Source organism: Stutzerimonas kunmingensis, assembly GCF_021432085.1.
In the GTDB taxonomy this organism is placed as follows: domain Bacteria; phylum Pseudomonadota; class Gammaproteobacteria; order Pseudomonadales; family Pseudomonadaceae; genus Stutzerimonas.
Genome location: NZ_CP090366.1, coordinates 3,295,291 through 4,205,879 on the forward strand (window position 1 = coordinate 3,295,291; position 910,589 = coordinate 4,205,879).

A 910,589-nucleotide genomic window follows, 5' to 3' on the forward strand; every position below is an offset into this window, starting at 1 on the left:
ATGCGACCTTGGTCGCAACCCTGCACACGGGGTGACCATTGCTGCGAAACTTCACGAACTCAGCATATTAACGAGTCACCAGGGCTGATTGAATTCGGCACCGTTACCGGCCCGCCGAGGCCTGCCTGGCACTCACCTTTCGTTTTCTGGAGTTTGCATGACGCTGTCAGGCGGGCTGATCGCCGCGGTCGCCCTCGTTTATATGGCCATTCTGTTCGCCATCGCTTTCTACGGCGACCGCAACAGCGCTTCCATGTCGCCGCGTCTGCGGCCTTGGGTCTATAGCCTTTCACTGGCGGTGTACTGCACCAGCTGGACCTTCTTCGGTGCCGTTGGCCAATCCGCCGAGCAGCTCTGGGCGTTCCTCCCTATCTATCTGGGCCCGATCCTGCTGATGCTGTTCGCACCGCATGTGATCCAGAAGATGATCATGATCAGCAAGCAGGAGAACATCACCTCCATTGCCGACTTCATCGCCGCCCGCTATGGCAAATCTCAGCTGCTGGCAGTGGTTGTTACGCTGATCTGCCTGGTTGGCGTACTGCCGTACATCGCGCTGCAGCTCAAGGGCATCGTACTCGGCGTCAACCTGCTAAGCGGCATCAACATCGAGGCAGCCGGCACCGGCACGCGCGACACCGCGCTGATCGTCTCGATCGTGCTGGCGCTGTTCACCATCCTCTTCGGCACGCGCAACCTCGATGTGACCGAGCATCACCGCGGCATGGTCCTGGCGATCGCTTTCGAATCACTGATCAAGCTGCTGGCATTCCTGGCGGTGGGCGCCTTCGTCACCTTCGGCCTGTTCGACGGCTTTGGCGATCTGTTCAATCAGGCCTATGACTCGCCGGACCTTGCCGGATTCTGGAGCGAAGGTGTCAACTGGTCAGCCATGCTGGTCCAGACCACCGTCGCGATGATGGCGATCGTCTGTCTGCCGCGGCAGTTTCACGTTTCTGTGGTGGAAAACATCGAGCCGCGCGACTTCCGTATGGCCCGCTGGGTGTTTCCGCTCTATCTGGTACTCGCCGCGGTGTTCGTCATCCCGATCGCGCTGGCGGGACAGATGCTGTTGCCCGCAGGCGTAACGCCGGATTCCTTCGTCATCAGCCTGCCGTTGGCCGAACTGCATCCCTGGCTCGCCCTGCTCGCCTTCATCGGCGGCGCCTCGGCGGCAACCGGCATGGTAATCGTCGCCAGCGTCGCGCTTTCGACCATGGTTTCCAACGACATGCTGCTGCCCTGGCTGCTGCGCCGCCAGGAAGCCGAGCGCCCGTTCGAAGCATTTCGCCACTGGATGCTCTCGGTACGTCGCATCAGCATCGTCGTGATCCTGCTGCTCGCCTATGTCAGCTACCGCCTGCTCGGCTCCACGGCATCGCTGGCTACAATCGGCCAGATCGCCTTCGCCGCCATCACTCAGCTGGCCCCGGCGATGGTTGGTGCGCTGTATTGGAAGCAGGCCAACCGTCGCGGCGTGTTCGCCGGCCTGACCGCCGGCGCGGCAATCTGGTTCTATACGCTGATTGTTCCTCTGCTGGGCTGGCCGCTGGAAATGTTCCCGGGCCTGAGCTGGATGTACAACGGCGGCCTCGGTTTCGGCCTCAGCGGACTGACCCTGGGCGTGACCCTGTCGCTGATCGGTAACGCAACGCTGTTTTTCTGGGTATCCATCCTCACCCAGACCCACGTGGCCGAGCATTGGCAGGCCAGCCGCTTTATCGGTCAGGAGATCGCCTCCCCGACCGGCGCCCGCCGCCTGCTCGCCGTGCGCGTCGAAGACCTGCTGGCCCTGGCGTCTCGCTTCGTCGGCGCCGAGCGTGCCGAGCAAAGCTTCCAGCGCTTCGCCCGCCGCCACGGCCAGGACTTCTCGCCCAAATTGCAAGCTGACGGCCAGTGGATCGCACATACCGAACGCCTGCTGGCGGGCGTGCTCGGCGCGTCGTCAACCCGCGCGGTGGTCAAGGCGGCGCTGGAAGGCCGCGACATGCAGGTCGACGACGTGGTGCGCATCGTCGGTGAAGCCTCGGAAGTGCTGCAGTTCAACCGCGCACTGCTGCAAGGCGCGATCGAGAACATCACCCAGGGCATCAGCGTGGTCGACCAGTCGCTGCGCCTGGTGGCATGGAACCATCGCTATCTCGAGCTCTTCGAGTACCCGGACGGGCTGGTCTACATCGGCCGCCCGATCGCCGACATCATCCGCTACAACGCCGAACGCGGCCTGTGCGGTCCAGGCGATCCAGACACCCACGTGGCCAAGCGCCTGTACTGGATGCGCCAGGGTCGCGCGCATACGTCCGAGCGGCTGTTCCCCAACGGCCGCGTCGTCGAGCTGATCGGCAACCCGATGCCAGGCGGCGGCTTCGTCATGAGCTTCAGTGACATCACCGCCTACCGCGAAGCCGAACGTGCCTTGAAAGATGCCAACGAAGGTCTCGAACAGCGCGTCAGCGAGCGGACCCAGGAACTGTCGCAGCTCAACCAGGCGCTGATCGAAGCCAAGAGCACCGCGGAAGCGGCCAACCAGTCGAAGACCCGCTTCCTCGCCGCCGTCAGCCACGACCTGATGCAGCCGCTCAACGCCGCACGGCTGTTCTCCGCCGCACTGTCACACCAGCAGAGCGCCCTGCCCAGCGAGGCCCAGGAACTGGTGCAGCATCTGGACAGTTCGTTGCGTTCGGCTGAAGACCTGATCACCGACCTGTTGGATATCTCGCGCCTGGAAAGCGGTCGAGTGACTCCAGATCGCAACCCCTTCCCACTCGCCACGCTGTTCGACACGCTGGGCACGGAGTTCACCGCACTGGCCCGCGAACAGGGAGTCAACTTCCGCGTGCACGGCAGCAAGCTGCGCGTCGACAGTGACATACGTCTGCTCCGTCGCGTGCTGCAGAACTTCCTCACCAATGCCTTCCGTTACGCCAAGGGCCGCGTGGTGCTCGGCGTGCGCCGGCAAGGCGCATCACTACGGCTCGAAGTCTGGGACCGCGGCCCGGGCATTCCGCATGACAAGCTGAAGGTGATCTTCGAGGAGTTTAAACGCCTGGACAGCCACCAGACCCGCGCGGAGAAGGGTCTGGGCCTGGGCCTGGCCATCGCCGACGGTCTCTGCCACGTACTCGAACACCCACTGGAAGTGCGCTCCTGGCCGGGCAAGGGCAGCGTGTTCAGCGTCACCGTGCCGGTCGCCCGTGCATTGAGCCAGCCGCGCCCGGCAGCCAAGCGTGGCGAGCCGCAGCACACCGCGTTGACCGGCACTCAGGTGCTTTGCATCGATAACGAGGACAGCATTCTGGTCGGCATGAACAGCCTGCTCACCCGCTGGGGTTGCCAGGTATGGACCGCCAGCAACCGCGCCGAATGCGAAGCGCTGCTGGCCGAGGACATTCGCCCGCAACTGGTGCTGGTCGACTATCACCTCGACGAGGGCCAGACCGGCACCGAGCTGATGGCCTGGTTGCGCACCCGGCTGGGCGAGCCGGTGCCCGGCGTGGTGATCAGTGCCGATGGCCGCCCGGAACTGGTGGCCGCGATTCACGCAAGCGGCCTGGATTTCCTCGCCAAGCCGGTCAAGCCTGCGGCGTTGCGCGCTCTGATGAGCCGGCACCTGACGCTTCAGTAGACAGGCGACCTCGGCCAGCGGGTGAAACAATCGCGGCCGAGGCCGGTTACACTGCTGGCAATTTGCACACTTGGCGGCAAGGTGGCCGATGACGCTCGAGCTTTTTCTCAACCTCGCCACGGCGCTTGCCGTCGGGCTACTGATCGGCACCGAACGTAGCTGGAGCGGCAGAGACGGCCCCGGCCAGGAGCTGGTCGCCGGGGTCCGCACCTTCGGCCTGTCGGGCCTGTTCGGCGGGCTCGCGGCGGTTAGCGTCAGCCATCTCGGCGGCTCTGCCTGGGTGGCCATGTTCGCCATGCTCGCGCTGCTGGTCATTGCCGGCTATCTGATCGATGCGCGTCGCAGCGGCGACCATGGCATGACCACCGAGGTCGCCATGCTGCTGACCTTTGTTCTCGGCAGCCTGGCGGTCGCGGAGAGCCGGCAACTCGCCGCCGCATGCGCCATCGTCGTGGCGCTGCTGCTGAGCCTGAAAGCCCCGCTGCATCAGGCGCTGAAGCGGCTCAGCGAGGCGGAACTGGGCGGCGCGCTGAAGATGCTGTTCATCTCCGTGGTGCTGCTGCCCACGCTGCCGAACCAGGGCTATGGCCCCTGGCAGGCACTCAATCCCTACACGACCTGGATGATGGTGGTACTGATCGCCGGAATCGGTTTCGCCGCATACGTGGCGATCCGTATTCTCGGCCCCCGTCACGGCCTCTTCGTCACGGCACTGCTTGGCGGCATCGTCTCCTCCACTGCGATGACCATCACGCTGGCGCGGCTGAACGCGCCGAAGCTGCGTGCCGCGCTCGCAGCTGGCCTGCTGGCGACGTCGGCGCTCATGTTTCCTCGCGTTCTACTGGAGGTGGGGCTGGTCAATCCGGCGCTGCTTCCCGGCCTGATCCTGCCTCTGGCGTGCGCCGGCGCCATCTATACAGCAGGTGCAATCTTCTATTACCTGCTGGCAGCCAAAACGCCCACAGACACTGCCGAGCCCCTGCTGAAGAACCCGTTCGAGCTGGGACCGGCGCTACGCTTCGCCGCCTTGCTGGTGTTGATCCTGCTACTGGTCGAGGGTGCACGGCGCTGGCTGGGCGATGCCGGCATCTACATGGTGTCGCTGGTCGCAGGTCTGACCGATGTGGATGCGATCACCCTCTCGCTGGCCAACAATGCCCGCGACGGGCTCAGTCATGAGGTCGCGTCGCGCGGCATCGTATTCGCCGCGCTGAGCAACAGCCTGGTCAAGGCCATGCTGATCGCCTTCATCGGTGGCCGTGAACTGGCTATCCGTACCCTGCCGATCATGTTCGCCGGGCTGCTGACTGCGCTCGCCGTGCTGCTGTTGCGTTAGCGCCGTGATCTAGTCGCCCGCCTCGCTGAGTTCCTCGGCACCGGCACGCTCCAGCCAGTCGCCCGGCAAGCGCTTGCTGGCCCGTGCACCGAGCGACTTCAATTGCTCGGCTCGACCAACAAGGTTGCCGCGACCATCGCTAAGCTTGTTGCGCGCCGCCAGGTAAGCACGATCCACCTGCTGCAATCGGCTGCCGATCTCATCGAGATCCTGGATGAAGGCGACGAACTTGTCGTAAAGCCCGCCGGCTTTCTCGGCGATCTCCCGGGCGTTCTGGCTTTGCCGTTCCTGCCGCCAGAGGCTGTCGATGACCCGCAGGGTGGCGAGCAAGGTCGTCGGACTGACGATCACGATGTGCCGCCCATAGGCTTCCTGGAACAGATCGGGATCTGCCTGCAGGGCGGCCGCGAAAGCCGCCTCGATCGGCACGAACAGCAGCACGAAGTCGAGGCTCTGCAAGCCATCGAGGCGCTGGTAGTCCTTCAGCGAGAGCCCCTTGAGGTGGCTGCGCAGCGATTGCACATGCTGCTTGAGCGCCAGCGCCCGGCTGCCTTCATCCTCGGCGCAGGTCAGCGCCTGATAGGCGGTCAGACTGACTTTGGCATCAACCACGACCTGTTTGTCCCCGGGCAGATGGATCAGCACATCCGGCTGAAAACGCTCCCCGTCCGGGCTCTTCAGGCTGACCTGCGTATGGTACTCGCGGCCCTTCTCCAACCCGGCGTGCTCCAGCACCTTTTCCAGAACCAGCTCGCCCCAGTTGCCCTGCGTCTTCTGCCCTTGCAGCGCACGGGTCAGGTTGGTCGCTTCATCACCAAGGCGTTGGTTCAGCTGCTGCAGGCGCTCCAGCTCGCGAGCCAGGGAGAAGCGCTCGCGCGCTTCGTTCTGGTAGCTCTCCTCGACTCGCTTCTCGAACGACTGGATGCGTTCCTTCAGCGGTTCGAGCAGCTGCCCCAGGCGCTCATGGCTGGACTCGCTGAAACGCTGCTCACGCTCGTCGAAGATCTTGCCGGCCAGCTCGGCGAACTGTGCCCGCAGGTCGTCACGCGCTGCCTGCAGGTCTGCCAGCCTTTGCTGATGGGCGTTGTGCTGTTCGCGCAGTTCGGCTTCGAGTGCGGCATGGGTCGAGCTCAACCGGCGCAGTTCACCTTGCTGGGCGTCGCGCTCGGCTTGCAGGTCGGCAATGGTTTCATCATTACCGTCACGCTGCGTGCGCAACAGTTCGGCCTCGCGGCGCAGCGCAGCCAGCTCGGCCTGCTGCGCTGATTTGATGCCACTCAACTCGGCCAGCTCGATCCGACAGCTCTCCAGCTGCGCCGTCAGCCCCTCCTGCGCCAGGGTGGCCTGTCGGAGCCGCTCATCGAGCAACGCCTGTTCGGACTCGCTGACGGACAGGCGGCGCTGCAGATAAAGGCTCAGCCCAGCCAGGGCAGCCAGGCCGAGCGCCAGACCGGCCAATAGATGAAGAGGATCAAAGGACATGAAGGGCTCCGGCAAAAGTGCCGGGCAGTATAGCGAGCCGCAGGTGGGTGGTCAGGCGGGTGCCGTCAGCCCTTGATCCGCTGAAGGAAGCTCGCAGCCTCCTGGGAACCCTGTGCGGCGGCTTGCTCGAGCCACAGACGCGCCTTCGCAGGTTCGCTGTGGTCGGGCTGGCAATAAAGGCGCCCCAGCTCCAGCTGTGCCTGGCAGTCGCCTGCACGGGCCGCCTGACGCAGCAGCTCGAAACCGATACGGCGGTCGCGCTGACCATCGCACTCGCAGCACAGCAGACGCCCCAGACGACTCTGCGCTTCCACCACGCCCTCACGCGCCGGCTGCTTGAGCAGGCGCCCTGCAATCCGTTTGACACCCTGATTTCTGCCCAGGTGCTGGCTATCGAGCAACCACAGCGCCATGCGCAGCGGCAACCGTGCCGTAGGGGCGGTAGTGGCGAAGGAGGCGGAGGAGGCTGTACGCGTTCTCATGCACATCTGGGGGCTGGATGAATAAGGTCGCGCACTCTACTCCTTTTTTCCGAGAGTTAAAGTCTTGTCAAAAGCGAAAAAATTAGATCCGGATCACACCAAAAATTAATCCACAGAAGCTGTGGATAAGTCAGTGGACAAACAGAAGACAAATCTATGAATGCCACGTCTCATGGGGGCTGCGCTTAAACTGACGTTTTTTTCGCCAATGAAAAAAGTGCTTATTTTTCAATTGGTTATTAACGATCTATGAGCTCAGGCGATTTGCGACAGTTTGTCATAAGGCCTTGACAGGCGTGCTGCGCAAATGTGCACAAGTTCAGCGCATCAGGCGCAAAGCGGCTTGCCACAAGGGTTGCAGCGGCACAAGAGCGAACTTTCAGACAAAGCTGTTGTCGCCCTGCGCACCTTGCCGGAGCACGGTAGCTACGCTTGTCTGCGGCTATGCTGTACGCCTCGCATTCTGGAACTGGAAATGACGAAACCGTCGAGAATACTGCGCTGGCTGCTGGCTGGCCTGCTGCTACTGCTGCTACTTGCCGGCGGTTTCGCCTGGTATCAATGGACAGCATTCAAGCGCGAACAAGGCATCGTCGAACTCGACTGGCAGGGGCTGCGTGTCTCTTCCAGAAGCATATCGATCCGCCAGCTTGACTATGCACAGCTGACCGAGAACGGCCTCAACCTGACCGTCCGGGCTGAAAATATCGCACTGCAAGTTCCCAGCCTTTTTCAGCCATTTCCACCACAATCGCTTCAAATAGATCGTCTCAGCACGACCCTACTCTCGCTACCGCATGCCGGGAACGGGAGCTCGCCTCCGCGCGACGCCGAGCAATATGCACGCTGGGTGGCGTGGCTGCCGCAGCGAATGACCATAGCTGATCTGAGGATGGACCTCCCCTGCGCGAAAGGTCAGTGCGACGAACGGGGTAGCCTGTGGCTGGAACACGCCGGCGAAACACTGCTGCCTGTCGATGCCCGGCTGGACCTGCGCCGCAACGAACACCGTGTTTCGCTGATCGTCAGTGCACAGGGACCAGACCCCATGCACAGCCTGATCGAGGCCAGACTGCTGATCGACGAGCAGTCGCGCCTGGAAGGCCGTAACCGGCTCAACCTCCTCGGCAACACCCTGCGGTCCGATGCCACCTTTGCCATGGGCAGCTTGCCGGAAGCGCCCTGGCTGTTGAGCTGGCTAAGCGATTGGACCGGCTACGAACCTACCCCGCTGAACATGCCAGCTGACATGCGGCTTGGCGCAGGTTGGGCGCTTAGCGTGCCTCGCTCGACAGACGGCACGCTCGAATGGCGCCGTGCCGGCGGGGATCTGCGTCTCTCCGGCCACCTGCCGGCGCCATGGCCGATCATCGGGCTTGGCGAGCTGCAAGGCGATATCGACCTCGCGGCTAATGGACAGGATGGCCAGTGGCTGCCTCCCGAGCTGAAAGCCAATGTACAGCTACGCCCCGAACCGGCACTCGTCGCCGACCTTCCCGAGAATCTGCGACCTGAGCGACTGGGCATCCAGATCGAGCCCTTGGATGCCGAAACCGAACGAGACGAACTGCCGCTACAGGTCAAGCTGGACGCCCAAGGCGCCACACCGGCGACCCTGCAGGCACGGGTGCGACTGAATACCGCACCGCCATATGTACTGCAGATCGAGCAGGCGCAACTGCAACTGCGCAGTAGCAAGCTGAAGCTGGATGCACTTTCGCTAGGAGGTCTGGAGGCCACGCTGGACTTCTCCGGTCGTGCGAGCCTCGAGCAGATCGATGTACAGCTGCATAAAAGCTCACGGGCCACCCTCACCGACCTGACCAGCGGAGAACTCACTGCCCGCCAACTGCAGGCCCTGCTCTCCCAACCGCTCAGCCTGCATCTCGACCGCCGCAACTCAGAGCCGCCTAGCTGGCGCGTACAGGGGCCGCTGGACCTGCGCGTCAGCCGACTGGATCACCCGAGACTGATCTCCCAGGGCTGGCACTGGAGCGGGCAGTTGGAAGCTGATGCCACAAAACTGGCAGCGACCGGCCCATTGAGCAACGATGTCGGGCTGATACTGGCAGCAAACCTGAACAAGCGCTGGAACGGCCCACTACAGGCAAGCGGCAAGCTACAGGAGATCTTTCTGCGCGCCGGCAACCCGCTTGCCCGCAGCTTCACAGCCTGGCCGGAGATGCTCGAACTGAACAGCGGTCGCCTGCTGGCTGATGGCACGCTTTCTGTGCCAGCTGGCAGCACACCGCCATCCGCCAGGCTCACGCTGGAGGCCCGCGGACTGGCCGGCATCATCGACCGCGCCGAGATATCCGGGCTCGACGCAAGAATCGCAGCAAGCCTCGAGCGCAACCGCCTGGAGCTGGATATAACCGAGCTGCGCCTCGCTCAGCTCAACCCCGGATTCACTTTTGGCCCGCTGCTGCTGCGCGGAAACTACCGCACCGATCTCGATCATCCAGTGCAAGGCCAGCTGCGCTGGGCAACCGCGGAAACCCAAATCTTCGGCGGCAGGTTCTGGCTCGCCCCCGCCACGCTCGACCTGGCTGCACCGCAGCAACAATTAAGCGCCAAGCTGCAAGGACTGCAACTGAGCGACATGCTCGCCGCCTACCCTACCGAAGGGCTCGATGGCAGCGGCCTGATTGATGGCAGCTTCGACATTCGCCGCAGCGCACTCGGGTTCAGCGTCGACCAGGGCGAGCTGTCCGCGCGCACACCCGGCGGTGTACTGCGCTTTCGTTCGCCGAAGATAGAAGCCCTTGGCCAGTCGAACCCGGCCATGAAGATCGTCACCGAAGCCCTGCACGATTTTCATTATGATCGGCTGAGCAGTGACGTCCGCTATGATGAGAGCGGCAAACTGAACCTCGCGCTGCGCCTGAACGGCCGCAACCCAGCCCTGGAAGGAGGCCGCCCGATCAATTTTTCGATCAATCTGGAAGAGGACATTCCGGCGCTGCTGACCAGCTTGCAACTGAGCGACCGGGTAAGCGAAACAATTCAACGACGGGTGCAGGAACATCTTCAACGCCTTCAATGAGGCCCTGCAGCCCTAGCCGACACAGGAGAGAGACCGCCATGCGGTTGCGCCAATCGCTGACCATTCTGCTGCTGGCCGTGCTCGCCAGCGCCTGTACGCCGCGGGTGGAACTGGCCGTACCGAACGAGCCGATCAACATCAACCTGAACGTAAAGATCGAGCATGAGATTTACATCCGGGTGGACAAGCAGCTCGACTCGATCATTAACGAAGACAGCGGACTGTTCTGAGGACGACGATGAAAACCTATCTGAAATTGGCAAGCCTGCTGTTGGCACTCATGATCGCTCTGCCAGCGGCAGCCATGACACTCAACGAAGCCATGTCCGCCCTGGGTGACGCCAAGGCCAGCGGCTTGCTTGGCGAGAAGCCCGACGGCTATCTCGGCGTGGTGCGGTCCAGCCAGAACGCCGAGGACATCGCAAGCCAGATTAATCAGGCGCGCCGAGCCGAGTACCACCGCGTCGCCAAGCAGAACGGCATCAGCGTCAGCGACGTGGAAGCCATCGCCGGCAAGAAAGCCATCGAGAAGACGCCCTCGGGCCAGATCATTCAGCTCAACGGCAACTGGGTTCGCAAGTAACCAACGATGATGGCCGGGTCCGCCGGCCATCGCTCTTCGCGGCAGCGCCTACAGCAGCGTCAGAGCGTGTGCCCGGATCACCAGGCTCTCCTGCCGAAACCGGCGCTCCAGCTCGGCGCGATAATCTGCCCACCAACCCCTGTCCAGATCATTGACCATGACTTCGTAGACCACCGAGTCGTCATGAACCGCGTTGTCGCCCTCTTCCAGCCAATAGCCACTCGCCGGGACTCGCGAATAGGTGGTCAGGCCACCGAAACGCTCGATGAGCTCATCACGCACAGCACGGAAAGACGACTTCGGCAGCGCCTGCTGATCGTTGTCGTAAAGCGGTAGCAGCAACTGAATCAGGTACATGTCGGAGCTCCAGTGAATGTTGCTCGACATATGACCGGCCCGGCACCAGATAGATGCCGCGAGCCGGTGAACTCAGAACAAGCCGAGCTGCCCGTCGACGAGCGACGCGAAGTCATCGCCCACGAAGGGCAGAATCGCATCCGCCACGGGCTGCAGTTGCCGCGTTACATAGTGGTCGTAGTCGACAGCCGATGACCGTGTTTCCAGCGGCTCGGGCCCGGCGACCGTCATCAGGTAGCTGATCCAGCCACCGTTCTGATACTGCCGAGGCCGCCCCTGACGGTCGTTGTAGTCATCCGCCAAACGCGCGGCACGCACATGGGGTGGCACATTGCGCTGGTAGTCATCGAGCCTGCGGCGCAAGCGCTTGCGATAGATCAGCAGCTCATCCAGCTCACCGGCCAGCGTGCGCCGTACGTAGTCGCGCACGTACTCCCCGTGCGGCTGGCGGTGAAAGATGCGTTGGTAGAGCTCTTGCTGGAAGCGTTGAGCCAGCGGCGACCAGTCGGTACGCACGGTTTCCAGCCCCTTGAAGACCATGTCGTCGCTGCCATCGGGCCGGGTGATCAGTCCGGCATAACGCTTTTTGCTGCCCTCCTCCGCACCACGAATGGTGGGCATCAGAAAGCGTCGAAAATGGGTTTCGTATTGCAGCTCCAGAGCGCTGACCAGCCCGTACTCGGCCTGCAGATGCACTCGCCACCAATCATTGACGTGCTGCACCAGCTGACGGCCGATCAGCGCTGCCTCGTCATCTGAATGAGCTTTGCGCAGCCAGACGAACGTGGAATCGGTATCGCCATAGATGACGGCATGCCCCTGCGCCTCGATCAGCTCCCGGGTGCGCCGCATGATTTCGTGACCGCGCAGGGTGATGGACGAGGCCAGCCGCGTATCGAAGAAGCGGCAGCCACTGGAACCGAGCACGCCATAGAAGGCATTCATGATGATTTTCAGCGCCTGTGACAACGGCTTGTTGTGCTCGCGTTTCGCCGTCTCGCGCCCCTCCCAAACACGCTCCACGATTGCCGGCAGACAGTGCCTAGTCCGCGAGAAGCGCGCACCGCGGAAGCCGGGGATCGACTGTTCGTCATCCGGCTGGCGCAGCCCGTCGATCAACCCCACCGGGTCGATGAGAAAGGTTCGTATGATCGACGGATAGAGGCTCTTGTAATCGAGCACCAGTACTGATTCGTAAAGCCCCGGCTGCGAATTCATCACGAAACCACCCGGGCTGGCCTCCGGCTGCCGCTCGCCAAGATTCGGCGCGACGAAGCCCTGGCGATGCATCAGCGGCAGGTACAGATGCTCGAAGGCCGCGACCGAACCGCCACTGCGATCGGCAGCCAGCCCGGTTACCGTGGCGCGCTCGAGAAGGAAGGTCAGCAGTTCGGTGCGGGCGAAGATGCGTGTTACCAGCTCGCAATCCTTGAGGTTGTAGCGCGCCAGAGCCGGTTTGTCCTCGGCGAACATGCGATCGATTTCCGCCATGCGCTGGTAGGGATTGTCGATGGCCTTGCCTTCACCCAGAAGGGTCTGGGCGACATTCTCCAGGCTAAAGGAGGGGAAGCTCCAGGTCGCCGAGCGAAGCGCCTCGATGCCATCGATAATCAAGCGCCCAGCGGCCGCGGCGAAATAATGATTGCCGCGACCGCCGTGCTCGCGCCACTCCATCTCCGCACCACCGCGCCCCAGACGCAATGGCACTTGCAGGCGCTGCGAATGATCGCGCAGCACGCGCAGATCGAACTGCAGCAGATTCCAGCCGATGATCGCATCCGGGTCATGCTCGGCAAACCAGTCGTTCAGCCGCTCGAGCAACTCGCGTCGGCTATCGCAATACTGCAGAGAAAAATCGACGGTCGTGCCCTGCCCGTTTTCCGGTCCGAGCATGTAGACCTGGCGCTGGCTACAGCCCTCCAGGGCAATGGAATAGAGATCGCCACGGGAGGTGGTTTCGATATCCAGCGAAACCAGCTTGAGCGTCGGGCGATAGTCAGGCGCCGGTTTGAGCTGCGCATCGATCGACGCACCGTCGCCGCCAGACGCATCTGAAAAGGACACCGGCGCGGTGATGAAACGCTCCATCAGGTAGCGCTCGGGGGGACGGATATCGGACTCATAGACGTCCACCCCGGCCTCACGCAGCAACCGCGCGCAATCCAGCAAGCGACGGTACGAACGGCTGTACAACCCCATCACTGGCCGATGGCGGAAGTCGCACAAGGCCAGCGGTCGCAATTCCACGTCGCGCTCGCGACGTAGCAGCGCTTCAGCAAGAGGACGCTGCTCTTCGGGGATGAAAGCGACGGAATCTTGATGCGAGACACGTAGCTGCCGTGCGCCAGCGTCGGTTGCCAGCCAGAAACTGACCTCCGTACCCTCCGGCGCATCCCGCCAGTGCCGAGTCAGGATAAAGCCCCGCCGTAGCTGCGACATCACCCTCCCCTCGCTTCGCACAACACTGTGATGGCCATGCAGCAGACTGCACCTGCCGTTGAAGCATAGCCATCATCAGACAAACCCGGCCGCCGCATACCGAGGCCACAAAAAGCAAAAACCCCCGGACTCTGTCGAGTTCAGGGGCTTAGGCTATATGTAGTGGCGGAGAGATAGGGATTTGAACCCTAGGTACCCGCGAGGGTACAACGGATTTCGAATCCGTCCCGTTCGGCCACTCCGGCATCTCTCCAGCGGCGCGCATCATAGCAGCTGGAGCAGGTTTGTCGAACCCCAACTGCATAGATTTTTTACCGTTTTCAGTCTCTTGCGGCCCACCATGAGCGGACGCAGGGCGAGCCTGGTCATGCAGTTCAGTCAGGCCGTCAGACGGGTCAGCGCCTCGCGGTACTTGTCGGCAGTTCGCTGTGCAACGTCGGCCGGAACAGCTGGAGCCGGCGGCTGCTTGTTCCAGCCGGTGGATTCGAGCCAGTCACGGACGAACTGCTTGTCGAAGCTCGGCGGGTTCTTGCCTTCCTCGTAGCTATCGGCTGGCCAGAAGCGGCTCGAGTCGGGTGTGAGCACTTCGTCCATCAGCGTCAGCGTGCCGTCGTCGTCGAGCCCGAACTCGAACTTGGTGTCGGCGATGATGATGCCGCGCGTGGCTGCGTACTCGACTGCCGCGCTATAGAGCGCGATGGACACGTCGCGCACCTGGGCAGCAAGCTCCTTGCCGATGATAGCCTCGCACTGCTCGAACGAGATGTTCTCGTCGTGATCGCCCACTGCCGCCTTGGTCGAAGGTGTGAAGATTGGCTGCGGCAGCTTGGCAGCTTCTTTCAAGCCGGCTGGCAGCTGGATGCCGCAAACCGTGCCGCTCTTTTGGTATTCCTTCCAGCCGGAGCCGACGATATAGCCACGCACAATCGCCTCCACTGCTACCGGCTTTAGACGCTTGGCGACCACGGCACGGCCTTCTACCAGCGGCAACTCGGTTGCCGGCACAACGTCTTCGACCTTGTCACCGGTGAAGTGGTTGGGGATCAGGCCGTTGAGCTTGTCGAACCAGAAGTTGGAGATCGCGGTGAGTATCTTGCCTTTCTCCGGAATCGGTTCGGCAAGAATCACGTCGAACGCCGATAGACGATCGGTGGCGACCATGAGCATGCGTTTGTCGTCGATCTCGTAGAGATCACGAACCTTGCCCGAATAGATCTTCTTCAGGCTGAGGGCGGTGGGAGTGGTCATACGAAACTTCCGCGGTTGGCAGGTCGGCAGAAACGAAACAGGCGAAACCGAGGGTTTCGCCTATCCGTGTCGTGTTGCAAGGGCAGCTCTCGCTTAGCCCAGGTTGTCCTTGAGCAGACTGAGCACCCGGCGTGCGACATCGGCCGGTGCGACGGTGTCGACGCTCTTGTCGAGCGAGACCTGAACGCCATTGCCGACACGAGTCAGACGTACCTGATAACGCTCAGCCCGCGCCTCGATCTCGTCCTTGTCCGGTGCACCACCGAACAGACGGCTGAAGAAGCCGGGCTTGTCATCCGGATCGTCGGCACGCTCGCTCAGATTCACGTAATACACGCCAAGGCTGCGGTCCAGATCGTCCACGCGTACGTCCGCCGCCTGAAGGGCTCGACCGATACTGGACCAGGCGCGATCGAAATCGCTATCCAGCTGCAGCAGAGGATTGCCGCTGCCGTCCTCGGTCAGATTCACCCGACTCGGCGCATCGAAATCACGCTCTGCCAGCAGCGACACCGAGCCGCCTTGCTTGGCGCTCTGGGTAAGGCTGGCTTGCAACTCGTCGAGCAGTACCCGATCGAGTTCCTTGTTGCTGGAAATCTCCGGCCAGGCCACGTCGGCGGTGCTGCCGGCTGGACGCTTGACGCTGACCACGAAGATCTCGCTGGTATTGCGCTGTACACCCGGCTCGACGCGAACACGTACCCGCGTTTCGCCATCCTGAATGCCCAGATTGCGTACCAACGCGTCGTTCAGCCCCGCGGCGCCTTGCCAGGCCGTGGTGAACTCGCCGGTCTGGCGGCGCTCTTCAGCAATGCTGAAGCCGTTGTCGGTGAAGAACTGCCGCGCGGCGGTCCAGACCTGTGACGGTGTGTACTGTGCCACAAGCCAGCGAGAATCCTCGGACGACTGCACGCTGAAATCACTGAGCTCTGCCGCCACTTGCAAACGCTGGGGGCGCGGCACTTCGTACTTGCCAGGAACGCCAGTGCTGTCAGCAACCTGCTGCGGAATCGGCAGCAGCGGGTCGAGCGGGCGGGTCTCGCCATCGACTGCAACCTGCATCGGTGCGGTCTGACGCGCCGAAAGGTAGTCACTACCGCGGTCACGGAAATATCCATCATCGCCCCACAGCCAGCCGCAGCCACTGGTTGCAGAGATCATCAGGGCAAGGGTCGAAAGTCCGGCCAGTCGCTTCATGCGTATTCCTTTGTTATTAAGCCAGTACGCCGGTTTGGCGCATTGCCTGGCGTAGCGGTTCCTGGAAGCTCTGACTCAGCCAGGTCAGCGGCAGACGGATGCCATTACCCATCAGGCTCATCTCGTGCAGTGCCCACTTGACTGGGATCGGGTTGGCTTCCAGAAACAGAGCGCGATGCAGCGGCATCAAACGCTCGTTGATTGCCCGAGCAGTGGTGGCATCACCGGCCATCGCAGCGGCGCAGAGATCACTCATGGCGCGTGGCGCCACGTTTGCGGTCACGGAGATATTGCCCTTGCCGCCCATCAGCATCAGCTCGACGGCAGTGGGGTCATCACCGGAGTACACGAGGAAATCCTTGCTGACACGATCCAGCACTTCCTGGCCGCGCTTGAGGTCGCCCGTGGCCTCCTTGATCCCGATGATGTTGGATATCTTGGACAACCGCTCGACGGTATCCGGCAGCATGTCGCAAACGGTACGACCGGGCACGTTGTAGAGAATCTGCGGAATCGCCACGGCCTCGGCGATGTGTTTGAAGTGCAGGTAGAGGCCTTCCTGGGTCGGCTTGTTGTAGTACGGGGTCACCAGCAGGCAGGCATCGGCGCCTGCGGACTTGGCGTTCTCGGTCAGCTCGACGGCTTCGCTGGTGGAGTTGGCGCCCGTACCGGCGATGACCGGAATCCGGCCATTGACCTGGTCGACGACGCGCCGGATCACTTCGATGTGCTCGGCGACGCTAAGCGTGGCCGACTCACCGGTAGTCCCGACAGCAACGATTGCATTGGTGCCTTCCTGCAAGTGGAAGTCCACCAGTTTGCTCAGGCTGTCCCAGTCCAGACCGCCCTGCGCATCCATGGGCGTGACCAGCGCCACCATACTGCCCGCAATCATGCAACCACTCCTGCCGGAATAATAAAAAAGAGGCGTAATGGTACAAGGCTCCCCAGCGCTTTGCGAGTAGCCTGAAGCACGCTGCACAAAGCCGATGGGGACCAGGCGCCGAGCCCTCGCCACGGGGGCCATTTGGCAGTGCGCATTCCCTCTGCCCTCGGTTTTCGCTACCCTTAGCCGTTTTCGGCTTGGCTGGCCGACCGATTCACCACCGCCAGGAATGCTGCATGTCCACCCCCCCTCTACCCCGCGAACAATTTCTCGTCATCAGCGCGCTCGGCGCCAACCCGATGGAGCTGACCAACGTGCTCTGCCGGGCCGCCAACGAGAATCGCTGCGCGGTTGTCAGCACGCGGCTGACCCGCCACGGCGAATGCAGTGCACTGGTTCTGGAAGTCACTGGCAGCTGGGACGCATTGGCCCGGATGGAAACGACCCTGCCGGGGCTTGCGAAGAAGCACTCCTTCACCGCCAACGTGGTGCGCAGCGAGGCGCTGGAAAACCGCCCGCAGGCACTGCCCTACGTCGCTTATGTGAGCGCCGCCTTTCGTCCCGACATCCTCAATGAGCTGTGCCAGTTCTTCATCGACCATCGCGTCGAACTGGAAAGCCTGACCTGCGACACCTACCAGGCCCCACAGACCGGCGGAACCATGCTCAACGCCACACTGACCGTCACGCTCCCGGCGGGTACGCAGATCAGCTGGCTGCGCGACCAGTTCCTCGATTTCGCCGACGCACTGAACCTCGACGCACTGATCGAGCCCTGGCGTCCGCAGAACCCTTGAGATCAGTAACCAGGAGCCCACAATGGCCGTTGAAATCGACCGCCCCGTCCCGCCCTTTCAGGCTCAGGCCACCAGTGGTCAGCTGATCAAACTCGAGTCGCTGGCAGGCAAGCAGGTCGTGTTGTACTTCTACCCGAAGGACAACACACCCGGCTGTACAACCGAAGGCCAGGGCTTTCGCGATCACCACCAGGCTTTTATGGCGGCGAACACCCTGGTATTCGGCGTTTCCCGTGACAGCCTGAAGACCCATGAGAACTTTCGCGCCAAGCAGGGCTTCCCGTTCGAGCTGATCAGTGACAAAGAAGAGCAGCTCTGCCAGCTGTTCGACGTGATCAAACTGAAAAAGCTCTACGGCAAGGAATACCTCGGCGTGGATCGCAGCACCTTTCTCATCGACCGCAACGGCGTGTTGCGACAGGAGTGGCGTACGGTCAAGGTGCCGGGCCACGTAGAGGCGGTCCTTCAAGCCGCGCAAGCACTGAACGCCGAATGAAAAAGGCTGGCCACAGCGCCAGCCCTTCCCGCGTCATTCAGCCACTTCGACCAAACCCGCCTTAGGCTCGCCTGGCCACGCATTGAGAACGGCCTTGAACAAGGTCGCCAACGGAATGGCAAAGAACACGCCCCAGAAGCCCCACAACCCTCCAAACAGCAGTACCGCGCAGATGATCGCCACCGGGTGCAGATTCACCGCCTCGGAGAACAGCAGGGGCACCAGCACGTTGCCATCCAGCGTCTGGATGATCGCGTAAGCCACCATCAGGTAGAAGAACTGGTCGCCCAGCCCCCATTGGAATATTCCGATCAGCGCGATCGGAATGGTCACGACCGTCGCGCCGATATAGGGCACCACGACCGAGACGCCGACCAGCATCGCCATCAGCGCGGCATAGTTAAGCCCCAGCGCGGCGAAGACTGCATACGACACCACGGCACAGATCAGGATCTCGATCGCCTTGCCACGGATGTAGTTGGCGATCTGCAGATTCATTTCCTGCGAGACCTGAGTGATCAGCCCGCGCTCGCGCGGCAGATAGCTCTTGATCCAATCGCTGATCTGCTGCCGGTCCTTGAGGAAAAAGAACACCAGGATCGGCACCAGGACCAGATAAATCATCAGTCCGATCAGCAGCGGCAGGCTGGACAGCGACGATGTCAGCACCAATTGGCCATAACGGCCGATCTCGCTTCGAATAAAGTCGATACCGCGCAGCACCTGCTCCTCGGTCACCAGCTGCGGGTAGCGCTCCGGCAGCAATAGCAGCAACGACTGCCACTCGACCAGCATGCGCGGCAGTTCGTTGAACAGGGTCAGAACCTGCTGCCAGAGCAAGGGCACGATGAACAGCGTGCAGACCACCATCACACCGATGAACATCAGAAATACCAGCCACACCGCGAGCAGATGCGGCACCCGCAGCCGTTCCAGCGCGCCCACCAACCCCTGCATCAGGAACGCCAGCACCAATCCCGCCAGTACCGGCGCCAGCATCCGACCAAAAATCAGGACGGCGGCGAAAGCCAGAAACAATAAGACTGCAAGAACCACTGCCTCCTCATGGGAGAAGTAACGCTGCATCCAGCCGCGTAATACCTTGAGCATTTCATTCCTCGAAGCGAATCGTCAGGCCTTGCGCAGCCAGTAGCGATAAAGACCACCTTCGACCTCTTCATGCAGCAATGCATGACCGGCCAGTTTGGCGAAGCTGCGGAAGTCCCTTTGCGAACCCGGATCGCTGGCAATGACCTTGAGCACTGCACCGCTGGACATACGGTTCAGCTCCAGCTTGGCCTTGAGCAGAGGCATCGGGCAGTCAAGCCCAACAGCATCCAGTTCGGCATCGCATTCAAGCGATTGCGGTCGCGCTTCGGTCATGGTTCGCCTCCACAGAAAAGCCTCGCAGCATACCTAGCACAGCGGGCCTCTGGCCAGCCGGCCAAGGTCAAGGCTACAGTAGCCGCTCTCAACTCAACGAGCCTGTCTGGATGAAATTGCTGCGCCCCGCCCTGCTCACGCTCGCCTGCCTGACTGCACTGCCAGCATTGGCCAACGACCTGCCTTCGCTCGGCGATGCCAGCTCCTCCATCGTTTCTCCTGAACAGGAGCACCAGCTCGGCCGGGCATGGCTCAGCCTGCTGCGCGGGCAGGTTAGCCAGCTCTCGGACCCACAGCTCAAGGACTATGTAGAAAGCAGTGTCTATCGCCTGGCAGAAACCAGTCAGCTGCAGGATCGTCGCCTTGAATTCGTCCTGTTGGACAGCCCGCAACTGAATGCCTTCGCAGCTCCAGGCGGGATCATTGGTGTCAACGGGGGCCTGTTCATTTATGCCCAGACCGAAGCCGAATATGCATCGGTGATGGCTCACGAACTGGCGCACCTTTCCCAGCGCCATTTCGCCCGCGGACTGGAAGCGCAACAGCGCATGCAACTGCCTCTGATGGCCGCCATGCTGGCTGGCGTCGTCGCCGCCGCAGCCGGCGCAGGTGATGCCGGCATCGCCGCCATCGTGTCTACCCAGGCCGCTGCCATCCAGGCCCAGCGCCGCTTTTCCCGGCAGAACGAACAGGAGGCCGACCGCATCGGCATCGTCAACCTCGAGCGGGCCGGTTACGACCCGCGTGCGATGCCCTCAATGTTCGGTCGCCTCATGCGCCAGTATCGTTACGATCAGAAGCCACCGGAATTCCTGCTGACGCACCCGGTCAGTGAATCACGCATCGCCGATACCACAAACCGAGCGGAACAGTATCCACAGGGTGGAGCACAGGACAGCCTGCGCTACCAGCTGATGCGCGCTCGAACGCAATTGAAGTTCGAAAGAACACCGGGCGTCGAGGCCAAGCGATTCCGCGCGATGCTCAGCGAAAATCCAGAGATGGATGCCGCACGCTATGGCCTTGCGCTCGCGCAAGTCAAAGCAGGGCAACTCGACGAAGCGAACAGCAGCCTTGCACCGCTGCTAACCAAGGCACCGGACGACATCACCTACAACCTCGCGCAGATCGAACTCGACATCACCGCCAACCGCCTGCAACAGGCGCAGACCCGTTTACAGCGGTTGCTGCAGCTATATCCGGGCAACTACCCGGTGCGCCAGATGCACATTGACCTTCTGATGGAGAAGGGCGAGACACAGCAAGCCGAGCGCGAGCTGGACAAGCTGGTGGAGCAGCGCCGCCAGGATCCCGATATCTGGTATCAGGTCGCCGAAGTGCGCGGGCTCAGCGGCAACATCGTTGGCCTGCATCAAGCACGCGCGGAGTACTTCGCCCTGGTAGGCGACTATGACCAGGGCATCGAGCAACTCGACCTCGCCAAGCGTCGTGCCAGCAACTTCCAGATCGCATCACGGATCGACGCGCGCCAGAAACAGCTGATCGAAGAAAAGCGAATGGTCGAGGAAATGCTGCGCTGAGTTGAAAACGGCGCTGAACATTCAGCGCCGATGCAAAGGCTCAGGCGTTGCCGGCCTGTTTCAGCCGCGCGGCCTGGGTGAAATCGAGCATCCGCTTGAGGGGCTTGACCGCACGCGGAATGATCGCCGGATCGACGAAGATTTCATTGCTGCCAGCGCGCAGGCATTCCAGGGTCCGCTCCAGCGTGTTCATCGCCATCCAGGGGCAATGCGCACAGCTTCGGCAGGCTGCACCCTGGCCGGCGGTCGGCGCTTCGATGAACGTTTTTTCAGGGCACAACTGCTGCATCTTGTAAAAGATGCCCCGATCCGTCGCAACGATCAGCGTCTGCTGCGGCAAGGTCTGCGCAGCCTTGATCAGCTGACTGGTCGAACCTACCGCATCGGCGAGTTCGACCACCGCCTGCGGGGACTCCGGATGCACCAGAATCGCGGCATCCGGGTAAAGAGCCTTCATGTCAGCCAATTGCTTGGCCTTGAACTCTTCGTGGACGATACAGGCGCCATCCCAGAGCAGGATGTCGGCACCGGTCTCGCGCTGTACGTAGTTGCCCAGATGCTTGTCCGGCGCCCAGATGATCTTTTCGCCGTTATCCATCAGGCTTTCGACGATTTCCAGCGCACAACTGGATGTCACCACCCAGTCAGCCCGTGCCTTTACCGCCGCCGAAGTGTTGGCATAGACGACCACGGTGCGCTCCGGATGCTGATCGCAGAAGGCCGAAAACTCATCGACAGGACAGCCCAGATCGAGGGAACAGGTCGCCTCGAGCGTGGGCATGAGCACGCGCTTCTCAGGATTGAGTATCTTCGCCGTTTCGCCCATGAACTTGACGCCGGCTACCAGCACGGTCTGGGCCGGGTGCTCGTTGCCGAAGCGCGCCATTTCCAGGGAGTCCGAGACGCAGCCGCCGGTTTCCTCGGCCAATGCCTGGATCACCGGATCGGTGTAGTAATGCGCCACCAGCACCGCATTCTGGCGCTTCAACTCGGCGGCTATCTCACTGCGCAGCCGCGCTTCCTGCTCAGGCGTAAGCGGCTTGGGCTGCTTGGCTGCCAGGTGAGCCTGCACGAGAATGCGTTCGGGTATCTGCGTCATGGACGGGTCCTGCCAGCACGGGATTGCACGAAGCGCCGAGTATAACGGCCCAGGCCGGGAATTCGGGCTTGTCGGTAGAGACGAGGCGCGCAGGATTCAGACACGCCTCCTGCCTTTCAACGGGGCAGGAATACTAGCCGAAGCCTCTATAAAAGGGAAAGCACGGTAAAAAAGCGTGAAAAGCCGGGCATTGCGCCCTGTCAAACGAAAACCGCCGGCATCAGCCGGCGGTTCTTTTCTTCTGGATCACTCGCCCTTGAGCATGTGTCCACGTTCCTCCAGGTTGATGTGCCACTGCATCGCTTCGCCCAGCAGGTGCGGCGTCTGGCCGCCCTTCTTGCAGGCGTCGTCGAAGTACTGGTTCAGCGCATCGCGGTAGGAAGGGTGCACGCAGTTGTCGATGATGGCGCGGGCGCGCTCGCGCGGAGCGAGGCCACGCAGGTCAGCCAGGCCTTGCTCGGTAACCAGAATCTCGACGTCATGCTCGGTGTGGTCAACGTGAGCAACCATCGGCACGACGCTGGAGATGTTGCCACCCTTGGCGATCGACTTGGTCACGAAGATGGCCATGTGAGCGTTACGCGCGAAATCGCCCGAACCGCCAATGCCGTTCATCATCTTGGTGCCGCCCACGTGAGTGGAGTTGACGTTGCCATAGATGTCGAACTCGAGCGCGGTGTTGATACCGATGATGCCAAGACGGCGCACAAGCTCAGGATGGTTGGAGATTTCCTGAGGACGCAGGATCAGCTTGTCCTTGTACTTCTCCAGGTTGCCGAACACGCGATCATTGCAACGCTCGGACAGGGTGATGGAGCAACCGGAAGCAAAGGTCATCTTGCCCGCATCGATCAGCTCGAAGGTGCAGTCCTGCAGTACTTCGGAGTACATCACCAGGTCTTCGAACGGCGAATCGATCAGACCGCACATCACTGCGTTGGCGATGTTGCCGATACCTACCTGCATCGGGCCGAGGTTCTTCGCCATACGGCCGGCTTCGACTTCGCTCTTGAAGAACTCGACCAGATGGTTGGCGATGGCCTGGGTTTCTTCGTCCGGCGGAGTGACCGTGGAGTAGGAATCCGGCTGATTGGTGATGACGATGGCGGCAATCTTGGCCGGATCGACCGGGATCGAAGTCGCGCCAAGACGATCATCGACCTTGGTCAGCGGGATCGGACCGCGGTTCGGGCGCTCACCCGGGAAGTAGATGTCGTGCAGACCTTCCAGGTTCAGGTTGTGTGCCAGGTTCAGCTCGATGATCACCTGGTCGGCGAACATGGCCAGGTTGGCCGAGTTGCCTACTGAAGTGGTCGGTACGATGTGGCCCTGCTCAGTGATGCACAACGCTTCGACGATGGTGACGTCGGGACGCTTGATCTGATGATTGCGCATCTGCTCGACGGTATGCGACAGGTGCTGGTCGATGAACATGACCTCACCGGCGTTAATCGCCTTGCGCAGTACCGGATCGGCCTGGAACGGCATGCGACGGGCCAGTAGACCCGCGGAAGCCATCTTGCCATCGAGATCGTTACCCAGGCTGGCGCCAGTGACCAGGCTGATCTGCAGCTTCTCGTCCTTGGCACGGTCGATCAGCGCGAGGGGCACGGCCTTGGCTTCGCCCGCACGGGTGAAGCCGCTCATGCCAACGGTCATGCCGTCGCGAATAAGGGCAGCTGCCTCGTGGGCACTCATGACCTTGTTCTGCAGAGAGGACAAGCGGATACGATCAGAATACATTTGAGCCTCGAACCAACGGTAATCGGAAGGGGCCGCAGTCTATTACGTTAAAAACGCTTGAGCCACCTACTAAGGTCGTAGAGAAAAACGCTTCTTATGACCGAACGTAGCAGCCTGCAGCAACGCAAAAACGCGGCCATTAAAAAAGCCGGATAACCCTGACAGGTCTCCGGCTTTTTGTGCTCCCTCGAGAGCGATATGGTGGGTCGTGTAGGATTCGAACCTACGACCAATTGGTTAAAAGCCAACTGCTCTACCAACTGAGCTAACGACCCAATGCGGGGCGCATGATACTGATTTGATTGATGAAAACAAACTTTTTTTTGAAAAAGTTCGCGATCGCCTTCATTTGACGGCACCCCTCCAGTACTGGCGCAGGCCGCTCAGAAATAGCGAGTGGGGTCAGCCAGCCCCGCTTCGGCAAAACCGGCGGCGCGCAATCGACAGCTGTCGCACTTGCCACAGGCACGCCCATCCGTGTCGGCCTGATAGCAGGAAACCGTCGCCGCATAGTCCACGCCCAGACGAGTCCCCTCCTGCACGATCCGCACCTTGCTCATCTCCTGCAGTGGTGCCTGGATGCGAAACCCCAGCCCTTCTACGCCTGCCTTGGTGGCCAGATTGGCCATTCGCTCGAATGCCGCAACGAACTCCGGCCGACAATCCGGGTAGCCCGAGTAGTCGACCGCATTGACGCCGATAAAGATGTCACGGGCACCCAGCACCTCAGCCCAGCCAAGGGCCAACGAGAGAAACACCGTATTGCGCGCCGGGACGTATGTGACCGGAATACCCTCACCAGGCACCTCGGGCACATCGATGCTGTCGTCGGTCAATGCCGAGCCGCCGATGCCGTTGAGGTCCAGGCCGATCACCTTGTGTTCGACCACTCCCAGTTGTTGAGCAACACGTTCGGCCGCCTGCAGTTCGGCGCGATGACGCTGGCCGTAGTCAAAGCTCATGGTGTAGCAGGCGTAGCCCTGAGCACGGGCCATGGCGACCACCGTAGCCGAATCAAGACCGCCGGACAGCAGGATGACTGCTTTCTTCTCGTTCATTTCGCGATACCTTCAAAACGGATGAGCACGACCAGCCGGGGACGAGCCGCTAATGCCAGCGACTCAGTGGCCGGGCGCGTCGTTCCAGATAATCTTGTGCAACTGAAGCTGCAAGCGCACCGGCAGATTGTCGGCAACGATCCAGTCCGCAAGGGCACGAACATCGACCTGACCGTGACTCGGCGAGAACAACACCTCTCCGGCACGTCGGTCCAGCCCGTACTCGATCAGCTTGCTGACAGCCCAGTCATAATCCTCGCGGGAGCAGATGACGAACTTGACCTGATCGTTGCGCGTTATGCAGGCGATGTTCTCGTAGCGGTTACGCGCGACCTCGGCGGAACCCGGTGTTTTCAGGTCCACTACACGACTGACACGCTCATCCACCACGGAGATATCGAGTGCACCACTGGTCTCCAGTGAAACCTCATATCCCGCATCGCACAATCGCTGCAGCAAAGGCACGCAGTTGGGCTGCGCCAGCGGCTCTCCCCCGGTCACGCAGACGTAACGGGGATTGTAGGAGGCAACCCGCTCGACGATCGCGTCGAGCGTCATCAACTCTCCGCCGCTGAATGCGTAGGCGGTATCGCAATATTGACAGCGCAGGGGACAGCCGGTCAGGCGGACGAACACAGTAGGCAATCCACTGGTCCGCGTCTCCCCCTGCAGCGAGTAGAAAATCTCGGTAATTCGCAGGGTCATATCAGCCACGGGCGTGACGGCTAAACAGGCCATCCGCCTCCGTTGCGGGAAATAGGGGCGGCGATTCTAACGAAAAAACCCGCGCGATGGGCGGGTTTCGTTCGTCTCGCCAGTGTGCCTCAGCGATTGAGCTGACGCTGAGCCAATTGTGCAGCCGATGTATTCGGATACTGGGCAATGACCTCACGCAGAATGCCCTGCGCCTTGTCCCGATTACCCAGACGGATCTCAACATCTGCCAGCTTGTAGAGGGAATCCGGCACCTTGTTGTGCTGCGGATACGCCTGGCTCACTCGAGCGAACGCCTGACCGGCCCCTTGCAGGTCGCCCTTTGCCAGGTTGACCTCGCCAAGCCAGTACTGGGCGTTGCCAGCGTACTGACTGTCAGGGTACTTGCGCAGGAATGCAGCGAAAGCCTGGCTGGCCTTGTCGAAATCCTTCGCCTTGATCAGGTCGAAAGCAGCGTCGTAATAGAGCTTCTCCTTTGCAGGATCGCCCGATGCGCTTTGCGACTGGCCCTGGCTGGCAGCGGCGGGTGCCGAATTTCCAGCTGACGCCGCCGTATTACTGGACGGAGCAGGCTGATTGCCTGCCGCGGATCCACTGGACAGACGGCGATCCAGGTCCTGATAGCGTTCCAGCCCCTCTTGTTGCAGGCGCTGGATCTGATTCTGTTGTTCCTCAAGCATGCCGCGCAGTTGCGCGATCTCTTCCTGCATCTGCTGTAGCTGCATGAAGAGCATGCCCTGTGCCGAAGATGGAGCGGTGGCTCCACCTCCGGCATAGGCACCGTCACCGCTCGGCGCAGCGGTGGAGTAACCCGAGTTGCCACTAGCGGCACCTTCTTCGTAATCCACCACCGGCACTTGAGCCACCGCCATCAGCGGCAGCGCGAGCACTGTAAGAGTCAGAGCATGACGGTACTTACGCATGACGAATTACTTGCGCAGTTCGACGCGACGGTTCTGGGCCCAGGACTGCTCGTCGTTACCCATGGCAACCGGACGCTCTTCGCCGTAGGAAACCAGCTCCAGCTGAGCCGGGGAAACGCCCTGCAGTACCAGGTAACGCTGTACGGCCTTGGAGCGACGCTCGCCCAGAGCCATGTTGTACTCACGGGTACCACGCTCGTCGGTGTGGCCTTCCAGAACGACGCGAGCGCCGTTGCCTTTCAGGTCCTTGGCGTGAACGTCCAGAGCGCGCATGGCTTCCGGCTTCAGGTCGGAGCTGTCGTACTCGAAGTAGAAGGTAGTGATGGCGCGCAGAGCGGCTTCTTCGCTCATGCTGCTATCGACGGAACCGGAATCAGCACCGTAACCAGCATTCGGATCGATCGCGCCCGAACCTTCGCCCGAATCGTCGCCGCCTTTGGAGGAACAACCGACAGCAACAGCCATGGCCAGAGCCAGAGCGGTGAACTTACCGAATTTCAGCATTTCCATTTGTAACAACCCCAGGTGTGTTTTGGTTAAAAGCGTTGATACCGCATCAGTTCAGGTAAGGGGACCAGGACGGCTCTCGGACTTCGCCTTGAGCTGTAGGAAGCGGGAGCCTAACGCGTCCATTGATGGACACGAGCATCAAGACTCCCCGGCCCTGCTGGCGGGTGGCGTAGATTAGCATGGTGCCATTAGGCGCAACAGTGGGCGATTCATCCAGACTGGTATCCGAGAGTATTCGCAAATTGCCACGCTGCAGATCCTGCGCAGCAACCTTGAAGTTTGTGTAACCGTCCTGGCGATGGATCATGACCAGCGTCTTCTCGTCGGCCGACAGCTTCGGGTTGGCGTTGTAGTTGCCAACGAACGTCACACGCTCAGCCGAATTGCTGCCCAACCGCTGCTTGTAGACCTGAGGCTTGCCAGCACGGTCAGAGGTGTAATAAATGGTCTGACCATCAGCACCCCAGAAGGGTTCGGTATCGATCGCGTAGTGATTGGTCAGGCGCTGCAACTGCCGCGAGCCGAGGTCCATCACATAGATTTCCGGATTGCCATCTTTCGACAGTACGAACGCCAGGCGATTGCCATCTGGCGAGAATGCCGGCGCACCGTTCAAACCTTCGAAGTTGGTGACCTGTTCGCGGCGACCCGTGTCGATGTGCTGAATGAAAATACGTGGACGCTTCTGCTCGAAGGACACATAGGCAATACGGCGTCCGTCCGGTGAATAACGCGGGGAGAGGATGGGCTCGCGCGATTGCAGCAGAGTCACCGCCCGAGCGCCGTCATAATCCGAACGCTGCAGCGTGTAGCGCGTGTTGGCGCCACCCAGCCGCTCAACCGTCACATACAGCAGACGCGTGGAAAACGCGCCCTTGATGCCGGTGAGTTTCTCGAAGGACTTATCCGCCGCATGGTGCGCCATGTCGCGCAACTGATCCGGGGAACCACCAACGGTTCCAGTCATCACCTGCTGTTCGGTCGTTACGTTGAACACTTCGTAGCGGACCTGAAGGCGGCCACCGGCCGGCTCGATATTGCCGACCATCACGTACTGGGCGCCCAGAGCCTTCCAGTCGCGATAGATGATCTCGCTGCCGCGGGTCGGCATGCTGATCATGTTCTGCCGCGGAATGGGCTGGAAAATACCGGAATTGCGCAGGTCGTTGCCGACGATTTCCGCCATGTCCTCAGGCAGTACGGTGCCGCCCTGCCAACCGAATGGAACGACCGCGATCGGGATCGCACGGTCGGCACCACTGGTGACGACGATGTTTTTTTCCTGCGCCACCGCCATTCCCGCCAGGCAGCAGAGCAGGACAAGTAGACCTCGAAGGGAGTTGATCACAACGCAAGATCCTCAGGCGTAAATGTCATTTTGAAGGACCGGTAAGGCTGGAAGTCCTGCGGGCTCAAGCCCTGCATTTCGGTCAGCCGACCGATGTTCTTTACTGCGGCAACCGCAGAATTGTCGAATGGCACATCTCCACTCGATCTGGAGACGCTGACGTTGGTGATGGTGCCATCCGGAAGCATGTTTACCTGGAGCTGCACGGTCATGTTATTGCGCGCCGACGGCGGTCGAGTCCAGCCTTCTGCTGCACGCAGCCGGATCAGATCATCGAAGTTGCCGGCAACCTGATCACCATGGGTATCAGCCAGTGCCTGCTGGCGCTCGGTAGTGTCAGAGAGCAGCTCGGCAAGCGCCTGCGCCTTCTTGTCTTCTGCCGCTTTGCGCGCGGCTTCCGCCGCAGCCTTCTTCTTGGCATCTTCAGCAGCTTTCTTCTTCGCGGCTTCCGCCGCAGCCTTCTTCTTCGCTTCTTCCGCCGCCTTGCGCTTGGCTTCTTCGGCGGCCTTCTTCTTGGCCTCCTCGGCTGCCTTCTTCTTGGCCAGTTCTTCAGCAGTCTTTTTCTTGGCGATGTCAGCCTGCTTCTGCTGTTCGACCTTCTTGGCTTCCTCGGCCTTTTTCGCCGCGGCCGCTTTATCGGCTGCAGCTCTCGCCGCATCGGCCTTTCGAACCTCTTCCGCCTTCTTTTGTTCCGCAGCACGGGCGGCAGCGGCCTGTTTCTCCTGCTCGACCTTGCGCTGTTCCATCTGCTCGCTTTCGAACTGCTTGGCAGCAGTCTTCTTCGCTTCGCCGGCAATCTTCTGATTGGTCTGAGTCGTCGCCTGGCTCTGCGACTTCAACTGATACAAGGTGGCCTGCACGATCGGCTTGGACGGCGGCAGCTCGGGCGTCATCGAAAAGCTGACGAACAGCATGCCGAAAATAATGACGTGCAGAGCGACCGCCAGCACGGTCGGCCAGAAGTAGCTCTGCGAAGGCGATGACTCACGCTGCTGCATCAAGGCGCCTCGGTGATCAGACCGACATTACCCACGCCGGCTTCCTGCAGACCGCCCATGGCCTCCATCACCGAACCATAATCAACCGCGCGATCGCCACGGATGAACACCTGGGTATCCGGACGCTGGCGCATAATGGCAACGACAGCCTGCGTCATGTCTGCCAATGCGACGGCCTCGTTGCCCTTGCTGTCGGTATCGACCTCGCTACCGACGTTCCAGTAATAGGTTTTGTCAGCCTTGATGGAAATGGTCAGCACCTGCTTGTCGTTATCCTGCGGCAAGGCTTCGCTGCTGACCTTGGGCAGATCGACCTTGACGCCCTGATTGAGCATCGGCGCCGTGACCATGAAGATAACCAGCAGCACCAGCATCACATCGATGTAAGGCACCACGTTCATCTCGGCGACGGGCTTGCGTCTGTTGCGGATTCTGGCCATGGCCGTGGGCCTCAGTCTTCGGTGGTGTGAACTTTGCGGTGGAGAATGGCCTGGAACTCATCGGCAAAGGTGTAGTAACGACCGATGAGCATCTCGCCCCGCGCGGCGAAACGGTTGTAGGCGATCACCGCAGGAATCGCGGCGAACAAACCGATCGCCGTAGCAATCAGCGCTTCGGCGATGCCTGGCGCCACAGTCGCTAGAGTTGCCTGCTGAACCTGAGCCAGGCCGCGAAAGGAGTTCATGATCCCCCAGACAGTACCGAACAGGCCGATGTAAGGGCTGGTGGAACCAACGGTGGCCAGGAATGGCAAGCTCTGCTCGAGCTTTTCCTCTTCACGGGAAATCGCCACGCGCATGGCGCGATTGACCCCATCCATTACTGCATCGGGATCGACACCCTGCTGCTGACGCAGACGGGAAAATTCCTTGAAGCCGGCGCGAAAGATCTGCTCGACGCCAGAATCCGGATCCGGGTTGCTGCCTGCCTGGCGATACAGCTTGGACAGGTCGATACCGGACCAGAAGCGCTCTTCGAAGGTATCGAGTGCTCGCTTCGCGGCACGCAGCATACTGCCGCGCTGAAAAATCAGAATCCATGATGCGACCGAAGCGGCCACCAGAATCAGCATGACCAGCTGCACCACGAAGCTGGCGTTGCTGATCAGGCTCCACATGGACATGTGATCGACGTTGGCTTCCACGCTTACTCTCCTGCAGGGGATAGACCCGAGCCAGCGAAGGCGACACGCAACGCTTCGGGAATGGCTCGGGGTTTCAAACTTTCGGCACGCACGCAGGCAACCAGCACCTGCCCCTCACAAAGCAGAACATCATCTAGTGCACGCCGGACCTGCTGTCGAAACCGCAGACTGGCGCGATTCACCTCAACCACCTCGGCCGTCACCAGCAATTCATCGTCCAGGCGAGCCGGTGCTCGGTAGCGGGCTTCGACCGAATGCACGACGAACAGCAAGTCCTCACCGGCCAGCTGCGACTGGGCGAATCCCAGGCTGCGCAACCGCTCGGTACGAGCTCGCTCCATGAATTTGAGGTAATTGACGTAGTAGACAATGCCGCCCGCGTCGGTGTCCTCGTAATAGACTCGACAGCGGTGGGTAAAGATTTCAGCTCCGGCTTGCGCGCGCATACTAGTGCTCGGCCCTGTAAATGCCAATCGGGTAACAGAACAATATTTTCTTCAAACTATGTCGCCATCGAACAGATCCGGCGTTGGAGCATCGCTCATGCGCTTGGGCAGGTTGAGACCGAAATGGAGATAGGCGTGACGCGTCACGACCCGACCGCGCGGCGTGCGCATGATGTAGCCCTGCTGGATGAGGTACGGCTCGAGCACATCCTCGATGGTATGCCGCTCTTCACTGATCGCAGCGGCCAGGCTGTCGATCCCCACCGGTCCGCCGTCGAACTTCTCGATCAGCGTCAGTAGCAGCCGGCGATCCTGATGATCGAAGCCTCGCTCATCGACGTCGAGCATGTTCAAGGCAAGGTCGGCAATCTGCCGGGTGATCTCGCCACGACCCCGCACTTCTGCGAAATCTCGCACACGACGTAGCAAGCGGTTAGCGATACGCGGCGTCCCTCGCGCTCGACGGGCAATCTCGAATGCACCCTCCGGCTCGGTCGGCAGACCGAGGATACCGGCGGAACGGCTGACGATGGTCGCCAGGTCCTCGGTGGAATAGAACTCCAGACGCTGGACGATACCGAATCGGTCTCGCAATGGATTGGTCAGCATACCGGCCCGCGTGGTGGCGCCCACAAGGGTGAACGGCGGCAGATCCAGCTTGATCGAGCGAGCCGCAGGCCCCTCGCCGATCATGATATCCAGCTGGAAATCTTCCATCGCCGGGTACAAAACCTCCTCGACAATGGGCGAAAGGCGATGGATCTCGTCGACGAACAGAACGTCGCCCGCCTCCAGATTGGTCAGCAATGCGGCCAGGTCACCCGGTCGCTCAAGCACCGGGCCTGACGTGCTCTTGATCGACACGCCCATCTCTTCGGCGATGATGTTCGCCAAGGTAGTCTTGCCCAGCCCCGGCGGACCGAAGATGAGCGTGTGATCGAGCGCTTCCTGACGGCCCTTGGCGGCGCGGATGAACAGATCCATCTGCTCGCGCACGACCGGCTGACCAATGTACTCGGCCAGCTTGAGTGGCCGAATGGCACGATCCAGTTGCTCGTCGCGATCGAGACTGCCTGCCGTGACGATACGATCCGCTTCGATCATGGCTTACACCATGCCCTTGAGGGCGCGACGGATCATTTCTTCACTGCTCAAATCATCTTCCTGTATGGCGGACACTGCACGGCTGGCTTCCTGTGGCTTGAAGCCCAGGGAGATCAACGCGCTGACCGCATCATTCTCGGCGCTTGTGACTGCCATTTTGCTCCCGGGTTCAACCACGAAGGTCGCGATGGCGGGCATGCTCTCCCACGCCTTGAAGCGGTCCTTCAACTCCACCAGAAGCCGCTCGGCGGTCTTCTTGCCAACGCCTGGGATGCGCACCAGGACCGACGTATCCTGCGCCTGCACACAACGCACCAGCTCATCGACTTCCAGTCCGGACATCAACGCCAACGCCAGCTTCGGTCCCACACCGTTCAAACGGATCAGCTCACGGAACAGCTCGCGCTCGCGCTTCTCGGCGAAGCCATAAAGAAGTTGTGCGTCTTCACGCACGACGAGGTGCGTATGCAGCGTCACCGGCTCGCCGACCGCCGGCAGGCGATACAGCGTCGTCATCGGCACTTCGACCTCATAGCCGATACCGTTGACATCGAGAATCAGATGTGGCGGTTGCTTTTCCACCAGCGTGCCACGCAAACGTCCGATCAAGCTGTTTCCTCCATGGCCATAGCATCCGCTGACGACCACCCGATTATTCGTTCAACCAAGAGAGTTTGCGCCGACTAAAGACGCAACCGCCCGCCTCGTCGCTTGGCGCCGGCCAGGCCGTGCGGAATGAGGCTCTGCCGGTGATGCGCATGACATAACGCAATGGCCAGCGCGTCCGAAGCATCGATCTGGGGTTTTTCCAGAAGCTTGAGCAGGTGCATGACCATCATCTGCACCTGCTGCTTATCGGCCCCGCCCGTTCCGGCGATGGCCTGTTTGACCTGCGTCGCGGTGTACTCTGCGATCTGCAGACCTGCCTCCGCGCCAGCAACGATGGCTGCCCCCCGAGCCTGGCCGAGCTTGAGCGCGGAATCGGCATTACGCGCCATGAATACTTGCTCGATGCCCATCGTTACCGGGGCATAGGTCCGAATGACCTCGCTCACACCACTGAAAACGGCACGCAAGCGATCAGGCAGCTCGCCGGTGCCGGTACGAATGCAACCAGAGGCGACGTATTCACAACCGCGGCCGGTGTCCCGTACGACGCCGTAGCCGGTGATTCGAGAGCCGGGATCGATACCCAAAATCAGCGTCATGCCGTGCCGTGCTGTCTATTTATCCAGTGGCGAGTATACGGAGGCGCTGCCGTCTCCGCCACCGACAACAATATGCGCCCAGCTAGTCACTACGTAGCCTGCGATGCGCGCCTATAAAAAAGCCGGGAGCCCAGCAATGCGGCTCCCGGCTGCGGACACCACGAGATTCAGCCCAGCTGCTGCATGATCTCGTCGGAGATTTCCGCGTTGTGGTAGACGTTCTGCACGTCATCCAGATCTTCCAGCGCATCGATGAGACGCAGAACCTTCTGCGCCGTCTCGACGTCGGTGATGGGCGTCATGATGGAGGGAATCATCGCCACTTCTGCTTCGTCACCGCGGAATCCGGCTTCTGTCAGCGCTTCGTTGACCGAGAGGAACTCGGCGAAGCTGGTATAGACCTCGACCGACCCATCCTCCTGACTGACGACATCGTCGGCGCCCGCCTCCAGCGCCGCTTCCATCAGCGCGTCTTCATCGACGCCGGGCGCATAGCTGATCTGGCCTTTACGATCAAACATGTAGGCGACCGAGCCGTCAGTACCGAGGTTGCCACCGTTCTTGCTGAAGGCGTGACGCACTTCGGCCGCGGTACGGTTGCGGTTGTCGGTCATGGCCTCGATGATGATCGCCACCCCGCTTGGCGCGTAACCCTCATAGCTCAGCTCGGTCATGTTGTCCGCTTCGCTGGAGCCTGCGCCCCGGGCGATGGCGCGATCGATGACGTCACGCGACATGTTGGCTGTCAGCGCCTTGTCCACGGCCAATCGCAGACGCGGATTGTCCGCCGGCACGCCGCCGCCGTGCTTGGCCGCCACGGTCAGCTCACGGATCAGCTTGGTGAAGATCTTGCCCCGCTTGGCGTCCTGACGCTCTTTGCGGTGCTTGATATTGGCCCATTTGGAATGACCAGCCATAACTCACTCCATTCTTCGACTGAATCAGAAAATCTCGATAACCGGATCCGTCTGTCACCACTCGATAAAGACAGCGGCCGGCTATCGCCGTAATGTCTCGCACTCAGAGCTGCAAGACGAAGAAGCCTGGCAGAACCAGGCTTCGGGTAGCGCTTACTCCGCCTTCGGTTGCTCGCGCAGACGGATATGCAGGTCGCGTAGCGCCTTGCTGTCCACCGCACCCGGCGCCTGGGTCATGACGTCCGCCGCACTCTGGGTTTTCGGGAAGGCAATCACTTCACGAATCGACTGCGCACCGGTCATCAGCATCACCAGGCGATCCAGACCGAAGGCCAGACCACCATGTGGCGGAGCGCCGAATTTCAACGCATCGAGGAGGAAGCCGAACTTCTCTTCCTGCTCGGCCTCATCAATGCCGAGAATGCGGAACACAGTCTGCTGCATTTCCTTGCGATGGATACGGATCGAACCGCCACCCAGCTCGGTACCGTTGAGCACCATGTCGTAGGCACGCGACAGCGCCGCAGCCGGATTGGCCTCGAGCTCCTGAGGCGAGCACTTCGGCGCGGTGAACGGGTGGTGCAGCGCGCTCAGCGAGCCGTCATCGTTCTGTTCGAACATCGGGAAGTCGACCACCCATAGCGGCGCCCAGTCGCAGGTCAACAGCTTGAGGTCGTGACCGATCTTGATGCGCAGCGCACCCAGGGCCTCGGAAACGATCTTCGCCTTGTCTGCACCGAAGAACACGATGTCGCCATCGACCGCGCCGACGCGATCGAGAATCACATTGAGGTTGTCTTCCGGGATGAACTTGACGATCGGTGACTGCAGGCCTTCAACGCCCTTGGCGCGTTCATTGACCTTGATATAGGCCAGGCCCTTGGCCCCATAGATGCCAACGAACTTGGTGTAATCGTCGATCTGGCTGCGCGGCATGCTCGCCGCACCCGGGACGCGCAGCGCGGCAACGCGGCCTTTCGGGTCATTGGCCGGACCGGAGAACACCTTGAACTCGACGGCGTTGAGCTGATCGGCAACATCCACCAGTTCCAGCGGGATGCGCAGGTCGGGCTTATCCGAACCGTACCGGCGCATGGCCTCTTCGAACGGCATGTGCGGGAATTCGCCAAACTCCAGATCCAGCACTTCCTTGAACAACTTGCGGATCATGCCTTCGGTGATACCGATGATGTCTGCTTCATCGAGGAAGCTGGTCTCGATGTCGATCTGGGTGAACTCGGGCTGGCGATCAGCGCGCAGGTCTTCGTCGCGGAAGCACTTGGCGATCTGATAGTAGCGGTCGAAACCGGCAACCATCAGCAGCTGTTTGAACAGCTGCGGCGACTGCGGCAGGGCAAAGAAATTACCGGCATGGGTGCGGCTCGGCACCAAATAGTCACGCGCGCCTTCAGGTGTCGGACGCCCCAGGATCGGGGTTTCCACATCGAGGAAGCCGTTGTCATCCAGGTACCGACGAATGCTCGCGGTGATACGCGAGCGCAGCTTGAGCTTCTCGGCCATTTCTGGGCGACGAAGGTCGATGAAGCGATAGCGCAGTCGCGTCTCCTCGCCCACATCGCTGTATTCGTTGAGAGGGAACGGCGGGGTTTCGGCGTCGTTCAACACCTCCAGCTCGTAGCCCAGCACCTCGATGGCACCGGAAGCCATATTCGGGTTCACCGCACCAGCTGGGCGCAGGCGGACCTTGCCGGTGATCTTCACTACATACTCGCTACGCACCTTGTCGGCGGTCGCAAAGGTTTCGGCGCGATCCGGATCGAAGACCACCTGAGCCAGGCCCTCACGATCACGCACATCGAGGAAGATCACCCCGCCGTGATCACGACGGCGATGTACCCAGCCGCAAAGAGTGATTTCCTGGCCGTCCAGGCTTTCGTTCAATTGGCCGCAATAGTGGCTGCGCATCATGGTGAAGTTCGCTTCTCGTATCTTGAATTCGATGGGGCGCCAGAGCCGCGACAGACTGACAAGACCGTGACTGCTCTGCGCAAGCGGCATGTACCGTACGCGATACCGCATTGACGCCGGGCGCCGCAGCACGCACTGGGACCGCCAGGCACAAGCGCGGGATTATATCGACATAATCACCGCGGCGCAGCCGTTGCCCTCGCCAACTCTAAATCGAGCCGTTGATGGAACCCTGAATCGATCAGAGCCTTCCAACGGTGAGCATTCGACCAGAAACGTATCGCTTCACAACACTACGCATTTTTCTGGCATAACTAACGGCTGAACCATCCACCAGGAGAAAAACATGGAAATCAACATTGGCATCGCCGAACAGGACCGGGCAGCCATCGCCGAAGGCCTGTCGCGCCTGCTCGCCGACACCTACACCCTGTATCTGAAGACCCATAACTTCCACTGGAACGTCACGGGGCCGATGTTCAACACGCTGCACACCATGTTCGAAACCCAGTACACCGAACTCGCCATCGCCGTGGACGACATTGCCGAACGCATCCGCACGCTGGGATTCCCGGCGCCGGGCACCTACGCGGCATACGCCCGCCTGAGCTCGATCAAGGAAGAGGAAGGCGTCCCCTCCGCCGAAGAGATGATCAAGCTGTTGGTCGAAGGCCAGGAAGCCGTTGTACGAACCGCCCGCGGCATCTTCCCACTACTGGACAAGGTCAACGACGAGCCGACCGCCGACCTCCTGACTCAACGCATGCAGAGCCACGAAAAAACTGCATGGATGCTGCGCAGCCTGCTTTCGGCCTAAGTTTCGCTACTGGGCGGAGCGCCACATGCGCTCTGCCCAGATCGCAACGCATCTGCTACGAAACAGCCCGTCTTCGAGCATTCTCCGCACCCGAAGCCACGACGGCGAACACGCTCATTTGAGCCCCCTCCTCCTTTCCTGTTAAATACGCCGCGCTGCAGCCCGGACCCGCGCGGTTTCTCGACCAGTGTTCAGCCCTGACCGACGAACGTTTTCCACGAACTCCAGGCCTGCGGCTTCTCTGTCGTGTTATCAACCGTGAGCCATACAAGAATGTTAAAGATCGTCCATGTCCTGGCGGGTGTCATTGCCCTGCTGCTGTCCTTTGTTCCAAGCCTGCGCGGCGCAATGCCACTACTGCTGCAACCCGACGCCTTGTGCCTGCTGATGCTTGGCCTGCTGAACGTTCAATTCGCCCCATCTGCCCAGTTGATCGACAGCCGCACTCGGCCAGTCATAATCGCTGCGTCAGCGCTGCTACTCCTGTCTATCGCACTGCAGGCCGTCATCGTACTTGTAGCTTTGCCACAGATCGCCGGCCAGCCCGCAACACTCGCCAGCCTGCTGCTCGCCCTTGTGGCCGTGCTGCTGCACCTCGCCACGCCACGCGGCCTGAGCAAGCAGGCAAAACCGGCTCGCACAAACACCCGCGCGCCATCGGCAGTAGGGCGCGAGGCAGGCACCGTGAAATGGTTCAACACATCCAAGGGGTTCGGATTCATTTCCCGGGACAGCGGAGATGACGTATTCGTCCACTTTCGCGCCATCCGCGGCGAAGGGCACCGCATCCTGGTCGAGGGCCAGCGCGTGGAGTTCACCATCATGATGCGGGACAAGGGACTGCAGGCCGAAGACGTCGTCCCGATCGAGTAGGACGACCGAGCAAGCTGCCACGGGGCGAAGTCACCACGCCGCCCCGTTTCACAATTCAATAATGCGGTGGAGGCGCCTCGTCCTCACCAGCGTCCATTGGAACCTGCATTTCCTCCTGACGTTTTGCCAGTGCGCGCAGCTGAAGCTGCAGACGCTCCATGATCCTCTGTTGCTCGACGAGCACATCGTTCAGCGTCTGGATCGTATCGTCCTGAAACGCCAGACGCGTTTCCAGATCCATCACTCTCGATTCAAGGTCCATAGTCATACTCCAAAACGAAAGTGATCGGTCAGCACCAACTTTAGCTTGTCCCTGATGGCTGCCACCTGCTCGTCACTGTAAGGCTTCGCCGGATGCCTGCCCCACACCGGCGCTGGCCAGGCAGCATCATCGCGTCGCCGCGCAATGACATGCATATGCAGCTGCCCGACGACATTACCAAGCGTGGCGACATTCATCTTGTCGGCGCCGAAGGTGTCCTTGACGGTCTCGGCCAGCGCAGTGGCCTCCTTCCACAGCGCCAGCTGATCAGCCGCATCCAGCTGAAACAACTCACTAATCTCATCGCGACGCGGCACCAGAATGAACCAGGGATACTGGGCGTCGTTCATCAACAGCAACCGGCAGAGCGGGAAGTCACCAAGCAGCAACGTGTCCTGCTCCAGACGTGAATCAAGTACAAACATAAGACTCCCCTTGCGAAGCAAACCCCGCGCGAATGCGCCGTAGGAAACAGGTAAAAAGGATACCTCAGACATCCCAGACGACAACCTGGCAAGCGCGCACAAGATTGGTGCCTGACCTGAGAAAACGCGCCGCCTTTCAGTGCAATGCGGCCCCAATATTTCTCCGCAACGCCCGATTAGCTCGATCATGAATTCTGAGTACGATTCTTGCTAGACGAACTATGCGAACGCTAGGGGCGGCTTCAAAACACCGCAATCAGCGTCACACAGCATGCTCTAGCGCTGCACTAGAGCTAAACAGTACATTCTCTGGATGGCTTTTCGCGAGAGCAGCCAAAATTGGCTTAAGCCTGATGCGGGACTAAGAAGTTGCACCCTTTCCGCCCATGCGCGGCAAGGTAAGCACCATTTTTAAACCAAAGGAGCAATCACAATGAAAGTGATGAAGTGGAGCATAATCGCCCTGGCCGTATCGGCGGGCACCTCCCAGATGGCGTTGGCCAGCCAGCAGTCGGAGTCCAAGGGATTCGTCGAAGATGCGAGCCTAGATCTGTTGCTGCGCAACACTTACTACAACCGTGATTACAAGGATGGTGCCGACGACGTACGGAGCTGGGGCCAGGGCTTTATCACTACCTTCGAGTCCGGTTTCACCCAAGGCACCATCGGAGTAGGCGTCGACGCCTATGGCCTGCTGGGCGTTCGCCTTGATGGCGGCCAGGGCTATAGTTATACCGCCATGTTCGAGCGTGACTCCAACAACGAGCCGGAACGCGACCTTTCCCAGGCCGGCGCAGCTATCAAAGCCCAGTTCTCCAACACCGTGATCAAGTACGGCAACCAGATGCCGATGATGCCGGTGCTCGCCTATGACGACTCGCGCCTGCTGCCAGAGTCGTTTACTGGCACCTTGATCACCAGCAATGAGATCGAAGGCCTCGAGCTGAATGCCGGTCGCTTCACCGCAGATAGCTCCATGCCATCTTCCAGCCGCGATGACGTAGGCCTGAAGAGCATTGATGTCGTAGGCGGTACCTATGCATTCAACGAGAACCTGAGCGCGTCGCTTTACTACGCAGACAACGAAGATGTTGCCAAGAAGAAGTACGCTAACGTCAATTACGTTATGCCCTTTAGTGACGACCAGTCGCTGAGCTTTGACTTCAATATCTACCGTTCCGATTATGACAAGGACTATGTCCAAGCTGCGGACACCACTTTCAACAACGACGGTTCGGTTGATGAGCTTGGCGCACGCGAGTCACACGACAACACCATTTGGAGCCTTGCAGCCAAGTATTCTGTCGGTGCGCATGCGTTTATCCTCGCTCACCAGCGCGTTAGTGGTGACCGCGGTTACGACTACGACATCGGCGACGGCGGCAGCTCCATTTGGGTAGCTAACTCCTACTACTCCGACTTCAACTCCAAGGACGAGCGTTCCTGGCAGGCGAGCTATGAGCTGGACTTCGGCGGTTACGGCGTTCCCGGCCTGTTCTGGAAATCGCTTATGTCTACGGCGACAACGTAGACACCGGCACTGGCGAAGGTAAGGAACGCGAGTTCTTCAACCAGGTCCAGTACGTCGTACAGAGCGGCCCGGCAAAAGATCTGTCGCTGAAGCTACGCAACTCGATCTACCGTTCCAACAGCGACATGCGTGACTACTACAGCCCGGACCTGAACGAGATCCGTGCATTCATCGAATACCCGCTGAGCATCCTGTAACCCAGGCGCTCGGACCATTCGATGCAAACGGAGCCCGGCGAAAGCCGGGCTCTTTCGTTTCGCCGCACATCCAGCGCGGCGCCCCGTCCTGTACGCCGCAATGCGCGCGCCGTACAATGCCGAGCCAAATTCCAGCCTCTTCTGCAAGGACACAACGGCCACATGCGCACCAGTCAGTTCCTGCTCTCGACCCTCAAAGAAACCCCATCCGATGCAGTGGTCATCAGTCACCAACTGATGCTGCGTGCCGGGATGATTCGCAAGCTGGCGTCCGGTCTCTACACCTGGATGCCGATGGGGCTGCGTGCGCTGCGAAAGGCCGAGGCCATCGTTCGCGAGGAAATGAACAAGGCAGGCGCCCTGGAAGTACTGATGCCGGCCATTCAGCCAGCCGAGCTCTGGCAGGAGTCCGGCCGCTGGGAGCAGTACGGCCCGGAGCTGCTGCGTCTGAAGGACCGCCACGATCGCGAATTCTGTGTCGGCCCGACCCACGAAGAGGTCATCACCGACCTGGCACGCAACGAGCTTCACAGCTACAAGCAGCTGCCGATCAACTTCTATCAGATCCAGACCAAGTTCCGCGACGAAATCCGTCCGCGCTTCGGCCTCATGCGCGGCCGCGAGTTCCTGATGAAGGACGCCTACTCCTTCCACCTGTCCCAGGAATCGCTGCAGGAAACCTACGACCGCATGCACGAGGCGTACTGCAATGTTTTCACTCGCCTCGGGCTCGACTTCCGTCCGGTGCAAGCCGACACCGGCTCCATCGGCGGAACCGGCTCGCACGAGTTCCACGTACTGGCCGAGTCTGGCGAAGACGACATCGCGTTCAGCGACACCTCCGACTACGCCGCCAACATCGAGAAGGCCGAAGCCATTCCGCGCGAAACCGATCGTGCGGCACCAAGCGAAGAAATGCGCCTGGTAGACACACCGAATGCCAAGACGATCATCGAACTCGTCGAGCAGTTCGGCCTCGCCATCGAGAGAACGGTAAAAACGCTGGTCGTTCATGGCGTCGAAGAAGGCCAACTGATCGCCCTCATCGTACGCGGCGACCACGAACTCAACGAGATCAAGGCCGCCAACCTGAAGCAGGTTGCCAGCCCGCTGGTATTCGCCTCGGAAGCGGAAATCCGTACTGCCATTGGCGCGGGTCCCGGCTCGCTGGGCCCACTGAACCTGACGATTCCCTGTGTGATCGACCGTTCTGTCGCGCTGATGAGCGATTTTGGTGCCGGCGCCAACGTCGACGACAAGCACTACTTCGGCCTGAACTGGGAGCGGGACCTGCCGCTACCGCAGATCGCCGATCTGCGTAATGTGGTTGCCGGTGATCCGAGCCCGGACGGACAGGGGAATCTGGTAATCAAACGCGGTATCGAGGTCGGCCATATCTTCCAGCTGGGCACCAAGTACAGCGAGGCTATGAATTGCCGGGTGATGGGTGAGAACGGCAAACCGGCCACTCTGATCATGGGCTGCTACGGCATCGGCGTATCCCGCGTGGTTGCCGCGGCGATCGAGCAGAACTACGACGACCGCGGCATTCTCTGGCCAGACGCGCTCGCGCCTTTCCAGATCGCCCTGGTACCGATGAAGTACGAAAATGAAGCGGTTCGCGAGGCTACCGACCGACTCTACGCCGAACTCACGGCAGCAGGTTACGAAGTGCTGCTCGATGACCGTGACAAAAAGACCAGCCCCGGCGTCAAATTCGCCGACATGGAGCTGATCGGCATCCCGCACCGCATTGTCATCAGTGATCGCGGGCTGGCCGACGGCACCCTGGAGTACAAGCACCGCCGCGACGCGCAGCCTCAGCCAGTCGCGACTGCTGACATCCTGTCCTTCATCAACTTGCGTGCTCATCGCTGATCGGAAATCATGCTCAACCGACGTTTTGTCGTTTCAACCAGCGCCGCGCTTTGCGCGGCGTTGCTCCTTGGCGGCTGCGCCAATCACTTGCCGCAGCGCAGCGAGCACGAGGCGCGTGTCGAGCGCAAACTGCTCGACCACAGCCTGCGCATCGAACTCGGTGAACCCCAGGTGCTCGAACTGCCGCAGCGGCGTATCCGAGTGCAAGAGCAGATGACATTCGAAGTCACCGATTTCGAAGTAACCCGCCGTTACGATCGCTATACGCCTTACCAGCCCTGGCGAGAGCTGTACGAGATTCCGCTGGGCGTCGTCGCAGTGGTCGCCGGCGTAGGCGCAAACGTGCTCAACGTGGTGATGCTAGGCAACATGCCAGAGAGCGCGACTCGCGACTGGATCAGCTACGGCTTCGCCGGCATCAACCCGTTCATGAACGCCGAGTCCAATGGCCGCTCGCAGCAGAACCTGGCCAGCCTCGACGAGCAACGCCGGGATGCGCGGCTCGAGTACACCAGCCTGCCTTGGGCGGAGCGTCCGGTGCTCGTCAGCGCCGGTCCGCACACTCACGAGCTGTCGACCGATCGTCACGGCGTCTTGCGCCTGAATCTTCTCGACGGGCCGTTCGCTGATCAGGACGTCACGCAGATCGGCAAGTTGCAGCTGTCGGTTGAGGATGAACAGGATGGCACCCGGGCAGAGGCCACGCTGCTTGTAAGCCACAAGCTGCGCGGCAAGCTGCAAGAAGCTCACGACCTGATCTTCGATGACCTGGAAGGCGACGACGTCGCGCAATGGGTGCATCGCGTCCGGCGCCTGTCCGAACTTGGTCTGGAAGAAGAAGCCAGCGAACTGGAGCAGAGCCTGATAGAGCTGACGCGCAACGACCCCGAGCTGCAACAGCACTTTCTGCAAAGTCTGATCGAAGGCAGCAACGGAAACTGAAACCGATGAAGACGCCTGCTCTTCTTCTCGCATTGCTGCTGGTGAGCGCCCTGCCGGCAGCAGCCAATATCCGTCAAGCGCCCGAACCCGAACTCCGCGACCTCATGCAGAGGACAGTCGCTGAGGCGGACAGCTTTCAGGATCGCTTCGATGCAGAGGTCTGGCTGGTCGACATGTCCGGCCGACTCAAGCGCTACATCCCCGATGCCGAAGAGCGGCTGTCGCTGCTCCGACTGGTGCATCGCGAGGCGAGCAAGGCGGGCCTGAAGCCGGAACTGGTGCTGGCGCTGATCCATGCCGAAAGCCTATTCGACCGATTTGCAATCTCCAGCGTTGGCGCGCAGGGCATGATGCAGGTGATGCCATTCTGGAAAGCGGAACTGGGTCGACCACAAGACAACCTCACCGACAACGCCACCAATCTTCGCTATGGCTGCACCATCCTCAGCTATTACCTGAACAAGGAAAATGGCGACATCAACCGGGCGCTCGCGCGCTACAACGGCAGCCTCGGGCAGAATCGCTATCCGGTCAAGGTGATCGGCTTCTGGCAGGATTTCTGGTACGTCAAACCCTGAGTCACCAGGCGGGCTACTCGCCCTTCAGCCGCGCCAGATGCACAAGGATGCCCTCGGCAGTCTGTTCGCCAACCAGGCGCTCGCGCACCTTCCCCTGGTCGTCAACCAGATAGGTCACCGGCAGCACCTCGCTACGCGGCAATTGCAGACGCTCGGCGGGATCATCACTGAGCACACGGAAGTCGATACCCAGCGCCTTGGCGGCCTGAGCGAGCTCTTCGCCGCGCAACTCGTCGAAATTCACACCCAACACTGCCAGTCCCTGCTCGGTTTCGGCCAAGGCGTTCAGCTCCGGAATCTCGGTGCGGCAGGGACCGCACCATTCGGCCCAGTAATTGATCAGCAGCCACTGCCCCTGCAGCTGTGCCGCAGTCACTTCACGCCCGTGCTGGTCGATCCCCCAATCCTTTTCGCAGGCAGACAGGAACAGGCAGCTCAGCAGGAGCAGCAACGAGGCGATCGGTTTGGTCATGGTGCTCATTCCTTAACGTATACGGCCGAGGATACCGCTGCGTTGCAGTCAAGGCACGCCTGGGACGACCCGATCCTGACGCAGACCGTGGCGGCGCCAAGTAACCGTCGCGCTTTTCGCCGTTATGCGAGTCCGATCACGCGCGGCGGCGCTCAAGTGCACAGTTTTGTCGGACCTGCACTGCCTATAATTCCGCACCCACCACCGTATGCCAGTAGCGAAGCCATGTCCCAACTCCACGACAAACTGATCGGCACCGTACCCTCACGCATCGTCGAGCAAGCCGCCATCGCCCTCACTACCTATGACGGGCGCGTAGCTGAATTCAATGTCGCCAGCTGGTTGCAGCTGCAGGGACACGCAGGGCTCATGGTGTCTCTCGTCGCCAAATATCGCGATGGACAGCAGCAGCGAGAAGCGATCATTGATCACGGACGCACCGATGGCGCAGGCAAGATTCTGCTGTCCGGCGTCGCGCGGCTACCGGTCCGACACAAGATCGAGGAGCTGCAGATTCACCTGCGTCCTGCCGCCACGGTAGCTGCAATCACCGTCGAAGAGCTGTTCGCTCACCCGGTCGAGCCCGTAGCCGCCGAAATGAAAGCCGTCCAGGCCTGATTCAGCCGCTGACCTTTTTCGGCTCCAACTGCTTGCTTGCCAAAGCGGCGTGCGGCGCGTCGGTTGGAGCATCATCCCTGACGACCAGCGATTCCGGCCATTGCCTAAAGCGAAGACCGGTAAGGCGGTTCAATGCCTCGAGCGCCGCGTCTGGCGCCCTCTGGTGCAAATACAGAATGGTGCTGCGCTTGCCGTCCATTACGTCTTCCCCTCAACTACTCCGAGCCATAGCCAGAAGCGTGCCATCACCTCGAAAACGCCGTCATGGCCTGTACGTACGCATCTGATCGCTCGAACAACCTGCCACCGAGCGCAGCGCCTCCACGTAAACACTCCCTTACTGACGATTTTTGTCACCGCCCGATTGCAACCAGTCGGCCAGGCTGCCACTGAACAGGCTGGCCTGTTCCTGCTGCAGTAGCTCCAGTGACTGGCGCAAAGTCGGATACCAGGGTTCGTTCAGCTGCTCGGGCAACGTTACGCGCGCTGACAGTGGCCACGGGTTGCAGCGCAATAGTTTATCCAGACTGTAGTGATTCAGATCTCGACAAAGCACCCAGCCCCCGGAACCCGTCCGACAGACCAGCTGTTCCTGTTCGAAGAAGCCGAGTATGTCGTCCCACTCATCCTCGGGAAGGCGCAGGCCGGCCCTGTGCAGATCACGCAGGCGCAGCTCCCGCCCCTCCTGCTGACGCTGGTGCAGGTTGCGCAGCAGCATCAGCATGACCAGCAGGCGTGGCAGCGGCCGACGGCGCCATTGCTGCGACGACGACAGGCCGCAGACCAGCTCGGCGCCGAACAGCACGATCATCCAGGACAGATAGACCCATAACAGAAACAGCGGGACAGCCGCGAAAGCGCCGTAGATCAGCTGATAGCTCGGGAAATAGCTGACGTACAGGCCGAACAGTTGCTTGGCCGCCTCGAACAACACTGCGGTGAATACACCGCCCACCAACGCATGCCGTAACGGGACACGGGTATTGGGCACCGCGGCGTAGATCAGAGTGAAGGCCGCCACGCTGAGCAGCAATGGCATGACCTTGATCAGCGTGCCGACGCCAATGAGCGCGTACGGCCCCGAGATCAGCGAAAGCGAGGCGATGTAGGTACTGGTGGCAAACCCTGCGCCGAGCAGCAGCGGCCCGAGGCTGAGAATCGCCCAATACAGCAGAAAACTGGACACCCCCCGTCGTGGCTGTCGTACGCGCCAAATGGTATTGAAGGCCTTCTCGATGGTCAGCAGCATCATCAACGCGGTAGCCATGAGAAACCCGACCCCGAACCAGGTGAGTTGCCGCGCCTGGCTGGTGAACGCGAGCAGATATTCCTGGATGGTCGCGCCGGTGGACGGGATGAAATTGTTGAATATGTAGAACTGGATCTGCTCGCCAACACCTTTGAAAGCGGGAATCGCCGACAGCATGGCGAACGTGACGGTCATCATCGGCACCACGGCGAACAGGGTGGTGTAGGTCAAGGCCGCCGCGCTATGCGGACCTTGATCGGACAAAAAGCGCCGAACCAGGAAGCGACCGAACTCGAGGGCATTGTCGATGCGCTGATGCATCCCTTCTCCTTGTTACAGCTGCCTGGAGCCGTTGGCTCGACAGTGCTCATCGTCAAAAGACCCGGACAGACCGACAGCCCGCCCGGATCACACGCGCTGCACATTTCGGCGAGCGCCACGTTGGGGGTTAGAATGGCCACCTCATCCGGCGAGACGCAACCACAAATGACCGAACTCACGCTGTATCACAACCCTCGCTGCTCCAAATCGCGCGGTGCCCTGGAGCTGCTTGAAGCCCGCGGTCTGACGCCCGAAATCGTGCGCTACCTGGAAACGCCCCCCACCGCAGCCCAACTCTGTGCTCTGCTGGACAAGCTGGGGCTCACCGCCCGGCAACTGCTGCGTACAGGCGAAGAAGAGTACAAAAGCCTCGACCTGGCCAATCCTAAACTCAGCGAAGCAGAACTGATCGACGCCATGATCGAGCACCCTCGCCTGATCGAACGCCCGATCCTGGTCGCGGGCAATAAGGCGATCATCGGCCGCCCGCCGGAAAAAGTGCTGGAGATCTTGCCGTGAGCACGCCCTACATTCTGGTGCTGTACTACAGCCGCCACGGCGCTACAGCCGAAATGGCCAGACAAATTGCTCGCGGCGTGGAAATGGCCGGGTTGGAAGCGCGTCTGCGCACCGTACCTGCCGTGTCCACCGAGTGCGAAGCGGTCGCGCCCACCATTCCCGACGCCGGTGCACTGTATGCGACCCTCGAAGACCTGAAGAATTGCGCCGGCCTTGCGCTAGGTAGCCCCACTCGCTTCGGCAATATGGCGGCCCCCCTGAAATACTTCCTCGACGGCACCAGCGGCCTGTGGCTGACCGGCGAGTTGGTCGGCAAGCCAGCCGGCGTGTTCACCTCAACCTCCAGCTTGCACGGCGGACAGGAAAGCACGCTGCTGTCGATGCTGCTGCCGCTGCTGCACCACGGAATGCTGGTGCTCGGCCTGCCTTACAGCGAGAACGGGCTGCTGGAAACCCGCGGTGGTGGCACGCCTTACGGCCCTAGTCACCATGCCGGTGCGGACGGCAAGCGTTTGCTCGACGAACATGAAATCGCCCTCTGTCGCGCCCTCGGACAGCGCCTGGCACACACGGCACAGCGGCTGGAGATGTCCCTTGGCTAAGAAGCGTAAACCGCTGCCATCACTGGAGTGGCTGACCCCGCGGGTCAAATCCAGCCGAGCGATAAGCCTTGCCAGCTTCATCGGCCTCGCAGTGCTACTGGTCGTCTGGAACCTGGCCTTTGCCGACTTGCACGGAGCCAGAACCTGGGTTGTCGTCAGCATCCAGCTCATTCCACTATTGCTGGTTGCACCAGGGATGATCGCTGGCAGCCCGAGGGCGCACGCCTGGCTCTGCTTTATCGTCAACCTGTACTTCATTCAGGGCGTGCTCGCGGCGATCGACCCGGCGCGGATGATCTACGGCCTGCTGGAGGCCGGACTGAGCCTGACATTGTTCGTCGCGGCGCTGCTCTACACCCGCTGGAGCTATCAGTACGAACGCAAGGCCGCGGGCGAGGCGTGAGGGCAGCTGATCACGGCGAAAACTGCTTCAATGTTTTCGCCGACGTCGCCTAGTGGCCTGTGCGGTGAGTTGGTTGAGGCAAGTTCGGATGAGCGTGGCTGCGAGACAAGACGCTGCGACGAGCCATAGCGGGGCTATGGTAAGGAACAGCAACGCAGTATCGGGGCCATGGGCGCCGAAATTGACCAGCGGAACTTACCAAGCAGGCCACAAGCTACCAGCCGAGCGTTTCCTTGAGGAAAGGGATGGTCAGTTTGCGTTGCGCCTGCAGCGAGGCCTGATCCAGCTGATCGAGCAACTCGAACAGCGCGTTCATGCTGCGTGAGCCACGGGTCAGGATGAAGCGACCAACGTCATCCGGCAGATTCAGCCCACGACGCGAGGCTCGCAGCTGCAGGGCGCGTAGCTTGTCCTCGTCGGACAGCTGTTGCAGCTGGAAAACCAGCGCCAGACTCAAACGAGATTTGAGGTCGGGCAGCGCGATCGACAACTCGCGCGGCGAGGCGTCCGCCGCCAGCAATAACCGTCGGCCGGCGTCACGCAGGCGGTTGAACAGATGGAACAACGCCTCCTCCCATACCGCGTCCCCGGCCACCGCATCGAGATCGTCCAGGCAGACCAGCTCGCTCTGCTCGAGGTTGTCGAGCAAGGCCGGACCATATTCGGCCACTTCCGCCAACGGCAGATAGACAGCCAACTCTCCGCGCTCCTCCACCCGCAGGCAGGCAGCTTGCAGCAGATGACTACGACCGACACCGGCCTGCCCCCAGAGATAGATCAACTCATCGGACCAGCCCGCAGCAGGCGAACACAGCCGCTCGACATAGCCGAGTGCGGCTGCATTGGCGCCAGGGTAGAAGTTGGCGAAGGTGGCGTCGTCGCGCAGACGGACGCCCAGGGGGAGCTGGATGGGTTTCATGGCTGGCTGGGTGGTTCGGCCGGTGCACCGGCGGGCTCGGCGTAAAGGTCCGAGAGTTTATAGAGATCGTGCACGTGGCGCAGCAGAACCATGATCACCGCCGCCACCGGCAGTGCCAGCAGCACACCGGTAAAACCGAACAGCTGACCACCGGCGAGCACCGCAAAAATCACCGCCACCGGATGCAACCCAATGCGGTCGCCGACCAGTAACGGCGTCAGCAGCATCCCCTCGAGCATCTGCCCTACCGTGAATACCGCCGCCACGCCCAGCAGGGGATAAGGTGCCAGCCCAAACTGAAAGAGCACAGCGACCACCGCCGCGCCGATGCCGACGACGAAGCCCATATAGGGCACGATACTGGCGAGGCCGGCAAGAACGCCTATCAACAGCCCCAGTTCGAGCCCGACCAGCATGAGGCCGGACGCATAGATGATTGCCAATGCCAGCATGACCAGCAACTGGCCGCGGAGGAATGCGCCGATCACCTCATGGCACTCGCTCATCAGACGCACCACCATGCCCTCACCGCGGCGCGGCAGCAGGCTGCGCAGCTTGAGCATGATCAAATCCCAGTCACGCATCAGATAAAAGCTCACCACCGGTATGAGCAGCAGGTTGCCAATCCATGCCAGCAGGGCCAGCCCCGACGCGGTGGCTCGGCTCAACACCATGCCGAGGACGTCGGTGGTGCTGCCCAGGTGTTCAGCGAATGCGGCCTTCAGCTGATCGAGACGCCAGAAGTTGTCTTCCAGCCCGAACTGCGCCTGCACCCAGGGCAACGCCTGATGCTGCAACCAGTCCAGCGCCAGCGGCGCCAGCTGGTAGAGCTTCACCAGCTGCTTGCCGAGCATAGGCAGCAACACCAGCAACATCAGCAACATCAGCAGACTGAACAGGGCGAATACGACGATCACCCCCCAGGTACGCGACAGCCCCCAGCGCTCCAGGCGATCGACCAGCGGATCTCCGAGATAGGCCAGCAGGATGCCGATGAGAAAAGGGGTGAGGATCGGCGTCAGCAGATATACCAGCCAGGCGCACAAGAGCACGCCTGCCAGCCAGAGCCAGCGGTTCGAATCGTTCATGGTCACTCTATGCCTTCCGTGCAGGACAGTCGCCGATATAGGAATTGCGTCATCACCAGCGGTAACGCATCACCGTGCCGCTCTCGGGCGACGCAGGCGCATTGTCGGGCTCGCCAACCACACCGCCCTCATCCATCGGCTGCCGTGCATCCAGTGGCGCCTCGTCTTCGGCGACTTCCTGCAAACGCGCCAGCGCCAGCTGAGCGCGCAACTGCTCCGGACTGGCGTTGACGCGATAGACCAGGCGATCACTTTCCACCCGCAGCAGGTTGCCACCAAAGGGTTCGAGCAAGCGATCCAGCTCCGCGAATCTCGCGACATCGGCCCCCAGGATCTCCAGGGTGATGTCCGACGCGGCGCCTGGCGCAACCACATAGCGTGGTGCCAGGTACTCACTGACGGACAGCATTACCGCATCCGCCAGTCCCTCGAGGGTTTCCGCCTCAGCCTTGCCGTCGCGCTGCTCGTCGTCGAGCCAGACGTTCCACTGCGCCTGCCAGCGGGAATCGGCTTCTCGCGCATGGACCGCCAGCAGTACGTCGGCATCGTAGCGCTCGGACGCCTCGCCCAGCGTCTCCCGGCTGTTCGCGCCGAATGCGTCCGGCGTCGCCAGCAGCTGTTCGGACAGATCCGCCAGCGGCAGGCGCAACGGCAGGCCACGGTGCTGCGCGGCGGCACGCACTGGCGCAGCGCTGCGCTGATCGTCGCCAAGCAACTGGGTGCCCTCGACCCGCTCGTTCAGCCACCAGACCAGAAGCGTCGGCCGGTTCGCACCCCACAGCGACAAGCCGGCACTACGCAGGCTGCGCTCCGTGGTGCCTGGATCGAAGTCGACGACGATATGGTCATGCTCGTAACCATACTTGCTGATCAGTTGCTGCGGGTCCTTGCGCAGCTCAGCGACGGCCTCGCGCTTGCTTGCCTGCGCATCGCCGGTCAGGCGCAACAGCAAGGTATCGAAAGCCCGCTGCAACGCAGCTGCGCGCTCCTCGCTCTGCTCGCCGGAAACAGGCTCACGCACCTGATACAGACCCTTGAGCTGTTCGGCCTGACCGGGCAATGACGCCCCCAGCGCAAGGCACAGAATGAGTAAGCGGTAGACAAGGCGCATGATTGATTCTCGCAGGCCGCCGGACCCCGGGGCAGGAAGTAGAGGAAACAGGACGCTACACCTTAAACAGCCGGCCCAGAGCCGGCAACCGCCTACCTCACAGATGCCCGACTCAAAATGCGCCCCCCGCGCCATCGCAGCTGCCGGGATGGCCGCTGCGCGGCAAGCCTGATAAAATCGCGCGCTTTCCGCAGACCGGTTCCGGCGCTTGTACGAGCCCGGCATTCAGTACCCAGGCAAACGCGACGCAGGTGGATTCAGCCCCGGCGTCAACCGGCCACTCTGGTGACAACACCAGTCGCCGGAAACGGTTAGCCCTGGCGTGGATGCAGCACCCGACCGGTCGACACCCGCACTCCTTTCACAGGTCCGGATTCTATGAGCAAGCAACCCTCCCTCAGCTACAAGGACGCTGGCGTCGATATCGATGCAGGCGAAGCGCTGGTCGAACGCATCAAAGGCGTGGCCAAGCGCACCGCACGACCTGAGGTAATGGGCGGCCTGGGCGGCTTCGGCGCCCTGTGCGAAATCCCGGCAGGCTACAAGCAGCCGGTGCTGGTCTCCGGGACCGACGGCGTAGGCACCAAGCTGCGCCTGGCACTGAACCTGAACAAGCACGACAGCATCGGCCAGGATCTGGTCGCCATGTGCGTCAACGACCTGGTGGTCTGTGGCGCCGAGCCGCTGTTCTTCCTCGACTACTACGCCACCGGCAAGCTCAACGTCGACGTGGCCGCCACCGTGGTGACCGGCATCGGCGCCGGCTGCGAACTGGCCGGCTGTTCGCTGGTAGGCGGCGAAACCGCCGAGATGCCTGGCATGTACGAGGGTGAAGACTACGACCTGGCCGGCTTCTGCGTCGGCGTAGTGGAAAAGAGCGAGATCATCGACGGCTCGAAAGTCGCAGCGGGCGACGCGCTGATCGCCCTGCCCTCCTCGGGCCCGCACTCCAACGGCTACTCACTGATTCGCAAGATCCTCGAAGTGTCCGCCACCGACATCGAGAACACCCAGCTGGACGGCAAGCCGCTGGCCGACCTGCTGATGGCGCCGACGCGCATCTACGTCAAGCCGCTGCTCAAGCTGATCAAGGACACCGGTGCGGTCAAGGCCATGGCCCACATCACCGGCGGCGGCCTGCTCGACAACATCCCACGGGTATTGCCTGACAACGCCCAGGCGATCATCGACGTCGCCAGCTGGCAGCGCCCGGCAGTGTTCGACTTCCTGCAGGAAAAAGGCAACGTCGACGAACACGAAATGCACCGCGTGCTCAACTGTGGCGTCGGCATGGTCATCTGCGTCGCCCAGGATCAGGTTGAGCCGGCCCTGGCCAATCTGCGCGCATCCGGCGAATCGCCCTGGGTGATCGGTACGATCACCACCGCGGCGCAAGATGCCGAACGAGTCCAGCTGAACAACCTGAAACAGCACTGATGACCGCAAGCTGCAATGTGGTGGTGCTGATTTCAGGGTCCGGCAGCAATCTGCAGGCGCTGATCGACAGCCAGGCCGAAGACAATCCGGCGCGTATCCGCGCCGTGATTTCCAACCGGGCCGATGCATTCGGCCTGACGCGGGCGCAAGACGCCGACATCCCCACAGCAGTGCTCGATCACAAGGCCTTCGATGGCCGTGATTCGTTCGACGCCGCACTGATGGAAGTAATCGACGAACATGCGCCGGATCTGGTGATCCTCGCCGGGTTCATGCGCATTCTCACGCCAGGCTTCGTCCGCCACTACCAGGGCCGCCTGCTGAACATCCATCCTTCGCTACTGCCCAAGTACAAGGGCCTCGATACCCATCGAAGAGCGCTGGAAGCAGGCGACAGCGAACACGGCTGCAGCGTGCATTTTGTCACCAAGGAGCTGGACGGCGGCCCGGTGGCCATCCAGGCGGCGCTGGCGGTGGAGCCTGGTGAAAACATCGAGCAGCTGACGCGGCGCGTGCATTCGGCCGAGCACCAGATCTACCCGCTGGCCATGCGCTGGTTCGCCGAAGGGCGCTTGCGCCTCGCCGAACAAGGCGCGATGCTGGACGACGTCAACCTGCCGGCCTCCGGCTATCAGATCAGAATCTAGGAGATACCATGCGTCGCGCTTTGCTGCTCGCTCTCGCCGTGCTGACCCTGCCGGTCCAAGCCCTGGAGCTCAAGCCCTTCTCCGCTAGCTACACCGCCGACTGGAAGCAGGTTCCGGTCAGTGGCACAGCTCAGCGCAGCCTCGAGCAGCTGGACGATGGCAACTGGAGGCTCGATTTCGAGGCCTCCATGCTGGTCGCCAGTCTCAACGAGCGCAGCACGTTCCGCACCGAAGGCGATACCTTCCTGCCACAGACCTATCGCCTCAAGCGCAGCGGCCTGGGCAAGGGCAAGCGTGTCGAGCACCGCTTCGACTGGGACAACAAGCAGGTCGAAGGCAGTGACCGGGGTGATCCGGTCAAGCTTCCGCTGCATCGCGGCTTGCTGGACAAATCCACCTACCAGCTGGCGCTGCAGCAGGAAGTCGCGGCCGGCAAGCAGAGCATGAGCTATCAGGTGGTGGATGGCGACGAGATCGAAACCTACGATTTCCGCGTACTGGGCGAAGACAAGGTCAGCACCAAAGCCGGCCAGGTCGATGCCATCAAGGTCGAGCGCGTGCGCGACCCAACGCAGAGCAAGCGTGAAACCATCCTCTGGTTCGCCAAGGACTGGGACTACCTGCTGGTCCGCCTGCATCAGGTCGAGACGGACGGCAAGGAATACCAGATCATGCTCGAAGAAGGCCGTGTCGGCGGCAAGACCGTCAAAGGCAACTGAGTCATCGCGGCGGGCCTTCGCGACCGCCGCCTCCCACCCGCTTCGAGTTTTCCGATGACCTCTTCACGCCCCCTGCTGATTGCACTGCTCCTGTCCCTGGCCGGTTGCCAGTCATTCTTCGCCGAGCGCCCTCCGGCCAAGGCAGCAACCGAACGCCTGCAGGGTGAAGTTCGACAAGTCGACGGCCAGCTTCAGTTGCAGAGCTGCCAGGGGCAACGGACGTTGAAACTGCTGAGCAAGGACACCGGGTTGCAGGACGACGTGCAGGTGCTGCTGACCGATGATCAGGATGCACTGTTCGCCGACCTGCGTGGCACCCTCAGTCAGGCCGAACCGGACGGTACTGGCCAACTCGCGTTGACCCGCATCTATCGCCTGCAGCGCGAAGGCCACGGCTGTGGCGAGGAGAACTTCAAGCAGATGATCCTGCGCGCCAGCGGTCATGAACCAGGCTGGATGCTGACCGTGACCACCCGCGGCATGCTGCTCGTTCGGCCGGGGCAATCACCGATCGCCCTGCCTTATCTGGAAGAGCAGCTTCCCGGTGGCCAGTTCAGTTTCACCAGCGAGGCCAACCAGCAGCGCCTTGACCTGTGGGTTGCACCGCAGCGCTGTGTCGACAGTGCCAGCGGCACGGTCAGCCACCTCACTGCAGAGCTCCGTCTGGACGGCCAGACATTGCGCGGTTGCGCCTACTACGGTGGCGCACGCGACGACTGATCTCACGAATGCGGGGCGTTCGCCGCGCTCATCCTGAAAGAACTGCATCCATGAACAACGCCCTGAATCTGCTGCACCCATACCCCTTCGAGAAGCTGCGTGGCCTGCTCGCTGGCGCACAGCCGCCTGCCGACAAGCGTGCCATCGCGCTGTCGATTGGCGAGCCGAAGCATCGCTCGCCGGACTTCGTTGCCCAGGCACTGGCGGACAACCTTGATCAGCTGGCGGTCTATCCGACCACACTCGGCATTCCGGCGCTGCGCGAAGCCATCGCGCGCTGGTGCGAGCGGCGCTTCGGCCTCGCCGCAGATGCACTGGACCCGGCGCAGCACGTGTTGCCGGTCAACGGTACGCGCGAGGCACTGTTCGCCTTCACCCAGGCCGTGGTGGATCGCTCAGCGGACGGTCTGGTGGTCAGCCCGAACCCGTTCTATCAGATCTACGAAGGCGCAGCCCTGCTCGCCGGCGCCACGCCTCATTACCTGCCATGCCTCGAGCAGAACGGCTTCAACCCGGACTTCGATGCCGTGCCGGCGGATGTCTGGCAGCGCTGCCAGATTCTCTTCCTCTGTTCACCGGGCAACCCGACCGGTGCGCTGGTGCCGCTGGAGACGCTAAAAAAGCTGATCGCGCTGGCCGACCAGTACGACTTCGTCATTGCCGCCGACGAGTGCTACAGCGAGCTGTACTTCGACGAGGCTAGTCCACCTGCAGGGCTGCTCACCGCCTGTGCAGCACTGGGTCGCACCGATTACAAGCGCTGCGTGGTGTTCCATAGCCTGTCGAAGCGCTCGAACCTGCCGGGGCTGCGTTCGGGCTTCGTCGCCGGTGATGCCGATATCCTCAAGTCCTTCCTGCTCTACCGCACCTATCATGGCTGCGCCATGCCCGTGCAGACCCAGCTGGCGAGCATCGCTGCCTGGAACGACGAGATTCACGTGCGCGCCAACCGCGAGCTGTATCGCGCCAAGTTCGATGCCGTGCTGGAAATACTCGCGCCGGTCATGGACGTGCAACGCCCCGATGGTGGCTTTTATCTATGGCCGAAAACGCCGATGGACGATCAACAGTTCACCCGCGAGCTGTTCGCCCGCGAGCATGTCACCGTGGTGCCGGGTTCCTACCTGTCGCGCGAAGTGGACGGCATGTCCCCAGGCGTCGGCCGCGTGCGTATGGCACTGGTTGCGCCGCTGGCCGAATGCATCGAGGCGGCGCAACGCATTCGCCACTTCATTGAAACGTTCTGACAACGCACCGGGCGGTCCGGCCGCCCGGTTGTCCGAGGCTTCAAGCCACGCCTGGCGGGATCATGTCCTTGCCGTAATCGCGCAGCTTTTCCAGATTTTCCGGTTTCATGTGTTCTGGAATATCTGCCCGCGGATGCTCCTCATGCCGGTTGGAATCCACTGGCTCAGGCGCATGCTCAGTATGCTCGTCGTGATCATTCATACAACGCCTCCTGTTCAGATGGCGTGTTCTTCCCAGATCAGCTCGCCTTCGTCGCTGACCTCTATAACTTTAGTCAAAGCTGCCTCGGCAATCGCGTCGGCTTCGGAGGCCAGGTCGTAGCGACGGCCATCTGCGATCTTGAATACGTGTACATGCTCGTCGCTGTCGCGCCGTTTGATGGCGATAACCGCTTCGAACGCATCCTCGGCAGGCACCGCCGAAGAAATCGCTTCGAAATTCTCGAAATGCTTGCGTGCCATTACTCGTCACCTCACCGTTGCGATTGTCATCAATGGACAACACCATCGGTGTAAAAGGTCGAGAGCCCTCGCCGAACGACGGCCCGGCGGCAAGTTCGAACGTTGGAAGGCACACGGAGAACCTGCCATGAACATGACTGAACACTACGTACAAAACGAGCCCAGCCGTACAGAGGTCGACGCCATGCAGAGGCCGCTGCTGCTGGAGTTCGGCACCGCCTGGTGCGGCCACTGCCGAGCAGCTCAGCCACTACTGGCAAAGGCCCTGGCTGAGCGCAGCGGCATTTGTCATCTGAAGATCGAGGACGGCCCGGGCCGCCCGCTGGGACGCTCGTTTCGGGTCAAGCTCTGGCCGACCCTGATCCTGCTGGAGAATGGCCAGGAACTCGCGCGCGTCGTGCGCCCGCTGAACGAGCAGGCGATCGAGCAGGCGCTAGGCGAGACGGGAAAGGGATGAGAGAGACAGTTCGCGAGCCATCTGCCGCGCCGCGCTCTTCGAGGCGAGAAGGCATGCTCGCCTCCATAGCCCGGCGAGGCGTGGCATAATCCGCCGTCCAGTTTTGCAGGAGCCTTGGAGAGTCGTTTATGTCCGAATCAGATCAGCGGTTGTGCCTATACGGAATCAAAGCCTGCGACACGATGAAAAAGGCCCGTACCTGGCTCGACGAACACGGACTGGACTACGACTTCCACGACTACAAGAGCGTCGGCATCGACCGCGCCCACCTGGAAGCCTGGTGCAATGAACACGGCTGGCAGACCGTTCTCAACCGTGCAGGCACCACCTTCCGCAAGCTGGAAGACGCTGCAAAGGCCGATCTTGACCAGGCCCGGGCCATCGAGCTGATGTTGGCCCAACCGTCGATGATCAAACGCCCTGTACTCGACTTGCGCGGTAAGACCCTGATTGGCTTCAAGCCCGATCTTTACGCTGCCGAAGTGGCAGCGCCGAACTGATAGCCGCCCAACAGACGGCGCGGCCGACAAAAAGGAAATTCTATGTCCGCAACCCTATTTAGCCTCGCCTTTGGCGTTGGCACCCAGAACCGCCAAGGCGACTGGCTGGAAGTCTTCTACGCACAACCGCTGCTGCAACCTGCCGGCGAGCTGGTAGCTGCCGTCGCCCCGCTGCTCGGCTATGCCGGCGGCAATCAGGCAATCAGCATCACCACTACCCAGGCTGCACAGCTGGCCGATGCCCTGAAGCCGCTCGACGCTACCCAGTACGCGCTGCTGACCCGCCTGGCCGAAAGCCAGCGCCCACTGGTCGCCACTCTGCTCGCCGAAGACGCGCCGCTTACCTCGACCCCCGAGGCCTACCTCAAGCTGCACCTGCTTTCGCACCGGCTGGCCAAGCCGCATGGTCTGAACCTGACCGGCATCTTCCCGCTGCTGCCCAACGTTGCCTGGACCAACCAGGGCGCGGTGGACCTGAGCGAACTGGCCGAGCGCCAGCTGGAAGCACGCCTGAAGGGCGATCTGCTGGAAGTCTTCTCGGTGGACAAGTTCCCGAAGATGACCGATTACGTGGTCCCTGCCGGCGTGCGTATCGCCGACAGCGCGCGCATTCGCCTCGGTGCCTATGTGGGTGAAGGCACAACCGTGATGCACGAAGGCTTCATCAACTTCAACGCCGGTACCGCCGGCCCGGGCATGATCGAAGGCCGCGTCTCCGCTGGCGTGTTCGTCGGCAAGGGTTCGGACCTCGGCGGCGGCTGCTCGACCATGGGCACCCTGTCCGGTGGCGGCAACATTGTCATCTCCGTCGGCGAAGGCTGCCTGATCGGCGCGAATGCCGGCATCGGCATCCCGCTGGGCGACCGCAACACCGTGGAGTCGGGCCTGTACATCACCGCCGGCACCAAGGTCAGCCTGCTCGACGACGGCGATAAACTGGTCAAAGTGGTCAAGGCGCGCGAGCTGGCCGGTCAGAGCGACCTGCTGTTCCGTCGCAACTCGCAGACCGGCGCGGTCGAGTGCAAGACCCACAAGTCGGCCATCGAGCTGAACGAGGCGCTGCACGCGCATAACTGAGCAGGAGCAGCGGCAAGCTGCGAGCCATGAGCGCCTGCCTTGCCGCATCCCCTGCAGCTGGAGGTTTGCCGCTTATGGCCCTGTTTTCTCCCTGGCGCGCCGACTTCCCTGCTCTGGCGATACTCGAAGCGCAAGGCCAGACCTATCTCGACAGCGCCGCCACGGCACAGAAGCCGCAGGCACTGATCGATGCTCTCAGCGGCTACTACACCTGCGGCGCCGCCAATGTGCACCGCGCCCAGCACCAGCCCGCCGAACGCGCGACTCGCGCTTACGAAGACTCCCGCATCAAGGTGGCGAAATGGCTGAACGCGGCTTCGCCCACTGAAATCCTCTTCACCCGCGGCGCGACGGAAGCGCTGAATCTGCTCGCCTATGGACTGGAACATCTGATCGGAGCCGGTGACGAGATCGTCATCAGCGCCCTCGAACATCACGCCAACCTGCTGCCCTGGCAACAGCTGGCCAAACGGCGCAACGCCAGACTGCAGGTGCTACCGATCGATACCGCCGGGCGCATCGACCTGGCCGCAGCTGCCGCGCTGGTCGGGCCGCGTACCCGACTGCTGGCGGTGAGTCAGCTGTCCAACGTGCTGGGTGGCTGGCAACCGCTGGACGACCTGCTGCACCTGGCCAAGACCCAAGGTGCGCTGACCATCGTCGACGGCGCGCAGGGCGTGGTGCACGGCCGTCACGACATGACCACGCTGGGTTGCGATTTCTACGTGCTCTCCAGCCATAAGCTCTACGGGCCGGATGGCGTCGGCGTACTGTACGGCCGCGGCGAATCGCTGCTGCAGCTGCGTCACTGGCAGTTCGGCGGCGAGATGGTGCGCATCGCCGATTATCAACACGCCGAGTTCCATGCGGCGCCCCTGGGCTTCGAGGCCGGCACGCCGCCGATCTCCGGCGTCATCGGTCTCGGCGCCACGCTGAACTATCTGGCTGGACTCGACGTTGCCGCGGTCGAGCGTCACGAGCGGGCATTGCACGACCAGCTGCTCGCCGGGCTTGCCGCACGCAACGGCGTTCGCCTGCTCGGCTCGCCGCAGGTTGCGCTGGCCAGCTTCGTTGTCGAAGGCGTGCATCATTCCGACCTGGGGCATCTGCTCACCGAACAGGGCATCGCGGTACGCAGCGGCAATCACTGCGCCATGCCGCTGATGAAACACCTTGGTCTGGATGGCGCGACACGCGTCTCGCTCGGGCTGTACAACGACAGTGCCGACCTCGAGCGCTTCTTTAGCGCCCTCGATCAGGCCCTGGAGTTACTGCGATGAGCGACTTGCCGCAAGCCGCTGGCGAAGCGCTGGAGGCATTCAGCCAGGCGCCCGGCTGGGAGCAGCGCGCACGTTTGCTGATGCAATGGGGTGAGCGGCTGGCACCGTTGGATGAAGATGAACGCAGCGAAACGAATCAGGTATCGGGCTGCGAAAGTCGCGTGTGGCTGGTCGGCGAACGACAGGACGGCTGCTGGCATTTTCGCGCCGCCAGTGATGCCCGGCTCATCCGCGGCCTGCTGGCGGTACTGCTGGCAAGAGTCAACGGCCTGGAAGCTGCCGATCTGGCCGAAGTGGACATGGCCGACTGGTTCGCCCGTCTTGGCCTTTCGCGGCAATTGTCGCCTTCGCGCAGCAATGGCATGAATGCCGTGCTGCAGCGAATGTGTGAGCTGACCGGCTGACCCGGCCAGGGCGAATCAGCGCTTGCGCAGGATCACGCTGCCGATCGAGTAGCCCGCACCGAACGAGCTGAGCACACCGAGGCTGCCGCTGGGCAGGTCGTCCTGGTGCTTGTGGAAGGCGATCACCGAGCCGGCCGAACTGGTATTGGCGTAGGTATCGAGGATCACCGGCGCCTCTTTCTCGGTGGCGTCGCGGCCCAGCAGGCGGCGCACGATCAGGTGGTTCATGTTCAGGTTGGCCTGATGCAGCCAGAAACGCTTCACCGATTCCACAACGATGTCGTTCTCAGCCAGGTGCTCACCGATCAGCTCCGCCACCATCGGGCAGACTTCCTTGAACACCTTGCGACCTTCCTGGATGAACAGCTTGTCCGGATCGTTCATGTGTTCTTCGGCAGCACGGTTGAGAAAGCCGAAGTTGTTGCGGATGTTGTTGGAAAACTCGGTCACCAGCTTGGTACTGATGACGTCCCACTGCTGCGCCGAGGTCGCCAGATCTTCGCGCTCGATGATTACCGCGGTGCAGGCGTCGCCGAAGATGAAATGGCTGTCGCGGTCGCGGAAGTTCATATGCCCGGTACAGATCTCGGGGTTGACCATCAGGATCGCGCGCGCCTGGCCCAGCTTGATGCTGTTGACCGCGTTCTGGATGCCGAACGTGGCCGACGAGCACGCCACGTTCATGTCGAAGCCGAAACCCTTGATCCCCAGTGCCGCCTGCACTTCGATGGCGACTGCCGGATAGGCGCGCTGCAGGTTGGAGCAGGCAACGATCACGCCGTCGATGTCCGCAGCGGTCTTGCCGGCGCGGGCCAGCGCTTCTTCGGCTGCCTTGACCGACATCTCGCAGAGAATCGACCACTCGTCATTGCTGCGCTCGGGAATGCGCGGAACCATGCGCTCGGGATCGAGGATGCCGGCCTTGTCGGTAACGTAGCGGCTCTTGATGCCGGAAGCCTTTTCGATGAAGGCGGAGCTGGACTCGGGCAGCGGCTGGATCTCGCCGGCCTCGATGGCAGCGGCATTCTCGCTGTTGAAGCGATGAACGTAGGTGTTGAAGGACTCCACTAGCTCATCGTTGGAAATGCTGTTGGCAGGGGTATAAAGGCCGGTACCGCTGATGACGACGTTATACACGGTCGTTCCTCTCGAATGGCTTGGATCGTTTTCTGACGTTGGGACGGCAGCAACAGGACTCGGCCAGTCACGATCATTCCAGCGCCTCTTATGGCGGCTATTGTGCATGAAAATCTGAAAGAATCCGTAACATTGCGCTTATAACGGGTAGGTAATTAAGTCTTTTGTCACATCCGAATGTGACCGCTCAGTCCGAAAATGAAGAGAGCGCCGAATGGCGCCCTCTTCTGTCCTCAATGATGTACTTAAGTCCCTATTTGATGCCCTGTCCAAGTACGACGCCATCCACCTCCTGTCCATAGAGATTCACGCCGTCGTTGGCGTGGTAGCGAACTCGCGTCTTTTCTACCGAGCCTTCGACCAGACGCGGGTCCTGCGGCCGCTCATGGCTGTTCATGTATGCGGCCACGTGCCAAGCATCCTCGTCGCTGAGCGAACCACCCTTGCCCAGCGGCATGCTCTCCTTGATGAAGGCCGCGGCGGTGTTGATCCGGTGCATGCCGGCACCCCAGTTGAACGAGTCCTTACCCCATAACGGTGGGAACACATACGCGCCACCCGCCTGCTGGCCCTGGCCGTTGTCGCTGTGACAGACCGCGCACTGCTCGGCATAGATCTGCTTGCCCTTGGCAATATCGAAACCACCTTTGGGCTGTGGGACTTCAGGATAGGCCCGCCCCGGCAGCTCCTGGCCTGTCGGAGCACCAGTGGAAAGCCAGTAGGAATAGGCCGTCAGGGCATTGATCACATGGCTATCGGCTGCCGGCGGCTTGCCGTTCATGCTGAACTGGAAACAGCCCTGTATCCGCTCGGCGTAGCTGTTGACCTTGTCATTCTTCTTCCGGTAAGCCGGATACATCGGATACGCGCCCCACAGCGGCGCTGAGTTGGCCTTGCGCCCCTGATCAAGATGGCAGTTGGTGCAATTCATGCCGTTGCCGACGTATTCGGCGGCGTACTTCTGAGTGTCGACGAAGATCGCCCGGCCGTGCTGCACCAGCTCGCCATAGGCGTTGGCCGGCAGATCCTTTTCCTGCGGTGGCTGGAAGAAGTTCTCACCTGCGTCCTTGGCAGCTTTCTGTGTCAGCTGGGACTGGTCGTCCATCTTGATCTCGGCCGCCAGCGACGCACCGCTGACCGCCATGGCCAGCATCGTTAACCAGTAGGTTCTCATTGGCTGCCCCCCTTGTGCTCCAGGCCGGCAAAGTACTCGGCGACGGCCTGCACTTCGTCGTCGGTCATCGCGCGGGCGATATGACCCATCAGATCGTTCGGATCGTTCGGATCGTTCTTGCGCGTACCCTGACGCCAGGCATTGAGCTGCGCGCTGAGGTATTGCATCGACTGCCCGGCCAGCGGCGGGAAGCTCTCACCGACCCCAATGCCAGCGGGGCCATGGCAGGCCACGCACTCGGGAATGTTGCGTTCCCAGGCACCACGAAGGGCAAGGCGCGGCCCCACACCTTCCGCCTTTTCCGCCCGACCGATACTGGCGAAAACCGGCGCTGGCCTGGCTTCGAGCATGGCCGCCACGGCATCCATCTCTTCGTCGCTCAAGGCCGCAGCAATTGGCTGCATGACCGGATTGCTTCTGGCACCGGAGCGGAAGTCCTCGAGCTGCTTGCGCGTGTATCCGGCGGATATCCCGGCGAGGCGTGGAAAGCCGGCCGCCGCCATCCCCATCGCATCGGCACCGTGGCACGTGCCACACGCCATCGCCGCAGGGTTGGCGCCGCCCTGCGCGTAGATTTTTTGCCCATCGGCAGCCTGTGCCTGCATCGTCAGTAACAACGCAGCCACACCGGCCAGGGGCCAGTGAGTGAGTTTCATGAAAGGGCCTCATCAGCGGTTGTAGTTATGCTTGCCGCCACCGGCGTGGTCTTCGCCAACGCTCGGGTTCTATCGATGGTGTGCGGCAGCTTGTCGCAGAAGCGACGCTACCACATCGCCACGGCGGCCCTCCAGAAACAGAATAAGCTTAGAACTGCTTTGCATATACCAGACACAGCGGCCCGCTGCGCAACCAGCGGTGCACACGAGACAACGACCTTGGTTATCCTTGCGTGCTCACTCGCGCAGGAACACACATGAAAGACCAACTTGCCGCACTGATCAGCCTTATCAGCTCCGGCTGCATGACCGACGACGAAATTGGCCGCGTCGCGGCAGAAGCCGCGGAGGCGTACGCCGATCCGCAGGCATTTCTACAGGCCAACCCGGACATCAATTACGACGACAGCTTTCCCATTCCTCTCGGCGAATGGGTAGTGGTCGGCAGCCTGCCGGAGACGGTCTTGTTCCAGGCTGATGATTATCAGGAGCTGTTCACACAGATCGTCGCGTCCTTCGGCGACAGCGTGACCTTCGTCCTCAAGCCCAAGCAGCTCGCCAAGACCGAGCCGCTGACAGCGCTGAACCGCATTCAGGTGCAGCTGAGCAGCCTGTATCCGGAGAAAGGTGGCTACGTGCTGGTGGACTTCAGCGAGCCGCTGGACGATGAGCTGCAGGCGGTGCTGGTCTACACCTGCGATGTGCCACGACTGATGGAGCTGGCGGTGGAAGTAGGCATCTATGCCGCGCCGGCCCTGGAGGTGTTGCGCGAGCAAACCGAGCAACCGTGACGGTAGGCACTTCGCCGGCGATCAGCCGCGCGAGGCGTTGCGGCGGCGCAAGGGTTCCAACAGCGCTGAAAGCCCGTTGTGGTCGATCTCGTGCATCAGCTCCAGCAGCTGGCCGAGGCTGCCAGGCGGAAAGCCGACGCGGGCGAACCAGTTGAGGTAATTACCCGGCAGGTCGGCTATCAACCGGCCCTTGTACTTACCGTAGGGCATCGTCTGGGTCACCAGGCGTTCGAGATCTTCAGGCTTCATCGCTTCGGGCATCGGAGTGTCGGGCCGTCGAATACTGCCACAACCGCACCGGCTTCTGACACGCGAGCCTGATCCGATGGCGTTCCGATATTCCTTCGGGCTGGCCATCGCTTGGGACTGGGCGCACATACAGAGCGCCTATCCGCAGGATAGAAAGCCTTGGTTGGCGCATCGCCAGCCCGATAACCACAATGGCTCTCGATACGGCAGGCGAACTGCTGACAGCCATGGAGAACCGCGATGCAAACGCCCAGACAACTGCCAGAACTGGATGACGCCACCCTCGCCTTCGCCGAGCAGGTGTTCGACAGCGCTCGCAACGGCGACAGCTCGCGCCTTGGTGAACTGCTCAGGCAGGGTATGCCAGCCGATCTTCGCAATCACGCCGGCGACAGCCTACTGATGCTCGCCAGCTACCACGGCCACCTCGAAGCCAGTCGTGTGCTGCTCGAGCATGGCGCCGATCCGCAGCTGCGCAATATTCGCGGTCATACGCCGCTGGCGGGCGCAGCCTTCAAGGGCGACCTGAACATGATCGAGTTGCTGCTGGCGCACGGCGCCGATGTCGAGAGCCCCTGCGAGGACGGCAAAACCGCTCTGATGATGGCAGCCATGTTCAACCGTACCGAAATCATCGAACACCTGATCGCCCGGGGTGCCAACCCGCAAGCCGTCGACGCCAATGGCGCCACAGCACTGGTCGCCGCAGCCATGATGGGTGCTCAGGACGCCCAGGCGTTGTTGCGAAGCCTGGTCTCCAGCTGACGCACCGATGTTTCGGCGCATTGCAAATTTTCACCTCGCTTGACCGGACCCTCGCAGCTATCAGCTATCAGCCGCGCCCGATCGACGCAAAAACAGCCTTGCTGTGCTCAGCCAGCACGGCGGGGGACAGCTCGACTTCCAGCCCGCGACGACCAGCGCTCACGTAGATGCTCGCCTGCGCCTGCGCAGAACTGTCGATAAAGGTACGCAGACGCTTCTTCTGCCCCAGCGGACTGATACCACCGACCAGGTAACCGGTGGCCCGCTGGGCTGCCATCGGATCGGCCATCTCCACCTTCTTCACGCCGGCCGCCTGGGCCAGCGCCTTGAGATCGAGGGTGCCGGCGACGGGCACCACGGCGACCAGCAGCTCGTTCTTCTCGCTACAGGCGAGCAGCGTCTTGAATACCCGCGCGGGCTCCAGCCCAAGCTTTTCCGCCGCCTCCAGTCCATAGGACGCAGACTTGGGATCGTGCTCGTAGCTGTGTACGGAGTGTTCGGCTCGGGCTTTTTTCAACAGGTCGATGGCAGGTGTCATGGCTTTGTAGTGCTAATGATTGATGAATGGCGGTAACGTAACGCAACAGAGAATCGGTAGTTATAAGCGCCCATGAATCATCCTCTTCTTGCACCGCTCGCGGAAGTCTACGACCTGGCCGTGGTGGGCGGCGGCATCAATGGCGCGGGTATCGCCGCCGATGCGGCCGGGCGCGGCCTGTCGGTGTTTCTCTGCGAGCAGGGCGACCTGGGCGAACACACCTCCTCAGCCAGCAGCAAGCTGGTGCATGGTGGGCTGCGCTACCTCGAGCATTACGAACTGCGCCTGGTCCGCGAGGCCTTGGCCGAGCGCGAAGTGTTGCTGGCCAAGGCGCCGCACATCATCACCCCGCTACGCTTCGTGCTGCCCTACCGCCCGCATCTGCGGCCGTCGTGGATGATCCGCACCGGGCTGTTTCTTTACGATCACCTCGGCAAGCGCGAGAAGCTCGGCGGTTCGCGCAGTCTGCGTTTCGGTGCCGACAGCCCGCTCAAGGACGAAATCACCCATGGTTTCGAGTACGCCGATTGCTGGGTCGATGACGCCCGGCTGGTGGTTCTCAATGCCATGGCGGCACGCGAGCTGGGGGCCCATATCCACACCCGCACTCGCTGCGTCAGTGCGCGCAGCAGCAAAGCGCTCTGGCACCTGCATCTGGAACGTGAGGATGGCAGCCGCTTTTCGATCCGCGCGCGCGCCCTGGTCAACGCCACCGGCCCGTGGGTGGCCTCGTTCATCGAAGAGCAACTCCGGCAGACATCCCCGCACGGCATGCGCCTGATCCAGGGCAGCCATATCATCGTGCCGAAACTCTATGAAGGTGAGCACGCCTACATCCTGCAGAACGAGGACCGGCGCATCGTGTTCATCACGCCGTACCTCGGCCAGTTCAGCCTGATCGGCACCACCGACCATGAGTACCACGGCGACCCGGCGCGGGTGCAAATCACCGACGAAGAAATCGACTACCTGCTGGCCATCGTCAACGCGCACTTCAAGCATCAACTGAGTCGCACCGATATCCGCTACAGCTATGCTGGGGTCAGACCGCTTTGCGATGACGAGTCCGACCAGCCCTCGGCGATCACCCGCGACTACACGCTGACGCTCAGCAATAGCGCTGGTGAGGGACCGTTGCTCTCGGTATTCGGCGGCAAACTGACCACCTATCGCAAGCTCGCCGAAGCGGCACTGGCACAGCTGGCGCCGCTGTTTCCCGAAATGAAACAGCCCTGGACACACGACGCCGCCCTGCCTGGCGGTGAGCATCTGGACGAGCCATCGGCGCTGGCCCACGCGCTCTGCGCCAGTTATCCATGGCTGCCCGGTCCGATCGCCCGGCGCTGGGCACGCACCTACGGCAGCCGCAGCTGGCTGCTGCTCAAGGGCACCGATTCGCTGCAGGACCTTGGCGAGTGTTTTGGCGCCGGCCTGCACGCGCGCGAGGTGGACTACCTGATGGTCGAGGAATGGGCGCAGACGGCAGAAGACATCCTCTGGCGCCGCACCAAGCTCGGCCTGTTCATGCAGCCCGCGGAGGTCGCACTGCTGCAGCGTTATCTGGACAGCCGGACAGCCGAGCGCCTGACCCACTTCGACCACGTCGCCCAGGGCTGACGCACCACGGCGCAGCGCCCGCACTGGAGCGCTGCGCCCGCGTCGACCTCAGGCTACCTTGGCGTTGCGCGAGGCACGCAGCTGACGGGCAGCCGCCACCATGTTCACCAGCGCCGCTTCGGTCTCCGGCCAGGCGCGGGTCTTCAGCCCGCAATCCGGATTGACCCACAGCCGCTCGGCCGGGATGCGCTCGGCGGCCTTCTCCAGCAGCTGCACCATTTCGGCAGTATCCGGAACGCGTGGCGAGTGGATGTCGTAGACCCCCGGGCCGATATCGTTGGGATAGTCGAAGGCGCGGAAGGCTTCGAGCAGCTCCATCTGCGAACGCGAGGTCTCGATGGTGATGACATCGGCATCCATCGCCGCGATGGACTCGATGACGTCGTTGAACTCGCTGTAGCACATGTGCGTGTGGATCTGCGTCTCGTCGCGCACGCCGCTGGCACACAGACGGAACGCCTCGACCGCCCAGTCCAGATAGTGCTGCCACTGCGCGCGACGCAACGGCAAGCCCTCGCGGAACGCCGCTTCGTCGATCTGGATGATGCGGATGCCGGCGGCTTCCAGGTCGCAGACCTCGTCGCGGATCGCCAGCGCCAGCTGCCGTGCCTGAACCTCCCGCGACACATCCTCACGAGCGAACGACCACATCAGCATGGTCACCGGCCCGGTGAGCATGCCCTTCATCACCCGGTGGGTCTGCTGCTGGGCGTAGCGAATCCAGTCGACGGTCATCGGCTGCGGGCGGCTGAGGTCGCCGTAGATCACCGCCGGTTTCACGCAGCGCGAGCCGTAACTCTGTACCCAGCCGAACCGGGTAAAGGCATAGCCATCGAGCTGCTCGGCGAAATACTCGACCATGTCGTTGCGCTCCGCTTCGCCATGCACCAGCACGTCCAGGCCGATCTGCTCCTGCACCGCCACCGCATGGCGGATCTCGGCCTGCATCGCCTCGGTGTAATCGCCGAGCGACAACCGGCCCTGCTTGTAGGCTTGCCGCGCCAGGCGGATAGCCGACGTCTGCGGGAACGAGCCGATGGTCGTGGTCGGGAACGCCGGCAGGTCGAGCCGCGCGCGCTGCTGTTCGATTCGCGCAGCGAACACCGACATGCGCCGGCTGTCTTGTGGCTGGATGGCATTCAGGCGTGCCTGAACCTGCGGCTTGTGGATGCGTGGCGAGTGCTGACGTGCCGCCTGCACCGCACGGCTGCGCGCCAGCTCGACCGCGACATCCTCGTTCGTCGGCTCGTTGATGGCTCGGGCCAGGGTCGCCACTTCGGCGCATTTCTGTACGGCAAAGGCCAACCAGCCTTTCAGCTCATGATCGAGCCGATCTTCCCGCTCGAGGTCCACCGGGCTGTGCAGCAGGGAGCAGGACGGCGCCAGCCAGAGACGATCACCCAGCCGCTCGGCGGCATGCCGCGCCACCTCCAGAGCCTTCTCCAGGTCGCAGCGCCAGACGTTGCGCCCATTGACCAACCCCAACGACAGCACCTTGTAGGTCGGCAACCAATCGAGAATCAGCGGGTACTGCTCCGGCGCACGCACCAGATCGATGTGCAGGCCGTCCACCGGCAGCGCCGCCGCCAGGCTGAGGTTGTCCTCCAGTCCGCCAAAGTAGGTGGCGACCAGCTTCTTCAGCGGGGCGCGCTGCAGCAGGTTGTAGGCGCGCTCGAAGGCGTTCTTCCAGTCCTGCGGCAGGTCGAGGGCGAGGATCGGCTCGTCGATCTGCACCCACTCCACGCCCTGCGCCGCCAGCCGGTCGAGCACCTCGCCGTAGACCGGCAAGAGTCGTTCGAGCAGCTCGAGCTTGTCGAAACGCTCGGCAGCCTCGCCCTTGAGCTTGCCCAGCCAGAGATAGGTCAGCGGGCCGATCAGCACCGGCTTGACCGCATGGCCTAGCGCCAGCGCTTCTTCGACTTCCTCGAACAGTTGCGACCAGGACAGCTGGAACTGCTGATCGGCGCTGAACTCCGGCACCAGGTAGTGATAGTTGGTATCGAACCACTTGGTCATCTCCTGGGCCTGGGCGCCACCGCAGCAGCTGTTCGTCACGCCACGGGCCATGGCGAACAGCGTGTCCAGCGTCGGTTGGCCATCGGCCGGGCGGAAGCGCTGCGGCACCACGCCGAACATCAGCGAGTGCGTCAGAACCTGGTCGTACCAGGCGAAGTCGCCCACCGGCAGCAACTGGATACCGGCATCGGCCTGGGCTTGCCAGTGTTGTGCACGCAGCTGACGACCAACCAGGCGCAACCCCTGCTGGTCCAGCTCGCCCTTCCAATATGCCTCCAGAGCTTTCTTCAGCTCGCGGTCCGCACCAATGCGTGGAAAACCGAGGTTGTGCGCTACAGCCATTTCTCACTCCAAATGTCGTTCTGCATGAATGGGCTGATTGTCCGCGCCATGACTGCGTGAAACAAACTCATGTAATTACATTTGAAATATAGAAATATTCATGCAGGAGCATTTCGGGGCCTCAGGGCTCTAAAAGAAACCTCCCCTACCAGGCGTATTCATGAACCCGGATCAGCCACCGCAGAATCTCGAAAGCCTGCTGCAGCGTCTCGAACAGGCCGGCGAAGCCGACCAGCCGGTGACCATCGAGTGCATGCTGCAGGCCACCGATGAGCGCAGCTTCGGTGCCCTGTTGCTGGTGCCAGGCTTGCTGGTGTTCTCGCCGCTGTCGGGAATTCCCGGATTGCCCAGCGTGTTCGCGGTGATGGTTTCGTTGATCGCGCTTCAGCTGCTGATCGGCCGGAAGCACTTCTGGCTGCCCAAATGGCTGCTGCGGCGTAGCGCCTCGCGCAGCAAGTACGACAAGGCCATAGCCTTCCTGCATCGCATTGCCGGCTTCGTCGACCGGCTGCTCAAGCGGCGGCTGACCTTCCTTACCAACGGCCTGGCGAATCGGCTGAATGCCGTGCTGTGTCTGGCAATCGCGGCCACCATGCCGCCGCTGGAGCTGATCCCGTTCGGCAACTCCACTGCCGGCGCGGCGTTGAGCGTGCTGGGGCTGGGCATGATGGCCCGCGACGGCGCGATGATCCTTGCCGCGCTGCTGTTCTTCTTTGGTCTGGCCTACATGGTTTCGCGGCTCTGGTTCTGAATGGCCCGGCCGATTGCGTAGCGGCCACTCGACAGCATCCAGATGCTGGGACACACTTGCGACGGATGAGCGTTGCTCATCTGCTTATTCATTCAGGGAACATCAGGCCTGCTGCTCGAGCTCGTGCTGATCCCGCTTCGCAAGGTAGTTCGGCATGCTGGAAATTCGTCACCTGAAGACGCTTCATGCACTTCGGGAAACCGACAGTCTCGTCGAAGCCGCCGAGCGCCTGCACCTGACGCAGTCGGCGCTTTCCCATCAGTTCAAGGAACTGGAAGAACGCCTCGGCCTGCAGCTGTTCGTGCGCAAGACCCGCCCGGTGCGCTTTACCAGCGCCGGCCTGCGTCTGCTGCAATTGGCGGATCTGATGCTGCCTCAACTGCGCAGTGCCGAACGTGACCTCGCCCGCCTGGCCGGCGGAACCGCCGGGCGGCTGCACATGGCCATCGAATGCCACAGCTGCTTCCAGTGGCTGATGCCGACCATCGACCAGTTCCGCGATGCCTGGCCCGAGGTCGAGCTGGATCTGGCCTCGGGCTTCTCCTTCGCCCCGCTACCGGCCTTGGCGCGCGGTGATCTCGATCTGGTGGTCACCTCCGACCCGCTGGAGCTGCCCGGCATCACCTACGTGCCGCTGTTCACCTACGAGGCCCTGCTGGCGGTGGCGAACCAGCATGCACTGGCCGCGCGGCCGTACATCCGACCGGAAGACCTGGCCAGCGAGACGCTGATCACCTACCCCATCGAACGCGACCGCCTGGATATCTTCACCCGCTTCCTCGAACCGGCCGACATCGAACCGGCGCAGGTACGCACCTCGGAACTCACTGTGATGATGATGCAGCTGGTGGCGTCGGGGCGCGGCGTCTGTTCACTGCCGAACTGGGCACTGCACGAATACAGTTCACGCGGCTACGTCACCGCCAAACGGCTGGGCGACAAAGGTCTGTTCGCCACGCTTTATGCGGGCATCCGCGCCGACATGCTCGACTCACCCTTCATGCGCGACTTCCTGCTGACCGCCAAGGACACCTCCTTCGCCACGCTCGAAGGCGTCAGTGCCGCGCCGAAGGTGCGCTGACAGCGGGTCAGCGCCGCCGCGCCAGGCATACGCCAAGACCGATCAACCCGGTTGCCACGCCGCCGATCAACAGCCAGCGCTTGTCATCATCCGGCGACGAGCGCCAGCCGCCATCGATGCGCCGTTGGCCCAGCGGCGGATGAAAGAGATTGCCTGACGAGGGCGCCACTCGCTGCGCGCGGCCAAGCGCGAAGCCGGTCAGCAGCCCATTGAGTCGATCGAAGCCCGGGGTGAGGAAATGCGCCAGGCGCAGCAATGTGGCGGTCGCGCCGACCGACGTGGTGTGGCGCGGATGCAGGGCCAGACTGACCATGGCATCGGCCACCTGACGCGGATCGAGCAGCGGTGGCGGCGGCTGCAACGAGCGCCCGGCGTAGTTGCCGCCGTCGCGAAAGCCGGGGGTATCGACAATGCCGGGATACACGTCGCAGATGTGAATCCCCGGCCAGGCTCCCAGTTCGCCGCGCAGCGCCTGGGACAGGCCGCGCAGGCCGAACTTGCTGGCCGAATAGGCCGCCGCGAACGGTTGCGCCACCCAGCTGCCGACCGACAGCGTATTGATCAGCACACCGCTCTTTTGCTGCTTGAAGTACGGCAGCACCACATGGGCGCCACGCAGATAGCCGAGCAGATCGGTCTGCACCACTTGTTCATGGGCATCCAGTGGCGTCTCGTCGAACGCGCCGACCGCGCCGATGCCGGCATTGTTGATCCACACATCGATGCGCCCCTGGCCGAACTCCGCCGCAGCGCTGGCCAGTGCTTCGACCTCGTCGCTGTGGGTGACGTCAGTGGGCACCACCAGGACTTCGCCACCGAGCGCGCGGCATTCATCGGCGGTTTCCGTCAGCGCTTCGGCGTCGCGCGCGGCAAGCACCAGCCGCGCGCCCTGGCGGGCGAAAGCCTGGGCAGCGGCGCGACCGATGCCGCTGGACGCACCGGTCAGCACCACCAGGGCGCCGTAGAGTTTTCCGTAGGCCATCGTCGTTCCTCCGCAGTCTGCTGTCGTAGTTAAGCTGACAGCGACGCTGCGCCGAACATTCCCCCCGATGGTCGGCGCGATGCCCCGCGCGCAGGAACGTACTCAAGCCTGGGCGACGCTTCCCGCCGCTTCGTCCGCCCAGGGGTCGTAGGTGCCGAAGCTCCACAGATGCCCTTCGATATCGCGGCAGGTGAAGCCGCGACCGCCGTAATCCTCGTCCTTGAGCTCGACGACGATCTGCGCCCCGGCCGCCTTGGCCTGGGCGTAGAGCGCATCGGCGCTGTTGACGATCACGTAGATGCCCTGGGTCGATGCGCCGCCAATCTCGTCGGGCTGGCGCAGTTGCTGGCCGTACTCGGAGTCCACTACCGGCCCGACCATCAGCATGCCGTTGCCGAAAGCCAGTTGTGCATGAGTGATGCCGACCTGTTCGTCGCGGTACTGGCGCTGGCATTCGAAACCGAAGGCCCGACTCAGCCAGTCGATGGCGATGGCCACATCGCGATAGCGCAGGCAGGGGATCAGGCTGGCCGAGGTGTTCTTGCTCTGCTGAGACATACACAGCTCCCATCATGGGCTGCCGAAGGGCTGCCCTTCTTCATGAGAGCCACACCGTGACGATCAATTCCCTTTCAGAGGCGTTCGCTCAAGCCCAGGCGAATACCCAGGGCGATGAGCATCGAGCCCAGCGCCCGGTCCAGCCACTGGCTTATGGCCGGATTGTCGCGCAGCGCCTGGGTGGCGCGGGCCGCCAGCAGCACCACAGCGCACTCGATGATGATCGCCACGACAACCACCAGCACGCCGAGAACCAGCAGCTGCAGCGGTACGGAGCCATGCTCGGGGCGGACGAACTGAGGCAGGAAAGCCATGAAGAAAATCGCCGCCTTGGGATTCAGCAGATCGACCAGCACGCCCTGGCGGTAGGCCTTCCAAGCAGACGCATGCGGCGCTGCCTTGAGGGCCAGCACGGTTCCGCCGCCGGCCGAGCGCAGTGCCTGATAGCCGAGATAAAGCAGATAGGCAGCACCGACGTACTTGACCACCGTAAACGCCAGCGCCGAAGTGGCGAGGATCGCCGAGATGCCCAGCGCGGCGAACGCCACATGCACCAGCGCACCGCTGCAAACGCCACAGGCTGAAATCATGCCGATGCGACGGCCGCCACTCAGGGTGCGTGAAATCACGTAGAGCAGATCCGGCCCGGGCGACAGATTCAGTGCCAGCGCCGCCGAGAAGAACACCAGCCAGAACACGGGATCAACCATCGCTCCATCTCCATCTACGTGGCCAGACCGAGGCCATCCATCCAAGAGATCAGACTCTAGGACGGAAGCATTCCGAGTTCCAGCAGATTCTCTGAACACCCTTTTCGTCGGGATGCTGACGCAAAATTTAACTTTTGACTTTTTTTTGTCGCAAAGCTGAACTACTTTCAATTGCCAGACGGGACCGCTCTCTGCGCGTCACGCAATCAAGGACTGCCCATCAACATTCAGCAAAGGACATGCGAATGAAAGACGACGTCGCGCCGGCTTTCCAGCCAGCCCAATTCCGCATAACGCTTCTCTCTGCCAGCAAGCTGCTCGACAGCACGCTGCGCCAGCACCTGTACGACTGCCCCAGCTGCACACTGGTGCATATGGTCACGCCGCGATCCGAACAGATTGATTCCGCGCTGGTGCTGCTCGATGTCGCCAGCTACGACCGCAACGATTGCGTGCACCTGCTCCGCCAGTTCGGCGACACACCGCTAGCATTGATCAACGCCCAGCCCGATCAGGCGCGCAGACTGGTTGAAACGCACCCCTGGATCCGCGGGGTCTTCTACCGCGCGACGCCACGCGCCATGTTTGTCCGCGGTATCCAGACCATGCTCGCCGGGGGCGACTGGCTACCTAGGGAGCTGATGGAAACGCTGCTCTGTCGCTACCGGCAGCTCAGCAACGCACATCAGGTCATCGACGAGCTGACCCTGCGCGAAAAGCAGATCCTCGCGCTCGCCGGCCAGGGCCTGTCCAACGCGGCCATCGGTGAAAGGCTGCACCTGAGCATCCACACCATCAAGAGCCATGTGCACAACGCCCTGCGCAAGCTCGGCGCCAGCAATCGCGCCCAGGGTGCCTCACTGGTGCTGGCGCACGTTGGTGAGGCGGTGTCGTGAAACGCACCGCCGCGTTGCTTCTGCTGCTGTTGAGCCTGACCGCTCAGGCCGACGAAGCCGAGCTGCAAGGATTCATCACCAACAACACGGTTTCCCGCTCCGGTCACGAGTTCTACCTGCGCTTCTGCGAGCGCCTGAACGACATCAGCGCCCTGGACTTCAACCTTGCCATCAAGGAAAGGCCCTCGGCGCGCTGGGGCGTTCTGGTCTGGGTGGAGCACGAGAACCAGACCCTGTATCGCCGCTTCCTGCAGCCCAACGTGGCGGACATGAAGGAACCGGCCTACGAGGCTGCCGATTACGTGGTGCAGGAAATCAACCGGCGCAAGATCGAAGCGCTGTTCGAAGACAACATTGACATGGCCAAGGACGAACTATGAAACAGCACATTCATAAGGCGCTCGGCGCGCTGCTCGCCAGCCTGCTGCTCAGCACTGGCGCCAGCGCCACCGAGCTGGTGTACACCCCCGTAAACCCATCCTTCGGCGGTAGCCCGCTCAACGGTGCCTGGCTGCTCGGCAACGCGCAGGCGCAGAACAGCAAGAAGGACCCGGATGCCATCGATCGCTCCTCGCTGCTGGAAAACCAGTCTGCCCTGGACCGTTTCACCAGCCAGCTGGAGTCGCGCCTGCTGGGCGATCTGCTCAGCGGCGTGACCGATGGCAAGACCGGCACCGTGACCACCGACGATTTCATCGTGCGCGTCTACAACGGCGACGCCGGCATGCTGATCGTGGAAATCACCGACCGACTCACCGGCGAAATGTCCGAAATCATAGTCGGTCAAAACTGACCCCCAAGGAGAAACAAAGGCCATGAGAAGCCTATTCGTAGCCATAGGGATGATGGCTGTACTGCAGGGTTGCGCCGTTCGCGAGCCCATGTCTGCCGACCAGCATCCGCCAACCCTGACCCCACGCACCTCGACCTACCAGGATCTGCTGGCTCTACCGCGCCCGAAAGGTCCGCTGGTGGCTGCGGTGTACGGCTTTCGCGACCAGACCGGCCAGTACAAGCCCACTCCGGCCAGTTCCTTCTCCACCGCGGTGACCCAGGGCGCGGCCAGCATGCTGGTCGATGCCATGCAGGCCAGTGGCTGGTTCGTGGTGCTCGAGCGTGAAGGCCTGCAGAACGTGCTGACCGAGCGCAAGATCATCCGCGCCTCGCAGGCCAAGCCGGATGTCGCACCCAATATCCAGTCCGAGCTGCCGTCGCTGCTGGCGGCCAACATCATCATGGAAGGTGCCATCGTCGCCTACGAAACCAACGTGCGCAGTGGCGGCCAGGGTGCGCGCTATCTGGGCATCGGACTGTCGCAGGAATACCGCGTCGATCAGGTCACGGTGAATCTGCGGGCCATCGACGTGCGCAGCGGCAGGGTACTGTCGAACGTGATGACCACCAAGACGATCTTCTCCGTCGGCCGTAGCGCCAACGTCTACAAGTTCATCGAGTTTAAGGAACTGCTCGAAGCGGAGGCGGGTTACACCACCAACGAGCCGGCGCAGCTCTGCGTACTCTCGGCGATCGAGGCTGCCGTGGCGCACCTGATCGCCCAGGGCGTCGACCGGCGCCTCTGGCAGACCGCCGAAGGCAGCGGTGGCGAGCATCCGGCGCTGAGCAAGTACCTGAGCAAACTGGACTGAGATCCAAGTAGTCGGCGCAACGCCGACGACGCTTCCGCCTTCCCCCACTCCCATCCCGGCTGACGGCACGCCTCATGGCGGTGCCGTCCGCACGGCCGTGCGCCATCAATTACCGGGGAGTGCGCCGGCCGCAGCTAGGTAACTCGCCAATCGCCGCCCGTTACGCACCGGATCGCAACATTTTCAATCATTGGATGGATGTTCGCCGCCCCGATTAAGGGCAAGTATGTCGACATCAGAGCCCATCAGGACAGGACGCCATGACACGCTCGCAACGGATTGCGCATGACCTGCTGCTACCCGCAGTTCTGCTACTGGCGACCGCCAGCCACGCCGACATGCCCGCCTCACTCGATCTCGCCCCCAACGAATTGGCCTTTGTCTCGGCCGATCCGGCCGCACACGCCGCCGCCGGCGGCCAGGGCTCCACGGCGCTGATCCAGCAAAACGGCGACAGCATGACCGGCCGCATCGCCCAGGCGGGCTCCGAGCTGGAGGCCTACATCATCCAGAGCGGTTACGCCAACGGCGCCAGCATCGAGCAGATCGGCCAGGGCAACGCGGCGCTGATCAGCCAGAACGGCTTCGACAACGACGCCCACATCGAACAGACCGGCTCGGACAACCGCGCCGCCATCGCACAGCAGGGTTCGAGCAATCGAGCCCTTATCGAACAGACCGGCAGCGGGCATAGCAGCAATGTCAGCCAGAGCGGCCAAGGTCTGACGGTAGTGGTTCGCCAGTACCGCTAATCCCAAGGAAATACCGCTGTACTTAAAACATCCATGGAGTGACAAAAATGTTTAAGTTCAAACCTCTTGTAGCAGCCATTCTGACCGTCGCCACTGCCCAGGCTTTTGCCGCCGAGAACACCTCGGAGCAGAACCAGCACGGCATCAACAACAACGCAGAAGTGCTGCAAAGCGGCGGTTCGGGCAACTTCGCCACACAAAACCAGAGCGGCTTCAGCAACGACGCAATGGTCGAGCAGATCAGCTCGGAAGCCACTACCGTCACCCAGACCCAGACCGGCAACTTCAACAATGCCGAATCCCGCCAGAGCGGCACGTTGATGACCGGCTCGACCCAGACCCAGAGCGGCTGGGGCAACGATGCACTGGTAGAGCAGACCGGCACCTACAAGACTGGCGCCACGCAGAACCAGAAAGGCGTCAACAACGTTGCCGAGACGTTCCAGTCCGGCGCGACCATGACCAACGCCACCACCAACCAGGACGGCAAGGACAACTACGGCCTGATCTCCCAGACCGCCACCTATGGCAGCCAGGCGGTGGTTAACCAGAACGGCGACCTGAATAGCGCCAGCATCACCCAGTTCCTCAGCAACCACGACCGCGCAACCATCGCCCAGCAGGGCGTCGACAACGATGCGCAAGTGATGCAGGTCTTCAGCAGCGGTTCCATTGCCGAAGTCGAGCAGAGCGGCTGGCGCAACGACGCGATGGTTTCGCAGACCGGCCTGCAGCACGAGGCGTATGTCGATTCCGTCGGCAGCCACAACAGCGTCAATGTGGACCAGAGCGGTAATGCACAGAACGCCTTCGTCGTGCAGTACGGCGAACGTAACGACTCGAGCATCACGCAGACCAACGGCTGGTTCGGCGGCAACAACACCGCTACAACTGAGCAGGCTGGTACAGATAACCGAGCTGACGTTTACCAGGACGGCCGCAACCAGACTGCCAAGACCATCCAGGAAGGCGCTTTCAACGTCGCTTCTGTAGAGCAGCAGGGCCGCGGCAATGATCTGCACTTCCACCAGGACGGCGTCGCTAATGAGCTCAATGCCGTACAACACGGTGTCGACAACGAGATCGTCGGTGTCAGCTATGGCGCGAACAACACAGCCGACATCGAGCAGGACGGCCGCGGCAACCTGGCCACCGTTCGCCAGGAAGGCTACTTCAACGACGTAATGCTGAGCCAGAGCGGCGCCGAACACCTGGTCAAGGTGACTCAGAACGGCTTCGGCAACGACGCCATCGCCAGCCAGGCCGGCTACGGCAATGCGGCCTACATCAACCAGAGCGGCTGGAACAACACCGCCCTGGTCACCCAGCAGTAAGTTCGTTCGCTACAACCGACTGCCGGCGCCTTGCCGGCAGTTGCGTTTCATCCCTCCGCGAATCCCACCTCACTTTGCCTTGACAGACGACGCACCGTTTCGGTGGCGAGCCTGGCGATCGGCCATCGCAGCGCCCCAAACTGAAGCAAGCTGACGCATCGGTCAGGTCACACCAACGCGCTCACCTCCCATCCGGCAACCCTGCCATCAGTCAAAACGTTTCGTCTTCGAAAAATAAATCTTTTTCTATCAATTACTTATCAAGAACCTCAATGGGATCTTCGGTATTGGCGCGACGCTTGCTTTGAGACCAAAGCCTGACCGCTTGGACAACTTACAAGCTCATTCAAATGCCAATACGGAGACACACTCAATGAAGCGCAGCCTGACCACCGCAGCCCTCGCGGCCGGGTTCATCCTCAGCAGCCAAGCCATGGCCAGCCCAATGCTCTGGCAGAACAACAGCCTGACCTACCTGTACGGCAAGGATTACAAGGTGGATGCCGGCGACATCCAGCAGACCATCACCTTCGAACACGCCAGCGGCTGGACGTGGGGCGACGTGTTCCTGTTCGTCGACAACAAGTGGTACAACGGCATCTCCGGCAGCGACGGTCACACCTACTACGGTGAGTTCAGCCCGCGCCTTTCGCTGGGCAAGATCACGGGTACCGACCTGTCCTTCGGTCCGATCAAGGACGTGCTCATCTCGGCAACCTACGAGCGCGGAGAAAGCCAGGACGACGGTACGCCCAACCAGAACTACCTGCTCGGCCCGGCAGTCGATCTCGCCATTCCCGGTTTCGACCGCTTCTCGCTGAACACTTACTACCGTAAGCCCGACGGCACCACCGGCAAGCCGGGCGGTCAGTGGCAGATTACTCCGACCTGGGCCATGACCTTCCCGGTGGGCAAATCGGACATTCTCTTCGACGGCTATATCGACTGGGTCGTCAACGACAAGAAGAACAGCAACACCGAGCTGAAGAAGAACTTCCACTTCAACCCGCAGATCAAGTACGACCTCGGCAAGGCGCTGGACTACACGCCCGGCAAGCTCTATGTCGGTATCGAATACGACTACTGGTCGAACAAGTACGGCATCGAAGACGGTGGCTTCGTCAGCGAGAACTTCGTTGGCCCGACCGACCAGAACACCTTCAGCGCCATCGTCAAAGCGCATTTCTGACGCGCTCGCCGCCCGAATGCCCGGGCGGCGCTTGCCTGCAAGGGCGACTGTTGATCCTGACAAGCGCAACGGCTGCTCATGCAACAAAACTCGTGCAGAATCCGCCTGACTCGGTTCACCGCCTCTTACTCTGGGGTTCGTGGCCTGAACCGTAGGGTGGGCTTCAGCCCACCGAAACCGATGACGGCCTCCAATGCCGGGCTAACGCTCATAACTGAAGGCCGGCCGCCAGCGCGCTCACGGACAGGGACCATGGACAAGAACAACGCACCGCAGCCGCTCTACACCGCCCACGGCAAACCCGCAGGTCGTATTCGCCAGAAGAACGAGGAGTCGATTCTCGCAGCCGCCGCCGAAGAGTTCGCCCGCTATGGCTTCAAGGGCACCAGCATGAACGCCATCGCCACCCGTGCCGGGTTGCCCAAGGCGAACGTGCACTACTACTTCAACAGCAAGCTGGGGCTGTACGTCGAAGTCATGCGGCATATTCTCGAGCTCTGGGACACTGCCTTCGACGACCTCACCGTCGACGATGACCCGGCCACCGCCCTGGCCGAATACATCCGCATCAAGATGGAGTTCTCGCGGCGCCATCCCGAGGCCTCGAAGATCTTCGCCATGGAAGTCATCAGCGGCTGTGAATGCCTGTCCGAACATTTCAACAAGGACTACCGCAACTGGTTTCGTGGCCGTGCCGCCGTATTCGACGCATGGATCGCTGCCGGCAAGATGGACCCAGTGGACCCGATGCACCTGATCTTCATGATCTGGAGCAGCACTCAGCACTACGCCGACTTTTCCGATCAGATCCGTCGCATCAACGGCAAGCGCATGACCCGCGCAGACTTCGCTCGCGCCAGCGACAACCTGATCGCCGTCATCCTCAAAGGCTGCGGGCTTACGCCGCCGCCAACACCGGAGCGCTGACAGAGCGTGGCGCGCAAGCTGCGCATCCACTCGCCGGCCATCCATTACTTCGACATGGTGCGGCGCTGCCAGTCGATTCGCGAAGCCTCGCGGCGGCTGAACGTGGCCTCATCGGCGGTAAACCGACAGATTCTCAAGCTCGAGGACGAGATCGGCACGCCGCTGTTCGAACGACTGCCCGGCGGCCTGCGCCTGACCGCTGCGGGCGAGATCTTCGCCCGCCACGTCATCGTCGTGCTGCAGGACACCGAGCGTGTGCGCTCCGAACTGGACGCGCTGCAGGGCCTGCGCACCGGCCACGTGGAAATCGCCACGGTATCCGGCGTCACCACCGATCTGCTGCCCGGCGTGCTGGAGCAGCTGCGCGAGCGCTATCCGCGCGTCACCGTCGGCGTGACCAGCCTCGGTTCGCAGGCCATTCCCGATGCGGTGACCAGCGGCCAGGCCGATATCGGCCTGGCGTTCGCGCTGCCGCGTACCGCCGACCTGCAGCAGCTGGGCGTCGGTCATTTCCGCCTGGGCGCCATCGTCAACCCGGCGCATCCATTGGCCGAACGCGCGGACGTCAGCTTCGCCACCTGCGCCGAGTATCCGCTGATCCTGGCCAAGAGTGACCTTTCCATCCATCACCTGCTGGCGCCGCTGCTGGCGCGTACCCGCCCGCGACACAAGGCGCCACTGGAAACCAGTTCGGTGGAGCTGGCCCTGCAGATGGCCAAGCGCGGTGCCGGGGTCGCCTTCCAGACGCGCATCGGCATCGAAGCCGAGCTGGCCGGCGGCACGCTCGTGCACGTACCGCTGAACGATGGCGGCGCGGTATTCAGCGACCTCGGTGTGTACGTGCGCAGCTCGCGTTACCTGCCGGTCGCGGTGGATGCCTTCGTCCGGGCGCTGAGCGAACAGATCGGCGAACGCGAAGCGGCTCAGAGGAGCAAATCCTCGGCTGGGCACGTCGGCGAAACCACGGCGAGCTGAACATCCTCGGCAGATTTCGCTCTATTGAGCGAAGCCACTATCTCCGGAGTTGCCATTGAAATCGTCACGGCTACTGGCCATACCCGCCGCTGTGCTGCTGTCCCTGCATACCCTCCCTTCCCTCGCCGCCGGCGGCACACCACTCGGCTGGGTGGAGCGTGGCATGGTGCTTCCCGAGGAAGTCACGGTGAAGTTCAAGCTCGACACCGGCGCGCTGACTTCGTCGATGCATGCCGAAGACATCGAGTATTTCGAGCGGGACGGTGACGAGTGGGTCCGCTTTGATCTGGACCTCAAGGACATCGAAAGGGACAAGCTGGTCAAGTCACGTATCGAACGCAAACTGCACCGCGAACTGACCGTCCGCGGCGCCGGCGGCAAAGAGGATCGTCCGGTGGTGCTGATGAAGGTGTGCATCGGCGATCGCCTCCTCGAGGAGCAGTTCTCGCTCAGGGATCGCGATGAAATGCACTACCCCGTACTGCTTGGCCGCCGCACCCTGGAGAAGCTCGGCCCGGTCGACTCGGCGCGCACGTTCACCATCGAGCCCAGCTGCGAAGAGCTGGCCACTCGCTGAGCCGCGGCGCCTCGCAGGTCCGTAACGGCGATTAGGGCCGGCTGCGCATTGCGCTGCGGTCAGCGCGGCGAGGCCATCGCAGTCGGCCAGTGCGTGCCGCTGGCATGGCCGAGAAACGTGAACGGCACCGACCGAGGGCTGTCGAGATGACCAAATGGGCTGGCGATTTGCCGCCCCACCAGTCATAGCGAGAGGAGAGCACGCCTATGCAGCCCTACGTCAAATTCGGCGCAATGATTGCCACCTCGACGCTGGTCATGTTCGGCCTGATGTACCTGAACGTGTTCCAGACCAACCACATCCTGTTCAGCGAAACCCGCGCCTACATGGCGCTGATCATGGGCGCGGCCATGGCGATCGTCATGCTGGCATTCATGCTGAAGATGTATCCGCGGCGTGGGGTGAACATCGCCATTTTCGCCGGCAGCGCGCTGGTGTTCGTCGTGTCCTTGTGGCTGGTGCGCAGCCAGGCGACGGTGGATCAGGTGTCGTGGATGAAGGCGATGATTCCTCACCATTCCATCGCCATCCTCACCAGTGAGCGAGCGGATATTCAGGACCCGAGGGTGCGCGAGCTGGCGGACAGCATCATCGAGGCGCAACGCCGTGAGATCGACGAGATGAAGGCGCTGATCAAGGACCTCGAGGCACGCGACTGAACCAGGGCAGGTCGTACAGCACGGATCGCTGGCGCCGCCTGCTCAGGCGGCGCAGCCGACCTCCGATATAAGTTCATCTCGGGAGCTTTCGCGCGGTCTTATGGTATCGAAGCCCCGCGCGCCATCTCCGCTATTCCGCCCAATAGCGCGCCGCCATCCAATGGAATCTCTCGCATCGCAATCAAACAATAACGATTTGCATTTGAATTCGCGTTTATAGCTGCATAAGATGCACCGCCTCACCCAGCGGCGTTATGTACATGGATGCAGATCGACAAACGAAAACGGCTGTTCAGCTGGCCACACTGATTAGCATGCTATCGATCGGCAGCCTGATGATGATCTGCCGCTCGGCCCGGATTTCGTCCGCGAACTGGACATGCCCGCCGACCGCATAGGGTATCTGGCTGGCGCCGCGACCTTGGCAGCCGCCCTCGGCTCGGCGCTCAGTGCAGCCTGGCTGGACCGCTTCGAGCGCAAGCCGGTGCTGCTCGCCCTGCTCGTCCTGCGCTTCGCCCTGCTCGGTGCCTGCGCAGGTGCCTCCGACGCGCACCAGTTGACCTGGCTCTTCGTGCTCAGTGCGTTCATCGTCGGCCCCCTGGGCGCGGTGCTGATGGCGAGCCTGCTCGATCTGATCCCTCCAGCCGAACGGGGCCGGCAGCTCGCCCGCCTAGCGATGGGTTTCTCCCTCGCCGCCATCGTCGTCACGCCTCTGGCGCTGGAACTGGCGCGCTGGCTGGGCTGGCGCGCGCCGATGCTGGGCGTTGCCGCGGTTGGCCTGGCGCTCGCGTTTGGCTGCCACATCCTCTTCCCCAATCCGCAACCACACCCACGCCCGCCAGGAGCGCTGCGCCCGCTGTTGCGCTCACCGCTGTGCCTGGGGGCACTGGCGCTTGTCGCATTGCAGATGTTCAGCCACTTCCTGCTGGTGCCGCACTTTTCCGCATTCTTCCAGTTCAATCTCGGCTTCGCCCGCGAACACATCGGCGTGCTCTACCTGTGCGGTGGGCTGGCCAGCCTGGCCGCCGTGCGTCTGGGCGGCAGCTGGATCGATCGCGGCCACGCCCGCCGGCTGGTCCTGAGCAGCAGCGGTCTGCTGGCACTGATCACGCTGCTCGGCTTCGCCCTGCTGGTTCCACTGCCGCTGTTGCTGGTGTTCAGCCTGTTCATGGCACTCAGCACACTGCGCACCAGCAGCACCACGACGGTCGCCGCGAGCATTCCGGCGCCCAATCAACGCGCCGCGTTCATGGCGCTGCACGGGTCCGTCAGCAACGTTGCCGCCGGCCTCGGCAGCCTGGCCTCCGCCGCCTACCTGGGTACGGCTGCCGATGGCGAGCTGACGGGTTTCGAACACCTCGCAGGTTTCCACGTGGTTCTCACCCTGACCGCAGGTGCAGCGCTGCTGTTACTGCTCGCTGCCCTGCGACGCCATGGACACCTGCCAACACCTACAACCACAAGCAGGGCCTGAACCTGCAGCCGCACGCCTGATGAGACTTACATCCCGCATCGATCAAACCGCAATGGAGCCTGCAATGCCTTCTGTAAGAACCATCAGTCGTCCCCGTCACCTGCCGCTCACGCTGCTCGGCGCACTCCTTCCGATGCTCGCCATCGCCAGCGAGCCGGTCACGCTGCAGAACGAAGTCATCACCGCCACCCAGACCGCCCACAGCGAACTCAGCGCGCCGGCGAGCGTGTCGGTGGTCACCCGTGACGACCTCGACAAGCTGCCGGCGTACAACCTCGCCGATGCGGTGAAATACCTGCCGGGGGTGTACATCAGCCCGTCTTCGACCTACGGCCGCAAGGAAATCAAACTGCGCGGGATGGATTCGGACTACACCCTGCTGTTGGTCAACGGCCGCCGCATCAACTCGCGTGAAGCCCTGGTCTCCAACTACGCCAACGACTTCGATCTGTCCTCGATCCCGATGGCCGCCATCGAGCGCATCGAGGTGATCCGCGGGCCGATGTCCTCGCTCTACGGCGCCGATGCCATCGGTGGCGTGGTCAACGTGATCCTGCATAAACCGACCGCCGACACCAGGGCCGGCATCGCCTACGGCTACGAGCACCCGACCGAGGGTGATTCCGGTGACAGCCACAAGACCAACGGCTACATCAGCGGCGCGCTGATCGAGGACAAGCTGCTCGGCAACCTGATCGTCGAGGGCACCGACCAGGCTGCCTGGGGTTCAGACCAGACTACGTCGCCCCTGATCGATGCCGCCGAAAAACGCCAGAACGCCAGCGCCTACGGCAGCCTGAGCTGGCTGCTAGACGAGCGCCAGAGCATCGACCTCGACCTGAGCTATCGTGAGGACGACCGCAAGGGCACCTGGAGCAACTCGGGCTTCGCCTTTCCGACCAACGTTCAGGAAATGGAACGCAGCGCCTTCGGCCTGACCCACAACGGCAGCTGGGACGGCTTCAACTCGCGGGTCCGCTACTACTACGAAGACGTCGACCTGATGGACGACTCCGAGGTCATGACCGACCTGCGCGGCGGCCGCTTCAGCAACGTCAACCAGACCAACCATACGGTCGACGGCCAGGTGACCGCGTTCCTCGGCAACCACCTGCTGACCCTGGGCAGCGAACTGCGCCGCACCGAACTCAGCCACAGCAACAACCTCGGTTCGGAGATCGAGGTCGATCAGCAAGCGCTCTACCTGCAGGACGAGTTCTCACTGGGACAGCTGGATATCACCCTCGGCGCCCGCTGGGATGATCACGAAAGCTACGGCAGCGAATTCAGCCCGCGGGCCTACGGCGTGTACAACCTCAGCGACAGCTGGGTAATAAAGGGCGGCGTGGGCAAGTCGTTCAAGGCGCCGAGCATTGCCCAATCCGATCCCACCTACGTGGAAATCGCCTGCCGTGGCTACTGCGTGACGGTCGGCAACGAGGATCTCAAGCCGGAAACCGCCACCAGTTACGAGCTCGGCACCTTCTACCAGAACAACCGCCTGCAGGCCGGCATCATGTTCTTCCAGACCGACATCGAAGACATGATCAGCACCGAAACGACGCGGCTGATTCGGGTGAACGGCCAGATCGTCGCCGCCGACCCGGTGCTGACCACCTACAACCAGCCCCATGTGCGGATCAAGGGTTACGAGCTGCAGGGCAACTACCTGCTGAGCGACCGCATCGGCCTGCGCGCGAACTACACCTACTCCGACGCCAAGGATCGCGACACCGACGAGCCGATCCGCAACTCGCCGCAGCATATCGCCAACCTGGGTGCCGACTGGCAGGCGCTGCCAAAGCTCGGCCTGAACCTGGATTACCAGTACACCGGCAGCCAGTACCTGTACGACGTGGCGCGCTCCGGGGCGTTCGAGACAGGTGCCTTCCACACCCTGAGCCTCGGTGCCCGCTACCAGGCCACCAAGCAGCTGTCACTCAACGGCGGGCTCAACAACCTGACCAACGAGAAGCGCGACGAGGTGGCTCAGGCCGTCGACAACATCCTCATGGGTCGCACGCTGTTCGTCGGTTTCGCCTACGACATCTGACGCCCCGCCCGGCGGCGCGAGCCGCCGGGTTCACCTGGAGACGCGAAGTGAACCATGCCGACTGATCCAACGATGCCAGCGTTGCAGAAGGCGACGCTGATTGCCGGCGGCGGGCTTCTGCTCGTGCTGCTGACTCTGTCCCTGGCCACCGGTGCCGGCGTGTATGGTGCCGACGCCGTGTTCGGCTATCTGCTCGGCCAGCCCGAGTATCTGGCCGACGACAAGCTGGCCATGGTCGTCGATACCCTGCGGCTGCCGCGCACCCTCGCCGCGCTGGTGGTGGGCGCCAGCCTCGCAATCGCCGCCTCGCTGCTGCAGAGCGCGACACGCAATCCCCTGGCCGAACCCGGCCTGCTCGGTGTCAATGCCGGCGCGGTGCTCGGGCTGGTGATCGGCCTGATCTATTTCGGCGTCGAGTCGACCCGGGGCTACCTGCTCTGGTCCGGCGCCGGCGCCCTGCTGGGCAATCTGCTGGTGCTGGGCGTCGGCCTGATGCTGGGTCAGGCCAGCCCGCTGAAGCTGATCCTTGCCGGGGTGGCGCTCGGCGCGATCTTCGGCGGTCTGGCGAATTTCCTGCTGCTCTCCACTCGGGTGGCGCTGGAGCAATTCCGCTTCTGGAACCTCGGCTCGCTATCGGCCTCCAGCCTCGATGCGGTCGGCACGGTCAGCCCACTGGCCGTGCTCGGGCTGGTGCTGGCGACGCTGCTCTGCCGTCAGCTGACCCTGATGCAGATGGGCGACAGCCAGGCCCGCGCGCTGGGCATCCATACCGGTTGGGTGCGCCTCGGCGTGCTGGCGGCATCCACCCTGCTCACCGCCTGCGCCATCTCGCTGGCCGGGCCGATCGGCTTTCTCGGTTTTCTCGCCGCCTATTGCGCGCGCCGCATCGAGCCGGTGGCACTGCTGCGGCAACTGCTGTTTTCCACGCTGTTCGGCATGCTCTTCCTGCTCGCCGCCGACGTGCTCTCGCGCTGGCTGCTGCAGCCGTACGAACTGCCGGTCGGCACCCTGCTGGCCGCGCTCGGCGCGCCGGCGCTGATCGCCATCGTGTTGCGCGGCGGCTTTCGTTCCCTGTTGACGGTGAGGTAGCCATGACCTCCCTGCCCACACCTACCGGCGTCTGGACGCTGCGCCTCGGTGGCATCAGCCTGCTGCTGCATCGGCGCAGTTGGTTGATGTTCACCCTGCTCGTGCTGGTGCTGCTGGGCTTGACCGTCCTGGCGACCAGCCTCGGCAGCGGCCATCTCGGCGTGCGCGACGTCATCGCCACCCTCACCGGAAATGGCAGCAGGCTGCAGGAAATCATGATCTTCAAGATTCGCCTGCCGCGGGTCGCCGCCGCGATCATCGCCGGGCTGGCCATGGGCATGGCCGGCTGCCTGATCCAGACCCTGGTACGCAACCGCCTAGCTACACCGGACATGATCGGTGTGAACGAGGGCGCCTCGCTGGCTGTGGTCGTCTTCGCCCTCTACCTGACCCTCGGCAACTGGCCATGGTGGGCGTCGCCACTCGGAGCCGCGCTGGCGGCCGCCGCATTGTTCGCCCTGTGCCGACGCCCCGGCGAGCAGGGCTACCTGTTCATCGTCATCGGCATTGCGCTGTCGGAACTGCTCGGCGCCCTCGGCGACTTCGCCATGTCGACGCAACCCCTCGCTCACTTGGGCAGCATCTACCTGTGGACCATGGGCCACTTCGCCGGTGTCAGCTATCAGACGGTCAAGCCCGTCGCACTGCTGCTGTTGCTGCTCTGCCCGCTGATGGCGCTGGTCAATCGGCCGCTGGCGCTGCTGCGCTTTGGCGACGCCACGGCGCAGAACCTCGGGGTGAAGGTGCCGCTGGTCCAGCTCGGCGTGCTCGCCATGGCAATCGTGGTGGCCGCGCTGGGAACGGCGATCGGTGGGCCGGTGGTGTTCATCGCCATGGCCGCACCGATCCTCGCCTCCTGGCTGGCCCGCGACAACCTCGCCCCGCTGTGGCTGTCGGCGCTGTGCGGCGCGGTATTGCTGCTCGGCAGCGACATCCTGGTGCGGGTGCTCGCCCAGCCCGAGGAAATCCCCACCGGCATCATGACGCGGCTGCTCGGTGGCATCCTGCTGCTCGGCCTGCTGCTCAAGGACAGACGAGGAGCTGACTGATGACTGCCCTGCGCGCGGAAAACCTGCACTTCGCCTATCAGGACAAGGTCGTGCTCGACGACGTCTCCTTCAGCCTGCCCCGAGGCAAGCTGATCGGCATCGTCGGCCCCAATGGCAGCGGCAAATCCACGCTGCTCAAACTGCTCGCGCGCCAGCTGCCGCTGCAACGCGGCACCGTGGAGATCCACGGCAAGCCGCTGCTGGGCTACTCGCTCAAGGCGCTGGCGCGAGAGCTGGCCTTTCTGCCGCAACGGCCGATGCTGGCCCAGACCGTGTAAAAACGCAGCAAGCGATGGTAATCAACTGCCGGTGGATTTTCTCAGCGCCCAGAAGGCCTCCGGATGCACAATCAGGCGCATTCGGTGATTCTGGTTGCTATGGCACTTTAGGCTTCGGCATGACTGATGGAGGACGGTAGGACTCGTAAAACAGGCCTCAGGCCTTCATCGCTGCCATCAGGGCACCGCTGCCCAGCAAGTTCAACACGCGTTTGAAGTTGTAGGCGAGCACATGCAGGCTCATCTCGGTGCTCACCCGGTCGAGCGTTCGGGTGAGGAAATGAGTAGCGCCCATCCAGGCCTTCAACGTGCCGAACGGATGCTCCACCGTCTGACGGCGGATGCGCATCATCTCCGGTGCCTGATCCAGGCGAGTCTGCATCGCATCGAGCACCGACTCATGCTCCCAGCGACTCACCCGGCGCTGTGCGCTCGGTGTGCACTGATCTTTCAACGCACACCTTTGGCAGTTCGAACTCCAGTAACGGTGCAGCTTTAGTCCTTTCTCGACGTGTGAGAAGCGCCAGATCAGGCTTTGCCCTGCTGGGCAACGGTACTCGTTCCTTGCTGCGTCATAGATGAAGTCACCTTTGCCAAAGCGGCCAGCCGCTGTCGCTCCCGACGTCAGCGTCTTGGGCACGAAAGCGGTGATGCCAGCTTCGTGGCAGGCGAGGATTTCCTCACTCTTGAAATAGCCTCGGTCAGCGACCACCGAGAGCGCTTCCACGCCCATCGCTTCCCGCGCCTGCATGGCCACGTTACTCAATTGGTCACGGTCGACACCGTCGTTGGTGACTTCGTGCGTCACGATCAGGTGATGCTTCGCATCGACCGCAGCTTGGACGTTGTAACCGACCATCCCGGTGCCGCGCGTCATCATCGAGCGTGCATCAGGATCGGTCAGTGAGATCTGCTTGTCTGGGGCGGTTTGGAGCTGGGTCTCGATGGCCTGGAGTTCCTGCATCTTCACTTTCAACGCCGCGATCTTGCTGTGCAGTCGCTCGACCTTGGCTTGTGCCACGGCAGGCTCCTGCCGATCGGCAGTGTCCAGAGCGGTAAGGTAGCGGCTGATGCTGGATTCGATTTCCTCCATCCGCCGTTGCAACTTAGCACTGGTGAAGTTGCGATCACGATTGTTGACCGCCTTGAACTTGCTGCCGTCGATAGCCACTAGCGCTTCGGCGAACAGACCGAGCTGCTGGCACAGCACGACGAACTGCCGACAAACGCCGCGGATGGCCTTACCGTTGTCCTTACGGAAGTTGGCGATGGTCTTGAAGTCCGGCATCAGGCGCCCGGTCAACCACATCAGCTCAACGTTGCGCTGGGTCTCTCGCTCAAGGCGGCGACTGGACTGGATGCGATTGAGGTAGCCGTAGATGTAGATCTTCAGCAGGACGGCAGGATGGTAAGCAGGCCTACCAGTTTCTGCGGGGACAACACCCTCGAAACCGAGTCGACCAAGGTCGAGTTCATCGACGAACACATCGACCACACGCACCGGGTTGGTGTCCGCCACGTAGTCATCCAGGCTCTCGGGAAGCAACACACTTTGGCCTCGATGCTCTCCCTGGATAAAACGCTTCATCGGCATTCCCCACTGATTTGAATCCATCAAATCACAGCAAGGTCGATGCCAGCGTTTTTACACAGCCTGGGCCGAAGGCATCCGCGTGGAACAGCTGGTGCAGTACGGCCGCCATCCGCATCAGGGCTGGTTCAACCAGTGGAGCGCGGAAGACGCCCGCCAGGTTGCACGCGCCCGCGAGGTGATGCAGCTCGATGCGATCTGGCAACGCAGCGCCGCCTCGCTCTCGGGTGGCCAGGCGCAACGGGCCTGGCTCGGCATGATCCTGGCGCAGAACACCGACCTGATCCTGCTTGACGAACCCACCAGCGCGCTGGACATCGGCCACCAGGCCGAGGTGATGGAAGCCGTGCACCAGATCGCCGCGGCCGGGCGCACGGTGCTGATCGTGATCCATGACCTCGGCGTGGCCGCCCGTTACTGCGATGAGCTGATCGCCCTGGCCGACGGCCGGGTGCAGGCCATCGGCCCGGCGCGGCAGGTGATGACCAAGGCCCTGGTCGACCGCCTTTACGACACCGACGTCGACATCCTTCCGGCCCCCGGCGACGGCGCGCCGGTGATCGTGCCGCGCCGCCGTACCCGTGCCCTCCAGCAAACCACTCTCCGAGAACACCCCGAAACGGAAGGTATGCAATGACCCTCAAGACCCCACGTAACATGGCCGCCGCTCTGCTGGCCAGTCTGCTCGCCCTACCCGCCCTGGCCGATACGCGCCAGGTGAGCGATGCCATGGGCAACACCGTCACCGTGCCGGAAGCGCCGAAGCGGGTAATCACCCTCAGCGAAATCGATCTGGATACCGCACTCGCACTTGGCGTCACCCCGGTCGGCACCATCAACGGCCGCGGCCAGGCCGCACCGCCGCGCTACCTAGAAGGCAAGCTGACGGCCGACGTCCCGGTGGTCGGCGATCTGGACAATCCGAATCTGGAAACCCTGCTCGAACTGGAGCCCGATCTGATCCTCACCGGCCCGGTAAAGCCGGAGCAGCTGGCGATCCTCAACGAGATCGCACCGACCGTGATCACCTACAGTTGGGGTCGCCCCTGGCAGGAAACCATGCAGCGCACCGCGCAGATCCTGAACAAGAACGCCGAAGCCAACGCCGTGCTGGACCGCTACCGCGCTCGCGTCGAACAGGCGCGCGAGCGGCTGAGCACGCATCAGGGCGAAACCCTCAGCATCGTGCGCTGGAATCCCAAGGGCCCCTCGTACATGTTCAAGGACGCCTTCGCCAGCACGGTCATCGAAGACATCGGCCTCACCCGCCCCGCCCATCAGCAGGACCCCGGCCACACCCACTCGATGGCACTGAGTCTGGAGTCACTGGAACTGCTGGATGCCGACTGGCTGGTGATCGGCACCCTGGCTACCAGCGGCGAGGCGGTCGAGGCCATGCGTCAGGCCGAACAGACCCCGGCGTTCGGCCAGCTCTCGGCGCTGCAGAGCAAACGCTTCGGCGCTGTCGACGGCTCGCTGTGGACGTCCGTCGGCGGTCCGCTGGCGGCACTGCAGGTGATCGAGGACGTCGAGCGCTTGCTCGGCAAGGCCGATGCAGAGCCGGTCACAAGGGACTGACTCGACCCAGCGTCAGGCCGAAAACAGCAGCGCCTTGAGCCCGCTCTCGGGGCTGATGTCGGGAAACTCCGACGGGTTCTCCAGGCGCTGCTCGAAGCGCAGCTGCGGCGCCTCGGCAGCCATGCCCTGGATCAGGAAGTCCGCGCCGATATCCGGGTCATTCACGCAGGCCAGCACCTGACCGCCGCCGTTCAGCAACTCCGGCAGCTTGCGCAGGATCTTCTGGTAATCGCGCGTCAGGGCGAAGCTGCCCTTCTGGAAGGACGGCGGGTCGATGATGATCAGGTCATAGGGCCCGAGCCTGCGCACCTTGCCCCAGGATTTGAACAGCTCGTGGCCGAGAAAGCTGACGCGGCTGAGATCATGACCATTGAGGCGATGGTTCTCCCGCCCACGGGTCAACGCCGCGCTAGCCATGTCCAGGTTGACCACATGCTCGGCGCCACCAGCGATCGCCGCGACGGAGAAGCCGCAGGTGTAGGCGAACAGGTTGAGCACCCGCTTGCCCTGCGCCTGTTCCTGCACCCAGCGTCGGCCGTAGCGCATGTCGAGAAACAGACCGTTGTTCTGCTTTCGCCCGAGATCGAGCTTGTAGTGCAGGCCGTTCTCGCTGATCTGCCACTCGGCGGGCACATCGCCCAGCAACGCCTCGGTCGGTGCATCCGGCAGATAGCGATGCTGCAGCAGCAAACGCTGCGCCTGACTCTGCTGCCAGGCCGGGGATTCGGTCAGCGCCATGAGCATCTGCCCTAGCGCCGCCCGTTCCGCCTCGCCGGGATCACGGAACAGCGCCACCAGCACCACACCCTGCAGCCAGTCGACGGTGAGTTGTTCGAGCCCCGGATAGCAGCGGCCGCGGCCATGAAACAACCGCCGCGTCTCGTCGGGCACGTTGGTCAGCGCGTCGAGCAGGTGATCTTGCAGGGTGGATAGGTGTTCGGGCGTCATGGGCGGGCATCGTCGGCAGCGTGGCCGCGCATTCTAAACGCAGCCGCCGCCGACGCCAGGCTTCAGATATCCAGGCAGATCTTGCCGAAGTGCTGGTTGGTTTCCTGGTAGCGGAACGCCTCGACGATATCGTCCACGGCGAAGTGCTTGTCGATCACCGGGCGGATGCCGTTGGCGTCGATGGCGCGGATCATGTCCTGCTGCTGAGCGCGACTGCCGACCAGCACACCCTGCAGACGCAGCTGGCGCACCAGCGCCGGTACCAGCGGCAGCTCGCCGGCAACGCCAGTGAGAATGCCGATCACCGAGATATGCCCGCCGATGCGCGCCGCGACCATCGATTGCTCCAGCGTTGCCGGCCCACCGACTTCGATCACGTGGTCGACGCCGCGGCCATCGGTGAGCTGATGCACCGTCTCACCCCAGGCTGGCGTGCTGCGGTAGTTGATCAGGTGATCGGCGCCCATCTCGCGCAGGCGCTCAAGCTTGGCGTCGCTGGACGAGGTGGCGATAACCGTGGCACCGGCCATCTTGGCGAACTGCAGGGCAAAGATGGAAACGCCGCCGGTGCCCTGGATCAGCACGCTGTCGCCGGGCTTGAGCTTGCCGTCGGCCATCAGCGCACGCCAGGCAGTGAGGCCGGCGGTGGTCAGGGTCGACGCCTCGGCATGGCTGTAACCCTTGGGTGCATGGGTGAACGAGGTGGCGCGGGCGGTGACCATTTCCCGTGCGTAACCGTCGACGCCATCGCCCGGCACCGTGGCGAAACCTTCGATCAGCGGCTCACCGGCCAGCCAGTCGGGGAAGAAGGTACTGACCACCGCATCGCCGACCGCAAATTCGGTCACGCCTGCACCCACCGCCACCACTTCACCGGCACCATCGGCCATGGGAATGCGTGGCTCGCTCGGTCCCCACATGCCGCTGACCACCGCGAAGTCGTGATAGTTGAGCGAGTTCGCGCGCAGGCGCACGCTGATCTCGCCGGCGCCGGGCGTGGCGGCCTCGCTGGTGCCGACGACGACCCGGTCGTAGCCGCCACCGGGCTGCACGAATATGGCTTTATGGCTCATGGCGTTCTCCTCTGCTAATGGAATGACCTGCATGGGAGCGGACGGCAACGACATCGTTCTACCTGCCAAAGCCTGCTGCGCATCGCTGCACGAGCGCCGCTCGAATGCGCCACAGCATAGCCAATCCGCCATCGACGTGGCTGCCGCGAACTTACGTCCTTTAGTACCGTCGAAAGCGCGTCCGCCAATACCTACGGCTCGCCTGCAACCTGCCGTACACGATGATCCAGTGCCGTCCCGGAACCGCAATCTCATGCTCGAGCTTCGCCATCGCCCCCAACAGCTGACTACTCCATGTCTGCGCACGGCCATCGCCGTAGCCCTGCTGACCATCACCGCGCCTGCCCTGGCCGCCCTGTCGGACAGCGAAATGGCTGCCCGCGACGCCGAGAACAAGCGCCTGACCACTGAGCTCATGGCCAAGCCGAACGAGCTGACGCAGCCGCTGGAGAGCAAGTACAACCACGTCATCACCTATGGCCAGTCGCTGGCATCGGCGGCCGAAGGCTGGCCGGCGCTGTCTGTCGCGCCGCGTTACGACAACCTGATGCTCGGCGATTCGCCGCGATCGGCCGCCTTCAGCGGTGCAACGTTCAAACCGGTCGGTGACGCCGCGTTCACACCGCTGCGCGCCGTGGTGCAGCAGAAGAGCAATGCGGCGGTGCTGCTCGATACGGAAAAGGTCGCGAAACTCGACCCGAAGGCGCAGGAAGAAGGTGAATCTGTGGAAGTCGGCGCGCTGAACATGGCGCGGCGGCTGTATCTGCATCACTTGGGCCGTGACACCGACCCCGATCACCTGCTCGTCGCCAGCAACGCGTCGACCTCCGGCCGCTCCGTCGCACAGCTGTCGAAAAGCGGCGGCACCAACGAGTATCGCCGTGTGACCCAGGCCGTCGACCAGGCCAAGGCACTGGCCGACGCGCAGCAGGCCAGTTACAGCATCAGCGCGTTCTTCTGGCTGCAGGGCGAGTTCGACTATTCCCACACCAACGGCGGCAAGAACGACAAGGATTACTACAAGGCCAAACTGCGCCAGCTGCGTGACGACCTCTACGCCGACACCGCCAAGGCCATCGCCGGGCAGGAAAAGATGCCCGCCTTCTTCAGCTACCAGACCGACGCCAAGTCCTCGGTCAAGGACGGCTCGCTGGCCATCGGCATGGCGCAGTGGGAACTGGCCCAGGAAGAACCCGGCTGGTACCTGGTCGGGCCGGTCTATCCCTACACCGACAAGGGCGTGCACCTGTCGGCGAACGGCTATCGCTGGTTCGGCCAGATGCTCGGCAAGGTCTACCACCACGTCGTCGTCGAGCGTAAAGGCTGGACCCCACTCGCACCGCGCCAGGCCACGCTGAACGGCCGCGATGTACTGATCGACTTCTACGTGCCGCACCCGCCCCTGGCGTTCGACCAGCCCTACATCGGCCACCAGGCCCGCGATGTGAAGGACAAGGGTTTCGTGCTGCGTGACGACCAGGGCGAAGTGCCCATCGACGCTGTCGACATCGTCGCCGATACCATCGTGCGCCTGCGCGCCGGTCGCGACCTCAGCGGCCAGCCACGCATCAGCTACGCCAGCCACCAGGTCGGCGGCGCCGGCCAGCTACGCGACAGCGACCCGATGCGCGCCGACGCCACCTACGAATACCTGCCCGACCTCATGCCTGCCGAAGCCAACATCAAGGCACTGGTGCACCAGCCCTACCCGCTGCACAACTGGAGCATCGCCTTCGATATCGCCGCTGAAAAAGGCACGCCGGCACAACAGCCGGTCAGCGAGTAACACCACGGCGCCGGTCACACCGGCGCTTCGATCCCCAGCACGCGCATGCGCCGGTACACCGTCGGGCGCGACACGCCAAGCTCCCGCGCGACGGCGCTGACGTTCCAGCGATGACGGCGCAGCTGCTCGCGCAGAGCCGTCGCCGACTCGGGTTCGGCCGCGGCGGCCGACTGACGACAGCGCGCCAGAATCGGTGGCAGGCATTCGTCCGGCAGATCCTGCACGGTGATCTCGTCACCCTCACAGGTCGCCAGCGCGTACTGCAGTACGTTGCGCAGCTCGCGGATGTTGCCCGGCCAGGGATAGGCCAGCAGCGCACTCATGGCATCGCCACGCAGGTGCGGATTGCCCGGCCGGCCCTCGGCGAGTTCGGCGAACACCCGCTCGATGAGAAAGCCCTTGTCGGCGCGCTCGCGCAGCGGCGGCAGCTTCAGCGAGGCGCCGTTCAGGCGGTAGAACAGGTCCTCGCGAAACGCACCGCTTTCGACCATCTGCCGCAGGTCGCGGTGGCTGGCGGCCACCACGCGGATATCCACCTTCACCGGTTTCTCGGCACCCAGCGGCATCACTTCCTGCTCGGCCAGCACCCGTAACAGCCGGGTCTGCAAGTGCAGCGGCATGTCGCCGATTTCATCGAGGAACAGCGTGCCGCCGTCGGCCTGCTGGATCAGTCCGCGCATTCCCTTGCTACGGGCGCCGGTAAAGGTGCCAGGGGCGTAGCCGAACAGCTCGCTTTCGATCAGCGACTCGGGCATGGCCCCGCAGTTGATCGCCACGAAAGGTTTGCTGCGCCGGCAACCGCTTTCGTGCAGCGCCTTGGCCAGGCGTTCCTTGCCGGTGCCGGTCTCGCCATTGAGCAGAACGTTCAGCGGCTCGCTGCATAGACGTTTGGCGCGGGCCAGCATCTTGCGCATCACCGGGTCATCGTCGGCCAGGGCATCAAGCGCGGCATGCCCACCGGGCGCGCTGCGTTCGGCCGGCTCCGGTGCACGGCGACGCGGCTCCATCAAGGCGGCGAAGAACAGCTGGTGGCGATGGGTGCGAAAGGCGCGGACCTGGTCGTGACTGGCGTAGGGAATGCTCAGCACATCGCCCAGCTCGCAATCGAACAGCTGATCGATGCGCGCCTGCGCCGGGGTACCAAAGGGGCCCGGCATCATCAGCCCGTGTTCGGCCAGCAGACCCCGAGCGGCGGTGTTGCCGGCGAGCAGCTCGCCATCATCACCCAACGCCAGCAGATAGCGGCGGTTGATCAGGACGAACTCGCGGGAGCCGTCGAAACAGAGAATCGGCCGCTCGCGGTAAACGCGCATGAAATAGGCATCCTCGATCATCCGCGCGTACTGCTTGACCAGCTGCAGGGCAAAGGTCTGGGAATCCTTGGTCGGTGGCGAATGCAGCGCGGAGATATCCAGCACCGCCAGCAGCTGGCCGTGCGGGTTGAACATGGGCACCGCGGTGCAGGTGAGGTTGGTATGCCAGACGCTGAAGTGATCGTGCTGATGACAGGTGAGCGCCTGCTGTTCCTTGATGCAGGTGCCGACTGCACAGGTGCCGGCGTGGTCTTCGCCCCAGTCCGAACCGAGGAACAGGCCGGTCTTGCGGTGCGCCTTTTCGTCTGCCGGGTCGCCGAGAAACTGCACGGCGATGCCGCGGTTGTCGGTCAGCAGGATCACGTAACCCAGCTCGGCGATCTGCCGGTACAGCTGCTCGACCCCGGCGCGGGCGACATTGATCAGCTCGTCGGCCTGATCCTGGTGCTCGCGCAGCACCTGCCGCGGGACGAAACGGGCCTCGGCAGGTCGCGCCGGGTCCAGGCCGTAGTCGTGCACACAGCGGTGCCAGGAGCGCGCGATGATCGGATCACGATCACCGGGCAGGTGCGGCGCATTGGCCAGCGATAGCACCGCGTCGATATGGCTGACCGGACCGGATAGCAGATTCATGCCTCCTCCTCGAAGTGCTCGCGCCAGACCGAGCGCAGGCGACTCCAGTGAAACGCTTTATTGTTTTGCAATAAACGAAGGATAAACCATTGACCCGGACAGACCAGCCTGAACTTTAGAAGCACTTTGTCTATTCATATTGTTTGTCGCCGTACTGTAAAACGCTTTACAGCGCTTTACAGGTGTAACGCCTAAAGCGCTTTACACATTAAATACACAAGCACCGCAAAGTTAACAAACAACCATACTTATCAACCACTTACCAAAATCATAGGCTCTTACTACAAGTTGGCATGACAACTGCTCCTACTGTTTTGCGGAACAAACTCTTCGCATAACAAGATCGCCAGCATTCCGAGCACCACGGAACTGCCGGTAATAATCAGGAGCTATGTCATGCACGATTCAGCTCGCCCGCACGGCACGCTAAACCGGCGACGTTTTCTTTCCATTTCCGGCCAGTCCTTGCTGGCATTCAGCCTGTCGCAACTGATCCCGGTGAACCTGCTCGCCGAGGAACGCCTGCCAAACCTGCCCGATGGCCTTCTGCGCATGGGCCGTGACGTCTTTCCCCACGAGTTCATCAGCGACCACCACTACGTGCAGCCCCTGCTCGGTCTGGTGGACGAGCAGCCAGCGCTGGTCGCTAGCGGCCTGGACGACCTGCAACAGCAGGCGCGCCAGGCCTATGGCTCGCCATTCGAACAGCTCGACGAGGCCGAGCGCGTGGCCCTGCTGACCGAGATCGAAAACACCCCCTTCTTCAAGGCCGTGCGCAGCAGCCTGATGTTCGGCCTGTACGACAACAAGGCGCTGTTCCCGCTGTTCGGCTACGAGGGTTCGTCTTGGGAGTACGGCGGCTACGTCAACCGCGGCTTCAACGATCTGAACTGGCTCTGACCACTCCGTGCACACGGGACAACAACAAGAACAAGACGAGGAATACCCCATGGCAACTTTTGCCCAGGATGACGATGGCGTCGTGGTGATCATCGGCTCCGGTGCCGGCGGCGGGACGCTCGCCAACGCGCTGGCCAAACAGAAGATTCGCAGCGTGGTGCTGGAAGCCGGCAAGCGCCACACGCTGGAGGACATCGAGAACGACGAGTGGGCGATGTTCAAGAAGATCTCCTGGCTCGACAAACGCCAGGCCGCCGGTGGCTGGCACCTAACCGAGAACAACCCGACCCTGCCCGCCTGGATCGTCAAGGGCGTCGGCGGCAGCACGGTGCACTGGGCCGGCATCGCCCTGCGCTTTCGCGACTTCGAATTCAAGATGCAAAGCATCAATGGCGACATCGCCGGCGCCAACTTGCTCGACTGGCCGGTGACGCTGGACGAGATGGCGCCCTGGTACGAGAAGGCCGAGAAGCACATGGGCGTGACCGGGCCGAGCACCGGCATGGCCTATCACCCGTGGCACAACTCCTTCAAGGTGCTGGCCACCGGCGCCAAGCGGGTCGGCTACAAGGAGATCCTCTCCGGGCCGATGGCGATCAACACCGAGCCCTACGACGACCGCGCCGCCTGCCAGCAGCTCGGCTTCTGCATGCAGGGCTGCAAGATGGGCGCGAAGTGGTCGACGCTCTACACCGACATTCCCCGCGCCGAAGCCAGCGGTTATTGCGAAGTGCGGCCGCAGTCGATGGTGCTGCGCATCGAGCATGACGCCAAGGGCCGCGCCAATGCCGTGGTCTACGCCGATGCCGACGGCAACATCCAAAGGCAGAAGGCCCGGGTGGTCTGCGTGGCGGGCAACTCCATCGAGTCGCCGCGGCTGTTGCTCAACTCCGCCTCGTCGATGTTCCCCGACGGGCTGGCCAACTCCTCCGGCCAGGTCGGACGCAACTACATGACCCACACCACCGCCGGCATCTTCGCGGTGATGCCCAAGCCGGTGAACATGCACCGCGGCACCACCTGCGCCGGGGTCATCTCCGACGAGTCCTACAACGACCCGTCGCGCGGCTTCGTCGGCGGTTACCGGCTGGAAATCCTTGCCCTCGGCCTGCCCTTCCTCTCCGCCTTCCTTGACCCGACGCCCAAGGGCTGGGGCAAGCAGTTCACCTCGCGGATGGAAAAGTACAACCACATGTCCGGCGTCTGGCTGTGCGGAGAAGACCTGCCGCTGGAGAACAACCGCATCACCCTGCATGACAGCGAAAAGGACCAGTACGGCCTGCCGATCCCGGTAGTGACCAAGAGCGATCACCCGATGGATGCCGCCATGCGCAAGCACGGCGTTGCCGCCACCGCCAGGTGCTACGAGGCTGCCGGCGCCACCGACATCATCGAGCTGCCGCCCTACCCCGCCAGCCACAACATGGGCACCAACCGCATGAGCGCCAAGGCCCGTGACGGCGTGGTGAACAAGTGGGGCCAGAGCCATGACATCCCCAACCTGTTCGTCTCCGATGGCAGCCAGTTCACCACCAGCGGCGGCCAGAACCCCACCCTCACCATCGTCGCGCTGGCCCTGCGCCAGGCCGAGCAGATCGGCCGTCTGCTCAACGAACGCGCGATCTGACCCGCAACTACAAGGGAGTCCACCCATGACCCAGCCAAACAACTCGCAGCGCCTGTGGATGTATGAGCAGATGCTGACCAGCCGCTACATGGAGGAATCCATCGAGCGCATCTACATGGAAGGCAAGACGCCGGTGTTCAACATGGCCAAGGGGCCGATCCCCGGCGAGATGCACCTTTCCAACGGCCAGGAGCCCTGCGCCGTGGGTGTCTGCGCGCACCTCGAGGCTGCGGACATCGTCACCGCCACCCACCGCCCGCACCACATCGCCGTGGCCAAGGGCGTGGACCTCAACGAGATGATGGCCGAGATCTTCGGCAAGGCCACCGGGCTGTCTGGCGGGCGCGGCGGGCATATGCACCTGTTCGATGGCCGGGTGAATTTCTCCTGCTCGGGGATTATCGCCGAGGGCATGGGCCCAGCGGTCGGCGCGGCGCTGTCGCGGCAGATGCAGGGCAAGCCCGGCGTGGCCGTGTCCTTCATCGGCGAGGGCGCGGCCAACCAGGGCGCCTTCCACGAAACGCTGAACCTCGCGGCGCTGTGGAAGCTGCCGGTGGTGTTCGTCATCGAGGACAACGCCTGGGGCATTTCGGTGGCCAAGGCCAGCGCCACCTGCATCGCGCAGCACCACGTGCGCGCCGCGGCCTACGGCATGCCCGGTGTGTTCGTCGAGAACAACGACCCGGACGGCGTGTTCCGCGCCGCCGGTGAAGCCATCGAGCGCGCCCGTGCCGGTGGCGGCCCGACCCTGATCGAGATCGAGACCTATCGCCTGGCCGGCCACTTCATGGGCGACGGCGAAACCTACCGCCCCGAAGGCGAGAAGGACGGCCTGATGAAGAAGGATCCGATCCCCGGTTACCGCCAACGCCTGATCGACGAAGGCGTGATGAGCGAAGCGCAGGCCGAAGACATCGCCGCACGCGCCCGCGGACGCATCGATGAAGCGGTGCAGTTCGCCCGCGAGAGCCCTTATCCGCGTCCCGAAGAGGCGCTGGAGAAGGTCTTCGTGTAGCGCAGGTCAGTCCCGAAGACCGCAGAAGCGAGCCTGCTCGCGAAACGCGGACACAGCAGAACAACAAGAGGAACACCACCATGAACAGCCAAGCCACCATGACCGCCGCCGTCTGGCACGGTCGCAAGGACATCCGCCTGGAACAGGTGCCGCTGCCCGGCGCGCCGCAACCGGGCTGGGTGCAGATCCGCGTGCACTGGTGCGGCATCTGCGGTTCCGATCTGCACGAATACCTCGCCGGCCCGGTGTTCATTCCGGTGGATGCGCCGCACCCGCTCACCGGCATCAAGGGCCAGTGCATCCTCGGCCACGAGTTCTGCGGCGAGATCGTCGCCACCGGTGAAGGTGTCGAAGGCTACGCACCGGGCGACAAGGTCGCCGCCGATGCCTGCCAGCATTGCGGTCAGTGCCGTTTCTGCAAGACCGGCCAATACAACCTCTGCGAACAGCTGGCCTTCACCGGGCTGATGAACAACGGCGCCTTCGCCGAGTTCGTCAACGTACCCGCCGAGCTGCTCTACCGCCTGCCGGAAGGCTTTCCGCTGGAGGCCGGCGCGCTGATCGAACCGTTGGCAGTCGGCATGCACGCGGTGAAGAAGGCCGGCAGCCTGCTCGGCGAAACGGTTGTGGTGGTCGGCGCCGGCACCATCGGCCTGTGCACCATCATGTGCGCCAAGGCTGCTGGCGCCGGCCAGGTGATCGCGCTGGAGATGTCCGCCGCGCGCAAGGCCAAGGCGCTGGAAGTCGGTGCCAGCCGGGTCATCGACCCCAGCGAGTGCGACGCCATCGCCGAAATCAAGGCGCTCACCGGCGGTTACGGCGCCGGCGTCTCCTTCGAGTGCATCGGCCATAAGGCCACCGCAAAGCTCGCCATCGACGTGATCCGCAAGGCCGGTCGTTGCGTGATGGTGGGCATCTTCGAGGAGCCCTCGGAATTCAACTTCTTCGAGATCGTCGCCACCGAGAAACAGGTGATCGGCTCGCTCGCCTACGCCGGTGAATTCGCCGATGTCATCGCCCTGATCACCGACGGCCGCATGGACGTCACCCCGCTGATCACCGGTCGCATCGGCCTGGACAACATCCTCGAGCAGGGCTTCGAGGAGCTGGCCAACCACAAGGACCGCAACGTCAAGATCATCGTCAGCCCCGCCGCATTGGCCGGCTGAGCAGGAGAACCCCATGACCACAGCAGTAAAGGAAAGAAAACTCACCGTCGCCCGCGCCATGGCCGAAGCCGTGGCCCAGGAGATGCGCCTGGACCCGAAGGTGTTCGTGATGGGCGAGGACATCGGCCAGCTCGGCGGCGTATTCGGCAACACCCGTGGGCTGTATGACGAGTTCGGCAAGACGCGCATCCGCGATACGCCGATCTCCGAAACCGCCTTTATCGGTGCCGCCGTGGGCGCCGCCTCGGACGGCATGCGGCCGATCGTCGAGCTGATGTTCGTCGACTTCTTCGGCGTCTGCATGGACGCCATCTACAACCTGATGGCGAAGAACACCTACTTCTCCGGCGGCAAGATACCGGTGCCGATGGTGCTGATGGCCTCCACCGGCGCCGGTTATTCGGACGCCGCCCAGCACTCGCAGTGCCTGTACGGCACCTTCGCCCACCTGCCGGGCATGAAGGTCGTGGTACCGAGCAACGCCTACGACGCCAAGGGCCTGATGACCGCGGCGATTCGCGACGACAACCCGGTGGTGTACCTCTTCCACAAGTCACTGCAGGGCATGGGCTGGTTGGGCACCGAGAAAGGCGCCACGGTGCCGGTGCCGGAAGAGCCCTACATCGTCGAGATCGGCAGGGCCAAAACCGTGCGCGAAGGCCGCGACGTCAGCCTGGTCAGCCTCGGCGCCGGTGTGCACCACGCCCTGCGCGCCGCCACGCAGCTGGAAAAGGACGGCGTCAGCGCCGAGGTCATCGACCTGCGCAGCCTGGTGCCGCTGGACCGCGAACACGTCATCGCCTCGGTACGCAAGACCGGCCGGCTGATCGTGATCGACGAGGACTACCACAGCTTCGGCGTCAGCGGCGAAATCATCGCCAGCGTCGTCGAGCACGACATCGACATGCTCAAGGCGCGCCCGCAGCGGGTGGCCTTCCCCGATATCCCCATCCCCTTCACCCCGGTCATGGAGCAATGGGCCCTGCCCAACGCGGACAAGATCGTGGCCGCCTACCACGCCATGCATAAGGAATGACGTTTATGAGTACCCCCATCGTGATTGCAGACGACCTCTGGGAAGGCGACGCCGAAGCGGTGATCACCTCCTGGCTGGTCAGCGACGGCGCCGAAGTGGCCGCCGGTGACCTGGTCGCCGAGGTCATGTCGGAAAAGGCCCAGTTCGAGATCGAAGCGCCGGCTGCCGGCGTGCTGAAGATCATCGAAGAAGAAGACGCGGTGATCGCCAAGGGTGCGGTCATCGGCCAGGTGGAATAGCCATGACTCGACTGGAAATCCTGCCCGAGCGCGCGCCCGAACGGGTGCCGCTCAAGGGCATGCGCAAGATGATCGCGGCGAAGATGCACGAAAGCCTGCAGACCACCGCGCAGCTCACTCACCACAGCGAATGCCGGCTGGATGCGCTGAAAACCCGCCGCGCCGAGCTGAAGGCGGCCGGCAGCGCGGTGTCCGTGCAGGACCTGTTGCTGCTCAAGGTGATCGAGACGCTGCAGGCCCATCCCGGCCTCAATGCCACGCTGGAAGACGAGGTGATCCACCAGCACGCGGCGGTGCATCTGGGCCTCGCCATCCCGCTGCCGGGCGATCTATTGGTCGCCCCGGCGCTGTTCGACGCCGAACAGCTGGACGGCGAAAGCCTGTGCCTGGCGCGCAAGGCGTTGGTGGACAAGGCCCTGGCCGGCAAGCTGTCGGTCAAGGAGCTGACCGGCGCCACCTTCACCGTCTCCAACCTGGGGCTGTCGCGGGTGCACCACTTCACGCCGATCCTCAATCCGCCGCAGGTGGCCATTCTGGGGGTCGGCGGCATTCAGCGGCGGCTGGAACTCGGGCCGAGCGGCGAACTGGTGGAAGTCGAGTGGATGGGCCTGTCGCTAACCTTTGACCATCGCGCTGTCAACGGCTCGCCCGCCGCAGAGTTTCTCGATGATCTCTGCCGGCGTATCGAGGAGTACGCGGCATGAACGGCATCGCCCGGTTCAGCGTGGGCGCCGGCCTGAATGCCGAGCGGGCCTTGCTGCAGCGCGTCTGCGACGGGTTGTTCGACTGCCAACTGCTGCTCTGGCGCCCCACCGGCCAGGCGCTGGTGATGCCCGGCAGCTTCGAGCGACGACCCGGTTTCGCCCTGGCCAGCCAACGCTGCGCGGCGCAGGGCTGGCCGATCCTGCTGCGCGACACCGGCGGCGAGCCGGTGCCGCAATCCTCTGCCGTGCTCAACATTGCCCTGGCCTGTGCGCTGCCTAGCGGCGACGAGGTCGGCAAGCGCATCGACATCGCCTATGAACGGCTGCTCGAACCCCTGGCGCTGTGGCTGGCGGAGAACGGCCTCAAGGCCGGTGTGGGCGCAGTGCCGGGTGCATTCTGCGACGGCCGCTTCAACCTCACGCTGGAGGGCCGCAAGCTGGCTGGCACCGCCCAGCGCTGGCGGCGCAGCCGTGACGGTCGCCCGGTGGTGCTGGCGCATGCCGCGCTGCTGATCGAAGACTGGCGTGAGCCAATGGCCGACGTGGTGAACCGCTTCTACCACGCCTGCGCCAGCGACCTGCGCTGCCAGGCCGAAAGCCATCTGGCGCTCGCCGAGCGACTGGCCGATGCCTGGGCCACCGCCACATCCCTGCCCGAATGCTATCAGCGCGTCCTCGCCTGGCAGGGCCTGGAACTCGGCGCCCGCGCCAGCACTTATCCGCCCGAAGGCCTCGCCGCCGGACGGCACTCCCCCTTGCTTTGAATAAAAACAACACGGCAGGCCATCCGGGCCGGCCATGCATCGGAGGAAACACCATGAGCCATCCCACCCCTTACCCGCTCCAACGCAGCAACACCCTGTTAGGACGATGTACTGCGACTCTCTGCGGAGCGTTACCGCAGCGACGCTACCGTCATTATCGCTGGCAACCCAAACGCAACCAAACCGGATTTCTAGTTATAGAAGGGCGGTTGCAGGAGCTGAGTGCAACACGGTTATTGAATTGAAGCAGGCGCATCATGCCGCATAGCCATGGCTTCCTGCATCACTTTGCCCATAACTTCAATTGGGCATTTGAAGTCGAAGCGCTTACGTGGGCGCATGTTCAGTTGCAGTGCGATGGCATCCAGTTCTTCCTGGCTGTGTACCGACAGGTCTGTGCCTTTGGGCAGGTACTGGCGGATCAAGCCATTGATGTTTTCGTTGCTGCCGCGCTGCCAAGGGCTGTGCGGGTCGCAGAAGTAAATGGCCACCCCGGTCTGCTGAGTGATTTCAGCATGCCGCGCCATTTCTCGGCCCTGGTCGTAGGTCATGCTCTTGCGCATCGCCAGCGGCATGCCATTGAGCGCTGCACTGAAGCCTTCCATCGCCGAGGTCGCCGTCGCGTCGTTCATCTTCACCAGCATCAGGTAGCCACTGGTGCGCTCCACCAGCGTACCTACAGACGAGGCGTTGGCCTTGCCCTTGATCAGGTCGCCTTCCCAATGCCCTGGCATCAGCCGGTCTTCGATCTCCGGCGGACGTACATGAATACTGACCATCTCAGGGATCTGACCGCGCCGATCCACACCGCCAGAGCGCGGCCTGCGCGTCGTCTTGCTTTGGCGCAGGCAGATGATCAGCTCCTTGCGCAGTTCACCGACCGGCAGGGCATAGATCGCGTTATAGATCGTCTCACGACAGACGTAGGCCTCTCTGAGGCTGGGAATGTTCATGCTGCGCAGCTTGCCGGCAATCTGCTCGGGAGACAAACGCTCACGCAGCATATGAACCACCAGCTCAAAGCGCTCGCTACCCGGCAACAGCTTTCGCATCGGTCGACACACCTGGCGGCGGGCTTGCATCTGCTGTTGGGCTACACGGGCCGAGTAGCCACCACAGGCATCTCGATTGCGGCGCAGCTCCCGGCTGATGGTCGAAGGGGATCGGTTGATCAAGCAGGCAATCCCACGCAGGCTGAAACCTTGGGCATGACCGATTTGAATGGTGGCGCGCTCTTCAACGCTGAGTTCGGTATAAGACATGGGGGCAGCACCGTACCGGAAAGGTCAGGTGTTGCACTCAGTTTTTGCCGCCGCCAAGTTTAAATAACCAATCCAAAAGCAGTGATATACGCACACCCATGTTGCTCGCCATTAAAGCGCGCAGCAGTGGAAGCCGCTTTGCCAATAAAAAAAATATCAGAAGAGTTCAAGCAGCGGACGCTCGTTTAAGGAATTCCTGAAACGAGAAACAACCCCATACAAGGAAATAATAAAAATGAAATTCAAACAGTCGAGTTTAAGGGTACAGATAATCATGGCAGCCTCGCTTCTTGCGATCACGCCACTGCACGCATCAGACAGAGTCATTACCGACAAGGAACTGTCTGACGAATCGAACACCAGCGATTGGCTGGCTTACGGGCGGACACACTCTGAACAGCGATTCAGCCCGCTCAAAGACATCAATGTAAACAATGTCAGCGGGCTCAAGCCTGAATGGTACGCGCCGCTGCCGGATCGCTCCGATATCGTCGGAACACCTTTGGTCGTCGATGGGGTCATGTACTACGTTGGTGAAATGAACAGAACACGTGCATTCGATGCACGCACGGGCAAGATGCTTTGGGAATATGACCCTCAAGTTTCCAAGGAGATCATCGACAACAACATGAAGAAGGTCTTCTGGAAGCACAGCCGAGGCCTCTCAACATACGGAGACAAGTTATTCATCGCCACATGGGATGGCCGCCTGATTGCAATCAACAGAAAGGACGGCAAGGAAGTCTGGCAGACCCGGACCTTCGATCACGACCAGCCGTTGAATATCACAGGTCATCCGAAGGCTTTCGATGGCAAGGTATTTGTAGGCAATGGCGGAACGGAACTTGGGCCGATGCGCGGTTATGTGACCGCCTATGACACTGAAACGGGCAAACAGGTTTGGCGCTTCTATATCGTCCCTGGCAATCCCGCAGATGGATTCGAAGACGCCGCTCAGGAAATGGCCGCCAAAACCTGGACTGGCCGGTGGTGGGAAAACGGCGGCGGCGGTAATGCTTGGCATGGCTGGACGTACGACGAGAAATACAACCAGCTCATCTTCGGGACAGGCAACGGTGGGCCATGGAATATCAAGGTGCGCAGCCCGGACGGCGGCGACAACCTGTTCCTCTGTTCTGTCGTAGCTGTAGATGCGGATACGGGCGAATACAAATGGCACGTCCAGACTGCACCAGGCGACACCTGGGACTACAACTCGAACATGGACATCGTGCTTGCCGATCTGAAAATCGATGGCAAGGATGTTGATGCCGTATTGCATGCGCCGAAGAACGGCTTCTTCTATACGATTGACCGCTCGAACGGCAAGGTACTGTCTGCCGAGAAATTTACCGACGCCAACTGGTCAACCAAGTACGACCTGAAAGAGCAGCGCCATATTGTTGCGGACGATGCCAGGTATCCCGATGGCGAGAAGAATATCTATCCGTCGGCATTCGGCGCTCACTCGTGGCATGCAATGTCCTATAACCCCGAGTTGAATCTTGCCTTTATCCCCACCAACCATCTGGGCAACACCTTCAAGGACGACGGCAAGAACACGAAGCCTGGCCACAAGATGGCGAACCACAAACTTTACCTGGGGCTGACCGGTTGGGAACTGACCAAGGACCCACACGAGTCACGCGGTTCCCTACAGGCCTGGGACCCGGTCAGGAACAAGCGTGTGTGGCAAGTAAATCAGAAGAGCCCATGGGGTGGCGGAACCTTGACCACAGCCGGAAACCTGGTTTTCCAGGGCCAGCCTGATGGAATGCTCAAAGCCTACGATGCCCGCACTGGTGATGAACTTTGGTCCTATGACGTAGGCCTCGGTATCTCTGCGCCACCGATTACCTACAAGCTGGATGGCAAGCAGATGGTTTCCCTGCTCGTGGGTCCTGGTGGTGCACTGGCCTCCAACTTCGGCGGCTCCGGTGAACTGGGATTTGAAAGCCACGGCTGGAAATATGGTGTGCACGAACGCCGCATCATGACCTTTTCGCTAGATGGAAAAGCGGTTGTTCCTGAACAGCCTGCACCGCAACTTGCCAAGCCAATTATCGATGAGAAGTTCGAGGTCGACGCCAAAAAGGCCGAGGCAGGCGCGGGTGTCTTTGCGGAGAACCTCTGTGTTGGCTGTCATGGCGCCGGAGCTGTTGCGGGTATGAAAGCACCCGATCTGCGGGAGTCGCCAATCTTGCTCAAAGGCAGTGAAAAGGCGTTCGAGAGTGTTGTGCGTGGTGGCGCGTTACTCGCCAACGGCATGCCCAAATTTCCAGATTTGACAGATGCAGAGCTGGAAAGCATTCGTCACTTCGTTCGTCGGCAAGCGCGCGATGGTGTGAAGTCTGGCGGCGGACATTAGGCCGGCCAGGTCCAATCGCCAACTAAACACTTGAACCAATAACGCCTACATAGCCAGGCGTTACCACTGAGCAGAAACGCACGCGAATACCGTGAATGCCCACACGCATTGCGGCCGACGGTATTCGCTGCACCCCGCACAGTTACATCCGAAGGATCAGAACAATGACAACAAGCCTGCGCTTCGGCAGCGGCGTTCTCGCCGCCTGCCTGTTCACTTCTGCCCACGCGGCCGAGTATTCACCCGATCAGTTCCTCTTCGGCGACTGGAACGGCAACCGCACCCGCCTGCACGAGGCCGGCGTCGATCTGCAGATCACCTACGTCAACGAGCTGGCCTGGAATAACCAGGGCGGCGATGACCACACCGGCACCTACTCCGACCAGCTGATGTTCGATGCCGCGCTGGATCTGGAGAAATTACTGGGCTGGTCCGGCGCCGGTTTCCGCTTCACGGTGGTCAACCGCAACGGCGAGAACCTCAACGCCGAGGCCGACCTCGGCGTACTGCTGCAACCCCAGGAAATTCACGGCTACGGCAGCGTCACCCGACTGGTGCAGTTCTATTACCAGCAGGCGCTGCTGGACGACCGCCTGCTGGTCAAGCTGGGCCGTTTGCCCATGAGCGGCGAGATCTACCCCTTCGCCTGCCCGTTCCAGAACCTCGGCTTCTGCGGCACGGTGCCCGGCTATGTCACGCCGAACTGGTTCACTTGGCCGATCAGCCAGTGGGGCGCCACCGCGCGTTACCAGCTGAACGCAGAGTGGTCGCTGCAGACTGCGCTTTATCAGGTCAATCCGCGTTTCACCGAGCGCGAGCAGGGCCTGAATTTCGGCAGCCCGTCCGGCACCACCGGCTACCACGCCGTTGCCGAACTGGGCTGGACGCCGACCTTCGCCGGCCAACCCGCGCCTACCGTCTGGGCCTCTGGCGCAATACCGGCGACTTCGAGGACATCTACCGTGATGCTGCCGGCCGGCCGATGGCGCTTTCCGGCGCGCCAGCCGCCGAACACGACAAGGCCACCGGCGGCTATCTGATGGCCGAACAGCAGCTCTGGCAGAGCAGCGCGGTGGCCGAACGACGCTTGAAGCTGTTCGCCAACTTCATCCAGTCCGACCCGGACGTGACCTATATCGAGCGCATCTGGCAGGTTGGCGGGATCCTCTCCGCCCCCTTCGCCTCGCGCCCGAACGACGAGCTCGGCTTGGGCCTCGGCCGCCTGGAAATCAACGACGACGCCCGCAAGCACCTGCGCGAACAGGGCGAGCCGGTGCCGGACGTGGAATACCCCGCCGAACTCTACTACCGCGTCGCCCTGACGCCGGCCATCTCGCTGACGCCGAACATCCAGTACTTCCACCGCCCCGGCGGCTTCGACGAGGCGGAGGACGTGGTGGTCGTAGGGCTGAAGACGGTGGTCAGCTTCTGACCGGCGCATGAAGCGCGGCGACCGGGCGCAAAGCCGGTCGCCGCCTGCGCTTCGCTCAAGCCTTACCCCCCACAGCTCCTCAATCTTCACCTTTGCGTACCCCCGTGGGTGTGCCAAATCAGCGTGCTGCCGCATGAATATGGTCGTACCCGATCGATTGTTCCGATCCTTTGCAGCAAGACCAGCTGGCGTAGGGATTAACCGCAGGCAATTTGAAACCGGCAGGCGGGTCGCCTCCTTTCACTGACTTGTTCCACTTGTTCTAACCGCGGCATTACCGACTGCGCCGCGTTGGGACGGCGTGACCCGGTGCGCACCATCGACGGGCGCCGAAGGGCTGGGCAGCCGCCTGATCGAGCGGTCAGTTGCAGGCCAAAATCCATTCTCAAAACAGCAACATAGTCCCGATCCGCGGCGTTCTGGCACAGCCGGTGCACCTTCAAAAGCAGGCGTCATGCCCTGTTAGTACAAGTTGCTCAACCGCCAATGGTGAAGACAAATGGACAACCGGAATAGCCTGCTTGCGACCTCGTTACTCGGATCGGTACTGCTGTTCAGCGGCCCGCTGGCAGCGGAAACCATACGCATCGGAATCGGCCATCAAAGCATGGTCACCAACACCGTCTCCGGCGGCATTGTGCTGGAGAAACTCGACCTGATGAACAAGCACCTGCCGCGAACCGGCAAGTATGCGGACGCCGACTACCGGATCGAGTTTCGCGACTACGATTCCGGCCCGCCGATCACCAATCAGATGCTCGCCGGCAAGCTCGACTTCGGTGTCATGGGCGATTACCCGCTGATCGTCAATGGCGCCAAGTTCCAGGCCACCGGCAAGCAGCAAACGCGCTTCATTGCCGTGACCGGCTACAACCTCAAGGGCACCGGCAACGGCATCGTAGTGCCCAAGGACTCACCCGTGCAGTCGCTTGCCGACCTCGCCGGCAAGAGCCTGTCCACGCCGGTCGGCAGTGCGGCCTGGGGCATGACGCTGAAGGTGCTGCGCGACGCAGGGCTGTCCGACAAGGTGACGCTGGTCAACCAGAGCCCACCGGTGGGCGCGGCGAACATTGCCGCCGGCAAGATCGACGCGCATGCCGACTTCTGCCCCTGGTCCGAGATCATGGAATTCCGCGGCACCGCGAGGAAGATCTACGACGGCAGCGAGGCCGGCATCCCCACCTTCCACGGCATCGTGGTGCGCGATGACTTTGCCAAGCAGTACCCCGAGGTGGTCGAGGGCGTGCTCAAGGCCACCCTGGCCGCGCAGCAATGGATCAGCGAGGACCCACGGCGCGCCGCGGAAAAGGTCGCCGATTGGACCGGTGTTGAGAAGGAGGTGCTCTACCTCTACTTCAGCCAGGGCGGCATTTCGACCATGGAGGCGAGCATCAAACCGCAGTGGGTTGAGGCGATGAAATACGACCACGCCCTGCTGCAGCAGGAAATGCAGATCCCCGATCTGGATTTCGCCGCCTGGATCGACGACAGCTACCTGAAGAAGGCCTACGCCGACATGGGCCTGGACTACGCCGCCGCGGTCGCCAGCGTGGTCAGCCCGATCGCCCGCGCACCAGGACGCAAACCGGCGGAGATCTGGTTCCAGGACCAGGGCATCGTCGCCTACGACAGCACCGCCGCCATGCTCGCCGCCGAAGCCGATGCCGAGGCATCCGGCAAAGCCATCAACGCCACCTACGTCTACGACAACCTCACCGGCCTGAAGCTGTTCGGCAAGGCGGCCTACCTGGTCCAGGACGCCAACGGTGAGGTGCTGGCCTTCATGAAGAAAAGCGACTCGGAGCAGCACATCGCCCAGCACGGTGACAGCGCCCTGCTGACCGATGCGCCCGTGGCGATGCTGGACTGAGCCCCTGCGCGGCCCGTGCCACGGGCCCGCCTCAAGCCGAGGAGTGACCGCATGAGCGTCAAACCGACCCCCCTGTTCGATAGCGAACCAGCAACGCCAGAAGCCGACCGGCCGCTGCTGACCGCTGCGCCGGCTCCCCAGCCAACGGCGGTTGCCAGCACTTTCGCGACGCGTCGCCTGCCGCCGATGGCCGGGCGTTACCTGGTGCGCGTGCTGGCGCTGCTGGGAGCCGTGCTGATCTGGCACCTGGCGACCGCCACGGGCTTCAACCTGTTCATCAATTTCGAGAACGTGCCGGCACCGCTGCTGGTGGGCCAGACGCTGATCCAGCAGCTTGGCAGCAGCGAGTTCTACCTGCACATCGTCCACAGCCTGGAGCGCATCGCGCTGGCCTATGCCTACGCTGTGGTGCTCGGCGTCCTTTGCGGCGTGCTGATCGGCCGTTCGCGCTGGGCCGAGGACATCCTGCTGCCCTACATCGAGCTGTTCCGGCCGATACCGGCGGTGGCCTGGATTCCGTTGGCGATCCTGATGCTGCCGACCGAGCAGTCGAGCATCGTCTTCATCACCTTTCTCGGCGCCTTCTTCCCCATCGTGCTGAACACCGTTCACGGCGTGGAGCAGACGCCGGACGTGCTGGTGCGTGCCGCCCGCAGTCTGGGCGCCAGCGACCGGGCGATCCTCTGGCACGTGGTGATTCCCGGCGCGATGCCGAGCATCGTCGCCGGCCTGGCGATCGGCATGGGGGTGGCCTGGTTCTCGCTGCTGGCCGGCGAAATCATCAGCGGCCAATACGGCATCGGCTACTTCACCTGGACCAGCTACACCCTGGTCAAGTACCCGGAAATCATCATCGGCATGCTCACGATCGGCGGGCTCGGCACGCTCTGCACGCTGCTCGTGCGCAAGGCCTGCGTGCCGCTGCTGCGCTGGCAGCAGCAGGGGGGCCGGTCATGAATGCGATCGTCTCCGACAACCGCCTCGCCGTGCTCGATCACAGCCGGCTGCGCGCCAAGGCCGCGGCCAAGGGCGACGGGCGTGGTCATGTCAGCGTGCGTGCGCTGTCCATCGAATTCGACCACGCCGGCGGCAAGCGCGCCGCGGTGCAACAGGCCAGCCTGGAGATTCGCCCCGGCGAGTTCGTCTGCCTGCTCGGCCCCTCGGGTTGCGGCAAGTCGACCCTAATGAACGCCATCGCCGGCTTCGTCAAACCCTCCCGTGGCGAGCTGACCGTCGATGGCAAGCCCATCGCCGGGCCCGGCCCGGACCGCGGCATGGTGTTCCAGCAGCACTCGCTGTTCCCCTGGAAGACGGTGCGCGAGAACGTCGCCTTCGGCCCGCTGATGGCCGGTGCCTCGCGTAACGAGGCCACCGGCGTGGCGCGCACCTTTCTTTCGCTGGTGGGGCTCACCGCCTTCGAGGATGCCTACCCCGGCACCCTGTCGGGCGGCATGCAGCAGCGCGTCGGCATCGCCCGCGCGCTGGCCAACTACCCCAGCGTGCTGCTGATGGACGAACCGTTCGGCGCACTGGACGCGCAGACCCGGATCATGATGCAGGAGAACCTGCTGGAGATCTGGCGGGAGTTCAGGAACACCGTGGTGTTCGTCACCCACGACATCGACGAGGCGGTGTTCCTCTCCGACCGCATCGTGGTGATGAGCGCCAGTCCCGGACGGATCATCGCCGACATCCGCGTCGAGCTGCCGCGACCGCGCGAGCAGAGCCTGCTCACCGACCCGGCCTTCATCGACTACAAGCGCCAGTGCCTGGACCTGATCCGCCAGGAAACCCTGCGCGCCTTTCAGCAGCAGAACGGAGGCTGAGCCATGCATATCCGTCCTTTGCCTGCGCCCACGCTCGACATGACCTGTCATGACAGGCTGGAGCCACGCCCATGAGCCGCCTAGAACCGCTCGCCCCGGGTCAGTCGCCACTGCCGCTGTATGTGCAGATCCGCGACACCCTCAGACGCAAGATTCTCGAAGGCGACTATGCCGTGCATGAACGGCTGCCCTCGGAAAACGAGCTGATGACCGCCTTCGGCGTCAGCCGCATCACCATCCGCCAGGCGCTGCGCGACCTGCACAACGAAGGGTTGGTGTTCAGCGCCCAGGGCAAGGGCACCTACGTCAGCAAGCCCAAGGCGGTGCAGAACGTGCAACGCCTGCAGGGCTTCGGTGAGGCCATGGCCGCCCAGGGCTACGAAGCGACCGCGCGGCTGCTGTCGATTCAGGAGCGCAAGCCACCCAAGCCGGCGGCTGCCGCGCTGAACCTCGCGCCCGGCGCGGATGTGGTCGAGGTCAAGCGCGTGCGCTTTCTCAATCGCGCACCGGTGTGCCTGGAGCACAGCTACTTCCCGCTGGACATCGGCCAGCGGCTGTTCGGCCTGGACCTGTCCGGTGACATCTTCCCGCTGCTGGAGAACCGCTTCGGCATCGGCCTCGGCCATGCCGCCATCGGCCTCGACGCCACCCTGGCCGACGACGAGCACCAGCCCTACCTCGGCCTCAAGGCCGGTGAACCCATCCTGCGCGTCGAGCGGCTGACCCATGACCGCAGCGGTCGGCCGATCGATTTCGAATACCTGTGCTACCGCGGCGACGCCTTCAAGTACCAGTTCCGGGTCGACCGGAAATAGAGGAGACCACCATGACCACGATTCACGACATTCCCGTCATCGAAACCGACGTGCTGGTGATCGGCGGTGGCACCGCCGGCCCGATGGCCGCCGTCACCGTCAAGGAGCAGGACCCGACGCTCAAGGTGCTGCTGCTGGAGAAGGCCAACGTCAAGCGCTCCGGGGCGATCTCCATGGGCATGGACGGCCTGAACAACGCGGTCGTGCCCGGCCACGCCACGCCCGAGCAGTACGTCAAGGAAATCACCATCGCCAACGACGGCATCGTTCACCAGCCGGCGCTGATGGCCTACGCCACCCGCTCGTTCTCGATGATCGAGCAGCTCGACGCCTGGGGCGTGCATTTCCAGAAGGACGAGACCGGCGACTACGACATGAAGAAGGTTCACCACCTCGGTACCTACGTGCTGCCGATGCCGGAGGGCCACAACGTCAAGAAGATTCTCTACCGCCGCCTGCGCCGGGTCCGCGTGGACATCGAGAACCGCTTCATCGCCACCCGCCTGCTGAAGGACCCCGACGGCAACATTGCCGGCATGATCGGGGTGAACACCCGCACCGCCGAGCCGATCATCATCCGTGCCAAGGCGGTGATCATGGCCACCGGTGCCGCCGGGCGCATCGGCCTGCCGAACTCGGGTTATCTCTTCGGCACCTACGAGAACCCGGCCAACTGCGGCGATGGCCACGCCATGGCCTACCACGCCGGTGCGGACCTGGCCAACCTTGAGTGCTTCCAGGTCAACCCGCTGCTCAAGGACTACAACGGCCCGGCCTGTGCCTATGTCACCGGCCCGCTCGGCGGCTTCACGGCCAACGCCTACGGCGAGCGCTTCATCGAGTGCGACTACTGGTCCGGGCAGATGATGCTGGAGTTCTTCAAGGAGCTCGAATCCGGCACCGGCCCGGTGTTCCTCAAGCTCGACCACCTGGCCGAGGAAACGATTCAAGAGATCGAGACCGTCCTGCACACCAACGAGCGGCCCTCACGCGGGCGCTTTCACGAAGGCCGGCACATCGACTATCGCCAGCGCATGGTGGAAATGCACATCTCCGAGATCGGCTTCTGCTCGGGCCACTCGGCTTCGGGCGTGTGGACCGACGAGACCGGCGCGACCACCGTGCCCGGGCTGTTCTGCGCTGGCGACATGGCTTCGGTGCCGCACAACTACATGCTCGGCGCCTTCGTCTACGGGCAGATCTGCGGCGAGAGCGCAGCGGCCTTCGTCAAGGACCGCGCCGAACCCCAGCTGGACGAAGCCTTCATCGCTGCCGAACTCGCACGCATTCAGGCACCGCTGAAAGTCACCGACGGCATCCCGCCGGAACAGATGGAATACAAGGTCCGCCGCCTGGTGAACGACTATCTGCAGCCGCCGAAGGTGACCAAGAAGATGGAGATCGGCCTGGAACGCATCCTCGCCGTGCGCGAGGACGTCCCGCGGCTGGCCGCTGCAGACCCGCACGAACTGCTCCGTGCACTGGAAGTGCAGTCGATTATCGACTGTGCCGAGATGGCCGCCCGCGCCTCGCTGTACCGCACCGAGTCGCGCTGGGGGCTGTACCACTACCGCGTCGACCACCCCGAGCAGAACAGCGCCGAGTGGTTCTGCCATACCCGCCTGTTCAAGGACGCCAACGGCCAGATGGCCCATGGTAAGCGGCCCATCGCCGACTACATCGTGCCACTCGGCGAGGAGAAGGATGCCTACAACCGCCTGCGTATGAAGAAGGCCGCCAATGCCTGACCAGTGGGCGACCCCATTCGCCATCGAACCCGACCGGGGCGATGAATACGCCCCGACAACAGCAGCCATCGTGGGCTGCTGACCGAACCCGAGGAGATCAACCATGCCCGTCGCCACCCACCGTTCCGCCGTTCCGGTCATCGTGGACGAAGAAAAATGCATCGCCGAAAAGGGTTGCCGTGTCTGCATCGACGTCTGCCCGCTGGACGTCCTGTGGATCAACCCGGACACCGGCAAGGCGCACATGAAGTACGACGAATGCTGGTACTGCATGCCCTGCGAGGCGGACTGCCCGACCGATGCGGTGAAAGTGAACATTCCCTATCTGCTGAGCTGAGGGCCGACCGATGAAAACCTACGACGACCCACTGCTGCAGGACATCGCCACCAACCTGACCTCGAGCGACCCCGGCATCCGCCGCGTGGCCGTGCTCGAGCTGGTCGACAGCGGCGAACCGGAAGCCGCCGAACTGCTGATCCTGGCGCTGAACGACCCGGACCCGTCGGTGCGCCAGGAGGCGGCCAAGGTGGTCGACGAGTTCGACGCCGCCGACATCGCCGACGCTCTGATCGCCGCACTGCAGGACAGCGACGAGGTGGTGCGCAACGCCGCCGCCCACGCGCTGGCGGACCTCAAGGACCCCGCCGCCGCGCTGCCGCTGCTCGAAGCCTTGGCCGGCAGCGACGATCCCTTCGTCGTCGCCGGCATCCTCCGAGCGCTCAAGCCGCTGCGCCATCCACAGGCGCAGGCGCCGGCCCTGGCGCGGATGCAACATCCCGACCCGGGCGTGCGCCGCGAAGCGGTGGCGGTGATCGGCTGGCTCAAGCAGCCGGCGAATCTGCCGGCGCTGATCGAGCGGGCGCAGCACGACGACGATGCCGACGTCCGCCGCGCCGCCACTGGCGCGCTGGTCTATGCCGCGCCCGAGCAGGTCGGCCCGGCGCTGATCGGCATCCTGCGCGACGAACACTGGCAGGTGCGCGTCGAGGCCGCGGTGAGCATCGGCAAGCTCGACTACCAGGCCGCACTGCAGCCCCTGGTCGAGGCCACGCACGACAGTTTCTGGCAGGTCCGGGAAAAGGCCGTCGATGCGCTCGGCAAGCTCGGTGCGGTGGGCGCGATCCCGGCGCTCGGCGTCTGCGCCCGCGATCCGATGAGCAACCTGCGCAAGGCGGCCATCGGCGCGCTGGGCGCCATCGCTCACAACGATGGCCGCCCCTTCGTCGAACTGGCCATGGACGACCCCGATCCGGACGTCCGCAAGCTCGCCCGCTGGGCCATGTCGAAACTCGACGCCGCGGCCTGATTTTTACGCGCTTCTTGCTGCACAGCACTTGAAGCCGAAACGTCACGCGCGCAACGGGGCGGGTACGCCCAGCCAAGGCGAAGGTGGCGCGCGGGAGCGGAGTTTACAGGCCGTCAATGAGCATCCCGCGCGCCACCTTCAACGCGGCATCCGCAAGCGCAGTAGTTTCGAGGAGAACGAAATGACCTATGTCGTCACAGAGAACTGCATCCGCTGCAAATACACCGACTGCGTGGAAGTCTGCCCGGCCGACTGTTTTCACGAAGGCCCCAACTTCCTCGTCATCAACCCCGAGACCTGCATCGACTGCAGCCTCTGCGCGCCGGAATGCCCGGCCGATGCGATCTTCGCCGACAACGCCCTGCCCGAAGGTCAACAGCACTTTCTCGAACTCAACGCCGAGCTGGCCGAAGTCTGGCCGGTGATCACCCAGAGCGCCTCGCCGCTGGCCGAGGCCGAAACCTGGGTCGACCAGGGCGGCAAGCTAGCCTTTCTGGAGCGCTGACGCATGCCCCGACTTGTCATGACGAGTGGGTTGCGCCACGGGGTGCTGGCACTGGTGACAGTCTGTGCCGCCACGCTCGGCAGCGCCCGCCCGGTGGACACGCCGGAACGCTTCGTGCGCAGCCCCGAAGCGCCCACGCTGCTCGTCAGCGGCGGCCCGGCGCCCATGCCGCGCGGCCTCGTCATGCCGTTCATTCGCTAGAGGCCGCAGGCCCGGAGAGATTCATGAACGCCTTCACCGCATCGAATCACGACACCAACCCCCATATCGCACAGCCCCAGCGGCTGATCGACCCACCGCTCGAGATCCGCCTGCGCAAGGTGCAGCGCGTGCTGGAACTGACCTGGCCGGATGGCGCGCAGAGCCGCATCAGCTGCCTGACGCTGCGGCGGGCCTGCGCCTGCTCCAATTGCCAACGCCTTCAGCAGACCGGCGCGCTGACGCTGATCGACGCCGAGGTCGGAGTGAACCGCCTGGAACTGTCCGGCATCAGCGGTCTGCAGCTGTATTTCAGCGACGGTCATTTCCGCGGCCTGTACCCCTGGGCCTATCTACGTGATCTTGGCGATCCGGCATGAATGCCCGGCTCGAGGCCCTCGCCCCGCCCGTCGCGCTGTGCCGCAAGCACTACCCGGGCCTGGCCCTGTGTGCGGTGCTGGCGCTGGCCGGCAGCTTTCTCGCCGATCACTACGGCGCGCCCGCGCTGCTGATGGTGTTGCTGCTCGGTCTGGGTTTCGCCAGCCAGGGCAGCGAGGCACGCATGCAGCCGGGCGTCGCGTTGTGCAGCCGGCAACTGCTGCGCATCGGCGTGGCGCTGCTCGGCGCGCGCATTGGCGTTGCACAGCTGGAAGCGGTTGGTGCGCGGCCCTTGTTGCTGGTGCTCGTGACGGTGCCACTGGTGCTCGGCCTGGCGCTGCTGCTCGGCCGGCTGCTGCGACTGCCGACTCTGCACAGCCTGGTGGCGGGCGCGGCAGTGGCGATCTGCGGCGTATCGGCGGCAATTGCCGTGGCGGCGGTGATCCCTGCCGGGCGCCTGGAAGAGCGCCGGCTGCTCGCCGTGGTGGTCGGTGTGACGGCCCTCGGCACGCTGTCGATGCTGCTCTACCCGCCGCTGACCGGCCTGCTCGGGCTGGATGCGCTCGACAGCGGCCTGCTGCTCGGCGCCAGCATCCATGACGTCGCCCAGGCGGCCGGCGCCGGGTACCTCGTCTCGGATACCGCCGGCGACGTCGCGGCCCTGACCAAGCTGCTGCGCGTCGCCCTGCTCGCGCCGCTGGTGCTGGTGATCGGCCTGCTGCTGCGCCGGCAGGGACCGGGCAGCCCGGACTTTCCGCTGTTTCTGCTCGGCTTTCTCGGCCTGTTCACGCTGAACAGCCTCGGCTGGCTGCCGGCCTGGCTGCGCGAGGCGCTGGTCGCTGGCTCGCACGCCTGCCTGCTGCTGACCATGGCCGCGCTCGGCATGCGCACCCGTGTCGGCGACCTGTTTGCCCAGGGCTGGCAGCCCTTCGCCCACCTGGCCCTGCTCAGCGCCGCGCTGCTGCTGGCGACGAGCCTGCTGCTGACCCTGTTCTGATCGACTCAAACCACGAGAGAGGAAGGCCCCATGTCTACACTCGGCACCGAAAACGTTCTATCCGTGCATCACTGGAACGACACCCTGTTCAGCTTTCGCACCACCCGCGACCCGGCGCTGCGGTTCGAGAATGGCCACTTCGTGATGATCGGCCTGGAAGTCGACAGCAAGCCGCTGATGCGCGCCTACAGCATCGTCAGCGCCAATCACGACGAGCACCTGGAATTCCTCAGCATCAAGGTGCCAGACGGGCCGCTGACCTCGCGCCTGCAACACCTGAAGGTCGGCGACTCGCTCATCGTCAGCCGTAAGCCGGTCGGCACCTTGGTGATGCATGACCTGAGGCCCGGCAAGCACCTCTACCTGCTCGGCACCGGCACGGGGCTGGCGCCCTTCATGAGCATCGTGCGTGATCCCGAAGCCTACGAGCGTTTCGACAAGATCGTGCTGGTGCACGGGGTGCGCGAGGTCAGCGAGCTGGCCTACCACGACTACCTCACCGAGGAACTGCCGGCACACGAATTCCTTGGTGAAGAGGTGCGGGCCAAGCTGCTCTATTACCCGACAGTGACGCGCGAGGCGTTCCGCAACACAGGCCGCATCAATACGCTGATCGAGACAGGCAAGCTCACCGACGATCTCGGCCTGCCGCCGCTAAACCCCGAGACCGACCGCGTGATGCTCTGTGGCAGCCCGGCGATGCTCGACACCCTCACCGGCCAGCTCGACGCCTTGGGGTTCCAGGCCTCACCCAGCCAAGGCGTGCCGGGCGACTACGTCATCGAACGCGCTTTCGTTGAAAAGTAAGCATATCTGGAACAGGCGAGCCGGCTAGCGCCGCATCGAAGTACTCACTAGCCGGCTCGCCTGTCTGGACATGACGCCAGTCCCTAGTTCGCGATGCGCTTTCGCACGCCGCCGTCTCAACAGGTGGCTTCTACCACTCCAGCCACCTCCGTTCGCCTGTCCGCCTGCTTGCCGAGCTGCCAGCCGAGATAGCCCCATAGCAGCGCGCAGATTGCGCCGGCCACGGCGACCAGGCCGGCACCCTGACCGAACATGTCCAGTGCAGTCTTCCCCCAACCGCTGACGGCATCACCGGCGCGGTAGACGACCGTGTCGATGACGTTCTTCGCCTTGTATTTGCTTTCCGCATCCAGGGGCGCGAAGAGCATCTCCCGCCCGGGCCGGACGAAAGCGTATTCGCCGATTCGACGCACGATCATCAGCGCCGCAAGCAAGGCGAAGCTGGGCATCAGCGCCAGACCGACAAAGCCGACGCAGACAAGCAGCGGCACGATCGCCAGCAACACGCGCACGCCCAGCTTCTGCGCCAGCCGTCCGGTGATGAACAGCTGAGACAGCAGTGCTCCGGCCTGGACGACCACATCAATAGCGCCGAACACCCGAATCTGCGCCGCCCGGTCGGGGAACAGTTCGGCCACCAGACGCGCCTGCTCGAAATAGAGAAAGGTCGTCACGGTGGCCAGCAGCACCACGAAGCCGGCGATGCCGAGCAGATAAGGCGACTGCAGCACCCGCATCATCCCGCTGAACGGGTTGCCCGGCACCGGCTTGCGCGTGCTCTCCGCCGGGGTCGCGCCAGGCCGCCCTGCTCCGCCGACTTCACGCCAGCGCATCAGCGAGAACTTGAGTGCCAGCGCGCCGCCCAGCAGCAGCGCGGCGAGCAGCATCAACCCCGCCTCTCCCAGACTGCCGATCAGCAATGCGCTGAGCGCTGGCCCGACCAGTCCGCCGACGCTCGCCCCGGCAGCGATAAAGGCGAATAGCCGCTTGGCCTGGGCGCTGTCGAATACGTCCGCCATCAGGCTCCAGGCCACGGACACGACAAACAGGTTGTAGACCGAGATCCACACGTAGAACACCCGCGCCAGCCAGGGGTTTTCGCCCTGCAGCATAAACAGCACGGAGAACAGCAGCAGGTTCAGGCAGAAGAAGCCGTACACCCAGTCGACGAAATGTAGCCGCGGTACGCGCGAGCTGAGCCAGGCGAACAACGGAACGGCCACCAGCATGACGACGAAGGTCGCGGTAAACAGCCATTGCAGGTTCTCCACCCCCGCCGCAATCCCCATCGACTCGCGGATCGGGCGCAGCATGAAGTAACCGGCGAACAGGCAGAAAAACAGTAGGAAACCACTCAGCGCCGGGCGCAGCTCGTGTTCCTCGGCATTGATCGCGGTGCTCAGGCGATGCACAACGGATGGCGTGCTCATGGGCGCGCTCCTGAAAAAGGAAGAGAGGTAACAGGGCGCGAGCGCAAAGCCGCGCCCGAGGGTTCAGGGATAGCGCACGCCGGTCAGGCGTTCCGACAGCTGCCACAGTTCGGCGGCATCGGCCTGTTTCGCGGCAGCCTCGGGAACCCTGGCAAAGCCCAGCGGGCCGCGTTTCTCCTCCTCGCCGGTCGGCCCGTAATAGGCGCCGCCGACCGCTTCCGGCGCGGTCGCCGCATACAAGGTCGGCAGTGCACCCTGGGCGGCGGAGTGGTATTTGTCGCGGTCCTTGGCCCAGTTGGCGGCGAACTCACTGTCCAGCCCTGGGCCGCGCTCGACCAGTTCGGTGACCGCGACTCCAGGGTGCGCGGCAATGCTACGAATGCCCCAGCCGGCAGTATCGCTGTAACGCTGCAGCTCCATCGCCCACATCAGCACCGCCAGCTTGGATTGCGCGTAGGTGGCGTAGGGGTTGTAGTCCTGCTCGGCCTGCAGGTCCGCGAAGTTCAAGCGACCTCGACCCGCCGCAATGCTGGACAGGCTGACCACCCGGGCATCGTCGCTTTCCAGCAGCAGCGGCATCAGCAATGCGGTCAGGGCGAACGGGCCCAGGTAGTTGGTCGCCAGCTGCAGCTCGTGGCCATCAGCCGAGGTGCCCCGCTCAGGCGGCGCCATGATCGCGGCATTGTTGATCAGCACGTCCAGACGCGGCAGGCGTTGTTGAAGACGCTCGGCGAGGCTGCGCACCGAGGCCAGGTTGGCCAGATCAACAGCCTCGAACTGCACGCGGGCATCCGGAACCTGCTCACGTATCCGCTCGATCGTCTCCTGCCCGCGCTCGGCGTTGCGCGCGGCAATGATGACCTCCGCGCCAGCGCGCGACAGCGCCAGTGCATCCTCGTAACCCATACCGCTGGTGCCGCCGGTGACCAGCACGATGCGGCCGGTCTGAGCCGGCATGTCGGCCAGGCTCCAATCGGGTTTTGGCGATGGCCGGTTGGCGGCTTCGACGGCCAGTGTCCCAGCCAGCGCCACCCCTGCTATTAGCGTTCTGGCCAGCTTCATCAATGGCCGGGCATGGCCGCCCGGCTCGGTTGCGTTTCTCTGCGCCATGATCGTTTCCTCTTCATCGTGAATGGCCTACCTCAGGCAGAGGCGGCCGACGGACGAAGTATCAGCGTACGATCAGATGCTGATAATCCAGGCAAACATGGACGGGCTGTTCGCCCAATCGTACAGTCGACGAATTCAAGGAGGCTCCATGCGTCAACCCAACCTGAGTGATGTCGCGCTGTTTGCCACCGTGGTCGAAGCCGGAGGGTTTCGTGCCGCGGCTCAGAAACGCGGTATGTCGGCATCTTCGCTGAGCGATTGCATACGCCGCCTGGAAAGCGATCTGGGCCTGCGCCTGCTCAACCGCACCACCCGCAGCATCACCCCGACCAGTGCAGGCGAACGCCTGCTGGAACGCCTGCGACCGGCGCTCGAAGAAATTAGCGCCGCGTTCAATGATCTGGACGATGACTCCCACAGGCCGGTCGGCACCCTCAAGCTCAACGTACCGGTGCCGGTGGCTCGCTTCCTGTTGCCGGACCTGTTGAGCCGCTTCCTCAAGCTCTACCCGGCGGTGAACGTCGAAGTCGTGATGGAGAACACCTTCATCGACGTCATCGCGGCGGGCTACGACGCAGGGGTGCGCTACGAGGAAAGCCTGGCCAAGGACATGATCGCCATTCCCGTCGGCCCGCGCCGGCAACGCTTCGTCGCAGCCGCCGCGCCTGCCTACCTCGCCGCCCACGGCACGCCGCGGCACCCATCCGAGCTGACCGAGCATCAGCTGCTCGGCCATCGTTTCGAGAGCGGCAAGGTGGGTATTTTCGAATTCGAGAAGGACGGCCGAACCTTGCGCGTACCGCCACAAGGCCAGCTCGTGACCTCCTCCCATGACCTGAAAACCAGTGCGGCGATCAACGGCCTGGGCGTCATTTATACCTTCGAAGACTTCATCCGCGAGCCGCTGGCCGATGGGCGCCTGACGCCCATCCTCGAAGACTGGTGGCAGTCTTTCGACGGCCCCTACCTCTACTACCACGGCCGCCGCCACATGCCCTCGCCGCTCAGGGCCTTCGTCGATTTTCTCAAGGCCGAGGGGCAAGAGCGGGCCTGACTCGACGCAGGTCAGGGCTTGGGCAGATAACCCGGCAACGCTTCCAGCCGCTTCATCCAGCGGGCGACGTGACTGTACGGCGTGAGATCCACATCCCCTTCCGGCGCCAGCACCACGTAGGGGTAGACCGCGCAATCGGCGATGGTCGGTCGGTCGATCGCCAGCCAATCGTGGCGCTGTAGATGATCATCCAGCAGCTTGAGCACCGCTGGTGACTTTTCCAGCGCCGCGGCCTTGTCCAGCGGATAACCGAACTTCTGTACCAGCCGCGCCGCATTCAGGCTCTGCTGGATCTCGTTGGCGGTGAAGGACAGCCACTGCACGATCTCCGCCTGCCCACGCGGGTTGTCCGGCCACCACGCCAGGCCGCCGTACGTACCAGCGAGGTAAACCAGAATGGCCTGCGAGTCGCGGACGATATGCCCGCCATCATCCAGAACCGGCAACTGCCCGAGCGGGTTCAGCTCGGACAGCGGCGGCTTCTTGTGTGCGCCATTGGCGAAATCCACGGCTACCCGTTCAAGGTCGATGTTTGCCAGCGCAGCGAACAGCCGCACCTTGTAGCAGTTGCCGGATGGGCCCAGATCATACAGTTTCATTGCGCACCTCCTCTGATGAGCTGATTGAATTCGAGAACGTTGCCGTCCGGGTCGCGGATGAACAGCGCGATCCGCCGCGGACCGATGGGATGCGGTCCCTCGGTAATGACGATGCCGTGCGCCTCGAGCCAGTGCTGGAGCGCCGCGAGGTCATCGACGATAAACGCCGGATGGGTCATGCCAGGCCGCTTGACCGGCGCATCCAGCAGCACGTTGTGCGCATCAGCGGCACGCGCACCGTTGAAGATCAGGTTGATGCGCACGCCATCCGGGCTGAGCATTTCGTTCGCTTCGAACAGCGGAAAGCTCGCGCTCTCGACGAAGCCCAGCGCCTGGTAGAAGGCCATCGCGCGCGGCCGGTCGCTGACACGAATACCGATGTGGTCGTAGGCGAGAATGCGAGCGGGACTGGCTGATTGATTCATGTGCGAAACTCCAAAAGACCTCAGTCCCTGCAGTGTCAGCCGCCACACGGGTTTCACCTATGCCGCGGGCCTGACAACATCTATGCAGCAATCGCACAAATCCCGGGGTGGCAATGGACAAGCTCAAGGCAATGGCCAACTTCGTTCGCATCGTCGACAACGGCAGCCTGAGCTCGGCCGCCGATGCCACCGGGCAATCCGTGGCATCGCTGGTGCGCTCACTGGCCGCGCTGGAGCGGCACCTCGGCGTGCGCCTGCTTAACCGCAGCACCCGGCGCATGGCACTGACCGACGAGGGCGCGGAATACCTGGCTTGGAGCCGGCGCATGCTGGCGGACTTCGCCGACATGGAACAGCGCCTGGAAGCCAGCGACGGCGCCGTCCGCGGCCTGCTGCGCATCACCGCGCCGGTGGAGTTCGGCCAGCGTTACGTTGCGCCGCTGGTGAACGAATTTCTCAAGAAGCATGCGGATATCAGAGTCGAGCTGAACCTGAGCGACCAGATCGTCCCGCTGCTCGACGAACGCCTCGACCTCGCCCTGCGCATCGGCCACCTCCCCGACTCGGCCATGGTCGCCCGACAGATCGGCAGCACCCGGCTGATCACCTGCGCCAGCCCCGACTACCTGAGCACCGCCCCCGCCATCGACACCCCGGCGGCACTGGAGGACCACGCCTGCATCCTCTTCGCCGCCCAGGGCCGCCACTGGTACTACCGCCACGGCGAAAAGGAACAGGCCGAAGAAATCACCCCACGCCTGACCTGCAACCAGATCCGCACCACCAGCCTTGCCTGCGTGCAAGGCCTCGGCATCACCCGGCTGATGCACTATCAGGTCGCCGATGAACTGGCTGATGGTCGTCTGGTAAGGGTGCTCAGGGATTACGAGCCGAAGGACCTGCCGATCCAACTGGTCTACCCGCACGCCTTGCAGCTATCACCAAGGGTGCGGGCATTTGTGGAGTGGGTTTGTCTTAGGTTGGAGAGGGGGTTGCCGGGGTTGGGTTAGGGTCGCGGCTGACTGCTATCGGCCGATTCTGTTGAAAAAGTAGGTTTAGCGGCGGCCTGCCGATCAGGTGTGCCTGCTGTCGAAGTGACTGCAAGCCACTTCAGGTTGCCTTTCGGCGTTTCGCTGAGCGTCCTTGCTCAGGCCTGAGGGTTAATTTGAAGGTTTCTGCTCTCAGCAGGCGTACCTATCCCGTGAGCGGTGGCCCTTGAGGCAAAAGCTTGGCCATGCGTCGCAGGTTCTGCACCGCCGCCGCCAAAGTGAATTCGTCAGTGGCACCTGTCAGGCCGCGCAGTCGTAAACGATCGAGTTTCATGATCCGTTTGAGGTGGGCGAACAGCATCTCCACCTTCTTTCGTTCGCAGCGAGAGACGAGGTATTCCGGTGTCTTGGCGATGCGCCTGGCCACATCGCGGGCAGCCTCATGGATACTGCGGACGATCTTCCGATTCGGCGTGTTGGGGCAGCATTTCGCTTTCAGCGGACAGGTAGTGCAGTCGGTTTGGCTGGAGCGATAAATGATGGTGTTGGCCTTGGTCACCCGCGATCTTTTCTGGGTGAAGGCGCGCCACTCACTGCGTAGTGGTTTGCCGGCTGGGCAGCGGTATTCATTGGCCTCCTGGTTCCAGTGGAAGTCGTTACTGGAGAGGCTGTCGTCCTTGCGCTCAGTCTTGTCCCACACCGGCACATGCGGCTCGATGTCCTTTTCTTCGACCATCCAGGCCAGCATCGGGGCGGTGCCATAAGCGGTATCGCCGATAAGGCGTTCCGGTGTGAGATCGAACTGAGCTTTGACACGCTCGACCATCGTCCTAGTCGAATCGACTTCGGCGGTACGGTGCGCCGGGGTAGCTTCCACGTCCATGATCACACCGTGCTCAGTGTCGATCAGGTAATTCGTGGAGTAGGCAAAAAAGGCCGGCCCACCTGGCGCTGCTGTCCAACGGGACTGAGGATCTGTGAGCGAAATTTTCTTGGGAAGAGCCTCAGCCAGCGCCTCTTCATCAAGGGCTTCGAGGTACTCGCGCACTGCGCGGCTGCTGAGCTTTGGATCGTTCCAATCGACCTCATCTCCCGCTACCCCACGTTGCCGGCTGGCATCCGCCTTGATGATGCTAGCGTCGACGGCAAAACCTTCGCCCTTGACTAGGCCGGCTGCCATGCAACGCCGCAGCACCTCATTGAACAACCAGCGGAACAGATCGCTGTCACGAAAACGCCCATGGCGATTCTTCGAGAAGGTCGAGTGATTGGGGACTTCGTCTTCCAGACCCAGCCGGCAGAACCAGCGATAGGCCAGGTTCAGGTGCACCTCTTCGCACAATCGCCGCTCGGAACGAATGCCATAGCAGTAGCCGACGACCAGCATGCGCACCATCAATTCCGGGTCAATCGAGGGGCGTCCGATGGGACTATAGAAGTCCGCCAGGTAGGCGCGCAGATCACTAAGATCCAGGCACTGGTCGATGCTGCGCAGGAGGTGTTGAGCCGGGACGTGATCTTCTAGGTTGAACGAGTAGAACAGGCGCTGCTGTCCTCCCGGTAACTGCCCCATCATGCTGTTCGCCCCCACGCTCGCTGACAGAGCAATTTTGCCAACGGCATGGAGAGGCCGCTACTTTTTCAACAGAATCGGCCGGAAGCTGTCGCTGGGCCAGGCATTGCAGATGGAGTACGCGCTAAGCCTGAATTGCTGTCGCCACCCAGAGTTCGCCGAAGGCGTCCGTGCCCGCCTGATCGACAAGGACAATAGGCCAGGCTGGCATTGGCCGGACGCCCTCCACGTTCCGCCAGCGGTGGTCGAGGCGCACTTCGAGCCGACCTGGGAAGGGGATCATCCACTGACCGGCCTGGCCTGAATGCCCTCTCATCACCGATAGTAGTGCTGACGGCCGCCCCTATCGTAATGAGGCCGTAGCCGATGATCGCGCCCATCCCTGATCAGCGGCGGACGCTGCTGGCGATGTTCCTGGCGCCAGTAGCCACGTCGCTCGAAGCCGCGATGGCGGTCGTAGTATTGCGGCGGAAGCTGACTCTGATAACGCGGCGGCAGGTTGCGCGGGTACTGCGGATAGTGGGAATAAGGGCTTCGCGGGTCGTATTGATGCGGACGGTTATGCTGACGATAGTCCCGGTCATAGTGTCGCGGCCCCGGGTTGTAGTAGCGCGGACTCTCCGCCTGGAAGACCCAGACGCCGTCTCGCCGCTCCGCATGGGCCTGCAGGCTCATGCCCAGGCCGACACAGAGCAGAATAAGCAGTGAAGAACGAATGCTCATGGAAACCACCTCCGATGGCGTCACAGGCTTCGATTCATCAGACCACAACCGTGAGACAGCTGCAGAAACAGCGGACAACCGGCAGCTCTGACACGACGTCATGCGTCGCGCGAGGACCGCGACGGGCCGCCGCACCTTGTATGGCTGCCGCTGCTTCCCGATAATAGCGGCCCTTTAGCCCCACGGCTCTCGCAGAGCGGACGGAACGGGAATAGACCCTAGATGACCGAACTCGCCCTGATCATGGTTAGCGCCATCCTGGTCAACAATTTCGTGCTGGTGCAGTTCCTCGGTCTGTGCCCGTTCATGGGCGTCTCGAAGAAGATCGAGACCGCCATCGGCCTGTCGCTGGCCACCACCTTCGTGCTGACGCTTGCTGCCATGTGCAGCTACCTCGTCCAGCAGTATGTGCTCAAGCCGCTGGACCTCGAGTTTCTACGCACCATCAGCTTCATTCTGGTGATCGCGGTGACCGTTCAGTTCACCGAGATGGTGGTGAACAAGACCAGTCCGTTGCTGTACCGCGTACTCGGCATCTTTCTGCCGCTGATCACCACCAACTGCATCGTGCTCGGCGTGGCGCTGCTCAATGCCAACAAGGCCGAATTCACCTTTCTTACCGCCACCGTCAACGGCTTCGCCGCAGGGCTGGGCTTTTCCCTGGTGCTCGTACTGTTCGCCGCCATGCGCGAGCGCATCGCCATTGCAGACGTGCCGAAGTCGTTCCAGGGCGCGGCGATCGGCATGGTCACCGCCGGCCTGATGTCGCTGGCATTCATGGGCTTCACCGGGCTGATCAAGCTATGAGCGCAGTCGTCATCGCGATCCTCGCCCTGCTCGCGCTGTGCTTGCTCGGCGGCGCCATCCTCGGTTTCGCCGCTGTGCGCTTTCGTGTCGAAGGCGATCCGATCGCCGAGCAGATCAATGCCCTGCTACCCCAGACCCAATGTGGCCAGTGCGGCTATCCGGGCTGCAAACCCTACGCCGAAGCCATTGCCGGCGGCGACAAGATCAACAAGTGCCCACCGGGCGGCGAAGCGACCATCCAGGCCCTGGCCGATCTGCTCGATGTCGAGGCGGAGCCGCTGGATGCCGAGGGTGGCGAAAAGCCGCAGATGGTCGCCTACATCCGTGAAGCCGAGTGCATCGGCTGCACCAAGTGCATCCAGGCCTGCCCGGTTGACGCCATCGTCGGTGCCGCGCGGCAGATGCACACCGTGATCATTTCCGAGTGCACCGGCTGCGACCTGTGTGTCGAACCCTGCCCGGTGGACTGCATCGACATGATCGAAGTCGGCAGCAACCTGCAGAGCTGGAAATGGAACCGGCCGCTGGCGCCCGGCCAGCTGATCGCAACTGATCGGGAGCAGGCCGCATGACCGCACTGAAGATCTGGGACATCCACGGCGGCATTCATCCGCCGGAACACAAGGATCTGTCCAACCGCACCCCGATCCAGCCGGCCCCGCTGCCCAAGCGCCTGGTCCTGCCACTGACGCAGCACCTCGGAGCGCCGGCCGAGCCCTGCGTCACTCTTGGCGAACGGGTACTCAAAGGTCAGCAGATCGCTGTCGCCAGCGGGTTTGTCAGCGCGCCGCTGCATGCTCCTACCTCCGGACTGGTCAGCTTCATCGGCCCGCAGCCCTACCCGCATGTATCAGGCATGCTCGCCAACGCGATCGTCATCGACAGCGATGGCGAAGACAAATGGATCGACCTGCATCCGCAGCCGGATTACCGTGAACTCGAGCGCCCTGCCCTGCTCGAGCTGATTCGCCAGGCCGGCATCAGCGGCCTCGGCGGCGCCGGCTTCCCCACCGCCGTGAAGCTCAGCCCCCCGCCGACCCAGACGATCCGCACGCTGATCATCAATGGCACCGAGTGCGAGCCCTACATCACCGCCGATGACCTGCTGATGCGTGAAAAGGCGGCCGAGCTGGTCGCGGGGATCGAGATACTCGCGCACCTGATTCAGCCGCAAGAGGTACTGATCGGCATCGAGGACAACAAGCCCGAAGCGATCGCCGCAGTGCGGGCTGCCATCGGCGAGCGCCCCTTCACGTTGAAGGTCTTCCCAACCAAGTATCCGTCCGGCGGCGAAAAGCAGCTGATCCAGATTCTCACCGGAGAAGAGGTTCCCAGTGGCGGCTTGCCGGCGGATATCGGCATGCTCTGCCAGAACGTCGGAACCTGCGTCGCCATCCACGACGCCGTGCTCCTCGGCAAGCCGTTGATCTCGCGCATCACCACTCTGACCGGCGAGGCGCTGGCGCGGCCGATGAACGTCGAGGTGCTGATCGGCACCCCCGTGGATGAACTGCTGGCCTTCGCCGGTCTCGATCAGCACAGGCTCAACCGTCTGATTATGGGCGGCCCGATGATGGGCTTCAGCCTGCCATCCCTTGAGGTGCCGGTGGTCAAGACCACCAACTGCCTGCTGGCGAGCACGCTGGAAGAGCTGCCGCCACCGCCGCCCGCTCTGCCGTGCATCCGTTGCGGAGAGTGCGCCGAGGCCTGCCCGGTCAGCCTGCTACCGCAGCAGCTGCATTTCTTTGCCCTCGGCCAGGAGCATGAGCAACTCAAGGCCCATAACCTGTTCGACTGCATCGAGTGCGGCGCCTGCGCCTACGTCTGCCCCTCCAACATCCCCCTGGTGCAGTATTACCGCGCTGCCAAGGGTGAGATCCGCGAGCTGGAGCAGAAGCAGCAGAAGGCCGAGCACTCCAAACAGCGCTTCGAGCTTCGCCAGGAACGTCTACGGCGCGCCGAAGAACAGAAGGAAGCCGAACGCAAGGCCCGTGCCGAACGTGCGGCACGCGCCAAGGCGGCGCAAAGCGAGAGCGGCCCGACCGCGACCACAGCCGAGACGGCGGCCCCGGCACAGAAGACCAGCCTTTCCGAAACGCAGAAGAAACTTAAGATCGAGGCCAGCATGGCCCAGGTCGCCCTGAAGAAAGCCGAGAAGCAGCTGGCCACCCATGCCACTGCCGAGCTGGAAGCCCAGGTTGCCGATCTGCGCAACGCCGCCGAGGCCGCGCAGCGTGCGTTGGATGCCGCCATGCAGACGGACTCCGCTCCGCCCGCCACTGCGCCAGGGCCAGACGATGCCGTTGCGAAAAAAGCCAAGATCGAAGCCGCCATGCTCAAGGCACAGATTCGCAAACTGGAGAAGGTCGAAACGCCGGACGACGACCAGCAAGCCGAACTCGCCCGTCTACGTCAGCAGCTGAACGACGCCGAACAGGCGCTGACCGCCGCGCAGAGTGCAGCGCCCGCTCCCGCCGCCAAGCCGGCCGATGACGAAGCACTGAAAAAAGCCAAGATCGAAGCTGCCATGCTCAAGGCGCAGATTCGCAAGCTGGAGAAGATCGAAGCACCGGACGACGCCCAACAAGCCGAACTCGGCCGCCTGCGCCAGCAGCTGCACGACGCCGAACAGACGCTGGCCGCCGCGCAGAGTGCAGCGCCCGCCCCCGCCGCCAAGCCGGCCGATGACGAAGCCCTGAAGAAGGCGAAGATCGAAGCCGCCATGCTCAAGGCGCAGATCCGCAAGCTGGAGAAGGTCGAAACGCCGGACGACGACCAGCAAGCCGAACTCGCCAGCCTGCGCCAGCAGCTGCACGACGCCGAACAGGCGCTGACCGCCGCGCAGAGTGCAGCGCCCGCTCCCGCCGCCAAGCCAGCCGATGACGAAGCACTGAAAAAAGCCAAGATCGAAGCTGCCATGCTCAAGGCGCAGATCCGCAAGCTGGAGAAGGTCGAAACGCCGGACGACGACCAGCAAGCCGAACTCGCGCGCCTGCGCCAGCAGCTGCATGAAGCAGAGCAGGGCCTCAGTGCCGCGCAGAATTCGGCGCCAACACCGGATGCGAAGCCAGCCGCTGACGATGCACTGAAGAAAGCCAAGATCGAACTGGCGATGAAGCGCGCCGAACTCAAGAAAGCCGAGAAAGCCGGCGCCGAAGAACCGGAGCTCAGCCGTCTGCGTGATGCGCTGAGCGCAGCGGAGCAAGCGCTGCACGCTGCCGAGGATGCTTCGCAGAAACCCGCGCCCGAGCTGGTACGGACCAGCAAGCCGGGAGTCGATGATCGCCAGCGAGCGCTCAAGACCGAGCTCGCCTTTGCCCGAGCCGATCTGCGCAAGCTTGAGCGCGACGAGAACGCAGAGTCCGCTGCAATAGACGCTGCCCGCGCACGGTTGAGCGAGGCGGAACGCCAGATGGCGGAATATCAGGACTCATGAACCCACGGCTCGAGACGGCAGCAACCTTCGTCGCCTGGGTGAAACACCAACACATAGAACGGACACAAGGCGTAGGCTCCCCAGCCTGCACCCAGTCAACGCGTTAGAACCGGAGAGCCAATGGCCCTGCCCCGCATCACTTCGCCCCATGCCAAGGGCCCCAGCCGTACCCAGCGCGTCATGCTGCTGGTGCTCGCGGCTACCCTGCCCGGCGTGATCGTGCTGACCTGGCTTTACGGCGCCGGTACGTTGATCAACATGGCCTGGGCCTGCGCGGCCGCTCTTGGTTTCGAAGCAGCGATTCTGAAGCTGCGCCAGCGTCCGGTAGGCTTCTTTCTCCGCGATGGCAGCGTGCTGGTTACCGCTGTGTTGCTGGCCCTCGCGCTGCCGCCCTACTCACCCTGGTGGCTGACACTGATTGCCACTGGTTGCGCGGTGGTCTTCGGCAAACAGCTGTATGGCGGCCTTGGCCAGAACCCCTTCAACCCGGCGATGATCGGCTACGTGGTGGTGCTGATTTCCTTCCCGGTCGAAATGACAACCTGGCCTGTGCCGCACAGCGTCGGGCTAGGTGCCGGCCTGCAGCACATCCTCGGCATCGCCTCGCTGCCCGATGGCTGGACCCAGGCCACGGCCCTCGACGTACTGAAGGTGAACAAAAGCCTGACCATCGACGAGCTGTGGAGCAATCCGGCGTTCGGCCACTTTGGCGGCATCGGTTCGGAGGTGGTGAACCTGGCTTTCCTGGCCGGCGGCCTGTTCCTACTGCACAAAAGGCTGTTCAGCTGGCATGCGCCAGTGGGCATGCTCGCCGCGCTGGTGGTGATGAGCCTGGTGTTCTGGAATGGCTCGGGCTCTGATAGCAACGGCTCGCCGCTGTTCCATCTGCTCAGCGGCGCCACCATGCTAGGCGCGTTCTTCATCGTCACCGATCCGGTCAGCAGCGCCACCAGCCCGCTCGGGCGTCTCATCTTCGGTGTTGGCGTCGGCATTCTGGTCTACGTCATCCGCGCCTGGGGCGGCTATCCGGATGGCGTGGCCTTCGGCGTGCTGCTGATGAACCTGGCGGCACCCACTATCGATTACTACACCCGCCCGCGCACCTACGGCCACCGCAAGGCCGAGCGCGGCTTCAAGCTGGGCGAATGACATGATGCTTCCGGAAATCAGCCGTTCCATGCTGAAGAACGCCGCGGTGCTGGGCCTGTTCGCAATTGTCACCGTAGGCGCGGTGACGCTGCTTCAGCAGGGAACCGCCGAACGCATTCAGGCCGCCGAACGCGCCGCACAGGTTCGCGCACTGGGTGAAATTTTGCCCGCAGGCAGTTATGACAATCACCTGCTCGACGACAGCGTGCTGATCCAGGACCGCTTGCTCGGCAACAAGAGCCCTCTGCCCGCTTATGTCGCAATCAAGGATGGCCGGCCAAGCGCCGTGATCCTCCAGGCCATCGCGCCGGATGGCTACAGCGGCGCGATTCACCTGCTGGTGGGCATCCACGCCGACGGCCGGGTCGCCGGTGTCCGCGTCATCGGCCATCGTGAAACGCCAGGACTGGGCGACAAGATCGAACTGGCGAAAAGTCCTTGGATTCGCAGCTTCGAAGGCAAGTCGCTGAGCAGCCCCGAGGCCGACGGCTGGGCGGTGAAGAAGGATCGCGGCGAGTTCGACCAGTTCGCCGGCGCCACCATCACCCCCCGCGCCGTGGTCGGCGCCGTGCACCGCGCCTTGCAGTACTTCGATGCGCACAAGGCCGAGCTGCTGGCAACCGGCGGCGAGACGACCGGGGCCGTCGGCGACGCCTTGGAAAGCCGCATCGAGCCCGCCGGAGCCACCGTCCACTCACGCGCCGGAAGTGCCGCCACCCGCGACGAGCTGCAAACCAACGAGCCTGAAGCCGAGCCGCAAGGGGATCAGCCATGAGCGCACCCAGCTATCGCGAACTGACCGTCAACGGACTGTGGAAGAACAACCCGGCGCTGGTCCAGCTGCTCGGGCTCTGTCCGCTGCTCGGCGTCAGCAACTCGGCGGTCAACGCACTCGGACTCGGCCTGGCGACGATGCTGGTGCTGACCTGTTCGAACATCGGCGTATCGCTGGTGCGCGGCGTGGTCAACACCGCGGTGCGTCTGCCGGCATTCGTGATGATCATCGCCGCGCTGACCACCTGCATTGAGCTACTGATGCAGGCCTTCACCTACGAGCTGTACCAGATCCTCGGCATCTTCATCCCGCTGATCACCACCAACTGCGTCATCCTTGGACGCGCCGACGGGTTCGCCGCCAAACACAATCCGCTGATCGCAGGCTTCGACGGCCTGGTCATGGGCATCGGCTTCTGTCTGGTTCTGGTGGTGCTCGGCGGCCTGCGCGAACTGTTCGGCACCGGTGCGCTGTTCGCCAACATGCACCTGCTGTTCGGCCCGATCGCCGCTGACTGGCAGATCACTCTGTTCAGCAACTACAAGGGCTTCCTGTTGGCGATTCTGCCGCCTGGCGCCTTCATCGTGCTCGGCCTGCTGATTGCGCTGAAGAACCGGATCGACCAGCAGCTTGCCGAACGTGCCCGCGCCACCCAGCCCGCTGCGCCGGCCACCAGCCGCCGCGTACGCGTAACCGGTGTGATCGAGTGAGCCCGTTCCGATGAATGCCGAAAAACGTCGGGAAATCTTCCGGCGCTTGCATGAAGACAACCCCGAGCCGAAGACCGAGCTGGCCTACAGCACGCCCTTCGAGCTGCTGATCGCCGTGATCCTCTCGGCCCAGGCCACCGATGTCGGCGTGAACAAGGCCACTGCCAGGCTCTACCCCGTGGCCAACACCCCGGAGGCGATCTACGCCCTCGGCTACGACGGCCTGTGCGAGTACATCCGCACCATCGGGTTGTATCCGAGCAAGGCGAAGAACGTCATCGAGACCTGTCGCATCCTGATCGAGAAGCATGGCGGCCAGGTGCCGGACAATCGCGAGGATCTGGAAGCCCTCCCCGGGGTGGGCCGCAAGACCGCCAACGTGGTACTGAACACGGCATTCCGCCAATTCACCATGGCGGTGGACACGCACATCTTCCGGGTCAGCAACCGCACCGGCATCGCCCCAGGCAAGAACGTTCTGGAGGTCGAACGCAAGCTGATTCGTTTCGTACCGAAGGATTATCTGCTCGATGCACACCACTGGCTGATCCTGCACGGCCGCTATGTCTGCAAGGCGCGCAAACCATTATGCGGCAGCTGTCGGATCGAGGATCTCTGCGAATACAGGCACAAGACTTCGGACGATTGAGTGCGCTAGCGAAAAGCTTGCATCGCGATTGAAAAAAACTTTTTTACCGGCTCCCGATTTGCGGCTATAAGGTGCGCCAAGAGCGCCCCGTAGCCTTGGAGTGAACAAGTGGCCGAGAAAGAAGACATTCAGATCGAAGACGATTTCATCGCCGAAGATGACGATGAGAGCAGCGAAGCTCCCGTCGAGGTCGCCAAGACCAATCTGACCAAGCGCCGAATCATCGACAACCTGCTGGAGGAACGCCGCCTGCAGAAACAGTTGAACGACTTCGACTTCGATCTATAAAAGAAAAAGCCCCGAAAGGGGCTTTTTCATATCTATCTATCAGTCAGCGCGCTTCGGCGATAACATTTCTATCTTGTAGCCATCCGGGTCTTCAACGAAGGCCAGAATGCTCGAACCGTGCATCATCGGCCCCGGCTCCCGGGTGATCTTGCCGCCACGGGCGCGGATGTCCTCGCAGGCCTTGTAGACATCTTCCACTTCCAGGGCGATGTGGCCGTAGCCATTACCCAGCTCGTAGGTCTCGACACCCCAGTTGTGGGTCAGCTCGATGACGCTGTTGTGCGCCTCGTCGCCGTAACCGACGAAGGCGAGCGTGAATTTGCCGTCCGGATAGTCTTTGCGGCGCAGCAGGGTCATGCCCAGCACTTCGGTGTAGAAGGCGATGGACTTTTCCATATCGCCGACACGCAGCATGGTATGCAGCAGTCTCATGATTCAGGTCTCCTCGTTCGGCAGCGCTTGTGGCAGTGCAGAAAGTACAACCCCGGCACATGGCCGGGGTCGGTTGGCTCAGGCGCGCCAGCTTATCAGAACTGGGTGCGGCCCTTGCCGGCAGCGATGCGCATGCGCAGGGCGTTGAGCTTGATGAAGCCGCCGGCGTCCGCCTGGTTGTAGGCGCCGCCATCCTCTTCGAAGGTCGCAATGTTGGCATCGAACAGCGAATCGTCGGACTTGCGGCCGACGACGATGACGTTGCCCTTGTACAGCTTCAGGCGCACGACGCCGTTCACGTTGACCTGGGAAGCGTCGATCATCTGCTGCAGCATGCTGCGCTCGGGACTCCACCAGTAGCCGTTGTAGATCAGGCTGGCGTACTTGGGCATCAGCTCGTCTTTCAGGTGCGCGACCTCGCGGTCGAGGGTGATCGACTCGATTGCGCGGTGGGCCTTGAGCATGATGGTGCCGCCGGGCGTCTCATAGCAGCCGCGGGACTTCATGCCGACATAGCGGTTCTCGACGATGTCGAGGCGGCCGATGCCATTTTCGCCGCCGATGCGGTTCAGCTCGGCCAGGACCTGAGCTGGAGTCATGTCCTTGCCATCGATGGCGACGATGTCGCCCTTGCGGTAGGTCAGTTCGATGTAGGTGGGGGTGTCCGGCGCCGCTTCCGGCGACTTGGTCCAGCGCCACATGTCTTCTTCGTGCTCGGTCCAGGTGTCTTCCAGCACACCGCCCTCGTAGGAGATGTGCAGCAGGTTGGCATCCATGGAGTAAGGCGACTTCTTCTTGCCGTGGCGCTCGATCGGGATGGCATGCTTCTCGGCGTAGTCCATCAGCTTCTCGCGCGACAGCAGATCCCACTCGCGCCAGGGAGCGATCACCTTGACGCCAGGCTTGAGCGCATAGGCGCCCAGCTCGAAGCGCACCTGGTCGTTACCCTTGCCGGTGGCACCGTGGGAGATGGCATCGGCACCAGTCTCGTTGGCGATCTCGATCAGGCGCTTGGCGATCAGCGGACGGGCGATGGAGGTACCCAGCAGGTACTCGCCTTCGTAAACGGTGTTGGCACGGAACATGGGGAAGACGAAGTCGCGCACGAACTCTTCGCGCAGGTCGTCGATGTAGATTTCCTTGACGCCCAGAGCCTGCGCCTTGGTGCGCGCTGGCTCGACTTCTTCGCCCTGGCCGAGGTCGGCGGTGAAGGTCACCACTTCACAGTTATAGGTGTCTTGCAGCCACTTCAGAATCACCGAGGTGTCCAGGCCACCGGAATAGGCCAGAACTACCTTCTTAACGTCCGCCATGCCATCAGCTCCACGGGTTGTACGGAAAGCCTGCGATTCTACCGGTCATGGGCTGGCTTTTACAGGGGCGCGCCGCTGCGGCGGCAATCAAGACGACGGGACGGCGGGAGCCGAGGGCGCAGGAGGCGCCGCTTCTCGCGCCAGGCGCAAGGTGACACGCCGATTCTTCGCGCGATTGGCCTCGCTGCTGTTGGCCACCAGCGGATAGCGCTCGCCATGGAAGCGCAGGGTGATCTGCTCCAGTGCTATGCCGTTGGCGACCAGGTACTCCTGAACCGCCAGTGCGCGACGGCGCGACAGATCACGATTGAGCAGGCGATTGCCGCTGTTGTCCGAGTGGCCATCAAGTTCGATGCGATTCACATTGGGATCGGCGCGCATGTACTGCAGAACGACATCGAGCCTGGCGCGCCCCTGAGCGTCCAGCACCACATCGCTGCTCGGGAAACCGATCTGCGACTGGCGCACCTGATCGAAATTGACTGGCAGCAGCTTGGCCGTACAGGCGCGGTAGTCCTCGTAAGCCTTGCCGAAGCGCGCCGGCAACAGGCGAATCTCCAGGGTATCGCCGCCGTGCATGGTGCGATGCCGAACCACCGGGCTACGCCCTTCGAGCAGGCCGCTGAGCAGGCGCCCGGCCTGTAGCTGGGTGCTGTTGAACGGAATATCGCCACCACTCACGGTGACCACGCCGAGATTGATATCGCTGCGTGACGGTTGCCAAGGCGCCGCTGCGGCAAGCAGTGTCGCCGAGCCGGCGCGAAGCCAGCGCTCCGGCGAGTGCAGACGAAAGACCGCCTGTTCGCCGGCACGCCTGACGAACTCGCCGCTGCCGAAACCGGCGATGGGCTGGGTCAGTCGACACTCGAACTGATCGCCCTCCACCTGCCATTGCACCCGTTCCAGCCGCGTCTGGAATGTCAGGGCGTTGGCCGGTGAAGCGAGCAGGCACAACAGTACGAGGGGGCGCAGGCGCACGATGAACTCCGAGAGGATGCGTATTCCTTCTAGGTATCGGTGCCCGACCGGCAAACTTGAGTGTGTCACGGTCAGTGCCCAAGCCTGGCAGACGAAGGCAAGATGCCGTCTCCGGGCTTTTCCGGTAGCATTCGCGCACGTTTCACCCGCCTGGAAACCCCTGCATGTCCGACCGACTCACCCTGTTGCGCCCCGACGACTGGCACATCCACCTGCGCGACGGCGCCGCCCTGCCTCACACCGTCGCGGATGCTGCTCGCCAGTTCGCCCGCGCCATCATCATGCCGAACCTGGTGCCACCGGTACGCAATGCCGACGAGGCCGAAGCCTATCGCCAGCGCATCCTGGCGGCTCGGCCGGCCGGCAGTGATTTCACGCCATTGATGGTGCTCTATCTCACCGACAGCACCAGTTCTGACGATATCCGCCAGGCCAAGGCCAGCGGCTTCGTGCATGCCGCCAAGCTATATCCGGCAGGCGCGACCACCAACTCCGCTTCCGGCGTGTCCGCGATCGACAACATCTTCGGTGTGCTGGAAACCATGGCCGAGGTCGGCCTGCCTTTGCTGGTCCACGGCGAGGTCACGCGCAGCGAGATCGATATCTTCGATCGCGAGAAGCATTTCATCGACGAGCAGTTGAGTCGCGTCACCGCGCGCTTCCCAACCCTGAAAGTAGTGTTCGAGCACATCACCACCCGTGACGCCGTGCAGTTCGTCCAGGCGGCAGGCACCAACGTCGGCGCCACCATCACCGCGCACCACCTGCTGTACAACCGCAACCACATGCTGGTCGGCGGCATTCGTCCGCACCTTTTCTGCCTGCCGGTGCTCAAGCGCAACGTTCACCAGGAAGCCCTGCTGGATGCCGCCACCAGCGGCAACCCGAAGTTCTTCCTCGGCACCGACTCGGCCCCCCACGCACAGCACGCCAAGGAAGCTGCCTGCGGTTGTGCTGGGTGCTATACCGCGCATGCGGCCATCGAGCTGTACGCCGAAGCCTTCGAGCAGCGGCAGGCGCTGGACAAACTGGAACCCTTTGCCAGTCACTTCGGTCCGGATTTCTACGGTCTGCCGCGCAACACCACGCAGATCACCCTGGTGCGCGAGGAGTGGAACGTGCCGGCCAATCTGCCATTCGGTGAGCAGGTCGTCGTGCCGCTGCGTGCCGGGGAACGACTGCACTGGCGTCTGGAGACGAACGCATGAGCGAAGAACACTTCGAAGACGAGCTCGAAGAGCACCTGCCGGGCAAACCCCGCTCGCCGATGGCGCGGCGTTTCCGTGGTTTCCTGCCAGTGGTGATCGATGTCGAGTGCGGCGGCTTCAACAGCGCAACGGATGCGCTGCTGGAAATTGCGGCCGTGACCATCGGCATGGACGAGCAAGGCCTGCTGTACCCGCAGGACACCTTGTTCTACCGCGTGGAGCCTTTCGCTGGCGCCAACATCGAGGCAGCCGCGCTGGAGTTCACCGGCATCAAGCTCGACCATCCGCTGCGCATGGCCGTGCCCGAATCGCAGGCCCTGACCGATATCTTTCGCAGCGTGCGCAAGGCGGTGAAATCCGCCGGCTGCAAGCGCGCGATTCTGGTCGGTCATAACAGCAGCTTCGACCTGGGATTTCTCAACGCAGCGATCGCTCGTTGCGAGATCAAGCGCAACCCGTTCCACCCCTTCTCCAGCTTCGACACCGCCACCCTCGCTGGCCTTGCCTACGGCCAGACTGTGCTGGCCAAGGCCTGCCAGGCCGCCGGGATCGACTTCGACGGCCGCGAGGCGCACTCGGCCCGGTACGACACCGAGAAGACCGCCGAGCTGTTCTGCGGCATCGTCAATCGTTGGCGAGAAATGGGCGGTTGGGAAGAGTTCGACGAGTAACGTCCGGGATACGGAGCATCGGGGCGAAGGCCCGCTTTGCAATGCCAGCAGTCGAGATCGACGCTGTAAACGAAAAAAGGCCAGTCATGCGACTGGCCTTTTTTGTATTACCGCAGCGTTACAGCGGCTTACCCCGGTTGCCGTGCTGGCCAACGAAGGCCTGAACGGCCTTCAGTTCGTTCGGCAGCACCGTGCAACGCTCGCTGCGTTCGAACAAATCAGCCAGATGCGCCGGCAGGGCAAGTGCCTGGCCAATACCCGCCTTCTCCACCGCATCCGGGAATTTCACCGGGTGCGCGGTGCCCAGTGTCACCATCGGGATGCTCAGGCTGCGACGGCATTCGCGCGCGGCATGCACACCGATAGCCGTATGCGGATCGAGCACCTCGCCGGTTTCCTTGAAAACCTGGGCGATGGTGGCGCAGGTCTGCTCGTCATCCACAGCCAGCGAATCGAACAGCTTGCGCGCTTCGGCCCAGCGTTCCTCTTCCACCGACAGCTTGCCGCTGGCACGGAAACCATCCAGCAATTCGGCCACGGCCTTGCCGTTGCGACCATGCAGGTCGAACAGCAGACGCTCGAAGTTCGACGACACCATGATGTCCATCGACGGCGACAGCGACGCGTGCAGGGTGTCCTTGTCGTAGCGGTTGCCGGACATGAAGCGATGCAGGATATCGTTGCGGTTGGTGGCAACGATCAGCTGGTTGATCGGCAGGCCCATGTTGCGCGCCAGATAGCCGGCAAAGATGTCGCCGAAATTGCCGGTCGGCACTGAGAACGCCACGGAGCGCGCCGGACCGCCGAGCTGCAGCGCAGCGTGGAAGTAGTAGACGATCTGGGCCATGATCCGCGCCCAGTTGATCGAGTTGACTGCCACCAGACGGGTGCCCTTGAGGAAACCCTGGTCGGCAAAGCTGGCCTTGACCATCTCCTGGCAGTCGTCGAAGTTGCCTTCGATGGCGATGTTGTGAATGTTGTCGCCGAGGATGGTGGTCATCTGCCGGCGCTGCACCTCGGATACGCGGTTGTGCGGGTGCATGATGAAGATGTCGACGTTGTCGCAGGCCTTGCAGCCTTCGATGGCCGCCGAACCGGTATCACCGGAGGTGGCGCCCATGATCACCACGCGCTCGCCACGCTTGGCCAGCACGTGATCGAGCAGACGACCGAGCAGCTGCAAGGCGAAATCCTTGAACGCCAGGGTTGGGCCGTGAAACAGCTCCAGCACCCACTCGTTGCCGTTTAGCTGACGCAGCGGGGCGATGGCGCTATGGGCGAAGACGCCATAGGTTTCTTCGAGGATTCGCTTGAAGTCGGCGTCCGGAATGCTGCCGGCAACGAACGGGCGCATGACCCGAAAGGCCAGCTCGTGATACGGCAGGCCGGCCCAGGAGGCAATTTCTTCCACGGTGAACCGCGGCAGGTTCTCCGGCACGTACAGGCCGCCATCGCTGGCCAGGCCGGCCAGCAGGACGTCTTCGAAGTTCAGGGCCGGCGCCTGGCCGCGAGTGCTGATGTAGCGCATTTGTTCAAACCTTCGGTTCGAGCGGCAGGCTGGCGCTGCAGGTATCAGGCTGTTCCGTCCTGCAGCTGCGGCCTGCGGCTTGGTTAGTTGAGCTGTTCGACGCGAATGCGCACGACCTTGTCCGCCACATCATCGAGGGCTTCCAACGCAGCGATAGCATCGTCGATACGCTGCTCGACCACTCGATGGGTCACCAGAATCACAGGAACCAGACCGTCCTGGACTTCGGCCTCCTTCTGCATGATCGACTCGATGTTGATGCCACGCTCGGAGAGAATGGTTGCCACCTGAGCCAGCACGCCCGGATGGTCCTTGGCCTGGATGCGCAGGTAGTAGGCGCTCTCGCAGGCACTGATCGGCAGAATTGGATGATCGGACAGCGAGTCGGGCTGGAACGCCAGATGCGGCACGCGATTGTTCGGATCGGTGGTCAGGGCCCGGGTCACATCCACGAGGTCGGCTACGACTGCCGAAGCGGTCGGCTCCATGCCTGCACCGGCGCCGTAGTAAAGCGTGCTGCCGACGGCATCGCCATTGACCATGACCGCATTCATCACGCCATTGACGTTGGCGATCAGGCGGTCGGCCGGAATCAGTGTCGGATGAACGCGCAGTTCGATGCCAGCATCGGTGCGGCGGGCGACGCCCAGATGCTTGATGCGATAGCCCAGCGCTTCGGCGTAATTCACATCAGCCGTGGTCAGGCGCGCGATGCCCTCGGTGTAAGCCTTGTCGAACTGCAGCGGGATCCCGAAAGCGATGGACGCCAGGATCGTAAGCTTGTGCGCGGCATCAATGCCCTCGACGTCGAAGGTCGGGTCGGCCTCGGCGTAGCCGAGCTCCTGGGCTTCCTTGAGAACGTCCTCGAAGGTCCGCCCCTTTTCACGCATCTCGGTGAGGATGAAGTTGCCGGTGCCGTTGATGATTCCCGCCAGCCAGTTGATGCGGTTACCGGCCAACCCTTCACGAATCGCCTTGATGACCGGAATACCACCCGCGACCGAGGCTTCGAAGGCGACGATTACGCCCTTCTCGCACGCCTTGGCGAAGATTTCGTTGCCATGCACGGCGATCAGCGCCTTGTTGGCGGTGACCACATGCTTGCCATTCTCGATGGCCTTGAGGACGAGCTCCTTGGCCAGGGTATAACCGCCGATCAGCTCGACAACGATGTCGATTTCGGGGTTGTTCACGACATCGAAGATGTCCGCCGTGATGGCTGTCGTACCGGTATCGCACTTGGGATTCGGGTGCCGGGTGGCAATCTGCGCAACCTCGATTCCGCGCCCGGCACGGCGGGCAATCTCCTCGGCGTTGCGTTTGAGCACATTGAAGGTACCGCCACCGACGGTTCCCAGCCCACAGATGCCAACTTTCACCGGTTTCAAGCTGAACTCCCCATTCACAGCGAGACGACCGGACCTGCCGGTCGACAAAAGAGTCGCACATTACGAAGGGAGCAGCTTTTAGTCAATCAGCCTCGCCTTGCGGCGGGCGCGCCCCGTCGTCAAGTTCCAACCGCTGATGCCATTGCGCGAGCGACTCATCCGGGTATTCGGCAAAACAGCGATCATGTCCCTGTACCTGCGGCTCTACCCAACTGGCCTTGGAGTCGAGCATCAGATGCGTGTGCTCCGGCGGGATGGGCAGATCGGTGTCGATCGCCGATGCAAAGGGATGCACGAGCTCGGGCCAGTTCGGATCCCACAACCACAACGCACTGGCGCAGTGTCGACAGAAGTGGCGGCGACCATCACTGATCTTCACCTCGCCAGTCTCGGCATCGGTGATATGCGCCTGGTAGACGCCAAGATGCTCCCGCCCCTCGACCTGCAGGCTTCGATAGTCACCACCAAGATTGATCGCGTAGCCGCCGCCACCCGCAGTCTTGCTACAGATCGAGCAGTAGCAGCGCATGAAAGGATACGGCTGCGCGGATTCTAGGCTGAACCGCACAGCCTGACAGTGACAGGAACCTTCGAGCTTCATCACGACCCTCCTCATTCAGACCCTTAGGGTTTTGAACGCATCAGGCCAGCCAGTTCCACTATCGGCAATCAGCCCGAATGAATCGGACCAATGGCCTCAACGCATTACTCGGCAGCGAGCGCAACTTCCGCTAGCTGGGCCGCCGGCTGATAGCCAGGAATCATCTGACCGTTGGCGAGAATGATGGCAGGCGTGCCCTGTACGCCGATCATCTGGCCAAGCTGATATTGCTTTTCGATAGGCGTCTCGCAGCTGGCTGTGGGCAGATCTTCACGCGCCTTGGCCTTGTTCATGGCGTCCTGGCGATCCTTGGCGCACCACACGCTGGTCAGGGTATTGGCCCCGTGGCTACCCATGCCCTGCCGCGGAAACGCGACATAGCGAACCTCAACTCCGAGGCGGTTCAACTGCGAAACCTCGCTGTGCAGCTTCTGGCAGTAGCCACAGTCAGTATCGGTAAATACGGTGATATGGGTCTTGGGTTCCTTGGGCGCGAACACCACCATCTCGCTGGCCGGGATCGAGTTGATCTGCTTGGCCACCGACTTGCTTTGAGCTTGCTCGGTCAGGTTGACGGCCTGACCATCCTTGAACTGGTAGAGATAGCCCTGAATGACGAACTGCCCATCAGCGCTGGCATACAGCTGCCGCCCACCCTCCAGCTGAACCTGATAAACCCCGGGCATCGGGCTCTCGGCAATAGCCTCGATGGGCATGTCCGGCTGGATCTTCTGCAAAGACTGGCGAATCGCCTGATCCGGATCGGCAGCCATTACAACAACGCTGGCCAGACCTGCAACGACGGCAGCGAACAAACGAATCACGCCCATGGAAACTCCTGGCAGCGACAATCGGGGAAAGGCGCAAAGCCTATCATAGCCGTGCCGTACAAACTGCTAGCTGCTTCTCTGGGCCACCGCCGAGACCACGGCCTACCAGCGCCTGCGCTCTGCCCTAGCCGCGTGGATGGTGCGCCGCATGCAACTCCTGCAACCGCGCTCGCGCAATATGGGTGTAGATCTGAGTGGTCGACAGGTCGCTGTGACCAAGCAACATCTGCACGGTGCGCAGATCCGCGCCATGGTTGAGCAAGTGCGTGGCGAAAGCGTGGCGCAAGGTATGCGGTGAAATCGATGCGGCGACACCAGCGACCTTCGCGTACAGCTTGATCCGGTGCCAGAAGGTCTGGCGTGTCATCTGGCCACCGCGCTGACTGGGAAACAGCACATCACTGGCCTTGCCCGAGAGCAAGAGATCACGACCATCGCGCTGATAACGCTCCAGCCAGTGCAAAGCTTCATCGCCAAGCGGCACAAGACGCTCTTTATTGCCTTTGCCGAACGTTCGCACGACGCCCTGGCGCGTGCTGACCTGCTCGAGCGTCAGGCTGATCAACTCGGTAACCCGCAACCCGCAGGCATAAAGCACCTCGAGCATGGCGCGGTCACGCAGACCTAACGGCTCTCCAATATCTGGCGCCGCCAGCAATGCCTCTACATCGGCTTCGGACAGCGCTTTCGGCAAGGGACGTCCAAGCCGTGGCAGATCCACGCGCAAGGTCGGATCGACGGCGATCTCGCCCTCGCGTAACAGGTAGCGATAAAAGCCCCGTAAGCCTGACAGAAAGCGCGCCGTGGAGCGCGCCTTGTAACCATTGTTCAGACGCCATGCGAGGTGATCGAGAATGATCTGGCGCCCGGCGGTGGCAAGTCGAACGCCTCGCTCCTCCAGCCAGCCGTTGAACAATGCGAGGTCGCTGCGGTAGGCCTCGCGGCTATTGTCCGCCAGCCCTTTTTCCAGCCAGAGCGCATCGAGGTAACGGTCGATGATGGGGTCGTCGAGTGCAGGCATGACAGCTTCAATCAGAAGGGGTGCAACAGTTTTCCACAGGCGTCCCGATGCGGCCAGAGCGCAAACGAATCGGAATCTCTTCATCCGATCGCCGCCCCAATCGCAGGCACAAGTCTCGCTCCGCCGGAATCAGCAGGCCCTAGAAACGAAAAAAGCAGCCCGAGGGCTGCTTTTTTGCGGAACCGCGGTCTTAGACCAGCTTTTCCTTGATGCGGGCGGCCTTGCCGGACAGCGCGCGGAGGTAGTACAGCTTGGCCTTGCGCACGTCACCGCGACGCTTGACGCTGATGCTGTCGACCATCGGGCTGTAGCTCTGGAAAGTACGCTCGACGCCTACACCATTGGAGATCTTGCGAACGGTGAAAGCACTGTTCAGACCGCGGTTGCGCTTGCCAATCACGACGCCTTCGAAGGCCTGCAGACGCTGACGCTCGCCTTCCTTCACCTTCACCTGAACGATAACGGTGTCGCCCGGTGCGAACGGCGGGATTTCTTTGTTCATCTGCTCGGCTTCGAGCTGCTGAATGATCTTGTTGGTCATGCTGTGCTCCTAAGGTCAACCCTGTGGGTTGCCATCGATACGTTAACTATCGTCCTGCTGGCGGATGTATTCCGCCAGCAGCTTCTGTTCTTCTCCAGAAAGCGAGCGGCTATCCAGAAGATCGGCGCGTCGCTCCCAGGTCCTTCCAAGGGACTGCTGCAAGCGCCAGCGTCGGATGTGTTCGTGGTTGCCGCTGAGCAGCACATCAGGAACACATTTACCCGCATACACCTCAGGACGCGTGTAGTGCGGACAGTCGAGCAGGCCGTCGGTGAACGAATCCTCCTCGGCGGAACCAGCATGACCCAGGGCGCCCGGAAGCAGCCTCGTCACGGCGTCGATCAGCACCATTGCCGGCAACTCGCCACCGGACAACACGTAATCACCAATCGACCATTCCTCATCGACATGCGCTTCGATGAAGCGCTCATCAATACCTTCGTAGCGACCGGCAATCAGGATAAGCGCATCCTCTTTTGCCATCTCGCGGACATCAGCCTGTTTCAGCTGGCGCCCCTGCGGCGAGAGGTAGATCACCTTCGCCGTCCCACCCGCAGCCTGTTTGGCGTCAGCCAAGGCAAGCTCGAGCGGCTTGATCTTCATCACCATGCCGGGGCCACCGCCGAATGGGCGGTCGTCCACTGTTTGGTGGCGGTCTTCGGTGTAGCTTCTGGGGTTCCAGCAGGTCAACTGCAACAACCCCTGCTTCACGGCACGACTGGTAATCCCGTAGTCACATATCGCTGCGAACATATCCGGGAAAAGGCTGATGACCTCGACGCGCAAAGCGGACATGCCGTTCAGAAATCCGCGTCCCAATCGACCTGCATCTCGCCCGCTACCAGATCGATCTTCAACACGCATTGATCGGTGTAAGGCAGCAGACGCTCGCGATCGTCCAGGCTTTCAGCACAAGGCTTCACGACCATCACGTCGTTGGCTCCGGTTTCAAGCAGGTGATCGATCTGACCAAGCAACTGCTCAGCCTGATTGATGACCTTCAAGCCCTGAAGCTGATACCAGTAGTACTCACCGTCGTCCAAGGCGGGCAGTTCGCTACGCGGGATGCATATCTCGAAATCGGCGTAGGTACGCGCAACTTCGCGATCATCCAACCCACTCAGCGTTGCCACCAGGATCTTCCCCTGGAGGCGCCCCTTGACCAACTCGACCTGCTTCACCTCGTCGCCTCGCCTCAGCGTCCAGCGTCGATAGTCCAGCAGGTTGTCGATCGGATCAGTAAAGGAATAGACCTTTACGTCACCGCGCACGCCATGCACCGAAACGATCTTGCCGATGACAACTAGGTCATCGACCGGAGCAGACGTTGCGTTCATGAGATTCAGGCAGCGGCCTTGGCAGCTTCCTTCAGCAGCTGAGCAACGCGCTCAGACGGCTGTGCGCCCTGGCTCAGCCAGTAAGTAGCGCGCTCCTGGTTTACAGAAAGCTTCACTTCCGCACCAGTGGCGATCGGGTTGAAGAAACCGATGCGCTCGACGAAGCGACCATCACGCGGGTTGCGGCTGTTGGTCACGGTCAGGTGGTAGAAAGGGCGCTTCTTGGAGCCGCCACGGGCGAGACGAATAGTTACCATGTGAACATCGTTCCTGTAGTCGGTGCTAACTTACTTAAGGCACACACTTAAAATGGGCCTAGGCCCGAAAGGCCGCACATTTTAAGGAATGCCGGGGATTTTGCAAACTCTTTTACTAAAGGTCTCAGCCGGAGCTAGGCGATACCCGGCATCAGGCTGCAGACCGCATTACGTCGCGGCTCAGCGCCGCGACAAGACACTCTCTAGAACTTCGGCATGCCGCCGCCTGGGAACATGCCGCCCATGCCGCGCATCATCTTGGTCATGCCACCCTTGCCGGTGACCTTTTTCATCATCTTCTGCATCTGCTTGTGCTGCTTGATCAGCCGGCCGATATCCTGCACCTGGGTACCTGACCCCATGGCGATACGGCGCTTGCGCGATCCACTGATGATGTCAGGATTGCGTCGCTCGGCAGGCGTCATCGAGTTGATGATTGCCTCCATCTGCATGAACTGCTTCTCCGCTGCGCCCTGAGCATGCCCCATCTGCGACAGGTTGACGCCACCGATCGATGGCAGCTTGTCCATCAAGCCACCAAGGCCGCCCATGTTCTTCATCTGCTGCAGCTGATCGCGGAAGTCCTCGAGATCGAACCCTTTGCCCTTCTTGAGCTTCTTGGTGAGCTTCTCGGCCTTCTCGCGATCAAGGGTCTGCTCGGCCTGCTCGATAAGGCTGAGCACATCGCCCATGCCGAGGATGCGCGAGGCGATACGATCCGGATGGAAAGGTTCAAGGGCGTCACTCTTCTCGCCCATGCCGAGGAACTTGATCGGCTTCCCGGTCACGTGCCGCACCGAAAGCGCGGCACCACCACGCGCATCGCCATCCACCTTGGTCAACACCACACCGGTCAGCGGCAGCGCTTCGCCGAACGCCTTGGCGGTGTTTGCCGCGTCCTGGCCCGTCATGGCATCGACCACAAACAGCGTTTCGGCAGGATTGATCGCGGCGTGTACAGCCTGGATTTCGGCCATCATCTCGGCATCAACGGCCAGACGACCGGCAGTATCCACCAGTACCACGTCAATGAACTTGAGCTTGGCTTCACGGATGGCCGCCTGGGCGATCTCCACCGGCTTCTGGCTGATATCGGAAGGGAAGAAGGTCACACCCACTTCGCCGGCCAGGGTTTCGAGCTGCTTGATCGCAGCCGGACGATAGACGTCAGCCGAAACCACCAGCACGCTCTTCTTCTTGCGCTCCTTGAGGAAGCGCGCCAGCTTCCCCACGGTGGTGGTCTTGCCCGCCCCCTGCAGGCCGGCCATCAGCACCACGGCCGGCGGAGTGACCTGAAGCGCCAGGTCCTCGTTGGCCGCGCCCATCAACTCTTCCAGCTCTGCGCGAACGATCTTCACGAACGCCTGACCCGGAGTCAGGCTCTTCGAGACCTCGGTGCCAACAGCGCGCTCCTTGACCCGATTGACGAACTCCTTGACCACCGGCAGTGCGACGTCGGCCTCGAGCAGCGCCATCCGCACTTCACGCAGCGTGTCCTTGATGTTGTCCTCGGTCAGCTTCGCCTTGCCGGTGACGTGGCGAAGCGTTTGTGAGAGGCGGTCGGTTAGGTTTTCGAACATGAGCCATTCCACGCTGGGGTGCTGAAGGGCGAGATTATAGAAGGTGCGGGCGTCCGGCCGGTACCCCGACTGCACGGCTTTTCGTATTTACCTGGCCGCGCCAGCCGCCGCGCGACCCGAAGCCAGGGATGGATGGCGCAGCATGCGGCGCATCGCACGCCGTGACGATCCGTAACCCGGCCACCGCTTTTGCGCCTCGGGTCTTTGTGCCACACTCACGACCTTTCGAGCCCGTTACCGGAACTTATGCACCCTCTGCTACCCAGCCTTGCCGCCGCGGCTCTGTATGCCGGCGCCACGGGTTATCAAAGTTTGCGTCTGGCGCAACGCGCCGTGCCGGACAGACGTCTACTGCTGACAGTCGGACTGCTCGCTCTGCTTGCCCATGGGATCAGCCTTTTCATCCAGCTGATATCACCAAGCGGCCTGCACTTGGACTTCTTCACCGCCTCAAGCCTGATTGCCGCCGCTGTCATTCTGCTGATACTACTGGCGCTGTATCGGATGCCAGTGGAAAACCTGCTGCTGCTGCTCTTTCCACTGGGCTGCCTGACGGTACTCTTCGCCCAGTTCGCCCCATCCGGCACTGCACCTGCGATTGCCGAGGAGCCGGGCATACTCGCGCATATCCTGCTGTCGATCCTGGCCTACGGCATGCTGACCATTGCGGTCTTCCAGGCCTTGTTGCTGCTGCTGCAGGATCATCACCTCAAGCACAAGCATCCCTCGGGCCTGATCCGCAACTTCCCGCCTCTGCAGACGATGGAAAGCCTGTTGTTCGGCTTTCTCTGGGCAGGTTGGCTGCTTCTGTCCGCCTCACTGCTTTCCGGCTGGCTGTTTCTTGATGACCTTTTTGCGCAGCACCTGGTCCACAAGACACTCCTTTCGGTGGTTGCCTGGATCGTCTTCGGCCTGCTGCTGTGGGGGCGCCACCAGCTTGGCTGGCGCGGCTACAAGGCTATCCGCTGGACACTGGTCGGTTTCTGCCTGCTGATGCTGGCGTATTTCGGCAGCAAGCTCGTCCGCGAATTCATCCTGCACATCTGACGCAAACAGGCTAACCCGTGGAAAATCTACACCCCGGCTTTCTGGTCGGACTGCTGGTCTTTCTGCTGCTGTGCTCGGCATTCTTCTCCAGCTCCGAAACCGGCATGCTCAGCCTCAACCGCTACCGCCTCAGGCATCAGGCCAAGGAAGGGCATCGAGGCGCGCAGCGCGCCAGCGAACTGCTGGCCCATCCTGACCGCCTGCTGGGCACCATTCTGGTTGGCAACAACTTCGTCAACATCCTGGCCTCATCCATCGCCACCGTGCTCGCGATGCAGCTATGGGGCGAAGCAGGGATCGCGATTGCCACCATCGGCCTGACCATCATCTTGCTGATCTTCGGCGAAATCACGCCGAAAACCCTGGCCGCACTACGCCCGGAGATTGTCGCCTACCCGGTCAGCCTGCCGCTGAAGCTGTTGCAGAAGGTGCTTTATCCTCTGGTTGCCATGCTCGGCTGGGTAAGCAACGGACTGCTCAAGCTGCTTGGCGTCGACCTGTCCAACAAGGGCAACGACAGCCTGTCCACCGAGGAGCTACGCAGCGTCGTACGCGAATCCGGCACCGACCTGCCGCTGAATCGCCAGAGCATGCTGCTCGGCATTCTCGACCTGGAGCGGGTCACTGTCGACGACATCATGATTCCGCGCAACGAGGTTACCGGGATCGATCTCGATGACGATCTGGAATCAATCATCGGTCAGCTGCGCACCACGCCACATACTCGCCTGCCGGTGTTTCGCAACGACATCAACCAGATCGAAGGCATTGTCCATATGCGACAGATTGCCCGCCTGCTCAGTCATGACCAGCTAACCAAGGAAAGCCTACTCGAAGCCTGTAACGAACCCTATTTCGTACCGGAAAATACTCCGCTTTCCACCCAGCTGCTGAACTTCCAGAAGCAGAAGCGACGGATCGGCATCGTGGTCGACGAATACGGCGACGTCCGCGGCATCGTCACGCTTGAGGACATCCTCGAAGAGATCGTCGGCGAGTTCAGCAATCAGGACGTACTGCGCAGCCCGGATATTCACCCGCAGGACGACGGCACGCTGGTGATCGATGGCGCCGCCTACATTCGTGAGGTAAACCGGGCCCTCGGGTGGAAGTTGCCTTGCGACGGCCCCAAGACGCTCAACGGCCTCATCACCGAGGCCCTTGAGCACATGCCGGATAGCGGCATCTGCTTGCAGATCGGCAACTACCGGCTGGAAATCCTGCAAGCGGCCGATAACCGCGTGAAAAGCGTACGCGCCTGGACCATCGACGACACATCCTCGGACGAGCAGCAACCCGAGTAATCGGGCCGGCAGCAAGCCAGCCCGCCACCCTCACAGCTCCACTTTCACCGCAGCTGCTGCACGCAACGCCTTTTCTCTCGCCGCATCGATGGATACGTCCCGCGCCAGCGCGACACCCATGCGCCGTTGGCCGCTTACACCGGGCTTGCCGAACAGACGCAGCGCGGTATCCGGTTCTGCAAGCGCAGCAGCGAGATTGCCGAAGCTCACTTCGGTGGATTCACCTTCTACCAGAATCACCGCGGAAGCCGCAGAGCCCATCTGGCGGATGCACGGAATCGGCAGGCCGAGAATGGCCCGCGCATGCAGCGCGAACTCGGACAGGTCCTGCGAAACCAGTGTCACAAGGCCGGTATCGTGAGGACGCGGGGAGATTTCGCAGAACCAGACCTGATCGCCTTTGACGAACAACTCGACGCCAAAGATGCCCCGCCCACCAAGCGCCTCAGTGACCGCCAGTGCAATGCGCTTCGCCTCAACCATCGCGGTCGGCGCCATCGGCTGCGGCTGCCACGACTCCTGATAGTCGCCCTTCTCCTGGCGATGGCCGACCGGCTCGCAGAAGCTCGTGCCACCCGCGTGGCGCACCGTCAGCAAGGTGATTTCGTAATCGAAGTCGATAAAGCCTTCGACGATGACCCGCCCGCGACCTGCGCGACCACCGGCCTGCGCATAATCCCAGGCCGCATCGATATCGGCTTCGCTGCGCAACACCGACTGCCCCTTGCCGGACGAGCTCATCACCGGCTTGACTAGACAGGGAAAGCCCAGCGCCATCGCCGCCGAGCGACACTCTTCCAGCGAATCCGCGAAGCGATAGGGTGAAGTCGGCAAGCCCAACTCCTCTGCGGCCAGGCGGCGAATGCCCTCGCGATTCATCGTCAGCTGCGCGGCCCGGGCCGTGGGTATCACGGTGTAGCCTTCGCCCTCCAGCTCGACCAGGGTAGCGGTGGCGATGGCCTCAATCTCCGGCACGATGTAATGCGGTCGCTCCTGCTCGATCACCGCTCGCAGCGCAGCACCGTCGAGCATGTCGACCACGTGGCTGCGGTGCGCCACCTGCATGGCTGGTGCATTGGCGTAGCGGTCGACCGCTATGACTTCCACGCCAAGCCGCTGCAGCTCAATAACCAACTCCTTGCCAAGCTCGCCGCAGCCACAGAGCAGGACGCGCGTAGCGCTGGAAGACAATGGTGTACCTATTCTTGGCATGGAATCCTCGCGACTCTGGAAATACAATCGAACCCGGCACGCGCCTACATCAGCTGGCCACTGAGGCGAAGTCGCTCGCTGCAGCGTTGAAGCACCTCGCGCCGCTCCTCGTTGCTCATCAACCCCCAGCGCCGGATCTCATCCGCGCTGCGCTGGCAACCGACGCACAGGTCATCCTCATCCAGAGCGCAGAGACTGACGCAGGGCGAGGCGACCGGCTTTTCCTGCGCGTTCACTCATCGCGCTCCAGCTCACGCGCGTAGCGCTGAGCGTTATGCACGTAGTGAGCGGCGCTGGCTTCGAGCATCTTCTTCTGCTCATCGCTCAGCTCACGCACCACTTTGCCCGGCGAGCCGACCACCAGTGAGCCATCGGGAATTTGCTTGCCCTCGGCAATCAGGGTGTTGGCGCCAATGATGCAGTGCTTGCCGATCTTCGCCCCGTTGAGCACCACCGCATTGATGCCGATCAGGCTGTAATCACCGACCGTGCAACCGTGCAACATGGCGTTGTGGCCGACCGTGACGCCGGTACCCAGGGTCAACGGATGCCCCATATCGGTGTGCATCACGCTGCCGTCTTGCACGTTGCTGTTCTCACCGATGTGGATCAACTCGTTGTCACCACGCAGAACGGCGCCAAACCAGACGCTTGCACCCGCATCCAGCCTGATCTTGCCGACCAGCGTGGCATTGGGGGCTACCCAGCTTTGCGGATGCGCTTCGACCCGCGACTCTCCCAGACGGTATTTCACGACACACCTCTTCTTGTCAGTTGTACTCAGGCCACAGGAATGCCGCTCGACCCTGCGACGTTGCAGCTCAGGGCTCGCGCCGCCCGGACAGATCAATGAATGCGGCAGGCGCGCGGCGCATTTCGATGCCGGCGTCGTATATGACATTGACCAGCTCGACGATCATGATCGCGGTCAGGCCCCAAATCTGGTATTCGCCATAGCGGTAGGACGGGATGTACCAGCTCTGTCCCTGGTAATCGATGCGGTGCGTGACCTCGCGCGGATCCTCGCAGAAGAATTCCAGCGGCACAGAAAACACGGAGGCGATTTCGGCATCGTTGGCGCGGTACTCGACATAGTCCGGAACCAGACCGACGTAAGGCGTGACGTGGATGCCATGCACCGACACCAGGCTGCTGAGCGGGCCGACGACCTCGACCATGCCTGGCGCCAGGCCTACCTCTTCCTCGGCCTCACGCAGCGCGGTGTGCAGTAGATCGCGGTCTTCCGGATCGCGTCGACCGCCGGGGAACGCCACTTCTCCACCATGGGTGGAAAGACCGGCGGCGCGGAGCGTCAGCACCAGCTCCGGCGACTCGCTGCGGGTGATTGGCATCAACACGGCCGCCTCGGGCAGGCGGCCTTCCGGCTCCAGAAGATGCGGGGAATGAGCGCGCACCCGGTGGAGTATTGTGTCCAGCATGTATTTTCTCGTTTCGTCTTTGATCGGCATCATGGCATGAAAGGCGGAGCCGCCCAAGGCCCGGAGAGCGCCAAACGAGAAGCTCCAACGCCTCGATGCGATATCAATGTTACAACTGCGAACCAGGCGGGTCAGAGCCACCCCGAATGGCGCAGAGGCTGCCTTGCCGAATCCGTGTGAACGGCCCAATATTTCCCGGAGCAATCAGGAAGGCGCCCATGAAATACTGCAACCAGTGCGGCGATCCGGTGCTGGTCCGCGTACCGGACGGCGACAACCGGCCGCGCTTCGTCTGCGACAGCTGCCAAACGGTGCACTATCAGAACCCGAGGATCGTCGCCGGCTGCGTACCCGTCTGGGATGATCGCGTGCTGCTCTGTCGACGTGCTATCGAACCTCGCCGGGGCTATTGGACCCTGCCGGCCGGCTTCATGGAGAACGGCGAAACCATGCAGCAGGCCGCAGAGCGCGAAACACTCGAAGAGGCCTGCGCCAGAGTGCGTGACCTGCAGCTGTATACCCTGTTCGACCTGCCACATATCAATCAGGTCTACATGTTCTTCCGCGCTGAGCTCGTCGATCTGGACTTCTGTGCCGGAGACGAAAGCCTGGAAGTGAAGCTCTTTCATCAGCAAGACATCCCTTGGTCCGAGCTGGCTTTTCCGACCATCGGCCGTACCCTAGAATGCTTCTTCGCCGACCGGGTGCAGCAGACCTTCCCGGTGCGCAACGAGGCCGTGACAAGCTATCGCAACCGCCAGCAGGGCCACGCCCGCGCAGACTGAAGTGTCTGCCGGACCGGCTGGCACATACAGGTCTGATGAAGTTCGAAGGAAAGCCTCGATGCGCTGGCTGCTCGCCCTGCTCTGCCTCACCTTTACCGCATTTTCCCACGCCAATGCGACGCCCAGCCTGGGCGGTTCACCCATCGACAAAGTCCTGGTAATCAAGTCGGAACGCAAACTCCATCTGGTCAGCGCTGGCCAGACACTCAAGAGCTATCGCGTTTCGCTGGGCAAACAACCCGACGGCGCAAAGCTGCGCGAAGGCGACAAGCGCACGCCGGAAGGCTTCTACTGGATCGACTGGCGCAAGACCAGCGACAAGTACAACCTGTCGATGCACATCTCCTACCCCAACGCGCGTGACCTGGCCCGCGCACAGCAGGAAGGCGTAGCTCCTGGAAGCATGATCATGCTGCACGGCACACCACTGGATGAGGAGTATCCGGAGTGGTTCTTCCACACCCTGGACTGGACCGAGGGCTGCATCGCGCTGAGCAACAGCGACATGCGCGAGATCTGGGCGCTGGTCAAGGATGGCACGCTGATCGAGATTCGCCCGTAACGTCAGGAATTAATGCCGGGGGCGCCGCAACCGCCAGGACTGCCCCGACCCGTTAGGCTAGAACTGCATGTCGGACAAACGCCAGACGTCGAACGCAGGCGTTTCATACGGATGGGCCTTCTTCATTGCCTTCACGCTGTCGTGAATCAGCTCGTCCGCCACAACCAATTCGACCTTCCACTCGGGAACGTGCTGCACCTGCCCCGTCTGCCCGATAAAAGGCTGACTACCCTCCAACGGGCGGTATTGCCCTTGCCCCAGCACCTGCCAGCAGCAACTGTCATATGCGCCTATGCGGCCAGCGCCGGCGGCGAATACTGCTTTCTTGACCGCCTCCAGATGACTGTCTGGAACATAGAAACACAGCTTGTACATCGACCTCTCCGTGCAGATGAGCCCGACCTCCACCGGCCGAGCGAACTGGCATTCTGCCATCCGTGTGCGCACCGAATAGTGCGGCGCGTCATAGCTCAGACGACGCTTTGCGCTGCCGGTTCATAGACCTTTGTCACAAATGAAAAAGCCCGCCGATATGCTATCGACGGGCTCCCCGGGATTGGCCAGATTGACCCGGTCGGTCAGTCGACCCAGACCCGCGCATTGCGGAACATTCGCATCCAGCCGCCGTCTTCCTGCCACTCGTCAGGGCGCCAGGAGTTGGTCACGGCGCGGAACACCCGCTCCGGATGCGGCATCATGATGGTCACGCGGCCATCGCGGCTGCTGAGACCGGTGATACCGCGCGGCGAGCCGTTCGGGTTGGCCGGGTAACGCTCGGTGACCTTGCCGTGGTTATCCACGAAGCGCAACGCCACGGTGCCGGAAAGATCTGCCTGCAGCATGGCCTCTTCGCTCTCGAACTCCGCATGGCCTTCGCCGTGGGCGATGGCGATCGGCAGACGGGAGCCGGCCATGCCCTGCAGGAAGATCGATGGCGAATCCTGAATCTGAACCATCGCCACCCGCGCCTCAAACTGCTCCGAGCGGTTACGCACGAAGTGCGGCCAATTCTCGGTGCCCGGGATCAGCTCGTGCAGGTTGCTCATCATCTGGCAACCATTGCACACGCCGAGAGCGAAGCTGTCCTTGCGCTCGAAGAAGGCCTGGAAGCCATCCCGTGCACGCGCATTGAACAGGATCGACTTGGCCCAGCCTTCACCGGCGCCGAGCACGTCGCCGTAGGAGAAGCCACCGCAGGCCACCAGGCCCTTGAACTCCTCAAGGCTGACACGCCCGGAAAGGATATCGCTCATGTGCACGTCGACCGCGGCGAAACCGGCGCGGTCGAACGCCGCCGCCATCTCCACCTGGCCATTGACGCCCTGCTCGCGCAGCACCGCAATCTGTGGACGAACGCCACGCTTGATGTAGGGCGCCGCGATGTCCTCGTTCACGTCGAAGCTGAGCTTGGCACTGAGACCCAGGTTGTCCTCTTCGAGCAGCGCGTCGAACTCCTGATCGGCGCACTCGGCGTTATCGCGCAGACGCTGGATCTGGTAACTGGTTTCTGCCCACTGGCGCTGCAGCAAGCGGCGCTCACCGGCGAAGACTTCGTTTTCGCCGTGCTTGATCGACACATGGCCATTGTTGACCGGCTGACCGATGACCGCGACACAGTCACCCAGACCGGCTGCGCTGAACTGTGCCAGCACGATCTCGGTGTCGTCCTGACGCACCTGAATCACCGCACCAAGCTCCTCGTTGAAGAGCATCGGTGCGACATCTGCGGCACTCTCCAGCAGGCCATCGAGATTCAGACTCAGGCCACAGTGACCGGCAAACGCCATTTCCAGCACAGTGGTCAGCAGACCACCGTCGGACCGGTCGTGGTAGGCCAGTAGCAGACCATCGGCGTTCAGCCCCTGGACCACGGCGAAGAACGCCTGCAGGTCTTCGGCATCATCGACGTCGGGCGCCTGGCGACCAAGCTGACCATACACCTGCGCAAGGATCGAAGCGCCCATGCGGTTCTGGCCGCGTCCCAGATCGATCAGGATCAGGTCCGTTGCGCCCTTGTCCAGGCGCAGCTGCGGGGTCAGGGTCTGGCGGATATCAGTGACCGGGGCGAAGCCGGAAACGATCAGCGACATCGGCGAGGTCACGCTTTTCTCGGCGCCCTCCTCCGACCAACGGGTCTTCATTGACATCGAGTCCTTGCCCACCGGGATGGTCAGGCCCAGCTGCGGGCACAGCTCCATGCCGACGGCGCGCACGGTGTCGTACAGCCGCGCGTCTTCGCCGGGGTGGCCGGCGGCGGCCATCCAGTTGGCGGACAGCTTGATGTCGGAGATTTTCTCGATGCGTGCCGCTGCCAGGTTGGTCAGCGTTTCGCCGATGGCCATGCGACCCGACGCCGGAGCGTCCAGCAGCGCCAGCGGCGTACGCTCGCCCATTGCCATGGCCTCGCCGGTGTAAACGTCGTAGCTGGTAGCCGTGACGGCGCAGTCGGCGACCGGCACCTGCCAAGGACCGACCATCTGATCGCGCGCTACCTGGCCGGTGATACTGCGGTCGCCGATGGTGATCAGGAAGCTCTTGCTGGCGACCGCTGGGTGGCGCAGCACCCGGGTGACCGCCTCATTCAGATCGACAGTAGCCGCATCGAAGTCATCGCCCAGCTCCGCTTCGCGGCTGGCGCTGCGGTGCATGCGCGGTGGCTTGCCGAGTAGCACTTCGAGCGGCATGTCCACCGGGGTGTTGCCGAAATGGCTGTCGGTGACGGTCAGCTGTGGCTCTGCGGTCGCCTCGCCGACAACCGCGAACGGGCAGCGCTCACGTTCGCAGATAGCCTGGAAACGCTCGAAATCGGCGGCACTGACGGCCAGCACGTAACGCTCCTGGGACTCGTTGCTCCAGATCTCGTGCGGGGCCATGCCCGGCTCGTCGTTAGGCACGTTGCGCAGTTCGAAGCGGCCACCGCGGCCACCGTCGTTGACCAGCTCCGGGAAGGCATTGGAAATGCCACCGGCACCGACGTCATGGATGAAGGCGATGGGGTTCTCGTCGCCCAGCTGCCAGCAGCGGTCGATGACTTCCTGGCAGCGGCGTTCCATTTCCGGGTTCTCGCGCTGTACCGAGGCGAAATCCAGATCGGCCGAGCTGGCACCGGTCGCGACCGAGGAGGCGGCGCCGCCGCCCAGGCCGATCAGCATGGCCGGCCCGCCGAGCACGATCAGCTTGGCGCCAACGGTGATCTCGGCCTTCTGCACGTGATCTTCACGGATATTGCCCATGCCGCCAGCGAGCATGATCGGCTTGTGATAACCACGCACCTCGTCGCCGCGCGGCGTGTTGATCGACTGCTCGAAGGTACGGAAGTAACCAGTCAGCGCCGGGCGGCCGAACTCGTTGTTGAACGCGGCGCCGCCCAGAGGGCCTTCAATCATGATGTCCAGCGGCGTGACGATGCGTTCCGGCTTGCCGTAGGCCTGTTCCCACGGCTGTTCGAAGCCGGGGATGTTCAGGTTGGAGACGGTGAAACCGGTCAGACCGGCCTTTGGCTTGGCGCCGCGGCCGGTGGCGCCCTCGTCGCGAATCTCGCCACCGGAACCGGTGGAAGCACCCGAGAACGGCGAGATCGCGGTCGGGTGGTTGTGGGTTTCCACCTTCATCAGGATGTGCACCGGCTCCTGCACCGCGCCGTATTGGCGGGTTTCAGCATTGGGGAAGAAACGCCCTGCGGTGTGGCCGACGATGACCGACGCGTTGTCCTTGTAAGCGGACAGCACGTTCTCGCTGTGCATCTGGTAGGTGTTCTTGATCATGCCGAACAGCGACTTGTCCTGGCTCTCGCCGTCGATGTCCCAGCTGGCGTTGAAGATCTTGTGGCGGCAGTGCTCGGAGTTGGCCTGCGCGAACATCATCAGTTCGATGTCGTGCGGGTTGCGCTTGAGGCCCTGGAAGGCACTGACCAGATAATCGATTTCGTCTTCGGCCAGGGCCAGGCCCAGGTCGGTGTTGGCCTTTTCCAGCGCGGCGCGACCGCCACCGAGGATGTCCACGGCAGTCAGCGGCTTGGGCTCGGCATGGCTGAACAGGTTGGCGGCTGCTTCGAAACGATCGAGCACCATTTGCGTCATGCGGTCGTGAAGCGCTGCGGCAATCAGCTGTGCATCGCTATCGGAAAACTCGCCCTGCACGTAATAGGCGATACCCCGCTCCAGCCGCTGGACCTTCTCCAGCCCGCAGTTGTGGGCGATATCGCTGGCCTTGCTCGACCACGGCGAAATGGTGCCGAAGCGAGGCACCACGAGGAACAGCCGCCCGGCAGGTTCCTGCACCGGCACACTGGGGCCGTACTTCAGCAGGCGGGTCAGTACGTTCTGCTCATCCGCGCCGAGCGTGCCGGAAACCTCGGCGAAATGGGCGAACTCGGCATACAGCCCGCTGACGGCGGGGACCTTATCGGACAGTTGTGCCAGGAGCTTGCCATGACGGAAGGCGGAAAGAGCGGGAGCGCCGCGCAGGATCAACATCGTCGGAACAGCCTCGGAGGGGGGAGCAGTCGGGGCGCGTATTCTAGCCCATGACGGCGGCCGAGGCTAAGGCTGAACACAGCCAGGCGCCGCGTGTTCCGACGGCACGCCAGGCCCGGCTTGGATCAGTGCAGGATCTGGCTGAGGAACAGCTTGGTCCTGTCGTTGACCGGGTTTGTGAAGAACACCTCTGGCTCGGCCTGTTCGACGATCTCGCCCTTGTCCATGAAGATCACCCGATCCGCCACGGTGCGGGCGAAGCCCATCTCATGGGTCACGCAGAGCATGGTCATGCCGCTTTCGGCGAGGCTGACCATGGTGTCGAGCACCTCCTTCACCATTTCCGGGTCGAGGGCCGAAGTCGGCTCATCGAACAGCATGATCTTCGGCTTCATGCACAGCGCACGGGCGATCGCCACGCGCTGCTGCTGACCGCCGGAGAGCTGGCCGGGAAACTTGTTGGCCTGCTCCGGGATGCGCACGCGCTCCAGATAATGCATGGCGATTTCCTCGGCCTGCCGTCGCGGCAGCTTGCGCACCCACATTGGCGCCAGGGTGCAGTTCTGCAACACGGTCAGGTGCGGGAACAGGTTGAAGTGCTGGAACACCATGCCGACTTCGCTGCGGATCGCCTCGATCTGCTTGAGGTCGCTGGTCAGCTCCACGCCGTTGATGACGATGCGCCCCTGCTGGTGTTCCTCCAGGCGATTGAGGCAGCGAATGGTGGTGGACTTGCCGGAGCCGGAAGGCCCGCACAGCACGATGCGCTCGCCCTGGCGCACGGAGAGGTTGATGTCCTTGAGTACATGGAACTGGCCGAACCATTTGTGCACGCCCTGCATGCGGATGACCGGCTCGCTGCTCTGCTCGGCCTGCGCGTTTGAATCACTCATATATCACTCCTAATGCTTGTGGCCGGTGTCCAGCTTGCGCTCCAGGCGCATCGAATAGCGGGACATGCCGAAACAGAACATCCAGTACACCAGCGCGGCGAACACGTAACCCTCGGTGGACATGCCTAGCCAGGCCGGATCCGCAGTGGCGCGCTTGATGCTGTTGAGGAAGTCGAACAGGCCGATGATGATCACCAGGCTGGTGTCCTTGAACAGGGCAATGAAGGTGTTGACGATGCCTGGGATTACCAGCTTCAGCGCCTGCGGCAGGATCACCAGCAGCGTGCTGCGCCAGTACCCCAGGCCCATGGCCGCCGCCGCCTCGTACTGCCCCTTGGGGATCGCCTGCAGACCGCCACGTACCACCTCGGCGATGTAGGCGGCCTCGAAGAACACCACCATCAGCATTGCCCGCAGCAGCTTGTCGAGGCTCATGCCTTCGGGCAGGAACAGCGGCAGCATCACCGAGGACATGAACAGCACGGTGATCAACGGCACGCCGCGCCAGAACTCGATGAAGGTCACGCAGAGCACGCGAATAGCCGGCATGTCCGAGCGCCGTCCCAATGCCAGCAGAATGCCCAGCGGCAAAGCACCGGCAATGCCCACGGCAGCGATCACTACGGTCAGCATGAGCCCGCCCCACTGACTGGTAGGCACCGTCTGCAGGCCGAGAAAGCCACCATGCAGCAGCCAGTAGGCTAGCAGCGGGTAAACCAGCAGATAGCCCAACCCGTAGCGCAACTTGTGTGGCATCTGCCGCAGGAACAGCGGCGCCGCACCGATGATCGCCAGCCAGGCTGCCGCATCGACTCGCCAGCGCAGCTCCGTCGGATAGAAGCCGTACATGAACTGGCCGAACCGGGTCTGAATGAACACCCAGCAGGCGCCTTCGCGGCTGCAGTCGGCGCGGGTTTCACCGGTCCAGTCGGCCTTGAAGATGGCCCATTCGAGTACCGGCGGCACAATCAGCCAGAGCAGGTATAGCCCTACCAGCGTCAGCAGGGTATTGATCCAGCTGGAAAACAGATTGGCCCGTAGCCAGCCGAGCGCACCGATGCTGATCGTCGGTGGCGGCAGGTCGGGCTTGAAGGTATGGATGGTCATGCGCTCACCGCTCGATCAGCGCAATGCGCTTGTTGTACCAGTTCATCAGCAGCGAGATGCTGATGCTGATGGCCAGATAGACACTCATGGTGATGGCCATGGTTTCGATGGCCTGCCCGGTCTGATTGAGCACCGTGCCGGCGAATAGCGACACCATGTCCGGATAACCGATAGCAGCAGCGAGCGACGAGTTCTTTGCCAGGTTCAGGTATTGGCTGGTCAGCGGCGGCACGATCACCCGCAACGCTTGCGGCACGATCACCAGCCGCAATACCTGGCCTGGGCGCAACCCAAGCGAAGCGGCGGCTTCGGTCTGGCCATAGCTGACCGACTGAATGCCTGAACGCACGGTTTCGCCGATGAACGCCGCGGTATACACCGACAACGCCACCACGATCGAAACCAGCTCCGGGATCACCACCCAACCACCGCGAATGTTGAAGCGCTGCAACTCCGGCACTTCCCAAGTGAAAGGTACGCCTGCAATGAAGGTCATCAGCCACGGGATCGCCAGAAACAACCCAAGGCTGGTCCAGAACACCGGAAACATCTGCCCGGTGGCATGCCGACGCGCCCGAGCCCAGCGATTGAGCAAGACCACGGCCACCAGCGCCACGAGCAACGCCAGCCAGAATGCCCAGAAGCCATCGGCGGCGCTGGGTGCCGGCATCTGCACGCCACGGTTGTTGACGAACACCGCATCCCATAGGCTCAGGCTGTTGCGCGGCCCAGGCAACGGGCTGATCACAGCGAAGTAGACGAAGAAGATCAGCAGCAACGGCGGGATATTGCGGAATATCTCGATGTAGAGCGTCGCCAATTGACGGATCAGCCAGTTGCTCGAGAGGCGTCCCACACCGAGGATGAACCCCATCACCGTTGCGAGAAATATCCCGATGACGCTGACCAACAGCGTATTGAGCAGCCCGACCCAGAAGACGCGACCGTAAGTGTCGCTCTCGCTGTAGTCGATCAGGTGCTGGGATATGCCGAAGCCGGCGGCGTTCTCGAGGAAACCGAAGCCGGAGGTAATGCCGCGATGGGCAAGGTTGGTCTGGGTATTGTGAAAAAGGTACCAGCCGAATGCTACGACGGTGATTACAGCCAGAATCTGAAACAGCCAGGCGCGTGCCCGAGGGTCGGTCAATAGCGACCCGCCAGCCGGCCTAGGATTGTCGATGGTTCGCATCGAATGTCCTCATACCGCACCGCCGGCGCGTTGTGCGCGCCGGCGGCACTTCTCCCTTTGGAAAACGGGGCCGGTGTAGCCGGCCCCGCTTGGTCAACGTACCGGCGGGGCGTACTGCACGCCGCCGTTGTTCCACAGGGCATTGAGGCCACGTTCGATCTTCAGCTCGCTGCCGGCGCCGACGTTTCGATCGAAGATCTCGCCATAGTTACCGACCTGCTTGACGATCTGCACCGCCCAGTCCTTCGGCAGCTTCAGATCCTTGCCATATTCCCCCTCCACACCCAGCAGGCGGGCGACGTCAGGGTTCTTGGTGCTCTTGGCCTTTTCTTCGACGTTTGCCGAAGTGATGCCCAATTCCTCGGCGTTGAGCATGGCGAACAAGGTCCAACGCACGATATCGAACCATTCCTCATCGCCTTGGCGGACCGCCGGGCCGAGGGGCTCCTTGGATATCACTTCGGGTAGCACTACGTAGTCATCAGGCTTTGCCAGCTTGATGCGCTGGGCGTAGAGCTGCGACTGGTCGGAAGTGAGCACGTCGCAGCGGCCCGACTCCAGTGACTTGGCGCTTTCATCCGAGGTGTCGTATGTGATGGGGGTGTACTTCAGGTTGTTGGCGCGGAAATAATCGGAGAGATTGAGTTCGGTAGTCGTGCCTGCCTGAATGCAGACAGTCGCGCCATCCAGCTCCTTGGCACTTTTGACACCCAGCTCCTTGTTCACCAGAAAGCCTTGACCGTCGTAATAGGTCACGCCGGTGAAATTCAGGCCCATCGCCGCATCACGCGAGCTGGTCCAGGTGGTGTTGCGCGACAGCATGTCCACTTCACCGGATTGCAGCGCGGTGAAGCGCTCCTTGGCGGTCAACGGACTGTACTTGACCTTGCTGGCGTCACCGAACACGGCGGCGGCCACCGCGCGACAGACATCCACGTCGATCCCCAGGTATTGCCCCTTTGCATCGGCGTAGGAAAAGCCCGGAAGGCCATCACTGATACCGCACTGCACGAATCCTTTCTTCTGCACTGCATCGAGGGTCGCCCCCGCTTGCGCCAGCCCGCTGATTCCCAGCAGTGACGCTGCACCCAGCGCAGCCAGTGTGGATTTCACCCTAATCATCGAAACCTCCAGTTTGCTTTCTTATTCTCGGGTTCGGGCCTGTTGCCCCTCGATGCGTAACCGGCAGCAGCGAAGCGGCGCAGCCTGACCTGAGTCTAGTCGTCCGTGGATGATCGGCAATGTTCTTTGTGCCATTACCTCGACTCGCTCATGCGAGCCGTTCCCTTCTGAGTCGAACTGAACTTAGCAAGGCGCGTACCAGCTCATCCGGCAATGATGATGGATACGCCAGGTTGCGGGTTCTATCGAAGTGCGCGAGCGGGTAACCTCGCGCCACTCCCTCGCCGGCGGCACGTAATGCCCCAAGACGAGGCAACTTGCCCCCAACTGGAGCCGATCTATGAGCGAACCGTTGATCCTCGAACCCAATGGCATTGCCGATGCGTGCATCATCTGGCTGCATGGCCTGGGCGCTGATCGCTATGACTTCCTACCTGTGGCCGAAGCGCTGCAGCAGAAGCTTCATAGCGCTCGCTTCGTTCTGCCGCAGGCACCGACGCGTCCGGTAACCATCAACGGTGGCTGGAGCATGCCCAGCTGGTACGACATCCTGGCCATGAGCCCAGCCCGCGCGATCGATCGCGAGCAACTCGAGGCATCAGCGCAACAGGTCATCGGTCTGATCGAAGCACAGCGTGACGCGGGCATCGATCCGGCACGCATCTTTCTCGCCGGCTTCTCCCAAGGCGGCGCGGTGGTGCTGCATACGGCATTTCTGCGCTGGCAGGGCCCGCTGGGCGGCGTCATCGCACTGTCCACCTATGCCCCGACATTTGCCGAGCGCCTCGAGCTTTCCGATGATGTCCGGCGCTATCCGGCGCTATGCCTGCATGGCAGCCGCGATGATGTAGTGCCGCCTGCGATGGGCCGTGCCGCCTATCAGTGCCTGCACGACGCCGGCGTCAACGTCAGCTGGCGCGAGTACCCGATGAGCCACGAGGTGCTCCCGGAGGAAATCCGCGACATCGGCAACTGGCTCGCACCTTTGCTTGGCGAAAATGCCGCCTCCTGAGCACCAGCTCCGGTTGCCTATTCATCAAAGGAAGGATGAGCGGTGCGCTTGACCGTCCGCCACCTGGCAGGCTCAAGCGCGGTCGGCATCCTGCCACGCTTGAACCTGGCATCAGACACAGCCATGCCCCAAGGCCCTGACCAGGCCCGCGCGGTATCACACAACAGTACGTCAGGCGCGAGTGCGCCCGCTGGAAGCCAAGCCTTCCCGTGCGCGAGGCTTCGCCATGCATGCGTCTTGCATTACACTGGCGCGCGACACTTTCCTAATAAATGACGAGAAGACCGTGCTCAAAGCACTCAAGAAAATCTTTGGCAAGGCACCGGATGTACGGGCCAGCGCAGCCGATGACGTGCTCGCCGCCGACCACGAGGGCCAACACAGCGCCCCTCAGCAAGCAACGACGCCTGATTCTCAACCCAAGTCGCAGACCGCTGAGCGCGCCGCCGAAAAGCCGCGCCGTCAACGCAGCAGCAAGCCGCCAAAACCCGCCGCTCCGGCGTGGAAGCTGGAGGACTTCGAGGTCGAAGCGGCCGAAGGCAAGACCCGCTTCCACGACTTCAAGCTCGCACCCGAGCTGATGCACGCAATTCATGACCTGGGTTTTCCGTACTGCACGCCGATCCAGGCCCAGGTGCTCGGCTATACCCTCGCCGGCAGAGACGCCATTGGCCGCGCCCAGACCGGCACCGGCAAGACGGCTGCGTTTCTCATCTCCACCATCACACAGCTGCTCGACACTCCACCGCCGCGGGACCGCTATATGGGCGAACCGCGCGCACTGATCATCGCGCCGACCCGTGAACTCGTGGTGCAGATCGCCAATGACGCGCTGGACCTGACCAAATACACCAACCTGAACGTGATGAGCTTCGTCGGCGGCATGGACTTCGACAAGCAGCTCAAGCTGCTGGAATCGAAATTCTGCGACATCCTGGTTGCCACACCCGGGCGCCTGCTGGATTTCAACCAGCGCGGCGAGGTGCATCTGGACATGGTCGAGGTGATGGTGCTGGATGAAGCCGATCGCATGCTCGACATGGGCTTCATTCCGCAGGTCCGCCAGATCATCCGGCAGACGCCGCCCAAGAGCGAACGCCAGACCCTGCTGTTCTCAGCCACGTTCACCGATGACGTGATGAACCTGGCGCAGCAGTGGACGACCAACCCCGCCGTGGTCGAGATCGAGCCGGAAAACGTCGCCAGCGACACCGTCGAGCAACACGTATTCGCCGTGGCTGGCAGCGACAAGTACAAGCTGCTGTACAACCTGATCACCCAGAATGACTGGACGCGGGTGATGGTCTTCGCCAACCGCAAGGATGAAGTGCGGCGCATCGAGGAACGCCTGACCCGGGACGGCATCAGCGCCGCGCAGATGTCCGGCGACGTGCCGCAGCACAAGCGCATCCGCACGCTGGAAGGTTTCCGCGAGGGCAAGATTCGGGTACTGGTGGCGACCGATGTCGCCGGTCGAGGCATCCATGTCGACGGCATCAGCCACGTGATCAACTTTACGCTGCCGGAAGATCCGGATGACTACGTGCACCGCATCGGCCGCACCGGCCGTGCCGGCACCAGCGGCACGTCGATCAGCTTCGCCGGCGAGGACGACTCCTTCGCCCTGCCGCCGATCGAAGCGCTGATTGGCCGCAAGATTCAGTGCGAAATGCCGCCGGCGGAACTGCTCGCCCCGGTCCCTCATTCGCGCTGAGCCTATTGGGCGCGGCATTCGCCGCGCTCCTGCGACCGTCACTCGCCTCCTCCATCAATGACCTGAATCAGGCCTCAACAGAGGTCAAGCGGCTAGAGTGGTAGCTAGATCGGAAATCGAGGAGACATCGATGGACAGCATGCACTGGCTACTGTCGCTAATCGTCACCGGCTTCATCCTGCTCTGCGTAGGTTTCAACTACCGGGACCGGGACTGGGGCGTGGGCCTTCTTGGCCTGGGCGTGCTCACCATGTTCTCGACGCTGGCCTTCAAGATGTACATCACCTTCTATTGACGGCTCAGTCGTTCTCGCTCCAACGCTCAGCCGCGACCTGATCACTCGCGCGGCCCTCCACCCAGCGTGGCCCGGACGGCGTGGTTTCCTTCTTCCAGAACGGCGCCCGCGTCTTCAGGTAGTCCATCACAAAGCGACAGGCGTCGAAGGCAGCGTCGCGATGGGCGCTCGCCGCGCCGACGAAGACGATCGGCTCACCTGGCTCCAGGGGCCCGACGCGATGCAGCACGTCGAGCCGCAATAATGGCCAGCGCTGCTCCGCCTCGATAATGATTTTCTCCAGTGCCTTTTCGGTCATCCCCGGCGCATGTTCGAGGAACATTCCGGCGACATCCTGCCCATCATTGAAATCCCTTACGTAACCGACGAACCCGGCGACCGCGCCAATCCCCAGGTTGGCCGCATGCAGCGCATTGAGTTCGGCCCCCGGATCGAACGCTGCCGTCTGTACACGAACCGCCATGCTCAGCCTCCGGTCACGGTGGGAAAGAAAGCGACTTCATCGTCATCGGTGATCGGCTCATCGAGACCACAGAGCTCCTGATTACGGGCACACATCAGGTTCTGCTCGGCAAGCACCTCCCAGACACCGCCCCGCGCAAGCAGCTGCTGGCGCACGTCATCCACGTTGGCGAGCGAAGCATCCCACTGCAGGCGCTCGCCATCAGTGCCCAGGGTTTCGCGATAACGGGCAAAGAACTGGACGGTAATCATGCCGGCACCTGCCAGTGACCGCTCTTGCCGCCGAGTTTTTCCAGCAGGCGCACGCCTTCGATGACCATGCCGCGATCCACGGCCTTGCACATGTCGTAGATGGTCAGCGCAGCGACGCTGGCAGCGGTCAACGCTTCCATCTCGACACCTGTCTGCCCGGCCAGCTTGCAGGCAGCGCGAATCAGTACGCAGTCTTCACCATCCGCCTGCAGCTCGACCTTGATGCTGGTGAGCAGCAGCGGATGACACAGCGGAATCAGTTCGTAGGTCTTCTTTGCCGCCTGGATGCCGGCGATGCGCGCCACGGCGAAGACATCGCCCTTGGGATGACCACCCTGCTGGATCATTTGCAGGGTCTGCGGCAGCATGCGCACGCGGGCCTCGGCCACGGCTTCACGCGCGGTCACGGCCTTGTCGGTGACGTCGACCATGCTGGCCCGGCCTTGGGAATCGAGATGGGTGAGCATTCGGCGCTCCTGATCGGAAAATCACGAGTCTACCGCAGCCGCCGGCGATGAACCCGCCCCCGTAAGAGGTACTACCGGGCCATCGCCGCACGCGTCTCGGCTACATGTGCGCTTCGGCGTACTCGGCCAGCACCGAACGCGGCACGCCCTGCAAGGTGATGTGCACACCGTGGGAGAAATCCTTGAAGCGCTCGGTCAGGTAAGTAAGCCCCGAACTGGTCGCGGACAGATAAGGCGTGTCGATCTGCGCCAGATTGCCCAGACAGACCACCTTCGAGCCGTTGCCCGCGCGGGTGATGATGGTCTTCATCTGATGCGGCGTGAGGTTCTGGCATTCGTCGATCAGGATCAGGCTCTGCTGGAAGCTGCGACCGCGGATGTAGTTCAGCGATTTAAACTGCAGCGGCACCTTTTGCAGGATGTAGTCGATGCTGCCGTGGGTGTTCTCGTCCTCCATGTGCAGCGCTTCGAGGTTATCGGTGATTGCACCCAGCCACGGCTCCATCTTCTCGGCCTCGGTGCCGGGCAGAAAGCCGATGTCCTCGTCCAGCCCCTGTACGCTGCGGGTGGCGATGATGCGCCGGTAGCGCTTGCTGACCACGGTCTGCTCGATGGCCGCAGCCAGCGCGAGGATGGTCTTGCCCGAACCGGCGGCACCGGACAGGTTGACCAGATGGATATCCGGGTCGAGCAAGGCGAACAGCGCCAATGCCTGATGGATGTCCCGCGGGCGCAGGCCCCAGGCCTCCTGATGCAGCAGCGGCTCCTGATGCAGGTCGAGCAGCAGCAGCTCATCGGCCTTGATGCCCTTGATCCAGCCGACAAAGCCCTGTTCGTCGATGATGAACTCGTTGATGTGTACCGCGGGAAGGTTGTCGGTCAGCTGCACGCGGTGCCAGGTGCGCCCATGCCCCTGATGGGTCTCGACCTTGCTCACGCGATCCCAGAACGAGCCGCTGACGCTGTGATAGCCGGGGGAAAGCTGGCCGACGTCATCGACCAGCTGATCGGTATGGTAATCCTCCGCCGCTACGCCACAGGCACGCGCCTTCAGGCGCATGTTGATGTCCTTGGTCACCAGCACCACAGGCAAGCCTGGACGCCGTCTGCTCAGCTCGACCACCTGATTGATGATCTTGTTGTCGTTCAGATCCTCCGGCAACGCGCTGGACTCGCCACGCTTGCTCATGAGGATCGAAAGACTGCCGGAAGGCCCGCCCTTGCCGCGCTGGATCGGCACGCCGAGCTCGACCTCTTCCGGCGTGGCGTCACCGAGCAGCTTGTCGATCAAGCGGATTGCCTGACGACACTCGGCTGCGACGCTGTGCTTGCCAGCCTTGAGCTGGTCGAGTTCCTCCAGCACGGTCATCGGGATGGCGACCTGATGTTCCTGGAAGTTCAGCAAAGCGTTGGGATCGTGGATCAGTACATTCGTGTCGAGGACGTAGAGCGTGGGCTGGGTCGCGCGAGGTCTGCCGTAGTCATCCATACCGATCACCTTCTTCTGGGGCCAGAAACGAAGAGCCAAAAGCGCTTCGCTGCACAGTAACCGCCATGCGATTCAGGTGAGCGGACGAGGGTAGCCGGTGGATTCGGGGCTGCCCAGGAGCCGCCACCTGTGTCGCAGGGTTCGGCGGTCTGAATTCGGTAATACCGTAAAAGTTATGACAGACAAAAGACTTTTCCGTTGAACTCGGCTTTTTTTCACGAATCGACCAAACGGCCTTGGCGCGCGTATTTCAGCCGCGCTATTGTCGATGATCAAGGTGCGCGCTTTCGTCGCAGCGATTCACTTCCACGGTGATGTGCACCAGCTGTGGGAAGCCCTGCAACGCAGCCTTGTAGTGGTCGGCGGTGTGCGCCTGATGCGTCACCAGGCTCAGGATGCAGCTGTATTGCGACCGCCCTACCCGCCACAGATGCAGATCGGCGACCTCGGTATCCGGCACCTCCTGCAGCGCTTCCCGAACCCTGTGCACCAGCGGATCATCCATCTCCCGATCGAGCAGCACCTTGGCGGTATCGCGCAACAGGCCGCGCGCCCATACAAGGATCACCAGCGCGCCGACGATACCCATCACCGGGTCCAGCCAGCTCCAGCCGAAGAACTTGCCGCCCAGCAGCGCGATGATCGCAGCCACCGACGTCAGCGCATCGGTCAGCACATGGATGAAGGCGGCGTGCCGATTCAGGTCCTTGCCACCCGAAGCGTGTTCATGCTCATGCGCATGCTCGTCGTGACCGTGACCGTGACCGTGACCGTGACCGTGACCGTGGTCATGCTGATCCCGCAGCAACCAGGCGGACAGCAGATTCACCAGCAAGCCGATCACGGCGACCATCAAAGCTGCATCGAAACCGATCGCGACCGGCGACCAGAGCCGCGACAGCGATTCGCCGATCATGAACAGCGCCACGACGACCAGCAGCAAGGCGCTGGTGAAACCGGCCAGCACCTCGATCTTCCAGGTTCCGAACGCGAAACGCTGGTCCGCCGCGTAGCGCCGAGCCAGCAGATACGCCAACGCCGCCAGGCCGATGGCTACCATGTGCGAGGCCATATGCCAGCCGTCCGCCAGCAACGCCATGGAGTTGAACCAGTAACCGGCGATGATCTCCACCAACATGGTCAAGCCGGTCAGAATGACCACCGCCCAGGTCTGACGCTCGGAGTTGCGCTCCAGCGGACGGTAGTCGTGAGGTGGTTGCCATTGCGCATGATTGCAGCCAGACATACGAACTCCTTGATTGACGCCTTCCAGCTTGTGCCTTGCCACGCGGGGAAGGTCAACCGTTGCCTATGGCCGCCATAGCTGGAGCCGCTCCGCTCGTACCCCTACAATCGCGCCATCAGACAGGAGACCCGTACATGCTGATGGTGATTTCCCCCGCCAAGACGCTCGACTATGAAACACCCCCGATAACCGAACGCTTCACTCAGCCTCAGTACCTGGAGCACTCGCAACTGCTGATCGACCTGTTGCGCGATTACTCGCCAGCGCAGATCAGCGAACTCATGCACCTTTCCGACAAGCTGGCCGCCCTGAACGTCGCGCGCTACGGCAGTTGGTCGGCTGAATTCACGCCGGAGAATGCCAAGCAGGCACTGCTCGCCTTCAAGGGCGATGTCTACACCGGTCTGAGCGTCGAGGATTTCACCGAGAGCGACCTGCTGTTCGCACAGGAGCATCTGCGCATGCTGTCGGGGCTTTACGGCCTGTTGCGCCCGCTGGACCTGATGCAGCCGTATCGGCTGGAAATGGGCACCAAACTGGCCAATCCGCGCGGCAAGGATCTGTACGCATTCTGGGGCGAGCGCATCACTGGCTGGCTGAACGAGGCGCTTGTCGAGCAGGGTGACGATGTCCTGCTGAATCTGGCCTCCAACGAGTACTTCAGCGCGGTCAAACGCAAGGCGCTGAACGCACGAGTCATCAACGTCGACTTCAAGGACATGAAGAACGGCCAGTACAAAATCATCTCGTTCTACGCGAAAAAGGCACGAGGCCTGATGGCCCGCTGGGTGATCAAGGAACGCATCGGCAACCCTGATCAGCTGCCAGAGTTCGACTACCAGGGCTACCGCTACAGTCGGGATGACTCGACCCGCGACCGCTTGGTATTCCTGCGCGACGCCGCCGACCAGTAAAACGCAATGCCGGCGGCAGAGCCCGTACGGGCTCTACCGCTGCCCTCAGCGACTCCATTAGCGGGTCCGCCCAGCACGTCCCACTGCCTCTACCAAGACCTCCCGATCAACCGTCCGCATTGCCCTGGGCAGATGAGCGCACCTTGAATCCGTTCGCAAAAACTGGCCGATCAACGGTTGCCGAGGCGGGAACTATCCAGCGTGGCTCGCAATCATAAGCGCGTACCGACAATTCCAGGTGGAAAGGGAAGTCGCACATGAACGTGCATTGGGTCATCAATTTCGCAGATCGCTCCGTTCGAGATCGTCAGTCGATCTTGGCGGTAGCGCAACTTCAGACGGCGATACGGCTGATTATCCAGCCCACAGCCGCGGCGTCGAGCAGAGCCTACGCGGCATCTGACACGGCAAACGCCGAGCAAGGCACGAACAGAGGGTTACGGCCATGCAAGCGCATCACTCCCGCTCGACCGACAGGTGCCACACACCGCGCGCGACGATGGCGCTCCTCAGTAGCGCGCCAAACGCCGACCACGAGCGCCCGGTGCAGATGACCATGATCGACATCTCGCCCGATACACATGCGGCCTGAACGGCCACGGTGCGACATCCAGGCGATTAACCAGACAGCAGATTTCAATCTCGAGGCATGCCTTGGGACAGAGTGGATTTCGTCCAGCCAACTGGCGATTCCTCCGACAAAGAACAGTAACAACCCAGGCGCGGCCAAGAGGCCGGCGTCACCGGACAAGTAGAACGACCTTCGAAACGATTCAGGAGAAGCAATATGATCCCGGTTATTCTTTCAGGCGGTAGCGGCTCCCGACTGTGGCCCCTTTCCCGCAAGTCGTTCCCCAAGCAGTTTCTTGCCCTGACCGGCGAGCAGACGTTGTTCCAGCAGACCGTCGAACGCCTGGCGTTCGATGGCATGCAGCAACCGCTGCTGGTCTGCAACAAGGACCACCGTTTCATCGTCAAGGAGCAGCTGGCCGCGCGCAAGCTCGGCGTTCAAGGCCTTCTGCTCGAGCCTTTCGGTCGTAACACCGCACCGGCCATTGGGATCGCGGCGATGAAGCTGGTTGAAGAGGGGCGCGACGAGCTGCTGCTAGTCCTGCCGGCCGACCATGTCATCGAAGACCAGAAGGCCTTCCAGCGCTCCCTGGCACTGGCGACCAATGCCGCGGAAAACGGCGAGATGGTTCTTTTCGGTGTTCCCCCAACCCGTCCTGAAACCGGTTTCGGTTATATCAAAGCCAGCCAGGACGCCAATCATGGTCTGCCCGATGGCATCAAGCGCGTGGCGCAGTTCGTCGAGAAGCCGGATGAGGCTCGCGCCCAGAGCTATCTGGAGTCAGGTGACTATTTCTGGAACAGCGGCATGTTCCTGTTCCGCGCCAGCGTGTTCCTGGAAGAACTGAAGAAGCACGATCCGGACATCTACGATACCTGCTCGCTCGCCCTGGAGCGCAGCGTGAAGAACGGCGAAGAAGTGCTGATCGACCCCGCCACCTTCGCCTGTTGCCCGGACAACTCCATCGACTATGCAGTGATGGAAAAGACTCAACTGGCTTGCGTAGTGCCCATGTCGGCTGGCTGGAGCGATGTCGGCTCCTGGTCTTCGATCTGGGATGTGCACGAGAAGGACGAGAACGGTAACGTCCTCAAGGGCGACGTGATCGCCGAAGACTCGCGCAACTGCCTGGTACACGGCAACGGCAAACTGGTCACCGTGCTCGGCCTGGAAAACATCGTGGTGGTGGAGACCAAGGACGCCATGATGGTTGCCCACAAGGACAAGGTGCAGGACGTCAAGAAGCTGGTCAGCAAGCTCGACACTCAGGACCGCAGCGAAACCAAGAACCACTGCGCCGTGTACCGCCCTTGGGGCTGGTATGACTCGGTGGACATGGGTGGCCGCTTCCAGGTCAAGCGTATCTGCGTGAACCCAGGGGCCAGCCTCTCCCTGCAGATGCACCACCATCGCGCCGAGCATTGGATCGTTGTTTCCGGTACCGCTCAGGTCACCTGCAACGACAAGACTTTCCTGCTCACCGAAAATCAGTCGACTTATATCCCGATCACGTCAGTGCATCGCCTGGCCAACCCCGGGAAAATTCCGCTGGAGATCATCGAAGTCCAGTCCGGCAGCTATCTGGGTGAAGACGACATCGAGCGCTTTGATGACGTTTACGGCCGCGCCGAACAGAGCAACGAAGCCAAAGTTGCCCGTTAATGTTCGCCAAGTAACGAGAGGAAAGCCCGCTTCGGCGGGTTTTTCTTTGCTCGATTTCTGGCTCTGTGCGTACCTGAAAGCGCATACTTGCGGAAATCCGTGTAGCGCCTTGCCGCAAACGTAGTGTCAATGCCGCAGATAACCTGGTTTTTTTGAACTACTGCTCGAATCTGCCGCCTGCCACGTAATTGCTTAAACCTTTTCAGTTGACCTCCAGTCTCACGCACATAAGCTCGACTCTGTTGCAACTGAAAACTTCGGTTACAACCAAAGACGCGTCATTCATTTTCAGAGGCGTCTTAATTCAAACTAGAAAAACAGGATCCTTACGTGACGAAAGACGAACTGCGCGCCGAACTTGAGCGCCAGGCGCAGCGCTTTACCAATGTCTATGGTGGTGAAATTACGACTTACGCGGCTGAACGCGAACCCGAGCGCAAGCCGTGGCGCAAGAAACCCACTGTGCTTGATCAAGTGTTTCAGCGGGAACTGCAGAAGCTCGAACAGGAAAAACATGCCGATTGTGAAAGCGCGGCAACTGGGCAAGCCTGATCCTGACCTCCGTGCAGGTCAGGAAGTCAACTAGCGCAGCCAATACAAACAGCAGTAGTGAACTGAAGAGCGCCGATAAGTCAGCGCTTACCGCCGAGTAACGAGCCGAGCAACCCTCTGGCCAACTGACGCCCCAACTGACTGGCAGCCTGGCTCAACGCACTTTTGACGACTCGTCCGGCCAGATCCCCCAGATCGCTGCCTGCACTGCTCTTGCCTCGCGCAGGCTTCTCGACCGGACGCTCAGCCTCCTCGACTGCCTGCATGGCCCGAGCACTCAGTATTTCGTAGGCCGACTCACGGTCGACGGGCTTGTCATAACGGCCACGCAAGCTGGACCTCGCGATAAGCTGCATGCGCTCAGCTTCACTCAGCGGCCCCACTCGCGACTGTGGCGGCGCGATCGAGACTCGCTGCACCATCGCCGGCGTGCCTTTCGCCTCGAGCCCACCGACCAGGGCCTCGCCGATGCCCAACTGGGTCAGCACATCCAGCGTCGCAAAGTTCGGGTTCGCACGAAATCCGTCAGCCACCGAGCGCAGTGCTTTCTGCTCCTTGACGGTGTATGCCCGCAAACCATGCTGGATTCGCAGCCCCAGCTGCGCCAGTACCTGGTCAGGCAGATCGGCTGGGGACTGAGTGACGAAATAGACGCCAACACCTTTCGAACGAATCAGCCGCACCACCTGCACCAGCCGCTCCTGCAACGCCTTGGGCGTATCGCCAAACAGAAGGTGCGCCTCATCGAAGAACAGGACCAGCAAAGGCCTGTCGGCATCGCCCCGCTCCGGAAGCTGCTCGAAGAGTTCGGCAAGCAGCCATAGCAGGAAGGTCGCATAAACCTTGGGCGCCTCATGCACCAGTACGCTGGCATCGAGCAGATGGATGGGACCTCGGCCGTCCGCCGCGGGGTGCAACAGATCCTCGAGTTGCAGCGCTGGCTCACCGAACAGCGCCTCGGCGCCCTGCTGTTCGAGCGTTGCCAGGCGCCGCAGCAGGGCCTGTGACGATGCACCGGTGAACAATGCACTGTCGTCGCCGAGCAACTGCGGCTCAGCCTTGAGGTGCGCCAACAGCGCCTTGAGGTCCTTCAGATCGAGTAACAGCAGGCCTTCGCGGTCTGCCACCTTGAACGCCGCGTACAAAGCGGCCTGCTGGCTGTCGGTGAGCTGCAGCAGGCTTCCCAGCAGCAGCGGCCCCATCTCGCTCAACGTAGTACGCAGCGGATGGCCGCTACGACCATGCACGTCCCACAGGGTTACCGGGTACGCCTGCGGCTGATGGTCCAGCCAGGGCATGCTGGCGATCCGCTCGGCGATCTTGCCCTGCGGTGCACCGGCAGCACCCAGGCCACAGAGATCGCCCTTGATGTCGGCAGCGAACACGGCAACTCCGGCATCGCTGAACTGCTCGGCCAGACGTTGCAAGGTCACTGTCTTACCGGTGCCGGTGGCTCCGGCAATCAACCCGTGCCGATTGGCCAGGCGCAGGGATTGGCTGTTCGGTTCACCCGTCGCATCAGCGCCGAGTACCAGACGATCGATTGCAGCCTTCATCAACCCGCCTCCTTGTCGTGCTCGCGCGCTCCGGATGGGGCGCTCTCGTCGGCCGTCGATGCACTCGATTGCCGACCTGCATTGCCCTGCTCAGCCTGAAGCTCGGCCCATAGCGCTGCGGCATCGGCGAACTCGGCGCCCTGCTCGGGCGACAGCGCCTCAGGATCGTATCGCTGTGTACAACCACTGCCGATGATGGGCGGCGCCTTGGCCGCGGCACGCTCGAGGGGATCGGTCACAGATGCTCCCGGATGTCAGTTGAACACCATCGTCTTGTTGCTGTGTACCAGCACACGGTCTTCCAAGTGATAGCGCAGGCCGCGAGAAAGCACCATCTTCTCTACGTCCTTGCCGAGCCGGACCATGTCCTCGATGCTGTCGCGATGGCTCACGCGCACCACGTCCTGTTCGATGATCGGGCCGGCGTCGAGCTCCTCGGTTACATAGTGACAGGTGGCGCCGATCAGCTTCACGCCGCGCAGCGAGGCCTGGTGATAGGGCTTGGCGCCGACGAAGGACGGCAGAAAGCTGTGATGGATGTTGATCACGCGCTGGGCGAACTCGTCGCACAGCTCGGACGGCAAGATCTGCATGTACCGCGCGAGCACAATCACATCGGCGCGCTGCTCGCGGACCAGGCGGGTGACTTCGGCGAACGCCTCCTGCTTATTGGCGGGGTCGACCGGCACGTGAATGTAGGGAATGCCATGCCATTCGACCATGCTGCGCAGGTCGTCATGGTTGGAAATCACGCAGGGAATGTCGCAGTCCAGCTCGCCGCTGTGCCAACGGTGCAGCAGATCGGCCAGGCAGTGGGATTCGCGACTGGCCATCAGCACCACGCGTTTGCGTTGCTCGGAGTCGGTGACTCGCCACTCCATTGAAAACTCACGAGCGATCGGAGCGAACGCCTGACGGAAACCGTCCAGATCGAAAGGCAGTGAGTCCGCGCGAATCTCGTGACGCATGAAGAACCAACCGCTCTGGTGATCCGAATGATGGTTGGCTTCAGTGATCCAGCCGTTGTAAGTGGCAAGAAAGTTACTGACCTTGGCAACAATGCCAACGCCATCGGGACAGGCAATGACCAGCCTGAAAGTGCGCATCAACGGTTACTCCGACTCAATGGGAAATGCGGCATTCTAGCCCAGCAGACAAAAGCACAGCCATCGCCATTAAGATCGAGGCGCAGCGCCAACTATGCGCGATGACGCAAACGGCGCGGCTCGCAGTCATCGGTTTGTTATGCAAAGCATAAAAACCAATCGAAAAAACTTGTCCGATAAAACAGGCTTTCCGCTTGATTTAAGCCTGCGCATAGCTGCAATAGCAGCTCTTAGCCTGCGTCACATATCCTTTCAAATAGTAGTGTGGCTTTTTTACAAGGCTATATTTACTTGCGGATTACGCAGGACTATGATTGCTGCCACTTGCGTTCAAACCTATCCCAAGGAAGTCATATGTCACTTATCAATGAGTATCGCGCTACTGAAGAAGCCATCAAGGAACTTCAAGAGCGCCTGAAGTCGCTGTCCGAAGACGACAAGCTGAAAAAGGAACTGGAATTCGAAGGCAAGCTGCGCGAACTCATGGGTGAATACCAGAAGTCCCTGCGCGACATCATTGCCCTGCTCGATCCGGAAGCCTCTCGCAACAGCAAGAGCCCTCGCGCTGCAAAAGCTCCCGCGACCAGCAAGCGCGCCCGCCGCGTGAAGCAATATAAAAACCCACACAGCGGTGAAGTGATTGAAACCAAAGGCGGCAATCACAAGACCCTGAAAGAATGGAAAGCCCAGTGGGGCTCCGACACCGTGGAAAGCTGGGCCACCCTTCTCGGCTAAGCGGCTACGGTTTATAACGAACGCCGTTTCTCGACATTAATCATTGATGTCGGGAAACGGCGTTTTTATTTGTGCTGCACTCTTCCTTCCCCGCTCGATTCAGGCGTGGCGCACAAACATACGCCCTCCCCAAGAGTTAATTGCTCAAGCGGTAACGCTCACGCAACCCCTGACCGTACTCGCGCCATTGCTGCAACAGTTGCCGTTGTGCCGGCGTGGCGCCGATCATGAATTGCTCGATATCCGACTCGAACTGCACGAGGGTGTTGGGCGCGCCACATGCCCCATCACTCAGCCGCTGTTGGCAGAACTGACGCCATTGCGCTTGCTCGTCGACGGATAACGCTTCAGGAAAGTTACGCGCGCGGTAACGAAACAACAGCTCGTCGAGGCGCGCATCATCGAATCGGAATGGCTGTTTCGCCAGCTCCGCAGGTGACAGGCTACGGACCTGGTCGCACAGCCGCCGGTCGCGGTCCCCGAGAAAACCGTCATACAGCTGCTGCTCCGGATCATCAGTGCCAGCGAAGCGGTCTTCGCGATAGATGTCTTCGAGCTTGGTGCTCCAGATCTGCCGCTGCTCTCGAAGCATCGCTGCACGCTCATGGCAAACCGGCATATCCAGACCAAGGCGCTGGATGTCTTGCGTGCGCAAAACCTTGAGCGGCGCCACCACGGGACACTTGTTGACGTGCACCAGCTTCAAGGGCACCGGCAACTCGCCATCGGCGAGCTGGTCACGTCGGGTATACAGGCGCTGACGCAGCGTTTCAGCCGTTTCCTGCAAGAGCGGCTCCGGTCCGGCCTGCAGATCGCAGACGATCAGCGCATTGCGATTGCGCGGGTGCCAGCCCAGCGGCAGGACCACCGAGAGAAAATGCCGTGCAGCGGAGAAGCGGCCGGACACGTGCACCATGGGTTCCAGCAACCGGATCTGCTCAAGCACCGCCTGCTTGCGGCGCAGGTTGTAGAGATAGTCGTACAGCCGCGGCTGCCGATCACGAACGAGTCTGGCCAGGGCGATGGTCGCGCGCACATCGGATAGCGCATCGTGCGCGTTCAGATGTTCCAGCCCGTTGGCCACACTCAGTCGTTCGAGCTTGAGCGTTACCCGCCCCTCCTCTTCAGGCCAGACCAGGCCTTCCGGGCGCAGAGCATAAGCCGTGCGTACCAGATCGATCAGATCCCAGCGGCTGTTGCCGCCCTGCCATTCACGGGCATAGGGATCGTAGAAGTTGCGGTACAGGCTGTAGCGCGTCACCTCGTCGTCGAACCGCAGGCTGTTGTAACCGGCGCCGCAGGTGCCAGGCAACGACAGCTGTTGATGCAGACGATGAATGAATTCGGCCTCGCACAAGCCCTTCTGTTCGAGGGTCGCGGGGGTGATCCCAGTGACCAGGCAGGCCGCCGGATGCGGAAGGATGTCGTCGGAGGGACGGCAATAGATGTTCAGCGGCTCGCCGACTTCCTCGAGCGCCTCGTTGGTGCGGATACCCGCCACCTGCAACGGACGGTCGCGGCTGGGCGAGATTCCTGTGGTTTCGAAGTCGTACCAGAAGATGCTTGAATTCACGGGAGAGTCCTTCTCGATCAGCGCGGCAGTCTATCAGCCAGGGCGGCACATCGTCGTGTGCGTCGCCCGATCTGCCCACGCAGCATTGGGTATGCGAACGACATCCTGCAAAGGAGCAGGCACTTCGCCATAATCACACCCCTCCGGCTTGCCCTCCGCTCAGACGACTCAGGCGCATTGCCGCAGCGGCACTTGCCGCATAGCATCGACCTTTGCCTGCCTCAGACGACTTTACCCTTGCCTTCAGCTCTCGACCGACCATCGCTGCTCGACAATAGCCATCGCGTGGAGACGCCCGAAGGCATCGATCTACTCCTGCGTCCGGCCGGGCTCGTACCGCGCGCGCTGGCCTTTGCCATCGACCTGGCGATCCGTGCCGCCATCCTGCTAGCCCTCTTCATCATCCTGGGGATGCTGGGCAATTTTGGTATCGGTCTTGGGACGCTGCTGCTGTTCCTCGTGCAATGGTGGTACATGGTGCTCTTCGAAGTACTGAACCAGGGACGTACGCCTGGCAAGTACTGGCTGGGTCTGCGAGTAGTGCATGACGATGGCACGCCGGTCGGCTGGACCTCCTCGCTGACGCGCAACCTGCTGCGCTTCGTCGATATGCTGCCGTTCGGCTATTTTCTCGGCGCACTGAGCTGCCTGGGCCACCCTGCCTTCAAGCGTCTCGGCGATCTCGCCGCAGGGACGTTGGTGGTCTACCGGGAAAGACCACAAGCGCGCCCGACGCTGCCGGAGGTGGAAGCTGCCAAACCGCCTTTTGCGTTAAGTCTCGATGAGCAACGCGCTCTTATTGCCTTCTCCGAGCGTCATGCCAGTCTTTCTGCCGAACGGCGTCTGGAGCTGGCTTCGATCCTTGCCGAACCGCTGGCGGTTACCGGTGAGAACGCCGAGGCAAAGATCCATGGCATCGCCCGCTCACTGGTAGGCGCGCCATGAAGCAGGCCACCTTCGAACGCCAGCATCACGCCGACTGGCATGACTTCATCAGCCAGCTGGACGCGCTGGAGCGTGGCAAGCCAAGTCCCAGCCAGGCCAGCGACTTCCCCGCCGCCTACCGCCGTCTTTGCCAACACCTGGCGCTGGCCGAATCGCGCGGCTACAGCAGCCAGCTGATCGATCAGTTGCGCCAGCTCGCCCTGCGCGGCCATCAGCAGCTCTATCGGCACCGCAGTCCATTGCTGGGGCGACTGCTCGGGTTCATCACCGGTGGCTTCGCCCGCGCGGTCCGTGAGCAGTGGCGTTACGTACTGGCAGCAAGCCTGCTGTTCTACGGCAGCCTGCTCGGCATGGCCGCTTTGGTCTTCGCCTTCCCGGAGCTGGTGTTCAGCATCCTGCCGCCGGACCAGGTCACACAGATGGAGCAGATGTACGACCCGGACGCCAGCCGCCTGGGTCGCTTCGCCGAGCGGGGCTCGGGCGACGACTGGCTGATGTTCGGCTATTACGTGATGAACAATATCGGCATCGCATTCCAGACGTTCGCCAGCGGGCTGCTGTTCGGCCTGGGTACGCTGTTCTTCCTGCTGTTCAATGGCCTGACGATCGGCGCCGTCGCGGGCCACCTGAGCGCCATCGGCTACCACCAGCCGTTCTGGTCGTTCGTTATCGGCCATGGCGCGTTCGAGCTGACCGCCATCACCCTTGCCGGCGCCGCGGGGCTGCAGCTCGGCGTATCGCTAGTGGCGCCGGGGCGCCTGACCCGCGCAGAGGCGCTGCGTCAGGCCGCCAAGCGAGGCATCCAGCTGGTCTGCGGGGCCACCCTGTTCTTGCTGATCGCTGCCTTTGTCGAGGCCTACTGGTCATCCATGACCCTGACCTCGCCCATGATCAAGTACATCGTCGGCGCGCTGCTCTGGCTGATCGTGGCCGCTTACTTCGCCTTTGCCGGGAGGGCGCAGCATGCAGCTGAGTGATGCCAGCGTCTCGATCCGCCCGCGCAGTCCATGGGAGGCGCTGGACCTCGGCACCCTGCTCGCCAGGCGCCACGCGAAGCTGCTGATGACGACCTGGGCGACCGTGACGCTGCCGCTTTTCGGCCTGATCAGTCTGCTGCTGTGGCAGCACCCAAGTCTGGCGCTGCTGCTGTTCTGGTGGCTCAAGCCCCTGTACGAGCGCTTGCCGCTGCATATCCTGTCCAAAGCACTGTTCGGTGAAACACCAGATTTCCGAGAGAGCCTGCGGGCCTTCCCCGGCCTGCTGCGGCCACAGCTGTTGGCCAGTCTCACCTGGCGTCGCCTGAGCACGACGCGCAGCTTCGATCTACCAGTGCAGCAGCTCGAGGGGCTCGACGGCAAAGCACGCAAGCAACGCCTGCTCACGCTCAGTCTGTGCAGCGGCCGCGCGCCCAGCTGGCTGACCGTGGTCGGCGTGCATCTGGAAGGCGCGCTCTGGCTCGGCCTGCTCGGCGTGCTGTATTTCCTGCTGCCGGCGCAGCTGGTACAGCGCTGGAACTGGGAGGATGTGCTCGGGCTGAGCGCCGAATGGCTCTGGCTGGAACACCTGTCCAATCTGCTCTATGCGCTGGTGCTCATCGTCTGGGAGCCTATCTATGTCGCCTGTGGCTTCAGCCTCTATCTCAATCGACGCACTCATCTGGAGGCGTGGGACATAGAGCTGGCCTTCCGTCGACTGCGCCAGCGCCTGCTCAGCGCTGCACCAGCGGTGCTGCTTGCCTGTGGCCTGTTGTTTTGGCCGGCAGCGCACGATGCCTGGGCAGCGGCGCCAACGGCCGACACAGCGCAACAGGGCCCGGAAACCGAGCGTCTGCTGAATCAGCCACTGACCAGCGAGACGGCCCGCGAACGAATCGACGCGCTGCTCGACCAACCGCCCTTTCAGCACCGGGAGACGGTCACCCGTTGGCGCTTTGGTGCGCAAGACAGCCCGCAGGAGCCCGGTGCTCTGGCACGCCTGCTCGAACGCCTGCTGCAGGGTGGCTCGCTGTGGGAAAGCCTGGAAAGTCTGGCGCAGGCACTCGAAGTGCTACTCTGGACCGCACTGGCCTTGCTGGTCGCGCTTCTGCTGTGGCGCTACCGCGACTGGCTGCAGACTTTCGGCAGCCGCATACAGCTGCCGGCCAGGCGCCGCCAACCTGCACCCGCGCAGCTGTTCGGCCTCGTCGTCGCGCCCGAAAGCCTGCCAAACGACGTTGCCAGCGAGGCCGAACGACTCTGGCAGCAGGATCCGCGCGCATCTCTGGCACTTCTCTATCGCGGTTTGCTCAGCCGCCTGCTGCATGATTTCCAGCTGCCGTTGAAGGCGGCGCATACCGAGGGCGAGGTGCTGGCGCGCGTGCGACAGCTTCAGCGCGAACCGCTGTCGCGCTTTGCCGAGCAACTTACGCAGCATTGGCAGCACCAGGCCTACGGGCACCGGAACGCCGAAGACGTGGTCCGCGACGAACTGTGTGCCGGCTGGCGCGCGCTGTTTGCCGAGGAGCCGAGGCCATGAACCGACTCCGCCCTCGCCTGCTCGCCGCGGCCGCGGTCCTGCTGATCGGGCTGCTGGTCATCTGGTTGGCCGGCAAGCTGCAATCCTATGAGGACGTCGTCGAGCACGGCCCGACCCCGGAGGCGCGCAGCAACACATACCTGGCCGCCGAACTGTTCCTGCGCGGCCTCGGCCTGCAGGTCGTGCATCAGGAAGGCATCGCCGGACTTGAGACACTGCCCACCTCTGGCCAGACGCTGCTCCTGCTAGGTGACCGCGGCAACCTGACCCCGCGGCAGACCGAGCGTCTGCTGGACTGGGCAAACGCCGGCGGCCATCTGGTCGTGGTTGCAGAGCGACTGTGGGATGAAGAGACCGGCAAAAGCGGCGACCTGCTGTTCGACCGGCTCAATCTGCAGCAGTACGCAGCTGACGATCTGGACGATGATGCGCAGACACCGCAGTCATCCACCGCCGAACAGCATCCGCAGCTGACCAAGCTGTATCTGGAGAATGAAAGTGCGCCGGCCTATCTGGCCTTCGATACCGACTTTCACCTCTATGATGCCGACAATCGCGCCCACGCCTGGGCCAACAGCGCAGGCGCCACGCACATGCTGCAACTGCAGCACGGTGACGGGCTGATCACCGCCCTGACCGATAGCTGGATCTGGCAGAACCGCAACATCGATCAGTACGACCATGCCTGGCTGCTCTGGTATCTGACTCAAGACAGCGCGGTGACTCTGGTGCACCGCAGCGAACACGACGGCTTGCTCGCACAGCTGCGCCGCCATTTCCCCGAACTTCTCACCGTGCTGGGCCTACTTGTGGCGTTCGCGCTCTGGCATGCCGGCCAACGCTTCGGCCCACTGCAGGCTCCGCTCAACCCGGCGCGTCGCCAGCTGCAGGAACACCTGCGTGGGTCGGCGGAGTTCCTGCTGCGCCATGGTCGCCAGCACAGTCTGCTGCAGCCGCTGCAACAGGACATCCAGCGCCGAGCGGGGCAACGTCATCCGGGCTTCGAGCAGCTTCCGCCGAATGCCCAGCTGCCACTGCTCGCCCGTCTCTCCAGCCTGCCGATCGCCAGCATCGAGCTGGCCATGCGCCCACTGCCGCAGCAACGTCTGTCGGCCACCGAATTCACCCGACAGGTCGCCCACCTGCAAACCCTCAGGAACGCGCTATGAGCGAACACATCCCAGATTCCGGCAACCCTGCTCCGGCCTCCAACCCGGTGAGCCAGCGCCTGCGAGCCAGCCAGCTCGCCCAGGCGCTGCGCGACGAGCTGCACAAGGCGGTGATCGGCCAGGACGACGTCATCGATGGCGTTCTGACCGCGTTGATCGCCGGCGGCCACGTGCTCATCGAAGGCGTGCCGGGACTGGGCAAGACACTGCTGGTACGGGCGCTGGCGCGCTGCTTCGGCGGCGAGTTCTCGCGCATCCAGTTCACCCCCGACCTGATGCCCAGCGACGTCACCGGCCATGCCGTCTACGACATGCAGAGCGAGCAGTTCAAGCTGCGCAAGGGGCCGGTGTTCACCAACCTTCTACTGGCCGATGAAATCAACCGTGCGCCAGCCAAGACTCAGGCCGCGCTGCTCGAGGTGATGCAGGAACGCCAGGTCACCCTGGAAGGCAAGGCCCTGGCGGTTCCGCAACCGTTTCTGGTCATGGCCACGCAGAACCCGATCGAACAGGAAGGCACCTACCCACTGCCGGAAGCCGAGCTCGACCGCTTCATGCTGATGTTGCGCATGGACTACCCGCAGGCGAACGAAGAGCTGGAGCTGGTACGCCAGGTCACCCGCTCGGCACGCGCCGACATGCTCGACGTCAGCGCCCTGCGCCAGCTGGTACAGGCCCGGGATGTGCTGGCCCTGCAGAAGATTGCCAGCGAACTGCCGCTGGACGATCAGGTACTGGACTATGCCGTGCGCCTTGCCCGCACCACTCGCAGCTGGCCGGGGCTGGCGCTGGGTGCCGGCCCCCGCGCATCGATCGCGCTGGTTCGTGGTGGTCGCGCCAGAGCGCTGCTGCGCGGCGGCGAGTTCGTCACGCCTGATGACATCAAGGGTTGCGCGCTGGCGGTACTGCGTCACCGGGTGCGCCTGTCGGCAGAGCTGGACATCGAGGGACTGTCGGTGGACCAGGTGCTGCAGCAGCTACTCGATCAGGTCGCGGCGCCACGCGCATGACGCCATCCCGTCGCCTGCTCGTTGCGCTGGCCGCGCTGGTGCTCGTGGCCGTTCCTCTTGGCGTTCTCGCCGCGTTCGGCGTCGAAGCCGGGCACTGGCAGTCCGCCTGGTGGGGCCTGTTGCTGGCGCTGGGTACGGTGACATCGCTCGACGCCTTCGCCCTGAGGCGACTGCCGTCGCCTGCGCTGCAACGCAGCCTGTCGGGAAATCTGCCACTGGGCCACTGGAGCAACGTGCAACTGCTGGTGCGCAACGCACATTCCCGCGCTATCGAGCTGGAGCTGTTCGACCACGTGCCTGAGGGCATGAGCTTCGAACAGCTGCCGCAACGCATGCGCCTGCAGCCCGCCGAACATTGCCAACTCGACTACCGTCTGCGCCCGACCCGCCGCGGCCAGTTCGTCTTCCAGCACTGCGATCTTCGCCTGGCCAGCCCGTTGGGCCTCTGGCGCAGCAGACGCCTGCTTGAGCTTGTCGACGGAACCCGGGTGTATCCCGACTTCGCTCGGTTGCACGGAGCCAGCCTGCAGGCGATCGACGTCTGGTTGAATCGCCTCGGCGTCCGCCAGCAACCGCGCCGCGGGCTGGGGCTGGAATTTCACCAGCTACGCGAGTTCCGCGAGGGCGACACCCTGCGGCAGATCGACTGGAAAGCCACGGCGCGGGCACGCATGCCGATTGCCCGCGAATATCAGGACGAGCGCGACCAGCAGATCGTGCTGATGCTCGACTGCGGTCGGCGTATGCGCAGCCAAGACGCCGAACTCACGCACTTCGACCATGCCCTCAACGCTGCCCTGCTGCTGGCCTATGCCGCGTTGCGCCAGGGCGATGCCGTGGGCGCCTGCACCTTCGCCAGCGCACAGCCGCGTCACGTCACCCCAGCCAAGGGCCAACAGCAACTTCACGTGTTACTGAACGGTCTTTACGACCTGCAGCCCACCCAGCAGCCCGCAGACTACGGCGCAGCGGTCGATCGGTTGCTGGCCCGGCAACAGCGCCAGGCACTGGTTATCGTTCTGAGCAACCTGCGCGATGAGGACGATGCCGAGCTGCACGGGGCGCTGAAGCGGCTCTCACGCAGACATCGGGTGTTGCTGGTGAGCCTGCGCGAAGAAGTCCTGGACCAGCTGCGCCTGCGGCCGGTGCAGAGCCTGGACGACGCGCTCGACTACTGCGGCGCCCAGGACTACCTGAACGCCCGCCAGGCGCTGCACAAGCGCCTGGCGGCCCATGGCATGCCGGTACTCGACGTCCAGCCTTGCGATCTGGGGCCGGCACTTATCGGGCGTTATCTGGCGTGGAAGAAAACCGGGACGCTGTGAGCGCGGCTCACAGACCGTGGCAGCAGTCCTTGTCAGTAAATCGATCCGATGCCGGGCTGGCATGATGCGCCAGAGGGATGTGCAACATCGGCTGGAAACTGAAGTAGTGATGCAGGGCAGCGATCATTTCGCGGATATCCCCAGGCGGGTCGATCAGGGAAAAACCGGTGTCGTAGCTGCCCGGCGTCACATCCTCGCTTGACCACAAACTGAACGCACTGAAATCCACTTGCCGCAGTTGACCGCTCTGGCCCGGAATCTTCAGGCGCATCTCGAAACGAACACCAAGCATCATCGGATAGGGGCTGATCAGCATCAGCCCGCCCTCGGACAGGTTGCCGATGAAGCCCAGCGGCTTCTCGGTGAACCGATTGAATACGTTGAGGTAGTACGGCAATTGATGCCGCTGGATACGACGCTGGTTCGCCATGTTCATGTCGTCGGAGCCTTCAGCCTTAACCCTGCAATTCGAGTCCTGTCGGCTCAACTGCATTCCTGGCTGATACGCGTCGCCAGGCGCTGTCGAGCCGCCTCTACTTCACTTTCACTGTAGTAGACGCGCTCTCCCGCTGCATCGTTACGAAAAAAACGTCCGCCAAGCTGCAGTCGCGACAACTGGCTGCGCAAGCCCTGGCATTCCTCCTCTCGTGCAGCCCGCGCCTTGCTGGCCTGCTCCCTCGCTGCCTGCTGCTCCTGCCGCCGCGCATCGAAGAATCGTTCGCTGCGCGCCTCACGCTCACGGGTCTGGTCGTCGCGTTCGACGACCTGGGGCCGAACCTCGACCTGCTCGGCTCCGGCTGCCGGGCGCTGACCGAAGTGAACCTGTCCGTTGGCATCGGTCCAGCGATAGATCTGCGCATCTGCCAGTGCAGGCAGCAGCATGGCGGTCATCAGCAAAGCTCGCATGATCCCTCACATGGCTTTCATGAAATCAACGTTTGGCCGGCTGAACCACCGGCGGTGCCTCGGCATGATAGTGGCCCAGCTGCCTCAGCGTCTCCAGGCGCGCGCGGGCGCGATAGGCGTACTCGCTGGAAGGGTATCGCTCGACGATGAAACGATAGGTTTCGCCAGCGTCGACGAACAGGCCCTGGCGCTCCAGACACTGGCCGCGCAACAGTGAAATCTCCGGCTGGACCTGGCTGCGCGGCTTGCTACGGCGTTCTGCCTGCGAGAGTGATTGCATCACCCGCTCGCAGTTGTCGGCCTCGTAGTACTGGTAAGCCGCATCCAGGTGGCGATCGAAAGCATGGCGACTGCTGCAGCCGACGGTCAGAAGACTCAGGAAAACGATGATCAGGGTGCGCATGGGTTCCTCCGTATGCCCCTGTATCGACCGAGCTGGAAAAAGCTGCAGACAGCCCGTCAGCCGGACGCAAAGAGTAGTGGTCGCCGAGCGATGACTACAACCGGCGAGCATAGTAGCCTCGGGGCCAGCCAGAAAAAGGAGCAATTGAATGATTCCGCGTCGCACCAAGATCGTCGCCACCCTGGGCCCAGCAAGCAGCTCGCCGGAGGTGTTGGAAAAGATGATCGTCGCCGGGCTGGATGTAGCCCGCCTGAATTTCTCCCACGGCAGCCCCGACGAGCATCGTGCCCGGGCCGAGCTGGTGCGTGAAATCGCCGCGCGCCACGGCCGCTTCGTCGCGCTGCTCGGAGACCTGCAGGGACCGAAGATCCGCATTGCCAAGTTCACCGACAAGCGCATTGAGCTGAAGGAAGGAGACCAGTTCCGCTTCTCCGTGACCCATCCGCGCGACGCCGGTAATCAGGAAGTGGTCGGCATCGATTACCCGGACCTGGTCAAGGATTGCGGCATCGGCGATGAGCTTCTGCTCGACGACGGCCGCGTGGTGATGCGCGTCGACAACGCCACCGCGGACGAACTGCACTGCACCGTGCTGATCGGTGGCCCGCTGTCGGACAACAAGGGCATCAACCGCCGTGGCGGCGGCCTGACGGCGCCGGCGCTGACCAACAAGGACAAGGCCGACATCAAGTTGGCCGCCGACCTGCAGCTGGACTACCTGGCAGTTTCCTTCCCTCGTGATGCCGCTGACATGGACCTGGCCCGCCGCCTGCGCGACGAAGCTGGCTCCGACGCCTGGCTGATCGCAAAGATCGAGCGGGCCGAAGCGGTCGCCGACGATGAGGCGCTGGATGGCCTGATCCGCGCCAGCGACGGCGTGATGGTGGCGCGCGGCGATCTCGGCGTGGAAGTTGGCGATGCCGAGCTGGTCGGCATTCAGAAGAAGATCATTCTGCACGCCCGCCGCCACAACAAGGTGGTGATCACCGCGACGCAGATGATGGAGTCGATGATCCACAGCCCGATGCCGACCCGCGCCGAGGTATCCGATGTAGCCAACGCCGTGCTGGACTACACCGATGCGGTGATGCTCTCGGCCGAAAGCGCCGCTGGCGAATACCCGATCGAAGCGATCAAGGCCATGGCCCGTGTGTGCTGCGGCGCGGAGAAGCACCCGACCAGCACCAAGTCCGGACACCGCCTCGGCCAGCAGTTCGAGCGCTGCGACGAGAGTGCGGCGCTGGCTGCGATGTACACCGCCAACCACTTCCCGGGGGTCAAGGCCATCATCGCCCTGACCGAAAGCGGCTACACACCGCTGATCATGTCGCGCATCCGGTCTTCGGTACCGATCTTCGCCTTCTCGCCGCACCGCGAAACCCAGGCACGGGTCGCGCTGTTCCGCGGCGTGCAGACCATCCCGTTCGATCCGGCTGCGCTACCTGCAGAAAAGGTCAGCCAGATGGCAGTCGAGGAACTGCTCAAGCGCAACATCGTGCAGCCCGGTGACTGGGTGATCCTGACCAAGGGCGACAGCTACCACGACAGCACAGGCGGTACCAACACGATGAAGATCCTGCGCGTCGGCGATCAGTAAGGTTGGCAGGGAATCACACGAGGCCGGCTCTTTAGCCGGCCTCGTGCTGTCTGCAAGATCGAACGGGAGCCAACTACCGCGGCTGAGTCGCGCTGACGAACGCGTCGCTGAATATCTGTCCACGCGGCAGGCCCGCGAGAAACAGGCGCCTGGCGCAGGCGTCGACGAACGCCGAGCCGCCGCAGAGCAGCGCGATGTCCCGCCGCGACGTTGGTCGTAGCGTCGAAAGCATGCTGTCACGCTGTTGCGCATCGACCCATTGCAGCTCCAGGTTCTCGTGCCTATCCGCCAACTCCTGCAACGGCCCGCGCAGGTAGTGCTCGTCGCGGCAAAAATGCACCAGCCTGATCGTCCCGGCATGGCCCTGGCGCAGGCTCTCGCGCAACAGGCTGAATAGAGGGGCCAACCCGGTTCCCGAAGCCAGCAGCAATAAAGAGCGCTCAGACCACTCCGGCTCGTAATGCAATGCACCACCGTGCAGGTCGCCCAGCCGCAGCGTGTCGCCCGCGCGCAGCTGCCGCGCGGCATCGCAGAACGCCCCCGGCCTGGAGCAATCGAGATGAAACTCCAGCCAGAGATCGTCGCCGGGAACACTGGCCAGCGAATACGGCCTAGCGATGCCGGCACCAGTCCACAGCAACAGGTGCTGACCTGCACGATAGCGCAGCGGCCGCTCCGGCAGCAGACGCAGGCGCAGCACGCTGCCGCTCAGCCACTCGGCGCTTTGCACCTGAGCGGGCTGCCCGTCGCGACGCGGGTCGAAAACTTCTACGCCGATTTCCTCCTCGACAAGGCACTGACAGGCCAGTCGCCAGCCGGCCGCATGCTGCTCGGGCCGCAGCAGGTCGGGTTGCAGATCGCGCGGTGCTCCGTCGACACAGCGCACCAGGCAGGCGTGGCAGCTGCCGGCGCGGCAACTGTAGGGTACGGGCAAGCCGGCAGCGATCAGGGCGTCGAGCAGGTTGGTAGCGGGCGCGACCGACCAGCGCTTGCCGGCGCAATGCAACTCAGGCATCGGCGGTGACCCAGGCGGGTTCGCAACGATTGCGACCACCGCGCTTGGCTCGATAAAGCGCTTCGTCGGCACGCTGCAGCGCTGCATCCAGGTCATCTCCGGCGTTCAGCAGGGTCAGGCCGATCGACAGGCTGAGATGTCCGGCTTCGATATTGGCGTCTTCCGGCTCGGCGATGGCGAAAGCCTCTCGCAGGCGCTCACAGCACGCGGTGAACTGCTCGGCGTCGGTATTGGGCAGCAGTAGCACGAACTCCTCGCCGCCATAACGGGCCAGCACGTCGTCATCACGCAGACAGGACCGCGCCACGCTGGCAAAGGCCTGCAGCACGCGGTCTCCGGTGGCATGGCCGTGGATATCGTTGATGCGTTTGAAGTGGTCCAGATCGATGAGCGCCAGCCCCGATTGATGCCCCTTGCGCAAGCGGTTCAGGTCGCCCTCGGCGATGCGCAGGAAACGCCGCCGGTTGTATAGGCCCGTCAACTCGTCGGTGGAAGCCAGATCCTCCAGTTGACGCATCATTCCGCGCAGGGTGTCCTGATGTGCCTGCAACGCGAAACGCCGCTGGCGCATGCGCTGGCGCAAGCGATACACGTGGCCGGCGAACAGACACATCCAGATCAGCGTCACCAGCAGCACGCTGGCCTGCAGCAAGAACACATCGGTCTCGATCGGCCGCTGCAGATAGTAATCCAGCGCAGCCATGCTGACGAAGCTGACGAAAGCCAGTGCGGCGTAGCGAATGAACACCTTCGGCGGCAGAAAGACTGCAAACATCAGCACCAGCAGATAGAGCACCAGCAGTGAGCCACGAGCGCTGCCGAGGTTGAACAGAAAGGTCGTCAGCCACAGCAGCCCCACCAGGACCTGCGGCTCAGTCAGGCTGGGATCCTTCGAGCGCAGGTTGACACCTCGGTGAAACAGCCAGAAGAACAGCAGCTGACTCACCACAATCAATGCTGACTGCGCCACGGCGCTGGCCACCGAGGCCTGATAGAAGCCCCCCGCCACCGCCACCCAGGTCAGCACCAGGCCCAGACCATAGGTCACGGAGGCCAGTGCGAATCGCCGCGTAACCAATTGCTGCAATGTACGCAGATCGGTCTCGTCACGCATCGCACTCATAGGGATCCTTCCCGCTGTGGCAATTTGCCGCACTCTACGCTTACCGAAAACAAAATCCTAGCCAGCATTCCCATCGCTCCTGGTCCATCCGTGTACCGCGCAGCCTGACGCGTTATACTGCGCCGCATTTTTTCGCGGCGCGTCGACTGCCACCCCCGACGCGCCTCTTATCGCCCCGTATGAGGACGCGCTGCATGACCGTGATCAAGCAAGACGACCTGATTCAAAGCGTCGCTGACGCTTTGCAGTTCATTTCTTACTACCACCCCGTGGATTTCATCCAGGCGATGCACGAAGCCTACCTGCGTGAAGAATCCCCGGCTGCCCGCGACTCCATGGCGCAGATCCTGATCAACTCGCGCATGTGCGCCACCGGTCATCGCCCGATCTGTCAGGACACCGGTATCGTCACCGTGTTCATCCGCGTCGGTATGGACGTGCGCTGGGACGGCGCGACCATGAGCCTGGACGACATGATCAATGAGGGTGTGCGCCGCGCCTACAACCTGCCGGAAAACGTCCTGCGTGCTTCGATCCTGGCCGACCCGGCAGGTTCCCGCAAGAACACTAAGGACAATACGCCAGCTGTCATTCATTACTCCATCGTCCCAGGTGACAAAGTCGAGGTGGATGTGGCCGCCAAAGGCGGTGGCTCGGAAAACAAGTCGAAGATGGCCATGCTCAACCCGTCCGACTCGATCGTCGACTGGGTACTGAAGACCGTGCCGACCATGGGCGCCGGCTGGTGCCCGCCGGGTATGCTCGGCATCGGCATCGGCGGCACCGCCGAGAAAGCCGCGGTGATGGCCAAGGAAGTCCTGATGGAATCCATCGACATCCATGAGCTGAAGGCCCGTGGCCCGCAGAACCGCATCGAAGAGCTGCGTCTTGAGCTGTTCGAGAAGGTCAACCAGCTGGGCATCGGCGCCCAGGGCCTCGGCGGCCTGACCACCGTGCTCGACGTGAAGATCATGGATTACCCGACCCACGCCGCCTCGCTGCCGGTTTGCATGATCCCCAACTGCGCCGCCACCCGCCACGCACACTTCGTGCTCGACGGTTCCGGCCCGGCCGAACTGACCCCGCCGCCGCTGGATGCCTACCCCGAGATCGTCTGGGAAGCCGGCCCGAGCGCGCGCCGCGTCAACCTCGACACCATCACCCCGGAAGAAGTGCAGAGCTGGAAGCCGGGCGAAACCGTCCTGCTCAACGGCAAGATGCTCACCGGCCGCGACGCCGCGCACAAGCGCATGGTCGACATGCTGAACAAGGGCGAAGAGCTGCCGGTCGACCTCAAGGGCCGTTTCATCTACTACGTCGGCCCCGTCGATCCGGTCGGTGACGAAGTGGTTGGCCCGGCTGGCCCGACCACCGCGACGCGCATGGACAAGTTCACCCGTCAGATTCTCGAGAGCACTGGTCTGCTGGGCATGATCGGCAAGTCCGAGCGTGGCCCGATCGCCATCGAAGCGATCAAGGACAACAAGGCGGTCTACCTGATGGCGGTTGGCGGCGCGGCTTACCTAGTCGCCCAGGCGATCAAGAAGTCCAAGGTGCTGGCCTTCGCCGAGCTGGGCATGGAAGCGATCTACGAGTTCGAAGTGAAGGACATGCCGGTGACCGTCGCCGTCGACACCAACGGCGAGTCGGTGCACATCACCGGCCCGGCGATCTGGCAGCAGAAGATCGCCGACAGCCTGGCGGTCGAAGTGCAGTAAGCGACACGCCAATAAAATAAAAAGCCCGGCTCGATGCCGGGCTTTTTATTGCCCGGCAATCAGCGGTTGAAGCGTTCGACCAGTACCCGCAGCCCGTACGCTGCGCATTCCAGGTCGCGACCGCGCTGCATGGTCAGGTCCGCCTTGCTGACATTGCTGTCGGTCGTGACGGCAATACGGGTGACCTGACGAGCAATGTCTTCGGCCACATGCGCCTGCTCTTCGGCAGCGGCAGCCATCTGCTGGCTCATCCCGGCAATGCGGCCGACCGCGTCGCGAATGCCCTGCAACGCCTGCTGCGCCTCGACGACCTGGGCCAACCCCTGTACCGCCTCCTTGTCACCCACCTGTGCGATTGTCACGGCCTCACCCGCCTTGCTGGTGAGCGACTGGATGATGCCCTGGATCTGCTGCGTCGACTCCCGCGTCTTGCCCGCCAACCCACGCACCTCGTCGGCGACCACGGCAAAGCCCCTGCCCTGCTCGCCAGCACGTGCGGCCTCGATGGCAGCATTCAGCGCCAGCAGGTTGGTCTGGTCGGCGATGCTCTGGATCATGCCGGCGGCGGATACGATCTGCTGGGTTTCGCCAGCCAGCTCGTTGACCACGTTGCCGATGCTGGTGACGGTCGCCGCCAGCATTTCCATCGCCTCGCGGGAACTCGCTGCGACCCGGTCACCATCGTCTGCCAGCGCGTTCGCCGTCCTCGCCTCCTCTGCCGTGTGCTGGACGTGCCCGGCGACCTCACTGATCGATGCGGTCATCTGCGTCACCGCGGTGGCCGTCATGTCCGTCTCGCCGCGCTGCTGGCGCAGCTCGCTTTCGGTCTGGCTGGCCAGCGAATAGGTTTCTGCCGATGCGCCGGCGACCTGCACGGCCAGATCGGACAGCCGCGTCAACGCCGTACGCAACCGCGCGTCTTCACTGACCAGGGCCATCTCCAGCCGCGCCGCATTGCCATGCTGCTGGGTATAGGTCAGGGCGACCACCGGATCGGTGAAGGCTTCGGGTACGCGCTGCAGGATACGCAACAACTGGCGTTCCGCAGCGAAGTGACAGCTGATTCCGAGCACGAAGAACAGACCGAGCACGACGAGCGCTTCCACTGCCGGCGGCAGCCAGAAGATTCCACCGGCCGCCAGCACCGCGGCGCCCATCGGCATCGCCAGCGCACGCGCCCAGCCCTGCGCGCGCCGGCTCAACGAAACCGCCGGTCGGCCGGTACGCAGACGCTCGTACAGTGCCGACGCCTGGGCGACCTGCTCGGCTGTCGGCTTGACTCGCACCGACTCGAAGCCGGTCAGCTTGCCATCGTCGAAAACAGGCGTGACGTAGGCGCTGACCCAGTAGAAATCGCCGTTCTTGCAGCGGTTCTTGACCACTCCCATCCAGCTTTTGCCGGCCTTCAGGTAGCGCCACATCACCTCGAACACGGCGGGTGGCATGTCCGGGTGGCGGACCAGATTGTGGTCACTGCCGATCAGCTCGGCTCGTGAGTAGCCACTGATGGCGACAAATTCGTCATTGCAATAAAGGATTTTGCCCTGGTTATCCGTCGCCGAAATCAGCCGCTGATGCGCCGGAAAGGTCCGTTCGGTGTTGCTTACCGGTCCGTTGTTTCTCATCGCCCGAACTCCCTGCCAGCGATTTGCTGAAAAATGCGACTCATCGGTCACGACGAATCAATCTGTTACAAGAGTCGGGCGGCGCAAAGCGAACTTGAGAGGGGACGGAAAGTATTTGCCGAACGGCATCGGCAGGTAGTGCCGCTCGTGAGCGGACTAGCGACCGGCGTTCTGTTCTGCGATGTACAGCGCTTCGACTTTCGCCCTGGCCCAGGGCGTCTTGCGCAGGAATTTCAGGCTGGACTTGATGCTCGGCTCATTGCTGAAACAGCGGACATCGACGCGCTCGGCAAGGCCGTCCCAGCCGAAGCGAGCATGCAGCTGGACCAGGATGGCCTCCAGCGTCACGCCATGAAGGGGGTCTTTTGCTTGAGTCATGGGGCACTCACGAACACGAGGGCATAGCCTCACGGATGAAAAAACCCGCCGCGCGGTCTGCGGGGCGGGCTTGGGTGACGGTCTGCATCTTACAGGCTGATGCGAGTTCCGAGCACCTCGAGGAATGCCGCCAGCCACGCCGGATGGGCGGGCCATGCCGGAGCGCTGACCAGGTTGCCATCGGTATGCGCCTGATCCACGGCAATGTCCACGTACTCGCCACCGGCCAGCTTCACCTCGGGTGCACAGGCGGGATAGGCACTGCAGGCACGCCCCTTGAGCACGCCCGCGGCGGCCAGCAGCTGGGCGCCGTGACAAACGGCGGCGATTGGCTTCCTGGCCTCATCGAACGCACGCACCAGCGCCAGCACCTGCTCGTTCAGGCGCAGATATTCCGGCGCCCGGCCACCGGGAATGACCAGGGCATCGTAGTCTTCGGCCCGCACGTCGGCGAAGTCGAAGTTCAGCGCAAAGTTGTGCCCCGGCTTCTCGCTATAGGTCTGGTCGCCCTCGAAATCGTGAATCGCGGTGCGCACGCTGTCGCCGGCCTTCTTGTCCGGGCACACGGCATGCACGCGATGGCCAACCATCTGCAGGGCCTGGAAAGGCACCATGGTTTCGTAGTCTTCGGCGTAATCACCCACCAGCATCAAAATGTTCTTCGCCGCCATTGGATCGTCCTCTTCGCGCGGGTTTGGAGCATTGCTCCGTGACGCGGCGGCTTCAGCCACCGCGGTTGAAGATGTTTACCAGCAGCCGGTCCAGCCAGCCCCACATGCGCTGGTAGAGGCGCAGGTGCAGCGGTCTGGCGTACCAGCTTTTAATGTCGATTTCGATACTGTCCTGAAAATCGCGCTCGAAGCATGCCTGCACCTGGGCACTCAACGCAGCGTCCATGGCCTCGAGATTGGCTTCCAGATTCCAGCGCAGGTTCCAGTGATCGAAGTTGCAAGAGCCGACGCTGACCCAGTCGTCAACCAGCACCATTTTCAGGTGGGAAAAGTGTGGCTGATATTCATGGATTCGCACGCCGGCACGCAGCAGCCGTGGATAGAAACGCTGCCCGGCGTAGCGCACCGGCGGGTGATCGGTATTGCGACTGGTCAGCAGCAGGCGCACGTCCACCCCGCGACGCGCCGCCCGGATCAGTGCCCGGCGCACCTTGCCGGTAGGCAGGAAATACGGTGTCGCCAGCCAGATGCGCGTCTGCGCGCGCCGCAGGTTGCGCAACAGGCTGTGCAGTATGTCGCGGTGCTGACGCGCCGCCGCATAGGCGACGCGCCCTAGCCCCGAGCCACTGGGCAGCACTGGAATGCGCGGCGCACCGCTGGGCAGGGGCAGCTGCCAGATGCGCCGCTTCAGGCAATGCACCCACTGGGTGTCGAACAGGTCCTGCCAGTCCTGCAGCAGCGGGCCGGTCATCTCGACCATCACCTCATGCCAATGCACGTCGGGCTCGTCAGGACGCCAGAATTCGTCGGTGACACCGGTGCCGCCGACATAACCGATGCAGCCGTCGACCAGCAGCAGCTTGCGGTGGTCACGATGCAGATTGCGCAGCCTCAGGCGGAGCGAAAGCGGGTTATAGAGACGCAGCTCGACGCCGGCGGCGGTCATCCGATCACGATTGGCCTGGCTCATCTTCAGGCAGCCGAAACCATCGAACAGGCAACGTACCCGAACGCCGCGTGCCGCCGCACGCAGCAGCGGCTCCAGCAGGCGGTCGAGACAAGCGCCGTCCTCCACCAGATAGAGCTCGAGATCGACCCGGCGCTCGGCGCGCTCGATGGCGTCGAGCATGGGCGGAAAGAACCCCGGCCCGTCTATCAGCAGGCGGAACTGATTGTCGCTGCGCCAGGGGAACACCGCTCCAGCCAGCATCACAGGGCGGCACCCCGCGTAGAGCCAGATGACGTCAGGCACAGCGACGAAGCGGATGAGCAACGAAATGACATGAAATCCCTTTTTCCGGACGGCATCCAAGGGCAGCGGCCTCGATACCGCCGCTCTGCACTGGCGGTGCTGAACGAGCAGTTGGCTAGCTTACCCGGGCGTTCGAGCAAGGCAAGGCAGCAGGTCAGACCGCCGCAGCGGAAGAGCCGCCGTGAAATACGATCTTCTATAGGCCCGACTCGCCTGGGCAGAGTTCCCAGCTGTTCGCCGGCGCCCGCCCTGCCTTCAACTGCCTACTGAAGATTCGAGCCCGAGGGCGACAAGCGCCTGTTCCAGACGGCGCGCCTGGGCATCGCGCGCCAAGCCCAGCACTGCGCGATCACGCCGCCACAATGCGCCCCGGGGGCCCTGCGAATCCGCCAACGCCCTATCCACCTCAGGTTGCAGCGCAGCGAACTGCTCGAGCAACGCGGCCAGCAGCAAATGAGTAGCAGGCTCATGGGCTGACCGCCGCGCGACCTCTGCCGCAGCCGCAAGAACGCCGAGCAGACGCAGTACCAGCGCGCGCGGCCACTGCTCAAGCAGCGCCACACCGTAGAGCCACGCAGTCAGCGCCGCCAGCACATATAGATCCTCGTGGCTGCGGAACGGTTTGACGTACTCGCTCCAGCCGTCACCAGGCAAGCGTTTCCCAGCAGCCCGCTCAAGGCTCAATCTGCCATGTGTAATATCCGGCACGATCGGCAGATCCGGCCCAGCCACCAGTGACACGCCGGCACCAGACGGCTCCACGACAAACAGTCCGAGGCGCGGCGACTCGCCGGCGCCCTCCTCCCGGGCCGAAACGAGCAGCCATTGCGCCGCGCCGCCCGCCGTCACGAAATCCTTGCTGCCAATGAGCTGGCCGTTCTCGCAACGCGTTGTCATGTCGGCCGGCCGCAACTTGCGCCGCTCCGTCGTGCATAACGCACCGAGCCCGGGCGGCGCATCCGACCAGAGCGCCCGCAGGGCTGCCTGGTATCCCGCGAGAAACGCCAACCCCGGGGTGGTCGCCAGTCGGCCGCCGTAGACCGCCTGACTGAAGGAGTCCGTACTTCCGGCACCGTCACACACGGCCTGGTACCAGTCGCGCAGCCCTGAGGTTGCAGCAACCGGCTGCAGCGGGCCGATCAATCGTTTCCAGGGCATCTTCATCTCCAAAGGTTCTGCCATTACCGGCCACTGGCTCGCGCCGTCATCCAACCATCATCCGAACGTCACAGTGGCGACACGCCCTGCTCCTAGCCTGATCACGCCAAACCAGCGAGCCCAACGATAACAACCAGACGCTCGCGTTGCATCGCCAACCCGCCACTACCCCGGCGGACAAGGAGACAGAGCATGAATGCCATCGTCGATCCACGCAGCACGCGTCAACTTCGAGCCGAACGCCTGCAAGGCGAACGGGCCCTCCGCGAAGCCCAGTCCTTGCGCTATCGGGTGTTCAGCAGTGAGTTCGACGCCCAACTCAATGGCGCCGAGCTCGGGCTGGACATGGACGATTTCGACATTCACTGCCGGCATATCGGTGTACGCGATCTGGCAAGTGGAGAGCTGGTCGCCACCACCCGCCTGCTCGATCACCTCACCGCCAAGCAGCTCGGGCGCTTCTACAGCGAAGGAGAATTTGCCCTGCATGGCCTGGCGGACATCAACGAACCGGTGCTGGAGATCGGCCGTACCTGCGTGGCGCCGGCTTATCGCAATGGTGCGACCATTGCGGTGCTGTGGAGCGAACTGGCCGAGGTGCTCAACCAAGGTGGCTATCGCTACCTTATGGGGTGCGCGAGCATCCCGATGCGCGACGGTGGCATCCAGGCCCGAGCGATCATGCAGCGACTGCGCGACAGCCACCTGAGCACTGAACTGCTGCACGCCGAGCCGCGAACACCACTTCCCGAACTGGAACTGCCGGACAACCTCACTGCCCAGCTGCCGCCGCTGCTCAAGGCCTATATGCGCCTCGGCGCGAAGATCTGTGGAGAACCCTGCTGGGACCCGGATTTTCAGGTTGCCGACATATTCATCCTGCTCAAGCGCGAGGAGCTGTGCCCGCGCTACGCTCGCCACTTCAAGGCGGCGGTATAGATGCCGCGGCTGCGCCTGTACTGGCGTCTGCTGCGGGTTGCCGCGGTGCTCCTGCTGGGGTTGCTGTTGGCGGCCGCACTAGGTCTCGGCGACCGCCTCGCGCTACGCACATCGCTGCAACACAGACAACAGCTGACCCGCTGGTTCATGGTTCGCCTGGCCGCCGCGCTGCCCTATCGCGTACGCATCATCGGTCAGCTACCAGCTCAGCCGATGCTGTGGGTCGCCAACCATGTTTCCTGGTGCGATATCCCGCTGCTGGGAATGCTGCGGCCGCTGTCGTTCCTGGCCAAGGCCGAAGTCGCACGCTGGCCCGTGCTTGGCTGGCTGGCACGCCAGGCTGGCACGCTGTTCATCCGCCGCGGCGCCGGCGATGCCGCGCAGATCAACCAGCAACTGAACAGCCACCTCATCCAGGGCCGCCACCTGCTTATCTTCCCTGAGGGCACCTCGACCGACGGCAACAGCGTGCGCACCTTCCACCCCCGGCTGTTCGCCTGTGCGATAGAGGCCGGCTGCGCCGTTCAACCCGTAGCGATCCGCTATACGCGCAACGGCAAGCCCGACACCGTCGCTCCCTTCATTGGCGACGACGAACTGCCAGCGCACCTGCGCAGGCTATTGGCCAGCGACGTGGCAGAAGTAGAAATCCATCTGCTGGCGCCGATCCCCATTGCCTCCCTCAGTCGCAGGGCGCTCGCCGAGCAAGCACAGCTGGCCATCGAGCGAGCACTGTCTGGGCAGCTGTGGGTGACCACGAGAGAGGCTGCATAGCGACCTCCCTATCGAGGCTGCGCCAAGCTTCGCCGATGAACTATCTCGCTCATCTTCATCTTGGCGGCCCCGGCCCGGCTGACATGCTCGGCAGCCTTTACGGGGACTTCGTCAAAGGCCCGCTGCAGGGTCGCCTGCCGGCGCAGATCGAAGCAGGCATCCGTCTGCATCGGCAGATCGATGCCTTCACCGACAGCCATCCGCTGGTGCTGCAGGCCAAAGCGCGCTTTCCCAGCGAGCGTCGCCGCTACGCCGGGATACTGCTGGACCTGTTCTTCGATCATTGCCTGGCTGCGAACTGGGCGGACTACTCCGGCGAGCCGCTGGACCAGTTCACCCGGCGCGCCTACCGAGCGCTGGCCGATGAGCCCGCGCTGCCTGGCAAGCTCGCCGTGATCGCACCGCACATGGCGGCACACGACTGGCTCGGCAGTTACCGTGAATTCGAGGTACTGGGCAGGGTGCTGGCGAACATGGGCCGTCGCCTGAGCCGGCCGGAAGGCCTGGCCGGCGGGCTGGAAGAGCTGGAGCAGCTGTACGACCCGCTGCTCGAGGACTTCCGCCACTTCTACCCGCAGCTGCAGCAGTTCGCCAAGGCAGCGATGTAGCGCGATCGCCCCGTACTACTGCGCATAGCCCGGGCTTTGCGCATCCAGCTTGCGCAACAGACCGGGCCATGCCAGCGCGCCGCCCATGCCCGAGCGAGTGCGGGTCACGCCCGCTGCCATGGCCTTCGCACCGGCCAGAATCTGCTCCGGAATGGCGATCAGCTCGCTGCCACCGGCCTGCGCCATGACCTGGATTTCACAAGCGCGCTGGAAGATGAACATCATCAGAAAGGTATCAGCGATGCTGCTGCCGCAGGTCAGCAGACCGTGGTTGTGCAGCAGCATGAAAGCGGTTTCGCCGAGATCGGCCTGCAGGCGCGCCTTCTCGTCGTGATTCAGCGCCACACCCTCATAGCCATGGGTCGAAAGACTCGCCAAAACGAACAGTGACTGCTGGCTGATCGGTAGCACGCCCTGACGCTGGGCCGAGACCGCCACCCCGGCGGCGGTATGTGTGTGCATGACGCAGGCGACGTCGTGGCGAACCTCATGCACGGCGCTGTGAATGGTGTACCCAGCGGGATTGATCTCGTACGGACTGTCCGTCACTTTGTTGCCGGCCAGATCGACTTTCACCAGGCTGGACGCGGTGATTTCGTGAAACATCAGCCCGTATGGGTTGATCAGAAAGTGATCGGTTTCGGGAATCTTGGCCGAGATGTGCGTGAAGATCAGGTCATCCCAGCCATGCAGCGCGACCAGTCGGTAACAGGCCGCCAGATCGACCCGCGCCTGCCATTCGGCGGGGCTCACTTGGGTTTCCAAAGAAGGCAAAGCGTGCAGCGCAGTCATCGAGGGCACCTCTTGTTATTGTCGTGAAGATGCCCTGGATTCTAGCCAACCGCTATTGGCCCGGCAGTTGCCCTTGCAGCCAGGCCGTTGACCCGACGAGCCACTCAGGCACGCAAGGCCGCCGCGAAGGTTTCCAGCCACGGTTCGGCGTCGCTTTCCGGCGTGACCGTCTCGCTGGCATCGAGGCGCAGCATCGCCACGACTTCTCGCACGCCGAGCTCGGCATAGAGCTCACGAATCAGCTCGCCGCCAGCACAGAAGGTGTCGCCGTAGCTGGCATCGCCAAGGGCGATGACGCCTCCGGGCAGGCCACTCCACGCGGGAAACTGATCACGGATTGTCGAGTACAACGGAATGAAGCTGTCCGGCAGCTCACCCATGCCGGTGGTCGAGGTCACGACCAGCAGCGCTTCGGGGGCGAAATCGAGAATCTGTGGCAGCTGGGCGCGGGGATCGTGCCAGGTTTCGAAACCGGCGGCTTTCAGCTGGTGTTCGGCGTGACGGGCGACATCTTCGGCGGTGCCGTAGACGCTCCCGGAAAGAATGGCGACTTTCATGTGCGCTCCGAGGCAATCAAAGCTGCGCATTATGCCGCAATCGCCAAGTCTGGTCGGCACACCCTCCCAGGACGAAGCCGTCCATCCAGAAAACGTGCAGTCAGCGGAACCACTGTCGAGCCCATTTGTCATAGGGCCGATTGCCCCATCGCGACCATACCGGTTGCAGGCGTGTAGTGACCCCACCGCGCGACGCCAAACGTGGAGGGCACTGTCCCTCCGAGGGTATCCGCATGGCGGAAGAGACGATTCTCAGCAAAGACGAACTGACCTTCATCCGCAAGTTGATGCAGCGCAACGGCAGCACCAGCGCTGAGCGCACGACAGGCTTTCGGATCGACGGCGGCGCGCAATCCAACGAACTGCTGCTGCAGCTGGCCGCTCGCGCCAACCTGTCGCTGCAGGCGGAATTCGAGGATTTCCGCATGTCCTTCCCGCTACAGCTCAGGGAAGACGAACTTCACAGCCTCGACCTGCAGCTGGCACCTCCGGTGATCTACGAGCGCGGGCCAACCACGCGTGCCTGGCGCCTGCATCTGGACCAGCCGCTGCCTTTGCTGGAAAACGATGGTGGTGAAAGTTCGCTCAGCGTGCACGAGCTGTCTCCGCACGGCCTGCTGGTGGATGCCGGCGGACACCGCAAGCCACCCAAGCACTTCCACCTGCGCCTGGCGCTGCCCGACGACGGCCCGCTGGAAATCGATGCCCATCGCGTTCGCGAGCTGACCGGCGGGCGGGCCGCCTACGAAGTCGAATTCACCCAGGAAAAGGACGCCGAGCGGATCCGCTCTTTCCTCTATCGCCAGCATCAGCGCCTGCACCCAGATTTGCAGCCAGAGCTGCCGGCCGATCTGGTGTAAGCTGCCACGCCTGTAGCGACCGCCTCAACCTGTGGGCGGTCCGCCCATTACAGGCAGTGGATTTTCATGCATCAGGCCCCGATTCTCATCACCGGAGCCAGCCAGCGGATCGGGCTGCATTGTGCCGAGCGACTGCTGGAAGACGGCTTCCCGGTCATCCTTACCTACCGCCGCGAACGCGACAGCATCGACCGGCTTCGCGCCCTTGGCGCACAGGCGCTGCAGGCGGACTTCAGCGATGAAACCGGCATCACCACCTTTATCAGCGCTCTCAAGCAGCAGACCGACTGCCTGCGGGCCATCGTGCACAACGCCTCCGAATGGCGCCCGGATACCCCCGGGCAGGAAGTCGAGGCGTTCCGCCAGCTGTTCCAGGTGCATATGCTCGCGCCCTACCTGATCAACCTGCACTGCGCCGAACTGCTGCGCCACGGCGGGCCGGCGGACATCGTGCACATCAGCGACGACGTGACCCGCAAGGGCAGCAAGAAGCACATCGCCTATGCTGCGAGCAAAGCGGGCCTGGACAACCTGACACTATCTTTCGCCGCCAGCCTGGCGCCGGCGATCAAGGTCAATGGCATCGCCCCGGCGCTGATCCAGTTCAACCCGGAGGACGACGCCGAATATCGCCGCAAGGCACTGGCCAAGTCCGCGCTGGGCATCGAACCCGGTGCCGAGGTGATCTACCAGAGCCTGTGCTACCTGTTCGACAACCCTTATGTCACCGGCACCACACTGACCGTGAACGGCGGCCGCCACCTGATCTGAAGACTGCAAGGAGTCCCCATGCCCCGACTGGAACCCGCGATGGCCCGCATCCGCGTCAAGGACCTGCGGCTGCGCACCTACATCGGCATCAAGGAAGAGGAAATCCTCAATCGCCAGGACGTGCTGATCAACCTGACGATGCTCTACCCCGCTGCGGAAGCGGTGCGCGAGAACGACATCGAACAGGCGTTGAACTACCGCACCATCACCAAGGCGATCATCCAGCACGTCGAAGACAACCGCTTCGCCCTGCTCGAGCGGCTGACCCAGGAAATTCTCGACCTGGTCATGCGCTACCCGCAGGTGCGCTACGCCGAAGTGGAAGTCGACAAACCCCACGCGCTGCGCTTCGCCGAGTCCGTATCGATCACCCTGGCTGCGCATCGGGATTGACCCTGCGCAAGGCTGGCCGGCTCACTGACGCAAGGTTATGATCCGGCCGACCTCAGCCAACGCCGAGACCCAAGAGATGAACGATCAAGAACGCACCGAACTGGAAGCCGCCGCCTTCCGCCGCCTGGTCCAGCACCTGCGTACCCGTCCCGATGCACAGAACATCGATCTGATGAACCTGGCCGGTTTCTGCCGCAACTGCCTGTCGAAATGGTACAAGGCCGCCGCGGACGATCTGGACGTCGAACTCAGCATCGACCAGGCCCGCGAAGAGGTGTACGGAATGCCGTACAGCGAGTGGAAAAAACGCTATCAGAAGGAAGCGTCTGCCGAGCAGCAGGCTGCTTTCGACAAGGCCCAGCAAGAATGAACGACCTGAAGGACTTCCGCGCCAGCCTGCGCAATCGCAACCACGCATTCAGCGAAACGCTTGCCTTCATCGAGGGCGCTTACGACTACCAGCCGAGCCGCTTCGTCAACGGTACACTGGAGAACGCTGCCGGCGAGAACGAAGGTTCCTGCAAGACGCTAGGCCTCGCATTGCTTGAAGACTTCACGACGGAAGAAGCGCTGCTTGCGTTCGGCGAGCACTATCAGGAGGTCCTGGCCAACCCGAACGGCAGCGACCACCGCAACATCCGCGCGCTCATGGAAACCGGCCTGCCGGGCGTGCGTTTCGACACCCAACCGCTCAAGCGTAAGTAACGCGCATCCATTCGACGGATCGAGCCGGCTATGCCGGCTCAATGGGAATAAAAAGGGTCATCCCAAGCACTTGGGGAAGGCTGAAGGAGCGGATGACCCGAAAACCGTTGAGCGCCACCTTAGCTATCCGCCGAGGCCGCGGATAATTCAGGTTCTGCATACAACCCATAGTCATCGACTATCCCGCTGCGCTACACCCCTCTCGACGAAACACTGCCCTTTTTCAGGAGACGCCAATGCCCGTATCCGCCCTCTCCGGCCCGCAATACCTGCGAGAAGGCCTGCGCCTGGTGCTCAGCCCGGGGCTGCGTCTGTTCGTGATCCTGCCGCTGACGGTGAACGTGCTGCTGTTCTTCGGCCTGATCTGGTTCGCGGTCGGCCAGTTCAGCAGCTGGGTCGACACCTTCATGCCCAACCTGCCGACCTGGCTCGCCTTTCTCGAATACATCCTCTGGCCGCTGTTCGTCGTGCTGGTGGTACTGATGGTGTTCTTCAGCTTCACCATGCTGGCCAACATCATCGCCGCACCGTTCAACGGCTTTCTGGCGGAAAAGGTCGAGGTGGTGGTGCGCGGCGAAGACGCAGCGCCGCCTTTCAGCTGGGCCGAGCTGCTGGCCATGCTGCCCCGCACGATTGGCCGCGAGCTGCGCAAGCTGGGCTATTTCGCACCGCGCGCGCTGGCGTTGCTGGTGCTTTCATTCATCCCCGTACTGAACCTTGTTGCCGCGCCTTTATGGCTGCTGTTCGGCGTGTGGATGATGGCAGTGCAATACATCGACTACCCGGCGGACAACAACAAGCTGAGCTGGGCGGACATGATGGGCTGGTTGCGCCAGCGACGCTGGCAGAGCCTGAGCTTTGGTGCGGTGACTTATGCGGCGTTGCTGGTGCCGGTCCTGAACCTGCTGATCATGCCGGCGGCCGTGGCGGGAGCGACGCTGTTCTGGGTAAGGGAAGGCGGGCCAAATCGGCAGCTGGACCGACCAACGTAGACGTCAGGTGTCGCACTCGGCGGTCAGGGTTCTAGCGCCGCAAGGTGTGAGAGTTCGAGTCTCTCCGTCCGCACCTACGTCACATGCTGACAGCTCAGCGCGAAGGCCTGGCGAGATCGGATGCTGCCGGGTCAGGGGAAATCGGCAGCCAGATCACCCTGGCTGCCGCCCTCACTCACGCCAGCGTCTTCAACGCCTCACGACTGAACGGCAGAATCTCTTCCATCCGCCCTTCACGCACCTTAACCGCCCAGTCCGGATCGCAGATCAGCGCACGCCCCACCGCCACCAGATCGAACTCCTGCTTGTTCAGACGCTCCAGCAATCCCTCGATGTTGGCCGGCTGCGCCACCTTGTCGGTCTTGACCATGAACTGCAGGAATTCGCCATCCAAGCCGACACTGCCAACGGTGATGGTCGGCTTGCCGGTCAGTTGGCGGGTCCAACCGGCCAGGTTGAGATCGGAGCCTTCGAACTCCGGTTCCCAGAAACGGCGCGTCGAGCAATGGAAGATGTCCACGCCGGCCGCCGACAAAGGTGCCAGGAACTCGCCGAGCTCTTCGGGCGACTGCACCAGGCGCGCCGTGTAGTCCTGCTGCTTCCACTGCGAGAAGCGGAAGATGATCGGGAAACCAGGGCCGACCGCTGCACGTACGGCCTGCACCAGCTCGATAGCGAAGCGCGAGCGATTGGCCAGGCTGCCGCCGTACTCATCGGTGCGCTGATTGCTGCCTTCCCAGAAGAACTGGTCAATGAGGTAGCCGTGGGCACCGTGGATTTCCACGCCGTCCATGCCGATCGCCTGAGCATCGCGGGCAGCCTGAGCGAATGCTTCGATCACATCCTGGATGTCCTGCTTGGTCATGCCATGAACGACGACCTGGCCGTCCTTCTGCTTCTCCATCGGGCCGTAACCGACGACCTCCGGCTCCGGCTCGGTGCCCTTGCGGCGCACGTTACCGACGTGCCAGAGCTGCGGGACGATCTTGCCGCCAGCGGCGTGCACCGCATCGACCACAGCCTTCCAGCCAGCCAGCGCATCTTCACCGTAGAAACGCGGCACATGGGGATAACCGTTCGCCGCGGCGTGGCCGACCGTGGTGCCCTCGGTGATGATCAGCCCGACCCCGGAGGCGGCACGACGGCGGTAGTACTCGACCACATCGGCAGTGGGTACGCCGTTAGGCGAGAACGAACGGGTCATCGGCGCCATGACCACACGGGTCGGCAAACGGAGAGCACCCAACTCAAAGGGCTGAAACAAGGCTTGTACGCTGGCGGTCATCGATCGACTCCTGTGGCATTGGTCAAGGCAGCCGGGCGCTCATGCCCCGGCGAAGTTATTGCAGCCGGCGCCAACAGGCGTTCGAGCTGCTGGAAAAACACCTGCAAAGGCGCAACGCTGCCGCTCACTTTCATGCGCAGCAGCGCACCTTCCCAGGCGTTGCTTATGAATTCCGCCTGCACTGCACAATCGCAATCGGCCGCGATCTCTCCACCGACACGCGCCTGTTCGAGGCAGGCCGTAAGCAACTCGACCGATTGCGTCAGTATCGCGCTGAGCCGTTTGGCGATGGCCGGGCACAGCTCGGCCATCTCGAAGCTGAGGCTGCCGATGAAGCAGTGATATTCGGGCTTTTCCTGACGGGCGAAGTGCGCAACGAGATCGGCGTAGTAGTCGAGGATGCGCTGCCGGGGCGAGACTGCTGAGTTGCTCAGCGCCGCCTGATAGCGCTCCAGCCGGGGCGCATAGATATAGTCCAGCGCCTGCAGGGCGAAGTCTTCCTTGCTGGCGAAGTAGTGATAGAACGAGCCCTTGGGAATACCGGCCGCCTGGACGATTTCCTGGACACCGGTGCCGTGATAGCCGCGGCGGGTCATCACCCGGGCACCCTTGGACAGGATCAGGTCGCGCTTGTCGTTGCGTGCTGGATTGGTCATGCAGCGAGAATATGACCGGTCGTCTCGCCGGCACAGCATCATCCATGACACTTATTCAGCGGCAACCACGGCAAGCATGGCCGGTATATCCAGTCCTCAAGAAAGAGAACGCGACCGCGCGTACGGTCGCAGAACTGCAGATCAGGCCAGGGCTGTTTCGATCGCCTGGATCAGGGCGGGGTCGTCGGGCGTGGTGCGCGGTGAGAAACGGGCCAGCACACGGCCGTCCTTGCCCACCAGGAACTTCTCGAAGTTCCAGGTGATGTCTCCCGGAAAATCGGCACCTTCGCCAGCCAGCAAACGATACAGCGGATGGCGCTGCGGACCGTTCACCTCGAGCTTGCCGCTCAGAGGAAAGCTCACACCATAGTTGAGTGTGCAGAACGAGCGGATTTCCTCATCGCTGCCCGGCTCCTGCGCAGCGAACTGATTGCATGGCACGCCCAGCACGCTGAAGCCGCGGGCAGCGTATTGCTGCTGCAGCCGCTCCAGGCCGGCGTACTGCGGGGTCAGCCCGCACTGCGAAGCGACGTTGACCACCAGCGTGATCCGATCGCCGAACTGCGCCAACGGCAGCTCCTCGCTGCCCAGGCCTGGCAACACCAATTGGTGGAATGCGCTCATCTCATCTCTCCTAACGAAAAAACGCCCCGGCAACGACCGGAGCGCTCTTCTTTTCGATCCGCACGACAGCGGTTCCTGCCGCCGTGCCTGCGGGCGCCTATGCGGCGACCCGGATCAGTGGTGGTGGCCACCTTCGCCGTGGACGTGGCCGTGGGCAACTTCTTCTTCGCTGGCGTCACGCACGCTGACGACCTTGACGTCGAAGTTCAGGCGCTGGCCGGCCAGCGGGTGGTTGCCGTCGACGATCACGTCGTCGCCTTCCACGTCACGAATGGTGACGATCTGCATGCCGCCGTCCGGACCGGAAGCGTGGAACTGCATGCCCACTTCCAGCTCGTCGACGCCTTCGAACATGGCGCGATTGAGGGTAGCGACCAGCTCCGCGCTGTACTCGCCGTAAGCGTCCTGCGGCTCGATGGCGACCTGGATCTGGTCACCGCCCTGCTTGCCCTCGAGGGCCTTCTCCAGGCCCGGAATGATGTTGCCTGCGCCGTGCAGGTAGACCAGCGGCGCGCCGCCGGCGGAGCTGTCGATCACCTCACCGGCGTCGTTGGTGAGGGTGTAGTCGATAGAGACAGCCTTGTTAGCGGCAATCAGCATGGGGCAGGACCTTTGCTTTAGAGAATGGATGTCGAAGTTTAACCATCCACCGCGCCGATTGCGAACCGACCTTGGATGAACGGGCCAATGCCGTTCGTCGCCCTCGCCCCGCATGTAGTGCCATTGAACATGGGACTACAACCTTTGGATGGCATCGCTTTCATGGACGATGTGCAAGAATCGGCGGAAAGTATCTTTGGCACCCATATCAATAACATTAGAGAACCAAGGAGCACCGATGTCGGCTCGTAACATCCTGGTGATTAACTGTGGCAGCTCGTCGATCAAGTTCGCCCTGGTCAACGAAGCGCAAGCGACCTTCCCGCTACAAGGCCTTGCCGAATGCATCGGCAGCCCGGAAGCCGTCATCCACTTCGAGAGCGCAGCCGGCAAGGAAAGCGTCAAGGTGCCGAATGCCGATCATCAGGCTGCTCTGGCCCAGATCCTGCCGCGCGTGGAGGACGCCGCTGGCGGCCATCTGGATGGCATCGGCCACCGCGTAGTGCACGGCGGCGAAAAGTTCTTCGCCTCCTCGCTGCTCACCGATGAAACCCTGGCCGGCATCGAAGCCAACATTCAGCTGGCGCCGCTGCACAACCCGGCCAACTTGAGCGGCATCCGCGCCGCCATCAATCTGTTCCCCGAGCTGCCGCAGGTTGGCGTGTTCGACACCGCTTTCCACCAGACCATGCCCGAGCATGCTTACCGCTATGCCGTGCCGGATGTGCTGTACAAGGATCATGGTGTACGCCGCTACGGCTTCCATGGCACCAGCCACCGCTACGTCAGCAAGCGCGCCGCCGAACTGGCCGGCGTACCGGTCGAGAACAGCAGCTGGCTGGTCGCTCACCTGGGCAACGGCTGCTCCACCTGCGCGGTAGTCAACGGTGAAAGCCGCGACACCAGCATGGGCCTGACGCCGCTCGAAGGCCTGGTGATGGGCACCCGCAGCGGTGACGTCGATCCGAGCCTGCACAACTTCCTGAGCAAGACGCTGGGCTGGGACCTGGCCAAGATCGACAACATGCTCAACAAGGAAAGCGGCCTGAAGGGCCTCTCCGGCCTGTCCAACGACATGCGCACCCTGGCCGATGCCCGCAACGCCGGTCATCCAGGCGCGGTGCTGGCCTTCGAGGTATTCTGCTACCGCCTGGCCAAGTCGCTGGCCGCCATGTCCTGCGCCCTGCCGCAGCTGGACGGCCTGGTATTCACCGGTGGTATCGGCGAGAACTCCTCGGCAGTGCGCGAGCGGACACTGGAACACCTCAAGCTGTTCGGCTTCAAGCTCGACGCCGAAGCCAACGCCCGCTGCACCCGCGGCGTTGCCGGCGAAATCCAGGCTGAAGGCAGCCCGCGCGTCATGGTCGTCCCGACCAACGAGGAGCGCCAGATTGCCCTCGATACGCTGGCCCTGCTGGACGCCTGAGCGCAGTAGGCATGTAGCGATTCCGAGACCCGACAGCCCCTGGCGGTCGGGTCTTTGCACATCAGCGCCGCGGCAATCCGGCAGTTTCCGTCCCGTGGCAACTGCCCTAGCCTTGCCGGCGCCCAGCACCGTTACCCCGAGCACCCTGCCCTCAAGGAGATGCCATGCACACAATCTTTCTAGCCCCTACCGGTTTCGGCGGCGGCCTCAATTCCATCAGCCTCGGCCTGATTCGCGCCCTGGAAAACGCCGGACTGAAGGTCGGTTTCTTCAAGCCGATCGCCCAGCCCTTTCCGGTCGATCAGGGCCGTGAGCGCTCCTGCATCCTGGTCGAGCGCACCCTTAATCTGACCTCGCCCGAGCCGCTGCCGCTGGAGCAGGTAGAGCGTCAGCTCGCCGATGGCGAGATCGACCTGCTGCTCGAAGATGTCATCAGCCGCTACCAGGAAGTCGCTGCCGGCAAGGACGTGGTCATCGTCGAAGGCATGGTGCCCACCCGCGAGTCCAACTACACCCAGCGCATCAACACCCAGCTGGCCAAGAGCCTGGACGCCGAGGTTATCCTGATCGGCGCCCAGGGCAGCGACAGCCTCAAGCGCCTGGCCGAACGCATCGAGATCCAGGCGCAGCTGTACGGCGGCGCGAAGGACCCCAAGGTGCTTGGCGTCATCCTCAACAAGGTCAAGACCGAAGAAGGCCTGCCGGCTTTCGTAGACAGCCTCAAACAGCACCTGCCGCTGCTGGGCAGCGCCGACTTCCAGCTGCTGGGCGCGATCCCCTTCTCCGAAGAGCTCAACGCACTGCGCACCCGAGACATCGCCGAGCTGCTCGGCGCTCAGGTACTGAACGCCGGTGAAGCCGACCAGCGTCGCGTCAACAAGATCGTGCTGTGCGCGCGCGCCGTTCCGAACACCGTACAGCTGCTGCGGTCCGGCGTGCTGGTAGTGACGCCAGGCGACCGCGACGACATCATCCTGGCCGCCAGCCTGGCCTCGCTCAACGGCGAAAAACTCGCCGGCCTGTTGCTGTGCAGCGACTTCGCCCCGGACCCGCGCATTCTCGAGCTGTGCAAGGCCGCACTGGACGGCGGCCTGCCGGTGATGACCGTGGAAACCAACTCCTACGACACGGCGAACAACCTGTTCGGCCTGAACAAGGAGACCCCGTCGGACGACATCGAACGTGCCACACGGGTCACCGATTTCATCGCCAAGCACCTGCACCCCGAGTTCCTGCACACCCGCTACAGCGTGCCGCGCGGCGAGCTGCGCATGTCGCCGGCAGCCTTCCGCTACCAGCTGGTCAAGCGCGCGCAGGATGCCAACAAGCGCATCGTGCTGCCCGAAGGTAACGAGCCACGCACCATCCGCGCCGCCGCCATCTGCCAGGAGCGTGGCATCGCCCGCTGCGTGCTGCTGGCCAAGCCGGAAGAAGTCCAGCAGGTCGCTCGCGAGCAAGGCATCACCCTGCCCGCCAGCCTGGAGATTCTCGATCCGGACAACATCGCCAACCGCTACGTCGAGCCGATGTGCGAAATGCGCAAGGCCAAGGGCCTGACCCCGGACGACGCCCGCGAGCAGCTGAAGGACACCGTGGTCCTCGGCACCATGATGCTGGCGCTGGACGAAGTGGACGGCCTGGTTTCCGGCGCCGTGCACACCACCGCCAACACCATCCGCCCTGCCCTGCAGCTGATCAAGACCGCACCGGGCTACAGCCTGGTGTCCTCGGTGTTCTTCATGCTGCTGCCGGATCAGGTTCTGGTCTACGGCGATTGCGCGGTCAACCCGAACCCGAGCGCCACCGAACTGGCGGAGATCGCCCTGCAGAGCGCCGAGTCCGCCGTGGCCCTGGGCGTCAACCCGCGCGTCGCGATGATCAGCTACTCGACCGGCAGCTCCGGCAGCGGTGCAGAAGTCGAGAAGGTCGCTGAAGCCACCCGCATCGCCCAGGGTCGTGCGCCCGAGCTGCCGATCGACGGCCCACTGCAGTACGACGCCGCCTCCGTGCTCAGCGTCGGCAAGCAGAAGGCCCCTAACAGCAAGGTCGCCGGCCAAGCCACGGTGTTCATCTTCCCCGACCTGAACACCGGCAACACCACCTACAAAGCGGTTCAGCGCAACGCCAACTGCCTCAGCGTCGGCCCGATGCTGCAAGGCCTGGCCAAGCCGGTCAATGACCTGTCCCGCGGCGCCCTGGTGGATGACATCGTCTTCACCATCGCCCTGACCGCTCTGCAGGCTGCCAACCAGAAGGCCTGACGGCCGCTTCTGACTGGCGCCGCCTCGCCCTCCGGCAGGCGGCGCCAGTGCTTCACCCCTCTCGATAGTTGCAGTTCAGCGCGTAATCGCTACTCTTGGCGCCTCGAATCAGCCGTATCGACAAGAACTTCATGCTGAGCTTTCTCCCCGCTCCACTCCGCGGCACGCTCGCCGCCCTGCTGCTTGCGCTCAATACCCTGTTCTGGTGCTGGCCGCTGTTTGCGCTCTCGCTGCTCAAGCTGCTGTTTCCAATCCCTGCGATACAACGCAGCCTGCGCTTCGGCATGCACTGGATCGCCGAGTCATGGATCGCGATGAACAGCTTCTGGATGGATCTGGTTCGCCCGATCCGCTGGGACGTGCAGGGTCTGGATCAGGTTGACATGCATCACTCCTACCTGGTCACCAGCAACCACCAGAGCTGGGCGGATATTCTCGTGCTGCAGTACCAGCTCAACCGGCGCATGCCGTTCCTCAAGTTCTTTCTCAAGCAGGAGCTGATCTGGGTCCCGGTGATCGGCCTGTGCTGGTGGGCGCTGGAGTTTCCCTTCATGAAGCGCTTCAGCAAGGAGTATCTGGCCAAGTACCCGGAGAAGCGTGGCGAGGACCTGGCGACCACACGCAAAGCCTGCGAGCGCTATCGGACCAATCCGGTGTCGGTGTTCAACTTCCTCGAAGGCACACGCTTCACCGAGGACAAGCACACCGAACAAGCCTCACCCTATCGCTATCTGCTCAAGCCAAGGGCTGGCGGCATCGCCTTCGTCATCGACGCCATGGGCGAGCAACTGACGGCGCTGATCAACATCACCATCCATTACCCCGACGGTCGTCCGAGTTTCTGGGACTTGCTTGCCGGCAATATCCATCAGGTCGTCGTGCGCCTCCAGGCACAGCCGATACCCGCCGAATTCCTCCGCTGCAACTACGACCAGGACGAGTCGTATCGGCTGGCATTCCAGCAGTGGGTCAACGGGCTCTGGAGTGAAAAGGATCTGCAACTGGAGCAACTGCACCAGCAGTTTCCGGTGCAGCCCTGACCAGCTCGCTCAGAGCGCGTCCCAGGCGACCTGAGTGGGAAAGGCCCGCGCCTGCTCGGCGCTCAATGCCGGTGAGACGAGAAAGCCCTGCATGACGTCGCAGCCGTTCTCCACCAGCCAGTCAAGCTGCGCCCGGGTTTCCACGCCCTCGGCCACCACTTCCAGGTTGAGGTTGCGGCCCAGATCAATGATGGTGCTGACCACCGCCGCATCGCGGGGGGAATCCAGCATGTTGGCGATGAAAAGCCGGTCGATCTTAAGCGTATCCAGCTCGAAGTGCCGCAGATAAGCCAGCGACGAATAACCGGTGCCGAAATCGTCGATGGCCACGCGCACGCCGAGCTTGCGCAATTGCCGTAGTTTCTCGCAGCTCTGCTCGAGATCCTGCATCAGCGTGCCTTCGGTGACCTCCAGCTCCAGTTGCGCAGGGTGGAGCTGATATTCATCCAGCAGACGGCGAAGCGAATCGAACAGCCCAGCCCGGCTGAACTGCACCGGGCTGACGTTCAGGCTGAGAATCAGATCGCTGCCGAATGACGGCAGCCACTGACAGTACTGATTCATGCCTTCGCGCAGCACCCAGTCGCCGACCCGCTCGATCAACCGGGTTTCTTCCAGCAATGGGATGAAGTTGCCCGGCTGGTTTTCCTCTGCATCACCCTGGGGCCAGCGCAATAACCCCTCGAACCCCCTCAGCTTACCGGTCGCCAGCATGATCTGCGGTTGGTACAGCAGCTCGAAGTCGTTGCGCTCGGTGGCGCTGCGCAGGTTTTCCTCCATCATCAGCCGCGCATGCGCGCGTTCGTTCATGTCGCTGGAGAAGAATCGGTATTGGCGGCGACCGGCACGCTTGGCCTCGTACATCGCCATGTCTGCCGAGCGCAGCAGCTGATCGACGCTGACCCCGCAGTCGGGAAAGTGAGCGATGCCGATACTGGCACCAAGGGTCACCTCGGTACCGTCGATCCTGTGCCGTACCGAGATCAGCTCGATCAGCTTCTCCGCTACCCGTGCGGCATCCTCCGGGTGATCGAGGGAATCCAGCAGCGCCGTGAACTCGTCGCCGCCCATGCGCGCGATGATGTCGTAGGGACGCATGCAGGTCTCCAGCAGGCGCGCCACCTTGCACAGAATTTCGTCGCCGGCATCGTGGCCGAGCGAATCGTTGATGCGCTTGAAGCCGTCCAGATCGATATAAAGGATCGCCATGCGCTTGCCGTTGCGATCGACCCGCGCCAGCGACGATTCCAGCGCCTGATGGAAGCCACGCCGGTTCAGCAGCCCGGTCAGCGAGTCGGTGACCGCCTGGGTCTCCAGCTGAACGTGAAGGTTGCGCACCACCGACATGTCCAACGCGATGACCACCATGGAGCGCTGCTGGCGCGGCAGCGGCGAGCTGGACAACGCGACGGGCAACGGCGTACCGGTGGCGGTGTGCAGCTGCGCCTCGTGCAGACGATAGGTCGAGCCGCTGCGCCAGTAACGGTAGAAGTCCGACTCCTGCCAGTTGGCCGGCATCTCCGGCGCCGCCAGATGCGAGAGCAGCGGCGTGCCCTGCAGGTCCTCGACGCGGGTATGCAACATGCCGGCGATCGCCGGATTGGCGAAGCTGATATAGCCGTCCTCGGCGACCACCAGAATGCCCTCGGCCGCGTTGCTCAGGACCGAGGCATTGAATGCACGGGCGCTGTCCAGTTGCTGTGTGAGCAGTTGCAGATCACGGCGGTTGTGTTCGTGGGCCAGCAAGGTGTTGATCTTGTGCTTGAGCACCTGTGGATCGAACGGCTTAAGGATGAAGTCCACCGCGCCAGTGGCGTAACCGCGCAGCACGGAGTCGCGGGTATGCGCGATGGCCGAAACGAAGATGATCGGCGTGTAGCGGGTATGCGGGCTGCCACGCATCAGCCGGGCGACCTCGAAGCCATCCATGCCGGGCATCTGCACATCCAGCAACACCAGCTCGACGTCCAGTTCCAGCAGTGCCCGCAGCGCAGCCTCGCCGGAATTGACCGTGTGCACCTGCCAGTCACCATCGCCCAGCAACGCCTCCATGGCCACCAGGTTCGCTTCCCGGTCGTCCACCACCAGCAGCGTACGACTGCGTGGCTTGGCCTTAAGCTGCGTCTGCGTCATCGCCAACCTCCGAGCAATCCGTTGCCAAACTGCCGACAACAAGCGTCCCACGGAGAATTCGCGCACCAGGTGTCATATCGTTCGATCAACGCATCACCACAGGCATGTTCAACACGCACGACTTGCTTACTCCTCTTCAGCCCCGGCCGCACCGCTCTCCAGACCCAGCCATTGCTGCAACAGTGCCGCCAGCGCCGTGGCCTCGACGGGTTTGAGCAGAACGTCGTCGGCGCCAGCCGCCATGCAACGCTCGCGCTCACCCCCACCCGTCGTTGTCACCAGCGCAACGATGGGGGCCTGACAGTCATGCGCCTGCTTAAGCCGCTGCGCCAAATCAGGACCTTCCGCCCCAGGCTGGCTCATGTCCAGCAGTACCAGATCGAAGGCATCCTCATCGAAACGCTCGACCGCTTCGTCGGCACTTGTGGCCGGGACCACCAGCAGCCCGAGCTCATCGAGCTGGGCGGTCAGCGAATAGATCAGCCGTACATCCTCATCCACCAGCAGCACGCGCCGGCCCGATGCCGCCACCTGCAGCGAAGCTGCCGCGCTTGGCGACGCCACCGTTGGCCCTCGGCGCACCAGTTCTCCCATACGTTTCACATCATCCTCCTTGGACAGTGCTGAAGCCGAATAACGGCGCAAGTGTTGCAGGTCTGTATCCGACAGCTTTTCACGGCTGTTTACCAACACCGTGACGCCGCGAAGCGAACGCAGGCGCTCCAGCGCATCCAGCAGATCCAGCCCGCTGCCGTCTGCCAGTTCCTGTTCGACCACCACCACGGTGAAATTCTGTTCGGCATACGCCAGCCGGGCCGCTTCGGCGCCCCCCGCCAGCGTGACGCTATAGCCGAGCCGCTCGAAGTACTCACGGATCAGTTCGCGGCGACGGGGATCGGTCTCCACCAGCAGCAGGCGCAGCGAATTCTGTTCGTGGCGCGCCAGTTCGATGAAGATGCGCTCGAGTTCGGCCTGCGCTACCGGCTTGACCAGATAGCGCGAACCATCGTCATGCCAGTCGTGAGGCTGCGGCACGCAGGAAATGATCAGCACCGGCATGCCCTGATGACGCTCGTCGCCACGCAATTCCCGGTGCACCTGCCAACCACTGATGTCCGGCAGCAGGATGTCAAGGATCACTGCGGCAAAGTGCTCGCGCCGCAGGGCTTCCAGCCCCTGCTGGCCGGTGCTGCAGATCAGGCTGGTAAAGCCGTGGCTCTGCCCGACCTCCGCCACTACCGATGCGAAATCGGCATCGTCCTCGATGATCAGCAGCCCCGGACCACGCCCACGGCGCTGCGGTTGGCGCGGCAACAGCGGCTGCGCTGATGCGCCCGACGTCGACTCCACCGGCAATCGCACAGTGAAGGTGGCGCCGTTGCCGAGTTCGCTATCAACCGTGACGTACCCCCCGAGCACCTCCACCAGCTGCCGAGTGATCGCCAGGCCCAGACCGGTGCCGCCGTAGTGACGGCTGATCGAACCATCGATCTGCTGGAACGCCTGGAAGATCCGCTCCTGCTGGTCCTTGGCAATACCGATGCCACTGTCACGTACCTGCAGCTGCAGGATTTGTCCGTCAGCGTCCTCCGGCGGGTAGCTCGCCAGCAACTCCACCTGCCCCTGCTCGGTGAACTTCAAGGCGTTGGTCAACAGGTTGCGCAGAATCTGCTGCAGCCGGGCCCGGTCCGAATTCAGCGCAGGCGGTACGTCGGCGTCGACCACCACCTTCAGCGCCAAGCCCTTCTGCTCGGCCATCGGCGTCAGCGAGGTTTCCAGTTCGGTCAGCAACTCACGCAGGTTCAGCGGCTCCAGCTTGAGTTGCATATGGCCGGACTCGATCTTGGCGAGATCCAGCACATCGTTGATCAACTGCAGCAGCTCATGACCGGCGCGATGAATGATGTCGGCATGCCGGACCTGCTTGTCGTTGAGGTTGCCCGAGCCGTTCTGACGCAGCTGATCGCTGAGGATGAGAATGCTGTTGAGCGGCGTGCGCAGCTCGTGGGACATATTGGCGAGGAACTCGGATTTGTAGCGATTGGCTACTGCCAGCTGGTCGGCCTGCTCGCGCAAGCGACGCTCGGCCGCCTTGCGGTGACTGATATCGATGATCACCGCCTGCACCAGCTGCTCGTCGCCACTGCGCAAGGGCGACAGGCCGATTTCCACAGGCAACGCGCTACCGTCGCGGTGGCGGCCGAACAGCTCGCGGTTGCCGCCCATGCGACGTGGTTCCGGATTCTCGGCATAACCCTGGCGCAGACCGCGATGCGCTTCACGCAAGGCTTCGGGCAACAGCAGTTCCACGGGCTGCCCGACCAGCTCCTGGCGCTCATAGCCGAACAGCAGCTCGGTCTGGCGATTGACCATGACGATGTCGCCGCGGGTATCCACCAGCACGAAGGCATTGGGCGAGGCCTCGACGACATTACGGAAGCGCTCCTCGTCGCGCTTGCGCGCCTGCAGATCGAGCAGATTCAGGACGTAATACAAGACATCGTCATGTCTGAAGCTGGTCAGGCTGACGGCAACCGGGATCGCCTTGCCGTCCTCGCGCTGCGCCTGCAGTTCGAGCTGACTGGTTTCGCGCAGTTGCCCGAGCACCTGCTCGCCGAGCACGCTGGGCACGTAACGACTCACACGCTCGCCGGCCAGCAGCTCCGTCGAGCTGCCGAACAGCTGCCCGGCGCTCTGGTTGGCCAGTTCGATGCGCCCACCGGCGTTGCATAGCAGGGTCGCCACGGGCAATTGTTCGATCAGCTGACGGAAGCGCGCCTCGCGCTCCTGCAATTGCAGGCTCAATACCTGACTGTTGCGCAGCGCACGTTCGCGCAGATACAAATAGCCGCCCACCAGCAACGAGAACAATGCCGCCGCCATAAGCGCCGCCGCGAGGCTGAAGGCCCGATTGTTGTCACGCAGCACCGCCTCGTATTCCGGCGTGCTGGCCACCTGCAGCTGCCAGCTGCGGCCGTACATGTAAATATTCCGAATGCGCTGGAACTTGGCGTCGGCGCTGACCGGCGCACGCCCTGTGAGCAGTGGCGACTCCGGATTGGCGGCATCGAACAGCTGCAGTTGCAGCATTCGGCTGCGCGAGCCGAGGATGCCTTCCATCAGGTCGGTCAGACGGAAGGCGCCGTGCAGGGTGCCGACAAAGGCGCGCTGACGCTCCTCCTCGGTAGTAACCGGCGCCGTCGCCGCATAGATCGGAAAGAACAACAGAACACCCACCTGGACGTTCTGCTCGGTTTCCTGCTTGAGGCGCAACGGCCCCGTGAGCACCGGATTGCCACTGTTGCGCGTACTGATGATCGCCTCGCGGCGGGTCGCCTCACTGAACAGATCGAAGCCGAGCACCCGCCGATTGCGCCAGTCGGTCGGATGGATGTAGTCGGTCACCACGTACTCTTCGCGGTCGCCCGGCGGATACATGCGAAAGCGCTCGCGGCCGGAGGCGCGGATCTGGTCGATCAGGGTGGTGAGGGTTTCCGGCGTCGCATGCCGCGCCAGCGCGACAGCCTGGATGCCCGGATAGAAGTCCTGCAGCTGCAACTGATCCACGGCCCGCGCCCAGTCATCGATGCGGACCTCGTCGCTGCCGGCAACGACGCCAGCAAGCCCGCGCAAGACCATCTCGTAGGCGCGCATCCGCTCGCGTAGCGTGTGTTCGATGTCATCCACAGCGAAGGTGAAGCGCTGCTCCTGCTCGACCTTGCTGCGCTGTTCCTGGACATACCACTGCCAGCCGATCCATCCACCCAGGCCCGCCATCAGGGCCAGAGCGACCAATAATGGCAACCAGGACCTGCGGGAATGGAGAGCGGTACGATCATCCATTCGACCTCCTCTGTGCCACAACTGGCGTGCTATCGAATGTCAGATACGAATAGCGCAGAGAGGTTCAATGGGAGCAGAGATAAACGGAATTATGGCGTCTGGATTTCGACGTCCGCGAGGCCATTGCAGCCCCGCGGCCTATGAATGCTTACAACGGACGCAGGTTGATCTCGACGCGGCGGTTCTGCGCGCGACCGGCAGCTGTATCGTTGCTGGCGATCGGCTGGCTGGGGCCGGCACCGTAGGAAGAAATCCGCGAAGCGGCCACACCATTGCCGACCAGGTAGGAAGCAACACTCTGGGCGCGGCGGTTGGACAGGTCCTGGTTCAGCTGCAGGGAGCCGGTGCTGTCGGTGTGACCGACGATATCGACGCCGTTCTTGTTGAACTCCTTGAACACCTGCACCAGGGAATTCAGGGTCGGGTAGAAGCTGCTGGAGATATCCGCCGAGTTGCTGGCGAAGGTGATGTTGCCGGGCATGATCAGCGTCAGGTTGTCACCATTGCGCTGAACCTGAACACCGGTGCCCTGCAGCGTCTGGCGCAGCTTGGCCTCCTGGGTGTCGACGTAGTAGCCATAGCCACCGGCCGCCGCACCACCGACCGCTGCACCGATCAACGCGCCCTTGGTGCGATCCTTCTTGCTAGAGGTCGCCGCACCGATGACGGCGCCACTGACGGCGCCGATACCACCGTAAACGCCGGCCTTGCCGGCTTGCTGCTCGCCAGTGTAGGGATTGGTGGTGCATCCCACCAGCAGAGCGACGCTCGCTGCGAGGGCGGTCATGTTCAGCATTTTCATAGTTACTTCCTTCTCTCGTCGGTTACCAGGGCAGTCCCCAGCCCTTGCGAGCGCGGCCCTGAATGCGGCACTAGAGTACCATCGGTCACCGCCAGGGATAGGAACCGTGCAGCAGAACCCGGCCAACGGCACCCCGGTTCAGGCCCGGACGAAAGGATTCTCGCGCATTTCGTCCCCCAGCCGCGTATCCGGGCCGTGGCCGGTCACCACGGTTGCTTCTTCATCCAGCGAGTAGAGCCGCTGCTTGATGGAGCGCTCGATGGTGGCGTAGTCACCACCCCACAGATCGGTGCGCCCGATGCCGCGGCGGAACAGGGTGTCGCCCGCGATCAGCAATTTGGCGTCGGCGAACCAGAAGCTCATGGATCCCGGCGTATGCCCCGGCGTGTGCAATGCCACGCCACAGCCACAGGCCAGCTCCTCATCGTCGCTCAGCCACTGATCGGGCGCTGGCACCGGACGGTAAGGCACGCCGAACATGCGGCACTGCATCTCCAGGCTGTCCCAGAGCACCTGATCGGCCTTGTGCAGATGGAGCGTGGCGCCGGTCTTCTCCTTCATCGAGCCGGATGCGAGGAAGTGGTCCAGGTGCGCATGGGTATGGATGATGCTCACCACCTTCAGGCCATGGGCGTCGAGTCGCGCCATGATCAGTTCAGGATCGCCACCCGGATCGACCAAGATGGCTTTCTTGCTGACAGGATCGCCAATGATCGTGCAGTTGCACTGCAAAGGGCCGACGGGGAAGGTTTCGCGAATCAGCATCGGTTGGGTGGCAGCCATGACGTCCTCGGGTGCTTGGCAATCTCTCGCTGCGCGGGCGCGCAGGAAGGGCAGCTTGCCGAGTGGGCAGGCTTCAGGCAACTGCCGGGATCGACATCGATGAATGCCCGCCGCGATGGTTCAGGCCGATCGCGACGGTGATCACCTGGTATCAGGGCGCCCGGCAAATCCGTGGACGGCCCCTACCGGGCGTTGAGCCGATACGCGACCTCGGTTCAGCTGAGCGAGGTCTGCTCGGCGCTCCCCTCTTTCTGCCAACGCGCGATTTCGCTGCGGATGCGCTTCTTGTCCAGCTTGCCGACGCTGGTCTTGGGAATCTCGCTGACCACCGCGATCTGCTGCGGGATCGCCCACTTGTTGATGTGCCCCTCGGCCACCGCCGGCTCAAGGAAGGTCTGCAAGTCGGCAGCGCTCAGTTCGCGGCCTTCGCCCAGCACCACCAGGGCAAAGGGTCGCTCACCCCAGCGCTCGTCCGGCACACCAACCACGGCGACATCGCGCACCGCCTCATGACGGCTGATCAGCCCTTCAAGGGTGAGGGAGGACAGCCACTCACCACCGGTCTTGATCACATCCTTGATGCGGTCGCGGATCTCGATATTGGCCATCTCGTCGATCACCGCGACGTCGCCGGTGTGCAGCCAGCCATCAGCCCACAGCTCTTCGCTCTTCTCCGGCTCGTTGTAATAGCCTTGGGTCAGCCAGGGTGCACGCAGCACCAGCTCGCCCTGGGAGCTCCCATCCGCCGGCAGGAAGCTGCCGTCCGCCGCCTGAATCGCCGCATCGACCAGCACCACCGGGACGCCGGCCTTGAGGTGGAAGGTACTGCGGGTGTCTTCGTCGGCCTCGAGCAGCTCGTCGTTGATGTGCGCGCCGGAAATCAGCGGGCAGGTCTCGGACATGCCGTAGGCAGCGATCAGGTTCATGCCACGGGCCTTGGCCTGGTCATACAGGCCGCGGGTCAGCGCACTGCCGCCAATGGTGATCTTCCAGCCCTTGAAATCGGTGCCCTGCGCCGCCTTGGCGTTGAGCAGCATCTGCACGATGGTCGGCACGCAATGGGAGAAAGTCACCTGCTCACGGCGCCACAGGTCGATCAGGTACTCGGGATCGTAACGCCCGGGATAGACCTGCTTGAGGCCGAGCATGGTGGCGACGTAGGGCAAACCCCAGGCATGCACATGGAACATCGGCGTGATCGGCATGTAGACGTCGTCCGAGCCCATCAGCCGAGGATTCTCCCGGCAGCCGACCGTCACTGCCGCAGCCAGGGTGTGCAGCACCAGCTGGCGATGGGTGAAGTAGACGCCCTTGGGGTTTCCGGTGGTGCCGGTGGTGTAGAAGGTCGTGGCGACCGAGTCCTCGTCGAAATCGGGAAAGTCGTAGCTCGGCTCGGCGGCAGCCAGCAGGCTTTCGTACTCGCCGACGCAATCCGGCAGGCCGGCGTCGTGCACGTCGCCATCGGTGAGCAGCAGCGTCTTCTGCACGGTGGTCAGCTGCCCGGCAATCGCCTGGTACAGCGGCACGAACTCGCTGTTGACCAGCACGAAGCGGTCATCGGCGTGATTCATGGTGTAAAGGATCTGGTCCGGCGAGAGCCGCACGTTGATGGTATGCACCACGGCGCCAATCATAGGAATGGCGAACATGCATTCCAGATAGCGGTGGCTGTCCCAGTCCATCACCGCCACGGTGTCACCTGCCTTCACGCCGGCTGCAGTCAGCACGTTGGCCAACCGCGCGACACGTTGATTCAGGGTGCGGTAGTCGTAACGCAGCTGGTCACGGTAGACGATCTCGCGGGTGCGCTCGTAGCGCACGCCGGACAACAGCAGGCGCTTGATCAGCAGAGGGTACTGGTAAGCGTTCGCCGCGGGCTTGATGACACGGGTCTGCAGCATGAGGGGCATCCTGTTCTTGTTGGAGTTGTAAACAGCACTCTAGAGCGTCCGCCCCCAGGCAAAATCAGTCCAAAGGATTATTTTCCGCGCACCTCGTTTCAGCGTGTTAACCGATCTCGCTTACCGCCAGGCGTACACCAAGGCCGATCAGCACGGCGCCGGTCAGCCTGTCGAACCAGTGGCCCATTCGCGCAAACCCAGCACGCACGCGGCCTCGGCTGAACAGCCAGGCCACCAGCAGAAACCACAGCGCGGTGGCACCGGCGAGGTAGACGCCGTAACCGGCCTGCACCCACAGTGGCGTATCGGCGCTGATCACGACCGTGAATAGCGAGAGGAAGAACAGCGTGGCCTTGGGATTCAGGCCATTGGTGACGAAGCCGACGACGAACGCCTGCCAGGGTGAGCGATCCGACGTGGTGTCGACCTCGTCTGCCGTATCCAGGCTCATGGGTCGTGCACGCAGCGCGCGCCAGCCGAGATAGAGCAGATAGCCTGCAGCCAGCCACTTGAAGAGGTTGAACAGCACAATCGACTGCGAGACGATCAGGCCGATACCGAGCAGGGAATAGGCGACGTGGACGAATATCCCGCAGCCGACGCCCAGCGCCGTCCAGCTTCCGACACGGCGTCCCTGGGTCACGCTTTCGCGGACCACCACCGCGAAATCCGGTCCCGGGCTGGCCACCGCGAGCAGATGCACCAGCGCCACGGTCATAAATTCCATCCAGTACACAATCCAGTCTCCACGCAATGCCGGGCTTCATTGTCGATCAGCCCCGGCTTCTTCGAAAGGTACAGTTGATGTCCAGTCGCGCCGTTTTCCTCGATCTTTCCCCACTCGAACAAGGCGACCTCGATCTGACCCCGCTGCAGGACGCGTTCAGCGAACTCGTGTGTCATGAGCAAAGCACAGCGGATCAGATTGTCGAGCGTCTGCGCGGCGCGCAGGTGGCCATCGTCAACAAGGTCGCGCTGAGTGCAGACACCCTGGCGGCCTGCCCCGATCTCAAGCTGATCCTGGTGTCTGCCACCGGAGTCAACAACATCGACCTGCAGGCCGCTGGCGAGCGCGGCATCGTGGTCTGCAACTGCCAGGCCTACGGCACCCCGACCGTGGCCCAGCACACCCTGATGTTGCTGCTGGCACTGGCCACGCGCCTGCCCGACTACCAAGCGGCCGTCGCCCGCGGCCGCTGGCAGGAAAGCGGTCAGTTCTGCCTGCTGGACTTTCCCATCGTCGAGCTGGAAGGCAAGACCCTCGGCCTGCTCGGCCACGGCGAACTCGGCAGCGCGGTGTCTCGATTGGCCGAGGCGCTTGGTATGCGCGTGCTGGTCGGCAACCTGCCGGGACGGCCGAAGCGCCCGGAACGCGTGGATCTGGACGAACTGCTGCCGCAGGTGGATGCAGTGACACTGCACTGCCCGCTGACGGAGCAGACGCGCAATCTGATCGGTGCGCGCGAGCTGCAACTGATGAAGCCGAGCGCCTTCCTGATCAACGCCGCCCGTGGTGGTCTGGTCGATGAGCAGGCATTGGCCGATGCCCTGCGCCGCGGTCACCTGGGTGGTGCCGCCACCGACGTTCTGACCAGCGAGCCGCCGAGCGACGACAACCCGCTGCTGGACCCGAGCCTGCCCCGCCTGATCATCACCCCACACAGCGCCTGGGGCAGCCGCGAGGCGCGCCAGCGCATCGTCGGCCAGCTCGCAGAGAACGCAACGGCCTTCTTTGCCGGCGCACCAATTCGGCAGGTGAACTGAGCACCGGCCCAGGGGCTGGGCGTCCCGGCTTGCGAGAAAACGCCGATAGCCCCTAAGCTCCCCGACTTTTTCCGGGAGACGCCAATGGACCCTCGAAGCGAAGTGCTGCTGCGTCAGGCCGAGCTGTTTCAAGGCCGGCTACTGCTGGCCGGGCCGCCCGCCGACGACCTGCTGGGTCAGCTTCCCGCCGCGGTTGGCTGGAGCTGGCATGCAGGCGAGCAGCAATTGCTGGACCGTCGCTTCGGCGGGCGTTGCAGCTTTGGCGTCGCACCGGTACCGGGCGAGTTCGACGCCGCCGTGCTGTTCCTGCCGAAATCCCGCGAACTCACCGACTATCTGCTGCAAACGCTGGCGGCGCGCCTCAACGGACGGCCGCTGTATCTGGTCGGCGAGAAACGTGCCGGCGTCGAGCGCGCCGCCAGGCAACTGGCCGGGTTAGGCCGCGCACGCAAGCTCGACAGCGCCCGCCATTGCCAGCTCTGGCAGGTAATGGTCGAGCAGGCACCTGCTGCTCCCGAACTGGACGCCCTGGCACACCATTTCACCCTCGAACTGGCGGACGGCCCGTTGCAGGTCATCAGCCTGCCCGGCGTGTTCAGCCATGGTCGCCTGGATGTCGGCAGCGCCCTGCTGCTCGAGCATCTCGATGACCTCCCAAGTGGGCGCGTGCTCGACTTCGGCTGTGGGGCCGGCATTCTCGGCGCCACGCTCAAGCGTCGCTATCCGCAAAGCAATCTGCTGCTGCTGGATGTGGACGCCTTCGCCATCGAGAGCAGCCGCAGGACGCTCGCCGCGAACGGACTCGAAGCTGAAGTGATTGCCGGGGATGGCATCGACGCCGCGCCACGACACCTGGCGGCGATCGTCAGCAACCCGCCGTTCCACCAAGGCGTGCACACCAGCTACCGGGCCAGCGAGGCGCTGATCGAGCGCGCCGCCGAGCACCTGGTCAGCGGTGGCGAGCTGCGCCTGGTAGCCAACGCGTTCCTCAGGTATCCCCCCTTGGTCGAGCAGCATCTTGGCCCCTGTCACACGCTTGCCGAGCGCGACGGCTTCCGTATCTACCGCGCCGTGCGCCCCTGATGCCAGCGACCGGCGGTTGCACCGACCGGCCGGTTGCGGCAAACTCGCCGCCGTCCTTGGGGGAGTAGTCTCCGACGAGCGCCCTGCTCGTCCGGCATGCGTCAACATACTTGGTCCGCAGACCATGGCGCATGCGACCGGCCAGCGCGTAACGATACGCCAGGCCAGGTTTGACAAGACCCATGACATGTACACCTGACCCGGGCGGGCAGGCTGCGCATGTCATGGTGAATCTGTCGACCCGCCCTAAAGGAATGCCGCTTGGAATCGTTTTTCGTCCCCACCCTGATCGTTGCGCTCGCCGAAATCGGCGACAAGACGCAGTTGCTCGCGCTGCTGCTGGCGGCGCGTTATCGGCGACCGTGGCCGATAATCTGGGGCATCGTCGTCGCTACACTGGCCAACCATGCCGCCGCCGGCGCGGTCGGCAGCTGGGTATCGAGCCTGCTTTCGCCGGTGGCGCTGAGCTGGATACTGGCGGCAAGCTTCGCCGCGGTCGCGCTGTGGACGCTGGTGCCGGACAAACTGGATGACGACGATGCCAAGCTGGGCCGCGCCTACGGCCCCTTCGTCGCGACAACGATCGCCTTCTTCATTGCCGAGATGGGCGACAAGACCCAGGTCGCGACGGTGATGCTCGCCGCACAGTATCCGGAATTCATTCTGGTCATCCTCGGCACCACGGTCGGCATGCTGCTGGCCAATGTTCCGGTGGTGCTGATCAGCCACTTCGCCGCCGACCGCCTGCCGTTGACGCTGATCCGCCGGGTCGCCGCGGCCGGCTTTGCCGCACTCGCGCTGTACGCCGGCTATCAGGCGCTGTCCATGAGCACGATTGTCTCAGGCTGATACCCAGCGCAAATCTGCGCCACCGGGGAGCTGATAGAGTGCGCTACCGCAGCGCACATCAGCGCCCCCGAGGAGATCAGGCTGCATGTCAGCGGATGGACGCAAGAAACGAGTCTGCAACCATATCGATCTGAGCTGGAACAAGGGCCGCCTGGCCCTTTCCGAACAGATGCAGAGCAAGTATTTCGCCTACAAGGGTTCATTCATCGGCCAGCCGCTGAACAGCGCAGGTTTCGCCGAGCTCGTGCGCAATGTGCGTACAGCCATGCCGGATCTGGAAGTGGTGGTGGATGAGTGCATATGCGAGGGCCACAAGGTGGTCACCTCAAGCACTGTGATGGGAACGCTGGCGACGCCGCTGTTCGGGTACTCGGTCGCCGACAAGATTCTCGCCATTGCCGTGATGAGCGTCTGGACGCTGAACCCGGCTGGCGATATCGAGGAAATCCACACGCTCATCGACCTCGAAGGCGTGCATCAGCAACTGGGTATCGAGACACCCCTTTCGATGCTGCTGTCGCCGGCCTGAACGGCCGGCGACAGGTCATCGCTCAACGGCCGCTGCGGGCCTGTTCGTAGAGCGGCATCACTTTCGGAATATTCGTCTTCAACGCCGCGGTGCGGGTGGTGGACGACGGGTGCGTGCTCATGAACTCGGGCGGTGCCGAACCACCGGCCGAAGCCATCTTCTCCCACAGCGTGATCGCTGCATTCGGGTTGTAGCCCGCGCGCGCCGCGAGCTCCAGGCCGATCAGATCCGCTTCGTTCTCGTTGCCGCGGCTGTTGGGCAGCGTCATCAGATATTCCACACCCATGTTCGCCAGTTGCAGGCCGCCGGTACCGACGCCCATGGCCGACCCCAGCTGCGTCGCCATCTGCACGCCATAGGCCTTGGACATGGCTTCGCGACCGTGCTCGCGCAATGCGTGGGCGATCTCGTGGCCCATCACGGCCGCGATCTCGTCGTCGGTGAGCTTCAGCTTCTCGATCAGGCCGGTGTAGAAGATGATCTTGCCGCCCGGGCCGCAGTTGGCGTTAAGCTCCGGGCTGTCGATGACGTTGACCTCCCAGTTCCATTGCGCGGCATCGGGGCGGAACACCGGCACCTTGGCGATCAGCCGCTGGGCAATACCGTTGACCCGCTTGGTGATTGCGCTGTTTTTCTCCAGCACACCCTTGCTTGACGCCGCACTGAGCGTCTCTTGATAAGACTGGGCGTACATCTGGTTGACCTGCTCGGTCGACAGCATGCTGAACATGTACTGCTTGCGGTCGACGCCTACGGCGCCGCCGCTGGTGGTGTTGACGGCCTGACAGCCCGCCAGCACGGCAGCGGCGACCAACAGCGACAATCTGTGCGGCTTGAACATCGAGTCTCTCCGGAAAACCTGCGCCGTATCCTAGGGTCTGTTCCCGTTTCGTCGCAAGCCACGTTGCTGCGCCAAATGGCGCCATGGCCGGGCGGCGTTCCGCAGGCGCGGGACGCAGGTAATGGTGGTTCCCTTGCCAAGTCCCGCAACGCCGCATGGCGCCATTTGCCGCGCAACCCGCAGGGCCGGGCGGCGCGGCCGCGTACGAAACGGGAACAAACCCTATCGCGGACCCACCTGTCAGGCAACCGAACGTACCGCTGCAGTTGTCGCAAAACCTGCCGATAGCCTCCTTATCCGCTGCGCAATTGGAGTTCCGCACATGTTCAGATCCATCCAGACCGCCTTCGCCGCATTGGCCGGCGCCTGCACCCTGGCCGTGATCGCCGCACTTCTGCTGTATGCGATGGTTTCCGGAATGCGCAGCCAGGCGCTGGTCGAGGAGCGGACCCGTTCGCTGATCGACGGCATGGTCGAGCAGCGCGTCACTGCCCTCGCCCAGACCCAGGTCAGCCGCATCCAGGCACAACTCCAGGCCCCCCTGCAGATCGCCACCGGCCTCGCTCGAGTACACACCCTGACCGGCCTCAGCGATAACGAAGGGATGCCGATGGCCAACCTGACGCGCGAAGAGCTGATCAATCTGGCGCGACAGACCCTGCTCGAGAACCCCAATCTGACCAGCACCTACATCGCCTGGGAGCCCAACGGCGTGGACGTCAACGACGTCATGTACCGCGGCGACGCCCCGGGCATGGTCGACGGCCGCTTCGCCAGCTGGATCTACCGCGACGCCAGCGGCCAGATGGTGGTCGACAAGCTCACCGACATCGAGGACACCCGCCTGCTGGAAACCGGCGTGCGCGCCGGCGAGTACTACCTCTGCCCGCGCGAGCAGCTCAAGCCCTGCGTAGGCGATCCAGCACCCTACGAGATGAATGGCAAGACGTCGCTGCTGTCGTCGTTCAATGCGCCGATCATAATCGAGGGCAAGTTCCACGGTATCGTCGGCGCGGACATCAGCGTCGACTTCATCCAACAGCTGCTGAGCGAGGCCAACGCCCAGCTCTACGGTGGCGTCGGCCAGATCGCGCTGATCTCCAACAACGGCCGCCTTGCCGCCTACAGCCGCGACACCAGCCTTATCGGCAAGCCCGCCGCACAGATACTCGACGCCGAGGAGCAGGCACTGGTCAAGCAGTTGCCGGCCGGTCAGACCCACTATCGAATCGATCAGGCCCGTGGCCGCGTAGCGCTGTTCCTGCCGTTTTCCTTTGCCGGCACCGAGGCCCGCTGGGTGCTGATGCTGGAGCTGCCGACCGCCGAGGTGATGAAGGAGTTGGACCAGTTGATGGTCGCCCTCGCCGACGAAAGCCGCAGCAGCCTTGCCACCATGCTGGTCATCGGTGTGCTGATCGGCCTCGCCGGTCTGCTGGCGATCTGGCTGATCAGCCGCCGCATCACCCGCCCGCTGCGCGAAATGGTGGTCATGCTGGACAACATCGGCCAGGGCGAAGGCGACCTGACCCAGCGCCTGAACATCGACAGTCGCAACGAGCTAGGCCAGATCGCTGCCGGCTTCAACGCCTTCCTCGCGCGCCTGCAGGGCATGATCGGCGAGGTCGTCAGCTCGGTGCAGAAAGTGAGCGATGCCTCCGAGCACACCGCCGACATCGCCATCCGCACCGACAAGGGCGTGCAGACCCAGCTGGCGGAAATCGAGCTGGTGGCCACTGCCGTGCACGAAATGACCGCCACCGCCCAGGACGTGGCGCGCAACGCGACCCAGGCCGCCGAAGCCGCCAACAATGCCGATCGCGCGGCCAATCAGGGCCGGCACATCGTGCAGGACACCGGCTCGACCATCACCGAACTGGCCGACGAGATCGGCCGCGCGGTGGAGGTGGTGCAGACGCTGGCCCGCGACAGCGAGAACATCGACGCCATCCTGGTGACCATTCGCAGCATTGCCGAGCAAACCAACCTGCTCGCCCTCAACGCGGCAATCGAGGCGGCCCGCGCCGGCGAGCAGGGACGCGGCTTCGCCGTCGTGGCCGACGAGGTCCGCAACCTGGCGCAGAAGACGCAGCAGGCGACCGGCGAGATCCAGCAGATGATCCAGCAGCTGCAGAACGGCACGCGGGATGTGGTGCAGGTGATGGAGCAGAGTCAGAGCCGCACCCAACGCAGCGTCGAGCAGGCGGATGCCGCCGCCGAGGCGCTGCAGGCGATCACCCAGGCGGTCTCGCTGATCAACGACATGAACAACCAGATCGCCAGTGCCGCCGAGGAGCAGAGCGCGGTGGCCGAAGACATCAACCGCAACGTCACCAACATCGGTCAGGTCGCGCAGGAAGTTGCCGGTGGCGCCGAGGAAGCCAGCCAGGCCAGTGCCGGGTTGACGCGCCTGGCCGAACAGCAGCGTCGCCTGATCAACCAGTTCAGGGTGTGACGACGACGTAGCCGCGCCGGTTCATGCCGGCGTGAGGCACTCCGGCCCGTCGATACGCGGGTCATTCACCACGGTTGCCAGTGGGCGCTCACGCAAGGCTGGCTGAGGCTGGGCCAGCAGCGCCTGCAATGTCTCGAGCGGTGTTTCGGGATCAAGCCAGGCGGCCTGCCCGGCTTCATCAAGCATCAGTGGCCGACGCAGCGTAGCCGCGGGCAGCGTCACCACGGCGGCGCTCAGATACGTATGACCCTGTACCGGATAGGCTTCCCAGAGTGCGGCGAAATAGCCGAGCGAGCCTTCGCTGGTCATCCAGTACGGGCGCTTGCGCGCCGCGCCACGCCACTCGTAGAAGCCGTTGGCCGGCAGCAACCCGCGGCGCAGGCGAAACGCCTCGCGAAACATAGGCTGTTCGCTGATGGTTTCTGCCCGAGCCTGGGCAGGGGTGCGCGTCAGATCGGTAAGCCAGGCCGGGGTCAGCCCCCAGCGCACGCGGCTGAGCTGCAACTGCGCATCGACCTGACGCAGCAGCAGCACCGAAGCGCCAGGCGCGAGGCTCCAGTGCGGTTGCTGATCAGAGGGGAAGCCGGGCAAGGCAGCGAAGTCCTGGCTCCAGCGGAAAAGGGCGTAGCGACCGCACATAAAAAGACTCGTCAGCAGATCAGTTCGCCGGGGTAACTCTCCGGTTCATCGCCCGGCAACGGCTCGGCGCCATTGTACGCAGCGATCAGCTGACGTGCCCGCTCGGCATCCGCATCCGCAACCATCAGTCCGAGCAGCCCGGCCGCCGGCAGCTCGCCCATGGCGCCGATCAGATGACTACCCGCCAGGAATGCCTCAATGCCCTCGGCAATCAACATGCCGCTGAGCATCTCCGCCTCCAGCAGATCGCGCGGCTCGTAGATACGCCGCATCATTCGTCCTCCCCGCGGGTTTCCAGCTGCCACTGCTCACCGTCCGTACGCAGATCGAAGACGATCGGCCGGCAGCACACGGCGCAGTCCTCGATGTACTGCTGATCGCCCGCGCTGAGATCGAGGACGGCCTCGACCGGCTCGCCGCAATAAGGGCAATGAAAGAGCTGTGTTTCCAGCATCGGTCCTCCGCGTGACTTGTCGCTATAATCGCCGTCTTTAAAGGTCGCTGATTCGAACCTTTAGAAGACCGACTCGGTGTGTCCCGCAATTGGGCACCCTGGGCCGCAAGCAGGATTTCACAGGCATGAGGCGAAACGGCCGTTTACTCGATGAGTATGAGCCAGCCGGCTCCGGTCCGTTCCGCAAATTGCCTGCCCATCCGTTGCAGGCCCGTTCCTCGTTTCCTTTACAGAGAGCATGATGGACGAATTCGAAGCCATCCGACCCTACGCCGACGCCGAAGTACCGCTGGTCATGGCGCGCCTGTTCGCCGATCGCGAGTTTCTCGACATTCTGGCGCACTTCCGTTTCCCGCGACTGGCCGACAGCATGGGCTGGCTGATCAAGCCAGTCATTTCGCGGAGGTTGCGCAAGCAGTTCGCCAGTATCCGCACGGTAGACGCACTGCAGCACAAGATCGAGGCCTACATCGACCGCACGATCGAACGCGCTACCGACGGCGTGACCTTTTCCGGCCTGGAGCAGCTCCAGCAGGGACGAGCCTATCTATTCCTGGCCAACCACCGCGACATCGTCATGGACCCGGCGTTCGTCAACTATGCGGTCTATCAGGCCGGCATCCGCACGCCGCGCATCGCCATCGGCGACAACCTGCTGCAGCGCCCCTTCGTCAGCGACCTGATGCGTCTGAACAAGAGCTTCATCGTGCGCCGCTCCATCAGCGGGCGGCGCGAGAAGCTGGCGGCTTACCAGGTGCTGTCGGCGTACATCAACCATTCGATCCGCAACGATGGCGAGTCGGTGTGGATAGCCCAGGCCGAAGGGCGCGCGAAGGATGGGGACGACCGCACCGATTCGGCGATCCTCAAGATGCTGCACATGAGCCGCAAGGACGAGGCGTTCGCGGACGCACTGGCGGCACTGCGCCCGGTGCCGGTGGCGATCAGCTATGAATACGACCCATGCGACCAGGCCAAGGCCCGCGAGCTATACATCCGCGCCACCACCGGCACCTATACCAAGGCACCGGGCGAGGACGACGCGAGCATTGCCCTGGGCATCACCGGCTACAAGGGACGCGTGCACATCGCCTTCGGCACGCCCATGGAGCGCGCGCCCGAAGATTCCAAGCAGATGGCCCTGGCGCTGGACCGCCAGATTCTCGGCAGCTATCGACTGTTCCCGGTGCACTACCTCGCGTACCGCCTCTGGGACAACCGTGATCCGGATATCCAGGTGCCCAGTGCCGCCGAGCTGTTCAGTCGCGAGGAAGTGGAGCGCGCCGAAGCCGAATGGAGCAAGCGTCTGGCCGCCTGCCCGAGCGTGCAGCAGCCCTATCTGATTCAGCAGTACGCCATGCCGGTGCGCAATCAGTACCGGCTCAACGCCGGTCTGGAACCCTGAACCCATAAGGCCCGCAGTACCTGATCTGCGGACCCTTCAGCGAACCGAAAACACGTTCAGAGTAGCCGTGAGGCCATCGACAGCCCCAGACCGAGCAGCAGTCCAGCCCCGCCTACCCTGTTGAACAGCTGATTGACGCGCTGAGTCGCGCCATCTCTCGTCGACGCAGTTTCCAGTGCGGAAGCGACCAACGGCCGCCGCAGGGCGCGTGTCTCTCGCCACTGCGTCGCCAGTAGCAACCAGCCGCCGCACAGCGCGCACAGCAGCGCCAGCCCGTTGAGAAGCAATGCTGGGGCGATCACCAGCCCCGACTGCGCATGTAACACCATCCAGATTTTCCTCTCTTCGAAGTCGCCCAGGCAGCCGCGTAGTGTATCCAGACGCCCGCCAGGATTCCGAATTCCCCGACGGAGCGATGTCAGCCCTGCACCATTATCAGGCCAGCTTATGACGCGCTCTTCACCGGTCGGCCTTGACTAAAGGTCGGGCGCGCCGTCACCCTCGGCATACCTCGAAACGGCGAAATAGAGCCTGTGCGGGGGCGGCAGCCAAATGCGATAACGGTCGATGGACAAGCATCCCTTTCCATCGAGCGGTTATCCGCAACCCAGGCGCTGCAGGCACAGCTCTTCAGGCCGAATCACATGGCGCAGCGGCAGCGAGCGCCACGGGGAATCAGCTATTCAGAAATGACAGGACGAGATAATGAAAATAACAATGTTCACAACCGGAGCGCTCACGCTTTCACTGCTGGCCAGTAACGTCATGGCTGCGGTGTCCGAAACCGAGGCGGCCCGCCTCGGCAACGAACTGACGCCGATCGGCGCGGAGAAGTCCGGCAACGCTGCAGGTACCATTCCGGCCTGGACCGGCGGACTGGCTCAGGACGCTGCGGCGGTGACGCCAGACGGTTTCGTCGGCGATCCTTACTCCAGCGACAAGCCGAAGTTCACCATCACGGCGCAGAACTTCGAGCAGTACAAGGACAACCTGACGCCTGGGCAGATCGCCATGCTCAAGCGCTATCCGGACAGCTACCGCCTGCCGGTCTACGAGACACGCCGCAGCGCAGCCATGCCGCAGCATGTCTATGACGCCGCAGCGCGCAATGCCACGCAGACCAACATGGTGCGCGGCGGCAACGGCCTGGAAAACTTCGAGAAGGCCGTCGCCTTCCCGATCCCCAAGGACGGCCTGGAAGTCGCCTGGAACCACATTACCCGCTACCGCGGGGGCTCGGCGCGGCGCGTCGTCGCCCAGGCCACGCCACAGGTGAACGGCAGCTTCAGCCTGGTTAAGTTCGTCGACGAGGTGGTCTATACCGACACCCTGACCGACTACAACCCCGAGAAGCACGGCAACGTGCTGTTCTACTTCAAGCAGCAGGTCACCGAGCCGTCCCGCCTGGCCGGCAATGTGCTGCTGGTACACGAGACCCTGGACCAGGTGAAGGAACCGCGCATGGCGTGGATCTACAACGCCGGCCAGCGGCGCGTACGCCGCGCCCCGCAGGTCGCCTATGACGGCCCGGGCACTGCAGCCGACGGTCTGCGCACATCCGACAACCTGGACATGTTCAACGGTGCGCCGGACCGCTACGACTGGAAGCTGATCGGCAAGAAAGAGCTGTACATCCCCTACAACTCCTACCGCCTGGATTCGCCCGAGCTGAAGTACGAAGACATCGTCAAGGCCGGCCATATCAATCAGGATCTGACCCGCTACGAGCTGCACCGCGTATGGGAAGTGGAAGCCACGCTCAAGTCGGGTGAGCGCCACATCTATGCCAAGCGCCACTTCTTCATCGACGAAGACACCTGGCAGGCTGCGGTGATCGACCATTACGACGGCCGCAACCAGCTGTGGCGCGTAGCCGAGGCGCACAGTCTGTACTTCTACAACGTGCAGGTTCCGCTGTACTCGATGGAGACCCTGTACGACCTCATCTCTGGCCGCTACCTGGTCATGGGCATGAAGAACGAAGAGAAGAACCCCTACACCTACAACTACAAGGCCAACTCCAACCAGTACACCCCGGCTGCCCTGCGCAACTCCGGCGTTCGCTGATTCGGCTGGCTGCACTCGACGCCCCGCTGATCGCGGGGCGTTTTCGTTTTCCGCCCCGTGAAAACGAAGAAACCCTGCCAGGCTGGGCCATGGCAGGGTTTCGGATCGGCAGGACCGGCGAGTCGTGCGTATCGCTGGCGACTTACTCGGCTAGCAGGCGACCGATGTTGTCGTCGCGGAAGACGCGGGTCAGCGCATCGCTCAACACATCGGTGACCAGCTTGGTGTTGGTCTGCTCGTTCGGCGCCATGCCGAAACGCTGGTTCAGCGAGGCACCATAGCGGCCGTTGTAGCGTTTACCGGCGTTCTGCACTTCGATCTTCAGCGTCGCGCCAATATTGGCCTCGGTCACGTACAGGCCTTCTTTCGGCGACTGGTACTTCAGCTCCGCGAGGGTCAAGGTCAGCTGCGGCGCGTTGTAGGCGTTGGGCGACGGGGTGAAGCCGAGCAGGCGCACCGCGGCTTCGGTCTGGGCCTGCAGCTTGGGTATGACCTTGGCACTCGGCACGATCACCGCGCTGGTTTCCGGGTAAAGGCCGCCGCGGGTGCCCAGCGTCGGCGAGGGGCGCGCATCGACCACGCGCACGACGACCGGCTGGCCCTGGCCGACAGGATTGATGGTGCCATTGAGTTTGGGGTTCGGATCGAGCTGCTGGGGGCTGTGGGCACAGCCTACGAGACTCATTCCAAGAACGGTGACAAAACCGAACAACAGGCGTTGCAGCATGCTGTTTTCTCCAGGTTAGGGGCGACGAGTGCGGCGCAGTATACCCAGCGGTACGACGCACCGACAGTGATGCGATTCAGACCGATGGCAGTGCTGCGCCGTTCATTTCACGCGGCTGTCATAGAGCCCTGCGATAAGGGAGCATCTCTTCGCCAGGAGTGAAACCCATGCGCCAGATCCTTTCGCTGCTGCGCCGCCGCAAGCCCCGTCATTTCGCCCTGCTCGACGAACAGGGTCGCTGCCGCATGCTGCTGAGCAGTGCCGGCCGGCCCGATGGCGCGAACTGGGTGGAGGTCGAGGAAGCGCGTCTGAGCTGGATTGGCCGGCATCTTCCCACCGACTGCGAACGCGCGGCCTGAGCGGCAACAGGCGCTTTGTTCAGGGCACAAAAAAGCCCCGTAGGTTCGTACGGGGCTTTTCGTTCGAGCCGGGACTGGCCTGCTGGTCAGTACTCCAGGCCCAGGCGCTTGTCGGCCATTTCGCTGATTTCGCGGTAGGCTGCTGCGTCGTTCTGCAGCGTGGTTTCGCGAGCCGGGAACATTTCCTGTAGCTTGCTGGACCAGGCCTGCGAACGGTACTGCTCGGGGAAGCAGCGCTCGAGCAGGTCGAGCATGATCGAGACGGTCACCGAAGCGCCCGGCGAAGCGCCGAGCAGCGCGGCGATGGTGCCGTCTTTCGCCGCGACCAGTTCGGTGCCGAACTGCAGGATGCCACCCTTCTTCGGGTCCTTCTTGATGATCTGCACGCGCTGGCCGGCGATCTCCAGACGCCAGTCCTCGGCCTTGGCCTCGGGATAGAAACCACGCAGGGTTTCCAGGCGGTCCTCCATGGACTGCATCACTTCCTTGATCAGGTAGCGGGTCAGGTCCATGTTGTCGCGTGCCACGGCCATCATCGGGCCGATATTGCTCGGCCGAATCGACAGCGGCAGGTCCATGAACGAACCGCGCTTGAGGAACTTGGTGGTGAAGCCGGCGTAGGGCCCGAACAGCAGGGACTTCTTGCCGTCGACGACACGGGTGTCCAGGTGCGGTACGGACATCGGCGGCGCGCCGACTGCTGCCAGGCTGTAGACCTTGGCCTGGTGCTGCTTGACGATTTCCGGGTTGTCGCAGCGCAGCCACTGGCCGCTGACCGGGAAGCCGCCGAAGCCCTTGCCTTCGTCGATACCGGACATCTGCAGCAGCGGCAGCGCAGCGCCACCGGCGCCGAGGAAGACGAAGCCGGACTGCACCTGGCGCGATTCGCCGGTGCGAGTGTTCTTGATGTCGACTTTCCAGCCGCTGGCCGTACGGTCGAGACCGGTGACCTTCTGGTTGTAGGACACCTTGACCCCAGCACTGCGCGACAGATAGCCGAGCAGTTGGCTGGTCACCGCACCGAAATTGACGTCGGTACCGTTCATGGCGCGAGTTGCAGCGATAGGCTCGTCGGCGGCGCGGCCCGGCATCATCAGCGGCATCCACTCGGCCAGAGTCGCGCGATCCTCGCTGTACTCCATGTCAGCGAAGGCGTGATGGGTCTTCAGCGCATCGAAGCGACGCTTGAGATAGTCGATGTTCTTACTGCCGCGCACGAAGCTCAGGTGCGGAACAGCATTGATGAAATCACGCGGGGAACCGAAACCTTCACGGTCAGCGAGGTAGGCCCAGAACTGCTTGGAGACCTCGAACTGGGTGTTGATCAGCACGGCCTTCTTGATGTCGATCGCGCCATCTTTGCTGTCGGGCGTGTAGTTCAGCTCGCAGAGCCCGGCGTGACCGGTACCGGCATTGTTCCAAGGGTTGGAGCTTTCGATGGCTCCGGATTCCTGCAGCTCGACGATTTCCAGCTTGATATTGGGATCGAGTTCCTTGAGCAGTACCGCGAGGGTCGCACTCATGATGCCGGCTCCCACCAGCACCATATCCACTGCTTCGCTATCGTGTTGCGTCATCAACGCGTTCTCCAGAATCACAGCATTAAACTGTCGAGACCGCAGTACGCGGCCCCGTAAAACCCACCAGCCAGACGGTCAGGAACGGAGCATGTGCCTGGACCGCTGCTCGGGAACATGTGCCCGAGAACAGGAAGCCAGAGGCTGCCTGCCAGCTGTCGGAAGGGCGGCTTTTGGCCTCCTTCCTCTCGCTGCGATCCATCCGGAGCGGGCCTGGCCCAGTGCTCGACGGTGGACGCTGCGAGGAAAACGATTGCGAATCATGTTGCCGAAGCCAGCCGCAGCCTTCGCCGCTGGCAGCAGACTATGCCGATGCGTTCGATACGAAACGGCGGCCCTCAGTTCAGCCGCGCATGGCCTCGATCAGTTCGATATAAGGTCTGGCCTGACGCTGGTTGGCGACCAGATCGATAAAGCTCTGCCCTTTGCTGTCCCGGGCATCGAGGTCGTAGCCGGCGGCCACGAAGAAGCCGAGAAAGCGCTCGAAATCATCAATGCGCAGGCCGCGATAGGCCTTGATCAGCTTGTGCAGCGAAGGGGGGGTATCGTCAGCCGGTTCAGGCTGAAGAAACAGCTTGATCGACTCATCCGCGATCTCGTCGCCAATCACCTGCTTCTTGTCTTTACGCATGCCGCCTCCGGTCCACGGGGTCTCACGGGGGCGGCAGTTTACTCCTCGCAGGCGACGCACTCAACGCGCCAGGCCGGCTTGCGACCAAGGTCGTACATCGCCGCCTCGGTATACCGGGCGATCTTTCAGCACAAAGAACAAGAGCTGCCCGCGCCTATAATGGCGCCTTCGCCTACAAGGAGCGTCCCAGGCATGAAGCTTCCCCCACTGTTTGCTGCCTGGCACCAGGTCCTGCGTCTGGGCTACGGTGCCCGCGCGCTGCGCGGCGATATCAGCGCCGGCCTGACGGTCGGCATCATCGCCATCCCGCTGGCCATGGCTCTGGCGATCGCCGTTGGCGTGGCGCCACAGCACGGCCTCTACACCGTACTGGTCGCCGCGCCACTGATCGCGCTGACCGGGGGATCGCGCTTCAACGTCTCCGGGCCGACAGCGGCTTTCGTGGTGATCCTGTTGCCGATCACCCAGCAGTTCGGCCTTGGCGGCCTGCTGCTGTGCACCATGCTCGCCGGTCTGATCCTGATCGCACTGGGCCTGCTGCGCGCTGGACGCCTGATCGCATTCATCCCCTACCCTGTCACCCTCGGATTCACCGCGGGCATCGGCATCGTCATCGCCACTCTGCAGATCAAGGACCTGTTCGGCCTGACGCTGACCGAACAGCCACAGCACTACGTCGAGCAGGTCGGCCTGCTGCTGCGCTCGCTGCCGGGCGCCCGGCTCGGCGACGCGCTGGTAGCGGCGATCTGTCTCGCGGTGCTGATCATCTGGCCGCGCTGGGTACCGAAAGTACCCGGGCACCTGGTGGCACTGACCGTCGGTGCGCTGGCAGGTTTGCTGCTGGAATCGTCCGGATTGTCCGTGGCGACCCTTGGCGAGCGGTTCAGCTACACCGTGGACGGGATCACCCATCCGGGTATTCCACCGTTTCTCCCAGATTTCGCCTGGCCCTGGCTGCTACCCGGTCCGGATGGCCAGCCGCTGCAGCTGAGTTACGAGCTGTTCCGCGAATTGCTCGCGCCGGCGTTTGCCATCGCCATGCTCGGCGCCATCGAGTCGCTGCTTTGCGCCGTGGTCGCCGACGGCATGACCGGCAGCAACCACGAGCCCAACGGCGAGCTGATCGGCCAGGGGCTGGGCAATCTGGTCGCCCCGCTGTTCGGCGGCATCACCGCGACCGCAGCGATCGCCCGCAGCGCCACGAATGTCCGGGCCGGGGCGTTCTCGCCGCTGGCAGCAATGATTCATGCGGGTGTGGTGCTGGTCGCAGTGCTCTGGCTGGCGCCGCTATTCAGTTACCTGCCCATGGCGGCACTGGCGGCGTTGCTGGTGATGGTGGCGTGGAACATGAGCGAAGCGCCGCACGTGCTGCACGTATTGCGCATTGCACCGCGCAGCGATGTGCTGGTGCTGCTGACCTGCCTGACACTCACCGTGCTGTTCGACATGGTGCTGGCCGTCGGGGTCGGGCTGCTGCTGGCAGCCGGGCTGTTCATAAAGCGCATGAGCGAGCTGACCGACACCACCGCTCTCTCGCGCGAGCAACGGCACATCCTCCAGGACATGCCTGAGCACGTGGCGACCTACGCGATCCGTGGGCCGCTGTTCTTCGGCGCGGCGGAAAAGGCGCTGGGCGCCCTGCGGCGCTTCAATCCCGAGGTGAAGGTGGTGATCGTCGACATCAGCGCGGTGCCGATGCTGGACATGACCGCGCTGGCATCGCTGGAAAACGTGCTGGTGGATTACCGCCGACTGGGGGTCACGCTGATCCTGAGCGGCAGCAATGCGCGCGTCCGCCTGAAATTGCGCCGCGCCGGCATTCACCGCCTGCAGGGGCATCTGCTGTATGTGCGCAACCTGAGTCAGGCCCGCGAGAAAGCACTGCGCCTGTTGCGCCCGGAGCCGGGCGAGGCCCCCGCCTGAATGCGCTGCCGGATTGCCCGGCAGCGCAAGTCATAGGTCAGCCTGCGTATTTTTGCAGGTTGGCCATCATCTCCTTCAACGCTTCCATGTTGTCGGCCGGGTGCGCGGCATTCTCGAAATTGCAGATCTGCTGCCACTGAGCCGCGACGTCCTCGGCATCGAAGCCGGCCTGCGGGTCGAAGCCGACGCCAAGGCTGCGTTCCCAGCGCACCTTGCCCATCCAGCCGCCCCCCACCTCGAACAGGCCGGAGGTTTCCTGGCACTGCTCGCTAGCCAGATACACCACCAACGGACTCACCAGTTCGGGTTTGAGCTGCTCGAACACCTGCGGCGGAATCAGCCCCTCGGTCATCCGCGTGCCGCCGGTGGGCGCGATGGCGTTGACCAGCACATTGTTCTTGCGCCCTTCCAGCGCCAGCGTACGGGTCAGGCCGTACAGACCGAGCTTGGCCATGCCGTAGTTCGACTGCCCGAAGTTGCCATAGATGCCGGAGGTCGAAGCGGTGAAGATCACCCGCCCGTAGTTCTGTTCGCGCATGTGTGGCCAGGCGGCACGGGTGACCTTGTAGGCACCCTCTACATGCACCCGATAGACCAGATCCCAGTCGGCGTCTTCCATCTTGTGGAAGGTCTTGTCGCGCAGGATGCCGGCGTTGTTCACCACCACATCGATGCGGCCGAAGGAATCGAGGGCCTGCTGCACGATGCGATCGCCATCGGTTACTGAATCATGATTGGCGACAGCGGTACCGCCCGCCTGGCGAATTTCCTCCACCACCCGGTCGGCGGCGGAGCTGTTGGCTCCATCGCCCTGAGTGCTGCCGCCCAGATCGTTAACCACGACCTTCGCACCGTGGCGGGCGAACAGCAGCGCGTGCGCCCGCCCGAGCCCGCCGCCGGCTCCGGTCACGATCACTACCTTGTCTTCGAAGCGGATGGCATCAGTCATGCGTACTCCCTCAGCGGTCTTGGATGAATTCAGGAGCGCCGAGTGTCGATCAGGCGCCGGGACCCGACAACCAACCGCCCGGAAATGAATGCCAGTGCATAAGAGTCGAGGATGGGCTGCTCCGACGCCAATGTTCTGGACGTTTTTTATTCATACCGCCGACAGCCGTGCCATCACTGGCCCGGCGGCGTATTTGCCCAAACAACTCACAGCGTTATCCACAGCCATCGTGGATAACTGATGCGATCACTACCATCGTGAAACGGCACCGCACACATTGCCTATTAACGTGCGAGGCCTTCTGTTATGCGGCCTGTGGTCGCATCAAGCGGGACTGAGCAAAAAACGCACATACTGCTGGAAGTCCCGCACCGCTTCGCCTAGAGCAGACCTTCCCAAGGTTATCCACAGAACCGCACACACATATCGGGGATAAATGAAGCGGCAAATAGCGCAAGTGCTATCACGGCAATGTCGAGAATCTAAGAGCGCTGGGAGCGCCCTGTTCTTAGCATGAGTGCATCAACCGACGGAGAGATCGTCCATGTCCAGTCGCAATCTGCTCGAGAGCCTGTTTGCCAATTACGCGTGCGCCAGTGGAGGTGCATTGAACGGCCGCTGACATCGCCGAGCACGCTTGGCCGTTCGTCCATGCCCGCGTACCCTTCCGCCAGCCCTAAGAGCGGAGTAAACGATGACCTTGCGTTCCATTTGCGTTTTCTGCGGCGCCAGCCGTGGTTCGAATCCCATCTATGAACAAGCAGCCCAGGATCTCGGCCGCACCCTTGCGGCCAACGGCATCCGGCTGATCTACGGCGGCGGCGCCGTCGGCCTGATGGGGGTGGTGGCAGACGCCACCATGGCTGCCGGCGGCGAGGTGATCGGCATCATTCCGCAGAGCCTGAAAGATGCCGAGGTCGGCCACACCGGCCTCACTCGGTTGGAAGTGGTCGACGGCATGCACGCCCGCAAGGCGCGGATGGCAGAGCTCGCGGATGCCTTCATCGCTTTACCTGGCGGGCTGGGTACGCTGGAGGAGCTTTTCGAGGTCTGGACCTGGGGTCAGCTTGGCTATCACCCCAAACCGCTCGGGTTGCTGGACGTCAACCACTTCTACAGCAAGCTCAGTCATTTCCTCGATCACCTCGTCGAAGAGGGATTCGTCCGCTCCCAGCACCGCGAGATGTTGCAACGTAGTGACGAGTCGCAGGCGCTCATAGAGTTGCTGGATGCCTGGCAACCGCCTACTCATAGTCGCTGGGCCAAAAATTCGCCGCTGTGATCTGGCTGAATCCAGCTGATCAAATTTCACCCTCCGAGCTGTAGCCCACGCATCAAGCGGGCCGCAGCTCTGCCTCCCCATGTTATCCACATGCGCATCCACAGCAAAAGTGGATAAGCGCTCGCTTCGACCTGTTGTGTTACGCATGTGCGGGCAATACGACGTTTTAGAAGCCTTGAACCTGCGAACGTACAATTTTCGATCAATAGGCTCGATCGCTAGTGCCGCTAGGGCTGTAGCAAGCAGCTAAATGGTTATCCACAACTCGGCCCACAGCTGTAGTGGATAAGGTAGCCGAACGAATCGAACGCGCTGGACTCAACAAAAGCATCGCTCGTCTAATTCCTAGGCTTACACCATGGGTGCATCAACAAGGCTTCAATCGCTGCATCAGGGCAGACGTCCATGAGCGGGCTGGCCCTGACAATGGTGGCGTTCGTCATCTTCGTGCTGGTTTTCTTCGTCAAGAACCGGCAGCTCAACCATCCCGCGCTGCAATATCCCTATCGCCTCAAGGCGTCACTGTTCTCGCCAGCGGAACGCGAGCTGCTGGAAATGCTGCAACGCACGGTCGGCGAGCGCTATCTGATCTTCCCCAAGGTAAGCGTCGCCGACGTTGTGGAAGTCACCGCCATCGCTCGACGGGCGTACTGGTACCGCGCCACCAACCGCATCGCGGCCACGCGCTTCGATTTCGTGCTGTGCGACAGGGCCGATCTGCAGCCGGTCTGCGTCATGAACCTGCACGACCCTGACACCGATGAGGAATTCATGGATCGACTGTGCGAGACGGTCGGGTTGCCGCAGGTCCGCCTGCCAGCGGATGCAGCGCGCTCCTATAGCGATGTCCGGGAAGCCATCGAGTCGGCGCTGCAGCCCTGATCGACCGCTGGCGGGAATGAGCGCAGCAGCGGACGGTCACAAGTCTGCATGACGTACCCATGCTGCGCAGTACCGCTGCGGAGACATCCGCAATCGACCACCGGCTACGAGTGACACTATGAAATACGCCCTCCCCCTGCTGCTTTCCCTCGCCCCGCAGGCTGCGCTGGCGGACGACCCGACCTGTCATGGCACCAACGAAGCGCAGGTCGCCGCGCTTTTCGATCGCTGGAACGAAGATGTGCAATCAGGCGATCCAAAACGCGTGGTGGAAAACTACGCACCTGACTCGATGCTGCTGCCTACCGTGTCCAACACGCCGCGGCAGACGGCGGAAGCCAAGCTCGACTACTTCGAGCACTTTCTGGCGCTGAAACCGAAGGGCGAAGTTGTCTCGCGAATGATCATGATCGACTGCAACAGCGCGCTCGATACCGGGCTCTACAGCTTCAAGCTGGGCGACGGCAAGACGGTGCCGGCGCGTTATACCTTTACCTACAAGTGGTTCGCCGACGCCGGACAGTGGCTGATCACCAGTCACCACTCATCGGCGATGCCAGAGCAGCCCGAGGCGGTACAGCAGGTGATCGAAGAGAGCGACTGATCGTCCTGCGAAATACGCCAAACAGGGGCGCCTTGCCACACCAGCGGGGCGCGCCCGCTGTACCATCCGCCCTCGACAAGCGAAGGGTCTCGACCGCGGGCTTGCACCAGCCCGCCTGTGCTCGATACTTCTGATAAGCACGCCGTATCCGGACCCGAACCATCATGCAACTCAAGCCGCTGTTATCACGCCTGTTCGACCTGGCCAGCCGCCTGATTCGGCGCTATCCAGGTACGGTTGCGCTGTTCGGATTCGTTTCCGGGGTGGCGAGTTTCGTTCTGGTGGAACGCCACGCCGGCCTGGCCAAGGTGGTCGCCCTGGTGATGCTGGTGAGCTGGCTCTGGCTGGTGCTGGAGTCGAGCCTACGGCGCAGCCTGCAGCGCTGGTTCGGCTGGCAGGTGCCACGACCGCTGCTGCGCTATGCCACCCAGATGGTGCATCAGGAAAGCCTGTTCTTCATCATTCCGTTCTTTGCCATCACCACCACCTGGAACAGCGGACAAGCCCTGTTCACCGGCCTGCTTGGCGCCGCCGCGCTCGTTTCGCTGATCGATCCGCTGTACTACAAATGGCTGGCACCGCGGCGCTGGGTCTACCTGGGGTTTCACGCGCTGACGCTGTTCGCCGTCCTGCTGACCGCGTTGCCGATCATCCTTCATCTGTCCACCCCGCAGAGTTATCAACTGGCGCTGGGCGTCGCAGTAATGCTGGCCCTGCCGAGCCTCAGCGGACTGTTTCCCCGCTCGAACTGGCGCACGTGGCCCGGCATCCTGTTGCTGGCGGTGGCGCTGGGTGCCGCAGGTTGGCTGGGACGGACCTGGGTACCGCCGGCAACCCTGTGGCTGACCGATGTCGCCGTGACCATGAGCCTCGATGATCGGCAACGCAAACCCGGTAAGGGGCTGCGCGAAATCACCAGCGCAGAACTGCACGCAAATGGCCTCTACGCCTATACCGCCATCAACGCACCGCGCGGCCTGAAGGAGCGCATCTTCCACGAGTGGACCCACAACGGCCGGCGCGTCGACCGTATCGCCCTGGAGATCAGCGGCGGCCGCGAAGCCGGTTACCGCGCCTGGACCCACAAGCGCAACTTCCCGGAGAAATCATCGGGCCGCTGGCGAGTACGTGTCGTTACCGAAGCAGGCCAGATGATCGGCATGCTGCGTTTCCAGGTCACCGATTAGCGAACCCCCCGCCGCCTCGCGTATCCAAATCAGAACCAGCCTGGCTTGGAGAAGGACATGGAGTGGTGGGCGAGCATCTCCTACACCATCGCGTCGGAGTTCTCCGACATCACCGACCTGGAGGACGCGACCCGCGTCAGTAGCCGTCTGCTGATCGCGTCGATTCTCGGCGGCCTGCTCGGCTATGAACGCGAGCGCCGACGCAAGGCCGCCGGCTTGCGCACCCATATGCTGGTTGCGCTTGGGGCAGCGTTGTTCGTACTGGTGCCGGTGCAGGCGGGCATGAGCCTCGAGGACATTTCCCGAGTGATTCAGGGCCTGGTTACCGGTATTGGCTTTCTCGGAGCCGGGACTATCCTCAAGGGCGACTCCGCGGAAGACGTCAAGGGCTTGACCACCGCCGCGGGCATCTGGCTTACGGCCGCGATCGGTGTCGCCGTCGGCCTCGGGCATGAAGCAACGGCCGTAATGAGCACGCTGTTGGCGCTGGCGATCTTTGCTTTGATGCCACGGCTGGAGCGGCATACTGCCCTGCGTGCCGCGCGCAAGCGTCGCCACCCGGACCAGCCGCGCTAACAAACGCCACTCCACTGCCCAAGGATTTCGCCATGTCCAACTTCCGTATTCTTCTGACCGGCGCCGTTCTAGCTGCTCTGGCAGGTTGCAGCGAAACGGCCAAGCTTCCGGTGGAATCCGGATACGGCCCGACACCGGCGCTGCCGGAGCCAAACAAGACAGTCCTGCCCACGGTGCACATCGCCCCCGCCAAAGGCTGGCCGCAAGATGGCAAACCGCAGGCGGCGGCCGGTCTGCGCGTGGCGGCGTTCGCCCGTGACCTGGACCATCCCCGCTGGCTCCATGTGCTGCCCAATGGCGATGTGCTGGTGGCGGAATCGGACGCACCGCCGAAGCAACAGAGCCAGGGACTGCGCGGCTGGATTGCCAGCAAGATCATGGCCCGCGCTGGCTCCGGAGGCCCCAGCGCCAACCGCATCACCCTGCTGCGCGATCGTGACGGCGATGGCGTGGCGGAACAGCGCACGGTGTTTCTGGAAAACCTTAACTCCCCGTTCGGTATGGCGTTGGTAGGCAACCACTTCTACGTCGCCAACACGGACGCGCTGCTGCGCTTTCCCTATACGCCCGGCACCACCCGTATCACTGCGAACGGCGAGAAGGTCGTGGACCTACCCGCTGGGCCGATCAATCACCACTGGACCAAGAACGTCATTGCCAGCCAGGACGGCAGCCGCCTCTATGTCACCAGCGGCTCCAACAGCAACGTGGCGGAGAACGGCATGCAGGCCGAAGAGAACCGCGCAGCGATTCTCGAGGTGGATCCGCAAGCCAGGAGCATGCGTCTGTTCGCTTCAGGCCTGCGCAACCCCAATGGCCTAGCCTGGCAACCGAACAGCGGAGCGCTATGGACCACCGTCAACGAGCGCGACGAGATCGGCAGCGACCTGGTGCCGGACTACATGACCTCGGTGAAGGACGGCGGATTCTACGGGTGGCCCTACAGCTACTTCGGCCAGCACATCGACGAGCGCGTGCAGCCCCAGCGCCCGGATCTGGTCGAGCGTGCCATTGTCCCGGACTATGCACTGGGCGCGCATACTGCCTCGCTCGGCCTGGCCTTCTACGAAGGCACGCTGCTGCCGCAGCACTACCGCCACGGCGCGTTCGTTGGTCAGCACGGCTCCTGGAACCGCAAGCCGCGCAGTGGCTATAAGGTGGTTTTCATCCCCTTCCGCGACGGCATGCCGGCTGGGCAGGCAGAGGATGTGCTGACCGGCTTCGTCAACGAGGCAGGAGAGGCAATGGGTCGCCCGGTAGGCGTCGCCGTGGACAAGACCGGGGCCGTGCTGGTGGCCGACGATGTCGGCAACGTGGTCTGGCGCGTCACCCCTGATGACCGTTGATACCGTCGCCCGCTGATCCGTTGAACCTTGCCGGACGCCGTATGGCCATAAAGGTAACGTCCATACGCAACGAGGCACTCCCATGATCAAGCGCGCCATCTACATCTTCGCCCCTGTCGTGCTGCTCGCCGGCTGTTCCGGCAATGTGCAGAACCCGGTAGACCGCATCACCTTCCGTGACGAGCCACTGGTACGCGATGTGGAGACCGGCATGTCTCAGGAGCAGGTACTGGCCATCGGTGGGGAGCCCTCGAAGGCCGCAGCTCGCACTGTAGTGCCAGGCGTCTGCCACGATTACATCCTCAATCGCGATGGCCATCAGCAACCTTATTACGTCAGTTTCGATGGCTCCGGCCGCGTGGACGGCCAGGGCTTCCTGACCTGCGATCAGCTTGAGGAAAACCAGCGCAAACTGCATCGCTGACAGCCGGGCACAGGCGCGAGCACGCTTCGGGCCTGTGCATTCAACGCTCCCCTTGAAGGAGACCAGCATGCCTCGTGGAGAAAAAACCAAGTACACCGACAAGCAGCAACGCAAGGCCGAACACATTGAGGAAGGCTACGAGAAGCGTGGCGTCCCCGAGGACGAGGCCGAAGCGCGCGCATGGGCGACGGTCAACAAGCAATCCGGCGGCGGAGAACGCAAAGGGGGCTCGGGCAGGAGCAAGGGCGAGACCGCCAAGCGGGCTGAGCGCAAGGACTCGGCCCACCGCGCAGCCGATGCCCGCCAGGGCAAATCACCAAACAAGGGTTCGGCACGAAGCTCGACATCGACCAGCACGGCGCTTGCCGACATGACCCGCGACCAGCTCATGGAAAAGGCCCGCGAGCGGGACATTCGTGGCCGCTCGAAGATGCGCAAGAACGAACTGCTACGGGCGCTGAGCTGAGGACTGAGGGCATGCCGATGATTGACCAAACCGCTCCGAAAGAGGGCAATCCCAAGCGCGAGGACCCAGGCGATCCTGTGCCGATTGATGAGCCGGGTGAGCCTGAGCCGGCGCCCTCACCGCCGGACGAGCCCCACCGCTAAACTTTTCGCCAGCATCCTGTTCTCAAACTGGGAACCGTGAATCACCGCGTCCGCGGTGAACCAGACCAGGAGATGGCGATGAGCTACGTACAATTGAGCGATAAACAGAGCCTGCGCGAGCGGGCTCGTCAACATGTCGAGAATGGCGCCGTCACCGAGAGTTACTCGGCCGATCGAGAAGTCGTGATCAATCTGCTGAACGAAGCGCTGGCGACCGAACTGGTTTGCTATCTGCGCTACAAGCGCCACTACTACATGGCCACAGGGCTGAAATCCAGCGCCGCCGCGGACGAGTTCCTCGAGCACGCTAATGAGGAGCAGGAGCACGCAGATCGGCTGGCCGAGCGCATCGTCCAACTGGGTGGCGCGCCGGACTTCAACCCCGACGGCCTGACGGAGCGCGCCCACGCGCAGTACGCCGAAGGCAACGGCCTGCGCGACATGGTTTTCGAGAACCTGGTGGCCGAACGCATCGCCATCGACAGCTACCGCGAGATCGTGCAGTACATCGGTGACAAGGATCCGACCACCCGCCGCATCTTCGAGGACATCCTCGCTCAGGAAGAAGAGCACGCCGATGATCTGGCTGGCCTGCTGGACGGCATGAACTAGCCCAGGACCTGCCGGCGCCTCGCTGAAGCAGGCGGCACGCCATTCCCGTCAGCTTTTCAGCGAAACATAAAAAAAGGCCACCCTAGGGTGGCCTTAAATTTTAGGAAGAGAGGTACAGCTTAGCCGGCTGCCACCGGACGCATGTAGGAGATCGGTGCGGTCTGCGGGTCATCGAAGGTCACCAGTTCCCACGCATCCTTTTGTTCCATCAGGGTGCGTAGCAAACGGTTGTTCAACGCGTGGCCGGATTTATAGCCGCGGAATTCGCCGATCAGACTGGTGCCCAGCAAGTACAGATCACCAATGGCATCGAGAATCTTGTGCTTCACGAATTCGTCCTCGTAACGCAGGCCGTCTTCGTTGAGCACACTGGTTTCGTCCACCACGATTGCGTTCTCAACGCTGCCACCAAGCGCCAGGTTGTGCGAGCGCAGGAACTCGATGTCGCGCATGAACCCGAAGGTACGTGCACGGCTGACTTCCTTGACGAAGGAAGTGCTCGAGAAATCCACACTGGCAGTCTGGGTACGGCCCTTGAAAACCGGATGGTCGAAATCAATCTCGAAACTCACCTTGAAGCCGTCGAAAGGCAGGAAAGTAGCGCGCTTGTCACCTTCCTCGACTGTCACTTCACGCTTGATGCGGATGAACTTCTTGTGGGCGTCCTGCTCCTGCAGGCCGGCGGATTGAATCAGGAATACGAAAGGTCCAGCGCTACCATCCATGATCGGCACTTCCGACGCTGAGAGTTCGACGTAGGCGTTGTCGATCCCCAGGCCAGCCATTGCCGACAGCAAATGCTCCACTGTGTCGACCTTGACGTCACCGTTGACCAATGTCGTGGACATGGTGGTTTCGCCAACGTTCTCGGCCCGCGCAGGAATTTCCACAGGCGGGTTGAGGTCGGTGCGACAGAACACGATTCCGGTATCCACCGGTGCCGGTTTCAGGGTGAGATAAACCTTCTCTCCCGAATGCAAGCCGACGCCGGTGGCGCGAATGATGTTCTTCAGGGTGCGTTGTCTGATCATGGCCTTTTGCTTCGCTTTAGCGCTAGTTGCGAATAGTTTTCAACAATTGGCGGCGATAATAGCAGAAGCCAACTTTGCTGAACACCAATCACAACGATACCCCTGATAAATTCAATCAATCGGCCTGACGACGCAGAAACGCGGGAATGTCCAGATAATCCAGATCTTCCTGCGGATTCAGCTTGGCTGCGGTGGCAGCTGCATGCGCCTGATTACGCATCACGGTCGGACGCTCGAGGTCACGATAATTGACCGCGGCCTGCTCATGCTGACGCGGTGCCGGAGCGGCGGAAGCGGCAACAGAGGTCTGCACGGTGTTGTCGACGACCTTGACCGGCTTTTCATTGCGCGGACCGAGCCCGGTAGCGACCACGGTGACATGCAGCTCATCTGCCATATCCGGATCGATCACGGCGCCAACCTTGACGGTGGCCTCATCGGACGCGAAGGCCTCGATGATTTCGCCCACGGCAGCGTACTCGCCGAGCGAAAGGTCCAGGCCAGCAGTGATGTTGACCAGAATGCCACGTGCGCCTTGCAGGTTGACGTCTTCCAGCAGCGGGTTGCGAATGGCAGCCTCGGTGGCTTCGCGAGCACGGTTCGGACCGGTGGCGCAACCAGTGCCCATCATCGCCATACCCATCTCGCCCATAACGGTCTTGACGTCGGCGAAGTCGACGTTCATCAGGCCCGGACGCTGCATGATGTCGGAGATGCCACGGACCGCACCGGCCAGTACGTCATCAGCCTTGGCGAAAGCGGCCAGCAGGCTGGCGTCCTTGCCGAGGATGGTCAGCAACTTCTCGTTGGGGATAGTGATCAGCGAATCGACGCAATCGGACAGCGCACGGATACCTTCGTCGGCCACCTGCATGCGACGACGACCCTCGAAGGGGAACGGACGGGTGACCACGGCGACGGTAAGGATGCCCATTTCCTTGGCTACCGAAGCGATGATCGGCGCAGCGCCGGTACCGGTGCCGCCGCCCATGCCGGTGGTGATGAACACCATGTCCGCACCTTCCAGTACTTCGGCGATGCGCTCACGATCTTCCATCGCCGCCTGGCGACCGATGTCCGGATTGGTACCGGCACCCAGACCTTTGGTGATGGCCGAGCCGAGCTGCAGCACGGTGCGTGCTTCAACTTTCTTCAGCGCCTGGGCGTCAGTGTTGGCGCAGATGAATTCGACGCCTTCGACGTTATTGCGAACCATGTGGTTCACGGCATTGCCGCCACCGCCACCGACACCGATGACCTTGATGACTGCACTTTGCGGGGTATGATCTACGAGTTCGAACATTTCCCTCTCTCCTTCCAGCTTTCTAGTTTTGGTTGTTACAGCGCACTGCTTAAAAATTGCCCTGGATCCAGCCCTTGAGCCGGTCCAGAACAGACGTCTTTGGTTCGTCGGCGAAACTGCCGATGCCAGACACGGGAATGCCGTCGGCCTGCTTTTGCAGTCCGTACAGCAACAGGCCCACGCCCGTTGAATAGATGGGGTTACGTACTACGTCGCTCAGTCCCTTGACGCTGTGCGGCACGCCCAGGCGCACCGGCATGTGAAAGATTTCCTCGGCCAGGTCGACGGCTCCTTCCATCTTCGCTGTACCGCCTGTGAGAACGATCCCGGCCGGGACCAGATCCTCGTATCCGCTACGACGCAGCTCGGCCTGGATCAGAGTGAACAGCTCGTCATAGCGCGGCTCGACCACCTCTGCCAGAGCCTGCCGCGAGAGTTCGCGCGGTGGGCGATCGCCGACGCTGGGAACCTTGATGGTCTCGCCTGCACCGGCCAGCTTGGCCAACGCGCAAGCATAACGAATCTTGATCTCTTCGGCATACTGGGTCGGCGTGCGCAATGCCATGGCGATGTCGTTGGTGACCTGATCGCCGGCGATCGGGATGACCGCGGTATGACGAATCGCGCCTTCGGTGAAAATGCAGATGTCGGTAGTGCCGCCGCCGATGTCCACCAGGCAGACGCCCAGCTCTTTTTCATCGTCGGTCAGTACCGCGTGTGCAGAGGCCAGTTGCTCCAGGATGATGTCATCCACTTCCAGGCCGCAGCGACGCACGCACTTCTCGACATTCTGCGCCGCATTCACCGCGCAGGTGACCACATGGACCTTGGCCTCGAGGCGCACGCCGGACATGCCCAGCGGTTCGCGCACACCTTCCTGGTTGTCGATCACGTAATCCTGCGGCAGCGTATGCAGCACGCGCTGGTCCGCTGGAATGGCCACAGCCTGGGCGGCGTCAAGTACCCGCTCCAGGTCCGCGGCGCTGACTTCACGGTCGCGGATCGCGACGATGCCATGGGAGTTCAGGCTGCGAATGTGGTTGCCCGCCAGGCCGACGAAGGCCGAATGGATGCGGCAGCCAGCCATCAGCTGAGCTTCTTCGATAGCGCGCTGAACCGACTGCACGGTGGATTCGATATTGACCACCACGCCCTTCTTCAACCCGCGCGAAGGATGGGTACCGATTCCCACGATTTCCAGCTCACCATCGGCAGTCACCTCACCCACCAGCGCCACCACCTTGGAGGTGCCGATGTCCAGGCCGACGATCATCTTGCCGCTTTGCACGCTCGACATGTGTTTCATTCCTCAATTCTTCGCAGCGACGGTCGTATCCGTCACAGTCGGGACCGGCTCATGCCAGGCGACGGCCAGGCCGTTCGCATAGCGCAGATCGATCCGTGCGATCTTCTCGCTTTCCTGCTCCAGCGCCTTTTGATAGATGGCGGTGAAGCGACGCATTTTTTCTACAACCTGGTCCCGCCCCAGCAGCAACTCGACGCCCTGGTTGGTGGTCAGGAACCAGCTTCCACGCTCGCGCAGCTCCAGACGGGAAATGGAGAATCCCAGTGGGCGCAGCATCTGGCTGAGCATCTGGTATTGCTGCATGACACGCTGTTGGGCCCGCTTCGGACCATATAAATGTGGCAAGTGTTCATATCGGGTCAGGTCATCCGGCGAGAAAGCCTGCCCTTTATTGTTAAGCAATGCTTCGCCCCCCCAGCGGGCAATCGGCAATTGCTCATCCAGCCGCACCATCACCTGGTCCGGCCAGACGCGGCGGACTTCGACATGAGCGATCCACGGCATCTGTTCCAGTTGGTGGCGCATGCCGTTCAGATCAACCTTGAAGAAGCTCTGCTCGACGAAAGGCGCTATGCGCTGCTGGACCGCCTCGCGACTCACATAGCCCAGTTCGCCCTGCACACTGACCTTGGCGATCGGCCGATCGGCATAGGGCAGCAGCCGCTCGCCCAGCTCGTAAAGCCCGACCGCCAACCCGACCAGTAGCACCGGCCAGACGAAACGCTTCAGCCCGACGAGGCTCGGCTTCGGCAGGCGCTGCGACAGCGGCTGCGGTTGCACCAGGCGGCTCGCACCCCGTTGCGCGGGCTTGCGCGAGGCGCGGCCGCTTCCGGGTTGCGAATGGCGCAGCGTGGCGATCATGGCTAGCTCCCCGCCTCGAGGCTGTCATCGAGAATGCTCAGGACCAGTTGCTGGAAATCCAGACCGGCAGCACGCGCCGCCATGGGCACCAGGCTGTGATCGGTCATTCCCGGCACGGTGTTCACTTCAAGCAGCCAGAAATCGCCGTTACCGTCCTGCATCACGTCAACCCGGGCCCAGCCGCGGATACCCACCGCTTCGCAGGCACGTGCCGACAGCGTCTTCAGTTCCTGTTCGCGCACCGCGTCGAGGCCACAAGGAATGCGGTACTGGGTATCGGAAGCCAGGTACTTGGCGTCGTAGTCGTAGAAGGTGTGTGGCGTGCCCAGGCCAATCGGTGGCAGTACCTGGCCGTGCAGCACCGCCACGGTGAATTCCGGGCCTTGTATCCACTGCTCGACGAGTACTTGCGAGTCGTAGCTGCTGGCGGCACGCCAGGCTTCGATCAGCTCGGTGAGCCCGCCGACCTTGGCCATGCCGATGCTAGAGCCTTCGTGGGCCGGTTTGACGATCAGCGGAAAACCCAGGGTTTCCGCTGCAGCCTTGCAATCGGCCTCCGTAGCCAGCACGGCATGCTGCGGCGTCGGCAAGCCAAGGCTCTGCCACACCTGCTTGGTGCGCAGTTTGTCCATGGCCAGGGCCGAAGCCAGAATGCCGCTGCCGGTGTAGGGGATACCGGCGCATTCCAACAGGCCCTGCATGCTGCCGTCTTCGCCACCACGACCATGCAGGACGATGAAGGCACGATTGATGCGCTCGTTGCTCAGGCGTTGCAGCAGGTCATCGCCGGCATCGATGCCGAACGCATCCACACCGGCCTCCTGCAACGCGGCGAGTACCGCCGCGCCGGATTTCAGGGACACTTCGCGTTCGGCACTCTTGCCACCGAAGAGCACGGCGACACGACCAAACGCCTTGGGGTCGCGAGTCGAATGCAGGGTCGTCATTTGGATTTCCTCGCGGCGCCATCGCCACCGAACAGCGGACTCTTGAGCAATTGCGGCGCCAGGCCACCGATGTCACCGGCTCCTTGGCAAAGCAGAATGTCGCCGGCACGCAGCAGCGGCTTGACCAACGGAGCGAGGTCGACGCCACGCTCGACGTAGATCGGGTCCAGCTGGCCGCGCTGGCGGATGCTGTGGCACAACTGGCGGCTGTCGGCGCCAGGTATCGGCTCTTCGCCGGCCGGATAGACTTCCATCAGCAGCAACACGTTGGACTCGCCGAGCACCTGCACGAAGTCGTCGTAGAGGTCGCGGGTGCGGCTGTAGCGATGGGGCTGATAGACCATGACCAGGCGCCGCTCCGGCCAGCCACCGCGGACTGCCTTGATCACTGCGGCGACTTCGCGCGGGTGATGACCGTAGTCGTCGACCAGCATCACGCTGCCGTCCTCGACCGGTAGATCGCCATAGACCTGAAAGCGGCGGCCGACGCCTGCGAACTCCGCGAGGCCCTGGACGATGGCTTCGTCGTCGATACCTTCATCGGTAGCAATGGCGATGGTGGCCAGGGCGTTCAGCACGTTGTGGTTGCCCGGCATGTTCACTGACACATCCAGCGGCTCACAGCCATCGCGCAGCACCGTGAAGAAGGTACGCATGCCTTCCTGACGGACATTGGTGGCGCGCACGTCGGCGTCTTCGCTGAAACCGTAGGTCGTGATCGGCCGGCCGATCTGCGGAATGATCTCGCGAACGAACGGGTCGTCGACGCAGAGCACTGCCAGGCCGTAGAACGGCAGGTTGTGCAGGAACTCGACGAAGGTTTTCTTCAGCTTGCCGAAGTCGCCGCCATAGGTGCTCATGTGGTCGGCATCGATATTGGTGACCACCGCGACCATCGGCTGCAGGTGCAGGAAGCTGGCATCGCTTTCGTCGGCCTCGGCGATCAGATAACGGCTGCTGCCGAGCTGCGCGTTGGTACCGGCCGCAGTGAGTCGGCCACCGATGACGAAAGTCGGATCGAGCCCGCCGGCGGCAAAAACCGAAGCCAGCAGACTGGTAGTAGTGGTCTTGCCATGGGTGCCGGCGACAGCAATACCGTGCCGGTAGCGCATCAGCTCGGCAAGCATCTCGGCACGTGGAACCACTGGAATACGCTGTTCGAGCGCCAGGGCGACCTCCGGGTTGGCCGAATTGACCGCGCTGGACACCACCAGCACGTCGGCGCCGGCAACATTACCGGCCTGATGACCGATGAAAATCTGCGCACCGAAGCTCTGCAGCCGATCGGTACTGGCGGATTCCTTGAGGTCCGAGCCCGACACCTCGTAGCCGAGATTGAGCAGCACCTCGGCGATGCCGCACATGCCGACCCCGCCGATACCGACGAAGTGAATGCGACGAATGCGCCGCATACGGCGGACTTCGGCTTTTACCGCGGCGGGAGATTTAGCCACGGGCCACCTCCAGACAGATATCGACCACGCTGCGGGTGGCGTCGGGCCGGGCCAGACGGCGCGCGATAGCGCCCATGGCCTTGAGTTTTTCCGGCTGCATCATTACCTCGGTCAGCTGAGCGGCAAGCACGGCCGCATCAGTCTTGGCTTGCGGCAGAAGGACGGCAGCGCCCTCCTTCGCCAGATATTCGGCATTGCGTGTCTGGTGGTCGTCGATCGCATGGGGCAGCGGCACCAGAAAAGATGGCAACCCAGCGGCGGCAAGCTCGCAAACGGTGAGCGCTCCGGCACGACAGATGACCAGATCGGCCCAGGCGTAGGCCCGCGCCATGTCCTTGATGAAGGGCGCGACTTCCGCCTCGACGCCGACCTCGGCATAACGCTGCGTGGTGATATCGGCGTGCTGCTTGCCGGCCTGATGAAACACCTGCGGCCGCGCATCCGCCGGTACCTGGGCGAGCGCGGCGGGCAGCAGTTTGTTCAGCGGTTCGGCACCGAGACTGCCGCCCAGTACCAGGAGGCGCGGGCGACGATGCGCAAGGGCATCGCGGGGCGTCTCGAGGAACAGCTCCTCACGCACCGGATTGCCGGTGGTGCGGCGCTTGGCGCTGGCCTTGAAGGTTTCCGGGAAGGCTTCGCAGACGCGACTGGAAAGCGGCGCGAGGCAACGATTGGCGGTCCCAGCGACGGCGTTCTGTTCGTGAATCACCAGGGGTACCCCGGCCAGCTTGGCAGCCAGTCCGCCCGGACCGGTAACGTAGCCGCCCATCCCCAGCACGCAGACCGGTTGCAGCTCGCGCACGATGCGACGCGCCTGGAACAGCGAGCGAATCAACTGCAGCGGTGCCTTGATCAGCGAAACGATGCCCTTGCCGCGCAATCCGCTGACCTGAATCAGATGCAGCGGCAGGCCAGCGGCGGGTACCAGTTCGTTCTCGATGCCGCGCGGCGTGCCGAGCCAGTGCACGGAGTAGCCGCGGGCCTGGAACTCACGAGCACAGGCGAGCGCCGGGAAAACGTGGCCACCGGTGCCGCCGGCCATGATCAGTACATTAGCGGCCATGGGCGACCTCCTTGGCCGGCGGCTCGGCGAAATCGGCCTCGTCGAACTCGGTGTCCTCGCTGCCCAGCACGGTGCGGCTTTCCCATTCGATGCGCAGCAGCAGCGCCATGCTTGCGCAGGTCACCACCAGCGAGCTGCCGCCATAACTGAGGAACGGCAGCGTCAGGCCCTTGGTTGGCAGCAGACCTACGTTTACTCCCACGTTGATCAGGAACTGTCCCAGCCAGAGGAACGCCATCCCCCAGGCCACATACGCCGCGAAGAACTGCCGGGCCTTCTCTGCCCACAGACCGATATACAGTGCGCGAACGCCGACGAAGGCGAACAGCGCGATGGTCGCCAGTGCGCCGACCATGCCCAGCTCTTCGGCCAGTACGGAGAATACGAAGTCGGTATGCGCCTCGGGCAGGTAGAACTGCTTTTGCACGCTATTACCCAGGCCGACGCCGAACCATTCCCCGCGGCCGAAGGCGATGAGCGCCTGGGTCAGCTGGTAGCCGGCGCCGTACTGATCAGCCCAGGGGTCGGTGAAAGTGATCAGGCGCTGCAGACGGTATTCCTGGGTCTGCACCAACACCACCACGGCACCCACCGCGGCGATCACCAGCAGACTGAAGCGGATCATGCCAACACCACCGAGGAACAACATCGCCACTGCGGCGCCCATCATGACCACGGTCGCACCGAAATCGGGCTCCAGCAGCAACAGGAATGCCATGGGCAGCAGGACCAGGAAGGGTTTGGCAAAGCCCCACATGCTTTCGCGAACTTCCTCTTGCCGGCGCACCAGATAGCCGGCCAGGTAGATCACCACGAAGACTTTCGCCAGCTCGGACGGCTGCACGTTGAAGGCGCCGAAACCGATCCAGCGCATCGAACCGTTCACTTCCCGGCCGATTCCCGGCAGCAGGACCAGGATCAGCAGGCCGAACGCCGCCAGCAGCAGCATCCAGTCCAGGCGTTGCCAGACCGACAGCGGTACCAGCAGCATCGCAATTCCCGCGCCGAGGCCCAGCGCCACATAAACCAGATGGCGACTCATGTGATACAGCGGATTGCCGGCATTGACCGCCGCGACTTCGGACGACGCCGAAGTGATCATCACCAGACCCAGGCCAAGCAAAGCCAGACAGCCGGCGAGCATGGGGAAGTCAAGATCCAGACCGCGGCGGCCGAACAAGGGCGAAGGAGCATGGCGCAGGAAGGCGAGCATCAGTCGAGCGCCTCCACCGCAGCGGCGAACAGGCGACCGCGCTCTTCGAAATTCTTGAACATGTCCAGACTGGCACAGGCCGGCGACAGCAATACCGCATCGCCTGCTTCGGCACACTCGGCGGCGCGCTGCACGGCTTCGCCCAGTGTTGCAACATGAACCAGGGTGGTGGCATCGGCCAGCGCGGCCGCAAGACGTTGCGCATCACGACCGAGCAGCACCACGGCACGGCAATAGCGTGCAATCGGCGCGCGCAGCGCGGAGAAGTCTGCGCCCTTGCCATCGCCACCGGCGATCAGTACCAGCTTGCCGTCGATATCCGCACCCAGGCCTTCGATCGCAGCCAGCGCGGCACCGACATTGGTGGCCTTGGAATCGTCGTAATAGCTGACGTCGCCACGCTGGCCAACCCACTGGCAGCGATGCGGCAAACCTACGAACTGGCGCAACGCCTCCAGCATCGGCTCGAACGGCAGACCCACCGCGTGCCCCAGCGCCAGCGCTGCCAGAGCATTGGACTGATTGTGCGCACCACGCATCTTCAGCTCGCGAACCGGCATCAGCGCATCGAACTGGAACGCCAGGTACTTCTCGCCTTTTTCCTCGAACAGCCCAAAGCCCTTGAAGTCCGGCTTGCCGAGGCCAAAGGTCCAGGTCGGCAGGTCATCCGCGACCAGCGGACGGCTGAGCCGGTCATCGCGATTGACCACCACCTGACGCGCGCCGCGGAAAATTCGGTGTTTGGCCTGATGATAGGCTGGCAGGCCGCTGTAGCGGTCCATATGGTCTTCGCTGATGTTCAGGCAGGTCGCCACTTCGGCATTTAGCTGCTCGGTGGTCTCCAGCTGAAAGCTGGACAGCTCCAACACATAAAGCTCGACGTCGTCTGCCAACAGATCGAGCGCCGGCGTGCCCAGGTTGCCACCAACCGCCACGGTGCGCCCTGCCGCCACGGCCATCTCGCCGACCAGCGTGGTCACAGTGCTCTTGGCGTTGGAGCCGGTGATCGCAATGATCGGCGCCTTGGCTTCGCGGGCGAACAGCTCGATATCACCGGACAGCTTGACCCCACGCGCCGCGGCTTCCTGCAGCGCTGGCGTACTGACCGCCAGGCCCGGGCTCACCAGCAGCTCGCTGGCGGTGCAGAGAAACTCGACGTCCAGCTCGCCACAGCGCACTTGCACGTCTGGATACTCGGCCTTGAGCGTCGCCAGCTCCGGCGGGTTCACACGGGTATCAGCGACGGCAAACGGCAGGCCCCGGCGCGCCAGATGGCGAACCAGGGACATGCCGCTCTTGCCGAGGCCGACAACGATGCGGAACTGGTCGGAAGCGATGAGCACTCTTGATTACCTCAGTTTCAGGGTGGCAAGGCCGACGAGCACCAGGATCACAGTGATGATCCAGAAGCGCACGATCACCCGGGGTTCGGGCCAGCCCTTGAGTTCGAAATGGTGATGGATCGGCGCCATGCGAAACACGCGCTTGCCAGTCAGCTTGAAGCTCGCCACCTGGATCATCACCGAGAGGGTTTCCATCACGAACACGCCGCCCATGATGAACAGCACCACTTCCTGGCGAACGATCACGGCGATGGTGCCCAGCGCCGCGCCGAGCGCCAGCGCACCGACATCGCCCATGAAGACCTGGGCCGGGTAGGTGTTGAACCAGAGAAAGCCGAGGCCGGCCCCGATCAGCGCGCCGCAGAAGACGATCAGCTCACCTGCACCCGGCACATAAGGAATGAGCAGGTACTCGGCAAAGTTCACGTTGCCCGAGAGGTAGCAGAAGATGCCCAGGCCGCCGCCGACCATGACCGTTGGCATGATCGCCAGACCGTCGAGGCCGTCGGTCAGGTTGACCGCGTTGCTCGAGCCGACGATGACGAAGTAGCTCAACACGACAAAACCAATCCCGAGTGGAATCTCGATGTTCTTCAGGAGCGGCAGAATCAGCGTGGTTTCGACCGGTGTCTGCGCAGTCATATAAAGGAAGACCGCGGCGCCGAGGCCAAAGACCGATTGCCAGAAATACTTCCAGCGGCTTGGCAAGCCCCGCGAGTTCTTCTCGATCACCTTGCGGTAGTCATCGACCCAACCGATCGCGCCGAACAGCAAGGTCACCGCCAGCACCACCCAGACGTAGCGATTGGACAGATCGGCCCAGAGCAAGGTGCTGATGCTGATGGCGCTGAGGATCAGCGCACCACCCATGGTCGGCGTGCCGGATTTGGACAGGTGCGACTGCGGACCGTCGGTACGCACGGACTGGCCAATCTGGCGCATCTGCAACGTACGGATCAGCCAAGGCCCCATCCACAGCGACAACACCAGCGCGGTGAGGACGCCGAGAATTCCACGCAGCGACAGGTACTGAAAGACCGCGAAGCCTTTGTGGAACTGTTGCAGATACTCGGCGAGCAGCAGCAGCATCAGTGTTTCTCCATGGATGGCCCAGCGAGCGCATCGACGACTTTGTCCATCGCCGCGCTGCGTGAGCCCTTGATCAGAATGGTGGTACCGCTGCCCTGTTCGGCTCGCAGGCTGTCGATAAGGCTGGCCTGGTCGGCGAAGTGCCGAGCGCCTGAACCGAATGCCTGAATTGCGTGGGCCATCAGAGGCCCGACGGCATAAAGCGTGTCGATCTTGCCAGCGGCATAGGCGCCGACGTCGCGATGGCCCTGCGCGGCCCACTCGCCCAGCTCGCCCATATCGCCAAGCACAAGGATGGTGCGACCGGCAAAGCTGGCCAGCACGTCGATGGCGGCACAGATCGATGCCGGATTGGCGTTGTAGCTGTCGTCGATCAGGCGCACACCGTTGGCCAGCATTTGCGCCACGGCTCGGCCTTTGACCGGTTGCAGGCTCTCGAGCCCCGCCACTACGGCCTCGGCCTCGATACCCAGCGCATAGGCTGCCGCGGCTGCCGCCAAGGCGTTGGCCACGTTATGCCGGCCCAGCAGATTGAGCTGGGTGCGAAGATTGCCCAGCGGGCCAGTCAGCACGAAATTCGGGCAGCCACGCTGGTCGTAGGCGATCGACCCGGCGGAGAAATCCACGAGGGGGTCGTCCAGGCCGAACGATACGATGCGCTTGCCCGCAGCGCGCTCAGCCCAGATCGAATAGGCTTTGTCGTCACGGTTGAGCACGGCAGTGCCGGATGCGTCCAGGCCATCGAGAATCTCGCCCTTGGCCTCGACGATCTTGTCTGGGCCACCGAACTCGCCGACGTGGGCGGTGCCCGCATTGGTAATTACGCTGACATCCGGGCGCACCAGATCGACGGTGTAGGCAATATCGCCGGGCCGCGAAGCGCCGAGTTCGATGACGGCGCTGCGATGACTGGTGCTCAACTCCAACAGCGTCAGTGGCGCTCCCAAGTCATTGTTGAGGTTGCCGCGAGTGGCCAGTACGGCGTCCTGGCCATGAGCGCTGCGTAGAATGCTGGCGAGCATTTCCTTCACGCTGGTCTTGCCGCTGGAGCCGGTGATCGCTGCGACCGGACCGTTGAATGCGGCGCGATTGAGCGCGCCGAGCTGCCCAAGCGCCAACCGGGTATCGGCAACGACAAGCTGCGGCAGGCCTGCATCTGCAATTTCACGCTCGACCAGTGCTGCAACGGCGCCTTTGGCGGCGACGTCCGCCAGATAGGCATGACCATCGAAGCGTGGCCCGGTCAGCGCAATGAACAGCTGGCCAGGTTCGATGGCCCGGCTGTCTGTGCTGACGGCAGTGAAGCTGGCATCCGCTCCGACCAGGCGGCCAGACAGCGGTAGCTGCAATTCGCTCAGGCGCATCGACTCAAGCATTGGCCTTCTCCCAGACGGACAGCGCCCTGCAGGCTTCCTCGAGATCGGAGAACGGCAAGCGTTCGCCGCGAACTTCCTGATAGTCCTCGTGACCTTTGCCGGCCAGCACGACCACATCTTCCGCTCGCGCGGCCGCGATCAGACTGGCGATTGCCTGCGCGCGGCCATGGCTGAAAGTGACCGCCGCAGGATTGCTGAACCCCGAACGGATACCCTCGAGAATCTGTTCCGGGGCCTCATTGCGCGGATTGTCATCGGTGACCACGACGCCGTCGGCCAGCCGCTCCGCGACTTCAGCCATCAGCGGGCGCTTGCCGGTATCACGATCACCGCCGCAACCGAACAGACAAAGCAGCCTGCCGCGCGCGTGTGGACGCAGCGCGGTGAGGACTTTCTCCAGCGCATCAGGGGTGTGTGCGTAGTCGACCACGATCAGCGGATGGTCGCCGCCACCCAGCCGCTGCATGCGGCCGGCGGGGCCTTGCAGTTCAGGCAGCACGGCCAGGATTTCGTCCAGCGGATAGTCCATGCCAAGCAGGGCCCCGACGGCGGCCAATACATTGCTGACGTTGAAACGCCCGAGCAGCGGACTGCGCAACGAGCGCTCGCCCTGCGGCGTGATCAGCCGAGCATGAATGCCGTCGTCGTCGAGACGCGCTTCAGCGCAGAACAGGTAGGCCGTGGGGTCTTCCAGGCTGTAGGTGATCAGGCGCGATTCGTGCTCCTCGCCGGCCAGCACGCGGCCAAAGGCATCGTCGAGGTTGATTACCCGACAGTTCAGCCCGGGCACCTCGAACAGGCGCGCCTTGGCAGCACCATAAGCATCCATGCTGCCGTGATAATCGAGGTGGTCACGCGACAGATTGGTGAACACGGCGACATCGAAATCCAGGGCCGCGACGCGCCCCTGATCGAGACCATGCGAGGACACTTCCATCGCTACCGCGCGAGCGCCCTCTTGTTTGAGGTTCGCCAGTGTCGCCTGCACGCCGATGGCGTCCGGCGTGGTATGGCGTCCCAGTTCCAGCTGTCCGTGGAATCCGGTGCCAAGCGTGCCGATGATTCCGCAGGGTTCGCCGAGCCGATCGAGCGCCTGGGCAATCAGCTGGCTGACACTGGTCTTGCCGTTGGTTCCGGTCACACCGACCACACGCAGGCTGCGGCTGGGCTCGCCGTAGAAGCGGCCGGCAATCGCCGACAGCTGTTCTGCCAGATGCAGCACCGGAACCATGACTGCGTTGCCGGTCAGTGACTGGTCGAGGCCTTCTGCCTCATAAGCGACCGCGGCCGCGCCACGGGCGACGGCATCCTGTATGTGATCGCGACCATCGAACTGCAGACCCGGTACAGCGAGGAACAGGTCTCCGCCGCGAACCTTGCGACTGTCGAGTGTCAGCTCACGGATCAGCACGTCGCTGCCGGCCTGAGGCAGCAGGTGATTCAATGGCATCGGCATCAGATACGCCCTCCCTTGCCCTTTGCCGCTTCGGCGGTCTGCAGCTCGGCAGGCGGCGGCAGATTGTCCGGTGCGACGTTCATCAGCCGCAGGGCGCGCGCCATGACCTTTCCGAACACCGGTGCCGCGACCAGTCCGCCGTAGTACTGTCCTTTGCTCGGCTCGTCCACGACGATCACCGCAGCGATGCGCGGATTGGAAAGTGGCGCAACCCCGGCGAAGAACGAGCGATAGGCGTCTTTGGTGTAGCCGCCGGTGCCGGAAATCTTCTTCGCGGTACCGCTCTTGCCGCCTACGTGATAGCCCGGCACCTTGGCACGAGCGCCGCCGCCACCCTCGTCTTCCACGACCGCGCGCAGCATCTGCAGAACGATGCCGGAAATCTCTTTGTCAATGACCTGCACGCCGTCCTGGGTGCGATCCAGACGCAACAGAGAGAGCGGCACGTTGCTGCCCTGGTTACCCAGCACGGCATACGCATGCGCCAACTGTACGGCGGTCACCGACAGGCCATAGCCGTAGGCAAGCGAAGCCGTCTCAGCGTCTCGCCACTTGCGATGATTGGGCAGATTGCCGACGCGCTCGCCGGGGAAACCCAGCCCGGTATCCTGGCCGAAACCGGCCTGTTGCATCACCGCGTATACCGGCTCGGCGCCGATATCCAGGGCGATCTTGCTGATGCCGACGTTGCTCGACTTCATCAGAATCCCGGTCAGCGTCAGCATGCCGCCACGGGAGACATCACGAATCGTGTAGCGGCCGATACGCATCCATCCGGGCAAGGTATTGACGACCGAATCCGGCTGATATTTGCCGGTACCCAGCGCCGCCGCGATGCTGAAAGGTTTGACGGTGGAACCGGGCTCGAAGACGTCGATCATGGCGCGATTGCGCATTGCCGCGGGCTGCAGATTGCGCCGATTGTTCGGGTTATAGGTAGGCTGGTTGGCCATGGCGAGGATCTCGCCGGTCTTGACGTCGACCATCACCAAGCTGGCGGCTTTGGCACCGTATTCCTGCACAACGTTGCGCAGCTCGCTGTGCGCGAGGTACTGCAGGCGCAGATCGATCGACAATGCCATCGCCTTGCCGGCCTTGGCGTTCTTTACGACCTGAACGTCCTTGATCAACCGCCCGCGACGATCCTTGAGAACCTGACGCTTGCCTGGCACACCAGCCAGCCACTCGTCATACGCGAGTTCCATGCCCTCACGGCCACGATCATCGATATCGGTGAAGCCGACCACATGGGCAGCCACTTCGCCAGCCGGATAGAACCGACGGAACTCTTCTTGCGCATAAACTCCGGGGATCTTCAGGTCGAGGACTTCCTGCCCCTGCTCCGGGGTAAGTCCGCGCACCAGATAGATGAACTCGCGCGACGCCTGCGACCTGAGACGCTCGCTCAGCGTGGCAGCATCCTGACCCAGCGCCTTGGCCAAGTCCGGCCAACGCGACTTTGCTGCCTGCAGCTCTTTGGGATTGCCCCACAACGTGGTAACCGGCGTGCTCACCGCGAGCGGTTCACCGTTGCGATCGGTGATCAGACCACGATGCGCAGGAATCGGGATATGCCGAACGCTGCGCGCATCACCCTGCCCCTTGAGGAAGCCCTGATCCATCACCTGAAGATCGACGATACGCCAGACAATTGCACCGACCAGCAGCGCCAGCAGCGTGAGCACGATACGAAACCGCCACGGATACAGCGCACCTTGAAGGGTCATGGCTTCACCAGCCTGACGTCTGCCGCTTCGGGGATATGCATGTGCAACTGCTCGGTCGCCAGCGTCTCGATGCGGCTGTGCGCAGTCCAGGTGCTCTGCTCGAGGATCAACCGCCCCCACTCGGCCTGGGCCTTGTCACGCACGCTAAGCTCACCGTAGAGCTCGTTGAGCAACTGACGATTCCAATGCGCCGAGTAGGCAACTGCGATCGCCGACAGCAGGACACTGACGAACAGCACCAGCATCAACAGGCTGCCGCTGGGCATGGAGCGCATTACCTTGGTCACCGCAGCTTCTCCGCCACGCGCATTACCGCACTGCGCGAACGCGGGTTGCCCTTGACCTCGGCATCGGAAGCGTACTGCGGCTTGCCGAGCAGCTTAAGGCGCGGCTCGAATGCCTTCGGAATGATGGGCAGGTCGCGTGGCAGCTTGTCCGCCTCGCCCTTGGCGTGGCGGCGCATGAACTGTTTGACGATGCGGTCTTCCAGCGAATGAAAGCTGATGACCACCAGCCGGCCGCCCACTTCCAGTGCCTCCAGGGCTGCATCAAGGCCATGCTCCAGGTCGCCAAGCTCATTGTTGATGTAGATGCGCAGTCCCTGAAACGCACGAGTCGCCGGATTCTTGCCCTTCTCCCAAGCGGGGTTGGCCTCAGTCAGGACCTTGGCGAGGTCGGCGGTACGTTCGAAAGGCGCCGCTTCGCGGCGCTGCACCACCGCACGAGCCATGCGCTTGGCGAAGCGCTCTTCGCCATAATCCTTGAACACCCGTGCGATCTCATCTTCGTCGGCGTGCGCTATCCAATCGGCCGCACTGACGCCTCGGCTAGGATCCATGCGCATGTCCAGAGGACCGTCGTTAAGAAAACTGAAGCCGCGCTCGGGGTCGTCCAGCTGCGGTGACGAAACGCCCAGATCCAGCAAAACGCCACTGACGGTTCCGCTCCAGCCGCGCTGCGCCACTTCTTCGCCAAGTTCGGCAAAACTTCTCTGCACAACGACAAAGCGGCCGTCCTCGGCCGCCAGTGCTTGCCCCGTAGCGATGGCTAACGGATCCTTGTCGAATCCCAGCAATAGGCCATCAGGCCCAAGCTGCTGAAGCAGTAGCCGGCTGTGACCACCCCGCCCAAAGGTGCCATCCAGATAGCGTCCGTCGGGGCGCACGCTCAGCGCCGCGACGGCTTCGTCGAGCAACACGGTGATATGTCGCAAGCTGCTGATCTGGTTCACAGGATTAGGTCACGTAGTTCTTCCGGCAGACCGCCGGGTTGCTTGATGGCCGCCAGGTCCGCGTCAGAAACCGCGTTCCAGTCGTCCTCGTTCCATAGTTGAAACTTGTTCAGTTGCCCTACCAACATCGCGCGCTTGTCCAGCCGAGCGTACTCACGAAGACGCGGCGGCACCACGACGCGCCCACTGCCATCCATCTCCAGATCGACAGCATTACCAATCAGCAGGCGTTGCAGGCGACGGGCCTCTTCACGCAAGGAGGGCAATTCGCGGAGCTTGGCTTCGATCAGCTCCCACTCGGGCAAGGGGTAAATGCACAAACAACGGTCCACGGCGTCGATCGTGATGATCAGCTGGCCATCGCCACGGGAATTCAGCTCGTCGCGATACCGGCTGGGCATGGCTAGCCGGCCTTTGGCGTCGAGACTGATGGCGTTAGCTCCGCGAAACACGGCTGCGCTTCCCCTGAATTAGCTATCCATGCCCATATTTACCCACTTTCTGCCACTTCCTACCACTTGTGCGCACTATAGAAACGCAGCCGCCCCACCGTCAAGGCGAGCCAGACGGGAAAAAGCCTTACGGAGCGGCAATTTAGCGACGTTGAGAGATAATTCGAGCGGAGAATGCGAAGAGGACTGGAAGCATCTTCAGAGACAACAGCGAGTTGCTCAACAAAGTTAAAGTACTTTGTTAAGAGCAAGAATGTTTCGGAATTAAAAATGGGGTATTGCTAAGGAAGAAAGGAGGAGAGTCGATCTGTAAGCCGGGTTCTGTCGAGGACAGCCATTCCTCTCCGACAGCCATCGCTGACTGCCTCTAGCAACCTACCCGGATCCAGCGCGGGCCACGCCGATGGATCCCTATTTGGTCTTGCTCCAAGTGGGGTTTACCTAGCCACGGACTGTTGCCAGCCGCGCGGTGCGCTCTTACCGCACCTTTTCACCCTTACCGGCACCGAAGTGCTTAGGCGGTTATTTTCTGTGGCACTTTCCGTAGGCTCGCGCCTCCCAGGCGTTACCTGGCACTTCGCCCTATGGAGCCCGGACTTTCCTCCCTCCCTTTTTGCGGAACAAAAAGAGACAGCGACTGTCCGATCGACTCTCCAGGCGCCAGAGTATCGCCGCAACGCTCTGCCTGCAAGCTCACCAGGCGGCACGAGGCCCAGGCCCACCTCCTATTTGCGTTCCAGCGCCGCCTGGTACAACAGATTCTTGCGCACACCGGTAATATCGGCTGCGATTGCGGCCGCCCGCTTGAGCGGCATTTCTGCCAACAGCAGATCGAGCACCCGGAGCGCCTCTGCGCTCACCGCGCTCTCGTCTAGCGGAGCATGCCAACCCTCTACAAGCACCACGCACTCGCCGCGCTGCTGATTGCTGTCGGCCTCGACCCACGCGTGCAACTCGCTCAGCGGCAGCCCTTTCAGCGTTTCGAACGTCTTGGTCAACTCTCGGCCGAGCACGGCAATTCGATCGCCACCGAACACATCTCGAAAGTCGCCAAGCGATTCCAGTATGCGGTGCGGAGCTTCGTAGAAGATCAGCGTGCGCGGCTCTTCTTTCAGCGCTTCGAGTCGTGCACATCGTGCAGCAGCCTTGGCAGGCAGAAAGCCTTCGAAGATGAATCGATCCGAGGGCAACCCAGCCGCCGACAGTGCGGCGATCAGCGCACAAGCACCCGGCACCGGCACCACTGCAACCCCAGCGGCACGCGCCTGGCGCACCAGGTGATATCCCGGATCGGAAATCAATGGCGTACCCGCATCGGAGATCAGCGCGACATCCTCTCCACCTTGCAACCGCCCGATGAATCGCCCCCCCTCTTCACGCTCGTTATGCTCGTGGCAAGCTGCCAGCGGCGTCTGAATACCGAAGTGCGCGAGCAACCGAGACGAGTGACGGGTATCCTCCGCGGCTATCAGCGACACCTCTCGCAGCACCCGCAGCGCTCGGGCACTGATGTCCTCCAGATTGCCGATCGGCGTGGCGACGACATAAAGCGTCCCCATTCCGGAATTCGCACCACCACTGGCAGTCACAAGGGCTTACCTCTGTCACGGAAATGCGCATTGTAGCCCGATTCACCGCCGCAACATCGCCGCCACTCCAGCGCTTGGGTACAATCCGCCAACACTCGCCAGTGCTTTCAGGAACGATCAAACAATGGCTTGCTTACGCCCCCTTCTACTCCTGTGCGTCGCAATCATGCTCGCAGCTTGCGCCAGCTCTCCCTCTTCGACATTGGGCGAACTGCCTCGCACACCACAGGCCTCCACCCAGCAACTGCTGGAGAAAGCCGACCAAAGCGACCCCGAACAAGCCGTACAGCTGCGCCTGGCCGCCGCCGACCAGAGCATCCAACAGGGTAACCATGCCCAGGCTCGCAGCATTCTGGAAAAGGTTCAGCTGGATACACTGAAACCAGCGCAGCAGATCTTCGCATTGACACTGCAGGCCGAAATCGCACTAGCCGATGGCAAACCGGAACAAGCCGAGCAAGCACTGCAGCACCCTGCGTTTGAACGCCTGGGCGAGCTACCAGTGGCGCAGCAGGTTCGTAGCCAGCTGGCGCGGGCGGAAGCGCTGGAGGCGACCGACAAGCCCCTCGCCGCTGCGCGCGAACGGGTTTTCACTGCTCCACTCCTGAGCGGCGAGCAAGCCAGAACCAACCACGAAGCCATCTGGAAACTCATATCCGCACTTCCCGAGCAGCAACTGCAAGGCGCGGCAGATGACGATCTCGCCGGCTGGCAGTCGCTGGCGCTGTCACTGAAACGCGCCGGCACCGTTGCCCAGCAACAGCGCGCCATTGACGACTGGATTGCACAAAACCCCCAGCACCCTGCCGCAGAACAGCTCCCTGAGCCGCTGCAGAAACTTCGTGAGCTGGCCGATCAGCCCCTGAACAACATTGCACTGCTGCTCCCCATGGACGGCCAGCTGGCAAGCGTCGCTCGCGCCCTGCGTGACGGCTTCCTCGCGGCACACCTGCACGCGCAGCAATCCGGCCAGGCGCTGCGCATCGAGCTTTATGACAGCACCCGCATGACCTCCATCGACGAGTTCTACCGACAAGCCCAGGCTGCCGGCGTACAGCTGGTCGTGGGCCCGCTGGAAAAGGATCTGGTGCGCCAACTGGCCGAGAGGGATCAGCTGCCGATCACGACACTCGCCCTGAACTACAGTGACGCCGGTCAGAGCACCCCACCCCAGCTGTTCCAGTTCGGCCTGGCTGCCGAGGACGAAGCCCGCGAGGTCGCGCGCCGCGCATGGGCGGACGGCCATCGCCGCGCCATCGCACTGGCTCCTCGCGGAGACTGGGGCGGGCGGATTCTGGATGCCTTCCGCCAGAGCTGGGAAGAAGCCGGCGGAACACTGGTTGCAGCCGAGCCATTGGCCGAGCCCGTGCAACTCGCCAACCAGATCGCCGATCTGCTGCAACTGCGCAATAGCGAGAGTCGTGGCGGACGGGTCAGCAGCATCACTGACGCCTCGACGAGCAACCAGCCCACTCGCCGGCAGGACGTCGACTTCCTGTTCCTGGCAGCCACTCCGCAGCAGGCCCAGCAAGTCCGACCCACCCTGATCTTCCAATATGCGGGCGACCTTCCGGTATACGCCACCTCTCACCTGCATGCAGCCAGCCATGATCGCACCCAATACCTCGACCTCGAAGGCATTCGTTTCGCAGAAACCCCTTGGCTATTGAACGACCAACTCCCATTGCGCCAGGAAGTCGAGCAGAAATGGCCGCAGGCGGGCGGCAGTCTGGGTCGACTGTACGCAATGGGTGCGGACGCCTACCTTCTCGCGCCGCGGCTGAATCAACTGCTGGCACTTCCGGATACTCAACTCGACGGCCTCTCCGGCACGCTCAGCTTGAACCCGCAGCAGCGCATCGAGCGTCAGCTTCCATGGGCCGAGTTCCGCGACGGCGAGGTCCAGCGCCTGGACAACATGCAGTAATGAGCGACAGCCAGAGCAGCGGACGCTCTGCCGAAGCACTCGCGCTGCGTCACCTGTGCGATCAGGGCCTGCGCCTGCTGACGCGCAACTGGTCCTGTCGCAGCGGCGAGCTTGATCTGGTCATGCTCGACGGCGATACAGTAGTATTCGTCGAGGTCCGCTACAGGCGCTACGCCGCCTGGGGTGGCGCCCTTGAAAGCATCGATGCGCGCAAGCAGCAGAAGCTGATCAAGGCTGCCCAGCTCTTCCTGCAGAAGGAAAGCCGATGGGCCCGGAGCCCTTGTCGCTTCGACGTCGTTGCGATCACATCAGCCGGGCAGACCGAGAATCTGAACTGGATCCGCAACGCATTTGATAGCTGAACGATTCATTACGCAGCGACTGCTGCACGATGCCGCCCAGCCCTAGCGAACCGCAAGCGCATACCGGCGCGATAGCCGGAGGCGCTTGCAACCTTTAAGGTCGAACACAATGGACATGCAAACCCGAATCCGCCAACTGTTCCAGGCCAGCATCGAAACCAAGCAGCAGGCCATGGAAGTCCTGGCCCCAAGCATCGAGCAGGCCGGCCAGGCGATGGTCAATGCCCTTCTTAGCGAAGGCAAGATTCTTACCTGTGGCAACGGCGGCTCCGCCGGCGACGCGCAGCATTTCTCCTCCGAACTGCTCAACCGCTTTGAGCGTGAGCGGCCGAGCCTTCCCGCCATCGCTCTGACCACCGACAGCTCGACGATCACCTCGATCGCCAACGATTACAGCTACAACGAAGTATTCTCCAAGCAGATCCGCGCCCTGGGTCAGCCAGGCGACGTATTGCTTGCGATCTCTACAAGCGGCAATTCCGCCAACGTGATCCAGGCCATCCAGGCAGCTCATGACCGGGAGATGCTGGTAGTGGCACTGACTGGCCGAGACGGCGGCGGCATGGCGTCTCTGCTGCTGCCAGAAGACGTCGAAATCCGCGTACCAGCCAAGGTAACCGCCCGCATCCAGGAGGTGCATCTGCTGGCTATCCACTGCTTGTGCGACCTGATCGACAACCAATTGTTCGGAAGTGAGGAATGAACGTGCCCCGCCTGCCTGTTATCGCCCTAGGTCTGTGTCTGGCCGTCAGCGGCTGTAGTTCGGTACTGACCGCAACCCGCGACGACCCAATTGCCGATAACCGCGGCACCCGCACCATCGGCAGCAAGATCGACGACTCGCTGATCGAGACAAAGGCTGCGGTCAATATCGCCAAGGCCCATCCCGACCTTGATCAGGGCTCGCACATAGTCGTAGCGAGCTACAACGGCGTCGTACTGCTGGCCGGACAGACTCCGCGCGCAGAACTCAAGGAAACGGCCGAACGAGCTGCAGGCAGCGTGCAGCGCGTCAAGCGCGTCCACAATGAACTGCAGATCCTGCAGCCCTCCTCTGCACTGGCACGCAGCAACGACTCTTGGCTGACCACCAAGATCAAGACCCAGATGCTCGCAGATAACAGCGTGCCGGGCTCGCGGATCAAGGTGATCACCGAAAACGGCATTGTCTATCTGCTGGGCCTGGTTACCCGCCAGGAAGGCAACCGCGCAACCAACCTCGTGCAGAGCGTCAGTGGCGTGCAGCGTATCGTCAAACTGTTCGAATACATCGACTGACCGACTTTGGCGCCCGATAGGCCCGGGCGCCGCGCTCGTCTACTTGACCACCTTCAAACTCGGACGTCCGCCCGGCCGCGGCGCGTCGTCACCACCGCTCTCGCTTGGCGCATCGTCGTCCGGCGGCGTCGGCTCGATCTCGAACACCATGCCCTGCCCATTTTCCCTGGCATAGATGGCCATCACAGCAGCGGACGGCACGTTCAACGAGTGAGCAACGCCACCGAAACGCCCCTCGAAGCTGATCGCCTCATTATCCATGTGCAGGTGGCGTATGGCGCTTGGCGCAACGTTCAGCACGATCTGCCCGTCACTGGCGAACCCGGCAGGGACCTGCACGCCGGGATAATCGACGTTGACCAGCAAGTGCGGCGTGCAATCATTGTCCACGATCCACTCGTAGAGCGCCCTGACTAGATAGGGGCGACTTGAATTCATGGGAACCCTCTCTCAGCGCATGTTGCGCTCGACGGCGGAAAGACTGGCCTGAAAGGCCTCGCGGGCGAAACTGCGCTCCATATAGTCAAGCAACGGCTTGGCAGCTCGAGGCAACTCGATACCGAGTCTGGGCAAACGCCAGAGGATAGGCAACAGGCAGCAGTCGACGAGACTGATCTCGTCACTCATGAAGTACGGCTTTTCCGCGAATATCGGCGACACGCCGGTCAAGCTTTCACGAAGCTCTTTGCGCGCCTGCGCGCGTTGCGGCTCAGCGGTACGCTGGTCAAGGATACGGTCGGCCAGCGAACACCAATCTCGCTGAATGCGATGAACCAGCAGGCGAGTATTCGCCCGCGCAACCGGATAGACCGGCAATAAAGGGGGATGGGGGTAACGCTCTTCCAGATATTCCAGAATCACACCCGGCTCATACAGTGCCAGATCGCGATCCACCAGCGTCGGAACACTGGCATACGGGTTCACCTCGGCCAGCTTGGCCGGACACTGCCCCGCCTCGACGTCAAGTATGTCCACACTGACGCCTTTCTCTGCGAGCACGAGACGAACGCGATGGGAATAGTGGTCGGCGGGATCGGAGTAGCAGCCCAACCGATTGGTTGCAGCCATAGGTCCTTCCTCACTCTTTTATCTTGAAGCAGAAAAAACACGCGCGCCCAGAGGGCGCGCGCAGGGTACAGCAGTTGCGGCTTGCAGCTTAGTGAACGTCTTTCCAGTACTCACGCTTGAGCAGGTAAGCGAACACGAAGAACACCGCCAGGAACAGCAACACATAGGTACCGATACGCTGGCTCTCCAGCTTGACCGGGTTTGCCGAATAGGCAAGGAAGGTCACCAGGTTCTTGATCTTCTCGTCGTACTCGGCCTCGGAGAGTGTGCCGGTACCAGGCTCGACGACCATCTGATCGCATGCCTCCTCGGTGATCGGTGTGCCGGTCAGAGGATCGAACTGCTTGCGACCGTCTTCGACCACCTGCACCTGCTTGCAGCCCACGACGCGACGCCCCTGAAGCGGAGCCAGCACGTGCGGCATACCCACGTTCGGGAAGACCGTGTTGTTGACGCCATAAGGGCGGGCCGGATCTTCGTAGAAACTGCGCATGTAGGTGTACAGCCAGTCGTTGCCGCGAACGCGAGCAACCAGGGTCAGGTCCGGCGGAGCGGCACCAAACCAGACTTTGGCGTCATCAGCCTTCATGCCGATCTTCATGTGATCGCCAAACTTGGCATCAGCAAAGACGATGTTGTCCATCATGACCTCTTCGGGAATACCGAGGTCAGTGGCAACACGCTCATAACGCTGGTACTGCGCGCTATGACAACCCATGCAGTAGTTGGCGAAAGTCTTCAGACCGTCCTGCATGGCCGCTTTGTCAGTCAGGTCGATATCGACCTTATCCAAGTGCACCTCGGTCCCTGCAGCGGAGGCAAAGACCGGCAGGATTGCAAGAATCAATGCAGCAAATTGCTTTTTCATCAGCCAGCCACCCTTTGCGGAACCACTTTGGTCTTCTCGAGCTTGGTATAGAACGGCATCAGGATGAAGTAGCCGAAGTAGATAGCAGTACATATCCGCGCGAGCAGAGTGCGCTCGGGAGTCGGTGCAAGTACGCCAAGCACGCCGAGAATGATGAAGGATACACAGAACGCCAACAGCGTTACTTTGCTCATCCAACCCTTGTACTTCATGGATTTGACCGGGCTTCGATCCAACCAGGGCAACACGAAGAGCACTGCGATCGCCGCCCCCATGGCAATAACGCCAAGCAGCTTATCCGGCACCGCGCGCAGAATCGCGTAGAACGGAGTGAAGTACCAAACAGGAGCAATGTGTGCCGGAGTCTTGAACGCGTTCGCCACTTCGAAGTTCGGCTTCTCAAGGAAATAGCCGCCCATCTCAGGGAAGAAGAACACGACCGCACAGAAGACGAAGAGGAATACTACGACACCGACAATGTCTTTAACGGTGTAGTAAGGGTGGAACGGGATGCCATCGAGCGGCACGCCATTCTCATCCTTGGTCTTCTTGATATCGACACCCATCGGGTTGTTCGAGCCAACCTCGTGCAGCGCCAGGATGTGCAGAACGACCAGGCCAAGAATGACGATTGGCAGCGCGATCACGTGCAGCGCGAAGAAGCGGTTCAGCGTGATGCCTGAGATGAGGTAGTCACCGCGAATCCACTGGGTCAGGTCACCACCGATGACCGGAATGGCACCAAACAGCGAGATGATTACCTGGGCACCCCAGTAGGACATCTGTCCCCAAGGCAGCAGATAGCCCATGAAGGCCTCAGCCATGAGCGCCAGATAGATCATCATGCCGAAGATCCACACCAGCTCGCGCGGCTTCTGATAGGAGCCGTAGAGGATCCCACGAAACATATGCAGATAGACCACCACGAAGAACGCAGACGCGCCCGTGGAGTGCAGGTAACGGATGATCCAGCCGTACTCAACGTCGCGCATGATGTATTCGACGGAGGCGAAGGCGCCCTCAGCCGAAGGCTCGAAGCTCATGGTCAGCCAGATACCGGTAAGTATCTGATTGACCAGTACGAGCAGCGCCAGCGAACCGAAGAAATACAAGAAGTTGAAGTTCTTGGGGGCGTAGTACTTCGAAAGATGGTCTTCCCACATCTTGGTCGCGGGGAAGCGGGCGTCGACCCATTCCATGAACTTGCTCATCAGGCGTTCTCCTGGTCCACACCGATGATGATTACATTATCGGTCTCGTACGAGTGCGGGGGCACCGGCAGGTTCAAGGGAGCTGGCTGCGACTTATAGACGCGACCGGCCATATCGTATTTGGAACCATGGCAAGGACAGAAATACCCACCAAGCCAATCGGCACCGAGATCGGCCGCAGCCACCTCAGGACGGAAGGACGGCGCACAGCCGAGGTGAGTACACAGACCGACCACCACGAGCAACTCGGGCTTGATCGACCGGTTCTTCGGATCGACATAAGCAGGCTGCTCGGAAGCCTTGGACTCAGGATCGGCTACCTGGCCGGCAACCTTCTCCAGATTTCCGAGGACCTCGTCGGTCCGACGCACGATAAATACCGGCTGACCGCGCCACTCGGCGACCATCTGCTGCCCCGGCTCGATCTTGCTGATATTTACCCTTACCGGCGCACCGGCCGCCTTGGCCTTGGCACTCGGGAACCACGATCCCACAAACGGGACCGCAGCACCCACCGCTCCTGCAGCGCCCACCACCGAAGTGGCGGCCACAAGGAAGCGACGCCGGCCTGCATTCACGCCGTCATTGCTCATTCAGTCGTCTCCCATCAGCTTCTTATGGCCTGCTTGACGCAGGCATGTACCACGTAAAATTGGGCCGCGAAAAATTCGCCAAATGGTAAAGAAAAGGCCTTCTTCTGACAAGGTAATAGCCTGTCACATAAGCCCTAATGCCCGGCCTTCAGGCTTTCCAGCGCGCGACACACTGTCGCACCGCCATATAAAAACGCACCCCCAAAAAAAACGCCCAGCTCCGAACGAAACTGGGCGTTTCTTTTGAAAGCGCGAATTAGCGCTTGGAGTACTGCGGACGCTTGCGCGCTTTGCGCAGACCGACCTTCTTACGTTCCACTTCACGAGCGTCGCGAGTGACGAAGCCAGCCTTACGCAGCGGGCTGCGCAGAGTTTCGTCATACGAGATCAGAGCACGAGTGATACCGTGACGAATGGCACCGGCTTGACCGCTGACACCACCACCGAGAACGGTGACGTAGATATCGAACTTCTCGACAGTCTCAGTCAGCTCCAGCGGCTGACGAACGACCATGCGGGCAGTTTCGCGACCGAAGAAGTTATCCAGCTCACGGTTGTTGATGGAGATCTTGCCAGTACCCGGGCGCAGAAAGACGCGCGCGGTTGCAGTCTTGCGACGGCCAGTGCCGTAATTTTGAGTCGCCGACATAATGAACTATTCCGTTAAATCTTCAGTTCTTGGGGCTGCTGAGCGGTGTGCGGGTGGCTGGCACCCTTGTACACCTTCAGCTTACGATACATGTCGCGACCCAGCGGGTTCTTCGGCAGCATGCCTTTGACCGCGGTCTCGATCACACGCTCGGGCGCCTTGGCGATCAGCTTCTCGAAGCTGATCGACTTGATGCCACCCGGGAAACCGGAGTGAGAGTAGTACACCTTGTCTGTGGTCTTGGCACCAGTCACACGCACTTGCTCAGCGTTGATCACGACGATGTAATCGCCAGTATCCACGTGAGGGGTGTATTCCGGCTTGTGCTTGCCACGCAGGCGGCTAGCGATTTCGGTTGCCAGACGACCCAGGGTCTGGCCGGCAGCGTCGACGACGAACCAGTCGCGCTTGACGGTTTCCGGTTTAGCAGTAAATGTCTTCATTCGTTATAGCCTCAGGGGCCGCCCTGAAAATAAGACGGCGAATCTTACTGAATGGTGCTCGCCCTGGCAAGGCCAGGGCAGCCGGAAACAGACGCTATCGGGGGCTCGGGTCAGCGCGTCCGCCACGGCAGTGGTTCGGTAGGCTAGACATCCCCTACCTTTGGCTTGCGTCGACAGGCTAGGCATCCCCGGCGACAGGCTGCGGAATTATCCTGATTACCAGCAAAATAGCAACCGACATTTATATTTATCGAATTCCGCTACACCCGCTCTCAAGCAGGCACAGCCCACCAAACAGGGAGCCTCACTCCCTAGATCTGCCAGCGTGACATCCAGGGCACTTCGGATACGTCGAACGCTCTCATGAGCACAAGCCGTCCCGTCTTCGTTAAGCTCTTCGGCACTCAGTCTCAGATCACGCGAGGTATTGCATGGAATATCGCTCACTCGGCCGCACAAATCTGAAAGTCAGTTCACTTTGCCTCGGCACCATGACATGGGGAGAACAGAACGACCAGGCCCAGGCATTCGCCCAGATCGACCGGGCGAAGACTGCCGGCATCAACTTCATAGATACGGCCGAGATGTACCCGGTGCCGCCGCGCCCGGAAACCTACGCAACCACTGAGCAATACATAGGAAATTACTTCCAGAGCCGGGGCGACAGAGCCGACTGGATCATAGCCACGAAGATCGCGGGACCCGGCAACGGCATTACCCACATTCGCGACGGTCAACCCAAATTCAATCGCGAACAGATCCGCACCGCGCTCGATAACAGCCTTCGGCGCCTGCAAACCGACTGGATCGACCTGTACCAGCTACATTGGCCGGAACGCAGCACCAACTTTTTCGGGCAGCTGGGCTACCGACATCAAGATGGCGACTTCACTCCACTGGAAGAAACTCTCGAAGCGCTCGATGCCGAAGTCAAAGCGGGCAAAATCCGCCACATCGGCCTGTCCAACGAAACACCTTGGGGCGCGATGAAATACCTGCAATTAGCCGAAGCTCGCGGCTTGCCGCGTTCGGTTTCGATACAGAACCCTTATAACCTGCTCAATCGCAGTTTCGAGGTTGGCCTGGCGGAAATCAGCATCCGCGAACAATGCGGCCTACTCGCGTACTCGCCACTGGCATTCGGCATGCTCAGCGGCAAATACGAGAACGGTGCTCGCCCTGCCAGCGCGCGCCTCACGCTCTTTGAACGCTTCGCACGTTATAACAACCCCCAGGCCAAAGCCGCATGCTCTCGGTACGTTAAACTGGCTCGCGAGCATGGACTGGATCCAGCACAGATGGCGCTTGCGTATGTCACAGCGCAACCCTTCGTCACCAGCAATATCATCGGCGCGACATCACTAGAGCAACTTGAGTCGAATATCCGTAGCGCCGAAATTACGCTCTCGAGTGAAGTGCTAGCCGCAATTGAAGCGATCCACACAGAACAGCCGAATCCAGCCCCCTAAGCCCCTTCACGAAGCACCGACTACTGCGCACCGGCAACAACGAGCACAAAGGAATCACTAGCATGATCGCCGCCCACCTGCTTGCTCCATCCAGCCTGCTGGCAGGCTGGATAATCTATGTGATCGCACTGTTATGGGCGACCTGGCGAGCTCCCTGGGTCGAGCTCTTCAGTGATACTCGCCGTCAGCACTTGCTGTTCGGCGCAATGCTTTCGATCTTTCTGCTCTGGCTGGTGCGAAGGGACTTCGATTCGGGCCTTTCATTCCACTTCATCGGGCTGACAGCCGTCACCTTGCTACTGGACTGGCCACTGGCAATCATCGCCGCCCTCATCGCCCAGGTCGGCCTGACACTGACAGGTCATCAACAAGTTGCAGCCCTGGGCATGAACGGCATCCTGCTGGTACTGATCCCAGTGCTGGTCACGGTTGTATGCGCGCGACTCGTAGAACGCGCCCAACCCCGCAACCTGTTCGTCTTCATTTTCTTCGCTGGATTCTTTCCAGCGGCGCTCGCAGCATTGGCGTGCATCCTGGCATCGCTCGGCGTACTGCTACTAGATGGTCGCTACCCGATGCCGCCTTGGCTGGCGGATTTTGCCGGCTACCTATGGCTGGTCATGTTCCCCGAAGCCTTCATCAACGGCACAGCGATTACCGCCCTGGTGGTTTTCTACCCGGACTGGATGGAAAGTTTCAATCAAAGCCGCTATCTGCAGGCGCCATGGAAAGAAGACAAGTAGCGTCAAAGCGCTAGTGCTCGCGCGGAGGCATGTCACCGGAGAACAGATCATCCTCGAGCTCATTGCCAGGAATCGCGTGCGCTTCCGACGCCCAGGCACCAAGATCGATAAGCTTGCAACGATCGGAACAGAACGGCCGGCTTGGGCTTTGCGGCCCCCACTCTACCGGCGCTCCACACGTCGGACACTCAACTATCGCAGCGGTCATACCTGCCCTCCTCGTAACTTCAAATAAAAGCGGTGCAATCGCTCGACCTCCGACCCTAGCCACGACAGATCTCGATCATTTACCAGCACATCATCGGCATGTTGCAGGCGCGCTTCACGACTGGCCTGCGCCTTGAGAATCGCCCGCACCTGCTCCTCACTGACTTGATCACGTGCCATCGTGCGCGCAACCTGGAGTGACACAGGGACGTCTACAACCAGCACACGATTGACCTGACGGTACTGCCCTGACTCGATCAGCAGCGGAGAAGCCATGATGGCGTAAGGCGACTCAGCCAAGGCGAGATGCCTGGCGATCTCAGCTCGAATCAGAGGATGCAGCAGCTGTTCCAGCCACTGCCTGTCGGCCGGGTTATCGAATATACGCTCACGCAGCCCTTTTCGATCCAGAGCGCCGTCCGCGAGCAAGATGCCTGAGCCGAAGCGCTCGGCAATCTGCAGCAACGCTGGCCGCCCGGGCTCGACCACCCAGCGCGCCGCCTGATCGGCATCGACGACATGTACACCCAGACTGGCGAAGCGATCCAGCACCGCGGTCTTGCCACTACCAATGCCGCCAGTCAACCCGAGAATCCAGGGCTCCATCGCAACCACACCCAGACTAAAAACAGGACGCGCAGTAGTAACTACTCAGCCTGCGAAGCGCAAGCCCAGAACGTCTTTCGTTAAGAGTACAAGTCGGCGGAACGACTTTCGGCTCAGCAATGGTGTCCGACTTAGAAGCGCGCGAACTGGAGATAGCTCTCGGTAATCCGGTCACCCCAAAGCAACGCGATCCAGCCGGCGATTGCCAAGTAGGGACCGAAAGGGATGGGCGTGCTGCTCTCGGCGCGCTGCACCCGCAACAGGATTGTGCCAAGAACAGCCCCAACCACCGACGACAAGAGAATGGTAAGTGGTAACACCTGCCAACCACCCCAAGCTCCTAACATCGCAAGCAGTTTGAAATCGCCATAGCCCATACCTTCTTTGCCGGTGACCAGCTTGAACAGCCAATAAACCGACCACAGGCTCAGATATCCCGCTACCGCTCCCCACAGTGCACTTTCAAGCGATACGAACAAACCGAAGTTGTTCAGGATGAGGCCAAGCCACAACAGCGGCAGAACCAGCGAATCGGGCAGCAACTGATGATCGATATCGATCATGCTCATCGCCACCAATCCCCAGGTCAGCAACAGCATTGCTCCTGCCTCCCAGGTGAAACCGAAATGCCAAGCGACATAGCCAGAAAGCAGCCCGCACACCAACTCCACAAGGGGATAGCGACTGCTGATCGGCGCCCGGCAGGACGAGCACTTGCCACGCAGGGCCAGCCAGCTGACCAAGGGGATATTTTCCCATGAGCGAATCTGGTGGTCACAGTGCGGACACCGTGAGTTTGGTAGCAGCAGATTGAAGCGCTCACCAACCGGCTCCGGTGGGCACTCGAGATACTCAAGCGCCTGCGCACGCCATTCACGTTGCATCATGATCGGCAAGCGATAGATCACGACGTTGAGAAAGCTGCCGACCAGCAAGCCGAGCAGAGCAGCAGATAAAACAAAGGCCAGCACGTGGCTGGCCAGATAATCGATCAGGATCATATTTAAACGACGGCACCCAACTGGAAAATCGGGAGATACATGGCAATGATCAAACCGCCGACCAGCACGCCCAGCACCGCCATGATCATTGGTTCCATCAGGGCAGTCAGCCCGTCAACCATGTTGTCGACTTCGTCTTCATAGAATGTCGCCACCTTCGCCAGCATTTCATCAAGGGCGCCGGACTCCTCGCCGATGGCGGTCATTTGGATCGCCATACTGGGAAAGGTGTCGGTCGTACGCATGGAGAAGTTGAGCTGCATACCACTCGAAACATCGCTCTTCACTTTCATCGTCGCATTGCGGAACACCACATTGCCCGTTGCTCCAGCGACCGAATCCAACGCATCTACCAATGGCACACCCGCAGCAAACGTAGTTGACAGGGTGCGAGCGAAACGCGCCACGGCGGATTTATAAAGAATGTCGCCGACCACAGGAACCTTGAGCAGAAAACGGTCAAATCCATTGCGAAAACGCTCCGATCTGCTATGGGCTGTTTTGAAGGCGTAAGCCGCCCCGAACATGACGAGCAGCACCATATGCCACCAGGCCTGAAGCGCTTCGGATAAACCAATCACCATCAATGTAAACGCCGGGAGCTCCGCTCCGAAGTTTGCGAAAACATCCTGAAACTGCGGAACCACCTTGATCAGCAAGATCGCCGAAACGATGATCGCAACCAGCACCACGGCAATAGGATAATTCATCGCCTTCTTGATCTTGGCTTTCAAGGCTTCGGTCTTTTCCTTATAGGTCGCCACCCGGTCCAGCAGAGTTTCCAGCGAGCCGGATTGCTCACCGGAATCTACCAAGTTGCAATAGAGATCATCGAAGTACTGAGGCTTCTGGCGCAGTGCGGTTGCGAAACTATTACCCGCTGCGACCTCCTGCTTCAGATCATCCACCAGCTTTCGCATATTTGGGTTGTCAAAGCCTTCCCCGATAATATCGAAGGACTGCAGAAGCGGCACGCCCGCCTTCATCATGGTTGCCATCTGGCGAGTGAACAAGGCGATGTCCATCGGCTTGATCTTCTTGCCAGCACTGAACAATGAAACCGACTTCTTGCGCACCTTCTGCGGATTGACACCCTGCTTACGCAGCTGCGCCTTGACCAGCGCGGGGCTGACGCCGCTCAGCTCGCCCTTTATCTTCGCGCCCTGCTTGTTGGTGCCTTCCCAGGTGAACACACTGGTTTTAATCGCTTTCTGCGCCATGTTAGTCCTTGGTCACCCGGTTCACTTCTTCCAGGCTTGTCACGCCCTGCATGGCCTTCACTAGGGCCGATGTACGCAGGTCGTTGAAGCCGTCTTTACGCATCTGGGTGGAAATGTCGATGGAGTTGCCGTCTTCCATGATAATCCTGGCCAGTGCCGGCGTGTTTTTAACCACTTCATAAATACCGACACGACCTTTGTAACCGCCTTTGCAATTATCGCAGCCGACCGGGCCGTAGATCTTGAACGTCCCAATTTTATCGGCAGGGAAACCTTCGCCCAGCAGCGCCTCGCGCGGCAGCTCCACCTCTTTCTTGCAACTGTTGCAAAGCTTGCGTGCCAGTCGCTGCGCGATGATCAGATTGACCGATGTCGCGATATTGAACGCGGCCACCCCCATATTGCGAAGACGGGTCAGGGTTTCCGCGGCGCTGTTGGTGTGTAGCGTCGACATGACCATGTGCCCCGTCTGCGCCGCCTTGATGGCGATCTCGGCGGTTTCCAGATCGCGAATCTCACCTACCATGATGATGTCCGGATCCTGACGCAGAAACGCGCGCAGCGCCTGGGAGAAATCCATCCCCTGGCGTGGATTGACGTTGACCTGGTTGATGCCTTCCAGGTTGATCTCTACAGGATCTTCTGCGGTCGAAATATTCACATCGACCGTATTCAGGATGTTCAGCCCGGTGTAGAGGGACACAGTCTTACCAGAGCCGGTCGGGCCGGTGACCAAGATCATGCCCTGCGGTTGCTTCAGGGCATTCATATAGAGCTCTTTCTGGTCTTCTTCATAGCCCAATGCATCGATACCCATTTGTGCACTGGACGGATCAAGGATTCGCATCACGATCTTCTCGCCCCAAAGCGTGGGCAGCGTATTGACGCGAAAATCAATTGCCTTGCTCTTGGACAGTTTCATCTTGATACGGCCGTCCTGAGGCTTGCGACGCTCGGAAATATCCAGCCCCGCCATCACCTTTAGGCGCGCAGAAATGCGCGGCGCCAGTTGAATCGGCGGCCGCGCGACCTCATGCAGAATGCCATCGGTACGGAGCCGTACGCGAAACGCCTTTTCATAAGGCTCGAAATGCAAGTCAGAAGAGCCGCCGCGAATAGCGTCAAGCAACATCTTATTGACAAAGCGAACAACCGGGGCATCGTCTGCCGCCTCACCTGCCTCATCATTTTTTACATCGTCCGACACGGTCTCGACGTCAACACCGTCCAGATCGACGTCGCCCAAGCCCTCCAGCCCCGTCGAACCGCCCTCGAAGAACTTGTCGATTGCATCACCAAGCTTGTCGTCCTCCACCAGGATCGCTTCTGTGTTTAGCCCCGTGCTGAACTGTATGTCAGTAACCGCCTGATGGTTAGCCGGATCAGAAACAGCCACATAAAGCTTATTGCCTCGCTTTGCAAGCGGTAGCGCTCGATGCTGGCGCGCCAACTTTTCGCTGACCAGATCCTTAGGCAGCGAGTCCTTGTCCAACGCAGATAGATCCAGCAGCGCTAAACCAAACTGCTCGGAAGCAAGCTCGGCAACTACCCCCCCCTTCGCAAGCCTGTTCTGCACCAGATAGGTAACTAGCGGCAGCTTGCTGCGCAACGCTTGCACCTGCGCCTGCTGAGCGGCCTTCTCATCCAGCACGCCTGCCAACACCATCTGCCGGGCCAAGCCGGATAGGGGAATAGTTTCGCTCATGACGGTCTCGTTCCAATCTGTGCCCGCCTTATAGCGCAGTTGTCAACGACTGGAAACAACGCCGGCAACAAGTGACGCTACTGGTCACATATTGACGCGCGGATAGCGAATCGGCCCCCTCTAATAACGTGGGTGATAACCAGCAGCTACCTTAACGACCCAAAGCCATGAACCGGGCACACGGCAGCTCGTGCTCGCTCCGACGAGAGTTCCGGCATAAATAGTTGCGGTGCTTCACATTAGCAACCGCGCCATTCGTCCCTTCCGAAAACTGGCACGCCAGATGCTTTGCCATTTCCAGGCACACAGCCTCAACACCCAAGGAGATTCAAATGAAAGCTCAAATGCAGAAAGGCTTCACCCTGATTGAATTAATGATCGTCGTTGCGATCATCGGGATTTTGGCTGCAGTAGCATTGCCGGCCTACCAAGACTACACAGTGCGTGCCAAGGTCTCGGAAGGCATGATCGCCGCTAGCTCACTTAAAATCGGCGTAACTGATGTGTTTGCCGACAACGGAATCGCTGGTGTTACCGCCTACTCTGCAGTAGTTGCTGCAGATCAACCCAACCTCGTCACCGATCTAATTACCGCCGTTGCTGTTGATGCTGGCAATGGCACCATCTCAATTACCATGGGTGGGATTCCGCAACTTGGCGGAACCAACGTCCTAGCCTTCGTACCGGAGATCAACGGCGCCGCAATTGCAGATAACAACTCGACCGGTTCGATTACTTGGGATTGTGGTAGCGCCACAACCACCATCATTGATAAGTTCCTGCCAGCCAACTGCCGCTAATCAAAGAAGCGTAGTCCTGCCGGTTCGACTAGAACTTCAGGGCCCACTTCCGCTTCCGCCAGCAAACCCCGCCCTCATCGGTGGGGTTTTTTTACCATACCAGTAATACCCAATGCTCGCTGCGCGCAGTTTGCAACAGTCCCCGCCTCGTCATAACGCACTCAGATTGCGACCCGCAATCCTACAACACGATTATGTCACTGGAGTTCAGCATGCCCACGCGCATTGTGGCTTTCTTGATTCATCTGACCGTCTCGGCCGTTATCGCGCTGATAGCCGCACTGCTCGTATACCGACTCTGGTATCCAGCCCCACTACATGAAGCACTAGGCGTCACCCGTATATTCCTATTATTGCTGCTGGTCGATATAACCCTCGGCCCAATTTTTACATTAGTGATATTTAAAGTCGGCAAGAAGACTCTCGTGACGGACATATTAGCAATCGGGTGCCTGCAATTGAGCGCGCTAGGCTATGGCCTCTGGACCGTCGCGGAAGGACGCCCAGTTTGGATTGTTTACAACTCCGATCGCTTCGATGTGGTAACGGTGGTGGATATCGACATCCGTCAACTGGACAAAGCACTCGCTCAATATCGAAGTATTCCCTGGTCCGGCCCCAAATGGGTCGGAGCAGTAAAGCCTGATGATCCCGAACAACGGAACCATATCCTCTTCGAAGCCCTACAGGGCGGTAGCGACATAGCACAACGCCCCCACCTCTACCGACCGCTGACCGAAATGGCCGAAGCCATACGAAAGCGCGCACTACCGCTGGAGAAACTCATCGATGTAAACGACAGAACAACAGTTCGCAGTGCACTTCAAAACTGGCCAAGAGCTTCATCCTGGGTACCGCTGATGGCACGTGACAAACCAATGGTGGTGTTGCTCGGCGAAGATAAGAATGAGGTGATAGCCATCATCGATCTAAAACCGTGGAGATAACCCTCCAACATGGTTTTGAGAACTGGCTAGTGCCCCCCCCCCGCACGAGCATTTTGGCTGAGCTTTGCGGTTAAGAAAGTCCCAGCAGGTTTCAATCCGCTGGCAGATTGAAACTCGCCACTTCAGATCAACCCACGCTCACGCAGCAGCTGGATCACCTGCCTAACCCCCTCTTCAAGGCTCGACATCTCGCTATCCACGATGATATCCGCTCCCAGCGGCACATCGTACGGGAAAGACTCTCCCGGAATGTTATCCCCGCCCGCCGCATACAACCCCTGCGGATCGCGCTGGCGGCAGGCTTGCGGGGATGCCTGGACGTAGACGGTGATCAGGCGCTCAGCGCCGATCAGTGCCTTGGCCTGTTCGCGCCCTTCGGCATCAGGGGCTACGAATGCGGCCAGGGTGATCAGGCCCGCTTCGTTGAATTGACGTGCGACGTGGGCGGCGCGGCGCCAGTTCTCGGTACGGCCGGCGCGATCCTGCGGTAGGCCTTTGTTGAGGTCGTGGCGCAGGTTCTGGCCATCGAGCACGTAAACCGCGCGGCCCATATCGAACAGCTTGCGCTCCACCGCATAAGCCAGCGTGCTCTTGCCGGCGCCGGAAAGGCCGGTAAACAGCACGGTCGCCGGTTGTTGGCCGAAGCGAGTGGCGCGTTCCTCGGTAGACACGTGCGCCAGCGCACCGTGATGACCGCCCGATCCATGGGCAACCGGTTCGGCGATGATCATGCCGGCGCCGACGGTGCCATTGGTGAGACGATCAATGACGATGAAAGCGCCGGTCGTGCGGTTCTGCGCGTAACCATCGAGCGCGATAGGCGCATCCAGGCTGATTTTGACCTTGCCGATCTCGTTGAGCTGCAGGCTGCTCGCGGCACCCTGCTCCAAGGTGTTCACATCAATCTTGTGGGCGATGCTGGCAATCGAGCCCGGCACGTAGCTGGTGGCACGCTTGATGTCGTACTTTTTGCCCGGCAGCATCGGCTCTTCGCCCATCCACACCAGCATGGCCTCGAAGCTGTCGGCGATACGTGGGCGACTGTCCGCATGTACCAGCATGTCGCCGCGCGAGACATCGATTTCGTCTTCCAGCGTCAGGGTGACGGCTTCACCCGGCGTCGCCTGCTCGAGCTCGCCATCGAAGGTGACGATGGACTTCACCCGGCTGGTCTTGCCGGACGGTAGCACAGCAATTTCGTCACCCTTGCGCACGATACCGCTGGCCAGGGTGCCGGCGAAGCCACGGAAGTTCAGATTCGGGCGGTTGACGTACTGCACCGGGAAGCGCAGGTCATCGAAGTTACGGTCACCGGCGATCTCGACACTCTCCAGAATCTCCATCAGCGACTGCCCCTCGTACCAAGGCGCACGCTCGCTGCGATTGACCACATTGTCGCCCTTCAGCGCCGACATCGGCACGAAGTGCAGGGACGATGGCTTGAGCTCGATGCGATCGGCGAATGCCAGGTAGTCGGCCTTGATCTTCTCGAACACGTCCTGATCGAAGTTCATCAGGTCCATCTTGTTGATGGCGACGACGATATGCTTGATGCCCAACAACGAGGTAATGAAGCTGTGACGCTTGGTCTGGGTCTGCACGCCGTAGCGGGCATCGACCAGAATGATCGCCAGGTCGCAGGTCGACGCACCGGTCGCCATGTTGCGCGTGTACTGCTCATGGCCAGGAGTATCGGCAATGATGAACTTGCGCTTGGCGGTACTGAAATAACGGTAGGCAACGTCGATGGTGATGCCTTGCTCGCGCTCGGCCTGCAGACCGTCAACCAGAAGCGCCAGATCGACGTCTTCGCCGGTGGTACCGACCTTCTTGGAGTCGCGGGTGATCGCTTCGAGATGGTCCTCGTAGATCATCTTCGAATCATGCAGCAGACGGCCGATCAGCGTGCTCTTGCCGTCATCGACGTTGCCGCAGGTCAGGAAACGCAGGAGTTCCTTGCGCTCGTGTTGCGCCAGGTAGGCGAGGATGTCCTCGCTGATCAGTTCGGATTGATGACTCATGATGCGCTTCCTTAGAAATAACCCTGGCGTTTCTTTTCTTCCATCGAGCCGGTGGCGTCATGGTCGATGACGCGCCCCTGGCGCTCGGAAGTGCGGGTCAGGAGCATCTCCTGGATGATTTCCGGCAGGCTGGTCGCGGTCGACTCGACCGCACCGGTGAGCGGGTAGCAGCCGAGGGTGCGGAAGCGGACCATGCGTTTTTCGATGCGCCCTTTTTCCTCATCGGTGAGGTGCTCGAGAATCCGCTCATCGTCGATCATGATCAGCGTGCCGTTCTTCTCGATGACTTCCCGCTCGGCAGCGAAGTACAGCGGCACGATCGGGATCTGCTCAAGGTAGATGTATTGCCAGATGTCCAATTCAGTCCAGTTGGAGAGCGGGAACACGCGGATCGACTCGCCCTTCTTGACCTTGCCGTTGTAGAGATTCCACAGCTCAGGGCGCTGGTTCTTCGGATCCCAGCGGTGCTTGCTGTCACGGAAGGAGTAGACACGCTCCTTGGCGCGGGATTTTTCCTCGTCGCGACGGGCACCACCGAAGGCAGCGTCGAAGCCGTACTTGTCCAGCGCCTGCTTGAGTCCTTCGGTCTTCATGACGTCGGTGTGCTTGGCACTGCCATACGTGAAGGGATTCATGTCCTGCGCCACACCCTCGGGGTTGATGTGGGTGATCAGCTCAAGGCCCATCTCCTCGACCATCTTGGTGCGGAAGCTGTACATCTCCTGGAACTTCCAGCGGGTGTCGACATGCAGCACCGGGAACGGCAGCTTGCCAGGGAAGAAGGCCTTGCGCGCCAGGTGCAGCATTACGGCCGAATCTTTGCCGATGGAATACAGCATCACCGGGTTGCCGAACTCTGCAGCGACCTCACGAATGATATGGATGCTTTCCGCCTCCAGCTGTTTCAGATGCGTCAGTTTGTCGACCATGGCTACTCACGATTTGGCAGATGGACGGCCGGCCGGCCGTGGAATGGTCGCAACTCTAACACGACCTTCAATTCTAATCAGGCCGCCTTTTAGACCTAAAAGCTATAGATTTATATCGACTCTCCGCCGTGCCACGGGACCGTGAGATGAGGGCTCCACGACTCACTGCGCTTGTAGAACAAGCTTTACGCGGGGTTTGGGCAATCAATGAATTGGTGCTCGATGCCGAAGCGTCTTGCTAGGTACTCACCCAGCGCGCGGACCCCATAGCGCTCTGTCGCGTGATGGCCGGCAGCGAAGAAGCTCAGGCCATTTTCACGAGCGATATGTGCCGTGGGTTCGGAGATTTCACCGGTGATATAGGCGTCTACTCCGGCCGCCACAGCCTGATCGATATAGCCTTGGGCACCACCGGTACACCAGGCGACACGTCGAATCGGGCGGTCGCCGGCGACCATCAGCGGCTCCCGACCAAGCACGTCATGGATCCGACGCATGAACTCAGCCGGCGCCAGCGGTTTCTCAAGGGAGCCCACCAGCCCCACCGAGCGCGGATTGCCCGGCTCCAGCGGACCGTCGGAGCGAAGACCGAGCAGTACGCCCAATCGGGCGTTGTTGCCAACCTCGGGGTGGACATCGAGTGGCAGGTGGTACGCCAGCAGGCTGATATCGTTGCTCAGCAAGGTTTTCAGGCGGCGCTGCTTCATGCCGACGACGCGGGCATCTTCGTTTTTCCAGAAATACCCATGGTGGACCAGGACCACATCGGCGCCCGCCTCGACTGCCGCATCCAGTAATGCCTGGCTGGCCGTCACACCGCTGACGATCCGCGCCACCTGAGGACGCCCTTCGACCTGCAGACCATTGGGGCAGTAATCGGCAATCCTCGCGGCATCCAGATACCGGTCTGCTTCCTGAACCAGGGCAGTGAGCGCAACAGTCATGGCAACCTCTTGGTAGATGAGACACGGCTCGATAGATTTCTCGTCGAACCGCCGCGGCAAATCATGCACACATGAAGCTGCATTTCAGTTAGAGCTTCGTATAATGCCGCCACCTTAAGGGGCGCTCCACGCGCCCGCAACTCTGTCCGGACCCCTGCGCGATGTTCAATGCCCTACGTTTTCTCGGCTGGCCGTTGCTGGTCGGCCTGCTCGTAGCACTGCTGATCATCCAGCGCTATCCGCAGCTGGTGGGTATAAAGGAGCACGACATCGGGCTACAGCAGGCACCGCTGGTTGCCAGCGCACCGCAGCAGGGCCCTTATTCGTACGCCAACGCGGTGGCGGCCGCTGCGCCAGCAGTTGCCAACCTCTACACCACCAAGGTCATCGAGAAGACCGAGCAGCAACCGCTGTCCAAGGACCCGCTGTTTCAACGCTTCTTCAGTGACAACCTGCCGAGGCAACGGCGCATGGAGTCGAGCCTCGGTTCTGCGGTAATCATGAGCTCCGAAGGATACTTGCTCACCAACAACCATGTGACCGCCAACGCCGAGCAGATCGTCGTGGCCCTCAAGGATGGCCGGGAAACGCTGGCCCGGGTGATTGGCAGCGATCCGGAGACCGACCTTGCCGTGCTGAAGATCGACCTCGCAGACCTACCGGCCATCACGCTCGGCCATTCCGATCGCATACGCGTCGGCGACGTCACCCTGGCGATCGGCAACCCCTTCGGCGTCGGCCAGACCGTCACCATGGGCATCATCAGCGCCACCGGCCGCAATCAGCTGGGCCTGAATACCTATGAGGATTTCATCCAGACAGACGCTGCAATCAACCGCGGCAACTCGGGCGGCGCGCTGGTGGATGCCGGCGGCAACCTGATCGGCATCAATACCGCCATCATTTCCGAGTCTGGCGGTTCGCAGGGCATCGGCTTCGCGATACCGGTAAAGCTGGCGCTGGAAGTGATGAAGTCGATCATCGAGCACGGCCAGGTCATTCGTGGCTGGCTGGGCGTGGAGGTGCAGTCGCTGACTCAGGAGCTCGCGGAGTCCTTCGGTCAGGAAGGACGACCGGGAATCGTGGTGGCCGGTGTCTACCGCGACGGCCCGGCGGCACGCGCCGGGCTTCAGCCAGGCGACCTGATCCTGAGCATCGACGGGGTGCAGTCGGCCGACGGACGCAGCTCGATGAATCAGGTCGCCCGCGCGCGCCCAGGCGAGAACATCGACATCGACATCCTGCGCAATGGCAAGCCGCTGACCCTCACCGCCGAAGTTGGCATGCGACCACCGGTTAACGCTGCGCCGAAATAGCGATGACGCTCCTGCCAAAAGAGGGAAATGCCGCAACATGCTGCGCCCCTTCCACCGCCAGGTCGGCAAGGGCATGCAGTAAGCCTGCCCGAACCAGACTCAGCGTCAGCCGAGCGCAGCCAACAGCGCGTGATTCTGCTCCGGCGTACCGATGGTGATACGCAAGAACTGCTCGATACGTGGCTGCTTGAAATGCCGCACGATCACGCCCTGCTCGCGCAGGCTCGCGGCTACCGCGGCCGCATCGCGCTGCGGATGGCGTGCGAAAATGAAGTTCGCCGCCGATGGCAGAACCTCGAACCCCAGCCCCTGCATCGCCGTGACTACCGCCTCGCGACTGTCGATGACCTGCTGACAGGTCTGCTGGAAATGGGCGCGATCCTCGAACGCCGCCGCGGCGCCGGCGATGGCGATACGGTCCAGCGGGTAGGAATTGAAGCTGTTCTTGATCCGCTCCAGCGCCTCGATCAGATCCGGATGGCCGACCGCCAGCCCCACCCGAAGACCGGCCAGCGAACGCGACTTGGACAGCGTCTGCGTCACCAGCAGATTCGGATAACGGTCCACCAATGCGATGGCAGACTCACCGCCGAAATCCACATAGGCCTCATCGATCAGCACCACGGATTCAGTGTTCGCCTGCAATAGCTGCTCGATCGCCTGAAGTGGAAGCAGGCAGCCAGTCGGCGCATTCGGGTTAGGGAAGATGATGCCGCCGTTCGGCCGGTTGTAATCGGCCACATCGATCTGGAACTGTTCATCGAGCGCGACGGTTTCGTAGGCGATGCCATACAGCCCACAGTACACCGGGTAGAAGCTGTAGCTGATATCAGGAAACAGCAGCGGGCGGTCATGCTGGAACAAACCATGAAAGGCATGGGCTAGCACTTCGTCCGAGCCATTGCCGACGAAGACCTGAGCTGGGCACACACCGTAATATTCGGCCACGGCGTGCTTCAGCCGCTCGCCGTTCGGGTCCGGATACAGCCGCAGACCGTCGTTGAGCTCGGCCTGCATCGCGGTGATCGCACGTGGCGATGGGCCATAGGGGTTCTCGTTGGTGTTGAGCTTGACCAGCTTGCTCAGCTTGGGCTGCTCACCCGGCACATAGGGCACCAGGTCCTTGACGAAGGGGCTCCAGAATTTGCTCATCTGCCCTTCTCTCCTCGAAAGTGATCGGTTGGTCGTGAGGCGATAGTTCAAAACGCGTTGCCGAGTGGCGACGGCGAACGGGCATGAGCCAGTCCGTGCCGGCCGCCCAGCGTCAGCTCTTGATGCGGTACTCGGCGCTGCGCGCATGCGCCGTCAGCGATTCGCCGCGCGCCAGCACCGACGCCACCTTGCCCAACGTCGAGGCACCCTCGGCCGAGCAATTGATGATCGACGAGCGCTTCTGGAAGTCATACACACCCAGCGGCGAGGAGAAGCGCGCCGTGCCCGAGGTCGGCAGCACATGGTTCGGGCCAGCGCAGTAATCGCCCAGCGCCTCGGCGGTGTAACGCCCCATGAAGATCGCGCCGGCATGCCGAATCTGCGGCAGCCATTGCTCCGGCTCGGCGACCGAAAGCTCCAGGTGCTCAGGCGCGATACGGTTGGCGACATCGATCGCCTCCTGCATGTCGGCCACCTGAATCAGCGCACCACGGCCTTCGATGGAGGTACGGGCAATATCGGCACGCTCCAGCGTCGGCAGCAGGCGGGCGATGCTTTCGGCGACGCGATCAAGGAAAGCGGCATCCGGGCTGACCAGAATCGACTGGGCATCCTCGTCATGCTCGGCCTGGGAGAACAGGTCCATGGCGATCCAGTCCGGGTCGGTCTGGCCGTCGCAGACCACCAGGATTTCCGACGGGCCTGCAATCATGTCGATACCAACCTTGCCGAATACGTGACGCTTAGCAGTAGCAACATAGATGTTGCCCGGGCCGACGATCTTGTCCACCGGCGGCACGCTCTCGGTACCGTAGGCCAGCGCCGCGACCGCCTGCGCACCACCGATGGTAAAGACCCGATCCACGCCGGCAATGCAGGCCGCCGCGAGCACCAACTCATTGAGCTCGCCACGCGGGGTAGGCACGACCATGACCACTTCCGGCACACCAGCAACCTTGGCCGGAATGGCGTTCATCAGCACCGACGATGGATAGGATGCCTTGCCGCCCGGCACGTAGAGACCGGCGCGGTCCAGCGGGGTGACTTTCTGCCCCAGCACCGTGCCGTCGGCTTCGGTATAGGTCCAGGAGTCCTGTTTCTGCCGCTCGTGATAGCTGCGCACCCGCTCGGCAGCAATTTCGAGGGCCTCGCGCTGTTCTGGGGTAATCCGCTCGAGGGCCTGCTCCAGACGTGCGCGCGGCAGGATCAGATCAGCCATGGAGGCGACCTGTAATCCATCGAAGCGCTGGGTCAGCTCTACCAGCGCAGCATCGCCGCGCTCGCGCACAGCCTTGATGATCTCCAGCACTCGCTCGTTTACGCCATCGTCGGAAACGCTTTCCCAGCTCAACAGATGATCCAGATGACGTGCGAAGTCGGCATCGGCAGCGTTGAGTCGACGAATGGCGGAGGGAGCGGTCATAGCGGGCCTCATGGTTGGCTAGGCATCGGAAGCGGCCTGCTTCATTGCAATGGCACGAAGCGCAGGCCGGGCTCTCAGGCGCCGCTAGAATATCAAGCCCACCGTGCGGGCACCTGAGAATTTCAGCTATGGCACGGATAGGCAGGCGCGGTGGCGACCGCGAAACGCATCAATGCTGATGCTGCTGAACCGCCGTATGCAGGGTATCGATCAGCGCTTGGATACGCGCGTGCTGCATCTTCATCGAAGCCTTGTTCACCACCAGCCGCGAACTGATGTGTGCGATCAGTTCCTGGGGCTCCAGGCCATTGGCACGCAGGGTGTTGCCGGTGTCGACGACGTCGATGATCTTATCCGCCAGCCCCACCAGCGGCGCCAGCTCCATCGAGCCGTACAGCTTGATGATGTCGACCTGGCGGCCCTGCTCGGCGTAGTAGCGCTTGGCGACATTGACGAACTTGGTCGCCACGCGCAGGCGGCCCTTGGGCTCCGGCGCACCGACCTTGCCGGCGGTCATCAACTTGCAGTTGGCGATGCGCAGATCGAGTGGCTCGTAAAGCCCCTGGCCGCCGTACTCCATCAGCACATCCTTGCCGGCGACGCCGAGATCGGCCGCACCATGCTCGACGTAGGTGGGCACGTCGGTAGCGCGGACGATCAGCAGACGCACATCATCCTGAGTGGTCGGGATGATCAGCTTGCGGCTCTTGTCCGGGTTCTCGGTGGGCACGATGCCGGCTGCGGCGAGCAGCGGCAGGGTATCGTCGAGGATGCGGCCTTTGGACAGGGCGATGGTAAGCATGGAGCATATTTCCTTTGGAACCTCGGGTGGGCCCTCGCTAGTCAAGGGCCCGCTAGCCATCCGTCTTGCGAAAACCTAGCCCGGCACGCGGCGAATCTTCGCGCCCAGCAGCTGCAGCTTCTCTTCGATGCACTCGTAGCCACGATCAATGTGGTAGATGCGATCGATCAGCGTATCGCCCTCGGCAACCAGGCCGGCGATGACCAGGCTTGCCGACGCGCGCAGATCGGTCGCCATGACCGGCGCACCTTTGAGACGCTCGACGCCGGTGACAATGGCGGTATTGCCTTCGACCAGAATCTGCGAGCCCATGCGGTTCATCTCGTAGACGTGCATGAAGCGATTCTCGAAAACGGTCTCGATCACCGTGCCGGTGCCTTCGGCAATGGCGTTCAGCGCAATGAACTGCGCCTGCATGTCGGTCGGAAACGCGGGGTATGGCGCAGTCCGCACGTTGACTGCCTTTGGCCGCTTGCCCTTCATGTCCAACTCGATCCAGTCGCTACCGGTGTCGATATGCGCGCCAGCCTCAACCAGCTTGTGCAGCACAGCTTCGAGCAGCGTTGCGTCGGTATCCTTCAAGCGAACACGGCCACCAGTGGCAGCCGCCGCGACCAGATAGGTCCCGGTTTCTATACGGTCGGGCATCACGCTGTAACGACCACCGCCAAGACGTTTGACCCCATCGATGGTGATGGTGTCGGTGCCGGCACCGGAAACCTTAGCACCCATGGAGTTGAGGAAGTTGGCCAGGTCAACCACCTCGGGCTCACGCGCGGCGTTTTCCAGCACGCTGCGGCCGTTGGCCAGCGCGGCGGCCATCATGATGTTTTCGGTACCGGTCACACTTACCGTATCGAAGAAGAAATGCGCACCACGCAATCCACCGGCAGGCGCCTTGGCCTTGATGTAGCCACCTTCGACGTCAATGTGCGCGCCCATGGCTTCGAGACCACGGATGTGCAGATCGACCGGCCGCGAGCCAATGGCGCAACCGCCGGGCAAGGCAACTTCGGCTTCGCCAAAACGCGCGACCATCGGGCCGAGCACCAGGATCGAGGCGCGCATGGTCTTCACCAGCTCATAGGGCGCAACCAGCGTCTTGATGCTGCTGGCGTCCACTTCGACACTGAGCTTTTCGTCGATGACCGGCTGCACGCCCATGCGACCGAACAGCTCGATCATCGTGGTGATGTCGTGCAGGTGCGGCAGGTTGCATACCGTGACAGGGGTGTCGGCCAACAAAGTGGCGGCCAGAATCGGCAGGGCGGAGTTCTTCGCACCGGAAATGCGAATCTCGCCATCGAGGCGAATACCGCCGGTAATGATCAGTTTGTCCATGAGTATTCCCGTAAGCCGCAGGCTGTAAGCACTGCCGAAGGGGGCGGCGCAGTCAATTCGACGCGCTCTGCCTGGAATGAGTGGAGGTGCTGGCCGCCAGCGATCAGGCGCGCCCGGCCCAGTCGACGCGACTGAAGAACTTCATGGTGACGGCGTGAATGCTGCCGTCGGCGATCCAGGGGTTGAGGTGGGCGTATATCTGCTGCTGGCGTTTGACCGGGCTCAGACCGGCCAGCTCGTCACTGATCACGTTGAGCTGGAAGTTGCAGCCTTCGCCTTCCACTTCTACCTGGGCACCTGGAATCTTCTGTTCCAGGAAATTCTTCACTTCTTGGGCCTGCATGTTCAACCTCGATCGGCGCAGGACGCGCACGGGCCGATCATCATACAAAAAAGCCCGAAGGCTGCGAACCCCGAACCTCGCCGAACCAACGGAGATGTCTCAATCGAGCGTCTCGGCGCCCTGGTCACGGCTACGCGAATGGCGTGGCCGACCGCTATCGCTTTGCACGGCGGGAAAGCGTGAGGAGGCGAAGCGCACCACCAGAATCGCCAACGCCAGAAGCAGGATCGCACCGGATACGTAGACCACGCCCATGTCAGGACGATGGTGGTGGGAAACATCGGAGATCAACAGGCGGGTCAGCGCGGTAATCGCCACGTAGATCAGGAATCGCACCGGCATGTGGTTGGTCTTGAAATAGATCCCGACCATCGCACCCAGCTCTAGGTAGATGAACAGCAGCAGGATGTCATCGACCGTGATATGGCCCTTCTCGACCATGCCGAGAAAGGCCATGACCGCCGCCCAGGCCGTCACCGCGCCGATCGCAAACAGCGCCAGGTAGTGGAACGTCTCGACCAGCAGATTGCCCAGCGATTCGGCCAGCTCATGCACGCTATCGCGCAGCCCTTCCGCCCAGCGCAGTTTCATACGGCTATTCCTTTCAGACCCGGGATGCTTCCAGCGGCAGGATATCCAGCAAGCCGGACACCTTGGCAATCTTTTCCATATCGTCAGGTAACGCAGTGACGCGCAGTTCGACGCCGGCGGCCTTGGCATCGCGCATGAACGCCAGCAGGAGAGAAAGCCCGACACTGCTGGACCGCTCGATCGCCGAGCAATCCAGCATCAGTGCCGAGCGGCTGTCCGCGATCAGCGCTCGCCCGGCCTCGCGCAGCGCAGGCCCGCTGCTATAGTCAAGCACGCCGATCATGCGCAGTTCGCCTTCGGCACCACGCTCGATACGCGCCTCACTCATCGCCTGCGGCCTGCTGACCGGCCTCGGTGTCCTTGGTTCGCGCCACCACCTCGGCCCAACCATCGATGGTCTTGTCCAGATCGCCGCCGTTACGCTGCATGGAATCGGCGAACTGATCGCGGAACAGCTTGCCAATGTTAATGCCATTGATGATCACATTGCGCACCCGCCACTCGCCAGCGTTGACCATGGTGTAGGACACTGGATAGATCTCGCCCTGGCGCCCTACCACCTCCATGCCGACGCTGGTGCGCTTGTCATCAGCCTTGCCGCTCGACGGCAGCACGCGGATCTGCTGGTTGTTGTATTCCAGCAGGGCGTTGCCATAGAACTGCATCAGGCTGCGCTTGAAATTCTCCTGGAAGCGCGTCATCTGCTCAGGCGAGGCGTTGCGCGAATATTTGACGGTCATGATGCTGCGCGAGATGCCTTCGGCATCGACGACCGGGCCAAGAATCTCGTTCAGCGAGTCATAGAAAGCCGCCGGATCGTTGCGGTACTGCTCCTTGTTGGCCTTCAGATCGGCCAGCAACTCATCGGTGGTCTGCTGAATGACCTGGTGGGCTGTCAGCGCAGCGTGGGAGAACATGGGCAGAACGGCCAACAGAATCAGCAGGCCGCGGCGCAAGGCAGTCATCATGTGCATCTCCTTCAATCTTTGTTAACCGAGTTGAGCAGGAATTTGCCGATCAGATCCTCGAGCACCAGCGAGGACTGGGTGTCCTGAATGGTGTCGCCATCCGCGAGCAACTCCTCCTCACCGCCGACGCTGATGCCGATGTACTTCTCACCCAGCAGCCCTGCGGTAAGGATCGAAGCCGTCGAGTCGGCCGGCAGGATGTCGACATCCTGCTGGATTTCCAGCGTGACTCGTCCGGTGTAGCTGTCACGATCCAGGTCGATCGCGGTGACCTTGCCGATGGTCACGCCAGCCATGGTCACCTTGGATCGGACAGTCAATCCGGCAATATTGTCGAAATAGGCATACAGCTTGTAAGTGTCGGCATCAGTAACGCTCAGCCCGCTGACACGCAGTGACAGCAGCAGCAAGGCCAGCAGCCCGGCAAGCAGGAACAGCCCGACACCCATTTCCAGTGTGCGGATACGCATCAGAAATCTCCAAACATCAACGCGGTCAAAATGAAATCGAGGCCGAGCACTGCCAGCGAGGCGTAAACCACAGTCCGGGTGGTGGCACGGCTGATACCTTCGGAGGTCGGGTCGCAATCGTAGCCCTGGAACACGGCGATCCAGGTCACTACCAGCGCAAAGACGACGCTCTTGATAACGCCGTTGAGCACATCGGAACTGAAGTCGACGCTGTTCTGCATGTTGGCCCAAAACGAGCCTTCGTAGACACCGAGCCACTCCACCGCCACCATCGCTCCGCCCCAGATTCCGACCACGTTGAAGATCAGCGTCAGCAGCGGCAGCGAGATGAAACCGGCCCAGAGGCGCGGCGCGATGATGTACTTGAGCGGATCGACTCCGATCATTTCCAGGCTCGAGAGCTGCTCGGTCGACTTCATGTTGCCGATCTCGGCCGCCAGAGCCGAGCCGGCACGCCCGGCGAACAGCAGCGCAGTAACCACCGGACCGAGCTCGCGCAACAGGGTCAGTGCGACCATCTGCCCAACCGCCTGCTCGGAGCCGTAGCTGCTGAGAATGTTGTAGCCCTGCAGCGCCAACACCATGCCGATGAAGATGCCGGAGACAACTACAATGGCCAGTGACAGCACACCAACCGAATAGAGCTGCTTGACCAACAGCGAAAAACCGTTACGCAGCCCGCTTCGCCCGAACAGCGCATGCACGAGAAATATCGTCGAGCGCCCCAGGGCTGCCAGCACATCCAGTCCGGCGCGACCGAGCAGGGCAATCCGATCCAACAACGAACGCTTACGCATCGGTGCCTCTCAGTAGATCGTCGGCATAGGCCGGTGCAGGAAAATGGAATGGCACCGGCCCGTCGGCTGCGCCCGTCATGAATTGCCTGATGCGCGGATTGTTCGACTCCATCAGCTCCGCCGGCGTGCCCTGGCCAAGCACCTGGGCATCGCCAACCACGTAGATGTAGTCGGCAATGGACGCGGTTTCGGCCAGATCGTGGGAGACCACGATACTGGTGATGCCCAGCGCGTCGTTGAGCAGGCGAATCAGCCGCACGAGAACGCCCATCGCAATCGGATCCTGTCCGGCGAAGGGTTCGTCATACATCAGAATCTGCGGATCCAGGGCAATCGCCCGCGCCAGCGCGACACGCCGCTTCATGCCACCGGACAGCTCGTCGGGCATCAGCTCGATGGCGCCACGTAGCCCTACCGCTTCGAGCTTCATCAGCACGATGTCGCGGATCATCTCGTCTGGGAGCTTGGTATGCACCCGCAGCGGAAACGCAACGTTCTCGAACACGTCGAGATCGGTGAACAGTGCCCCGCTCTGGAACAGCACACCCATCTGCTTGCGCATGTCGAACAGCTCGCTGCGCGAGAGGCTCGGCAGATTGTTGCCCGCCACCCAGACTTCACCACGCGACGGCATCAGCTGCGCAGCGATCAGGCGCAGCAGCGTCGTCTTGCCACAACCGGACGGCCCCATGATGGCCGTAACCTTCCCTCGCGGTATGGCGATATCGACATCGTTGAAAATACTGCGCTCGCCTCGCTTGAAGGTCACTCCCTTCAGCTCGACGGCGAAGTCATTGCAGGCGCTCATCTGGTCTCCTTGCATGCAGTCTGCGAAACAGACGGCTCCCGATGACGCTGGGATACTTTCTGCCCTGACCGTTTTCGGCGGCGCACTATAGCATCGCGCCAGAGGCCGCCCAACCGATGAGCGTTTCGGCAGATGACGAGCGACGCCCCGTTCAGCTTCGGTTCAGCTCAGGCTGATCAAATTGATTGTGCCGACCCACAGTGATGGGCCGACATTTTCCATGAGTCCGCAACGGATTCTCGCTATAATCCCCGCCTTTTAATCGGACGACCTCGCCAGCCATGAGCCAGAGCAGCCAATTGATCGAAACCGCGCAACGCACCATCCGCCTGGAAATAGAAGCGGTTGAGCAGTTGAACGCACGTATCGATGCCGATTTCGTGCAGGCTTGCGAGCTGATCCTTGGCTGCAAGGGCCGAGTGGTCGTGGTTGGCATGGGCAAATCCGGGCACGTCGGCCGCAAGATCGCCGCCACATTGGCCAGCACCGGCACCGCTGCCTTCTTCGTGCACCCCGCCGAGGCCAGCCATGGCGACATGGGCATGATCACTCAGGACGACGTGGTCCTCGCCCTTTCCAACTCCGGCACCACCAGCGAGATCGTCACCCTGTTACCGCTGATCAAGCGGCTCGGCATCACCCTGATCAGCATGACCGGCAACCCCAACTCGGTACTGGCCAAGGCCGCTGCGGTGAATCTGGACGCTAGCGTCGCCATCGAAGCCTGCCCGCTGAACCTCGCGCCGACCTCCTCCACCACTGCCAGCCTGGTGCTCGGCGATGCCCTGGCTATCGCGCTGCTCGAGGCTCGTGGGTTCACTGCTGAAGATTTCGCCTTCTCTCACCCGGGCGGCGCGCTGGGCCGCCGCCTGCTGTTGAAAGTCGAGCACGTCATGCATACCGGCGAGCGCTTGCCGAGGGTTCCGCGCGGCACATCGCTGCGCGACGCCCTGCTGGAAATGACGCAAAAGGGCCTGGGCATGACCGTCATCGTCGAAGCGGACGGACGACTCGCCGGCATCTTCACCGACGGCGATCTGCGCCGTGCGCTGGACAAGGGAGTCGACGTTCGCCAGACGCGCATCGACGAGATCATGACCGTGCACGGCAAGACCGCCCATGCTGAGATGCTCGCCGCCGAGGCTCTGAAGATCATGGAAGACCACAAGATCAGTTCGCTGGTAGTCGTCGATGACCAGGAGTTGCCGATTGGTGCGCTGAACATGCACGACCTCCTGCGCGCGGGGGTGATGTAATGCACGAACACCTGCTGCAACGCGCCCGCGACATTCGCCTGGCGATCTTCGACGTCGATGGTGTGCTCACCGATGGCCGCCTTTATTTCCTGACCGACGGCAGCGAGTTCAAGACGTTCAACACACTGGACGGCCACGGCATCAAGATGCTGATCAACTCCGGCGTGCGCACCGCGATCATCAGCGGGCGCAAGACGCCCGTGGTAGAGCGTCGAGCGCAGAACCTCGGTATCCAGCACCTTTATCAGGGGCGCGAGGACAAGCTGGTCGTGCTCGACGAACTGCTGACCGAACTTGGCCTGAGCTACTCTGAAGTAGCCTATCTCGGTGACGACCTGCCTGATCTGCCGGTGATACGCCGCGTAGGCCTCGGCATGGCCGTGGCCAGCGCCGACACCTTCGTTCGTGAACATGCCCACGGCGTTACCCTGGCCCGCGGTGGCGAGGGTGCGGCACGCGAGTTCTGCGAACTGATCATGCGCGCGCAGGGCACCCTCGCCGCCGCGCAAAACGCATATCTGTAGGGGTCTGCATGCTTCGCAAAATGCGCTTCGCTGTCCTGCTTACGCTGATCGCCGCCCTGCTGGTGGCGGTCGGCTACTGGAACATCCGCCCGGAAAGTTTCATGCAGGAGCCATCCGTCGCCAGCGGCGCAACGCCTGATGTCGACTTCTACGTGATCAATTCCCGCACGGTGCAATATCAGCCCGACGGCAAGCGTAACTACGAACTGACCGCAGACAAGCTCGAGCACATCAGGGCGAGCGACATCAGTCTGCTGACCAAGCCGGATCTGCTGTCCTATCGCGGCACAGAACTGCCGTGGCACGTGCGTAGTGAGCGCGGCGAAGTATCGGCCGAAGGCGACGAAGTGCTGCTGATCGATCAGGTCAAGGTCGAGCGCACCGACGCCAAGGGCCGCCCGACGATCCTTACCACCAGCCGCCTGACGGTGTGGCCGGAGAAGGATTATGCCGAGACAAAGCAAGCCGTTAGAATCGAGGCCGCCAATGGCGTGACCACGGCAACCGGCATGAAAGCGTACATGGATGACGGCAGGATGCTCCTGCTGTCCAACGTAAGAGGCCAGCATGAGCTGCGTTAAGACTCTCCCCCTCCTGCTCGGTTTGAGCGCATTCTGGCTTGGCGCCAGCGCGTGGGCGCTTCCCGAGGACCGTGAACAGCCAATCCGCGTTCAAGCCGACACCGCCGAGCTGGACGACCGACAGGGCGTGGCGGTCTACCGCGGCGACGTGGTCATCACCCAGGGCACGATGAAGATCACCGGCGACACGGTGACCATCACTCAGGACGAGAACGGCGACGTCGAAGTCTTCACCTCCATCGGCAAACCGGCCTACTACGAGCAGAAGCCTGCGGCGGACAAGGAAATCGTCAAAGCCTACGGCCTGACCATCCAGTACTTCGCCGCCAACGAGCGGATCGTGCTCATCGATCAGGCCAAGGTCGTTCAGGAAGGCAACACCTTCGAAGGCGAGAAGATCGTCTATGACACCCGTCGCCAGATCGTCAATGCTGGCCGCGCCACCAACGCCGATGTGACCACGCCGCGCCCACGTGTGGACATGGTCATCCAGCCGCGCAAGAACGGGCAGGCAGCGGAGCAGGCGGAGTAATGGCCGTCCTCAAAGCCCAGCATCTGGCCAAGAGCTACAAGAGCCGCCAGGTCGTCCGTGATGTCAGCCTGTCCATCGAAAGTGGGCAGATCGTCGGCCTGCTCGGCCCCAACGGGGCTGGCAAGACCACCTGCTTCTACATGATCGTCGGCCTGGTGAATGCCGACCAGGGTCGAGTACTGATCGATCAGAACGACGTGACCCATCTGCCGATGCACGGTCGCGCGCGCGCCGGGATCGGCTATCTGCCGCAGGAGGCCTCGATCTTTCGCAAGCTCTCGGTCGCCGATAACATCATGGCCATTCTCGAGACCCGTAAGGATCTGGACCGCAACGGCCGTCAGCAGGCGCTGGAAGGCCTACTGCAGGAATTCCATATAAACCATATCCGCGACAGCCTCGGTATGAGCCTCTCTGGTGGTGAAAGACGCCGCGTGGAGATTGCCCGCGCACTGGCCACCGCACCGAAGTTCATCCTGCTTGATGAACCCTTTGCCGGTGTGGACCCGATTTCGGTGGGCGATATCAAGCAGATCATCCATCACCTCAAGGCCAAGGGCATCGGCGTGCTGATCACCGATCACAACGTCCGCGAGACCCTGGATATCTGCGAGACGGCCTACATCGTCAACGACGGGCAACTGATTGCCGAGGGCGATGCGCAGACCATCCTGAGCAATCAGCTGGTCAAGGAAGTCTATCTGGGCCACGAATTCCGTCTGTAAGGCGGATTTTTTGCTCGGCTCGGCAAATCGGCTCTAGGCAAAGGCTTCATCGGCAGGCATATAATTTGCTTTCTGCCTGCGCCCCGCGCACGGCATGTCAGAATAGGCGCGGTTGCGCCGGCATAAAAGGTTCGAAGTCCTCTGCCATGAAACCATCGCTAGTCCTGAAGATGGGCCAGCAGCTGACGATGACACCGCAGCTGCAACAGGCCATACGGCTCCTCCAGCTATCCACCCTCGATCTGCAACAGGAGATCCAGGAGGCGCTGGACTCCAATCCCATGCTCGAGCGCGAAGAAGACGGAGACGACTTCGACAGCTCCGACCCTATGGCCGAGGCCGCTGAACGGCCAGGCGACACCGTCACCGAGAAGAGCAGCAGCCAGGAAAGCACCTACGAGGAGCCCTCTCATAGCAGTGACAGCCTGGACGACAGCGACGGCGACTGGGGCGAGCGTATTCCCAGCGAGCTTCCGGTCGACACCGCCTGGGAAGACATCTACCAGACCAGCGCCAGCAGCCTGCCCAGCAACGATGACGACGAGTGGGATTTCACCAGCCGGACATCGAGCGGCATAAGCCTGCAGAGCCATCTGCTGTGGCAGCTCAACCTCGCGCCAATGAGCGACACCGACCGGCTGATCGCGACCACCCTCATCGACTGCATCAATGAACAGGGTTATCTCGAAGAGACGCTGCAGGAAATCGTTGACTCGTTCGATCCCGAGCTGGAAATCGAGCTCGACGAGGTCGAGGTCGTTCTGCGTCGTATCCAGCAATTCGAACCGGCCGGCATCGGCGCACGTGACCTGCGTGAGTGTCTGCTGTTGCAGCTGCGCCAACTGCCCGACCGCACACCATGGCTGAGCGAAGCGAAGCGTCTGGTCAGCGACTATCTGGACATCCTCGGCAGCCGGGATTACAGCCTTCTGATGCGGCGAATGAAGATCAAGGAAGACGATCTGCGCCAGGTCATCGAACTGATCCAGAGCCTGAACCCGCGCCCGGGGTCGCAGATCGAGGCGAGCGAACCGGAATATGTGGTGCCCGACGTGATCGTGCGCAAGCACAATGATCGCTGGCTGGTCGAGCTGAATCAGGAAGCCATGCCGCGCCTTCGCGTCAACGCGCAATACGCCGGCTTCGTCAAACGCGCCGACTCCAGCGCGGACAACACCTTCATGCGCAACCAGCTGCAGGAAGCGCGCTGGTTCATCAAGAGCCTGCTCAGCCGCAACGAGACCCTGATGAAGGTCGCGACTCAGATCGTCGAACACCAGCGCGCCTTCCTCGAGCATGGTGACGAGGCTATGAAGCCTCTGGTACTGCACGACATCGCCGAGGCGGTGGGCATGCATGAGTCGACCATCTCCCGCGTGACCACGCAGAAATACATGCACACGCCACGCGGCATCTACGAACTCAAATACTTCTTCTCCAGCCACGTCAGCACGGCGGAAGGCGGCGAATGTTCGTCCACCGCGATCCGCGCGATCATCAAGAAACTGGTCGCCGCGGAAAACCAGAAAAAGCCGTTGAGCGACAGCAAGATCGCTGGTTTACTGGAAGCGCAGGGCATCCAGGTGGCCCGCCGCACAGTTGCGAAGTACCGCGAGTCGCTCGGTATCGCACCATCCAGCGAGCGCAAACGTCTACTGTGATCGGCCCCTGGTCGAACTGTCCCGGCGCAGGCCTACCAACCTGCTCTTCGTACAAGGCAAAGGAGATAGCAGTATGCAAGTCAATATCAGCGGTGTTCATCTGGAAGTAACCGATGCCCTGCGTGACTACATCGAGGAGAAATTCGATCGGCTTGCTCGCCACTTCGACCGCATCATCAGCGTTCAGGTGATCCTCCAGGTCGAGAAACTCAAGCAGAAAGCCGAAGCAACCTTGCACGTCGCAGGCCGCGAAGTCGTGGCCATCGCCGATCACGAAGACATGTACGCTGCCGTCGACCTGTTGGTCGACAAGCTCGATCGCCAGTTGATCAAGCACAAGGAGAAGCAGCTCGACCACACACAGGGCGCTGTCACCCGCTGACTCCAATATGATCCGACTCGAAAACATCCTCACCCCCGGGCGTTCCTTGGTGAACGTCCCGGGCGGTAGCAAGAAGCGCGTCCTGGAACAGATCGCCAAGGTGATCGCCCAGGACCTTATCGATCTCGATTCCCAAACCATCTTCGAAAGCCTGATCGCGCGCGAGAAGCTCGGCTCGACCGGCTTCGGCAACGGCATCGCCATCCCGCACTGCCGCATGGTTGGCTGCAACGCGCCGCTGAGCGCCGTTCTGCGCCTGCAGACGCCAGTGGATTTCGACGCCATCGACGGCGCGCCGGTGGACCTGCTGTTCGTCCTGCTGGTACCGGAGGCCGCCACCGACGAGCATCTCGAACTGCTGCGCCAGATCGCCAGCATGCTCGACCGCGAAGACGTACGCCAACGACTGCGCCAGGCGCCGAGCAACGAAAGCCTCTACCAGGTAGTGGTCGACGTGCAGAACGGGGCATAGATGCGGCTGATCATCGTCAGTGGACGCTCGGGTTCGGGCAAGAGCACTGCACTGAACGTGCTCGAGGACAACGGTTTCTATTGCATCGACAACCTGCCTGCCGGACTGTTGCCTGAGCTTGCCGAGCGCGCCCTACTGCACACTGAGCTGCTGCATCCGCAGGTCGCCGTGTCGATCGACGCGCGCAACCTGCCCAGCCAGCTCAAGCGCTTCCCCGAGCTACTCGAAGAAGTCCGCGCCAGGCACATCCAGTGCGATGTGCTCTACCTGGATGCCGACGATGAGACCCTGCTCAAGCGCTTCTCGGAAACCCGCCGCCGCCATCCGCTGACCAACGAAAATCGCTCTCTGGCCGAAGCGATCCATGATGAGGAGTTGCTGCTCGCAGCGATCATCGATCACGCCGACCTGAAGATCGACACCACCCATCTCAATCTCTATCAGCTGCGCGACGTGCTCAAGTTGCGCTTGCTCAACAAGCCTGAGCCGGGCACCGCTTTTCTGGTCGAGTCATTCGGCTTCAAGCGCGGGATGCCGGTCGATGCCGATCTCGTGTTCGACGTACGTTGCCTGCCCAACCCTTACTGGAAAGCCGAGCTTCGCGACTTTTCCGGGCTAGACCAGCCGGTGATCGACTACCTCAGCGCCCAGGCCGACGTGGAGGAAATGTTCCAGGATATCCACGGCTATCTGAGCAAATGGCTGCCGCGCTTTGCAGCCAGCAACCGCGCATATGTCACCATCGCCATCGGCTGCACCGGCGGCCATCATCGCTCGGTCTACCTGGCCGAACGGCTAGGCCAGGCATTGAGAGAACCGCTGAAGAACCTGCAGGTCCGTCATCGGGACCTCGCCTAGGAATACCTGCACCATGCCCGCCCGCGAAGTCACCATCATCAACAAACTCGGCCTGCACGCGCGCGCTGCCGCCAAGTTCGTCGCCGTTGCCAATCGCTACCCCTGCAAGATTCGCGTTGGCCGCTGTCCGGCCACGCTGGTCGACGGCAAGAGCATCATGGCGGTCATGATGCTCGCCGCCAGCAAAGGCACCACCGTGCACCTGAACACCGAAGGTGAACAGGAAGAGGACGCACTGAACGCGCTGACCGCGCTGATCGACGACTATTTCGAAGAAGGCGAGTAGACACCTTGCCACGGCGGCGCGAATCGTTGCCGACCGCGCCGCACCTACCTCACTTACCAGCGACCATCATTCGCTCGATCAACACCGAGCCGGTCCGCACGTTGCCGCGCGTTTCCACATCGCAACCGACCGCCACGATCTGGCGGAACATGTCGCGCAGATTTCCGGCAATCGTTACTTCCTGTACCGGGAACTGGATCTCGCCATTCTCGACCCAGTAGCCGCCGGCGCCGCGAGAATAGTCGCCGGTCACCAGATTCAGGCCCTGTCCCATCAGCTCCGTCACCAGCAGGCCTCGGCCCATGCGCCGGATCAACGCCGTCTGATCCTCGTCCCCATGGCTGACGAACAGGTTGTGCACACCCCCGGCGTTGGCCGTACTGGGCATACCGAGCTTGCGTCCGGAATAGGTCGAAAGCACATAGGACAGCAGGCGGCCGTTCTCCACGAACGGCTTGGCATAGGTCGCCAGGCCATCGCCATCGTAGCCGGCACTACCGAGGGCTCGTGGGATGTGCGGACGCTCATCAAGGCTCAGCCACTCGGGAAACAGCGCCTGTCCCAGGGCATCCTCGAGATAAGAGGCTTTGCGGTAGAGATTTCCGCCGGAAATCGCTGCAATGAAGTGGCCAAACAGACCGGTCGCCAGCTCGGGGGCGAAAAGTACCGGCACTTCGCAAGTAGGAACCGGGCGCGCGCCCAGACGTCGCACGGCACGCTCGGCTGCGCGCCGGCCGATGGTCTGCGGGTCGAGCAGCGCCTCGCCGATGCGGTTGACGTCGTAGAAATAGTCACGCTGCATCTGCCCTTCGCTCTCGGCGATCATCACGCAACTCAGGCTGTGACGGCTGCTGCAATAGCCCCCGATGAAGCCGTTGCTGTTGCCATAGGCGCGGCAGCCCTGATGGGTATTTAGCGTAGTGCCGTCTGCGTTGCGGATACGCTGATCGAAGGCGAACGCGGCGTCTTCACAACTGAGCGCCTGCTCGATGGCCTGTTCGGGGGTGACCGCCCACGGATGGTAAAGATCGAGATCGGGAAGCTCGCGCGCCATCAGCGTAGCGTCAGCGAGGCCAGCAAATTCGTCCTCCGAGGCATGCCTGGCGATGGCCAGCGCGGCGGCTACGGTTTCACGGATGGCGTCGTCACCACTGCCGGTGGTGCTCGCAGTGCCTTTGCTCTGGCCGACATAGAGCGTGATGCCGAAGCCCTGGTCGCGATTGAACTCGACCGTCTCCACCTCGCGCTGACGCACTGTGGTCGACAGCCCCTGCTCCATGGAGACCGAGACCTCGCTGGCGCTGGCGCCCTGCCGACGCGCTTCCTCGATGATGCGCTCGACCTTCTCGCGCAAACCGGGCAGCGCGTGCGGGTCGATGCCCTCTACTTCACTCATAAGCACTCCCAAACCACTGCAATCGAATCAAGTTGCAACCTGGCGCCGCTCCTCTGAAGCCTGCTGCCAGGGCTGCTGTTATCATGGCGGCATTTCCTAGTGGACCATCCCCATGTCTGAACACTCCGACGCCGAAGATTTCGACGAAAAAAGCAAGTCCCAGGTCAAACGCGAGCTGCTTGCCCTGCAGGAGCTTGGCGAGCGGCTAACTACCCTCAAGCCCGACCTCATCGCTCGCCTGCCGCTGAGCGACGCGTTGCAGAAGGCGCTGGCCGAGGCGCCGAAACACAAGGCGCATATCGCGCGCAAACGGCACATCCAGTACATCGGTAAGCTGATGCGCGACCAGGATGTCGATGCCATTCTCGCGCTGGTCGATCAACTGGACGCCTCGACGCGCCAATACAACGAGCGCTTCCATGCGCTGGAGCGCTGGCGCGACCGTCTGATCGGCGGTGACGACGCCACCCTGGAAGCGTTTGTAACCGAATACCCCGAGACCGACCGCCAGCATCTGCGCGGGCTGATCCGCCACGCCCAGCACGAGGCGGCGCGCGACAAGCCGCCGGCCGCCAGCCGCAAGATATTCAAGTACATCCGCGAACTGGACGAAGCCAAACGCGGCTTGCGCTGACGGCAATCTCAACCCGTACCTCAACCTCTACCCTTGAAGCTCGCGGCTGGCACTCGCCGCGGCTTCACGCACCCGTTCCGCCTACGGTTATCTCGTCGATCTTCAGGGTCGGCTGGCCGACGCCCACCGGCACCGACTGCCCATCCTTGCCACAGGTGCCGACACCGCTGTCGAGCGCCAGGTCGTTACCGACCATCGACACCCGGTTCATCACCTCGGGGCCATTGCCTATCAGCGTCGCGCCCTTCACCGGCGCGGTGATCCTGCCGTCCTCAATCAGATAGGCCTCACTGGTGGAGAAGACGAACTTGCCGCTGGTGATGTCGACCTGACCGCCGCCGAGGCTGGCGCAGTAGATGCCCTTCTTCACCGAGCGAATGATTTCCTGAGGATCGCTTTCGCCGGCCAGCATGTAGGTGTTGGTCATGCGCGGCATCGGTAGATGCGCGTAAGACTCGCGGCGGCCGTTACCGGTCGGCGCGACGCCCATAAGGCGGGCGTTTAACTTGTCCTGGATATAACCCTTGAGAATGCCGTACTCGATCAGCGTGGTGCATTGGGTCGGCGTGCCTTCGTCATCGACGCTGAGCGAACCTCGGCGATCCGCCAAGGTACCGTCATCGACGATGGTGCACAGGCTGGACGCCACCTTCTGCCCGATCCGGCCACTGTAGGCAGAGCTGCCCTTGCGATTGAAATCACCCTCCAGGCCATGGCCGACGGCCTCGTGCAACAGCACGCCGGACCAGCCAGGCCCAAGCACGACCGGCAAGGAACCGGCCGGTGCCGGCACCGCTTCGAGGTTGACCAGCGCCTGACGCAATGCCTCGCGGGCGTAACCCATGGCGCGATCCTCGGTGAGGAAGTACTGGTAACCGGTACGCCCGCCGCCACCCTGGCCACCGCGCTCGCGGCGGCCGTTCTGCTCGACGATCACGCTGACGTTGAAACGCACCAGAGGGCGGATATCGGCCGCCATACCACCGTCCATTCCGGCCACCAGGATATGCTCCCAGACGCCCGCCAGGCTTACAGTCACCTGCTTGATGCGAGGGTCCAGCGCCCTGGTCGCGACGTCGATGCGCTTGAGCAGCTCGACCTTCTCGGCACGGCCGAGCCCGTCGAGCGGATTGTCCTGCGCGTACAACGGCGCGAATGCCGCCCTGGACAGCACCTTGACCTGGCCTTGCTGGCCGCTGCGCGCGATGGAGCGTGCAGCCTGAGCCGCCTGACGCAATGCATCGGCAGTGATCGCGTTGCTGTAGGCGAAACCGGTTTTCTCGCCGGACAGTGCGCGCACGCCGACGCCCTGCTCCAGATGGAAGCCGCCCTCTTTGACGATGCCATCCTCGAGCACCCAGGACTCGGAAACCTGATCCTGAAAGTACAGGTCCGCCGCATCCACGCCGGGCCCGGCGAGTTCACCGAGCAAGCCTGGCAGGTCATCGATACCCAGGCCGCCAGGTGTCAGCAGTCGCTCGGTGACAGGTAACAGCAGTTCACTCATATTCACTCCAAACTGTCCGTGGCCAGGCACGGTACGGAAAATCGGCGGTGGCGCTGCAGCGGCATTCGCTGGCGGATGGCAGCCTGTTCGGACGCATCCCGAGCGGCAACCAAAGCCGCCTCGCCAGTCGCCTGCTCGCACAGCAGACGGCCCCATGGGTCCACGATAGACGAATGCCCATGGGTGAGGCGACCACCAGGATGCTCTCCACCCTGTGCGGCAGCCAGGATATAGCACTGAGTCTCGATGGCACGGGCACGAATCAACGTCGCCCAGTGCGCTTCACCGGTCACCGTGGTGAACGCCGACGGCACGCTGATCAACTCGGCACCTGCCGCCCTCAGCGCACCATACAGCTCGGCGAAACGCAGGTCATAACACACGCTCAGCCCCAAGCGTCCAACCGGTGTGTCGGCGATCACCAGCCTTTGCCCCGCCGCATAGTCGTCCGATTCACGGTAGTGGCCACGGTTATCTGCAACCTCCGCATCGAACAGATGCAGCTTGTCGTAGCGCGCCACCCGCTGCCCCTGATCATCGAACAGCAGCGAGCAGGCATTCGGCTTGCCCTGCGGGTCGTCGTCGGGCGGTAACGGCAAGGTGCCAGCCACGATCCACAACCTGAGGTCACGGGCGACCTGCTTCAACCAGGGCAGGATCGGCCCGTCGCCAGCGGCTTCGGCGCGACCCAGTCGCGGTAGATCGCTGCGGCCCATTGCGGCGAAGTTCTCCGGTAGCACCGCCAGCCGCGCGCCCGCTTCGGCCGCCTGCTTGAGCAACTCGCGCGCGCGGGCCAGATTGAGCGTTACATCCGCCTGGCTGGCCATCTGAATCACGGCTAAGGACATGCTTTCCCCGATGCTGAAAGACCCGGCCCGATGCGGATCAGTTGGGCTTTTCGAATGGTTTGTCGAAGCTGATCTTAGGCGCCTGCCAAGGCCCCTTGACGTCGTACTGTACGCTGGCGAAACGCGCCACGCGGTCGCCGAGCAGCTTGTCCACCACGAACAGCGCCCCGCCGATCGCCGGTGCGCCGACAATCAGCGCCGCCAGCGGCAGGTTGTTGCTGATCGGCAAGGTGACCAGCAACTTGGCGTCGATCTCGTCACGCGCCATATCCAGCCTGCCATCCAGCTCGAGGTTGGTCGACGGACCGCTGACGGTGATGGGCTCGCGGGTATTGAACACACCCTCCTCGGCCAGCAACCGCCCATCCAGCCGGTCGTAACTGAGCCCCTTGCTGAACAGATCGGAGAAATCCAGCCGCAGGCGGCGCCCTATCGAATTGAAGTTGAGCACACCGAACACGCGCAGCGCCTGGGCACTGCCGTCGATCTCGACAAACTGCCCCTTGCGCAGCCGAGGTCGCATGCTGCCGGAATAGCGCGCCATGGCGAACCATGCGGGCGAACCAGGCCACTGCCCATCCACATCCAGGCGAAAACTGTCACTGGTCACCGAAGGCGCAAAGCCCCACGCAAGCAATACGTCAGCGAGATTGCGCCCTTCGAGGCGGCCCTTGTACCAGGTCTGCGCACTGCCCCAGCCGCCGTTCCCGGTAATCTTCAGGCCCTTGAGGTCGAGAGCGATATCGCGGAACTCGATCCCGCCGCTGACCGGGCGCAGCTTCAACGCCCAGGCGCCGAGCACATTGTCGCCCAGGGAAACCCGTTCGATCGCGACATCCATTGCCGGCAGGCTTTGCGGGTCGACATCAGCCAGCGGATCGGGTCGCTCCTTGACCGCCTCGTCGGATTGCGCGGCAGCCGGCAGACGCAGGCGCTGGAGATCCGCAACGATGATTCCGCCCTCGGCATCTGGCAGGCGAACCGAGCCGCTGATGATCGAACTGCGAAGGCCAAGGTCCCAGGCTTCCCTCATTCGCCGCAGGTCCAGCCCAAGATTGTCGATCCGGGTGCCAAAACCTTCGAAACGATCGATATCGACCTGCGCCCGGCGCAGCAGCGAGCCGGTGGTCTGCTGCGCTTGCGCCTTGCCGTGCTGTTCGAGCACCGCCTGCCAGGCTTTCAAGTCGAGCTGCGGCAGGCGTCCCCTGACATAAAGCCCGGCACTGGCCGGAAGATTGGCCGCCCCAGGCCCGAGACGCAGCTCGCCGCGCCCCTGCGTCCAGGCACCCGGCGGCGCAGCGAACGTCAGTGCGGCGAGTGACCCGTGCCGGACACCGTAGCGACGCTCGGCCCCTTGCAGGGACATCCGCAACGAGGTGTCACGGCGCTCGCGTGCAGGCTTGCCGAACGGCGCTGGCAGATCGATGCGCAGCCCCTGTAGCGAAGAGTCGATCTGCAACTGACTGTCCTCACCTGCCAGGTCCAGTCGCAACTGATAGGGCAACTCACCGCTGGCGGGCAGCGACTGCCCGATAGCGAGCCACTCAGCCAGACGCTTCAACCCCACGGCGCCCTGCGCCTCCACACGAGAGGCTGGCTTGCCGGGCGCTCCTGTCGCTACCGCCTTGCCCTTGACCGGAGCGCCGAACAGACGCGCCTGGATGGCCTCCGCACTCAAGCCTCGCGCGGTGTCGTAGCGGAAACTGCCGCTGAGCTGCTCGAAGGCAAGCTCCGGCTCTGGAATCTTCAGCGTCGCATCGTCGCTGGCAAAATCCACGATGACCCGCGGGGTGCCCTTGCCCAGCGGGATCTGCAGGTCGAGCGCGCCGCTGAGCGCACCCTGCCCCTGCCAGCCTGCGAAGATCTCACCGGTTCCGATCGGCGCCTCCTGAAGCAGCTTCAAGGCATCCGCCAGGCTGCTGGCGACCTGCCCCTTCACGGCCAACTGCGGCACGTTGCCGGCGCCGACGCGAGGAATGTCCGCTGTCGCATCACGCACGTGACTGTCGAGAATCCGCCCTTCCGCGAGCCGGACGCGAACCCCGCTGTCTTCGATCAGCACCTCGCCACGGCCCTGCTGCAGCACGGGCCAGCCGGGCTGAAACGCCAGCTCGGCATCGCGCACCTTGAAGTACAGGCTCAGGCTGCGCGCGCTGTCGGAAGCTCCCTTGCTCAATGCGCCCTGGTACTGGAAATAACCTTGCTCGACCGTACCGCTGCGAATCGCTTCCTTGAGCCAGCTGACCAGCGCCGGGCTTAACGCCTGTGAGCGTGTCGGCAAGTATTTTTCGGTAAAGCGCGCGTCGCCTTCGCTCAAGCCAACCCGCAGGTCCATGTAATCCTCTGCCGCGGGATCCCTGGCCAGGCGGATCAGGAAGTCACCGGCGATCTTGCCTTCCTCGCCGTCGATACGCAGATAGGGCGCAGCCAGCGTGAAGGCCTGCTCGTCCAGCGCCCAGGTCAGACGCCCGCCGGCGTGTCGGTAGCGCCAGGGCTCGGGATACAGTGGCGCAAGCTGCAGGCTGAAGTCGTCGCTGTCCACGCGCAGTTCTCCGCCGCCCAGGTCACCGCGTATGCTGCCACTCGCATTGCCCACCGCCGGTATCCAGTTCTGTGCGGCGAAACTGATGCGGTCCAGATTGGCAGCGAATTGCAGCCGCTGCGACGGTTCCATCTGGGGGCGGTAGTCGAGCTGCAGATTGCGCAGTGTTCCGCTGGGCTGCAGCGCGGTCAGCGTCTCGGTTGCGGCCGGTGGTAGCGGCGCCAGTGCACGGACGAGTGTGGCGATCGGCGCGATACCCAACCGATCAGCCTGCAGCTGCCAATGCTGCTGAGTCTGATCCTGCTGAACCTGGATTCGCGCATCGCCCCAGCGCTCGCCTTCGAGATCGAACGCCAGCCGGTCCAGCAGCAGCCGGTAGCCCTGCTCGTTGCGATCGATATAAGCCTCGCCCCCAAGGTCCTCGAGCTGAACAGGCTCACGATCGGCAAAGGACGTGATCAGTTGCGGCGCGTTAATCCGTAGAACAGCACGCTCCAGCGCCTTTTCGCGCCAGGTTGCCCACAGCTCACCTCCCATCTTCAACGTCTGCAGATGCCAGTCGGCAGTCAGTCGGCGCGGCAACCAGGCGGCCCAGTCGCTTTGTGGCAGGCTAAGATAAACCTGCGCCTCGGCGTGCTGCCAGCGCTGCGGCTGCACCCGCCCCTCAATGCTCAAGGCCAGGGGCTGGCCATCCGGCAGGATGCTGCGCCCGTCCAACCGGAGCCGCACACCGTCGACGAGCAGGCCCAGATCGGTGTAGTTCAGGGTCAGCGGCGGTTCTCCGAATGGCTCCAGCGTGATCTGGCTGTTGCGCACCGCCAGCCCACGCACCCGCTGCAACGACTCGAGAATCTTCTGCGGTTCGGGCGGTTTCTGCTCGGTACGGGCCGGCAAGCCCTCCACTCGCCACTTGCCCTCGGCATCTTCAGCGACAGACAGCTGCACGCCGCTAAACTCCAGCCGGCTCAGCCGCCACTCTCGCGCCCAGAGGCTGGCCGCCAGGTCTGGAACGATGGCAATACGGTCCAGGCGCATCGCGCTGTCACCCTCGCCGAGCAATACATCATGCGCCAGCAAACGGGGAGCGAAACCCTCCCAGCGGCCTTCGAGCCTGCCCAGCGCGATTGGCATGCCCAGCGCCGCCTGCGCCTTCTCCTGCACCTCGGCCCGGTACTCGGCGATTACAGGCACCAGCTGCCGCCCCAGGCTCACGTAGAGCGCGGCCAGAATCAGCCCGAACGCGATTACCCAGAACAGCTGGCGCGACAGTGTCACGAGGAAGGCAGCGAGGCGGTTCATCTGGATGCGCTCCGGTCATCCTGGCCCTTGCGGGCCGGTCTACCATTGTTCAGAGCAACACCACGTCGTACTGTTCCTGGGAGTACATGCTTTCCACCTGGAACTTGATCGAGCGACCGATAAAGGCCTCCAGGTCGGCGACATTGCCCGACTCCTCGTCGAGCAGACGATCGATCACCTTCTGATTGGCCAGCACCCGGTAGCCTTCCGCCTGGTAGGCCCGCGCCTCACGCAGGATCTCGCGGAATATCTCGTAGCAGACGGTCTCCGGCGTCTTCAGCTTGCCGCGCCCCTGACAGCACATGCAGGGTTCGCACAGCACCTGTTCGAGGCTTTCGCGGGTGCGCTTGCGGGTCATCTGCACCAGGCCGAGTTCGGTGATGCCGATGATGTTGGTCTTGGCGTGATCGCGCTCGAGCTGCTTCTCCAGCGTGCGCAGGACCTGGCGACGATGCTCCTCGTCCTCCATGTCGATGAAGTCGATGATGATGATGCCACCCAGATTGCGCAGCCTGAGCTGGCGGGCAATGGCAGTGGCCGACTCGAGATTGGTCTTGAAAATGGTTTCTTCCAGCGTGCGATGACCGACGAATGCACCGGTGTTGACGTCGATGGTGGTCATCGCCTCGGCCGGATCGATGATCAGGTAACCGCCGGACTTGAGCATGACCTTGCGCTCCAGCGCCTTCTGGATCTCGTCCTCGACGCCATAGAGATCGAAGATCGGCCGCTCGCCCGGATAGTGTTCGAGGCGGTCGCCCAGCTCGGGCATCAGCTCGCCGACGAACTGGGTGACCTTCTGGAAATTCTCCCGCGAATCGATACGGATCTTCTCGATCCGCGGATTGACCAGATCACGCAGGGTGCGCATGGCCAGAGAGAGGTCTTCGTAGATCACCGTGGGCGCTTCGACGGTCTTGATCTGACTGGCGATCTGCTCCCACAGACGGCGCAGATAGCGGATATCCATGAGTATCTCGTCGCTGCCGGCCCCTTCAGCCGCGGTACGCAGGATGAAGCCACCGGCTTCCTGGATGCCCTCTGCCTCAACGCATTCGGCAACGACCTGCTTCAGCCGCTCGCGCTCGGCTTCATCTTCGATACGCAGGGAAATGCCGACATGGCTGGTGCGCGGCATGTACACCAGGTAGCGCGATGGGATCGACAGCTGCGTGGTCAGGCGCGCGCCCTTGGTGCCAATGGGGTCCTTGGTGACCTGCACCACCAGACTCTGGCCTTCGTGAACCAGGGCGTTGATCGGCTCGACCGCATTACCCTCGCGGGCGGAAATCTCGGAAGCATGGATGAACGCGGCCCGATCCAGCCCTATGTCGACGAACGCCGCCTGCATACCCGGCAGGACGCGCACCACCTTGCCTTTGTAGATGTTGCCGACGATGCCGCGGCGCTGGGTGCGCTCGACATGCACCTCCTGCAGGACACCGTTCTCCACCACCGCCACCCGCGACTCCATGGGGGTGATGTTCATCAGGATTTCTTCGCTCATTGTTGTTCTCGGCGGTGGCTTGATGTGCAGCGCTAGCTGGTGGTTGAGTCGATTCTAACCGGCCTGCGCGCCGAAGCCACAGGCTCTAGCTTGAGCCTTTGGTCCAACGTGGAAGCCCGAAGGCGTCGATCAGCTGCGCCGTTTCACATAACGGCAGGCCAACCACCGCCGAATAGCTGCCGTGCAACTGGCTGACGAACACCGCGCCCCAGCCCTGGATGGCGTAACCGCCCGCCTTGTCCGCCGGCTCTCCGCTATCCCAATAGCGTTCGGCTTCGGCTTCGTCGATGGTACGGAAGGTCACCTCGCTGATGACCACACGCACCTCGCAGGCACTTCGACTGGCCAGCGCGACGGCGGTCATGACCCGGTGCGTACGCCCGGATAACGCCGCCAGCATGGCGAGCCCGTCGGCACGGTCGGCAGGCTTGCCGAGAATATGCTGATCGAGCACCACGCTGGTGTCGGCACCCAGCACGCAGCCGTCGCGATCCCCCAGACTGACGAGCCCGGCGAGCGCCTTGTCGCGCGCAACGCGCTCGACATACGCCTCGGGCGACTCGGTTGGCGATGGCGTTTCATCGACGGACACGCCGACGAGAGAAAACGGCACGCCGATCTGCGCGAGCAATTCGCGGCGGCGGGGTGATGCCGAGGCAAGAAACAGAGCGCCCATGGCAGTTCCTCAGACGGTAAAGCGACAGCGTCGCATATCCGGGGTGCGTCGAGGAAGGCGCAGAGGACCGGCGTAAGGACTACGCCGGGCATGCATCAGAACTTGAAGTTGACCACCTGATCACCCTTGAGCGACAGCGTGCGCTTCTGGGTAATGCCACCGGAGGTGACCTGAATGTCATAGACACCGCTGTCGAGCACCAGCGAAACCGGCGTGGCGCCATGCTCCTTGTCGTTGATGCGGACCCGATCATCGTACTTGTTGCTACGCACGATCAGCGAGTGGGTCTTGCTGTCGCATTGCTCGTAGGGCACATTGAGGATCGCGCACGGCATCATCTTCTTCGCCGTGATGGTCGCCTCGACGTTCATCTGCGCGTTGACGGTGCCGTCCAGGCTCATGCTTGCCTGGGCGAAGTCGGTACGTGTGCGGTAGCGGTACCAGGCGGTATCCAGTTCGACATCGGCAACCTGCTCGCGGATATCCTCGGCCAGCACACGCTGGTAGTTTTCCAGCACCCATTGCGACATCTGACCATCGTTGCGGTGCTCGGCCAGGCAGGCCGCGAGGCTCTTGCTGGCGGAACAGCGGAACGAAACCGACTGCTCGAAGCGGATGGTCTTGTCCAGCTTGCGGGCAATGGCCTGAATCTTCTTGCTGTTGCGCTCGCGAACCTCGGCCGCCAGCTGGGTCTTGAGACGATCGACGTCACGCGCGGCAAGCGAGAACTTCAGGTGCTGGCTGCCGAGATCCTTCTCCAGAGCTTCGACGCGTTCGCCAATGGCTTTCTCGGCTTCGGCACTACGTTTGTGCTCGTCCAGCAGCTCATCGAGACGCTTGCGCTCGGCGCTCTGACCGAGGAAGTCGTCGACCTCCAGGCGAATCAGCTTCTTGCTGTTGGCCAGCTGCAATTGCACGGCAGCGAGCTCGCTCTTCTCGGCTCGCAGCGCATCTTCAAGCTTCTGCTTTTCAAGGAGAATGGCGTCGAGCTCTGCAATCTTGCCGGCCAGCTGCTCGGCGCGAGGCGAATCGGCAGCGGACTCAGAGGGAGCGGTAACGGTGGAGAGCGTACCTGGGGCCGACAGCTTGGCCAACTGAGGGGCCTGCGGGGCGCTATCGGCCTGAGAGTAACCAGTGCTCATGACCAGCGTCATCAGCAGCGACCCTACCGCGCCGGCAGCCAGCACCGCACGGGCGCCACGAGAGCCTTGCGGCCTGGAAAAAATCGAACTGCCAGCTTCCATACTCATCGCCCGTGCTGTTGTGCTTATCGTCTTCTGAAGCAGAAACCAGTAATGGCGGAACGCCATAGCGGCAGCATGATTTCAGAATTGCTTTGGAGCAGCAAGGCGTAAGCCGTGCCCGGCGGCACAAACCCACACAAAAGATCAGATTTTTTCAGCGCAGAGTACGACGGACGAAATCGACCGGGCGTTGGTCAATACACCGCAAATCGCTGACGCAGCCCCTGCAACGCGACATAAACCCAAGGCCAGAGCAATGCGCTGACCGGCACAGGCACGAGGAACAGCAGCGTCGGCGGCCGATTACCGGTCAGCGTGTTCAGCCAGAGCTGCACCAACTGGGCGAGGCCGAGCACAACCAGCAGCACCATGCTCTGTTGCCACAGCGGAAACATGCGCAGGCGTTGTTGCAGGCTCAGCACCAGAAAAGCGATCAGAATCAGCGGCAAGGCGCTCTGGCCGAACAGCGTGCCGGCCAGCACGTCCTGCGCGAGCCCGAAACAGAACGCGGCGCCCAGCCCACCGCGATGCGGCAGAACCAACGACCAGAAGGCGATGACCAACCCCAGCCATAGCGGCCGTGCGATCTCCGCGCTGCCGGGCATGGGCGCGACGCTGAGCAGCAGCGCGATCGTCAGGCTGAACCAGATGACCCATCCATTATTTGGCCGCCCGCTGATCATTGCGCCTCCTCCGATACCGTTGTCGACGACGAAGCGGCGGGCGCCTGCTCGGAATCGCTCGTTTCAGCCCCCGCCTCAGCAGCGGGTGCGGGCGCAGGTGCGGCTGCCTCCGCGCCTTCGGCAGCGGCTTTCTGATCGGCATCGGCCTGGGCCTCGGCAGCGTCGGCGGCCCGCTCTTCCGGCGTCCGCGAATCGCTGAAGACCAGCATCAGATAGCGGCTGCGATTGAGCATGGCGGTCGGCACCGCACGTACGATGGCGAACGGCTGGCCGGAGCCGTGCACCACCTCGGTCACCTGCGCCACCGGATAGCCGCTAGGGAATCGCTGACCGAGCCCGGAACTGACCAGCAAATCTCCTGCTTTGACATCAGCCGTTTCGGCCACATGGCGCAGCTCGAGATAGTCCGGATTGCCGGTGCCCACGGCGATCGCACGCAGTCCGTTGCGGTTGACCTGCACCGGAATGCTATGGGTGACATCGGTCAGCAGCAGCACGCGCGCGGCATACGGCAGCACCTCGACGACCTGCCCCATCAGGCCGCTGGCATCGAGCACCGGCTGCCCCATGAAGACGCCGTCCTTCTCGCCCTTGTCGATCAGGATGCGATGGGTGAACGGGTTTGGGTCCAGTCCGATCAGCTCGGCGACGATGACCTTGTCATCCACCAGCGCCGCCGAGTTGAGCAACTCGCGCAGGCGCACGTTCTGCTCGGTGAGCATCGCCAGCTTCTGCAGGCGCCGCTGCATCAGCAGCGCCTCGGCCTTGAGCTTCTCGTTCTCGGCCATCAGGCTGCTGCTACTGGCGATCTGCTCGGTCGCACCTCTCCAGATCCGCACCGGCATGTCGGCGACCCAGTAGAACGGCGTCAGTACCAGCCCCATCTGGCTGCGTACCGTCTTCAGCGCGTCGAAGCGTGCATCCACCACCATCAGCACGACACAAAGCACGACGAACACCAGCAGGCGCACACCGAGCAAAGGTCCCTTGGCAAATAGCGGCTTGATTGCAACTACCTCACGAGTAAAAGCTTGAGACTAAACGCGACAAGCCGAAAGCCGGTGCGACCGGATCTTTCGGCTTGTCGTGAGCACAGCGGCGCAGGCTCACTCCGTGGACAGCAGGTCCATGGCGTGACGATCCATCATCTCCAGCGCGCGACCACCGCCACGGGCGACGCAGGTCAGCGGCTCCTCGGCGACGATCACCGGCAGACCGGTTTCCTGGGCGAGCAGCTTGTCCAGATCACGCAGCAGCGCGCCGCCGCCTGTCAACACCAGGCCGCGCTCGGCGATGTCGGAGGCCAGCTCCGGCGGAGATTGCTCCAGCGCGCTCTTGACCGCTTGAACGATGGTCGCCAGCGATTCCTGCAGGGCTTCGAGCACTTCGTTGGAATTCAGGGTGAAGCTGCGCGGCACGCCTTCGGCCAGGTTGCGGCCACGGACGTCCACTTCGCGGACCTCGCCGCCCGGGAAGGCGGTACCGATTTCCTGCTTGATGCGCTCGGCAGTGGATTCGCCGATCAGGCTGCCGTAGTTGCGACGCACGTAGGTCACGATGGATTCGTCGAAACGATCACCGCCGACTCGCACGGATTCGGCGTAGACCACGCCGTTGAGGGAAATCAGCGCGATCTCGGTGGTACCTCCACCGATGTCCACGACCATGGAGCCGCGGGCCTCGTCCACCGGCAGACCGGCACCGATCGCAGCGGCCATCGGTTCCTCGATCAGGAACACTTCGCGAGCACCGGCGCCGAGTGCGGACTCACGAATGGCACGACGCTCGACCTGGGTCGACTTGCAGGGCACGCAGATCAGCACGCGCGGGCTGGGCTGCAGGAAGCTGTTCTCGTGCACCTTGTTGATGAAGTACTGCAGCATCTTCTCGCAGACGCTGAAGTCGGCGATCACACCGTCCTTCATCGGACGGATCGCGTTGATGTTGCCCGGGGTACGGCCCAGCATGCGCTTGGCCTCGGTGCCGACGGCGACAACGCTCTTCTGGTTGCCGTGGCTACGAATGGCGACTACAGAGGGTTCGTCGAGAACAATGCCGCGATCGCGCACATAAATAAGGGTATTGGCAGTGCCCAGGTCGATCGACAGATCACTGGAAAACATGCCACGCAGTTTCTTGAACATGGGAAAAGGGCCCTGGGGCAAACGCGTGGGGAAAAAAAGTGCCGCAAACTCTAACAATGGTGCGAAGTTAGGGCAAGGCGAGAGTCCGCCCGCGTGGCGCCAGAAATGAGGCATTGCGTGCCAGGTCGCATGACGATGGTCGCAACTCATCCTAAGGCCGCGCACCGCGTCCACGCTACCGATAACCGCCTCGGGCATGTAAGATTGACGGCTTTTCCGGGCCAGAAAGCCCATTGCCGCGGCTCGTCCCGTGCTGCCATGCACCCCGTCCAGTCGACGGAAGGTGCAGTCCCGATTCGCTTTCCGCTGGAGATACCCGATGGCGCTTGAACGCACCGAGGTGGAGAAGATCGCTCATCTGGCCCGCCTGGGCCTGTCTGAAGCCGACCTGCCCCGCACCACCGAGACCCTCAACAATATCCTCGGCCTGATCGACCGCATGCAGGCGGTCGACACCACTGGTATCGAGCCGCTGGCCCACCCGCTGGAAACCACCCAGCGCCTGCGTGCCGATGCAGTTACCGAGAGCAACCAGCGTGATGCCTACCAGGCCATCGCACCCGCCGTGGAAGAAGGCCTCTATCTGGTTCCGCGAGTGATCGAGTGATGATGAAGGATTCCGACATGCACAACCTGACGCTTGCCGAGATCGCCCGGAACCTCGCCGAGAAGCACTTCTCCGCCGAGGAACTGACGCGCACCCTGCTGGCCCGCATCGAGCAGCTCGACCCGCAGCTCAACGCGTTCATCAGCGTGACCGACGAGCTTGCCATCGCACAGGCCAAGGCCGCCGACGCGCGTCGCGCCGCCGGCGAGAACGGCGCCCTGCTCGGCGCACCGATCGGCCACAAGGACCTGTTCTGCACCCAGGGCATCCGCACCAGCTGCGGCTCGAAGATTCTCGACAACTTCAATGCGCCCTACGATGCCACCGTGGTGGAACGGCTCGCAGCTGCCGGCACGGTTACCCTCGGCAAGCTGAACATGGACGAATTCGCCATGGGCTCTGCCAACGAGTCGAGCTATTACGGCGCGGTGAAGAACCCCTGGGACCTGACCCGGGTACCCGGCGGCTCCTCCGGCGGTTCCGCCGCGGCCATCGCCGCACGACTGTTGCCCGCTGCGACCGGCACCGACACCGGCGGTTCGATCCGCCAGCCGGCTGCGCTGACCAACCTCACCGGCCTCAAGCCGACCTACGGCCGGGTATCGCGCTGGGGCATGGTCGCCTATGCATCGAGTCTCGATCAGGGCGGCCCGATGGCACGCACGGCCGAAGACTGCGCGCTGCTGTTGTCGGCAATGGCCGGCTTCGACGCCAAGGACTCCACCAGCGTCGACCAGCCGCTGGACGATTACCTCGCCGCGCTGAGCCAGCCGCTCGCCGGTCTGCGCATCGGCCTGCCGAAGGAGTACTTCGGCGCCGGCCTCGATCCGAAGATCGCTGACGCCGTCATGGCATCCGTCGAGGAACTGAAGAAGCTCGGCGCCACGGTCAAGGAAATCAGCCTGCCGAACATGCAGCATGCGATTCCTTCCTACTACGTGATCGCGCCAGCCGAGGCCTCTTCCAACCTCTCGCGTTTCGATGGCGTACGCTTCGGCTATCGCTGCGAAAACCCGGTCGACCTCACCGACCTCTACAAGCGCTCGCGCGCCGAAGGCTTCGGTGACGAAGTCAAGCGGCGCATCATGGTCGGCACCTACGCGCTGTCCGCCGGTTACTACGATGCCTACTACCTCAAGGCGCAGAAAATCCGCCGCCTGATCAAGCAGGACTTCGTCGCTGCCTTCGAGCAGGTCGACGTGATCCTCGGCCCGACCACGCCGAACCTGGCCTGGAAGCTGGGCGAGAAGAACGCCGATCCGGTTTCGGCCTATCTGGAAGACATCTACACCATCACCGCCAACCTGGCGGGCATTCCGGGCCTGTCGATGCCGGCCGGCTTCATCGATGGCCTGCCGGTGGGTGTGCAACTGCTGGCGCCGTACTTCGAGGAAGCGCGCCTGCTCAATGTGGCGCACCAGTATCAACAAGTCACCGATTGGCACATGCGCGCCCCGACCGGATTCTGAGGAGATTGAAGATGCAATGGGAAACCGTGATCGGGCTGGAGATCCACGCACAGCTCGCGACCCAGTCGAAGATCTTTTCCGGCAGCGCCACCACCTTCGGCGCCGAGCCCAACACCCAGGCCAGCCTGGTCGACCTCGGCATGCCCGGCACCCTGCCGGTGCTCAATGCCGAAGCCGTGCGCATGGCCTGCAAGTTCGGCCTGGCGATCGATGCCGAGATCGCGCCGAAGAACGTCTTCGCGCGCAAGAACTACTTCTACCCTGACCTGCCCAAGGGCTACCAGACCAGCCAGATGGATCACCCCATCGTCGGCAAGGGTTATCTGGACATCACCCTGGAAGACGGCAGCACGCGGCGCATCGGCATCACCCGCGCGCACCTGGAAGAGGACGCCGGCAAGAGCCTGCACGAAGACTTCCACGGCATGAGCGGCATCGACCTCAACCGCGCCGGCACGCCGCTACTTGAAATCGTCTCCGAGCCGGACATCCGTTCGGCCAAGGAAGCGGTCGCCTACGTCAAGGCGATCCACGCCCTGGTGCGCTACCTCGGCATCTGCGACGGCAACATGGCCGAAGGTTCGCTGCGCTGCGACTGCAACGTCTCGGTGCGGCCGAAAGGCCAGGCCGAGTTCGGCACCCGCGCCGAGATCAAGAACGTCAACTCCTTCCGCTTCATCGAGAAGGCGATCAACCACGAGGTGCAGCGGCAGATCGAGCTGATCGAGGACGGCGGCAAGGTGGTGCAGGAAACCCGCCTGTACGACCCGAACAAGGACGAGACGCGCTCCATGCGCAGCAAGGAAGAAGCCAACGATTACCGCTACTTCCCCTGCCCCGACCTGCTGCCGGTGGTGATCGAGCAGAGCTTCCTCGACGAAGTACGCGCCAGCCTGCCGGAACTGCCGGTGCAGAAGCGCGAGCGCTTCGAGCGCGAGTTCGGCCTGTCCGCCTACGACGCCAGCGTACTCTCTGCCAGCCGCGAACTGGCCGACTACTTCGAACAGGTCAACAGCACCTGCGGCGACGCCAAGCTGGCCGCCAACTGGGTGATGGGCGAGCTGTCCAGCCTGCTCAACAAGGAAGGCCTGGAGATCGAGCAGTCACCGGTTAGCGCCGAGCAGCTGGGCGGCATGATCCTGCGCATCAAGGACGACACCATCAGCGGCAAGATCGCCAAGATGGTCTTCGAGGCCATGGCCACCGGCGAAGGCTCGGCTGACGAGATCATCGAGAAGAAGGGCCTCAAGCAGGTCACTGATTCCGGCGCCATCGAGTCGATGCTGGACGAAGTGCTGGCAGCGAATGCCGAGCAGGTCGAACAGTACCGCGCCAGCGACGAAGCCAAGCGCGGCAAGATGTTCGGCTTCTTCGTCGGCCAGGCGATGAAAGCTTCCAAGGGCAAGGCCAACCCTGGCCAGGTGAACCAACTGCTGAAGAAAAAACTCGAAGGCTAAGCTGAGCGATGGCCCTCCGCGGTTGCCCCTGCTGCAACCGCGGACATCGCTGCATCACCGCTCCCGGCATCGCCACAACGTCACGACACCTGCCGCGGGCCATCGCCGACTCAGCGATCGACCCAACGGAAGGATTGTTCATGCGCCTGACACGCTTCACCGCCCTATTGTTGCTGGCCTTGCTGGTCAGCGGCTGCGCAGATCGCCAGCCGGCTCAACCCGCCAAGGCGCCACCGACCACGCAAGAGCGCTTCAGCCAGAGCGGCAAGGCCTCCTATTACGCGCGGATGCATCACGGCCAGCGTACCGCCAACGGCGAAACCCATGATCAGAACGCGCTGGTGGCCGCTCATCGCAGCCTGCCTTTCGGCACGCGGGTGCGGGTCACCAACGAGCAGAACGGCAAGCAGGTGGTGGTACGTATCAACGATCGCGGACCATTTCGCCGCGGCCGCATCATCGACCTTTCCCGCGCCGCCGCGGCACAACTGGACATGCTCAAGACCGGCGTGATCCGCGTGCGTATCGAAACCCTCCCATGAAGGAACAGGCACCTGCAGTGATGTCACAGAGCACAGACTGCGCTACCTCAGCCACGGGAGCGCCCGCATGTCGCTGATTACCTTTGGCTACCTCATCAGCGGCCTGGTACTGCTCGTCGTCGGTGCCGAAGCGCTGGTACGCGGCGCGGCCAAACTGGCCAGCCGCTTCGGCATTCCGCCCCTGATCATCGGATTGACGGTGGTGGCCTTCGGCACCAGCGCCCCGGAAACAGCCGTCAGCGTGCAGGCGTCGCTGAATGGCAGCGGTGACATCGCAGTAGGCAACGTGATCGGCAGCAACATCGCGAACATCCTGCTGATTCTCGGCATTTCCGCACTGATCGCACCGCTGGTGGTATCCCGGCAACTGATCCGCCTCGATGTGCCAGTGATGATCGGCGCCGGCCTGCTCTGCTATGGACTGGCCTGGAACGGCAGCATCAGCCGACTGGACGGTATCCTGCTGCTCGTTGCCCTGATTGGTTACACGCTGTTTCTGGTCCTCGCCAGCAAGCGGGACAAGCCGGGACCAGGCGTCGATGAATTCGACACCGAGTTCGGCCCGGACGCTGGCGACAAGCCTTATGCCTGGGTGCTCCAGCTGCTGCTGATCCTGCTCGGCCTGGGGCTGCTGGTGGGAGGCTCGAATCTGCTGATCGAAGGTGCCGTTGGCCTTGCGCGCGCGCTCGGTCTTTCCGAGCTGGTCATCGGCCTGACGGTGGTTGCGGTCGGCACCTCGATGCCGGAGCTGGCGACCTCGGTGCTGGCGGTCATCAAGGGGGAGCGCGACATTGCTGTCGGCAATGTGGTGGGCAGCTGCATCTTCAACCTGCTGCTGGTACTCGGCGCCGGCGCCGCGGTGGCCGCGGAAGGCCTGTCCATTTCCCCCAATGCGCAGTCCTTCGACTTCCCGGTAATGCTGGCCGTGTTCGTCGCCTGCCTGCCGATTTTCTTTTCCGGGTATTGCATACGGCGCTGGGAAGGTCTGATGTTTTTCGCCTATTACCTGGCCTACACCCTGTACCTGGTGATGTTCGCCACCGGCCTGGGTGCCATCGAGCTGCTGCGCGACGCGATGCTCTGGTTCGCGTTCCCCTTGACGGCCGTCACGCTTTTGGTGATCTTCCTGCGCGCCTGGCAACACCAGCGCTGAAACACCCACTTTCTGGATTTTTTGCGGAGCGCCCCATCGTGACCCTGATGACCTTTGTCTACCTCATAGCCGGCCTGGTGCTGCTCGTTGCCGGCGCGGAGGTCCTGGTGCGAGGTGCAGCCAAACTCGCCGCCCAGTTCGGCATCTCCCCACTGGTCATTGGCCTCACCGTGGTCGCCTTCGGCACCAGCGCGCCGGAGACGGCCGTCAGCGTGCAGGCCGCACTCAATGGCAGCGGTGACATCGCGATCGGTAACGTCGTGGGCAGCAACATCGCCAACGTGCTGCTGATTCTCGGCATGACCGCACTGGTCGCACCACTGGTGGTATCGCGTCAACTGATCCGTCTGGACGTGCCGATCATGATCGGCGCCAGCCTCGTGACCTTCGGCCTAGCCTGGGACGGAGAACTCAGCCGTATCGACGGTGCACTGCTGTTCACCGCGGTGGTGGTCTACACGCTGTTCCTGATCATAAGCAGTCGCCGCGAAAAAGCTGCGGAAGTCGACGACGAGTTTGCCAAGGAGTTCGGCCTGGATGAGCCGGCCAAGCCGCATGCTGGGCTGATCAACGCTGGCCTGGTGATCGCAGGCCTGGTGTTGCTGGTGGTGGGCTCCAATTTCCTCGTCGAGGGCGCCGTGGCCCTGGCCCGGGCGCTCGGCCTATCGGAGTTGGTCATTGGCCTGACCGTGATCGCCATCGGCACCTCACTGCCAGAACTGGCCACCTCGATCATGGCGGCCTTTCGCGGCGAGCGCGATATCGCCGTCGGCAACATCGTTGGCAGCAACATCTTCAACCTGCTCTGCGTACTCGGCCTGGCCTCGCTGGTGTCGCCGCAGGCGATCGGTGTGTCTTCGAACGCGCTAGCCTTTGATTTCCCGGTGATGATCGCGGTAGCGGTAGCCTGCCTGCCGATTTTCTTCGCCGGCTACTGCATCAAGCGCTGGGAAGGCGCCCTGTTCGTCGCCTATTACGTGGCTTACACCCTGTACCTGGTGCTGACCAGTACCGGCCGCCCGTTCGCGGAAACCTTTGGCGACGCCATGCTGGGCTATGCACTGCCGCTGACCGCGATCACGCTGCTGGTCATCGCCGGCCGCGCCTGGAAAACCCAGCGCTGACAACAGGACAAACCACCGGCGGGCCTGGCTGGCCCGCCTTCACTCAGCCCTCACGCACCTGAGGCCGCGGCAACTCGAACACCTGGGCACTCTCCTCTTCGTCACCCATGCGGTTGAGGGTCCCGTCGACCACCGCGCCGTTCTCCATGCTCAACTGGCGATAGCGGATGTTCCCGCGCACGCGCGCGTTGGAATGCAGTTCGAGCAGATGCTCGACCACCAGATCGCCGACGATGGTGCCGTCGATCAGCGCATCGTAACTGCTCACGTTGCCCTCAATTCTTCCCTCGGCGCTCAGGGCCAGCAGGCTGTGTGTGCCCGGCTTGTGGCAGACATCGCCGCGCACTTCACCGCTAACCTTCAATCCTTCCTCGAAGGTCACATCCCCGATCAGGGACAGGTTGTCGGAGATCAGGCTGGAAAATTGATCGATGGTGACGCGGGGTACCGGCTTCTTCTTGTTGAACATCATCTACTCCAAAAAAGTTAACGGGCCTTCTTCTGCTGACGGAAGAACGCCAGATCGGTCTGCAGCCGCTCGACCTGCGCTGAGAGAGTGGCTATACGCCTTAGCAATTGCTCTTCGGTGGCCTGGATTTCCTGGCGCTTCAACCGGCTCTGCCCAAGCGCGGCCCTGAGTGCCTGGCTGTCCTGCGTCAGCGCCTCGACCTGTCGTGCATGAGCCACCTGCTCGTGGTTGCGCAGGTACAGCAGCGCGCCGATCACACAGAGCAGTCCAAAGATCAGCCAACGTCCGCTGCGAGCGCTGCGCGCGGCTTGCAGTCGGTGCTCGGCGCGTAGCAACTCGCGCGTGGAAGGGCGTTTAGTCCTCAGCCAGGCCATCGCTGTCACGCTCCAGATCACCCAGGGCCAGGAACCGCTGCGGGTCGACGAAGCGCCCCTTGTGCAACACTTCGAAATGCAGATGAGGACCAGTGGATCGGCCTGTCGAACCCACCGCACCGATACGCTGTGCCGGCGTGACGACCTCACCCTGGCGAACATCCAGTCGCGACAGGTGGGCATAGCGCGTGACCAGGCGATTGCCATGGTCGATCTCCACCAGTTTGCCGTAGGCACCTCGGTAGCCGGCGAAGCGCACCCGACCTCCCGCCGCAGCGACCACGTCGGAGCCGCTGCGCAATGCGAAGTCCACCCCGGAATGGAACGCCAGTTTCTTGCGGAAGGGGTCGACGCGATTGCCGAATGCCGAGCCCAGCCGTGCCTCGCCTACCGGTCGCCGTGACGGAATCGCCATGAGCGCCGCGTTGCGCTCGGCCACTTGTTGCATCAGCCCGTCCAGCATCACCCGCATGCAGCGTGCCGAGGTCTCGCTGTGCTGCAGGTCGGCAAGGCCCAGCCGCTCGGCATCGACCTGCAGGTCCCCCGAACAACCCCGAGGCGGCAACAGCGCGCCGCCCTGCCCTGCGCCGTCCGCGCGAGCCGGCACCAGCACGGGCAGCAGCGCCGGGTCCAACGCCGACAGCTGGCCATGCAGAACACGCTGTTGATCCATCATCTGCTGCAGGGCGAGCAGATCGGATTCGAGAGTTTTCAACCGGCCGACCACCTCGCCGACGCGGGCGATGGCAAAGCGGTCCTCATCCTCGACGGGTACATCACCCTGATGCGTGGCCAGGTTCGGCGTGCGCAGATCGCTGCCAAGCCAGACACCGCCGGCAAAGCTTCCCAGACTCAGCACCAGCAACAGCGCAAAACCCGGAACCGCAAGGCGCCGCAGGTTCACCACGCGTATGTCGTCACGCGTCAGCGAGCGGCTCGAAGGTGTGAAAAATGCCATGAGAGATTCCCTAGAACACGGAGCGGCCGCCTCGCCAGGCAAGCCGTTGAACGTCCAGGGCAATTTGACGCAAACGCACTTTTTTTTCTGAGGCCTGATGACCGATTACGACCATCGCGCCGCGATTCTTAAGCTGAGAGCCGCATTGGCGACGAACGGCGCGGCGAATCGCAGCCAAGGTCTCGACTAGATCCAGCCCAGCCAGCCCAGCAGAAACAGCCCGGCGTTGATGCTCAGCGCTGCCATCAGCGTCGTGATGACAATGATGGTCGCGGCCAGCTGATGATTAGAATTGACCGCGCGCGCCATGACGAAACTCGCTGCCGCCGTTGGGCTGGCAAAGTAGAGAAACAGGATACCCAGCTCCGCATCGCGAAAGCCGTAGGCCCAAGCACCCAGGGTCGCGAGTGCCGGCAGCCAGACCATCTTCATCAGACTCGAACTGAGCGCACTGCCGCTGCTCTTGCGCAACGCATCCAATGACAGCGTGGCGCCGATGCAGATGAGCGCCAGTGGCAAGGTCATCTGCGCAAAGTACTGGCCCGAGGTCATCAGCCAGCCCGGCAAGTCAATCTGCCAATAGGCAAAGGGCACGGCCGCGACCACACCAATGATCAGCGGATTACGCAGGATGCTGAGCAAAATTTCTTTCGGGCCGACCTGTCCATCCGGGCTGTAGATGGCGAGCACCATCGCCGAGAGGCTGTTGTAGACCAGAATCACCACCCCGGCGAGCACACCGCCAACCGACAGGCCGTAGTCACCGTAGAGGCTGCTGGCCAGCGCCAGACCGACGATGCCGTTGTTGCCACGAAAAGCGCCCTGCACGTACACGCCGCGATCGGATGCCGGGCAACGCCACAAGGCCCAGACCCAGGCCACGGTGAATGTCGCAATTGTGGCGAGCACGAAATAGAGCAGCAGTGCCGGCTGCAGCGCCGCTGTCAGATCGGCCTTGATGATGGAGATGAACAGCAGCGTCGGCATGGTGCCCCTGAACACCAGCGCCGAAGCCGTATACACGAACGCAGCGTCGATCCAGCCGAGGCGCTTGAGCGCGACACCGAGAAACAACATGGCAAACACCGGCGCAGTGACGCTCAGGGTTTGCAGTACGAGGGGGAGCATGGAAGACGCCTGCAACTACAAAGCTCGCAAGCATAAAGCATGCGTTACGCGAGGGCTCGGGCGTCGTGTGATGACAACGCCGCCCCCGCGAGACGATGACGCCGGTTAGCGTCGCACCGGACGTTTCTGTAGCTTGCGCTGCAAGGTCCGTCGATGCATGCCCAGGGCACGGGCGGTAGCGGAGATATTGCCGTCGTGCTCACTGAGCACCCGCTGGATATGCTCCCACTGCAGGCGATCGACCGACATGGGATTTTCCGGCACCAGGCTGTCGAGATCGGCATGCTGCGACAACAATGCCGCCAGCACGTCGTCGGCATCGGCAGGCTTGCATAGGTAATTGCAGGCGCCGCGCTTGATCGCTTCCACCGCTGTGGCGATGCTCGAGTAACCGGTCAGGATCAACACCCGCATCTCGGGGTCCAGCTCGAGCAACTTGGGCAGCAGCACCAGGCCCGAATCGCCTTCCATCTTAAGGTCGAGCACTGCGTAGTCAGGAATATCCTGCTTGGCCAGGGCCAGGCCCTCCTCGGCAGAACCAGCAATGCTGACCTGCAGGCCCCGGCGACTCATGGCGCGCGCCATTACCCGGGTGAACGTCGGATCGTCATCCACCAACAGCAGGTGAGGTTGTTCTTCACCCTCTTGCTGCAACTCGTCGGTCATCTGTGCATTCCTCGCATTGGTCACGATCAGGATCAGGCGCGTACCGAACCATGCGGTAGGCGCAGTTCGGTCAGTGTGCCACCTTCTTCGTGATTGTAGAGCTTCACCGTGCCACCGGCGCGCGTGACGCTGGCCTGACTGAGAAATAGACCAAGGCCGAAACCCTTGCCCTTGGTCGTGATGAAGGGTCTGCCGATCTGCTCGGCGATGGCCAGCGGAACACCGGCGCCGTGGTCACGAATGGTCAGTTTGATCCACTGCGGATCCCAGTCCAGGCGTATTTCCAGATCCTCGGGACTGGCATCGGTGGCGTTGTTCAACAGGTTGAGCAGCGACTGGCTGAGGTCCGCCGGCGGCATCAGCTTCGGCGCACTGCCAAGACCGACGCACTGGAAGCGGAATGTTGCCTCTGGACGCATCAGGTGCCAGCGCTGCAGGACCGAGTCGACCCATTCGCGTGCGGTCTGCTCGACGACCGCCTGGCGCCTGTCCGCCTCGGCGGCGCGGACCAGCTGACGCAGGCTCTCCTTGCACAGCTGGACCTGCGACTGCAGCAGGCCGAGATCCTCGCTCAGCTGCGGGTCCTTGTATTCCTGGCGCAACTCCTTGAGCAGCACGCTCATGGTTGCCAGCGGCGTGCCCAGTTCATGAGCGGCGCCAGCGGCCTGGGTGGCCACGGCGAGCAGTTGCTGGTCACGCATGCTCTCCTCGCGGCGCTGGGCCTGCTGCTGTTCCTGTCGGCGCAGCTGTTCGGCCATGCGCGCGACGAAGAAAGTGATCAGCGCGGCCGCCAGCGCGAAACTCAGCCACATGCCGTAAACCTGCAGCGTCGCCCGCTCGAAGGGTGGCAGGGTGAGCGGGTCGTACCAGACCAGCATCAGCGTGTAACCCAGCAGCGCCAGGCCGGAAAGCACGATGGAATAAAGCCACGGCAGGGTTGCCGCAGCGATGGTCAGCGGCACCAGGTAGTAGGACACGAACGGATTGGTCGAGCCGCCGGAGTAGTACAGCAGCGCGCTGTGGATCATCAGGTCGCAGCCCAGATGCACGGCGTATTCCAGCTCGGTGACGGGCCAGGGGCCGCGCAAACGCAGTGCCGTACCCAGACAGAGCACCGCCGACACGGCCAGCGTGATGCCCAGCGCCAGCCAAGGCAGCGTCAGCATCTGCGTCGCGTAAGCCACGCCCACGGCGCCGGACTGTGCAGCCAGCACCACGATGCGAATAAGGGTCAGAAGCCGAAGGTTCTGCCGGCTGGCAGATAGCAGCGGGACGGATGTGTACATGGAGTCTCCAAGAATTCGGCGGAGTATAACCAAGCCGTCTGGCGGCCAAACCGAAATGCGGCAACTCGACGCACGGGCAGCTGCATACATTCACCGGCGCAGGTAGAGTCTTGCGCTATCGCACCGGCAGGTGCACATGCCAAGGATCCGTTATGCAGCCAACTCTCTTCCGCAGTGCAGCCCTCATGGCGCTGATCACCAGCCTCGTCAGCCTGCCCGCCATGGCCGAGGAACCACGCTACAACCAGGTCGCCCTGCGCGCCGAGGTCAGCAGCGAAGTGGCCCATGACCGCATGCACGTCACGCTCTACAGCGAAGCACAACACAACGACCCCGCCCAGCTCGCGGCAGAGACCACCCGCGCGCTGAACCAGGCGCTGCAGACCGCTCGGCAGAGCAAGGATGTGATCGTCAGCCAGGGCAGCCGCAACAGCTATCCAATCTATGACGACAAGGGCCAGCAGATCTCCGGCTGGCGGGAGCGTGCCGAGCTGCGCCTGGAGAGCGGCAACTTTGCCAGCCTGTCGAAGCTGACCGCCGAGCTGATGAAGAGCCTGAAGATGAGCAGCATGCATTTCAGTGTCTCCGACCCGATCCGCAAGCAGAACGAGGATGCCCTGCTCAAGGAGGCGGTCGCCGCGTTCCAGGCGCGCGCCCAACTCGCGACCGAAGCGCTCGGCGGCAGCGGTTACAAGCTGGTGAGCCTCAACCTCAACGGCGGCGGATTTCAACCTGTCATGCGCAGCAGCGCGATGAAGATGGACATGATGGAGTCGGCACCCATCCCTGAAATCGAAGCGGGCACTCGCCAGGTCACGATCAACGCCGACGGCGTCATCGAAGTTCAGATGCCGTGACCGAAACTGACCGTTCGGACCACTTCTAAATATTCGCTTACAAATAGCCAGCCCGCGCTGTGCAAGGGCTGGCAACCGATTTGACGACCCAGATGAGAAATAAGCGCAGTAGATTCTAAATTCTCGTTTACGAATGATTATCATGCGGGCGCCAACGAGACGGCTACAAGGAGCCCGCATGTCTACCCCCTTCGCACGTACCGCCCTGTCCTGCGCCATGATCGGCTGCAGCTGGACGGCTCTCGCCCAGAACGCGCCTGTCACGCTCAACGACACGGTCGTCAGCGCCTCCGGCTTCGAACAGAAGATCACCGAAGCACCGGCCAGCATCAGCGTCATCAGCCGTGAAGACCTGCAGCAGAAGCGCTACAACAACCTGGCGCAGGCACTGGGCGACGTGGAAGGCATCGATATCGGCCAGGGCACCGGCAAGACCGGCGGGCTCAACATCAGCATTCGCGGCATGCCCAGCCAGTACACCCTGATCCTCATCGACGGCCGTCGACAGAACGCCGCAGGCAATGTCACGCCAAACGGCTTCAACGAAACCTCCACCAGCTTCATGCCGCCGCTGTCGGCCATCGAGCGCATCGAAGTGATCCGTGGCCCGATGTCGACGCTCTACGGCTCCGACGCCATGGGCGGGGTAATCAACATCATCACCCGCAAGGTGGGCAAGGAATGGACCGGCTCGGTGACACAGGATTACACCTATCAGCAAGATCGCGACTTTGGCGACACCCGCAACACCAGTGTCTACGCCAGTGGTCCGCTGATCGACGGTCTGCTCGGCCTGCAGGTCCGCGGCAGCCTGTTCGATCGCCAGGAGTCGGATCTGAGTTACGGCAATGGCATTGATGTCAGCAAGCGCGGCCCCTCGCCCGTCGATGGTCGCAACCAGAACATCGGCGCCCGCCTGGCTCTGACCCCGCACCAGGACCACGACTTCGCGCTGGATATCGAGCGTGGACGGCAGGCATACAACAACGACGAATGCCAGCTCGGCACCCTCGATGGCTTGAACAGGGCTTGTACCGCACCGGACACCGCCGCGAACGGCTATGACGACGAGCTTCGCTTCGAGCGCGAACAGATCGCCCTCACCCACACCGGTCGCCTCGGCTTCGGCACGCTGGATTCCAGCCTGATGCACAACACCACCGAAACCATCGGCCGAACCATTCCCGGCACCATCGGCGCGCCGACCGCCGTGCCCGGCGCGGTCGGCGGGGACGATCGCGAGCTGGAGACCACCAATCTGGTCTTCGATACCAAACTCGTTGCCCCCATCGGCGACTCACACGTCGCTACCGTAGGCGGCCAATGGTGGAAGGCCGAAATGACCGATGGCATCGCCCAGACGGAATTCGAGCAGAAAACCTGGGCACTGTTTGCCGAGGATGAGTGGCGCCTGCGCGATGATCTGGCCCTGACCCTGGGCGCCCGCTATGACGACCACGAGTCCTTTGGTGGACATGTCAGCCCGCGGGCTTACCTGGTCTGGAACACCACCGACAACTGGACCCTCAAGGGTGGTATCAGCAAGGGCTACAAGACGCCGGACCTGAACGACCTGCATGGCGGCATCAATGGCGTAACCGGCCAGGGCACCATCATCACCATCGGTAACCCGGACCTAGACCCCGAAACGACCACCAGTACCGAGATCGGTGCCTATTTCGACAGTCTGACCGGCTTCAGCGCCAACGCCACGCTGTTCCACAACAAGTTCAAGGACAAGATCGCCAGCGGCGACCCGATCACCGACCCACTGTGCGCGGGCAACAACAATGGCACTTGCTCGCAGCAGATCAACGTCGACGAAGCGGTAACCCGTGGCCTGGAGCTGGCTGGCAGCTGGCAGTTCGCACCAGCCTGGAAACTGAGCGCCAACTACACCTACACCGATAGCGAGCAGAAGAGTGGCGATAACCAGGGAGAGCCGCTGACCAACACGCCCGAACACCTGGCCAACGCCAAACTCGACTGGCAGACCACCGACCGCCTGGGCCTGTGGCTGAAGAGCGAGTACCGCGGCGAGCGCGCGCGCTTCACCTCCAGCTACGAGAATCTCGCTAACGCCAACGGCAGCTACTCCACCAGCCAGTCGATCTACGACACGCTGGGCAAGAACGCCAAGGCATACACACTGTTTCACCTGGGCGGGTCGTATCGGGCTACGGAGAACCTGACGCTCAACGCGACGATCTACAACCTCTTCGACAAGGACTTCGTCGACGGCAAGGCCTACACCACCTACTCCAATGGCGGGAGCGCAAACGGCACGGCCTACGGCACCGACTACAGCCACTCCGGCGCCGCCACCACCGGTATCGTGGAAGAAGGCCGCCGCCTGTGGCTGTCAGCCAACCTGACCTTCTGACCTGAAGGCGACAAAACAGAGCCGGGATCATCCCGGCTCTGTTGTTTCTCGCCCATACGGATCATGAAAAACGCGAATGTATGCTGTTTGTAAATCTTTAGCATCGCCGCGTCAGTCGCCCTAGAATTCGCCCACCCTCCCTTACGCCAAGGACCACCATGCATATCTGGCTCGGCACTCTGCGCCAATGGCACTGGATCAGCTCCGCGCTGTGCCTGATTGGCATGCTGCTGTTCGCGGTCACCGGCATCACCCTCAACCATGCCGGCCAAATCGAAAGCAAACCGCAGGTGCAAAGCCGCGCCGCGCAGCTCCCCGAGCCGGTGCTCGCCAAACTGCAAGCCGAAGTGCCCGAGTCGGGTCTGCCCGTCGAGCTGCGCGAGTGGCTGGAGCAGACGCTGGACATTCGCCTGGCCGGGCGTGAGGCCGAGTGGAGCGATGGCGAACTCTACGTCGCCCTGCCCCGTCCTGGCGGCGATGCCTGGCTGAGTCTGAGCCTGGAAAGCGGCGAGCTGGAATACGAGTCGACCGATCGCGGCTGGATCGCCTACTTCAACGACCTGCACAAGGGTCGCCACAGCGGCGAAGCCTGGAGCTGGTTCATCGATCTGTTTGCCGTTGCCTGTGTGGTGTTCAGCCTCACCGGCCTGCTGCTCCTGCAACGCCATGCCGGCAATCGCCCCGGCACCTGGCCACTGGTTGGCCTGGGGCTGGTGATTCCGCTGCTACTGGCGCTGCTCTTCATTCATTAAGGACTGCTCATGCGTAAACGCCTGTTGTTCCCCCTCGCCCTGCTTAGCGCCCCGCTACACGCGGCGGACCTGCAGCTGGACGTGGAAATCCCCCGCCTGGATGTCGCCGAGTACCACCGCCCCTATGTCGCCATCTGGCTCGAGCGCCCGGACCAGAGCCACGTTGCCAATCTGGCGGTGTGGTACGACACCAAGCTCAAGGACAAGGAAGGTGAAAAGTGGCTCAAGGACCTGCGTCAGTGGTGGCGCCGTAGCGGCCGCAGCCTGGAAATGCCGGTTGATGGCGTCAGCGGCGCCACCCGTGCCGTGGGCAGCCACAGCCTGAAGTTTTCTGACAAGCAGGCGCCGTTCAAAACGCTGGAGGCCGGCGAGTACCGCGTGGTGGTCGAAGCCGCCCGTGAGGTCGGTGGCCGCGAGCTGCTGCGCGTCCCATTCAGCTGGCCGCCCCAGCAGAACGCCGAACATCAAGCCCAGGGCAAGAGTGAGCTGGGCGCCATCAATCTCACGCTGACCCCATGAACAGGAAGCACGCCATGAAACCCGTCATCAAATGGACCGCCCTGGCCCTCGCCGTCTGCCTGCCGCTTTCGGCCCAGGCCCACCGCGCCTGGATGCTACCTTCGGCCACCGTGCTCTCGGGTGAAGAGCCTTGGATCACCGTCGACGCCGCGGTTTCCAACGACCTGTTCTATTTCGAACACGTGCCGATGCGCCTCAAGGGTATCGGCGAGGCAGCCCAGGCGCCGGCAGGTGGCCCGCCCGGCATGCGCGGTCGGCCGGTTCCGGAGCTGCAGGTCATCGCCCCGGATGGCTCCAAGGTCGCGGTACAGAACGGCGCCATCGGCCGCTACCGCAGTACCTTCGATGTGCAGCTGAGCCAGAAGGGCACCTACAAGCTGGCGGTCGCCAACAACGGCCTGTTCGCCAGCTGGAAGGAGAACGGCCAGATGCGCCGCTGGATGGGCACCCCGGAAAGCTTCGCCAAGGACGTCCCGGCCAAGGCCGAAGGTCTCAAGGTCAGCCAGACCAGCAACCGCATGGAAGTGTTCGTGACCTCCGGTGCGCCAAGCACTGACGTACTCGCGCCCAGCGGCCAGGGCCTGGAACTCAAGCCCGTCACCCACCCCAACGACCTGTTCGCCGGCGAAGCGGCGGAGTTCGTCTTTCTGCTCGATGGCAAGCCGGCCGCGGATGTCGAGATCAGCGTGATCCCGGGCGGCAACCGCTACCGCGACCAACTGGGGGAGATCAGGACGAAAACCGACAAGGCCGGTAAGGCCAGCATCACCTGGCCGGAAGCTGGCATGTACTGGCTGGAAGCCGAGCTCACTACCGACAAGGGCGTCAGCAAGCCGGCCACCGAGCGCCGCGCCAGCTACAGCGCAACCCTGGAAGTGCTGGCGCCCTGACGCCAGCCCGCTGCCTGAGCACTGACGCTCAGGCAGCGCGCTACCGCATTCCCCGCAACGAGTCCGCTTCTTGCCCAGACCTTTCCAATCCGTCCGGCGCTTGTCGCCGCTGCTCGGCTGTCTCGCGGTCGCTGCGCTGCTGCTGTGGTGGCAGCCGCCGCGAGCGATCAGCGCTGCCGTGGTCGTCCTCATCTATCTGGCCATGTCGCTGTATTGCTGGCATGGCCAGTTACCCCGCAAAGCAGCATCTACCGACGCGACCTCGGCGCTTGTGGTGACCTATGCCAGCCAGGGCGGGCAAGCCCGGCTCTATGCCGAGCGCAGTGCTGAGCAGCTTCGCGAAGCTGGCCTGAACGTGCAGCTGCTGCCGCTGAATGCGCTGGAGCCGAGCCAGCTGCCAGCGCTGCGCATCCTGTTCGTCGTCAGCACCTATGGCGAAGGCGAGGCGCCGGACGACGGCGCGCGTTTCGAGCGGCGCCTGAGCACGGCAAACCTGCAGCTGCAGGACCTCGAGTATGCCGTGCTGGCCTTTGGTGATCGCCAGTACCGCCATTTCTGTGCGTTCGGCCAGCGTCTGGATGAACGAATGCGCCAATGCGGCGCCACGCCACTGTTCGATCGCCTGGAGGCTGACCGAGCCGATCCCGGCGTGCTGCGTCACTGGCAACAGCAGCTGGCCCATTTAAGTGGCAACAGCGATTTCAGCGACTGGCTGCCGGCGCCCTATCGGCACTGGCAGCTCACCGAGCGCCGCTGCCTCAACCCCGGCAGTGCCGGCGCGCCAGTGCAGCATCTGACGCTCGTGCCAGTCGACGATCAGCAATGCTGGCGCGCCGGCGATATCGTCGAGGTCGGCCCGCAGCACGAACTGGCCCGCATGGAACGCTTGCTGCAGCAGCTGGGTCTCGACCCGCAGCAGCGGCTCGATGGCCAGCGTCTGGCAAGCCAGCTGGCCGGACTACGCCTGCCGGACCTCGACGTGTTGCGCACGCTCGACCTGCCCGCCTTGCTGGCCCTGCCGCCCTTGCCGCACCGCGAATACTCCATCGCCTCGATACCCTCGGACGGCGCCGTGCAGCTGGTGGTGCGCGAAGCTCGTCATCCGGACGGCACGCTCGGCCTCGGCTCCGGCTGGCTGTGCCGTCACGCGGCGATTGGCGAGCGGATCGCCCTGCGCATCCGCAGCAACCCCGGTTTTCATGGGCCCTCGGTCGATACACCGCTGATCCTGATCGGCAACGGCACCGGGATCGCCGGATTGCGCGCGCACCTGCGCGAACGCGCAGCCGCTCCCCAAGGCTCACGCAGCTGGCTGCTGTTCGGCGAACGCAACGCCGCCCACGACTTCTTCTTTCGAGACGAACTGCAGCATTGGCTCGACAGCGGCCTGCTGGAGCGGCTGGACCTGGCGTTCTCTCGTGACCAGCCGGAGAAGCGCTATGTGCAGCAAGTCCTGCGGGACGCGGCCGACGACCTGCGCCGCTGGATCGACCAGGGCGCCGCGATCTACGTTTGCGGCAGCCTGGAAGGCATGGGGCAGGAAGTGCAGCAGATCCTGCTCGGTCTGCTCGGCCAGGCGCGGCTGGAACAGCTGAGCGAGCAGGGACGCTATCGCCGCGACCTGTATTGATGTCCGCCATAACGACAAAGGCCGCTTCGAAGAGCGGCCTTTGTCATTTTCACAGCGGGATCAGAAGTGGAAGTTGGTGCTCAGTAACGCAGTACGACCGGCCGCGACGTGGGCATAGTGGCTGCCGTAGACCTGATCGAAATAGCGCTTGTCGGTCAGATTCTGCACGTTCAGCTGCAGGTCCAGATTCTTGCTCACGCGATAGGCGGCCATCGCATCGTAGCGCCAGTGTTCCGGTACCTCGATGTTGTTGGTCGTGTCGCCGAAGCGGGAGTCGACGTAGGTCGCACCGCCACCGATGGTCAGGTCCTGGGTGAGGTTGTAGGTGTTCCAGAAGCTGAAGCTGTGCTTCGGCGTGCTCGGCACCTCGTTACCGTCGTACAGCCCTTCCACGTACACCGGCGCCGCGCGGGTGCCCACGTTGGCGGCACCGGACTTGACCAGTTCGGCGTCCAGGTAGGTATAGCTGGCGAACACCTGCCAGTTACGGGTGATCTGGCCGGTCGCGCCCAGTTCCAGGCCGTCGACCTGGGTTTCACCGATGCTTTCCTGGAAACCGCTGGCGTTGGTCACCCGCGCGTTGGTCTTCTCGGTGCGGAACAGCGCGGCGGTCAGGCCGAGACGCTCGTCGAAGAAGTCCCACTTGGTGCCGATCTCGTAGTTGCGGTTGCGCTCCGGATCGAGGACCTGGTTATTCACGTTGAGTGCATCGGAACCTTCGCCACCGGTCTCGCCGGACGGGTTGCTGGAGGTCGACCACGCCGCGTAGATGCTGCCATTGGGCAGCGGATTGAAGACCAGACCCAACTGGTAGTTCCAGAAGTGGCTCTTGTTCTCCGGCCGGGTGACGACACCGGCGGTGGAGACGGCCTTTTGCTCCGTTTCGTAGTCGTCGTAGCGCAGGCCCATGTTCAGCGACCACTGCTCGTTGAACTTCAGCGTATCGAAGACGTAGGCCGCCAGCGTTTCGGTGTCGGTATCGGTCGTCGCCGCGCTGCGCGCGATGCTGCCGGTCCAGGCATCCTTGGAGCTCGGGTTGGACAGGCTAGTGCAGTCGCCCGAAGCCAGGTGCGCCGACGAACAGGTGTTGCCGCTGGTGCCCGGAGTGACCACGTAGGGTCGGTTGTGCACGCCGACATCGCTGATTTCCACGCCGGTCACCAGGGTGTGCTCGATGCTGCCGGTGTCGAATCGCGCCGTCAGATCGGTCTGGTTGACCCAGCTCTGGGTACCGGAATTGCGGCTCTTGGCAGAGCGCGAAACCAGTCCATTGGGCACGTTGCCACGCGAGTCGTCCGGGTTGGTGACGATGTAGTCCAGGGTGGTGCGGGCGATACGCGTGGTGTTGGAGACGGTCAGGTTCTCGTTCAGGTCGTGCTCGAGCCGAATGGTGCCGGCATCCGTGGTGCTCTCGCGGAAGTCGCGGCTTTCAAGGCCGTAGAAGTTGTCGCGATCCACGCTCACTGGCTCGCGACCTGGATTGCCTGGCTTAGCCACGGTCAGCGGAATGCCGTAGTCCGGCATGTCGTCTGTTTCCAGGTGGTAGTAAGACAGCGTCGCCCGAGTCGGCGTATCGAAGCCGAAGGTGATGGTCGGTGCCACGCCCCAACGACTGACATCCACACCATCGCGGCCGGCAACGTTGGCCTCGTGCTTCATCAGGTTCAGACGGCCGGCGACGCTGTCACCGAGCACGCGGTTGACGTCCAGCGTATAGCGGCGCGTCTGGTCCGAACCGAGGGTGACGCTGGCATCGCCGAAGTCGCGTTGCTTGGCGGTCTTGCTGATCAGGTTGAGGCTGCCGCCCGTAGAGCCGGCACCGGTGTAGGCTGAGCCCGGCCCCTTGCTCACTTCGATGCTCTCGACGTTGAAGATCTCGCGGGTTTGCGAGCCAACGTCACGCAGGCCGTCGATGAAGGTGTCGCTCTCGGCGTTGAAGCCGCGGATGATCGGCCGGTCGCCCGCCGGATTTCCGCCCTCGCCCGCACCGAAGGTGATACCGGAAGTGGTGCGCAACGCATCGACCAACGTCAGCGAACCGGTGTCGCGAATCACCTGGTCGGTGATCACGGTGACCGACTTCGGTGTTTCGCGCAGCGGTGCCGTGTATTTCTTCGAGGCGGATGTATCGGCCTTGTAGGCCTGTTCCTGCTCACCGATTACCGTCACTTCATCGAGCGCAACCGGCGCTTCGCTGGGCGATGACGCTGCAGGCACGACCTGAGCCATGGAGGGAGCGGAGAAAGCGGTAAGGGCGACACCGATAGCCGAAGCCAACACGCGAGGTGGCTGGGCCAGTTCTAGAGACTGACGCGACATGTAATGCGGATCCTTGGAAGTTGATGCAACTGCGAATTGCTATTATTAGCAGGTGGCATTCTGATACATTCTGTCGCATTCTGAAACACCTAAATGCAAACTAATATCATTCGCCAATTCCACATCCTGTCGGTGATCCATGCTCCTACGCATTGCCAATGTGTTTTCCCGTGAAGAAACCGACCGTATTCGCTCCGCGCTGGAACAGGCCGACTGGCAGGATGGTCGGGTCACGGCCGGCTATCAGTCGGCCAAGGCCAAATACAATCTGCAGCTGGCGGAGGACGACCCACTCGCCCGCGAGATTGCCGAAGCCATGCTGCAACGGCTCTGGCAGCATCCGCAGTTCATGTCTGCCGCGCTGCCGAGCAAGGTCTTTCCGCCCCTGTTCAACTGCTACACGGCCGGCGGCGAGTTTGGCTATCACATCGACAATGCGGTGCGTCAGGTACGCAACAGCGCCGAACGCGTGCGCACCGACCTGTCCGCCACGCTGTTCTTCAGCGATTCCGAGGAGTACGACGGCGGCGAGCTGGTGATACACGACACCTACGGCACGCAGCGGGTGAAGTTCGCTGCCGGCGACATGGTGCTCTACCCCAGCACCAGCCTGCACAAGGTCGAGCCGGTCACCCGCGGCGCACGGCTGGCTTCGTTCTTCTGGATTCAGAGCCTGGTTCGCGAGGATGCGCAGCGCACGCTGCTCTACGAGATGGACCAGGCCATCCAGCAGCTGACCGCCGATGTGCCGGAGCACCCATCCCTGGTGCAACTGACCGGCACCTATCACAACCTGCTGCGCCGCTGGGTCGAGGTCTGATGCCTTATCTTCTGCGGCGCGAGGAGACGCTCGGCACCGAACAGCTCGGGCACCTCGCTGAACAACCCCAGCGTGCGGCACGGCTGGTACTGGCTGCTGCCGCAGCCGGAGAGCTGGAAGCGCAAGCCCTGCTCGGCCAGATCCTCCTGGATGGCCGTGGCATTGAGGCAGATCCTGCGCTCGCGCTGATCTGGTTCAGCATCGCTGCCGATCGCGGCCACGCCATGGCCTGCAACATGGCCGGACGCTGCCACGAACATGGCTGGGGCGCCCCTGCCAATCCTGCACGAGCGGCCGATTTCTACCGACGTGCAGCAGAAATGGGCCTGGACTGGGGCATGTACAACCTGGCCAACCTGCTCGCCACCGGCCGCGGCATTTCGCAGGATGAAGCTGCGGCCTATCGCCTATATCGCCAGGCCGCCGAACTCGGCCATGCCAAATCGATGAACCTCACCGGCCGCTGCCTGGAGGAAGGCCTCGGCGTATCGCTCGATGTGTCAGCGGCCCACTCTTGGTATCGACGTTCCGCCGAGGCCGGCGACTTTCGCGGCCAGTTCAGCCATGCCGCCGTGCTGCTCACCCAGCAGCAATGGGATGCGGCGCGGCATTGGCTGAGTCGCGCGCTGGAGCTTGGCCATCTCAAGTTCATCGAGACTGCGCTCGCCAGCCTGCAAGCTGCTGCGCTGCCGCAGATTGCCGATATCGTCGAGGCCTACGCGCGGCGACGCAACGAGCTACGCGCCGGGGTTCGGTGAACGAAGCACAGAAACGAAAACGCCCCGCAATGCGGGGCGTTCGTTCATCGTCTACGGCTTAGATGTAGTAAGCCTTCAGCGGCGGGAAGCCGTTGAATTCGACGGCGCTGTAGCTGGTGGTGTAGGCGCCGGTGGAGAGCCAGTACAGGCGGTCACCAATGGCCAGGTTCAGCGGCAGGCCGTACTTGTAGTTCTCGTACATGATGTCGGCGCTGTCGCAGGTCGGACCGGCGATCACTACTTCCTCGACCTCACCCTTCTTCTCGGCGTAGATCGGAAACTTGATGGACTCGTCCATGGTTTCGATCAGGCCGCTGAACTTGCCCACATCGACATACACCCAACGCTCGACTGCGGTACGCGACTTGCGTGCCACCAGCACCACTTCACTGACGAGGATGCCGGCGTTGGCGATCAGCGAGCGACCCGGCTCGAGGATGATTTCCGGCAACTCGTCGCCGAAGTCTTCCTTGAGGAAGCGGATGATTTCCTCGGCGTAGGTTTCAAGGCTGTTGGTGCGGGTGATGTAGTTGGCGGGGAAACCGCCACCCATGTTGATCATCTTCAGCTCGATGCCGTCTTCTTCCTTCAGACGCTCGAAGATCACCTTGACCTTGGCGATGGCGGCGTCCCATACGGAAATGTCGCGCTGCTGCGAACCGACATGGAAGGAAATGCCGTAGGGCTCCAGCTTCAGCTGACGCGCGAGGATCAAGAGATCCATCGCCATGTCGGTCTGGCAGCCGAACTTGCGCGACAGCGGCCAGTCCGCAGTGGTGGAGCCTTCGGTGAGGATGCGTACATAGACTTTCGAACCCGGCGCGGCCTTGGCGATGTTGCGCAGGTCGGCTTCCGAGTCGGTGGCGAACATGCGCACACCCTTGTCGTAGAAGTAGCGGATGTCCTTGGCTTTCTTGATGGTGTTGCCGTAGCTGATGCGCTCCGGGCCAACGCCGCGGGACATTACTTTGTCCAGCTCATAGATCGAGGCGATATCGAAGCTCGAACCCTTGTCGCGCAGCAGATCGATGATCTCGACCGCCGGGTTGGCCTTGACGGCGTAGTACACGCTGGCGAATTCGAAACCGGCGCGCAGGTCGTCATAGGCCTTGCTGATGGTTTCGGTGTCGATCACCACGAAGGGGGTTTCGTGCTGGTCGGCAAATGCCTTCATCTTCTGGAAGGTGGCGCGAGGGTAATAGTCTTCGATCTTGACCGTCATGCGTGGGACTCCAAAAAACGGGAAACAAAAGTCGGATGAGGGATGGAGGGCATCAGCCCTGACAAGAACGCCTGATCAGTTTCCCCACTTTGGTTCGCCTACTTCCCAAGGCATGTCGCCGAGTATCACGGAGGATCTCTCGTCGTCAGTACTTGAGCCGGATGGATCGTTGCCAGCATGGACGTTCGGGCGCGAACCATAAGACCAAGCGCCACAGGGGTCAAGAGTCGATTTCCACCTGTTTACCACAGATGGAAGGCATCGATGTTTCAGCGGGGCTGCGCGCTCCCTTCGGGAATTATTCCCGGCCTTTTTCGGGAAAAATTCCCGCGGGCATTCACCAACGAAGCCCAACAAAAGTATTAAGTCAACGGAGCCATCGGTCAGTTCCCGGCCCTAGCCGGCTGATCGACCATGGGTCGCGAAAAGCTGCCCACCAAGGACATAACAATTATGAGCTCCCGCCCTTACCCGACGCTTCTTCAGCTCTCTCTGATGATGTGCATGCCTGCCATTGCACTGGCCCAACAGGACCCTGTCCCCCTGGAACTGCCCAGCCTGGACGTGCGCAGCATGGTTCCGGAAAGCATTCAGGGAACACCCGGCGCGGCCAACCTGCTGTCAAGGGAAACCGTCGACACCTACAAGCCCTATACCCTGCATGACGCCTTCGACTTCGTCCCCGGCGTGCGCACCATCGATGACGATGTGCTCGGCCTGCGCTCGGGCATCGGCGTGCGCGGCGCGCCACCGCGGCGCTCACGCAAGGTGCTGCTGCTGGAGGACGGCACCCCCATCAACAACAGCGCCTATCTCGATTCCGGCGCCCACTACACACCGCCGCTGCAACGCCTGGAACAGGTCGAGGTGCTCAAGGGCGCCGGGCAGATCATTCATGGTCCGCTGAACAATCACGGCATCATCAACTTCCGCAACCTGCGGCCAACTGCCGAGCCACAGACCCGTGTTGAACTGGCCGCCGGCAACCAGAGTACGCGCCAGAGCCACATCAGTCACCGCCGCACGGAAGGCCCGCTGGGCATGGTCTTCAGCTACACCGGCAAAGAGGCCGACGGCACCTTCGACGTGGAAGAACACGAATTCGACGACTTTTACGGCGGCTTCGAGCTGCAGCTCAACGACAGCCACCAGCTCGCCGCCTCGGCCACCTATTTTCGCGAACGCAGCCAGGGCTACGATGAAAGCAACCTCTCGCTGCAGCAGTACCGCGAAGACCCACGCGGCAAGAAACGCCTGGACGAAGGCCGCGAGTACAACAACATCTCGGTGGACTACTACAAGCTTGACCTGACCCACAACTACCAGATCAGCGACGACGTTCGCCTGTCTTCGAAAGTCTTCGCCACCGAACTGGATCGCCCGCGCTTCCAGACCCGCGGCACCGCACCGGACGAAGGCGGCGTGATGGAAGGTCGTGATCGCCGTTACCACACCCTTGGCCTGGACAGCCGGCTGGATATCGGCGGCATTTCCGCCCTTGGCCTTGATCATCGCATCCAGACCGGCATTCGCTACGAGAAGCACCGCTTCGCCGACCGCCGTCCGGTAGGCCGTCCTGGCGAAGCACTCAAGGAAGGCAATCGTGGCGAGGTCTATGCCCGTGCCGGCGAAAACGGCTACACCCGCGATGGCCGCCTGATGACCTACGATGCCGAAGCCATTTCCGCCTTCGCACAGAACACCATCAGCCGCGGCGACTGGGCCATCACCCCCGGCCTGCGCTTCGAGACGTTCAACCAGTACAACAAGACCAATTTCCGCCCTGGTGACGATGACGAAGGCGTGACCAAGAAGGACAGCAACAGCCTGCTGCTGCCCGGCATCAGCCTGCTTTACAGCGGCTTCGACAACAGCGAGGTCTACGCCGGCATCCACCGCGGCTATGCCCCGGCCTCGGCTCGCAGTGATGAATTCCCGCTGACTCCGGAAACCGGCATCAACAGCCAGATCGGCCTGCGCAGCAGCGCCCTCAAGGGTGTCAGCCTCGACATGGCGCTGTTCTACAACCGCATCGAAGACACCCTGATCCGCAAAGAGGTCGATGAATTCGGTGATGCGCGCTTCGTCAATGCCGCCGACTCACGGGTCTACGGTCTGGATCTTGGCGCGCGAATCGACTCCTGGGCCTGGTACGACTCACCGCTCAATGCCTTTGCCGAAGTCGCGATGAACTACACCAATGCGAAATTCAGCAACGGCCCACTCAAGGGCAACGATGTCCCGGAAGTGCCGCGCTACAACGGCAGCCTGACCCTGGGCCTGGAGCACACCGCCGGTTGGCATCTGAGCACCACCCTCAGCCACTTTGGCGCTTTTTATACCGATATCGAAAACACCCGACCGATCACCGCCAGCGGCGACGAGGACGATGCCGGGCGCGTGCCCAGCCACACCCTGCTCTCGGCACGCGCCAGCTACAAGCTGCCGACACGCCTGGACACCACCCTCTGGATCCAGGGCCGCAACCTGACCGACAAGCTGTACATCGCCGATATCCAGGAAGGCATCCGTCCCGGCGCGCCGCGCTCGATTCTGGCGGGCGTGACCTTCAACTTCTGACGGCTCATCGGAAAGCGCCTGTCAGATCACCACATGGCTTGCCGACAAGCACGCCATGTGGTGAGAAACAGGGGCCTTTTGTAGGAGCGAATTTATTCGCGAGCCTTTAGCGAAAACTCCGTGCCGCAAAGCAACACTCGCGAACGAGTTCGCTCCTACAGGTAGATGAGGCAGCGTTTTCACCTTCTCTTGTACCCCGCTCATGCGATTGCCCTGAGCTTCCCCCTACAGTTCGCGACCTGCAAATACGACTCGCGTATAATCGACGACTTTTCCGTTTTGCCAAAAGCAGGTTTTGCCGTTCATGACCACCCAGGCCGCTGAAGTCGCGAAGCGCCGTACGTTCGCGATCATCTCCCACCCCGATGCGGGCAAGACCACCATTACCGAACGCCTGCTGCTGATGGGCAAGGCCATCGAGGTTGCCGGCACGGTGAAGTCGCGTAAATCCGACCGCCACGCCACGTCCGACTGGATGGAAATGGAAAAGCAGCGCGGTATCTCCATCACCACCTCGGTGATGCAGTTCCCCTACCGCGAACACATGATCAACCTGCTCGACACCCCAGGCCACGAAGACTTCTCCGAAGACACCTACCGCACCCTGACTGCGGTGGACAGCGCCTTGATGGTGCTCGACGGCGGCAAGGGCGTAGAGCCGCGCACCATCGCGCTGATGGACGTCTGCCGCCTGCGCGACACGCCCATCGTCAGTTTCATCAACAAGCTGGACCGCGACATTCGCGACCCGATCGAACTGCTCGACGAGATCGAAGCGGTGCTGAAGATCAAGGCCGCGCCCATCACCTGGCCCATCGGCTGCTACCGTGACTTCAAGGGCGTGTATCACCTCGCGGACGACTACATCATCGTCTACACCCCTGGCCACGGCCATGAGCGGACCGAGGTGAAAATCATCGAGAAGCTCGACTCCGACGAAGCGCGCAAACACATCGGCGACGAGTACGAGCGTTTCATCGAACAACTGGAACTGGTGCAGGGCGCCTGCCACGAATTCAACAGTGAGGAATTCCTCGCCGGACAGCTGACGCCGGTGTTCTTCGGCACTGCGCTGGGCAACTTCGGCGTCGATCATGTGCTGGACGCCATCGTCGACTGGGCACCCAAGCCGCTGGCGCGCGCTGCCAACGAGCGGGTGGTCGAGCCGGTCGAAGAAAAATTCAGCGGCTTCGTGTTCAAGATCCAGGCAAACATGGACCCCAAGCACCGCGACCGCATCGCCTTCATGCGCATCTGCTCGGGCCATTACGAAAAGGGCATGAAGATGCGCCATGCGCGTCTGGGCAAGGATGTGCGCATCGCCGATGCCCTGACCTTTTTCTCCAGCGAACGCGAAATGCTCGAAGAAGCCTGGGCCGGCGACATCATCGGCCTGCACAACCACGGCACCATCCAGATCGGCGACACCTTCACCGAAGGCGAGAACCTGAGCTTTACCGGCATCCCGCACTTCGCGCCGGAACTGTTCCGCCGCGTGCGCCTGAAAGACCCGCTGAAATCCAAGCAACTGCGTCAGGGCCTGCAGGAGCTGGCAGAGGAAGGCGCGACCCAGGTGTTCTTCCCCGAGCGCAACAACGACATCATCCTCGGTGCGGTCGGTGTGCTGCAGTTCGACGTCGTCGCCAGCCGGCTGAAGGAGGAATACAAGGTCGAATGCGCCTACGAGGCGATCAACGTTTGGTCGGCCCGCTGGATCGAGTGCGATGACAAGAAGAAGCTCGAAGACTTCAAGAACAAGGCCTACGAGAACCTCGCCATTGACGGCGGCGGCCACCTCACCTACCTAGCGCCGACGCGGGTGAATCTGAGCCTGATGGAAGAGCGCTGGCCGGATGTGAAGTTCAGGGCGACACGCGAGCATCACTGACCCAAGAATGCGCCTGCTGCGGGGTACAGCAGGCGTAGTTGATTCTGCGCATTACTGCCGCTGCGCTCATTTAGATGCGCTCTCGCATGGAAGCGAGAGGCTGCCTTTTCACAAGGACTGTGAATGCCCACCGAACGCGCCTCCCCCGAACAACGCCAGTTCGCCAGACACCTGCGATACCAACTCACCGATTGCGAGCGTCTGCTGTGGCGCCAGTTGCGCAATCGCGGCTTAGCCGGATTCAAATTTCGCCGACAGCATCCGTGCCCGCCCTATGTCCTGGATTTCTACTGTGCAGAGTTGCGACTTGTAGTTGAACTCGATGGCGGTCAGCACTTCGACGAAGCTGGTCTGGCGAAAGATCGTTTGCGCACGGCCTACCTGCAGCACCACGGGCTGGAGGTTCTACGCTTCAGCAATCTGGATGTGATACGGAATCTAGAGGGTGTTCTGACTGAAATCTTGAGCTGGATTGAGACCCGTACCCCTCACCCCAACCCTCTCCCCAATGGGGAGAGGGAGCTGGATTGAGGCAGCCGGATCACTTGTGCTCATGCCGTGCAGAGCAAGCGAGGGGAGTGAGCGTGGGCTGTGCCCATCAAGCAGTTGCAACCACCACCAGCACGCTCTCACCCCAGCACCCAATCCGCGCATTACCGATACACCGGCCTGAATCCGAGTCCTGACTGAAATCTTGCAACGGATCGAGGCCCGCGCCCCTCACCCCAACCCTCTCCCCAACGGGGAGAGGGAGCTGGATTGAGGGAGCCGGATCGCTTGTGCTCATGCAGACCGTGCAGAGCGAGCGAGGGGGAGTGAGCGCGGGCTGTGCCCATCAAGCAGTTGCAACCACCACCAGCACGCTCTCACCCCAGCACCCAATCCGCGCATTACCGATAAACCGGCCTGAATCCGAGTCCTGACTGAAATCTTGCACCGGATCGGGGCCCGCGCCCCTCACCCCAACCCTCTCCCCAACGGGGAGAGGGGGCCTGAAGCCACCGAACCCTTTGTGATCGGCCCGACACGCATTAAAGCGCATCGCCCTACACCTGGAACGAAAAACCGCGCGGTCTAGTCCCATCTCCCCTCCGGGGGAGAGGGCTAGGGTGAGGGGCTGGCGGCCACGACCAGTGTCGCAACTAAAACCCACACAGCCCCGTTTCACCTACTCCTCAAGGGTCCACGCGATCAATAAACCGCCCAGCTTGGTACCGAGCAAGCCATGCCGGCCTGGGTCGAAGACCGCCCTCTCCCCATCCTCTTCACAACGACGAGAGAGGGCCTGATTGAAGCCACCGAACCAACCGCAACTAGCGGGTACATCATGCGTTTCGCCCTGCACCGGATCGGCAACCCAACCCGGCCCAGTCCCCTCTCCCCTCCGGGGAGAGGGCTAGGGTGAGGGGCTGGTGGCTATGTCGAGCGCCGCAGTCGACGTCGCCACCTGCCCCCACTTCACCTACTCCTCAAGGGTCCACGCGATCAAGGAATCCCCCAGCTTGGTGCCGAACGAGCCATGCCCGCCGGCCATCTGCACCACGTACTGCTTGCCGGTCTTCTCGGACACGTAGGTCATTGGAGTCGCCTGGCCACCAGCAGGCAGGCGGTCCTTCCACAATTCCTTGCCGTTCTGCAGATCGTAGGCGCGCAGGTAGTAATCCAGCGTTCCGCTCATAAAGGCCACTCCGCCGGCGGTGACGATCGGCCCGCCCAGTGCTGGCGTACCCACCGGGAAGGGAATGCCCAAGGGCGCACTGTCGCGGCTGGTGCCGTTCTTGTGCATCCAGACCTTCTTCATGCTGCGCAGGTCCAGCGCGGTGACGAAGCCCCATGGCGGCGTCTGGCACGGCAGGCCGATGACCGACATGAAAGGCTCCAGCCGCACCATGTACGGCGCACCCAGGTTGGGCTGCAGGCCGGTCTCGCCGCCGCCGGTACGTTCATCGGGGTCGACCTCGCTGCGCTTGACCATGGTCGAGATGAAGGCCAGGTAATTCGGCGCGCCGAACAACAGCTGCCGGCTCGGATCGACCGCCACCGATGGCCAGTTGAAAGTACCCACGTTACCCGGATAGATCAGCGAGCCATGCTCCGACGGCGGCGTGAAGTCGCCGTCGTAACGCAGCTTGCGGAACTGGATGCGGCACATCATCTGGTCCAGCGGCGTGCCGCCCCACATGTCGCGCTCGCGCAGCGGCTCTTGCGGGGCGTAGCTGACGGCCGATGCGGGTTGGGTCGGCGCGGTGAACTCGCCGTAGTCAGTGCCTTGGGGCACGGGCATCTCTTCCACCGGCACGATCGGCTCGCCGGTACGGCGGTCGAGGATGTACAGATCGCCACGCTTGGTCGGCTGGATGATGGCCGGCACCTGGCCTTGTGGCCCTTCGATATCCACCAGCGTCGGCTGCGATGGCAGGTCGCGGTCCCAGAGGTCATGATGCACGGTCTGGAATTCCCAGCGCACCTGGCCGGTCGCCAGGTCCAGCGCCACCAGGGTGTCGGTGAAACGCTCGGACTCCGGCGTGCGCGGCTGCGCCCACTGGTCCGGGGTCTGGTTGCCGGTGGGGATGTAGACCAGCCCCAGCGACTCGTCGGCAGTGGCGATGGTCCAGGAGTTTGGCGTGCTGCGCACGTAGGTTTCGCCGGGTGGCAAGGGCTCTGTGGCGTCCGGGTTACCCGGGTCGAAATTCCATACCAGCTCGCCGCTGCTCACGTCGTAGGCGCGAATCACGCCGCCGGGTGAATCCACCGCGCCGTTGTCGGTGATCGAGCCGCCGACGATGACCAGCTTCTCGGTCACCACCGGTGGTGAAGTCGGCAGGTAAACGCCCAAAGCGTCCTCACCGAGTCCAGCCTTCAGATCCACCACGCCGGCATTGCCGAAGTCCTCGCAGGGCTTGCCGTCCTCGACATCCAGCGCGACCAGAGTGCCGTCGTTGGTCGGCAAAAACAGCCTCCGCGCGCAACGCGCTACGGGCTGGTCGGACGGCGCCGTCGCTGCGGGCCCGTAGGCGTTGGCGTCATGGAAGGCCAGGCCACGGCAGGTCATGTGCTGGTAGTACTCGGCATCGCGGTTGATGCTCGGGTCGAAGCGCCAGCGCTCCTCACCGCTGTCGGCATCGACGGCGATGGCGATGCTGTGCGGCGTGCAGATGAACAGATTGTCGCCAACCTTCAACGGCGTCACCTGATAGGTGATCTCGCCGGGGTCACCCTCGCCGGAAAGGTCACCGGTGTGGAACTCCCAGGCCTTTTTCAACTTGCCGACGTTGTCCGGCGTGATCAGATCGGCCGTCGAGTAACGATCGCCGCGGTCGGAGCCGCCGTAGGCTTTCCATTCGCTGGCAACCCGACCGGCCTGCCCTTCGGGATTCGAGCCCTGCATCTGCGCGTCGCTGAATTCACCCGTGATCGAGTGGTAATCCTGGGTCAGCGAGTACCCCGCGATCAGCGCGCCGGCCAGCAGCCCCAAGCCGAGCAACCCACTGGCGCCATCACGCCAGACCAGTCGGCCGCCCACGTAACGATTGATGAACGGCAGAATCAGCCAGAGCCCGAGGATGCACCAGAGGTCGATTCGCGGCGCCAGCTGCCACCAGTCGAAGCTGACTTCGTACAGCGTCCACGCCAGCGTCGCCAGCAGTAGCACCGCGTAGAGCCAGATCGCGGCGCGGCGTCGAGCGAACAACAGCCCGGCCACGCCCAGCAGTCCGGTGCCGGCCAGCAGGTAGTACCAGGAGCCACCCAGCATTGCGAGGTAGCCGCCACCGACCGCCATCAGCGCTCCCAGCAGCAGAACCACCACGGCGGTCAGGGTGATGCGCATGGGCCGCGGCCCGTAATCGATACTCATGCAACGCTCTCCAGCCAATTCATCTTCAAAACAAAAAGCAAAAAGCTGGCGAAACTTTCTGACACAAAGTCTCGCCAGCTTGTAGTGGATACGATAGGCGGGGCTTTAGTTCAGCCGTTTTGCGACCGCTTACGCCGTCGCGCCGACGCTGAGCGGCTGCGTTTCAGGCCGCTTGATTACTGCGTAGATCACCCCGGTTACCAAGCTGCCGGCGAGGATTGCAGCCAGATACAACAGCGCGTGATTGATGGCGTTTGGGATCAGCAGCACGAACAGCCCGCCATGGGGCGCCAGCAGCTTCGCGCTGAAGGCCATGGACAGCGCGCCGGTCAGCGCACCACCGGCGATGCTGGCCGGAATCACCCGCAACGGGTCTTTCGCAGCGAAAGGAATCGCGCCTTCGGAAATGAAGCAGCAGCCCAGCACCAGCGCGGCCTTGCCAGCTTCGCGCTCGGTCTGGGCGAACTTGCGCCGGGCGATCAGGGTGGCGATGCCCATGCCGATTGGCGGCACCATCCCCGCCGCCATGGTGGCGGCCATCGGCGCGTAACTCTGGGACGCGAGTAGCCCGACGGAGAAGGCATAAGCGGCCTTGTTCACCGGTCCGCCGAGGTCGACGCACATCATGGTGCCGAGCAACAGACCGAGCAGGATGGCGTTGGAGGTGCCCATGGTGTCGAGGAATTCGGTCAGCCCGGCGAGCATCTTCGCCACCGGCGTGCCGACCACGTAAATCATCACCAGGCCGGTAACCAGGCTCGCCAACAACGGAATGATCAGGATCGGCTTGAGCGATTCGATACTGGCCGGCAATGGAATCCAGCGGCTGACCGCCTTGGCCGCGTAACCGGCGACGAAGCCGGCAATGATGCCGCCGATAAAGCCCGCCCCCAGCGTGCCAGCCAGCAGCCCACCGATCATCCCCGGCGCCAGTCCTGGGCGATCAGCGATGGAATAAGCGATGTATCCCGCCAGCAGCGGCACCATCAACTGAAAGGCCGTTTCGCCACCTATCTTCATTAGCGCGGCGGCCAGCGTGCCCTCCTCCTTGAACGCTTCGATGCCAAATACAAACGACAGCGCGATCAGCAGACCGCCCGCCACCACCATCGGCAGCATGTAGGACACGCCGGTCAGCAGGTGCTTGTAGACGCCAGCCTTCTCGCCCTTCTGTTCACCACTTGCGCTGGCAGCGGCGCCTCCAGCGAGCACCGCGCCTTCTTCCAGCGCGCGATCCAGGGTCGCATCGGGTTGCTTGAGGGCGACGCCAGTACCGCAGCGAAATACGCGCTTGCCGGCGAAACGGGTGACATCCACCTCGATATCCGCAGCCAGCAGCACCACGTCGGCCTCTTCGATGGCCTGGGCTTCGAGCACATTGCGCGCCCCCACCGAGCCGCGGGTTTCAACCTGCAGGTCGTAACCCTTGCGGATCGCCGCCTGCTGCAGGGCTTCAGCCGCCATGAAGGTGTGTGCCACGCCGGTCGGACAGGCGGTGATGGCCACCAGTTTGGGCTTGCCGCTGGTATGCGCCGCATCCGCTTCGTCGGCCTGCTGCAGCTCGCTGGCGGTGTCTGCGGCACTGCGCAGGAAGGCTTCCGGGTCGAGCAGCGCCTCGGATGGCGTGGACTGGGCGACGCGCTTGCCAACGAAGCGCTGCAATGACAACGGCCCGGTTTTCACCACCACCACCAGATCGGCATTGGCGATCTGCGCGGGCGTCAGCGGCGAGCCAATGGCCTTGGGATCGCGGACTTCCACGGCGGTCGACCAGCCCAGACGATGGGCGGCCGCTTCGAGCAAGCGTGAAGTCAGCACGCTGGTGACCATTCCGTTGGGGCAGGCCGTGACGATGAGAAGATTCATTCCTTCACCTCTTGTTCGATTTATTGGCTGAGCGACTGCAGGCGCACCGCAGCTTCAAGCTCCGCAAGTTCAGCCGTGTCGGTGAGGCCGAACCCAACCTGCCCGACCGCCTGCGCGGCGATGGCCGTGGCCTGTGTGAGGGTGCGCTCTGCCGGCCAGCCTTCCAGCAAACCGTGAAGCATCCCGGCGAGCAGCGAGTCGCCGGCACCGACGGTGCTGACGACCCGAACCCTGGGCGGATTGGCGTGCAGGGCCGCGCTCGGCGAGAACCAGCTGACGCCATTGGCGCCCTGCGAAACCACCACGTGTTCGATGCCTTCGGCTTGCAGTCGTCGTGCTTCGGATGCCAACGCTGAGGACTCGGAAAGATCGACGCCGCACGCTTCGCCCAGCTCTTCCTCATTAGGTTTGATAAGCCAGGGCCTGGTCGCCAGCCCGTCACGCAGCGCAGGTCCACTGCTATCCAATGCCACCCGCGCGCAGCGCGCCTTCAGCGTCTGCAGCAGCTGCACGAACCACTGGCTGTCGATGCCACGCGGCAAGCTGCCGGCGACCACCACGAGGTCATGGGCGGGTGCCAGTCGCTCTAGTCGAGTCAGCAGCTCCTTGCAGTGCGTCTCGCTCACCAGCAGGCCGGGCCCGTTGATATCGGTAACCCGCCCATCCGCCTCAGCCAGTTTGATATTGCTGCGGGTATCGCCCGGAACGCGGACGAACTCATCGGCAAAGCCACGCGCAGCAAACAACTGATCGAAGGCTTGCGGATTGCCCTCGCCAAGAAAGCCGGTGACGGTCAGCTGATGACCGAGGTCGGCCAGCACCTGCGCGACGTTGAGCCCCTTTCCGGCGGCATGCATCTGCAGGCTTTCGCTGCGATTGACGTGGCCCAGGCGCAGCGCGGACAGCTGCACGGTCAGGTCCAGGGCCGGGTTGAGAGTGACGGTCAGCACGCGAGCCATCAGCAGTGCTCCCCGACGAAGGCGCGGACTTCATGGGCGCCGGGCAGCATCAGGGCTTGCTGGGCCAGCCTCTGGCAGGCCGCGAAATCCAGCTCGCGAACGCGCGCCTTCACCAAGGCGATGCTGCGCGCCGACACGCTCAGTTCGTCCACGCCCAGGCCCACCAGCATCGGCACCGCCAATGCATCAGCGGCCAACTCGCCACAAACGCCAACCCACTTGCCGTGGGCATGGGCGGCCTCGACCGTCATGCCGATCAGACGCAAAACAGCCGGATGCAGCCCGTCGGCCTGGCCGGAGAGCGTCGGATGGCCGCGGTCGATGGCCAGGGTGTATTGCGTCAGGTCATTGGTGCCGATGCTGAAGAAGTCGACTTCCTGCGCCAGCACTGGCGCGATCAGGGCCGCAGAGGGAATCTCGATCATGATGCCGACCTGCAGATCGGCCACTGGCAGCTCCACGCGCAGGCGGTCGACCATGGCCTTGGCGGTGCGCCACTCGTCGATATTGCCGACCATGGGGAACATGATCCGCAGCGGGCGGCCATCGGCCGATGCGAGCAAGGCACGCAGCTGGGTCTCGAGGATGTCCGGGCGTTGCAAACTCAGGCGAATGCCGCGCACGCCCAGAAACGGGTTTTCCTCGGCCGGCATCGGCCAGTACGGCAGCGGCTTGTCCCCGCCGACATCCAGCGTACGCACCACCAATGGACGCCCTTCGAGGGCTTCCAGCACACGGCGGTACTCGGCTTCCTGAGTCGCCTGATCCGGCGCCTGGGAATGGTTCATGAACACCAGCTCGGTACGCAGCAGGCCGATGCCTTCGGCGCCCATCGCCACCGCTTCCGGGGTTTCGCCGGCAGCGCCGATGTTGGCAGCAATCTCTACCGGATGGCCGTCACGGGTGATGGCCGGCTCCAGGCGACGCTCATTTGCCAGGCGCTTGCGTTCTTCGCGACTGGTGCGTTCGCTGCGGGCCTGTTCCAGCTGCGCCTCGGTCGGCGCGACCAGCAGTTCACCGCGCTCGCCGTCTAGCAGCAACAGTGTGTTTGGCGCCAGCCCAAGCACACCCGGCCCTGCACCGACGATGGCTGGAATGCCCAGCGCGCGGGCGATGATGGCGCTGTGCGAAGTGGCGCCGCCGCCAGCGGTAAGAATGCCTGCGACGCGCTGGGCGTTGAGCGTGGCGACGTCCGACGGCGCCACCTCGTCCATCACCAGGATGTAGGGCTCATCTGGGGCCTGCTCGGCTTCCACACCAGTCAGGCAGGCCAGCACGCGACGCCCGACGTCACGCAAATCGGCCGCACGTTCGGCCAGCAGCTTGTCGTGGAGCGCCTCCTGCTGCTGCGCCGCAGTTTCGATTTCCTCCATCCAGGCCGCTTCGGCGCTCAGTCCCTTTTGCAGCCGAACCTGCACTTCCTCGCGCAACGCCGGGTCCTTGAGCATGGCCTGATGGGTGGTGAAGATGTCGCGGATGCTGGCGACCTGACTCTCATCAATCAGCGTGCCGATCTCCGCATGGACCTTGTCCAGCGCCGCATCCAGCCGCTGCAGTTCGATCACCGGAGACTCGCCGCGCTTGGGGTAGTCGATCACCTGCGGCTTGCGTACCAAGACCGGACCGATGGCGATGCCTGGCGCGGCGGCGATGCCGATGACCTGCTCGCCGGCCCGCAAGACGGGCACGTCCTGGGCTGCCTCATTCAGTTGCACGGCCCCCTGCTCCGCCGGCGCCCCGCCGGTCGGCAGCGGCTCGATTTCCTCGCCCAGCCCTTCTTCCACGGCGCGGACCAGCGCCGGCAACGCATCGTCGGCGATCGAGGGCTCGGCGATGAACTCCAGCACCTGGCCGCGATGCGAGCCCATCGCCAGCAGCTTGCTCAGGCTCTTGGCCGAAACACCCGCGCTCTGGCTACCAGCCAGACGCACTCGGATCTCGCCGGCGAAGGCCTGTGCGACCTCGGTCAGCACCTTGGCTGGGCGGGCATGCAAGCCATGGGCGTTAGCCAGTGGCACCTGGGCACTCGGCCAGTCTGCCGGCACTTCGCCGCCCAGGGCTTCGAGCACTGTGCGACTGGACGTCGCCTGGCTCAGCTCCTGCCCGCGGCCTTCGATCAGCAGATTGCACAGGCGCTCAAGCATCGCCCGATGCGCTTCGCCCAGGCTGGCCAGCACGAAAAGACCATTGAGCGGCTGCCCCTGATGCTCGAGATGGGAAGCTGGCGTGACGAAGGCGAGACCAGGACGCTGCACCGCCTGCTCGCTACTCAGCCACCAGAGGCCATCCCCCAGCGGCAGCGCCTGGCCAAGCGGCAGACTGGCGTTGAAACCCGGCTCCACGCACTGCGCGCGCTTGAGCAGCTTGACGCCCTGCCAGGCCAGCTCGTCGAAATCATCCGCAGCGACACCCAGCGAGACCAGCTCGCCATCCAGCGCTAGCGCCTGTGGCGCACCCTGCAGCAGGTCGATGATGGCTTCCGGGCTTTCGGCTTTCTGCAGCGCCTCGCTCAGATCGCCTTCACCCAATGCTCGGGTCAGCAGCTGTAGCAGGCGCAGGTGTTCGTCGGAACGCGCAGCGATACCGATGGCCAGATACACCAGCTGGCCGTTGCCCCAGTCGACGCCGGCCGGAAAATGCAGCAGCCGCACGCCGGTGGTGAACACCTGATCACGGGTTTCCGGCGTGCCATGGGGAATCGCAAGGCCCTGACCGAGAAAGGTCGAGCCCTGCGCTTCACGCGCACGCAGCCCGTCCAGATAACCCGGCGCGACCAGCCCGTCGGCGACCAGAACTTCACCCAGCAGGGCCAGCGCCGCTGGCTTGTCCGCCGCGGCCTGATGCATGTGGATGTGCTGTGCATTCAACTCAAGCATGGAGAACTCCTGCGGGGCTCGCGATTGTTGTGGCCGACGGTCGCGCCGGCTTTGCCCGAATCCTGGGCTGGCGCTTCAGACCGAAACACTGCTGAAACGTTTCACCTAAGGCTGGCACATTACGCAATATTGGGTAATTCTAGAAGCCCGAGTTCATACCACCCGTCTCAGGACCCTCTGTTGAAACTGACCGACATCGCCCGCCTCGCCAACGTTTCGGTAACCACCGCCAGCTATGTGCTCAATGGCAAGGCCGCGCAGCGCCGTATCAGCGCGGCCACGGTCGAGCGGGTGATGGCCGTGGCCGAACAGCAGGGCTTTCAGCTCGATCAGCAGGCGGCGGGTCTGCGTCGCGGGCAATCGCGCACCCTCGGCTTCATCGTTCCGGATCTGGAAAACCCCAGCTACGCACGTCTGGCCAAACTGCTCGAGCAGCGCGCGCGGCAGCGCGGCTACCAGCTGCTGATCGCCGGCACCGACGACGAGCCGGACACCGAGCGCCAGGTCATCCAGCTGCTGCGCTCGCGCCGCTGCGATGCGCTGATCGTCGCCAGCTGCCTACCAGCCGACGACCAGAGCTATCGCAAGGTGCAGGCGGCTGGCACGCCGGTGATCGCCCTCGACCGTGCGCTGGACGCCGAGCATTTCTGCTCGGTGGTCAGCGATGATTGCGAAGCGGCCGCCCTGCTCACCCGCTCGCTGGCAGTTCCGGCCGCCGCCCATATCGCCCTGATCAGCGCACGCCCGGCATTGCCCATCAGCCAGCAGCGCGAGGAAGGTTTTCGCCAGGCACTCGCGCAGCACACGGGGCAGGTCAGCATCCTGCGTGCTGACCAGTTCAGCCGAGCCTGCGGACGCGAGCAGATGCTCGCCCTGCTCGAGCGCGGCCCGCTGTCCGATGCGCTGATCACTACCGCGTACGTCTTGCTCGAAGGCGTCTTCGATGCGCTGCGCGAGCGCGATCTGCTCTGGCCGGAGCAGCTGCGGCTGGCGACCTTTGGTGACGCGCAGTTGCTGGATTTCCTGCCGATCCGGGTCAATGCGATTTCCCAGCAGCACGAGCAGATCGCCGAGCAAACCCTGGAACAGGCAATCCGCGCCATAGAGCAGGGCGATTACCGTCCCGGCGTGACCGCCATCGAACGTGAGCTGAAAGTGCGCCGCGGCTGACGCCCCTTGCGGGCGCTGCCGCACTGGCGGAAGCTTGTCGTCTTTTCGAACACACCCGCCTTCCTGATGAACATCGACCAGATCACCCAACGCCTGCACGCCATCCGCGATCAGAACGACTGGCAGCGCTTTCACAGCCCGAAAAACCTCGCCATGGCCGCCAGCGTGGAAATGGCCGAGCTGGTAGAAATATTCCAGTGGCAGACCGAGGACGAGTCGCGCCAGCTTTCGGCCGACAAACTTGAGCATGCCGGGCAGGAAGTCGGCGACATCCTCATGTACCTGCTCTTGATGTGCAGCGAACTGGGCATCGACATGGAGCAGGCGCTGCTGGCCAAGCTGGCCGATAACGAGCGGCGGTTCACTCGATGAGCGATCGGCATTTCGACGAGCTGGCGACGCGCTTTGCCGAGAAAATCTATGGCGGCGCCAAGGGCGCGATTCGCCTCGCCGTACTGCAGGCGGACTTGTCCGAGGTTCTGCCGCAGCGGCCGTTGCGGGTTCTCGACGTCGGTGCCGGCCTCGGCCATATGAGCCTGTGGCTGGCGCGCCAGGGCCATGAAGTAACCCTCGCCGAGCCCGCCGAACCCATGCTCGAAGGCGCCCGCGTGCAGTTCGCCGACGCGGGCCAGAACGCCACATTTATTCAAACGCCTTGGCAGGAGATCGAGAGCCAGGTCGAGGGCCGCTTCGATCTGGTCATCTGCCACGCCGTGCTGGAATGGCTGGCCGAGCCTGAAGCGATCCTGCCGGTGCTGCATCGCCTGACATCGGCCGATGGCTGGCTATCGCTGGCCTTCTACAACCGCGACGCGCTGATCTACCGCAACCTGCTCAAGGGCCATTTCAAGAAGCTGCGCAGCCAGACCTATGCCGGCGAGCGCCAGAGCCTGACCCCGCAGCAGCCGCTGGACCCACGCGAGCTGGCGGCGCAACTCGCACCGCACTGGCAGGTCGAAACAACCAGTGGCGTGCGCGTATTCCATGACTACATGCCCGCCGATTTCCAGGCCCGCACCGAGCCGGCCGAACTGATCGAGATGGAGCTGGCCTACCGCCGCCATCCACAATTTGCCGGTCTCGGGCGCTACCTGCACTGGATGTGTCGGCCGCTCTGAGCCGACCGGGAGGTACCGATGTCGATCCGCGCCATGCTGCCGGTGCTCTGCCTGGGCCTTGCAGCCTGCCAGAGCCAGAACCCCTATACCGACGAATCCGCGCCGATTCCTCCGGCGCCACCTATCGAGCAGATCCAGTCACCGGTCTATCCGGCGGCACCACGGGACTTCTCCAGCTACCAGAACTGGAGCTGGCAAGCCCCACCGGCCGGCACCGCGTCGATCACCGGTGAGGAGCTGCAGGAAATGGTCGCCGGCGCGCTCGATCAACTCGGCTTGCGCCCTGCGCAGGCCGAGCGCAAGGGCGAGCTGTTGATCAGCGCCCGCGCCAGCAAGGAGACCCGCATTCGGCAGACTTACGATGATTACGGCCCGCATGTCGGCGTAGGCCGCTACGGTGGCGGCTACGGGTACGGCTCAGGTTATGGCGTGGGGACGAGCGTACCCATCGTGCGTAACTACGAGGAAGAGGTGCTCTCGGTGCGTATCGAGATGTTCGACGCGGCTTCCGGCCAATCGATCTGGAGCAATCGCGCCGAAGCACGTAGCGGCGGTAGCCGCGCCAAGCAGCAGGATGCGCTGCGCGAGGCGGTGCAGCGGGCGCTGGCGGACTACCCGCCGCGCTGAGCGTGACAGCGATGCAGACTCAGCCCCGCGCCGAGGCCTAGACTGAACAGATTCCACCCTCCGGAGAACGATCATGTTGCGCTGCCTGTTGCTGATACCTCTGCTCTTCGCGCTCGCCGCCTGCCAGGGCCCGCAGGTGCAGCGCGATTTCGATCCGACGCGGGATTTCTCGGCCTATCGGGCCTGGGGCTGGCAGGAACCGGCGCTGCAGTATCGGCCTGATGATCCAAGAATCAAAAGCGACCTCACCGAACAACGCATTCGCACGGCGATCGCCGAACAGCTCGATCAGCAGGGAATGCGTCCCGCGACGGCCGGCAAAGCGGCGGACCTCAAGGTGCAGGCCTGGTACATCGTCGACCAGCGCACCCAGCAGTACACGACCACCTCCGGCGCCTGGGGCAATCCCTGGTACGGCTACTGGGGCGGCCCGATGTTCACCGACACCCGCACCATCGACTATCAGGTCGGCACGCTACAGATCGACCTGTATGACGCCGCTGACGGCAAACTGGTCTGGCGCGGCAGCGCCGAGCAGACCCTGAGCAACCGCCAGGGCACCCCCGAGCAACGCGCCGGCAGCATGCGCGAGCTGGTGACACGGGTGCTGTCGCAATACCCGCCGCGCTGAGCCAAGCGCAGCGAACCGCTGTCCCGCTATGGCGAGTCGTATCCCGGCTCGCCATACTGTCGCGCCCTGATTCCGGAGATCCGAAATGCCTGCCGTTGCCTGGTGGTTACTCACCCTTCCGTTCATTGCCGGCGCGATGCTGCCCCTGCAGGCCGGAATCAACGGCCAGGTCGCGCGTCACCTCGGCAACGTGATGGGCGCGGCACTGCTTTCGTTTACCGTGGGAACACTGGCGCTGTTCGTCATCGTGGCAGTCCAGCGCGATATCCCGGCGTTGCAGACGCTGAAGGGCCTGCACTGGTGGCACTGGTGTGGTGGGCTGCTGGGGGCCTTTTTCATCGCCACGGCCGCCTTCGCCGCACCGCGCACGGGAGCGTTGCTGTTTATGGCGCTATTGCTGGCCGGCCAGCTGTTCGTCGCCTTGCTGCTGGATCATTTCGGCTGGGCCGGCTTTCGCCAGTCCAGCATCAGCTTCGGTAAAGTCTCCGGTCTGCTGCTGATCTTCGCCGGCGTCTGGCTGATCCAGCGCGGCTAGCAGATGCGCGGCGGGCGTCACTCGTGCTCGAAGGCGTAGAACAGGTTGGGCTCGCTGACCAGGTATAGATTGCCCTGTGCATCGAAGGTCATCCCTTCGGCCTGCGGCACGCTGCGCTCCAGTCCGGCAAACCCGCTCCAGAGCGAGCGGAAGCTGACCAGCTCGCCCTCGGCATCGAGTTCCAGCATCATCTTTGCTCGTCGCTGAGCAGCACCAGATGGCCGGTACGCTCGTCGAAGTGCACCGAGGACAGATCACTGGCCATGTCCAGCTTCTCGATCCAGGCCTCGCGGTCGATGATCTTGATGTTCATGTCACCTGCCAGACTGCGCTTGATGCCCTGGATCTCGTAGAGTTTGCGCGGTGAATGCTCCTTGACCACGAACAGCCGATCACCGGCGCGGTCGTACCCGACGCCCTCGAAACCGGTATTGTCCGCGTCGTTCAGGGCCAGGGTAATGGAGCGGGCGTCGGTACGCTGCAGCGGCCCGGCAATCCTGGGAACCTGCACGATCACCAGCGACTGCTTGCGCTCCTCGGTCAACACCAGCAGGTCATCACCCAGATAGGTCACGCCCTCGACGTCCTGGAACCCGCGCAGCGGGTAGCGCGCGAGGAAGCCGCCATCCTTGTCCAGCGCCAGCAGCTCTTCGGGGTTATTGACGACGCCCCAGAGATGATCGCGGCGTTCGTCATAGGTCAGCCCGGAAAGATTGTCTTCCACCGTGGCCACCGGCAGCGCGTCGATCTTCACCCGGTATTCGGGTAGCCAGAGGCTGTGCCTTTCCCAGCTGCTTTCATGCCAGGTGGTTTTCAGCGTATAGAACAGCCGCTCATCCAGATGAGTGGCGGTGACAACGTAGAGCAGGCCGAAAAAGACGCAGCCATAGGCCCAGGCCGGGCGCAGTGTCGTGATTCGTTCCAGGCGCGCTCTGGCAATGGCCAGCATCGTTGGTCTTCTCGCTCAGGGAATGGTAGGCAGGCTGCCTGGCGCTTGTTGCAGTTGCATGAAGGTCGGGAACGCATGATGCGCTAAGGACTCACAGCGACATTCCGACCGCCTCCTGCCCTGGTGGTTCCAGTGCAGCGGCGACCGTTCGGAACTCTCGGGCGCACTCGAGAGCCCAATGCCCAGAGCCGTGCTTGGGCACCGCAATCGAACGTTCAGGAGAGTGATACATGCGGGTAGAAGGATTCTTCGAATGGCTGGGACAGGCGCTGGGCGCGGTCATACGTTTCATCGTCGAGGCGCTGGGCGACTTCTTCGGCCTGTTTGCCAGGGCCGGACACAATTTCCTCGAAGGGTTGTCGCGTACGCTGGGCATGGACCGCTCGCTGATCAGCCTGGTAGCACTGGCGATCGGCCTGCTGTTGCTGGTTGCGGCGGTCCGCGCGTTCTTTCGCGGCTCGATCATCGGCGGGCTGATCTGGCTGTTCCTCGGGCTGTGGCTGCTGAGCTGGTTGATTCACTGACGCGCAGCCTAAAGCTCGGACTTTCCCTCTTTCATTGCATGCCACGTATAGTGCCGGGCCGTCCCGGAGGCCCGTAATGTCCAGCATGCTTGCCGCCTGGCGCCACGCCCCAACCCACAGCAAGGTGTGGGCGCTGGCGGCGCCGATGATCCTGTCGAACCTATCCGTTCCGCTGGTCGCACTGGTGGACAGCAGCGTGATCGGCCATCTGCCGCACGCGCATCAGCTGGGCGCAGTGGCGGTCGGCGGTAGCCTGTATACGCTGCTGGTGTGGGTGATGGGCTTTCTGCGCATGGGCACGACAGGCTTCGCCGCGCAGGCCGCTGGTCGCAACGACGGCGGCGCCCTGCGCCAGATCCTCCTGCAGGGGCTGCTGCTGGCCCTGGGTTTCGCGCTGTTGCTCGGGGTGCTCGGTGTGCCGCTGAAAGGCGCGGCACTGCAGCTCATGCAGCCCTCGGCCGAACTGGACGAACTCACCCGTGATTATTTCCACACGCGACTGTTCGGCCTGCCCGCGGCGCTGGCCAGCTATGCGCTGATCGGCTGGTTCCTCGGCACGCAGAACGCTCGCGCGCCGCTGGCCATTCTGCTGACCACCAATTTGATCAACGTGGCGCTGGACCTGTGGTTCGTGCTCGGCCTCGACTGGGGCGTGGCCGGCGCCGCCCGCGCTTCAGTGATCGCCGAGTGGAGCGGCGCGCTGCTCGGCCTGGCGCTCACCCGCAAGGCGCTGGCACGCTATCCCGGTCGAGTCGATACCCGCGCGCTGCGCCGCTGGTTGAGCTGGCGGCCGCTGATGGCGGTCAACCGCGACATCTTCCTGCGCTCGCTGGCGCTGCAACTGGTGTTCTTCCTGGTGACTGTCCAGGGCACCCGCCTGAGTGATGCGACGGTCGCCGCCAACGCCCTGCTGCTCAATGGCCTGCTGCTGACCGCGCACGCCCTCGACGGACTGGCGCATGCCGTGGAAGCCTTGAGCGGGCATGCCATCGGTGCCCGCGACCGCAACGCGCTGCAGCGGGTGATGGTGGTCGCCGGGGGCTGGTCGCTGCTGGCCAGCGTCGCCTTCGGCTTGTTCTTCCTGCTTGGCGGCCATCTATTTATCCAGCTGCAGACCGACATTCCCGAGGTACGCCAGACCGCGCTGACCTACCTGCCCTATCTGGCGGCATTGCCGCTGATCGCGGTCTGGAGCTATCTGCTTGACGGGTTGTTTATCGGTGCAACCCGCGCGCGGGAGATGCGCAACAGCATGCTCCTAGCGGTAAGCCTGACGCTGCCACTGGGCTGGCTGCTGCAAGGCCTTGGCAATCACGGCTTGTGGCTGGCGTTTCTGAGCTTCATGCTGATGCGCGGCGTCTGCCTGGGCGTGCTCGCTCAGCGCCTGCAGCGCCGCGGAGCCTGGTTTAACATGGGCGCGCCGAGCACCACACACTCCGAAGGACACTGAACATGGCCTACGCCATCGCCGCCTACCTGCATTTTCTGGCGATATTCCTGCTCTTTGCCCTGCTGCTGCTGGAGCACCAGCTGTTCCGTCAGCCGCTGACGCTGGAGCGAGCGCGCAGCCTGTTCCGTATCGACATCGCCTTCGGTATCACCGCGGCGGCGGTACTGGCCAGCGGAGCGGCCCGGGCCATCCTCTATGGCAAAGGCCTGGACTACTACCTGAAGAACAGCCTTTTCCACGCCAAGATCGGCCTGTTCGTGGTGGTCGCGGTGCTCTCCATCTATCCGACCCTGACGTTCCTGCGCTGGCGCCCGGCCTTGTCCGCAGGCCAGGCACCGATCATCTCGGACAGCAGCGCCAGATGGGTCAAGCTGACCATCCGCCTGGAGCTGCTGCTACTCCTGCTGATCCCCTTGCTGGCGTCGCTGATGGCACGGGGCTTTGGCGTAATGCCCGGCTGACGCCGGGCTCACGGCTCAAGGCGTCAGATAGGACGAGCGCGTCAGCCCCAGACGCAACGCGTCGATGTACTGGGTGCGCTCCTTGGCACTCAGCTTGGCGCTAGCGACCTTGTCGCGGTAATAGGTCATCAGCTCCTCGGGCGACAGATGCACGTAGCGCAGCATGTCCTCGATGGTGTCGTGGGTCTCGATGCCCGCGTGGTAGTAGCTGCCGTCCTCACGCTGATAGACGTTCACCGAGTCGGTATCGCCGAACAGGTTGTGCATGTCACCGAGAATCTCCTGATAGGCACCGACCAAGAACACGCCGAGGAAGTACTCCTCGCCAGGCGCGACCTCGTGCACCGGCATGCTGCTTTCGATGCTCTGCTCGTCGACGTAGTGCTTGATCTTGCCATCCGAGTCGCAGGTCAGGTCCTGCAGCACAGCGCGCCGCACCGGCTCCTCACTCAGCCGCTGCAGCGGCACGATCGGCATGATCTGGTCGATCGCCCAGGTATCCGGAAGGCTCTGGAATACCGAGAAGTTGCAGATGTACTTGTCCGCCAGCTTGTCGTTGAGCTCGTCGAGCACCGCCCGATGCGAGCGCTGACGGGCCTTGAGCTGGTTGTACAGGCGTCGGCAGATGGCGAAGTAGCTCTGCTCGGCCAGTGCCTTCTGCGCCAGCGTCAGCTTGCCGGAGGCGTACTGCGCGCTGGACTCGCTCATGTAGTGGGTAGCGCGCCAGTAGGTCTCGGTGACCATTTCCGGGTCGGTCGGTCCGAGCAGGTCGGCCAGCGACTGCACGATCTCCGGCAGTTCGTCGTAGTTGTCGATCACCGGCAGCTCATCGTTGTGCCGCTCGACGTCGGTGACCTGCATGACCAACACCGCATGATGCGCCGTCATGGCACGCCCGCTTTCGGAGAAGATGTTCGGGTGCGGCAGCCCCTGTGCCTCGCAGAACTCCTTGAGCATGCCGACCACGGTACCGGCGTATTCGTCGATGTCGTAGTTGATCGAGCTGGCATTGCGCGAGTGGGTGCCGTCGTAGTCGACCCCCAGTCCGCCTCCCACATCGATGTAATCCACCGGCAGATTCAACGCCCGTAGCTCGGCGTAGTAACGAATCGCCTCACGGAAGCCCTGACGATAGTCGGCCAGATTGGCGATCTGCGAACCCATGTGGAAGTGCAGCAAGCGAATGCCCTGGTCCATTTCTGCGGCGCGGAAGCGTTCGATCACCGAGAGCAGCTGCGCCGCGGACAGGCCGAACTTCGACCGCTCGCCACCGGTATCGGCCCACTTCGACGATGCCAGCGACGACAGGCGCACACGCAGGCCGACCTGCGGGGTCAGCTTGAGCTCGTTGGCCTCCTCGATCACCAGTCCGACCTCGGACTCCTTCTCGATGACGATGAACACCTTGTGGCCGAGCTTCTGGCCCATCAGTGCCAGACGGATAAACTCGCGGTCCTTGTAGCCGTTGCAGACGATGGTGCCACCCTTCGGCGCCAACGCCAGCACAGCCATCAGCTCTGGCTTGGAGCCCGCCTCCAGACCGATGGAGACGTTCTGCGTGGCGATGATGTTCTCTACCACCGCTTCCTGCTGGTTGACCTTGATCGGGTACAACGCGGTGTACTTGCCGGCGTACTCCATGCGCTCGATGTTGGCATCGAAGGCACCGGTCAGGCGCCGCACGCGGTCCTGCAGGATGCCGGGGAAACGCACCAGCAACGGCAGCGACAGCCCCGCCTCGCGTAATTGCTCGATCAGACCGTTGAACTCGATCGGCTCGCCGCTCGGCCCTTGCGGGCGCACTTCGACATTGCCCTGGTCGTTGATTGCGAAATACCCAGCGCCCCAGTGGCGGATACCGTAGATGCTGCGGCTGTCGGCAGCGGTCCACTGGCTACCGTCGTCTTTACGTGTGCGTCGTACAGGCATCAAGGCCTCCCGGAAGAAATTGAGTGTTTCGCAGCGAGCAGAACCGCGCGGCGAAGGCTATGCGGCTTCGACAGCCGATATGCGGAAAATGGTGAAAATTGGTGAAGGTGTCACAGCGGCGCTCAGCCACCGGACTTCTTGGCCTTGAAGCCACGCTTGCTCAGCTCGTCAATCAGCAGATGAACGTGATCGCCCTGAATCTCGATGACGCCATCCTTCAGCGCACCACCTGTGCCGCAGCGACGTTTCAGCGCGCTGGCGAGCTCCTTAAGCTCGGTCTCGGGCAAGGGAACGCCACTGATGGTCGTCACCGTCTTGCCGCCTCGGCCCTTGCTCTCGCGGCGCACCCGCGCAATGCCGTCGCCTTCGGGCAGAACGCTCTGTTTGCAGATGCAACTGCCCAGCGGTTGACTGCACTCGGGACAATGCCGACCGGCATCGGTGGAATAGACCAGCCCGCTCAGGCCGGTCAGGGAAGTGGTTTTCTTCGCCACACAAACCTCACTCGCCAATCTGGCTCTGCCTGGCAGAGCCGAAGTGCCGGCTAATTTACCAGCAATGCGAGTTGGTAGCAGAACAGAGTCCGGGCGACGCATATGAAACCCGGACTGCTCGTGAAACCGAAGTACCGCGAAGGGCCGATCAGCTCTTCTGATCGGCGACACGCCCGGCCGGTGCATAGGGCGATGGATCCACGATCGGCGCCTGCCCAAGCATCAGATCGACCAGCAGCTGACAGGACGCCGGTGCCAGCACCAACCCGTTGCGGAAGTGCCCGCAGTTCAGCCACAGTCCGTCGAAACCGCTCACCGGTCCTATATAAGGCACGCCGTCCGGCGAACCGGGTCGCAGACCTGCCCAGTGCTTGACCACTTGCGCATCGGCCAGCGCGGGCAACAGCTCGATCGCTGTTGCCCTCAGGCTTTCCAGCGCGTCTTCGGTCGGCGTCTTGTCGAAGCCGACATCTTCCAGCGTGCTGCCAACCAGGATATGGCCGTCGCGCCGCGGAATCGCATAGCGCCGCTTGGCCAGCACCATGCTCGGCAGGAAGTCCTCGGCGCACTTGAATAGAATCATCTGCCCCTTCATCGGCTTGACCGGAATCTCCAGCCCCAGCGTCGCCAGCAACTGTGCGCTCCAGGCGCCCGCAGCCACTACAACCTGATCCGCTCGCATCTCGCCCTGCGCCGTCTGCACGCCCACGATACGCGTACCGTCGCGGAGGAAACCCTCGACCGGGCACTGCTCGATCACAGTCACATTCGGCAGCTGCCGCAGCGCTTCGCGCAAGGCGCGCAACAGACGGGGATTGCGAATGTTGGCGACACCCTCCATATAGACGGCGCGCTCGTAACCCTCACCCAGCGAAGGCACTGCCTGGCGCACGGTCTCCATCGACACCGACGTCAGCGGCCGGCCATAACGCTCAGCCCAATTCAGCGCCTCCGCCTCGTCATGCAGATCCAGCCAGTAAAGGCCGGTGACATGCACCTCGGGGTCCACCCCCGTCTCTTCCAGAAGCCGTTCGCCAAGCTGCGGATAGAAATCCTGCGACCAATGCGCCAGCGCCGTGACCGCCGGGCTGTAGCGCCACGGATAAAGCGGCGAAACGATCCCGCCGCCAGCCCACGAGGCTTCGCGACCAACATCGCCCGACTCCAGCAGCAACACCGACGTGCCTGCCTGAGCCAGGCGATAGGCGGACAACAACCCGATGACACCGCCACCGACAACGATCACTTCTTGATTCACATGCCTCTCCAACCATCTGGTTCACATTTCTGCCCGTCCTGACTTGGACTGGCGAACAGGCTGCTTTAAAAGAGCATCTGCGCATTCGCGTACGCGAATGAACAAACTGCAGCCAGGACGGCTGTGCATCATACGTGCAAAGGAACCGCACTATGGCTAATCGAGGTCAAGGCTTCACCTTAATAGACTTGGTGGTCACTCTGTCGATATTAAGTGTCGTCGCTGCAATAGCTATACCAGCGCTCGGCAACATGATTGAAAGGAGTCGCCAGGAAGCACTGAAAGATGAGGTCGAAAGCACGCTGCACAATGCTCGCACGCAAGCGGTTCTGCGACGCCACACCATAGAGATATGTGGAAGCGGAGACGGCGAGACATGTTCGGCAAACTGGACGGATGGTTGGCTTGTACGCACTTCGGCGGGGCAAATACTGCAACTGACCCAACTTCCACATCACAGTGAGCTCAGCTGGACCGGCTTTAACGAAAGCATTCGCTTTCGCGATAACGGGGCGTCGCCCGCCAGCAATGGGCGATTCTACCAATGCCATGGCGGGCAGGTTGCGTGGCAAGTCGTCGTCAGTCGTCAGGGACGAATACGCCAGGCCTCCGAGACAGAAAACGCCGCCCAAGCGGACCTATGCCAGTGAGGCTGAACCACGGACTTCAGCTGCAAACATCGACTCCATCACAGCTCAAACTGAAGCCTCGACCGTTCATCCATACAATCGTACCAACGATCTTCCCCATGCGGACAACGCATCAACGCATTTGCATCATCCACTCACGATTCCCTTGGAGTACATCATGTCAAGCAGAACCGACATGCACGGATTCACCCTGGTCGAGCTGATGATCACTCTGGCGCTGCTTGGTATTTTCGCAGCCATCGCGGTCCCCAGCTTCAACAGCCTGATCCGTAATAACCAAGTGCAAAGCAAGGCAGAGGAACTGGTTATCTTCCTCCAGCATGCACGCGGTCAAGCGGTCCTTAACCGACAGGCATACGAAGTACAGATCAAGAGCAATGCGCCCTGGGAAATCAGCAACGCGGGAAGCGGGGAAGTGGAGCGAATCTTGGAGCATAACCCCGCACACGCGGAGATCCTCAGCTCAGCCCTGAGCGACGACAAGCTGGTCTACCGGGCCAACGGCACCGCTACAACGGCCAAGTTCACCATATGCCGCGACTCAGACCCGACCACGGGCTATCTGCTCGAAGTGCAAGCTAGCGGCGGCCTCGTTCTCTACCCGCGAGGCAAGAAAGACGGAGCTGCCTTGGACAGCTGCACACCATGAGGAACTCAATGAAAACCAATAAAGGCTTCAGCCTGATCGAGGTGTTGGTGGCCCTACTGCTAACCACCATCGGCGTACTCGGCATGGTGGCTTTGCAGGGACGCAGTATCCAATACACGCAGGACTCGGCACAGCGCAACACTGCCATCGTCTTGGCCGGAGACCTCATCGAAATTGTAAGAGCGCACCCGAAAGAACTGTTCAACACCTCGCCGCCGCAATTTCCTATGAATAGCGGGTTAAAAGGCAGTTCCATTTTCTATAAAGACGCCGGCGATGACTTCGCCGACCGCGAGAGCTGCGTGGCGAGTCCGACCCGAATTGCAAAAACGGCAAAAGAATTGCGCGACTGCTGGGCGGACAAGGTTGAAGCATTATTACCAGGCGGCAGCGAGCTATTCGATAGCGACGTATACGTTTGCCGCAGCTCTATTGCAGGTGATTGCGATAACAAGGGTTCAATGCTTGAAATTCGCCTGGCCTGGCGAGTTCGTGAATGCCTCGATGCAAGCAATTCCGATGTCTGCAGCTATACAGTTCGGGTAGAACCATGAATCACTCTAGATATCAATTTGGCTTATCAATGGTAGAGCTGCTTATCGCACTAGCGATCAGTAGCTTTCTAATCCTCGGTATTACGCAAGTCTATATCGACAACAAGCGTAACTATGTCTTCCAACAGAATCAGGCCGGAAACGTAGAAAATAGTCGTTTCGCCGCTTTAGTCATTAACGACTACCTAGGTAAGGCCGGTTATCGCCGTACGCCTTCAGCGCTGCTGGACATCGTTTTCCCCAGCCGCCCGGCTTCCGGTGGATGCCTTGCGTTCAATGCAGGACATGCCGCGACCGGCCTGAATCCCAGTGAAGGTGTCGGCTTCTGTATTCGCTATCAGCCACAGACCGGCAACGAACTGGACTGTCAGGGCGCTGCTAGTGCTGTTACATACGATGAGGCCTTCCCTTCGTCCCCGCCTGATGCTGGTGACTTGACCGTTCTAGCGTTCAAGTACGAACCCAGCAGCGACGACCAGCTGCAAGACGGCCGCCTATTGTGCAAAAGCCTCAACGCAACCAGCCCGCAGTACGGCGAGGTACTCCGCGGCATTGCGGACCTGCGTTTGGACTTCGGTGTAGGTAAGACTGACATGCTCGAAAAGGAAGTCACCACCTTCATCCAGCAAGCAGATTGGACACCCGCCAGTGGAGCAATTCGTAGTGTGCGCTATGCCCTGCTACTCGCCAGCCGTGCAGGGCAACGCGACGGCGATGATTCGAAGGTTCTCGACGACTGGATGTTAGAGGCCTCAACGGAAGCGAAGGCCCGACTGGAAGAAGCAGATAACAAGCGCATCTACCAGGTAGCAGGCGCCACGCAAACCATCAGGAATCTCATGCCATGACGTTCAATTCCCGCAAATCTCAGAGCGGAGCGGTGCTCCTCGTTTCCCTCGTCATGCTACTGGTATTGACCGTGCTGGCCGTCAGCAGCATGCGCGGCGTGACGCTCGAGTCCCGCATTACGGCAAACCGCCAACACGACATGAAAAGCCAGAACATTGCAGACGCGGCATTGCGCGAAGCTGAATTTCGTTTTTACGGTCCCGGCAATCTGGCCGACAAGCTTGAAGCCAAAGCAGCGAACTGTTTGGCGGCGAACACGCTGAAGACCAATGGAATCAACAGTCCCTGCCTGCTTGAAGTCAAGACGGATCGCCTGTTGGCATTCGTGGACCAGCCGCAAAAGGCCGGCGGGGATGATTTGCTAACCGCCTCGAACGTCTGGATGCCTTATCGCGGCACGGACCCTAAGGCCGATACCGACGCCAACGCCAACGCCAACGCCCACTTCAACAGCATCCTGGCGGCTGAAACAGGTAATGCGGCCGTCAATGCCGAGTACGGCGGGCGCGGCGAGGGAAGCGGCACCTATTTCTATCTCAACAATGGCAAAACCGACGACGCCCTCTATCTGCAGTCGACCCACGCCAACATCTACCTTGGCCTTAACAATTGAGAGCCGACATCATGCACCCTTTTCGCCTCTACTCCCACATCAAGACTCTCTCCTACGCTGCCTTTGGCATCATCTTGCTAAGCTCTGCAGATGCGTATGCCGCGGTATCTCAAAGTCCGCTCAGCCTGACCATTGGAGTTCCACCCAATATCATCCTGACTCTAGATGAGTCGGGCAGTATGTCTTGGGGCTACGTTCCAGACTCTGTTGAAAGCAGCGTAATCAGCGGCTCCTTCATTACACGCCTTTACGCAGCGAATGCATTCAACCCGATGTATTACACCCCTGGCACAAAGTACGTTATTCCACCTTTTTTCGATGAAAGCGGCAGCGAAGTCCAGCTCTCGACCTCGTTCACCAGTGCCCCCATCAATGGTTTCAGGCCGGGAGACGGGACGCTTGATCTGTCCAATTATTACCGCCCAACGGGTAAAGAGTACCGCATGCCTAGCGGCACACATAATCGGCTCAACGGCCCGAGCAGCGACTTCCGCGTAACCATAGAGTTCACATCAAATACAACAAAAACAGAAACCAGCGCGGCGGGCATAAAGTTTGAAGTCACCCGCTCCGGAACTAGCAGCAATCGTAACTACACCTGCAAAATCCTTCAATCCGGTCCGGTTTTGAACGCTAGCGGCTTCTCCTGCACAAGAAACAGCAATGAATACACAGCCAGAACACCTGCCTACTACTACTCCTTTGACAACACCCTAGAAAACTGCAATAACTCAAACTCAAATACCAACTGCTACAAGCTCGTTTTTGTAGAAGAAGACGAAAAAGAAAATTTTGCTATTTGGTACTCTTTCTACAGAACCCGTGCCCTGGCGACTCTATCCGCCACCAGCATGGCATTCTCTCAACTATCACCCGCCGTTCGCCTAGGCTGGCAGGATCTTGCACGCTGCACAGAAATTAATGGCGGCACTACTTCGCTCTGTAAAGACAACAAATTCCGACAGTACGATGCCTTGCATAAGGGTCAATTCTACAGCTGGCTCAAAGATATATACTTCAATAGCGGAACGCCTCTTCCTGCAGCCATGAAAAGGGCTGGAGAGTTTTTCAAGGAAGATGTTGCCTGGCATAAATATCCCAACAGCCGCAATGCGTCCGACAGAAACACTGACGACAACACCTATGCCTGCAGGGCGAGCTATCACATCCTGATGACTGACGGCATGTGGAACTCAACAACCAACAACCCCAGCTCATTCCGCCATGATAATGCCAATTTCACCTTACCTGACGGCAAAAACTATACCAGCCAAAATCCCTACCGGGATGCTAAAGACAGCACGCTTGCCGACTTGGCAATGCATTATTGGGCGACAGATCTAAAGCCAAATATGGATAACGAGCTCCCCTCCTATATTCCATTCAAAAGTGGCGACAGCGCCACAGACTACTGGGATCCGCGCAACGACCCTGCTACTTGGCAACATATGACCAACTTCATTATGGGGCTTGGTCTCACCAGCACCCTGAACAGCGCAGGTATTCCTTGGTCAGGCAGCACCCACCAAGGCACAGGCTATGAAGCTTTGGCAGCAGGAACCCAAGACTGGCCGGAAGCTTCTAGTGGCAGCAACAACAATGTCTACGACCTGTGGCACGCCGCAATCAACTCACGGGGCGAGTTCTTCAGCGCTGACAGTCCTGAGTCCATGGTTCAAGCCTTCGATGACATCCTGTCCCGCATTGCTGATCGGAAATCCACAGCAGCCAAGCCTGCCATCAACTCCGGCCAGGTCAGTACTGATGAAAACAACAACGGCACCGTCAAGACCGTCTCTTATCAGACATCCTATGCCAGCGACGATAATTGGTCTGGCGATGTAAAGCGCTTCGAAAAAGCCTGGAACGCCCAAAGCAACGCCTTTGAAACTTCCGAAATTTGGAGTGCCAAGAGTCAAGTACCCGGCTGGCAAAGCCGTAGCATCAAGATGGCCGGCAATACGAACAGCGGTTTGGTGGAATTCACCTGGAACAACGCCGGCTCTGCCAGTAATGCCGGCACGTTGGCAAATTTGCTTAGCCGCGACCCGGAGAATAGTAATTTACCGGACGCGAAGGGAGAGCAGCGCTTACAGTACCTTCGCGGCAACCGCGCTGGCGAAGGCTCAACCTTCCGTCAACGCAGCAGCGTCCTAGGCGACTTCTATTCATCTAGCCCTGCAGTGGTATCTGGGCCCCGCTACCTCGTTAACTTTAGCAATCGCTTGGAAGGCAACACCGCTTATTCGACGTTTGCAACCAATATCGCTGGGCGGACGCCTCGCGTATATGTGGGCGGTAATGACGGTATGCTTCATGGCTTTAACGCGCTTACCGGCGTCGAGGAATTTGCCTTCGTCCCTAGCGCCGTGTTCGCCAAGCTCAACAAGCTGACCGGCGCCAATTACAGCCATGAGTTTTATGTCGATGGCAGCCCGGTCGTAGCAGACGTATTCAACGGTACAGAATGGCGCACGATCTTGGTCGGCACTTTGAAAGCCGGAGGCAAATCAATATTTGCGTTGGACATTACGACGCCCGGAAGCGAGAAACTTCTTTGGGAGTTCGACGACAGCAGCTTACCGGACGATGCCGCAGCGAAGATGGGCTACAGCTTCTCGCAACCCACCATCGCACGCCTGCACACAGGCACCTGGGGCGTGGTGTTCGGCAACGGCTACGAAAGCACTAACAACACCAATGGCAAGGCGGCCCTGTTCATAGTAGATGCAATGGAGGGCACCCTCCTTACCAGTCTGGAAGTAGAGGGTGTGGATGGCGCTGCGAATGGTCTTTCGACCCCCAAACTTGCCGATTACAACGCTGACGGCGTGGCGGACTATGCCTATGCTGGAGACCTTCAGGGCAATCTCTGGCGTTTCGACCTGCTGCGTAACGGTCGTAGTGATACGGCGCCCTTCACCACCGAAGATGATAGTGAAAATGCCATTGATGACTTCGAGGTGGCCTTTGGTGGCCAACCACTGTTCAGCGCCGTGGCAAACACCGGGACCGAAGGTCGTCAGCCCATTACATCAGCACCAAGCCTAGTGCTCCACCCTACTGGCTTCGGCTATCTGGTCGTATTCGGTACCGGCAAATTCTTCGAAACCGGCGACAAGGAAGGCGACAAGAGTTTCGCCCAAACGGTATATGGCATCTGGGACAAACAGACGCTGGGCGAGGAAGCAAGTGACCCGAATATCGCTCGCAGTAGCTTGCAGGAACAGACGATCACAACCCAAACCACCGTCGAGGCCAACGGCACCACGCGCCAAGGTCTCGTACTGAGCAATAACAACGTCAGCTGGCAGGGCAGCGACACCCAGGCGGCACAAAACGGCTGGTTTGTGAACCTGCGCCAGAGCCAGGGGGAGATGGTGGTGGAAAACATGTCGCAGCTGGGCCGCACGATATTCTTCCAGTCGCTGATTCCGAATGACGACCCTTGCGGTGATGGCGCGAACAACTGGACCTACGCCATCAATCCCTTCACTGGCGGCAGAACCTCTCACAATGCCTTTGACTACGTACCAACCACGGATATCGGTACGACCAATGTCTCAGCGGTTCGTCAGGATGGCGAGGGCGGGGGTACGCTTTCCCAGGATTCCGACGGGACATACCAATACTGCACAGGTCAGGAGTGCATCAACGTCTACCCGGACCCCGCAAGCCTAGGCCGCCAAAGCTGGCGTCGTATCGAACAGGAATAACGAGATGAATCCAGTATTGACGGAGCAGTCCATGAAGCGTACCGAGCGTGGTTTCACTCTGATTGAGCTCATGATCGTGGTCGCCATCATCGGTATCCTGGCAGCGATTGCCTATCCAAGCTATGACGAGTACGTCAAGCGCGGTAACCGCACCGAAGGCCAAGCCCTGCTGAGCGATGCATCCGCTCGGCAGGAGCGTTACTTCGGCCAGAACAATGCCTATATCACTTCAGACGCCGACATAGCAAAGCTTGGGTTGAAGAACGGTAATACCTCGGAAACTGGTAAGTACGAGCTAGCTGTAGAGGTCATCACTGACGGAGGAAGCCCTCCTCGGCCCATTGACGGCGGATATACGCTGACCGCAAAGCAAAAATTCGGCGACACCAAGTGCGGCAACCTAACCCTGAACGCCCTTGGCGCTAAAGACAGGACCGGCAGCGGGAAGACCGCTGCGGAGTGTTGGCGCTAAGCCTTCATCAGCAAGGCGCGCGGTCATTCAGCCGATACAGAAAACGGGGCCTGTCAAAGGCCCCATTTGTTAGAAAATCGATGGAGCAAGTTCAGACAGCCTTGAGCCTCAACTCCTTCGGCATGGAGAACGTCACGTTCTCCGGTCGCCCTTCCAGCTCGTCCATGCCTGTGGCACCCCACTCTCGGAGCTGCTCGATCACCCCACGCACCAACACTTCGGGCGCTGAAGCGCCCGCGGTGATGCCGATGCGCTCGATGTTCTCGAACCATTCCCGCTTGAGGTCTTCGGCGCCGTCTATGAGATAGGCAGGTGTGCTCATGCGCTCCGCCAGCTCGCGCAGGCGGTTAGAGTTGGAGCTATTGGGGCTGCCCACCACAAGCACCACGTCGCATTCGTCAGCGAGCTGCTTCACCGCATCCTGGCGGTTCTGAGTGGCGTAGCAGATGTCATCCTTGCGCGGGCCGCCAATGCTTGGAAACTTGCTGCGCAATGCGTCGATGACACGACTGGTATCATCCATAGAGAGCGTGGTCTGGGTGACGAAGGCTAGCGCCTCGGGGTTACGTACCTGCAGCTTCGCGACGTCTTCCTCGTCCTCCACCAGGTAGATCGAACCGCCGTTACGCGAATCGTATTGCCCCATGGTGCCTTCAACTTCCGGGTGGCCCTGATGCCCAATCAGGATACATTCGCGCCCATCACGGCTGTACTTGGCGACTTCCAGATGCACCTTGGTCACCAGCGGACAGGTGGCATCGAAGACCTTCAATCCGCGCTTCTCCGCTTCGAGCCGCACAGCCTGGGAAACGCCGTGGGCACTGAAGATGACGATTACGTCGTCCGGCACCTGATCGAGCTCTTCGACAAAGATCGCCCCACGCGCACGCAGGTCTTCCACCACGAACTTGTTGTGCACCACTTCATGCCGTACATAGATCGGCGGGCCGAAGACTTCCAGAGCACGGTTGACGATTTCGATGGCGCGATCGACACCAGCGCAGAAGCCGCGGGGATTGGCGAGTTTGATTTGCATGATTGATCTCGGCACGCGGAAACTTGAAGACGAAGGAGTGTAACGCGATACAGGCTACAGCGCAGATAGCGCCCAAAGGCCAGCGGTATTCGCTGGCCTACAGCCGAACTAGGCGGGTTTGACGTCGATGATCTCGACTTCGAAGGTAAGGGTCTTGCCAGCCAATGGATGATTGAAATCGACGGTGACCTGACTATCGTCGAACGCCTTCACCACACCCGGCAGCTCGGTGCGCGCAGCATCCTGAAAACTGACCATCAGCCCTTCGGAAAGCTCCATTCCGGCGAACTGACTGCGTGGCATGACCTGCACATTCTGCTGGTTGACCTGACCGAAGCCCTGCTCCGGCGCAATCTGCAGGGTGCGCTTGTCACCTGCCTTGAGTCCGTAGAGTTGCTGCTCGAAGCCTGGCAGCAGGTTGCCATCGCCCACCTTGAAGGTGGCTGGCTTCTTGTCGAACGTGCTGTCGACCAGCTCACCCGTTTCCAGGCCAAGCGCGAAATGCAGGGTGACTTCCTTGTCCGGCCCAATGCGCTGTTCAGTCATGTGCAGCTTCTCCGGTCTTGTTGCTCTTGAACATGTCCAGCGCCAGCATCACGGCACCGACGGTGATGGCGCTATCGGCGATATTGAACGCGGGGAAGTACCAGCGGTTCTGCCAATGCACCAGGATGAAATCGACCACATGGCCCAGCACCACGCGGTCGTAGAGATTGCCAATCGCACCGCCCAGAACCAGCGCCAGCGCGACGGCCAGCCAGGTTTCGTTCGGTTTTAGACGCTTAAGCCAGACCACCAGCACAGCGCTTACGCCAATCGCGATCACGGCAAACAGCCAGCGCTGCCAGCCACCGTGATCGGCGAGGAAGCTGAACGCCGCACCGGTGTTGTAAGCCAGCGTCCAGGCGAAGTAGCCGGGAACTACGTCGACCTTTTGATACAGGCTGAAATTGGCCTCGAAGTAGTGTTTTGTCGCCTGATCGAAGGCGATCACCAGCACACTGAGCCAAAGCCAGGGGAGCCTGCCGAAACGTGCACTCATACCGTAGCCTCCGCTAGCACACCGCGCGGCAAGGTGGTGGTGGTCCTTTCCCCACCGAAACGGAAGGCCACGTCGTAATGGGGGGCTGAAGCCCACCCTACGGCAGTAAGCACAGAGTCACGCATAGTGGCGAACCTCACCACCACCTTCGATGTTCTCGATGCAGCGCCCGCAGATTTCCGGATGCTCGGCATGAGCACCAACATCTGGAAGGTGATGCCAGCAACGCCCGCACTTGCTGTGCTCGGTCTTCTTGACCACCAGCTTGAGGCCGACCAATTCGCTCTCCACGGCTTCGGCTGGCGCCTGGGTCAGTGGTGCGATATCGACAGCAGAGGTGATCAGTACGAAGCGCAGCTCGTTGCCGAGCTTGGCCAACTCTGCAACCAGGGCATCTTCGGCATACAGCGTGACTTCCGCCTGCAGGTTGCCGCCAATGGTCTTGGCCGCACGCTGGTTTTCCAGCTCCTTGTTCACCGCGGTCTTGACTGCCATGACCTTGTCCCAGAAGGCGCGATCAAGCTCGGTGCCTTGCGGCAGTTCGGTCAGGCCGGTGTACCAGGTGTTGAGCATCACCGACTCGTTACGCTCACCCGGCAGGTACTGCCAGATTTCCTCGGCGGTGAAGGCCAGGATCGGCGCGATCCAGCGCACCAGCGCCTCGGCGATGTGATACAGCGCGGTCTGGCAGGAGCGACGCGGCAGGCTGTCCGCACCGGTGGTGTACTGGCGGTCCTTGATGATGTCCAGATAGAAGCCGCCCAGCTCCTGCACGCAGAAGTTGTGCACCTTCTGGTAGACGTTCCAGAAGCGATAGGTGGTGTAGGCCTCCTCGATCTCCTGCTGCAGCAGCAGTGCGCGGTCGATGGCCCAGCGGTCCAGGGCGATCAGCTGATCATTCGGCACCATGTGCTGCGCGGGATCGAAGCCGTCGAGATTCGAGAGCAGGAAGCGTGCGGTGTTGCGGATACGACGGTAGGCATCGGCGCTGCGCTGCAGGATCTGCTTGGATACCGCCATCTCGCCGGAATAGTCGGTGGCCGAGACCCACAGACGCAGGATGTCGGCGCCCATGCTGTCGGTGATTTCCTGCGGCGCGATGACGTTGCCGAGGGACTTGGACATCTTGCGGCCGTTCTCATCCACGGTGAAACCGTGGGTCAGCAGGCCCTTGTACGGCGCATGACCGTCGATGGCCGCGCCGGTCAGCAGCGATGAATGGAACCATCCGCGATGCTGGTCGGAGCCCTCCAGATAGAGATCGGCACGCGGGCCGCTTTCGTGACCCATGGGGTGCGAGCCGCGCATCACATGCCAGTGGGTGGTGCCGGAATCGAACCAGACATCGAGGGTGTCGGTGATCTTCTCATACTGCGCCGCTTCGTCGCCGAGCAACTCGGCTGCGTCGAGCTTCGACCAGGCCTCGATACCGCCCTGCTCCACACGCTGCGCCACGGCTTCCATCAGCTCGACGGTACGCGGGTGCAGCTCGCCGCTTTCCTTGTGCAGGAAGAACGGAATCGGCACACCCCAGGTGCGCTGACGCGAGATACACCAGTCTGGGCGCCCGGCGATCATGCCGTGCAGGCGCGCCTGACCCCAGGCCGGGACGAATTCGGTCTGCTCGATGGCATCCAGCGCACGGCGGCGCAGCGAGCTGCCGTCATGGGCAACCTTGTCCATGCCGACAAACCACTGCGCCGTGGCGCGGTAGATCAGCGGGGTCTTGTGCCGCCAGCAGTGCATGTAGCTGTGCTGGATCGACTCGTGCTTGAGCAGCGCGCCAACCTCGGCGAGCTTCTCGACGATGGCCGGGTTGGCCTTCCAGATGAACTGGCCGCCGAAGAACGGCAGATCCGATACGTAGACGCCGTTGCTCTGCACCGGGCCGAGAATATCGTCATTCTCCATGCCGTAGTGCTTGCAGGAGCGGAAGTCGTCCTCGCCGTATGCGGGCGCCGAATGGACGATACCGGTACCGGCACCGGTTTCCACGTAGTCGGCCAGATAGACCGGAGCGAAGCGCTCGTAGAACGGATGACGGAAGCGGATCAGCTCCAGCGCTTTGCCTTCGCAACGGGCGATGATTTCACCAGCCAGGCCGTAGCGCTGCAGACAGGACTCCACCAGCTCCTCGGCCAGCACCAGCAGACGCTCGCCGGTGTCGACCAGCGCATAGACGAACTCGGGATGCACGTTCAGCGCCTGGTTGGCCGGAATGGTCCAGGGCGTGGTGGTCCAGATCACGATGCTGGCGGGCTTGGCCAAATTGGGCAGACCGAACGCGGCAGCCAGCTTGTCGGCATCCTCGACCGCGAAGGCGACGTCGATGGCATCGGATTTCTTGTCCTGATATTCGGCTTCCGCCTCGGCCAACGCCGAACCGCAGTCGAAGCACCAATTCACCGGCTTCAGGCCTTTGAAGACGAAGCCACCTTCGACCAGCTTGGCCAAGGCGCGGATCTCACCAGCCTCGTTGGCGAAGTCCATGGTCTTGTATGGGTTGTCCCAGTCGCCCAGGACGCCGAGGCGGATGAAGTCGGCTTTCTGCCCTTCGATCTGTTCGGCCGCGTAGGCACGGCAGCGCTCGCGGGTCAGATCGGCCGGCTGGTTCTTGCCGAAGGTGGTCTCGACCTTGTGCTCGATCGGCAGACCGTGGCAATCCCAGCCCGGCACATAAGGCGCGTCGAAGCCGGCCAGGGTGCGCGAGCGGACGATCATGTCCTTGATCACCTTGTTCACCGCGTGACCAATGTGAATATTGCCGTTGGCATACGGCGGGCCATCGTGCAGGACGAACTTCGGGCGACCTTCGCCGATCTGCCGCAGCTTCCGGTACAGGTCAATGCTGTTCCAGCGCTGCAGAATCTCCGGCTCGCGCTGTGGCAGACCGGCCTTCATCGGAAATGCCGTGGACGGCAGATTGAGGGTCGCTTTGTAATCGGTCATTTCAGTCCTGACTCGTCATAAGGGGTGAAGCCCGCCAGTAATCACGGGCAGCGGCGATGTCGGCTTCGATCGCCGTCTTGAGCGCCTCCAGCGAGGCGAAACGCTGCTCGTCGCGCAGCTTGCGATGGAAGGTGACCTGCACCAGACGCCCATACAGGTCGCCCTGATAATCGAGCAGATGCACTTCCAAGTGTGGTTTACCGTCACTCTCGACCGTGGGTCGCATGCCGATGTTGGCGACACCGGCAAGCGACTTGTCGTCCAGCTCGAGACTGACCAGAAACACGCCACTCAGCGGCGTGTTGCGGCGTTTGAGCTGCACATTGGCAGTTGGCGCACCGAGCTGGCGGCCCAGTTTCTGCCCGTGCATGACCCGGCCGGTGATACCGAACGGTCTACCGAGCAGTGCTTCGGCGCAGGCCAGGTCACCCTCCGCCAGCACCTGACGCAGCCGCGTGCTACTGACCCGCTCGCCGTCCACCTCAATGGTGGTGGCGGCCTCGACCGAGAAGCCTTCGGCCGCGCCGGCCTTGAGCAGGAAGTCGAAATCGCCGGCGCGGTCGCAACCGAAACGGAAATCGTCACCGACTTCCAAATGCCGTACACCCAACCCTTCCACCAGCGTGGCGTGGACGAATTCAGCGGCACTCAGCTCTCGCAGGCGGCGATTGAAGGCCAGACACAACACCAGATCGACGCCCTGCTCGCTCAACAGCTGCAGTTTTTCACGCAAGCGGGTGAGCCGCGCCGGCGCCTTGTCCGGCGAAAAGAACTCACGCGGTTGCGGCTCGAAGATCACTACACAGCTGGGCAGCCCCAATTCGGCCGCACGCTCGCGCAGCCGCGCCAGGATGGCCTGATGCCCCCGGTGCACGCCGTCGAAATTGCCGATAGTGGCGACGCAGCCCCGATGCCGGGGTCGCAGATTGTGAAGGCCTCGAACCAGCTGCATACCGCACTTCTTGCTTGAAAAGTGGCCGATTATACGCACGTGCTGCGCATCCCGGACAGGTTTGCTCCGCCCGTGAATCGTCGATCAATGCCGCAAATGCCGCGGTCGCAGCCCGGTCAGCAACAACCCGGCGGCGAATGCCGCGAGCCCTGCGCAAACGAGAATCCCCAACCGCAGCGCTCGCTGCTGCCAGCCCCAGACGAACCACTCCTGCGCCGGCACGTTAAGCCACCAGACCGTCGCCACCATCGCCGCACAGGCAGCTGCCAGGCGTAACCCGAACAGCCACCAGCCCGGTGCAGGACGGTAGACGCCAACCTTGTACAGCCCCCAGAACAGCAGCACAGCGTTGAGCATCGACGACAACGAAGTCGCCAGCGCCAGCCCGACATGCTGTAACGGCCAGATCAGGATCAGGTTCATTACCATGTTCGCGACCATGCAAATGACCGCGACGCGTACCGGCGTCTTCAGATCCTGACGAGCGAAGAAACCCGGCGCCAGCACCTTGATCAGCATGAACGCCAGCACGCCGAGAGAATAGGCCTGCAGCGCCCTGGCCGATTGCACCACCGCCTCTTCGCTCATGGCGCCGTAATAGAACAGGCTGGCGATCATTGGCTCGGCGAGAATACCCAGCGCCAGCGCAGCGGGAACGCCTACCAGCAGCACCATGCGCAATGCCCAATCGACCGTTGCGGAGAACGCCTTTGGATCGTCTCCGGCATGCTGGCGCGACAAGCTCGGCAAGATCACCGTACCAATCGCGATGCCAAACGCCCCCAACGGCAGCTCTGACAGGCGATCGGCGTAATACAACCAGGACACGCTGCCGGTCTGCAGAAAGGAAGCCAGCACTGTATCCAGCAACAGATTGATCTGACTGACCGAGACACCGAACAGCGCCGGCACCATCAGCAGCATGATGCGTCGAACGCCCTCGTCACCCCGCTTTACCTTTGGCCGCGGCAGCAGGCCAAGCTTGGCGACATACGGCAGCTGGAAGGCCAGCTGGGCGAAACCGGCAATGAACACGCCCCAGGCCAGCGCCATGATCGGCTGATCGAAATACGGGGTCAGGAACACCGCCGACATGATCATGCAGACATTGAGCAGCACAGGCGTGAATCCGGGCACCGCGAAATAGCCGTAGCTGTTCAGCACCCCCGAGGTGAAAGCCGTCAGCGAGATCAGCATCAGGTAGGGAAAGGTGATGCGCAGCAGCTCGCCAGCCAGCTGCATCTTCCCCGGATCATCATGAAAGCCGGGCGCGAAGACCATTACCACATAGGGCGCAAACAGCACGCCCAGCGCAGTCAGCCCGGCAAGGATGAGCCCGAGCATACCGGCGGTGCGATCCACCAACTGCTTGACGTCCTGCAGCGTGCGCTTGGTGCGATATTCCGAAAGCACCGGCACGAACGCCTGAGCGAATGCACCCTCGGCAAACAGCCGGCGCAGAAAGTTGGGAATCTTGAACGCAATGAAGAACGCGTCGGCCGCAGCCCCCGAACCGAAGTAGCTGGCGACGACCATATCGCGTACCATGCCCAACACGCGTGACAGCAGGGTCATGACACTGACCACGGCGCTGGAGCGCAACAATCCGCCCTTGCCGGTTTTTTCGGACATTTGTCTTCCTAGAATTGCAGCGAGATTGATCGACCGAACGCTCAGCGCCGGCCGGATCGATGGCCAGTTACGACACGAAAAGAGGCGGCGAGTTTAGCCGCAGCCCTTCTGTCCGACCAGCTTCTCAAGCCATTCGACCGGGCTTGACAAGCGCCCTTCGCGTCGGCATGATTCGCGGCCTTATTTGCTTTGCAATCCCCCAAGTTTTCGAGGAGTTCGACGGTGGCCAACAGCCCTTCCGCCAAAAAACGCGCAATTCAGGCTGAGAAGCGTCGCAGCCACAATGCCAGCTTGCGCTCCATGGTTCGTACCTACATCAAGAATGTGGTCAAGGCCATCGACGCCAAAGACCTGGACAAGGCTCGCACAGCCTACACTGCTGCTGTGCCGGTCATTGACCGCATGGCCGACAAAGGCATCATCCACAAGAACAAAGCTGCTCGTCACAAGAGCCGCCTGAACGGCCACATCAAGGCCCTCGGCGAAGCTGCTGCAGCCTAACTGCAGGTTCTTGAAAAAACCGGCCTAGCGCCGGTTTTTTTATTCCCAAATTTTGCCCCACTCGCGAAGGATGGGCCGATGCGCAAGTTACGGCGCAACCGGCCAAGGCAGAATCGGAATCGCCGTCACCGCATTCTGCGGACTACCCTCGATGACGCGATCGCTGTAGACCAGATAAACCAAGGTATTACGCGACTCATCAAAGAAGCGCACCACCTGCATGGTCTTGAACACCAGCGAGGTGCGCTCCTTGAACACTACATCGCCATCTTTGAGCTTGCCGTTGATGCGAATCGGCCCCACCTGGCGACAGGCGATCGACGCCTCGGCACGATCCTCCGCGAGCCCCAGCCCGCCCTTGATTCCACCGGTCTTGGCGCGAGACAGATAGCAGGTCACACCATCGACCAAGGGATCGTCGAACGCCTCCACGACGATCTTGTGATTCGGCCCGAGCCACTTGAAGACCGTATCCACCTCACCGACCTGCTCGGCCAACGCCAGCGAAGGGATGAGCAACCCAAAAACCAGCGAAAAATTGGCTAAACGCATCCTCACCTCAGACCAGAATCATGTTGTCGCGATGGATAAGCTCCGGCTCGTCGACATACCCGAGCAGCTTTTCAATTTCATCTGATGGCCGCCCAAGGATGCGCTGCGCCTCGGCTGCACTGTAGTTCACCAGACCGCGCGCGACCTCCGAACCCTGCGGGCCGACACAGACGACCATCTCGCCACGACGAAACGCCCCCTGCACAGCCCTGACCCCAACCGGCAGCAGGCTGCGGTTACCCTGGCGCAGCGCGTGCACAGCACCGTCGTCCAGCGTCAGCGTGCCACGCGTTTGCAGGTGCCCGGCCAACCATTGCTTGCGCGCCGCATGCCGACTGCACTCCGGCGCCAGCAGCGTCCCCAGGCGATCACCCGCCTTGAGCCGCGCCAGCACCAGCTCGATGCGCCCACCAACGATCACCGTATGCGCGCCAGAGCGCGCTGCCAGGCGCGCCGCACGAAGCTTGGTCTGCATGCCGCCACGCCCCAGCGCCCCTCCCGTGCCGCCAGCCACTGCATCCAACGCAGGATCGTCGGCGCGCGCCTCACTGATGAGATTGGCTTGAGGATTGAAACGCGGGTCGGCGTCGAACATGCCGTCCCGGTCGGTCAGGATGACCAGCAGATCGGCCTCGACCAGGTTGGCGACCAGTGCAGCAAGCGTGTCGTTGTCGCCAAAGCGGATTTCGTCAGTGACCACCGTGTCGTTCTCGTTGATGACCGGCACCACACCGAGATCGATGAGCGTACGCAGCGTGCTGCGCGCATTGAGGTAGCGCTTGCGATCCGAGAGATCGTCGTGAGTGACGAGAATTTGCGCCGTCTGCTGATCGCAGCGAGCGAAGCTGGATTCCCAGGCGCGAATCAAGCCCATCTGTCCGACAGCGGCGGCCGCCTGCAACTCATGCACAGCCTTCGGTCGAGAACTCCAACCAAGACGACTCATGCCCGCAGCAACCGCACCCGACGACACCAGCACGAGCTCCACACCTGCCTCGCGCAAGGCCACCATCTGATCGACCCAGACCGCCATCGCAGCCTGATCGAGCCCGCGGCCGTCGGCGGTCAGCAGCGCACTGCCGATCTTGACCACCCAGCGCCGCGCACCGCTCACCTTGTCCCGCATCGTTCCCGCCTTCTATACGGCCAAAACACTTTCGGATCGGACTGCGCACGAGGCAGCCCACCGACCACTCGCCTGACCAGGCCGCGCAGCGGCCCGGGGTTCGACTTAGCGCACGTAGATGATCTCGGCACCACCCTCGTCATCATCATCGTCATCGAAGTCGTCGTCTTCGACCTCATCGGCCGCCTTGACGCCAGCGCGGCGCAACGCACGCTGATCATCCAGCTCCTGCAAGCGGGCCCGCGCCTCATCTTCGATCTGGCGATCGAGCTCGGCCAGGGCCTCGGCGTAGTCAGGCTCTTCGGCGATGCGCACAGTGCGCTCATCCAGATAACGCATGATCGCCTGACTCAGCGCTTCGGTACCCTCGCTCTCCAGCGCGGAGATGACGAATACAGGACCCTGCCAGTCCAAGCGCTCGACCACCTGCCGGACACGTTGCTCACGCTCGTCTTCCAGCAGCTGATCAGCCTTGTTCAGCACCAACCAGCGATCGCGCTGCGTCAGCGCCGGGCTGAACTTCTCCAGCTCATGCAGGATCACCTCCGCCGCATCAGCCGGGTCGCTACCATCTAACGGAGCCATATCCACCAGGTGCAGCAGCAGGCGAGTACGCGCCAAGTGCTTGAGGAAGCGAATCCCCAGCCCCGCGCCTTCGGCCGCCCCCTCGATGAGCCCCGGAATGTCGGCAATCACGAAGCTCTTGTAGCGTCCGACACTGACAACACCGAGGTTCGGCACCAGCGTGGTGAACGGGTAGTCAGCGACCTTGGGCTTGGCCGCCGACACCGAGCGAATGAAGGTGCTCTTACCGGCATTCGGCAAGCCCAGCAGACCGACATCCGCCAACACCTTCAGCTCGAGCTTGAGATCACGAGCATCACCCGGCTTGCCCGGCGTGGTTTGCCGCGGCGCGCGATTGGTGCTGGACTTGAAGCGCGTATTGCCCAGCCCATGCCAGCCGCCTTGAGCCACCAGCAGGCGCTGCCCCGGCTTGGTGAGGTCGCCCATGATCTCCTGGGTAGCCGCATCGATGATGGTGGTACCAACCGGCACCGGCAGGACAAGATCCTCACCCTTGGCGCCTGTACAGTCGGTACTACCGCCCTTCTGCCCGTTCTGCGCATTGAAGCGACGGGTGTAGCGGTAGTCCACCAGCGTGTTGAGGTTCTCGTCGGCCTCCAGATACACCGAGCCGCCGTCACCGCCATCGCCGCCGTTGGGGCCACCCTTTTCGATGAACTTCTCACGACGAAAACTCATCATGCCGTTGCCGCCGTCGCCGGCCTTTACAAAAATCGATACTTCATCGACGAATTTCATGGGAACGCCTCCCGTCGCAGGACGGGCTTAGGAAACAAGAAACGTAAGGGTCTTGCAAAAAACCCAGCGAAAACTGAATGAGCACCGAGCAGTTCTTTGCAAGAGCCTCACAGGATACAGAAACAAAAAAGCCCCGTCGCATGACAGGGCTTTTCCAGCAACGACGCAGTTAGGCTGCGACGACGCTCACGTAGCGACGGCCAAAAGCGCCCTTCACTTCGAACTTGATCACGCCTTCCACTTTTGCGAACAGGGTGTGATCCTTGCCCATGCCAACGCCGTAACCGGCATGGAACTGGGTGCCGCGCTGACGCACGATGATGTTGCCGGCCTTGATGGCCTGGCCGCCGTACATCTTCACGCCAAGGCGTTTGGCTTCTGAGTCGCGACCGTTGCGGGTAGAACCGCCAGCTTTTTTGTGTGCCATGAGTTCAATACTCCTATAAGGGGATTCAGGCCCGATTAGCCCTGAATACCGGTGATTTTGACCTCAGTGAACCACTGACGGTGGCCCTGACGCTTCATGTGGTGCTTACGACGGCGGAATTTGATGATGGTGACCTTGTCGTGACGGCCTTGGGCGATCACTTCAGCGGTAACCTTGGCACCATCGACCACCGGAGCGCCGATCTTTACATCATCGCCGTTGCCGATCAGCAGAACGCGGTCAAAAGTGACAGCTTCGCCAGTCGCAACTTCGAGTTTTTCAATCTTGAGGTATTCGCCTTCGGCGACCTTGTATTGCTTGCCGCCGGTTACGATAACTGCGTACATCTGTGTATCTCCGTTGATCCTGCTCACCCAGCGCTTTGAAAGAATGATTAGTGGCTGGCATGGCTGCATGGGGCCGGAAGGTGACGCCCGTGCAATTGCGTAAGGCAGGGAAATGCCCAGGGGGAAGTTCAGGGTCCGCGATTGTACGCATGCGATACACCCCGCGCAATAGCCAACTGGAGTTGCCTTGACAGTGCCAGACCCGCCCCCTAGCATGCCGCGCAATCTGCGAGGAGTCCCCGATGCAACCCCAGCCTTTCTATCAAGTTGTGGCGGACGATTTTGCCGCTGTCGACGGCATCATCCGCAAGCAACTGACTTCGCGCGTTCCTCTGGTGGAAAAGATCGGGGATTACATCACGTCGGCCGGCGGCAAGCGCCTGCGCCCACTGTTGGTGCTGCTCAGCGGCAGCGCGCTCGGCCATCAGGGCGATCAGCTGCGCCTGTTGGCCGCCATCATCGAATTCCTGCACACGTCCACACTGCTGCATGACGACGTCGTCGACATGTCCGGCATGCGCCGCGGCCGCTCCACCGCCAACGCTTTGTGGGGCAACGCCCCCAGCGTACTGGTTGGCGACTTTTTATATGCACGCTCGTTCGAAATGATGGTGGAACTGGACTCCATGCCGGTGATGCGCATCATCTCCCAGGCAACGCGCGTCATCGCCGAAGGCGAAGTGCTGCAGCTGTCGAAAGTTCGCGACGCCAGCACCACCGAAGAAATCTACATGGAAGTCATCCGCGGCAAGACCGCCATGCTCTTCGAGGCTTCGACTCACAGCGCGGCCACCCTGGCCGGCGCCAGCGAGGAGCAACGTGAAGCGCTGCGTACTTTCGGAGATCACCTCGGCATCGCCTTCCAGCTGGTCGACGACCTACTCGATTATCAGGGCGACGCGGAAACTCTCGGCAAGAACGTCGGCGACGACCTTGCCGAAGGCAAGCCTACCCTTCCGCTGATCTACACCATGCGCGAAGGAACTGCCGAACAGGCAGCTCTGGTCCGCAAGGCTATCCAGAAAGGCGGCCTGGATGATCTGGAAAGCATCCGCGCCGCCGTCGAGGCAGCAGGTGCACTGGACTACACCGCCAGACTTGCGCGCGACTATGCCGAACGCGCCATCGCCTGCCTGGAAGTCATTCCCGCCAACCAGTACCGCGATGCCCTGGTCGAACTCTGCCGCTTCGCCGTAGCGCGCACACACTGACAACACCCTGCGGTATCGACGCTGCGCCGCGTGCGCAGCTACCCCACGAAGAAGTCATCCTCCCTCCCCGCTCAACGGGTACACATTTGAGCTTGCATATTTGCAAATAACAATTATTCTCATTGCGAGAATCAATTGGAGGTGCCGCATGACTTACCTGATAGATGCCTGGCTGGATCGACCGCAACCCTACCTGCGCATACTTGATCGCAACACCGGTGCCATATGCGTTTCGCTCGAGGGGGAGGCGCTGGAGGAGCTGCGCGAGCAGGGCGATCTCGATGTGCAGGAGCTGAGCACGAGCGAACCCTGCGTGCTCAAGGAGCAGGTCCGCAACCTGTTCCTCTTCAGCTATGCCCGCGCGCTGCGGCCCTGACCAGTACGCAATACCGAGATCGAGAGCCGCACACGGGCAAGGCGGTCAGGGCTCACCAGCAGCTTGTCGGTAACCGATTAGCAGCCGACCACAGACGCTACGCCCCAGCAGCCGGACTCAGAGCACGTCCAGCAGTTCGACGTCGAATACCAGCGTGCTGTGCGGCGGGATACTGCCAACGCCCTGAGCACCATAGGCCAGCTCGCTCGGTACATACAGGCGCCACTTGCTGCCGGCATTCATCAGCTGTAGTGCTTCGGTCCAGCCGGCGATCACGCCGCCTACCGGGAACTCGGCAGGCTGGCCACGCTGGTAGGAGCTGTCGAACACACTGCCGTCGATCAGCGTGCCGTGGTAATGCGTGCGTACACTGTCCTCGCGGGACGGTTTGGCGCCCTCACCGGTCGTCAGCACTTCGTATTGCAGACCCGACTCCAGCACCACAACGCCTTCGCGCTTGGCATTCTCGACAAGGAAGGCGCGACCTTCGGCGGCGGCGGCTTCAGCCTTCTGCTGCGCTTCACCCTGCATCCGCTCACGGATGACCGCGAAGCTGGCGTTCAGCGCTTCCGGGCTGACCTGGCTGGCAACACCGGCAAACGCATCACGAATACCGGCGATCACCGCATCGAGACTGACGCCCGGCGGGGGATTGTCACGCAGCTGGTCGCCCAGCTGGCGGCCGATGCCGTAGCTCACACGGGTTTCGTCAGTGGATAGATTGAGGTCGGTCATGCCGGGCTCCGAGAGGAAAAAAGGTCGGCCAGCCTAGCACAGCTGAAGCGAGCGGACGCAGCCACCCACACCGCATTGCCGCCGGCAGTGCCTCCATTACCTGCCCTGCCGATTGCGCCGACAGCGTTCGGAGCAATAACGCACCTCATCCCAGCAGCGCGACCACTTCTTTCGCCAGGCAAACGGCAAGTTGCAGGCGGCACAGCACTTGAATGGCAGGTCCGCTTTCCTTCTCACAGCGCGTCCTCGGCATCCAGCCGCGCCAGCAGCGACTCGCCACGGTCCCACAGCGCCTGCTGCTTGCTGCCTTCCATCCGCGCGAGGTTGCGATAGACCATGCTCATCCGCGGATTACCCTGCAACTGCTCGCGGTGGCGCATGAGAAAGTGCCAGTACAACGCGTTGAACGGGCAGGCATCGTCTGTCGTACTCTCGCGCACCTTGTAAGAGCAATCCTGACAATAGTTGGACATGCGTTTGATGTACTGGCCACTGGCACAGTAGGGCTTGGAGCCCAGGTAGCCGCCGTCGGCGTGCAGCACCATGCCCAGCACGTTGGGCAGTTCCACCCAGTCGAACGCATCCATATAGACCGCCAGGTACCAATCGCACAGCGCGGGCGGCGCGATACCGGCGAGCAGCGCGAAATTACCGGTCACCATCAGCCGCTGGATATGGTGAGCGTAAGCATGCTCCAGCGTCTGCCCGATCACCTGGCGCATGCAGTTCATGCGCGTCTGCCCGGTCCAGTAGAACCCCGGCAGCGGCCTGGAATTGCCGAGGGCATTGCGTTGCGCATAGTCAGGCATCTGCAACCAATAGATACCGCGCACATACTCACGCCAGCCAATCAACTGGCGAATGAAGCCCTCGGCAGCGTTCAGCCCGACTCGCCCCTGCCGGTAGGCCGCGTCCACGTCATCACACAGGCGGCGCAGGTCAAGCAGGCCGACGTTGAGCGCGGCGCCGATGCGCGCATGGAACAGGAACGGTTCGCCGCTGGCCATGGCGTCCTGGTAGTCACCGAAAGCGGCCAAGCCGAAATCGAGAAAATGCAGCCAGAGCTGTTCGGCCTCGGCGTGGGTGACGGGGTAATCGAAGCCATCCAGACGGCCGTAGTGATGCGCGAAATGCGCGCTCACCAACGCCTGCACAGCGCGCGTGGTTTCGTCAGCGGCGAAGCGCAAGGTGATCGGGCCGTGCAATCCGCGTGGCAGCGGCTTGCGGTTGTCCGTATCGAGATTCCATACACCGCCCTCCGGTGTGCCATCCTGATTCAGCAGAAGGCCCGTTTGGCGACGCGTCTCGCGATAGAAGAACTCCATGCGCAGCTGTCGCTTGCCACTGGCCCAACCGGCGAACCCGGTCCGCGAGCAGAGGAAGCGGCGGTCGGCATGCCAGGTGATCGAAAGTCCACTGCTCTTGAGCGCCTGTTCGACCCGCCAGTCACCGGCCTCGGTGACGTGGATTTCGTCAGGTCGATACCATGCGGCGAAGCGCGCCAGCTCCCCGGCCAGCGAACCGCTGTTGGCAGGATCGTCGAGTGTCACGTAATCCACCGTGATTCCGCGTTTGCGCAATGCCTCAGCGAAGTGCCGCATGGCGCTGAACAGAAAGATGATCTTCTGCGGGTGATGCGGAACGTGTCCGGCTTCTTCAGCGACCTCAGCGAGCAGCACTCGGTCACGCGTCGGATCGAGTCCATCCAGGGCGGAGAGCTCGAAGCTCAACTGGTCGCCGAGCACCAGGCGCAGTGCGGCGACGCTCACGACAAGTTCTCTTGATGCTTACCGAACAGGGCGCTACCGACGCGCCTGCCGCCGGCCGTCACCACTGGGACCGCATGCCGACCGGCACGCGCAACGGCTCGCGGACGCCCTCCGCAAGACCGCACATCTCGTCGTACGGTGATTGCTGCACCAGATAAAAGGGCAGCTCCGGTAGCTCGCGTAACAGATCACGAGCGTGCTCGACGGACCGCAGACGCCACACATCGCCGCGCGCGTCGATCAGACTATGGCGCTGACCCTGCAGGTAGATGTCGAGAAGATAGATGCCGCCCTCGAGCGAAATCAGCTCGAGGGCGTCGATACGCCCAGCGTGGGCATGAGTGGCGAGATTCTGAAGGTTCATGGCGCTTGCCCATTTGAAAAGCAGTACAGAATATTTAACAAAAAACCAATTCTGTACAGCTTTTCAGGTTTAGCACCTGCGGAGGGACGATCAGTGCTTGGTGAGCTTGTCGAGATAGCCCATGGCGAACGCCGAGACCACGAAGGTCAGGTGGATGATCACGTACCACATCAGCTTTTCGCTATCGAGCTGCTGGGCATCCATGAACATGCGTAGCAGGTGAATCGACGAGATTGCGACGATGGAGGCAGCGACCTTCATCTTCAGCGATCCGGAATCCATCTTGCCGAGCCAGTCGAGCTTTTCCTTGCCTTCCTCGATATCGAGCTGAGAAACGAAGTTCTCGTAGCCGGAGATCATCACCATCACCAGCAGCCCGCCAACCAGCGCCATGTCGATCAGCGACAGGAGCTTGAGAATCAGCTCGGCCTCACTGAGCGCGAGAATCGCCGGGAGGATATGGAAGATTTCCTGAAAGAACTTGATCGCCAGCGCCAGCAGCGCGAACGCCAGACCGAAATAGATGGGCGCCAGCAGCCAGCGGGCAGCGTACATGGCATTTTCGAGGATGCGCTCCATGAGGTCTCACAGCAGAAAATGAGGAAGGCGCGAGTATACGCAGCCGCGCCGAGCGCACCAAGGCAGGCCAAGGTGCGTTTGGCGCATGTGGATAAGAAATTCATCGGCTCCGGTGAGGCGCCGCTGCAGCCAGCCAGAAACGCGAACGGTTTGCAATGAGGCACGCTTAGGGGCGCGACTCCCAGCCACCGAGAAAGCGCGCCTGGTTGGCGTTCACTCGACGCAGCTCAGCCTGCATGTGCAACTGCCAGATGGACGGGTCATCGGATTCGCAGTAGCCCTGCCCCATCAGGTTGTCGGCGATCGCCGCCAGGACCGATTCGGCCATCGCAGGCCCATGGAATGGGCCCTGGACCTTGATTGCCGTGGGCTGCCCGTCTGCAAGTCCAGCCGCACAGAGCAATGTCCACAGCCCATTGCCGCCGGCAAGCGGGCGTATGACGCATTCGATTCGGGTAACCAGGCCCAGGCACTGGCGGTTCAGACAAAGATTGTGTGGCATGACGGCAGTCCTCGCGTCGGGCCGACGCGGGAACATCCTGTGCGGATGTAGCGCGAGAGCCTGTTTATCCCCTGAAGCTGTGGATAATCCTGTGGATGGAGGGTGGATGCCCTCCTCCACTGCAGACCCGCCGCGCGCGCTATCGTTCCGTTCAAAAACCGCACAATGGCGAGCGTTACTTGCTCCCCTCGGACTCGGACGCTCCTTGCTCCGCTTGTGCCGGCTCGCTCTTGCCTTCTTCCTCAAGCTCGATCTCGGCAATGTCGCGCAACCGCTCGACCACCCGGGCATTCACGCTGCCCTTGGGGAAATGGCCCTGCTCGTTGGTTGTACCCACATCTTCACCGACCAGCAGCGACAACGCTTCGTCCACCTGCCTGACAGCATAGACGTGGAACTGCTGCTGGCGTACGGCCTCCAGCACGCGTTCGTCGAGCATCAGCGTGGTGACATTGGCGAAGGGAATGATTACCCCCTGCTCGCCGGTCAGCCCGCGTGCCTCGCACAGGCGGAAAAAGCCCTCGATCTTCTCGTTGACCCCGCCGACCGCCTGCACTTCACCGAACTGGTTGATCGAGCCGGTGATGGCGAAGCATTGCTTGAGCGGCGTGCGTGAGAGCGCCGAGATCAGCGCGCAGCACTCACCCAGCGAGGCACTGTCACCGTCGACGTAGCCGTAGGACTGCTCGAGCGCGATGCTTGCCGAGATTTCCAGCGGAAACTCTTGGGCGTAGCGGCTGCCGAGGTAGCCGGTGAGGATCATCACGCCCTTGGAGTGAATCGGTTGACCGAGATTGACCTCGCGCTCGATGTCGACGATCCCCGAACCACCGGGATAGACGGTGGCAGAGATGCGCGCCGGCATGCCGAATGCCGAGTCGCCGACTTCCAGTACGGTCAGCCCGTTGCACTTGCCGATCGCCGCACCTTCGCTGTCGATCAGAATCACTCCGGCCAGGATGTCTTCGAGAATCCTCGCCGAGACGCGACCGGTGCGCGTGGCCTTGGCCTTCAGTGCACGCTCGATATGGCCGACATCGGTAACCTCATCCTTGGCCAGCTGGCGGATGAAATCAGCCTCGCTGACCAGCTGGAACAGATCGCCGATACGCGCCGACAGCCGCCCCTGATGCTCGGCCAGGCGTGCACTGTAGGTCGCCAGACGGGCGACGGCCGCGGCAGTAAGCGGTGCCATGCCCTCTTCCGAGGTACGGGTCTTCATCAGTTGGGCGAACTGCTCGAGGCTATCCTCGGCCAGCGGGATGTCCTCGTCGAAATCGACCAGCACGCGGAACATCTCCTGGAAGTCCGGATCCAGATCCTGCAGCGTGTAATAGAGCTGGCGCGAACCGATGATGATGACCTTCACGTGCAGCGGAATGACCTGCGGCGTCAGCGTCACGGTGGCCAGGCGGCCGAGCTCGGCGAGTGGCGATTCCATCTTCAGCTTGCGCGATTGCAGGGCGCGCTTGAGCGCTTCCCAGACGAAGGGCTCGCTGAGCAGCTTTTCCGCCTCCAGCATCAGGAAGCCGCCGTTGGCGCGGTGCAGCGCACCTGGACGCAACTGGCGATAGCTGGTGTAGAGTGCGCCCTGATCGGTGTTGTACTCGATGCGACCGAACAGATTGTCGTAGGTCGGGTGCGGCTCGAACACCACCGGCGCGCCACCATCAACCGGGTGACCGACCACTAGGCTCGGGCTGTATTGCTCTTCCAGCAATACACGGTTCTGCGCTTCCGGACGGTTTTCGTCCACCAGCTGCTCGACCACAGTCTTCAGCAGATTGACCTGCACGGCCTGCAGGTACGCTTCGATACCGGCGTTCTCCGCATACTTCTCCGACAACGGTGCCAGCAGCGGCTGCAGTGCCTGGCTGATGGTCTCGTCATTGAGCTGGCGCAGCTGGTTGGTCGACTCGCGCTTCCACTGCGGCAAGCTGGCGAGCTCCTCGTTCAGACGCACTTCCAGCCCGGAAATGTCTTCGTGATAACGCTCGCGCTCGGCTTCGGGCAGCTGGGCGAACTCGGTTTCGTCCAGCGCCTTGCCTTCCTTCATGGGCGTGAAGGCGATATTGGTGCTGTCGCGATAGAGAGCGATCTCCTTTTCCAGGGCGAGCTTCTCGATCACATCCAGCGCCTTGTCGTAGCGCTGATTGAAGCCGCGGTCGATGGCGCTCTTCTTCTGCTGGAAACTCGGATGCTCGAATACCGCCGGAAAGGTCGCCAGCAGGTTGTCGATCAACTGATTGATATCGGCGATGAACGCCGTTGCGCCGCCGTGAGGCAACTCCAGCACACGCGGCTCGCGAGGCTCGTCGAAGTTGTTCACGTAAACCCAGTCCGACGGCGTATCCAGACGCTTGCCTTCGGCCTTGAGGTAGCGCCGTACGAACGAGAAGCGTCCGGTGCCCGGCTCTCCCATCACGTAGACGTTGTATCCCGGACGCGGCATGGCCACGCCGAACTGCAGCGCCTCGACCGCGCGCTCCTGGCCGAGCACACCGAGAAACGGCTCCAGTTCAGAGGTGTCGTTGAAGTTGAATTGGCTGGGCTCGAAGGGACGGGTCAGCGCATCGGGTGCCAGGCGCAAGCCGGCAGCGACAGTTTCAGGCATCGGGAATCCTTGCTGGGGTGGCTCGTTGGCCACGATTGATGCCGTCATTCTGGCGCTGCGCCGGTCGCGCCGCAAGGCTGATACCCGGCTAACCCAGCCTCGCCACGACGCTGCATAGCCGAGGCACATGGATGGAAATCGCGAGCCGACTGCGAATCGACACAAGCAGAAACATTTCGTCGCGCCCACTACGCCCGACCGCCTTGATGCAGGTCAAGCGGTCGCTTGACGAAAAGGCGCCTCCTAGAGCCAGCCAACACAAAAGGAGCTTCCGTGATGCGCCCCTCTATTCCGCTATTGCTTAGCAGCCTACTAATGACCAGCGCAGCGAACGCAGATGAGCTGCGTGAGCGCGCCAACGCGATGTTCAAACCGATTCCCGACAAGGTCACCGAGGTCCGCGGTCAGAAGGTCAGCGAAGATCAGGCAATGCTCGGTCACAAGCTCTGGTTCGACCCGCGCCTGTCCAGCAGTCACGTCATCAGCTGCAACACCTGCCACAACCTGAGCATCGGCGGCAGCGACAACGTGCCAACCTCGATCGGTCACGGCTGGCAGAAGGGCCCGCGCAACTCGCCCACCGTGCTGAACGCCGTATTCAACGCCGCGCAGTTCTGGGACGGACGCGCCAAGGATCTGCAGGAACAGGCCAAGGGCCCGGTCCAGGCAAGCGTGGAAATGAACAGTACGCCCGAGCGTGTCGTCTCGACGCTGCAGAGCATTCCGGAGTACGCCGCCGAGTTCAAGAAGGCCTTCCCCAACGACAAGGAGCCGGTCAGTTTCGACAACATGGCCTACGCCCTGGAAGCCTTCGAAGTCAGCCTGACCACGCCGAACTCGCCGTTCGACCGCTTCCTCAAGGGTGAGGACGGGGCGCTGGACGACAAGCAGAAGCAGGGTCTCGCCCTGTTCATGGACGCCGGCTGCTCTTCCTGCCACAACGGCGTCAACCTTGGTGGCCAGGGTTACTTTCCCTTCGGCGTGATCAAGAAGCCCGGAGCCGAAGTGCTGCCGACCGGCGACAAGGGTCGCTTCGCGGTGACCAATACCGCCAGCGACGAGTACGTCTTCCGTGCCGCGCCGCTGCGCAATGTCGCGTTGACCCCGCCTTACTTCCACAGCGGTGAGGTCTGGGAGCTCGAACAGGCCGTTGCCATCATGGGTGACAGCCAACTGGGCCGTAAACTGGACAAGGACGAAGTCAGCGCGATAACCGCGTTCCTGCACAGCGTGACCGGCGAGCAGCCGCAAGTCGCCTATCCGGTACTTCCCGCCAGCACCGCGAACACTCCGAAGCCAGAGTGATCGCTCCCCGTTACCCGGCGCCAGCCGCCGGGTAACGGCCCCCGTTTCAGCTTCCCCTCTGCTCCTTGAGCAGGTCGCGTATCTCGGTCAGCAACAACTCTTCCTTGGAGGGCGCTGGCGGCGCAGATGGCGCCTCGGCTTCCTTGCGCTTGAGATGGTTGATCGCCTTGATCGCCATGAAGATGGCGAAGGCGATGATCACGAAATCCACCACGGTCTGAATGAATGCACCGTACCGCAACACCACCGCTGGGGCCTCGCCGACGGCGTCCTTGAGCACTATCGCCAGATCCGAGAAGTCCACCCCGCCGATCAGCAGCCCCAGCGGCGGCATGATCACCCCGTCGACGAACGACGACACAATCTTGCCGAACGCAGCGCCGATGACGATACCCACGGCCATGTCGACGACATTTCCCCGCACGGCAAACGCCTTGAATTCGTTGATCAGACTCATACGTAGATTTTCCTTTAGTGGATGACCGGGCCGCCCGCCATGCCCCCGCGGACATGGCGGTGAACGCCGTGGTAGAGCATAGGCGAGCTTGCCGGCGCAGGCCACGACAGAACGCCTTTCATCGACCGGTTATTGCGAATGAGGTTCGCTTGATCGCCGTCAACCGGTTCTCGGAGGAAGGAGACTAAGGTGAACGCCTTCCTGACAAACCGGAGCGGTTTCCATGCACGTCGAACATCACCCACTGATCAAGGATTTCCCTGAGAAACGCGAGCAGTTGCAGAAACTGCGTCAGGAAGATCCGGCCTTCGCCCGCAAAGCGGATGAATACGAAGCGCTGGACAAGCGCATCTGCCGCGTCGAAGACGGTGTCGAAACTCTAGACGACAGCGCGCTCAATGCCCTCAAGCAGGAGCGCGTGGCGATGAAGGACGACATCGCCCGCGACATCAAGCGCGCCTCGGGCAGCTGCTGCGGCGGTTGCTGCGGCTGATAGCGCCTACCCGTGAAGGGAAGCCCGCCATGTGCGGGCTTCTTGCTGTCTGGCCCGCTAGAACAATCCACCGAAGCGGAACCCGGAGCCGACCCAGACGAAGGCAACCGCAGTCAAGGTGATCAGCACGATGTGTAGCCCCAGTTGCGGCAGGCGCTGCGCATCCAGCTTGGGAATCAATGCCAGCCGCGCATGCACGCCGAGCAGCGCGGTAAATCCGAGCAGTACCAGCTTGGCTTGCACCAGATGCGCCATGGGCGACGAATCGAACCATTGCCCATGGGGCAGCCAGAGGCTGGCCAGCCAGAGCCCGCTGACGATCTGCACCAGCAGCGCAGGTATCCCGACGCGCTCGTAGAGTTGTTCGAACTGGCGTACCGGTTGCACATCGCGGCGACGCAGGGCACCCGGCAGCACACTGAACAGCAGTACCAGATGCCCGCCAACCCAGACACTGGCGCCCAGTAGATGCAGAAACAACAGATGTCGCATGGCGCTCACTCCTGTTCGATTTGTTTACAGTCTGGCCGCTGCCTCGCCGCTTGTGGCTGATCGCGATCAAGTCAGCCGTTATCATGCGACACCACCAAGCAGACCCGGAGTTTCCCATGGCCAAGGCCAAGCGCATGTATGGCTGCACCGAATGCGGCTCGACCTTCCCGAAATGGGCCGGCCAGTGCGGTGACTGTGGCGCCTGGAATACGCTGGTGGAAACGATCATCGAGGGTGCGGCACCGCCATCCGGCCGCGCAGGCTGGGCCGGGGAGCAGGCCAACATCAGGACGCTCGCCGAGGTCAGCGTCGAGGAAGTACCGCGCTTTTCCACCGCTTCCGGCGAGCTGGATCGCGTACTCGGAGGGGGGCTGGTGGACGGCTCGGTAGTGCTGATCGGCGGTGATCCGGGTATCGGCAAGTCGACGATCCTGCTGCAGACCCTCTGCGCCATCGCCCAGCAGTACCCGGCGCTCTACGTCACCGGTGAGGAATCCCAGCAGCAGGTCGCCATGCGTGCGCGTCGTCTGGACCTGCCGCAGGACCGGCTCAAGGTGATGACCGAGACCTGCATCGAATCAATCATCGCCACCGCGCGGCTGGAAAAGCCCAAGGTGATGGTGATCGACTCGATCCAGACCATCTTCACCGAGCAGCTGCAGTCCGCGCCGGGCGGTGTGGCTCAGGTGCGCGAGAGCGCGGCGCTGCTGGTCCGCTTCGCCAAGCAGAGCGGCACGGCGATCTTCCTCGTCGGCCACGTGACCAAGGAAGGCGCCCTCGCCGGGCCGCGTGTGCTCGAGCACATGGTCGATACGGTGCTGTATTTCGAGGGCGAGTCCGACGGTCGCCTGCGCCTCTTGCGCGCAGTGAAGAACCGCTTCGGCGCGGTCAACGAGCTCGGTGTGTTCGGCATGACCGACAAGGGTCTGAAAGAAGTCACCAACCCGTCGGCGATCTTCCTCACCCGCGCCCAGGAAGCGGTGCCGGGCAGCGTGGTGATGGCTACCTGGGAAGGCACCCGGCCGATGCTGGTGGAGGTGCAGGCGCTGGTCGATACCAGCCACCTGGCCAACCCGCGCCGCGTCACCCTGGGCCTCGACCAGAACCGCCTGGCCATGCTGCTGGCCGTGCTGCATCGGCATGGCAGCATTCCCACCTACGATCAGGACGTGTTCATCAACGTGGTCGGCGGCGTGAAGGTGCTGGAGACCGCGGCGGATCTGGCGCTGATGGCCGCGGTGATCTCCAGCCTGCGCAACCGGCCGCTGAATACCGATCTGCTGGTGTTCGGTGAAGTGGGCCTGTCGGGCGAGATCCGCCCGGTGCCAAGTGGTCAGGAGCGTCTGAAGGAGGCCGCCAAGCACGGCTTCAAGCGCGCCATCGTGCCCAAGGGCAATGCGCCGAAGGAAGCCCCCGCCGGTTTGCAGATCATCGCCGTGACCCGCCTGGAGCAGGCGCTCGACGCGCTGTTCGAGTGATCGTTACTGGCCGCCAAGTGCGGCCAGCTCGCGTTCCAGCAGTGCCTCGTCGCCGAGGTTGAGTTCGACCAGGCGCCGCAGGTGGGCGATCGAGTCGAGATCGATATGCTGGCAGACGAAGCCGATCAGATCGCCCTCTTCATGGGTCATCGCCACCTCCATGCGCACCTCGGCATCATCGGCCAGGCGCACCCGCGCTTCGAACGGCTGTTCAGCATCGGCATCCCAGCCTTCCGGGCGGCGAACCAGCAGGCCTTTCAGGGACAGGTCATGCAGCTCGACCGGCCAGCGCCGGTCGCCCTGCACCAACTCAGTGGCGGCATCGAACTCGATACGCTGGAAGCGCCGGCGATCACTGGGGGAATCAGTCATGAACATCACTCCGCGGTGTCTGAATTCACTATAGGACAACAACTCTCGACATCGCCGTTACAACCAGCGGCGCACCCGTCCACAGTACGCCAGATAGTCGTCGCCAAACAGCTGGGTCAGCAAGCGCTCCTCGTGCACGATCACGGCGCGCTGCATGGTGAAGATCAGGGCGGGCAGCAACAGCCAGGGCCACAGCGTGCCCCAGAGCAACGCGATGCCACAGTAGATCAGGCTGTCGGCCAGATAGATCGGGTTGCGCGAGAAACCGAACGGCCCCTCTTCCAGCAGCTTCGCGGGCTTGCCATAGGGATTGACCGTGGTCCTGCGCCAGAGCATCAGCAAGCCGGCCCAGAGCATCAGCAACACGCCCGCGTCGATCAGCCCCCAGCCCAGGTAGTGAGTCCAGAGATTGCGCGGCAAGGCGATCGGCAACACCGACTCCAGCAGCCAGGCTGCCGCGAGAAACAGCAGATAGATGACCGGTGGCGGCAGGATCACACCCGTGGCGCGCTTGAACATGAGTCGGACTCCGGAGGAACAGGACACGGCAGTCTAGCGCGCCGCAATCGCCAGGGATCAGGAAGATGTGTCGCGACAACCGCCAGACAGCAAAAAACCCGCTTTCGCGGGCTTTCGATGCAGCGATGTAACGTCTTAGTTGCCGTATACCGGGAACTTGGCGCAGACCGCTTCGACCTTGCCACGAACCGCTTCGATCACCGACTCGTCGCCCATGTTGTCGAGGATGTCGCAGATCCAGCCCGCCAGATCACGGCACTCGGTCTCGCCGAAGCCACGGGTAGTGACGGCCGGAGTACCGATACGCAGACCGGACGTCACGAACGGCGAACGCGGGTCGTTCGGCACGCTGTTCTTGTTCACGGTGATGTGCGCGTTGCCCAGGGCAGCATCCGCATCCTTACCGGTGATGTCCTGCTTGATCAGGCTGAGCAGGAACAGGTGGTTCTGAGTACCACCGGACACCACGTCGAAGCCGCGCTGGATGAACACCTCGGCCATGGCCTGAGCGTTTTTCACCACCTGCTGCTGATAGGCCTTGAACTCAGGCTGCAGCGCTTCCTTGAAGCACACGGCCTTGGCCGCGATGACGTGCTCCAGCGGGCCGCCCTGGGCACCCGGGAAGACAGCAGAGTTCAGCTTCTTCTCGATCTCGGCGTTGGCACGCGCCAGGATCAGGCCGCCACGCGGTCCGCGCAGGGTCTTGTGCGTAGTAGTTGTGACGACGTCAGCGAACGGAACCGGGTTCGGGTAGACGCCAGCAGCGACCAGACCGGCCACGTGAGCCATGTCGACGAACAGGTAAGCACCGACCTTGTCGGCGATGGCGCGGAAACGGGCGAAATCCAGCACCTGCGAATAGGCGGAAAAACCGGCGACGATCATCTTCGGCTTGTGCTCGACGGCCAGGCGCTCGACTTCGTCATAGTCGATCAGGCCCTGGTCGTTGATGCCGTACTGCACGGCGTTGTACAGCTTGCCGGAGGAGGAAACGCTGGCGCCGTGGGTGAGGTGGCCGCCGTGGGCCAGGCTCATGCCGAGGATGGTGTCACCAGCGCTGAGCAGCGCCAGGTAGACGGCAGCATTGGCCTGGGAACCAGCATGCGGCTGGACGTTGGCGTAGTCGGCGCCGAACAGTTCCTTGGCGCGATCGATGGCCAGCTGCTCGACCACGTCGACGTACTCGCAACCGCCGTAGTAGCGCTTGCCCGGATAGCCTTCGGCGTACTTGTTGGTGAGCACCGAACCCTGGGCTTCCATCACCGCCGGGCTGGTGTAGTTCTCCGAGGCGATCAGCTCGATGTGGTCTTCCTGACGCTTGGCTTCCTGCTCCATGGCAGCGAAGAGATCGGCGTCGAAACGGGCGAGGGTCAAATCACGGCTGAACATGGCAGTCCTCTGAGATCAGCTGGCGGTATAAAAGAGAGGCGCGGATTCTACCTCATCCGACCGGTTGCGGGTATGAGCGATAGTCATGCACAAGATGAACAGCTGCCGCTTCCGAAGCCGCGACGGCGCACTGTCGCGGTTTGCCCTGACCGGTGCATTCGGGTAGCTTTGCGCCCTTTCCATGCCACCCCATTTTCGGCCCCCCACGGCCTGGGTCAGGCATCATTCACCACTGTCACGGGCATTCGTTTCCATGGCTCAATAAGATCATCTGCCCTATTAATTTTTAGTAATGTTTTGCGCTTCGCAGCCGAGCCCTCATAGCCACTGATCTCCAGCGTCACCAGCATTTCTTTTTTTCTCAATCCTGTGTCCGAGCAGAACTTTTAGTTAGCTTTTGCCTGTTTGGGTCAAATTCAGTCTCCAAAACTTAACTTTTGTATGTGTTCCTGCGACCGCTTCTTGCTAGGTATCGCCAGCCGATTTCCCGTTATGAGGCAGCAAATAAAGCTCTTCTTTACAGCAAGAGACACCTTACTTCTCAGGGCATCCACAAGCCTGGCTTCCGCGACCCCATTGGGGAACCTCTAGCTGTGCAGGTGAAGTGATGAGGGACGTCTAGGTTAGACTCGCGCTTTTGCATGCTTTTCTAGGAGCAGTAGCGTGAACACGGAAAACCATTCCCAGACGGCCGCCTTTCTCTGGTCCATTGCCGATCTGCTGCGCGGTGATTTCAAGCAGTCGCAGTACGGTCGCATCATCCTGCCGTTCACTCTGCTGCGGCGTATGGAGTGTGTGCTGGAGCCGACGAAGGAAGCGGTGATCCGTGAGTCCTATGCGCAGGAAGGCCGGCCTGATCTGGTACGGGAGCGCCTGCTGCTGCGCGCATCCGGTCAGCAGTTCTTCAATGCCTCCAAGCTGACCCTGGGCACGCTGTCCGATACCCAGACCGCTGCCGACCTCATGAGCTACGTGCAGTCCTTCAGCAAGGATGCCCGCGAGATCTTCGAGCACTTCCACTTTGAGGACTTCGTACAGCAGCTCGCCGCCGCCAACCTGCTGTATCAGGTGGTGCAGCGCTTTGCCGCCACCGACCTGAGCCCCGAGCGCATCAGCAACTTCGGCATGGGCATCATCTTCGAAGAGCTGATCCGCAAGTTCGCGGAAAGCTCCAACGAAACCGCCGGGGAGCACTTCACCCCGCGCGATATCGTGCACCTGACCACCTCGCTGGTGATCACCGGGCAGGACGACAAGCTCAAGCCCAACAGCATCGTGACCATCTACGACCCGACGGCCGGCACCGGCGGCTTCCTCTCCGAGGGCGACGAGTACATCCAGTCCATCAGCCAGCAGGTCACCGTGTCGCTGCATGGCCAGGAGCTGAACCCCGAGTCCTACGCCATCTGCAAGGCGGACATGCTGATCAAGGGCCAGGACGTCACCAACATCAAGCTGGGCAACACCCTGTCCGACGACCAACTGGCCAACAACCGCTTTGACTTCATGCTCAGCAACCCGCCGTTCGGCGTGGAGTGGAAGAAGGTTCAGAAGCAGATCACCGACGAGCACAGCGAAAAGGGCTTCAACGGCCGCTTCGGCCCCGGCCTGCCGCGTGTGTCCGATGGCTCGCTGCTGTTCCTGCTGCACCTGGTCAGCAAGATGCGTGACCCGCGTGAAGGTGGCTCGCGCATCGGCATCATCCTCAACGGCTCGCCGCTGTTTACCGGCGGCGCCGGTTCGGGTGAGTCGGAGATTCGCCGCTACCTGCTGCAGAACGATCTGGTCGAAGCCATCATCGCCCTGCCCACCGACATGTTCTACAACACCGGCATCGCCACCTATGTGTGGGTGCTGAGCAACCACAAGGCCGCCGTGCGCCAGGGCAAGGTGCAGTTGATCGATGGCAGCCAGCACTTTGCCAAGATGCGCAAGTCGCTGGGCAGCAAGCGCCAGTACATTACCGAGGAGCAGATCAGTGATCTGGTGCGCCTGTATGGCCGCTTCGAGGAAACCCCGCAGAGCAAAATCTTCCCCGTCGAAGCCTTCGGCTACCGGCGCATCACCGTCGAGCGTCCGCTGCGCCTGAACTTCCAGGTAAGCCCGGAGCGCATCGAAAAGGTGCAGGAAGAAAAGGCCATCGAGAAGATGGAAGCGCCGGCCCGCCAGCGCCTGGTCGGAGCCTTGCAGTCCATGGACGCCAGCGTGCTGCACCGCAACCGCGAGCAATTCAGCAAGCTGCTGAAAAAGACGCTCAACGCCCACGACGTATTCCCCAGCACGCCCGAGCTGAAGGCCATCCTCAACGCCCTGAGCGAGCGCGACCCCGAGGCGGATATCTGCACCGCCAAGGGCCAGCCCGAGGCCGACACTGGCCTGCGCGACAACGAGAACGTGCCATTGGGCGAGTCGGTGTATGGCTACTTCGAGCGCGAAGTAAAACCCCACGTGCCGGATGCCTGGATCGACGAGAGCAAAACGGATGCGCAGGACGGCGAAGTGGGCATCGTCGGCTTCGAGATTCCCTTCAATCGTCATTTCTACGTGTTCCAGCCGCCGCGCCCGCTGGAAGAGATCGACCGCGACCTGAAAGCCTGTACCGACCGCATCAAGCAGATGATCGAGGGGCTGTCGGCATGACAAATTTGTCGGGAGCAAATTTGAACAACGGCGCAGCCGTTAGCCCGCAGGGCGAGGGCATGGATAGCCCGAGTACGTTTCCGAAGTATCCGGCGTACAAGGATTCAAGGGTGCCTTGGATCGGTGAAGTCCCAGTAACCTGGGAGGTAAAACCGTTCAAGTGGTTGCTCGACAATAACGACGGCGGTGTTTGGGGAGATGACCCCACGGGCGAAGGTGACACTTTAGTTTTGCGTTCTACGGATCAAACCGTAGACGGAAACTGGAAGCTTACCGACCCCGCTCCACGGAAGCTTAGCGCCAAGGAAAAAACTAGTGCGCTTCTTATTGAGGGCGATTTGGTAGTAACGAAGTCCAGCGGAAGCTCCTTGCACATTGGCAAAACGACTCTGGTAACGGCTGATATCGCTAAACAGGGCTGCTGCTTTGGAAATTTCATGCAGAGGTTGAGGGTCAATTCAAGCTTCACCCCGAAACTAGCTTGGTATGTCATGAACAATGAACTGGCTAGAGCTCAACTGGACTTGCTTTCAAACTCGACAACTGGGCTTGCCAACTTAAACGGAACCTTGATTGGCGAAATCCTTTTACCTGTTTCAACTGTTGCCGAACAAGCCCAAATCACCCGTTTCCTCGACCACGAAACCGCCCGCATCGACGCGCTGATCGAAGAGCAGCAGCGCCTGATCGACCTCCTCAATGAAAAGCGCCAGGCCGTGATCTCCCATGCCGTTACCAAAGGCCTTGATCCGACGGTGCCGATGAAAGACTCGGGCGTGGAGTGGCTGGGCGAGGTGCCGGCGCATTGGGATGTATGCCAAGTGCGACACTTGATGGTAGGTGACACTCGTAATGGCCTATATAAGCCTGAAGGAGAAAAAGACCCTGACGGGGTGGGTTTTGTCCAGATGGGCGAGGCTTTTAGAGATCGTATTTTTCAAGGTGGAGTTAAAGATCGCGTACAAGCCTCCAATACGGAATTAAAGAATTGGGGCTTGGAAGAGGGGGACTTACTTTTCGCACGACGCTCAATTGTTCTCGAAGGCTCAGGCCGCTGTACCAGGGTAGGCTCGCTCAATGAGCCGCATCTTTTCGAGTCGTCAATGATCAGGATTAGATTGGATTTAAATAGAGTCAGCCCTGAGTATCTCCACCTCATGTTCGACTCGATTGGCATGCGTGCGCAAGTTCTATCCACAACTAAGACAGTCACAATAAGCGGCATAGACAGCGGTCAACTCAAAGGGCTTCGCTTGGCTGTTCCAGCGAAATCCGAGCAGGAAAATATTGCTGCCTATCTGTTATCCCGGATTGAAGCGTTTGATGATGCTGAACGGGCTGCCATGGAAACGACCTTACTCCTCCAAGAGCGCCGCTCCGCCCTAATCTCCGCCGCCGTCACCGGCAAAATCGACGTGCGCGACTGGCAGCCAACGGCCAGCACCCAAGCCCCCGAATTAGCAGTAGCAGAGGCCGTATAAATGGCGGACAGCAAGGAAGCCCAGTTCCAGCAGGACATCATCACCGCCATGGTCGCCCAGGGTTGGCTCACTGGCCCTGCCAGCGGCTATGACCGGCGCACGGCGCTGTATACCGAGGACTTTCTCGGTTACTTCAAGGAGGCCTGGCCGGAGCGTTGGGACAAGTTCGCCAAGGCCAACCCGAACAACCCGGACGAGGTGCTAGTACAGAAGCTGGTGCGCGAGCTGGAGCAGAGCGGCACGCTGGACGTGCTGCGCCACGGCTTCAAGCTGCCGGCGGTGAAGGTCGAGCTGTGCAGCTTCAAGCCCGACCACGGCATGAACCCGGACACCCTCAAGCGCTACGGGTGCAACCGCCTGCGCGTGGTGCCGGAGGTGTCCTACTCGCCCCATGCGCGTGAGGCCGGCAGCAGCGGGCAGAGCTACAACCCACGGCTGGATCTGGTGCTGTTCGTCAACGGCATCCCTACCGCCACGCTGGAGCTGAAAAGCGAGTTCAAGCAGTCGGTCGAAAACGCCAAGCGCCAGTATCGCTACGACCGCCCGGTGAAAGACCCGCTTACACGCAAGCCCGAGCCGCTGCTGACCTTCAAGCGCGGCGCGCTGGTGCATTTCGCGGTGGGCCAGGGCGAGGTGGCGATGACCACGCAACTGGCCGGCAAGGACACCTTTTTCCTGCCGTTCAACCTCGGCAGCCTCGACGGCGGCGCCGGCAACCCGCCGGCGCCGAATGACAGCCAGTACGCCACCAGCTACCTGTGGCAGCAGCTGTTCCAGCCGGATGCCTGGCTGAAGGTGCTCGGGCGCTTTTTGCACCTGCAGAAGAGCGTGAAGGAGAATGCCGACGGCAAGCGCGTCAGCAAGGAAACCCTGATCTTCCCGCGTTACCATCAGTGGAATGTGGTCAATCAACTGATCGACACCACCCGCGCGGAAGGGCCGGGCAAGCGTTACCTGATCCAGCACAGCGCCGGCTCCGGCAAGTCCAACTCGATTGCCTGGACGGCGCATCAGCTGGCCTCGCTCTACGACGGCGAAGGCCAGCGGCTGTTCAACTCGGTGATCGTGATTACCGACCGCACCGTGCTGGACAAGCAGCTGCAGGACACCATCTACCAGTTCGAGCATGCCCAGGGCGTGGTCAAGTGCATCACCCGCGACATCGGCAACCAGAGCAAGTCCGAGCAGCTGGCCGAGGCGCTGGCCGAGCAGACGCGCATCATCATCGTCACCATCCAGACCTTCCCGGCGCTGTTCGATGCGCTGGACAAGTACCCCAAGCTGGCCAGCGGGCGCTATGCGGTGATCGCCGACGAGGCGCATTCCTCGCAGACCGGCTCATCGGCCAGCAAGCTCAAGCAGATTCTCGGCAGCGATGCTCCGGATGCTGAAGAGATCAGCGCCGAAGAGCTGCTGGACGCCGCCGTGGCCGCCCGCGCGCCCAACGAGCGCATCAGCTACTACGCCTTTACCGCCACGCCCAAGGCCAAGACCCTGGAGCTGTTCGGTCGGCGGGCCAATCCGGCATTGCCGGCGAGCGCCGACAACAAGCCCGAGGCGTTCCACCTGTACTCCATGCGCCAGGCCATCGAGGAGGGCTTCATCCTCGACGTGCTGCAGAACTACACCACCTACAGCACCGCCTGGAAGATCGCCCACCCGGACGGCGACGACGAGGAAGTGGACTCGAAGAAGGCGCGCATGAAGCTGGCGCGCTGGGTGCGCCTGCACCCGTACAACATCAGCCAGAAGGTGGAGGTGATCGTCGAGCACTTCCGCGCCAATATCCGCCACCTGCTGGGCGGCCAGGCTAAGGCCATGGTGGTCACCAGCAGCCGGCAGGAGGCGGTGCGCTACCAGCTGGCGGTGCAGGCCTATGTGAAGCAGATGGGTTACGGCGATGTGCACCCGCTGGTGGCCTTCTCCGGCAGTGTATTGCCCGACGGGGTGATCCCCGAAGAGGTGACCGAAAGCAGCAGCCTGCTTAACCCCGGCCTGAACGGGCGTGACCTGGCACAAGCCTTCGACACCCAGGACTTCAACGTGATGATCGCCGCCAACAAGTACCAGACCGGCTTCGATCAGCCCAAGCTGTGCGCCATGTACGTGGACAAGAAGCTGCAGGGCGTGGACTGCGTGCAAACCCTGTCGCGCCTGAACCGCACCTTCGGCGACAGCAAGCCGACCTTCATCCTCGACTTCTTCAACGACGCCCAGGACATTCTCGACGCCTTCCTGCCGTACTACACCAAGGCCGAGCTGACCGATGTGACCGACCCGCAGCTCATCTATGACCTGCAGAAGAAACTGGATGCCGAGGGCATTTACCACTGGGAGGAGGTAACCGCGTTCGCGCTGGCTTTCTTCGATCCTAAGGCGGCGGCCAGCAAGCTCAGTTACTACTGTGCGCCGGCCAAGGAACGCTTTGCCAAGCGCTACAAGCTGGCCCAGGAATCACGCCAGCATGCGCTGGACTTCAAACGTACCGCCGAACAGAACGGCGACAGCGCAGGCGTGAAGAAGGCCGAGGCGGCACTCAAGGAAGCCGGCGAGCAGGTGGATCAGCTCGACCTGTTCAAGAAGAACCTGCAGAGCTTCGTGCGCCTCTACGAGTTCCTCTCGCAGATCGTTCCCTATGAGGATCGTGAGCTGGAGCAGCTGTGCGTGTACGCCAAGCACCTGCATCCGCTGCTGCGCGTGGATCGCCTCGATCAGACAGACGTGGACGTGGGCGAGCTGCAACTGACCCACTACCGCCTGACCAAGCGAGCCGAACACCAGCTGCGCCTGAGCGAGGAGCAAGGCGACTACGGCCTCGATCCGGCTACAGGACTGGGCAGCGGCAAACCCCACGACCCGGAGAAGAAGCGGCTATCGGAAATCATCGAGGCGCTCAACGATATCTTCGGCGCCGAGGTGAGCGATGAAGACCAGTTGCAGTTCCTCACCGGCATCGCCAACCGCATCAGCCGCCAGGAGGATGTGATGGCTCAGGTCAACAACCACTCGGTCGAACAGGTGATGCATGGCCTCTTCCCCAAGCGCGTGCTCGACACCGTGCTGGATGCCATGACCGACAACGAAAAGATGTCGCTGGAAGTGCTGGATAACGAGACCAAGAGCCGTGCGTTTGCGTTGGTGATTTTGAAGATGCTGACGGCGGCTGGAGGTTTGGTGCAAGGTAATAGCGGCGCTGCTGTCTGACCTTCTTGAGCGCTGGCAATACTTGCTCTGGTTAGATTTCAGACGGCTTTGGCAGAAGGCTTGAAGGGTCGCAGGCGAGCTCGCCTGCGATGCGGTAGAGCTTCTCGACCGTGATGTTGACCTCACCACGCTCTATTCGGCCCATGTAGCTGCGGTCGATATTGCAGGCCAGCGCGAGTGCATCCTGGGAAATCCGGCAGACCTTCCTCTGCATTCGGATGCGTTCCCCTAACGCTTTCGCCAAGGTATCCATGACCGTCTCAATTCCACTTGAGGCGGCACTATCGTGCGTTTGCGGACAAGCAGGCCACGGACTATAATCCGCATTTCTTTCGCGCTAACCCTTCTGGTGCCTCAATGAAATCGGCCTCGTTCATTTTCGACAGGCGCCTGTATGAGCTGCTTCAGGAGCAAGGCCGTACAACGTTCACCACACGTGAATTGCGGGATGCCTACGCCGAGCGTCTTGGAGAGGGCTTTTCTCTCAATGATGTTCGCCGCTACGTTTATGAACAGATCCGTCGCATGCTCCGGTTGGGCTGGCTTGTGCTTGATGAAGAGCGCCGGACACGAGGGCAGGTTTACCACCTGAAAACGTTACCGGCTCGTGCTCAGCTTGAACTGATCGACGATGGGTTCGAGCTCCGTCTTATGGCGATGCGTGAAGCCGATCAGGAGCGATCACTGGTTGAGCCGGATGTTGTTGTGGACAGCCCGGTACCTGATGCAGAGCAGCATCTGGAAACGCTCCTCAAGGAGATTCGGCTGGATTTCCTTTCTGCGATGGGGGAAGCGGAGCGCTACAAGCAGCTCTTTGAAGATATGCCGCATCTGCGAGACAAGGTCGAAAGCGAATACCTGGATGCTCGGGACCGAAGTTCGCGCCTGATTGGGCATCTCCGGGCTGTCGAGAATACGCTCAGAACGCTCGCCGCTACTCGATGACCTCCTCGCTGCGAGATTGGCAACGCCGCTGTATCAATACGGCGCTGAAACACTTCCTTTCCACGTCACATTTTTTCTGCCAAGCAACACCAGGCGCTGGCAAAACGCGCATGGCAGCAGAGCTGGCTCGCAACCTGCTGGATCAGGGCAGGATTGATCTTGTGCTCTGCTTTGCGCCGTCATGCCAGGTAGTGGATGGCTTCCGCTCGACATTCATGGAAGTGCTCGGCAGGCGTCTGGATGGTCAGCTCGGTGCGGTGGGCGCTGCGTACACCTATCAAGCCATGGATTACCGTGAAGAGGCGTTCTGGCAGCTCCTCGACGACTACCGGGTCTTCGTTGTCTTTGACGAGATCCATCACTGTGCGGGTCATGATCCGCTGCTGAGCAACGCCTGGGGGCAGCAGATCCTCCAACGGGTTCAGGATCGCGCCGCATGCACGCTGGCTCTGTCCGGCACACCATGGCGCTCGGATGACCGGGCCATTGCCTTGGCTCGATACTCGTCGCCGGAAGGCCAGCTGATTTGTGACTTTCGCTATGGATTAAAAGAGGCTATCGCTGATGGAGTTTGCCGCTCGCCCCGCATAGTCCTCCTCGACAATCAGCAGGTGAAGCTCACGGAGGAGTTGCAGGCTGAAAGTACCGTCAGACTTTTTCCCAGCATCGCTAAGCTCCTGGGAGAATCCCCCGTCACCTACGAAGAACTACTGCGTCACGACGAGGTGATCGATCAGTTGCTCATCTTGGGACGTGCCAAGCTGGACGTGCTTCGCCAGATCAAGCCAGATGCGGCTGGCTTGGTGGTATCTACCGATATCGAGCACGCACGACAGATAGCCCATGCCTTGGAGGCCATGGGGGAAAGCTGTCAGATCGTCACCAACCGAACGCCGGATGCCCAGCAGCTAATCAATACGTTTAGGCACAGCGACTGCCGTTGGATCGTCGCAGTGGGGATGATCAGTGAGGGAACGGACATCCCCCGTCTGCAGGTGTGCTGCTACCTCAGTCGTATTCGTACTGAGCTGCACTATCGGCAAGTGCTGGGTCGGGTACTCAGGCGCAAGGATGGGTCAGATGATCAGGCTTGGTTATTCATGCTGGCTGAGCCGACGCTACGGCGTTTCGCCGAGCGAATTGCGGTTGATTTGCCGGACGATCTGGCGGTATTGAGTGTACAGGTGCCAGACCCTGCCTCGGGCTCTGCGATAGGGTGGTCAGGCCCTGGCTTCAATGAAAGCGAGCGAGCAGGCGGAGAACCGGATGGCGAGCAGGTTCATGATGCCAGCGTGGAAAATGTCGTATCCCTGGATGGGCTGGCAGATGGGCCGACCTATCAGGTCAGCTTTTCTCAACACTATCGGCAGCAACTATTGGCGTGCTATTAGCGCGTCTGTGGGACAAAGCATGGCCCAGCCAGGGAAAGTCAAAATGGATCAGCATGAAGAAGAGTCCGGGCGCTAGCTGAAGCCGTCAACCAGTTAGCCATCGAGGTATTCGGGAATCCAAAGGAGACAGAGCGCTGGCTCAAAGCACCAAACAAGGCCCTTAGCGGAAACTCTCCCGCATCGCTTTGCAGAACAGAGGCTGGAGCGATACAGGTTCGGCGCGTACTACACGCGGTAAAGTGGGAGGGAGCGTGTAAATGGTGTCGAGTTTTTTCTTTTTTAGAGGCTGACATGACGTTGCCCCATGAGCGGACCCGCGCAGTAGCGCAAACCTACGAGTTTCTAAGAAAACTCGCTCGTAACAGCAATCTGCCCGAGGAAGTTCGCCGCGACGCACTCGACTTGCTACGCCACTTCCCTAACCAATATGACGTGACGAAGGCCGGAGCGAATGAGGAGAGGCTGTCAGAGGTTCCGCACTTGTTCATTGACCCTGTCTTCAGCTCTTCATGCGTTTAGATAGAAAACCTGATGCTTTCATATCAGGCGTGATCCAAAGGTTTGGTTCGCCGCGTCAGCAGAAAGTCAGGAACTCGTACCGCCGCCTTCCTTGAAAAAATCATCGCGAGCTATACGCCCGAAGTCGCCAAGATTCTGATCCTCATCGCTGAACATGGTATTCACCATGCGCTCTCGTCGGAGACCGGAAATCGTCCTAAAAAAGCAGGGCTCACAAAGATGAACCTCATAGCGCTCACCGTCATGGGTTGATCCATAACCCCAACTGGCGCGGAGAGTGCCGAACTGCAAGCCATACCCTTCAATACGCGTGCTATCACCGCAAACGTCGCACAGGACATCGCTGATTGATTCGGTTTGTTCCATTGCTGTGATTTTCATTCGACAACTCCTCTCGTAGCCATATGTTCGTTTATTCAGTGCGCAGTGCTCATGGAAAGGCGTTGTTTTGTGGATTTTTCAGAAAGCTAATCCAAGCGAGATCCTCAGCAACATATCCTCGACCATGTTGGCTCCGTGCTGTGTTGTCAGCAGGTGCATGGGCGCTAGGCCGCCAAATCGCTCTTTAGACTTGGAGAGCCAGCGTTTAGCCTTGGCCGGTTCGCCAAAGATGGCATCAGCTAGTGCATGTACGTGAGCGATACGAAAAAGGCGGTCGCTTTCCTCGATTGTCAGGGGTAGATCACGCTCGATACGCGTCTTCAATGTTCTGAGGGGAATAACGAGGTCGCGCTCCACAGCGGCGACGACACCATCCTCGCTCAGCTGCATCAGGCGAGTGGCGGGGAAGCATTCCGAAATTTGCTTGTGAATCTCTAGAGCACTGGCTGAAACCGGTACGTCCAACAAGCTGAACAGGCTCGTTCGATATACCGAATAGCCGCTGTCGGTAAGTGTCTTAGCGAGCACGTGGCTCCTCCGTCTGAAATATCAACGGCTGTAATGCCCAAGCCCGATGCCGATGCCGATGCCGATGCCGATGAGGCGTGTACCACTACACCCATGACGACGCAGACGATGGGTCCCATTCCCATGATGGTTCCGCTGAGTTCGTTCCAGGATGCTCCTGCTGCAACTCTGCCACTTCCGGTGACTGCAAGTAGACCGGTGTGCCTATGATGACAGCGCTCATTCTAGAAAACAGAACAAGCAGGAATCCACCCAGCGCCATGGCTGCTCGCAGACTAGATTGTTGTCTGCGGCCACGGATAGAGCCCGGAGCGCTCAGTGGCAGCGGAATCTGCCGAACCAGCCTGCTGCGTTCGATACGCGCGTCGAATGAGCAGGCTAGCCAGCAAGTGCCAATGGCAAAACCATCGCCAACTTCCGAAAAGATAACAGCAAGGCCATCCGAGGCGTCTGCCGCCAGTTCGTTGCGCTGTGTCAGCAACTGGGGCTATTCGGAGAAAATCTGGTCGCCATCGACGGCAGCAAATTCAAGGCAGTCAACAATCGCGACCGCAACTTCACCAGCGCCAAATTGAAGCGGCGAATGGAAGAAATTGAATCGAGTATCAACCGTTACCTTACGGCGCTCGACGCCGCCGACCAGAAAGAACCATAGGGGAGCGCCTGGCATCGTTGTCGACGCCGATGAAGCAGGCCTGTCCCGATGACTGCTTCGGACCCGGACCCCGCAAAAATTCTGTCTAAGATGCTATGACTAGGTAGTGACGCCAGGAGTGGGCACAGGAAAAAGAACAATGAGTTTAGGAAACGAAGCCAAACCGCTACCGCCGATCAATCCACCACTGCAGTTATCAGCAAGGGCACCCGCGAGATTTTCGAGCCTTACACTTCGAGTAATTCGTACAGCAACTGCCCAGCGCCAACGTGCTATATCAGGTGGTGCAGCGATTCGCCGCTACCGACCTCAGCCCCGAGCGCATCAGCCACTCTAATATATAAAACTTAGGCGGTGGCGCAAAGGCAACAACCTCTGTAACTTGGGGAAACGGCAGTTATGACTGGAGCGTCCACTGTACGTCTTTGTCGACACCTGTCCCGTCAATAGGGGCCAGTTCATTAACCAGCAGCTCATGTAGCACCGGGTCGCCACAAGCCAGCACCGCCCCGCCATCTTGTGCGTCGCCGCCATCCCAGGCGGTCATCTTGCCACCCGCCCCTTCCACGATTGGAATAAGCGCCTGCACGTCGTACGGTTTGAGTGAGGCTTCGATCACGACGTCCACAAGACCGGCGGCGAGCATGCAATAGGCGTAGCAATCGCCGCCGAAGCGGACCAGTTGGACCCGTGCCGCCACATACTGGAAGGCTTCCAGCTGAAGCGGATCAGAAAATATTTCGGTACTGGTGCACATCAACCGGGCCTGCGATAGCTCGGTGCAGCGCCGAGTGCGTAGCGGACTGCCGTTCAGCCATGCGCCTTGGGGAGTCCCGACGAAACGCTCACCTGTGTACGGCTGATTCATGATGCCCAATACCGGCCTCACACCGTCGTTGAGTGCAATCAGGGTGCCCCAGAGAGGTATTCCGGTGATGAACGAGCGAGTCCCATCGATGGGGTCAAGTACCCAGGTTAGCGGCGAGTGCCCTGACACTGGAACTTCTTCCTCCCCGAGGATACCGTGCTGCGGATAGCGCTGGCCGATCAACTCTCGCATAGCGCGTTCGGCGGCCCTATCGGCGTTGGTCACCGGATCATAAACACCGCCCCCTTTGTCGGTCACCGCCAGCGGACTACGAAAGTGCGGCTCGATGGCATGCGCAGCCACCTCGGCGAGCTGCTCGGCAAAGGCTAGGTACTCGTCCAGTTCAACAGGGGTTATGGGCATCGGTTGCTCCATTAAGAATGCAATAGAAGGCTCAGGCCTTGCGCAGCCAGTGCTCCCACAGAGAATGGCGCATTACACTGCGGGCGCGCATGTGCTTCCAGAAGCCGTATTTGTAGAAGTCGAAGTCGAGCGCCGAGACTGCCAACTGCACCATCGCCCAGGTCGACCACTTGAGATCGGCCATGGCCTTATGCAGCTGGATCCGCGCCAAGTCCCGCTCGGTCACCTGGCCGAAATACGCCTCAATCATTTCGAGCTCAATCTCGTCGGAAAAGAACATCTCTCCGAACCACATGGCGAGTTCATAATGTCGATCGTTGTTGGAGGCGTACTCGAAATCCACCAGCCGCACTTCCTGCCGGTCGTTGAGCATGAAGTTGCCGGCCAGGGTGTCGTTCATGCAGGGGACCAGATCCAGCCCAGAGGCTTCCAGCGCTTGGCGCGCGCGGCGATATTGAAGCCTAAGCCAGCCGTGATCGCCTGGCGTCTGGCCACCCAGTTCGGCGACCTGACGATCATGTTCGTCGATCATGTTGAAGACGGTCTTGGTCTGGACCAGCTTTGGTTGTTCGTTGAACGCGCGCAGGGCGTGCAGCGCGTTGATGCGCACATCGCGGTCAAGGAAATTGCGATTGGTCGAGGCGCGCCAGCCGTCCATGAACTCGAAGACTTCTACACCCAGTTGTTCGATGAACGCCACTACCGTCGCACCATAGCCGGTCGCCGCCGCCTTTAGGCTAGCGTCATGAGCGGTCCGCCGATCAATGAACAATTCGGTGCCGACACCAGGTATCTTCACGAAGAACTCGGTCGGCAGGCCATCCACCCGGACCCGCCAGTTGGTATTGGAGATCCCGCCGGAGACCGGTGCATAGGCCACCCCCCGACGGGACCAGCCGGAAATCCGGGCGATCGCCTGCTCAAGCAGCCGCTCCTGTTCGCTGTCAGCCTGCCCCAGATGTTTCATTGGCGCCTCCTATACCTGGCGAAGCCAGTGTTCGAACCGGTGGTCTCGCAGCGCCTCGCGTGTGCGCAGGAGCGTCCACTGGCCAACCTTGGAAAACTCGACGCTGCGAGACGACGTCGTCCCGGCCCATAGGCCCCATAACGTCCATAACCAGTCATCGATTAGCGCGTATAGGCGACAGCGGGCATAGTCCGGCTCGGTGCAGCATCCTGCCCATATTTCCAGCCCGAGCCGCCATTCATCCTCAAGCTGATAGAGCTCGTTGAGTGTTGTGGCCACGTCATACCAAGGATCAAACGCGCCACCCCGGTCGAAATCAACCAACCTAAGCTGCCCACCGGGGCCCAACATGACGTTGCTGGCCACGCCGTCGCCGTGAATGCTGCAACTGTTCCAGCCGCTCGCGGCCAAGGCACTCCAGGCCATGTCCACGCAGGCGTTGATCCAGTCGGTGTCCAGAGGCAGCTGTACCGCATCGCGCTGGCAGAACGGATATCGTCCGCGGGCGATCGCTGGAACCCTGACACAGCGCCTTGATGTACAGCGCGCTTGAGGCTGAACAGCGCCTCCAGTCGCTCGCCTGAAAGCAGCTCATGGACTCGAGCCCAACGCCACTCGCCGGCCGGTAGCGCCTCGAACACCAGCACCCCCTGCTCGGCGTCGGCGTATAACAGTGCCGGCGCCGCCCCGGCGCGTGCTGCCTGGTCGCTGGCCTCGGCGCTACGCGCCGGATCGATCACTGGCCACATGTCCTCCTGTAGCACCTTGGCATAGCTGGGCCGGCCATCCAGGGTTAGCTCGAATCCCTGCCACTCGGTCGCTCGGCGCAGCGGTGATGCCACGGCGGCAGGGCCAGGCGCGCTGGAAACCTGTGCCGCCAGCCCGGCGCGCTCCAGGCTGTTATCAAGACGGAAACGCGCAGGCTCGTTCATCGCTCCGTTCCTGGTTGTATGTCGGACAGCACACCTTCGCCTTCGGCCGCACGTGCCAGGACGCGGGTCAGCACGGCAAGGCCCGTGTGCATCTGCTCTGCCGAGGTGAACTCGGCTTCGTGGTGGGCGATGCCGCCTTGGCTGGGAACGAACAGCAGCAGCGAAGGCGCGACACGGGCCAGGCTGATCGCGTCGTGCCCGGAGACGGTGGTGCAGTCCAAAGCGGTCGCGCCCAATTCAGCGCATGCGGCATGCGCCAGCGTCGCAAGACCCTCATGCATCGGCAGCGCTTCGCGCAGTTGTCGCTGGGGCAGATGCAGTCGCGTGCCGGTCGCGGCCGCGATCTCGGCGAGCGCTGACTCGAAACGCGTCTGGATCACCTGCAACAGCTCGGGTTCCTCGGAGCGGAATTCGACGAACGCCTGAGCCTTGGCCGGGACTACGTTGGGCGAGTTCGGATAGACCTCCAGCCGTCCGACCGAACTGTGCAGGCGTCCCGGATAGGCATCGGCCAGCTCGCGAACAAGCACGATCGCCTGCGCTGCCGCAAGCAGCGCATCACGCCGCTCAGCCATCGGTGTCGGGCCTGTGTGGGCCTGCGCGCCCTCGAACTCGACGAGGAGCTTGAGCGCCGCCCAGGTCCGCCGTACCACGCCGACGTCGGCATTGCTGCGTTCCAGGGCGACCCCTTGCTCGGCATGGATCTCCACATAGCCCGCGCAAGACAGCGTCACCGGTGCATCGCCCCGGTAGCCGATCCGATGCAAGGCTTCGCCGAGGCTGATGCCGTCTCGGTCGCGGCAGGCCCAAGCCTGCTCGGCCGTCAGGCTGCCGGTAAACACGCTGCTGCCAATCAGGCTCGGCTGAAAACGAGCGCCCTCTTCGTTGGTCCAGTTCACCAGCGCGAGGTTGAAGCGCGGCCGCGTTCCCGCCGCACACCAGGCGCGGGCCAGTCGGGCAATCGCCAGCGCACCAGCGACCACGCCGTAGGCCCCATCGAACCGCCCGGCGGTGGGCTGGCTGTCCAAGTGGGAACCACACATAGGTAAGGTGCGCCCGGCGTCAGCTCGGCCAGACCGAACAGATTGCCGACCTGGTCGATTCGCACCTCCAGGCCTTGCGAGCTCAGCCAGTCACAGAGCAGGTCACGCGCGGCCCCGTCCTCGGTCGACGCCGCCAGGCGATGCAAACCGCCCTTCGCGGTCCGGCCGATGGCCGAGGCCTGCTCGAACAGGACATCGAACGCGTCGAAGTCCTCCGCATCGAGCACTCCGATCAAAGAATGGGTCATAAAAGGCTCCTAGTGGATTGGGGGTGGCGCTCGGCCGCGTTCATCCGGAGACCAGCAGCCAGGCGCCGGCAGCGGCGGACAGCAGCCCGGCGAGTCGAACCAGCGGCGAGGCGGCGCGGGGCAACTGGCGGACCAGGGCATAGCCAACCGCGTGCAGCACGGCGGTGGCCAGCATGAACCCAGCGACGTAGCTCCATGCCGACTGCACCGGCCCCTCCAGGCCATGCGCCAGACCGTGGGCGAAGGCAAACAGCGCGGTTATCGCCAGCGCCTTGGACAGCCGGACCCGGGCAGCGACGGCCACCAGCAACCCGAGCCCCAATACCGAACCGGCAATGCCGGTTTCCAGATACGGCAACCGCAGCCCGGCCAGGCCCAGGCCACCACCGAGCAGCATGCTGGCGAGGAAGGTCAGCGGCACCAGATAGCGCGCGGAGCCTTGCTGCTGCGCGGCCCATAGCCCGACCGCGAGCATGGTCAGCAGGTGGTCGAGCCCGCCCAGCGGGTGAGCGATGCCAGACACTAGCCCGGAAGGCGCATGGCCCGGATGGGCAAAGGCGAGCGACGGCATAAACACCAGGGCAGCAGCCCCGAGCGAGGGCAGTAACGGGGGGAAACGCATGATCGAGGTCCTCACGGGTCGGAGCGCAGAACAAGGGGAGCCACCGGCAGGCCGAGGCCCGACGGCGGCAGGCGTGCCGGATGCCCGGCAATCAGGCATGTGGCGGCTTTGGAAATTCGCCACGTACCGTCTCGTAGGCGCGGGCTACGCGTAGCGCAAGGGCATCCTTCATGCGTGGCGCGACGATCATCATCCCGACCGGCAGCCCTGCGGCGAACCCAGCCGGAATGGTAGTCGCGGGATGGCCGGTGATATCGAACGGCGCAGTGTTGGTGAGCATGTTCAGGGCCGTGCGCACGTACTCCTCGATCGGAGCGTCCGGCACAGTCAGCAGCGTGGCGACGAAGGGCATCGTCGGCATGATCAGCACGTCGAACTGCTCGAGCGCCGCGTCGTACTGACGGGTCAGTTCCGGCACCAGCATTCGCGCCTTGCCGTAATAGGCCCCGTGCAACTTCTTCAGGCTGTAGTGGCCGGTCAGCGCGACCGCGCGGACGCTATGCGACAGCGCGTCGGCATGCTCCCTGCGCTTGGCGCCGAAATAGCTCATGATCTCCGGGTCGTAATAGCCGCTGACATTCATTCCGTAACCGTTGCCCTGGAGCATCTGGTAAGCCGCCCCATCGGTGGCGATTACATTCCACATGTCCATGGCGACGGCACCGTGCCAAGGCGCGGAGGCCATGCCGACCGTTGCGCCGAGGGCTTCGAGCTCGGCCACGGCGGCCTTGACCTTGGCATCCACTTCCGCCTCGGACACCCCGTCGATGGCGAAGCCTTCCCGCAACAGACCAATTTTCAAGCCCGCCACACCATCATCGAGGCCGGCCAGGCACTGGGTAGGTGCCGGCTGGTCCTTCTGCCGCGAATCCAGCCCATCGGCGCCGGAGATGACGTCGAGCATCATTGCCACGTCGCGTACATGCCGGCCCATCGGGCCCACATGGTCGATGGTGCGCTCGATGGGAAACGCACCAGTGTAAGGAACCAGGCCATAAGTCGGCTTGTGCCCGACGATGCCGCTCCAGGCCGAGGGCATACGGATCGAACCGCCTTGGTCGCCGCCCAGAGCAATGTCGACCTCCTCCACCGCGACGAGCACTGCACTGCCACTCGACGAGCCGCCGGCATTACGCGATGAATCCCAGGGATTGGTTACCGGCCCGCTCGCCGCTGTGAAGCTGGCGCCGGAGAAGCACAGGTCTTCGCATACCGACTTGCCGACGATGGTGGCGCCGGCCGCCAGCAGCCGCTTGACCACGGTGGCATCCTCGGACGGCACGTAGCCGTCCAGACTCAGCGACCCGTTGGCCATCGGCACCCCGGCGACGGACACGTTGTCCTTGATCACCACCGTCTTGCCGGCGAGCGGTCCCTGCCCGGCCCCTTCGATCGAGGTCTTCAGGTACCAGGCGCCATAGGGGTTGGCGTCGCCCTGGGGCTTGGTGAAATGCCGCACCGGTGGTTGCTTCGCGACCTCCGTCTGATACAGCCGGTCGATCGTTTCGTAGGATGACAGGGTGGTGTCGGCAAGGCCGAGGTAGGCCTCCATCTGCGTGTCGTCGAGCGTGTAGCCATGGTCGTGCGCGGCGTCGAGGAAATCGACCTTGCTGGGACGTGGTAGTGACATGAGGTTCTCCATTGGTGATATTCGGCACCCTTTTGGGGGCGCCGCCTGTCATGAGCGCCGCGCCACAGGCGCGCGGTCCCTTTGCTGTGTTCTAAAGTAGGGCCACCTCATCGCCAACCCGGATCGAACCACCTTCGAGCACTTCGATGTAGACGCCCATGTCCGGATGCCCATAGCGCGACATCAACGCCTTGGGTATCGACAGGTCGCGCCGTGCCGTCACCGGGTCCACGTTGACTGCCGGACAGCGCCGGGTCCGCAGAACCACCTCGACGCGCGCCTGCCCGATACGCAACTGACGCCCTACCCAGTCGAGCTCTTCCCAGGCCGTCGCCGTGCGGAAGTAAAGATTGGCCCGGAACCGCAGCGGGTTGACCGGCTGGCCCAGGTCGGCCTCCAGTGCATCGACGGAGGCCAGGTTTACCAGTGAGATGGCGTTCATCATTGGCATCGAAATCACGCTGACATCAGTGAAGCGGACGCCCTGCGCCCGGACCAGCCGGGGCACCCCCTGCAACTCGCCGGCAAAGCGCTCGGCGAACAGGCGTGACAGGCTGTCCTGATCCTCGGGGTCGTCAAGGTCGAAGCGGGTAATCCGGCCGCCCGGGTCGAGAAGGGACAGCTGGTTGCGGCTGTCGTCATAGTGCGTGCGGTACTCGGCGAGTTGCTCGCGGTTCACCTGGACCAGAAAATCGGTCTTCGGCCGCGGGGCGTAATTGTCCGGTTCGAATACCCAGGAGCCATCAGTGATTGCGAAGATCCGATCCAGAGGCAGAGCCTGCCCGGCAGTCAATTGAACGGACGCCAGGGGCTCGGCCGACAGGCCTTTGACGGGATAGCGATACAGCTGCTCGATGGCACTCATGGCGGTCAGTCCTTTGCGTTGGCGTTAACAGGCGTCTGCGGTCCTGGATTCGGTACGGTCGGTAACGGCACCACCTGCAGGCGATGGTTATCCATCCCGACCTCGAACGCCCCAATATCCGGCTGGGCGAGGATCTTTTCTGCCAGCGCCGGCTCCAGCCGGGTGCGCACGCGGCGTGCCAGATCGCGAGCACCAAAGCGGGCATCTTGGTCTGCGCAGAGGTACCGGCGAGCGCCGTCGGTCAAGGTCAGCGTCCGGCCCTGTTTTGCCAGCCGCCCGTTGAGCTTGTCCAGCTCAATGTCCAGCAGCGCCTGCATCCATTGTCCCTCGATGCGCTCGAAGGTAAGGATTCGGTCGATGCGGTTGAGAAACTCCAGGTCGAAGTGCTTGTGCAGCGCGGCCTCGACCACCTTGTTCTCGTGCTGCGGGGCGAGCCCCAACATCCGACGCCAGCTCCCCTCGAAGCGCGAGCGGTAATGCCAGGCGTCCTGAGCACCGATGTTGCTGGTCATAAAGACCAAGGTATTGCGAAAGTCGATCTTCTTGCTGCCGGATGAGAGGGTCAGTTGGCCAGTCTCCAGCACGTTGAGCAGGCTGCGCACGACTTCCCGGCTGGCCTTTTCCAACTCATCGAAGAGCACAATACCGGGACGGCTGAAACTGCCCTGGATGGCCTCGATATCGAACAGCGTGGTGCCTTCCTTGCTGCCCACGTAGCCCGGCGGCGCGCCGGTCAGCGCGGCAGCGTAGTGCTCCTGGGCCAGGGTGTTCATGTCGACGCGGCAAAAGGCGTCCGGCTTGCCGTGGATGGCCTGGGCCAGCAGACGGACAATCTCCGTCTTGCCAACCCCGGTCGGCCCCATAAACAGGTTCACCGCCAATGGCCGGTTCGGATCGCCGATGCCGGCCTTGACCACCTTGAGCATGGCCTCCATGGCATCCAACGCCTCGGCTTGGCCAACGATACGGCTGCGTAGCAAGCGCATCGCGTCGTCCACTTCGAACAGAAAGCGCGACGTCTTCGACGCCTTGGCCCGAGTGGTTTCCACGTCGCTCTGGATCGCAGCGCGGTTGTGATCGATCAGATCATTTACGAACGGCATAAGGTCTCTCGAATCATGCAGGGCGCCTAGCGGGCGAGAGGGGCTTCGAACATGGCCAGTGGTGGGCAACTCGCTTTGCGTTTCACCCACCACGAAACCACGGAGCTGAAGCCCACCCTACGCCGCCCTATCCCGCGGACTTTTCCTTGCCGCCATGGGGCAGGTCATACACCGGGCAATCGGCCACACCAACGGTGCTGCGGGTCATGGCTTCCACGTCGTCGCGGGCCTTTTCGGCGTCCATCACCCAGGTGCGGTAGAACTCGAACGGGCAGTCAGCCACGCCACGGTCGCCGTCGCCGGAGTTGTGCATGCCTGTATAGCCGCGGTGCAACAGCTTGAACAGGTGGTTCTGCGACTGGTCGTTGGCACGCGCGTCGCGAATCTGCGAGATCGATAGCTGGGCGTACTGGATGCCCATTTCCTCCTCCCCGCATTCGCCGAGGGTTCGGCCGTCGAAGCCGATGAGCGCCGAGCGCCCGAAGTAGCTGTACACCCCGTCGAAGCCGGCCGCGTTGGCCACGGCCACATAGCAGTTGTTAGCCCAGGCCATGGTTTTGGACATCAGTACCTGCTGCTCCTTGGCCGGGTACATGTAGCCCTGACAGCGGACGATCAGCTCGGCCCCCTTCATGGCGCAGTCACGCCAGATTTCCGGGTAGTTGCCGTCATCGCAGATTATCAGGCTGATCTTCATGCCCTTCGGGCCTTCGGTGACGTAGGTGCGGTCGCCGGGATACCAGCCCTCGATGGGGCACCAGGGGATGCACTTGCGATACCGCTGGACGATCTCGCCCTGGTCGTTGATCAGGATCAGCGTGTTGTACGGCGCCTTGGCAGGATCTTCGTTGCGCTCGCCCGTGAGGGAAAAGATGCCCCAGGTCTTCGCCTCGCGGCAGGCGGCGGAAAAGATGGCGGTCTCCTCGCCAGGAATGGTGGCGGCGGTCGCCATCATCTCGTCCGGGTCATACATGATGCCCATGGTGCTGTATTCGGGAAACACGACGAGATCCATCCCAGGAAGGCCGAGCTTCATGCCCTTGAGCATTTCCGCAATCTTGCGGGCGTTATCGAGCACTTCGGCCTTGGTATGCAGGCGCGGCATCTTGTAGTTGACGACGGCGACGCCGACGGTATCGGGGCTGCTGGAAATGTCTCCGTGACGCATGGTGTTCACCTCTTAAAACGAAGGCAGGTCAGGCCTGCGGTCGAATAGCCAGGGAGGGGCACAGTCCCCCACAGGCTGCCGGCGTGCTAGCAGGCAGCTATTTTTTCGGTGCGCCCGCCAACCATCGGGTCGGCGCAAAAAAGGAAGACGCATAAGGCATCTGGGCCCGGCTGGCTGCACGGCGCGGTGGCCAGGCCAAAGCGCTCTTGAAAGAAGGCGAAGACGCTTTCGGCAGCACGCGCGCTGAGCGTAGGTTTCCACAGCCAGATGTCCTGCTCACGGTCCACCGCCTGGCTGGCGAACAGGGCCTGTTCGGCATCGCCGCACACGCCGACGAACCATTGCGGCTGGGCCCCTTCGAGCTCCTTGATGTAGCTGAGGAACTCAAATTTGATTTGCTGGACGCTGTAGGCCATTGCAGTTACCCCGGTATCGGTTGAAGGCGCGCAGAAGAACCGGCATCTCCGAGCCGCTGGCGCCGCTGCTCGACCAGCTCCATGCCGCACTGCTTTTCTTCGGTAGACATCAGCTCGATAACCCGCTCAAGCTGGACCAGCGCAGTGCCGACGCCGTGCTGCGCGGCCATCGACAGCCAGGCGAAGGCCTCGACGCGATCCTTCGACACGCCCTGCCCCTGCAGGTACAGGTAGCCCAGCCGCGCCTGGGACGGGTAATGCCCTTGCTCGGCCGCACGCCTGTACCAGTAGGCAGCCTTGGCGTGGTCCTGCTCGACTTGCTCGCCTTTGGAATACAGCGCCGCCAGGTTGAACTGAGCACCGCAGTCGGCGGCGGCGGCCCGTTCCAGCCAATCCAGGCCGGTGGCGACATCTACCTCGCAGCCCTGCCCCATCAGCAACATGGCGCCGACATTGGTCTGCGCCTGGGAGTGCCCACCGTGCGCCGCCTGGAGATACCACTCGAAGGCCTGACTGAGCGATGCCGGGGCGCCCTGTCCTCCGGCGAGGCAGGCCCCGACCCACATCTGCGCGGTGCTGTCACCGCCCTCGGCAAGTTGACGGAAGAGATGCAGCGCCTGCGGATAATCCCCGGCTTTGTAGCGCGCTTCGGCGATCGCCAGTGTGGGCTGGCCGCCGAGAGGCGTATCGCATGGGATGTTCATAACAAGTAATTCCTCACGTTGCCGTAGAGTTTCAAGTCACCTTCGTAGCGCGCCTCAGCCGTGATCCGGCGCACCAGGCAGGCTTGAGCCCAGCGGCCGGCGGGATCGGTTTGGGGGGTTGTTTCGTTGATGCTCGCCGGAATCGGCCGATCCAGTTGAGCGCAGAAGGCGACAGCGCGCATGCCACGCTGGTTAATCAGTCCCAGCCAGCGATCGCTCATGCCCTGCTCATCGCCGCCTGCCACCGCAGCGGTGGAGAACAGATGTATGCGACACAGTGTCTTGCCCAGTGCGGTGGGCTGCAGCAGCACCAGGCAGGTCTCGTTGCCCTGCGCCAGCATCAGCAGGTTGGGAAAACCCCAGAAGGCCAGCATGGCATCGGATCGCACCTCGAAAATATCGTCACCGCGGATCATCGAGCGCCCCGGCCCGGCCTCCAGCAGGTGCTGGCCGAGCAACTTCCAGTCGGCGTCATACTCGCGCCAATGCACGACGCGGGTGGCCGCGGCCTCCAGCACGGCCGAGCGCGCCCCCAGGTCGGTCGTGGCGAGCGGCGGCGCCTCAGGATCGAGGTTGACGAAGATCAGCTCGCCTAGAATCTGCACCCGCACCGGCAACAGGCGCTCGGGGCGTAGGCCGAGGTACTGGTGCATCGCCGAAGCGCCATCGCCCAGCTCATCGGCTGAAATCGGACCGCGGTCGCGGCTGTAGCCACAGGAAGTGAAGGAACAGCTGGTCTTGCGGCCACCCTGGCACTGCAGCGGCACGACGCGACAGCCACCATGCTGCGCCTTGTTGAAGGCACCACGCAGCGAGCCGTCTTCCTGACGCTGGACATGGATGCCGTGGTTGCCCAGCGTGTAAGGCAGCAGGTCGCCCGGGTGCGGAACGTCCCGCTGGGTGCCAATGCAGACCCAGTCGCGGGTCCAGATCCGCTCGTCCTCAAGGTAGGCGAAACTCAACGAACGGTAGGCAGCCAGCGGTAACAGCCTCGCAGGCCCCGTTTGGGCGATGCAGTCGGCGTAGGTTTCCGAGGCGCACAGATCCACTCCGCCCTCGAAATAGCCAAGTTCTGGTCGACGCGACATGTCGTTACTCCCGTTTTCGTGAAAGCCGGAGGGGGATCGACCCCTCCGGGTACGCTCAGCTGCGCCGACGATGCCGGTCTTCCGGTGCATCGTAGTCCGCGCGGCCACGGTACTGAATCGCGTCCGAGGGCGGCGACGGCAGCGGTCCGTCCATCGAGAAGCGGTCCAGTACGTTCTTCACCAGTCGGGAGATGTTGTTGTCGCAATTGTTCCAGGGCAGCGAGCCGCAGAAGGCAATCGAGCTGAAGGCGAAGCAGGCGCCGCCGTTGGGCGTCTCGTGATAGGCGATATCCGAGCGCACACGCGGGTGCACGGTGCCATCGAGGCCCTGCTGGTTGAAGCCGAAGTCCTCCATGACCAGCAGGTAGGCCTCGGTGTGACGCCCGGCCGATGTCGCCACCGTCAGGGTGTGCGGCGGCGAGCCGAGCATGGTGTCGACGATGTCCAGTTCGAGCCCCGCCGCTCCTCCGCCGACCAGACCGAAATTGCCGAGCTTCTCGTCGTAGTCGATGCCCTCGAACGCCCAGCTGACCCGCGGGTCATTGCTGTCCGGCGTACGCGAATAGTAGGAGGAGATGTCGAAGCCTTCGGATGACATGCCGGTACCTGCTACCGAGTGCAGGTAGCGGCCGCGGTAACGCCACATGCCGCCGAGCTCGCCGGTACCCTGGTGGTAGTACTCGCCCGGGTCCGCACGCCAGGTGCGGATGCCCGACTCGCATCGGCGCATCTCGGTGATCACGCCACGGCCGGTGCCCTCGTAGGCGGGGTGGTACGAATGCACCCAGTACCAGGCGTCGGCCCCCATGTACATCAGTCGGCCGCCGCGCTGGGTGTAGTTGTGCAACGCATCGAGCTGGGTGCCGCTGTTATGTTCGGGGTGCGACCCGGTGATGATGACGTTGTAGTTCTCCAGCCGGGCGAGCCCTTCGTAGGTCACGTCCTCGTCGGTGAACACGTCGTATTCATAGCCCATCGTCTCCAGCCAGTAGACCAGGTGCAGGTCGGCCGGGTATTGCCAGGGCGCCTGGGCCAGAAAGTGATCGTACTTGGGGCGGATGCTGAGGATCGGGCGCAGCCGCGACGACATGCAGATACCGCTGCCGTCGGTATGGGTGTCGTATATCGACCCGCCGTACTCGCGGTGCTCGGCCAGGTACATGTTCTGGTGCTGCATGATCGGCACTCGGTAGACGAACAGCTCCGCGCCACCGGCGTTGCAGGCCACGTGTTCGTTGGCATAGGCCATATAGCTGATGGTCGGCACCATCACCGCGATCTTCGACTGCTCCTTGCCGATTTCCGGCACAACCCAGAACGGGATGTAGTCTTCGTCGCCGTCGGCGGTGGTCAGTTTAGCGGCGTAGAAACGGCTCTTGACGTCGGCCGGCACCTGCCACTCGAAGTCGACCTCCCAGCGCGCGTCATCGACGTCGTCGTCATGAAAGTGGATCGCGCCGTATTCCTTGGGCGACTGCTTCCAGTCGAATACGGTGCCGGACCAGTTGTGGCCGGTCAGTGCACGCGTCGGACAGTTCACCAGGCGTGCATTGAGGTGATACGGACCGTTGTCCTTGGCCACGATGGTGTTGATGCCTTCGGAGAAGTCCCATGCTGCCACGATGCATTCGGACAGCTCGGCGGTCGGGCCGGTGCTGCGTCGCTCGGTCATGCCCAGCTGGGCGCCTTGCTTCATTGCCTCGATCTCGAAGCGGCTCAATGCGCGGTTGCACAGACGGGGCGAATCGATCTTGCCGTTGTACTTGCCAGCAAACACCACGCCGGAAGGAAGCGAAGACCTGGCCAGCGGGCCGCCATCGGCCGCCTCTACATAGGCCGCAATTGCCAGCGGAATCGGCTTGTGCACGATCCGGGTGGAAATCGTTTCGCGGACCGGCTCGATGACCGGGTCCAGCGCATACATGATCTGCGGTTCGTGGTAGAGGATCGCCTCTCCCGTGGCGGCATCAAAGGTCGCGGCCAGGAAGTGCCAGGCATGGTCCCGCAGCGGCAACGACGTGCTGATCTTGTGATCATTGATGCGCAACTCGGCGCAACCGTCTTCGTTGATGAACAGACCGAAGCCTTCTCCACCGGACCACTTGGTCACCAGTCCCTGGGGTCCATGCTTCCAGTAGCGCGGGTGGGTCTTTGGCGCGGTCGGCCAGACCCAGCATTGAAGCGTAAAGCTTTCGACCTGCAACGGCTTGGCATCGGCGACAAAGCCATAGGAACCGCCATGTATGATCTGCTTGCGACCCTGCACCTCGCCCTTAAAAGCGCCGGGTACCGCCTTCTCGATAAATCCCGGGCCTCGTGGATTGGTGTCCCCATGGATCATCTGGACGATTTCGGCTTGAAAACTCTCAGGACCATCGCAGTTGATATAGAACTTGATAGCTTCACCGGGATGCACACTAAATTTATCGGCATATCCGGTCAATCTCATTGCAGTCATTCTAATGGCTCCATTATTTTTGCACGCAGCTGCCCGGGCGGCTCAACTTATGAGCCGCGTCGGCAACGGTTTCAGTTAACTTATCGAAGCGGGCTTACATGAACTGAAATATATCAGTGTCAGGTAATCGGCCAGTTGTCATCCTTGCGCTTCCAGCCTTCGTGATAATGCTCTGGCATACCGGCATCCTTGGGCAGCTCATCAAGTCGCATGAGAAAGATGTCATGCTGAATTTCCTGCTCGTCGTCGTAGACCTTGTCATTGACGAATACCGGGGGCACTCCACGAATGCCCGAGAGCCGCGCGATACGCCACTCCTTTTCGATCTTTGTGCAAACGATGATCAGCTTCCCGGCCACGCTTTCGCCACGCATGCGCAACAGTACCCGCCGCAGATCGGGGTGGTCGATCCAGCCCCCGCTGATATCGGTAGTATCACCCGGCGTCGCGCAGCGTACGACGGAGAACCCCGCCACGCCTTTCATGGAGTCAACACACCGGCGATGCTCTTCAATCATGGCGTCGCGTTCCGGTGTGCCCTTGTCAGGTATCGATATCATCTTTCCTCTCCTCTTGTGATCAAGACTAAATCCGAACAGCTTTCTAAACAGTCAGATGCTTTTCCACCAACTCATCGGTCAGTTGGTCGATAGAGCCGTTGGCGACGATCCTTCCGTTATCCATCATCAGAAAATCGTCACCCAAGGAACGCGCAACTTTTATATGCTGCTCGGAGAGAATCAAGGTAATGCCGTGTTCCTTGTTCAACATCCGTAGCTTATTGCCGATTTCTGCAACGATGTTGGGCTGAATTCCTTCGGTAGGTTCGTCCAGCAAAAGCATTTTCGGATTGACGGCGAGCGCCCGGGCAATAGCCAATTGTTGCTGCTGGCCGCCGGAAAGGAGCCCGGCGCGGCGATCGAGGTTGTCTGCCAGATAGGGAAACAGTTCCAGGCACAAGTCGGGCACTTCGGTCTTGCCATCGGGGCGCGCGAACGACCCCAGCAGGATGTTTTCCCGCACCGTGAACTTGCCGAAGATCTGCCGCCCCTGGGGGATGTAACCGATGCCATGGCGGCTACGTGCGTGGGTCGGTATGTAGCCCACCTCCTCCCCAAGCATCTTGATGCTCCCGGTGGTGCGATCGGCCAGCCCCATGATGGTTCGCATCAAGGTAGTCTTGCCCACCCCGTTGCGCCCCAGCACGCACAGGCACGAGCCCTGTTTCAGGTCGAAGGAGATATCCCGGAGGATCTGCGTCTTGCCATAGAAGGAAGACACCCTGTCGAGGTTCATCAGCATCAGGCAACCTCCTCTTCTTCGGTCCCCAAGTAGACGTCACGAACCTTGGGGTCAGCCTCGATCTCGTCGATGCGCCCCTGCGCCAGCAGACTACCCATGTGCATGACGGTAACCACGTCGGCGATCTGCCGGACGAAGCCCATGTCATGCTCGACCACGATCAGCGTGGCACTCTTGCGGATCTCCCGGAGCAGACGCGCCGTTTTCTCCACTTCGACTTCCGTCATGCCCGCAATCGGCTCGTCGAGCAGGAGCAACTGCGGCTCTTGCATCAACACCATGCCAATCTCCAGCCACTGGGTTTCGCCATGGGAAAGCAGCCCGGCCTCGATGTGCAGCCGATCCTGCAGGCCGACCAGCGAACAGACTTCGTCCAGGCGCCGCTTCATGGCCTCATCGCTGAACCGGAACATGTTGCGGATCGGGTTGGTCACGTGGCTGTAGGCCACTTCCAGGTTGTCCTCCACCGACAGGCTCTTGAACACCGCCGGCACCTGGAATTTGCGCCCCACGCCACACTTGGCGATCTGGTTCTCACTCATGCCCGTGAGCTCAAAGCCGCGAAAATTCACGCTTCCACTAGTGGGTTTCAAACGTCCGCTGATCAGGTCCATCAGCGTGGTCTTGCCGGCGCCGTTGGGACCAACGAGGCAGGACAAGGTGCCTTCCACCACATCCAGGCTGAAGCCGCGGATTACATGGTGTGTGTCAAACTTTTTGTGCAGTTCGCGAATTTCCAATACACCCGGCATGTCAACCTCCTACCTTGAGCGACCGCGACTTAACCGATTCGCGGGTTTTCGAACGTGCGGGTGAAACCCGGGCGAGGGTCATCTCGAGCAAGCCTGCCAGCCCGCTCGGCAAAAAGCGCACGACCAGGATGAAAAAGAAGCCGAGGATCAGAATCCAGCTGTTGAGGAAGGAGTCGCCCAGATAGCTCTGCCCGCCTTGGATCAAGAAGGCACCAATGATCGCGCCCAAGAGCGACAGGCGCCCCCCAATACCCGCCCAGATCACTATCGTGATACTGAAGGCTACGTCGAATTGCGCGGGCGACACGTACTGCACCAGCAAGGCGAAACAGCAGCCGGCCACCGCCGCGATGAAGCCCGAGACGGTGTAGATCAGCGTCTCGTACAGCGCAACGCTGTAGCCGAGGAAGCGCACCCGCTCCGGATCGCTTTTCAACGCCTTGACGACCTGCCCGAACTTGCTCTGCGTCAGCAACTTGGCCAGCAAGGTCAGCCCGGCCAGCAGGACGAACACCAGCCAGAATGCAGTCGAAGAATAGGGATCGAGCATGGTCCCGAAGACTTCCAGGGGCATGGGCGGGCTGATCCCGTTGACGCCGTTGGTATAGGGCTGTACGTCGATGATCAGGGTGTAGATCGCACTGAGCATGGCCAGCGACATGATCGCGAAGAACGGCCCGGAGACGCGGGCCTGGAACATCAGCCCACCGAACAACAGGCAGAACGCCGTCGGTACCGCCAGTGCCAGGAAAAGCCCCCCGCCCGTGCTCCAGAACGGCTCCCAGAACCATGGCAGCTGCTCCAGACCATTGTTCAGCATGAACGGCGGGACCGGGTTCATGTCCGGATCTTGGGACTGCATCTGCATCGTCATGGCCGTGCAATAAGCCGCGAGCCCGAAGGACACACCCTGGCCCAGATTCAGGATGCCGCCGATGCCCCAGCACAGGCTGATCGACATCGCTAGCAGGCCATAGACCCCGTAGACCGCGAACTGGTTGAGCAGAAACGCGTCTTCGACGGTAGACATGACCAGTGCGAGCACACCGAAAAAGGCTAGGTAGAGTGCCCATTGGGCACGCTTGTCGTGGTAGAGATTGCGGATTGGCATTGACTTCGCCTCCATTGCAGCAGGTAGGGTTGGGCGGTATGCGCTCATCGGCGTGTGGCTCCGGCAGCGAACAGTCCCTGCGGACGGAATCGGAGGAAAACCACAATAAGAATGAACAGCAGGAAGCGGGCAAAGGTGGAATTGAAGATGAAGGCGAACACGGACTGTATCTCGCCCATCAGCGCCGCTGCCGCCACGCTGCCGGCCAACGCACCGCCTCCGGTGACCACCACCAGGAACGACTCGACCACATAGCCGGCGCCCATGGTCGGCAGGACGATGTTCAATGCCGCAAACAGCGCTCCGGCCAGGCCCGCCAGCCCCGAGCCCAGGGCAAAGGTGTACATGTAGATCCGGCTCGAATTGATGCCGAACGAGGCGGCCATCTCCTTGTTCTGGGTGACCGCGCGAATCTTGATGCCGAAATGGGTACGGTAGAACAGGTACCAGATCGCACCGACCAGCAACACCGCGCCAAACACCAGAAAGATGCGGAAGGCCGAGAGGCTCAGCGGTCCCAACATCACATTGCTGGAAAGAAACTCTGGCATGTTGATGTACTTGGGCTCGCTGCCGAAAATAATGCGTATGCCCTGCATCAGTACCAGCGAGACTCCCCAGGTCGCCAGCAGCGTGTCCAGCGGACGCGCATAGAGGTATCGAATCAGTACCCTCTCGATTACCAGACCGATCAGCCCGACGATCACAAAGGACAGTGGCAGGCATAAAAGGAACGGCACGCCCAGAAACGCCTGCAGGCAGTAGGCGCTGTAGGCCCCGAGCATGATGAACTCGCCATGGGCCATGTTGATTACGCCCGCCGTGCCATAAATGATGGTCAGGCCCAACGCGGCGATCAGCCATATGCTGCCGATGCTCAACCCCAGCACCAGCGAATTTGCGAAGGAAACCCACGCGAAGTCCATGCTTCTTCCTCTTTCAGTACGGAAGGGCCGGCAAACCGGCCCGTGTGAAGATCGTCAGATCACGTTCTTTCGAACCGAGCCGTTCGGCAACTTCAGGCCTTCGGCCGTGCAGATGCCAGAATCCGGGTAGATCGAAAAAGGCTCGGGCGCGACGTGCTCGCTGGCGTGCTTGACGATCTTGAAGCTGCCGTCGGACTGGCACTGGCCGATCTTCGGGACCAGCCACGCGTTGAAGTTCTGCTCGTCGATCCAGATAGGGCCTTCCGGAGAGATGTCTGCTTCCAGGCGCACTCCCGCAGCGGCATCGCGAATCAACCTGGGCGTTACGTCTTCCAGGCCGTGCTGCGCAATCGCCTTTTCCAGCGCGGCCTTGAACACATACGCCGAGGTGTAGGTTTCCTCCATGTTGTAGTGCGTGGTGCCGTTCTTGCCGTATTTACTGCTGAGGAAGTTTTCGACGAAACGCTGGTTGGTCGGATTGTCTAGCGCTTGGAAATAGGGCGCCGAGAGAAAGTGACCCGCGCCATACTCGTTGCCCATTGCACGGGTTTCGATCTCGCCGGTGGTCAGCGAGGCGATCGGCATCGAGTCCGCACTGAAGCCGGCTTGGCGGAACTGGCGATGGAATGCAATATCGGAGGAGCCGACTACCGTAGAGAAGATGAAATCGGGCTTGGCTGCACGGATCTTGTTCAGAACCGGGCCGAATTCGGAGCTACCCAGCGGGATGTATTCCTCGCCCAGCAGCTCGCCACCCGCCTGCTCCAGCGAGATCCGCGCGTTCTTGTTCGATTCCTTCGGCCAAACGTAGTTGGAGCCGACGAAGAACACCCGCTTGCCAAAGTTTTGCACCATGTAAGGGATCAGATCCTTGGAATGCTGGTTGGCCAGCGGCCCGGTGCAGACCGTGTTCTGCGTGCACTCCGCTCCCTCGTAGCAGGTCGGGTAGAACAGCAGGTTGTTCTGGCTCATCACAGTAGGCAGCACGGCCTTGCGGCTCGCCGAGGTATAGCAGCCGAACACCGAGATCACCTTGTGCCGCAGAATCAGCTCACGCATTTTCTCCGAGTAGACGTTCATGTCCGATTTGGCGTCGATGATGATCGGCTCGATTGGCGACCCATTGATGCCCCCCGCCGCGTTGATCTCGTCGATGGCGTATTGCATGACCAGGGCCGAGTCTTCCTCCGGCACCGCCAGACCGCCGGTGAGCGAGAACAGAATGCCGACCTTGATCGGCTTGCCGGGATCAAGCGTTGCCCCCCACGCCTCGCGCGCGGAGGGAATAAGGATGCTCGGCGCGGCAACCGCTGCCGCCGCAGTAAGTGAGGCATTACGGAGAAATCGGCGTCTTGTAGTGCTCATGAATATCGCTCCCTTGATCCTCTGACGAGTCTTTAATATGAGGCGTTAGTTACACTGAAACCAACTGCAGCAGCCGTGCCAAAAACCAAGAACCCCACAATAATTTATTTTCTCTAATGTTTTTGCACCTTTATCCCAACTTACAAGCGCTTAGAAAGATCATTACGCAGCTTTTTCCCAGCTTGCCCGCGCCCCAAATAAGTGCGGCATGCACCAATTGCTTACAAGTATTAAATATAATAAAAATTAGCAAAGAAAGACTTGCTCTTCGAGAGCCTGCTCGAAAAGTTTACTCTTTAAAACCCCTGATAAAACAAGGAGCTATTATTTTAACGAAAGCCCCAACCGCTTCTTTGAAAGCGAAGCTAACCCAAAAACATTTTGGGTTAATAAATCGATGGCCTTCATCGGCGGATGATTATGGCGAGCAGCTAACTTTCATGTTAATACTCTCTTGCTAGACGATCCTCTTCCAAAGGTTTCATCAGCAAAGGACGGATCGAGGATCGGATATCGTTTAGTTGTCGCGTCATGGCCACAGCGCTTTTAGCTATGACACGGACCCATATGCCACAACTTCCAGGTAACTCGCTTGTGCCGACATAGATTTCGTCATCACTGAATGAAACCTGGCGGACGTATTCGGTTAATAAAGCTGCATTTACCTTTCGAGTGAAAATGAAAAATGTGCCCAGCGTGCCGAACCCTCCGTTTATCCCAACCCGAGGTTCGCTTAGGTCAGCGCCTTCGATGCGCATTCGATCGAGAACCCGAAGGCGCCCATCTGAATCACGGACCCGTGTCACGCTGTGGTAATGACCGAAGCGCTCAACATTGCCGCCCGGCCCATGGGCTAGGCAGACATCCCAAAGAAGCAAGCTCGCCTGGGGGTTCAGGCTTACGTCGACCTCGTTCAGTAATTGCGCACCGGGAAACAGGACTGTCGGTTTGGGCAGGTATTCGAGAAGGGCATTCGCGCCGACCTCCAGGCAGATGCGCTGGCGGGCCGAGCCACCCTGCATACCATGAACGATTGTCGAAGCGCCGGTGGACAGATGCACCATCGCACCCGATCCGACCGAGACGGCAAGCCCCAAGTCTTCACCTTCGAAAATTCCGCCTGAGCAGGACTGCAGCAGAACCGTTGCCATCGGCGCGGGGTCGGCCGGCAGTCGCAGCACCCGCCCGACGTGGTAGGGATAACCCACCTGCTGGCGGGCAAGGAAGGTCACGTCATCGGGGGAGCGGGTAAATGCCAGGCGCGCCTGCACCGGCAGCAAGGAAGCAACTCCTGGCATTGGCGCGTTCATGCGGCGTGAAACAGCACAGCGGAGCAGATCGCGTCGACCACAGCATCGACGCCTTCGCCCGTCGCGCAGTTGGTGAACAGCACCGGCTTGTCACCACGCGCTTCACCAGCCTCCCGGCGCATGCGCTCCAAGTCCACACCGACATATGGCGCAAGGTCCTGCTTGTTGATCACCAGCAGGTCGCAACCCAGCACACCAGGCCCGCGCTTGCGCGGAATATCATCGCCGCCCGAGACGTCGATGACGAAGATCCAGAAATCCACCAGATCCAGCGAAAAGGTCGAAGCGAGGTTATCTCCACCCGACTCGATCAGTACCAACTCAAGCCCCGGAAAGGCGAGTTCCAGCTCGTCAGCCATCTGCTGGTTGACCGTCGGGTCCTCCCGTATTGCGGTGTGCGGGCAGGCGCCCGTTTCCACCGCACACACCCGTTGCGGGTCGATCAGCCCGCTGCGCTGGATACGCTCGGCATCCTCGCGGGTCACCAGGTCATTGGTGATGACGGCGAGCTTCACATTGCGCTCAAGCAAGCGCGGGATCAGTCGCTCGAGCAGGCGCGTCTTGCCGGAACCGACCGGGCCGCCGATGCCGACACGGGCAGCGCCCAAGTGGCCCCCGGCCGGATCGGCCGAGAGAATGGAGGGGTGATCGGGCAGTGGCATGGTCACTTGGCTCTCCTTTATCACTATCGCAGCATGTAACGCTGGGTGAGTGGCAGTTCGCTGGCTGGGTCGCATGTCAGCAATTGGCCGTCAGCGAAGACCTCGAACGTCTGCGCATTGACCGTGATCGCCGGGCAGGCATCGTTATGTAGCATGTCCGACTTGCGCAGAGTCCGGGTGCCGGAGCAGGGAAGCAGCTGCTTGCGCAGCCCGAGCCGTGACCGGGCATCGTGGTCGATGGCCAATTGGGTGACGAAGTTGACCGACAACCCCTTCTGCGCCTCCCCGAAGGCGCCCCACTGCGGGCGCATGGCAAGCGGCTCGCAGGTGTACAGCGAGGCCGCTGAGTCGCCCATTGCTGCATGGACGATGAAACCGCCCTTGATCACTACCTCCGGCTTGATGCCGAAGAATTCTGGCCGCCACAGCACCAGGTCTGCCAGCTTGCCGGGCTCGATCGACCCCACGTAGCGGTCGATGCCAAACACCTTCGCGGCGTTGAGCGTGTACTTGGCGATGTACCGCTTGATCCGCTCGTTGTCGCCGATCCGCGTCTTTTCCTCCGGCAACCGACCGCGCTGATCTTTCATCTTCGAGGCGAGCTGCCATGTCCGACTGATGACCTCATTTATACGGCCCATGCCCTGGCTGTCCGAGCCGAGCATCGAAATCGCGCCGAGGTCGTGCAGCACGTCCTCAGCCGCGATGGTCTGAGCGCGGACCCGCGACTCGGCGAAGGCGACATCCTCCGGGACATTCGGATTCAGGTGATGGCACACCATGATCATGTCCAGGTGTTCGTCGAAAGTATTCACCGTGTAGGGGTTGGTCGGATTGGTCGACGACGGCAGGCAGTTGTCCCGCCCGGCCACCGCGATGATATCTGGCGCATGCCCGCCGCCCGCCCCTTCGGTGTGGTACATATGAATGGTGCGGTCGCCAATGGCGGCCAAGGTGTCTTCGAGAAAGCCGGACTCGTTCAGCGTGTCGGTATGCAGCTGCACCTGGAAGTCGTACTGGTCGGCCACGCTCAGGCAGGTATCGATCACCGCAGGCATCGCACCCCAATCCTCGTGGATCTTCAGACCCAGGCAGCCGCCACGCAGCTGGCCGAGCAGCGATTCGGGCTTGCTCGAATTGCCGCGGCCGAGGAAGCCGAAGTTGATCGGCCAGGCTTCCGAGGCCTGCAGCATCTTGCCGACGTTCCATTCGCCGCCGCAGTCGATGCCGACGGTGATCGGTCCCAGCGAGCCCCCGATCAGTGTGGTCAGCCCCGAGGCCAACGCGTGCTCGCACAGCTGCGCCGAGTCGAAATGCACATGAACGTCGATTCCGCCCGGCGTGACGATCATTCCTTCCGCATCACGCACGGTGGTCGATACGCCACAGATCAGACTGGGCGTGACGCCATCCATCACCTGCGGGTTGCCGGCCTTGCCGACAGCCACGATCAGCCCTTCCTTTATGCCGATGTCACCCTTTACCACACCCAGCACCGGGTCGATGATGGTGGCGTTGCAGAGCAGCATGTCCAGCGCGCCGTCGGCGCTGTCGTGCCCCGGCATCAAGCCCATGCCATCGCGCAGGGTCTTGCCACCGCCATGCAGACATTCGTCGCCCGGCACCGCATGGTCGAATTCGACTTCCGCTAGCAGCGAGGTGTCGCCTAGCCGCAGCGCATCGCCGGTCGTGGGGCCGAACATTTCCGCATAGGCCTTGTGGCTCATTCTGGTCATCTCAAGCTCCCGAAAAGTTTTTATCGCGGGCTCGCTGCAACGCGGCCGCCTTGCAGGCCGGATCGGCGATCGATCCATTGGTGAGGCCGCTGAAGCCGTACACCTCGCCGGTGCCGCCGAAGGCCACCAGCTCGATCTCGCGCTCCTCGCCAGGTTCGAAGCGCACCGCGGTGCCGGCCGGAATGTCCAGATGCATGCCGAACGCGGCCTCACGATCGAAGTGAAGGTTCCGGTTCACCTCGAAAAAGTGGTAATGGCTGCCAACCTGGATGGGCCGATCCCCCCCATTAAGGGCATTCAATCGGCAGCGGCGACGCCCGGGACTCAGCTCGATGTCACCATCAGCGGGGATCAGCTCCCCAGGCCGGCGATAGTCGCCCTGCGCCAGCCGCCCCGGCCGAATCGGCTGATGCACCGTGACCAGCTTGGTACCGTCCGGGAAAGTCGCCTCGACCTGCAAAACCGGCATCAGCTCGGCCACCCCGGACATCACCGCGTCGGTGTCGAGCAGGGTGGCGCCAAAGCCGATCAGCTCCGCCACGCTTCGTCCTTCGCGGGCGCCCTCGATGATTTCATCCGCGATCAGCGCGGTTGCTTCGGGATGGTTGAGGCGTAGCCCTTTGGCGCGTCGCTTTCGGGCGATTTCGGCTGCTGTGTAAAGCGTCAGGCGTTCGAGTTCAGTAGGTGTCAGCAGCATGAACGGCTCCGGTCAGTTGAAGAACAGGCGAAGGGCCTGATGCTCATGGCGCATCACGGCGATTTCAGTAATGGGAACGAAGCTGTGGGCATCCGCCACATCCAGCGGCGGCTTGTCGAGCAAGGTCAGCAGATCACCGCGCACCTCGGCCAGCACCCGCTGGGCTTCGACGTGGCCGAATAGCCCCAGCCGCAACGCGGCACTCGCGAGCGTGGTGCAGAAACCGTGGACGGACGCGACTTCAGCGTCACCCCAGGCGAGACCGAGATGGCGCCAAAGCGCGCCCTGCACGATCGGCAGGTGTCCCTGTAACGAGCCATCTCCGACGCACTGCTGCAGGCGCCCCGCCCCAGGCGTGCCGAGCTCGGCATGCACTCGGAGCAAAGATCCGCCATTGCGCCGGGACCCTTCACGCATTTCCTTCGCCAAGGACATCGCTTCGATCTGACCATCCAGCTCGATCAGCTCCGCCTCATCATTGGCGCCCTGCCAGGCCGCGAACAGGAAGGGACGATCGAAGCTATTCCAGCGGTGGCTAAGCTGGTAACGAATAAAAGCCGCGACCACATCGCCCCGCTCGTGGCGCTGCACGCGGCGGCTGCGCCGCAGCCCGGTCGGTTCGACGGCAGGTAGCCATTGGTCGGCGAGCAACGCCTCAAGGCCCCACGAACAGCCGAGCGTTCCCGCCGGGAAGAAGCTATCGGCCTGCTGGAGCGCGGCCAGGCGACTGGCCAGGGCGCTCACGGCTCAACCACCTGGGCGCGACCGTCCGCCAGAATCGGCTCGAGACGGGCAAGATAATCGGCGCGCGACCCGCTCTGCGCGATCAGCAAGTGGCCGTCTTCGAAGCGGACGGCCCAGTGCATGTTGCCGGCAAAGTAACCCAGTTCCAGCGCCGCTTCGGCATCGAGCGGAGCAATACGAAGCCATTGCTGGTCCTGGGTGCGTACCACGATCGCCCGCTGCGCGTCGATCAGCAACACAGCGCCGTTGAACAGGTGCAAGCGGCGATCGAGGGCAATCGCACAGTCAGTGCCTTGGTCGCTCAGCAGGCGCAGCCGATGCCGCTGCGTGTCCTCCGGTGCCAGCCAAAGGCTCTCGACGCGGCCCTCATGTTCGAGCTGATGCAACTGATCGCCGATATCCGGATCGACCGCCGATCCAAGAATCCGAGTGAGCGTAAGCATGCCAACCCTCCACTGCTCTGTCGCCGCCCAAGGTCGCCGCTCACGGCGCCCCTGATGGGCCAAAAAAAAAAGCCTGACGCCCGGACTCTGCGAACGCAGGTCGGGTGTCAGGCTTTCTGTGCCTGAGCTGGGGAGACGTCTTTGTCTGACCCAGTTCGTGCATCACCGGTCCCATACATGCCGAAGGGCGTATGGCCAAGCGGTGGTGCTAGCGGCAAGGGTCTATCAAGAAATGGGCCAACCGCCGAAATCGGCATTGCTACTGGGAAAGGATCATTCTATACAGGAAAACTCGCACCATGAGCGTGCCTACTGGAGTCGGCGCGCACCATCGACGGACAGCAATCAGGTGGGAGCCAGGCCACCGCCAATATCCTTAAAGAAGCAGGTGCGCCCCGAATCCATCGATGGCACTGCTCTTGCAACACTAACTACAGCTGGACTGACTATTCGCCCGCAACTCAAGGTCGCACAATGTCGAATAACCCCATTTTACTGGGCGGATTGTTTTCTGAATCGGGCCCTCTCATGGACATTGAGGTCTCTATGCGGCGAGGCACCGAACTTGCCATCGCCGAAGTCAACGAGCAAGGCGGAATCAATGGCCGCCCGTTTCAGCTTTGCCAGCGCGACCCCAAGTCGAAAACTGCACTTTACGTCGAGCACGCCGAGTCGTTAATCCGCGACCAGGGGATCAACTTTTTGCTCGGCTGCTATATGTCCAGAATGCGTAAGATGCTGCTTCCTATCGTCGAACGCTATAACGCCCTTCTTTTCTATCCAGTATTCTACGAAGGCTTTGAATATTCCGAGAATATCATCTATACCGGTTCCACGTCGCATCTTAACAATGTGCCACTGGCGAACTATATGTTCGAGCATTACGGCAAGCGCGTCTTGATGATTGGCACCGACTATATCTACCCTTATGAGTCCAATCGCATCATGAGCGATCTTATTTACGAGGAGGAAGGAGAAAAGCTTGGAGAATATTATGTACCACTGGATGCGTGTCGCGAAGATTATTCGAAGCTGTTAAGCCACATCGAAAAGGATCCGCCCTCTTTCATTTTCTGCACCGTGGTAGGCGAAAGCCTCAGCTATTTATACGAAGGGTATCGCCAACTTGGCCTAACTCCTGAAGAACTGCCGATCGCCAGTTTGACAACTAGCGAAACGGAGATCAGGCGAATTGGCGCACAAGAGGTTGCCGGGCATATCACCGCAGCCAGTTACTTTCAGTCCGTAGACACCGAAGTCAATCGCAGGGCGGTGGAACGCCACAAGCAAATGTTTGGCGAGGACCAAGTGACCGACATGTGCTGGGAAGCGGCCTATTTCCAAGTCCACCTGCTTGCGATGGCCATGAGCAAGGCGCGTAGTGAACGCGTCGACATGATCCGCGAGATCCTTCCCTCGCTGGAACACCAGGCTCCCCAGGGAACAATTCGGGTCAACGGCAACAACCACCATACTTACTTGCACGCCCGCATCGGACGAGCCCGGCCGGATGGGCAGTTCGATATCCTGTTTCAAACCACACACAACGTGGCGCCTGACCCCTACCTCATCTCGCCGAAGCTCGGCTCCTGGGCAACGAGAAGAAGGCGAGGCTGATGACTTTGCGCGCAGGCAAGAAGCGGCGTTTCGCTCAGGGGTCGGAACCGACGCCCCTGAATACATTGCGCGAACTGACGGTACTGGCCATTCATCCGGACAACGAAGACGGCCAGAACCTTACCGAGCAACTTCAACGCATCGGTTGTCAAGTACGTACTCAGTGGCCGATTCCGGACCGAGCGCCGGCGGAAACGGACCTCATCATTCTAGCGGTCACGCCGGAAACGCTATCGATCAATGCACCCTGGCTATTTAAGCGCACGATTCCCATCCTTCCGGTTATCCGATTCGAGAATCCAATCATAATCGAAGCACTACAGCAGTTGGGTGCCTTTGCAGTCATCCCCGCGCCGGTGAGATCGTTCGGTGTGCTAGCTTCAATCGTCCTGACACTCAACCAGGCCCAAAATGCGCGAGACCGGGAGAAGCATGTCAAGCGCCTGGAAGCTCGACTGGCGGTCAACCGGACCATCCAAAATGCGAAAAACATCCTTATCGAGACGCAGGGACTGAGCGAACGCGAGGCTTATAATGCTCTACGGGACCAGGCTATGGCCAAACGCGAGCCAGTGGAAAAGATCGCCGAGGCCCTGATCAAAGCCCGCAGTTTTTTCATCAAATAACCGTTATATAAAAGAAAAATACCCGGGCTTTTTGAATGGCCCCGTCAAGCCAGCTCTCCGACAACTCGGCAAGTATAGCAAACCAATTAAAGACCGTAGCCATGGGCGCGACCATGTATGGCGGTGCGGTGCTCGCGAGGAAACGGTTGCCGTATTTACGTTTTCCCGTTCCGAACTGGATATTAAGCCTGCCGAGCTGCTTGATGCCTGCCGGCTTCCGTTTTCTAGTCGGCGCCAACTGCTTGGGGAAATGGCGTCACGCTGCTCGCGACACCATATCCTCTGCTAACCAACCAGGTCCAGCACCGCCTCTATTCCCACCGGCTTGCCGCCCCATTCATCCATGGCATCGAGCAAGGTGCCCCAGAGGTAATGGGCCGATGCGCGATCACAGAGAATATGGAAGACGGGCAAGCCTGGTGTGGTCGCGTTGACAACGATGGCGCTCAGGCGAGCCACGGAGGTTTGCGCCACAGCCCCAGCCGGGAACGCCTCGGCGCGCAGGTCGACACCGCATATCTTCGCCATCAGCTGCGGCAGATACGCACCCGTCAGAGCCAGCCACGCGTGACTGTCCTGACGCGGCAACAGGTAGCAGGCCTGTTCGCCGAGCGCCCAGTCTGATTCTTCCGTGGCGATGCGCTCACCGCCATCAGTGAGGCTTCCAAGCAGGAAGTACTCGGTTTCCGACAGCCGCAGTACGGTTTCCCCGCTCGGCTGGCTCGTGCCTCGGTTGGGCTTCTCTGGCAGCTGATAGCCCCTGGCTTGCAGAAAGGCTGCGCTGTCCGCTCCACGAAAACCGACCCGCGGCAGATTGCTAAGGTCGACCAACCCGCAGCGCCGCAACTGCTCGCTTTCATCGCCAGTGGCGTACCGGGCAACGAACGGGCGATTACCCAACTGCGTAAGCGCAGCATTGCCATAGAGGTCATAGATTGGGCTGCGCTCTGCGCAGTCTTGAATGGTAACGGTCATGATCACAGCTCCTGGCGCTGGGTGTCTGGGTCATAGAACGGCATTTTCACGACTGTGGCCTGCACGACCTGGCCGCCTTCCACGCGGATCGGTATCTGCGAACCCGGCTCAGCCTGGTCGACGCTCGCATAAGCCATACCGATGATGAGGGCCAACGTTTGCGAGTACTCGCAGGAGGTAACGTTGCCGCTGATGTCCGCGCCCTTGAGTACCAGGTGCCCTTCCAGGGGCTTGGCGCTGTCCTTGGGCAGGGTGAAACCGACCAGCTTGCGGGTGAGCGGCTGGGCTTCGAGGATCTCGATGGTGCGCTTGCCGACGAAGAATGGCTTCTTGCGGCCGATGGCCCAGCCCATGTCCAGCTCCGCCGGATGAGTCATACCGTCGGTGTCCTGACTGATGATGACATGACCCTTTTCCAGGCGTAGCAACCGCTGGGTTTCAACACCGAACGGTCGGATACCCTCGGGCTTGCCGGCTTTCATGAGGGCATCCCACAGGTATTCGCCGAAACGCGCCGGCACGTGGATCTCATACCCCAGCTCACCGACGAACCCGACTCGCAGCAAGCGCGCCTGGACACCTGCGACCGTGCCTTCGCGAACGCCGAGATAGGGAAATGCCTCGGCGGACAGCTCCACGTCGCTGCAAAGCTTCTGCAGTACCTGCCGCGACAGCGGTCCCGCCAGGTTGACTGCTGCAAACGCGGCGCTGACGTTGGTGATATCGACGTTCAGCCGCCACTGCGCATTCCACTTGAGCATGCTGCGGTAAACGCGATCCACGCCGCTGGTGGTGGCAGATACATAGAAATGCTGCTCGCCCAGCCGACAGGCAACGCCGTCATCGATCACTACGCCGTCTTCGCCTGTCATCAACGCATAGCGCGTGCGGCCTACGGCGAGCTTCTTGAAGCCGAATGTGTACATACGTTCCAGCAATTCGGCAGCATCCGGGCCACGCACTTCCAGCCCGCCTAGCGTCGACACGTCGATCAGGCCGACCTTCTCGCGCACATGCCGCGCCTCGGCCTGCATGCAGGCCTCACGCTCATCGGAATTGCCGTAGTACGCCGGACGCCGCCAGACGCCGGCCGGCGTCATCTTCGCACCCAGCTCGAGGTGCCGCTTATGCATCGCGGTTTGCCGGTAAGGGTCGAACGAGCGACCCGCGATATGCGCAAGCTTTTCCGCGGTGAACGGCGGGCGTGCGGTGGTCACTCCAGTTTCACTGACGGTGCGGCTGGTCGAGTCGGCCACCAGCCGCGCGGTCGGCAGCGCGGAGTGCCGCCCTTGCGACGGTCCCATGCCGACCGTGGAGAAGCGCTTGACCAGCTGTATGTCGCGATAGCCATGGCGGGTGGCGTTGATGATGTCGTTGATCTGCAGATCTTCATCGAAGTCGACGAACTCCTTGCCCTCCGGGTGGGGGAAGATCGGCCAAGGAAAGTTGACCCGGCGATCATCCTTCTCGGTGCTCTCCTCCATCGTGGTTCGCAATCCAAGCTCGGTAAGCACCTCGGCGGCGGCCCGTTGCCCGTCTGCCAGCACACGATGCAGATCGTGACGACCATTCACCGAGCCGGCGATACGCAGCACCTTCGGCAGGTTCCTGATGGTGAAGGCGGCATACTCGTCGGCATAGCTCAGGTTCCCGCCAGCCTGGCAGAGCAGTTGGTAGACCGGCATGTAGCCGGCTGACATGCACAGCAGATCGCAGTCGATGCGCATGCTGGCGTCGGCCACCTTGCCCTGCTTGACGATGCGTCGAACGTCCACACCCGCCAGGTGGCGGCCGCTCTTGTCAGCCAAGGCTTCGTAGACGGTATGTCCCGCGTGGCAGGCGATGCCGCATGCCTGCACGGCGTTGGCCAGGGCCGCACTTTCAGCGCGCAGCCGCATATCGATCAATGCGGCGACTTCCACACCCTGTTCGTGCAGGTCCAGCGCCGACAGGTAGCCGTCATCGTTACCGGTCAGCACGACCGCCCGTTTGCCGGGCTTGACCGCATACAGCCGCATCAGGCGTTGGGCGGCGCTGGTCAACATGACGCCGGGAATGTCGTTGTTGCGGAAAATCACCGGCTGATCGAAGGAACCACTGGCGACGATGCATTGTTTGGCGCGCACCTTATACAGCCGGCTGCCCTGGATGACAGGTAGGTAGTTGTCGGTAAACCAGGCGTTGCACACCGCCGATTGCAGCACCTGAATGTTGGGCTCATCGCGTACCGCGCCCAGCAGCTCTTCCCGCAAACTGAGCGCCGCGTTGCCCTCGACATCGAAGCGGGCATAGTTGAGCGAGCCGCCAAGTACCGGGTCTTGCTCGATCAGCAGTACCTTGGCACCACCCCTTGCCGCATGCAGGGCGGCGCTCAGCCCGGCGGGGCCGGAACCGACAATTGCCAAGTCGCAGAACAGATAGGCCTTGTCGTGGTAAGTCGGCTGGAATGTCAAATCGAGCACGCCGAGTCCGGCCTTTTTCCGTATCAGGGGCTCCCAGCGCTTCCACATGCCCTTCGGCTTATAAAAGGCGCGGTAGTAAAACCCCACCGGCATGAACTTTGAGAATTTGCCGAGATAGGCGTCGCGATCCGCATCCAGGCTGCCGTTGACGTTCTGCGCAGCAACCTCCATGCCGGCAACAGCAGCCTGCACATCTGCAAGGACGTTGGGCTCGTCCGGTAGTTGGACAAGGGTGTTGGCGTCTTGACCGGCCATGGTCAGCGGGCCGCGAGGCCGGTGATATTTGAACGAGCGCGACAGCAGCCAGCGACCATTGGCCGCCAGCGCACTAGCGATCGTGTCGCCGGCGAAGCCATGGTACGTGTTGCCGTTGAAGCTGAAGGAAAGCGGTTTGTTACGGTCGATCAGCAACCCCATCGGGGCAGGCAGTCTGCTCATTGGGTAGCCTCCGGAGCGGCGAAGTCGACGCGCTTGTCGAACAGTACACTGGGGTCGAAGGTGCGCAGGATCTCGTCGCTACCGGTGTGGCGCTCGACCAGAAACCAGTAGCTGGAGGGCGTGTGCATCCACCATTCGGTCACCACGCCCAGGGCGTTGTCGCTGTTGAATACGTAGCTGGCCCATTCGGCGACGCTGCAGGTCGTGGGGTCTGGCATGAGCTTGAGTTCGCCGCCATAGGTGAACTCGCTGATATTGCGTGGCCCATTGAGCGGGCAGTTCATGATCTTCATTGGCTGTTCCCTCAGTGGCTGGCCGCCGTGGCGCCCATTTCGTTGACCTGTTGGAATCGGCTGAAGCGATCCAGGCCGAACGGTGCAATGAGTTGCGGCACCCTGCCCTCGTAGGCGACCAGTTCGGCCATGGTCTTGCCGCAAATCGGCGTGGCCTTGAAGCCCCAAGTGCCCCAGCCGGCGTCCAAGTAATAACCCTTGATCGGCGACAGGCCCATGATCGGGCTGTAATCGGGCGTCATGTCAGTTATGCCGGCCCATTGGCGCATCAACTTGGCATTGGCCATAAAGGGGAACATCTCGATGGCGCTGGCCAGCAGGCTTTCCTTCAGGTCCAGCGTCGAGCGCGAGTTGTACAGCGGATACGGGTCGGAGCCGCCACCGAAGACGATCTCGCCGCGGCCGGTCTGTTGCACATAGCAGTGCAGCGCCGACGAGCTCACCAGCGGGTCGAGAAAGGGCTTGAACGGCTGGGTGACCATCGCCTGCAACGGATAGGTATGGATGGGCGCCTTGATGCCGAGCTTGTTCATCAGCAGCGAACTGGAGCCCGCTACCGCTTGCACTACGCAACCGCACTGGATGGTGCCGCGGTTGGTTTTGACCGCACGGATGCGCTCGTTCTCGACGACGAAATCCTGAACTTCGGTCAGCTGATGAATTTCCACGCCGCGCTTGGCCGCACCCTTGGCATAGCCCCAGGCCACCGCATCGTGACGGGCCGTGGCACCGTCGATGTGCCAGAGCCCGGCAAGCACAGGCAGGTGGCCGGGGTCGAGATTGAGGCTCGGCACCAGCTCGCGGATCTGCTGGCGGTCGATCATCTCGGTGCGCCCACCGAAGTGCTTGTTCACTTCCGCGCGTTGGCGGAACGCCCTCACGGTGGCGTCCGTATGCGCCAGCGTGAGCTGGCCGCGCTCGGAATACATGATGTTGAAGTCGAATTCGTTGGATAGCTCTTTGAACATCCGCACCGATTCGATATAGAACTTCACGCCCTCGCTGGTGAGGTAGTTGGAGCGGATGACCGCCGTGTTGCGCGCGGTGTTTCCGCCGCCCAGATAAGCCTTTTCCAGCACTGCGACATTGGTGATGCCGTGATACTTGGCCAGGTAGTAAGCGATGGCGACGCCATGGCCACCGCCACCAATAATGACGACGTCATAGGAGGCTTTCAGCTCCTTGGGTGCGGGCAGATCGACCTCAATCGGGTAGTCAGAGGACAAGCCGTATTTGAGCAAGGTAAAAGGCATCAGCAAGGCTCCTGCGCGGCCAGCCCAAGGCTCTGGCGGGCTGCGGTGACAGTGTTTTGCATGAGCATGGCGATGGTCATCGGACCGACACCGCCTGGAACAGGCGTGATGGCCGACGCCACAGGCAGCACGGCGTCGAAATCGACGTCTCCGATCAGGCGGCTCTTTTCGCGCTCCACGAGTCGGTTGATCCCCACGTCGATGACCACAGCGCCGGGCTTGATCCAGTCAGCGCCGATCATGCGCGGCCGCCCCACCGCTGCCACGACGATGTCCGCCTGGGCGCTGAGCTTTTCTGGCTGAACGCTGCGCGAATGCAGCACGGTCACGCTGCAATTAGCCGCCAGCAGTAGCGCGGCCATCGGCTTGCCAACGATATTCGAGCGCCCAATGACCACCGCATGCTTGCCGGACAGATCGCCCAGGGTTTCATGTAGCAAACGCATGCAACCCGCGGGGGTACAAGGCAGCAGAACCGGAAGTCCCTGGCTCAGGCCGCCCACGTTTTCTCGGTGGAAGCCGTCGACATCCTTGGCCGGGTTGACGGCCTGCAGCACCTTTGCTTCATCGATCTGGCCCGGCAGCGGTAGCTGGACCAGGATGCCATGCACCGTACTGTCGGCATTGAGCTGCGTGATGACTTCTAGCACCGCCTCGACGCTAGCGTCGGCTGTTAACCGATACTCCAATGAGCGAATCCCCACCTCCTCGGCGCGCTGGATCTTGTTGCGCACGTAGACGTGGCTCGCCGGGTCATCACCGACCAGCACCACGGCCAGCGCCGGCTGGACTCCGTCGGCCTTCAAGGCGATCACCTCGGTTGCCACTTCGGCCAGTACCCGGGCGGATGCGGCCTTTCCATCGATCAACTTGGCGTTCATTTGAAGATCACCGTTTTGTCGTTGTTGAGGAACACGCGGTGCTCGAGGTGGTACTTCACTGCTCGGGAAAGCGCGACGGTTTCGGTATCCCGCCCGACCGCCACCAACGCCTCTGGCTTGTAGTAATGGTCGACACGCTGAACTTCCTGCTCGATGATCGGCCCCTCATCCAGGTCCGAAGTGACGTAGTGCGCCGTGGCGCCTATCAGCTTTACGCCGCGTTCATACGCCTGGTGGTAGGGCTTGGCGCCCTTGAAACCGGGGAGAAACGAGTGATGGATATTGATGGCTCGCCCGGCCAGCTGCTTGCACAGGTCATCGGAGAGAATCTGCATGTAGCGCGCGAGCACCACCAGCTCGGTCCCGGTCTCGTCGATGATCCGCATCAGCTCAGCTTCCTGCTGCGCCTTGGTGTCTTTGGTGACCGGCAGATAGACGAAACGAATTCCCTCGCGCTCGGCCATGGGACGCAGACCGATGTGGTTGGAGACGACGGCGGTGATCTGCATATTCAGCTCACCCTTTTGGTGCCGGTACAGCAGATCGGCCAGGCAATGATCGAACTTGCTGACCATAAACAGCACACGCATGGGTTGCTCGGCGTTATGCAGCTGCCAGGTCATATCGAACTCGGCTGCCACGTCGCCGAAGCCGGCGCGCAAGGCCGAAAGGTCCGCGTCTGCGCCGTCGTTGAAGCGAAAAACGGCACGCATGAAGAAGCGGCCCTGAACTTCATCATCAAACTGTGCGCACTCGCCTATATAGCAGCCATTCTTGGCAAGGAAGGTGGTAACGGCCGCAACGATTCCCGAGGCTGCAGGGCAACTAACGGTCAAAATAAACATTCTCACCTCTGAAAATAGTTTCTATGTAATTGGCTAACTAACTAAACGAGAGATATGTGAACCGAGATTTATTGATGAAGTTATTCATCAACTTGATCGGCGATATTCAGCGAGTACTTGGCTTCAAATGTCGTAGCTAAATATTTTCCAACTGGCGGGTTATGAGGTGTAAGCCCTCTCGTTGTGACTGGCCAGATCCAAGCCCTCCATTTCCTGCTCGGCTGTTACGCGCAGGCCGCGGGTTATCAGCCCCGTAAGTTTCAACAACAGCCATGTAACAACCGCCGCATACACCACGGTGAACAGCACCGATTTGGTCTGGATCCAGAGTTGTTGGCCGATCTCAATCTCTTCGAAACCACCGAACCGGGTCGAGGCGAACACACCTGTCAGCACGGAGCCTACGATGCCGCCAATACCATGAAGACCAAAGGCGTCGAGCGAGTCGTCGTAACCCAGCGTGCGCTTCATACGCGCAACGGCGAGATAGCAGATCACCCCGGAGGCAAGGCCCATGAGTACCGCGCCACCTGGACCGACGAAACCACAAGCCGGCGTGATGGCCACCAGCCCGGCAAGCGCCCCGGACGCCGCGCCCAGCCCACTCGGCTTGCGGTGACCCAGCAGCTCCATCGCCAGCCAGCCGACGATGCCGGCACACGCAGCCACTTGCGTGGTGAGCATGGCCATACCGGCGTTACCGTTGGCAGCAACTGCCGATCCAACGTTGAACCCGAACCAGCCCACCCAGAGCAGTGCGGCGCCGGTCAACACGAAGCCCATGTTGTGAGGCGGTGTGAGCGAGCCCGGAAAGCCTTTTCGCGGTCCGAGTACCAAGCAGGTGATCAGCCCAGCCACACCGGCATTGATGTGCACGACCGTGCCGCCGGCGAACTCAAGGATTCCCCAGTCCCACAACAGGCCGCCTGGCCCACTCCAGGCCATATGCGCCAGCGGCAGGTAGCAGAAGGTGAACCAAAGCACCGCGAACAGGACGACGGCGGAGAACTTCATCCGCTCGGCGAACGAGCCTGCGATGATCACAGGCGTGATCAGTGCAAAGGTCATCTGGAAGGTGGCGAATACGCTTTCAGGAATGCTCCCGACGAGCGACTCGCGTGTCAGCCCTGAGAGCAAGGCGCGGTCGAAGCCGCCGACCAAGGAGTGCAGATTGACGGTGCCCTCGACCATCCCCGTGGTATCGACGAACAGGCTGTAACCGTAGATGACCCACAGCACGCCGAGCACACCGGCGATGGTGAATGCCTGAGTGAACACCGACAGCAGGTTCTTGCTGCGCACCATTCCCCCATAGAACAAGGCAAGCCCCGGTACCAGCATCATCAGAACCAGAACGGTCGATACCATCATCCACGCCGTATCACCGCTATCGAGTGACGCTTCCTGAGCTACAGCGATTCCCGGCAGGCTGGCCAACAGAATCAGCAACAAACGCATGGCACTAAATTCACCTTTCATCTAGCACTCCTTACTCGGTACGAAAGAGCCCATCCGCAGGCAAGCCGACGGCGCCGCTCCAGGTTTGAAGAGAAAGAGGGAGCCCTTGCGGGCCCCTGGTCAGCCGGTCAGAACGAAGCGCCTGGCACCCACTGGGTCCCAGCCAACGGCACCCGCGCCATGGCTGCGGCTTCTACGCTAAGCGCGACCAGATCCTCCGGGTCCAGGTTATGCAGATGCGACTTGCCGCAGGCGCGCGCCATGGTCTGGGCTTCAAGCACCAGTACACGCAGGTAGTTGGCCAGGCGACGCCCGCCTTCCACCGGGTCGAGGCGCTTGGAGAGTTCGGGGTCCTGGGTGGTGATGCCCGCAGGATCGCGGCCGTTCTGCCAGTCGTCGTAGTAACCGGCGGCCGAACCGAGCTTCTTCAATTCCGCATCCAGACGTGGGTGGTTGTCCCCCAGTGCAATCAATGCGGCGGTGCCAATGGCCACGGCATCGGCACCCATCGCCATGGCCTTGGCCACGTCGGCGCCGGTGCGGATGCCGCCGGAAACGATCAGCTGCACTTCACGGTGCATGCCCATTTCTTGCAACGCCTGCACGGCTTGCGGAATGGCGCAGAGAATCGGAATACCGACGTGTTCGATGAACACTTCCTGAGTCGCCGCGGTGCCTCCTTGCATGCCGTCCAGCACGATCACGTCTGCCCCGGCCTTCACTGCCAGCTTGACGTCGTAGTACGGGCGGCTGGCGCCGATCTTGACGTAGATTGGCTTCTCCCAATCGGTGATCTCACGGAGCTCCGCAATCTTGATCGCCAGGTCGTCAGGGCCGGTCCAGTCAGGGTGGCGGCAAGCCGAACGCTGATCCACGCCGATCGGCAGCGTGCGCATCCCGGCGACGCGTTCGGTCACCTTCATGCCCAGCAGCATGCCGCCGCCGCCCGGCTTGGCACCCTGCCCCAGCACGATCTCGATGGCATCGGCCTTTCGCAGATCGTCCGGGTTCATCCCATAACGCGACGGCAGGTACTGGTAGACCAGGTGCCGCGACTGGCCGCGCTCTTCCGGCGTCATGCCCCCGTCGCCGGTCGTGGTGCTGGTACCGGCGATACTGGCACCGCGGCCCAGCGCTTCCTTGGCCTGGGCCGACAGCGCGCCAAAGCTCATGCCCGCGATGGTTACCGGAATCTGCAGGTGAATCGGCTTCTTGGCGAAACGCGTACCGAGCACCACGTCGGTGCCGCACTTCTCGCGGTAGCCTTCAAGCGGATAGCGGGACATGGACGCGCCCAGCAGCAACAGATCATCGAAATGCGGGACCTTGCGCTTGGTGCCACCGCCGCGGATGTCATAAATGCCGGTTTCGGCGGCACGCTGGATTTCCTGGATGGTCAGGCGATCGAAGGTGGCGGACTCGCGCAGCACCGGTGGGGTTTGTTCGCTCATTGAGAAGACTCCTGAAACAGGAAGCGGTCGGCCAGCAGCCGGGTCGCTTCCCTGAAAACGATGGGGTTCAGTACGCCGCGGCGTTGTCGACCTTGAAGTTGTAAAGCTGGCGAGCAGAGCCGTAACGCTTGAACGCCGTGGGGTCTTCGTCGAAGCCGGCACGGTTGAGCAGCTCCTTGAGTTCCTCGATGTGCTCGTCGCGCATGTCCTTCTCGATGCAGTCCGAGCCGAGCGACTTCACAGTTCCCTTCACGTAGATGCGGGTTTCGTAGAGCGAATCTCCCAGCGCATCGCCGGCATCGCCACACACGACCAGGCGGCCCGCCTGCCCCATGAAGCAGCTCATGTGCCCGATGCTGCCGCCCACCACAATGTCGACTCCCTTCATGGAGATGCCGCAGCGCGCGCCGGCGTCGCCCTCGATTACCAGCAGGCCGCCATGCGCAGTCGCGCCCGCGCTTTGCGACGCGCTGCCTTTCACGCGGACCATGCCCGACATCATGTTTTCAGCAACGCCGACGCCGACATTGCCATGCACGGTGATGCTGGCCTTCTGGTTCATCCCGGCGCAGTAATAGCCGGCATGCCCCTCGATTTCGACGGTGAGGGCTTCGTTCAGACCCACCGCCAGGTTGTGCTTGCCGTCCGCGTGGGTAACGACCCACTCACGCTCGGTAAGGCTGCGCGCCTGATCGTGCAGTGCCTGATTGAAATCGCGCACGGTGGACTCATTGAGATTGATGGTTTTCATGGGTGCGCTCCTCAGACTGCCTCTTTTTCCCAGATATACAGGGTGGCCGGCTCCGGCTCCCAGACCTTGGCTTTCTCGATCCCGGGAAGTGACGCCAGCGCCTGATATTCGGACGCCATGGCCACGTAGTCCTCGGTTTCGGCGAGGATGGCCGGCTTGCAAGAGATCGGATCGCGGATCACCGCGAAGCCATTTCGCGTGCCGATGGCGAAGGTGTAGAAGCCGTCCAGATCGTCCAGGGCATGGTCCAATGCGGTCTTGAGGTCGTCGCCCTCGCGCAGTCGCCAGGTCAGGTAGCCGGCGGCCACCTCGGTGTCGTTACCAGTTTCGAAGGTGATACCGTGGCGCTTCAATTCCTGGCGCATGCGGAAGTGGTTGGACAGTGAGCCGTTGTGCACGAGGCATAGATCAGCCCCGGTGGAAAATGGATGGCTGCCTTCCATGGTGACGGCCGATTCGGTCGCCATGCGGGTATGGCCGATGATGTGGCTGCCCTTCATTTTGGAAAGGCCGAAGCGCTCCGCGATTTCCTGCGGCAGCCCCATGCCCTTGAGAATTTCAATGCTTTGCCCGGCACTCATGATGCGGACGGTAGGCGCCAGTTCGTGCAATGCAGTGCGCAGGCTCGCCTCGTCCGCGTTGGTCTTGAGCACCGCAGCACTGGCGTTCTGGAACCAGTCCAGGGAACAGCCGAGTCGTCCTTCCAGCTGCCCCATCAAGGCGACGTAATCGAACCCGGCTTCCGTTGCCTGCAAGGTCAGCTTGGTCCAGCCCTCGCTCACTTCGTCGCCGTATATGGCGAATCCCGCGCTGTCCGGGCCGCGATCGGTCATGGCCTGCAGCATCGGTTCGAACAGCTCACCGAGCCGGGGCTCCAGCGCGGGGTTTTTCAGGTAAAGACCCACTATTCCACACATATTCAAACGTCCTCATTGCGTTCAGGGGGCGTGCTGCAAACCGCTGTTGGCCAATCAGGCGCGGCGGCGCAGGCAGCGAATCAGAAAAATTCGGTGTAGCGCTGGACTTCCCAGTCGCTCACATGGCGGCTGTACTCGACCCATTCCATGCGCTTGAGCTTGATGAACTCATCGACGATCTGCTGACCCAGCACTTCGCGGAATAACGGGTCCGCTTCGAGCGCATCGCAAGCCTCTTTCAGCGATTGCGGCAGGGTGCCGATGCCCCGCCCGGCAATGTCCTCCAGGCTCAGCGTGTAGAGGTTCTCGTTGCAGGGCTTGCCGGGCTCGAGCTGACGGTCGATGCCATCGAGGCCCGCCGCGATAATCGCAGCGGTGACCAGATAGGGATTGCAACCGGCATCGGGCAGCCGAAACTCGATGCGTCCATAAGGGATGCGCACCATGGCCGAGCGGTTGTTGTTGCCGTAGGTGATGAAGGCCGGCGCCCAGGTCGCGCCGGACAGCGATCGCCCCACCACCAGCCGCTTGTAGGAGTTAACCGTTGGCGCGGCGAAAGCACACAGCGCCGGGCCGTGTGCCAGCAAGCCCCCTATGAAGTGGTAGGCCAGCTTCGACAGCCCCATTCCGCTGGGGTCGCTGTCATCCTGAAACAGGTTTTTGCTGTCGGCACTGCCGATGGACAGGTGAAAGTGCATGCCATTGCCGGCCCGCTTGGGGTCAGGCTTGGGCATGAACGAGCAGACCATCCCCATGTCATGAGCGATCTCTCCCGCCGCCATGCGGAAGAAGGTGAAGCGATCCGCCGAGGTCAGCGCATCGCTGTAGGTGTAGTTGATTTCGAACTGCCCGGGTGCGTCCTCGTGGTCGATCTGATAGATATCGAAATCGACCTTTTGCAGTGCTTCGGTCAGGCGCTCGAGAAAATCGCGGGAGCGCGACAGGCCCTTGTAGTCGTAGCACGGCTTTTCCAGACAATCGCTTTCATCCATCGGCAGCAGCTTGCCGTCTTCGCCGCGCTTGAACAGGCTGAACTCAGGCTCTAGCCCGGTGTTGAGCGTCCAGCCACGCTGCTTGAGGCGCTCCACCTGCTGCATGCAGACGTAGCGGCTGTCATAGGGATGTGGCTCGCCATTGACATGACCGATGCAGAGCACACGCCCGTAACCCGGCTGCCATGGCACTGGCGTAAGGGTCGCAAGGTCGCCTACGGCCATGAAGTCCGGGCCGTGGGGCTCCATCCCCATGCCCCACAATGCGAAGCCGGCAAAACCGGCACCGTTCTCGGCTACGGCTTCAAGCCCGGCGACAGGCACCGACTTGGTCTTGGCCGCGCCATGGATGTCGACAAACTGGGCTAGCACGTATCTGATACCGTGCTGGTCGATAAGTTTTTGGGTTTCAGCAGGCAACATGGAGGGACTCCTCGTCCGATTCAGCGCATTCTGGAGCGGAAACTAAGTTTCCCGACAGGAATGCAAGCTGCTTGCCAAAACGTCGAATGCAACGCTAAATCTTTCCAGGCTTGATGATCACTGGGGCTGCGTTAGTCGTAACTCCTGTTTCACATATCTCTACTCACGAAAAAACAGGAACACCAATATCTTTCCTGGTGCGAAAATATTATTACAAGGCAGAAAACAGTGCAGGACCGAATGACCAAGCCGACCGATACCCCGCCTCGCCTCAAGCTGGAACACCACCTGGGCGTGCAGATAAAACGGCAGCGTCAGGCTCTCGAACTCAAGATCGCTGATGTGGCTCGGATTGCTGGTATCAGCCAGGGGATGCTCAGCAAGATCGAAAACGCTCAGGTTTCGACGAGCCTGGATACCCTTAGTCGGCTGTGCGATGTGCTTGGCCTGCCGATGTCGAAGCTATTCGCGCAATACGACCAGCAGGGCAGCAGCGCCTTGCTCGTAAAAGCAGATGAAGGGCTGGAGGTGGTGCGACGTGGCACCGAAAAGGGCCACAACTATCGGCTTTTGAACCACGTTCGCGGCCCCAAGAAGAGCTTCGAGGCGTACATGATCACCATGGACGATGCCAGTGAGGAATTTCCGACCTTCTCTCACCCGGGCACAGAATTTCTGCACCTGCTCGAAGGCGAAATGATCTATCGCCACGGCAATCAGCTGTTCCGCCTGGAAGCTGGCGACAGCCTGACCTTCGACGGTGAGGTGCCGCACGGGCCGGAGCAGCTGGTGGAGGTGCCGATCCGCCTGTTGTCGGTTATGAACTACGGCGAATGAACCCCGGATCAGGGATGCAGTGGGCTTCGTTTATGTGGGCTTCGCCATAAAAGTGTATGGCCCACGAATCGTTAGCTGGCGGATCTCGCCAGCCCGAACCGACTTTGTGATAGGCTTGGAGTAGGCCCTGTCTGCTCGCCGACGACTTTTCGCCTTTTATCGCTAACACGGTCTAAGCAGCGAGACGGCAGTTGTAGCACAAATAAGACATGACCAAATGGCCGTGCGGGTCACGGGGCAACAAGATCATCCATGCAACCTGCTAGGCTGGCAATGATAGGTGCGCCGCATGTTCGAGAAAGATGTGTTGTTTTTCATCGGCACGATACCAGTTGATGACGTAATGAAAGGGCACATAACAGAAGTGACGGACGCCCCGCTTGCCCGCAGATTGAACCGCCATTCCTCGGGCTGCATGGAGCTGCTGTTCCCAGCCAAGGGGCGCATATAGCGTTGATCATGCAGCGTCATAGGGAGGTGGACTCGTTCTATGAGGCCGCCATGGCAGCTGGCGGACGCGATAATGGAGCACCCGTCAGACCCCATTACCACCCCAACTATTACGCGGCTTATACATTGGCCCCTGACGCCTGGAAGCCGTTTGCCAGCTACCGGCTTAAGCGCCGAGGTTTGTACCCGCCCCAACTGGACCACTGCTAGGGCAACCTTTATCAATATGCTGTCCTTTTTTTCAGTGGGACAAGTAGAAAAGGCACGGGACTGATTGAGAAAACCTCAGTAGCCAATTCATAGCGCGTCTAAGGCCACTTTGCCCGGGTGCCGCCTACGGTGACTGACCGATTGGGTTCCAAGTATCCGTCAGGCTTGAATGCCCGCTCTCAGCCCAAAACGGAGTTAGGGCCAGCCGAGAAATAAATCTGTCTCCATTTTCTCCGCCGGGCATGTTCCACCAAATAGTCGACGAAAGCGCGGTTTTTTGGCCGGCAGTAGCCTCTGGCAAGTAGAGAGATGGCCTGATTCAAATGCCACGCCGGCAGCAGCTTCCCAGGGCACCGCTCTCCAAGTCCGGTACGGCTATCAGCGCCACGCTCAGGCCAAGCAGCGCGCTAATACAGAGCACCTGCGGGTCGCTGACCAGCATGCTGCGGACGCAGCTCCAGCGGCACATGCTCGTCCTTTGCCCAGCGCCATCGACCTCGCGGCCTCGTCGAGGCACCCTGGTACAGTTTTTCTTGGCGGGCCGTTCGCAGCTCTCGATCTGGTCCTGCATCGCTAGAGCCTAGATGACGGACGCCCCGGCTCAGGTTAAGACCGGCCGCAAGGCGCGCTGATGACCGAGACCAGACGACACTTTCCGCGAGCACCATCGCGGCCCATCTAATCTCCCATCTGCTCACCAACGGTGCGCAGTGATCTTCGTTCGAGCCCATTTTTCCCATCCGGCAACCTGTCCGCAGGCTGGCACGATTCATGCTCTTGTACATCTATTCAAGTTGCTTGAATAAATATCCATCTCTTCAAGAAGAGGTCTTGCCATGCAACGCCGTGCCGTGAAAAACCTGACATTTGCCCTGGCCACTCTGCTCGCCAGCTCCCTGGCCCACGCCGACGACCTGCTGCAACGCGTCCAGCAGAGAAAGCAAATCACCATTGCCACCGAAGCCCGCTTCGCACCGTTCGAATCGGTGGAGAACGGCAAGATCGTCGGCTATGGCGCTGATCTGATGACCTACGTGCTCAAGGATCTGCCGGAGGTCAAGGTCAAGCAACTCGACCTACCCTTCCAAGGCATTTTGCCGGGCCTGGATACAGGCAAGTTCGATTTCGTGGTGACCTCTGTGACCGTCAACAAGGCGCGCTTCGAACAATTCGCCTTCACCGTGCCGATCGCCGAGTCCACCGTTGCACTGCTCAAGCGTGGCAATGACGACTCGATCAGCAGCCTGAACGATCTCAACGGCAAAGTGGTCGGTTCGCAGAGCGGCTCCGGCCAACTGCAGGTTCTGCAGGCCTATGACCAGAAACTCAAGGACGCCGGCCAGCCTGGCCTCAAGGCCATTCGTCAATACGTCAGCTTCGACGAGGCGTACGCCGATCTAGCGCTGGGCCGCCTGGATGGCGTTGCCCAGTCGCTGTCCAACCTCGGCCCGCTGATCAAGTCGCGTCCTGGCGTGTTCAGCACGCTCAGCGACATGCTCGGCCCGCAGACCTATTACGGTTGGGTCGGCCGCAAGGATGCGGACAGCGCCAGCCTGGTCAAACTGTTCAGCGACGGTATCGCCCGTGCTAACCGTGACGGCACCATGAAGGCTCTGCAGGAAAAATGGTTCGGCTTCACCATGGATGTGCCGGCCGACGCCATGCCCGAGCCGAGCATCTGAGTCGCTGACCATGGATGACTTCGGCGATCGCTTCGCACTCTATTGGCCTGCTCTGCTCGACGGTGCGCTCACCACACTGTGGCTGTGCCTGGCCGGGATGCTGCTGGGCTTCGTTCTCGGCGTGCTGATCTATCTGCTGGGCAGCAGTCGCAGCCGAGGTTGCGTAGCGTTCGCCAGGGTTTATGTGAGTTTCTTCCGTGGCACGCCGATGCTGGCGCAGTTGCTGCTCCTCTTCTATTTGCCTGCCGGGCTGGGCATGGACGTGCCGGCGCTGGTCGCCGCCGGTCTGGCATTGGCCCTGAATACTGCGGCCTACCAGTCGCAAATCCTGCGTAGCGGTTTCGCTGCTATCCCGGCAGGGCAGCTGGAGGCCGCTGCGGTGTTCAGCATCGGTCGCTGGCGCACGCTGCTGCACATCCAGTTGCCGCAAGTGGTACGCCTGACCCTGCCGGCGCTGATTTCCGAGCTGATCGATGTCATCAAGGTGTCGGCAGTGGTCTCGGTGATCTCCATCACCGACCTGATGCGGGTCAGCCAGCAACTGGTTTCGCAGACTTACCGCCCGTTGGAGGTCTATCTCGTCGCCGCACTGTTCTACCTGGCGCTGACCAGCCTGCTGGCTCTGCTCGGGCGCCAGCTGGAGCGTCGCTGGCAGGCGCGCAGCTGATGGAGAACTGGATGAATCACCTTCCCGATTTCGGCCGTGCGCTCCTGGTCACCCTGGGCATCAGTTTTTCCGGTGCGGCGCTGGGCCTGCTGCTGGGCTTTACCCTCAACGCGTTGCGCCTGGCGGTACCTGGTTTCATTGCTGTGTATCGGTTGTATGTCTGGCTGGTGCGCGGCACACCGTTCCTCGCGCAACTGTTGCTGATCTACTTCGGTCTGCCAGTGCTTGGTGTGACCCTGGACGCCATCGAGGCCAGCATTCTTGCCCTGTGCCTCTACAGCGCGGCCTATTTTGCCGAGTTGCTGCGTTCAGCCTGGGCCAGCGTGCCGATTGGTCAGCTAGAGGCCGCGCAGGTGCATGGTCTGAGCGGCATCCAGACCTTCTGGCACATTCAGACGCCCCAGGCGCTGGCGTTCGCGCTGCCGCTTTTGGGCAACCAGGTGATCCTGACCATCAAGGAAAGCGCGGTGGCGTCGATCATTACCGTGCCGGAGCTGACCATGACCGCCGGACAGATCGTGTCCAACACCTTTTCCTATGTCGTGCCCTACGTGCTGCTGGTGCTTTCGTACTGGCTGCTGACGCTGCTGGTGGGTTTCGCCGCCGCTGCGCTCGGCCGTCGCGCAACGCGTTACCTGCGAGGATGACCCGATGAGCAACCTGCCCCTTCTTGAACTGCGCGGCGTGGGCAAGTCCTACGGCGCCAATACCGTACTGCAGCGCTTCGACCTCAGTGTGCGGGCTGGTGAGATCGTCTCGCTCATCGGCCCCTCCGGCTCCGGCAAGACCACTGCCCTGCGCTGCATGAATTTCCTCGAAGCCTATGACCAGGGCGAGGTATGGATCGATGGCCAGCTGCTTGGTTACAGCGGCCCCGGACGGCGCCCAACCGACCAAGACAGCGCCGCCATCATCGCCGAGGTACGTCGACCGCTGGCCATGGTGTTTCAGCAATTCAATCTCTGGCCGCACATGACGGTGCTCGAAAACGTCATGGCGCCGTTGCTGCTGGGCAAGCGTCTGAACCGAACCGACGCGCGCTCGCTGGCCGAGGCCGCTCTGCAAAGGGTTGGCCTGGCAGCCAAGATTGGCGCCTATCCGGCACGACTGTCCGGTGGGCAGCAACAGCGCGTCGGCATCGCCCGGGCGCTGGCGGTCAAGCCTCGCCTAATGCTGCTCGACGAGCCGACGTCGGCGCTTGATCCGGAACTGGTAGAAGAGGTACTGCAGGTGATTCGCGGCCTGGCCAGCGACGGCATGACCATGGTCATGGTAACCCACGAGATGAGTTTCGCCGCACAGATATCCAGCCAGGTGGTGTTCATGGAAGCTGGGCAGATCGTCGAAACCGGTGCGCCGGCGACGATGTTCCAGGCACCCGCCACCGACCGCCTGAGGCAGTTCCTCAAACCCTGGTTCAACCGCAGCCTGACGCCACGCCAGGAGATGTGCCAATGAATGCCGAACGGGTGATGGCGGCGGTGCGTGCCGAGCGCCTGCATGGCCTGCTCGATACCCTGGCCGGATTCGGCGCGTTACAGGCCGGCGGGATGAATCGCCAAGCGCTTTCTGCAGAAGATTTCGAGGCGCGTGCCTGGCTGATCGGCGAGGCGCAGCGTATCGGTTGCCGCGTATGGACGGATGCCTGCGCCAATCTGTTCATCCGCCTCGACGGCCTGGAGGATCTCCCGCCGGTGATGACCGGCAGCCATATCGATACCCAGCCCAGCGGTGGTCATCTGGACGGCTGCTACGGCGTGATGGCCGGTCTGGAGTGCCTGCTGGCGCTGCACGATCAGGGCTTGCGCACGCGCCGCCCCATCGAATTGGTGGTGTGGACGAACGAAGAGGGAAGTCGTTTCAGCCCCGGAGCCATGGGCTCCAGCGCCTTCGTCGAACCGACCCGCATGGCTGCCTATCGAGACAGCCTGGATGCTTCGGGCGTCAGTGTCGGTGAGGCTCTGGACGAGCATGCCCGACGTTTCGCCGGGCTACCGCTGCGCGACAGGATCGCCGCGCATGCTTTCGTCGAACTGCATATCGAACAGGGACCGGTGCTGGAACGCGCGGGTGTGCCGCTTGGCGTGGTATCCGGCATTCAAGGTGTGCGCTGGTACCAGGTGCGCTGCCATGGTGCCTCCGCCCATGCCGGCACTACGCCGATGGACATGCGTCAGGATGCGATGCTGCTGGCTACCGGCTGCCTGCCAGCCATCGACGCCCTGGCCGAGCGCCTGGCGGGCACCGACAAGCGCCTGACCTTCGGACGCTGGCACGTGCTGCCCAACTCGATCAACACAATAGCCGGAGAGGTGACTTTCAGCATCGACTTCCGGCACGCCGACAGTGCCGTGCTGGACGCCTTCGACGCGGCGCTGGCCGATTGCCTGCCCGCGCAGGCCGAACTGCAGATGCTCTTCAGCCATCCGCCAGTGGCGTTCGATGCAGCTGTCGTCGACGTGCTTCAGCAGGCCGTCGACGCCACTGGCGAAGCATCCCTGAGCCTGCGCTCGGGCGCCTTTCACGATGCCATGTACCTGGCGACGCATTGCCCGACCGGCATGCTATTCGTGCCGAGCCGCGACGGCATCAGCCACAACCCCAAGGAATACACCGAACCTTCCCAGCTCGAAGTCGGCGCCCGTGCGCTGGCCTGGAGCCTCGTCCAACTGGCCGAACAAGCCTGACCTGTCCTTGCCCACCTAGGAGCGACCATGAGCCATTCGAACCACGCCCACGATTACCCCGCCTGCTGCCAGCTCGACAACGGCGCCTCGCTGGGCACCAACGCCACCCTCAATGAGCCGCTGTCGGCCGACGGTACGCCGGAACTCGGCAAGACCTACACCGTGCCGGCACGCTGCGGCCGTGCCGTGCGCTTGAAGGCGGGTGAGGTCATCAAGATCATCAACACCCACGGCACCCAGGTGTGCGACACCTGGCTGTTCAATGCCAAAGACCTCAGCGAATTCCTCTCCATGGAACATGCCCGCGCGCATATCGACCGAATCATTCCGAAGGCGGGTGACGAGCTGTTCAGCAACCGCCGCCGGACCATCGGCACGCTGCTCACCGACACCTCGCCAGGCGTGCACGACACCCTGATCGCCGCCTGCGATCTGCATCGCTACACCAACCTCGGTGTTGAGGGTTACCACGATAGCTGCGCCGACAATATGCGCCTGGCCTTGCAGGCCATCGGTCTGCGTGCCCGCGAAGTTCCTCAGCCGTTCAACCTGTGGATGAACATTCCGGTCAATTCGGACTACAGCATCGAGTGGCTGCCTCCGGTATCCAAGGCCGGTGACTACGTGGAGATCCAGGCAGCCATGGACTGCGTGGTGGTGATGTCGGCCTGCCCACAGGACATCGTGCCGATCAACGACCTGAATCCGGTGGAAGTGCACTTTGTGGTCAGTGCCGGCTAATCGGCTGGCAGGTTTAAGCCCTCTGGCACGGGCTTGGCTTGACGGCTAGCAGTGGCGGTGAGGTGGGCACGGCTTAAACTCCGCGCCCGCCTTGGACGATACTGCGCCGCTCATAGCTGCTCCCCTTTGTCACTCATTGATTGAGATGCGCATGCGTAAACCCAGTCCTACCCCTTCTTCCAAGGCTCACCACACCGACGGTCTGCCCAGCCTGGGCATGCGCCTGCGCCATGCACGCAAGGTTGCCGGGCTGACCCTCAAGCAGGTGGCCGTCGCCGCCAGCTGCTCGGAGAGTCTGATCTCCAAGCTGGAGAACGATGCGGCGTCACCTTCGCTGGCGATGCTTCACCGCCTGGCAGGGGCCCTGGGTAGCAACGTGTCGACACTCACATCGGAGGAGTGGGTATCCGATGAGCCGGTGCTGCGTGCTGGAGACAGGCCGGTGAAGCGTTTCGTCAAACGCAACAAGGATGGCGAGATCGGTCTGGAGCGCATCACCCATCTGCAGAAGGGCGGCCTGCTGCAGGGCAATATCCACATTGTGGCTCCAGGGGTGGCCAGCGATGGTCTGATTGAGCATCCCGGCGAGGAAATGGGTTACGTACTCACGGGCAGTATCGAGCTTACTATCGGTGAGCACACCTACAGCCTGACGGCGGGCGATGCTTTTCATTTTCCCAGCAGCCTACCCCATGGTTACCGAAACGGTGGCGACAGCGAAGCGCGTATTCTCTGGGTCAATACCCCAGTTACCTTCTGATCGTGTGTCCCTCTGCCTGCCAGGAAATGGCGCAACGAGCTGCCAGCCAGGTGCTACTCGCCAAGAGGCCGCGACAGATGCCCTCTCTAGCGTCCAGTCAGCGCCCTCCGAGACAACGGGAACCGTTGCCGTCCAGCCATATCCGGTCGAATCAGTTGATGCATTGGTAGCCGCAGCTAACACCGTAGCGAACCTTGACAGTCCAAGTGGGACTGCCATCTAAAGCCCGCTTTTGGCCGGTTAGCGACGGCCTGGCTTCAACCGTCGCTATGCATGGTCAAACCTCGGTCTGTTCCGCCATCTCTAGGGCATCATCGACCTCAATCCCCAGATATCGAACGGTGCTCTCCAGGCCGCGAGAGCAGACCGTGTTTGCTCAGTGATCTCGAACTGCACCGGCCGCTGCGTTTTCTGCTGCATAACCATGGCTCGTGATGACACGTGCTCACCATGAGCAACGTCGCGCACACGAAGTTTGGTTAAGTCGCAGGCTCGAAGCTTGCTGTCGAGGGCCAGATCGAAGAGAGCCAGATCCCGGGTTCTTTCTGCAATTTGCAGCCTTACTCGGATGGCCCAGATATCTCTAAGCCGGAGCGGGGCTTTCTGCCCGACCAGTTTTCCTTCGCTCCAGGGCTGACGGCTGCAGGTAGCGATAAGGATGGCCAGCCAGAGCAGTGGTCGCTAACGGCCCAGACCGTGTAAAAACGCAGCAAGCGATGGTAATCAACTGCCGGTGGATTTTCTCAGCGCCCAGAAGGCCTCCGGATGCACAATCAGGCGCATTCGGTGATTCTGGTTGCTATGGCACTTTAGGCTTCGGCATGACTGATGGAGGACGGTAGGACTCGTAAAACAGGCCTCAGGCCTTCATCGCTGCCATCAGGGCACCGCTGCCCAGCAAGTTCAACACGCGTTTGAAGTTGTAGGCGAGCACATGCAGGCTCATCTCGGTGCTCACCCGGTCGAGCGTTCGGGTGAGGAAATGAGTAGCGCCCATCCAGGCCTTCAACGTGCCGAACGGATGCTCCACCGTCTGACGGCGGATGCGCATCATCTCCGGTGCCTGATCCAGGCGAGTCTGCATCGCATCGAGCACCGACTCATGCTCCCAGCGACTCACCCGGCGCTGTGCGCTCGGTGTGCACTGATCTTTCAACGCACACCTTTGGCAGTTCGAACTCCAGTAACGGTGCAGCTTTAGTCCTTTCTCGACGTGTGAGAAGCGCCAGATCAGGCTTTGCCCTGCTGGGCAACGGTACTCGTTCCTTGCTGCGTCATAGATGAAGTCACCTTTGCCAAAGCGGCCAGCCGCTGTCGCTCCCGACGTCAGCGTCTTGGGCACGAAAGCGGTGATGCCAGCTTCGTGGCAGGCGAGGATTTCCTCACTCTTGAAATAGCCTCGGTCAGCGACCACCGAGAGCGCTTCCACGCCCATCGCTTCCCGCGCCTGCATGGCCACGTTACTCAATTGGTCACGGTCGACACCGTCGTTGGTGACTTCGTGCGTCACGATCAGGTGATGCTTCGCATCGACCGCAGCTTGGACGTTGTAACCGACCATCCCGGTGCCGCGCGTCATCATCGAGCGTGCATCAGGATCGGTCAGTGAGATCTGCTTGTCTGGGGCGGTTTGGAGCTGGGTCTCGATGGCCTGGAGTTCCTGCATCTTCACTTTCAACGCCGCGATCTTGCTGTGCAGTCGCTCGACCTTGGCTTGTGCCACGGCAGGCTCCTGCCGATCGGCAGTGTCCAGAGCGGTAAGGTAGCGGCTGATGCTGGATTCGATTTCCTCCATCCGCCGTTGCAACTTAGCACTGGTGAAGTTGCGATCACGATTGTTGACCGCCTTGAACTTGCTGCCGTCGATAGCCACTAGCGCTTCGGCGAACAGACCGAGCTGCTGGCACAGCACGACGAACTGCCGACAAACGCCGCGGATGGCCTTACCGTTGTCCTTACGGAAGTTGGCGATGGTCTTGAAGTCCGGCATCAGGCGCCCGGTCAACCACATCAGCTCAACGTTGCGCTGGGTCTCTCGCTCAAGGCGGCGACTGGACTGGATGCGATTGAGGTAGCCGTAGATGTAGATCTTCAGCAGGACGGCAGGATGGTAAGCAGGCCTACCAGTTTCTGCGGGGACAACACCCTCGAAACCGAGTCGACCAAGGTCGAGTTCATCGACGAACACATCGACCACACGCACCGGGTTGGTGTCCGCCACGTAGTCATCCAGGCTCTCGGGAAGCAACACACTTTGGCCTCGATGCTCTCCCTGGATAAAACGCTTCATCGGCATTCCCCACTGATTTGAATCCATCAAATCACAGCAAGGTCGATGCCAGCGTTTTTACACAGCCTGGGCCAAAAGCGGACATCGAGGACACGATGTTTAGCCAATCCGTCGTTTTGGCTCTACCTCGTTACTCGCAACGCTTCGAGTACGAGCGCGAATGCAGGCGATGGTTGTCTACGACTTGGATAGTAGAGGTGATAGCCGGAAAACGGCTCGCACCAGTCCTCCAGCACACGAATCAGCCGGCCCTCCTCAAGGTGAGGGGCGAACTCGTCTTCGGGTAGATAGGCGATTCCCAAGCCGCCGACGGCGGCGTCCGCAATATGGGTCGTGGTGTTGAACACCAGTTGCCCTTCGACCCTCACCCTCAGCTTTTTGCCTTTGCGCTCGAACTCCCAGGCATCCACTCCACCATAGGTTGGGAAGCGGATATCGATGCAGCGATGCGCAGCCAGATCATTAGGGTGCGTGGGGATGGGGTGTTCGACGAAATAGCTGGGGGCTGCTACTGCTGCCATGCGCAGATCGCCGCCGATGGGCACCGCGATCATGTCCTGAGCCACCGTCCCGCTGAAGCGCACGCCAGCATCGAAACGCTCAGCCACGATGTCACGGAAGCCGTAGTTGATATCGAATTCGAGCTTGATATCCGGAAAGGCCTCCAGGACGGGTATCAGCTTGGGCAGCAAGGTCGTCTTGATGATGTTGTCACCACAGGTGATACGCACCGTGCCGGCCGGTTTGTCGCGTAGCTCGGTCAAGGCATCCAGCTCGGCTTCGATTTCATCGAAGCGGTGGCCGATAGCCTCCATTAATCGTTCACCAGCGTCCGTCAGCGAAACACTGCGGGTGGTGCGTGTGAGCAGGCGAATCTGTAGCCGTGCCTCCAGCCCAGACACCACCTGACTGACCGCCGACTGGGTGACGCCCAGGTGCGCTGCCGCGCGCGTGAAGCTGCCTTCACGAGCCACTGTCACGAAGGCCTGGAGGTCGTTGAAGTTATGCCGAGGCATGTGCCTATCCTCTGATTGAGTAGAAGAGCTTATAGCGGCTTTAAGCATTCATTAGCTAATCAAAGACTAATTCTTTCACGACAATGTTCTCTCTCCCCCTTGCGTCTTCATACGCGAGCGGGCCCACGCAATCGCCAGAGCCAGCTCGACGATTGTCTTCAACCCGTGAGAGGACGATCCCATGAACAGACTTTTTTTGGCGCTGGGCCTTCTGCTCAGCTCATTCACGGCTCTCGGAGCCGACATGTCCAACGGTGCAGACAATTTCTTCAAGAGCGACAAGGTGACCATGGAGAAGGTCAGCTTCAACAACCAGTACCAGCTGAAGGTGGTGGGCAATCTGTTCATCCCCAAGAGCGTAAGTAAGTCCGCACGCAGCCCGGCTATCATCGTTGGCCATCCCATGGGGGCAGTGAAGGAGCAGAGTTCCAACCTGTATGCCCAAAAACTGGCGGAGCAAGGCTTCGTTACCTTGGCGTTGGACTTGTCGTTCTGGGGCGAGAGCGAGGGTAGCCCGCGCAACGCCGTTCTCCCCGACATGTACGCGGAAGATTTCAGTGCAGCCGTCGATTATCTCGGCACCCAGGCGTTCGTGGATCGGCAGCGCATCGGTGTGCTGGGCATCTGCGGGAGCGGCAGCTTCGTCATCAGTGCGGCCAAGATCGACCCGCGCATGAAGGCGATTGCAACTGTCAGTATGTATGACATGGGGGCGGCCAATCGCGACGGCCTCAAGCATTCGCAAACGCTGGAGCAGCGCAAGCTGGCAATCGCCGCAGCAGCTGAGCAGCGTTACGTGGAGTTCACCGACGGCAAGACTCAGTACACCAGCGGCACCGTGCATGAGCTGTCGGACGATACCCACCCAATCCAGCGTGAGTTCTTCGATTTCTATCGCACTGTGCGAGGCGAGTTCAGCCCGGCGGGCTCCAGCCCAGAGCTGACTACCCACCCGACGTTGACCAGCAATATCAAGTTCATGAACTTCTACCCGTTCGCGGATATCGAGACAATCTCCCCGCGGCCGATGCTCTTTATTGCCGGCGAGAGCGCTCACTCGCGCGAGTTCAGCGAAGAAGCCTTCCGCTTGGCCGGCGAATCCAAGGAGCTTTTCATCGTCCCCAACGCCGGGCATGTCGACCTGTATGACCGGGTGAATCTGATTCCTTTCGACAAGCTCACCCAGTTCTTCCAGAACGCCCTGAAGTGATCGGCCAGGCAGGCACCATGACTAGCCAACTTGCCGACCATCCAGGCGCCATCGCCATAGCCACCGACCAGCCGCTTTCCCGCCCCAGTCACTGGGGTGGGGTCTTGGCAATGACGCTCTGCGTCTTTGCCCTGATCGCCTCGGAGTTCATGCCCGTCAGTCTGCTGACGCCACTGGCAACGGATCTTCAGGTCAGCGAAGGCGTTGCAGGGCAAGGTATCGCCATCTCCGGTGCGTTCGCCGTGCTGACCAGCCTGTCGATTACCTGGCTGGCCGGGAGCATGGATCGCAAGATGCTTCTGCTCATCCTGACGGGCCTGATGGCGATCTCCGGCGTGGTGATAGCGCTCGCGCCGAGCTTCACCCTCTACATGGTGGGACGAGCATTGCTAGGAGTGGTCATCGGTGGCTTCTGGTCAATGTCGGCAGCCACGGCCATGCGCCTGGTGCCCGATGATCAGGTGCCCAAGGCGCTGGCCATCTTCAACGGTGGCAACGCCTTGGCCACGGTGATCGCGGCGCCGCTGGGCAGCTACCTGGGCTCGGTAATCGGTTGGCGTGGGGCGTTCCTCTGCCTGGTGCCGGTAGCGCTCATCGCACTAGTCTGGCAGTGGCTCAGCCTTCCGAGTATGAGGGCCCAGGTGCGAAAGAGTCCTGCACCCACTGTTTTCAGGCTGCTTGGGACTCGCTCGGCGGCGTTCGGCATGGCGGCTTGCGGAGCCTTCTTCATGGGGCAGTTTGCTCTGTTCACCTACCTCCGGCCCTTCCTCGAAACGGTGACCTTGGTCGATGCTACTTCGCTGTCATTGATCCTCCTGGTTATTGGCGTAACCGGTTTGGGTGGAACGCTGTTCATCGGCTCACTACTGAAAAAGGGCCTGTATCGCACGTTGTTTACTATTCCAGTGCTGATGGCGGTTATTGCCCTCGCGCTGATCCCTGCCGGTAGCTGGGTCGTTCCGGTGGCGATATTGCTGGGCCTGTGGGGGCTGATGGCCACGGCAGCGCCTGTTGGCTGGTGGAGCTGGATTGCACAAGTGCTGCCTAATGATGCCGAGGCAGGTGGTGGGCTGATGGTGGCAGTGGTGCAGTTAGCCATTGCATCGGGCTCAACACTGGGCGGCTGGTTGTTCGACAACAGCGGCTACCAGAGCACCTTTACTGCAAGTGCAGCCATTCTGCTGCTTGGCGCAGCCCTTACCGTTTTGGCCATGCGTGCGCAGACGGGCCAGCCAGGTTGAGGGGGGGGAGTCTTCGATATGAATAAGCTCAGCCAACATTTCTGCCTCTCGGGCGTCCGGCTCTGCCTGTTGTTAATGCTCAGTGGCTGCGCATTCGCGGAGACAACTCTGAAGGAGGATCGTATGTGGATGACCGTTGGCGAACACCGCTTCGCAATCACCCTGGACGATAGCGAGACCTCACGGGCACTTGCACAGCTATTACCCCTTACCCTGGACATGAGCGAACTCAACGCCAACGAGAAATATGCAAGCCTGCCGCAGCGGCTGCCAGCCAGCGCAGTAAGGCCCGGCACGATCCGCAATGGTGATCTGATGCTGTATGGCACGGATACGCTGGTGATTTTCTACCGGACGTTTGAGTCGACCTACTCCTACACCCGGATTGGTCGTGTCGATAGCCCCAATGAGCTAGCCGAAGCTCTAGGCCGGGTCGATGTGACTATTCACTTCTCTGTGAACTAGGAGCGGCGCGAAGCCAGCTGAGTGAATGTCCGCTTCTGGCCCAGGCTGTGTAAAAACGCTGGCATCGACCTTGCTGTGATTTGATGGATTCAAATCAGTGGGGAATGCCGATGAAGCGTTTTATCCAGGGAGAGCATCGAGGCCAAAGTGTGTTGCTTCCCGAGAGCCTGGATGACTACGTGGCGGACACCAACCCGGTGCGTGTGGTCGATGTGTTCGTCGATGAACTCGACCTTGGTCGACTCGGTTTCGAGGGTGTTGTCCCCGCAGAAACTGGTAGGCCTGCTTACCATCCTGCCGTCCTGCTGAAGATCTACATCTACGGCTACCTCAATCGCATCCAGTCCAGTCGCCGCCTTGAGCGAGAGACCCAGCGCAACGTTGAGCTGATGTGGTTGACCGGGCGCCTGATGCCGGACTTCAAGACCATCGCCAACTTCCGTAAGGACAACGGTAAGGCCATCCGCGGCGTTTGTCGGCAGTTCGTCGTGCTGTGCCAGCAGCTCGGTCTGTTCGCCGAAGCGCTAGTGGCTATCGACGGCAGCAAGTTCAAGGCGGTCAACAATCGTGATCGCAACTTCACCAGTGCTAAGTTGCAACGGCGGATGGAGGAAATCGAATCCAGCATCAGCCGCTACCTTACCGCTCTGGACACTGCCGATCGGCAGGAGCCTGCCGTGGCACAAGCCAAGGTCGAGCGACTGCACAGCAAGATCGCGGCGTTGAAAGTGAAGATGCAGGAACTCCAGGCCATCGAGACCCAGCTCCAAACCGCCCCAGACAAGCAGATCTCACTGACCGATCCTGATGCACGCTCGATGATGACGCGCGGCACCGGGATGGTCGGTTACAACGTCCAAGCTGCGGTCGATGCGAAGCATCACCTGATCGTGACGCACGAAGTCACCAACGACGGTGTCGACCGTGACCAATTGAGTAACGTGGCCATGCAGGCGCGGGAAGCGATGGGCGTGGAAGCGCTCTCGGTGGTCGCTGACCGAGGCTATTTCAAGAGTGAGGAAATCCTCGCCTGCCACGAAGCTGGCATCACCGCTTTCGTGCCCAAGACGCTGACGTCGGGAGCGACAGCGGCTGGCCGCTTTGGCAAAGGTGACTTCATCTATGACGCAGCAAGGAACGAGTACCGTTGCCCAGCAGGGCAAAGCCTGATCTGGCGCTTCTCACACGTCGAGAAAGGACTAAAGCTGCACCGTTACTGGAGTTCGAACTGCCAAAGGTGTGCGTTGAAAGATCAGTGCACACCGAGCGCACAGCGCCGGGTGAGTCGCTGGGAGCATGAGTCGGTGCTCGATGCGATGCAGACTCGCCTGGATCAGGCACCGGAGATGATGCGCATCCGCCGTCAGACGGTGGAGCATCCGTTCGGCACGTTGAAGGCCTGGATGGGCGCTACTCATTTCCTCACCCGAACGCTCGACCGGGTGAGCACCGAGATGAGCCTGCATGTGCTCGCCTACAACTTCAAACGCGTGTTGAACTTGCTGGGCAGCGGTGCCCTGATGGCAGCGATGAAGGCCTGAGGCCTGTTTTACGAGTCCTACCGTCCTCCATCAGTCATGCCGAAGCCTAAAGTGCCATAGCAACCAGAATCACCGAATGCGCCTGATTGTGCATCCGGAGGCCTTCTGGGCGCTGAGAAAATCCACCGGCAGTTGATTACCATCGCTTGCTGCGTTTTTACACGGTCTGGGCCGATTTCTGCCTGTCGGCACTTGCCGAGATCGCCAGAAGCGGACAGTCAGCACTGACTACGTATCTGGGTTGATTCAATGGTGGTCAGGCCTCGTCGTCTACCTCGATCGGCTGGATCAATTCCGGCCCATGGTTGCGTACGTTCCCTTCCGCCTTACTCACACGGTACCACTCAAATTCCTCGGCCGGCCTTGGTGCAGCAGCATCTGTTCTGCCCGGTGGTTGGTAGTGGTGGGGGCTATCCATTCCCCTTCCAGAACGTAGCGCGGAGTATGGTCCGAATGCTCGGATTTCAGGTCGTAGCTGAGTCTTTTCCAGGTAAATTTCTGACACCGGATCAGGTCTTTTTTCGAAGCTGTGAAACCGGCCGCTCCAACATCGATTGCGTTAGCCCGTGCATATCCGCATTGGCTTGCCAGATCAAAAACCGGCTATGCATATCTCGAACAGCAGCTAGCAGCTTCTGATTGCTTGCTGTCAGCTTCTCAATGTGCTCGTTGGCTACCTGAATATCGCTAATCCAGCCCGACTTCAACTTCTGAGCCTTCAATGCCGCCTTGCAATTCTTCATCGCTAAATCCACGGCAGGTAGTTTCATCAGGGACTGGCGAGCACGACTGATACCCAGTTTTTCTTTGCAGGCCTCAACTAGCAAAGGCCAAGTCAGCTTCGGCTCTGACCATTCTTCAATCAGCTTAATGATGCGTTTCTCATCCTTTGGCGTTAAATGCCCCATCGTTAACCCTCGATCTCATCCAGCAAAGCCAGGACGTCATCCAAAGATGGCAACGCCTCTTGCGCTTGGTCCTCTTCAATGGCGTTGACTTCGATCAGCCCCGACATTGCGGCGGCGTTCCTGGCCAGTGTCCAGCCGTTATCAGCGTTCCACACGATGGCACCATTTTCGAGTTCGGGGTTTTCCAGCGTTTGGATGAACGCCTCGCATTTATAAAGCTTCTCACCCAGTTTTTTAGCTGACTCCGACGCCCCAAAAACACCCCGAGACTGCGCATCCAGGGCTTTATCGAGGCGGAGTTTCAGGTCGTCGCGTTCTCCCTTGAGGTTGCCAAGCTTCACGTCATCCCCTTTGACGCAACCGAGCAGCCCGCAGTCCAAACAGGCTCCCATTTTCGGGCAGGGCTCGGAAGCAAAGTTGTGCACACAGACGCCGAGATGGGTTTGATGAATAATGCGGTCTTGCTCACCCTCACTCAGCTCCCTCACATCAACCAGGCTCAGCGGCTGATTGGTTTTGACCTTGTCCAAACGCTGAGCAGCGTTGCTGTGCTTCGTTTTAGGGTGGTAAGCCGCAACCCCTTGGGTTCGTTCCTCGATGGTTTCATGGTTGTAGACCGATCCCATCGTCGTGCGCCCGGAGAAGGCGTCAATCAGGAGTTGCGACAGACCGGCCTGGTGCATCCGCGTGTTCAATTCGTGCCGAAACGCATGCGTGTTGACCTTGACACCGGGGTAGCCATAGCGCTCGAACAGGCTTTGCTTTCTCTGTTTGTTCGTACAGCCTAATTGCACGTTCAGTCGGACAGCGCTCGCCGCGATGTCCACGCCAAACCCGTGTTTCACAGCGTTAGCTGAGTCTTCAACCAGTGCTCCTGTGCGCACGGTGAACAACGCATCACGGTACTTCACCCGAGCTTTACCCTCCGTGTACGGCGTGGTGTACGGAAAATCCTTTGGAAGATACTTTTCACGCAACAGCAAATTGAGCTTGCGCAGCGTGAGCACACACCGGTCGTCATACGCATAACCCTGGATTCCTAGCTTGCCCTTAACATATACGCGTTTCCCTACGCTATCCCACCCGCCACGGATCTCGGCCAAGAGGGCTCTGGCGGCGGGGCTGAGCGCCTTTTTCTCCATGCTTTTCAGGAACACTTTTTTGAATGTGCTTCGCCATTCGGTGCAATCACTAACGGCGATTTTCAGCGCGGCGCAGGCTTCGGCGTATGTGAGCGGTTCATCAGGCCCCTTGGGTGGCAGTCCTTGATGGGGCGGAAACTCATCGGGATGATCTTCCAGCCAGGCGGCGTAAGCCCGCGCCTCATCGGTGATCTGTTTCAGTAACGTGATAGCACGCTCGACGACCGGCTCCATCTCAGGCTTAACGACGGGCTTCAGCGTCACCTGGTTTATCTTTTCCGCATACCAGCGCAGGAACATGCGCCGATTGCCCTGGGTATCCTCTTTGAATACCAGGCAATCCAACTCAACATCCGCCAATTCACCCACGCGACTGGGTGCGCTCAGCAACAGCACACAGGCGGATGTCACAACGGTATCGAGGGGGCGGGTCAATTCGTTAGTGAACACTTCCCCGAGTGCTCTGATCGCGTCAGGGTTGGGCAGCTTCTGTTCCCGATCCGCTTTTTGCTGCTTGAGCGTGCCACGGCGCATCTGTGTCAGCGGAGAGGTCCACCGGAAATCCAACTTGAGCAGTTTGGATGCCCGCATCAGGGTGATGAGGGCCTCCAATGACTTACTGCAAAGGTATGCGGTGTTACCTTTTGTCCAGTGACGGGTCATGTGCTCGCACGCTATATTACAGACAGCGGCGGACACCCGCGTCACATCGCGCGTGCCGGTCAATTCGAACAAGGCGACTTCCAGCGCGCTCAAGGCTCCCTGCCAGCCTCTCATCGCCTTTTTCTGCAAATACACCTTTCGGTACACCATTATGGCTTTGGCAAACTCCATGAAGGGTGCCTGCATCGCCTTTGGGGCAACTTTGGTCGATCCGAGCGCCGTGAAGCTACAGCCTTCAAAGCCATGCAAGTGCCAACTGCCGTCTTCCCAGCGAATACTCGCGTGCACTCGTTTGGGAATGCCTTTGGGCAGGGTCTGTTTTGCCCAATCGATAAACGCTGCGAGCTGAGCCTCCGCAGCGAGCTGGCTCCTGGGCTTAAAAACGACAATGTTGTTCGTCGGTTCAGAATAAACCGCATCGGTCATTCGACTTTCCTCCCTAATCGGAGCATGGCCTCACAATCCAGAATCACCTTGCGGCACGCCAGAATGACCCGATCCCAGAGCACACCGGTCGTTTTATCTGTGGCAATGGTTTGCGCCCGACGACGTTCCAATCGCTCAAGGACCGAGCGGTGATCGGCATGCAGAAGGGGTTGGAATTTTCCGCATGCGTAACAGGTGTCCGGCGCATCGAGATGGCAGGCGGCAGTGGCACCGCATACTGCCACATCCTCAAGTTGTCGATCCGCTCGATCCCCATTTTTCGCTGAGGTACGATCCGTGACGATGATCCCGGTGAACGCATTCACAACCAAGGCCAGATGGTCGCTCATCTTCGCGTCGATCAACGCCAGCAACTCCGACGACACAGCTCGGTACCTTCGCACTGTCTTAGTATTTTTGTGCATCAATGCACGGGCCATCGTCCACTCATCCAGTCCCGCATTGGAAAGATCCGTGCCCAAGGTGTGCTTGAACCGGTGCCCCCGCGTCACTTTCAGCGACTGATGGGTGCGAGGCGAAATCGGAAAGCCCTCCATCCGCTCGATGCGACTAAGCCAACGCCTGATCGTGCCTGATCCGACATGAAAGTTCGGCTGCGGCGCGTCTTCGAGGCCTTTTTGAAGGGGGCTATCGATTAAGACAGGGAGATTCATCCGCTCCCAAGGCCCTGCTTCATCATCCAGCTTCCGACGAAAGAGGGGCACATTTGCAATGGCTGAATTCCAGTCGGCACCGTCTGGATACGTTTGCCAGAGTTGCGCCAGAACCATTGCCTTGTAGGCCTGCACGGTGTTGTAGAGGTCCTCGTCCAGACTGAATATTTCGGACTTTACTCGCCAACCCGCCTCGTCGCCTTTTTGCTTTGCCCAGTGAAACCTGACCTTGCAGCCCTGATCGATCTTCGTGAAATCACCAAAGACCATCATTCGCACCTGAGCGCCACGTTGCCCATAAATCATCATCAGGCGCAGGTATAGGTAGCGCTCGCAATTTAACTGCCCGTGACAAAACTGCTCATGCATCCATTGATGCAGCGCGTCCTGCTCCACCTGCGTGAACGGACCTTGTTCGGGGTCCAGGCTGAGGATCACATCGTTGCTGGAACACTTTTTCCTGGGCAGTGCCTGGTAGGCATCGATCAGGGGTTGCGACGGGCGCTGTTTGAGGGATTCGCAGTCGTGCCAAAAGGCCATGAAAGAGGAAATACCACTGAACTCATTGGCGCTAAAGCGCTCCCGCAGAGCGATCAGGTGATCCTCGTTGAGCGGATCAATCCCGGCCTGAGCAGCCCGCGACAACCCACTGGCGGCGGTAGCAACCGTGCTCGCTGCCATATCAACCATTCGGTACGCTAGGGCGGCGTGCAACCAGGGCTGCCAATCCGGCGAGACGCAAGCAATAGCGGCTCTCCAGTTGACTGGATTACTAGCCGATTTATCCGGTTTCCACATCGGTTCGGCTGGTGTGAACACCTCCCCGCACTTGGCCAGGCGAGGCGTGTTCAGCCATGCATCGAGGCTGTCCTTCGTGGGTGCCTGAAGTGCTCCGACGGCGATGTTCACTCTGAACCTCCTTATGTCGTGCCGGCCTTCTGACGGTTGGCCGTAAACCGCTCGGCCCGTTTCTGTATCGCTTTGTCTGCCTCTTCCTTCCAAAATTTCGCGCCGTAGTGGCCGGGCATGGTCGATTCGGAACTCCAGCCGAACATCCATGTAAGGGTCTTTTGAACCTGCGTGGTGCGATCCTCCGGCGTGAGGGCTGCCAGTTCCTCTCGCATACTTTCCAGCATCGTGTAGACCGCGTCATGCCTCAGAATATGTGGGTGCACATGAGCCAGTTCCGGTGCTATTTGTCGGACTCTGGACAAAACGCCATCCACTCCCTTGATGGTCAGAGGTCCGCCCTCATTTCGCTTGTGTGCCACGAGCAAAAACGGATGCCTTCTCGCTTGCGCTGTGCCGCTACGGGGCTTTCTATGGCGATATTTCGATTCGTACTCAGTGATTGCGTCATACAGGTCATCGGTCATCACCATCATGCGCTCGTGGGTTTTGAATTGCGGGGCCATGGTTCGTGGATCGAGGCTCTCATCCTCCAGGTTGACCACCGCTAGTTGACGACTGTGCCAGTGAATATCGCTGGTCTTGATCAGCAGCATCTCGGAGCGTCGCAGCCCCATGTCGATACCCAGCAGCAAAATGATGTAGTTACGCAGTCTGATGGCTTCATCTGAAAAGGGGTTCTCGGCGCTATCCGGATGCATGATTTCCAGCAATCGAATTCGCTCCTGACTCGTAAGCCCTTTCATTTCGTCCATTCGCGTTTTTTTCCACGCAGGGCTGGCTGCTTTGATCTTGCGGTTGATGCGCTTCTTAAGATCGTCAACCGCCTCATATCGTGTTGAGTGATCACCCAACTTGTCATAGAGGAAGGCCAGATAGTCGCGTACCGCCTCGATTCGCTGCTGCGCATGAACTTTGCCGACGGGTTTGTAGGCAGTCGAATGCAAACGCCCCCCCGCATACTTCGTTGCCAAGGTTTCCTTGCTAAACCCCGCATCCGACACAAACCTAGAAAGCTCACTGTCTGTCAGGTATTGGCTGTGAGGGCGCAGTTCGAGGTGAGCAATCAGATCGATGGAGGAAAAAGCCAAAAACTCCTCAAACACAGCCAGATGCTCTAGGTACTTCTTGGTCGTTTCGAGGGCTCTGCCCGAGTGCTCCATGGTGATGTATAGGTTGGGGTAGTAGACCGGGATGTAGTCTTGCACCAGCAGCTTTCTTCGAGCAGCATTCACCACCTGCTCTATGATCTGGAAACCCATATTGCCCCCTCATAAAACATAACTTTTTCTAAGCATAGTCAGGGCATCGGATGGTCAGCGCAAAACCTAACGTTTTACTTTTCCGATTTTAGGTGTCTATCCCTATCCTTAAGGCACTGAAAATATAGGATTAAAGGCGAATTAAACATGTCCAAAAGTGACAAATCAGGAAAAACAGGCTCTTACGTCTACACCATGCACCGGCTGAGCAAGGTCGTTCCGCCGAAGCGTGAGATCCTCAAGAACATCTCCCTGTCGTTCTTCCCCGGCGCCAAGATTGGCGTGCTCGGCCTGAACGGCGCCGGTAAATCCACCCTGCTGCGCATCATGGCCGGCGTCGACACCGAGTTTGACGGCGAGGCCCGTGCCATGCCGGGGATCAATGTCGGCTACCTGCCGCAGGAACCGCAGCTCGATCCCGAGAAGACCGTGCGCGAAATCGTCGAGGAGGCGGTTGGTGTGATCAAGGACGCCCAGGCCCGCCTGGATGCCGTCTACGCCGCCTACGCCGAGCCGGACGCCGATTTCGATGCCCTGGCTGCCGAGCAGGCCAAGCTCGAAGCGATCCTGCAGGCATCCGACGGCCATAATCTGGAGCGCCAGCTGGAAGTCGCCGCCGACGCACTGCGTCTGCCGGCCTGGGATGCCAAGGTCGCGCACCTGTCCGGCGGCGAGAAGCGCCGCGTCGCCCTGTGCCGCCTGCTGCTGTCGGCCCCGGACATGCTGCTGCTGGACGAACCGACCAACCACCTGGACGCCGACTCGGTGGCCTGGCTGGAGCGCTTCCTCCATGACTTCCCGGGCACCGTGGTGGCGATCACCCACGACCGCTATTTCCTCGACAACGTCGCCGGCTGGATCCTCGAACTCGACCGCGGCGCGGGCATCCCGTACGAAGGCAACTACTCCGGCTGGCTGGAAGCCAAATCGGCGCGTCTGGCGCAGGAATCCAAGCAGCAGTCGGCCCATGAAAAGGCCATGAAGGAAGAACTGGAGTGGGTGCGCAAAGGCGCCAAAGCCCGCCAGTCCAAATCCAAGGCTCGCCTGCAGCGCTTCGAGGAAATGCAGTCGCAGGAATTCCAGAAACGCGCCGAGACCAACGAGATCTACATCCCGGCCGGCCCGCGCCTGGGCGACAAGGTCATCGAATTCAAGAACGTCACCAAGGGCTATGGCGACCGCGTACTGATCGACAACCTCTCCTTCAGCGTGCCGAAAGGCGCCATCGTTGGCGTGATCGGTGGCAACGGTGCCGGTAAGTCGACCCTATTCCGCATGCTGATGGGCAAGGAAACCCCGGATTCCGGCAGCATCGAGATCGGCGATACCGTGCAGTTGGCCTGCGTGGACCAGAGCCGCGACGACCTGGACGGTGGCAAGACCGTATGGGAAGCGGTCTCCGATGGCTTGGACCAGATTCGCATCGGCAACTACGAGGTGCCATCGCGCGGTTACGTTGGCCGCTTCAACTTCAAGGGCGCCGACCAGCAGAAGTTCGTCAAGGATCTCTCCGGCGGTGAGCGCGGTCGTCTGCACTTGGCGCTGACCCTCAAGCAGGGCGCCAACGTGCTGCTGCTCGACGAACCGTCCAACGACCTCGACGTGGAAACCCTGCGCTCGCTGGAAGAGGCACTGCTGGACTTCCCCGGCTCAGCCATCGTGATCTCCCACGATCGCTGGTTCCTCGACCGTGTCGCCACCCACATCCTCTCCTACGAGGACGATGGCGGTGTCGTGTTCTTCGAAGGCAACTACACCGAGTACGAAGCCGATCGCAAGAAGCGCCTCGGTGACGCTGCCTCCCAGCCGCACCGCGTCAGGTACAAGAAGCTGGCGCAGTAAGCGGTAGATGACCACAACGGAGCCGAACAGGCTCCGTTGTCGTGTCTAGAGAAAGCACCCACAAATAGTGGCACAATGCCGCCAACCTGAATGACTGAACGCCCGGCAGGCGCGGCAATCGCACCACGCTGGCCCCCGCGACCGACAAAGGACAATTCGCATGGCGGCACTTGGACTGCGCGGCAAATCACTGCTGGCATTGTTGCTCAGTTGCCTGCTTGCTTTCGTCTTTGCCGGTTTCATTGGCCGAGAGGCGTTGCTCGGCGTGCAGAGTCGCTTCGGCGAGGCCTATGCGCGCAATGTGGTCCAACTCAACCGCGAACGGCTGTTCGCACCGGTTTCACGCGAACTGGCACTGGCTCAACGGCTGGCGGCTTCGCAACTGACGCTGGCCTGGTTGAACGACGAGCAGGACCCGGCCAGGCGCAAGATCTTTTTCCAGGAAGCGGCCGGCTACCAGCAGGCCTTCGGCGACCACGCCTACTTCGCCGCCTCGGCGAGCAGCAACGGCTACTACTCGAACGGACCCGACCAGCCACCCAGCGATGCGCCTCGCTATGTGATGGCCCCAGACGCCCCGCGCGACGAATGGTTCTTCCAGACACTGCAGGCCGATACCCCCTACGCCATCAACGTCGACCGCTCGGTGGTCACCGAGGAGCTCAAGGTGTGGTTCAACGTGCAGGTGCGTGACGGCGATCGACGCCTGGGCCTGGTCGGTTCCGGCATCAGCCTGCAAGCATTTCTGGATGACTTCATCGAGGCGAACAAGGTCGGCGTCGAGTCGATGGTGCTCGATGCCTACGGCTCCATCCTCGTTCATCCTAATCAGAATCTGGTCACGCTCAACGCCGAAACCGCGCGTGGACGCTCCTTGTCGACGAGTATCCTCGGCCAGCTCGACGACCTCGGCGCGGCCTCGGCAGTGCGTCAGGCCATGGCGGAAAGCCGCGAGAACCCCGACACCGTGGCGACGTTGCGCGTCACCCTGGATGGCGCGCCCCGCTTGCTGGCGCTGAGCTGGATTCCCGAGCTGCAGTGGTTCGTCGCCAGCGCCGTGGACCTGGGCACCGCACAGGTCGTCGAGGTGCGTCCGCTGCTGCCGGCCATCGCCCTGTTTCTGGTGCTGTTCCTGCTGCTGATCGGTGGTGGTGCCTGGCTGGTCGAGAAGCGTGTGCTCAAACCGCTGCGCCAGCTGAGACGCAGCGCCCAGGCCCTGGCGGCGGGACAGTACGATGCCCCCCTGCCCCTGCACCGGCAGGACGAGATCGGCGAACTCAGCGCAGCCTTCGGTGCCATGGCGCAGCAGGTTCGCAGCCACACCAGCGAGCTGGAGAATCGCGTGCGTGAGCGCACCCGCGACCTGGAACAGGCCAACCTGGAGATGGCCGCCGCGCACAAGAAGATCGACGACTCGATCGACTACGCCAGCCTTATCCAGCGCTCGATCCTGCCCAACCGGCAGCTGGTCACCGCCATGGGTGATCGCCATGCGGTGCTCTGGCGGCCACGTGATGTCGTCGGCGGCGACTTCTATGTATATCGCGCCGACGAACATGGCTGCCTGTTCGGAATCGTCGACTGCGCGGGTCACGGCGTGCCCGGCGCGTTGATGACGATGCTGGCCCACGCCGCCATCGATCAGGCGCTCGGCACGACCGGCCTGGACGACCCCGCCGCCGCGCTCGCGCGTACCGATGCGATCGTGCGCAACATGCTGCGCGAAGAGCAGGATTCCCATGCCCTGGCGACCAACATGGATATCGGCCTCGCCTATGTCGATTTGCGCCAGCGCAAGGTGCATTATTCCGGCGCGAAGATTGCGTTGTACTACTGTGATGGCGAAGAGGTGCACGAGATCAAGGCAGCGCGGCGCGCCATCGGCGATAAACGCATCGGCGACTACCGCAACACCAGCGTCGACCTGCAACCGGGGCGGACCTTCTACATGACTACCGACGGTTTCCTCGACCAGGCCGGCGGCGACGACGGGTTCGGCTTTGGCAACAGCCGCTTCGCCAGCATGATCCGCGAGCATGCACGGCTTCCCCTGGCCGAACAGGGCGAAGCCTTCAGCCTCGCACTGGCGCGCTATCAGGGTGAATTCCCACAGCGCGATGACATCACGATGTTATGTTTCCGCTTCGATTGAGACAGGGAGTTGGCCATGGCCCCCATTGACATGTTCGCGATGCGCGAATGCTACAACCAGCAACAGATCATGCTGTGCTTCAACGGCCCCATCTCCCGCAGCCTGATCGAAGAGATCGGCAATGCCCTGCGCAACTACATGAGCGAAGAGCAGGCGCACCCGTCCTCGGCCATGGACGTGTTCGCCGTGTACATCGAGATGACGCAGAACATTCGCCACTACACCCGCGAAAAGAACTGGTCCGATCAGCAGGCCGGCGCCACAGTCGTGGTCGCACGCGATGACCAGGGCCGCTACGTGGTTTCGGCCGGCAACCTGATCGAAACCGCCGACGGCCAGCAACTGCTTGCCGCCGTCGCGGAACTGGCAAAAAAGGACAAGGCCGGCCTCAAGGCCCTGTACAAGGAACAATTGCGCAAGCCGCGTGACGAACACGTGGCAACCGGCGCCGGACTCGGCCTGATCGATATTGCCCGCAAGTCCAGCGAGCCGCTCAAGGCTTCGTTGCAGCCGGTCTCCGACGAGCTTTCCTTCATCAGCCTGAGCGCCGTCATCTGAAACTCAAGAGCATCCCCATGAACGATTTTTCAATCCCCGGCAGTCAGTCCACTCCCGCCATCCAGTCCGACTGGGAAAAAGGCATCGTCTCGATGCAGGGCGACTCGTACCCGGAAAATTCCTACGAGCTGTTCCACCAGGTCTACGAATGGATCGAGCGCTTCCTCGGCGAATCCGCACATCCGCTCAACCTCGAGCTGCGCCTGCTGTACCTGAACACCAGCAGCATCAAGGCGATGATGGACATCTTCGACCTGCTCGAAGCCGCCTATCAGGAAGGCCGGCAGGTCGCGGTCAACTGGTACTACGACATCCGCAACGAGCGCGTCGTGGAGTTGGCCGAAGAGTTCAAGGAAGACTGCACCTTCCCCTTTTTCATCCAGAGTCACGACTGACAGAAGGTCGATATGCGTGGGCCATCGCCGCTAGAGCAAGAGGTCATCAATCTCCTCGCCGATCCGCAGTTCGAGGGGCACCCGCTGAAGGAAGCGCTGAGCCAGCTGTGGGGAGCGCACCATGACCTGCTTGGCCGGATCGAGCGCATCGCCCGCGTATCGGACGGCTACCAGAGCATCGCCCGCGAGCGCGAACTGAGCCTGGCCGCCCGCTTCGACAAGCAGTTGCGCCAGCTGGAAAAGGTCGCACGCATCTCCGACCGCTATCAGATGATGATGCAGGACCTGAATGCCTCGCTGCGCGAAGCCTCGACTCTCGACACCCTGACCGGCATCGCCAACCGCCGCCTGCTGACCGAGCGCCTGCGTGAGGAAAGCGAGCGCGCCAAACGCTACGGCCGCCCGCTGGTCGTGGTCATGCTGGACATCGACCGTTTCAAGGTCATCAACGACGAGTACGGCCACGAAGTCGGCGACCGCGTGCTCATCGAAGTGGTGCGCGTCATGGAATCGGAGATTCGCGAGCACGACCTCTGCGGTCGCTGGGGCGGCGAGGAGTTCCTCATCCTGATGCCGGAAAGCAGCGCCAAAATGGCCTGCACGGTGATACGCCGTCTTGGCGACAGCATTGCCGCGCTCGGCGTGCGGGTAAACGATGACCTGCTCGGGGTAACCGCCAGCATGGGTATCGCCGAGCTGCGCGCCGACGAAACCTACTCGAGCACCATCAACCGCGCCGACATCGCGCTGCTGAGAGCCAAGCGCAGTGGTCGCAATCGCTGTGAGCTGGCCGACTAGCCATCACCCCACCAGGCACAAGAATGACGCACCCAGCGCTCCAATTCCGTGCAAATCGAGCAACGCCTCCGCCCTGTGAAGTCTGAAGCATCGGGAAACATAGAAACCAGACGCCACGCGCGGAGCCGAGACCTTCAGCACCACTACCCCTCAAACGCACCATTTGGCGGCATGCCAGACTCATGTCGCACTTCCGCGGTGCAAATCAGGTTTGCTACAGTCTCCGGCCAAAATTATTAATGACTGCCGACACGCGGTCGCCGAGGGCCTACCTGATGATCGAAACCGTTGATGCCTTTCTCGCGCGGTTGAAGCAACGCGACCCCCACCAACCCGAGTTCCACCAGGCGGTGGAAGAAGTGGTTCGCAGCCTCTGGCCCTTCCTTGAAGCCAATCCGCATTACATGCAGGCCGGCATCATCGAACGTATGGTCGAGCCGGAGCGCTCGATCATCTTCCGCGTACCCTGGGTCGACGACCAGGGCCGTGTGCAGGTCAATCGCGGCTTCCGCATCCAGATGAACAGCGCCATCGGCCCATACAAAGGTGGCCTGCGCTTCCATCCGTCGGTGAACATCGGCGTCCTCAAGTTCCTCGCCTTTGAACAGGTCTTCAAGAACTCCCTGACTTCGCTGCCCATGGGCGGCGGCAAGGGTGGCTCGGACTTCAACCCCAAGGGCAAGAGTGACAACGAAGTGATGCGCTTCTGCCAGTCGTTCATGACCGAGCTGTACCGCCATATCGGCGCAGACCTCGACGTTCCGGCCGGTGACATCGGCGTCGGCGGCCGCGAGATCGGCTTCCTCTTCGGCCAGTACAAGCGCCTGTCCAACCAGTTCACCTCCGTCCTGACCGGCAAGGGCCTGGCCTATGGCGGCAGCCTGATCCGCCCGGAAGCCACCGGCTACGGCTGCGTGTACTTCGCCGAGGAAATGCTCAAGAGCAGCCACAGCAGCTTCGACGGCAAGCGCGTGGCGATCTCCGGTTCCGGCAACGTTGCGCAGTACGCGGCGCAGAAAGTCATGGAACTGGGTGGCCGGGTCGTCTCGCTGTCCGACTCGGGCGGCACCCTGCACTTCGCGGACGGCATGACCGCCGAGCAGTGGACATACCTGATGGACCTGAAGAACGTCCGTCGTGGTCGCCTCGAGGAGATGGGCACGCACTTCGGCGTCACCTACCTGGCCGATCAGCGTCCGTGGAGCCTGCCGTGCGATATCGCCCTGCCCTGCGCCACGCAGAACGAACTGGATGGCGAAGACGCCCGCGCACTGCTGAAGAACGGCTGCATCTGCGTGGCCGAAGGCGCGAACATGCCCTCGACCCTGGAAGCCGTCGACCTGTTCCTCGAGGCCGGCATCCTCTACGCGCCGGGCAAGGCATCCAACGCCGGTGGTGTGGCCTGTAGCGGACTGGAGATGAGCCAGAACGCCATGCGCCTGCACTGGACCGCCGGTGAGGTGGACACCAAGCTGCACGGCATCATGCAGTCGATCCACCACGCCTGCGTCGCCCACGGCGAGGAAAACGGTCGGATCAACTACGTGAAGGGCGCCAACATCGCCGGCTTCGTCAAGGTTGCCGATGCCATGCTGGCCCAGGGCGTCGTGTAACGGCTGCGCCCGCCGCCAAGCCTCAGCCAGAAAGACAAAGCCCCCGTCGGATCGTCCGGCGGGGGCTTTTGTTTCGCGAGACTCCGCGCGGCAATCGCCTACCAGTAGTTCTCCACCGCCACCTGGCCGGGCCTGCGCGTCATCGCCAGGTTCAGATCACGCGCTTTCAGCACTGCTCGGGTGTCCTCGATCATCTGCGGGTTGCCGCAGAGCATGATCCGCGAATGCTCGGGCGCCAGCTGCAGATCGGCGGCGCGCTCCAGCTCGCCGTTCTCGATCAGCGTGGTGATGCGCCCGTGCAGCGCACCGGGTATCTGTTCGCGCGTTACCACCGGCATGTACAGCAGCTTCGAGCCCAGACCTTCCAGGTAGTCGCGTTGCGGCAGTTCGGCGATCAGCTGCTGATAGGCCAGTTCGCGGGCTTCGCGCACGCTGTAGACCAGAATGATGCGCTCGAAGCGCTGCCAGGCCTCGAAGTCCTGCAGGATCGACAGAAACGGGGCGATCCCGGTGCCGGTGGCCAGCAGCCAGAGATCACGGCCATCGGGAAAGCGATCGAGGGTGAGAAAGCCGAAGGCCTGCTTGTCCACCAGCAGCTCGTCGCCGACTGCCAACCGGCTCAGCTCGCTGGTGAATTCGCCGTCCGGCACGACGATGGAGAAGAAATCGAGAAACTCGTCGTGCGGCGCCGAGACCATGGAATAGGCGCGCCAGACGATGCAGCCGCTTGGCTTGCGCACACCGAGGCGGGCGAACTGCCCGGCGGTGAAGCGAAAACCGGGATCGCGGCTGGTACGCAGGGTGAACAGGTTAGGCGTCAGCGTCTGCACCTCTAGCAGGCGCTGGCGGGTGAACTTCTCTTCGCTGGCGGTCATACTTCGCTCCCTCCGAGCATCTTCGGGCCCACTGCACGCGGCGCCCGCATGGGTCCTTGATACTCCTTTACGCAGCCGACAAACACCGCCAGTTCTCATGCCTATTCTCGATACCCCCTATGCAAGCCTCGATCTGATCCGCCAGCCGGAGCAGCCCAACGAGCCGTTGCAGGCCTTCGATGCCGCCGACGAATACCTGCTGGCCCAGCTGCATGAGCAGGGATTGCCAGCGGCCACGCGAGTACTGATCCTCAATGACAGCTTCGGCGCCCTGGCTTGCTCGCTGGCCGCACACGTCGCGGTCACCAGCAGCGGCGACTCGCACCTCGGCCACCTGGCATTGCAAAAGAACCTGGCACGTAACGAGCTGCCGGCCGAGCGCGTGCGCTTCGTACCTGCCAGCGAGGTCGCCCGGGGCCCGTTCGACCGGGTGCTGATTCGCGTACCGAAAACCCTTGCCCTGCTGGAAGAACAGCTGATCCGCCTTCACGGCCAGCTGGCGCCCGGCGCGCAGGTGATCGCTGCGGCGATGATCAAGCATCTGCCGCGCGCCGCCGGTGATCTGCTGGAGCAGTACATCGGCCCGGTGCAGGCCTCGCTGGCGGTGAAGAAGGCACGTCTGCTCAGCGCAACGCCGAGCGCGAAACCGGCGCCGCAGTCACCCTACCCGACCCGCTACCAGCTCGATCAGCCGAAGCTCGAACTGCTCAACCACGCCAACCTGTTCTGCCGCGAAGGCCTCGATATCGGCACCCGCGCCTTCCTGCCACATCTGCCGCAGGCACTCGGTGCACTGCGCGTCGCCGATCTCGGCTGCGGCAACGGCGTGCTCGGCATCGTCTACGCGCTGGGCAATCCGCAGGCGCAACTGACATTGGTGGACGAGAGCTACATGGCTGTGCAGTCGGCACGGGAGAACTGGCAGGCAATCCATGGCCAGCGTCCGGTCGAGATTCGCGCCGGCGACGGCCTGGCCGAGCAACCGCCGGCCTCGCTGGATCTGGTGCTGTGCAATCCACCGTTCCACCAGCAGCAGGTGGTCGGCGATTTCCTCGCCTGGCGCATGTTCACCCAGGCCAACGCAGCGCTGGCCAAGGGCGGCGAGCTGTGGATCGTCGGCAATCGCCACCTCGGCTATCACCTCAAGCTCAAGCGCCTGTTCGGCAATGCCGAGCAGGTCGCCGCCACACCGAAGTTCGTCATTCTGCGGTCGATCAGGGCATGAGCGAGGCGCCGGTCCGCCTCAGCATCCGGCAGTTCGCAGCGCGCTGCGGCCTGTCCGCCGATACGCTGCGCTATTACGAAAAGATCGGCCTGCTACGGCAGGTCGCTCGGGACGCCAGCGGTTTTCGCGTCTATGGCCCACGCGACCTGGAGTGGATCGGCTTCATCCTGCGCCTGAAAGACACCGGCATGGCGTTGGACGACATCATCCGCTATGCCGATCTGCGCGAATGTGGAGATACCACCCTGGCAGCGCGCCAGGCGTTGCTTGAGCAGCATGCTGCCGGGCTGCACGAACGCATCCAGCGCGACCATCAGCATCTCGACGCGCTGCAGGCGAAGATCGCGCTGTATCGGCAGCAAACTTCCGCTTGACCTGGAGTCTACTCCAACCCGCAGGCTTTCCTCTGACCTATTGAGAGGAACGCTCCATGTCTGTATCAGCCCGCTACACCGAAGGCCTGGCCAAGCTCGACGAGATCGACGGCGAGGCCGGGCGCAAGGTCATCGACAGCCTGCAAGCCATTGCGCCGGACTTGGCGCGCTACGTGATCGAATTTCCCTTCGGCGACATCTACCAGCGCCCCGGCCTCGACCTGGCCCAGCGTGAGCTGGCGACCGTGGCGGCGCTCACCGCACTCGGCCATTGCCAACCACAGCTGGCCGTGCACGTTCATGGCGCGCTGAACGTCGGCTGCGCGCCGGAGCAGATAGTCGAGGTGGTCATTCAGATGGCGGTGTACGCCGGTTTCCCGGCCGCGCTCAACGGCATGCACACGGTCAAGGCGGTGTTTGCCGAACGGGGCCTTTTGCCGGATGCGTGATCGGCAAACCAGCACACCACGTGGCTAAGCCGGCCGACAACAGGTTCTGTGCCCTGGCGCAGTGGCGGTTGGAGGGCTAGCCCACCAACCGTACGGACATCGCAGCCGCCGTCGAAGGCGCGTTACAGCACCTTGTCCAGGGTGATCGGCAGATCCCGCACGCGCTTGCCCGTCGCGTTGTAGATCGCATTGGCCACCGCCGCCGCCACGCCGACAATGCCGATCTCGCCCACGCCTTTGGACCCCAGGTCGTTGACGATCTCGTCGTGTTCCTCGACGAAGATCACGTCGATCTCGGGAATGTCCGCGTTCACCGGGATGTGGTACTCGGCAAGGTTGTGGTTCATGTAGCGGCCGAGCCTGTGATCGATCAGCGTCTCCTCGTGCAGCGCCTGGCCGATGCCCCAGACCACGCCACCGACGATCTGGTTGCCGGCGGTCTTCGGGTTGACGATGCGGCCCGCGGCAATCGCGCTGACCACACGGCTGACCTTGATGGTGCCGAGGTCCTCGTCGACGCGCACCTCGACGAACACCGCCGAATGGGTTCCCGTCGCCCAGGCGTCGCGCTTCTCATCAGGCTTGACGCTGGCTTCGGCCTCCAATGCGCCGCTGACCTGGACGATGTCGCGCAGCGGCACGGCATGCTCGCCGGATTTCAGCCGCAGTTGGCCATCGACAAACTCCACCGTCTCCAGATTCGCTCCGGTAAAGGGTGAAGCCGGCGACTGCTGTACGGCGTCCAGCAGCTTCTGCCGCAGGCCGGCGCATGCGCGTTGCACCGCACTACCGACCGAGGACACGGTGGCCGAGCCACCCTCCAGCGGTGCCTGCGGCAGACTGGAATCGCCCAGGCGGAACTCCACCTCGGCCATCGACAGGCCCATCGCATCGGCGGCGATCTGGGTCATCGCGGTGTAGGTGCCGGTGCCGATGTCGGCGGTGGCGCTGGTCACCAGCAGCCGGCCGTCGGCATCGAGGCAGGCGCGCGCACTGGCCGGCATCTGCATCGCCTCCCAGACGCCGGTGGCCATGCCCATTCCGACCAGCTGATGACCGTCGCGCAGGCTGCGCGGTTGCGCTGGACGCCGCGACCAGCCGAAGCGCTCCGCACCCTGCTGGTAGCAGGCACGCAGCTCCTTGCTGGAATAGCGCTTGCCCTCGTTACCGTTGATGTCGGTGTAGTTGCGCAGGCGCAGCTCCAGCGGATCGATACCGACTTCATGGGCCAGCTCGTCCATCGCGCACTCAAGCGCATAGACACCGATGGTCGCGCCCGGGGCGCGCATGTCCAGCGGGGTATAGACGTCCAGCGGCGCCAGGCGGTAGCCGAGGCGCACGTTGTCGCAGGCGTAGAGCATGCCGGACCACTCCACCTCGTGCTCGGTGAAGTCCTCGAAGCGCGAGGTCTGGCCGATGGCCCTGTGCTCAATGGCCCGCAACCGTCCTTCGCCATCTGCCGCGAGCTTCAGCTGCTGGAAGGTGCGCGGGCGATAGCCGAAGGTGAACATCTGCTGGCGGGTCAGTTCGACGCGCACCGAGGCCTTCAGCTTGAGTGCGGCCATCACCGCCAGCGGCAGCTGGTACTGCGGCCGCAGGCCGGAGCCGAAGGCACCGCCGACGAAGGGCGCAAGCACGCGAATCTTGCCCTGCATGTCGAAGACCTGCTCCAGGTAGCGCTGGCAATTCTGCACGCCCTGGGTCTTGTCATGGATCAGCAGCTCACCGCCTGGCTGGTACTGGACGATGGATGCGTGCGGCTCCATCGGGTTGTGATGCTCGACCGGGGTGCTGTATTCGCTGTCGATGCGATTATCGGCAGCCGTGAACGCCGAATCGAAATCACCGCGCGGCTCTGGCAGCTCGGCCGGTGCGTCATGGGCCTGTTCGCGCGCGGCCTGCAGATCGGTCTGGTGCGCTTCGACCTCGTATTCGACGTGCACCAGGCTCGCCCCGTGCCGCGCCAGCGCCTGCGTTTCAGCAACGACCAACGCCAGTGGCTGGCCGCTGTAGAGCACGCGGTCGTTGTACAGCGGGCGGAACGGCGAGCCGTCGGCGGCATCGTCGTCCTCGTAAGGCTCGTCGTAGCTGGCCACCGGCGGGCGGTTCTGGTGGGTCAGCACCAGTCGCACGCCGGACAGTGCCTCGGCGGCGACGGCATCGATACGCATGATCCGGCCGCGGGCGATGCTGCTCGACACCACGGCGCCATACAGCAGCCCCGGCACATCGGCTTCGGCAGCGTAGCAGGCCTTACCGGTGACCTTGAGCGGACCGTCGACACGGTCCAGCGGCTTGCCCAGTGGAGAGTTGGCGCTGTTCATCGGACGGTTCCTCCGGCGGCTTCGGTCAGTGCACGCACGATGGCGCGCCGGGCCAGGTCGATCTTGAAAGCGTTGTCGGCGAGCGGTTGCGCGCCTTGCAGCAGGCGATCAGCCGCCGCGGCGAAACATTCGGGTTCGGCACGCTTGCCGCTGAGCAGTTCTTCAGCCTCCTCCAGGCGCCAGGGTTTGTGCGCCACGCCCCCGAGCGCGATACGCCCGCGGCGGATGATGTCGCCATCCATCTCCAGCGCCGCCGCGACGGACACCAGGGCGAATGCGTAGGAGGCGCGGTCACGCACCTTGAGATAGGCGCAGTGGCTGGCAAAACCTTCCACCGGTAGCTCGACGGCGGTGATCAGCTCGCCCTCGACGAGTACGTTGTCCTGCTGCGGCTGGTCGCCGGGCAGCCGGTGGAAGTCCACCAGCTCCAGGCGTCGCTTGCCGTGCGGCCCCTCCACATGCACCCGGGCATCCAGCGCCGCCAGCGCCACGCACATGTCCGACGGATGCACGGCGACGCAGTGTTCGCTGGCACCGAGAATCGCGTGGATGCGATTGCGCCCGTCACGCGCGCTGCAACCGGAGCCCGGCTCGCGCTTGTTGCAGGGCGTGGCGGTGTCGTAGAAGTAGTAGCAACGGGTGCGCTGCAGCAGGTTGCCGCCGGTGCTGGCCATGTTGCGCAGCTGCGGCGATGCCCCGGCAAGAATCGCCTTGCTCAGCAGCGGATAGCGCTGTTCGATCTGCGGGTGCCAGGCCAGGTCGGCGTTGCTCACCAGCGCACCGATGCGCAGGCCGCCCTCGGCGGTCTGCTCGATCTCGCGCAGCGGCAGGCCGTTGATGTCGATGAGCTGGCCGGGTTGCAGCACATTTTCTTTCATCAGGTCGAGCAGGTTGGTGCCGCCGGCGATGTAGCGGCTCTGCGGCCCGTGCAGGGCGATGGCCTGGTCAATACGTTCGGGGCGCTGATAGCTGAACGGCGTCATTGGGTACGCTCCTGGCCGCGCAGCGTCGGCAGCGCGTCTTCGATGGCGGCGAGGATGTTGGGATAGGCGCCGCAGCGGCAGAGGTTGCCGCTCATGTGTTCGCGAATCTCGTCGCGGCTGCTGGCGCGGTTCTCCGCCGCGAGCCCGGCGCCCGAGCAGATCTGCCCCGGCGTGCAGTAGCCGCACTGGAAGGCATCGTGCTTGACGAACGCAGCCTGCAGCGGATGCAGCGTCGCATCGCTGGCCAGGCCTTCGATGGTGGTCAGGCTGGCGCCGTCGTGCATCACCGCCAGGGTCAGGCAGCTGTTGATGCGCCGGCCGTCGAGCAGCACCGTGCAGGCGCCGCACTGGCCGTGATCGCAGCCTTTCTTGGTGCCGGTCAGGCCGAGCTGGTCGCGCAGCAGGTCGAGCAAGGTGGTCCAGGGTTGCACCTGGAGCTCACGGCGTTCGCCGTTCAGCTCCAGGCTGATGGTGCAGGTCTGGCCTGCGGCTGAAGAATTTTCGCTCATGGCGGCCTCACGGTTTGGGCGTTGGTATGCGCTGTCCGTGCGTCTTGGGGTACGACTGACGTGGCGCGAAAATCGTTCAGCCCTGCTGGTCGAGTGGCTGCGGCTGACTGAGGGTCATCTCGCCGCGAACGGCGTGGCGCTGCGCTCACCGGCCAATTGATTTGTGCTGGTTTTGGTAGTCGCTACGGCGATGGTCTTCAGGCCTGCCGGCGATCATCGGGATGGTCGATGTCCTGCAGTACACCGGGATCGTTCAGGGCGAGCTCCAGTACCGGGTGCGCCGCGAAAAGCACCTGAGCACCGCGATCACCATCCAGCTGCAGCAGCGCATCGCGATGGGCGCTGCCGATGCCGCGCGGATGGCCGGGGCGGCCGTCATAGGTCGGCACGACCAGGTTGTCTTCGCGGATTGCCGCCGCGATCTCGCGCAGGGTCCGCGGCTGCACATAGGGCATATCGGCCAGCGCCACCAGCCAGCCGTGCACTGCCGGCGCGTGGGCCACGGCCTGCGCAAGGCTGTGGCCGAGCCCGCGGGTTTCCAGCGCAAGCACCTCGCAGTCGGCAGCGTTGGCGCTAAGCCAGTCGCGCAGAGGCAGATTGTCTGCACGGGTCACCACCAGCAGCCGTTCGGCGACACCACGAAGGTTGGCCAGCGTGGTCGCCAGCACCGGCGGCGAAGACGCAGCAGCCAGGCTGGCCGCCAGCAACTTGTCCGCCCCACCGGCCGCGCGATAACGGCTGCCCTGCCCCGCGGCGAGAACGATGGCGCAGACGCCCGCTTCAGGCACAGCGCTGTTGTTCCGGCAACGCCTGGCTGACCAGAGCGCCGTTTTTCAGCGCAACCACTTCGGCCATCAAGGACAGTGCGATTTCCGCCGGTGTACGGCTGCCGATAGGCAAGCCGATGGGGCCGTGCAACCGCTGCACCTGGCGCTCGCCGAGGCCCAGCGACAGCAGGCGCGCCTTGCGCTTTTTGCTGTTGGCCCGCGAACCCAGCGCGCCGACGTAGAAGGCTTCGGACTGCAGCGCGGTAAGCAGCGCCATGTCGTCCAGTCGTGGATCGTGGGTCAACGCGACGATGGCGGTGTGCGCATCCGGTTCGATGGCCAGCACGGCATCGTCCGGCATGCCGGGGACGAAGCGCACCGCCGCCGCATCCCAGTCGTGGGCATAGCCTTCGCGCGGGTCGCAGATCAGTACTTCGAAGCCGAGGCCGTGGGCAAGATCGGCGACATAACGCGACAGCTGCCCGGCGCCGATCATCAGCAGGCGCCAGGCCGGGCCGAATGGTGCGCGCAGGGTATGGCCATCGAACTGCAGCGCAGCGTCGCGGTCGGCGGCTTGCAGCGTTACATCACCACTAGCGATATCCACGCAGCGCAGCAGCCGCTCGTGTGCGGCGCAGCGCCGCAGCAGCTCATCAATCCAGCCGGCATCGCACAGCGGCTCCTGCAGCAGGCGCAGGGTACCGCCGCAGGGCAGACCGAAACGTGCGGACTCTTCCTTGCTCACGCCGTAGGTGATCAGCTGGCAAGCCTGCGGTGGCTCGTCGGCCATGACCCGCGCAAGTAGATCGTCCTCGACGCAGCCACCGGACACCGAGCCTTCTACCCGGCCATCACCGCGCAGCGCCAGCAGCGAGCCAACCGGGCGCGGCGCGCTGCCCCAGGTTTCCAGCACCGTGTAGAGCACCACGGGATGGCCGTCACGCAACCATTCGCGGGCACGCCGCAGTACCGCCAGATCGACACTGTCCATTGATCTCCTCGGATTCAGCCCATTGCTGCCAGGACTCCCGGCAATGCAAGGAGTGACCGATCCGAGGCGAAGTTAGTTCGTCGTTACCGGCACCAGCATGGCGTCGGCTACTTCGCGGCGCTTGCCGCGGCCGGCCAGACGCTCCACCAGGGTCAGGGCGAACTCCACGGCAGTCGCCGGGCCCTGGCTGGTGATGCAGTTGCCGTCCACCACCACCGGCTGGTCAAGGAAATGCGTGCCGGTGAGGTTGTCGCTCATGCCCGGGTAGCAGGTCACCTGACGGCCTTTGAGCACGCCGTAGGGATGCAGCGCCACTGCCGGCGCGGCGCAAATCGCGGCGAAATCGAGACCGGCACGGGCCTGCTGGCGAACACGCTCGGCCAGCGGCTCCAGCTCGCCGAGGGTCTTCGCGCCGGGCATGCCACCGGGCAGCACGATGAGGTCGAAGTCCTGCGCCAGCACGTCGAGCAGCATGGCGTCGGCGGTGATCCGTGTACCGCGCGCGCAGGTCAGCATGCGTCGCTCTTCGGCACTGGCCACCAGCACCTCGAACTCGGCACGCCGTAGCACGTCGATCAGGGTGACGGCTTCCAGATCTTCGGAACCGTCGGCAATCGGAATCAGGACTCGTTTGCTCATGGCGTTCACCTGCTCAATGGAAATTCAACCGCGCTGCCGCCCGGTGTAAGATGCGCGGCTTTTGCGATGACACGCGAATCGCCCGCCAGAGGCGACAGCCCTCACACTGACCGGCACATAGAGGATCGACCATGCTGGAAAAGCTATTTCAACTCAAGGCGCACAACACCACGCTGCGCACCGAGGTCCTGGCCGGTATCACTACCTTCCTGACGATGGCCTACATCCTCTTCGTCAACCCGAGCATCCTCGCCGAAACCGGCATGGATCACGGCGCGGTGTTCGTTGCCACCTGCCTGGCCGCGGCCATCGGCTCGGCGATCATGGGCCTGGTTGCCAACTACCCGATCGCGCTGGCGCCGGGCATGGGCCTGAACGCCTTCTTCACCTACACCGTCGTGCTGACCATGGGTTACACCTGGCAGACCGCGCTGGGTGCGGTGTTCCTCTCCGGCGTGATCTTCTTCGGCCTGTCGATCTTCAAGATTCGCGAGTGGATCATCCACAGCATTCCGCTGGCCCTGCGTGCCGGCATCGCTGCGGGTATCGGCCTGTTCCTGGCGATCATCGCGCTGAAGAACGCCGGCATCGTCGTCGACAACCCGGCCACTCTGGTCGGCCTCGGTGACCTCAGCGCCGGCGGCCCGCTGCTGGCCTGCCTGGGCTTTTTCCTGATCGCCGCGCTGGCCTATCGCCAGGTCACCGGTGCGGTGATGATCGGCATTCTGGTGGTAACCGGCCTGTCGATCCTGCTCGGCCTGTCGCAGCTCAACGGCGTGATGTCGATGCCGCCGTCGCTGGCGCCGACCCTTATGCAGCTGGACATCATGGGCGCGCTGGATATCGGCCTGATCAGCGTGATCTTCGCCTTTCTCTTCGTCGACCTGTTCGACACCTCCGGCACCCTGATCGGCGTGGCGCAGAAGGCCGACCTGCTGGACAAGGACGGCAAGATGCCGCGCCTGGGCCGCGCCCTGCTGGCCGACAGCACCGCAACCATGGCCGGCGCCGCGCTGGGCACCTCGACCACCACCAGCTACATCGAATCCGCCGCCGGTACCGCCGCCGGTGGCCGCACCGGCCTGACCGCCTGCGTGGTCGCCCTGCTGTTCCTGCTCAGCCTGTTCTTCGCCCCGCTGGCCGGTGCCGTGCCGGCCTACGCCACCGCGCCGGCGCTGCTGTTCGTAGCCGTGCTGATGATGAGCAGCCTGGCCAGCATCGACTGGGACGACCTCACCGTCGCCGCGCCGGTCGTGGTTGCCGCGCTGGCCATGCCGCTGACCTTCTCCATCGCCAACGGCATCGCCTTCGGCTTCATCGCCTGGACGGCGATCAAGCTGCTGGCCGGCCGCTGGCGCGAGCTGAGCCCGGCGATGTGGATTCTCTCGGCGCTGTTCGTGGTCAAGCTGGGCTGGTTCGCCGGCTGATCGCAGCGTAGGGTGGATGACGCTTTTCTCATCCACCTTCCGTGCGGTAACGGTGGATGGATGAAGCGTCAGCTGCGCGCCCCGATCCACCCTACGATTTACCTACCTTTCCAAGAGTCTTCATGAGCGCTCCGCAATTCGCCCCCGCCACCTACGACGCCCAGCTCGCCGAGAAAACCGCCCGGCTGGTGGAACTGCTGGCGCCGTTCGATGCACCGGCACCGGAAGTCTTCGACTCGCCCCGCGAGCATTACCGCCTGCGCACCGAATTCCGCCTGTGGCGCGAAGAGGGCCAGCGCCACTACGCGATGTTCGAGCAGGGCGACAAGCACAAAGCCATTCTGATCGACGACTTCCCCATCGCCAGTCGCCGCATCAACGAGCTGATGCCGCAGCTGAAGGCTGCCTGGCAGGCGTCGGAAGTGCTCAGCTTCAAACTGTTCCAGGTCGAATTCCTCACCACCCTGACCGGCGATGCGCTAATCACCCTTGCCTACCACCGACCTCTGGACGATGCCTGGCAGCAGGGGGCAGAAAAGCTAGCCGAAGCGCTGGGCGTCAGCATCGTCGGCCGCTCCAAGGGCAAGCGCATCGTCATCGGTCGCGATTACGTTGAAGAAGCGCTGTTCGTCGCCGGCCGCACCTTTCGCTATCGCCAGCCGGAAGGGGCCTTCACCCAACCCAACGGCGAGGTCTGCCAGAAGATGCTGAACTGGGCCTTCGAGGCGCTCGGTGAGCGCGACGACGACCTGCTCGAGCTGTACTGCGGCAACGGCAACTTCACCCTGCCGCTGGCCACTCGCGTGCGCCGCGTGCTGGCCACGGAGATCAGCAAGACTTCGGTCAACGCCGCGCTGGCCAATATCGCCGACAACGGCATCGACAACATCGAGCTGGTGCGTCTTTCCGCCGAGGAGCTGACCCAGGCGCTGAACGAGGTGCGCCCGTTCCGCCGCCTGGCCCATATCGACCTGAAGAGCTACGACTTCGGCAGCATCTTTGTCGACCCACCGCGCGCCGGCATGGACCCGGACACGTGCGAACTGGCCCGTCGCTTCGAGCGCATCCTCTACATCTCCTGCAACCCGGAAACCCTGGCGCAGAACATCGCCCAGCTCGCCGACACCCATCGCATCGAGCGCTGTGCGCTGTTCGACCAGTTCCCATACACCCACCACATGGAATCCGGGGTGCTGCTGGTCCGCAAGTGATCGGCCCGACTGAACGCCGGCCGCCTGGCGGCGTTCCACATCCATAACCACTGACACGTTATGGATGTGACAGCATGCTGGTTTTCGAGCCGTTCTATACCGATGGCCTGGCGCAGATTTCCTACATGGTGGGCGACAGCAATGCCGCGGTCGCCGCGGTGATCGACCCGCGGCGCGACGTCGATATCTACCTCGACCTGGCCCGCGAAAAAGGCCTGCGCATCGCCTACGCCATCGAAACCCACATCCATGCCGACTTCGTCTCCGGTGCCCAGGCGCTGGCCGAACGCAGCGGCGCAGAGATCATCGGCGGCTGCTCAGCGGACTACGGTTTCGAGCTGCGCCAGGCTGCCGATGGCGAGGTGCTGGAGCTCGGCCAGGTCAGCCTGGAAATCATCTACTCGCCCGGTCACACGCCGGAACACATCTCCCTGCTGCTGCGCGACAGCCAGCAGGGCAAACAGCCGTTCGCTCTCTTCACCGGCGACACCCTGTTCAACCTCGACGTCGGCCGGCCGGACCTGCTCGGCGAAGACAGCACCCGACAACTGGCCGCGCAGCTTTACGGCACGCTGTTCACCCGCTACCTGCCGCTGGGCGAACGCATCGAGATTTACCCGTGTCACGGCGCCGGCTCGGCCTGCGGCAAGTCCATCGGCGACCGCCACCACTCCACGCTCGGCAACGAGCTGCTGTTCAATCCGGCACTTAACCAGCAACGCAGCGAGCGTGAATTCGTCGACTGGCTACTAACCGACATGCCCGAGCCGCCGCGCCACTATGCGCGGCTGAAGAAGCTCAACACCCGTCCAGCGATGAATACCGGCGGTCCAGCGCTGCCGCCGCCGCTGGCACCGGAGGAGTTCCGCCAGCGCACCGCCGACCACAGCGCCGTGCAGCTGGTGGACCTGCGCTCGATCCTCGCCTTCGGCGGCGGCCATGTGCCCGGCGCGCTGAATATCGCGCTGCGCAACGAGTTCGTCAGCTGGGCCGGCTGGATGCTCGACGACCAGCGACCGATCTACCTGATCGGCGAAGACAGTCACGAAATCCACCAGGCGACGCTGCAGCTGTACCGCATCGGCCTCGACCACGTGGCGGGTTACCTGCGCAACGGCATGAGCGACTGGCAGAACGCCGGCCTGCCACTGGAGTGCGTCGGCGAATGGACGGTGCACGAGCTCGATCGTCGCCGCGACGATCCCCAGGTACAGGTACTCGACGTGCGTGCCCCCGAGGAGGTCGAGCAAGGGCGCGTGCCCGGCGCCCGCCACGCCTTCGTCGCCCATCTGCCCGAAGGACTGGAGCAACTGGACAAGGACAGGACCGTGGCGACCTATTGCGGCAGCGGTTACCGCGCCTCGATCGCAGCCAGCATCCTCAAGCGCGAGGGTTTCCGCGACGTGGTAAACGTGCCCGGCTCGTGGCTCGCCTGGCAGAAGCACGATCTGCCGGTGGCGGAGCGCTAAGCCCGCCGCGGGGTAACCCGCCAAGGGTGGAAAACGGCCGACGGCCTTTTCGACTGCCCGGGCGCTTCCGCCCGCCGGATAAAGGCTATGCCGTTATCCGGCGAACGCTGCGTCAAATCATGCAAACCAGGGCCTTTTGCATCTCAGTACTCCACCTGCAATTCGGCGCTGCGCGGTTCGGCCTGGCAGGCCAGCGTCCAGCCCTGGCGCACCTCGCTTTCGCTCAGCACCTGATTGCTGCGCATGCTCACGCTGCCCTCCACCACCCGGCACTTGCAGGCGGCGCAGACACCCGAGCGGCAGGCGCTCGGTGGTTGCAGGCCGGCGTGCTCCATAGCCTCCAGCAGCACCTCTCCACGCGGCACGTCCAATTCGTGACGGCGACCGTCGAGCGCGACCCGCAGGCGACTGCGGCGCCCGCCCGGTGCGACCGTCGGCACTGCGGCGGCAAAGCGCTCCAGATGGATGCGCGCCGTATCCACACCCAGCTCGCCCAGCGCGGCACCGGCAGCATCCATGAACGGTTGCGGCCCGCAGATGAAGGCGTCGGCCACCGTCCAGTCAGCGATCTTCGCGGCAATCGCCGAGCCGCTCGGCACACCCTGTTCGGCATCAAGCCAGATGCGCAGCTGCAGACGCTCGGGGTAACGCGCAGACCACTCGGCCAGCTCCTCAGCAAAGATCAGCGAGGCAGCATCGCGGCTGGCATAGAACAGCCGTACCTGCCCGCTGCCCTCGACCAGCGCGGCCTGCAGGATCGCCATCAGCGGCGTGATACCGCTGCCGGCGCCGAGCAGCAGCAGATCGTCATCCAGGTTGCGCGGCACGAACACGCCGGCCGGCGGCAGCGCCTCGATGCAATCGCCCGCCTGCAGATTGTCCAGCAGCCAGTTCGACGCGCGGCCGCCGGGCACCCGCTTGATGGTGATGCGCAGCGCGCCATCCGCCTGCGGCCGCTGCGACAGCGAGTAGCAGCGCAGCAGCGCCGGCTCGGCGCCGGGCACCTTCAGCGTGAGGAACTGCCCCGGCTGCGCGGTAAAGCGGGCGCGCTGGGCGGCCGGTACCTGCAGGGTGAACGAGCAGCTGTCGGCGGTTTCGGCCTGGCGTGAGGCAATGCGCAGACGGGTGAATTCACCGGCAACCGGCGTCGGCGACGATGCGAGCGAGGTCGCCACCGCAGTTGCAGCCGGCGCCGCGGCCGAAGCCGAAGCCGAAGCCGAAGGTGCAGTCGAAGCCGGCCCCGACTTGGGCACGCCACGCAGCATCGGCCACACCGACTTGCGGCGGAACAGCAGCACATAGCCGACATGCAGGCCGATCAGCCACAGCCCCAGATTGGCGAAGAACTCGTGCACTTCCTCGGCATCGCCCATCCAGCCGATGAAATCGATGTCGCTGGCGGCGCCGAAGACATCCGGCCCCACGCCCGGCAGGGCGGCCAGCACATCGCCGTTGTCGACCATACCCAGGCCGACCACGCTGGCAATGGCGAAACTGCCCAGCGCGCCGACCGTCAGCCACTTGCCGACGCTCGACAGGCCCGGCTTGCTCCGCTGGCCCTTCGGCGGCAGCAGCTGTGGGAAGCCGCGCAGGCGCAGCGGCACGATCAGCAGGCGCCACACCAACAGCGCCACCAGGCCGTAGCCCAGCCAGATATGCAGCGTCTCGGCGTCGTCACCGCTGAGGTAGGCGCCAAGAAAGAAACCGGCCAGCAGCCAGTGGAACAGACGGAAACGATTGAAAGCAGCCACGACGGCGATCCTCATTGAATGGATGCCGCCTTTGTATTCCTGCGAGCTGAAACGAAACTGAACGCCGCCAGCCGCTGCGGTTCAGCTTGGCGTAAGGCGGCGCGCCTAGGCTGCACTCATTCCCAACCGGAGAGCGCACCATGAAAGCCCGCTGGATCATCCTCCTGTCCTGCTGCCTGAGCCTGCCCGCCCTGGCCGAAACCGAACACCCACTGCTGCCCGGCTACGCCGCCCAGGCGCGTCAGGAGAATCCGAACTTCGCCGGTTTCTCCGCCGAGCGCGGCAAGGCGCTGTACTTCGCCGAGGAGCAGCGCAATGGCAAGACCATGAGCTGCACCACCTGCCACACCGCCGACCCGCGTCAGCCCGGCAAGACGCCGGCGCATCGCAAGGTCGATCCGCTGGCGCCGGCAGCCAACCCCGAGCGCTTCACCGACCTGAAGAAGGTCGAGAAATGGTTCCGCCGCAACTGCGACGACGTCTACGCCCGTGAATGCACCGCGCAGGAAAAAGGTGACTTCATCAGCTGGATCGACAGCATCAAATAAGGAGCCTGCCATGAAGATCGCACCCCTCGCTGCCGTCGCCGGGCTGGGCCTGACCCTGGTACTGGCCGGCCTCAGCTTCGCCGATGACGACGACCATCGAGAGCGCAAGGGCTACAAGCGGCCCAAGCGCCTGACGGTACCCAGCGACGCACCGCTGGTGTGGAAGGAAGAATGCGCGGCCTGCCACATGCTCTATTCTCCCGGCCTGCTGCCTGCCGATGCCTGGCGCGAGCAGATGCGCACCCTGGGCGATCACTACGGCAGCAACGCGTCGCTGGACCCGGTGCAGGAAAAGGAAATCCTCGACTTCCTGGTCCGCGCCTCGGCCGCCAACCGCCTACCGGTGGAGCCGTCACCCACCGCCGGCGAGCCGCCACGCATCAGCCAGACGCGCTGGTTCGAGCACAAACACGACGAGCTCAGCGAAGCCAAGTTCGCCCGCGAGTCGGTCGGCGGCCGCTTCAACTGCGTGGCCTGCCATCGCGACGCGGAAAAAGGCGACTTCGACGAGGACCGGGTGAAGATTCCGCGCTGAGACAAAAATAGCCGGAACATTTCGCCAACCGTTGCGTTATATCCCTGCGGCAACCCGGCCGGCAGCGCACGGGCACCGGTAAAAACCGAGGCGTTGGCAACGCAGCAGGTTTTAGCGGCGCCCTGCGCGGTCAACCCAGACGAGCGCTTAATGAACGACAGCGAACAGGACCTCATCCAGCAGGCCGCGCGTGGTGATCGCCAGGCGTTCGGCACGCTAGTGCGCGTCCATCAGGCGCGGGTCTTCCACTTCCTCCGTCGCCTGCTCGGCAGCGCCGACGAGGCCGCTGACCTGACTCAGGAAACGTTCATCCGCGCCTTCCAGGCGCTGCCCAGATGGCGCCCGGAAGCACGCTTGCAGACCTGGTTGCTGCAGATCGCACGCAATGCCGCGCTGGATACGCTGCGCCAGCGGCAACGCTACGTCGACGTGGCGCCGGAGGAACTGGCCGAGCCGGTCGATCCAGCGCCATCGCCGCTGAGCCGACTGCAGGCCGGTCGCGATCTGGCATTGCTGGAACGCTTGCTAGCCCGCCTGCCCCACGAACAGCGCGAGATCCTGCTGCTGCGCGAGGTGGAGGGGCTGGCCTACGACGAACTGGCCGCCACGCTGCAGCTCGCCGCCGGCACCGTCAAGTCGCGCCTGGCACGCGCCCGCGAGGCGCTGCTGCACGGCTATCGCCAGGCCAACGGAGGCACCCTCGATGACTGAGCATCTGGACATGGCGATCCTGTCCGCCTACCTCGACAACGAACTCGACGCCGCCGCACAGCGCCACGCCGCCGCCCACCTGGCGGGTTGTCCGCAGTGTCGCGCCACCCTGGCCGAACTCGACGGGCTCGGCCAGGGCTTGCGTGCGCTGGCCTGCCCGGAGTTGCCGGCCGAGTTGCAGGCGCGTCTGCAGCGGCCCTTCGCGCCGCCGCCCGTGCGCAGCTGGTGGGCCCGGCACTGGGCGCAGGGTATCGGCGCCGCGGCGTCGGTCCTGCTCGGCCTGCTGCTCGGCTATGCCCTGCCCGGCCAGCCGCCGGGCAGCTCACCCAGCCACGACCTGCTCGCCGTCCTCGGCAGCACCCCACCCGGCGCGCTCTGCGCGCGCCCCGAATTCTGCTACCTGAAGGTAAACCTGAAATGAGCAACACCACCCTGCGCAATGCCCTGGTCCTGTCCGTGCTGGTCAACGTCGGCGTGCTCGCCGGCCTTGGCTGGCAGAAACTCAGTCGCGATGGCCTGCCGATGCCCTCCGGCGCACCGACCGAGCTGTCGCGCGAGCTGCAACTGAGCGCCAGCCAGCTGCAGCGCTGGCACGATGCCGAGGCGCCGTTCCTGGCCTACCTGCGCGCCTCCAACGCCAGCCTCGGCGAACACCGCAACCGGCTGATCGAGGCGATCTTCGCCGAACAGGTGGACCGCACGGTGATCGACGCCGAGCAGGCGAAGATCGCCGAACTGCAGAACGAACAGCAGCGCCTGCTCATCGACCAGCTGCTGCAGGAGCGCGAGATCCTCGAACCGCAGCAGCGCGCGCGGCTCGCCCAGGTGCTCACGCAGCAGTCGTTCGGCGCCGACAGCATCGAGCAATTGCACCGCAAATGACGGATTGCACGGCGCGATGGAACAAAACCGTCGCGCCTGCGTTAGAACATCAGGAGCCGCACTTCGCCGGCTCGCTCAATGGAGTTCTATCGATGATCCGCAAACCCCACGCTCTCGCCCTCGCCATCATCCTCGCCGGCACCCTCGGCCACGCCGGCACCAGCCTCGCCGCCACCAGCCATGACCACGGCCACGGCGAAGGCGCGCCGGCGCTGCAACTCGATGCCGGCAAGCGCTGGGCCACCGACGCGCCGCTGCGCCAGGCAATGGGCACCATCAACAACGATATGCGCCAGGCGCTGCCGGCGATCCACGAAGACCGTCTGCCCGCCGCCCGCTACGGCGAACTGGCCGAGACGGTGCGCGGCCAGGTCGCCTACATGGTGGAGAACTGCAAGCTGAGCGCCGAGGCCGACGCGCAGCTGCACCTGATCATCGCCCAGCTGCTCGCCGGTGCCGACGCCATGAGCGGCGCCCCGGCCGGTCAGCGCGACGGCGCGGTGACGGTGGTCGGCGCGCTGGGCGACTACGCCACTTACTTCGCCGACGACAGCTTCAAGCCGCTGGAACACTGATCGACCGCCGCGCTCAACCCTTGTCCGGCCGTGCCGGCGGGGCCGCTTTCACCGCGAGCGGCACCTCGGCGGCCACCGCTTCCGACTCGCCCTCGCCGCTGCGATCTCCGCTGGTGTTGGCCAGCAGGCTGGCGGTGGCGGTCTGCAGGTAGGCGTGCAGCTGGCGCAGCAGCTGCGGCTGATCCTCGGCAGCGGCGATCCGCTCGCCAGCCGGTTCACCGCCCAGGCGATAGCGATACAGCCGCGCCGGCTGCTCCTTGGGCTGTACCAGCACCCGATCACCGCGGATCAGCGCCACGGTCTGGTCGCTGCCCGACGGCTTGACGATGCCGAAACCCGGATCGTCCGCCGGCAGGCTGAGCAAATCGCGGCCCCAGCATTGATGACGCACCTCGCCACCGAGGCGGCCCATGATGGTCGGCACCACGTCCACCTGCGTACCGACCACCTCGCGACGGCTGCCGAAACGCTCGGTGACGCCCGGGGCGATCAGCAGCAGCGGCACGTGGAAGCGCAGCAAGTCCATCTCGGTGACTTCCTCCGGCGCGCCGAAACCGTGGTCGCCGACCACCACGAACAAGGTCTGCTTGAACCAAGGCTGGTTACGCACCTTGTCGAAGAACTGCCCCAGCGCCCAGTCCGAATAACGCATCGCCGTCAGATGCTGATCCAGCGCGCCATGCCCCTCGACAGCAGCGACCGGCAACTGCTCGGGCAGCGCATACGGCGTGTGGTTGGACAGCGTCTGCAGCAGCGCATAGAACGGCGCGCCGTTATCCAGCTTGCCCAGCTCCTCGGCGGCGCGGGTGAACATGTCCTGGTCGGAAACGCCCCAGGTCGGGTCGGAAACCACCGGATTCACGTAGTCGTTGCGGCCGACGAAGCGCTTCATGCCCTGGTTGCCGAAGAACCCCGCCTGGTTGTCCCAGGCGAAATCGCCGTTGTAGACGTAAACGTCGTCGAACGCCCGCGCACCGAGCAGCTGCGGCAGGCCGGAGAAGCGATGGCCGCCTTCGGGCGTCTGCATCAGGTACTCGAAGCCCGGCAGGTTGGGAAAGCAGGCCATGCTGGCGAACATGCCCTGGTGGGTGTGGGTGCCGTTGGCGAAGAAGCGCTCGAACAACAGCCCCTCGCCGGCCAGGCGGTCGAAGTTCGGCGTGATGCCGTCGGCACTGCCGAGCGCGCCGACATAGCGGCCGGCGAAGCTCTCCATGAGGATCACCACCACGTTGCGCACCGCCAGCTGGCCGTCCGCCGGCGGCTGGAAGTCACGGCGCACCGGCGCCAGCTCGGCGTCCACCAACCGGTCGTTGGCGGTCAGCAGCAGCTCGCGGGTGATAGCCTGCGCATCCGCCACCGGCAGTGTCGCCTTCCAGCTATTGTCGCGGTGGCTGGAAAAGCGGTTCTTCGCCGCGTCATACAGCGACAGTGTCGCGTTCAGGCCGAGGTGATTGGCGAACATCGACTCGGTGGTAAAGGCATCGCCCCAACGCAGCGGCGGTCCCTGGCGCAGCGTGCCGCGGGCAGCCACCACGCAGACCAGTATCAGCACGCCGAATACCGCCGCGCGGGTATACCAGGCCGAGCCGCGGCGGCTCGCGCCGGTCTCGCGCACAGCCGGCGCGCCACGGGTCAGCCGCTCCAGCCAGCCGAACAGGGCGTACATCGCCGCGCTCGCCACACCCCAGCTCGCCAGCAGTTGCAGTACCGGGAAGCCGTGCCAGAGCATGCTCAGCACCGTCGCCGGGTCTTCCTGCAGATACTGGAACACCAGACTGTTCAGGCGCTGATGGAACTCGCGATAGAAGTTCAGCTCGATCAGCCCGAGCAGGATCGTCAGGCTGGCACACACACTCAACCACAGCCGCAGCAGGCCCCGGGCGGCCATCATGCGCATGCTCAGCACGCCGAGCAGCAGTGGCAGCAGGATGTACACCGTTACCCGCAGGTCGAAGCGCAGGCCGTTGCCGAACGCCTCGACGAAGCTGGCAAGCGGCGTGCTGCCGATCAGTTCGCGGTTGAACAGCAGCAAGCCCAGCCGCAGCAGCGCAAACAGCGCCAGCAGGGCCAGCGCACTGGCGAACGTGAAGCGCAGGTGCGCGGCCAGGCAATTGAAGCCGGACGCCGGGCGCTCTCGAGCAGGGCGTCGCAAAGAGGAAAGCATGGGTACGTCCTTCAGGGGATGAGGATCACCGCCCAGACCAGACCGATCAGGCACAGCGCCAGCAATTGCGCGGCGCTTCCCATGTCCTTGGCCTGTTTGGCGAGCGGATGCAGTTCGAAAGAGATGCGGTCGACCGTCGCCTCGATGGCCGAGTTGAGCAGTTCGACGATCAGGCCGAGAAACACCACGGCAATCAGCACGGCGCGCTCGACGCGGCTGACGTCGAACAGAAACGCCAAGGGAATCAGCAGCAGATTCAGCAGCACCAGCTGGCGAAACGCCGCTTCGCCTCTATAAGCGGCCTTGAGACCTGCAGCCGAATAGCCGGACGCGTACCAGATGCGCGCCAGTCCGCTGCGCCCCTTCAGCGCCGCACCGTCGGCCGGCACGTCGACGCTGGCCACGGTATCGGTAGCCGCGCAGGTCGGCTCAGATGACATCGCAGCGCAACTCGCTGAAGGTGCGGTGGGCGGCCAGCAATCGTTGCCAGTCCTGTTCCGGCATGGCCTGGCGATGACGCTTGAGCTGGCGCAGGTCATGCCGTGCCGCGGCGCTGCGCCGCAAACGGCGACGACTCTTTTCCAGATCGAGCAGCGCGACTTCGACGCTGGCCGCGTCACCTTCACCCTGAACCCTGATGAAGATGTGCTTGGGGTAGCAGCAGCCATGCTGCCAGCGTGCCTGATGAATGCGCGCCAGGGTGATCCCGACCGCCGCTAGCATGCGCTCCTGTACCGTCGGGCCGAAGCGCCCCCCCAAGTCCTGTTGATACCAGTCCTCCAGGCTGACGAAGCCTTCCAGCTCCGCCGTCACCAGCAGCGCCTGCCACTGGCCGGCCTGTTGTCGCGTGCCGAAGTAGACCAGTTCCGGCACCTGCACGCCGAGCCGGGCGAATGCTTGCAGCGCCTGCAATTCGCGCAGCACCGTGGGCCGGCCGAACGGGTGCAGCAGCGAGCGATACAGGTGGCCAATCTGCCGTTTGCAGTACAGCAGCGGCTGCTGCGGATCGCGTAGCCGTATCCGTTGCACGCCGCTTTCGCCGGCGCGCCGCTGATTGGGCTCCTCGACCCATTCGCCCTGGGTGTTCCACCAGCGCTGGAAGGTGCTGGTACGCGCTTCGCGGGCCGGCAGTACGAGTGGTCGGCTCATGTTCAACCCCGCTTGCGCAGCACGTAGACCCGCCACATGGCGTAGCCCGGGAGGAAGTCATTACGGTCGAGGATGTCGAAGCCGGCCTCGGCGAACTCCGCCTCGATCACCGAACGGGCGACGACGAAGCGGTTCTGGTTGTCCTTCGCCGGCCGGCGGCGCTCCAGGCGCTTGCGCTTCCAGGCCTTGTAGTTGCCATCGACCCACAGCGAGACGATCAGCGTGTCACGGGTGACGCGGTGGAACTCACGCAGCATCGCCAGCCGGTGCTCCGGGTCGGCGATGTGGTGCAGTAGGCGCATGCAGAAGATGTTGTCTACCGCGTTGTCACCCATGTCGATGGCGAAGGCGGAGGTCTGAAAGGTCTCGACCCGCTTGAGCACTTCCAGCGAATGCGCCGATTCGGCGATCGCCAGCATGTCGGCGGAGTTGTCGGCGGCAAAGATCATCCGGCTTGGGTGCTCGGCCAGCAGCGGCCAGAAGCGCCCGGCGCCGCACGGCAGGTCCAGCACCAGATCAGGATCGCCGGCGATCTTCAGTGCGCGGCGCGCCATCTGCTCGTCACGCCAGTGCGACAGCCGCCGGGCCGGGCCATCCTGATGCTTGTGCAGGTATTCGTAGGCGTGCTGGCGGTCGTACTTGCGCGAGAACTCCAGTTCGATAGGGCTCGATGTGGTCATGGCGGGCATTCCGGTTGGAAACGGAACGCCAAACTAACCAGGCAGACATCAAGGGCACGTCAACGGGATGTGAAAAAAACGTCAAACCGCGCCGTCATGAAAGCGCACCTGAAAACAGCTGCCCTGCGGTTGCCGCGGCACCACACCTACCTGCCAGCCCTGGTGCGCGCAGATCCGCTTGACCAGCGACAACCCCAGCCCCAGCCCTTCGCCGCGCCCCTCGGCACCCCGCACGAACGGCTGAAACATGCGCTCCTGCTCCGCCAGGGGAATGCCCACGCCGCTGTCCTCGACGCGAAAGCCACCTTCGTCGAGGACCAGCCGCACCGTGCCGCGGTCGGTGTAATGCAGTGCGTTGCGCAGCAGGTTGGACATCACCGTGCCGAGCAGGGTGTGGTTGTAGACGCCGCGGTCCTCGCCCTCCTCCAGCAGCTCGAAGGCCAGGCCCTTCTCCGCCAGCAACGGTGCCCAGCGCTCGCTCTGCTCGGTCGCCACGCTCCGCAAGCTGGCGTCGCCGGCCAAGGACGTCTGTTGCGGACGCGCCCGCGCCAGCATCAGGAAGGTTTCCACCAGCTCATGCATTTCCTGCGCGGCGCGCTGGATGCGCGCCAGCGGTCGCTGCGCGGCTGGCGACAGCTCGGCCCGCTGCTCGAGCAGCTCGCAGGCGCCGAGCACCACCATCAGCGGCGTGCGCAGTTCATGGCTGACATCGGCGGTGAACAGCCGCTCACGCTCCAGGATCTGGCGCAGCTGGCCGAGGGTGCTGTCGAACGCAGCGGCCAGATGGCCGACCTCGTCATCGGGATACTGCAGTGCCAGCGGCGGCGCCAGCGGATGCAGCTGGTCGCGGTGGCGCACCTGGTTGGCCAGGCGGCTGACCGGTGCCAATACCCGGTTGGCCATCAGCCGCCCCAGCGCCCAGGCACCCAACACGCTGAGCAGAAAGCCGGCCAGCACGACGTTGAACAGCGCATCCTCACGGGCCTCGAACTCGTGCTGCTCCTGCACCAGCACGTAGCGCTCAGCGCCGACCTTGCGCACATAGACGTAGTAGGCATCGTCCTCGGTGAACCCCTCGCCGAGCCCGGCAAACGCCTTTGGCATCGGGTGCTCGGGCAGATGCGCGGCGAAGAAGTGGGTGCTGGTGTCCAGCTGCGGTGTCCGTCCGTTTGGCAGGTCCTCGTTGAGCACGATGTCCAGGTCGCGACTCAGCTCCTCGGTGACCAGCTGCTCCTCGATGAAGTGCACCACCCCGACGATGCCGAGGGCGAACGCCCCACTCACCACCAGCGTCATCAGCGTGAAGGCGATGACGATCCGCCGCGCCAGCGGCTGCTTAGCGAGCATCGCAGTCCTCCGCCAGGCGGAAGCCAAGGCCGTGCACGGTATGCAGCAACGGCTTGGCGAACGGCTTGTCGAGCACCTGGCGCAACTGGTGGATATGGCTGCGCAACGCATCGCTGTCCGGCACGTGATCACCCCAGACGGCATCTTCCAGCGCTTCGCGGCGCACCACCGCCGGGCTGCGCTGCATGAGGATCGCCAGCAGCTTGTGGCCGATAGGGTTGAGGCGAATCGGCTGGCCACCACGACTGGCCTCTAGGGTGTCCAGGTCGTAGCAGAGATCGGCCACCTGCAGCTGCCGGCGACGCGATCCCTGGCAGCGACGCAGGATCGCCTCGATACGGGCAACCAGCTCGGACAGCGCGAAGGGCTTGATCAGATAGTCGTCGGCACCGGCCTGCAGCCCCTTGATGCGGTCAGGCAGGGCATCGCGGGCGGTGAGCATGATGATCGGCGTATCACGCCCGGCATCGTCACGCAGGCGTTTGCACACCTGCAGTCCGTCGATGCCCGGCAGCATCAGGTCCAGCACGATCAGGTCGTAGTCCTGAGTGGCGGCCAGGTGCAGGCCGCTGAGGCCGTCCTGCGCGCAGTCGACCACGTAGCCCTTGAGCTCCAGGTAGTCGAGCACGTTGGCGAGGATGTCACGGTTGTCTTCGATGACGAGAATGCGCATATCGGTTCGCTAGCAGGCAAATGACGGAATTTTCACGCCTTCTTTACGAAGGGCTCACAGGCGGGTGCGCAGACTTCGCCGCGTTCGTCCTTAGCCGTGGATCATACGATGCCTTTTCCCCGACATGCTCAGCTTCGTTATCTCGCCCTGCTTCTGGGCCTCTGGCTCGGCACCTTCGTGCTGACTCGCTCGGCGTTGCTCGTCGCGCACTGGCAGGAGGCGACCGCCGGCCCGCTCGACATCCTGCGCATCTATGCCGAAGGCGCGATCTACGACCTGGCCTACCTGGCCTTTGCCGCCGTGCCGCTGGCGCTGTATCTCGCGCTCTGCCCGCGAAAGATCTGGGCCAGCCGCTGGCACCGCTTCGGCCTGCGCCTGCTGCTGGTGCTGAGCCTCTACGCGATGCTGTTCACCGCGGTGGCCGAGTGGCTGTTCTGGGACGAGTTCGGCGTGCGCTTCAACTTCATCGCAGTGGATTACCTGGTCTACTCCGACGAGGTCATCCACAACATCATGGAGTCCTACCCGCTCTTCACCCTGCTCGGCCTGCTCGCCGCTCTGGCCCTGGCACTCGGCCTGGCCCTGCAGCGGCCGCTCAGCCGCGCCCTTGCCGCGCCGAGCCTGCCCTGGCGCGGGAGCCTGGCGACGCTGGCCGGCGTAGCGGGCCTGGCACTGGCCGCGGCACTGGTGGTTGGCCAGGACTTTCCGCGCGGCAGCGGCGGCAACGCCTACCAGCGCGAGCTGGCGAGCAACGGCCCGTTCCAGTTCTTCGCCGCCTTTCGCAACAACGAGCTGGACTATCCGCAGTTCTACGCCACGCTGCCCGACGCCGAGATCGGCAGCCGCCTGCGCCGGGAAGTCGCCGAGCCGAATGCGCGCTTCCTCGGCAAAGACCCGCTGGACATCCGCCGGGCGATCGACAACCCCGGCCAGCCGCGTCATCTGAACGTCGTGCTGGTGACCATCGAGAGCCTCAGCGCCAAGTACCTGGGCAGCTTCGGCGACGCGCGCGGGCTGACCCCCAACCTCGACGAGCTGCGCAAGCACAGCCTGACCTTCACCAACTTCTACGCCACCGGCACGCGCACCACCCGTGGCCTGGAGGCGATCACCCTGTCCGTGCCGCCGACTCCGGGGCGCTCGATCGTCAAGCGCATCGGTCGCGAGAGCGGCTTCGCCAGCCTCGGCCAGCAACTCGGCGCCCAGGGTTACGACAGCGTGTTCCTCTACGGTGGGCGCGGCTATTTCGACAACATGAGCGCCTTCTTCGGCGGCAACGGCTACCGCGTGGTCGACCAGAGCAGCGCCGACGAAGCGGACATCCACTTCAAGAATGCCTGGGGCATGGCCGACGAGGACCTCTATGCCCTGGCCATGCGCGAGGCCGATGCCGACCACGCCGCCGGCAAGCCGTTCCTGCTGCAGCTGCTGACCACCTCCAACCACCGCCCCTACACCTACCCGGACGGCCGCATCGACATCCCCTCCGGCGAGGGCCGCGAAGGTGCGGTGAAGTACACCGACTACGCCATCGGCCAGTTCCTCGACAAGGCGCGGCGCAAGCCCTGGTTCAAGGACACGCTGTTCGTCTTCGTCGCCGACCATACCGCCGGCAGCGCCGGCTCGCAGGACCTGCCGGTGGCCAACTACCACATTCCGCTGTTCGTCTACGCGCCGGGCCTGATCGAGCCGCGCGAGTTCACCGGGCTGGCCAGCCAGATCGACCTGGCCCCGACTCTGCTCGGCCTGCTGAACATGGATTACGTGTCGACCTTCTTCGGCCGCAACCTGTTGCGCGAGGATGCCGCGCCGGGACGCGCACTGATCGGCAACTACCAGCACCTGGGCCTGTTCGACGGCCGCGACCTGGCGATCCTCAGCCCGCGCCTGCAGGTACGTCGGCATGACGAGGCGCTGCGCTCGAGCCGCGAATCCGAGGCACCGCTGAGCGACCCGCTGGTGCAGCGCGACATCGCCTACTACCAGGGCGCGAGCTACAACTACCGCCAGGGCCTGCTGAGCTGGCGGGCGCCAGCACCGCACGCCGATCAGCTCAGCCAACGCTAGACCGACCCGGCGCCCGACCAGGGCGCCTCTGGAGTTCCGATGCCCCGCCTACCCGACCGCTGCGAAAGCAGCCGCCCGTACAATTTCGTCCTTGGTTTCGGCGTGCCCGCCGCGCTGATGCTGGCACTGCTGATCGGCGACCCCAGCGAACTCGACTTCGCCTTCTCCCGGCTGTTCTACGAGCCGGGCGTCGGTTTCGTCGGCCGACACAGCTGGCTGCTCGAGGACTTCCTGCACGACCGCGTCAAGCAGGCGGTGATCGTCATCGGCGTGCTGGCCATCGCCGGCTTTCTGGTCAGCCTGCTGCCGACGCGCCTGGCGCGCTGGCGCCGCTCGCTGGGTTACCTGGTGCTGGCACTCGGCGTGTCGACCAGCATCGTCACCCCGCTCAAGGCCCTGACCGGCGTGCATTGCCCCTGGAGCCTGACCGACTTTGGCGGCCAGGAGACCTTCACGCCGCTGCTGGCCGAACGCGCACCTACGCTCAAGCCCGGTCGCTGCTGGCCCGGCGGGCACGCCTCGGCGGGCTTCTCGCTGCTGGCGCTGTTCTTCGTGTTGCGCGACCGCCGCCCGCGCCTGGCGCGCTACGCGCTGGGGCTGGCACTGGGCCTGGGCACGGTGATGTCGCTGGGCCGGGTCATGCAGGGCGCGCACTTCCTCTCGCACAACCTGTGGACGCTGCTGTTCGACTGGACGATCTGCCTGGCCTGCTACCGCCTGGTGCTCTATCGGCCGGCGCCGGCTCTGCAAGGTGCCGTCGCCGTCGAGCCCGCGCTCTAGTCAGCCGCCGGAAACGACAAAGGCGCAGGGTGCGGTTGCCCCTGCGCCTTTTTCTCGTCTGGACCTCGGCCGCTGGCTCAGCGATGGAAGGCCTCGGCCCGGTCCTGGTCGACCTGATGACGCCACTCGCGGTCACGCTGGCGCTGCCAGGCATCGCCACGCCGCGACGGCAGGCCACCGCTGCCCAGCGGCAGCGCCTCGCACTGGCGATAGCCGTCATCCCAGCCCTGCGCATAGAGCGGCTGGCTCAGGTAGCGCGGCACGTCCTTGCGAAATGCGGCCATGGCGCCGGCGGCCTGGCGGCCGCTGCTGCAACCGGCACCATAGCCCTCGAGGTAGGCCGGCGGATAGCCGTCGCCGGCGGGCTGAGCGGGGTCACCCTGACAGCCCGCCAGCACCAGTGCGGCGAACAACAGCGCCCGCGGCGCAGCGGCAGGCCGCCCCGCACGAGACCGGGTCGAGGAGCAATCAGGCAAACGGCGCATGAACATCGAATCACCCTGCAGGAGGCGACCGCACGCAGGCAGCGCGCGGCATCCGAAGCAGTCTGCGCGGGGCGCCGTCAGGGTTCCGTCAAACCGGCGTGAATGAAACGTGAAGCCGCGGGCGCCGGCCCGCCACTCGACCAGCGGCGAGGCCGCTGGCTTCAGCCCTCGCGGCGAAAGCTGTAGAACAGGTTCGGTTCGCTGACTACGTATAGCGTGCCGTCATTGTCGATCGTCACGCCTTCGGGCTGCGGTGCCGAGCGTTTCAGATCGCTGAACAGGCCGTTGAGGCTGCGGTAGCTGAGCATCCGCCCGTCGCCGCTGAGCTCCATCACCAGATGCGACTCGTCGCTGAGCAGAATCAGGTGGCCGGTGGCGGCATCGAAGTGGATGTCCGAAAGGTCGGTGGCGAACACCTGGCCCGTGATCCAGTCGCTGTGGTCGCGCACCTTCAGCTGCAGCCCCCCGTCGAGGCTTGCCGCCACGCCATCGACCTCGTAGAGCTGGCGCGGGTCGCGCTCCTTGACGATGAACATGCGGTCGCCCGCGGCATCGTAGGTCACCCCTTCGAAACCCTTGTTGCCGTTGAGGTTGATGCCCAGGGAAAAGAACCTGGCCTCGGCGCTGTCGATGGTGCGCGGCACGGCCGGCAACTGGAAGATGCTCACCTGCTGGGCCCGTTCGTCGGACACCGCCACGCGCCCGCCGCCCATGTAGGTGAGCCCTTCAATGTCGCCAAAACCCTGCAGCGGATAGCGCTCGAGCAGCTCGCCGGTCTTGCTCAGCGCGACGATTTCGGTCGGCCCACCGTTGACCACGCCCAACAGGCGGTCAAGGTCGGTGTCATAGGTGATGGCCGACAGGTTGCGTGCGATGCCCTCGATCGGCTTGGCGTCGATCTGCACCCGGTAGGCGGGCAGCCAGCGATTGGCGACGCCCTGATCGGTGACGTTCATCTGCCGGGTCAGGTAGAAGTACAGCCGCTCGTCCCAGTGCAACGCCACACCGACGCCCAGGCCGACCAGCAGCGCCAGCAGGCCGAACAGCCGACGCCGGCCGAACCGCAGCTTCAGGCGTTGCCCGGGGTAAAGGGAGATCTGCATCATCGTGGTACTTCCTCGTCCTGGCGCCGCCAGTTCTGTTCGGTAAGGAGCGTCCAGTGCCCGTGCTGTCCCGTTTCATGGCCCGCCTGCAAGGCTGGGCCCGTGCCCTCAAGCGCGACGTCATGGCGCTCTGGTTCTGCGCCCGCCACCCGGCGCTGCCCTGGTGGCTGCGCCTGCTGACCCTGGCCATCGTCGCCTACGCCCTGAGCCCGATCGACCTGATCCCCGACTTCATTCCGCTGCTCGGCTACCTCGACGACCTGCTGCTTCTGCCGCTGGGCATCTGGCTGGTACTGCGCCTGACGCCGCCGCAGGTGCTGGCCGAAAGCCGAGAGCAGGCGCTGGCCTGGGAGGCACGGCGTGCGGCCCGCCCGACCAGTCGCGCCGGTGCCTTGGCAGTCGTGCTGATCTGGCTGCTCGGCGCCGCGCTGGCCGGCTACTGGCTGCTCGGGCAAGGCCGACCATAACCAGCACCTTGTGAAAAAAACGTAACGGCCGAGCGCCGCCAGAACAGCGCTCGCCGCTTAAGACTGCCTTAAGTTTGCCGCCGCAGACTCCAGCCCAGATTCCTGAACCGAGGTTCCCCGAATGGAACTCCCCTGGGTTGATCACACTGACGTACTGGCACGCATCGGCCGCGAGCGGCCGATGACCCTGCAACTGGCCCAACCCGATCAAGGCGAGCGCCGCATGGCGCTGGAAGCCTTCATCCACCAGCGCTTCGCCGAGCACTACGGGGCGCACGTGAAGCACTTCATGCCCTGCCTGCTTGGCCTGCACGACGAAGACGGCACCGTGCAGGGCGCGGTCGGCCTGCGCAGCGCGCGGCGCCGCCCGCTGTTTCTCGAGCGTTATCTGGACGCACCGATCGAAGAGGCCGTCAGCCTGCGCAGCGGCCGGGCGATCCCCCGCGAGGAGATCGTCGAGGTCGGCAACCTGGCCGCCTTCGGCAATGCCTCGGCACGCCTGTTGATCGTCGCGCTGACCGACCTGCTGGTCGCCCAGGGCTTTCGCTGGGTGGTGTTCACCGGTACTCCGGCGCTGCTCAACAGCTTCCAGCGTCTGGCGCTGACGCCGCTGCCCCTGGGCCTGGCCGATCCGGCACGAATGGGCGACGAGCTGCCGGACTGGGGCAGCTACTACGCCAGCCGCCCGCAGGTGATGGCCGGCGAGATCCTGCCCGGCCACCAGCATCTGCTGCAGCTCGGCGTGTACGCCAGGCTTGGCTATCAGCCGCTGTTCGATACCAGCGAGGTGCCCCATGCAGCCTGCAGCTGAACGCTTCTGGACGGCCCTTGAACAGCACAGCGGTATTGCCCTGAGCGAGGGCACGCGCCAGCTGAGCTATGCCGAACTGCGCCACGAGGTCGCCGCCCGTGCCAGCCGGCTCGAAGCGCTCGGCGTCGCGCGCGTCGCGCTGGCCCTGGACAATGGCCTGGAATGGGCGCTGTGGGACCTCGCGCTGCTGCGCGCCGGGCTGGTCTGCGTACCGCTGCCGGGCTTTTTCTCGCCGGCGCAGCAGGCGCACGTGCTGGAACACGCGGGCATCGATTGCCTGATCGGGGCGACCCCGGCACCGATCGAGCGCAGCAGCTTCACCGCCCAGGAGCCCGGCCTGTACCTGCGTCAGCCGGGCGCCGTCACCGCGGTGCCGCCCGGCACCCTGAAAATCACCTATACCTCCGGCACCACCGGCCAGCCCAAGGGCGTGTGCCTGGATGCACGCGCACAGCTCGCGGTGGCCGAGAGCCTGCGGCAGGCCAGCCTGCCGTGCGACGTGCGCCAGCACCTGTGCGTGCTGCCGCTGGCGACGCTGCTGGAGAACATCGCCGGGCTCTATGCGCCGCTGCTGGCCGGCGCACGGGTCGAGCTGCGCCCGCTGGCGGAGATCGGTTTCAGCGGTGCGGCGGGCTTCGAGCTGCAACGTTTGCTGGTCACGCTGCAGACAAGCCAGCCGCACAGCCTGATCCTGCTGCCGCAGCTGTTGCTGGCTCTGGTCAGCGCCGCCGAGCAGGGCGTGCCGATGCCGACCTCGCTGCGCTTTATCGCGGTCGGTGGCGGCCGCGTCGCGCCGCAGCTGTTGGAGCGCGCCGAGCGGCTCGGCCTACCGGTGTTCGAGGGCTACGGCCTGTCCGAGTGCGCCTCGGTGGTCTGCCTGAACACACCCGAGGCACGGCGCATCGGCACGGTCGGCCGGCCGCTGGCGCACGTCGAACTGCGCTTGGCCGACGATGGCGAGGTACTGGTGCGCGGCCCGCATATGCTCGGCTACCTCGGCGAACCGCCGCAGGTCGGCGAGTGGCTGCCGACCGGCGACCTCGGCCACTTCGAGGATGGCTTCCTGATCCTGCACGGGCGCAAGAAGCACCAGTTCGTCACCGCCTACGGGCGCAACGTCAACCCGGAATGGGTGGAGGCCGAGCTGGTGCAGCAGGCAGCCATCGCTCAGGCCTGGCTGCATGGCGAGGCACTGGCACAGAACGCCGCCGTGCTGGTGCCCAGACGCGGCGATTGCAGCGATGCCGAGCTGCGGGCGGCAGTCGAGCGGGTCAACGCCGGCTTGCCGGACTACGCCCGCGTGCACCACTGGCTGCGCGCCGCCGAGCCCTTCACCGCCGGCAACGGCCTGGCCACCGCCAACGGCCGGCTGCGTCGCAACGCCCTCTTCAACCATTACCAATCGGCGATCAACGCCCTTCTGTCCTGACTTTCGAGGTTCATCATGGATTTCTTCGACCAGTTGCAACACCAGACCAATGCCGAGCGCGAATACCTGCTTGGCGCGCCGATCATCCACTCCGCGCTCGCCGGCACCGCGACCCACGAGCAGTACATCGCCTTCCTGACCCAGGCCTACCACCACGTCAAGCACACGGTGCCGCTGTTGATGGCTTGCGGCGCACGCCTGCCGGAACGGCTGGAGTGGCTGCGCGAGGCGATCGCCGAATACATCGAGGAAGAAATCGGCCATCAGGAATGGATCCTCAACGACATCCGCGCCTGTGGCGGCGATGCCGAGGCGGTGCGCCACGGCCAGCCGGCGCTGCCCACCGAACTGATGGTCGCTTACGTCTACGACCACATCGCGCGACACAACCCGGCGAGCTTCTTCGGCATGGTCAACGTGCTCGAAGGCACCAGCATCGCCCTGGCGACCCAGGCCGCCGGCGTGCTGCAGGACAAACTTCAGCTGCCGGCCAAGGCGTTCAGCTACCTGACCTCGCATGGCAGCCTGGACCTGGAACACATCGAATTCTTCAAGCGCCTGATGAACCGCCTCGACGACGAGGACGACAAGGCCGCCGTGGTGCACACCGCGCGCGTCGTCTACCGCCTCTACGGCGACATCTTCCGCAGCCTGAGCGCGCCGGAGCACGACCATGCAACTGCGTGACGCGCGCATCCTGCTGACCGGCGCCAGCGGCGGCATCGGCCAGGTGCTGGTCGAGCGGCTCTGCGCGAACGGCGCACGGCTGTTACTGGTGGGACGCGACAGTCTTGCCCTGGAAGCGCTGACGCGTCGCTATCCGGGGCAGGTCAGCCTGGTCTGCGCCGACCTCACCCAGCGCAGTGGCCGGCATACCGTGCTCGATGCAGCGCGGCATTTCGGCGGCCTCAACTGCGTGATCAATGCCGCCGGGATCAACCAGTTCAGCCTGCTCGAACAGCAGGACGAGGACGCCATCGCCCGCCTGATCGGCGTCAACGTCACCGCCACGCTGCAGCTGACCCACCTGCTGCTGCCGCTGCTGCGCCAGCAACCGCAGGCGCTGCTGGTCAATCTCGGTTCAACCTTCGGCTCCATCGGCTACCCGGGTTTCGCCGCCTACTGCGCGAGCAAGTTCGCCCTGCGCGGTTTTTCCGAGGCGCTGCGCCGCGAGCTGGCCGACAGTCACGTCAAGGTGCTCTACATCGCCCCGCGCGCCACCCGTACGACCATGAACAGCGACGATGTGGTGGCGATGAACAACGAGCTGCAGGTGGAGATGGACGATCCGCAAGAAGTCGCGCGGCAGATCGTCCACGCCATCGCCGCCGAGCGCGAAGAGCTCTACCTCGGCTGGCCGGAAAAACTCTTCGTGCGCCTCAACGGGCTCCTGCCGCGGCTGGTCGACCAGGCCCTGCGCAAACAGTTGCCGGTGATCAAGCGCTTCGCCGGCGCCGAACAGCCGCAGCCACCCACACCCCAGCCCAACTCAACCGGAGAACACCCATGAAGCGCCTGCTCGGCCTCTGCGCCCTGATGCTGGCCCTGGCCAGCCACCCCTCCTTCGCCCTCAGCCCGGCCGGCGAATCGTCGCTGCAGCAGATCCAGACGCGCTGGGCGGAGATCAACTACCTGCTGCCCGCCGCACAGCGCGAAGCGGCCTTCGCCCGGCTCGCTTCGGAAGCCGAAAGCGCGGTGGTCGGCGAACCGCAGGCCGCCGAGTTGCACATCTGGCACGGCATCGTGCTCAGCACCTGGGCCGGCGCCAAGGGCGGGCTCGGCGCGCTGGGTCTGGTCAAGCAAGCTAAAGCTGAACTGGAGAAAGCCATCGAACTTGAGCCACAGGCGCTGGATGGCTCGGCCTACACCAGCCTCGCCAGCCTCTACTACCAGGTGCCCGGCTGGCCGATCGGCTTCGGTGACGAGGACAAGGCTGAGGCGCTGTTCAAGCAGGCGCTGGCGCTGAACCCGAACGGCATCGACCCGAACTACTTCCACGGTGATTTCCTGCTGCGTCAGAAACACTACGGGGAAGCGCGCGCGGCGCTGGAAAAGGCCCTTGCCGCGCCCGACCGTGCGGGTCGTGAAGTCGCCGATGCCGGTCGCCGCGACGAAGCCCGCGCGCTGCTCGCGCAGGTCAAGGAAAAGCTGGAATAACCGGCTGCGGCGGCGTTGAATGCACAGCAATGCCGCGAACCCTTCAGGACGACAGGAACGACATGCGCATTCTGCTGGTGGAAGACGATCGCGCCCTCGGCGAGGGCATCCGCACCGCACTCAAGCCCGAGGGCTACACGGTGGACTGGCTGCAGGACGGCGCCAGCGCGCTGCATGCGCTGAGCCACGAGAGCTTCGAGCTGGCCATCCTCGACCTCGGTCTGCCGCGTATGGACGGTCTGGAAGTGCTCAAGCGCCTGCGCGCCAGCGCCAACCCGATCCCGGTGCTGGTACTCACCGCGCGCGATGCCACCAGCGACCGCATCGCCGGGCTGGATGCCGGCGCCGACGACTACCTGGTCAAGCCGTTCGACGTCGCCGAACTCAAGGCCCGCCTGCGCGCTCTGCTCCGGCGCAGCTTCAATCGCCCTGAGCCGGTACTGGAGTACCGCGGCATCCTGCTCGACCCGGTCAATCAGCAGGTCAGCTACCAGGGCACCCCGATCAACCTGCCGCGCAAGGAGTTCGTCCTGCTGCATGAGCTGATCGCCCAGCCCGGTCGCGTGCTGACCCGCGATCGACTGCAGCAGGTGCTCTACGGCTGGGACGAGGAAGTCGAGAGCAACGCGCTGGAGGTGCATATCCATCACCTGCGCAAGAAATTCTTCCCCGAACTGATCCGCACCGTACGTGGGGTCGGCTATTTGGTGGACAAATGCTGAGGCGCTCTATCCGCAACCGCACCCTGGTGCTGGTGCTCGGCATCCTGCTGCTGTCGCTGAGCCTGATTTCCTGGCGCAGTTATCGCGACGCCCGCCACGAGATCGAGGAGCTGTTCGACGCCCAGCTGGCGCACAGTGCTCGACTGGTACAGGGGCTGGTGATGCGCGACATGAATCCGCAGGCCCGCAATGCGCTGCAGCAGGCGCTGGACGCCGCGGTGAATGCGCGGCGCGATCAGGGCGTGCCGGGGCACGACTACGAAACCAAGCTGGGCTTTCAGGTCTACGCAACGGATGGCAGCAGCCTGTTGCAGTCAGCCGGCGCGCCGCACGGCGCCTTGCAGCGGCTGGCCGGCGCCGACTCCGCCTCACCCTTCAGCCATCTGAGCGGCGGCTATCACGACGTGCAGCTCGACGGCCATACCTGGCGGCTGTTCCTGCTGCACGACCGCGAGGACGATCTGTGGATTCTGCTCAGCGAGCGCGGCGACGTACGCGGCGAGCTGGTCGGCAAGATCGCCCGGCGCAGCCTGCTGCCCGACCTCATCGGCCTGCCGCTGCTGGCACTGCTGATCTGGCTGGCGGTGGGCTGGGGTCTGCGCCCGCTGGCGCACATGGCACAGCTGTTGAAGAGTCGCGATCCGGACAACCTCGCGCCGCTGCTGCTGGCGCCGCTGCCGCAGGAGCTGGAGCCGGTGGCCGCCTCGCTGAATCGCCTGCTGCAGCAGGTCAATCAACTGGTCGATCGTGAAAAACGCTTCATCGCCGACGCCGCCCATGAACTGCGCACGCCCCTGGCAGTGCTGCGCATCCATGCGCAGAATGCGCAACAGGCCGAGCAGCCGGATGACCGTGAAGCCGCCCTGCAGCAACTGCTGACCGGCGTCGATCGCACCACCCGCGTGGTCACCCAGCTGCTCACGCTCGCTCGCCTGGAACCCAATGCGCAGCCGCGGCATCCACAGCAGTTGGACCTGCTGCCGCTGTGCCGCGAATGCCTCGCCGAGCTGACGCCGCTGGCCCTGGCGCGCGATCAGGAACTGACGCTGGAAGCTGACGACGTGGCCGATCACCGGCTTCCCGGCGATGCCGCCGCGCTCGCCACGCTGCTGCAGAATCTGGTCGGCAATGCCCTGCAGTACACGCCCGATGGCGGGCAGATTCAGGTCAGCCTCCAGACCATGGAAAACGGCGTCAGCCTACGCGTGGATGACAGCGGTCCGGGCGTGCCGGCAGCGCAGCGCGACAAACTGTTCGAGCGCTTCTACCGCCAGGGCGACGGCCAGGGCGCGGGGCTCGGCTTGGCCATCGTCGCACGCATCGCCGAACTGCACGGCGCGACCATCGAACTGGCGGACTCACCGCTCGGCGGGCTGCAGGTCGGCGTGCACCTGCCCCGCCAGCCACACCACTAGCCCAGACCGACCTGCGGCGAGCTGCCGCGACCGCCCGCCGCAGGCGCAACGGGCATTCGCTAAGGTTCGCTTAAGGCTGGCGCCCTAGACTGCCGACATTCCCCTACTCGGAGTGTGTGAAATGACTGCATCGAACCCTCTGGCACGCTACGGTCGCCTGAGCATTGCCCTGCACTGGCTGATGCTGCTGTTGATCGCAGCCGTCTACGCCACCATCGAACTCAAGGGCAATTTCGCCAAGGGCAGTGAACCGCGCGAACTGCTCAAACACTGGCATGTCATGCTCGGCCTGACGGTGTTTGCACTGGTCTGGCTGCGCTTGGTTGCGCGCTGGCTGCATCCCGCACCCAAAGCGGTCGCCGGAGCCGGCTGGGAACGCGCGCTGGCCAAGCTGATGCACCTGGCGCTGTACGGACTGATGATTGGCCTGCCACTGCTCGGCTGGCTGACCCTGAGCGCGGCGGACAAGCCGATTCCCTTCTTCGGCCTTGAGCTGCCGGCGCTGATCGGCGCCAACAAGGAGCTGGCCGGCGAGTTCAAGGAGCTGCATGAAACGCTGGCGGTGGCCGGCTACTGGCTGATCGGCCTGCACGCGGCGGCGGCCTTGTTCCACCAATACGTGCGCCGCGACGGCACCCTGTTGCGCATGCTGCCGCAGCGCCACCAGGCCTGAGGCGCAGACACGAAAACGCCCGGTCGACTCATCATCGACCGGGCGTTTTCATGGGTCAGCCGAGCAGTTCGCTGAACGGCAGATACTCCACCGTCTCACCCTCTTCCAGCGTGCGGTTGCGCTCGACGATGGCCAGGCCTTCGGCCCAGCTCGCTGAGGTCAGCATCGCTGAGCCCTGACGCGGATGCAGGCACACGCGCATCTCGCCATCGACCTGCTCCAGCCGCGCGCGCAGGTACTGGCGGCGGTTGTTCGGCTTGCGCCAGGCGAAGCCGGCGGTCAGGCGCAGCGGCTTGGGCAGCACCTCGGTGCAACCCTGGGCACTGAGCAGGAACGGCCGCGCCACCACCAGCGAGGTGATCAGCGCCGCCGCCGGATTGCCGGGCAGGCCGATCCACGGCTTGCCATTGACCTCGCCAAACGCCAGCGGCTTGCCCGGCTGGATCGCCAGACGCCACATGTGCAGCTCGCCCAGTTCGCGAATGGCCTGCTTGAGATGATCCTCCTCGCCGACCGAGACGCCACCGGAGGTGATCAGCATGTCCCATTCGGAGGCGGCCAACGCCAGGGCGTCACGGCTGGCGGCCAGTTCGTCGACGAGGATTTCGTAGTCGTGAACCTCCATTCCGAGGCTGCGCAGCACGCTGAGCAGACAGTAGCGATTGGAGTTGTAGATCTGCCCGGGCGCCAGCGGCTCGCCGGGTTCGCGCAATTCGTTGCCGCTGGAGAGCAAACCGATGCGCAGGCGCCGATAGACCGCGACGCGGGCCACGCCGAAGCTCGCCAGCAGACCGATCTCCTGCGGGCGCAGACGCTTGCCGGCCTGCAGCACGGGGGCGCCGGCCTGCAGTTCCTCGCCCTGACGACGCACATGGGCGCCCTGGGTAACGCCGGGGAAATGCACGCGATCAGCCTCGATCTGACAATCCTCCTGCGCCACCACGGTGTCGGCGCCCGGCGGCAGCGGCGCGCCGGTGAAGATGCGCACGGCGTGGCCAGCAGGCAGTTGCTGGTCGGCGGCATCACCAGCGGCGATGCGCCCGGCCAGCGGCAGCCAGCCGCCTTCCGCCGGCAGATCGGCAGCGCGCAGGGCGTAGCCGTCCATCGCGCTGTTGTCCCAGGCCGGCACCGGGAAAGGTGCGTCGAGCGACTCGGCCAGCACCCGGCCAAGAGCATCGGACAAGGCGACGTGTTCCACCGGCGGCAGCGCCGGCACCCGCGCCAGCAGTTCGCCGATGGCCTCGTCGACCGGCTTCAGGCCACTGGTGTCGCAGCCACAGGCGCTCATGAGCGTGGCCCGCAGTACTCGACCGCGGAAGCCTTGAGGTGCGGCACGAAGTTGCAGGGCTTGGTGCGGCTGTCCAGCTGTTCGACGAGGATCTTGTTCCAGGCGGTACGGCAGGCGTTGGTCGAGCCCGGCAGGCAGCAGACCAGGGTGCCGTTGCTCATGCCGGCCAGCGCGCGGGACTGCACGGTGGAGGTGCCGATCTCGCCCAGCGAAACGTAGCGGAACAGTTCGCCGAAGCCATCGACGTCTTTGTCCAGCAGCGGCTGTACCGCCTGAGGAGTGTTGTCGCGGGCGGTGAAGCCGGTACCACCGGTCACCAGCACGACCTGCACGTTCTCGCTGGCAATCCAGCTGCAGACGCGGGCGCGGATCTGCCAGACGTCGTCCTTGACGATGGCCCGCTCGGCCAGCGTATGGCCGGCGCTCTGCAGGCCGTCGATCAGCGCCTGGCCGGAGGTATCGGAATCGATGTTGCGGGTGTCGCTCACCGTGAGCACCGCAATGCTCAGGGGCTGGAATTCGGTGTTGGACAGGTGAGCCATGGCTCGAAACTCCCTTGAAGATGTGTGCGCAGGCTGCACCGGCGCCGTATGCGAACCCATTCCCCATTGGAGGTATGTCCGCGCGGCACGGGTGCCATGAGTCTGACAACGCTGCAGGCGATTGTGCGACCTGGCTCTGCGACAAGGCCCGGCTGCGGCAGCTGGGCACGTGGGTCAAACCGGGGATGCCGGTCGATGGTAGCGAATTAGACGGTTGACTCGTAGCCCATGCCGGCGCCCGCCTCAACCACCACTGGCATTCATGAAGCGCAGCACCTGCACATCGCCGCTGCTGGAGAACTCATGGCGCAGCGGTTTGCGTTGCAGCGCAGCGTGAATAGCGTCGATCACCGGCTGGTCGCTGGTCGGATGGCGGCGCAGCAGTGCGCGCAGATCGATGGAATTCTCGTGGCCCAGGCACAGCAGCAGGCGCCCCTCTACCGTCAGCCGCACACGGTTGCAGGTGGCGCAGAAGTTGTGCGAATGCGGCGAGATAAAGCCGATGCGCGTCTGCGGATGGTCCGCCAGGCGCACGTAGCGCGCCGGGCCGCCGCTCTGCTCGGCCGAATCGATCAGCGCATGGCGCTCGGCGATCAGCGCACGTACTTCGTCGCTGGAGCAGAAGCTCTCACCGCGCGAACGACCGACGTCGCCCAGCGGCATTTCCTCGATAAAGCTCAGGTCGAACCCACCGGCGATGGCGAAGTCCACCAGGTCGGCGACCTCCTCGGCGTTGCGGCCCTTCATCACCACGGCATTGAGCTTGATCCGCTCGAAGCCGGCATCGCGCGCCGCGTCGATCCCGTCGAGCACCTGCTGCAGCTGACCGGTGCGGGTGATGGCGTGGAATTTGGCGGCATCCAGGCTATCCAGGCTGATGTTCAGCCGCTTGACCCCGGCGCGCGCCAGCGGTGCTGCAAGCTTGACCAGCTGCGAGCCATTAGTGGTCATCACCAGTTCGCGCAGGCCGGGCAAGGCCGCGATGCGCTCGCAGAGACCGACGATGCCCTGGCGTACCAGCGGCTCGCCACCGGTGAGGCGAATCTTCTTCACCCCCAAGCCGACGAAGATGCGCGCGATGCGCTCCAACTCCTCCAAACCGAGCACCTGCTGGCGCGGCAGGAAGGTCATGTCCTCGGCCATGCAGTAGACGCAGCGGAAGTCGCAACGGTCGGTCACCGACATGCGCAGGTAGTCGATCTGGCGGTTGTGGGCATCGCGTAATTGAGTCATCGATAACACCTCTGAAGCCTCGTAGGGTGGATGACGTTTGTCATCCACCATGGCCCTGCTCGATGGATGGGTGAAGCGTCATCCACGAGACGTAGAGCCAAGCCGCCGTTATTGCATCAGTGGCGTTTCGGCGCCCTGCATGAGGATGCCTTCGATGTTCGCCGCACCCACCAGGTTCTGCAGGTACTGGCTGACGCCAATCTGCCAGACACGCTGGTTGAGCTCGGCACGAATCGAACCGGCGACCACCTCGTAGGGCAGTTGCTCGCCTTCGATGCGCTGGTCGACGACCACCAGGTGGTAGCCGTAGCGGCTCTCCAGCGGTTGCTGGCACAGGCCTACCGGCAGACGGAACAGCTGGCGCTCGAACTCCGGCACCGTCTGGCCCTTGCTGATCTGGCCCAGCGCACCGCCCTGTGCTTTCGACGGGCAGGCCGAATGCTGCAGCGCCAGCTCGGCGAAGCGTTGCGGGGCGGCCTGCAGTTGGCCGATCAACTGCAGCGCCTGTTCGCGAGCCAGGCTGCGCGCCTCGGCATCATCCGCCGGGCAGGCCAGCAGAATGTGCCGCGCGGCCAGCAACGGCGCGCTGAAGAAGCGCTGCTGATTGCCGCTGTAGTACTGCTGGCAGGCAGCCTCGTCGGCCAGCGGCAGCGGCACTTCCTGCTCGATCAGCGTGCGGGTGGCCGCCTCTTCCTCGCTTTCGCCAGCCTCGGCACGCACCACCAGCCCCAGTTCACCGATGCGCTGCTGCAGCAGCTCGCGCAACACCAGCGCCTGGGTCGCCAGGTAGACGGCCTCTTCGCGGCTTTCCGCCGGGTGGTACTGCAATTCCTGAGCGATGGCCTGAGAGGCAATCGCCACCCCATTGACCCGCACCCGTGGCCATTCCTGTTCGCTGCTGGCAATCAGCAGCGGCTCACCGGATGCCTGCTCGGCAGCCGGCTCGTTATCTTCCTCGTGCGGCAGCTCCTCGAACAGAGGGGCATCTACCGGCACTTCGATTTCCGGACGCGCGCCGCCACCGCAGCCGCCGCTTCCACCTGTGCTACCACCGCATCCACAACCCATGATGATTACCTCGATAAGACGCTTGAACCTTCGAACCGATCGGCCAGACCGGCTGACGCGCCAGGCGTCAGCCGGCAAGGGTCATACCGGGGTCTTGCTCTTTGCCGTGGCAGGCACAGCGGTCGGCACTGCGGTTTCGCGGGCCGGGGCTTCGTAGGTGCGCGGGCGCTGCGGGCGCGGCATGGCCGGCTTGACGCCCTTCTGGCGGACGATCTGGTAGCGCCGGCCCAGGTACCACACCGGGGCACTGACGATGTGCACCAGACGGGTGAAGGGGAACAGCACGAACAGGGTCACGCCGAGGAACACGTGCAGCTTGTAGATGACGCTGACCGACTCGATGGCGACTGCAGCCTTGACCGGCTGCAAGGTGACCAGGCTCTGCGCCCAGGTGCCCAGCAGCACCATCACCGAACCGTCCAGATGGCCGGTGGAGGCGACGATGGTCAGCAGACCCAGCACCAGCTGCGCCAGCAGCACGAAGAGGATCATCACGTCGCTGGTGTTGGAGGTGGCACGCACACGAGCGTCGGTCAGACGACGATGGATCAGCATCACCAGACCGATCAGGCAGAGGATGCCGAAGAAGCCGCCGGAAACCATCGCCACGATCTGCTTCTGGCCGCTGGTGATGAACGAGTGGTACATCGCCTCGGGCATCAGCAGGCCGACGAAGTGACCGGCCAGGATGAAGATGATGCCGACGTGGAACAGGTTGCTCGCCAGGCGCATGCGGTTGTTCGACAGCATCTGGCTGGAACCGGCCTTCCAGCTGTACTGCGACAGGTCGAAACGCGCCCAGCTGCCGATCAGACAGATGGCCAGGGCGATATAGGGGTAGACCCCGAACAGCAGGAAATTGAAGTTAGACATTGCGCACCTCCTGGGCGAGCGCGGCGGCCTGCCCGTCATGCTTGAAATCGGTCCAGTGCAACGGCACCGGGCTTTCCTCGCGAGCCTTGCCCGGGCCGCTCGGCATGGATGGGCAGCGATCCTGCTGCTCGGCCTTCAGGAAATCGACCTGTTCCTCCTCCCAGATCCTGTCCAGCGCTTCCAGCGAGTCGTCGCGTTCCTCGGCGGCGACCTGCTCCTGCAGGCCGGCCAGGGTTTCCTGCACCGGCTCGCCGGCGATCTGCAGCAGCGCACGGAAGCACGCGGCATGCGGGCTCTCGCGCTCCTGCAGACGCGCTGCCAGCAGCGCCAGCAGATGCGACACGTCGGCCAGACCCTCGCGGGCCTCGAGGTCGTCGCGGGTGGCGAGGTATTCGAGGTACAGCGGGATGTAGTCCGGCAGCTCGCGTACACCGATGTCGAAACCGGCCTCGGTGTACTGAGCCATCAGGTCGACCATGGCCTGGCCGCGGTCGCGGGACTCGCCATGCACGTGTTCGAACAGCAGCAGCGACAGTGAACGGCCACGGTCGAACAGGTCGGTGTAACGCTCCTGCACGTCCATCAGGTCGTCTTTGGTCAGCTCGTCGAGCAGGCGGCGCAGCGCGATGCGCTGCTCCGGGCTGATCTCGCGGGCCGCGCCGATGGCCTGGGCCAGTTCGGCATGGCCGTCGCGCAGGTGCTGGTCGGGGTAGTCCAACAGCAGGGATATCACTTTAAGGATGCGCATGGCTCAGTCCTCCCACAGCTGGACGGTCTTGATGATGTCGCGGCGGTTGGCCTTCTTCGCGCCAAACATGTTGGTGTTCGAGGCGCCCGAGCAGCCGCTGCCGAAGCTGAAGCCGCAACCGGAACGCTCGGCGAAGGCGTCGCTCATGGCCTCTTCGCGGTGCGCGGTCGGGATCACGTAGCGGTCTTCGTAGTTGGCAATGGCCAGGTAGCGGTACATGTCCTCCACCTGAGCCACCGACAGACCGACGCTCTCCAGCACCTTGAGGTCCTGCACGCCATCGACCTGCTCGGCACGCTTGTAGGCACGCATGGCGAGCATGCGCTTGAGCGCCAGCTTGACCGGCTCCTCGTCGCCTGCAGTGAGCAGGTTGGCCAGGTAACGCAGCGGGATGCGCAGGCTGTCGACGTCCGGCAGTACGCCGTCCATGCTGACGTGACCGGCGCTGGCGGCGTTCTGGATCGGCGACAGCGGCGGCACGTACCACACCATCGGCAGCGTGCGGTATTCCGGGTGCAGCGGCAGAGCCAGCTTCCAGTCGACCGCCATCTTGTACACCGGCGACTTCTGCGCGGCTTCGATCACCGACATCGGTACGCCGTCGTTGAGCGCCTGATCGATGACCTTCGGATCGAACGGATCGAGGAAGATCTCCAGTTGCTTGGCGTACAGGTCCTGCTCGTTGACGGTGCTGGCCACTTCATGGATGCGGTCGGCGTCGTACAGCAGCACGCCGAGGTAGCGGATGCGGCCGACGCAGGTCTCGGCGCAGACGGTCGGCATGCCGGCCTCGATGCGCGGGAAGCAGAAGATGCACTTCTCGGATTTGCCGCTCTTCCAGTTGAAGTAGATCTTCTTGTACGGGCAGCCGCTGATGCACATGCGCCAGCCGCGGCACTTCTCCTGGTCGATGAGGACGATGCCGTCCTCCTCGCGCTTGTAGATCGCACCGCTCGGGCAGGAGGCGGCGCAGGTCGGGTTCAGGCAGTGCTCGCACAGGCGCGGCAGGTACATCATGAAGGTGTTTTCGTACTGCCCGTAGATGTCCGCCTGAATCTTGTCGAAGTTCTTGTCCTTGCGACGCTTGGCGAACTCGGTACCGAGAATTTCTTCCCAGTTCGGGCCCCACTCGATCTTCTCCATGCGCTGACCGGAGATCAGCGAGCGCGGACGTGCAACCGGCTGGTGATCGGAGATCGGCGCGGTGTGCAGGTTCTGGTAGTCGAAGTCGAACGGCTCGTAGTAGTCATCGATGGTTGGCAGGTCCGGGTTGGCGAAGATGTTCGCCAGCACGCGGAACTTGCCACCGATGCGCGGGTTGATGGTGCCGTCGCCATTGCGCACCCAGCCGCCCTTCCACTTGTCCTGGTTCTCCCACTCTTTCGGGTAGCCGATGCCAGGCTTGGTTTCGACGTTGTTGAACCAGGCGTATTCCATGCCTTCGCGGCTGGTCCAGACGTTCTTGCAGGTGATCGAGCAGGTGTGGCAGCCGATGCACTTGTCCAGGTTCAGGACCATGCCAACTTGTGAACGAATCTTCATGGCCTATTCCTCAGATGTCTTGCGGCAGGGGTTGCGGCAGGTCATTGCCGTTCGGGCCGTCGAGCCAGTCGACCTTGGCCATCTTGCGTACCACGACGAACTCGTCGCGGTTGCAACCCACGGTGCCGTAGTAGTTGAAGCCGTACGCCTGCTGGGCGTAGCCGCCGATCATGTGGGTGGGCTTGAGCACCACGCGGGTCACCGAGTTGTGGTGGCCGCCGCGGGTCTTGGTGGTCTCGCTGCCGGGCACGTTCACGATGCGTTCCTGGGCGTGGTACATCATCACCATGCCTTCCATCACGCGCTGGCTGACCACTGCACGGGCGGTCAGGGCGCCGTTGGCGTTGAAGCACTCGATCCAGTCGTTGTCCTCGATGCCGGCCTTCTTGGCGTCGACTTCGGACATCCACACGATCGGGCCGCCACGGCTCAGGGTGAGCATGATCAGGTTGTCCGAGTAGGTGCTGTGAATGCCCCACTTCTGGTGCGGGGTGATCCAGTTCAGAACGATTTCGGTATTGCCGTTGCTCTTCTTGCCCTTCACGTAATCGATGGTGCGGGTGTTGATCGGCGGCCGGTAGCTCATCAGCTGCTCGCCGAAGGCCTGCATCCAGGGGTGATCCTGGAAGAACTGCTGGCGACCGGTGATGGTGCGCCACGGGATGTACTCGTGGACGTTGGTGTAGCCGGCGTTGTACGACACATGCTCGTCTTCCAGGCCTGACCAGGTCGGGCTGGAGATGATCTTGCGCGGCTGCGCCTGGATGTCACGGAAGCGAATCGCCTCGTGCTCCTTCGGCAGCGCCAGATGGCTGTGGTCGCGGCCGGTGAATTCCGACAGCGCGGCCCAGGCCTTCACGGCAACGTGACCATTGGTTTCCGGCGCCAGGCTGAGGATGACCTCGGCCGCGTCGATGGCCGACTCGATCTGCGGACGCCCTTGGCTGACGCCCTCGTCGCGGACCTTGTAGTTCAGCTCGCCGAGGAAATCGACTTCATCCTGGGTGTTCCAGTTGATGCCCTTGCCGCCGTTGCCGAGCTTGTCGAGCAGCGGGCCGAGGGAGCTGAACTTCTTGTAGGTCGCCGGATAGTCGCGCTCGACCACGGTCATGTTCGGGCAGTTCTTGCCCGGCAGCGGATCGACGCCAGCGGTTTTCCAGTCGGTGCCGCCGAACGGCTGGGCCAGTTCGCCGGGGCTGTCGTGCAGGAGCGGCACAGTGACCAGATCCTTCTCCACGCCCAGATGACCTTCGGCCATCTTCGAGAACGACTTGGCGATGCCCTTGTAGATTTCCCAGTCGGAACGCGCTTCCCAGGCCGGGTCGATGGCTGCCGACAACGGGTGAATGAAGGGGTGCATGTCCGAGGTGTTCATGTCGTCCTTCTCGTACCAGGTCGCGGTCGGCAGAACGATGTCGGAGTACACGCAGGTCGAGGACATGCGGAAGTCGAGGGTGGTGACCAGGTCGAGCTTGCCGATGGCGCCGTCTTCCTGCCATTCGGCCTCGAGCGGCTTGAAGCCGTCGCGCTTGCCGAGGTCCTCGTTCATCACGCCGTTCTTGGTGCCCAGCAGGTACTTGAGCATGTACTCGTGGCCCTTGCCCGAGCTGCCCAACAGGTTGGAGCGCCAGATGAACATGTTGCGCGGGAAGTTATCCGGGTTGTCCGGCTGCTCGCAGGCAAACTTCAGCGAACCGTCCTTCAGCGACTGGGTGACGTAGTCCACCGGCGACATGCCGGCCGCTTCGGCTTCACGGCAGATCTGCAGCGGGTTGCGGTTGAGCTGCGGCGCGCTCGGCAGCCAGCCGGCGCGTTCGGCGCGGATGTTGTAGTCGAGCATGTGCTCGGGGAACTGCGACTTGTCGGCCAGCGGCGAGAGCACTTCGTGGATGCTCATCTTCTCGTGGCGCCACTGCGAGCTGTGGTTGTAGAAGAAGCTGGTGCCGTTCATCTGGCGTGGCGGACGGTGCCAGTCGAGACCGAAGGCCAGTGGCAGCCAGCCGCACTGCGGACGCAGTTTTTCCTGACCCACGTAGTGAGCCCAACCGCCACCGGTCTGCCCTACGCAACCGCACAACATCAGCATGTTGATCAGGCCGCGGTAGTTCATGTCCATGTGGTACCAGTGGTTCATCGCCGCACCGACGATGATCATGGAACGGCCATGGGTCTTGTCGGCGTTGTCGGCGAATTCACGGGCGATCTGGATCGCCTTCTCGCGGGACACGCCAGTGATGACTTCCTGCCAGGCCGGGGTGCCGGGCACGCTGGCGTCGTCGTAGCTGGAAGCGACGTTGGCGCCACCCAGACCACGGTCGATACCCAGGTTGGCGGCCATCAGGTCGAATACGGTGGCGACCTTGGTGGTGCTGCCATCGGCCAGGGTGATGCTGCGGACCGGCACGCGGCGCAGCTGGATGCTCTCGCCTTCGGCGTGCTGGAAGTGCTCGTGGAGGATGCCGCCGAAGTACGGGAAGGCAACTTCGGCCGTTTCGCCGCCATCGATCTGGGTCAGGCTCAGGTCGACATCGCGGCCGTCCTTGCCTTCGCGGGCTTCGATGTTCCACTTGCCCTTCTCGCCCCAGCGGTAGCCGATCGAACCCAGCGGCGAAACCAGCTCGCCGGTGGTGCCGTCGACGGCGATGGTTTTCCACTCAGGGTTGTTTTCCTGGCCGAGGTTGTCAGCCAGATCGGAGGCGCGCAGGAAGCGGTCGGCGATGTAGCTGCCATCCTTCTCGTTCAGGCGCACCAGCACCGGCAGGTCGGTGTAGCGCTTGGCGTAGTCGCGGAAGTAGGCGCTCGGCTTCTCGAGGTGGAATTCCTTGAAGATGACGTGGGCGAAGGCCTGCGCCAGCGCGGCGTCGGTGCCCTGCTTCGGGTTGAGCCAGAGGTCGGTGAGCTTGGCGACTTCGGCGTAGTCCGGGGTGATGGCGACGGTCTTGGTGCCCTTGTAGCGGACCTCGGTGAAGAAGTGCGCGTCCGGCGTACGGGTCTGCGGGACGTTGGAGCCCCAGGCGATGATGTAGTTGGAGTTGTACCAGTCGGCCGATTCCGGCACGTCGGTCTGCTCGCCCCACACCTGTGGCGAGGCCGGCGGCAGGTCGCAGTACCAGTCGTAGAAGCTCAGGCACACGCCGCCAATCAGCGACAGGTAGCGGCTACCGGCCGCGTAGGAAACCATCGACATGGCCGGGATCGGCGAGAAGCCGACCACGCGGTCCGGACCGTACTGCTTGACGGTGTAGACGTTGGCGGCGGCGATGATCTCGTTGACTTCTTCCCAGCTGGAACGGATGAAGCCGCCCATGCCGCGCTTGCTCTTGTAGGACTCGGCCTTGGCCTTGTCCTCGACGATGCTGGCCCAGGCGTCCACCGGGGTCATGTTGCGCCGCGCTTCACGCCACAGTTTCAGCAGCGGCTTGCGCACCTTGGGGTACTTCAGGCGGTTGGCGCTGTAGATGTACCAGCTGTAGCTGGCGCCACGCGGGCAGCCGCGCGGCTCGTGGTTGGGCAGGTCGTTGCGGGTACGCGGGTAGTCGGTCTGCTGGGTTTCCCAGGTGATCAGGCCGTTCTTCACGTAGATCTTCCAGGAGCACGATCCGGTGCAGTTCACCCCGTGGGTGGAACGCACGATCTTGTCGTACTGCCAGCGCGAGCGGTAGACGTTCTCCCAGTCGCGGGATTCGATGCGGGTTTCGCCATGACCATCGGCGAATTCGCCTTGCTTCCTGTTGAAGAAGCGCAGTTGATCGAGCAAGTGGCTCATTGGTTTCTCTCCTCACTCCGGTTGCGAACCACTGGCCCGACCGGTCGGCTTATCAATCTCGGCTTACGCCAGCCGAGGTGGCTGGCGCATTCGTTCGGTGCAACGTCAGGACGCGAGCTTCTGGCGGGCCTCCAACTCGCGGTCGACGCTGGATACGTAGTACTCGTCGGAGAACGCCCCCTCGGGCTCCTTCAGCCAGAGCAGGCAGAGCCCGAAGCTGACGAACGCACCGGCTGCAATCACCATGAAGAACTGCGAGGGGGTCACGAAGGTGTAGAGGGTCAGGTAGCAGACGGCGCCGACGTTGCCGTAGGCCCCGGCCATGCCGGAGATCTGCCCGGTAACCCGGCGCTTGATCGAGGGGATGATCCCGAAGGTCGCACCCTCGGCACCCTGGACGAACATCGAGCAGGCCACGGTGATGGCGACGGCGACGATCAGCGGCCAGGACGCGTTCATCAGCCCCATCAGGAAGAAGCCGACGGCGATGCCGAGCATGTAGACGAGCATGACGAAGCGGCGGTTGCCGAAGCGGTCGGAGACCAGCCCGCCCATGGGCCGCGCCACCAGGTTCACGAAGGCAAACGAGGCGGCGATGATGCCCGCGGTGGTCGGGGTCAGGCCCCAGGTCAGCTCGAAGAACATCGGCAGCATCGACACCACCGCCAGCTCCGCGCCGAAGTTGGCGAAGTAGGTGGAGTTCAGCGCGGCCACAGTGTTGAAGGGATACTTGTCGTCTTCCGGCACGCCCTTCTTCAGGATCGGTATGTTGACCCGCAGGATCTGCACCACCTGGAAGATCACCACCAGCGCGATCACCGCGTAGCTGATCAGCGCGCCGGTGGAACCGAGGTAGCCCAGCTTCTCGATGCGCCAGACCAGGATGCCGAGCACACCGACCATGGGAATGGTCCAGATGATCAGCTTGATCATGTCGGCCCAGGTGCTGACCTCCAGCGCGCTGGCCTTGTGCGGCTTGCGGTGAATGGTGCCGGCCGGGCCGTCGGTGAGCGCGAACCAGTAGTAGACGCCGTAGATGGCCATGATGATCGCCGAGCTGGCGATCGCCCAACGCCAGCCTTCCGGGCCACCGAAGGCATGGATGGCGATGGCCGGCAGGCTCATGGCGGCAGCCGCGGAACCGAAGTTGCCCCAGCCGGCGTAGAAGCCCTCGGCGAAACCGATGTCCTTGGGTTTGAACCACATGGCGGTCATATGGATGCCGACCACGAAGCTGGCACCGATGGAGCTGAGGATCAGCCGCGACACCAGCAGCTGGACGCGGCTGTCACCAAAGGCGAAGAACAGCGCGGGCGCAGCCATCACCACCAGCAGCACCGAAAACACCCGGCGCGGGCCCCAGCGGTCGAGCGCCATGCCGACCAGGATGCGCGCCGGGATGGTCAGTGCCACGTTGGCGATGGCGAACAGCTTGAGATCCTCGGGCGTCAGCCAGTTCACGCTTTTCAGCATGCTCGAGGCCAGCGGCGCCATGCCGAACCAGACGAAGAAGCAGATATAGAAGGCGATCCAGGTCAGATGCAGGGCCCGGATCTCGGGGCGCTTCCATTCGAACAGCGTAGAAACTCTCATGTTGAGCTCCTCACTCAGGGGCAGGCTTGAATCAGGACCGGGCAAGGCGCCCGGCGGGCCAGGAAGGCGCTGACGCTGCCGAAGGTCATGTAGTCGAGCTCGTCGACCAGCAGATTCAGCGAGCGGGAGATGAAGCCGCCGTCCGGTTCGTTGGAATGCCGCGCGATGACCAGCAGGTCCGGCTTCTTGTGCTCGGCAGCCTTGAGGATCATCTTGCGGGCGTCGCCTTCGGCGAGGATCACGTCGACGTCCAGGCCGAAGGCGCTGACCTTGGCCGCCGCCTCCTGCAGGAAGGCCTGGAATTCGCGACGCTCACGCTCGTACAGCTCGACCGCTGAATCGCTGGTGTCACGGGTCTCTTCCACCACGCCGATCAGCATGATCAGCGGCTTCAGCGGACCGAACATCTCGAGGGTGGCGTCCAGCGCTTTGCGGGCGTTACGCGAGTTGTCGTAGGCAATCATGATGTTCATGGCAGCTCTCCGGACTCAGGGGTTCTTCACGTAGGCGTTGGGGCGCAGGTAGAACCACCAGTTGAGGATCAGGCACAGCGCGTAGAACACCGCGAAGCCGTACATCGCCACTTCCGGGGTGCCGGCCTTGACCTGTTCGCCAATCACGATCGGGGCAACGAAGGAGCCGTAGGCGGCGACAGCGGAGGTCCAGCCGAGTACAGGGCCGGCCTTCTCGCGGTCGTAGATGACGCCGATGGTGCGGAAGGTCGATCCGTTGCCGATGCCGCTGGCGGCGAACAGCACCAGGAACAGCACCAGGAACAGGAAGAAGAACTCTTCGGGCTGGGCCGAGCTGTAGGCCTGTTGCATCACGTAGCCGGCAGCGACCGAGGCGATGACCATGACCACCGAGATGACCTGGGTAACGATGGAGCCGCCGACCTTGTCGGAGATCCAGCCGCCCAGCGGACGGATCAGGGCGCCGATGAATGGGCCGATCCAGGCGTAGGTCAGTGCGCTCGGCGCGTTGGGGTTGGCGATGCGGGTCACCACGCCGTCGGCGCCGACTTCGTTCATGAAGCCGAAGATCACCGTGATCGACAGCGGCAGTGCCATGGAGAAGCCGATGAAGGAGCCGAAGGTCAGGATGTAGAGGATGCTCATCGACCAGGTGTGCTTGTCGCGGAAGATCGCGAACTGGCGCTTGATGTTCGGGCTGATGCTGCCTGGTAGCAGGCGCAGCATGCCGAGCGTCGCGCCGATGGTCAGCAACATCACGCCCCACATGTTCAGCACACCGAGGCCGGTCGGCGCGGGCAGGTAGAGGTACAGACCGACGGCGGCGGCGACGAAGGCCACGGCGTAGAGGCCGAGGATCTTGCCGAAGGCGTTCAGCGGGTAGCCCGGAGTTGGCGAGATCACCAGCAGGTTGTTCATGCCGAACCAGCCGGCGAAGGCCAGCGGTACCAAAAACAGCAGCCAGACCCAGCCAGCGTTCTGGATCCAGGTATCAGTGCCGGCAGCGATCTTGCCGATCAGCGTGCCGCTGTCCTTGATCAGCTCCATCGGCGCGCCAGCCGCTGCACCGAACACGCCGGCGGTCATCACCAGCGGAATCAGGATCTGCATGGTGGTCACGCCGAAGTTGCCCAGGCCGGCATTCAGCCCCAGCGCCAGCCCTTGCTGATTCTTCGGGAAGAAGGTGCTGATGTTGCTCATCGAGCAGGCGAAGTTGCCGCCGCCGATGCCGGAGAGGAAGGCCAGCAGCTGGAATACCCACAGCGGCGTGTCCTGGCTCTGCAGCGCGAAGCCGGCCCCGGCCGCGGGGATCATCAGCAGCGCGGTGGTCAGGAAGATGGTGTTGCGTCCGCCGGCGATGCGGATCATGAACGACGCCGGAATGCGCAGGGTGGCGCCGGTGAGGCCGGCGATGGCGGTCAGGGTGAACAGCTCGGCGGGCGCGAAGGGAAAGCCCAGGTTGAGCATCTGCACCGTGACGATGCCCCACATCAGCCAGATGGCGAAGCCCATCAGCAGACTCGGGATGGAGATCCACAGATTGCGATTGGCGACCCGCTTGCCAGTGGTGTCCCAGAAGATCTGATCCTCCACGTCCCACTTTTCGATATTGCTCATGGTCGATCCTCTTGGCGCAGGGCCCCGCTGGCATACGCAGCGGGATCAGGAATGGCTCGCACGCTAAGCGGGGCGGATCGATCCGAATTTGACCGAGGTCAATACACGGCCAGTGGCAATTTGCTTTACACGTCGTTCCTACCTCTAACGGAGTACTCCGTATTCATTGAAATAAATTCAATAATATCAATGAGTTATTTTACTTTTCCGATCTCTCTTCATATGCATCGCAAGGGTCCAAATGCATTGGGAGTACTTCCCGCACCATGGCCAGAGCCGATGACAGAGCGCAGAATGAACCACCGCCAGAGCGACGATCAGCCCATGCCCCCAACCGAAAGCGAGCAGCTCTCCACCCGCCACTCGATCGTGTTCAACACCCTGGTGGCGTTCGTGGTCATCATCGGTTTTTCGCTGATCAGCATGCTGGCGAGCCTGTATCTGGCCGATGCCCTGGAAGGTGACGCCGAGGCAATCAACCAGGCCGGCAGCCTGCGCATGCAGGCCTATCGTCTGGCGTTCACCGCCGAGCAGGGCTCGCAGGCGCTGCTCGAGGAACGCATCGTCACGCTCGAACGCACCCTGCTTTCCGCCTCCCTGCGCTCGGCCCTGCACCGTCACGGCGCGACCGAACTGCCCGCGCTGCATGCCGGTGTGCTACGCCACTGGCAGCAACGCATGCGCCCACTGCTGGACGCGCAGGCGCCGCGGCTCGAGGAATATCGCCAGGAAGCGCCGGAGTTCGTCAGCGAGCTGAATGTGTTCGTGCGGACGCTTCAGGAGGCCTCCGAAGGCAAGCTCGGCGTGATCCGCGCGCTGCAGGCCGGGACGCTGTTCGTCATCGTGCTGATCGCCTTCGTCCTGATCTACGGCCTGCACAACAACCTGGCCACCCCGCTGCGCAGCCTGACCAAGATGGCCCGCGACATCGGCAAGGGCGACTTCAGCGGCCAGGTGCAGATTCCCGGCGATACCGAGCTGAGCCTGCTGGCCCGCACGCTCAACCAGATGAGTCAGGAACTGGCCAGCCTCTATGCGGAAATGGAGCAGAAGGTCGATGACAAGACCGCCGCGCTGACCCGCAGCAATGCCACCTTGCAGCTGCTGTTCAACAGCGCACGGATGCTCTACAGCCAACCCGACGACCCGAGCCAGATGATGGGCTCGCTGCTGAACAAGGTGCAGCACGTGCTCGGCACCGGCCCCATCACGCTGTGCCTGAACCGCTCGGCTGCCGCCGGCAGCCACACCGCCATGACCTCCCGCGACCTGCAGCCGCCCGACTACTGCAAGCTGCCGCAGTGCGGCACCTGTCCGGTCAACCAGTCGGGGCGGCTACCCAGCGGCGAAGAACTGATGACCTTCGAGTTGCGCTCCGGTCAGGACGACCTCGGCTCGCTGCGCGTCGCCTATCCGGCTGGCGACACGCTGGCCTCCTGGCAGACCCTGCTGCTGACCACCCTCGCCGACCTCTTCGCCGCCTCGCTGAGCCTCGCGCAGCTGGGCCAGAAGCAGGCACGCTTGGCACTGATGGAAGAGCGCGCGGTGATAGCCCGCGAACTGCACGATTCGCTGGCCCAGGCGTTGTCCGCACAGAAGCTGCAGCTGGCCCGTCTCAAGCGCCTGATGCAGAAGGAAAGCAGCCAGGCGCAGCTGGACGACAGCGTGCAGCAGATCGACCAGGGCCTGAACGCGGCCTACCGCCAGTTGCGCGAGCTGCTGACGACCTTCCGCATCAAGGTCAACGAACCCGGGCTGCGACCGGCGGTGCAGGCAACCATCGAGGAATTCGGTGCCAACTCCGGCCTGCAGATTCTGAGCGACTACCGCCTCGACCACTGTCCGCTGACGCCCAACGAGGAAGTGCACTGCCTGCAGATCATCCGCGAGGCGCTGAGCAATGTGGTCAAGCACGCCGAGGCCGACCGCTGCTGGCTGAGCCTGACCCAGGACAGCAATGGCACCATCCACGTCAGAATCGAGGACGACGGCATCGGCATCCGCCCCGAAGAGCAGCGCGCCGGCCATTACGGCCTGATCATCCTGCAGGAGCGCGCCAGCAGCCTGAACGGCAGCATCAGCATCGGCCTGCGTCCCGGCGGCGGCACCCTGGTCCACCTGCGCTTTCCGCCTGCCTATCGCCACATTCCCCTAATACAGGAGCCTGTCTCGCATGAACGAAGGGACAACCACACGAATCCTGCTGGTCGACGACCATCCCATGATGCGTCGGGGCCTGCGTGACCTGCTGGAACTGGAAGACGACCTGGAGATGGTCGGCGAGGCAGGCAACGGTGAAGACGCCATTCGCCTGGCTCAGGAGATCGAGCCCGATCTGATCCTGATGGACCTGAACATGCCGGGCATTGACGGCCTGGAGACCACCCGGCGCATGCGCGACGCGGACATCGATGCACGGATCATCATGTTCACCGTCTCCGACGAACAGAGTCATGTCCTCGAAGCCCTGCGCAACGGCGCCGATGGCTACCTGCTCAAGGACATGGACGCCGAACAGCTGATCGAGCAGATCCGCATCTCCGCCACCGGCCGCATGGCCCTCAGCCCCGAGCTGACCCAGGTGCTCGCCGAGGCCATCCGGGTGCGTCCCAAGCCCACCGGCCAGGTGCAGTTTTCCAGCCTGACCAAGCGCGAGAAGGAAGTTCTGCGGCTGATCGCCAAGGGCCAGAGCAACAAGATGATCGCGCGCAAGCTCGGCATCACCGAAGGCACCGTGAAGGTCCACGTGAAGAACCTGCTGCACAAGCTGGGCCTGCGTTCGCGGGTCGAGGCAGCCGTCTGGGTGCTGGAGAACGAAGCGAAGGGCTGACCGGCACCGTCGCCCGGCAGCAGTTTTGTGCGTGATCGCTCAACTCGCGAAGCCGCTGCCGTCCCCTTGACAATCATCAATGCCATCACCGCGAAGCGCTCTATCTTCTCGTCCCCAACCGACCTGACCGTGTGGTCAGCATCGCGCCCATCCGGACGTAAGGAGCGCTCCATGTTCAAGATTCTGCTGCCCACTTCCCTGCTACTCGGCCTGCTGGCCGCCAGCCTGCCCTGCCAGGCGGCCATCAGCGACGCCGAGGCGGTCAACCGCGCCGGCATGCAGCGCATGCTCGGCCAGCGCATCGCCAAGAGTTACCTGATGATCGGCACCGATACCCGCGTCGATCTTGCCGCCAGCCAGCTCGACAGCAGCATTGCCAGCGTCGAGGAGAACGCCCAGCTGCTCGACGAGTACGCCGCCAACGATGCCATCCGCAAGGCGCTGGAAGACGCCACGCAGACCTGGCATCAGTATCGCCAGCTGGCCCTGACCCAACCGGATCGCGAACAGTCCGCCGAGCTGCTGCGCCTGGCCGAGCGCTTCCTCGGCCAGAGCGAAACGCTGGTGCAGGAGATCGAGCGCCACAGCGGCAGTCAGGCGGCTCGCCTGGTCAACCGCAGCGGGCGCCAGCGCATGCTCAGCCAGCGCATCGCCATGCTCTATCTGGCGATGACCTGGAAGCTGCCGGAACAGCGCCTGCGCGGCGATTTCGATGCGGCAGTCGCGGAGTTCGAGCGCGGCCTGGACGAGCTGAACAAGGCGCCGCAGAACACCGAGCAGATCAACCGCCAGCTCGATCAGATCGGCGCGCAATGGCGCTTCGCCCGGGCCGGTTTCAGCCTCGCCGACGATGCGCGCTTCGTCCCGACGGTGATCGTCACCACCAGCGATTCACTGCTGCGCAAGATCGAACAACTGACGCTGGACTATGAGCGACTGGCCGGCAGCAGCCGCTGATCGACTACCTACCCTGCCCAGAAAGAGGTATGGCCTGCCCGCACGGCGCGACCTAGCATGCCGTTCATCGAAAGGAAGGGGGATGGCCATGCTGACCGGCTCTGCAGTGCTCAATACGATGCGCCGTCATCATCTGTTCAATGGGCTGGCCGAGACGGCTCTGCTGAACCTCGCGGCGCATACCACGGTCAAGCGCCTGCCAGCCGGCTGCACGCTGTTCCATCAAGGCGACGCGGCCGAGCACTTTCACGTGCTGATCAACGGCCAGGTCAAGCTGCACCGGGTCACCTGCGATGGTCAGGAGAAGGTCATCGAGGTAGTCCGGCCGGGCGAGGCCTTTGCCGAGGCGATGCTCTTCAACAAGCAGCCCGAACATCCGCTGAGCGCCACCACCCTCAAGGAAAGCCTGGTGCTCAACGTGCAGAACGCCCACTACCTGCGTTTGCTCGAGACCCAGCCTCAGTTGTGCATGCAGCTGCTCAGCAGCCTCAGCGACAGGCTCAACCAGCGGCTGCATCAGATCGACAGCCTGACCTCGTCCAACGTCTGCCAGCGCGTGGTGCGTTACCTGTTCCAGGAACTGCAGGCAGCGCGCAGCGGTGTGATCGACCTCGACCTGCCCAAACGCCTGATCGCCTCGCAGCTGGGCATTCAACCGGAAACGCTGTCGCGCATCCTGCATCGCCTGACCGACGCAGGGCTGATCGCCGTGCAGCGGCGGCGCATCGAGATCCTCGACCAGCGCAGCCTCTCGGCCTACCTCGAAGCAGCCGCTTGATCAGCCCTGGACGTCGGGGTCACCACGACGGAACGGCTGCGGGGCGACTTCAACCGGTGCCGGCTCGACCAGCGGCGGCTCTACCGGCGGCGGACCATCGCCAAGCTTGAAGGGTTTCGGCGGCTCGCTGACCAGTCTCCGCGTGGCCGGCTCGAGGCGCTCCGGCTCAGGCTCCGGGCGCTCGCGGATCAGATGCCAGGCAGCGGCGGCAAGGGCGGCGGCCAGCACACGATAGAACAGCGATGCTAGATCGAAACCGACCAGCTCACCGCCATCCAGCCACAGCGACACCAAGCGCCCGAGCACCAGCGCGGTCATGGTGATCATCAGCATCATCAAGGCCGGTCGCGCACGCTCGGGGGCGCGCGCGGCCCAGATCAGAAACAGTGCCAACCCCAGTTGCAGGCCCCCGTAGTAGACCCGCATGTGGCTGACCGAGGCGCCCTCCATCAGCAGCATGCCGTTCAGATTGGCCATCTCGTAGGGGCGAAACCAGTAAGCCAGGCTCAGACCGGCCATCACCAGCGCCTGCGCGAGCAGAACGAAACGGGCAAAACGCATCGAAAACTCTCCTGATGTGCGACTCGCTATTCCGATTGGCATGGGACTGTCAGGCGGCCGGTTTGTTCTGCGCCCGGTACTCCGGCCGACGCTCCCGCGCGACGTCGATAGTGACAATGGCCCGCCCGCCGCACCTTGGGTATGGGCGCAACCCGGCGTATTCTGGGCCTCTCGCTCGTAGGAGGTTCCCATGCGCCGTCTTCTGTTGCTGCTTCCCGTCCTGCTCGCCGGGTTCGCCCAGGCCGCCGAGCCCATTGCCATCGACGTCTATCGTGACCCCAACTGCGGCTGTTGCGAAGCGTGGATCGATCACCTGGAGGACAACGGCTTTTCCGTGAGCGATCACGTGGTCAACGACATGACCTCGGTAAAGATGGAACACGGCATCCCGCACCGCCTCGGTTCCTGTCACACCGCGGTGATCGACGGCAAGTTCGTCGAAGGCCACGTTCCTGCCGCCGACATCCTCAAGCTGCGTGCGCAACCGGACCTGATTGGCGCGGCCGTACCCGGCATGCCGATCGGCTCGCCGGGCATGGAGATGGGCGAGCGCAAGGACGCCTTCAAGGTGATCGGCGTCAGCAAGGCGGGCGAGGAGCGCGTGCTCTCCGAATACCCCGGCGACTGACCCATCGCGCCGCTGCGAATGCAGTGCGGTCCGCGCTGCAGCTTTTTCGCGCCGTACGGGTCTTAACGGGAGGCAGGCGCCGCTTCGGTGTTGCGCCCTCAACCCGTCAACCGTTCAGAAGGACACCCCCATGCGCTGGAAACGAGCCCGACGCAGCGACAATGTAGTGGACGCCAGAGGCCGCAGCGGCATGCGCCTTGGCGGCGGACTGGGCCTGGGCGGCATCGCCATCGTGGTGATCATCGGCCTGCTCTCCGGCCAGGACCCGCTGCAGATCCTCGGCCAGCTGGCCAACCAGGGCGGCCCGGCCGTCTCCCAGCAGAGCCAGCGGCCGGCCGGCGATGACCCGCAGACCGAATTCGTCCGGGCGATTCTCGGCGACACCGAAGACACCTGGCGTGCGTTGTTCCAGCAAGCTGGCGCTCAGTATCGCGACCCGACCCTGGTGCTGTTTCGCGGCGGAGTGAACTCGGCCTGCGGCTTCGCCAGCTCGGCGGTGGGCCCGTTCTACTGCCCCGGCGATCAGCAGGTCTATCTCGACCTGCAGTTCTTCGACGAGATGGCCCGGCGCTTCTCCGCCGCCGGCGACTTCGCCCAGGCCTATGTGATCGCCCATGAGGTCGGCCATCACGTGCAGACCCTACTCGGCGTTTCCCAGCAGATGCAGAGCGCCCGTCAGCGCGGCGCGAGGATGGAAGGCGACAAAGGCCTGCTGGTCCGCCAGGAGCTGCAGGCCGATTGCTTCGCTGGAGTCTGGGCCTATCACGCGCAGCAACGCCACGACTGGCTGGAAGAAGGCGACCTGGAAGAAGCGCTGAACGCCGCCAATGCCATCGGCGACGACAACCTGCAGAAGCGCAGCCAGGGCCGCGTGGTGCCCGATGCCTTCACCCACGGCACCTCGGCGCAACGGGTGCGCTGGTTCCGTGATGGCTTCGAGCATGGCGATCCGGCGCGCTGCGACACCTTCAAGGCGACGCGGCTGTAATAGACGGCGACGGGAGCCTCGCGAGCAAGGTCGCTTCTACGTGGTCATGCGGGGTTCGGACCGGCTGCGCGCGACCTGCTGCAGGCGGCGGGAGAACAGGGTTGGCGACGGGCTTGTGCACGACCTGACTCGTGCACGGCCCGAATGCGGCAGCGGCCTCGCCCGCAAATGGCTGTGACTTCGGTGTGCGCCCCGTTCCCCGTCGCGCCGCGCTCAGATCTCGCCCGAAGAGAGCAGCCCGTGCAGCACCCGGCAATCCGGGGCATAGAGATCGGCCAGTTCCGGCCATTCGTTGTGCGGCACGTTGACCAGTACGCCACGCGCGCCGGCCGCCCGAGCGCACTCCAGGTCGAAGCGGTAGTCACCGACCATCAGCATCGCCGACGGCGCCACGCCCCAACGTTCCGCCAGATGCAGCAGCCCGCCCGGATGCGGCTTGGGCGGCGCTTCGTCGCGACCGAGGATGTCCTCGGGCAGGAAACAGTCCCCCATGCCGACCGCGTCCAGAGTCACCCTGGCCAGTTCCTGGGCATTGCGAGTGAGCACTCCAAGTCGGCAGCCGCGCTCGCGCAGAGCATGCAGCAGCTCGCGAGCGCCTTCTGCCGGGCGCGCCGCGCAGGCCAGCTCGCGCTCGTGCGCCAGCAGCCAGGCGTGCTTGGCGGCGGCCTCCTCGGCAGGTAACGCCGCCAGGTGATGGAGGATGTCGTCCTCCTCGGGAATCTCCAGCGCGCGGCGGATCGCGGCGAAATCGTGCACGGCGATGGTCAGGGTGCCGTCCATGTCGAACACCCAGTGACGGACCTCGGCGATCTTCACATCCAGTCCTCGCGCACGCGGATCAGCCCTTCCTGCGCGACGGACGCGACCAGCTGGCCCTGGCGGTTGAAGATGCTGCCGCGGGCGAAACCGCGCGCATTGCCGGCCCAGGGGCTGTCAATGGAGTACAGCAGCCAGTCGTCCAGCTTCACCTCACGATGGAACCAGATGGCATGGTCGAGGCTGGCTAGCTGGATGAACTTGCTCCACGAGCTGACGCCGTGCGGCTGCAGCGCGGTGCCGATAAAGCTGAAGTCCGAGGCGTAGGCCAGCAGGTACTTGTGCAGCGCCGGGCTGTCGGGCAGCGCGCCGTCGGCGCGGAACCACAGGTGGCGGACCGGTTCGATGGGCTGCGGGTTGGCAGGATCGACCAGCGTGACCGGGCGGATCTCGATGGGCTTGGGCCGGCGCAGCTTTTCCATCACCCGCTCGGGCACCATCGGCGACAGCTTGTGCAGCAGCTCCCACTCGTTGGGCAGATCGTCCGGCCCGACCACGTCCGGCATCGGCAACTGATGCTCGTAGCCCGTTTCCTCTGCCTGGAACGAGGCGATGCCGGTGAAGATAGTCTGGCCCTTCTGGATCGCACTGACCCGCCGCGTGGTGAAGCTGCCGCCGTCGCGTACGCGATCGACGTCATAGACCACGGGCTGGTGCGAGTCGCCGGGGCGCAGGAAATAGCCGTGCAGCGAATGCACATGGCGCTCCGGCGTCACCGTCTGGCTCGCGGCGGAGATGACCTGGCCGAGCACCTGGCCGCCGAACAGCTGGGGAAAGCCGAGGTCCTGGCTCGCACCGCGGAACAGGTTCTCCTCGATGCGTTCCAGGGTCAGCAGGTTGACCAGGGCGTCGAGTATCTGGGTCATTTCGGCTTCCTTGATAGGGGGCTCGTACGGGCGCGCCATGTTACGGATTTCGCCGGCAACGCTCCAGCAACAGTGCTCATTGTCGCCAATCGTCCCGCCGCAGCCGGTAGAGCACCTGGGTGTGCAGCGGGTGCTCGGGCGAAACGTCCGGATGACCGAACGTGGTGGCCGGTTCCGGGCGCATGCCGAGCCCTTCCAGCAGTTGCCTGCCCGGTTCGTTGATCTGCGAGACACAGGCCACGACCTCGTCCAGCCCCAGCGCGCCGAATGCGCATTTCAGCGCCGTCTGCGCGGCCTCGCGAACCAGACCCTGCCCCCAGTGCTCGCAAGCCACCGCCCAGCGCAGCTCGGCGACCGCGTTCGGCAGCGGCAGCGGCAGCGGCAAGGCGGACCAGACCAGCCCGCAATAGCCGATGAAGGCGCCGTTGTCCTTGCGCTCCAGCGCCCACAGGCCGAAACCATTGCGCAGCAGATGCAGCCTGCTGCGCACCATCAGCGCGGCGCAGTCATCCCGGGACCACCGCGCCGGGTTGTAGCGCATCACCTCCGGGTCGGCACAGAGCCGCACCAACGGATCGAGGTCTTCGTCATGCCAGTTGCGCAGCCGTAGGCGCGTGCTTTCGAGTGCGAGTCGTTCAACCATCCCTGCTCCTTGAGCGCTCCGACGGCCAGCCTGCATACTGCGGCGCACATCCATCGAACACGCGTGGTTCATGTCGCTTCCCTTGGTATTTCACGACGATTACAGCCCGCCATTGCCGCCGGGCCATCGGTTTCCCATGGAGAAGTTTCGTCTGCTGCGCGACCATCTGGTCGCCCTGGGTTTGACCACAGACGCAGCGCTATTGCGCCCCGAGCTGTGCAGCCATGACATTCTGGCGCTGGCGCACGAGCGCAACTACGTAGAGCGCTACTGCAGCGGCGCGATGGGTCGCGACGAGCTGCGCCGCCTCGGCCTGCCCTGGAGCCCGGAGCTGGCGCAGCGCACCGTGCGGGCGGTAGGCGGTTCGCTGCTGGCCGCCGAACAGGCGTTGCAGCATGGCCTGGCCTGCCACCTGGCCGGCGGCACCCACCATGCCCATCACGACCATGCGTCCGGCTTCTGCATCTTCAACGACCTGGCGGTGATCGCGCTCTACCTGCTGGAAAGCGGACGCGTCGGCCGCGTACTGATCTTCGATTGCGACGTGCATCAGGGCGACGGCACCGCGCGCATCCTGGAGACCGTGGCGGACGCGGTGACCGTCTCGCTGCACTGCGAAAAGAACTTCCCCACGCGCAAGGCCCATAGCGACTGGGACATCCCGCTGCCACCCGGCATGGGCGATGAGGCCTACCTCAAGGTGGTTCATGACACCCTGAACTACCTGCTGCCGATCTATCAGCCGGACCTGGTGCTCTATGACGCTGGCGTCGACGTCCACCGCGACGACGCTCTGGGCCTGCTCTCGCTGACCGACGCAGGACTCGCCGCACGCGACAGCGCGGTGCTCGATCACTGCCTGGGTCGCGACATTCCCGTGGTCGGCCTAATCGGCGGTGGCTACGACAAGGACCGCGTCCTGCTCGCGCGTCGCCACGCGACCCTGCATGTCAGCGCCCACTCGGCCTGGCAGCGCCACGGACTCGGCTGAGCACCCGTCAGCGGCTACAATGCCCGCCCTGCTCGCCTGCCCGGTTGCCGCCATGCCCCAGCCCGCTTCTTCCTTTCGCGTCGCCATCATTGGTGGTGGCCCGGCCGGCCTCATGGCCGCCGAAGTGCTCGGCCAGGCGGGCGTCAGTGTCGATCTGTACGACGCCATGCCCTCGGTCGGCCGCAAGTTCCTCCTGGCCGGGGTCGGCGGCATGAACATCACCCACGCCGAGGACTACTCCGCCTTCGTCAGCCGCTACGGCGAACGCGCCGGCGAGCTGCGCCCGCTGCTGGACGCCTTTACACCCGCCGCGCTGCGCGAATGGATTCACGGGCTGGGTATCGACACCTTCGTCGGCAGTTCCGGCCGGGTATTTCCCACCGACATGAAAGCCGCGCCATTGCTGCGCGCCTGGCTCAAGCGCCTGCGTGAAAACAGCGTACACATTCATACCCGCCAGCGCTGGCTGGGTTGGGACGAGGCCGGTGCGCTGCGCATCGCCGGGCCGCAAGGCGAAAGCCTGATCGACGCACACGCCACCCTGCTCGCCCTCGGCGGCGGCAGCTGGGCACGACTGGGCTCCGATGGCGCCTGGGTGCCGCTGCTCGCAGCCCGCGGTATTGCCATCGCACCGCTGCAGCCGGCCAACTGCGGCTTCGAGGTGGAAGGCTGGAGCGCCCATCTGCGGGACAAGTTCGCCGGCGCGCCGCTGAAGACGGTCAGCCTCGCCCTACCGGGTAGCGCGCCGCGCAAGGGCGAGTTCGTACTTACCGCGACCGGTATCGAGGGCAGCCTGGTCTATGCGCTGTCGGCACCGATCCGCGAGGCCATCAACCGTGACGGCGGCGCCACCGTGCTGCTCGACCTGCTGCCGGATCGCACCCTGGCGCAGGTCGCCAGCGCCCTGGCCAGACCGCGGGGTTCGCAATCCATGGCCAAGCATCTGCACCGCCAGCTGAAGCTCGATGGGGTCAAAGCGGCACTGCTGCGCGAGCTGACCGATGCCGTGTCCTTTCAGGATTCGCAGACCCTGGCCACGGCGATCAAGGCACTGCCCATCCGCCTGGTCCGCCCGCGCCCACTGGACGAAGCGATCAGCAGCGCCGGCGGCGTGCCCTTCGAAGCGCTGGATGCCAACCTGATGCTGCAACAGGTGCCTGGGGTGTTCTGCGCCGGGGAAATGCTCGACTGGGAGGCACCGACCGGCGGTTACCTGCTGACCGCCTGTTTTGCCAGTGGCCGAGCCGCGGCCGAGGGAATGCTGCGCTGGCTGCGGGCTGATCGGCCCACAGCCGCGCAGGCTTGATCGACGGGTGAGCGGCGGCCGGCTGTCCCGGCCGCCGCAGCGCTCTACATCTTCATCACGATGCGGCCCTCGATGCGCCCGGCACGCATGTCGTCGAGGATCTGGTTGATGTTGTCGAGGTTGTCGGTATGGATGGTCGCCTTGACCAGCCCCTCGCCGGCGAAGTCCAGCGCCTCCTGCAGATCGGCGCGGGTGCCGACGATGGAGCCGGTGATGCTGATCGCCTTGAGCACCACATCGAAGATCGGCGTAGGAAAATCTCCCGGCGGCAGCCCGACCAGCGCCACGGTACCGCGCCGCCGGGCCATGCCGATGGCCTGGCCAAAGGCGCTGTTGGACACCGCCGTCACCAGCACGCCGTGAGCGCCCCCGATGTCGCGCTGCACCACTTCCACGGGGTTTTCCTTGCGCGCATTGACGGTCAGATCGGCGCCCAGGCGCTTGGCCAGTTCCAGCTTGGCGTCATCCACGTCCACCGCCACCACGTGCAGGCCCATCGCCTTGGCGTACTGCACCGCGACGTGGCCCAGGCCGCCGATACCGGAGATCGCCACCCACTGACCGGGCCGCGCCTCAGTGACCTTGAGGCCCTTGTAGACGGTGACCCCGGCACAGAGGATCGGCGCGATCTCGTCGAATTCGACGTTCTTCGGCAGGATGCCCACGTAATTAGGGTCCGCCAGCACGTACTCGGCATAGGCGCCGTTGACCGAGTAACCGGTGTTCTGCTGGCCTTCGCAGAGGGTTTCCCAGCCGGTCAGGCAGTGCTCGCAACAACCGCAGGCGGTGTACAGCCAGGGCACACCGACCCGGTCGCCTTCCTTCACCCGTTTCACACCGGCGCCCACCGCGGCCACATGACCGACGCCTTCGTGACCCGGGATGAACGGCAGGGCCGGCTTGACCGGCCAATCTCCCTCGGCCGCATGCAGGTCGGTGTGACAGACGCCGGAGGCGGCGATCTTCACCAAAATCTGGCCGGGGCCGGGCATCGGCACCTTGACTTCCTCGAGGCGCAGCGGCTCGCCGAAGGCGTGTACCACTGCGGCTTTCATGGTCTGGGTCATCGGTTGGCTCCTTGAGAAGGGACGTTCGGGCCTGCAACAGGCAGGCCGGATCAAGCCTAGACTCGAATCAGTGGCCGCGTGATGACGCCGACGCCCGCGGTGCAGCCGCCGGCCCGCAGCGTTGCACGAATGTTCCAGACCGGCCACGCTCGCGGGGCGACACTGCGTCGCGCAGCATCACCGCCTTGCGTTTCACGGAGCCGTCATGGGTACAGCTGACTGGATCGATCTGAAGAAGGATGCCGAAACCGGTATCGAGACGATCCGTGCGCACTTCGAGGGTCATGCCTACGACCCGCACTTCCATGACAGCTACCTGATCGGCTTCACCGAACAGGGCGTTCAGCAGTTTCACTGCCGCCGGACGCTGCACAGCAGCACGCCAGAGCAGGTGTTTCTGCTCGAACCCGGCGAGCTGCACGACGGCCGCGCGCCGACACCCGGTGGCTTCACCTATTCGATGCTCTACCTCGACCCGCACTGGATCGAGCGCGAACTGCGCGCGCTATTCGAGGATGCGCCCAACCAGTGCCAGCCGGCGTTCGCCAAGACGCTGGAAAGCGAGCCGGCGCTGGTGACGGTGATTGCCGACGCCTTCCAGGCCTTGCAAAGCCAGGACCTGCGCATCGTTCGCCAGGCCGCGCTGGACGCGCTGCTGGGCAAGCTGGCGCGGCACCTGGCATGGCGACCGCGGCAGACTGCCGACCCGCGCCTGCCGGCCGTGGCGCTGCGGGCACGGGACTATCTGCATGCACACATGGACCAGGATCTGGGGCTGGACGATCTGGCGCGGGCCACCGGTGTCGATCGCTTCAGGCTATCGCGGGCGTTCAAGGCGGCTTTCGGCCTGGCGCCGCATGCCTATCTGGTCCAGCTGCGCCTGGCCAAGGCCCGTCGCCTGCTCGCAGCCGGCCAGCCACCGGCGCTGGTGGCGATGAGCCTCGGTTTCGCCGACCAGAGCCACATGGGCCGCTGGTTCCGCCGCGCCTACGGGCTGACACCGGCGCACTACCGCAGACGCTGCTCGAATCTTCCAGACCGCTGAGCCGACAGGCGCGAGCATTCGGGCATCCGCCACCCTCGGAGCCGACCAGCATGCCTCGCCTCGCCGCCACCCCCGGATCATTCGCCACGCTCTTCATGGAGCAGCCGTCATGAGCCAGCTGCTGCCTTTCGTGCTGTTCGCCTTCGTCGCCTCGATCACGCCGGGGCCAACCAACATTCTGGTACTGAGCAACAGCTCGCGCTTCGGCCTGGGCGCAGCCATGCCGATCATTTTCGGCGCCTGCTCGGCTGCGGCATCGATCGTACTGCTGGTGGGCCTGGGTGCCGGTGAATGGTTGCTGCATCATCCGCAGTTGCAGCAGCTCATGACCTGGCTCGGTCTGGCCTGGCTGCTCTACCTGGCCTGGCAGATCGCCCGCAGCCCGGCCGGGCCTGTCGAGGCCGCCGCTGCGCCGCGCCGGCTCGGCGCGCTGGGCGCCGCCGGCCTGCAACTGGTCAATCCGAAGGTGTGGATGATGGCGCTGGCGGTGGTTGGCGTGTTCAGCGGCGCCGCTGCCGACGCGGGGCTTTACGCCATTCACGCCCTGCTGTTCTTTCTGATCGCCCTGCCTTGCCTGGCAGCCTGGGCACTGCTTGGTGTCGGGGCGGCGAAGCTGCTGCACTCAGCGGCGCATATGCGCCGGTTCAACTACGCCATGGCACTGCTCTTGGTGGTGTCGGCACTGCTGAGTCTGTGACCTGCATTACCGGTGGAAACGGCTTCCCCGTTTTCCACCCTGCGCTGCGATCAGCGCTTCTTCGCCGGCTTGCCGCCGCCCAGGCTCGGCACCTTGCGAATCGGCCTGGCGTTGGGCTTTTCGCTCTCGTCGAACCAGTTGCCGAGATGAATCTTGCCCTTGCCGCCGCCGTCCTTGGGCTTTTTCGGTTTCTTCGGCTTCTTGATGATCTGCCCGCCCAGCGTGGTGGTCGGCACACGATGGTCCGGCACGAAGCCCAGCTCGTCGTGGCGCGGCAGCACCTGGTTGATCAGGGTCTCGATGGCCGCCAGCTGATCGACTTCATCGGCGCTGACCAGCGATACCGCCTCGCCCGTGGCACCCGCCCGACCGGTGCGGCCGATGCGGTGCACGTAGTCCTCAGCGACGATCGGCAGGTCGAAGTTGACCACCTGCGGCAGATCATGGATGTCCAGCCCGCGCGCGGCGACGTCGGTCGCCACCAGCACCTGCACCTCGCCCGCCTTGAAGCGCTCCAGCGCGCGCAGCCGCGAGGCCTGTGGTTTGTCGCCGTGGATCGCATCGCTGGAAATGCCCGCAGCCTGCAGCTCGTCCACCAGCTGATCGACACCCTTGCGCGTCTTGACGAACACCAGCACCTGGCCCCAGCGCTTCTCCGCCAGCAGATGCAGGAACAGCTCGGACTTGCGCTTCTTGTCCACTGGCACCAGCCACTGCTTGACCGTCTTCGCCGCGGCGTTGCGTGGGCTGACCTCGACCGATAGCGGGTCGCGCAGCAGCTCGCGGGCCAGCTGGCGGATCGCATCGGAGAAGGTCGCGGAGAACAGCAGGGTCTGGCGCTTCTTCGGCAGGGCCGAGAACAGCTGATCCAGCTCGTCGGCGAAACCGAGGTCGAGCATGCGATCGGCCTCGTCGAGCACCAGCGCCTGCAGCTGGGCGAAGCCCACGGCGTTCTGCCGGTACAGATCGAGCAGCCGGCCGGGGGTCGCCACCAGCACGTCGATGCCCTTGCGCAGCGCCATCATCTGCGGGTTGATGCTGACCCCGCCATACACCGCGTAGGTGCGCAGCGGCAGGTTCTGCCCGTAGACACGAAAGCTCTCGTGCACCTGCTCGGCCAGCTCGCGGGTCGGCACCAGCACCAGCGCGCGTACCGAATTGCTCGCCACCTTGGCGCCTTCCATGGTCAGGCGCTGCAGCAACGGCAGGGCGAAACCGGCGGTCTTGCCGGTGCCGGTCTGCGCCGCCGCCATCAGGTCGCGGCCCTTGAGCACGGCGGGGATGGCTTCGGCCTGCACCGGCGTCGGCTTGCGGTAGTCGAGGGTTTCCAGGGTTCGCAGCAGCGGATCGATCAGGCCCAGGGAGGCGAAGGTCATGGCAGGCTCGCAGCGCCGATTCGGCGGGATGAAAAAGGGCGGATTCTAGCAGCAGGCCGGGCACATCGGCTCACCAGCCGATTGCAGGCGGGCCAGGCGATGCCTTGCTGTCACAGTTTCATACGCTGCCGCGCTGGTAGCTGGCCAACGCCTGCCGCAGGATAGGCACAGCGCCGCGGCGCCGTCACATCAACCGCACGGAGACCCTGATGGAAGCGCTGCTCGCCCACGGCCCCTTCGCCGAATTCGCCCTGCTGCTGATCGTTTCCGCGGTGGTCGGGGCGATTGCCGTGAGCCTGCGCCAGCCACTGCTGATTTCCTACATCGTGGTCGGCATTCTGCTTGGCCCGGCGCTGTTCGGCCCGGTCAACGCCGCCGAACAGATACATCTGCTGGCCGAGATCGGCGTCGCCGTGCTGCTGTTCGTGGTCGGGCTCAAGCTGGACCTCGCGCATATCCGCAATATCGGGCCGGTGGCGCTGGCCACGGGGCTCGGGCAGCTGACCTTCACCATCGTCTTCGGCTTCGCGCTCACGCTGCTGATGGGCAAGAGCACCATGGAGGCAATCTACATCGCCGTGGCGCTGACCTTTTCCAGCACCATCATCATCGTCAAGCTGCTCTCGGACAAACACGAGCTGGACTCGCTGCACGGACGCATCGCCGTCGGCTTCCTGATCGTCCAGGACCTCGCCGTGGTGCTGGCGATGATGACCATGAGCGCCCTGCGCGGCGCGGGCGATGCCGGCTGGGCCGAGGTCTCGGGCTCGCTGCTGCTGCGTCTGGCAGGTGCTGCGATCCTGATCTACGTGCTGATGCGCTACGTGCTGCCGCCGCTGGTCAGCCGCATGGCGCGCTCGCAGGAACTGCTGCTGATCTTCGCCATTGCCTGGGGCACCGGGCTCGCCGCGCTGGGCGACTACATCGGTTTCAGCAAGGAGGCCGGAGCCTTCGTCGCCGGCTTTTCGCTGGCCTCGACGGCCTATCGCGAAGCGATGAACGCGCGCCTGACCGGCATCCGCGACTTCATGCTGCTGTTCTTCTTCATCGACCTCGGTGGCCGGCTGGATTTCTCCACGCTCGGCAACGAGATCCTGCCGGCCATCGTGCTGGCGCTGTTCGTGCTGATCGGCAACCCGCTGATCGTCATGGCAATCATGGGCTACATGGGCTATCGCAAGCGCACCGGCTTTCTCGCCGGGCTGACCGTGGCGCAGATCAGCGAGTTCTCCATTGTCTTCGTCGCCATGGGCATCACCCTCGGCCATATCGGGCCGGAGGCGCTGGGGCTCACCACGCTGGTCGGTTTGGTGACGATCATGCTCTCGACCTACATGATCCTGTTCTCGCAACCGCTCTACGAGCGGCTGGCGCCCTGGCTCGGCGTGTTCGAGCGCAAACGCCCCTATCGCGAGCTGGAAGTGGAGGCTCTGGGGAAGCCGCAGGGCCATCCGCGCATCATCATCTTCGGCCTGGGCCGATATGGCTCGCGTCTGCTGCAGCAGCTGGCCGCGGCACGACTGCCGGTGCTCGGTGTGGACTTCGACCCCGAGGCAGTGCGCACGCTGCGCCGCAGCAAGCTGCCGGTACGTTTCGGCGATGGCGAGGACCCCAGCTTTCTCGAATCGCTGCCGCTTGAGCATGCCGAATGGGTGGTCACCAGTTTTCCGCAGTGGGAGGCCAATCGCGCCTTTCTGCATGCGCTCAAGCATGCAGGGTTTCAGGGCAAGATCGCCGGCGTGGTGCGCGACGATCAGCATGGCAAGGCGCTGGATGCGGCCGGCGTCGCCCGCGTACTGAACCCCTTCACCGATGCGGCGGACTTCGCCGCGCGCAGCCTGATCGACGAGCTGGGATCAACGCCCAGGCCGCCGACCGACTACGCGGCAAGGCGTTGAGAACCCCAAACGCGGCGCCATCCGGGCTCTGTCTGACCGGCGGACTTCAGCCACCGCCAGCGCAGCCGTTAACCTGCTATCCACCGGCCCCAATCGAGTGCGCCCATGAGTTCGAGCAACACCAGCAGCATCCCTGCCCCAGATGCCTATCCGTGCCACGGCGCCGCCGAACACGGCGCCTGCCCCAGCTGCGCCAGTGGCGAGCGCCTGGGCTTCAGCTTCAGTTACGCCTTCCAACCGATCGTCGATCTGCGCAGCCGGCAGATCTTCGCCCATGAGGCGCTGGTCCGCGGCGTCGGCGGCGAACCAGCCCCCACCGTGCTGTCGCAGGTCACCGAGCAGAATCGCTTCCGTTTCGATCAGGCCGGCCGGGTCAAGGCGATCAAGACCGCGTCCAGGCTGGGCATGCAGAGCAAGCTGTCGATCAATTTCATGCCCAACGCGATCTACCGCCCCGAGTTGTGCATACGCTCGACGCTGGAAGCCGCCCGCGCCCACGACTTTCCCATCGAGCAAATCATCTTCGAGACCGTCGAAGGCGAGCGCATCAACGACGGCAAGTGGCTGACCGAGGTGTTCCGCGAATACCAGCGCATCGGCTTTCTCACCGCCATCGATGACTTCGGTGCCGGCTTTGCCGGGCTCAATCTGCTGGCCGATTTCCAGCCGGACATCATCAAACTGGACATGGACCTGATCCGCGGCATCGACCAGAGCCGCACGCGTCAGGCCATCGTCCGGGCGACGGTGGGGATGTGTGAGGAATTGGGTATCAAGGTGATCGGTGAAGGCGTGGAAACCGCCGACGAATGCAGCGCCCTGTTCGATCTGGGCATCCATCTGATGCAGGGCTACCTGTTCAGCCGGCCGCTGTTCGAGGCCTGTGGCCAGGCGGAACAGCTCGCCTGGCCGCAGTGAGTTCAGCCGCGCAGCAGCTTGAGCAGTTCCTCTGCCGCCGCTTCCGATGAGGCCGGGTTCTGCCCGGTGACCAGCAAGCCGTCGACCTGCACGTAGGGCTCCCAGTCCGCGCCCTTGCTGTACTGACCACCACGCTCGCGCAGCCGGTCCTCGAGCAGGAACGGCACCACCTCGGTCAGCTCCACACCGGCTTCCTCGCCATTGGTGAAACCGGTGACGCGCTTGCCCTTGACCAGGTATTCGCCATCCTTGCCCCGCACCTCGCTCAACGCCGCCGGTGCATGGCAGACCGCGGCCACCGGCTTGTCGGCCTTGACGAAGGACTCGATCAGGGCAATGGAGGTCGGGTTGTCCACCAGATCCCACAGCGGGCCGTGGCCACCGGGGTAGAACACCGCGTCGAAATCCTCCGCCGAGACCTGATCCAGACGATAGGTATTGGCCAGCAGCGTCTGTGCCTCGCCATCCCCGTTGAAGCGCTCGGTGGCCTCGGTCTGGGCATCGGGCTCGTCGCTCTTCGGGTCGAGCGGCGGCTCGCCGCCCTCGGGCGAAGCAAGCACCACCTGCGCGCCGGCATCCATGAAGACGTAATACGGCGCGGCGAATTCCTCCAGCCAGAAGCCGGTCTTTTTGCCGGTGTCACCCAGCTGGTCATGGGACGTGAGCACGATAAGAATTTTCATGGAGCCTCCTTGTTGAAGCGCGACGTGAACAGTTGAGACTGCCGCCGCGGGCACATTGCTCCGCGGCCAAATCACATCCATGAAAAAGGGCGCCGAAGCGCCCTCAAGAATCACCGTTCCGGTCAGATCCGGAAGCTGTCCACCAGCTGCTTCAGGCGGCGCGCCTGCTGATCCAGATCGCCGCAGGCGCGCAGGGTCGACTGCAGGTTCTCCACGCCTTGCTGGTTCAGCGTGTTGATCTCGGTGATGTCCATGTTCAGCGACTCGATCACCGCGGTCTGCTCCTCGGTGGCGGTGGCCACCGACTGGTTCATGCCGTCGATCTCGCCGATGCGCTGGGTCACCTCGCCGAGGCGCTCGCCGGCGCGGTCGGCGATGGAGACGCTGGACTCACTCTGCCGCTGGCTTTCGGTCATGGTCTGCACCGAGGCGCCGGCACCGACCTGCAGCTGCTCGATCATCTGCTGGATTTCCTGCGCCGAGCTCTGGGTGCGATGCGCAAGGTTGCGCACCTCGTCGGCGACCACGGCAAAGCCGCGTCCCGCCTCGCCGGCCCGCGCCGCCTCGATGGCGGCGTTCAGCGCGAGCAGGTTGGTCTGCTCGGAAATGCCCTTGATCACCTCGAGAATCTGACCGATGTCCACGGTCTTGGCATTGAGCGCCTCGATCTGCCCGCAGGACGCGCTGATCTTCGCCGACAGCTCGCGCATCGCGGCGATGTTCTGCTCGACCACCTGACGGCCGTCATCGGCCTGATGCCGCGCATTGCTGGCGTGTTGCGAGGCATCGGCGGCATTGCGGGCGATTTCCTGCGCCGCGGCACCCAGTTCGTTGATCGCCGCCGCGACGCTGTTGGTGCGGCTGGCCTGCTCGTCGGAGTTGGCCATCGAGGCATTCGAGGCATTGAGCACGCGCTGCGCCACCTCGTGGACTTGCAGCGTGGTCGAGGACACTTCGCGGATCGAGGCATGAATGCGCTCGACGAAGCGGTTGAAGGCCATCGCCAGCTCGCCGAACTCGTCCCGGGATTGCACATCCAGGCGCCGGGTCAGGTCGCCCTCGCCCTCGGCGATATTGGCCATGGCGCGGCCCATATCGGTAAGCGGACGCATGAGCACGCGGATCAGCATGCCCAACAGTGCCAGGATGAACGCCACCGCAACGACGGTGGCGATCAGCGCGGTGGTACGGAAGCTGGTTAGGCTGGCGTAGGCCTTGTCACGATCCAGCGAGATGCCGACGTACCATTTCACCGACGGCAACCCCTGCACCGGGCTGAAGCCCAGCACGCGCGGCGTGCCATTGAGTTCGGCCTCGACATAGCGGCTGTCGAGCGACGGGGTGTTCTGCGGATAGATGTCGCTTAGCGACTTCATCACCATCTGCTGGTTGGGGTGGACCAGCACCTTGCCATCGCCGCTGATCAGGAAGGCATAGCCCATGCCGTCGAAATCCAGCGCGTTGATGATCTCCACCAGCGCCTTGAGTCCCAGGTCGCCGCCGACCACACCAAGGGTCTGCGCCCCGCTCTTTGCCGGTGTCGCCACGGTGACCACCAGCTCGTTGAGCGAGGCGTCCATGTAAGGTTCGGTCAGCGTGGTGCCGTTCGCCGCGACCGCGTCCTGATACCAGGGACGCGTCCGCGCATCGTAGTCGGCCGGCATTTCCTCGTAGGGGCGCAGCAGGTAGCTGCCGTCCGCACCGCCGAGATAGGTGTACATGAACGTCGAGGTCAGGGCCGGCTGTTCCAGCAGGCTGGCCACGCGCTCCGCAGAACTGTCGCTCGCAATCGACTGCGCCGCACTCTCTACCAGCAGGATGCGGCCCGACAGCCAGTTCTCGATGTTGTGTGCGGTGACCTCGCCCATTTCATCGAGATAACTCTCGAGATTGGCGCGGATGGCATTGCGCTGCAGGTAATCGTTGTACAGGGTGAACAGCGCGAAGGTCGCGATCACCACCAGCGAAGCAGCCAGCAGAATCTTGTGGCTGAACTTGAGGCGACTGGGCATTTAGGCGTCCGTATGACTGACTTGGGTGCGCATCCTGCGGGTGATGCCATCCATGATCTCAGTCAGCTTTTCGGCAAGTCGCCGCAAAACTTGACCCTTCGGTTTTGTTCGTGACCTTTCGGGCACACCATGAAAAACGCCAGTCTCGTGGCTGGCGTCGTTTCATGGCCCAGCAAGGCTGCGCTGGCGTCAGCGTCCCGCCAGCGCCGGCATCACCCGCGGACGCAACATCTCGCCAAGCACCGCCAGCGCACCGATCGCTCCGGCGATCCAGTACCAGCGCTGCAACGGGTCGAAGCCCAGCCAGCCAAGGGCATGCAGGAAGACCATGAGGATCAGCACCGGACAGACATAGCGAACCATGAACAGCCACAGCGCGTAGCCCAGCGGCGGCAGATTGAGCTCGTCGCGCATGATCTCGCTGCGCAGCGCGTAGCCGGCCAGCAGCACGGTGAAGATCCCGCCCAGCGGCATCATCCAGCGCGAGGTCAGGTAATCCAGCCAGTCGAAGAAGTTCTTGCCCATCGGCGTCCAGCCCGACATCAGGTTGAACGAGAGCATCGCTAGCAGGCTGATCACCAGCAGCACCACGCCGGAACCCATTGCCGCCTTGATCCGCGAAATGCCGTGCTTCTCGTTGAGGTAGGCAACGGTGGCCTCGATCATGGAGATCGCCGAGGTCAGCGCGGCGATCGACACCATGGCGAAGAACAGCACGCCGAAGGCCGTGCCGAACGGCATCTGCTGGAAGGCCAGCGGCAGGCTCATGAAGATCAGGCCGGGGCCGGCAGTCGGGTCCATGCCGTTGGCGAAGATGATCGGGAAGATCGCCAGGCCCGCCAGCAGCGCCACGCAGGTATCGGCGATGGCGACCATGAAGGTGGTGCGGGCGATGGACTGGTTATCCGGGATATACGAGCCGTAGGTGAGGATCGCGCCGGACGCCAGGCTGAGGGTGAAGAAGGCGTGGCCGAGCGCGGCCAGCAGCGCCTCGCCGGTGATCTTCGAGGTATCGAAGCTGAACAGGAAGGCGAAGCCCTGATCGAAGCCGCCGCTGGTGACCGCGTAACCCACGAGGATCAGCAGCAGCACGGCCAGCCCCGGCATCATCCAGCGCACCGCGTTCTCGATGCCCTTCTGCACGCCCTTGGCGACGATCCACAGCGTCAGCAATGCCACCAGCAGGCTCCAGCCGCCAAGTTCCCACGGGTTGGAGTTGTGCGCCTCGAACACGCCACCCAATGCCTCAACGCTGGTCGCCGCCAGGGAGCCGTCGAGCATCTTCACCGTGTAGGCGAAGGCCCAGCCGGCGACCACGACATAGAAGCAGAGGATCAGGAAGCCGGCCGTCATCGCCATGCCGCCAACCGCCTTCCACAGCGGGTTGCCGTTGTTCTCGCGGACTACCCGGCCGATGGCGTCGATCGGGCTGCCACGGCCGCGGCGACCGATGGCGATCTCGCACATCATTACCGGTACGCCGATGGCGAGGATGCACAGCAGGTACATCAGTACGAAGGCACCACCGCCGAACTCGCCGGTGATGTAGGGGAATTTCCAGATGTTGCCCAGGCCCACGGCGGAGCCGGTTGCCGCGAGGATGAAGCCCCAGCGCGACAGCCAGAGGTTCTTCGGTTTTTCACGAGTCATACGTCACCTGTTTGTTGTTATCTGTGACGGGATCGGGACCGTCGCGCAGGGCGCGGCGGCGTGCAAGGCGGATTCAGTCGTTCATTGAGCGTCGGGCTGCACCTCCGGCGCGGCCTGCTGGAAGGCCGGAAGCGTCTCGCAGCGTGCAACGATCTCGAGAATGCGTGGATACGCCGCGAGGTCACAGGCAAAACGGCGCGCATTGTATACCTGCGGCACCAGGCATGCCTCCAGATAACCTGGCCGATCGTTCAGGGAAAGCCTGCCATCGAAACATTCCAGGCCCTCTTCCACGGCAGCGAGACCCTGACCGACCCAGTGCTGATACCACGCGTTCTTGGCCTCGTCGTCGACACCCAGTTCGGCGGAGAGGTACTGCAACACACGCAGGTTGTTCAGCGGATGGATCTCGCAGGCGATGTGCATGGCCAGGGCGCGCACCTGGGCGCGGCGAACCGGATCGTCCGGCAGCAGCGCCGGCACCGGGAACACTTCTTCGAGGTATTCCAGAATCGCCAGCGACTGATTGATGCGCGCCCCACCGTTGGCTTCGTCAACCAGCAACGGCACCAGCTGCTGCGGGTTGAGGGCGCGGTAATCGGCCGCACGCTGCTGGCCGCCATCCTTGACCAGATGCACCGGCACCTGCCGGTAGGCCAGCCCCTTGAGGTTCAGCGCGATGCGCACCCGGTAGGCGGCACTGGAGCGCCAGTAACCGTAGAGCGTCAGCTCAGTGCTCATAGCGCTCGACCTGCTGATCGATGGCGCCAAAGATGCTCTGCCCGGCGGCGTCGAACATCTCGATGCGCACCCGATCGCCGAACTTGAGGAATGGCGTCTTCGCCTCGCCGTGCTCGACCACCTCGAGCATGCGCTTCTCGGCCAGGCAGGACGAGCCGGCGCTGCGGTCGTAGTTCGACACGGTGCCCGAGCCGATGATGGTGCCGGCGCCCAGTGGGCGGGTGCGCGCGGCGTGGGCGACCAGGGTCGGGAAGTTGAAGGTCATGTCGGTGCCGGCATCCGGCTGGCCAAACAGCTCACCGTTGATATGCGAGACCAGCGGCCGGTGCACCTTGCCGTCGCGCCAGGTTTCGCCCAGCTCGTCCGGCGTCACCGCCACCGGCGAAAAGCTCGACGACGGCTTGCTCTGGTAGAAGCCGAAGCCCTTGGCCAGCTCGCCGGGAATCAGGTTGCGCAGCGAGACGTCGTTGACCAGCATCAGCAGCTGGATGTGCGACGCCGCCTCGGCCGGCGTCGCGCCCATCGGCACGTCGCCGGTGATCACCGCCAGCTCGCCTTCCAGGTCGATGCCCCAGGCCTCGTCGGCCAGGCGGATCGGGCTGTGCGGCGGGATAAAGGCATCGGCGCCGCCCTGGTACATCAGCGGATCGTGCCAGAAGGATTCCGGCATCTCGGCGCCGCGCGCCTTGCGCACCAGCTCGACGTGGTTGACGTAGGCGCTGCCGTCGGCCCAGTGATAGGCGCGCGGCAGCGGGCTGTGGCAGGCGGCCTGGTCGAAGGCGAAAGCGCCCTCCTCCAGCCCGTCGTTGAGACGCTGGTAGACCGCCTCCAGCTTCGGCTTGCAGTAGTTCCAGTCATCCAGCGCGGCCTGCAGCGTGGCGGCGATCTGCGGCACTTTCACCGCCTGGGCGAGATCACGGGAAACGACGACGAGCACGCCGTCGCGGCCCTGGTTGAGGGTTGCGAGTTTCATCAGGATTCCTTGCCCGGCGCACGCCAGGAGTTGACGTATTCGGGGACATCGACGGCTGCGGCAGCCTCGCCGACTTCCAGCGCGCGGCGGGTGTCGATCATCACCGCCACCTCGTCGGCAAAGGTCGCCGGGTCGGTGCTGGCCTTCTTCAGTGCCTTCGGGTGCGGCCCGTGGGGGAAGCCGCAGGGGTGGAAGGTCACCATGCCCTGCTCGATGTTGTCGCGGCTGAAGAAGTTGCCGCGGTGGTAGAACAGCACTTCGTCGTAGTCATCGTTGTTATGGAAGAACGGCACCTTCAGCGCGCCCGGATCGGATTCCACCGGCCGCGGCGTGAAGGTGCAGACCACGAAACCGTTGGCGACGAAGGTGGTGTGCGCCGACGGCGGCAGGTGGTAGCGATGGCTCATCAGCGGGCGGATGTCGCGCCAGTTGAGCCGTACCACGGTGTTGTCGCCGTGCCAGCCGACCACGTCCAGCGGGTTGTACGGGTAGGTCACGGTGGTGATCTGGTCTCGCCGCTTGATGCGGATCTGCCAGGGGTTTTCGTCCTGCTGCGCGCGGAAGGCGTCGTCCAGGCGCGGATGGTCGAGCACCGCGGCGTCGAAGATGGCGTGCGGGCCGACCAGGCCTTTTTCCGGCAGCTGGTAGGCGCCGTCGGTGTTCTCGATCAACAGCATGAACACCGGCTGCGTCGCCTCGATGCGCCAGGCGGTGCCGCGCGGGATCATCAGGTAGTCGCCGTCGCGGAATTCCAGGTGGCCGAAGTCGCAGTACAGATGCCCGGCGCCCTCGTGGATGAACAGCAGTTCGTCACCGTCGCCGTTGCGCACCAGATGACGCATGGCGCCGTTGGTCTTCCACAGGCGCAGCTTGACGTCGGCGTTGTGCAGCGCCAACGGCGCCTGCAGCGGGCAGTCGCCTTCGCTGGGGATGTGGTTGAAGTTGAAGGCGTGCGGGCGCAGCGGGCCTTCCCAGTCGATCCAGCCGGTCGGCGGATGCTTGTGATGCAGATGCGAAGCCGGGCCGAAGAAGCCTTCCCGGCCCATTTCGCGCTCGTAGGTGCCCTGCGGAAAATCGCAGTGCGCCTGACGCGAACTCTCACCCTCGCGGATGGGGAAACTGATCCATTTGCGGCTCATGTGCCTCTCCTCGTGATACCGCGTGATCTCAATGGCGGCGCAGTGGGTGCCGGTGCGTAGGGTGGATGTCGCGAAGCACATCCACGCGTTGGTCGGCCCGACACGGACGCGTGGAAGATGCTTCGCAGTCTTCCACCCTACGGTTCTCGACTTACTCGCCCGCCTTGATCACGCCACGACGCACCTGGTCTTCCTCGATGGATTCGAACAGCGCCTTGAAGTTGCCTTCGCCGAAGCCCTGGTTGCCCTTGCGCTGGATGATCTCGAAGAAGATCGGGCCGATCACCGTGTTGGTGAAGATCTGCAGGAGGATGCCGTCGTCCCCCGGCGCGCCGTCGATCAGCAGGTTCAGCTCGCGCAGCACATCGGTTGGCTCGCCATGGCCAGCGACGCGGGTATCGACCTTCTCGTAGTAGGTGTCCGGGGTGGTCATGAAATCCACGCCGTTGGCACGCAGGCGGCGCACGGTCTCGTAGATATCGTCGGTGGACAGTGCGATGTGCTGGATGCCCTCGCCGTGATATTCGCGGATGAATTCCTCGATCTGCGACTTGTCGTCGGCCGACTCGTTGATCGGGATGCGGATCTTGCCGCAGGGCGCGGTCATGGCGCGGGAGAACAGACCGGTCAGCTTGCCTTCGATGTCGAAGTAGCGAATCTCGCGGAAGTTGGCGATGCGCTCGTAGAAACCGGACCAGACATCCATCTGCCCGCGCTTGACGTTGTGGGTCAGGTGATCGATGCACATCAGGCCGACGGCGTTGTCGTTCGGCGTACGGCCTTCGATGTATTCGAAGTCGACGTCGTAGATGCTCTTGTCACCGTAGCGGTCGACGAGATACAGCAGCGAGCCGCCGATGCCTTCGACGCAGGGGATGTTCAGCTCGCCGAAGTTGGCGTGGCTGCCGACCAGCTTGGCGCCCTGGGATTCGACGTAGGCGGCGGCCTGGGCGGCATTCTTCACCCGGAAGGCCATGGCGCAGGCGCTCGGGCCATGCCTCTCGCCGAACTCGCGCACATGCCCGGTGGGGCTGCCGTTGAGCACGATGTTGATGTCGTGCTGCTGGAACAGCCAGACCTCCTTGGAGCGGTGCTTGGCGGTTTCGGTAAAGCCCATCTGGGTGAACAGCGTGCGCAGCTGCTCGATGCCTTCGGCATTCGGCGCGGTGAATTCGACGAACTCGAAGCCGTCGGTGCCGATGGGGTTGTGCTGTTCGATCTTGTTCACGGCGTTCATATCGCCTCCTGATTATTGTTGTGAGGACTGCCGCTGCACGGCTTGGCTGGCCCCATCACACCCCAGGCCAGGGCGGCGAACAATGCTGTTTACGGGCACGGAAAGCGGCTGGCCCCAGCCCTGCTGTCAGGTTTTCCTTACAGCAACTTTTTTGCTGAAAAGCCTGGCCCGGCGGCTTGCCAGCCGTAACGAAAAGCTGACAGCCTGGTGCGACAAGCTGCCGCACATGTCATTTGGCGCATGGGATCGCTCATAAAAAAGGTGGGCTGAAGCCCACCTCATGAAGGCCTGCGTCGGCCTGCTATGGGAAGGACCTGAGCCCACCAAAACGGCTTCCTGAGAAGCCCGCAGCATTCTTGTAAGGTGGGCTTCAGCCCACCTGCGCGTATTGCACGGACGACCGTGATCCGCTAGATCAAGCCCATGAGGTTGAGGAACACCAGCACGATGGCCACCGGAGTGCCGTAGCGCAGCAGGTTCCACCAGGCCAGGAACAGGCCGTTACTACGAATGCCGATCGCTTCGCTGACCACCTGTTTTTGCAGCACCCAGCCGGTGAACAGCACCGTGCCCAGCCCGCCCAACGGCATCAGCCAGTTGGTGGTCAGGTAGTCCAGGGTGTCGAAGAAGGTCTTGCCGAACAGCTGATAGTCCGCCCAGTGATTGAACGAGAACACGCTGCCCAGGCTCAGCAGCCAGAGCACCAGACCGCTGCCCAGCACCGCCTTGGTCCGGCTGATGCCGAAGCGCTCGGTGAGCCACGCGATGCTCGGCTCGGAAAGCGAGATGGCCGAGGTCAGCGCGGCGATCACCAGCATGATGAAGAACAACCCACCGACGATTTGCCCCAGCGGCATCTGGCCAAAGGCGATCGGCAACGTGACGAAGATCAGTCCCGGCCCGGCACCGGGCTCCAGGCCATTGCCGAACACCAGCGGGAAGATCGCCAGGCCGGCCAGCAGCGCCACCGCAGTATCGGCCAGCGCCACCAGAATCGAGGTCTTGGCGATGGAGGTGCCTTCCGGCAGGTAGGAGCCGTAGACCATCATCGCGCCGCAGCCCAGGCTCAGGGTGAAGAAGGCATGACCGAGGGCGATCAGCACGCTCTGCGCGGTCAGCGCGGAGAAATCCGGGACGAAGAGAAACTGCAGCGCCTGGGCGAATTCGCCTTCGATGGCGGCGTAGACGACCAGCACCAGCATCAGCACGAACAGCCCTGGCATCAGAAAGCGCAGCGATCGCTCCAGCCCGCCGCGCACGCCGAAGCCGACGATCAGCATGGTCGCCGCCAGCACCAGCGTGGCGCAGACCACTAGGCGCAGCGGGTCCGCCAGCAGCGCGCCGAACAGCTCACCGCTGGCCTCGCCGCTGACCCCAGCGAAGCCGCCGCTGAAGGTCGCCGGCACATAGGCCAGCGCCCAGCCAGCCACCACCAGATAGAAACTCAGGATCAGAAAGCCGGTCAGCCCGCCGAGCCAGCCGACCACGCGCCAGCGCGAACTGGCTCCGGCTTCACGGGCCAGCCGAGCGACGGCGCCATCAGGATTCGCCCGACCGCGGCGGCCGATCATTACCTCGGCCATCAGCAGCGGAATGCCGATCAACAGGATGCAGGCGAGATAGACCAGCACGAAGGCGCCGCCGCCGTTCTGCCCGGTCACGTAGGGAAATTTCCAGATATTGCCCAGGCCCACAGCGGAGCCGGTGGCGGCGAGGAAGAACACCCAGCGGGAGGACCACAGGCCTCGGCTGGCGTTGTCCTGGATGCGTGCGCGCGCGCCGGCGAAGGTGCCGGCCGCGAGGCTGGTTTTATCGGTCATTGCGGATTCCTGCTTGTTGTTTTTGTCAGGGATGGTGCGAACGAACGGAGCGGGCACGGCGCTGGCGATCAGAGCCCGCCGCCCCGCTCAGCGAAGGCCGGCGCACTCGGGCGACCGGCCATGTGCCGTCATGAGGCCTGCCGCTGCAGCGTCGCGACCTGCGGCGCGCCGCCGGCCTGCAAGCGTTCGAGCGCCAGGCGGTCGGCGATCACCGAGGTGCATTCGCCGCTGGCGGCGGCCCGCTCGAAAATCTCGCGCAGCGTGCCGGCGATGGCGTTCACATGGGCATCGATCTGCGCGGCGCTGCCGCCGTTGCGCTGGTAGTAGACGTCGATGATGCCGCCGGCGTTGATTGCGTAGTCCGGCGCGTAGAGCTGGTTGCGCCGCTGCAGTTCGACGCCGATCTCGGCGCTGGCCAGCTGGTTGTTGGCCGCACCGGCGATCACCGGGGCACGCAGCACTTGCAGGGTCTGCTCGTTGAGAATGCCGCCCATGGCGCAGGGCGCGAAGACGTCTACATCGAGACCGTAGATGTCCTGCGGGCGCACCACGTTGGCTCCCAGCTCGTCCATCGCCTGCTTGACGTTGGCATCGAAGATGTCCGCCACCCACAGTTCGGCGCCGGCCGCCTTCAGGTGCCGCGCCAGACCCAGGCCGACATGGCCGACGCCCTGGATCGCCACCTTCAGCCCGGTCAGATCGTCACGACCGAGGCGCTGGCGCACCGCTTCCTTGAGGCCGACGAACACGCCGTAGGCGGTGGACGGCGAAGGGTCGCCGCTGGCGACGCTGCCGTCGAGCAACGTGCGCGGCGTGGCGCCGACCACATGGCGGGTGCGCTGGGCAAAGGCCTGCATTTCGGCATCGCCGGTGCCGGAGTCGGCGGCAGTGATGTAGCGCCCGCCAAGGCTGTCGACGAAGTCGCCCATGGCGTGCAGCAGCGCCTGGCTCTTGCCGGTATGCGGGTCGCCGATGATCACCGCCTTGCCGCCGCCGAGCTTGAGCCCGGCCAGCGAGGATTTCAGCGTCATCCCGCGCGACAGCCGCAGCACATCGCGCAGGGCCTCGTCGTCACTGGCATAGGGGAACATCCGGCAACCACCCAGCGCCGGACCGAGGCGCGTGTCGTGGATGGCGATGATGGCTTTCAGACCCGACGCCTGGTCATGGCAGAAGACCACCTGTTCGTGGCGGTCGAAGTCAGGATGAGCGAAGACGGACATTTGGTTACCTCGTTCTTGTTGGTCTGGTGGCCTGTCACGGACAGGGCCTCGTTAGCGGGTAGCGCCTGCGGCGGTGTGCTCATGCGGGGTGATCGATTTCACTCCGCTAGCGCACTGCGAACTACGCCGCCGGCTGGAACAGCCGTACGCTCTGTACCTCGTCGCCTTTGGCCAGCTGCTCGCGGAGCAACTTCTCCTGCTGGCGGGCCTTGGCGATGGAACGCTCCTTCACCGGGCCGTAGCCGCGGATCTGTTCCGGCAGCGCGGCGATGGCCACGGCGGTGCGGTAGTTGGTCGGCTTGAGCTGGGCCAGCAGCTCGTCCACGGTCTTCTCGTACTCGCTGATCAGCTGCCGCTCGACGCGGCGGTCGTGGCCATAGCCGAACGGATCGAGCGGTGTGCCACGCAGGAAGCGGAACTTGGCCAGCACGCCGAACACATTGAGCACCCACGGCCCCAGCTCGCGCTTGCGCGGCTCGCCGGTGACGGCGTCACGCTTGGCCAGCCAGGCCGGGGCGAGGTGGAACTGCAGCTTGTAGTCGCCCTCGAACTGCGCCTCGAGCTGCTGGCGGAATTCCGGCTCGCTGTAGAGGCGCGCCACCTCGTACTCATCCTTGTAGGCCAGGAGCTTGAAGTAGTAGCGGGCGACGGCCTTGGACAGCGCCAGATCGTCCGCGCTATCGGCATCGCGCACGCGCTCGACCAGCTGGCGATAGCGGCGCGCCAGCCCGGCGTTCTGGTAGCGGGTAAGGAAATCCACGCGCCACTCGACGATCTCTTCCAGGGTCTTGCAGATCGGCTCCGCTATTTCGGCCGGACGAGCCAGCTGTTCGACTGCTTCACGCTCTAGCACGGCACGGCGGCCCCAGCGGAAGGCCTGCAGATTCAGCTTGGCGGCAACGCCATTGAGTTCGATGGCCTTCTCGATGGCCTCCGCGCTGATCGGCAGCAGCCCCTGCTGATAGGCAAAGCCGAGCAGGAACAGGTTGGTGGCGATGCTGTCGCCCAAGAGCCGCGTGGCCAGGCGGGTGGCATCGACGAAGTGGGTCTTCTCGGCGCCGACCGCGTCGCTGATCGCCTGGCGCATGGCCGCGCCGGGCACCTGGGCGTCCGGGTTGCGAGTGAACTCGGCGGTGGCGGACTCGTGGCTGTTCACCACGGCATTGCTGATCTGCTCGTTGAGGCGGGTCAGTGACTCGTCGCCCGCCGCGACAATCAGGTCGCAGCCGAGCAGCAGGTCGGCTTCACCGGCGGCGATACGCACCGCGTAGATGTCGCTCTGCTTAGCGGCGATGCGCACGTGGGTGGTCACCGGGCCGAATTTCTGCGCCAGACCGGCCTGGTCGAGCACGGTGCAGCCCTTGCCTTCCAGATGCGCGGCCATGCCGAGCAGCGCGCCAAGGGTAGTCACACCGCTGCCGCCGACACCCGGAATCAGCACGTTCCATGGGCGATCCAGCGTTGGGTGCTGAGGCTCGGGCAATGTCGCCGCCTCGATACCGCCGGCTACGGCTTCGGGCTTACGCAACCCGCCACCATGCACGGTGACGAAGCTCGGACAGAAGCCCTCGACGCAGGAAAAGTCCTTGTTGCAGGCGTTCTGATCGATCTCGCGCTTGCGCCCCAGTTCGGTTTCCAGCGGCAACACGGCGAGGCAGTTGGACTTCTCACCGCAATCGCCGCAACCCTCGCACACCGCCGGATTGATGAAGGCGCGCTTGGCCGGGTCTTCCAGCTTGCCGCGCTTGCGCCGACGACGCTTCTCGGTGGCACAGGTCTGGTCATAGATGATCACCGAGACGCCCTTGAATTCGCGCAGCTCGCGCTGCACCGCATCCAGTTCGCGGCGGTGATGGAAGCTGGTGATCGGCGCGAAAGTATCGCGGGTCGGGTACTTGTCCGGCTCGTCGCTGACCAGGGCAATGCGCTTGACGCCCTCGTGGAAGATCTGCCGACTGAGCTGATCGACGCGCAGCTCGCCGTCGATGGGCTGGCCACCCGTCATGGCCACGGCATCGTTGTAGAGAATCTTGAAGGTGATGTTTACGCCGGCTGCCACTGCCGCACGCACCGCGAGGCTGCCGGAGTGGAAATAGGTGCCGTCACCGAGGTTCTGGAACATGTGCGGGGTGTCGGTGAACGGCGCCTGGCCGATCCAGTTGACGCCCTCGCCGCCCATCTGGGTAAAGGTCTCGGTGCGCCGGTCCATCCACTGCACCATGTAGTGACAGCCGATACCGGCCGAGGCGCGGCTGCCCTCGGGCACCTTGGTGGAGGTGTTGTGCGGGCAGCCGGAGCAGTAGTGCGGCGTGCGCACGGTGCTGTAGCTGCGCGCGGCCAGAGCCTTTTCCTTGGCGGCAAGGAAGGCCAACCGCGCCTGGATGCTGTCGCTGGTGTAGATCGGCGCGAGGCGCTTGGCGATCACCCGGGCGATCATCGCCGGGGTCAGCTCGGAGAGATTCGGCAGCAGCGAATTGCCGTGCTCGTCGAATTCGCCGACCACCCGCGGACGCTTGCTGACCGGCCAGTTGTAGAGCTGCCCGGTGAGCTGGTCCTCGATGATGCTGCGCTTTTCCTCGACCACCAGAATCTCGTCCAGCCCCTGGGCGAACTCGTGCACCGAGACCGGCTCCAGCGGCCAGCTCATGCCGACCTTGAGCACGCGCAGGCCGACCGAGGCGCACAGCGCTTCGTCCAGGCCGAGGTCGTCCAGCGCCTGGCGCACGTCGAGATAGGACTTGCCGGTGGTGATGATGCCCATGCGCGGATTCGGCGAATCAAGCATCACCCGGTTCAGGTTGTTGGCACGGGCGAAGGCCCGCGCGGCGTAGATCTTGTACAGGTTGAGGCGCTTTTCCTGAGCCAGCGGCGGGTCCGGCCAGCGGATGTGCACGCCGTCGTCGGGCAGTTCGAAATCTTCCGGGATGCGCGTCTGCATGCGCAGCGGATCGACTTCCACCACGGCGGAAGAATCGACGTTCTCGGCGATGGTCTTCAGCGCCACCCAGCAGCCGGAGTAGCGCGACAGCTCCCAGCCGATGATGCCGTAGTCGAGGATTTCCTGAACGTTCGCCGGATTCAGCACCGGAATCGAGGCGGCGATGAAGGCATGCTCGCTCTGGTGCGGCAGCGTCGAGGATTTGCAGCCGTGGTCGTCACCCGCCAGCAACAGCACGCCGCCGTTGGGCGACACACCCGCCGCATTCGCATGCTTGAACACGTCGCCGGCACGGTCGACGCCCGGCCCCTTGCCGTACCACATGGCGAACACGCCGTCGTACTTGGCGCCGGGGAACAGGTTGGTCTGCTGGCTGCCCCACACCGCGGTGGCGGCCAACTCTTCGTTGACGCCGGGCTGAAAGTGGATGGCGTGTTGCTTGAGGTAGTCGCGGGCTTCCCAGAGGCTCTTGTCCAGCCCGCCCAGTGGCGAGCCGCGATAGCCGGAGATGAAGCCACCGGTATTCAAACCACGGGCCTGATCACGCTGATGCTGCAGCATCGGCAAGCGGGTCAGCGCCTGGGTGCCGGTGAGGTACAGATGACCGGTAGCAAGCCGGTACTTGTCGTCCAGACGGATCTCGGCCAGAGACATGGGGCGCTCCTAATTTGTTGTTATCGGAGTCAGGGCAGCGTTGTTCGCTACCCGCCTGACGCAGTCATGGAGAAACCGCACGGTTGTTTCTCCACGCCGGCAATCGGCAGGGGATCACCCCACCGTCGCGTGTCGATTAACAGTCTGGCCGTGACGAAGAGAGATTTTCTTTCTACTTTTGCGGTAGAACAGCGCTTCTGTGCATGACCCATTCGCTAACAACAAGAAAACAGGCACGACCATGCAGACTTCGCCCCTAAGCAGCATCGATCGCAAGATCCTCCTGCTTCTGCAACACAACGCCGACCTCTCCGCAGCGGAAATCGCCGAGAAGGTCGAACTGTCGCAATCGCCCTGCTGGCGACGCATCCACCGCATGCAGGAGGAAGGGCTGATCGAGCGCAAGGTCGCCCTGCTCAATCCGAAGAAGCTCGGGCTGAACATGACGGTGTTCGTCAACATCAAGCTCTCGGCCCACGGACGCAGCAACCTCGACGAGTTCGAGCGGGCGGTGGTGGGTTACCCCGAAGTGCTGGAGTGCCACACCATGGCTGGCGAGTCGGATTACCTGCTCAAGGTGGTGGCGCGCGACATCGACAGTTACGAACGCTTCCTGCGCGACCAGCTTTTGCAACGCCCCCACGTGCAGGAGGCGCACTCGCATATCGCCATGAGCGAGGTGAAGCGGACCACGGAGTTGCCGCTGGATTGAGCCTTCAGACCGGGTTCGCGGCGGGCGGTGGACAAGGCGAAGCCGTTATCCACCCTACGGGCGAAGCAGCCGCACGAGGGAATGAAAGCGTAGGGTGGATAACGGCTAGAGCCTTTTCCACGGGTCCACCAAGATCGCCTCCGACACCGCCCCAGGTATCCGCATGCGTCGGGCCTGGTTACGGTGGATAAGGCTTCGCCGTTATACCCTACGCACCGACGCACCGCTTGCACTCCTACTCCTCCGGTATCCCTTCCAGCCGCGTGCCCCGCCCAATTCCCCGCTCGGCGAACCAGCCCTGATCCATCTCCAGGGCAAAACGTGCCGGGCGCTGCGAACAACGAATCTGGGTATTGAACGGCTCCAGATCGATCACATCGACCAGAAGCCCGTCCTCATCGAAGAACGCCGCCGACAAGGGCAGCGGTGTGTCCTTCATCCACAGGCAGTGCCGGCGCACTTCGTCGAAACGAAACAGCATGCCGCTGTCGGCGGCGAGTTCACTGCGCCCCATCAGCCCGCGCTCGCGCTGGGCGACGGTTTGCGCGTATTCGGCGTGCAGTTCATGTCCATCCAGGCGCAGCCGCAGCGGCTCATCCGCCTGGACGGTGCCTGCAAGCACCAGCAGTGACAGCAAAAGCGCAACAGGCATCGACCAACCTCCTCTAGCGCAGCGGGAACAGCCGGCCGCCGCCGCACTCATAAGCGAAGCGCCGCACCTGCGCGGCGACATAACGACAACAAGGGAGAACCCCACCGTGCTCAACAGAATAACCGCCGCCAGCGTCTACCTGGTGCAACGCTTCCTCCCCTCGCCCTTCGTCTTCGCCATCCTGCTCACGCTGATCGTGCTGATCGCCGCCATGCTCAGCACCGGTCAGGGCCTGACGGCCATGGCCCAGCACTGGGGCAACGGCTTCTGGAACCTGCTGGCCTTCACCATGCAGATGTCGCTGATCCTGGTCACCGGCCATGCCCTGGCACGGGCGCCGGCAATCAATCGCCTGCTCGACCGCATGGCGCGCATCCCACAGTCGCCCGGGCAGGCCATCATTCTGGTGACGCTGGTGGCGCTGGCCGGCTCCTGGATCAACTGGGGCTTTGGCCTGGTGATCGGCGCGGTGTTCGCCCGCGCGCTGGCGCGCCAGGTGCGCGGCGTTGACTATCCGCTGCTGGTGGCCTCGGCCTACTCCGGCTTCCTGATCTGGCACGGCGGCTTTTCCGGCTCGATTCCGCTGTCGCTGGCCAGCGGCGGCGCCGACCTGGAAAAGATGACCGGTGGCGCACTGACCGAGGCCATCGGCGTCGGCCAGACGCTGTTCGCCTCCTACAACCTGATCATCATCGCCGTGCTGGTGGTCGGCCTGCCGCTGCTGAACTGGGCCATGCAGCCGAAGACGCCGAAAGTGGTCGACCCGGCGCTGCTGGAAGAGCCCCAGCCGAGCGACATCCCACGGGAAACCGCCACCCAGCGTTTGGACGACAGCCGCATCCTCGGCCTGATCATGGTCGCGCTGGCGGTGCTGTTCTTCTACCGGCACTTCAGCGAGAACGGCCTGGCGTTGAGCCTGAACATCGTGATCTCGATCTTTCTCTTCGCCGGCCTGCTGATGCATGGCACGCCGGAGCGCTACATGCGCGCCATCGAGGAGAGCATTCGCGGCATCGCCGGCATCGTCGTGCAGTTCCCCTTCTACGCCGGGATCATGGGGATGATGGTCGGCGCCAATGCGACCGGCGTATCGCTCGGCCGGCAGGTCACCGACACCTTCGTAACCTGGTCGACTACCGAGAGCTTCCCGGTGCTGGCCTTTCTCAGTGCCGGGCTGGTCAACGTCTTCGTGCCCTCCGGTGGCGGCCAGTGGGCAGTGCAGGGGCCGATCATGCTGCCGGCCGGCGCCGCGCTCGGCGTGGCACCGGAAGTCACGGCCATGGCCATTGCCTGGGGCGATGCCTGGACCAACATGATCCAGCCGTTCTGGGCCCTGCCGCTACTGGGCATCGCCGGGCTCGGTGCCCGCGACATCATGGGCTACTGCCTGCTCTGCCTGGTGTTCTCCGGCGTGGTGATCGCTGGCGGGCTCTATTTCCTGACCTGAGGCCGGAGCATTCCGGACGGCGACGCTGTCCGGAATACTGGACCGCACTGTCCAGCATGCAAGACACAAGCGCCGTCCAATGATCTGGACACTCAAGATAAAGACGATGCAAATCAGCGAGTTGCGTATCTGGCACGGAACTCGCTAAATCACCGTGCGGCCTGTCCGCAGCCGAAACAAGAAAAACAATGCGCCTGCCGTGCAGCAGCGAGTCCCCGAATGCCCTCGGCAGCGTTCGGTCGTGCCGCACGGGGCCAGGAGATCGTCCCCGATGAGCGTCGTCATCGCCCTTGCTGCATTGGCTCTGCTGATGCTCGCCGCCTACCGCGGCTACAGCGTCATTCTGTTTGCTCCCATCGCCGCCATGGGTGCGGTGCTGCTCACCGACCCGTCCGCGGTGGCGCCGGCGTTCACCGGCATCTTCATGGAGAAGATGGTCGGCTTCATCAAGCTCTATTTCCCGGTATTCCTGCTCGGTGCGGTGTTCGGCAAGCTGATCGAAATGTCCGGCTTCTCGCGCTCCATCGTCGCCGCGGCGATCCGCCTGCTCGGCACCAGCCAGGCGATGCTGGTGATCGTGCTGGTCTGCGCACTGCTGACCTACGGCGGCGTGTCGCTGTTCGTCGTGGTGTTCGCGGTGTACCCGTTCGCCGCAGAGATGTTCCGCCAGAGCAACATGCCCAAGCGCCTGATCCCGGCGACCATCGCCCTCGGCGCATTCACCTTCACAATGACTGCCATTCCCGGCACGCCGCAGATCCAGAACATCATCCCCACCACCTTCTTCAACACCACCACCTGGGCGGCGCCCTGGCTCGGCCTGATCGGCACGATATTCGTGTTCGGCCTGGGCATGCTCTATCTCAAGTGGCAGCTCGGCAAGGCCATTGCCGCCGGCGAAGGCTACGGCACCAACCTGCGCAACGAGCCGGAGACGCCGGCCGATATCGCCCTGCCCAACCCCTGGCTGGCGCTGTCGCCGCTGATTCTGGTGCTGGTGGCCAACCTCCTGTTCACCCGCTGGATTCCCGAGTTCTACGGCACCAGCCACAGCCTGCAGCTGCCCGGCATGAGCGCACCGCTGGTCACCGAGGTCGGCAAACTCACCGCGATCTGGGCGGTGGAGGCCGCGCTCCTGCTGGGCATCGCCCTGGTGCTGGCGACCAGCTTCGGCACCCTGCGCGGCAAGCTCGCCGAGGGCAGCCGCACGGCGGTCGGTGGTTCGCTGCTGGCGGCGATGAACACCGCATCGGAATTCGGTTTCGGCGCGGTGATCGCCTCACTGCCGGGCTTCATCGTGGTGGCCGATGCGCTCTCGGCGATCCCCAATCCGCTGCTCAACGAAGCCATCACCGTCAACCTGCTGGCCGGCATCACCGGCTCGGCCTCCGGCGGCATGAGCATCGCCCTGGCGGCGATGGCCGACAGTTTCGTCGCTGCGGCGAATGCCGCGCAGATTCCGCTGGAAGTGCTGCACCGGGTTGCCTCGATGGCCTCCGGCGGGCTCGACACCCTGCCGCATAACGGCGCGGTAATCACCCTGCTGGCGGTCACCGGGCTGACCCATCGCGAATCCTACAAGGACATCTTCGCCATCACCCTGATCGCCACGGCCGCGGCCTTCTTCGTGATCGGCGTGTACTACGCTACCGGCATCGTCTGATCGCGGCGCTTCGCCGATTTCGGCGAGCATCACGACATCTGCGATTGCCTTCCGACAACAAGAAAAACGAGGCGCCGCCCAGCGCGGTCGCCGCCAAGCGGGAGAAACCATGAACCTCACAGGCAAGACCGCACTGGTCACCGGCTCCACCAGCGGCATCGGCCTCGGCATCGCGCTGAAGCTGGCCGAAGCCGGCGCCGACCTGATTCTCAACGGCTTCGGTGATGCCACGGCAGCGCTGGCCGAAGTCGGCCGGCACGGCCACAAGGTCGGCCACCACGGTGCGGACGTGTCCGACCCAGCGCAGATCGCCGAGCTGTTCGCCTACGCCGAGCGCGACTTCGGCGGCGTCGACATCCTGGTCAACAATGCCGGCATCCAGCACGTGGCGCCGGTGGAGGAGTTCCCGGTCGAACGCTGGGACGCCATCATCGCCATCAACCTGTCCTCGGCATTCCACACCACACGCCTGGCGCTGCCCGGCATGCGCCAGCGCGGCTGGGGGCGGATCATCAATATCGCCTCGGTGCACGGGCTGGTGGGCTCCGAGCAGAAGGCCGCCTACGTCGCCGCCAAGCACGGGCTGGTCGGGCTGACCAAGGTCGTCGCGCTGGAAACCGCCACCACCCCGATCACCTGCAATGCCATCTGCCCCGGCTGGGTGCTGACCCCACTGGTACAGCAGCAGATCGACGAGCGCGCGCGGGAAAGTGGTGACGAACAACGCGCCCGCCACGATCTGCTCGCCGAGAAGCAGCCCTCGCTGGACTTCGTCACCCCCGCGCAACTGGGTGCCATGGCACTGTTCCTGTGCAGCGAAGCCGGTGACCAGGTACGCGGCGCGGCATGGAACATGGACGGCGGCTGGGCAGCGCGCTGACGACGACTGGCCACCCGCGGCGAACGGCTGCGCATCGCAGGCTGTCTGTATCCCATTCAGGCGGACTGCCGCGCCGAGATCGCCAGAGGTTCAGGTCGGCAGCGCCGGACAGCCAAAAACCGTTTCGGGAGTGCCGATGCAAAGCCAGCTGCTGTATTTCGATGACGAGCGCGCCGCCGCCCTGCGGCTGGCCGAAGCCTCTGGGCTGGCCGCCGCGGCAGTCGAGCGCCACCGCTTTCCCGATGACGAACTGCGCCTGCGTCTGCCACTGGGCGAAGGCGAGGCCATCGCCGAGCAGCTGGTGATCTACCGCGGCCTCGACCATCCCAACGAGAAGCTGGTCGAGCTGCTGTTGATCGCTGGCGAGGCGCGCCGACTGGGCGCCAGGCGACTGATTCTGGTCACGCCTTATCTGGCCTACATGCGCCAGGACATCGCCTTCAATCCCGGTGAAGTAGTCAGCCAGCGGGTGCTTGGCCAGCTGCTGGCCAGCCAGTTCGACGGGCTGATCACCGTCGACCCGCACCTGCACCGCGTCGCCACCCTGCAGGAAGCCGTGCCGCTGGAAGATGCCGTCACGCTGTGCGCGGCACCGGCGCTGGCACGGCTGATCGCCGAGCGGCATCCCGAAGCCCTGCTGATCGGCCCGGATGCCGAGGCCCTGCAATGGATCGAAGCTGCCGCCGTCGAACATGGTTTCGAACACGGCGTGTGCAACAAGGTGCGCCACGGCGATCGCCAGGTCGACATCGCACTGCCGGCGCTGGCGTTTGCCGGGCGCCATGTAGTGCTGCTCGATGACGTCGCCAGTTCCGGCCGCACCCTTGCCAACGCCGCGGAGAAACTGCTGGCCGCTGGCGCCGCATCGGTGGACGTCGCAGTGACCCACGCGCTGTTCGCCGATGATGCGCTGGCGGTGATCCGCGCCGCCGGGGTCGGTCAGATCTGGAGCACCGACTGCATCGCCCATGAAAGCAATGCAGTGAGCATGGCCCCGCAACTGGCTGAGGCGCTCAGGCCGCTGCTTCGCTGAGGCGATAGGCAACGCGCAGCGGAGCTCAACCGCCTCGTGGACAAGGCGGTGCCGTTGTACACCCTACCCCTCATCCACCGCGCTCGGCTCGTCGGCCGCGATCTGCGCTGAGTCGCCATAGCGCTTCTGGCCGCGCTCGCAGAAGAATGCCCGGCGCTGGCTGCGCCCCAGCTCTTTCAGCCTGACCAGCGGAAGCCGGCAGCGCACGCAGGTGGTCTTGCCGTGGGCCAGCCAGTGCGCCTTGAGCACACCGGCCCGCTTCCACTCGAGAAACTCGAAGCTGTAGGTACGCGCCTCACGCACCAGCTCGCGCAATTTGGCCGCCGGCAGTTCGCCGATCAGCGACAGTGGGTGCACGCAAATGCGGTAGAGCACCTCGTTCTTGATGATGTTGCCGGAGCCGGCGAATAGCGTCTGGTCGAGCAGCGCATCGCAGGCCAATAGCCGCGGACGTTCGCGCAGCCGCTTGAGCGTGGCGCGCGGGCTCCAGGCGTCGCTCATCAGGTCCATGCTCCAGTCGTACGTCGCATCCAGCGGCCCTTCGATCAACTGCACCGAGCAGGCGTAGAAGTTCAGCTCGCCATTGGCAAAGCCCAGGCTCAGCCGTGCTACGGCGTCCTTGCGCTCGTTGATGCGGTAGCTGCCGAACAGCAGCAGGTGGATGCGGACGGAGACGTCCTCCAGCTCGATCAGGAAATGCTTGCCCCAGCTATGGAAGCCACGCACCACCTGACCGACCAGCCGGGACATGTCGATCTTGGCGCTGCCCTCGGCACGTTCGATGGTGCGCCCGGCGAATGCCGCGACTTCTTCACGCAGGATGACGATGGAAGGACCTTCGGGCATGGCTGCACCAGTGGCTGGGCTGTCTTGGATTTGAGACTCGCCAATGCCGCGAAGGTGCGCCCGCCGTTACCAGTCCAGTTGCAGCGTACTCTCGAATTCGCGCAGCGCTCCGCTCAGCGGATCGCTGAAGCGCAATCCACGCGCCAGCAGCTTCAGTGGCCGCGCGTAGTCGTCGGCCTCACGCTCGCTGCGCTCGAGCAGCTCGGGATAGAACGGGTCGTTGCAGATCCCAGCGCCGAGGGTGGCCATATGCAAGCGCAGCTGGTGCTTTTTGCCGCTGATGGGGGAGAGCCCGTAGCGCCAGAGGTCGCCGCGCCGTTCGAGCACCTCGATCAGCGTTTCGCTGTTCGGCTCACCGGCGCCCTCACGCATCAGGAAGAAGGGGTCGCCCGGCACCATGCACAGGCGTCGGCGCAGGGGGAATTCGAGATACGGCAGCGCCGGGCAGATCGCCTCGTAGCGCTTGCTGATCTCCCGCTCACGGAACAGCGCCTGGTAGGCACCACGGCTCTCCCGGTTGGCCGAGAACAGCACCAGACCGGCGGTGAGCCGATCGATACGATGAATTGGCACCAGATCGGCGTTACCCAGCCGTTTGGTGAGCCGCGCCAGCAGGGTTTCGTTGACGTATTCGCCGGCCGGCATCACCGAGAGAAAGTGCGGCTTGTCGGCTACCACCAGATGCTCGTCGACGTGCAGGATGCGTTCTTCGAACGGCACCGGGGTCTCATTCGGCACTTCGCGAAAGTAATGAATGCGCATGCCTACCCGATAGGCCTGCGCGGCATCGATCGGCTGCATCTGCGCATCCAGCACGCGGCCGCGGGCGATGCGATCGAGCCAGGTATCGCGACTGATCGCCGGGAAGTGCGCGCACAGGCAGTCGAGCACGGTAGGCCAATCGCCTGGCGGCAGATGCAGGGTGCTGGGGCGGGAGCTGGAAGCGGACATGAATGCAGCTACACGGTAGCGACGAGGGAGGTGGATGATACCTGCTCTGTCAGTAGCTGCCTCCCGTTGCGGGAGCGCTGTGGTAAGTGGCTGCTGAGCGCAGCACCGCCATAAGGCAGGCAATGCGCTCAGCGAAGACGCCAGGCGAGAGTGGCGCGTAGGCTCAATCAAGCTTTTCCTTGGTCACCTCGCCGGTGCGGCCATCGATGCTGAACTCGTACTTCTTGCCGTCCTGCTTCATGCCCTCGCCTTCCCAGCCATTGTCATCGGCCTCGATGCCATGCAGCTCGGTGTAGCCGGCGGCCTTGGCTTTCTCTACGGCCTGCTCAAGGCTGATCCAGTCGGCGCCGGGCTTGTCGGCGGCGAAGGCAGCACCAGAACCGAGAATTGCAACGGCGAGGGCGGCGGTCAGTGTCTTGTTGTACATCTCGTTTATTCCTTCTTCGAACGGGATCAGATCGGGCCATACGGTTGGCCCCTGCATGAATTACGAGCGCAGCGGCGGCCGCTAAGTTCAACCGCCGCGCCGCCAGCCGCCGGACGCTCACTGGCCCGATGTCGATTTCGCCCGGCGCCAATCGACTCTGTCACAGGGCCATTGCCGCGCGGCAGTGGCTCCGCGCTCGCTCCCCAATCCGCGCCCTGGAGGTCTACATGGCAACGCACAAGGTCGTATCCGATCAGGACTGGCTGGCCGCCCACAGCGCCCATCTGCAGGAAGAGAAACAGCTCACCCGCCAGCGCGATGCGCTCAGCGAAAAGCGTCGGCAACTGCCCTGGCGACGCCTTGCGCAGGACTATCGCTTTCATGATGCCAGCGGCGCGGTCCGCCTGAGCGAGCTGTTCGAGGGTCGCAGCCAGCTGGTGATCAAGCACTTCATGTTCGGCCCGAACTGGACCGAGGGGTGCGTCGGCTGTTCATTCGAGGCCGATCATATCGGCGGTGCGCTACTGCACCTGCTGCAGCATGACGTCAGCTTCGCCGCCATTTCCCGCGCGCCGTTCGACCGGCTGGAGGCGTTCCGCCAGCGCATGGGCTGGCAGTTCCGCTGGCTGTCGTCGGCCGGCAGCACGTTCAACCGCGACTTCCACGTGTCCTTCGATGCCGAGGACATCGTCGAGGGCAAGGTCTTCTACAACTACGCCTGGCAACCCTTCGTCTGCGAGGAGCTGTCGGGCTTCAGTGTTTTCTACCGCGACCCACGCGACATCTTCCACACCTTCTCGGCCTATGGTCGCGGCGCGGAAGAACTGCTCGGCACCTATGTCCTGCTGGACATGACGCCCAACGGTCGCAACGAAACGGGCCCGCGGCACAACCTCACCGACTGGGTACGCCTGCACGACCGTTACGACAGCGATGATCGCGTTGCTCCGAGCGGACGCCCAGAGCCCGCCGGCTGCTGCCACGAGCAGGCGCGACGCTGAGGCTACTGCCGTCGAATGAAGACGATCTGCGGGTCCATCTCGCCGTTGCTGAAGCGGAACTCCACCGCATCGCCCACGGCCAGCCCGCCGAGCTGTGCGGCGTCCGCCTTGAACGGCATCACCATCGCCGGCCACTTCAATTCCGGCACCGGCCCGTGGGCGATGGTGACGCTGCCCTGCTGGGCATCGATGGCGCGGATCACGCCTTCGGCCTGGTAAGCGGGCTCGGCCTCCAGGCTGTTGCCAGCCGCCACATCATCGACCGGTGGCGGTGTGGTGGAGGGCTTCAGCAGATCCTCGGCAGAGGCCTGACCACTCAGCCCGAGGGTCGCAAGCAGTACGAGAAACACAGTTTTCATGACGACTCACCCCGATCGATCGGTCGTGCTGACCTGCAGTAAGCGTAGTCCCCATGGCGCGGTTCGCCCTCGCCCGAACGGTGCATTCGCAGCCGCCTGGCGACGTTCAGTTTCGTTTAAGCAAGCCCCCGTAACCTGTGAATCGTCGAAACCAACCACAGGAATCAAAACCATGAAAACACTGACTACGCTGTTCACCGCCGCCACCCTCGCCCTCGGTGCCAACCTGGCCATGGCCAAGGACATCGGTCCCGACGAAGCACTGAAGCTGCGCGATGCCGGCACCATCCAGTCGTTCGAGAAGCTCAACGAAGCGGCTCTGGCCAAGCACCCCGGCGCCACCGTCGAGGAAACCGAGCTGGAAGAAGAGTACGGCCGCTACGTCTATCAGCTTGAACTGCGCGACGACAAAGGTGTGCAATGGGACGTCGAGCTCGACGCCAAGACCGGCGAAGTGCTGAAGGACCATCAGGACGACTGAGGCCATCCATGCGTGCCCCCCTTTTCGTAACCGTTCCACTGACCTTGCTGCTCGCTGCCACTCCGGCGGCGAGCCGCGACCTGGACCAGGATGAGGCCCTGCGGCTGCGCCGCGAGGGTCTGATCATGCCGCTGGAAGCTCTGCTCCAGCGCGCCATGGAGCGCTATCCGGGGGCCAGCCTGCTGGAAGCGGAGCTGGAGGAGGAAGATGGCATCTACGTTTACGAGATCGAATTGCTCACCACCGACGGCGTTGCCCGCGAGCTCGAACTGGATGCCCGCGACGGGCGCCTGCTCAAGGATGAAGAAGACTGATGCGCCTGCTACTGGTCGAAGACAACGTTCCGCTGGCCGATGAACTGGTCGCCAGCCTCAGCCGCAACGGTTATGCCATCGACTGGCTGGCCGATGGCCGCGACGCCGGATACCAGGGCGCCAGCGAGCCCTATGACCTGATCATTCTCGACCTCGGCTTGCCTGGCAAACCGGGGCTGGAGGTGCTGCGCGACTGGCGTGCCGGCGGCCTCACCACACCGGTGCTGATCCTTACCGCGCGCGGCTCCTGGGCCGAGCGCATCGACGGTCTCAAGGCCGGCGCCGACGACTACCTGACCAAGCCCTTTCATCCCGAAGAACTGCTGCTGCGCATCCAAGCGCTGCTGCGCCGTGCCCACGGCCTGGCCAACCAGCCCATGTTGCAGGCCGGCGGCCTGGAACTGGACGAGGCGCGCCAGTGCTGTCGCAAGGATGGTCAGGACATCGAACTCACCGCCGGAGAATTCCGCCTGCTGCGCTATTTCATGCTGCATCCGGGGCAGCTGCTGTCCAAAACCCAGCTGACCGAACACCTGTACGACGGTGAAACCGAGCGCGATTCAAACGTCATCGAGGTGCATATCAACCGGCTGCGCGGCAAGCTCGGCCGCGAGCTGATCGAAACGCGCCGCGGCCAGGGCTATCGCTTCGGCGGCCAGCCGTGAAGTCCATCCAGCGCAGCCTCAGCCTGGCGCTGATCGCCACCCTGCTACTGGTCGCGCTGGTGCTGGTGCAGACCAGCCTGTGGCTCTTCGAGTCAGGCCTCAGGCGCAGTCTGGAAACCGATCTGCGCGAGGAAACCGAGGGCCTGCTGATTGCCCTGGTGAAGGGGCCGAACGGCGATCAGCTGGACGTGCAGCGCCTCAACCCGCGCTATCAACGGCCGTTCTCCGGCCACTATTTCAAGATCGAACTGCCCGAGCGCACGTGGCGCTCCCGCTCGCTGTGGGACGCCTCGCCAGAATGGCCGGAACGCGCCGGCCTGGCGGACGAACTGCTCGACGGCCCGCAGGAACAGCGACTGCTGGGTTATCGCGCCGAGTACCGCCGCGACGGCCAGCCGATCATCATCAGCGTTGCGCAGGACTACACGCCGGTCCTCGAAAGTTTTGCCCGCGTGCGGCTGAGCGGTCTGGGCCTGGTCGGTTTCGCCCTGCTCGCCCTGCTGCTGTTGCAGCGCTATGCCATGGGACTGGCACTGCGCCCACTGGAGCGCGCGCGGCAGCAGATCGCCCAGCTGCAGCAGGGCCAGCGCCAGCAGCTGGACCAGCAGGCGCCCGTCGAGCTGCAGCCGCTGGTCGAGCAGATCAACCACCTGCTCAGCCACACCGAAGACACCTTGCAGCGCTCGCGACATGCCCTGGGCAACCTCGGTCACGCGCTGAAGACGCCACTGGCAGTGCTCGGCAGCCTGGTGCAACGCGAAGAACTCGCCGCCCACCCGGAACTGCAGGCCAGCCTGCAGGAGCAGCTGGAGCAGATCCAGCAACGGGTCAGCCGCGAACTGGGCCGCGCGCGGCTATCGGTGGACGTGCTGCCCGGTGCGCATTTCGACTGCGACGCGGAACTGCCGGCACTGTTCGATACGCTGGCGATGATCCACCGCAGCGGCCTCGACCTGCGCTGGCAGGCGCCCGCCGGCTGCCGCCTGCCGCGTGATCGCGAGGACATGCTCGAGCTGCTGGGCAATTTGCTGGATAACGCCTGCAAGTGGGCCCGTAGCCGCGTCGAGCTGAGCATCGAGCGCAGCGGCGATGGCTTCGTCCTGCTGGTGGACGACGACGGACCGGGGATTCCGGCGGCACAGCGCGAACAGGTCATCAACCGTGGCGTACGGCTGGACGAGTCGGCGGAAGGTCACGGGCTGGGGCTGGGGATCGTCAGCGATATCCTGACGGCTTGGCGTGGCGAGTGGAGTCTTGAAGAAAGCCCGCTGGGCGGTTTGCGGGTGCGCATCGCACTGCCGGCGACGCGCTGAGCATCATTGCGGACGAGCCAGTTCGTTACGCATGTCTTCAAGTATGGTTTCGACCAGCAGGGTGTTCTGCACCTGGTGCCCGGCCATGATGCGCGTGGCGTGGGTGCCATTGATCGGGTAGCCGACATGCACCAGCAGGCGACCGTCCGCTTGCGGCTCGACGCGCGTGCGGTACTGCGAGGTGAAGGTTTCGGCCAGGTAGCGGGAAAGAGTCTTCATGAAGCATCTCTAGCAATGAGCCTGAGACAAAGACCCTGTTCGTCGCTCGGAGATTCATGCCGTCCATCGGGAATCTACTGATCTTCATAGAACTGTAACGCTCATCACCCCTTCCGATCGCCGCTGCCATAGGCCAGCCAAGCCAGAAACAGCATCACAACGAACGCCGTGCAGGACATCACCAACGCATTGATCATCAGGCTCATGTCAGGGTCTCCTCATCCACCGGATCGAGTTGAAACATACCCCGAATATATGTAGCGTTGCGCGACACGTCGACCTGCTCGACATAGGCATGTAAATCTTTGGAACAGGTGCAGAGGCGATGAAACGCAAGCAATCGATCAGTCAGATTCGCTGGGACCTGGCGCTGCGCTACCGGCTGATCGAGACCATCGCCTGGTGGGAAGGCCGCCTGACCACGGGCCACCTGATGCAGAGTTTCGGCATCAGCCGCCAGCAGGCATCGAAGGACATCAACACCTACCTGAACGAACATGAGCCCAAAAACCTGACATATGACCGCCACCTGAAGGGCTACAAGCCGACCAAAGGCTTCCAGCCGCTGTTCATCGACGGCAGCGCCAGCGCCTATCTGCATTTACTCGACCAGAACCGTGTGCGCGCCCCGCATATCGAGGGCCTGGCGCTGGCCTACGCGCATACCGAGGTACTGCAGGTGCCGGACCGCAGCATCCGCCCCGAGGTGCTGCGGCCGATCCTGCAGGCCTGTCGCGAGGGGCTGCGGCTGGAGAGCGAGTACGTCTCGCTGGCCAATCCCGAGGTGGAAATCCGCGTGATGGCGCCGCACACGCTGGTGTTCACCGGCATGCGCTGGCATGTGCGCGCCTACTGCGAGAAGAACCGCGAATACCGCGACTTCGTGCTCAGCCGCTTCCGCGGCGAGCCAGACCTGATGGATGAAAGCGAACACACCCGCGAGCAGGACGAGGCATGGAACACGCCGGTGACGGTGCTGATCGAGCCGGACGCGCGACTGAGCCCGGCGCAGAAGACGATCATCGAGGTTGACTTCGGCATGGTCGAGGGCCAGCTGCCGGTGGAGACGCGCGGAGCGCTGGTGCAGTACGTGCTGCAGCGCTTCGGCATCGACCCGAACACCGTGCAGGCCAATGCGGCGGCGCAGCAGCTGCAGGTGGGGAATCTGCAGGCGTTGAAGGGGTGGTTGTACTCGTGAGGGCTTGTGGGCCCGGTCTTGGCCGCGAAGGGCGTCGGCACGGAATTCAGTATGTGAGCGCCGCGCTTTCCTCGGCATTTAGCTCAGGTTTCGCCCTGCTGGGCGACTTACTTTTTTCAGTCACGAAAAAAGTAAGCAAAAACGCTTGCCCCTGCATCCGGCCCGTCGCTTCGCGACGGGTTCGTTCGCTACGCCGCCGCTCCGAGGGTCGCCGTACAAGGGCCATCCATGGCCCTTTACGGCTCTCGCGGCATCCATGCCGCTCGCCCCTCTCCACGACGGCTCCGCTCACCCTCCTGAAGGGGCGACTGGTGCCGCCTGCTCGCTCGTGCAAAAAACACCAAACTGAGACTACTGCCGGGACCTTACAGGCAGTTCTGCCCCTATTTCTCGCCCGAGATGTCGGGTGGATACCTACGCAGAGTTTTCCACCGCAGGCTACAAGTAAGTTCTTGCCGGGACTGGGCAGATTAATTTGCAAACCGGCAGGTAAGCTTCGCGTTACCCACCGTACGGAACCACTTAGAAACTTCCAGTCGGCTCGGACCCCTGCCCCCGTCAGAAGGCCGAGTGGATGCGTTGCGCAGGGGGGCGCGAGGCATGGACGCCGAGCGAGGAGCGAAGGGACAGGGATGTCCCTTCGCGACGACCCCCGGAGCGGCGCCGGAGGGAGGGGAGTTTTGCGAAGCAAAACACGGATGTCGGGGTGGCCTTCTTTTTGGTTACTTTTTCTTGGCCAAGCAAGAAAAAGTGACGCGCCGTGCAAGGCGCAACCTGTAGTCCGGGCCGAGGAAAGCGCGGCGCGCCCAAACCGTCCGCCGAAGCCCACGACAGAAGCCTTACATCCGACGCAACCACCCGCCGCCCATCCCACGCCAGCGGTTCGCCACTGCACCCGCCCACAATGAGCCTGAGCCCATGCGCCTGATCCACACCTCCGACTGGCACCTCGGCCAGACCCTCCACGGCCAGGACCGCGACTACGAACACGCACAATTCCTCGCCTGGCTGCTCGACCAGCTGGTCGCCCACCGCGCCGACGCCCTGCTGATCGCCGGCGACGTGTTCGACACGGTCAATCCGCCACTCAAGGCCCAGGAGCGCCTCTACGACTTCATCGTCCGCGCCCACGAAAAGCTCCCGCAGCTGGACATCGTGATGATCGCCGGCAACCACGATTCGGGCGGGCGCATCGAGCTGCCAGCACCGCTAATGAGGCGCCTCAACGCCCATGCCGTGGGACGCATCAGCTGGGTCGCCGAGGGCCAGCTGGATCACCAGCGTCTGCTCGTACCGCTGCATAACGCCAATGGCAACACCGCCGCCTGGTGTCTCACCCTGCCCTTCCTGCGTCCGGCCGAAGTCACCGGAATGACGCTGGGCGACGACTACATGGCCGGCATCCGTCAGGTCCACGAGCGGCTGATCGCTGCCGCCGAATCCGCACGCCAGCCCGGCCAGGCGCTGGTCGCCATGAGCCACGCACACATGGCCGGCGGCGCGGTGTCGGAGGAGTCCGAGCGCAATATCGTTATCGGCAGCGCCGAAGCGCTGCCGGCCAGTCTGTTCCCCGAGTCCGTCGCCTACGTCGCCCTTGGCCATCTGCACAAGCCGCAGCAGGTCGCCGGGCAGGCGCGCATCCGCTACAGCGGCTCGCCGCTGCCGCTGTCCTTTGCCGAGGTCAATTACCCGCATCAGGTGCTGCTGGTCGAACTGGACGGCGACCAATTGAAAAACGTCGAACAGCTGCCGGTGCCGCGCGCGGTGGAGATGATCCGCATCGGCCGCGCCCCGCTAGCCGACGTGATCACCGCGCTGGAGGCGCTGCCGCCCACCGGCCTGTTCGACGAACACCTGCCCTGGCTGGAGGTACGCGTGCTGCTCGACGAACCGCTGCCGGACCTGCGCCAGCGCATCGAAACCGCGATAACCGGCAAGGCCTGCCGGCTGGTGCGCATCGCCAGCGAATACGCCGGCAAGCGCGGAGAGACTGAATCGGAAGTGCTGCTCGGCCTCGACCAGATCACCCCGCAGGAGCTGTTCGCCCGCGCCTGGGAAGAACAGTACGGCAACCCGGCGGACGAGCAGGCGCTGGACGATTTCGCCACTTTGCTGCAACGGGTCGAGTTCGCCCATGAGGAGGACGATCGATGAAAATCCTCGCCATCCGTCTGAAGAACCTGGCCTCCTTGGCCGGCGAACAGATCATCGATTTCACCGCCGAACCCCTGGCCAGCGCCGGACTGTTCGCCATCACCGGGCCTACAGGTGCCGGCAAGAGCACCATTCTCGACGCCCTATGCCTGGCGCTGTTCGGCAGCACGCCACGGCTCGACAGCGTCTCACCGCTGAACAAGGTTCCCGACGTCGAAACCGAGATCGGAGGTGGCGACGAGCGCAACCTGCTGCGCCGCGGTTGCGGCAGCGGCTACGCAGAAGTGGATTTCGTCGGCGTCGACGGCCACCGCTACCGCGCGCGCTGGGAGGTCAGGCGTGCCAAAGAGAAGATCGACGGCAAACTGCAGGCCAGCAGCCAGAGCCTCACGGATCTCGACAGTGGCACGCTCCTGGCCAGCGGCAAGAAACTCGAATTTCGAGCGCTGCTCGAAGCCCGTCTTGGGCTGAATATGGCTCAATTCACCCGCGCCGTACTGCTGGCGCAAAGCGAATTTTCTGCCTTCCTCAAGGCAAAGGACGACGAACGCGGCAGCTTGCTGGAAAAGCTCACCGATACCGGCCTCTACAGTCGCCTCGGCCAGGCCGCCTTCGAGGCCGCCAAGCAGGCGAAGGAAGGCCTGACTCACCTGGAACAGCAGGCCGGCGGCCTGCAACCGCTGGAGCCCGAGCAGCGTGACGTACTGGAGCGCGAACATCAGGCCCAGCTCGAAAAACTGAAGAAGCTGCAACAGCAGCTCAAGGAGCTGGAAGCCCAGCGGCAATGGCTGAGCGAACTGCAGCGCCTGGAAAACGAGCGCGAAGCGGCACGCCAGCAGCTGCAGGACGCCGAAGACGAGCGCGAGAGCCTGACTGAGGCCCGCCGTATTCTCGACCTGTTCGAACGGCTCGCACCGCAGCGCCACCGATTTCTGCGCCAGCAGGAACTCGAACCGCTGCTGGGCAAAGCCGCCGACAGCCTCGCTCGCCTGCAGCACGAGGCACAAAGCCTGCAGCAACGTCTCGACACCTTGCAGAGCGAGTGCGAAGCGGCCGGCAACGACCTGCGTGCGGCCGAACAGGCGCGCCAGGCAGCCGAGCCCAGGCTTGCGCAAGCGCGCCGTGAAGAAGAACGCCTACAGCATCTGAACGCCGACCTCGCCTCGATCCGCGAAGAAAGCGTCCAGGCCGATGCCGCGGCGAGCACCGGCGAGGCAACGCTCAAGCAGCTCGGCGAGCAGCAACAGCGCGCCGCCGAACAGCTAGCAACGCTGACGCAGCAATTCGAGACGAGCGCAGCGCTGCAACCACTTTGTGCAGCCTGGGGCGGTTACCGTCCGCGTCTGCAACAGGCCGTGCAGCTGGCGGCACGGCTGCAGCAAGGTCAGGGCGAACTCCCGGCACTGGAAGCGCAGGCCAAGGCTGCCGAAACCCGGCAAAGCCAGGCGCGCGAGGCGCTGGACAATCTGCAACGCGAGCGCGACAGCGATCTAGGGCTGGCCGAACAGCTGGCCGGTCTGCATCGACAGCTCGACGAATGGCGCCAGGCCGAGCGCGAAACCGAGGCCCTGCGCGAACTCTGGGCGCAGCAGCTCACGCTCACCGCCAGCCAGCGCGAACTGAGCGACGCCCACATCCGCCAGCAGGCCGAGCTGGACAGCCTGGTACCGCAGGGCAAACAGCTTCGCAGTGACCGTGATGCTGCCGAGCAGGCGCTCAAGGTCACGCTCGCCCTGCTCGAACGCCAACGCCTGGCACGCAGCGAGAATGTCGAAGCGCTGCGTGCGGCGCTCGTCTCCGGCGAGCCCTGCCCGGTCTGCGGCAGCGACGAGCATCCCTGGCAGCACACCGAAGCGCTGGTCGCCAGTCTCGACCGCCACGACAACAGCGAGGCCGCGCGTGCGCAGCAGGCGCTACAGGAACAGGATCAGCGTCTGCAGGAGCTGCGCGATCGCCATGTCGCGCTCAGCACGCAGTTGCGCCAGACGCAACAACGCCAGGGCGAAGTCGAGGCGCAGCTGCAGGCCCTGGCACCGCGCCTGCTCGCCCTGCCCGCACACTCGCGATTGCTTGAGCAGCCGGAAGCCGAGCGTTCGCAATGGCTGGAAGCGCAGCTGACGACACTCAAAAACCAGATCGCCAACGCCAGCCAGCGTCAGCAGCAACTGCTCGCGCTGCAACAGCGCAGCGAAACCCTGCAGCAGGCCTGGCAGGCCGCGCGCGAAGCCTGTGTCGAGGCGACTCAACAACTCGCCCGCCAGCACGATGCCCTGGCCCGCGACAGCCAACAGCTCGACGAGGAGCTGGCGGCCTTCGCCGAACTGTTGCCCGTCGAGCAACTGCAGCGCTGGCGTGAAAATCCGGCGCAGACCTTTCTGCAGTTGGACGTCAGCATCGCCACGCGACTACAGCAACTGCAGGCGCAGACCGAGCTGGCCGAGGAGCTACGCCAGTGCGAGCAGCGCCGCAGCGACGAACAGCTGCAGCAGCGCCATCGCCAGGAGAAACAGGCAAGCTGCAGCGCGCGGCTGACTGAGCGCGAGAAGCTGCTGCTGGCCTGCCAGCAGGAGCTGCGTACCAGCCTTGGCGAGCAAACCAGCGCCAGCGCCTGGCAACGGCAGCTGGACGCGACCATCCAGGCTGCGCGGCAAACCCAGGCCGAGATCGATCGGCAGCTCAACGAGAGCAAGCTTGGCCTGACGCGGCTGCACAGCGAGCAGCAGAACTGTCGCCAGCGCCAAGCCGAACTGGAACAGGAACGCGACGCGCTGAATGCGGAACTGGCCACCTGGCGCACCAGCCACCCGCAGCTGGACGACGCCACCCTCGCCCAGCTGCTGCACATGGATGACCAGCTGATTGCCGAGGCGCGCCAGCGCCTGCAACAGAACGCCGAAACCCTGACCCGCTGTCGCGAGCGTCTGGACGGCTGCCTCAGTCGCCTGAACACGCACAAACTGCAGCAGGCCGAAACGCCGGACATCGAACGGCTGCAGCAGCGCCATGCCGAGCAACTGCAGCAGTGCGAGCAGGCCGACCAGCGCTGCGCGGAAACCCGCGCTCAGCTGATCGACGACGACAAGCGCCGCAGCCAGAGCCAGGCGTTGCTCGCACAGATCGACGCCGCACGGGCCGAGCATCAGCGCTGGGGGCGCATCGCCGCCTTGATCGGCTCCAGCGACGGCGGCGCCTTCCGCAAGATCGCCCAGGCCTACAACCTCGATCTGCTGGTGCAGCACGCCAATGTGCAGCTGCGCCAACTGGCCCGGCGCTACCGGCTCAAGCGCGGCGGCAGCCCGCTGGGCCTACTGGTCATGGATACCGAGATGGGCGACGAGCTGCGCTCGGTGCATTCGCTGTCCGGCGGCGAGACCTTCCTCGTTTCGCTGGCCCTGGCGCTGGGCCTGGCCTCGATGGCCTCGAGCAAGCTCAGGATCGAGTCGCTATTTATCGATGAAGGCTTCGGCAGCCTCGACCCCGAGTCGCTGCAGATCGCCATGGACGCACTGGATTCGCTGCAGGCCCAGGGCCGCAAGGTGGCGGTGATCTCCCATGTGGCGGAAATGCACGAGCGCATTCCGGTGCAGATTCAGGTGCAGCGCCAAGGCAACGGGCAGAGCGCGCTGCGCATCGTCGGCGGACCATCGTAGGGGTGCGCTCCGCGCACCGCATGCACCGAGCGTAGGTTGGGTTGAGGAGCGAAGCGACGAAGCCCAACACGTTCCAGTTGGGCTTCGCTGTGCTCAGCACCAACCTACCCGGGAGCGTCCGCCCTTTGTCATTGCGCGCTTTCATCCGCTTGTGTTTCGCCGCGCCCGGCCGTATGGTTCGCGCGTTTTCCTATCCGCCCAGGTGTGCACGACCGCAAGGTCCGCATTAAACGGGAAGCCGGTGCGCTCGATGAGCAAGGCCGGCGCTGCCCCCGCAACGGTAATCGACCGCGATCCTCAGGGATCGCCGTCCGCTCCACAGCCACTGTGTTCCGACATGGGAAGGTGAGCGTGATGCGTGTCGAAAGCCCGGAGACCGGCCTGACGGATTCGACTGGTGTTGCGGAGGGCAGCACCGTCAAGCGCTGCTGCCCGTCATCCCCCGCGCTTGTTCCTGCCCTCCTCAAAAGTCTGCGATCTTTTGAGGAATTCCTAGAATGAAACTGTCCCGACTTGCCCTGGCCGTAGCGCTGCTGCCCGGCGTGCAGGTGTTTGCTGTTGAGCAGGAGCTGCCAAGCATGCTCATTACCTCCGCCCGCCAGGCTGAACCCCGCGCCCAGGCGACGGCAGCCAATACCGTATTCACTCGCGCCGATATCGAACGGCTACAAGCCCGCAGCGTGCCCGAGCTGCTGCGGCGTGTGCCAGGCGTACAGGTGAGCAGCCCTGGAGGTGTGGCTTCGCTGTCGCTGCGCGGCACCGGCACCGCGCAAACACTGGTGCTGGTCGACGGCCAACGCATTGCCTCGGCCACCAGCGGTTTCGCCCGCCTCGACTACCTGGCTATCGACAACATCGAGCGTGTCGAAGTGATCCGTGGCCCGCGCTCCTCGCTTTACGGTGCAGATGCCATTGGTGGCGTCATCCAGATCTTTACCCGTGGCGGCAAAACCGGAATAAACCCGGAAGTCCGCTTGGCCGCCGGCAGCGACCAGACCTTCCAGCGCAGCCTGAGCCTGGCAGCCGGAACGGAGCAGACCCGTGTCCATCTAGGCGCCAGCCTCGATGAGCGCGGCGGCTTCGATATCACCCGCGACAACCGCGGCGCCGACCGGGACAACGATGGCCAGCGCAACAAGGCCTTGCACCTGAAGCTGGATCACCAGTTCGATGCAGACTGGAAGGCCGGCTTGAGTCTCAACGACCAGCGCGGCAAGAACGAGTACGACGATGCCTACGAGTTTGCTCCGGGCGCACCGCAGGACGAGTTTCGCGTCAGCAGCTACAGCGGCTACCTGGACGGCCAGCTAAGCGGCATCTGGAACAGCCGTCTGGAGCTGGGCCGCAGCTTCGATCGCAACCACGCGGTCGGCTCCAATTACAACGACGGTCTGCTGGAGACCACTCGCCACTCCGCGGCCTGGATCAACCGAGTGCAACTGAGCGAGCGCCAGCAGCTGAGCGTGGGCAGCGACTGGTACGAAGACCGACTCGACGCCACCACGGCCTACCAGGAAGACAGTCGCGACAATCTCGCTTTCTTTGCCCAGCACAGCTACCAGGGCGAAAGCTTCGGCACCGAGCTGGGTCTGCGTCACGACGACAACCAGCAGTTCGGCAGCCACAACAGCTGGAACGCAGCATTCAGCCTGCCGGTAGGTCAGTCGCAGCGCTGGATTCTGATCTATGGCGAAGGCTTCCGCGCCCCGACGTTCACCGACCTTTACGCACCGCCCGCCTGGGGGCCGAACCCCGACCTGCAGCCGGAGACTTCGAAGACCTACGAATTGCAATGGCGCGCTGAATTCGACGAGACCCAGCTGGAAGCCGCGCTTTATCGTACCGACGTCGAAGACATGATTGCCTGGGGTGGAACCCGGATGGAAAACGTCAGCCAGGCACGGATCAACGGTTTCGAAGCCAGTGCGGCGCGCGAACTGCTGGGGTGGCAAGCGAGCCTCGGCGTGAGCATTATCGATCCGCGCGATCGGGACAGCGGACGGGTACTACAACGTCGCGCCAAGCGCTCGCTGAGCCTGGATGTGGATCGCCAATTCGGCGCATTCGGCGTCGGCGCGTCCTGGCAGGCCTTCAGCCAGCGCTTCGACGACAGCGCGTTCAATTCAAACTACGATTCTGAGCGCACCACAATCCCTGGGTATGCCGTGCTGAACCTTCGCACGAGCTGGCAGGCGACACCCGAGCTGCGCTGGGAAGCCAAATTGGACAACGTGCTGGACAAGGACTATCACCTGGCGCTGTACCAGCGCGAATTCGCCAACATGGACAGCGCCTACGGATACAAGGAGCAGGGCCGCACCGCACTGTTCGCCGTCACCTGGACTCCCTCGCTGTAGCAGCGTCTACCGGCGCGCCCGCTCAGGGCGCAGCCGCCATCACTTTGCAGAGCTTCCCGATCGCCCCCAGCATCTGGAAGCTCGGCCGCTCCAGGCCCTTGTCGGGCACTTCAAGCAGTCGGCCGCTGCGCACGGCACTGAGCTGCGGCCAGGCCTGCCATTCGTCCAACTGCGCACCGCTACCGGCGAGGATGACTTCGGGATCGCGGGCAAGCACGGCTTCGATGCTGACCTGCGGCGCCGCCAGGGTCAGGTCGGCGAAAACATTCTGCCCCCCACACACCTCGATCGCTTCGCTGATGATTTGCTGCCCGCCTAGGGTGTACAGCGGGCGATTCCAAATCTGGTAGAACACCCGCAGTGGCTCCGCGCGCACGTAATGGCTGCGTAACTCGGCAAGGCCTGCGCGAAATTGCTCCGCCAGCCGCTCGCCTTGTTCGGCGCGCCCGACGGCGTTACCCACTACAACGAACTGCTCGGCCAGCCCTTCGAGACGGGTCTGCTCGACAACCAGAACGGGAATACCGAACTGCTGCAACTGCTCACGCTGACTGCGCGGCACACTGTCCGGCCAGAGCAGCACGAGATCAGGGCGCAAGCTGAGCAGGGTTTCCATCTCCACCTGGCCATAGCGTCCAACCGAAGGCACCGACTGCAGCGCCGCTGGCCGCTCGCCACCATCCAGGACGCCAACCAGCCGGTCGGCAGCATCGAGTTCGAGCATGATCTCGCTGAGCGATGGCGCCAGGCTCACAACACGCTCAGCGGCCAGCGCAGGCAGCGTCGACAGGGAAACCAGCGCGGCTAGCAGCAGACGTCGCATCAGTGCAGTTGCCGCGGAATGCGGTAGAGCACCAGCAAGACCAAGCTGCCGAATACCAGCAACAGACGAGCAACTGGCTCCATGCCCAGCAGCGCGCCGGCGGCGGCAAACCAGGCCGGTAGCGAGGCGACCAGCAGGCCGCGACGGCGAACGCGACGCAGATCGTTCCAGGCGTCGTCCTCCGCCGGCCCGTTCAGCGCCTGTTCGGTGGCGATCAGTGCATGTTTGAAGCGGGTGAAGGCCCGCAGGCTGAAGAACAGCGACACGAGGCCTGCAGCGAAGAGTGGCAGCCCCCAGTCGGCAAACACCACCGATGTGCGCCCAAGCACCAGCACCGGCAGCACCATCAACAGCGTATGCAGCCAGCCGTCACGTGCGAGCTGGCGAAGGGCGGCGGCGCGCGTCACGACTGCTCGGCTTCGCCTTGGTGAATCTCGCCGAGCATGTGGCCGAGCTTGCCGGCCTTGGTGGCGAGGTAGTTGCGGTTGTACGGGTTATGCGCGATCTGCAATGGCTTGCGTTCGGCGACGCGAATGCCGAAGCCCTGCAGCGCCTTGACCTTGCGTGGGTTGTTGGTCATCAGCTTGATCTCGGCGATGCCGAGATGCTCGAGCATCGGCAGGCAGATGCCGTAGTCGCGCATGTCCGGGGCGAACCCCAGACGCTCGTTGGCTTCGACGGTGTCGGCGCCGGCATCCTGCAGTTCGTAAGCGCGAATCTTGTTCAGCAGGCCGATACCACGGCCTTCCTGGCGCAGATAGAGCAGCACGCCGCGGCCCTCGTCGGCAATCGCGCGCAGTGCCGCTTCGAGCTGGAAGCCGCAGTCACAGCGCAGGCTGAACAACGCATCGCCGGTCAGGCACTCGGAGTGCAGACGACCCAGCACCGGCTTGCCGTCGGCCACGTCGCCGAGCGTCAGCGCGACATGTTCCTTGCCAGTGTCCTGGTCGAGAAAACCATGCATGGTGAACACGCCGAACGGCGTCGGCAGTTGGGAAGCGGCGACGAACACGACAGACACGGGCGGAAATCCCAGGAGGCAGAAAAGCGGACATTGTAACACCAACTAACCGCGAATCTGGCTGGAGAGTTTGGTCGTCGACCGCGCCTATCGTGCCGTCAGGAAGCCGCTCAGGAGGTTTTCGACTCCAGCACCAGTACGCCCTGCTCCTCGCGCCAGCTGACGCGCCCGAGAAAGCTCATGCCGAGCAGCGCCTCGGTAGGCGAACCGCCCTCGACGACCACCGCGTCCACGCCGAGCACCTCGGTCGCTCCGACCTTGACGCTGTTGAGATGCACGCGCCAGGCCTTCGCCGTACCGCTGGCGGTGCTCACCACCATGGGCCGACCGTTGACGCGGTAGTCGATGCCCAAGCGACGGGCCTGATGTTCGTTGATCGCCACCGAGGTGGCGCCGGTATCAACGAGAAACTGAATCGACTGGCCGTTGATCGCCCCGGCGATCCAGTAATGGCCGCCGGTGCCCTTTGCGACGCTCAGCTGGGTCTTGCTTGGCGCCGCGTAGGCGCCGCTGTATTCGCGACTCAGGTTGTAATGACGCTCAACGCCGTCGACGCGCAGCACCGCACCGCTGGCATCGGCGCTCACCACCTGGACGCCGCCAGGGCCGGTCTGGCCGACCCTGACCAGCTTGCGCTGCCCGTCGACATTGACCACCGCAGCGCCCGGAAATAGCCCGACCACTTGCACCATGGAGGCGGCCTGCGCCAGCGCGGGCAGGAGCAACAGGCTGGCGAACAGAACGGAGACGCTACGCATGGCTATTTCTTCCTCGAAACCGGGCCCGGGGCGACGCCGATCATCCTTCAATGGCCGACTGCCTGCAGCGACCGGACGCACAATCAAACCAACAGCGCCACCAGTCCCTGCATGACCGCCCAGGCCGCGACACCGGCGAGGATATCGTCGAGCATAATCCCCACCCCGCCATGGATATGCCGATCGACCCAGCTGATCGGCCAGGGTTTGGCGATATCCATCACACGGAACACCACGAAGCCGAGCAGCATCCAGTACCAGCCTTCCGGCACCAGCCAGAAAGTGATCCAGATACCGACGAACTCGTCCCAGACGATTCCTTCGTGGTCGTGCACGCCCAGTTCGCGCGCCACCTTGCCGCACAGCCAGACGCCGAACAGCATGGTCAGGCCGAGCATCAGCAGATAACCCCACCCCGGCAGCAGTTGCCACAGCGGCACGAACGGCAGTGCTACCAGTGAACCCCAGGTACCCGGCGCCTTGGGCATCAGCCCGGAACCGAAGCCGAACGCCAGGTTGTGCCAGGGGTCGGACCAGACCAGGGTTTGCGGCTTGGCCGCGACTGGTGAGGATTCAGTCAAAACAGCGTTCCTTTCTCGGATCGAAGGCAAGCGACCGCATCGCAGCACTTACGCATTGAAATGGTAGTAGCCACGTTCGGACACAGCGACTTCATTACCCGCCGCATCGATCAGCTGCACACCCTCCCCTGCCAACACCCGGCCGATGACCTGTACCGGCCAGCCGGCGGCCTGCAGTGATACGAGCTCAGCAGCCGGCAGGGTGAAAGCCAGCAGGTAGTCGTCGCCGCCGGCCAGCGCGCAACGCAGCGCTTCGGCGTCGCCGGCGAAGCGCCGCAACGGTTCGGACATCGGCAGGCGATCACGCTCGATCTGCAAGGCCACGCCCGAAGCCTTGGCGATATGCCCACAATCGGCCAGCAGGCCGTCGGAGATATCCAGCGCCGCCGTGGCCTTGCCTCGCAGCGATTCACCCAGGGCCAGCTGCGGTTGCGGCGACCAGTAGCGCGCCAGCAGGTGTTCGGCGACATCCGCATCGGTTTCGGCCTGACCGAGCACCAGCGGCAACGCGCCGGCCGCTTCACCAAGCACGCCACCGACACAGAGCAGATCACCGACCTGCGCGCCGGACCGAACCAGCGCCTGCCCGGACGGCAACCGGCCGAACACGGTGACGGTCAGGCTCAGCGGGCCGCGGGTGGTGTCGCCACCAATCAAACGCAGGCTGCAATCAAGCGCCATCGAATCCAGGCCACGGGCAAGTTCCGCCAGCCAGAGTGGATCGCCAGCAGGCAAGGTCAGGGCGAGGGTGAAGCCGATGGGCGCGGCGCCCATGGCGGCAAGATCACTGGCCGCCACGGCCAGCGCGCGCTGCCCGAGCAGGAAGGGATCGCAGGGATCGGGGAAATGTACCCCGGCGACCAGGGTATCGGTGGAAACAGCCAGCTGTTCGCCGACCGGAAGCTGCAGCAGGGCACAATCATCGCCAATGCCGAGAACGACTTCGCCGCCAGCCCTGGCACAAGCGGCGGCGGCGAAGTAGTGACGGATCAGCTCGAACTCACCCAGCAAGGCGAGCAGCCCTCAGCGCTTGTGGTTGCGCACTTCGGCGCTGCGCAGCGTGGGCGCCAGCTTGTCCAGCACGCCGTTGACGAACTTGTGCCCGTCGGTGGCGCCATAGACCTTGGCCAGCTCGATGCCTTCGTTGATGACCACGCGGTAAGGCACGTCGATGCGCTGCATCAGCTCGTAGGTGGACAGCCGCAGAATCGCCAGCTCCACCGGATCGAGCTCCTCCAGCGGACGGTCGAGATTCGGCGCGATGGCACCGTCGACTTCGCTCTTGCTGCGTGCGACACCGGTCAACAGCTCGTGGAAGTAGCTGCCGTCCACCCCGGAGAAATCGTTGTCGACGCGAAACTGCGCCTCGATTTCGTTGAGGCTCTGACCGGCCATGTGCCACTGATACAGCGCCTGCATCGCCAGGCTGCGGGCAACCCGGCGCGTGGCGATCTTGCCCTTGGCCTTGGGCTGGGGAGCGTCCTGGCTATCGTCGTGATTCAGGCTCACTTCGCCTCCAGCTGCGACAGCAGGCTCACCATTTCCAGTGCGGAAAGTGCGGCTTCGGCGCCCTTGTTGCCGGCCTTGGTGCCGGAGCGCTCGATGGCCTGTTCGATGGAATCGACGGTCAGTACGCCGAAGGCGACCGGCACACCGAATTCCATGGAAACCTGAGCCAGACCCTTGGTGCATTCGCCGGCAACGTATTCGAAGTGCGGCGTGCCGCCACGAATGACCGCACCGAGAGCGACGATGGCGTCGTATTCACCCTGCTGGGCGACCTTCTGCGCAACCAGCGGAATCTCGAAGGCACCCGGAGCACGGATGATGGTGATGTCGTTCTCGCTGACGCCGTGGCGAACCAGCGCATCGACCGCGCCGCTGACCAGGCTCTCGACGACGAAGCTGTTGAAGCGGCCTACGACCAGGGCGTATTTGCCCTGCGGGGCGATGAAGGTTCCTTCGATGGTCTTCAGGGGCATGGGTGCTTTCTCATCTCTTTAAAGAACGAAGGCGCCGCGGACTGCGCGGCGCCTCTGATTATTCGGCCGGGAGGTATTCTACAACTTCCAGATCGAAGCCGGATATCGCGTTGAACTTCATCGGCGCGCTCATCAGGCGCATCTTGCGTACACCAAGATCACGCAGGATCTGCGAACCGGCACCGACGGTGCTGTAGGTCGCCGGGGTCGGCGGCTGCTGGCGGGTCAGCTGCGCCAGCAACTGCGGGCCGGTCAGCGGGTTGCCGAGCAGCAGCACAACGCCCTTGCCGGCCTTGGCCACTTCGCTCATCGCAGCACGCAGGCTCCAGCGACCCGGCACGGTGACCAGCAGCAGATCACGCAGCGGCTCCATGTTGTGCACGCGCACCAGCGTGGGTTCTTCCGGGGAGATTTCACCTCGGGTCAGTGCCATGTGCACGGTGTCCTCGACGCCGTCGCGGTAGGTGACCAGGTTGAACTGGCCCAGCTCGGTTTCCAGCGGCTGCTCGGAAACCCGCTCGACTGTGCGCTCGTGGATCATGCGGTAGTGGATCAGGTCGGCGATGGTGCCGATCTTCAGCCCGTGCTGCTCGGCGAACAGCTCAAGCTCCGGGCGGCGCGCCATGGTGCCGTCGTCGTTCATGATCTCGCAGATCACGCCGGATGGTTCGAAGCCTGCCATGCGCGCCAGATCACATGCCGCCTCGGTGTGACCGGCACGCGCCAGTACGCCGCCCGGTTGCGCCATCAGCGGGAAGATGTGGCCAGGGCTGACGATGTCTTCGGCTTTCGCTGCTCGCGCTACAGCTGCCTGCACGGTACGCGCGCGGTCGGCCGCGGAAATGCCGGTGGTCACGCCTTCAGCCGCCTCGATGGAAACGGTGAATTTGGTGCCGAAACCGGAACCATTGCGCGGCGCCATCAGCGGCAGTTTGAGCAGCTCACAGCGCTCGCGGGTCATCGGCATGCAGATCAGGCCGCGGGCAAAGCGGGCCATGAAGTTGATGTGCTCGGCGGTGACGCATTCGGAGGCGACGATGATGTCGCCCTCGTTCTCGCGGTCCTCGTCATCCATGAGGATGACCATCTTGCCGGCGCGGATGTCTTCGATCAGTTCTTCAGCGGTATTGAGCGCCATGGGGCGTCTCCTCAATTCTTCAGGTAGCCGTGCTCGGCGAGAAAACCTTCGGTGAGCCCCGAGGCCTTGGGTTCGGCGGCCTTGTCGCCCATAATCAGGCGCTCCAGGTAACGCGCCAGCAGGTCGACTTCCAGGTTCACCTGCCGCCCGGGGCGGTAGTCGGCCATGATGGTTTCGCCGAGGGTGTGCGGCACGATGGTCAGCTCGAACTCCGCGCCGTTGACCGCATTGACCGTGAGGCTGGTGCCGTCCACGGTGATCGAGCCCTTGAGCGCGATGTACTTGGCCAGCTCGCGCGGCGCACGGATGCGGAACTGCACGGCGCGGGCGTTATCTTCACGCGCCACGACCTCGCCGACGCCGTCGACGTGACCGCTGACCAGATGGCCACCAAGGCGGCTGGTAGGCGTCAGGGCCTTTTCCAGATTGACCCGACTGCCGGCCTTTAGGTCGATAAAGGCGGTGCGCGCCAGGGTTTCGCGGCTGACGTCGGCCCAGAAGCCGTTGCCCGGCAGCTCGACCGCAGTCAGGCAGACGCCGTTGACCGCGATGCTGTCGCCCAGTTTGACGTCGCCCAGATCCAGCTTGCCGGTTTCGACCAGCACGCGTACGTCGCCGCCCTTGGGCGTGAGCGCACGGATGGTGCCGATGGCTTCGATTATTCCGGTGAACATGTGGCCTCCCGAGGAAGGCGGGTAAAACGCTGCATACGACGAACTCCTGTTTTTGAAAAACAGGGCGCTACGGATCGATAGGGATGCATGACGGGCGCACGGACGGCGTCCATCGGGATATCCCGCTCTCTCTCATCCGGACTATACCGTCGGCCCCGGAATCACACCGGGTCTGCTGACCTTGCCTGGGCAAGCGCTCGCGGGCTAGGCCGTGGCCATTACCGCCGGTGGGGAATCGCACCCCGCCCTGAGAACGTTGGGCCGCTTGCGGCCCGGCAGCGTTTTTAACACAAATAGCGGCGCGGGGCAGCCCGATATCGCCAGATAGCAGCTATGAGGGTGCAAGACACAGGCTATCGGCGGACACAGCCGACACGGGTTGCCGATCAGCTGGCCGGACGCGCCACCATCTTCCAGTCGTCACCCACCGCACGGATGTCGACGATCTTCAGCTCGCGCGCCTCGCTCATGCGCTCGAGCGGAAGCTCCAGCAGCGGCCGCGCGGAGGAGCCGAGAAACTTGGCCGCCATGAACACCTGGTATTCGTCGATCAGGCCGAGGCTGGCGAACGCGCCGACCAGCCGCGGTCCGGCCTCGACCAGCACCTCGTTGGCACCACGGGCAGCCAGCTCGCGCAGCAGCGCGGCCAGGTCGACCCGCTCCTGCCCCAGCACCAGCGCCTCGTGGCCGGCGCGACGATAGGTCTCCTCGCAGCCGGCGACCGCCGTGACGACCAGCGCCGGACCAGCCTGAAAGAACGGCGCATCCAGCGGCACGCGCAGCCGACCATCGACCAGCACCCGCAGCGGCGGGCGCTGCAGCGCCAGCGCGGTGGTTTCCGCATCCAGCCCCAGCTCGGCCCCGCGCACGGTCAGCCGCGCGGCATCCATGAGCACGGTGTCTGCGCCGGTCAGTACCACGCTGGAACGGGCGCGCAAGCGCTGCACCTCGGCGCGGGCGGCCGGGCCGGTGATCCACTGGCTCTCGCCGCTGGCCATCGCGGTACGCCCGTCCAGGCTCATCGCCAGCTTGGCACGAACGAACGGCAGGCCGCTTTCCATACGTTTGATAAAGCCGCAGTTGAGCTCGCGCGCCTCGGCTTCCAGCACGCCGCTGGCGACCTCGATGCCGGCGCTGCGCAGCAGCTCCAGACCGTTCCCGGCGACCTGCGGATTGGGGTCCTGCACGGCCGCCACCACGCGTCCAACGCCAGCCCTGACCAGCGCTTCGGCACAGGGCGGCGTACGCCCGTAATGGCTGCAGGGTTCGAGGGTGACGTACGCGGTGGCGCCGCGGGCGCGCTCACCGGCCTGGCGCAGCGCATGGACTTCGGCATGCGGCTCGCCGGCACGCACATGCCAACCTTCACCGACCAGCTCGCCATCAGCGACGATGACGCAACCGACCCGCGGGTTCGGATGGGTCGAATACAGCCCCTTGCGCGCCAACTGCAGCGCGCGGGCCATCCAGGCGTGATCAGTAGTCATTCGGGCTTCGCGGGCTCGCGGGACAGCCGCTCGATCTCCTCGCGGAATTCGTTGAGGTCCTGGAAGCGGCGGTAGACCGAGGCAAAGCGGATATAGGCGACCTCGTCGAGCTTCTGCAGCTCGGCCATCACCAGCTCGCCGAGCACCCGCGACTTGATTTCGCGCTCGCCGGTGGCGCGCAGCTGATGCTTGATATGGGCGATGGCCGCTTCGAGACGCTCGACGCTGACCGGACGCTTTTCCAGCGCACGCTGCATGCCGGCGCGCAGTTTCTGCTCGTCGAACGGCTGTCGGCTGCCATCGGACTTGATCAGGCGCGGCATCACCAGCTCGGCGGTTTCGAAGGTGGTGAAACGCTCGCCACAGGCCAGACACTCGCGGCGACGGCGCACCTGATCGCCCTCGGCAACCAGGCGGGAATCGATGACCTTGGTATCGTTGGCGGCACAGAAGGGACAATGCATGGGGCTGAAATCGGTCGTACGTCGGGACGGCCATGGTAGCGCATCCGACCCGCAAGACAAGGCGACGGCTTTGCTGCTATACAACCCGCAATCGTCGTTCAGGAGGCTGTCCGTGCCGCCACGTTTTTTCGTTCTCCCTGCCTTCCTGGCCTTGCTCGCCGGCTGCAGCAGCCAACCCAGCGAGCCGCCGACCGCGCCGGTCGAGCTGAGCACGGCCCCGCATTCCAAATTGCTCAACGAACTGAGCGGCAGCCTGATCGGCGCGCCGGCGGGCAGCGACGTCGAACTCGCCTTGCTGGAAGTCGATCGCCGTGACCAGCCAGACCGCCTGCTGAGCAACGTGCAGCTCAAGGGCCGCGGCAGCGAATTGCCATTCATCCTGCAGTTCAACCCGGACACTTTTCGTCCGGGCCAGCGCGTGGAGCTGCGCGGCCGTGTCACGCGAGCGGGACAGCTGATCATGCGCCTGCCATCGCGCAGCATTGCCAGCCCCGCCAGCCAGGCGCTCGGCCCGCTACAGCTGGTCCCGGCGCCGTGACGGCACCGGCACCCTTACAGGCGGCATTGAACGATCTGCTGGGCGACGCACGCCTGGTTGCCGAGCCGCTGCCGGGCACCGATCTGCGACTCTGGCTGATCGACGCTGCCAACATGGATCGCGCCTTCAGCCCCGAGGAAACCCGGCGGATACTCGAAGAGCCGCCGTACTGGAGCTTTTGCTGGGCCAGCGGCCTGGTGCTGGCGCGCTGGCTGGCCGAACGGCCGGAATGGGTGCGTGGCAAGCGCGTGCTGGATTTCGGCGCGGGCTCGGGCGTCGCCGCCATCGCCGCCGCCAAGGCCGGCGCGGTCGAGGTGGTGGCCTGCGATCTCGATCCGCTGGCGCTCGCCGCCTGCCAGGCCAACGCCGCGCTGAACGAGGTCGAGCTACGCTATTCGCAGGACTTCTTCGGCGAGGCGGATCGCTTTGATCTGATCATCGTCGCTGACGTGCTCTATGACCGAGCTAACCTGCCGCTGCTGGATCACTTCCTCAGCCGAGGCCGGGAAGCGCTGGTGGCCGACTCACGGGTGCGCGATTTCGCTCATCCGCTGTATCGGCGCCTGGACGTGCTGGATGCCTGCACCTGGCCGGATCTGGCAGAGCCTGCGGAGTTCAGGCACGTGAGCCTCTATCACGCTGCAAGGAGCTGAAGAGTCTGAGCCAGGGTGAAAAACCGCGAAGCGTTTTCCACCAATCTGTGCCGCTGCGACCGGGGACCCGCCATGATCGACAACACCCTGCGCCTGTTCTTCGCCCTGCCCTGCCCGCCCGAGCAGGCGGCAGCCGTCTGCGCTTGGCGTGAAGACCAGGCCCTCGACGGCAGAGCCGTATCGCGGGACAACCTGCACCTGACCCTGGCCTTTCTTGGCGCACAACCGAGAGAACACCTCGACGCCCTGCTGCAGATGGCTGCAACCGTGCACGCCGAAGCTTTCAGCCTGACCCTCGACCGCCTGACCACCATCGGCAAAGGTTTCATCTGCCTGCAGCCCGCTAGCCCGCATTTCTCACAGCCCTGCGCATTGGGCCGTTTTGACGGACGCAGGTCGTCGCAGGTGGCGCAGGCTGCCGACAGCGCTGATTTCGGGCAAGCGCCTGCGAGCGCGCTTGAACAAGGCGCTTGCGGCAGGGTGGACGGGGTGTGATGTGGAGGGGGACGGTGGGTGTGCGGCTGTCAGCGCGCCGCGGCGCTCAAGACATCGAAGGCGTGATCGAACACCTCCTGCTGCGGGAAGGCCGAACTCATGGCCACTTTGACCCGGCGCACGCTCACGGTGATGACCGCGCCGATCTTGAGCAGCTTCAGGCGGATGCTACCGGCCGTGGCCTGGGCCAGTTCGGTCCCCGACAGCGCCAGCCTGCGCAGGCTTTCGAGCAGCACGTAGGCGAACGAGGACAGCCACAGCCGCAGCTGGTTGCTGCGCAGCGTCGCGGTGGAGGTGCGGTCGGCGAACAGGTCGAGCTGACACTCCTTGATGCGGTTCTCCATCTCGCCGCGCGCGCAGTAGAGATCCTCATACAGCGCCTTGTCCGGCCAGTCCCCGACCGCAAGCGTGGTCACCACGAAGCGTGGGTTGGTCTTGCCCGGCAAGGCCTCGGCCTTGGCCACCACCCGGCGCTCGGCGCTCCAGCTTTTCCTCGTGCGGTAGTGCAGTTCCTGGAACACCCGTGCCGGGACTCCCGTCGCTTCGCACTGCGCCTGGGCCTGCCGCAGGCTCGGGCCGATGGCCCGGGTCAGGCGCGCGTTGCGCGCCAGTCCGAAGACATAATCGACCGACTGTGCTTCGCACCAAGTCATCAGGTCATCCCGGCAGAACCCCGAGTCGGCGCGCAGCACGATGCGCGTGTCTGGCCAGCGGGCGCGAATCTGCTTGACGATGCGTTGCACCTCTTCCAGCGCCCCGGCGGCGCCATCGACGTTGGCCGGGCGCAACTTGGCGCACAGCAGGTGACGGCCGCAGAAGATGTACAGCGGCAGGTAACAGTAACCCCCGTAGTAGCCGTGAAAGAACCGGCCCTCCTGCTGCCCATGCAGCGGATCGTCGGTGGCATCCAGATCCAGGATGATCTCCTCTGGCGGCCTGCGGTGGGCGTCCAGAAACAGATCGACGAACAGATCCTCGATCATGCCGGCCTGCGGCCGGATCTTGTGATAGCGCGAACTGCCCTGCGCCTGGAAGCGCTCCAGCCGGTTGAGCGTGCTCTTGCCGGCCAAGGGCGCACAGCGCGCACGTCCGGACTGCAGCTTGCCGATCACCGCGCCCAGCAGCGGGTCGTGGCGCAGTTGCTCGTGATCGTTGAGATCCTCGTAGCCCAGCGCGATGCCCATCACCCGCTGCGCCACCAGCGTGCGCAGCGGAAACTCCACCGCCTCGGGCATCCGATCGTCCTGGAAACAGCCGGCCAGGCGATCGAACAACCCCACCGCTTCATCGGTTTGTTTGAGCAGCAACGCGCCGCCATCCGAACTCACCCGACCGCCATCAAATCCGGCTACCACCGCGCGCCGCCCCACCCCTGAAAACGTGTACTGCTTCGGATTACACTGTGTCTGCATCGGGCCGCTCTCCGTTGTCGCGCTAAATCGTTCTTTGCACAACAATTTTCGCGCATCCGACGGCCCGGTGCATCTCTTCCTGTGAGAAATGCGGGCTAGCACACCACTCGCGCTGCTGCAGCTGGTCGAAGCACTGAGCGAACGGCTGGCAGCGCTTGGCGTCGTGCTCGACTGCCGGCCATTCCTGCCGCACCTGACGCTGAGCCGCCAGGCCCGGAGCCGAGCGCAGCAACCGGCGCCAGACTTCACCTGGCACGTCGATCGCTTCGTGCTCTACCGTTCAGTCAATACGGCGGACGGCGTGCGCTACGACGAGCTGGGCAGCTGGCCACTTCTGCCATAACAACCCTTCAAGGCCGCCATGGCGCAGTCTCTCAACGCGGCACTTCGATCAGAAAACGGAACAGCGCACCGTGCTGTTCCACCGCCAGGCAGTTGTAACCGTTGGCCTTGGCATCTTCAGGGATGCCATGTACCGACTGCGAGCAGTCGGTCACCACTTCGAGCAACTGCCCCGGCTGCATGGTTTCCAGGGTTTCCAGCGTAGCGATGGCGTTGTACGGGCAATGCTCGCCACGCAGATCAAGCGAGAGATTCGGTTTGGCCTGGCTCACGGGCAGGGCTCCTTTTCGATTGGAAACGACGTGCATTGAGGTGCACCAGCAACATGGCGACGGCCAGGCCGGCGAAGGTCAGCAGCAAGCCACTGGCCGGGCCAAAGCTCTCCAGCAGATTGATCTTCGGATAGGGCAGTGCCAGCGAGGTGCCGAGTTCGTCCCAGTAGACCGCCACCAGAGTACCGCCGATAACGTTGCCGACGCCGACCACCCAGAAATGCACCTGCCCTTCCATGGCGCGATACATCCAGCCGGTTTCGCAGCCGCCGGCAACGACGATACCGATGCCGAACAGCACCCCACCGATGATTGCGTTCGGCCCCATCCAGAAAATCTTCGGGCTTGCCCCTAGCGCGATGGCACCGAAAGTACCGACGCAAGCCACAGCCATGCCCAGCAGGATGCCGTAGGCAGCGCGGGTTCGGCCGGTGGTCCAGAGATCGCGCGCGGCACTGGTAAAGCAGATCTGTGCGCGCTCGATCAGCCCGCCGAACAGGAGTCCGAACAGCACCGCCATGCCGAGCACCAGCGAGACATCGAAACGCCAGGCAGCGAAGGCGACCGCAAGCACCGCGACCGCCGTGCCGATCCGGGCCTGCACCGTGGCCCGCCGCCGCGTGCCTTCCGCGTCGCCGAACAGCGAGCTGGCCTGGCTGCCGACCTTCAGCGGCGTGCGCAACCAGGGCAACAAGCAGATCTTCACGCCGATCCAGGCACCACCCACGGTAGCCAACATGAAAGCCCAGGCGTGCAGCGAGAACATCGGAATGCCGGTGAAGAAAGCCGCCAGGTTGCAACCCATTGCCAGGCGCGCGCCAAATCCGGCGACTACCCCACCGATCAGCCCCTGCAACAAGCGGCGCTTGCTGGTCGGCCAGCGCAGGCTGACGTTGTTTGCCCACAACGCCGCACACAGTGCGCCAAGCAACATGCCGATGATCATCACGCCATCCACGCGATCGAGCGGCGTGCCGGACAAGCCAATCAGCTTGAAGTAAATCCACTCCTGGGGCGCATAGCCGAACCAGGAAATGATGTGTCCACCCCAGCGAGTGAATTCACCGGTGACGGCCCAGAAGGTGCCGGTGATGGCGAAGTAGTAAGCGGAGGCGACGCCCAGCCCGACAAGCGCGGGCAGAGGCGACCAGAAGCGCACGAGATAGCGCTCCCGGAAGTCGGAGAGAACAGACATGTGAAGCTCCATATGACGCGCGACTGCAAACGCCGCACCGGTCTAGGAAAAGGGTTGCGCCGCGATGCGCCGGCAAGAAGCCTGCGCCACCTGGCGGGCGCAACCATAGACCAACGGCAACCACCATGCGAGACCCTTGCTTCCCGCGGCGGGCGTCCCCACATACCATGCACGCCTTTCCTGTCATTCGTGCCCACGAGAATCCCGATGAGCCAGACGCCCTATATCTTCGATGTCACCACCGCCAGCTTCGAACAGCTGGTGCTCGAGAACTCGTTTCACAAGCCGGTACTGGTCGACTTCTGGGCCGAATGGTGCGCGCCGTGCAAGGCCCTGATGCCGCTGCTGGCGAAGATCGCCGAGGAGTATCAGGGTGAGCTGCTGCTGGCCAAGGTCAACTGCGACATCGAACAGGAGGTCGTCGCCCGTTTCGGCATCCGCAGCCTGCCGACCGTGGTGTTGTTCAAGGATGGTCAGCCGGTGGACGGTTTCGCCGGTGCGCAGCCCGAATCGGCGATTCGCGCCATGCTCGAGCCCCACGTGCAGGCTCCGGCGACGCCGCAGGGCAACCTGCTGGAAAGCGCGCAGGCCGCCTTCGCCGAAGGCCGTTTCGCCGAGGCCGAGGCGCAGCTGCAGCAGCTGCTGAGTGAAGACAACGAGAACGCTGCCGGGCTGATTCTTTATGCCCGCTGCCTGGCCGAGCGCGGAGAACTGGGCGAAGCGGAAACGGTGCTCAACGCGGTAAAAGGCGATGAGCACAAGCAGGCTCTGGCCGGCGCCCGTGCTCAGCTGACGTTTCTGCGCCAGGCCAACGACCTGCCGGAAGTCGCCACCTTGAAGAGTCGCCTGGCGCAGAATGGCGAGGACGATGAAGCGGCGTATCAGCTGGCCATCCAGCAACTGGCTCGCCAGCAATACGAGGCGGCGCTCGACGGCCTGCTCAAGCTGTTCGTGCGCAACCGCGGGTACGCCGATGGGCAGCCGCACAAGACGCTGCTACAGGTTTTCGATCTGCTGGGTAATGACCACCCGCTGGTGACGCTGTACCGCCGCAAGCTTTACCAGGCGATCTACTGATCGCGGGCAAACCTCCGGCGTGCCCATCAGGAAGGCGCGCCGACCCAGTGATAGCAAGCCGAGTCGGCGCCGTGCTCGACCTTCACCTCGTCACAGTGACGCAAGCGCACCAGCAGCCGCTTGGCCAGCAGCGCATTGCCGGCGAGCGCTTCCAGTTCGGCGAGCAATTCCGGGCCGTCCAGTTTGCCGGCGCAGCGCAGTCGCTCCCGCGCACTGTGCCACAGGGCATCGCCAGGTGCCGTCGCAGGCGCCGGGACGCCACCCGCCGCAGCCTCATCGGTGCCGACGCTACGGGTCAGGTTCATCCAGTCCTGGGCGTCCAGCTCGATTTCCAGATCGACCGGCCAATCTCCTATGCGTCCGCGGATTCGAATCATGCTGTCCCTCCAGAGCTATGCGTTCATCCTCACATGAAGGCAGCGGACTGGCCAGCCGCACGGCAAAGTTGTTATAACGTAACGAACCCCTTTCGATGGAGCCGACCATGCGCCACCTACTCTTTGCCGTGCCTATGCTTCTGCTGCCACTGAGCTACAGCCAAGCACATGAAGACGATCATCACCATGAACACGAAGGCGCCACCAGCCTGGGTGCGCATGAGCATGGCGCGGCGCGCCTGAATGCGGCACTGGATGGCAATCAGCTGGACCTGGAGCTGATCAGCCCGGCGATGAACCTGCTCGGTTTCGAGCGCGCTGCTGCCAGCGCAGCAGATGAGGCGAAGATCGCCAGCGTCCGCTCGCAACTGGAACGACCTCTGGCCCTGTTCGGCCTCCCGGCGGCGGCAGGTTGCAGCGTCAGTGAGCAGCAGTTTGCCGGCGAACTGCTCGGCTCGGCCCATGCGGGCTATCAGCGCGGCGATGATCACGAACACAAGCAGGAGGATAAGCACGACCACGACGACCACGAAGCCGGTGGCCACAGCGACATCGAAGCGCACTACCAACTCGACTGCAGCAACCCAGAGGCGCTGCGCGCACTGGATCTCACACGGCTGTTCGAAAGCTTTCCCGGCACGGAAAAGATTCAGGTACAACTGATCGGCCCGAGCGGCCAGCAGGGCACGGAACTGACGCCGGCCCGCGCGCAGTTGCCCTTCTGAACCAGCACTGGACCCCGATGAACGCTCCACTCCTCGCAATCGACAACCTCGGCTTCGCCTGGCCCCGCCAGGCCGAGCTGCTGGACATTCCCACGTTTCGCCTCGAACGCGGCGAAAGCCTGTTTCTCAAGGGCCCGTCGGGCAGCGGCAAGACCACCCTGCTCGGCCTGATCGGCGGTGTGCAGAAGGCCGGCCGCGGCAGTATCCGCCTGCTCGACCGCGACCTCGGCAGTCTGTCGGCCGGTGCCCGTGACCGTTTCCGCGTCGATCACACCGGCTACATCTTCCAGCAGTTCAACCTGCTGCCTTTTCTTTCGGTACGCGAGAACGTCGGCCTGCCCTGCCATTTTTCGCCGCTGCGTGCCGAACGTGCGCGCAAGCGCCACGGCAGTACGGATGCCGCGGCGGCGAACCTGCTGGAGCATCTGGGACTGCCCCCGGAGCTCTTCGAGCGTCGTGCCGATGCGCTCTCCATCGGCCAGCAGCAACGCGTCGCTGCTGCCCGCGCACTGATCGGCCAGCCGGAGCTGGTCATCGCCGACGAGCCGACCTCGGCGCTGGATGCGGATAGCCGCGAAGTCTTTCTGCAGCTGCTGTTCTCCGAGTGCCGCGCAGCCGGCGCGAGCCTGCTGTTCGTCAGCCATGACCAGAGCCTGGCGCCACTGTTCGACCGCAGCTTGTCGCTGGCCGAGCTCAATCGCGCGACGCGCGCAGTGGAGTGCTGAGCGATGTATCTCCTGCGCCTGGCCCTGGCGAGCCTGAACAATCGGCGCTTCACCGCCCTGCTGACCGTGTTCGCCATCGCCCTCTCGGTGTGCCTGCTGCTCGCCGTCGAACGGGTGCGCAACGAAACCCGCGCCAGCTTCGCCAGCACCATCAGCGGCACCGATTTGGTGGTCGGTGCGCGCTCCGGCTCGGTCAATCTGTTGCTGTACTCGGTGTTCCGCATCGGCAATGCGACCAACAACATCCGTTGGGACAGCTACCAGCGCTTCGCCGAACACCCGCGGGTCGCTTGGGCGATTCCGATTTCCCTGGGCGACTCCCATCGTGGCTATCGCGTAATGGGCACCAACACGGCCTATTTCGAGCATTACCGCTACGGTCGCAAACAGCCGCTGCAACTGGCCGAAGGCCGCGCCTTCGAAAGCGATCCTTTCGAGGTCGTGCTTGGCGCGGAAGTGGCCAGTGCCCTGGGCTACAAAGTCGACGACAGCATCGTCCTCGCCCATGGCGTAGCGCGTGTCAGCCTTGTACAGCACGATGACAAACCGTTCCGCGTGGTCGGCGTGCTGCAGCGCACCGGCACGCCGGTCGACCGTACCCTGCACATCAGCCTGGCCGGCATGGAAGCGCTGCATGTCGACTGGCAGAACGGCATGCCGGCCCGCGGTGCCGGGCGTATCGACGCCGAGCAAGCGCGGGCACTCGATCTACAGCCGCAGCAGATCACTGCGGTCCTGCTCGGTTTGAACAGCAAGGTCGCCACCTTCACCCTGCAACGGGAAATCAACCAGTACCGCAGCGAGCCGCTGCTGGCGATCCTGCCCGGCGTCGCCCTGCAGGAGCTCTGGAGCCTGATGGGCACGGCCGAGAAAGCGCTGTTCGTGGTCTCGCTGTTCGTCGTCCTGACCGGCCTGATCGGCATGCTCACGGCGATCCTCACGAGCCTCAACGAGCGACGCCGGGAGATGGCGATCCTGCGCTCGGTGGGTGCTCGCCCCTGGCATATCGCCGCGCTGTTGATCATCGAGGCGTTCGGCCTGGCCCTCGCGGGCACGCTGCTGGGGCTGGCCCTGCTGTATATCGGCATCGCAATCGCGCAGTCGCCGCTGCAGAGCCTCTACGGCCTTTATCTGCCGCTGGCCTGGCCGAGCGCCTATGAGTGGGGACTGCTCGGCGCTATCCTGCTGGCGGCACTGCTGATGGGCAGCGTGCCGGCCTGGCGGGCCTATCGCCAATCGCTGGCCGATGGCCTGTCGATTCGACTGTGAGGAACCCGATGTCGCGCCTGCTGCTTGCTCTGCTACTGGCCTGTGCGGTCTCTGCGCATGCCGATGACGTCCGCGATCTACAGTGGTCGGAGCTGATTCCCGAGGGCGCGCCGCCGCCACCGCCGCCAATGGCCATGCATGACATGTCGCAGCTGGCCGATGCGCTGGCTGCCGAAACCGGGCCGGCTGCCGCACAACAGTCGCCGGCCGCGCCAGTGGTCGAAGCGCTCGATGGGCAGATGGTGAAGTTGCCGGGGTATATCGTGCCGCTGGACATGACCGAGGAAGGGCGCGTCATCGAATTCCTGCTGGTGCCCTACTTCGGCGCCTGCATTCACGTGCCCCCGCCGCCATCCAACCAGATCGTGCATGCCACCAGCGAGCTGGGCGTGCGGGTGGAAGCGCTATATGAACCGTTCTGGATCGAGGGGCCGCTGAGGGTGGAGCACGCCAGCAGCGAGCTGGCGGAGGCCGGTTATCGCATGCAGGCACAGAAGATCTATCCCTACGAATTGCAGTAATCGCCATCCGGCAACGCGGTGGCGATTACGCTTCTGCCAGCGGTCAGTGCGCGCTGGCGATCTGCTTCTCACGCTCGAAACTGAGCTCACCTTCCGCCCACTCGCGCCATTCGCGCACGCGACGACGTTCGGCGCCGGCCCGCTCGGCCTGCTTCAGCGCGTCAAGCCCGGCCTGCCAACGAGCCTGTTCCAGCTCGAGCTGCGCCACATTCATCCAGAACTTCGCGCTGCCGGTCTGAGTCGCCAGCTGGCGATAGATCTTCGCGGCCTCGGTGCGCTCGCGGGCCTGCCACCAGAGCATGCCCATGCGCTCCTGGCGACTGGCATTGCTCGGCAGCAAGCGTGACGCCAGCATACCTTCGAGCAGTTTGGCGCCTTGCCATGGCTGCCCAGCGGCACTAGCGAGAGCGACCAGATTGTCCAGCTCCGCCTCACTGAAGCGCAAGCCCTTCGCGTGCGCAGTGCGCAGCGTCGCCAGCGCGCGATCTTCAGCGCCGGCCATCTGCTGCAGGCCGGCCAGCTGCCGCCAGGCCTTGACCTGATCGGAGTGGCGCAGCATCAGCTTTTGTTGCCAGCGTTCGGCAGCCTGATAGCGCTTGAGCTCGGCGTTGCCGGCAACCAGGAACTGCAGCCAGGTATCACCCGCCTTCGGGTTCGCCTGCACATAACGCTCGGCCAGCGGCAGCGCTTTGGCATGCTGACCGAGGCCCTGGTAAGCCTGCACCAGCATCTGCAGCACTTCTTCGTTGCCCTGATTAGCCGATCCCAGCAGGCTGACCACCTTGGCGTAGCGACCCTCGACCAGGTTCAGCCGCGCGAGGTTCATCCGCTCGCCGGCCAGCAGCTCTTCGTCCAGCTTGCCGCTGGCCACTGCCTTGTCCAGCCATTCCAGCGCCTGGCGATTATTGCCTTCGGCCCACGCCAGATAGCCGCGACTGCGCCAGAGCAACGCCTCTTCACCGCTACCAGCCTTGGCGCTGACGCCCTCCAGCGCCTTGCGCGCAGCGGCATAGTCGCCCTTGCTCTGCGCGGTCTGCGCTCGCTCGAGCGCCATGAACACCGCGGGGTCGATGGCCTGGGCGGCCTGGGCCGAAGCGGAGAGAAAAAGCGACAGCACGAGCAGCAAACGAAGCATCTCAGCGTTCTCCTTGCAGGCGGAAGTGCAGGGTTTTCACGGCTTCACGGGATACCGGCGCACCATTTTCGGTACGCGGCGCGAAACGCCAGCGGGCCGCCGCGCGCCGGGCTTCGCGGTCGAACACGTTACGAGGCGAGGCTTCCAGCACGCGGATGTTCTCCACCCGCCCCTGCGGGTTGATGGTGAACGCCAGTTTGATATGCCCTTCGATGCCCTGTTGCCGCGCACGGTAGGGATACTCCGGACGTACATCATTGAGCGGCATCACTTCCTGCTCCGGGCCGCCGGGCTTGCCCGCCGCTTCGACTGCCGCACTGGCCGGCGCTGGCGCCGCGGCCGGGGCACTCTGTGCCGCCGTCAGGCCGGACAGACTGGGCGCCGGAGCGGTGGCGACCGATACGCCTGCGTCGATGTTCGGCAGGTCGAGGTCGAGCTTGGGCAGATTGGCGTCTGGGGTCGCCATGTTCGGCGTCGGTGGCGTCGGCGGTTGTGGCGTCTTCGGCTGCGGTGGCTGTGGCGCCTGCTGACGTGAACGCGTGGCGGTGTCCTCGTTGCGCCCATCCATGCGCACGAAATTGGCAATCGCCAATGGATCTTCCTCAATCTTGCTGCGCGGGGGATTGACCATGCTCAGCATCAGGGCGAACAGCAGCAACGCCACCACACAGGCGGCGATGAAGGCCAGACTGAAACGGACCAGCCGCGGTTGCATCAGCGCGACCCCGTGCTGGCGGCCAGCGCAACGTCTTGCACGCCGGCCTGACGCGCCTGGTCCATGACCTGCACCACGAGGCCGGTGCGCGCATCCTGGTCAGCCTGGACGACCACAGCGCCCTCCGGCTGATCCACGCGCAGACGCTCGACATAAGCCCGCACACTGCGTACGTCGACCACCTGCTTGTCGATCCAGACCTGGCCATCGGCCGTGACGGCGATGAGAATATTGCCCTTGTCCTGGGTGCTGGCGGTGTCCGCCTGCGGGCGCTGGACTTCGACACCGGATTCCTTGATGAAGGAGCTGGTGACGATGAAGAAGATCAGCATGATGAAGACCACATCGAGCATCGGCGTGAGATCGATGCCGGTATCTTCTTCCTGCTGGTAATGATGACGGCGCATACGCATCCCGCTAATCCTCAGTCGTGACGCAGCTGGTCAGCCAGCCGGTCGAGAGACTGGCGCGCGATTCGCTCTAGGCGCGCCAGACTGAACAATCCTGTGATGGCCAGCACCATGCCGGCCATGGTCGGCAGGGTCGCCTGCCAGACACCCGCGGCCATGCCGCGTGGGTTGCCGGAGCCACTGAGCGCCAGCACGTCGAAAACCGCGATCATGCCGCTGACCGTACCGAGCAAGCCAAGCAGCGGATACATCGCCACCAGGGTCTTGCTCAGCCGTAGCGGTCCAGACAACTGCTGCTGAGCCTGCGCCAGCCAGGCCGAACGCACCGCACGCTGCCAGCTACCAGGCTCATCGGCCATCTGCGCCCAGGCCTGGCGGCGTGACTCGACCCAGTGCGGGAAGACCCGCCGCATGAACCACAGGCGTTCGAAAACCAACGTCCAATACAGCACGCACAGGCCGGCCAGCGCCCACATCACCACGCCGCCGGCAGCCATGAAATCGAGCAGCGCGTGACCGCTGTCGATCAGACCCAGCCAGTGAGCGCGCAGATCAGTCACGGCGTGGCGCCCCCGACAGGTGCAGCGCGATGAGGCCGGCGCTCTGCTGCTCCAGCAACTGGATCAGCGCCTTGCTACGGCTGGCCAGCAGGCTGTGCAGGAACAGCAGCGGAATCGCTACCACCAGGCCCAGCACCGTGGTTACCAGCGCCTGGGAGATACCGTCGGCCATCAGCCGCGAGTCGCCGCCACCGCTCTGGGTTATGGCCTGGAAAGTGATGATCATGCCGGTCACGGTACCCAGCAGGCCGAGCAGCGGAGCAACGGCCGCCAGCAGCTTGAGCAGCGGCTGACCGCGCTCCAATGGCGGGGTTTCCTGGAGGATCGCCTCGTCCAGCTTGAGCTCGAGGGTCTCCAGATCCGACAACTGTGGCTTCGGCCCCAGCACGCCTATGATGCGGCCGAGCGGATTGTCGTCGCGCGGCTGGTTCAGCTCGCGCATCTGGCCGCCCACCTTGCGCCCGACGCCACCCAGATACACCATGCGCCAGATCGCCAGCAGCAGGCCGACGGCACCGAGCACCAGAATGACGCCACCGACCAGACCGCCTTGCTTGACGCGATCCCACAGGTCCGGCTGGCGTTGCAGCTGGGCGATCAGCGTGCCGCGACTCGGATCCACCGGCAATGTAGCCAGCGCATCGGAGCTGCTCAGATAGTCTTCGATCAAATCCTGACCGGACGGCTGGCGTGTCGGTACCAGCAGCTCGCCGGCATCGGCGTCGTAGCGCAGGAAGGCCTCGTCGGTGAATGCGGAGAAGCTGCCGACCCGCAGTACCGGCTGCTCGCTGCGCGCGCCATCGGTGCCCACCACCGGCAGCTGTACGCGCTCGACGCGGCCGCTGGCCGCCAGGTCTTCCAGCAGGGTCATCCAGAACGCATCGAGGTCATCGGCCGACGGCAGCGCGCGGCTTTCCGCCAGGCTGCGCAGCTGGGTCAGGCGCTCGGGGTACTGGGCGTTGAGCAGACTGTCCTGCCACTGGCCAACGATGTCACCTGCACTCTGGCGCACGACGCCGAACAGCTCACCCAGATGGCCAACACGCTGCGCCAGGAGTTTTTCCTGCTCGGCCAGCTCGGCCTCCTGGCGATCAAAGTCGGCCTTCAGGCGTTCGGCCTCGGCCTTCTGCTCGGCCAGTGCGGCACGGGCCCGGGAAAGCAATTGCTGCTGCTCGCCACGATCACGAACGAAGGCCTGCTCGCGGGCCTGCATGGCGCTGACCTCGGCGGCACGGTCGCTGCGAATGCGCTCGAGCAGCTGGTCGGGACTGAGCGGTTCTGCCGAATGAGCCGTGAGGGGCAACAGCGCGACAAGAAGGAGGGAAAACAGACGGCTCATTGCGCGGCCTCCTCGGCCAGGGTCTTCACGGGCAATTGCAGGTAGGCCGGAGCCTGTTGCTGGCGGGCGATGGCGATGGCCTGCGTAAGCGGTCGGCGGGCGCTGCCGTCGAGCACTTCCCAGGCGCGAGTCTGCGGATTCCACCAGCCGCTCTCGTGAGCATCGAGAGTCTGGTAATAGAGCATCACTCGACCGAGCCGCAGGAATTCGACGCTGCGTGACTCCGCGTCGCCCGGCAGCTCGCCACGCCAGGCTTCCAGCGTGCGGCCGTAGTCGCTTTCGATCTGATAGGCCTCGAGGATGCGCCGGTACTTTTCCGCCAGGCTGACGTCGGCGCGTGGCAGTAGGTCCTGCAGGCCGGCCAGACGGTCGGCACGCTCATCGGGGAGGAACGGCAGATCGGCCGCGATGAATTCCCCCAGCACATCGACCATACGGCTCATCTGCGGCGTAACGGCTTCCTGGGTGCGCTCGATGCTGTCCAGCTGGCGCTGAAAGCCCAAAAGTTCCTTGCTCTGCGCCGCGGTCAGCTCCTGCAACTGCTTGTTGTAGGCCTTCAGCGCTTCGGTCTGCTGCAAAGCACTGCGGTACTCGTTGAGCATCTCGCGAGTGGCGTCGTCGAGCTGGTCGATCCGCGCCTGCGAGGCCTTCGCCTCGGCGGACAAACGCTCGCTCTCATCCAGCGCGGCGTCCAGCGGTGCCGCGGACAGCGACCCGGCATAAAGCTGAAGACAGCACGGCAGCACGGCAACCGCCAGCAGGCGGGGAAAGAAGGAAAGCATTGAAGGGTCCTTGCAGACGGTCGTTAACTCAAAAGAGAAACATTATCATCTGTGAGTTGATGCAAAGCAACCCGGGCGTTTCGTCGCAGTCGAGGCGGCGTTTTTCATTGAGCTGGATCAAAAAGCCCCAGCGCTCAGTCCCTACCATGGCGCTCAATCGCATTCCAACAAACGGAGCATCATCATGCGCAAGACCCTGTTCACCGCTTCCGCGCTGGCCCTGGCGCTGGCCGCCCCCTTCGCCCAGGCTTTCGAAGCCGGGGACATCATCGTTCGCGCTGGTGCTATTACCGTTGATCCACACGAAGATAGCAGTGACATCAACCATGCCGTTCTCGGCGACGTCGCTGGCTCCAAAGCTACGCTGGACAGCAATACTCAGCTGGGCCTGAACTTCGCCTACATGGTCACTGATAAGGTGGGTATTGAACTGTTGGCCGCAACTCCTTTCAGTCACGACGTTGGCGTGAAGGGAATGCCAGGACCATATGCAGGCCTGAACGGCAAGCTGGGCAGCCTCAAGCACCTGCCGCCGACCCTCAGCGTTATCTACTACCCGCTGAACAAGACCTCAGCGTTCCAGCCTTATGTCGGTGCCGGCATCAACTACACTTGGTTCTTCGACACCGAACTGAGCAGCAGCGCCGAAGACAAAGGTTTTAGCGGACTGGACATGAAGGACTCTTGGGGCCTGGCCGCTCAAGTTGGCATGGACTATATGCTGACCGACAACATCATGCTGAACGCTCAGCTTCGCTATATCGACATCGACACGACCGGCACCACTTACTTGGCTGGCGACAAAGTCAAAGTCGACGTAGACGTAGACCCCTTCGTCTACATGGTCGGTCTTGGCTACAAGTTCTGACGTAACCGGCCCAGCCGGATCGCAGACAGACAAAAGGCGCCTAGGGCGCCTTTTGTGTTTTCAGAGTTTGCAACCTACAAACCCAACAGCTTCGCCAAACCTTCCCGCATGCCGGTCGGCGGTTCCGGCAGACGATAGCGCTGCACAAGCCGGGCATTATTCGCCCGCGAATGACGAATATCCCCCGGCCGCGCGGCCTGATAGCTCACCTTGGGAAGCCCGCCCAACACGTCACCGATGGCCGCCAGCAGCTGATTCAGCGAAGTGGCCTGATTCAGCCCAACATTGACCGCGCCCTCCACCGCCTCGGGCGACTCCAGCGCCTGCACCAACACCTCGACCAGATCGGCAACGTAGAGAAAATCGCGCGTCTGCTCGCCATCGCCGAACACCGCAATCGGCAAACCCTTCTGCGCCCGCTCGGTGAAGATGCTGATCACACCGGAATACGGTGACGATGGATCCTGCCGCGGCCCGAAGATATTGAAGAAGCGGAACACCACCGGCTCCAGACCATGCTGGCGCCGATAGAAATCCAGGTAGTGCTCGCTGGCCAGCTTGTCCGCGGCATAGGGTGTCAGGGGCGCCTTCGGCGTGTCCTCATCGATAGCATGGCCTTCGCCGTTGTTGCCATAGACCGCTGCGCTCGAGGCAAACAGCACACGCTTCACACCCGACTCGCGCATCGCCTCACACAGATTGAGCGTGCCAATCAGGTTGCTCTGGTGCGTACCGAATGGATCATCCACCGACGCCTGCACCGACGCCACCGCGGCCAGATGCACCACCGCCCGACATCCCTGCACCGCACGACGCACGCAATCGGCATCGGCGACATCGCCGACGATCAGCTCGACGCGTGTATCTTGCGGCAGGTTTTCGCGCTTGCCGGTCGAGAGATTGTCCAGCACACGAACGGCATAGCCGCGCGCCAGCAACGCATCGACCAGGTTCGATCCGATGAACCCGGCACCACCGGTGACCAGAATCGGGGCATCAGCCATGACGGTAATAGCGCTCCAAGAGGCTCGGCAACCCGGTGCGCCAGGCGCGAGGCTTGATGCCGAAAGTGGTGAAAATCTTCTTGCAGGCGAGTACGCCGTGCTGCGCTTCGGCTGCGGCATCCGAACAGGCGGCATGCGCCACGGCCGTCAGATTCGCCGTTGTGACGTCGCGATACTTGCCGGCCTCGCCGAGCAACGCCTGGGCGACCAGCAACGGGGTGGAAGCCTCATGTCCGCCGTAGTGATAGGTACCCCACAGCGGAGCCTGGCAGTCGAGCTGCTTCAATACCGCAAGGATCACACGCGCGGCATCGTCGACAGGTGTCGGATTGCCGCGCCGGTCATCCGCTAGCAGTATCGCCTCGCTCTGCTCGAGTCGTTGCAGCACGCGCCCTAGAACACCGTCCCGACTGTCATCGAGCAACCAGCCAAAACGCAGCAGGACATGTCGCGGGCATAGCGAACGCACACTCTGCTCGATGCGCCAGAGCGCCCTGCCTCGTGCATCCAGCGGCGCCACTTCGTCCTTTTCGCTATAGGCCGTGGTTCGGGCACCGTCGAATACCCGGTAGCTCGATGGCTGCAACAGGACGAAATCATGGTGCTGACAGAGTTCGGCGAGCCGCTCGACCGCACGCTCCTGTGCGGCGAGCGCCGGCTCGTTGGGCTGTCCGCTCTGAAACCAGTCGTAATAGTAGGCAAGGTTGACCACGACATCCGGACGGTTGTCGTCGAGCAACTGGGTAAGACTGGCGGCGTCCCAGCCCTGAGCGGGCGGTCGCGGCGCGAGGAAGCCGATGTCTTCCTCGGCGCCGAGGCGGATGAGCGCCTGGCCCAGGGCATTGCCGCCGCCCAACAGCATCAGGCGCATTCGCATTCAGATAACTCTAAAACGGGATGTCGTCGTCGAAGCTGTCGTAGTCCGGTGCCGGCTGTTGCCGCGCAGCGGGCTGCTGCGGCTGGGCCTGCGGACGCGGCGCCTGCTGCGGCTCACGCTGCTGCGGGCGAGCCTGACGCGGCGCATCGTCGGAACTGCCGCCACGGCCACCGAGCAGCTGCATGGTGCCGTTCATGTCGACGACGATTTCGGTTGTGTAGCGCTTGACGCCGTCCTTCTCCCACTCGCGGGTCTGCAGGCGTCCCTCGATGTAGCATTGCGAACCCTTGCGCAGGTATTCGCCGGCGATCTCGGCAACCTTGCCGAACAACACCACGCGATGCCACTCGGTACGCTCCTGAAGCTGACCGGTCTGCTTGTCCTTCCAGCTATCGGTGGTTGCCAGCGTGATGTTGGTCACCGCATTGCCATTGGGCATGTAGCGGGTTTCCGGGTCGCCGCCGACATTGCCGATCAAGATGACTTTATTCACCCCTCTGGCCATGGGTAACTCCTCATTGGAACATTGAATTGGATGGATTCACCGATGGCGGTTGTACCGCCAGCAAAGCCGATGACCGCGAATCTTACCTCAGCCACCCCTGACGGCCAACCGACGCACTTTCATGTTGCGCGGCACTATACAGCCGCGAACAGGCGTCTCAGGCAACCAGGCGATCAAGAGCTTCACGATCCAGTTGCTGCGTATCGACCTTGATATAGGCCGCCGCCTCGTCGGCAACGATGAGCACGTCGCTAACTCCGGCGACTTGTAGCAGATCACGCCCAAGTCCTGCGTTGGCCAGCGCTCTGGCCGAAAGCGGCAAGCGCAGGCTCGTTACATAAGGAGGTTCGCGCATGCTGAAGGCCACCACGAACCACAACGCGCACAGTGCAGCGCAACCGGCGAACACCAGCGCCAGGCCACCCTGCTGATAGAGCATGCCGCCCAGCACGCCACCGAGACCGGCACCGAGAAATTGACTGGTGGAGTAGACGCCCATCGCGGTGCCCTTGCCGCCGGCCGGCGCGACTTTGCTGATCAACGAAGGCAGCGACGCTTCCAGCAGATTGAACGCGATGAAGAAGCCCACCATGCCGACGACCAGCATCCACAAGCCATTTCCGAACCACCAGAAGAACAGCTCGCAGAGCAGCAACGCGGAGACCGCTCCCAACAGCACGCGGCGCATCTGGCGCTTCTTCTCGCCATAAATAATGAAGGGAATCATGCCGAAGAAGCCGACCAGCAGTGCCGTAAGGTAGACCCACCAATGCTCCTCCTTGGGCAATGCGCCCTGCTCGACCAATGCCAGCGGCAGCGCGACGAAACTGGCCATCAGGATCGCGTGCAGCGCCAGGATGCTGAAATCCAGACGCAGCAGATCAGGATGGCGCAGCGTCAGGCCGAGTGCCTGCTTGGCGACGCCCGATTCGCGATGGCGCACATGCGCATGGGCCTTGGGCAGCAACGCGACGATGACTCCGCCAAGCAACGCCATGCCGGCGGTTACCCAGAACAGTCCGGAGAGACCGAAGGCACGGGTCAGCAACGGCCCGACGATCATCGCGACAGCGAAGGAAAAACCGATGCTCACGCCGATCAGCGCCATCGCCTTGGTCCGGTGCTGTTCGCGGGTCAGGTCCGAGAGCAGCGCCATCACTGCAGCGGAAATCGCCCCCGCCCCTTGCAGGATGCGCCCGGCGATGACGCCCCAGATGCTGTCGGACATCGCCGCGAGCACCGCTCCAGCGGCGAAGATCAGCAGGCCGAAATAGATGATAGGCAAGCGACCAATACGATCGGAAAGAATACCGAAGGGAATTTGCAGCAGCGCCTGGGTCAAACCATAGGCACCTATCGCAAGACCTATCAGGGTCGGCGTAGCGCCTTCCAGGTCCATGCCGTAGGTTGCCAGCACGGGCAAAACCATGAACATGCCGAGCATGCGAAAAGCGAAAACCAGGGCCAGCCCGGAAGCTGCGCGTTTTTCGCTGGCGCTCATGCGCTCGCTGTAGGGGTCCTGCATGGAGGGTCTCGCTTGTATGAACCGGCGGCGATTCTAGCAGCCCTACCCTGTTCGGCACAGGCGCGCGGTTTTGCCGCGACTATCACCCCGGCCGTATACTTTCGGGTTTCCGCCCGCCACGCGAGGCTGTTTTGGACAAGATTCTGATTCGTGGGGCCCGCACCCACAACCTGAAGAACATCGACCTCACCCTGCCGCGCGACAAGCTGATCGTCATCACCGGCTTGTCCGGTTCTGGCAAATCATCGTTGGCATTCGACACTCTCTACGCAGAAGGCCAGCGCCGTTACGTCGAATCGCTTTCGGCGTATGCGCGCCAGTTCCTCTCGATGATGGAAAAGCCCGACGTCGACACCATTGAGGGGCTCTCCCCGGCGATCTCTATCGAGCAGAAATCGACCTCGCACAACCCGCGCTCCACCGTGGGCACCATCACCGAGATCTACGACTACCTGCGTCTGCTCTATGCGCGGGTCGGCACGCCGCGCTGTCCAGATCACGATGCCCCGTTGGAAGCGCAGACGGTCAGTCAGATGGTCGACCAGGTGCTGGCACTGCCCGAAGGCCGCAAGCTGATGCTGCTGGCCCCGGTCATCCGCGAACGCAAGGGCGAGCACCTGGCCGTGTTCGACGAACTGCGTGCTCAGGGTTTCGTGCGCGCCCGCGTCAACGGGCGGCTGTACGAACTCGACGAGCTACCCAAGCTGGACAAGCAGAAGAAGCACTCGATCGACGTGGTGGTGGATCGCTTCAAGGTTCGCGGCGACCTGCAGCAGCGCCTGGCCGAATCCTTCGAAACGGCGCTCAAGCTGGCCGATGGCATCGCCCTGGTCGCCTCCATGGACGAGGACGACGACAGCGAGGAAATGATCTTCTCCGCACGCTTCGCCTGCCCGATCTGCGGCCACTCGATCAGCGAGCTTGAGCCCAAGCTGTTCTCCTTCAACAACCCAGCCGGCGCCTGCCCCACCTGTGACGGCCTGGGCGTGAAGCAGTTCTTCGACGCCAAGCGCCTGGTCAATGGCGAGCTGACCCTGGCCGAAGGCGCCATACGCGGCTGGGACCGGCGCAACGTTTACTATTTCCAGATGCTCGGCTCACTGGCCTCGCATTATGGCTTCAGCCTCGATGAGCCTTTCGACTCACTGGCCGCCGATCATCAGAAGTCCATCCTGCGCGGCAGCGGCCGTGAGAATGTCGAGTTCCGCTACCTCAACGACCGCGGCGATATCGTCAAGCGTTCGCACCCGTTCGAAGGCATCGTTCCCAACCTGGAACGCCGCTACCGCGAAACCGAATCCAATTCGGTTCGCGAAGAGCTCGCCAAATACCTCAGCACCCAGCCCTGCCCGGACTGTCGCGGCACGCGTCTGCGCCGTGAAGCACGCCACGTGTGGGTTGGCGACAAGACCCTGCCTGCGGTCACGGCCATGCCCATCGGCGACGCCACCGACTACTTCGGCGTCCTCTCGCTCAACGGACGACGCGGCGAGATCGCCGACAAGATTCTCAAGGAGATCCGCGAACGCCTGCAGTTCCTGGTCAACGTCGGCCTGGATTATCTGACCCTGGATCGCAGCGCCGACACCCTGTCCGGCGGCGAAGCCCAGCGTATTCGCCTGGCCAGTCAGATCGGCGCCGGCCTGGTTGGGGTGATGTACATCCTCGACGAACCTTCGATCGGCCTGCATCAGCGCGACAACGAACGCTTGCTGGGCACCCTTCGCCACCTGCGCGACATCGGCAATACGGTGATCGTCGTGGAGCATGACGAGGATGCGATCCGTCTCGCCGACTACGTCGTAGACATCGGCCCAGGTGCCGGCATACATGGCGGCCGCATCGTCGCTGAAGGCACACCTGACGAGGTGATGGCGCACCCGGATTCGCTGACCGGCAAGTACCTCTCTGGCCGGGTGAAGATCAACTATCGGCCTGAGCGCACCCGCCGTGATCCGAAGATGCTGCTCAAGCTCAAGGGCGCGCGTGGCAACAACCTGCGCAACGTCGACCTGGAGATTCCGGTCGGCCTGCTCACCTGCATCACCGGTGTGTCGGGCTCGGGCAAATCAACGCTGATCAACAACACGCTGTTCCCGATCACGGCGACTGCACTCAATGGCGCGACCACGCTGGAAGTAGCCCCGCACGACAGCTTCGACGGGCTGCAGCATCTGGACAAGGTAGTGGACATCGATCAGAGCCCGATCGGCCGCACCCCGCGCTCCAACCCGGCGACCTACACGGGGCTGTTCACGCCGATTCGCGAGCTGTTTGCCGGCGTGCCGGAAGCGCGCTCACGCGGCTACGGCCCGGGCCGCTTCTCTTTCAACGTCAAGGGCGGACGCTGTGAAGCCTGCCAGGGCGACGGCGTGATCAAGGTGGAAATGCACTTTCTGCCCGACATCTACGTGCCCTGCGACGTGTGCAAGGGCAAGCGCTACAACCGCGAAACGCTGGAGGTGAAGTACAAGGGCAAGAGCATCACCGAAGTGCTCGACATGACCATCGAGGAAGCCCGCGAGTTCTTCGATCCGGTGCCGGCCGTCGCGCGAAAACTGCAGACGCTGATGGATGTTGGGCTGTCCTACATCAAGCTGGGGCAGAGTGCGACGACCCTGTCTGGCGGTGAGGCGCAGCGCGTCAAGCTGTCCCGCGAGCTGTCCAAGCGTGACACGGGCAAGACGCTGTACATCCTTGATGAACCCACCACCGGCCTGCATTTCGCCGATATCCAGCAGCTGCTCGACGTACTGCACCGTCTGCGCGACCACGGCAATACGGTCGTGGTGATTGAGCACAACCTTGACGTCATCAAGACGGCCGACTGGCTGGTGGATCTCGGCCCGGAAGGCGGCTCGAAGGGTGGCCAGATAATCGCCTGCGGTACGCCGGAAGAGGTGGCAGGCATGGCCCAGTCTCATACCGGTCATTTCCTCAAACCGTTACTCGAGCGCGACCGCTCGGCGGGTTGATCATCGCGTCGGCAGCCGTTTCGGCAACAAGCGCAAGCGCAGCGGGGTCCACTACGGATCCCGCCGGGCAGTTGGGCGGGACACTCTCAGCCCGATAAGGAGAAATCCTGATGCGAATTGCGCTTGCTGCCTGCCTGCTTGGCGCCGGCCTGCTACCCGGTCTTGCCGCCGCCCAACCCAACGGCCCTTGGATCACCAATGAGCAGAACGTCTCGCTGGAGGCGTTCATGAGCAACAACCAGCTGTACGATCAGGTCAACGCACTTTCACGACGTTTCCCGGATGCCCTGCGACTAGAACAGGCCGGCAGCAGCAACGAAGGCCGGCCAATCTGGCTGGCCAGGCTGGGTAATTCAGACAAACCAGCCGTGATGATCATCACCCAACAGCTCGGCAACGAAGCGGCGGTCAATCTGATAAAACGCCTTGCCTCGGGCGGGGCCTTGTCCCGCCAGGTACTGGATAATCTGCAGGTGCTGACCGTGCCGAGGGTCAACCCGGACGGCGCCGAGCGTTTCAGTCGCGGCAACATGGATTTCAGCGCCCCGCAAACCAGCGCTGACTGCCTGCGCGCCGATGGCACCCTGAATCCTGCCAAGTTGGATCAGCACCTCGGCGCCAACGTGACCGCCTTCACCAATGCCGACGGCCAACGCCGATTTAGCTACGACATCAACCGCTACCACTAGCAAGAGCACGCAGATACGCTGCAATCCAGGCCTGGCCAGCGAGCGGCACTTCAACCCGGGGCAGAACCCGGTGCCCGAAGCGGTTGCGGTACGCGGCATCTATGACCGTTACCGTCCCATCTGGCTGGTAGATGTGCACAATCAGAACCCTGCCGTGGTACTCGAGGATGTGGATCCTGAAGTGAACCGCCCGGGACGCCAGGTGACCGGCTCTATCACCTGGCCAACTCACCCGGATGTCGCCCCGGAAGCGGTGGCACTGTCGAAGCAGCTGGCAATCGTGATGAAGCAGCGCTCCACGCAGCTTGGCTTCATGGAAATCACCAACTACTACTATGAGCACCCCAACGGCGATGTCCGCCGCGGCGGCGGCGGCGGCGGCGATCCAGGCATTGCCCGAAACGCATACGGCCTGCTGGGGACCGAGCGACTGGCCGCCGGCGAAACAGGCCCATTGGGCGGCAGCGTGCTCATGGAAATCGGCGGACTGAACAGTCGCGGCCAGAAGGCTGTCGGCATGCTGCGCAACAATGTGCGCGAAATGCTTGAGGCCGTGCTTGTCGCAACTGCCGACGGCAGCCTGACGGCGATCGATCCGGCAGAGGCCGATCGCCTTTTGCCACCCGGACAGGAGAGCGATAAGCCGCTCAACAATCCCCACGGATAGCGCTGAAGAAACAAGAAAGCCCGCAGCACTCGCTGCGGGCTTCTCGATCCTGCGGATACCGCGAATCGCTTATGCCGGCACTTCCGACAGCGGAATATCCAGGGCGGCGGCAATACCTGCTCCATAGGCCGGATCAGCCCTCAGGCAGTGACTGATGTGGCGAATCTTGATATGACGCGCCACTCCCTGCATCGACCGTGCGGTATTTTCGAACAACCGCTGCTGTTCATCGGCCTTCATCAAGCGGAACAGGTTGCCCGGCTGAGTGAAGTAATCGGCGTCGTCGGCACGGTAGTCGTAACGATCCGCCGCCCCCTCGAGAGCCAGCGGTGGCTCGCTGAAGTCAGGCTGTTCCTGCCACTCGCCATAGGTATTCGGCTCGTAATGCAGACGACCACCCTGATTGCCATCTACGCGCATGGCACCATCGCGATGGTAGCTGTGGACCGGGCAACGCGGAGCGTTGACCGGAATCTGATGGTGATTCACCCCCAGCCGGTAGCGTTGCGCATCCCCGTAGGAGAAAAGACGGCCCTGCAACATACGGTCTGGAGAGAAGCTGATGCCCGGAACGACATTCGCCGGTGTGAATGCCGCCTGCTCGACATCCTGGAAGTAGTTGTCGGGATTGCGGTTGAGCTCGTAATAGCCGACCTCGATCAGCGGGTAGTCGGCATGCGGCCAGACCTTGGTGAGGTCGAACGGATGGTACGGCACCTTGGCGGCGTCGGCCTCCGCCATTACCTGCACATACATCGTCCAACGTGGATATTCGCCACGCTCGATGGCCTCGAACAGATCGCGCTGCGAACTCTCCCGGTCATTGGCAACGATGGCTGCCGCCTCGGCGTCGGTGAGATTCTTGATGCCCTGCTGGGTCCGAAAGTGAAACTTCACCCAGAAACGCTCGTTGTTCGGACTGATGAAGCTGTAGGTGTGCGAACCGAAACCGTGCATATGGCGGTAAGACGCCGGGATGCCCCGATCGCCCATGACATAGGTGATCTGGTGCAAGGCTTCAGGCAGCCCGGTCCAGAAGTCCCAGTTGTTGTTCGCGCTGCGCATGTTGGTGCGCGGATCGCGTTTTACTGCGTGGTTGAGGTCCGGAAACTTCAGCGGATCGCGGAAAAAGAACACCGGGGTGTTATTGCCCACCATGTCCCAGTTGCCTTGCTCGGTGTAGAACTTCAGTGCGTAACCACGAATGTCACGCTCGGCATCGGCGGCACCACGCTCGCCTGCGACGGTCGAAAAGCGCGCGAACAGCGGAGTGCGCTTGCCGATCTCGGAAAACAGCTTGGCTTTGGTGTAGCGGGTGATGTCATGGGTGACGACGAATTCTCCGAACGCCCCCGACCCCTTCGCATGCATGCGCCGCTCCGGAATCACCTCCCGGTCGAAATGAGCGAGCTTCTCTAGAAACCATACGTCCTGAAGCAGCATGGGACCACGGCGGCCCGCAGTCATGGAGTTCTGGTTTTCGGATACCGGCGCACCGGCAACGGTTGTGAGCTTCTGCTTGTCAGTCATGGTTGCAGCTCCTTGGTATTCAATAGCTTCCAGGGTCTTGGTAAGTACCTGCTGGTTGAATGCCATCATAGGAAGCAAGCGCAACGCCGACTAATGATGAAGATCAACGCCCCTTATAGAGCCAGTCTCTCAGAATCCTTTGGGCATAAAAAAACCGAGCCAAAAGGCTCGGTTTTTAATTGCCGCTACCGATCTTACTCGGCGGCTTCCACTTCACCAGTGACCGGACGGTCAACCAGCTCGACGTAAGCCATAGGTGCGTTGTCACCAGCGCGGAAGCCGCACTTGAGGATACGCAGATAGCCGCCCTGACGGGTGGCGTAACGCTTGCCCAGATCGTTGAACAGCTTGCCTACGGCAGCCTTCGAACGAGTACGGTCGAAAGCCAGACGACGGTTAGCGACGCTATCTTCCTTAGCCAGGGTGATCAGCGGCTCGGCAACGCGACGCAGCTCCTTGGCCTTGGGCAGGGTGGTCTTGATCAGTTCGTGCTCGAACAGCGACACCGCCATGTTTTGAAACATGGCCTTGCGGTGGGCGCTGGTGCGGCTCAGGTGACGGCCACTTTTACGATGACGCATGATTGAAATTCCTTACCAAACGTTCAGTTCGGTTACTGGGGGCGATCAGGCAGTGGCCTTATCGTCCTTCTTGAGACTTGCCGGCGGCCAGTTATCCAGACGCATACCGAGGGACAAACCACGCGAAGCCAGAACGTCCTTGATCTCAGTCAGGGACTTCTTGCCCAGATTCGGCGTCTTCAACAGCTCTACTTCGGTGCGCTGAATCAGATCACCAATGTAGTAGATGTTTTCCGCCTTCAGGCAGTTGGCCGAACGTACGGTCAGCTCCAGGTCATCAACCGGACGCAACAGGATCGGATCGATCTCGTCTTCCTGCTCGATTACAACCGGCTCGCTGTCGCCCTTGAGGTCGACGAACGCAGCCAGCTGTTGCTGCAGGATGGTCGCTGCACGACGGATCGCCTCTTCGGGATCCAGGGTGCCGTTGGTTTCCAGGTCAATGACCAGTTTGTCCAGGTTGGTGCGCTGCTCGACACGAGCATTCTCGACCACGTAAGCCACGCGACGAACCGGGCTGAAAGTGGCGTCGAGCTGCAGACGACCGATGCTACGGCTCTCGTCTTCATCGCTCTGACGCGCATCAGCAGGCTCGTAACCGCGGCCGCGAGCGACCTTGAGCTTCATGTTGAGCGAGCCGTTGGCCGCCAGATTGGCGATCAGGTGATCGCCATTGACGATTTCGACATCGTGATCCAGCTGGATATCGGCAGCGGTAACAGCGCCCGCGCCCTTCTTCACCAGGCTCAAGGTCACTTCATCACGGCCGTGCAGCTTGATGGCGATACCTTTGAGGTTGAGCAGGATTTCGATGACATCTTCCTGCACGCCCTCGATGGCGCTGTACTCGTGGAGCACACCGTCGATCTCCGCCTCGACCACAGCGCAGCCGGGCATGGAGGACAACAGAATACGACGCAGCGCGTTGCCAAGGGTGTGGCCAAAACCACGCTCGAGGGGCTCGAGAGTGATCTTGGCACGGGTCGGACTGACCACCTGCACATCGATATGGCGGGGGGTCAGGAACTCATTTACCGAACTCTGCATGGATACACCTATTTTCTAGCCCTTACTTGGAGTAGAGCTCGACAATCAGGTTTTCGTTGATGTCGGCGGACAGATCGCTGCGAGCCGGAACATTCTTGAAAACACCGGATTTCTTGTCGGCATCTACTTCGACCCATTCAACGCGACCGCGCTGAGCGCACAGTTCGAGGGCCTGGGCGATACGCAGCTGGTTACGGCACTTCTCACGAACAGCCACTACGTCACCGGCCTTGACCTGGTAAGACGGAATGTTCACGGTCTGACCGTTGACGCTGATTGACTTGTGCGAGACCAGCTGACGCGATTCGGCACGAGTAGAGCCGAAGCCCATGCGGTACACGACGTTGTCCAGACGGCACTCGAGCAGCTGCAGCAGATTCTCACCGGTAGCGCCCTTACGGCTGGCTGCTTCCTTGTAATAACCACTGAACTGACGCTCCAGCACACCGTAGATGCGGCGTACCTTCTGCTTTTCACGCAGCTGGGTGCCGTAATCGGACAGACGTCCGCGACGCTGACCGTGAACACCCGGCGGGGTTTCGATATTGCACTTGGATTCGAGCGCGCGCGCACCACTCTTCAGGAAGAGATCGGTGCCTTCACGACGAGACAGTTTGCACTTGGGACCAATATAACGAGCCATTCTTCACTGTCTCCTGATTACACGCGGCGCTTCTTCGGCGGACGGCACCCGTTATGCGGGATAGGCGTCACGTCGGTGATGCTGGCGATTTTATAACCACATGCGTTCAAAGCACGCACGGCGGACTCCCGACCCGGACCTGGGCCCTTGACGTTGACGTCGAGGTTCTTCAGGCCGTACTCCAGCGCAGCCTGACCAGCGCGCTCTGCAGCGATCTGGGCAGCGAACGGAGTGCTCTTACGCGAGCCGCGGAAACCGGAACCACCCGAAGTAGCCCAGGACAACGCATTGCCCTGACGATCGGTGATGGTCACGATGGTGTTGTTGAAAGACGCGTGGATGTGGGCGATGCCATCAACCACTGTCTTTTTGACTTTTTTACGAGGACGAGCAGCAGGTTTTGCCATGACTAAATTCCTGTCGATTCGCTAACGCGATTACTTGCGGATCGGCTTGCGCGGGCCCTTACGGGTACGTGCGTTGGTCTTGGTACGCTGACCGCGAACCGGCAGACCACGACGATGACGCAGGCCGCGATAGCAACCCAGGTCCATCAAGCGCTTGATTTTCATGTTGACTTCGCGACGCAGGTCGCCTTCAACGATGAACTTGCCGACTTCGCCACGCAGCAGTTCGACCTGCTCGTCGGAAAGATCCTTGATCTTCGCTGCCGGATTCACACCGGTAGCAGCACAGATTTCCTGTGCACGGGTGCGACCAACACCGTAGATGTAGGTCAGCGAGATAACAGTGTGCTTGTTATCCGGAATGTTGACGCCTGCAATACGGGCCATTCAGTGAAACTCCAATTGACAGCTACCTACGCCCCGGAAGCCAAGAAAAGGGCGCGAGATATTAACGCTGTAATAACAAATATTCAACCCGGCAGCGCACTAGCTGCCGGGTTATAACGCCTTACACAATCAGCCTTGGCGCTGCTTGTGACGCGGTTCTGCGCTACAGATCACGCGCACGACACCGTCGCGACGGATGATCTTGCAGTTACGGCACAGCTTTTTAACCGATGCACGAACTTTCATCACCAACTCCTAGAACCTTACGAGCCACCTCAGCGGAGCATTCCACTGCCGTAGCCCTTCAGGTTGGCTTTCTTCATGAGGGAATCGTACTGGTGCGACATGAGGTGTGACTGCACTTGGGACATGAAGTCCATTACAACCACGACCACGATCAGCAACGAGGTCCCACCAAGGTAGAACGGCACGTTGGCTGCAACCACAAGAAACTGTGGCAGCAGGCAGACAGCCGTCATGTACAGGGCGCCGAACATGGTCAAACGAGTCAACACGCCATCAATGTAGCGAGCCGACTGCTCACCAGGACGAATCCCGGGAATAAACGCGCCAGACTTCTTCAGGTTCTCTGCTACGTCTTTCGGATTGAACATCAATGCCGTATAGAAGAAGCAGAAGAAGATGATCCCGGCACTGAACAGCAGAATGTTCAACGGCTGCCCGGGCGCGATCGCCTGCGAAATGTCAGCCAACCAGCCCATGCTCTCTGACTGACCGAACCACTGCCCCAGCGAAGCCGGGAACAGCAGAATGCTGCTGGCAAAGATAGCCGGGATGACCCCCGCCATATTCACCTTCAACGGCAAGTGACTGGTCTGCGCGGCAAAGACCTTACGGCCCTGCTGACGCTTCGCGTAGTGAACCGCGATACGGCGCTGACCACGCTCGATAAACACCACGAAACCGATGATCGCTACAGCGAGCAGGCCAACAGCAAGCAGCGCGATGATATTGATATCGCCCTGGCGAGCAGATTCGAACGACTGACCGAGCGCACCCGGCAAGCCGGCGACGATACCTGCGAAGATCAACATCGAGATACCGTTGCCAACGCCACGCTCGGTGATCTGCTCACCCAGCCACATCATGAACATCGCACCAGACACGAACGTCGTGATGGCCACGAAGTAGAAGCCGAAATCGTTGCTGAACGCGACACCTTGCCCCGCCAACCCGACCGACATACCGATCGCCTGAACGATGGCCAGCACGAGCGTACCGTAACGCGTGTACTGACTGATCTTGCGACGACCGGCCTCACCTTCTTTCTTCAACTGCTCCAGCTGTGGGCTGACAGCGGTCATGAGCTGCATGATGATCGATGCCGAAATGTACGGCATGATCCCCAAAGCAAAAATACTCATGCGCTCCAGCGCACCACCGGAAAACATGTTGAACAAGCTAAGGATGGTCCCCTCGTTCTGACGGAACAGCTCGGCCAGCCGATCGGGATTTATCCCGGGAACAGGGATGTGTGCGCCAATCCGATAGACGATGATCGCCATGAACAGAAAGCGCAGACGAGCCCAGAGTTCGGACAGACCACCATTACTCAGCGCGGAGAGAGCACCTTGCTTAGCCATTTATTCCTCGAACTTGCCGCCAGCTGCTTCGATAGCCGCACGCGCACCTTTGGTGGCTGCGATACCCTTGAGAGTAACCGCGCGACCAACCTCGCCCGACAGCATGATTTTCACGCGCTGTACGTTCTGGTTGATTACGTTGGCGTCTTTCAGGCTTTGCACGGTAACGACATCACCTTCCACCTTGGCCAACTCAGAGGTACGAACCTCAGCGCGATCCATGGCTTTCAGCGAAACGAAACCGAACTTCGGCAGACGACGATGCAGAGGCTGCTGACCACCCTCGAAACCGGGAGCGATCTTGCCGCCGGAACGAGAGGTCTGACCCTTGTGACCACGGCCACATGTCTTGCCCAGGCCACTACCGATACCACGACCGGGACGCAGCTTTTCGCGACGGGCACCCGGCGCAGAACGCAGATCGTTCAGTTGCATGGCTTAGCCCTCCACACGGAGCATGTAATAAGCCTTGTTGATCATGCCGCGATTTTCAGGAGTATCCTGAACCTCGACGGTGTGACCAATGCGACGCAGGCCAAGACCCTTGACGCACAGCTTGTGATTGGGGATACGACCGCTGACACTCTTGATCAGCGTGACCTTGACGGTGTTAGCCATGATCAGGAAATCTCCTCGACGCTCTTGCCACGCTTGGCAGCAATCGACTCAGGCGACTGCATCGCCTTCAGACCCTTAAAGGTGGCGTGAACCACGTTGACCGGGTTGGTAGAGCCATAGCACTTGGCCAGTACGTTCTGAACGCCAGCAACTTCCAGAATGGCGCGCATGGCACCACCGGCAATCACGCCGGTACCCTCGGAGGCAGGCTGCATGTAGACCTTGGACGCGCCATGCGCGGCCTTGGTGGCGTACTGCAGAGTAGTGCCATTCAAGTCGACCTGGATCATGTTGCGGCGAGCCGCCTCCATAGCCTTTTGAATAGCAGCCGGTACTTCACGGGACTTGCCACGACCGAAGCCGACACGTCCCTTGCCATCACCGACCACAGTCAGCGCGGTGAAGGTGAAGATACGACCACCTTTTACAGTTTTTGCGACGCGGTTAACTTGAACCAGCTTCTCGATGTAGCCTTCGTCGCGCTTTTGCTCGTTATTTGCCATAACTTAGAACTCCAGCCCGCCTTCACGAGCAGCTTCAGCCAGTGCCTTGACACGACCGTGGTACTTGAAGCCAGAACGGTCGAACGCCACCTGAGTGACACCTGCGGCTTTCGCGCGCTCAGCGACCAGCTGACCGACTTTCTTGGCAGCGTCGACGTTGCCGGTGGCGGCGTCACGCAGTTCTTTGTCCAGAGTCGAGGCGCTGGCCAGGACCTTGCCGCCGTCGGCCGAAAGGACCTGGGCGTAGATGTGCTGGGAAGAGCGGTACACGCAGAGGCGTACGGTTTCCAGCTCGCGCATCTTCAGGCGTGCCTTGCGAGCGCGACGCAGACGAGTTTCTTTCTTTACGCTCATTTGCTATGCCCTACTTCTTCTTAGCTTCTTTGCGACGGACTACTTCATCCGAGTACCGCACGCCTTTGCCCTTGTAAGGCTCAGGGCGACGGAAGTCGCGGATTTCAGCAGCCACCTGACCGACCAGTTGCTTGTCGACACCCTTGATCAGGATATCGGTCTGGCTGGGGGTCTCAGCGGTAACGCCTTGCGGCAGTTCGTAATCCACCGGATGCGAGAAACCGAGAGCCAGGGACAGCACTTGACCTTTGGCTTGCGCCTTGTAACCAACACCAACCAGCTGAAGCTTGCGCTCGAAGCCTTGACTGACGCCGATCACCATGTTGTTGACCAGCGCACGAGTAGTGCCGGCCATGGCGCGAGTTTGCTGATCGCCATTACGGCCAGCAAAACGCAGCTCACCAGACTCCTGGATGACCTCCACGGACGGATGAACATTCAGTTCGAGAGCGCCTTTTGCGCCCTTCACCGAAAGCTGCTGACCAGACATCTTGATTTCGACGCCAGCAGGCAGCTTGACGGGGTTCTTAGCAACGCGAGACATGCTTATCCCCCCTTAGAACACAGTGCAGAGCACTTCGCCGCCAACACCAGCAGCCCGAGCAGCCCGATCAGTCATCACACCCTTGTTGGTGGAGACAATCGACACACCCAAACCGCCACGTACTTTCGGCAACTGGTCAACGGATTTGTACTGGCGCAGGCCAGGACGACTTACGCGCTTGAGCTCTTCGATGACCGGACGACCTTCGAAATACTTCAGCTCAATGGACAGTTGCGGCTTGGCGTCGCCACTGACCTGGTATCCCGCGATATAGCCTTCACCTTGAAGAACGTTGGCAACAGCCACCTTCAGAGTGGAAGACGGCATGCTTACGACGGACTTTTCGGCCATCTGGGCATTACGGATACGAGTTAGCATGTCCGCTAACGGGTCCTGCATACTCATGGGCTCTTAGCTCCTAATACAAAAAAATAAGCCTTGGACGGCTCGTGTCGCCAACAGGCACACCCCACAAAAATGCAAGGCTCAGGCGAGCCGGGCATTCTAGAGAGTTGCCAGAAACGAATCAAGCCCCATGAGGGGCTTGAGCGAAAAACAAACAGGACCCGCAGGGCCCTGGATGCTTTTATTACCAGCTGGCCTTAACCAGACCCGGCACGTCACCACGCATTGCAGCCTGACGCAGCATATTGCGCGCGAGGCCGAACTTGCGGTAAACGCCGTGCGGACGACCAGTCAGACGGCAGCGGTTGCGCAGGCGCGAAGCGCTTGCGTCACGAGGCTGCTTCTGCAGTGCGACCTGAGCTTCCCAGCGCGCTTCCGGAGAGGACTCCGGGCTTGCGATGATTGCTTTCAGTGCAGCACGCTTCTGGGCGAACTTGGCGACCGTTTGCTGACGCTTCAGCTCACGGTTCTTCATGCTTTGCTTAGCCATGTGCCTACTCCAATCAGTTACGGAACGGGAAGTTGAAAGCACGCAGCAGAGCGCGACCTTCTTCATCCGTCCGAGCAGTAGTGGTCAGAGTGATGTCCAGACCACGCAGGGCATCGATCTTGTCGTAATCGATTTCCGGGAAGATGATCTGCTCTTTGACGCCCATACTGTAGTTGCCGCGGCCATCGAAGGACTTGGCATTCAGGCCGCGGAAGTCACGCACGCGCGGCAGGGAGATCGAAAGCAGTCGATCCAGGAATTCATACATACGATCACTGCGCAGCGTGACCTTGACGCCGATCGGCCAGCCTTCGCGGACTTTGAAGCCTGCGATGGACTTGCGAGCGTGAGTCACTACAACCTTCTGGCCGGTGATCTTTTCCAGATCGGCAACAGCATTGTCGATGATCTTCTTGTCACCGATCGCTTCGCCGATACCCATGTTGAGGGTGATCTTGGTGATACGCGGAACTTCCATCACGTTGCCAAGCTTCAGTTCTTCCTTCAGCTTGGGCGCGATTTCCTTCCGATAAACTTCTTTTAGTCGTGCCATGGTTATCTACCTAGCAGTCTCAAGCGTCAACCGGCTTCTGGGTCGACTTGAAGACACGAATTTTCTTGCCCTCTTCAACCTTGAAGCCAACGCGGTCTGCCTTGTTGGTCTCACCGTTGAAAATGGCGACGTTAGAGACGTGCAAAGGCGCCTCCTTCTCGACGATACCGCCCTGAACGCCGGACATCGGGTTAGGCTTGGTATGGCGCTTCACGAGGTTGATCCCGCCAACGACCAGACGGTCGTCCGCGAGGACCTTCAGCACCTTACCGCGCTTGCCCTTGTCTTTGCCGGCGATGACGATGATCTCGTCGTTGCGACGAATCTTTTGCATGCGGCTACTCCTTACAGCACTTCAGGGGCGAGCGAGACGATCTTCATGAACTTCTCGGTACGAAGTTCACGCGTCACCGGCCCAAAGATACGGGTGCCGATAGGCTCCTGCTTGTTGTTCAGCAGAACAGCAGCATTGCCATCGAAGCGAATGATGGAGCCATCGGGACGACGAACACCGTGACGAGTGCGAACCACAACAGCGGTCATCACCTGGCCTTTCTTGACCTTGCCACGAGGAATCGCTTCCTTGACGGTTACTTTGATAATGTCGCCGATGCCGGCGTAACGACGGTGAGAACCGCCGAGCACCTTGATACACATGACGCGACGAGCGCCACTGTTATCAGCCACATCGAGCATGGATTGAGTCTGAATCATATAATTTCTCCGACCCCTAGCCCTTAGACTTCGACGGCGCGTTCAACGACATCAACCAGCATCCAGGACTTGGTCTTTGCCAGCGGACGAGTCTCGCGGATGGTGACCTTGTCGCCGATACGGCACTGGTTGGTTTCGTCGTGGGCGTGCAGTTTGGTCGAACGCTTCACGTATTTACCGTAGATCGGGTGCTTGACGCGACGCTCGATCAGAACGGTGATGGTCTTGTCCATCTTGTCGCTGACGACGCGGCCGGTCAGCGTGCGGACGGTTTTCTGAGCTTCAGCCATGATCACTTACCTGCCTGCTGGTTGAGCACAGTCTTGACACGAGCGATGTCGCGCTTGACTTGCGAGAGCAGGTGAGACTGCCCCAACTGGCCAGTCGCTTTCTGCATACGCAGATTGAACTGGTCCCGCAGCAGCTCGAGCAGTTGCTCGTTCAGCTGCTCAACGGATTTTTCACGAAGTTCATTCGCTTTCATCACATCACCGTCCGCTTAACAAAGGAGGTGGCGAGCGGCAGCTTTGCAGCGGCCAGGGCGAAAGCCTCACGCGCCAGCTCTTCGGAAACACCCTCGATCTCGTAGAGCACCTTGCCCGGCTGAATCTGGGCTACCCAGTACTCGACGCTACCCTTACCTTTACCCATCCGGACTTCCAGAGGCTTCTTGGTTACAGGCTTGTCGGGGAACACGCGGATCCAGATCTTTCCGCCACGCTTTACGTGACGGGTGAGCGCACGACGTGCAGCCTCGATCTGACGCGCGGTCAGACGACCACGGGAAACAGACTTCAGCGCGAACTCGCCGAAGCTGACCTTGCTACCGCGCTGAGCCAGACCACGGTTGTGGCCGGTCATCTGCTTGCGGAATTTTGTACGCTTGGGTTGCAACATTTGGCGTACCCCTTACTTAGCAGCTTTTTTACGAGGAGCAGGCGCTTGAGGCTTGAGCTCTTCATGGCGACCACCAATTACTTCGCCCTTGAAGATCCACACCTTCACGCCGATCACACCGTAAGTGGTGTGCGCTTCGTAAGTGTTGTAATCGATATCGGCACGCAGGGTGTGCAGAGGCACACGACCTTCGCGATACCACTCGGTACGGGCAATTTCAGCCCCACCCAGACGACCACTGACCTGGATCTTGATGCCTTTGGCACCAATGCGCATGGCGTTCTGTACGGCGCGCTTCATGGCGCGACGGAACATCACGCGACGCTCCAGCTGCTGAGCTACGCTCTGTGCAACCAGCATTGCGTCGAGCTCCGGCTTGCGGATCTCTTCGATATTGATGTGCACCGGCACACCCATTTGCTTGGTCAGGTCCTGACGCAGCTTCTCAACATCCTCACCCTTCTTGCCGATCACAATGCCGGGACGAGCGGTGTGGATGGTGATGCGTGCGGTTTGAGCCGGGCGATGGATATCGATACGGCTTACGGACGCGCTTTTTAATTTGTCTTGGAGGTACTCACGCACGTTCAGATCTGCAAGCAGATAGTCTGCATACGTACGGCCGTCTGCGTACCAGACGGAGGTGTGCTCCTTGACGATTCCCAGGCGAATGCCAGTGGGATGTACTTTCTGACCCATCTGATCGACTCCGTTACTTGTCCGCAACCTTGACAGTGATATGGCAAGACCGCTTGACGATGCGATCAGCGCGGCCTTTGGCACGCGGCATGATGCGCTTAAGCGAACGCCCCTCGTTGACGAAGACCGTGGAGACTTTCAAGTCATCCACATCTGCGCCTTCGTTGTGCTCGGCGTTGGCAACGGCCGACTCCAGCACTTTCTTCATGATCTCGGCGGCTTTCTTGCTACTGAAAGCCAGGAGGTTGAGCGCTTCGCCCACCTTCTTCCCGCGGATCTGGTCGGCGACCAGGCGGGCTTTCTGGGCGGAGATGCGAGCGCCCGACAACTTAGCGGCTACTTCCATCTTTCCTTACCCCTTAGCGCTTGCCTTTCTTGTCCGCCACATGCCCGCGATATGTACGGGTTGCAGCGAACTCGCCGAGTTTGTGGCCGACCATGTCTTCGGACACGAGGACCGGTACATGTTGACGACCGTTATGTACAGCGATGGTCAGACCGACCATTTGCGGCAGGATCATCGAACGACGCGACCAGGTTTTAACTGGCTTACGATCGCTCTTTTCCACCGCCGCTTCGACCTTCTTCAGTAGGTGAAGATCGATAAAAGGACCTTTTTTCAGAGAACGCGGCACTGTCGTATCCCTCTAGTTACTTGCGACGACGGACAATCATGTTATCGGTGCGCTTGTTAGTGCGGGTCTTCGCGCCCTTAGTCGGGAAGCCCCATGGCGACACCGGATGACGACCACCGGAGGTACGACCTTCACCACCACCGTGCGGGTGATCGACCGGGTTCATCGCGACACCACGAACGGTAGGACGAATGCCCTTCCAGCGCTTAGCCCCTGCCTTGCCCAGCGAACGCAGGCTGTGCTCGGAGTTCGAGACCTCGCCCAGGGTCGCACGGCACTCGGCCAGCACCTTGCGCATCTCGCCGGAGCGCAGACGCAGCGTCACGTAGGAACCCTCACGAGCAACCAGCTGAGCCGAAGCGCCAGCGGAGCGAGCGATCTGAGCACCCTTACCCGGCTTGAGCTCGACACCGTGAACGGTAGAACCCAGCGGAATGTTGCGCAGCGGCAGGCTGTTGCCAGCCTTGATCGGAGCATTGATGCCCGAGACCAGCTGATCGCCAGCGCTTACACCCTTCGGCGCGATGATGTAGCGACGCTCACCGTCGGCATACTTCAGTAGCGCAATGTGCGCAGTACGGTTCGGGTCATATTCGATACGCTCGACGATGGCAGGAATGCCATCCTTGTTGCGACGAAAATCAACCAGACGGTAATGCTGCTTGTGACCACCGCCAATGTGGCGAGTGGTGATACGACCGTTGTTGTTACGGCCGCCAGTCTTCGACTTCTTCTCGAGCAGCGGTGCGTAAGGAGCGCCTTTGTGCAGCTCCTGATTGACCACCTTGACCACAAAACGGCGGCCCGCGGAAGTCGGTTTGCATTTAACGATTGCCATGATGCACCCCTTCCTTACTCAGCACTGCCGGAGAAATCGAGATCCTGGCCCGGCTGAAGCGCGATATACGCCTTCTTCCAGTCGTTGCGCTTGCCCAGACCGCGAGCGGTACGCTTGGTCTTGCCCTGAACGTTCAGGGTGTTGACGGCGGCAACCTTCACGTCGAACAGGCTCTCAACAGCCTTCTTGATTTCCAGCTTGGTTGCGTCGGTCGCAACCTTGAAAACGAATTGCTTCTTGCTGTCAGCCAGCACGGTAGCCTTCTCAGAGACGTGCGGACCAAGCAGGACTTTGAATACGCGTTCCTGGTTCATCCCAGCAGCTCCTCGAATTTCTTCACAGCCGACACGGTGATCAACACCTTGTCATAGGCGATCAGGCTGACCGGATCGGAACCCTGGACATCACGCACATCGACATGCGGCAGGTTGCGCGCAGCCAGGTACAGGTTCTGATCGACAGCATCGGAAACGATCAGCACATCGCTCAGACCCATGCCATTGAGCTTGCTAGCAAGCACTTTGGTTTTCGGCGCGTCGACGGCGAAATCTTCTACGACAACCAGACGCTCGGAGCGGACCAGCTCAGCAAGGATGGAACGCAGCGCAGCGCGATACATCTTCTTGTTCAGCTTCTGATCATGATTCTGAGGACGCGCGGCGAATGTTACGCCACCGCCACGCCAGATCGGGCCACGACTGGTACCAGCACGAGCACGACCTGTGCCCTTCTGGCGCCACGGACGCTTGCCACCACCGGACACATCGGAGCGGGTTTTCTGCTGCTTGCTACCCTGACGACCGCCGGCCATGTAGGCGACGACTGCCTGGTGCACCAGCGTCTCGTTGAACTCACCACCAAAGGTGCGATCGGAGACTTCGATGGCCTGTGCGCCATTTACATTCAATTGCATGTGAACTCCCCCTTAACCGCGAGCCTTGGCGGCCGGACGCACGAGCACGTCACCACCAGTGGCACCGGGCACTGCGCCCTTCACCAAAAGCAGATTCCGCTCAGCATCGACACGCACGATTTCCAGAGACTGCACGGTTACGCGCTCGGCGCCCATGTGCCCGGACATCTTCTTGCCCTTGAATACACGACCTGGGGTCTGGCACTGACCGATAGAGCCCGGGACGCGGTGGGATACGGAGTTACCGTGGGTATTGTCCTGACCACGGAAGTTCCAGCGCTTGATGGTACCGGCAAAGCCTTTACCCTTGGACTGACCGGTGACATCCACCATCTGTCCAGCCTGGAAAATCTCAGCGTTGATCTGGTCACCAGCCTGGAACTCCTCGCCATCGAGGCGGAATTCCCAGACGCCACGACCAGCAGCAACATTCGCTTTAGCGAAGTGACCGGCCTGAGCCTTGGTAACACGGGACGCGCGACGCTCGCCGACAGTGACCTGCACTGCACGATAGCCATCGCTCTCTTCATTCTTGAACTGAGTGACGCGATTCGGCTCGATCTCGATGACCGTAACCGGAATAGAGACACCATCCTCGGTGAAAACGCGGGTCATACCGCATTTGCGACCGACTACACCAATAGTCATTTTGAAACCTCTTGAGTGTACGGGGCTTTCACCCGCTATGGCCGCCCATTTCAGAGCGTTACACGACTAAAACTCTCAGGTTTTAGCCGAGGCTGATCTGCACTTCCACACCAGCCGCAAGATCGAGCTTCATCAGCGCATCGACGGTTTTGTCGGTCGGCTGAACAATGTCCAGCACACGCTTGTGGGTTCGAATTTCATACTGATCGCGCGCGTCTTTATTGACGTGCGGGGAGACCAGCACAGTGAACCGCTCTTTGCGGGTTGGCAGCGGAATCGGACCACGCACCTGAGCACCAGTACGTTTCGCGGTTTCCACGATTTCCTGGGTTGATTGATCGATCAGGCGATGGTCAAAAGCCTTCAACCGAATACGGATTTGTTGGTTTTGCATTTTGACCTCAGACTCCAAGTAGCCACCCTACCAGGCGCAATACCCCCGGTAAAAGGAGGCGCAATTGTACGGATGCGCCCATAGGGTGTCAATAAATGATCAACAATAGAAAAAGGCCCCCGAGGGGGCCTTTTTCATCATCGTCAATTATTACTCGACGATCTTGGCAACCACGCCGGCACCAACGGTACGACCACCTTCGCGAATTGCGAAGCGCAGGCCGTCTTCCATGGCGATCGGCTTGATCAGGGTGACAACCATTTTCACGTTGTCGCCCGGCATTACCATCTCAACGCCTTCCGGCAGTTCGCACGAACCGGTCACGTCGGTGGTACGGAAGTAGAACTGCGGACGATAGCCCTTGAAGAACGGAGTGTGACGACCACCCTCTTCCTTGGACAGAACGTACACTTCGGCTTCGAACTTGGTGTGCGGCTTGATGGTGCCCGGCTTGGCCAGAACCTGGCCACGCTCGACGTCATCACGCTTGGTACCACGCAGCAGAACGCCGCAGTTCTCACCGGCACGACCTTCGTCGAGCAGCTTGCGGAACATTTCGACACCGGTACAGGTGGTCTTGGTGGTATCACGCAGACCAACGATCTCGATTTCTTCCTGAACCTTGACGATGCCGCGCTCAACACGACCAGTCACAACGGTACCGCGACCGGAAATGGAGAACACGTCTTCGATCGGCATCAGGAACGGCTTATCGATGGCGCGAACCGGCTCAGGGATGTAGGTATCCAGAGTCTCGACCAGCTTCTTGACCGCAGTAGTGCCCAGCTCGTTGTCATCTTCGCCATTCAGCGCCATCAGCGCGGAACCGATGATGATCGGCGTGTCGTCACCCGGGAAATCATAGGTCGACAGCAGATCACGAACTTCCATTTCGACCAGCTCGAGCAGCTCGGCGTCGTCGACCATGTCGGCCTTGTTCAGGAACACGACGATGTACGGAACACCCACCTGACGGGACAGCAGGATGTGCTCGCGAGTCTGCGGCATGGGGCCGTCAGCAGCGGAGCAAACCAGGATCGCACCATCCATCTGGGCTGCACCGGTGATCATGTTCTTCACATAGTCAGCGTGACCCGGGCAGTCAACATGCGCGTAGTGACGGACATTGGAGTCGTACTCTACGTGAGCGGTGTTGATGGTGATACCGCGAGCCTTCTCTTCCGGCGCGCTATCGATCTTGTCGAAGTCGACACGAGCGGAGCCGAAAACTTCGGAGCACACGCGAGTCAGAGCAGCAGTCAGAGTGGTCTTGCCATGGTCAACGTGACCAATGGTGCCGACGTTGACGTGCGGTTTGTTACGTTCGAACTTTTCCTTAGCCACGACAGTAAACCTCTTACTTAAAGGGCTGAATCAACCTTGTTTTTTGACGAGCGTCTCGACGATATTCGCCGGCGCCTCAGCGTATTTGGAGAATTCCATGGAGTAGCTCGCGCGACCCTGAGACATGGAACGAACGTCGGTTGCATAACCGAACATTTCCCCAAGCGGAACCTCGGCACGGATAACCTTGCCGGAGACCGAGTCTTCCATACCCTGGATCAGACCACGACGACGGTTCAGGTCACCCATTACATCGCCCATGTAGTCTTCAGGGGTCACTACTTCAACCTTCATGATCGGCTCAAGCACTTTACCGCCGCCCTTACCGGCCAGCTGCTTGGTCGCCATGGAAGCTGCAACCTTGAACGCCATCTCGTTAGAGTCGACGTCATGGTAGGAACCATCGAACACGGTAGCCTTCAGGCCGATCAGCGGATAGCCGGCGACAACGCCGTTCTTCATCTGCTCTTCGATACCCTTCTGGATCGCCGGGATGTATTCCTTCGGAACCACACCACCTACCACTTCATTGGTGAACACCAAGCCTTCAGTGATATTGCCCTTTTCATCCACGTCTGGAGTGGAGAAACGGATCCAGCAATGACCGAACTGGCCGCGACCACCGGACTGACGAACGAACTTACCTTCGATCTCGACATTGTCCTTGGTGATAGTTTCGCGGTAAGACACCTGCGGCTTGCCGATGTTGGCTTCGACGTTGAACTCGCGACGCATACGATCGACAAGGATGTCGAGGTGAAGCTCACCCATGCCCGAGATGATGGTCTGACCGGTTTCTTCGTCGGTCTGAACACGGAACGATGGATCTTCCTGAGCCAGCTTGCCCAGCGCGATACCCATCTTCTCCTGGTCAGCCTTGGTCTTCGGCTCAACGGCTACCGAAATTACCGGCTCAGGGAAGTCCATGCGCTCGAGAATGATCGGCTTGTCGATCGAGCAGAGCGTGTCACCAGTGGTGACATCCTTCATGCCGATCAGAGCAGCGATATCACCCGCGCGACACTCCTTGATCTCTTCACGCTGGTTGGCGTGCATCTGCACCATCCGACCCACGCGCTCCTTCTTGCCCTTGACCGAGTTCATCACCGAGTCACCGGAAGAGAGGACGCCGGAGTAGACGCGAGCGAAGGTCAAGGTACCGACGAAGGGGTCGGTAGCGATCTTGAACGCCAGAGCAGAGAAAGGCTCTTCATCGTTGGCGTAACGCTCATCGGTCAGCTCTTCGTTATCCGGGTTTACGCCCTGGATTGCGGGAATTTCAGTCGGCGCAGGCAGGAAGTCGATAACGGCGTCGAGAACCAGGGGCACGCCCTTGTTCTTGAACGACGAGCCACAGACAGCCGGAACGATTTCACAAGCAATGGTGCGCTGACGCAGACCAGCCTTGATCTCTTCGACGGTCAACTCACCACCTTCGAGATACTTGTTCATCAGCTCTTCATTGGCCTCGGCCGCAGCCTCGATCATGTTCGAGCGATACTCTTCGGCGAGATCCATCAGCTCTGCCGGAATTTCTTCCTCACGGTAGCTGGTGCCCTTGTCCTCATCGTTCCAGTAGATGGCCTTCATCTTGATCAGATCGATCTGACCTTCGAAGTTCTCTTCGGAACCAATTGCGAGCTGAACCGGCACCGGAGTGTGACCCAGGCGCTGCTTGATCTGGCCGACGACACGCAGGAAGTTGGCACCCTGACGGTCCATCTTGTTCACGTAAACGATACGCGGCACACCGTACTTGTTGGCCTGACGCCATACGGTTTCGGACTGCGGCTCAACGCCAGAGGTACCACAGAACACAACCACAGCACCATCGAGAACGCGGAGCGAGCGCTCCACCTCGATGGTGAAGTCAACGTGACCGGGTGTATCGATGACGTTGACGCGGTACTTGTCGTACTGACCGCGCGAACCCTGCCAGAAGGTCGTTACAGCAGCAGAGGTAATGGTAATACCCCGCTCCTGCTCCTGAACCATCCAGTCGGTAGTCGCTGCGCCGTCGTGCACTTCACCCATCTTATGGCTGAGGCCGGTATAGAACAGAATCCGCTCCGTGGTGGTGGTCTTGCCCGCGTCTACGTGGGCACAGATACCGATGTTACGGTAGCGGTTGATAGGGGTAGTACGGGCCACAATAAGGTCCTCGTAAAAGTTGCGCTTGATTTAGAAGCGGTAGTGCGAGAAGGCCTTGTTGGCTTCAGCCATACGGTGGACATCTTCGCGCTTCTTGACTGCAGCGCCTTTACCTTCAAAAGCATCCATCAGCTCGCCAGCAAGGCGCAGCGCCATGGATTTCTCGCCACGCTTACGCGCGGCATCTACCAGCCAGCGCATGGCCAGCGCATTGCGACGGGAAGGACGAACTTCGACCGGAACCTGATAGGTAGCACCGCCAACACGGCGGGACTTGACTTCGACCAGCGGAGCGATGGCATCGAGTGCTTTTTCGAAGATTTCCAGGGGATCGCTGTTCTTGCGCTCCTTCACCTTGTCCAAGGCACCATAAACGATACGCTCGGCAACAGCTTTCTTGCCGCTTTCCATCACGTGGTTCATGAACTTGGCCAGGATCAGACTTCCGTATTTCGGATCGTCAAGGATCTCGCGCTTGGCTGCTACACGACGTCTTGGCATTGATAAGCCCTCAAACGGTCTTCAGGTTAGCTCGGAACGGTAACGCGCAGGCTACGTCCGACCTTACTCTTATCGACTCAAATAAATAGAAATGCTGCTTACTTCGGACGCTTGGCGCCGTACTTGGAACGACCCTGCTTACGGTCTTTCACGCCGGAAGTATCCAGCGAGCCGCGCACGGTGTGGTAACGCACACCCGGAAGGTCTTTTACACGACCGCCACGGATCAGCACCACGCTGTGCTCTTGCAGGTTATGACCTTCACCGCCGATGTACGAGGCGACTTCATAGCCATTGGTCAGACGAACACGGCACACTTTACGCAGTGCGGAGTTCGGTTTCTTCGGCGTGGTGGTGTACACACGAGTGCACACGCCACGACGTTGCGGGCAGTTTTGCAGCGCAGGGACGTCGCTTTTCTCGACGACCCGCTTACGCGGCTGACGTACCAGCTGGTTGATAGTTGCCATCTACTAGCTCCACTGTTGTCTTTCGACACAAACGAAAATGGCAGGGCACGAAGCCCCGCCAAATTAGGGGTACGAGAGTCTAAAGAGCTTCTCGCCCACCGTCAAGGCAGGCCCCGGCTTGTAACCGAGGCCAAGCACTTTAGTTACCGCTGGAGTTCAACGCCTCGGTCAGAGCTGCTTCGACCTCATCGGCGCTCACGCGAACGGGCTTGTCGGCTTCACGCTTGCGCTTACGCTCGCTGTGATACTGCAGGCCCGTACCAGCTGGAATCAGGCGACCCACGACCACGTTTTCCTTGAGACCGCGCAGATAATCGCGCTTGCCAGTAACGGCAGCCTCGGTCAGAACACGCGTTGTTTCTTGGAACGACGCCGCAGAAATGAACGACTCGGTCGACAACGATGCCTTGGTGATACCCAGCAGAACGCGGACGTACTTGGAGACGAACTTGTCGTCGTCGCTCAAACGCTCGTTTTCTTCCAATACCTGGGTCAGCTCCATCTGGTCACCCTTGATGAAGCTGGAATCGCCCGACTCACTGATCTCAACCTTGCGCAGCATTTGCCGCAGGATGGTCTCGATGTGCTTGTCGTTGATCTTCACACCTTGCAGACGGTACACGTCCTGAATTTCATTGACGATGTACTTGGCCAGCGCACTGACACCCAAGAGACGAAGGATGTCATGCGGGTTGCTCGGGCCATCAGAGATGACCTCGCCCTTGTTCACCTGCTCGCCTTCGAAGACGTTGAGGTGACGCCACTTCGGAATCAGTTCCTCGTACGGATCGCTGCCGTCTGTAGGCGTGATCACCAGGCGGCGCTTGCCCTTGGTTTCCTTGCCGAAGGAAATCGTACCGCTGATTTCCGCCAGGATGGACGGCTCCTTCGGACGACGTGCTTCGAACAAGTCAGCAACGCGCGGCAGACCACCGGTGATATCGCGGGTCTTCGAAGTTTCCTGCGGGATACGTGCGATGACGTCACCCACGTTGATCTCGGCACCGTCAGCCACACCCACCAGGGCGTTAGCCGGCAGGAAGTACTGAGCAGGCACGTCGGTACCCGGCAGCAGCAGTTCCTTACCATTGGCGTCGACCATCTTGATCGCTGGGCGAATGTCTTTGCCCGATGCCGGACGGTCCTTCGGATCCATCACTTCGATGTTGGTCAGACCGGTCAACTCGTCGGTCTGGCGCTTGATGGTGATGTTCTCTTCCATGCCGACGAAGGTCACGACACCCTTCATCTCGGTGACGATCGGGTGAGTGTGCGGGTCCCACTTGGCGACCACAGCACCCGCATCGACCTTGTCGCCTTCCTTGACGGAAATCACCGCGCCGTACGGCAGCTTGTAGCGCTCGCGCTCACGACCGAAGTCGTCGGCCACCGCCAGCTCACCGGAGCGGGATACCGCCACCAGCGCACCATCGGCACGTTCAACGTGTTTCAGGTTATGCAGACGAATGGTGCCGCCGTTCTTCACCATGACGTTGTCGACAGCAGAAGTACGGCTGGCCGCACCACCGATGTGGAACGTACGCATGGTCAGCTGAGTACCCGGCTCACCGATGGACTGCGCAGCGATAACGCCCACTGCCTCACCGATGTTCACCTGATGCCCACGGGCCAGGTCGCGGCCGTAGCACTTGGCGCAGATACCGTAGCGGGTTTCGCAGGAAATCGGCGAACGCACGACCACTTCGTCGATGCTGTTCAGCTCGATGAAGTCGACCCACTGCTCGTCGACCAACGTACCAGCCGGTACCAGTACATCATCGGTGCCCGGCTTGAGCACGTCACGCGCGATCACGCGGCCAAGTACGCGCTCACCCAGCGGTTCGACGACGTCACCGCCTTCAATGTGCGGGGTCATGAACAGGCCCTGCTCGGTACCGCAATCCACTTCGGTAACGACCAGATCCTGCGCGACATCGACCAGACGACGGGTCAGGTAACCAGAGTTCGCGGTTTTCAGGGCGGTATCCGCCAGACCTTTACGCGCACCGTGAGTGGAGATGAAGTACTGGAGTACGTTCAGACCTTCACGGAAATTCGCGGTAATCGGCGTTTCGATGATCGAGCCGTCCGGCTTGGCCATCAGACCACGCATACCGGCGAGCTGACGAATCTGCGCAGCGGAACCCCGCGCGCCCGAGTCGGCCATCATGTACATCGAGTTGAACGAGTCCTGCTCGGCTTCGTTACCATCACGATCAATGACCTTCTCCTTGGAGAGGTTGGCCATCATCGCCTTGGAGACTTCATCGTTGGCCTTGGACCAAAGGTCGATCACCTTGTTGTACTTCTCGCCCTGGGTTACCAGGCCGGAAGCGTACTGGCTTTCGATCTCCTTAACTTCCTCGGTTGCCGCATCGATGATGCGTGCCTTCTCATCCGGAATGACGAAGTCATTCACGCCGATGGAAACACCGGAGATAGTCGAGTAGGCGAAACCGGTGTACATCAGCTGGTCGGCGAAGATCACAGTGTCCTTCAGGCCAACAGTGCGGTAGCACAGGTTGATCAGCTTGGAGATTGCTTTCTTCTTCATCGGCTGGTTGACCACGTCGAACGACAGGCCGGCCGGCACGATCTGGAACAGCAGCGCGCGACCCACAGTGGTGTCGACGATACGGGTGTTCTTGGTGATGCTGCCGTCACGATCCTTGATGGTTTCGTTGATGCGCACCTTCACCCGGGCGTGCAGCGACGCTTCGCCGGCGCGGAAGACACGGTCGACTTCCTGCAGATCCGCGAAGACCCGGCCTTCCCCCTTCGCGTTGATGGCTTCACGGGTCATGTAGTACAGACCCAAAACCACGTCCTGCGACGGAACGATGATCGGCTCGCCGTTCGCTGGCGAAAGGATGTTGTTGGTCGACATCATCAGCGCGCGCGCTTCCAGCTGGGCTTCCAGGGTCAGCGGTACGTGCACGGCCATCTGGTCACCGTCGAAGTCGGCGTTGTACGCGGCGCAGACCAGCGGGTGCAGCTGAATCGCCTTGCCTTCGATCAGCACCGGCTCAAACGCCTGGATACCCAGACGGTGCAGGGTCGGTGCGCGGTTGAGCAGCACAGGGTGTTCGCGAATGACTTCGGCGAGAACGTCCCAGACCTCGGGCAGCTCGCGCTCTACCATCTTCTTGGCCGCCTTGATGGTGGTGGCCATGCCGCGCATTTCGAGCTTGCCGAAAATAAACGGCTTGAATAGCTCGAGAGCCATCTTCTTCGGCAGACCGCACTGATGCAGACGCAGAGTCGGGCCCACGGTGATCACGGAACGACCGGAGTAGTCCACGCGCTTACCGAGCAGGTTCTGACGGAAGCGACCCTGCTTACCCTTGATCATGTCAGCCAGGGACTTCAGCGGACGCTTGTTCGAGCCGGTGATGGCTCGACCGCGCCGGCCGTTATCCAGCAACGCATCGACGGCTTCCTGCAGCATGCGCTTCTCGTTGCGCACGATGATGTCCGGCGCCGACAGGTCGAGCAGACGCTTCAAACGGTTGTTACGGTTGATCACGCGGCGATACAGATCGTTGAGATCCGAAGTCGCGAAACGACCGCCATCCAGCGGAACCAACGGACGCAGATCCGGCGGCAGTACTGGCAGCACGGTGAGGATCATCCACTCCGGCAGGTTGCCCGAGCCGTGGAACGCTTCCATCAGCTTCAGACGCTTGGAGAGCTTCTTGATCTTGGTTTCGGAGTTGGTCTGCGGGATTTCCTCGCGCAGGCGACCGATTTCGTGCTCCAGGTCGATCTGGATCAACAGCTCGCGCACAGCCTCGGCACCCATGCGGGCATCGAAGTCGTCACCGAACTCTTCCAGCGCTTCGAAGTACTGCTCGTCATTAAGCAGCTGACCCTTTTCCAGGGTAGTCATGCCCGGATCGATAACGACATAGCTTTCGAAATAGAGCACGCGCTCGATGTCGCGCAGAGTCATGTCCAGCAGCAGACCGATACGGGACGGCAGCGACTTCAGGAACCAGATGTGGGCGACCGGCGAAGCCAGCTCGATGTGCGCCATGCGCTCGCGGCGTACCTTGGCCAGTGCGACTTCCACACCACACTTCTCGCAGATGACACCGCGGTGCTTGAGGCGCTTGTACTTACCGCACAGGCACTCGTAGTCCTTTACCGGACCAAAGATCTTGGCGCAGAACAGACCGTCGCGCTCCGGCTTGAACGTACGGTAGTTGATGGTTTCCGGCTTCTTTACTTCACCGAAGGACCAGGAACGGATCATCTCGGGCGAAGCCAGGGCAATCTTGATGGCATCGAACTCTTCGATTTGACCCTGGTTTTTCAACAGATTCAGCAAGTCTTTCAAGGCCTTTCCTCCTCACGGACCTGCGACACCCGGCCAGTGCCGGGCGCCGCGCAGGCGGTGCGTGGTTATTCGGTTTCCAGATCGATATCGATACCGAGCGAGCGGATCTCTTTGATCAACACGTTGAAGGACTCCGGCATGCCGGCCTCCATACGGTGATCGCCGTCCACGATGTTCTTGTACATCTTGGTCCGCCCGTTCACGTCGTCCGACTTGACCGTGAGCATTTCCTGCAGGGTGTACGCGGCGCCATAGGCTTCCAGCGCCCAAACCTCCATCTCCCCGAAACGCTGACCACCGAACTGGGCTTTACCACCCAGCGGCTGCTGAGTAACAAGGCTGTAAGAACCGGTGGAACGCGCGTGCATCTTGTCGTCGACCAGGTGGTTCAGCTTGAGCATGTACATGTAGCCGACCGTGGTGGTGCGCTCGAATTTGTTGCCGGTACGACCGTCGAACAGCTGCATCTGACCGCTTTCTGGCAGATCAGCCAGCTTCAGCATGGCCTTGATCTCGCGCTCCTTGGCTCCGTCAAATACCGGAGTAGCCATCGGAACGCCCTTGCGCAGGTTGTTGGCCAAGTCCAGCACTTCCTGATCGCTCAGGTCGTCCAGATTTTCCTGACGGCCGCCGATCTCGTTGTAGATCTCGTGCAGGAACTTGCGCAGCTCGGCGACCTTGCGCTGCTCTTCGAGCATCAGATTGATCTTCTCGCCCAGGCCCTTGGCGGCGAGGCCCAGGTGGGTTTCGAGGATCTGACCGACGTTCATACGCGACGGTACGCCAAGCGGGTTGAGCACGATATCGACCGGTGTGCCGTTGGCGTCATGCGGCATGTCTTCGACCGGCATGATCACCGAGACGACACCCTTGTTACCGTGACGACCAGCCATCTTGTCGCCCGGCTGGATGCGACGCTTGATCGCCAGGTAGACCTTGACGATCTTCAGTACGCCCGGCGCCAGGTCGTCGCCCTGCTGCAGCTTGCGCTTCTTGTCTTCGAACTTGTCGTCGAGCAGCTGACGGCGATCGGAGATGTAGGCCTGAGCCTTTTCCAATTGCTCGTTCAGCGCATCTTCGGCCATGCGCAGCTTGAACCACTGCCCATGCTCCAACCCGTCAAGGATCTCGTCAGTGATGACAGCACCTTTCTTGAGGCCGGCACCGCCCTCGGCAGTCGCGCCAACCAGAGCCGAGCGCAGGCGTTCGAAGGTAGCGCCTTCGACGATACGGAACTCCTCGTTGAGGTCCTTGCGGATCTCGTCGAGTTGCATCTTCTCGATAGCCAGCGCACGGGAGTCGCGCTCGACACCGTCGCGGATGAAGACCTGCACGTCGATAACGGTACCTTTGGTGCCAGTCGGCACACGCAGGGAGGTGTCCTTCACATCGGACGCCTTCTCACCGAAGATCGCGCGCAGGAGCTTCTCTTCCGGAGTCAGCTGGGTTTCGCCTTTCGGAGTCACCTTGCCGACCAGGATATCGCCCGGGCCGACTTCGGCACCAACGTAGACAATACCCGCCTCGTCCAGCTTGTTCAGCGCAGCTTCGCCCACGTTCGGGATGTCCGCGGTGATTTCCTCTGGACCGAGCTTGGTGTCACGCGACACACAGGTCAGTTCCTGGATATGGATAGTGGTGAAACGATCTTCCTGAACCACACGCTCCGAGAGGAGGATGGAGTCTTCGAAGTTGTAGCCGTTCCAAGGCATGAACGCGACGCGCATGTTCTGCCCGAGCGCCAGCTCCCCCATATCAGTGGAAGGGCCGTCAGCCATGATGTCGCCACGCTCCACCACGTCACCCTTGCGAACCAGCGGACGCTGGTTGATGCAGGTGTTCTGGTTGGAACGGGTGTACTTGGTCAGGTTGTAGATGTCGACACCAGCTTCGCCGGTCTCGACCTCCCCATCATGAACACGTACGACTACACGGCTTGCGTCGACTGAATCGATCACACCGCCACGACGGGCAACCACGCAAACGCCGGAGTCGCGCGCCACGTTGCGCTCCATACCAGTACCGACCAGCGGCTTGTCCGAACGCAGAGTCGGCACCGCCTGACGCTGCATGTTCGAGCCCATCAAAGCGCGGTTGGCGTCGTCGTGCTCGAGGAACGGAATCAGCGAGGCAGCGACGGAAACGACCTGCTTGGGCGACACGTCCATCAGGGTCACGTCTTCCGGAGCCTTGACGGTAAATTCGTTCAAGTGACGTACAGCAACCAGCTCGTCGACCAGCTTGCGACCTTCCAGCTTAGCGCTGGCCTGAGCGATAACATGGTCGGCTTCTTCGATCGCCGAGAGGAACACGATCTCATCAGTGACCTCGCCTTCCTTGACCACGCGGTACGGGCTTTCCAGGAAGCCGTACTGGTTGGTGCGAGCATAGGCAGCCAGTGAGTTGATCAGGCCGATGTTCGGACCTTCAGGAGTCTCGATCGGGCATACGCGACCGTAGTGGGTCGGGTGTACGTCACGCACTTCGAAGCCGGCGCGCTCACGGGTCAGACCACCCGGGCCAAGTGCGGAAACACGGCGCTTGTGGGTGATTTCCGACAGCGGGTTGTTCTGGTCCATGAACTGCGAAAGCTGGCTGGAACCGAAGAATTCCTTGACCGCCGCCGCAACCGGCTTGGCATTGATCAGGTCCTGCGGCATCAGGCCTTCACTTTCGGCCATCGACAGACGCTCCTTGACGGCGCGCTCAACACGGACCAGACCAACGCGGAACTGGTTCTCGGCCATCTCGCCAACGCAACGAACACGACGGTTACCCAGGTGATCGATGTCGTCAACGATGCCCTTGCCGTTACGAATATCGACCAGGGTCTTGAGGACGGCGACGATGTCTTCGCGGCTCAGAACGCCTGAACCCTCGATCTCGGTACGACCGATACGACGGTTGAACTTCATCCGACCCACAGCGGACAGGTCGTAGCGCTCCGAGGCGAAGAACAGATTGTTGAACAACGTCTCGGCTGCATCCTTGGTTGGCGGCTCGCCAGGACGCATCATGCGATAGATCTCGACCAGTGCTTCGAGCTGGTTGGTGGTCGAGTCGATCTTCAGCGTATCGGAAATGAACGGACCGCAGTCGATATCGTTGGTGTACAGGGTCTCGAAACGAACGACCTGAGCCTTGACGATCTTCGCCATGGCATCAACCGTCAGCTCGGTGTTGCACTCCGCGATGATTTCGCCAGTGGCCGGATGCACGATCGCCTTGGCAACGGTGCGCCCCAAGACGTAGTCCATCGGCATCTCAAGCTCTTTGATACCGGACTTATCGAGCTGATTGATGTGACGAGCCGTGATGCGACGCCCCTGCTCGACGATGACCTTGCCGTTCTCATCCTTGATGTCGAACGTGGCGATCTCGCCACGCAGACGCTGCGGCACCAGCTCCAACGCAAGGGTTTCGCCCTTCACATGGAAGATGTTGGTGTCGTAGAAGGCATCGAGAATTTCTTCGGTGCTGTAATTCAAAGCACGCAGAAGTACCGAAGCGGGCAGCTTGCGGCGACGATCGATACGGACGAATACGGCATCCTTCGGATCGAATTCGAAGTCCAGCCAAGAGCCACGGTAAGGAATGATACGAGCAGAATACAAAAGCTTACCGGAGCTGTGAGTCTTGCCACGGTCGTGATCGAAGAACACGCCCGGCGAGCGGTGCAGCTGGGAGACAATAACGCGCTCGGTACCGTTGATGATAAAGGTACCGTTCTCGGTCATCAGGGGGATTTCCCCCATGTAGACTTCCTGCTCCTTGATGTCCTTGATGGCCTTGTTCGACGACTCTTTGTCGAAAATGATCAGACGCACCTTGACGCGCAGCGGAACGGCGAAGGTCACGCCGCGCAGGACACATTCCTTGACATCGAAAGCCGGCTCGCCCAGGCGATAGCCGACGTATTCCAGCGCTGCATTGCCGGAATAGCTGATAATCGGGAAAACGGATTTGAAGGCTGCATGCAAGCCAATGTCGCGGAACTGATCTTTGGTCGCTCCCGCCTGCAGGAATTCGCGGTACGAATCCAGCTGGATGGCCAAAAGATACGGCACGTCCATCACGTGCGGTAACTTGCTAAAGTCCTTGCGGATACGTTTTTTCTCAGTGTATGAGTAAGCCATCAGCGTTCCCCAGCTTGGTCACCTGCTTGTTGGCTTCTCCCGACGGGAGCAGCCAGAAAATCTTGCGAATCCCTTGATTCGCACCACCCTAAAGTGGCTTTCCGAGGAATAGCCAGCAGGGCTGACTTTCCATAACGGAAAAAGGCCGGTGGCAAAAGCCACCAGCCATCAGCCTTTCGCGAGTCGCTCGGGCTGTAGACGCAAAGTCGTCGCTTACTTGAGCTCGACTTTGGCGCCTGCTTCTTCCAGAGTCTTCTTGGCTGCTTCGGCTTCTTCTTTCGAAACGCCTTCCTTGACCACGCCCGGGGCGCCGTCAACGACAGCCTTGGCTTCTTTCAGGCCCAGACCGGTCAGCTCGCGAACAGCCTTGATCACGTTGACCTTCTTTTCGCCAGCTTCAGCCAGAACGATGGTGAACTCGGTTTGCTCTTCGACAGCAGCAGCAGCCGGGCCAGCAGCAGCAACGGTGGCAGCAGCAGCGGTCACGCCGAACTTCTCTTCCATTGCCTTGATCAGTTCAACAACCTGCATCACGGACATTTCGGAAACGGCGTTGATGATATCTTCGTTGGTCAGAGCCATGACTCTAGTTCCTGTATTAGGTGACGGCCTACGGCCATCTAATTCAAAAAGTGATTGCGAAAGAATCTACGCCATTACGCGGCAGCAGCTTCTTTCTGGTCGCGAACGGCCGCCAGTGTACGAGCCAGCTTGCTGGTAGCGCCTTGGATAACGCTCATCAGCTGAGAAATGGCTTCGTCGTAGGTCGGCAGAGTTGCCAATACGTCGATCTGGTTGGCTGCGAGGAACTGCCCCTCGAACGCAGCGGCCTTGATCTCGAACTTGTCCTGACCCTTGGAGAACTCCTTGAAGATACGAGCAGCAGCGCCCGGATGTTCGTTGGAGAACGCAATCAGGGTCGGGCCTTTGAACACGTCGTTGAGCACTTCGAACTGCGTGCCATCAACAGCGCGGCGCAGCAGGGTGTTACGTACAACACGCACGTAAACACCAGCTTCGCGGGCCTCTTTACGGAGTCCGGTCATGGCCCCCACGGTCACGCCACGGGCATCAGCCACGACAGCGGACAGGGCGGCTTTGGCAGCCTCGTTGACTTCAGCGACGATGGCCTTCTTGTCTTCGAGTTTGATTGCCACGGGTTACACTCCTGGATGTTACCGTTTCATCCGGTCGAAACCGGACTGGATTTGGTGTCTGATTCGGTACGAATCGGGAGCACCTCTGCGTAGGCTTGCGGTTTAAGGCTTTCGCCGCCTACGGTCTTGGATAGCCCCCGCCAGGCAGGGACCCCAATCTTTGCAGGCACCCTCGAAGGGGCGCCGTCGCCTTACGCTTCCAGGGAAGCCTGATCGATGACCAGTCCCGGACCCATGGTGGTGCTCAGGGTCACGCGCTTGACGTAAATACCTTTGGAAGTCGACGGCTTCAGACGCTTAAGATCCGAAAGCAGCGCTTCGACGTTCTGCTTCAGCTGGCCAGCCTCGAAACCAACCTTACCCACCGAGGTATGGATGATGCCGTTCTTGTCGGTACGGAAACGTACCTGACCAGCCTTGGCATTCTTGACGGCGGTAGCGACATCTGGAGTTACGGTGCCTACCTTCGGGTTCGGCATCAGACCACGCGGACCAAGAATCTGGCCCAACTGACCAACAACACGCATGGCGTCCGGCGAGGCGATGACCACGTCATAGTTCAGATCGCCACCTTTCATTTCGGCAGCCAGCTCGTCCATACCAACGCGGTCTGCGCCAGCGGCCAGTGCGGCTTCAGCACCGGGACCCTGGGTGAACACGGCAACACGAACGCTCTTGCCAGTACCATTCGGCAGAACGGTTGCGCCACGAACGACCTGGTCGGATTTACGCGGATCAACACCCAGATTGATCGCGATATCGAACGACTCGGCGAACTTAACAGCCGAAACCTCAGCCAACAGCTTTGCGGCATCTTCGAAAGCGTACTGCTTGCCGGCTTCGACTTTCTCGGCGATAGCCTTCTGGCGCTTGGTCAACTTAGCCATTACACACCCTCCACGTTCAGGCCCATGCTGCGAGCGGAACCAGCGATGGTCCGAACAGCAGCCTCCATTTCGGCAGCAGTCAGATCAGCCTGCTTTGTTTTGGCGATCTCTTCCAACTGCGCACGAGTGACGGTGCCGACCTTCTGGGTGTTGGGGCGAGCGGAACCGCTGGTGATACCAGCAGCTTTCTTCAGCAGCACCGCAGCCGGAGTACTCTTGGTTTCAAAGGTGAAGCTACGATCACTGTATACAGTGATGATCACTGGAGTTGGCAGACCGGGCTCCTGGCCCTGGGTCCTGGCATTGAATGCCTTGCAGAACTCCATGATGTTTACGCCGTGCTGACCCAAGGCAGGACCAACGGGCGGCGACGGGTTAGCCTGACCGGCCTTTACCTGAAGCTTGATGTAAGCTTGAATTTTCTTAGCCATAGTTACTCCATTACGGGTTATAGCGCCTTTCGGCTCCCCATTACTGATTTATCCCAGTGACAACAAAACCCCGCAGCCTGAAACTGCGGGGTGAGGGATGCTTCGTTCAGTTAAACCTTCTCGACCTGACTGAACTCCAGCTCTACTGGCGTAGAGCGACCGAAGATCAGAACCGCAACCTGGATCCGACTCTTCTCATAATTAACCTCTTCAACCACACCATTGAAGTCAGCGAAGGGGCCATCCGCCACCCGCACCACCTCACCCGGCTCGAAGAGCGTCTTCGGCTTCGGCTTGTCACTTCCGTCAGCAACGCGACGAAGGATAGCCTCGGCCTCTTTATCGGTAATGGGTGCCGGCTTGTCAGCCGTACCACCAATGAAACCCATTACTCGAGGAGTATCCTTGACGAGGTGCCAAGTACCCTCACTCATTTCCATCTGAACCAGAACGTAACCAGGGAAGAACTTTCGCTCACTCTTGCGCTTCTGCCCGTTACGCATCTCGACCACCTCTTCGGTGGGAACGAGAATCTCGCCGAACTCATCTTCCATGCCGGCAAGCTTGACACGCTCAACAAGAGAGCGCATGACGTGCTTCTCGTAACCCGAGTAAGCATGCACAACATACCAACGCTTAGCCACGAGACACCCTTAACCAACAACCATGGAGACCAACCAACCGAGCAGGGAATCAAGCCCCCACAACAGCAGCGCCATCACCAAAACAACAACAACAACGATCAACGTTGTCTGCGTGGTTTCTTGACGGGTCGGCCAGACGACCTTGCGAATTTCGCCACGCGCTTCTTTCAGCAACACAGCGAACGAACGCCCTTTGGACGTCTGCAAAGCAACAAACGCAGCAACTACGCCTATCGCCAGCACTGCAAGGACACGATAGAGAATCGGCTCAGCGGAGTAGTATTGGTTACCAACCACAGCAACCACCACCAAAGCAGCCACAACAAGCCACTTCACCAGATCGAAGCGCGCGTCATTGGCTTCAGCTTTGATATTCATCTGCTAGAACCTTGTAAAGACTGCCAAATTCGATATTGAAAATGGCAGGCCAGGAGGGAATCGAACCCCCAACCTGCGGTTTTGGAGACCGCCGCTCTGCCAATTGAGCTACTGGCCTAGAAAGAGTCAGGCCGACTATTATGCCGACCCGCTTCAAACAGATCAATCGTTATTCGACGATCTTGGCAACCACGCCGGCACCAACGGTACGACCACCTTCGCGAATTGCGAAGCGCAGGCCGTCTTCCATGGCGATCGGCTTGATCAGGGTGACAACCATTTTCACGTTGTCGCCCGGCATTACCATCTCAACGCCTTCCGGCAGCTCGCACGAACCGGTCACGTCGGTGGTACGGAAGTAGAACTGCGGACGATAGCCCTTGAAGAACGGAGTGTGACGACCACCCTCTTCCTTGGACAGAACGTACACCTCGGCTTCGAACTTGGTGTGCGGCTTGATGGTGCCCGGCTTGGCCAGAACCTGGCCACGCTCGACGTCATCACGCTTGGTACCACGCAGCAGAACGCCGCAGTTCTCACCGGCACGACCTTCGTCGAGCAGCTTGCGGAACATTTCGACACCGGTACAGGTGGTCTTGGTGGTATCACGCAGACCAACGATCTCGATTTCTTCCTGAACCTTGACGATGCCGCGCTCAACACGACCAGTCACAACGGTACCGCGACCGGAAATGGAGAACACGTCTTCGATCGGCATCAGGAACGGCTTATCGATGGCGCGAACCGGCTCAGGGATGTAGGTATCCAGAGTCTCGACCAGCTTCTTGACCGCAGTAGTGCCCAGCTCGTTGTCATCTTCGCCATTCAGCGCCATCAGCGCGGAACCGATGATGATCGGCGTGTCGTCACCCGGGAAATCATAGGTCGACAGCAGATCACGAACTTCCATTTCGACCAGCTCGAGCAGCTCGGCGTCGTCGACCATGTCGGCCTTGTTCAGGAACACGACGATGTACGGAACACCCACCTGACGGGACAGCAGGATGTGCTCGCGAGTCTGCGGCATGGGGCCGTCAGCAGCGGAGCAAACCAGGATCGCACCATCCATCTGGGCTGCACCGGTGATCATGTTCTTCACATAATCAGCGTGACCCGGGCAGTCAACATGCGCGTAGTGACGGACATTGGAGTCGTATTCTACGTGAGCGGTGTTGATGGTGATACCGCGAGCCTTCTCTTCCGGCGCGCTATCGATCTTGTCGAAGTCGACACGAGCGGAGCCGAAAACTTCGGAGCACACGCGAGTCAGAGCGGCAGTCAGAGTGGTCTTGCCATGGTCGACGTGACCAATGGTGCCGACGTTGACGTGCGGTTTGTTACGTTCGAACTTTTCTTTAGCCATCGAGACCGTCTCCCATCGTTGAATTGAGCTAGTCACGCCACCATTAAAACAAAGGCAGATATATACATATCTGCCTTTGGAGTTTGGAGCTCATGAGCGGATTCGAACCGCTGACCTCACCCTTACCAAGGGTGTGCTCTACCAACTGAGCTACATGAGCGAATCGCATTGCGCAACCACCGAAGCTGGAGCGGGTAGCGGGAATCGAACCCGCATCATCAGCTTGGAAGGCTGAGGTTCTACCACTAAACTATACCCGCGAACGCCGAAGCCTACGCTTGAATCTGGTGGAGGGGGAAGGATTCGAACCTTCGAAGTCTATGACGTCAGATTTACAGTCTGATCCCTTTGGCCGCTCGGGAACCCCTCCAAAGTGAGGCGGCATTTTCATCACTTGCCACCCTACTGTCAAGCTTTTCCTCATAAAAATCTTGAGGTTAGCTTTACTGACAGCCGCCTTGCCAAGGAATCTTGGACTCCCCACGGCGAAGCGGGCGCCATTCTATTTAAACTATTGAGAAGATGCAATGCCAGTGCAGGGCATATGGCGAAATTGCAGGGCAGGCATGTCTGCTTTCAAGCTTTCCATGACCCCATCACCCAATTGATCACGACTAGCGGCACTCACCTGCACCCAGTATTTGGAGTGCATTCTCGGCAACTCACGCACCAGCGCCGAATAATCAACCTCGCTTAAGCGCGCCACTACGCCCTCTGCCGAATCCTTTCGGGAGAAGATGCCCAGTGAAATGCCATTAGCCAAGTCACCAACGGTAATGATGTAGCTGTCAATATTACGGCTTTGCAACTCGCGCAATTGCCGCAGGGAAGCCTGCCTGGAAGCGAGCGGCGGCAGATACACCCAATAATCCACGCCGACCTCGGTATCTATCCGTCGTATTTCCGACTGGATATCCAAGCTCAAAAGCCGCTGCTCCAAGGAAAGCGCAGGCGACTCGTCATCGAAGCCACCAAGAAATAGGCAGCCACCGTCGGACGACGCCGGTTGCCCAGCGTCTTTACGGTTCGAAGGAGAGGATTCACTAAGCAGAGTGATGTTGGGTGTCGGCCGATCATAAGCATCAAGAGGCACCACCTCCTTGATGCGCACGGGAGACTGATACTGATGCTGCACCCAGAAGAATACGTTCAACAGCACCAACAGGAAAAATAACCAACGCATGCAGGCTCGACCTTCTATGTGACGCTAGGGACAAGCAATCGCCAGCCCGCGAAAGACCAGATCCGGAACCCGCCTAACCCCGACCATATCGTCGATCAGCGCTGCGTCGCCACCGGTGGAGTAGATTACAAAGTCAGCCCCAAGATAGTCGCTGGCCGCCAGGACTTGCGAAGCAACAAAACTACGCAGCATCAGAAAGCACCCCCGCTCAACCGCCTGGACAGTGCTTCGCCCAGGCGCAGGCTCACCTTGCATCATTGGGATTTCTTCTGCCGTATAGCTGATGCGCCGGGTATGGGTAGTCAACTGCTGCCTAAGAAGAGAAATCCCAGGGCAAATGTAGCCCCCCAGATGGCCGCCCTCTGCATCAACGAAGTCAACCGTGACCGCCGTCCCCAGGTCGATTACCACCATTGCCCGGCGCTCCAACTGGAACGCGCCAACCATGGCCAACCAACGGTCCATCCCTAAACGGTCGTACTCGAGGTACCCGTTCACTACGCCACCAAGCCGAGGCGCTGGTAGAGCGCGCTGTACGTCAATGAACAATGCACTGGAGATGCACGAACACAGCTCTTCAGTCTCGAGATCGCTACGAACGCTAACTAGCCGCGCACGCTCAATCTTTACGCCAGTCAGGCCAGAGAGCGCACTAAGGAGGTCCACGGCCGATACAGAAGCGCCCTGAGCCGCAACATCACCGCTTACTTGCAACACCCGCCATTTGATCAAGCTATTGCCACAGTCGAGCTCGAGAATCATTGATCAAGCCTCAAACTTAGCTCACCACCACTGAAGGACTGCACCCCCCCATCAATCATCATCCTGAGCCCGCCTTGATCATCGACGCCCAAGACCGTGCCCGAGCAATCTTGAGACCCGGTACTCAGCGTGCATTTCAGGCCTTGCCAGACATGGTTAGATTCCCACTCACCCTTCATCGCGGCAAACCCGACCTGGGCATGCCGCTCCAAATTTTGTCTAAGGGTGGCGGCCAATGTCAGCAGCAACTCGTTTCGATCAACCATACCTGCATGCTCTTTAACGGATGTCCAAAGCTGATCTATTCCCGCCGCCTCAATCATATTGACATTGATGCCGATGCCGATAATTACGTGACATACATCCGCCGGGTCGCCAGTCAGCTCAAGCAGAATCCCTGCGATCTTGCGGCCATCAACGTATACGTCGTTAGGCCACTTGAGGCCCGCTTGCGAGATGCCGACTTGATGTAGCACCTGCATTACCGCCAGCCCGACCACCAGACTCATACCAGAAAGCTGACTAGCACCGCCCTGCACCTTTATAGCCAAGCTGCAATAAAGGTTCTGCCCGAAAGGACTCACCCAACTACGACCGCGCCGCCCTCTACCAGCAGACTGAGCCTCTGCAAGAACCAAAAAAGGAGGTGGCACGATCTGCAGGAGCCGCAATGCCTGAGCATTAGTAGAGTCAATCGAGTCGTAAAGATGCAGCGACCACCCAATCTGCTCCAGTTGCGGCGCAAGCGCCTCATGATTGAGCAGCGAAAGAGGTTCCGCCAAGCGGTACCCACGTCCGGGGACTTTATAGAGGTTAAGCACTGCGTCAGCCTGAATACGTTGCAGGTGCTTCCAGACCGCACTGCGACTTATGCCGAGCGCCTCCCCCAGTTCACGCCCCGAATGAAAGCGCCCATCCTGAAGCAACGTTAACAGCCTATACATGCCACCCCCCAAAAGAGGCCGAATGATAGCGACACCAACGACAGGTGCCTATCACAGTCTTTAAATCGCGCAAAAGCAAACCCCCGACCAGCTTACGCGGGTCGGGGGTTTGGGAAAGGAGCTTGACGATGACCTACTCTCACATGGGGAGACCCCACACTACCATCGGCGATGCGTCGTTTCACTACTGAGTTCGGGAAGGGATCAGGTGGTTCCAACGCTCTATGGTCGTCAAGCAATTCAGTTGCTGCCTCGGGGTTTAGCCGCTGCAGCCAATCGGGTATGTGATGAATTGGTATTGCGTGTTCGTGCAGATTTTCGGTCTGTTTGTCGACTTTCCGTCTAACAGCCAAATTGTTTGGGTGTTATATGGTCAAGCCTCACGGGCAATTAGTATTGGTTAGCTCAACGCCTCACAGCGCTTACACACCCAACCTATCAACGTCGTAGTCTTCGACGGCCCTTCAGGGAGCTCAAGGCTCCAGTGAGATCTCATCTTGAGGCAAGTTTCCCGCTTAGATGCTTTCAGCGGTTATCTCTTCCGAACGTAGCTACCCGGCAATGCCACTGGCGTGACAACCGGAACACCAGAGGTTCGTCCACTCCGGTCCTCTCGTACTAGGAGCAGCCCCTCTCAAATCTCAAACGTCCACGGCAGATAGGGACCGAACTGTCTCACGACGTTCTAAACCCAGCTCGCGTACCACTTTAAATGGCGAACAGCCATACCCTTGGGACCGGCTTCAGCCCCAGGATGTGATGAGCCGACATCGAGGTGCCAAACACCGCCGTCGATATGAACTCTTGGGCGGTATCAGCCTGTTATCCCCGGAGTACCTTTTATCCGTTGAGCGATGGCCCTTCCATACAGAACCACCGGATCACTAAGACCTACTTTCGTACCTGCTCGACGTGTCTGTCTCGCAGTCAAGCGCGCTTTTGCCTTTATACTCTACGACCGATTTCCGACCGGTCTGAGCGCACCTTCGTACTCCTCCGTTACTCTTTAGGAGGAGACCGCCCCAGTCAAACTACCCACCATACACTGTCCTCGATCCGGATAACGGACCAGAGTTAGAACCTCAAAGTTGCCAGGGTGGTATTTCAAGGTTGGCTCCACGCGAACTGGCGTCCACGCTTCAAAGCCTCCCACCTATCCTACACAAGCAAATTCAAAGTCCAGTGCAAAGCTATAGTAAAGGTTCACGGGGTCTTTCCGTCTAGCCGCGGATACACTGCATCTTCACAGCGATTTCAATTTCACTGAGTCTCGGGTGGAGACAGCGCCGCCATCGTTACGCCATTCGTGCAGGTCGGAACTTACCCGACAAGGAATTTCGCTACCTTAGGACCGTTATAGTTACGGCCGCCGTTTACCGGGGCTTCGATCAAGAGCTTCGCTTGCGCTAACCCCATCAATTAACCTTCCGGCACCGGGCAGGCGTCACACCCTATACGTCCACTTTCGTGTTTGCAGAGTGCTGTGTTTTTAATAAACAGTCGCAGCGGCCTGGTATCTTCGACCGGCATGGGCTTACGTAGTAAATACTTCACCCTCACCGGCGCACCTTCTCCCGAAGTTACGGTGCCATTTTGCCTAGTTCCTTCACCCGAGTTCTCTCAAGCGCCTTGGTATTCTCTACCCAACCACCTGTGTCGGTTTGGGGTACGGTTCCTAGTTACCTGAAGCTTAGAGGCTTTTCCTGGAAGCATGGCATCAACCACTTCGCTTTCTAAAAGAAAGCTCGTCATCAGCTCTCGGCATTAAGATCCCGGATTTACCTAAGATCTCTGCCTACCACCTTAAACAAGGACAACCAACGCCTTGCTGGCCTAGCCTTCTCCGTCCCCCCATCGCAGTAACTAGAAGTACGGGAATATTAACCCGTTTCCCATCGACTACGCTCTTCAGCCTCGCCTTAGGGACCGACTCACCCTGCGTCGATTAACGTTGCGCAGGAACCCTTGGTCTTTCGGCGTGCGAGTTTTTCACTCGCATTGTCGTTACTCATGTCAGCATTCGCACTTCTGATACCTCCAGCCAGCTTCTCAACTGACCTTCACAGGCTTACAGAACGCTCCTCTACCGCTCAACTTACGTTGAACCCGTAGCTTCGGTACCTGGTTTGAGCCCCGTTACATCTTCCGCGCAGGCCGACTCGACTAGTGAGCTATTACGCTTTCTTTAAAGGGTGGCTGCTTCTAAGCCAACCTCCTAGCTGTCTAAGCCTTCCCACATCGTTTCCCACTTAACCAGGATTTTGGGACCTTAGCTGACGGTCTGGGTTGTTTCCCTTTTCACGACGGACGTTAGCACCCGCCGTGTGTCTCCCGTGCTGACACTTGCTGGTATTCGGAGTTTGCATCGGTTTGGTAAGTCGGGATGACCCCCTAGCCGAAACAGTGCTCTACCCCCAGCAGTGATACACGAGGCGCTACCTAAATAGCTTTCGAGGAGAACCAGCTATCTCCGAGCTTGATTAGCCTTTCACTCCGATCCACAGGTCATCCGCTAACTTTTCAACGGTAGTCGGTTCGGTCCTCCAGTCAGTGTTACCTAACCTTCAACCTGCCCATGGATAGATCGCCCGGTTTCGGGTCTATTCCCAGCGACTAGACGCCCTATTAAGACTCGCTTTCGCTACGCCTCCCCTATTCGGTTAAGCTCGCCACTGAAAATAAGTCGCTGACCCATTATACAAAAGGTACGCAGTCACCTAACAAAGTAGGCTCCCACTGCTTGTACGCATACGGTTTCAGGTTCTATTTCACTCCCCTCTCCGGGGTTCTTTTCGCCTTTCCCTCACGGTACTGGTTCACTATCGGTCAGTCAGTAGTATTTAGCCTTGGAGGATGGTCCCCCCATATTCAGACAAAGTTTCTCGTGCTCCGTCCTACTCGATTTCACTTCTAAGACCTTTTCGCGTACAGGGCTATCACCCACTATGGCCGCACTTTCCAGAGCGTTCCGCTAAAATCAAAGAAGCTTAAGGGCTAATCCCCGTTCGCTCGCCACTACTAAGGGAATCTCGGTTGATTTCTTTTCCTCAGGGTACTTAGATGTTTCAGTTCCCCTGGTTCGCCTCACACACCTATGTATTCAGTGTGTGATAACCATCTTATGATGGCTGGGTTCCCCCATTCAGACATCTCCGGATCAAAGTCTGTTTGCCGACTCCCCGAAGCTTTTCGCAGGCTACCACGTCTTTCATCGCCTCTGACTGCCAAGGCATCCACCGTATGCGCTTCTTCACTTGACCATATAACCCCAAGCAATCTGGTTACTGTCTATAACGTGAAGACGACATTCGCCGAAAATTTGCATAGAGAACACGCAAATTTTACCTTGACTTGAATAATCACCAGTGAAAGTGACCACTCAAATCTACTTCTATCACATACCCAAATTTTTAAAGAACAGTTCTGGCGCAAAGACCAGAAATCAATACCCTCACACATCACAGGATGCGCAAGCAGCACTCATTTCTGAGCTTTCAGCGATTTTCGAGTTAATGGTGGAGCCAAGCGGGATCGAACCGCTGACCTCCTGCGTGCAAAGCAGGCGCTCTCCCAGCTGAGCTATGGCCCCATCTACAGATCGGCCACATCCCATGACAATTGGTGGGTCTGGGCAGATTCGAACTGCCGACCTCACCCTTATCAGGGGTGCGCTCTAACCAACTGAGCTACAGACCCAATCGTCTCTCTCGGGTCGAAACCCAATCGCTTTTCGCTAGTGAATCAAGCAATTCGTGTGGGAGCTTATGAAGAAGCTGAAGTCTTCGATTAAGGAGGTGATCCAGCCGCAGGTTCCCCTACGGCTACCTTGTTACGACTTCACCCCAGTCATGAATCACTCCGTGGTAACCGTCCCCCCGAAGGTTAGACTAGCTACTTCTGGAGCAACCCACTCCCATGGTGTGACGGGCGGTGTGTACAAGGCCCGGGAACGTATTCACCGTGACATTCTGATTCACGATTACTAGCGATTCCGACTTCACGCAGTCGAGTTGCAGACTGCGATCCGGACTACGATCGGTTTTATGGGATTAGCTCCACCTCGCGGCTTGGCAACCCTTTGTACCGACCATTGTAGCACGTGTGTAGCCCAGGCCGTAAGGGCCATGATGACTTGACGTCATCCCCACCTTCCTCCGGTTTGTCACCGGCAGTCTCCTTAGAGTGCCCACCTTAACGTGCTGGTAACTAAGGACAAGGGTTGCGCTCGTTACGGGACTTAACCCAACATCTCACGACACGAGCTGACGACAGCCATGCAGCACCTGTGTCAGAGTTCCCGAAGGCACCAATCCATCTCTGGAAAGTTCTCTGCATGTCAAGGCCTGGTAAGGTTCTTCGCGTTGCTTCGAATTAAACCACATGCTCCACCGCTTGTGCGGGCCCCCGTCAATTCATTTGAGTTTTAACCTTGCGGCCGTACTCCCCAGGCGGTCGACTTAATGCGTTAGCTGCGCCACTAAGATCTCAAGGATCCCAACGGCTAGTCGACATCGTTTACGGCGTGGACTACCAGGGTATCTAATCCTGTTTGCTCCCCACGCTTTCGCACCTCAGTGTCAGTATTAGCCCAGGTGGTCGCCTTCGCCACTGGTGTTCCTTCCTATATCTACGCATTTCACCGCTACACAGGAAATTCCACCACCCTCTGCCATACTCTAGCTTGCCAGTTTTGGATGCAGTTCCCAGGTTGAGCCCGGGGCTTTCACATTCAACTTAACAAACCACCTACGCGCGCTTTACGCCCAGTAATTCCGATTAACGCTTGCACCCTTCGTATTACCGCGGCTGCTGGCACGAAGTTAGCCGGTGCTTATTCTGTCGGTAACGTCAAAACACTAACGTATTAGGTTAATGCCCTTCCTCCCAACTTAAAGTGCTTTACAATCCGAAGACCTTCTTCACACACGCGGCATGGCTGGATCAGGCTTTCGCCCATTGTCCAATATTCCCCACTGCTGCCTCCCGTAGGAGTCTGGACCGTGTCTCAGTTCCAGTGTGACTGATCATCCTCTCAGACCAGTTACGGATCGTCGCCTTGGTGAGCCGTTACCTCACCAACTAGCTAATCCGACCTAGGCTCATCTGATAGCGCAAGGCCCGAAGGTCCCCTGCTTTCTCCCGTAGGACGTATGCGGTATTAGCGTTCCTTTCGAAACGTTGTCCCCCACTATCAGGCAGATTCCTAGGCATTACTCACCCGTCCGCCGCTGAATCAGAGAGCAAGCTCTCTTCATCCGCTCGACTTGCATGTGTTAGGCCTGCCGCCAGCGTTCAATCTGAGCCATGATCAAACTCTTCAGTTCAATACTGCTTGGGTTTTGAGAAAACCCTAAACTTGGCTCAGCAATCGCAAATCTCTTTACAAGTAAAGAGTAACTCTCGAATAAACGAGTGTTGCTTTGTGATGCTGATAATCTATCTGACCATCAGTCTTACATTCACAAGCACCCACACGAATTGCTTGATTCAGTTGTTAAAGAGCGTTTCGATCAAGTCTTTCGTCTCAACCGAGGCCGCGCATTCTACAGCAGCCTTGTTACCTGTCAAGCTGTTTTTGAAGAAGTTTTTCTTTCTTCTCAACCGCTTGCACTTCAGATCAACTTGCGCCTCTCGTCAGCGGGAGGCGAATCATACAGCGTTCAAAACCGCTGTCAACCACCTCTTTCAACCGCTTCCGATCAACCCGACCGAAGCCGCCAACAGGATCCAACCACCACCCTGCCAGCCCGGCGCATTCTACTCGAACCCGCCATCCGTGCAACCCTTTTATTTCGCTAACCTTTTGATTTACAAGAGGTTTTGCCTAAGGACTGCGCCGGAAGTGGTGCGCATTATAGGAGCCTGAAAATCAACGTCAACCGTTTATTTCAGTTTTATCCTGCCTTGAGGGAAATACGCGCGAACGACTTCTTTCCAGCCTGACAAATATGGGTCGCGCCAAGCCTGAATACGAAACCACGATCCACTACCTGCCCGTCAACACGGACACCGCTAGAACCCAGTAAGTCACGCGCGACAGCTGCATTCTTGACCAGCGCCGCCTTATTAAGGACCGACGCAATGGGCATGTCCTGATCAGAGATCAGTTCGATTTCCGGAAGGTCTTCGGGAAGCTCACCCTCCTTCATCCGATTACCCGCAGAACGATGCGCAGCCGCAGCCGCTTCGTCCCCATGGAAACGCGCAACGATCTCCTCGGCCAACTTGATCTTGATATCCCGGGGATTGGATCCCCGCTCGACATCAGCACGAAACTCATCGAGCTCACCCTGCGACCGGAAGCTGAGCAGCTCGAAGTACCGCCACATGAGCGAATCAGGGATCGAGACCAACTTGCTATACATGACGCCTGGTGCTTCTTGGATCCCAACGTAATTGCCAAGGGACTTGGACATCTTCTTCACTCCATCCAGCCCCTCAAGCAACGGCATGGTCACCACGCACTGCGAGGCCTGACCGTACGACCGCTGAAGCTCACGCCCCATAAGCAAGTTGAATTTCTGGTCAGTCCCTCCGAGCTCTATGTCAGCCCTCAACGCAACCGAGTCATACCCCTGGACGAGCGGATAGAGGAACTCATGGATGGCTATCGGCTGGTTCGTGGAGTAGCGCTTACTGAAATCATCACGCTCAAGCATACGAGCGACAGTATATTGAGAAGCTAGACGGATAAAGTCGGCTGGGGTCAGCTTGTCCATCCAGGTTGAATTGAACGCCACCTCGGTCTTTGCGGGATCCAGTATCTTAAAAACCTGGGACTTGTAAGTTTCGGCGTTCTCGAGGACCTGCTCTCTAGTCAACGGGGGCCGTGTGGCGCTTTTGCCACTTGGATCACCAATCATTCCGGTGAAATCCCCTATAAGGAAGATCACCTGATGCCCCAAGTCCTGAAGCTGGCGCATCTTATTAATGAGCACGGTATGCCCGAGATGAAGATCGGGAGCGGTAGGGTCGAATCCCGCTTTGACGCGCAACGGCTCGCCTCGCTCAAGCTTAGTGACCAGCTCCGATTCGACGAGCACCTCATCAGCGCCCCGTTTGATCACCGACAGTTGCTCTTCAACCGACTTCATGGCAAGCCCCGTACCATTATTAAAGGGCGACAACCTTACAAGATCGACGGCCGATTACAAGCAGCGCGCTTGTACCGACCAGCAGCTCAGCAGCCACAAGGGTTGCCTCCGATGCGCTTTGCTTATATTTTAGACAGTTATTTCCCGTGCAAAAATATGCCAGAAGCCCAATGATGCCTTCCAAATCAAAAGCTCCGAACTACCCCAAGAGCCATCTTCTGGCTGCCAGTGGTGTAGCTGCGCTGCTGAGCCTGGCGCTGCTTGTATTCCCATCACGTGAAGTCGAGGCGAAGAAGACCTTCATTGACTTGAAGCTCGAGTCCTCCTCTGGACAAATTGTCGTCGAGCCCGGCGACAGCCAACCAGGCCTGGTCGAGTCTCCCTTCGCTGCAACTGCCGCGCTGGGCACATCATCCGAGGCCAAGAATGCTGAGCTACTGGAAGAAGAGGAGCTCACCCAGGCCCCCGCTCCAGAGTCAGACTCTCTGACGAAGACCGTGGTCGTGGCCAATGGGGATACGCTATCGACAGTATTTTCCAAAGTGGGCCTTTCCCCATCCGTCATGCATGCCGTCCTGTCGAGCAGCAAGGATGCCAAACAGTTTTCCCGCTTGAAGATCGGCCAGTCCCTTGAGTTTCAACTGACTGAGCAAGGCGGGCTAGCCGGCCTACGCAGCAAACTCAACAGCCTGGAAACGCTGGCGCTAGAGAAGACACCTGACGGTTATTCATTCAGAAAAGAACAGATCAAGCCCGAAATCAGCTCCGTATACGCTCGCGGTGAGATTGATAGCAGTCTGTTTCTAGCCGCGAAGCGCGCGGGCCTCAGCCATAACTTGACTATGGATCTGGCCAACGTATTTGGCTACGACATCGACTTTGCACTCGACATTCGCAAAGGCGACAGCTTCGAAGTTATTTATGAAGAGAAGACCGTAGAGGGGCAACGCGTCGGTACCGGCAATATCCTCGCGGCACGCTTTACCAATCGGGGCAAAACCTATTCCGCCGTTCGCTACACCAATAAGGATGGAGCCACCAGCTATTACAATGCTGACGGTACCAGCATGCGCAAAGCATTCATCCGAACGCCGGTAGACTTTGCACGTATCAGCTCTCGCTTTTCCAATGGTCGCAAACATCCGATCCTGAACAAGATCCGAGCGCACAAAGGGGTTGATTATGCAGCCCCGCACGGGACGCCGATCAAAAGCGCCGGTGACGGCAAAGTACTGCTTGCCGGGCGCAAGGGCGGCTATGGCAACACGGTGATCATCCAGCACGGCCAGCGCTACCGCACCCTGTATGCGCACATGCAAGGTTTTGCCAAAGGTGTGCGTAATGGATCCGCTGTAAAGCAAGGTCAGATCATTGGCTACATCGGCACAACCGGCCTTTCCACCGGCCCGCATCTGCATTATGAGTTCCAGGTCGACGGCGTTCATGTCGATCCGCTAGGCCTGAAACTACCGATGGCAGATCCGATCGCTCGCAACGAAAAGCAGCGCTTCATGCAACTGAGCCAGCCTCTGATGGCACGGATGGACGAAGAGAAGGCCACCGTACTAGCCCTCAACCAGCAGTAATCGTGGCTCTTTATCTGGGGGTGATGTCCGGCACCAGTCTTGATGGCCTGGACATCGCGCTCATCGAGCAGACCACCCGCACTCGGCTGATAGCCACCCGCTTCCAGGAAATGCCTGCCAAGCTAAAGCAAGATCTACTCGCCCTGTGCTCGTCTGGGCGGGACGAGCTGAAGCGCGCAGCTATTGCTGAGAACCAGTGGGCTACGCTCGCAGCAGAAACGGTTGATCAGCTGCTCATCGAACAGCAGCTTGCCCCGCAGTCGATACGCGCTATTGGCAGCCACGGTCAAACTATCAGGCATGAACCCCATCTCGGGTTCACGATTCAAATCGGCAACCCCGCTCTATTGGCGGAATTGACCGGCATAACCGTGGTTGGGGACTTTCGCCGACGCGACGTTGCTGCCGGCGGACATGGCGCACCGCTCGTGCCCGCTTTCCACGAATCCATCTTTGGCAATTCCCAGCGAGTCCGCGCGATTCTGAACATCGGGGGATTCAGCAATCTCAGCATTCTGTATCCAGGCAACCCTACCCATGGCTTCGATTGTGGGCCCGGCAACGTCCTGATGGACGCCTGGATTCAACGCCACAAGTGCTTGGCATACGACTGCAACGGCGATTGGGCGACGACCGGCATCATGGATGAGGACTTACTCACCTTGATGCTCAACGAAGATTTTTTCAAAACTCAGGGCCCCAAAAGCACCGGACGCGAGCTTTTCAACCTGGCCTGGCTGGATAGACTTCTCGCCGACCGGAAAGATCTGCAGCCTGCAGATGTCCAGGCGACGCTGCTCGAACTTACTGCGAGGAGCATAGCCGAGTCACTCATCGCCACTCAGCTGAACGTTGAGGAGCTGCTTGTCTGCGGTGGTGGGGCGCATAACGCTGCGCTGATGCGAAGGTTACAGGCGCTGGCCCCGACTTGTGAGGTCAAAAGCACAGACAGCGAGGGGGTGCCGGCAGACTGGGTGGAGGCGATGGCATTTGCATGGCTGGCCCACTGCTGCCTGGAAGGCATCCCGGCAAATCGTCCCGCGGTCACTGGCGCACGGGGCTCTCGAATCCTTGGCGCAATCTATCCCGTTTGATGCCAGAAACGGAAACGCCGTGCAGTGCACGGCGCTTCGAGGCCACAGACATCAGATAGAAAACGACTGACCGCAACCACAGGTAGTCGTAGCGTTTGGATTCTTGATCACGAAACGAGAGCCTTCCAGCCCTTCCTGGTAGTCCACTTCTGCACCAGCCAGGTACTGGTAGCTCATGGGGTCGACCACGAGACTTACGCCCTCTCGCTCAATGAGCGTATCGTCGTCGGCCACATCTTCATCGAAAGTAAAGCCGTACTGGAAACCCGAGCAGCCGCCTCCAGTGACGAAGACCCGCAGCTTCAAGCGCGGATTGCCTTCCTCATCGACCAAGCTCTTCACCTTGCTTGCCGCCCCCTGACTGAACTGGATGGCGGTGGGCGTGAAGGATTCGACACTCATTGGTTTCTCCTGGCGTGAAACGCCCTACTGCATTGACGGTGCATTATCGGCTTTCCTGACAAAACCGGTCAACTATTCGACCAGCTTCAGCGCCCCGATGTGAAAACCGGTTTATGGCAGGAGCGCCACATTTCCAAGCCCCAGTTTTTCATTCAGATCGAACAGGATATTCATATTCTGGATCGCCTGGCCGGATGCGCCTTTCACCAGGTTGTCGATCACGGACAGCACGACCACCAGGTCACCGTCCTGCGGACGATGTACGGCAATGCGGCAAACGTTAGCGCCACGCACGCTACGTGTCTCCGGATGACTGCCGGCCGGCATCACATCGACGAACGGCTCGTTGGCATAACGGCGCTCATAAAGGCGCTGCAGATCCACGGAAGTATCGGCAACGGTGGCGTACAGCGTCGCGTGGATACCACGGATCATCGGAGTCAGGTGCGGAACAAAAGTCAGCCCGACGTCACCTTGCGCAGCTCGGCGCAGACCTTGGCTGATCTCCGGCAGATGCCGGTGCCCTTTGACCGCATACGCCATCATGCTTTCGCCAGCCTCGGTGAACAGGGAACCGATCTTCGCTGCGCGCCCGGCACCGCTGACGCCCGACTTGCAATCCGCAATCAAGCGCGAGGCATCAGCAAGGCCATTTTCAAGCAGCGGTAGAAAGCCCAGCTGGGTAGCGGTCGGGTAACAGCCAGGAACGGCAATCAAGCGTGCCTTTCTGATCTGCTCGCGATTGACTTCAGGCAGTCCGTACACGGCCTCAGCGAGCAGTTCAGGCGCACCGTGAGCCTGCCCGTACCATTTCGCCCACTCTTCGGCATCCTGCAGGCGGAAATCAGCGGACAAATCAATGACTCGGGTTCCGGCTGCCAGCAACTCGCCAGCAAGTGCGTGGGCGACGCCATGAGGGGTCGCGAAGAACACCACGTCGCATCCACCCAATGTTGCTGCGTCCGGAACACTGAAAGCGAGGTCGTCGTAATGGCCTCGCAGATTGGGGTACATGTCGGTGACCTTCACCCCATCCTCAGAGCGGGAGGTGATGACAGCCACTTCGGCCTGCGGATGCTGAGCAAGCAGGCGCAGCAATTCGACGCCCGTATAGCCTGTGCCGCCAACGATACCGACCTTGATCATGACCTGCCCTCAACTGGAAACGTAAAAGCGCGATGATAAAGCTGCTTTGATCGCGGGCCAACCGCCGGGATGACGGGGGCGAACGCAGCCACTACTATCGACGCATTCGCCCCCGCAGGATTCCATAGATGCTCTACCTTTGGCTCAAAGCACTGCACATCATCGCCGTCGTCTGCTGGTTCGCCGGACTTTTCTATCTTCCTCGCTTGTTCGTTTATCACGCGATGAGTGAGGATGAACCCAGTCGAGAGCGCTTCAAGATCATGGAGCGTAAGCTTTACCGCGGCATCATGCTTCCTTCCATGATCGCCACGCTGGTGTTTGGCATATGGATGGTCATTCTGAATCCCGGTTTGTTCGGTACAGGCGGCTGGCTTCACGCCAAGTTGGCGCTGGTCCTTGTATTGGTCGGCTATCACCATGTATGCGGCGCACAACTGAAGCGGTTTGCTCGTGACGAGAACATTCGCGGGCACGTGTTCTATCGCTGGTTCAATGAGGTCCCGGTCCTGTTTCTGCTGGCCATCGTGATCCTTGTCGTCGTCAGGCCCTTCTGAGCTGGCCGACAGCTGATCAGTTGAGTTCGAGAGCATTGTGTTACCTGACTCGGAAACCGGAGCATACGTTGTTGTATCCGCTGTTCCTCACCCCTAATCTGCCGCAACCATCCCTGTGACACGGACGCCACATGCAACAAGCTCAATTCAAAATCGTCTTCACCGGCGAACTTATGCCCGACATGCCGCTCGAGGCGGTAAAGGCAAACCTGGCCGTCCTGTTCAAGACCGACCCAAGCAAGGTCGAGCGATTGTTCAGTGGCCAGGCGGCCGTGATCAAAAGCAAGCTGAGCAGGCAGGAAGCCGACAAGTACATCGGCGCGCTGCACCGCGCTGGTGCCAGGGCATACAAAGAGCCTGAGCACGCCAGCCCCACCCTGAGCCTTGTGCAAACGGATGAAGAACTGGCGGCGGCCCAAGGTGACAAACCACCTGCCGCGCTCATGACATGTCCTAAATGCGGGCACGCGCAAAGCCAGGCCAATGAGTGCAGTACGTGCGGCATCATCATCGAGAAGTATCTGGCGCGTCAGGCGCAGCTTCATGAGAGTGCTGCACCTCAGGGCGCCAGCGCAACGGTGTCACCTTACGCCCCGCCCTCTGCAAACGTCAGCGAAGCAATGCCTCGACATGGCGACCTCAAGCCTTTTTCCGTCACAGGCCGGATTGGCCGTCTGCGTTATCTAGCGTGGTCACTGGTGATCATGGTCGCGGCCACGGGCTTGTTCGGTGTCGCCGCGATCATGATGGCAATCTCCAGCACGATGGGGCTCATCTGCATGGGCTTGATCGGCATCGGCATGCTCGTGGTCAGCGTGCAGATCGGCGTTCAGCGCCTGCATGACTTCGGCTGGTCCGGCTGGCTGATCCTGCTCAATCTGGTCCCGGTGCTGGGCAGCCTGTTTCCCTTCGTCATGCTGCTGATGCCGGGGAGTCGGGAAGTCAATCGCTATGGTTCGCCACCACCGCCCAACAGCCGGTCGGTGAAGATCCTCGCCGCGCTGTGGCTGCTGTTGATCATCTCCGGCCTAGTGGCGGCGCTGACCATCCCCGCGCTGGTGGAAATGCGTCAGGGAGCCGGCTTCTAGCTGCTGAAGCAGCCCCTCAATCGGCTTGTACCGTGCGCCCCCTTGCCCACTCCCGCAGTGCATCGAGGCGCTCGGCCATGACAACCGACAACGGCGATGTTGCACGAATGCAGTCGAGCAGCATCGCTTGATCGACATCCCGTTGCTGGGCCTGGCCGGCATAAACCGCGCTGACCACCACCTGCTCGATCTCGGCGCCGGAGAAACCATCACTCGCCCCGGCCAGTACCATCAGCCCCATATCATCAGGTTGCAGTTCGCGTCGCGTGAGATGGATGCGGAAGATCTCCGCACGCGTCGCGAGATCTGGCAAATCCACGAAGAAGAGTTCGTCGAATCGCCCCTTTCGCAGCAGCTCTGCAGGCAGCCGATCGATGGCGTTTGCCGTAGCCACCATGAATACCGGCGCGGTACGCTCGGCCATCCACGTCAGCAGTGTGCCCAGTACCCGCTGGCTTACGCCGCCATCCATATCGCCGGTCGCCAAACCTTTTTCGATCTCGTCCATCCACAAAACGCAAGGCGCCATCTGTTCCGCGAGGGTCAGCGCTTCACGCAGGTTACGCTCGGTTTCACCGAAATACTTGTTGTACAAGCAGGCGAAATCCAACCGCAGCAACGGCAGCCCCCACAGACCGGCGACCGCCTTAGCGGCGAGGCTCTTGCCGCCACCTTGCACGCCGACCAGCATCACGCCGCGCGGTAGATCATCGCCCTGACCATCCAGAAACGCGCCCTGCCGCTCCGCCAGCCAACGTTTGAAATTGGCCAGACCACCCACCTCCGCGAAGCGGGCCGTCTCGTATTCGAACCCGAGTACCCCATCGAGATCCAGCAGCTGAAACTTGCTGCGATTGAGCTCGGGAATATCCTCCTGGGTGATCGCACCGTCATCACAGATGACATTGCGTGCCAGCGCCCGCGCCTCTGCATGGCTCAGGCCGCGCAGATTCTTCACCACCTGCTGCAACGTGCGATTGTCGGTGCGAACGCGAGCACCGCGATTACGCTCGCTCCAGCGGGTGGCTTCCTCGCGGACGATGGCAAGCAACTCTTCCTCGGCCGGCAGCGAAAGGCTGAAGCGTGCTGCGTAGCGTTGCACTTCAGGCGGCAGCTTGAGCGCATGCGACACCAGCACGAGGGTCGGCGCCACAGGCGCTTCACTCATCGCAATGTCCTTCAGCAGCCGCACCAACTTCGGCTCATCGAGAAACGGATGCAGATCGCAGAAGACGTACAGGCTCGCCCGGGGATCGTGCTTCACCAGTTTCAGCGCCACGTCCGGCGCGCAGCTTTCCTCGCCGCCCTGCAGCTCGCCGCCAAAGGACAGATGGCGCACCCCCTCGGTCGCCGACCACAGGTAGAAGCCCAAGCCTTGGCGCATGGCAAGCCCCGTCAGCGTCTCGAGCACTCTGCGCTCGTCCCAAGACTCAACCAGCACCAGTCGGACTCTCGAATCCAGAACCAAACCCAGATCATGAATATCGTTCTTCACATCACCTCCCTGTACAGCCTCACCACGGCTCATATGCCCTGATACACTGTTTGACCGACGCTCTCCCGGAGAACCGCCATGGATTGTCTGTTTTGCAAGATCGTGGACGGGGAAATTCCCGCACGCAAGCTTTACGAGGACGATCAGGTTATCGCCTTCCACGACATCGCGGCTCAGGCCCCGGTGCACTTTCTGGTGATTCCGAAGGAACATATCGCCACCTTGCACGACCTGAACGATGAGCACGACAAGGCGCTTGCCGGGCATATCCTCTTGACTGCGCAACGCCTGGCCACAGAGCAAGGGTGTCAGGACGGTTTTCGCGTGGTGATGAACTGCAATGACCTAGGCGGGCAGACGGTCAACCATATTCACATGCACGTACTCGGTCAGCGGCAGATGCATTGGCCGCCAGGCTGACAGCCAAGCGCCCAAACTGCAGCCTCATCCACTGCCCGTGGCTCCAACCTGTTCCGGAGGACATATGACCAGCCAACGCCACTACTCCCCAGCTGACCGCTTGCTGATGCAGGCCGATTCGGCCCTGCGCACGCTGTTGCCTTTCAGTGGCCAGCCAGCACGCCCGTCGCCGGCGGTATTGAAGAACGAGGCCGAACTCAGCGAGAGCGAGACCCGCCACGTTGCCGGCCTGATGCGCATCAACCACACCGGCGAAGTCTGCGCTCAGGCGCTGTACCAGGGCCAGGCCCTGACGGCTCGCCTCCCGCAGGTACGTCGGGCGATGGAACAAGCGGCGGATGAGGAAATCGACCATCTGGCCTGGTGTGAACAACGCATCCGCCAGCTGGGCAGCCACACCAGCGTGCTCAATCCGCTTTTCTACGGGCTGTCGTTCGGGATTGGTGCCACGGCCGGTCTGATCAGCGATCGCATCAGCCTGGGCTTCGTCGCTGCTACTGAAGATCAGGTCTGCAAGCACCTGGACGAGCATCTTGGCCAGCTCCCGGCAAGCGACGACAAATCTCGCGCCATTCTCGAGCAGATGCGCGAGGACGAGCAGCAGCACTCCACCGCCGCCATCGAGGCCGGCGGCCTGCGATTTCCAGCCCCGGTCAAATTCGGCATGAGCCTGGTATCCAAGGTCATGACCAAGGCGACTTATCGCATCTGACGTTTGCCACGAAAAAGGGCGCCGAAGCGCCCTTATCAATGACAATGCTGCTGAAGCCTACGCATGACGCGGCATGTTGCGCGCGTAGAAAATTTCCAGCATCTCGTGACGCAACCGCTTCTCGACCTGCTTGCGCTGCTCCGGAGAAAGATTGCTGGTCGCATCGCCAAACAGATAATTCTCCAGCTCGAAGTCCTTGAGCAGCATCTTGGTGTGGAACAGATTTTCCTGGTACACATTCACATCGGTCATCTGATAGACCGAGCGCGTGTCATCAGACAGGTAGTTCTGGATAGAGTTGATCTCGTGATCAATGAAGTGCTTCTTGCCCTCGACATCGCGGGTAAAACCGCGCACGCGATAATCCACGGTGACGATATCCGAATCGAACTGGTGGATCAGATAGTTGAGCGCCTTCAGCGGCGAGATAACGCCGCAGGTTGAAACATCGATATCGACGCGGAACGTGGCAATGCCGTCCACCGGATGTATTTCCGGGTAGGTATGCACGGTGATGTGGCTCTTGTCGAGGTGCGCAAGGATGGTTTCGGGCAGCGGGCCAGGCGACTCCTCGATCTGACTGTCAGTTGGCGTCACCGGTTGTTCGGAGATCAGAATCGTCACGCTGGCGCCCTGCGGCTCGTAATCCTGGCGGGCAATGTTGAGTATGTTGGCACCAATGATGTCTACAACATCGGTCAGAATCTGTGTAAGCCGCTCGGCGTCGTATTCTTCATCGATGTACTGCACATATGCCTGCTGGTCTTCAGACGTCTCGGCATAGCAGATGTCGTAGATGTTGAAGCTCAAGGGCTTGGTCAGATTGTTGAACCCGTGAAGCTTGAGTTTGCTTTTCACCATTGGAAACATTCTCTTGTCGGGGCTCATGCCCGTCGGACACCGAAGCATCTGAGCAGGACGGTAAACACCTCTTCGCGCCGGTGACGGCCGTTATTGCAATGGAATGAATGACACCCGAATCAATCGGGGCTGCGCATGATGCAGAGCGGGAGGCTTTTCGAAAGCGTCACCAGACCCACTCCCATCGATTGAGATAGCCGATAGCGGTCAGTCGAGCTCGACAATCTCGTAAGCATGGCTGATCTCGACGCCGGCACGACCAAGCATGATTGAGGCCGAGCAGTACTTCTCCGCCGAAAGCTCGACCGCGCGCTTGACCTGGGCCTCCTTCAGCGAGCGCCCCTTGACGACGAAACGCAGATGAATCTTGGTAAACACCTTTGGGTCTTCGGCTGCACGGTCGGCCTCAACGAAGACTTCGCAACTATCCACAGCCTGCCGCGACTTTTTCAGGATGCTCACTACATCGAAGTTACTGCAGCCACCCAGGCCAAGTAGCAGCATCTCCATGGGGCGTACGCCAAGGTTACGTCCGCCGTTCTCGGGCGGGCCATCCATCACCACGACATGTCCGCTGCCGGACTCGCCAAGGAACATCGCACCGTCGACCCATTGAATGCGCGCTTTCATCGCCAGCTCCAATAAAAACAGGGCGGCTAGCTTAGCATGGGCCTTTAAATCGACAGCGTCACATACGCGACTAAAGGTGCGTTGACCCACACGTTTCGCCTGTCGCAACTTTGCAACTGCTCCGCCTTGGTCTGTTAAGCTCACGAAAGCTGAATGACAGCCACATATAACAATAATCAGTCTTTATTGAATACTTATCCGGGACCCACAGCATGGTAGCTATCTCTCTTACGCCCAAGATAAAGAATATCGACAAGTTGCTCGCCCATTGCCATAGACGGCGGTACACGGCGAAGAGCACGATCATTTACGCAGGCGACCGTTGCGAGTCGCTTTTTTTCATCGTCAAAGGCTCGGTCACCATTCTTATCGAGGATGACGACGGTCGCGAGATGATCATCGCCTATTTGAATGCAGGCGACTTTTTCGGAGAGATGGGGCTTTTCGAGAAAGAAGGGGCGGAAAAGGAACGCAGCGCCTGGGTCCGCGCAAAGACCGAATGCGAAGTGGCGGAACTAAGCTATGCAAAGTTTCGCGAACTGACCCTGCAGGACCCGGACATTCTCTACGCTCTCGGCAGCCAGATGGCTGAGCGCCTGCGCAATACCACACGCAAGGTCGGCGACCTGGCCTTCCTCGACGTTACCGGCCGCGTGGCTCGCACGTTGCTGGACCTGTGCAAGCAGCCCGACGCCATGACTCATCCGGACGGCATGCAGATCAAGATCACCCGCCAGGAAATTGGCCGTATCGTCGGTTGCTCCCGCGAGATGGTCGGCCGGGTGCTCAAGAGCCTGGAAGCCCAGGGTCTAGTCTATGTCAAAGGCAAGACCATGGTGGTATTCGGCACTCGCTGATCCTTCAGACCGCTACCTGCCAGCGCGCAATGCGCGGGCAGGCGGTCACTCCGGATCGGCAGCGACAGGGGCCGCACGGCCGCGCGAACGATCAGGGTAGAACAGGCGCTGCAGCTCTACGCCAGGTTGCTCGGCGCGCATGAACGCCTCGCCCACCAGGAATGCATACACCTGGTTTATCTCCATCAGCTCGACATCGGCACGATTGAAGATCCCGCTCTCGGTCACCACCAGACGATCCTTTGGAATCCGCGGCAGCAGATCCAGCGTGGTTTCCAGATTGACCTCGAAGGTATGCAGGTTGCGGTTGTTGATGCCCACCAGCGGCGTTTCCAGACGCAGCGCACGTTCGAGTTCGGCAGCGTCGTGCACCTCTACCAGCACGTCCAGCCCCTGCTGCTTGGCCACCGCCGCCAGCTCGTGCATACGCGCATCGTCCAGTGCCGCGACGATCAGCAGAATGCAGTCGGCGCCAAGCGCGCGCGCTTCGATCACCTGATACGGGTCGATCATGAAATCCTTGCGGATAACCGGCAGCGAGCAAGCCGCCCGCGCCTGCTGCAGATATTCATCGGCGCCCTGAAAGAAATCGATGTCGGTCAACACCGACAGGCAAGCAGCGCCCCCGGTCTCGTAGCTGGCGGCAATCTCGGCGGGCAGGAAGGGATCGCGAATGACCCCTTTGCTCGGCGATGCCTTCTTCACCTCAGCGATAACCGCAGGCTCCTTGCTGCGCACCCGGCGCTCAAGCGCGGCCGCGAAGCCACGCACCGGATCGGCAGCTGCGGCACGCTGCTCCAGCTCACCCAGCCCGACCTGGCGACTGCGCTGCGCAACCTCCTCGAACTTGCGGGCGATGATCTTCTCCAGAACGGTCGGCACGCTCACTTTTGATTCTCCTGCTTGAATACCGCGGTGAAGGAAACCAGCTCCTCCAGCTTGTCACGCGCCAACCCGGTGCTGAGGGCATCATGCGCCATCTCGACACCCTGCTTCAGGCTGCTCGCCAGATCGGCTGCGTAAAGCGCAGCGCCAGCGTTGAGCACGATCATGTCGGCAGCCTTCTGCCCGTTTTCGCTCTGCCGACGCCCCAGCGCATCGCGGATCAAGGCCAGCGAGCCCTGAGCGTCCTCTACGTTCAGGCCGATCAAACTCTGGCTCTTGATGCCAAAGTCCTCGGGCTGAATGCTGTATTCACGGATATCACCATCCTTCAGCTCGGCAACATGCGTCGGCGCGGCCAGACTGATCTCGTCCAGCCCATCCTGCGCATGCACCACCAGCACATGCTTGCTGCCAAGACGCGCCAGCACTTCGGCCATCGGCCGGCACAGTGCCTTGCTGAACACGCCAAGCACCTGATGGCAGACGCCGGCCGGGTTGGCCATGGGGCCGAGGATATTGAACAGCGTACGTAGGCCGAGTTCGCGGCGCGGGCCGGCCGCATGCTTCATGGCGCCATGATGGGCCGGGGCGAACATGAAGCCGACGCCGACCGTATCGACACTGCGCGCCACCTGCTCGGGCGTCAGGTCGAGGAAGACCCCGGCCGCCTCGAGCAGATCGGCGCTGCCGCTCTTGCCGGATACTGCGCGGTTACCGTGCTTGGCGACCTTGCCGCCAGCGGCCGCAACGACGAACGAGGCGGCAGTGGACACGTTGAAGATATTCATGCCGTCGCCACCGGTGCCACAGGTGTCGACAAGCTTGTCGGTGTCGAAACGCACCGGGGCAGCAAGCTCACGCATGACCTGCACCGCGCCGACGATCTCGTCGATGGTTTCGCTCTTCATGCGCATGCCCATGAGGAACGCACCGACCTGCGCATCAGTGCATTGACCGGTCATGATCTGACGCATCACCGCCTGCATCTCTTCGGTGGTCAGGTCCAGCTGACCGACGATGCGGTTGAGGGCTTCCTTGATATCCATCAGCGCACGCCTCCGGTCTGCTTCAGAAAATTCGCGAACAGCTCATGGCCCTGTTCGGTGAGGATCGATTCGGGGTGGAACTGCACGCCCTCGATGTTCAGCGTCTTGTGTCGCAAGCCCATGATCTCGTCGACCGAGCCATCGTCCAGCTGGGTCCATGCGGTGATTTCCAGGGATTCGGGCAACGTCTCGCGCTTGACCACCAGCGAGTGGTATCGGGTGACGGTCAGCGGATTATTGAGCCCGGCGAACACACCCTGGTCATGGTGAAACACCGGGCTGGTCTTGCCATGCATGGCCTGCCGAGCACGTACCACATCGCCACCGAAGGCCTGACCGATGCTCTGGTGGCCGAGGCAAACGCCGAGAATGGGCAACTCGCCGGCGAAATGACGAATCAGCTCCAGCGACACACCCGCCTCGTTCGGCGTGCACGGGCCCGGCGAGACGACGATGCGCTCCGGATTCAGCGCTTCGATCTCGGCCACGCTCAGCTCGTCGTTGCGCACCACCTTGACGTCGGCACCAAGCTCGCCGAGGTACTGCACGACGTTGTAGGTAAAGGAATCGTAGTTATCGAGCATCAACAGCATGATCAGTTCTCCTGCTGGTCGCGTTCGGCCAGGGCCACCGCACGGAACATGGCGCGGCGCTTGTTCAGCGTCTCTTCCCATTCGAGCGCCGGCTGCGAGTCGGCGACGATACCGGCACCGGCCTGCACATGCAGCTCGCCATCCTTGATCACCGCGGTACGGATGGCGATGGCGGTATCCATGTTGCCGTTCCAGGCCAGATAGCCGACGGCGCCGCCGTAGACACCACGCTTGACCGGTTCCAGCTCGTCGATGATTTCCATCGCGCGGATCTTCGGTGCCCCGGAGAGCGTGCCGGCCGGCAGGATCGCGCGCAGCGCGTCCATCGCCGTCAATGGCGCCTTGAGCTGACCGGTGACGTTGGAAACGATGTGCATGACATTCGAATAGCGCTCGATGACCATCTTCTCGGTCAGCCGCACCGTGCCGGTCTCGGCGACACGGCCGACATCGTTGCGGCCCAGGTCGATCAGCATCAGGTGTTCGGCGAGCTCCTTGGCATCGCTGAGCAGGTCCTGCTCCAGCGCCAGATCAGCCTCTTCGTTGGCACCGCGCGGGCGCGTGCCGGCGATGGGGCGGACCGTGACCAGACCTTCCTCGACCCGCACCAGCACTTCCGGCGACGACCCCACCACGTGGAAGTCGCCGAAGTTGAAGAAGTACATGTAGGGCGTCGGGTTGAAGCAGCGCAGCGCGCGGTAGAGATCGATCGGCGCAGCCTTGAACGGGATCGACATGCGCTGGGAAATCACCACCTGCATGCAGTCGCCGGCGAGGATGTAGTCCTTGATGCGGTTGACCGCCTGCTCGTAATCCTCGCGGCTGAAGCTGGAACGGAAGGTCGGTTCGGCGCCGTTGCTCTTTTCGAAATCCAGGCCCAGGCGCGGCGTGATCGACTGGCGCAGCTTCGCCCGCAGCGCTTGCAGGCGGGCCTGACCTGCCTCATAGGCTTCCGGCTGCGACGGGTCGACCAGCACGATGCAGTGCAGCTTGCCGGCAAGGTTATCGAACACCACCACGGCGTCGGAAACCATCAGCAGGATATCCGGTGTGCCCAGCGGGTCCGGGTTGGGGCAATTGCCCAGTTTGCGCTCGACATAGCGCACGCTGTCGTAGCCGAAATAGCCGACCAGCCCGCCATTGAAGCGCGGCAGACCTTCGACCGGCGCGACGCGGTAGCGCTGCTGAAAGGATTCGACGAAGGCCAGCGGGTCCTCGACCTCGCAGGCCTCGGTCTCGACGCCATCAGTGGTGACGCTGATGCGGTAGCCCCGCACGCGTAGCACGGTGCGGCATGGCAGGCCGATGATCGAATAGCGGCCCCACTTCTCGCCGCCCTGAACGGATTCGAGCAGATAGGAGTTCGGCGCATCGGCCAGTTTCAGGTACAGCGACAGCGGCGTGTCGAAGTCGGCAAGGGTTTCGAATGACAGGGGGATGCGGTTATGGCCTTCGGCGGCCAAACGCAGGAATTCTTCGCGGGTCATGTCAGCCTCGTGGTCTGAGGAGGGTTCGAACGAACAACGGCAAACGCGCCGGCCTGGCCGGCAGGAAAAGTCAGGCGCGCCAGCGCCAACGGGCCAGGGCCTTGATGACTTTCATCCATTGTCTGCGGGTGAGCACCACGAGCGGATCTCTTCGGGGGGTCAAAAAGAGTCCGGCCACACTAGCGCAGCCCCGGAGCCGAAGCAACCAGCTCGCGCAGGTCGTCGAGCACCAGCGCCGGCTGCTCATCCGCGATGGGCTCGCCGTGGTTGTAGCCGTAGGTAAGGGCGACACAGCGTACTGTCGCGGCCTTGGCAGCCCATACGTCGTTGCGTGAGTCCCCAACGAACAGCGATTCGCCGGGCGCAACGCCCGCCTTGTCCATCACCCAGAACAGCGCCGCCGGATCGGGTTTCTGCTGCGGCAAGGTATCGCCGCCGACCAGCCAATCGAAGTAACCGGCCAACCCCTTTTCCTCCAGCAGTGGTTCGATGAACTGCGCCGGCTTGTTGGTGATGATCGCCAGCTTCACCTCGCGCTCGCGCAGCCAGTCCAGACACTCGCGAACGCCCGGATAGACAGCCGTCAGCTCGTGGCCGCCGGAGTAGGCCTGCATGAACAGCGCCAGCGCCTCGTCGGCCAACTCGTCGCTTACACCTTCATGCCCCAGCTTACCGGCCAATGCGCGACGCACCAGCACGCGCGAGCCATTGCCAACCCAGTCGCGCACCCGCTCGATGCCGGCAGGCTCGCGGCCGAGCAGCATCAACATCTTGTCCACCGCCGCGGCCAGGTCCGGTACCGAATCCATCAGGGTACCGTCGAGATCGAACATCACCAGCCGTGGCAGCGTGCCGTCGAACAGTTGCTCCATGCGGGTCATGGGCGCGCCAGTGCCAGCTCGGCGCGCATCTGGTCGATCACGGCTTTGTAATCCGGCTGGTTGAAGATCGCCGAGCCGGCAACGAAGGTATCGGCGCCCGCCGCAGCGATTTCGCGGATGTTCTTCGGATTCACACCGCCGTCGATCTCCAGGCGAATCTCGCGGCCGCTGGCGTCGATCAGGGCACGCGCCTCGCGCAGCTTGTCCAGCGTGCCGAGGATGAACTTCTGCCCGCCGAAGCCGGGGTTGACGCTCATCAGCAGGACCATGTCGACCTTGTCCATCACGTACTTGAGCACGTCCAGCGGCGTGGCCGGATTGAATACCAGACCGGCCTTGGCGCCGCCGTCCTTGATCAGCTGCAGCGAGCGATCAATGTGCTCGGAGGCTTCCGGGTGGAAGGTGATATAGCTGGCGCCCGCTTCGAGGAAGTCGCCAATCATGCGGTCCACCGGCTTGACCATCAGATGCACGTCGATGGGCGCGGTGACGCCATGCTTGCGCAGCGCGGAGCAGACCATGGGGCCGATGGTCAGGTTGGGTACGTAGTGGTTGTCCATCACATCGAAATGGACGATGTCGGCGCCGGCGGCCAGCACGTTGTCCACTTCCTCACCCAGACGGGCGAAGTTGGCGGAAAGAATCGAAGGGGCGATAGCGAACGGCTGCATGACGACCTCGGGTAGCACGGCGGAATGCCGCGCATTGTACCCGAGGGTCAGGATTGCGGCGCGCCTGACATCCATTGCGGATGCCGGCGAGCCGCTAGGTCGGATCAGGTCAGCTCGTCGAAGCACTCTGCGATGATCGCCAATCCGCGGTCGAGCAGCTCGTCCTCGGCAGTCAGCGGCACCAGCACACGAAGCACGTTGTAGTAGGTGCCGCAGGACAGCAGGATCAGGCCCTTGTCCCGCGCACGGGCGACGATCTGCGAGGTCAGGGCGGCAGCCGGCCGCGCATGATCGCCGTCCTCGAACAGCTCGATTGCGATCATCGCACCCAAACCGCGCACCTCGCCGATCTCCTTGTGCTTGGTCTGGATTGCCTTGAGGCCCGTGGTCAGCCTCTCGGCTACCGCCTTGCAGCGGTCGAGCAGCTTCTCTTCCTCGAAGACTTCCAACACCGCCAGCGCGGCTGCACAGGACAGCGGATTGCCTGCGTAGGTGCCGCCCAGCCCGCCGGGCGCAATGGCATCCATGATCTCGGCTTTGCCGCACACGCCGGCAATCGGGAAACCACCGCCAACAGACTTGGCGAAGGTGGTCAGGTCGGCGACCACACCCATCTGTTCCATGGCGAAGAAGGTGCCGGTACGCCCGGCGCCGGTCTGCACCTCGTCGGCGATCAGCAGGATGCCGTGTTCGTCGCACAGTGCGCGCAGGCGAGCCATGAAATCCTTCGGCGCGACGTTGAAGCCGCCCTCGCCCTGCACCGGCTCGATGATGATCGCCGCGATGTCGCGTGGCTCGGCGTCGTTCTTGAAGATGCGTTCGATGCTGGCGATCGAGTCATCGACGCTGACGCCATGAATGGCGCAGGGATACAGCGCACGGAAGATGCCGCCGGGCATCAGGCCCATGCCGGCCGAGTACGGAGCGACCTTGCCGGTCAGCCCGAGGGTCATCATGGTGCGGCCATGGTAGGCGCCGGTGAAGGCGATCACGCCGGCACGCCCGGTGGCGGCGCGGGCAATCTTCACCGCGTTTTCCACCGCCTCGGAGCCGGTGGTGACCAGCAGGGTTTTCTTGGCGAAATCACCCGGCACCCGCGCGTTGATCTTCTCGCACAGCTCGACGTAGGGCTCGTAGGCCAGCACTTGGAAGCAGGTGTGGGTCAGCTTGTGCAGCTGGTCCTCGACCGCCTTGATGATTTTCGGGTGCAGGTGACCGGTATTCAGCACGGCGATGCCACCGGCGAAATCGATGAACTCGCGGCCTTCGACGTCGACCACGCTGCTGTTCTTCGCGTGATCGGCAAATATCGGATGGATCTGGCCGACGCCACGGGGAACGGCGGCGACACGGCGTTGCATAAGGGATTCGTTGGTCTTGCTCATAAGCTCCTCGGTAGCCGCTCATCGTCGGCGCGGGTCGGAAAGAACGCCAGGAAGCGGGCGCGGCAGCATACGATGATCGACTGCCGCGCCATCCAAAGCGTTCGAATTACAGTAAAACTCCGTGCATTATTTTGCACGCCTGTTTTAGGCCGCTGGCGTCAGATGCCGCCCAGGCACAGGTATTTGATTTCCACGTATTCATCCAGGCCGTACTTCGAGCCTTCACGGCCGAGGCCGGATGCCTTCATGCCGCCGAACGGCGCCACCTCGGTGGAGATCACCCCGGTGTTGATGCCGACCATGCCGTACTCCAATGCCTCGGCGACGCGGAACACCCGGCTCAGGTCGCGGGCGTAGAAATAGGCGGCGAGGCCGAACTCGGTGTCGTTGGCCTGGCGGATCACCTCGTCCTCGTCGCGGAAGCGGAACAGCGGCGCCAGCGGACCGAAGGTTTCCTCGCGCGCCACGACCATCTCGGCGGTGACGCCACCCACCAGCGTCGGCTCGAAGAAGTTGCCGCCCAGCGCATGGGGTTTGCCGCCGGTCAGCAGGGTGGCGCCCTTGTCCAGCGCGTCCTGCAGATGGCGCTGCACCTTGGCCACCGCCGCGGCATCGATCAGCGGACCGGTGGTCACGCCCTCCTCCGCACCGTTGCCGACCTTCAGCCGCGCCACCGCCGCGGAAAGCTTGTCGACGAAGGCTTCGTAGATGCCGTCCTGCACGTAGATACGGTTGGCACAGACGCAAGTCTGCCCGGCGTTGCGGTACTTGGAGATCATCGCGCCCTCGACCGCCGCATCCAGGTCGGCGTCGTCGAAGACGATGAAGGGCGCGTTGCCGCCCAGCTCCAGCGAGAGCTTCTTCAGCGTCGGCGCGCACTGCTGCATCAGCTTGACTCCCACCGCCGTCGAGCCGGTGAACGAGAGCTTGCGCACGATAGGGTTTTCACAGAGTTCGGCACCCACCTCACGGGACGTGGCGGCATCGGCGGTGATCACGCTGAACAGTCCCGCCGGAATGCCCGCACGCTCGGCCAGCGCGGCCAGCGCCAGTGCCGAGAACGGTGTCTGCGGTGCCGGCTTGAGCACCATGGCACAGCCGGCGGCCAGCGCCGGACCGGCCTTGCGGGTGATCATGGCGCTGGGAAAATTCCACGGCGTGATCGCCGCGGTGACGCCGACCGGCTCCTTCTGCACCAGGATGCGCTTGTCGCCGGCGTGGGCAGGAATCACATCGCCGTAGAGGCGCTTGCCCTCCTCGGCGAACCATTCGAGGAAGGATGCGGCGTAGGCTACCTCGCCCCGCGCCTCGGCCAACGGCTTGCCCTGTTCGGCGGTCATGATCCGCGCCAGGTCTTCCTGGTTCTCCAGCATCAGCTCGTACCAGCGCCGCAGGCGCGCCGCGCGCTCCTTCGCGGTCAGCGCGCGCCAGGCCGGTTGGGCTGCCTGCGCGGCTTCGATGGCGCGGCGAGCCTCGTCGCGGCCCATGTTCGGCACGGCGCCGATCAGCTCGCCGGTGGCCGGATTGAAGATCTCGGTGCGCGCGCCACTGTCGGCCTCGCACCACTCACCGTTGAGATAGGCGGTTTGGCGCAACAGATCGGGTTGCCCAAGTTGCAGAGTCATGTGCGTATTCCGTCAGGCAGGTTGTTGAGTGCGCAGCTTCTCGGCACGGCCACGCAGCCACTCCAGAGTCAGCAGCAGGGCGATGGAGAAGCCGATCAGCAGCGTCGCCGCGGCGGCGATGGTCGGGCTGAGGTTTTCCCGTATGCCGCTGAACATCTGCCGTGGCAGGGTGATCTGCTCCGGTCCGGCGAGAAACAGCGTCACCACCACTTCATCGAACGAGGTGGCGAAGGCGAACAGCGCGCCGGAAATTACCCCCGGCGCGATCAGCGGCAGTGTCACCCGGAAGAACGCGGTCAGCGGTGATGCGCCGAGGCTGGCCGCAGCACGCACCAGGTTGTAGTTGAAGCCCTGCAGCGTCGCGGAGACCGTGATGATCACGAAGGGCACGCCGAGCACCGCGTGCACCAGGATCAGCGACAGGTAGCTGTTGCCCATGCCCAGCGGGGCAAAGAACAGGTAGCTGGCGACACCGATGATCACCACCGGCACTACCATCGGCGAGATCAGCACCGTCATCAGCAGCGCCTTGCCGCGAAATTCCGCGCGGGTCAGGCCGACCGCCGCCAGGGTGCCGAGCACCACGGCAAGAAAGGTCGCGGCGGGCGCGATGAGCATGCTGTTCTTCAGCGAGCGCATCCAGTCGGCCGAGCTGAACAGCGCCTCGTACCAACGCATGGAAAAGCCCTGCAAGGGATAGACGAGGAACGAGCCGGAATTGAACGACAGCGGCACGATGACCAGTACCGGCACGATCAGAAACAGCAGCACCAGCGCGCAGAGGATGCGCAGCGCGTAGTACCAGGCCCGTTCGACGGGCGACATATAGGGGCTCAGCATGAAAGGTTCTCCTGCCCGGCATGAAGACTCTGAAAAGGCGGCCGCGCCGCGACGTGCGTCATCTCAACCCAGCCGCAGGCGACTGGCACCAACCAGCCAGCTGTAGATGACGTACAGCAGCATGGTGGCGAGCAGCAGCAGGCCGCCCAACGCCGTGGCCATGCCCCAGTTGATGGTGGTGTTGGTGTAGAAGGCGACGAAGTAGCTGACCATCTGGTCGTTCGGGCTGCCGAGCAGCGCCGGGGTGATGTAGTAGCCGATCGAGATGATGAACACCAACAGGCAACCGGCACCGACGCCGGCCAGCGTCTGCGGGAAGTACACCCGCCAGAAGCTGGCGAACGGATGACAGCCCAGCGACACCGCGGCGCGCATGTAGCTCGGCGAGATGTTCTTCATCACGCTGTAGATCGGCAGGATCATGAACGGCAGCAGGATGTGCACCATGGCGATGTACACGCCGGTGCGGTTGAACACCAGCTGCAGCGGCTCGTCGATCAGACCCATCTTCAGCAACGCACCATTAATGAGGCCGCCGGACTGCAGCAGCACGATCCACGCCGCCACACGCACCAGAATCGAGGTCCAGAATGGCAGCAGCACCAGGATCATCAGCAGGTTGCTCTGCCGCGCCGGCAGGTTGGCCAGGAGATACGCCAGCGGGTAGGCCAAGAGCAGGCAGATCGAGGTGATCACCAGCCCCATCCAGAAGGTGCGGGCGAAGATGTCCAGATACACCGCCTGGTCCGGCGAGACCTTGGCCAGCTCGCCCAGCTCGTCGATGCGGTGATCCAGCGCCGCCAGCAGGTAGTAGCCGGTCACCGCACTGTCGTTGCGCTGGATCACCTGCCAGAACGCCGGATCGCCCCAGCGCTCGTCGAGGGCTTCCAGTGCCTCCTGATAAGAGGCTGGTGTCTCGCGAAACGGCATCGCCCGCGCAGTCTTGGTCAGCAGGCTGCGATAGCCCGCGAGCTCCATGTTCAACCGCTTGGACAGATCGCCCAGGCTCTGTTCACGGCGCGCCTGATACAGATCCTCGGCCAGCGCCTGATAGGCAGGCTCGGCTGGCAAGCCACGACCATCCCATTCGGCCAGCGCCGCCAGCGTGCGTGGCAGCGTGTTCACCACCTCGGGGTTCTCGACGCTGCGCCAGAGCAGCGAGGCGATGGGTACCAGAAAGGTCAGCAGCACGAACAGCAGCAGCGGCAGGATCAGCGCCTGCGACTTGAGCTTGTTCACCCGTTCGGCCCGTGCCAGACGCTGTTTCAGATTGGACTCGGCGATCTCGTTCGCCGGCAGGGATATTGCTGTGGCCATGAAGACTCCGCGATTCGTTCCGATAGCTGGGACCGGCCCCGCCAATGCGGCGGGGCGCTCAGGTCAGCGTGCTGCCCAGGCGTTGAAGCGCTGTTCCAGCTGCTCGCCGTAGTCAGCCCAGAAGGTCACATCCATCGCCACCTGATCGGCGATGTTTTCCGGTGCGGTTGGCATCTGCGCCAGGCGCTTCTGATCCAGCAACGACACGGCCTGGGTGTTCGCCGGGCCGTAGGCGATGTTCTCGGAATAAGCCTTCTGCTGCTGCGGCTCGACCGTGAAGGCGATGAACTTGCGTGCCTGCTCCTGGCTCTTGGCGCCCTTGGGGATGGCCCAGGAATCGAAGTCATAGATGCCGCCACTCCAGACGATCTGCAGATTGCTCTCGTTCTGCACGGCGGCGATGCGGCCGTTGTAGGCGCTGCTCATCACCACGTCGCCGGAGGCGAGAAACTGCGGCGGCTGCGCACCGGCTTCCCACCACTGGATGTGCGGCTTGAGCTGATCGAGCTTTCTGAAGGCGCGGTTCTGTCCGTCCTTGGTGGCCAGCACCTTGTAGACGTCCTTGACCGGCACACCGTCGGCCATTAGTGCGAACTCAAGGGTGTACTTGGCGCCCTTGCGCAGGCCGCGCTTTCCGGGAAATTTCTCGGTATCCCAGAAATCCGCCCAGCTGGCCGGCGCGCTCTTGAGCTTGTCGGCGTTGTAGGCGAGCACCGTCGACCAGACGAAGAAACCGACGCCGCAGGGCTGGATCGTACCTTCGACGAAATCATCCGGATTGCCGACGATGCCCGGGTCGAGTTCCTCGAACAGCCCTTCATCGCAGCCGCGAGACAGTTCCGGTGACTCCACTTCCACCAGGTTCCACGACACGCTGTTGGTGTCGACCATTGCCTTGACCTTGGCCATTTCGCCGTTGTACTCGCCGGCGATGATGCGGCCGTGCCCCGCCGCGTCCCACGGCTCGTAGAAGGCCTTGACTTGGGCCTGCTTGTTGGCGCCGCCGAAGCTCACCGCGGTGAGATTCTCGGCAGCCGCGTGTCCGGCACAGACGAGTCCGAGCGCCAGCGCGGACAGTTTCAGGTAGTTGCTCATACCAGTTCGCTCCTTGATGCAGTTGTGTGGGTTTTTCCAGGCATCGCCTCAGGCCGCTTGCAGCGGGTCGAGCGCACGAACGTGCTCGACATGCCAGCCGATCGGGACCACGTCGCCGACCTGCAGGGCGCTGTCGAACTCGGCGATCGGCTGCTTGACGAAGAAATCGCTGACCCCGCATACCTCGAGACGGATGCGGATGTGGTCGCCGAGGTAGATGAACTCGGCAACGCGCCCGGTGAAGCGGTTCGGGCAGTTGGCACTGGCGCCGTTGAGCAGCACCCGCTCCGGGCGGATCGACAGGCTGACCGGCGACCCCGTCGCGCCGACGTTGACCGCCAGCGCCTCGACGGTTTCGCCGCGGCCGAGCTTGACCGTGCAGCTATCGCCACGACGGTCGAGCAGATGCGCCGGCAGGCGGTTGTTCTCGCCTAGGAAGTTGGCGACGAAGGTGTTCACCGGCTTTTCGTAGAGCGTGCGCGGGTCTTCGATCTGCTGGATCTGGCCCTGATGGAACACCGCCACCCGATCAGACATGGTCAGCGCCTCGCCCTGATCGTGGGTGACGTACACCACGGTGACGCCGAGGCGTTCGTGCAGATGCTTGATCTCCATCTGCATCTGCTCGCGCAACTGCTTGTCCAGCGCGCCCAGGGGTTCGTCCATCAGCACCAGCTGCGGCTCGAACACCAGCGCGCGGGCCAATGCCACGCGCTGTTGCTGGCCGCCGGAGAGCTGCGCCGGATAGCGGTTGCGAAAGCCCTCCAGCTGGACCATCGCCAGGGCGCGCTTGACCCGCTCCTTGATGTCCGGCTTGGCCATGCCGCGCACGCTGAGCGGAAACGCCAGGTTTTCCGAAACCGTCATGTGCGGGAACAGCGCGTAGTTCTGGAACACCATGCCCATGTCGCGCTTGTGCGGTGGCACGTTGTTGATCGCCCGGCCATCGAGGAGGATTTCCCCCGCCGTGGGCGTTTCGAAGCCAGCCAGCATCATCAGGCTGGTGGTTTTGCCCGAGCCAGACGGCCCGAGCAGGGTGAGGAATTCTCCGCGGCGGATGTCCAGATTGAGATCCCTGACGATCAGCGACTCACCGTCATAGCTCTTCTGGATGCCGCGAAAGCTCACCAGGATATCGTTCGCCGTTGACTCGACCATGCTGCTGCACCTGCGTAACCGTTGAACCGTGGTCACAGCGTAGAAGCGCAGCGGCGGTGGAAAAATCGGTACAGCGGAGCGATTGGCCTAGGCGTGAGGGAGAGTCGCGTGTAGGGAACGCCCTACACGGCGGGTCGGTGGCTGGTGCTCAGACCAGCTTGTGTTCCATGGCGTAGCGCACCAGATCGGCCACCGAATGCGCCGCCAGCTTCTGCATCAGGCGGGCCTTGTGGGTGCTGATGGTCTTGCTGCTGAGCGCCAGCTTGCCGGCGATGTCGTTTACAGAGTCGCCCTGCACCAGCCGTTCGAACACCGAGTATTCGCGTTCGGAAAGCAGCGCATGGGGTGGACGCGAATCGGTCAGGCCGACCTCGAAGACCATGCGATCAGCCAGCGCCGGGTCGATGTAGCGCCCGCCACCGGCGACCTTGCGCAGAGCGGTGAGCAGCAGCGCCGGCTCGCTGTCCTTGGTCGCGTAACCCGCCGCGCCGATCTTCAGCGCCCGCGCCGCCATCTGCGCCTCGTCGTGCATCGACAGCACCAGCACCGCCGGCGGCTGGCTCAACGCGCGGATTCGCGGTATCGCCTCGAGGCCGTTGACGCCAGGCATGGAGATATCCAGCAGCACCACGTCGCAACTGATCTGGCGCAGCTGATCGAGCAACTGCTGGCCATTGGCGGCCTCGCCGACCACCTGCATGTCACGCGCCATGCCGATCAGCTGCTTGATGCCCTCGCGGACGATGGTGTGATCTTCGGCGACCATGACCCTGATCATGACGGCAATGCTCCAGTGCTTGCGGCTGATGGAAGTGGCACCGGATCGAGTGGAACCCGCGCCGTGATGGTGGTGCCCTCGCCGGGCTGGCTGTCGATTATCAGTTGCCCGCCGAGCATCTGCACCCGCTCGCGCATGCCGACCAGGCCGAACGAACTGCCGGCGCCGCGCGCGGCCACAGGAAAACCGCAACCGTCGTCGCTGACGCGCAGACAGAGCATGTTGCCTTCGAGGAGTAACTGCACGCTGACCGTCTGCGCCTGGGCGTGCCGCATCACGTTGGTCAGCGACTCCTGAAGAATGCGGAACAGGCCGATGGCCTTGGCGTTGCCCAGCAGTGGCGGACATTCCGGCACCTCGACCAGGCAGGCCACGCCGCTGCGCTCCTCGAAGCGCCGCGCCTGCCATTCCACCGCCGAGGCAATGCCGGCATCGAGAATCGGCGGGCGCAGCGCGGTGGCGACATCGCGCACCCGCTGGAACAGCTGGGCGATCAGCCGCTTCATGCTTTCCAGCCGCTGCGCCAGGGCCGGGTCGAGGTCGGCGAAGCCCAGCTCGCACATCGAGGTTTCCAGCTTGAGTACGGTCAGCACCTGGCCCAGCTCGTCGTGCACCTCGCGGGCGATATGCGCCTTCTCTTCCTCGCGCACCGTCTCCAGGTGCGCGGCTAGCTGACGCAGCTGCGCCCGCGAAGCATCCAGCTCCAGCTCGATGCGCTTGTTGTCGGTGATATCCCAGACGATGCCGTCCCATACCTGGCGGCCATCCGGCTGGCCGCGCACGGAGGCACGGATGTCGGCCCAGCGCACCTCGCCATCGCGATTGAGAATGCGCCCCTGCCAGCGCCAGTCCTGACTTTTCTCCAATGCCAGCTGCTGACTGGCCCAGTAGCCGGCCTCGTCGTCGGCGTGCACCAGGCTGCGGATACCCTGCCCCGGCTGCAACAGGCGCTCGGCGGAATAGCCCACCAGGCGCTGGCTGGCCTCACTGATGTAGGCGACGCGCACCGGGGCCTGCGGCCCGTCGCGCTCCAGGCGGAACACCAGCCCCGGCACGTTGCCGGCCATGGCCTTAAGCCGCGCCTCGCTCTCCTGCAGCTGAGCGCTGGCGCGACGGCGCTCGGTGATATCGGCAAGAAACACCACCAGATACTCACGACTGCCGAAGCGCAGAAAGCTGTAGGTGACCGCCGCCGGAAAGCGCTGGCCGTCGGCGCGCTGCCACTCGCATTCGTGCACCTGGCGATCATCTTCGCCCGTGCGGGCAGCGCGCCAGCGCGCCAGCCATGCATCCATGCCCAGCGCCGGATCGAATGTTTCCAGTGGCTGATCCAGCAATCCGCCGGAGGCATGCCCGAGCAACATCTCGGCGGCCTGGTTGGCGTAGCGCACGCGACTGTCCCAGTTGAGCCAGAGGATGCCGACGGTGCTGTGATCGAGACAAAACTGCGTCAAACGCTGCGCTTCTTCGGCCGCCTCGCGCAGCTCGATGTCGCGGCGGGCGGTCTTCAGCCGGCTTTCCAGCACTCCATGCTGGCGCCGCTGCCAGGCGAGCATCAGCAGGCAGGCCAGCAGCAGAACGCCGAGCAGCAAGCTGAGACTGCGCCAGTAGCTGATCTCGCGGCCCAGATCAATGCTGCGGGTCTTGAGCCACTGTTCTTGCAACTGACTGAATTCCCGCGCCGGAAATTGCCGCAGCGCCGTATCGAGCACGGTCGCGAGTTCGGCGCTGTCACGCAGTGAAGCGATACGCAGCAGCTGCGGGTTGCCCAGATCGCCGACCACCGCCAGCGAGTCGTACTCCACCTGCTGCGACAGGCGCGCAAACACCGGCTCATCGATCACGGCATAGCTGGCCTTCGCCTCCAGCACCTGACGCAGCGCATCGGCTTGGCTGGTCGCCGTCAGCACGGTGATATTGGGATAGTTGCTGGCAAGGAACTCGGTGACTGGTCCCGGCCCAACGGCGGAAACCAGTTCGCTCGGATGCAGATACTCCAGGTCGATGGCGCGTGGACCGCCACGGTCTCCAACGAGCAAGCGCGGGATGCGCAGAAAGGGATCGCTGTAGCGCCATAGCCGCAAACCGGCCGGCGTCTGCCGCAGGCCCGGTGCCACATCGATCAGGCCTTCGCGGGCGGCCTTCTCCAGCGCAGCCTCGTCACTGAAGCGGCGCCATTGCAGGCGCACCCCGAGGTCGTCCGCCAGATGCTCCATCAGCTGCACATGAAAGCCTGACAGGCGCCGCTGGCGCTGGTCATACTCGGCGTAGGGCGCGCCCATCACCACCCCGACGCGCCACTCCGGATGCTGCTCCAGCCAGGCACGACTGTCGGCGTCGAGCGTCACGGCGCCAGCCGCGAAAGGCAGCGCCAGGCTGATGAGAAGAACGAAACGCAGGGATAAGGCGAGCATATATTCACGCAATTGATGGGCGTGCCGACACGCTGTTGTAATGCATAACCCCTGCCGGCGCCAGCGTGGTACCGGCATCCATAGCGGAGACAATCCATGCGTCGTTTGTCTGCTTTCGTGCTTTTGTTCGGCGTCACGCTTGGCGGCGGCGTGCCGTACATCGCAGCGGCGCAGGAACCGGAGGCGCCTCAGGAAGCACCGGCGGAGGAGCCAGCAGCAACGCCACGACCATCGCCACAAACTCGTAGCGAGGCGCTGGCCGCAGGGCTGCAACGACAGCTTGAGGCCACCGCCCAGCTGCAGCTCGGCGACGAAGACAAATTCCTCGCGCTCTGGCACCCGGCCAATACTGCGAAGGCCCGCGGCGTGCTCGTCATTATGCCGAGCGAAGGCGAGACCGCCGATTGGCCACGCGCAATCGGCCCGCTCCGGCGCGGCCTTCCCGAACATGGCTGGCATACCCTCAGCCTGACACCCGCTGATCCGGCGCTTAGCCCTGGCCCGCGCCCGCCAGCGCCAGAAGCCCCGGCTGCGGAAGAAAAGTCCGAAACGGAAGAAAACGCTGAGCCTGACGCCACCGATACCCAGCCGGCCGCGGCGCAAACCACTTCGGCGGGCTACCTGCCTGAGCAGACGGCAGCCACGGACAACGACGAATCGACGCCGCCACAAGCCGAGCAGGACACGCCGCCACCAACTCATGCCGAGCGCATGCTGGCGCGCCTGGATGCTGCCATCGAGCATGCGCGCACACTGCAGGCGTCGACGATTGTTCTGATCGGCCATGGCACCGGCGCCTACTGGGCGAGCCAGTACCTGGCACAGCTTCAGCCAAAGGATGTTGGGCAACTGGTGGTGATCGACCCACGCGCACCGTTGCAGGGGGAACAGCCGCTGGAGAGCTATCTCGCAACGCTACCCGCCGCCATCGGCGACTTCTATACGGGCACCGGAGCAGCCGCAAATCAGCAGGCACTGCAGCGGCGCAATGCAGCGCGCCGTGCTGGGCACCCGGACTACCGCCTGGTCGCACTGCCAGGTCTGACCGGTGACCGCAATACCGAACAGGAACAACTGGTGCGTCGCGTGCGGGGCTGGCTGGAGCGCAAGCCGCCACAGTGACGCCCGCTCAGCGAAAGCCGCGGCGCTCGCGAATCAATGCATAGGCACTGTGCAACTCGCGGGTGCGCTCGGTTGCGTCGCGCACCTGGGCGGCATTCGCACCAGCCCCCGCCTGCTTGTCCGGATGGTGCTTGCTCAGCAGGCGCCGATAAGCGCGCTTGATCAGCTGCGGGTCGGTATCCGGACGCACACCCAGCAGCTGCATGGCCTGCTCGTAAGCACCACCCCGACCGGCCGGCGCCTCCTTGCGTCGGGTCGCGCCCGGATCGAGCGCGGCCACCTCGGCAGCATCCCAACCCAGCCACTTGCCCCAGAGCAGCACCAGCTCGTGCTCGCGTGCGCCCATGCTTCCCTGCGCACGTGCCATGCGCCAGCAGGCCTGGATCAGGCGGCGGCTTTCCTCGCGCTGGCTGCGCAGCCGTTGCAGGGTATCGCGCAGGCCGTCACCGCTCGACTTGCCGCGGTTGAAGGCGGCGATGGCCTGCTGCTGCGCGGTGGCATCGAGCCCCTGCCGGCGCATCTCGTCACGTGCGGCCTGGATATGCGCCGGACTCACGCGACCGCCACTCTTGGCCAGACGCCCCAACAGAAAGAACAGCAAATCCCGGCCTTGCAGCACCGGCTTGCCGGCCAGGCGCGCACGCAGGCTGGTCCAGGAATCGAGTCCCAGACGACGATCGAGCACCTGACCCAGCAGACCGCCGAGCAAAGCCCCCGGAATGCTGGCCAGCAACCAGCCGATCAGCAGCCCCAACAGCGTGATGGGCCAGAACATGTCAGCGTCGCGCCTCCAGTAGATGCTCGACTTCCGCCAGACGCTCATGGGTACCCACGTCGATCCAGGCCCCGCCAAAGCACTCGCCGGACACCTGCCCATCTGCCATGGCGCGGCGCAACAACGGCGCCAGCTTGAACGCACCCGGCTGGCAGCCTTCGAACAGCGCAGGATGCAAAACGGAAATGCCACTGTAGGTCAGCGCGTCACCATTGACCTCGGGCTCCGTGACGGCCGATTCGCCCAGGCTGAAATCACCCTGGGGGTGGTGCGGGGGATTGTTCACCAGCACCAGATGCGCGAGCCCGTGAAGCGGCCGTCTCAGCCGGGCGAAATCGTAGTCGGTCCAGATATCGCCGTTGACCACCAGGAACGGCTCATCGCCGAGCAGCCCCAACGCCCGGTGAATCCCGCCGCCGGTTTCCAGGGGTTCACTCTCGGCCGAATAGCGGATGGTCACGCCGAAACGGCTGCCGTCGCCCAGATAGTCTTCGATCTGCTGGCCGAGCCAGGCGTGGTTGATCACCAGTTCCTCGAAACCCGCGGCCGTCAGGGCACGAACGTGGTACTCGATCAGCGGCACGCCGGCGGCGCGAACCAGCGGCTTCGGCGTGTGCAGCGTCAGCGGGCGCAGCCGCTCGCCCTTGCCGGCGGCCAGAATCATCGCCTTCATGCGTGCGGTGCCTGCGGCAGCTCTGCCAGCAGTTGCTGCAACTCGGCCAGCTCCGGTCTGCGCGCCAGCACGGCCTCGATATAGGCAAAGAAGCGCGGCACGTCAGCGAGGTAACGCGGCTTGCCGTCGCGATGGCAGATTCGCGCGAAAATGCCGATCACCTTGAGGTGGCGCTGCAGTCCCATCAGGTCACTGGCACGCAGGAACTCGTCGAGCGATTCGGGCAGCGTCACACCAGCAGCGCGCGCCTTGTGCCAGTAGCCTTCGAGCCAGGCCCGCACCTGCGCTTCTGGCCAGCTGAGAAAGGCATCCTTGAACAGCGAGGTGATGTCGTAGCTAACCGGGCCGAGCACCGCGTCCTGAAAATCCAGTACACCAGGGTTCGGCTCGCTGATCATCAGATTGCGCGGCATGTAGTCGCGATGCACCAGCACCCGTGGCTGCGCCAGCGCCGAGTCGATCAGTTGCCGACAGATACGCTCCCACGCAGCCTGCTGTGCTTCAGTTAACGTATGGCCGAGATGGCGCTGCACATACCACTCGGGGAACAGCTGCAATTCGCGACGCAGCAACGCTTCGTCGTATGCCGGCATCGGCTGCGCCACCGGATGCAGCTGGAACTTGAGCAAGGCCTCCACGGCATCCTCGAACAGCTGCTCGGCATTGCTCTGATCGATGACATCCAGATAGGTCTGGCGGCCCAGATCGGTCAGCAGCAGGAAGCCGCGCTCAAGATCGGAGGCCAGTATCTGCGGCACATGGACGCCGGCTTGATCCAGCATCTGCGCGACCTTGACGAAGGGTCGGCAGTCTTCCTGGGGCGGCGGTGCGTCCATCACGATCAGGCTGCGCTCGCCACCCTGCCAGCGGAAGTAACGGCGGAAGCTGGCATCGCTGCTGGCCGCAGTGAGCTGCGCCGCCGGCACTTCGCCCCAGCCGCAACGGGCGAAGACTTCGGGTAATTGCTGTTCCAGCCAGGCGCTAAGGTCCAGCAGACGTTGATCTTGATGCGGCATCCAGGGGGTCTCCACGGCGCTAGCCGATAGGCGGGTCATGCTTTATTATCCTGCATCTTGTGCGACACGGCATGGTTCGTGTTGTGCTTGGTAGGCAGCTGTGCCAGCAGAACCTAAGCCTTTGAAATATAGGGTTTAAATCTACGAAACAGCACAAGTATCTGGCCTCGTTCAGGCTTATAAAGACCCGCATGCGGGGATGCGAATTCCCCGTGCAGGGAAAGGAGCGTCTCGAATTTGCCGTCCGGCGAGTTCGATCGAAGCCCATCGAAAAGACAATCCGGTAACCGCCGGCTTGCTCAAACACTCCATAGCCCTGAGGCGACATTCTCGCCTCAGGGCGAGAAGTCACCTCTGGCAATGGCTTGTTGGCCATCACCCTTGTCGAGAGACACCAGAGGTACTTGTCCTAAGCACAGAGCGAAAGCTCTGCTTGTCATTGTCCAACCATCGCCGGCACGGGATGGTAGCGGACTCGTTGTGCGACCAACGGTAGCCTAGGGAAACATGCGTCACTGGTAACGGTGGGGTATGAAGCTTTCCCGACAATGTAGCCCCCATTATGGGTGCGCACTCGCTGCGAGGCAGTGTTGCAGATGCTCGGAGCAGTACCGGGTTGAGGCGCTAGGCTGGCTGGTATGGGCAACACAAGTGAACTGCTGATAAACGTCGTAAGGATAACCATGCCCAAGCTGCTGTCAGGCATGAACCAAAAGGTACGAGGTCGGTTATCTCCGTGGGATGTGGGGATACGTCGCCATCATGACCTCCGGCGAAAAGGCAGGCCCTAACCCAGTCGTGTGACAAGCAGGGAACGTGGTAAGCCCGTATTGCTGCCCTTGTGGCAGGGGAGCCGTAAGGCGAACTGTTGGCGGTGCGGGTATGGGATTGCAGAAAAAGCGAATGCCGGGCTGTAATGGTTCGGATAGGGGTTCGAACATCACCCCACGGGAAACCGGGCAGACTTCTGCATGGTCTTTCGTCGCATGACGTCTGACTGACCTCACTCAAATAGGTGGCAAGCCCACCAGGCTCGTATCCCTTCACGGGATAGGGGAAACGCAAGGAGAAAACGGATGAACGCTTTTGCTCGTGAGATTCTCGCGGCCGCAAGGCAGGCTCCGGCCATCTACTTCGCGCCGCTCCTGGGTGCGATTCAGGAAGTAAAAGCCGAGTGGCAGCGCCAAGTGCGCGGCAACGAGGCCAGCTCTTCTCTGGATAGAAAGCGCTAGGAGCACCCGCAAGCCCTCCAGGGTTTGCCGTAGCCATCATCAACCCCGTTCGGGACCATTGTTCCCGAACGGGGGCAGTGCGTTTCCGCTCGGGTTCTACCTGAGAGGAAAGCAGCATGAAAGAACTCAGCCAGCCGGCCGAGTCTGCGTTTTCCGACACCCCGCAGCAATGGCACGACATCGACTGGTGTCGTGTGCAGCGGAATGTCCGAGGAATGCAGATACGGATTGCGAAGGCTTGTCGGGAAGGCAGATGGCGCAAGGTGAAAACCCTGCAAAGGATGCTGACCCGCTCGAAGTCGGCCAGATACTTGGCCGTACGACGAGTCACTGAAAACCAGGGCAAGCGCACGGCGGGAGTCGACCGCGTGCTCTGGGATACACCCCACGCGAAATGGAAAGCGGCTCAAGGGTTGAAGCGGCACGGATATCAGCCACGGCCTTTACGGCGCGTGTTCATTCCGAAGTCGAATGGGAAGGAGCGCCCTCTGGGTATCCCGACCATGACCGACAGGGCCATGCAGGCGCTGTATCTGCTGGCGCTGGCGCCCATTTCGGAAACCGCGGGTGATCCGAACAGCTACGGCTTCAGGATCGAGCGCTCTACGGCAGATGCAATGGGGCAGTTGTTCGTCTGCCTATCCAAGAAGGCTTCGGCCCAATGGGTATTGGAGGCGGATATACAAGGATGCTTCGACCACATCAACCATGACTGGCTGATCGCCAACGTCCCGACGGACAAGGCGGTTTTAAGGAAGTGGTTGAAGGCTGGTGTAGTACACAAGGGCCAGCTACAGGCAACGGACGCTGGTACGCCACAAGGCGGGATCATCTCGCCAACTTTGGCAAACATGGCACTCGATGGCCTGGAATCACAGCTCAAGCAGCACCTGAGCGTGACAAGGGCCAAGAAGCTGAAAGTCAATGTGGTGCGATACGCAGATGATTTTGTGATTACAGGTACCTCCCCGGAGGTACTGGAAAACGAGGTCAAACCTTGGGTAGAGCAGTTCCTGGCGGTACGCGGGCTGCGGTTGTCACCTGAGAAGACGCAGATCGTCCATATCGACCAAGGCTTCGACTTCCTGGGATGGAGCTTCCGCAAGTATCAAGGGAAGCTCCTGATCAAGCCCAGCAAGAAGAACGTCAAGGCGTTTTACAGCAAGGTCAAGGGAGTTATCGAGAGCAGCAAAACAGCAAGGCAGGAGGATCTAATCCGAGCGCTGAACCCGATGCTGCGAGGCTGGGCGCTATATCACCAGCCCGTAGTTGCCAAACAGGCGTACAGCCGCATGGACAGCAAAGTGCTCCTCAAACTCTGGCGTTGGGCGAAACGGCGGCACCCGAACAAATCGCTGGAATGGGTGCAAAAGCGGTATTTCAGCACCACTGGCGACAGAAATTGGGTGTTCGCCACCACGGTAACGGAAGGAGGTGGGGCAACACGGGAAATTGCGCTGTACTCGCTTGCGGGTACGCCAATCGAACGACACAAGAAGGTGAGCGGGGAGTACAACCCCTTCGATCCCTCCATGGAAGAAATGGGCGAAAAACTGCGGACGGAGCGGATGCTGAAAAAGCTGAAGTACCGGACTCAAGTTGCCAGCCTGTTCCAGAGTCAAAAAGGACTGTGTCTGCTGTGCAATCAACCGATTACCAGGGAAACAGGTTGGCATGACCACCACATTATCTACCGCTCACAAGGTGGTAGAGACTCCCTGGATAACCGGGTACTATTGCACCCAATTTGTCATACACAACTCCACATACGTGGCCTGACAGTGAGTAAGCCGGCCCTCTCGGGGGCTTTGTTAAAGGCTTGAGCCGTATGCGCTGAAAGGCGCACGTACGGTTCTTAGGGGGGAGTTGGCCAGCAATGGCCGGCTCCCACCCGACTCTCAGCCCATCGAGAGGCGTGCGGCCCAGCCGGCCGATGGCTCGCCGCAAGCACGGACCAAAAAACAAGATGGCAGTCAAATACCCCGCGTTTCGTAAAAAATTCCCTCTACTGGTTACTGGCGGTCTGCTTGCATTGCAACCGGTAGCTGTACCTTTTGTCTTCGCAGCCGAACAGTTCGCCTGCCAGCCCGACGCCTCCGGCGGCTGGAACTGCGCGTCCAATGAAGCCAGTCAGACCCTGCCACCGCGCCCGGTACACAGCGGCAGCACCGTGAGCACATCGAGCACCGCCAAGTCGACGAGCAGCAAGGCGCAAGCGCCAACGGCGACGACCAAGCTGGTCACCGAAAGCAAGGGCCGCGCCCTCGCCTCTCGCAGCGCCGATTACAGCCATCTCGACTGGGTTCCGCGCGAGCAGCTGACCCCGGCTCAGCTCGCCGAAACTGGTCCTTACTGCGCCGGTACCTATGTCGAGCCCGACCGTCCCGGCAAGTTCGACACCACCCCGATGAGCGAAGCGCCGACCTATGTGTCGGCCAAAGCCACCCGCTACGAGCAGGAACAGGAAGTCGCCACCCTCGCCGGTGACGTGTTGCTGCGTCAGGGCAGCATTCAGGTCGAGGCGGACGAAGCCAGCCTGCACCAGCTGGAAAATCGCGGCGAGCTGACCGGCAATGTGCGCTTCCGCGACCGCGATGCATTGCTGGTCGGCGACCGCGCCGAGATCTTCCTCGACAGCGGCGAAGCCAAGGTGGAAAACGCCGAGTACGTCGTGCATTCCGGCAAGGTGCGTGGCAGCGCGCAATACGCCAAGCGTGAAGAAACCGCGATCATTCGCCTCAAGGACGGTACCTACACCAGCTGCGAGCCCGGCGAAAACAGCTGGCACCTGCAAGGCAACAACGTCACGCTGAACCCGGCCACGGGCTTCGGCTCGGCCACCAACGTCACGCTGCGGGTCAAGGATGTTCCGGTGTTCTACACACCCTACATCCATTTCCCCATCGACGACCGTCGCCAGTCGGGCTTTCTCGCGCCGAGCATCGGCTCGTCCAGCGATACCGGCCTCTCGCTGCAGACGCCCTATTACTTCAACCTGGCGCCGAACTTCGACGCGACGCTGTATCCGCACCTGATGACCGACCGCGGCCTGCTGATGGAAGGCGAGTTCCGCTACCTGACCCGCAGCAGCGAGGGCCAGTTCGGCGCGGCTTACCTGGACGACAGCAACGACGACCGCGAACTGCAGTCCGAGTACGAAGACCAGCGTTGGATGTACAGCTGGCAGAACCGTACCGGGCTGGACTCGCGCTGGCTCGCCGAAGTGGACTACACCGATCTCAGCGATCCGTACTACTTCCAGGATCTGGACACTAATCTGGATATCGATCAGCCGGATCACCTCGATCAGCGCGGTACGCTTACCTACCGCGGCAATACCTATACCGCACGCCTCAACATGCACGCCTATGAGCGCGCCACCGTCGCCGACATCACCCCGTATGAGCGACTGCCGCAGCTAACCCTGGATGGACGCCTGCCGTTCCAGCCAGGCGGTCTGAACTTCGCCTACAAGACCGAGTTCGTCAGCTTCCAACGCAGCCTGCGCGACGGCAACTTCATCAACGAAGACGGCAACCCAGAGCAGTGGTACGACGATCGCCTGCGTGGCCTGACGCGCGCCGAGGGCGAGCGCATACATCTCGAGCCGGGCGTCAGCCTGCCGCTAAACTGGTCGTGGGGCTTCATTACCCCGTCACTGAAGTACGCTTATACCCAATACGATCTGGATCTGGACGCTCGCGGGCGTAATCCGGCACTCGACGGAGTCACCAATTTCAAACGCTCGCCCGATCGCAGCGTCCCGATCCTCAGCGTCGACAGCGGCCTGTACTTCGACCGAGACACCCAGTGGTTCGGCAAGGACTATCGTCAGACTCTCGAGCCGCGCCTGTTCTACCTGTACGTGCCGGAGGAAGATCAAGACAATATCCCGGTTTTCGATACCGGCGAAAGTAGCTTCAGCTATTCCTCGCTGTGGCGCGAGAACCGCTTCTCTGGCAATGATCGGATCGGCGATGCGAATCAGGTTTCACTCGGCGTCTCCAGCCGCTGGGTCGAGCCCAACGGTTTCGAGCGCCAGCGCTTCAGCATCGGACAGAGCTATTACTTTCGGGATCGTGAAGTTCAGCTGCCGGGCATGACCGTTGCGGACCGCGCGGATGCAAGGGCAGACGTGTCGCCCTACGCGCTGGAGTACATGTACCGCTACAACCGAGACTGGCGCTTCACCTCGACTTTCAACTGGGATCCGGATGCGAGCAGCACTCGCTCGGGCAGTGCTATGTGGCATTACCAGCCGGAAGACAACCCCAACAAGATCATCAACCTGGGCTACCGCTATCGCAATGATGCAATCCGTTTCGACCAGGCAACTGGCGAGTGGACCTATGGTGGCGATTACGGCACCCCCGGCACGCCGGAATACATCAAGGACTATTACAAGATCAACCAGCATGACTTCTCCGTCATCTGGCCGATCGTCCCGCAATGGAGCGTCATCGCCCGCTGGCAGCACGACTATAGCCGCAGCCGTACCCTGGAAGCCTTCGGTGGCTTCGAGTACGACAGCTGCTGCTGGAAACTGCGCCTGATCAATCGCTACTGGATCGACTACGACGAGACCAGCCTCAACCCTGATCGCAACGACGAGCCGGATAACGGCATCTTCCTGCAGATCGTGCTCAAAGGGCTCGGCGGCGTAGTCGGCAATGCGACCGAAACTTTCCTCGACGAAGGCATCCAAGGCTACCGTGAACGTGAAGATCAAGCTTTCTGAAGTACTGCGCCCGCTCGCGCTCGGCGCTCTGCTGCTGAGCGCCGCGAGCCTCGCGCCTGCAGCCCTCGCCCAGGTTCAACCCCTCGACCGCGTGGTGGCTATCGTCGATAACGACGTCATCATGCAAAGCCAGCTCGAACAGCGTATTCGCGAAGTTCAGCAGACCATCGACAAGCGCGGCGCCGATGTGCCGCCCATGGACGTCCTGCAACAGCAGGTGCTGGAGCGCCTGATCACCGAGAACCTGCAGCTGCAGATAGGTGAGCGCTCCGGCATCCGCATTTCCGATGAAGAACTCAATCAGGCCATGGGCACCATTGCCCAGCGCAACAACATGTCGCCGGAGCAGTTTCGTGAAGCCCTGGTACGCGACGGCCTGAGTCTGGAGACGGCCCGCGAACAGATCCGCCGCGAGATGATCATCAGCCGCGTGCGCCAGCGTCGCGTGGCGGAACGCATTCAGGTGTCCAACCAGGAAGTGCAGAACTTCCTGGCCTCCGACCTCGGCAAGCTGCAGTTGTCCGAGGAATACCACCTGGCCAATATCCTCATTCCGGTACCAGAAGCTGCGGATTCCGCAACCATCCAGGCCGCCGAACGCACCGCCATGGATACCTACCAGCAGCTTCAGCAAGGTGCAGACTTCGCTCGCCTAGCCGTCGCGCGCTCCGGTAGCGAGAACGCGCTGGAAGGCGGCGACATGGGCTGGCGCAAAGCGGCTCAGCTGCCACCGCCCTTTGATACCGCCGTGCGCGAGCTGTCGGTTGGCGAGGTCACCGAACCGGTCCGCACGCCGCCAGGCTTCATCATGGTAAAGCTGCTGGAGAAGCGCGGAGGCGAAACACAGGTGCGCGACGAAGTGCATGTCCGCCACATCCTGATCAAGCCCAGCGCAATCCGTAGCGAAGAAGAGGCCCGCCTGCTGGTGCAGCGCCTGCGTGATCGCATCAGCGCTGGCGAAGACTTCGCCGAGCTGGCCAAGAGCTTTTCCGAAGACCCTGGTTCGGCGCTCAACGGCGGCGACCTGAACTGGATCGACCCGGCCTCTCTGGTGCCCGAGTTCCGCGAAGTCATGGCCAATACGGCAAGCGGCGAATTGTCCCCGGTGTTCAAGTCGCCCTACGGCTGGCACGTCCTCGAGGTGCTCGGCCGCCGTGCGACCGATGCCAGTGAGCAGTTCCGCGAGCAACAGGCGCTGAGCCTGCTGCGCAACCGCAAGTACGACGAAGAGCTGCAGGCGTGGTTACGCCAGATCCGCGACGAAGCCTACGTCGAGATCAAGCTCTAATCTTCACGCTGTACCTACAAGCAACAGGAATGCGGGGTGATGGCCGAAGGGTCGCCACCCCGTTTTCATTTCAGGCGGTTGAACGCCACACGCCATGCAGAGAGAAGCCTGATGACCGCTCCCCGCCCCTTCGTTCTCACCCCCGGCGAACCGGCCGGCATCGGCCCGGACTTGTGCCTGCTGCTGGCGCGCGAGGCCCAGCCTCAGATCCTGGTAGCCATCGCCAGTTGTTCGCTGCTGGCAGAGCGCGCCTCGCAACTGGGGCTGACGATTGAGCTGCGGGAAGTCGGGCCACATGGCTGGCCAAGCCAACCGGCGCCGGCCAACTGCCTGTATGTCTGGGATACTCCCTTGGATGCACCGGTGATCGCGGGCCAGCTCGACGCGCGCAACGGCCACTACGTACTGGAAACGCTGACCCGAGCTGGAAACGGGTGTCTCGACGGCAGCTTCGCCGGCATGATCACCGCGCCGGTGCACAAGGGTGTGATCAATGAGGCCGGCATCCCCTTTTCAGGCCATACCGAGTTTCTCGCCGAGCTGACCCGCACCGAGCAGGTGGTCATGATGCTGGCCACGCACGGATTGCGTGTCGCGCTGGTCACCACCCACCTGCCGCTCAAGGATGTCGCCGCGGCGATTACCGCGGAGCGCCTGGAGCGGGTTACGCGAATCCTGCACCACGATCTGGTCAGCAAGTTCGGCATTACCCAACCACGTATTCTTGTCTGCGGCCTGAACCCCCATGCGGGTGAGGGCGGCCATCTGGGCCGCGAAGAAATCGAGATCATCGAGCCGGTGCTGACCAGGCTGCGTGACGAGGGGCTTGATCTGATCGGCCCGCTGCCAGCCGATACGCTGTTCACCCCAAAAAATCTCGAGTTCTGCGACGCAGTGCTGGCGATGTACCACGACCAGGGCCTGCCGGTACTCAAGTACAAGGGTTTTGGTGCCGCGGTCAACGTGACCCTGGGCCTGCCGATCGTTCGCACGTCGGTAGATCATGGCACCGCGCTGGATCTGGCCGGCAGCGGCAAGATCGACACAGGCAGCCTGCGGGTCGCACTGGAAACGGCCTACCAGATGGTCGGCAGCCAGAGCTAGCACGCACCCCACGCGGCTCGAACGATCTTCTTGTCGCCCTCGCCTGCTAAAATACGCGCCTTATTCGTTTTCAGCTTTGAGCTTCAGGCTTCAAGCTGCGCCCTGGAGCCCCGATGTCCGATTATCAGCACCGCGCACGCAAGCGCTTTGGCCAGAACTTCCTGCACGACGCTGGCGTCATTCACCGCATCCTGCGGGCGATTCATGCCAAACCGGGTGAGCGACTGGTGGAGATCGGCCCAGGCCAGGGTGCATTGACCGAAGGACTGCTCGACAGCGGCGCGCATCTGGATGTCGTCGAGCTCGACCTCGACCTGATCCCCATCCTGCAGGGCAAATTCGCTGGGCGCGAGAACTTCAATCTGCACCAGGGCGACGCGCTGAAGTTCGACTTCGGTCGCCTCAGCGCAGAGCCGAACAGCCTGCGAATCGTCGGCAACCTGCCCTACAACATCTCTACCCCGCTGATCTTTCACCTGCTCGACCACGCGCACCTGATCCGCGACATGCATTTCATGCTGCAGAAGGAAGTGGTCGAACGCCTGGCCGCGCTGCCGGGCGGCGGCGACTGGGGCCGACTGTCGATCATGGTGCAGTATCACTGCCGGGTAGAGCACCTGTTCAACGTCGGTCCGGGTGCGTTCAACCCGGCGCCAAAGGTCGATTCGGCGATCGTTCGCCTGGTGCCACATGAGACGCTGCCGCATCCAGCGCGCGATCACCATCAACTGGAGCGCGTAGTGCGCGAGGCGTTCAACCAACGGCGCAAGACCTTGCGCAATACCCTCAAGGGGCTGCTGGACGCCGACGCCATCGCAGCGGCGGATGTGGATGGCAGCCTGCGACCCGAACAACTGGATCTGGCGGCCTTCGTTCGCCTTTCCGACCAACTGACAGAACGCAGCTGAGGCTTCGGTCTCTACCCTGCCTTCAACAGCGAGCAGACTCATGTCCGACGATAACCGCTACCGCATCGACGTCAGCGTCACGCCTCGCTATCTGGCCGCGCAATCGGAGCCGGAACAAAACCGCTATGCCTTTGCCTACACCGTAACCATCGAAAACAATGGCGAGGTGGCGGCGCAGCTGCTGTCGCGACACTGGATCATCACCGATGGCGACGGCCAGGTGCAGGAAGTGCGCGGTGCCGGCGTCATTGGCGAGCAGCCGCTGATCGCACCAGGCGAACACCACGTCTACACCAGCGGAACGCTGCTGGCCACCTGTGTCGGCAGCATGCAAGGCAGCTATGAGATGTTGGCCGAGGATGGTCACAGTTTCGATGCGCTCATTGCGCCGTTCCGCCTGGCCGTACCCGGAGCATTGCATTGACGACCTATGCCGTCGGCGACCTGCAAGGTTGCCTCGAACCGCTGACCTGTTTGTTGGAGCGCGTCGACTTCAGCCCTTCGCGAGACTGCCTGTGGCTGGCCGGCGACCTGGTCAACCGCGGCCCGCAATCGCTCGAGGCACTGCGCTTCGTACGCGATCTCGGGTCGTCCGCAATCACCGTCCTCGGCAATCACGACCTGCACCTGCTGGCTGTGGCTCACAACATAGAGCGCATGCGCAAGTCCGACACGCTGCAAGCAATTCTGGCAGCGCCGGATCGGACCGACCTAATCGACTGGCTGCGCCAGCAGAAGCTCATCCATTACGAAGCTGCGCGTCACACCGCAATGGTGCATGCCGGCATTCCGCCGCAGTGGTCGCTGGAAAAGGCACTCAAGCGCGCCTCGGAAGTCGAGCAGGCACTGCAGGACGACGCACTGCTGATGCCGTTCCTCGACGGCATGTACGGTAATCAACCGTCGAAATGGAACAAGGAGCTGCACGGGGTGCCGCGACTGCGCCTGATCACCAACTACTTCACCCGCATGCGTTTCTGCAAGGCCGACGGCACGCTCGATCTGGAAGCGAAGGAAGGCGCCGACAGCGCCCCCGCCGGCTACTCGCCTTGGTTTAGCCACGCCAATCGCAAGACCCGCAACGTCAAACTGATCTTTGGTCACTGGGCTGCGCTGGAGGGTCAATGCGACGAGCCGAACGTCTTCGCGCTGGACACTGGCTGCGTCTGGGGCAACGCCATGACCTTGATGAACCTCGACAGCGGCGAAATGCACCGCTGCGAATGTGAACACGGGAAACCCGCATGACAGACTTCAAACGCATCCCGCCAGAACAGGCGCAGACCATGCGCAGCAGCGGCGCCGTGATCGTGGACATCCGCGATCCGCACAGCTATGCCAATGGCCATATCAGTGGCTCGCTGCATCTGGACAACCACTCGCTGCCGGATTTCATTGCCGCCGCCGATCTCGACCAGCCGCTGATCGTCACCTGCTACCACGGCCACTCCAGCCAGAGCGCAGCGGCCTATCTGGTCAATCAGGGCTTTTCGGACGTCTACAGCCTCGACGGCGGCTTCGAACTCTGGCGTCACACCTATCCGGCCGATGTCGAGCGCGGCGAAGAACAAGCGTAAAAATTTATTTCCCTTCGATAGCCCGCCATCCGCGGGCTAGGCGCTATCAACAGCCGAACGGCAGCGCCTAAATCTCCTCCTCGCCCTTGACCTTGCCGAATCCGAACTATCCTTGAGTTCAGGCCATCCAAATAAACGAAGCCGGGAAACGGCTGACGGATTTCAGGGTTTCGACCATTAGGTGTTCGGGGGAACTCCACTGGCCGCCACTTCGGCCGGGCCCAGAGTGCCTGATGACGCGCCTATTCGTGCATCGATCGAGGTGAAGTCATGAGCATTTTCAGCCACTTCCAACAACGTTTCGAAGCGACCCGCCAGGAGGAGTATTCCCTCCAGGAATATCTCGATCTGTGCAAGGCGGACCCAGGTACCTATGCCAGCGCCGCCGAGCGCCTGCTGATGGCGATCGGCGAGCCCGAACTGGTCGACACATCGGTCGACTCGCGACTGTCGCGCATCTTCTCCAACAAGGTGATCCGCCGTTATCCGGCATTCGAGGATTTCCATGGCATGGAGGAGTGCATCGACCAGATCGTTTCCTACTTCCGTCACGCCGCGCAGGGGCTGGAAGAGAAGAAGCAGATCCTCTATCTCCTCGGTCCGGTGGGCGGGGGTAAATCGTCGCTTGCCGAGAAGCTCAAGCAGCTGATGGAGCATGTGCCCTTCTACGCAATCAAGGACTCGCCAGTGTTCGAGTCGCCATTGGGGCTGTTCAACCCAATCGAAGATGCGCAGATCCTCGAGGAGGACTACGGCATTCCTCGGCGCTACCTGAACTCGATCATGTCGCCCTGGGCCACCAAGCGCCTGCAGGAGTTCGGCGGCGACATCTCCAAATTCCGCGTGGTCAAGCTGTACCCGTCGATCCTCAACCAGATCGCGGTTGCCAAGACCGAACCCGGCGACGAAAACAACCAGGACATCTCCTCGCTGGTGGGCAAGGTCGATATCCGCAAGCTGGAAGAGTTTCCGCAGAACGACGCCGACGCCTATAGCTACTCGGGCGCGCTGTGCCGGGCCAACCAGGGCCTGATGGAGTTCGTCGAGATGTTCAAGGCACCGATCAAGGTGCTGCACCCGCTGCTGACCGCCACCCAGGAAGGCAACTACAACAGCACCGAAGGCCTCGGCGCGATTCCTTACAGCGGCATCCTCCTGGCCCACTCCAACGAGTCGGAATGGCACAGCTTCCGCAACAACAAGAACAACGAAGCCTTCATCGACCGTATCTACATCGTCAAGGTGCCCTACTGCCTGCGGGTCAGTGACGAGATCAAGATCTACGACAAGCTGCTGACCAACAGCTCGCTGGCCCATGCCCATTGCGCGCCGGACACCCTGAAGATGCTCGCACAGTTCTCGGTGCTGTCGCGCCTGAAGGAGCCGGAGAACTCCAACATCTATTCGAAGATGCGCGTGTATGACGGCGAGAACCTCAAGGACACCGATCCCAAGGCCAAGTCGATCCAGGAATACCGCGACACCGCCGGCGTCGACGAAGGCATGAACGGCCTTTCCACCCGCTTCGCCTTCAAGATCCTGTCCAAGGTCTTCAACTTCGACCCACACGAGATCGCCGCCAACCCGGTGCACCTGCTCTACGTGCTGGAGCAGCAGATCGAGCAGGAACAGTTCCCCGCCGAAGTCCGCGAACGCTACCTGCGCTTCATCAAGGAGTACCTGGCGCCGCGCTACATCGAGTTCATCGGCAAGGAGATTCAGACTGCCTACCTCGAGTCCTACAGCGAGTACGGGCAGAACATCTTCGACCGCTACGTGCTGTATGCGGATTTCTGGATTCAGGATCAGGAGTACCGCGATCCGGAAACCGGCGAGATCCTCAATCGCGTGGCGCTCAACGAGGAACTGGAGAAGATCGAGAAGCCGGCCGGCATCAGCAATCCGAAGGACTTCCGCAACGAGATTGTCAACTTCGTGCTGCGCGCCCGCGCCAACAACAACGGCAAGAACCCGTCGTGGCTGTCCTACGAGAAGCTGCGCGTGGTGATCGAGAAGAAGATGTTCTCCAACACCGAGGACCTGCTGCCAGTCATCAGCTTCAACGCCAAGGCGAGCAAGGAAGACCAGAAGAAGCACAACGACTTCGTCGTGCGCATGGTCGAGCGTGGCTACACCGAGAAGCAGGTTCGCCTGCTGTCCGAATGGTATCTGCGGGTGCGTAAATCGCAGTAAGTGGCTGGAAGCCTGAAGCTGGAAGCATCGCGGCACGCTTCCAGCTTCAGGCCTATGGTTTCAGCCAAGCCCGGAGGGCCTATGAGCTACGTGATCGATCGTCGCCTGAATGGCAAGAACAAGAGCACGGTGAACCGCCAGCGTTTCCTGCAGCGGTACCGTGGGCATATCAAGAAGGCGGTGGAGGAAGCCGTCGGCCGGCGCTCCATCACCGACATGGAACATGGCGAGCAGATCAGCATTCCCGGCCGCGACATCGATGAGCCGGTGCTGCACCACGGCCGCGGCGGCCGCCAGACCATCGTCCATCCGGGCAACAAGGAGTTCGTTGCCGGCGAACGCATCCCCAGGCCGCAGGGCGGCGGCGGTGGCCAGGGCGCCGGCCAGGCCAGCAATAGCGGCGACGGCATGGACGACTTCGTCTTCCAGATCACCCAGGAAGAATTCCTCGATTTCATGTTCGAGGACCTCGAACTGCCCAATCTGGTAAAGCGTCACCTGACCGGCACCGATACCTTCAAAACCGTGCGGGCCGGCATCAGCAACGAGGGCAACCCGTCGCGCATCAACATCGTGCGCACGCTGCGCTCGGCCCATGCCAGACGCATTGCGCTATCTGGCAGCAGCCGTGCACAACTGCGCACACTGAAGGCAGAGCTGGAGCGACTACGTCTTGAGGAGCCGAACAACTTCGGCGACATCAAGGCCACCGAGGAGGAGATCGAAAGGCTGAAGGCGCGCATCAAACGCGTGCCATTCCTCGACACCTTCGATCTGAAATACAACCTGCTGGTCAAGCATCCCAACCCCAGCTCCAAGGCAGTGATGTTCTGCCTGATGGACGTTTCCGGCTCCATGACTCAGGCCACCAAGGACATCGCCAAGCGCTTCTTCATCCTGCTGTACCTTTTCCTCAAGCGGAACTACGACAAGATCGATGTGGTGTTCATCCGTCACCACACCAGCGCCAAGGAAGTCGACGAGGAAGAGTTCTTCTACTCGCGGGAGACCGGCGGCACCATCGTCTCCAGCGCCCTGAAGATGATGCAGGAGATCATGGCCGAGCGTTACCCGGCCAACGAGTGGAACATCTACGCCGCTCAGGCTTCCGACGGCGACAACTGGAACGACGATTCGCCGCTGTGCCGCGACATCCTGATCAACCAGATCATGCCGTTCGTGCAGTACTTCACCTACGTTGAAATCACCCCGCGCGAACACCAGGCGCTCTGGTACGAGTACAACCAGGTCGCAGAAGCCTTTTCCGATGCGTTCGCCCAACAGCAGTTGGTCAGCGCCGGGGACATCTACCCAGTGTTCCGCGAACTCTTCCAGCGGCGCATGACCAGCTGAGGTGTGCAGCATGAAGCGACAGCCCATTTCTACCGGCTCGGAATGGACCTTCGACCTGATTCGGCAGTACGACCGCGAGATCGGCCGCATCGCCGAGCGCTACGCGCTGGACACCTACCCGAACCAGATCGAGGTGATCACCGCCGAGCAGATGATGGACGCCTACGCCTCGGTTGGCATGCCGCTGGGTTACCACCACTGGTCCTACGGCAAGCAGTTCCTGCACACCGAGAAACACTACAAGCGCGGGCAGATGGGTCTGGCCTACGAGATCGTCATCAATTCCGATCCCTGCATCGCCTACCTGATGGAAGAGAACACCATGTGCATGCAGGCACTGGTGATCGCCCACGCCAGCTACGGGCACAACAGCTTCTTCAAGGGCAATTACCTGTTCCGCACCTGGACCGACGCCAGCTCGATCATTGATTACCTGGTGTTCGCCAAGCAGTACATCATGCAATGCGAGGAGCGGCACGGCATCGATGCGGTGGAAGACCTGCTCGACTCCTGCCACGCACTGATGAACTACGGTGTCGACCGCTACAAGCGTCCCTACCCCATCTCTGCAGAAGAAGAGCGCCGACGCCAGAAGGATCGCGAGGAGCATCTGCAACGGCAGATCAACGACCTCTGGCGCACCATTCCCAAGGGCACGGACAAGGGCGATGGGTTGGCGGACAGTCAGCGTTTCCCGGCAGAGCCGCAGGAAAACATCCTCTATTTCATCGAGAAGCATGCCCCGCTGCTGGAGCCATGGCAGCGCGAGGTGGTGCGTATCGTGCGCAAGATCGCGCAGTACTTCTATCCACAGCGCCAGACCCAGGTGATGAACGAAGGCTGGGCGACATTCTGGCACTACACCCTGCTCAACGATCTGTATGACGAGGGCCTGGTCACCGACGGCTTCATGATGGAGTTTCTGCAGTCGCATACCAGCGTGATCTACCAGCCAGGCTTCGACAGCCCCTACTACAGCGGCATCAACCCCTACACACTGGGCTTCGCCATGTATCAGGACATCCGCCGGATTTGCGAGCACCCCACCGAGGAGGACAAGCGCTGGTTCCCGGAGATCGCCGGCAGCGACTGGCTGACCACCGTCAAGTTCGCCATGAACAACTTCAAGGATGAGAGCTTTATCCTGCAGTTTCTCTCGCCTAAGGTGATCCGCGACCTCAAGCTGTTCAGCATCCTTGACGATGACCGCAAGGACGAGCTGCTGGTCCCGGCGATCCACGATGAAAGTGGTTACCACACCATTCGCGAACTGCTCGCCGCGCAATACAACCTCGGCAACCGCGAGCCCAACGTCCAGGTATGGAACGTCGACCGTCGCGGCGATCGCTCGCTGACCTTGCGTCACATGCAGCACGACCGCAAGCCATTGGGCGGGTCCACCGAAGAGGTGCTCAAGCATCTGCATCGGCTGTGGGGCTTCGATGTGCACCTGCAGTCGATGCAGGACGACAAGCTGGTCAATACCCATCACATGCCACCAAGACCCAGCAGCGATGCAGAGACCGACAACCGTTTTCCCGGCATGAACTTCGCCTGACAGTGGGCCGCGGCCCACCTCCGCGACCCTTCCTTACCCGCCACGCTGTAGCCTCAGCGCCGATATCCTTTATCCTCCGCGCCAACGGAGGTGGACATGCAGATCTATAAAGTCGGCGGCGCGGTGCGCGACCGTCTGTTGGGGCGCCCGGTGACCGAGGTCGACTGGCTGGTGGTCGGTGCCACGCCGGAAGAAATGCAGGCCAGCGGCTTCCGCCCGGTCGGTGCGGACTTCCCGGTTTTCCTGCACCCGCAGACCGGCGAGGAATACGCCCTGGCGCGCACCGAGCGCAAAAGCGGTCGTGGCTATGGCGGATTTACCTTCCATGCCAGCCCCGACGTCACCCTCGAAGAAGACCTGCAGCGCCGCGATCTCACCATCAATGCCATCGCCGAAGATGACCAGGGCCAGCTGATCGATCCATACGGCGGTCAGCGCGACCTGCGGGCACGGCTATTGCGCCACGTTTCCCCCGCTTTCGCCGAAGATCCGTTGCGTGTTCTGCGCGTGGCGCGCTTCGCTGCACGCTATGCCGAACTGGGTTTCCGTATCGCCGACGAGACACTTGAGCTGATGCGCCAGCTGGCGCGCTCCGGCGAGTTGTCGGCGCTGACGGCGGAACGCAGCTGGAAAGAGATTTCGCGTGCGCTGATGGAGCCGCGGCCGGATGTGTTCATTCAGGTGCTGCAGGACTGTGACGCGCTGGCCGAGCTGTTCCCGGAACTGGCCGCCACCTTCGCCAAGGGCAATGCTGCCGGTGGGCACCTGCTTGGCACGCTTCGGCAGTGCGCCGAACATGCTCAGCCACTGCCGATACGCTGGGCCTGCCTGCTACTTGGCTGCACGACGTCGGCCGATAGCCAGCAACCACGTCTGGCCGCCATCGATACACTCAACCAACGCTGCAAGGCGCCGAGGGATTGCCAGGAACTGGCGATGCTGCTCGGCAGGTATCAGGACGACGCGTTCAACGCCAAGAAACTGCATGCCGATGCACTGCTCGACATGCTGCAGCATTTCGACATCTACCGGCGGCCGGAGCGCTTCGAGCAGTTCGTCGCGGCTTGTGAAATGCACGCCCTGGCAGGCGCGCCCGGCGAGTTGCACTTCGAAGCCGATTATCTGCACGGCGCCGCCAGCGCGGCCCGTGCCGTGCCGGTCAAACCGCTGCTGGATCAAGGATTCAAAGGTGCCGAGCTGGGCAAAGCGCTCAGTGCTGCGCGCCTCGATGCCCTGAGCATCTACTGCCGGGAATATTCGCAGTAAGGCGATTCAGGCGCGCTGTGGAGGATGGTTGCGGATCAGATCGGCAGGCGTAAGCTCGCTGCCGCGCCACTGAAACGGCACTGGCCAGAGCTGCTGGTCAATGGATGACTGCGCCCACAGATCGGCAAAGGCCTCTCCTGCAGCGGGATGTTTGACGGTCGGCGCCAATAACGCCAGCGGCCAGAGCACGAAGGCGTTCTTCAGGATCTCCGCACGCGGCAGCAGCAAGCCATGGAAGTTGCCGACCAGCTCGCCATACAGCAGCACATCGATATCCAGCGGCAACCCCTTGCGATCCGGCGCGTAACGGCCGTTGTCCGCCTCAATGAACTTGAGCCTGCGGTCCAGTTCCGTCAGCGGCAGGTCGGTGTAGCCGGCGACCACCAGGTTGTAGAAGTTGTCGCCCCTATAGCCCACCGCCAGGCTCTCGAACACTGGCGAGCAACGCATATCCTGCAGCAGCTCGGCCAGCGCATCGAGCCCGGCATGCAGGCGCTCGATGCGCTGCACATTGCTGCCCAGGCCGAGCATGACGGGGGTCAGCGACATCCGCGTTCGATCTCCACGCCCAGCGCACGGGCACGCGCATTGACGCCTGGTTTGGTGACCCGCAGGCGCAGCCAGACGATGCCGAACTCACTCATCAACTTTTGCGCCAGACGCTCGGCGAACGTCTCGACCAATTCGAAGCGAGCTTCGGCAGCAAAGCGATCGATGGACGCCGCGACCTGGGCGTAATCCAGCGCTTTGTCCAGCTCGTCATGCTCGGCGGCGGGACGGATGTCCCAGCCCAGCGTCAGATCGAGCTGCAGGCACTGGCGAATCCCGCGCTCCCAGTCGTAGGCGCCGATTACCGTATCCACTTCCAGGCCTTCGATGAAGACTGTATCCACGCAACGTTCTCCTGCGGCACGACAAGCTCGAAACGCGCCGTTAGACTCATAGGCTCCCTGCCCCGGATGGATTCCATGTTCTGGCTGCTGACCTTGCTCGCGTACCTGATCGGCTCGCTGTCATTCGCCATACTGCTTAGCCGCCTGGCCGGAATGCCCGACCCGCGTGCCGGCGGCTCCGGCAACCCCGGCGCCACCAATATGCTTCGTCTGGCAGGCAAGCGACTGGCGATCTGCACGCTGTTCGGCGATCTGCTCAAGGGCCTGCTGCCCGTACTATTGGCCGCCTCGCTGGACATGTCCGTCCAGCAACAGGCCTGGATCGGTCTGGCAGCGGTCTGCGGCCATCTCTATCCGTTGTATTTTCGCTTCCGTGGCGGCAAGGGTGTCGCCACCGCCGCCGGCACCCTGCTCGCGCTCTACCCGCCGGCCGCACTGCTGGCCATCGTCGCCTGGCTGCTGGTATTCCGCCTGACCCGGACCAGCTCGCTGGCTGCCCTTATCGCCCTGCCGCTATGCCTGCCACTGCTGGCCTGGCAGCAACCCGGCGCGCTGTTGCCGATGAGCCTGCTCGCCACACTGATCGTCTGGCGCCATCGCAGCAACGTGCGCGACCTGTTCGCCGGCCGGGAACGGCATTTCTGACCGCTCTGACGCTCATCAGATCGCCGGCAGTGTGTCCATCGACCAACGCGGCTGTACGGTGATCGCCGGACCATCATGCTGCCCGGCGAGCAAGCGCTGACAGCCAGCGTAAGCGATCATCGCACCGTTGTCGGTGCAGAAACGTGGCCGCGCATAGAAGACCTGACCCTTGAACTCACCGAGCATCCGCTCCAGCGACTGGCGCAGAGACTGATTAGCGCTGACCCCGCCGGCGATGACCAGCGACTTCAGGCCCGTCTGCCTAAGGGCTCGGCGACACTTGATGGTCAGCGTCTCGACCACAGCCTGCTGGAACGCCAGCGCGATGTCGCAGCGGGTCTGCTCGGATTCGTCGCCCGCGCTGCGGCACTGCTGCCAGGTATTGAGGGTAAAGGTCTTCAGACCGCTGAAACTGAAATCCAGACCGGGCCGATCAGTCATCGGCCGCGGAAAGACGAAGCGTCCCGGAGCGCCCTGCTCGGCCAGACGGGCGATTTCCGGCCCGCCGGGATAGCGCAAACCCATCAGCTTTGCCGTCTTGTCGAAGGCCTCGCCAGCGGCATCGTCCACCGATTCACCGAGCAGCTCGTATCGGCCAATGCCATCCACGCGAACAAGCTGCGTATGGCCACCCGACACCAGCAAGGCGACGAACGGAAATTGCGGCGGCTGCGCTTCGAGCATCGGCGCCAGCAGGTGACCTTCCATATGGTGCACGCCGACAGCCGGTACGCCCCAGGCCAACGCCAGCGCCTGGGCGCAGGAGGCCCCAACCAGCAGCGCACCGACCAGTCCGGGACCGGCCGTATAGGCCACCGCATCGATCTGGCCGGCCTCGCGGCCCGCCTCCTCCAGCACCTGGCGAATCAGCGGCAGCATGCGTTTCACGTGATCGCGCGAGGCGAGCTCAGGCACCACGCCGCCATAGACGCGATGCAGGTCGATCTGGCTGAATAGCGCGTCGGCCAGCAGGCCCTGTTCGCTGTCGTAAAGCGCGACACCAGTCTCGTCGCAGGACGTTTCCAACCCCAGCACCAGCATGGGTTCAACCTTTCCGGAGGGCGAATGAAGCCGTGCATATTAATCGTCGGGCCGTCCGACCGACCAGCGCTTTTCGATCAGGGGCTTTGCATTCCGCAATTGGAGCGGGTAACATCCGCAACCCTTAAAACCAGCGTGCTTGCGAGTCATTGCCGAAGCGCGTTGCCACCGGTAATCAAGTGAAGGTAAGTCCTGGATGCCCGCTGTCAAAGTTAAAGAGAATGAACCCTTCGACGTAGCACTGCGTCGCTTCAAGCGTTCCTGCGAAAAAGCAGGCGTTCTGGCCGAAGTCCGCTCGCGCGAGTTCTACGAGAAGCCGACTTCCGAGCGCAAGCGCAAGGCTGCCGCTGCAGTCAAGCGTCACGCCAAGAAAGTGCAGCGCGAGCAGCGCCGCAGCGTCCGCCTGTACTAATCCAGTACAGCTGACGTCGCATCAAGCCCGGCTCAGGCCGGGCTTTGCATTGCATGCTTACTCCGCTTCGCCAGCCGGCGAAAGGCCGGAGTTTTTTCATTTCCGGCTCATGCAATGCGAGCGTAATCTGATACCTCTATGGCCGGCCTGATCCCCCAATCCTTCATCGACGACCTGCTCAATCGCTCCGACATCGTCGAGGTGGTCGGCTCGCGCATCCAACTGAAAAAGGCCGGCAAGAACTACAGCGCCCTCTGCCCTTTTCACAAGGAAAAGACGCCCTCGTTCAGCGTCAGTCCGGACAAGCAGTTCTACTATTGCTTCGGCTGCGGCGCTGGCGGCAATGCGCTGGGCTTCGTCATGGACCACGACCAGCTGGACTTCCCCCAGGCAGTCGAGGAACTGGCCAAGCGCGCGGGAATGGAAGTCCCCCACGAGGAAAGCGGCCGCAAACACAAGCCACGCCAGCCGGTCGATTCGCCGCTCTACCCACTGCTGGCTGCCGCCGCCGATTACTACCGCCAAGCCCTGAAAAGCCACGCGACCCGCAAGTCGGCCGTGGAGTACCTCAAGGGCCGCGGCCTGTCCGGCGTGATTGCCCGGGATTTCGGTTTGGGCTTCGCCCCGCCCGGCTGGGACAACCTGATGAAGCATCTCGGCGGCGATGCGCTTCAGCAGAAAGCGCTGATCGACGCCGGCCTGCTGATCGAGAACGCCGAGAACGGCAAACGCTATGACCGTTTCCGCGATCGCGTGATGTTCCCCATCCGCGACAGCCGCGGCCGGGTCATCGCCTTCGGCGGTCGCGTTCTGGGCGACGACAAGCCCAAGTACCTGAATTCGCCGGAAACCCCGGTATTCCACAAGGGCCAGGAACTCTACGGCCTTTACGAAGCGCGGCAGGCCAACCGAGATCTCGACGAGATCATGGTGGTCGAGGGCTACATGGACGTCATTGCACTGGCCCAGCAAGGCTTGCGCAACGCCGTGGCCACCCTTGGTACGGCAACCAGCGAAGAGCATCTCAAGCGCCTGTTCCGCATCGTACCCAGCGTGCTGTTCTGCTTCGATGGCGACGCGGCCGGACGCAAAGCCGCCTGGCGAGCACTGGAAGCCACGCTACCGAACCTACAGGATGGCCGCCGGGCGCGCTTTCTGTTCCTGCCCGACGGAGAGGACCCGGACACACTGGTCCGCGCCGAGGGCACCGATGCATTTCGCGCGCGCATTCAGCAGCACTCACAGCCACTGGCCGATTACTTCTTCCAGCAACTCAGCGACGAAGCCGATCCACGCTCACTGGAAGGCAAGGCCCATTTGGCCACCCTGGCAGCGCCGCTTATCGAAAAGATTCCCGGTGCAAACCTGCGCGCATTGATGCGCCAGCGTCTCACCGAGATCACTGGTCTGAACGGGGAAGCACTGCAGCATATGGCAGCAGCGCCAACCACCGCACCCAGCAACAACTCGGCCGAGTACGACGACGCCGCCTATTACGATACGGGTTCGCACTACGCCGAGACCGACTACTTCCAACCTCCCGAAGCGCCCAAGCCACAACGCGGCGAAAAAAAGGAATGGAAGAAAGACTGGAAAAAATCCGGGCAGCGACCAGACTTCAAACCTCGCGGTCCGCGTACGCCAGCTACCGTCGAGCCGCCGACCCTGACCACGCTGCGGACGCTGCTGCACCATCCGGAGCTAGCACAGAAGGTCGAGGACGTCAGCCATTTCGCCGCAGAAGACGACACATACGCACAATTGCTTGTCGCTCTGCTTGGCACGCTACAGAAGAACCCGAAGCTGCGTAGCCTGCAGCTGATCGCCCGCTGGCATGGAACCGACCAAGGGCGACTTTTACGCGCACTTGCAGAGAAAGAATGGCTGATCTCGGCCGACAACCTTGAACAGCAGTTTTTCGACACCATTAATACCCTTGCCGCCCGACAGCGGGAACGCCGACTCGAAAGCCTGCTGCGTAAGGCTCGCCAAGGTGAACTCAGCGCAGAGGAAAAAGACCAACTGCGTAACCTGCTGAGCCGTAATGCAATACCCGCAACACCGACCTCAACTGGCGTCTGAGGTCCTAGCTCGGCTATAATGCTCAGCTTGTTTTCAGCCCGCCAGAACCTTCAGTGGATAGGGTTATATGTCCGGAAAAGCGCAACAGCAGTCCCGCCTCAAAGAGTTGATCCAGCGTGGCCGTGAGCAGGGTTACCTGACTTACGCAGAGGTCAACGACCACCTACCGGAGGATATTTCCGATCCGGAACAGGTGGAAGACATCATTCGCATGATCAATGACATGGGTATCAATGTATTCGAGGTTGCCCCGGATGCCGATGCCCTGTTGCTGGCCGAAGCCGATACCGATGAAGCCGCTGCCGAAGAGGCCGCCGCCGCACTCGCTGCGGTCGAGACCGACATCGGTCGAACCACCGATCCCGTTCGCATGTACATGCGTGAAATGGGCACGGTCGAACTGCTGACCCGCGAAGGCGAGATCGAAATCGCCAAACGCATCGAGGAAGGCATTCGCGAAGTGATGAGCGCCATCGCTCACTTCCCCGGCACCGTCGACAGCATTCTCGCCGACTATGAGCGAGTGACGACCGAAGGTGGCCGCCTGTCCGACATCCTCAGCGGTTACATCGACCCTGACGACGACGGCGCTGCTGGTCCTCAGGAGGTCGAGCCGGAAACTCCGCAGACCACCGCGAAGCCGACGGCCGACGACAAGGATGATGAGGAAGAGGACGACTCCGACAGCGAAGAGGAAGAAGGCGATGGCGGCCCCGACCCCGAGGTCGCGCGTATGCGTTTCGGCGCAGTCGCCGAGCAGCTGGAGAAAGCCAAGAAGGCGCTGAAGAAGCACGGCCGCGCCAGCCAGCAGGCCGTCGAGGAGCTCGAAGCACTCGCCATCCTGTTCATGCCGATCAAGCTCGTACCCAAGCAGTACGACGCACTGGTCGAGCGCGTTCGCAACGCCCTGAGCCAGATCCGCGCCCAGGAACGCGCCATCATGCAGCTGTGCGTGCGTGACGCCCGCATGCCGCGCGCCGACTTCCTGCGTCAGTTCCCGAACAACGAGACCAATCTCGACTGGGCCGAGCAACTGGCTTCCGGCAAAGGCAAGTACGCCGAAGCCATCGGCAACCGCAAGGAAGACATCGTTCGCTGCCAGCAGAAGCTGATCGAGCTGGAACAGGAATGCGACTTGGTCATCGCTGACATCAAGGACATCAACCGTCGCATGTCCATCGGCGAGGCCAAAGCCCGCCGTGCGAAGAAAGAGATGGTTGAAGCCAACCTGCGCCTGGTTATCTCGATCGCGAAGAAGTACACCAACCGCGGCCTGCAGTTCCTCGATCTGATCCAGGAAGGCAACATCGGCCTGATGAAGGCGGTGGACAAGTTCGAATACCGCCGCGGCTACAAGTTCTCTACCTACGCCACCTGGTGGATTCGCCAGGCGATCACTCGTTCCATTGCCGACCAGGCGCGGACCATCCGTATCCCGGTGCACATGATCGAGACGATAAACAAGCTCAACCGCATCTCCCGTCAGATGCTGCAGGAAATGGGTCGCGAACCCACACCTGAAGAGCTGGGCGAACGCATGGAAATGCCCGAGGACAAGATCCGCAAGGTACTGAAGATCGCCAAAGAGCCGATCTCCATGGAAACGCCAATCGGTGACGACGAAGACTCGCACCTGGGTGACTTCATCGAAGACTCGGCCATGCAGTCGCCAATTGACGTAGCCACTGTGGAAAGCCTCAAGGAAGCCACTCGCGAAGTGCTCTCCGGCCTCACCGCACGTGAAGCCAAGGTACTGCGCATGCGCTTCGGCATCGACATGAACACCGACCACACCCTCGAGGAAGTCGGCAAGCAGTTCGATGTCACCCGCGAGCGAATCCGTCAGATCGAAGCCAAGGCGCTGCGCAAGCTGCGCCACCCGACGAGAAGCGAGCACCTGCGCTCCTTCCTCGACGAGTAAGACCAGAACCCCCGGCATGCCGGGGGTTCTTTTTTCTGCCGTATACCTCGGAGCAGCTAGCTTCGATTGGCGCAGCCGCCATACCGCCGGTATAATCCGCCGGCCTTCTGGGGGCCTATAGCTCAGTTGGTTAGAGCAGAGGACTCATAATCCTTTGGTCCACGGTTCGAGTCCGTGTGGGCCCACCATATGAAACAACGACTTAGGTCAGCAATTGTGCTGGCCTTTTGTCGTTTATGGGCCGAATAAAAAATTTGCGTACCACTTTGCGTACCGTTTCATTTTTGCTGCATCAGGGCGCCTTGACCCTTACCGCTCGCAGATTGACACTCAGGCAGCACTCCAATAGGTTTGTGCTCCCCTTTAAAGGGGACGGGATTGGCGTTCCGGTCTGAGACAGGGCTAAGCGAGGCTTAGCTCTGAGCATGGCTGTGTCTTTATGGGCGGGCCGTGCGGGGCATCTTCGGATGCGCCGGCCCTCAGACCGGTACGCCAACCCGTGCGGTCTGCTCACCCAATTGGCGTTGGGTGGCAGAACTTTCCGTTCTGAGGATCACACCATGAATGAAACTATCTCTTCGCAAAGCGTACCCAGCCGAGCCGTTTCCGATAGCTGCGATGCCAAGTGCGGCACAGAAAATGGCTTCACCCCGCTCCGTCACGATGAACCTCACTGCTTGATCGGCTATCTCAGCAGCGCGTCAGCGACCGATCTTTACGATGCAGCAACGCTTCGTCACACCGCTGCCCTTGGGGTGGTTTGTGTACTCAGCAGCGCGGCAGACCTGAATGGGCTAAGCACATCAACCCTGCAGAGCTGCATCCAGGCAATTCGCATACTCAGCGAAGATGCAGCTGCCCTCTATGACGGGGCTTGGCAAGCACTTCAGAACGAGCGGCACTAATTTTGTCCGACAGGAGCAGGCATCAATCGCCTGCTCCTTTTGGCGTTGCCAGCTCAGCTTCAAATCGCTTAACAAAATCGACAAGCCCAATGTTCAGCGCACGGCAAATGTCGCGCAGCTGAATGAGGTCGAGGCGACGTAGACCGCGCTCAATATCGCTAGCAAAAGACTGCGGACGCTCAAGCGCTTGGGCAAACGCCGCCTGGGTCATCCCTGCCTCCACGCGACATTGCTTAAGCAGCCGAAGCAAAACCAGATTTTCGTCTCGGTATACCGACTTTTCCAAAAGCCACTCTCCTCCGACTTGACAGCTCGCCAAGGTATATCTAATCTTCGGATATCCGATTTACAGATATTCAGGTATTCGATTTACAGGAGCCCATCATGAAAAGCCCAAATCAACCCTTACCACCCAACAGTAATATGCAGTTCCAGTTGAACCTAGAGACACTAGAAGTACTCATGGAGCTGAACGCCCTACTGCAGTGGTTTGGTTTGCCTCTCGTTCAGAGCCAGGCAGCCATCGCCATGTGGGAGGACAACATCCTGACCAAAGAAGATCCTGACACAGGGCATCCGCTTCACTACCTGCCGGTTTCAATGCTTCCCAATTTCATTGATCAAATCCTTGATCAGTTGAGCGCTGAAAGTAAGGCTCAAGCAATCCTCTTTAGGGACAGAAGTCACGCCCTGTCGGCAGTAATCCCCATAGCGGCCATGCTGAAGCTATCCAAGAAGCCTGAAGATGGCGGAATTGACCCAGGCTACGTGCCTCATAACGTCGTCCCCCTAAAGCCTTCGCAGGGAATTGCTTCTGCCAACACCACTCAGGGGGCGCTGTAGTTAGATGCGTACGTCCAAAATCAAAGTCCAGGCGATGGCTATTCCTGTTCTGACCAGCAGTAACGGCGAGCGCTACTGGCCTATGCGCCCAGTGTGCGAAGCCATCGAGCTGAACTGGCACAGCCAGGCTGCAAAGTTACATCCGCCTAGGTATACCCCCCGCGAGCACGATGTGTGCTTGCCAGGGCAGCCACCCATGAAGCAGGTACTCTGTTTGTCGCAGGCAGAATTCGAGTTCTGGCTCAAAGGGCTGAACTCGCGCAAAGTGAATCGCACTGCCCGACTGCGCGTGGACCAGTTGCGCGCACATTTCTTCGGCGATGCTTCAGCCGACATGGAACATCAATCAGGGCCGACAGATGCTGCACCGAAGATCCTACGCCGCATCCTGAAGTGGCGACTGCAGCAGACTGAGCCTTCTGACCGTCCGGAATTGTCTAAGCAGATCACTAGCCAGTTTCGCGAAAAGAACGGTTTTGAAATCTGCGATGCCCGGGAGCACCAGTTACGCGGAGCTGTTGCGTCACTTAGCACGATCATCTATCAGCATGATCGCGCGAAGACACCAAGTCATACACCTGTATCGCAGCGTGTCGATACGATTATCAAATCAATCATCGATGCCCGGCCTCAACGCATCCACTTGCTCGAATCGGACTTCGCAGCTTTGCTGTGCGGCATCGAACTTGAGGAGCAGTACCACCATAGCGCTCAGCACGAAACACCCAGCCCGTGACGACACTTAGGGAAGTGATGGACGCTCTGTACTCGACAGGTGAGCCCATGAGCGGCAGCAGCATGAGCGACGATGAAGCCCTAGCCTATGCCAGGCAGTCTTTTCCTTACGGGAATTACTGCCTGGTACGAAACTGGCGCTGGATTGAACTGCAGGTGACCGAAAGCCAGCGCCTACAGCTGGCGACTACCCAAAGGCGGCCTGCTTTGATCTATGCCCATACGGTCATCTATGACAGCGAACGTCGCTGGGATGTTGGTGACTTCGTACGAACCTCACTCTTGCACCACTATGAGGGCTTCCACTTCAAAACGCTCAACAGCGTCTACCTGCTGCTAGGCCCAGGCACCCGCATCCAAGCCAACTCAGATGCTGTTGCAAGCATTTTCTGATCGAGCCAACACATTTGGCAGTGATGTGTTCACAGGCCTGCGACAGAGCCTGATCGCAGGAAAGCAATGCGACACTCAGTGAGTGTCGCAGAACCACATATACGACACACTCGGAGTATCGCACACGCATGCTGCGACACCTTGGCCATGTCGCAGCGACACGCCCTGTATGTCGCAACACAGTCCTGCGACACGAGCATCGTGCCGCTAGCGGCAGTTTGAGTGCCCAATACGGCGCTGAATCAAGCCTGAATCGTCACCGAGCAGGCCAGTTGTGGCACTAAACGTGCCAGTACTGGCACTGCTTTTTCCGGTTATACAATCGTTTAAGTCATTGAAAAATAACAACTCCAATGACTTATTTCATAATCAAATCGCCACCTTTTGGCTAGCATTTTGAATGCACCGCTTTCGGCGCATCAGCGATACGCTGGCGAATCGTTTCACCAGGATCGCCCGTTCAGCGCCCCGCGCTGGCTGCTTCTTGATTTTGATGACAAAAAGCTTGCGCGCGCTTTTGCTCACAGCGCACGCTGAATAAAGATGAAGCGTGTCGCGTGAGTGAGAGCGCGCACCTCTTACTCGCGGCGCGAGTAAGAGGGCGTTGGGGCAGTTCGGACGGAACGAGAAAAAACGAAGCGAAGGCGTAGTGCATTTCAGTGTAGGCCGAACTGACACAACGCCTTTCGCGAAGCGGCTTAGCTTTGTCATCAAAACAACAAGAAGAGAGATGACAGCCATGCAGCCAACGACCTTGCAGCGGTACCAAACCCGAGCACAAAACTTCTATCGGAATCACTGCGGTGAGGACGATCCAACTTCAGCGCAGATCTGCGCGGCTTTGCTTGCCTGTGCGCCGGACTATCGACCGAATGCGTTCAGCACCCTCAAGAACACCCTGGTGAATGACCAGCTTGCCCGGCGAAACATCGAGGCAGCAAACACCATCAGAGCGCTGGTCAACCCAGTCACGGCACCAGGCAGTCAGATAGCGAAAAAGCCCAAGCCGGGGCAGATTCGGAAAGTCCCCTTCGAAGACTTTAAATTGCTGCACCAGCACCTGCGCGCAGGCGGTAATCTCGACGAAGCCGCATCACTGGTGCTCGCTTATTGCCTCGGTGTACGCCCATGCGAGATGCGCACGATCACTGTCTCCGGCAACCACGTGCACATCATTGGAGGCAAGAAATCGGCTGAACTGCACCGTGGCGCTGACCGCACCTTGGTAATCGACAAACCAAGAACGCTGAAGTTGGTGGACTGGGCAGCGCGGTGGATGGCCGGGTGCCCACGCACTAATACCGCCATCAGAGATTGCCTGCGCAAGGAGTGCCGACGCCTCTGGCCTAGGAGGAAAAAGCAGCCAACGCTGAAAAGCTTCCGGCACCAGATGGGGTCAATTCTGAAAGCATCCGGAGAAAGCCCAGAAAGCATGGCTTACATCATGGGGCACCAGTCCATCTCGTCGATCAGCGTTTATGGTGATGGTCGGCTGGGCAATGGCATGAAGTGCCATATCCGCTCCGCAGAGAGCGCTGATCTGACGAGCATTCGTCAGCCACAAAAGCCTCCGAGATATGGCCAAGGCTGCATTCAGGGAGAGATTGTGTTTCCCACAGCAGCCAGAGGCCATTGGTATTGGGAGATGAGGCAACGGCGCGGCCTATCGAAGATGCACCCCTAAGAAGCCTTTCCACTTGATCAAGAGCAAGTGGTGGAGCGGGTCGACATTGTGCCCCAATCAATCCTCGGGGGCGAAGCTTCGAGCGCAAATTGGTTGGAGGTGCATAACCCGAACAGTTTCATTCGAACATCAATTGGATGGAGATCATCAGCGATAGAACAAACAGATATCGAAACCACCAAGACCAGTAGTTTTTTATAAAATGCCCACACTCGCCCGGCACTGCCAAGGCAACGGACAATCACTGATTCAGCAACGGACTACCGCACCATGGCCCAATTGGAAAACATCGAGGCAATCGAAAAGCGTCTCTGGTCTGCCGCCGACACCCTGCGCGCCAACTCCAACTACGCGGCCAATGAATACTTCATGCCGGTTATGGGCCTGATCTTTCTACGCCATGCTTACAGCCGCTACCTGGCCGTTAAGGATGACATCATTGCCAGCCTGCCCAGCCGGGGCGGCAAAACGCGAGAGGTCACCAAAGAAGACTTTTCCCAGCGCGGCGCGATTTATCTGCAACCCCACGCGCAGTTCGACACCCTGGTTGGCTTGCCGGATAGTGCCGACCGCGCCCAAGCCCTCATCAGCGCGATGGAAAGCATCGAGGCCGACTACAGCTCCCTAGCTGGCGTATTGCCAAAAGCAGAGTATCAGCAGCTGGAAAACAGCGTACTCGGTCAACTGCTTCGCACCCTCAACCCCGAGGAACTGAAGAAGGCTACCGGTGACATCTTCGGCCGCATCTACGAATACTTCCTCACTGCCTTTGCTGACGTTGGCGCACACGATGGTGGTGAGTTTTTCACCCCTGTCTCGCTGGTTCGTATGATCACCAACATCATCGAACCCGACCACGGCAAGGTGCTCGACCCCGCGTGCGGCTCTGGCGGCATGTTCGTACAGAGCGCGCATTTCGTAGAGCGCTTGAAGCAGAACCCCAACGAGCTGTTGACCTTCTACGGCGCAGAGAAAAACGCCACCACCATCCGCCTGGCCAAGATGAATCTGGCCGTGCATGGCCTGAGTGGTGATATTCAGAAAGCCATCAGCTACTACGAAGACCCGCACGAGCTACTGCACAAAGCCGACTTCGTGATGGCCAACCCCCCCTTCAACGTCGACGAGGTGGACGCCGATGCAGTCAAAAACGATCCGCGCCTGCCCTTCGGCTTGCCTGGCGTAAACAAGGGCAACAAGGTCAGTAACGGTAACTACCTGTGGATCTCCTACTTCTACAGCTACCTGAACGACAAGGGCCGGGCCGGCTTTGTGATGTCATCCCAGGCCTCCAGCGCAGGCCGCGACGAAGCCCGTGTACGACAGAAACTGGTGGAAACCGGCCATGTCGACGCCATGGTCGCCATTCGTTCTAACTTCTTCTACACCCGCACCGTACCTTGCGAGTTGTGGTTCTTCGACAAAGCCAAGCCTGCCGAGCACAAAGACCATGTACTGATGCTCGATGCGCGTAACACCTATCGCAAGGTCACGCGCAAGATTTATGACTTCGCCCCTGAACAGCTGGCTAACCTTACTGCCATCGTCTGGCTCTATCGGGGCGAGCAGCAGCGCTTCCTCAACTTGGTTGCAGAACACCTGGACGAAACGCTTGCAGCCGCCCGCAACTGTGGCGAGCCCCTGATCGCCCTGCGCAACGCCATCGACGCCCTGACTGCTCAAATCAAGCCAGCGATCTTGGCAGCAGGTAGTACAGCAATGAGCAAATCCCTGGTCGAGCTGGAAGCAGCTATCGCCGACTACTGCGCAGAAGCAGGAGCCTTCGATAACGATGCCAAAGCCTGCAACAGCTTTTGGGAGGATGTAACCCCTACCAATGCGATGCTACTTGCGGCTGGAAACAAGCTCAAAAGTCTGGCCGAACATAGCCGCGATCTAGTCAAGGATGCCGACCTGCTCTGCAAGCTCGCCAGCCGCTTAATTGATGACCACGTGCCGTCTTCGCATGAAAGTGGGAGTCTAGCCAACCGCGAGCTAAACCGAAACCGTAAGACTGCCGAAGAGTCGCGCAAAGCGTTAGTGGAAGCCCTTAAGAAAGTTCGCCACTACTGGAAAGCCGCCCACTGGTTACAAGAGCGATTCCCAACTGCTGAACTGCGCGATATACCTGGATTGGTCAAACTCGTCAGTCTGACGGAGATCGCCGAGAACGACTGGTCACTTACTCCAGGCCGCTATGTAGGTATAGCGCCAGAAGAGCAAGACGAAGACTTCGACTTCGAACAAGCACTGAGTGATATCCATATCGAGCTACTGGGCCTGAATGAAGAGGCGACAGAGCTTGCGAAGAAGATTGCACACAACTTCGAGGGGCTGGGTGCATGAACTGGAATCAGTATTATCTTCGAGACATCTTGAAACTAATGTATGGGAAGTCTCTACCAGAACGTGATAGACAGAACGGGGATATCCCCGTCTACGGTTCTGGAGGGATAGGTGGATTCCACAACCTAGAATTAGTTAAAGGACCAGGAGTAATTGTCGGCCGCAAGGGGACTGTTGGCTCAGTATTTTTTGAGCAGAAAGACTTCTTCCCAATTGATACCGTTTACTATGTAGATGTATACCCAGAAAAAGCCCAGCTAAAATTCTCTTATTACCTTCTAAAGTCGCTCCCTTTATCATCACTAAATACTGATGCTGCTGTTCCGGGGCTAAATAGAGAAAGAGCACTATCGCTCCAAGTTAAAATTCCACCACTCGACACTCAGAATAGAATTTCCTGCTTATTGGAGAACTATGACGAGCTGATCAAAAATAACACTCGACGCATTGAACTACTTGAAGAGTCGGGCCGCCTGCTGTATCGCGAATGGTTCATCCACCTACGCTTCCCAGGGCATGAACATGCTGTCATTACGAATGGCGTACCTGAAGACTGGGAGAAAACCTCCCTTGGCCAATACAGCAAGCTCAACTATGGCAAAGCTCTTAAAGCAGAAAACCGCATTGAAGGGAACTTCGCAGTTTATGGTTCCAGCGGAATCGTAGGCTCTCATAATGCTGCGCTGGCAAAGGGGCCGGCTATTATTGTTGGCCGTAAAGGAAATGTCGGTAGCGTTTATTGGTCTAGTCGAGACTGCTGGCCTATTGATACGGTTTATTTCATCGATACTGACAAGGCCAATCTCTACCTTTACTACGCTCTGCAATTTATGCAGTTTATCAACACCGATGTTGCTGTACCCGGCCTTAATCGAGACCTAGCTCACAGCCGCCCACTAATAATACCAAGCCCCAGAATACTGAATGAATTTTTACTAGCTGCCGCCCCCATACGCCAGCAGATTGAAAAACTAGAAGAACTGAATCAAAAACTCGCCCAAGCCCGCGATTTACTTATACCCCGCCTAATGAATGGCGAAATTACTGTTTAACTTTTGGATGGAACCAGATGAAAGCCGAAGAAAGCACTGTTGGGCATATCCTCACCGACCAAATCTGCTACGAAATCCCCCCGTACCAGCGCCCTTACTCCTGGAAGGCGGAGAACGTCCAGCAGCTGCTAGAAGATGTCTGGGAAGCTTATGGCAATAGCGATGAGGAATACTTTATTGGCTCTCTCATCACCATCGAGATTGAAAAGGGTAAACGCTACGACGTAGTCGACGGCCAGCAGCGCCTGACGACGCTCAACCTCATCCTCGCCCGCCTGCGTGATCACATTGAAGATGGTGCCGCTAAAGCCGTACTGGGTAAGCGCGTGTTACCCCGCAATGAGCTGACAGGTGAAACGGAAACACCTCGCCTGCTACTGCGCCGTAAAGATCAGAGCTTTTTCCGCCGCCATGTTCTCGACTCGCAGCCTCTCCCTCTGCCAGCGGAACGCAGCAAACTCGATGCCCCTCAACAGCGCATCACAGAAAATCTTGAAGCTATCGACTCGTTCCTAGGGCAAAAAGATCAGCAAACCCTCAAGCTTTTCGCCAACTATTTGCTAATGAAGGTGTACGTAGTTTTCGTCAAAACTGAGTCTCTAAAGTCCGCTTACCGCCTGTTCAATGTGCTCAATGCCCGTGGCATGTCTCTGTCAAACGCAGACCTGATCAAGAACACCCTTTTCAGCGAGCTAGGCAGCCAACAAAACCTCAGCAATGAGCTGGAGGATCGGTGGCTGGAGTTGGAAGAGATTGTGGGCATCGAGCTACTGGATAGCTTCCTCAGCCATCACCGCACCTCGCTGATGGCAGCCAAAGCCAGGGGCTCCCTGCATGAGGAATACCGCCCGATTATCGAAGGCTTCGTCGGTGGCCCTTTCGCCTTCCTGGACCAGGTCATTCTCTCTGCCAAAAATTTCATGCGTATCTGGGATATCGACTTTCAAGATGCCGCATCAGTGCGGGCCCTTAACGCCCTCTGGCGCGTCAGCTATGACGAATGGATACCGCCTCTGCTCGCGTTCCTGAACCAGCCAGTGGACGATCTGACCGAGGCCCAGTTCCTAAGCCTGCTGGAGCGAATCACCATGCAGAACTGGGTACGTCGTCTTGGGCGCACCGCTCGCCTGACCGTTTACTTCAAGCTGATTAACGCTATCAAAGCAGGGAAAACTGTTGATGAGGTGGGCGGCATTTTCAGAGCCCACGCCAACAATGATGAATTCATCAATCTCCTAGGTGGCGAGATCTACGGCAAACCGTTTGACGCGGCAGTGCTCTTGCGCCTGGAAGAAGCCGCGCAGGATGACTCAGTCACGAAGACGTTTAGTGGTCGACTGACCATTGAGCACGTCATGCCACAGGCGTTGAAAGATGCTTATTGGAAGGATCGGTTCAGCCCTGAGAATCATGGCCTCTGGCTCCATCGCCTTGGCAACCTGGCCATGCTGAGCGGTAGCAAAAACTACAAAGCGCAGTACTTCGACTTTGATCGCAAAAAGAAGATCTACTTGGACCGAGACAAAAAAGTCTCCTTCGACCTGACCAAAGAAATTTGCGCCTTGGCTGAATGGAGTGAAGACGCCTTGAAAGCACGCCAGGAGCGGCTCATTAAATTGGCCAAGGAGACCTGGTCGATTGGCTGACAACAAAGGGCACACCAGCATGTCACGCGAAGATCAGCACCTCGACCGCAAGTCCCTGCGCAAGGTGACCGGCAAATCAGCCAATTGGCAGGAGCTGGCCTCCGATTGCGTCTGCTTCGCCAACAGCGCGGGCGGAAAGTTGCTGATCGGCATCGAAGACGGTGCCGAGCTTCCACCGGCTGAGCAACGAGTAGAGCCAGGACTGCTGGATACCCTGCGCCGCCGGGTTCAAGAGCTCACTGTCAACGTCATTGTTGCCCCACTTCTGGTAACGGCCGAAAACGGCGGCCAGTACGTCGAGCTGACAGTAGCCAAGGCCTTTGGTGTCGCATCCACCTCTGACGGCCGCTATTTCCTGCGCGTGGGCGACAGCTGCCAGCCGGTGCTAGGCGATGATGTGATGCGCTTGCTTAACGAGCGCCCCGGCGTGCCCTGGGAAGCATTGAGTAACCTGCAGGTGCCACGCACAGCCGTCGACGCAGGCAAACATACTGAGTTAATGCAGCGCCTGCGCGCTTCGGATCGGGTCAAGGCAAACACCAAGGAAAAGAGCGATTCCGAACTGCTCGATCACTACGGTTTGGCCGACGGTGAATGGCTGACCAATCTCGGCGTACTAATACTTGGTACAGCTCGTGATCGTGCCCGCCTCGGCACTGCGCCAATGGTTCAAGCGCTGAAATACGACGAGCATGGCGACAAGGTGAATAAGTGGCTGTGGGATGACTATCAACAGTCGCCCATCGAGCTGGTGGATGCCATCTGGCGTGAGGTGCCGGACTTCCGCGAAAGCTACGAACTACCCGACGGACTCTATCGTCAGCACATCCCTGCTTTCGATGAGCGAGTGGTACGTGAGCTATTGGTCAATGCCCTGGTACACCGCCCTTATACCCAGCGCGGTGACATCTACCTGAACCTGCATCCAGATAGGCTCGAAGTGGTAAACCCTGGCCGCCTGCCATTTGGCGTAACCCCAGGAAATATCCTGCATGCCAGCCGACGCCGTAACGACCGGATGGCCGTACTTTTCCACGATTTGAAAATGATGGAGAAGGAAGGCACCGGCTTCGACCTGATGTACGACGTGCAGCTATCTCAGGGTCGCCCAGCACCGCAGACCAGCGAAGGGCCGGACTCCGTTCGCATCACCATCCGACGCCGCATTGTGCGCCCGGAAATGATCGGCTTACTGAAAACCGTTGATGAGCGCTTTCAGCCCACTCGCCGAGAGCGCATCACTCTTGGGCTACTCGCCCAGCACGAAGGCATGACTGCCAGCGAGCTGGCATCCGCCCTGGAACTCAGTTCAACCGATGATCTAAAGCCCTGGTTCGGCCGCCTGCGTGATTGGCAACTGGTAAGTGAAAGCGGACGCACCAAGGCAACCCGCTACTTCGTAGCACCCGAATGGCTACGCGGTAGCGGCCTGGAGGGCAAAACCACCCTTACCCGTATCGAGCCGCATCGATTGCGAGCGCTGATTTTGGAAGATTTGCAACGCTACCCTGGCTCATCCTCCAGTGAAATAAACACCCGTATCGGCGGTGAGATCTCTGACCGTACGGTGAAACGCGCGCTGGATGAGCTGATCGATCAGAAGCAGGTTCGGCCAGAAGGTGAGCGTCGCTGGCGGCGCTACTGGTTAGCCGACCACACCAGCTGAAACAGTACACCTCATAAAAGACAAAGCCGGGGCAATCCTGTCCACTTCTATCGACTTTGTCTTTTAGGGCGTCCCCAATGCCCCGCGAAATATACTTCACCCTAATGGACATCTCTTGATGCGCGATTGGCTATGTCCGATAGGAATGCCAAGCAATGCCATCCCGGCCCCGCTATGCCAAATGCCTTGTTATGCAAAAGAGTGCCAATCAGTGCACATTTGGGCGAAGATTAGGCTCAAGGATGAGCCCCGCAGGCTCAAGCACTGAAATGGGTTTCCTCAGGGGAATCGACCAGCTAATGGTCTGCTGCACACAGGGGAAGGGACTTAGTGAGCTACAACGAAGACACTTTGGTTCAGCAAACCACTGCTGACTATCTACGTGACGAGCTTGGTTGGCATTCTGTGCTGGCCTACAACGAAGAAACCTTTGGCCCCGAAGGCACCTTGGGTCGCTTGAGCGACCGCGAGATTGTGCTGACCCGCTACCTGGGTGAAGCCTTGCTTGAGCTCAATCCAGGGCTTCCAACGGCAGCGTATCGCGAAGCCATACGCATCATCGCAGAGCGCACTGCCACCCAATCTCAGATGCTCACCAATCGTGATAAGCATCATCAGTTGCTCGATGGCGTGCAGGTGAGCTTTCATAACGACAAGGGCGAGCTGAAAAAAAAGCGTCTGCGCGTATTCAATTTCGACCAGCCAGAGAAAAACCATTTCTTGGTGGTGCGCGAGCTGTGGATACGCGGCGATCTCTACCGACGCCGCGCCGACATCGTGGGCTTGGTGAATGGCATCCCGTTGCTCTTCATGGAGCTAAAAAACCTCAACAAAGATATTCGCGCCGCTTACGAGCAAAACCTGGCCGACTACCAGGACACCGTACCGCATCTGTTCGACCACAACGCCTTCATCGTGCTGGCCAATGGAGTGGACGCCAAGATTGGTTCACTGGGTAGCAAATTCGACTACTTCCATGAGTGGAAGCGCCTGGACGAGTCAGAGCCTGGTGCGGTGGATATGGAAACCCTGCTCAAGGGGGTCTGTAGCAAACGCAACCTGCTGGATCTGTTCGAGAACTACATTCTGTTCGATGAGTCATCGGGCAAGCTGGTCAAAATTGTCGCTCGCAACCATCAATTCCTTGGCGTGAACAAAGCGATTCTAGCGGTACACAACCGTGAAGAGCTGGAGCGACGACTGGGGGTTTTCTGGCACACCCAAGGCTCGGGAAAGAGCTATTCCATTGTCTTTTTCGTGCGCAAGGTACACCGCCTACTGGGCGGCAATTTCACCTTCCTGATCTGCACTGATCGCGATGACCTGGACAGCCAGATCTACAAAACCTTTGCCGGCTGCGGACTAGCGGACCACGACAAAGACCCCTGCCGCGCTGAAAGTGGCGACAACTTGCAGGCACTGCTTGGCCAACACAAATCAGTGCTGTTCACCCTCATCCAGAAATTCAACAAAGATGTCGATCCGAGCAAGCCTTACTCGACCCGTGACGACATCATTGTGGTGACCGACGAAGCTCATCGCACCCAATACGGTCGCCTCTCCCTGAACCTGCGCAATGCCCTCCCCAATGCCAGCTTTATCGGCTTCACCGGCACCCCGCTGTTCAAGGACGACGAAATCACTCGGCGCGTATTTGGCGAATACCTGTCGACCTATGACTTCAAGCGTGCAGTCGACGATAAAGCCACCGTTCCCCTGTTCTATGACGCCAGGGGCGAAAAATTACGGATCGCCACCACTGACCTGAACGAGCGCATCGCCGCCAAGCTAGAAGAGCTTGAGATTGATGACATTGACGTTCAGCAACGACTGGAGCGCGAGCTAAAGCGCGAGTATCACATCATCACCGACGGCCATCGCCTGGAGCGCATAGCCGCCGACTTTGTAGAGCATTACTCAACTGGCTGGGAAACCGGCAAAGCCATGCTGGTGTGTATCGACAAAGTCACCTGTGCCCGCATGCACGCGTTGATTGCCGACCGCTGGCAAGAACGTATCACTCAGCTGGAAAAGCAGCTGAGCAGCGCGAGCGATGAACAAGAACAGATCTTCCGCGAGCGGCAATTGGCCTGGATGCGCGAAACCTTGATGGCCGTAGTGGTCAGCGAAGAACAAGGTGAGGTCGACAAGTTCAGCAAGTGGGGCATCGACATCAAGCCCCACCGCAAGCTGATGAAAGAAGGCTTTGAACTGGACGACGGCAAACGCCTGGATATGGAGTCAGCCTTCAAGCGTGAGGCACACCCATTCCGCGTCGCTATCGTTTGTGCCATGTGGCTCACCGGCTTCGACGTGCCAAGCCTTTCCACGCTGTATCTGGACAAGCCTTTAAAGGCCCATACGCTGATGCAAGCCATTGCCCGCGCCAACCGGATCAATGAGGGCAAAAACAACGGTCTGATCGTCGACTACTGCGGCATCCTCAAGAACCTGCGCAAAGCACTCGCCACCTTCGCTACAGGCTCGGAAGGTGATGGCACTGAGGATGATCCCGCCCGCCCCAACGAAGAATTATTAGCTGAGATGGCGGAGGCGATAGATCTGGTCAGAGACTATCTCAGTGAGCAGGACTTCAAGCTAGCCGACATCACCGAGAAAACCGGCTTCGCCCGCAACGCCGCGATTGTTGCCGCCAAGGAAGCGATTAACGACAACGACCAGACTCGCAAGCGCTTTGAAATCCAAGCGCGTGAGGTCTTCAAGAAATTCAAAGCCTGCCTGACCATTCCCGGCGTTAAGGAGACGCTGAACAATTAGCCAATTCTCACCGTCCCCCTTTTTCAACCCGGTTTTTTCAACCTACCGGCCTTATTCTGCGTTTCTTGGGCCGATTTCTACCCTGATTTTGCTGATTAGCGGGCCAGCCCCGCCTTTCGGACGGACTTATCCCGCCGTCCGTTGCAAATACCGCTTGGCCAGTACCAGATTGGCCAACCCAAACAGACTGAACAACTGCGCCGTATTCTTTTCCAGTCCACGGTAGCGAACCTTACGATGATTGAAGCGCACCTTGATCACCTGGAAGGGATGCTCGACCTTGGCACGCAGCTGCGCCTTGGCGTATTCGACTTTGCGCTTGACTCGGTACAGCACGCTGTCTCTGCCGTGATGTTTGTAACTGCTTGGCCGTGCTGCAATCGACCAGACAACGTCCCGTTCAGCATGCTCCGGTCGCTTGGCCGCACCAGTGTATCCAGCGTCACCCGAAACATAGGTTTCGGCGCCGTGCAGCAACTGATCGACCTGGGTGACATCCGCCACGTTGGCGGCAGTCCCTACCACGCTGTGCACGAGTCCCGATGTGGCGTCGACACCAACGTGGGCCTTCATCCCGAAGTGCCATTGATTGCCTTTCTTGGCCTGATGCATCTCAGGATCACGCTTACCTTCTCGGTTCTTGACCGAGGGCGGCGCGGCGATCAGGGTAGCGTCGACGATAGTGCCTTCCTTGAGCAGCAGACCCCGGCTGGCCAGATGCTGGTTAATCGTTTCAAACAGCACCCGCGTTAGCTGATGGGTTTCCAGCAAGCGGCGAAATCGCAACAAGGTAGTGGCATCCGGTGCCGACTCACGGCCCAGGTCGATGCCGATGAAACCACGAATGGCCTGGCTGTCGTAGACGGCATCTTCGGTACCTTCATCGGAGAGACCGAAACACTGCTGCACGACATACATGCGCAGCATGCGCGACAACCCAATCGCAGGGCGTCCACGCTTGCCTGTGGTGTCGCTATAGAACGGCGCCACTTGCGCCTCCACTTGTGCCCAGGGCACCAGCTGTTCAAGGTCAGCCAGGAAGCGATCTCGGCGAGTCTGCTTTTTCTTGCCGGTATATTCGAGTTCGGAGAAGGTCTTCTGCACGCGCGTAACAAAGCTCATGGAGGGGGCTGGTTGAGGGGGCTCAGTGTGCCAAGGGTGGGGGCGGCTGGCTATTTATGCAGTGTCTCCTTAACGACTTTCGAAACGATGTAGGTGCCATCAACATCATCTACAAAAGCCTGCAAAAAGACCGCGACCAAGCAGATATATCTGACCTTATCCGCCAGCTGCACGAGGCCATGGATGGTGCCATCGCTAGCCAAGGCCTGCCGCAGAAGGAAGACCATACGGTCTACGACATCAGCAGCATCGACTTTGACCTGCTCCGCCGCGAGTTCGAACGAAGCCCTGCGAAGAAGACCACAGTACAGAACCTCAAGCAGATCATCGAAAACAAGCTAGCCAAGCTGCTCGCCCAGAACCCGCTACGCACTAACTTCCAGCAGCACTATGAAGAGATTGTCGCAGCGTACAACAGCGAGAAAGATCAGCAGACTATTGAGCACAGCTTCAACGTGCTCATCAAGTTTGTAGAAGCGCTCAGCGAAGAAGAACACCGCGCCGCGCGCGAAGGGCTGAACGCCGAGACCTTGGCTATTTTCGACCTAATCAAGAAACCGAATTTGGTTAAAAAAGAAATTGAGCGGATAAAGGCCATATCTAAGGACTTACTCGCCACGTTAAAAAGCGAAAAGTTAGGCATAGAAAATTGGCGTGAAAAAGAAAGCACAAGGGACGCTGTTCAAATAGCGATCCGCAACTTTTTATGGGATGACCGAACAGGCCTTCCGGTTGCGCTGTATGACGAAAGCGAAGTCATAGCCAAAGCAGAAGAGGTTTATAAGCATATTTTTACAGCTTATCCAACTCTACCCTCCCCCATCTACTCTTGAGATTTAGCCCTACTACGAAAGGGAAAAAGGTTGAAAACTTTAAGCATAGAAAAAGAGCTTTCTTTAGCCGCAATAGAACACCATCTTAAAGAGCTTACAAAAAGCGAAGAGACAAAGCTCCGCCTGCCGAACAAAATAAAATACAGCGGCGGTTTTGGAACCGAAGCAGCACTAACACAGCTAATCGCCACGTGGGCAAGAAATCAAAAAGAACCAACATTCCACACTTATGTTGATCCTAACGAAAAACAGAAAGGCTTCTCTAGCTTATGCGAATCTTTTTACGGCATGGCTGCTTTAGCGCTATCGAGAAAAATTCTCTGCCTGGACGGTACAACACAGGTCCATAAATCAGAGTCACTCCAAGCCGCCATACCCAGAATCGCTGCCTTGAAGAACCTAGAACTGGCAAACACTTTTAAAGGATTCAAAGTAGATCTTCCATGCATAAAAAGCGGTAGCTTTTCCGGATTAATTGAACCGCTTTATAACAATGAAAAAATTGTCAACCAAACACGTTTCGAAGAAATAATAGAAAAATCAATCGAATCGATAGCACCACAAAAAACCACTAACTGGGCAATAAACAAAGAGCTCATCTCAAAAATAAGCCAGGCAACTCGTCAACTATTTCTCAATACCGACGAACATGCTCGACATGACGAATCAGGAAATGAATACGCCAGAGATGTACGCGGCATACTTCTAAAAGTAACCAGCCATAAAAAAGCAGAAGCCCTACGAATAGCCGATCAAAACAGCACACTTAAAAACTATTTCAACACAACATTCGAAAACATAGAGATCGATACGCACCTAAGATTTCTTGAAATAACTGTTCTAGATAGCGGGCCAGGATTTTCCGGCAGATGGCTACGCAAGAATTCAACATCAATTGATCATGATATCGAGGCGAAAGCAATACTGAATTGCTTTGAAAAACACTCCTCATCGAAATCAAGCCCTTCATCAGGAATCGGGCTCGATATTGTTCTCAACATACTGTCAGAACTCAACGGCTGGTTTAGACTAAGAACTGGCAACACAATAATTGAAAAAGCATTCACATCAAATCTCAAGTCCTATCATGTCACGAAGGACGATATAAAAGAAGCTGGCGCACATGCATACGGCTCCGTCTTCACATTCATCATCCCTCTCTTCAAGAACAATTGAGATCCCTGAGCATGCTGAGCTTCGAACTCAATTATAAGATCAAAGAAAAAAAAGAAGTATTCCTCTGTATATTCCCAGACTCAGAAACACTCAGCGAAGCTGAATATGCCGAAATTATAGAACAGGTTTACGAAAAAAATTTTCGCCCCGACCAAGTCACACTAATATACCCAAAATACGCAAACGATAAGATAAAAAAAATATTCAAAAAAGACAGTATTGCACTAAAGAATGCAGAGCGATATGGACCCTTAGTTCCTTTCTCACTACTCGCCTTCGACAGCTCTGGCAATTTATCATGCGAAAACAATATAGAGTGGGACGCACAAAGCCTATCGAAATTCAGGGATAAACTTTGCCAAACAGGGTTAATGTTTCTTGCCCAAAAAAACGAAACAATAGAACTAGCACCACCTGGCACAACTTTCAGGAAGCCATCCGAGCGCGAGCGCCGTGAATTTCTAGCCACATCAAAACTTTGTGCCGACTCATGCGAAGAGAAATTTTTATCTTTTTGCCTACTAAAAAAACTCCCAGCAGACACCTCAAATATAAAGCAGATACTCCTAGACACACAATCAATATCTTACATCATAAACAATCTAGCCTTAATGCTAATGAAATTTGGCAAGGCCGTAAGCTTCACACACAAAAGCTTCAGCTCATATGCAGGACTAGAGAAGAACAAACCTGACAACCCTAATTCTGTTTTTGTAATCATATCCGCCTCCACTAGCAACAGCCTCATGGAAAAAACAAAAACAGAATGGGGACTAAAGGACGACCAAATAGTAACAATACTATCTTACAAAGACCACGACAGAGTTCTTTCAAACATATCAGATCTATCCAAACATCATAATGAAAAATTCACATCCGACATACACGTAAAAAGAATTAGCGAACACTTTACTGCAGAGTACCTTGAACCCAGATCTGTAGTCATAAAGAAACTACATGGTAAAAGCATTGATACAAAGATATTCCAAGAACTCCATAACACCACCGCCTTTACTTGTCACAAGACAAAGACAACCAACAATACACGCCGCGAGTTCCACATTAACTCAGAGAAACTACATCGCAGCTCTGAATTAAAAAACTGGCTTTCCGCACTAGTAAAAAATCATGTACCAGCTTCTACGAAGTGGTTAGTAATCGACACAAGCGACGTGAGTAGCAGATTTTTCTCTAAAGCGATAAAAAAAGCACTACCCGACATGGGCAAGTCGCTTAAGATTATTGACTACAAAGATGCCATAGACGAAAAATTCAACTCATCAAAAGATGCCTTGTTAGCCTTTGCACCGGTTATCGGGAGCGGCAATATATTCATGTCCCTGAACAGGGATCTTCGAATTGCCAAGCACGATGGGATGCGAATATTCGCAACCTTCATACAACTTTACAAAGGTGAAACTCAAAGAGATCAATTCAAGAAGTCACTAATTTACGGCCCCGACTTCAATCAATATAAATTTTTTGCAAAGAGCAAAATCAGCATGCCCTTTAGGCATGAAAAATCAAGCTGGGAGATGGAAGGTAAATTTATTGCCAGCTTTCACGAAGATCATAATTTCTGGGAAGATCGATATAACGCTCTGAACAGAGGCTCTACCGGCTTAAACGGGCTAATCGGCATTAATGGCAGAGCCCCAAACCAGCCGCTGAAATTCTCAAGGGCACTTTGCATTTTGGGATTTCAAATATAGCGAGCAAAATGTCTCACCAGAATCGATTTATTTTATGATCTCAACCATTCTTCAACATGCAAGAGACGAAATCAACCTAGCTCCCGAGGACTCTTTGAAGGGTGACATCTACCAACAGGCAGTACTATCGCCAGATGTATTCATTAGATTCAATGACCCATTGCTTCAATCATGCCTCTGGAGAACAGCAACTTTTTCAGAGCTTGACTACTCTTCAAATGAGCAGCTAAGCGATCACTTTGCTGATATTTTATCAAAACTATTAGAACACTTTGACAACGAGAAAGGTGAAGCTGCTCTTGACCTACTTCTTGGAGTTGCAATGGCCAAAATCAAGCTATGCGAAACATCCATTAGCAAAATCACCAACAAAATCAAATCAATGAATCTTGATCCCGGACTAATAGGCCCGCTACTAAGTAAGCTCTGAAGAAGACTTCCCTAGGCGATCAACAAGATATCGGCCTAGATACATAGCAACCGAAACGGGTACCAGCAAAGGCGCTACGCGAAAAGATTCACAAGGAGTACATATGCATCACCCCGAACTATCCCTTGCTGGCAAGCTGGATAGCGGTTTGACCAAATGTCTGCGCTCGATACTGGGCGGCGTTAAGGTTAGCGGACTATGGCTACTTGGCCTGCTGACGCTGGCAAGCCTGCCATGGATGATTTTTGAGTACGACGACGGCCTGGCAGATCTTTCCCTGCTGGAGTGGGGCTTCATGCCAGTGCTGGCGTTGTTGTTGTGGCGGCATATCCGCTATTGCCAACATTTCTCCACAGGTTTCTGGCTTGGCCTGAGTCGCTTGCTGATAGCCCAGGGAATAATGGCCACCGTGAGCCTCGTGATATTGGGTGCATGCGCGACTTTGCTTGCTCAGATTGAGCATCCGGACGAACTGCTTCGTCTGCTGGTACAGGAGGATCCTCTCGACAAGCTTTTAGCCTTTGGCTGCGTTTTGCTGGCCATGTATCTCGCTATCCCGAAGTCAGTGCCCGCCTCCCTCTCTCAGCCTACAACCGTGCATACACGAGTTGAACCTGAATTATTCGCCCCGGCCAAGGAGACCGGCCTGTGAAAGCTAATGCACTGCCCATCATTTGTATGTGCTTGCTGTTCAGCCTGGCCCTGCCTGCGGCACAAGCAAACGACGACCCAGAACATCTGATTCAAAGCTGTAAGGAATTGGTGGGGATCTATGCCAAGCGTGACGAGCAACACCTGTTAGCTGGCCTGGTGACGTCCCCATCCGAGGCCCTACGGGCAGGTTACTGCCGTGGCGTGCTTGATGAGTACCGGCGCAGCAGCTTCTGCAGCCAGAGCGACTGGCACACACAGGCTGCTCGCATCGCTGACTACCCAGCTTTTGCAGAAGAGCTGCCATCAGTAGAAACACTGCTGAAGCAATCCTGTGCGTTCTAATTCAAGTCAGTGGCCAGAGCACACGGAGGTGCTCGAACGGCTACTTTGCCCGCCACTATCAGCGCCGCTATCCCAGAAGCAATATGGGAGCCTCAGAATTGCGCTGAATACCCTAGTTGAAGCTCTGGCCAGCGCAACGGTGAAGGGGCGCGGCGCGCTCAAAACCACATTACCGCCACTCATAGCTATGGAGCGGAGCAGAACCAATGGGCCAGGCTCGACAGGTAGCCGCGAGCACTGGTACATCAACCCTGCCGATGAGGCGTTGATCTGGAATGCCATCGTTCTACAAGGACTGTTTGGCGTACCCAAAATTGCAGTTCTGCTGATAAGGGAGCGCTCTGAGCGGCTGGCTTATGTGGACTGGGCTCGACAGCTATTCCTGGATCGCCAATCCGTTGCAGGGCTTGGGTTACTGCGCCAGGAGCTGATCACTCTGCTTGATCGGCTGATCGAAGCCGACCTTAACCAAGAGAAGCTGCCCAATCCATTTGCGGATGCCTGGCCACAGATGGGGCTTGGGCCACACAAAGGTAATCTGCTGAAAACTCTGGCAAGCCAGACGGCAGCGCTTTCGGTGGGCGATAGCATGATGGCGCACTACTTCAATGGTGAGTTGACCCAGGCCTATGACAAGGCCTGCGGGGTGGTTACAGATAATGCCCTGCTGCTGAAATATCGCGACCTGATCATCACTGAATACCAGGACGCGAGAGAGTTTGATGAGCTGTTGGACTTTCTTCGCTGACCTGTTGGCTGTGGAATCCACACACCGAGACTGGTTCCGTTATCACACACGGAGCCAGTCATGCACACCATCCAATCCATTCTCGACAGCTGCCCTCATCAGGTCAGCGCTTGTCACCAGGCCAAAGCCCAGGGCATTGATCAAGCCCTTTTATCCGGAACGCCCTTTACCGCTCTGGGCGGTAAGCGCGTGCGCTGCTGTGAAGGCCTGCTGCGCTTCAAGCTAGGCAGCGACTGGCGTTTGCTCTACCAAATCACCGCGACCGGCTACGCACCTTGTGCACTGGTCAGCCGTCAGTGCTTCGAACGTGAGCTGAAGCGAAGGCGGCCTATCAAGGCCTGCAATCTTCAATCACAGGAGAAACACCCATGAATGCACTCGTATCGCTAAATCAGCCGCTGCTCGCGGCCAACGGCCTGGACATGAATGTCAGCCGCCTTGATTTCAAACGTCTGAAGCACAAGTACACCGAGTCTTCGGAAGCTGAAATGTCGGCGGCTGAGTGGGATATGGCCGAGCTGGAATACCGCCGTTTTCTGACCCTCAAGCGCTTCTATCCATCAGTGGCATTGGTGCCCAGCAAGGCAGTGGATGCCATCTGGCATGCACACATCCTGGATACCCGCGCCTACCGCGAAGACTGCCAGCAGGTATTCAGTCGCTTCATTGATCACTACCCCTACTTCGGCATCTACGGCCCGGACGACTATCAGGAGCTAAAAAACGCCTTCGCCCACACGGTGGCGCTGTACGAGAAACACTTCGGAGCCTACCCCGGTGGCGGCAACGAAACACAAGCTATGCGTTGTGGCGATGACCATGCATGCCACGTTCCGACCAGCTGCGCTTGCCGTGTCGAAGGCGCTTGCAAGTAGTTCCACTCACTTATTCAGGAAGCATTGCCATGAGCAAACAACCACAAAACCCAAGCCGCCCGGCACCTCAGCCAGCCTCTCGTCCTGTGGTACCTAACCTGCCAAGCCAAACAGGCAACAAATCCGGAGGCGGTCGCGGCAATTACCCGCCGACTAAGTCTAAGTAACCTCGTTGTACGACAGGCTCTGAGCCTGTCGTACTTTTTCGGCACTGAGCTTAGGACTGAAAATCCTATGCTCCACGTAGGCAAAAAAATGCCGGTCACTTGACCGGCCTCTTTGCTATCTCGCTGCAGCTGCGCTGGTTATCCAGTCGTCAATCTCATGCTGAAGCCAGCGGCTTGCTCGACCTATCTTCACCTGTCTAGGGAAGTCACCTTCCCGAATACGGCAGTAGATGGTTTTGCGACTCAGGCCGACTTTCCTGCTAACGGCATTGAAATCCAATAGAACCATCTCAGACATAGGACACCTCCAAAATCGAGGTGGTAGCAGGGTGATGTAGACGCAGCTGTAGTGATGTTTTCCTCATGTGAACTACTCAGACGGATCGTGCCTTCGAGGCATTGGTTCTGCTTTTCCATTTCCGCAGTGCATCAAGCAGACAACGACACAGCGGCTAACCATGGGGCTCCGCATAACCCCAACACCTGTATATTTTCACAGCACCAGAAATTGATCAATAAAATACTTGACTTTACGCAAAATTATCCAATCTCGAACAAATCTAGCTGCTGAGCCTGATTGTCACCCTCCTCGGAACTATCGAGCAGGCAACCAAGCGCTGCATCAAATGCATCCATAGTCGGGCGCACTTGGGGCAATTTCGCTTCGGGGTTATTGCGATAGTGCACCTCGACAACACCTGTTTGTCCGTGCGACTGCAACGCGTCGCTATCGAAATCCTTGATGCCGTGGCGCTGCATAAACTGTGTGCAGGTACGCCGGATATCACGCGGAGTAAATTTCGGCACGGGCTGGCCATCCAACTTGGCATGCTCAGTCGCAAACCACTCGGTCACCGCATGAGACAGGCTGGACGCGTGAATCGGCTTTTGTCCACCAACGCTCCAAGGGTATACGGCCCCTGGAGGCTGCAAGGCACGAACCTGTTCAAGTATCTGCAAAGCCCTGTTGCTCAAGGGAACGAAGTGAGCACGTTTTTTACTGCCACGCCCTTTGCTATCGATGATCTTCAAGTACTTCTTTTGAAAGTTGTAGCTGGTCCAAGGCTCACGGATAAACTGGAGGGGGCGCTGCCCTGCAGTAGCAAAAGCAAAGTGAAAGACACGCGCCATAATTGCACCAACCGAATCGACCTTGGTAATGGTGTGCCAAAATTGCTTCAGCTCCTTATCCGTCAGAGCGCGCTCGCCAGGCTTTGATGTGTTCGGGACAGTCACTGGATCAGCAGGATTCATCTGAAGTCCGTAGCTTTTATTACTGCTTCGGTCGATATGATGCTCAGCTTTTAAGCCAAAACTGAAAGCTGCAACGAGAAACGAACGAACCTTGCCAGTCTGACGCCCCGCTCCTCTGTCCCAGATTGGTTTCAGCAGCAAATTCACATGCTCAGGCCTGACATCCTTAGCTTTCATAGCCATGACATTGAGCTTCTGCTCCTGACCATCGTCGGCCACGGACACTACTTTCTCGCCCTCCAGGTCGTTACGTAGCACGCGCTCAAACTCATCGAGCTGCTGGGCTGATACACCCGAGCGCCTACGATCTTCGATGTAATCCCGGAACAGCTCAGAAAAGGTGCCTTTTGCAGCCTCGATTTCAGCGAGACGTTGCTGCTCGTGCAGCTGGCGTTGGCGCTCAGCCTGCCGAGCCTCCTCCTCAGCAGCACACTTGGCTTGATAGGCCTTGATGTCGCCATGCTCTGCGGCAATCTTGGCGAGACGGACAGCTTGCTCGCGAATTTCAGTAAGGGAGAGACCTGGGCTCTTCAGCGTTTTCTTGAAGACACCTATCTTGACCTTCTGCCCACCCTCACCACGGCGGCGGTAGTAGGCCTCGACAGCTCCCGAGGTACGGCATTCGAACAAGATTGATCCGCTACCACGGCCTGGCAGCGAATCGGTCGCAGTCTGACCAGGCCGTAGCGCCTTCAGCTCCACATCCGTTACAAACTTCCTACTGCTCGTCTTGCCCGATGCCTCTGCCATTTTGCGTACCGTTTTGCGTACCGTTTCTTAGGGCATGACCGGCCACACCCAGAACCAAGGGGAAACACCTAACCCCTTGATTTCAGGATAACGCGCTAAATCGGCTTTTTTCGGGAGACGGCGGAAAACGACCAGAAACGTGCTTTTTACTGCCTCATAATCCTTTGGTCCACGGTTCGAGTCCGTGTGGGCCCACCACCTTTAAAGCCGCGCACTGCCCGGCTTTTTCGTTTATCCCTGCTGACGGACGACTCAGCGACGCCGCCGGGTCCAGCCCTCCGCTCGCCGACCGTGCCCATTCTCCATTAATAACCAAATCGCATATAAACATCAGGAAAGGTTTCTGGACTCTCTAAGCTGACGTCTCTATCTTGCGCCGCGGGCCCGTTGTTTCGACGCGCGCCTCAGTCGCCACCCTTAAGGACGTCCATGCTTCCAGAATCGCTGCCGCTGTTGTTCGTCTGCGCCTTGCTGATCTGGGTATTGGTGGCGTTCGTAAGAGAGAGCTGGAGCCCGGATATCGTCGTGGCGATTGCCGTGGCGGTGCTGCTGGCGACGCAGCTGCTGACTCCCGGGGAAGTGCTCGGCGTGCTGTCCAACTCGGCCCCGGTCACCATCGCCTGCATGTTCATCATTTCGGCGGCGCTCGAACGCACCGGCTGCATCGATGCGCTGGGCAACTGGCTCGGTAATCTGGTGGGCACCAGCCCTACACGAGTGCTGTTCGGCCTGACGATCACCGCACTGGTGATTTCCGCCTGCCTGAACAATACGCCGGTAGTGGCGATCCTCACGCCGGTGGCGATTTCCCTGGCCAAGCGCGCCGGCACGACGCCCTCGAAACTGCTGATTCCGCTGTCGTACGCCACGATTCTCGGCGGCACGCTGACGATGATCGGCACCTCGACCAACATCCTCGTCGACGGCGTGGCGCGCAAGGCTGGGCTCGCGCCGTTCGGCATGTTCGAGATCACCGCAGCTGGGCTGATCATGGCCGCCGCCGGAATGGTCTATCTATTGACCATCGGCAAGCACCTGCTGCCGGAACGCGACACCCTTTCCAAGCTGCTCGGCCCACGCCTGGACCGCAACTTCATGACCGAGCTGCGCGTGCCGTCGAACTCGCCAGTGATCGGAAAGACCCTCGCCGAGGCCAACCTGAATGGCGGCAGCGGGCTGCAGGTGCTGCAGGTAAACCGCAACGCGCAGCTGTTCAGCCGCCCGGAGCATGACTTCACCCTGACCGCCGGCGATCTGCTGATGATCCATGGCCAGGTAAAGGACGTGGTGGAGCTGCGCGAAAGCGGCCACCTGACCTTTAACCGGGGCGACGCCTTCGAAACCATCAGCAGCGAAGACGTGATCCTTGCCGAAGCCATCGTCGGCCGCGGCTCGCGCTACAGCCACCGACCGATGCGCGACCTCGACCTATCCGCGCGCTACGGCATCAGCGTCTTGGCCGTGCACCGGCAGGACGAGAACATTCAGGGCAACTTCGACGATTTCCAGCTGCAGTTCGGCGATGTGATGCTGGTCGAGGGCACGCCTGCGCAGATCAAGCGTTTCGCCGACAACGGCGAGCTGATCAGCCTCAACGCGATACAGGAGCGCGCCTTTCGCCGCGACAAGGCACCGATCGCGATCATCGCCACCCTGGCGGTCATGGTGTTGGCAGCCTTTGGCGTGATGCCGATCGAAGGCCTGGCGATCATTGGTGCGGCCGCGGTGTTGGCGACGCGCTGTCTGGACGTCGAGGACGCCTACAAGGCAGTCGACTGGAAGATCCTCAGCCTGATCTTCGGCATGCTGGCAATCAGCATCGCCATGGACAAAGTTGGCCTGGTACAGCTGGTCGTGCAGAACGTGACGGCCATTACCCCCTGGGCCGGCCCGCTGTTCATGCTGTCGTTCATCTACCTGCTGACCTCGATGCTCACCGAGATGCTGTCGAACAACGCGGTGGCCGTACTGATCACTCCGATCGCAATCGGCCTGGCCCAGCATCTGGGAGTCGACCCGCGCGCGTTCGTGGTCGCCGTGATGTTCGCCGCCAGCGCCAGTTTCGCCACGCCGATCGGCTATCAGACCAACACCTTCGTCTACAACGCCGGTGGCTACCGCTTCACCGACTTCCTCAAGGTGGGCATACCACTGAACCTGCTGTTGTGGGTCGTGGCGACGCTGGTGATTCCGCTGTTCTGGCCGCTCACGCCGCTCTGACGATAAGGCTTGCCCTGGATCATTGACCGTCCAGGCGTTCAGTTTCATGCTCTCGGGCCTTTGCCCCCGACGAACAAGAACAAGGAGCGCACCATGAAACTGGAAACTCTCGCCATCCATGCAGGCTACAGCCCGGACCCGACCACCCGGGCGGTGGCGGTACCGATCTACCAGACCACTTCCTATGCCTTCGACGACACCCAGCACGGCGCCGACCTGTTCGATCTGAAGGTGCCGGGCAACATCTATACACGCATCATGAATCCCACCACCGACGTGCTCGAGCAGCGCGTCGCGGCACTGGAAGGCGGGGTGGCGGCACTGGCCGTTGCCTCGGGAATGGCGGCAATCACCTACGCCATCCAGACCATCGCCGAGGTCGGCGACAACATCGTCTCGGTCGCCAAGCTCTACGGCGGTACCTACAACCTGTTCGCCCATACCCTGCCGCGCCAGGGCATCGAAGTACGCTTCGCCGCCCACGATGACATCGCCGCCCTGGAAGCGCTGATAGACGAACGCACCAAGGCGGTGTTCTGCGAATCCATCGGCAACCCGGCGGGCAACGTCATCGACCTAGCCGCCCTGGCCGAAGCCGCACACCGCCACGGCGTGCCGCTGATCGTTGACAACACCGTCGCCACGCCGATGCTCTGCCGCCCCTTCGAGCATGGCGCGGACATCGTCGTGCACTCGCTGACCAAGTACATGGGCGGCCACGGCACCAGCATCGGCGGCATCGTGGTCGACTCCGGCAAGTTTCCCTGGGCGCAGCACAAGGAGCGCTTCGCGCTGCTGAACACGCCCGATGTGTCCTACCACGGCGTCACCTACACCGAAGCGTTCGGTCCCGCCGCCTTCATCGGCCGCTGCCGCGTGGTGCCGCTGCGCAACATGGGCGCGGCAATTTCGCCATTCAATTCGTTCCTGATCTTGCAGGGGCTGGAAACCCTGGCGCTGCGCATGGAACGCCATTGCGAGAATGCACTGAAGGTCGCCGAGTTCCTGCAGGCGCATCCGCAAGTGGCCTGGGTCAAATACGCCGGGCTACCGGATTACCCCGAGCACGAACTGGCTCGCCGTTATATGGGAGGCATGCCGGCGTCGATCCTCTGCTTCGGTATCGAGGGCGGCATGGAGGCCGGCGCGCGCTTTATCGACGCGCTCAAGCTGGTGGTGCGGCTGGTGAACATCGGCGACGCCAAGTCCCTCGCCTGCCATCCAGCCAGCACCACGCACCGCCAGCTGAATGCCGAGGAACTGGCCCGCGCCGGTGTGTCACAGGACCTTATCCGGCTATCCATCGGTATCGAGCACATCGACGACATCCTCGCCGATCTGGCCCAGGCGCTGAGCGCGTCCAAGGGCTGACTCGCGCTTGATATCCGCCGCCGAGGCTCCACATTAATGGCATACCGCCGTGGAGCCTCGTCATGACCGAATCACTGATCGTCCCCTGCGCGCACTGCGCCAGCCTCAATCGTATCCCCGCGGACCGGCTGCATGACGCACCGCGCTGCGGTCGCTGCAAGGCCGAGGCGTTGCCAAACGCTCCGTTCGGCTTGCAACAGAGCCAGTTCGCCAACCAGATCAAGGGCGACCTGCCGCTACTGATAGATGTCTGGGCCAGCTGGTGCGGGCCCTGCCGCAGTTTCGCCCCGACCTTTGCGCAGGCTGCCAGTCAGCTCCAGGGCCGCTGCCGCCTGGCTAAGCTCGACAGCGAGGCCAATGCACAGCTGTCGACGCAACTTGGCATCCGCTCGATTCCCAGCCTGATCCTGTTCCGCAACGGCCGTGAGGTCGCCAGACAGAGCGGCGCCATGCCGTTGCCGCAGCTGATGGCGTGGCTGGCGCAGCACGGCGTGAGCTGATCACAGCCGCTGGCCGCGGACAGCCGTCGGAGTGACGAGTTCCGCATCAACTGCGACCTCCTATCAGGATATGTATCGCAATGTTTGCCTAGCGTTCATCGCACTTGGATAATGCCCGCACTTTTCGAGCGGCACTTCCAATGCAAGCACTACACGGACGTCTGCACGCCGGTCTCGCTACGAGAGCCGCGCGAGCATGAGCGCTATACGCTTCGACATCGACCAATGGCAGGCCTGGGCTCCGGGCCGCGCCTGCCAGGCCGACTGGTTGCGCTGGGCGAGTGCCAGTCAGTGGCCGGACGATCCCGAAGCGCAGCCGGATGTGTCCTTTCTGCCGGCGATGCAGCGCCGCCGCCTGAGTCGACTGGCACGAATGGTGTTCGCCGTCGCCCAGCCGCTCAGCGAAGGCCGTGCCCCGATGCCGCTGGTGTACGCCTCGCGCCACGGGGAAACCACCCGCAATTTCGCCCTGCTCAGCGATCTGGCCAACGCGCAGCCGCTCTCGCCAACCCAGTTCAGCCTTTCCGTGCACAATGCGATCGTCGGGCTCTGGTCGATCTTCCAGGGCGACCCCAGCGAAATGACCGCGATCGCAGCAGAGGGCGATGGCCTGGAACACGCGGTGCTCGAAGCTGCGCTGCTGCTGAACGAAGGCGCGCCGGCCGTGCTGCTGGTGATCGCCGAAGAATCGCCTCCCGAGGCCTACCGCCCCTGGATAGACGACTGCAGCATTCCCTATGCACTGGCGCTACGCCTGACCGCGGGCGACAGCTGGCAGCTGCAACTGCAGCCCACCGATGAAAGCCCGTCGCAACCGCAAGTCCATGCTCTGCAACTGATCCGGGCCTTGCTCCACGACCACTCCCAATTCACGCATCACTGGAAGACGCGCAAATGGAACTGGCAGCGGACTCGCTGAAGCGACCCAACGCGCCGTGGCTGTGGCGACTCATCGCCACCGGCCTGTCGTTCGCCCTGTTCGGCATCGGCGGCCTGTGCCTGCGCCTGATCATATTCCCGCTGCTTTCGCTGCTCCCAGGTGATGCCGCCACCCACCGTCGCCGTGCGCGACAGACCGTGAGCAGGCTGTTCTGGCTATTCGTGCAGTTCATGTACCGCAGCGGCGTACTGACCTATGAAGTCGAAGGCGCCGAGCGGCTGGGGCGTCCGGGCCAGCTGATTATTGCCAATCACCCGTCGCTGATTGATGTGGTCGTGCTGATCGCCCTGATCCGCGACGCCAACTGCGTGGTCAAGCAGAGCTTGTGGGACAACCCCTTTACCCGTGCCCGATTCGCGCCGCGCAGTACATCAGCAACAACGGCAGCGCCGAAATGCTCGACGAAGCCGCCGAGGCCCTGCAGCAAGGTCAGACCCTGATCATCTTTCCCGAAGGCACCCGCACCACGCCCGGGCAGCCGCCGCAGTTTCACCGCGGCGCAGCGGCCATCGCCCTGCGCGGCGCAAGGCTGGTGACGCCGGTAGTGATCAGCGTGACGCCAACCACGCTGACCAAGGCCGAACCCTGGTATCGCATACCATCACGGCGTTTTCACTTTCATCTGCGCGTGGGCAGCGACATTGACCCACAGGCGTTCGCCGCCCAAGGCGCTGCCCCGATCGCCTCGCGGCGACTGAATGACCATCTGCACCGACACTTCATAGAGGAGCTCGCACTCGATGAGCCAACAACTACAACGTGAAATCAAGCAACTGATCATCGACGCGCTGGGGCTGGAAGACCTCGGTCCGGACGATATTGCCGCCGATCAACTACTGTTCGGCGAAGGCCTCGGGCTCGACTCGGTCGACGCGCTGGAACTGGGCCTGGCGATCCAGAAGCGCTTCGGCATCAAGATCGATGCGGACGCCAAGGACACTCGCAAGCATTTCGCCAGCGTCGACAGCCTGGCGGCCTTCGTCAGCGCCAACCGCGCCATCGCCTGAGGAGTATCTCCCGTGAACAGCCGCAACGAGATTTTCCAGACCCTGCGTGACGCCCTGGTCGAACTGTTCGAGCTCGAGCCCGAGCGCATCACCCTCGACGCCAACCTGTATCAGGACCTGGAGATCGACAGCATCGACGCCGTCGACCTGATCGACCACATCAAGCGCCAGACCGGCAAGAAGATCGCCGCGGAAGAATTCAAAGCCGTGCGCACTGTGGGCGATGTAGTCGAGGCGGTGTACCGCCTGACCAATGCGGAGACAGCCTGACCGACGCGAGCGACCTCACCACACGAGTGGCGCACGGCGTACCCAGGGCATTTCCGGACTTTTCTGATGCTGACATCTCTTTCTAAGATCCCGGCCGGCGTGACGCGGATGGCGGGTTTCGTGCTGCTCCTCATCGGGCTGGCATATCCCTTCGCCGTCTATTTCGGTATCGAGCACCTCTCGCCGCGGATCTTCGCGGCGCTCCTAGGAGCGCTCTGGCTGACCCGCCTGCTGAGTAACGGCGGTGCCACAAGCCGCTGGACGGCCGGCACCGCGCTGCTGTTCTGTCTGCTGCTCGGGCTGCTCGATAACGCCGCCCTGCTGCGCTGGTATCCGGTGCTGATCAACGCGGCCATGCTGGTGCTGTTTGCCGGCAGCCTATTCAGCGGGATGCCGGTCATCGAGCGCCTGGCGCGCCTGCAGGACCCGGATTTGTCGCCTTCAGGTGTGCGCTATACGCGGCAGGTGACCAGAGTCTGGGTAGGCTTCTTCATCTTCAACGGCTCGATTGCTACAGCGCTGACGCTGTGGGCGCCGCTGGCCTGGTGGACACTGTACAACGGGCTGATCGCCTATCTGTTGATGGGCCTGCTGTTCTCCGGCGAGTGGCTGCTGCGTCAGCGTGTGAGGGGGCGCCCGTGAACTGGATTGGGCTGTGCGAACTGCTGGTTCGAAGCGCGCCGCGCCCGGTAACCGACACCCCCACGCTTGCGCTCGATCAGCTGCAGCAGGCAGCGCTGCAACTGGCCGGCGGCCTGCAGCAGCGCGGCGTGCGAACCATCGCTGTGCACCTGGAAGACGCCGGGCAACTGGCTACCGCTATGCTTGGCGCCTGGCGCGCCGGGGTGCGCGTGCTGCTGCCTGCCGACCTGCAGCCGGCCAGTCGGGCACGGCTGAGCCCGTTGGCGGAGCTCTGGCTGACCGATCAGGCGGGCGACGCAGCCCTCGCCGATCTGCAGGCGGCTCCGCTTGCCGCGGCCGAGCTCGATTCAGATCTGCTTGGCCTGACGCTCTGCACGTCGGGCTCCAGCGGCGAGCCCAAGCTGATCGACAAGCGCCTGCATCAGCTGGCCAGTGAAGTCGAAGCACTGGAGGCCCTGTGGGGCGTCGATCTCGGCGATTCCGCGGTGATTGGCAGCGTCGCCACGCAGCACATCTACGGGCTGCTGTTTCGGGTGCTCTGGCCACTCTGTGCTGGCCGCCCTTTTCTGCGACGCGCCCTGCCGTTCGCCGAAGACATGCAACGGGCCAGCCGTGAGCAGCGATCGTTCTGCTGGGTCGCCAGCCCCGCACTGCTCAAGCGCATGGGCGACAATCTCGACTGGCCGGCATTGCGTCAGGTGTGCCGGGTATTTTCTTCCGGCGGCCCGCTGCCAACAGAAGCTGGTGAATTTCTGCATCAGCACCTTGGGCAGTGGCCCACGGAGATATATGGCAGCTCGGAAACCGGCGGCATCGCCTGGCGCCAGAGTGGCGAGCTCTGGCAGCCGCTACCGGGCGTCGAGCTTGCCCAGGACGACCAAGGCGCGCTGCGCGTGGCGTCGCCGTGGCTTGGGCGCGGCCATGTGGAGCAGACCGCCGATGGCGCCGAGCTGCACGCCGATGGTCGTTTCGCCCTGCGCGGCCGCCTGGACCGCATCGTCAAGCTGGAAGAAAAACGCATCTCGCTGCCGATGCTGGAACGTGCGCTGGCCGAGCATCCGTTCGTCCGCGAAGCGCGTCTGGGCGTGATTCAGGACAACCGGGCCTATCTCGGCGCGCTTGTGGCCTTGAGCGATGCGGGGGTGTTCGCGCTACGCAATCAGGGGCGCCGCAGCGTCACCCAGGCATTGCGCAAACAGCTGAGCACCCATTGCGAGGCACTCGCCCTGCCGCGCCGCTGGCGGCTGGTGCGCGAGCTACCGGTCAACCCTCAGGGCAAGTTGCCACAGGCCGAACTGGATGCATGGCTGCAAGCACCTCGTACCCGTCAACCGGAGCGCCTGGCGCTGCAGTGGAAAGACGATCACTGGCAGATCGAGCTGCGCGTGCCGCTCGATCTGGCGCACTTCAGCGGCCATTTCCCGCGCACACCGGTGCTGCCTGGCGTCGTCCAGATCGAGTGGGCGATGGACCTCGCGCGCGAACTGATCGACGACTTGCCGCCACGTTTCGGCGGCATGGAAGTGTTGAAATTCCAGCAGCTCGCCCGGCCCGGCGACCGACTGCAACTGAGCCTGCGATTCGATCATGAGCGCGGCAAGCTGTACTTCACCTATCACAACGACGACAAGCCCTGCTCGTCCGGGCGCATTCTGCTGGGAGCGCAGCCATGACCACTTTGAACGAGCTGCCACCCGTAGCGGCTGCAGCCGCGGTGGTTCGAACGCCCATGCAGCCGGAAGACGACTGGTTCAAGCCCTGCGCGGTGATCCCGGTGTACAACCACGAGCGCAGCCTGCCCGCAGTGGTCGCGGCGCTGTGTGCGGCAGATCTGCCCTGCGTGCTGGTGGACGACGGTTCCTCCCCTGCCGCTGCGGCGGTCATCGACGAGCTGGCCGAGCAAACGGAGGTCTTCCTGCTCCGTCATCAGCGCAACCAGGGCAAGGGTGGCGCGGTGATCAGCGGCCTGCGCGAAGCAGGGCGCCTGGGCTTCAGCCATGCGCTGCAGGTCGACGCCGATGGCCAGCACGACCTGTCCGGTGTCGAGCTGTTCCTCGACCGCGCCAGCCAGGCGCCAGACGCGGTGATCTGCGGCTATCCGCGCTACGACGCCAGCGTGCCCAAGGGTCGCCTGTATGCCCGCTACCTGACCCATGTCTGGGTCTGGATCAACACCCTGTCGCTGGCGATCCGCGACTCCATGTGCGGCTTTCGGGTCTACCCGCTGGAGCCGACATTGGCGTTGATCGACAGCGTACGCCTGGGCCGGCGCATGGATTTCGACACCGAGATCCTGGTGCGCCTGCACTGGCAGCAGCAGCCGATGGTCTGGCTGCCAACGCGGGTGCATTACCCGGCCGACGGCATCTCGCACTTCCGCCTCTGGCTGGACAATGTGCTGATCTCCGCCATGCATGCCCGGCTGTTCTTCGGCATGCTGCTGCGCGCGCCGAAACTGCTCGCCCGGCGCCTGCAACGATGAGCGAAGCCCCGATACCCTCGCACTGGGCCGCGCAGCGCGAACGCGGCAGTTTCGCCCTGATGCGCCTGACCGCCTGGGCGGTGCGGGTGCTTGGCCGGCGCACCATGGCGCCGCTGCTGTATCTGATTGTGCTGTATTTCTACCTCTTCGGCCGCAGCGCCCGTGACAGCGCGCGCCAGTATCAGGGCAACCTGGCGCGCTGGAGCGGTCGCGTCGAACTGCAGCCAAGCACCCGCTCGGTCTATCGCCAGTTCATGAGTTTCGCCGAAGCGCTGCTGGACAAGCTGGATGTCTGGAGCGGGCGAGTCGGGCGGGAACGCCTTGTGATCCACGATCAGGCCAACCTGCACGCCAGTCTCGCCGGGCCGCGCGGTCAACTGCTGGTCGGCTCGCACTTGGGCAACCTGGAGATCTGCCGGGCACTGGCGGAAATGGGCGGCGAAGTACGGATGAACGTGCTGGTACACACCCGTCACGCCGAGCAGTTCAATCGCCTGCTGGACCAGTCCGGCGCCGACAACCTGCGCTTGATCCAGGTCAGCGAGCTGGACCCGGCGACCATGCTGCAGCTGTCCCAGCGCCTGGAGCGCGGCGAATGGCTGGCCATCGCCGGTGATCGGGTGCCGCTGCATGGCGGGCGCACCGCCATGGCCGACTTCCTCGGTCAGCCGGCAGCCTTTCCCCAGGGCCCCTGGCTGCTCGCCGGCCTGCTGGAGTGCCCGGTGAATCTGCTGTTCTGTCTCAAGCAGGACGAGCGCTTCCATGTGCATCTCGAGCCCTTCGCCGAACGCATCCGCTGGCGTCGCGCCGACCGCGACCCGGTGATCGCGCAGGCGGTGCAGCGCTACGCCGATCGCCTCGCCGCGCGCTGCCTGGAGGCCCCCCTGCAATGGTTCAACTTCTATCCCTTCTGGAACACACAGGACCCGCGTCGTGACTGAGCCCGTGATCTTTGGCGAAAACCTTCTGCGCATCGAGGACGTGCTGGCCGTGGCGCAGCGCCGTGCGCCGGCACGACTGCAGGCGGACGAGGCCTTTCGCAGCCGCATCGCCCGTGGCGCACAGTTTCTCGACACCCTGCTGGACCGCGAAGGCGTGATCTACGGTGTCACCACCGGCTATGGCGACTCCTGCGTGGTGGCGGTGCCGCTGCATCAGGTCGAGGCGCTGCCGCAGCACCTGTTCACCTTCCATGGCTGTGGCCTGGGCAAGCTGCTGGACGCCGAAGCCACCCGCGCCGTGCTCGCCGCGCGCCTGCGCTCGCTGACCCACGGCATGTCCGGCGTGCGTGTCGAGTTGCTCGAGCGCATGCAGGCGTTTCTCGAACACGACGTGCTGCCGCTGATTCCTGAGGAAGGTTCGGTCGGCGCCAGCGGCGACCTGACCCCGCTGTCTTACGTCGCCGCTACCCTCGCCGGCGAGCGCGAGGCGCTGTATCGCGGCGAGCGCCGCAGCGCCGCCGAAGTGCACCGTCAGCTCGGCTGGACGCCCTTGACCCTGCGCCCCAAGGAGGCGCTGGCACTGATGAACGGCACCGCGGTGATGACCGGCCTCGCCTGCCTGGCCTATGCCCGTGCCGATTACCTGCTGCAGCTGGCGACCCGTATCACCGCGCTGAACGTGATCGCGCTACAAGGTAACCCGGAGCACTTCGACGAGCGCCTGTTCGCCGCCAAGCCGCATCCTGGCCAGGCCCAGGTCGCCGCCTGGATTCGCCAGGACCTGGCCATCGACGCGCCCGCTGCGCCGCTGCATCGTTTGCAGGACCGCTACTCCATCCGCTGCGCGCCCCATGTGCTCGGCGTGCTGGCCGACAGCTTGGGCCTGCTGCGCCAGTTCATCGAAACCGAACTGAACAGCGCCAACGACAACCCGATCATCGATGCCGACAACGAGCGCGTACTGCACGGCGGACATTTCTACGGCGGGCATATCGCCTTCGCCATGGACAGCCTGAAGAACCTGGTGGCCAACGTCGCCGACCTGCTCGACCGCCAGCTCGCCCTGCTGGTCGACACGCGCTACAACCACGGCCTGCCGAGCAACCTCTCCGGCGCGCCGGCCGCCACGGCGATGATCAACCACGGCTTCAAGGCGGTGCAGATCGGCGCCAGCGCCTGGACTGCCGAAGCGCTTAAGAACAGCATGCCGGCCAGCGTCTTTTCGCGCTCCACCGAATGCCATAACCAGGACAAGGTGAGCATGGGCACCATCGCCGCCCGCGACGCGCTGCGCAGCCTGGAGTTGAGCGAGCAGGTTGCCGCCGCCACGCTGCTCGCTGCCCAGCAGGGCGTCTGGCTGCGTCAGCTACAGGAAGGCGCCCGCCCGCTGCCCGCTCCACTGGCAGCCATGCACAGCGAACTGGCGGAGGCCTTCCCGCCGCTGATCGAAGACCGCGCGCTGGAAGGCGAACTGCGCCTGTGTCTCGAACAGATCCGCAACCGACACTGGAGCATTTATGCGTAAGGATGGCGTACTGCAGGCCGAGGTCGAGATGCTCGTGCCGTTCTTCGATGTCGACTCCATGGACGTGGTCTGGCATGGCCACTACGTCAAGTACTTCGAGGTCGCCCGCTGCGCGCTGCTCGAACGCATCGGCCACAACTACCAGCAGATGCGCGACGCCGGCTATGCCTGGCCGATCATCGACGTGCAGTTGCGCTACATGCGCGGCGCCCGCTTCAACCAGCGCATCGTGGTGCGCGCCGACCTGGTGGAGTGGGAGAACCGCCTGAAGATCAACTACCTGATCCGCGATGCCGAAACCGGCGAACGCATGACCCGCGGCAGCACCGTGCAGGTCGCTGTGGAGATCGCCAGCGGCGAGATGCTGCTGGCCTCGCCACGGGTGTTCGTCGACGCGGTGGAGCGCGCCCTGACATGACACTGACCATCAAGAAATGGCTGACCGCCATCGCCCTGTTAATGGTGGCCAACATGGCCACGGCGCAGACTTTCGACCTGCCACAGCTTGCCGAACAGCTGAGCGGGCCGGCCGTGGTGCGTGGCGACTTCATTCAGGAAAAGCACCTCCGTGCCCTGCCGCAGCCCCTGACCAGCCGGGGCCAGTTCGTGCTCGCCCGCGACCACGGCCTGCTCTGGCTGTTGCAGCAGCCGATCCGCCAGGACTATCGCATCACCGCCCAGGGCATCGCGCGGCGCAGCGAGCAGGGCTGGCAAGCCGTCGACCCGCAGGGCAGTTCGGCCCGGCAGAACCAGCTGTTCCTCGCCGTACTGAGCGGCGACACCCAGGCGCTGCAGCGCGACTTCGACCTGCAGCTGAAAGGCGACTCCGACGCGTGGCGTCTGCAGCTGACCCCTCGCGGCGCGCTGCTCAAGCAGATCTTCGCCGACATCAATATCCAAGGCGGCGAGACGGTGACTCAGATCGAGCTTCACGAAGCCCAGGGCGATCGCACGCTGATCCGTCTGCTCGATAGCCGGATCGACGACAGCCTTACGGCCCGCGAGCAACGCGATCTTGCCGACTGAACCCCTGCAGCCCCGGCGCTGGCCGGCCGCGCTGTTCTGCCTGGCGCTGCTCGGCCTGCTGGCGCTGAGCGCCTGGCAATGGCGCGACGGTCCGCCGCTGAGCGCCAACCTGCTGCAGCTACTGCCAAGCGACAGCCACGACGCGCTCGAGGAGCTGGCGACCGAGCGCATGCAGGAACCCCTCAGGCGCGATCTGATGCTGCTCGTCCGCCACGCCGACGAGCGACAGGCCCGGCAGCTGGCCACGCGCCTGGCCACCGAACTACGCAGCAGCGGCCTGTTCGCCCAGGTGCGCGACACGCTGCAGACCGATCTGCCGGCCGTCACGCGCCAGTTGCGCGAGCAGTCCCTCGGCCTGCTTGCCGGCGCTGATCGCCAGCAGCTGATCGAACATCCGGAGTCGTTCATCCAGCAGCGCCTCGAGCGCCTGTATGATCCGTTCGCCGCCAGCCCGCTGTCGCTCGGGCAGGACTGGTTCGGCCTCGCCGGCCTGGCCCTGCAACGGTTGCCGCAGCTGGGCAATGTTCGCGCCGAGAACGACGGCAGCCTCGTCGCCGAACATGCCGGCCAGCGCTGGCTGGTCGTACATGCGCGTGCGCAAGGCGATGCCTTCGACGAGGGTTCGCCGCAACAGGTGGCAACCCTCGTCGAAAGGGCCCGTGACGACATCGAAGCGGCGGGAGGCGAACTGCTGAGTGCCGGCGGCGTGCTGCATGCTGCCCATGGCCAACGTACGGCCCGCGCTGAGGCGAGCCTGATCGGCAGCCTGTCGCTGGGTACCACCCTGCTGCTCTTGCTCTGGCTGTTCCGCACGCCGCGCATCCTGCTCGCCGCCTTGCCGGTGCTGGTCGGTGCGATGGCGGGGGCCGCCGCCTGCATCGCGCTGTTCGGCCAGATGCACGTACTGACGCTGGTGCTCGGCGCCAGCCTGATCGGCGTCAGCCTGGATTTCCCGCTGCACTTGCTGTCCAAGAGCTGGACGCTGCAGCCTTGGCACGGCCGCCGCGCACTGGGCCTGATCCTGCCGGGGCTGGCGCTGGCCCTGTTAACCAACTTGATCGGCTATCTGGCGCTGGCCTTCACACCCTTCCCGGCACTGACCCAAGTGGCAGTGTTCTCCGCCGCCGGGCTGCTCGGCGCCTTCCTCTGCACCACCTGCCTGCTGCCCGTGCTGTTCAGCGGCCATCTGACTCCTTGGCCGCGCCCGTTGGGCTGGGCGCAGCGCTGGCTGCAGCTGAGGCAGGCGTTACTGGCGCGCATCGCCACGCCCTGGCTGCTGGCCGGCCTGGGACTGTTTTGTCTCGGCGGCGTGCTGCAGCTGTCGTTCAAGGACGATTTGCGCCAGTGGGTCAGCAGCGCACCCGAATTGCAGCAACAGGGTGAGCGCATCGCTGCGATCACCGGTTTCCAGCCCACCAGTCAGTATTTCCTCGTGCGTGCGGAAAATGCCGACACCCTGCTCGAGCGTCAGGCGCAGCTAAGCCTCCGCCTGGACGCTCTGCAGACCGAGCAGCGGCTGGTTGGCTACCTCGCCTTGAGCCAGTTGCTCGCGCCAAGACTGGAGCAGGCACGGTTGCGAGCAGCCCTGCCGCCATTGCTCGCCGCCAGCCGGCCGCTGACGGCGCTTGGCGTCGACGTCGACACCCTGCGGGTCGAGATCGAGCACCTGCAGGCGCAACCGCCGGTGACCATCGAGGCGGCGCTGGCCGGCCCGCTGGGCGAAGCCTGGCGAGCGCTCTGGCTTGGCAAAACGAGCGATGGCGTAGCCGGGCTGATCAGCCTGCAGGGACTGCGCGACAGCACAGCGCTGGCAGCCATCGCCAAAGCCGTGCCCGGCACGACGCTGGTCGATCAACCCGCCAGGCTCAACCAGCTGTTCGCCGCAACCAAACTGCAGGCCGCCGAACTCAAGCTGCTGGCCAGCCTGCTGATCTTCGCCCTGCTCTGTCTGCCGTTCGGCGCCACAGGCGCCTTGCGCTGCATCGCGGTGCCGTTGCTGGCGGCGCTGGCAAGCCTGGCCAGCCTCGGCTGGCTGGGTCAGCCGCTGACCCTGTTCGGGCTGTTCGGCCTGCTGCTGGTCACGGCGATCGGCGTCGATTACGCGATCCTCATGCGCGAGCGGGTCGGCGGTGTTGCAGTCAGCCTGGTCGGTACGCTGCTGGCGGCCACCACCACCTGGCTATCGTTCGGCCTGCTGGCGATTTCCAGCACGCCGGCGGTGAGCAACTTCGGCCTCACGGTCAGCCTCGGGCTGGCGTTCAGTTTCTTCCTGGCCCCCTGGGCCACCATCGAGCAAGATCCACCACATGCAGGGAGGCCCTATGGCGCCGCTTGAGTTGCAACACCGTGAAGTCGTGATCATCGGCGCCGGGCCTTCCGGCGCCATCGCCGGCGCGCTGCTCAAGCGCAAGGGCCACGATGTATTGATCATCGAACGTCAGCGCTTTCCGCGCTTTTCCATCGGCGAAAGCCTGCTTTCCCACTGCCTGGACTTCATCGAGGAAGCCGGCATGCTCGAGGCGGTGCGCGCGGCGGGCTTCCAGACCAAGCACGGCGCGGCCTTCGGCTGGGGCGAGCGCTATACGGATTTCGACTTCCGCGACAAATTCACTGCCGGCCACGGCAGCACCTACCAGGTCCAGCGCGCCGACTTCGACAAGCTGCTGGCCGACCAGGCCGAGCTGCAGGGTGTGGAGATTCGCTACGAGGAAGAAGTCACCGCAGTGGACTTCGACGGCGAACGGCCGTGGTTGCAGATTCGTCGGGCCGACGGCAGCGAGTACCGCGTCGACGCCGCCTTCGTGCTCGATGCCAGTGGCTACGGCCGCGTGCTGCCGCAGCTGCTTGACCTGGAGGCGCCATCGGGCTTCCCGGTACGCCGGGCGATCTTCACCCACGTCGAAGACCGCATCGACGATCCGCGCTTCGACCGCGAGAAGATCCTCATCACCACCCATCCCGATCTGCGTGACGTCTGGTATTGGACCATCCCGTTCAGCAACGGCCGCTGCTCGCTGGGCGTGGTCGCCAGTGCCGAGCGCTACGAAGGCCGACCGGTGAATCTGGATGCCTGCCTGCGCGAGTTCGTCCAGGAGGCGCCAAACCTCAAACGCATACTCAAGAATGCCGAATGGGACACCCCGGCGCGCCTGATCGGCGGCTACTCGGCCAACGTCAAGAGCCTGCATGGACCGGGCTTCGCCCTGCTCGGCAATGCCGCCGAGTTCCTCGATCCCGTGTTCTCTTCCGGCGTGACCATCGCCATGCGCTCGGCGCATATGGCAGCAGCCGTATTGCACCGCCAGTTGAACGGAGAAACGGTGGACTGGGAGACCGAGTTCGCCACTCCACTCAAGCGCGGGGTCGATACCTTCCGGACCTATGTGGAGGGTTGGTACGATTGCAGCTTCCAGGACGTGATCTACTACGAACATGCCCAGCCGGAGATCCGCCGGATGATCAGCTCGATCCTCGCCGGCTATGCCTGGGACGAAAATAACCCCTATGTCGCCGAACCCAAACGCCGTCTGCGCGTACTGGCCGAACTCTGCTCGGCGGATGCCGGTGCGTGAGCGGACTGAAATGATACGGCTGCTGTTCGGCCTTTGCTTCGTGCTGCTGGCGGGCTGCGCGGTGCGCGCGCCGCTGCCGGCAACCACGCCAGCGCTGGTCGTGCCGCTGCAGCTGCATGTGCAGCGCCAGGGGAGCGAGCCGGCGGACTGGTTGCTGGTGGTCCAGCGCGAAGACGCCGCACTGCGCTGGACGCTGCTCGATCCGCTGGGCATTCCGCTCGCGCGGCAACAACTGCGCGACGGCGACTGGCACGCCGATGGGCTGCTACGACCCAATCCAGAGGCGCGCGAACTGTTCGCCGCGCTGCTGTTCGCCTTGACCGAGCACGATCAACTTGCCGCCTTGTATGGCAGCGCGGCCGAACAGCATGATCCCTCTGAGCGAAGGCTGCGCCAGGCTGGCGACGTGCGTTGGCAGGTGCGCTATCGATCGGCACAGAGCTTCGAACTCGACGTGGCGCCGGGTCTGACCTATGGTGTCGCCCCCTTGCCCGACACGACCGGAAGTCAGCACCGATGACCGCCTACCTCAACGCCCTCGGCGTGATCTGTGCGCTCGGCAGCGGCAAGGCCGAGGTCGCCGAACGGCTGTTTGCCGGCGATACATCGGGCATGCAGGTTCACCCGCAGCCGGTGGCCGGCCGTCGGTTACCAGTGGGAGCGGCCCGCTGCGCACTACCGGCTTTGCCCTGCGACGATCCGCGTCATGCCACGCGCAACAATCAGCTGTTGCTGGCTGCCGCGCTGGAGATTGAGAGCGATATCCGAACGGCCATCAGCCGTTACGGCCAGAATCGTATTGGCGTCGTGCTGGGCACCAGCACCACGGGCATCCAGGAAGCTGCGCAAGGTATTGCCGGCCTGCTGCACGACGGCGCCTTTCCGCCCGGCTACCACTACGCGCATCAGGAGCTGGCGGCACCGGCAAGCTTTCTCGGTGAATGGCTGCAACTGGCCGGCCCCTGCTACTCGATCTCCACGGCCTGCACCTCCAGCGCCCGTGCGCTGCTCAGCGCCAAGCGCCTGCTCGATGCCGGATTATGCGATGCGGTGCTCTGCGGCGGCGTCGACAGCCTGAGCGATCTCACGCTGCAGGGCTTTTCCGCGCTGGAAGCCACCAGCGAGACGTTGTGCAACCCGTTCTCGCGCAACCGCAACGGCATCAACATCGGTGAGGCAGCAGTGCTGTTCCTGATGACCCGCGATACCGACGGCGAAGCCGACATCGCCCTGCTCGGCGGCGGCGCGAGTTCCGACGCCCATCACATCTCCGCGCCCGATCCCGACGGCCGCGGCGCCCTGAGCGCGATGCGCCAGGCGCTGGCCCGCGCCAACTGCACACCCGAGCAGATCGCCTACCTCAACCTGCACGGCACTGCCACGCCCCACAACGACGCCATGGAGAGCGTCGCCGTCGCCGCGCTGTTCGCCCATGGGGTGGCCTGCTCATCGAGCAAGCCGCTGACCGGCCACACCCTCGGCGCGGCCGGCGCGCTGGAGGCGGCGTTCTGCTGGTTGTCGCTATCTCCCCGGAATCCCGATCAGCAGCTGCCACCGCACCGCTGGGATGGCGAGCCCGATCCGGCGTTGCCGGCATTGCACCTGGTAGCAGCGGGTACCCGAATGAATCCAACGAGGCCGCGACGGATGATGAGCAATTCCTTCGCCTTCGGTGGCAACAACATCAGCCTGATACTGGGGGATGCGCGGTGATCGACTGGCCCATCGCCGAGCTGCTGCCGCATGCCGGCGACATGATTCTGCTCGACGGCGTCGAGCGTTTCGACGACGACAGTGTGGAAACCGTGCTGCAGGTGCGTGCCGACGGCCTGCTCAGCGCCGCCGACGGCAGCCTGCCGGCCTGGGTCGGCGTGGAGATCATGGCGCAGAGCGTCGCCGCCTTCGCCGGCTGCCATGCACGCCAGGCCGGCCAACCGGTGGAGCTGGGCTTTCTGCTCGGTACCCGTAGCTACCAGTGCAATGTCGAAGCGTTTCCGGCTGGCGCCGACCTGCGCGTCCGTGCCCATCGCTCTCTGCAGGACGATAACGGCATGGGCGTCTTCGAATGTCATCTCGACGGGCCCGGCATCCATGCCGAGGCCCGCCTGAACGTGTTCCGCCCGCCCGAAGTGGCGAGTTACCTACAAGAGTCTGCCCCATGAGTGAAACCGTCCTCGTCACCGGCTCCAGTCGCGGCATCGGTCGCGCCATCGCGCTGCGTCTGGCCCAGGCTGGCCACGACATCGTGCTGCACTGCCGCTCGCGCCGCGACCAGGCCGAAGTGGTCCAGGCCGAGATCCAGGAGATGGGTCGCAGCGCGCGCATCCTCCAATTCGACATCGCCGACCGCGCCGCTTGCCGGCGTGAGCTGGAAGCCGACGTCGAAGCGCACGGCGCCTACTACGGGGTGGTCTGCAACGCCGGCCTGACCCGCGACGGCGCCTTCCCGGCGCTGACCGACGATGACTGGGACCAGGTACTGCGCACCAACCTGGACGGTTTCTACAACGTGCTGCAGCCGCTGAGCATGCCGATGATTCGCCGCCGCCAGCCGGGGCGCATCGTCTGCATCACCTCGGTTTCCGGCCTGATCGGCAACCGCGGCCAGGTCAACTACAGCGCTTCGAAGGCCGGCGTCATCGGTGCGGCCAAGGCCTTGGCGGTGGAGCTGGGCAAGCGCAGGATCACCGTCAACTGCGTTGCACCCGGGCTGATCGATACCGATATGCTCGATGCCGAACTGCCCATCGAAGAAATGCTGAAGATGGTTCCGGCGCAGCGCATGGGCACCCCGGAAGAGGTCGCCGGTGCGGTGAATTTCCTCATGTCCGCCGAGGCGGCGTATATCACCCGGCAGGTCATCGCCGTCAACGGAGGGCTGTGCTGATGGGCGGCAGACGTGTAGTCGTCACCGGCATGGCCGGCATCACCTCGCTGGGCAGTGACTGGGCAAGCATCGAAGCCAAATTCAGCGCTAACCGTAGCGGCATCCGCCGCATGCATGAATGGGATCGCTTCACCGAGCTGAACACCCGGCTGGCCGGTCCCGTGGACGACTTCGTCGTACCGGCGCACTGGACGCGCAAGCAACTGCGCAGCATGGGGCGCGTATCAAGGCTGTCGGTGCTGGCCGCCGAGCGGGCACTGGCCGATGCCGGCCTGCTGGACGACGCCTCGATCCGAGATGGTCGCATGGGTGTCGCCTGCGGTTCGTCCACCGGCAGCACCGAGGAGATCAAGGCGTTCGGCAACATGCTGCTGAATTCGGTGGCAGACGGGCTCAATGCCAATTCGTACATCCGCATGATGCCGCACACCACGGCGGCCAATATCAGCATCTTTTTCGGCCTCACCGGCCGGGTGATCCCCACCTCCAGCGCTTGTACCAGCGGCAGCCAGGGCATCGGCTACGCCTACGAGGCGATCAAGTTCGGTCGGCTGCCGCTGATGCTCGCCGGCGGTGCCGAGGAGCTGTGCGCCACCGAGGCCATGGTCTTCGACGCGCTCTACGCCACCAGCCTGAAGAATGACGCACCGCATACCTCGCCACGCCCCTACGACAGCGACCGGGACGGCCTGGTGATCGGCGAAGGCGCCGGCATGCTGGTGCTCGAGGAGCTGGAACATGCGCTCGCCCGGGGCGCGACGATTCACGCCGAACTGGTCGGTTTCGGCAGCAACGCCGACGGCCAGCACGCCACCAAGCCCGAGCAGCTGACCATGCGCCGGGCCATGGAGCTGGCTCTGGAAGATGCCGGGCTCGCACCGGCGGCCATCGGTTACGTGAACGGCCATGGCACCGCCACCGAGCAGGGCGACATCGCCGAAACCCAGGCGACCCAGGCACTGTTCGGCAGCAGCATGCCGATCAGCTCGCAGAAGTCTTATCTCGGCCACACACTGGGCGCGTGCGGGGCGCTGGAGTCCTGGTTCAGCATCGAGATGATGAACCGCGATCGTTACATCCATACGCTCAATCTGGATTCGGTCGACCCGCGCTGCGGCGAGCTCGACTATCTGCAGGGTGCGCCGCGCGTCATGCAGCACGAATATGTAATGAACAACAATTTCGCCTTTGGCGGGATCAATACCTCGCTGATCTTCCGCCGCTGGGCCTGATCTTCACCCACAACCGCAAGGAAAAAGCCGATGAGAGCAACCGCATGGATAGGCACAGCGCTGACGCTTCTGGTGCTGCCAGGCATCAGCCAGGCCCGTGATACCACCCACTACCTGCCGTTCGACGCCGTTGTCGCCGAAGCCACCCAGGCCGGCCGCCTGGATGGCAGCGTCAAGTTCTACCTGGCCGGCAAGACGCCGAAGAATGCCAAGGTCGTGCGTAGCGGTGTTACCACCAGCAAGAAGACCAACGCCTTCAACAAGACGGACGAAGGCGCCTGCAGCTGGGCGCTGCAATCGGCGCTGATCGCCATGCAGCAGGCCGCCAAGGCTGCCGGCGCCAATGCCGTGGTGAACATCGCCAGCAACTACAAGCACGTTGAGTACAAGGACAGCGAGAAATACGAATGCCATGCTGGCGCCATCATGGCTGGCGTCGCGATCAAGGCTGATCTCGCCAACGTCCGTTGATCATCCCGGGCCGATGCGCGGGCTAAGCATCGGCTCTACATGCCTCCATTGATGCCCGTCGGAACGATTGGCGGCGCCGTCGAGTCCACTGAACATCAGTGAACTCGACTGGAGCGCCTCATGTTCGGCAAGTCTTCGCACACCTTCGAAATCAACTACATCTACCAGAACGACCCACGCGCCGAGACCTACGACGCGGATGTCGACAGCCTGTCCCAGGGTGAAGCCGCGCGCCATCTCATCCAATTGCACAATGCCGATGCCGAGAACAGCCTGGTGATGCCAAAGGCCGACGCCGACGAGGCGCGGCTGCTTGAGCAGGCCGAAGTCATGGGCATCACCGATATCCGCGTGACCCGTGTTCCGAAACAGGACAAGGGCGAAACGCCCGCTCATTACAAGCAGCCCTGAACCACCATTGCGGGTGCGGCGTCAGCGCTGCCGCAATGCCTCGCGCGTCACCAGATCCATGAAGGCCTGTGCTAGCGGCGACTGCTCCTGGCGGCGCTTGACCAGCCACACGGCTGTGGTGGCGTCCTGATCCGACAGGGTGCGGAAGCGCACTCCGTCGATACGGATACGGCGAAAGGATGCCGGCAGCACCGACACGCCCAATCCCGCCGCGACCAGTCCGATAATTGTCAGAGCCTCGTTCGCTTCCTGCGCGATGCGCGGGCTGAATCCCGCCTGTCGCGCCAGATTGAGCAACTGATCGTAGAGCCCGGTGCCGTAGCTGCGCGGAAAGAACACGAAGGGCTCGTCGGCCAGCTCCGCCAGAGCCAGGCCGTCCTCCCCTGCTTCGGCAAGCGAATGCCCCGTATGCATCAGCGCTACCAGTGGCTCGCTGAACAGCTCGACGGTCTGCAGGCCCGGCGGCAAGGCAAAGGGACGGATCATGCCGACCTGCAGCGTCTCGTCCTGCACCGCGTCGATCACCTGCTTGCTGGTCATCTCCTGCAGCGCGAGGTGCACCGCCGGGAAGGCCTGGCGAAAGGCCAGAATCGCCCGCGGCAGAATCGACGTAAAGGGCGCTGACGAGGTGAAGCCGACCTGCAACTCGCCGATCTCACCCTGCTCGGCACGCCGCACCACATCGACCGACTTGTCCACCTGAGCCAGCGTGCGCCGGGTCTCGTCGAGAAACAGCCGCCCGGCGTCGGTCAGCGACACCCGGCGGTTGGTGCGGTCGAACAGGCGCACGCCCAGCTCCTGTTCCAGAGCCTGGATCTGCTGGCTAAGCGGCGGCTGAGAGATGCGCAGCAGTTCAGCTGCTCGACCGAAGTGCAGCTCTTCGGCCACCGCCACGAAATAGCGTAGATGTCTCAGTTCCACGTGCGCCCAAACGATTCGTAAAACATATCAATAAGGTCGAATAATATATTGGATAGCTTAAACAAAGCTTCCTATCATTTCGTCCATAAACCCGAACAACAGCAGTCGCGCCCCTTGATCGAAAAGGGATCACAGGCGTAACGGGCTGCTTTTGGCCGGAAAAAGCGAATCGGACAGAGGTCTCCATCGTGAGCAGTACGCACGGCGCCAGTGGCGCGTCAGCAGAGATACCTGCGCCTGGCGCGCCCATCAGCCATACCGAGAAAGGCACGCAGCGCTTCGCGCGCACTGCCCTGGCCCTGTTCGCTGGCGGCTTCGCCACCTTCGCCCTGCTGTACTGCGTGCAGCCGATGATGCCCATGCTGTCGCAGGCGTTCGGCATCAACGCAGCGCAGAGCAGCCTGATCCTTTCGCTCTCGACCCTGACACTGGCCGTCGGGTTGCTGATCACCGGACCGATCTCCGATGCCATCGGCCGCAAGCAGGTGCTGGTCGTCTCCCTGCTCGCTGCCGCCGTGTTCACCGTCGGCAGTGCACTCGCACCTAGCTGGGAAGGCGTACTGCTGATGCGCGCGCTGGTGGGCTTGGCGCTCAGCGGGGTGGCTGCGGTGGCCATGACCTACTTGAGCGAAGAGATTCACCCGCACCACCTCGGCCTGGCGATGGGGCTGTATATCGGCGGCAATGCCATCGGCGGCATGAGCGGACGCTTGCTGAGCGGCGTGCTGGTGGACTACCTGTCGTGGCACAGCGTGCTCGGAGTGATGGGCGGTCTGGCGCTACTGGCGGCGCTGTTGCTCTGGCGCTTCCTGCCGGAGTCGCGGCACTTCCACCCACGCCCGTTGGGCCTACGCGGCTTGCTGCAGGGCTACACGCTGCATTTTCGCGATGCCGGCCTGCCGTGGCTGTTCCTGCAGGGGTTCCTGCTGATGGGCAGCTTCGTCACGCTGTACAACTACATCGGCTATCGGCTGATTGCCGAGCCGTTCCACCTCAGCCAGACCATGATCGGCCTGCTGGCGGTGCTCTATCTGTCGGGCATCTACAGTTCGGCACAGGTGGGCGCGCTCGCTGATCGCTTCGGCCGGCGCCGAGTGTTCTGGCTGGTAATCGCCCTCATGTTGGCAGGCGTGGCCCTGACCCTGTTCGACAGACTGCCGCTGGTATTGCTGGGCATGCTGCTGTTCACCTTCGGTTTCTTTGGCGCCCATTCGGTGGCCAGCAGCTGGATCGGCCGCCGCGCCCAACAGGCTCGCGGCCAGGCGTCTTCGCTCTATCTGTTCAGCTACTACCTGGGCTCGAGCATCGCCGGCACGCTGGGCGGCGTCTTCTGGCACGCTGCCGGCTGGGACGGCGTAGGTCTATTCATCGCCTCGCTGTTGCTGATCGCCCTCGCCGTGGCCCTGCACCTGGCGCGCCTGCGCCCACTGCCGGAGCCACAAGCGGCTCACTGAGCCGGTAAAGCAAAACGCCCCGCAAATGCGGGGCGTTTTCCTGGAGCCGCTGGCAAATCAGCCGTGGTACTGCGCCGACAGCTCGTGGACCGACTCGATGAAGGCGCCGGCATGAGCGGGATCGACTTCCGGCGTGATGCCGTGGCCAAGGTTGAACACGTGGCCTTCGCCATGGCCGAAACTGGCCAGGATGCGCGCCACTTCGGCGCGGATGGCGTCGGGCTTGGCATAGAGCACGCTCGGGTCCATGTTGCCCTGCAGCGCCACCTTGCCGCCGACACGGCGGCGTGCCTCGCCGATATCGCACGTCCAATCCAGACCCAGCGCTTCTACGCCCGAGTCGGCCATCGATTCCAGCCAGAGGCCGCCGCCCTTGGTGAACATGATGACCGGCACGCGGCGGCCGTCATGCTCACGAATCAGACCGTCGACGATCTTGCGCATGTAGGCCAGGGAGAACTCCTGATAGGCCGCCGCCGACAGGCTGCCACCCCAGGAATCGAAGATCTGCACCACCTGGGCGCCGGCGAGAATCTGGCCGTTGAGGTAGCTGGTGACCGACTGCGCCAGCTTGTCCAGCAGCGCGTGCATCGCCTGCGGGTTCTCGTAGAGCATCGCCTTGGACTTGCGGAAATCCTTCGACGAGCCGCCCTCGACCATGTAGGTCGCCAGGGTCCAGGGGCTGCCGGAGAAACCGATCAGCGGCACGCGGCCATTGAGTTCGCGGCGGATGGTACGCACTGCGTCCATCACATAGCCCAGGTCCTTCTCCGGATCGGGAATTGGCAGCGCCTCGATGTCCGCAACGCTACTCACCACCTTTTTGAAGCGCGGCCCTTCGCCGGTCTCGAAGTACAGGCCCAAACCCATGGCGTCCGGCACGGTGAGGATGTCGGAGAACAGGATCGCGGCATCCAGCGGATAGCGATCCAGCGGCTGCAGCGTCACCTCGCAAGCGAGTTCGGGATTCATGCACAGGCTCATGAAGTCACCGGCCTTGGCGCGGCTGGCCCGGTACTCGGGCAGATAGCGGCCGGCCTGGCGCATCATCCACACCGGGGTGGCGTCGACAGGCTGCTTGAGCAGGGCACGAAGGAAGCGGTCGTTCTTCAAGACGGTCATGGCAGGGTTCCAGCGTAAAAGTGCCGTGCATTGTCGCAAAGCAGAAAAAAAAAGGCACGGCGAGCGCCGTGCCATTTAGCTATGGGCTTGATTCAAATCAGGCCACTCCGGGCGCCCTTCGATGCCCGGCAATGCCCGATCAGACGCCGAGATAATCCATGATGCCTTCGGCAGCCTGACGACCTTCGAAGATCGCCGTCACCACCAGATCGGAGCCGCGGACCATGTCGCCGCCGGCGAATATCTTCGGGTTGCTGGTCTGGTGCTTGAACTGACCCACCTCGGGTGCCACGACGCGGCCCTGGTTGTCGATCTGGATGCCCTGGGCTTCGAACCACGGCGCCGGGCTCGGACGGAAACCAAAGGCGATGACCACGGCATCGGCCGGCAGCACCTGCTCGGAACCCGGAATCGGCTCCGGGCTGCGGCGACCGCGGGCGTCTGGTGCGCCGAGACGTGTCTCGACCACCTTTACACCCTCAACCTTGCCTTCGCCGACGATCGCGATGGGTTGGCGGTTGAAGAGGAACTTCACGCCCTCTTCCTTGGCGTTCTTCACTTCGCGGCGCGAGCCCGGCATGTTCGCCGCATCACGACGGTAGGCGCAGGTCACGCTCTTCGCACCCTGGCGAATGGAGGTGCGGTTGCAGTCCATCGCGGTATCACCGCCGCCCAGCACCACGACCTTCTTGCCCTTCATGTCGATGAAGTCTTCGGCAGACTTCTCGAAGCCGAGGTTGCGGTTGACGTTGGCGATGAGGAAATCCAGCGCGTCGTACACGCCCGGCAGGTCTTCACCCGGGAAACCACCCTTCATGTAGGTGTAGGTGCCCATGCCCATGAACACGGCGTCATAATCGGCCAGCAGCTGGTCGATGGTGATGTCCTTGCCTACCTCGGTGTTAAGACGGAATTCGATGCCCATGCCGCCGAAGATGTCGCGACGACGGCTGAGTACGGTCTTCTCCAGCTTGAACTCGGGAATGCCGAAGGTCAGCAGACCGCCGATCTCGGGGTTCTTGTCGAACACCACCGGGGTTACGCCGTTGCGCACGAGAATATCGGCACAGCCCAGCCCTGCCGGGCCGGCACCGATGATCGCGACTTTCTTGCCGGTCGGCTTGACCTTGGACATGTCGGGCCGCCAGCCCATGGCGAAGGCGGTATCGGCGATGTACTTCTCCACCGAGCCGATGGTCACCGCACCAAAGCCATCATTCAGGGTGCAGGCGCCCTCGCAGAGGCGATCCTGCGGGCAGACGCGACCGCAGACTTCTGGGAGGGTGTTGGTCTGGTGCGCCAGTTCGGCGGCCGCGAGGATGTTGCCCTCGGAGACCAGCTTGAGCCAGTTGGGAATATAGTTGTGGACCGGGCACTTCCACTCGCAATAGGGGTTGCCGCAACCCAGGCAGCGGTGAGCCTGTTCGCAGGCCTGCTGCGGCTTGAAGGGTTCGTAGATCTCGACGAACTCCTTTTTGCGCTGGCGCAGCAGCTTCTTCTTCGGATCCTTGCGCCCGACCTCGATGAACTGGAAGTCGTTATTCAGACGTTCAGTCATTTCAAAACCTCTCAACAGCAACCGTAGGCAATACATACGGCTGCAAGACAATCAGGGTGAGCAGCGGCCCCGCGTTGGCTGGGGCCGCTGCCTGAAGCGGCTTATTGTTATTGCGGGTTGGCCCGGGTGCTCGACAGCAGCGAAGCCAGGTTGGCCGCCTTGGGCTTGACCAGCCAGAACCGACGCAGGTAGTCGTCGAGATTATCCAGCAGCTCAGCCCCCCACTCACTCGCGGTTTCAGCAACGTATTCGCGCAGCACGTCCTGCAGATGGCTGCGATAGGCTTCCATCGCCTCGCCGGTGATGCGCTGCAGGTTGACCAGCTCGTTGTTCACCCGGTCCACGAAACTGTTGTCCATGTCCAGCACATAGGCGAAACCACCGGTCATGCCCGAGCCAAAGTTGTGTCCGGTCTTGCCAAGCACACAGACGAAGCCACCGGTCATGTACTCGCAGCAATGGTCGCCAGTACCCTCGACAACTGCGTGGGCGCCAGAGTTGCGCACCGCGAAACGCTCACCCGCGGTACCTGCAACGAACAGCTTGCCGCCAGTAGCGCCGTACAGACAGGTGTTGCCGATGATCGCCGAATCCTGGGACCGATAGCTGGCGCCCTGCGGCGGCGTGACCACCAGCTTGCCGCCGGTCATTCCCTTGCCGACGTAATCGTTGGCATCGCCTTCCAGATAGAGATTGAGGCCGCCGGCGTTCCAGACGCCGAAGCTCTGGCCGGCAGTGCCTTTGAAGCGGAAGGTGATCGGCGCACCGGCCATGCCCTGGTTGCCATGCTGGCGAGCGATCTCGCCGGAGACACGGGCGCCAATGGAGCGGTCGCAGTTACAGATTTCCAGTTCGAACTCACCACCGCTCTTGGCATCAATGGCGCCTTTGGCGAGCTTGACCATTTCTTCGGCCAGCAGGCCCTGGTCGAACGGCGGGTTCTTCTCGACCAAGCAGAATTGCGGCTTGTCGGCGGCGATGTTGCTGCTGCCGAGCAGGGGCGACAGATCCAGGTTGTTCTGCTTGGCCGTTTCACCCGGCAGCAGTTCGAGCAGATCGGTACGCCCGATCAGCTCGCCCAGGCTACGCACGCCCAGCTTGGCCAGCCACTCGCGGGTTTCTTCGGCGACGAACTGGAAGAAGTTGACCACCATGTCGACGGTGCCGATGAAGTGATCCTTGCGCAGCTGCTCATTCTGCGTGGCAACGCCGGTGGCGCAGTTGTTCAGGTGGCAGATGCGCAGGTACTTGCAGCCCAGCGCGATCATCGGCGCAGTACCGAAGCCAAAGCTTTCGGCGCCGAGGATCGCGGCCTTGATCACGTCGAGGCCAGTCTTCAGGCCGCCATCGGTCTGTACCCGGACCTTGCCGCGCAGGTCGTTGCCGCGCAGGGTCTGGTGGGTTTCGGCCAGGCCGAGTTCCCACGGCGAGCCGGCATAGCGAATGGAAGTCAGTGGCGAAGCGCCGGTGCCACCGTCGTAGCCGGAGATGGTGATGAGGTCGGCATAGGCCTTGGCCACACCGGCGGCGATGGTACCCACGCCCGGCTCGGCCACCAGCTTGACCGACACCAGCGCCTGCGGGTTGACCTGCTTGAGGTCGAAGATCAGCTGGGCCAGATCCTCGATGGAGTAGATGTCGTGGTGCGGCGGCGGGGAGATCAAGGTGACGCCCGGTACCGCGTAACGCAGCCGCGCGATCAGGCCATTGACCTTGCCACCGGGCAGCTGGCCGCCTTCACCGGGCTTGGCGCCCTGGGCGACCTTGATCTGCAGTACTTCGGCATTGACCAGGTATTCCGGCGTGACACCGAAGCGGCCGGTCGCTACCTGCTTGATCTTCGAGCTGCGCTCGGTGCCGTAGCGAGCCGGGTCTTCACCGCCCTCACCTGAGTTCGAGCGCGCGCCAATGCGGTTCATCGCCGCGGCGATGGCTTCGTGGGCTTCCGGCGACAGGGCGCCCAGCGAAATACCAGCGGAATCAAACCGCTTGAGAATCGCCTCAAGCGGCTCGACCTCTTCCAACGCCAGCGGCTGCTCAGCCACCTTGACCTTGAGCAAGTCGCGGAGCATGGCCACCGGACGCTGGTCGACCAACGCGGTGTATTCCTTGAAGCGGCTGTAATCGCCGCTCTGCACCGCCACCTGCAGCGCGCTGACTACATCCGGGTTGTACGCATGGTATTCGCCACCGTAGACGAACTTCAGCAGGCCACCCTGCTGGATCGGCTTGCGGCTGCTCCAGGCTTCGGCGGCGAGGGCCTTCTGCTCGGCCTCCAGATCCTCGAAGCGCGCGCCCTTGATACGGCTGGCCACGCCGCGGAAGCTGAGGTCCACGACTTCTTCAGCCAAGCCAACAGCTTCGAACAGCTGCGCGCCGCGGTAGGAGGCGATGGTCGAGATGCCCATCTTGGAGATGATCTTCATCAGCCCCTTGGAGATGCCCTTGCGATAGTGCTTGAACACCTCATAGAGGTCGCCCAGCACTTCGCCAGTGCGGATCAGGTCGCCCAGCACTTCGAAAGCAAGGAACGGGTAGACCGCAGTCGCGCCGAAGCCGATCAGTACCGCGAAATGGTGCGGATCACGGGCGGTGGCGGTTTCGACCAAGATGTTGCAGCTGCAGCGCAGGCCGGTTTCCACCAGACGATGGTGAACCGCGCCCACGGCCAGCGAAGCATGCACCGGCAGCTTGCCTGGTGCGATATGACGATCGCTGAGTACCAGCAGGACCTTGCCGCCACGTACGGCTTCCTCGGCCTGATCGGCAATATTGCGAATCGCCGCCTCGAGGCCGACGGCCTCGTCGTAGTTCAGGTCGATGACCAGACGCTCGAATCCCGGACGCTCCAGGTTCATGATCGTCCGCCACTTCGCCGGCGAGATCACCGGAGTGGTCAGAATCGCGCGGTTGGCGTGCTCGGCGGTTTCCTCGAAGACATTGCGCTCGGCACCCAGGCAGGTTTCCAGCGACATGACGATGGCTTCGCGCAGCGGGTCGATAGGCGGATTGGTGACCTGCGCGAACTGTTGGCGGAAGTAGTCGTAGGGCGAGCGCACACGACGCGACAGGACCGCCATGGGCGTATCGTCACCCATCGAGCCGACCGCTTCCTGGCCTTGCTCGGCCAACGGACGCAGTACCTGGTCGCGCTCCTCGAAGGTGACCTGGTACATCTTCATGTACTGCTTGAGCTGGTCGGCATCGTAGAAGGCCGAACCATGGTCGTTGTCGTCCAGGGTCGACTGGATGCGCAGGGCGTTCTGCCGCAGCCACTTCTTGTAGGGCTGCTGTGCCTTGAGGCGATTGTCGATGTCGTCGGTGTGCAGCACCTTGCCGGTGTGGGTGTCCACGGCGAGGATCTGCCCCGGCCCGACGCGGCCCTTGGCCAGGACGTCTTCCGGCTTGTAATCCCAGACGCCAACTTCGGAGGCGAGGGTAATGTAGCCGTTCTTGGTGGTCACCCAGCGCGCCGGGCGCAGGCCGTTGCGGTCGAGCAGGCAGACTGCATGGCGACCGTCGGTCAGCACCACGCCAGCCGGGCCATCCCAGGGTTCCATGTGCATGGAGTTGAACTCATAGAACGCCCGCAGATCGGGGTCCATGGTCTCGACGTTCTGCCACGCCGGCGGAATGATCATACGCAGGCCACGGAACAGATCCATTCCGCCGGTGACCAAGAGCTCAAGCATGTTGTCCATGCTGGAAGAGTCCGAGCCGGTGCGATTGATCAGCGGCGACAGGCTTTCCAGGTCCGGCAGCAGCTCGTTGGCGAACTTCAGGCGACGTGCCTGCGCCCAGTTACGGTTGCCGGTGATGGTATTGATCTCACCGTTGTGCGCGAGGAAACGGAACGGCTGAGCCAGGCGCCATTGCGGCATGGTGTTGGTGGAGAAACGCTGGTGGAATACGCAGATCGCAGTGGCGAGACGCTCATCGCCCAGGTCAGGATAAAACTGCGCCAGGTCGGCGGGCATCATCAGGCCCTTGTAGATGATGTCCTTGTCGGAGAGGCTGCAAACGTAGAAGGCGCTGTCGTCAGCGAGCGCGACTTCGGCGCGGCGGCGTGCGAAGAACAGTTTGATGCCGAACTCGCGTTCGTCCAAGCCATCGCTGGAGACAAAGACCTGCTCGATCCGCGGCAGACGCTCAAGAGCAAGCTGGCCCAGCACGCTGGTATCGACCGGCACTTCACGCCAGCCGACCAGCGTCAGACCTTGGGCGATAATCTCTTCACTGAGACGAGCGCGGGCCTGGTCCGCCTTGCTGGCATCCTGATCCAGAAAGATCATCCCGACGGCATACTGCGTAGGCAGCTCGGCGTTGAAATGCTCCAGAGCCTGGGCACGCAGAAATGCGTCGGGCTTCTGCATCAGCAGACCGCAACCGTCACCGGTTTTGCCGTCAGCGTTGATGCCACCGCGGTGAGTCATGCAGGTCAGGGACTGAATGGCAGTCTTTAGCAGGTGATGGCTAGCCTCGCCCTGCATGTGGGCAATCAGACCGAAGCCGCAGTTATCCTTGAACTCTTCAGGACGAAAAAGACCTGCTCTCATAGGCACTCCACCAGCTAAATGCGTTGTAAATCAACCCCTTATTGACGGGCAGAGACTCACCCCGTCATTCACGTGGGCAAAAGGGGGAGCAGTTTACAAAGCCAGCTAGAGCGACACAATTTATTTTTGCAAGCCCCAAAAAGGTGCATTGCGCACTTTTTTGGGGCATTTTTCTATCGAGCCTGTTTGATTTCCTGTTGCACGCTTGCCAAATTTCGTACCCACGGCTTGCCAGCCTGCAACGAGACGGGCAGCGTCTTGACCGCTGCGACCGCAGCAGCACGATTCGCGAAGTTGCCGTAAGTCACGACGTAGAGCGGCTTGCCTTCATGCACTTTGGCGAAGTATCGGTAGTTACCGCCATGCTGCTGGACGATCGCTTGAGCGTTCTTCTCGACACGAGTCCCCAGAATCTGGACCAGATAATTGCTTCCCGGCTGACTCGCATACCAAGTGCTATTGGTTGAGCCCGAGGCAGTTGCTGCAGCAGGCGCACGCTCTGCGGCATTCGGCCGCACTTGGCGTGACGCTGGCGCCGGAGCGGGAGCCGGAGCAGCAACTTGCGGAGCGGGTGCGGGCTGAACACGCTCGCTCGGTGCTGGCGCTGGTGCAGGTGCAGGTGCAGGTGCAGGTGCAGGTGCAGGTGCAGGTGCAGGAATTGTAGGGATTGCGGCATTCGCGGTGGGCCCGCCATTCTCGTCCTCGCTCTCGCCACCAGCAGCGGCTGCCAGCGGCTCGCGCACCACCGGCTGTGCGTCGCCACCCAGTGGCAGGGACAACGGCCGCTCTTGTCCATCGAACTCGATGGCAGCCGGGTCCTGCTCCGCGGTCTCAGCAGCCGGCCCCGAGACAGGCGAAGCATCGAGCGGCAGGGAGGTCACTTCGGGGGCCGAAGGGCGCTCGGAATCGCCGCCACGCAAGAAAAGAAAGCCGACCGCTATAAGAACAAGGACTGCGACTACAGCGACCAAATGTTTTTTGGGTAGCGGAAATCCGATACCGCCCGATTTCCGCCGACCGCGCTTGCTCTGCATCGCGGCGATGAGCTCGTCTCGGGCCAACTGATTGATCGCCCCCGGCCAACCACCAGACTGCTCATGGATACGACCAATCTGCTCTTCGCTCAGACACTCTAGGCCGCTACCGGCGCCCTCCAGCCGCAATGCCAGGTACTCCCTGGTTTCGTCCTCTTCATACGGCTGCAGCGCGATGGCATGGTAGCGCTCCTCGCCATCACTCAAGGCCTCGAGCCGCCCGCCAAGCGCAGACTCACCGAACAGGAACACATGCGGCCTGGCCTCAGGGGTGCCCGCAGCCAGACGCAGAAGGGTTTCCACCGCAGCACCCGTCAACAGCTCAGCGTCGTCTACCAATAGATAGACTTCCTGACCTGTCAACGCCAGCTGGATGACCTGGGCCATCACGCCGTCGAAATCGGCCTCCTGGCTGTTCAGTGCTTGAGCGATCTGTGCCAACAGCGCGCTCGCATCCATCGTAGCCTGAGGGGTAATGACTACGCTCTGAACCGCCTGCTTGTTGCTACTGGCAACCAGTGCCTGACGCAACAAGGTTTTGCCACTTCCCTCCGGCCCGGTAACCAGCAGCAGCAGCTGGCTGTAGCGTGCCAGATGATGAAGCTGCCCAAGCACCGGCTTGCGCTGCGCGGGAAAGAACTTGAAGCCCGGAACGCGGGCAGCAAACGGGTCATGGCTGAAGCCATAGTGATTCAGAAACGCGTCGTCCGCAGACAAACTGGTCATGGAAATTTTCTTATGCTCCAAGGTGTTCCGTCATTGCACCGTAACTGGCGCTCAAGGTGGTTTCCAGCACGTCGCGAGGGAAGTCCCCGGTCACAACAGCCTCGCCCATTCGCCGCAGCAAAACGAGGCGCAGCCGACCGTCCAGAACCTTCTTGTCGACGGCCATGTGCTCGAGAAAGTCCTGCGGCTTCATCTGCGCGGGGGGCACGACCGGAAGCGCCGCGCGCTGCAGCAACCTGATGGCCCGGTCACGCTCCATCCGCGTGATCCAGCCCAGCTGACAAGACATCTCCAACGCCATCACGGTTCCCGCCGCCACGGCCTCACCATGCAACCAGACGCCATAGCCCATATGTGTTTCTATCGCGTGGCCAAATGTGTGACCTAGATTGAGAATCGCGCGCACGCCGGACTCGCGCTCATCAGCGTTCACCACCTTGGCCTTTGCAGCGCAGGAGCGATGGATCGCCTCCGTCAGCACCACAGGATCAAGCGCTCGAAGTCGATTAACATTTGCCTCAAGCCAGCCAAGGAAGGGCTCGTCGCAGATAAGCCCATACTTGATCACCTCAGCCAGCCCCGCAGAAAGCTCACGAGGCGGCAATGTCTTCAAGGTCGCGGTGTCAATGATGACCGCTCGGGGCTGATAGAACGCCCCGATCATGTTTTTGCCTAGAGGGTGATTGATACCGGTCTTGCCGCCAACCGAGGAGTCCACTTGCGACAATAGCGTGGTGGGAACCTGAATGAAGTCCACGCCACGCTGATAGCTGGCAGCTGCATAGCCCGCCATATCGCCAATGACGCCGCCACCCAGCGCAATGACCGTGGTATTGCGATCGTGCCTAGCTCCGAGCAGAGCGTCGAAGATGAGCTGCAGGGTTTGCCAATTCTTGTGTTCCTCCCCGTCGGGAAGAATCACCGGAGTAACGGTGTAGTCGGAAAGGGTCTGAGTCAGTCGATCGAGATACAGGGGCGCAACAGTTTCATTGGTGACAACGGCCACCTGCCGCCCGCGGATCCTGTCGGAAAACAGCTCGGCGCGATCAATCAACCGCTCGCCAATATGAATGGGATAGCTACGCTCACCGAGATCGACCTGAAGAGTCTGCATGGGGCCCCCAACAATAAAGGGGTCTAGGATAGCGCAGATTCATCCCGGCTTTCACGAGGCGGTAAAGACGCGAGCCGGTCGAGAATTTCCGTCACAACCATCCGCGGCGGACGTTCGTCGGTTTCGATGATGACGTCCGCTATCGAGCGATATAGCGGATCGCGAATGGCCATGAGGGCGGACAGAACGCTGCGGGGATCACTAGCCTGCAATAGCGGCCGGTTGCGGTCGCGGGCGGTGCGTTCGAGCTGCTGGTCGACCGACGTGCAAAGATAGACGACTTGCCCACCCGCACGAAGGGCCTGCCGATTATCCTCTCGCAACACCGCACCACCGCCAGTGGCCAGCACCACTCCCTCGAGCTGGCAGAGATCGGCGATCACCGCCCGCTCCCGCTCACGAAAGCCGCCCTCACCCTCCACGTCAAAGATCAGTGGAATGCTGGCACCGGTCCGCTGTTCGATCTCCTTATCGGAATCCTTGAATGGGAGACGAAGCTCTTTGGCAAGCAAACGCCCGATGGTGCTTTTGCCAGCACCCATCGGGCCTACGAGAATGAAGTTCTGCAACGACTATTGCCCTACGGCGACCGCTCGATAGTTGAGGATTCTAGGCGTTAGGAAAACCAAAAGCTCGGATTTCGTATCTTCTACTATATCTCGTCGGAACAAACGACCAACGAACGGAACATCACCCAGGAAAGGAACTTTTTCGATACTGCTGATCTGGCTATTGGAGAAGACGCCACCAATGACTATCGTCTCTCCATCCGTCACAAGGACCTTGGCATTGACTTCATTCTTGTTAATCGGGGGCACGCCATTCAGTGCGTTGGCGAAATCAGGGGCGTCCTTTGTGACCTTGACTTCCATGATGATGCGGTTGTCAGGAGTGATTTGCGGCGTCACCTCTAACGACAGCGCTGCCTCTTTGAAGGATGTAGAGGTGGCACCACTCGAACTGGCCTCTTGATAGGGTATCTCGGAACCCTTCAAGATCTTAGCGGTTTCCTTATCAGCCGTTACGACCTTGGGCTGCGAAACGATCTCCCCATTCCCGGTCTTTTCCATTGCAGACAGCTGCAGATCTAAGATGCCGTAGTCCGACACATAGCCAATCCCGATCCCGGCGGTACTATTCGCCACACCCAAGTCGACGAATGGAACCGGCGCCAAAGCATCCTTCAGGGTGAAGTTACCGACTTTGTCGGTTCCAGGCAAACCTGCACGCCCTGTTTCTTCGTCAACACCAATAGCGCCATCTTTACCGTAGAACCCCCAATTATCGTTGGTGTAATTGCCGCCCCACCGAACTCCAAGCGCTTTGTCGTACCCAACGTTAGCCTCGACGATGCGCGCTTCAATCATTACCTGCCTCACAGGAATATCTAGCTGCACAACGATGCGGCGCAATTCATCCAGCCGCTCTTGCGTTTGATACGCAATGATGTTGTTTGTACGATCGTCGACCGCGATCGAACCTCGATCGGCTGTAATGGCATCGCTACCCGTCACCGACTGAAAAAGCCGCGCAATATCGGCAGCCTTTGCGTAATTGACCTGAACGACCTCGCGACGAAGTGGAGCAAGCTCGGCGATCTGCCGCTGCGACTCAAGCTCCTGACGCTCACGGGCAGCAATCTCGTCGGCAGGCGCGACCAGGAGCACGTTACCAACCTGGCGCTTATCCAGCCCTTTGGTTTTAAGCACCAGATCCAGCGCCTGGTCCCAAGGCACGTTTTGCAGACGCAGGGTTATGTTGCCAGCGACGGTATCGCTCGCCACCAGGTTCAGATCGGTGAAGTCAGCGATCAGCTGCAGTACGGAACGAACGTCGATATCCTGAAAGTTGAGCGAGAGTTTCTCGCCCGAATAAGCAAAACGCTCAGCCTTGCGCTTCTCGGCTTCATCCTCGGTCAGAGGCTTGATGCTGATGGTCAGTTTGTTGTCTGTCTGGTACGCCAGATAATCGTATCGACCGGTTGGCTCGATGGCGACACTAGCTCCACCAGCCTGAGCGGACGAATCGACAAATTTCACGGGCGTAGCGAAATCCTGAACATCAAGACGAACACGCAGCGCCTCTGGCAGTTGAGCCTTGTCGAAGAGGACACGAATCTTTCCGCCCTGCTCCTCAATGGTCGAGCCTACCGATGGGTCAGAGAGCGTAATAACGACGTTTCCGGCACCGTCTTCACCCCGACGGAAATCGATATTCTCGATCACCTTACCTACAGCCATCGCCTTGGCAGGCGCAGCCACTGGAGCAACGGGCGCAGCTGAAACAGCTGGGGCACGTACAGCACCCGAACTTTCGCCCAATACCACAAAGATATTGTTACCATCTACGCGAGTGGAGTAGGGCACCAGAGTATTGAGATTAACGATCAGTCGGGTACGGCCTTGGGCTTCAACGACGGTCACGCTCCGCGCATTGCCAACTCCTAGCTCGCGATTCTTCGCTCCGAGCTTATTGGATACGCCGGGCAGGTCGAGCGCGATCCGCGCAGGCTGATCGAGGGTATAACCACGTGGTGTAGCCACCGGTTCGTCGAACGCAAGCTTCAATTCAACACGGTCGCCAGGCAGCGCAGCGACATCGAGGGCGTTCAGGTTGGCCGCCAGCAGGGCTGGAGAAATAAACGCCGCCAGCAAAGAGATACCTAGGCGTGAAAGGGTAGTGTTCATAAATTGCTTCCGTTGTGCAGACCGGTAAAGGTTTTCCATGCTTTTGCCCCGCGCTAGGTGCGCTCTTTCAAGGTCAGACTGCGCGGGCGCTCGAGCCACCCACCCTCTCCATCAGGTACGATTTCCACTACATCCACTCCCGCATCGCTGATCTCGACGATACGGCCATGGTTGCGCCCCAAATAGTCACCAATCTTGACGCGATGAACCCCGTCGCCGCCCTTGATCAAGGCGTACCGCCCCCCACCATTGGCTAACGTGCCTACCATCGTGAAGTTCTCGATATTGAACCCCTCAAGAAACTGCTTAACTCGCGACTCATCGGGCTGGATATCTTTTGAGCCCTTTTGCCGCTGGGTTAAATCAAGCTTGACGGGAGGCTGAAACGGGTGTCGCAGGGCGGCAGCGCTATAGGTAAAGGCTTCGTAGGGAATGAATGCTGGTAGCGGCTCAATTGTCCCTTTCGGCTTCGCCCTGACCTCATTCATATATTGCTGCAGATCGCCGAAGTCGTTGCTGCTGCCGCAGCCAGTCAGCGCAACCAGACTTAAGCCCAACGCAGTAAGTCTCGCGCGATTCATTTCTGCAGCCCCTTGTCGTTATAACGATAAGTCTTAGCGACGATGTTCATACGCAATTTTGATGTAGCTTCGTTCTTTTCAGTCTTGATCTCGAAATCATGTAGCGTGACGATACGCGGAAGGCTTGCCACACCACTCACGAAAGTTGCCAGATCGTGATACCCCCCAACGACCTTAATATTTATAGGCAACTCGATATAAAACTGCTGAGCCACCTCTGGCTGCAACTTGATTTCCTCGAACTCCAGCCCACTACCGAGACCCGTTCGAGTGATATCTTCCAGAAGCCCAGGGACCTCGGTATCGCTTGGCAGTTGCCGCAATAACGCACCAAACGACGTTTCCATCTCGGCCATTTGCGCTTTATAAGCTTCCAAATTGGCGGCCTGGAAGGCTTTGGTCGAGAACTGCTGCTTCAAGGTTTCTTCCTGAGCGCGCTGCTGCTCCAATTGCAGTTGCATATCCTGCAAATGAAAGTAATAACCTATAGCAAGCACCGCTGCGAGAAGCATAACGCCAGCAATGAACTTGACCGGCGCAGGCCAAGAACCGAGGTTATTAAGATCGAGATCAGCGAAGTCTATCTTGCGAAAACTATCTAACGATTCAGCCAGACTCATGGCTTTGCTCCTTCCGTAGCGGCAACCGGCTGCGTTTGCTGAACCGTCAGCTGGAACACATTTTCCTGATCCACGGCACCGGCGGTGACGGCTTTCACCTCGTTCAGATTCGGCGCTTCGAGCCAGTCAGAGGCATCAAGATTGCGCATAAGGTTGGAGACACGATTGTTCGATTCGGCAGCACCAATGATCGCAATGTTCTTTCCGGTCATTTTTACCGAAGTGAAATACACTCCATCCGGCAGAGTTCTTACAAGCTGATCAAAAACTCGCCCGATAATAGGTCGATTACCTTGCAAGTCCTGGATGATTTTCATTCGCTCCAGTAGTTGCTGACGACGCTCTTTCAATTCCTTGATTTCTTTAATACGAGCATCAAGAACCGCAATCTCCTTTTTGACAAACTCGTTGCGCGCACTCTGCTGCTCAATCGCAGCTTGGAAATAACGATCTCCAAGAAAGACCAGACCAGCCGCTATGACCAGCACACCGACCAGAGACGCTAGGAAACGCTGCTTTCGTTCTTCACGCAGCTGTTCACGCCACGGAAGTAAGTTGATTTGCGCCATTAGTCGAAGCTCCTCAGCGCCAGGCCACAAGCAATCATCAAGGCCGGCGCATCGCTAGCCAGCGCTCCAGCATTCACTTTGCTGCTCAAAGCCATATCGGCGAATGGATTCGCAACTAGAGTCTGAGTACCGATCTTCTGCTGAATCATGTGATCCAACCCAGGTATCGATGCCGTCCCGCCCGCTAACAGGATGCAGTCGACATCATGGAACTGTCCTGCCGCAAAGAAGAACTGCAACGAGCGAGAAACCTGCTGCACAACTGCCTCTTTGAACGGAAGCAAAACCTCACTGTCGTAGTCGTCTGGGAGGCCGCCTTGCTTTTTGGCTAGACCAGCTTCTTCTTGTGAGAGGCCGTAGCGTCGCTGAATTTCCTCCGTCAGCTGACGCCCGCCGAAAAGCTGTTCACGGGTATAAATAGTACGACCGTTATGCAGAACACTAAGGGTAGTCATGGTGGCACCGATATCCACCACGGCAACGGTCAACTCTCCATGCGCCGCACCCAACTGTGGAGCAAGTAGCCCGTAAGACCGCTCAAGCGCATAGGCTTCGACGTCAACCACCTTGGCAGTGAGTCCCGCCAGCGCAAGCGCTGCCTCACGAATTTCGACGTTTTCCTTGCGGCAAGCGGCGAGCAGGACTTCTGCTCGGCCAGGAGAGCGAGGAGCCGGCCCCTGGACTTCGAAGTCGATCGCCACTTCTTCCAGCGGATAGGGAATGTACTGGTCCGCCTCGATCTTCAGCTGATTCTCGAGTTCTTCGTCGGACAAACCAGCATCCATCTCGATGATCTTGGTGATTACCGCGGAGCCTGAAACAGCCACTACCGCCGACTTGCATCCGGTCTTGGCCTTGGCAACCACCCGCTGCAATGCCTGGCCGACGCCCTCGAGCTCGGCGATGTTCTTTTCAACTACGGCGTTTGCCGGGAGCGGCTCGACAGCATACGCCTCGACGCGGTAGCGACTACCTGATCGACTTAATTCGAGGAGCTTGACTGAGGTCGAACTGATATCGATCCCAAGCAGCGTGTTCGCTTTCTTAGTGAAGAGCCCTAGCACGACCGATTTCCTATCTTTATCCGCAACTTACGGATTAATTATGTTTATCCACATTAGATAACAGCCTTGACAGAAGCGCAAATGGCTACCCGGCAAAAAAACCGCATATAATGTGAACGGTTTTCCCTTTCAGCATCGCCGCAGTCTTCCTCCCCCAAATCCTGGATTCCAAGAACCCTGATGCGTTTTTTGAAATTTTTTCTCTGGTCGTGCTTCGCAGTCTTTTGCGCACTCTTGCTGAGCATCAGCGGCGCATTTCTCTACCTCAGCCCCAACCTCCCCTCCGTCGATTCCCTGCGGAGCATACAGCTTCAAATTCCGCTGCGGGTTTATAGCGCGGATGACAAGCTGATCGCCGAGTTCGGGGAAATGCGACGCTCACCGATCCACTTCAAGGACATCCCTGAGGAATTCATCCACGCACTGCTGGCTGCCGAGGACGACAATTTCGCTAATCATTATGGCGTCGACATAACCGGCCTGATGCGCGCTGCCACGCAATTATTGAAAAGTGGGCAGATTCAGACCGGCGGCAGCACCATTACCATGCAGGTGGCAAAGAATTACTTCCTTACCAGTGAGCGGAGTTTCTCGCGCAAGATCAACGAGATACTGCTGGCATTGCAGATAGAGCGAGAGCTCAGCAAGAACGAAATCCTCGAGCTGTACGTCAACAAGATCTACCTTGGCAATCGTGCCTATGGAATCGAGGCGGCTTCTCAGGTGTATTACGGCAAGCCCATTTCGGAGCTTAGCGTCGCACAGCTGGCGATGATCGCCGGCCTGCCGAAGGCACCTTCTGCATTCAATCCATTGGTTAATCCGACCCGCAGCAAAGAGCGACGCGACTGGATCCTGGGCCGCATGCACAGACTTGGCTCACTGGATGAAACTAGCTATCGGCAAGCACTCGCCGAACCTGAGACCGCTCGGTACCACGGCGCAGCCCCCGAGCTGGATGCCGCCTACATCGCGGAGATGGCGCGCGCCGAGATGGTGGGCCGCTTCGGCAGCGCCGCCTACACGGATGGCTTCCGGGTAAAGACCACGGTGTCCAGCGAGCGGCAGCTTGCTGCCAACCTCGCACTCGACAATGGACTGATTGAATACGACCAGCGGCACGGCTACCGCGGACCGGAAGCGCGCCTCGCAGAACTGCCGCGCGATAGCTGGCCCAGCGAGCTGACCAAGTACCGAAGCCTTTCCGGGCTGCAGCCGGCCGTCGTCACGCAGGTAGAGACCAGCGGGATTCTGGTGCTGACGCGCGACGGAAACGAGCACGCAGTAGCTTGGGACAGCATGAAGTGGGCCCGTCCCTACCTCGGCATCAACAGCATGGGGCCAAGGCCGCAGCGCCCAGCCGACGTGGTCAAGCTAGGCGACGTGGTCCGCATTCGCTGGCAGGACGATGAAACAGCCGTATTCAGCCAGGTGCCGCAGGCGCAGGCGGCACTGGTTTCACTCGACCCCCAGGATGGTTCGATCGAAGCGCTCGCAGGCGGTTTCTCGTTTGGCCAGAGCAACTACAACCGCGCCATCCAGGCCAAGCGCCAACCCGGGTCGAGCTTCAAACCGTTCATTTACAGCGCAGCGCTGGACGCGGGCTACACCGCCGCGAGCCTGGTCAACGATTCCCCCATCGTCTTTGTCGAACAGGGCATGGACCGCATCTGGCGCCCGAAGAACGACAACAATACGTTCCTCGGGCCGATCCGCATGCGCGAGGCGCTGTACAAATCGAGGAATCTGGTTTCGATTCGTCTGCTGCAGACAATGGGCATCGACCACACGGTCGATTACATCAGCCGCTTCGGTTTCAATCCGCAGGACCTGCCGCGCAACCTATCTCTGGCATTGGGTACGGCGACGCTTACACCTATGGAGATCGCCACCGGCTGGACGACCTTTGCAAACGGCGGGTACAAGATCGAGCCATACCTGATCCAGCGCATAGAAGACCGTGAAGGCAAGCTGCTCTTCGAGGCCAACCCGGCACGCGTGCCATCGCGGAATACCGAGACTGAGGAAACAGAGGCCGAGGCTTACGCAGCGCCTGACACTAGAGACCTGAATGACGGCGAGGCACTCGACGCCGAACCACGCCTTGCCGAGCAGGTACTCGATGAACGTACCGCCTACATCATGACCAGCATGCTGCAGGACGTTATCAAGCGCGGCACAGGGCGACGTGCGCTGGCCATGGGGCGCGGTGACATCGCAGGCAAAACCGGCACCACCAACGACTCCATCGACAGCTGGTTCTCCGGCTATAACGCCGACATCGTAACCACGGTATGGGCGGGCTTCGACCAGCCACAAAGCCTGGGGCGCAACGAATATGGCGGCACGGTCGCTCTGCCGATCTGGATGAGCTACATGAGCGCAGTGCTAAAGGACATGCCCGAGCACCCGCCAGCGGAGCCGGACGGGCTGCTCAAGCTGCGCATCGATCCGGTCAGCGGTCGCTCTGCCACACCCAGCACGCCTGACGCCTATTTCGAGGTCTTCAAGAGCGAGGATTCGCCGCCCCCCATGGGTGAATTCGACTCTGGAACCCAGGCACCTGGAAGCCCTCTTCCGGCCGATGAAGCCGCCCCGCTGGATCTGTTCTGATCGACCGATTTTCGCCAGCCAACAAAAAACCCCGCCTTGGCGGGGTTTGTTTTTTCAGCGCGGTCAGCCGTTGAAAACGTCGTTAACCGACTGCAGCGGATAATGCGACGGGTAAGGCAATGTCGCCACGCCACTTTCGATGGCTGCCTTGGCCACGGCATCAGACACCAACGTGATCAGACGCGGATCCATTGGCTTCGGAATGATGTACTCGCGGCCGAATTCCAGACTATCCACACCGTACGCAGCAGCCACTTCAGCCGGCACCGGCAACTTGGCGAGATCGCGCAGCGCAATGGCGGCCGCGATCTTCATCTCCTCGTTAATGCGCTTGGCGCGAACATCCAGCGCGCCACGGAAGATGAACGGGAAGCCCAATACGTTGTTGACCTGGTTCGGGTAGTCCGAGCGACCAGTTGCCATGATCACGTCCGAACGCGTCGCATGCGCCAGCTCCGGGCTGATCTCCGGATCAGGATTAGAACAGGCGAAGACGACCGGATTGGCCGCCATGCGCTTGAGACCTTCCGGACTCAGCAGGTTGGCGCCTGACAGGCCGACGAAAACGTCGGCACCTTCGAGCGCATCGTCCAGAGTGCGCTTGTCGGTTTCATGGGCGAACACAGCCTTGTACTGGTTCAGATCGTCACGGCCGGCGTGGATGACGCCCTTGCGATCGATCATGAAGATGTTCTCGATTTTCGCACCCATGCTGACCAGGAGCTTCATGCACGAGGTTGCGGCAGCCCCAGCACCGAGGCAGACGATCTTGGCCTGCTCGAGAGTCTTGCCGGCGATTTCCAGCGCATTGAGCATGCCGGCAGCCGTCACGATGGCGGTGCCATGCTGGTCGTCATGGAAAACCGGGATATCGCACTGCTCGATCAGCGCCCGCTCGATCTCGAAGCACTCCGGCGCCTTGATATCTTCCAGATTGATGCCACCAAAGGTGATCGAGATGCGCTTGACGGTATCAATGAAGGCCTGCGGGCTTTCCGCATCGACTTCAATGTCGAATACATCGACGCCAGCGAAACGCTTGAACAGCACGCCCTTGCCTTCCATCACCGGCTTGGAAGCCAGCGGGCCAAGGTTGCCCAAGCCGAGAATAGCGGTGCCGTCGGAGATAACAGCCACCAGGTTGCCTTTGCCAGTGTAGCGGTAAGCCAGTTCCGCATCGCGAGCGATCTCGCGCACAGGCTCAGCTACACCCGGGCTGTAGGCCAGGGAAAGATCACGAGCAGTGGCGGTGGGCTTGGTCAGCTCGACGCTCAATTTCCCTGGGCGGGGCTGGGCATGGTATTCGAGCGCGGCAGTTTTCAGGTCAGTCATGTGGCATTTCCGCTTATTTTACTGGGACAGACAGGCGGTCGAGCATACGCCAAGAACAAGCGCACTCACAAGCCAGCGGGCCGGCTGACTGTCAAGCCCAAGCCGCTACGACTTTCCGGGTAGATTCACGCGCCGGTACGAACAGCCGATCAGCGCGACAACCCCAGCATCGCCGGATGGGTGACGCGCAGCATCCAGCGGGCTTGCCCGGCCCCCACCCGTCCGCGGCGGTCGACTACCCAGCCCCTGAGCTCGAGTCGCTTCCCGGCAAGCACAGTCATTGTCCGGACATCGAATGCGTCAAGCGCCTGCGGCGGTATGTTCACCACCAGCGGACCATCCATTTCGAGCCAATAGCCGCCGCGATTGCGCTCGACCCGCTCGACCCTGCCTTCGAGCAGCGCGAAGCCACCACGCCTCAACGATTGCGGCGAGCCGGGCTTCAGCTCGCGCCAGACACCCAGACCGTTTTGCCGCGCCTGCTGCTCGGCCCGCTGCTGACAGGCCACCATCCGTGTATTCGGCGCCACCGCGACCATGAAGCCAAGGCCATCGGCAAGCAGCACGGCCTCGAGATTACGTCCCTGCGCGTCATAAGCATGGGCCAGCGTGCGCCCATAGCGATCCTGCCGCTCCTGGCCCAGGACCAGACCGACCCGCCCGTCACTGGCATGCACCAATGCCTGCAGTCGGCGCCGTGCGGCCAGCGCGAAAGGCTCGGCCTTGCGCCCGTCACGCCCCAGCTCCGGAGTGTTGATGCCGATCAGCCGCACGCTGCGACCATCGACCAGACGCAGCGTATCGCCGTCAACGACTTGGGCCACTTCCAGCGTCGACAAGCGCCCCGGCGACGGGCAGAAGGCAAGCGCTTGAATTTGCCAGAAGACGGAAACGAAAAAGGCGCCCACCAGGGACGCCTTTTTCATGTGCTCGGAAAACCCCATTGGATTCCCGGTACGCCAGCTTACTTGGCGCCGAACACACCGAAACGTTGCTTGAAGCGATCGATACGGCCGCCGGTATCCAGCACCTTCTGCTTGCCGGTGTAGAACGGGTGGCACTCGGAGCACACGTCGAGGCTCAGGTTCTTGCCCAGCGTGGAGCGGGTCTTGATGACGTTGCCACAGCTGCAGGTGGCCTCGATTTCGACGTAATTAGGATGGATATCGGCTTTCATGGTGAATCCTCTAGGATTGTGTGCCGCCACCCGACCCTATGTCGAGTACCGCACGAAGTAGGGCGCGAATCATACCAGAGCGCTAGGGTGATGCAAGCGCGGGCGACAGACGCGCTGAGCCGCTGGCGCGCTCGCGACGACGCCGAATCGCGTCATCGTTTACCATCGCCGCACATCACCAAGGATCATCGAGTGTCTTCCAGCATCCTCCGCCTGGCGCTGCCCTCCCCCCTGCGTCGCCTGTTCGATTACCTGCCGCCGGCTGGCGTGTCACCCGCCGCTCTTCAACCAGGCGTACGCCTGCGCGTGCCATTCGGTCGACGCGAAGTGGTCGGCATTCTGGTCGAGCTGAGCGACCACAGCGAAGTGCCGGCGGAAAAGCTCAAGCCGGCCCTGGAACTGCTGGATAGCAAACCACCCCTGCCCGCCCCGCTATTCAAGCTTTGCCTGTGGACCGCGCAGTATTATCAGCACAGCCTTGGCGACACCCTCAGCTGGGCACTGCCGGTACTGCTGCGTCAGGGCGAACCCGCTGAAGCGCGACAAGAGCGCTACTGGCACGTAGCCGAAGACGCGAGCCCTGACGATCCGCGATTGGTTCGTGCACCCAGGCAGCGCGAAGCGCTGAAGGCCATCGCCCAGCACGCTCACGGCTTGCCACATGCGCTGCTCAGCAAACTGCAGCTGAACAAGGACAGCCTCGACCTGCTGCTGGAAAAGGGCCTGGTGCGTATCGAATCCCGCCGCAGCAGGCCGACGCGCGGGCACAGTGGCGGCTGGCTGCTACAGGCCGAACTCACCTTGAATACACAGCAACGCGCGGCCTTCGAGGCGGTGAGCGCGGGCCTCGGAGGATTTCAGGCGTTCCTGCTGGCGGGGGTGACCGGCAGCGGCAAGACCGAGGTCTACCTGCAACTGATTCATCGCGTACTGGAAGCCGGCAAGCAGGCGCTGGTGCTGATCCCCGAGATCAACCTGGGGCCACAGACGCTCGCCCGCTTCGAACAGCGCTTCAACGCCCGGATCGCGCTGCTGCACTCCAACGTCAACGATCGTGAGCGACTCGATGCCTGGCTCGCCGCCCGCGATGGCGAGGCGGACATCATCATCGGTACCCGTTCGGCCCTGTTCACGCCGATGAAGAATCCCGGCCTGATCATCATCGACGAGGAGCACGACGCCTCTTATAAACAGCAGGAAGGCTTGCGCTACCACGCCCGCGATCTGGCCCTGCTGCGCGCGCGCCAGGAGAACCTGCCGATTGTGCTCGGTTCGGCCACGCCCTCGCTGGAAAGCCTGCACAACGCCCACAGCGGCCGCTATGCGCTGCTCAAACTGACGCAACGGGCCGGCAATGCGCAGTCGCCGCGCTTCCTGCGCCTGGATGTCAAGAGTCGCCCGCTGGACGCCGGCATATCCGGCCCGCTGCAACAGGCCATCGGCCAGACCCTCGGCGCCGGCCATCAGGTTTTGGTCTACCTCAACCGACGTGGCTTCGCCCCCACCCTGCTCTGCCATGACTGCGGCTGGCTCAGCCAGTGCCCACGCTGCGACGCGCGGATGACCCTGCATCAACGTCACAATGAACTGCGCTGCCACCACTGCGGGCACGTCGAGCGGCCGCCGCGCAACTGTCCGGACTGCGGCAAGGTGGATCTGCGCCCGGTTGGCGCCGGAACGGAGCGCGCCGAGGAGCGCCTGGGCATCCTCTTTCCCGACTATCCGGTGCTGCGTATCGACCGCGACAGCACCTCGCGCAAGGGCGCGATGGAGCAGATGATCGGCACCATCAACCGCGGCGAACCCTGCCTGCTGGTCGGCACGCAGATGCTCGCCAAGGGTCACCATTTTCCGCGCGTCACGCTGGTGGCGATTCTCGATGCCGACGGCGGGCTGTTCTCAGCCGACTTCCGCGCCAGCGAGCGCATGGCCCAGCTGATTGTCCAGGTCGCCGGGCGCGCCGGGCGCGCAGAGGAGCCTGGCAAGGTCATCATCCAGACGCATCTGGCCGACCATCCGCTGCTGGTGCAGCTGACCGAACAGGGTTATTTCGCCTTCGCCGAGCAGGCCCTGTCCGAGCGCCGCGCGGCCGGCCTGCCGCCGTTCAGCCACCTGGCGCTGCTGCGCGCCGAGGCACAGAAGCCCGGCCAGGCCGAAACCTTCCTCGACGACGCCTGCAACCTCGCCGAACAGTTGCTCGACCAGCTGCAGCTCAACGGCGTCGACCTGCTCGGACCGGTTCCCGCACCGATGGAACGGCGTGCCGGCCGCTACAGGGCGCAATTACTGCTTCAGGGCAACGCGCGGGCGACCCTGCACCGGCTGATGGACGCCTGGGTCCCGATGCTCGAACAACTGCCCGGCGGTCGCGCCGTGCGCTGGAGCCTGGATGTCGACCCGATCGATCTGTTCTGATCGCCTGATCGAAACCCGGACTTTTGCCGCCCTGCGCGCCACGCATCTTGAAGCGATACCCATCGCGACCCGATAATGCCGGGTTTTCGCGCACACTTGCGGACTGAGCCGACCATGAAAGACAGCATTCGCCACCTGATCCAGCAAGCCCTCGTCCGCCTGACCGCCGAAGGCGTTCTGCCTGAAGGGCTGACCCCCGCGATTCAGGTGGAAAACACCAGGGACAAAAGCCACGGCGATTTCGCCAGCAACATCGCCATGATGCTGGCCAAACCGGCCGGGCTGAAGCCGCGCGACCTGGCCGAGAAGCTGATCGCCGCGCTGCCGCAGGACGCACAGATCAGCAAGGTGGAAATCGCCGGACCAGGCTTTCTGAACTTCTTCCAGAACAGCGACGCACTGGCCGAGCGCCTCGAAGCGGCCCTGGCCGATCCACAGCTGGCAGTGCGCAAGGCGTCGGCGCCCCAGCGCGTGGTGATCGACCTGTCATCGCCGAACCTGGCGAAAGAGATGCATGTTGGCCACCTGCGCTCGACCATTATTGGTGACGCCGTCGGTCGTGTGCTCGAGTACCTCGGCGACGAGGTGATCCGGCAGAACCACGTCGGCGACTGGGGCACCCAGTTCGGCATGCTGCTGGCTTACCTCGAGGAGAAACCGGCGGCGGCGGAAAGCGAGCTGTCCGACCTGGAGCAGTTCTATCGCGCAGCGAAACAGCGCTTCGACGAGTCCGCCGAGTTCGCCGACCGCGCCCGCGAACTGGTGGTAAAGCTTCAAGCCGGGGACGCACAGTGCCTGAGCCTGTGGACGCGCTTCAACGATATTTCCCTGTCGCACTGCCAGAAGATCTACGACCGCCTCAACGTCAAGCTGACCCCGGCCGACGTCAAGGGTGAGAGCGCCTACAACGCCGAGCTTGCAGATATCGTCGAAGCCCTACGCAGTAAAGGTCTGCTCACCGAGGACAACGGCGCGCAGTGCGTCTTCCTCGACGAATTCAAGAACGCCGAAGGCAATCCGCTCCCGGTGATCGTGCAGAAGGCCGGCGGCGGCTACCTCTACGCCACCACCGACCTGGCGGCCATGCGTTACCGCAGCCAGGTCCTGCATGCCGATCGCGCGCTGTATTTCGTCGATCAGCGCCAGGCCCTGCATTTCCAGATGGCTTTCGAAGTGGCGCGTCGCGCCGGCTTCGTCCATGCCGGCATGCAGCTTGAGCACATGGGCTTCGGCACCATGAACGGCGCCGACGGCCGCCCGTTCAAGACCCGCGACGGCGGCACGGTAAAGCTGATCGATCTGCTCGACGAAGCCGAGCAGCGCGCCTATGCCCTGGTCAAGGGCAAGAATCCGGACCTCGATGAAGCCGAGCTGCGCCAGATCGCCCGCGCGGTGGGTATCAGCGCCGTCAAATATGCCGACCTGTCCAAGCACCGCACCAGCGACTATCGCTTCAACTTCGAACTGATGCTGAGCTTCGAAGGCAACACCGCGCCCTACCTGCTCTATGCCTACACCCGCGTGGCCAGCGTTTTCCGCAAGCTGGGTCAAGGCATCGATGAGATCACCGGGCAGATTCAGCTCGAGGCTGAGCAGGAACTGGCGCTCGCCGCCAAGCTCGCCCAGTTCGGCGAAGTGCTGAACAGCGTCGGCGAGAAAGGCGAACCGCACTTGCTGTGCGCTTACCTGTACGATCTGGCCGGGCTGTTCTCCAGTTTCTACGAGCACTGCCCGATCCTCAGCGCCGAACAGCCAGAGCAGAAGCAGAGTCGACTTCGCCTCGCTGCCCTGACCGGCAAGACCCTCAAGCAGGGCCTGGAACTTCTCGGCCTGGAAACTCTGGAGCGCATGTAAGTGGCTGCAAGGAAGAAAGCCGCGCCCAAACGAGGCGCGAGCCGCTATCAGGCGCCCGCCAAACAGGCCGTACCAGGCTGGATCTGGCTGGTCTGTGGCCTGGTCATCGGCGGTTTCATCATGTTTCTGATGAGCCTCGAGCCGGGTGGCGAGGAGGTCAAGCGCAACAAGGACGCACCCAAGACCGCGATCAAGGAGCAGCCCAAGCGCACGCCAGCCAGCGAGCAGGCGGCCAAGCCGAAGTACGACTTCTATACGCTGCTACCGGAGTCGGAAGTGATTCTGCCGCCGGAAGCCAAGCAGCCGGAACCGCCGGCCAAGCCGGTAACGCCAGAGGAAGCAGCGAAGATCGACGAAGCCCGCGCGCAGGCCGCACTCAATGGCCAGGTACCACCGCCGCCGCCCACAGTGGCCAAGGCACCGGTTACCCAGTTCTTTCTGCAGGCCGGCTCGTTCCGCCAGCAGGCGGAGGCTGATCGGGTACGCGCGCAGATCATCCTGCTTGGTCAGGACGTGCGCGTGGAAAGCGTCAAGGTGCGTGATGAGCCTTGGTATCGCGTGCTGGTCGGACCCTTCGGCAGCCGCGAGCAACTGAATGCTGCACAAAAGACGCTGGCCGCCAGCGGCTACAAGAACCTGCTGTTGCAACAGCGGCAGACGCGCTGAACGAAAAACGCCGGGCTTTCGACCCGGCGTTTTTCATTCTGGCGCAGCAAACCGAATCAGCTTTCCCGCGGCGCGTAGGCAAACACGTCAGCGCGCATCTGATGCGGGTCCATCCCCGCCTCCACCAACGCATCCAGCGTGCCATAGACCATCGACGGCGAGCCGCTGGCATAGATATGCAACGGTTTGAGATCGTTGAAATCCTCGCGAATCGCTTCGTGCAGCATGCCGCAGCGACCTTCCCAGCCGCAGACGTCGCTGACGACACGGTGCAGATGCAGATTGCTCATGCCCTGCCACTCATCCCAGTGCGACAGCTGGTAGAAGTCTTCGGGATGGCGAACACCCCAGTACAGATGCACCGGATGCGAGAACCCGGCTGCGCGGCAATACTCGATCAGACTGTGCATCTGCGCCATGCCGGTGCCCGCTGCAACCAGCACCAAGGGACCGTCCGGCAGTTCTGCCAGATGCGTGTCGCCGAATGGCAGCTGGATCCGCGCAAAGCCCTGCCGCCGCAGGAATGCCAGCAGCTCGATCGCGGATTCCTCACGCGCCAGCACGTGCAGCTCCAGCTCTCGGCCGCTGCCGGGAGCAGAGGCGAGGGAAAACGCCGACCACTCACCGTCCTCCCGTTGCAGCAACAGATATTGACCGGCGTGATAGCGCGGCTGGCGACCGGCCGGCAGGCGTAGGCGCAAGCGCACCACATCGCCACCGACCTCTTCATAGCCACTGAGCTGGCAGCTCAGCTCGCGTACCGGCAGTTCGCCGGGCGCCAGCACGCCATCCCACAGCAGCACGCAGTCTTCCAGTGGCTCGACCAGGCAGGCCAGCAGCTCGCCGTGATCGCGTACCTCGCCGGCCTGCCGCACACGTCCTTCGACCAGCAGCGAGGCGCAGATGTGGCAATTGCCGTTGCGACAGCTCTGCGGGCATTCGTAGCCCAGACGCCTGGCGGCATCGAGAAATCGTTCGCCGGGCCGCACGTCGAGCACGGCACCGGATGGCTGCAAAGTAACTTTCATGTGCACGTCTTATCAGTGAACGGGAAGACCCGCCAAGGCTTTCGGGCGGGCTCGGGCCCGCCTCTTCGGATATGTCAGTCGATACCCAGCTGCGACCAGAGTTCATCAACCCGCTGCTTCACCGCCGGGTCCTGAACGATGACCCGCCCCCATTCGCGGTTGGTCTCGCCCGGCCATTTGTGGGTGGCATCCAGGCCCATCTTCGAGCCCAGCCCGGAGATCGGCGAAGCGAAATCCAGGTAGTCGATCGGGGTGTTGTCGATCATCACCGTGTCGCGCTTGGGATCCATGCGTGTGGTGATGGCCCAGATCACATCGTTCCAGTCGCGGGCGTTGATGTCGTCGTCGGTGACGATGACAAACTTGGTGTACATGAACTGACGCAGGAAGCTCCACACGCCGAGCATGACCCGCTTGGCGTGGCCGGGATACTGCTTCTTCATCGTCACCACCGCCATGCGATAGGAACAGCCTTCCGGCGGCAGGTAGAAATCGACGATTTCCGGGAACTGCTTCTGCAGGATCGGTACGAACACCTCGTTCAGTGCCACGCCGAGAATCGCCGGCTCATCCGGCGGACGCCCGGTATAGGTGCTGTGATAGATCGGGTTTCGGCGATGGGTAATGCGCTCGACGGTGAACACCGGGAAGCGGTCGACCTCGTTGTAGTAGCCGGTGTGGTCGCCGTACGGCCCTTCATCGGCCATCTCGCCCGGATGGATATGCCCTTCGAGGACGATCTCGGCGTACGCCGGCACCTGCAGATCGGAGCCGACCGCCTTGACCAGCTCGGTGCGCGAACCGCGCAACAGGCCGGCGAAGGCATATTCGGACAGCGTATCGGGCACAGGCGTCACCGCGCCGAGAATCGTTGCCGGATCCGCGCCCAGCGCCACGGCGACCGGGTACGGCCGATCCGGGTACTTCTCGCACCATTCGCGGAAATCCAGCGCCCCGCCGCGATGACTGAGCCAGCGCATGATCACCTTGTTGCGACCGATGACCTGCTGGCGGTAGATGCCGAGATTCTGCCGCTCCTTGTTCGGCCCCTTGGTAATGGTCAGACCCCAGGTGATCAGCGGCGCGGCGTCGCCCGGCCAGCAGTGCTGTACGGGGATTGTCCCCAGGTCGACGTCATCACCTTCGATGATCACTTCCTGGCAGGGCGCGTCCTTGAGCACCTTGGGCGCCATGCTGATGACCTTCTTGTAGATCGGCAGCTTGCTCCAGGCGTCCTTCAACCCCTTCGGCGGCTCCGGCTCCTTGAGAAACGCCAGCAGCTTGCCGATCTCACGCAGTTCGGAGACATCCTCGGCGCCCATACCGAGGGCGACCCGCTGCGGCGTGCCGAACAGATTGCCAAGCACCGGCATGTCGAAACCCGTCGGGTTCTCGAAGAGCAGTGCCGGGCCCTGCTTGCGCAGGGTGCGGTCACAGATTTCGGTCATTTCCAGAATCGGGGAGACAGCAGCCGTGACGCGCTTGAGCTCACCGCGTTTTTCCAGGCCGCTGATAAAGTCGCGCAGATCGCGATACTGCATGCTTGAGCCTCGCATGGGCCGGCAGGGACGAGGCGCAAAGTTTAGCGCCCGCGTCGGGTTTTCCAAAACCTGCAGACAGACGAAGGCCGGGTTTCCCCGGCCTTGTTGGCAACGACGAGTCGCTTACTTGCGCTTCATGGACATGAAGAATTCGTCGTTGGTCTTGGTGTCCTTGAGCTTGTCGAGCAGGAACTCAATCGCAGCGCTTTCATCCATCGGATGCAGCAGCTTGCGCAGGATCCAGATGCGCTGCAGCTCTTCCTCGCTGGTCAGCAGCTCTTCGCGGCGAGTACCCGAACGGTTGATGTTGATGGCCGGGAAGACACGCTTCTCGGCAATGCGACGATCCAGTTGCAGCTCCAGGTTACCGGTGCCCTTGAACTCCTCGTAAATCACCTCGTCCATCTTCGAGCCGGTCTCCACCAGCGCGGTGGCGAGAATGGTCAGCGAACCGCCTTCCTCGATGTTGCGCGCGGCACCGAAGAAACGCTTGGGCTTCTCCAGGGCGTGGGCATCGACACCACCAGTGAGCACTTTGCCGGAGCTCGGGATCACGGTGTTGTAGGCACGCGCCAGACGGGTGATGGAGTCGAGCAGAATGACCACGTCCTTCTTGTGCTCGACTAGGCGCTTGGCCTTCTCGATGACCATTTCGGCAACCTGCACGTGACGGGTTGGCGGCTCGTCGAAGGTGGAGGCGACCACTTCGCCGCGCACGGTGCGCTGCATCTCGGTCACTTCTTCCGGGCGCTCGTCGATCAACAGAACGATCAGGTGGCACTCGGGGTTGTTGCGGGTGATGTTGCTGGCGATGTTCTGCAGCATGATCGTCTTGCCCGCCTTTGGCGGAGCGACGATCAAGCCGCGCTGGCCCTTGCCGATCGGAGCACAGAGGTCGATTACGCGACCGGTGAGGTCTTCGGTGGAACCGTTGCCGGCTTCCATCTTCAGGCGCTCGTTGGCGAACAGCGGGGTCAGGTTCTCGAAGAGGATCTTGTTCTTCGCGTTCTCCGGCCGATCGTAGTTGATCGAGTCGACCTTGAGCAGGGCGAAGTAGCGCTCACCTTCCTTCGGAGGGCGAATCTTGCCGATGATGGTGTCACCGGTGCGCAGGTTGAAGCGGCGAATCTGGCTGGGCGAGACGTAGATATCGTCCGGGCCGGCCAGGTAGGAAGAATCCGCGGAGCGCAGGAAGCCGAAGCCATCCTGGAGAATCTCCAGCACGCCATCACCGGAGATTTCCTCGCCGCTTTTAGCGTGCTTCTTGAGCAGGGAGAAAATCACGTCCTGCTTGCGCGAACGGGCCATGTTATCGATGCCCATCTGTTCGGCCATTTCCAGCAGTTCGGTGATGGGCTTTTGCTTGAGTTCAGTCAGATTCATAGAGAGAGTCAGGAAGGATGTAGAAAGCGATTAGCTTGAGAAGCCGCGCAGCAAGAGACGAACAGGTTCGTTGTGCTTTATGAGGCTGAAGTGCGTCGGCGACGGCGTGCAGAGGGCGACGGAAGAATGCGTCGCGAGGCCGAATTTAGCACCGTGCAGACGAAGCGTCCACCCTGCCGATAAAAAAAGCCCCCGCGACTGCGAGGGCTTTAGAGGGGAACTTCGGCGAAGTCAGATGTTGCTGTCGAGGAACGCCGCCAGCTGCGACTTGGACAGTGCACCGACCTTGGTCGCCTCGACATTGCCGTTCTTGAACAGCATCAGCGTCGGGATACCACGCACGCCGTATTTCGGCGGGGTTTCCTGGTTCTCGTCGATATTGAGCTTGCAAACCTTCAGACGGCCTTCGTAGTCCTTGGCGATCTCGTCGAGTACCGGCGCGATCATCTTGCACGGACCACACCACTCGGCCCAGTAGTCGACCAGTACGGGACCGTCGGCCTGGAGGACGTCCTGCTCGAAACTGCTGTCGCTGACATTGTTGATGTATTCGCTCATGGATTTTCTCCAGGGTCGGAACGGAAAGGTCGCCATCATAGCCCTACTGTGAGCGGATCGAAAGCTGCAGACCCTCGGGTCGGCGACGATCGCCCGCGAGCAGCGCCCCCATGCGTCAACGACTGCGTTGGCGGATGGGGGCGATCATGTCAGGATGTCTGAGTTTTGCATCGAGACCGCCCAATGCGCCATAACACCGCTGAGACCTTTCCCATGATCGCCGCCCTGGATCTGGGCTCGAACAGCTTTCACATGGTGCTCGCGCGCACCAGTAATGGCGAAATGCGCATCCTCGAACGGCTCGGCGAGAAGGTCCAGCTGGCTGCCGGGATCGACGAAAACCGTCTACTCGACGAGGCCGCCATGCAGCGTGGGCTGGACTGTCTGCGTCGCTTCGCCCAGCTGGTCAATCATCTGCCGCAGGGCGCCGTACGCATCGTCGGCACCAACGCACTGCGTGAAGCGCGCAATCGCGCCACCTTCATCCGCCGCGCCGAAGAGATCGTCAACCATCAGGTCGAGGTCATCTCCGGCCGCGAAGAAGCGCGCCTGATCTACCTCGGCGTGTCGCACACCATCCCGAGCAGTTCCGGCCGCCGCCTGGTGGCAGACATCGGCGGCGGCAGCACCGAGTTCATCATCGGCGAAGGGTTCGAATCGCAGCTGCGCGAAAGCCTGCAGATGGGCTGCGTGAGCTACACCCAACGCTTCTTCCGTGACGGCAAGATCACCCCGGCACGCTACGCCCAGGCCTACACCGCCGCGCGGGTAGAGCTGATGGGCATCGAGCATGGTCTGCGCCGGCTCGGCTGGCAGGAATCCATCGGCGCGTCCGGCACCATCCGAGCCGTAGGCCTGGCGATCAAGAGCGGCGGCTTCGGCAACGGCGAGGTCAACCTCGAAGGGCTGGGATGGCTCAAACGCAAGCTGTTCAAGCTCGGCGACGTGGAGAAGATAGACATCGACGGCATCAAACCGGACCGTCGCGGCGTGTTCCCTGCGGGCCTGGCGATTCTCGAGGCGATATTCGATGCGCTGGAGATCAGCAGCATGACCCACTCCGAAGGCGCCCTGCGCGAAGGGGTGCTCTACGACCTGCTAGGCCGTCACCATGACGAGGACATCCGTGACCGCTCGCTGAGCTTCCTGATGGAGCGCTACCACGTCGACATGGAACAGGCCGCGCGAGTCGAAGCCAAGGCGCTGGAGGCGTTCGACCAGGTGGCCGAGGCGTGGAGCCTGGATCAGGACTGGCACCGGGAGCTGCTCGCCTGGGCTGCACGGGTGCATGAAGTGGGCCTGGATATCGCGCACTACCACTACCACAAGCATGGCGCCTACCTGATCGAACATTCCGACCTGCCCGGCTTCTCCCGTCAGGATCAACTGATGCTGGCGCTGCTGGTGCGCGGCCACCGACGCAATATTCCTCAGGACAAGTTCGGCGAGACCGGGGTCGATGCCGATGCACTGGTGCGACTGTGCATCCTGCTGCGCTTCGCCATCCTGTTCCATCACATCCGCGGTGCCAACGCCGTCTCCGAGGTGCAGCTAAAGGCGACCGAACGGGGCCTGGAGCTGATCTTCCCGACCGGCTGGCTGGGCGCGAACCCGTTGACCAGGGCCGACTTCGAGGCCGAAGCTGCCTGGCTCGCGCGCGTGGGCTACGAACTGCGGATGAAATGAAACAAGGGCCCTAGGGGGCCCTTGATGATACAGGTAACCAGTCTTCGCCTCCTCTAGCCAGGCCGACGCGGCGCGCGCCAGCCACATGCCTGAAAACGCACCGCGGGAAACACCTGACTCAGCGCACGCCGACCTGCGGCCCGGTGAGACGCTCCAGCAACGTACTCTGTATGTTGCGCGCATTCTGATTACCGGTGGGGCTGTTGCGCAGGTAGCTGCCGTCAGGCTGCAGAATCCAGCTCTGGGTGTTGTCGCTGAGGAAGCCTTCCAGCTCCTTCTTAACCCGCATCACCAGTTTCTTGCCTTCCACCGGGAAACAGGTTTCCACCCGACGATCGAGGTTGCGCTCCATCCAGTCGGCACTGGACAGGTAGAGCTTCTCGTCACCGTCATTCTGGAAGTAGAACACCCGACTGTGCTCAAGGAACCGGCCGATGATCGAGCGCACATGGATGTTGTGCGAGACACCGGCGATGCCCGGCCGCAGGCAGCACATGCCACGCACGATGAGATCGACGCGCACGCCGGTCTGGCTCGCCTTGTACAGCGCCTTGATCATCTTCGGGTCGGTCAGCGCATTGATCTTCAGAATGATATGCGCGGGCCGCCCCTCGGCCGCGTGCTGGGTTTCCTGCGCGATCAGGTCGAACAGCGTCTTCTTCAGGGTAAATGGCGCGTGCAGCAGCTTCTTCATGCGCATGGTCTTGCCCATGCCGATCAACTGACTGAACAGCTTGGAGACGTCCTCACACAGGGCATCATCCGACGTCAGCAGGCTGTAGTCGGTATACAGCCGGGCGTTGGCCGCGTGGTAGTTGCCGGTGCCCAGATGCGCGTAACGGCACAGCTCGCCATTTTCGCGACGCAGGATCAGCATCATCTTGGCGTGGGTCTTGTAGCCGACCACGCCATAGATCACCACCGCGCCGGCCTGCTGCAGGCGGCTGGCGAGCTGCAGGTTGGATTCCTCGTCGAAGCGGGCGCGCAGTTCGATCACCGCGGTAACTTCCTTGCCGCTGCGCGCCGCATCGACCAGCGCATCGACGATCTCCGAATTGGCACCCGAGCGATACAGCGTCTGCTTGATCGCCAGCACGCACGGGTCCTTCGCAGCTTCACGCAGCAGATCGACCACCGGCGTGAAGGACTCGAACGGGTGCAGCAGCAGGATGTCCTGCTTGTTGATCACGCTGAAGATCTTGTCGCTGTTCTGCAGCAGCTTCGGAATCGATGGCGTGAACGGGCTGTATTGCAGCTCCGGGTGGCTGTCCAGCCCGGTGATGCTGAACAGACGGGTCAGGTTGACGGGGCCGTTGACCCGGTACATTTCGCCCTCGCCCAGACTGAACTGCTTGAGCAGAAAATCGGCGAGGTGCTGCGGGCAGGTATCGGCCACTTCCAGGCGCACGGCATCGCCATAACGACGCGAGATCAGCTCGCCTCGCAGCGCGCGTGCCAGGTCCTCGACGTCCTCGGTGTCAACCGAAAGGTCGGCGTTACGGGTGAGGCGGAACTGGTAGCAGCCCTTGACCCGCATGCCGTGGAACAGGTCGTCGGCATGGGCATGGATCATCGAGGAGAGGAAGACGAAGTTGTCGCCGGCGCCGCCGACTGACTCCGGCACGCGGATCACCCGCGGCAGCAGGCGTGGCGCCGGAATGATCGCCAGACCGGAATCGCGGCCGAAGGCATCGACGCCTTCCAGCTCGACGATGAAGTTCAGGCTCTTGTTCACCAGCAGCGGGAACGGATGGGTCGGATCGAGACCGATCGGCGTGACGATCGGCGCAATCTCGTCGCGGAAATAGCGGCGCACCCAGGTCTTGAGTTTGGCCGTCCAGTGCCTGCGGCGAATGAAGCGGATCTGATGCTCGGCCAGCGCCGGCAGAAGCACGTCATTGAGGATCGCGTACTGGCGGTCGACCTGTTCGTGGACCAGCTCGGAGATGCGCGCCAGCGCCTGATGCGGCTGCAGGCCGTCGGCGCCCGCCTGTTCGCGGGCGAAGGTGACGCGCTTCTTCAGTCCGGCGACGCGAATCTCGAAGAACTCATCTAGGTTGCTGGAGAAGATCAGCAGGAACTTCAGCCGCTCCAGCAGCGGATAGGACTCATCCAGCGCCTGCTCGAGCACGCGGACGTTGAACTGAAGCTGCGAAAGCTCGCGATGGATGTACAGCGCACTGTCGTCCAGGTTGGTCACCAGCGCGACCGGCGTCTCCTCGACGACTTCCAGTGGCGCAGACACCACCTCGGGCAACGTCTGTTCCAGCACCTCGCCGACCACGGCGTCCTGCAGATCCTTTTCGCTGAGTCCCTGATTGATCATCGCTTTGCCTCGAAAGGGCTCACTGGCCCCGTTTTAATTGTCGTGCCGCCTGTTTGGCGAAGTAAGTCAGGATGCCATCGGCCCCGGCACGCTTGAAGCCGACCAAAGACTCAAGGATGACGGCCTCGCTCAGCCAGCCATTCTGGATGGCAGCCATGTGCATGGCGTACTCGCCGCTGACCTGATAGACGAAGGTCGGCGCCTTGAAGGCATCTTTGACCCGCCAGACGATATCCAGGTAGGGCAGACCGGGCTTGACCATCACCATGTCCGCGCCTTCGGCCAGGTCGGCGCCCACTTCGTGCAGCGCCTCGTCACCGTTGGCCGGGTCCATCTGATAGGTATTCTTGTTGCTCTTGCCGAGGTTGGCGGCAGAGCCCACCGCATCTCGGAACGGGCCGTAGTAGGCGCTGGCGTATTTCGCCGAGTAGGCCATGATGCGCACGTTGTGGTGTTCGGCCACTTCCAGCGCCTCGCGAATCGCCTGGATACGACCATCCATCATGTCCGACGGCGCGACCACCTGAGCGCCGGCTTCGGCGTGGGACAGCGCCTGGCGGACCAGCGCGTCGACAGTGACATCGTTCTGCACGTATCCGTTGTCGTCGAGAATGCCGTCCTGGCCGTGCGTGGTGAAAGGATCGAGAGCTACGTCGGTGATGATCCCCAGCTCCGGGAAACGCGCGCGCAAGGCGCGAGTGGCGCGCTGGGCGATGCCCTCCGGGTTCCAGGCTTCGGCCGCATCGAGGGACTTCTTCTCCAGCGGTGTCACCGGAAACAGCGCCAGCGCCGGAATGCCCAGCGCCACCAGCTCTTCGGCCTCCTTGAGCAGCAGGTCGATGGACAGGCGCTCCACTCCCGGCATCGACGGCACCGGCTCGCGGCGGTTCTCGCCGTCGAGCACGAACACCGGCAGGATCAGGTCATCGACGGTCAGCACATTTTCGCGCACCAGACGGCGGGAAAAATCGTCACGACGATTGCGACGCAGACGAGTAGCGGGGAACAGCCGGCTGGCAGGAACGAAACTCACGACGGACTCCTGGCCCGCAGAACGGGCGAATATGACGTTTATAGGCCCGACACATGACGAAATGATGACAACGCCAGGCCGTCGAGCCTCCGAAACCGCGCCCATTGTCGCCAGCCATGCCGGCGACTGCCAGTGCTTTGATCAGGCGCAAACTGCCGCGCCAGACCTGCGGCAATGAACACCGGCGCATCGCGCGAATCCAACGGAACGTGTGGGGCTTACCTGGAACCGTCCCAGGTATTAGCATCGAACGCATCCGCCGTGCCCGACGCAGGGCCGCTGAACTTGACCAGGAGTACCACCATGAACAAGAAAGTCGCCGTGATCCTCTCCGGCTGTGGCGTCTACGACGGCTCGGAGATCTACGAAAGCGTCATCACCCTGCTGCGCCTGGACCAGCGTGGCGTCAAGGTGCAGTGCTTCGCACCGAACATCCCGCAGATGCACGTGATCAATCACCTGACCGGCGACGAGATGCCGGAGTCGCGCAACGTGCTGACCGAGTCCGCTCGCCTGGCCCGCGGCGAGATCAAGGATCTGCGCGAGGCGCGCGCCGAGGATTTCGACGCGCTGATCATCCCCGGCGGTTTCGGCGCCGCGAAGAACCTCTCCAATTTCGCTACCGAAGGCGCCAGCAGCAAGGCACTGCCGGATGTCGTGGCGCTCGCGCAGGCCTTTGCCGAGGCACGCAAGCCGGTCGGGATGATGTGCATCGCGCCGACCATGGCCGCGCAGATCTTCGGCGCCGGCGTGGTCTGTACCCTTGGCAGTGACGAGGCCGATGCCGCCAAGGCGGTCGCGCAGATGGGCGCCGAGCATCAGGCGTGCGAAGTCAGCGACATCGTCGTGGACAAGCAGCATCGACTGGTCACCACACCGGCGTACATGCTGGCGCAATCCATCAGCGAAGCCGCTTCGGGCATCTACAAGCTGGTCGACCGGGTACTGGAAATGACCACCGAAGACTGATCCGAACGCCGCCAAATGATCCCGGGTCCGCCCGGGATTTTTTTGCGCGAAAGCCGCCAAAGCCGCGGCTGCTCGTGCCGCCACTCTGTTCAGCGCGAACATCCTCGGGCAGCTTGATCGCTCATCCACAGGAACGCCGACCATGAACCACGACGACGCCCTGCTCGCCGAGCAGGCCCAGGCGGTACGCCAGATGTTCGAACGCATCCCCTTCAACCAGGCGCTGGGCATCGAGCTGGACGAGGTATCGACCTCCCAGGTCGTCATGCACCTGCCGATGAAGCCGGAGCTGGTCGGCAACTTCGTCCACGGCATCTTGCATGGCGGGGTCATCGCCTCGCTGCTGGACGTGGCCGGCGGGGCGATGGCAATGCTCGGCGCCTTCGACAAGCATCGCCATTTGACCACCCAGGAGCGCGCCGCACGGCTTTCCCGGCTGGGAACCATCGATCTGCGCATCGACTACCTGCGCCCAGGCCGAGGCACCCGCTTCAGTGCCAGCGCGATGCTGCTGCGCTCGGGCAACAAGGTCGCAGTGGTGCGTTCTGAGCTGCACAACGAACTGGGCACCCTGATCGCCGTGGGCACCGGCACTTATCTTTGCGGTTGATCAGCCGATAGGAGATTGGCGGCCAGGGCGACCTCTCGTACACTCTGCCGCAGATGGCCATGCGCCACTATTCTCACGAGGCAGGACGCCCGACTGTTCGAGTGCCGCCGCGTGTCCAGACTTCTGTTTTCCGACCTTCCCGCCGACCAGATTGCCCTGCTCGGCCACAGTCACGACCCTCTGCTGGTCGTTCTCTCCTACCTCGTCGCCAGCGCGGCGGCGTTCACCGCACTGGCGCTGGCCAAGCGGGTCAGCCGCAGCGGCAGCCCGCGCGGCCGCGACTTGTGGCGTTGGGTCGGCGCGTTCGCTCTGGGTGGCGGCATCTGGTCGATGCACTTCATCGGCATGCTGGCCTTCAGCGCGCCACTGGACATCAGCTACGACCATCGCATCACCCTGCTTTCGCTGCTGATCGCCATGGCCGTGTCTTATGTGGTGATGCGTCTGCTCGGCCGCGATCGCCTCAGCGTGCCGCAGTACGCGCTGGCCGGCACGGCCGCCGGCATCGGCATCGCCGCCATGCACTACACCGGGATGGCGGCGATACGCTCGCTGGCGACGCTCTACTACGCACCGCTGGCCTTCGCTGCCTCTGTTCTGATCGCCATCGGCGCCTCGATCGCCGCGCTGGTGCTGGGATATCACTTCCGCGCCAGCCAGAGCCGGCACCAGCACTGGCAGCGCCTGCTCTGCAGCCTGTTGATGGGCGCGGCGATCGTTTCGATGCACTACACCGGCATGCATGCGCTGACCCTGGCAGTCCCCGCCCACATGCTGGAGCACACCGCCCCGTTCGGCAGTCATGGCGGCCAGCATGCCGTCCTCGCCTCGGCAATCGGTCTGGTCGCGCTGCTGGTGATCGTCACCGGCATCGCCGCCAGCTGGGCCGAGCAGCGCTTCAGCGAGCAACGCCAGGCACTCGACCAGGCCGAGCACCAGCTCAACGCGATGACCCATTACGACCCGCTGACCAACCTGTTCAACGGTCGCGCCTTCACCGAGATGGTCACCCAGGTCCTGGCCGCGCGCGAGGAACGTCAGGCGCTGGCCGTGCTGGTGGTGGATCTGGACAACTTCAAGCGCATCAACGACAGCCTCGGCCACCGCAGCGGCGACCTGGCATTGCAACAGGCGGCGCATCGAATCCGCGCGGTACTCGGTCAGCACGACATGCTGGCGCGCTTCTCCGGCGACGAGTTCTGCGTCTTGACCCTCGGCCAGTGGGAGCAGGCCCAGGCGCTGGCCAACCACATCCTCGAACAGCTGCGTCCGCCCTTCACCCTCGGCGACACCCAGCTGCGCCTGACCGCCAGCATCGGCATCAGCCAGTACCCCGAAGACGGCCTGAACTTCGATGCGCTGTTCCGCCACGCCGGCCTCGCGGTCGGCCAGTGCAAGGCCAGCGGCCGCAACCGCAGCTTGCGCTTCAACCCCGCGCTGGAACTGCGCGCCCAGGAGGATCTGTCGCTGGAACAGGACCTGCGCCGGGCACTGAACGAAAACCTCCTCAGCGTGAACTATCAGCCCATCGTCGATGGCCGCAGCGGCGAGCCGGTGAGCCTCGAGGCGCTGGTGCGCTGGCAGCATCCGCAGCAGGGTTTCATCAGCCCCGAGCGCTTCGTCGGACTGGCCGAGCAACACGGTTTCGTCGCCGAGCTGGACGCCTGGGTCGCGCGCCGCGCCTGTGCCGACCTGGTCGCCTTGCTCGATGAGGGCTACGACCTGCGGGTAGCGGTCAATTGCTCAGCGCTCAACCTGTCCAATCCGCAGATGCCGGAGGTCGTCGCGCGCATTCTCGAACGTACCGGTCTCGACCCGGCGCGGCTGACCGTGGAAGTCACCGAGAATGCGCTGATGAACAGCCTTGGCGCGGCGGTGCGCACCCTCGATGCCGTCCGTGAGCTCGGGGTGAAGGTGTCCATCGATGATTTCGGCAGCGGCTATTCCTCGCTGGCCTACCTGCGCAAGCTGCCGGTGGACACCCTCAAGGTCGACCGCGCCTTCGTTCAGGAAATCGCCGAGCAGGCCAATGACCGCGCCATCACCGCGGCGATCATCGCCATGGCGCATAAACTCGGTCTCAAGGTGGTGGCCGAAGGCGTCGAGGAGGAGGTACAGCTGGCCTACCTGCGCGAAAACGGCTGCGATTACATCCAGGGCTACTACTACAGCCGCCCGCTGCCATTGTCGGCACTGCGCGACTGGTTGGCCGCGCGGCGGCCGCTCACTGCGGGCGCGACAATCGCGTGAGCAGGCGATCCAGGGAATTGGCGAAAGCCTGGCGGTCGCGCTCGCTGTAGGCCCCCTGGCCGCCGCCCATCTGGCCCTGATCGCGTAGATCGGTGAACAGGTTGCGCACCGCCAGCCGCTCGCCCATGTTGCGCTCATCGAACTCGCGACCGCGCGGGTCGAGCGCCGCGACGCCCTTCTTCACCAGTCGATCGGCCAGCGGAACGTCGCTGCAGATCACCAGATCACCGGGCTCGGCATGTTCGACCAGATAGTCATCGGCTGCATCCGGCCCGCTCGGCACCACGATCAGCCGCACGCAGGCGAACGCCGGCTTGACCTGGCTCTGGCCGGCAACCAGCAGCACCTCGAACCGCCGTTTAAGGGCGAACTTGATCACCTGGTCCTTGGCTGCGCGCGGGCAGGCATCGGCATCGATCCACACGCGCATGGCGGTTGCCTCGCTCATGCCACCGCGCGCCTTACGGTCGCCAGCAGCGCCGCCGCGCCGGCGAACATTGCGGCGAAACTGCGGTTGACCAGGCGCTGCTGACGCGGCGTGCGCAACAGCCGCAGCACTTTCGCCGCCAGCCCGGTGTAGCCGGCCATGACGATCAGGTCGACCACCACCATGGTCGCGGCCATCTCGCTGTATTGCAGCAGCAACGGCCGCTGCGGGTCGAGAAACTGCGGCAGTACGGCGAGGATGAAAACGATTGCCTTGGGGTTGCTGGCGTTGACCACAAACCCGCGCAGCATCAGGCTCAGCGGCCTGCCGATGGGTCGCGGGGCGGCGGAATCATCCAGCGCCTCGGGCTGTGCCTGCCATTGCTTCCAGGCCAGCCAGAGCAGATAGCCGACACCGAACCACTTGATCAGGCTGAACGCCAGCTCCGAGGTGGCCAGCACCGCACCGACGCCGGCCGCGACCACGGCGATCTGCAGGACCAACGCCAGCTGCAGGCCGATGGCATTCCAGTAGCCGCGCCAGAAGCCGTACTGCAGCCCGCAGGACATCGACGCGATGGCGCCGGCGCCTGGCGACAGGCTGATCACCCAACAGGCAACGAAGAACGCGAGCCAGGTTTCCAGGGACATGCTGATTACCTCCATTCAACGAGCGCCGGCGGTCCAGCCGGCGCTTCGGTTCAGTCTGGCATGTCCTTGCCCAGTTTGACCGGTTCTTTAAGCTTGCGCTTCATCGCCTTGCGCATGCGGATGTTCAGTGCCTCGACGCCCAGCGAGAAAGCCATCGCGAAGTAGACGTAGCCCTTCGGTACATGCACATCGAAGGCTTCGGCGATGAGCAGCGTACCGACGACGATGAGGAACGACAGCGCCAGAATCTTCAGCGTCGGGTGCTTGTCGATGAACTCGCTGATGGTACCGGCAGCCAGCATCATCACCAGCACCGCGATGACGATCGCCGCGACCATCACCGGGACGTTCTGCACCAGACCGACCGCCGTGATCACCGAGTCCAGCGAGAAGATGATGTCGATCACCGCGATCTGCAGGATGATCCCGATAAACCCGGCCTTTACCACGGCGCCGCCCGCAGCCTGCTCCTCTTCCTCGCCTTCGACGCTGTGCCAGATCTCCATGGTGCTCTTGAACAGGAGGAACAGGCCTCCGAAGAACAGGATCAGATCGCGCCCGGAAACGCCCTCGCCCAGCACCGTGAACAAGTCATTGGTCAGGCGCATCACCCAGGCGATGGATAGCAGCAGCAGGATCCGCGTGCCCATGGCCAGCGCCAGGCCGAAGAAGCGCGCCTTCGGCTGCTGCTCCTTGGGCAGGCGGCTGACCAGAATCGAAATGAAGATGATGTTGTCGATGCCGAGGACGATTTCCAGGGCGGTCAGGGTCAGAAAGGCGACCCATATCTCAGGGTTGCTGAGCCATTCCATGAGGGTTCTTACTCGTTGGGGTTACGGTTATAGAGTTGCACTTCGCTGCCACGCCAACGGCGTACGGCCTTCTGGAAGAACAGGCTGTTGGGCACCTGCACGATGGCGCCGGTGCCGGCTTCGGCCACCTCTTCGAGGGTGGTGTAGACCAGATTGATGTCGATGACCCGGCCCTTGACGATCGGCTTGTCGAAAGCCTCGACAATTTCCACCACATCGCCCAGCCGGAACGGGCCGACCGTGAGGATCAGCACCGCACAGAGCAGGTTGGACAACACGCTCCAGATCGCGAAGAAGGCGATGGCCGCCACCGCGACGAACCCGGAGATGGCTGTCCACAGCACGGTGGCAGAGACGCCGAAGCGCTCCAGTACCATGATCAGCGCGCCGCCGATGATGAACCAGCGGATGCCGCCGCGCACCGGGATCAGCAGTTCCGGCGGCAACGGGTAGCGCGACGACAGCCGAGTCAATCCACGAGCGACCACCCTTTGCAGCACATAGGCGACCAGCAGAATCAACAGCACCTGCAAACCCAGCATCCACTGCAAGCGCCACTCTTCGACCAACGTCAGCCAGGGTTCGCTCATGCACTGGCCTCCAGTTGCGCCTGCAGGCTCTCGAGTATTTCCAGCGCCTCCAGCCAGGCTTCCTCCAGCTCGCCTTCGCGAACCTTCAGCTCGGCCTGTTTGGCCAGCAGCTGGCGCAGCTCGTCCTTGCGTGCCACTTCGTAAAGCGCGCTGTCACCCAGGTTCGTTTCCAGCTCGGCCAATTTTTCGTGCACCGTCGCCAGGTCCTTCTCCAGCTTGTCCGCCTGACGCTTGTGCGGCGCCAACTGCTGGCGCAAAGCGGCGGCGGCCTGACGCTGGGCGCGCTTGTCGGTCTTGTCCGCCGCAGGCTCGCCGCCTGCCGCAGGCTGCTGACGCGCCCGGTAGTCCACCAGCCAGCGCGCATAGTCTTCGAGATCCCCGTCGAAGCTCTGCACCTGGCCGTCGGCGACCAACAGGAACTCGTCGGTGGTGCTCTTGAGCAGATGACGGTCGTGGGAAACGACCAGCACCGCACCTTCGAAATCCTGCAGGGCCAGGGTCAGCGCCAGGCGCATTTCCAGGTCGAGGTGGTTGGTCGGTTCGTCGAGCAGCAACAGGTTGGGCTTGCCCCAGGCGATCAGCGCTAGCGCCAGGCGCGCTTTCTCACCGCCGGAAAAATTCAGCACCGGCTCGTCGCAGCGCGCGCCGCGGAAATCGAAGCCGCCGAGAAAATCACGCAGCGTCTGCTCGCGCTCGGCCGGAGCGATGCGCTGCAGGTGCAGCAAGGGGCTGGCCTTGGGATCGAGCGAATCCAGCTGATGCTGGGCGAAATAGCCGACCGCCAGGTTCTCGCCGCGCTGCAGGCGGCCGGACAGCGGGGCCAGTTCAGCGGAGAGTGTCTTGATCAGCGTTGACTTGCCGGCACCATTCGGCCCCAGCAAACCAATGCGCGCGCCGGGCACCAGCTGCAGCTTGACCTTGTCCAGCACCACCTTTTCGCCGTAGCCGAGGCGCCCTTCGGCGAGGTCCAGCAAGGGGCTGGACACCTTGTCCGCCTCGCGGAAGCGGAAGTCGAACGGCGAATCCACGTGCGCCGGCGCCAGTTCTTCGAGGCGCTCCAGCGCCTTGATCCGGCTCTGGGCCTGGCGTGCCTTGGTCGCCTGGGCCTTGAAGCGGCGGATATAGCTTTCCATGTGGGCGCGCTGCGCCTGCTGCTTCTCGAAGGCTTGCTGCTGCTGCGCCAGACGCTCGGCGCGAGTTCTTTCGAAGGCCGAGTAGCCGCCGCGGTAGAGCGTCAGTTTGCGCTGTTCCAGATGGATGACGTGATCGACCACCGAGTCGAGGAAATCGCGGTCGTGGGAAATCAGCAGCAAGGTGCCGGGGTAGCCCTTGAGCCAGTCCTCGAGCCAGAGGATCGCATCGAGATCGAGGTGGTTGGTCGGTTCATCCAGCAGCAACAGGTCGGACGGGCACATCAGTGCCTGGGCGAGGTTGAGACGCATGCGCCAGCCACCGGAAAAGCTGCTGACCGGCAGCGTCATCTGCTCGTTGGCAAAGCCCAGCCCGGCGAGCAGCTTGCGCGCGCGGGCGTCGGCGCTGTAGCCGTCGACGTTGTCCAGCTCGGTGTGCAGACGCGCCAGCGCGTTGCCATCGTGCGCCTGCTCGGCGGCGGCAAGTTCGCGCTGAATGCGCCTTAGCTCGACGTCGCCATCGAGCACATAGTCCACGGCCAGGCGATCGAGGGTATCGATCTCCTGGCGCATGTGCGCGATGCGCCAGTCCGGCGGCAACTGGCAATCGCCGCCGTCGGGCACCAGCTCGCCACGCAGCAGCGCGAAGAGGGTGGATTTGCCAGCGCCATTGGCGCCGATCAGGCCGGCCTTCTGGCCGGGGTGCAGAGTCAGCTCGGCGCCTTCCAGCAAACGCTGAGGGCCACGCTGTAGAGTGAGGTTCTGGAGTCGGATCATAATGCCGGCGAGTTTATCAGTTCGCCTGGAAAGCCAGCCGGGCCACCCGCAAAAAAAGGCGTACCACTTATGCCCAACCTGGATCTCTGGACGTTTGCCCTCAACTGCTACGCACGAGAGGGGGTCGAGACTGCCTGCCTGGAACTGCAAAGTCAGGGGGCGGACGTCTGTGTGCTGACCTGCGCGGCCTGGCTGGAAGCACGCGGGGTGGCCTGCAATCAGGAACGTCTGTGCGTGCTGGAAGAGGTTGCCGCACCCTGGCGACACATAGTGGTGGAGCCGCTGCGCGAACTGCGTCAGGCATGGCGCTCGCCGGCTGAACAGGACGAAGCGCTGCGAGAACTGCGCAAAACACTCAAGACACTGGAACTGCAAGCCGAGCGCAGCCTGCTGGAACGGCTACAGACGGCAAGCCGCGAATGGAACGAAAGCACTGACGCCAACCAGTGGTTGAGCGCTCTTGCGCCGAAAGGTAGTTGCCGCGTTGCGCTGGAAACCCTGCGCAACGCGGCCTATCAGACTCAGCTGGAGCTGGCCGGTGTCTGAGTCGCGGTGCGCTTGGCTGCAGGTTTGCGAGTGGCAGGCTTTTTCGCCACGGCCTTGGCTGCGGGCTTCGCAGTCGCAGGCTTGGCCGCTGAGTCAGCCGCGGCGGGCACTGCACTGTCAGCTGATTGCGCGGCCGCAGCGGGTTTGGCCACAGTAGCCGAGCGGGCGCGAGTCGGTGCCTTGGCCGTTGCAGGACGTGAGGCTGCAGGCTTGGCCGCGGCACCACCAGCCGATGTCTTCGCTGCTGTCTTGGTCGGTGCTTTCGTTGGAGCCTTGGCTGGCGTTTTAGCGGCCGGCGCTGTCGCTGCCTTGGTGGTCGGAGCCTTGGCGGATGTTGCTGCCGATCTGGCTGCAGTCGAGGCGGCCTTGCTGGCCGGCTTGCGCGCTGCCGGACGGGAGGTTGCGGCGGGCTTGACGGCCGTCGCCTGCTGCTGGGCGCGCAAGGCCTTGTCAGCGTCATCTGCGACCTTGCGGATGCCCTGAGCCAGCTTCAGGCTCTGCTCGGCATCGCGCTTGAGGTCGGCCAAGTAAGTCAGGGTTTCGCTCTGCCGGCTCTGCAGCAATGCAAGGGATTCTTCCAGCTCGCTGAGTCGGGAACGCGCTTTGGTTTGCGCCTTGGTCTTGCCCGTGCTGCCGGCCTCGTCGAGCTTGGCGCGCGCCTTGGTCAATTTGTCTTGCGCCTTGCCACGCTGCTTTTGCAGCTTGGCGAGCGCACTTTCGGCATCCTTGATCGCCTGGCTGCAGGCTTTGTCCAGATGCTCGATGAGACTGTGGGAAAGCTGCTGCAGCAGATGCAGCGGAGTGGTGACCGACTTCTTCTTCGCGGGCATGAAAGTGCCTCCTGGCGGGAACGATGCCCCCATACTAGACGGCCCTCCAGGTGGCCGCCAGGGGACGCGAAGCGCCACACCCGCCGCAGCGGATGGAAGATCTCAGGCCGGAGTAGCCGCCTGCTTGTGCGCGGTATGCAGCACCTCGATCAGGCAGTCTTCCAGCTCGAACCGCTCATGCAACAGCTGACCGAGTTTCTTGAGCTCATCGGCCAAGCCCGGGCTACCCAGGCAATCGCCCTTCTCGCAACGATCGTTGAAGCCCAGCGAGACCTGGGTGATGGTTTCGATACGCGGATAGATCTGCTTGGCCAGTTCGATGGCGCGAGCATCACCGAAGGCTTCGGCCTCGGCGAGCAGTTGTTCATAGATTTCGAAGTGGCCGGCAGAGACGTAGTCGACCAGATATTCGCAAAACCGCTGCAGGGCCTGGCGAGCGGCGGCATCGTCACGCTCGGTATGCAGCCCGTCGTACGCATTGATAAGCGCGTGGCGCTCGTTCAACCAACGGTCGATCAGCAGATGTACACCACCCCAGCGTTCCTGGGCATTCCGACAGCTCTCGAGCATGATGACCTCACTTCCCTAATCGATGTTGCTTTACGCCATTCCGAGACGTTTTTGTCTTTCGGTATCGGCCTTTGGGTGAGTGACGGTGACGAGTGGCAAGAATCCGTCACCGCACGAGCAGACTATGCCGCGCTGCTCGAAGCATCAAGCAAAATGCCGACGAATCTTGCGAGCGCAGCGGCACCGGGTGGATGCCGCACGTCGAGAAGAAGACCGCACAAGCGTGACGGGAGTTCGCCGGGGGAAGGTAAAGATCGGTTCAGTCGCGACGCAGCAGTTGCCACGCACAGACGATGGCCATGCCGATGAAGCCCAGCAGGCTCCACTCGGGGATGCTCAGGCCGAGCATGGTCCAGCTCACCTCGGCGCACTCGGCGGTGCCGTGCAGCACCAGCCGCGCGATCTCCTGAAACGGCAACGCCTCCATCATGTATTCCAGGCTCGGCAGGCAGCTCGGCAGCTGATCGGCAGGCACGCTCTGCAACCAGATCTGGCGAATCGCCGTGGCCGCGCCGGCAGCCACAAAGAGCAAGGCGAAGCCGGAGTAGACACGCCGCCCCGTCTTTGCCGGCCCGTGAATCGCCGCGGCCAGGCAGATCAGGCCGAAACCGATGACGCAGATGCGCTGGACAATACACAGTGGGCAAGGCGCAAGCCCCATCACGTGCTCCATGTAGAGCGCGATGGCGATCAGCAGGGCGCTGCCCAGAGAGGCGAGAGCGAACAGGGAACGAGGGCTGGCCAGGCGCATGATGGCTCCACTAGCTGGAAAAGTTCGCTACGGTAGTGGAAACGTCGATAGGCTTACAAGCCGCGCGGCAGCGTCAGGCCCGCCACATGGCGGACCTGACTAACCGATCACAAGGTGGCCGGGAGATTGCGATCGAGCAGAACCACGCCCTGCTGGAATAGCCGATTGCTGCTTTCGGTATCACCCAGCTGAGCCAGCAGCCGCGCCAGCTCGGCACAGGTTTCCGGACGATGATCGAAGCGCAGACTCGCTTCCAGGTAATCACGCGCCTTGCCCCACAGCTCGTTGCGCAGGCTGATCCGCCCCAGCGCCAGCAGCAGCACCGGGTTCTGCGGATGATCCTTGAGCCAGCCTTCGGCGTGTGCGAGCTGGCGCGCCGGATCGCGACCCTGCACCCTTCCATAGCGTTCGACCAGGCGATCATCGAACTGGCGTTTGATCGCGGTGTAGAGCACCTCTTCGGCCTTCACCTGGGCGCCGAGACGAGCGAGCCCATCCGCATACGCACGCACCGCCAACGGCTCGCTGCGCAGCGCGCTGGGCACGGTCTGCCAGCGCTGGTTCAGCGCTTCGAGGCTGGTCTCGGCAGGCAGTTCGGAGGGCTGACCGGCCTGCTCCACCGCGGCAGTCCAGGCCAGCACTTCCAGCTCGTTCAGGCGTGCCTGGGGCAGCACGCGGTGCTTGCGCAGCTCCGGCAGCAACCGGCACAGCGCCGACCAGTCCTCCAGCTGCACGTAGAGTTGCTGGAGCAAGGTAAGAACGTAAGGGTGACGCGGATGGTCGTTTTGCAGTTCACCAAGCGATGCGCGCGCCTCGACATACTGGCCGCGGGCGATCTGCAGCTGCGCCTGCGTCAGGCCGATCGCCAGCGCCGCCTCGGGCTCGCGCTCGCGCGCCTTTTGCAGCAGCTCGTCGCTCTGCGCATATTCACCCAGCTCATTGGCTGCGCGCGCAGCACCCAGGTAATGCACCAGCGGCTGCTGATCCTTTTCTGCCGCCAGCTGCAGATGCCCCAGCGCCGGCGCCCACTGCCCCTCGGCAAGCTCGCGCAACCCACGGCGAGAAGCCTTCTCCACCCGCCGGGCGCGGTGCCGGCGCGACCAGGGGTTGACCAGCGCCCCGGAGACCTGCAGCAGCCCGAGTAACCAGTGCACCAGCATGGCCACCAGCCAGAGGCAGGCGACCAGGGCGAGGAATACCCAGAAGCTGGATTCGTAGCGGAACTGGTCGTAGGTGATCAGCACGTAGCCGGCACTCTGGCTGATTGCCCAGCCGAGAAAGCCCGCGATCGCCAGCAGAAGGATGAATACAAGAGCCAGACGTTTCATGTGCGCTGAGCCTCCTGCGCCTCATCCTCGGCCTCCGGCTGAGCCGGCGAATCTGAGGATTCAGACGATTCCGGCGCTTGCGCCTCATCGCCGCGCTCACGCTTCTGCACGTAGCCCTGCAGCGCCTGCAATGCTGGCGCGAGATCAGGCAGGGTCACCTCCACCTCGCGCCGTGACAGCTCGTCGAGACGCTTGCGCAGGCCACTCGCCTGGCCATTGTCTTCGCTGAAGTGATCCTTGAGCACAGAGCTGGCCTGCTCCAGCGACTGCCGGTAGACCTCGGCATTGCCATTGAGCACCGCCCACTGGGCCTGCTCGATGGCCAGCGAAAGGGCCAATCGCACCTGCCCCAGGGTCTGCCCGGCGAGCAGCGGCTTGACGTCGCCACTGGCATCGAACTCCACACGCACATAGCGCGTCAGCTCGTTCAGCCAGCGCTGCCAGCGGCTGTCCTGCGCGCTTTCCGACTGCGCCTCGCCATTGACGAACTCCGGTGCCAGCGCGCTGAGCTGAGCGGTCTGCCCGCGCAAGGCGCCGAGCTGCAGAAACAGCCCGGTGCGATCGAGCTCCGGCAGGCTGCGCAGGGCTTCGAGCCCTTCCAGCAGTTTCTGCCGCGTGCTGTAGGCACCGGGGTCGTCCTGCTTCTGCAGAATCAGGTCAGCTTCGTGCACCAGCATCTCGGCGCTGTTCACGTCCTGCATGGCCGAGAGCTGCAGCATCGCCATGCGCAGCAGGTGTTCGGCCTCGGCCAGGCGCCACTCTTCGCGACTGGCACCGAGCACCTGCTCGACACGCCCGGAAAGGCGCTGTTGATCGCTCTGCAATGTCGCCAGCAAGCGCCGCCGCTCCTCCAGCTCGCTAGCCGAAGGCAGCTGCTCCAGCCGGCCCAGACGTGCCGCCAGCTCACGCTCACGCTCGGCCAGCTGGCGAGTCTTCTCATCGGCACTCTGCAGGGCTTCGAGCTGACGATCCTCGTCGGCGCCAAGCTGCTGCAGCTGCCAGACGCCATAGCCGCCAAGCGCCACACCGCCCAGGCCGACCAGCAAGGCCAGAGCCGCAAGAGACTTCCCGCCACCGCTGGACGCCGGCCTGGATGGCGCAGGCTTGGCGGGTTTGACCGGATCAACAGCGGGGGTCGGCTCACTGGCGGGGGGTTGCAGCGGTTCTTTCTTGGAATCTGCTTCGCTCACGTTTCCATCCTTTGCTTCAGGAGGCGGTCACCGCGGTTTCCCGCAACGCCGCCAGCAAGGCCGCGACGCTGGCGCCGCGGCAATCCACAATTCGTTTGGCGCCCAACTGCCGAGCCATCTCCGCTACCCGCGGACTGGGTACGAACAAGGGTAGCTCAAGCAATTCAGGCCAGGTATCGGCCGCCACCTCATGCAGCGACAGCAAACCCTGCCCACTGCTGACCACCAGGCCGTTGAGCCGTTCCGAGCGGAGCGTGGCGGCGAGCGTTCCCGCGGGGTAATAGGGCAGGTAGCGCCGGTACAGTTCGAGGATATCCACCTGCACCCCGCGCGCGCGCAATGTCTCGGCGAGCAGCTCGCGGCCGCCCTCCCCACGCAGGATCAGCACCTTCGGATCGGGTCGGGCCAACGCCTCGCTGAGCCGCGGCAGCGCCAGCAGCGCCTCGCTGTCGTCGCCGCGCTCCGGCCAGCTGGCGTCCAGTCCGTAGTCGGCGAGTATCGCGCCGGTGGCGGCACCGACGCTGAACCAGGCTGGGCCGAGCGGAGGTTGCGGCCAATAGCGATCGAGTAGCTCGATACCCAGCCGGGCCGCCGGCTTGCTGACCACAATGACCGCGCAGTAGCGATCCAGCTCGAGAATCGTCGCGCGCTGCTCGGCGGTTTCCGGCAGGGGTTCGATCGCCAGCAGCGGCAGGCTGGCACCGTGAATCCCGGCTTCAGCCAATACCGCCGCAACCGCGCCGCACTCCTCGGCCGGCCGGGTCAGCAGCAGACGCCAGCCGGTCACGCGTGACCAGCCTCGCCGTAGACTGCCTGGAGAATCTGCTCCGCGCCCTGATCCAGCAGCGCTTCGGCAACCTGCACACCCAGCGCCTCGGCATCTGCGGCGGGCGCACGGCCCTCGGCGCGCAGCAGCACGGTGCCGTCCGGCTGGCCGACCAATCCGCGCAACCACAGCTGCTCGCCTTCGAGCACCGCGTAACAGGCGATCGGCACCTGGCAGCCGCCGTTCAAGCGCTTGTTCAAGGCGCGCTCGGCGACGACACGAGTCGCGGTCGGCGCGTGATTCAGGCATTCCAGCAGCGCATGCAGTTCGCTGTCGGTGGTACGGCATTCGATGCCGACCGCACCCTGACCGCCGGCCGGCAGGCTCTCGTCGACGCTGATGCTGGAGCGGATGCGTTCACCGAAGCCAAGGCGGATCAGCCCGGCGGCAGCGAGAATGATGGCGTCGTACTCGCCAGCATCGAGCTTGGCCAGTCGGGTGTTAACGTTGCCGCGCAGGAACTGGATCTTCAGGTCCGGCCGACGTGCCAGCAGCTGGGCCTGACGGCGCAGCGACGAGGTGCCGACCACACTGCCGGGCGGCAGCGCATCGAGGTCGTCGAAATGATTGGAGACGAAGGCGTCGCGCGGGTCTTCGCGCTCGCAGATGCAGTACAGGCCCAGCCCTTCGGGAAACTCCATCGGCACGTCCTTCATGGAGTGCACGGCGATGTCCGCTTCGTTCTCCATCAGCGCCGTTTCCAGCTCCTTGACGAACAGGCCCTTGCCGCCGATCTTCGCCAGCGGCGCGTCAAGCAGCTTGTCGCCGCGGCTGACCATCGGCACCAGGCTGACCTTCAGCCCTGGGTGCGACGCCTCCAGGCGCGACTTGACGTATTCGGCCTGCCACAGGGCCAGGGCACTCTTGCGGGTAGCGATGCGAATTTCGCGAGACATGGGCAATTCCAGAACAGTGAATTGCCGGCGATGATAACAGGCCGGACAACCAGCCTGGGTTGGCCGGAATCAAGTAAAAGGTGGTGTCACGCCACCGCGCCAGCGCCCGCCAGCTGCACGAGCTGACGGCCTCCAACGCAGCGAACCGTACTGGTTCAGAGGTTCTGCATCAGCTTGCGCACACCGGCCACATGGCGACGGCTCACCGTCAGCGCCTCACCCTCGAGCCCCTTGAGGAACAGCTGGAAATGCCCGAGCGGCGTGCGCTGCAGGCGCTCGATACGATCACGGAACACCAGCGCGTTGCGGTGAATACGCACAAAGCGCTCGCCGAACTCGTCTTCCAGAGACTTCAACGGCTCGTCCAGCAGCACCTCGCCACCGATATGGCGCAGGGTGACGTACTTGTGGTCGGCGATGAAGTAGATCACGTGGTCCAGCGGAATCAGCTCGATGCCCTTGCGAGTACGCGCGCTGATGTGGGTGCGAGGCCCGGCACCGGAAACCGCTGCCGGCCGGGTCAACGCAGCGAGCTGCACTCGGTTCGGCCGTTCCGCCTTCTTCAAGGCCTCGGTGAGGTGTTCCGGGCGCACTGGCTTGACCAGATAGCCAACCGCGCTGACCTGGAAAGCCTCCAGCGCGAACTCATCATGGGCAGTACAAAAGATCACGGCAGGCGGCGCATCCGTCTCGCAAAGCCTGGCTGCAACCTGCAGGCCATCTAGCCCCGGCATGCGGATATCCAGCAGCACGACATCAGGGCGCAGTTCCTCGATCAGCGTCAGTGCTTCTTCGCCATTGCTGGCAGCGGGCTCGAGGACACGATAGCCGTCGAGGTCACCTACCAGTCGGCTGAGGCGCTCGCGGGCTAGAGGTTCGTCATCGACAATCAGGACATTCATATAGATCTGGCTTCCTGCGTTTGTCTCGCACATGGATAGCGTAGACATGTGTAATGGCGGCCTTCACGGCGCTCCACGCTGAGACTCGCTAGCGGACCGAAAAGTGCCGCTAATCGTGCGTCGATGTTCTGCAGACCCTGCCGTGTCCCGCGTGAAGCCTGCGCTTGAGCGGTTTCGTCGAAGGGGTTGCTGACCACCAACTGAAACACGCCATCGACATAATCGGCGGTTACGCTCACCACTCCTCCCTCGATACGGGGCTGGATGCCATACACCAGCGCATTCTCCAGCAACGGTTGCAGCGTCAGCTGCGGAATCGGCAGATCGTCCGGTACGCCGGCGACCTGCCAGTCCATCTGTAGACGGTCGCCCAGGCGATATTGTTCGATCGACAGGTAGCGCCGCGACAACTCCAGCTCCTCGCTCCAGGCCACCAACGTGCCAGGCCGCGCCAGGCTGGCACGGAACAGGTCCGACAGATCCAGCACCGCCTGCTCGGCCTTGACCGGATCGCTGGCCACCAGTGCGGCGATGCTATTGAGGCTGTTGAACAGGAAATGCGGACGGATGCGCGCCTGCAGCGACTCGATCCGTGCCCGCAGTTCGGCCTGCTCCTGGCGGCGCCACTGGCTCTGCAGATAGAAATAGCGTAGCAACAGCCCGGACATGATCAGGCTGATCAGCGCGTGACGCAGGTAGAGATTGACCTCCCCGTCGCGCGAAAGCGGGCCGCCGAGCTGGTAGATATCGGCCACCGCGGTGCAGGTCAGGGTCAGCCCGACCACCAGCGCGCAGCAGGCCAGCCCGGCGAAGGCAGTGCGCAGACGCGCCAACACGGGCCGCAGCAGACACATGGTGCCGGCCGAGAGCAGCACGATCCACTGCACGAACAACGACGTCAGCGCCAGCCGCATCCAGTCAAAGCCAGGCTGCATCGGCTCGGCCAGCACCAGCACGAACACCAGCAACTCGGCGAGCAGGACCAGGCCAAGCAAGGCATCGGGCTGGCACAGCTCGGGGACGAAGAAGTCATCGGATACGGCAGTGGATTTCACGCGCTTCAGCCTGTGGTTTACCTGCCCGGCAGTTTCCTTGCACACCCGGTCAACGGCAAGCCGGGTGCCGGTCAGCCAAGTGGAATAATCCGGAATTGCCAGCCAGCTCACCCTTCGCCGCCGTAGCGGCTACGTCCCCGACAGCGGCACCATCCCTGTTATCATCGCCGCCTTTCCTCAGCCTTCGGATTTCAGCGAGCGCATACATGAGCACCGACAAGACCAACCAGTCCTGGGGCGGCCGTTTCAGCGAGCCCGTCGACGCCTTCGTCGCCCGATTCACCGCCTCCGTCGAGTTCGACAAGCGCCTCTACCGCCACGACATCATGGGTTCGATCGCCCATGCGACGATGCTGGAAAAAGCCGGCGTGCTGAACGCCGATGAGCGTGACCAGATCATCGCCAATCTGAAAGACATCCAGGGCGAAATCGAAGCCGGCACCTTCGACTGGCGCGTCGACCTGGAAGACGTGCACATGAACATCGAAGCACGCCTGACCGACCGCATCGGAGTGACCGGCAAGAAGCTGCACACCGGCCGCTCGCGCAACGACCAGGTCGCCACCGACATCCGCCTGTGGCTGCGTGACGAAATCGACCTGATCCTCGGCGAAATCACCCGTCTTCAAGAAGGCCTGCTGGGTCTGGCGGAAGCCGAAGCGGACACCATCATGCCCGGCTTCACCCACCTGCAGACCGCGCAGCCGGTGACCTTCGGCCACCATCTGCTGGCCTGGTTCGAGATGCTCAGCCGCGACTACGAGCGCCTGGTCGACTGCCGCAAGCGCACCAACCGCATGCCGCTCGGCTCGGCCGCGCTGGCCGGCACCACCTATCCGATCCAGCGGGAGATCACCTGCGAACTGCTGGGTTTCGAAGCGATCTCCGGCAACTCGCTGGATGGCGTGTCCGATCGCGATTTCGCCATCGAATTCTGTGCCGCCGCCTCGGTGGCGATGATGCACCTGTCGCGCTTCTCCGAAGAGCTGGTGCTCTGGACCAGCGCTCAGTTCCAGTTCATCGACCTGCCAGATCGCTTCTGCACCGGCTCCTCGATCATGCCGCAGAAGAAGAACCCGGACGTACCCGAGCTGGTGCGTGGCAAGACCGGCCGCGTATTTGGTGCGCTGGCAGGCCTTCTGGTGCTGATGAAGGGCCAGCCGCTGGCCTACAACAAGGACAATCAGGAAGACAAGGAACCGCTGTTCGACGCCGCCGACACCCTGCGCGACAGCCTGCGCGCCTTTGCCGACATGGTTCCGGCGATCAAACCCAAGCGCGAAATCATGCGCGAAGCGGCGCTGCGCGGCTTCTCCACCGCGACGGATCTCGCCGATTACCTGGTGCGCAAGGGCCTGCCCTTCCGCGACTGCCACGAGATCGTCGGCCACGCGGTGAAGTACGGTGTGCAGACCGGCAAGGACCTGGCCGAGATGAGCATCGACGAGCTGCGCCAGTTCAGCGACCAGATCACTGACGACGTGTTCGCCGTGCTGACCCTGGAAGGCTCGGTCAACGCCCGCGACCATATCGGCGGCACCGCGCCGAACCAGGTGCGCGCCGCGGTGGCTCGTGGCAAGAATCTGCTGACGACCAGATGATCACGTCTGGCCGCCGTATTTCGGTGGTCGGCTGTTCAGGTGCCGGCAAGACCATGCTGTCGCGCCGTCTGGCGCAGCAGCTCGGTTATCGCCATATCGAGCTGGATGCCCTGTTCCATCAACCGGGCTGGCAGCCGTTGCCCACCGAGCAGTTTCAGCAGGCGACCCGTGATGCGCTGCAGGGCGACGGCTGGGTCGCAGAAGGCAATTATTCGGCGGTGCGCCCGTTGGTGCGAGAGCGCTCGGACATGGTGATCTGGCTGGATCTGCCACGCCACAAGGTAATGCGCCAGGTCATCTGGCGCACCCTGCGACGCCTGGCCTGCCGTGAGGAGTTGTGGAATGGCAACCGCGAGCGCTGGAGCAATCTATTCAAATTGAACCCACGCCAATCCATCCTGGCTTGGTCGTGGACCCGCCACCCGGTTTACCGGCAGCGCTACGCCGAGGAAATGCGTAACGCACCGCCACCCTGCCGATACCTACGACTGGACTCACGGCAGGCCATCAACGCCTTTCTGGCGAACCTGTCGTCCCGTTAAACCTTATTGAGGGCCTGCCCGCAATGCCTCTGCACATTCGCCCCGCGGTTCGCGAAGACGCCGCGCTGATCCTGCGCTTTATCACCGACCTGGCCATCTACGAAAAGGCCGAGCACGAGGTCAAGACCGACGTCGCCGGCATAGAGAACAGCCTGTTCGCCGACGGCAGCACCGCCCATGGCCTGATCTGCGAGCTGGACGGCGAGCCGATCGGTTATGCGGTGTATTTTTTCAACTACTCGACCTGGCTGGGCAAGCACGGCCTGTATCTGGAAGACCTTTACGTCACCCCGCAGCAGCGTGGCGTCGGTGCCGGCAAGGCGTTGCTGCGTCATCTGGCAAAACTGGCGGTGGCACGCGGCTGCGGGCGCTTCGAGTGGTCAGTGCTGGACTGGAATCAGCCAGCCATCGACTTCTACGAATCCATCGGCGCCAGGCCGCAGAACGAGTGGATCGGCTACCGCCTTGCCGGCGACGCACTGTCAGAGTTCGCGGCCGGTTGAGCAATCGTTCCAGCACGCCTGCGCCACCCGCCGCGATGCCGCCGCGAAAAGCGCGCCTGCCCTTTGCCAATGCCTGGTTCTTCCCGGCTGCCGCGCTCTACGCGGCACTGATTCTGCCGTATTCGGTACTGGCACTACTTGGCCTGCTTCCCGCGTTGCCCGGGCTCGCCACATCCGCCGGTCACGCCCACGAAATGCTCTTCGGCTTCGCCCTGGCGGTGATCGCCGGCTACCTGCTCGGCCCGCAGCGACTGCGCTTTACCCTGACGCTGCTCGGCTGCTGGGCGCTCGCACGACTGAGCTTCCTGCTGTGGCCGGGTTCATGGCTGGCACTCGCTAGCGCCGCGATCTTTGCCACCGGCCTTGCCTGGAAAGTGCTGCCGCGCTTTCTCGGCGCCGCGAAGAAATGGCGTAACCAGAGCGTCGCACCCGTGGTCGCCGGGCTGAGTCTGCTCAGCGCCATCGCCAGCGGCGGCTTTGGAGCTGGCTTCGACCGCCTCATGCTGGAGGAGGCGCTGCTATTGCTCGCCACCCTGATGTTCTTCATGGGCGGACGGATCATCGCGCCAGCCGTCGCCGGTTACGCGCAGAGCCGGGGATGGCGACTGGATGCGCGGGTGCAGCCGCAGATCGAAGGCGCCGTGCTGATCCTGCTCGGCCTCGCCCTGCTGTTGAATCTCCTGCCCTGGCCGCTCACCCGGCGACTCACCGGCGCCGTACTGGTCGCCGCTGCCGTACTCACGACCATCCGCCTGCTGCGCTGGCAACCCTGGCGCTGCGCGCGGCCGGAGTTGCTGACGCTGCTGCTCGGCTATGCCTGGCTCGCCATTGGCCTGCTATTGCTTGGCCTGGGTACGCTGCTACCGGCGCTGCCATTGAACGCAACGCTGCACGCCTTGACCGTCGGCGCGCTGGGCAGCCTGACTTTCGCAGTCATGGCCCGCACGCGGCTGATCTACCGTTTCCGCGATCCCGCGGCGCAGCGCTGGATACAGGGCGTGGCGTTGCTGATCAGCCTGGCGGCGCTGGCTCGCGTGCTGCCCGCCGTGCTGAGTCAGCCTCACCCGGCCTGGCTGCTGCTCGCCGCCGGTTGCTGGTCGCTGGCCTTTATGGCGCTGACCTTGCTGCTCTGGCGTTGTCGCGACGCCCATTCGGATAGTCCTCGCGGCAACGCTAATCACTGAGTCATCGACCGGAACTCTCGCGCATTACGCTTGACCTACATGCAACCGCCGGCGATTCCTCCCATGTCCGCCGTCGCATTCGCCGAGGCCTGCATGACCGATCTGCGCACCCTGCTGCTGAATCAGGACACCCAGGGCGCCGAGCTCTTCGACTCGCCCAAGGAACGCCTGATCTTCTACCGCTCCGAAATCCATTTCGAATCTTCCCTGCTGGCCGAACGCACCAGCGCCTACCTGTCGTCGCAGTCGTTCCTGATGATTGCCTTCGCCTCGTCGATGGCCAACAGCAATCCTGAATGGGGCGAGCTGTTCCGCCTGGTGGTGCCGGCGATTCTCTCGGTACTCGGCCTGATCACATCGCTGCACGCGATGCCCGGTATCAAGTCCAATTTCGACGTCATCGAACGCTGGCATCAGAAACAGTCCGAACTGCTACAGCTCGAAGGCCGCGTCGGTATGCTGCCCAACAACGAATCGGCGCTGTTCGGCGAAGGCAGCAGCCCGGTCGGCGGGCATCGCTACAAGCGCACCCTGCTGTTCTCGCTGCGCACACCGATCATCTTCTCGCTGGTCTGGAGCGCATTTGGCCTGCTCTGCCTGGCCCTGAGCCTGATGGACTGACGCACCGCACACCGCCGCATTGCCCCACGCGGCAGCAGATGCTTAGCTGGACGCATCCGTATGGAGGAAGCCCATGTCCGATTCAGACCGCCCCCGCTATCGCGTCGATGCTGATCGCCAGGCCGCCCAGCGACGGGTACGCTACGTCGAAACCAACCGGCCGGATGACGGCAGCTGCACGATCTGCCAGCTGGACGAAGAAAACCCGGCACCGCTCGACGAGACCCCCGCCATGGCGCAAGAAAACCCCAGCAACGATGAAGATGAAGCCTTCGCCGAAGAGACCCTGATCCAGGCGATCGAGAACCAGCTTGAAGCCGGTGAGCCCGCGGCCACCCAGGCCACGCTGAACAAGCTGACGCTGGTCGGCTACGAACGCGACGAATGCCTGCAGATGATGGCGCTGGTCCTCGCCCATGAGATCCGCGCGATGCTCAGCGAGGACCGCCCTTTCGACGGTGCCGCCTACGAGGCCATGCTGCGCCAGCTGCCGGAACTGCCGGAACTGCCGGAAGCATCCGAATAGGATCTGGATCAAGGCAGGGCCACCGACAGCATCTACACTCAGCAAACAGGGCATGAGCCCACCATCCGAGGAGCGAGCATGTCGTACACCCCTGAGCTGGTTGCCGAACTGGACGTACTCCGACAGTTCAATCTGGAAAATCTGCAGGAAGGGCTGAAGGTGCATCACGAAGCCAGCCCCGCCACCATCGCCGCTTTTGGCCGCCTCCACGCCAAGGGCCTGATCACCCAGGCCGACGGCGGTTACCTCACCAGCCTTGGCCGCGACGCGGCCGAACAGGCGCAAACGCTGCATACCATCCTCTCGGAAACCGTCACGGCCTGACATCGCCATGCCGTTCCGCTTCACCAGTCCAGGGCACGGATGACGCCGGCCCTGGCCGTTGGTCGCTCACTGCAGGCAAACTTGCACCGCACCTCAAGCCGCACGCCGATTGGCCGATGAACAGGGGTTAGCCTCGCCTGCACGAACCACAATGACCCGCACCCAGCACATCCACCCGATTCTCGAAGAAGGCATCGACCGCAAGGTGCTGACCACGCTGCGGGCGCGCTTTCTCGCGGTCAACTCCGCACGCCTGGAGCGGGCCCTGCAGGCCATGTCGACGCGCCAGCAGCAGGTACTCAAGCTGCTGCCGCTGCTGTTTCACGTCAACCATCCGATTCTCCCCGGCTATGTCTCGGCGACTACCCCTGCCGGACTCGCGCACTTCGTGCCGGACGCCGAGCAGCTCGCCGAAGCACAGCGCCTGAGCCGCTCGTTCGCCTACAAGCCGGCGCGCGGAAAACTGCCGCAGCCGATACTCGGCCTGTTCCTCATGGGCAGCCTCGGCACCGTGGCGCAGGACGAACACAGCGATCTGGACGTGTGGGTCTGCCACGATCCCGCCCTGGACGCCGGCCAGATCGAGGAACTGGGCCGCAAGTGCGAACTGCTGCAAGCCTGGGCGGCGAGCCAGGGCAGCGAAGCGCACTTCTTTCTGGTCGATCCGCAACGCTTCACCCAGGGCCAGCGCGAAGCCAGGCTGACCTCCGATGACTGTGGCACCACCCAGCACTACCTGCTGCTCGACGAGTTCTACCGCACGGCGCTCTGGCTCGGCGGGCGCACCCCGCTCTGGTGGCTGGTGCCGGACTACGAGGAGCACCGCTACGACGAATATGTGGCGACGCTGCTGGCCAAGCGTTTCGTGCGCGCAGACGAAGTACTCGACCTCGGCCACCTGGGCCAGGTGCCGCCCGGCGAGTTCGTCGGCGCCGGACTCTGGCAGCTCTACAAGGCCATAGCCTCGCCCTACAAATCGCTGTTCAAGCTGCTGCTGGTGGAGGTCTACGCCAGCCAGTATCCGCAGCTGCGCTGCCTGGCGCTGGACTTCAAACAGGCCATCTATCAAGGGCGGTTCGATCTGAGCGAGCTCGACCCGTATATCGCCGCCTACCTTGCCATCGAGCGTTACCTCGGCGCACGCGGCGACCACGAACGCCTGGAGCTGGCGCGGCGCTGCCTGTACCTGAAGATCAATCGACCGCTGAGCCGGCCGCCGGTCAACCGCAACAAGAGCTGGCAGCGCAGCCTGCTCGAGCGGCTGACCCACGACTGGCATTGGGACGAGCGGCAGTTCGCGCTGCTCGACAACCGTGGCCACTGGAAAGTGCGTCAGGTCAGCCAGGAACGTCGCGTGCTGGTCAACGAACTGACCCACGGCTACCGCTTTCTCAGCGACTTCACCCGACGCCTTCAGGCCACCAGTCCGCTCACCAGTCGCGACCTCGGCGTACTGGGTCGTCGCCTGTACGCCGCGATCGAACGCAAGGCCGGCAAGGTCGAGGTGGTCAATCTGGGTATCTCGCCGGATATGGCTGAACACAGCCTGACCCTGGTGCACGATTACGACGCTGCGGGCGATGTGCGCTGGTCGCTCTATCAGGGCCAGCTCACCGCGCCGGAACTGAGCAATTTCGCCCCATTGAAGCGCTCTCGCGAGCTGGTCGCGCTGCTGGCCTGGTGTCACCGCAACGGCGTGGTGGATGTCAGCACCCACCTGTCCCTGTTCCCTGGCGACAGCGGCCTTAGCGAAGCGGAACTGTTCGCCCTGTTCAGCGACCTGCGCCGTGCGCTGCCGATGCCGCTATGCCCGGTGGACGAAGAAGCGCTACTGGCCGCGAGCAAACCCAGCCGGGTGCTGCTGCTGATCAACATCGGCCTGGACCCCACCCAGCAAGCCCCGACAGCATCTGCCATCGGCGAGCAGTCGATGCTGAGCGCGGCGCCGGAAAGCCTGGTGCTGAGCGTGGATCAGGTCACGCTCAACAGCTGGAACGAGATGCTGGTGACCCGCTACGAAGGGCCGAAGGCGCTGCCACTGTGCCTGCGCGATTATCTGGATAGCCTCGAGCGGGTCGTGCAGGCACCGCAGCTGCAGGTCTTCTGCTTCGCCCGCAATCGCGGACAGGCCATCGCGAGGCGAGTCGAGCAGATATTCGAGGATGCCCGCCAGAGCCTTGCCAGCGTCGCTCATGGACGCTACCTGCTTCAGGTTCGCCAGCATTTCCACATGCTGCAGCGCGAGGCGAACGCGCTGCGTCTCACCCACCTGAGCGATCGCGCCGCACTGCTCGAACACCTTGGCGAGGCTCGCCACGCCTACAGCCCGCTCCGGCTCGATCGTGCGGCGCTGGACGGTGACGATCTGGCGCTGATTCTTGCGCAAGGCCGCCCAGGATGCCTGCAGGTGTTCTACCGCACGGCCGGGGAAATCGCCGAACTCAGCGTACTCGATGAATGCAATGCCCTCTGGCGCCAGCAGCTGCCCTATCGCGACGAGCGCACCCTGCTGCGCCCACTGATGCGCTTTCTCGAGTCGGTGCTTTATCGGCGTAACGCTCAGCAGGCCGGCCAGAGCCAGGAGCTGGTCGACCCGGCGATCCTCTTCTACCGCATTCAACCCGGACAAGACGCGCGACCGGCACAACTGGAACGAAGACCGGCGCCCCAGGGCGAGGTCAACGATCCGTTCTACGACGTGCAGGCGATTGTCGAAGCGGGCGAAAACGGTCGCTCGCAGGTCACCCTGTACTGTAACCATCAGGAGTTTTCCGGCCTGGAATATGGTGCCGAGCTGTTCGCCGCCGTGACACGCACGATCATTTCCCGGCGCCGCGACGGTGAACGCTACCCCTGCTACATCACCGACCTCGACCTCACTGGCCTGCACGGCAGCGGACGCAGCCAGACTGTGCAGTACCTGCGCTACAAGGCGCGCCTGGAGGCGGCGCTGAACGCGGCAATGGAGTCATAAGAGGGCGCTGACGGGGCTTCAGTCAGCGTCTCGACGAGGTTCCGGCCTGACGAACCAGCTGCATTGCGCAGTGGCTATCCAACGCTTTTCGCGCCAACAAAGGCAGAGCTGCGGAAAGCTGCTACCAGCCCGATCGCAGCGGCGGCCAGGCTGATCATCTCGCAAGCGTCGCCCGTCAGAACGGATCGCCTGCCGCTTCGGGCTGGTATTCGATCGCGAGCAGAGTGAGCTTGATCATCTTGCCGGATGGAGTCGGCCAGTCGATGTGCTGGCCGACACTCATGCCCAGCAGCGCCGTACCGACCGGTGCGAGGACGGACACGATGCCTTCCTTGCCGGCATCGTGGGGATAGACCAGCGTCAGGTGGTAGTCCTTGCCCGTGCCTTCGTCGCGGCAGTGCACGCGCGAATTCATGGTCACGACGCCCGCAGGCATCTCGCTGCGTTCCACGATCTGCGCCCGCGACAGTTCCTGCTCGAGCGCTTCGGCGGCCGGACCGTAGTCGTCCAGACTGTCGAGCAGCCGCTCAAGGCGCTGCAGATCGAGTTGGGTAAGGATGATCGGCGGTGCACTGGTCATGGGTTCTGGCAAGCTCCTGCGAAAAAATAAAACACGAAAAAAGCAAAACCCCGCCCGAAGGCGGGGTTTTGTTGACCTGCGAAGACACTATCACAGCAGCCCGAATAAGCAAGGCCCCCACCGGCAGCGCCCGGCTCGCGGGGGCTGCACGCAGATTGCGTCAGATATCCTCGAATTCCAGCGCTTCGCCGCCCTGCTCCTGCGTCACCCGCGAGAGCAGCTCTCCGAGGCGCTCGCCGCTAGCATCGCACAGCCACAGCTGGCTGCCTTCGTCGTAGTCGAAATGAAAGCCGCCGGAGCGCGCCGCGACCCACAGCTGGCGCAACGCGGGCTGGCGGCTGAGGATCAGCTGACTGCCGTTATCGAAGCGCACTGTCAGCACACCACCGGAGTTCTCCAGGTCGACGTCCAGACTGGTGTCATCGAATACGTCCTCGACGCTCTCCTGCACAGCATCGACCAGATCGTGATAACGGGCTTCGCTCAGGCTCATGCAACACTTCCTCGAATTGTTCTGCACGCGACGCGGGCCGCATGCGATGGCGGCGAGCTTAGCAGGGCGCAGCCGGATCAAGCGAGCCGCCCGCCAGCACGGCCGCCGTGTGACGTGCTGCTCGCATAGGCAATCCGCCGGGTGCTGGGTATACTCCGGCGATTAGATTTTTCAAGGATTCCAGTCCCCATGAAGCGCCTTCTGCTTCCCTTCATCGCACTCGCCGTCTTCGCCGCCGCGCTCAGCGGTTGTGGCCAGAAAGGTCCGCTGTACCTGCCGGATGACGAGAAAACCGTCAAAGAACGTTCCAAAGACCGTTTCGAACTCTAAAGGAGGCTATTCATGGAGGCCTTCTCGTACCGCGACGGTCAACTCTTCGCGGAAGGCGTGGCACTGCCCGCACTTGCGCAACGCTTCGGCACCCCGACCTACGTCTATTCCCGCGCGCACATCGAAGCCCAGTACCGGGCCTATGCCGATGCGCTGGATGGCATGCCGCATCTGGTCTGCTTCGCCGTCAAAGCCAATTCGAACCTGGGCGTGCTGAACGTCCTGGCACGTCTCGGCGCCGGCTTCGACATCGTCTCGCGCGGTGAGCTGGAGCGCGTACTGGCCGCCGGCGGACAGCCGGACCGTATCGTCTTCTCTGGCGTCGGCAAGACCCGTGACGACATGCGCCGGGCGCTGGAAGTCGGCGTGCACTGCTTCAACGTGGAATCCACCGATGAGCTGGAGCGCCTGCAGCAGGTCGCCGCCGAGCTCGGCAAAAAGGCGCCGGTGTCGCTACGGGTCAATCCGGACGTCGATGCCGGCACCCACCCGTACATTTCCACAGGTCTCAAAGAGAACAAGTTCGGCATCGATATCGACAATGCCGAGGCGGTCTACGCCCGTGCCGCCGAGCTGCCGAACCTGGAAGTGGTCGGTGTCGACTGCCATATCGGTTCGCAGCTGACCAGCCTGCCGCCTTTCCTCGATGCGCTCGACCGCCTGCTCGCCCTGACCGAGCGCCTCGCCGCACGCGGCATCCAGATTCGTCACCTTGACCTCGGTGGCGGCCTCGGCGTGCGTTACCGCGACGAGCAGCCACCGCTGGCCGGTGACTACATCCAGGCCGTGCGCCAGCGCATAGAAGGCCGCGGGCTGGCGCTGGTGTTCGAGCCAGGCCGCTCCATCGTCGCCAACGCCGGCGTGCTGCTGACCCGCGTGGAATACCTCAAGCACACCGCGCACAAGGATTTCGCCATCGTCGATGCGGCGATGAACGACCTGATCCGTCCGGCGCTGTACCAGGCGTGGATGAACGTCATCGCGGTGCAGCCGCACGAAGGCGATACGCGTCGCTACGACATTGTCGGACCGATCTGCGAAACCGGCGACTTCCTCGCCAAGGATCGTGAGCTGGCGCTGGTCGAGGGCGACCTGCTGGCGGTGTGTTCGGCCGGTGCCTACGGCTTCGTCATGAGCTCCAACTACAACACCCGCGGCCGCGCCGCCGAGGTGCTGGTGGACGGTGACCAAGCCTTCGAAGTGCGCCGTCGCGAGAGCGTTCAGGAGCTATACGCCGGCGAAAGCCTGCTGCCCACTTGAGGCCAAGATCATGCTTCTGCGCTTTACCAAGATGCACGGTCTGGGCAACGACTTCATGGTCATCGACCTGGTCAGCCAGCACGCGCACATCCAGCCCAAGCACGCCAAGCAGTGGGGCGATCGCCACACCGGAGTCGGTTTCGATCAGCTGCTGATCGTCGAGCCGCCGCAGAACCCGGACGTGGATTTCCGCTACCGCATCTTCAATTCCGACGGCTCGGAAGTGGAGCAGTGCGGCAACGGCGCGCGCTGCTTCGCCCGCTTCGTGGTCGACAAGCGCCTGACCGTGAAACGCAAGATCAAGGTCGAAACCAATGGCGGCATCATCGAGCTGGATATCCGTCCCGATGGGCAGATCCGCGTCGACATGGGTCCGCCGCGACTGGTGCCGTCCGAGATTCCGTTCCAGGCCGACCAGGAAGCCCTGAGCTATCCGCTCGAAGTCGATGGTCAGCGCGTCGAGTTGGCCGCCGTGTCCATGGGCAACCCCCATGCGGTGCTGCGCGTCGACAGCGTCGAGCAGGCACCTGTGCATGAACTCGGACCGAAGATCGAACATCACCCGCGCTTTCCGCAGCGGGTCAATGTCGGCTTCCTGCAGGTCGTCGATCGCCGCCATGCGCGGCTGCGCGTGTGGGAACGCGGCGCCGGGGAAACCCAGGCCTGCGGTACCGGCGCCTGCGCCGCCGCGGTAGCTGCCATTCGCCAGGGCTGGATGGATTCGCCGGTACAGATCGAGCTGCCGGGTGGCCGCCTGTCCATCGAATGGGCAGGTCCCGGGCAGCCGGTTATGATGACCGGCCCCGCCGTTCGTGTATTTGAAGGACAGGTTCGCCTATGACCGACCAGACTCAGGGCAGCACCCCGCTACCCGACGCCGAAGCAGTCGCCGCCTACCTGCGCGCCCACCCGGAATTCTTCGTCGACCACGACGAGCTGATCCCTGAGCTGCGCATTCCCCATCAGCCGGGCACCGCGGTGTCGCTGGTGGAGCGTCAGGTCAAGCTGCTGCGTGAGCGCAACATCGAGATGCGCCATCGGCTGTCGCAACTGATGGACGTGGCGCGCGACAACGACCGTCTGTTCGACAAGACCCGCCGCCTGGTGCTCGACCTGCTCGACGCCAGCAGCCTGGAAGAAGTGGTCAGCGCGGTGGAAGACAGCCTGCGCCACGAGTTCCAAGTGCCCTACGTCAGCCTGATCCTGTTCAGCGACGCGACACTGCCGGTGGGCCGCTGCGTCAGCACCGGCGAGGCGCAGCAGAGCATCGGCGGTCTGCTCGACGGCGGCAAGACCATCTGCGGCGTGCTCCGCCCGCACGAGCTGAGCTTTCTGTTCGGCGCCGAAGACAGCAGCAGCGTGGGCTCCGCGGCGGTAGTCAGCCTGAACAATCAGCTGGGCGTACTGGCGATCGGCAGCCCGGATCCACAGCACTACAAGAGCTCGCTGGGCACGCTGTTCCTCGGTTATATCGCCGAAGTGCTGACCCGCGTGCTGCCGCGCTTCGGTACGCCGCTGCGCTCGGTACGCTGAGCGCAATTGCCGACCAACGCCACGCACCACACGCGCCTGCTCGCGGCCTGAGGCTGGAGCCTGTTCATGCAGAACGAACTCGACGCCTACTTCGAACACCTGCGCAGCGCCCGGCAGCTGTCGGGCCACTCGCTGGACGGCTACCGCCGCGACCTGAACAAGCTGCTGACTTACTGCGAGCGCGAAAACATCGCCGAGTGGAATGCACTGCAAGGCCGACACCTGCGCCAGCTGGTCGGCGAGCTGCATCGCCAGGGCCAGTCCAGCCGCAGCGTGGCGCGCCTGCTCTCATCGGTGCGCGGCCTCTACCGCTACCTGAATCAGGAAGGCCTCTGCCAGCACGATCCGGCTACCGGCCTGTCCGCGCCGAAAGGTGAACGACGTCTTCCGAAGCTGCTGGATACCGATCGCGCCATGCAGCTGCTCGACGGTGGCGTCGAGGACGATTTCATCGGCCTGCGCGATCAGGCGATGCTCGAGCTGTTCTATTCATCCGGCCTGCGGCTTTCGGAACTGGTCAGCCTGAACCTCGACCAGCTCGACCTGCCTGCAGGCATGGTGCGAGTGCTCGGCAAGGGCAACAAGGTGCGCGAGCTGCCGGTAGGGCGAAAGGCGCGCGAGGCCTTGCAAGCCTGGTTGCCTGTACGTGCGCTCGCCAACCCGGCCGATGGCGCGGTATTCATCGGCCAGCAGGGTCGCCGTCTCGGCGCGCGGGCCGTGCAAGTGCGAGTGCGCCAGGCCGGAGTGCGCGAGCTTGGCCAGCACCTGCATCCACACATGTTGCGCCACAGCTTCGCCAGCCATCTGCTGGAGTCGTCGCAGGACCTGCGCTCGGTGCAGGAGCTGCTCGGCCATGCCGACATCGGCACCACGCAGATCTACACCCATCTGGACTTTCAGCACCTGGCCAAGGTCTACGATCAGGCGCATCCGCGCGCCAAGCGCAAGCAGGACACCGACACATGAGCATTCGCCTGATCACCTTCGACTTGGACGATACCTTCTGGGAAACCACGCCGGCCATCCAGAGCGCCGAGACCGCCCTGCGCGACTGGCTCGGCGTGCATGCACCGCGCCTGGGCGAATTTCCCGTCGAAGCCCTCGGCGCGATCCGCCGCATGCTGGTGGAACAGGACTCGGCGCTGCGCCACCGTATCAGCGAGCTGCGCCGGCGCATCCTGCAGCACGCGCTGCACGATGCCGGCTATCCCGCCGCCGAAGCGGACGAGTTGGCCGAACAGGCCTTCCAGGTGTTTCTCGATGCGCGCCACCAGGTGCAGATTTTCCCGGACGTGCAGCCCACCCTGGAATTTCTCGCCAATCACTACACCCTCGGCGTGATCACCAACGGCAATGCCGACGTGCGCCGCCTGGGCCTGGCCGACTATTTCCAGTTCACCCTGTGCGCCGAGGAGCTGGGCGTCGGCAAGCCCGACCCGCATCCGTTCCAACAAGCCCTTCGCCTGGGCGATGCGCGCCCGGAACAGGCTGTGCACGTCGGCGACCACGCGTTGGATGACATCGCCGGAGCGCAACAGGCGGGCATGCGGGCGATCTGGTTCAACCCCAAGCGCGTCGCCTGGCCGCACGATTACCATCCCGATGCACAGATCCATAGCCTGGCCGAATTGCCCAAGCTGCTGCTCGACTGGCGCGGCGACTGAGCGAAAAGCCAGACGCCAGATGCGCAAAAGCCCGCCTTGGAGGCGGGCTTTTGCGCAATTCTTTTTGGTGCTCAGATAGGGCGACTGCCGTACTTGCTATCCGGCTTCTTCGGCGGGTCGGCGACCACATTGGGCTCGACTTCCTGCACTTGGCCGCCACGCGCGAGAAATTCTTCCATGGCTCGCGCCAGTGCATCGCGCTCCTTCTGCTTGGCTTCCAGGCTCGGCAGTTCGTCCGGCTCCACGGCCTTCGCCTTGGCCTTCTTGGCCGGCGTAGCGCGCTCGCTGTCGGTCCCTTCGTCGTCGAGACTGTCGTCGCCATCATCGGCAGCGTTCAGCTCTTCCCCTTCCTCCTCGTCGCTAACGTCCAGATCGTCTTGTTCTAGTTCTTCGTCGCTCATGTTCAACCTCATGGCCTTGCCAAAGCGGAGTAAGTTATAGCCCAGCGATGCGGAAAGACCGACACCGCCAAAAAAAATTCAACTTGCCGTCCCGTGCAGCGTTGCCACAATCTGCCGCGCGCCACCCTGGTCGCGGTGCTCTCCGAGATAGATGCCCTGCCAGGTACCGAGTGCCAGCCCCCCATCGCTGACCGGCAGGCTCAACTGGCAGCCGAGCAGGCTGGCCTTGAAATGCGCCGGCAGATCGTCCGGCCCTTCGTAGTCGTGCTCATAGCCTCCCTCACCCTGCGGCACCAGGCGATTGAAGAAGCGCTCGAAATCTCGCCGAACCGCTGCATCGGCATTCTCGTTGATCGTCAGCGAGGCCGAGGTATGCCGCAGCCACAGGTGTAACAGACCGACCCGGCATTGCCGCAGTTCCGGCAGTGCGTCGAGCAGCTCATCGGTGACCAGATGAAAGCCGCGTGGCCGCGCGCGCAAGGTGATCAGGGTCTGTTGCCACATGTTCGAAGACTCATGTTCAACGGCTGGTCGCGCGCATTCTAGCGTGGCGCCAAAAAAAACAAAGGGCGCCAAAAGGCGCCCTTGTCATGAACCAGCGAATCGTTACTGGCGAGTGAACTCCGGATAGGCTTCCAGACCGCACTCGACGACGTCCACGCCCTCGTATTCCTCTTCCTCGCTGACACGCAGGCCCATCACCGCCTTGATGATGCCCCAGACGATCAGGCTGGCGATGAACACCCAGAGGAAGATCGACACCAGACCCAGCAGCTGGGCACCGAAGGTGGCATCGGCGTTGGTCAGAGGCACGGCCAGCAGGCCCCACATGCCGGCAACACCGTGCACGGAGATGGCACCGACCGGGTCATCGAGCTTGAGCTTGTCCAGGCCAAGGATGCTGAACACCACCAGCACACCACCCACGCCGCCGATCAGGGTCGCCTGCAGAGCGCTCGGGGTCAGCGGTTCGGCAGTGATCGCCACCAGACCGGCCAGCGCGCCGTTGAGCACCATGGTCAGGTCGGACTTGCCGAACAGCAGACGCGCGGTGATCAGCGCGGCGATCAGGCCGCCTGCAGCGCCCATGTTGGTGTTGACGAAGACCTGAGCGACGGCATTGGCGTCTTCGATGGTGCTCATCTTCAGCTGCGAGCCACCGTTGAAGCCGAACCAGCCCATCCACAGGATGAAGGCACCGAGGGTCGCCAGCGGCATGTTGGCACCGGGGATGGCGTTGATCTGACCGTTCGCACCGTACTTGCCCTTACGCGGACCGAGCAGCAGCACACCCGCCAGAGCAGCAGCCGCACCGGCCATGTGTACGATGCCCGAGCCTGCGAAGTCGAGGAAACCCGCCGCGTCGAGGAAACCACCGCCCCACTTCCAGAAGCCCTGAACCGGGTAGATGAAGCCGGTCATCACCACCGCGAAGGCGATGAACGCCCACAGCTTCATGCGTTCGGCCACCGCACCGGAAACCACCGACATGCAGGTCGCGGCGAACACGATCTGGAAGAAGAAGTCGGCACGCGCGGAGTAGTAAGGCGCGTCCTCACCACCAGCGGCGACCACGTCGACGGCGTTCTCGTCGCCGATCAGGAAGCCCAGGCTCGGCAGGATGCCGCCGTCCGGGCTGGAGTACATGATGTAGTAGCCGACCAGCAGATACATGATCGACGCCAGCGCGTAGAGCACGATGTTCTTGGTGAGGATCTCGGCGGTGTTCTTCGCCCGGACCAGACCGGCTTCGAGCATGGCGAAACCTGCCGCCATCCACATCACCAGCGCTCCGCAGATCACGAAGTAGAAGGTATCGAGTCCGTACTGGACGGGTATCAATGCAGTGCTATCCATGTTTCACCTCTTGCTGTCGCGCTTTGTGCGCTGTTCGGTCCACAGGCCATCGCATGCCGCGTCGATGGCCGGTGCCGCTTTTCGGATTGGCCCCGGGGTTGGCTCCGGGGTGCCCTGAATGGATTACAGGTTGTAGCCACGCTCGTTATGCAGGCTGAGGTCGAGGCCGATGGTCTCCTGCTCCTCGTTCACCCGCAGGCCCATCACCAGATCGATCGCCTTGAGGATCAGGTAGGTGACGATGCCGGTGTACACCACGGTGAACAGCACGCCCTTGAACTGAATCCACAGCTGCAGGCCGATGTTCTCCACTTCGCCGAAGCCACCCAGCATAGGTGCCGCGAAGATGCCGGTGAGCAGCGCACCGACGATGCCGCCGATGCCGTGCACACCGAAGGCGTCCAGCGAATCGTCGTAGCCGAGCTTGCGTTTCAGGCTGGTGGCGCAGAAGAAGCAGACCACTCCGGATACCAGGCCGATGACCAGAGCGCCCATCGGGCCCACTGTGCCGGCAGCCGGCGTGATGGCGACCAGACCGGCAACCACGCCGGAGGCGATGCCCAGCGCGCTGGGTTTGCCGTGGCCGATCCACTCGGCGAACATCCAGCCCAGCGCCGCGGCGGCAGTAGCGATCTGCGTGACCAGCATGGCCATGCCGGCCGTACCGTTGGCGGCGATGGCCGAGCCCGCATTGAAGCCGAACCAGCCGACCCAGAGCATTGCGGCACCGACCAGGGTCAGGCCCAGGTTGTGCGGCGCCATCGGCGTGGTCGGATAGCCCTTGCGCTTGCCCAGCACCAGGCAGGCCACCAGTCCGGCGATACCTGCGTTGATGTGCACCACGGTGCCGCCAGCGAAGTCGAGCACCCCCCAATCCCACATCAGGCCGCCGTCGCCGCCCCAGACCATGTGCGCGATCGGCGCGTAGACCAGGGTGAACCAGACGCCCATGAACACCAGCATCGCGGAGAACTTCATGCGTTCGGCGAAGGCGCCGACGATGAGTGCCGGGGTGATGATGGCGAAGGTCATCTGGAAGGTGATGAAGATGCTTTCAGGGAAGGCGCCGACCAGGCTGTCGGGCGTCAGACCGCTGAGAAAGGCGCGGTCCAGGCCGCCGACGAAGGAATTGAAGTTGGTGACCCCAGCTTCCATACCGGTGGTGTCGAACGCGAGGCTGTAGCCGTAGACCATCCAGAGGATGCTCATCAGGCCGGTGACCGCAAAGCACTGCATCATCACCGAGAGAATGTTCTTCGAGCGGACCATGCCGCCGTAGAACAGCGCCAGCCCAGGGATGGTCATGAACAGCACCAGCGCAGTGGCCGTCAGCATCCATGCCGTGTCGCCTGAATCCAGCGTTGCCTCCTGCGCCAGGGCCAGGCCTGGGCTTATCAGAGACAAAAGGGCTCCTAGCCCTGCGAATTTTCGCAGAGTCATGGTTTTACTCCTGGGGCGTGGGGGTTCGGAGGTGCTGCTTAAATCGCGTCGGTATCGGTTTCGCCGGTACGGATGCGGATGGCCTGTTCCAGGTTGACCACGAAGATCTTGCCGTCGCCGATCTTGCCGGTGTTGGCCGCCTTGGTGATGGCCTCGATGACGCGATCAAGCTGATCGTCGGCGATGGCCACGTCGATCTTTACCTTCGGCAGGAAGTCGACGACGTATTCGGCACCGCGATACAGCTCGGTGTGGCCCTTCTGACGACCGAAGCCTTTGACTTCGGTTACGGTGATGCCCTGTACGCCAATTTCCGACAGCGACTCGCGCACGTCGTCCAGCTTGAACGGCTTGATGATGGCAGTGACTAGTTTCATGAAAACTTCTCCCGTTTTAGGTGGACTTGCCCCAGAAGTACGAACCCGGCTCAAGTCTAAGCTCAGTGTCTGGCTCTTGTAACGCTCCGGCTGTAGCCGGTCCGCAGTCCGACACCACCAACCTCTCCGACAAAGCGTCACGAATCACCGATGCACCGCAACCCGTTGGTGCATGCGTCGCTGGGGACAAAGCAGAATCAGTGCCAGCTTTACGCAATGCCCGTTTTTACGGGGTGCGCACGGATGGAATGGATGCCCGACGGACGGTAGCGTCCAGAACACGCACAATATTGGTGCGCGCATGCACCAGCAGCTGCTCATTTTTTGTGCACGCCACCTGAGAAAGACCGGAAAAAGCCCGTGCTACACTGCGCCCGGTTCAACCACAGGTGTTTTCAATGTTGCCGCCAAAAGCTTTCCTAGATGCCATCGGCTCCCAGGCCTCGCGCCTGTTCAACGGCGAGACGCCGCTGCCGCGTGGCGAGTTCGAAGCCCAGCTCAAGGGTGTGGTCCAGGGCGCACTGAACAAGCTCGACGTGGTCAGCCGCGACGAATTCGACAGCCAGATGGTGGTGCTCGCCCGCACCCGCGCGCGCCTGGAGGCGCTCGAAGCCAAGGTTGCCGAACTGGAAGAAAAGCTCACGCCGCCCGCGTCCTGACAGACCGGGCCGGCGAAACGATCAAAGGAGTGATCGGATGTCCCTGGCCATAGTTCATAGCCGCGCGCAGATTGGCGTCGAAGCGCCGCCGGTGACCGTCGAAGCTCATCTGGCCAACGGCCTGCCGGCGCTGACCCTGGTCGGCCTGCCGGAAACCGCGGTCAAGGAAAGCAAGGATCGCGTGCGCAGCGCCATTCTCACCTCCGGCTTCGATTTTCCCGCTCGACGCATCACCCTCAACCTCGCCCCCGCCGACCTGCCAAAGGACGGCGGCCGCTTCGACCTGTCCATTGCCCTGGGCATTCTCGCCGCCAGCGGTCAGCTGCCGGCCGAGCGGCTCGACAACCTGGAATGCCTCGGCGAACTGGCACTGTCCGGCGCCTTGCGCCCGGTCCAGGGAGTCCTGCCGGCTGCCCTCGCCGCTCGAGCGGCAGGGCGCGCGCTGCTGGTGCCACGGGCCAACGCCGAGGAAGCCAGCCTGGCCTCGGGGCTCACCGTCTATGCCGCCGAGCACTTGCTCGAGGTCGCAGCGCACTTCAACGGCATCACGCCGCTCGAACCCTATGTGGCCCAGGGCCTGCTACGACAGACTCAGCCTTACCCCGACCTGGCCGACGTGCAAGGTCAGCAGGCCGCCAAGCGCGGGCTGCTGATCGCCGCGGCTGGCGCGCACAACCTGCTGTTTTCCGGCCCGCCGGGCACCGGCAAGACACTCCTGGCCAGCCGCCTGCCCGGTCTCTTGCCGCCGCTGGACGAGCAGGAGGCGCTGGAAGTCGCCGCCATCCATTCGGTGGCCAGTCACAGCCCTCTCGAGCATTGGCCGCAACGGCCCTTTCGGCAGCCCCATCACAGTGCATCCGGCCCGGCGCTGGTCGGTGGCGGCAGCCGTCCGCAGCCAGGGGAGATCACCCTGGCGCATCAGGGCGTACTGTTTCTCGACGAGCTGCCGGAGTTCGACCGCAAGGTGCTCGAGGTCTTGCGTGAGCCACTGGAGTCGGGGCATATCGTCATCGCTCGGGCCCGCGACAAGGTGCGTTTTCCGGCGCGTTTCCAGCTGGTGGCGGCGATGAATCCCTGCCCCTGTGGCTACCTCGGTGATCCCAACGGGCGCTGCCGCTGCACGCCGGACCAGATCCAGCGCTATCGCAACAAGCTCTCCGGCCCGCTGCTCGACCGCATCGACCTGCATTTGACCGTGGCGCGCGAGGCGACGGCCCTCAACGCTCCGCCGCAGACGGGCCAGAGCAGTGCCGTACTCGCCGCCCAGGTAGCCCAGGCGCGACAGCTGCAACTCGCCCGTCAGGGCTGCGCCAACGCCTTCCTCGACCTCGCCGGATTGCGCAGCCATTGCCAGCTCGGCACCGAGGATCAGGCCTGGCTGGAGCGCGCCTGCGAACGCCTGGCGCTGTCGCTGCGCGCCGCGCACCGCCTGCTCAAGGTGGCGCGCACCCTCGCCGATCTGGAACAGGCCGGGCGAATCAGCCGCCAGCACCTCGCCGAAGCCCTGCAGTACCGGCCCGGCAGTCAAGGCTGAGCCTGCTCTAGCACGGGCTTCGGTGCGCGTCGATCAGCTGCGGACAACGGGCATCCTTTGCGGTCTGTGTTAAGTTGGATGGCTTTCGCCACAGGCGGCCACTCCCCAGAAACAACCCGAAGGAGCGCAGCATGGAGGCAAAACAGCCCTCGTCGTCTCACCTCAACGCCCCGGTCTTCTACGGCTCGGCGGTCATCATCCTGGCGCTGGTGATCTACAGCGTCGCTTTCCAGAGCCATGCGCAAACGCTGTTTGGCGATACCCAGGCCTGGATCATCGCCAACGTCAGCTGGCTCTACATCCTCGCCGTTGCACTCATCCTGCTCATGGTGGTGCTGCTGGCGTTCAGTCGTTACGGCGACATCAAGCTCGGGCCGGATCACAGCGAACCGGATTACAGCGCCCTGACCTGGTTCGCCATGCTGTTCTCCGCCGGCATGGGCATCGGCCTGATGTTCTTCGGCGTCGCCGAACCGGTGATGCACTTCCTCTCACCGCCGGTGGGCGAGGGCGGCACCAGCGCTGCCGCCTATGAGGCGATGAAGATCACCTTCTTCCACTGGGGCCTGCATGCCTGGGCGATCTACGCCATCGTGGCGATGATCCTGGCCTACTTCGCCTACCGCCACGGCCTGCCGCTCACCCTGCGCTCGGCGCTCTACCCGCTGATCGGCGAGCGCATCTATGGGCCGATCGGGCATGCCGTGGACATCTTCGCCATCATCGGCACGGTGCTAGGCGTCGCCACCTCGCTGGGCCTCGGTGTCACCCAGATCAACACCGGGCTGAATCACCTGTACGGCCTGCCGATATCGGTGCCGGTGCAGATCGGCCTGATCATCGCCACCACACTGCTGGCGACGATTTCGGTGGTCACCGGCCTGGACAAGGGCGTGCGCCGGCTGTCGGAGCTGAACCTGACGCTGGCGGCGCTGCTGTTGCTGATGGTGCTGATCGCAGGGCCGACGGTGTTCATCCTGCAGACTTTCGTGCAGAACACCGGCAGCTACCTGTCGGATATCGTCAACAAGACCTTCAACCTCTATGCCTACGAGCCGAACGACTGGATCGGCGGCTGGACGCTGTTCTACTGGGGCTGGTGGCTGGCCTGGTCGCCCTTCGTCGGCCTGTTCATCGCGCGCATCTCGCGCGGCCGGACGATTCGCGAATTCGTCACCGGCGTGCTGCTGGTGCCGACCGCATTCACCCTGCTTTGGATGACCGTGTTCGGCGACACCGCGATCCACATGATCCTCTGGGAACACGTCTCCAGCCTCGGTGAAGCCATCGAGCAGGACAGTTCGCTGGCCCTGTTCGCCTTCCTCGAGCACTTCCCCTTCTCGGGCTTCATCTCGCTGATCGCGATCATCATGGTGGTGGTGTTCTTCGTCACCTCGGCGGACTCCGGCGCGTTGGTGGTGGACATGCTCGCCTCCGGCGGCCAGCAGGGCACTCCGGTCTGGCAACGCATCTTCTGGGCCGCATCCATGGGCGGGGTGGCCATCGCGCTGCTGCTCGCCGATGGCCTGACCGCGTTGCAGACGGCGACCATCGCCAGCGCCCTGCCCTTCACCATCGCGCTGCTCTGTTCGATGTGGGGTCTGCTCAAGGCGCTGCGCCTGGATGCCACGAAGCAGGGGCTGCGCTACCAGGCCCTGAGCACCTCGCCCAGCGCACCGCGCAGTGCCGGTGGCTGGCAACGTCGCCTGCGTACGCTAATGCTGTTCCCGCGACGCGCCCATGTGGTGCGCTTCATCACCGAAGTGGTGCGTCCGGCCTACGAGGACATCGCCGAGGAAATGCGCAAGCAGGGCTATGCGGTGGAGATCAGCGAAGGTGACGATCGTCGCTTGCGCTTCGAGATCACCCACGAAGGCGAGCCAGACTTCATCTACGAAGTGCGCCCGCGGGCCTACGCCATGCCGAGTTTCGTCGCCACCAGCGAGGACGACGAGCGCGAGGAGCGCAAGTACTTCCGCGCCGAGGTGCATCTCAAGGAAGGCGGCCAGGATTATGACGTGATGGGCTGGAGCCGCGAGGACGTCATCAGTGACATCCTCGGCCAGTACGAGAAGCACATGCACTTCCTGCACATGGTTCGCTGAAGCCGAGCTGCGTCCTGGCGCCGGCCAGGACGCGGTCGATCAATGCGCCAGGCCGGCTGCCAGTCGCTCGGCGCTCATGAAATGCAGCAACTCGGCCAGCGGCAACGGCTGGCTGACCAGATAGCCCTGCACCTGCTGCGCGCCGAACTGGCGCAGCAGCTCGAGCTGCTCGGTGGTCTCGACGCCCTCGGCCACCACATCCAGATCCAGGTTGTGCGCCAGGCCGACCATCGCCTGCACCAGCTGCGACTTCTCGGGCCGCACGACCATGCCGGCGACAAAGCTCTTGTCGATCTTCAGCAGGGTGATCGGCAGGCTGGACAGGTGCACGAACGACGAGAAGCCGGTGCCGAAATCGTCCAGCGAAAAGCGCACGCCGAGCTCGCCCAGCGCATGCATGGCGCTCTGTACCTGCTCGCTGCGGCGCATCACCGCGGTTTCGGTGAGTTCGAATTCCAGCCAGTGCGGGTCGATGCCGCGCTCGTCGATCAGCCGGTTGAGCGTCGGCAGCAACTGACTGTCCTGAAACTGGCGGAACGACAGGTTGATCGCCATGTGCAGTGAATCCGCGCCGCCCTCATGCAGGCTTTGCAGATCGCGCAGCGCGCGGGCGATCACCCAGTAGCCGAGCGGCACGATCAGGCCGCTCTCCTCAGCCATGGGAATGAAGGCTTCCGGCCCTAGCAGCCCTCTTTCCGGGTGCAGCCAGCGCACCAGTGCCTCTAGTCCGACGATGCGCCCGCTTTCCAGGCACAGCCGCGGCTGGTAGTGCAGCTCCAGCTCACCGCGACGCAACGCACGGCGCAGCTCGCCTTCCTGATCGGCGAGGCTGCGCGCGCTGCGGCTGACCTGTTCATCGTAGAAACACCAGGTGCAGCCCTGGGCCGCCTTGGCCTGGCGCATGGCGATCTGCGCGTGCCAGAGCAGCGGATCGGCGTCGATCCCCTCGCTGGCACGCGCCAGTCCGACGCTGCAGCCGAGCATCAGGCTCTCGCCCTCCACCCAGTAAGGCTCCGCCAGTGCTTCGACGATGCGATCGGCGACCGCCACGGCGCGCTCCGGATCGTCGCGGGTATCGAGCAGCAGTGCGAATTCGTCGCCGCCCAGCCGCGCCAGCATGTCGCCGACCTCCAGCTGCGCCTTGAGCCGCGCCACCACCTGCAGGATCAGGCGATCCCCGGCCTGGTGGCCGAGGGCATCGTTGACGTGGCGGAAGTTGTCGAGATCGAGATAGCCCAACACCAGGTCCTGTTCCTGATGTTCGGCCAGGGCATCGAACAGCAGCGTCTGGAAGCCCTGGCGGTTGACGATGCCGGTATGCGGGTCCTGCTCGGCCAGCCTTTGCAAGGTTCCCTGCAGGTTGCAGCGCTCGCGCACGTAGCGCAGGCAGCGGCGCAACACCTCGGCACTGAGCTGGTCGCCCACCAGCCAGTCGACCGCGCCTTCCGGCATCTGCGTCGGTTCGTCGTCGAGCAGCAGAATCAGCGGCCAGGGGAAGCGTTCGGCGAGCGCCTGGCATTCCGGTGTCGCCAGCAGCAGGCAGGGCGTTTCCAGATACGCGCTGGCCGTGTCCCAATCCGCCGCAATGATCAGCCGTTCCTTGCCATGCGAGCCCTGCAGGCAGGCGCGAAGGCGCTCGGCCCATTCGGGTCGATCAGCCAACAGCAACAGCGGCATGGATTGAGCGGGCGCTGGCAAGCGGCCTCCGGACTCGGTGATTTGCAAGACGGGCGCTACACGCCCGATTTCCGCACAGCCCTATGCAAACGCCCTGCCTCCTGCAGCGCGCACAAGACTAATCCATTATTTCGATCAGCCAAGCCCCAACTGCGACGATCGGTGATTTATTGAACCTGCAACGGGCCAGCATCGGCGCGGCAGCCTGTTAAACTCCCGCCCCCGCTTCGAATGACCTGAACACCATGTCCCGACTCAACCCTCGGCAGCAGGAAGCCGTGAACTACGTCGGCGGCCCACTTCTGGTGCTCGCCGGTGCCGGCTCCGGAAAGACCAGCGTGATCACCCGCAAGATCGCCTACCTGGTGCAGCATTGCGGCATCCAGGCCCGCCACATCGTCGCCATGACCTTCACCAACAAGGCCGCGCGCGAGATGAAGGAGCGCGTCGGCAGCCTGCTCAAGGGCGCCGAGGCGCGCGGCCTGACCGTGTCCACCTTCCACAACCTGGGCATGAACATCATCCGCAAGGAATACGCACGCCTGGGCTACAAGCCCGGCTTCTCGATCTTCGATGACGGCGATATCAAGGCGCTGCTCACCGACATCATGCAGAAGGAGTATTCCGGCGATGACGGCGCCGACGAGATCAAGAATTACATCGACAGCTGGAAGAACGACCTGATCCTGCCCGACGAGGCCCTGGCCAACGCGCGCAACCCCAAGGAGCAGACCGCCGCCATCGTCTACCTGCACTACCAGCGTACGCTCAAGGCGTACAACGCGGTGGACTTCAACGACCTGATCCTGCTGCCGGTGAAGCTCTTCCAGGAGCACGCCGACATTCTGGAAAAATGGCAGAACCGCATCCGCTACCTGCTGGTGGACGAATACCAGGACACCAACGCCAGCCAGTACCTGCTGGTCAAATTGCTGGTGGGCATGCGCAACCAGTTCACCGTGGTCGGCGACGACGACCAGTCGATCTATGCCTGGCGTGGCGCGCGTCCGGAAAACCTGATGCTGCTGAAGGAGGATTACCCGTCGCTGAAGGTGGTGATGCTGGAGCAGAACTACCGCTCCACCAGCCGCATCCTCAAGTGCGCCAACATCCTCATCGCCAACAACCCGCACGTGTTCGAGAAGCAGCTGTGGTCAGAGATGGGCCATGGCGACGAGATCCGCGTGATCCGCACGCGCAACGAGGACGCCGAGTGCGAGCGTGTGGCGCTTGAAATCCTCACCGAACACCTGCGTACTCAGCGCCCCTACAGCGACTTCGCCATCCTCTACCGCGGCAACTACCAGGCCAAGCTGATGGAGCTGAAGCTGCAGCACCACCAGATTCCCTATCGCCTGTCCGGCGGCACCAGCTTCTTCGCCCGCCAGGAGGTGAAGGACCTGATGAGCTACTTCCGCCTCTTGGTCAACCCGGACGACGACAACGCCTTCCTGCGGGTGATCAACGTGCCGCGCCGCGAGATCGGCTCCACCACCCTGGAGAAGCTCGGCAACTACGCCAGCGAGCGGGGCATCTCGATGTACGCTGCGTCCGACGAGATCGGCCTCGGCGCGCATCTGGACAGCCGTTACGCCGAGCGCCTATCGCGCTTCAAGCACTGGATGGACAACGTGCGCCAGCAATGCGTGGTCAACGAGCCGATCGCCGCCATCCGCAGCATGGTGATGGATATCGACTACGAAAACTGGCTCAGGCAGAACGCCTCCAGCGACAAGGTGGCCGACGCGCGCATGGGCAACGTCTGGTTTCTCGTCGATGCGTTGAAGAGCACGCTGGATAAAGACGAAGATGGCGACATGACCATCGAGGACGCCATCGGCAAGCTGGTGCTGCGCGACATGCTCGAGCGGCAGCAGGAAGAGGAAGAAGGTGCCGAGGGTGTGCAGATGATGACCATGCACGCCTCCAAGGGCCTGGAGTTTCCCTCGGTGTACATCATCGGCTTCGAGGAAGAAATCCTGCCGCACCGTTCCAGCATCGAGGCCGACACCATCGAGGAAGAGCGGCGCCTGGCCTATGTCGGCATCACCCGTGCCAAGCGCAACCTGGCGCTGACCTTTGCCGCCAAGCGCAAGCAGTACGGCGAGGTGATCGACTGCACGCCGAGCCGCTTCCTCGACGAGCTACCGCCGGAGGACCTGGTCTGGGAAGGCCAGGAAGACGCGCCGGTGGAGGTCAAGGCCGCGCGCGGCAACGACGCCCTGGCGGCGATGCGGGCGATGCTCAAGCGCTGATCGCCACGCCCTTCTTTTCGAGGGGCATTCAGCACCGGTTTGTATCCCGTCATCTAACCGCGGCATGCTTGGCCGATCGCGGTTTCTGGAGGGATTCGATGTACCACGGCGAACGCTTCAATGCCTGGACGCACCTGGTCGGTGCTGCGCTGGCGTGTCTCGGCGCGATCTGGCTGCTGGTCCTCGCCGCACTCGACGGCTCGCCGCTGAAGATCGTCAGCGTGGCGATCTACGGCCTCAGCCTGATCCTGCTCTACAGCATCTCGACGCTGTACCACAGCCTGCGCGGGCGGGCGAAAGTGGTCATGCGCAAGCTCGATCACCTGTCGATCTACCTCTTGATCGCCGGCAGCTACACGCCGTTCTGCCTGGTCACCCTGGCCGGCGCCTGGGGCTGGACGCTGTTCGGCATCGTCTGGGGCCTGGCCGTGATCGGCATGCTGCAGGAAATCAAGCCGCGCTCCGAGGCGCGGGTACTGTCACTGGTGATCTATGCGGTGATGGGCTGGATCGTGCTGGTGGCGGTCAAGCCGCTGTTCGCCGCCCTCGGTGGCGCCGGTTTCAGCTGGTTGCTGGCCGGCGGCATCTGCTACACGGTGGGCATCGTGTTCTTCGTCTTCGACGACCGTTTCCGCCACTGGCATGGCATCTGGCACATCTTCGTGATGGTTGGCAGCCTGCTGCACTTCATCGCCATTCTGTTCTACGTGATCTGACTCAGCGCGGCTCCAGCGCCGCCACGCTGCCGAGCACCGCTTCCAGCTCGCTCGCCGCGGCGCGCAGCCGTGGCACGAACTCCAGCAGCTGCGCCATCGAGCAGCGAATCACCGGCGCATGGCTGAACAGGCAGGCCAGCAGCTCGCCGTCGGCATCCCGCACCGGCACCGCACAGGCGACCATGCCGTCGATGAACTCCTCGCAGTCGGTTCCCAGCTGTTCCTCGCGTACGCGGGCCAGGTCATCGCGCAGCGCGCCGAGATCGGTGAGGGTGTTGCGCGCCATGCGCTGCAGCGGCAGGCGCGGCAGCACCCGCTCCAGCTGCTCTGGCGGCAGCGAGGCCAGATAGAGCTTGCCGCTGGCGGTGCACCAGAGCGGCGTGTGGCTGCCGATCGGCAGGTTGATCTGCAGCGGCCAGTTGGTCTGCACCCGATCGAAATAGAGCATGTCCAGCCCGTCCGGAATCGCCAGACCGCAGGTCTCGCCGATGGCTTCGGAGAGCTGGCGCAGGATCGCCTGGCGCAGCGCCTTGTGCCGGCTGCTGCGCAGGATGTTCAGCGCCGCGACATGCAGGCGCTCGCCCGGCAGCAGCCCGCCGCGCAGGCCGAATTGCAGGAAGCCTTCCTTTTCCAGAGTCTGCACCAGCCGGTGCGCGCTGGCCTTGGGGATGTCCAGGCGCTCGGCCAGCGCGGTCGGGCTGAGCGGCTCCTTCGCCGCCGCCACCGCCTCGATGATTTCCAGCACGCGGGTGATGGAAGAGCCTTTCTCGCGGGGAGTGCTGCGCATCGTCTGCCTTGTCGTTCGATGAGATGGACGCCCCACAGGGCGCCCGGGAGTGTAGCGACCGGCACCGCCAGTGCAACGGTACCGCGCGGGCTACTTCATGGTCGGCATGGCGAACTCGGTGCCGGCACGGATACCGGTGGGCCAGCGCCGGGTGACGGTCTTCATCCGGGTGAAGAAACGCACCCCATCCGGGCCGTGCATGTTCAGCGGGCCGAACACCGAGCGCTTCCAGCCGCCGAAGCAATGGAAGGCCATCGGCACCGGAATCGGCACGTTGACGCCAACCATGCCGACCTTGACGTTCTCCTCGAACTGCCGCGCGGTATCGCCGTCACGGGTGAAGATCGAAGTGCCGTTGCCGAACTCGTGGTCGTTGATCAGTTGCAGCGCCTCATCGAAGCCCTTCACCCGTACCACCGCCAGCACCGGGCCGAAGATTTCCTCGCGGTAGATGCGCATGCTCGGCGTGACCCGGTCGAACAGCGTCGGGCCGACATAGAAGCCGTTCTCATGGCCCTCGACCTGGATGCCGCGGCCGTCGCAGATCAGCGTTGCACCCTCCTCCACACCCAGATCGATGTAGCCGCTGACCTTCTGCTGGTGCTCGCGGGTCACCAGTGGCCCCATGTGCGGCTCGGGCTCGACGCCCAGACCCGGGCCGGTACGCATCTGGCTGATTTCAGCTTTGAGCATCTCGACCAGCTTGTCAGCCACCTCGTCACCGACGCACACCGCCACGGAGATCGCCATGCAGCGCTCGCCGGCCGAGCCGTAGGCCGCGCCCATCAGCGAGCTGACCACCTGCTGCGGATCGGCGTCGGGCATCACCACCATGTGGTTTTTCGCGCCGCCCAGGGCCTGGCAGCGCTTGCCGTGTGCCGAGGCGGTGGCATAGATGTATTCGGCGATCGGCGTCGAGCCGACGAAGCTGACCGACTGCACGCGCTCGTCGGTGAGCAGCACGTCCACGGCTTCCTTGTCGCCGTTGACGATGTTCAGCACGCCGGCCGGCAGCCCGGCTTCGGCCAGCAACTCGCCGAGCAACATGGTCGCGCTCGGGTCCTTTTCCGAGGGCTTGAGCACGAAGGTGTTACCGCAGGCGATGGCCACCGGCAGCATCCACAGCGGCACCATCGCCGGGAAGTTGAACGGGGTGATGCCGACGCAAACGCCGAGCGGCTGCATCAGCGAGTTCGAATCGATGTCGCGGCCGACGTTGGAAGAAAACTCGCCCTTGAGCAGATGCGGGATGCCGCAGGCGAACTCGACCACTTCCAGCCCGCGGGTGACTTCGCCCTGGGCGTCGGAAAAGACCTTGCCGTGCTCGCTGGTGATCAGCCGGGCGACGTCGTCGCGGCGACGTTCGAGCAGTTCATTGAAGCGGAACATGACCCGCGCGCGCACCAGCGGCGGGGTCTTCGACCAGCCTTCGAAGGCGGCCTGGGCGGCGGCGATGGCCTCGCGGGTTTCATCGGCCGAGGACAGCGAAACGTACAGCCGCGGCTCGCCAGTGGCCGGGTTGTAGACGGTGGCGTGGCGCTCGGAGCGGCCGGCGACGGCCTCGTTGTTGATCAGATTGCCGAGGGTCTGCATGGCTTCACTCCTGGTTCCAGACGGTTTCGTAGAGGTCGATGATTTCCGCTTCCGTGGGCACGCGCGGGTTGTTGCCCGGCGAGCCGGAGGCCAGCGCCTGACGCGCCATGGTCGCGCGCAGCTCGAAGAAGCGTTCGCGGGTGATGCCGAACTGTTCCGGGCTCGGCACTTTCAGCTCCTGATTGATTGCGCGCAGTTCGGCGAGCAGCTTGTCGTTCGCCACCTCGACGCTGTCGGTCTGCGCGGCAACACCCATCGCCCGCGCGCAGTCGGCGTAGCGCTCGGGCGCGGCGGGAATTGAGAAAGCGGTGATCGCCGGCAGCAGCATGGCGTTGGACAACCCATGCGGCACATGGAAGAAGGCACCGATCGGCCGGCTCATGCCATGCACCAGCGCCACCGAGGCGTTGGAGAAGGCGATCCCGGCCAGGGTCGCGCCGAGCATCATCGCCTCGCGGGCGGCACGGTTGCCAGGCTCATTGAAGGCCGCGCGCAGGTTCGGCGCGAGCAGTCGCATGGCTTCCAGCGCCTGGGCATCGCTGTAGAGGCTGGCCTTGCGGCTGACATAGGCCTCGATCGCGTGGGTCAGTGCGTCGATGCCGGTGTCGGCGGTCACCCGCGGCGGCAGCGAGAGGGTCAGCTCGTAGTCGATCAGCGCGGCGATGGGCATGAAACCAAGGCCCGCGCAGAGCATTTTCTCGTCGCTGGTCTCGTCGGTGATGATGGTGAAGCGCGTCGCCTCCGAGCCGGTGCCGGCGGTGGTGGGGATGGCGATCAACGGCAGGCCGGCTTCGCTGACATCGCGCGGGAAGCGGTAGTCGCGCATCTCGCCGCCGAACTTGCCGAGTATGCCGATGGCCTTGGCCGAATCGATCGGGCTGCCGCCGCCGAGGGCGACGATGGAATCGAAATCGCCTTCGCGGACCATTTCCACACCCGCTCGAATCGAAGCAGCGGTCGGTTCGGGCAGGGTATCGGGGAAGCACTGACTGGCGATGCCAGCCTCTTCCAGCTGGCCGGCGATGCGTGCGACATAGCCGAGCTCGACCATCATGCGGTCGGTGACGATCAGCGGGCGATTGCAGCCCAGCTCCTTCAACACGCGGGCGAGTTGCCCGCTGGCGCCAGCGCCGACTTCCATCAGGCGCGGCAGGACGATGCGATGACTCATAGCACTCTCCGAAATGGACCGCCTGACAAGCTGGCAGCTTCTTATTCTGAGACTTTATGTCTCACTATCGAAACTGGAGAGTAGAAAGCGAACTGACAGCCGTCAATAAAAAACGAGACCCGATGGTCTCGTTTTATCTGCTGCGTGGTCGTTATCTGCCATACCGATCAACCCGAAGGTCGCCGGTAGTGGTTTGCCGCCATGGCCAGTCGCTCGGCCACCGCCTGCACCCGTGCCCGTGCTTCCGAGTCGCCCAGCCCCTGCAGATCGGCCTCGACGTTGAGCAGTACGGCATCGACGCCGGCGACCAGCAACAGCACTGCCGCCTCGACATCACAGCGCAGCGACGGCTCAACCATCGGCAAGGCGCGCTCGGCAACGCCCAGCGCCTCGACGCAGGCATGCGCCGTCGCCAGCGGCACCGCGCATGCCTGACGCGACAAGTCAGGCTTCCGGCCTTCGTCGTCCTTCAGATAGTCGGAAAAGACCGCAACGTCATCATCGGCAAAGGCACCGGGACGACCAAGCAGTGATCGGGCTTCGGCCAGCAGCGCCTCGCAGGAAGCATCGCTGTGCGCCGCACTGACCCGCAGCGCCTTGACGATCAGCGCCACGGCCAAGTCAGCCGTGACTGCGGTAACCGCACCGCAGCCGGGCAACGCACGCTCGGCCACGGAATGGCGGAACTGCGCGAGGCTCAGCTGCCAGAGCCCCTGCCCCGCGCCCGGCCGGTCGGTTTCGCCCATCAGGCCGACTTGGCGCCGTCCCAATGCAGCAGCACATCGAGCATGCGGTTGGAGAAGCCCCACTCGTTGTCGTACCAGGCCATCACCTTGACCAGCTCGCCCTGCACGCGGGTCTGGCTGAGGTCGGCGACGCAGGACGCCGGATAGCCGTTGAAGTCGCAGGAGACCAGCGCTTCCTCGTTGCACTCCATGACGCCGGCCGGCAGCTTCTGCGCCCCGGCACGCAGGATGTCGTTGATCGCCTCGACGCTTTCCGGCGCGTTCTCGGCGATAAAGGTCAGGTCGACCAGCGAGACGTTCGGCGTCGGCACCCGCACCGAGAGGCCGTCCAGACGCCCGGCCAGCTCCGGCAGCACCAGCCCGATCGCCTTGGCCGCACCGGTGGTGGACGGAATCATCGACAACGCCGCGGCACGCGCGCGGTAGAGATCGCTGTGCGCCTTGTCCAGCAGGTTCTGATCGTTGGTGTAGGAGTGCACGGTGTTGAGCAGGCCCTGGCGGATGCCGACCGCCTCGTGCAGCACCTTGGCCAGCGGCGCCAGGCAATTGGTGGTGCAGGAAGCATTGGAGACGACGCGCTGATCGCCGAGCAGCTGGTGATTCACGCCGTAGACCACGGTCAGGTCGCCGCCATCGAGCGGGTGCGAGGCGAATACGCGACCAGCCCCGGCCTGCAGGTGCTGCTCGATCAGCGCGCGCTTCTTGAATTTGCCGGTGCACTCGAGCACCACATCGACGCCCAATTCCTTCCACGGCAGCTTGGTCGCATCCCGCTCGGCCAGCAGGCGGATCGCCTGGCCACGCACCACCATCGATTCGCCTTGCAGCTCTACCGGCTCGGGGAAACGACCGAAGGTCGAATCGAATCGGGTCAGATGCACCAGCGTCTTGTGGTCGCTGAGATCGTTGATCGCGACCACCTGTACCCGATCCTGCAATCCACGCTCGAACAGCGCTCGTACGACGGCGCGGCCGATACGTCCATACCCGTTGATGGCAATACGTAGCATGCAAATCTCCTCGGAGGGGTTGAAAGTCTGTCGTTAGCTTAGGCGGAGTATCCACCCTTGCGTTCATCGCGGACCGACCAGGATCAATTAACCGGCGAACCCATGTGCCGTTGGCCAGTCGTAAACCTGACAGAGCGGCCGTGCAGGATCGGCCACGACCTGAGACGAATCAGGGGGTACATGGCATGAGCGAGACAACCCAGGCACCGTGGTGGAAGGGCGCGACCGTTTATCAGATCTACCCGCGATCCTTTGCCGACGGCAACGGAGACGGCATCGGTGACCTCAATGGCGTGCTGCGCCATCTCGATCATCTGCAACAGCTGGGCGTCGATGCGCTGTGGTTGTCGCCGATCTTCCGCTCACCCATGGCCGATGCCGGCTACGACATCAGCGACTATTGCGATATCGATCCGCTGTTCGGTTCGCTGGCCGATATCGACCGGCTGATTACCGAAGCTCATGCCCGCGGTATCCGGGTGCTGCTGGACTTCGTGCCCAATCACACCTCCGATGAACACCCCTGGTTCGTCGAGTCGCGCAGCTCGCGGGACAACCCCAAGCGCGACTGGTATGTCTGGCGCGACCAGCCGAACAACTGGCGCGCCGCGCTGGGCGCCGGCAGCGCCTGGACCTGGGACGAGCACACCCAGCAATACTACCTGCACCTGTTCCTGGCCAAGCAGCCGGACCTCAACTGGCGCAACCCCGAGGTGGTCGAGGCGATGCACGACGTGCTGCGCTTCTGGCTCGACCGCGGCGTGGACGGCTTTCGCATCGACGTCATTCATTGCACCGGCAAGGACCCGAGCTTCGCCGACGACCCGCGCTGCCAGGCTGGCCAGCCGCTGTCGGACTTCAACGACCAGCCCTACAGCCATGAAGTGCTGCGCGGCCTGCGCAAGCTCATCGACAGCTATCCCGGCGACCGCATGCTGGTGGGTGAAGTGAACATTCGCTCCACCGAACGGCTGCTGCAGTACTACGGCGCCGGCGACGAGCTGCACCTAGCCTTCAACTTCAATCCGCTCGATGCGCCCTGGGACCCGGTGCTGTTTCGCACCTGCATCCGAGAGGTCGAGCACTGGCTGCAACCCGCTGGCGCCTGGCCAACCTGGGTGCTGTCGAATCACGACAACGTGCGCCAGCGCAGCCGTTACCAGGGCTCCGAGCGCGCCGCCCGTGCCGCTGCGGTAATGCTGCTGACGCTGCGCGGTACGCCGTTCATCTATCAGGGTGAGGAATTGGGGCTGGAAGACGCGGTTATTACCGCCGAAACCCGAACCGATCCGGGCGGCCGCGATGGTTGTCGCGCCCCGATTCCATGGCAGGCCCAACCGCCACATGGCTGGCAAGGTGCAGAACCCTGGCTGCCCTTCCCGCCTGACGCCAACGAGCTGGCAGCCGAGCGACAGACTGGTGAAACGAACTCCATGTTCGCGCTCTACCAGCGCCTGCTGGCCGCTCGCAAAGCCAGCCCGGCGCTGCATCACGGTGACTTCGAAGAATTAGCCTCGCACCCCGAGGTACTGGCCTATCGCAGGCAGCACGGCGACGACCGCCGTCTGGTCTGCATCAACTTCTCCGACCAGCCCCACGCCCACCCGCACGCCGGAGAATGGCACGTCGAGATCGCCAGTGACGGTGTCGGTGAAGGCGCTCCCTACAACGGCACCCTTAACCCAGGGCAGGCCGTCGTGCTGCGCCCAACGGAGAACTGAGCATGCGTCCACTCTGGTACCGCAACGCGGCGATCTATCAGATCGATCCCACCCTGTTTCGTGACAGTAATGGAGACGGCTGCGGCGATCTGCGCGGCATCACCGAGCGCCTCGACTACATTCGCGGCCTCGGCTGCACGGCCGTATGGCTCATGCCGTTCTATCAGTCGCCCTTCGAGGATGCCGGCTACGACATCACCGACCATCTACAGGTGGACAAACGTTTCGGCGATCTGGCCGACATCGTCGCTCTGTTGGAGAAGGCCGAAGAGCTGGGCCTGCACGTCATCATCGAGCTGGTAGTGCAGCACACGTCCATCCAGCACAAGTGGTTCCAGGAGGCGCGCCGCGACCGCAACTCGCCCTATCGCGACTACTACATATGGGCCGACGAGCCCGACGACTTCATGGAGCCGATTTTCCCGACGGTCGAAGACAGCATCTGGACCTGGGACGAGGAAGCCGGCCAGTACTACCGCCATCTGTTCTACAAGCACGAGCCGGATCTGGACCTGACCAACCCGAAGGTCATCCACGAGATCGAGCGGATCATGTCGTTCTGGCTGCGTCTGGGTGTTTCCGGTTTCCGCATCGACGCCGCGGTGCACATGGTGCGCCAGGCAGGCGGCGGTGAACTGGAGAAAGGCTACTGGCTACTCGAACACATGCGCGACTTCGTGACCATGCGCCGGTCCGAGACCGTGCTGCTCGGCGAGATCGACACTGATCCGGAAAAATACGTCGAATACTTCGGCGACGAGGCCGATCGCGTCACTCTGCTGCTGGATTTCTGGACCAACAATCACCTGTTCCTGGCCCTGGCACGGCAGCAGGCCGAGCCGCTGGTGCGCGCCCTGAACAGCCAACCGCTGCCGCCCAGTCATTCGCAATACGGGCTGTGGATCCGCAACCACGACGAGCTGAGCCTCGATCGGCTGGAAGAGGATGAGCGCAAAGAGGTGATGGACACCTTCGCCCCCGACGAAAACATGCGCGCCTACGATCGCGGCATTCGCCGACGCCTCGCGCCGATGCTCGACGGCGACGAGCGACGCATCGCGGCCACTCATGCGTTGCTGTTCTCGCTGCCCGGCACGCCGATCATCCGCTACGGCGAGGAAATCGGCATGGGCGATGACCTCGACCGCCCCGAGCGACTGGCCGTACGCACGCCCATGCAGTGGTCCAACGAACCCAACGCCGGATTCTCCTGTACCAAAGGTGAGCTGGCCGCACCGGTAATCGACGAAGGGCCCTTCTCGTACGAGAAGATCAACGTGTTCGCACAAACCCTGCGCAGCGACTCGCTGATGGCGCGCACCGGCAACATGATCCGCACCCGCATCGGCCTGCGCGAGATTGGCATCGGCAAGCGCACAACCGTCGAGGTGAACGACCCCGCCGTCTTTGCTATCCGCCACGACAACGGCTCGACGGTGCTGATGCTGGTCAATCTTGCCGACAAGGAAACCACCATCGAGATCACCGAGGACGACCTTCAGGACATGGTCGATGTGCTCGCCGACTGCGACTACGGGCAGCCGGAAGGCTCACCGCTGAAGATTCGCCTCGGGCCCTACGGCTATCGCTGGCTGCGGCGCAAGCAGCAACTGTTCGGATGAGGAGCGGCTGATGAATCTCGACGCAGCACAATGGCACGCCTGGCATGGCGCAACCTTTCCCGACGAAAGCTGGTACCGCGACGACGATGAACAGCTGTGTGCCATTGTCGGCGCCCCGCGGGTCGACTTGGTCTCGCGCGAGCGCTATGGCGATTTCATCCTGCAGTTCGAGTTCGCCCTACCGGTGGGCGGCAATTCCGGGGTCTTCTACCGCGTCGACGAAAGCGCCGGCCTCGCCTGGCACAGCGGGCCGGAAATGCAGCTGCTGGATGATGCCGTTCACCCCGACGGCGAAGAACCAACCACCCGCAACGGTGCCCTGTACGGCCTGCTCGCGCCCGAAAAGGAAACCCCAATCGCACCCGGCAGCTTCATGCACGCAGCGCTGATCGTGCGCCAGGGTGCGGTCGAGCACTGGCTGGACAATCGCATGGTGCTGGGCTATCGGCTGGACGATCCGGTATTGCGTACCCGCATCGGCACCAGCAAGTTCGCCGACAAGCCGCTGTTCGCCCAGGCGCCGGTCGGGCATATCGTCCTGCAGCACCACGGCGAGGCCGTGCGCTTTCGCCGCCTGTCGATCGAAGCGCTGGGCTGAACGTCGGCCTTGGATCGGCACGCCGAATTGAGCGAGAATGCGCGGCTTTTCCAGGCTGCGAAACGCAGTGACGGCAGAAGCGCCCCGGCGCCAAGCGTCAGGCAAGCCGCGGCCGCCCACGCTTGAGGTAGCGTTCGTGGAACAGCTGAAAGATAAGATTCGCAGTCAGGGCATCGTGCTTTCCGACCGGGTACTGAAGGTCGACGCGTTCCTCAACCACCAGATCGATCCCGCGCTGATGCAGGCCATCGGGCAGGAATTTGCCCGCCTGTTCCGCGATGCCGGCGTCACCAAGATCGTCACCATCGAAGCCTCCGGCATTGCGCCGGCCGTCATGGCCGGCCTGGAGCTGGGCGTGCCGGTGATCTTCGCCCGCAAGCACCAGTCGCTGACGCTGCAGGACAACCTGCTAACCGCCACGGTCTATTCGTTCACCAAGCAGGTGGAAAGCACCATCGCCGTGTCCACCCAGCACTTGTCCTCGAACGACCGCGTGCTGATCATCGACGACTTCCTCGCCAACGGCAAAGCCGCCAAGGGCCTGATCTCGATCATCAACCAGGCCGGCGCGAGCATCGCCGGCCTTGGCATCGTCATCGAAAAGGCCTTCCAGGCCGGTCGTCAGGAGCTGGAAGAAGCCGGTTACCGCGTCGAGTCCCTGGCTCGCGTCGCCTCGCTGGCTGATGGGCAAGTGCAATTCATAGACTGAGTGCAGGTCATTGGCTGAGTGCAGGTCATAGTCCGGGCGCAGCTCAAAAGCTGAACCCGGCTCAACCGGCCGGCGGCGCCTCTGCGCGCCATAGCGCCACCAGCGCACCCTGCGTGCCTGCCAGCGGATCACTGATGGGCACGCCGACTTGGGCAATTCGCTCACGCGCCTGATCATGGGTGGCCGCGTCAGGCCGCTGCATGTCGTACTGCTGGCCGACCGGATAACCCGCCACCACCTGAAAATCTGTGCTGGCCTCGAGCGCGCAATGCCCCGTCCCGGCCGGTAGCACCAGCGCGTCGCCCGCCTTCAGCTCGACCTCCTGACCGTTATCACCACCCAACATGACCCGCGCCCAGCCGCTGGCCACGCCGAGCGCTTCGTGGGCGGTGGAATGGTAGTGATGGTAGTCGTAAACCGTCCCACGCCAGGCAGACGGCCACAGATGGCTGTCGAACAGTCGCTCGAAGGCTTCCGCGGGGCTTGGTCCGGCCAATGGCAGCTGGCGGTAGATCAGCACCGGATGCGGGCTGTTGGGCGTGCGCCCGTCACTGGCCAGGTGCAGCTGTTCGGGTTGTGGTGCGGAACTGGGCATGCGGGGCTCCTCTGTCGTCACGGGAATCCGACCGGTGGGCCGTATCGAATTCGACTCGAGAGCTGCCTGCTTTGCTCACCGCAGAAACGACAAAGCCGCCCGGAGGCGGCTTTGCTGGTGACGCCTGGCGCTCGATCAGAGGCCGGACATGTGCTGGATGGCGGCCTTCAACTCGTCATCGGAGCAGTCGCCACAGGTGCCCTTCGGCGGCATGGCATTGATACCGCTGATGGCGTGCTTGAGCAGGCCGTCCAGACCACCGGCAGCATCGGCACGGGCCGTCCAGGCTGCACTGTCACCGGTCTTCGGCGCGTTCAGCAGGCCGGAGCCGTGGCAGGCAGTGCAGAACTTGCCGTACACGTCGGAACCGCTACGGGCGGCACCACCGGCGGCTGCGGCAGCGCCGGCACCAGCGGCTGCGCACTCTTCACCTTGAATACATACTTCGCCCACCGGCTTGAGGCGCTCAGCGATTGCTTCGTCGGTCGCAGCCTGAGCGCTCATTGCCCACAGGGCCAATACGGCAGTCTGTGCTACCAGGATCTTCTTAATCAGGTTCACCTTACACCCTCATTGTGGCTAGACACGCCCGCGGCCACGGTATCGCGAGCGGCGGTCAGTATAACGGCAAGCCATGCCAGCCGAAACAATACGAAAGGCCCGGCGTTTCTCCGCGACGCTTTGTCGCAGCGCAACTTTCGGATGAATCAAGGCCGATGCGGTTAAAAGTTCGCCGGCGTCGTCGCGCTGATCAACCGTGCCGGCGCGTCGTAAGGATTGCGGAAACGATGCGGCTTGCTGCTCTCGAAGTAGTAGCTATCGCCGCTCTCCAGCACGTACACCTGACCGTTCACGGTCAGCTCCAGACGGCCTTCGACCAGCATCCCCGCCTCCTCGCCCTGGTGCGAGAGCATGTCCATTCCGGTGTCGGAGCCCGGCGGATAGGTCTCGTCGAGAAAGGCGATGGCTCGTCCCGGATGCGCCTTGCCCACCAGTTTCATGCTCACTGCGCCGTCGGATATATCGATCAACTCGCCGGCCTTGTAGACCACCTGGGTGTCGCTGTCCTGCTCGAAGTCGGGGGAAAAGAACTCCACCAGCGACATGGGAATCCCACTCAGCACCTTCTTCAGCGAACTGATCGAGGGGCTGACGCTGTTCTTTTCGATCATGGAAATGGTGCTGTTGGTAACGCCGGCACGCTTGGCGAGTTCACGCTGGGACAGACCCTTGAGCTTGCGGATGGTTTGCAGTCGAACGCCAACGTCCAATACGGGAGCCCCCTTTCAAGAGCGATGCGAAGAGGGGGCTATCATGGCAATGGCGTTCAGAATTTACAACACTGGCTCCGGACGAGCCGTCGCCCGGCACGCGCGGCTCTCCCAAGGGTCAGAGGACCGGGCCGGCGAGATCCGGCATGGCAGCGACGACGGTGATCTCGACCCGCACATCCGGCGAATACATCAGGGCCTGAACAGTGGTCCGTGCCGGCGCCGTGCCCGGTGTGATCCATGCATCCCATACCTCGTTCATGCCGGCGTAATCGGCGGCGATGTCCTTCAGGTGAATGGTTGCCGAAAGCAGGCGCGTCTTGCTGGTACCCGCCTCGTCCAGCAAGCGTTCGATGCTCGACAGCGTTTCGCGGGTCTGCTCGCGGATATCACCGGTCAGGTCATCGGCCAGTTGCCCGGAGAGATACACCGCGCCGTTGTGGATCACCGCTTCGCTATAGCGGGTTTCAGTGTGCAGCCGCCGGATGGGCATGTTTACGGGTCTCCTTGTGCTTGCCGTAACGGAAGATATCCAGTCCCTCGGTGCTGATCTGCGGACGCTTGGACGCCAGCAGGTCAGCGAGCACACGGCCGGAGCCGCACGCCATGGTCCAACCAAGGGTGCCATGGCCGGTATTGAGGAACAGGTTGCGATAGGGTGTCGCGCCGATGATCGGTGTGCCATCTGGCGTGGCCGGTCGCAGGCCGGTCCAGAATACCGCGTCAGACGGATCGCCGCCCTGCGGATAGAGGTCGCCCACCACCATTTCCAGGGTTTCCCGCCGGCGCGGGTTGAGCGACAGATCGTGCCCGGCGATCTCCGCCATGCCACCGACACGGATGCGCTGATCGAAGCGGGTGATGGCGACCTTGTAGGTTTCATCGAGCACGGTCGACTGCGGTGCCATCGCCGGATCGCTTATCGGTACGGTCAGCGAATAGCCCTTGAGCGGGTAGACCGGTGCACGAATCCCCAGCGGCTTGAGCATCTGCGGGCTGTAGCTGCCGAGCGCCAGCACGTAGCGATCGGCCGTCTCCAGCTTGCCGTCGATCCACACACCGGCCAGCCGGTCGCCGGCGTAGTCTAGGCGTTGAATATTCTGTTCGAAGCGGAACTCGACACCGAGCGCCACGGCCATTTCCGCCAGGCGCGAGGTGAACATCTGGCAGTCGCCGGTCTGGTCATTGGGCAGCCGCAGCGCACCGCTGAGCTTGTGCGAAACCTTCGCCAGAGCCGGCTCGACCCGTGCAATGCCGGCGCGATCGAGCAGCTCGTAGGGCACCCCGGAGCGCTGCAGCACAGCGATGTCCTTGGCGGCGGCATCAAGCTGCGCCTGGGTGCGGAACAGCTGCGTGGTGCCGAGCTGACGACCTTCATAGGCGATCCCGGTTTCCGCGCGCAGCTCATCGAGGCAGTCACGGCTGTACTCGGACAGGCGTACCATGCGCTCCTTGTTTACCGCGTAGCGGGCCGCCGTGCAGTTGCGCAGCATCTGCGCCATCCACAGGTACTGGTCGACGTCACCGGTAAGCTTGATCGCCAGCGGCGCATGGCGCTGCAACAGCCACTTCATCGCCTTCAGCGGGACGCCAGGTGCCGCCCACGGCGAGGCATAGCCGGGCGAGACCTGCCCGGCATTGGCGAAGCTGGTCTCCATCGCCACCGCCGGCTGCCGGTCGACCACCACCACTTCGAAACCGGCCCGCGCCAGATAATAGGCGCTGGCAGTGCCGACCACGCCGCTACCCAATACCAGTACACGCATTGCAGCCTCCCACCCGCTCGAACGGGCTTTTCCGGATCACTATTGAAACGGAGTATAAAAATGCTCAAGCAGTGTTATTCACCATATAAAAAGCTATCTTTGGACGTTATTCACGCCATCGACGCTTTATTTGGAGGGCATATCCCTTGAGAACCCGGCATCAGACGCGCCGCGAACTGGACAAGATCGACCGCCACATCCTGCGCATTCTCCAAGCCGAAGGGCGCCTGCCCTTCACCGAGCTGGGCGAGCGCGTCGGCCTGTCGACCACGCCGTGCACCGAGCGCGTCCGGCGCCTGGAGCGCGAAGGCATCATCATGGGCTACTCGGCGCGGCTGAACCCGCAGCATCTGAAGGCGGGGCTGCTGGTGTTCGTCGAGATCAGCCTGGCGTACAAGTCCGGCGACATCTTCGAGGAGTTCCGCCGCGCCGTGCTCAAGCTGCCCCACGTGCTCGAATGCCACCTGGTGTCCGGCGACTTCGATTACCTGGTCAAGGCGCGGATCTCGGAGATGGCTTCCTACCGAAAATTGCTCGGCGACATCCTGCTGAAGCTGCCGCACGTTCGCGAATCGAAGAGCTATATCGTGATGGAAGAGATCAAGGAATCCCTCGACCTGCCGGTCCCGGACTAGAGCCGATGACGGCCAGTTCTGCGGCCTCGTCGGGCAGCCTGCGAGGCACCGCTGGTCATGCCCGGCTTTGCTCAGCGGCCTCGCTCCGGTCTACCCTAGGCGCATGCAGACCTCTCATGACACCTTGATGAATCACCGCGCATCCGCGCCGAACGGCGCCGTACATGCACCCTCCTACTATGCCGCAAGCGTCAATCGCGAACTGGCCTTCGAGCCGTTGCAGGGCGAGCAGCGTGCCGACGTCTGCGTCGTCGGCGGTGGGTTCTCCGGCCTCAACACGGCCATCGAACTGGCCGAGCGGGGCCTCAGCGTCATCCTGCTGGAAGCGCACCGAATCGGCTGGGGCGCCAGCGGGCGCAACGGCGGGCAACTGATCCGAGGCGTCGGCCATGACGTCGAGCAGTTCAGCAAGATCATCGGCGAAGAAGGCGTCGATGAACTCAAGCGCATGGGCTTCGAAGCCGTCGATATCGTCCGCCAGCGCATCGAGCGCTACGCCATCGACTGCGACCTGACCTGGGGCTATTGCGACCTGGCGACCAAGCCACGGCATCTGAAAGGCTTCGACGAGGAGTATTCCGACCTGCTGCGCCTCGGCTATCCGCATCCTCTGCAGCGCGTGTCGCGTCCCAACCTGGTCACGGTGGTGGGTTCGCAGCGTTACCTCGGCGGCCTGCTGGACATGGGCTCGGGCCACCTGCACCCGCTGAATCTGGCACTCGGCGAGGCGGCGGCGGCGCAGTCGCTGGGCGTGCGACTGTTCGAGCAGTCGGCAGTCGAGCGCATCGAGTACGGCCCGCAGGTCAAGGTGCATACGGCTCAGGGCGTGGTGCACGCGGACAACCTGGTGCTGGCCTGCAATGCCTACCTCAACGGCCTGCAACCGAAGCTCGCCGGCAAGGTGCTGCCGGCCGGCAGCTACATCATCGCCACCGAGCGCCTGCCTGAGCCGCTCTGCCGCGAGCTGTTGCCGCAGAACATGGCGGTCTGCGATCAGCGCGTGGCGCTCGATTACTTCCGTCTCAGCGCCGATGGCCGTCTGCTGTTCGGCGGCGCCTGTCACTATTCCGGCCGTGACCCACAGGACATCGCCGCCTATATGCAGCCGAAGATGCTCGAGGTATTTCCGCAGCTGGTCGGCATCGGCATCGACTATCAGTGGGGCGGGATGATCGGCATCGGCGCCAACCGGCTGCCGCAGATCGGTCGCCTGGCCGAACATCCCAACGTGTTCTACGCCCAGGCCTATTCCGGCCACGGGCTGAATGCCACGCACCTGGCCGGTCGCCTGCTTGCCGAAGCCATTGCCGGCCAGCAAAGCAGCGGCTTCGATCTGTTCGCCAAAGTGCCGCATCCGACCTTCCCCGGCGGACCGGCACTGCGCTCGCCACTGCTGGCGTTGGGCATGCTCTGGTATCGACTGAAGGACCGATTCTGAATTTTCGGACGAAGCGCAACGTCCAAGCATGAATGAAAGGATGCATACCCGGAGAAACCTTGCGCACTTACCTGACGCTCCTGCTGCTACTGCTGCTGGCCGGTTGTGCCAGCCACCCCACGCCAACCGAGTCCTATTCCGTGGCACCGGACGCGTCGCCGCTTGGCCGGCGCATCCAGCAGCTCGCCACCGAGCACGCGTACGGCCACTCGGGTTTTCGCCTGCTACCGGAGAGCACCGAAGCCTTCGCCGCACGCACCGAGATGATCCGCGCGGCGCAGGTCAGCCTCGATATCCAGTACTACATTGTCCATGACGGTCTCACCACACGTGCGCTGATCGACGAAGTGCTGCAAGCCGCCGACCGCGGCGTCCGCGTGCGGCTGCTGCTGGATGACACCACCAGCCATGGCGAGGACTACCGCATCGGCACTCTGGCCGCGCACCCCAACATTCAGATCCGCGTCTTCAACCCGCTTCACCTCGGCCGCAGCAACGCCATCACCCGATCCATGGGACGCCTATTGCACCTTTCGCTGCAGCATCGGCGCATGCACAACAAGCTGATGCTGGTCGATGGCAGCCTGGCCGTCGTCGGCGGACGCAACCTCGGCGACGAGTACTTCGAGGCCGACCAGGCGATGAACTTCACCGACATTGATCTGCTTGGCGCCGGTCCGGTCGCCGAGCAGCTCGGCAAGAGTTTCGACCGCTACTGGAACAACCAGCTGAGCGTGCCTATCCAGCATTTTCTCTGGTGGCAACCGAAACCGCGTCAGCTGGACACGGCGCGCCAGCAGCTGAGCGACTATCTGCAGCAGGCCAAACAGGAAAACAGCGAGCAGTACCAGCGCCTGATGCAGTACAAGCAGCGCCCGCAATTGCAGCAGTGGCTGGACGAACTGATCTGGGCACCGGGCCGGGCGATGTGGGACGCGCCGGAAAAACTGCTTGCCGAAGGCGTACCGGCGGCATCGCTGCTGCTGACCACGCAACTTGCACCGACCATGCAGGCCGTGAGCAGCGAGCTGACACTGGTTTCGGCCTACTTCGTGCCGACCGACAGCGGCGTGGAGTACCTGGCCGATCGCACCAGCGTGGGCGTGACGGTGCGCATTCTTACCAACTCTCTGGAGGCCACCGACGTGCCGGCCGTGCATGGCGGCTATGCACCCTACCGCGAGGCCATGCTGGAGCTCGGCGTGCGCCTGTTCGAACTGCGCCGGCAGCCGGAGCAGGAGGCTTCCTACAGCTTTCTCGGGGAGTCGGAATCCAGCCTGCATAGCAAGGCGGCGGTATTCGACCAGCAGAAGGTGTTCATCGGCTCGCTGAATCTCGATCCGCGCTCGGTGCTGTGGAACACCGAGGTGGGGATTCTGGTGGAAAGCCACGAACTGGCCCGCGAGGTCCACCGCCTCACGCTGGAGGGTATGTCGCCGGCACTGAGCTACGAAGTTCGCCTGGTGGAGCGCGACGGCCGCAAGCAGCTCACGTGGATCGCAGAGGATGGCGGCCGTCTGCGCACTATCGAAAAGGAGCCAGGCGGGCTCTGGCGACGCTTTAACGCCTGGTTCGCCGACGTCATCGGCCTGGAGAAGATGCTTTAGCGGCCTGTTTGGTAAGTTCGGCGCCCATGGCCCGATACCGCGTTGCTGCTCCTTGCCACAGGCCCGCTATGACTCGTCGCAGCGCCTTGCCCCGGAGCGATGTTCAGCCGAACTTGCCTCAACCAACTCACCGCACAGGCCACTAGGTTCGCAACAAGCTGCCGCACGATGTCGTCCGTTTGGCTACAAGCCGGCACAAATCATTCTTTGGGGTGATACCACTCGGCCAGCAGTCCGTTAGGCTCCAGCGTGCTGCTGCCATGCACGCATAGCTTCTATAAAAATAAAAAGGAGCACGACAATGGACCGTTTAACTCGCTTCTGGCTATTGCTGATACTCGTAATGCTGCCCGGCTTTACCGAGGCGGCCCCGCCCGAAACCATCTCTGCGCTGCAGAACTTGCAGATCCACGCCAATCGCGCGACCAGCAGCCTGCTGCTCTACCGCGGCGAAGGCTTTCAGAAGGCGCACCTGTTGCGTCTGGAAGACGACATCCGCGCGCTGAATGCAGCCCTACTCAATGTCGCCAATCCCACCAGCGCCCTGCGCGAAAGTCACCAGGCGCTTCAGGCTCGGCTGCGCGAAGGCGCCGGCTTCGGCTACGAAGAGGACGACATGCCCTGGGGCTGGCCGCTGGAGATGAGCAAGGCACTGCGCGACTTCCTCACCGCCGTTCGCGCGCAGCAAGGGGCGGACGCTCAGGCCGAACTGCCAGCCAAGGTTGAATACCTGGCCGTTCAATACCTCAGCCGTGCCTACATCGGCTCGTTCGAGATCGCCCGCGAACAGCCGGACACCTATCTCGGGCAGGACGAGCGCCACCTGGTGCCGGCGATCGACGCTCAGCTGGCCGAACTGGATGGCAAGCGCGATCCCGCGCTGGCCAAACTCAAGACCCGCTGGGATTTCCTCAAGGTGGCGCTGGAAGACATGAACAGCGGCAGCAACAACTTCACCACCGCCTCAGGCCGGCCCTTCGCGCCAATCATGGTCGACCGCCATGCGCGCAGCCTCAGCGATCAGTGGATGGCGGCCAAGCCCTGACTCAGCCGTGGGCGGCTGAGTCGCGCAGACGCACAGGACCGACCCGCGCCTCGATGGCGAGGCGCAGCGGCTCGCGCAGACCGAGCATGAAACCAAGCTCGGCAGCGACGAACAAAGGCCCGATGATCAGCCCGGTGAGATCGTCGACGAACGCCGGCTTGCGACCCTCGAAGTAGTGCCCGATGAACTGGATGACCCAGCCGAGCACGAACAATCCCGCGCCAACGCCCAGCCACAGCGCCATCGTTGCGCCGGCCAGAACTGCGCCCAGCCATACGCAGAGCAGCAGCACGGCGCTCATCAGCAAGCCGTAACGCAGATCCAGACGAAGGTAGAAAACCGCAGCGGCGAGCGACACCAGTGCCGCCGGGCTTAGCCACAAGCCGGCCCATTCGATGCCCGGCCGCGACAGGAGGATCGCCACCGCCAGCACGATCAGCGGAATGCCGATGAAATGGGTCAGGAGGTTGCGTGGATCGCGATGATAGGCCGCGTACTGTGCCAAATGATCGGTGAGGGTCTTCATTGGCGGCATCTCCGGAAGTCGCGTCTCACCAAGCTTAGCCGGTCGCAGCGGCTGGAGCGCCGCCGGACACAGGGCAATCGCGCCAACATCGGTGGTTGCCGGGCTATTGCTCGGGACGATAGCCCAGGCGCAGTCCACCCCAGTGACGGCCACCGACCATGATCGGCACGGATAGGTCGTGCATCAGCTCCCCGGTATCGCGACTGTAGGTCTGCAACAGCAGGCGGCGCTGATGACTGCCGCAGCGCCCGCCGGTGCGGTCGTTGAACAGGCGCTTGCTACGGCTCTTGACCCGATCGATCTCCGGGTTGCCCACCGGCGGCTGGCTGAACGCGCGGTTGTGGGTCGGCACGTAGCCCTCCGGCGTCGTGGCGATGGCGTAGACCAATGCAGCATGCTTCTGCAGCACCGGCTCCTGAATCGCCGGCAAGACCTCGTCGGCATAGCGGTCGAAGCGGGTCTGATACTTCACCGGATCGGTATTGGCCTGCGCCCGGTAATTGCGGTCGAACAGGTCATCGAGACTGACGCGCCCGGCCTGGATATCAGCCTCGAAACGCGCGCTGATGGCCGCAGCCCCCTGACGCGCCAGGTCGAACATGGTCTGGTGATAATCGTCGAGCTGGACCTCGGCCAGTTGCTCGCTGGCGCTTTCGGCCTGGGCCACCAGGCGTTCCGCCGCCAGCTCGAGCTGGCGGGTCTGCTCCTCGCTGTCCAGGGCATCGGTACGCAGCTGATCGAGGGCGACGAACTGCCCGGTCAGGCGCTGATGGTTGTCGGCGGTGCCGGTGGTGATCTGCTCGACCTGGCTTTCGACGCTGCCGGCCAGTTCGGCGATGCCGCTGAGCTGCTCACCGGTGGTGGCGATCTGCTCGGCCGCGGCGTCCAGCTCGTTGCCCTGGCGCTGGATATAGCTGACCACTGCTTCGCTTTGCTCGCGGATGTCGGCCACCATGCGACCGACCTCCTCGGTAGCGCTGGAGGTGCGCGCCGCCAGACTGCGTACTTCGTCGGCGACCACGGCAAAGCCGCGGCCGGCCTCACCGGCACGGGCGGCCTCGATGGCTGCGTTGAGAGCCAGCAGGTTGGTCTGGCTGGCAATGGACTGGATCACGTCGGTAATGCGGCGGATTTCCTCTGTCCGCGCCGAAAGCCCGTCAATCAGCTCGCGGCTGGCGTGGGTCTGAGCACTCAGCTGTTGCATGCGTTCGATGGCGCGCTGCAGTTCGGCTTGCCCGGTATCGCTGCGCTCGCGCACCGCTTGCGCGGCATCCAGTGTGTGGCGGGCCCGCTCGGCGCTGTCCTGCTCGGTGGCGGCGATAGCCTGGGCACCATTGGCAATTTCGCTGACAGCCTGCAGCTGCGACTTCAGGCGGATGGCCAGCTGCTCGGCGCTGAAGGCGACCTGGGCAGCAGACAGGGCGTTGTGGCAGGTACTGCGCGAGAGATTCTTGGTCAGCTCGGCGAAGCTCTGCGGCGCCCCGTCGACAGGCGGGGCGCCGCCGGCCACCACACCCCACGAGGTGAACCAGGGCCAAAGCGCCGCCACCATCAGCAGCGCACCGGTCACAAGCAGGGGCGGTGCCAGCCAGTAATGCACGAGCAGCAGACCGATGATCAGCACGGCATGGAACACGGCGGCCTTGGGGTGGCGGTTGGCGGGGCTCATGGTCGGCCTCTTGTTCTTGTCGGATCGATCCGACGTTGTACGCATACCCTCCAATAAAGAACAGTAGTGCCTTAGTAGCAACGTGCCGTCATCGGAGGCTCACCCCAGTCTTAACGGCCGCCGCCGCACAAACTGAAGCGATCCACCTCATCTCGAGTCACCGTCGGTCGTCAGCCGGCGAGCGGACGATCAGGCGCGGTCAGCGGCAGGCACAACCGCACGCGCCGGCGCAACCAGGGACTGGGGCGATAACGTGCCTCGCCGCCATAGCAACCCTGCATCGCCTCAAGGATGGCGAGAATTCGCCCCGCACCGTAATGCTCGGCAAAGCCCAGCGGCCCTTTCGGATAGCCCAGCGCCAGGGTGATTGCGCGGTCGAGTATCTGCGGGTCAGCAATGCCCTTCTGCGCGATCTCGCAACCGAGATTGACGATGCTCGCCACCACCCGCTGACTGACGAAACCGGGCGAGTCGTTGATCACCTCCACCGGCACGCCATCGTGACTCAGGGCCTGTTGCGCCTGTGCTTCGAGCGCGGGGTCGAGCGCCGGTTGGCGCATCAGTACCCGGCGCCGATCGAAGTCAGCGAACAGGTCGAAGGCGATACTGCGGGTGGCGGGCAGATCAAGCCTGGCGATCATCGTGCTGGCATCCTCGCCCAGCGGGGTGATCAGGCAGATGGCGCGCTCAGACGGCGCCTCACCGGTTTCCAGCTGGGTACCGGCCTCGCGTAACAACGCCGCCAGCCGGCCACGCAATTCGGCATCCTGACTGTCCAGCCAGAACGGGCGCTCGACGACTATCGGCCGCCATTGCGGCTCCGGCGTGCGGATCTGCTGGCCGTTCTCGTAGCGGTAGTAACCCTGTCCGGTCTTGCGTCCGAGCAACCCCGCGGCGACCCGCTGCGCCGCCTGGTAGGACGGCGTATAGCGCGGGTCCTGATAGAACTGCTGATACACCGACTCCATCACCGCATGGGAAATATCCAGCCCGGTGAGATCGAACAGCTCGAACGGCCCCATGCGAAAGCCCGGGCCGTCGCGCAGGATGCGGTCGATCTGCTCGGCATCGGCGATACCCTCGGCAAGGATGCGCTGCGCCTCGGTGCTGTAGGCGCGACCGGCGTGGTTGACCAGAAAGCCGGGAGTATCCGGCGTGATTGCCGGAAAATGCCCAGCCTCTTCGGCCAGTTTGACCAGCCGCTCGATGACCTGCGGATCGCTGCGCTCACCGCGCACCACTTCCACCAGTTTCATCAGCGGCACCGGGTTGAAGAAATGAAAACCCGCCACCCGCTCTGGATGCTGGCAGGCAGCAGCGATGCGTGTGACGGAAAGCGATGAGGTGTTGGTCGCCAGCACCGTGTCCTCGGCGAGCAAGGACTCCAGCTCGATGAACAACGCCTGCTTGGCCTCGAGATTCTCGACGATCGCCTCGATCACCAGATCGCAGCCGGACAGATCGGCCAGCGCAGGCGCCGCCTGCATTCGGGCCAGCGTGGCGTCCAGCTCGGCGACGCTCAGCCGCCCCTTGGCCACGCCGCGTTCTAGCAGCTCGCGGTTGAAGCGCAGCGCCTCGCTGATCGACGCGCTGCGTGCATCGTGCAACCAGACCTGCTTGCCGGCGCTGGCGAACAACTGCGCGATCCCGCGGCCCATGGCGCCCGCGCCGACGATGCCGATACGCTCAAACATGCAAACCTCCTCACGAGCAATGCGGTATTCCGCAGTGCGAAACAAGATTCCATCGAATTGACCATGAGCGTAAAGACTGCCAATCTCCAGCGCAAGTCAGCCGCCGAACCCGCTCGCTCATGTCCGATCAACCCTATCCAGCCGCCACACTGCAACAGGTCGAAAGCTCGTTGACCGGGTTCTTCCAGGACCTCGGTTGCCAGCTCAAGGAGTACGGCCCGGAGCGCGCAGTGGTCGAACTCCTGCTGTTGCCGCGTCACCTGAACAACGCCAGCAACCTGCACGGCGGCGTCACGGCAACCCTGCTGGACGTGGCGATGGGCCTCTGCGGAACCTGGGTGGAACAGCCGGAACAGCGCCGCGTGGCGACCACGCTGTCGATGAACGTCAACTTCAGCGCACCGGCACCAGTCGGCAGCCGCATCCGTGCTGTCGCAGTCCGCCGCTCCGCCGGGCACAAGGTGTTCATGGCCAGCTGCGACCTGCTGGACGAGAAGGGCCACTTGCTGGCCTTCGGCGAAGGCGTATACAAGCGCGGCAAACTGCGCAGCGAGCTGCCCTGAGCGATGCTTGCCCTGCTCCCGCTGGCGCTCGTCTGCGAGCTATTCGCGCTGGTAACGCGCCTGCAGTTGCCGAGCGTGATCAGTGGTGCGCTGCTGGTGCTATTCTTCGCCTGGCACTGGCGCTCGCTGATGCCCTATCCGCGCCGGCTCGGGCTGGTCACGCTGGGGCTGTTCGCCTACTGGGCACTGCTCCGTGACCCCGACTGGCAGCAGACCCAGCGGATGCTCGGCGCCGCGGCCTACTACGGCGCGTTCATCGGCGCGCTCGGGCTTGCCCATTGCGCGGTCAAGCGGATGCCGCAGCTCGGCGAGCTGCATCGGCTCTTACTGCGGCTACCCCGTACCAGCCTCTATCCAAGCTACCTGTTCAGCACCTTTGCGATCAGCTCGGTGCTGAGTTTCGGCATGCTCAATCTGGTCTGCGGTTCACTGGAACGTTATCTGGATCGGCAGTCGCATAGCCCGAGCCAGCGCCGCGAGGGCGCCAGGGGCGTGATGGTGACAGCCCTGCGCGGCTTCGCTCTGGTGCCCTTGCTGGCACCGACCAGCGTGGCGGTGGCGATCCTCACCCGCGAGTTGCCGGGACTGAGCTGGAGCGCCCTGCTGCCATTCGGCCTGCTCTGCGGGGCCATCCTGCTGCTGGTGGGCTGGCCGATGGAAAACCATCGTCTGCAGCAGTTGCGGGAGACCGCTGCCCCGGCAAGCGACTCAAGCGCTACCGGGCCGGCAAAGGGGCTGCGTAACCTGCTGTACGCCAGCCTGCTCGGCATCCTGCTGATCGCCCTGCTGGCCAGCCTGACCCCGCTATCGGCAACCCAGGCCGCCATGCTGCTGGTGCCGCTCGCGGTGATCGGCCTGCTGCTGTATCAGGGTGGATCGCCGACAACGGTCTATGCCGAGGTACGCGACACCCTCGCTGGCATGCGCAACGAGACCTTCATCTTCGCCTGCTCGGCACTGCTTGGCGGACTTACGGCCGTGCTGATCCCGGTCGAACGACTCGCCAGCCACTTCAGCAGCACGCCGCTGGCGCTGTTCGGTCTTGGCAGTGCCGGCATGCTGGCAATCATCGCCCTTGCCCTGCTCGGTGTCGCGCCTATCATCTCCCTGAGCCTGTGCGCCGCACTGCTCGCGCAGCTGGCCGGACACGGCGTGGCGATCATGCAGCCGGCAGTGGCGCTGCTGATCGGATTTTCGCTGGCCATGCTGCTGTCGCCCTATGGCCCCTCGGCACTGATGCTGGCGCGCCACGCGCAATTATCGCCGTGGCGCATCGCCTTCGGCTGGAACGGCCGTTTCGTGCTGTTGGTGCTCGGCCCACTGCTGCTGGTGCCGCTGCTGGCGTAGCGCTCACATCCAGCCGTATTCGGCCATCGACAGGGGCTCGCCGTCACCGACGATGAAGTGATCGAGCACCCGCACATCGATCAGCGCCAACGCCTCTTTCAGCCTCAGGGTCAGCTGACGATCCGCCTGGCTCGGCTCGGCCACGCCCGATGGATGGTTGTGCGTGAGGATGACCGCCGCCGCATTCTGCGCAAGGGCACGTTTAACCACTTGCCGCGGGTAGACGCTGGCGCCATCGATGGTGCCGTGGAACAACACCTCGAAGGCCAGCACGCGATGCTTGGAATCGAGAAACAGGCAGCCGAACAGCTCGTGCGGCTCGTGGCGCAGCCGAGCCTTGAGGTAGTCGCGCACCGCCTGGGGCGACTCCAGCGCCGAATCGCGCCGCAACCGTTCGGCCAGATGCCGGCGACCCATCTCCAGCACGGCCTGCAGCTGAGCGAATTTCGCCGGGCCCAGGCCCAGGTGCGCGCTGAACTGATCGAGCTCCGCCTCCAGCAACGCGCGCAGGCTGCCGAACTCGGCGAGCAGGTGTCGGGCCAGATCCACCGCGCTTTTGCCGGCAACCCCGGTACGCAGGAATATCGCCAGCAATTCGGCGTCGGAAAGCGCAGCAGCGCCCTGTTCGAGTAGCTTTTCCCGCGGCCGCTCCGCCGCCGGCCAGTCACGTATGCTCATGTCTTCTCCCTGTCGAGCAAGCCCACTTTTCCGCTGTGGGCGCTGTGCTATCTTAGCCCGTCATTTTTCCGGGGTATCGGGCGTGTTCTGACCTGGTTCTCACTCCGGAGAGTCCCTACGAGATTACAAGGCAGGCCTATGCAGCGGCTGTATCGTAAACGCATCGTCCTGGGCGTCGGCGGCGGTATCGCCGCTTACAAGAGCGCCGAACTGGTCCGTCGCCTGCGCGACCACGGTGCCGAAGTCCGGGTTGTTATGACCCAGGGCGGACGTGAGTTCATCACGCCTCTCACCCTGCAGGCGCTCTCCGGCCACCCGGTTCATCTGGATCTGCTCGACCCCGCCGCCGAAGCGGCGATGGGTCACATCGAACTGGCGCGCTGGGCCGACCTGGTGTTGATCGCGCCGGCCACCGCCGACCTCATGGCACGCCTGGCCCAAGGCGTCGCCAATGATCTACTGACCACCGTGGTGCTGGCGACCAACGCCCCGGTCGCCCTGGCGCCGGCCATGAACCAGGCCATGTGGGCCGATCCGGCCACTCAGGCCAATCGCGAATTGCTGTTGAAACGCGGCATTCGTCTGTTCGGCCCCGGCTCCGGCAGCCAGGCCTGCGGTGACGTCGGCATGGGCCGCATGCTCGAGGCCGACGAACTCGCCCAGGCCGCCGCGGACTGCTTCGCGACCGGCCTGCTGACGGGCAAGCACCTGCTGATCACCGCAGGTCCGACCCAGGAAAACATCGACCCGGTTCGCTACATCACCAACCACAGCTCCGGCAAGATGGGTTTCGCTCTGGCCGAAGCGGCCGCCGAGGCCGGCGCGCGGGTGACGCTGGTGACCGGCCCGGTGTTCCTGCCGACGCCCGATCGCGTGCAGCGCATCGACGTGGTCAGCGCCCGCGACATGCTTGCCGCGTGCGAAGCGGCGATGCCCTGCGACATTCTCGTCGCCGCAGCGGCGGTAGCCGACTACCGCCCGGAAGTGGTGGCACCGCACAAACTGAAGAAAGACCCCACGACCGGTGACGGCCTGCTGCTGCAGATGGTGCGCAACCCTGACATTCTCGCCACGCTGGCCAGCCGCACGGACCGTCCGTTCTGCGTCGGTTTCGCCGCAGAAACCGAGAATCTGCTGGAGTACGCCACGCGCAAGCTGCGCGACAAGAATCTCGATCTGATCGTCGCCAATGACGTGGCCAACCCCAGCATCGGCTTCAACAGCGAAGACAACGCCGTCAGCGTGATCGACCGTCAGCAACACGAAACCCGCTTCGGCCAGGCCAGCAAGGGACATATCGCCCGCGCGCTGGTGGCCTTCATCGCCGACCGCTACAAAGAGTCCTGACATGCACGCACTCCAAGCCAAGATTCTCGACCCTCGCCTCGGCCAGGACTTCCCCCTTCCCGAATATGCGACACCGGGCTCTGCCGGCCTCGACCTGCGCGCCATGCTGCAGAGCGACACGGTGCTCGAGCCGGGCCAGACGCTGCTGATTCCCACCGGCATTGCCATCCACATCGGCGATCCGGGGCTCGCGGCCCTGATCCTGCCGCGCTCGGGCCTGGGCCATAAGCACGGCATCGTGCTCGGCAACCTGGTCGGGCTGATCGACTCGGACTACCAGGGCGAGCTGATGGTGTCGTGCTGGAACCGCGGCCAGAGCGCCTTCACCATCGCCGTCGGCGAGCGTATTGCGCAGCTGATGCTGGTACCGGTGGTACAGGCCCGCTTCGAACTGGTCGACAGTTTCGACAGCAGCGACCGCGGCGCTGGCGGCTTCGGGCACTCCGGCAGCCACTGAGTCACTGCGCACCGCTTACCTTTCAGGATGATTCGAGGAGCTTCATGGCACTCTTCAAGCGCACCGCCAAGGATTCAGGCGTTCTGAACCCGGCCGACACCCGCAGCAAGCGCGGCGGTTTCACCCTCAAGCCATTGCTCGGTGGCCTCGCAGCCAGCCTGATCGGGCTCGGCGCGGCCGCCGCGCTGATCTGGCTCGGTCAGCAGGGCGCTCAGCAGCAGCAACAGACACAACTCGCCGAGGCCTGGAGCCAGAGCCAGGCAAGCGCATTGCAGCAGGCGCTGCGGCGGCTGCGTGCCGATACCCAGACAGCGGTGGAGCAGCAACGCCTGGTGGACGTCGTCCGTGCTGACACCGAGCTCAGACGCGAAGCCGAACAGCGCCTGCTGGAGTTGCCCGGCGTGGTCGACGCGCACCTCAATCCACGCGGCAGAGTGGTGCCGGACACCAGCCGCCCGGGCCCGCTGAACTTCGCTGCGCTCGATCTGCTACAGCGGGTCGAAGCAGGCCAGTCGGCAGCTCCGGAAGCCTACAAGGTCGACAACCGCTGGCTGCTCTACAGTGCGATTCCGCTGCGCGCCGAGGGTGAGCAGACGATTCGCGGCACGCTGCTGCTGGTCAGCGATCTCCAGCACCTGTTCGCGACACTCCCGACGCTGCCCGACGAAGCCGGCCAGCTGCGACTGACCCAGCAATTCTCCGGCGCACCCGAACAGGTGCTGTTGCAGCGCGGCACCGCGGCCGACAATGCTTCGGCACTGACCCTCGCCAGCGGCAACGCCAACTGGAAGCTGGCCTACCTGCCCGGCGCCATCGATCAGCTGACCCTCATGCCGCTCCTCCTGCTCGCGGCCGCCCTGGTGGCGATTGCCGGCGTGCTGATCGGTCTGCAGCTGGTGCTCGGCGGCCAGCAGCGCAGGCTGCGCGAAGACGTGTTGCAGATGAGCCGCCTGCTACAGGAACTCTCCACCGGCAAGACCATCCAAATACCGGCCTTGAGCCTGCCGGTCCTCGACGCACTGGCCAGGAACATGGTCCGACTGCCTGTCCGCCAAGCTGGACCGGCTCCGACTCAGGCACCCGCCACGGCTCCAGCCGTTCGGCCCGCCAAACCTACCGAGTACGTCGATCCGCGCTTGCCGGACACCGATATTCTCGACATCGATATTCTCGACGAGGACCAGGACATCTTCGGCCTCGACACCAAGGAGCGAGAACCCGCAATGAGCAGTGCCAAAGCCCCGAATTTGCCCGCCAGTATCTTCCGCGCCTACGACATCCGTGGCGTTGTCGGCGACAGCCTGACTACCGAGACCGCCTACTGGGTCGGCCGCGCCATCGGGTCCGAGAGCCTCGCCAAGGGTGAACCCAACGTTTCGGTTGGCCGCGACGGGCGCCTGTCCGGTCCCGAACTGGTCCAGCACCTCATTCAAGGTCTGCTCGACAGCGGCTGCGACGTCAGCGATATCGGCATGGTGCCGACGCCGGTGCTCTATTACGCCGCCAACATTCTCGCCGGCAAGTCCGGCGTGATGCTCACCGGCAGCCACAATCCGCCGGACTACAACGGCTTCAAGATCGTCATCGCCGGCGACACCCTGGCCAACGAACAGATCCAGACCCTGCGCAAGCGCATCGAAACCAACGACCTGTCCAGCGGCGTGGGCAAGGTCGAGCAAGTCGATGTACTGGAACGCTACTTCGAGCAGATTCGCAATGACATCGCCATGGCCAAGCCGATGAAGGTGGTGGTCGACTGCGGCAACGGCGTCGCCGGCGTCATCGCCCCGCGCATGATCGAAGCACTGGGCTGCACCGTGGTCCCGCTGTACTGCGAGGTCGACGGCAACTTCCCCAACCACCATCCGGATCCGGGCAAACCGGAAAATCTGGTCGACCTGATCGCCAAGGTTAAATCCGAGAAGGCCGATCTCGGTCTGGCTTTCGACGGCGATGGCGACCGCGTCGGCGTGGTGACCAACGCCGGCACCATGATCTATCCGGACCGCCTGCTGATGCTGTTCGCCAAGGATGTGGTATCGCGCAATCCAGGCGCTGACATCATCTTCGACGTCAAATGCACCCGTCGCCTCACTCCACTGATCAGTGGTTACGGCGGCCGGCCGGTGATGTGGAAGACCGGCCATTCGCTGATCAAGAAGAAGATGAAGGAGTCCGGTGCGCTGCTCGCTGGCGAAATGAGCGGGCACATCTTCTTCAAGGAACGCTGGTTCGGCTTCGACGACGGCATCTACAGCGCCGCGCGCCTGCTGGAAATCCTCAGCCAGGACAAGCGTGACGCCGAGCAGGTGTTCGCCGCGTTCCCCTGCGATATCTCGACACCGGAGATCAACATCACGGTGACAGAGGAAAGCAAATTCACCATCATGGACGCCCTGCAACGTGACGCTCAGTGGGGCGAAGCCAACCTGATCACCCTCGACGGTGTACGGGTCGACTATCCCAAGGGCTGGGGCCTGATCCGCGCCTCGAACACCACACCGGTTCTGGTGCTGCGCTTCGAGGCCGACAGCGAGGAAGAACTCAGCCGCATTCAGGACGTTTTCCGCGCACAGCTGCTCAACGTTGCACCCGATCTCAAACTGCCGTTCTGATTTGCGGAGCCCTGCATGACCCTCAGCCGTGAAGCTGCCACCCAATTCGCCAAGGTACTTTCCGAGGCGCTGCCCTACATTCGCCGGTTCGTCGGCAAGACGCTGGTCATCAAGTACGGCGGCAACGCGATGGAAAGCGAGGAGCTGAAAACCGGCTTCGCGCGCGACATCGTGCTGATGAAGGCGGTCGGCATCAATCCGGTGGTGGTGCACGGTGGCGGTCCGCAGATCGGCGACCTGCTCAAGCGGCTGAACATCGAAAGCCACTTCATCGACGGCATGCGGGTCACCGACAGCCAGACCATGGATGTGGTGGAGATGGTTCTCGGCGGGCAGGTAAACAAAAGCATCGTCAGCCTGATCAACCAGCATGGCGGCAGCGCCATTGGCCTGACCGGCAAGGACGCCGGCCTGATCCGCGCCAAGAAGCTCAAGGCGACCCGCCAGACACCGGAGATGACCAAGCCGGAAATCATCGACATTGGCCATGTCGGCGAAGTCACCGGCGTCAATGCCGAGCTGCTGGAAATGCTGGTGCAGGGCAACTTCATTCCAGTAATCGCACCGATTGGCGTGGGCGAGAACGGTGAGTCCTACAATATCAACGCCGACCTGGTCGCCGGTAAGGTGGCCGAGGCGCTGAAGGCCGAGAAGCTCATGCTGCTGACCAACATTGCCGGCCTGATGGACAAGCAGGGCAGCGTGCTGACTGGCCTGTCTACGGCCCAGGTCGACGCACTGATCGCCGATGGCACCATCTACGGCGGCATGCTGCCGAAGATCCGCTGCGCGCTGGAAGCGGTGCAAGGTGGTGTCAACAGCGCCCACATCATCGACGGTCGCGTGCCCAACGCGGTGTTGCTGGAGATCTTCACCGATGTCGGCGTCGGCACACTGATCACCAACAGCCAGGGTTGAAGCAGACGCAAAAGAAAAGGGAGCCTAGGCTCCCTTTTTTCATGCCGTGCCGTCAGCCAATCAGAGATCGATACGGAACGACTCGAGCATCGCCGGGATGCCCGGGAACATGCCGATACCCAGCATCACGGCACAGAGCACGATGAAGACGATCGTCGGGATGACCCAACGATGCAGGTGGCTCAGGGACTGACCACGCTCCTTGTCACCGATCAGCCCGAGATTGTCGAGCAGCACCGTCAGCGACCAGCCGAACACCGGATTAACCAGCGCCGAGGAAAAGATCACGATGGCCGCCGACTGCGAGGTCTTGCCTTCACGGGTCATCTGCATACCGGCTTCCAGCAGCGGCAGGAACACGCCGACCATCAGCGCCACGCTCAGTACCGGCGGCCAGATCGCCAGATCCATCGGGTAACCCCAAAGCGCCGCAACCACACAGAGCAGGCCGGTGAGCAATGCACCGGCGGGAATCGGGCGCTTGGCGATGGCGGCCGGCACCATGAAGGTGCCCCAGGATGAGGCCAGGTTACCGCCACCCAGCGACGTCCCGACGATCTGTCGTGCCGCCGCAACGCACATGGTGTCATCGATGTTCATCAGCACCTTCTTCGCCTTCGGCGGATAGTTCAGCTGCTGGAACACACGATGTCCAAGGAAGTCCGGCGACCACATGGCTACCGCCAGCACGGCAAATGGCGCGACAGCAATGAAGTGATGCAGCTTGGGCAGACCGATCTGCCAGCCGGTAGTCTCGCCCCACCAGTACATCGGATTCAGGTTGGGCACACCCGGCTCGGTGGTGAACTCGAACGGAGCGCCCAATGCAAATGCGATCACGGCCGCCAGCGCCGAACCCAACGGAATCGCCAGCCAGCGCATGCGGATATGTTCTAGATAGGCGTACATCACGATGGTGGCGAACACCACGATAAACGCGATGTAGCCCATGTCGAAACTGTCGGCCCAACCGAACAGCTTCTTGATCTGCGAGGTAATGCCGATGAAACCCAGATACAGCAGCAATCCGCCACAAACACCATCACTAGTCAGACGTGCCAACAGACTGCCGCCCTTGAAGACACCCAGAGTGAAACCGAGCACACCCACCATGATCCCCAGCGCCATTGGATGCCCGCCCGATGCGACGATCAGGGGAATCAACGGAATCAGCGGGCCATGGGTCCCGGCCAGGCTGGCCGTGGGATTGAGAAAACCGGAGAACACCACGACAAACAGCAGTGCTGCGATCAGCATCTCGTAGCGCGCGTTCTCGATCACGAACTCGTTGGAAAGCCCCATCGGGCCGGCGAAAGCCGCAACAACAGCCGCCACCATGACGATCTTGCCGATGGTCGCCGCCATGGCCGGCACCCAATCTTCGTACTCGAAACGATAGTCACGAAACGGCAGGTTTATTCCCCAGCGCTTCGGCGCCATGATCTCCAGTTCGTGCTCGAGGTATTCAGAGCGAGTCGCGAAATTTCCCTTCGGCTTGTGAAGCTCCCGATAACTGCGTAGGTCCCTACCATTCATGCTAGTCAGCCATACCGAAAAATTTGCGCCACGGTACAGACTGACCCCAAGCAACTCATCACGACCTTGAAACTATTGAGCTAGAGCGGTCTTTTGTGATAGCAAGCAAGCTACTCATCGAGCTATTGGCATAGCAAATAGCCACGCCAAGCATTTTGAAACAAGGGAACGGGTATCAGCGTTTTACTGCTTTTGCCCTAGCAATTCGGCAATCCGCTGGCGATCACTGGCAAAGCTGACTTCCGCATCAGCGCGCGCCTTTTCGAAACGCTTGAGGTCGCGCAGCAGACTCTGCTCTTCCTTTTCAAGGTTCTCGATCTGCGCCAACAGGTTGCCTGGAACCTTGCGGCCGGCGCGCTCATGGTTCGCCGCCTGCTTGCGCAAGCTCGCATGCTGGTTGCGTATCGACTGCAGGTTGCCGCGGGCCAAGCCCATCACGCTATCGAGCTCGGAAAGCTTGCGCGTTTCGGCCCGCTCCACATCCTCGACACTGGCATACAGACGCAGCAGCTGCGCATCCGATGCAGCGCGGGCCTTCTGTGCCTGCAACCGGGCAAATTCCTCCGCGGTCGGTGCCGGCGGCACCTCGCGGACCACTCGCCCTTGCTCGTTGAGCACCTGATATCCACGCGAAATGTGTTGCGGCGGCACGCCATGGCGATCGAGTACGACCACGCCGCGGTCGTCCACGTAGCGATACAGCTCGGCAGCCGAGGCCAATACCGGACATATGACTCCCAGCAGGAGCAACGTGCGAGCGGCTACCGATTTACGCATGGCGCATTACCTACCCTGGGTCAGATTCCGTACTGCTCGCGATAAGCCTGTACCGCGGGCAGGTGCTGTTTCAGCTGAGCGTCGTCGGCGAGATATTCCAGCACTTGCTCCAGGGACACAATACTGATTACCGGCATTCGATAATCACGTTCAACTTCTTGAATCGCCGACAGCTCGCCCTGCCCTCTTTCCTGTCGATTCAAGGCGATGAGTACGCCGGCGGCCTCGGCTTTCTGCGCCTGGATGATCTGCATCACTTCGCGGATCGCGGTGCCGGCGGTGATCACGTCATCGACGATCAGCACACGCCCCGCCAGCGGTGCACCGACCAGCGTGCCACCCTCGCCATGATCCTTGGCTTCCTTGCGGTTGAAGCACCAAGGCAGGTCGCGCTGATGCTGCTCGGCCAGCGCGATGGCGGTGGCTGCGCCGAGCGGGATGCCCTTGTAGGCCGGGCCGAAGATGACGTCGAAATCCAGGCCGCTCTCGGTCACCGCCGAGGCGTAGAACCGCCCGAGCTGTGCCAACGCGCTGCCGCTGTTGAACAACCCGGCATTGAAAAAATAGGGGCTGATGCGTCCCGACTTGAGAGTGAACTCACCGAAACGCAGAACACCGCGTTCGATGGCGAAGCGAATGAACTCGCGCTGGTACGCCTGCATGAAGAAATTTCCCGGAAAACCACTGTTTTAGCTAATTGCGAAGAGCTTGGGTTATCATACACGCACGTGTTTTTAGGGGCCATTTATGCGGATCATCAGCGTCAACGTGAATGGCATTCAAGCGGCGGCACAGCGGGGATTGCTCAGCTGGCTGCAAGCGCAGAATGCCGATGTCATCTGCCTGCAAGATACCCGCGCCTCTGCCTTGGAACTCGACGATCCGGCCTACCAGCTGGACGGTTACTTTCTCTATGCCTGCGATGCAGAGATTCCGGAGCAGGGAGGCGTGGCGCTTTATTCCAGGCTGCAGCCGAAGGCCGTCATCACCGGACTGGGCTTCGAGACGGCTGATCGCTACGGGCGTTACCTGCAGGCGGATTTCGACAAGGTCAGCATCGCCAGCCTGTTGGTGCCGTCCGGCCACGGAGGCGATGCCAACCTGAACCACAAACTCAAGTTCATGGACGACTTCGCCCACTACTTGGACAAGCAGCGCCGCAAGCGCCGCGAGTACATCTATTGTGGCTCACTGTATGTCGCCCACCAGAAGCTGGACGTGAAGAACTGGCGCGATTGTCAGCAGGACCCAGGGTTTCTGGCGCCCGAGCGCGCCTGGCTGGACGAGATTTTCGGCAATATGGGCTATATCGACGCCCTGCGCGAAGTCAATCGCGAAGGCGATCTGTTCAGTTGGTGGCCGGACACCGAGCAGGCCGAAATGCTCAACCTCGGCTGGCGTTTCGACTACCAGATCCTAACATCCGGTCTACGCCGCTTCGTGCGCACTGCTCGCCTGCCACGGCAGCCACGCTTCTCCCAGCACGCGCCGCTGATCGTTGACTACGACTGGACGCTGAGCCTCTGAGGCTCGGCGGTTTGCCCTACTTGACCAGCCGCCAGCAGAACGGATAGCGGTAGGGCTTGCCCCCGTTGGCACGGATGCCGGCGATCACCACCAGCACCAGCGCCACTACGCTCACCAGCACCATCAGCGGAAAGCCGATGAGGATCCAGGCCAGCAAGCCGCAGATCATCATCACGATGCTGAAGGTAAGCTGGAAATTCAGCGCTTCCTTGCCCTGCTGATCGACGAAGGGATCCATGTCCTTCTTCAGCTGCCAGACGATCAGCGGACCAATCACGTTGCCGATCATCGGCGCCAGAAACCAGAAAAACGACGAGTAGTGGCAGAACATCGCCCACTGACGTGCTTCGCGGTTGGGCAGCGGCACGAGATCCTGATCGGTCATTTCGCGTTACCTCTCGCTCAGTCAGCCAGCGCGGCGCGCTGCAACTCGAACAACTGTCGCACGCCGTCCTGAGCCAGGGCCAGCATGGCATTGAGCTCAGCAGGCTGGAACGGCGCGCCTTCGGCAGTTCCCTGTACCTCGATGAAACCACCGGCGTCGGTCATCACCACATTCAGATCGGTTTCGGCCGCCGAGTCCTCCAGGTAATCCAGATCCAGCACCGGTTCGCCCTGATAGATACCGACCGATACCGCTGCAATCATCTGCTTGACCGGATCGCCCGCCTTCAGACCGCCACGTTTCTTTAGCACCTTGAGCGCATCGATCACCGCCACCATGGCACCGGTGATCGACGCCGTCCGCGTACCGCCGTCGGCCTGGATCACATCGCAGTCGATGAACAGCGTGTTCTCACCGAGCTTGCTCATGTCGAGCGCCGCACGCAACGAACGACCGATCAGGCGCTGGATTTCCAGAGTGCGTCCACCCTGCTTGCCGCGCGAGGCTTCACGCTGGTTACGCTCACCCGTAGCGCGCGGCAGCATGCCGTACTCGGCGGTCAGCCAACCCTGCCCCTGCCCTTTCAGGAAACGCGGGACGCCGGACTCGATGCTGACCGTGCAGATCACCTTGGTGTCGCCGAACTCCACCAGCACCGAGCCCTCGGCATGCTTGGTGTAGTTGCGGGTGATGCGGATCGAGCGCAGCTGATCGGCGGCACGGCCACTGGGTCGCTTCATGTATAGGTCCTGCTAGATAGGAAATTGACCGGCATTATAGAGCCCATTGGCGCGGAAAAGGGTCGCGGCCGTCCGGCCATCGCTGCCGCGACACCCTGTTTTCCTTTACAATCTTTCGCCTTTCGCAGCCCGCAATCGAGAGGTATCCCCGATGGTCCACAGCATGACGGCCTTTGCCCGCAGCGAGCAGGCCGGCACCCATGGCACCCTCAGTTGGGAAATCCGCTCGGTCAATCATCGCTATCTCGAGCCGCACCTGCGCCTGCCGGACGCCTTCCGCGACCTCGAAGGCGCGGTTCGCGATGCCCTGCGCAAAGGCATCTCGCGCGGCAAGGTGGAATGCACTTTGCGCTTCGCCGAGGAAAACAACCGCACCGCCCTGCAGGTCGACCGCGAGCGCGCCAGCCAGTTGATCGCCGCCGCCGAAAGCGTTGCCGCACTGATCAGCCAACCCGCACCGATTGACCCGCTGCAGGTACTTGGCTGGCCGGGCGTACTGGTCGGCGACGCAGTCGACCCACAGGCACTCAACCAGAGCGCCCTGCAGCTCTTCCACAGTGCGCTCGAGCAGCTCAAGGAAGGCCGCCGACGTGAGGGCGACGAACTGGCCAAGCTGCTCAACGAGCGTCTGGACAGCATCCTCGAAGAAGTTGCCACGCTGCGCGAACAGGTGCCGCAGATGCTCGCAGCCCAGCGCCAGAAGGTGCTCGATCGCTTCAGCGAAATGCAGGCAGAGCTCGACCCACAGCGCCTCGAACAGGAAATGGTCCTGCTGGCACAGAAGAGTGACGTTGCCGAAGAACTGGACCGCCTGAACACCCATGTGACCGAAGTACGACGCGTACTCAAGACCGGCGGCGCAGCCGGACGCCGGCTCGACTTCCTCATGCAGGAACTCAATCGCGAAGCCAACACCCTCGGTTCGAAAGCGTTCGACCCGCGCAGCACTCAGGCCGCGGTCAATCTCAAGGTATTGATCGAGCAGATGCGTGAGCAGGTGCAAAACCTCGAATAACCATCAGCCACCACAACGGCTGGTCTATTTTGTCCCACAGCATTAACAGCGCTTTTCAGGAACCCGTCATGTCCGCCACCACCGGTACGCTTTATATCGTTTCCGCGCCTTCCGGGGCCGGCAAGACCAGCCTGGTCAAGGCGCTGGTCGATGCACAACCGCAGGTGCGGGTGTCGGTTTCCCATACCACCCGTACCATGCGTCCGGGCGAGGTCGACGGCGTCAACTATCACTTCGTCAGCCGCGAAGATTTTCTCGCGCGACTGGAGCGCAACGAGTTTCTCGAGCATGCCGAAGTGTTCGGCAACCTGTACGGCACCTCCCAGCGCTGGTTGGAAGACACCCTGGCCGAAGGCTTCGACCTGATCCTGGAGATCGACTGGCAGGGCGCGCAGCAGGTGCGCCGCCTGATGCCCCAGGCCAAATCGATCTTCATCCTGCCGCCGACACAGGAAGCACTGCGCCAACGCCTCAACAACCGCGGCCAGGACAGTGACGAGATCATCGACAGGCGCATGCGCGAAGCGGTCAGCGAAATGAGCCACTACGTCGAATACGACTACCTGGTAATCAACGACGACTTCGCCCACGCCCTGATCGACCTGCAGTCGATCTTCCGCGCCAACCAACTGATACAGAAGACCCAGCAACAGCGCCACGCCCGCCTGCTTGGCGAATTGCTCGCGCAGGTCGGTTGACGCACAGCCCGCAGAAACAGCGCTTCCATTAAGGCTGGTGATTTTTTAGACTACTCCGTCCGCTCGCCCATTCGGGCACGCTCTACCGCTATTGATGAGGAACACCATGGCCCGCGTTACCGTTGAAGATTGCCTGGACAACGTCGATAACCGCTTCGAGCTGGTCATGCTCGCTACCAAGCGCTCGCGCCAGCTGGCCACCGGTGGCAAGGAGCCCAAGGTCGCATGGGAAAATGACAAGCCGACCGTCGTCGCCCTGCGCGAGATCGCTTCCGGCCTGGTCGACTACGATGTCATTGCACAAGACGAGATCGTTGACGACGAGCCTCTCTTCACCCAGTACGAGGAAGAGCCGAACGAGGCCATCTGAATAAATGCCAGGTCGAAGTCGAACCGATAACATCGAAGCCCGCTGGCAAGGAGCACTGTCTTGCCAGCCATAGACGCGCTTGCGGATCGCCTATCGACCTACCTCGGCCCGGATCAGGTCAATCTGGTCCGTCGTGCATATTTCTACGCCGAGCAGGCCCACGACGGTCAACGCCGGCGCAGCGGTGAAGCCTACGTCACCCATCCTCTCGCGGTAGCCAACATCCTCGCCGACATGCACATGGACCATCAGAGCCTGATGGCCGCGATGCTGCATGACGTCATCGAGGACACCGGCATTCCCAAGGACGCACTGGTCGCGCAGTTCGGCGAAACCGTTGCAGAACTGGTCGACGGGGTCAGCAAGCTGACCCAGATGAACTTCGAGACCAAGGCCGAAGCGCAGGCCGAAAACTTCCAGAAGATGGCCATGGCGATGGCCCGCGACATCCGCGTGATCCTGGTCAAGCTCGCCGACCGCCTGCACAACATGCGCACGCTGGAAGTACTGGCCGGCGAAAAGCGCCGCCGCATCGCCAAGGAAACCCTGGAGATCTACGCACCCATCGCCAACCGGCTGGGCATGCACACCATGCGCGTGGAGTTCGAGGATCTGGGCTTCAAGGCCATGCACCCGATGCGCTCGGAGCGCATCCGCGCCGCCGTACGCCGCGCCCGGGGCAACCGCAATGATATCGTCGACAAGATCGAACAGTCGCTGATTCACTGCCTCGAACGCGAAGGGCTGGAAGGCGACGTACTGGGCCGCGAGAAGCACCTGTACAGCATTTATAAGAAGATGCGCGGCAAGCGCAAGGCGTTCCACGAGATCATGGACGTCTACGCCTTCCGCATCGTGGTGGACAAGGTCGACACCTGCTACCGCGTGCTCGGTGCGGTGCACAGCCTGTACAAGCCGCTGCCGGGCCGTTTCAAGGACTACATCGCGATTCCCAAGGCCAACGGCTACCAGTCGCTGCACACCACCCTGTTCGGCATGCACGGCGTGCCCATCGAGATCCAGATTCGCACCCGCGAGATGGAAGAGATGGCCAACAACGGCATCGCCGCGCACTGGCTGTACAAGTCCCCCGAGGACGAAGTGCCCAAGGGCACCCACGCCCGCGCCCGCCAGTGGGTCAAGGGTGTACTGGAACTGCAGCAGCGCGCCGGCAACTCGCTGGAATTCATCGAGAGCGTGAAGATCGACCTGTTCCCCGACGAGGTCTACGTCTTCACCCCCAAGGGCCGCATCATGGAGATGCCCAAGGGTTCCACCGCCGTCGACTTCGCCTACGCGGTGCACACCGACGTCGGCAACACCTGCATCGCCTGCCGCGTCAACCGTCGCCTGGCGCCGCTGTCGCAACCACTGGAGAGTGGCTCGACGGTGGAGATCGTCACCGCACCAGGTGCGCGACCGAATCCGGCCTGGCTGAATTTTGTCGTCACCGGCAAGGCACGCACGCATATCCGCCATGCGCTCAAACTGCAGCGTCGTTCGGAGTCGATCAACCTCGGCGAGCGCCTGCTGAGCAAGGCGCTCAGCGGCTTCGAGACCAGCCTGGACAAGATCAGCGCCGAGCGCATCCAGCAGGTACTGACCGAATACCACATGGAGTACGTCGAGGATCTGCTGGAGGATATCGGCCTGGGCAACCGCATGGCCTATGTGATAGCGCGCCGTCTGATATCGCACGACAATGAGGAAGCACCGGCACTCGAAGGTCCGTTGGCGATTCGCGGCACCGAAGGGCTGGTGCTGAACTACGCCAAGTGCTGTACGCCGATTCCCGGCGACCCCATCGTCGGGCATCTATCGGCCGGCAAGGGCATGGTCGTGCACCTGGAAACCTGCCGGAACATCGCCGACGTACGCCACAACCCCGACAAGTGCATCCAGCTGTCCTGGTCGAAGGATGTCACGGGCGAGTTCAATGTTGAGCTCCGGGTCGAGCTGGAGCACCAGCGCGGCCTGATCGCACTGCTCGCCGGCAGCGTCAATGCCGCCGACGGCAACATCGAGAAGATCGGCATGGACGAGCGCGACGGCCGCATCAGCGTCGTCCAGCTAGTGGTCAGCGTGCATGACCGCGTGCACCTGGCCCGGGTCATCAAGAAGCTGCGCGCCATCAAGGGCGTCACCCGCATCACCCGCGTCAAGGCCTGACCTCCTCCGTCGACTTCAACCTGTCTGCAAAACGCCACGGCTGGCCGCTCTCGCCATCAGCCATTATGCTGGCTGCCCGTTGCCCAACCCTCAGAGGAGTCTCCATGAGCAAGACCGTGATCAACACCGACAAGGCGCCGGCCGCCATTGGCACCTACTCCCAGGCCATCAAGGCCGGCAACACCGTCTACCTGTCCGGGCAGATCCCGCTGGATCCCAAGAGCATGGAGCTGGTGGAAGGTTTCGAAGCGCAGGCGGTGCAGGTTTTCGAGAACCTCAAGGCGGTGGCAGAAGCGGCTGGCGGCTCGCTGAAGGACATCGTCAAGCTCAACATCTTCCTCACCGACATCGGCAACTTCGCCACCGTCAACGAGGTGATGAGCCGCTACTGCCAGCAGCCGTACCCGGCGCGTGCCGCCATCGGTGTCTCCGCGCTGCCCAAGGGGGCGCAGGTTGAAATGGACGCCGTTCTGGTCATCGACTGATCTGATCGTCTGTCGGCGCGGCGCCAGTCGCCGCGTCATCGACCTCAACGCACCAGAATTTCGACTCGCCGATTGCGCGTCTCGGCCGTGGCATCCGGCGTCGCTATCAGCAGATTGCGCTCGCCGTGGGACTCCACCCGCAACTCCATCGCTTCCAGCCCCTTGGTACGCAACAGCTCGGCGACCGCCTGGGCGCGGCGCAAACCGACCTGCTCGTTGGCCGCACGATGACCCAGCGTATCGGTATGGCCGATGACTGTTACCACCGGATAGTCCCGACGCTGGGCTGCCAGCAGAACGCTGTCCAGCAGTTGTTCAGCCGTGCTGTCCAGCGCGCCGGATGGCGCGATATGAAGGCTAAAACGCTCGGGCAATGCCGGCTGGGCAGCCAGCGCCTTGTCGAAGTCCGCCTTGCGGCGCATGTCCGGTACGACATAGGCCTGACCGGTACCGGCAATTGCCATGCCTTGGCCAGACGCGTCCAACCGACGCTCCCCTTCCTCTCCAAGCATCACACCACCGCGCCCACCACTGTCGTCCGCCAGCATCACGTAGGAATGCTGCGCGCAGCCCGCCACTGCCGTCATCGCCAGCAGCACCATCGTTTGCATCAGCGTAATCGGCTTCACGGGCTCACCTTCATCAACACCTGGCCACCGCGCACGCCGATGCGGCCGTCCGGCGTGTCGACAGCGATGGCCTGTGGATCGAGGCGGGCCATGTCGCCCGCAATCAGGTTGAGCGTGCCGCGATTGAGCGTCGCGCGCAGGCGCAGCTCATCCAATGCCGGGGCGAAGCGATAGTCGTCGAGGGTCAGCTCGCTGTGCGGGCCGAACGCCAAAACACTGCCGTCGCCGAGAATCACCCCCAGCGCACCTTCGGCGCCGGTGCTCAAAGTCACACCCGGCACGATTGCCTGGCCGACCTTGGCGGCGTTGGTATTGCCGCGGCTGCTGATGTACGCAGCGCCTTCCACCCGCGCCACATGGCCCACCGGTTCGGGTAGATTCTCGGCATTGGCAGGCGCAATCCAGACCGCGGCGGCCATGCAGAAGGCACGCAGCATGTAGTTATTGAAGCAAGTCATCGAATTCTCGAATCGCCAGGAGTGCGCTTGGAGCGATACCGCTCCACTGCACTAAGGCAGTCCAAACCGGCAAAAAATCCCCTGCCGTTTCATTTTCCGGCGACTTGTTGATCGAACCGGGGCCACGCGGCTACCCCGGGGCGATGAGTTCGGCCAACAGGCGTTTATCAGAATCCGCCAGACGAAATCTAAGAGGCAGTGTGGGCAGGCCCCACGGCGGCAACCTGCGTTGGCCAGATGCCTCACCGGCACGCCTCATTCATGCCTGGTAGTGATGCGATCCGATTGCAGGTAGAACTCGCCGAAGCGATCGATCACCCGTCCCCCGGTAGCGTGAAACGCCTTCAGTTCACGTAACGCTGCGCCGCCTGCTGCAGCAGCCCTTCCTGCTTCATCTGGTCGAGGGTGCGCTGCAACTTCTCGACGACTGCATCCGGCGTTTCCTTGTTCAGCGCCAGATAGAGGTCGACACGGCTCAGGGTCAGCGCCACGGCCAGCGGGCCGACGCCGGCCTGCTTCGCCTCGTATTCGCCGGAGGGGTTGGTGGTCGCCCACAGATCGAACTGACCGGCCTTCAGCTTGGCCGGGGTGTCGATCAGCGAACTCTGCACCTCGATGCACGGTTGATCAGGTACTGACTGCCCACGCTGCCATCCTTCGAGCCGATTCGATACTGCTTGGCAGCATCCAGGCTGGAGACCTGAATCTGGCTCTCCGGAGTCTTGAGCAGCACGATCTGGATCTCGCTGAGCGGACCGACCCACTTGTACTTGGGCTCGCGCTCGGGGGTACGGCTGAGGGAGAACACAGCGAAGCCCGGGGTCTTCTCGGCCAACTGCTGCAGGCGGCTCCACGGGAAACGCAGCGTCATCGCATAGGGCACGCCCGCACGCTTGAACAGCGCGGCCACCACCTCGGCATCAATGCCGCTGATCGCACCCTCCTTGGCGAAATTCTTGCCATCGTCGGCCATGCTGAACGGCGGGAAATTCTGCGTGAGCAGGTTGATGGTTTCCCCGTCGGCGCTGGCCGAGGCGAATGGCAGGAGGCTAATCAGCGCGCCCAGAAAAGCGCAGCGAAGATACTTCTTGTTGGTCGGCATGTTGAAGTCTCGGGTCGATCGGACGTTGTTTTTCCGCACCGGCATCGGTTCCGGACGGCTGTCGGCAGGTTCTTATTGCGCCCGGTTCGGGACAAGCGACCGCGCGGCGATGAACCCTAACAGGGCCTTGCGGGACAATCTCTGCGCCGGATCACTTACGTGAGATGCCGTGCTCCGCCAGTCCCGCCGGGCGTCGCGGCACGTCATCCGGCGCACACTTTCGTTCCCCGCGCAGCCGGTCATTCGTCGAAAACCTGCTCTCCGTTCGTCGCGTAGCCGCCCCCATGGTGGCACTTGCCGTATTCTCGCCGGCTATCGGAGTCTGCCGAGCCGAGACACAGTCGGGCATATAAATCGCATCCAACACATCCGAACTGTGGCGCGCCATGCAAATGGCGCCGCGGGGTTTCCCGCGAACAACTGTGGTCCGCCTCCTGGCGGTGGTTTGTCGAAACGTCGGGTTTCCCGATTGGATGTGAAATGAAAACACCCCGTCTGCTACAAGGTCGCCGCGGCCCTGTACTTTTTATTTTCCTGCTCCTGCTGATCGCCGCCAGCGTCGCCTATTGGCAGTTGCGCCCCAGCGCCCCGTCGACGCCAGCCACTGGCGCGGCGGCGAGCATGCTCGAAGCCTTGCAGGACTCCACCGAGCCCTGGCAGGCCAATCGCCGCGATCTCTCGGTGCTGATGAACGATCTGCGTGGCGCCAGCATTGCCAGCGCCGCATTGGGTAAGGATGCGGTCTACGTCAGCCTGCACGAGGGCCTGCGCTACTGGGTGCCGGACCAGTCCGGACGCGTCGCGAGACTGCTGCTCGAGCAGTACGCGCAGAGCAGCAGCGAGTTGTTCCCGTTGGCGATGTTCCAGACCGACGCGGAAAAGCCGTTTTACAAGATCCTTCTGCCCTACTCACCGATCGCCCTGCTGCTGATCGGCGCGGCGGTGTTCTTCGCCATGAAGACCCGTAGCTTTGAAGTCCAGCGAAAAGGCAGCGGCGTGACCTTCGCTGATGTCATCGGCGCCGCCGAGGCCAAGCAGGCGCTCAGCGACGTCACCGCCTACCTGCGCGATCCGGCCGCCTATGCCCGTCTCGGCGCCCGCCCGCCCAAGGGCGTGCTGCTGACCGGCGAGCCCGGCACCGGCAAGACCCAGCTGGCCAAGGCGCTGGCGAGTGAGTCGAATGCCAGCTTCATCCAGGTCACCGGCAGCGACTTCTCCTCGATGTATTTCGGTGTCGGCATCCAGAAGGTCAAGGCGCTGTTCCGCACCGCCCGCAAGCAGGCGCCGTGCATCATTTTTATCGACGAAATCGACGGCATCGGCAAGCGCGCCGAGCAGACACGTTCCAGCGATGCCGAGAGCAACCGCATCATCAACCAGTTCCTCGCCGAGATGGACGGCTTCGATGGCGCCGCTGGCGTGCTGGTATTGGGCGCCACCAACTTCCCCAACTCGCTCGACCCGGCGCTGGTGCGCGAAGGCCGCTTCGACCGCTCGATCGCCGTCGGGCTGCCCGGCCTTGATGACCGCGAAGCGCTGTTCCGCCTGTACGCCGGCAAGATCACTGCCGCGGCGGGTCTGGATTTCCCGCAACTGGCGCGCAACACCGTCGGCCTGACGCCGGCCGCGATCGCCTACATCGTCAACCACGCCGCGCTGCTGGCAGCGCGCGGCGGGGCAAATCAGGTCGAAATGGCCCACTTCGTCGATGCCGTGGAAACCTGCCGCATCGGCGAGCAGCCATCCGGCGTGACGCCGATGTCGCCGACCGATCGCAAGCGCATTGCCGTGCACGAGGCTGGCCACGCGCTGGTCGCAGCCGCGCTGAATGTCGGCCGGGTGGAAAAGGTCACCATCCTGCCGCGGGGTCAGGCGCTGGGTGTGACGCTGGTAACGCCGGTGGAAGACAAGCGCCTGCACATGTATTCCGAACTGCGCAATCGCATCCAGATGCTGCTGGCCGGGCGCGGCGCCGAGCAGCTGTATTTCCACGAGGTGTCGTCCGGCGCCGGGCAGGATCTGCAGGAAGCCTCGAAGATCGCCCTTTCCATGGTCGGCGCCCTCGGCATGGGCCCGCGCGGCTCGCTGTTGAGCCTGCAGGCCGTGCGAGACGCGCATCTGGACAGCGATCCGCGAGAAGCGCTGGAAGCGGCCGATGAGCTGCTGCAGCAGCTCAATCAGGAGTGCCTGGCCCTGCTGCAGCGATTGAAACCGGCGCTCGACCACATCACCGAGCGCCTGCTCGCGGTGGAAACCGTGCCTGGAGAAGAGGTGCTGGCGGCCATCGAACGGTTGCCCGTGCACCATCACGAAGCCAGTGTCAGCTCGATCATCGGCCATGCGCTGAACAGCATCGACCGCGTCGCGGCCAGCGCCATGGACAGCACCGACAGCTTCGAACTGTCGCCGGTGGTATCGAGCGAGCCGGAAGACGACGGCCCGACCCGGCTCTGAGCCGGAGGGCGTAACGATCCCGGCGGACGGCACATCCGCTGGGATCAGTGCACGGCCGGCGCCACCTGCTGCAGCGTGGCGATGCCGTCCAGGCGCCGCGACAACACGCCGAAACGTCGCCGGTATTGCGCCGGCGTGAGGCCGACCTTGCGCCGGAACAGTCGACCGAAGAAGCCGGCGTCCTGATAGCCGACCTCCCAGGCGATCGCTTCAACCGACAGCTCTCCGCTTTCCAGCAGTTGCTTGGCCTCCTCCAGCCGCAGGGTATGGATGTAATCCAGCGGCGTCAGTCCCGTGGCCAGGGCGAAGCGGCGCTGAAAGGTCCGCTCCGGCAGCCCGCTGATGCGCACCATGGCGCTCACCGGCGCCTCTTCCTCGTAATGCTGCGCGGCCCACTCCTGGCAGCGAGCGATCACCGGATCAGCCAGCTGGCCGGTGCGCATCATCGCGGCGTAGGCCAGCGGGCTGGTCGCGTCCCAGTCGAACAGGTTCAGCCGCGCCACCTCCATCGCCTCGCGCGCACCGACGAAACGGGCGATGAGAAACAGCCCCAGCGCATGCCAGCTGCTGCCACTGCCAGACATCACCAGGCGCTGGCCGACGCCGGTGCTGACCAATGCCTTGTCCGGATGCCAGCGCACGTCCGGGTATTCGCGACGCAGGCAATCGCAGTAGCCCCAGTGCGAAGTCCCTTCGCAGCCGGCCAAGAGCCCGGTACGCGCCAGCAGCATCGCCCCGGAGCAAGCCGCCGCCAGCGTCGCGCCGGCCGCATAGCGCTCGCACAGCCATTGCGCCTCGGGCGCGTAGCGATCATCGAGCGGCTCCCAGGGGCTGACCGCCAGGTTGCTGACGATCACCACGTCGGTAGGCGGTGCGTCGTCCAGACTGGCATAAGGGTGGACAGGGATATCGTTGTAGACCCGCAGCGAGTGTCCGTCGCGGCTGACGATCAGCGGCAGGAAGGGCGACGCCACGTCGGCGCGGTGCAGCAGTTGCTGCCAGTCGCGACGGGCACCCAGCAGAAGATCGTAGAGGCCGAACAGCGTCGAGGCCGTACTGTCCGGCGTCGCCAGCAGGGCGACGGTCAGCGGCGGGCGTTCGGCGATCTCTGAGCGGGCCATGGCGGAAATAGCCGGTTTGTTTCCAGGATGACTGGGGTCCAACGTAAGCCAAACCCCGAGTATGGGCGCGTTGGCCGATGCCAACGAACCGGACTCATGGAGCATAGAACAATGAAAGACGCACACGGGCACCAACTGACCGGCTGCAATAGCGAGGCGCAGGCCCTGCTCGATCAGGCGCTCGCGCAGTTCCGCTGCCTGCACGCCGAATCGCTGGCAACCACCGAAGCCACACTGCAGGCCTCGCCGGAACTGGTCATGGGCCATGTCCTGCAGGCCTGGCTCTACCTGCTCGGCACCGAGGCGGCCGCCCTGCCGGTGGCCCGCGCCTCGTACGAGCACGCCCTGGAGCTGCCGCACAATGACCGCGAGGCCCGCCACCTGCAGGCGCTGCGGCAACTGCTGGATGGCCGCTGGCACGCCGCCGGACGCGTGCTGGAAGACCTCAGCATCGACTATCCCCACGACATGCTGGCGCTGCAGGCGGGACAGCAGATCGACTTTTTCACCGGCGATGCACGCATGCTGCGCGACCGCATCGCCCGCGTCCTGCCGGACTGGTCGCTGGAAGTGCCTGGCTACCATGCGCTGCTCGGCCTGTACGCGTTCGGACTGGAAGAGACCGGCGATTATCGGCTCGCCGAACGCTATGGCCGTGAAGCGATCGCGCTTCAACCCGACGACGCCTGGGCGCAGCATGCCGTCGCGCATGTGCTGGAGATGCAGGGGCGGCGCGAGGAAGGCATCGCCTGGATGCGCGGCAACCCGGCCTGGCAGCAGGACAGCATGCTGGCGGTGCACAACTGGTGGCACCTGGCGCTGCATCATATCGAACTGGACGATTGCGATACTGCGCTGGCGCTGTTCGATGGCCCGGTGAATGGCCGACAGAGCACCCTGGCGCTGGAGCTGATCGACGCCAGCGCACTGCTCTGGCGGCTGCAACTGCGTGGCGTGGATGTCGGCGAACGCTGGGCGGGCGTGGCTGAGCGCTGGGCAGCGATGGCAGCGGACGGCAACTATGCCTTCAACGACTTTCACGCTGCGATGGCCTTCGCCAGCGCCGGCCGCGATGACCTGCTGGGCCTGCTGCGCGAAGCCCAGCGACGGGCATGCGCGCGGGACGACGACAACGCACGTTTCACCAGCCAGATAGGCGCTCCGGGCGTCGAGGCGGTGGTGGCGTTCGTCGAGGGCGACCACGGGCGATGCGTGGAGCGGCTACGGGCGATCCGCAATCAGGCGCAGCGTTTCGGCGGCAGTCATGCACAGCGCGACCTGGTCGACCAGACACTGATCGCCGCGGCCGAGCGCGGCGGTCAGCAGCGCCTTGCGCGCGCCCTGCAGCGCGAGCGCCAGCTACTTGCCGAACAACGGCGCATGCAGTGAAAGGATGGCGCCCACGGGCGCCATCGCTGCTGGAGAGTTAAGGCAACACCACCAGCCGGTTCGGCAGTTCGTTGCGTTCGTGGGTCTTCGGCACATGCTGCGCCAGCAGCGCCTCACTGGCTTCGATGCAGCCAAGAAAGCCTTCGAGCACCTGGCCCTGCTTCACCCGATCGGTGAAGCAGGCGACGACAGACTCCCATGCGGCATTGTCGATGCGGCTGGAAATGCCGCGGTCGACCAGAATCTCCACATAGCGCTCTGCTTCGGAGACGAAGATCAACACGCCGGTGTCGCCTTCGGTGTGATGCAGATTGAGTTCGATGAACTGACGCCGCGCCAGATTGCAGGCACGCCAGTTGCGCACCGAACGGGGGATCAGATGGCTGGTCAGCGCCGGCATGCGGAACATCACCGCAAGCACGATAAATGTCGCCCACTGCACGAGCAGCAGCTGCCATGCGCCAAGCCAGCCACTGAAGAACAGCAGCGCTCCGGGTAACAGCAGCGCGATCAGGCCGGCCCACAGCAGCGGGATGTAGTGGTAGTCGTCTGCCTGCGCGGCCAGCACCGTGACCAGCTCGGCATCGGTGCTGCGCTCGACGCGCTCGATCGCTTCGGCTACCTGTTGCAGTTCGCTTTCGCTCAGTAAGGTCATCGTTCATCCATCATTGATTTACCAGCCGCCGGAAGCGCCACCGCCGCCGAAACCGCCGCCGCCCCCACCGAAGCCACCGCCGCCGAAACCACCACCGCCGCCCCGCCCCATACCGCCAAGCAAGGCGCCCAGCAGCAAGGCACGACGACCGCCACCGCGGCCACCGCGCCCGCCGCCGATAACGAAGATTGCTACCAGCATGAGGAAGAAACCGAGAATCCCGAGGCCGCCGGGTTGCTCCTGCACCATCGGCATCACCGGGCGCAGCTCGGCCGGCAGCGGGTCACCGCCGAGCACGGTGACGATCGCCTCCGCACCTTCGGTGATCCCGGCCGTGAAGTCGCCGCGCTGGAATGCCGGCGCGATGATCCGGTTGATGATGACCGAGGACTGCGCGTCGGTGAGCCGGCCTTCCAGACCGTAGCCGACCTCGATGCGAATCTTGCGATCATCGCGAGCGACGATCAGCAGCGCACCGTTGTCCTCGCCCTTCTGGCCGATGCCCCAGGTACGGCCAAGCTCCAGACCGAATTCCTCGATGCTGCGCCCGCCCAGGTCCGGCACCGTGACAACGACAACCTGCTCACCGGTCGCCTGCTCGTGGCCGGCCAGCATGCTGGTCAGCCGCGCCTCGGCCTGGGTGTCGAGCAGCTCGGCACGATCGACCACGCGCCCGGTCAGCTCCGGGACCTCGGCTTCCTGGGCGACCAGGCTACCGGCCCAGAGCAGCAGGATCAGCAGCAGCGGAAACCTGGAGGTCATTGAAACTGCACTTGTGGCGCTTGCTCGGCATTCTCGGCGGTAGCCTCGAAGTTCTCGCGAATCGGCATGTCGCTGTACATCAGGGTGTGCCAGATGCGACCGGGGAAGGTTCGAATCTCGGTGTTGTAGCGCTCGACCGCGGCGATGAAGTCGCGACGTGCCACCGCGATGCGGTTCTCGGTGCCTTCGAGCTGCGATTGCAGGGCAAGGAAGTTCTGATTGGATTTCAGATCCGGATAGCGCTCGGATACCGCCATCAGCCGGCTCAGAGCGCCGGTCAGCTGGTTCTGCGCCTGCTGGAACTGCTGCAGCTTCTGCGGATCATCGAGTGTGCTCGCATCGACCTGAATCGACGTGGCCTTGGCCCGCGCCTCGACCACGGCGGTAAGGGTTTCCTGCTCCTGACGGGCGAAGCCCTTGACCGTCTCGACCAGGTTGGGAATCAGGTCGGCACGGCGCTGGTACTGGTTCTCCACCTGCGACCAGGCGGCCTTCACCTGCTCGTCATAGGTTGGGATGTTATTGACCCCGCAGCCGGCCAGAAGCCAGGACAGGAGGACGACAACCGTCAGTTGCCAGGTGTAGCGAAAACGCTGCGTATGCATGATGCGCTTGTCCATTCTGTTAACCAGTACTCAGATAAGAATAGCCAAACGCCATAAGAGTTCAGGCGCGAACAAAAAGCTCACAGCTCGAGCATGAATAACGGTCTAAATGAGATGCCAGGGGGCGCGCGCCAACAGCGCCTTGCAACGTGTCTGCAGATGTCCATGCAGCAGCCGCACCGGCTTGCTCAACTGCGCGCGATGGGCGCAGAGCAGGCTGAGTGGCGCCGCCTCGCCAAGGCAGTCCGGCAGCAGCACCTGTAGACGGCCCGCGGCCACGTCGTCGGCGATATCCAGCCAGGACTTGTAGGCCAGCCCGCTGCCGGCCAGCGCCCAACGTCGCACCACGTCGGCATCGTCGCTGACCCGATCACCGCTGACCTGCACGGTGCGCCCCCGGCGGCCCTCCTGAAAACACCAGCGGTCGTGCACGCGTCCGGCGAGCATGAAGCGCAGGCAGTTGTGCCCGGCCAGTTCGTCCAGCCGCTGCGGCGCGCCGTGGCGCTGCAGGTAGGCCGGCGCAGCGCACAGCACCCGGCGATTGCCAGCCGCCACCGGCAGCGCCACCAGGCTCGAATCCTGCGGCTCGCCGTAACGCAGGACCAGGTCCACCGGCTGACGGAACAGATCGGTCAGCCCGTCGCCCAGCAGCAGGCGCACCTGCAACTGCGGATGACTCGCCTGGAATTCGTCGAGCCACGGCAGCAGCACGTTGCGCCCGAAGTCCGATGGCGCCGACAGCTGCAGCACGCCGCTGATCGCCTCGCGCCCGCCAGCGAGCGTCTGGGCGCCCTCGTGCAGGCTGGCCAGTGCCGCCCGGGCATGCAGCAGATACGCCTCACCCTCGGCAGTCAGGCGCAAGCTGCGGGTGGAGCGCACGAACAGTCGCGCCCCCAGGCTCGCCTCCAGGCGCTTCAAGGCCGCGCTGGCCACCGCCGGCGACACGTCGAGCGTGCGCGCGGCCGCGGAAAGGCTGCCGCTGTCGGCGGTACGGACGAACAACTGCAGGTCATCGATACGGAGCATTTTCAATATCCGATTGAAAGAGCCTCGCTTATCGCCCCGTTTTTCTTCCGAGTCAAATAGCTGAGCATGCCCTCCCACCGAACCCATACGGAGCAACAGCATGAAAGCGGTCGCCTACTTTGAATCCCTTGCCATCGACGATCCCCGCGCCCTGCAGGACGTGGAACTGCCCGAGCCGGCACCCGGCCCGCGCGATCTGCTGGTGGAGGTGCGCGCCATTTCGGTCAACCCGGTGGATACCAAGGTACGCCGCAACACCCAGGCAGAAGCCGGGCAGCCGAAGGTGCTGGGCTGGGACGTGGCCGGCGTGGTGGTCGGGGCGGGCAGCGAGGTCAGCCTGTTCAAGGTCGGCGACGAGGTGTTCTACGCCGGCTCCATCGCCCGCGCGGGCGGCAACAGTGAACGCCATCTGGTGGACGAGCGCATCGTCGGACGCAAGCCGCAGAGCCTGAGCTTCGCCGAGGCCGCCGCGCTGCCGCTGACCGCCATCACCGCCTGGGAGCTGCTGTTCGAACGCCTGCAACTGGTGGAGGGCCATGGCGCCGGGCAGCAGCTGCTGATCGTCGGAGCCGCCGGCGGCGTCGGTTCGATCATGCTGCAGCTGGCCCGTCAGCTCACCGAGGCCAGCGTGATCGCCACCGCCTCGCGTCCGGAAACCCAGGCCTGGGCGCGTGAACTCGGCGCGCACCATGTCATCGACCATAGTCAGCCGTTGCACGCCGAGCTGCAGCGCGCCGGTTTCGCCAGCGTCAGCCATGTCGCCAGCCTGACCCAGACCGATCAGCACTTCGATCAGCTGGTCGAGGCGCTGACGCCGCAGGGCCGCCTGGCACTGATCGACGATCCGGCCCAACCGCTGGACGTGATGAAGCTCAAGCGCAAGAGCCTGTCGCTGCACTGGGAACTGATGTTCACCCGCTCACTGTTCGAGACGCCGGACATGATCGAGCAGCACCACCTGCTGCAGCGCGTCAGCCAGCTGGTCGCTCAGGGCGTACTGCGCACCACCCTCGGCGAGCACTTCGGCACCATCAACGCGGCCAATCTGCGCCGTGCCCATGCCCTGCTGGAAAGCGGCAAGGCCAAGGGCAAGATCGTGCTGGAAGGTTTCTGAGCTAGATGACGCCGGCCGCGCGCAGGCCAGCAATCTGCTCGTCATTCATGCCCAGCAGGCGCTGCAACAGCGCCTCGCTGTGTTCGCCGAGCAGTGGCGGCGGCATGCGGTAATCCACGGGTGAAGCGGACAGCCGCAGCGGGCTGGCCACCTGCGGCACGTGGCCGGCCAGCGGATGCGGCATCTCGACTTTCAGCCCGCGATGCTGCACCTGTGGGTCGCCGAACACCTGCGCCAGGTCGTTGATCGGCCCGCAGGGCACGCCAGCCTGCTCCAGTGCACTGACCCATTCGGCCGTAGTGCGGAACACCGTGACCTGGCGAATCAGTGGAATCAGTTCGGCGCGATGGGCGACCCGCGCGCGATTGCTGGCGAAGCGCGGATCGTCCGCCCACTCCGATCTTCCGGCCACCTCGCAGAACTTGCGGAACTGACCGTCGTTGCCGACGGTGAAGATGATGTCGCCATCGGCAGTGGGGAAATCCTGATAGGGCACGATGTTCGGATGGGCATTGCCCATGCGTTTGGGCGCCACGCCGGTGGTGAGATAGTTGAGTGCCTGGTTACCGAGGCAGGCGACCTGCACGTCAAGCAGCGCCGTATCGATATGCTGGCCTTCGCCGCTGCGTTCGCGATGTGCCAGCGCAGCGAGCACGCCAACGGTGGCGTACAGGCCGGTGAGGATATCGGTCAGCGCCACGCCGACCTTCACCGGCCCGGCGCCCTCCTCCGCATCGCTGCGGCCGGTCAGGCTCATCAGCCCGCCTAGGCCCTGGATCATGAAGTCGTAGCCAGCACGTGTGGCGTAAGGCCCGTCCTGGCCAAAACCGGTGATCGAGCAATAGACCAGCCGCGGATTGATCGCCTTCAGGCTTTCATAATCCAGCCCGTAGGCGGCGAGCCCGCCGACCTTGAAGTTCTCCAGCAGCACATCGCACTGCGTCACCAGCTCGCGGATGATGCGCTGGCCCTCTGGCCGGGTGAAGTCGACGGTCAGCGACTGCTTGTTGCGGTTGGCGGTCAGGTAATAGGCCGCCTCCGAGGTGTTCTCGCCGTGCTGATCCTGGAGATAGGGCGGGCCCCAGTGGCGGGTATCGTCGCCGGTGCCGGGGCGCTCGACCTTGATCACCTCAGCGCCAAGATCACCGAGGATCTGCCCGCACCAGGGCCCGGCGAGCACGCGCGACAGGTCGAGAACGCGGATATGGGACAGGGCGCCGGGCATGGAAAACCTCACAGGCTATTGGAAGGTGAAAGCACCCTCGCCCGGTAGGAGAGGGCCGGGGTGAAGGAACCATGAGCAGTGCCAAGCGCCCTCACCCCCAGCCCCTCTCCCAGAGGGAGAGGGGAGCAGTTCAGAAGAACGCCTGAATGCCGGTCTGCGCGCGGCCGAGGATCAGCGCGTGCACATCGTGGGTGCCCTCGTAGGTGTTCACCACCTCCAGGTTGACCAGGTGCCGGGCCACGCCGAACTCGTCGCTGATGCCATTGCCGCCCATCATGTCGCGCGCCATGCGCGCCACGTCCAGTGCCTTGCCGCAGCTGTTGCGCTTCATGATCGAGGTGATTTCCACCGCGGCGGTGCCCTCGTCCTTCATCCGGCCGAGGCGCAGGCAACCTTGCAGGGCCAGGCTGATCTCGGTCTGCATGTCGGCCAGTTTCTTCTGGATCAGCTGGTTGGCCGCCAGCGGCCGGCCGAACTGCTGGCGGTCGAGCACGTACTGGCGCGCGGTGTGCCAGCAGAACTCGGCGGCGCCCAGCGCGCCCCAGCTGATGCCGTAGCGGGCACTGTTCAGGCAGGTGAACGGGCCCTTCAGCCCGCGCACGTCGGGGAAGGCGTTCTCTTCCGGGCAGAACACGTTGTCCATGACGATCTCGCCGGTGATCGAGGCGCGCAGGCCGACTTTTCCGTGAATCGTCGGGGCGGACAGCCCTTCCCAGCCCTTTTCCAGCACGAAGCCGCGAATCTCGCCGGCGTCATCCTTGGCCCAGACCACGAAGACATCGGCGATCGGGCTGTTGGTGATCCACATCTTGCTGCCGGACAGGCGATAGCCGCCGTCGACCTTTTTCGCCCGGGTGACCATCGAGCCAGGGTCGGAGCCGTGGTTCGGCTCGGTGAGGCCGAAGCAGCCGATGTATTCGCCGCTGGCCAGCTTGGGCAGGTACTTCTGCCTGGTCGCCTCGTTGCCGAACTCGAAGATCGGCACCATCACCAGCGAGGACTGCACGCTCATCATCGAGCGGTAGCCCGAATCGATGCGCTCGACCTCGCGGGCTATCAGGCCGTAGCACACGTAGTTCAGCCCGCTGCCGCCGTAGGCTTCGGGAATGGTCGCGCCGAGCAGGCCGGTCTCGCCCATCTCGCGAAAGATCGCCGGATCGGTGCGCTCATGGCGGAAGGCTTCCAGCACCCGCGGCGCCAGCTTGTCGGCGGCGAACTGCGCGGCGCTGGCCTGCACCATGCGCTCTTCCTCGGTCAGCTGCTGGTCGAGCAGCAGCGGGTCGATCCAGTTGAAGCTTGCTTTGCCGGCCATTCGGGAGGCTCCTCTTGTTGTCTTCGGCACCGCGGGCGCGGGGCGGGATGAGCTGATCCTAGGCGCCGCAACGGTGCGTCGCAAACGAGGATTTCGCACCAAACTGTGCGTTTCACTCACTCCGAGATAAGCTCATTGGCCATCGTCAGGCTTATCCCGTGAGGTCTTTGCATAATGCGCCGCAAGATTCCCAGCACCGCCGCGCTGATCGCCTTCGAGGCCGCCGCCCGTCACGAGAGCTTCACCCGCGCAGCCGACGAGCTGGCGCTGACCCAGAGCGCCATCTGCCGACAGATCGGCGGGCTGGAGGAATTCCTCGGCCTGGCGCTGTTCCGCCGTTCGCGACGCGGCGTGAAGCTGACCGCCGCCGGCCAGTCCTACGCCCGCCGCATCGCGGCGCAGCTGGACGCGGTGGAGCGCGACACGCTGTCGGTGATGGGCCAGCAAGGCGCGATGAGCCTAGAGCTGGCCGTGGTGCCGACTTTCGGCACCCAATGGCTGGTGCCGCGCCTCAGGCATTTTCAGGCGCTGCATCCGGAGATCACGGTGAACCTGACCAACCGCACCCGGCCCTTTCTGTTCGCCGATACCGAGTTCGATGCTGCCATCTACTTCGGCGATGCCGACTGGTCCGGTACCGAGGCGCACTACCTGATGCCCGAAGACCTACAGCCAGTCTGCAGCCCCGCCCTGCTGCGCGACGGTCAGCCGTTTACGACCCAGGCCCTGGCCGAACTGCCACTGCTGCAGCAGACCACACGGCCTTATGCCTGGCGGCAGTGGTTCGATTCGCTGGGGCTGAAAGTCGCCCGCGACATGACCGGCCCGCGGCTGGAGCTGTTCTCCATGCTGGCGCAGGCGGCCGAGCATGGCATGGGGGTGGCGCTGATCCCGCCGTTCCTGATCCAGCGAGAACTGGCCGAGGGGCGGCTGGTGCTGGCGCATCCGCACGCCTATCGCAGCGAGACGCGGGCGTACTACCTGATGATTCCCGAGCGCAAGGTGGAGTCGGCTGGGCTGGTCGCGTTCCGGGACTGGTTGAAGGAGCAGGCGAGGGTTTGGAGGGGGCAGGCTCCTAACGAACTCATTGCCGCCCCAAGAGAATCAGGCAGCTAACCTTAATAGGCAGCCACTTATGGCCGTGCCGCCACGACAGGCTCAGGAATAAAGCCTTCGGCCGTCAACGTACGAATGACGCCCCGAAGCAGGTAGTTGTTCGTGAAGCCCAGGGTGTACTGACGGGAGTTGGGCTGAATCGGGACCAGCATTCGTCTGTCAACCAACTTCTTGATTTGATAGGTCCGTTGCGGCCCGTTCAGGTCAGGCATCGCATCCGCTAGGTCTCCAGACTTCGCCACTCCGCTGTCAGTGTCCAGAAGTCGACGAAGAATTGAGTGCTCCTGGCCGGTGATGTGTTCTCTCTCACGAGAGAAGGCGAGTGCCGGCTGCAGGATTCTGGCTTTAAGGTAGCCATAGTCACACAGCCGATCGAGCTTGCTCAGCTCTGTGAGGATGCCCTGGAGTACATAGATGCACCACCGTTCCAGACCTAGCTGTGTACCGCGATCAGCCTCGCCCAGCATCTCGTAGTAACGCTCACGATCATTGCAGAATACTGCAGTGGGGTTCAGCAGTCGACCGCCGGCGGAGACATCGAATCCGTACTTGATGAGCATCAGGTACGTCAACAAACGAACCACCCGACCATTGCCATTGGCAAACGGGTGAATCCATCCGAATCGGTGGTGCGCGAGCGCCACTTTCATAAGGTGATACTTCTGCGGATCGTGAGCATTTATGAACGCCACCAACTCATCCATGTACCCAGCAACTTGCACGGCGTCCGGCGGAAGGTGCTTCGATTGCGCAATGCGAACCTGGGTCGTCCTGAACTGACCGGGATTCCGGTCTCCCTCTCTGTCGAGCCCCCCTACGGTAATGGCGTGCAATTCTCGAATGAGATGGAGGCTGACGTCGTCTCCTTCCTTGAAATGTTGCTCGATGAAGCTCATAGCTCTCTCGATGTTGGAGATTTCGCGCAGTTGATCGGTAGCCGTGTCATCTCCCTCCATCTTGCTCTCAACGTAATCAGCAAGAGTTGTGTGGTTGCCTTCAATGCGGGCAGACCCAAGGCTTTCCAAGATGTGGAAAACATTCTTGAGTTGGAAGAAAAGGCTTGCTGGAGTCGTACCCGCCAGCCTATAGCGGCGTAGGTGCTCCAACTCATTCAGGACATCGACAAGTGGTGAGTCGAAGGCTGGATTGAGGAGGACCAAGTCGTGATGAGTGAAATCCGGCATGTTGAAAATCTCCAACCCGCTCAACAATTAAGTCGACACAATGCCACGCAAACCCTCAAAAATACTAGCCAAGGCCGAGATTCGACCCACACCACAAGTCAACTCCTGCATTCAGCGAACTTAAATTTGAGTTACGGCCAAGTCAAAGCTGATCCGCTCAGGCATGGACGCCCTACGCGGTTTTCCACCCTACGGTTCTTGGCCGGACATGAGAAGGTGACGCGACAGAGTCACTTCTTCTTACGAGGCTTCAGGTACTTCATCAACCCCTGAAACCACATCACCAGCGCCGGATTCCCCTGGATCTGGATGTCCTTGTTCTGAATCCCCTGCATGAACGCCAGCTGCTTGTTCTTCGCGGTCATGGTGGCGAAGCCGTAGGCGGCATCCTTGAAGCCAAGTGAGAACGCCGGCTCGCTCGCCGGGCCGCGCCTGCTGGTGACGCGCTGGTTCTTCACCACGAAATGCCGGGCGACCTTGCCGTCCAGGGTGTGTAGCTGGAAGCTCAGGTCCTTGTCGCCCAGCTGCTGCTGGAACTCGGGATTGGTGCGGCTGGCCTTGGCCATCAGGCGGCCAAGCATCCAAAGCAGAAAGCGGAATTTCATGTTGAGGTACCGACCGGTATGGGAAAAGGCCGCATTGTAGTGGCTTGGTCGGCGGGAGGAAGGACGGGTACGAATGGGTCCGGGACGGACCGAGCAGTCAGGTTGACCCGGAGCCCGTTGGCTCCGGGTTGGCGCAGCGTCAGTTGACCGCGTCTTTGAGCATCTTGCCCGGTTTGAAGGCGACGGTATTGCTGGCCTTGATGGTTACCGGTTGCCCGGTTTGCGGGTTTTTCCCGGTGCGGGCACCACGGTGGCGCTGAACGAAGGTGCCGAAACCAACCAGGGTCACGCTGTCCTTGCGGTTCAGCGCGTTGGTGATTTCATCCAGCACGGCGTTGAGTACGCGATTGGCCTGGTCCTTGGACAGATCGGCCTTCTCGGCAATGGCTGCGGCGAGTTCCGGTTTACGCATTGGGAGCCTCTGAGACGTTTTTGTTGTTGTGTCCGTACTGTTCACAAGAACAGCGCTAAAGGCGCTGCAACAGCTCTAGGCTGGGGCAGACCCATGGAGAATGGCACGGCGCTAGCACCTGCGCCAGTCCCTGTAGGCGGCTCGCCAGCTCAGCCGGGGGACTTTAGCGACAGAATTTGCGGTAGTTCCGCCAGCACCGGCGGCAGCTGCTTATTCAGCCCTAGCCGCTCCTGCACCGCCGCGCCGGTCAGGGCGTAGCCGAGCAGCTGCCCGGAAGCGCCGAGATAGAGCGCTTTGACATCATTACCCTCGGCCTCCACGGTCCAGCTGCCGACACTATCAAGCACAGGCAGTGAGACCACCACCGGGCATGCCGGGGTCTTTACGGTGACCGGCATGGGGCCATAACTGACAAAGGTAGGATTGCCAAACAGCGTTTTAGCCAGGGCCCGCGCACCGGCCATCAGCGGCATCACGTAGAGCAGGTTCAACCCCTCCACTTCCGCGCAATCGCCGAGGGCGTAGACGTGGGCCGCCGAGGTCTGCAGCAGGCGATCAACGACGATGCCGCGCTTGACCTCAAGCCCCGCCTCAGCTGCCAGCTCGGTGCGCGGGCGCAGGCCAACGGCGCTGACCACCAGATCGCAGGCCAGCCGATTGCCGTCGGAAAGCTGCGCCTGCAGGCCGTCGTCACTGCGTTCGAGGCGCTGCAGCGTGGCGCCCAGATGGAAGCGCGCGCCGATGCCCTCCAGGCCACGCCTTACCGCCTGGGCCGCCTGCAGCGGCAGCAGGCCGGGCATGACCTGCTCGCTCGGCGCGACCAGATCGACCTCGTGGCCGCCCAGCAGCAGGTCGTTGGCGAACTCGCAGCCGATCAGCCCGGCGCCGAGAATCAGCACGCGGCGCTTGCCGGCGACGGCGGCGCGGAAGCGGCCGTAATCGTGCAGGTCGTTGATCGGAAATATTGCGTCGGCGGCATCGCCTGCGACTGGTACCTGGATCGTCTGCGCCCCCCAGGCCAGTACCAGATCGCGATATGAGACCGGTTCATTGCCGATCCACACGCGCCGATTCGCCGGATCGAGGCGGGTGACGCGGGTATGGATGCGAATCTCGGCGTTCAGCTGCTCGGCCATGGCACCGGCGGTGGCCATGCCCAGGCTCTCGGCGTTCTTGTTGGCGGCGAAACCGGTGGACAGCAGCGGTTTGGAATAGGAGCGCCCGTCATCGGCGGTAATCAGCAACAGCGGCGTCTGCGTGTCCAGCTTGCGGAATTCACGGGCCAGGTTGTAGCCGGCCAGGCCGGTACCGACGATGACTACAGGTGCGCTCACGTCATGTCCTCGTATGGGTGGTTGGCGATACGGTTTTCAGCCGATGGCGATCATTTCGAAGTCCATCTTGCCGACACCGCAGTCCGGGCAAACCCAGTCTTCCGGCACGTCTTCCCAGGCAGTCCCGGGCGCGATGCCTTCTTCCGGTACGCCCAGCGCTTCGTCATAGATGTAGCCGCACACCACACATTGCCATTTCTTCATGGGTAACCTCGATGCTCTTTCGACTGCGACGCACGCTATACCAGAACAGCGCGCCGCACCAATCCCACAAATGAAAACGGGCGGCCTGAGCCGCCCGTCGCGATACCGCCAGGCTTAGCCTGCGGTACCCGCCAGCGGATCGCTGATGCCCATCACGTAGAACCCGATCAGCCCGATGGTGCCGGCCAGGATGAGGTAGTACAGGGTCGGCAGCATGGTCTTGCGCAGGGTGATCCCTTCGCGACCGAGCAGGCCTACCGTGGCCGAAGCCGCCACCACGTTGTGAATGGCGATCATGTTGCCCGCCGCCGCACCCACCGACTGCAGCGCCACCATCAGTGCACCGGACAGGCCGAGCAGGCCCGCGGTGTTGAACTGGAACTGCGACAGCATCAGGTTGGACACGGTGTTGGAACCGGCGATGAAGGCGCCCAGCGCACCGACTGCCGGAGCGAAGAACGGATAGACCGAGCCGACGCTGTTGGCCACCAGCTGCGCCATGGCCACCGGCATGGACACCAGATCGGAGCCATTGACGCCGGAGTTGATCAGGATCCGCACCATCGGGATGGTGAAGATCAGCACGAAGCCCGCGCCAAGCAGGGTCTTGCTCGACTCGGAAATCGCCGCGCCCAGCTCGCCGGCCTTCATCCGATGCAGGAAGAAGGTGATCAGCACCACGATGCAGAGAATGCCACCCGGCAGATACAGCGGCTCCAGCGTACCGGACACACCGGTCTCACCAAGGATGTCCTTCCAGCCGAAGGTGAACGACATCAGCAGCGCCTTGAAGTCCGGGAATACCCGCGATGCCACCAGCAACGCGGCGAGCACCAGATACGGTGCCCAGGCCATCGGCACGGAGATCGGCGTCTTGCCGGCGACGTCCTCGATCTTCATCTCGATCTTGCCCATCCACTCGGATGGCCACTCGCTCGCCGGGGCGAAATCCCAGCTGTCCTTCGGCAGCAGGAAACCGGCCTTGGCCGCCGGCACGACGATGGCCAAACCGACCAGCGCACCGATCATCGACGGGAATTCCGGACCGAGGAACACGCCGGCCGCAGCATACGGAATGACGAAGGCCAGACCCGTGAACACCG

878 protein-coding genes, 9 tRNA genes, 3 rRNA genes, 1 other RNA gene, 13 pseudogenes and 3 riboswitches (1 of these 907 running past the window's edge) are annotated in these 910,589 nt (G+C 62.4%); of the genes and pseudogenes, 406 read left to right on the top strand and 498 right to left on the bottom strand.

What is annotated here, in order from left to right; genetic code table 11:
• The first annotated feature begins 157 nt into the window (after positions 1–157).
• Positions 158–3,625: a hybrid sensor histidine kinase/response regulator gene (locus LW136_RS15550; protein WP_234173173.1), complete on the top strand. Its 3,468-nt coding sequence runs from the start codon at positions 158–160 to the stop codon at positions 3,623–3,625.
• Positions 3,626–3,713: 88 nt separating this feature from the next.
• A complete protein-coding gene (locus tag LW136_RS15555; RefSeq protein ID WP_023446240.1) occupies positions 3,714–4,961 on the top strand; it encodes an MgtC/SapB family protein in 1,248 nt (415 codons plus the stop codon).
• 9 nt (positions 4,962–4,970) lie between these two features.
• On the opposite strand, the gene LW136_RS15560 is transcribed toward LW136_RS15555, so the two are convergent.
• Complete coding sequence (locus LW136_RS15560; protein ID WP_102832579.1) at positions 4,971–6,443, bottom strand: DNA recombination protein RmuC; 1,473 nt, start codon at positions 6,441–6,443, stop codon at positions 4,971–4,973.
• Between the two features lie 65 nt (positions 6,444–6,508).
• A complete protein-coding gene (locus tag LW136_RS15565; RefSeq protein WP_014821012.1) occupies positions 6,509–6,856 on the bottom strand; it encodes a tetratricopeptide repeat protein in 348 nt (115 codons plus the stop codon).
• 544 nt (positions 6,857–7,400) lie between these two features.
• Between LW136_RS15565 and LW136_RS15570 the strand changes: the two genes are divergently transcribed.
• Genes LW136_RS15570 through LW136_RS15580 form a run of 3 tightly spaced genes read left to right on the top strand, consistent with a single transcriptional unit; the run spans position 7,401 to position 10,554 of the window.
• Positions 7,401–9,971 (top strand): intermembrane phospholipid transport YdbH family protein, encoded by a 2,571-nt coding sequence (locus LW136_RS15570; RefSeq protein WP_102832580.1) that lies wholly within the window; start codon positions 7,401–7,403, stop codon positions 9,969–9,971.
• A 38-nt stretch (positions 9,972–10,009) separates the two neighbouring features.
• Positions 10,010–10,201: a YnbE family lipoprotein gene (locus LW136_RS15575; RefSeq protein WP_041014564.1), complete on the top strand. Its 192-nt coding sequence runs from the start codon at positions 10,010–10,012 to the stop codon at positions 10,199–10,201.
• Between the two features lie 8 nt (positions 10,202–10,209).
• Positions 10,210–10,554 (top strand): YdbL family probable chaperone protein, encoded by a 345-nt coding sequence (locus tag LW136_RS15580; RefSeq protein WP_014821015.1) that lies wholly within the window; start codon positions 10,210–10,212, stop codon positions 10,552–10,554.
• Positions 10,555–10,602: 48 nt separating this feature from the next.
• Here the strand turns inward: LW136_RS15580 and LW136_RS15585 are convergent, their stop codons facing one another.
• From LW136_RS15585 to dapA, 6 genes are all read right to left on the bottom strand, one after another.
• Complete coding sequence (locus tag LW136_RS15585; protein WP_090521325.1) at positions 10,603–10,911, bottom strand: hypothetical protein; 309 nt, start codon at positions 10,909–10,911, stop codon at positions 10,603–10,605.
• A 72-nt stretch (positions 10,912–10,983) separates the two neighbouring features.
• Positions 10,984–13,350: a DNA polymerase II gene (locus LW136_RS15590; protein ID WP_090521327.1), complete on the bottom strand. Its 2,367-nt coding sequence runs from the start codon at positions 13,348–13,350 to the stop codon at positions 10,984–10,986.
• A gap of 163 nt (positions 13,351–13,513) precedes the next feature.
• Positions 13,514–13,603 (bottom strand) — tRNA-Ser (locus LW136_RS15595).
• Positions 13,604–13,728: 125 nt separating this feature from the next.
• A complete protein-coding gene (locus tag LW136_RS15600) occupies positions 13,729–14,598 on the bottom strand; it encodes a phosphoribosylaminoimidazolesuccinocarboxamide synthase (RefSeq protein ID WP_090521328.1) in 870 nt (289 codons plus the stop codon).
• Positions 14,599–14,691: 93 nt separating this feature from the next.
• On the bottom strand, positions 14,692–15,795 hold the full coding sequence (gene bamC / locus LW136_RS15605) for an outer membrane protein assembly factor BamC (RefSeq protein WP_090521330.1): 1,104 nt from the start codon (positions 15,793–15,795) through the stop codon (positions 14,692–14,694).
• Between the two features lie 16 nt (positions 15,796–15,811).
• Positions 15,812–16,690: a 4-hydroxy-tetrahydrodipicolinate synthase gene (dapA, locus tag LW136_RS15610; RefSeq protein ID WP_090521332.1), complete on the bottom strand. Its 879-nt coding sequence runs from the start codon at positions 16,688–16,690 to the stop codon at positions 15,812–15,814.
• A gap of 227 nt (positions 16,691–16,917) precedes the next feature.
• Between dapA and LW136_RS15615 the strand changes: the two genes are divergently transcribed.
• Both LW136_RS15615 and LW136_RS15620 read left to right on the top strand, forming a co-directional pair.
• Complete coding sequence (locus tag LW136_RS15615; RefSeq protein WP_090521334.1) at positions 16,918–17,478, top strand: glycine cleavage system transcriptional repressor; 561 nt, start codon at positions 16,918–16,920, stop codon at positions 17,476–17,478.
• A gap of 22 nt (positions 17,479–17,500) precedes the next feature.
• On the top strand, positions 17,501–17,974 hold the full coding sequence (locus tag LW136_RS15620) for a peroxiredoxin (protein WP_090521336.1): 474 nt from the start codon (positions 17,501–17,503) through the stop codon (positions 17,972–17,974).
• A gap of 33 nt (positions 17,975–18,007) precedes the next feature.
• Here LW136_RS15620 and LW136_RS15625 read toward each other — a convergent pair whose 3' ends face one another.
• Positions 18,008–19,084: an AI-2E family transporter gene (locus LW136_RS15625; RefSeq protein WP_014821026.1), complete on the bottom strand. Its 1,077-nt coding sequence runs from the start codon at positions 19,082–19,084 to the stop codon at positions 18,008–18,010.
• 21 nt (positions 19,085–19,105) lie between these two features.
• Positions 19,106–19,357 (bottom strand): sulfurtransferase TusA family protein, encoded by a 252-nt coding sequence (locus LW136_RS15630; protein ID WP_014821027.1) that lies wholly within the window; start codon positions 19,355–19,357, stop codon positions 19,106–19,108.
• A gap of 110 nt (positions 19,358–19,467) precedes the next feature.
• Between LW136_RS15630 and LW136_RS15635 the strand changes: the two genes are divergently transcribed.
• Positions 19,468–20,898, top strand: a complete 1,431-nt coding sequence (locus LW136_RS15635; protein WP_023446252.1) for a M48 family metalloprotease — start codon at positions 19,468–19,470, stop codon at positions 20,896–20,898.
• A gap of 40 nt (positions 20,899–20,938) precedes the next feature.
• On the opposite strand, the gene nadA is transcribed toward LW136_RS15635, so the two are convergent.
• The 17 genes from nadA to aspS all read right to left on the bottom strand — a co-directional run bounded on the left by nadA (position 20,939) and on the right by aspS (position 36,039).
• A complete protein-coding gene (nadA, locus tag LW136_RS15640) occupies positions 20,939–21,997 on the bottom strand; it encodes a quinolinate synthase NadA (RefSeq protein ID WP_041014610.1) in 1,059 nt (352 codons plus the stop codon).
• Between the two features lie 246 nt (positions 21,998–22,243).
• Entirely contained in the window at positions 22,244–23,740 is a 1,497-nt protein-coding gene (locus LW136_RS15645; RefSeq protein ID WP_041014611.1) for an acetyl-CoA hydrolase/transferase family protein, read from the bottom strand.
• A gap of 199 nt (positions 23,741–23,939) precedes the next feature.
• Positions 23,940–24,015 (bottom strand) — tRNA-Lys (locus LW136_RS15650).
• Between the two features lie 108 nt (positions 24,016–24,123).
• Positions 24,124–24,798, bottom strand: a complete 675-nt coding sequence (gene queC / locus LW136_RS15655) for a 7-cyano-7-deazaguanine synthase QueC (protein WP_234173174.1) — start codon at positions 24,796–24,798, stop codon at positions 24,124–24,126.
• Positions 24,799–24,861: 63 nt separating this feature from the next.
• A complete protein-coding gene (gene queE / locus LW136_RS15660; protein ID WP_023446256.1) occupies positions 24,862–25,503 on the bottom strand; it encodes a 7-carboxy-7-deazaguanine synthase QueE in 642 nt (213 codons plus the stop codon).
• A gap of 119 nt (positions 25,504–25,622) precedes the next feature.
• On the bottom strand, positions 25,623–26,435 hold the full coding sequence (gene ybgF / locus LW136_RS15665; protein ID WP_234173175.1) for a tol-pal system protein YbgF: 813 nt from the start codon (positions 26,433–26,435) through the stop codon (positions 25,623–25,625).
• A gap of 6 nt (positions 26,436–26,441) precedes the next feature.
• On the bottom strand, positions 26,442–26,945 hold the full coding sequence (gene pal / locus LW136_RS15670; RefSeq protein ID WP_003280313.1) for a peptidoglycan-associated lipoprotein Pal: 504 nt from the start codon (positions 26,943–26,945) through the stop codon (positions 26,442–26,444).
• 46 nt (positions 26,946–26,991) lie between these two features.
• The gene (gene tolB, locus LW136_RS15675) at positions 26,992–28,293 is read right to left on the bottom strand and encodes a Tol-Pal system beta propeller repeat protein TolB (RefSeq protein ID WP_256449916.1); all 1,302 of its coding nucleotides are present in this window, start codon (positions 28,291–28,293) and stop codon (positions 26,992–26,994) included.
• The gene (tolA, locus tag LW136_RS15680) at positions 28,290–29,291 is read right to left on the bottom strand and encodes a cell envelope integrity protein TolA (protein ID WP_234173176.1); all 1,002 of its coding nucleotides are present in this window, start codon (positions 29,289–29,291) and stop codon (positions 28,290–28,292) included. Before tolA ends, tolB begins: the two co-directional genes overlap by 4 nt.
• Positions 29,291–29,731: a protein TolR gene (gene tolR / locus LW136_RS15685; RefSeq protein ID WP_003300685.1), complete on the bottom strand. Its 441-nt coding sequence runs from the start codon at positions 29,729–29,731 to the stop codon at positions 29,291–29,293. The genes tolA and tolR overlap by 1 nt, the downstream gene beginning before the upstream one ends.
• Positions 29,732–29,742: 11 nt before the next feature.
• Positions 29,743–30,435 carry a protein TolQ gene (gene tolQ, locus LW136_RS15690; RefSeq protein ID WP_014821036.1) on the bottom strand — a complete coding sequence of 231 codons (693 nt, stop codon included), beginning with the start codon at positions 30,433–30,435 and terminating at the stop codon, positions 29,743–29,745.
• A 2-nt stretch (positions 30,436–30,437) separates the two neighbouring features.
• Complete coding sequence (gene ybgC, locus LW136_RS15695) at positions 30,438–30,881, bottom strand: tol-pal system-associated acyl-CoA thioesterase (RefSeq protein ID WP_023446262.1); 444 nt, start codon at positions 30,879–30,881, stop codon at positions 30,438–30,440.
• 51 nt (positions 30,882–30,932) lie between these two features.
• On the bottom strand, positions 30,933–31,985 hold the full coding sequence (gene ruvB / locus LW136_RS15700) for a Holliday junction branch migration DNA helicase RuvB (protein WP_234173177.1): 1,053 nt from the start codon (positions 31,983–31,985) through the stop codon (positions 30,933–30,935).
• A 3-nt stretch (positions 31,986–31,988) separates the two neighbouring features.
• Positions 31,989–32,594: a Holliday junction branch migration protein RuvA gene (gene ruvA, locus LW136_RS15705; protein ID WP_014821038.1), complete on the bottom strand. Its 606-nt coding sequence runs from the start codon at positions 32,592–32,594 to the stop codon at positions 31,989–31,991.
• 74 nt (positions 32,595–32,668) lie between these two features.
• Positions 32,669–33,193, bottom strand: coding sequence for a crossover junction endodeoxyribonuclease RuvC (gene ruvC / locus LW136_RS15710; protein WP_234173178.1), 525 nt, complete (start codon positions 33,191–33,193; stop codon positions 32,669–32,671).
• 167 nt (positions 33,194–33,360) lie between these two features.
• Positions 33,361–34,110, bottom strand: a complete 750-nt coding sequence (locus tag LW136_RS15715) for a YebC/PmpR family DNA-binding transcriptional regulator (RefSeq protein WP_234173179.1) — start codon at positions 34,108–34,110, stop codon at positions 33,361–33,363.
• A gap of 153 nt (positions 34,111–34,263) precedes the next feature.
• Positions 34,264–36,039: an aspartate--tRNA ligase gene (gene aspS, locus LW136_RS15720; RefSeq protein WP_234173180.1), complete on the bottom strand. Its 1,776-nt coding sequence runs from the start codon at positions 36,037–36,039 to the stop codon at positions 34,264–34,266.
• Positions 36,040–36,385: 346 nt separating this feature from the next.
• Here aspS and LW136_RS15725 point away from each other — a divergent pair, with 346 nt between their 5' ends.
• A complete protein-coding gene (locus LW136_RS15725) occupies positions 36,386–36,856 on the top strand; it encodes a Dps family protein (RefSeq protein WP_003300673.1) in 471 nt (156 codons plus the stop codon).
• Positions 36,857–37,129: 273 nt separating this feature from the next.
• Positions 37,130–37,729: a cold-shock protein gene (locus tag LW136_RS22800; protein ID WP_044314466.1), complete on the top strand. Its 600-nt coding sequence runs from the start codon at positions 37,130–37,132 to the stop codon at positions 37,727–37,729.
• 55 nt (positions 37,730–37,784) lie between these two features.
• Here the strand turns inward: LW136_RS22800 and LW136_RS15735 are convergent, their stop codons facing one another.
• Positions 37,785–37,991, bottom strand: a complete 207-nt coding sequence (locus LW136_RS15735) for a SlyX family protein (protein WP_014821044.1) — start codon at positions 37,989–37,991, stop codon at positions 37,785–37,787.
• A gap of 2 nt (positions 37,992–37,993) precedes the next feature.
• Positions 37,994–38,416, bottom strand: a complete 423-nt coding sequence (locus tag LW136_RS15740; RefSeq protein ID WP_044314467.1) for an HIT family protein — start codon at positions 38,414–38,416, stop codon at positions 37,994–37,996.
• A gap of 433 nt (positions 38,417–38,849) precedes the next feature.
• Here LW136_RS15740 and LW136_RS15745 point away from each other — a divergent pair.
• The 4 genes and pseudogenes from LW136_RS15745 (at position 38,850) to LW136_RS15760 (ending at position 43,542) form a co-directional block, all read left to right on the top strand.
• Positions 38,850–40,144: pseudogene (locus tag LW136_RS15745) on the top strand (OprD family porin).
• A gap of 162 nt (positions 40,145–40,306) precedes the next feature.
• Positions 40,307–42,022: a proline--tRNA ligase gene (locus LW136_RS15750; protein WP_044314468.1), complete on the top strand. Its 1,716-nt coding sequence runs from the start codon at positions 40,307–40,309 to the stop codon at positions 42,020–42,022.
• A 9-nt stretch (positions 42,023–42,031) separates the two neighbouring features.
• Positions 42,032–42,964 carry a hypothetical protein gene (locus tag LW136_RS15755; protein WP_003299042.1) on the top strand — a complete coding sequence of 311 codons (933 nt, stop codon included), beginning with the start codon at positions 42,032–42,034 and terminating at the stop codon, positions 42,962–42,964.
• A 5-nt stretch (positions 42,965–42,969) separates the two neighbouring features.
• Positions 42,970–43,542 carry a lytic transglycosylase domain-containing protein gene (locus LW136_RS15760; RefSeq protein ID WP_044314469.1) on the top strand — a complete coding sequence of 191 codons (573 nt, stop codon included), beginning with the start codon at positions 42,970–42,972 and terminating at the stop codon, positions 43,540–43,542.
• A gap of 13 nt (positions 43,543–43,555) precedes the next feature.
• On the opposite strand, the gene LW136_RS15765 is transcribed toward LW136_RS15760, so the two are convergent.
• The gene (locus LW136_RS15765; protein WP_023446271.1) at positions 43,556–44,014 is read right to left on the bottom strand and encodes a TlpA family protein disulfide reductase; all 459 of its coding nucleotides are present in this window, start codon (positions 44,012–44,014) and stop codon (positions 43,556–43,558) included.
• A 225-nt stretch (positions 44,015–44,239) separates the two neighbouring features.
• Here LW136_RS15765 and LW136_RS15770 point away from each other — a divergent pair, with 225 nt between their 5' ends.
• Positions 44,240–44,632, top strand: a complete 393-nt coding sequence (locus LW136_RS15770; RefSeq protein WP_003299046.1) for a hypothetical protein — start codon at positions 44,240–44,242, stop codon at positions 44,630–44,632.
• Position 44,633: 1 nt separating this feature from the next.
• Here the strand turns inward: LW136_RS15770 and LW136_RS15775 are convergent, their stop codons facing one another.
• Both LW136_RS15775 and LW136_RS15780 read right to left on the bottom strand, forming a co-directional pair.
• Positions 44,634–44,831 (bottom strand): hypothetical protein, encoded by a 198-nt coding sequence (locus tag LW136_RS15775; RefSeq protein WP_014821052.1) that lies wholly within the window; start codon positions 44,829–44,831, stop codon positions 44,634–44,636.
• Positions 44,832–44,969: 138 nt separating this feature from the next.
• A complete protein-coding gene (locus LW136_RS15780; protein ID WP_014821053.1) occupies positions 44,970–46,202 on the bottom strand; it encodes a virulence factor BrkB family protein in 1,233 nt (410 codons plus the stop codon).
• Between the two features lie 165 nt (positions 46,203–46,367).
• Between LW136_RS15780 and arsC the strand changes: the two genes are divergently transcribed.
• The 3 genes from arsC to LW136_RS15795 are packed head-to-tail and all read left to right on the top strand — an operon-like array spanning position 46,368 to position 47,726.
• Positions 46,368–46,721 (top strand): arsenate reductase (glutaredoxin), encoded by a 354-nt coding sequence (gene arsC, locus LW136_RS15785; protein WP_044314470.1) that lies wholly within the window; start codon positions 46,368–46,370, stop codon positions 46,719–46,721.
• Positions 46,718–47,323 (top strand): NAD(P)H:quinone oxidoreductase, encoded by a 606-nt coding sequence (gene wrbA, locus LW136_RS15790; RefSeq protein WP_023446272.1) that lies wholly within the window; start codon positions 46,718–46,720, stop codon positions 47,321–47,323. The genes arsC and wrbA overlap by 4 nt, the downstream gene beginning before the upstream one ends.
• A complete protein-coding gene (locus tag LW136_RS15795) occupies positions 47,316–47,726 on the top strand; it encodes a DUF2069 domain-containing protein (protein ID WP_042926446.1) in 411 nt (136 codons plus the stop codon). The genes wrbA and LW136_RS15795 overlap by 8 nt, the downstream gene beginning before the upstream one ends.
• A 214-nt stretch (positions 47,727–47,940) precedes the next feature.
• Here the strand turns inward: LW136_RS15795 and hda are convergent, their stop codons facing one another.
• From hda to LW136_RS15810, 3 genes are read right to left on the bottom strand one after another with little or no spacing between them, the layout of a single operon-like run.
• Positions 47,941–48,645, bottom strand: a complete 705-nt coding sequence (hda, locus tag LW136_RS15800; protein ID WP_023446273.1) for a DnaA regulatory inactivator Hda — start codon at positions 48,643–48,645, stop codon at positions 47,941–47,943.
• A complete protein-coding gene (locus LW136_RS15805; protein WP_041014627.1) occupies positions 48,642–49,733 on the bottom strand; it encodes an AI-2E family transporter in 1,092 nt (363 codons plus the stop codon). The genes hda and LW136_RS15805 overlap by 4 nt, the downstream gene beginning before the upstream one ends.
• Before the next feature lie 52 nt (positions 49,734–49,785).
• On the bottom strand, positions 49,786–50,844 hold the full coding sequence (locus LW136_RS15810) for a DUF2066 domain-containing protein (RefSeq protein ID WP_041014628.1): 1,059 nt from the start codon (positions 50,842–50,844) through the stop codon (positions 49,786–49,788).
• A 378-nt stretch (positions 50,845–51,222) separates the two neighbouring features.
• On the opposite strand from LW136_RS15810, the gene purM reads away from it, so the two are divergent.
• Genes purM through dapC form a run of 5 tightly spaced genes read left to right on the top strand, consistent with a single transcriptional unit; the run spans position 51,223 to position 55,614 of the window.
• Positions 51,223–52,281: a phosphoribosylformylglycinamidine cyclo-ligase gene (gene purM, locus LW136_RS15815; RefSeq protein ID WP_041014629.1), complete on the top strand. Its 1,059-nt coding sequence runs from the start codon at positions 51,223–51,225 to the stop codon at positions 52,279–52,281.
• Positions 52,281–52,928, top strand: coding sequence for a phosphoribosylglycinamide formyltransferase (gene purN / locus LW136_RS15820; RefSeq protein WP_041014630.1), 648 nt, complete (start codon positions 52,281–52,283; stop codon positions 52,926–52,928). The genes purM and purN overlap by 1 nt, the downstream gene beginning before the upstream one ends.
• Positions 52,929–52,936: 8 nt before the next feature.
• Positions 52,937–53,647, top strand: a complete 711-nt coding sequence (locus tag LW136_RS15825) for a DUF3108 domain-containing protein (RefSeq protein WP_023446278.1) — start codon at positions 52,937–52,939, stop codon at positions 53,645–53,647.
• A gap of 54 nt (positions 53,648–53,701) precedes the next feature.
• Complete coding sequence (locus tag LW136_RS15830) at positions 53,702–54,367, top strand: COG3650 family protein (RefSeq protein ID WP_041014631.1); 666 nt, start codon at positions 53,702–53,704, stop codon at positions 54,365–54,367.
• 50 nt (positions 54,368–54,417) lie between these two features.
• Positions 54,418–55,614 carry a succinyldiaminopimelate transaminase gene (gene dapC / locus LW136_RS15835; protein WP_044314471.1) on the top strand — a complete coding sequence of 399 codons (1,197 nt, stop codon included), beginning with the start codon at positions 54,418–54,420 and terminating at the stop codon, positions 55,612–55,614.
• A 40-nt stretch (positions 55,615–55,654) separates the two neighbouring features.
• On the opposite strand, the gene LW136_RS15840 is transcribed toward dapC, so the two are convergent.
• Positions 55,655–55,816: a hypothetical protein gene (locus tag LW136_RS15840; RefSeq protein WP_014821065.1), complete on the bottom strand. Its 162-nt coding sequence runs from the start codon at positions 55,814–55,816 to the stop codon at positions 55,655–55,657.
• Positions 55,817–55,830: 14 nt separating this feature from the next.
• Positions 55,831–56,076 (bottom strand): hypothetical protein, encoded by a 246-nt coding sequence (locus LW136_RS15845; RefSeq protein ID WP_014821066.1) that lies wholly within the window; start codon positions 56,074–56,076, stop codon positions 55,831–55,833.
• A gap of 127 nt (positions 56,077–56,203) precedes the next feature.
• Here LW136_RS15845 and LW136_RS15850 point away from each other — a divergent pair, with 127 nt between their 5' ends.
• The 5 genes from LW136_RS15850 to LW136_RS15870 all read left to right on the top strand — a co-directional run bounded on the left by LW136_RS15850 (position 56,204) and on the right by LW136_RS15870 (position 59,794).
• Positions 56,204–56,533: a thioredoxin family protein gene (locus LW136_RS15850; protein ID WP_041014633.1), complete on the top strand. Its 330-nt coding sequence runs from the start codon at positions 56,204–56,206 to the stop codon at positions 56,531–56,533.
• A gap of 128 nt (positions 56,534–56,661) precedes the next feature.
• Complete coding sequence (locus LW136_RS15855) at positions 56,662–57,033, top strand: ArsC family reductase (protein WP_041014634.1); 372 nt, start codon at positions 56,662–56,664, stop codon at positions 57,031–57,033.
• 42 nt (positions 57,034–57,075) lie between these two features.
• Complete coding sequence (gene dapD, locus LW136_RS15860; RefSeq protein WP_023446283.1) at positions 57,076–58,110, top strand: 2,3,4,5-tetrahydropyridine-2,6-dicarboxylate N-succinyltransferase; 1,035 nt, start codon at positions 57,076–57,078, stop codon at positions 58,108–58,110.
• A 74-nt stretch (positions 58,111–58,184) separates the two neighbouring features.
• Entirely contained in the window at positions 58,185–59,390 is a 1,206-nt protein-coding gene (locus tag LW136_RS15865) for an aminotransferase class V-fold PLP-dependent enzyme (protein WP_041014635.1), read from the top strand.
• Complete coding sequence (locus tag LW136_RS15870; protein WP_041014636.1) at positions 59,387–59,794, top strand: SufE family protein; 408 nt, start codon at positions 59,387–59,389, stop codon at positions 59,792–59,794. The genes LW136_RS15865 and LW136_RS15870 overlap by 4 nt, the downstream gene beginning before the upstream one ends.
• Positions 59,795–59,809: 15 nt before the next feature.
• Here LW136_RS15870 and LW136_RS15875 read toward each other — a convergent pair whose 3' ends face one another.
• The 3 genes from LW136_RS15875 to LW136_RS15885 form a co-directional block, all read right to left on the bottom strand.
• On the bottom strand, positions 59,810–60,931 hold the full coding sequence (locus LW136_RS15875) for a beta-ketoacyl-ACP synthase III (protein ID WP_041014637.1): 1,122 nt from the start codon (positions 60,929–60,931) through the stop codon (positions 59,810–59,812).
• Positions 60,932–61,184: 253 nt separating this feature from the next.
• Entirely contained in the window at positions 61,185–62,105 is a 921-nt protein-coding gene (locus LW136_RS15880) for a c-type cytochrome (protein ID WP_041014638.1), read from the bottom strand.
• The gene (locus tag LW136_RS15885) at positions 62,102–62,761 is read right to left on the bottom strand and encodes a c-type cytochrome (protein WP_234173181.1); all 660 of its coding nucleotides are present in this window, start codon (positions 62,759–62,761) and stop codon (positions 62,102–62,104) included. The genes LW136_RS15880 and LW136_RS15885 overlap by 4 nt, the downstream gene beginning before the upstream one ends.
• A gap of 257 nt (positions 62,762–63,018) precedes the next feature.
• Here LW136_RS15885 and LW136_RS15890 point away from each other — a divergent pair, with 257 nt between their 5' ends.
• On the top strand, positions 63,019–63,552 hold the full coding sequence (locus tag LW136_RS15890) for a hypothetical protein (RefSeq protein WP_014821075.1): 534 nt from the start codon (positions 63,019–63,021) through the stop codon (positions 63,550–63,552).
• Between the two features lie 21 nt (positions 63,553–63,573).
• Here LW136_RS15890 and LW136_RS15895 read toward each other — a convergent pair whose 3' ends face one another.
• Positions 63,574–63,801 carry a DUF3820 family protein gene (locus tag LW136_RS15895; RefSeq protein WP_003280237.1) on the bottom strand — a complete coding sequence of 76 codons (228 nt, stop codon included), beginning with the start codon at positions 63,799–63,801 and terminating at the stop codon, positions 63,574–63,576.
• Positions 63,802–64,041: 240 nt separating this feature from the next.
• Here LW136_RS15895 and LW136_RS15900 point away from each other — a divergent pair, with 240 nt between their 5' ends.
• Positions 64,042–64,566 carry an ankyrin repeat domain-containing protein gene (locus LW136_RS15900; RefSeq protein WP_044314474.1) on the top strand — a complete coding sequence of 175 codons (525 nt, stop codon included), beginning with the start codon at positions 64,042–64,044 and terminating at the stop codon, positions 64,564–64,566.
• A 67-nt stretch (positions 64,567–64,633) separates the two neighbouring features.
• Here LW136_RS15900 and ybaK read toward each other — a convergent pair whose 3' ends face one another.
• Complete coding sequence (gene ybaK / locus LW136_RS15905; protein WP_044314475.1) at positions 64,634–65,104, bottom strand: Cys-tRNA(Pro) deacylase; 471 nt, start codon at positions 65,102–65,104, stop codon at positions 64,634–64,636.
• 72 nt (positions 65,105–65,176) lie between these two features.
• On the opposite strand from ybaK, the gene glpD reads away from it, so the two are divergent.
• Positions 65,177–66,721 carry a glycerol-3-phosphate dehydrogenase gene (gene glpD, locus LW136_RS15910; protein ID WP_234173182.1) on the top strand — a complete coding sequence of 515 codons (1,545 nt, stop codon included), beginning with the start codon at positions 65,177–65,179 and terminating at the stop codon, positions 66,719–66,721.
• A 48-nt stretch (positions 66,722–66,769) separates the two neighbouring features.
• Here the strand turns inward: glpD and metE are convergent, their stop codons facing one another.
• The gene (gene metE / locus LW136_RS15915; RefSeq protein WP_234173183.1) at positions 66,770–69,079 is read right to left on the bottom strand and encodes a 5-methyltetrahydropteroyltriglutamate--homocysteine S-methyltransferase; all 2,310 of its coding nucleotides are present in this window, start codon (positions 69,077–69,079) and stop codon (positions 66,770–66,772) included.
• A gap of 160 nt (positions 69,080–69,239) precedes the next feature.
• Here metE and LW136_RS15920 point away from each other — a divergent pair, with 160 nt between their 5' ends.
• On the top strand, positions 69,240–69,830 hold the full coding sequence (locus LW136_RS15920; protein ID WP_044315395.1) for an exopolysaccharide biosynthesis protein: 591 nt from the start codon (positions 69,240–69,242) through the stop codon (positions 69,828–69,830).
• 154 nt (positions 69,831–69,984) lie between these two features.
• Positions 69,985–70,911 carry a transcriptional regulator MetR gene (gene metR / locus LW136_RS15925; RefSeq protein WP_014821082.1) on the top strand — a complete coding sequence of 309 codons (927 nt, stop codon included), beginning with the start codon at positions 69,985–69,987 and terminating at the stop codon, positions 70,909–70,911.
• Between the two features lie 7 nt (positions 70,912–70,918).
• Here metR and LW136_RS15930 read toward each other — a convergent pair whose 3' ends face one another.
• The 3 genes from LW136_RS15930 to LW136_RS15940 form a co-directional block, all read right to left on the bottom strand.
• Positions 70,919–71,893, bottom strand: coding sequence for an SDR family oxidoreductase (locus LW136_RS15930; protein ID WP_041014645.1), 975 nt, complete (start codon positions 71,891–71,893; stop codon positions 70,919–70,921).
• Positions 71,894–71,995: 102 nt separating this feature from the next.
• Complete coding sequence (locus LW136_RS15935; protein ID WP_014821084.1) at positions 71,996–72,451, bottom strand: VOC family protein; 456 nt, start codon at positions 72,449–72,451, stop codon at positions 71,996–71,998.
• Positions 72,452–72,525: 74 nt separating this feature from the next.
• Entirely contained in the window at positions 72,526–73,161 is a 636-nt protein-coding gene (locus LW136_RS15940; protein WP_041014646.1) for a LysE family translocator, read from the bottom strand.
• A 245-nt stretch (positions 73,162–73,406) separates the two neighbouring features.
• Here LW136_RS15940 and LW136_RS15945 point away from each other — a divergent pair, with 245 nt between their 5' ends.
• The 16 genes and pseudogenes from LW136_RS15945 to LW136_RS16020 all read left to right on the top strand — a co-directional run.
• A complete protein-coding gene (locus LW136_RS15945; RefSeq protein ID WP_041014647.1) occupies positions 73,407–74,057 on the top strand; it encodes a helix-turn-helix transcriptional regulator in 651 nt (216 codons plus the stop codon).
• Positions 74,054–74,437, top strand: coding sequence for a curli production assembly/transport protein CsgE (gene csgE / locus LW136_RS15950; protein WP_041014648.1), 384 nt, complete (start codon positions 74,054–74,056; stop codon positions 74,435–74,437). The genes LW136_RS15945 and csgE overlap by 4 nt, the downstream gene beginning before the upstream one ends.
• Positions 74,434–74,850, top strand: a complete 417-nt coding sequence (locus LW136_RS15955; RefSeq protein ID WP_041014649.1) for a curli assembly protein CsgF — start codon at positions 74,434–74,436, stop codon at positions 74,848–74,850. The genes csgE and LW136_RS15955 overlap by 4 nt, the downstream gene beginning before the upstream one ends.
• Before the next feature lie 22 nt (positions 74,851–74,872).
• Positions 74,873–75,703, top strand: a complete 831-nt coding sequence (locus tag LW136_RS15960) for a CsgG/HfaB family protein (protein WP_036998768.1) — start codon at positions 74,873–74,875, stop codon at positions 75,701–75,703.
• 260 nt (positions 75,704–75,963) lie between these two features.
• On the top strand, positions 75,964–76,455 hold the full coding sequence (locus tag LW136_RS15965) for a curli production assembly protein CsgB (protein ID WP_041014650.1): 492 nt from the start codon (positions 75,964–75,966) through the stop codon (positions 76,453–76,455).
• A 47-nt stretch (positions 76,456–76,502) separates the two neighbouring features.
• A complete protein-coding gene (locus LW136_RS15970) occupies positions 76,503–77,789 on the top strand; it encodes a PPE repeat-containing protein (protein ID WP_041014651.1) in 1,287 nt (428 codons plus the stop codon).
• Positions 77,790–78,162: 373 nt separating this feature from the next.
• Positions 78,163–78,978 (top strand): outer membrane protein OmpK, encoded by an 816-nt coding sequence (locus LW136_RS15975; protein WP_003280206.1) that lies wholly within the window; start codon positions 78,163–78,165, stop codon positions 78,976–78,978.
• A 252-nt stretch (positions 78,979–79,230) separates the two neighbouring features.
• On the top strand, positions 79,231–79,905 hold the full coding sequence (locus LW136_RS15980) for a TetR/AcrR family transcriptional regulator (protein WP_003280204.1): 675 nt from the start codon (positions 79,231–79,233) through the stop codon (positions 79,903–79,905).
• 6 nt (positions 79,906–79,911) lie between these two features.
• Positions 79,912–80,880 carry a LysR family transcriptional regulator gene (locus tag LW136_RS15985; protein ID WP_041014652.1) on the top strand — a complete coding sequence of 323 codons (969 nt, stop codon included), beginning with the start codon at positions 79,912–79,914 and terminating at the stop codon, positions 80,878–80,880.
• Positions 80,881–80,935: 55 nt separating this feature from the next.
• The gene (rloA3, locus tag LW136_RS15990) at positions 80,936–81,457 is read left to right on the top strand and encodes a retropepsin-like aspartic peptidase RloA3 (protein ID WP_041014653.1); all 522 of its coding nucleotides are present in this window, start codon (positions 80,936–80,938) and stop codon (positions 81,455–81,457) included.
• A gap of 206 nt (positions 81,458–81,663) precedes the next feature.
• Entirely contained in the window at positions 81,664–82,116 is a 453-nt protein-coding gene (locus LW136_RS15995) for a DUF305 domain-containing protein (RefSeq protein ID WP_041014654.1), read from the top strand.
• A gap of 379 nt (positions 82,117–82,495) precedes the next feature.
• Positions 82,496–83,590 carry an MFS transporter gene (locus tag LW136_RS16000; RefSeq protein WP_234173184.1) on the top strand — a complete coding sequence of 365 codons (1,095 nt, stop codon included), beginning with the start codon at positions 82,496–82,498 and terminating at the stop codon, positions 83,588–83,590.
• A gap of 64 nt (positions 83,591–83,654) precedes the next feature.
• Entirely contained in the window at positions 83,655–85,643 is a 1,989-nt protein-coding gene (locus LW136_RS16005) for a TonB-dependent receptor domain-containing protein (protein WP_041014655.1), read from the top strand.
• Positions 85,644–85,697: 54 nt separating this feature from the next.
• Entirely contained in the window at positions 85,698–86,732 is a 1,035-nt protein-coding gene (locus LW136_RS16010) for a FecCD family ABC transporter permease (RefSeq protein WP_096780453.1), read from the top strand.
• 2 nt (positions 86,733–86,734) lie between these two features.
• Positions 86,735–87,781 (top strand): FecCD family ABC transporter permease, encoded by a 1,047-nt coding sequence (locus tag LW136_RS16015; RefSeq protein ID WP_041014656.1) that lies wholly within the window; start codon positions 86,735–86,737, stop codon positions 87,779–87,781.
• Positions 87,781–88,056, top strand: a pseudogene (locus LW136_RS16020) (ATP-binding cassette domain-containing protein); the annotation flags it as partial. The gene LW136_RS16015 and the pseudogene LW136_RS16020, both read left to right, overlap by 1 nt.
• Positions 88,057–88,216: 160 nt before the next feature.
• Here LW136_RS16020 and LW136_RS16025 read toward each other — a convergent pair.
• On the bottom strand, positions 88,217–89,647 hold the full coding sequence (locus tag LW136_RS16025; protein ID WP_046622526.1) for an IS1182 family transposase: 1,431 nt from the start codon (positions 89,645–89,647) through the stop codon (positions 88,217–88,219).
• A 70-nt stretch (positions 89,648–89,717) separates the two neighbouring features.
• Between LW136_RS16025 and LW136_RS16030 the strand changes: the two are divergent.
• Both LW136_RS16030 and LW136_RS16035 read left to right on the top strand, forming a co-directional pair.
• Positions 89,718–90,287: pseudogene (locus LW136_RS16030) on the top strand (ABC transporter ATP-binding protein); the annotation flags it as partial.
• A complete protein-coding gene (locus tag LW136_RS16035) occupies positions 90,284–91,228 on the top strand; it encodes an ABC transporter substrate-binding protein (protein ID WP_234173185.1) in 945 nt (314 codons plus the stop codon). The pseudogene LW136_RS16030 and the gene LW136_RS16035, both read left to right, overlap by 4 nt.
• A gap of 12 nt (positions 91,229–91,240) precedes the next feature.
• On the opposite strand, the gene LW136_RS16040 is transcribed toward LW136_RS16035, so the two are convergent.
• Both LW136_RS16040 and LW136_RS16045 read right to left on the bottom strand, forming a co-directional pair.
• On the bottom strand, positions 91,241–92,176 hold the full coding sequence (locus tag LW136_RS16040) for a class I SAM-dependent methyltransferase (protein ID WP_041014659.1): 936 nt from the start codon (positions 92,174–92,176) through the stop codon (positions 91,241–91,243).
• Positions 92,177–92,238: 62 nt separating this feature from the next.
• Positions 92,239–93,249 (bottom strand): zinc-dependent alcohol dehydrogenase family protein, encoded by a 1,011-nt coding sequence (locus tag LW136_RS16045; protein ID WP_041014660.1) that lies wholly within the window; start codon positions 93,247–93,249, stop codon positions 92,239–92,241.
• 253 nt (positions 93,250–93,502) lie between these two features.
• Between LW136_RS16045 and LW136_RS16050 the strand changes: the two genes are divergently transcribed.
• Positions 93,503–95,035, top strand: coding sequence for a phosphate ABC transporter substrate-binding protein (locus tag LW136_RS16050; RefSeq protein WP_052462870.1), 1,533 nt, complete (start codon positions 93,503–93,505; stop codon positions 95,033–95,035).
• A gap of 14 nt (positions 95,036–95,049) precedes the next feature.
• On the opposite strand, the gene LW136_RS16055 is transcribed toward LW136_RS16050, so the two are convergent.
• Positions 95,050–96,981, bottom strand: coding sequence for a sigma-54-dependent Fis family transcriptional regulator (locus tag LW136_RS16055; protein WP_181066105.1), 1,932 nt, complete (start codon positions 96,979–96,981; stop codon positions 95,050–95,052).
• A gap of 396 nt (positions 96,982–97,377) precedes the next feature.
• Between LW136_RS16055 and LW136_RS16060 the strand changes: the two genes are divergently transcribed.
• From LW136_RS16060 to LW136_RS16095, 8 genes are all read left to right on the top strand, one after another.
• Positions 97,378–97,881, top strand: a complete 504-nt coding sequence (locus tag LW136_RS16060; RefSeq protein WP_041014662.1) for a gluconate 2-dehydrogenase subunit 3 family protein — start codon at positions 97,378–97,380, stop codon at positions 97,879–97,881.
• Positions 97,882–97,930: 49 nt separating this feature from the next.
• Positions 97,931–99,508, top strand: coding sequence for a GMC family oxidoreductase (locus tag LW136_RS16065; protein ID WP_234173186.1), 1,578 nt, complete (start codon positions 97,931–97,933; stop codon positions 99,506–99,508).
• Positions 99,509–99,533: 25 nt separating this feature from the next.
• Complete coding sequence (locus LW136_RS16070) at positions 99,534–100,523, top strand: thiamine pyrophosphate-dependent dehydrogenase E1 component subunit alpha (protein ID WP_041014664.1); 990 nt, start codon at positions 99,534–99,536, stop codon at positions 100,521–100,523.
• 98 nt (positions 100,524–100,621) lie between these two features.
• Positions 100,622–101,692 (top strand): 2,3-butanediol dehydrogenase, encoded by a 1,071-nt coding sequence (locus LW136_RS16075; protein WP_041014689.1) that lies wholly within the window; start codon positions 100,622–100,624, stop codon positions 101,690–101,692.
• Between the two features lie 13 nt (positions 101,693–101,705).
• Entirely contained in the window at positions 101,706–102,728 is a 1,023-nt protein-coding gene (locus tag LW136_RS16080) for an alpha-ketoacid dehydrogenase subunit beta (RefSeq protein WP_082041323.1), read from the top strand.
• Positions 102,729–102,733: 5 nt separating this feature from the next.
• A complete protein-coding gene (locus LW136_RS16085; RefSeq protein WP_023444395.1) occupies positions 102,734–102,967 on the top strand; it encodes a lipoyl domain-containing protein in 234 nt (77 codons plus the stop codon).
• 2 nt (positions 102,968–102,969) lie between these two features.
• A complete protein-coding gene (locus LW136_RS16090) occupies positions 102,970–103,671 on the top strand; it encodes a 2-oxo acid dehydrogenase subunit E2 (RefSeq protein ID WP_041014666.1) in 702 nt (233 codons plus the stop codon).
• Positions 103,668–104,435 carry a lipoate--protein ligase family protein gene (locus tag LW136_RS16095; RefSeq protein ID WP_015276288.1) on the top strand — a complete coding sequence of 256 codons (768 nt, stop codon included), beginning with the start codon at positions 103,668–103,670 and terminating at the stop codon, positions 104,433–104,435. The genes LW136_RS16090 and LW136_RS16095 overlap by 4 nt, the downstream gene beginning before the upstream one ends.
• Positions 104,436–104,668: 233 nt before the next feature.
• Here the strand turns inward: LW136_RS16095 and LW136_RS16100 are convergent, their stop codons facing one another.
• Positions 104,669–105,697: an IS30 family transposase gene (locus tag LW136_RS16100; protein ID WP_038661402.1), complete on the bottom strand. Its 1,029-nt coding sequence runs from the start codon at positions 105,695–105,697 to the stop codon at positions 104,669–104,671.
• Positions 105,698–105,932: 235 nt separating this feature from the next.
• Between LW136_RS16100 and LW136_RS16105 the strand changes: the two genes are divergently transcribed.
• The 14 genes and pseudogenes from LW136_RS16105 to LW136_RS16170 all read left to right on the top strand — a co-directional run bounded on the left by LW136_RS16105 (position 105,933) and on the right by LW136_RS16170 (position 119,948).
• The gene (locus LW136_RS16105; RefSeq protein ID WP_041014667.1) at positions 105,933–108,065 is read left to right on the top strand and encodes a PQQ-dependent dehydrogenase, methanol/ethanol family; all 2,133 of its coding nucleotides are present in this window, start codon (positions 105,933–105,935) and stop codon (positions 108,063–108,065) included.
• A 164-nt stretch (positions 108,066–108,229) separates the two neighbouring features.
• Positions 108,230–109,497: pseudogene (locus LW136_RS16110) on the top strand (carbohydrate porin).
• A 499-nt stretch (positions 109,498–109,996) separates the two neighbouring features.
• On the top strand, positions 109,997–111,367 hold the full coding sequence (locus LW136_RS16115; RefSeq protein ID WP_234173187.1) for an ABC transporter substrate-binding protein: 1,371 nt from the start codon (positions 109,997–109,999) through the stop codon (positions 111,365–111,367).
• A 51-nt stretch (positions 111,368–111,418) separates the two neighbouring features.
• A complete protein-coding gene (locus LW136_RS16120) occupies positions 111,419–112,324 on the top strand; it encodes an ABC transporter permease (protein ID WP_041014669.1) in 906 nt (301 codons plus the stop codon).
• Positions 112,321–113,193, top strand: coding sequence for an ABC transporter ATP-binding protein (locus LW136_RS16125; RefSeq protein WP_052462871.1), 873 nt, complete (start codon positions 112,321–112,323; stop codon positions 113,191–113,193). Before LW136_RS16120 ends, LW136_RS16125 begins: the two co-directional genes overlap by 4 nt.
• 71 nt (positions 113,194–113,264) lie before the next feature.
• Entirely contained in the window at positions 113,265–114,008 is a 744-nt protein-coding gene (locus LW136_RS16130) for a GntR family transcriptional regulator (protein ID WP_003301428.1), read from the top strand.
• An 11-nt stretch (positions 114,009–114,019) separates the two neighbouring features.
• Entirely contained in the window at positions 114,020–115,756 is a 1,737-nt protein-coding gene (locus tag LW136_RS16135) for a fumarate reductase/succinate dehydrogenase flavoprotein subunit (RefSeq protein WP_041014670.1), read from the top strand.
• Between the two features lie 103 nt (positions 115,757–115,859).
• The gene (locus tag LW136_RS16140) at positions 115,860–116,093 is read left to right on the top strand and encodes a 4Fe-4S dicluster domain-containing protein (RefSeq protein ID WP_041014671.1); all 234 of its coding nucleotides are present in this window, start codon (positions 115,860–115,862) and stop codon (positions 116,091–116,093) included.
• Between the two features lie 10 nt (positions 116,094–116,103).
• Positions 116,104–117,063, top strand: coding sequence for a HEAT repeat domain-containing protein (locus LW136_RS16145; RefSeq protein WP_041014672.1), 960 nt, complete (start codon positions 116,104–116,106; stop codon positions 117,061–117,063).
• A gap of 181 nt (positions 117,064–117,244) precedes the next feature.
• Positions 117,245–117,568, top strand: a complete 324-nt coding sequence (gene fdxA / locus LW136_RS16150; RefSeq protein WP_041014673.1) for a ferredoxin FdxA — start codon at positions 117,245–117,247, stop codon at positions 117,566–117,568.
• A gap of 3 nt (positions 117,569–117,571) precedes the next feature.
• Entirely contained in the window at positions 117,572–117,769 is a 198-nt protein-coding gene (locus tag LW136_RS16155) for a hypothetical protein (RefSeq protein WP_037041999.1), read from the top strand.
• A gap of 23 nt (positions 117,770–117,792) precedes the next feature.
• Positions 117,793–118,146, top strand: coding sequence for a DUF971 domain-containing protein (locus tag LW136_RS16160; RefSeq protein WP_052462872.1), 354 nt, complete (start codon positions 117,793–117,795; stop codon positions 118,144–118,146).
• Complete coding sequence (locus tag LW136_RS16165; protein ID WP_041014674.1) at positions 118,143–119,141, top strand: YeiH family protein; 999 nt, start codon at positions 118,143–118,145, stop codon at positions 119,139–119,141. The genes LW136_RS16160 and LW136_RS16165 overlap by 4 nt, the downstream gene beginning before the upstream one ends.
• 30 nt (positions 119,142–119,171) lie before the next feature.
• Positions 119,172–119,948 carry a ferredoxin--NADP reductase gene (locus tag LW136_RS16170; protein WP_041014675.1) on the top strand — a complete coding sequence of 259 codons (777 nt, stop codon included), beginning with the start codon at positions 119,172–119,174 and terminating at the stop codon, positions 119,946–119,948.
• A gap of 116 nt (positions 119,949–120,064) precedes the next feature.
• On the opposite strand, the gene LW136_RS16175 is transcribed toward LW136_RS16170, so the two are convergent.
• Entirely contained in the window at positions 120,065–121,378 is a 1,314-nt protein-coding gene (locus LW136_RS16175; RefSeq protein WP_041014676.1) for an NTP/NDP exchange transporter, read from the bottom strand.
• 63 nt (positions 121,379–121,441) lie between these two features.
• Positions 121,442–122,488, bottom strand: coding sequence for an SDR family oxidoreductase (locus LW136_RS16180; RefSeq protein WP_041014677.1), 1,047 nt, complete (start codon positions 122,486–122,488; stop codon positions 121,442–121,444).
• Between the two features lie 148 nt (positions 122,489–122,636).
• On the opposite strand from LW136_RS16180, the gene LW136_RS16185 reads away from it, so the two are divergent.
• The gene (locus LW136_RS16185; protein WP_041014678.1) at positions 122,637–123,542 is read left to right on the top strand and encodes a LysR family transcriptional regulator; all 906 of its coding nucleotides are present in this window, start codon (positions 122,637–122,639) and stop codon (positions 123,540–123,542) included.
• Positions 123,543–123,553: 11 nt separating this feature from the next.
• Here LW136_RS16185 and LW136_RS16190 read toward each other — a convergent pair whose 3' ends face one another.
• Both LW136_RS16190 and LW136_RS16195 read right to left on the bottom strand, forming a co-directional pair.
• Entirely contained in the window at positions 123,554–124,141 is a 588-nt protein-coding gene (locus LW136_RS16190; RefSeq protein ID WP_041014679.1) for a glutathione S-transferase family protein, read from the bottom strand.
• Positions 124,138–124,566 carry a VOC family protein gene (locus LW136_RS16195; RefSeq protein WP_041014680.1) on the bottom strand — a complete coding sequence of 143 codons (429 nt, stop codon included), beginning with the start codon at positions 124,564–124,566 and terminating at the stop codon, positions 124,138–124,140. The genes LW136_RS16190 and LW136_RS16195 overlap by 4 nt, the downstream gene beginning before the upstream one ends.
• 113 nt (positions 124,567–124,679) lie before the next feature.
• Here LW136_RS16195 and LW136_RS16200 point away from each other — a divergent pair, with 113 nt between their 5' ends.
• On the top strand, positions 124,680–125,576 hold the full coding sequence (locus LW136_RS16200) for a LysR family transcriptional regulator (protein ID WP_041014681.1): 897 nt from the start codon (positions 124,680–124,682) through the stop codon (positions 125,574–125,576).
• A 184-nt stretch (positions 125,577–125,760) separates the two neighbouring features.
• Here LW136_RS16200 and LW136_RS16205 read toward each other — a convergent pair whose 3' ends face one another.
• Positions 125,761–127,131, bottom strand: a complete 1,371-nt coding sequence (locus tag LW136_RS16205; protein ID WP_003116647.1) for an IS1182-like element ISCfr1 family transposase — start codon at positions 127,129–127,131, stop codon at positions 125,761–125,763.
• A gap of 70 nt (positions 127,132–127,201) precedes the next feature.
• Between LW136_RS16205 and LW136_RS16210 the strand changes: the two are divergent.
• A pseudogene (locus LW136_RS16210) lies at positions 127,202–127,432 on the top strand (enoyl-CoA hydratase/isomerase family protein); the annotation flags it as partial.
• 11 nt (positions 127,433–127,443) lie between these two features.
• Here the strand turns inward: LW136_RS16210 and LW136_RS16215 are convergent.
• Positions 127,444–127,851, bottom strand: a complete 408-nt coding sequence (locus tag LW136_RS16215) for a hypothetical protein (RefSeq protein WP_041014729.1) — start codon at positions 127,849–127,851, stop codon at positions 127,444–127,446.
• 222 nt (positions 127,852–128,073) lie between these two features.
• Here LW136_RS16215 and rsxA point away from each other — a divergent pair, with 222 nt between their 5' ends.
• The 8 genes from rsxA to LW136_RS16255 all read left to right on the top strand — a co-directional run bounded on the left by rsxA (position 128,074) and on the right by LW136_RS16255 (position 135,665).
• Complete coding sequence (gene rsxA / locus LW136_RS16220; protein ID WP_003282096.1) at positions 128,074–128,658, top strand: electron transport complex subunit RsxA; 585 nt, start codon at positions 128,074–128,076, stop codon at positions 128,656–128,658.
• A complete protein-coding gene (gene rsxB / locus LW136_RS16225) occupies positions 128,655–129,230 on the top strand; it encodes an electron transport complex subunit RsxB (RefSeq protein WP_003302265.1) in 576 nt (191 codons plus the stop codon). Before rsxA ends, rsxB begins: the two co-directional genes overlap by 4 nt.
• Positions 129,227–132,094, top strand: a complete 2,868-nt coding sequence (gene rsxC, locus LW136_RS16230) for an electron transport complex subunit RsxC (RefSeq protein ID WP_234173188.1) — start codon at positions 129,227–129,229, stop codon at positions 132,092–132,094. The genes rsxB and rsxC overlap by 4 nt, the downstream gene beginning before the upstream one ends.
• 120 nt (positions 132,095–132,214) lie before the next feature.
• Entirely contained in the window at positions 132,215–133,243 is a 1,029-nt protein-coding gene (locus LW136_RS16235) for an RnfABCDGE type electron transport complex subunit D (RefSeq protein WP_042926734.1), read from the top strand.
• 1 nt (position 133,244) lies between these two features.
• Positions 133,245–134,018, top strand: coding sequence for an electron transport complex subunit RsxG (gene rsxG / locus LW136_RS16240; protein ID WP_044316532.1), 774 nt, complete (start codon positions 133,245–133,247; stop codon positions 134,016–134,018).
• On the top strand, positions 134,015–134,728 hold the full coding sequence (locus LW136_RS16245) for an electron transport complex subunit E (RefSeq protein WP_044316533.1): 714 nt from the start codon (positions 134,015–134,017) through the stop codon (positions 134,726–134,728). Before rsxG ends, LW136_RS16245 begins: the two co-directional genes overlap by 4 nt.
• 10 nt (positions 134,729–134,738) lie before the next feature.
• Positions 134,739–135,377, top strand: a complete 639-nt coding sequence (nth, locus tag LW136_RS16250; protein WP_014819502.1) for an endonuclease III — start codon at positions 134,739–134,741, stop codon at positions 135,375–135,377.
• 108 nt (positions 135,378–135,485) lie between these two features.
• Positions 135,486–135,665, top strand: coding sequence for a PA3496 family putative envelope integrity protein (locus LW136_RS16255; protein WP_003282969.1), 180 nt, complete (start codon positions 135,486–135,488; stop codon positions 135,663–135,665).
• A gap of 39 nt (positions 135,666–135,704) precedes the next feature.
• On the opposite strand, the gene gloA is transcribed toward LW136_RS16255, so the two are convergent.
• The 3 genes from gloA to LW136_RS16270 all read right to left on the bottom strand — a co-directional run bounded on the left by gloA (position 135,705) and on the right by LW136_RS16270 (position 138,388).
• Positions 135,705–136,097, bottom strand: a complete 393-nt coding sequence (gene gloA, locus LW136_RS16260; protein WP_044316534.1) for a lactoylglutathione lyase — start codon at positions 136,095–136,097, stop codon at positions 135,705–135,707.
• 95 nt (positions 136,098–136,192) lie between these two features.
• Complete coding sequence (locus LW136_RS16265; protein WP_041014740.1) at positions 136,193–137,410, bottom strand: argininosuccinate synthase; 1,218 nt, start codon at positions 137,408–137,410, stop codon at positions 136,193–136,195.
• Between the two features lie 87 nt (positions 137,411–137,497).
• A complete protein-coding gene (locus LW136_RS16270) occupies positions 137,498–138,388 on the bottom strand; it encodes a flagellar protein MotY (RefSeq protein ID WP_014819500.1) in 891 nt (296 codons plus the stop codon).
• 164 nt (positions 138,389–138,552) lie between these two features.
• Between LW136_RS16270 and pyrC the strand changes: the two genes are divergently transcribed.
• Both pyrC and rnt read left to right on the top strand, forming a co-directional pair.
• Complete coding sequence (gene pyrC / locus LW136_RS16275; RefSeq protein WP_234173189.1) at positions 138,553–139,596, top strand: dihydroorotase; 1,044 nt, start codon at positions 138,553–138,555, stop codon at positions 139,594–139,596.
• Positions 139,593–140,267 (top strand): ribonuclease T, encoded by a 675-nt coding sequence (gene rnt, locus LW136_RS16280; protein WP_023444744.1) that lies wholly within the window; start codon positions 139,593–139,595, stop codon positions 140,265–140,267. Before pyrC ends, rnt begins: the two co-directional genes overlap by 4 nt.
• Before the next feature lie 118 nt (positions 140,268–140,385).
• On the opposite strand, the gene thrC is transcribed toward rnt, so the two are convergent.
• The 10 genes from thrC to ffh form a co-directional block, all read right to left on the bottom strand.
• On the bottom strand, positions 140,386–141,795 hold the full coding sequence (thrC, locus tag LW136_RS16285; RefSeq protein WP_014821234.1) for a threonine synthase: 1,410 nt from the start codon (positions 141,793–141,795) through the stop codon (positions 140,386–140,388).
• Between the two features lie 83 nt (positions 141,796–141,878).
• Positions 141,879–143,183, bottom strand: coding sequence for a homoserine dehydrogenase (locus LW136_RS16290; RefSeq protein WP_003303438.1), 1,305 nt, complete (start codon positions 143,181–143,183; stop codon positions 141,879–141,881).
• A gap of 82 nt (positions 143,184–143,265) precedes the next feature.
• A complete protein-coding gene (locus tag LW136_RS16295) occupies positions 143,266–143,784 on the bottom strand; it encodes a GFA family protein (protein WP_234173190.1) in 519 nt (172 codons plus the stop codon).
• 104 nt (positions 143,785–143,888) lie between these two features.
• Complete coding sequence (locus tag LW136_RS16300; protein ID WP_234173191.1) at positions 143,889–144,614, bottom strand: thioredoxin fold domain-containing protein; 726 nt, start codon at positions 144,612–144,614, stop codon at positions 143,889–143,891.
• Positions 144,615–144,738: 124 nt separating this feature from the next.
• The gene (gene xerD / locus LW136_RS16305) at positions 144,739–145,635 is read right to left on the bottom strand and encodes a site-specific tyrosine recombinase XerD (protein ID WP_234173196.1); all 897 of its coding nucleotides are present in this window, start codon (positions 145,633–145,635) and stop codon (positions 144,739–144,741) included.
• Between the two features lie 190 nt (positions 145,636–145,825).
• Positions 145,826–146,176 carry a 50S ribosomal protein L19 gene (gene rplS, locus LW136_RS16310; RefSeq protein ID WP_003303444.1) on the bottom strand — a complete coding sequence of 117 codons (351 nt, stop codon included), beginning with the start codon at positions 146,174–146,176 and terminating at the stop codon, positions 145,826–145,828.
• A gap of 42 nt (positions 146,177–146,218) precedes the next feature.
• Positions 146,219–146,971 (bottom strand): tRNA (guanosine(37)-N1)-methyltransferase TrmD, encoded by a 753-nt coding sequence (trmD, locus tag LW136_RS16315; RefSeq protein WP_234173197.1) that lies wholly within the window; start codon positions 146,969–146,971, stop codon positions 146,219–146,221.
• 5 nt (positions 146,972–146,976) lie between these two features.
• Positions 146,977–147,513: a ribosome maturation factor RimM gene (rimM, locus tag LW136_RS16320; protein ID WP_125898675.1), complete on the bottom strand. Its 537-nt coding sequence runs from the start codon at positions 147,511–147,513 to the stop codon at positions 146,977–146,979.
• A gap of 5 nt (positions 147,514–147,518) precedes the next feature.
• Positions 147,519–147,770, bottom strand: coding sequence for a 30S ribosomal protein S16 (gene rpsP / locus LW136_RS16325; protein ID WP_003293628.1), 252 nt, complete (start codon positions 147,768–147,770; stop codon positions 147,519–147,521).
• 203 nt (positions 147,771–147,973) lie between these two features.
• Positions 147,974–149,350: a signal recognition particle protein gene (gene ffh / locus LW136_RS16330; protein ID WP_014821241.1), complete on the bottom strand. Its 1,377-nt coding sequence runs from the start codon at positions 149,348–149,350 to the stop codon at positions 147,974–147,976.
• A 246-nt stretch (positions 149,351–149,596) separates the two neighbouring features.
• On the opposite strand from ffh, the gene LW136_RS16335 reads away from it, so the two are divergent.
• Both LW136_RS16335 and LW136_RS16340 read left to right on the top strand, forming a co-directional pair.
• Complete coding sequence (locus tag LW136_RS16335) at positions 149,597–150,397, top strand: cytochrome C assembly family protein (RefSeq protein ID WP_045666001.1); 801 nt, start codon at positions 149,597–149,599, stop codon at positions 150,395–150,397.
• Positions 150,398–150,414: 17 nt separating this feature from the next.
• The gene (locus tag LW136_RS16340; protein ID WP_014821243.1) at positions 150,415–151,701 is read left to right on the top strand and encodes an HlyC/CorC family transporter; all 1,287 of its coding nucleotides are present in this window, start codon (positions 150,415–150,417) and stop codon (positions 151,699–151,701) included.
• A 30-nt stretch (positions 151,702–151,731) separates the two neighbouring features.
• Here the strand turns inward: LW136_RS16340 and purT are convergent, their stop codons facing one another.
• The 4 genes from purT to LW136_RS16360 all read right to left on the bottom strand — a co-directional run bounded on the left by purT (position 151,732) and on the right by LW136_RS16360 (position 154,352).
• The gene (gene purT, locus LW136_RS16345) at positions 151,732–152,913 is read right to left on the bottom strand and encodes a formate-dependent phosphoribosylglycinamide formyltransferase (RefSeq protein WP_234173199.1); all 1,182 of its coding nucleotides are present in this window, start codon (positions 152,911–152,913) and stop codon (positions 151,732–151,734) included.
• 44 nt (positions 152,914–152,957) lie between these two features.
• Positions 152,958–153,149 (bottom strand): DUF1289 domain-containing protein, encoded by a 192-nt coding sequence (locus LW136_RS16350; protein WP_014821245.1) that lies wholly within the window; start codon positions 153,147–153,149, stop codon positions 152,958–152,960.
• Positions 153,146–153,667, bottom strand: coding sequence for a gamma carbonic anhydrase family protein (locus tag LW136_RS16355; protein WP_234173201.1), 522 nt, complete (start codon positions 153,665–153,667; stop codon positions 153,146–153,148). Before LW136_RS16355 ends, LW136_RS16350 begins: the two co-directional genes overlap by 4 nt.
• A 67-nt stretch (positions 153,668–153,734) precedes the next feature.
• On the bottom strand, positions 153,735–154,352 hold the full coding sequence (locus LW136_RS16360) for a CoA pyrophosphatase (protein WP_014821247.1): 618 nt from the start codon (positions 154,350–154,352) through the stop codon (positions 153,735–153,737).
• A gap of 218 nt (positions 154,353–154,570) precedes the next feature.
• Between LW136_RS16360 and LW136_RS16365 the strand changes: the two genes are divergently transcribed.
• Together LW136_RS16365 and LW136_RS16370 are read left to right on the top strand one after the other, a co-directional pair.
• A complete protein-coding gene (locus tag LW136_RS16365) occupies positions 154,571–155,137 on the top strand; it encodes an NUDIX hydrolase (protein ID WP_014821248.1) in 567 nt (188 codons plus the stop codon).
• Positions 155,138–155,195: 58 nt separating this feature from the next.
• On the top strand, positions 155,196–155,699 hold the full coding sequence (locus LW136_RS16370) for a L,D-transpeptidase family protein (RefSeq protein ID WP_014821249.1): 504 nt from the start codon (positions 155,196–155,198) through the stop codon (positions 155,697–155,699).
• Between the two features lie 57 nt (positions 155,700–155,756).
• Here the strand turns inward: LW136_RS16370 and LW136_RS16375 are convergent, their stop codons facing one another.
• The 6 genes from LW136_RS16375 to LW136_RS16400 form a co-directional block, all read right to left on the bottom strand.
• The gene (locus LW136_RS16375; protein WP_041014753.1) at positions 155,757–156,074 is read right to left on the bottom strand and encodes a YqfO family protein; all 318 of its coding nucleotides are present in this window, start codon (positions 156,072–156,074) and stop codon (positions 155,757–155,759) included.
• 203 nt (positions 156,075–156,277) lie between these two features.
• A complete protein-coding gene (gene purL, locus LW136_RS16380; RefSeq protein ID WP_044313810.1) occupies positions 156,278–160,174 on the bottom strand; it encodes a phosphoribosylformylglycinamidine synthase in 3,897 nt (1,298 codons plus the stop codon).
• A gap of 125 nt (positions 160,175–160,299) precedes the next feature.
• On the bottom strand, positions 160,300–161,067 hold the full coding sequence (locus LW136_RS16385; RefSeq protein ID WP_003303466.1) for an amino acid ABC transporter ATP-binding protein: 768 nt from the start codon (positions 161,065–161,067) through the stop codon (positions 160,300–160,302).
• 9 nt (positions 161,068–161,076) lie between these two features.
• Positions 161,077–162,174 carry an amino acid ABC transporter permease gene (locus LW136_RS16390; protein WP_014821252.1) on the bottom strand — a complete coding sequence of 366 codons (1,098 nt, stop codon included), beginning with the start codon at positions 162,172–162,174 and terminating at the stop codon, positions 161,077–161,079.
• Positions 162,175–162,178: 4 nt separating this feature from the next.
• Positions 162,179–163,363: an amino acid ABC transporter permease gene (locus LW136_RS16395; protein WP_044313811.1), complete on the bottom strand. Its 1,185-nt coding sequence runs from the start codon at positions 163,361–163,363 to the stop codon at positions 162,179–162,181.
• Between the two features lie 93 nt (positions 163,364–163,456).
• Positions 163,457–164,485: an amino acid ABC transporter substrate-binding protein gene (locus LW136_RS16400; protein ID WP_045666765.1), complete on the bottom strand. Its 1,029-nt coding sequence runs from the start codon at positions 164,483–164,485 to the stop codon at positions 163,457–163,459.
• Positions 164,486–164,825: 340 nt separating this feature from the next.
• Here LW136_RS16400 and LW136_RS16405 point away from each other — a divergent pair, with 340 nt between their 5' ends.
• The 3 genes from LW136_RS16405 to LW136_RS16415 all read left to right on the top strand — a co-directional run bounded on the left by LW136_RS16405 (position 164,826) and on the right by LW136_RS16415 (position 167,506).
• The gene (locus LW136_RS16405) at positions 164,826–165,497 is read left to right on the top strand and encodes an alpha/beta hydrolase (protein WP_044315516.1); all 672 of its coding nucleotides are present in this window, start codon (positions 164,826–164,828) and stop codon (positions 165,495–165,497) included.
• Positions 165,498–165,783: 286 nt separating this feature from the next.
• Positions 165,784–167,211, top strand: a complete 1,428-nt coding sequence (rhlB, locus tag LW136_RS16410; RefSeq protein WP_044315517.1) for an ATP-dependent RNA helicase RhlB — start codon at positions 165,784–165,786, stop codon at positions 167,209–167,211.
• A 130-nt stretch (positions 167,212–167,341) separates the two neighbouring features.
• On the top strand, positions 167,342–167,506 hold the full coding sequence (locus tag LW136_RS16415) for a hypothetical protein (protein WP_162836514.1): 165 nt from the start codon (positions 167,342–167,344) through the stop codon (positions 167,504–167,506).
• Between the two features lie 4 nt (positions 167,507–167,510).
• On the opposite strand, the gene moaE is transcribed toward LW136_RS16415, so the two are convergent.
• From moaE to dmeF, 5 genes are all read right to left on the bottom strand, one after another.
• Positions 167,511–167,969 carry a molybdopterin synthase catalytic subunit MoaE gene (moaE, locus tag LW136_RS16420; protein ID WP_044315518.1) on the bottom strand — a complete coding sequence of 153 codons (459 nt, stop codon included), beginning with the start codon at positions 167,967–167,969 and terminating at the stop codon, positions 167,511–167,513.
• Positions 167,970–167,971: 2 nt separating this feature from the next.
• Positions 167,972–168,220, bottom strand: coding sequence for a MoaD/ThiS family protein (locus tag LW136_RS16425; protein ID WP_014821259.1), 249 nt, complete (start codon positions 168,218–168,220; stop codon positions 167,972–167,974).
• On the bottom strand, positions 168,217–168,687 hold the full coding sequence (moaC, locus tag LW136_RS16430) for a cyclic pyranopterin monophosphate synthase MoaC (protein WP_014821260.1): 471 nt from the start codon (positions 168,685–168,687) through the stop codon (positions 168,217–168,219). Before moaC ends, LW136_RS16425 begins: the two co-directional genes overlap by 4 nt.
• Positions 168,688–168,787: 100 nt before the next feature.
• Complete coding sequence (locus LW136_RS16435) at positions 168,788–170,176, bottom strand: PhoH family protein (RefSeq protein ID WP_044315519.1); 1,389 nt, start codon at positions 170,174–170,176, stop codon at positions 168,788–168,790.
• Positions 170,177–170,435: 259 nt separating this feature from the next.
• Positions 170,436–171,422, bottom strand: coding sequence for a CDF family Co(II)/Ni(II) efflux transporter DmeF (gene dmeF / locus LW136_RS16440; RefSeq protein ID WP_261357720.1), 987 nt, complete (start codon positions 171,420–171,422; stop codon positions 170,436–170,438).
• Between the two features lie 134 nt (positions 171,423–171,556).
• Here dmeF and yaaA point away from each other — a divergent pair, with 134 nt between their 5' ends.
• The 3 genes from yaaA to LW136_RS16455 all read left to right on the top strand — a co-directional run bounded on the left by yaaA (position 171,557) and on the right by LW136_RS16455 (position 175,121).
• A complete protein-coding gene (gene yaaA / locus LW136_RS16445; RefSeq protein ID WP_044315521.1) occupies positions 171,557–172,336 on the top strand; it encodes a peroxide stress protein YaaA in 780 nt (259 codons plus the stop codon).
• 787 nt (positions 172,337–173,123) lie between these two features.
• Positions 173,124–174,569: a mannose-1-phosphate guanylyltransferase/mannose-6-phosphate isomerase gene (locus tag LW136_RS16450; protein WP_234173202.1), complete on the top strand. Its 1,446-nt coding sequence runs from the start codon at positions 173,124–173,126 to the stop codon at positions 174,567–174,569.
• Between the two features lie 330 nt (positions 174,570–174,899).
• Positions 174,900–175,121: a hypothetical protein gene (locus LW136_RS16455; RefSeq protein WP_014821265.1), complete on the top strand. Its 222-nt coding sequence runs from the start codon at positions 174,900–174,902 to the stop codon at positions 175,119–175,121.
• An 80-nt stretch (positions 175,122–175,201) separates the two neighbouring features.
• On the opposite strand, the gene LW136_RS16460 is transcribed toward LW136_RS16455, so the two are convergent.
• From LW136_RS16460 to purU (LW136_RS16470), 3 genes are read right to left on the bottom strand one after another with little or no spacing between them, the layout of a single operon-like run.
• Positions 175,202–176,677 carry a helicase HerA-like domain-containing protein gene (locus tag LW136_RS16460; RefSeq protein WP_234173204.1) on the bottom strand — a complete coding sequence of 492 codons (1,476 nt, stop codon included), beginning with the start codon at positions 176,675–176,677 and terminating at the stop codon, positions 175,202–175,204.
• Positions 176,677–176,916, bottom strand: coding sequence for a hypothetical protein (locus tag LW136_RS16465; RefSeq protein ID WP_044315524.1), 240 nt, complete (start codon positions 176,914–176,916; stop codon positions 176,677–176,679). Before LW136_RS16465 ends, LW136_RS16460 begins: the two co-directional genes overlap by 1 nt.
• A 15-nt stretch (positions 176,917–176,931) precedes the next feature.
• Positions 176,932–177,783, bottom strand: coding sequence for a formyltetrahydrofolate deformylase (gene purU, locus LW136_RS16470; RefSeq protein WP_023446811.1), 852 nt, complete (start codon positions 177,781–177,783; stop codon positions 176,932–176,934).
• A 354-nt stretch (positions 177,784–178,137) separates the two neighbouring features.
• On the opposite strand from purU (LW136_RS16470), the gene mvaT reads away from it, so the two are divergent.
• A complete protein-coding gene (gene mvaT, locus LW136_RS16475) occupies positions 178,138–178,518 on the top strand; it encodes a histone-like nucleoid-structuring protein MvaT (protein WP_003303488.1) in 381 nt (126 codons plus the stop codon).
• Positions 178,519–178,654: 136 nt separating this feature from the next.
• Here the strand turns inward: mvaT and sbcB are convergent, their stop codons facing one another.
• Positions 178,655–180,091, bottom strand: a complete 1,437-nt coding sequence (sbcB, locus tag LW136_RS16480) for an exodeoxyribonuclease I (RefSeq protein WP_044315525.1) — start codon at positions 180,089–180,091, stop codon at positions 178,655–178,657.
• A 237-nt stretch (positions 180,092–180,328) separates the two neighbouring features.
• Between sbcB and LW136_RS16485 the strand changes: the two genes are divergently transcribed.
• The 6 genes from LW136_RS16485 to LW136_RS16510 are packed head-to-tail and all read left to right on the top strand — an operon-like array spanning position 180,329 to position 187,054.
• Complete coding sequence (locus LW136_RS16485) at positions 180,329–181,036, top strand: RDD family protein (RefSeq protein ID WP_044315526.1); 708 nt, start codon at positions 180,329–180,331, stop codon at positions 181,034–181,036.
• The gene (locus LW136_RS16490; RefSeq protein ID WP_044315527.1) at positions 181,033–182,013 is read left to right on the top strand and encodes a stage II sporulation protein M; all 981 of its coding nucleotides are present in this window, start codon (positions 181,033–181,035) and stop codon (positions 182,011–182,013) included. The genes LW136_RS16485 and LW136_RS16490 overlap by 4 nt, the downstream gene beginning before the upstream one ends.
• Positions 182,000–183,550, top strand: coding sequence for a DUF4129 domain-containing protein (locus tag LW136_RS16495; RefSeq protein ID WP_044315567.1), 1,551 nt, complete (start codon positions 182,000–182,002; stop codon positions 183,548–183,550). Before LW136_RS16490 ends, LW136_RS16495 begins: the two co-directional genes overlap by 14 nt.
• Positions 183,547–184,719, top strand: coding sequence for a DUF4350 domain-containing protein (locus LW136_RS16500; protein WP_044315528.1), 1,173 nt, complete (start codon positions 183,547–183,549; stop codon positions 184,717–184,719). Before LW136_RS16495 ends, LW136_RS16500 begins: the two co-directional genes overlap by 4 nt.
• Positions 184,716–185,729 carry an AAA family ATPase gene (locus LW136_RS16505; RefSeq protein WP_044315529.1) on the top strand — a complete coding sequence of 338 codons (1,014 nt, stop codon included), beginning with the start codon at positions 184,716–184,718 and terminating at the stop codon, positions 185,727–185,729. The genes LW136_RS16500 and LW136_RS16505 overlap by 4 nt, the downstream gene beginning before the upstream one ends.
• Positions 185,726–187,054, top strand: coding sequence for a DUF58 domain-containing protein (locus tag LW136_RS16510; RefSeq protein WP_044315530.1), 1,329 nt, complete (start codon positions 185,726–185,728; stop codon positions 187,052–187,054). The genes LW136_RS16505 and LW136_RS16510 overlap by 4 nt, the downstream gene beginning before the upstream one ends.
• 7 nt (positions 187,055–187,061) lie before the next feature.
• On the opposite strand, the gene LW136_RS16515 is transcribed toward LW136_RS16510, so the two are convergent.
• The 3 genes from LW136_RS16515 to LW136_RS16525 are packed head-to-tail and all read right to left on the bottom strand — an operon-like array spanning position 187,062 to position 188,363.
• Positions 187,062–187,490, bottom strand: a complete 429-nt coding sequence (locus tag LW136_RS16515; RefSeq protein ID WP_014821276.1) for a PilZ domain-containing protein — start codon at positions 187,488–187,490, stop codon at positions 187,062–187,064.
• A gap of 47 nt (positions 187,491–187,537) precedes the next feature.
• Positions 187,538–187,960 (bottom strand): DUF4124 domain-containing protein, encoded by a 423-nt coding sequence (locus LW136_RS16520; RefSeq protein ID WP_044315531.1) that lies wholly within the window; start codon positions 187,958–187,960, stop codon positions 187,538–187,540.
• Between the two features lie 25 nt (positions 187,961–187,985).
• Complete coding sequence (locus LW136_RS16525; RefSeq protein WP_044315532.1) at positions 187,986–188,363, bottom strand: tetratricopeptide repeat protein; 378 nt, start codon at positions 188,361–188,363, stop codon at positions 187,986–187,988.
• Positions 188,364–188,511: 148 nt separating this feature from the next.
• On the opposite strand from LW136_RS16525, the gene pyk reads away from it, so the two are divergent.
• On the top strand, positions 188,512–189,960 hold the full coding sequence (gene pyk / locus LW136_RS16530; RefSeq protein ID WP_014821279.1) for a pyruvate kinase: 1,449 nt from the start codon (positions 188,512–188,514) through the stop codon (positions 189,958–189,960).
• A gap of 73 nt (positions 189,961–190,033) precedes the next feature.
• Here pyk and LW136_RS16535 read toward each other — a convergent pair whose 3' ends face one another.
• Positions 190,034–190,975: an iron-sulfur-binding ferredoxin reductase gene (locus LW136_RS16535; protein ID WP_044315533.1), complete on the bottom strand. Its 942-nt coding sequence runs from the start codon at positions 190,973–190,975 to the stop codon at positions 190,034–190,036.
• Complete coding sequence (locus tag LW136_RS16540; RefSeq protein WP_044315534.1) at positions 190,968–192,098, bottom strand: GGDEF domain-containing protein; 1,131 nt, start codon at positions 192,096–192,098, stop codon at positions 190,968–190,970. The genes LW136_RS16535 and LW136_RS16540 overlap by 8 nt, the downstream gene beginning before the upstream one ends.
• Positions 192,099–192,292: 194 nt before the next feature.
• Between LW136_RS16540 and LW136_RS16545 the strand changes: the two genes are divergently transcribed.
• Positions 192,293–193,816: a fumarate hydratase gene (locus LW136_RS16545; RefSeq protein ID WP_044315535.1), complete on the top strand. Its 1,524-nt coding sequence runs from the start codon at positions 192,293–192,295 to the stop codon at positions 193,814–193,816.
• 59 nt (positions 193,817–193,875) lie between these two features.
• On the opposite strand, the gene LW136_RS16550 is transcribed toward LW136_RS16545, so the two are convergent.
• The 5 genes from LW136_RS16550 to LW136_RS16570 all read right to left on the bottom strand — a co-directional run bounded on the left by LW136_RS16550 (position 193,876) and on the right by LW136_RS16570 (position 198,906).
• On the bottom strand, positions 193,876–195,441 hold the full coding sequence (locus tag LW136_RS16550; RefSeq protein ID WP_044315536.1) for a methyl-accepting chemotaxis protein: 1,566 nt from the start codon (positions 195,439–195,441) through the stop codon (positions 193,876–193,878).
• 156 nt (positions 195,442–195,597) lie between these two features.
• Positions 195,598–195,819, bottom strand: a complete 222-nt coding sequence (locus LW136_RS16555; protein ID WP_044315537.1) for a VF530 family protein — start codon at positions 195,817–195,819, stop codon at positions 195,598–195,600.
• A gap of 89 nt (positions 195,820–195,908) precedes the next feature.
• Positions 195,909–196,490, bottom strand: a complete 582-nt coding sequence (locus LW136_RS16560; RefSeq protein ID WP_003302691.1) for a DJ-1/PfpI family protein — start codon at positions 196,488–196,490, stop codon at positions 195,909–195,911.
• A gap of 52 nt (positions 196,491–196,542) precedes the next feature.
• On the bottom strand, positions 196,543–197,700 hold the full coding sequence (locus LW136_RS16565; RefSeq protein ID WP_044315568.1) for a phospholipase D-like domain-containing protein: 1,158 nt from the start codon (positions 197,698–197,700) through the stop codon (positions 196,543–196,545).
• Positions 197,701–197,997: 297 nt separating this feature from the next.
• Entirely contained in the window at positions 197,998–198,906 is a 909-nt protein-coding gene (locus tag LW136_RS16570) for an acyl-CoA dehydrogenase middle domain-containing protein (RefSeq protein ID WP_044315569.1), read from the bottom strand.
• A gap of 186 nt (positions 198,907–199,092) precedes the next feature.
• Here LW136_RS16570 and olsB point away from each other — a divergent pair, with 186 nt between their 5' ends.
• Genes olsB through LW136_RS16585 form a run of 3 tightly spaced genes read left to right on the top strand, consistent with a single transcriptional unit; the run spans position 199,093 to position 201,221 of the window.
• Positions 199,093–199,839, top strand: coding sequence for an L-ornithine N(alpha)-acyltransferase (gene olsB / locus LW136_RS16575; RefSeq protein WP_044315538.1), 747 nt, complete (start codon positions 199,093–199,095; stop codon positions 199,837–199,839).
• Positions 199,840–200,613, top strand: coding sequence for a lysophospholipid acyltransferase family protein (locus tag LW136_RS16580; RefSeq protein ID WP_044315539.1), 774 nt, complete (start codon positions 199,840–199,842; stop codon positions 200,611–200,613).
• Positions 200,614–200,648: 35 nt separating this feature from the next.
• Positions 200,649–201,221, top strand: a complete 573-nt coding sequence (locus LW136_RS16585) for an acyl carrier protein phosphodiesterase (RefSeq protein WP_044315540.1) — start codon at positions 200,649–200,651, stop codon at positions 201,219–201,221.
• A gap of 15 nt (positions 201,222–201,236) precedes the next feature.
• On the opposite strand, the gene LW136_RS16590 is transcribed toward LW136_RS16585, so the two are convergent.
• Together LW136_RS16590 and LW136_RS16595 are read right to left on the bottom strand one after the other, a co-directional pair.
• A complete protein-coding gene (locus tag LW136_RS16590) occupies positions 201,237–202,013 on the bottom strand; it encodes a class II aldolase/adducin family protein (RefSeq protein ID WP_044315541.1) in 777 nt (258 codons plus the stop codon).
• 104 nt (positions 202,014–202,117) lie between these two features.
• Positions 202,118–202,570, bottom strand: coding sequence for a flavodoxin (locus LW136_RS16595; RefSeq protein WP_023446832.1), 453 nt, complete (start codon positions 202,568–202,570; stop codon positions 202,118–202,120).
• A gap of 233 nt (positions 202,571–202,803) precedes the next feature.
• Between LW136_RS16595 and LW136_RS16600 the strand changes: the two genes are divergently transcribed.
• The 6 genes from LW136_RS16600 (at position 202,804) to cysZ (ending at position 206,291) form a co-directional block, all read left to right on the top strand.
• Positions 202,804–203,430 (top strand): PilZ domain-containing protein, encoded by a 627-nt coding sequence (locus LW136_RS16600; RefSeq protein ID WP_023446833.1) that lies wholly within the window; start codon positions 202,804–202,806, stop codon positions 203,428–203,430.
• Positions 203,431–203,496: 66 nt separating this feature from the next.
• Positions 203,497–204,201, top strand: a complete 705-nt coding sequence (gene folM / locus LW136_RS16605) for a dihydromonapterin reductase (RefSeq protein ID WP_044315542.1) — start codon at positions 203,497–203,499, stop codon at positions 204,199–204,201.
• An 18-nt stretch (positions 204,202–204,219) separates the two neighbouring features.
• A complete protein-coding gene (folX, locus tag LW136_RS16610) occupies positions 204,220–204,594 on the top strand; it encodes a dihydroneopterin triphosphate 2'-epimerase (RefSeq protein ID WP_003285881.1) in 375 nt (124 codons plus the stop codon).
• Positions 204,595–204,670: 76 nt separating this feature from the next.
• Entirely contained in the window at positions 204,671–204,964 is a 294-nt protein-coding gene (locus LW136_RS16615) for a DUF1244 domain-containing protein (RefSeq protein WP_014821295.1), read from the top strand.
• The gene (locus LW136_RS16620) at positions 204,961–205,299 is read left to right on the top strand and encodes a HopJ type III effector protein (RefSeq protein ID WP_044315543.1); all 339 of its coding nucleotides are present in this window, start codon (positions 204,961–204,963) and stop codon (positions 205,297–205,299) included. The genes LW136_RS16615 and LW136_RS16620 overlap by 4 nt, the downstream gene beginning before the upstream one ends.
• A 236-nt stretch (positions 205,300–205,535) precedes the next feature.
• Complete coding sequence (cysZ, locus tag LW136_RS16625; RefSeq protein ID WP_234173205.1) at positions 205,536–206,291, top strand: sulfate transporter CysZ; 756 nt, start codon at positions 205,536–205,538, stop codon at positions 206,289–206,291.
• A 175-nt stretch (positions 206,292–206,466) separates the two neighbouring features.
• Here cysZ and LW136_RS16630 read toward each other — a convergent pair whose 3' ends face one another.
• The 4 genes from LW136_RS16630 to LW136_RS16645 all read right to left on the bottom strand — a co-directional run bounded on the left by LW136_RS16630 (position 206,467) and on the right by LW136_RS16645 (position 209,456).
• The gene (locus LW136_RS16630; protein WP_044315545.1) at positions 206,467–207,576 is read right to left on the bottom strand and encodes an NADH:flavin oxidoreductase; all 1,110 of its coding nucleotides are present in this window, start codon (positions 207,574–207,576) and stop codon (positions 206,467–206,469) included.
• The gene (locus LW136_RS16635) at positions 207,573–208,232 is read right to left on the bottom strand and encodes a TetR/AcrR family transcriptional regulator (RefSeq protein WP_234173210.1); all 660 of its coding nucleotides are present in this window, start codon (positions 208,230–208,232) and stop codon (positions 207,573–207,575) included. Before LW136_RS16635 ends, LW136_RS16630 begins: the two co-directional genes overlap by 4 nt.
• A gap of 141 nt (positions 208,233–208,373) precedes the next feature.
• A complete protein-coding gene (locus LW136_RS16640) occupies positions 208,374–208,856 on the bottom strand; it encodes a glutathione peroxidase (RefSeq protein WP_003302715.1) in 483 nt (160 codons plus the stop codon).
• A 114-nt stretch (positions 208,857–208,970) separates the two neighbouring features.
• On the bottom strand, positions 208,971–209,456 hold the full coding sequence (locus tag LW136_RS16645) for an FKBP-type peptidyl-prolyl cis-trans isomerase (protein WP_014821299.1): 486 nt from the start codon (positions 209,454–209,456) through the stop codon (positions 208,971–208,973).
• Positions 209,457–209,694: 238 nt separating this feature from the next.
• Between LW136_RS16645 and LW136_RS16650 the strand changes: the two genes are divergently transcribed.
• The 3 genes from LW136_RS16650 to LW136_RS16660 all read left to right on the top strand — a co-directional run bounded on the left by LW136_RS16650 (position 209,695) and on the right by LW136_RS16660 (position 214,183).
• Positions 209,695–210,882: an acetate kinase gene (locus tag LW136_RS16650; protein ID WP_234173212.1), complete on the top strand. Its 1,188-nt coding sequence runs from the start codon at positions 209,695–209,697 to the stop codon at positions 210,880–210,882.
• Between the two features lie 164 nt (positions 210,883–211,046).
• On the top strand, positions 211,047–213,143 hold the full coding sequence (pta, locus tag LW136_RS16655; protein WP_023444186.1) for a phosphate acetyltransferase: 2,097 nt from the start codon (positions 211,047–211,049) through the stop codon (positions 213,141–213,143).
• A 131-nt stretch (positions 213,144–213,274) separates the two neighbouring features.
• Entirely contained in the window at positions 213,275–214,183 is a 909-nt protein-coding gene (locus tag LW136_RS16660) for an acyltransferase (protein WP_045666497.1), read from the top strand.
• A 9-nt stretch (positions 214,184–214,192) separates the two neighbouring features.
• On the opposite strand, the gene LW136_RS16665 is transcribed toward LW136_RS16660, so the two are convergent.
• From LW136_RS16665 to LW136_RS16690, 6 genes are all read right to left on the bottom strand, one after another.
• Positions 214,193–216,316 (bottom strand): putative bifunctional diguanylate cyclase/phosphodiesterase, encoded by a 2,124-nt coding sequence (locus LW136_RS16665; RefSeq protein ID WP_101274379.1) that lies wholly within the window; start codon positions 216,314–216,316, stop codon positions 214,193–214,195.
• A gap of 126 nt (positions 216,317–216,442) precedes the next feature.
• Positions 216,443–220,159 carry a CHASE domain-containing protein gene (locus tag LW136_RS16670; RefSeq protein WP_234173216.1) on the bottom strand — a complete coding sequence of 1,239 codons (3,717 nt, stop codon included), beginning with the start codon at positions 220,157–220,159 and terminating at the stop codon, positions 216,443–216,445.
• 148 nt (positions 220,160–220,307) lie between these two features.
• A complete protein-coding gene (locus tag LW136_RS16675; RefSeq protein ID WP_003302724.1) occupies positions 220,308–220,961 on the bottom strand; it encodes a YiaD family glycine zipper/OmpA-like lipoprotein in 654 nt (217 codons plus the stop codon).
• A gap of 138 nt (positions 220,962–221,099) precedes the next feature.
• On the bottom strand, positions 221,100–221,744 hold the full coding sequence (locus LW136_RS16680) for an MBL fold metallo-hydrolase (protein WP_234173217.1): 645 nt from the start codon (positions 221,742–221,744) through the stop codon (positions 221,100–221,102).
• A 215-nt stretch (positions 221,745–221,959) separates the two neighbouring features.
• Complete coding sequence (locus LW136_RS16685) at positions 221,960–223,645, bottom strand: fatty acid--CoA ligase (RefSeq protein ID WP_046618011.1); 1,686 nt, start codon at positions 223,643–223,645, stop codon at positions 221,960–221,962.
• A gap of 106 nt (positions 223,646–223,751) precedes the next feature.
• Positions 223,752–224,381 carry a LysE family translocator gene (locus tag LW136_RS16690; protein ID WP_031297223.1) on the bottom strand — a complete coding sequence of 210 codons (630 nt, stop codon included), beginning with the start codon at positions 224,379–224,381 and terminating at the stop codon, positions 223,752–223,754.
• A 68-nt stretch (positions 224,382–224,449) separates the two neighbouring features.
• On the opposite strand from LW136_RS16690, the gene LW136_RS16695 reads away from it, so the two are divergent.
• The 4 genes from LW136_RS16695 to LW136_RS16710 all read left to right on the top strand — a co-directional run bounded on the left by LW136_RS16695 (position 224,450) and on the right by LW136_RS16710 (position 227,870).
• On the top strand, positions 224,450–225,409 hold the full coding sequence (locus tag LW136_RS16695; RefSeq protein ID WP_234173218.1) for a 2-hydroxyacid dehydrogenase: 960 nt from the start codon (positions 224,450–224,452) through the stop codon (positions 225,407–225,409).
• Positions 225,410–225,493: 84 nt separating this feature from the next.
• Complete coding sequence (locus LW136_RS16700) at positions 225,494–226,492, top strand: class I SAM-dependent methyltransferase (RefSeq protein ID WP_234173219.1); 999 nt, start codon at positions 225,494–225,496, stop codon at positions 226,490–226,492.
• Between the two features lie 54 nt (positions 226,493–226,546).
• Positions 226,547–226,663, top strand: a riboswitch (yybP-ykoY riboswitch).
• A 90-nt stretch (positions 226,664–226,753) separates the two neighbouring features.
• Positions 226,754–227,341 carry a TMEM165/GDT1 family protein gene (locus tag LW136_RS16705; protein ID WP_014821310.1) on the top strand — a complete coding sequence of 196 codons (588 nt, stop codon included), beginning with the start codon at positions 226,754–226,756 and terminating at the stop codon, positions 227,339–227,341.
• Positions 227,342–227,426: 85 nt separating this feature from the next.
• Positions 227,427–227,870: an ester cyclase gene (locus LW136_RS16710; RefSeq protein WP_014821311.1), complete on the top strand. Its 444-nt coding sequence runs from the start codon at positions 227,427–227,429 to the stop codon at positions 227,868–227,870.
• Positions 227,871–227,892: 22 nt separating this feature from the next.
• Here LW136_RS16710 and LW136_RS16715 read toward each other — a convergent pair whose 3' ends face one another.
• Positions 227,893–228,711: a M48 family metallopeptidase gene (locus LW136_RS16715; protein WP_014821312.1), complete on the bottom strand. Its 819-nt coding sequence runs from the start codon at positions 228,709–228,711 to the stop codon at positions 227,893–227,895.
• Between the two features lie 322 nt (positions 228,712–229,033).
• On the opposite strand from LW136_RS16715, the gene LW136_RS16720 reads away from it, so the two are divergent.
• Positions 229,034–231,163 carry a methyl-accepting chemotaxis protein gene (locus LW136_RS16720; protein WP_044316266.1) on the top strand — a complete coding sequence of 710 codons (2,130 nt, stop codon included), beginning with the start codon at positions 229,034–229,036 and terminating at the stop codon, positions 231,161–231,163.
• A gap of 21 nt (positions 231,164–231,184) precedes the next feature.
• On the opposite strand, the gene LW136_RS16725 is transcribed toward LW136_RS16720, so the two are convergent.
• Genes LW136_RS16725 through LW136_RS16735 form a run of 3 tightly spaced genes read right to left on the bottom strand, consistent with a single transcriptional unit; the run spans position 231,185 to position 232,256 of the window.
• Positions 231,185–231,802 carry an SOS response-associated peptidase gene (locus LW136_RS16725; RefSeq protein WP_044316267.1) on the bottom strand — a complete coding sequence of 206 codons (618 nt, stop codon included), beginning with the start codon at positions 231,800–231,802 and terminating at the stop codon, positions 231,185–231,187.
• Positions 231,803–231,813: 11 nt separating this feature from the next.
• On the bottom strand, positions 231,814–232,074 hold the full coding sequence (locus LW136_RS16730; RefSeq protein ID WP_014821315.1) for a putative signal transducing protein: 261 nt from the start codon (positions 232,072–232,074) through the stop codon (positions 231,814–231,816).
• Positions 232,074–232,256: a CPXCG motif-containing cysteine-rich protein gene (locus LW136_RS16735; RefSeq protein WP_003302744.1), complete on the bottom strand. Its 183-nt coding sequence runs from the start codon at positions 232,254–232,256 to the stop codon at positions 232,074–232,076. The genes LW136_RS16730 and LW136_RS16735 overlap by 1 nt, the downstream gene beginning before the upstream one ends.
• A gap of 238 nt (positions 232,257–232,494) precedes the next feature.
• Between LW136_RS16735 and LW136_RS16740 the strand changes: the two genes are divergently transcribed.
• Positions 232,495–233,661, top strand: coding sequence for a 1-acyl-sn-glycerol-3-phosphate acyltransferase (locus tag LW136_RS16740; RefSeq protein WP_044316268.1), 1,167 nt, complete (start codon positions 232,495–232,497; stop codon positions 233,659–233,661).
• Between the two features lie 56 nt (positions 233,662–233,717).
• Here the strand turns inward: LW136_RS16740 and LW136_RS16745 are convergent, their stop codons facing one another.
• Positions 233,718–233,990, bottom strand: coding sequence for a hypothetical protein (locus tag LW136_RS16745; RefSeq protein WP_234173221.1), 273 nt, complete (start codon positions 233,988–233,990; stop codon positions 233,718–233,720).
• 388 nt (positions 233,991–234,378) lie between these two features.
• Here LW136_RS16745 and LW136_RS16750 point away from each other — a divergent pair, with 388 nt between their 5' ends.
• Positions 234,379–235,728 (top strand): DUF1329 domain-containing protein, encoded by a 1,350-nt coding sequence (locus LW136_RS16750; RefSeq protein WP_234173222.1) that lies wholly within the window; start codon positions 234,379–234,381, stop codon positions 235,726–235,728.
• A gap of 142 nt (positions 235,729–235,870) precedes the next feature.
• Here the strand turns inward: LW136_RS16750 and LW136_RS16755 are convergent, their stop codons facing one another.
• Positions 235,871–236,455, bottom strand: a complete 585-nt coding sequence (locus LW136_RS16755) for a YajG family lipoprotein (RefSeq protein ID WP_014821319.1) — start codon at positions 236,453–236,455, stop codon at positions 235,871–235,873.
• A gap of 167 nt (positions 236,456–236,622) precedes the next feature.
• Between LW136_RS16755 and LW136_RS16760 the strand changes: the two genes are divergently transcribed.
• Positions 236,623–236,814: a hypothetical protein gene (locus LW136_RS16760; RefSeq protein WP_023444170.1), complete on the top strand. Its 192-nt coding sequence runs from the start codon at positions 236,623–236,625 to the stop codon at positions 236,812–236,814.
• Between the two features lie 86 nt (positions 236,815–236,900).
• On the opposite strand, the gene mqo is transcribed toward LW136_RS16760, so the two are convergent.
• Both mqo and LW136_RS16770 read right to left on the bottom strand, forming a co-directional pair.
• Positions 236,901–238,391 carry a malate dehydrogenase (quinone) gene (mqo, locus tag LW136_RS16765; protein ID WP_023446555.1) on the bottom strand — a complete coding sequence of 497 codons (1,491 nt, stop codon included), beginning with the start codon at positions 238,389–238,391 and terminating at the stop codon, positions 236,901–236,903.
• 343 nt (positions 238,392–238,734) lie between these two features.
• Positions 238,735–239,022 carry a PA4642 family protein gene (locus LW136_RS16770; RefSeq protein WP_003302753.1) on the bottom strand — a complete coding sequence of 96 codons (288 nt, stop codon included), beginning with the start codon at positions 239,020–239,022 and terminating at the stop codon, positions 238,735–238,737.
• A gap of 192 nt (positions 239,023–239,214) precedes the next feature.
• Between LW136_RS16770 and dauA the strand changes: the two genes are divergently transcribed.
• Positions 239,215–240,945 carry a C4-dicarboxylic acid transporter DauA gene (gene dauA, locus LW136_RS16775; protein ID WP_102831979.1) on the top strand — a complete coding sequence of 577 codons (1,731 nt, stop codon included), beginning with the start codon at positions 239,215–239,217 and terminating at the stop codon, positions 240,943–240,945.
• Between the two features lie 37 nt (positions 240,946–240,982).
• Here the strand turns inward: dauA and LW136_RS16780 are convergent, their stop codons facing one another.
• Positions 240,983–241,894, bottom strand: coding sequence for an SDR family oxidoreductase (locus tag LW136_RS16780; RefSeq protein WP_045665452.1), 912 nt, complete (start codon positions 241,892–241,894; stop codon positions 240,983–240,985).
• Between the two features lie 694 nt (positions 241,895–242,588).
• Between LW136_RS16780 and LW136_RS16785 the strand changes: the two genes are divergently transcribed.
• The 9 genes from LW136_RS16785 (at position 242,589) to LW136_RS16825 (ending at position 249,416) form a co-directional block, all read left to right on the top strand.
• A complete protein-coding gene (locus LW136_RS16785) occupies positions 242,589–243,176 on the top strand; it encodes an LOG family protein (protein ID WP_041014805.1) in 588 nt (195 codons plus the stop codon).
• 405 nt (positions 243,177–243,581) lie between these two features.
• The gene (locus tag LW136_RS16790; RefSeq protein ID WP_234173224.1) at positions 243,582–244,058 is read left to right on the top strand and encodes a DUF2726 domain-containing protein; all 477 of its coding nucleotides are present in this window, start codon (positions 243,582–243,584) and stop codon (positions 244,056–244,058) included.
• A gap of 118 nt (positions 244,059–244,176) precedes the next feature.
• The gene (locus LW136_RS16795) at positions 244,177–244,662 is read left to right on the top strand and encodes an SgcJ/EcaC family oxidoreductase (protein ID WP_234173225.1); all 486 of its coding nucleotides are present in this window, start codon (positions 244,177–244,179) and stop codon (positions 244,660–244,662) included.
• 164 nt (positions 244,663–244,826) lie between these two features.
• On the top strand, positions 244,827–245,849 hold the full coding sequence (locus LW136_RS16800) for a DUF5924 family protein (protein ID WP_042928489.1): 1,023 nt from the start codon (positions 244,827–244,829) through the stop codon (positions 245,847–245,849).
• 57 nt (positions 245,850–245,906) lie between these two features.
• The gene (locus LW136_RS16805; protein ID WP_014821328.1) at positions 245,907–246,425 is read left to right on the top strand and encodes an MgtC/SapB family protein; all 519 of its coding nucleotides are present in this window, start codon (positions 245,907–245,909) and stop codon (positions 246,423–246,425) included.
• Between the two features lie 32 nt (positions 246,426–246,457).
• Positions 246,458–247,771 (top strand): PQQ-dependent sugar dehydrogenase, encoded by a 1,314-nt coding sequence (locus LW136_RS16810; protein ID WP_234173227.1) that lies wholly within the window; start codon positions 246,458–246,460, stop codon positions 247,769–247,771.
• Between the two features lie 82 nt (positions 247,772–247,853).
• Positions 247,854–248,195, top strand: coding sequence for an osmotically-inducible lipoprotein OsmE (gene osmE, locus LW136_RS16815; RefSeq protein ID WP_041014810.1), 342 nt, complete (start codon positions 247,854–247,856; stop codon positions 248,193–248,195).
• A gap of 67 nt (positions 248,196–248,262) precedes the next feature.
• Positions 248,263–248,661: a Rho termination factor N-terminal domain-containing protein gene (locus LW136_RS16820; protein WP_041014811.1), complete on the top strand. Its 399-nt coding sequence runs from the start codon at positions 248,263–248,265 to the stop codon at positions 248,659–248,661.
• 221 nt (positions 248,662–248,882) lie between these two features.
• Positions 248,883–249,416 carry a ferritin-like domain-containing protein gene (locus LW136_RS16825; protein ID WP_014821332.1) on the top strand — a complete coding sequence of 178 codons (534 nt, stop codon included), beginning with the start codon at positions 248,883–248,885 and terminating at the stop codon, positions 249,414–249,416.
• A gap of 119 nt (positions 249,417–249,535) precedes the next feature.
• Here LW136_RS16825 and lpxC read toward each other — a convergent pair whose 3' ends face one another.
• The 18 genes from lpxC to rsmI all read right to left on the bottom strand — a co-directional run bounded on the left by lpxC (position 249,536) and on the right by rsmI (position 268,857).
• The gene (gene lpxC / locus LW136_RS16830) at positions 249,536–250,447 is read right to left on the bottom strand and encodes a UDP-3-O-acyl-N-acetylglucosamine deacetylase (protein WP_003302766.1); all 912 of its coding nucleotides are present in this window, start codon (positions 250,445–250,447) and stop codon (positions 249,536–249,538) included.
• A 115-nt stretch (positions 250,448–250,562) separates the two neighbouring features.
• Positions 250,563–251,750, bottom strand: coding sequence for a cell division protein FtsZ (gene ftsZ, locus LW136_RS16835; RefSeq protein WP_014821333.1), 1,188 nt, complete (start codon positions 251,748–251,750; stop codon positions 250,563–250,565).
• 49 nt (positions 251,751–251,799) lie between these two features.
• On the bottom strand, positions 251,800–253,047 hold the full coding sequence (gene ftsA / locus LW136_RS16840) for a cell division protein FtsA (protein WP_125862198.1): 1,248 nt from the start codon (positions 253,045–253,047) through the stop codon (positions 251,800–251,802).
• A gap of 12 nt (positions 253,048–253,059) precedes the next feature.
• Entirely contained in the window at positions 253,060–253,917 is an 858-nt protein-coding gene (locus LW136_RS16845) for a cell division protein FtsQ/DivIB (RefSeq protein WP_234173229.1), read from the bottom strand.
• Between the two features lie 2 nt (positions 253,918–253,919).
• On the bottom strand, positions 253,920–254,864 hold the full coding sequence (locus LW136_RS16850; RefSeq protein WP_234173230.1) for a D-alanine--D-alanine ligase: 945 nt from the start codon (positions 254,862–254,864) through the stop codon (positions 253,920–253,922).
• Positions 254,861–256,318 carry a UDP-N-acetylmuramate--L-alanine ligase gene (gene murC, locus LW136_RS16855; RefSeq protein WP_031297283.1) on the bottom strand — a complete coding sequence of 486 codons (1,458 nt, stop codon included), beginning with the start codon at positions 256,316–256,318 and terminating at the stop codon, positions 254,861–254,863. The genes LW136_RS16850 and murC overlap by 4 nt, the downstream gene beginning before the upstream one ends.
• The gene (murG, locus tag LW136_RS16860; RefSeq protein ID WP_234173232.1) at positions 256,311–257,381 is read right to left on the bottom strand and encodes an undecaprenyldiphospho-muramoylpentapeptide beta-N-acetylglucosaminyltransferase; all 1,071 of its coding nucleotides are present in this window, start codon (positions 257,379–257,381) and stop codon (positions 256,311–256,313) included. Before murG ends, murC begins: the two co-directional genes overlap by 8 nt.
• Positions 257,371–258,594, bottom strand: a complete 1,224-nt coding sequence (gene ftsW / locus LW136_RS16865) for a putative lipid II flippase FtsW (RefSeq protein ID WP_014821339.1) — start codon at positions 258,592–258,594, stop codon at positions 257,371–257,373. The genes murG and ftsW overlap by 11 nt, the downstream gene beginning before the upstream one ends.
• Positions 258,594–259,937 (bottom strand): UDP-N-acetylmuramoyl-L-alanine--D-glutamate ligase, encoded by a 1,344-nt coding sequence (gene murD, locus LW136_RS16870; RefSeq protein ID WP_256449917.1) that lies wholly within the window; start codon positions 259,935–259,937, stop codon positions 258,594–258,596. The genes ftsW and murD overlap by 1 nt, the downstream gene beginning before the upstream one ends.
• Positions 259,938–259,943: 6 nt before the next feature.
• Entirely contained in the window at positions 259,944–261,026 is a 1,083-nt protein-coding gene (mraY, locus tag LW136_RS16875; protein ID WP_014821341.1) for a phospho-N-acetylmuramoyl-pentapeptide-transferase, read from the bottom strand.
• Positions 261,026–262,402 carry a UDP-N-acetylmuramoyl-tripeptide--D-alanyl-D-alanine ligase gene (locus LW136_RS16880; protein ID WP_234173233.1) on the bottom strand — a complete coding sequence of 459 codons (1,377 nt, stop codon included), beginning with the start codon at positions 262,400–262,402 and terminating at the stop codon, positions 261,026–261,028. The genes mraY and LW136_RS16880 overlap by 1 nt, the downstream gene beginning before the upstream one ends.
• Positions 262,395–263,858 (bottom strand): UDP-N-acetylmuramoyl-L-alanyl-D-glutamate--2,6-diaminopimelate ligase, encoded by a 1,464-nt coding sequence (locus LW136_RS16885; protein WP_228207441.1) that lies wholly within the window; start codon positions 263,856–263,858, stop codon positions 262,395–262,397. Before LW136_RS16885 ends, LW136_RS16880 begins: the two co-directional genes overlap by 8 nt.
• Positions 263,858–265,585, bottom strand: coding sequence for a peptidoglycan D,D-transpeptidase FtsI family protein (locus tag LW136_RS16890; protein ID WP_023444853.1), 1,728 nt, complete (start codon positions 265,583–265,585; stop codon positions 263,858–263,860). Before LW136_RS16890 ends, LW136_RS16885 begins: the two co-directional genes overlap by 1 nt.
• A complete protein-coding gene (gene ftsL, locus LW136_RS16895) occupies positions 265,582–265,860 on the bottom strand; it encodes a cell division protein FtsL (protein ID WP_218857949.1) in 279 nt (92 codons plus the stop codon). The genes LW136_RS16890 and ftsL overlap by 4 nt, the downstream gene beginning before the upstream one ends.
• A gap of 8 nt (positions 265,861–265,868) precedes the next feature.
• Positions 265,869–266,816 carry a 16S rRNA (cytosine(1402)-N(4))-methyltransferase RsmH gene (gene rsmH / locus LW136_RS16900; RefSeq protein WP_044315474.1) on the bottom strand — a complete coding sequence of 316 codons (948 nt, stop codon included), beginning with the start codon at positions 266,814–266,816 and terminating at the stop codon, positions 265,869–265,871.
• Positions 266,813–267,268, bottom strand: coding sequence for a division/cell wall cluster transcriptional repressor MraZ (gene mraZ / locus LW136_RS16905; protein WP_003302783.1), 456 nt, complete (start codon positions 267,266–267,268; stop codon positions 266,813–266,815). Before mraZ ends, rsmH begins: the two co-directional genes overlap by 4 nt.
• Before the next feature lie 294 nt (positions 267,269–267,562).
• Positions 267,563–267,921: RNase P RNA component class A (rnpB, locus tag LW136_RS16910), an RNA gene on the bottom strand.
• A gap of 72 nt (positions 267,922–267,993) precedes the next feature.
• Complete coding sequence (gene rsmI / locus LW136_RS16915; RefSeq protein WP_041014820.1) at positions 267,994–268,857, bottom strand: 16S rRNA (cytidine(1402)-2'-O)-methyltransferase; 864 nt, start codon at positions 268,855–268,857, stop codon at positions 267,994–267,996.
• A gap of 124 nt (positions 268,858–268,981) precedes the next feature.
• On the opposite strand from rsmI, the gene LW136_RS16920 reads away from it, so the two are divergent.
• The 4 genes from LW136_RS16920 to LW136_RS16935 all read left to right on the top strand — a co-directional run bounded on the left by LW136_RS16920 (position 268,982) and on the right by LW136_RS16935 (position 272,424).
• A complete protein-coding gene (locus LW136_RS16920; protein ID WP_191122330.1) occupies positions 268,982–270,784 on the top strand; it encodes a penicillin-binding protein activator in 1,803 nt (600 codons plus the stop codon).
• A complete protein-coding gene (locus LW136_RS16925; protein WP_014821349.1) occupies positions 270,784–271,146 on the top strand; it encodes a YraN family protein in 363 nt (120 codons plus the stop codon). The genes LW136_RS16920 and LW136_RS16925 overlap by 1 nt, the downstream gene beginning before the upstream one ends.
• A gap of 109 nt (positions 271,147–271,255) precedes the next feature.
• Positions 271,256–271,849 carry a phosphoheptose isomerase gene (locus LW136_RS16930; RefSeq protein WP_013981954.1) on the top strand — a complete coding sequence of 198 codons (594 nt, stop codon included), beginning with the start codon at positions 271,256–271,258 and terminating at the stop codon, positions 271,847–271,849.
• Positions 271,846–272,424 (top strand): BON domain-containing protein, encoded by a 579-nt coding sequence (locus tag LW136_RS16935; protein ID WP_014821351.1) that lies wholly within the window; start codon positions 271,846–271,848, stop codon positions 272,422–272,424. The genes LW136_RS16930 and LW136_RS16935 overlap by 4 nt, the downstream gene beginning before the upstream one ends.
• 39 nt (positions 272,425–272,463) lie before the next feature.
• On the opposite strand, the gene LW136_RS16940 is transcribed toward LW136_RS16935, so the two are convergent.
• From LW136_RS16940 to rplM, 7 genes are all read right to left on the bottom strand, one after another.
• Positions 272,464–272,862, bottom strand: coding sequence for a ClpXP protease specificity-enhancing factor (locus LW136_RS16940; protein WP_003302790.1), 399 nt, complete (start codon positions 272,860–272,862; stop codon positions 272,464–272,466).
• Between the two features lie 12 nt (positions 272,863–272,874).
• Positions 272,875–273,492 (bottom strand): glutathione S-transferase N-terminal domain-containing protein, encoded by a 618-nt coding sequence (locus LW136_RS16945; protein ID WP_090519234.1) that lies wholly within the window; start codon positions 273,490–273,492, stop codon positions 272,875–272,877.
• Between the two features lie 88 nt (positions 273,493–273,580).
• Positions 273,581–274,360 carry a cytochrome c1 gene (locus LW136_RS16950; RefSeq protein ID WP_191122334.1) on the bottom strand — a complete coding sequence of 260 codons (780 nt, stop codon included), beginning with the start codon at positions 274,358–274,360 and terminating at the stop codon, positions 273,581–273,583.
• Entirely contained in the window at positions 274,360–275,571 is a 1,212-nt protein-coding gene (locus LW136_RS16955; protein WP_042928466.1) for a cytochrome b, read from the bottom strand. Before LW136_RS16955 ends, LW136_RS16950 begins: the two co-directional genes overlap by 1 nt.
• Entirely contained in the window at positions 275,571–276,164 is a 594-nt protein-coding gene (gene petA, locus LW136_RS16960; RefSeq protein WP_014821354.1) for a ubiquinol-cytochrome c reductase iron-sulfur subunit, read from the bottom strand. The genes LW136_RS16955 and petA overlap by 1 nt, the downstream gene beginning before the upstream one ends.
• Positions 276,165–276,420: 256 nt before the next feature.
• Positions 276,421–276,813, bottom strand: coding sequence for a 30S ribosomal protein S9 (gene rpsI, locus LW136_RS16965; RefSeq protein ID WP_003302797.1), 393 nt, complete (start codon positions 276,811–276,813; stop codon positions 276,421–276,423).
• A gap of 14 nt (positions 276,814–276,827) precedes the next feature.
• Entirely contained in the window at positions 276,828–277,256 is a 429-nt protein-coding gene (rplM, locus tag LW136_RS16970; RefSeq protein ID WP_014821355.1) for a 50S ribosomal protein L13, read from the bottom strand.
• A 431-nt stretch (positions 277,257–277,687) separates the two neighbouring features.
• On the opposite strand from rplM, the gene LW136_RS16975 reads away from it, so the two are divergent.
• Positions 277,688–278,725 (top strand): NADP(H)-dependent aldo-keto reductase, encoded by a 1,038-nt coding sequence (locus LW136_RS16975; protein ID WP_191122335.1) that lies wholly within the window; start codon positions 277,688–277,690, stop codon positions 278,723–278,725.
• A 62-nt stretch (positions 278,726–278,787) separates the two neighbouring features.
• Positions 278,788–279,468, top strand: a complete 681-nt coding sequence (locus LW136_RS16980) for an energy-coupling factor ABC transporter permease (RefSeq protein WP_042928463.1) — start codon at positions 278,788–278,790, stop codon at positions 279,466–279,468.
• A 10-nt stretch (positions 279,469–279,478) separates the two neighbouring features.
• On the opposite strand, the gene yacG is transcribed toward LW136_RS16980, so the two are convergent.
• From yacG to pilB, 5 genes are all read right to left on the bottom strand, one after another.
• Entirely contained in the window at positions 279,479–279,676 is a 198-nt protein-coding gene (gene yacG / locus LW136_RS16985) for a DNA gyrase inhibitor YacG (RefSeq protein WP_003302802.1), read from the bottom strand.
• On the bottom strand, positions 279,673–280,281 hold the full coding sequence (gene coaE / locus LW136_RS16990) for a dephospho-CoA kinase (protein ID WP_191121779.1): 609 nt from the start codon (positions 280,279–280,281) through the stop codon (positions 279,673–279,675). The genes yacG and coaE overlap by 4 nt, the downstream gene beginning before the upstream one ends.
• A gap of 131 nt (positions 280,282–280,412) precedes the next feature.
• On the bottom strand, positions 280,413–281,282 hold the full coding sequence (locus tag LW136_RS16995; RefSeq protein WP_191121778.1) for a prepilin peptidase: 870 nt from the start codon (positions 281,280–281,282) through the stop codon (positions 280,413–280,415).
• A gap of 2 nt (positions 281,283–281,284) precedes the next feature.
• Positions 281,285–282,502, bottom strand: coding sequence for a type II secretion system F family protein (locus LW136_RS17000; protein WP_191121777.1), 1,218 nt, complete (start codon positions 282,500–282,502; stop codon positions 281,285–281,287).
• 1 nt (position 282,503) lies between these two features.
• Entirely contained in the window at positions 282,504–284,207 is a 1,704-nt protein-coding gene (pilB, locus tag LW136_RS17005) for a type IV-A pilus assembly ATPase PilB (RefSeq protein ID WP_234173235.1), read from the bottom strand.
• 332 nt (positions 284,208–284,539) lie between these two features.
• On the opposite strand from pilB, the gene LW136_RS17015 reads away from it, so the two are divergent.
• On the top strand, positions 284,540–285,007 hold the full coding sequence (locus tag LW136_RS17015) for a pilin (RefSeq protein ID WP_272877626.1): 468 nt from the start codon (positions 284,540–284,542) through the stop codon (positions 285,005–285,007).
• A 212-nt stretch (positions 285,008–285,219) separates the two neighbouring features.
• A complete protein-coding gene (gene tfpZ, locus LW136_RS17020) occupies positions 285,220–285,954 on the top strand; it encodes a TfpX/TfpZ family type IV pilin accessory protein (RefSeq protein ID WP_234173241.1) in 735 nt (244 codons plus the stop codon).
• Between the two features lie 122 nt (positions 285,955–286,076).
• Here the strand turns inward: tfpZ and cysN are convergent, their stop codons facing one another.
• The 3 genes from cysN to LW136_RS17035 form a co-directional block, all read right to left on the bottom strand.
• Complete coding sequence (cysN, locus tag LW136_RS17025; protein WP_234173242.1) at positions 286,077–287,975, bottom strand: sulfate adenylyltransferase subunit CysN; 1,899 nt, start codon at positions 287,973–287,975, stop codon at positions 286,077–286,079.
• Between the two features lie 11 nt (positions 287,976–287,986).
• Positions 287,987–288,904, bottom strand: a complete 918-nt coding sequence (cysD, locus tag LW136_RS17030) for a sulfate adenylyltransferase subunit CysD (protein ID WP_014821370.1) — start codon at positions 288,902–288,904, stop codon at positions 287,987–287,989.
• A gap of 185 nt (positions 288,905–289,089) precedes the next feature.
• Positions 289,090–289,848, bottom strand: a complete 759-nt coding sequence (locus tag LW136_RS17035) for a Nif3-like dinuclear metal center hexameric protein (RefSeq protein ID WP_191121772.1) — start codon at positions 289,846–289,848, stop codon at positions 289,090–289,092.
• A 161-nt stretch (positions 289,849–290,009) separates the two neighbouring features.
• Here LW136_RS17035 and algW point away from each other — a divergent pair, with 161 nt between their 5' ends.
• Positions 290,010–291,164 (top strand): Do family serine endopeptidase AlgW, encoded by a 1,155-nt coding sequence (gene algW / locus LW136_RS17040; RefSeq protein WP_045666651.1) that lies wholly within the window; start codon positions 290,010–290,012, stop codon positions 291,162–291,164.
• A 105-nt stretch (positions 291,165–291,269) separates the two neighbouring features.
• On the opposite strand, the gene hisC is transcribed toward algW, so the two are convergent.
• From hisC to LW136_RS17095, 11 genes are all read right to left on the bottom strand, one after another.
• Positions 291,270–292,316 (bottom strand): histidinol-phosphate transaminase, encoded by a 1,047-nt coding sequence (gene hisC / locus LW136_RS17045; RefSeq protein WP_191121771.1) that lies wholly within the window; start codon positions 292,314–292,316, stop codon positions 291,270–291,272.
• A gap of 112 nt (positions 292,317–292,428) precedes the next feature.
• A complete protein-coding gene (gene hisD / locus LW136_RS17050; RefSeq protein WP_014821374.1) occupies positions 292,429–293,739 on the bottom strand; it encodes a histidinol dehydrogenase in 1,311 nt (436 codons plus the stop codon).
• 169 nt (positions 293,740–293,908) lie between these two features.
• Entirely contained in the window at positions 293,909–294,541 is a 633-nt protein-coding gene (gene hisG, locus LW136_RS17055; protein WP_003302822.1) for an ATP phosphoribosyltransferase, read from the bottom strand.
• A gap of 75 nt (positions 294,542–294,616) precedes the next feature.
• Positions 294,617–295,882 (bottom strand): UDP-N-acetylglucosamine 1-carboxyvinyltransferase, encoded by a 1,266-nt coding sequence (murA, locus tag LW136_RS17060; protein ID WP_023445909.1) that lies wholly within the window; start codon positions 295,880–295,882, stop codon positions 294,617–294,619.
• Positions 295,883–295,985: 103 nt separating this feature from the next.
• On the bottom strand, positions 295,986–296,225 hold the full coding sequence (locus tag LW136_RS17065; RefSeq protein ID WP_191121770.1) for a BolA family protein: 240 nt from the start codon (positions 296,223–296,225) through the stop codon (positions 295,986–295,988).
• Positions 296,226–296,324: 99 nt separating this feature from the next.
• A complete protein-coding gene (locus LW136_RS17070; protein WP_191121769.1) occupies positions 296,325–296,816 on the bottom strand; it encodes a phosphate-starvation-inducible protein PsiE in 492 nt (163 codons plus the stop codon).
• Between the two features lie 13 nt (positions 296,817–296,829).
• Positions 296,830–297,144 carry an STAS domain-containing protein gene (locus LW136_RS17075; RefSeq protein ID WP_041014835.1) on the bottom strand — a complete coding sequence of 105 codons (315 nt, stop codon included), beginning with the start codon at positions 297,142–297,144 and terminating at the stop codon, positions 296,830–296,832.
• Complete coding sequence (locus LW136_RS17080) at positions 297,137–297,784, bottom strand: MlaC/ttg2D family ABC transporter substrate-binding protein (RefSeq protein WP_003302831.1); 648 nt, start codon at positions 297,782–297,784, stop codon at positions 297,137–297,139. The genes LW136_RS17075 and LW136_RS17080 overlap by 8 nt, the downstream gene beginning before the upstream one ends.
• An 11-nt stretch (positions 297,785–297,795) precedes the next feature.
• Complete coding sequence (mlaD, locus tag LW136_RS17085) at positions 297,796–298,254, bottom strand: outer membrane lipid asymmetry maintenance protein MlaD (protein WP_014821378.1); 459 nt, start codon at positions 298,252–298,254, stop codon at positions 297,796–297,798.
• Positions 298,254–299,051: a lipid asymmetry maintenance ABC transporter permease subunit MlaE gene (mlaE, locus tag LW136_RS17090; RefSeq protein ID WP_003302833.1), complete on the bottom strand. Its 798-nt coding sequence runs from the start codon at positions 299,049–299,051 to the stop codon at positions 298,254–298,256. The genes mlaD and mlaE overlap by 1 nt, the downstream gene beginning before the upstream one ends.
• On the bottom strand, positions 299,044–299,859 hold the full coding sequence (locus tag LW136_RS17095; RefSeq protein ID WP_014821380.1) for an ATP-binding cassette domain-containing protein: 816 nt from the start codon (positions 299,857–299,859) through the stop codon (positions 299,044–299,046). Before LW136_RS17095 ends, mlaE begins: the two co-directional genes overlap by 8 nt.
• 281 nt (positions 299,860–300,140) lie before the next feature.
• Here LW136_RS17095 and LW136_RS17100 point away from each other — a divergent pair, with 281 nt between their 5' ends.
• The 10 genes from LW136_RS17100 to LW136_RS17145 all read left to right on the top strand — a co-directional run bounded on the left by LW136_RS17100 (position 300,141) and on the right by LW136_RS17145 (position 307,136).
• Complete coding sequence (locus LW136_RS17100; protein ID WP_023445913.1) at positions 300,141–301,115, top strand: KpsF/GutQ family sugar-phosphate isomerase; 975 nt, start codon at positions 300,141–300,143, stop codon at positions 301,113–301,115.
• Positions 301,115–301,639 carry a KdsC family phosphatase gene (locus LW136_RS17105; RefSeq protein ID WP_045666720.1) on the top strand — a complete coding sequence of 175 codons (525 nt, stop codon included), beginning with the start codon at positions 301,115–301,117 and terminating at the stop codon, positions 301,637–301,639. The genes LW136_RS17100 and LW136_RS17105 overlap by 1 nt, the downstream gene beginning before the upstream one ends.
• Before the next feature lie 8 nt (positions 301,640–301,647).
• On the top strand, positions 301,648–302,220 hold the full coding sequence (gene lptC, locus LW136_RS17110; RefSeq protein ID WP_152480892.1) for an LPS export ABC transporter periplasmic protein LptC: 573 nt from the start codon (positions 301,648–301,650) through the stop codon (positions 302,218–302,220).
• On the top strand, positions 302,207–302,752 hold the full coding sequence (lptA, locus tag LW136_RS17115) for a lipopolysaccharide transport periplasmic protein LptA (protein ID WP_063544412.1): 546 nt from the start codon (positions 302,207–302,209) through the stop codon (positions 302,750–302,752). Before lptC ends, lptA begins: the two co-directional genes overlap by 14 nt.
• Positions 302,752–303,477, top strand: a complete 726-nt coding sequence (gene lptB / locus LW136_RS17120) for an LPS export ABC transporter ATP-binding protein (RefSeq protein ID WP_234173243.1) — start codon at positions 302,752–302,754, stop codon at positions 303,475–303,477. The genes lptA and lptB overlap by 1 nt, the downstream gene beginning before the upstream one ends.
• 146 nt (positions 303,478–303,623) lie before the next feature.
• A complete protein-coding gene (locus LW136_RS17125) occupies positions 303,624–305,138 on the top strand; it encodes an RNA polymerase factor sigma-54 (RefSeq protein WP_014821384.1) in 1,515 nt (504 codons plus the stop codon).
• Positions 305,139–305,211: 73 nt separating this feature from the next.
• On the top strand, positions 305,212–305,520 hold the full coding sequence (gene hpf, locus LW136_RS17130; protein ID WP_003302844.1) for a ribosome hibernation-promoting factor, HPF/YfiA family: 309 nt from the start codon (positions 305,212–305,214) through the stop codon (positions 305,518–305,520).
• 7 nt (positions 305,521–305,527) lie between these two features.
• Positions 305,528–305,992 (top strand): PTS IIA-like nitrogen regulatory protein PtsN, encoded by a 465-nt coding sequence (gene ptsN / locus LW136_RS17135; protein ID WP_014821385.1) that lies wholly within the window; start codon positions 305,528–305,530, stop codon positions 305,990–305,992.
• Positions 305,993–306,850 (top strand): RNase adapter RapZ, encoded by an 858-nt coding sequence (gene rapZ / locus LW136_RS17140; RefSeq protein WP_014821386.1) that lies wholly within the window; start codon positions 305,993–305,995, stop codon positions 306,848–306,850.
• A 13-nt stretch (positions 306,851–306,863) separates the two neighbouring features.
• Complete coding sequence (locus tag LW136_RS17145) at positions 306,864–307,136, top strand: HPr family phosphocarrier protein (protein ID WP_234173244.1); 273 nt, start codon at positions 306,864–306,866, stop codon at positions 307,134–307,136.
• 49 nt (positions 307,137–307,185) lie between these two features.
• On the opposite strand, the gene pmbA is transcribed toward LW136_RS17145, so the two are convergent.
• Positions 307,186–308,532: a metalloprotease PmbA gene (pmbA, locus tag LW136_RS17150; protein ID WP_234173245.1), complete on the bottom strand. Its 1,347-nt coding sequence runs from the start codon at positions 308,530–308,532 to the stop codon at positions 307,186–307,188.
• A 112-nt stretch (positions 308,533–308,644) separates the two neighbouring features.
• Here pmbA and yjgA point away from each other — a divergent pair, with 112 nt between their 5' ends.
• Positions 308,645–309,166, top strand: a complete 522-nt coding sequence (yjgA, locus tag LW136_RS17155) for a ribosome biogenesis factor YjgA (protein WP_191121766.1) — start codon at positions 308,645–308,647, stop codon at positions 309,164–309,166.
• Between the two features lie 64 nt (positions 309,167–309,230).
• On the opposite strand, the gene tldD is transcribed toward yjgA, so the two are convergent.
• From tldD to mreB, 9 genes are all read right to left on the bottom strand, one after another.
• Positions 309,231–310,673, bottom strand: coding sequence for a metalloprotease TldD (gene tldD / locus LW136_RS17160; protein WP_234173246.1), 1,443 nt, complete (start codon positions 310,671–310,673; stop codon positions 309,231–309,233).
• A 2-nt stretch (positions 310,674–310,675) separates the two neighbouring features.
• Complete coding sequence (locus LW136_RS17165; protein ID WP_234173247.1) at positions 310,676–311,521, bottom strand: carbon-nitrogen hydrolase family protein; 846 nt, start codon at positions 311,519–311,521, stop codon at positions 310,676–310,678.
• A 37-nt stretch (positions 311,522–311,558) separates the two neighbouring features.
• Positions 311,559–315,362, bottom strand: a complete 3,804-nt coding sequence (locus LW136_RS17170; RefSeq protein ID WP_234173248.1) for a YhdP family protein — start codon at positions 315,360–315,362, stop codon at positions 311,559–311,561.
• Positions 315,363–315,411: 49 nt separating this feature from the next.
• A complete protein-coding gene (rng, locus tag LW136_RS17175) occupies positions 315,412–316,869 on the bottom strand; it encodes a ribonuclease G (protein WP_003302857.1) in 1,458 nt (485 codons plus the stop codon).
• A gap of 85 nt (positions 316,870–316,954) precedes the next feature.
• Positions 316,955–317,545 carry a Maf family protein gene (locus tag LW136_RS17180; protein ID WP_046617928.1) on the bottom strand — a complete coding sequence of 197 codons (591 nt, stop codon included), beginning with the start codon at positions 317,543–317,545 and terminating at the stop codon, positions 316,955–316,957.
• Positions 317,546–317,640: 95 nt separating this feature from the next.
• Entirely contained in the window at positions 317,641–318,789 is a 1,149-nt protein-coding gene (locus LW136_RS17185) for a PEGA domain-containing protein (protein WP_234175274.1), read from the bottom strand.
• A gap of 194 nt (positions 318,790–318,983) precedes the next feature.
• Positions 318,984–319,472 (bottom strand): rod shape-determining protein MreD, encoded by a 489-nt coding sequence (gene mreD, locus LW136_RS17190; protein ID WP_014821395.1) that lies wholly within the window; start codon positions 319,470–319,472, stop codon positions 318,984–318,986.
• Positions 319,469–320,452, bottom strand: a complete 984-nt coding sequence (mreC, locus tag LW136_RS17195; protein WP_218972462.1) for a rod shape-determining protein MreC — start codon at positions 320,450–320,452, stop codon at positions 319,469–319,471. Before mreC ends, mreD begins: the two co-directional genes overlap by 4 nt.
• A 126-nt stretch (positions 320,453–320,578) precedes the next feature.
• Positions 320,579–321,616: a rod shape-determining protein MreB gene (mreB, locus tag LW136_RS17200; RefSeq protein ID WP_003302863.1), complete on the bottom strand. Its 1,038-nt coding sequence runs from the start codon at positions 321,614–321,616 to the stop codon at positions 320,579–320,581.
• 319 nt (positions 321,617–321,935) lie between these two features.
• Here mreB and gatC point away from each other — a divergent pair, with 319 nt between their 5' ends.
• From gatC to LW136_RS17230, 6 genes are all read left to right on the top strand, one after another.
• The gene (gene gatC, locus LW136_RS17205; RefSeq protein WP_014821398.1) at positions 321,936–322,223 is read left to right on the top strand and encodes an Asp-tRNA(Asn)/Glu-tRNA(Gln) amidotransferase subunit GatC; all 288 of its coding nucleotides are present in this window, start codon (positions 321,936–321,938) and stop codon (positions 322,221–322,223) included.
• A gap of 17 nt (positions 322,224–322,240) precedes the next feature.
• A complete protein-coding gene (gene gatA, locus LW136_RS17210) occupies positions 322,241–323,692 on the top strand; it encodes an Asp-tRNA(Asn)/Glu-tRNA(Gln) amidotransferase subunit GatA (RefSeq protein WP_230355859.1) in 1,452 nt (483 codons plus the stop codon).
• 11 nt (positions 323,693–323,703) lie between these two features.
• Positions 323,704–325,149: an Asp-tRNA(Asn)/Glu-tRNA(Gln) amidotransferase subunit GatB gene (gatB, locus tag LW136_RS17215; RefSeq protein ID WP_230355862.1), complete on the top strand. Its 1,446-nt coding sequence runs from the start codon at positions 323,704–323,706 to the stop codon at positions 325,147–325,149.
• Between the two features lie 140 nt (positions 325,150–325,289).
• A complete protein-coding gene (locus tag LW136_RS17220; protein ID WP_014821401.1) occupies positions 325,290–325,691 on the top strand; it encodes a septal ring lytic transglycosylase RlpA family protein in 402 nt (133 codons plus the stop codon).
• Positions 325,692–325,758: 67 nt separating this feature from the next.
• On the top strand, positions 325,759–326,844 hold the full coding sequence (locus LW136_RS17225; RefSeq protein WP_014821402.1) for a calcium/sodium antiporter: 1,086 nt from the start codon (positions 325,759–325,761) through the stop codon (positions 326,842–326,844).
• Between the two features lie 38 nt (positions 326,845–326,882).
• Positions 326,883–327,968: a calcium/sodium antiporter gene (locus LW136_RS17230; protein ID WP_014821403.1), complete on the top strand. Its 1,086-nt coding sequence runs from the start codon at positions 326,883–326,885 to the stop codon at positions 327,966–327,968.
• Positions 327,969–328,011: 43 nt separating this feature from the next.
• Here the strand turns inward: LW136_RS17230 and LW136_RS17235 are convergent, their stop codons facing one another.
• The 6 genes from LW136_RS17235 to LW136_RS17260 form a co-directional block, all read right to left on the bottom strand.
• On the bottom strand, positions 328,012–328,437 hold the full coding sequence (locus tag LW136_RS17235) for a bactofilin family protein (RefSeq protein WP_023445929.1): 426 nt from the start codon (positions 328,435–328,437) through the stop codon (positions 328,012–328,014).
• 17 nt (positions 328,438–328,454) lie between these two features.
• Positions 328,455–328,811: a hypothetical protein gene (locus LW136_RS17240; RefSeq protein WP_014821405.1), complete on the bottom strand. Its 357-nt coding sequence runs from the start codon at positions 328,809–328,811 to the stop codon at positions 328,455–328,457.
• A complete protein-coding gene (locus LW136_RS17245) occupies positions 328,792–329,769 on the bottom strand; it encodes a M23 family metallopeptidase (protein WP_230355866.1) in 978 nt (325 codons plus the stop codon). Before LW136_RS17245 ends, LW136_RS17240 begins: the two co-directional genes overlap by 20 nt.
• A gap of 186 nt (positions 329,770–329,955) precedes the next feature.
• Positions 329,956–330,897 (bottom strand): AEC family transporter, encoded by a 942-nt coding sequence (locus LW136_RS17250; protein ID WP_014821407.1) that lies wholly within the window; start codon positions 330,895–330,897, stop codon positions 329,956–329,958.
• Between the two features lie 105 nt (positions 330,898–331,002).
• A complete protein-coding gene (locus LW136_RS17255; RefSeq protein ID WP_014821408.1) occupies positions 331,003–331,563 on the bottom strand; it encodes a response regulator transcription factor in 561 nt (186 codons plus the stop codon).
• 32 nt (positions 331,564–331,595) lie between these two features.
• The gene (locus tag LW136_RS17260; RefSeq protein WP_003302234.1) at positions 331,596–332,849 is read right to left on the bottom strand and encodes an ATP-binding protein; all 1,254 of its coding nucleotides are present in this window, start codon (positions 332,847–332,849) and stop codon (positions 331,596–331,598) included.
• A gap of 152 nt (positions 332,850–333,001) precedes the next feature.
• Between LW136_RS17260 and LW136_RS17265 the strand changes: the two genes are divergently transcribed.
• From LW136_RS17265 to LW136_RS17290, 6 genes are all read left to right on the top strand, one after another.
• The gene (locus LW136_RS17265) at positions 333,002–333,706 is read left to right on the top strand and encodes an SIMPL domain-containing protein (RefSeq protein ID WP_234173250.1); all 705 of its coding nucleotides are present in this window, start codon (positions 333,002–333,004) and stop codon (positions 333,704–333,706) included.
• Between the two features lie 178 nt (positions 333,707–333,884).
• Positions 333,885–336,089, top strand: coding sequence for a TonB-dependent receptor domain-containing protein (locus LW136_RS17270; protein WP_234173251.1), 2,205 nt, complete (start codon positions 333,885–333,887; stop codon positions 336,087–336,089).
• A 158-nt stretch (positions 336,090–336,247) separates the two neighbouring features.
• Positions 336,248–336,841: a PepSY-associated TM helix domain-containing protein gene (locus LW136_RS17275; RefSeq protein WP_234173253.1), complete on the top strand. Its 594-nt coding sequence runs from the start codon at positions 336,248–336,250 to the stop codon at positions 336,839–336,841.
• Positions 336,842–336,850: 9 nt separating this feature from the next.
• Positions 336,851–337,360 carry a DUF2271 domain-containing protein gene (locus LW136_RS17280; protein WP_234173254.1) on the top strand — a complete coding sequence of 170 codons (510 nt, stop codon included), beginning with the start codon at positions 336,851–336,853 and terminating at the stop codon, positions 337,358–337,360.
• Between the two features lie 14 nt (positions 337,361–337,374).
• Complete coding sequence (locus LW136_RS17285; RefSeq protein WP_090519285.1) at positions 337,375–338,250, top strand: DUF4198 domain-containing protein; 876 nt, start codon at positions 337,375–337,377, stop codon at positions 338,248–338,250.
• Between the two features lie 70 nt (positions 338,251–338,320).
• The gene (locus tag LW136_RS17290) at positions 338,321–339,880 is read left to right on the top strand and encodes a sulfite reductase subunit alpha (RefSeq protein ID WP_234173255.1); all 1,560 of its coding nucleotides are present in this window, start codon (positions 338,321–338,323) and stop codon (positions 339,878–339,880) included.
• Between the two features lie 60 nt (positions 339,881–339,940).
• On the opposite strand, the gene LW136_RS17295 is transcribed toward LW136_RS17290, so the two are convergent.
• Positions 339,941–342,199 carry a TonB-dependent receptor gene (locus tag LW136_RS17295; protein ID WP_234173257.1) on the bottom strand — a complete coding sequence of 753 codons (2,259 nt, stop codon included), beginning with the start codon at positions 342,197–342,199 and terminating at the stop codon, positions 339,941–339,943.
• 139 nt (positions 342,200–342,338) lie between these two features.
• Here LW136_RS17295 and LW136_RS17300 point away from each other — a divergent pair, with 139 nt between their 5' ends.
• Together LW136_RS17300 and LW136_RS17305 are read left to right on the top strand one after the other, a co-directional pair.
• The gene (locus LW136_RS17300) at positions 342,339–343,019 is read left to right on the top strand and encodes a Fe2+-dependent dioxygenase (RefSeq protein WP_230355880.1); all 681 of its coding nucleotides are present in this window, start codon (positions 342,339–342,341) and stop codon (positions 343,017–343,019) included.
• A complete protein-coding gene (locus LW136_RS17305) occupies positions 343,019–343,777 on the top strand; it encodes a tetratricopeptide repeat protein (protein ID WP_230355883.1) in 759 nt (252 codons plus the stop codon). The genes LW136_RS17300 and LW136_RS17305 overlap by 1 nt, the downstream gene beginning before the upstream one ends.
• A gap of 58 nt (positions 343,778–343,835) precedes the next feature.
• On the opposite strand, the gene LW136_RS17310 is transcribed toward LW136_RS17305, so the two are convergent.
• Positions 343,836–344,999: a type III PLP-dependent enzyme gene (locus LW136_RS17310; RefSeq protein ID WP_003302224.1), complete on the bottom strand. Its 1,164-nt coding sequence runs from the start codon at positions 344,997–344,999 to the stop codon at positions 343,836–343,838.
• A gap of 453 nt (positions 345,000–345,452) precedes the next feature.
• Here LW136_RS17310 and LW136_RS17315 point away from each other — a divergent pair, with 453 nt between their 5' ends.
• The 3 genes from LW136_RS17315 to LW136_RS17325 all read left to right on the top strand — a co-directional run bounded on the left by LW136_RS17315 (position 345,453) and on the right by LW136_RS17325 (position 349,998).
• A complete protein-coding gene (locus tag LW136_RS17315) occupies positions 345,453–347,579 on the top strand; it encodes a TonB-dependent receptor family protein (RefSeq protein ID WP_230355887.1) in 2,127 nt (708 codons plus the stop codon).
• Positions 347,580–347,883: 304 nt separating this feature from the next.
• On the top strand, positions 347,884–349,467 hold the full coding sequence (locus tag LW136_RS17320) for a peptide chain release factor 3 (protein ID WP_230355889.1): 1,584 nt from the start codon (positions 347,884–347,886) through the stop codon (positions 349,465–349,467).
• Between the two features lie 123 nt (positions 349,468–349,590).
• Positions 349,591–349,998, top strand: coding sequence for an endonuclease domain-containing protein (locus LW136_RS17325; RefSeq protein ID WP_234173258.1), 408 nt, complete (start codon positions 349,591–349,593; stop codon positions 349,996–349,998).
• A 931-nt stretch (positions 349,999–350,929) separates the two neighbouring features.
• Here LW136_RS17325 and LW136_RS17330 read toward each other — a convergent pair.
• The 4 genes from LW136_RS17330 to ptsP all read right to left on the bottom strand — a co-directional run bounded on the left by LW136_RS17330 (position 350,930) and on the right by ptsP (position 359,024).
• Positions 350,930–353,323 carry a membrane-bound PQQ-dependent dehydrogenase, glucose/quinate/shikimate family gene (locus LW136_RS17330; protein WP_234173259.1) on the bottom strand — a complete coding sequence of 798 codons (2,394 nt, stop codon included), beginning with the start codon at positions 353,321–353,323 and terminating at the stop codon, positions 350,930–350,932.
• A gap of 129 nt (positions 353,324–353,452) precedes the next feature.
• Positions 353,453–355,189 (bottom strand): PTS fructose-like transporter subunit IIB, encoded by a 1,737-nt coding sequence (locus tag LW136_RS17335; protein WP_234173260.1) that lies wholly within the window; start codon positions 355,187–355,189, stop codon positions 353,453–353,455.
• 20 nt (positions 355,190–355,209) lie between these two features.
• Complete coding sequence (gene pfkB / locus LW136_RS17340) at positions 355,210–356,148, bottom strand: 1-phosphofructokinase (protein WP_234173262.1); 939 nt, start codon at positions 356,146–356,148, stop codon at positions 355,210–355,212.
• Positions 356,148–359,024: a phosphoenolpyruvate--protein phosphotransferase gene (gene ptsP / locus LW136_RS17345; RefSeq protein ID WP_234173263.1), complete on the bottom strand. Its 2,877-nt coding sequence runs from the start codon at positions 359,022–359,024 to the stop codon at positions 356,148–356,150. The genes pfkB and ptsP overlap by 1 nt, the downstream gene beginning before the upstream one ends.
• A gap of 180 nt (positions 359,025–359,204) precedes the next feature.
• On the opposite strand from ptsP, the gene cra reads away from it, so the two are divergent.
• The 6 genes from cra (at position 359,205) to LW136_RS17375 (ending at position 363,105) form a co-directional block, all read left to right on the top strand.
• Positions 359,205–360,194 carry a catabolite repressor/activator gene (gene cra / locus LW136_RS17350; protein ID WP_041014868.1) on the top strand — a complete coding sequence of 330 codons (990 nt, stop codon included), beginning with the start codon at positions 359,205–359,207 and terminating at the stop codon, positions 360,192–360,194.
• A gap of 66 nt (positions 360,195–360,260) precedes the next feature.
• Entirely contained in the window at positions 360,261–360,566 is a 306-nt protein-coding gene (locus tag LW136_RS17355; protein ID WP_041014869.1) for a nucleotide pyrophosphohydrolase, read from the top strand.
• Positions 360,563–361,312 (top strand): methyltransferase domain-containing protein, encoded by a 750-nt coding sequence (locus LW136_RS17360; RefSeq protein ID WP_003302192.1) that lies wholly within the window; start codon positions 360,563–360,565, stop codon positions 361,310–361,312. Before LW136_RS17355 ends, LW136_RS17360 begins: the two co-directional genes overlap by 4 nt.
• Before the next feature lie 18 nt (positions 361,313–361,330).
• Positions 361,331–361,939: a DUF4136 domain-containing protein gene (locus tag LW136_RS17365; protein WP_003302189.1), complete on the top strand. Its 609-nt coding sequence runs from the start codon at positions 361,331–361,333 to the stop codon at positions 361,937–361,939.
• A gap of 73 nt (positions 361,940–362,012) precedes the next feature.
• On the top strand, positions 362,013–362,570 hold the full coding sequence (locus LW136_RS17370; RefSeq protein WP_003302188.1) for a DUF4136 domain-containing protein: 558 nt from the start codon (positions 362,013–362,015) through the stop codon (positions 362,568–362,570).
• Between the two features lie 85 nt (positions 362,571–362,655).
• On the top strand, positions 362,656–363,105 hold the full coding sequence (locus LW136_RS17375) for a DMT family transporter (RefSeq protein ID WP_003302186.1): 450 nt from the start codon (positions 362,656–362,658) through the stop codon (positions 363,103–363,105).
• 17 nt (positions 363,106–363,122) lie between these two features.
• On the opposite strand, the pseudogene LW136_RS17380 reads toward LW136_RS17375, so the two are convergent.
• Positions 363,123–364,054: pseudogene (locus tag LW136_RS17380) on the bottom strand (SdiA-regulated domain-containing protein).
• Between the two features lie 230 nt (positions 364,055–364,284).
• Between LW136_RS17380 and LW136_RS17385 the strand changes: the two are divergent.
• The 3 genes from LW136_RS17385 to LW136_RS17395 all read left to right on the top strand — a co-directional run bounded on the left by LW136_RS17385 (position 364,285) and on the right by LW136_RS17395 (position 366,489).
• Entirely contained in the window at positions 364,285–364,578 is a 294-nt protein-coding gene (locus LW136_RS17385; protein ID WP_003302182.1) for a hypothetical protein, read from the top strand.
• Between the two features lie 76 nt (positions 364,579–364,654).
• A complete protein-coding gene (locus tag LW136_RS17390) occupies positions 364,655–366,028 on the top strand; it encodes an MATE family efflux transporter (RefSeq protein ID WP_230355903.1) in 1,374 nt (457 codons plus the stop codon).
• Positions 366,029–366,030: 2 nt separating this feature from the next.
• Positions 366,031–366,489, top strand: coding sequence for a DUF2214 family protein (locus LW136_RS17395; protein ID WP_041014872.1), 459 nt, complete (start codon positions 366,031–366,033; stop codon positions 366,487–366,489).
• A 15-nt stretch (positions 366,490–366,504) separates the two neighbouring features.
• On the opposite strand, the gene speA is transcribed toward LW136_RS17395, so the two are convergent.
• The 3 genes from speA to thiO form a co-directional block, all read right to left on the bottom strand.
• On the bottom strand, positions 366,505–368,418 hold the full coding sequence (gene speA, locus LW136_RS17400; protein ID WP_230355904.1) for an arginine decarboxylase: 1,914 nt from the start codon (positions 368,416–368,418) through the stop codon (positions 366,505–366,507).
• Between the two features lie 122 nt (positions 368,419–368,540).
• The gene (locus tag LW136_RS17405; protein WP_230355907.1) at positions 368,541–368,912 is read right to left on the bottom strand and encodes a translation initiation factor Sui1; all 372 of its coding nucleotides are present in this window, start codon (positions 368,910–368,912) and stop codon (positions 368,541–368,543) included.
• Positions 368,913–369,060: 148 nt separating this feature from the next.
• Positions 369,061–370,170, bottom strand: coding sequence for a glycine oxidase ThiO (thiO, locus tag LW136_RS17410; protein ID WP_230355909.1), 1,110 nt, complete (start codon positions 370,168–370,170; stop codon positions 369,061–369,063).
• A gap of 152 nt (positions 370,171–370,322) precedes the next feature.
• On the opposite strand from thiO, the gene LW136_RS17415 reads away from it, so the two are divergent.
• The 7 genes from LW136_RS17415 to LW136_RS17445 all read left to right on the top strand — a co-directional run bounded on the left by LW136_RS17415 (position 370,323) and on the right by LW136_RS17445 (position 377,673).
• A complete protein-coding gene (locus tag LW136_RS17415; RefSeq protein WP_230355911.1) occupies positions 370,323–370,820 on the top strand; it encodes a GspH/FimT family pseudopilin in 498 nt (165 codons plus the stop codon).
• 157 nt (positions 370,821–370,977) lie between these two features.
• Positions 370,978–371,469: a GspH/FimT family pseudopilin gene (locus LW136_RS17420; protein ID WP_044315020.1), complete on the top strand. Its 492-nt coding sequence runs from the start codon at positions 370,978–370,980 to the stop codon at positions 371,467–371,469.
• Positions 371,470–371,477: 8 nt separating this feature from the next.
• Positions 371,478–372,023, top strand: a complete 546-nt coding sequence (gene pilV, locus LW136_RS17425; protein WP_230355912.1) for a type IV pilus modification protein PilV — start codon at positions 371,478–371,480, stop codon at positions 372,021–372,023.
• Positions 372,020–372,871, top strand: coding sequence for a PilW family protein (locus LW136_RS17430; RefSeq protein ID WP_044315018.1), 852 nt, complete (start codon positions 372,020–372,022; stop codon positions 372,869–372,871). Before pilV ends, LW136_RS17430 begins: the two co-directional genes overlap by 4 nt.
• Positions 372,868–373,485 (top strand): PilX N-terminal domain-containing pilus assembly protein, encoded by a 618-nt coding sequence (locus LW136_RS17435; RefSeq protein WP_230355914.1) that lies wholly within the window; start codon positions 372,868–372,870, stop codon positions 373,483–373,485. The genes LW136_RS17430 and LW136_RS17435 overlap by 4 nt, the downstream gene beginning before the upstream one ends.
• 11 nt (positions 373,486–373,496) lie before the next feature.
• Positions 373,497–377,201, top strand: a complete 3,705-nt coding sequence (locus LW136_RS17440; protein WP_230355918.1) for a pilus assembly protein — start codon at positions 373,497–373,499, stop codon at positions 377,199–377,201.
• Between the two features lie 31 nt (positions 377,202–377,232).
• Complete coding sequence (locus tag LW136_RS17445) at positions 377,233–377,673, top strand: type IV pilin protein (protein WP_143514376.1); 441 nt, start codon at positions 377,233–377,235, stop codon at positions 377,671–377,673.
• A gap of 91 nt (positions 377,674–377,764) precedes the next feature.
• On the opposite strand, the gene ispH is transcribed toward LW136_RS17445, so the two are convergent.
• The 6 genes from ispH to murJ form a co-directional block, all read right to left on the bottom strand.
• Positions 377,765–378,709, bottom strand: coding sequence for a 4-hydroxy-3-methylbut-2-enyl diphosphate reductase (gene ispH / locus LW136_RS17450; protein WP_003302159.1), 945 nt, complete (start codon positions 378,707–378,709; stop codon positions 377,765–377,767).
• Positions 378,710–378,817: 108 nt separating this feature from the next.
• Complete coding sequence (locus tag LW136_RS17455) at positions 378,818–379,255, bottom strand: FKBP-type peptidyl-prolyl cis-trans isomerase (protein WP_125878281.1); 438 nt, start codon at positions 379,253–379,255, stop codon at positions 378,818–378,820.
• The gene (lspA, locus tag LW136_RS17460; RefSeq protein ID WP_003302157.1) at positions 379,248–379,751 is read right to left on the bottom strand and encodes a signal peptidase II; all 504 of its coding nucleotides are present in this window, start codon (positions 379,749–379,751) and stop codon (positions 379,248–379,250) included. The genes LW136_RS17455 and lspA overlap by 8 nt, the downstream gene beginning before the upstream one ends.
• Before the next feature lie 117 nt (positions 379,752–379,868).
• On the bottom strand, positions 379,869–382,700 hold the full coding sequence (ileS, locus tag LW136_RS17465) for an isoleucine--tRNA ligase (RefSeq protein WP_234173265.1): 2,832 nt from the start codon (positions 382,698–382,700) through the stop codon (positions 379,869–379,871).
• A 1-nt stretch (position 382,701) separates the two neighbouring features.
• Entirely contained in the window at positions 382,702–383,652 is a 951-nt protein-coding gene (ribF, locus tag LW136_RS17470; protein ID WP_003302154.1) for a bifunctional riboflavin kinase/FAD synthetase, read from the bottom strand.
• An 84-nt stretch (positions 383,653–383,736) separates the two neighbouring features.
• Positions 383,737–385,284 carry a murein biosynthesis integral membrane protein MurJ gene (gene murJ, locus LW136_RS17475; RefSeq protein WP_003302153.1) on the bottom strand — a complete coding sequence of 516 codons (1,548 nt, stop codon included), beginning with the start codon at positions 385,282–385,284 and terminating at the stop codon, positions 383,737–383,739.
• Positions 385,285–385,506: 222 nt separating this feature from the next.
• Between murJ and rpsT the strand changes: the two genes are divergently transcribed.
• Positions 385,507–385,785: a 30S ribosomal protein S20 gene (rpsT, locus tag LW136_RS17480; RefSeq protein WP_003281567.1), complete on the top strand. Its 279-nt coding sequence runs from the start codon at positions 385,507–385,509 to the stop codon at positions 385,783–385,785.
• Between the two features lie 87 nt (positions 385,786–385,872).
• On the opposite strand, the gene LW136_RS17485 is transcribed toward rpsT, so the two are convergent.
• From LW136_RS17485 to rplU, 5 genes are all read right to left on the bottom strand, one after another.
• Entirely contained in the window at positions 385,873–386,337 is a 465-nt protein-coding gene (locus tag LW136_RS17485; RefSeq protein WP_003302151.1) for a CreA family protein, read from the bottom strand.
• 7 nt (positions 386,338–386,344) lie between these two features.
• Positions 386,345–387,463, bottom strand: a complete 1,119-nt coding sequence (gene proB, locus LW136_RS17490; RefSeq protein WP_003302144.1) for a glutamate 5-kinase — start codon at positions 387,461–387,463, stop codon at positions 386,345–386,347.
• 105 nt (positions 387,464–387,568) lie between these two features.
• The gene (gene cgtA / locus LW136_RS17495; protein WP_230355924.1) at positions 387,569–388,786 is read right to left on the bottom strand and encodes an Obg family GTPase CgtA; all 1,218 of its coding nucleotides are present in this window, start codon (positions 388,784–388,786) and stop codon (positions 387,569–387,571) included.
• A 169-nt stretch (positions 388,787–388,955) separates the two neighbouring features.
• Positions 388,956–389,213, bottom strand: coding sequence for a 50S ribosomal protein L27 (rpmA, locus tag LW136_RS17500; RefSeq protein ID WP_003281574.1), 258 nt, complete (start codon positions 389,211–389,213; stop codon positions 388,956–388,958).
• A 35-nt stretch (positions 389,214–389,248) separates the two neighbouring features.
• Positions 389,249–389,560: a 50S ribosomal protein L21 gene (gene rplU / locus LW136_RS17505; RefSeq protein ID WP_003302133.1), complete on the bottom strand. Its 312-nt coding sequence runs from the start codon at positions 389,558–389,560 to the stop codon at positions 389,249–389,251.
• Positions 389,561–389,802: 242 nt separating this feature from the next.
• On the opposite strand from rplU, the gene LW136_RS17510 reads away from it, so the two are divergent.
• A complete protein-coding gene (locus tag LW136_RS17510; protein WP_038657160.1) occupies positions 389,803–390,771 on the top strand; it encodes a polyprenyl synthetase family protein in 969 nt (322 codons plus the stop codon).
• A gap of 148 nt (positions 390,772–390,919) precedes the next feature.
• A complete protein-coding gene (locus LW136_RS17515) occupies positions 390,920–391,147 on the top strand; it encodes a PA4570 family protein (RefSeq protein WP_230355926.1) in 228 nt (75 codons plus the stop codon).
• A 117-nt stretch (positions 391,148–391,264) separates the two neighbouring features.
• Here the strand turns inward: LW136_RS17515 and LW136_RS17520 are convergent, their stop codons facing one another.
• The 7 genes from LW136_RS17520 to LW136_RS17550 form a co-directional block, all read right to left on the bottom strand.
• Positions 391,265–391,882: a BamJ family beta-barrel-assembly machinery protein gene (locus LW136_RS17520; protein ID WP_230355928.1), complete on the bottom strand. Its 618-nt coding sequence runs from the start codon at positions 391,880–391,882 to the stop codon at positions 391,265–391,267.
• A 96-nt stretch (positions 391,883–391,978) separates the two neighbouring features.
• Positions 391,979–392,119, bottom strand: coding sequence for a DUF2256 domain-containing protein (locus tag LW136_RS17525; protein WP_080902094.1), 141 nt, complete (start codon positions 392,117–392,119; stop codon positions 391,979–391,981).
• Positions 392,116–393,651, bottom strand: a complete 1,536-nt coding sequence (locus LW136_RS17530; protein WP_230355929.1) for a cryptochrome/photolyase family protein — start codon at positions 393,649–393,651, stop codon at positions 392,116–392,118. The genes LW136_RS17525 and LW136_RS17530 overlap by 4 nt, the downstream gene beginning before the upstream one ends.
• Before the next feature lie 58 nt (positions 393,652–393,709).
• The gene (locus tag LW136_RS17535) at positions 393,710–394,015 is read right to left on the bottom strand and encodes a DUF6482 family protein (protein WP_230355931.1); all 306 of its coding nucleotides are present in this window, start codon (positions 394,013–394,015) and stop codon (positions 393,710–393,712) included.
• 90 nt (positions 394,016–394,105) lie between these two features.
• Entirely contained in the window at positions 394,106–394,594 is a 489-nt protein-coding gene (locus tag LW136_RS17540) for a TIGR00645 family protein (RefSeq protein WP_003302125.1), read from the bottom strand.
• Positions 394,595–394,760: 166 nt separating this feature from the next.
• Positions 394,761–395,096 carry a PA4575 family protein gene (locus LW136_RS17545; protein ID WP_014821453.1) on the bottom strand — a complete coding sequence of 112 codons (336 nt, stop codon included), beginning with the start codon at positions 395,094–395,096 and terminating at the stop codon, positions 394,761–394,763.
• A 175-nt stretch (positions 395,097–395,271) separates the two neighbouring features.
• Positions 395,272–397,710 carry a Lon protease family protein gene (locus tag LW136_RS17550; RefSeq protein ID WP_044315007.1) on the bottom strand — a complete coding sequence of 813 codons (2,439 nt, stop codon included), beginning with the start codon at positions 397,708–397,710 and terminating at the stop codon, positions 395,272–395,274.
• A 276-nt stretch (positions 397,711–397,986) separates the two neighbouring features.
• Here LW136_RS17550 and LW136_RS17555 point away from each other — a divergent pair, with 276 nt between their 5' ends.
• Positions 397,987–399,015 (top strand): cytochrome-c peroxidase, encoded by a 1,029-nt coding sequence (locus tag LW136_RS17555; RefSeq protein WP_038657144.1) that lies wholly within the window; start codon positions 397,987–397,989, stop codon positions 399,013–399,015.
• 46 nt (positions 399,016–399,061) lie between these two features.
• Here the strand turns inward: LW136_RS17555 and mscL are convergent, their stop codons facing one another.
• On the bottom strand, positions 399,062–399,472 hold the full coding sequence (gene mscL / locus LW136_RS17560; protein WP_038657142.1) for a large-conductance mechanosensitive channel protein MscL: 411 nt from the start codon (positions 399,470–399,472) through the stop codon (positions 399,062–399,064).
• 223 nt (positions 399,473–399,695) lie between these two features.
• Between mscL and LW136_RS17565 the strand changes: the two genes are divergently transcribed.
• Positions 399,696–399,965: an HP1242/YdcH family protein gene (locus LW136_RS17565; RefSeq protein ID WP_003281602.1), complete on the top strand. Its 270-nt coding sequence runs from the start codon at positions 399,696–399,698 to the stop codon at positions 399,963–399,965.
• 57 nt (positions 399,966–400,022) lie between these two features.
• Here the strand turns inward: LW136_RS17565 and LW136_RS17570 are convergent, their stop codons facing one another.
• Positions 400,023–400,457 carry a CopD family protein gene (locus tag LW136_RS17570; protein WP_014821457.1) on the bottom strand — a complete coding sequence of 145 codons (435 nt, stop codon included), beginning with the start codon at positions 400,455–400,457 and terminating at the stop codon, positions 400,023–400,025.
• Positions 400,458–400,573: 116 nt separating this feature from the next.
• Between LW136_RS17570 and radA the strand changes: the two genes are divergently transcribed.
• A complete protein-coding gene (gene radA, locus LW136_RS17575; RefSeq protein ID WP_230355937.1) occupies positions 400,574–401,935 on the top strand; it encodes a DNA repair protein RadA in 1,362 nt (453 codons plus the stop codon).
• A 3-nt stretch (positions 401,936–401,938) separates the two neighbouring features.
• On the opposite strand, the gene LW136_RS17580 is transcribed toward radA, so the two are convergent.
• The 4 genes from LW136_RS17580 to LW136_RS22790 all read right to left on the bottom strand — a co-directional run bounded on the left by LW136_RS17580 (position 401,939) and on the right by LW136_RS22790 (position 404,565).
• Positions 401,939–402,307: a PilZ domain-containing protein gene (locus LW136_RS17580; protein ID WP_041014893.1), complete on the bottom strand. Its 369-nt coding sequence runs from the start codon at positions 402,305–402,307 to the stop codon at positions 401,939–401,941.
• Positions 402,308–402,364: 57 nt separating this feature from the next.
• Positions 402,365–402,826, bottom strand: coding sequence for a methyltransferase family protein (locus LW136_RS17585; protein ID WP_042927725.1), 462 nt, complete (start codon positions 402,824–402,826; stop codon positions 402,365–402,367).
• A 135-nt stretch (positions 402,827–402,961) separates the two neighbouring features.
• Entirely contained in the window at positions 402,962–404,215 is a 1,254-nt protein-coding gene (gene glyA, locus LW136_RS17590) for a serine hydroxymethyltransferase (protein ID WP_042927726.1), read from the bottom strand.
• Positions 404,216–404,430: 215 nt separating this feature from the next.
• Positions 404,431–404,565: a hypothetical protein gene (locus LW136_RS22790; RefSeq protein WP_256449918.1), complete on the bottom strand. Its 135-nt coding sequence runs from the start codon at positions 404,563–404,565 to the stop codon at positions 404,431–404,433.
• 313 nt (positions 404,566–404,878) lie between these two features.
• On the opposite strand from LW136_RS22790, the gene LW136_RS17595 reads away from it, so the two are divergent.
• From LW136_RS17595 to LW136_RS17605, 3 genes are read left to right on the top strand one after another with little or no spacing between them, the layout of a single operon-like run.
• Positions 404,879–406,855: a type I restriction-modification system subunit M gene (locus tag LW136_RS17595; protein WP_234173269.1), complete on the top strand. Its 1,977-nt coding sequence runs from the start codon at positions 404,879–404,881 to the stop codon at positions 406,853–406,855.
• On the top strand, positions 406,852–408,336 hold the full coding sequence (locus tag LW136_RS17600) for a restriction endonuclease subunit S (RefSeq protein WP_234173271.1): 1,485 nt from the start codon (positions 406,852–406,854) through the stop codon (positions 408,334–408,336). Before LW136_RS17595 ends, LW136_RS17600 begins: the two co-directional genes overlap by 4 nt.
• Positions 408,337–411,540 carry a type I restriction endonuclease subunit R gene (locus tag LW136_RS17605; RefSeq protein WP_234173272.1) on the top strand — a complete coding sequence of 1,068 codons (3,204 nt, stop codon included), beginning with the start codon at positions 408,337–408,339 and terminating at the stop codon, positions 411,538–411,540.
• Between the two features lie 31 nt (positions 411,541–411,571).
• Here the strand turns inward: LW136_RS17605 and LW136_RS17610 are convergent, their stop codons facing one another.
• Entirely contained in the window at positions 411,572–411,793 is a 222-nt protein-coding gene (locus tag LW136_RS17610) for a helix-turn-helix domain-containing protein (RefSeq protein ID WP_125869354.1), read from the bottom strand.
• A gap of 104 nt (positions 411,794–411,897) precedes the next feature.
• Here LW136_RS17610 and LW136_RS17615 point away from each other — a divergent pair, with 104 nt between their 5' ends.
• The 3 genes from LW136_RS17615 to LW136_RS22870 all read left to right on the top strand — a co-directional run bounded on the left by LW136_RS17615 (position 411,898) and on the right by LW136_RS22870 (position 414,395).
• Entirely contained in the window at positions 411,898–412,485 is a 588-nt protein-coding gene (locus LW136_RS17615) for a hypothetical protein (RefSeq protein ID WP_234173277.1), read from the top strand.
• Positions 412,482–413,876 carry a DEAD/DEAH box helicase gene (locus LW136_RS17620; protein ID WP_234173278.1) on the top strand — a complete coding sequence of 465 codons (1,395 nt, stop codon included), beginning with the start codon at positions 412,482–412,484 and terminating at the stop codon, positions 413,874–413,876. The genes LW136_RS17615 and LW136_RS17620 overlap by 4 nt, the downstream gene beginning before the upstream one ends.
• Before the next feature lie 99 nt (positions 413,877–413,975).
• A complete protein-coding gene (locus LW136_RS22870) occupies positions 413,976–414,395 on the top strand; it encodes an MbcA/ParS/Xre antitoxin family protein (protein ID WP_419586383.1) in 420 nt (139 codons plus the stop codon).
• A 66-nt stretch (positions 414,396–414,461) separates the two neighbouring features.
• Here LW136_RS22870 and LW136_RS17630 read toward each other — a convergent pair whose 3' ends face one another.
• Positions 414,462–414,776: a hypothetical protein gene (locus tag LW136_RS17630; RefSeq protein WP_234173280.1), complete on the bottom strand. Its 315-nt coding sequence runs from the start codon at positions 414,774–414,776 to the stop codon at positions 414,462–414,464.
• A gap of 78 nt (positions 414,777–414,854) precedes the next feature.
• Positions 414,855–415,304, bottom strand: a complete 450-nt coding sequence (locus LW136_RS17635; protein WP_234173281.1) for an antitoxin Xre/MbcA/ParS toxin-binding domain-containing protein — start codon at positions 415,302–415,304, stop codon at positions 414,855–414,857.
• A 400-nt stretch (positions 415,305–415,704) separates the two neighbouring features.
• On the opposite strand from LW136_RS17635, the pseudogene LW136_RS17640 reads away from it, so the two are divergent.
• Positions 415,705–415,956 (top strand): annotated as a pseudogene (locus LW136_RS17640) (transposase); the annotation flags it as partial.
• Positions 415,957–416,356: 400 nt separating this feature from the next.
• On the opposite strand, the gene hisN reads toward LW136_RS17640, so the two are convergent.
• The 25 genes and pseudogenes from hisN to ureE all read right to left on the bottom strand — a co-directional run bounded on the left by hisN (position 416,357) and on the right by ureE (position 441,482).
• The gene (gene hisN / locus LW136_RS17645; protein ID WP_128710039.1) at positions 416,357–417,190 is read right to left on the bottom strand and encodes a histidinol-phosphatase; all 834 of its coding nucleotides are present in this window, start codon (positions 417,188–417,190) and stop codon (positions 416,357–416,359) included.
• A 31-nt stretch (positions 417,191–417,221) separates the two neighbouring features.
• Positions 417,222–418,157 carry a choline kinase family protein gene (locus tag LW136_RS17650; RefSeq protein WP_234173282.1) on the bottom strand — a complete coding sequence of 312 codons (936 nt, stop codon included), beginning with the start codon at positions 418,155–418,157 and terminating at the stop codon, positions 417,222–417,224.
• 9 nt (positions 418,158–418,166) lie between these two features.
• A pseudogene (locus LW136_RS22875) lies at positions 418,167–419,089 on the bottom strand (phosphotransferase family protein).
• Positions 419,086–420,380 (bottom strand): annotated as a pseudogene (locus LW136_RS17660) (allantoate amidohydrolase). The pseudogenes LW136_RS22875 and LW136_RS17660 overlap by 4 nt, the downstream one beginning before the upstream one ends.
• Before the next feature lie 40 nt (positions 420,381–420,420).
• Positions 420,421–421,002, bottom strand: a complete 582-nt coding sequence (locus tag LW136_RS17665; RefSeq protein WP_234173284.1) for a HupE/UreJ family protein — start codon at positions 421,000–421,002, stop codon at positions 420,421–420,423.
• 91 nt (positions 421,003–421,093) lie between these two features.
• Complete coding sequence (locus LW136_RS17670) at positions 421,094–422,632, bottom strand: amidase (RefSeq protein ID WP_128710034.1); 1,539 nt, start codon at positions 422,630–422,632, stop codon at positions 421,094–421,096.
• A gap of 91 nt (positions 422,633–422,723) precedes the next feature.
• Entirely contained in the window at positions 422,724–423,497 is a 774-nt protein-coding gene (locus LW136_RS17675; protein WP_128710033.1) for an MOSC domain-containing protein, read from the bottom strand.
• Positions 423,498–423,502: 5 nt separating this feature from the next.
• Complete coding sequence (locus LW136_RS17680; protein WP_234173286.1) at positions 423,503–424,600, bottom strand: AAA family ATPase; 1,098 nt, start codon at positions 424,598–424,600, stop codon at positions 423,503–423,505.
• 127 nt (positions 424,601–424,727) lie between these two features.
• A complete protein-coding gene (locus LW136_RS17685; RefSeq protein ID WP_128710031.1) occupies positions 424,728–425,768 on the bottom strand; it encodes an aliphatic amidase in 1,041 nt (346 codons plus the stop codon).
• A gap of 86 nt (positions 425,769–425,854) precedes the next feature.
• Entirely contained in the window at positions 425,855–426,184 is a 330-nt protein-coding gene (locus LW136_RS17690; RefSeq protein ID WP_128710030.1) for a hypothetical protein, read from the bottom strand.
• 5 nt (positions 426,185–426,189) lie between these two features.
• Positions 426,190–426,888 carry a tetratricopeptide repeat protein gene (locus LW136_RS17695; RefSeq protein WP_128710029.1) on the bottom strand — a complete coding sequence of 233 codons (699 nt, stop codon included), beginning with the start codon at positions 426,886–426,888 and terminating at the stop codon, positions 426,190–426,192.
• Entirely contained in the window at positions 426,885–427,976 is a 1,092-nt protein-coding gene (locus tag LW136_RS17700; RefSeq protein WP_128710028.1) for a Rieske (2Fe-2S) protein, read from the bottom strand. Before LW136_RS17700 ends, LW136_RS17695 begins: the two co-directional genes overlap by 4 nt.
• 55 nt (positions 427,977–428,031) lie before the next feature.
• On the bottom strand, positions 428,032–430,434 hold the full coding sequence (locus tag LW136_RS17705; RefSeq protein ID WP_234173288.1) for a N,N-dimethylformamidase beta subunit family domain-containing protein: 2,403 nt from the start codon (positions 430,432–430,434) through the stop codon (positions 428,032–428,034).
• Between the two features lie 119 nt (positions 430,435–430,553).
• Positions 430,554–430,952, bottom strand: a complete 399-nt coding sequence (locus LW136_RS17710; protein WP_234173289.1) for a N,N-dimethylformamidase alpha subunit family protein — start codon at positions 430,950–430,952, stop codon at positions 430,554–430,556.
• A gap of 85 nt (positions 430,953–431,037) precedes the next feature.
• Positions 431,038–431,736 (bottom strand): urea ABC transporter ATP-binding subunit UrtE, encoded by a 699-nt coding sequence (urtE, locus tag LW136_RS17715; protein ID WP_128710026.1) that lies wholly within the window; start codon positions 431,734–431,736, stop codon positions 431,038–431,040.
• Entirely contained in the window at positions 431,736–432,488 is a 753-nt protein-coding gene (gene urtD / locus LW136_RS17720) for an urea ABC transporter ATP-binding protein UrtD (RefSeq protein WP_234173296.1), read from the bottom strand. The genes urtE and urtD overlap by 1 nt, the downstream gene beginning before the upstream one ends.
• 1 nt (position 432,489) lies before the next feature.
• On the bottom strand, positions 432,490–433,599 hold the full coding sequence (locus tag LW136_RS17725) for an ABC transporter permease subunit (RefSeq protein ID WP_128710024.1): 1,110 nt from the start codon (positions 433,597–433,599) through the stop codon (positions 432,490–432,492).
• 44 nt (positions 433,600–433,643) lie between these two features.
• Complete coding sequence (gene urtB / locus LW136_RS17730) at positions 433,644–434,525, bottom strand: urea ABC transporter permease subunit UrtB (RefSeq protein ID WP_128710023.1); 882 nt, start codon at positions 434,523–434,525, stop codon at positions 433,644–433,646.
• 54 nt (positions 434,526–434,579) lie between these two features.
• Complete coding sequence (locus tag LW136_RS17735) at positions 434,580–435,890, bottom strand: transporter substrate-binding domain-containing protein (RefSeq protein ID WP_234173299.1); 1,311 nt, start codon at positions 435,888–435,890, stop codon at positions 434,580–434,582.
• Positions 435,891–436,333: 443 nt separating this feature from the next.
• The gene (locus LW136_RS17740) at positions 436,334–437,161 is read right to left on the bottom strand and encodes an urease accessory protein UreD (protein ID WP_234175277.1); all 828 of its coding nucleotides are present in this window, start codon (positions 437,159–437,161) and stop codon (positions 436,334–436,336) included.
• A gap of 35 nt (positions 437,162–437,196) precedes the next feature.
• Positions 437,197–437,862 (bottom strand): urease accessory protein UreG, encoded by a 666-nt coding sequence (gene ureG / locus LW136_RS17745; RefSeq protein WP_128710045.1) that lies wholly within the window; start codon positions 437,860–437,862, stop codon positions 437,197–437,199.
• A gap of 23 nt (positions 437,863–437,885) precedes the next feature.
• Complete coding sequence (gene ureC, locus LW136_RS17750; RefSeq protein ID WP_128710020.1) at positions 437,886–439,598, bottom strand: urease subunit alpha; 1,713 nt, start codon at positions 439,596–439,598, stop codon at positions 437,886–437,888.
• A 1-nt stretch (position 439,599) separates the two neighbouring features.
• On the bottom strand, positions 439,600–440,295 hold the full coding sequence (locus LW136_RS17755; RefSeq protein ID WP_128710019.1) for an urease subunit beta: 696 nt from the start codon (positions 440,293–440,295) through the stop codon (positions 439,600–439,602).
• A gap of 12 nt (positions 440,296–440,307) precedes the next feature.
• Positions 440,308–441,039 (bottom strand): urease accessory protein UreF, encoded by a 732-nt coding sequence (locus LW136_RS17760; RefSeq protein WP_128710018.1) that lies wholly within the window; start codon positions 441,037–441,039, stop codon positions 440,308–440,310.
• Positions 441,036–441,482, bottom strand: a complete 447-nt coding sequence (gene ureE / locus LW136_RS17765) for an urease accessory protein UreE (protein WP_128710017.1) — start codon at positions 441,480–441,482, stop codon at positions 441,036–441,038. Before ureE ends, LW136_RS17760 begins: the two co-directional genes overlap by 4 nt.
• 474 nt (positions 441,483–441,956) lie before the next feature.
• On the opposite strand from ureE, the gene LW136_RS17770 reads away from it, so the two are divergent.
• Both LW136_RS17770 and LW136_RS17775 read left to right on the top strand, forming a co-directional pair.
• Entirely contained in the window at positions 441,957–443,099 is a 1,143-nt protein-coding gene (locus tag LW136_RS17770) for a transporter substrate-binding domain-containing protein (RefSeq protein ID WP_128710016.1), read from the top strand.
• Positions 443,099–443,725 (top strand): ANTAR domain-containing response regulator, encoded by a 627-nt coding sequence (locus LW136_RS17775; RefSeq protein WP_128710015.1) that lies wholly within the window; start codon positions 443,099–443,101, stop codon positions 443,723–443,725. The genes LW136_RS17770 and LW136_RS17775 overlap by 1 nt, the downstream gene beginning before the upstream one ends.
• Before the next feature lie 285 nt (positions 443,726–444,010).
• Here LW136_RS17775 and LW136_RS17780 read toward each other — a convergent pair whose 3' ends face one another.
• From LW136_RS17780 to glnT, 11 genes are all read right to left on the bottom strand, one after another.
• Positions 444,011–444,703, bottom strand: coding sequence for a sarcosine oxidase subunit gamma (locus LW136_RS17780; RefSeq protein WP_234175278.1), 693 nt, complete (start codon positions 444,701–444,703; stop codon positions 444,011–444,013).
• The gene (locus tag LW136_RS17785; RefSeq protein WP_234173302.1) at positions 444,703–447,600 is read right to left on the bottom strand and encodes an FAD-dependent oxidoreductase; all 2,898 of its coding nucleotides are present in this window, start codon (positions 447,598–447,600) and stop codon (positions 444,703–444,705) included. The genes LW136_RS17780 and LW136_RS17785 overlap by 1 nt, the downstream gene beginning before the upstream one ends.
• Positions 447,597–447,893, bottom strand: a complete 297-nt coding sequence (locus tag LW136_RS17790) for a sarcosine oxidase subunit delta (RefSeq protein ID WP_234173303.1) — start codon at positions 447,891–447,893, stop codon at positions 447,597–447,599. The genes LW136_RS17785 and LW136_RS17790 overlap by 4 nt, the downstream gene beginning before the upstream one ends.
• 11 nt (positions 447,894–447,904) lie before the next feature.
• Complete coding sequence (locus LW136_RS17795; protein WP_128710011.1) at positions 447,905–449,146, bottom strand: FAD-dependent oxidoreductase; 1,242 nt, start codon at positions 449,144–449,146, stop codon at positions 447,905–447,907.
• Positions 449,146–450,027 carry a bifunctional methylenetetrahydrofolate dehydrogenase/methenyltetrahydrofolate cyclohydrolase FolD gene (folD, locus tag LW136_RS17800; protein ID WP_128710010.1) on the bottom strand — a complete coding sequence of 294 codons (882 nt, stop codon included), beginning with the start codon at positions 450,025–450,027 and terminating at the stop codon, positions 449,146–449,148. The genes LW136_RS17795 and folD overlap by 1 nt, the downstream gene beginning before the upstream one ends.
• A complete protein-coding gene (purU, locus tag LW136_RS17805; RefSeq protein ID WP_234173305.1) occupies positions 450,024–450,872 on the bottom strand; it encodes a formyltetrahydrofolate deformylase in 849 nt (282 codons plus the stop codon). The genes folD and purU (LW136_RS17805) overlap by 4 nt, the downstream gene beginning before the upstream one ends.
• Positions 450,873–451,031: 159 nt before the next feature.
• Positions 451,032–452,330: an ammonium transporter gene (locus tag LW136_RS17810; protein ID WP_234173307.1), complete on the bottom strand. Its 1,299-nt coding sequence runs from the start codon at positions 452,328–452,330 to the stop codon at positions 451,032–451,034.
• Between the two features lie 128 nt (positions 452,331–452,458).
• Positions 452,459–453,781: an FMN-binding glutamate synthase family protein gene (locus tag LW136_RS17815; protein ID WP_128710007.1), complete on the bottom strand. Its 1,323-nt coding sequence runs from the start codon at positions 453,779–453,781 to the stop codon at positions 452,459–452,461.
• A gap of 67 nt (positions 453,782–453,848) precedes the next feature.
• Positions 453,849–454,532 carry a GltB/FmdC/FwdC-like GXGXG domain-containing protein gene (locus LW136_RS17820; protein WP_128710006.1) on the bottom strand — a complete coding sequence of 228 codons (684 nt, stop codon included), beginning with the start codon at positions 454,530–454,532 and terminating at the stop codon, positions 453,849–453,851.
• 11 nt (positions 454,533–454,543) lie between these two features.
• Positions 454,544–455,449 carry a class II glutamine amidotransferase gene (locus tag LW136_RS17825; RefSeq protein ID WP_234173308.1) on the bottom strand — a complete coding sequence of 302 codons (906 nt, stop codon included), beginning with the start codon at positions 455,447–455,449 and terminating at the stop codon, positions 454,544–454,546.
• An 80-nt stretch (positions 455,450–455,529) separates the two neighbouring features.
• Positions 455,530–456,864 (bottom strand): type III glutamate--ammonia ligase, encoded by a 1,335-nt coding sequence (gene glnT, locus LW136_RS17830; protein WP_128710004.1) that lies wholly within the window; start codon positions 456,862–456,864, stop codon positions 455,530–455,532.
• 240 nt (positions 456,865–457,104) lie between these two features.
• On the opposite strand from glnT, the gene LW136_RS17835 reads away from it, so the two are divergent.
• From LW136_RS17835 to LW136_RS17875, 9 genes are all read left to right on the top strand, one after another.
• Entirely contained in the window at positions 457,105–457,701 is a 597-nt protein-coding gene (locus LW136_RS17835; protein ID WP_234173310.1) for a helix-turn-helix domain-containing protein, read from the top strand.
• Positions 457,702–457,990: 289 nt separating this feature from the next.
• Positions 457,991–458,152: a hypothetical protein gene (locus tag LW136_RS17840; RefSeq protein ID WP_312026720.1), complete on the top strand. Its 162-nt coding sequence runs from the start codon at positions 457,991–457,993 to the stop codon at positions 458,150–458,152.
• Positions 458,153–459,197: 1,045 nt separating this feature from the next.
• Positions 459,198–460,043: a transporter substrate-binding domain-containing protein gene (locus tag LW136_RS17845; RefSeq protein WP_128710002.1), complete on the top strand. Its 846-nt coding sequence runs from the start codon at positions 459,198–459,200 to the stop codon at positions 460,041–460,043.
• A gap of 10 nt (positions 460,044–460,053) precedes the next feature.
• Complete coding sequence (locus LW136_RS17850) at positions 460,054–460,710, top strand: amino acid ABC transporter permease (RefSeq protein ID WP_128710001.1); 657 nt, start codon at positions 460,054–460,056, stop codon at positions 460,708–460,710.
• Between the two features lie 11 nt (positions 460,711–460,721).
• Positions 460,722–461,357 (top strand): amino acid ABC transporter permease, encoded by a 636-nt coding sequence (locus LW136_RS17855; protein WP_234173312.1) that lies wholly within the window; start codon positions 460,722–460,724, stop codon positions 461,355–461,357.
• Between the two features lie 4 nt (positions 461,358–461,361).
• A complete protein-coding gene (locus tag LW136_RS17860; RefSeq protein WP_023102008.1) occupies positions 461,362–462,168 on the top strand; it encodes an amino acid ABC transporter ATP-binding protein in 807 nt (268 codons plus the stop codon).
• Entirely contained in the window at positions 462,165–463,397 is a 1,233-nt protein-coding gene (locus LW136_RS17865; RefSeq protein ID WP_128709999.1) for a M20 family metallo-hydrolase, read from the top strand. The genes LW136_RS17860 and LW136_RS17865 overlap by 4 nt, the downstream gene beginning before the upstream one ends.
• A 27-nt stretch (positions 463,398–463,424) precedes the next feature.
• The gene (locus LW136_RS17870) at positions 463,425–464,138 is read left to right on the top strand and encodes a DUF1989 domain-containing protein (RefSeq protein ID WP_128709998.1); all 714 of its coding nucleotides are present in this window, start codon (positions 463,425–463,427) and stop codon (positions 464,136–464,138) included.
• A gap of 151 nt (positions 464,139–464,289) precedes the next feature.
• Positions 464,290–464,898, top strand: coding sequence for a cupin domain-containing protein (locus tag LW136_RS17875; RefSeq protein WP_128709997.1), 609 nt, complete (start codon positions 464,290–464,292; stop codon positions 464,896–464,898).
• Positions 464,899–465,246: 348 nt separating this feature from the next.
• On the opposite strand, the pseudogene LW136_RS17880 reads toward LW136_RS17875, so the two are convergent.
• From LW136_RS17880 to LW136_RS17890, 3 genes and pseudogenes are all read right to left on the bottom strand, one after another.
• Positions 465,247–465,558: pseudogene (locus LW136_RS17880) on the bottom strand (site-specific integrase); the annotation flags it as partial.
• Positions 465,559–465,757: 199 nt separating this feature from the next.
• Positions 465,758–467,188 (bottom strand): IS1182 family transposase, encoded by a 1,431-nt coding sequence (locus tag LW136_RS17885; protein WP_046622526.1) that lies wholly within the window; start codon positions 467,186–467,188, stop codon positions 465,758–465,760.
• Between the two features lie 122 nt (positions 467,189–467,310).
• Positions 467,311–468,204 carry a LysR family transcriptional regulator gene (locus LW136_RS17890; protein WP_041016101.1) on the bottom strand — a complete coding sequence of 298 codons (894 nt, stop codon included), beginning with the start codon at positions 468,202–468,204 and terminating at the stop codon, positions 467,311–467,313.
• A gap of 181 nt (positions 468,205–468,385) precedes the next feature.
• On the opposite strand from LW136_RS17890, the gene LW136_RS17895 reads away from it, so the two are divergent.
• From LW136_RS17895 to LW136_RS17910, 4 genes are all read left to right on the top strand, one after another.
• On the top strand, positions 468,386–469,414 hold the full coding sequence (locus tag LW136_RS17895; protein WP_008567191.1) for an alpha/beta hydrolase: 1,029 nt from the start codon (positions 468,386–468,388) through the stop codon (positions 469,412–469,414).
• Between the two features lie 17 nt (positions 469,415–469,431).
• Positions 469,432–470,655 (top strand): MFS transporter, encoded by a 1,224-nt coding sequence (locus LW136_RS17900; RefSeq protein WP_419586377.1) that lies wholly within the window; start codon positions 469,432–469,434, stop codon positions 470,653–470,655.
• 18 nt (positions 470,656–470,673) lie between these two features.
• A complete protein-coding gene (locus LW136_RS17905) occupies positions 470,674–471,120 on the top strand; it encodes a cyclophilin-like fold protein (RefSeq protein WP_008567189.1) in 447 nt (148 codons plus the stop codon).
• A gap of 110 nt (positions 471,121–471,230) precedes the next feature.
• A complete protein-coding gene (locus LW136_RS17910) occupies positions 471,231–472,661 on the top strand; it encodes an IS1182 family transposase (RefSeq protein ID WP_046622526.1) in 1,431 nt (476 codons plus the stop codon).
• A 509-nt stretch (positions 472,662–473,170) separates the two neighbouring features.
• Here LW136_RS17910 and LW136_RS17915 read toward each other — a convergent pair.
• From LW136_RS17915 to LW136_RS17930, 4 genes are read right to left on the bottom strand one after another with little or no spacing between them, the layout of a single operon-like run.
• Entirely contained in the window at positions 473,171–473,569 is a 399-nt protein-coding gene (locus LW136_RS17915; RefSeq protein ID WP_234173313.1) for a hypothetical protein, read from the bottom strand.
• A gap of 2 nt (positions 473,570–473,571) precedes the next feature.
• On the bottom strand, positions 473,572–475,800 hold the full coding sequence (locus LW136_RS17920; protein WP_234173315.1) for a hypothetical protein: 2,229 nt from the start codon (positions 475,798–475,800) through the stop codon (positions 473,572–473,574).
• Entirely contained in the window at positions 475,797–477,383 is a 1,587-nt protein-coding gene (locus tag LW136_RS17925; RefSeq protein WP_234173324.1) for a site-specific integrase, read from the bottom strand. The genes LW136_RS17920 and LW136_RS17925 overlap by 4 nt, the downstream gene beginning before the upstream one ends.
• Before the next feature lie 11 nt (positions 477,384–477,394).
• Complete coding sequence (locus LW136_RS17930) at positions 477,395–478,645, bottom strand: site-specific integrase (protein WP_234173325.1); 1,251 nt, start codon at positions 478,643–478,645, stop codon at positions 477,395–477,397.
• A 147-nt stretch (positions 478,646–478,792) separates the two neighbouring features.
• On the opposite strand from LW136_RS17930, the gene ettA reads away from it, so the two are divergent.
• The 6 genes from ettA (at position 478,793) to gdhA (ending at position 486,003) form a co-directional block, all read left to right on the top strand.
• On the top strand, positions 478,793–480,487 hold the full coding sequence (gene ettA / locus LW136_RS17935; RefSeq protein ID WP_234173334.1) for an energy-dependent translational throttle protein EttA: 1,695 nt from the start codon (positions 478,793–478,795) through the stop codon (positions 480,485–480,487).
• Between the two features lie 160 nt (positions 480,488–480,647).
• Entirely contained in the window at positions 480,648–482,639 is a 1,992-nt protein-coding gene (gene siaA, locus LW136_RS17940; RefSeq protein WP_230355941.1) for a biofilm regulation protein phosphatase SiaA, read from the top strand.
• A gap of 15 nt (positions 482,640–482,654) precedes the next feature.
• Entirely contained in the window at positions 482,655–483,197 is a 543-nt protein-coding gene (gene siaB / locus LW136_RS17945) for a biofilm regulation protein kinase SiaB (RefSeq protein ID WP_041014898.1), read from the top strand.
• Positions 483,198–483,214: 17 nt separating this feature from the next.
• Complete coding sequence (gene siaC / locus LW136_RS17950; RefSeq protein WP_230355944.1) at positions 483,215–483,592, top strand: biofilm regulation phosphoprotein SiaC; 378 nt, start codon at positions 483,215–483,217, stop codon at positions 483,590–483,592.
• Between the two features lie 12 nt (positions 483,593–483,604).
• Positions 483,605–484,390, top strand: coding sequence for a biofilm regulation diguanylate cyclase SiaD (gene siaD, locus LW136_RS17955; protein WP_234173340.1), 786 nt, complete (start codon positions 483,605–483,607; stop codon positions 484,388–484,390).
• 275 nt (positions 484,391–484,665) lie between these two features.
• Positions 484,666–486,003, top strand: a complete 1,338-nt coding sequence (gene gdhA / locus LW136_RS17960; protein WP_023446861.1) for an NADP-specific glutamate dehydrogenase — start codon at positions 484,666–484,668, stop codon at positions 486,001–486,003.
• 98 nt (positions 486,004–486,101) lie between these two features.
• On the opposite strand, the gene LW136_RS17965 is transcribed toward gdhA, so the two are convergent.
• Positions 486,102–486,878 (bottom strand): ferredoxin--NADP reductase, encoded by a 777-nt coding sequence (locus tag LW136_RS17965; protein ID WP_023446860.1) that lies wholly within the window; start codon positions 486,876–486,878, stop codon positions 486,102–486,104.
• Positions 486,879–486,975: 97 nt separating this feature from the next.
• Between LW136_RS17965 and LW136_RS17970 the strand changes: the two genes are divergently transcribed.
• From LW136_RS17970 to LW136_RS17980, 3 genes are read left to right on the top strand one after another with little or no spacing between them, the layout of a single operon-like run.
• A complete protein-coding gene (locus tag LW136_RS17970) occupies positions 486,976–488,103 on the top strand; it encodes a methyltransferase (protein ID WP_234173342.1) in 1,128 nt (375 codons plus the stop codon).
• Positions 488,100–488,477, top strand: a complete 378-nt coding sequence (locus LW136_RS17975) for a MerR family transcriptional regulator (RefSeq protein ID WP_023446858.1) — start codon at positions 488,100–488,102, stop codon at positions 488,475–488,477. Before LW136_RS17970 ends, LW136_RS17975 begins: the two co-directional genes overlap by 4 nt.
• 56 nt (positions 488,478–488,533) lie before the next feature.
• Positions 488,534–488,926 carry a carboxymuconolactone decarboxylase family protein gene (locus LW136_RS17980; protein ID WP_023446857.1) on the top strand — a complete coding sequence of 131 codons (393 nt, stop codon included), beginning with the start codon at positions 488,534–488,536 and terminating at the stop codon, positions 488,924–488,926.
• Positions 488,927–489,048: 122 nt separating this feature from the next.
• On the opposite strand, the gene LW136_RS17985 is transcribed toward LW136_RS17980, so the two are convergent.
• The 6 genes from LW136_RS17985 to LW136_RS18010 all read right to left on the bottom strand — a co-directional run bounded on the left by LW136_RS17985 (position 489,049) and on the right by LW136_RS18010 (position 495,139).
• Positions 489,049–491,250 (bottom strand): xanthine dehydrogenase family protein molybdopterin-binding subunit, encoded by a 2,202-nt coding sequence (locus LW136_RS17985; RefSeq protein ID WP_234173345.1) that lies wholly within the window; start codon positions 491,248–491,250, stop codon positions 489,049–489,051.
• Positions 491,247–492,233, bottom strand: a complete 987-nt coding sequence (locus LW136_RS17990; RefSeq protein ID WP_102821054.1) for an FAD binding domain-containing protein — start codon at positions 492,231–492,233, stop codon at positions 491,247–491,249. The genes LW136_RS17985 and LW136_RS17990 overlap by 4 nt, the downstream gene beginning before the upstream one ends.
• On the bottom strand, positions 492,230–492,742 hold the full coding sequence (locus tag LW136_RS17995; protein ID WP_234173346.1) for a (2Fe-2S)-binding protein: 513 nt from the start codon (positions 492,740–492,742) through the stop codon (positions 492,230–492,232). Before LW136_RS17995 ends, LW136_RS17990 begins: the two co-directional genes overlap by 4 nt.
• Positions 492,743–492,939: 197 nt before the next feature.
• Positions 492,940–493,530, bottom strand: a complete 591-nt coding sequence (locus LW136_RS18000; RefSeq protein ID WP_125862651.1) for a nucleotidyltransferase family protein — start codon at positions 493,528–493,530, stop codon at positions 492,940–492,942.
• Positions 493,523–494,500 (bottom strand): XdhC family protein, encoded by a 978-nt coding sequence (locus tag LW136_RS18005; protein WP_234173347.1) that lies wholly within the window; start codon positions 494,498–494,500, stop codon positions 493,523–493,525. The genes LW136_RS18000 and LW136_RS18005 overlap by 8 nt, the downstream gene beginning before the upstream one ends.
• Before the next feature lie 72 nt (positions 494,501–494,572).
• Entirely contained in the window at positions 494,573–495,139 is a 567-nt protein-coding gene (locus LW136_RS18010) for a DJ-1 family glyoxalase III (RefSeq protein WP_234173348.1), read from the bottom strand.
• Between the two features lie 131 nt (positions 495,140–495,270).
• On the opposite strand from LW136_RS18010, the gene LW136_RS18015 reads away from it, so the two are divergent.
• The 3 genes from LW136_RS18015 to LW136_RS18025 all read left to right on the top strand — a co-directional run bounded on the left by LW136_RS18015 (position 495,271) and on the right by LW136_RS18025 (position 499,246).
• The gene (locus LW136_RS18015) at positions 495,271–496,566 is read left to right on the top strand and encodes an NCS2 family permease (RefSeq protein ID WP_046617847.1); all 1,296 of its coding nucleotides are present in this window, start codon (positions 495,271–495,273) and stop codon (positions 496,564–496,566) included.
• Between the two features lie 122 nt (positions 496,567–496,688).
• The gene (trmA, locus tag LW136_RS18020; RefSeq protein ID WP_234173349.1) at positions 496,689–497,777 is read left to right on the top strand and encodes a tRNA (uridine(54)-C5)-methyltransferase TrmA; all 1,089 of its coding nucleotides are present in this window, start codon (positions 496,689–496,691) and stop codon (positions 497,775–497,777) included.
• Positions 497,778–497,851: 74 nt separating this feature from the next.
• Positions 497,852–499,246, top strand: a complete 1,395-nt coding sequence (locus LW136_RS18025; RefSeq protein ID WP_234173350.1) for an MBL fold metallo-hydrolase — start codon at positions 497,852–497,854, stop codon at positions 499,244–499,246.
• 143 nt (positions 499,247–499,389) lie between these two features.
• Here LW136_RS18025 and LW136_RS18030 read toward each other — a convergent pair whose 3' ends face one another.
• The gene (locus LW136_RS18030; protein WP_234173352.1) at positions 499,390–500,997 is read right to left on the bottom strand and encodes a 2Fe-2S iron-sulfur cluster-binding protein; all 1,608 of its coding nucleotides are present in this window, start codon (positions 500,995–500,997) and stop codon (positions 499,390–499,392) included.
• A gap of 140 nt (positions 500,998–501,137) precedes the next feature.
• Here LW136_RS18030 and LW136_RS18035 point away from each other — a divergent pair, with 140 nt between their 5' ends.
• The 6 genes from LW136_RS18035 (at position 501,138) to LW136_RS18060 (ending at position 504,248) form a co-directional block, all read left to right on the top strand.
• A complete protein-coding gene (locus LW136_RS18035; RefSeq protein ID WP_003302072.1) occupies positions 501,138–501,545 on the top strand; it encodes a DUF1924 domain-containing protein in 408 nt (135 codons plus the stop codon).
• A gap of 10 nt (positions 501,546–501,555) precedes the next feature.
• The gene (locus LW136_RS18040) at positions 501,556–502,080 is read left to right on the top strand and encodes a diheme cytochrome c (protein ID WP_003302071.1); all 525 of its coding nucleotides are present in this window, start codon (positions 501,556–501,558) and stop codon (positions 502,078–502,080) included.
• A gap of 150 nt (positions 502,081–502,230) precedes the next feature.
• Positions 502,231–502,791 (top strand): RNA polymerase sigma factor, encoded by a 561-nt coding sequence (locus LW136_RS18045; RefSeq protein ID WP_003302070.1) that lies wholly within the window; start codon positions 502,231–502,233, stop codon positions 502,789–502,791.
• Positions 502,784–503,212 carry an anti-sigma factor family protein gene (locus tag LW136_RS18050; RefSeq protein ID WP_003302068.1) on the top strand — a complete coding sequence of 143 codons (429 nt, stop codon included), beginning with the start codon at positions 502,784–502,786 and terminating at the stop codon, positions 503,210–503,212. Before LW136_RS18045 ends, LW136_RS18050 begins: the two co-directional genes overlap by 8 nt.
• Positions 503,209–503,673: a periplasmic heavy metal sensor gene (locus LW136_RS18055; RefSeq protein WP_003302067.1), complete on the top strand. Its 465-nt coding sequence runs from the start codon at positions 503,209–503,211 to the stop codon at positions 503,671–503,673. The genes LW136_RS18050 and LW136_RS18055 overlap by 4 nt, the downstream gene beginning before the upstream one ends.
• Positions 503,674–503,765: 92 nt before the next feature.
• Positions 503,766–504,248, top strand: coding sequence for a hypothetical protein (locus LW136_RS18060; RefSeq protein ID WP_003302065.1), 483 nt, complete (start codon positions 503,766–503,768; stop codon positions 504,246–504,248).
• Between the two features lie 13 nt (positions 504,249–504,261).
• Here LW136_RS18060 and LW136_RS18065 read toward each other — a convergent pair whose 3' ends face one another.
• The 6 genes from LW136_RS18065 to LW136_RS18090 all read right to left on the bottom strand — a co-directional run bounded on the left by LW136_RS18065 (position 504,262) and on the right by LW136_RS18090 (position 510,261).
• A complete protein-coding gene (locus LW136_RS18065; RefSeq protein WP_234173354.1) occupies positions 504,262–506,412 on the bottom strand; it encodes an LTA synthase family protein in 2,151 nt (716 codons plus the stop codon).
• An 11-nt stretch (positions 506,413–506,423) separates the two neighbouring features.
• Positions 506,424–506,852, bottom strand: coding sequence for a diacylglycerol kinase (locus LW136_RS18070; RefSeq protein WP_003302061.1), 429 nt, complete (start codon positions 506,850–506,852; stop codon positions 506,424–506,426).
• Entirely contained in the window at positions 506,842–507,561 is a 720-nt protein-coding gene (locus LW136_RS18075) for a lipopolysaccharide kinase InaA family protein (protein WP_044315173.1), read from the bottom strand. Before LW136_RS18075 ends, LW136_RS18070 begins: the two co-directional genes overlap by 11 nt.
• Positions 507,562–507,563: 2 nt before the next feature.
• Positions 507,564–508,241 carry a class I SAM-dependent methyltransferase gene (locus LW136_RS18080; RefSeq protein ID WP_003302059.1) on the bottom strand — a complete coding sequence of 226 codons (678 nt, stop codon included), beginning with the start codon at positions 508,239–508,241 and terminating at the stop codon, positions 507,564–507,566.
• Between the two features lie 81 nt (positions 508,242–508,322).
• The gene (locus tag LW136_RS18085; protein WP_234173355.1) at positions 508,323–509,588 is read right to left on the bottom strand and encodes a sensor histidine kinase; all 1,266 of its coding nucleotides are present in this window, start codon (positions 509,586–509,588) and stop codon (positions 508,323–508,325) included.
• A complete protein-coding gene (locus LW136_RS18090) occupies positions 509,578–510,261 on the bottom strand; it encodes a response regulator transcription factor (RefSeq protein WP_003302056.1) in 684 nt (227 codons plus the stop codon). Before LW136_RS18090 ends, LW136_RS18085 begins: the two co-directional genes overlap by 11 nt.
• Before the next feature lie 108 nt (positions 510,262–510,369).
• Between LW136_RS18090 and LW136_RS18095 the strand changes: the two genes are divergently transcribed.
• The gene (locus LW136_RS18095; protein ID WP_200293654.1) at positions 510,370–512,328 is read left to right on the top strand and encodes an LTA synthase family protein; all 1,959 of its coding nucleotides are present in this window, start codon (positions 510,370–510,372) and stop codon (positions 512,326–512,328) included.
• Positions 512,329–512,445: 117 nt separating this feature from the next.
• Entirely contained in the window at positions 512,446–513,108 is a 663-nt protein-coding gene (locus tag LW136_RS18100) for a phosphatase PAP2 family protein (RefSeq protein WP_376748555.1), read from the top strand.
• Between the two features lie 77 nt (positions 513,109–513,185).
• Here LW136_RS18100 and LW136_RS18105 read toward each other — a convergent pair whose 3' ends face one another.
• Together LW136_RS18105 and LW136_RS18110 are read right to left on the bottom strand one after the other, a co-directional pair.
• A complete protein-coding gene (locus LW136_RS18105; RefSeq protein WP_234173356.1) occupies positions 513,186–513,599 on the bottom strand; it encodes a hypothetical protein in 414 nt (137 codons plus the stop codon).
• A 155-nt stretch (positions 513,600–513,754) separates the two neighbouring features.
• Positions 513,755–514,696, bottom strand: coding sequence for an SdiA-regulated domain-containing protein (locus tag LW136_RS18110; RefSeq protein WP_043222919.1), 942 nt, complete (start codon positions 514,694–514,696; stop codon positions 513,755–513,757).
• Positions 514,697–514,773: 77 nt separating this feature from the next.
• Here LW136_RS18110 and LW136_RS18115 point away from each other — a divergent pair, with 77 nt between their 5' ends.
• From LW136_RS18115 to LW136_RS18155, 9 genes are all read left to right on the top strand, one after another.
• Positions 514,774–515,163 carry a YkvA family protein gene (locus tag LW136_RS18115; RefSeq protein ID WP_234175280.1) on the top strand — a complete coding sequence of 130 codons (390 nt, stop codon included), beginning with the start codon at positions 514,774–514,776 and terminating at the stop codon, positions 515,161–515,163.
• Positions 515,164–515,284: 121 nt separating this feature from the next.
• Positions 515,285–515,974: a thermostable hemolysin gene (locus LW136_RS18120; RefSeq protein WP_023445713.1), complete on the top strand. Its 690-nt coding sequence runs from the start codon at positions 515,285–515,287 to the stop codon at positions 515,972–515,974.
• Entirely contained in the window at positions 515,958–517,403 is a 1,446-nt protein-coding gene (locus tag LW136_RS18125; RefSeq protein WP_234173357.1) for an AMP-binding protein, read from the top strand. Before LW136_RS18120 ends, LW136_RS18125 begins: the two co-directional genes overlap by 17 nt.
• Positions 517,404–517,418: 15 nt before the next feature.
• Complete coding sequence (locus tag LW136_RS18130) at positions 517,419–518,090, top strand: iron-containing redox enzyme family protein (protein ID WP_234173358.1); 672 nt, start codon at positions 517,419–517,421, stop codon at positions 518,088–518,090.
• A complete protein-coding gene (locus LW136_RS18135) occupies positions 518,077–518,913 on the top strand; it encodes an SDR family oxidoreductase (RefSeq protein WP_234173359.1) in 837 nt (278 codons plus the stop codon). Before LW136_RS18130 ends, LW136_RS18135 begins: the two co-directional genes overlap by 14 nt.
• Positions 518,910–519,560 (top strand): tetratricopeptide repeat protein, encoded by a 651-nt coding sequence (locus LW136_RS18140; protein ID WP_234173360.1) that lies wholly within the window; start codon positions 518,910–518,912, stop codon positions 519,558–519,560. Before LW136_RS18135 ends, LW136_RS18140 begins: the two co-directional genes overlap by 4 nt.
• A 62-nt stretch (positions 519,561–519,622) precedes the next feature.
• Positions 519,623–520,282 (top strand): response regulator, encoded by a 660-nt coding sequence (locus tag LW136_RS18145; RefSeq protein ID WP_014821503.1) that lies wholly within the window; start codon positions 519,623–519,625, stop codon positions 520,280–520,282.
• Complete coding sequence (locus LW136_RS18150) at positions 520,276–521,697, top strand: ATP-binding protein (RefSeq protein ID WP_234173361.1); 1,422 nt, start codon at positions 520,276–520,278, stop codon at positions 521,695–521,697. The genes LW136_RS18145 and LW136_RS18150 overlap by 7 nt, the downstream gene beginning before the upstream one ends.
• Before the next feature lie 121 nt (positions 521,698–521,818).
• On the top strand, positions 521,819–522,370 hold the full coding sequence (locus LW136_RS18155) for a cytochrome b (protein ID WP_234173362.1): 552 nt from the start codon (positions 521,819–521,821) through the stop codon (positions 522,368–522,370).
• Between the two features lie 55 nt (positions 522,371–522,425).
• Here LW136_RS18155 and LW136_RS18160 read toward each other — a convergent pair whose 3' ends face one another.
• The 11 genes from LW136_RS18160 to LW136_RS18210 all read right to left on the bottom strand — a co-directional run bounded on the left by LW136_RS18160 (position 522,426) and on the right by LW136_RS18210 (position 537,113).
• Positions 522,426–523,658, bottom strand: a complete 1,233-nt coding sequence (locus LW136_RS18160; RefSeq protein ID WP_234173363.1) for a molybdopterin molybdotransferase MoeA — start codon at positions 523,656–523,658, stop codon at positions 522,426–522,428.
• Positions 523,655–524,200: a molybdenum cofactor biosynthesis protein B gene (gene moaB, locus LW136_RS18165; RefSeq protein WP_179484810.1), complete on the bottom strand. Its 546-nt coding sequence runs from the start codon at positions 524,198–524,200 to the stop codon at positions 523,655–523,657. Before moaB ends, LW136_RS18160 begins: the two co-directional genes overlap by 4 nt.
• A gap of 243 nt (positions 524,201–524,443) precedes the next feature.
• Positions 524,444–525,433: a GTP 3',8-cyclase MoaA gene (gene moaA / locus LW136_RS18170; protein WP_234173369.1), complete on the bottom strand. Its 990-nt coding sequence runs from the start codon at positions 525,431–525,433 to the stop codon at positions 524,444–524,446.
• A gap of 108 nt (positions 525,434–525,541) precedes the next feature.
• Positions 525,542–526,501, bottom strand: coding sequence for a peptidylprolyl isomerase (locus LW136_RS18175; RefSeq protein WP_234173370.1), 960 nt, complete (start codon positions 526,499–526,501; stop codon positions 525,542–525,544).
• Between the two features lie 81 nt (positions 526,502–526,582).
• Positions 526,583–527,374: a respiratory nitrate reductase subunit gamma gene (gene narI, locus LW136_RS18180; RefSeq protein WP_058063803.1), complete on the bottom strand. Its 792-nt coding sequence runs from the start codon at positions 527,372–527,374 to the stop codon at positions 526,583–526,585.
• Entirely contained in the window at positions 527,367–528,122 is a 756-nt protein-coding gene (gene narJ / locus LW136_RS18185) for a nitrate reductase molybdenum cofactor assembly chaperone (RefSeq protein WP_234173371.1), read from the bottom strand. The genes narI and narJ overlap by 8 nt, the downstream gene beginning before the upstream one ends.
• 3 nt (positions 528,123–528,125) lie before the next feature.
• The gene (gene narH / locus LW136_RS18190; protein WP_234173380.1) at positions 528,126–529,664 is read right to left on the bottom strand and encodes a nitrate reductase subunit beta; all 1,539 of its coding nucleotides are present in this window, start codon (positions 529,662–529,664) and stop codon (positions 528,126–528,128) included.
• Between the two features lie 10 nt (positions 529,665–529,674).
• On the bottom strand, positions 529,675–533,430 hold the full coding sequence (locus LW136_RS18195) for a nitrate reductase subunit alpha (protein ID WP_234173382.1): 3,756 nt from the start codon (positions 533,428–533,430) through the stop codon (positions 529,675–529,677).
• 105 nt (positions 533,431–533,535) lie between these two features.
• Positions 533,536–535,023 (bottom strand): MFS transporter, encoded by a 1,488-nt coding sequence (locus LW136_RS18200; RefSeq protein ID WP_234173384.1) that lies wholly within the window; start codon positions 535,021–535,023, stop codon positions 533,536–533,538.
• 14 nt (positions 535,024–535,037) lie between these two features.
• On the bottom strand, positions 535,038–535,496 hold the full coding sequence (locus tag LW136_RS18205; protein ID WP_011912084.1) for a universal stress protein: 459 nt from the start codon (positions 535,494–535,496) through the stop codon (positions 535,038–535,040).
• Between the two features lie 15 nt (positions 535,497–535,511).
• Complete coding sequence (locus LW136_RS18210; RefSeq protein WP_234173385.1) at positions 535,512–537,113, bottom strand: MFS transporter; 1,602 nt, start codon at positions 537,111–537,113, stop codon at positions 535,512–535,514.
• Between the two features lie 324 nt (positions 537,114–537,437).
• On the opposite strand from LW136_RS18210, the gene LW136_RS18215 reads away from it, so the two are divergent.
• The 4 genes from LW136_RS18215 (at position 537,438) to LW136_RS18230 (ending at position 541,678) form a co-directional block, all read left to right on the top strand.
• Complete coding sequence (locus LW136_RS18215; RefSeq protein WP_376781404.1) at positions 537,438–539,357, top strand: ATP-binding protein; 1,920 nt, start codon at positions 537,438–537,440, stop codon at positions 539,355–539,357.
• Positions 539,335–539,943 carry a two-component system response regulator NarL gene (gene narL, locus LW136_RS18220; RefSeq protein ID WP_234175281.1) on the top strand — a complete coding sequence of 203 codons (609 nt, stop codon included), beginning with the start codon at positions 539,335–539,337 and terminating at the stop codon, positions 539,941–539,943. The genes LW136_RS18215 and narL overlap by 23 nt, the downstream gene beginning before the upstream one ends.
• Before the next feature lie 171 nt (positions 539,944–540,114).
• Positions 540,115–540,900 (top strand): type IV pili methyl-accepting chemotaxis transducer N-terminal domain-containing protein, encoded by a 786-nt coding sequence (locus tag LW136_RS18225; protein WP_234173388.1) that lies wholly within the window; start codon positions 540,115–540,117, stop codon positions 540,898–540,900.
• 82 nt (positions 540,901–540,982) lie between these two features.
• Positions 540,983–541,678 carry a Crp/Fnr family transcriptional regulator gene (locus LW136_RS18230; protein WP_234173403.1) on the top strand — a complete coding sequence of 232 codons (696 nt, stop codon included), beginning with the start codon at positions 540,983–540,985 and terminating at the stop codon, positions 541,676–541,678.
• On the opposite strand, the gene LW136_RS18235 is transcribed toward LW136_RS18230, so the two are convergent.
• A complete protein-coding gene (locus LW136_RS18235) occupies positions 541,679–542,239 on the bottom strand; it encodes a DUF4345 domain-containing protein (RefSeq protein ID WP_234173406.1) in 561 nt (186 codons plus the stop codon).
• A 190-nt stretch (positions 542,240–542,429) separates the two neighbouring features.
• Here LW136_RS18235 and LW136_RS18240 point away from each other — a divergent pair, with 190 nt between their 5' ends.
• A complete protein-coding gene (locus LW136_RS18240) occupies positions 542,430–542,867 on the top strand; it encodes a DUF411 domain-containing protein (RefSeq protein WP_023444629.1) in 438 nt (145 codons plus the stop codon).
• Positions 542,868–542,997: 130 nt separating this feature from the next.
• The gene (gene ypfJ / locus LW136_RS18245; protein WP_234173407.1) at positions 542,998–543,855 is read left to right on the top strand and encodes a KPN_02809 family neutral zinc metallopeptidase; all 858 of its coding nucleotides are present in this window, start codon (positions 542,998–543,000) and stop codon (positions 543,853–543,855) included.
• Between the two features lie 213 nt (positions 543,856–544,068).
• Here the strand turns inward: ypfJ and LW136_RS18250 are convergent, their stop codons facing one another.
• The 3 genes from LW136_RS18250 to LW136_RS18260 form a co-directional block, all read right to left on the bottom strand.
• The gene (locus tag LW136_RS18250; protein WP_042927781.1) at positions 544,069–544,671 is read right to left on the bottom strand and encodes an HAD family hydrolase; all 603 of its coding nucleotides are present in this window, start codon (positions 544,669–544,671) and stop codon (positions 544,069–544,071) included.
• Positions 544,668–545,537 (bottom strand): acyl-CoA thioesterase II, encoded by an 870-nt coding sequence (tesB, locus tag LW136_RS18255; protein ID WP_041014940.1) that lies wholly within the window; start codon positions 545,535–545,537, stop codon positions 544,668–544,670. The genes LW136_RS18250 and tesB overlap by 4 nt, the downstream gene beginning before the upstream one ends.
• Before the next feature lie 76 nt (positions 545,538–545,613).
• Positions 545,614–546,180, bottom strand: coding sequence for a GNAT family N-acetyltransferase (locus tag LW136_RS18260; RefSeq protein ID WP_234173409.1), 567 nt, complete (start codon positions 546,178–546,180; stop codon positions 545,614–545,616).
• Positions 546,181–546,250: 70 nt separating this feature from the next.
• Between LW136_RS18260 and LW136_RS18265 the strand changes: the two genes are divergently transcribed.
• Both LW136_RS18265 and LW136_RS18270 read left to right on the top strand, forming a co-directional pair.
• The gene (locus LW136_RS18265; protein ID WP_042924603.1) at positions 546,251–547,171 is read left to right on the top strand and encodes a histone deacetylase family protein; all 921 of its coding nucleotides are present in this window, start codon (positions 546,251–546,253) and stop codon (positions 547,169–547,171) included.
• 19 nt (positions 547,172–547,190) lie between these two features.
• Positions 547,191–548,477 carry a BaiN/RdsA family NAD(P)/FAD-dependent oxidoreductase gene (locus tag LW136_RS18270; protein WP_419586378.1) on the top strand — a complete coding sequence of 429 codons (1,287 nt, stop codon included), beginning with the start codon at positions 547,191–547,193 and terminating at the stop codon, positions 548,475–548,477.
• 44 nt (positions 548,478–548,521) lie between these two features.
• Here LW136_RS18270 and adhP read toward each other — a convergent pair whose 3' ends face one another.
• Positions 548,522–549,544, bottom strand: a complete 1,023-nt coding sequence (adhP, locus tag LW136_RS18275) for an alcohol dehydrogenase AdhP (protein WP_023444636.1) — start codon at positions 549,542–549,544, stop codon at positions 548,522–548,524.
• A gap of 205 nt (positions 549,545–549,749) precedes the next feature.
• Between adhP and LW136_RS18280 the strand changes: the two genes are divergently transcribed.
• Both LW136_RS18280 and LW136_RS18285 read left to right on the top strand, forming a co-directional pair.
• Positions 549,750–550,589, top strand: a complete 840-nt coding sequence (locus LW136_RS18280) for an AraC family transcriptional regulator (RefSeq protein ID WP_234173411.1) — start codon at positions 549,750–549,752, stop codon at positions 550,587–550,589.
• Positions 550,590–550,698: 109 nt separating this feature from the next.
• On the top strand, positions 550,699–551,286 hold the full coding sequence (locus LW136_RS18285; RefSeq protein ID WP_179484822.1) for a LysE family translocator: 588 nt from the start codon (positions 550,699–550,701) through the stop codon (positions 551,284–551,286).
• 50 nt (positions 551,287–551,336) lie between these two features.
• On the opposite strand, the gene LW136_RS18290 is transcribed toward LW136_RS18285, so the two are convergent.
• The gene (locus LW136_RS18290; RefSeq protein ID WP_234173412.1) at positions 551,337–552,662 is read right to left on the bottom strand and encodes an RNA helicase RhlE1; all 1,326 of its coding nucleotides are present in this window, start codon (positions 552,660–552,662) and stop codon (positions 551,337–551,339) included.
• 209 nt (positions 552,663–552,871) lie between these two features.
• On the opposite strand from LW136_RS18290, the gene LW136_RS18295 reads away from it, so the two are divergent.
• Positions 552,872–554,560 (top strand): cation:proton antiporter, encoded by a 1,689-nt coding sequence (locus LW136_RS18295; protein WP_234173413.1) that lies wholly within the window; start codon positions 552,872–552,874, stop codon positions 554,558–554,560.
• A gap of 105 nt (positions 554,561–554,665) precedes the next feature.
• Positions 554,666–555,478, top strand: a complete 813-nt coding sequence (gene rimA / locus LW136_RS18300) for a S6 modification regulatory phosphodiesterase RimA (protein ID WP_234173414.1) — start codon at positions 554,666–554,668, stop codon at positions 555,476–555,478.
• A 2-nt stretch (positions 555,479–555,480) separates the two neighbouring features.
• Here rimA and LW136_RS18305 read toward each other — a convergent pair whose 3' ends face one another.
• The 10 genes from LW136_RS18305 to LW136_RS18350 all read right to left on the bottom strand — a co-directional run bounded on the left by LW136_RS18305 (position 555,481) and on the right by LW136_RS18350 (position 570,548).
• On the bottom strand, positions 555,481–556,161 hold the full coding sequence (locus LW136_RS18305) for a type 1 glutamine amidotransferase domain-containing protein (RefSeq protein WP_106155863.1): 681 nt from the start codon (positions 556,159–556,161) through the stop codon (positions 555,481–555,483).
• Between the two features lie 122 nt (positions 556,162–556,283).
• Positions 556,284–558,173, bottom strand: coding sequence for a methyl-accepting chemotaxis protein (locus LW136_RS18310; protein ID WP_234173420.1), 1,890 nt, complete (start codon positions 558,171–558,173; stop codon positions 556,284–556,286).
• A 189-nt stretch (positions 558,174–558,362) separates the two neighbouring features.
• A complete protein-coding gene (locus LW136_RS18315) occupies positions 558,363–559,823 on the bottom strand; it encodes a sodium-dependent transporter (RefSeq protein ID WP_234173421.1) in 1,461 nt (486 codons plus the stop codon).
• Positions 559,824–559,904: 81 nt separating this feature from the next.
• On the bottom strand, positions 559,905–560,564 hold the full coding sequence (gene maiA / locus LW136_RS18320; protein ID WP_234173423.1) for a maleylacetoacetate isomerase: 660 nt from the start codon (positions 560,562–560,564) through the stop codon (positions 559,905–559,907).
• The gene (locus LW136_RS18325) at positions 560,554–561,537 is read right to left on the bottom strand and encodes a fumarylacetoacetate hydrolase family protein (protein ID WP_234173447.1); all 984 of its coding nucleotides are present in this window, start codon (positions 561,535–561,537) and stop codon (positions 560,554–560,556) included. Before LW136_RS18325 ends, maiA begins: the two co-directional genes overlap by 11 nt.
• Positions 561,537–562,676: a homogentisate 1,2-dioxygenase gene (locus tag LW136_RS18330; protein ID WP_017244864.1), complete on the bottom strand. Its 1,140-nt coding sequence runs from the start codon at positions 562,674–562,676 to the stop codon at positions 561,537–561,539. Before LW136_RS18330 ends, LW136_RS18325 begins: the two co-directional genes overlap by 1 nt.
• 151 nt (positions 562,677–562,827) lie before the next feature.
• Entirely contained in the window at positions 562,828–563,913 is a 1,086-nt protein-coding gene (hppD, locus tag LW136_RS18335) for a 4-hydroxyphenylpyruvate dioxygenase (RefSeq protein ID WP_234173456.1), read from the bottom strand.
• A gap of 410 nt (positions 563,914–564,323) precedes the next feature.
• Complete coding sequence (locus tag LW136_RS18340; protein ID WP_234173457.1) at positions 564,324–565,733, bottom strand: sodium-dependent transporter; 1,410 nt, start codon at positions 565,731–565,733, stop codon at positions 564,324–564,326.
• A 128-nt stretch (positions 565,734–565,861) separates the two neighbouring features.
• Positions 565,862–566,956: a Glu/Leu/Phe/Val dehydrogenase dimerization domain-containing protein gene (locus tag LW136_RS18345; RefSeq protein ID WP_234173460.1), complete on the bottom strand. Its 1,095-nt coding sequence runs from the start codon at positions 566,954–566,956 to the stop codon at positions 565,862–565,864.
• Between the two features lie 121 nt (positions 566,957–567,077).
• A complete protein-coding gene (locus LW136_RS18350) occupies positions 567,078–570,548 on the bottom strand; it encodes an indolepyruvate ferredoxin oxidoreductase family protein (protein ID WP_234173472.1) in 3,471 nt (1,156 codons plus the stop codon).
• A gap of 241 nt (positions 570,549–570,789) precedes the next feature.
• Between LW136_RS18350 and LW136_RS18355 the strand changes: the two genes are divergently transcribed.
• On the top strand, positions 570,790–571,260 hold the full coding sequence (locus LW136_RS18355; protein WP_003281718.1) for an Lrp/AsnC family transcriptional regulator: 471 nt from the start codon (positions 570,790–570,792) through the stop codon (positions 571,258–571,260).
• A gap of 235 nt (positions 571,261–571,495) precedes the next feature.
• Here the strand turns inward: LW136_RS18355 and LW136_RS18360 are convergent, their stop codons facing one another.
• On the bottom strand, positions 571,496–571,912 hold the full coding sequence (locus LW136_RS18360) for a DUF192 domain-containing protein (protein ID WP_234173473.1): 417 nt from the start codon (positions 571,910–571,912) through the stop codon (positions 571,496–571,498).
• Between the two features lie 106 nt (positions 571,913–572,018).
• Here LW136_RS18360 and LW136_RS18365 point away from each other — a divergent pair, with 106 nt between their 5' ends.
• The 4 genes from LW136_RS18365 (at position 572,019) to LW136_RS18380 (ending at position 576,935) form a co-directional block, all read left to right on the top strand.
• A complete protein-coding gene (locus tag LW136_RS18365) occupies positions 572,019–573,359 on the top strand; it encodes a short-chain fatty acid transporter (RefSeq protein WP_090519433.1) in 1,341 nt (446 codons plus the stop codon).
• A 271-nt stretch (positions 573,360–573,630) separates the two neighbouring features.
• The gene (locus tag LW136_RS18370; RefSeq protein ID WP_234173476.1) at positions 573,631–575,022 is read left to right on the top strand and encodes a GntP family permease; all 1,392 of its coding nucleotides are present in this window, start codon (positions 573,631–573,633) and stop codon (positions 575,020–575,022) included.
• Positions 575,023–575,131: 109 nt separating this feature from the next.
• Positions 575,132–575,902 (top strand): 3-hydroxybutyrate dehydrogenase, encoded by a 771-nt coding sequence (locus tag LW136_RS18375; protein WP_014821544.1) that lies wholly within the window; start codon positions 575,132–575,134, stop codon positions 575,900–575,902.
• A gap of 136 nt (positions 575,903–576,038) precedes the next feature.
• Entirely contained in the window at positions 576,039–576,935 is an 897-nt protein-coding gene (locus LW136_RS18380) for a ribose-phosphate diphosphokinase (protein WP_234173478.1), read from the top strand.
• 63 nt (positions 576,936–576,998) lie between these two features.
• Here LW136_RS18380 and LW136_RS18385 read toward each other — a convergent pair whose 3' ends face one another.
• From LW136_RS18385 to LW136_RS18395, 3 genes are all read right to left on the bottom strand, one after another.
• A complete protein-coding gene (locus tag LW136_RS18385) occupies positions 576,999–577,781 on the bottom strand; it encodes a DNA-formamidopyrimidine glycosylase family protein (RefSeq protein WP_234173480.1) in 783 nt (260 codons plus the stop codon).
• Between the two features lie 66 nt (positions 577,782–577,847).
• Entirely contained in the window at positions 577,848–578,732 is an 885-nt protein-coding gene (locus tag LW136_RS18390; RefSeq protein ID WP_234173482.1) for an RluA family pseudouridine synthase, read from the bottom strand.
• Positions 578,733–578,895: 163 nt separating this feature from the next.
• Positions 578,896–579,159 (bottom strand): PepSY domain-containing protein, encoded by a 264-nt coding sequence (locus LW136_RS18395; protein WP_102832107.1) that lies wholly within the window; start codon positions 579,157–579,159, stop codon positions 578,896–578,898.
• Positions 579,160–579,386: 227 nt separating this feature from the next.
• Between LW136_RS18395 and LW136_RS18400 the strand changes: the two genes are divergently transcribed.
• Positions 579,387–580,160, top strand: a complete 774-nt coding sequence (locus LW136_RS18400; protein ID WP_234173483.1) for a DUF899 domain-containing protein — start codon at positions 579,387–579,389, stop codon at positions 580,158–580,160.
• A gap of 2 nt (positions 580,161–580,162) precedes the next feature.
• On the opposite strand, the gene LW136_RS18405 is transcribed toward LW136_RS18400, so the two are convergent.
• Complete coding sequence (locus LW136_RS18405; protein WP_234173485.1) at positions 580,163–580,519, bottom strand: copper-binding protein; 357 nt, start codon at positions 580,517–580,519, stop codon at positions 580,163–580,165.
• Positions 580,520–580,691: 172 nt separating this feature from the next.
• Between LW136_RS18405 and LW136_RS18410 the strand changes: the two genes are divergently transcribed.
• The 4 genes from LW136_RS18410 to LW136_RS18425 are packed head-to-tail and all read left to right on the top strand — an operon-like array spanning position 580,692 to position 583,292.
• Positions 580,692–581,000, top strand: coding sequence for a PepSY domain-containing protein (locus LW136_RS18410; protein ID WP_003301967.1), 309 nt, complete (start codon positions 580,692–580,694; stop codon positions 580,998–581,000).
• A gap of 8 nt (positions 581,001–581,008) precedes the next feature.
• Entirely contained in the window at positions 581,009–581,314 is a 306-nt protein-coding gene (locus LW136_RS18415) for a PepSY domain-containing protein (protein WP_003301964.1), read from the top strand.
• Complete coding sequence (locus tag LW136_RS18420) at positions 581,314–581,979, top strand: response regulator transcription factor (protein WP_023444663.1); 666 nt, start codon at positions 581,314–581,316, stop codon at positions 581,977–581,979. Before LW136_RS18415 ends, LW136_RS18420 begins: the two co-directional genes overlap by 1 nt.
• Positions 581,976–583,292, top strand: coding sequence for a sensor histidine kinase (locus tag LW136_RS18425; protein ID WP_014821558.1), 1,317 nt, complete (start codon positions 581,976–581,978; stop codon positions 583,290–583,292). The genes LW136_RS18420 and LW136_RS18425 overlap by 4 nt, the downstream gene beginning before the upstream one ends.
• Positions 583,293–583,295: 3 nt before the next feature.
• On the opposite strand, the gene LW136_RS18430 is transcribed toward LW136_RS18425, so the two are convergent.
• Positions 583,296–583,511, bottom strand: a complete 216-nt coding sequence (locus LW136_RS18430; protein WP_003281738.1) for a hypothetical protein — start codon at positions 583,509–583,511, stop codon at positions 583,296–583,298.
• A 325-nt stretch (positions 583,512–583,836) separates the two neighbouring features.
• Between LW136_RS18430 and LW136_RS18435 the strand changes: the two genes are divergently transcribed.
• The 4 genes from LW136_RS18435 to LW136_RS18450 all read left to right on the top strand — a co-directional run bounded on the left by LW136_RS18435 (position 583,837) and on the right by LW136_RS18450 (position 592,870).
• Positions 583,837–584,709, top strand: coding sequence for a helix-turn-helix transcriptional regulator (locus tag LW136_RS18435; RefSeq protein WP_234173499.1), 873 nt, complete (start codon positions 583,837–583,839; stop codon positions 584,707–584,709).
• A gap of 918 nt (positions 584,710–585,627) precedes the next feature.
• A complete protein-coding gene (locus tag LW136_RS18440) occupies positions 585,628–586,863 on the top strand; it encodes an exonuclease SbcCD subunit D C-terminal domain-containing protein (protein ID WP_234173501.1) in 1,236 nt (411 codons plus the stop codon).
• Positions 586,860–590,513: an AAA family ATPase gene (locus tag LW136_RS18445; RefSeq protein WP_234173503.1), complete on the top strand. Its 3,654-nt coding sequence runs from the start codon at positions 586,860–586,862 to the stop codon at positions 590,511–590,513. Before LW136_RS18440 ends, LW136_RS18445 begins: the two co-directional genes overlap by 4 nt.
• 183 nt (positions 590,514–590,696) lie before the next feature.
• A riboswitch (cobalamin riboswitch) is annotated at positions 590,697–590,912 on the top strand.
• A 98-nt stretch (positions 590,913–591,010) separates the two neighbouring features.
• A complete protein-coding gene (locus LW136_RS18450; protein ID WP_234173506.1) occupies positions 591,011–592,870 on the top strand; it encodes a TonB-dependent receptor domain-containing protein in 1,860 nt (619 codons plus the stop codon).
• Between the two features lie 22 nt (positions 592,871–592,892).
• On the opposite strand, the gene LW136_RS18455 is transcribed toward LW136_RS18450, so the two are convergent.
• The 12 genes from LW136_RS18455 to nrdR form a co-directional block, all read right to left on the bottom strand.
• A complete protein-coding gene (locus LW136_RS18455) occupies positions 592,893–593,693 on the bottom strand; it encodes a cobalamin-binding protein (RefSeq protein WP_234173508.1) in 801 nt (266 codons plus the stop codon).
• A complete protein-coding gene (locus LW136_RS18460) occupies positions 593,693–594,100 on the bottom strand; it encodes a hypothetical protein (protein ID WP_234173511.1) in 408 nt (135 codons plus the stop codon). The genes LW136_RS18455 and LW136_RS18460 overlap by 1 nt, the downstream gene beginning before the upstream one ends.
• Positions 594,097–594,714: a GTP cyclohydrolase II gene (gene ribA / locus LW136_RS18465; RefSeq protein WP_041014975.1), complete on the bottom strand. Its 618-nt coding sequence runs from the start codon at positions 594,712–594,714 to the stop codon at positions 594,097–594,099. The genes LW136_RS18460 and ribA overlap by 4 nt, the downstream gene beginning before the upstream one ends.
• Before the next feature lie 110 nt (positions 594,715–594,824).
• On the bottom strand, positions 594,825–595,472 hold the full coding sequence (locus LW136_RS18470) for a retropepsin-like aspartic protease family protein (protein ID WP_234173514.1): 648 nt from the start codon (positions 595,470–595,472) through the stop codon (positions 594,825–594,827).
• A gap of 83 nt (positions 595,473–595,555) precedes the next feature.
• Complete coding sequence (locus tag LW136_RS18475; RefSeq protein ID WP_023444676.1) at positions 595,556–596,053, bottom strand: phosphatidylglycerophosphatase A family protein; 498 nt, start codon at positions 596,051–596,053, stop codon at positions 595,556–595,558.
• A gap of 48 nt (positions 596,054–596,101) precedes the next feature.
• The gene (gene thiL / locus LW136_RS18480) at positions 596,102–597,064 is read right to left on the bottom strand and encodes a thiamine-phosphate kinase (protein ID WP_234173516.1); all 963 of its coding nucleotides are present in this window, start codon (positions 597,062–597,064) and stop codon (positions 596,102–596,104) included.
• 12 nt (positions 597,065–597,076) lie between these two features.
• Positions 597,077–597,562, bottom strand: coding sequence for a transcription antitermination factor NusB (gene nusB, locus LW136_RS18485; protein ID WP_041014979.1), 486 nt, complete (start codon positions 597,560–597,562; stop codon positions 597,077–597,079).
• Positions 597,559–598,035 carry a 6,7-dimethyl-8-ribityllumazine synthase gene (gene ribH / locus LW136_RS18490; protein ID WP_003289143.1) on the bottom strand — a complete coding sequence of 159 codons (477 nt, stop codon included), beginning with the start codon at positions 598,033–598,035 and terminating at the stop codon, positions 597,559–597,561. The genes nusB and ribH overlap by 4 nt, the downstream gene beginning before the upstream one ends.
• A 58-nt stretch (positions 598,036–598,093) precedes the next feature.
• The gene (gene ribBA / locus LW136_RS18495; RefSeq protein ID WP_014595797.1) at positions 598,094–599,173 is read right to left on the bottom strand and encodes a bifunctional 3,4-dihydroxy-2-butanone-4-phosphate synthase/GTP cyclohydrolase II; all 1,080 of its coding nucleotides are present in this window, start codon (positions 599,171–599,173) and stop codon (positions 598,094–598,096) included.
• 11 nt (positions 599,174–599,184) lie between these two features.
• Complete coding sequence (locus tag LW136_RS18500; RefSeq protein ID WP_234173519.1) at positions 599,185–599,847, bottom strand: riboflavin synthase; 663 nt, start codon at positions 599,845–599,847, stop codon at positions 599,185–599,187.
• Between the two features lie 120 nt (positions 599,848–599,967).
• Positions 599,968–600,106: riboswitch (FMN riboswitch) on the bottom strand.
• Positions 600,107–600,233: 127 nt separating this feature from the next.
• On the bottom strand, positions 600,234–601,334 hold the full coding sequence (gene ribD, locus LW136_RS18505) for a bifunctional diaminohydroxyphosphoribosylaminopyrimidine deaminase/5-amino-6-(5-phosphoribosylamino)uracil reductase RibD (RefSeq protein WP_228207541.1): 1,101 nt from the start codon (positions 601,332–601,334) through the stop codon (positions 600,234–600,236).
• Complete coding sequence (gene nrdR / locus LW136_RS18510; RefSeq protein WP_003281766.1) at positions 601,331–601,798, bottom strand: transcriptional regulator NrdR; 468 nt, start codon at positions 601,796–601,798, stop codon at positions 601,331–601,333. The genes ribD and nrdR overlap by 4 nt, the downstream gene beginning before the upstream one ends.
• 112 nt (positions 601,799–601,910) lie before the next feature.
• Between nrdR and LW136_RS18515 the strand changes: the two genes are divergently transcribed.
• The 3 genes from LW136_RS18515 (at position 601,911) to LW136_RS18525 (ending at position 603,484) form a co-directional block, all read left to right on the top strand.
• A complete protein-coding gene (locus LW136_RS18515; RefSeq protein WP_041014982.1) occupies positions 601,911–602,336 on the top strand; it encodes a YbaY family lipoprotein in 426 nt (141 codons plus the stop codon).
• Positions 602,333–602,989 (top strand): class I SAM-dependent methyltransferase, encoded by a 657-nt coding sequence (locus LW136_RS18520; RefSeq protein ID WP_041014983.1) that lies wholly within the window; start codon positions 602,333–602,335, stop codon positions 602,987–602,989. The genes LW136_RS18515 and LW136_RS18520 overlap by 4 nt, the downstream gene beginning before the upstream one ends.
• A 72-nt stretch (positions 602,990–603,061) precedes the next feature.
• The gene (locus LW136_RS18525; protein ID WP_234173522.1) at positions 603,062–603,484 is read left to right on the top strand and encodes a 2'-5' RNA ligase family protein; all 423 of its coding nucleotides are present in this window, start codon (positions 603,062–603,064) and stop codon (positions 603,482–603,484) included.
• Between the two features lie 29 nt (positions 603,485–603,513).
• Here LW136_RS18525 and LW136_RS18530 read toward each other — a convergent pair whose 3' ends face one another.
• Positions 603,514–604,896 carry an IS1380 family transposase gene (locus tag LW136_RS18530; RefSeq protein WP_034018616.1) on the bottom strand — a complete coding sequence of 461 codons (1,383 nt, stop codon included), beginning with the start codon at positions 604,894–604,896 and terminating at the stop codon, positions 603,514–603,516.
• Positions 604,897–604,990: 94 nt separating this feature from the next.
• On the opposite strand from LW136_RS18530, the pseudogene LW136_RS18535 reads away from it, so the two are divergent.
• A pseudogene (locus tag LW136_RS18535) lies at positions 604,991–605,239 on the top strand (2'-5' RNA ligase family protein); the annotation flags it as partial.
• A 31-nt stretch (positions 605,240–605,270) separates the two neighbouring features.
• Here LW136_RS18535 and yedF read toward each other — a convergent pair.
• On the bottom strand, positions 605,271–605,510 hold the full coding sequence (gene yedF / locus LW136_RS18540; RefSeq protein ID WP_014821574.1) for a sulfurtransferase-like selenium metabolism protein YedF: 240 nt from the start codon (positions 605,508–605,510) through the stop codon (positions 605,271–605,273).
• A complete protein-coding gene (gene yedE / locus LW136_RS18545) occupies positions 605,479–606,705 on the bottom strand; it encodes a selenium metabolism membrane protein YedE/FdhT (RefSeq protein ID WP_234173533.1) in 1,227 nt (408 codons plus the stop codon). The genes yedF and yedE overlap by 32 nt, the downstream gene beginning before the upstream one ends.
• A 207-nt stretch (positions 606,706–606,912) precedes the next feature.
• Here yedE and trxA (LW136_RS18550) point away from each other — a divergent pair, with 207 nt between their 5' ends.
• Positions 606,913–607,782, top strand: coding sequence for a thioredoxin (gene trxA / locus LW136_RS18550; RefSeq protein ID WP_023444684.1), 870 nt, complete (start codon positions 606,913–606,915; stop codon positions 607,780–607,782).
• Positions 607,783–607,808: 26 nt separating this feature from the next.
• Here trxA (LW136_RS18550) and LW136_RS18555 read toward each other — a convergent pair whose 3' ends face one another.
• Positions 607,809–608,159, bottom strand: a complete 351-nt coding sequence (locus LW136_RS18555; RefSeq protein ID WP_041014985.1) for a hypothetical protein — start codon at positions 608,157–608,159, stop codon at positions 607,809–607,811.
• Between the two features lie 95 nt (positions 608,160–608,254).
• Between LW136_RS18555 and LW136_RS18560 the strand changes: the two genes are divergently transcribed.
• From LW136_RS18560 to LW136_RS18575, 4 genes are read left to right on the top strand one after another with little or no spacing between them, the layout of a single operon-like run.
• A complete protein-coding gene (locus LW136_RS18560; protein ID WP_234173535.1) occupies positions 608,255–608,884 on the top strand; it encodes a DUF2796 domain-containing protein in 630 nt (209 codons plus the stop codon).
• A 17-nt stretch (positions 608,885–608,901) separates the two neighbouring features.
• Positions 608,902–609,609 (top strand): ABC transporter ATP-binding protein, encoded by a 708-nt coding sequence (locus tag LW136_RS18565; RefSeq protein WP_102832125.1) that lies wholly within the window; start codon positions 608,902–608,904, stop codon positions 609,607–609,609.
• Positions 609,610–609,612: 3 nt separating this feature from the next.
• Positions 609,613–610,878, top strand: a complete 1,266-nt coding sequence (locus tag LW136_RS18570; RefSeq protein ID WP_234173537.1) for an ABC transporter permease — start codon at positions 609,613–609,615, stop codon at positions 610,876–610,878.
• Between the two features lie 8 nt (positions 610,879–610,886).
• Complete coding sequence (locus LW136_RS18575) at positions 610,887–611,399, top strand: DUF3299 domain-containing protein (RefSeq protein WP_228207545.1); 513 nt, start codon at positions 610,887–610,889, stop codon at positions 611,397–611,399.
• A gap of 43 nt (positions 611,400–611,442) precedes the next feature.
• Here LW136_RS18575 and LW136_RS18580 read toward each other — a convergent pair whose 3' ends face one another.
• The 6 genes from LW136_RS18580 to LW136_RS18605 are packed head-to-tail and all read right to left on the bottom strand — an operon-like array spanning position 611,443 to position 616,340.
• Positions 611,443–612,534, bottom strand: a complete 1,092-nt coding sequence (locus tag LW136_RS18580; RefSeq protein WP_234173538.1) for a tetratricopeptide repeat protein — start codon at positions 612,532–612,534, stop codon at positions 611,443–611,445.
• Position 612,535: 1 nt separating this feature from the next.
• Positions 612,536–613,249, bottom strand: coding sequence for an energy transducer TonB (locus LW136_RS18585; protein ID WP_014821583.1), 714 nt, complete (start codon positions 613,247–613,249; stop codon positions 612,536–612,538).
• Positions 613,249–613,662, bottom strand: coding sequence for an ExbD/TolR family protein (locus LW136_RS18590; protein WP_234173540.1), 414 nt, complete (start codon positions 613,660–613,662; stop codon positions 613,249–613,251). The genes LW136_RS18585 and LW136_RS18590 overlap by 1 nt, the downstream gene beginning before the upstream one ends.
• An 11-nt stretch (positions 613,663–613,673) precedes the next feature.
• Positions 613,674–614,219, bottom strand: coding sequence for a MotA/TolQ/ExbB proton channel family protein (locus LW136_RS18595; protein WP_014821584.1), 546 nt, complete (start codon positions 614,217–614,219; stop codon positions 613,674–613,676).
• Positions 614,212–615,558 carry a MotA/TolQ/ExbB proton channel family protein gene (locus LW136_RS18600; protein ID WP_023444692.1) on the bottom strand — a complete coding sequence of 449 codons (1,347 nt, stop codon included), beginning with the start codon at positions 615,556–615,558 and terminating at the stop codon, positions 614,212–614,214. Before LW136_RS18600 ends, LW136_RS18595 begins: the two co-directional genes overlap by 8 nt.
• Complete coding sequence (locus tag LW136_RS18605) at positions 615,555–616,340, bottom strand: DUF3450 domain-containing protein (RefSeq protein ID WP_234173543.1); 786 nt, start codon at positions 616,338–616,340, stop codon at positions 615,555–615,557. The genes LW136_RS18600 and LW136_RS18605 overlap by 4 nt, the downstream gene beginning before the upstream one ends.
• Positions 616,341–616,524: 184 nt before the next feature.
• Here LW136_RS18605 and LW136_RS18610 point away from each other — a divergent pair, with 184 nt between their 5' ends.
• The gene (locus tag LW136_RS18610; protein ID WP_101274547.1) at positions 616,525–617,208 is read left to right on the top strand and encodes an OmpW/AlkL family protein; all 684 of its coding nucleotides are present in this window, start codon (positions 616,525–616,527) and stop codon (positions 617,206–617,208) included.
• A 74-nt stretch (positions 617,209–617,282) separates the two neighbouring features.
• On the opposite strand, the gene LW136_RS18615 is transcribed toward LW136_RS18610, so the two are convergent.
• From LW136_RS18615 to LW136_RS18630, 4 genes are all read right to left on the bottom strand, one after another.
• Complete coding sequence (locus tag LW136_RS18615) at positions 617,283–618,212, bottom strand: NAD-dependent epimerase/dehydratase family protein (RefSeq protein ID WP_014821588.1); 930 nt, start codon at positions 618,210–618,212, stop codon at positions 617,283–617,285.
• Positions 618,205–619,089: a sugar nucleotide-binding protein gene (locus LW136_RS18620; protein ID WP_023445622.1), complete on the bottom strand. Its 885-nt coding sequence runs from the start codon at positions 619,087–619,089 to the stop codon at positions 618,205–618,207. Before LW136_RS18620 ends, LW136_RS18615 begins: the two co-directional genes overlap by 8 nt.
• Positions 619,090–619,099: 10 nt before the next feature.
• Positions 619,100–619,594 (bottom strand): single-stranded DNA-binding protein, encoded by a 495-nt coding sequence (locus LW136_RS18625; RefSeq protein WP_023445625.1) that lies wholly within the window; start codon positions 619,592–619,594, stop codon positions 619,100–619,102.
• 157 nt (positions 619,595–619,751) lie between these two features.
• Positions 619,752–621,119 (bottom strand): MFS transporter, encoded by a 1,368-nt coding sequence (locus tag LW136_RS18630; protein ID WP_125898016.1) that lies wholly within the window; start codon positions 621,117–621,119, stop codon positions 619,752–619,754.
• Between the two features lie 131 nt (positions 621,120–621,250).
• Between LW136_RS18630 and uvrA the strand changes: the two genes are divergently transcribed.
• From uvrA to LW136_RS18645, 3 genes are all read left to right on the top strand, one after another.
• A complete protein-coding gene (gene uvrA, locus LW136_RS18635; RefSeq protein ID WP_234173546.1) occupies positions 621,251–624,094 on the top strand; it encodes an excinuclease ABC subunit UvrA in 2,844 nt (947 codons plus the stop codon).
• A gap of 110 nt (positions 624,095–624,204) precedes the next feature.
• Positions 624,205–624,783, top strand: a complete 579-nt coding sequence (locus LW136_RS18640) for a M14 family zinc carboxypeptidase (RefSeq protein WP_234173553.1) — start codon at positions 624,205–624,207, stop codon at positions 624,781–624,783.
• On the top strand, positions 624,734–625,450 hold the full coding sequence (locus LW136_RS18645; protein ID WP_234173555.1) for a hypothetical protein: 717 nt from the start codon (positions 624,734–624,736) through the stop codon (positions 625,448–625,450). Before LW136_RS18640 ends, LW136_RS18645 begins: the two co-directional genes overlap by 50 nt.
• Before the next feature lie 69 nt (positions 625,451–625,519).
• Here the strand turns inward: LW136_RS18645 and LW136_RS18650 are convergent, their stop codons facing one another.
• The 55 genes from LW136_RS18650 to tyrS all read right to left on the bottom strand — a co-directional run bounded on the left by LW136_RS18650 (position 625,520) and on the right by tyrS (position 668,638).
• A complete protein-coding gene (locus LW136_RS18650; RefSeq protein ID WP_234173557.1) occupies positions 625,520–626,980 on the bottom strand; it encodes a catalase in 1,461 nt (486 codons plus the stop codon).
• A gap of 194 nt (positions 626,981–627,174) precedes the next feature.
• Positions 627,175–627,561: a 50S ribosomal protein L17 gene (gene rplQ, locus LW136_RS18655; RefSeq protein WP_003304056.1), complete on the bottom strand. Its 387-nt coding sequence runs from the start codon at positions 627,559–627,561 to the stop codon at positions 627,175–627,177.
• Positions 627,562–627,606: 45 nt separating this feature from the next.
• A complete protein-coding gene (locus LW136_RS18660) occupies positions 627,607–628,608 on the bottom strand; it encodes a DNA-directed RNA polymerase subunit alpha (protein ID WP_014821626.1) in 1,002 nt (333 codons plus the stop codon).
• Between the two features lie 22 nt (positions 628,609–628,630).
• The gene (gene rpsD / locus LW136_RS18665; protein ID WP_003293044.1) at positions 628,631–629,251 is read right to left on the bottom strand and encodes a 30S ribosomal protein S4; all 621 of its coding nucleotides are present in this window, start codon (positions 629,249–629,251) and stop codon (positions 628,631–628,633) included.
• Between the two features lie 17 nt (positions 629,252–629,268).
• Complete coding sequence (gene rpsK / locus LW136_RS18670) at positions 629,269–629,658, bottom strand: 30S ribosomal protein S11 (protein ID WP_003281811.1); 390 nt, start codon at positions 629,656–629,658, stop codon at positions 629,269–629,271.
• Positions 629,659–629,688: 30 nt separating this feature from the next.
• Positions 629,689–630,045 (bottom strand): 30S ribosomal protein S13, encoded by a 357-nt coding sequence (gene rpsM, locus LW136_RS18675; protein WP_003289190.1) that lies wholly within the window; start codon positions 630,043–630,045, stop codon positions 629,689–629,691.
• A gap of 129 nt (positions 630,046–630,174) precedes the next feature.
• The gene (gene rpmJ, locus LW136_RS18680; RefSeq protein WP_003281814.1) at positions 630,175–630,291 is read right to left on the bottom strand and encodes a 50S ribosomal protein L36; all 117 of its coding nucleotides are present in this window, start codon (positions 630,289–630,291) and stop codon (positions 630,175–630,177) included.
• Between the two features lie 29 nt (positions 630,292–630,320).
• Positions 630,321–631,649: a preprotein translocase subunit SecY gene (secY, locus tag LW136_RS18685; RefSeq protein WP_003304058.1), complete on the bottom strand. Its 1,329-nt coding sequence runs from the start codon at positions 631,647–631,649 to the stop codon at positions 630,321–630,323.
• Positions 631,650–632,084, bottom strand: coding sequence for a 50S ribosomal protein L15 (rplO, locus tag LW136_RS18690; protein ID WP_014821627.1), 435 nt, complete (start codon positions 632,082–632,084; stop codon positions 631,650–631,652).
• 3 nt (positions 632,085–632,087) lie between these two features.
• A complete protein-coding gene (gene rpmD, locus LW136_RS18695) occupies positions 632,088–632,267 on the bottom strand; it encodes a 50S ribosomal protein L30 (RefSeq protein WP_003281818.1) in 180 nt (59 codons plus the stop codon).
• Between the two features lie 2 nt (positions 632,268–632,269).
• Positions 632,270–632,770, bottom strand: a complete 501-nt coding sequence (gene rpsE, locus LW136_RS18700) for a 30S ribosomal protein S5 (RefSeq protein ID WP_003304059.1) — start codon at positions 632,768–632,770, stop codon at positions 632,270–632,272.
• Positions 632,771–632,773: 3 nt separating this feature from the next.
• Entirely contained in the window at positions 632,774–633,124 is a 351-nt protein-coding gene (gene rplR / locus LW136_RS18705) for a 50S ribosomal protein L18 (RefSeq protein ID WP_003304061.1), read from the bottom strand.
• A 10-nt stretch (positions 633,125–633,134) separates the two neighbouring features.
• Positions 633,135–633,668 (bottom strand): 50S ribosomal protein L6, encoded by a 534-nt coding sequence (rplF, locus tag LW136_RS18710; RefSeq protein ID WP_014821628.1) that lies wholly within the window; start codon positions 633,666–633,668, stop codon positions 633,135–633,137.
• Between the two features lie 12 nt (positions 633,669–633,680).
• Positions 633,681–634,073 carry a 30S ribosomal protein S8 gene (rpsH, locus tag LW136_RS18715; RefSeq protein WP_003293036.1) on the bottom strand — a complete coding sequence of 131 codons (393 nt, stop codon included), beginning with the start codon at positions 634,071–634,073 and terminating at the stop codon, positions 633,681–633,683.
• Positions 634,074–634,257: 184 nt separating this feature from the next.
• On the bottom strand, positions 634,258–634,563 hold the full coding sequence (rpsN, locus tag LW136_RS18720; protein ID WP_014821629.1) for a 30S ribosomal protein S14: 306 nt from the start codon (positions 634,561–634,563) through the stop codon (positions 634,258–634,260).
• Between the two features lie 13 nt (positions 634,564–634,576).
• On the bottom strand, positions 634,577–635,116 hold the full coding sequence (rplE, locus tag LW136_RS18725; protein WP_003304066.1) for a 50S ribosomal protein L5: 540 nt from the start codon (positions 635,114–635,116) through the stop codon (positions 634,577–634,579).
• A 19-nt stretch (positions 635,117–635,135) separates the two neighbouring features.
• A complete protein-coding gene (rplX, locus tag LW136_RS18730; protein ID WP_003304067.1) occupies positions 635,136–635,450 on the bottom strand; it encodes a 50S ribosomal protein L24 in 315 nt (104 codons plus the stop codon).
• An 11-nt stretch (positions 635,451–635,461) separates the two neighbouring features.
• Positions 635,462–635,830 carry a 50S ribosomal protein L14 gene (gene rplN / locus LW136_RS18735; RefSeq protein ID WP_003281831.1) on the bottom strand — a complete coding sequence of 123 codons (369 nt, stop codon included), beginning with the start codon at positions 635,828–635,830 and terminating at the stop codon, positions 635,462–635,464.
• 23 nt (positions 635,831–635,853) lie between these two features.
• Positions 635,854–636,120 (bottom strand): 30S ribosomal protein S17, encoded by a 267-nt coding sequence (gene rpsQ / locus LW136_RS18740; protein ID WP_003293030.1) that lies wholly within the window; start codon positions 636,118–636,120, stop codon positions 635,854–635,856.
• 2 nt (positions 636,121–636,122) lie between these two features.
• Positions 636,123–636,314, bottom strand: a complete 192-nt coding sequence (gene rpmC / locus LW136_RS18745) for a 50S ribosomal protein L29 (protein ID WP_003281834.1) — start codon at positions 636,312–636,314, stop codon at positions 636,123–636,125.
• On the bottom strand, positions 636,314–636,727 hold the full coding sequence (rplP, locus tag LW136_RS18750; RefSeq protein WP_003281836.1) for a 50S ribosomal protein L16: 414 nt from the start codon (positions 636,725–636,727) through the stop codon (positions 636,314–636,316). Before rplP ends, rpmC begins: the two co-directional genes overlap by 1 nt.
• Before the next feature lie 12 nt (positions 636,728–636,739).
• The gene (gene rpsC, locus LW136_RS18755; protein WP_003289210.1) at positions 636,740–637,426 is read right to left on the bottom strand and encodes a 30S ribosomal protein S3; all 687 of its coding nucleotides are present in this window, start codon (positions 637,424–637,426) and stop codon (positions 636,740–636,742) included.
• Between the two features lie 13 nt (positions 637,427–637,439).
• The gene (rplV, locus tag LW136_RS18760; RefSeq protein ID WP_003103908.1) at positions 637,440–637,772 is read right to left on the bottom strand and encodes a 50S ribosomal protein L22; all 333 of its coding nucleotides are present in this window, start codon (positions 637,770–637,772) and stop codon (positions 637,440–637,442) included.
• Between the two features lie 13 nt (positions 637,773–637,785).
• On the bottom strand, positions 637,786–638,061 hold the full coding sequence (gene rpsS / locus LW136_RS18765) for a 30S ribosomal protein S19 (protein WP_014821630.1): 276 nt from the start codon (positions 638,059–638,061) through the stop codon (positions 637,786–637,788).
• 16 nt (positions 638,062–638,077) lie between these two features.
• Positions 638,078–638,899, bottom strand: coding sequence for a 50S ribosomal protein L2 (gene rplB, locus LW136_RS18770; RefSeq protein ID WP_003281841.1), 822 nt, complete (start codon positions 638,897–638,899; stop codon positions 638,078–638,080).
• 14 nt (positions 638,900–638,913) lie between these two features.
• Positions 638,914–639,213: a 50S ribosomal protein L23 gene (gene rplW, locus LW136_RS18775; protein WP_003281842.1), complete on the bottom strand. Its 300-nt coding sequence runs from the start codon at positions 639,211–639,213 to the stop codon at positions 638,914–638,916.
• A complete protein-coding gene (gene rplD, locus LW136_RS18780; protein WP_014821631.1) occupies positions 639,210–639,812 on the bottom strand; it encodes a 50S ribosomal protein L4 in 603 nt (200 codons plus the stop codon). Before rplD ends, rplW begins: the two co-directional genes overlap by 4 nt.
• A gap of 12 nt (positions 639,813–639,824) precedes the next feature.
• Entirely contained in the window at positions 639,825–640,460 is a 636-nt protein-coding gene (gene rplC / locus LW136_RS18785) for a 50S ribosomal protein L3 (protein WP_014821632.1), read from the bottom strand.
• Positions 640,461–640,542: 82 nt separating this feature from the next.
• A complete protein-coding gene (rpsJ, locus tag LW136_RS18790; RefSeq protein ID WP_003186070.1) occupies positions 640,543–640,854 on the bottom strand; it encodes a 30S ribosomal protein S10 in 312 nt (103 codons plus the stop codon).
• A gap of 150 nt (positions 640,855–641,004) precedes the next feature.
• Positions 641,005–642,198, bottom strand: coding sequence for an elongation factor Tu (gene tuf, locus LW136_RS18795; RefSeq protein WP_014821633.1), 1,194 nt, complete (start codon positions 642,196–642,198; stop codon positions 641,005–641,007).
• 30 nt (positions 642,199–642,228) lie between these two features.
• Entirely contained in the window at positions 642,229–644,349 is a 2,121-nt protein-coding gene (gene fusA, locus LW136_RS18800) for an elongation factor G (RefSeq protein WP_041015124.1), read from the bottom strand.
• Positions 644,350–644,379: 30 nt separating this feature from the next.
• Positions 644,380–644,850 carry a 30S ribosomal protein S7 gene (gene rpsG, locus LW136_RS18805; protein WP_003280834.1) on the bottom strand — a complete coding sequence of 157 codons (471 nt, stop codon included), beginning with the start codon at positions 644,848–644,850 and terminating at the stop codon, positions 644,380–644,382.
• A 98-nt stretch (positions 644,851–644,948) separates the two neighbouring features.
• Positions 644,949–645,320 (bottom strand): 30S ribosomal protein S12, encoded by a 372-nt coding sequence (gene rpsL / locus LW136_RS18810; protein WP_003280832.1) that lies wholly within the window; start codon positions 645,318–645,320, stop codon positions 644,949–644,951.
• A 139-nt stretch (positions 645,321–645,459) separates the two neighbouring features.
• Positions 645,460–649,659 carry a DNA-directed RNA polymerase subunit beta' gene (gene rpoC, locus LW136_RS18815; protein WP_014821635.1) on the bottom strand — a complete coding sequence of 1,400 codons (4,200 nt, stop codon included), beginning with the start codon at positions 649,657–649,659 and terminating at the stop codon, positions 645,460–645,462.
• 65 nt (positions 649,660–649,724) lie between these two features.
• Positions 649,725–653,795 carry a DNA-directed RNA polymerase subunit beta gene (gene rpoB, locus LW136_RS18820; protein ID WP_014821636.1) on the bottom strand — a complete coding sequence of 1,357 codons (4,071 nt, stop codon included), beginning with the start codon at positions 653,793–653,795 and terminating at the stop codon, positions 649,725–649,727.
• Positions 653,796–654,008: 213 nt separating this feature from the next.
• Positions 654,009–654,377, bottom strand: a complete 369-nt coding sequence (gene rplL / locus LW136_RS18825; RefSeq protein ID WP_003293014.1) for a 50S ribosomal protein L7/L12 — start codon at positions 654,375–654,377, stop codon at positions 654,009–654,011.
• Positions 654,378–654,451: 74 nt separating this feature from the next.
• A complete protein-coding gene (gene rplJ, locus LW136_RS18830; protein WP_003280824.1) occupies positions 654,452–654,952 on the bottom strand; it encodes a 50S ribosomal protein L10 in 501 nt (166 codons plus the stop codon).
• A gap of 191 nt (positions 654,953–655,143) precedes the next feature.
• Positions 655,144–655,839: a 50S ribosomal protein L1 gene (rplA, locus tag LW136_RS18835; RefSeq protein ID WP_023445635.1), complete on the bottom strand. Its 696-nt coding sequence runs from the start codon at positions 655,837–655,839 to the stop codon at positions 655,144–655,146.
• Positions 655,839–656,270 carry a 50S ribosomal protein L11 gene (gene rplK / locus LW136_RS18840; protein ID WP_003280820.1) on the bottom strand — a complete coding sequence of 144 codons (432 nt, stop codon included), beginning with the start codon at positions 656,268–656,270 and terminating at the stop codon, positions 655,839–655,841. Before rplK ends, rplA begins: the two co-directional genes overlap by 1 nt.
• 110 nt (positions 656,271–656,380) lie before the next feature.
• Entirely contained in the window at positions 656,381–656,914 is a 534-nt protein-coding gene (nusG, locus tag LW136_RS18845; RefSeq protein ID WP_014821638.1) for a transcription termination/antitermination protein NusG, read from the bottom strand.
• Positions 656,915–656,923: 9 nt separating this feature from the next.
• A complete protein-coding gene (gene secE / locus LW136_RS18850; protein WP_014821639.1) occupies positions 656,924–657,292 on the bottom strand; it encodes a preprotein translocase subunit SecE in 369 nt (122 codons plus the stop codon).
• 42 nt (positions 657,293–657,334) lie between these two features.
• Positions 657,335–657,410, bottom strand: a tRNA-Trp gene (locus tag LW136_RS18855).
• A gap of 51 nt (positions 657,411–657,461) precedes the next feature.
• On the bottom strand, positions 657,462–658,655 hold the full coding sequence (gene tuf, locus LW136_RS18860) for an elongation factor Tu (RefSeq protein ID WP_014821633.1): 1,194 nt from the start codon (positions 658,653–658,655) through the stop codon (positions 657,462–657,464).
• A gap of 84 nt (positions 658,656–658,739) precedes the next feature.
• Positions 658,740–658,815 (bottom strand) — tRNA-Thr (locus tag LW136_RS18865).
• A 26-nt stretch (positions 658,816–658,841) separates the two neighbouring features.
• Positions 658,842–658,915, bottom strand: a tRNA-Gly gene (locus LW136_RS18870).
• A 25-nt stretch (positions 658,916–658,940) separates the two neighbouring features.
• A tRNA-Tyr gene (locus LW136_RS18875) sits at positions 658,941–659,025 on the bottom strand.
• Between the two features lie 141 nt (positions 659,026–659,166).
• On the bottom strand, positions 659,167–659,838 hold the full coding sequence (locus LW136_RS18880) for an SPOR domain-containing protein (protein WP_234173559.1): 672 nt from the start codon (positions 659,836–659,838) through the stop codon (positions 659,167–659,169).
• A gap of 24 nt (positions 659,839–659,862) precedes the next feature.
• Positions 659,863–660,600: a type III pantothenate kinase gene (locus tag LW136_RS18885; protein ID WP_234173562.1), complete on the bottom strand. Its 738-nt coding sequence runs from the start codon at positions 660,598–660,600 to the stop codon at positions 659,863–659,865.
• Positions 660,597–661,544, bottom strand: a complete 948-nt coding sequence (birA, locus tag LW136_RS18890; protein ID WP_234173564.1) for a bifunctional biotin--[acetyl-CoA-carboxylase] ligase/biotin operon repressor BirA — start codon at positions 661,542–661,544, stop codon at positions 660,597–660,599. The genes LW136_RS18885 and birA overlap by 4 nt, the downstream gene beginning before the upstream one ends.
• 120 nt (positions 661,545–661,664) lie before the next feature.
• Positions 661,665–661,780: ribosomal RNA gene (gene rrf / locus LW136_RS18895) — 5S ribosomal RNA — on the bottom strand.
• Between the two features lie 133 nt (positions 661,781–661,913).
• A 23S ribosomal RNA gene (locus LW136_RS18900) occupies positions 661,914–664,804 on the bottom strand.
• A gap of 253 nt (positions 664,805–665,057) precedes the next feature.
• Positions 665,058–665,133: transfer RNA gene (locus tag LW136_RS18905), tRNA-Ala, on the bottom strand.
• Positions 665,134–665,163: 30 nt separating this feature from the next.
• A tRNA-Ile gene (locus LW136_RS18910) sits at positions 665,164–665,240 on the bottom strand.
• 91 nt (positions 665,241–665,331) lie between these two features.
• A 16S ribosomal RNA gene (locus LW136_RS18915) occupies positions 665,332–666,868 on the bottom strand.
• The 16S, 23S and 5S rRNA genes sit together here with 2 tRNA genes alongside, the layout of an rRNA operon.
• A gap of 570 nt (positions 666,869–667,438) precedes the next feature.
• On the bottom strand, positions 667,439–668,638 hold the full coding sequence (gene tyrS / locus LW136_RS18920; RefSeq protein WP_234173566.1) for a tyrosine--tRNA ligase: 1,200 nt from the start codon (positions 668,636–668,638) through the stop codon (positions 667,439–667,441).
• Between the two features lie 170 nt (positions 668,639–668,808).
• Here tyrS and LW136_RS18925 point away from each other — a divergent pair, with 170 nt between their 5' ends.
• Positions 668,809–670,224 (top strand): peptidoglycan DD-metalloendopeptidase family protein, encoded by a 1,416-nt coding sequence (locus LW136_RS18925; RefSeq protein WP_101275974.1) that lies wholly within the window; start codon positions 668,809–668,811, stop codon positions 670,222–670,224.
• Between the two features lie 2 nt (positions 670,225–670,226).
• Complete coding sequence (locus LW136_RS18930) at positions 670,227–671,318, top strand: anhydro-N-acetylmuramic acid kinase (protein ID WP_234173569.1); 1,092 nt, start codon at positions 670,227–670,229, stop codon at positions 671,316–671,318.
• Positions 671,319–671,369: 51 nt separating this feature from the next.
• On the opposite strand, the gene erpA is transcribed toward LW136_RS18930, so the two are convergent.
• A complete protein-coding gene (gene erpA / locus LW136_RS18935) occupies positions 671,370–671,720 on the bottom strand; it encodes an iron-sulfur cluster insertion protein ErpA (protein ID WP_014821647.1) in 351 nt (116 codons plus the stop codon).
• Between the two features lie 111 nt (positions 671,721–671,831).
• Entirely contained in the window at positions 671,832–672,866 is a 1,035-nt protein-coding gene (gene argC, locus LW136_RS18940) for an N-acetyl-gamma-glutamyl-phosphate reductase (protein WP_041015127.1), read from the bottom strand.
• A gap of 128 nt (positions 672,867–672,994) precedes the next feature.
• On the opposite strand from argC, the gene hemJ reads away from it, so the two are divergent.
• On the top strand, positions 672,995–673,423 hold the full coding sequence (hemJ, locus tag LW136_RS18945; RefSeq protein ID WP_014821649.1) for a protoporphyrinogen oxidase HemJ: 429 nt from the start codon (positions 672,995–672,997) through the stop codon (positions 673,421–673,423).
• Positions 673,424–673,554: 131 nt separating this feature from the next.
• Positions 673,555–674,511: a DUF805 domain-containing protein gene (locus LW136_RS18950; RefSeq protein WP_234173571.1), complete on the top strand. Its 957-nt coding sequence runs from the start codon at positions 673,555–673,557 to the stop codon at positions 674,509–674,511.
• A gap of 16 nt (positions 674,512–674,527) precedes the next feature.
• Here the strand turns inward: LW136_RS18950 and LW136_RS18955 are convergent, their stop codons facing one another.
• The gene (locus tag LW136_RS18955) at positions 674,528–676,006 is read right to left on the bottom strand and encodes an AAA family ATPase (protein WP_042924971.1); all 1,479 of its coding nucleotides are present in this window, start codon (positions 676,004–676,006) and stop codon (positions 674,528–674,530) included.
• A gap of 78 nt (positions 676,007–676,084) precedes the next feature.
• Here LW136_RS18955 and LW136_RS18960 point away from each other — a divergent pair, with 78 nt between their 5' ends.
• Together LW136_RS18960 and coq7 are read left to right on the top strand one after the other, a co-directional pair.
• Positions 676,085–676,426: a histidine triad nucleotide-binding protein gene (locus LW136_RS18960; RefSeq protein ID WP_042924969.1), complete on the top strand. Its 342-nt coding sequence runs from the start codon at positions 676,085–676,087 to the stop codon at positions 676,424–676,426.
• Positions 676,427–676,490: 64 nt separating this feature from the next.
• Positions 676,491–677,138, top strand: coding sequence for a 2-polyprenyl-3-methyl-6-methoxy-1,4-benzoquinone monooxygenase (gene coq7, locus LW136_RS18965; RefSeq protein WP_023445868.1), 648 nt, complete (start codon positions 676,491–676,493; stop codon positions 677,136–677,138).
• A gap of 57 nt (positions 677,139–677,195) precedes the next feature.
• Here coq7 and speD read toward each other — a convergent pair whose 3' ends face one another.
• Positions 677,196–677,996 carry an adenosylmethionine decarboxylase gene (gene speD / locus LW136_RS18970; RefSeq protein ID WP_234175282.1) on the bottom strand — a complete coding sequence of 267 codons (801 nt, stop codon included), beginning with the start codon at positions 677,994–677,996 and terminating at the stop codon, positions 677,196–677,198.
• Positions 677,997–678,206: 210 nt separating this feature from the next.
• Positions 678,207–678,629 carry an OsmC family protein gene (locus tag LW136_RS18975; protein WP_234173574.1) on the bottom strand — a complete coding sequence of 141 codons (423 nt, stop codon included), beginning with the start codon at positions 678,627–678,629 and terminating at the stop codon, positions 678,207–678,209.
• 212 nt (positions 678,630–678,841) lie between these two features.
• On the opposite strand from LW136_RS18975, the gene crp reads away from it, so the two are divergent.
• The gene (crp, locus tag LW136_RS18980) at positions 678,842–679,486 is read left to right on the top strand and encodes a cAMP-activated global transcriptional regulator CRP (RefSeq protein ID WP_234173575.1); all 645 of its coding nucleotides are present in this window, start codon (positions 678,842–678,844) and stop codon (positions 679,484–679,486) included.
• 45 nt (positions 679,487–679,531) lie between these two features.
• Here crp and trpC read toward each other — a convergent pair whose 3' ends face one another.
• The 14 genes and pseudogenes from trpC to LW136_RS19050 form a co-directional block, all read right to left on the bottom strand.
• Positions 679,532–680,374: an indole-3-glycerol phosphate synthase TrpC gene (trpC, locus tag LW136_RS18985; protein WP_125876909.1), complete on the bottom strand. Its 843-nt coding sequence runs from the start codon at positions 680,372–680,374 to the stop codon at positions 679,532–679,534.
• Positions 680,371–681,417 carry an anthranilate phosphoribosyltransferase gene (trpD, locus tag LW136_RS18990; RefSeq protein WP_234173577.1) on the bottom strand — a complete coding sequence of 349 codons (1,047 nt, stop codon included), beginning with the start codon at positions 681,415–681,417 and terminating at the stop codon, positions 680,371–680,373. The genes trpC and trpD overlap by 4 nt, the downstream gene beginning before the upstream one ends.
• Positions 681,417–682,010 (bottom strand): aminodeoxychorismate/anthranilate synthase component II, encoded by a 594-nt coding sequence (locus LW136_RS18995; RefSeq protein WP_014821659.1) that lies wholly within the window; start codon positions 682,008–682,010, stop codon positions 681,417–681,419. The genes trpD and LW136_RS18995 overlap by 1 nt, the downstream gene beginning before the upstream one ends.
• 2 nt (positions 682,011–682,012) lie before the next feature.
• Positions 682,013–683,497: an anthranilate synthase component I gene (gene trpE / locus LW136_RS19000; RefSeq protein WP_226688203.1), complete on the bottom strand. Its 1,485-nt coding sequence runs from the start codon at positions 683,495–683,497 to the stop codon at positions 682,013–682,015.
• Positions 683,498–683,567: 70 nt separating this feature from the next.
• Positions 683,568–684,378: pseudogene (locus tag LW136_RS19005) on the bottom strand (phosphoglycolate phosphatase).
• Complete coding sequence (gene rpe, locus LW136_RS19010) at positions 684,375–685,049, bottom strand: ribulose-phosphate 3-epimerase (RefSeq protein ID WP_234173583.1); 675 nt, start codon at positions 685,047–685,049, stop codon at positions 684,375–684,377. The pseudogene LW136_RS19005 and the gene rpe overlap by 4 nt, the downstream one beginning before the upstream one ends.
• 104 nt (positions 685,050–685,153) lie before the next feature.
• Positions 685,154–686,434: a 4-aminobutyrate--2-oxoglutarate transaminase gene (gabT, locus tag LW136_RS19015; RefSeq protein WP_234173586.1), complete on the bottom strand. Its 1,281-nt coding sequence runs from the start codon at positions 686,432–686,434 to the stop codon at positions 685,154–685,156.
• 158 nt (positions 686,435–686,592) lie between these two features.
• The gene (gene gabD, locus LW136_RS19020; RefSeq protein ID WP_272878068.1) at positions 686,593–688,053 is read right to left on the bottom strand and encodes an NADP-dependent succinate-semialdehyde dehydrogenase; all 1,461 of its coding nucleotides are present in this window, start codon (positions 688,051–688,053) and stop codon (positions 686,593–686,595) included.
• Positions 688,054–688,071: 18 nt separating this feature from the next.
• Complete coding sequence (locus LW136_RS19025) at positions 688,072–688,899, bottom strand: ABC transporter permease (RefSeq protein ID WP_058063699.1); 828 nt, start codon at positions 688,897–688,899, stop codon at positions 688,072–688,074.
• 63 nt (positions 688,900–688,962) lie between these two features.
• Complete coding sequence (locus LW136_RS19030; RefSeq protein WP_234173590.1) at positions 688,963–690,216, bottom strand: ABC transporter permease; 1,254 nt, start codon at positions 690,214–690,216, stop codon at positions 688,963–688,965.
• 63 nt (positions 690,217–690,279) lie between these two features.
• Complete coding sequence (locus LW136_RS19035) at positions 690,280–691,311, bottom strand: ABC transporter substrate-binding protein (RefSeq protein ID WP_234173593.1); 1,032 nt, start codon at positions 691,309–691,311, stop codon at positions 690,280–690,282.
• A gap of 48 nt (positions 691,312–691,359) precedes the next feature.
• Positions 691,360–692,469, bottom strand: coding sequence for an ABC transporter ATP-binding protein (locus LW136_RS19040; protein ID WP_125862469.1), 1,110 nt, complete (start codon positions 692,467–692,469; stop codon positions 691,360–691,362).
• Positions 692,470–692,617: 148 nt separating this feature from the next.
• The gene (locus LW136_RS19045) at positions 692,618–693,247 is read right to left on the bottom strand and encodes a response regulator (RefSeq protein ID WP_008568256.1); all 630 of its coding nucleotides are present in this window, start codon (positions 693,245–693,247) and stop codon (positions 692,618–692,620) included.
• Positions 693,244–695,661: a PAS domain-containing sensor histidine kinase gene (locus LW136_RS19050; RefSeq protein ID WP_125862470.1), complete on the bottom strand. Its 2,418-nt coding sequence runs from the start codon at positions 695,659–695,661 to the stop codon at positions 693,244–693,246. Before LW136_RS19050 ends, LW136_RS19045 begins: the two co-directional genes overlap by 4 nt.
• 96 nt (positions 695,662–695,757) lie before the next feature.
• Here LW136_RS19050 and LW136_RS19055 point away from each other — a divergent pair, with 96 nt between their 5' ends.
• Entirely contained in the window at positions 695,758–696,783 is a 1,026-nt protein-coding gene (locus LW136_RS19055) for an alpha/beta hydrolase family protein (RefSeq protein ID WP_234173595.1), read from the top strand.
• Between the two features lie 7 nt (positions 696,784–696,790).
• Here LW136_RS19055 and LW136_RS19060 read toward each other — a convergent pair whose 3' ends face one another.
• The 3 genes from LW136_RS19060 to LW136_RS19070 are packed head-to-tail and all read right to left on the bottom strand — an operon-like array spanning position 696,791 to position 699,247.
• Positions 696,791–697,558, bottom strand: coding sequence for a TerB family tellurite resistance protein (locus LW136_RS19060; RefSeq protein WP_234173598.1), 768 nt, complete (start codon positions 697,556–697,558; stop codon positions 696,791–696,793).
• Between the two features lies 1 nt (position 697,559).
• Positions 697,560–698,231: an N-acetylmuramate alpha-1-phosphate uridylyltransferase MurU gene (gene murU, locus LW136_RS19065; protein ID WP_042924940.1), complete on the bottom strand. Its 672-nt coding sequence runs from the start codon at positions 698,229–698,231 to the stop codon at positions 697,560–697,562.
• On the bottom strand, positions 698,228–699,247 hold the full coding sequence (locus tag LW136_RS19070; RefSeq protein WP_234175283.1) for an aminoglycoside phosphotransferase family protein: 1,020 nt from the start codon (positions 699,245–699,247) through the stop codon (positions 698,228–698,230). The genes murU and LW136_RS19070 overlap by 4 nt, the downstream gene beginning before the upstream one ends.
• Before the next feature lie 1,076 nt (positions 699,248–700,323).
• On the opposite strand from LW136_RS19070, the gene LW136_RS19075 reads away from it, so the two are divergent.
• The 13 genes from LW136_RS19075 (at position 700,324) to LW136_RS19135 (ending at position 716,464) form a co-directional block, all read left to right on the top strand.
• Positions 700,324–700,479, top strand: coding sequence for a hypothetical protein (locus tag LW136_RS19075; RefSeq protein WP_023445885.1), 156 nt, complete (start codon positions 700,324–700,326; stop codon positions 700,477–700,479).
• Positions 700,480–700,595: 116 nt separating this feature from the next.
• Positions 700,596–702,302 (top strand): group II intron reverse transcriptase/maturase, encoded by a 1,707-nt coding sequence (ltrA, locus tag LW136_RS19080; RefSeq protein ID WP_023445886.1) that lies wholly within the window; start codon positions 700,596–700,598, stop codon positions 702,300–702,302.
• 143 nt (positions 702,303–702,445) lie between these two features.
• Positions 702,446–705,217 carry an LPS-assembly protein LptD gene (locus tag LW136_RS19085; protein WP_234173600.1) on the top strand — a complete coding sequence of 924 codons (2,772 nt, stop codon included), beginning with the start codon at positions 702,446–702,448 and terminating at the stop codon, positions 705,215–705,217.
• A complete protein-coding gene (locus tag LW136_RS19090; protein WP_234173603.1) occupies positions 705,198–706,505 on the top strand; it encodes a peptidylprolyl isomerase in 1,308 nt (435 codons plus the stop codon). The genes LW136_RS19085 and LW136_RS19090 overlap by 20 nt, the downstream gene beginning before the upstream one ends.
• A gap of 111 nt (positions 706,506–706,616) precedes the next feature.
• Positions 706,617–707,609, top strand: coding sequence for a 4-hydroxythreonine-4-phosphate dehydrogenase PdxA (gene pdxA, locus LW136_RS19095; protein WP_041015144.1), 993 nt, complete (start codon positions 706,617–706,619; stop codon positions 707,607–707,609).
• Between the two features lie 113 nt (positions 707,610–707,722).
• On the top strand, positions 707,723–708,517 hold the full coding sequence (rsmA, locus tag LW136_RS19100; RefSeq protein WP_014821680.1) for a 16S rRNA (adenine(1518)-N(6)/adenine(1519)-N(6))-dimethyltransferase RsmA: 795 nt from the start codon (positions 707,723–707,725) through the stop codon (positions 708,515–708,517).
• Positions 708,518–708,557: 40 nt separating this feature from the next.
• Positions 708,558–708,941, top strand: a complete 384-nt coding sequence (gene apaG / locus LW136_RS19105) for a Co2+/Mg2+ efflux protein ApaG (protein ID WP_023445891.1) — start codon at positions 708,558–708,560, stop codon at positions 708,939–708,941.
• Complete coding sequence (locus LW136_RS19110; RefSeq protein ID WP_234173604.1) at positions 708,938–709,765, top strand: symmetrical bis(5'-nucleosyl)-tetraphosphatase; 828 nt, start codon at positions 708,938–708,940, stop codon at positions 709,763–709,765. Before apaG ends, LW136_RS19110 begins: the two co-directional genes overlap by 4 nt.
• Positions 709,762–710,094, top strand: coding sequence for a thiosulfate sulfurtransferase GlpE (glpE, locus tag LW136_RS19115; protein ID WP_003300975.1), 333 nt, complete (start codon positions 709,762–709,764; stop codon positions 710,092–710,094). The genes LW136_RS19110 and glpE overlap by 4 nt, the downstream gene beginning before the upstream one ends.
• A gap of 270 nt (positions 710,095–710,364) precedes the next feature.
• Entirely contained in the window at positions 710,365–712,287 is a 1,923-nt protein-coding gene (locus LW136_RS19120) for a PrkA family serine protein kinase (protein WP_042924561.1), read from the top strand.
• Between the two features lie 81 nt (positions 712,288–712,368).
• The gene (locus LW136_RS19125) at positions 712,369–713,640 is read left to right on the top strand and encodes a YeaH/YhbH family protein (protein ID WP_014821685.1); all 1,272 of its coding nucleotides are present in this window, start codon (positions 712,369–712,371) and stop codon (positions 713,638–713,640) included.
• Between the two features lie 10 nt (positions 713,641–713,650).
• Positions 713,651–715,198 carry a SpoVR family protein gene (locus tag LW136_RS19130; protein ID WP_041015147.1) on the top strand — a complete coding sequence of 516 codons (1,548 nt, stop codon included), beginning with the start codon at positions 713,651–713,653 and terminating at the stop codon, positions 715,196–715,198.
• Positions 715,199–715,294: 96 nt separating this feature from the next.
• A complete protein-coding gene (locus tag LW136_RS19135) occupies positions 715,295–716,464 on the top strand; it encodes a multifunctional CCA addition/repair protein (protein WP_234173607.1) in 1,170 nt (389 codons plus the stop codon).
• A 6-nt stretch (positions 716,465–716,470) separates the two neighbouring features.
• Here the strand turns inward: LW136_RS19135 and folK are convergent, their stop codons facing one another.
• Both folK and folB read right to left on the bottom strand, forming a co-directional pair.
• A complete protein-coding gene (folK, locus tag LW136_RS19140; RefSeq protein WP_014821688.1) occupies positions 716,471–717,013 on the bottom strand; it encodes a 2-amino-4-hydroxy-6-hydroxymethyldihydropteridine diphosphokinase in 543 nt (180 codons plus the stop codon).
• Positions 717,004–717,357, bottom strand: coding sequence for a dihydroneopterin aldolase (gene folB, locus LW136_RS19145; RefSeq protein ID WP_234173610.1), 354 nt, complete (start codon positions 717,355–717,357; stop codon positions 717,004–717,006). The genes folK and folB overlap by 10 nt, the downstream gene beginning before the upstream one ends.
• 75 nt (positions 717,358–717,432) lie before the next feature.
• Here folB and plsY point away from each other — a divergent pair, with 75 nt between their 5' ends.
• Positions 717,433–718,002, top strand: coding sequence for a glycerol-3-phosphate 1-O-acyltransferase PlsY (gene plsY / locus LW136_RS19150; protein ID WP_031297964.1), 570 nt, complete (start codon positions 717,433–717,435; stop codon positions 718,000–718,002).
• A gap of 15 nt (positions 718,003–718,017) precedes the next feature.
• On the opposite strand, the gene tsaD is transcribed toward plsY, so the two are convergent.
• Positions 718,018–719,043 carry a tRNA (adenosine(37)-N6)-threonylcarbamoyltransferase complex transferase subunit TsaD gene (gene tsaD, locus LW136_RS19155; protein WP_023445898.1) on the bottom strand — a complete coding sequence of 342 codons (1,026 nt, stop codon included), beginning with the start codon at positions 719,041–719,043 and terminating at the stop codon, positions 718,018–718,020.
• Between the two features lie 196 nt (positions 719,044–719,239).
• Between tsaD and rpsU the strand changes: the two genes are divergently transcribed.
• The 5 genes from rpsU to LW136_RS19180 all read left to right on the top strand — a co-directional run bounded on the left by rpsU (position 719,240) and on the right by LW136_RS19180 (position 724,363).
• Entirely contained in the window at positions 719,240–719,455 is a 216-nt protein-coding gene (gene rpsU / locus LW136_RS19160; protein ID WP_003296736.1) for a 30S ribosomal protein S21, read from the top strand.
• Positions 719,456–719,593: 138 nt separating this feature from the next.
• A complete protein-coding gene (gene dnaG / locus LW136_RS19165) occupies positions 719,594–721,537 on the top strand; it encodes a DNA primase (RefSeq protein ID WP_234173611.1) in 1,944 nt (647 codons plus the stop codon).
• A 67-nt stretch (positions 721,538–721,604) separates the two neighbouring features.
• Positions 721,605–723,458: an RNA polymerase sigma factor RpoD gene (rpoD, locus tag LW136_RS19170; protein ID WP_234173613.1), complete on the top strand. Its 1,854-nt coding sequence runs from the start codon at positions 721,605–721,607 to the stop codon at positions 723,456–723,458.
• 111 nt (positions 723,459–723,569) lie between these two features.
• A tRNA-Ile gene (locus LW136_RS19175) sits at positions 723,570–723,646 on the top strand.
• Positions 723,647–724,018: 372 nt separating this feature from the next.
• Positions 724,019–724,363 carry a hypothetical protein gene (locus LW136_RS19180; protein WP_234173614.1) on the top strand — a complete coding sequence of 115 codons (345 nt, stop codon included), beginning with the start codon at positions 724,019–724,021 and terminating at the stop codon, positions 724,361–724,363.
• Positions 724,364–724,385: 22 nt separating this feature from the next.
• Here LW136_RS19180 and LW136_RS19185 read toward each other — a convergent pair whose 3' ends face one another.
• Positions 724,386–724,649: a helix-turn-helix domain-containing protein gene (locus tag LW136_RS19185; RefSeq protein WP_234173616.1), complete on the bottom strand. Its 264-nt coding sequence runs from the start codon at positions 724,647–724,649 to the stop codon at positions 724,386–724,388.
• A 98-nt stretch (positions 724,650–724,747) separates the two neighbouring features.
• Between LW136_RS19185 and LW136_RS19190 the strand changes: the two genes are divergently transcribed.
• The 9 genes from LW136_RS19190 (at position 724,748) to LW136_RS19230 (ending at position 737,506) form a co-directional block, all read left to right on the top strand.
• Positions 724,748–725,206: a hypothetical protein gene (locus tag LW136_RS19190; RefSeq protein ID WP_234173619.1), complete on the top strand. Its 459-nt coding sequence runs from the start codon at positions 724,748–724,750 to the stop codon at positions 725,204–725,206.
• 34 nt (positions 725,207–725,240) lie between these two features.
• Positions 725,241–725,942: a phage antirepressor N-terminal domain-containing protein gene (locus LW136_RS19195; RefSeq protein ID WP_419586384.1), complete on the top strand. Its 702-nt coding sequence runs from the start codon at positions 725,241–725,243 to the stop codon at positions 725,940–725,942.
• Between the two features lie 47 nt (positions 725,943–725,989).
• A complete protein-coding gene (locus LW136_RS19200; protein WP_042927499.1) occupies positions 725,990–726,334 on the top strand; it encodes a DUF6957 family protein in 345 nt (114 codons plus the stop codon).
• 730 nt (positions 726,335–727,064) lie between these two features.
• Complete coding sequence (locus LW136_RS19205; protein WP_234173622.1) at positions 727,065–728,018, top strand: site-specific integrase; 954 nt, start codon at positions 727,065–727,067, stop codon at positions 728,016–728,018.
• A gap of 270 nt (positions 728,019–728,288) precedes the next feature.
• Positions 728,289–730,364 carry a class I SAM-dependent DNA methyltransferase gene (locus LW136_RS19210; protein WP_234173624.1) on the top strand — a complete coding sequence of 692 codons (2,076 nt, stop codon included), beginning with the start codon at positions 728,289–728,291 and terminating at the stop codon, positions 730,362–730,364.
• The gene (locus LW136_RS19215; RefSeq protein ID WP_234173626.1) at positions 730,361–731,416 is read left to right on the top strand and encodes a restriction endonuclease subunit S; all 1,056 of its coding nucleotides are present in this window, start codon (positions 730,361–730,363) and stop codon (positions 731,414–731,416) included. Before LW136_RS19210 ends, LW136_RS19215 begins: the two co-directional genes overlap by 4 nt.
• Before the next feature lie 17 nt (positions 731,417–731,433).
• The gene (locus LW136_RS19220; protein ID WP_234173629.1) at positions 731,434–733,062 is read left to right on the top strand and encodes a DUF262 domain-containing protein; all 1,629 of its coding nucleotides are present in this window, start codon (positions 731,434–731,436) and stop codon (positions 733,060–733,062) included.
• Positions 733,055–734,728 carry an ATP-binding protein gene (locus tag LW136_RS19225; RefSeq protein ID WP_234173631.1) on the top strand — a complete coding sequence of 558 codons (1,674 nt, stop codon included), beginning with the start codon at positions 733,055–733,057 and terminating at the stop codon, positions 734,726–734,728. The genes LW136_RS19220 and LW136_RS19225 overlap by 8 nt, the downstream gene beginning before the upstream one ends.
• Positions 734,729–735,058: 330 nt before the next feature.
• Entirely contained in the window at positions 735,059–737,506 is a 2,448-nt protein-coding gene (locus tag LW136_RS19230) for a type I restriction endonuclease subunit R (protein WP_234173633.1), read from the top strand.
• A gap of 126 nt (positions 737,507–737,632) precedes the next feature.
• Here LW136_RS19230 and LW136_RS19235 read toward each other — a convergent pair whose 3' ends face one another.
• Positions 737,633–738,628 (bottom strand): IS5-like element ISPsp6 family transposase, encoded by a 996-nt coding sequence (locus LW136_RS19235; RefSeq protein ID WP_017246247.1) that lies wholly within the window; start codon positions 738,626–738,628, stop codon positions 737,633–737,635.
• 56 nt (positions 738,629–738,684) lie between these two features.
• Here LW136_RS19235 and LW136_RS19240 point away from each other — a divergent pair, with 56 nt between their 5' ends.
• From LW136_RS19240 to LW136_RS19280, 9 genes are all read left to right on the top strand, one after another.
• A complete protein-coding gene (locus tag LW136_RS19240; RefSeq protein WP_234173635.1) occupies positions 738,685–739,461 on the top strand; it encodes a type I restriction enzyme endonuclease domain-containing protein in 777 nt (258 codons plus the stop codon).
• Positions 739,462–739,491: 30 nt separating this feature from the next.
• On the top strand, positions 739,492–740,637 hold the full coding sequence (locus LW136_RS19245) for a hypothetical protein (protein WP_234173636.1): 1,146 nt from the start codon (positions 739,492–739,494) through the stop codon (positions 740,635–740,637).
• A gap of 11 nt (positions 740,638–740,648) precedes the next feature.
• Positions 740,649–742,349 (top strand): hypothetical protein, encoded by a 1,701-nt coding sequence (locus LW136_RS19250; RefSeq protein ID WP_234173638.1) that lies wholly within the window; start codon positions 740,649–740,651, stop codon positions 742,347–742,349.
• A 34-nt stretch (positions 742,350–742,383) separates the two neighbouring features.
• Entirely contained in the window at positions 742,384–742,779 is a 396-nt protein-coding gene (locus LW136_RS19255) for a hypothetical protein (RefSeq protein WP_234173641.1), read from the top strand.
• A 103-nt stretch (positions 742,780–742,882) separates the two neighbouring features.
• The gene (locus LW136_RS19260; RefSeq protein ID WP_234173643.1) at positions 742,883–743,431 is read left to right on the top strand and encodes a hypothetical protein; all 549 of its coding nucleotides are present in this window, start codon (positions 742,883–742,885) and stop codon (positions 743,429–743,431) included.
• A complete protein-coding gene (locus tag LW136_RS19265; protein ID WP_234173645.1) occupies positions 743,428–743,775 on the top strand; it encodes a hypothetical protein in 348 nt (115 codons plus the stop codon). Before LW136_RS19260 ends, LW136_RS19265 begins: the two co-directional genes overlap by 4 nt.
• A gap of 28 nt (positions 743,776–743,803) precedes the next feature.
• Positions 743,804–744,523, top strand: coding sequence for a hypothetical protein (locus LW136_RS19270; protein WP_234173648.1), 720 nt, complete (start codon positions 743,804–743,806; stop codon positions 744,521–744,523).
• A 60-nt stretch (positions 744,524–744,583) separates the two neighbouring features.
• Positions 744,584–744,895 carry a ParE family toxin-like protein gene (locus tag LW136_RS19275; RefSeq protein ID WP_234173650.1) on the top strand — a complete coding sequence of 104 codons (312 nt, stop codon included), beginning with the start codon at positions 744,584–744,586 and terminating at the stop codon, positions 744,893–744,895.
• Positions 744,892–745,398 (top strand): glycine-rich domain-containing protein, encoded by a 507-nt coding sequence (locus LW136_RS19280; RefSeq protein ID WP_234173651.1) that lies wholly within the window; start codon positions 744,892–744,894, stop codon positions 745,396–745,398. Before LW136_RS19275 ends, LW136_RS19280 begins: the two co-directional genes overlap by 4 nt.
• Positions 745,399–745,680: 282 nt before the next feature.
• Here LW136_RS19280 and LW136_RS19285 read toward each other — a convergent pair whose 3' ends face one another.
• Together LW136_RS19285 and LW136_RS19290 are read right to left on the bottom strand one after the other, a co-directional pair.
• Entirely contained in the window at positions 745,681–745,863 is a 183-nt protein-coding gene (locus tag LW136_RS19285; RefSeq protein ID WP_336512875.1) for a helix-turn-helix transcriptional regulator, read from the bottom strand.
• Positions 745,864–746,105: 242 nt separating this feature from the next.
• Complete coding sequence (locus tag LW136_RS19290; RefSeq protein WP_234173654.1) at positions 746,106–747,569, bottom strand: site-specific integrase; 1,464 nt, start codon at positions 747,567–747,569, stop codon at positions 746,106–746,108.
• A 429-nt stretch (positions 747,570–747,998) separates the two neighbouring features.
• On the opposite strand from LW136_RS19290, the gene LW136_RS19295 reads away from it, so the two are divergent.
• The 23 genes and pseudogenes from LW136_RS19295 (at position 747,999) to LW136_RS19405 (ending at position 769,066) form a co-directional block, all read left to right on the top strand.
• The gene (locus LW136_RS19295) at positions 747,999–749,789 is read left to right on the top strand and encodes an SLC13 family permease (RefSeq protein ID WP_102832884.1); all 1,791 of its coding nucleotides are present in this window, start codon (positions 747,999–748,001) and stop codon (positions 749,787–749,789) included.
• Between the two features lie 93 nt (positions 749,790–749,882).
• On the top strand, positions 749,883–751,160 hold the full coding sequence (locus LW136_RS19300) for a bifunctional O-acetylhomoserine aminocarboxypropyltransferase/cysteine synthase (protein WP_234173665.1): 1,278 nt from the start codon (positions 749,883–749,885) through the stop codon (positions 751,158–751,160).
• 62 nt (positions 751,161–751,222) lie between these two features.
• Positions 751,223–751,660, top strand: coding sequence for a thioredoxin TrxC (gene trxC, locus LW136_RS19305; protein ID WP_234173667.1), 438 nt, complete (start codon positions 751,223–751,225; stop codon positions 751,658–751,660).
• Between the two features lie 196 nt (positions 751,661–751,856).
• Complete coding sequence (locus tag LW136_RS19310) at positions 751,857–752,579, top strand: beta-ketoacyl synthase chain length factor (RefSeq protein ID WP_023446004.1); 723 nt, start codon at positions 751,857–751,859, stop codon at positions 752,577–752,579.
• Positions 752,555–753,363 (top strand): annotated as a pseudogene (locus LW136_RS19315) (lysophospholipid acyltransferase family protein). The gene LW136_RS19310 and the pseudogene LW136_RS19315 overlap by 25 nt, the downstream one beginning before the upstream one ends.
• Positions 753,341–753,607, top strand: a complete 267-nt coding sequence (locus LW136_RS19320; protein WP_234173668.1) for a phosphopantetheine-binding protein — start codon at positions 753,341–753,343, stop codon at positions 753,605–753,607. Before LW136_RS19315 ends, LW136_RS19320 begins: the two are co-directional and overlap by 23 nt.
• A gap of 12 nt (positions 753,608–753,619) precedes the next feature.
• The gene (locus LW136_RS19325) at positions 753,620–753,877 is read left to right on the top strand and encodes an acyl carrier protein (RefSeq protein ID WP_179484945.1); all 258 of its coding nucleotides are present in this window, start codon (positions 753,620–753,622) and stop codon (positions 753,875–753,877) included.
• A 66-nt stretch (positions 753,878–753,943) separates the two neighbouring features.
• Positions 753,944–754,519, top strand: coding sequence for a COG4648 family protein (locus tag LW136_RS19330; protein ID WP_234173669.1), 576 nt, complete (start codon positions 753,944–753,946; stop codon positions 754,517–754,519).
• Positions 754,516–756,192, top strand: a complete 1,677-nt coding sequence (locus tag LW136_RS19335) for an ApeI family dehydratase (protein ID WP_234173675.1) — start codon at positions 754,516–754,518, stop codon at positions 756,190–756,192. Before LW136_RS19330 ends, LW136_RS19335 begins: the two co-directional genes overlap by 4 nt.
• Before the next feature lie 56 nt (positions 756,193–756,248).
• Positions 756,249–757,001, top strand: coding sequence for a glycosyltransferase family 2 protein (locus tag LW136_RS19340; RefSeq protein ID WP_234175286.1), 753 nt, complete (start codon positions 756,249–756,251; stop codon positions 756,999–757,001).
• Positions 756,998–757,942, top strand: coding sequence for an LpxL/LpxP family acyltransferase (locus tag LW136_RS19345; protein WP_234173680.1), 945 nt, complete (start codon positions 756,998–757,000; stop codon positions 757,940–757,942). The genes LW136_RS19340 and LW136_RS19345 overlap by 4 nt, the downstream gene beginning before the upstream one ends.
• The gene (locus LW136_RS19350; protein WP_234173682.1) at positions 757,935–759,467 is read left to right on the top strand and encodes an HAL/PAL/TAL family ammonia-lyase; all 1,533 of its coding nucleotides are present in this window, start codon (positions 757,935–757,937) and stop codon (positions 759,465–759,467) included. The genes LW136_RS19345 and LW136_RS19350 overlap by 8 nt, the downstream gene beginning before the upstream one ends.
• Positions 759,460–759,885, top strand: coding sequence for an acyl-CoA thioesterase (locus LW136_RS19355; RefSeq protein WP_234173685.1), 426 nt, complete (start codon positions 759,460–759,462; stop codon positions 759,883–759,885). Before LW136_RS19350 ends, LW136_RS19355 begins: the two co-directional genes overlap by 8 nt.
• Complete coding sequence (locus LW136_RS19360) at positions 759,882–760,493, top strand: outer membrane lipoprotein carrier protein LolA (RefSeq protein WP_234173686.1); 612 nt, start codon at positions 759,882–759,884, stop codon at positions 760,491–760,493. Before LW136_RS19355 ends, LW136_RS19360 begins: the two co-directional genes overlap by 4 nt.
• Positions 760,483–762,828 carry an MMPL family transporter gene (locus LW136_RS19365; RefSeq protein ID WP_234173687.1) on the top strand — a complete coding sequence of 782 codons (2,346 nt, stop codon included), beginning with the start codon at positions 760,483–760,485 and terminating at the stop codon, positions 762,826–762,828. The genes LW136_RS19360 and LW136_RS19365 overlap by 11 nt, the downstream gene beginning before the upstream one ends.
• Positions 762,815–764,065, top strand: coding sequence for an NAD(P)/FAD-dependent oxidoreductase (locus LW136_RS19370; RefSeq protein ID WP_234173690.1), 1,251 nt, complete (start codon positions 762,815–762,817; stop codon positions 764,063–764,065). The genes LW136_RS19365 and LW136_RS19370 overlap by 14 nt, the downstream gene beginning before the upstream one ends.
• A 10-nt stretch (positions 764,066–764,075) precedes the next feature.
• A complete protein-coding gene (locus LW136_RS19375; RefSeq protein ID WP_234173691.1) occupies positions 764,076–764,585 on the top strand; it encodes a DUF3261 domain-containing protein in 510 nt (169 codons plus the stop codon).
• Entirely contained in the window at positions 764,582–765,778 is a 1,197-nt protein-coding gene (locus LW136_RS19380; protein ID WP_234173694.1) for a beta-ketoacyl-[acyl-carrier-protein] synthase family protein, read from the top strand. Before LW136_RS19375 ends, LW136_RS19380 begins: the two co-directional genes overlap by 4 nt.
• Positions 765,775–766,227 (top strand): hotdog family protein, encoded by a 453-nt coding sequence (locus tag LW136_RS19385; protein ID WP_023446018.1) that lies wholly within the window; start codon positions 765,775–765,777, stop codon positions 766,225–766,227. Before LW136_RS19380 ends, LW136_RS19385 begins: the two co-directional genes overlap by 4 nt.
• Positions 766,224–766,952 (top strand): 3-oxoacyl-ACP reductase FabG, encoded by a 729-nt coding sequence (fabG, locus tag LW136_RS19390; protein ID WP_234173697.1) that lies wholly within the window; start codon positions 766,224–766,226, stop codon positions 766,950–766,952. Before LW136_RS19385 ends, fabG begins: the two co-directional genes overlap by 4 nt.
• The gene (locus LW136_RS19395; RefSeq protein ID WP_125896747.1) at positions 766,952–768,184 is read left to right on the top strand and encodes a beta-ketoacyl-ACP synthase; all 1,233 of its coding nucleotides are present in this window, start codon (positions 766,952–766,954) and stop codon (positions 768,182–768,184) included. Before fabG ends, LW136_RS19395 begins: the two co-directional genes overlap by 1 nt.
• Positions 768,185–768,214: 30 nt before the next feature.
• The gene (locus tag LW136_RS19400; RefSeq protein WP_023446021.1) at positions 768,215–768,655 is read left to right on the top strand and encodes an excinuclease ATPase subunit; all 441 of its coding nucleotides are present in this window, start codon (positions 768,215–768,217) and stop codon (positions 768,653–768,655) included.
• Positions 768,656–768,775: 120 nt separating this feature from the next.
• A complete protein-coding gene (locus LW136_RS19405; protein WP_023446022.1) occupies positions 768,776–769,066 on the top strand; it encodes a hypothetical protein in 291 nt (96 codons plus the stop codon).
• A gap of 21 nt (positions 769,067–769,087) precedes the next feature.
• On the opposite strand, the gene LW136_RS19410 is transcribed toward LW136_RS19405, so the two are convergent.
• Positions 769,088–769,987, bottom strand: coding sequence for a LysR family transcriptional regulator (locus LW136_RS19410; protein ID WP_234173700.1), 900 nt, complete (start codon positions 769,985–769,987; stop codon positions 769,088–769,090).
• 227 nt (positions 769,988–770,214) lie between these two features.
• Here LW136_RS19410 and LW136_RS19415 point away from each other — a divergent pair, with 227 nt between their 5' ends.
• Positions 770,215–771,441, top strand: a complete 1,227-nt coding sequence (locus tag LW136_RS19415; RefSeq protein ID WP_234175287.1) for an MFS transporter — start codon at positions 770,215–770,217, stop codon at positions 771,439–771,441.
• Positions 771,442–771,498: 57 nt separating this feature from the next.
• On the opposite strand, the gene hemE is transcribed toward LW136_RS19415, so the two are convergent.
• The 11 genes from hemE to LW136_RS19470 form a co-directional block, all read right to left on the bottom strand.
• Complete coding sequence (gene hemE, locus LW136_RS19420; RefSeq protein WP_230358128.1) at positions 771,499–772,563, bottom strand: uroporphyrinogen decarboxylase; 1,065 nt, start codon at positions 772,561–772,563, stop codon at positions 771,499–771,501.
• 139 nt (positions 772,564–772,702) lie between these two features.
• Complete coding sequence (locus LW136_RS19425) at positions 772,703–774,121, bottom strand: FAD-dependent oxidoreductase (RefSeq protein WP_234173702.1); 1,419 nt, start codon at positions 774,119–774,121, stop codon at positions 772,703–772,705.
• A 107-nt stretch (positions 774,122–774,228) separates the two neighbouring features.
• The gene (gene gltB / locus LW136_RS19430) at positions 774,229–778,677 is read right to left on the bottom strand and encodes a glutamate synthase large subunit (RefSeq protein WP_234173704.1); all 4,449 of its coding nucleotides are present in this window, start codon (positions 778,675–778,677) and stop codon (positions 774,229–774,231) included.
• Positions 778,678–778,850: 173 nt separating this feature from the next.
• A complete protein-coding gene (locus LW136_RS19435; RefSeq protein WP_234173707.1) occupies positions 778,851–780,437 on the bottom strand; it encodes an AAA family ATPase in 1,587 nt (528 codons plus the stop codon).
• A 10-nt stretch (positions 780,438–780,447) separates the two neighbouring features.
• Complete coding sequence (gene aroB, locus LW136_RS19440) at positions 780,448–781,551, bottom strand: 3-dehydroquinate synthase (protein WP_230358125.1); 1,104 nt, start codon at positions 781,549–781,551, stop codon at positions 780,448–780,450.
• Between the two features lie 23 nt (positions 781,552–781,574).
• Complete coding sequence (gene aroK / locus LW136_RS19445; protein WP_014821719.1) at positions 781,575–782,120, bottom strand: shikimate kinase AroK; 546 nt, start codon at positions 782,118–782,120, stop codon at positions 781,575–781,577.
• Positions 782,121–782,123: 3 nt separating this feature from the next.
• Positions 782,124–784,238, bottom strand: coding sequence for a type IV pilus secretin PilQ (locus LW136_RS19450; protein WP_234173710.1), 2,115 nt, complete (start codon positions 784,236–784,238; stop codon positions 782,124–782,126).
• 53 nt (positions 784,239–784,291) lie between these two features.
• Positions 784,292–784,819, bottom strand: a complete 528-nt coding sequence (gene pilP / locus LW136_RS19455) for a type 4a pilus biogenesis lipoprotein PilP (RefSeq protein WP_003301042.1) — start codon at positions 784,817–784,819, stop codon at positions 784,292–784,294.
• Positions 784,816–785,439: a type 4a pilus biogenesis protein PilO gene (pilO, locus tag LW136_RS19460; protein ID WP_046618307.1), complete on the bottom strand. Its 624-nt coding sequence runs from the start codon at positions 785,437–785,439 to the stop codon at positions 784,816–784,818. The genes pilP and pilO overlap by 4 nt, the downstream gene beginning before the upstream one ends.
• Complete coding sequence (pilN, locus tag LW136_RS19465; RefSeq protein WP_014821721.1) at positions 785,436–786,008, bottom strand: type 4a pilus biogenesis protein PilN; 573 nt, start codon at positions 786,006–786,008, stop codon at positions 785,436–785,438. Before pilN ends, pilO begins: the two co-directional genes overlap by 4 nt.
• Positions 786,008–787,072, bottom strand: coding sequence for a pilus assembly protein PilM (locus LW136_RS19470; RefSeq protein ID WP_023446117.1), 1,065 nt, complete (start codon positions 787,070–787,072; stop codon positions 786,008–786,010). The genes pilN and LW136_RS19470 overlap by 1 nt, the downstream gene beginning before the upstream one ends.
• A 180-nt stretch (positions 787,073–787,252) precedes the next feature.
• On the opposite strand from LW136_RS19470, the gene LW136_RS19475 reads away from it, so the two are divergent.
• On the top strand, positions 787,253–789,685 hold the full coding sequence (locus LW136_RS19475; protein ID WP_234173712.1) for a penicillin-binding protein 1A: 2,433 nt from the start codon (positions 787,253–787,255) through the stop codon (positions 789,683–789,685).
• A 63-nt stretch (positions 789,686–789,748) separates the two neighbouring features.
• Here the strand turns inward: LW136_RS19475 and LW136_RS19480 are convergent, their stop codons facing one another.
• The 3 genes from LW136_RS19480 to rpmE form a co-directional block, all read right to left on the bottom strand.
• Complete coding sequence (locus LW136_RS19480) at positions 789,749–791,017, bottom strand: malic enzyme-like NAD(P)-binding protein (RefSeq protein WP_014821724.1); 1,269 nt, start codon at positions 791,015–791,017, stop codon at positions 789,749–789,751.
• 149 nt (positions 791,018–791,166) lie between these two features.
• Positions 791,167–791,961: a thermonuclease family protein gene (locus tag LW136_RS19485; RefSeq protein ID WP_234173715.1), complete on the bottom strand. Its 795-nt coding sequence runs from the start codon at positions 791,959–791,961 to the stop codon at positions 791,167–791,169.
• Between the two features lie 20 nt (positions 791,962–791,981).
• On the bottom strand, positions 791,982–792,194 hold the full coding sequence (gene rpmE, locus LW136_RS19490) for a 50S ribosomal protein L31 (protein ID WP_014821726.1): 213 nt from the start codon (positions 792,192–792,194) through the stop codon (positions 791,982–791,984).
• Between the two features lie 192 nt (positions 792,195–792,386).
• Here rpmE and LW136_RS19495 point away from each other — a divergent pair, with 192 nt between their 5' ends.
• The 3 genes from LW136_RS19495 (at position 792,387) to LW136_RS19505 (ending at position 797,129) form a co-directional block, all read left to right on the top strand.
• Positions 792,387–794,609, top strand: a complete 2,223-nt coding sequence (locus tag LW136_RS19495; protein ID WP_234173718.1) for a primosomal protein N' — start codon at positions 792,387–792,389, stop codon at positions 794,607–794,609.
• A gap of 114 nt (positions 794,610–794,723) precedes the next feature.
• Positions 794,724–796,463, top strand: coding sequence for an arginine--tRNA ligase (argS, locus tag LW136_RS19500; protein WP_234173720.1), 1,740 nt, complete (start codon positions 794,724–794,726; stop codon positions 796,461–796,463).
• Positions 796,464–797,129, top strand: coding sequence for an SPOR domain-containing protein (locus LW136_RS19505; RefSeq protein ID WP_234173721.1), 666 nt, complete (start codon positions 796,464–796,466; stop codon positions 797,127–797,129).
• 56 nt (positions 797,130–797,185) lie between these two features.
• On the opposite strand, the gene LW136_RS19510 is transcribed toward LW136_RS19505, so the two are convergent.
• The 4 genes from LW136_RS19510 to trxA (LW136_RS19525) all read right to left on the bottom strand — a co-directional run bounded on the left by LW136_RS19510 (position 797,186) and on the right by trxA (LW136_RS19525) (position 801,639).
• Positions 797,186–798,157 carry a CDP-6-deoxy-delta-3,4-glucoseen reductase gene (locus LW136_RS19510; RefSeq protein ID WP_234173723.1) on the bottom strand — a complete coding sequence of 324 codons (972 nt, stop codon included), beginning with the start codon at positions 798,155–798,157 and terminating at the stop codon, positions 797,186–797,188.
• Positions 798,158–798,231: 74 nt separating this feature from the next.
• Complete coding sequence (ubiD, locus tag LW136_RS19515; protein ID WP_234173725.1) at positions 798,232–799,698, bottom strand: 4-hydroxy-3-polyprenylbenzoate decarboxylase; 1,467 nt, start codon at positions 799,696–799,698, stop codon at positions 798,232–798,234.
• A gap of 123 nt (positions 799,699–799,821) precedes the next feature.
• A complete protein-coding gene (gene rho / locus LW136_RS19520; protein WP_014821732.1) occupies positions 799,822–801,081 on the bottom strand; it encodes a transcription termination factor Rho in 1,260 nt (419 codons plus the stop codon).
• 231 nt (positions 801,082–801,312) lie between these two features.
• On the bottom strand, positions 801,313–801,639 hold the full coding sequence (gene trxA, locus LW136_RS19525) for a thioredoxin TrxA (RefSeq protein WP_003283463.1): 327 nt from the start codon (positions 801,637–801,639) through the stop codon (positions 801,313–801,315).
• Positions 801,640–801,822: 183 nt separating this feature from the next.
• Between trxA (LW136_RS19525) and ppx the strand changes: the two genes are divergently transcribed.
• Entirely contained in the window at positions 801,823–803,325 is a 1,503-nt protein-coding gene (gene ppx, locus LW136_RS19530) for an exopolyphosphatase (protein ID WP_014821733.1), read from the top strand.
• Positions 803,326–803,443: 118 nt separating this feature from the next.
• Here the strand turns inward: ppx and ppk1 are convergent, their stop codons facing one another.
• Together ppk1 and hemB are read right to left on the bottom strand one after the other, a co-directional pair.
• Complete coding sequence (ppk1, locus tag LW136_RS19535; protein ID WP_234173727.1) at positions 803,444–805,651, bottom strand: polyphosphate kinase 1; 2,208 nt, start codon at positions 805,649–805,651, stop codon at positions 803,444–803,446.
• Between the two features lie 19 nt (positions 805,652–805,670).
• Positions 805,671–806,684: a porphobilinogen synthase gene (gene hemB, locus LW136_RS19540; RefSeq protein WP_234173730.1), complete on the bottom strand. Its 1,014-nt coding sequence runs from the start codon at positions 806,682–806,684 to the stop codon at positions 805,671–805,673.
• Between the two features lie 303 nt (positions 806,685–806,987).
• Between hemB and elbB the strand changes: the two genes are divergently transcribed.
• From elbB to LW136_RS19555, 3 genes are all read left to right on the top strand, one after another.
• Entirely contained in the window at positions 806,988–807,653 is a 666-nt protein-coding gene (gene elbB, locus LW136_RS19545; RefSeq protein ID WP_003301082.1) for an isoprenoid biosynthesis glyoxalase ElbB, read from the top strand.
• Positions 807,654–807,795: 142 nt separating this feature from the next.
• The gene (locus LW136_RS19550) at positions 807,796–808,263 is read left to right on the top strand and encodes a thioesterase family protein (protein ID WP_003301083.1); all 468 of its coding nucleotides are present in this window, start codon (positions 807,796–807,798) and stop codon (positions 808,261–808,263) included.
• A 111-nt stretch (positions 808,264–808,374) separates the two neighbouring features.
• On the top strand, positions 808,375–810,513 hold the full coding sequence (locus LW136_RS19555; RefSeq protein WP_234173732.1) for a putative bifunctional diguanylate cyclase/phosphodiesterase: 2,139 nt from the start codon (positions 808,375–808,377) through the stop codon (positions 810,511–810,513).
• Here the strand turns inward: LW136_RS19555 and LW136_RS19560 are convergent.
• Genes LW136_RS19560 through LW136_RS19580 form a run of 5 tightly spaced genes read right to left on the bottom strand, consistent with a single transcriptional unit; the run spans position 810,488 to position 814,899 of the window.
• Positions 810,488–810,943 (bottom strand): YaiI/YqxD family protein, encoded by a 456-nt coding sequence (locus LW136_RS19560; protein ID WP_003301085.1) that lies wholly within the window; start codon positions 810,941–810,943, stop codon positions 810,488–810,490. The two genes, LW136_RS19555 and LW136_RS19560, sit on opposite strands and share 26 nt — an antisense overlap.
• A gap of 14 nt (positions 810,944–810,957) precedes the next feature.
• Positions 810,958–811,590: a LysE family transporter gene (locus LW136_RS19565; RefSeq protein ID WP_102832903.1), complete on the bottom strand. Its 633-nt coding sequence runs from the start codon at positions 811,588–811,590 to the stop codon at positions 810,958–810,960.
• 50 nt (positions 811,591–811,640) lie between these two features.
• Entirely contained in the window at positions 811,641–812,402 is a 762-nt protein-coding gene (locus LW136_RS19570; RefSeq protein ID WP_101276080.1) for a TerC family protein, read from the bottom strand.
• An 8-nt stretch (positions 812,403–812,410) separates the two neighbouring features.
• Positions 812,411–812,992, bottom strand: coding sequence for a mechanosensitive ion channel domain-containing protein (locus tag LW136_RS19575; protein ID WP_044315182.1), 582 nt, complete (start codon positions 812,990–812,992; stop codon positions 812,411–812,413).
• A complete protein-coding gene (locus tag LW136_RS19580; RefSeq protein WP_234173733.1) occupies positions 812,989–814,899 on the bottom strand; it encodes an ATP-binding cassette domain-containing protein in 1,911 nt (636 codons plus the stop codon). The genes LW136_RS19575 and LW136_RS19580 overlap by 4 nt, the downstream gene beginning before the upstream one ends.
• Before the next feature lie 69 nt (positions 814,900–814,968).
• On the opposite strand from LW136_RS19580, the gene LW136_RS19585 reads away from it, so the two are divergent.
• Positions 814,969–815,445, top strand: a complete 477-nt coding sequence (locus LW136_RS19585; RefSeq protein ID WP_234173738.1) for a TIGR02444 family protein — start codon at positions 814,969–814,971, stop codon at positions 815,443–815,445.
• Here LW136_RS19585 and LW136_RS19590 read toward each other — a convergent pair.
• The 9 genes from LW136_RS19590 to LW136_RS19630 form a co-directional block, all read right to left on the bottom strand.
• Positions 815,421–816,275, bottom strand: a complete 855-nt coding sequence (locus LW136_RS19590) for an AlgP family protein (protein ID WP_234173740.1) — start codon at positions 816,273–816,275, stop codon at positions 815,421–815,423. The genes LW136_RS19585 and LW136_RS19590 overlap by 25 nt on opposite strands.
• Positions 816,276–816,377: 102 nt before the next feature.
• Positions 816,378–816,845 carry a sigma D regulator gene (rsd, locus tag LW136_RS19595; protein WP_234173748.1) on the bottom strand — a complete coding sequence of 156 codons (468 nt, stop codon included), beginning with the start codon at positions 816,843–816,845 and terminating at the stop codon, positions 816,378–816,380.
• Between the two features lie 259 nt (positions 816,846–817,104).
• Positions 817,105–817,596, bottom strand: coding sequence for a disulfide bond formation protein B (locus tag LW136_RS19600; protein ID WP_014821745.1), 492 nt, complete (start codon positions 817,594–817,596; stop codon positions 817,105–817,107).
• 107 nt (positions 817,597–817,703) lie between these two features.
• On the bottom strand, positions 817,704–818,924 hold the full coding sequence (locus LW136_RS19605; protein WP_234173750.1) for a heme biosynthesis HemY N-terminal domain-containing protein: 1,221 nt from the start codon (positions 818,922–818,924) through the stop codon (positions 817,704–817,706).
• Entirely contained in the window at positions 818,921–820,114 is a 1,194-nt protein-coding gene (locus LW136_RS19610; RefSeq protein WP_234173751.1) for a uroporphyrinogen-III C-methyltransferase, read from the bottom strand. Before LW136_RS19610 ends, LW136_RS19605 begins: the two co-directional genes overlap by 4 nt.
• Before the next feature lie 16 nt (positions 820,115–820,130).
• Entirely contained in the window at positions 820,131–820,901 is a 771-nt protein-coding gene (locus LW136_RS19615; protein WP_234173752.1) for a uroporphyrinogen-III synthase, read from the bottom strand.
• Complete coding sequence (gene hemC / locus LW136_RS19620) at positions 820,898–821,836, bottom strand: hydroxymethylbilane synthase (protein WP_234173755.1); 939 nt, start codon at positions 821,834–821,836, stop codon at positions 820,898–820,900. Before hemC ends, LW136_RS19615 begins: the two co-directional genes overlap by 4 nt.
• 155 nt (positions 821,837–821,991) lie before the next feature.
• A complete protein-coding gene (locus tag LW136_RS19625; RefSeq protein ID WP_014821750.1) occupies positions 821,992–822,738 on the bottom strand; it encodes a LytR/AlgR family response regulator transcription factor in 747 nt (248 codons plus the stop codon).
• A complete protein-coding gene (locus LW136_RS19630; protein WP_234175288.1) occupies positions 822,735–823,793 on the bottom strand; it encodes a sensor histidine kinase in 1,059 nt (352 codons plus the stop codon). Before LW136_RS19630 ends, LW136_RS19625 begins: the two co-directional genes overlap by 4 nt.
• Positions 823,794–823,999: 206 nt before the next feature.
• On the opposite strand from LW136_RS19630, the gene argH reads away from it, so the two are divergent.
• From argH to LW136_RS19670, 8 genes are all read left to right on the top strand, one after another.
• Positions 824,000–825,394 carry an argininosuccinate lyase gene (argH, locus tag LW136_RS19635; protein WP_234173757.1) on the top strand — a complete coding sequence of 465 codons (1,395 nt, stop codon included), beginning with the start codon at positions 824,000–824,002 and terminating at the stop codon, positions 825,392–825,394.
• Complete coding sequence (locus LW136_RS19640; RefSeq protein ID WP_234173760.1) at positions 825,391–825,936, top strand: AAA family ATPase; 546 nt, start codon at positions 825,391–825,393, stop codon at positions 825,934–825,936. The genes argH and LW136_RS19640 overlap by 4 nt, the downstream gene beginning before the upstream one ends.
• A gap of 23 nt (positions 825,937–825,959) precedes the next feature.
• Positions 825,960–826,439 carry a GNAT family N-acetyltransferase gene (locus LW136_RS19645; RefSeq protein ID WP_234173762.1) on the top strand — a complete coding sequence of 160 codons (480 nt, stop codon included), beginning with the start codon at positions 825,960–825,962 and terminating at the stop codon, positions 826,437–826,439.
• Positions 826,440–826,474: 35 nt separating this feature from the next.
• Positions 826,475–827,623 carry an NnrS family protein gene (locus LW136_RS19650; RefSeq protein WP_234175289.1) on the top strand — a complete coding sequence of 383 codons (1,149 nt, stop codon included), beginning with the start codon at positions 826,475–826,477 and terminating at the stop codon, positions 827,621–827,623.
• Positions 827,624–827,716: 93 nt separating this feature from the next.
• Entirely contained in the window at positions 827,717–828,244 is a 528-nt protein-coding gene (locus tag LW136_RS19655) for a hypothetical protein (protein ID WP_041015350.1), read from the top strand.
• Positions 828,245–828,317: 73 nt separating this feature from the next.
• Entirely contained in the window at positions 828,318–828,770 is a 453-nt protein-coding gene (locus LW136_RS19660) for a hypothetical protein (RefSeq protein ID WP_234173764.1), read from the top strand.
• 78 nt (positions 828,771–828,848) lie between these two features.
• Positions 828,849–829,094 carry a TIGR02647 family protein gene (locus tag LW136_RS19665; protein WP_014821758.1) on the top strand — a complete coding sequence of 82 codons (246 nt, stop codon included), beginning with the start codon at positions 828,849–828,851 and terminating at the stop codon, positions 829,092–829,094.
• A 151-nt stretch (positions 829,095–829,245) separates the two neighbouring features.
• On the top strand, positions 829,246–832,068 hold the full coding sequence (locus LW136_RS19670) for a class I adenylate cyclase (protein ID WP_234173765.1): 2,823 nt from the start codon (positions 829,246–829,248) through the stop codon (positions 832,066–832,068).
• Between the two features lie 175 nt (positions 832,069–832,243).
• Here the strand turns inward: LW136_RS19670 and rnk are convergent, their stop codons facing one another.
• A complete protein-coding gene (gene rnk, locus LW136_RS19675; RefSeq protein ID WP_046618346.1) occupies positions 832,244–832,648 on the bottom strand; it encodes a nucleoside diphosphate kinase regulator in 405 nt (134 codons plus the stop codon).
• A 160-nt stretch (positions 832,649–832,808) separates the two neighbouring features.
• On the bottom strand, positions 832,809–833,141 hold the full coding sequence (cyaY, locus tag LW136_RS19680; protein WP_046618347.1) for an iron donor protein CyaY: 333 nt from the start codon (positions 833,139–833,141) through the stop codon (positions 832,809–832,811).
• A 189-nt stretch (positions 833,142–833,330) separates the two neighbouring features.
• Between cyaY and lptM the strand changes: the two genes are divergently transcribed.
• From lptM to LW136_RS19710, 6 genes are all read left to right on the top strand, one after another.
• Positions 833,331–833,471, top strand: a complete 141-nt coding sequence (lptM, locus tag LW136_RS19685) for an LPS translocon maturation chaperone LptM (RefSeq protein ID WP_014821761.1) — start codon at positions 833,331–833,333, stop codon at positions 833,469–833,471.
• A 12-nt stretch (positions 833,472–833,483) separates the two neighbouring features.
• Positions 833,484–834,731: a diaminopimelate decarboxylase gene (gene lysA, locus LW136_RS19690; RefSeq protein WP_041015176.1), complete on the top strand. Its 1,248-nt coding sequence runs from the start codon at positions 833,484–833,486 to the stop codon at positions 834,729–834,731.
• 10 nt (positions 834,732–834,741) lie between these two features.
• A complete protein-coding gene (dapF, locus tag LW136_RS19695; protein WP_234173767.1) occupies positions 834,742–835,572 on the top strand; it encodes a diaminopimelate epimerase in 831 nt (276 codons plus the stop codon).
• Positions 835,569–836,264 (top strand): DUF484 family protein, encoded by a 696-nt coding sequence (locus LW136_RS19700; RefSeq protein ID WP_014821764.1) that lies wholly within the window; start codon positions 835,569–835,571, stop codon positions 836,262–836,264. The genes dapF and LW136_RS19700 overlap by 4 nt, the downstream gene beginning before the upstream one ends.
• A 66-nt stretch (positions 836,265–836,330) precedes the next feature.
• Positions 836,331–837,230 carry a tyrosine recombinase XerC gene (gene xerC / locus LW136_RS19705; protein WP_014821765.1) on the top strand — a complete coding sequence of 300 codons (900 nt, stop codon included), beginning with the start codon at positions 836,331–836,333 and terminating at the stop codon, positions 837,228–837,230.
• Positions 837,227–837,928, top strand: a complete 702-nt coding sequence (locus tag LW136_RS19710; protein WP_023444609.1) for an HAD family hydrolase — start codon at positions 837,227–837,229, stop codon at positions 837,926–837,928. Before xerC ends, LW136_RS19710 begins: the two co-directional genes overlap by 4 nt.
• A 71-nt stretch (positions 837,929–837,999) precedes the next feature.
• Here LW136_RS19710 and sutA read toward each other — a convergent pair whose 3' ends face one another.
• From sutA to glnK, 5 genes are all read right to left on the bottom strand, one after another.
• Positions 838,000–838,329 (bottom strand): transcriptional regulator SutA, encoded by a 330-nt coding sequence (gene sutA, locus LW136_RS19715; RefSeq protein WP_003283413.1) that lies wholly within the window; start codon positions 838,327–838,329, stop codon positions 838,000–838,002.
• Positions 838,330–838,407: 78 nt separating this feature from the next.
• Positions 838,408–838,833, bottom strand: a complete 426-nt coding sequence (locus LW136_RS19720; protein WP_014821767.1) for a secondary thiamine-phosphate synthase enzyme YjbQ — start codon at positions 838,831–838,833, stop codon at positions 838,408–838,410.
• A 102-nt stretch (positions 838,834–838,935) separates the two neighbouring features.
• Positions 838,936–840,186: an ammonium transporter gene (locus LW136_RS19725; protein WP_014821768.1), complete on the bottom strand. Its 1,251-nt coding sequence runs from the start codon at positions 840,184–840,186 to the stop codon at positions 838,936–838,938.
• Between the two features lie 123 nt (positions 840,187–840,309).
• Positions 840,310–841,626, bottom strand: coding sequence for an ammonium transporter (locus LW136_RS19730; RefSeq protein ID WP_046618355.1), 1,317 nt, complete (start codon positions 841,624–841,626; stop codon positions 840,310–840,312).
• Positions 841,627–841,664: 38 nt separating this feature from the next.
• Entirely contained in the window at positions 841,665–842,003 is a 339-nt protein-coding gene (gene glnK / locus LW136_RS19735) for a P-II family nitrogen regulator (protein WP_003096476.1), read from the bottom strand.
• A gap of 398 nt (positions 842,004–842,401) precedes the next feature.
• Between glnK and LW136_RS19740 the strand changes: the two genes are divergently transcribed.
• The 3 genes from LW136_RS19740 (at position 842,402) to LW136_RS19750 (ending at position 846,301) form a co-directional block, all read left to right on the top strand.
• A complete protein-coding gene (locus LW136_RS19740) occupies positions 842,402–842,662 on the top strand; it encodes an accessory factor UbiK family protein (RefSeq protein ID WP_013981620.1) in 261 nt (86 codons plus the stop codon).
• A gap of 37 nt (positions 842,663–842,699) precedes the next feature.
• The gene (locus LW136_RS19745; protein WP_234173770.1) at positions 842,700–844,196 is read left to right on the top strand and encodes a YifB family Mg chelatase-like AAA ATPase; all 1,497 of its coding nucleotides are present in this window, start codon (positions 842,700–842,702) and stop codon (positions 844,194–844,196) included.
• Positions 844,197–844,327: 131 nt separating this feature from the next.
• A complete protein-coding gene (locus LW136_RS19750; protein ID WP_234173772.1) occupies positions 844,328–846,301 on the top strand; it encodes a BCCT family transporter in 1,974 nt (657 codons plus the stop codon).
• Between the two features lie 39 nt (positions 846,302–846,340).
• On the opposite strand, the gene LW136_RS19755 is transcribed toward LW136_RS19750, so the two are convergent.
• Complete coding sequence (locus tag LW136_RS19755) at positions 846,341–847,978, bottom strand: putative bifunctional diguanylate cyclase/phosphodiesterase (protein ID WP_234175290.1); 1,638 nt, start codon at positions 847,976–847,978, stop codon at positions 846,341–846,343.
• A gap of 245 nt (positions 847,979–848,223) precedes the next feature.
• Here LW136_RS19755 and rep point away from each other — a divergent pair, with 245 nt between their 5' ends.
• Both rep and trhA read left to right on the top strand, forming a co-directional pair.
• A complete protein-coding gene (rep, locus tag LW136_RS19760; RefSeq protein WP_234173775.1) occupies positions 848,224–850,233 on the top strand; it encodes a DNA helicase Rep in 2,010 nt (669 codons plus the stop codon).
• A gap of 98 nt (positions 850,234–850,331) precedes the next feature.
• A complete protein-coding gene (trhA, locus tag LW136_RS19765; RefSeq protein ID WP_234173777.1) occupies positions 850,332–850,949 on the top strand; it encodes a PAQR family membrane homeostasis protein TrhA in 618 nt (205 codons plus the stop codon).
• 1 nt (position 850,950) lies between these two features.
• Here trhA and LW136_RS19770 read toward each other — a convergent pair whose 3' ends face one another.
• The 5 genes from LW136_RS19770 to gap form a co-directional block, all read right to left on the bottom strand.
• A complete protein-coding gene (locus LW136_RS19770) occupies positions 850,951–851,736 on the bottom strand; it encodes an IclR family transcriptional regulator (RefSeq protein WP_234173779.1) in 786 nt (261 codons plus the stop codon).
• Positions 851,737–851,826: 90 nt separating this feature from the next.
• Complete coding sequence (locus LW136_RS19775) at positions 851,827–853,329, bottom strand: CoA-acylating methylmalonate-semialdehyde dehydrogenase (protein ID WP_234173782.1); 1,503 nt, start codon at positions 853,327–853,329, stop codon at positions 851,827–851,829.
• Between the two features lie 4 nt (positions 853,330–853,333).
• Positions 853,334–854,500 carry an iron-containing alcohol dehydrogenase gene (locus LW136_RS19780; protein ID WP_234173785.1) on the bottom strand — a complete coding sequence of 389 codons (1,167 nt, stop codon included), beginning with the start codon at positions 854,498–854,500 and terminating at the stop codon, positions 853,334–853,336.
• Between the two features lie 167 nt (positions 854,501–854,667).
• On the bottom strand, positions 854,668–855,246 hold the full coding sequence (locus LW136_RS19785; protein ID WP_234173787.1) for a cyclodeaminase/cyclohydrolase family protein: 579 nt from the start codon (positions 855,244–855,246) through the stop codon (positions 854,668–854,670).
• The gene (gap, locus tag LW136_RS19790) at positions 855,246–856,256 is read right to left on the bottom strand and encodes a type I glyceraldehyde-3-phosphate dehydrogenase (RefSeq protein ID WP_046618372.1); all 1,011 of its coding nucleotides are present in this window, start codon (positions 856,254–856,256) and stop codon (positions 855,246–855,248) included. Before gap ends, LW136_RS19785 begins: the two co-directional genes overlap by 1 nt.
• Before the next feature lie 185 nt (positions 856,257–856,441).
• Between gap and LW136_RS19795 the strand changes: the two genes are divergently transcribed.
• The 4 genes from LW136_RS19795 (at position 856,442) to LW136_RS19810 (ending at position 860,906) form a co-directional block, all read left to right on the top strand.
• Positions 856,442–857,977 (top strand): alpha-amylase family glycosyl hydrolase, encoded by a 1,536-nt coding sequence (locus tag LW136_RS19795; protein ID WP_234173790.1) that lies wholly within the window; start codon positions 856,442–856,444, stop codon positions 857,975–857,977.
• A gap of 2 nt (positions 857,978–857,979) precedes the next feature.
• The gene (locus LW136_RS19800) at positions 857,980–859,599 is read left to right on the top strand and encodes an alpha-amylase family protein (RefSeq protein ID WP_234173792.1); all 1,620 of its coding nucleotides are present in this window, start codon (positions 857,980–857,982) and stop codon (positions 859,597–859,599) included.
• A 10-nt stretch (positions 859,600–859,609) separates the two neighbouring features.
• The gene (locus LW136_RS19805; RefSeq protein ID WP_234173794.1) at positions 859,610–860,197 is read left to right on the top strand and encodes a 3-keto-disaccharide hydrolase; all 588 of its coding nucleotides are present in this window, start codon (positions 859,610–859,612) and stop codon (positions 860,195–860,197) included.
• 136 nt (positions 860,198–860,333) lie between these two features.
• Positions 860,334–860,906 carry a xanthine phosphoribosyltransferase gene (locus LW136_RS19810; protein WP_234173795.1) on the top strand — a complete coding sequence of 191 codons (573 nt, stop codon included), beginning with the start codon at positions 860,334–860,336 and terminating at the stop codon, positions 860,904–860,906.
• A 61-nt stretch (positions 860,907–860,967) separates the two neighbouring features.
• Here the strand turns inward: LW136_RS19810 and LW136_RS19815 are convergent, their stop codons facing one another.
• The 5 genes from LW136_RS19815 to dadA form a co-directional block, all read right to left on the bottom strand.
• Positions 860,968–861,501, bottom strand: coding sequence for a cupin domain-containing protein (locus LW136_RS19815; protein ID WP_234173802.1), 534 nt, complete (start codon positions 861,499–861,501; stop codon positions 860,968–860,970).
• A gap of 135 nt (positions 861,502–861,636) precedes the next feature.
• Positions 861,637–862,062 carry a c-type cytochrome gene (locus LW136_RS19820; RefSeq protein ID WP_014821785.1) on the bottom strand — a complete coding sequence of 142 codons (426 nt, stop codon included), beginning with the start codon at positions 862,060–862,062 and terminating at the stop codon, positions 861,637–861,639.
• A gap of 161 nt (positions 862,063–862,223) precedes the next feature.
• Positions 862,224–862,772 (bottom strand): cupin domain-containing protein, encoded by a 549-nt coding sequence (locus LW136_RS19825; RefSeq protein WP_003297842.1) that lies wholly within the window; start codon positions 862,770–862,772, stop codon positions 862,224–862,226.
• A 118-nt stretch (positions 862,773–862,890) separates the two neighbouring features.
• The gene (locus tag LW136_RS19830) at positions 862,891–863,265 is read right to left on the bottom strand and encodes a RidA family protein (RefSeq protein ID WP_003297843.1); all 375 of its coding nucleotides are present in this window, start codon (positions 863,263–863,265) and stop codon (positions 862,891–862,893) included.
• Positions 863,240–864,538, bottom strand: a complete 1,299-nt coding sequence (gene dadA, locus LW136_RS19835) for a D-amino acid dehydrogenase (protein WP_014821787.1) — start codon at positions 864,536–864,538, stop codon at positions 863,240–863,242. The genes LW136_RS19830 and dadA overlap by 26 nt, the downstream gene beginning before the upstream one ends.
• Positions 864,539–864,684: 146 nt before the next feature.
• Here dadA and LW136_RS19840 point away from each other — a divergent pair, with 146 nt between their 5' ends.
• The 4 genes from LW136_RS19840 (at position 864,685) to LW136_RS19855 (ending at position 869,263) form a co-directional block, all read left to right on the top strand.
• Positions 864,685–865,173 (top strand): Lrp/AsnC ligand binding domain-containing protein, encoded by a 489-nt coding sequence (locus tag LW136_RS19840; protein WP_003295466.1) that lies wholly within the window; start codon positions 864,685–864,687, stop codon positions 865,171–865,173.
• Between the two features lie 127 nt (positions 865,174–865,300).
• Positions 865,301–866,611: an NAD(P)/FAD-dependent oxidoreductase gene (locus LW136_RS19845; protein ID WP_101276136.1), complete on the top strand. Its 1,311-nt coding sequence runs from the start codon at positions 865,301–865,303 to the stop codon at positions 866,609–866,611.
• A gap of 59 nt (positions 866,612–866,670) precedes the next feature.
• A complete protein-coding gene (locus tag LW136_RS19850; protein ID WP_234173804.1) occupies positions 866,671–868,218 on the top strand; it encodes a phospholipase D family protein in 1,548 nt (515 codons plus the stop codon).
• A gap of 301 nt (positions 868,219–868,519) precedes the next feature.
• Positions 868,520–869,263 (top strand): hypothetical protein, encoded by a 744-nt coding sequence (locus tag LW136_RS19855; protein ID WP_023444590.1) that lies wholly within the window; start codon positions 868,520–868,522, stop codon positions 869,261–869,263.
• Position 869,264: 1 nt separating this feature from the next.
• Here LW136_RS19855 and LW136_RS19860 read toward each other — a convergent pair whose 3' ends face one another.
• The 3 genes from LW136_RS19860 to LW136_RS19870 all read right to left on the bottom strand — a co-directional run bounded on the left by LW136_RS19860 (position 869,265) and on the right by LW136_RS19870 (position 873,152).
• On the bottom strand, positions 869,265–869,789 hold the full coding sequence (locus LW136_RS19860; RefSeq protein WP_125896700.1) for an Mpo1 family 2-hydroxy fatty acid dioxygenase: 525 nt from the start codon (positions 869,787–869,789) through the stop codon (positions 869,265–869,267).
• 103 nt (positions 869,790–869,892) lie between these two features.
• Positions 869,893–871,458 (bottom strand): methyl-accepting chemotaxis protein, encoded by a 1,566-nt coding sequence (locus tag LW136_RS19865; RefSeq protein ID WP_234173805.1) that lies wholly within the window; start codon positions 871,456–871,458, stop codon positions 869,893–869,895.
• A gap of 170 nt (positions 871,459–871,628) precedes the next feature.
• Positions 871,629–873,152 (bottom strand): 3-hydroxyacyl-CoA dehydrogenase, encoded by a 1,524-nt coding sequence (locus tag LW136_RS19870; protein ID WP_234173807.1) that lies wholly within the window; start codon positions 873,150–873,152, stop codon positions 871,629–871,631.
• Positions 873,153–873,271: 119 nt separating this feature from the next.
• On the opposite strand from LW136_RS19870, the gene LW136_RS19875 reads away from it, so the two are divergent.
• Together LW136_RS19875 and LW136_RS19880 are read left to right on the top strand one after the other, a co-directional pair.
• A complete protein-coding gene (locus tag LW136_RS19875) occupies positions 873,272–873,715 on the top strand; it encodes a PaaI family thioesterase (RefSeq protein WP_102832936.1) in 444 nt (147 codons plus the stop codon).
• Between the two features lie 3 nt (positions 873,716–873,718).
• On the top strand, positions 873,719–875,062 hold the full coding sequence (locus LW136_RS19880) for a hypothetical protein (protein WP_234173809.1): 1,344 nt from the start codon (positions 873,719–873,721) through the stop codon (positions 875,060–875,062).
• Positions 875,063–875,065: 3 nt separating this feature from the next.
• Here the strand turns inward: LW136_RS19880 and radC are convergent, their stop codons facing one another.
• On the bottom strand, positions 875,066–875,740 hold the full coding sequence (gene radC, locus LW136_RS19885; protein ID WP_014821796.1) for a RadC family protein: 675 nt from the start codon (positions 875,738–875,740) through the stop codon (positions 875,066–875,068).
• Between the two features lie 138 nt (positions 875,741–875,878).
• Here radC and coaBC point away from each other — a divergent pair, with 138 nt between their 5' ends.
• Genes coaBC through argB form a run of 4 tightly spaced genes read left to right on the top strand, consistent with a single transcriptional unit; the run spans position 875,879 to position 881,077 of the window.
• Complete coding sequence (gene coaBC / locus LW136_RS19890) at positions 875,879–877,087, top strand: bifunctional phosphopantothenoylcysteine decarboxylase/phosphopantothenate--cysteine ligase CoaBC (protein WP_014821797.1); 1,209 nt, start codon at positions 875,879–875,881, stop codon at positions 877,085–877,087.
• Between the two features lies 1 nt (position 877,088).
• Positions 877,089–877,544: a dUTP diphosphatase gene (gene dut / locus LW136_RS19895; protein ID WP_003283360.1), complete on the top strand. Its 456-nt coding sequence runs from the start codon at positions 877,089–877,091 to the stop codon at positions 877,542–877,544.
• A 44-nt stretch (positions 877,545–877,588) separates the two neighbouring features.
• Positions 877,589–880,159: a phosphomannomutase/phosphoglucomutase gene (locus LW136_RS22830; RefSeq protein ID WP_313403485.1), complete on the top strand. Its 2,571-nt coding sequence runs from the start codon at positions 877,589–877,591 to the stop codon at positions 880,157–880,159.
• A 15-nt stretch (positions 880,160–880,174) separates the two neighbouring features.
• Entirely contained in the window at positions 880,175–881,077 is a 903-nt protein-coding gene (argB, locus tag LW136_RS19905) for an acetylglutamate kinase (protein ID WP_003295449.1), read from the top strand.
• Positions 881,078–881,137: 60 nt separating this feature from the next.
• Here argB and LW136_RS19910 read toward each other — a convergent pair whose 3' ends face one another.
• The 3 genes from LW136_RS19910 to pyrE all read right to left on the bottom strand — a co-directional run bounded on the left by LW136_RS19910 (position 881,138) and on the right by pyrE (position 884,052).
• Positions 881,138–882,613: a DUF3360 family protein gene (locus tag LW136_RS19910; RefSeq protein ID WP_234173810.1), complete on the bottom strand. Its 1,476-nt coding sequence runs from the start codon at positions 882,611–882,613 to the stop codon at positions 881,138–881,140.
• 183 nt (positions 882,614–882,796) lie between these two features.
• On the bottom strand, positions 882,797–883,390 hold the full coding sequence (locus LW136_RS19915) for a DUF4124 domain-containing protein (RefSeq protein ID WP_185743946.1): 594 nt from the start codon (positions 883,388–883,390) through the stop codon (positions 882,797–882,799).
• Positions 883,391–883,410: 20 nt separating this feature from the next.
• Positions 883,411–884,052: an orotate phosphoribosyltransferase gene (gene pyrE / locus LW136_RS19920; protein ID WP_125861182.1), complete on the bottom strand. Its 642-nt coding sequence runs from the start codon at positions 884,050–884,052 to the stop codon at positions 883,411–883,413.
• A gap of 85 nt (positions 884,053–884,137) precedes the next feature.
• On the opposite strand from pyrE, the gene LW136_RS19925 reads away from it, so the two are divergent.
• Positions 884,138–884,917, top strand: a complete 780-nt coding sequence (locus LW136_RS19925; protein WP_014821803.1) for an exodeoxyribonuclease III — start codon at positions 884,138–884,140, stop codon at positions 884,915–884,917.
• A gap of 16 nt (positions 884,918–884,933) precedes the next feature.
• Here LW136_RS19925 and LW136_RS19930 read toward each other — a convergent pair whose 3' ends face one another.
• Together LW136_RS19930 and rph are read right to left on the bottom strand one after the other, a co-directional pair.
• Positions 884,934–885,302 (bottom strand): DUF4870 domain-containing protein, encoded by a 369-nt coding sequence (locus tag LW136_RS19930; RefSeq protein ID WP_234173812.1) that lies wholly within the window; start codon positions 885,300–885,302, stop codon positions 884,934–884,936.
• Positions 885,303–885,319: 17 nt separating this feature from the next.
• Positions 885,320–886,042 (bottom strand): ribonuclease PH, encoded by a 723-nt coding sequence (gene rph / locus LW136_RS19935; RefSeq protein ID WP_023444579.1) that lies wholly within the window; start codon positions 886,040–886,042, stop codon positions 885,320–885,322.
• Between the two features lie 151 nt (positions 886,043–886,193).
• On the opposite strand from rph, the gene LW136_RS19940 reads away from it, so the two are divergent.
• The 5 genes from LW136_RS19940 (at position 886,194) to LW136_RS19960 (ending at position 890,779) form a co-directional block, all read left to right on the top strand.
• Positions 886,194–887,057, top strand: coding sequence for a YicC/YloC family endoribonuclease (locus LW136_RS19940; protein WP_044314672.1), 864 nt, complete (start codon positions 886,194–886,196; stop codon positions 887,055–887,057).
• Between the two features lie 68 nt (positions 887,058–887,125).
• On the top strand, positions 887,126–887,755 hold the full coding sequence (gene gmk / locus LW136_RS19945; protein WP_234173813.1) for a guanylate kinase: 630 nt from the start codon (positions 887,126–887,128) through the stop codon (positions 887,753–887,755).
• A gap of 106 nt (positions 887,756–887,861) precedes the next feature.
• A complete protein-coding gene (gene rpoZ / locus LW136_RS19950; protein WP_003283345.1) occupies positions 887,862–888,125 on the top strand; it encodes a DNA-directed RNA polymerase subunit omega in 264 nt (87 codons plus the stop codon).
• Between the two features lie 60 nt (positions 888,126–888,185).
• On the top strand, positions 888,186–890,294 hold the full coding sequence (spoT, locus tag LW136_RS19955) for a bifunctional GTP diphosphokinase/guanosine-3',5'-bis pyrophosphate 3'-pyrophosphohydrolase (protein ID WP_234173815.1): 2,109 nt from the start codon (positions 888,186–888,188) through the stop codon (positions 890,292–890,294).
• A gap of 104 nt (positions 890,295–890,398) precedes the next feature.
• Entirely contained in the window at positions 890,399–890,779 is a 381-nt protein-coding gene (locus LW136_RS19960) for a RidA family protein (RefSeq protein ID WP_234173816.1), read from the top strand.
• 44 nt (positions 890,780–890,823) lie between these two features.
• On the opposite strand, the gene LW136_RS19965 is transcribed toward LW136_RS19960, so the two are convergent.
• The 4 genes from LW136_RS19965 to LW136_RS22885 all read right to left on the bottom strand — a co-directional run bounded on the left by LW136_RS19965 (position 890,824) and on the right by LW136_RS22885 (position 892,968).
• A complete protein-coding gene (locus LW136_RS19965; protein WP_102832989.1) occupies positions 890,824–891,390 on the bottom strand; it encodes an OmpA family protein in 567 nt (188 codons plus the stop codon).
• 14 nt (positions 891,391–891,404) lie between these two features.
• On the bottom strand, positions 891,405–891,866 hold the full coding sequence (locus LW136_RS19970; RefSeq protein ID WP_234173818.1) for a FecR family protein: 462 nt from the start codon (positions 891,864–891,866) through the stop codon (positions 891,405–891,407).
• A gap of 344 nt (positions 891,867–892,210) precedes the next feature.
• Complete coding sequence (locus tag LW136_RS22880) at positions 892,211–892,477, bottom strand: transporter substrate-binding domain-containing protein (RefSeq protein WP_234173819.1); 267 nt, start codon at positions 892,475–892,477, stop codon at positions 892,211–892,213.
• Entirely contained in the window at positions 892,462–892,968 is a 507-nt protein-coding gene (locus LW136_RS22885) for a substrate-binding periplasmic protein (RefSeq protein WP_234173821.1), read from the bottom strand. The genes LW136_RS22880 and LW136_RS22885 overlap by 16 nt, the downstream gene beginning before the upstream one ends.
• Positions 892,969–893,448: 480 nt before the next feature.
• On the opposite strand from LW136_RS22885, the gene LW136_RS19985 reads away from it, so the two are divergent.
• Positions 893,449–895,422 (top strand): AAA family ATPase, encoded by a 1,974-nt coding sequence (locus LW136_RS19985; RefSeq protein WP_234173823.1) that lies wholly within the window; start codon positions 893,449–893,451, stop codon positions 895,420–895,422.
• Between the two features lie 44 nt (positions 895,423–895,466).
• Here the strand turns inward: LW136_RS19985 and LW136_RS19990 are convergent, their stop codons facing one another.
• Positions 895,467–896,543, bottom strand: a complete 1,077-nt coding sequence (locus tag LW136_RS19990) for a GlxA family transcriptional regulator (RefSeq protein WP_234173825.1) — start codon at positions 896,541–896,543, stop codon at positions 895,467–895,469.
• Positions 896,544–896,654: 111 nt separating this feature from the next.
• Here LW136_RS19990 and LW136_RS19995 point away from each other — a divergent pair, with 111 nt between their 5' ends.
• A complete protein-coding gene (locus tag LW136_RS19995; RefSeq protein WP_234173826.1) occupies positions 896,655–897,932 on the top strand; it encodes a tetratricopeptide repeat protein in 1,278 nt (425 codons plus the stop codon).
• Between the two features lie 37 nt (positions 897,933–897,969).
• On the opposite strand, the gene LW136_RS20000 is transcribed toward LW136_RS19995, so the two are convergent.
• The 4 genes from LW136_RS20000 to LW136_RS20015 form a co-directional block, all read right to left on the bottom strand.
• A complete protein-coding gene (locus tag LW136_RS20000) occupies positions 897,970–898,587 on the bottom strand; it encodes a TPM domain-containing protein (RefSeq protein WP_234173828.1) in 618 nt (205 codons plus the stop codon).
• Positions 898,588–898,605: 18 nt separating this feature from the next.
• Positions 898,606–899,349, bottom strand: coding sequence for a TPM domain-containing protein (locus LW136_RS20005; RefSeq protein ID WP_041015212.1), 744 nt, complete (start codon positions 899,347–899,349; stop codon positions 898,606–898,608).
• Positions 899,346–899,954, bottom strand: a complete 609-nt coding sequence (locus LW136_RS20010) for a LemA family protein (protein ID WP_031297351.1) — start codon at positions 899,952–899,954, stop codon at positions 899,346–899,348. Before LW136_RS20010 ends, LW136_RS20005 begins: the two co-directional genes overlap by 4 nt.
• A gap of 105 nt (positions 899,955–900,059) precedes the next feature.
• Positions 900,060–900,980 carry a LysR family transcriptional regulator gene (locus tag LW136_RS20015; protein WP_234173830.1) on the bottom strand — a complete coding sequence of 307 codons (921 nt, stop codon included), beginning with the start codon at positions 900,978–900,980 and terminating at the stop codon, positions 900,060–900,062.
• Between the two features lie 100 nt (positions 900,981–901,080).
• Here LW136_RS20015 and LW136_RS20020 point away from each other — a divergent pair, with 100 nt between their 5' ends.
• Positions 901,081–902,094 carry a zinc-binding alcohol dehydrogenase family protein gene (locus LW136_RS20020; protein WP_234173831.1) on the top strand — a complete coding sequence of 338 codons (1,014 nt, stop codon included), beginning with the start codon at positions 901,081–901,083 and terminating at the stop codon, positions 902,092–902,094.
• A gap of 1 nt (position 902,095) precedes the next feature.
• On the opposite strand, the gene LW136_RS20025 is transcribed toward LW136_RS20020, so the two are convergent.
• Positions 902,096–903,319, bottom strand: a complete 1,224-nt coding sequence (locus tag LW136_RS20025) for a CaiB/BaiF CoA transferase family protein (RefSeq protein WP_234173833.1) — start codon at positions 903,317–903,319, stop codon at positions 902,096–902,098.
• Between the two features lie 130 nt (positions 903,320–903,449).
• On the bottom strand, positions 903,450–904,631 hold the full coding sequence (locus LW136_RS20030) for an acyl-CoA dehydrogenase (protein WP_077682169.1): 1,182 nt from the start codon (positions 904,629–904,631) through the stop codon (positions 903,450–903,452).
• 174 nt (positions 904,632–904,805) lie between these two features.
• Between LW136_RS20030 and LW136_RS20035 the strand changes: the two genes are divergently transcribed.
• Positions 904,806–905,747 (top strand): LysR family transcriptional regulator, encoded by a 942-nt coding sequence (locus LW136_RS20035; RefSeq protein WP_234173835.1) that lies wholly within the window; start codon positions 904,806–904,808, stop codon positions 905,745–905,747.
• 17 nt (positions 905,748–905,764) lie between these two features.
• Here LW136_RS20035 and LW136_RS20040 read toward each other — a convergent pair whose 3' ends face one another.
• From LW136_RS20040 to LW136_RS20065, 6 genes are all read right to left on the bottom strand, one after another.
• Positions 905,765–906,931 carry a Fic family protein gene (locus LW136_RS20040; protein WP_234173836.1) on the bottom strand — a complete coding sequence of 389 codons (1,167 nt, stop codon included), beginning with the start codon at positions 906,929–906,931 and terminating at the stop codon, positions 905,765–905,767.
• A gap of 230 nt (positions 906,932–907,161) precedes the next feature.
• Entirely contained in the window at positions 907,162–907,536 is a 375-nt protein-coding gene (locus LW136_RS20045) for an SCP2 sterol-binding domain-containing protein (protein ID WP_234173838.1), read from the bottom strand.
• A gap of 139 nt (positions 907,537–907,675) precedes the next feature.
• A complete protein-coding gene (locus LW136_RS20050; RefSeq protein ID WP_003283322.1) occupies positions 907,676–907,948 on the bottom strand; it encodes an HU family DNA-binding protein in 273 nt (90 codons plus the stop codon).
• A 149-nt stretch (positions 907,949–908,097) separates the two neighbouring features.
• On the bottom strand, positions 908,098–909,282 hold the full coding sequence (locus LW136_RS20055; protein WP_234173839.1) for an NAD(P)/FAD-dependent oxidoreductase: 1,185 nt from the start codon (positions 909,280–909,282) through the stop codon (positions 908,098–908,100).
• Positions 909,283–909,318: 36 nt separating this feature from the next.
• Positions 909,319–909,486, bottom strand: a complete 168-nt coding sequence (rd, locus tag LW136_RS20060) for a rubredoxin (protein ID WP_003283319.1) — start codon at positions 909,484–909,486, stop codon at positions 909,319–909,321.
• A gap of 114 nt (positions 909,487–909,600) precedes the next feature.
• A protein-coding gene (locus LW136_RS20065) for an L-lactate permease (RefSeq protein ID WP_041015220.1) crosses the window boundary here: on the bottom strand, positions 909,601–910,589 show its 3' portion. 715 nt of this gene lie beyond the right edge of the window; the window shows 989 of its 1,704 coding nt (coding positions 716–1,704); its start codon lies beyond the right edge, outside the window; the stop codon is at positions 909,601–909,603.

Excerpts from the sequence above, each read along its gene's own strand:
- LW136_RS16035 (WP_234173185.1), top strand. The coding sequence starts at position 90,284 with ATGACCCTCAAGACCCCACGTAACATGGCCGCCGCTCTGCTGGCCAGT.
- LW136_RS18210 (WP_234173385.1), bottom strand. The coding sequence starts at position 537,113 with ATGAGCAATATCGAAAAGTGGGACGTGGAGGATCAGATCTTCTGGGAC.
- LW136_RS19700 (WP_014821764.1), top strand. The coding sequence starts at position 835,569 with ATGACCGACCAGACTCAGGGCAGCACCCCGCTACCCGACGCCGAAGCA.
- rpmD (WP_003281818.1), bottom strand. The coding sequence starts at position 632,267 with ATGGCTAACACCGTCAAGGTCACGCTGATCAAGAGTGTCAGCGGTCGT.
- LW136_RS15890 (WP_014821075.1), top strand. The coding sequence starts at position 63,019 with ATGAAAGACCAACTTGCCGCACTGATCAGCCTTATCAGCTCCGGCTGC.
- LW136_RS16495 (WP_044315567.1), top strand. The coding sequence starts at position 182,000 with ATGCAGCTGAGTGATGCCAGCGTCTCGATCCGCCCGCGCAGTCCATGG.
- tfpZ (WP_234173241.1), top strand. The coding sequence starts at position 285,220 with ATGCCCACGCGCATTGTGGCTTTCTTGATTCATCTGACCGTCTCGGCC.
- LW136_RS18530 (WP_034018616.1), bottom strand. The coding sequence starts at position 604,896 with ATGCAGACACAGTGTAATCCGAAGCAGTACACGTTTTCAGGGGTGGGG.
- LW136_RS16955 (WP_042928466.1), bottom strand. The coding sequence starts at position 275,571 with ATGAGCAAGTTCATGGAATGGGTCGACGCCCGCTTCCCCGCGACCAAG.
- LW136_RS20010 (WP_031297351.1), bottom strand. The coding sequence starts at position 899,954 with ATGCATACGCAGCGTTTTCGCTACACCTGGCAACTGACGGTTGTCGTC.
- LW136_RS18115 (WP_234175280.1), top strand. The coding sequence starts at position 514,774 with ATGGCCCGCCTGCAAGGCTGGGCCCGTGCCCTCAAGCGCGACGTCATG.
- LW136_RS17270 (WP_234173251.1), top strand. The coding sequence starts at position 333,885 with ATGTCTACCCCCTTCGCACGTACCGCCCTGTCCTGCGCCATGATCGGC.
- LW136_RS16115 (WP_234173187.1), top strand. The coding sequence starts at position 109,997 with ATGGACAACCGGAATAGCCTGCTTGCGACCTCGTTACTCGGATCGGTA.
- LW136_RS19235 (WP_017246247.1), bottom strand. The coding sequence starts at position 738,628 with ATGAGCTTTGTTACGCGCGTGCAGAAGACCTTCTCCGAACTCGAATAT.
- dnaG (WP_234173611.1), top strand. The coding sequence starts at position 719,594 with ATGGCCGGCCTGATCCCCCAATCCTTCATCGACGACCTGCTCAATCGC.
- mvaT (WP_003303488.1), top strand. The coding sequence starts at position 178,138 with ATGTCACTTATCAATGAGTATCGCGCTACTGAAGAAGCCATCAAGGAA.
- LW136_RS19815 (WP_234173802.1), bottom strand. The coding sequence starts at position 861,501 with ATGCCCAGTTCCGCACCACAACCCGAACAGCTGCACCTGGCCAGTGAC.
- argS (WP_234173720.1), top strand. The coding sequence starts at position 794,724 with ATGAAAGACAGCATTCGCCACCTGATCCAGCAAGCCCTCGTCCGCCTG.
- LW136_RS16570 (WP_044315569.1), bottom strand. The coding sequence starts at position 198,906 with ATGAAGATGCCCTGGAAACGATTGATCGGCCCGCTGCAGCCGGTTGCT.
- rep (WP_234173775.1), top strand. The coding sequence starts at position 848,224 with ATGTCCCGACTCAACCCTCGGCAGCAGGAAGCCGTGAACTACGTCGGC.
- LW136_RS15645 (WP_041014611.1), bottom strand. The coding sequence starts at position 23,740 with ATGTATTCTGATCGTATCCGCTTGTCCTCTCTGCAGAACAAGGTCATG.
- rimA (WP_234173414.1), top strand. The coding sequence starts at position 554,666 with ATGAGTTCGAGCAACACCAGCAGCATCCCTGCCCCAGATGCCTATCCG.
- LW136_RS16810 (WP_234173227.1), top strand. The coding sequence starts at position 246,458 with ATGTCCAACTTCCGTATTCTTCTGACCGGCGCCGTTCTAGCTGCTCTG.
- LW136_RS17770 (WP_128710016.1), top strand. The coding sequence starts at position 441,957 with ATGTCGAATAACCCCATTTTACTGGGCGGATTGTTTTCTGAATCGGGC.
- LW136_RS16080 (WP_082041323.1), top strand. The coding sequence starts at position 101,706 with ATGACCACAGCAGTAAAGGAAAGAAAACTCACCGTCGCCCGCGCCATG.
- LW136_RS19025 (WP_058063699.1), bottom strand. The coding sequence starts at position 688,899 with ATGCTGAGCCCCTATATGTCGCCCGTCGAACGGGCCTGGTACTACGCG.
- LW136_RS19120 (WP_042924561.1), top strand. The coding sequence starts at position 710,365 with ATGAGCATTTTCAGCCACTTCCAACAACGTTTCGAAGCGACCCGCCAG.
- LW136_RS16055 (WP_181066105.1), bottom strand. The coding sequence starts at position 96,981 with ATGAATCTGCTATCCGGTCCGGTCAGCCATATCGACGCGGTGCTATCG.
- LW136_RS16400 (WP_045666765.1), bottom strand. The coding sequence starts at position 164,485 with ATGATTAGGGTGAAATCCACACTGGCTGCGCTGGGTGCAGCGTCACTG.
- LW136_RS17000 (WP_191121777.1), bottom strand. The coding sequence starts at position 282,502 with ATGGCGCAGAAAGCGATTAAAACCAGTGTGTTCACCTGGGAAGGCACC.
- LW136_RS18370 (WP_234173476.1), top strand. The coding sequence starts at position 573,631 with ATGAGCGTCGTCATCGCCCTTGCTGCATTGGCTCTGCTGATGCTCGCC.
- pyk (WP_014821279.1), top strand. The coding sequence starts at position 188,512 with ATGATTCCGCGTCGCACCAAGATCGTCGCCACCCTGGGCCCAGCAAGC.
- LW136_RS17610 (WP_125869354.1), bottom strand. The coding sequence starts at position 411,793 with ATGGATACCTTGGCGAAAGCGTTAGGGGAACGCATCCGAATGCAGAGG.
- LW136_RS16615 (WP_014821295.1), top strand. The coding sequence starts at position 204,671 with ATGAACGATCAAGAACGCACCGAACTGGAAGCCGCCGCCTTCCGCCGC.
- pmbA (WP_234173245.1), bottom strand. The coding sequence starts at position 308,532 with ATGAGTGAAGTAGAGGGCATCGACCCGCACGCGCTGCCCGGTTTGCGC.
- LW136_RS18095 (WP_200293654.1), top strand. The coding sequence starts at position 510,370 with ATGCCTTTTCCCCGACATGCTCAGCTTCGTTATCTCGCCCTGCTTCTG.
- rpoZ (WP_003283345.1), top strand. The coding sequence starts at position 887,862 with ATGGCCCGCGTTACCGTTGAAGATTGCCTGGACAACGTCGATAACCGC.
- LW136_RS16245 (WP_044316533.1), top strand. The coding sequence starts at position 134,015 with ATGAGCGCACCCAGCTATCGCGAACTGACCGTCAACGGACTGTGGAAG.
- LW136_RS19290 (WP_234173654.1), bottom strand. The coding sequence starts at position 747,569 with ATGGCAGAGGCATCGGGCAAGACGAGCAGTAGGAAGTTTGTAACGGAT.
- folD (WP_128710010.1), bottom strand. The coding sequence starts at position 450,027 with ATGAACGCCAAGTTGATCGATGGAAAGGCCGCATCCGCCCGGGTACTG.
- LW136_RS17860 (WP_023102008.1), top strand. The coding sequence starts at position 461,362 with ATGAGCAACCTGCCCCTTCTTGAACTGCGCGGCGTGGGCAAGTCCTAC.
- LW136_RS15620 (WP_090521336.1), top strand. The coding sequence starts at position 17,501 with ATGGCCGTTGAAATCGACCGCCCCGTCCCGCCCTTTCAGGCTCAGGCC.
- pilP (WP_003301042.1), bottom strand. The coding sequence starts at position 784,819 with ATGAATCGCGCGAGACTTACTGCGTTGGGCTTAAGTCTGGTTGCGCTG.
- narJ (WP_234173371.1), bottom strand. The coding sequence starts at position 528,122 with ATGCGCATCCTTAAAGTGATATCCCTGCTGTTGGACTACCCCGACCAG.
- rd (WP_003283319.1), bottom strand. The coding sequence starts at position 909,486 with ATGAAGAAATGGCAATGTGTGGTGTGCGGCTACATCTATGACGAAGCG.
- rplL (WP_003293014.1), bottom strand. The coding sequence starts at position 654,377 with ATGGCTCTGACCAACGAAGATATCATCAACGCCGTTTCCGAAATGTCC.
- LW136_RS16205 (WP_003116647.1), bottom strand. The coding sequence starts at position 127,131 with ATGATGGGGCAGTTACCGGGAGGACAGCAGCGCCTGTTCTACTCGTTC.
- LW136_RS18130 (WP_234173358.1), top strand. The coding sequence starts at position 517,419 with ATGGATTTCTTCGACCAGTTGCAACACCAGACCAATGCCGAGCGCGAA.
- LW136_RS15555 (WP_023446240.1), top strand. The coding sequence starts at position 3,714 with ATGACGCTCGAGCTTTTTCTCAACCTCGCCACGGCGCTTGCCGTCGGG.
- tldD (WP_234173246.1), bottom strand. The coding sequence starts at position 310,673 with ATGAGTGAACTGCTGTTACCTGTCACCGAGCGACTGCTGACACCTGGC.
- LW136_RS17680 (WP_234173286.1), bottom strand. The coding sequence starts at position 424,600 with ATGCCGTTCGTAAATGATCTGATCGATCACAACCGCGCTGCGATCCAG.
- rpsD (WP_003293044.1), bottom strand. The coding sequence starts at position 629,251 with ATGGCTCGTTATATTGGTCCCAAGTGCAAACTGTCTCGTCGTGAAGGC.
- LW136_RS18350 (WP_234173472.1), bottom strand. The coding sequence starts at position 570,548 with ATGTCTCTGGCCGAGATCCGTCTGGACGACAAGTACCGGCTTGCTACC.
- LW136_RS17895 (WP_008567191.1), top strand. The coding sequence starts at position 468,386 with ATGAACAGACTTTTTTTGGCGCTGGGCCTTCTGCTCAGCTCATTCACG.
- ubiD (WP_234173725.1), bottom strand. The coding sequence starts at position 799,698 with ATGCAGTATCGCGATCTGCGCGACTTTATCAGCGGCCTGGAAAAACGC.
- LW136_RS15995 (WP_041014654.1), top strand. The coding sequence starts at position 81,664 with ATGCAGCCCTACGTCAAATTCGGCGCAATGATTGCCACCTCGACGCTG.
- LW136_RS16785 (WP_041014805.1), top strand. The coding sequence starts at position 242,589 with ATGACCTTGCGTTCCATTTGCGTTTTCTGCGGCGCCAGCCGTGGTTCG.
- pilB (WP_234173235.1), bottom strand. The coding sequence starts at position 284,207 with ATGAGCGAAACTATTCCCCTATCCGGCTTGGCCCGGCAGATGGTGTTG.
- ileS (WP_234173265.1), bottom strand. The coding sequence starts at position 382,700 with ATGACCGATTACAAAGCGACCCTCAATCTGCCGTCCACGGCATTTCCG.
- rpmC (WP_003281834.1), bottom strand. The coding sequence starts at position 636,314 with ATGAAAGCGAATGAACTTCGTGAAAAATCCGTTGAGCAGCTGAACGAG.
- LW136_RS19070 (WP_234175283.1), bottom strand. The coding sequence starts at position 699,247 with ATGCCGCATCAAGATCAACGTCTGCTGGACCTTAGCGCCTGGCTGGAA.
- ptsN (WP_014821385.1), top strand. The coding sequence starts at position 305,528 with ATGATCCGACTCGAAAACATCCTCACCCCCGGGCGTTCCTTGGTGAAC.
- LW136_RS19970 (WP_234173818.1), bottom strand. The coding sequence starts at position 891,866 with ATGACTTGCTTCAATAACTACATGCTGCGTGCCTTCTGCATGGCCGCC.
- LW136_RS17315 (WP_230355887.1), top strand. The coding sequence starts at position 345,453 with ATGAGCTCCCGCCCTTACCCGACGCTTCTTCAGCTCTCTCTGATGATG.
- LW136_RS16215 (WP_041014729.1), bottom strand. The coding sequence starts at position 127,851 with ATGAGCATTCGTTCTTCACTGCTTATTCTGCTCTGTGTCGGCCTGGGC.
- LW136_RS16755 (WP_014821319.1), bottom strand. The coding sequence starts at position 236,455 with ATGCTGCAACGCCTGTTGTTCGGTTTTGTCACCGTTCTTGGAATGAGT.
- LW136_RS16070 (WP_041014664.1), top strand. The coding sequence starts at position 99,534 with ATGACCCAGCCAAACAACTCGCAGCGCCTGTGGATGTATGAGCAGATG.
- ypfJ (WP_234173407.1), top strand. The coding sequence starts at position 542,998 with ATGCGCTGGAAACGAGCCCGACGCAGCGACAATGTAGTGGACGCCAGA.
- LW136_RS15980 (WP_003280204.1), top strand. The coding sequence starts at position 79,231 with ATGGACAAGAACAACGCACCGCAGCCGCTCTACACCGCCCACGGCAAA.
- rpsE (WP_003304059.1), bottom strand. The coding sequence starts at position 632,770 with ATGGCAAATAACGAGCAAAAGCGCGACGAAGGCTACATCGAGAAGCTG.
- rpsP (WP_003293628.1), bottom strand. The coding sequence starts at position 147,770 with ATGGTAACTATTCGTCTCGCCCGTGGCGGCTCCAAGAAGCGCCCTTTC.
- LW136_RS17915 (WP_234173313.1), bottom strand. The coding sequence starts at position 473,569 with ATGGGGCATTTAACGCCAAAGGATGAGAAACGCATCATTAAGCTGATT.
- LW136_RS18615 (WP_014821588.1), bottom strand. The coding sequence starts at position 618,212 with ATGGCTGATGCCCCGATTCTGGTCACCGGTGGTGCCGGGTTCATCGGA.
- rpmJ (WP_003281814.1), bottom strand. The coding sequence starts at position 630,291 with ATGAAAGTTCGTGCATCGGTTAAAAAGCTGTGCCGTAACTGCAAGATC.
- ribF (WP_003302154.1), bottom strand. The coding sequence starts at position 383,652 with ATGCAGCTGGTTCGAGGCCTTCACAATCTGCGACCCCGGCATCGGGGC.
- LW136_RS17615 (WP_234173277.1), top strand. The coding sequence starts at position 411,898 with ATGAAATCGGCCTCGTTCATTTTCGACAGGCGCCTGTATGAGCTGCTT.
- LW136_RS16825 (WP_014821332.1), top strand. The coding sequence starts at position 248,883 with ATGAGCTACGTACAATTGAGCGATAAACAGAGCCTGCGCGAGCGGGCT.
- LW136_RS17300 (WP_230355880.1), top strand. The coding sequence starts at position 342,339 with ATGCTCCTACGCATTGCCAATGTGTTTTCCCGTGAAGAAACCGACCGT.
- folM (WP_044315542.1), top strand. The coding sequence starts at position 203,497 with ATGCATCAGGCCCCGATTCTCATCACCGGAGCCAGCCAGCGGATCGGG.
- ftsZ (WP_014821333.1), bottom strand. The coding sequence starts at position 251,750 with ATGTTCGAACTCGTAGATCATACCCCGCAAAGTGCAGTCATCAAGGTC.
- LW136_RS17990 (WP_102821054.1), bottom strand. The coding sequence starts at position 492,233 with ATGACGCCGTTCAGCTATCAGCGCCCCGAACGTATTGACCAGGCCATC.
- rng (WP_003302857.1), bottom strand. The coding sequence starts at position 316,869 with ATGAGCGAAGAAATCCTGATGAACATCACCCCCATGGAGTCGCGGGTG.
- LW136_RS15560 (WP_102832579.1), bottom strand. The coding sequence starts at position 6,443 with ATGTCCTTTGATCCTCTTCATCTATTGGCCGGTCTGGCGCTCGGCCTG.
- narL (WP_234175281.1), top strand. The coding sequence starts at position 539,335 with ATGATGCGTCGGGGCCTGCGTGACCTGCTGGAACTGGAAGACGACCTG.
- LW136_RS17275 (WP_234173253.1), top strand. The coding sequence starts at position 336,248 with ATGCATATCTGGCTCGGCACTCTGCGCCAATGGCACTGGATCAGCTCC.
- glpE (WP_003300975.1), top strand. The coding sequence starts at position 709,762 with ATGACAGACTTCAAACGCATCCCGCCAGAACAGGCGCAGACCATGCGC.
- LW136_RS15830 (WP_041014631.1), top strand. The coding sequence starts at position 53,702 with ATGACCTCTTCACGCCCCCTGCTGATTGCACTGCTCCTGTCCCTGGCC.
- gloA (WP_044316534.1), bottom strand. The coding sequence starts at position 136,097 with ATGAGACTGCTGCATACCATGCTGCGTGTCGGCGATATGGAAAAGTCC.
- gatC (WP_014821398.1), top strand. The coding sequence starts at position 321,936 with ATGGCGCTTGAACGCACCGAGGTGGAGAAGATCGCTCATCTGGCCCGC.
- LW136_RS18035 (WP_003302072.1), top strand. The coding sequence starts at position 501,138 with ATGAAAGCCCGCTGGATCATCCTCCTGTCCTGCTGCCTGAGCCTGCCC.
- LW136_RS17355 (WP_041014869.1), top strand. The coding sequence starts at position 360,261 with ATGAACATCGACCAGATCACCCAACGCCTGCACGCCATCCGCGATCAG.
- LW136_RS17515 (WP_230355926.1), top strand. The coding sequence starts at position 390,920 with ATGACTTACCTGATAGATGCCTGGCTGGATCGACCGCAACCCTACCTG.
- LW136_RS17650 (WP_234173282.1), bottom strand. The coding sequence starts at position 418,157 with ATGAAACATCTGGGGCAGGCTGACAGCGAACAGGAGCGGCTGCTTGAG.
- pta (WP_023444186.1), top strand. The coding sequence starts at position 211,047 with ATGCACACAATCTTTCTAGCCCCTACCGGTTTCGGCGGCGGCCTCAAT.
- rpsG (WP_003280834.1), bottom strand. The coding sequence starts at position 644,850 with ATGCCAAGACGTCGTGTAGCAGCCAAGCGCGAGATCCTTGACGATCCG.
- elbB (WP_003301082.1), top strand. The coding sequence starts at position 806,988 with ATGAACAAGAAAGTCGCCGTGATCCTCTCCGGCTGTGGCGTCTACGAC.
- LW136_RS18355 (WP_003281718.1), top strand. The coding sequence starts at position 570,790 with ATGCAGACTTCGCCCCTAAGCAGCATCGATCGCAAGATCCTCCTGCTT.
- LW136_RS18620 (WP_023445622.1), bottom strand. The coding sequence starts at position 619,089 with ATGCGAATGCGCCTGATGCTGTTGGGCGGCGGCAATGCCCTGGGCCAG.
- maiA (WP_234173423.1), bottom strand. The coding sequence starts at position 560,564 with ATGAGCACTGAGCTGACGCTCTACGGTTACTGGCGCTCCAGTGCCGCC.
- LW136_RS19550 (WP_003301083.1), top strand. The coding sequence starts at position 807,796 with ATGAACCACGACGACGCCCTGCTCGCCGAGCAGGCCCAGGCGGTACGC.
- dauA (WP_102831979.1), top strand. The coding sequence starts at position 239,215 with ATGAAGCTTCCCCCACTGTTTGCTGCCTGGCACCAGGTCCTGCGTCTG.
- LW136_RS18310 (WP_234173420.1), bottom strand. The coding sequence starts at position 558,173 with ATGCCCAGTCGCCTCAAGTTCAGCCACAAGATTCTGCTGGCTGCTTCG.
- speA (WP_230355904.1), bottom strand. The coding sequence starts at position 368,418 with ATGCCTGTACGACGCACACGTAAAGACGACGGTAGCCAGTGGACCGCT.
- trpD (WP_234173577.1), bottom strand. The coding sequence starts at position 681,417 with ATGGATATCAAGGAAGCCCTCAACCGCATCGTCGGTCAGCTGGACCTG.
- ribD (WP_228207541.1), bottom strand. The coding sequence starts at position 601,334 with ATGACTACTGATCACGCCTGGATGGCCCGCGCGCTGCAGTTGGCGCGC.
- LW136_RS17240 (WP_014821405.1), bottom strand. The coding sequence starts at position 328,811 with ATGGCCTGGCTGAGGACTAAACGCCCTTCCACGCGCGAGTTGCTACGC.
- xerC (WP_014821765.1), top strand. The coding sequence starts at position 836,331 with ATGCAGAACGAACTCGACGCCTACTTCGAACACCTGCGCAGCGCCCGG.
- hisN (WP_128710039.1), bottom strand. The coding sequence starts at position 417,190 with ATGCCCATAACCCCTGTTGAACTGGACGAGTACCTAGCCTTTGCCGAG.
- LW136_RS19400 (WP_023446021.1), top strand. The coding sequence starts at position 768,215 with ATGAGAGCAACCGCATGGATAGGCACAGCGCTGACGCTTCTGGTGCTG.
- LW136_RS19650 (WP_234175289.1), top strand. The coding sequence starts at position 826,475 with ATGCCGCCGCGAAAAGCGCGCCTGCCCTTTGCCAATGCCTGGTTCTTC.
- plsY (WP_031297964.1), top strand. The coding sequence starts at position 717,433 with ATGTTCTGGCTGCTGACCTTGCTCGCGTACCTGATCGGCTCGCTGTCA.
- LW136_RS19260 (WP_234173643.1), top strand. The coding sequence starts at position 742,883 with ATGCATCACCCCGAACTATCCCTTGCTGGCAAGCTGGATAGCGGTTTG.
- trxA (WP_023444684.1), top strand. The coding sequence starts at position 606,913 with ATGAGCCAGACGCCCTATATCTTCGATGTCACCACCGCCAGCTTCGAA.
- LW136_RS16805 (WP_014821328.1), top strand. The coding sequence starts at position 245,907 with ATGGAGTGGTGGGCGAGCATCTCCTACACCATCGCGTCGGAGTTCTCC.
- LW136_RS19670 (WP_234173765.1), top strand. The coding sequence starts at position 829,246 with ATGACCCGCACCCAGCACATCCACCCGATTCTCGAAGAAGGCATCGAC.
- LW136_RS17670 (WP_128710034.1), bottom strand. The coding sequence starts at position 422,632 with ATGTCACTACCACGTCCCAGCAAGGTCGATTTCCTCGACGCCGCGCAC.
- LW136_RS18150 (WP_234173361.1), top strand. The coding sequence starts at position 520,276 with ATGCTGAGGCGCTCTATCCGCAACCGCACCCTGGTGCTGGTGCTCGGC.
- ureC (WP_128710020.1), bottom strand. The coding sequence starts at position 439,598 with ATGACCAGAATGAGCCACAAGGCCTATGCGGAAATGTTCGGCCCCACG.
- rplS (WP_003303444.1), bottom strand. The coding sequence starts at position 146,176 with ATGACCAACAAGATCATTCAGCAGCTCGAAGCCGAGCAGATGAACAAA.
- LW136_RS18455 (WP_234173508.1), bottom strand. The coding sequence starts at position 593,693 with ATGCGACGTCTGCTGCTAGCCGCGCTGGTTTCCCTGTCGACGCTGCCT.
- rplW (WP_003281842.1), bottom strand. The coding sequence starts at position 639,213 with ATGAACCAGGAACGCGTATTCAAAGTCCTGCTTGGTCCGCACGTCTCT.
- LW136_RS19830 (WP_003297843.1), bottom strand. The coding sequence starts at position 863,265 with ATGCCCATCCGGCGGCTGCACACTGAAACCCGCTATAGCGAAGCGGTG.
- glpD (WP_234173182.1), top strand. The coding sequence starts at position 65,177 with ATGAATCATCCTCTTCTTGCACCGCTCGCGGAAGTCTACGACCTGGCC.
- nrdR (WP_003281766.1), bottom strand. The coding sequence starts at position 601,798 with ATGCATTGTCCCTTCTGTGCCGCCAACGATACCAAGGTCATCGATTCC.
- LW136_RS17815 (WP_128710007.1), bottom strand. The coding sequence starts at position 453,781 with ATGAGCGAACAAACCCCACCGGTGCTGCGCGAGTCCGCCACCTTCGAT.
- LW136_RS17070 (WP_191121769.1), bottom strand. The coding sequence starts at position 296,816 with ATGAAACTGCGCTGGGCGGAAGGGCTGCGCGATAGCGTGCATGAGCTG.
- LW136_RS16085 (WP_023444395.1), top strand. The coding sequence starts at position 102,734 with ATGAGTACCCCCATCGTGATTGCAGACGACCTCTGGGAAGGCGACGCC.
- LW136_RS19180 (WP_234173614.1), top strand. The coding sequence starts at position 724,019 with ATGAATGAAACTATCTCTTCGCAAAGCGTACCCAGCCGAGCCGTTTCC.
- LW136_RS18085 (WP_234173355.1), bottom strand. The coding sequence starts at position 509,588 with ATGCTCGCTAAGCAGCCGCTGGCGCGGCGGATCGTCATCGCCTTCACG.
- LW136_RS19380 (WP_234173694.1), top strand. The coding sequence starts at position 764,582 with ATGACCGCCTACCTCAACGCCCTCGGCGTGATCTGTGCGCTCGGCAGC.
- LW136_RS17790 (WP_234173303.1), bottom strand. The coding sequence starts at position 447,893 with ATGAAGATCATGAACTGCCCGCTCAATGGGCCACGCAATATCAGCGAG.
- rsd (WP_234173748.1), bottom strand. The coding sequence starts at position 816,845 with ATGCTCGAGAGCTGTCGGAATGCCCAGGAACGCTGGGGTGGTGTACAT.
- LW136_RS16950 (WP_191122334.1), bottom strand. The coding sequence starts at position 274,360 with ATGAAAAAGCAATTTGCTGCATTGATTCTTGCAATCCTGCCGGTCTTT.
- metE (WP_234173183.1), bottom strand. The coding sequence starts at position 69,079 with ATGGCTGTAGCGCACAACCTCGGTTTTCCACGCATTGGTGCGGACCGC.
- LW136_RS17335 (WP_234173260.1), bottom strand. The coding sequence starts at position 355,189 with ATGAATCTTCTCATCGTCACGGCCTGCCCCAACGGAATGGTCACCAGC.
- LW136_RS18315 (WP_234173421.1), bottom strand. The coding sequence starts at position 559,823 with ATGACTCGTGAAAAACCGAAGAACCTCTGGCTGTCGCGCTGGGGCTTC.
- dapD (WP_023446283.1), top strand. The coding sequence starts at position 57,076 with ATGTCCGCAACCCTATTTAGCCTCGCCTTTGGCGTTGGCACCCAGAAC.
- rnk (WP_046618346.1), bottom strand. The coding sequence starts at position 832,648 with ATGACCAGTGCACCGCCGATCATCCTTACCCAACTCGATCTGCAGCGC.
- LW136_RS16600 (WP_023446833.1), top strand. The coding sequence starts at position 202,804 with ATGGCGGAAGAGACGATTCTCAGCAAAGACGAACTGACCTTCATCCGC.
- LW136_RS15870 (WP_041014636.1), top strand. The coding sequence starts at position 59,387 with ATGAGCGACTTGCCGCAAGCCGCTGGCGAAGCGCTGGAGGCATTCAGC.
- LW136_RS15630 (WP_014821027.1), bottom strand. The coding sequence starts at position 19,357 with ATGACCGAAGCGCGACCGCAATCGCTTGAATGCGATGCCGAACTGGAT.
- LW136_RS19295 (WP_102832884.1), top strand. The coding sequence starts at position 747,999 with ATGCTTCCAGAATCGCTGCCGCTGTTGTTCGTCTGCGCCTTGCTGATC.
- rpsU (WP_003296736.1), top strand. The coding sequence starts at position 719,240 with ATGCCCGCTGTCAAAGTTAAAGAGAATGAACCCTTCGACGTAGCACTG.
- LW136_RS19795 (WP_234173790.1), top strand. The coding sequence starts at position 856,442 with ATGAGCGAGACAACCCAGGCACCGTGGTGGAAGGGCGCGACCGTTTAT.
- LW136_RS16065 (WP_234173186.1), top strand. The coding sequence starts at position 97,931 with ATGGCAACTTTTGCCCAGGATGACGATGGCGTCGTGGTGATCATCGGC.
- LW136_RS15575 (WP_041014564.1), top strand. The coding sequence starts at position 10,010 with ATGCGGTTGCGCCAATCGCTGACCATTCTGCTGCTGGCCGTGCTCGCC.
- LW136_RS18345 (WP_234173460.1), bottom strand. The coding sequence starts at position 566,956 with ATGTCCGTCTTCGCTCATCCTGACTTCGACCGCCACGAACAGGTGGTC.
- birA (WP_234173564.1), bottom strand. The coding sequence starts at position 661,544 with ATGTATAGGCTGTTAACGTTGCTTCAGGATGGGCGCTTTCATTCGGGG.
- rplF (WP_014821628.1), bottom strand. The coding sequence starts at position 633,668 with ATGTCTCGCGTTGCTAAGAACCCCGTCAAGCTGCCTGCTGGCGTCGAA.
- LW136_RS15570 (WP_102832580.1), top strand. The coding sequence starts at position 7,401 with ATGACGAAACCGTCGAGAATACTGCGCTGGCTGCTGGCTGGCCTGCTG.
- LW136_RS17435 (WP_230355914.1), top strand. The coding sequence starts at position 372,868 with ATGACGTTCAATTCCCGCAAATCTCAGAGCGGAGCGGTGCTCCTCGTT.
- rpoD (WP_234173613.1), top strand. The coding sequence starts at position 721,605 with ATGTCCGGAAAAGCGCAACAGCAGTCCCGCCTCAAAGAGTTGATCCAG.
- LW136_RS18560 (WP_234173535.1), top strand. The coding sequence starts at position 608,255 with ATGGAGCCGACCATGCGCCACCTACTCTTTGCCGTGCCTATGCTTCTG.
- LW136_RS17700 (WP_128710028.1), bottom strand. The coding sequence starts at position 427,976 with ATGTCGCGTCGACCAGAACTTGGCTATTTCGAGGGCGGAGTGGATCTG.
- LW136_RS19780 (WP_234173785.1), bottom strand. The coding sequence starts at position 854,500 with ATGAGTCATCGCATCGTCCTGCCGCGCCTGATGGAAGTCGGCGCTGGC.
- LW136_RS17565 (WP_003281602.1), top strand. The coding sequence starts at position 399,696 with ATGCACGTCGAACATCACCCACTGATCAAGGATTTCCCTGAGAAACGC.
- glyA (WP_042927726.1), bottom strand. The coding sequence starts at position 404,215 with ATGTTCAGCCGTGATTTGACCCTCGCCCGTTTCGACGCCGATCTCTTC.
- rplR (WP_003304061.1), bottom strand. The coding sequence starts at position 633,124 with ATGAGCGTAAAGAAAGAAACTCGTCTGCGTCGCGCTCGCAAGGCACGC.
- LW136_RS16105 (WP_041014667.1), top strand. The coding sequence starts at position 105,933 with ATGAAATTCAAACAGTCGAGTTTAAGGGTACAGATAATCATGGCAGCC.
- LW136_RS18470 (WP_234173514.1), bottom strand. The coding sequence starts at position 595,472 with ATGCGTAGCGTCTCCGTTCTGTTCGCCAGCCTGTTGCTCCTGCCCGCG.
- LW136_RS18110 (WP_043222919.1), bottom strand. The coding sequence starts at position 514,696 with ATGCAGATCTCCCTTTACCCCGGGCAACGCCTGAAGCTGCGGTTCGGC.
- LW136_RS17330 (WP_234173259.1), bottom strand. The coding sequence starts at position 353,323 with ATGAGTATCGATTACGGGCCGCGGCCCATGCGCATCACCCTGACCGCC.
- LW136_RS19875 (WP_102832936.1), top strand. The coding sequence starts at position 873,272 with ATGTCCGATCAACCCTATCCAGCCGCCACACTGCAACAGGTCGAAAGC.
- LW136_RS16545 (WP_044315535.1), top strand. The coding sequence starts at position 192,293 with ATGACCGTGATCAAGCAAGACGACCTGATTCAAAGCGTCGCTGACGCT.
- LW136_RS15770 (WP_003299046.1), top strand. The coding sequence starts at position 44,240 with ATGTCCCAACTCCACGACAAACTGATCGGCACCGTACCCTCACGCATC.
- LW136_RS18610 (WP_101274547.1), top strand. The coding sequence starts at position 616,525 with ATGCGCAAGACCCTGTTCACCGCTTCCGCGCTGGCCCTGGCGCTGGCC.
- LW136_RS16500 (WP_044315528.1), top strand. The coding sequence starts at position 183,547 with ATGAACCGACTCCGCCCTCGCCTGCTCGCCGCGGCCGCGGTCCTGCTG.
- LW136_RS19930 (WP_234173812.1), bottom strand. The coding sequence starts at position 885,302 with ATGACCGATCAGGATCTCGTGCCGCTGCCCAACCGCGAAGCACGTCAG.
- LW136_RS16630 (WP_044315545.1), bottom strand. The coding sequence starts at position 207,576 with ATGACCGCCAGCGTACAAGCCTTGTTTCAGCCCTTTGAGTTGGGTGCT.
- LW136_RS18215 (WP_376781404.1), top strand. The coding sequence starts at position 537,438 with ATGCCCCCAACCGAAAGCGAGCAGCTCTCCACCCGCCACTCGATCGTG.
- LW136_RS17255 (WP_014821408.1), bottom strand. The coding sequence starts at position 331,563 with ATGACCGACGAGTTGCAGCAAGAGGGTGAAGAACAACCTCACCTGCTG.
- LW136_RS16555 (WP_044315537.1), bottom strand. The coding sequence starts at position 195,819 with ATGACTCAAGCAAAAGACCCCCTTCATGGCGTGACGCTGGAGGCCATC.
- LW136_RS16725 (WP_044316267.1), bottom strand. The coding sequence starts at position 231,802 with ATGTGCGGTCGCTACGCCCTTTTCCGCTGGAGCCAGGACTTCGCTGCC.
- LW136_RS16620 (WP_044315543.1), top strand. The coding sequence starts at position 204,961 with ATGAACGACCTGAAGGACTTCCGCGCCAGCCTGCGCAATCGCAACCAC.
- radA (WP_230355937.1), top strand. The coding sequence starts at position 400,574 with ATGGCCAAGGCCAAGCGCATGTATGGCTGCACCGAATGCGGCTCGACC.
- purL (WP_044313810.1), bottom strand. The coding sequence starts at position 160,174 with ATGTTGATCCTGCGCGGCGCTCCCGCTCTTTCCGCCTTCCGTCATGGC.
- LW136_RS17810 (WP_234173307.1), bottom strand. The coding sequence starts at position 452,330 with ATGCGTTTGTTGCTGATTCTGTTGGCCAGCCTGCCGGGAATCGCTGTA.
- LW136_RS16940 (WP_003302790.1), bottom strand. The coding sequence starts at position 272,862 with ATGAATTCAAGTCGCCCCTATCTAGTCAGGGCGCTCTACGAGTGGATC.
- LW136_RS16190 (WP_041014679.1), bottom strand. The coding sequence starts at position 124,141 with ATGAAACTGTATGATCTGGGCCCATCCGGCAACTGCTACAAGGTGCGG.
- LW136_RS18525 (WP_234173522.1), top strand. The coding sequence starts at position 603,062 with ATGATCGACAACACCCTGCGCCTGTTCTTCGCCCTGCCCTGCCCGCCC.
- LW136_RS19870 (WP_234173807.1), bottom strand. The coding sequence starts at position 873,152 with ATGTTTGAGCGTATCGGCATCGTCGGCGCGGGCGCCATGGGCCGCGGG.
- hemC (WP_234173755.1), bottom strand. The coding sequence starts at position 821,836 with ATGTCTCGCGAAATTCGCATCGCTACCCGCAAGAGTGCCCTGGCCCTG.
- LW136_RS15935 (WP_014821084.1), bottom strand. The coding sequence starts at position 72,451 with ATGTCTCAGCAGAGCAAGAACACCTCGGCCAGCCTGATCCCCTGCCTG.
- LW136_RS17975 (WP_023446858.1), top strand. The coding sequence starts at position 488,100 with ATGAGCGAGGCGCCGGTCCGCCTCAGCATCCGGCAGTTCGCAGCGCGC.
- murU (WP_042924940.1), bottom strand. The coding sequence starts at position 698,231 with ATGAAGGCGATGATTCTGGCCGCCGGCAAGGGCGAGCGGCTGCGCCCG.
- ribH (WP_003289143.1), bottom strand. The coding sequence starts at position 598,035 with ATGCCCCTGAAGACCATCGAAGGAACCTTCATCGCCCCGCAGGGCAAA.
- LW136_RS18260 (WP_234173409.1), bottom strand. The coding sequence starts at position 546,180 with ATGGTTGAACGACTCGCACTCGAAAGCACGCGCCTACGGCTGCGCAAC.
- LW136_RS19775 (WP_234173782.1), bottom strand. The coding sequence starts at position 853,329 with ATGCAGACCCTCGGCAATCTGATCAACAACGAGGCCGTCGCCGGCCGC.
- LW136_RS16680 (WP_234173217.1), bottom strand. The coding sequence starts at position 221,744 with ATGGCTGCCACCCAACCGATGCTGATTCGCGAAACCTTCCCCGTCGGC.
- LW136_RS18080 (WP_003302059.1), bottom strand. The coding sequence starts at position 508,241 with ATGACCACATCGAGCCCTATCGAACTGGAGTTCTCGCGCAAGTACGAC.
- LW136_RS19030 (WP_234173590.1), bottom strand. The coding sequence starts at position 690,216 with ATGGCCACAGCAATATCCCTGCCGGCGAACGAGATCGCCGAGTCCAAT.
- LW136_RS18070 (WP_003302061.1), bottom strand. The coding sequence starts at position 506,852 with ATGTCATCTGAGCCGACCTGCGCGGCTACCGATACCGTGGCCAGCGTC.
- LW136_RS17785 (WP_234173302.1), bottom strand. The coding sequence starts at position 447,600 with ATGAGCAGACTGCCTGCCCCGATGGGGTTGCTGATCGACCGTAACAAA.
- LW136_RS15715 (WP_234173179.1), bottom strand. The coding sequence starts at position 34,110 with ATGGCTGGTCATTCCAAATGGGCCAATATCAAGCACCGCAAAGAGCGT.
- LW136_RS19845 (WP_101276136.1), top strand. The coding sequence starts at position 865,301 with ATGAATCACCGCGCATCCGCGCCGAACGGCGCCGTACATGCACCCTCC.
- tesB (WP_041014940.1), bottom strand. The coding sequence starts at position 545,537 with ATGACCCAGATACTCGACGCCCTGGTCAACCTGCTGACCCTGGAACGC.
- LW136_RS19355 (WP_234173685.1), top strand. The coding sequence starts at position 759,460 with ATGCGTAAGGATGGCGTACTGCAGGCCGAGGTCGAGATGCTCGTGCCG.
- LW136_RS16675 (WP_003302724.1), bottom strand. The coding sequence starts at position 220,961 with ATGAAAATGCTGAACATGACCGCCCTCGCAGCGAGCGTCGCTCTGCTG.
- argC (WP_041015127.1), bottom strand. The coding sequence starts at position 672,866 with ATGATCAAGGTCGGTATCGTTGGCGGCACAGGCTATACGGGCGTCGAA.
- LW136_RS18390 (WP_234173482.1), bottom strand. The coding sequence starts at position 578,732 with ATGTCCGCTTCCAGCTCCCGCCCCAGCACCCTGCATCTGCCGCCAGGC.
- LW136_RS18400 (WP_234173483.1), top strand. The coding sequence starts at position 579,387 with ATGGCAACGCACAAGGTCGTATCCGATCAGGACTGGCTGGCCGCCCAC.
- LW136_RS19475 (WP_234173712.1), top strand. The coding sequence starts at position 787,253 with ATGCGTTTTTTGAAATTTTTTCTCTGGTCGTGCTTCGCAGTCTTTTGC.
- LW136_RS17310 (WP_003302224.1), bottom strand. The coding sequence starts at position 344,999 with ATGACGGTCAAGATCGAAGACTATTACCCTCGCGCCACCTTCCAGAAG.
- LW136_RS19075 (WP_023445885.1), top strand. The coding sequence starts at position 700,324 with ATGAACGCTTTTGCTCGTGAGATTCTCGCGGCCGCAAGGCAGGCTCCG.
- LW136_RS16525 (WP_044315532.1), bottom strand. The coding sequence starts at position 188,363 with ATGCGCACCCTGATCATCGTTTTCCTGAGTCTTCTGACCGTCGGCTGC.
- ruvB (WP_234173177.1), bottom strand. The coding sequence starts at position 31,985 with ATGATCGAAGCGGATCGTATCGTCACGGCAGGCAGTCTCGATCGCGAC.
- LW136_RS17875 (WP_128709997.1), top strand. The coding sequence starts at position 464,290 with ATGCGTAAACCCAGTCCTACCCCTTCTTCCAAGGCTCACCACACCGAC.
- murG (WP_234173232.1), bottom strand. The coding sequence starts at position 257,381 with ATGGCCGCTAATGTACTGATCATGGCCGGCGGCACCGGTGGCCACGTT.
- LW136_RS18065 (WP_234173354.1), bottom strand. The coding sequence starts at position 506,412 with ATGCTTTCCTCTTTGCGACGCCCTGCTCGAGAGCGCCCGGCGTCCGGC.
- hemJ (WP_014821649.1), top strand. The coding sequence starts at position 672,995 with ATGCTCTACCTTTGGCTCAAAGCACTGCACATCATCGCCGTCGTCTGC.
- pilN (WP_014821721.1), bottom strand. The coding sequence starts at position 786,008 with ATGGCGCAAATCAACTTACTTCCGTGGCGTGAACAGCTGCGTGAAGAA.
- LW136_RS17265 (WP_234173250.1), top strand. The coding sequence starts at position 333,002 with ATGCAGCCAACTCTCTTCCGCAGTGCAGCCCTCATGGCGCTGATCACC.
- LW136_RS18060 (WP_003302065.1), top strand. The coding sequence starts at position 503,766 with ATGATCCGCAAACCCCACGCTCTCGCCCTCGCCATCATCCTCGCCGGC.
- LW136_RS16435 (WP_044315519.1), bottom strand. The coding sequence starts at position 170,176 with ATGGATGACTACGGCAGACCTCGCGCGACCCAGCCCACGCTCTACGTC.
- LW136_RS16170 (WP_041014675.1), top strand. The coding sequence starts at position 119,172 with ATGTCTACACTCGGCACCGAAAACGTTCTATCCGTGCATCACTGGAAC.
- LW136_RS18630 (WP_125898016.1), bottom strand. The coding sequence starts at position 621,119 with ATGCAGGACCCCTACAGCGAGCGCATGAGCGCCAGCGAAAAACGCGCA.
- LW136_RS19480 (WP_014821724.1), bottom strand. The coding sequence starts at position 791,017 with ATGACTGACCTGAAAACTGCCGCGCTCGAATACCATGCCCAGCCCCGC.
- glnT (WP_128710004.1), bottom strand. The coding sequence starts at position 456,864 with ATGTTGCCTGCTGAAACCCAAAAACTTATCGACCAGCACGGTATCAGA.
- trmD (WP_234173197.1), bottom strand. The coding sequence starts at position 146,971 with ATGTCCGCTTTGCGCGTCGAGGTCATCAGCCTTTTCCCGGATATGTTC.
- LW136_RS20015 (WP_234173830.1), bottom strand. The coding sequence starts at position 900,980 with ATGCTCCGTATCGATGACCTGCAGTTGTTCGTCCGTACCGCCGACAGC.
- lysA (WP_041015176.1), top strand. The coding sequence starts at position 833,484 with ATGGAGGCCTTCTCGTACCGCGACGGTCAACTCTTCGCGGAAGGCGTG.
- LW136_RS19085 (WP_234173600.1), top strand. The coding sequence starts at position 702,446 with ATGGCAGTCAAATACCCCGCGTTTCGTAAAAAATTCCCTCTACTGGTT.
- mreD (WP_014821395.1), bottom strand. The coding sequence starts at position 319,472 with ATGATCAGCGGGCGGCCAAATAATGGATGGGTCATCTGGTTCAGCCTG.
- LW136_RS19375 (WP_234173691.1), top strand. The coding sequence starts at position 764,076 with ATGATACGGCTGCTGTTCGGCCTTTGCTTCGTGCTGCTGGCGGGCTGC.
- LW136_RS17725 (WP_128710024.1), bottom strand. The coding sequence starts at position 433,599 with ATGCCAATCCGCAATCTCTACCACGACAAGCGTGCCCAATGGGCACTC.
- moaE (WP_044315518.1), bottom strand. The coding sequence starts at position 167,969 with ATGGCGGTTCGTGTACAGACGGCAGCGTTCGATCCGGGGGCCGAACTC.
- LW136_RS16770 (WP_003302753.1), bottom strand. The coding sequence starts at position 239,022 with ATGCGTAAAGACAAGAAGCAGGTGATTGGCGACGAGATCGCGGATGAG.
- LW136_RS16300 (WP_234173191.1), bottom strand. The coding sequence starts at position 144,614 with ATGGGCGTGATTCGTTTGTTCGCTGCCGTCGTTGCAGGTCTGGCCAGC.
- LW136_RS19195 (WP_419586384.1), top strand. The coding sequence starts at position 725,241 with ATGGCTATTCCTGTTCTGACCAGCAGTAACGGCGAGCGCTACTGGCCT.
- LW136_RS16050 (WP_052462870.1), top strand. The coding sequence starts at position 93,503 with ATGCTCGAGCTTCGCCATCGCCCCCAACAGCTGACTACTCCATGTCTG.
- LW136_RS18380 (WP_234173478.1), top strand. The coding sequence starts at position 576,039 with ATGCAAAGCCAGCTGCTGTATTTCGATGACGAGCGCGCCGCCGCCCTG.
- ribBA (WP_014595797.1), bottom strand. The coding sequence starts at position 599,173 with ATGGCGCTCAATACCGCTGAAGAACTGATCGAAGACATCCGCGCCGGC.
- LW136_RS19215 (WP_234173626.1), top strand. The coding sequence starts at position 730,361 with ATGAACTGGAATCAGTATTATCTTCGAGACATCTTGAAACTAATGTAT.
- LW136_RS19590 (WP_234173740.1), bottom strand. The coding sequence starts at position 816,275 with ATGCCCGCGAAGAAGAAGTCGGTCACCACTCCGCTGCATCTGCTGCAG.
- LW136_RS18175 (WP_234173370.1), bottom strand. The coding sequence starts at position 526,501 with ATGGGTTGTGGATGCGGTGGTAGCACAGGTGGAAGCGGCGGCTGCGGT.
- ybgF (WP_234173175.1), bottom strand. The coding sequence starts at position 26,435 with ATGCGTAAGTACCGTCATGCTCTGACTCTTACAGTGCTCGCGCTGCCG.
- LW136_RS17185 (WP_234175274.1), bottom strand. The coding sequence starts at position 318,789 with ATGGAAGCTGGCAGTTCGATTTTTTCCAGGCCGCAAGGCTCTCGTGGC.
- LW136_RS15955 (WP_041014649.1), top strand. The coding sequence starts at position 74,434 with ATGAAACAGCACATTCATAAGGCGCTCGGCGCGCTGCTCGCCAGCCTG.
- LW136_RS17795 (WP_128710011.1), bottom strand. The coding sequence starts at position 449,146 with ATGCCTTTTACCTTGCTCAAATACGGCTTGTCCTCTGACTACCCGATT.
- rpsL (WP_003280832.1), bottom strand. The coding sequence starts at position 645,320 with ATGGCAACTATCAACCAGCTGGTACGTCAGCCGCGTAAGCGGGTCGTC.
- ruvC (WP_234173178.1), bottom strand. The coding sequence starts at position 33,193 with ATGACGCTGATTTTGGGTATCGATCCCGGCTCTCGAATCACCGGCTAC.
- rpe (WP_234173583.1), bottom strand. The coding sequence starts at position 685,049 with ATGCAGCCGTTCGCTATCGCCCCTTCGATTCTTTCCGCCAACTTCGCC.
- LW136_RS19600 (WP_014821745.1), bottom strand. The coding sequence starts at position 817,596 with ATGCGCCTGGCCAGCCCTCGTTCCCTGTTCGCTCTCGCCTCTCTGGGC.
- LW136_RS15930 (WP_041014645.1), bottom strand. The coding sequence starts at position 71,893 with ATGGCCTACGGAAAACTCTACGGCGCCCTGGTGGTGCTGACCGGTGCG.
- LW136_RS17910 (WP_046622526.1), top strand. The coding sequence starts at position 471,231 with ATGAAGCGTTTTATCCAGGGAGAGCATCGAGGCCAAAGTGTGTTGCTT.
- LW136_RS17985 (WP_234173345.1), bottom strand. The coding sequence starts at position 491,250 with ATGAACAGCGCCAACTCTCCACTGGGCAAGCCGCTGGACCGTGTCGAC.
- LW136_RS16185 (WP_041014678.1), top strand. The coding sequence starts at position 122,637 with ATGCGTCAACCCAACCTGAGTGATGTCGCGCTGTTTGCCACCGTGGTC.
- LW136_RS16100 (WP_038661402.1), bottom strand. The coding sequence starts at position 105,697 with ATGTCTTATACCGAACTCAGCGTTGAAGAGCGCGCCACCATTCAAATC.
- LW136_RS17580 (WP_041014893.1), bottom strand. The coding sequence starts at position 402,307 with ATGACTGATTCCCCCAGTGATCGCCGGCGCTTCCAGCGTATCGAGTTC.
- rpmE (WP_014821726.1), bottom strand. The coding sequence starts at position 792,194 with ATGAAAGCCGATATCCATCCTAATTACGTCGAAATCGAGGCCACCTGC.
- LW136_RS17585 (WP_042927725.1), bottom strand. The coding sequence starts at position 402,826 with ATGTTCAAGCGCGCCACGGGTGTGATCCTGCCGCCACCGGTCATCTAT.
- LW136_RS18290 (WP_234173412.1), bottom strand. The coding sequence starts at position 552,662 with ATGACCTTCGCCTCCCTGGGCCTGATCGATCCGCTGCTGCGAACCCTG.
- LW136_RS16685 (WP_046618011.1), bottom strand. The coding sequence starts at position 223,645 with ATGCTGCAGACCCGTGTCATCAAGCCCGCGGCGAACGCTTACCAGTAC.
- LW136_RS17620 (WP_234173278.1), top strand. The coding sequence starts at position 412,482 with ATGACCTCCTCGCTGCGAGATTGGCAACGCCGCTGTATCAATACGGCG.
- LW136_RS19965 (WP_102832989.1), bottom strand. The coding sequence starts at position 891,390 with ATGCAAACGATGGTGCTGCTGGCGATGACGGCAGTGGCGGGCTGCGCG.
- LW136_RS15865 (WP_041014635.1), top strand. The coding sequence starts at position 58,185 with ATGGCCCTGTTTTCTCCCTGGCGCGCCGACTTCCCTGCTCTGGCGATA.
- folK (WP_014821688.1), bottom strand. The coding sequence starts at position 717,013 with ATGTCGCTGACCCCCGTCATGCTCGGCCTGGGCAGCAATGTGCAGCGC.
- LW136_RS15735 (WP_014821044.1), bottom strand. The coding sequence starts at position 37,991 with ATGGACCTTGAATCGAGAGTGATGGATCTGGAAACGCGTCTGGCGTTT.
- LW136_RS18200 (WP_234173384.1), bottom strand. The coding sequence starts at position 535,023 with ATGAGAGTTTCTACGCTGTTCGAATGGAAGCGCCCCGAGATCCGGGCC.
- LW136_RS16045 (WP_041014660.1), bottom strand. The coding sequence starts at position 93,249 with ATGAGCCATAAAGCCATATTCGTGCAGCCCGGTGGCGGCTACGACCGG.
- ispH (WP_003302159.1), bottom strand. The coding sequence starts at position 378,709 with ATGCAAATCAAACTCGCCAATCCCCGCGGCTTCTGCGCTGGTGTCGAT.
- LW136_RS16535 (WP_044315533.1), bottom strand. The coding sequence starts at position 190,975 with ATGCCTGAGTTGCATTGCGCCGGCAAGCGCTGGTCGGTCGCGCCCGCT.
- LW136_RS19280 (WP_234173651.1), top strand. The coding sequence starts at position 744,892 with ATGAATGCACTCGTATCGCTAAATCAGCCGCTGCTCGCGGCCAACGGC.
- LW136_RS16405 (WP_044315516.1), top strand. The coding sequence starts at position 164,826 with ATGAGCGAACCGTTGATCCTCGAACCCAATGGCATTGCCGATGCGTGC.
- moaA (WP_234173369.1), bottom strand. The coding sequence starts at position 525,433 with ATGACTCAATTACGCGATGCCCACAACCGCCAGATCGACTACCTGCGC.
- trxC (WP_234173667.1), top strand. The coding sequence starts at position 751,223 with ATGACCGAATCACTGATCGTCCCCTGCGCGCACTGCGCCAGCCTCAAT.
- LW136_RS18960 (WP_042924969.1), top strand. The coding sequence starts at position 676,085 with ATGGATTGTCTGTTTTGCAAGATCGTGGACGGGGAAATTCCCGCACGC.
- hisC (WP_191121771.1), bottom strand. The coding sequence starts at position 292,316 with ATGAGCAAATTCTGGAGCCCCTTCGTCAAGGACCTGGTGCCCTATGTG.
- LW136_RS17865 (WP_128709999.1), top strand. The coding sequence starts at position 462,165 with ATGAATGCCGAACGGGTGATGGCGGCGGTGCGTGCCGAGCGCCTGCAT.
- dapA (WP_090521332.1), bottom strand. The coding sequence starts at position 16,690 with ATGATTGCGGGCAGTATGGTGGCGCTGGTCACGCCCATGGATGCGCAG.
- LW136_RS18555 (WP_041014985.1), bottom strand. The coding sequence starts at position 608,159 with ATGATTCGAATCCGCGGACGCATAGGAGATTGGCCGGTCGATCTGGAA.
- osmE (WP_041014810.1), top strand. The coding sequence starts at position 247,854 with ATGATCAAGCGCGCCATCTACATCTTCGCCCCTGTCGTGCTGCTCGCC.
- ptsP (WP_234173263.1), bottom strand. The coding sequence starts at position 359,024 with ATGCTTGAGTTGAATGCACAGCACATCCACATGCATCAGGCCGCGGCG.
- LW136_RS17165 (WP_234173247.1), bottom strand. The coding sequence starts at position 311,521 with ATGTCCTTAGCCGTGATTCAGATGGCCAGCCAGGCGGATGTAACGCTC.
- LW136_RS17370 (WP_003302188.1), top strand. The coding sequence starts at position 362,013 with ATGTTGCGCTGCCTGTTGCTGATACCTCTGCTCTTCGCGCTCGCCGCC.
- metR (WP_014821082.1), top strand. The coding sequence starts at position 69,985 with ATGCTGGAAATTCGTCACCTGAAGACGCTTCATGCACTTCGGGAAACC.
- LW136_RS15960 (WP_036998768.1), top strand. The coding sequence starts at position 74,873 with ATGAGAAGCCTATTCGTAGCCATAGGGATGATGGCTGTACTGCAGGGT.
- LW136_RS16295 (WP_234173190.1), bottom strand. The coding sequence starts at position 143,784 with ATGAAGCTCGAAGGTTCCTGTCACTGTCAGGCTGTGCGGTTCAGCCTA.
- LW136_RS19985 (WP_234173823.1), top strand. The coding sequence starts at position 893,449 with ATGAAAACACCCCGTCTGCTACAAGGTCGCCGCGGCCCTGTACTTTTT.
- LW136_RS16180 (WP_041014677.1), bottom strand. The coding sequence starts at position 122,488 with ATGGCGCAGAGAAACGCAACCGAGCCGGGCGGCCATGCCCGGCCATTG.
- rplC (WP_014821632.1), bottom strand. The coding sequence starts at position 640,460 with ATGACTATTGGTGTAGTCGGTCGCAAATGCGGTATGACCCGCGTTTTC.
- gmk (WP_234173813.1), top strand. The coding sequence starts at position 887,126 with ATGTCCGCCACCACCGGTACGCTTTATATCGTTTCCGCGCCTTCCGGG.
- LW136_RS16640 (WP_003302715.1), bottom strand. The coding sequence starts at position 208,856 with ATGAGCGCATTCCACCAATTGGTGTTGCCAGGCCTGGGCAGCGAGGAG.
- LW136_RS19915 (WP_185743946.1), bottom strand. The coding sequence starts at position 883,390 with ATGCGTAAATCGGTAGCCGCTCGCACGTTGCTCCTGCTGGGAGTCATA.
- LW136_RS17840 (WP_312026720.1), top strand. The coding sequence starts at position 457,991 with ATGTTCGAGAAAGATGTGTTGTTTTTCATCGGCACGATACCAGTTGAT.
- tyrS (WP_234173566.1), bottom strand. The coding sequence starts at position 668,638 with ATGAAGTCGGTTGAAGAGCAACTGTCGGTGATCAAACGGGGCGCTGAT.
- urtD (WP_234173296.1), bottom strand. The coding sequence starts at position 432,488 with ATGCCGGGTGTATTGGAAATTCGCGAACTGCACAAAAAGTTTGACACA.
- LW136_RS17520 (WP_230355928.1), bottom strand. The coding sequence starts at position 391,882 with ATGACCGACCTCAATCTATCCACTGACGAAACCCGTGTGAGCTACGGC.
- LW136_RS20020 (WP_234173831.1), top strand. The coding sequence starts at position 901,081 with ATGAAAGCGGTCGCCTACTTTGAATCCCTTGCCATCGACGATCCCCGC.
- rplQ (WP_003304056.1), bottom strand. The coding sequence starts at position 627,561 with ATGCGTCATCGTAAAAGTGGCCGTCACCTGAGCCGCACCAGCGCCCAC.
- algW (WP_045666651.1), top strand. The coding sequence starts at position 290,010 with ATGTTCAATGCCCTACGTTTTCTCGGCTGGCCGTTGCTGGTCGGCCTG.
- LW136_RS17225 (WP_014821402.1), top strand. The coding sequence starts at position 325,759 with ATGTCGCTGATTACCTTTGGCTACCTCATCAGCGGCCTGGTACTGCTC.
- LW136_RS19570 (WP_101276080.1), bottom strand. The coding sequence starts at position 812,402 with ATGGAATGGCTCAGCAACCCTGAGATATGGGTCGCCTTTCTGACCCTG.
- urtE (WP_128710026.1), bottom strand. The coding sequence starts at position 431,736 with ATGCTGATGAACCTCGACAGGGTGTCTTCCTTCTATGGCAAGACGCAG.
- LW136_RS17685 (WP_128710031.1), bottom strand. The coding sequence starts at position 425,768 with ATGCGTCACGGAGACATTTCCAGCAGCCCCGATACCGTCGGCGTCGCC.
- LW136_RS16800 (WP_042928489.1), top strand. The coding sequence starts at position 244,827 with ATGCAACTCAAGCCGCTGTTATCACGCCTGTTCGACCTGGCCAGCCGC.
- pilV (WP_230355912.1), top strand. The coding sequence starts at position 371,478 with ATGAAAACCAATAAAGGCTTCAGCCTGATCGAGGTGTTGGTGGCCCTA.
- rsxB (WP_003302265.1), top strand. The coding sequence starts at position 128,655 with ATGAGCGCAGTCGTCATCGCGATCCTCGCCCTGCTCGCGCTGTGCTTG.
- LW136_RS17125 (WP_014821384.1), top strand. The coding sequence starts at position 303,624 with ATGAAACCATCGCTAGTCCTGAAGATGGGCCAGCAGCTGACGATGACA.
- pyrE (WP_125861182.1), bottom strand. The coding sequence starts at position 884,052 with ATGCAGGCGTACCAGCGCGAGTTCATTCGCTTCGCCATCGAACGCGGT.
- LW136_RS16090 (WP_041014666.1), top strand. The coding sequence starts at position 102,970 with ATGACTCGACTGGAAATCCTGCCCGAGCGCGCGCCCGAACGGGTGCCG.
- LW136_RS18450 (WP_234173506.1), top strand. The coding sequence starts at position 591,011 with ATGAAACTGTCCCGACTTGCCCTGGCCGTAGCGCTGCTGCCCGGCGTG.
- rho (WP_014821732.1), bottom strand. The coding sequence starts at position 801,081 with ATGAATCTGACTGAACTCAAGCAAAAGCCCATCACCGAACTGCTGGAA.
- LW136_RS15965 (WP_041014650.1), top strand. The coding sequence starts at position 75,964 with ATGACACGCTCGCAACGGATTGCGCATGACCTGCTGCTACCCGCAGTT.
- LW136_RS18340 (WP_234173457.1), bottom strand. The coding sequence starts at position 565,733 with ATGACCGATAAAACCAGCCTCGCGGCCGGCACCTTCGCCGGCGCGCGC.
- cyaY (WP_046618347.1), bottom strand. The coding sequence starts at position 833,141 with ATGAGCCTGAGCGAAGCCCGTTATCACGATCTGGTCGATGCTGTGCAG.
- rpsN (WP_014821629.1), bottom strand. The coding sequence starts at position 634,563 with ATGGCTAAGCAAAGCATGAAGAACCGTGAGCTGAAGCGTCAGCAAACG.
- LW136_RS17695 (WP_128710029.1), bottom strand. The coding sequence starts at position 426,888 with ATGAACATCCCATGCGATACGCCTCTCGGCGGCCAGCCCACACTGGCG.
- cysD (WP_014821370.1), bottom strand. The coding sequence starts at position 288,904 with ATGGTCGACAAACTGACGCATCTGAAACAGCTGGAGGCGGAAAGCATC.
- rplB (WP_003281841.1), bottom strand. The coding sequence starts at position 638,899 with ATGGCAATCGTTAAATGCAAACCGACTTCCGCGGGCCGCCGTTTTGTG.
- LW136_RS19745 (WP_234173770.1), top strand. The coding sequence starts at position 842,700 with ATGTCCCTGGCCATAGTTCATAGCCGCGCGCAGATTGGCGTCGAAGCG.
- yjgA (WP_191121766.1), top strand. The coding sequence starts at position 308,645 with ATGTCTGAACACTCCGACGCCGAAGATTTCGACGAAAAAAGCAAGTCC.
- LW136_RS16975 (WP_191122335.1), top strand. The coding sequence starts at position 277,688 with ATGGAATATCGCTCACTCGGCCGCACAAATCTGAAAGTCAGTTCACTT.
- LW136_RS18325 (WP_234173447.1), bottom strand. The coding sequence starts at position 561,537 with ATGAAACTCGCAACCCTCAACCAGGGCCGCGACGGCGTGCTCGTCGTC.
- LW136_RS19925 (WP_014821803.1), top strand. The coding sequence starts at position 884,138 with ATGCGGATCATCAGCGTCAACGTGAATGGCATTCAAGCGGCGGCACAG.
- LW136_RS16670 (WP_234173216.1), bottom strand. The coding sequence starts at position 220,159 with ATGGATGATCGTACCGCTCTCCATTCCCGCAGGTCCTGGTTGCCATTA.
- petA (WP_014821354.1), bottom strand. The coding sequence starts at position 276,164 with ATGAGCAATGACGGCGTGAATGCAGGCCGGCGTCGCTTCCTTGTGGCC.
- LW136_RS17280 (WP_234173254.1), top strand. The coding sequence starts at position 336,851 with ATGCGTAAACGCCTGTTGTTCCCCCTCGCCCTGCTTAGCGCCCCGCTA.
- nth (WP_014819502.1), top strand. The coding sequence starts at position 134,739 with ATGAATGCCGAAAAACGTCGGGAAATCTTCCGGCGCTTGCATGAAGAC.
- lpxC (WP_003302766.1), bottom strand. The coding sequence starts at position 250,447 with ATGATCAGACAACGCACCCTGAAGAACATCATTCGCGCCACCGGCGTC.
- LW136_RS19330 (WP_234173669.1), top strand. The coding sequence starts at position 753,944 with ATGCTGACATCTCTTTCTAAGATCCCGGCCGGCGTGACGCGGATGGCG.
- LW136_RS18105 (WP_234173356.1), bottom strand. The coding sequence starts at position 513,599 with ATGTTCATGCGCCGTTTGCCTGATTGCTCCTCGACCCGGTCTCGTGCG.
- LW136_RS16010 (WP_096780453.1), top strand. The coding sequence starts at position 85,698 with ATGCCGACTGATCCAACGATGCCAGCGTTGCAGAAGGCGACGCTGATT.
- LW136_RS17600 (WP_234173271.1), top strand. The coding sequence starts at position 406,852 with ATGACAAATTTGTCGGGAGCAAATTTGAACAACGGCGCAGCCGTTAGC.
- LW136_RS15750 (WP_044314468.1), top strand. The coding sequence starts at position 40,307 with ATGCGCACCAGTCAGTTCCTGCTCTCGACCCTCAAAGAAACCCCATCC.
- LW136_RS17015 (WP_272877626.1), top strand. The coding sequence starts at position 284,540 with ATGAAAGCTCAAATGCAGAAAGGCTTCACCCTGATTGAATTAATGATC.
- rplN (WP_003281831.1), bottom strand. The coding sequence starts at position 635,830 with ATGATTCAGACTCAATCCATGCTCGATGTGGCTGATAACAGTGGCGCT.
- LW136_RS19040 (WP_125862469.1), bottom strand. The coding sequence starts at position 692,469 with ATGGTCGAGTCAACGGCGAACGATATCCTGGTGAGCTTTCGCGGCATC.
- LW136_RS16565 (WP_044315568.1), bottom strand. The coding sequence starts at position 197,700 with ATGCTGGCTGGAGCGGTGTTCCCCTGGCGCAGCGACAATCAGTTCCGC.
- nadA (WP_041014610.1), bottom strand. The coding sequence starts at position 21,997 with ATGACGCAGATACCCGAACGCATTCTCGTGCAGGCTCACCTGGCAGCC.
- rnt (WP_023444744.1), top strand. The coding sequence starts at position 139,593 with ATGAGCGAAGAACACTTCGAAGACGAGCTCGAAGAGCACCTGCCGGGC.
- LW136_RS17235 (WP_023445929.1), bottom strand. The coding sequence starts at position 328,437 with ATGTTCAACAAGAAGAAGCCGGTACCCCGCGTCACCATCGATCAATTT.
- LW136_RS16140 (WP_041014671.1), top strand. The coding sequence starts at position 115,860 with ATGCCCGTCGCCACCCACCGTTCCGCCGTTCCGGTCATCGTGGACGAA.
- LW136_RS19720 (WP_014821767.1), bottom strand. The coding sequence starts at position 838,833 with ATGTGGCAACAGACCCTGATCACCTTGCGCGCGCGGCCACGCGGCTTT.
- LW136_RS19585 (WP_234173738.1), top strand. The coding sequence starts at position 814,969 with ATGCCCAACCTGGATCTCTGGACGTTTGCCCTCAACTGCTACGCACGA.
- LW136_RS16265 (WP_041014740.1), bottom strand. The coding sequence starts at position 137,410 with ATGGCGGACGTTAAGAAGGTAGTTCTGGCCTATTCCGGTGGCCTGGAC.
- LW136_RS17105 (WP_045666720.1), top strand. The coding sequence starts at position 301,115 with ATGCACGAACACCTGCTGCAACGCGCCCGCGACATTCGCCTGGCGATC.
- trhA (WP_234173777.1), top strand. The coding sequence starts at position 850,332 with ATGTACCACGGCGAACGCTTCAATGCCTGGACGCACCTGGTCGGTGCT.
- mqo (WP_023446555.1), bottom strand. The coding sequence starts at position 238,391 with ATGACGCAACACGATAGCGAAGCAGTGGATATGGTGCTGGTGGGAGCC.
- LW136_RS17260 (WP_003302234.1), bottom strand. The coding sequence starts at position 332,849 with ATGTACACATCCGTCCCGCTGCTATCTGCCAGCCGGCAGAACCTTCGG.
- thrC (WP_014821234.1), bottom strand. The coding sequence starts at position 141,795 with ATGCGCTACATCAGCACTCGCGGCCAGGCGCCGGCCCTGAACTTCGAA.
- LW136_RS16135 (WP_041014670.1), top strand. The coding sequence starts at position 114,020 with ATGACCACGATTCACGACATTCCCGTCATCGAAACCGACGTGCTGGTG.
- LW136_RS17850 (WP_128710001.1), top strand. The coding sequence starts at position 460,054 with ATGGATGACTTCGGCGATCGCTTCGCACTCTATTGGCCTGCTCTGCTC.
- lptA (WP_063544412.1), top strand. The coding sequence starts at position 302,207 with ATGAGCTGCGTTAAGACTCTCCCCCTCCTGCTCGGTTTGAGCGCATTC.
- urtB (WP_128710023.1), bottom strand. The coding sequence starts at position 434,525 with ATGGACTTCGCGTGGGTTTCCTTCGCAAATTCGCTGGTGCTGGGGTTG.
- LW136_RS18075 (WP_044315173.1), bottom strand. The coding sequence starts at position 507,561 with ATGAGCCGACCACTCGTACTGCCGGCCCGCGAAGCGCGTACCAGCACC.
- LW136_RS17735 (WP_234173299.1), bottom strand. The coding sequence starts at position 435,890 with ATGAGCACTACAAGACGCCGATTTCTCCGTAATGCCTCACTTACTGCG.
- LW136_RS16415 (WP_162836514.1), top strand. The coding sequence starts at position 167,342 with ATGGACAGCATGCACTGGCTACTGTCGCTAATCGTCACCGGCTTCATC.
- siaD (WP_234173340.1), top strand. The coding sequence starts at position 483,605 with ATGCGTGGGCCATCGCCGCTAGAGCAAGAGGTCATCAATCTCCTCGCC.
- LW136_RS20025 (WP_234173833.1), bottom strand. The coding sequence starts at position 903,319 with ATGCCCGGCGCCCTGTCCCATATCCGCGTTCTCGACCTGTCGCGCGTG.
- LW136_RS15725 (WP_003300673.1), top strand. The coding sequence starts at position 36,386 with ATGGAAATCAACATTGGCATCGCCGAACAGGACCGGGCAGCCATCGCC.
- LW136_RS15840 (WP_014821065.1), bottom strand. The coding sequence starts at position 55,816 with ATGAATGATCACGACGAGCATACTGAGCATGCGCCTGAGCCAGTGGAT.
- LW136_RS18155 (WP_234173362.1), top strand. The coding sequence starts at position 521,819 with ATGACTGCATCGAACCCTCTGGCACGCTACGGTCGCCTGAGCATTGCC.
- LW136_RS17630 (WP_234173280.1), bottom strand. The coding sequence starts at position 414,776 with ATGAAAATCACAGCAATGGAACAAACCGAATCAATCAGCGATGTCCTG.
- LW136_RS16125 (WP_052462871.1), top strand. The coding sequence starts at position 112,321 with ATGAATGCGATCGTCTCCGACAACCGCCTCGCCGTGCTCGATCACAGC.
- LW136_RS17285 (WP_090519285.1), top strand. The coding sequence starts at position 337,375 with ATGAAACCCGTCATCAAATGGACCGCCCTGGCCCTCGCCGTCTGCCTG.
- LW136_RS19450 (WP_234173710.1), bottom strand. The coding sequence starts at position 784,238 with ATGAACACTACCCTTTCACGCCTAGGTATCTCTTTGCTGGCGGCGTTT.
- LW136_RS17900 (WP_419586377.1), top strand. The coding sequence starts at position 469,432 with ATGACTAGCCAACTTGCCGACCATCCAGGCGCCATCGCCATAGCCACC.
- LW136_RS17550 (WP_044315007.1), bottom strand. The coding sequence starts at position 397,710 with ATGCCTGAAACTGTCGCTGCCGGCTTGCGCCTGGCACCCGATGCGCTG.
- LW136_RS15920 (WP_044315395.1), top strand. The coding sequence starts at position 69,240 with ATGAACCCGGATCAGCCACCGCAGAATCTCGAAAGCCTGCTGCAGCGT.
- LW136_RS19320 (WP_234173668.1), top strand. The coding sequence starts at position 753,341 with ATGAGCCAACAACTACAACGTGAAATCAAGCAACTGATCATCGACGCG.
- rplA (WP_023445635.1), bottom strand. The coding sequence starts at position 655,839 with ATGGCTAAGTTGACCAAGCGCCAGAAGGCTATCGCCGAGAAAGTCGAA.
- LW136_RS16515 (WP_014821276.1), bottom strand. The coding sequence starts at position 187,490 with ATGAACATGGCGAACCAGCGTCGTATCCAGCGGCATCAATTGCCGTAC.
- LW136_RS18125 (WP_234173357.1), top strand. The coding sequence starts at position 515,958 with ATGCAGCCTGCAGCTGAACGCTTCTGGACGGCCCTTGAACAGCACAGC.
- LW136_RS18360 (WP_234173473.1), bottom strand. The coding sequence starts at position 571,912 with ATGCCTGTTGCGCTTTTGCTGTCACTGCTGGTGCTTGCAGGCACCGTC.
- LW136_RS19205 (WP_234173622.1), top strand. The coding sequence starts at position 727,065 with ATGACAGCCATGCAGCCAACGACCTTGCAGCGGTACCAAACCCGAGCA.
- LW136_RS17415 (WP_230355911.1), top strand. The coding sequence starts at position 370,323 with ATGGCTAATCGAGGTCAAGGCTTCACCTTAATAGACTTGGTGGTCACT.
- LW136_RS18050 (WP_003302068.1), top strand. The coding sequence starts at position 502,784 with ATGACTGAGCATCTGGACATGGCGATCCTGTCCGCCTACCTCGACAAC.
- trxA (WP_003283463.1), bottom strand. The coding sequence starts at position 801,639 with ATGAGCGAATACATCAACAATGTCAGCGACAGCAGTTTCGAGCAGGAC.
- LW136_RS16740 (WP_044316268.1), top strand. The coding sequence starts at position 232,495 with ATGATGGACGAATTCGAAGCCATCCGACCCTACGCCGACGCCGAAGTA.
- LW136_RS16040 (WP_041014659.1), bottom strand. The coding sequence starts at position 92,176 with ATGACGCCCGAACACCTATCCACCCTGCAAGATCACCTGCTCGACGCG.
- rplP (WP_003281836.1), bottom strand. The coding sequence starts at position 636,727 with ATGTTGCAACCCAAGCGTACAAAATTCCGCAAGCAGATGACCGGCCAC.
- rpsH (WP_003293036.1), bottom strand. The coding sequence starts at position 634,073 with ATGAGTATGCAGGACCCGTTAGCGGACATGCTAACTCGTATCCGTAAT.
- gatA (WP_230355859.1), top strand. The coding sequence starts at position 322,241 with ATGCACAACCTGACGCTTGCCGAGATCGCCCGGAACCTCGCCGAGAAG.
- rsxA (WP_003282096.1), top strand. The coding sequence starts at position 128,074 with ATGACCGAACTCGCCCTGATCATGGTTAGCGCCATCCTGGTCAACAAT.
- cgtA (WP_230355924.1), bottom strand. The coding sequence starts at position 388,786 with ATGAAATTCGTCGATGAAGTATCGATTTTTGTAAAGGCCGGCGACGGC.
- rpsQ (WP_003293030.1), bottom strand. The coding sequence starts at position 636,120 with ATGGCTGAAGCTCAGAAAACCGTCCGCACGCTGACCGGCCGCGTCGTC.
- LW136_RS16200 (WP_041014681.1), top strand. The coding sequence starts at position 124,680 with ATGGACAAGCTCAAGGCAATGGCCAACTTCGTTCGCATCGTCGACAAC.
- dapC (WP_044314471.1), top strand. The coding sequence starts at position 54,418 with ATGAACAACGCCCTGAATCTGCTGCACCCATACCCCTTCGAGAAGCTG.
- LW136_RS15855 (WP_041014634.1), top strand. The coding sequence starts at position 56,662 with ATGTCCGAATCAGATCAGCGGTTGTGCCTATACGGAATCAAAGCCTGC.
- LW136_RS20030 (WP_077682169.1), bottom strand. The coding sequence starts at position 904,631 with ATGGCCGGCAAAGCAAGCTTCAACTGGATCGACCCGCTGCTGCTCGAC.
- LW136_RS18055 (WP_003302067.1), top strand. The coding sequence starts at position 503,209 with ATGAGCAACACCACCCTGCGCAATGCCCTGGTCCTGTCCGTGCTGGTC.
- hppD (WP_234173456.1), bottom strand. The coding sequence starts at position 563,913 with ATGAACGCCGTGAACAAGATCGAACAGCACAACCCCATCGGCACCGAC.
- LW136_RS18295 (WP_234173413.1), top strand. The coding sequence starts at position 552,872 with ATGGAAGCGCTGCTCGCCCACGGCCCCTTCGCCGAATTCGCCCTGCTG.
- LW136_RS17080 (WP_003302831.1), bottom strand. The coding sequence starts at position 297,784 with ATGATGACTGCCTTGCGCCGCGGCCTGCTGATTCTGTTGGCCGTTCTG.
- LW136_RS18240 (WP_023444629.1), top strand. The coding sequence starts at position 542,430 with ATGCGCCGTCTTCTGTTGCTGCTTCCCGTCCTGCTCGCCGGGTTCGCC.
- LW136_RS16595 (WP_023446832.1), bottom strand. The coding sequence starts at position 202,570 with ATGAAAGTCGCCATTCTTTCCGGGAGCGTCTACGGCACCGCCGAAGAT.
- LW136_RS18565 (WP_102832125.1), top strand. The coding sequence starts at position 608,902 with ATGAACGCTCCACTCCTCGCAATCGACAACCTCGGCTTCGCCTGGCCC.
- LW136_RS16395 (WP_044313811.1), bottom strand. The coding sequence starts at position 163,363 with ATGCGAACCATCGACAATCCTAGGCCGGCTGGCGGGTCGCTATTGACC.
- siaB (WP_041014898.1), top strand. The coding sequence starts at position 482,655 with ATGGCCCCCATTGACATGTTCGCGATGCGCGAATGCTACAACCAGCAA.
- LW136_RS17705 (WP_234173288.1), bottom strand. The coding sequence starts at position 430,434 with ATGACTGCAATGAGATTGACCGGATATGCCGATAAATTTAGTGTGCAT.
- LW136_RS20000 (WP_234173828.1), bottom strand. The coding sequence starts at position 898,587 with ATGACCTTACTGAGCGAAAGCGAACTGCAACAGGTAGCCGAAGCGATC.
- LW136_RS18605 (WP_234173543.1), bottom strand. The coding sequence starts at position 616,340 with ATGCTTTCCTTCTTTCCCCGCCTGCTGGCGGTTGCCGTGCTGCCGTGC.
- LW136_RS19880 (WP_234173809.1), top strand. The coding sequence starts at position 873,719 with ATGCTTGCCCTGCTCCCGCTGGCGCTCGTCTGCGAGCTATTCGCGCTG.
- LW136_RS16075 (WP_041014689.1), top strand. The coding sequence starts at position 100,622 with ATGACCGCCGCCGTCTGGCACGGTCGCAAGGACATCCGCCTGGAACAG.
- LW136_RS19255 (WP_234173641.1), top strand. The coding sequence starts at position 742,384 with ATGATCTCAACCATTCTTCAACATGCAAGAGACGAAATCAACCTAGCT.
- LW136_RS16890 (WP_023444853.1), bottom strand. The coding sequence starts at position 265,585 with ATGACCCTTCAAGGTGCGCTGTATCCGTGGCGGTTTCGTATCGTGCTC.
- LW136_RS16370 (WP_014821249.1), top strand. The coding sequence starts at position 155,196 with ATGCGCTGGCTGCTCGCCCTGCTCTGCCTCACCTTTACCGCATTTTCC.
- LW136_RS16235 (WP_042926734.1), top strand. The coding sequence starts at position 132,215 with ATGGCCCTGCCCCGCATCACTTCGCCCCATGCCAAGGGCCCCAGCCGT.
- lptC (WP_152480892.1), top strand. The coding sequence starts at position 301,648 with ATGCTTCGCAAAATGCGCTTCGCTGTCCTGCTTACGCTGATCGCCGCC.
- LW136_RS17965 (WP_023446860.1), bottom strand. The coding sequence starts at position 486,878 with ATGACCGCCAGCGAAGAGAAGTTCACCCGCCAGCGCCTGCTAGAGGTG.
- LW136_RS15550 (WP_234173173.1), top strand. The coding sequence starts at position 158 with ATGACGCTGTCAGGCGGGCTGATCGCCGCGGTCGCCCTCGTTTATATG.
- purN (WP_041014630.1), top strand. The coding sequence starts at position 52,281 with ATGACCGCAAGCTGCAATGTGGTGGTGCTGATTTCAGGGTCCGGCAGC.
- ppk1 (WP_234173727.1), bottom strand. The coding sequence starts at position 805,651 with ATGATCAATCAGGGACTCAGCGAAAAGGATCTGCAGGACGCCGTGGTC.
- LW136_RS16580 (WP_044315539.1), top strand. The coding sequence starts at position 199,840 with ATGCCGCGGCTGCGCCTGTACTGGCGTCTGCTGCGGGTTGCCGCGGTG.
- LW136_RS16375 (WP_041014753.1), bottom strand. The coding sequence starts at position 156,074 with ATGTACAAGCTGTGTTTCTATGTTCCAGACAGTCATCTGGAGGCGGTC.
- secY (WP_003304058.1), bottom strand. The coding sequence starts at position 631,649 with ATGGCTAAGCAAGGTGCTCTCTCCGCGCTGAGTAATGGTGGTCTGTCC.
- LW136_RS16015 (WP_041014656.1), top strand. The coding sequence starts at position 86,735 with ATGACCTCCCTGCCCACACCTACCGGCGTCTGGACGCTGCGCCTCGGT.
- LW136_RS17250 (WP_014821407.1), bottom strand. The coding sequence starts at position 330,897 with ATGCTCCCCCTCGTACTGCAAACCCTGAGCGTCACTGCGCCGGTGTTT.
- LW136_RS19730 (WP_046618355.1), bottom strand. The coding sequence starts at position 841,626 with ATGACTCTGCGAAAATTCGCAGGGCTAGGAGCCCTTTTGTCTCTGATA.
- rplU (WP_003302133.1), bottom strand. The coding sequence starts at position 389,560 with ATGTACGCAGTTATCGTAACCGGCGGCAAGCAATACAAGGTCGCCGAA.
- rpmA (WP_003281574.1), bottom strand. The coding sequence starts at position 389,213 with ATGGCACACAAAAAAGCTGGCGGTTCTACCCGCAACGGTCGCGACTCA.
- LW136_RS19785 (WP_234173787.1), bottom strand. The coding sequence starts at position 855,246 with ATGGGCGAAACCGACCGGCCGGGCGCGGGGCAGGGGCTCTGGCAGCTG.
- LW136_RS17035 (WP_191121772.1), bottom strand. The coding sequence starts at position 289,848 with ATGACTGTTGCGCTCACTGCCCTGGTTCAGGAAGCAGACCGGTATCTG.
- LW136_RS19035 (WP_234173593.1), bottom strand. The coding sequence starts at position 691,311 with ATGAGCAACTACCTGAAACTGTCCGCGCTGGCGCTCGGACTCGTCTGT.
- LW136_RS16005 (WP_041014655.1), top strand. The coding sequence starts at position 83,655 with ATGCCTTCTGTAAGAACCATCAGTCGTCCCCGTCACCTGCCGCTCACG.
- LW136_RS17755 (WP_128710019.1), bottom strand. The coding sequence starts at position 440,295 with ATGCTGCTGACACCTACTGAACTCGAACGCCTGACGCTTTACACAGCA.
- LW136_RS17510 (WP_038657160.1), top strand. The coding sequence starts at position 389,803 with ATGCAACCCCAGCCTTTCTATCAAGTTGTGGCGGACGATTTTGCCGCT.
- LW136_RS17385 (WP_003302182.1), top strand. The coding sequence starts at position 364,285 with ATGCGGGTAGAAGGATTCTTCGAATGGCTGGGACAGGCGCTGGGCGCG.
- LW136_RS18010 (WP_234173348.1), bottom strand. The coding sequence starts at position 495,139 with ATGAGCAAACGAGTCCTGATTCCGATTGCCGACGGTTCCGAAGATCTG.
- LW136_RS16585 (WP_044315540.1), top strand. The coding sequence starts at position 200,649 with ATGAACTATCTCGCTCATCTTCATCTTGGCGGCCCCGGCCCGGCTGAC.
- LW136_RS19250 (WP_234173638.1), top strand. The coding sequence starts at position 740,649 with ATGCTGAGCTTCGAACTCAATTATAAGATCAAAGAAAAAAAAGAAGTA.
- LW136_RS19665 (WP_014821758.1), top strand. The coding sequence starts at position 828,849 with ATGTCGTACACCCCTGAGCTGGTTGCCGAACTGGACGTACTCCGACAG.
- rph (WP_023444579.1), bottom strand. The coding sequence starts at position 886,042 with ATGAAGCGACCCAGTGGCCGTGCCGCCGATCAGCTGCGCTCGATCCGC.
- yedE (WP_234173533.1), bottom strand. The coding sequence starts at position 606,705 with ATGTCTGTTCTCTCCGACTTCCGGGAGCGCTATCTCGTGCGCTTCTGG.
- LW136_RS16660 (WP_045666497.1), top strand. The coding sequence starts at position 213,275 with ATGCTGAGCTTTCTCCCCGCTCCACTCCGCGGCACGCTCGCCGCCCTG.
- purT (WP_234173199.1), bottom strand. The coding sequence starts at position 152,913 with ATGCCAAGAATAGGTACACCATTGTCTTCCAGCGCTACGCGCGTCCTG.
- ureG (WP_128710045.1), bottom strand. The coding sequence starts at position 437,862 with ATGCCACTGCCCGATCACCCCTCCATTCTCTCGGCCGATCCGGCCGGG.
- bamC (WP_090521330.1), bottom strand. The coding sequence starts at position 15,795 with ATGAAGCGACTGGCCGGACTTTCGACCCTTGCCCTGATGATCTCTGCA.
- LW136_RS16590 (WP_044315541.1), bottom strand. The coding sequence starts at position 202,013 with ATGACTGCGCTGCACGCTTTGCCTTCTTTGGAAACCCAAGTGAGCCCC.
- rplM (WP_014821355.1), bottom strand. The coding sequence starts at position 277,256 with ATGAAGACATTTACTGCTAAACCGGAAACCGTCAAGCGCGACTGGTTC.
- LW136_RS19645 (WP_234173762.1), top strand. The coding sequence starts at position 825,960 with ATGCCTCTGCACATTCGCCCCGCGGTTCGCGAAGACGCCGCGCTGATC.
- LW136_RS17675 (WP_128710033.1), bottom strand. The coding sequence starts at position 423,497 with ATGAGTGCCATCGAGCAGCTGTATCGCTATCCCGTCAAAGGCCTGTCG.
- tsaD (WP_023445898.1), bottom strand. The coding sequence starts at position 719,043 with ATGCTGGTGCTGGGGTTGGAAACGTCCTGCGACGAGACTGGTGTCGCG.
- LW136_RS17395 (WP_041014872.1), top strand. The coding sequence starts at position 366,031 with ATGGCCTACGCCATCGCCGCCTACCTGCATTTTCTGGCGATATTCCTG.
- LW136_RS19300 (WP_234173665.1), top strand. The coding sequence starts at position 749,883 with ATGAAACTGGAAACTCTCGCCATCCATGCAGGCTACAGCCCGGACCCG.
- LW136_RS19605 (WP_234173750.1), bottom strand. The coding sequence starts at position 818,924 with ATGAAACGTCTGGCTCTTGTATTCATCCTTCTGCTGGCGATCGCGGGC.
- siaA (WP_230355941.1), top strand. The coding sequence starts at position 480,648 with ATGGCGGCACTTGGACTGCGCGGCAAATCACTGCTGGCATTGTTGCTC.
- LW136_RS19405 (WP_023446022.1), top strand. The coding sequence starts at position 768,776 with ATGTTCGGCAAGTCTTCGCACACCTTCGAAATCAACTACATCTACCAG.
- LW136_RS17825 (WP_234173308.1), bottom strand. The coding sequence starts at position 455,449 with ATGTGTGGAATAGTGGGTCTTTACCTGAAAAACCCCGCGCTGGAGCCC.
- LW136_RS18625 (WP_023445625.1), bottom strand. The coding sequence starts at position 619,594 with ATGGCCAGAGGGGTGAATAAAGTCATCTTGATCGGCAATGTCGGCGGC.
- LW136_RS18405 (WP_234173485.1), bottom strand. The coding sequence starts at position 580,519 with ATGAAAACTGTGTTTCTCGTACTGCTTGCGACCCTCGGGCTGAGTGGT.
- LW136_RS18395 (WP_102832107.1), bottom strand. The coding sequence starts at position 579,159 with ATGTACAACAAGACACTGACCGCCGCCCTCGCCGTTGCAATTCTCGGT.
- ltrA (WP_023445886.1), top strand. The coding sequence starts at position 700,596 with ATGAAAGAACTCAGCCAGCCGGCCGAGTCTGCGTTTTCCGACACCCCG.
- folX (WP_003285881.1), top strand. The coding sequence starts at position 204,220 with ATGCCCCGACTGGAACCCGCGATGGCCCGCATCCGCGTCAAGGACCTG.
- LW136_RS17180 (WP_046617928.1), bottom strand. The coding sequence starts at position 317,545 with ATGGGCGCTCTGTTTCTTGCCTCGGCATCACCCCGCCGCCGCGAATTG.
- LW136_RS18270 (WP_419586378.1), top strand. The coding sequence starts at position 547,191 with ATGCCCGCCCTGCTCGCCTGCCCGGTTGCCGCCATGCCCCAGCCCGCT.
- rplV (WP_003103908.1), bottom strand. The coding sequence starts at position 637,772 with ATGGAAGTAGCCGCTAAGTTGTCGGGCGCTCGCATCTCCGCCCAGAAA.
- radC (WP_014821796.1), bottom strand. The coding sequence starts at position 875,740 with ATGAGCATACGTGACTGGCCGGCGGCGGAGCGGCCGCGGGAAAAGCTA.
- LW136_RS17845 (WP_128710002.1), top strand. The coding sequence starts at position 459,198 with ATGCAACGCCGTGCCGTGAAAAACCTGACATTTGCCCTGGCCACTCTG.
- LW136_RS20005 (WP_041015212.1), bottom strand. The coding sequence starts at position 899,349 with ATGACCTCCAGGTTTCCGCTGCTGCTGATCCTGCTGCTCTGGGCCGGT.
- LW136_RS17930 (WP_234173325.1), bottom strand. The coding sequence starts at position 478,645 with ATGGGTTTCCAGATCATAGAGCAGGTGGTGAATGCTGCTCGAAGAAAG.
- LW136_RS19190 (WP_234173619.1), top strand. The coding sequence starts at position 724,748 with ATGAAAAGCCCAAATCAACCCTTACCACCCAACAGTAATATGCAGTTC.
- LW136_RS16060 (WP_041014662.1), top strand. The coding sequence starts at position 97,378 with ATGCACGATTCAGCTCGCCCGCACGGCACGCTAAACCGGCGACGTTTT.
- LW136_RS16995 (WP_191121778.1), bottom strand. The coding sequence starts at position 281,282 with ATGATCCTGATCGATTATCTGGCCAGCCACGTGCTGGCCTTTGTTTTA.
- mraY (WP_014821341.1), bottom strand. The coding sequence starts at position 261,026 with ATGCTGCTGCTGCTCGCCGAGTATCTGCAACAGTTCCACAAAGGCTTC.
- murA (WP_023445909.1), bottom strand. The coding sequence starts at position 295,882 with ATGGACAAACTGATCATTACCGGCGGTATTCGCCTCGATGGCGAGATT.
- LW136_RS20035 (WP_234173835.1), top strand. The coding sequence starts at position 904,806 with ATGCGCCGCAAGATTCCCAGCACCGCCGCGCTGATCGCCTTCGAGGCC.
- LW136_RS16850 (WP_234173230.1), bottom strand. The coding sequence starts at position 254,864 with ATGACGACCCTGCATTCGACTCGCGACCCCAAGGCGTTTGGTCGTGTC.
- hda (WP_023446273.1), bottom strand. The coding sequence starts at position 48,645 with ATGAAACCCATCCAGCTCCCCCTGGGCGTCCGTCTGCGCGACGACGCC.
- LW136_RS19200 (WP_042927499.1), top strand. The coding sequence starts at position 725,990 with ATGAGCGGCAGCAGCATGAGCGACGATGAAGCCCTAGCCTATGCCAGG.
- LW136_RS19770 (WP_234173779.1), bottom strand. The coding sequence starts at position 851,736 with ATGCGCAGCACTCCCCGCGAGAAAGGCTCTTCCATCACCCGCGTGCTG.
- LW136_RS19370 (WP_234173690.1), top strand. The coding sequence starts at position 762,815 with ATGGCGCCGCTTGAGTTGCAACACCGTGAAGTCGTGATCATCGGCGCC.
- pyrC (WP_234173189.1), top strand. The coding sequence starts at position 138,553 with ATGTCCGACCGACTCACCCTGTTGCGCCCCGACGACTGGCACATCCAC.
- ftsW (WP_014821339.1), bottom strand. The coding sequence starts at position 258,594 with ATGCTCGCCTTCCTGCGCCATGCTCCTTCGCCCTTGTTCGGCCGCCGC.
- LW136_RS22830 (WP_313403485.1), top strand. The coding sequence starts at position 877,589 with ATGGCACTCTTCAAGCGCACCGCCAAGGATTCAGGCGTTCTGAACCCG.
- LW136_RS18435 (WP_234173499.1), top strand. The coding sequence starts at position 583,837 with ATGAAACGCAAGCAATCGATCAGTCAGATTCGCTGGGACCTGGCGCTG.
- LW136_RS17075 (WP_041014835.1), bottom strand. The coding sequence starts at position 297,144 with ATGAGTGAGGCGCGTATCGAGCGTGGTGCCGAAGGCGAACTGCGCATG.
- LW136_RS16540 (WP_044315534.1), bottom strand. The coding sequence starts at position 192,098 with ATGAGTGCGATGCGTGACGAGACCGATCTGCGTACATTGCAGCAATTG.
- LW136_RS17430 (WP_044315018.1), top strand. The coding sequence starts at position 372,020 with ATGAATCACTCTAGATATCAATTTGGCTTATCAATGGTAGAGCTGCTT.
- LW136_RS16450 (WP_234173202.1), top strand. The coding sequence starts at position 173,124 with ATGATCCCGGTTATTCTTTCAGGCGGTAGCGGCTCCCGACTGTGGCCC.
- argB (WP_003295449.1), top strand. The coding sequence starts at position 880,175 with ATGACCCTCAGCCGTGAAGCTGCCACCCAATTCGCCAAGGTACTTTCC.
- LW136_RS15775 (WP_014821052.1), bottom strand. The coding sequence starts at position 44,831 with ATGGACGGCAAGCGCAGCACCATTCTGTATTTGCACCAGAGGGCGCCA.
- LW136_RS19360 (WP_234173686.1), top strand. The coding sequence starts at position 759,882 with ATGACACTGACCATCAAGAAATGGCTGACCGCCATCGCCCTGTTAATG.
- mreB (WP_003302863.1), bottom strand. The coding sequence starts at position 321,616 with ATGTTCAAGAAACTGCGTGGCATGTTTTCCAGTGATCTGTCGATCGAC.
- LW136_RS18925 (WP_101275974.1), top strand. The coding sequence starts at position 668,809 with ATGATGCCTTCCAAATCAAAAGCTCCGAACTACCCCAAGAGCCATCTT.
- olsB (WP_044315538.1), top strand. The coding sequence starts at position 199,093 with ATGAATGCCATCGTCGATCCACGCAGCACGCGTCAACTTCGAGCCGAA.
- LW136_RS16790 (WP_234173224.1), top strand. The coding sequence starts at position 243,582 with ATGAGCGGGCTGGCCCTGACAATGGTGGCGTTCGTCATCTTCGTGCTG.
- LW136_RS17885 (WP_046622526.1), bottom strand. The coding sequence starts at position 467,188 with ATGAAGCGTTTTATCCAGGGAGAGCATCGAGGCCAAAGTGTGTTGCTT.
- erpA (WP_014821647.1), bottom strand. The coding sequence starts at position 671,720 with ATGAGTGTCGAATCCTTCACGCCCACCGCCATCCAGTTCAGTCAGGGG.
- LW136_RS15590 (WP_090521327.1), bottom strand. The coding sequence starts at position 13,350 with ATGTCGCAGCTACGGCGGGGCTTTATCCTGACTCGGCACTGGCGGGAT.
- LW136_RS19045 (WP_008568256.1), bottom strand. The coding sequence starts at position 693,247 with ATGATCAGGGTCATGGTCGCCGAAGATCACACCATCGTCCGCGAGGGC.
- tolR (WP_003300685.1), bottom strand. The coding sequence starts at position 29,731 with ATGGCCAGAATCCGCAACAGACGCAAGCCCGTCGCCGAGATGAACGTG.
- pfkB (WP_234173262.1), bottom strand. The coding sequence starts at position 356,148 with ATGGCTCGCGTGCTGACCGTCACTCTCAACCCGGCCCTGGACCTGACC.
- dmeF (WP_261357720.1), bottom strand. The coding sequence starts at position 171,422 with ATGTCTGGCTGCAATCATGCGCAATGGCAACCACCTCACGACTACCGT.
- LW136_RS16160 (WP_052462872.1), top strand. The coding sequence starts at position 117,793 with ATGAACGCCTTCACCGCATCGAATCACGACACCAACCCCCATATCGCA.
- LW136_RS17245 (WP_230355866.1), bottom strand. The coding sequence starts at position 329,769 with ATGGCATTTTTCACACCTTCGAGCCGCTCGCTGACGCGTGACGACATA.
- narH (WP_234173380.1), bottom strand. The coding sequence starts at position 529,664 with ATGAAGATTCGTTCACAAGTTGGCATGGTCCTGAACCTGGACAAGTGC.
- LW136_RS17870 (WP_128709998.1), top strand. The coding sequence starts at position 463,425 with ATGAGCCATTCGAACCACGCCCACGATTACCCCGCCTGCTGCCAGCTC.
- LW136_RS17835 (WP_234173310.1), top strand. The coding sequence starts at position 457,105 with ATGACCAAGCCGACCGATACCCCGCCTCGCCTCAAGCTGGAACACCAC.
- LW136_RS15945 (WP_041014647.1), top strand. The coding sequence starts at position 73,407 with ATGAAAGACGACGTCGCGCCGGCTTTCCAGCCAGCCCAATTCCGCATA.
- crp (WP_234173575.1), top strand. The coding sequence starts at position 678,842 with ATGGTAGCTATCTCTCTTACGCCCAAGATAAAGAATATCGACAAGTTG.
- LW136_RS17295 (WP_234173257.1), bottom strand. The coding sequence starts at position 342,199 with ATGTCGCGTCAGTCTCTAGAACTGGCCCAGCCACCTCGCGTGTTGGCT.
- LW136_RS18140 (WP_234173360.1), top strand. The coding sequence starts at position 518,910 with ATGAAGCGCCTGCTCGGCCTCTGCGCCCTGATGCTGGCCCTGGCCAGC.
- LW136_RS17905 (WP_008567189.1), top strand. The coding sequence starts at position 470,674 with ATGAATAAGCTCAGCCAACATTTCTGCCTCTCGGGCGTCCGGCTCTGC.
- LW136_RS17360 (WP_003302192.1), top strand. The coding sequence starts at position 360,563 with ATGAGCGATCGGCATTTCGACGAGCTGGCGACGCGCTTTGCCGAGAAA.
- ybgC (WP_023446262.1), bottom strand. The coding sequence starts at position 30,881 with ATGCGCGCGCAAGCCGGAGCTGAAATCTTTACCCACCGCTGTCGAGTC.
- rsxG (WP_044316532.1), top strand. The coding sequence starts at position 133,245 with ATGATGCTTCCGGAAATCAGCCGTTCCATGCTGAAGAACGCCGCGGTG.
- LW136_RS16360 (WP_014821247.1), bottom strand. The coding sequence starts at position 154,352 with ATGCTGGACACAATACTCCACCGGGTGCGCGCTCATTCCCCGCATCTT.
- LW136_RS16635 (WP_234173210.1), bottom strand. The coding sequence starts at position 208,232 with ATGACCAATCCAGCACGCAACGACAAGCGCGACCTGATCCTGTCCAAG.
- gabT (WP_234173586.1), bottom strand. The coding sequence starts at position 686,434 with ATGAGCAAGACCAACGAATCCCTTATGCAACGCCGTGTCGCCGCCGTT.
- LW136_RS17145 (WP_234173244.1), top strand. The coding sequence starts at position 306,864 with ATGCCCGCCCGCGAAGTCACCATCATCAACAAACTCGGCCTGCACGCG.
- ureE (WP_128710017.1), bottom strand. The coding sequence starts at position 441,482 with ATGCTTACGCTCACTCGGATTCTTGGATCGGCGGTCGATCCGGATATC.
- LW136_RS19340 (WP_234175286.1), top strand. The coding sequence starts at position 756,249 with ATGCAGCCGGAAGACGACTGGTTCAAGCCCTGCGCGGTGATCCCGGTG.
- ybaK (WP_044314475.1), bottom strand. The coding sequence starts at position 65,104 with ATGACACCTGCCATCGACCTGTTGAAAAAAGCCCGAGCCGAACACTCC.
- LW136_RS16795 (WP_234173225.1), top strand. The coding sequence starts at position 244,177 with ATGAAATACGCCCTCCCCCTGCTGCTTTCCCTCGCCCCGCAGGCTGCG.
- LW136_RS16720 (WP_044316266.1), top strand. The coding sequence starts at position 229,034 with ATGTTCAGATCCATCCAGACCGCCTTCGCCGCATTGGCCGGCGCCTGC.
- proB (WP_003302144.1), bottom strand. The coding sequence starts at position 387,463 with ATGCGGGACAAGGTGAGCGGTGCGCGGCGCTGGGTGGTCAAGATCGGC.
- LW136_RS18330 (WP_017244864.1), bottom strand. The coding sequence starts at position 562,676 with ATGAGCCGCAAATGGATCAGTTTCCCCATCCGCGAGGGTGAGAGTTCG.
- LW136_RS17820 (WP_128710006.1), bottom strand. The coding sequence starts at position 454,532 with ATGAAAACCATCAATCTCAATGAGTCCACCGTGCGCGATTTCAATCAG.
- trpE (WP_226688203.1), bottom strand. The coding sequence starts at position 683,497 with ATGACCCGCGAAGAATTCCTGCGTTTGGCCGCCGAAGGCCATAACCGC.
- hemE (WP_230358128.1), bottom strand. The coding sequence starts at position 772,563 with ATGACCGTCTTGAAGAACGACCGCTTCCTTCGTGCCCTGCTCAAGCAG.
- LW136_RS17570 (WP_014821457.1), bottom strand. The coding sequence starts at position 400,457 with ATGCGACATCTGTTGTTTCTGCATCTACTGGGCGCCAGTGTCTGGGTT.
- LW136_RS16885 (WP_228207441.1), bottom strand. The coding sequence starts at position 263,858 with ATGCCGATGCCATTGAATCACCTGCTGCCTCAGGCCGGCAGCGACGTG.
- LW136_RS18585 (WP_014821583.1), bottom strand. The coding sequence starts at position 613,249 with ATGCAACCGCGGCTGGTCCGTTTCAGTCTGGCCTTCATCGCCGCCTGT.
- LW136_RS18195 (WP_234173382.1), bottom strand. The coding sequence starts at position 533,430 with ATGAGCCACTTGCTCGATCAACTGCGCTTCTTCAACAGGAAGCAAGGC.
- rplD (WP_014821631.1), bottom strand. The coding sequence starts at position 639,812 with ATGCAATTGAATGTAAATGGCGCACAGGCCATCGAAGTCTCCGATCGC.
- LW136_RS18430 (WP_003281738.1), bottom strand. The coding sequence starts at position 583,511 with ATGAAGACTCTTTCCCGCTACCTGGCCGAAACCTTCACCTCGCAGTAC.
- LW136_RS18230 (WP_234173403.1), top strand. The coding sequence starts at position 540,983 with ATGGCCATGCTGACCGGCTCTGCAGTGCTCAATACGATGCGCCGTCAT.
- LW136_RS16145 (WP_041014672.1), top strand. The coding sequence starts at position 116,104 with ATGAAAACCTACGACGACCCACTGCTGCAGGACATCGCCACCAACCTG.
- LW136_RS18120 (WP_023445713.1), top strand. The coding sequence starts at position 515,285 with ATGGAACTCCCCTGGGTTGATCACACTGACGTACTGGCACGCATCGGC.
- LW136_RS15600 (WP_090521328.1), bottom strand. The coding sequence starts at position 14,598 with ATGACCACTCCCACCGCCCTCAGCCTGAAGAAGATCTATTCGGGCAAG.
- LW136_RS19580 (WP_234173733.1), bottom strand. The coding sequence starts at position 814,899 with ATGATCCGACTCCAGAACCTCACTCTACAGCGTGGCCCTCAGCGTTTG.
- LW136_RS18015 (WP_046617847.1), top strand. The coding sequence starts at position 495,271 with ATGCTGGAAAAGCTATTTCAACTCAAGGCGCACAACACCACGCTGCGC.
- mlaE (WP_003302833.1), bottom strand. The coding sequence starts at position 299,051 with ATGCGTAAGCGTTCGTTGTTGGATCGGATTGCCCTGCTCGGTCGCGCC.
- LW136_RS18575 (WP_228207545.1), top strand. The coding sequence starts at position 610,887 with ATGTCGCGCCTGCTGCTTGCTCTGCTACTGGCCTGTGCGGTCTCTGCG.
- LW136_RS16510 (WP_044315530.1), top strand. The coding sequence starts at position 185,726 with ATGACGCCATCCCGTCGCCTGCTCGTTGCGCTGGCCGCGCTGGTGCTC.
- LW136_RS17455 (WP_125878281.1), bottom strand. The coding sequence starts at position 379,255 with ATGACTGAACAGCGCATTGGGCCGGACAAGGAAGTCACCCTGCATTTC.
- LW136_RS22885 (WP_234173821.1), bottom strand. The coding sequence starts at position 892,968 with ATGCCGACCAACAAGAAGTATCTTCGCTGCGCTTTTCTGGGCGCGCTG.
- cysN (WP_234173242.1), bottom strand. The coding sequence starts at position 287,975 with ATGAGTCATCAATCCGAACTGATCAGCGAGGACATCCTCGCCTACCTG.
- tuf (WP_014821633.1), bottom strand. The coding sequence starts at position 658,655 with ATGGCTAAAGAAAAGTTCGAACGTAACAAACCGCACGTCAACGTCGGC.
- LW136_RS18385 (WP_234173480.1), bottom strand. The coding sequence starts at position 577,781 with ATGCCCGAAGGTCCTTCCATCGTCATCCTGCGTGAAGAAGTCGCGGCA.
- dapF (WP_234173767.1), top strand. The coding sequence starts at position 834,742 with ATGCTTCTGCGCTTTACCAAGATGCACGGTCTGGGCAACGACTTCATG.
- LW136_RS18265 (WP_042924603.1), top strand. The coding sequence starts at position 546,251 with ATGTCGCTTCCCTTGGTATTTCACGACGATTACAGCCCGCCATTGCCG.
- LW136_RS19275 (WP_234173650.1), top strand. The coding sequence starts at position 744,584 with ATGCACACCATCCAATCCATTCTCGACAGCTGCCCTCATCAGGTCAGC.
- LW136_RS15580 (WP_014821015.1), top strand. The coding sequence starts at position 10,210 with ATGAAAACCTATCTGAAATTGGCAAGCCTGCTGTTGGCACTCATGATC.
- LW136_RS16335 (WP_045666001.1), top strand. The coding sequence starts at position 149,597 with ATGCACCCTCTGCTACCCAGCCTTGCCGCCGCGGCTCTGTATGCCGGC.
- rpsI (WP_003302797.1), bottom strand. The coding sequence starts at position 276,813 with ATGTCGGCGACTCAAAATTACGGCACTGGCCGTCGCAAGACTGCAACC.
- LW136_RS19565 (WP_102832903.1), bottom strand. The coding sequence starts at position 811,590 with ATGTCCCTGGAAACCTGGCTCGCGTTCTTCGTTGCCTGTTGGGTGATC.
- LW136_RS16520 (WP_044315531.1), bottom strand. The coding sequence starts at position 187,960 with ATGCGAGCTTTGCTGATGACCGCCATGCTGCTGCCTGCACTGGCAGAT.
- LW136_RS17710 (WP_234173289.1), bottom strand. The coding sequence starts at position 430,952 with ATGATTGAAGAGCATCGCCGGTGTGTTGACTCCATGAAAGGCGTGGCG.
- LW136_RS16935 (WP_014821351.1), top strand. The coding sequence starts at position 271,846 with ATGAACGTGCCCCGCCTGCCTGTTATCGCCCTAGGTCTGTGTCTGGCC.
- LW136_RS16390 (WP_014821252.1), bottom strand. The coding sequence starts at position 162,174 with ATGACCATCCATACCTTCAAGCCCGACCTGCCGCCACCGACGATCAGC.
- LW136_RS18420 (WP_023444663.1), top strand. The coding sequence starts at position 581,314 with ATGCGCCTGCTACTGGTCGAAGACAACGTTCCGCTGGCCGATGAACTG.
- LW136_RS19345 (WP_234173680.1), top strand. The coding sequence starts at position 756,998 with ATGAGCGAAGCCCCGATACCCTCGCACTGGGCCGCGCAGCGCGAACGC.
- rplK (WP_003280820.1), bottom strand. The coding sequence starts at position 656,270 with ATGGCTAAGAAAATTCAAGCTTACATCAAGCTTCAGGTAAAGGCCGGT.
- LW136_RS15810 (WP_041014628.1), bottom strand. The coding sequence starts at position 50,844 with ATGCGCCTTGTCTACCGCTTACTCATTCTGTGCCTTGCGCTGGGGGCG.
- siaC (WP_230355944.1), top strand. The coding sequence starts at position 483,215 with ATGAACGATTTTTCAATCCCCGGCAGTCAGTCCACTCCCGCCATCCAG.
- LW136_RS18280 (WP_234173411.1), top strand. The coding sequence starts at position 549,750 with ATGGGTACAGCTGACTGGATCGATCTGAAGAAGGATGCCGAAACCGGT.
- LW136_RS16750 (WP_234173222.1), top strand. The coding sequence starts at position 234,379 with ATGTTCACAACCGGAGCGCTCACGCTTTCACTGCTGGCCAGTAACGTC.
- LW136_RS19135 (WP_234173607.1), top strand. The coding sequence starts at position 715,295 with ATGCAGATCTATAAAGTCGGCGGCGCGGTGCGCGACCGTCTGTTGGGG.
- LW136_RS18580 (WP_234173538.1), bottom strand. The coding sequence starts at position 612,534 with ATGCTTCGTTTGCTGCTCGTGCTGTCGCTTTTTCTCTCCGCTTCGGCC.
- pal (WP_003280313.1), bottom strand. The coding sequence starts at position 26,945 with ATGGAAATGCTGAAATTCGGTAAGTTCACCGCTCTGGCTCTGGCCATG.
- LW136_RS18995 (WP_014821659.1), bottom strand. The coding sequence starts at position 682,010 with ATGCTGTTGATGCTCGATAACTACGATTCCTTTACCTACAACGTCGTG.
- LW136_RS18645 (WP_234173555.1), top strand. The coding sequence starts at position 624,734 with ATGCCGACGGCCAACGCCGATTTAGCTACGACATCAACCGCTACCACT.
- LW136_RS16025 (WP_046622526.1), bottom strand. The coding sequence starts at position 89,647 with ATGAAGCGTTTTATCCAGGGAGAGCATCGAGGCCAAAGTGTGTTGCTT.
- LW136_RS19425 (WP_234173702.1), bottom strand. The coding sequence starts at position 774,121 with ATGACTGAACGTCTGAATAACGACTTCCAGTTCATCGAGGTCGGGCGC.
- ftsA (WP_125862198.1), bottom strand. The coding sequence starts at position 253,047 with ATGTCGAGCGTGCAAAGCGGCAAGATGATCGTCGGCCTGGACATCGGC.
- LW136_RS17440 (WP_230355918.1), top strand. The coding sequence starts at position 373,497 with ATGCACCCTTTTCGCCTCTACTCCCACATCAAGACTCTCTCCTACGCT.
- LW136_RS18145 (WP_014821503.1), top strand. The coding sequence starts at position 519,623 with ATGCGCATTCTGCTGGTGGAAGACGATCGCGCCCTCGGCGAGGGCATC.
- LW136_RS17605 (WP_234173272.1), top strand. The coding sequence starts at position 408,337 with ATGGCGGACAGCAAGGAAGCCCAGTTCCAGCAGGACATCATCACCGCC.
- LW136_RS19130 (WP_041015147.1), top strand. The coding sequence starts at position 713,651 with ATGAAGCGACAGCCCATTTCTACCGGCTCGGAATGGACCTTCGACCTG.
- LW136_RS18040 (WP_003302071.1), top strand. The coding sequence starts at position 501,556 with ATGAAGATCGCACCCCTCGCTGCCGTCGCCGGGCTGGGCCTGACCCTG.
- LW136_RS19625 (WP_014821750.1), bottom strand. The coding sequence starts at position 822,738 with ATGAATGTCCTGATTGTCGATGACGAACCTCTAGCCCGCGAGCGCCTC.
- LW136_RS15900 (WP_044314474.1), top strand. The coding sequence starts at position 64,042 with ATGCAAACGCCCAGACAACTGCCAGAACTGGATGACGCCACCCTCGCC.
- ftsL (WP_218857949.1), bottom strand. The coding sequence starts at position 265,860 with ATGCGCTCCATGCCCAGCGGCAGCCTGTTGATGCTGGTGCTGTTCGTC.
- LW136_RS16730 (WP_014821315.1), bottom strand. The coding sequence starts at position 232,074 with ATGCGGCGTATCTACGAGCCGCGCGATCTGCTGGAGGCGGAGATGCTC.
- LW136_RS16120 (WP_041014669.1), top strand. The coding sequence starts at position 111,419 with ATGAGCGTCAAACCGACCCCCCTGTTCGATAGCGAACCAGCAACGCCA.
- LW136_RS17890 (WP_041016101.1), bottom strand. The coding sequence starts at position 468,204 with ATGCCTCGGCATAACTTCAACGACCTCCAGGCCTTCGTGACAGTGGCT.
- LW136_RS16780 (WP_045665452.1), bottom strand. The coding sequence starts at position 241,894 with ATGACTGATGCCATCCGCTTCGAAGACAAGGTAGTGATCGTGACCGGA.
- LW136_RS19740 (WP_013981620.1), top strand. The coding sequence starts at position 842,402 with ATGTTGCCGCCAAAAGCTTTCCTAGATGCCATCGGCTCCCAGGCCTCG.
- LW136_RS16175 (WP_041014676.1), bottom strand. The coding sequence starts at position 121,378 with ATGAGCACGCCATCCGTTGTGCATCGCCTGAGCACCGCGATCAATGCC.
- LW136_RS19050 (WP_125862470.1), bottom strand. The coding sequence starts at position 695,661 with ATGCTCGCCTTATCCCTGCGTTTCGTTCTTCTCATCAGCCTGGCGCTG.
- LW136_RS18225 (WP_234173388.1), top strand. The coding sequence starts at position 540,115 with ATGTTCAAGATTCTGCTGCCCACTTCCCTGCTACTCGGCCTGCTGGCC.
- LW136_RS19060 (WP_234173598.1), bottom strand. The coding sequence starts at position 697,558 with ATGTTCTGGCCCATCACGCTGTTGGGGCTGCTGATCGGCTGGTTGCTG.
- LW136_RS15975 (WP_003280206.1), top strand. The coding sequence starts at position 78,163 with ATGAAGCGCAGCCTGACCACCGCAGCCCTCGCGGCCGGGTTCATCCTC.
- rpsC (WP_003289210.1), bottom strand. The coding sequence starts at position 637,426 with ATGGGTCAGAAAGTACATCCCACTGGCATTCGCCTGGGAATCGTCAAG.
- LW136_RS15845 (WP_014821066.1), bottom strand. The coding sequence starts at position 56,076 with ATGGCACGCAAGCATTTCGAGAATTTCGAAGCGATTTCTTCGGCGGTG.
- purM (WP_041014629.1), top strand. The coding sequence starts at position 51,223 with ATGAGCAAGCAACCCTCCCTCAGCTACAAGGACGCTGGCGTCGATATC.
- LW136_RS18285 (WP_179484822.1), top strand. The coding sequence starts at position 550,699 with ATGAGCCAGCTGCTGCCTTTCGTGCTGTTCGCCTTCGTCGCCTCGATC.
- LW136_RS18570 (WP_234173537.1), top strand. The coding sequence starts at position 609,613 with ATGTATCTCCTGCGCCTGGCCCTGGCGAGCCTGAACAATCGGCGCTTC.
- mscL (WP_038657142.1), bottom strand. The coding sequence starts at position 399,472 with ATGAGTCTGATCAACGAATTCAAGGCGTTTGCCGTGCGGGGAAATGTC.
- LW136_RS16645 (WP_014821299.1), bottom strand. The coding sequence starts at position 209,456 with ATGCTGATTGCCGCTAACAAGGCTGTCTCTATCGACTACACCCTCACC.
- ppx (WP_014821733.1), top strand. The coding sequence starts at position 801,823 with ATGCGCCATAACACCGCTGAGACCTTTCCCATGATCGCCGCCCTGGAT.
- LW136_RS19285 (WP_336512875.1), bottom strand. The coding sequence starts at position 745,863 with ATGTCTGAGATGGTTCTATTGGATTTCAATGCCGTTAGCAGGAAAGTC.
- LW136_RS19860 (WP_125896700.1), bottom strand. The coding sequence starts at position 869,789 with ATGAAGACCCTCACCGATCATTTGGCACAGTACGCGGCCTATCATCGC.
- LW136_RS16365 (WP_014821248.1), top strand. The coding sequence starts at position 154,571 with ATGAAATACTGCAACCAGTGCGGCGATCCGGTGCTGGTCCGCGTACCG.
- yacG (WP_003302802.1), bottom strand. The coding sequence starts at position 279,676 with ATGACCGCTGCGATAGTTGAGTGTCCGACGTGTGGAGCGCCGGTAGAG.
- LW136_RS18100 (WP_376748555.1), top strand. The coding sequence starts at position 512,446 with ATGCTGGCACTGCTGATCGGCGACCCCAGCGAACTCGACTTCGCCTTC.
- LW136_RS17920 (WP_234173315.1), bottom strand. The coding sequence starts at position 475,800 with ATGACCGATGCGGTTTATTCTGAACCGACGAACAACATTGTCGTTTTT.
- ffh (WP_014821241.1), bottom strand. The coding sequence starts at position 149,350 with ATGTTCGAAAACCTAACCGACCGCCTCTCACAAACGCTTCGCCACGTC.
- LW136_RS18005 (WP_234173347.1), bottom strand. The coding sequence starts at position 494,500 with ATGGACAGTGTCGATCTGGCGGTACTGCGGCGTGCCCGCGAATGGTTG.
- LW136_RS17540 (WP_003302125.1), bottom strand. The coding sequence starts at position 394,594 with ATGGAGCGCATCCTCGAAAATGCCATGTACGCTGCCCGCTGGCTGCTG.
- LW136_RS19640 (WP_234173760.1), top strand. The coding sequence starts at position 825,391 with ATGATCACGTCTGGCCGCCGTATTTCGGTGGTCGGCTGTTCAGGTGCC.
- lptB (WP_234173243.1), top strand. The coding sequence starts at position 302,752 with ATGGCCGTCCTCAAAGCCCAGCATCTGGCCAAGAGCTACAAGAGCCGC.
- LW136_RS16930 (WP_013981954.1), top strand. The coding sequence starts at position 271,256 with ATGGACATGCAAACCCGAATCCGCCAACTGTTCCAGGCCAGCATCGAA.
- LW136_RS17100 (WP_023445913.1), top strand. The coding sequence starts at position 300,141 with ATGAGCCAGAGCAGCCAATTGATCGAAACCGCGCAACGCACCATCCGC.
- yaaA (WP_044315521.1), top strand. The coding sequence starts at position 171,557 with ATGCTGATGGTGATTTCCCCCGCCAAGACGCTCGACTATGAAACACCC.
- LW136_RS15585 (WP_090521325.1), bottom strand. The coding sequence starts at position 10,911 with ATGTACCTGATTCAGTTGCTGCTACCGCTTTACGACAACGATCAGCAG.
- LW136_RS18600 (WP_023444692.1), bottom strand. The coding sequence starts at position 615,558 with ATGAGCCGTCTGTTTTCCCTCCTTCTTGTCGCGCTGTTGCCCCTCACG.
- LW136_RS22800 (WP_044314466.1), top strand. The coding sequence starts at position 37,130 with ATGTTAAAGATCGTCCATGTCCTGGCGGGTGTCATTGCCCTGCTGCTG.
- LW136_RS19990 (WP_234173825.1), bottom strand. The coding sequence starts at position 896,543 with ATGGCCCGCTCAGAGATCGCCGAACGCCCGCCGCTGACCGTCGCCCTG.
- gap (WP_046618372.1), bottom strand. The coding sequence starts at position 856,256 with ATGCTACGTATTGCCATCAACGGGTATGGACGTATCGGCCGCGCCGTC.
- LW136_RS16425 (WP_014821259.1), bottom strand. The coding sequence starts at position 168,220 with ATGATTACCGTCCAGTTCTTTGCCCGTTATCGCGAAACCCTGGGCACT.
- rapZ (WP_014821386.1), top strand. The coding sequence starts at position 305,993 with ATGCGGCTGATCATCGTCAGTGGACGCTCGGGTTCGGGCAAGAGCACT.
- LW136_RS16550 (WP_044315536.1), bottom strand. The coding sequence starts at position 195,441 with ATGAGAAACAACGGACCGGTAAGCAACACCGAACGGACCTTTCCGGCG.
- LW136_RS17995 (WP_234173346.1), bottom strand. The coding sequence starts at position 492,742 with ATGAGCGAAAATTCTTCAGCCGCAGGCCAGACCTGCACCATCAGCCTG.
- dut (WP_003283360.1), top strand. The coding sequence starts at position 877,089 with ATGCACGCACTCCAAGCCAAGATTCTCGACCCTCGCCTCGGCCAGGAC.
- LW136_RS16920 (WP_191122330.1), top strand. The coding sequence starts at position 268,982 with ATGGCTTGCTTACGCCCCCTTCTACTCCTGTGCGTCGCAATCATGCTC.
- lspA (WP_003302157.1), bottom strand. The coding sequence starts at position 379,751 with ATGAGTGCACGTTTCGGCAGGCTCCCCTGGCTTTGGCTCAGTGTGCTG.
- LW136_RS19055 (WP_234173595.1), top strand. The coding sequence starts at position 695,758 with ATGCGTCGTTTGTCTGCTTTCGTGCTTTTGTTCGGCGTCACGCTTGGC.
- LW136_RS17365 (WP_003302189.1), top strand. The coding sequence starts at position 361,331 with ATGTCGATCCGCGCCATGCTGCCGGTGCTCTGCCTGGGCCTTGCAGCC.
- LW136_RS17375 (WP_003302186.1), top strand. The coding sequence starts at position 362,656 with ATGCCTGCCGTTGCCTGGTGGTTACTCACCCTTCCGTTCATTGCCGGC.
- LW136_RS16695 (WP_234173218.1), top strand. The coding sequence starts at position 224,450 with ATGTCCAGTCGCGCCGTTTTCCTCGATCTTTCCCCACTCGAACAAGGC.
- LW136_RS18660 (WP_014821626.1), bottom strand. The coding sequence starts at position 628,608 with ATGCAGAGTTCGGTAAATGAGTTCCTGACCCCCCGCCATATCGATGTG.
- rsxC (WP_234173188.1), top strand. The coding sequence starts at position 129,227 with ATGACCGCACTGAAGATCTGGGACATCCACGGCGGCATTCATCCGCCG.
- LW136_RS17545 (WP_014821453.1), bottom strand. The coding sequence starts at position 395,096 with ATGCCACACAATCTTTGTCTGAACCGCCAGTGCCTGGGCCTGGTTACC.
- LW136_RS18650 (WP_234173557.1), bottom strand. The coding sequence starts at position 626,980 with ATGACTGACAAGCAGAAGCTCACAACCGTTGCCGGTGCGCCGGTATCC.
- xerD (WP_234173196.1), bottom strand. The coding sequence starts at position 145,635 with ATGCCTGCACTCGACGACCCCATCATCGACCGTTACCTCGATGCGCTC.
- LW136_RS19240 (WP_234173635.1), top strand. The coding sequence starts at position 738,685 with ATGCAGTGTCTCCTTAACGACTTTCGAAACGATGTAGGTGCCATCAAC.
- LW136_RS16385 (WP_003303466.1), bottom strand. The coding sequence starts at position 161,067 with ATGAGTGATTCAAACGCGCAGGCCGAGCAGAGCAGCGAGCCGGTCATC.
- LW136_RS15615 (WP_090521334.1), top strand. The coding sequence starts at position 16,918 with ATGTCCACCCCCCCTCTACCCCGCGAACAATTTCTCGTCATCAGCGCG.
- LW136_RS17555 (WP_038657144.1), top strand. The coding sequence starts at position 397,987 with ATGCGCCCCTCTATTCCGCTATTGCTTAGCAGCCTACTAATGACCAGC.
- moaC (WP_014821260.1), bottom strand. The coding sequence starts at position 168,687 with ATGCTCACCCATCTCGATTCCCAAGGCCGGGCCAGCATGGTCGACGTC.
- LW136_RS17775 (WP_128710015.1), top strand. The coding sequence starts at position 443,099 with ATGACTTTGCGCGCAGGCAAGAAGCGGCGTTTCGCTCAGGGGTCGGAA.
- LW136_RS15625 (WP_014821026.1), bottom strand. The coding sequence starts at position 19,084 with ATGCTCAAGGTATTACGCGGCTGGATGCAGCGTTACTTCTCCCATGAG.
- LW136_RS15760 (WP_044314469.1), top strand. The coding sequence starts at position 42,970 with ATGAAGACGCCTGCTCTTCTTCTCGCATTGCTGCTGGTGAGCGCCCTG.
- LW136_RS16760 (WP_023444170.1), top strand. The coding sequence starts at position 236,623 with ATGCGCCAGATCCTTTCGCTGCTGCGCCGCCGCAAGCCCCGTCATTTC.
- murJ (WP_003302153.1), bottom strand. The coding sequence starts at position 385,284 with ATGTCCGAAAAAACCGGCAAGGGCGGATTGTTGCGCTCCAGCGCCGTG.
- glnK (WP_003096476.1), bottom strand. The coding sequence starts at position 842,003 with ATGAAACTAGTCACTGCCATCATCAAGCCGTTCAAGCTGGACGACGTG.
- trmA (WP_234173349.1), top strand. The coding sequence starts at position 496,689 with ATGAGCGCTCCGCAATTCGCCCCCGCCACCTACGACGCCCAGCTCGCC.
- rsmA (WP_014821680.1), top strand. The coding sequence starts at position 707,723 with ATGTCCGATTATCAGCACCGCGCACGCAAGCGCTTTGGCCAGAACTTC.
- LW136_RS18135 (WP_234173359.1), top strand. The coding sequence starts at position 518,077 with ATGCAACTGCGTGACGCGCGCATCCTGCTGACCGGCGCCAGCGGCGGC.
- LW136_RS16735 (WP_003302744.1), bottom strand. The coding sequence starts at position 232,256 with ATGCTGGAAACACAGCTCTTTCATTGCCCTTATTGCGGCGAGCCGGTC.
- LW136_RS18500 (WP_234173519.1), bottom strand. The coding sequence starts at position 599,847 with ATGTTCACCGGAATAATCGAAGCCATCGGCACCATCCGTGCGCTCACG.
- sutA (WP_003283413.1), bottom strand. The coding sequence starts at position 838,329 with ATGAGCGACGAAGAACTAGAACAAGACGATCTGGACGTTAGCGACGAG.
- LW136_RS15895 (WP_003280237.1), bottom strand. The coding sequence starts at position 63,801 with ATGAAGCCTGAAGATCTCGAACGCCTGGTGACCCAGACGATGCCCTAC.
- secE (WP_014821639.1), bottom strand. The coding sequence starts at position 657,292 with ATGAATATCAAAGCTGAAGCCAATGACGCGCGCTTCGATCTGGTGAAG.
- LW136_RS19575 (WP_044315182.1), bottom strand. The coding sequence starts at position 812,992 with ATGAGCGAACCCTGGCTGACGTTGGTCGAAGAGTGGCGCTTGCAGTGG.
- LW136_RS19805 (WP_234173794.1), top strand. The coding sequence starts at position 859,610 with ATGAATCTCGACGCAGCACAATGGCACGCCTGGCATGGCGCAACCTTT.
- LW136_RS20050 (WP_003283322.1), bottom strand. The coding sequence starts at position 907,948 with ATGCGTAAACCGGAACTCGCCGCAGCCATTGCCGAGAAGGCCGATCTG.
- aroB (WP_230358125.1), bottom strand. The coding sequence starts at position 781,551 with ATGCAGACTCTTCAGGTCGATCTCGGTGAGCGTAGCTATCCCATTCAT.
- LW136_RS17220 (WP_014821401.1), top strand. The coding sequence starts at position 325,290 with ATGCGCCTGACACGCTTCACCGCCCTATTGTTGCTGGCCTTGCTGGTC.
- LW136_RS19485 (WP_234173715.1), bottom strand. The coding sequence starts at position 791,961 with ATGGGGTTTTCCGAGCACATGAAAAAGGCGTCCCTGGTGGGCGCCTTT.
- fdxA (WP_041014673.1), top strand. The coding sequence starts at position 117,245 with ATGACCTATGTCGTCACAGAGAACTGCATCCGCTGCAAATACACCGAC.
- LW136_RS16745 (WP_234173221.1), bottom strand. The coding sequence starts at position 233,990 with ATGGTGTTACATGCGCAGTCGGGGCTGGTGATCGCCCCAGCATTGCTT.
- LW136_RS15940 (WP_041014646.1), bottom strand. The coding sequence starts at position 73,161 with ATGGTTGATCCCGTGTTCTGGCTGGTGTTCTTCTCGGCGGCGCTGGCA.
- LW136_RS15780 (WP_014821053.1), bottom strand. The coding sequence starts at position 46,202 with ATGCATCAGCGCATCGACAATGCCCTCGAGTTCGGTCGCTTCCTGGTT.
- LW136_RS19725 (WP_014821768.1), bottom strand. The coding sequence starts at position 840,186 with ATGGATAGCACTGCATTGATACCCGTCCAGTACGGACTCGATACCTTC.
- hisG (WP_003302822.1), bottom strand. The coding sequence starts at position 294,541 with ATGCTTACCATCGCCCTGTCCAAAGGCCGCATCCTCGACGATACCCTG.
- adhP (WP_023444636.1), bottom strand. The coding sequence starts at position 549,544 with ATGACCCAGACCATGAAAGCCGCAGTGGTACACGCCTTCGGCGAGCCG.
- LW136_RS18235 (WP_234173406.1), bottom strand. The coding sequence starts at position 542,239 with ATGCGTTTTGCCCGTTTCGTTCTGCTCGCGCAGGCGCTGGTGATGGCC.
- LW136_RS18880 (WP_234173559.1), bottom strand. The coding sequence starts at position 659,838 with ATGCGTTGGTTATTTTTCCTGTTGGTGCTGTTGAACGTATTCTTCTGG.
- LW136_RS18590 (WP_234173540.1), bottom strand. The coding sequence starts at position 613,662 with ATGCGTATGCGCCGTCATCATTACCAGCAGGAAGAAGATACCGGCATC.
- LW136_RS18640 (WP_234173553.1), top strand. The coding sequence starts at position 624,205 with ATGCGAATTGCGCTTGCTGCCTGCCTGCTTGGCGCCGGCCTGCTACCC.
- gdhA (WP_023446861.1), top strand. The coding sequence starts at position 484,666 with ATGATCGAAACCGTTGATGCCTTTCTCGCGCGGTTGAAGCAACGCGAC.
- LW136_RS18950 (WP_234173571.1), top strand. The coding sequence starts at position 673,555 with ATGCAACAAGCTCAATTCAAAATCGTCTTCACCGGCGAACTTATGCCC.
- LW136_RS17855 (WP_234173312.1), top strand. The coding sequence starts at position 460,722 with ATGAATCACCTTCCCGATTTCGGCCGTGCGCTCCTGGTCACCCTGGGC.
- LW136_RS15825 (WP_023446278.1), top strand. The coding sequence starts at position 52,937 with ATGCGTCGCGCTTTGCTGCTCGCTCTCGCCGTGCTGACCCTGCCGGTC.
- LW136_RS17485 (WP_003302151.1), bottom strand. The coding sequence starts at position 386,337 with ATGCGTTTAGCCAATTTTTCGCTGGTTTTTGGGTTGCTCATCCCTTCG.
- LW136_RS16460 (WP_234173204.1), bottom strand. The coding sequence starts at position 176,677 with ATGAAGGCTGCAATCGATCGTCTGGTACTCGGCGCTGATGCGACGGGT.
- LW136_RS17170 (WP_234173248.1), bottom strand. The coding sequence starts at position 315,362 with ATGAACCGCCTCGCTGCCTTCCTCGTGACACTGTCGCGCCAGCTGTTC.
- gatB (WP_230355862.1), top strand. The coding sequence starts at position 323,704 with ATGCAATGGGAAACCGTGATCGGGCTGGAGATCCACGCACAGCTCGCG.
- LW136_RS18410 (WP_003301967.1), top strand. The coding sequence starts at position 580,692 with ATGAAAACACTGACTACGCTGTTCACCGCCGCCACCCTCGCCCTCGGT.
- LW136_RS19910 (WP_234173810.1), bottom strand. The coding sequence starts at position 882,613 with ATGAATGGTAGGGACCTACGCAGTTATCGGGAGCTTCACAAGCCGAAG.
- LW136_RS19125 (WP_014821685.1), top strand. The coding sequence starts at position 712,369 with ATGAGCTACGTGATCGATCGTCGCCTGAATGGCAAGAACAAGAGCACG.
- LW136_RS19510 (WP_234173723.1), bottom strand. The coding sequence starts at position 798,157 with ATGAAAGTTACTTTGCAGCCATCCGGTGCCGTGCTCGACGTGCGGCCC.
- LW136_RS20045 (WP_234173838.1), bottom strand. The coding sequence starts at position 907,536 with ATGAAATTCCGCTTTCTGCTTTGGATGCTTGGCCGCCTGATGGCCAAG.
- LW136_RS16095 (WP_015276288.1), top strand. The coding sequence starts at position 103,668 with ATGAACGGCATCGCCCGGTTCAGCGTGGGCGCCGGCCTGAATGCCGAG.
- LW136_RS16130 (WP_003301428.1), top strand. The coding sequence starts at position 113,265 with ATGAGCCGCCTAGAACCGCTCGCCCCGGGTCAGTCGCCACTGCCGCTG.
- LW136_RS19560 (WP_003301085.1), bottom strand. The coding sequence starts at position 810,943 with ATGCGCGTGTGGATCGATGCCGATGCCTGCCCGCGCGCAGCCAAGGAC.
- LW136_RS17445 (WP_143514376.1), top strand. The coding sequence starts at position 377,233 with ATGAAGCGTACCGAGCGTGGTTTCACTCTGATTGAGCTCATGATCGTG.
- LW136_RS19660 (WP_234173764.1), top strand. The coding sequence starts at position 828,318 with ATGTCCGATTCAGACCGCCCCCGCTATCGCGTCGATGCTGATCGCCAG.
- LW136_RS17980 (WP_023446857.1), top strand. The coding sequence starts at position 488,534 with ATGTCTGTATCAGCCCGCTACACCGAAGGCCTGGCCAAGCTCGACGAG.
- rpsM (WP_003289190.1), bottom strand. The coding sequence starts at position 630,045 with ATGGCCCGTATTGCAGGCGTCAACATTCCGGATAACAAGCACACTGTT.
- LW136_RS17320 (WP_230355889.1), top strand. The coding sequence starts at position 347,884 with ATGACCACCCAGGCCGCTGAAGTCGCGAAGCGCCGTACGTTCGCGATC.
- LW136_RS19655 (WP_041015350.1), top strand. The coding sequence starts at position 827,717 with ATGACCGATCTGCGCACCCTGCTGCTGAATCAGGACACCCAGGGCGCC.
- LW136_RS16165 (WP_041014674.1), top strand. The coding sequence starts at position 118,143 with ATGAATGCCCGGCTCGAGGCCCTCGCCCCGCCCGTCGCGCTGTGCCGC.
- LW136_RS17065 (WP_191121770.1), bottom strand. The coding sequence starts at position 296,225 with ATGCAGGCCCAAGAAGTGAAGAATTTCCTGGAACAGAAGATTCCAGGT.
- LW136_RS18160 (WP_234173363.1), bottom strand. The coding sequence starts at position 523,658 with ATGAGCGCCTGTGGCTGCGACACCAGTGGCCTGAAGCCGGTCGACGAG.
- LW136_RS19755 (WP_234175290.1), bottom strand. The coding sequence starts at position 847,978 with ATGCCGCTGTTGCTGTTGGCTGATCGACCCGAATGGGCCGAGCGCCTT.
- mlaD (WP_014821378.1), bottom strand. The coding sequence starts at position 298,254 with ATGCGTATCCGCACACTGGAAATGGGTGTCGGGCTGTTCCTGCTTGCC.
- LW136_RS18415 (WP_003301964.1), top strand. The coding sequence starts at position 581,009 with ATGCGTGCCCCCCTTTTCGTAACCGTTCCACTGACCTTGCTGCTCGCT.
- LW136_RS15765 (WP_023446271.1), bottom strand. The coding sequence starts at position 44,014 with ATGACCAAACCGATCGCCTCGTTGCTGCTCCTGCTGAGCTGCCTGTTC.
- rimM (WP_125898675.1), bottom strand. The coding sequence starts at position 147,513 with ATGAACGCAACGTCTGCTCCGGTCGATGACCTAGTTGTCATCGGCAAG.
- LW136_RS16880 (WP_234173233.1), bottom strand. The coding sequence starts at position 262,402 with ATGCTTGAGTCGATGCGCCTGAGCGAATTGCAGCTACCGCTGTCTGGC.
- LW136_RS19210 (WP_234173624.1), top strand. The coding sequence starts at position 728,289 with ATGGCCCAATTGGAAAACATCGAGGCAATCGAAAAGCGTCTCTGGTCT.
- LW136_RS16665 (WP_101274379.1), bottom strand. The coding sequence starts at position 216,316 with ATGACGCAGACGCAGCTTAAGGCCAAGCCACGCAGTCGTACGCTGCTG.
- gltB (WP_234173704.1), bottom strand. The coding sequence starts at position 778,677 with ATGAGAGCAGGTCTTTTTCGTCCTGAAGAGTTCAAGGATAACTGCGGC.
- LW136_RS16490 (WP_044315527.1), top strand. The coding sequence starts at position 181,033 with ATGAAGCAGGCCACCTTCGAACGCCAGCATCACGCCGACTGGCATGAC.
- LW136_RS15805 (WP_041014627.1), bottom strand. The coding sequence starts at position 49,733 with ATGAACGATTCGAACCGCTGGCTCTGGCTGGCAGGCGTGCTCTTGTGC.
- hpf (WP_003302844.1), top strand. The coding sequence starts at position 305,212 with ATGCAAGTCAATATCAGCGGTGTTCATCTGGAAGTAACCGATGCCCTG.
- LW136_RS19940 (WP_044314672.1), top strand. The coding sequence starts at position 886,194 with ATGGTCCACAGCATGACGGCCTTTGCCCGCAGCGAGCAGGCCGGCACC.
- LW136_RS19855 (WP_023444590.1), top strand. The coding sequence starts at position 868,520 with ATGGACCGTTTAACTCGCTTCTGGCTATTGCTGATACTCGTAATGCTG.
- pilO (WP_046618307.1), bottom strand. The coding sequence starts at position 785,439 with ATGAGTCTGGCTGAATCGTTAGATAGTTTTCGCAAGATAGACTTCGCT.
- LW136_RS18305 (WP_106155863.1), bottom strand. The coding sequence starts at position 556,161 with ATGAAAATTCTTATCGTGCTCACGTCCCATGACCAGCTGGGTGACACC.
- LW136_RS18375 (WP_014821544.1), top strand. The coding sequence starts at position 575,132 with ATGAACCTCACAGGCAAGACCGCACTGGTCACCGGCTCCACCAGCGGC.
- LW136_RS16715 (WP_014821312.1), bottom strand. The coding sequence starts at position 228,711 with ATGTTCAAGCCGCACAGATTGTCGCTGTTGGTCGCCGCTGCCGTGCTG.
- LW136_RS19865 (WP_234173805.1), bottom strand. The coding sequence starts at position 871,458 with ATGAGCCCCGCCAACCGCCACCCCAAGGCCGCCGTGTTCCATGCCGTG.
- LW136_RS16000 (WP_234173184.1), top strand. The coding sequence starts at position 82,496 with ATGCCCGCCGACCGCATAGGGTATCTGGCTGGCGCCGCGACCTTGGCA.
- LW136_RS15565 (WP_014821012.1), bottom strand. The coding sequence starts at position 6,856 with ATGGCGCTGTGGTTGCTCGATAGCCAGCACCTGGGCAGAAATCAGGGT.
- coq7 (WP_023445868.1), top strand. The coding sequence starts at position 676,491 with ATGACCAGCCAACGCCACTACTCCCCAGCTGACCGCTTGCTGATGCAG.
- LW136_RS16700 (WP_234173219.1), top strand. The coding sequence starts at position 225,494 with ATGGACCCTCGAAGCGAAGTGCTGCTGCGTCAGGCCGAGCTGTTTCAA.
- LW136_RS19435 (WP_234173707.1), bottom strand. The coding sequence starts at position 780,437 with ATGACCAGTTTGTCTGCGGACGACGCGTTTCTGAATCACTATGGCTTC.
- LW136_RS17325 (WP_234173258.1), top strand. The coding sequence starts at position 349,591 with ATGCCCACCGAACGCGCCTCCCCCGAACAACGCCAGTTCGCCAGACAC.
- queC (WP_234173174.1), bottom strand. The coding sequence starts at position 24,798 with ATGAACGAGAAGAAAGCAGTCATCCTGCTGTCCGGCGGTCTTGATTCG.
- purU (WP_023446811.1), bottom strand. The coding sequence starts at position 177,783 with ATGCGCACTTTCAGGCTGGTCATTGCCTGTCCCGATGGCGTTGGCATT.
- LW136_RS17095 (WP_014821380.1), bottom strand. The coding sequence starts at position 299,859 with ATGAGCGCCTGCAATGACTTCGCCGTCGAGCTGAAGGGAGTGACCTTC.
- LW136_RS15880 (WP_041014638.1), bottom strand. The coding sequence starts at position 62,105 with ATGAGAACCTACTGGTTAACGATGCTGGCCATGGCGGTCAGCGGTGCG.
- LW136_RS19710 (WP_023444609.1), top strand. The coding sequence starts at position 837,227 with ATGAGCATTCGCCTGATCACCTTCGACTTGGACGATACCTTCTGGGAA.
- coaBC (WP_014821797.1), top strand. The coding sequence starts at position 875,879 with ATGCAGCGGCTGTATCGTAAACGCATCGTCCTGGGCGTCGGCGGCGGT.
- LW136_RS16845 (WP_234173229.1), bottom strand. The coding sequence starts at position 253,917 with ATGATCGCCACGCTGCGCCATTCGCAACCCGGAAGCGGCCGCGCCTCG.
- LW136_RS16980 (WP_042928463.1), top strand. The coding sequence starts at position 278,788 with ATGATCGCCGCCCACCTGCTTGCTCCATCCAGCCTGCTGGCAGGCTGG.
- LW136_RS17665 (WP_234173284.1), bottom strand. The coding sequence starts at position 421,002 with ATGCGTTTCCCCCCGTTACTGCCCTCGCTCGGGGCTGCTGCCCTGGTG.
- LW136_RS15635 (WP_023446252.1), top strand. The coding sequence starts at position 19,468 with ATGAAATTGCTGCGCCCCGCCCTGCTCACGCTCGCCTGCCTGACTGCA.
- LW136_RS15970 (WP_041014651.1), top strand. The coding sequence starts at position 76,503 with ATGTTTAAGTTCAAACCTCTTGTAGCAGCCATTCTGACCGTCGCCACT.
- hisD (WP_014821374.1), bottom strand. The coding sequence starts at position 293,739 with ATGACCGCTCCCTCCGCCATTCGTCGACTCAACGCTGCCGATGCCGAC.
- LW136_RS17535 (WP_230355931.1), bottom strand. The coding sequence starts at position 394,015 with ATGAACCTTCAGAATCTCGCCACTCATGCCCACGCTGGGCGTATCGAC.
- moaB (WP_179484810.1), bottom strand. The coding sequence starts at position 524,200 with ATGGCTCACCTGTCCAACACCGAATTCCAGCCCCTGAGCATTGCGGTG.
- LW136_RS18045 (WP_003302070.1), top strand. The coding sequence starts at position 502,231 with ATGAACGACAGCGAACAGGACCTCATCCAGCAGGCCGCGCGTGGTGAT.
- LW136_RS16820 (WP_041014811.1), top strand. The coding sequence starts at position 248,263 with ATGCCTCGTGGAGAAAAAACCAAGTACACCGACAAGCAGCAACGCAAG.
- ettA (WP_234173334.1), top strand. The coding sequence starts at position 478,793 with ATGTCCAAAAGTGACAAATCAGGAAAAACAGGCTCTTACGTCTACACC.
- LW136_RS18025 (WP_234173350.1), top strand. The coding sequence starts at position 497,852 with ATGCTGGTTTTCGAGCCGTTCTATACCGATGGCCTGGCGCAGATTTCC.
- tolA (WP_234173176.1), bottom strand. The coding sequence starts at position 29,291 with ATGCAGCAGCGTGAGTCATCGCCTTCGCAGAGCTACTTCTGGCCGACC.
- lptM (WP_014821761.1), top strand. The coding sequence starts at position 833,331 with ATGAAGCGCCTTCTGCTTCCCTTCATCGCACTCGCCGTCTTCGCCGCC.
- LW136_RS16195 (WP_041014680.1), bottom strand. The coding sequence starts at position 124,566 with ATGAATCAATCAGCCAGTCCCGCTCGCATTCTCGCCTACGACCACATC.
- LW136_RS19995 (WP_234173826.1), top strand. The coding sequence starts at position 896,655 with ATGAAAGACGCACACGGGCACCAACTGACCGGCTGCAATAGCGAGGCG.
- LW136_RS15885 (WP_234173181.1), bottom strand. The coding sequence starts at position 62,761 with ATGAAACTCACTCACTGGCCCCTGGCCGGTGTGGCTGCGTTGTTACTG.
- LW136_RS18205 (WP_011912084.1), bottom strand. The coding sequence starts at position 535,496 with ATGAACATCATGATTGCCTACGACAACTCGCGTAACGCCCGCAAAGCG.
- LW136_RS22790 (WP_256449918.1), bottom strand. The coding sequence starts at position 404,565 with ATGCTGGTGACGCTGGAGATCAGTGGCTATGAGGGCTCGGCTGCGAAG.
- rpsK (WP_003281811.1), bottom strand. The coding sequence starts at position 629,658 with ATGGCAAAACCTGCTGCTCGTCCTCGTAAAAAAGTCAAAAAGACAGTG.
- LW136_RS18975 (WP_234173574.1), bottom strand. The coding sequence starts at position 678,629 with ATGAAAGCGCGCATTCAATGGGTCGACGGTGCGATGTTCCTTGGCGAG.
- LW136_RS15755 (WP_003299042.1), top strand. The coding sequence starts at position 42,032 with ATGCTCAACCGACGTTTTGTCGTTTCAACCAGCGCCGCGCTTTGCGCG.
- LW136_RS19395 (WP_125896747.1), top strand. The coding sequence starts at position 766,952 with ATGGGCGGCAGACGTGTAGTCGTCACCGGCATGGCCGGCATCACCTCG.
- LW136_RS15740 (WP_044314467.1), bottom strand. The coding sequence starts at position 38,416 with ATGTTTGTACTTGATTCACGTCTGGAGCAGGACACGTTGCTGCTTGGT.
- LW136_RS19960 (WP_234173816.1), top strand. The coding sequence starts at position 890,399 with ATGAGCAAGACCGTGATCAACACCGACAAGGCGCCGGCCGCCATTGGC.
- LW136_RS18090 (WP_003302056.1), bottom strand. The coding sequence starts at position 510,261 with ATGCGCATTCTCGTCATCGAAGACAACCGTGACATCCTCGCCAACGTG.
- argH (WP_234173757.1), top strand. The coding sequence starts at position 824,000 with ATGAGCACCGACAAGACCAACCAGTCCTGGGGCGGCCGTTTCAGCGAG.
- narI (WP_058063803.1), bottom strand. The coding sequence starts at position 527,374 with ATGTCTAACTTCAATTTCCTGCTGTTCGGGGTCTACCCCTATATCGCC.
- LW136_RS19310 (WP_023446004.1), top strand. The coding sequence starts at position 751,857 with ATGAGCGCTATACGCTTCGACATCGACCAATGGCAGGCCTGGGCTCCG.
- pdxA (WP_041015144.1), top strand. The coding sequence starts at position 706,617 with ATGACCGCTCCCCGCCCCTTCGTTCTCACCCCCGGCGAACCGGCCGGC.
- LW136_RS18440 (WP_234173501.1), top strand. The coding sequence starts at position 585,628 with ATGCGCCTGATCCACACCTCCGACTGGCACCTCGGCCAGACCCTCCAC.
- LW136_RS16925 (WP_014821349.1), top strand. The coding sequence starts at position 270,784 with ATGAGCGACAGCCAGAGCAGCGGACGCTCTGCCGAAGCACTCGCGCTG.
- LW136_RS19750 (WP_234173772.1), top strand. The coding sequence starts at position 844,328 with ATGGAGGCAAAACAGCCCTCGTCGTCTCACCTCAACGCCCCGGTCTTC.
- LW136_RS16560 (WP_003302691.1), bottom strand. The coding sequence starts at position 196,490 with ATGGCGGCGAAGAACATTTTGATGCTGGTGGGTGATTACGCCGAAGAC.
- LW136_RS16710 (WP_014821311.1), top strand. The coding sequence starts at position 227,427 with ATGTCAGCGGATGGACGCAAGAAACGAGTCTGCAACCATATCGATCTG.
- rpsJ (WP_003186070.1), bottom strand. The coding sequence starts at position 640,854 with ATGCAAAACCAACAAATCCGTATTCGGTTGAAGGCTTTTGACCATCGC.
- arsC (WP_044314470.1), top strand. The coding sequence starts at position 46,368 with ATGACCGAACTCACGCTGTATCACAACCCTCGCTGCTCCAAATCGCGC.
- LW136_RS16155 (WP_037041999.1), top strand. The coding sequence starts at position 117,572 with ATGCCCCGACTTGTCATGACGAGTGGGTTGCGCCACGGGGTGCTGGCA.
- rplX (WP_003304067.1), bottom strand. The coding sequence starts at position 635,450 with ATGCAAAAGATTCGTCGCAACGACGAGATCATCGTCATCGCCGGCAAA.
- LW136_RS19800 (WP_234173792.1), top strand. The coding sequence starts at position 857,980 with ATGCGTCCACTCTGGTACCGCAACGCGGCGATCTATCAGATCGATCCC.
- LW136_RS17305 (WP_230355883.1), top strand. The coding sequence starts at position 343,019 with ATGCCTTATCTTCTGCGGCGCGAGGAGACGCTCGGCACCGAACAGCTC.
- LW136_RS15850 (WP_041014633.1), top strand. The coding sequence starts at position 56,204 with ATGAACATGACTGAACACTACGTACAAAACGAGCCCAGCCGTACAGAG.
- LW136_RS18445 (WP_234173503.1), top strand. The coding sequence starts at position 586,860 with ATGAAAATCCTCGCCATCCGTCTGAAGAACCTGGCCTCCTTGGCCGGC.
- coaE (WP_191121779.1), bottom strand. The coding sequence starts at position 280,281 with ATGGAGCCCTGGATTCTCGGGTTGACTGGCGGCATTGGTAGTGGCAAG.
- rplE (WP_003304066.1), bottom strand. The coding sequence starts at position 635,116 with ATGGCACGACTAAAAGAAGTTTATCGGAAGGAAATCGCGCCCAAGCTG.
- aspS (WP_234173180.1), bottom strand. The coding sequence starts at position 36,039 with ATGATGCGCAGCCACTATTGCGGCCAATTGAACGAAAGCCTGGACGGC.
- apaG (WP_023445891.1), top strand. The coding sequence starts at position 708,558 with ATGTCCGACGATAACCGCTACCGCATCGACGTCAGCGTCACGCCTCGC.
- rpoB (WP_014821636.1), bottom strand. The coding sequence starts at position 653,795 with ATGGCTTACTCATACACTGAGAAAAAACGTATCCGCAAGGACTTTAGC.
- LW136_RS16945 (WP_090519234.1), bottom strand. The coding sequence starts at position 273,492 with ATGGCTGCAACCAATCGGTTGGGCTGCTACTCCGATCCCGCCGACCAC.
- fabG (WP_234173697.1), top strand. The coding sequence starts at position 766,224 with ATGAGTGAAACCGTCCTCGTCACCGGCTCCAGTCGCGGCATCGGTCGC.
- LW136_RS16505 (WP_044315529.1), top strand. The coding sequence starts at position 184,716 with ATGAGCGAACACATCCCAGATTCCGGCAACCCTGCTCCGGCCTCCAAC.
- LW136_RS18885 (WP_234173562.1), bottom strand. The coding sequence starts at position 660,600 with ATGATTCTCGAGCTCGACTGTGGCAATAGCTTGATCAAATGGCGGGTG.
- LW136_RS17420 (WP_044315020.1), top strand. The coding sequence starts at position 370,978 with ATGTCAAGCAGAACCGACATGCACGGATTCACCCTGGTCGAGCTGATG.
- LW136_RS20040 (WP_234173836.1), bottom strand. The coding sequence starts at position 906,931 with ATGCCGGATTTCACTCATCACGACTTGGTCCTCCTCAATCCAGCCTTC.
- LW136_RS17390 (WP_230355903.1), top strand. The coding sequence starts at position 364,655 with ATGTCCAGCATGCTTGCCGCCTGGCGCCACGCCCCAACCCACAGCAAG.
- LW136_RS16650 (WP_234173212.1), top strand. The coding sequence starts at position 209,695 with ATGTCGGCTCGTAACATCCTGGTGATTAACTGTGGCAGCTCGTCGATC.
- queE (WP_023446256.1), bottom strand. The coding sequence starts at position 25,503 with ATGACCCTGCGAATTACCGAGATTTTCTACTCGCTGCAGGGGGAGACG.
- rplO (WP_014821627.1), bottom strand. The coding sequence starts at position 632,084 with ATGCAACTGAACGATCTGCGTTCTGCGCCGGGTGCCCGTCGCGAAAAG.
- LW136_RS17690 (WP_128710030.1), bottom strand. The coding sequence starts at position 426,184 with ATGGCCTACAGCGTCCAGCAAATCAAATTTGAGTTCCTCAGCTACATC.
- LW136_RS17970 (WP_234173342.1), top strand. The coding sequence starts at position 486,976 with ATGCCTATTCTCGATACCCCCTATGCAAGCCTCGATCTGATCCGCCAG.
- purU (WP_234173305.1), bottom strand. The coding sequence starts at position 450,872 with ATGTTTATTTTGACCGTTAGTTGCCCTGCAGCCTCGGGAATCGTTGCG.
- LW136_RS19220 (WP_234173629.1), top strand. The coding sequence starts at position 731,434 with ATGAAAGCCGAAGAAAGCACTGTTGGGCATATCCTCACCGACCAAATC.
- dadA (WP_014821787.1), bottom strand. The coding sequence starts at position 864,538 with ATGCGTGTACTGGTATTGGGTAGCGGCGTGGTCGGCACTGCCAGCGCC.
- cysZ (WP_234173205.1), top strand. The coding sequence starts at position 205,536 with ATGCCCGTATCCGCCCTCTCCGGCCCGCAATACCTGCGAGAAGGCCTG.